This is a genomic window from Acuticoccus sediminis (genome assembly GCF_003258595.1).
In the GTDB taxonomy this organism is placed as follows: Bacteria; Pseudomonadota; Alphaproteobacteria; order Rhizobiales; family Amorphaceae; genus Acuticoccus; species Acuticoccus sediminis.
This window is the reverse complement of sequence record NZ_QHHQ01000002.1, coordinates 55,237-977,982: the sequence shown is the minus strand read 5'-3', so window position 1 is coordinate 977,982 and position 922,746 is coordinate 55,237. Positions and strand designations below refer to the sequence as shown.

Here is a 922,746-nt window from a genome sequence, read left to right as displayed (position 1 = left end):
TTATCCGCTAGTATAATTCAGCTCTACATTGTGGACGGGTGATGTCCGAAAACGCGGTGCAAATGACCGTCGGCACGCGCGCGATACCGGCGTGGCCCCGTTTCGGCCCCGGGCCGCATGGACGGACGCCCATGCGGCCCGAAGGCGTCCCGTCCCGGCCGTGATGGCGTGCCGTGCCGAGCCCGGAACGCCCCACCCCGCACTCGTCTCGGGTCGCTCTGGCTTGTCAGACCGATGTTTCAGGACACGCCGAGACCGCCATCGACGGTGACGATCTGGCCCGTCACCCAGTCGGCGGCCGGATCGGCGAGGTGGACGATCCAGCGCGCGACGTCCTCCGGGCGCCCGCGGCGCTTCAGCGGGACGGCCTCGCGTTCCTCCGCCTCGATCGCGGCGGCGTCGGCGGGCGACAGCCCCATCATCCCGGTCAGGGCGCCGGAGTCGGTCGGCCCGGCTGCGACGGCGTTGACGCGCACCCGCTGCGGCGCGAGCTCCAGCGCCCAGCAGCGCGTCAGGTGCTCCAGTGCCGCCTTGCTGGCTGCATAGTGCGAGAGCGCGCCGGCAGCCTTGTGGCCGAAGGTGCTGGAGATGTTCACGATCGCTCCCTGGGTCGCCGCGAGATGAGGCAGCGCGGCTCTCGCCATGAGGGACGGCCCCACCACATTGACGGCCAGGATCGCGTTGATCCGGTCGGCGGTGGCCTCCGCCAGCGGCAGGATCGCGCCCGCTCCGGCGTTGTTCACGAGGACGTCCACCCGCCCCCATTCGGCGACCGCCATTCGGACGGTGCGGTCGACGTCGTCGGCCTCGGCGACGTCGGCAACGCATGCGGCAATGTCGGGATGCTCCGCGGTCACGTGGCGGAGCGGCTCCGGGCGCCGTCCGGTCACGAGGACCCGGGCGCCGAGGCGGGCAAATCCGAGGGCGGCGGCACGACCGATCCCGGAGCTGCCGCCCGTCACGATCACGACCTTGTCGTTGAAGTCCATTGTGGGTCTTTCCATCAGCATCGAGTTTGAGAAAGGCGCGGCAGCCGGAGGCGGCAGCGCCGCTCCGGGCAGGCCCGGTCGACCGTCGTGGCCGCAGGGCGAAAGCCGGTCGCGGGAGGGTCGCCGGCGTTGACGTTGCGATCCCGGCGGAGAAGATCGCCCGCCGGGGGGCTGGAGCGTCCGCAGGCGGGGTCGGCAGGGGTGAGACGTGGTCACCGGAACGGCCGGCCACGGCCGGAATCTCGTCATTCGATGCTGCCGGACAACCTGTCCCGAGGTCGTGGATACGCTCGCCCTCGGGCGGCTCTGACGCGCGCCCGGCACCCGGGGCCCGGCGTTCCGACCGGCGTCAGCCGACCATCGCGGCGGCAGGCTGGCCGAGTGCATGGATTTCCATGAGGTGCGGGTCCGTCCGCTCGCGACTAAACTCGGCACGGGCCGGCTTCGGAGCCGCGCCATGGGATGCGGTGCCCGTTTCCGCGGCGTCTTCCGGCAGGAGCAGCTGAACATGCGAGCCGTCATTCACTACCAGCGCGAAACGCTCGTGCTCGTCGCGGTCCTCGTCGGCCTTGCCGCCTCCCAGGTCACCGGAACCCCGGTCGGCCTCCTCGCCCCGCTGTCCGCCGCATTCCTCTACATGAGCGGCGCGGCCGCAGGCGTCGTGAACGGCGTCCTCGCGGCTGCAGCCGGCCTCCTCGCCGTGACGGCCGGCCTCGCACCCGATGGCACCGGCGATATCGCGCTGCACTGGGCCGCGTACTGCGCGTTGGCCTTCTCGGTCGGCGCGACGGCCGCGGCCGGCGGGGCCGGACGTCCGGACGCGCGGTCCGGGCACGCGACCCGGATCATCGAGGCGATGCCCGCCCACGCATGGTCGGCCGATCCGGACGGCCGCTTCACCTACGTCAGCCCAAACACGCTGGAGTACCTCGGTTCACCCGCCGAGGACCTCGAGCCACTGCCGGATTCGGACGAGTTCGGCTGGCGCCGCGTCGTCCACGCCGACGACTATGCCCGCGTGATCGCGGCCTGGCGGCGTTCCCTCGCGACGGGCGAGCCGTACGACACCGAACATCGCATCCTGCGCCGCGACGGTGTCTACAGGTGGTTCCGCAATGCGGGGCGGGCCGAGCGCGATCGTGACGGTCGCATCGTCGGCTGGCACGGCACGACGATGGACATCGACGAGCAGAAGCAGGCCGAAGCGGCGCTCGTCCAACGCGAGCGGGAGCTCTCGCAACTCGTCGACCTTGTCCCGAGCCACCTGTGGCGCCTCGCGCCCGACGGTCGGCCGATCTTCTTCAACCGCCGCATGGTCGACTTCCTCGGTTTCGACGTCGGACGCCTGACCTCCTCCGGACTGGGACGGCTCGACGACCTGGCGGACGGGGTCCATCCGGACGACCGGACCGCGTTCCGCCACACCCTCGGCTGGTCCCTCCTCGCCGGCGAGAGCTTCGCGCTGCGTTATCGCCTCCGCCGGGCGGACGGGGCCTACCGCTGGATGTCGAGCCGCGCGGAGCCCCTGAGGGACGAAGGCGGCCGCATCGTCCAGTGGTATGGGCTGTGCGTCGACATCGACGATCAGGTGCGCGCCCAGGACGAGGCCCGGGACCGGGAACGGGAACTGTCGACATTGGTGGACATGGTCCCCGGGCTCCTCTGGCGCCTCAATCCCGACGGAAAACCGGTCTTCTTCAGCCGGCGCATGGTCGAATACTTCGGAACACAGGTCGACGAGTTCGACCTTCCGGGACGGGCCGGGCTCACCGCGTCGGTCGCCGCGCACGTGCATCCGGACGACCTGGCGCGCGTCAAGGCGACGCTCGATCACTCCCTTGCGACCGGCGAGGGCTTTTCGCTCACCCATCGCCTGCGGCGCATCGATGGCGTCTACCGCTGGATGTCGGTGCGGGCCGAACCCTTGCGGGACGAGCACGGCGCGATCATGCACTGGTACGGCCTCTGCCACGATATCGACGATCAGCTGCGGATCGAGGAAACGCTGCGCGAGCGTGAGCGCTTCCTCTGGCAGCTGGTCGAGACGCTGCCGGCGATGATCGTGTGCGCCGACCCGGCCGGGGAGCCGGTCTACCGCAGCGAGCGGCTCCGCAGCTACCTCGGCTTCGGCCTCGAGGCGCTCGACGAGGCCGGCAGGTCCCGGCTCGACCAGACACTCGACGCCGCGATCCATCCCGACGACCGCGCAGCGGTGAAAGAGGACTACGCCCGCTCGCTCGAGACCGGTGCCCCCTACATGCGCAAGCATCGCCTGCGTCGCTACGACGGCGAATATCGCTGGGTCGAAACGCGCGCCGCGCCGATGCGCGACGGGGACGGCGCCATCGTGCAATGGAACGTCATCTGCCTCGACATCGACGGGGAGGTGCGGGCGGGTGAAGAGCTTCGCCTCGCGCACGAGCGGCTCGCCCGGGCCAGCCAGGCGGCGAGCCTTGCCGAGCTCTCCGCATCGATCGCCCATGAGGTGAACCAGCCGCTGGCGGCCGTCGTCGCCAATTCCCACGCCTGCCACCGCTGGCTGTCCGCCGAGCCGCCGAACCTCGAGCGCGCGAAGACGACGGCCGACCGCATCGTCCGCGACGCCAATTCCGCGGCCGACGTGGTGGGCCGTATCCGCGCCCTCTTCAGGCCGTCGTCCGACACAAGGGACAGCGTGGCGCTCACCGCCATCATCGATGAGGCGCGGGGGCTGATGGCGGAGGAGGCGACGCGGCGCTGCACCCGGCTCATCGTCGACATCGCCTCGGATATTCCCGCCGCGAACGTCGACCGCATCCAGATCCAGCAAGTGCTGGTCAACCTCATCCGCAACGGGATGGACGCCATGGATGCCGTCCAGGGCGAGCGTTCCATCCGCATCGCCGCGCGGCAGACGAACGACGCCATCCGCATCGAGGTGTCCGACCGCGGCGGCGGCATCACCTCGCCGGAGAAGATCTTCGAGCCGTTCTATTCGACGAAGGACAAGGGCATGGGTATGGGGCTGGCGATCTGCCGCTCGATCGTCGAGGCCCACGGCGGCAGGCTTTGGGCGGAAGCGAACGCCCCCCAGGGCGCCACCGTCATCTTCACCCTGCCCGTCGCTGCGAAAGTGACAGCATGAGTGGAGAGGACTTCGTCGTCTACGTCGTCGACGACGACGCGCGGATCCGGGAGGCGCTCGACGAACTGCTCGCCTCGCACGGGATGCGCGCGATCCTGTTCGCCTCCGCCGGCGACTTCGTCGGCGCCGAGAAGCCGGATGTTCCGGCGTGCCTGATCCTCGACGTCGAGCTGCCGGACATCAACGGCCTTGAGCTTCAGCGCCAGATCGCAGCGGGGGAGCATCCGCCGATCGTCTTCGTCACCGGGCACGGCGACATCCCCTCGTCGGTGCGGGCGATCAAGGAGGGTGCCGTCGACTTCCTGACCAAGCCGTTCAGCGACGCGGACCTGATCGCCGCGGTCGAAGCGGCGGTCTCCCTGGACCGGGCGCGGCGGGCCGCACGCGCCGAACTCGCCGAGCTGCGGCAACGCTACGGCGAGCTGACGCCGCGGGAACGCGAGGTGCTCCCGCTCGTCGTCAGCGGTCTCCTCAACAAGCAGGCTGCGGCGGAGCTCGGCATCAGCGAGGTCACGCTGCAGATCCACAGAAGGAACGTCATGAGCAAGATGGCGGCCGCGTCTCTGGCCGATCTCGTGCGGATTGCCGAGCGGCTGGAAGTCCCCATCACCCATTCGCGGCGCCGTCCGGGAGGCTCGTCGTGAGCGCGAGACGGTCCGTCGTCGCGATCGTCGACGACGACCCCCGCCTGCGGGAATCGGTCGAGGAGCTTCTGGAATCCGCCGGCTACGTGGCCCGGAGCTACGCGTCGGCGCGGTCGCTGCTGGTCAGCGGCTTCGCGGGTCTCGACCTTCTCATCACCGACATCGGCATGCCGGACATGGACGGTTTCGACCTTCGCGACTGCGCGAAGGAGGTGCGCCCCGACCTCCCGGTCTTCCTCATCACCGGCCGTCACGAGATCGCCGACCAGAGCCGCGCCCGGGGCACCGCCGGCTTCTTCCGCAAGCCCTTCGACGGCAACGCGCTGCTCGCCGCCGTCGAGGCCGCCTTGCGCACAGCCAACAGGGAGGACGACGATGGGACGTGAACGACCGACCGGGCCACGGCAGGCACCATCCGCGGCCGGCGCGAACACCGCGGAGGAGCCCCGCGTCTTCATCGTCGACGACGATTCGGCCGTGCGCGAGGCCATCTCGGAGCTGGTCCTCACCGCCGGCCTTCAGGCGGTCGCGTTCGCCTCGACCCGAGAGCTTCTGGGTGCCGACGTGCTGGACTGTCCGGGCTGCCTGATCCTCGACGTGCGCATGCCCGGCGCGAGCGGGCTCGACCTGCAGAACCAGCTCGCCGAGAGAGGCGACCGCAAGCCCGTGATCTTCCTGACCGGACACGGAGACATTCCGATGACCGTGCAGGCCATGAAGGGCGGGGCCGTCGATTTCCTCACCAAGCCCGTGCGTGACCAGACCCTGCTCGACGCGGTGCTGACCGCCATCGCCCTCGATGCGAGGCGCCGGGCGGAGGCGGCCGTCGTCCGCCGCAATGTCGAGCGGCTCGACACGCTGACGCCGCGCGAGCTCGAGGTGCTGCGCGAGGTAGCGCTCGGGCGGCTGAACAAGCAGATCGCCTACGACCTCGGAATCAGCGAGGTGACGGTCAAGCTCCACCGCGGCAACGCGATGCGCAAGATGGAGACCGCGTCGCTCGCCGCGCTGATCCGGCTATGGGAGACGTTGCCTCCCGATCGGCGCGACACCGCCCCCGCCGTCCGGCGCGCCCACTGACGGCCCGCCGGACGGGATCGCACCGCTGGGCCGCCCGCCTGACCTGACGAAACCCGCCCTGTCCCCGGCCTCCGCCGGCGGCCTGAGTTCTCGCCGCGCCCGGCCGGGCGGCGGATCGGCGTCCCCTCCCGGAGCCTGAACGACGTCACCGGCGCCCCGCGGACGTTCGTGCCCTGCCGCATCGTCGGCCCGGGCGATGCCGGACTGACTCAACGGCCTGGACGACCTGTACCTTCGGCGAGGCCGGCCAGACCGTGCGTTCAATGGTTCGGCCCGAGGCGCCACGGCACTCTCTGTCGCAACCGGCCGGTCCGGCCGCGGGGAGGCATACGACAGACCAGCCCGGCATTCGCCCTCTTCGACGCGGCCCTCACGGCACATGGCGCCACGGCGACCACGCGCTTCGACAGCATCGTGCGCTCCCCCGGCAGCCGCCTCCGGTTGCCGGGGCGGCCGCTGCCGGATGCGGCCGGCGACAGATCACACAACCAACCAAGGAGCAATCCCATGAAGATCGTCGTCATCGGCGGCACGGGCCTGATCGGCTCTAAGACGGTGGAGCGCCTGCGCCGCAGGGGGCACGAGGTGCTCGCCGCCTCGCCGGCCTCGGGCGTCGACACGGTCACCGGCGAGGGCCTCGCCGACGCGCTCGAGGGCGCGACCGTGGTGATCGACCTCGCCAACTCGCCGTCGTTCGAGGACCGGGCCGTGATGGACTTCTTCCGGACGGCCGGCCGCAACCTGCTCGCGGCGGAAGCCGCAGCCGGCGTCACGCATCACATCGCGCTGTCCGTCGTGGGCACCGAGCGGCTGCAGGGCAGCGGCTATTTCCGCGGCAAGCTCGCGCAGGAGGAGCTGATCCGGGCCTCCGCCATCCCCTACACGATCGTCCATTCGACACAGTTCTTCGAGTTCATCGGCGCGATCGCGAAATCCGGCAGCATCGACGGAACGTTCCGCATTTCGCCGGCGGCGGTCCAGCCCATCGCGGCCGACGACGTCGCCGACGTGATGACGGACGTCGCGCTCGCCGCGCCGACGGGCGGCATCGTCGAAATCGCGGGGCCGGATCGCCTCCCCCTCAGCGCGGCGGTCGAACGCTACCTCGCTGCGATCGACGATCCCCGGCCGGTCGTTGCGGACGCAGCCGCCCCCTACTTCGGCGTGACGCTCGACGACCGCTCGCTCGTCCCCGGCGACGGCGCGCGCATCGGCACCATCCGCCTCGCCGACTGGCTCGCCCGAACCGGAAAGCCGGCCGCACAGCGAGGCTCCCGCCCGCCCGCCGCACGCCAGCCCGCCTGACCTTCAAAGACCCACCTGACCTTCAAAGTGGAGACAGACCCATGATCAGAACCATTCTTGTCGGCGCCGGCATCCTGCTGCTGCCGGCGGCCGCTTCGGCGGACAGCCCGGAAAACGCCGCCGTGAAGGTCGTCTACGACCAGCCGCTTCCGAACGTGCCGGGCAAGAGCATGAGGGGCATCGTCGTCGAGTATGCGCCCGGCGGCTCGTCGCCGGCGCACACCCATCCGGACTCCGCGTTCATCTACGCCACCGTGCTCGAAGGCGCGATCCGCAGCGCGGTGAACGGCGGTCCCGTCACCGTCTACCGCGCCGGCGACAGCTGGTCGGAGTTCCCCGGCGACCACCACTCCGTCAGCGAGAACGCCAGCGCGACCGAGCCGGCCCGCCTCCTCGCGGTTTTCGTCCTCGACACGGACGAGACCGAGCTCGCCACCTACGAAGACTGACCCGCCCGAAGGACAGACCGATGAACGTACACCCGACAACCGCAGTGCCCGGGACCGGGCCGACCTCCCCCGCGCAGCGCCTCGACTACGCGGCACAATCGCCGCAGCTCCTGAAGAAGCTGACGGAACTCAACGTCGCGGCCACCTCCGGTGCGATCGAAGAGACGATCCGTGACCTCGTCGAGCTCCGAGCGTCGCAGATGAACGGCTGCACCTTCTGCGTCGACATGCACGTGAAGATGGCGAGGATCCATGGCGAGCGCGAGTTGCGCCTCCACCACGTCGCCGCATGGCGCGAGTCGAACCTCTTCACGCCGCGTGAGCGCGCCGCGCTCGCTTGGGCCGAGGTTCTGACCAGGATGCCCGACGGCGGCGTGCCGGACGACACCTACGGGCGTGTCCGCACCCAGCTTTCGGAGAAGGAGATCGTCGATCTGACGTTCGTCGTCGTCGCGATCAACGCCTGGAACCGGCTGAATGTCGCCTTCCGCCCGGTCCCCGGTGCGTACGACGAGACCTACGGGCTGGCGAAGGCCGGTCTCGACTGACACGCACGAAGCGGAGCGGCGTCACCCGATGGCGCCGCTCGAGACCCGCTTGGCCGGCGCCTGCCGACGCGTTCCTCGCCACCATGTCCCACGCGCCATTGCGTCAGCCGGACCCGGAACCCGGCGGGAAACCTGCAAAAAGGAGCGCGGCCTCGTGAACCACGAGGCCGCGCCCTTTCGATTCCGGTCCGTCAGTCGGTCAGTAGTCCCAGAAGGCCGGGACCCAGCGAAAATGATCACCCTCCACGGCGACCCGGCCGACCGAGGGGAACGGCAGGTGCGTCGCCACGAGCTGTTCGCCGGTCGCCGCGAGCTCGGTCAAGAGGCGGATCCGAACGCGGGCCGCCTCTTCCGGGTCGTGCTCGAACCCGTTGTGCCAGTCCGGATGCTCGAACCCGACCGCGAACACGGCGTCGCCGGCGAACGTCAGCCGGTCGCCACCCGATGCCAGGCGGACCACGCTGTGCCCGGGGGTGTGACCACCGGTGCGGCGAACGACGACGCCCGGCGCGATCTCGCGCTCGTCGTCGAACGGGCGCAACCGGCTTCGGTACTCGTTCACGAACCGCCGGGCGGTCGCCCTCAGCGCGTCCGGGAACCCCGGCGGCATGACGGCGTGGGTGAAATCGGGTGCCTCCCAGAACTCGACCTCTGCCGCGGCCACGTGGATCCGCAGGTCCGGCCGCAACCGTTCCTTCACCCCGTCGACGAGCAGCCCGCCGACGTGGTCCATGTGCAGGTGGGTCAGCACCACGTCGGTGACGGAGGCGAGATCGATCCCGGCCGACGCCAGTCGCCGGATGAGCTGCCCGGCGCGCGGCAGGTTCAGGTCCGGGTCCAGACCCAGTCCGGCGTCGATGAGGATGGTCCGCCCGCCGCTTCGCACCATGACCACGTTCAGCGACCAGTCGAAGGCTTCCGGCGGCAGGAACATGTCGTCCAGCCAAGCCGCGCGGACGGCAGGGTCCGCGTTGTGCGCCAGCATCGCGGTCGGAAGCGGCAGCACGCCGTCGCTGACCACCAGCACGTCGATCTCGCCGATCCGCAGTGCGTAGCGCGATGGCACCAGTTCGTCCGGCCCTGTCCTGGCGGGATGTGAAATGTCGTCGAGGCTCATGTCCGTCTCCCAGATGATCGCCGCCCGAATTGCGGCTCCGGCGACGCTACGGGGACGGAGATTCCCGATCGATTGGGTCGAGGAACAGGATGAGCAGTGCGAAGGTCTAGGTCGGTCCAACCAGCGCGCGGGTGCCGGGTCGGAGAAGCGGCGGCGCCGGACATCCCCTTCGGTCGCGGCCGACCGGCGGACCGCGGCGACAGGGGTGACGCGCTTGCCGCCTTGCGGCGCCCATCAGCCGACCCTTGGAGGCGACCGCCTCAGTATGAGAATTCATTGTATCATGACTTTCTATATCCAGTCCGCCACCTCGACTTCAGAATACCCCGTCAAAAGCAACAGGCACGCAACTTACCGACAACTTAACCTATGATAATTCCCGTTCGGGATGTGTAAAACGGCCGCAACCCGCTTTGGAACAACGTTCCCTCCCCTGCATTTTACTGGTTATACGATAAGGGAGAACGAATAATGTTCCGTACACTCACGATGAGCAGCGCCATCGTCGTTCTGGCTCTGACCGGCGCGTCGGCGCAGACGAACACGACGGTCAAGGATGCCTCCGAGGCGACCAACGAGATGACCGGTCACAACACCGACCGCGTGTCTCCGAACCGCGCTGTCGACGGGACCCGTGGAGCGGCCCAGACGCAGGCGCTCGACGCGCAGGGCGCGCCCACCGTTCCCGACCCCAACCGCACGACCACAAGCGAAGGGGAGAACACGCGGGTCGATCCGAACGTGGCGGCCGACCCCAACCAGCCGGTCAGGCCCGGCATGAACGAGCCGTCCGGCAACCTCGATGCGATGGGTTCGCCGACAACCGAGGACGAGACGGCCAGCACCACCGGCGAAGGCGACCTGAACCGCGTCAAGCCGAACTGACAGCCGGAGATGTAACCGCTTCGAGGGGTCCGCCCCTCGAAGCGAACGTTCCGGACGGCTCCTCGGCGCCGCCGACGGCCCGCGAGCCGGCGGCGCGCTTCACGCGGGGGCGCGCCGGCCCGCACGAGACGGTCCGCGCATTGTGGCGCGACACGTTGCGAACACCCACGAAACGAGTCCCGGCAAAGCGCTCGCGCGGCGCACGATGCGTGCCGCGCCGGGGCTCAGGCTGCGTCGCCGCCGTCGCCGCGCCCGACGCACCAGCCGCTCGCCGTCCGGGACGGCACGAACCGCGCGACGTCGGCTCGCGGCGGACGCCCGAACGCGCGCGCATACTCCCGGCTGAACTGTGAGGGCGAGTTGAAGCCCACCGCGAAACCCGCCTCGCGGGCCAGCACTCCCTCGACAAGCATCAGCCGGCGAGCCTCCTGCAGCCGGAGGCGCGTGCGGTACTGCAGCGGCGTCATGGCGGTGACGGCACGGAAGTGGGCGAAGAAGGACGAGCGGCTCATCCCCGTCAGCCGCGCCAGCGCGTCGACGTCGAGATCATCGCGAAAATTCTGCGTCAGATGATCGACCGCGCGGCCGATCCGCCCGACGCGGCTTCCGGGCGCTGCGATCGCCTGGAGGAGCGCTCCCTGCGGGCCGTTCAGAAGCCGCCAGTAGAATTCCCTTAGCACCAGCGGCGCCAGCGCCTCGGCCTCGCGTGGATCGTCGAGCAGCCGCAGGAGCCGCACGGCGGTGTCGAGCAGGCCCGGCGTCACTTCCGCGACCGCGGTCGCGTGCGCGATCGGCCGCGCCGGTCCGTCGTCGGCCACGAGATCACCGATGAGCCCGCGGTCGAGCTCGATCTTCAGGCACAGGTACGGGGTCTCGGGGCTTGCCTCGATCACCGCGCCGAGCGCCGGCAGTTCCACGCCCACCACCAGATAGTGGCCGGTGTCGTACACGAGGTCCCTGCCCGCCATGCGCACGTGCTTGCGGCCCTGTCCGATCAGGCAGCAGGACGGCGGATAGGTCGTGTCGGCGAGCTCGGTCCGCTCGGACGCGCGAATGAGCCCGACGCCCGGCAGCTCCGTCTCCCGCACCCCGTCCTGCGGCTGGTGACGGTCGATGAGCGCGGCGAGAGCATCGGTAGGCTGCATGGGCGTGCAGATAGCCGCTTTGGACGATCGTGCAAGACTGCAGGAACCTCGTTCTATCGTGTCCGCGACGACGGGCCCACCTCCCCTCTCGACCGCCGACCAGGCGGCACGAGAGGAGTGAAATGGAACCGATCGACAAAGTTGTCCTCGTCACCGGTGCAAGCAGCGGGATCGGTGCGGCCATCGCGCAGGAGCTCGGCGTCGCCGGCGCAAGGGTCCTGCTCGGGGCGCGGCGCACCGACCGCCTCGATGCCCTCGCCGACCGGATCAACGGCGACGGCGGTGCGGCACGCGCCGTCCCGCTCGACGTCACGGACCGCGACGCCATGCGGGCCTTCGCCGACCGCGCCCTCGACGAGTGGGGCAGAATCGACGTCCTCGTGAACAACGCCGGCGTCATGCCCCTGTCGCCGCTCGCCTCCCTCAAGCTCGACGAATGGGAGCGGATGATCGACGTCAACGTGAAGGGCGTTCTGTGGGGGATCGCGGCGGTGCTGCCCGCCATGGACCGCCAGCGGACCGGCCAGATCATCAACATCGGCTCGATCGGCGGGCTCGCCGTGTCGCCGACGGCGGCGGTCTATTGCGCGACGAAGTTCGCCGTGCGGGCGATCTCCGACGGCCTGCGACAGGAGAGCGACCACATCCGCGTCACCTGCGTGAACCCCGGCGTCGTGGAATCGGAGCTTGCCGAGACCATCACCGACCCGGTGGCTGCCGAGGCGATGCGCACATGGCGTGCGATCGCGCTCCAGCCGGAGGCCATCGCCAGGGCCGTGCGGCACGTCATCGAGGCGCCCGCCGACGTGGACACCAGCGAGATCACCATCCGCCCGACGGCAGGGCCCCACTGATGAGCACCGGGAGGGCACGAACGACCATCCTCGCGGCGCTCGCCGCCGCCGTCGCGGCTGCGCAGCCGGCGAAATCCACGGAGACGGGCATGACAGACCATCCCTATGTCGGCATGTGGGTGACCGAAGACCGCCACGTGCGGCAGGAGCTCCTCGCCAACGGCCGTTACGACGAGGCCCGCGGCACTCGCCGGAGCGCCTATCAGGGCCGCTACGAGATCGATGGGAACCGGATCGAGTACTGGGACGACACCGGCTTCACCGCGGACGGCGTCTTCATCGACGGCGTCCTGCACCACGGTGGAATGATCATGTACCGCGAGGAGGCCGACCGATGACCCGCGTATCGGTCGGCGCGCTGCGTCAGGTCGCCCTCGCGGTCGGCTTCGCCGCGCTTGTCATGGCGGCGCCCGCGTCGGCCCGCACCGCAGCGGACGGCGCGCGGGAGGACGCCAACCGCGAGATCGTGCGCGCCGCCTTCGAGGCGTGGGCGAACGGAGAAAGCGTGTTCGAGGCGCTCCTCGCCGACGACGTGGTCTGGACCATCCATGGTTCCGATCCGGTCTCCCGAACCTACACGGGCCGCGACTCGTTCGTGGAGGATGCGTCCATGCCGCTCGTCTCCCGGCTGACCGGGCCCGTCGTCCCGGAGGTGCGGCAGATCTGGGCGGACGGCGACACCGTGATCGTGCGGTTCGACGGAACCGCGACCACGACGTCAGGCGCGCCGTACGAGAACCGGTTCGTTTGGATCTTCCAGATGGCGGACGAAAGGGTCGTCCGCGCCGAAGCATTCCTCGACATGACCGCCTACCGCGCGGTGGTCGACAACAACCGACCGAGGGACTGACGCCGTCCGCGGCGCCCGCCCGACACAACAGAGAGCAAGGAGTGCGTTATGGCTTCCAAGGTGCAACGCGTGTCGTTCGAGGCGGGCGGCGCGGAAATCGCCGGAAACCTGTATCTGCCCGGCGGCTTCGACGAGAGCCGACCGGGGCCCGTGGTGGTCATCGCCACGCCGGGGAGCAGCGTGAAGGAGCAGATCGGCGCCTTCTACGCCGACCGGCTCGCAGCCGGAGGGATCGTGGCGCTCGCCTTCGACCCCTCCCACCAGGGCGAGAGCGGCGGCATGCCCCGCGACCTCGAGGACCCGGCGGCACGCGTCGAGGACATCCGCTCCGCCGTCGATTTCCTCGCGACGCAGCCCTTCGTGGGCGACAGCCGGGTGGGAATGCTCGGAATCTGCGCCGGCGGCGGCTACGCGGTGAAGGCGGCGTTGATGGACAAGCGGCTCGGCGCGGTGGGGCTCGTCGTGCCGGTGAATATCGGGCGGGCGTTCCGTGCGATGATGCCCGGCGCGGAGACCGTCCGCACGCTCGACGCGGCCGGCGCCCAGCGCACCGCCGAGGCGCGAGGCGGCCCCGCGCGCCGGGAGCCTTGGATCCCGGACACGCTGGCGGACGCAAAGGCTGCCGGGATCACCGATCCCGACACGCTCCAGGCGGTCGAATATTATCGCGAATCCGCCTTCCGCCACCCCAACTCGACCAACCGGCTGCACTTCGACAGCATGGCGCGGCTGCTCACGTTCGACGCCTTCCACCTCGTTCCCGAGCTGTTGACCCAGCCACTCTCGATCGTCGCCGCCGGCCGTGCCGGAAACACCGGATCCCTCGAGGACGGCAAGACCCTACACGCCCTCGCGACCACGCCGAAGGACCTCCTCGTCATCGAGGGCGCCGGTCATTACGACTTGTACGACAAGCCGCAGTTCGTCGATCAGGCCGTCGACCGCCTCGTTCCGTTCTTCCGGCGCCATCTCGAGCGGTCCTGAGACATCCGTCGCCGGGGGCCGAAGCCGTCGGGCAGACGGGCCCATGGTGGCGCGGACGACCCTGGCGCGGCGGTGTGCGGCCGCTACGCGTCCTCGCGGAACGAGTCGGCGATCAATCGTCGGAGCCATGCGTGGCCGGGGTCGTCGTGGACGCGCTCGTGCCAGACGATCCTGTAGCCGAAGTCGCCAAGCTCCACAGGCGGCGCGAGCAGGGTGAGGCCCACCGCGTCCGCGTAGGCCTGCGCCGCGCGAGCGGGCATCGTCAGGATCAGGTCCGACGTCGATGCCGTCAGCGCCGCCGTCGCGAAGTAGGGCAGGACGAGCGCGATCCTCCGCTGTCGGCCGAGGGTTTCGAGCACGCGATCGACCGGACCGGTGCGCCCGCCGCTCACGGTGACGAGGATGTGCGGATGGGCGAGGTACGCCTCCAGGGACAGGCGCCGCCCGCGCGGCTCCGCCGGATGCCCCCGCCGCATCAGGCACGCGAACCGTTCCCGGTAGATCTCCCGCGCCCGCAGCGCGCCGGGCACGGGATTGTCGCTGTAAAGGACGAGGTCGAGATCGTTGCTGCCGAGCTCGTCGAACGAGTTCGGTGCCAGCGGTCTGAAATCGACCTCCATGTTCGGCGCCGCCGCGAACAGGCGGGGGGCGAGCTGCGGCAGGACGACGGTCGCGCCGTAGTCCGTCGAGGCGATGCGGAAGCGCCGCTGCGAGGTCGAAGGGTCGAACACCGCGGGCGGATCGAGCACGCGAAGGACGCTCGACAGGAGACTCTCCAGCGGTTCGCCCAGCTCGATGGCGCGCGGCGTCGGCTTCATCTTCGAGCCGCTCTTCACGAACAGCCTGTCGTCGAAGAGTTCGCGCAGGGAGGCGAGCGCCCGGCTCGTCGCCGGCTGGCTCATCCCCAGCAGCTTCGCCGTCTGCCCGACGCTCGAGGTCGCGAGGAGACTTCGAAGCACGACGAGAAGATTGAGGTCCACCTTGCGCAGTTTCTGCTCGATCATGCCGTTCTCCCTGCCCTCGCCATGTCGCCCTCGGACGCGGCGTTATTCCGATTCCGGATAACGAACTTCCTCGAACCGAGGTGGCGGAATAACCCACGCCAACGCAAGTACCTCCCGCCGGAAGACAATCCGGACACGCAGCAGTGTGCAGGCCGATCGCCGCGCCGGCGTCCTGCGCTGACGTTCCCCTGACGTTTGAAGGAGTCCACGCATGCGATCACGTCGCGAGCTTCTGCAGATCTTCGCCGCCGGAACGGGTCTCGCCGCGATCCCGGGAGCGGCGCGGGCGCAATCCGAGCCGCTGGAGCCGACGCCCTCGTGCGGCGCGACCGGCGCCACGACGCCCACCGCGACGGCGGGCCCCTATTTCCGCCCCGGGAGCCCGGAGCGCACGGACGTGACCGAAGGGCGCGCCAGCGGCACACCGATCCTGATCGGCGGCCGCGTCCTCGACCGCGACTGCCGGCCGCTGCGCCGCGCTCTCGTCGACCTGTGGCAGGCGGACGAGGACGGCCGCTACGACACGACCGGCACCTACCTGAGGGGCCATCAGTACACCGACGGCGACGGCCGCTGGGCCTTCGCGACGATCGTCCCCGCGCCGTACACGTTCCGGAGCATGCACATCCATTTCCGCGTGCAGCGTCCGGGCGGAGACGTGCTCACGACGCAGGTCTTCTTCCCCGGCGACCCCAGCCACGACCGGGACCGCCAGTTCGACCCGCGCCTGCTCCTCGCCCTCTCCCGGGCGGACGCGACCCGCGTCGGCCGCTTCGACTTCGTGCTCGCCTGAACGACCCGCCTCACCTTACGGAGAGAGACATGACCGCCGAGACGTCCCGCCCTTCCGCCACGCGTTTCCCGCTGGCGGTGGTGGACACGCCGCTTAGGCTGTTCATCCCCGCGCTTCGCCCGTTCTACGATCGTATGGAGCCGGTGGCCTATGCCCTTCTCCGGGTTGCGTTCGGCCTCACGATCGTCACCCACGGCGTCCCGAAGATGCTCGGCACCGCGCACGGATCGATGGCCGACCCGATGGCCGGTTCCACCAATCTGATCGGCAACGTCCTCGGCCTGCCGTTCGCCCCCCAGCTTGCGCTGGCCGTGGCGCTGCTCGAAACGTTCGGCGGCTTCGCCGTGGCCCTCGGTCTCGCCATCCGTCTTTTCGCACCGATGCTGGCGGTCCAGATGGCGGCGATCTGCGTTGCGATCGGGCCGACCTATCCGTGGATCGACCGGGGCATCGAATACCCGCTCATGCTGGGCTTCGTGGCGCTGGCCATCGCCATGCGCGGCGGCGGCAAGTACTCCGCCGACCGCCGTCTCGGCGTCGAACTGTGAGGTTCCGCCGGGTCATGTGAGCCGGTCGAGGCGTGCCGTGCGGGTGCTCCCCGTGCACGCCGGGCCAAAGAAGCGTCAAAAGGACCGACCGCGGCTGCTCGAATAACCGATTCCTTTGGTATACGCACGGCCGACTGATCCGTCGGGGCACCAACCGTCCGCACCGCAGGAACATGTGCAGCCCCCGGCGGTTCCTCAGACTCCAGCAGGAGGGCTCATCGTGACAGCGAAACGCCACATCAGACAGGATACGGCCGGCGAGGCCGGCATCCTCTACGCGGATGTGCGGGCGACCACGGACGAACTGACCGCGCCGCTCGCACCCGAGGACATGATGCTCCAGTCGATGTCCGACGCCAGCCCGGCCAAGTGGCACCTGGCGCACACGACCTGGTTCTTCGAAGAGTTCATCCTGAAACCCCGCTCGGCGTCCTACCGGTCGCCCGACGATCGCTTCGCCTTCCTGTTCAACTCCTATTACGTGCAGGCCGGTCCCCGGCACGCTCGCGACAAGCGGGGTCTGGTCTCGCGGCCGGACGGCCAGGCCGTGCTCGACTACCGCCGCTTCGTCGACGACTCGATCCAGCGCCTCCTGCAAGAGGACCGGGCCGACCACGTGGAGATCGCCGAGCTGGTCGAGCTGGGCTGTCATCACGAGATGCAGCACCAGGAGCTCCTCGTCACGGACCTTCTGCACGGCCTCTCCTACAACCCGCTGATGCCGACCTACCGCGACCCGGCGCCCTGCCCCGTCACCGACGAGGTCCCGCTCACCTTCACTCGGCACGACGGCGGACTGACCGAGATCGGGCATGACGGCTCCGGCTTCGCGTATGACTGCGAGGGACCGCGGCACAAGGTCTGGCTCGACCCTTACGAGATCGCCGACCGGCCGGTGACCAATCGCGAGTGGATCGCATTCATGGAAGACGGCGGCTACGCGACGACGCCGCTGTGGCTGATGGACGGCTGGGCCGCGTGCGAGAAGAACGCCTGGGACGCCCCGCTCTACTGGTGGGAGCAGGACGGCGCGTGGTGGAGCTTCACGCTGAGGGGTCCGCAGCCGGTCAACCTCGACGCCCCGGTCTGCCATGTCAGCTACTACGAGGCCGACGCCTTCGCCCGCTGGGCCGGCGCGCGGCTGCCGACCGAGGCGGAGTGGGAGACGGCCTTCCGCAATCGCCCCATCACGGGCAATTTCCTGGAGTCGGGCACCCTTCGGCCGCTGCCTGGAGGCTCGCCCTGGGGCGATGTCTGGGAGTGGACGCAGAGCCCCTTCAGCCCCTATCCCGGCTTTCGCCCGCCCGAGGGGGCGATTGGCGAATACAACGGCAAGTTCATGGTCAATCAGTTCGTCCTGCGCGGCGGGTCGTGCGCCACGCCGGTCCGCCAGATGAGACCGACCTACCGGACCTTCTTCTACCCGCATCAGCGCTGGCAGATGCTGGGCCTGCGGCTGGCGCGGGACGTTTGAGATGGACAAGCCTGTCGTGACCAATGCCGCGCTGCTGGAGGCGGCACGGGACGGATTGACCCGCGGCCGCAAGACCATGGAGCCGAAATGGCTCTATGACGCTGCCGGCAGCGAGCTCTTCGTGCAGATCACCGAGTTGCCGGAGTACTACCCGACGCGGACCGAGGAGCGGATCCTGCGCGAGCACCTGGAGCGGCTGGCGGCGCAGGTGCCGAGCCGAGCGGAGCTCGTGGAACTCGGGAGCGGCGCGAGCTCGAAGACGCGGCTCCTTCTCGACCGCCTCGACGCGCTGGCGAGCTACGTGCCGATCGACGTCTCGTCGGATTTCCTCGACGCCACGGCGACTGAACTCGCCGCGGACTATCCGGAACTGGAGATCACGCCCGTCGTCGGCGATTTCACCGAGCCGCTCGCCCTGCCGCCGGAAGCGGGGCCGCGCGTCGCGTTCTTCCCGGGCTCCACCATCGGCAACCTCGACCCCGCGGCTGCGGTCGCGCTGCTCGAGGAGGTGCGGTCCTGGCCGGGGATCCGGGCCTTCATTCTCGGGGTGGATCTCGTCAAGGACCCCGGCACCCTGGTGCGCGCCTACGACGATGCCGCCGGCGTCACCGCCGCGTTCAATCTGAACCTCCTCCATCGCATGAACCGGGAGATCGGGACCGACTTCGACACCGAACGGTTCGCACACCGGGCGGTGTGGAATGCCGAGGAGGCACGGATCGAGATGCACCTCGTCAGTCAGGCGGACCAGAGAGTCCATGTCGGCGACCGCACCGCTGAGTTCGCCGCCGGCGAGACGATCCACACCGAAAGCAGCCGGAAGTTCACGCGCCGGAGTCTCGAGGCGCTATGCGGATCGGCCGGCTGGCGGATCGCCGACTTCCTGTCCGACGATGCGGAAATGTTCGGCGTCGCCGTCCTCGTCCCGATGTAAGCCCCCGGTCGGCTCCCGCTCGTCGGACGAGTGTGACCGATCGCCCACGCCAGCACGTTTGCGAACACCTGCGCCGGCGGCTCCGGAAGCCGTCGGCGCAGCCACGATCGGGCTGCGGAGAGAGGGTGCCGGCGCGGTTCCGACCCGCCGGGAACGACCCGAGTTCCGTGGGTGACCGGCCCCATGGCGAATCACCGCTTAAGGCGTCGTTAAGCAGCGTCTGTATCTCCTAGAGGCTGTTGCGTGCAGGTCTCATCGTGGAGATGAGAGGGTTGGGGCGCCATGGGTGGGGATTCCGACGAACGGCTCAGAAGACGACTTGCGGCCGCCGAGGACCGCCTGGAAACGCTCCAGATGTTCGCGGATTCAGGGCAATATCAGGCGAGTCTGAACCAGGCGCGTCAGGAGGTCGTCTACCTGCGCCGCCTGCTGGCCGCCGCCGGCGGTGACCCGGACCGTGGTCTGCGCCGCGTGAGCGCGCCGGTGCACGCCCTCAGATAAGGCTCACGCCCCGCCATCCTGGCGGGCCTGCCTCGCCCGGGCGCGACAAACCACACCGCTCCCGGCCGCCGCGGCGCAAACCCGCGAAGGTCCCCGCTCGCGGCGTGCCGCCCCGGCGGCGCGGTCTCGACGCCCCCTCCCCCGATGCCGCACGTCGGCCGCAGCCAGGGAGGAACGCGCCAGCGCGGGCCCGCTCTCCCGTCCGTCACACATGCGTCACAAGCCACTCGCTATAGCGCCCGGGGACCTGCGGACTTCCGCGCCGCCGACCAGACAGGGATGGACAATGACAGGACAGAAGCACACCGAGGACCTGGACTGGCTGGAAGCCGAGCTCGCCGACACGCTCGACGAGGACTATGAGCTGGAGATGTCCGAGCCGGCCCTGTCCCTCGAGATCCGCAAGATCTACGACAAGGCCCATCCGCCCAGCCTCGACCGCAAGGATTACCTTCGCAAGCTCCTGCATCTGCAGTCCGAGCTGATCAAGATGCACGATTGGGTGAGATATACCGGCGAGAAGGTTGTCGTGATCTTCGAAGGCCGCGACTCGGCCGGCAAGGGCGGCGTCATCAAGCGGATCACCCAGCGCCTGAACCCGCGGGTCTGCCGCACCGTGGCGTTGCCGGCGCCCTCCGAGCGGGAACGGAGCCAGTGGTATTTTCAGCGCTACGTCCCGCACCTGCCGGCCGGCGGCGAGATCGTCCTGTTCGACCGCAGCTGGTACAATCGCGCCGGAGTCGAGCGCGTGATGGGCTTCGCCCGCGAGGATCAGGTCGAGCAGTTCTTCGAGGATGTTCCGGACTTCGAACGCATGCTGGTGCGATCGGGGATCCGAGTCATCAAGTACTGGTTCTCGATCACCGACGAGGAGCAGCAGCTGCGCTTCCTGATGCGGATCCACGATCCCCTCAAGCAGTGGAAGCTGAGCCCGATGGACCTGCAGTCCCGCGTGCGCTGGGAGGCCTATACCAAGGCGAAGGAGGAGATGCTGGCACGCACCAACATCCCGGAGGCGCCCTGGTACATCGTCCCCGGCAATGACAAGAAGCGTGCCCGCCTCAACTGTATCGACCACCTTCTGTCGATGATCCCCTACGAGCCGGTCCCGCAGGAGGAGGTCACCCTGCCGGACCGCTACTACAACCCGCAGTACGAGCGGTCGGTGCTGCCGGAGGAGCTCTACGTGCCGTCGAAGTACTGACGAGCGCGGCAGCGCGCATCCGGGGGAGACCGGCGGCGGCCACGCGCCGGGCATCGCCGCCGGGGCCGGACACGCAGCGAGGATCAGATCGCGCGCACGTCACGGACGGGCCGCACGTACTCGTTGGCCTGAGATCGCTGGAGGGAGCACTCGTGGGCGAGGAAATCGACCAGCGCCCGCACTGACGGAAGCAGCCCGCGGCGCGAGGGAAAGACGGCGTGGACGATGCCGGCCCGAGGTCTCCAGTCGGGCAGGACATGCGCGAGGCGGCCGGCCCGGACGTCCTCCCAGACGAAGATGGTCGGCAGCTGCACGGCGCCCGCCCCGGCGAGCGCCGCCTGGCGCAGCACCGCCATGTCGTCCGTGACCAGCCGCGGCGTGTGCGGAACGGTCGCCACCTGGCCGTCGGCATGGAGCAGCTCCCAGGCGTGGTCGCGGTGGCGCGGCCCGAGATCGAGGCTCGGCAGCTTGCAGAGGTCGACGGGCGAGGTCGCGGCGCCGTCGAGCAGCGCGGGCGCGGCGACGAGGCACTGGGTGCTCTCGTCGAGCCGCCGCATGACGAGGTCGCTCGGCTCGATCGGTGGAAGCCGCACGCGGATCGCGAGGTCGAACCCTTCAGCGATCACGTCGACGCGGCGGTTCGTGCTCTCCAGGTGCACCTCGACGAGCGGGTTCTCCATCATGAACCGCGCGATCAGCGCGCCGAACTGGAAGGATAGAAGCGCCGTCGGGCAGCTCAGGCGCACCAGACCGCGCGGTTCCGCCCGCACCTCGGCGACGATCTGCTCCGCCGCCTCCGCTTCGATCAGCATCGCGACGCAGCGCTCGTGGAATTCGCGGCCGACCTCGGTCACGGAGAAGCGGCGCGAGGAGCGGTTGAGCAGGCGCACCCCCAGCCGCTCCTCGAGAGCGAGGACGCGGCGGCTCAGCCGTGACTTCTGAACCCCGAGCGCACGGGCGGCGGGGGAGAAGCCGCCGTGATCGACGACCGCCGCGAAAAAGTAGAGATCGTTGAGGTCCTTCATCGTCCTACTCATAGGACGCTGCGTCATACGGGGCAATCTTCGCGCGCCATCGTTGCAATGATAGCCCTCGGTTCCACAAGCATCGCCATCCGGCGCACGGGATCCGGGGACAAGAATGGCCAAGAAAATTCTGGGTCGCTACAGCAACGAGCGGCAGCATTGGGTGGGTGACGGCTTCCCGGTCCGCTCGCTCTTCTCGTACAACACGCTCGGCGCCCACATCAGCCCGTTCCTGCTGCTCGACTATGCAGGGCCCCACACCTTCGAGCCGACGGACAAGCGGCGCGGCGTCGGCCGACATCCGCACCGCGGCTTCGAGACCGTCACCATCGTCTACGAGGGCGAGGTCGAGCATCGCGACTCCGCCGGCAACGGCGGCGTGATCGGCCCCGGCGACGTCCAGTGGATGACCGCCGCGGGCGGGATCATCCATGAGGAATACCACTCGCCCGGGTTCGCCCGGACCGGCGGGCCGTTCCGTATGGTGCAGCTCTGGGTGAACCTGCCGGCGAAGCACAAGACGGCGCCCGGCGGCTACCAGGGCATCCCCAAGGCGGACATCCCGGTCGTCCCGCTCCCCAAGGGTGCGGGCAAGGCGCGCATCATCGCCGGCGAGTATCGCGGTGCGAAAGGCCCGGCGAAGACCTTCACGCCGATCAACGTGTGGGACCTCGCCCTGAAGGCCGACGCCGACGTAACGCTCGACCTGCCGGTCGGCCATACCGCCATGCTCGTGGTGTTGGCCGGGCACGTGACGATCGGAGACGGCCACGCGGCCGGCGCGGCCGACGTGGTGCTGCTCGAGCGCGACGGGCGCGACGTCGACGTCCACGCCGATGGAGAGGCCACGCTCCTGATCCTGACGGGCGAGCCGATCGACGAGCCGATCGTCGGCTACGGGCCGTTCGTGATGAACACCGAGGCCGAGGTCCGCCAGGCGGCCGAGGACTTCAACACCGGCCGTTTCGTCACACCGACAGCCTGACGACGACGTCCGGCTGCCTCAATCCCCACCACATCCCATCGAGGAACAGACCTGTCCCATGGCCAGCGAAGATATCCGCAATCCTGCGACCGATCAGCTTCTGACGCCCGAGAATTCGGCCTTCATCATCATCGACTATCAACCGATCCAGGTCTCGTCGATCCGCTCGATGCCGCGTGACGAACTGGTCTTCAACATCGTGAGCACGGCCAAGGCCGCGGTGAACTACAACCTCCCGATCATCCACTCGACCGTGAACGTCGAGACGGGGCGCAACAAGCCGCCGATCCAGGAGCTTCAGGACGTTCTCGGCCACCTGCCGACCTACGACCGCACCTCCATCAACAGCTGGGAGGACACCGCGTTCAAGCAGGCGGTGAAGGGGCTCGGCCGCCGCAAGCTCATCATGACCGCGCTCTGGACCGAGGCCTGCCTCGCCTTCCCCGCGCTCGACGCGTTGCGCGAGGGCTACGAGGTCTATGTCCCGGTCGATGCGGTCGGCGGTACCTCGCTCGCCGCGCACGAGGCGGCGCTGCGCCGGGTCGAGCAGGCGGGCGCGAAGCTCATCAGCCGTGTCCAGATGTACTGCGAGCTCCAGCGCGACTGGGCGCGCGAGGCGACCGTCCCCGGCTTCATGGACGTGTTCGAGAGCTTCGACGGCTTCAACCCCGAGAAGGCCGCTGCGGCCTGACCGCTCCACGAAAGGAATTCTCATGACCAAGTCAGGCCTGGAGGCGTTGTTGCGCCCGGAGGACAGCATCGTCGTCCTCATCGACCACCAGCCATTCCAGTTCGCGAACCTCAACAGCCACGAGCCGGCGATGATCGTGAACAACGTCATCGGACTGGCGAAGGCGTCGAAGGCATTCGATGTCCCCGTCGTCCTCACGACCGTGATAGAGGGCCGCGGCGGCTTTCTCATCAAGGGCTTGCAGGACGTCTTCCCCGACCAGACGCCGATCGACCGCACCTTCATCAACACGTGGCAGGATGATCGCGTCGTCGACGTGGTGAAGGCGAGCGGGCGCAAGCAGCTCGTGATCGCCGGGCTCTGGACGGAAGTGTGCGTGGCGATGCCCGCGATCCAGGCTGTCGCAGACGGCTACGAGGTCTTCGTCGTGACCGACGCGTGCGGCGGCGTCTCGGCCGAGGCGCACGACATGGCCATCCGGCGCATGACGGCGGCCGGCATAACGCCGATCACGTGGATGGCCGTCGCCTCCGAATGGCAGCGCGACTGGGCGCGGGAAGCGACCGTTCCGGCACTCGCCGAGGTTCTCGGCGCGCACGGCGGCGGCAGCGGCGTCGCGTTCGCCTGGGAAATGCAGCTGCTGAACGCGCCTCGCGCCTGACGCATCGCCGGAGCCGCGCCGCGCCACCCGCGCGGCGCGGCCCGGCCGAAATCCGGCCTCGCCCATGCAGCTTGCGGGCGAGGCCCTCCCGAACAGCCAGAGGATGACGCGCATGAGCTGGAACCCAGCAATCGAACCGGGCTGCCCCGACGCGGTGGGGATCGACGCCATCGAAACCCTCATCGTGCCCCGCACCCGGGACCTCGGCGGCTTCGAGGTCCGGCGTGCCCTGCCGGCGCCCAAGCGCCAGATGGTCGGCCCGTTCATCTTCTTCGACCAGGCGGGCCCGGCGGAGCTCCTGACCGGCCAGGGCGTCGACGTGCGACCGCACCCGCATATCGGCCTCGGCACCGTCACCTACCTCTTTCGCGGCGACTTTCACCACCGCGACTCGACCGGCGCCGATCAGGTCATCCGTCCCGGCGCACTGAACTGGATGGTCGCAGGGCGCGGCGTGACGCACTCGGAGCGCACGACCGCCGCGGCCCGAACCGGCCCGAACAGCCTGTTCGGCATCCAGACCTGGCTGGCACTCCCCGACGCGCAGGAGGACATCGCGCCCTCGTTCGAGCATCACGGCAAGGAGACGCTCCCGGTGATCGAGGACGGCGGCGTCTCGCTGCGGCTGATCCTCGGGACCGCCTACAGCCTGTCCGCGCCGGCGACGATGCACTCGGAGACCTTCTACGCCGACGTGAAGCTCGAGCCGGGCGCGCGGCTGCCGATGCCGGACGATCACGAGGACCGCGGCATCTACATCGTCGACGGCTCGATCACGGTCGCGGGCCAGGACTTCGAGGCGGGGCGGATGATGGTCTTCCGCCCCGGCGACAGGATCACGGTCGCCGCTCGTGGCAGGGGGGCGCGGCTGATGATCCTGGGCGGCGCCACGCTCGGTGGACCGCGCTATATCTGGTGGAACTTCGTCGCCTCCTCCCAGGAGCGCATCGAAGCGGCGAAGGCCGAATGGCGGGCGCAGCACTGGGGCGAGGGACGGTTCGATCTGCCGATCGACGACCGGGACGAGCATATCCCCCTTCCGGACTGAGCGGCGCCGACGAGACGGCCGCTCGCGGCCCGGACCCACAACCGACGTCGCGCCCCGGCAACGACGTCATGGAGGACGTATAATGGGCAACGCGTGGCCCCACCTCGACTACCTCGGCTGGCGCGAGACGTGCTCGGCCCTGCACCTCTACCTGCAGGTGGCGGGCAAGTACCGGCTTGCCCATTCTCCGTGGCTCAACCATTCCTGGCACGCGACGTTCTACGTCACGCCGCGCGGGCTGACGTCGTCGCTGATCCCCGACGGACCGGGCATCGAGATCCGGTTCGACCTGCACGATCATGTGGTCTCCGGCACGAGCGGCGACGGCCGCGAGGCGTCGTTCCCTCTCGGGCCGACCACCGTAGCGGCGTTCCACGCCGAGTTCGTGCGACTGGTGTCCGACCTCGGCGGCACGCCCACCTTCGACGGCCAGCCGAACGAGGTGCCGAACCCCGTGCCGTTCCGCGAGGATCACCGTGACCGCCCCTACGACGGCGACGCCGTGAAGCGCTTCCACCAGGCATTGCTGGCGATCGACGGCGTCTTCCAGACCTTCCGGACGTCGTTCCTCGGCAAATCGAGCCCCGTGCACCTCTTCTGGGGCAGCTTCGACCTGGCGGTCACCCGCTTTTCGGGGCGGCGCGCGCCGCTCCACCCCGCCGGCATTCCGGCTCTCCCGGACGACGTGGCGCAGGAGGCCTACGACCGCGAGGTCTCCTCGGCGGGCTTCTGGCCGGGTGGCGGCGGCATCGACTATCCCGCCTTCTATGCCTACGCCTATCCGACGCCGAACGGCTTCCGCAACGCGGCGGTGGGACCCGACGCCGCGTTCTGGAACGACGGTATGGGTGAGTTCATCCTGCCCTACGAAGCCGTGCAGTCGGCCGCCGATCCCGACCGGGCGCTCCTGGCGTTTCTCGTCTCGACCTACGAGGCCGCCGCCGATCTCGCCGGCTGGGACCGCGAGTTGCTGGAGTGCACGCCGGGACAGCCGCGCCATGTTCGCCCGCCGGACGCCGCTGCGACGAAGCCGGCCCCGTCCACTGCCACGACCGATGAACCGGTCGAGCGGCAGGACGGGCCGTCGAAGGGGCGCTACCGGGTGGTCGTCGACGGCGTCGAGGCCGAGATGACCTACAGCCGGGCCGGCGACGGGCTCATCATCATCGACCACACCGATGTGCCCGCGGCCCTGCGCGGCCGCAAGGTCGGCGAGCGGCTGGTGCGCCAGGCGGTCGAGGACGCCCGCCGCGACGGGATCGCCATCATCCCGCTCTGCCCGTTCGCGAAGGCGCAGATCGACCGGCATCCGGAGTGGCAGGACGTGCTGCGCCGATCCTAGGCCCGGCACCTGCGGGGCCGCCCGGCTCGTTCGCGACCGCGCGTCGGAGGCTCCGCGTGCGCACGGAGCATCCGGCGCGCCCGTTCACGGTCCCGGACGTGGCGCCCGTCAGGCCGAGAACCTCGCATTCGCCGGAGCGGTGACCTGGATCAGCCGGCGGCGCGCCGCGATGAGATCGGGCGACCTCGCCCCGGCGGGGTACGAGTCCACGACCTCCTGCAGGCGGCTGCGCGCGCCGTCAGCATCCGCGGGGGTCGCGGCCAGCGTGAGGAGATCGGTCGCCGCGTGCAGCGCCCATGCCGCCGCCCCCTGAGGCACCGCATGCTCCAGCGCCTCGACCAGGCAGCGCTCGGCCTCCTCGCGGCACGCCGATGGCCCCGCCGCAAGGGCGCCGGCCTTCGCTCGCAGCGCCGCCGCGAGGTAGAGACGATCTCCGGCTCGCGTGACGCTGGAAATCGTCTCGTCCGCCAGCGCGATCGCGTCCGGCAGGCGGCCCGCAGCCGTGAGCGCGCGCACGAGCGCGATGCTCATCGGGGTGGTCTGCAGCGCGTAGCCGCGACCGCGCAGCGCCTCGATCGCCGCCGCCAGACGGGCGATCGCCGCATCTGTATCGCCGCGCATCAGATCGATCTCGCCTCGGAGGCCCCGTGCGACCGCCTGATGCGTGACAAGGCCGTGTGTGGCGGCAACCGCCTCCAGCCGGTCGACCACACGCTCCGAGGCGGCGATGTCGCCGTGCCAGATCATGACGGTCGCCACCCACATCAGCGTGACGGAGCGCGAGAGAGGGTGAACCGTCCGTTCGGCATCGAGGATGGCCGCCTCGGCTTGCCGCAGCGCCTCCTCGGCATCGCCGCGCAGCCAAAGGGTCCGCGCCAGGAACGCCGCCGGGACGCCGCTGTCGAGGCCCAGATAGCTCACCGGCCAGGCGTAGCGTGAACTGCGGCCCTGCAGCGCGGCAAATGCGGCTTGGGCACGCTTCAGATCGCCCGCGTAGTGCGCCGCGACACCGAGAAGCGCGTGCGCGAAGATCTCCGCGTCGGGATCGTCCATCGCCTGCGCGATCGCGGTGCACGCCTCGGCGTCCCGCAGGCCGGCATCGAACTCGCCCATGCGCATGTGCTGCATCAGGAGCGGGCCGAGCAGCCACACCCGCTCGCCCGGCGTACCGTCCGCGCAGGCGATGGCGTAGCTGCCGTCGAGCGCGTCGCAGGCGGCATCGCCCCGGCCACCTGCGAATGTGAGGCTGACCCCCAGCGCGTGGCGCAGCAGCATCTCCGTGCGCCCGCCCCGCATGTCCTCGTCCAGGGCGGCGAGCGCGGCCGTCGCCCAACGGTGCGCGTCGCCGAACATCGAGAGTACCAGGAAGCCCGATGCCGCGACGCCGGCCAGCTCCGCCCCGAGGCGGCGATCGCCCCCGTCGCCGAAGCACCACGCCAGCGCGGCCTTCACGTTGCTGACGATGGCGAGGTAGCAGGCTCGCTCGTCGACGCTGGCGGCCGGATGCCAGACGGCGTCGGAACCGAGCGCACGGCGGTAATAGCCGGCGTGGCGGGCAGCGAGCGCACACGCTTCCGCCTCGTCGAGCGCGTTCGCCTGAACGTATGCGCGCGTGGTGTCGAGGAGACGGTACCGCACCGCCGCGCCGTTCAGCCGCGTCGCGACCATCGACTTGGCGACCAGACTGTCGATCACACCGAAGAGGCCCGCATGGTCCGCGTGCTCCGTCGCGGCGACGGCGAGGGCCCCGTCGAGGGAGAAGTCGCCGACGAACACCGCGAGGCGGCGCAGCACGGTCCGTTCGCACGCGGTGAGCAGGGTGTAGCTCCAGTCGAGGGTCGCCTGCAAAGTCCTCTGCCGGGGCGAGGCCGTTCGCTGCCCCTCGATGACGAGGGCGAAGTGCCGGTCGATGAGGTCTGCCGTCTCGGCGAGGCCGTACGCGGCGACGCGCCCGGCGGCCATCTCGAGCGCGAGCGGGACGCCGTCGAGCTTGTGGCAGATGCGTACGACGTGGGCCGCGTCTGCATCGGAAAGATCGATGCGCATGCCGCCGGCCGCCGCCCGGTCGAGAAAGAGCTCGACCGCGGGACAGGACCTGACGGCGGCAAAGCTTACGTCCGGGGCGACGGGAGGACAGCCGAGCGGATCGAGGCGGTAGACGTGCTCGCCCGCGACGCGCAGCGCTTCGCGGCTGGTGGCCAGCACGTGAACGTCCGGCGCCGCCGCGACCAGGCGTGCCGCCAGCCGCGCGACGTCCGCAACGAGGTGCTCGCAGGTGTCGAGCACCACGAGAAGGCGCTTCTCCGCGAGACAGGCGACCAGGGTCGTGGCGGGGTCCTGCGGCTGGGCGGGAAGGCCGAACGCCGAGGCGACGATGGCGGCCACCGTGCCCTCGACCGCGTCGCCCTCCTCCGCCGCGCCCGTGCGGGCCACCAGAGCGAGATCGACGAACAGGACCCCGTCGTCGAAACGCCCGCAGAGCGCCTGGCCCACTCCGACCGCAACTGTCGTCTTGCCGACCCCGCCGGGGCCGACGATGCTGACGAGACGGGACGCGAGAAGCGCGTCCGACACGGCGAGAATGTCCGCCTCACGGCCGACCACGCGCGTCAGCCGGCTTGGCAGGTTGCTCGCGGGTGCCGCGCTGCGCGGGCCGGTGGCGGGCCGCGCCTCCGACCGCCCGACGGGCGCGACGAAGCAGTAGCCACGGCCCGCGAGCGTCGCGATGTAGCGCGCGCCGGCACGGCCATCGCCAAGCGCCTTGCGCAAGACGGCCATGTGAAAGCGCAGGCTCGTCTCCTCGACCGTCACGTCAGGCCAGACCGACGCGAGCAGCTCCCGCTTGCCGATGACGACGTTCGGCTGGGCGACCAGCGCGATCAGCAGGTCGAGGGTGCGCCCGCCGAGCTCCACCGGCGCCCCGTCGCGCGTGAGCAGCCGCTCCGCGGCCGACAGCCGGAACGGACCGAAGGCGATGTGGCCGGAACCCGCGGCAACCGGACTGATCATGGTTTCGCCCCCAGAAACTCGGCCGGCACCCCGTTCGGCCTCGAGACATGACACCTTCTAGCGGCATCGGCGTGGCGGGATACTCATCTCTTGGTGTACCGCCCTGTCGCTTGGGGGTCCGCCCGTCGCGGGCCGCCACCCTCCCGACGCGCCTCGCGCCGCTGCCGGGTTGCGGCACCTACATTGCGACGACCCACTCGATCCGGATCGCGTCGAGGAAGGCGGGGTCGTGACTGGTGACGATCAGCGCCCCGTCGTAGGCAAGCAGCCCGGTCTCGATAGCGGCGATCGAATCGAAATCGAGGTGGTTGGTCGGCTCGTCGAGAATGAGGAGCGGCGGGACGCCCGGCCCTCCCAGTACGGCCGCGAGCCCGGCGCGCATCAGCTGCCCCCCGCTCAAGCCGCCGACCCGTTCGAGCGCGACCTCGGCACGGAAGCCGAACCGCGCGAGCGCGGCGCGGCAGGCGTTCTCGCCGGCGTCCGGATGGAGGCGCGCGAAGTTGTCCCGGACCGACATCGCCGGATCGAGGATGCCGACCCGCTGGTCCAGCATGGCCGCGCCGGCGATGACCTCGACCCGGCCCGACCATGGAGCGATGTGCCCCGCGATCAGGCCGAGCAACGTGGTCTTGCCACACCCGTTCGCACCCGTGATCGCGACCCGCTCGGGGCCGACGACCGCCAGATCGAGGTCCGTCACCACCGGTCGTCCCCGCACATGGCCGGCCGTGACGGAGCGGAGCGTGACCACGGGCTTCGACGCCGGCAGCGCGGTCGAAGCGATCGCGACCCGCAGCGGCTCGACGACCTCCACGCGGGAACGCATCTCTTCGGCCACCTGCTCGGCCATCGCGATGCGCTGCCCGGCGACACGGGCGGCCGTCCCCCCGGACGCCTCGCTGCCCGACTTGCGCCGGCCGGCCGAGATGCGAGGGATGTCACCCCTGGTCCCCTTCGCCGCGCCGTTCTTGCGCGCCTTGCGCTCGGCCGCGACCTGCGCGGCGCGGCGGACGTCCGCGACGGCCTTCTGCGCGTCGGCTATATCGTGGCGGGCGGCGTCCAGCTCCAGCGCCTTGCGCTCCCGGTACGCGGTGTAGTTGCCGCCGTATCGGCGGGCTCCTGACGGCGTCAGCTCGACGATCGCTTCCATCGCCTCGAGCAGCTCGCGGTCGTGGCTGACGACGACCGCACCGCCGCTCCACTCCTTCAGGAACCGAGCGAGGAAGAGGCGTCCTTCCCGGTCGAGGTCGTTGGTCGGCTCGTCAAGCAGAAGGACGTCGGGCTCCGCGAACAGGAGGGCCGCGAGGCGGACGCGGGTGCGCTGGCCACCGGACAGGCTCGTCGAAGGCGTGTCCAGCGTCGCGGCGACGCCGACACGCGCGAGCGCCGCGACGGCGTCCGCCTCCAGCGTCCAGTTCGCTTCGGCGAGGTCCTCGGCGGTCGCAACGCCCTGTTCGGCGCGTCGCAGCCGCTCGAGCGCGTGACGGACGCCGAAGAGGTCGCAGACCGCCTCGCCCGCGCCGACCTGAACGCTCTGCCGCAGGTAGCCGACGCGGCCGCTGGTGCGAACGCTACCGGACCTCGGCTGCACTGTCCCGGCGAGGACGCGCAGCAGCGTGGTCTTGCCGACGCCGTTGCGGCCGACAAGCCCTGTCAGCTCGCGCCCGAACGTGAGGTCCAGGTCCCGGAGGAGCGGCCGGCCGTCAGGCGTCGAAACGGTGAGGTGGGAAAGCGTGGCGATGGAGCTGGTCATGGAGAATCCCGGTGGCAAGGCAGATCGGCGTTGCGGTCGGGTTCAGATCCATGAGGGACGGCTCCTGCTTCGGGGCACCGGACATAGGCGAGACGTCCCGCACAATCAATGCATGTCGGCTCACCGGGACAGTCGGCTCGCGTCAGGTCGTCCGTCCATGCCGTCCGCGTGCGCCTCCACGCCCGGTCGCCCCCGTCCGAGCGGCATCACAAGCTCTCACAAGAGCTAACGGGCGGACGGCCGGCGCCGGCTTACGTCTGTCCCGACACACGGCCGGCAGGAGCGAGCGACCCTGCCCGCCCCCTCTCACGACTGTTCGGACCAGCACGGCCGGCACGACGTGCCGCTGCCCGACGGCCTCACCCGAAATTCCAGGAAGGAGATCGCGATGAAGGCGATCGTGATGACTGAACCCGGGGCACCCGACGTCCTGCGCCTCGTCGACCTGCCGGAGCCGACACCGGGTCCGGGGGAGGCACTGGTCGCGGTTTCGGCCGCCGGCGTGAACTTCATGGACGTCGGCGCGCGGCGCGGCCGCTTCTGGACCGAGATGCCGGACCCGAAGACGCTCGGCGTCGAAGGGGCCGGCGAGGTGCTCGCCGTCGGCGACGGAGTCGAACACGTCCGCCCGGGCGAACGTGTCGCATGGGTCTACGCACCGGGGAGCTATGCCGAACGGGTGGTGATCCCAGCAGCCGCGCTGGTCCCGCTTCCGGACGAGATCGACGACCGCACCGCCGCCGCCGTCATGATGCAGGGCCTCACAGCGAGCCACTTCGCGACGGATTTCTACAGGGTGCAGCCGGGCGATTTCGCGCTGGTCCACGCGGCGGCCGGCGGCCTCGGCATCCTGCTGACCCAGATCATCCGGCTGCAGGGCGGCCGCGTCATCGGCCGCGTGTCCTCGCCGGGCAAGGTCGACATCGCGAAGGCCGCCGGTGCCGAACACGTCATCGTCGACAGCGAGGGCTCCTTCGCCGACGAGGCCATACGGCATGCGGACGGCGAGGGCGTCCACGTCGTCTACGACGGCTCCGGTCCGGCGACGTTCGCCGGATCGATCGAGGCGCTCCGCCGCTCGGGCACACTGTGCTGGTTCGGACCGGTCCTCGGCGCGCCCGACCCCATCGCCATCATGAGCCTGCCGAAGAGCATCAAGATCGGCTACGCGACCTTCGCCGACCACATCCATACACCGGCCCTCCTGCAGGCCCGCACGCGGCGGCTCTTCGACTGGATCACGAGCGGCGACCTGAAGGTCCTGATCGGCCACGACTATCCGCTCGCCGACGCCGCACGGGCCCACGCGGACATGGAAAGCCGGACCATGATGGGAAAGCTGCTGCTGAACATGCCCGCCCGCGCCGGGGGCTAGGGAGGGTCTTGCGGACCGGACGGACACCGGACCGCTGGACGCCCGGTCAGTCGTGAGGCTCATCGAGCTCCGAATCCCGCTTCTGGCGGGCGGGGATGTCGCCCTGACGGAGCCGCCGCATGAGGCTCGCGCGGAGGGCGAAGGCGTGCCCCATGCGCGACTTGGTCGCCAGCACGGGGGTCGTGCGCGAAACGTCGTGCGTCGCCTCGCGCTTCAGGATGTAGACGCCCGAGGCGACGATGACCGCGACGCCGAGATAGGTCTGCCAGGCCGGCCACTCGCCGAACAGAACCACGCCGAAGAGCGTGCCCCAGATCATCTGCGAGTACTGCATCGGCGCCACCACGAGCGCCGAGCCTCGCGAGTAGGCCGAGACGATCAGGGTCATCCCGCACAGGACGAGCATCGAGGTTAGGCCGAAGAGCGCGAGGTGCAGCAATTCGACGTCGATGTAGACGAAGGGAAGCGCGAAGGCCGTGACGATGAGGTTCGTCAGCATCGGGTAGAGGACCATGACCACGACGGGTTCGTCATTGCTGATCTTGCGCACGATGACGGCGTTGAGCGCGGCGGAGAACGCAGCGCCCAGCGCGGCCAGATGCCCGCCGCTGATGGGGCTCGCGCCGGGACGCAGGACGATCAGCACCCCGACCAGGCCGACGAGGACGGCGATCCCGCGCCGCAGCCGGATCCGCTCGCCGAGAAGCGGCACGGCGAGGAGCGTGATGAGGAGAGGCGTCGCGAAGATGAACGAGTAGGCCTCCGGCAGCGGCAGCACGGCGAACGCGTAGAAGGCGCAAACCGCCGAGATCGTACCGCTGACGCTGCGCAGGGCGATCCACCAGGGATGGGCCGGCCGCAGGCGCTTCGGCGCCGGGTCTCCGATCAGGTAGACCGTGATGATGGGAAAGCCGAGCAGCGCGCTGAAGAACACGATCTGGATCGGCGAGAAGGTGGCGCCCAGGTCCTTCACGATCACGTCGTGGGTGGAGTAGATGGCGTAGGCCGCTAGGCCGAGAAGCGCCGCAAGACTGTCTCTCATCAATTTCCGCTTCAGCGCAGCGACCGTCGGCCTCGGCCTGCTGCGCACTTGTAGTGTCCCGCCATGGCTCCCCAAGGCGACGCGAACGCCGGCGGATCATACCCCTCAAGAATTGACGAGGGCCAGACATCGCTGTCTTGCCGCACCGCTCGTTGACGTCAGGTTGCCGCCATCGGCCACTCGGGTCAGCGTGCCGGGGATCGTGGCTCGGCCTCCGCCGTCCGGCCCCGGTCCCGGGGGAGAACCACGCGGAACTCGGTTGAGACGCCCTCCTCCGAAAGCACCTCGATAGTCCCGCCGTGCTGCTTGACGACGATGTCGTGGCTGATCGAGAGGCCGAGCCCGGTGCCCTCCCCGGCGGGCTTGGTGGTGAAGAACGGCGCGAAGAGCTGATCGCGGATCGCCGCGGGAATGCCGGTGCCGTTGTCGCGGATGCTAATCTCGACGAACGCGCCGAGGTCGCGCGTCGCCGCTCGCAGGGTCGGCGCGTAGCCGGACCCCTCGAGGTCGGCGCGCTTGCCGGCGGCGTAGAAGCCGTTGGTGATCAGGTTCAGGAGCACCCGCGTGATTTCCTGCGGGTAGAGGACCGCCTCGCCCGCCGCCGGGTCGAAGTCACGCTCGAGGGTGATGTCGAAGCCGGGCCTCTCCGCCCGGGCGCCGTGGTACGCGAGGGCCAGCGCGCCTTCGACGAGCGCGTTGATGTCCGTCGGCTGCTCGTCGCCCGACCCGTGCCGGGCATGGAGCAGCATGTTCTTCACGATGGAGTCCGCCCGCCGCCCGTGCTGCACGATCTTTTCCAGATTGCCGCGCAGCAGCCCCGCTAGCTCGTCCACCTCCTCTGCCGTACGGCCGGAAAGGCCCAGGGTCGCGATCGCCTCCGTCAGCTCGTCGAGGAGATCGGTCGAGACGGAGGAGAAGTTGTTGACGAAGTTGAGCGGGTTCTTGATCTCGTGCGCGATGCCCGACGTGAGCTGGCCGAGCGAGGCGAGCTTCTCCGTCTGCACCAGCCGGTCCTGTGCCGTGCGCAGCTCCTCGAGCGATCGGGCGAGTTCGCGCGAGCGCGCCTCGGCGCTCTCGAAGAGGCGCACGTTCTCGATCGCGATGGCCGCCTGGTCGGCGAAGGTCGAGGCGAGTTCGATCTCCTTCTCCGAGAAGGCCTCGGGCCGGCTCCGGGTCAGCACGAGCACGCCGATCGCGCGGTCCGCCTTCAGCATCGGCACGGCGAGGATCGCGCGGTAGCCGCCGAGCTTCATCCCCTCCGAGAAGGTGTACTCCGGATCGGCCTCGACGTCCTCGATGTGCACGATGCGGCTCTCGCGGACGGCGCGGCCGGCGGCCGAACCCTGATCCTGGCTCATCGGCATGATGTCGATGAGCGAATCGAACTCGGCCGAGAAGCCATGGCTCGCCACGCGGCGGAACTGGCCCTGACGCTCGCGCGCGATGGTCCCCTTGTCCGACTGGCAGAGCCGCGTCGCCGCCTCGACGAGCGTTCCGAGCACGCTCTGCAGGTCGAACGCCGAGCGCGAGATCACTTTCAGCACTTCGGACGTCGCGATCTGCTGCTGCAGCGCCGCGTCGAGCTCGCGCGTCCGGGCCTCGGCCCGCTCGAAGAGCGTGACGTTCTCGATCGCGATCACCGCCTGATTCGCGAAGGTGGTGGCGAGCTCGATCTGCTTCGCGCCGAACGGGCGGACGGCGTTCCGGGTCATCGCGAGGATGCCGACCGGCTCGCCGTTGCGCATCAGTGGAACGCCGAGTGCGGTCCGGTACCCGGCGATGCGCTGGAGAGCGCTCCAGCCGTAGGTCGGCTCCGCGAGCACGTCGGCGACCTGCACCGGTTCCCGCGCGAGCGCGGTTCGCCCGATGACGGTCTCCACGCCCGGGACGACGTCGCGGGTCTCCAGGAAGGCCCGGACCCGTTCGTGCGGCTCCTTCGCGAACCCGAAGCTCGCCGCGTAGCGATACACCGCGCCTTGCCGCCGGAAGATCCAGGCGTTCTCGCCGTCGCAGAGCCGCGCCGCCGACTCGGCGAGGGTGTCGAGCATGGTCTGCAGGTCGAAGGCCGAACGGGAGATGACCTTGAGGACGTCCGCCGTCGCCGTTTGCTGCCGGAGCGACTCGCGCAGCTCGTTCAGGAGCCGCGCGTTCTCGATGGCGATCACCGCCTGATCGGCGAAGCTCCTGAGCAGTTCCTCCTGCTCGGCCGATATCGGCCCCGCCTCGCGCCAGCCCACCACGATCACGCCGATGGGCGTCCCCTGCCGCAGCATCGGCACGCCAAGCGCCCGGTGCCAGCCAATGCTGCGGGCGAACCGGTGGTCGTATTCGGGATCCTCCCAGGCGTCCTCGAGCGTGACGACCTCGCCCGTCAGCATGACGCGCCCCGAGACCTGCGTCCGGTCCGGTTTGAGCGGATAGTGCGAGGTGAGGATCTCGCGGTGCTGCTCCTCGACGTTGTGGCTGGTGGCATAGTGGATCAGCCCGTCGCGATAGAGGAAGACGTTGGCGAAGAGCGCGCCGCAGAGGCGCAGCGCGTTCCGGGCGATCGCCTCGAAGACCGGCTGCGCGTCGGTGGGCGTGGAGCTGATGACGCCGAGGATCTCGGAGGTCGCTTTCTGGCGTTCCAGGGCGCTGCTGAGTTCGCGGTTCCGGCTCTGCGCTTCGTCGAACAGCCTGACGTTCTCGATGGCGATCCCGGCCTGGTCGGCGAACGTCCTCAGGAGCCGGATCTGGCTGTCGGAGTAGAATTCCGCCTCGGCCTTTCCGACCGCGATGGCGCCCAGCGGCCGCCCGTCGCGAAGGATCGGCAACGCCGCCGCCGCACGCCAGCCGCCCCGCTGCGCGTACTCCCGGGAATAGTCCGGATCCGCCAGGACGTCCCGGACGTGGACGACGTCGCCATCCAGAATCGCGCGCCCGATGAGGCTCGACCGCGCCGGGCGCCCGTCGAGATAGGCCGCGCTCCTGCGCGCCCCTGACGATATGTTCCGCGTGGCCGCCGGATGGACCACCTCGCCGTCATAGAGCTGGATGTTGGCGTACAGCGACCCGGTGAGGCGCGCGGCACTGTCGACGATCGCCTCGAACACCGGCTGCGCGTCGGCCGGGGAGCGGGACATGACCGCAAGCACTTCGCTCGTCGCGGCCTGATACTCGTGCGCCTCGCGGAGAGCGTCGAGGAGCGCCTCCCGCGTGCACTCTTCCGCGCGCGCGGCCGCCGCGGCGTCCTCACCGTCGCCGCGCGCGGGTGCCACGTCCGGTGTCACCCTGGGTGCGAGTTCGTCCTTGTCGTGGCGCTGGCCCATCCGACTGTCCCACGGAGGCCGCCGGTCTCCGGCTGGGAGAAGTCTAGCACGCAATCCCTCGACGCCTGAGTGCGATGCGTCCCGGCGCCGGGTCGTCGGCCCGAACGGGGACGGCCCGCCCGAGCGGGAGCGCTCGAGCGGGCCGGACGTGTCCGTCGCGGAGGACGGGAGCGTTGCGCCGGGAAGGGCGCCGGGTCCGCTAGAAGCGGTACGAGAGGCGGGCGGTCCCGGAGTTCGAGATGTAGTCGTCGCCGAACGCACCGTCGTACTGGACGCTGATGTCGAGGCCACTCTTCGTCAGGACGCCGAGGCCGACGGCCACGTTGCCGACGACGCTCGGCATCGGGACCTCGGTGTCGAAGCCGCCGGCGGGGCTGCCCGCGAACTTCGCGTTGGTCGTGAACGAGTCGCTGCTCGACAGGCTCAGGCCGCCGCGGGCGAAGCCCCGGATCTGCGCCGCGCCGTTCGCCACCGCCTTCGCCGCGCCGATCTCGAGCTGCGGCGTCGCACGGACGACGAGCTCGTCGGTGCTGTCGACGTCGAGCGCGAGGAGGCCGACACCGCGCTCCGTGTAGCCGTCGACCCGCGAGTAGACGAGGTCGAGATCGACGAAGGGCTTGGCGTAGACGACGTCCGAGACGTTTGCGGTGTAGCCCGCACGGATCCGCCCGCCCACCGACGCGGCGTTGAAGTCCGCCTCGGCCCGGCCGCCATAGTTGGCAAGGTTCGGCGCCACCGTCCGCTTGTTGTCGACCCACGAGTACGAACCGGCGACGGCAACGCCGAGTTCGAAGCCGCCGAACGTCCGGGTGAGGCCGATGCCGGCGACCGCGGTGTCGAAGTCGCTGTCGACGAAGTCGTTGTTGCCGTCGATGGAGCCGTTCTCGTAGCCGAGGGTCGCGCTGGCGAGCCAGCCCGGCTGCACCTCGATCTGAGCGCCGATGTTGGTCGCGAAGATCGTGCTGTCGTAGCCGTTGCTGCCGTTCTGATCCGGTGCGATGCCGGTGATCTGCGCCCAGACGCACGAGCTCTCGAGCGGATCCTGGTCGCGCCAGGTGGCCGCGTTGATCGTCGGGCAGGACAGCGCGTTGTCGAGGCGGCGGTCCGACTGCGTGACGTTGATCGCCCCGATCGCCTGCGACGCGCCGGGCGACATGCCTTCCAGGGCATGGCGGAGATTGCCGCCACCGGCCACGGCGAAGCCGTTGACCTCGGCGAGGAGCTCGCTGTAGCGCCCGTCACCGCTCTGGAAAAGCTCGTCGAAGTGACCGCCGACGGCGCCGGCGGCCGAGCCCTTGCCGCCTGCCATCTCGGCGAAGCGGGTGCGCGCCGCGAGCACCTCGACCGCGCCGTTGCGGACGTTGAGCTCGTAGTCGACGGCACCGAAGTCGACGACGTCGAAGGCGCGGGAGATCCGCCCGCCGACGTCGAGGATCCTCACCGCGGCGTTCGGCGCCAGCGACGAGGCGTTGAGGTTGAGCTTGCCGCGCAGATCGGCGTTGCCCGTCACCTCGATCCGGTCGGCGACGCCGGCGGCGAAGTCGACGTCGGCGACCACGAAGCCGTCGGCGCTCTGCGTGAAGTTGCCTTCGATCCGGGTCACTTCGCCCCGGCCCTCCAGACCGCCCACGACGAGGCGACCGTTGTTCACGAGATCGCCCTGGTGGAGGTTCATCCCGATCAGCGAGCTCGTCGAGTTGTTGTAGGTGGTGCCGGCATACCCGCCGTTGTTGTTACGCAGGATGTTGCCGACCACCGTGGCGCCCGGGTCGATCGTCACGTCGAGGGTCGAGGACGAGCCGCCGTTGCCGACGAATTCGATGGCCGTGCGTTCCCCGTCCGGAACCTCCGTGCGGCCGTCACCGTGGCGCCGTTGCGCACGACGAGCGTGTTGTTGCTGCCGCCCGAGACGACGATGCCGCGCGCGTCGGCACCGAGGCCGCCGGTGACGTCGGCGCCGATGTCGAGGCTGATGGTGCCGTTGTTGGAGTCCCGGTTGGCGCCGCCCTGGCTCTGGGCGAAGATGCCGATACCGCCGACCCCGCTCGCCGTGATCGGCGCATTCGCGGAGGTGGTGATCGAAACGTCGCCCGACTCCACGCTGCTGCCCGTCTGGCTGGACGTTGCGCCGGCGAAGCTGCCGTCCGCGTCCGCGCCGAGACCGCCGCCACCGCCGATCGACTGCGCCACGACACCCCATGCGTGGTCGCCGGTGACCGTGACGCTCTGCGACAGGTCCAGGGTCACGTCGCCGCCGTCGCCCTGCGAGCCGGTTTCGCGCTGCAACCCGAACGGAGCGAAGTCGAAGGCGGAGAGCGAGAATTCGCCGCCGAGGCCGCCGCCGCCACCGATCGACTGGGCGATCAGGCCGTGCGCACTCTCGCCGGTCGTCGAGATCTGGGTCGTGGAGCTGATGTTGATGACGCCGCCGTCGCCGCCTTCACCGCCCTGACCGCCGACGCTGACGCTGGCAAGGACGTCGCCGGCCCCCGTCGCCGCGAGACCGCCGCCGCCGCCGATCGACTGCGCCAGAACGCCGTATGACGACCGGCCCGACGTCTGCACGAAGCCGCCGCCCGCCTCGATCGTGACCGAATCGCCGTCACCACCTCCGCCACCGCTTCCGCCGACGAGAGCCTGGACCTGACGGAGCTCGCCCGGCGTCGTGTCGGCCCCGGTTCCGGTGGCAATGGCGCCGAGACCGCCGCCACCGCCGATCGACTGCGCCAGGATGCCGATCGAGTTGTCGCCTTCCGTGATCGTGTAGGTGGTGGGATCGGCCGTGACGAGCACGTCGTTGCCGTCGCCGCCCTTGCCCCCGCCGCCGCCGAAGTCGCCGCCGACGGTGAAGACCCCTCTCGGCTGGTCCATCGCAATGCCGCCGATGCCGCCGCCGCCGCCGACGGACTGCGCCACGACGGCGTTCGCCATCGCGCCCTCCGTGACGATGACGCCGCCCAGCCCGACCGCCACCTGGCCCGCGTTGTTGCCGGAGCCGCCGGTACCACCGATCGAGAGCGTGGCGTTGCCGCCGCCAGCCTGCGAGGCGGCGAGCGTGGTGCCGCCGGTGCCGCCGCCACCACCGACGGACTGGGCGATGATGCCCTCGGCCCAATCCGCCGATGTGACGATCTGGCCCGTGTGCGTGACCTCCACGTTGCCGCCGTGACCGCCGGTGCCACCCTTGCCACCAATCGACAGGGTCGCGGAGAACGACAGCGACGGCGGCCGCGGGAGCCGGGTCGCACCCGCCTGCCCGGCGATGCCGCCGCTCCCGCCGATCGACTGGGCGAGGATGCCGTCGGAGTCGAATCCGGACGTGTAGATGTCGCCGTCGTCGGCCACGGTCACCATACCGGCGGCCCCGCCGTCGCCGGGCGCGTTGCCGAGATCGAAGTTCAGAATGCCCGTCACGGCGGTCCCCTCGACCTCGCCCTCGACGACCGCTTCGCCCCCCGTCACCGCGAGACGGTAGGAGTCGCCGGTCGACATGCCGCCGCCACCGCCGACGGACTGGGCGATGATGCCGCGCGAGGCGTCGCCGGTCGTCGTGATGCGCGAGGCGTTGTCCAGCGAGACCGTCACGTCGCCGCCGGTGCCGCCTGCTCCCCCGTCGCCGCCGATCGAGGCGCGCGCGGTGATGTCCACGATGCTCATGAAGGACCAGTCGGTGGCCGTGCCGGCACCCGCGTTGCCGCCACCGCCGCCGATCGACTGGGCGAGGATGCCGTCGGCGAAGTCGCCGCTGGTCGTCAGCGTTGTATCGACGAGTGTGACGTCCACCGTGTCGCCGTCGCCGGTGCTGCCGGCGCGGCCGCCCAGTGCGAGGCTTTCGCTCACATTGACGCCGGTGCCGTAGGAGAACAGGAACGGCACGCTTTTGGCGTCCGCGCCCGAGCCGCCGCCCCCGCCGACCGACTGGGCCATGATGGCGATGGACCCGTCGTTGCGGGTGGTGACCGCGCTCGAGTCGAGGGAGACGCTCACCTCGCCGCCGTCGCCGCCGCCGCCGCCTGATCCGCCCACCGTGTTGGAGAGGCTGAGCGCCGCCTCGAAGGGCAGGACGATGATCGGGACCGCGATCGTCTGAGTATAGGCCGTGCCGGAGTTGCCGAGACCGCCGCCGCCGCCGATGGACTGGGCGAGGATGCCGAAGGCATAGTCGCCAGTCTGGTCGGTCCTGTCCGGCTCGCCCGCGGGCGTGGTGCCGGTGTCGATGGTCGTGTTGGTGAGGCCCACGTCCACCTTGCCGCCGTCGCCGCCATCGCCGCCGCTGCCGCCGACCGTGGTCACCATGGTGAAGCCGATGTTGAGCGACTGCACGGCGAACGCCGAGCCGCCCTTGCCGCCACCGCCGCCGACCGACTGGGCGAGGATGCCGTTCGAGTAGGTCTGCGCGGTCGTCACGTGCGAGTTGGAGAGGTTGACCGTGACGCTGTCGGCCGAGCCGCCGCCGCCGCCGAAGCCGCCGACCTGTGCGGTGATGGGCGAGCCGACGCCGGCCGTGGCCGCCCAGCCGCCGATGCCGCCGCCACCGCCGATGGACTGCGCGAAGATCGCGCTCGAATCGACGCCGCCGGTGATGACGTAGGCGTTGTCGAGGTCGACGAGAATGTCACCGCCGTCGCCGCCGTGGCCGCCATTTCCGCCGACGCCCACCGTGCCCCAGCTCAGCAGCTCGTCAGCCACCGCCGCGCCGCCGAAGCCGCCGCCGCCGCCGATCGACTGCGCGAGGATGGCGTTCGCGGCATCGCCGGAGGTGGAGACGATGGTGGGGGCGGTCGTTCCGACATTCGTGCGCGGGGTGTAGTTCTCGAGCAGCGAGCCGCAGCCGTTGACGTCGCTCGTGATGCAAATGTCGTCGCCGTCACCACCGTCGTCGGCGCTGCCGCCCACCACGAAGTCCGGGACCACGGCGGTGAAGGCGATCGCATCGCCGCCGGTTCCGCCGCCGCCGCCGACGGACTGGGCCTGAACGCCGTGAGAGTAGTCGCCGTCCGTGTAAATGGTCGCGGCACCCGGAAGGGCGACGGCGATCTCGCCACCGTCGCCGCCGGCGCCACCCGATCCGCCGATGGCCGAGACGCCCACGCTGACCTTGTCGTCCGGTTCGGTATCGCCGGCCAGGACCGAGGCCGACCCTTCGCCGGACGCGAGGCCGCCGCCACCGCCGATGGACTGCGCCACCACACCGGGCGCCTGATCGCCGGTCGTCACCACATCGTTGGTGAGCGTCAGGTAGACGCCGGCGCCATTCCGGTCGGAGCTGTCGCCGCCGCCGCCCCCGGTGCCGCCGATGGCGAGCCCGCCGCCGGCCGCGCCGGCCGCGCCGCCGCCGCCGGAGATCGACTGCCCGAGCAGGCCGACGGAGCCGAGGCCGTGGGTGGTGATGTCGGCGGAAACGAGGATATCGACCGAATTGGCGACGCCGCCGTTTCCGCCGTCGCCACCGAGGGCCACGAAGACACCGAGATCCGCGCCCCCGGCACCTCCGGCGCCTGCGATGGACTGGCCGACCACGCCGTAGGAATGGTCACCGTTGGTCTCGATTTCGCCTGCGACGGTGCCATAGACGGCGCCGCTGACACCGCCTTCTCCGCCGTTGCCGCCGCTGCTGAGGATCCCGGTGAAGTCGTCGCCGACGCCGCCGCCGCCGCCGACCGACTGCAGCACGATGGCGCTCGCGAACTCGCCATCCGTCTCCACCGAGGTGCTACCGGCGGATGAGAAGGTGACCTGGCGCGCGTCGCCGCCGTCGCCCGCATCGTCGTCGGCATTGCCGCCGATACCGCCGATGGACTGGGCCACGACGCCGTAGCCGTAGCGGCCGGAGGTCGAAATGGAGGACTGGTCGTTGAGGTGCACGGTCACCAGACCGCCGACGCCGCCCTGGCCGCCGTTGGCGTCGCCTTCGAAGACGTTGTCGCTGCTGCCGGCGCCGCCGTTGCCGCCGGTCGAACGGGCGTAGATGCCCACGAGGTTGTCGCCGCGGGTGGTCAGCGTCGCGGTGCCGTCCACATTGACGACGATACCGGTGCCGGTCGCGCCGCTGCCGCCGTCCCCCGCGTCGCCGCCTTCCTCCGACGCGCCGCCGTTGCCGCCTTCGCTGATCGCGACGATCGCGCCGGAGCGGCTCATCTGCACGGGCGCGTTCCCGGCGGTGGTGTCGACCGTCACGTTGCCGCTGGTCGAGATCGTGATCGGACCGCCCTCGGCGCCGGTGGCGGGATCGTCCTCTCTCTCGCGCACGCCGTCGCCGCCGAAGCTGCCGCCATAGACGCCGCGCACGCCGTTGCTCGTCTCCTCGTCGCCCTGGGCGTCCCAGTAGATCGAGACGGCGGCCGTGTTGTTGATGTCGACCTTCCGGCCCTCGCCGCCCTTGCCGGAATCGAAGCCGCCGGTCTCGCCCTTGGACTCGCCGGCAACGCCCCACGCACGGTCGATGCCGCGAATCGCGGAACCGTCGGGCGAGCCGAGCGTGATCGTGCCGGACGTCTCCACGGTGACGTCGCCGCCGTGTCCGCCGTCGCCACCGTCCTGGTCGCCGATGCTGTCGTTCTCGTTCTTGTCGCCGGCCTTGCCGCCCTCGCTCAGGGCATAGACGCCGTAGATCGCCGCACCCGGGCCGATGATCGCGTCGGCTGCCGAGGGCAGGATGGTGACGTTGGCGTTGCTGCCGAGATAGACGTCGCTGCCGTCGCCACCGTCGCCGCCGTCGTCACCGCGGTCGTCCGGGGCGACACCCTCGCCGCCGCTGCTTCGCGCGCGCACACCATAGAGCTTGGTCTGGTTGCTGACGTTCTCCCTGCTGCCGCTGAGGGTGAGCGAGTTGCCTGAGTTCGTCACCACGCTGGCCTCGCCGCCGTCAGCGCCGGAGTTGTCGCCCTTCTCCGCCTGCAGGCTCAGCTTCACGATGCTGTCGACGTAGGAGCCGTCGGAGGTCGCCGCCGTGTCGGCGTCGATGCTCGTGGCGATCGTCAGGTCGTACTTCGTCCCGTCCTTCGAGATGTTGTCGGTGTCGATCTTGATGCCGCGCGGGTCCGCGCTCGTGACCGTGCAGGACTGGCTGCCGCCATTGTCCACCGGCGGACAGAGGGCGAGGGCGGCCGAGGTGAACATCGTCACCCCGACGAGGGACGTCGTTGCCATCAGGCCCCTGGCGAGGGGTCCGAAGCGGCGTGCGCGGCGGGGTGAAGCGACGGGTGGCATAAGTGGACCTCGGCCTTCGGCAGGAGATTATGAGCGCGACGCAACACTCGCCCTTTGACGGCCTCCCAAAGACCACAGTTCCACAAAGCTGACCTCTATAAGGCGCGCTTCAGGTGTCCTGCGAACTCGCTAGTTTTCCGATCGTTGCAAATGAGCATCAGCTTATGACCGAGCCGTGACAACTCGAAGCCACGACGTTGCTCCCCGGTCTTCAGATGAATCGGAATTGTAAATGAAGCGCGATTTGTTGTGCCCGCCGGCCCGCTCGACGAATCAACCGGTGCGGGCACCGCCCGTTGCTTCATTCAGGCAACCATTCTCAGATGAATTGTTCCCGAAAAACGGCCGAAATCTGGCGCCACAAAAACACCACAACACCGCATTCCCGGGGGATCGGGGTGTTCCCGGTCGAGGTTGGCACGTTGCTGCCCGCTCGCCTCTCTCCGGACCCGGCGTTTTAGGCAAACGCGGCCGCTCGGAGGAACCCGAGCGGCCGCACACGTGTCAGACGAAGGGCATGAAGGTGGCGATGTCGTCTGTGGTGAGCTGCGTGGCGTCCATTCCGTCGGTAAAGCGGGCGACGAGGTCGCCGTCTCCATCACGGATCGTATCGCCGGAGAAGGTCAGCTCGCCCGGCGACAGGTCCATGTCCTGAACGGCGATCACGTCCTCGTCGATGTCGAAGTCGGAGATCAGCAGGGCGCCGGCACCGCTCGTGATGACGAACATGTCCTCTCCCGCGCCACCGACAGCCGTGTCGAAGCCGAGGTCTCCGACGATCGTGTCGTTGCCGGAACCGCCGATCAGCATGTCGCTCCCCGATCCGCCGAACAGCAGGTCGTCACCTTCGCCGCCGTTCATCTCGTCGGCCTGCGAGCCGCCGTGGAGGGTGTCGGCCCCATCGCCGCCGAGAACCGTATCGCGGCCATAGCCACCGTCGAGAACGTCCGCGCCCTCCTGGCCGGCGACGACGTCGTTCCCCTTGTTGCCCTCGATATGGTCGTCGCCCTCGTTGCCGACGAGCGTGTCGCTCCCGGTGCGGCCGGCGATCATGTCGTCGCCCTCGCCGCCGCGCGCCACGTCCATGCCGGAGCCGGCGTTGAGGATGTCGTCGCCGCCCCGGCCCAGCATCTCGTCATCGCCGCCCCGGCCGATGATGATGTCGTCGCCGATGGTGCCCTGCTGATCGTCCGCGCCGTTGGTGCCGACGATCCTCTGCCCGGCGTCGGCCTGCTGGTCCTCCAGGATGTCGAGGGCCTGCGCTAGGTCGACCTCCTCGAACTCGCCCGCCGCGGCCGGAAGGATCGGCAGAAACCCGTTGGCGCCGCCGCCGACCTCGTTGCCCGTCCCCTCGCCTTCGCCGTCCGGCACGACGAGACCGTGCAGGACGAGTTCGCGCAGTTCCGCCGGCAGGATGTCGTCACCCTGGTACTGGGTGCCGGTCACCGGGCTGACGAACTGGCTGTCGTCATCCAGCGAGTAGCTGCGGATGAACGAGAGCGACCCGTCGGCCGCCGTCATCGGGAACATGCCGTCCGGGTTGTCGAGCGGCAGGAGGACGTCGCCGTAGGACGGCACTCCTTCCAGCACCTCGACGAACCCGTCCCGGTCGGCGTCGTCCGCGAGCGTGGGCGTGGTCGAGTCGACCGGGTTGCCGTCCGCGTCCATCAGCCCGTGGATGTGCTGGGCGTGGGCGACGTTCGGCGTCAGGTTTTCCGCCGAGATCGAGATGTCGACCGTCCGTTCGTCGAGGTCCACGCCGAGGATCGCGGTTCCAACCACACCCGAGCTGTTCAACGCGGCGAGATCAACAGAATAGTACTGGTCAGCGAATGATTTCAGATAGGTCTCGAAAAATTCGTAGCTCGGGTTGAGATGCGCCATAGCATTGCTTCCTCGTTTGCGCGCTCCGATAGCGGCCACGTGGCTCGTGGCTCCAGAAACGCAGCCATCATTGCCCCCGACAACGCCTGAATAGCGCCGGGGTGAGGGAGCAGACTGTCCTCGCTAAGCTAGGTTAGTCTCAGAAGAACGTGGTCGTCCCTACTGCCACTAGCGAGGGAACTCGCGATCCGGATGTATATCCGTCGTCCGCAGGCGATCACGAAAATGTCATCAGACCGCCCAGCCCGGCGGATTCTGGAGAAATCACTTGGAATATCATGTGTTTGCGCGGACACCGGGCCGGAACGGCGCGGATGGGGGCGGACGCGACCGAGGCGCAGCTCCGCCCGGTGCGCCGCGCCGTCCCCGTCAGGGAAGGCGCGGTGCGGATGGTCCAGAGCGGCTGCGGCCGGTGCGTTCGCACCCTGCGCCGACAGCCGCGGGGGTCATGGAGGGCGACACCCGCTCCAGGGTCAGACCTCGATCTCGCAGCCCCGGTCGGCGAGGATGGTGTCGACCCAGCGCCGGTCGGCCTGGCCGGCCTTGATGCGGGCCATCTCCTTCTGCTCGTCGGCATGCTTGGCCTCGGCGGCGGCGAGAACCGGCTCGACCGAGTCGAACGGGACACACAGCACGCCGTCGCAGTCACCCAGCACGAGGTCGCCCGGCTCGATGACCATCCCGTCGACCGCGACGGGGACGTTGATCTCGCCGGGGCCGTCCTTGTAGGGGCCCCGGTGAGAGACGCCGGCGGCGTACATCGCCATGCCGCTTTCATAGATGTCGTTGGCGTCGCGGATCGCCCCGTCGATGACGAAACCGGCGACGCCCCTCGTGCGGGCCAGCGTCGTCATCAGGTCGCCGATGATCGAGTTGGTGAGGTCGCCGCCGGCGTCGACGACGATGACGTCGCCCGGCCTCGCCATCTCGATCGCCTTGTGGACCAGCAGGTTGTCGCCGGGGCGCGTCCTGACGGTGAGCGCGGGACCGGCCATCTTCACGTCGGGCTTGTGGCGCGCCGTCAGGCGCGCGCCGGCCGCCGACATGCGCCACATCGAATCGCTGACGTTGGCGACGGGAAGGGCGGCGTATCGTGCGACGATCTCGGCGGAGACGGCGCGCCGGCGCTGGAGCACCCGGAATCCGATGGCCATTGTGGTCCTCTTGGGTTGGGCCTGGACCCGGCCGCGTGCCGCATCGTCAGGCGCTGAAGGGCACGGGGCGTGCCGAAAGGCGGGCGGCGCGCCGGACGGACGCGCCGTGAACGGCGGGGCCGCTACATCGTCGACTTCAAAGGCTGGAAATGGCCGATGAACTGGTAGCGGTCGCCGGGGTGGGTGATCTCGACGTACGTCACGGTGCGCTGGTTCTGCCAGGTCTGGCGGCTGAGCATGAGGCACGGGGCGCCCTTCGGCATGTCGAGCGCGCGCGCGGTGGCGGCGTCGGCCGCGACGGCGCGGATCACGTGTCGCGCCTCGGACCAGGGCACATGCTCGAGAAGCCAGCTTCCCGGAGGTTTCGTCTCGAACGTCTCGAACCGGGCGCGCGGCACCGCGTCCAGCATGATGAGCCGCTCCTCCAGCGCGTGGGGCCGCTCGTCGACGATGTGGAGGCAGGTCAGGCGCAGCACCTCCTGGCGCGGCTTGGCGTCGATGCGGGTCGCCTCGGCCGGGTCCAGCCGCTCGACCTTCATGGAATGGATCTCGAAGGCATAGTCGTGCCCGGCGGCCTTGGCCGCGGTGCCGATGTCCTGGATCTCCATGACGGTGCGTTCGATCTGCGGCTGGGCGACGAACGACCCGGCGCGGCGCTTGCGGATGATCATGCCGCGGTTGGCGAGCAGGCTGAGCGCCTTGTTCACCGTCATGCGCGAGCAGCCGTACTCGGCCTCCAGCTCGTATTCGAAGGGGATTCGCTGGCCGGGCTGCCAGCTCCCGTCCATGATCCGTGCCTCGACGTCCTCGCAGATACGCTGATGGATCGGCTTGGGGCGGCCGGTCTCCGTCATGGTGTCAGCTCGAGTGTCGGCACCTCGCCTCCCATTTCGGCCTTCGGCCGCGCCGGCCGCGCCCTTCGTCTCATTATGTACACACATGAGCAGCGTTCTGTCGGTGGCGCAACGGCAATCATTTGTATGCCATCGAGCCTGCGGGACGGTCCGCGACACCCTCGATTGACCCCCGGCGCAATTGCGGAATAGATATATACATATCTTGCCGGAAATCGCCATGCCGACTTCGCCCGCGACGCTGCGCTCCAATCCCCACTTCGCGACCCTCCCCGCCTACAATGCCGGTCTGTCGGACGCCGAGGCGAGCCGTCTGAGCGGCGGCAAGCGGCTCGTCCGCCTCGCCAGCAACGAGAACCCCTACGGCCCGTCGCCGGCGGCGATCACCGAGCTGCAACGGATCGCCGCCGAGGCGTGGCGCTATCCGGAAGGGCGGTCGGACACGCTGCGCCGCGCCATCGCGGACCATCACGGTGTCGACGAGGACCGCATCGTCGTCGGCAACGGCTCCGAAACGCTGATCGCCGCCCTGTCGCGCGCATTCCTGCAGCCGGGGGCCGGCGTGCTGACGGTCACGCCGGGCTTCGGCCTGCATGAGATCGAGCCGCTGGCCGAAGGCGCCGACGTCACCAAGGTGCCGATGACCGGCGCCCTGGAGTTCGACATCGGGCGGCTGACCGAAGCCATGGACGAGGCGCCACGGCTCGTCTTCCTGAGCTCGCCGTCGAACCCTGTCGGGACGACGCTGTCGCGCGATGCCTTGCACCGCCTCCTCGCGGCAGTGCGGCCGGGCACGCTCTTCGTGTTCGACGAGGCCTATGCCGAGTTCCGCCGCGACGAGGACGCGTTCGACAGCCTGGCCCTCGCCACCGAGGCGGGGGTGGACTTCGTCACCCTGCGGACCTTTTCCAAGGCCCACGGCCTCGCGGGCCTGCGCATCGGCTACGGGGTCGCGTCGAGCGCCGCCATCGCGCAGTTCATGCGGCTGGCGCTCACTCCGTTCAACGTGAACGTGGCGGCACAGAACGCCGCCGTCGCCGCCCTCCACGACGAGGCGTGGATGCGCGCGTCGGTGGGCAGGATCAGGGCCGAGCGGGACCGGATGGCGGCGGCGCTGCGCGAGCGGGGGCTGTGGGTGGCACGCTCGGAAGCGAATTTCGTCTTCTTCGACACGGGCCGGGACTCCGCCCCGCTGGCGGCCGCGCTGCTGCGGGAGGGGGTGATCGTGAAGCCCTGGGGCGAAGCCGGCTACACCACCTTCATGCGTGTCACCGCAGGGCGCCCGGAGGACACGGACGCCTTTCTGGCCGCGTTCGACAGCGCCCGCGTCGCCGCCGGCTGACACCCGGCGACGGGCCGAGCCGCGCCGCGGAGACGGGGCCGAGCGGCCCCTCACCCCGACGCACTCGTCACGGTCGAGGCCGTGGGCCGGCGATGGCCGGCCCGGAACACCTTGCCCGGCAGCGGGCGGCCGACGAGCGTCTCGGCATGGCGTGCCGCTGCGGCGAGCGCGTCGGGATCGAGCCCAGTCTCGATGCCCATCTCGGAGCAGACGAAGGCGAAGTCCTCGGTGGCGATGTTACCCGCCGCCCCCTTGAGGCCCGCGAAGGGACAGCCGCCGAGACCGCCGATCGACGCGTCGAACCGATCGACCCCCAGTGCCAGACCGGCGATCGCGTTGGCGATGCCGCAGCCGCGCGTGTCGTGCAGGTGGAGCTTGATGGGGAGTTCCGGCCATCGCTCCCGGATCGCCCCGACCACGCGGCTGACTTGGAGCGGGTTGCCCCAGCCGGTGGTGTCGGCAAGGTCGACCTCGGCGAGGCGGAACCCTTGCGCGTCCAGTCGCTCGGCCACCCGCGCGATCATCGCCACGGTCCGTCCTTCGGGAACATGCCCCTCGTAGGTGCAGCCGAACGCCGTCATGACTCCGAGGGAAACGTCGCGCAGACCGTGCGCCGCGTAGACCTCCAGCCAGTCCGGCATGGCCGCGAGGCTCTCCTCGAACGAGCGGCCGACGTTCCTGCGGCTGAACGTTTCGCTGGTCGCGATGGAGAGCTTTGCGGTGATGTCCGCACCGGCCGCGACGGCGCGTTCCAGTCCGCGCAGGTTCAGCCACAGCGCGCGGTAGTCGACGCCCTCCCGGCGGCTCAGCGCCGCGAACACCGCATCGGTGTCCGCCATCTGCGGCACGCGTGCCGGATGGACGAACGAGCCGACCTCGATCTCGGTCAGCCCTGCGTCCGCCAGCATGTCGATGAGGGCAACCTTCTCGGCGACGGAGAGGCAGCGGGCCTCCATCTGGAGTCCGTCCCGCGGCCCGACCTCCATGATATGTATATGCTTGGGATAGTCCGCCATGGCACCGATCCTGCATCCGCAACCGACTGAAATCCGGATCGGATGTATAGACAGCCCCCTCATTATTGTATATACATAATTGTAGAAATGCTCACCGATCGCCCCATGTTCGCCTCCAGACCCTTCACTCCGGACGAGACCGGTCCCCTGACCGGCCTCAAGGTCCTGGACCTCTCCCGCCTCGTCGCCGGCAACATGCTGAGCCTCCAGCTCGCGGACTTCGGGGCGGACGTCCTGAAGATCGAGGGCGTCGCCAATGCCGATCCGCTGCGCGACTGGACGGTCGAGGGACAGCCGCTGTTCTGGAAGGTCTACTGCCGCAACAAGCGCAGCCTCGCCGTGGACCTGAGGCAGCCGGACGGCATGGGGATCCTGAAGCGGCTGATCGCCGAAGCCGACGTCTTCATCGAGAATTTCCGCCCCGGGACGCTGGAGAAGATGGGGCTGGCGCCTGACGCCCTCCTCGCCCTCAACCCGCGGCTCGTCGTCGTGCGGATCTCCGGCTACGGGCAGACCGGGCCTTACAGGTCGATGCCCGGCTACGGTACGCTGGTGGAGGGCCTCTCCGGCCTCGCGACCCGCCTCGGCTTCGAGGACCGGCCGCCGATCCTCCCGCCACTCGCCCTCTCCGACCTCGTGTGCGGCATCTACGGCGCCTACGCCACCATGGTGGCGCTGCAGGCCCGAACCGCCGAGGGCGGCGGGCAGGTCGTCGACCTCAGCCTCCTCGAGACGACGATGACGCTGCTCGGCCCGCAGGCGGAAACCTACCGCCAGACCGGGCGCCTCCCCCGACGAGACGGCAGCCGCTCGGAGATCGCCTCTCCCCGCAACGTCTTCCGCACGCTCGACGGGCGCTGGGTGTCCCTGTCTGCGCCGATGCAGTCGATGGTGGAGCGCCTCTTCCGCACCATCGGCCGGGCCGACATGATCGAGGATCCCCGCTTCGCCACTGGCGCAGCGCGCCTCCGGAACGCGGAGGCGTGCGAGGCCCCGGTCGCCGAGTTCATCGCCGCGCGCGACCTCGGGACCGTGCTCGCCCTCTTCAAGGCGGCCGACGTCACGGTTGCGCCGGTCTACGACGTCGACCAGGTGGTCACCGACCCGCACGTCCTGGAACGCGAGGCGGTGGTCGACCTGCCGGATGCCGACCTCGGCCGGATCGCGATGCACAACGTTGTGCCGCGCCTGTCGGGGACGGCGGGCAGCCTCCGGACCCCTGCCCCCGGCCACGGCGAGCACAGCCGCGAGGTGCTGGCGGACCTCGGCTTCGCCGACGCGGAGATCGACCGCCTCGCCGGCGACGGCGTGATCCTCGCCCCCCGCGGCGCCGCGTCCGACGGGGCCGCCGCGCAGTGACAAACGCCGTCCCGCCCCTCTGGCGCTCGCTGCTCTACGTCCCCGTCACGTCGGAGCGGTTCGTCGCCAGCGCGGCGCGGCGTGGCGCGGACGCCGTCATCCTCGACCTCGAGGATTCCATCCCGCCTGACCGCAAGGCCGACGCCCGCGCCGCCCTTCCCGGCGCGGTCGAGGCGGTGGGGGCCAGCGGGAGCGACGTCGTCGTACGCGTCAACGCGGATCTCAGGACGCTCGCCGCCGACCTCGAAGCCGCCGTCCGTCCGGGGGTCGACGCGGTCTGCCTGCCCAAGATCCGCTCCGCCGACCATGTCCTGCTCATCGCCGAAGCGGTGGACGCGCTGGAGCGCGAGCGGTCGATCCCCCACGGGCACCTGCGGTTCATCGTCCTCGTCGAGACCGTCGCCGCGCTCGCCCTCGCCACCTCCATCGCCGAAGCGCACCCGAGGGTGGCCGCCCTCAGCCTCGGCGACGAGGACTTCGCGACCGACGCCGGCATCGACGCGTCGGAAGCGACGCTCGCGGGGCCCAAGCAGCAGGTGATCTTCGCCGCGCACCGGCACCGCCGGCTCGCCCTCGGCACCCTCGACACCATCGCCGACTACGGAGACACGCACGGCTTCGCCGCGCTCGCGTCCCGCTCCCGCCGCTTCGGTTTCGACGGCGCGCCCTGCATCCACCCAAGCCAGGTGGCCCCCCTCAACGCCGCGTTCACGCCGAGCGACGACGAGGCCGCGCGCGCCGAGGCCATCCTCGCCGCCCACGAGGCCGCCGAGCGCGAGGGACGTGGCGCCTTCGCCCTCGACGGCCGCATGATCGACGCGCCCGCCATCGTCCGCGCCCGCGCGGTCCAGGATCGCCTGAGGCAGATCGGCCTGAAGTCCGGCGCCTCACGATGACACGCACCCATCGTCCATACCGGATCAGGAGATCACATTGAGGATCGAGACGTTGATGCAGCTGCCGGCCGTGGCGGCCCTCGCCCTGGGCCTCGCCTTCGCAGCACCCGCCCACGCCGACACGCTCGCGGACATCCAGGCCGCCGGCAAGCTGGTCGTCGCCACCGAGATGCAGTTCCCGCCCTTCGACTTCAAGGAGAACGGCGAGTACACCGGCGTCGACAAGGACCTCCTCGACGAGGTCGGCAAGGAACTCGGCGTCGAGGTCGAGTATGTGGACCTGCCGTGGACCAGCGTCCTGCCCGGCCTCGAGGCGGGCAAGTACGACTTCGTCGGCGCACCGCTCAACGCCTCGCAGGCGCGCATGGAGCGCTACGCCTTCTCGAGCCCCATCGCCTATTCCGGCAACGCGTTCGTGAAGCGCAAGGGCAACGATGAGGTCCAGAAGCCGGAGGACCTCGCGGGCAAGACCGTCGGCGTCCTCAAGGCGAGCTCCTCGCAGAAGCAGGTCGCAGCCTACTCCGAGACGCTGCCCGAGCCGATCAACATCCGCGAATACTCCGACATGCTGTCGGTCTACGCCGACGTCGCCAACGGCCGTCTCGACGCCGGCGCGTCGTCGCTGCCGAACGTCTCCTACGCCTCGGTGCAGCGCCCGGACCAGCTCGAGGTCGTCGAGCCGCCGTTCGGCAAGCCGAACTACTACGGCTGGGTCACCCGCAAGGATCCCGAGGACCAGAGCCTGATCGAGGCCGTGTCCGCCGCGCTGGAGGCCATGAAGGCCGACGGCCGGATGGCCGAGATCCAGATGAAGTGGTTCGGCAAGACCGAGGATCTGCCGGACGCGATGCCCGTCCCGGACCTCTGATCCCCGACCGACCTCCCGCGACCGACAGGTGCCGCGCCGATGAGCGTACAAGATTGGCTGACCGCGATCCCGTTCCTGCTTCGCGGTCTGGGCGTCACGCTTTACGTCTCACTGGCGGGCACGCTGGTCGGTTGCGCGATCGGCCTCTTGATCGCCGTCACGCGCTGGACCGGGCTGCCCCTCCTCGTGGTGCTGGCCAAGGTCTACGTGAGCTTCTTCCGCGGCGTTCCGCTGCTCGTGCAGATGCTCCTTTTCTACAATTTTCTGCCGTTCGTCGGGATCGACCTGTCGGCCCCGGCGTCGGCGATCGGCGCGCTCGGCCTGGTCGGCGGCGCCTACATCGCCGAGATCCTGCGCGGCTCGCTCGCCGCGATTCCGAGCGGACAGATCGAGGCGGCGAGAGCCTTCGGCTATGACCCGGTGACGATCTGGCAGACCATCCTGCTGCCGCAGATGGTGCGCATCGCGATGCCCTCCATCACCAGCGAGTTCATCCTGCTCGTGAAGGCGTCGTCCCTGATCTCGGTGGTCGGGCTGACGGAGCTGACGCGCGTCGCGCAGGGCTTCGCCGCATCCACGTTCCGGCCGATGGAGTTCTACCTCGCCGCCGCCGCGCTCTATCTCGTGACGAACCTCGCCGTCGCCGCCGGCGGGCGGGCCATCGAGCGCAAGTTCTCCCGCGGGGTGGCCTGAGATGACCCTCGATCCCAGCGTCGTCGTCGACTACCTGCCGGCGATCGGCCACGGCCTTCTGATGACGCTCTTCGCCTGGGTCGTCTCGTCGGTCCTCGGCATCCTCCTCGGCCTCGTCCTGGCGCTGCTGGGCGCCTCGCGCCTGCGCCCGGTCCGCATGGGCGTGCGCGCCTACATCGAGCTCATGCGCTGCACGCCGATCATCGTGCAGCTCTTCATTGTCTACGCCGGCGGCCCCTCGATCGGGCTCTTCCTCGACCCGATGGAGGCCGGCATCCTCGTCCTGACGGCCCACGGCGCGGCGTACTTCGCCGAGATCTTCCGGAGCGGGTTCTCCGCCGTGCCGCCCGGGCAGACCGAGGCCGCCCACAGTCTCGGGATGCACCCCTTCGCCATCCTGCGACGCATCACCCTGCCGCTCGCCCTCACCGCGGCGCTCCCGGCAATGATCAGCATGATCATCAACGTCTGCAAGGAGACCGCGGTCCTGTCGATCATCACGGTGCCGGAGCTGACGTTCGAGGTGCAGAAGATGTCCATCGAGACCTTCGCGGCGTTCGAGTCCATCTTCATGCTGGCGATCTGTTACTGGGGGTTGATCGAGCTGTTCTCGGTCGTCGGCCGCGCCATCGAAGCCCGTCTCAACCGCCACCTGACCCTGAAGGAAGCGTGATGAGCGCGTCTGTCGTCGAAATCTCCGGTCTCGCCAAGAGCTTCGGCGAGGTGGAAGTCCTCAGGGACATCGACCTCACCGTCAACCGCTCCGAGGTCGTCTGCCTCATCGGGCCGAGCGGATCCGGCAAGTCCACGCTGCTGCGCTGCATCAACTTCCTGGAGCCGTACAACCGCGGCACGGTGAAGATCAACGGCCGCACGATCGGCTACATCGACCGGGACGGCGCGCGGCGGCCGATGCCGGCACGCCAGCTCCGGCAGGAGCGGCGAAACATCGGCATGGTCTTCCAGCAGTTCAATCTCTGGCCGCACATGACGGCGACGGAGAATGTCGCCGAGCCGCTGATCCGCGTGAAGGGCGCGGGGAAGGCCGCGGCGATGGCCCGGGCCGGGGAGCTCCTCGACCGCGTCGGCCTCTCCGCACGGGCGAAGGCGTTCCCCAGCGCTCTCTCCGGCGGCCAGCAGCAGCGCGTCGCGATCGCCCGCGCGCTCTCCATGGACCCCGACCTGATGCTGTTCGACGAGCCCACCTCCGCGCTCGACCCGGAGCTCGTCGGCGAGGTGCTGGAGGTGATGCGCGACCTCGCGCGCGACGGGATGACGATGGTCGTCGTCACCCACGAGATGGGTTTCGCCGCCAACGCCGCCGACCGCGTCGCCTTCCTGGACGGCGGGCGCATCGTCCAGTTCGGCACCCCGCAGGAGGTGCTGAAGGAGAGCACCGAGCCGCGCGTCCAGCAGTTTCTCAAGACCTACCACGCCCGCAACGACTTCTAGGATCCCAAGGGATGACCCCCATCGTCCTCGCGCCCGACGCCAACGTCCCCGCCCTCGACATCGAAGAGGCCATCGTCGGCCGCGCGCTCACCTTCCGCCGCTTCGACGAGAGCGATCCCGGCCGGATCCCTGACGAGGCGTGGCGGACGTGCGACGCGGTGCTGAAGTGGAAGAACATGCGCCTCACGGCGGACGTCATCGACCGTCTTGACCGCTGCCGGTTCATCGTGCGCGTGGGAGTCGGCACCGACAACATCGACGTGGACGCCGCCCGCGAGCGGGGCATACCCGTCGCCAACGTGCCGAACTACGGCACCACCGAGGTCGCCGACCACGGCATCGCCCTGCTGCTGTCGCTGGCGCGCGGCATCGAGCCTTACCAGGCGCGCCTCCGGGCCGATCTCGTCGGCGGGTTCCATGCCGCGGGCGTGCCGACGGTGCGGCGCCTGCGCGGCTCGGTCTTCGGAGCGATCGGGCTGGGACGGATCGGCACCGCCATGGCGCGCCGCGCCAAGGGCTTCGACATGGACGTCGTCTACTACGACCCGTTCCTTCCCTCCGGGCACGAGCTCGGCTTCGGGCTGCGGCGGGTGAAGAGCCTGGAAGCGCTGCTGGGCGAGGCGGACGTCGTCAGCCTGCACACCCCGCTGACGGACGCGACGCGCGGCATCATGGACGCCGACGCGTTCTCGGCGATGAAGCCCGGCTCGATCCTCGTCAACATCGCGCGCGGACCGCTGGTCGACTTCGACGCGCTCGAGGCGGCGCTGCGGTCCGGACACCTCGCCGCCGCCGGTCTCGACGTCCTGCCCGAGGAGCCGCCGCGTCACCCGCATCCGCTGATCACCGCCTGGCAGCAGCGCGAAGCGTGGATCGACGGACGGCTCATCCTGACCCCGCACGCGGCATACTTCTCAGCCGCGAGCTATCACGACATGCGCGCCTTCTCGGCGCAGACGCTGCTCGACCATTTCGCAGCCGGCGTCACCCGGGACGTCGTGAACCCCGGGTGGGAGCGGAACCGCCCGGCCTGACCGGACGGTCCCGACCGCCCGTCAGTTGCCGAGGATGCCCGGCAGGCGCAGGCCCTTCTCCCGGGCGCAGTCGATGGCCTCCTCGTAGCCGGCGTCCGCGTGGCGCATGACGCCGGTCGCCGGGTCGTTCCAAAGCACGCGGGCGAGGCGCCGGTCGGCATCCTCGCTGCCGTCGCAGCAGATCACCATCCCGGAGTGCTGCGAGAAGCCCATGCCGACGCCGCCGCCGTGGTGCAGCGACACCCAGGTTGCGCCCGATGCGGTGTTGAGCAGCGCATTGAGGAGCGGCCAGTCCGAAACGGCGTCCGAGCCGTCCTTCATCGCCTCCGTCTCGCGGTTCGGGGAGGCGACGGAGCCCGAGTCGAGATGATCGCGGCCGATCACGATCGGCGCCTTCAGCTCCCCATTGCGCACCATCTCGTTGAAGGCGAGGCCGAGGCGGTGACGCTCGCCGAGCCCGACCCAGCAGATGCGCGCCGGCAGCCCCTGGAAGGCGATCCGCTCGCGCGCCATGTCGAGCCAGTTGTGGAGGTGCGCGTCGTCCGGCAGCAACTCCTTCACCTTCGCGTCCGTCCTGTAGATGTCCTCCGGGTCTCCGGACAGCGCGGCCCAGCGGAACGGCCCGACGCCACGGCAGAACAGCGGACGGATGTAGGCCGGCACGAATCCGGGGAAGGCGAACGCGTTCTCGAGCCCCTCCTCCTTTGCGACCTGGCGGATGTTGTTGCCGTAGTCGAGCGTCGGCACGCCGGCGTTCCAGAAGTCGACCATCGCCTTGACGTGAACTTTCATCGAGGCGCGCGCCGCGGCTTCGACCGCCTTCGGATCGCTCTCCTGTCTGGCGCGCCACTCGGCCACCGACCATCCGAGGGGGAGGTAGCCGTGGATCGGGTCGTGCGCGGACGTCTGGTCGGTGACCATGTCCGGCCGGACGCCGCGGGCGACGAGCTCGGGAAAGATCTCGGCCGCGTTGCCGATCAGTCCGACCGACCTCGCCTCGCCCGCGCTGGTCCAGGCCTCGATCAGGCCGAGCGCCTCGTCGAGGGTGTGGGCCTTGGCGTCGAGGTAGCGGGTCCGCAGGCGGAAATCGACGCGGGTCTCGTCGCACTCCACGGCGAGGCAGCAGGCGCCGGCCATCACCGCGGCGAGCGGCTGCGCGCCGCCCATGCCGCCGAGCCCGCCGGTGAGGATCCAGCGGCCCTTCAGATCGCCCCCGTAGTGCTGGCGCCCGGCCTCGGCGAACGTCTCGTAGGTCCCCTGCACGATCCCCTGGGTGCCGATGTAGATCCACGAGCCGGCGGTCATCTGGCCGTACATCGCGAGGCCGCGCCTATCGAGCTCGTTGAAGTGGTCCCACGTGGCCCAGTGCGGCACGAGGTTCGAGTTGGCGATCAGCACCCGCGGCGCGTCGGCGTGCGTCTTGAAGACGCCGACCGGCTTGCCCGACTGGACGAGCAGCGTCTCGTCGCCCTCGAGAGTCCGGAGCGTCGCGACGATGCGGTCGAAGTCGTCCCATGTGCGCGCCGCCCGGCCGATGCCGCCATAGACGACGAGCTCGTGGGGCCGCTCGGCCACCTCGGCGTCGAGGTTGTTCATGAGCATCCTGAGCGGCGCCTCGGTGAGCCAGCTCTTGGCGGTGAGATCGGTGCCGCGCGGCGCCCTCACCTCGCGGACGTTGTGACGGGGATCAGCCATCGGCGTTCTCTCTCGATTGCAGGCGGAAGGCGACCTGTTCCAGCCGCTCCAGAATGGACTTGAGGGTCATTCGCAGACGCTCCGCCTTGGCGGCGTCGTACTCGAACGGCGGCGCTTCGGTGGCGAGGTGGCTGATCTGGCTCAGCTCCATCTGCACCGCGTGGACGTTCTCGTCCGGCCGGCCGTAGTGGCGCGTCGTCCAGCCGCCGACGAAGCGGCCGTTGAGGACGTGCGTGAAGTCCGTCGCCGCCTCGGCCACCGCCACGACGGCGGCCTCCACCTGCGGGTCGCACGTCGTTCCGTGCGCCGTGCCGATGTTGAGGTCCGGCAACGTCCCCTCGAAAAGGTACGGAACGAGGGAGCGGATCGAGTGGCAATCGTAGAGCACCACGACACCGTGACGAGCCTTCACCCGCTCGATCTGTGCCGCGAGCGCGGCGTGGTAGGGCTCGTGATACGCCGCGCGGCGCAGCGCGATGTCGCTGTCCCCCGGCTCCTCGCCGGCCTTCCAGATCGGTGCCCCGTCGAAGTCCGTCACCGGGATGAGGCCGGTCGTGTTCTGGCCGGGATAGAGGCTCGCCCCGCTCGGATCGCGGTTGGCGTCGATCACGTAGCGGTGGAACGTGGCGCGCACCGTCGTGGCGTCCGCAAGGAGCCCGGCATAGAGGCGGTCGACGTGCCAGTCGGTGTCGGCGAGAAGGCGGCCGTTGTCGTTCAGCCGCGCGGCGATCTCGTCCGGGACGTCGGTGCCGGTGTGGGGGAAGGCGAGGATGACCGGCGAGGTCCCCTCGGCAACGTCGAACACGCTCATCTGCTCTCCAGTCCTACGCGGCATTCCGCCGGTACGCTGCCTGCCAGGCGGCCGTCGGCGACCATCGCGGCGGCGGCGGCAAGGTCGGGCGCCATGTAGCGGTCGTCGTCCAGCGTCGGGACCACGCCGCGCAGCGCCGCGATGGCGCCCTGCAGCGCCGGGCTGGTCTCGAGCGGTGCGCGGAACTCGACCCCGCGCGCCGCCGTCAGCGCCTCGATGCCGATGATCGCGAAGAGGTTCTCCGTCATCGCGAGGAGGCGACGGGCGCCATGGCAGGCCATCGATACGTGGTCCTCCTGGTTGGCGGAGGTCGGTGTGGAATCGACCGAGGCGGGGTGCGCCATCTGCTTGTTCTCGCTCATCAACGCCGCGGACGTGACCTCGGCGATCATGAGCCCGGAGTTGAGCCCCGCGTTCCGCGCGAGGAACGCGGGCAGGCCGTACGAGAGCGCCGGGTCGACGAGAAGGGCGATGCGCCGCTGCGAGATGGCGCCGATCTCGCAGACCGCGAGGGCGATCTGGTCGGCCGCGAAGGCGACCGGCTCGGCATGGAAGTTCCCGCCCGAGACCACGCTGTCGTCGGAGAGGACGAGCGGGTTGTCGGTGACGGCGTTCGCCTCGATCTCGAGCGTGCGGGCGGTGCTGCGCAGGATGTCGAGGCACGCCCCGTCCACCTGCGGCTGGCAGCGGATGCAGTAGGGATCCTGGACCCGCTCGTCCCCCTCGATATGGCTCTGGCGGATCTCGGACCCCGCGAGCAGCCCGCGCAGCGCCGCGGCAGCGTCGATCTGCCCCTGATGGCCGCGCAGGAGGTGGATGTCGGCCACGAACGGGGCGGACGAGCCCATCGCGGCGTCGGTCGACATCGCGCCGGTGACGAGCGCCGACTGCGCCGCCCGGTGCGCACGGAACAGGCCCGCGAGCGCGAGCGCCGTGGACGTCTGTGTCCCGTTGATGAGGGCCAGCCCCTCCTTGGCGGCGAGGACGACCGGCGCGAGGCCCGCGCGCTCCAGCGCGGTGCGGCCGGGGAGACGCTCCCCCTCGAGGAAGGCCTCGCCCTCGCCCATCATCACCGCTGCGAGGTGGGCGAGCGGGGCGAGGTCGCCCGACGCGCCGACCGAGCCCTTCTCGGGGATCATCGGCGTGACGCCGCGCTCCAGCATGTCCTCGATCAGCCGCACGAGCGCCAGCCGCACACCCGACGCGCCGCGGCCCAGCGAGATGAGCTTCAGCGCCATGACGAGGCGCACGATCTCCTCGCCGAGCGGCGCGCCGACGCCGCAGCAGTGGGAGAGGATGAGGTTGCGCTGCAGGGTCGCGGTGTCGGCGGCGTCGATGGTGATCGAGGCGAGCTTGCCGAAGCCGGTGTTCACCCCGTAGACGGGCGCGTTGCCGGCGGCGATGGCGGCGATCCGCGCGGCCGCTCTCTCGATCCCCTCGTCGAACTGGCGGTCGAGGCGCGCGGGCACCTTGTCCCAGTAGATGGTGGCGAGCTCGGCGAGGGTGACCCGTCCGGGCCGGAGGATGAGTGTCATGGGCGCCCTTTCCCTGCGGCATCGGCATGCCCCCGGTAGACGCGGGCGTGCAGCGGGTTGAAGCCGATGCGGTAGACGAGCTCGGCGGGCTCGGCGATGTCCCAAAGGCAGAAGTCCGCGGCCTTGCCGGGCTCCAGCGTGCCGATCCGGTCGAGCCGGCCGAGCGCACGCGCCGCCTCGCGGGTGATGCCGGCGATGCACTCCTCGACCGTGAGGCCGAACAGCGTCGCAGCCATGTTCATGGTGAGGAGAGGCGACGTCAGCGGCGAGGTGCCGGGATTGTTGTCCGTCGCGATGGCGATCCGCGTGCCGTGTTCGCGCAGGGCCGCAACGGGCGGCTTGCGCGTCTCGCGCAGGAAGTAATAGGCGCCCGGCAGCAGCACGGCGACGGTGCCGGCCCTTGCCATGGCGGCGGCCCCGTCGTCGCTGAGATATTCGAGGTGGTCGGCCGACAGCGCGCCGTACCGCGCCGCGAGCGCCCCTCCGGCGAGGTCGGACAGCTGGTCCGCATGCAGCCTGACGGGAAGGCCGAGGCGGGCGGCGGCGTCGAACACCCGCGCGATCTCTTCGGGCGAGAACGCGATCCCCTCGCAGAACCCGTCCACCGCGTCGACGATGCCATCCGCGTGCGCGGCCTCGAGGCCCAGGATCACCACCTCGTCGATGAACGCGTCGTTGCGGCCGCGATAGTCGGCCGGGACGGCGTGGGCGCCGAGATAGGACGTCATCACCGTGACGCCACGTTCGCCGAGGCGGCGCGCCGCCCGCAGCATCTTCACCTCGTCCTCGACGGTGAGGCCGTAGCCGGACTTCACCTCCACCGTCGTCACGCCCTCGCCCATCAGCGCCTCGAGGCGCGGCAGGCTCTCGCGCACGAGGTCGTCCTCGCTGGCGGCCCGGACGCTCGCCACCGTCGAGACGATGCCCCCGCCCGCGCGTGCAATCTCCTCGTACGACGCACCGGCGAGGCGCATCTGGAACTCCTTCGCCCGGTTGCCGGCGTGGACGAGGTGGGTGTGGCAGTCGACGAGGCCGGGCGTGATCCAGCGGCCCCCGCAGTCGACGACGTCGGCGCCGCCGGCAAGCTCGCCCGGAAGGTCGGCCCGGGGTCCTGCGAACAGGATCGTCCCGTCCCGCACGGCGAGAGCGCCGTCCCCGATCTCCCCCAGACCGTCCCGCCCGGGGTCCAGTGTCGCAAGGCGTGCGTTGCGCCAGATCCGATCGCCGTTCGCCATTCAGGTTGCCTCTCGCTGCGTCATTATGTATATACTTATTGGGCGGGAGAGCAACCGGTCTCCTCACCGATTTCGTCCACATCGCCCCGGAAGGCTCACGATGACCGTCATCCACGCCGCTCACGCCCTGCTGCCCTCCGGACTGGAGCGCGACGTGCGGATCACCGTATCCGGAGAGACCGTCGAGGACATCCGGACCGGCGCCGCCGCGGAAGCGGGCGACGAGCGCCATGGGATGGTGATCCCCGCGATGGGCAACGTCCACAGCCACGCGTTCCAGCGGGCGATGGCGGGCCTGACCGAGCTGCGCGGCCCCACGGCCGACAATTTCTGGAGCTGGCGCCGGGAAATGTACCGGATCGGGCTCAACATGGATCCCGGCCACGTCGAGGCCGTCGCCGCCCAGCTCTACATGGAGATGCTGGAGGCCGGGTTCGCCCGGGTCGGGGAATTCCACTACCTCCACCACGACCGGGACGGTTCGCCCTACGCCGATCCGGCCGAGATGGCCGAGCGGATCGCCGCCGCCAGCGACACGGCCGGCATCGGTCTCACGCTCCTGCCGGTGTTCTACGCCCACGCCGATTTCGGCGGCCTCCCGCCCCTTCCCGGCCAGCGGCGGTTCATCCACGGGCTGGACGACTTCGCCCGCCTCGTCGAGCGCTGCGGCGACATCGCGGCCGCCTTGCCGGGCGGGATCGTCGGCGTCGCGCCGCACAGCCTGCGCGCCGTGACCGCGGACGAGCTCGCCGCCGTCGCCGCGCTGACGGACGGGCCGATCCACATCCACGCCGCCGAACAGGTGGGCGAGGTCGAGGGGTGCGTGGCGGCGACGGGCGCGCGGCCGGTGGAATGGCTCCTCGCCAACACCTCCGCGGACGAGCGCTGGTGCTTCATCCACGCCACGCACATGACCGGGGACGAGGTCGGCGCCATGGCGGAGCGCGGGGTCGTCGCCGGCCTGTGCCCGATCACCGAATCGAACCTCGGCGACGGGATCTTCCCGGCGGTTCCGTTCCTCGAGGGGGGTGGTCGCTTCGGCGTCGGGTCCGACTCCAACGTCGACATCTCGCTGAAGCGGGAGCTGCGCACGCTCGAATATTCCCAGCGCCTGGCGCATCGCGCCCGCAACGTGCTCGCGCCGGCGGGCGGATCGACCGGCCAACACCTCTTCGAAGAGGCGCTGCGCGGGGGCGCCGCCGCGATCGGAAGCTCAGCCGGGCTCGCGCCGGGCGAGCGGGCCGACATCGTCGCGCTCGACCTCGACGCGGTCCCCTGGCTCCCGGCGGACAAGGCGCTCGATCATTTCGTGTTCACCGATGGAATCACGGTCGACGCGGTCTGGAGCGGAGGCCGAAAGGTCGTCGCCGAAGGGCGGCACATCCACCGCGCGGCCATCACCGCGCGCTTCCACGCCGCGATGCACGAGCTGATGGCGGCCGAACCGTCATGACGGCCGCCCCGGCACATGCCCGTTCGGGTGCGCCGCGCTAGAACTCGCCGCCCGGGTGGATGGGTCCGCGCTTCAGCAGCCGCTCGTAGCGGAACGGTGCGGGATCGACGAGCGGCGTATCGTCCATGACGACGTCCGCGGTCAGCCGGCCGGCGGCGGGCCCGATGCCGAACCCGTGGCCGCTGTAGCCTGTCGACAGGAAAAATCCCGGCCAGGCCGGAATTTCCGAGATGACCGGGAGCAGGTCCGGCGTCGATTCGATCGCGCCGCCCCATGACCGCGCGATCTTCGCACCGGCCAGCTCCGGCACGTTGTCGACGAGGCCGGCGAGCGCCCGTGCCAGCAGCTCCTCGTCCGGCTCTGGGTCCAGGACCCGGGTCGCCTCGAACGGCGTCGGCCCCTCCGGCCCCCACTGCGCGGCGGAGAGGTCCGCGAAGAAGGAACGGCCGAGGCGCAGCTTCAGCCCCTTCCGCCGCTGCAGGAAGAGCGGAATGAAGGTCACCGCGTTGCGCAGCATCGTCGGCGTGACGTGGACCGTTCCCCGCCCCGCCATCGCCACCGTGTACCCGCCATAATCGTTGCGGCGCGCCGAAAACCCGGGACCGGAGACGGCCGTCGAGAACACCTCCGGCACCGGTGTCGTTTCGAGGACGGAGCCGTGCACCACCGCCTGCGGCAGGCGGATCCCGTGGTGACGGCAGAAGAGTCCCGCCCACGCGCCGCCGGCGCACACGACCCTCGGCGCGCGGATCGTCCCCTTCTCCGTCACCACGCCGGAGACACGGCCCCCGGTCGTCTCGAGCTCGCGCGCCGCGCAGCCCTCGACGACGACGGCACCGTGCCGCCGCGCCGCGGCCGCGACGGCCGGTGCCGCTTTCGCGGGGTCGGCGCGGCCGTCGCTCGGCGTCTCGATGCCGCCGACGAGGCGCGCTCCGGTTCCCGGCATCCGCTCGACCGCCTCGCCCGCCGTCAGGACGCGGGTGTGGACCTGATGCTCGCGCGCGGCGTCCGCCCACGTCTTCCAGCCTTCGAGCTCCGACGCACTGTCGGTGACGAACGCGACGCCGGTCCGCCGGAAGCCGACGTCGCCACCTACCGCCTCGGCCATCCCGTCCCACAGACGGATCGACTCGCGCATGAGCGGCAGTTCGGCGACGTCGCGGCCCTGCTGGCGACACCAGCCCCAGTTGCGGCTCGACTGCTCGGCGCCGACGAACCCCTTCTCCACCAGCGTGACGGCAACGCCCCGGCGCGCCAGATGATAGGCCGTCGAGGCACCGGCGATGCCTCCGCCGATGACCACGACGTCGGTCTCGGCGGGCGGTGTGGGATCGGTCTCGATCCGGTCAAGGCGATGGCGCATCGGACGTTACTTTGCGGCGGCGTGGACGGGGTGAAGGGCGGCCGGAACCGGCGGGAGATCGGCGAAGCGGGTGGCAAGCGCCTCGTAGGCGGCGACCACGTCGTGCGCGCCGCCGTCGGGCCCGGCCTCGTCGCTCCCGAGTGCCTTGAAGATGCGGTGCTTGACGAAATAGCGCCACGTGATCGGCACGGCGGCTAGGAGCGTGGTCAGGGCCGCGTAGCGCGCCTCGGTCCATACCCTCTCGAACGCCAGCCGGCCCTCTCCGTGGCCGAAGTGCCCGGTCGATGCCGTCTGCGCGAGACCGGCGCGCAGACGCGCCGTCTCCGCGGTGTCGTGCCCGTCGGGCCGCGCCGGATCGACGGCGACGCCGTAGTCCGCACGCGCGCTGCCGGGGCTGATGAAACCGCGGCGGACATCCGCGAGGACACTCTCGACCGGCCGCTCGTGCGGCGGGCCGTAGCCGCCGGCGCCGGGGCCTTCGAGCAGCAGGATATCGCCGGGTTCGAGGTGCACGATATCGGTGTTGCCGAGCTCCTCGGCATCCGGCTGTCCGGGATTGCGCACGAACCGGGACGGGGCACCGGCACGGCCGCCGGCCGTGCCCCACGCGCTCATCAGGCTGCGGTCCCGGTTTCGGGCGGTGACCATCGCGCCGGGGCTGAAGGTCTGGAACTCCATCATCAGCGCCGAGCCGCCGCGCCAGCGACCGGCGCCGCCACTGTCGGGCACCAGTCCGTACTTGCGGATGCGCACCGGCACCTCGGCCTCGTTGATCTCGACCGGCGTGTTCTTCAGGAAGCTCATGTTGGCGCCGCTGCCCTCCGCGCCGTCGGCGTAGGGACCGCCGCCCGCGCCGCCGCCGACGGGTCCGATCGAGGCCATCACCGTGCGACCCTCCCGTGTCGCCGTACGGACATTGAGGAGGCTGAGGCCGCTGCCGGGCGAGGCCGGCAGCCGGTCCGGCAGGGCCCGGCCGAAGGCACCGATGATCACCGTCTGCGTCACGTTGGAGAGCAGCGAACGCATTCCCACCGCCGCAGGGAAGGTGCAGTTCACGACCGTTCCCTCCGGCAGCACGCTGGTCAGGTTCCGCACGGAACCGGAATTGAGCGTGATCGTCGGATCGAGCGCCTTCAGGACGTAGATCAGCCCGACCGTGATGAGCGAATGCCGCTGGCGCCCGCCCGTCGGCATGTTCAGCGACGACGCGAGCTGCGGGTCGGTGCCGGTGAAGTCGAGCGTGACCTCGTCGCCGCGGATCCGCGCCGTGACGCAGATGCGTGCCGGATAGCCGCCCGCAGCGTCCTCGTCGGCATAGTCCGCGAAGGTGTAGTCGCCATCGGGGATCGAGGCGATGACAGCCCGCGCCTGCGCCTCGGCATAGTCGAGGAGGTCGTGCAGCCCGTCGCGGAAGGTCTCGAGGCCGAACCGCTCGATGATGGCCCGCACTTTGCGCTCGCCGGTGATCACGCACGAGAGCTGGGCGTTGAAGTCGCCGATGTTCTGCTCGGGCACGCGAACGTTGAGGTTCATGACGTCGAGGACGTCGGTGTTGAGCACGCCGTCCCGCATCAGGCGCATCGGCGGGATGCGGATCCCTTCCTGATGGACCTCCGTCAGTGTGCGCGACAGCGACGCCGGGACCGCGCCACCGATGTCGGTGTTGTGGATGTGGTTGCCGACGAAGCAGACCAGCTCGCCGCCATGGAACACCGGCATCCACATGTGTAGGTCCGGCGGATGGGTGGCGACGAAGCCGGAATAGGGATCGTTGGTGCAGTAGACGTCACCGGGACGGTAGTCGTCGAACCGCTCGATGACGGGGCCGTAGTCGAGGCCCGTATACCAGGTCGCCCCCATCGACATGGGAGAGGCGACCGTCTCTCCGGCGAGCGTCATGACCTGGCAGGAGAAGTCCTCCGTCTCCTTGACGAAGGTCGAGTAGGCGGTGCGCATGAGCGTGTAGCCCATCGCCTCCGCGGCGGCGGCGCAATGGTTGGCCAGCACCTGCAGCGTTGCGGTGTCGATCCTCATGCGGCCGCTCCACGGGTGATGCGCAGGTTGTGGTAGGCGTCGACCGCCACCGTGAAGCCGGCGGGTACGACCGTCGTGCAGTCGTCCTGCAGCACGACGGCGGGACCGTCGAAGCTCGCCCCGGGCGACAGGGCGGCCCGCCGGTGGATCGCGGCGTCGACCGTGGCGCCGTCGAGCCAGACCGGGACCATCGTCTCCGGTTCGGCGCGGACCGGCCGAAGCTCGGCCGCCGGGAAGTCCGGCTTGTCGGTCTCCCCCCGGACGACGACGCGGGCGGTGATGAGCTGCACCGGCGCGGCGCGGTTGGCGTGACCGTAGAGCGCCTCGTGGGCCGTGTGGAACGCCTCGGCGAGCACGTCGGTATCGCCGGTCTCGAGGACGGCGGGGTCGAACGGCGAGTCGAGCTCGAACGATTGCCCCTGGTAGCGCATCTCCGCCGAATAGATCAGCGTGCGGGACCCGGTGAAACCCTGCTCGCGGGTCAGCCAGTCCTCGGCGCTCGCGGCGAGCCGCACGAACCCGGCGCGGATCGCCTCGGCATTCTGCGGCTTCACGTCGAGATAGAGCGTCTCGATGAAGTCGTTCTTGAGGTCGGCGATGAGGCCGCCGAGGGCGCTGAGAACACCCGGCGTCTGCGGCACGACCACCTCCGGCATGCCGAGCTCGCGGGCGAGGAAGACCGCCAGCATCGGCCCTGCCCCGCCGAATGCGATGATCGAGTGGTCGCGCGGATCGGCGCCAGCGCGCGACATCAGCCCGCTCACCTCGGTGAACATCCCGGAGACGGCGATGTCGATGATCGCCTCGGCGGTCTGCTCGACGTTCTTGCCGATTTTTCCGGCGAGGTCGGCGACGGCGTCGCGCGCCTTGCCGCGGTCGGCCCTCACCGCGTCGTAGCCGAGGCCCGAGTGTCCGACGAGGCCGTTGGCGACGAACGCGTCGGTGATGGTGGCCCGCGTCCCGCCGCGGCCGAACGCGGCCGGTCCGGGCGTCGAGCCGGCGCTCTCCGGCCCCACCTTGAGAACGCCGAGCGGGTCCACCCACGCCAGCGATCCGCCGCCGTCGCCGATGGAGGTGACGGACACGGTCGGGATGAAGATCTGATAGTCGCCGATCCGCTCGCCGACGCCGTAGAAAGGCTCGGCATTCTCCAGCAGCGCGACGTCCGCGGTCGTGCCGCCGATGTCGAGCGTCATCGCCCGCTTCACGTTGGCGAGGCGGGCGATGTGGCAGGCGCCCGTGACGCCCGAGGCGGTGCCCGACAGGATCATCTGGACGCAGTCGGTCTTGCCCTTCTCCGCCGTCATCACCCCGCCGTTGGACTTGGTGATGAGGGCCTCGGCAGGAACGCCCTGGTCCTTCAGCGCCTCCTGGAGCGAGCCGAGGTAATGGGCGACGCGCGGTTGCACGTAGCCGCCGATGACCGCAGTCACCGTCCGCTCGTATTCCCGGATGATCGGCCACGTGGACGAGGAGGTGAACACCGGAAGGTCCGGAGCCAAGCGCGAGACGATGGCGCGGGCCGCCTCCTCCTGTTCGCCGTTGCGGTAGGCGTGCAGGAACGCGATGACGATGCCCTCCGCGCCGGCGGACCGGGCGGCGGCGACCGCGGCTTCCACTCCGGCCTCGTCCAGCGGTTCGTCGACGGTTCCGTCGGCCAGCAGCCGCGCGGCGATGCCGAAGACCATGTCCCGCGGGATGAGCGGTTCGGGCCGCTTGGCCAGGAGGGAGTACATGTCGGCCGTCTTGAGGCGGCCGATCTCCAGCACGTCACGGAAGTGTTCGGTCACGAACAGCGCGAGCTTCAGCCCCTTGCGCTGCACCACCGTGTTGACGCCGACGGTGGTGCCGTGGGTGAACGTGACGATCTCGGCGGGGTCGATCCCCTGCCGCTCGGCCAGCAGCCGGATGCCCTCCATCACCTCCGCCCCCGGCTGGTCCGGCCGGGAGAAGACCTTGAGGGAATGAAGCGAGCGCGTGGTGTCGTCGAACACCGCGAAGTCGGTGAAGGAGCCGCCGATGTCGACCCCCACGTGATACGCCATGAGGCACTCCAAGGGCGCGGGCAGGCGCCCGTCAGTAGAACGCTTGAGGGAGCATGAGAGCGAGTTGCGGCACCGCGGCGAGCACCGCGACGCCCAGGAGCAGGAGCACCCAGAACGGTGCCGCGGCCGCCGCCGCCTCGATCAGCGAGACGCGGTTTCCGGAGACGCCGGTGAGGATGTAGAGGTTCATGCCGACCGGCGGCGTCAGCATCCCGACCTCGATGAGCACCGTGATGACGACACCGAGCCACACCGGGTCGTAGCCCACCGACGTCATCACCGGGAAGACGATCGGCAGCGTCATCAGCATCAGCGAGATGCCGTCGAAGAAGCAGCCGAGCACCAGGTAGAAGATCGCGACGACGGCGAGCAGCATCGTCGGCGACAGGCCGAGCGTCTTGATCCACGTCATCAGTTCGAACGGCAGCCCGACGATGGAGATCGCCTGCGCCAGGACGACGGCGCCGAGGATCACCATGGAGATCGACACGAACACCTCGACGCTGTCGCGCAGCGCCTTGAGGAGGCCGCGGACGGTGAGATCGCCCCAGAGGAAGCCGAGGCCGATCGAGGCGACGACACCGAGACCCGCCGCCTCGGTCGGCGTCGCGATGCCGAGGTAGATCGTCCCGAGCACGGAGAAGACGAGGATGCCGATCGGCCAGATCCTGAGGAGGCCCAGCAGGGCCCCGCCGAGGCCCGGCCCCGCGTCCGGCGCATCGGGCGTCAGCCCGCGCTTCGTCAGCGTCAGGAGCACGATCAGCGCCATCATCCCCAGCGCGAAGAGGATGCCCGGAATGATGCCGGCGAGGAACAGCTGGCCGATCGAGACCTGCATCGTCGCGCCGTAGATGAGGAGCGACAGGCTCGGCGGAATGAGGAGCCCGAGGGTCCCCCCCGCCGCCAGGGTGCCGACCACGATCTTGGGATCGTAGCCGCGCTTCAGGAGCTCCGGGAAAGCGACCGACCCGACCGCCGCCGCGGTCGAGGTCGAGGCCCCGGAGACGGCGCCGAAGAGGGCGCACACCGCGATGTTGGTGTGGAGGAGCTTGCCCGGGATCCGCCCGAAGAACGGCGACATCGCGTTGTACAGGCGGGACGACACGCCGCTCGCCAGCAGGATCTCGCCCATGATGATGAAGAGCGGGACCGCCGAGAGCGTGAAGTTGTTGAAGACGTCCCACATCGCGTTGACCGCGAGGTCGGTGGCGCCGCCGACGGCGAACTGGAGGATGGCGAGGCCCGTGAGGGCGAGGCCGATGCCGATCGGCAGTCCGATGACGGCGGTGATGACGAAACCGCCCGCAAGAATGGCGTAGATCATCAGACGAGGCCCTCGACCGGTTCGTGATGCGGTTTGATCGGGGCGACCGTCCGCAGCGCGGCGGCGATGGCGGCGAGGGCGCACGACACCGGCATGACGAGCGTCCAGGGCCACAGGATGAGGCGGGAGCCGGCGGAGCGCGCGTCGAGCGACATCGTGACGTCGAAGTAGTTCCACGTCAGCCAGCCGAACCAGAGCGCGAACAGCAGGGTGACGAAGTGGGCGAGGCGCTCGAGCACCTCGGCCACCGGCCTCGGCATGTTGTCGGCGACGATGGTCACGCGGACGTGGGCGTTGCGCATGGTGACGGCGGGCAGGCCCGCGAACACCATCGCGGTGAACAGGAGCCCGACCAGCTCCTCGGTGAACGAGATGGGCGCGGCGATGAGGTATCTCATCATGGTCGCGACGAAGATCAGGACGATGATCGCGGTGGCGAGTGCAGCCGAAACCGCCGAGAGGACCGTCGCGATCCGGTCCGCGCCGAGGAGGAGGCGTCGCATGGGTGCTCCGTGGCCGAGGCTCGGGGGCCCCGAGCGGGGCCCCCGGCGACGTTACTTTACGATCTTGGAAAGGTTCTCGTAGTTCGACTGCGCCGTCTCGCTGCCGGCCTCGGACGCGGCCTTCCAGACCTCGCGCGCCGCAGCGGTGAAGGCCTCACGATCCTCGGCGGAGAAGGGCTCGAGCACGGTGCCGCCCGCCGCCTTGTACTTCTCCTCGGCCACGTCGTCGGCCTTGCCCGAGAGGTAGGCGTCGAACGTCTCTTCCTGGACCGTCGCGGCCGCCTCCTCGAGGGCCGTCCGGGCCTCCTCCGGTAGGGCCTCGAACGCGCTCGTCGAGACGATCATGTTCAGCGGATGAAGCACGTAGGGGAAGAGATAGGACGCGTACGGCGCCACCTCGTTGAGCGAGATGCTGAGCGCGGAGCCGACGGTGTAGACCGCACAGTCGACGACACCCGTCTGCATCGCGACGTAAAGCTCGTTCTGGCCGATGATCTGGGCGGAGATGCCGAGCTTGGCGAAGGTGTCGACCTGGAACTGCTCCCAGACGCGAACCTTCTTGCTCTTGAGATCCTCCAGCGTGCGCACCGGCTCCTTGCACATGATGTACGTCTTCTGGACCGGATGCCCGACGAAGCCGAGGAGCGTGATGCCGACCTCCTCGTAGGTCGCGCCGTAGATCTTCGTGAGCTCGGGCAGCGCCGCCTTCAGCGACTCCGGCTCGGACGCGACGCCGGGGGGCATGGTGAAGGAATATTCCGGCTTGTCGCGCGTCAGGTAGCCCGGATAGAGGCCGGCGGCCTGGATGACGGTGCCCCGCGGCAGGATGCGCAGCATATCTGCGTCCTTGATCCCCAGCGCCCCGCCCGGGAACACCTGGATCGCCAGCGTGCCGCCGGAATTCTCCGACGCGAGTTCGGCGATGCGGGTGAAGGCCTGGGCCTCCTCGCGGGCCGGAACCCAGACCACGTGCATCTTCCAGTTGTTCTCCGCCGCCGTCGCCGCACCGGCCGAAACCGTGAGAGCAACAGCGCCGATCGCTGCACGCAGGTGTGATAACAACGTCATCGATATCCCTTCCGAGTTGGAGGTCAGTCGTCCGTCAGGCCGTAGAGCGTCGCCGCCGCGGCGGCGCTCACTTTGCCGTCCGCGACGTCCTCTCGGACGCGGTCGCGGTCACGGCTCTTGGGGTCGCCCCAGCCGCCGCCGCCGGCGGTCACGACGAGCAGGCGGTCGCCGCGATAGAGGGTGGTGACGAGCTTGGACGGGATCTCCTCGGTCTCGCCGGAGGCCCGGGTGATGATCGCCTTGGCGCAGCCGCCCGGGCCGCCGCCCGCCGCACCCGCCGGGGCGAAGAAGTGCCGCTCGCCCCGGTAGGTGACGCGCACCTCCTCGGCGAGGACCTCGTACTCGCGCCAGATGCCGAGCCCGCCGCGGAAGGTGCCCGCGCCCCCGGAGTCGGCCGCGAGGCGCGTCGAGATCATCCGCAGCGGCGCGTCACGCTCCACCGCCTCGACCGGCATGTTCATGCAGTTGGTCGCGTCGGTCTCGATCACGTCGACGCCGTCAGAGGCCGGACCGGCGCCCGACGCGCTGGCGATGATCTCGCCCATGACGTAGGCGTTGCCCTTGAGGTCCCGTCCGCCGAAGGAGACGGCGAGCATCTCGCCGGCCGCGTCCGCACCGATGCGCTCGGGCAGGATCTCGCGCAGCGCGCCGAGGATCGCCCCGGTCGCCCGCTTGATGGTTGCGGTGCGCGAGTTCACCGGCGCAGGTTCGCGCGGATTGAGGACCGAGCCCTCCTCCAGCTTCACCGAGACCGGACGGAAGCAGCCCCCGTTGGTCGGAATGTCGGGCCCGGTGATCGTCTTGAGCGCCCAGTAGGCGGCCGCCTTGCTGCCGGAGGGAACGACGTTGAACGGTCCGCGAAGCTGCGGGCTGGAGCCGGCGAAGTCGCACTCGAAGGTCCCGTCGCCGATGGTCACCGCGACTTCGATGCGAACCGGCTTGTCGAGCTCGATCCCGTCATTGTCGTTGTAGTGAGCGTAGCGGTAGGTGCCGGCAGGAAGCTCCGCCAGCGCAGCCCGCGTCATCGCCTCGGACCGGTCGAGGAGGTCGTCGAAGATCGCCGTCGCCAGCGTGGCGCCGTGCGTCGCGCCGATCTCGGCCACGCGCCGCGCTCCGGTCGTGCAGGCGGAGACCTGGGCATCGAGGTCGCCGATGAAGACGTCCGGGATGCGGCTGTTGAGCCGCATGATCTTCAACAGCGTGTCGTTCCACTCGTCGTAGCCGCGGCGCAGGCGCAGCGGCGGCAGGCGAAGCCCCTCCTGGTAGATCTCGGTGGCGTTCGTCGGGATCGAGCCCGGCGCCATGCCGCCGACGTCCTGATGGTGCGTCATCGCGCAGGCGAAGGCGATGGGCCGCCCCTCGGCGAAGATCGGGATGACCACCCCGATGTCGGGCAGATGGGTGCCGCCGAGATAGGGATCGTTCATCAGGTAGATGTCGCCCTCGATCATCCCGGCGACGTCGAATTCGGAAAGGATGCGGGCGATGAGCGGGATCATCGTGGCGAGGTGGATGGGGATCGCCACCGCCTGCGCCAGGGTCTCGCCGCGCAGGGTGAAGAGGCTCGCCGAGGCGTCGAGCCCCTCGCGCACGATGGGCGAGAACGACGAGCGCAGGAGGATCGACTGCATCTCGTTGGCGATGCCGACGAGCTTGTTGCGCACCACCTCGACCGTGATCGGGTCGAGGGCGCTGGTCTCGGCGGGGAGGCCCGGCCGCTCCATCGTGTTCATGCGCGCTCTCCTGCGCCGATCTTCTTCACGTCGAGGATGCCGGACGCGATCGCGGTGACACACCAGCCCGGCGGCACGAGCGTCGTGGTGTCGGCCTGCTCGATCACTAGCGGGCCTTCTAGGGTGTCGCCGGCCGCGATGCTCTGCCTGTCGACGACCCGGGCCTCGACCCCGGCCTCGTAGCCCGGCAGCACGATGCGACGGGTCGTGGTCGCGCGCGGCGCGTGCTGCGCCTCCGGCACCTCGCCGGCGCCGCCGTGGCCGGCGCGGTGGATCGCTCTGAGGTTCACGATCTCGAGCGCGCCGCTCGCCGCGTGGCCGAAGACGCGCTGGTAGTCGGCGCGGAAATCGGCGTCGAGCCGCTCGGCGAACCCACCCGTCGGACTGAACGGAATTTCGAGATAATGAGATTGGCCGACGAAGCAGATGTCGGCCGAATAGCTGATCTTCGTCTCGCCCGGCAGGCTCCCCTCCCGCGCCATGAGCGCGGCGCACTCGCCGTCGAGCCGGTCGAGGAAGGCGGCGACCGCCGCCGGATCGCTCTGGGCGAGCCGGCACGGGAAGGCACGGGCGATCTCGTGCTCGATCTCCGCCGAAAGGAGACCCGTTGCGGACAGGACGCCGGGGTGCAGCGCCACTAGGAAGCGTGTCACGGCCAGCTCGTCGGACAGAGCGGCGGCGTGGATCCCGCCGGCTCCGCCGAGCGGCAGCAGGGCGAACTCACGCGGGTCGTAGCCCTGGCGGATTGAGACGAGGCGGATCCCCTCCGTCATGCCGGCATTGACGACGCGGTGGATTCCGAGCGCGGCCCGCTCCACGGAGAGGCCCAGCGGCGCGGCGATCTCCTTCTCGATCGCGGCGCGCGCCCGCTCCGGATCCAGCGTCATGGTCCCGCCGGCGAAATAGTTCGGGTCGATGTAGCCGAGGACGATGGACGCGTCGGTCACCGTCGGCTGCGTGCCGCCGCGGCCGTACGCGACCGGTCCGGGCTCAGAACCCGCCGAGTGGGGGCCGACGCGCAGGCCGCCGGACGCGTCGATCCAGGCAAGGCTCCCGCCGCCGGCGCCGATGGCGTTGACGTCGACCATCGGCACGCGGATGTCGTACCCGCCGACGTGCCCCTCGGGGCGGATCATCGGCTTGCCGGCGCGGATCAGCGCGATGTCGGACGACGTCCCGCCGATGTCGACGCTGATGAGATCGCCCACACCGGCAGCGGCGCCGACCGCCTGGGCACCGGCGACACCGGCAGCGGGTCCCGAGAGGAAGAGCCGCACCGGACGCTGGCGCGCCGTCTCGGCCGCCGTTATGCCGCCGCGCGACTGCATGATCTGCAGCGGTGCGGGCACCTTCTCGGCTTCGAGCCCCGCCTCGAGGTTGGCGAGATAGCGGTCGATGACCGGCTTGATGTACGCGTCGAAGGCGGTCACGACCGTCCGCTCGTACTCGCGGAAGGCCGGATCGACGTCGCAGGAGAGCGACAGCGCGAGATCGGGCCACCGCTCGGCGATGAGCTCGGCCGCACGCCGCTCGTGCGCGGGCTCCAGGAAGGAGAACAGGAAGACGATGGCGATGCCCTCGACGCCGTCGGCCACGAGCGCCTCGGCCGCCTTCAGCACCGCTTCCTCGTCGAGCGGCGTGAGGACCGTTCCGTCGGCCGCGACTCGCTCCGGGATCTCGTGACGGAAGCGGCCGTGGGCGAGGTAGACGGGCGTCTCCGCCTCGAGTACCGCGCGGTAGACGTCGTGGCGGAGCTGGCGGCCGATCTCGAGGATGTCCTTGAAGCCCTCGGTGGTGAGAAGCCCGATCTTCGGACCCTTGCGCTCGAGGACGGCGTTCGTCGCGACCGTGGTGCCGTGGACGAACCGGACGATGTCGCCGGGCTCGATCCCGGCCTCGTCTTTCAGGCGCGCCACGGCGGCGAGGACGGCGCGGCTCGGATCTCCCCGCGTGGTCGGAACCTTCACCACCCGGTCCGGAGCGCCGGCGGAGCGGCAAATCACGTCGGTGAACGTTCCGCCGATATCGACGCCGATCTCGACCATCAAGAACTCCGTTGGTTGCCGTCGCCGGCACACATTCTTCCGCGCTTCGGGACACCCCGGCGGACCCCGGACGGGTCTTCGGGGGCTTGCGCGTCGACCGGAGGATTTCAACATTTCGAAATCAACGCAAGGCGTCGGAGCCACTTTTTCGGGCATTCGTTGATTTGCTGAATTGGCGCGCATATGAGTCAATTTCTGCTGAAACCGGCCTCATTGCGTCAAATTTCGGCGAACTGGCGCCGACCTGAATTCAACGGCAGTTGCCAAGTCTTTGCGGATAGTCAGATAATATGTTGAAGCATGGAGCCTGCCACTTGGCACGAAACAGTGAAGCGACTCCCGCGCTCTCGGGGAGCGGCACGGACCCGGCGACGGTGGACGAATTCGGCGTCCCGCTCGTGGGGAGCAACATCAAGCGCCTGCGCAAGGAGCGCGGCCTGGCCCTCACCGCGCTGTCCAAGCTCGCCCAGGTCTCCGTCGGCATGCTCAGCCAGATCGAGCGTGACGCGGCCAATCCGTCCCTCAAGGTGCTGACCAAGATCCGCTTCGCACTCGACGTCCCGCTCGCCGCCCTTTTCGGCGAACCGACCGAGACCACCGACACACCGACATTCGTCCGCCGCGGCGACAGTCGCCCGTTTCTGGACTTCGGACCCGACCGCATGGTCAAGGAGCTCCTCTCGCCCGGCGTGGCCCGAAACCTCGAGATGATGATCCTGCACATCCCGCCGGGCGGCAATTCGGGCGATCAGCCCCTGAAGTTCGTCGCCGAGAAAGGCGGGGTCGTCCTCGATGGTACCCTCTGGCTCACGGTCGACGGGCGGACGGTCCGCTGCAACGCCGGCGACAGCTTCCAGTTCGACTCCGACCTGGAGCACTCGTTCGGGAACGACACCGAAAGCCCGTGCCGCGTGCTGTGGATCATCGCCCAGCCGGTGACCGAGCGGCACCTCTGATCCGTTTCAGCATACTGAACACTTCCCCGCCGCCTCCAACCGGACGACCCCCGTGACCCGACCCGCACCCGGCCCGATCAAGGACACACCCTACTGGTGGGAGGCGGCCGCCCCCATCGGTCGCGACGTCGAGCCCGCCGACCCGCCCGCAAGGGTCGACGTCCTCGTGATCGGCGCCGGCTACACCGGACTGTCGGCCGCCCGCGTCCTCGCGGGGGCTGGCCGCTCCGTCGCCGTCGTGGACGCCGGGCCGATCGGCATCGGCGCCAGCACGCGCAACGGCGGCTCTGCCGTCGCCGGGATCAAGAAGCACTTCCTCAAGAACGCCGATTCACGCTCCTGGGGCGACGACCTGCTCGCCGAACTGCGACGCGCCTTCGACCACTTCGAGGCGATGGTGACCGAGAACGGGGTCGGCAGCTACAGCCGCTGCGGCCGCTTCGTCGGCGCTCACTCCCCGCGCGCCTTCCGCGCGCTCGCCGAGGAGGCGGAGGAGCTCGGGCAGCATTTCGACGGCGGCGTCGAGGTGATCCCGATCGAGCGGCAGCGCGAGGAGCTCGCGACCTCCTACTATTTCGGCGGCGTTCTCACCAAACAGGCCGGCGGCGCCCATCCCGCCCTCTTCCATCGCGGCCTGGTCGACGCCTGCCGCGGCCGCAGGGTCACGCTTCACCCCGAGACGCGGGTCACCGGCTGGTCTGGCCGGCGCGGAGCCTTCCGCGTCGCCACGACCCGCGGCGAGGTCGCCGCCGCCGAGATCGTCCTCGGCACCAACGGCTACACCGACGCCGCCGCGCCCTGGTACCGCCGCCGCATCGTCCCGATCGAGAGCCACATGATCGCGACCGAGCCGATGGGACGCGACGTCGTCGCCAGGCTGCTGCCGCCGATGCGCGTCTACGGCGACACCAAGCGCGTGCCGTACTATTTCCGCCCCTCGCCGGACGGTACACGCCTCCTCTTCGGCGGCCGCGCGACCTTCGGTTCGCCGGACACCGCCACCATCGCCCGCACGCTGCTGTCGTTCGCGCGCGGCGTCCTGCCGGACCTGCCGGACGTTGCGGTGACGCACGCCTGGCGCGGCCGGGTGGGCTTCACGTTCGACTTCGTCCCCCACATCGGCGTCCACGACGGGGTCCACTACGCGATGGGCTGCAACGGCGGCGGCCTCGTCCAGCTGACCTGGCTCGGCGATCGCATCGGCCAGAAGGTCCTGACGCCGGACGCCGAGGTCTCCATCTTCGAGCGCGCGCCGTTCCCGACGCGCCCTGGCTACACCGGAACCCCATGGTTCCTGCCGGCGATGGGCAGGATGTACCGCATGCGCGACCGGATCGACCGCCTCGCCCGCTAGGCCCGGAGGCCCTCCCGCGACGCCCCCCTCCGGACCGGCATCGCGCGGCGGGCCCGCGGAACGGTCAGACCGAGGCGTCGAGTATGCCGACGCAGTGGCGCAGATCCTCGATCAGCCACCGCGTGAGGCGCGAGGGGACATGGTTCGGCGACTCGATCAGCGTCACCGATAGGTTGACCGTGGGATGGAACGGTCGCCACACGAGACCCGTCGGCGCGAACATCGTCGCGAACCGGTCGACGAGCGCGACGCCGCCGCCGGCGGCGACGTGCGCCACGGCGACCGACGACATCGTCGCCTCCACGGCGACCTGCCGCGTCACGCCGGACGACACGAACGCCTCGTCCAGCAGGCGGCCGAAATGGGTGTCCGACGAGAAGGAGATGAGACTCTCGTCGACGAGGTCCCTCGGGGTGATCCGCGAATGATGCTCGAGGTGATGTCCGACCGGCATCACCGCGACCATGTTGCACTGGCCGATCGTCGCGACATGCAGCGTCTGGTCCGAGAGCGGCGACAGGGTGAGCCCGAGGTCGACGGCGCGCGCGCGCACCATCTCCGCGGTCTCCGCCGCCGGGAGGAGATGGCTCGAGATCTTCGTGCGCGGGTGCTCGCGGCGGAAGCGCGTCAGCGCCCGCGGCACCACCGTCTCCGCCAGCGAGGACGAGGCGGCGATGCGGATCGAGCCGCCGTCGCCCGCGCGCAGGTCGTTGACCAGCTGGCGCAGCGCCGCGAGGTCGCGAAAGACGCGATCGGCGTCCGGGAAGAGGAGCTGCGCCTCCGGCGTCGGCGTCAGCCGGCCGCGCGCCCGGCTGAAGAGCTTCAGCCCGAGCTGGCTCTCCATGTGGAGGAGCACCTTGCTCACGGTCGGCTGCGAGACGTTGAGAACGCGCGCCGCGTCCGTCACGCTGCCGGTCCGCATGATCGCGCGAAAGATCTCGAGCTGGCGAGCGTTCACGGTCGGCCCTTGATAGCCTCAAGCTATGGGTGATCGACGTATTGGAATTTGAGATGGAAGTCGACGGCTGCTTCACTGCCGGACGTATCAATTGCGAACCGGGCGCCATCCCATGAGCAGCGGGCTCCTCTTCCGGATCGGTGAACGCGAGCGGGCGCGCGTCACCTTCATCCTCGATGGCGAGGCGTGCACCGCGCTCGACGGCGACACCGTGCTGACGGCGGTCCTCACCCACCGGACGCGGCTGCGCGAGACGGAGCTCCGGGGCGAGCCGAGGGCGGGATTCTGCCTCATGGGTGCCTGCCAGGACTGCTGGATCTGGACCGACGGGGGCCGCCGCGTGCGCGCCTGTTCCACGCCGGTTACCGAAGGAATGGTCATCAACACGAACTCACCCTTCGGCGCATGGCTCGACCGCGCATCGTAATCGTCGGCGCCGGCCCCGCCGGAGTGCGCGCCGCCGAGGTGCTCGCCGAGGCGGCCCTCGAGCCGCTCGTGATCGACGAGGCGCCGGCGGCGGGCGGACAGATCTACCGGCAGCCGCCGGCGAGCCATCGCCGGCCACCGGAGCGCCTGTACGGCCTCGAGGCGGGGCGCGCGGTGCGCGTGCACCGGGCGTTCGAGGCCGTCAGCGGGCAGGTCGAGCACTGGCCGAACTCCAGCGTCTGGGGCGTCGACGGTCGGAACCTCATGGTGACCCGCAGCAACGGGCGCATCGTCGCGGTCCCCTATGCCAAGGTGATCCTCGCCACCGGCGCTACGGACCGCACCATCCCGGTGGAGGGGTGGACCATGCCCGGCGTGTTCACTCTGGGCGGCGCGCAGATAGCCCTGAAGTACCAGGCCTGCCTGATCGGCGAGCATGCGGTCTTCGTCGGCACCGGCCCCCTCCTCTACCTCGTCGCGTTCCAGACCTTGAAGGCCGGCGGCCGCGTCGCCGGCGTGTTCGACACGACGCCCTTCGGCCACAAGGCGCGAAACATGTGGCGGATGGCGGCGCTCCCGGCCGCGCTGCTGAAGGGCCTGTCCTATTACGCGCGGCTGATCGCGCACGGTGTTCCGGTTCACTCCGGCGTGACGCCGGTGCGGATCGAAGGCGCCGGCCGTGTCGAGGCCCTCGTCGTGAAGGACCGCGCCGGGCGCGAGATCCGAACCGCCTGCGACGGCGTCGGGCTCGGCTACCACGTCCAGTCCGAAACGCAGCTTGCCGACCTCTTCCGGATCCCCTTCGCCTTCGACCCGCCGTCGCGCCAGTGGCTGCCGGAGGTGGACGCGGCCGGCCGTGCCGCAGCGGACGTCTACCTCGCCGGCGACGGCGCCCGCGTCCGCGGCGCGGACGTCGCCGAGGCCACCGGGGCGCGGGCCGCGCTCGCGTGCCTCGAGGACCTCGGCCACCAGGTCGACCCGGCGGCGGTCGCCCGCATCGACAGGGTGATCGCCCGCGGCAGCCGCTTCGCCGCAGGCGTGCGCGCGACCTTCCCGGTCCCCGACCACCTCCTCGCGGGCGTCCCCGACGACACCGTCCTGTGCCGCTGCGAGGAGGTGACGTTCGGGACTTACCGTGCCGCCCTCGCCGGACGCGGCGCGAGCGAGGTGAACCGGGCCAAGGCCTTCTGCCGCGTCGGCATGGGGCGCTGCCAGGGCAGGATGTGCGGCCTCTCGGCGGCAGGTGTCGCGGCCGCGGCCCTCGCGGTGCCGCTTCCGGACGTCGGGCGGCTGCGCGGGCAGGCACCCGTCAAGCCGCTCGTCGTGACGGAGGCCGCCGAATGAACCGACGGTTCGACGTGGCGGTCGTCGGCGGCGGCCTCGTCGGCGCCTCCGCGGCCTACTTCCTCGCCTCGCGGCACCGGCTCGACGTCGTCCTCCTCGAGCGCGGCCGGGTCGGGGCGCAGGCGAGCGGGGTCAACTTCGGCAACGTGCGCCGGCAGGGCCGGACCATCAACCAGCTTCCCCTCGCCCACCACGCGCGCGCCATCTGGGGCGAACTCGACAAGCACCTCGACGACCCGTGCGAGTTCCTCGTCACCGGGCACCTCAAGCTTGCCTTCGACGACGAACAGATGGCCGCGCTCGAAGACTACGCCCCCAGGGCCGGAGCGGCGGGGCTCGACCTCGAGCTGATGGGCGCCAACGCCGTCCACACGCGCTTTCCCTTCCTCGGCAAGGGAGTGGTCGGCGGCTCGTTCTCGCCGCAGGACGGCAACGCCAACCCGCGCCTCGTCGCGCCGGCGTTCGGGCGCGCCGCACGCCGCGCCGGTGCGGACGTGCGCGAGAACACCGAAGTGCTGGACATCACCCGCACCGCCGACGGTTTCGCGCTCGAGACGCGCGACGGGTCGCTGCGTGCCGGCACCGTCGTCAACGCCGCCGGCGCATGGGCCGGACGCCTCGCCCAATCCTTCGGCGACACGGTGCCGATGACGCCGCGGGGGCCGATGATGGCCGTCACCGAGCCGCTCCGGTACGCGATCCGCCCCGTCCTCGGCACGGGCGACTCGTCCTTCTACATGCGTCAGGTCGAGCGCGGCAGCGTCGTCTTTGGCGGCGGTGCCCGCGTCGACGTCGACCTCGACAACCCGTTCCCGAGACCGCGTCCGGAGCACCTCCTCGTGCAGCTGGGACACATGCGGCGGCTGGTGCCCTCGCTCGCCGGCGTCCAGGTGATCCGCACGTGGAGCGGTGTCGAGGGCTACATGGACGACAAGCAGCCGGCGATCGGCTTCTCCCCGAACGTGCCCGGCCTGATCCATGCCTTCGGCTTCACCGGGCACGGTTTCCAGCTCGCACCCGGCGTCGGCTCCGTCGTCGCCGAGCTGGCGGCGTCCGGCACCTCGCCGGTGCCGCTGGAGTCCTACGCCGTCGACCGCTTCGCCGCCTCGGGCGACGCCCGCTGACCCCTCATCCAGGCCACACCATGACGACCACACGCCGTATCGCCGAATGGGCCGCGACCGCTCCGCGGACCTGGTCCGCCGACGCCCTGCGGACCGCTCACCGGGCCTTCGTCGACACGCTCGGCGTGACGCTCGCCGGTCAGGCCGAGGAGGTCTCGACGCGCCTCCTCGCGGCCACCGCGGCGTGGGGAGACGGCGCGATCGCCATCCTGGGGCGCTCCGCGACGCGGCCGGCGCCCTGGGCCGCACTCGTCAACGGAGCGGCGGCCCATGCCCTCGACTTCGACGACGTGCTCGATCCGGCGATGGCGCATCCCTCCGCCCCGCTCGTGCCGGCGCTGCTCGCGCTCGGCGAGGAGACCGGCGCGACGTGGGGCGACGTCCTCGACGCCTACATCGTCGGGTTCGAGGTCATGGCCCGCCTGGGCGAGGCGATGAACCTTTCCCACTACCACCGCGGCTGGCACACGACGCTATCGCTCGGCAGCCCCGCCTGCGCCGTGGCCGCCGCCCGGCTCCTGGGCCTCGACGTGGAGCGAACGCACGCCGCCTTCAGCGCGGCGACCAGCATGGCCGGCGGCTCCAAGCAGCAGTTCGGAGCGATGATGAAGCCCGTCCATTCGGGCCTCGCTGCCAAGAACGGCCTCGTCGCCGCGCGCTTCGCCGAGGCCGGGATCACCGCCGCCGGGGAGATCGTCGACGGGCCGTGGGGCATGGTCGCCATGATGGCCGAAGGCGCCGCGGGAAGCGCCGCGATGGGCCCGCTCGGCGCCCCGCCGGCCATCGAGGAGCACGGGGTGTGGGCCAAGCGCTACCCCTCCTGCGCCTCCACCCACCGGCCGGCCGACGCGCTGCTGGCCCTGAAGGCGGAGGGCCTGACGGCGGGCAACGTCGAGAGCATCGTCGCCCTCGTCTCGCCGGCGGCGCAGGCGAACCTGCGCTACCGCATTCCCGAAGATCCGTCCCAGGCCCGCTTCTCCCTCGGTTACTGCGCGGCGGCGGCCCTCATCGACGGCGATCTGACCCTGGCGAGCTTCGCGCCCGCCGCGATCGCCCGCGCCGACGTGCGCGCGCTCGCCGAGCGCGTCGGCATGGACATCCACCCGGACCTCGCCGGGTCCCGCCCCGTCGCGGACGTCACCGAGCGCACCACGGTGATCGTGACCACGCGCGGAGGCGCCACGCTGAGAAAAGACGTCGGCGACCCGCGCGGCCACCCGCGACGCCCGCTCACCGACGCCGAGCTGACCGAGAAGTTCCTGACGTGCGCGGCGGCCGGTGGCATCGCCCATCCGCAGGCGGCGCTCGAGGCGATCGAAAGTGCGGGTCCGGCCACGCCCGTGCGCGACATCCTCGGCGCCCTCACGCCCCGATCGCCTGCCGTCGCAGCGCAACGGGCGGGATGATCGCCCCGCAGGCCGTTCCAACAAGGAGTAACCCATGAGCTACCGTGTCGGCGTCGACATTGGAGGCACGTTCATCGACTTCTGCTTCTTCGACGAAGCGACGGACGACCTCTTCACGCTGAAGGTCCTGACGACGCCGAACAACCCCGGAGCCGAGGTGATGGAGGGCCTGCGCCTCGCCGAGGAGCGGCACGGTGTCGAACCATCGGCGATCTCCCGCTTCGTCCACGGCACCACGGTGGGCGTCAACACCGTGATCCAGGGCGTCGGCGCACGCCTTGCGCTCTTCGCGACGGAGAACTTCGAGGATGTCCTGGAGCTCGCCCGCCTCAGGATGCCCGAGACCTACAACCTGCAGTCCTACCGCGCCGCGCCCCTGGTGCCGAAGGACTACGTCTTCTCCATTCGCGAGCGGCTGCGCTCGGACGGCACGGTGTCGCGGCCGCTCGAGCGTGACAGCGTCGTCGCGGCGGTCGAGGCGGCGAAGGCGAAGGGCGCCGAGGGGATCGTGATCGCCTTCATCAACGCGTACCGGAACAGCGCGCACGAACGCGAGGCGGCCGCCATCGTGCGGGAGGTCGCGCCCGACCTCTTCGTCTTCACCTCGACCGAGATCTGGCCCGTCATCCGCGAGTACGAGCGCACGACGACCGCCGTCATCAACGGCTACGTTCATCCACGCGTCTCGCACTACATCACCCGGCTGCAGGCGGCGCTGCGCGCGCACGCGGTGACGGCCGAGCCGCTGCTGACGAAGTCGAATGGCGGCATCATGAACGCCGAGCTCGGCAAGCAGGACTGCGTGTCGATGCTCCTGTCCGGCACCGCCTCGGGCGTGATGGGCGGCGCCTTCGTCGCGGGCAAGGCTGGGATCGACAACGCGCTCACCCTCGACATCGGCGGCACCTCGGCCGACGTCGCCGTCGTCATCGGCGGCAAGCCGCAGTTCGCCGTCGGCGAGCATGTCGGCTCGCACGCGCTTCACGTCCCGGCGGTGGCGGTCTCCTCCATCGGTGAGGGCGGTGGCTCGATCGCCTGGGTCGACGGCTTCGGCGTCCTCAAGGTCGGTCCGGAAAGCGCCGGCTCGGACCCGGGACCGGCCTGCTACGGCCGCGGCGGCACGTGCGCGACCATCACCGACGCGTTCGCCGTCGCCGGTCTCATCGGCCACGAGAACCTCGCCTACGGCGCGATCTCGCTCGACAAGGACCGCGCCCGCGCCGTCGTCGGCGCCATCGCCGATCAGCTCGGCTGGACGGCGGAGGCGACCGCGCTGGCGATCATCAAGGTCGCGATCTCGGGCATGTATCTGGAGGTCAACAAGCTGATCGCCCGCCACGGGATCGACGTGCGCGACTTCACCCTCGTCGCCTTCGGCGGCGCCGGGCCGATGCTCGCACCGATGCTCGCGGTCGAGCTCGGCATTCCGCGCATCCTCATCCCGACGCGCCCCGGCGTCGTCTCCGCGCTCGGCGGCCTGGTGTCCGACATCCGGAACGACTTCATCGCAAGCCACTACCTCGCCGTCGAGGACGGCAACACCGGGGCGATCCGCGATGGCTTCGCCGTCCTGCGCGAGCGGGCGGAGACCTGGCTGCGCGAGGAGCAGAAGTTCGAGGGCGAGGCGCGCTACCTCCTCTCGGCGGACATGAACTATGTCGGCCAGTCGTTCGAGATCGAGGTGGACCTCGACGCGGTGTGGATCGAGACGGGCGACGTGGACGCGATCTGCCGCGCCTTCCACGACCGGCACACCCAGCTCTACGACTTCCACGACGACGGCGCGGAGGTGCACATCGTCAACCTGCGCCTCGTCGTCGCCGCGGCGGGCCCGAAACCGACGCTGAAGAGCACGGCGGAAACGCCGGCCGAGGCCGTCCCCCGCCGCACCGTCCCGGCCCACTTCACCGAGGACGCTGTCGCCACCGGCCTCTACGTGCGCGACGAACTGGCGCCAGGCCACACCTTCGCCGGACCGGCGATCCTCACCCAGTCCGACACCACGACCTGCGTGCCGCCGGGCTTCACCGGCCGGGTCGACCGGTTCGGCAACATCCTTCTCACCGCCTCCAGCGCGCCCAACTGACCGGACGTATCGAGATGACCGACAAGGCCACGCTGCAGATCCTCGCCAACCACTTCCGCGCCGCCTCGGAGGCGATGGCGTACACCCTCTACCGAACCGCCCAGTCCACCTTCGTGAAGGAAACGGAGGACTTCACGGTGATGCTGGTGACCCCGGACGGGGCAACCTTCTCCGTCCCGCTCGACTACGGCGCCACCTGGTACCCCGGGCTCGACTACGGCCCCGGCATCCGCGCGATCGGGTCGTACGAGGACGGCGACATCTGCTTCACCAACGACCCCTATGCCGGCTTCGTGGCGACGCACACGCCGGACATGCACATGTGGAAGCCGATCATCGTCGACGGCGAACTGATCTGCTTCGCGGCCGGCCACATCCACAACACGGACATGGGCGGCGCCGTGCCGGCGAGCCTCTCGCGCACGCTGACCGAGGTTCACCAGGAGGGGATCCGCTTTCCGCCGAGCAAGCTCTACGAGGCCGGCGTCCTGAACACCGAGATACTCGGCATCATGCGCACGAACGTGCGCCAGCCCGACCAGAACTGGGGCGACCTGAAGGCATTCGTCGGCGCGCTGAACACCGGCGAGCGCAAGGTGCGCGAGATCATCGCGAAGTTCGGCGTCGAGGCGGTGAAGACCGGCATGCAGGACATGCTGGACTACGGCGAGAGCCAGGCCCGCGAACTGCTGCGCACGGTGCCGGACGGGGTCTACCGATTCCAGGACTACTGCGACGAGGATTCGCTCGACGGCCATCCCTGCCGCCTCGCCCTCAAGCTCACCATCGACCGGGACGAAGCCGAGCTCGACTTCACCGGGTCCGACCCGCAGCTGACCTCCTCGCTCAACGTCCCGACGGGCGGCAACCCGCGCCACACGCTGATGCTCGTGGGGGTCTACTACATCCTCTACTCGCTCAATCAGAACCTGATGCTGAACATGGGGCTGACCCGGCCCTTCCGCTGCATCCTCCCGGAGGGCAGCGTCGTCAATCCGACCTTCCCTGCCGCCGTCGGCATGCGCAGCCTCACATGCGGCCGGCTCAGGAGCCTGATCTTCGGCGCGTTCGCGCAGGCGATCCCGGAGCGCATGCCCGCGGCACCGGCCGGCTCGTCGTCCATCGTCAACGTCATGACGACGGACAACAGGACGGGCCGGCGCATCATCGCCGCGATCGACCCGATCGTCGGTGGCTCCGGCGGGATGCCGTGGCGGGACGGGACCGACGGTTCGGGCGCCGACGGCGCGTACCTCAAGAACACGCCGGTGGAGATCAACGAGGCGGAAGTGCCGATCGAGATCCTGCGCTATCGCCTGGCTCCCGGGACGGGTGGCGCCGGTCGCTGGCGCGGCGGCCTCGGGACGGAGCTGGAGTTCAGGGTCTTCAGCCCGAACACCCGCATCACCATCCGCAACCGCGATCGCAGCCGCTTCCGCCCCTGGGGCATCCTGGGCGGGAAGGCCGGCGTCCCGTCCGGGTCGGTGCTCAATCCGGGAACCGGGCGCGCACGAGACCTCGGCAATGCGGACTTCGTCATCGCCGACCCCGGCGACGTCTTCCGGATCGTGTCCCCCGGCGGCGGCGGCCGCGGCTCGCCGCTGGACCGGGAGCCCGAGCGCGTCCTCGTCGACGTGCAGCGAGGTTTCCTCACGCACGAACAGGCCGCCGATGACTACGGCGTCATCCTCGCAGGCGACACCATCGACGCCGACGCGACCGCGGTGCGACGTGCCGAAATGCGCGACGCGAGCGCCAACGGCGCCTTCTTCGATTTCGGCCCCGAGCGGACCGCATACGAAGCGACGTGGACGCCGAAGGCCTACGATACCCTGAGCGGGATCCTGTTCGCGCTCCCGGTCGAATGGCGCTTCTGGGTCAAGCACCGCATCTTCGAGGCCCTGGAAGAGGACGGTGACGCCGGCGACGGCACGGCCCGCATCCTCGAGGCCTACGAAGCGCTCGTCGCCGCCCACCCGCAAATGCGCCGGGCCCTTTCGGCGTGAGCGCGAGCCCGCGTCCCGCCTGACACCGCCGGGACCGCCGGCAGCGTGGCCGCCCGGCTCGACCCCGGGCGCTGCCCCGCCCGCGCTTGTCGCGCCCTGCCGCGGCCGCCATGATGGCCGCAAACGACGCCGTTACGCAGGGTCCGGAACCGACGTCCGGATCCGCCGGGCCGCAGGGGCCCGGCCGCGAGAGGCGCACCAGGGGGCACCGAGGATCATGGGACCTGTTTCAATCGCGGCACGAGCGGCGGCCGCATGAAGATCACCGCCGTCGAAACGCTTCGTCTGAAGCGCCACGCGACCCTCATCTGGGTGCGTCTCCACACCGACGAGGGATTGACCGGACTGGGCGAGAGCTGGTTCGGCACCGCGGCGATCGAGGCCGACGTCCACGACCGGATCGCCCCTGCGATCCTCGGCCAGGACCCCTCGCGCATCGAGCACCTCCACGCGGCGATGCGCCCGTACGTCGGCTTCTACGGGACCAGCACCGAGATCCGGGCGCTCTCCGCCGCCGACGTCGCGCTGTGGGACATCGCCGGCAAGGTCTCGGGGCGGCCGCTCTGCGATCTCCTCGGCGGGCGCACCCGCGACCGCGTCAGGCTCTACAACACCTGCGCCGGGCCGGACTACGTCTCGCAAAGCTCCGACGTGCGGCCCGGCAATTTCGGCCTCGGCGCCTCCGGGGACACGGCGGGGACGCGATACGAGGATCTCACCGGCTTCATGGAGCGCCCGGCCGAAGTCGCCGCGGAGCTCCTCGACATGGGCATCGGGGCGATGAAGATCTGGCCGTTCGACTTCGCCGAGGGCGCGGCCGACGGCGTCGGCATTTCCGTCGCGGACCTGAAGCGGGGCCTCAAGCCGTTCGAGGAGATCCGCGCCGCGCACGGCGACAGGATGCGCCTCAAGGCCGAGCTTCACGGCATCTGGGGCCTTGGCGCGGCGAAGACGATCTGCCGTGCCCTCGAGCCGATCGGGATGGACTGGGTCGAGGACCCGATCTGGATGGACCGGACCCAGGACCTCCGCGAGCTCATGGAGGCGACCGCGGCGCCGCTCGCCGGGGGTGAGACGCTGGGCGGTCTCGGCCAGATCCGCGAGCTCATCGAGCTCGGCGGCATCGCGACGCCGATCATCGACGTCACGTGGGGCGGCGGGATCACCTTCGCCCGCAAGGCCGCCGGCCTCGCCGAGGCCGCTGCCCGGCCCATCGCCTTCCACGACTGCTCCGGGCCGGTGACGCTCGCCGTCTCGACCCACCTTGCCCTCGCGGCACCGAACATCGTGGAGCAGGAGTTCACCCGTGCCTTCTACTACGGCTGGTACCACCGCCTCGTGACCCAGCTTCCACCGATCGAGAATGGAATGATCACGGTGCCCGACGGGCCGGGCCTCGGCCTCGAGCTCGCGGAGGGACTGGAGCGCGCCGAGGACGCGATCTCGATCGTCACCCGGCTGTAGCCGCCCGGCGCCGCGTCCGGCGCCGTCGCGGGGTCAGGCGTAGACCTGGCCCTCCATGAGCCGGCGCGCGGTACGGAACACGCCGGCGCTACGCGCCGTCAAGGCCCCGTCCGTGGTGACGACGTCGGACACCGCCGGAAGGATGCCGGACGAATGGCCGATGCGGACCGGCGTGTCGGCCGCCGCCGGTACCCGTGCCGCCGACGCGACGACGGTCCCGGGGATCCGCGCCGCGACGGCGGTGCAGAGGGCGCCGGTGAGGGTGATCGCCCGGTGCGCCTGCCCCATCGAAATGATCCGCACCCCGACGTCGAACCCGTCGGCGCCGACGCTCTCGCCCGACGTCAGAGCGTAGGGACGCGGGGCCGAGACGAGGGCCACCTTCGGGTTGCCCTCGATCCGGCCGGCCGCCGCCTCGTCCGCCGAAAGGCCGGCGCGGACGCTGGCGAGGCGGCGCAGCAGCTCCAGGCGATGCATCAGCGTGGCGTCCGCCTCGATGGCGTCCGGCGTCTCGATCCCGCTCGCGCCGAGGAACGCGGCGGGCACGAAGGCCACCATGTTGGTCGCATCGACGAGCGACGCCTCGACCGGACCGGGGAGGTCGGGATGCTCGAAGGTGTCGACCGGGCTCCCGGTCGGAAGGAGGCGGCCGGTCGTGGCGCCACCCGGGTCCAGGAAATCCAGACGGATCGGTGCGCCGCTCCCGGCGACGCCCGGATTGACGAAGTCCCCCTCCACCACCGGCAGCCCGTCCCGGACCGGGAAGCGGCTCACGATGATCTTGCTGGTGTTGGCGTTGAAGATGCGCACCGTCGCCTCGTCGCCATTGGCGGCGACCAGCCCCTCCTCCACCGCGAACGGGCCGATGGCCGACGACATGTTCCCGCAGTTCGCGCTGTAGTCGACGGTGGTGCCGGTCACCGGGATCTGCGCGAAGGTGTAGTCGACGTCGGCGTCCTCACGCGCGGAGGGGCCGACGATGCAGACCTTCGACAGCGAGGAGACGCCCCCGCCGAGACCGTCGAGCTGTCGCCGGGCGGGGTCCGGACTCCCCATCAGGCGCAGGAACATCGCGTGACGCTCGTCCGGATCGGCCGGGATGTCCGGATCGCGGAAGATCACCGCCTTGCTGGTCCCGCCCCGCATGAAGACGGCACGGTATCCGGACTGGCGCGTCGCCATCAGGCATTCCCCATCGTGTTGCGCAGCACGTAGTGCAGGATGCCGCCGTGGCGGTAGTAGTCCACCTCGATGGCGGTATCGAGCCGGCAGATCATCGTGATCTCCTCCTGCCGCCCGTCCGGGCGCAGGATCCGCACCGGCACCGGCATGCGCGGCGTGATCTCGCCGGCGAGGCCGAGGACGTCGAACTGCTCGGTGCCGTCGAGGCCGAGCGTGCCGCGCGTCGTGCCGTCCTCGAACTGGAGCGGCAGCACCCCCATGCCGATGAGGTTGGAGCGGTGGATGCGCTCGAACCCTTCCGCCAGGATGGCCCGCACGCCGAGGAGCCGCGTGCCCTTCGCCGCCCAGTCGCGCGAGGAGCCGACGCCGTAGTCGCGGCCCGCGACCACCACCAGCGGCGTTCCCTCCCCGGCATAGAGCCGGGCCGCCTCGTGCACCGGCATCACCTCGCCGGACGGCTGGTGGCGCGTCCAGCCGCCCTTCTTCTCCGGCACCATCTCGTTGGCGATGCGGATGTTGGCGAACGCGCCGCGGATCATGACGTCGTGGTTGATCCGCCGCGCCGCGAAGGAGTTGAAGTCCGCCGGCGCCACCCCTTGCGCGATGAGGTACTCGCCCGCCGCCGAGCTCGCGGTGATCGTCCCGACCGGCGAGATGTGGTCGGTGGTGATCGAATCGCCGTACATGCCGAGCGCCCGTGCGCCGAGGATGTCACGCACCGGCGGGACGTCCGGCGTCACGCCGTCGAAGAACGGCGGCTCCTTGATGTAGAGGCTCTCGCCCGGCCAGGTGAACGTCGCCCCCCGCGGCGCCTCGATCGCCTTCCACCGCGCGTCGCCCTCGAAGAGGTTGGAGTAGCGCGACCGGAAGCGGTCGGCGGTAAGCGCGGAGCGCGCCAGATCCGCCACCTCCTCCGCCGAGGGCCAGATGTCGCGGAAGTAGACCGGCTGCCCGTCGTTTCCCGTGCCGAGCGGGTCGTTCAGGAGGTCCACGCCCATGTTCCCGGCGATGGCGTAGGCGACGATGAGTGGCGGCGAGGCGATGTAGTTCGCTTTCGTCAGCGGGTGCACGCGCCCCTCGAAGTTGCGGTTGCCGGAGAGGACGGCGACGGCGCACACGTCGTTGTCCTGGATGGCGGCGGAGATGTCGTCCGGCAGCGGGCCGGAGTTGCCCATGCACGTCGCGCAGCCGTAGCCGACGCACTGGAAGCCGAGCGCGTCGAGCGCCTTCTGCAGGCCCGTCGCCTCCAGGTAGTCGGTGACGACGCGCGATCCGGGCGCCATCGACGTCTTCGTCCACGCGCTGGACGTCAGCCCTCTCGCCACCGCCTTCTGCGCCAGCAGACCGGCCGCCAGCATCACCGACGGGTTCGAGGTGTTCGTGCAGCTGGTGATGGAGGCGATGACGATGTCGCCGTGGCGCAGGACGTGCCCGCTGTCGAGCGTCGCCGCGCCATCGGCGAGCGGCGGCTGCTCGGGCAGCACCTCGCTGCGGAAGCGCGCCCCGGCCTCGGCCAGCAGGACACGGTCCTGCGGCCGCTTCGGCCCGGCGATGGCGGGGACGACCTCTGAGAGGTCGACGACGACCTCGCGCGCGAAGATCGGCGCCGGATCGGCCGGGTCGTGCCAGAGGCCCTGGAGGCGGCAATAGCGCTCCACCAGCTCGAGGTGCTCGCCGCCGCGATTGGTCTCGCCGAGATAGCGCAGCGTCTCGCCGTCGATCGGGAAGAAGCCCATGGTCGCGCCGTACTCCGGCGCCATGTTGGCGAGCGTCGCCCGGTCGGAGAGCGGCAGGCTGGCGAGCCCCCCGCCGTGGAACTCCACGAAGGTGCCGACGACGCCGACCTCGCGCAGCCGCTCGGTGATGGCGAGCACCAGGTCGGTCGCGTTGGCGCCGGGCGGCAATTCACCGTCGAGCCGGCAGCCGACGACGGGCGGGACGATCATCGTGACCGGCTGGCCGAGCATAGCCGCCCCCGCCTCGATGCCGCCGACGCCCCAGCCGAGCACGCCGATGCCGTTGATCATCGGCGTGTGGCTGTCGGTCCCCAGCAGCGTCTCGGGGAAGACGAGCGTGCGGTTGCCATCCTCCTCGGTCCAGACGCAGCGGGCGAGCGCCTCGAGGTTCACCTGATGGCAGATGCCGGTGCCGGGCGGGACGGCGCGGAAGTTGGAGAAGGTGTCCCGCGCCCAGCGCAGGAACGTGTAGCGCTCCTCGTTGCGGTCGTATTCCAGCGCGAGGTTGGCATCGAAGGCGTCCGCGCTCGCCGACCGGTCGACCATCACCGAGTGGTCGACGACGAGGTCGGACTGGATCTGCGGGTTGATCGCGTCCGGGTCCTTGCCCGCCCGCGCCATCGCCCCGCGCAGCGCCGCCATGTCGGCCATCAGCGGGATCCCGGCGCTGTCGTTCATGAGGATCCGCGTCGGGCTGAACCAGATCTCCTCGCGCGGGGCCTCCGGGTCGAGACTGGCCGCGAAGCGCATCAGGTGATCGCGCGTGACGGTGACGCCGTCCTCATGGCGCAGCAGGTTCTCGTAGAGGACCTTCAGCGAGCGCGGCAGGCGCGAGATCGGCCCTGCCCCCGCCGCCTCCGCGGCCTCCAGGCTGTAGTAGTGGAGCTCACGGTCATTGATCTCGACGACCCTCGCGGTGTCGAGGCTGTCCACGCTCATGGTCACGGGGCGTTTCCTCTCGTGTCATTATTGGGGCGGCCGGGCGCGGCGGACCGTAGATCGGTCATGCGCGGCGGCTGCTCAGGTGTCGCCGGGGCGGTGTCCGGCGGTGTTGGCGTAGCGCGCGGCGACGTCCGCCGCGGGCAGGTAGCGGTCCTCGAGGGCGCGCACCTCCGAAATGCCGGTGAACTCGTACCAGTTCTCGACGGGGTGGCCGTCCAGCACGTCGAGGTGCTCGATCTCGTGCTGGGTGCCTCGGGCGCGCAGGCCGTGCAGGAAGTCGAGCTCCGCCGCGACGGCGGCACGGATCGAGGCGAGCGGGAAGAGGACGATGGCGTAGCCCATCGCCGCGACCGTCTCGAGCGGTATCTTCGGCGTCGTGCGCTTGCGCGCGTAGCCACCCATGTTGAGAAGCTTCGGCCCCGGCACCTCGGCGGCGAAGCGGGCATATTCCGCCTCCGACAGCAGCGCGTCGGGGAAGATGACGTCCGCCCCGGCGGCGGCGTAGCGTCGGCCGCGCCCGATCGCCTCGTCGAGACCGTGGGCGGCCCGGGCGTCCGTCCGGGCGATGATGACGAGGTTCGGGTCCGAGCGTGCGTCGCAGGCGGCGCGGATCTTCCCCTCCATCTCGTCCGCCGGCACCACCACCTTGCCGGCGATGGAGCCGCAACGCTTCGGCACCACCTGGTCCTCGATGTGGAGCGCGGTGACGCCGGCGGCCTCGTACTCCTCGACCGTGCGCACCACGTTGATGGCGTTGCCGTAGCCGTTGTCGGCGTCGGCGATGACCGGCAGCGGGGTGGCGTGCGTCATGAAGCGCACCATCATCGCCATCTCGGTCAGCGACAGGAGGCCGACGTCCGCCTTGCCGGTCAGCGCGTTGGCGACGCCCGAGCCCGTCATGTAGACGGCCTCGAAGCCGGCCCGCTCGACGAGGCTGGCGCCCAGTCCGTTGCACGCGCCGGGCGCGACGATCAGCTCCCCGCTCGCCAGACGGTCGCGCAAGCGTGCGCGGCGCGTGGCCGGATCAGGCCGCATACTGCTTGTCGAGCGCCATGTAGTCGTCGGTGCCGATGATGACCTCCCGGTCGCGGAAGCTCGCCATCTCGTTCTGCAGGGCGCCGGAGTCGCCGTCGCGCTTGATCGCGTCCAGTGTACGCATCATCGCGCCGATTGCGGCACGCTGCGTGTCGCTGGGGATGATGACAATCGCGTAGCCCAGCTCGCCGAGACGCTCGGCCGGCATCAGCGGAGTCTTTCCGCTAGCGAACATGTTGATCAGCTTCGGGTACGGCAGGTCCTTGGCGATGGACTCGATCTGCTCGACGCTCGTCGGCGCCTCGACGAAGATCACGTCGGCCCCCGCCTCCATGTAGGCGTGGCTGCGCTCGATGGTGCGCTCGTAGCCTTCGACGGCGAGCGCGTCGGTCCGCGCGATCAGGACGAAGTCGTCGCCGCTCGCGTCCTTCACCGCCTTCAGCTTCTGCGCCATCTCGCGGGTCGAGACGATGGACTTGTCGTCGTAGTGGCCGCAGCGCTTGGGGAAGGTCTGGTCCTCGAGGTGGATGCCGGCGACACCCGCGCGCTGGAACGCCCGCACGGCGTGCTGCACGTTGAGAGCGTTGCCGTAGCCGGTGTCGGCGTCGGCGATGAGCGGCACGGAGATGGCGTCCACCATCTGCTGCAGGCGGGCGACGATCTCGTTCATGGAGATGAGGCCGAGGTCGGGCAGGCCGGTGGAGCGGGAGATCGCCCCGCCGCTGGCGTAGACCGCCGGGAACCCGGCGCGCTCGACGAGGCGGGCTGACAACCCGTCATAGGCTCCCGGCGCGACGACGGGCGCGGATTCGGTCATCAGCTGGCGCAGCTTGGTCGATGGCGTCACGTAAGTCTCCCTGACGTTTCTGTCCCGGGCGCAGCGGTCGCCCGGCCTTCGTTGATCAGTTTCTCGAGGTTGAGACGCGCCGCGCGGATGTGGCGGCGCATCAGGATTTCGGACAGGTCGCCATCGCGGTCGGCGATGGCGCCGGCGATGCGCTGGTGCTCCAGCAGCGCCCGCTGGGCGCGGCCGGGCTGCGCGGAGTGCTTGAAGCGGTAGATGCGCAGGAGCTGGTAGAGGTCGCGGCAGAGGAGGCCCTCGATCAGGTCGTTCCGCGCCCCCTTGGCGATCAGATAGTGGAAGTCGCGGTCGCTGCTCGGCTGCTCGTAGATGTCGCTGCGTTCGACCACTTCGGCATGATGCTCCAGCAGCGCACCCAGCTCGGCGATCTCCCGGTCGCTCATCCGCTCGCTCGCGAGGCGCGCGGCCATCCCCTCCATCGCCTCGCGCACGTAGAAAAGCTCGAGAAGTGCCTGGCTGGTCAGCTCGTTGACGCGGGCGCCGACATGGGCCGTGCGCACGACGATGCGGCGCTCCTCCAACCGCCGGATCGCCTCGCGCAATGGCCCGCGGCTGACACCGAACCGCTGCGCGAGCTCGATCTCGCGGATCTTCGCGCCGAGGGGGATCTCCCCGGTCATGATCGCGTCGAGGAGCTGGCCGTAGACGCGGTCACCGAGGGTGCGGGCCCCGTCGTCCTCAGCAGGCTCGATGTCGGCCGCGACCTCCCCGATTGGTGACAACGCGCCCGAGATTGTCATCAATCAGCTTGTCAACGATCCGCTGAAGCAGTCGGCGGCAAATGAAAAACGACGGCGCCCCTGTCGGCGCCACGAGGAAACACACCGGGAGAGGAGCGATCCCATGACGCATTTCATGCGCTGGTTCGCGGCGGGACTCGTCGCGTGCGCGGCGACCGTCGGCGCGCAGACCGTATCCGCACAGGAGAGCTGGCCGGACCGGCCGGTGACGTTCGTCGTCGGCTTCGGCGTCGGCGGCAGCGCCGACCGCACGGCGCGCGCGCTGGCGCAGTTCCTGCCCGAGGAGCTCGGCCAGCCCGTCACCGTCGTGAACCGGGACGGCGCCGGCGGCCAGCTCGCCGCGAGCTACGTCCTCGCCCGGCCGGCGGACGGCTACACCCTGCTCGCCACGGCGCGATCCGCCGTCCCCGCCCCGCGGCGGGGACCTCGCCCGTCCGCGTGGCGCCAGCCAGCGCCACGCCGCCATCCTCGTCGGCGGGACGTCCGCCGCATGACCGGCAGGCCATCCGATGCAGCAACAACGAACCGAACGCCCCGACTGGGGACACGCGCTCCTCGTCCTGTTCTTCGCCGGACTGACCGCGTTCTACCTCCACGACGCCTGGCAGGCGTCCGGCCGGGTGCGCAACCTCATCCTGATCCTTCCGGCCTCGATCCTCTCGTTCATCCTCTGCGCGGTGGTGATGGTCGGCATCATCCGTCACCGCGGGAGCGAGCCGGACGCGGCCGGGCCGGAACCCGGCGCCCCCTTCCTGGAGCGCTACAAGCCGGCCGTGACCATGGCGGTGTTCGGGCTCTACGTCTTCTCGCTGCCGACCTTGGGCTTCGACGGCGGGACGGCCGTCTTCATGGCGGCGATGCTCGCGCTCGACGGCGTCCGCAATCCGCTGATGCTGATCGGCCTGCCCGTCGCCTTCGCCGGTGCCGTGACACTCATGTTCGAATGGCTCCTGCCCTACCCGATGCCCCTCCTCATCCTGTGAAGGCCACGCGATGATCGACCTCGGCAGCCTCTCCGACGCGTTCGCCCTCCTCGGATCCTCGTTCACGCCGTGGATGTTCGTCGTCCCGGGCCTCGTCATCGGGCTGGTGTTCGGCTGCGTGCCGGGCCTGCAGACCTCCATGGCGATGGCCGTCTTCCTGCCCGCCACGCTGACGATGGACTTCCTGTCGGCGATGCTGTTCCTCACCGCGATCTTCACCGGCGGCCAGTTCGGCGGCGGCGTGTCGGCGATCCTCATGAACATCCCCGGCACGTCGTCGGCGGTCGCGACCACCTTCGACGGGTACCCGATGGCGCGGCAGGGCCGTCACAACGAGGCGCTCGGCGTCGCGCTGATCGCCTCCACCGTCGGGACCTTCTTCGGCTACACCGCGCTCCTCGTCCTCATCGGCCCGCTCTCCAAGGTGGTCCTGAAGCTCGGGCCGACGGAGATGTTCGTCGTCATCCTGTGGGGCCTCACCCTCATCGCGACGTTGCGCGGGCGCTACCTCGGCCGCAGCCTGCTCGCCGGCACCATCGGCCTCCTCATCGGCACCATCGGGATGAGCCCGAACGGCGTGCTCCGCGGCACGCTCGGCAATGACCACCTGATCGACGGCGTGCCGGTGATTCCCGCGATGATCGGCATGTTCGCCGCCTCCGAGCTCTTCACCGTCGGGCGCGGCGCCTATCTCGTGGAGGGCGACGTGAACGCCCGCAAGGTCAGCCTTCGCCGCATCTTCGCCGGCGTGAAACTCGGCCTCAGCACGCCGATGATCCTGCTGCGCGGCGGGCTCATCGGCACCCTCGTCGGCGCCGTTCCGGGTGTCGGCTCGTCCGTCGCCAACCTCGTCTCCTACAGCGAGACGCGCCGCCGGGCGAAAAATCCGGAGACCTTCGGCAAGGGCGATCCGCGCGGCGTGGCCGCGTCCGAGTCGGCGAATTCGAGCTCCGAGGGCGGCTCCATGGTGAGCCTCTTCGCGCTCGGCCTCCCCGGCGGGGCCGGGACAGCGATCCTCCTCGCCGCCTTCAACATGCACAACATCACCGGCGGTCCACGCTTCCTGCGCGAGCATTCGGACGTGGTCTACGCGGTGATCCTCGCCAACCTCGCCCAGGCGGTGCTTCTGCTGATCGTCGGACTGATCCTGATCCGGGTGCTGAGCGCCATCGTGAAGGTGCCGTTGCGGTATCTGGTGCCGATCGTCCTCTCGATGTCGGCCTTCGGCGCCTACGGCCTCACCGGCACGATGGCCGGACCGGTGACGCTCCTCGTCTTCGCGATGCTCGGCTGGGCGCTGCGGCGCTACGAATACTCCATCCCCGGCGCGGTCATCGGCCTGCTGCTGGGCCGCATGGCGGAGGGGGAGCTGCTCCGGTCCTACCAGATCAGCGGCGGCCACCTCGACTACCTGCTGACGCGGCCGGTGACCTTCCTGCTTCTCGTCATCCTGCTGGCCTCGCTGTTCCTCCCGATGATCCTGGAGCAGCGCAAGCGTTCCAGGGGCGGGGACGGCGGGCCGCCGCGCAACGCCTCCCCGGTGACGTCCGACAAGAGCGCCTGACGCGTCCGGGTCGAGGGCGTCCCGTCGGCGGCCGAGGCGCCGGGCGCATCGCCCGTTACTGGAACTGCGCCCCCAGCACCTTGCTGGTGGCCTTCCAGCCGTTCCAGTGATGCGCCCGCAGCACCTCGCGCAGGATCGCGCCTTCGCGCTGCTTCAGGGCGTCGAGGATCTGCTCGTGCTCCTGCACGGCGCGCGGCCAGCGCGACGCCTCCCGGTTGCTGACGAAGCGGAACCGGCGGATCCGGGCGCTCTCCGCGCGGTAGACCCGCAGCAGCGCCGGATTGTGCGCGCACACGAAGATCTGCTCGTGGATCGCCTGGTTGATGTTGAAGTAGGCCAGCAACTCCCCCTGCCGGAAGGCCTCGTTCATCTGCCCGTGCAGCTCCTCCGCGCGGGCGATCTGTTCGTCGGTCGCCCGCTTGCAGGCGAGCTCGGCGGCCTGCAGCTCCATGCCGATCAGCATCTCGATCACCGCCTCCACGTCGCTCAGCGAGAGCTTGACGACCATGGCACCGCGATTGGGCGAGATCTGGACCAGCCCCTCCACCTCCAGGATCTTCAACGCTTCGCGCAGGGGGGTCCGGGAGATGCCGAGCCGCTCGGTGATCACCCGCTCCGGGATCCGCTCACCCGCCGGCAGATCGCCCGCGACGATCATGTCCCGGATGCACTGAACCGCGTAGACCGACCGTTGCCCGCGCTGCGACGCGTCGCGAAGGGGTTCGTCCGGGGTCGGTTCACTCTCGACACTCTGCATGCAAAATCCTTTAGATTTGGCCGGAAATGTCGGCTACGGATTGACTGCGGCCGCATTTTGCATGCAACACGCCGTGGATCGGCACGATGAACGCAGAACGAAGCAACTCAAAATGAACTTCCACGCGTACTACCGGGATGTGAAGCCCGTCACCACGTGCCTGATCGGAACCGGCGATTTCGGCAACAGCTTCATCACGCAAAGCGAGCGGATGGCGCTGATGTCGACGCGCGTCGCCGTGGACCTCGACGCCGGGCGGGCGGGCAAGGCGTTCCTCGCCGCGGGTGTCGACCGTGCCCGCATCGCCGTCTGCACCACGGCCGGCGAAGCCAAGGCGGCGTGGGAGAGCGGCAAGGCCATCGCCACCAGCGACGTCGCCGTCGCGCTCGACCTGCCGGTGGACGTCGTCGTCGAGGCGACCGGCGATCCGGAGGGCGGGGCGCGCCACGCGCGCATGTCGATCGAGGCGGACAAGCACCTCGTCATGGTCAGCAAGGAGGCCGACAGTGTCGTCGGGCCCGGCATCGCCGCGATGGCGAACGCGCGCGGACGCGTCGTCACTCCGGTCGACGGGGATCAGCCGAGCCTTCTCATCGGTCTGGTGACGTGGGCCGAGACGCTGGGGTTCGAAATCGTCGCCGCCGGCAAATCCAGCGAATACGACTTCGTCTTCGACGCGGCGCGCGAGACCATCGACAGCAATGGCCGGGTGATCGACGTCCCCGGCTTCGGCGCGCTCGACCGGCTCGGCGACCGCGACTGCGCCGGGCTCGTCGCCGAGCGGACGCGCCTCGCCGCGAGGCTGCCGCAGAAGCTGGTTCCGGACCTCTGCGAGATGACCCTCGTCTCCAACCACACGGGGCTGATGGCGGACCGGGCGGATCTCCATGTGCCGATCGCCCGCATCGAGGAGCTGCCGACCCTGTTCCGCCTGCAGTCCGAGGGCGGGCTCCTCTCCGAAGGGCGGCGGATCGACGTCTTCCAGTGCATGCGCGCGCCGCACGAGCTCAGTTTCGCGGGCGGCGTCTTCGTGGTCGTGCGCTGCACCGACAGGGCCACCTGGCGCCTGCTGGCGCACAAGGGCCACGTCCTCAGCCGCGACGGGAGCACCGCGCTCCTGTGGCTGCCCCGCCACCTCCTCGGCCTCGAGGCTGCGACGAGCGTTCTGGATGCCGCGGGCCATGGCGTGTCCTCCGGGGCGGTGGCGCTGACGCCGCACACCGACCTCGCGATGATCGCCGACCGCGACTTCGCCGCCGGCGAGGTCCTGCACATGGGCGGCCACCACCACGAGGTCGCCGACGCGTCGGCGCGGATGATTCCGGCCGCGCCCCTGTCGGCCGAGGCTCCGGCCCCGTTCTACCTCGTGTCGAACCGGACGCTGGTGCGGCCGGTGGCGAAGGGTGAGATGTTCCGCCTCGCCGACGTCGAGATCGAGCCGGGCTCGGAGCTTCTCGCCCTGCGTAAGTCGCAGGACAGCCACTTCTTCGCGGCCGCCTGACGCCCCCTGCCCGGCGTCACGGCGCCGGACCTTCCGACGACGGGTGAGCCGCCGCAGCGGCTCGCCGGCGCGCACTCACATCACCGGCCGGCCACCGTCGACCATGAGGTTCGTCGCAGTGATGTAGGAGGCCTCGTCCGACGCCAGCCACAGGATCGGGATCGCGATCTCGCGCGGATCGCACCAGCGCTTCATGATGCAGTCGTGGACGGGCGCGGCGCGAAGGTCGGCCTCGCTGGTCCCGGCAGCGGCCGCGCGGCGGATGTGAAACGGCGTCAGCGTGTAGCCCGGGCACAGCGAATTCGCCCGCACGCCGTGCTCGGCCTCCTCGAAGGCAAGCGTGCGCGTCATGGCGATGATCCCGGCCTTGGTGGCGTCGTACTGCCCCATCCCGGCCCGCCCCGTCACGCCGTAGGTCGACGAGATGTTGACGATGGCGCCGTTCCCCGCCTGCCGCAGGTCGGGCATCGCCGCCTTTGCCATGTAGGCGTAGCTGAGGAGATTGACGGCAAGCACCCTGTCCCAGGTCTCCGCCTTCGCCTCGGCGAGCGGCTCGTAGGAGCGGATGCCGGCGTTGTTGACCAGAATGTCGACGTTGCCGAACAGCGCCCTTGCCCGTGCCACCGCATCGACGCAGGCGTCCTCGCCGGAGACGTCGAGCGCCGCACCCTCCACTTTCGCGTCTGGCACGTCCCTCCGGATCCCGGCGACCACGTCGGTCAACGCGTCCTGGTCCGGATCCACCAGGAGGACGCTGGCCCCCTCCTCGCAGAAGACGCGGCCCGTGGCACCGCCGATCCCGCCGGCGCCGCCCGTGACGATCGCCACGCGTTGAGCCAACCGTTCTGCCATGATCTTGTCCTTCGCTTGTCGAGCTGCGCCGCGACGCAGGATCCAAATCGTTGAGCGCCGGCCGGACGGCCCCGTGACGCGCCGCCCGTCGCCGGGGCGCCCGCCTTCGCCCGGTCAGCCGAGCAGGCCGCCCGAGGGCTCCGTCTCGTCGAAGCGGCCGCGGAAGGTGAGGACGAGGCCGGCGATGCTGTAGACGCTCATCAGCCCGCCGCAGACCGGCACGGACGCGTACCACCACGCCTTGTCGAAGCGCAGGAACGGCGTCGTCTCGCCGGAACCGGCCATGAACTCGTAGCCCTTGAGGAGGAACACGAGGGCGACCATCAGCATCAGGAACTTGATGAACACCTCGATCGCGTGACGTACCTTCGGCGGCACCGAGACGAGCACCAGCGTCACGTTGTAGAGCGCGCCCTCGCGCCACAGCGCGACGGCACCGAGGAAGGTGAGCCAGGCGAACAGCAACTCCACGATCTCATCCGACCCGGTGATCGACACCACCGGCACCGAGCGCGTGACGACGCCGGCGAGGAGCAGGAGGAAGAGGCCCACCAGCGCGCCGGTGACGCCCCAGCGGCAGACGAACGCGACCGCCCGGTCAGCGGCCTTCAGCACCGCGATCATGAGCCGTACCCCAGCGCATGCGGTAGCCACAGCACCGTCTCCGGCACGAAGGTCACGAGGAGGAGGACGGCGAGGAGGGCCAGCATGTAGGGCCACATCTCGCGCACCATGTCGCTGATCGGCACGTTGCTGACGGAGGACACCGCGAAGAGGCACATCCCCACCGGCGGCGTCACGAGGCCGATCATGAGGTTCAGCACCATGATGATGCCGAAGTGGACCGGGTCGACGCCGATCTGCAGCATCACCGGCAGCAGGATGGGGAACGCGATGATGATGATCGCGACCCCCTCGATGAACATCCCGAGGATCAGGAGGATGGCGTTGACGAGCAGCAGGATCGCCCACGGCTCGCTGGTGAGGCTGAACATCGCCTCGATGACGGCGTTCGGGATCTGCTGCTGGATGAGCACCCAGCCGAACGGCGCCGCGGCGGCGATGATGAACATCACCTGCACCGTCTGCCGGCCCGACAGCCACAGGATGTCCGGGATGTCCCGCCACCTCAGCTCGCGGTAGACGCAGGTGCCGAGGAAGAGCGCGTAGGCGGTGGCGAGAACCGCCGCCTCGGTCGGCGTCGCGAGGCCGCCGAGGATGCCGCCGATGATGAGGACCGGCGTCAGCATCGCGGGCAGCGCGCCGAAGAAGACCCGCCGCGCCTCAGAGCCCGCCGGACGCCCCTCCATGACCGGCAGCTTGCGAACCCGCGCGACGACCGAGATGACGATCATCAGCGCCAGCGCCATCAGCGCCCCCGGCATCACGCCCGCCAGGAAGAGCGCGCCGATGGAGACGTTGGCGAGGCTACCGTAGATCACCAGCGGGATGCTGGGGGGCATGATCGGCCCGATGGTCGACGAGACGGCGGTGATGGTGGCGGCGAACCGGCCGGAATATCCGGCCTCGCGCATCGCCTTCACCTCGATGATGCCGAGGCCCGCCGCGTCGGCCACCGCCGACCCGGACATGCCCGAGAAGATGACGCTCGCCAGCACGTTGACGTGCGCGAGGCCGCCGCGGATCCGCCCGACGAAGAGCTGCGCCGCGGCGAAGATCCGCTCGGTGATGCCGCCGGTGTTCATCAGGTTGCCGGCGACGATGAAGAACGGGATCGCCAGCAGCGGAAAGGACGTGGTCCCGACGTAGAGCCGCTGAATGAAGATGAACAGCAGGTCCGGGCCCGTCGCCCACCACATCGTTCCGATGGCCGTCGCCGCGAGCGCAACGGCGATCGGTGTGCCGATGAGGATCAGCGCACACAGGACCAGCAACAGGACGACCATCAGCATGAGGCGCACCGACCCGGGATGGAGGCGGAAGGGGACGTGGCGGACACCGGGCGCGCCGGCAGCGGCCGCGCGCCCGGGTCCCGCTCAGTTCTGGTTCTCGGTCAGCTCTGGGTCTTGGCCGCCTCGACGAAGCCCTTCCAAGTCTCCCACGCCTCGTCGCCGATGTTGCTGCGCAGCTGCGCGTAGGCCGGCTCCATCTGCGCCTGGAAGGGAGCGATCTCGGGACGGGTGACCGCGACGCCGGACTCCTCCATCTTGGCGAGGTAGTCCTCTTCCTGCCGGACGACCTGGGCGCGGGCGTCGTTGCCGGCGGCGGTCGCCTCCTCCTGGATGATGGCGCGCTGCTCGTCCGTCAGCTTGCTCCAGCTCTTCGGATTGGAGGCCAGCATGACGGTCGCGTAGATGTGCTTGGTGAGCGCGATGTGCTTCTGCACCTCGTAGAACTTCGCCGCGAAGGTGGTGCCGACGGGGTTGTCCTGTCCGTCGACGGTCTTGTTGGCGAGGGCGAGGTAGACCTCCTGGAAGGCGATCGTCTGCGTCTGCGCTCCCAGTGCCTCGAAGGCGAGCTTGATCGCGAGCTCGGGCGGCACGCGCAGCTTCATGCCCTCGATATCCTCCGGCGTGTTCACCGGACGCACGCTGTTGGAAAGGCTCCGGAAGCCCCATTCGTAGTTGGCGATCCAGGTGAAGCCCGCCTTGGCGAGCTGCTCGGCCATCCAGTCGCGGCCGGTCACGTCCAGCGTGCGGTGCGCGTGCTCGTAGCTCTCGAACTGGTAGGGGATGTTGACGACGCCCACCGTGCGCGAGAGCGCCTCGATGTTGGCCGGGTTGAGGATGATCATGTCGACCGCGCCGGCCCGCACCTGCTGCGCGGTTTCCGTCGGCGAGCCGAGGGCGTTGTTCGGGAACAGGGTGATCTGCACCTCGCCGCCCGTCCGCTCGGCGACGTTCTTCACCATCGTCTCGGTCGTGGTGTGGACGGGATGGCTGGTGTCGGCGGGGTGCGTGAGCTTGAGGCTCGTCGCCGCGCGGCTGAGGCCCGGGCGCATGAGTACCGCCGCGGACGTGGCGCCGGCGAGGGCGACGAAGCGACGGCGCGAGAACGTGTCGAAGGGAGATCCCATGGCTGTTTCCTTCCGCCTATTTCTTTGACCGACGCGCTCTTCGGCGCGTTTTCGTCAGACACAAACAGGCATGGGGGCGATCCCGATTCCTCGTGTCATGACCCCATTTTTGCATTCAACTTTCGCCGATCGTCAAGCGCTCCATTCACTTTGGCGCCTGAAATCATCGCGATTGCATGCAAGTTGTCGGATCGGTCGAAGCGACCTGCACCTGGCGGACGGCGGATGCAGCACGGGCGCCCGCCGCGTCCCGGCCACCTCGCGTCATGAGGACGCGGGTCGCCGGGCGGCGGGGCGAGCGCGCCCGGCGTCAGGACAGGTCGATCGCCACCACCCGCGCCGGTGCCCCGTCGGAGCCGGAATAGCGGATCGGCAGCGCGCTCAGCATCGTGGTCTTCGTGGTCACCTGGCGCGTGTTCACGAGATATTCGATCAGCGTCACGTTGTTGCGCAGGAGGACGTCGTGCGTGACGTGCTCCACGATCGGCCGCATCTCCCCGTGCAGCATCAGGCGGATCGTGTAGTCCTGCGGGAAGTCGAAGGCGACGGCTGTCGGCCCGCGCTCCAGCAGCCACTCGGACGCCTCGCGCGACATGTAGGGCGCGTCCAGCCAGAAGGTCGCGTCGCGCCAGTCGCGCTGCTCGTCCCAGCAGGAGCGGAACATCGCGATCTGCCCCTTCTCCAGATGGCCGGCCCGCTCGGCGAGGCGGGCGGCGGTCACCTCCTCGTTCGGCCTGATGTCGGTGAGGTCGATCACCGCCGCCGTCCCGCACACGCGCGACAGGTCGAGCGCATCGAGGGTGTCGCCGCCCGGCACCATGTGGCGCGGCGCGTCGACGTGGGTGAAGCCGTGGCAGGTGGTCTTCAGCCCGCTCGCCTCGAACAGGTCGCCATCGGCGAAGCTGCCCTTCTTGAACCGCTCGATGGGCCAGCGCAGGTGCCCCTCTTCGATCGGCATGGAGAGGTCGTGGATTTTCATGACGGTCAGCCTCCGCTGTAGAGGTTCGGCAACGTGAGCACCACGGCCGGAAAGACGAGACAGATGAGAAGCGCGACGATGAGCGCGGCGAGGAAGGGAAGGCTCTCGCGGATCACCACCTCCGGGCGCTCGCGGGCGATGTACGCGGACAGGTAGATGAGGTAGCCGACCGGCGGCGTCGTCAGGCCGATCATCAGGTTGAGGACGATGAGCACCCCGAAGTGGATGGGGTCGATGCCGAGGCTCACCATCGTCGGCAGGAACACCGGCACCACGATGACGAGCGCCGCCAGCGGGTCGAGGAAGAGCCCGATCACCAGCACGAACAGCATGACGAGGACGAGCACCCAGAACGGGTCCCTGGTGATGGAGAAGATCGCCTCCGCCGCCATGGTGGAGACCTTGAGGTCGGCGACGATCCAGGCGAACAGCGCCGACGCGCCGACGATGACGAGCACCGTGGCGGTCCCCTTCGCGGCCTCCACCAGCGCGGTGAAGCAGCCGCCCCACGTCAGCTCGCGGAACCAGAACTTGCCGACCACGAAAGCGTAGGCGACCGCGACCGCCCCCGCCTCCGTCGCGGTCATGATCCCGCCGAGGATGCCGCCGACGATGATGACCGGCGTCAGCAGGGCGACGAGCGCCCCCGCCCCCGCCCGGGCGATCGCGCCGAATCCGGCCCACGGGTCGGACGGATAGTTGCGGATGACGGAGATGACGTAGACCACCGCCATAAGGCAAAGTGCGACGACGAGCCCCGGTACGATCCCGGCGAGGAACATCTTGCCGACCGAGACCTGCGCCAGCACCGCGTAGACGATCATCGGGATCGACGGGGGGATGATCGGGCCGATGACGCTCGACGTCTGGGTGATCGCGGCCGCGAAGCCGCGTGAGAAACCGGACTTCTCCATCGCCGGGATCATCACCGAGCCGACCGCGGCCGTGTCCGCGACCGCCGAGCCGGAGATGCCGGAGAAGAACACCGAGGACAGCACGTTGACGTGCCCGAGCCCGCCGCGGATGTGCCCCACGCAGGTCTGCGCGAAGGCGACGATGCGCCGTGTGACGCCGCCGCGGTTCATCAGCTCGCCGGCCAGGAAGAAGAAGGCGACGGCCAGCAGGAGGAAGTTGTCGATCCCCGACAGGAACTGCTGCGCCACCACGGCGAACGGGATGTTCGGCCGGTAGACCAGCAGCGCGACCACCGAGGCGATGATGATCGCGAACACGAGGCGCACGCCGAGAAGGGCGAGGAGGACCATCGTCCCCACGAGAATGAGGGCGGTCATTGGGGCGCGCCGCCTCCGGGATGGAAGACCTCGCGCCACACGCCGGCGACCGCCCAGACCGCGCCCCCCACCGTCAGCGCGGCGAAGTACCACCATTTCGAGAGGTCGAGGGTCACGTAGCGGTCGAAGGAGAACATGGCCGACAGCTTCCACGCCCCCCAGGCGAGGAGCGTGATGGCGCCGAGCGCGCCGAGCGCCGCGACGACGCGCAGCGGACGGCTGAGGCCGGGCAGATCGGCGATGAGGCCGATCCGCATGTGGTCCGCGCCCGCCGCGCCGAGCACGATGAGCCAGATGAAGAGGAGCCGGTTCAGCTCCTCCGCCCAGACGATGGAGTTGTTGAGGCCGTAGCGCGCGACCACCTGGGCGATGGTGATCGCCGTGATGGACAGCAGCAGGCCAGCGACAGCGACGCGCCAGATCCACGTCGCCGCCGTCTCGATGCGTTGGATCACGTCGGACTTACTGGGCAGACGGGGCCAGAGCGTCGATCTTGGTCAGCAGGTCGTCGCCGAACTTCTCCGAGTACATCGCCCGGGTCTTCTCGGCGACCAGGTCGCGGAACGCCTCGACGTCGGGCTCCATGTCGATCTCGACGCCGGCGGCCGTCATCGCCTCGAGGCTCGAGGTCTCGAGTACACGGTTCAGCTCGCGCTCGTAGGCGGCGGAGATCTTCGCGGCGACGCGCAGCGCCTCCTGCTGGTCTTCCGGCAGCGAGGCGAACTTGCTCGCGTTCATGACCAGCGGCGCGGCGGTATAGGCGTGCTCGGTGATGGAGAGGTACTTCTGCACCTCGTGGAAGTTGGAGTGGTAGATGTGGGTCGTCGGGTTCTCCTGCCCGTCGACGGTACCGGTCTGCAGCGCGCTGTAGAGCTCGGCGAACGGCATCGGCGCCGGGTTCGCGCCCAGGATCGTGAAGGCCTCGATGTGCGCCGGGTTCGGCGTCGTCCGCAGTTTCAGGCCCTTGAGGTCCTCCGGCGTGTGGATCGGGCGCTTGTTGTTGGTCAGGTTGCGGAAGCCGATCTCCCAGAACGCCAGGCCCTGCAGCCCGACGGCGTTGATGGAGTTCATCAGTTCGTCGCCGACCGCACCGTCGAGGACGCGGTACGCGTGCTCGGGCGACTCGAACAGGAACGGCAGGTCGAGGACGTTCACCTGCGGCGCGAAGGAGGTGAAATAGGGATTGCCGGTGACGGTGATGTCGATCGTGCCGAGGCGGACGCCCTGAAGCGAGTTGGCCGAATTGCCGAGCTCGCCGGCGGGATAGACCTCGACCTCGAGGGCCTTGTCGGTCATGTCCTCGACGATCCACTTGAACATGAGGGCCGCCTTGTGGGGCGTGTCGCTCGTGTTCGCGTAGTGACCGAAGCGCAGCGTCTCCGCCTGGGCGCCCGTGACGATGGACGCCGCGCACAGCGAAGCGGCCAGCAGGATTCTGGATCTCAGCATGGTTCCTCCCGAAGTATTTTTATTGACGGTTCCACCGATATTGCCCGGCGTACCGCTGCTTTAGTCTCGTCGACGGTGCACACGGCTGCAAGTCTCCGATCCCCGCAAGCGTCGGACTGCAATTTTCAGATTGTGGGGAATGCGGCGACACGCAAAGCTTATGAAGCGGCCCGTCAAACGCCATCCTCATGATGGATGACGTGGGCTAAGTCTCTGCAATGGCGGGTTGGTCTTGCGATAGCCCGATCGTCCCCGGCCGGCCTCCAGTATCCCCCGGTGCCAGCCATGGGGCGGCTGCACCGGGGAGCGGCCTCTTGCGGCCGACCGGGCGAGCGAGGCGGGAGCAGGCCTTGCGACGGACCGGACCGAGGCTCGCGTTGACAGGCTTTTCCTCGCGCGCCTATCAAATCCCATGCGGTACGCTGCGTTCGTCCTGAAAGTCGTGGTTGTGCTCGGGCTGGCGTTCTCGTCGCCCGCCGTGACGCGCGCCGACGGTTCGCTGATGTCGCGGAGCGCCGCATGGACGACGTCGGATGCTCCGGCCCTTGCGTCCTCCCCGGTGGCACGGCACGGCGGCACGGTCGCGACGCGCGAGCGGGCCGGAGGGCACCATCCCTGCGGAGTGAATGTGTGCGCCAACGGCCTCGAGGACAGCGACTGCTGCCTCGTGGGCGCCTGCGTCTGCGGCACGGTCGTGCCGCCGGCGAGCATGGCCGCCCCCCTCATCATGGCCGGCGGCGGCCCTGCGGTGTCGACGGCCACCCCCGGCGGCCTCGCCCCCGACCTCACGCCCGGTGACCCGCCTCCCCCACGAACGGCCGCACTCGCCGCGTGATCGCCGACGTTCCCGGTCGCTCCGGAGCGACCCGGCGGCGCGCACGGCATCGGCGTGGCTCCGGCCCGCCGATGCGCCGCCTTTCCAGACGCCGGAACGTTCCCGGCTTGGTCCCTTCGCGGGGCCGCTCCTTCCCCGGACCGCGACATGCGGCCGGACAATGGACCCAGTCATGAAACACCCTGGTTATGCCGTCAGCCGGCGGACCATCCTCAGCGGCTCGGGCGCGCTCCTCGCCGGCGCTGCCCTATGGCCGAGGCCGCTTCAGGCGGCGTCCGCGCCCTACGAGCTCGTCGCCGGCACCGGGCGCCAGCGCCTCGCCTTCGACGGCGCGGAGCGTCTCGCCCGCACGTGGTGCTACAACGGCACCGTGCCGGGCCCGCTGCTGCGCTACCGCGTCGGAGACCGTCTCGACGTCGCCTTCACCAACCGCCTGCCGGAGCCGACCTCCGTCCACTGGCACGGACTGCGGCCCCCCAACGCGATGGACGGTGCCGCGCCGCTGACGCAGCCCCCCGTCGCCCCCGGCGAGACGATGGCCTACACCTTCGACCTCAACGACGCCGGAACCTTCTGGTACCACACGCACTTCCGCAGCTTTAACCAGCAGGACCGCGGCCTCTACGGCGTCCTCGTGGTCGACGAGGCGGAGCCGCCGGCCGTCGACCGCGACCTCGTCCTGGTGCTCGACGACTGGGTCGTCGACGCCGCGGGCCGCGTCTCGCAGACGTTCGGCGCCATTCACGAGTGGGCCCATGCGGGGCGCCTCGGCAACGTCGTGACGATGAACAACGCGGACGACATCCGCCTGCCGGTGCGGGCGGGCGAGCGGCTCCGGCTGCGTCTCGTCAACGTCGCCAACGCGCAGGTCTTCGCCCTCGCCTTCTCCGGGCACGAGACGGTGGTGATCGCCGAGGACGGCGAACCGGTTCCCCCGCGCCGGCAAAGCGACGTCGAGCCGCTCGTGCTCGCCCCCGGCCAGCGCGTCGACGTGATCCTCGACGCGACGGCGGCCCCCGGCTCGGAGCACGCGATCAACGGGTTGACCCTGACCGGAGAGATCTCGTTCGGGCGCGTCGTCTACGCCGGCGAGGCCGCGCCGGAGGGACGCTCCGGGGGCCCCGTCGTCCCCCTCGCCCCGAATGCAAGGCCGACGCTCGACCTCGAGGGCGCCCGGCGCATTCCGCTCGCGATGGAGGGCGGCGCGATGGGCCGGATGCGCGGTGCCGTCCTGGGCGGGACGATGATGAACATGCGCGAGCTCGTGTCGAACGGCCGGGTCTGGGCGCTGAACGGCGTCGCCGGCGACATGGCGGAACCGCTCGTGACGCTCAAAGGCGGAGAGACCGTCATCGTGGAGATGACGAACGACACCGCCTTCCCGCACGCAATGCACCTGCACGGCATGCATTTCCGCGAGGTGGAGCGGGAGGGCCGGACCGTCACCGACGCACCCTGGCGCGACACGGTGCTGATGGGCGCGGGCGAGCGCGTCGTCATCGCCTTCGCCGGCGAGGGGCCCGGCCGCTGGATGTTCCACTGTCACATGATCGAGCACATGGCCGGCGGCATGATGACGTTCGTCGAAGTCGAGGAGGCCTGAGGACGATGCACCGGACACCGACACTCGCCGCATCCTCCCGACGCCCGCCGCCGCCTGCGGGGGCCGGCGACGCGCGCAAGACGGCAGGGCACTGACATGGCGTTTCCCCGCAAGCCGGTCCTCGCCGGGCTGGGCTTCTTCGGCACGCTCCTCGTTGCCTTCGGCGCGATGACGGCGATCTCCTGGTGGCGCGGCGACGGCGCCGGCAACGGCGCGGCGGTCGCCCTCGCGCCGGACGACGTCGCCGTCGTCGCGGAGGGGGCGAAGATCTACGCCGCCAACTGCGCGAGCTGCCACGGGGCCGACCTCGAAGGTCAGCCGAACTGGCGCGAGCGCAAGGCCGACGGCAAGCTCCCCGCCCCACCGCACGACCGGGACGGACACACCTGGCACCACCCGGACGTCCAGCTCTTCCACCTCGTGAAGAACGGTCTGCCGAAGACGGTCGGCGATCAGCCCTACCTGACCGACATGCCCGCCTACGCCGGCATCCTCACCGACGCCGAGATCGTCGCCGTCCTCAGCTACATCAAGAGCCGCTGGCCCGCCGACATCCGCCGCAGTCACGACGAACTCAACGACCGCCTCGCCGGCTACAACCCGAACTGACGTTCACTGCGGTGCGGGCCGGACCGGCGACGCCCGGCCCCCTCCTCGCGGCCCGGCGATCCCGGCACGGCCGGTGGCCGCCGGGCCCTAGAGGCCGCGCGCCGCCTTCGCCCGCACGCGCTCGCGCCAGAAGGCGAAGAGGCCGGCGCTGACCACGATGGCGCCGCCGAGGATCGTCCAGGGGCTCACCACCTCGCCGAAGATCGCGACGCCGATCGCGGAGGCGAAGACGGTCTGGAGGTAGGTGAAGGGCTGGATCGCCGAGGCCTCCGCCGCCTCGAACGCCTTGATGAGGAGATAGTGGCCGCCCATGCCGGTCATGCAGAGGATGATGAGCATCACCACCTCCCACGGCGTCATCCAGGACCAGAACCACGGCCCGATCAGGGTCATCGTCAGCGCGCCGAAGAGGCCCGTGTAGCAAAAGCTGGTCATCGCCGCGTCGGTCCGCGCGACACGGCGGGTCATGAGCTGGTAGGCGGCGAACATGACCATGCCGACGATCGCGATGCCGAGCTCCGGCGTCACAGCCCGCGAGCCGGGCCGGATGATCAGCATCATCCCGATCATGCCGATTCCGACCGCCGTCCACCGCCGCCAGCCCACCTGCTCCCCGAGCACGGGTCCGGAAAGGGCCACCACGAGAAGTGGCATGAAGGCGAAGATGGCGTGCGTGGGCGCAAGGCCGAGCAGCGCGAAGGCGGTGATGGCGACGCATATCTCGAGCGCCAGCAGGACGCCGCGAACGATCTGCAGGCGCGGCTGCCCCGAGGCGAGCCCGGTCCGGAAACCCTTCCGCCAGAGCATCACCAGACACACCGCGCCGAACGCCCAGTAGCGCCACATGGTCACGAAGAGGGCCGAGTGCTGCTCCGCCAGAGCCTTGGAAAGCCCGTCCTGCGCGGCAAAAATGATCGCAGCGGCCACCATGAAAGCGACCCCGCGCAATGTATTCGTTTCACCCGAAGGGGTCGCGGCGACGGCGGTCTCAGTCATGACGCGGCTATCGCCCGGCGGTGAACCGGATGCAAGGGCGCAGTGGCAATCATCACCGCAACGACACCACCCCATGCCTTCGGCCCGCGGGGAAAGCCGTTCCCGCAAAGATTGTGAAGGGCTGGCACGCGATGAACCGGTCCCGCTCGGCATTCGGCCGGTTCACCGCGTACGCTCCCGCCCCGGTCCGGGCGCCGCAATCGGCTCACGCGGCGTTGAAGCGCGTTGCCGTTCGGCTGACACTCCGCCCCGGACGAGGGTGGAGTGTCGATGCGCCGTGCCGCCGTGCGGCACTCGTCGGAGGATGGTCAATGGAGCGACGGGCTGTGGCGGCGGTCAGGCCGGGAGCGTCGGGCTGGCGTCCTTGACCGTGACGCGCCAGAGCGTACGCGGATCCTCGCTCCTCATCAGCGGTGCGCAGTGGAGCAGCGAGGCGTTGTCCCAGACGATGACGTCGCCGACGCGGTACTGCGGCTGGAACGTGAACGCGGGGCCGGTGGAGTGGCTGGCGAGGCGGCGCAACAGGTCGAGCCCTTCGGCCTCGTCCATGCCCTCGATCCCGAAGGACGAGCCGGAGACCGCGTAGAGCGCCGGCTTGCCGGTGTGCGGATGGCGCCGCACCAGCGGGTGGCGCTCCCAGGCCATCCTGGCCTCCTGGTCGTCGGACAGGACGGAGGCGACGGTGCGCGAGGCTCTGTCGAGGTCGTCGCGATTGCCGTAGTGGTGGCGCGCGATGAGCGGGGCGAGGCGTTCGCGCTCCTCCTCCGGCAGCGCCTCGTAGGCGGCGCGCTGGTCGGCGAAGGTGGTGCCCGCCTCGGCGTCCGGGATCTCGATGGCGTAGAGGATGGTGCAGCGCGCCGGGGTCGCCAGGTACGAATAGTCGGTGTGGAAGTAGGTGCCGCCGTCGGCGAGGCCGATGTGCTCCCCCTGCTCGTTCGTGCGGTTCGACAGGATCAGGATATTGGGGTCGGCCGCGTGGTGATACTGGTCGATGACGTGGGGTTCCGGCCGGCCGAAGCGGCGGGCGAAGGCCACCAGATCGGCAGGCTCGAGGGTCTGGTCGCGGACCACGATGACGAGGTGGTCATGGAGCGCAGCCTCGACCGCCTCGAAGGTCGCGGCGTCGAGCGCCCTGAGGTCCACGCCCTCGATCTCGGCGCCGAGCGGACCGCCCGACGGACGCACGTTGATCGTCATGCCTCTCCCTCCCTGCAGCTTTATTGTGCTGACTTGTTGGGCAGAGGGTCGGACGGACGCGCCGATCCGTCAACGCCTTTGGTGTAGGTACCGCCCAATTTCCGGGCAGAGCGGACCGAAAAGGCGCCGTCGCACCGGCCGATCGATGGCGGGAACCGCTAGACGAGAATGTCGATCGGCGAAAGGTCCCGAACGTCAACGCCATGGAGGGTCAGAACGTCGCCGCCGACCTGCAGGACGGCGTCATCGCCGTGCGCGGCGAAGGCGGCGACGGCCTGCCGCGCGCTGGCGAAGTCCAGGTCGCGGAGGTCGAGACGGTCGAGGCCGGGCCTGTAGTCGCTCACCACGTCGTGGCCGAAGTGCGGATCGAACGCGAAGACGTCCGCGCCGCGCCCGCCATGCATCTCGTCGTTACCCGCTCCGCCGACGAGGACGTCCGGCCCCTTGCCGCCGAACAGGACGTCGTTTCCATTGCGGCCTTCCAGCAGGTCCCGCCCCGGCCCGCCGGTGAGGACGTTGCCGATGCGGTCCCCCGCGAGACGGTCGTCGTAACGGGATCCCTGGATGTCTTCGATGCCGCCATACGTGTCGCCGGCCGCGTCCCCGGTGTTCGTGCCCGGCGACCTGAGATCCGCGACGACCGCCGCCGGCGCCGTCCAGTACGACGCGCAGTCACGGCCGGCCGCGCCGATCAGCACGTCCGCGTCCGCGCCGCCGCGCAGCAGGTCGTCCCCGGTGCCAGCGTTCAGCGTGTCGACCCCGTTGCCGCCGACGATCAGGTCGTCTCCCGGGCCCGCCACGATGTAGTCCGCTCCGCCGGCGCCTTTCAGGGTGTCGTCGCCCCCCCTGTCCGCGCCGCCCGCCCCGGCGCTGAAGATCTGGTTGTCCAGTCCATTGCCGATGATCGTCGTCGCGTTGGCGTCCGGGTCGGACGAGGGCTTGAACCAGAAGTCCTCCATCCAGTCCGGCATCCGGACCAGCGCGTTGTTGCTGTGGCCCCGGTCGTAGCCGCCGGGGTCCGAAATCGCGAGGATGTTGCTCGCGTTCGCGCTGAAGAAGTACTGCTGCCCCCAGTCGGTGTCGAACCGGACGACCTTCTGGTGGTCGAAGAACGTGACCCCCTGCTGTTCCGCCTCGGCCTGCAGCCAGTGCTGCAGCTTCTCCAGCACGGCGCCGTATCGCGGCACGTCGACGAGGTTGTGCTGGTTCTCCGGGTCGCGGCGACAGTCGAACAGCTCGTAGGTGTTGTCCTCGTAGCGCGTGATGCGATACGCGGGGGTCCTCATCGAGATCGTGCCCATGATGGCCGTCAGGGCAACGCCCTCGGTCGGCACGCCGGGATCGTGCACGACGCCGGCCAGCGAATTTCCCTCCACGGTGTCGGGGACCGGCACGCCGACGAGATCCAGCACGGTCGGCATCAGGTCGAGCAGCGACACGACCCCGTCATTCCTGACGCCTCGCGGTCCCGCATCGGGATCGACGAAGATCAGCGGGGTGCTCGTCGCCTGTTCGTAGGGCGCGAACTTCCCGTCCAGATCATGGTTTCCCAGCATGAAACCATGATCGCACCAGAAGGCGATCACCGGGTCGCGATCCGACGCGTCGATCGCGTCGAGGATGGTTCCGAGCCGGGCGTCCATCTCGGACACGTTGGCCAGGTATCCTTGGATATAGCGCTCCGCCCAACCGTCGTTGCGGATGGTTGGCCACAATTCGGTCCTGGAATACTCCTGCATCCACGGTGGAACCTCATCGCCCGTCCATTCCGGCGCGACGATCTGGTCCAGCGGGTAGAAGTCCCTGTAGGACTGCGGCGATATCATCGGCCCGTGCGGGTCGGAGAGTCCGATCATCAGGCTCAGCGGCGCCGCCTCGTCATAGCTGGTCAGCACGTCGGCCGCCGCCCGCGTCGTGATCACGTCGCCGAGCCGGGCCTCCGGCCCCTCGAAGACTCCGACACCGTACTGGCCATCCGCCGGGGGCCGGTATGCGTACTCGGGCGGCGAATAATAGTGGTCGAACGAGAGGGTTCTGACCGCTTGACTGGGCTGGAACTCGTGGAAGACCTTGCCGAAGCCGTAGGACTCGTACCCCGCCGCGTTGAGGACCGCCGGGAGCGTCTTCGTCAGATCGATCTCCTCCGACCACCTCGGCGAGCCGGCACCGATGGACTGCCCGGTGGCGAACGCGGACTGTCCCGTCAGCGCCGCGGCGCGGGACGGGCTGCAGAGCGGGGTCGTCACTTGCGCGTTCGTGAACGAGGTCCCCATCGCGCCGAGACGATCCAGATTGGGCGTGTGCAGCGGGACCCCGAACTGTTCCTTGTAATTCCAGACGTTGAACAGCTCATCAGCAGCGATAACGACCAAGTCTTTCATGGACCTGCCCATACCTACTATTTTTATTGGAGCCCGATCCGATCGCGGACGATCGATCTGCGGCTCTGCCCGTCAGTGTACGGCCCGTCCCGATCGCCGGAATTGACGTCTGTCAATGGACATCACGCCCGGTCGACGGTCACCATGCGCGGCGCAATCTGGCGGCACCGCCGGCACGACACTCTAGGGATGGAATGGTCTTTCACGCGCGGGAAAGCGGCCACCCCGAGAGATGACGCGGGATATCGACGGACGCGGACCTTCAGCGTGTCGAAGACCGAGGCCCCGTCACTCCAGAGATGGATCGTTACCGTCAAATTCGACCTTGATATACAGTTTGACGCCAATGTCTATAAATGGCTGAAGAGTTTGAGGAGCGATATCGATATACGCGCAGTCATTCTCCGTTTGAAATAGGATAAACAATTTTGAGCTGCATCCTTCTAGCGAGATGAATCTCTTTATTCTTTCAAAGAGGGGTTCACATTCCGACAGCATCCACTCAACATGCGCCTGCGGTGGACTTTTAAGATCTACATTCTTCTCACTTCGGAGGAACGTGACCGATTTCGTCATCCTGTCCCGCCGAAACTCAGGAATATTCGCAGGGCGTCCAAAGATATACTCAAATTCCAGTGCGCACATTTCGAATGGTCCGGCGAATGACAACCAACAGACGCACGAATCTTCTTGATTTAGATCAGACAAACACAACGTCTCGCGTCGCAAAAGGCGGATACTCGATCGGCACACGTCCACAGTGGGCTATGAGCAGCCGACATGACTTGACGGCGGAATCGTGCCATAGGCTGCGTCGCGTAGTGTTCGATGAGCTTCAACGACCCAGATACAGGATTTTGGATCCTCTAATGGCCGATCATTCGGGATGGATCAAGGCGCTGCAATAGCCCTTCTGGGGCGTTGCAACGACTCTTCTCATGGGCTGGCTCGGACGCGCAAGACTGAAGCGCCGCCATGACTCTGAAATGAACCGCCTTGTCCATCCGTTGCCTACACTGTTACTGGGCATTTCAAGCTGCACTGTTTCTGTCGTCGTTACGATCCCGGCCATCGCGCTTTCCAATCAACACCTGTCATGGTGGGTATACGTATTCTTGAAAGGGCTTTTTTATTTATCCTTCTACTTCTTATCGGCATATTTTATCGATAAACATACTGTTTCAAGCGAGGGTCTGCAGTACTCGACGATAATTGGAAGACAAAAAGAGATCTTGTGGATCGATGTTCAATTCATTCAATATAATTTTCTAATGAAATGGTTTCAGATCAGGAGTCGTAGCAGGCAGGTCGCACGCCTTTCAGCCATTCTCATGGGATTGCCGCAGTTTGCCCAAGTTGCCCTGGAGCACGTGCCAAACGACGCTCTGGACCGAGTGACCGAGGATATACTTGAAGAAACCGCAAGGGGGAATCCGCCGTCGGTCTGGGACTAGCCTCACCGCGGCGTCGGTGGCCGCAGCGAAGTCGCCGTTACGTGCGGTGCGGTCCGGGCGCGAAGGTTCCCGAAATGGCGAGCGTGCCGTCCTCCCGCTCCACCGCGACCGGCAGGGGACCGGCGGCGTCCGCCGGCGCCTCGATCACGGCACGTACCCGCATGCCGACGAAGACCGGAGCGCGGAAACGGATGTCGAGCTCGCCCCCCTCAGTCCGCGCGGCGCCGAGGCGGTCGCGGAGGTGCCGCATCAGGTGCGCCAGCGACACCGTGCCGTGTGCGATCGTGCGCCCGAGCGGGGTCGCGGCGGCGAAGCTCTCGTCGAGGTGGATCGGGTTGAAGTCATCGGTCAACTCGGCGTAGGCGCGGGTTCGGCCGTCGTCGATGCGGGTCCAGTCGGACGTCCAGCGTTGTGTCACTGCGCCCATACGAACCTCATCTTCGCGTCGACCAGCGGGCCGGCGGCGGTCTCGAGGACGAGGCCGAACCTCACCCAGTTGCGCCCCGCCTTGGTTTCCTTGTCGATGCAATCGGCTCGCGCCTGGAACCGCTCTCCCGGCGTCAGCACCCGGTGGATCCGCATCTCCTGCCCGGCGTGGATGTTGCCCGGCGGGCGGGGGGCGACGAGCCGCGTATAGGCCCGCATCAGCATGGCGATGGTGAGCTCCACCGAGGCGTCCTCGGCCGCGAGGTCCGGGAAGGCGCGGTGGAGCTGCTCGGCCGCCTCCGCCGGCACCTCCATGTCGGCGCGGGCGATCTCGGTGCCGGGCCGGAAGTCGTCGAAACGCAGCAACCGCCGGGGCTCCGAGCGCTGAACGCCGTGCGCGTCAGCCGCCCTCACGACCGCCTCCGCGCCGTCGGCGTCCACGGAGATGCAGCCCGCGCGATCCGTGCCGGGTCGACCGAGGCGCCCGCGGTGGCCGCCGCCCTCGGACCGGGCCGGCGGTGTCGCCCGGTCAGTCTCACGCGCCCGTCACTCCCATCGATCACGTCATGTCCCTTCGCGTCTCCCGCTGCCATCGCCGGCGGGCAGACGGTAGCGTTCACATTTCATATTTGGAAGCATATTTTCGCCAAGGAAATTTCTTGACCTTTCTCCAGTGGCGCCTAGCCTGATGGACGCGGTCGCGCGACCGGCCGTGCGGACGCGCGTGCGACGACAACAAGAGAAGGGGCGCCCCGATCGTGGACACGCTTTGCCGACTGTATTTCCTGACCGATACGGTCCTCGGGTTCGGCGCCCTGCGGGAGCTGTCGCCTGCGATGCGGGCCGCCGGGATCTCCCGCCCCTTCCTGGTCGCCGACCGCGGTATCGCCGCCGCGGGACTCACGGATCGCATCGTCGAGGCGATGGACACCCCGCCCGTCGCGACGTTCCTCGACACCCCGGCCAACCCCACGAAGGCGGCCTGCGAGGCCGCCGCACGGGCGTACGTCGAGAACGAGGCGGACGGCGTCGTGGCGGTCGGCGGCGGTTCGCCGATCGACCTTGCCAAGGCGGTCCTCGTGCTCGCCACGCACGACGGAGCGTTCGAGAGCTACGACGCGGTCGCCGGCGGCACGGCGCTCATCGACGGGACGCGCCTGCCGCCGCTGATCGCGGTGCCGACGACGGCCGGGACCGGCAGCGAGGTCGGGCAGAGCGCGGTGATTTCGGTTCCGGGGGAGCGCAAGTACATCCTGCGCCATCCCGGTCTCAAGCCGCGCACGGCGATCTCGGACCCGGACCTGACGCTGTCGCTGCCGCGCGCGATGACGGTCGGCTCCGGCATGGACGCGATGACCCACTGCATCGAAGGCTTCCTCAGCCCGCGCCCGAACCCGCCTGCCGAGGCGGTGGCGCTCGACGGGCTCAGGCGCATCTGGAACCATCTGGAGCGCGCCGCCGCCGACGGCGACGACCGCGAGGCGCGCTGGCACCTCCTGATGGGCAGCGCCGAGGGCGGGATGGCGATGACCAACGGGCTCGGCGCCGTGCACGCGATGTCGCACGCGGCGGGGGGGGCTGCACGACCTCAATCTTCACCACGGCACCCTCAACGCGGTCTTCCTGCCCAGCGTCCTGCGGTTCAACATCGCCGCGAACAGTGTCGACCTGACCCCGCTCGCCGAGGCGACCGGGTGCCCCGACGCCGAAGCCTTCATCGCCGCCATCGAGGCGCGCAACCAGCGGCTCGGCATCCCTGCCGGCATCGCCGAGATGGGCGTCACTCGGGACCGCGTGCCGTCGCTGGCACGGGCGGCAAAGGCGGACTTCACGGACGCCACCAACGCCCGCCCGACCAGCGAAGGTGACTATCTGCGCCTGTTCGAGACCCAGTTCGCATGAGCGCCGCCGAGCGCGCGCACCCGGACCTCCCGCTCCCGCCTGTCCCGGGAGGCGCGGCCGGATGAACGATGGCACCCCCCGGCAAGACGAAGAGGCCGCCGCACGGAAGGAGGATGCCGACTTCCACCCCGTCCCGGCGGTGGGCAACAGCGTGCGGCTGATGCGTGCGCTGGCGGCCGGACGCGAACCGATGACCCTGACCGAGGTCGCCCGCAGCGCCGACGTGCCGATGGCCACGGCGCTGAAGATCCTGCGCACCCTCGCCATGGAGGGGCTGGTGCTGCACCGGGCGGCGGAGAAGACCTACCAGCTCGGCGCCGGAATCGTGCAGCTGGCGCGCGCCGTCCCCGCGCTCGACGCCGACGCGGTGCTGCGCGAGCGGATGACGGGCATCGCGACGCGGTTCGACTGCCTGACCGCGCTGTGGCAGATCACCCGCACCCGCGTGATCCTGCGCGAGCGCGCGCTGGCGGACCGCCCGCTGCGGCTCGACATGCAGGTCACCCAGCGCATGCCGGTCTATCTCGGCGCGGTGGGGCGCGCGGTCGCGGCGGCGCGCGCGGTCCCGCGGGCGAGCCTCGAGGCGAAGTTCGACGAGCTGCGCTGGGAGGTTCCGATCCCCTTCGAGCGCTACTGGGCCGAGGTGGCCGAGGCCGGACGGCGCGGCTACGCGGTCGATGCCGGGCACCTCTACAAGGGCGTCCACGCGGTGGCGAGCGTCGCGGCGGAGGCGCCCGGCGAGCCCGTGGCGGCAATTTCCGCCATCGCCCTCTCGGGCACGATGGATGCGGACAGGCTGGCCGAACTCGGCACCGCGCTGCGCGAGGCCTGCCGTGCCGCCGAACAGGGTGCGAACGGCACCGGCCACTGAACGAACCGTGCGCCTGACGCGGCGGCGCCCTAGCCGCCCGAGATCGACGCCGCGATCGCGGCCAGCTTCTCGCCGATCTGGTTGAGGCGCCTGTGCTGCGGCGTGCCGACGAGCGAGATCGCCGAGATGCCGTAGAGCGGCCAGCCCTCCGCGTCGGTGATGACCGACGCGACGACGGCGATGCCGGCATAGAGCGTCTCGTCGTCGATGCCGTAGCCCTTCTGCCGCGCCTCCTCGACCTGGGCGAGATACTCCTCGAAGGTCGGCGCCTTGTTCCAGCGCATCGCCATGAACCAGCGCCGCAACTCCTCCGGACCGACGTCGGATTTCGCCGCGATCACCCGGCCGATGGCGCCGAGATATTTCGGCATGCGCTGGGTGACCTGCATGTCCAGCCGCACCGGAGTGTTGGCAAGAGCGCGGTCGATCAGCACGACGCGGTCGTCGACGATCTGCCACAGCGCCATCAGGCACTGCTCGCGCGTCGCGATCTGCATCAGCTCGCGGCGCAGGAGCTCGCTCTCCTGACGCCCCACCAGCGAACGCACCAGCGCCAGAAGGCCGAGCGCGGGCGCATAGGTCTTCGTCGAGGGGTCGAAGTTGACCATGCCCTCGGCATCGAGCGTGCGCAGGATATTGAATGTGGTCGACGTGTTGAGGCCGGCCTTCCTGGCGAGCGCGGTGGCGCCCATGCTGCCGCCCGCCTGGTCGAGCTCGCGCAGAACCTTCAGCGCCTGGACCACGGCGCGGACCGTCTTCGGCGGCTCCTTGTGGTCCCGAGGCGATCGCGCTGGGGCCAGGGTCTGCTTATCCACTGCACCTCACTCCTGTTAGGCCTTCTTATCATGCACACGGGCGGGGCGCGTCGAATTGGTCGAAGCGGGCGCGACACATGTCGCCGCGCCCGTCCAGTGTGCCAAACCGCGGGCGGCTCGGCACGCTCGGAGGGAGATCACTCCCCGTTCAGTTCCTTGATCCGGGCGAGGATCGCGTCGGGATCGCCGCCGGCCGCGCGCGCCTCCTCCTTCCAGCTCTCGACGACCGGCGCGACGGCGGTCTCGAGGTCGGACATCAGCGCCTCGGACGGCTCGTTCGTGGTGTACTGGTCGTTGCCGGCATACTTCTCGCGGGCGTGGGCGTCGGCGGTGTCGTAGGACCGGCCCAGCTGCTCGGAGAGCACCAGACCCGAGTTCTCGTCGATGAGCGCCTTCAGGTCGTCGGGCAGGCTCTCATACTTGTCCTTGTTCATGATCACGATGTGGGTGATCGAGCCGACCGGGATCTCGTTGAAGTCGGTGATCTGGTCGGCGATGCCGAACGGCTCGACGGCCTCGTGCGAGAAGGCCGTGCCGTTGAGGACGCCGAGCCGGATGGCCTCGGCCATCTCGCTGGCCGGCATGCCGACGCCGGTTGCGCCGATCGCCTCCAGCACCGAGCCGACCATCCGCCCTGACGCGCGCAGCTTCAGGCCATCGAGGTCGGACAGCTCCTTCACAGGATGGTTCTTCGTCATGATGATGTAGGGAACGTTCATCCACAGCGCGAGCGGCTTCACGTCGGCGTACTCGTCACCGAGGAGGCCGTCCTCGTAGAGCGTCCAGAAGGTGGTGGACGCATGCGCCGCGGTGTCGAACAGGAACGGCAGCTCGACGGCGGTCGTCAGCGGGTACTGGCCGGGCGCATAGCCGGGGACGAACCAGGCGGCGTCGATCACCCCTGATTCGACGAGCTCCAGGTACTTGTCGGGCGTTCCGAACACGCCGACCGGCTGGATGTCGATGGCGAGGCGCCCGCCGCTCTCGGCCTCCAGCTTCTTCGCCCACGGGAAGAGATCGTTCTGCAGGATCCAGTGTCGTTCCGGCACGGGCGCCGCGAACCGGAGCCTGACGTCCTGCGCCTGGGCGGAGGTGCCGAACAGGAGTGCTCCGGCCGCCAGGCCGAGGCAGGCGGTGGCGATGGACTGTAGCTTCATTGAGGTTCCTCCCTATCCATTTCTGAGAATGATATTCTCCAATCAGAATTTTTGAGTCAATCTGGCGCGTCGGTATGCCATGATCAGCGGTGCCAGTCGGCACAGCCCAGGCATCAGAATTCTCACTGGTAGTTGCCATTCTCGATGCAGAACAATAGTCTCGCTCAAAAATGAATGGGGAGGATGCACCATGCATGTGCAGCTGGCGCAGCGCGCCGTGAACGCTCTCGCGGTCCTTGCGGCACTTCTGCTGGTCGCCATCGCGACCTACACGAGCATCGACGCGATCGTGCGCAAGCTCGCGAGCACCGCCCTGCCCGGCGCCGTCGACGTCGTCGGCTACGGCCTCGGCATCGTCATCGCCCTCGGCCTCCCGTACTGCACGATGCAGCTCGGCCACGTCGCCGTGCCGGTGTTCGTCACGATGATCCCGGGCCGGCTGGGCGCGGTCGTGCGGCGGCTCGCACCGCTGCTGTCGACCATCTTCTTCGTCCTGATGGCCTGGCAGATCGGCCGCGTCGCGCTGAAGCGCATGGCCTCGGGCGACCAGATGTGGATGATCGCCGTCGAGACCTGGCCGATCTGGATCGGCATCACCGCCCTCCTGTGCGTCACCGCGCTGACGCAGGCCGCCGTGCTGGTTCTCCCGGAGGACGCCAACGCCGCGGACACGTCCGCCATGCTGAAGGGAGAGGCCGCATGACGCCCGACTCCTGGACTGGCGTCGCCGGCTTCGCTTTCATGCTCGTCCTCATCGCCTTCAACGTGCCGATCGGCGTCGCGATGGGGATCGCCGGGGTCGTCGGGCTGACCGCGCTCAGCGGCGTCGACAGCGCGCTGAACACGCTCGGCATCGTCGCCTCGGGCGAGTTCGTGAACTACAACCTCTCCGTGGTGCCGCTCTTCGTGCTGATGGGCGTCGCGGCGTCCGCCTCGGGCATGAGCCGCGGGCTCTACCGCCTCGCCAACGCCGCCGTCGGCCACCGCACCGGCGGGCTCGCGATGGCGACGATCGGCTCGTCGGCAATGTTCTCCGCCGTCTGCGGGTCCTCGCTCGCCACCGCCGCGACGATGGCCAAGGTGGCGATGCCGGAGATGCGCCGGCACGGCTACGACGACCGGCTCGGCTCCGGCGCCGTCGCCGCCGGCGGCGCGCTCGGCATCCTCATCCCGCCGAGCGTCATTCTCATCGTCTACTCGCTGATCACCGAGACGCCGCTCTTCGACCTCTTCGCGGCGGCGCTCATTCCGGGCCTGATCACGGTCGCGGGCTACCTTCTGGTGATCGCGCTGATCGTCTGGTTCCGGCCCGCGCAGGGGCCCGCTTCGCCCTGGCAGGGCTGGACCGCCCTCCTCGCGGCGACACGCTACGCGTTGCCGGTGATCGCGCTCTTCATGCTGGTGCTGGGCGGGATCTACGGCGGCGTCTTCACGCCGACCGAAGCGGCCGCCATCGGCGCCATCGGCGCGCTCATCTACCTCCTCGTGCAGGTCGGCTTCGACCGACCGGTGCTGACGGCGGTCGCGCTGGAGACGATCGCCACCACCGCGATGATCTTCATCATCATCATCGGCGCGGGGGTGCTGACGTTCTTCCTGTCGTTCTCGGGGCTGCCGCGGGTCTTTGCCGGCGCCGTCGCCGGCCTCGACGTGTCGCCCTACGTCATCCTGATCGCCATCATGGTCTGCTACCTGATCCTCGGCTGCTTCATGGAAAGCCTCGGGATCATCACGCTCACGGTGCCGGTCCTCTTCCCGCTCGTCCAGGCGCTGGCGCCGGAGCTCGGGATGACGGCCGCCGAGTCGGCCGTGTGGTTCGGCATCTTCGTGGTGATCGCGGTGGAGATCGGCATGCTGACCCCGCCGCTGGGCCTCAACGTCTTCGTCATCAAGGGCGCCATCAAGGACATCGAGCTCGCGACGATCTTCCGCGGCGTCGTGCCGTTCTGGATCTTCGACGTCGTGCGCCTCACCGTCCTCGCGATGGTGCCGTCGATCACCCTCTTCCTGCCGCGCCTCCTGTGAGCGGGCCGATGACGGACGACGCGCCGATCACGGTCGCGCGGGAGGCGGGCGTCGCGGTGGTGACGCTGAACCGGCCGCAGACGCGCAACGCCTTCACGCCGGAACTGACAGAAGCGTTCGCCGAGGTCTTCCCGGCGCTGCGCGACGACGCCTCGCTTTCGGCCGTGGTGCTGACGGCCGCCCCGGGCACCTTCAGCGCCGGCGGCGACATGCGCCTTCTCGCCGAGCCGTCGACCGACGTGCGCCGGCACGCCGCCGCCGGGGAGACGATGCACGCCTGGTTCCGCGCCTATCTCGACATCCCGGTGCCGGTGATCGCCGCGGTCGACGGGCCTGCGTTCGGCGGCGGCTTCGGCCTCGCCCTCGGCGCCGACTTCCTGCTCGCCTCGGAGCGGGCGCGTTTCTGCACCGTCTTCCCGCGCATCGGGCTCGTCGCGGGGCTCGGCACCGCCTGGCTGCTGCCGCGCATCGTCGGCCTCGCCGCGGCGCGCGACCTCCTGCTGACCGGGCGCATCATCGGCGCCGAGGAGGCGCTTGCGATGGGTCTGGTGCGCGAGGTCGTCGCGGGCGACGCACTCGGCGAGCGCGCCCTGCGCATGGCCGGCCACTTCCGCCATGCCTCGCGCGGGGCGCTCGCGGGCACGAAGGAGCTGCTGCGGCAAGCCGCCGGCGCCCCGTTCGACGCCGCGGCCGCACGCGAGATCGACCTGCAGGCGCGCGCGCTTGCGAGCCCCGACCACCACGCCGCCGCGCGCGAGCTGCTCCAGACGAGGCGCGTCGCGTTCGACTGGGGGCGGCTCGAGGAGGAGACAGGAAAGGAATGACCATGTCCGGAGACACGTTCGAGGGCGCGCTCGACGGACTGCGCGTCGTCGACTTCAGCCAGGGGGTCGCCGGTCCCAACGCGGCCATGATGATGGCCCGCTGCGGCGCGGACGTCGTCAAGGTGGAACCGCCGCAGGGCGACTGGTCGCGCGTGCTGGGCGAGAGCTACGGCGGCGACAACCCCTATGCCGTCACCGGCAACTTCGGCAAACGCTCCGTCGTGCTCGACATGAAGACCGACGAGGGGCTCAACGCAGCCCGGCGGCTCGCGGAGGGCGCGGACATCGTCGTAGAGGCGTTCCGGCCGGGCGTGATGGCGAAGTTCGGCCTCGACTACGCCACCCTCGCGACGGCCAATCCCGGCCTCATCATGCTGTCGATCACCGGATTCGGGCAGACCGGCCCCTACAGGGACCTCCCCGCGACCGACACGGTGCTGCAGGCCGCCTCCGGCTTCATGCACCTCAACGCCGACGGCACCGGGCGCCCCCGCAAGCTCGACCTCGTGATCGTCGACTACCTCGCCGGGCTGCACGGCTTCCAGATGGTCCTGCACAGCCTTCTGGTGCGCGCCCGCACCGGCCGCGGGCGCCATCTCGACTGCCCGCTCCTGCAAAGCGCCGCTTCGATCCAGGCGGTCAAGGCGCTGGAGGAGCACCTGCGCGGCGGACCGCCGCGCATGCTCTACGCCCCGGTCGGCGCCTTCGCCACGTCGGACGGTTTCGTCGCCGTGACGGTACGGCTCGACTCGCACTTCGCCGCCCTTTGCCGGACGCTCGGCTGCCCGGACCTCGTGGCCGACGAGCGCTTCGCGACGCTCGAGCTGCGCGTCCAGAACGTGGCAGCCCTCGACGAGGCGCTCGCGCCGCATTTCGCAAGGTGGTCCCGCGCGGAACTCGCCGCCGCGCTCGCTGACGCGGGCGTCCTGAACGCCGCGGTCAACGACTACGCCGCCTATGTCAGCGACCCGCACGTCACCGCCGTCGGGATGCTGCAGTGGATCGACCACCCGCGCCTCGGCCCCATTCCGGTGACGCCCACGCCGGGTCTCCCGGCGTTCGCCCCGGGCGCCGCCCACTCCGCGTCGCCGACCCTCGGCGAACACACGCGGGAGGTCCTCGAAGAGCTGGGCCTGTCGCAAGGTGCCACGGCAGGCAACGACGGCTGACAACGCGTCAGCCGCCGCTCCGGTCGAGTGCGGGGCGGCTAGATCCCGTGCCGCTCCAGAAAGCGGCGGATGAAGACGGCAATCTCGGGCGCGTGCGTCTCCAGCGCGAAGTGGCCGGTGTCGAGGAGGTGGACTTCCGCATCGGGGTTGTCGCGCTTGAACGCCTCCGCCCCCGGCGGCAGGAAGAACGGATCGTGCCGGCCCCAGACGGCGAGGAACGGCGGGGTGTGGGCCGCGAAGTAAGCGTGAAAGTCCGGGTACATCGCGACGTTCGTCGAGTAGTCGCCGAAGAGGTCGATCTGGATCTCCTCGTTCCCCGGGCGGTTCATCAGCGCGTAGTCCAGCCAGTAGGCCTCGGGCGCCACGGCCGTCTCGTCGGGCACGCCGTGCACGTACTGCCACCTCGTCGCCTCGAACGTGAGAACCGAGCGGATGCCCTCGCGGTTCTCCGGCGTCGGATCGGCCCAGTAGGCGCGGATCGGCGCCCAGGCGTCGCCGAGGCCGTCCTCGTAGGCGTTGCCGTTCTGGGAGATGATGGCGCTCACCCGCTCGGGGCGCGACATGGCGAGGCGGAAGCCGACCGGCGCGCCGTAGTCGAACACGTAGAGGGCGTAGCGCTCGAGGCCGACGGCGTCGGTGAAGTCCTCGACGACCTTCGCGAGATTGTCGAACGTGTAGGTGAAATCACCGCGCGGCGGCGCTTCGGTGAAACCGAATCCCGGCAGGTCCGGCGCCACGATGTGGTAGCGGTCGGCGAGCAGCGGAATGAGATCCCGGAACATGTGCGACGACGACGGGAACCCGTGCAGCAGCAGAATCGTCGGATTCCGGGGGTCGCCCGCCTCGCGGTAGAAGACCGTGACGGGACCGACGACGGCGGTGCGAAGGGCGATGGAGGGCTGGGAGCTCATGGTTCTCTCCGTATGTTGGCCGGGAGCGTTCCCGTTGCCCGCCATGTCGGGCGTTCCATCGTTCGGCGGAATGGTCGAAAATGGGGATGCACTCTTACGCAACGCGGAAGACTGAATGGACCGCATCGACTGCATGAAGGTGTTCGTGACCGCGCTGGACGAGGGGAGCCTCGCCGGGGCGGGGCGGCGTCTCGGCCGGTCGCCCGCCGCGGTCAGCCGCGCCGTCGACTTCCTCGAACGGCATGTCGGCGTGCAGCTCCTGCACCGCACGACGCGCGCCATCCGCCTCAGCGAGGCGGGGGAGCGCTACGCCAACGCCTGCCGCCGCGTGCTCGCCGACCTCGAGGAGGCGGACATGGTGGCCGCGAGCGAGCGGTCCGCGCCGCGCGGCACCCTGACGATCACCGCCCCCGTGGTCAGTGGCAGCGAGGTGCTGCGCCCGATCCTCGACGACTTCCTCGACGCGTACCCGGCGGTCTCGGCGAGGCTCCACCTCCTCGACCGCCCGGTGAACCTGATCGACGAGGGAATCGACGTCGCGCTTCGCATCGCCCACCTGCCCGATTCGTCGATGATCGCCATCCGGATCGGCGAGGTCCGCCGGGTGGTCGCCGCCTCGCCGCGCTACCTCGCCGCCCATCCGCCGATCACGGCGCCGGCCGACCTCGCCCGGCACCACATCGTCGCGATGACGCAGACCGGCATCGACACCTGGAGCTTCCCGCCGCCGGGCGACGGGGCCATCGCCCGGTCCGTCTCTCTGACGCCGCGGCTGATCGTCAACAGCGTGGCCGCCGCCGTCGCCTCCGCCGCGGAGGGACACGGCGTGACGCGGCTCTTCTCCTACCACGTGGCCGAGCGGGTCGGCCGCGGCGAGCTTCAGATCATACTGGAGGGCGACGAGCCGCCGCCCTACCCGGTCCACCTCATCATGCCTGAGCGGCGGCTGTCGGTGCCGAAGGTGCGGGGCTTCGTGGACTTCGCGGTGCCTCGCCTGCGCGCCGCCTTCGCCGACCTCTGGTCGCGGACGACCCCCTGAACCTTCCCCCTTCCGGAAGAGTGTCCACCGCGGAACGCCCATTCCATCATCCGGCGACATGAGGGAGATAGGGGCCAGAGCTCCCACGATCGCGCGCCCGCCGCGCGGCGACGACGAAAGGCCCCGCGTCATGACCACCTTCACCGACCGGCGCATACTCGACCTCTTCGGGATCGACCTCCCCGTCATCCAGGCGCCGATGGCCGGCTCGACGACGCCTGCGATGGTGGTGGCCGTCAGCGAGGCGGGCGGTCTCGGCTCCCTGCCGAGTGGCCAGTACACCGCGCCGCAGCTGCGCGAAGCGCTGGAGGCGGTGCGCAGGGGCACGGACCGTCCGATCAACGTCAACTTCTTCTGCCACACGCCCCCGGCCGACGACCCGGCGCGACAGGCCGGCTGGCTGGAGCGCCTCGCGCCGTACTACCGCGAGGCCGGTCTCGAAGGCGTGTCGCCGCCGGCCGCGGCGACCCGCTCGCCGTTCCACGCGGCCTTCGCCGCCGTCGTCGAGGAGTTCCGCCCCCCTGTCGTGAGTTTCCATTTCGGCCTCCCGGCGCCGGACCTCCTCGATCGCGTCCGCCGGACCGGGGCCAAGGTCATCGCCTCGGCGACCACGGTGCGCGAGGCGGTGTGGCTCGCAGGCCGCGGCGTCGACGCGGTGATCGCGATGGGCGCGGAGGCGGGCGGGCACCGCGGCAACTTCCTGACCCACGACATGTCCACGCAGGTCGGGACGATCGCGCTGGTGCCGCAGGTCGTCGATGCCGTGGACGTGCCGGTGATCGCCGCGGGCGGCATCGCCGAAGCGCGCGGTGTCGCCGCGGCGATGGCGCTCGGCGCCTCGGCCGTGCAGGTCGGCACCGCCTACCTCTTCACCGAGGAGGCGAACGTCGCGCCGCTCTACCGTGCCGCGCTGGAGCAGGCGGCGGGCGACGACACGGCGCTCACCAACCTCTTCACCGGCCGTCCGGCGCGCGGCATCCTCAACCGCGTGATGCGCGAGGTCGGCCCCCTCTCCGAGCTTCCTCCGGAGTTCCCGACCGCGGGCGCCGCCCTCGCTCCCTTGCGCCAGCGGGCCGAGGCGCGTGGCTCGGCGGACTTCACGAACCTCTGGGCCGGTCAGGCCGTCGCCATGAGCCGGGTCACGTCCGCCGCCGAGCTGACGCGCCGTCTCGCCGGGGCAACGACCGCCTGACGGCCATCGCGGCAGCGGCGCGGCGATCCGGTCCTGGCCCGCTCGCCAGCGGCGCCCTACCCTCGGCACGGAGCCCAATTCGCCCGATGCGGCGCGTCGGGCCCACAGGACGAACCGGAGGCCAAGCGCGGTGACCAGCGACGAAATCTCCCGGCTGCAGGCCCGCATCGACACGTGTCAGCCCGGCGAATTCCACTTCCCCGAGATCTACGGACCGGACTGGGACGGCCTTTATATCGGCGACAAGGTCCGCGCCGGGCGCGACTTCATGGAGGCGGTCCGCCGGGGCCGCTTTCCGGGCGTCGAGGACACGGGCCGCAAGCGAGGCGGCGGCCGCGTCTACCTCTGGCACGGCCGCTGAGCGCGCTTCCGTACCTCGCCGAAGCGATCGCAAGCGCGCCTCCGGATTCTCCGTGCCGCGAGCCGCAATGGCGGATTTCGACGCGCGACGAGCCGCCGCAGACGAAGGCCGCCCGCTTCGTGCACAGGCGAGGTTTCGACCGGGGCACTAGAATTACCCAAGTATGACAGCAGGATAACCATGGTCTCCTCACGGCGGGCAGGGATCACGACACGATCCCGGGTCGCCCCGTGCCCAATTTTGCAGCGCAAATTGCGACATCGCGCTGGCGCATCGCGCCGAAGCCTGCTGCAATCCAATTGGTATGCTGTTTGCTGGCATGCCAAATCGCCGGCCCCACCGCCGGCACGGGCTCAAGGACGATCGTATGCTCCCGCGCGCTGATGTGGTTCTGAAGAACGGCCGGATTTGGTGCGGCCTTGCCGAGGGGGCGTGCAGCGCGATCGCCCTGTGGGGCGGGCGCGTCCTCGCCACCGGCGACGGCGACGAGCTCGACGCCCTGATCGGACCCGAGACCCGCGTCGTCGATCTCGATGGCCGCCTCGCGACGCCGGGGCTCAACGACGCGCACCTCCACCTTCTCCCCTACGGCCGCGCGATGGCCGAGGTGGACCTGCGCCCGAAGGCCGCCCCGACCCTCGACGCCCTCATCGATGCGCTGAAGGCGCGCGCGGCCGTCACTCCTCCCGGCGAATGGATCCGCGGCCGCGGCTACGACCACTTCGAGTTCGCCGAGAAGCGCCACCCCTTCCGCGAGGAGCTGGACGCGGCGGTGCCCGACCATCCGGTCTACATCGTGCGCACCTGCGGCCACCTCGCGGTCGCCAACTCCATGGCGCTGGAGCGGGCCGGCATCGGGGAGGGCACGCCCTCCCCCGCAGGCGGGCTCATCGAGCGGCAGAACGGGCGCCTCACCGGGCTCCTGGCGGAGACCGCGCGCGAGCTCGTCATGCACGCCCTGCCGACGCCGACCGAGGCCGACCTCGTGGCCGCGATCGAACGTGGCGGCAACGACCTCCTCACCTACGGCATCACCTCCTGCATGGAGGCGGCCGTCGGCATCGAGAGCGGCTGGCTCGAGATGCTCGCCTATCAGACCGCCCGCCGCTCCGGCCGTCTTCCGGTGCGCACCTACGCCGTGCTGATGGGCGACAGGAACCGCACCATCCTCGACCGCGCGTACGAGGCCGGGTACGTCACCGGCTCCGGCGACGACATGCTTCGGATCGGCGGCGTGAAGATCTTCACCGACGGCTCGGCCGGCGGGCGCACCGCGGCGATGAGCCGGCCCTATCTCGGCGGCGGCGACAACGACCTCGGCATCCTGTGCCTGCCCGACGCGGAACTCGACGCCATGGTCCTCGCCGCCCACCGCCGCGGCTACCGCATGACCATCCACGCCATCGGCGACGCGGCCATCGGCCAGACCCTGACTGCGCTGGAGAAGGCGCTCGACGACACGCCCGATCCGGACCGGCGCCACCGCATCGAGCACTGCGGCTGGCTCACGGACGAGCAGATGGAGCGTCTCGCGGCGCGGCACATCCTCCCCGCCCCGCAGCCGGCCTTCATCTACTACTTCGGCGACCTCTATCTCGACGTTCTCGGAATGGAGCGTTCGGCCGCCTCGCACCCGATGCGCACGTGGATCGAGAAGGGCCTCGAGCCCTCCGCCTCCACCGACTGCCCGGTGACGGCCGTGAACCCGTTCCCGAACCTCTACACGATGGTCACCCGCAGGACGAACCGCGGCACGCAGATCGGCCCCGAGCACAAGCTCTCGCTCGCCGAGGCGCTGCACGCCTACACCTACGCGTCGGCCTATGCCGCCAAGGAGGAGGCGATCAAGGGCCGCCTCGTGCCCGGGCAGCTCGCCGACGTCGCCGTCTTCTCGCGCGACATGTTCGAGGGAGAGCCCGAGGCGATCCTGGACACGGTCTGCGACATGACCATCCGCGGCGGCGAGGTGGTCTACGAGCGGGGCGCGGCGGCGGCATGATCGAGGCGATCGTCAACCGCCTCATCACCTCGATCCCGGTCCTGATCGGGGTGCTCATCCTCGGCTTCGCGCTCCTGCAGCTCGTCCCCGGCGACCCGGCCGTGGTGATCGCGGGGCCGACGGCGACGCCGGACGTCGTCGAGGCGATCCGTCAGGAGCTGGGACTGGACCAGCCGCTGACGGTTCAGTTCTGGTCGTACCTGTCGCGGGTCCTGCAGGGCGACCTCGGCCGCTCGATGATCTCCAACAAGACGGTGCTGTCCGAACTCCTCGCCGCCATCGGCCCGACGCTGGAGCTGATGTTCGCCTGCCTCGTCTGGTCGATCCCGCTCGGCATGGCGCTCGGCACGCTCGCCGCCTTCTTCCGCGGCACGATCGTCGACCGCATCGTGGTGGCGCTGTCGGTCGCGGGCGTGTCGCTGCCGATCTTCTTCATCTGCCTCCTGATGATCCAGTACCTCGGCGTCGCCTGGCGCCTCTTCCCCTTCCTCGGCCGCGGCGGCCCGCTGTGGACCCTCGAGGGGCTCAACCACATCGTCCTGCCAGCCCTCTCCCTCGGGTTTATCTTCATCGGCCCAGTGGCCCGGATGACGCGCTCCTCCGTTCTGGAGGTGCTGCGGCTCGACCATGTGCGCACCGCGCGCGCCAAGGGGCTGCCCGAGACCGCGGTCGTATTGCGGCATGGCCTTCGCAACGCGCTGGTGCCGGTGGTCACGCTGATCGGCCTCCAGGCGGGCTACCTCATCGGCGGCGCGGTGGTGACGGAGTCGATCTTCTCCTGGCCCGGTATCGGCCGCCTCGCCGTCGGCGCGATCCTCTCGTCCGACTTCCCGCTTGCCCAGGGCGCGATCATGGTGTTCGCCCTCGGCTTCATCCTCACCAACATGCTGGTCGACATCGCCTACACGATGCTCGACCCCCGGGTCGGAAAACGATGAGGGTGGGCCGGAGATGACATCGACCGACGCGCCCTCGACGACGAAGGCCCGCCGCCGCGACGGCCGCAGGGCCTGGTGGATCCGCCTGCTGCGCGATCCCGCCGCGGCGCTGGCGATCCTCGTGCTCCTGGTGATCGTCCTCGGCGCGGTCTTCGCGCCGGCGATCGCGCCACACGACCCCTACGCCTCCAGCCGCTCGGTGATGACGCCGCCGATGTGGGCCGCGCGCGGCAGCCCGGACCACATCCTCGGCACCGACGGGCAGGGCCGGGACATCTTCTCGCGCATCCTCTACGGCACGCGGCTCACTCTCCTCATCGGCCTCTGCGCCATCTTCTTCGGCGGCATCACGGGATCGTTGCTCGGCCTGCTGGCGGCCTTCTACCGTCGCATCGACGGTGTCGTGATGCGCTTCGTCGACATGATGCTGTCCTTTCCGGCGATCCTCCTCGGCCTCGCTCTGGTGGCCGTGTTCGGCCCCGGCATCGTGCCGATCATCATCGCCCTCTCCATCGCGACGGTGCCGGACTGCGCTCGGATCGCCCGGTCGGTCGCCGTCGGCATCATGAGCCAGGAATACATCGAGGCGGGCCGCGCCGTCGGCCTCTCCGACCGCGCGCTCTTCACCCGCTACCTGCTGCGCAACGCGATCTCGTCGATCATGATCTTCGTGAGCCTGCGGTTCGGGCAGATCATCCTGATCGGCGCGGCGCTCTCCTTCCTCGGTCTCGGCGCGCGTCCGCCCGCGGCCGAGCTCGGCATGATGGCGGCGCAGGGGCGCGACTTCCTCCTCTTCGCGCCGCACATCGCGGTCATTCCGAGCGCCTTCATCTTCCTGATCGTGCTCGCGGCCAACGTCACCGGCGACGCGCTGCGCGACGTCCTCGACCCGCGGATGTCCTCGTGACGCCGCGTCCTCTCCACCACAACCGGCCGCGGACGCTGACGACCGGCCGCCGACGAAAAGGGAACGACAGAATGCCCAAGCGACTGATCGCAGCGGCCTGCCTCGCCGTGCTCGCGCCCGGTCTGGCCGCCGCCAGCGAGATCACCATCGTGCGCGAGGTCGACACCAACAACTACGACCCGCACAAGTCGACCGCCCGCGCCGCGTCCGAGGCGCTGTTCATGCTCGGCGACACCCTCGTCGCCCTGGCGCCCGACATGTCGACCATCGAGCCGCTGCTCGCCAAGAGCTGGGAGGTCTCGGACGACGGCCTGACCTACACCTTCCACCTGCGCGACGACGTCACCTTCTGCGACGGCAAGAAGATGACCGCCGACGATGTCGTCTACTCGCTGAAGCGCTGGAAGAATCCCGAGACCAAGTCGCCCGTCGCCTGGCGCGCCGGTGACCAGACCGACGTCATCGCCGTCGACGACACGACGGTCGAGTACAAGCTCTCCGCCCCGTTCTCCGAGTTCCTGTACCAGCTCGCCCAGTCCTTCGGCACGATCATCGACAAGGACAACGTCGAGGCGCTCGGCAAGGACTTCGGCGTCACCGGCTTCAACGGGACCGGCCCGTACTGCTGGGGCGAATGGCAGCCGCGCAACACGCTGACCATGACCAAGCACGAGGGCTACACCTGGGGTCCGTCGTTCTACAAGAACCAGGGCCCGGCGCAGATCGACAAGATCACCTGGCAGATCGTCCCCGAGGAGAACACGCGCACCGTCGCCGTCCTCACCGGGCAGAGCGAGATCACCCAGTACATCCCCTATATCGCCGTCGAGCAGCTCCGCGCCGCGCCGAACGTCGAGATCCTGAAGTCGGACGCCGCCTTCTGGACCTACTTCATGGGCTTCAAGATCGACCACCCGGCGGTGGCGGACCCGGCCGTGCGCAAGGCGATGAACCTCGCCGTCGACCAGGAGGCGATGGCCGAGGATCTCTACTTCGGCGAGGTCGAGCCGGCCTATTCCTACATCAGCCAGGAGGCGCTCGACTGGAACCACGACCTCGACGGTGCGCTGCTGAAGTACGACGTCGACGAGGCCAACAAGATCCTCGACGATGCCGGCTGGGCGCGCGGCGCCGACGGTGTGCGGGAGAAGGACGGCGTGCGCCTCGCCCCGCTCGCCTACGTCTTCTCCGGCTCGGGCTGGGCCAAGATCTCCGAGGCCGTCCAGGCGTACCTGCGCGAGATCGGCGTCGACATGCAGATCCAGCCCTTCGACTCCACCGTATACTGGGGCAAGGTCGCGACGCAGGAGTTCGACATGTTCGCCATGTCCTACCCGTACGTCTCCGCCGGTGACGCGCTGAACCTCTACTTCCGCTCCGAGAACGTGCCGACGCCGAACCGCATGAACTGGATCGACGAGGACACCGACAAGCTCCTCGACGAGGGCAAGACCGCGACCGACGACGCGACCCGCGCCACCGCCTACGGCGAGGTGCTGAAGAAGGTCCACGACGCCGCCGTCTGGATCCCGCTCTACCACGAGCCGATGGTGATCGCGCAGTCGACCGATCTGGAAGAGATCGTGCCGCACAACATCTATGGCGCCGGCCTCTACAAGGGCCTGGACATCAAGTTCAAAGAGTAGATTTCATGCCGGGGACGACGGTTATCCGCAACGCCGACTGGGTCGTTGCTTTCGAGGACGGACGCCACGTCTACAAGAAGAACGCCGATGTGGCGTTCGCGGACGGCGTCGTCACCCACATCGGCCGCGTCGACCACGCGGCCGACACCGAGATCGACGGCTCCGGCCGGCTGATCATGCCGGGGCTCGTCAACATCCACTCGCACCCCACCAGCGAGGCGATGAACAAGGGCTTCCTCGACGAGCTCGGCAGCCCCAAGCTCTACATGAGCTCGCTCTACGAGTTCATGCCCCTCTTCCGGCCCGACGAGGAGGGCCGCAGGGCCTGCGTCGAGGTCACCTACTCGGAGCTGCTGCAGTCCGGCGTCACCACTCTCGTCGACCTCTCGATCCCGTTCGAGGGCTGGCTCGACCTGATGGCGCAGTCGGGCCTGCGGGTCGTCGCGGCGCCGATGTACCGCTCTGCCCGGTGGTACACCCGGAACGGACACGTCGTGGACTACGAGTGGGTCGACGACGGCGGCCGCGCCGTCATGGACGAGGCGCTCGCCTACGTCGACGCCGCGGTCGCGCACCCCTGCGGCCGTCTCTCCGGCATGGTCGCCCCGGCGCAGATCGACACCTGCACCGGCGACCTCATCGCCGACTCGTTCGCCGCGGCGCAGGAGCGCGGCCTGACGATGCAGATCCACGCCGCCCAGTCGATCGTGGAGTTCCACGAGATCACCCGCCGCCACGGCAAGACGCCGGTCGAGTGGCTGGACGACCTCGGCGTGCTCAGGGCCGGCGCCGTCATCGGACACGGCATCTTCCTCAACGATCACCCCTGGGTGCACTGGCCTCAGGCCGACGACTTCGCGACGCTGAAGGCGAGCGGCACCGCGGTCGCCCACTGCCCGACCGTCTTCCAGCGCCGCGGCATCACCATGAACACCGTCGGCCGCTACATCCGCAACGGCATCCCGGTCGGCGTCGGCACCGACACCTATCCGCACAACATGCTGGAGGAGCTGCGCAACGCGCTCACCAACTCCCGCGTCATCTCCGGCGACCCGTTCGACCTCCGCACCAGCGATATCTTCAACGCCGCGACCATCGGCGGCGCCGCAATCCTCGGCCGGGAGGACATCGGCCGTCTGGCGCCCGGCGCGAAGGCGGACATCGTCTCGGTCGACATCACCGACCGCGCGATGATGCCGGTGCGCGACCCGCTGCGCTCGCTCATCTACGTGGCCGCCGAGCGCGCGGTGCGCGACGTCTATATCGGCGGCGAGCAGGTGGTGAAGGACGGCGTTGCGCTCGCCTTCGACATTCCTGACGCCCTCTCCCGGCTCCAGGCCGCGCAGCGGCGCGCCGAGGAACAGTTCGCCAGGCTCGACTTCGCGGGCCGCACCCACGACGAGGCCTCGCCCTACACCTTCGGGGTCCGGTGAGCCTCGCGCCGGACACCGCTCCCGTCCCCGCAGCGCCCCTGCTGGCGGTCGAGGACCTCGCCGTCCACTTCAAGGTGGAGGGGGCGACCTATCACGCGGTCGACGGCGTCTCGTTCAGCGTCGACCGGGGCGAGACGCTGGGGATCGTCGGCGAGTCGGGCTGCGGCAAGTCCGTCACCTCGCTCGCCATCATGCGCCTCGTGCCGCAGCCGCCGGGGCGGTACGCGCGCGGGCGGATCCTCTTCGACGGCACCGACCTCCTCGCCCTGCCGCGCCGCCGGATGCGCGCGCTGCGCGGCGGCCGCATCGGCATGATCTTTCAGGAGCCGATGACCTCTCTGAACCCGGTCTACACGCTGGGCGACCAGATCGCCGAGAGCCTCAAGGTCCATGCCGGGCTCACCGGCCGGGCGGCGCGCGAGCGGGCGATCGAGCTCCTCGAGTTCGTCCGCCTCCCTTCGCCGGAGAAGCGCGTCGACGACTACCCGCACCAGCTCTCCGGCGGCCAGCGGCAGCGCGTGATGATCGCGCTCGCCCTCGCCAACGAGCCGGACCTCCTGCTGGCGGACGAGCCGACCACGGCCCTCGACGTGACGATCCAGGCGCAGATCCTGGAGCTATTCGAGGACCTCAAGGCGCGCACCAACGCCGCAACCATCCTCATCACCCACGACCTCGGCGTCGTCGCGCAGTCGTGCGACCGCGTTGTCGTGATGTACGCCGGCCGCGCGGTGGAGCGGGCGACCACCGCCGCCCTCTTCGCCGATCCGCAGCACCCCTATACCATCGGCCTGATGGCGGCCGTCCCGCGGATCGACGCCGCGACGGGCCGGCTCTCCACCATCGAAGGCAGCGTCCCCCGACTCGACGGGACCCTGAAGGGATGCCGGTTCGCCTCCCGCTGCCCGCTCGCCGACGGCCAGTGCCGCGCCGAGGACCCCCCGCTCGTCGCGATCGCACCCGGCCATGACGTCGCCTGCTGGCACGCTCCCATCGAGGCCCGCGCATGACCGCCCTCCTCGACGTCAACGGCCTCACCAAGCACTTCCCCGTAAGGCGCGGCGTCCTGCGCCGGACCGTCGGCACGGTCCGCGCGGTGGAGGACGTCTCGCTCGCCATCGCGCCCGGCACCACCCTCGCCCTCGTCGGCGAATCGGGTTGCGGCAAGTCCACGCTCGGGCGGATGATCCTGCGCCTTCTCGAGCCGACCTCCGGCACCGTCTCGCTCGACGGACGCGACGTCACGGCGCTCTCGGGCGCGGCCCTGCGCGCGGTCCGCCGGGACATGCAGATCATCTTCCAGGACCCGTTCGGCTCCCTCAATCCGCGCATGACGGTCCGTGAGACGGTCCGCGAGCCCCTCGTCCTCCACGGCGTCGCCGAGGGCGCCGCCGCGGACGCCGCGGTCGACGAAATCATGGCGCTGGTCGGCCTGCAGCCCTTCCACGCCGGGCGCTACCCGCACGAGTTCTCCGGCGGCCAGCGCCAGCGCATCGGCATCGCCCGCGCGCTTGCGACGCGCCCTCGCCTCGTGGTGTGCGACGAGGCGGTGTCGGCGCTCGACGTCTCGGTACAGGCGCAGATCATCAACCTCCTGAAGGACCTGCAGGAGCGGTTCGGCATCGCCTACGTCTTCATCAGCCACGACCTCGCCGTGGTGCGCCAGATCGCCGAGCGCGTGGCGGTGATGTACCTCGGTCGCATCGTCGAGGAGGGCCCGGTGGACGCGCTCTTCGCCGCGCCCCGCCATCCCTACACGCGCTCCCTCATCGAGGCCGCTCCGCGTCCGGACCCGGCGGTGGCCGCGCATGCGCCCCTCAAGGGCGACATGCCGAGCGCGATGGCCCCGCCCGGCGGCTGCGCCTTCCACACGCGCTGCCCCATCGCCCACCTGCGCTGCCGCGACGAGCGCCCCGTCATGCGATCGCTCGGCGGCACGATGGTCGCCTGCCACTACGCCGAGGAGACGCCCGCGGCGCCGCCGACACCGCCGACGCCGCGCTCTCCGGCGCTGACCGAACGTCTCGCCGTCCTCGCCCGCGCGTCCGGCGCTCGGCCCCGGACCTGAGCGCCGTCACGCCGGGCGGGGATCCACCGGCGCGACCGGACCGCTGGCGCGCTCCAGCACGGCACCGGCCGCGAGGAGGTCCGCCTCGCCGAAGCGCGTCGCCAGCAGCTGGACGCCGACCGGTGCGGTGCCGGCGAACCCCATCGGCACCGAGAGACCGGGAAGGCCGATGATCGGCGTGCCGCCGACGGGAGCGAGCTGGCGGAAGAAGGTGTCGTAGTCGAGACCGTCCGCGAGGTCGGTGCCGGCGGCGAACGGGAGCTGCCAGCTCACCGCAGTCAGCACGATCGGCCAGTCGGCGAAGAATGTCTGCCACTGGCGCAGAATGGCGCTGCGGCGGGCGAAGGCCTTGAGGAAACCGTCGCGGCCTGAGAGATCGGGCACCCCGTCGAGGAGGCGGTCCATGCAGAGCCGCGTACGCCAGTCCGCGTTCTCGATCATCACCGGCCCGAGCCCGGCGCGGATCTCGTTGGCGAGGATCAGCCGCCAGAGCTCGGCCACCTCCTGCAGGGACGGTGGCACGACCTCCTCCACCGTGTAGCCGGCGTCGGCGAGGATCGCGCCCGCGCGCCGGATCGCGTCCGTCACCTCCGGCGCGACGGGGCAGGTGTCCGTCTCGGCGAGCATCGCGACACGGGCGGGCCGGCGGGCGATGGTCGCGAACCCAGGCGCGGGCGGCGTCTGCCAGATGTCGCGCGGGTCGGGCGCGGCGAGCGCCTCGAGGGTGATGGCGATGTCCTCCATCGAACGGGCGAGCGGCCCCTGAACCGAGGACATCTGCGACACGATCAGCCGTTCGGACGAAAGGCTCGGATTGTACGCCGGCACGATGCCGGACGTCGGCCGCAGCCCGTAGAGGCCGCAGCAGTAGGCCGGCCAGCGCACGGACCCGCCGAGGTCGTTGCCGTGCGCCACTGCGCCGATGCCGGCCGCGAGCGCCGCGCCTGCCCCGCCCGACGAGCCGCCGGGCGTGATCGCCGGGTCGTGCGGGTTCAGCGTCGTACCGTGCAGGTCGTTCTCGGTGAACCAGCGCATCGAGAAGGACGGCGTGTTGGTGCGGCCGACGATGACCGCGCCGCCGGCCCGCAGGTTGCGCACCACCGAGCCGTCGTCCGGCGCGACGAGGTCCTTGAAGGCGACGACGCCGTTGGTTGTCGCCCGGCCCTTGTAGTCGACGTTGATCTTCACCGTCAGCGGGACGCCGTGCAGCGGGCCGACGGGAGCGCCTGAGGCGAGCGCGGCGTCGGCCGCGCGGGCGGCCTCCATCGCCTCCTCCGGAAGCGGGTCGACGACGGCGTTGATGGCGCCGTTGACCGCGTCCATCCGCGCCAGGGCGGCCTCCGTCGCCTCGACGCTGGAGATGCGCCCGCAGCGGATCGCCGCCGCGGTCTCGCTCGCGGTCCAGGTGTAGAGTTCGCTCATCGCTCGCCAGCCTCATCGCCGAGCGCGCCGATTGCGCTCCGGAGGGCCAGTCTCGCGGCCCGGACGCCACCCCGCAAGCGCGGACCGCCCGGAACCGCAGGGGGCCGGCCCAGCCGCCGGCAGAGGCGAAAAGACCACTCACCCGACGCGGTCCGGACCTATAAGTCCACGCGGAGGGGGGAAGGAATGAATAAACTCTACATTATCGGGACCTTCGACACGAAGGGACCGGAGCTCGACTACGCGGCGGCGGTCGCCAGAGCGGCGGGCGCCGCCGTGACAACCGTCGACGTCAGCACCACCGCGACCCATGCCGCCGCCGACTTCGGCCCCGCCGCCGTCGCCGCCTGCCACCCGGACAGCGCTTCGGCCGTGCTGGGCCTCACCGACCGCGGCGCAGCGGTCAACGCGATGGCCGAGGCGCTGACCCGCTTCCTCGCCTCGCGGGAGGACATCGCCGGCGTGATGGGCCTTGGCGGCAGCGGCAACACCGCGCTCGTCACCCACGCCATGCGGGCCCTTCCGATCGGCGTCCCGAAGCTGATGCTCTCCACCGTCGCCTCCGGCAACACCGCGCCCTACGTCGGCCCCAACGACATCGCCATGATGTACTCCGTTGTCGACATCGCCGGCCTCAACAGGGTGTCCCGCCGGGTGATCGGCAATGCCGTCCACGCCGCGGTCGGCATGGCGACGCTCGCGGCGCCCGAATCGGCGGCGGACAAGCCCGCGGTCGGCATGACGATGTTCGGCGTCACCACCCCGTGCGTCACCCGGATCCGCGAGCGGCTCGAGGCCGAGTACGACGTCGCCGTGTTCCACGCCACCGGCACCGGCGGCCAGTCGATGGAAAAGCTCGCCGAATCGGGTTTCCTGACCGGCATGATCGATGTCACCACCACCGAGGTCCCCGACCACCTCTTCGGCGGCGTCTTCCCGTGTACAGACGACCGCTTCGGCGCGGCGATCCGGACCCGCCTTCCCTATGTCGGGTCCGTCGGCGCGGTGGACATGGTCAACTTCGGCGCGATGGACACGGTCCCGGAGCGCTACCGGGGCCGGACCCTCTACGTCCACAACGAGCAGGTGACGCTGATGCGCACCACGCCCGGGGAGAGCCGCGACATCGGCCGCTTCATCGTCGAGCGGCTCAACCGGATGGACGGTCCGACCGCCTTCCTGCTGCCGCTGAAGGGTGTCTCGGCGATCGACGCCGCCGGCCAGCCCTTCCACGACCCGGCGGCGGACGAGGCGCTCTTCGAGACGATCCGCGCCGGCTTCGTGGCGGGGCCGCGGCGCCGCCTCGTCGAACTCGACCTGCATATCAACGACCCGGCCTTCGCCGAGGCCGTCGTCGACATCTATCACTCGCTTCTCGCTTAAGGATCGACCCGTGGCACCACAATCCAGAGCCGCCATCCTCGCCAACCTCAACGCCAAGAAGGCGGCGGGCGTGCCGATCATCGGCGGCGGCGCCGGCACGGGCCTCTCGGCCCGGTGCGAGGAGGCCGGCGGCATCGACCTCATCGTGATCTACAATTCGGGCCGCTACCGGATGGCCGGGCGCGGCTCGCTGGCCGGGCTCCTCGCCTACGGCAACGCCAACGAGATCGTGAAGGAGATGGCGCGCGAGGTGCTGCCGGTGGTCCGCTCCACCCCGGTGCTCGCCGGCGTCAACGGGACCGACCCGTTCATGATCGCCGACCATTTCCTCGACGAGCTGAGGGCGCTGGGGTTCGCCGGCATCCAGAACTTCCCCACCGTCGGCCTCATCGACGGCGTCTTCCGCGCCAACCTCGAAGAGACCGGCATGGGCTTCGCGCATGAGGTCGAGCTCGTCGCCCGGGCCAACGCCAAGGACATGCTGACCACCCCGTACGTGTTCTGCGAGGATGACGCGGACGCGATGACCCGGGCCGGCGCGGACATCATCGTCTGCCACCTCGGCCTCACCACGGGCGGGGCGATCGGCGCCGAGACCGCCTTGACGCTGGACGACTGCGTGGCGCGGATCGGGGCGTGGGCCGAGGCCGCACGCGCGGTCCGCCCGGACGTCCTGGTGCTGTGCCACGGCGGGCCGATCGCGATGCCGGAAGACGCCCGCTACGTGCTGGAGCGCGTCCCCGCCTGCGACGGCTTCTACGGCGCGAGCTCGATGGAGCGCCTGCCGACGGAGATCGCCATCAAGGCGCAGATCGAGGCGTTCGGCGCGATCCGCCGCTGATGCCGGGCCGGTCCGGCGAACGCACCGGGGGCGGCAGCAAGGGCCGCCTTTACCAGTCCGGCGACACCGTTCGCGCCGTCCTTCGCCGCGGCGCGGGGATCATGTATGATCAGGCGTGTAGACGATGTTGGAGGCGCCGATGTTCAAGCGATCTCACATCGCCCGTTGGGTGGCGTTCGCGCCGTTCACCTTGGCGAACCGCGCGCGATCCCCAGGGACCGCGCGGGCTGCGACCCCGTCCGCCGGGCCGGGCTTCTGGGGTTCGACGGACCCCGCCGGGTTCACCGAGCTCTATTGCGGCGCCTTCGCCCCGGGCGACCGGCACCGCGACACCGCCCGCCACGATGCCCCCTCGTGGGACATCGCCGGCTCCGCGTGGAGCCCCGTCCCCCTGCCGCTGCGGTCGATGCGCTCCGAGGTCATGCCCCAGCGTCTGTGCTGGTCCTAGACCGCCGCTCCGTCCCCTCCATCGCCAGCTCCCCTTCCCCGCCGTCCCGGCCACGCAGGCTGATTGGGGCCGAAGGCCGGCGGGACGGTGATCGGCGCTTGTCCCAGGCAGCCCCGCACACCCGGCGGCGCAGGCCGACCGCCGGGCTATGCGGGCGGCTCCCGTCCGAAGCGCCCGCCCCGGAACGCGGGTCAGGCCGCGAGGTCGGCCGGGCGGGGCTGGATCGGCGGCTCGACGTCGGTCGGGATCGGGCACTCGTACGGCGTCCTGGCGACGCGCGCGGCGTGGTCCTTCTTCGCGGCCTCGAGGGCGGAGGGCTCCGTCATCAGGTCGACCGCCGTGCCGGCCATCACCTTCGCCGCCCAGACCAGGCCCTTGTGCGCCGGACCGGCCTTGCCCTGCGCCGTGATCTGCCAGGAGTGGCCGGGCGTGCCGATCGCGTGGGTCGCGACGCGCGCCTGCACCGTCGGCACCGACCAGGAGACGTCGCCGACATCCGTCGAGCCGATCATCGGCTCGCCGACCTGGTCCAGCGGCACGATGAAGTCGCACAGCGGCTTCGTCTCGGACGGCCGCACGCCGCAACGGCGATAGTCTGAGGTGATGTCCTCGTCGCTGAGCGTTGCCTGGATCGCCTCGGCGTACTCGCGGTCCACCCCGTCGAACTCCACCGGGCCGAGGCGCAGCATGTTGTTATACATGGTCTTCTCCATCGGCGTGTTGCCGAGGAGGTTGGAGACGGCCGAGAGCACCTTCACGTCCACCGTCGTCTCGGTCATCAGCGCCGCACCCTGGGCGATCTTGATGACGCGCTCGTTGAGCGCCTTCATGCCCGGAAGGTCGAGCGAGCGCACCGCATAGCGCACCTTCGCCTTGCCCTGCACCACGTTCGGGGCGACGCCACCGGCGTCGATGTAGGCGTAGTGGATGCGTGCCGACGAGGGCATGTGCTCGCGCATGTAGTTGACGCCGACATTCATCAGCTCGACCGCATCGAGCGCGGAGCGGCCGAGATGGGGTGCGGCCGCCGCGTGGCTGGCACGGCCGGTGAACGTGAAGTCGAGGCGCGTATTGGCAAGGCTCAGCGCCTCGTCCACCCGGGTGAGCGAGGCCGGGTGCCACGTGATCGCGGCGTCGACGTCGTCGAAGAGGCCTGCGCGGACCATGAAGGCCTTCGCGGCGCCCCCTTCCTCGGCCGGGCAGCCATAATAGCGCACGCGGCCGGGCGTCCCGGTCTCCTCCAGCCAGTTCTTCAGCGCGGTGGCGGCGAGGAGCGCGGCCGAGCCCAGCATGTTGTGGCCGCAGCCGTGGCCGTTGCCGCTCCCCGGCAGCGGCCTGGGCTCGGCGATGCCGGCCTCCTGGCTGAGCCCCGGCAATGCGTCGTACTCGCCGAGAATTGCGATGATCGGACCGCCCTCGCCCGCCTCGCCGTAGACGGCGGTCGGGATACCGGCGGCGTTCTCGGTCACCTTGAAGCCTTCCGCCTTCAGCATCGCCGTATGCTCGGCGGAGGAGCGGTACTCGGTGTAGGCGATCTCCGGCATTCCCCAGATGCGGTCGGAGAGGTCGAGGTAGTCCTGACGCTTCGCCTCGACGTGGTCCCAGATCTTTTCGGAATTCATTGGTGGCTCCTGTTCAGGCGGCGCGGCGGGCGTCGTCGTTCAAGTGGCAGGCCGAGAGGCGGCCGCCGACATCCTTGAGGGCCGGCCGCTCGACACGGCAGCGGTCGAAGGCGTGAGGGCAGCGCGGATGGAAGTGGCAGCCCGGCGGCGGATGGAGCGGCGACGGGATCTCCCCCTTGATCGCCGCGAACGTGCGCTTCTCCGTGCCGAGCGTCGGGATCTCGGCGACCAGCGCCTGGGTGTAGGGGTGGTTCGGGCGGCGGATGACGTCCTCCGCCTCGCCGAGCTCGACGATGCGGCCAAGATACATCACCGCGATCCGGTCCGAGATGTGTTCGACCACGCCGAGGTCGTGGCTGATGAAAAGGTAGGTGAGGCCGAGATCGGCCCGCAGGCGCATGAAGAGGTTGAGGATCTGCGCCTGGATCGACACGTCGAGCGCCGCGACCGACTCGTCGCAGACGATCACCTCCGGGTTCACCCCCAGCGCCCGCGCGATGCCGATGCGGGCGCGCTGACCGCCCGAGAACTGGTGCGGGTAGCGCCTGGCCGTCGTCGGGTCGAGGCCGACGCGCTCCAGGAGGTCGGCGACGTAGTCCTTCACCTCCCGGCGGGGGACGATGCCGTGGACGCGTGGCGCCTCACCGATCAGCTCGGCGACGCGAAGGCGCGGGTTGAGCGAGCTCATCGGGTCCTGGAAGACCATCTGCACCTTGAGGCGCGCCTTGCGCTGCGCCTCGCCCTTCAGCTCCCCGTAGGTCTTGCCGCGGTAGCGCACCGCGCCGTCGGACGGGTTCAGCAGGCCGACGACCATGCGCCCCAGCGTGGACTTGCCGCAGCCCGACTCGCCGACGAGCCCGACCACCTCGCCGGGGGCGATGGCGAGCGAGACGTCGTCGACCGCGTGCACGGTCTGCGCCTCCACCCGGGCGCCGAGGAGCTTCGCGGTGCTCTCGGCGAGGTCGAGCTCCGTCACGAAGCGCTTCGACACGCCATCGATCTCGACGATGGGCGTCATGCGGCGGCCTTTTCGGAGAGGTGGGGGTGCACGCAGCGCACCGTGCGGGCGGGGCTGAGCTCGGCGAGCGGCGGCTCGACGGTGCAGGCGGCGTCCGCGCGCGGACAGCGCGGGCGGAACTTGCAGCCCTCGGGCAGTCGGGTCAGCGCCGGCGTCATCCCGTCGATCTGGCTGAGCGGCTCGCCGTGCCTCTTGCCGTGCGGGACCGAGGCGATGAGGCCGCGCGTATAGGGGTGGTGGGGCGCGCCGATGACGCCCGCCGTCGGCCCCGTCTCGACGATACGCCCGGCGTACATGACCGCGATGCGGTCGGCGAGCGCGGAGACGACGGCGAGGTCGTGCGTGATCCAGATCAGCGACATGCCCCGGTCCGCCGCGAGGCGCTGCACCTCGGAGAGGATCTGCGCCTGGATCGTCACGTCGAGCGCGGTCGTCGGCTCGTCGGCGATGATGAGGTCCGGCTCGTGCAGCAGCGCGATGGCGATGGCGACGCGCTGGCGCATGCCGCCGGAGAACTGGTGCGGGTAGGACTTCAGCCGTTCGTCGGGCGAGGAGATGCCGACCGCCGTCAGCGTCTCGCGCGCGCGGGCGAGAGCGGCCTTGCGCGACACCTTCTCGTGCGCGAGCACGGTCTCGACCATCTGCGTGTCGATCCGGAGCACCGGATTGAGCGTCATCATCGGGTCCTGGAAGATCATCGCGATGCGCTTGCCGCGCAGCCCCTCGATGGCGCTGGGCTCGGCGACGAGGTCGGTCCCGTCGAAGACGATCCTGCCGCCGACGACCCGGCCCGGCTCGTCGACGAGGCCGAGGATCGAGAAGCCGGTGACGGACTTGCCCGACCCCGACTCGCCGACGAGGCCCAGGATCTCGCCGCGCTCCAGCGTAAAGGAGACGCCGTCCACCGCCTTCGCCACCCCGTCACGGGTGAAGAAGTGGGTCTGAAGGTTCTCGACCGTGAGGAGCGTCATCGCTGGAGCCTCGGATTCAGGAGGTCGCGAAGGCGGTCGCCGACGAGGTTGATGGCGATGATCGTCGAGACCAGCGCCACGCCCGGGAAGACGCTGATCCAGTACCGTCCCGACAGCAGGTAGTCGTACCCGTTGGCGATCAGCAGCCCGAGCGAAGGCTCGGTGATCGGCACGCCGACGCCGAGGAAGGAGAGCGTCGCCTCCAGCGCGATGGCCTGCGCGATCTGCACCGTCGCCACCACGATCAGCGGCGGCAGGCAGTTGGGGAGGAGGTGGCGGAACATGATCCGCCGGTGCGACAGGCCCAGCACCCGCGCGGCGTCGATGTAGTCCTTGCGCCGCTCCACCATCGCCGAGGAGCGCACCGTGCGCGCGTAGTAGGCCCACTGCACGATCACCAGGGCGATGATCACCTTGTCGATCCCGCGTCCGAAGAGCGCCAGCAGGATCAGCGCGATGAGGATCGCCGGAAACGAGAGCTGCAGGTCGACCACCCGCATGATGACCGACTCGACCCGCCCGCCGAAGTAGGCCGCCGCGACGCCGAGGACGACGCCGATGGTGATCGCGCAGCCGAGCGAGACGAACGCCACCAGGAGCGAGATGCGCAGCCCGTAGGCGATGGCGGAGAGCATGTCCCGGCCCTGCAGGTCGGTGCCGAGCCAGTAGGTGCCGCCGGTCATGAAGCTTTCCGACCCGGGCGGCTGGCCGCCGTCCATGATGTCGAGCTGGGCGAGGTCGTAGGGGTTCTGCGGCACGATCCAGGGCGCCGCGATCGCCACCGCCGCAATCGCGACGAACAGCACCAGGCCGATGATGGCGAGCCTGTCCTCGAAGAAGTCGCGCACGCCCCGGGCGAACGGGCTCTGCACGCTCAGCGGCTTGGCGACCTCCGGCTCGAGGCCGGCGACGAACGGGTCCGCGGCGTCGCTCATCCCTTCGCCTCCGACAGGCGCACCCGCGGGTCGAGCAGCGAGTAGCAGACGTCGACGACGAGGTTGATCGTCACGATGATCCCGACCGTCATCATGAGGTAGGCGACGATCAGCGGACGGTCGAGGAGGTTGATGGAGTCGATGAGGAGCTTGCCCATGCCAGGCCAGGCGAACACCGTCTCGGTGACGACGGCGAAGGCCACCATGGAGCCGAGCTCCAGGCCGATGATGGTGACGACCGGGATCATGATGTTCTTCAGGATGTGCACCATGACGACGCGCCGGTGGCTGAGCCCCTTGGCGCGGGCGAACTTCACGTAGTCGAGCAGCATCACCTCGCGCGTGTTCGCTCTCGCGAGGCGGATGATGAGGCTCATCTTGAAGAGCGCGAGGTTGATCGCCGGCAGGATGAGGTGGCGCAGCCCGTCCCAGGTGAGGAACGAGACGCGGATGCCGAGGACGTCCACCGTCTCCCCGCGCCCGCCCGCCGGCAGCCAGCCGAGGAGCACGGCGAAGACGAGGATGAGGATCATGCCCTGCCAGAAGTTCGGCAGCGAGAAGCCGAGGATGGAGCCGGCCATGATCGACTTTCCCGCGATGCCGTCCGGCTTCAGCCCGGCGATGACGCCGAGCGGGACGCCGATGCCGACCGACAGGATCAGCGCGAAGAAGGCGAGCTCCATGGTCGCGGGCAGGCGGTCGAGGATGATCTCCACCGCCGGCCGGCCGTACACGAAGGAGTCGCCGAGATCGCCCTGCAGCGCGTTCCCGGCAAAGACGAGGAACTGCTCCCAGAGCGGCTTGTCGAGGCCGAGACGTGCGGTGGTCGCCGCGATCTCGGCCTGGGAGGCCTCGGGGTTGATGAGGATGTCGACGGGGTTGCCGATGGCATAGACCCCGACGAACACCAGGATCGCCATCGCCACGATCGCGAACAGGCTCTGCCCGACCCGCCGGACGAGGTAGACGATCATCTAGAGCCTCACTCGGCCTTCTTGACCTCGTAGGCCAGCGTATACTGATCGACGCGCGGCTCATAGGTGAGGCCGGGCGCCAGAGCCCAGACGGTCTGTTCGTAGTGGAGCGGGATGATGCCGTAGTCGTCGAGCACCATCGTCTCGGCTTCGGCGAGCAGCTCGGCCCGCTTCTCGTCGTCGATGGTGGCCATCGCCTCCTTCAGCGTCTCGTCCATGTCCGGGTTCGAGTAGCGCCCGGCGTTGGTGACGCCCATGCCCGCGTCCTTGTCGTAGGTCGCGACCAGCGACTTGAGCGGCGAGGACATTTCGCCCGACGAGGCCCCCCAGCCCGCGAGGTAGATCGGGAACTCGAGGTTGTTGCGGCGGGAGAAGAACTGGCTCGCCGTCACCGCGTCGACCGAGGTCTTGATGCCGATCCGCGTCAGCATCTGCGCGACGGCCTGGGCGACCTGCTCGTCGTTGATGTAGCGGTCGTTCGGCGTGCCGAGGGTGATGGAGAAGCCGTCCGGGTAGCCGGCGTCGGCGAGCAGCTCCTTCGCCTTGTTCGGGTCGTAGCCATCGACCGCGCGGCCGGACGTGCCGAACATCGGCGGCGGCAGGAGCTCTCCGGCCGGCTTGGCGTACCCGCCCATGATCCGCTCGGCGATGGCGTCGCGGTTGACCGCGAGCGAGATCGCCTCACGCACCTTGGCGTCGCGCAGCGGGTTGCCCTCCGCGCCCTCGATCGACGGCGCGTCGTCCGTGTCCTGGCGCATCGCGAGGTAGATGATGCGGTTGGAGAGTGCGTCGACGATGGTGAAGCCGGCCCCCTCGATCCGCTCCACGTCCTGGATCGGCGGTGACTCGATGACCATCACGTCGCCGGCGAGGAGGGCTGCGACTCGCGGGCCGTTGGACGTGATCGGCCGCAGGACGACGCTCTCCCAGTCCGGCTTGTCGCCCCAGTAGTCCTCGTTGCGGGCGAGGGTGAGCTGGGTGCCGCGGGTGAATTCCTCGAGCTTGTAGGGGCCGGTGCCGGCGGCGATCTTCGGGTCGTTGAAGTCGCCGGACTGCGGCACGGTCCCCATGCCGGTGCATTCGCCGCCCGGAGCGTAGGTGACGGTCTCCTCGGCGCCGAGCGCGTCGGCGGAAACGATCGGCAGGTTGGACAGCTCCACCGGCAGCAGCGGGTTCTTCGCCGCGGTCTTGATGATGACGGTATGGTCGTCCTCGGCCGTCACGTCGGCGAAGCCGCCGGTGAAGATCGTGTAGGAGGACGGCGAGTTCTGAACCAGCGGGACGCGGCAGTAGGTGTAGATCACGTCGCGCGCGGTGAAGTCCGACCCGTTGTGGAACTTCACGCCGTCGCGCAGCGTGAAGCGCCAGGTCGTGTCGTCCACGGCCTCCCACTCGGTGGCGAGGCTCGGCTCGATCTTCTGCACCGCGTCCTGGCGCGTCAGCCCCTGGAAGATGTTCAGCAGGACCTGCGTGTTGGTGGCGAGGTTGTGGAATTGCGGATCCATCGCCGTCGGCTCCGACTTCAGGCCGACCGTCAGCGTATCTGCAAATGCCGGGTTGAGCGCCGTTGCCGCAAGGAGGCCGGCGAGCGCCAGTCTTTTCATCTGCCCTCTCCCGAACGAGGCGATGCGCCCCGCGCAATTGATCTTCGAGTTGTGAGGGAGGCTATTATGCGCTATTGGAATGTCAACAACGAATTCTTATGCGGCTTGCGCATAGACCATGCAAGACTTGGCGCGGGATGAGGCATCGGGCGCACGCAGCAGCGTGACGCTGCGCGAACTCGAAGTGTTGCGCGCCCTGGTCGAGGCGGGCAAGACGACGGTGGCCGCGCAACGCCTCGGCCTGTCGCAGCCGGCGGTCTCGCGCGCGCTCGCCAGCCTCGAAAACCAGCTCGGCCGGCGGCTCTTCGCGCGCACCGGCGGCCGCCTCACGCCCACGCAGGACGCCCTCGCGATCGCCGACGAGCTCGGCCCGGTCTTCGCCGCGCTGGCACGCATCGAGAACCGCGCCGCCGACGTCCCGTCGCACGAGGGCACGCTCAGAATCGCGGCGCCGCCGACCATCGCGCACCGTTTCCTGCCGAGCCGCATCGCCCTCTTCGTACGCGACAATCCGGGCCTCGATGTGACGTTCGACGTGATCGCCTCGGACGCGCTCGTCTCCTCCATCGCCGAGGGGCGGCACGACCTCGGGCTGACGGACACGGTCCCCACCCACGAGGGCGTGCGCGCGGACCTGCTGATCGCGACGGAGGCCATCTGCGTCCTGCCCGCGGGACATCCGCTCGCCGCGCGCCAGGTGATCCGCCCGGAGGACCTCGAGGGTCAGCCCTTCGTGGCGCTCACCCGCCGCCATTCCGGCCGCGCCGCGATGGACCGCGTGTTCGAGCGCGCGGGCGTACGCCGCCGATTCGTGATCGAGACGGCGACGACGGTATCGGCGGTGGAGTTCGTGCGCGAGGGGCTCGGCGTCGCGCTGGTGAACCCGTTCCCGATCGTCCACCAGCTCGGGCGCGGGATCGAGGCCCGGCGGTTCGCGCCGTCGATCCCCTACCGCGCGTCGTTCCTGACGCCCCGCAGCGGACCGCCCACGCCCGCCGCCCGCGGCTTCATCGACATGATCCACGCGACGCTCGCCCGCACCACCGACCCGCTCCTCGCCCCGCCCTCCGCAGAGAGCTGACGGCGCCCCCGTCGTCAGCCGCCCACGCCGCGAGGGGGACGGGCGGGCGGGATGGCGTGCAGCGGACAGGGCCGGCGCTACGGCCGCCCGCCAGCGCGGTCGTGCCCACGACGCATGGGGCACGCCCGCCGATCCGTTCGACGGGCCAGACTTACCGCGCCCGCGCGCCGCTACTCCCGCGCTGCCGGTTCGGCATCCGGGCCCGTCGCCGAGCCGATCGGACGAATGAGCACCGGCGATCCTGATCTCCGATGCGCGGCATCCGTCGCGGCCGCAGCGAAGCCCCTCTCTCCACGCCGGTGAGTTCGTCAGCCGCGGAGCGGCGGGACGCCCGGCGCGCCGCGCCGAAACTCCTCACGACCCGACTGTGGCGATGGGCGGCCCCTGCCTCTCGCGCCGCTCGGCGGGGGCGCACAGGATTGGTGCAGGGGTGCCTCAAAGACTGGCTTGTGCCATCTTAATTTCCGTCTGTAAGATCTCAACGTGCTTGATCATAACCCGCCCTTCGCCCCCGCGGCGCTGCCTCCGGGACCCGTCTCCAAACGGGAGTTCGCAGAGGAGCGGCTGCGCAAAGCCCTCGTCACGTGCGAGGTCCTGCCCGGCGAGATCGTCGCCGAACAGTCGCTGATGACGCGCTTCGGACTGGACCGGGCCGGCGTCCGCGCGGGCCTCTTCAAGCTGGAAGCGGCAGGCTTCGTGGAGGCGCTGCCGCGCCATGGATGGCGCGCGCGACCCATCACCGGGGCCACCGCCGGCGAGGTGATCGCCGCGCGCCGCACGCTGGAGCCGGACCTTGCCGGCGTCGCCGGCGCCGACGTCGCGAGGGTCGCCGACCTCGCCGAGCTCGGCGCCGCCCTCGGCAGACGCGCCGAGCCGAACGCCCGCGAGGCCGCGGCCACGGCGGACCGTCAGCTCCTCGACGCACTGGCGAGCCGGCTCGGCCCGTTGCGACGGCGCTGGCTGGGCGAGGCCTGGGACCACACCGAACGCCTCGCCCGCACCCTCGCCAGATCGGGCGCCGTGATCGAGATCGCCGACCGCCGCCCTCTCGCCGCCGCCATCGCGGCGCACGATGCGGCGGCCGCCCGGCGGCAAATCCTCAAGGCCGTTGCCGGGTTCGAGCGGAGCGTCCTCGCGGCGCTCGCCGCGCACGACGGCGCGATCAGCCCGCCGCCGTCGCCCTCCGGCCGCCGCAAGGGCGCGGCGTCCGCACAAACCGCCACCACCACAAAGGGAGCAAGCGCTTGGTCTCCATCACGCGACGTCTAAGTCTTGCCGCGCTCGTCGCGGTCAGCCTCGCCCTGCCCGGCGCCGCCGTGGCGCAGGAGAAGGACACCATCACGATCGACCTCGTGAACGAGCCGTCCTCTCTCGACCCGCACGGGCAGTGGAATCCGGACAGCTACTACGTCTACCGGAACGTCTTCGACAACATGGTCACCCGCGACGACGCGGGTGAGATCGTCCCGCAGGTCGCGACCGACTGGGAGCGGATCTCCGACACGCAAGTCCGCTTCCACCTGCGTGACGACATCGTCTTCCACGACGGCGAGCCGCTGACGGCGGAGGACGTCGTCTACTCCATCGAGCGCATCACCGATCCGGAGTTCGCGAGCCCGCAGCTCGGCCAGTTCAACAAGATCACCGGCGCCGAGGCGGAGGACGAGCACACCGTCGTGCTCACCACCGACGGCCCCTACCCGGTCCTGCTGCCGCAGCTCGTGAAGCTCTCCATCGTGCCGAAGCACGTGGTGGAGGAGGTCGGCAACGACGCCTTCAACCAGAACCCGGTCGGCTCCGGCCCCTACAAGTTCACCGAATGGCGGCGCGGCGTCAGCGTCACGCTCACGAAGAACGGGGACTACTGGGGCGAGCCCGGCGTCTTCGAGACGGCGATCTTCCGTGCCGTGCCGGACGGTGCAACGCGCCTTGCCAACCTCCAGGCCGGCAGCGCCGACCTCGTGGTGACGCTCGACAGCGACCAGGCCGCCCAGATCGAGGGCTCCGGCAGCGCCAAGCCGCTGATCGTACAGACCGAACGTGTCGGCTACTTCGCGCTGAACTCCACCAAGCCGCCGCTCGATGACGAGCGCATGCGCCGCGCCATCGCGCTCGCCATCGACAAGGAAGGCATCGTGGACGGCATCCTCGCGGGCGGCGAGGTCGTGGTCGGCGAGCTGGTGTCCCCGGCGGCGTTCGGCTGGATCGACGGCATCGAGCCCTTCCCGTACGACCCGGAGGAGGCCGAGCGCCTCATCGCCGAGGTCGGCGAGGCGGCCGGAACGCCGATGAAGCTCGCCACCTCTCCGGTGTTCGACCAGCGCATCGTGCAGGCGATCCAGCAGATGCTGACCGACGTCGGCCTCAACGTCGAGATCGAGATGACCGACATGGCGACGTGGCTGAAGAACCAGCAGGTCAGCAACGAGGACGCCCCGATGCTGACCTTCAGCCGCTGGTCGTGCGCCTGCCAGGACGCCGACGGGATCATGTTCCCGCTGCTCCACTCCGGCCAGTCCTGGTCGCGCTGGTCCTCCCCGGACGTCGACGAGCTGCTGGAGACCGGCCGCTCCTCCCTCGACGAGGAGACCCGCCTCGACGCCTACAAGGCGCTCCACGAGAAGGTGAAGGAAGACGTGCCGATCATCCCGCTCTACCAGGCGGCGATCATCTACGGCGGCGCCGCCAATCTGAAGTGGCAGCCGACCGCGAACGAGAGCATGTTCCTGAACCGCATGGGTTGGGGCGAATAGGCCCGTCAACTGGAAGGGATCGACGCATGAACCGCTTCGTCACGGGCCTCGCCGCGCTGGCCCTCACCGCCATCACGGCCACGGGCGCCCTCGCCCAGGCCAAGGACACGATCACGATCGACCTCGTGAACGAGCCGTCCTCGCTCGATCCCCACGGCCAGTGGAATCCGGACAGCTACTACGTCTACCGGAACATCTTCGACAACATGGTCACCCGCGACGACGCGGGTGAGATCATCCCGCAGGTGGCGACGGAGTGGGAGCAGGTGTCCGACACCGAGGTCCGCTTCACCCTGCGCGACGACATCGTCTTCCATGACGGCACCCCGCTGACCGCCGACGACGTCGTGTTCTCGGTAGCGCGGATCACCGATCCCGGGTTCGGCAGCCCGCAGCTCGGCCAGTTCAACAAGATCATCGGCGCGAAGGCGGAGGACGGGCACACCGTCGTCCTGACGACGGACGGTCCCTATCCCGTCCTCCTCGCCCAGCTCGTGAAGCTCTCCATCGTGCCCAAGCACGTGGTGGAGGAGGTCGGCAACGACGCGTTCAACCTCGCGCCGGTCGGCTCCGGCCCGTACGCGTTCGGCGAGTGGCAGCGCGGCGTCAGCGTCACCCTCGCCAAGAACGACGACTACTGGGGCGAGCCCGGCGTCTTCCAGACGGCGCTGTTCCGCGCCGTGCCGGACGGGGCGACCCGCGTCGCGGACCTCAAGGCCGGGACCGCCGACCTCGTCGTCAGTCTCGACTCCGACCAGGCGCGAGAGCTTGAGACGGACCCGCGCGTGAAGCCGCTCACCGTGCTGACCGAACGCGTCGCCTTCCTCGGCCTCAACACGATGAAGCCGCCGTTCGACAACCCGGACCTGCGCAAGGCGATGGCCTACGCGCTCGACAAGGAAGGCATCACCGAAGGCCTGCTGCAGGGCGGCGAGACTCCCGTCGGCGAGCTCGCCTCGCCGGCGCACTTCGGCTGGGTCGACGGCATCGAGCCCTATCCGTACGACCCGGAGAAGGCCGAGGCGCTGATCGCCGAGGCGGGCGCGGCCGGGACGGCCGTCACCTTCGACACCGCGCCGGTCTACGACCAGCGCATCGTCCAGGCGGTGCAGCAGATGCTGTCGGACGTCGGCATCGACGTCGAGATCAGCCTCACCGACATGTCGACCTATCTCGGCAAGGCCCGCAGCCCGGAGGTGGCGAACCGCCCGCAGATCTCCTTCGGCCGCTGGTCCTGCGCCTGCCAGGACGCGGACGGCATCATGTACCCGCTGCTGCACTCCTCGTCGTCCTGGTCTCGCTACCAGAACCCGGAGGTGGACGCCCTGCTGGACGAGGCCCGCTCCTCGCTCGACGACGAGGTCCGCCTCGCCGCCTACGGGAAGGTGCATCAGATCGTGAAGGACGAGGTGGCGATCCTGCCGCTCTACCAGGCGGCCGCCCTCTACGGCGCGAACGCCGCGCTGGAGTGGACGCCGACGGCCAACGAGAGCCTCTTCCTCAACCGCATGAGCTGGCAGGACTGACGGCGGGGCGAGCCGGCATCCATGGCACTCTTCATTCTCCGCCGGCTCGGCCAGGCTGCCGTCGCCATCTTCGGGGTCATGACGCTGGTGTTCTTCATCCAGCGTCTGACCGGCGATCCCACCTACCTCCTCGTGCCCGAGACCGCGACGCAGACCGACATCGAGGCGATGCGCGCCTCCCTCGGCCTCGATACGCCCCTCGTCGTGCAGTACTGGACCTTCCTGACCGACGTCGCCCACTTCGACTTCGGCCGGTCCTACGTGCAGCGCATCCCGGTGACGGACATCATCGCGGCGCGTGTGCCCTACACGCTCCAGCTCGCGGCAGGCGCGCTTCTCGTCTCGTTCGGGCTCGGCGTGCCGCTCGGCGTGACGATGGCGCTGTGGCGCGACAGGCGGTGGACGCAGATCCTCACCGGCTTCGTCTTCGCCTCGCAGTCGATGCCGACGTTCTGGTCCGGCATCCTCTTCATCATGGTCTTCGCGGTCTGGCTCGGCTGGCTGCCGCCGTCCGGCGCGGGGGGCCTTGCCAACCTCGTGCTGCCCTCGCTCGCGCTGGGGCTCCTGTCGATGGCGACCTTCGCCCGCGTCACCCGCACCGCGGTCCTCGACGAGCTGTCGAAGGACTACGTACGCTCGGCCCGTGCCCGCGGTGTCGCGACGGGGCGGCTCTTCCGCCGCCACCTGATGCGCAACGCCGCGATCCCCGTGATCTCGGTCGCGGCGCTCGAGATCTCGCAGCTCCTGGCGGGCGCGGTCATCGTCGAGACGGTGTTCGCCTGGCCGGGGCTCGGGCTCCTCACGGTGCAGTCGATCGTCGCACGGGACTTCCTGGTGGTGCAGGGGATCGTCCTCATCGGCGCGTTCGTCACGATCGCGCTCAACTTCCTCGCGGACGTCCTCTACACCGTGGTCGACCCGCGCATCCGCCTGGGGGCGTCGTGACCGCCGCCGCCCCCGCCGCCCGGCCGGGACGCCGGAGGATCCGCGCCGGCGTGCTGCCGTTCGTCGCGATCTTCCTCGCCTTCGTGGTCGTGGCGATCTTCGCGCCGTACCTCGCGCCGTACGACCCCAACGCGCAGAACCTCCTCGGCCGGCTCAAGCCGCCGGGGACGGAGGCGCGACGGTTCTACTACCTCCTCGGCTCCGACGAGCTGGGACGCGACCTCCTCAGCCGCATCATCTACGGCGCGCGGATCTCGCTCTCCGTCGCGCTTCTCTCGGTGGCCCTGTCGTCCGTCGTCGGTACCGTGCTCGGCATGGCGGCGGGGTACTACCGCGGGTGGATCGAGACGATCATCATGCGCATCGTCGACATCTTCCTGTCGGTCCCGGCAATCCTCCTCGCGATCATCACCGTCGCCGTGCTGGGGCCCGGCTTCGTCAACGTCGTCCTTGTGCTCGCCCTCACCCGCTGGCCGCGCTACGCCCGCGTCGCCTACGGGCAGACCCTGTCGGTCGCCGGACAGCCCTACGTGCGCATCGCCCGCTTCATGGGCGCGGGGCCGGTGCGGGTCCTCTTTCTGCACATCCTGCCCAACATCATCGGCCCCCTCGTCGTGGTGGCGACGCTGGAGTTCGGGCTGATGGTGCTGTTCGAGGCGGGCCTCTCCTTCCTCGGCCTCGGCGTCCAGCCACCGACGGCGAGCTGGGGCGCGATGCTCTCGGTCGGACGCAACTACGTCGGCTCGGCCTTCTGGATCGCGACGTTCCCGGGACTCTGCCTCTTCCTCCTCATCCTGTCGGTCAACCTCATCGGCGACGCGCTCCGCGACAGGTTCGATCCCAAATCAAGGTAAACTGCGTTGAACTTCGAAGGCGAATTCAAGGGCAAGGCGGTGGTGGTCACCGGCGCGGCGGGCCTTTACGGCAAGCGCCTCGCGGCGACCTTCGCGCGCGAAGGCGCACGCCTCTGCCTCACCGACACCGACCCGGCCGCGCTCGACGCCACGCTCGCCGAGATCGCCCCGCCCGAGGGCAGCTTCGCCCACGCGGCCGACCTCACGGACGACGCATCGATGGCCGCGCTCGTCACCGCCGTCGGCACGCGGTTCGGCGCGGCGGACGTCCTCCTCAACAACGCCGGCGTCTACCCCTCCGGCTTCCTGCTCGACATCGACGTCGCCGAGTGGGACCGCATCATGGGGATCAACCTCAGGGCCCCGTTCGTGCTGTCCACCGGTCTCGCGAAGCAGATGATCGCGCAGGGCACCAAAGGCGCGATCATCAACATCTCGTCCGGCGCGGCGCGCAAGATGCGCCGCACCGTGGTGCCCTACTGCACGTCGAAGACGGCGCTCGAGCGCCTCACCAAGGGTCTCGCGCTGGAGCTCGCCGAGTTCGGGATCCGCGTCAACGCGCTGGAGCCGGGCTTCTCCGCCGGCTCGTCGGTGAGTCAGCTCGCGGACGAGCACGTCAGGCGCGTGACCGCCGCCGTGCCGCTGGGCCGCGCCTCGACGGCCGAGGACATCGGCCCCGCCGCGCTCTACCTTGCCTCCAGCGCGGCCGCCTACATCACCGGCGCGACGCTCACGGTCGACGGCGGCAACTCGATCGGCTCGCTCGACGTCTACCAGGACAAGAAGCACCCGCTCTAAAGGACCGACGATGCCTCAAGACACCTACGCCTGGCCGGACGGCTACAGGAGCGCGGCCTGCTTCACGCTCGACCTCGACGCGCACTCGCCGCACTTCTGGAACCACCGCAAGGGCATGCCGCCGCTCCTGTCGCACCTCGAGCAGCGCCGCTTCGGCCCTCGCGTCGGCCTCTGGCGCGTCCTCGACACCATCGAGCGCTACGGCATCAAGGGCACCTTCTTCGTTCCCGCCAAGACCGCGGAGGACTACCCCGAGATCCTTCCCGCCCTCGTCGGGCGGGGCCACGAGATCGGCCTCCACGGCTATTTCCACGAACTCGCGAACGACCTCTCCGACGCCGGCTTCACCCACGCGCTGGAAGCCTCCCTGGCGCTCTTCGAGAAGCAGACCGGGCAGCGCCCGAAGGGCTTCCGCTCCCCGGCGTGGGAGATGACGCCGCACATGCTCGCCGAGGTGAAGCGCTTCGGCTTCTACGATTCCTCCCTGATGGGCTACGAGCATCCCTACACGGTGAACGGCGTCACCGAAGTGCCGGTGCAGTGGCTCCTCGATGACGCGGTGTTCTTTCGCTATCTCGGCGGTGGCGGCGACCTCGCGCCCCCGTCCGCGCCCGGCCCCATCCTCGACGGCTGGCTCGACGAGTGGTCGGTGCTGCACCGCTACGGCAGCCTCTTCATGCTGACGGTGCACGACTGGATCTCCGGCCGCGCCCAGCGCATCGCCCTGCTGGAGAAGCTGTTCGAGCGGATCACCGCCGAGAAGGACGTCTGGTGGGCGACCGTCGGCGAGATCGCCGCGCATCACGACGCGACGCAGAAGGACGCCTACGTGGTGGACGCCTCGATCCCGGCCGGGGTCGAGGGCCACCCGGCGTGGATCGGCTGATGCAGACCTGGACGGTCCGGCGCCGGGAGGTCCGCTCCGCCGGCGGCCTCGTCGCGGCCCAGAACCGCGAGGCGGCGGAGGCCGGTGCCGCGGTGCTCGCCGCGGGCGGCAACGCCATGGACGCGGCGGTCGTCACCGTGCTGTGCCTGTCGGTGCTGGAGCCATGGCTCTCCGGCGTCGGCGGCGGCGGCTTCATGCTCCACGCCGACGGCGGCTCCGGCGAGGTGGCGACGCTCGACTTCAACGTCGTCGCCCCGAAGGCGCTGAACCCGGCCGACTATCCGCTCGAGGACGGCGCCGGCGGCTGGTTCCAGTGGCCGAAGGTCAAGGACGACCGCAACGTCATCGGCTACCCGTCGATCGCCATTCCCGGCACCATCGCGGGGCTTTCGGCGGCGCTCGAACGGTTCGGCACCCTCTCGTTCGGCGATGCGCTGGAACCGGCGATCCGCTTCGCCGAGCGGGGCATGGCGATCGACTGGTTCTCCTCGCTCTGCATCTCGATCGACGCGCGTAACCTGCGGACCGACCCCGGCGCGACCGCGCTCTTCCTGCCGGACGGCGGCCCGCCCTTCGTGCCGGGACCGGAGGACGGCGCATTGCCGATGCCCGGCCAGGCCGCGCTCCTGAAGCGCCTCCAGAAGAACGGCGCGCGCGACTTCTACGAGGGTGAGACTGCGGCGATCCTCGCCGGGGAGCTCGCCGCCGGCGGCTCACGCGCCTCGGCCGCCGACTTCGCGGCATACCAGGCCACGTGGCGCGAGCCGCTGCGCGGGTCCTACCGTGGCCACGACCTCGCCGTGATCCCGGGCCTGTCCGGCGGGCCGAGCCTCCTCGCCGCGCTGGGCCGGCTCGAGGCCTGGGCGCCGGGCGCCGCGCCTAACGCCGACAGCGCGCTCGCCTACGCCCGCTCGATCCGCGAGACCTATGCGGACCGTCTCAACACCATGGGCCACGCGGCGGCGGGGGGCGACTGCACGAGCCACGTCAGCGTGGTCGACCGGAACGGCAGCATGGTCTCGCTGACCAACACCATCCTGTCGCGCTTCGGGTCCAAGGTGGTGCCTCCGCGCTCCGGCATCCTGATGAACAACGGGATGATGTGGTTCGACCCGCGCCCCGGCACCGCCAACGCCATCGCCCCCGGCGCCAAGCCTCTCGCCAACATGTGCCCCGTCCTGATGCTGAAGGACGGGCTGCCGGTGCTGGCGCTCGGCGCGGCCGGCGGGCGGATGATCTTCCCGACCGTGGCGCAGATCCTCTCCTACGTGGTCGACTTCGGCATGAGCCTGGAGGACGCCTTCCAGACCCCCAGGCTCGACTGCTCGACCCCGACGATCAAGGTCAACCGCACCGCCGGGGAGGACATCGCCGCCAGGGTCGCCACCGCCTACCCGGTGGAGATCGTCGCCGATACGCTCTACCCGACCAACTTCGCGATCCCCTCCGCCGCCGCGCGTGACGTCGGCGCGGGCGTCAACGTCGCGATGGCACACCATTCGAGCCCCTGGGCGAGCGTCGCGGCGGAGGCCGGGGATGGCTGATCCCGTCCTCGTCGTCGAGAATCTCGTCACCGAGATCGGCGGCCGCCCCGTCGTCGACCGCGTCTCGTTGTCGGTCATGCCGGGCGAGGTGGTGGCGATTGTCGGGGAGTCGGGCTCGGGCAAGAGCCTTACCGCACTCTCCGTCATGGGCCTCCTGCCGGCGGCGGCGAAGGCGACGTCGGGCCACGTGCGCCTCGACGGCGACGACCTCCTCACGAGGTCCGAGGCGCAGATGCGGGCGCTTCGCGGGGTCGCCCTGTCGATGATCTTCCAGGAGCCCATCGCCTCACTCAACCCGCTCCTGCCGGTCGGCGAGCAGGTGGCCGAAAGCCTCGTCGTCCACGGCGCCGCCTCCGGCCGGGAGGCCGCGCGCCAGGCGGTCGAGATGCTGCGCCGCGTCGGCATCCCGCAGCCGGAGCGGCGCGCGCGGCAGCTTCCGGCGGAGCTTTCCGGCGGCATGTGCCAGCGCGTCATGATCGCCTCGGCGCTCATCTCCAACCCGCGCCTTCTCATCGCCGACGAGCCGACGACCGCGCTCGACGTGACCATCCAGGCCCAGATCCTGCGCCTCATGAAGACCCTGCGCGAGGAGCGGGGGACGGCGATCCTCCTCATCACGCACGACATGGGCGTCGTGGCGGACATCGCGGACCGCGTCTGCGTCATGTACGGCGGACGCATCGTCGAGACCGCGCCGGTCGAGGAGCTGTTCGCCCGGCCGAGCCACCCCTACACGCGGCTGCTGCTCTCGACGATCCCGCGTCTCACAGGCGCCCGGAAGGAGCCGCTCCGGACCATCGAGGGCACCGTGCCGGACGTCAGCCAGTGGCCGACCGGGTGTCGCTTCCGCACCCGCTGCCCGCTCGCCGACGACGCCTGCGCCGAGGAGCCGCCGCTCGAAACCGTCGCCGCCGCGCACGCCTCCGCCTGCTGGCACATCGACCGCATGGAGCGCTCCCTATGACCGCGCCGCTTCTTCAGGTGGAGGACCTCAAGGTCCACTTCCCCGTACGCGGCGGCTGGCTTGGCGGCAGGACGGGCACGGTGAAGGCCGTCGACGGCTTCTCCATCGAGATCGGCCGCGGCGAGACCGTCGCGCTGGTCGGAGAATCGGGTTGCGGCAAGTCGACGGCCGGCAACGCCATCCTCGGCCTGGTTCAGCCGACGGGCGGGCGCATCGCCTTCGACGGCGAAGATCTCCTCGGCGCGTCGCCGGCCCGCCGCGCCGCGTTGCGCCGCGAGATGCAGGTGGTCTTCCAGGACCCGGTGTCCGCCCTCAATCCGAAGCTCAGCGTGAACTACTCGATCGCCGAGCCGCTCATCATCGCCGGCATGCCCGCAAAGGAGCGCAAGGCACGGGTCGCGCACCTCCTCGAGGTGGTGGGCCTCAACCCCGGCCAGGGCAAGCGTCATCCGAACGAGCTCTCCGGCGGGCAGCGACAGCGCGTCGTCATCGCCCGTGCGCTCGCGACGCAGCCCAAGCTCATCGTCTGCGACGAGCCGGTCTCCGCGCTCGACGTGTCGATCCGCTCGCAGATCCTCAACCTGCTGCTGCGGCTGCAGGAGGAGTTCGGCTTCTCCTACCTCTTCATCAGCCACGACCTTTCGGTGGTGCGCCACATCGCCGACCGCGTCGTGGTGATGTACCTCGGCACCGTCGCGGAGGACGGGACCGCCGAGGCCGTGTTCGACACGCCGACCCACCCCTACACCGAGGCACTGCTCTCCGCGATCCCGCTGCCGGACCCGGTGGCGCAGCGCGCGCGGGCGGCGACGATCCTCTCGGGCGAGTTGCCGAGCCCGATCGATCCGCCCGCGGGCTGCCCGTTCGTCACCCGCTGCCCCATCCGCGAGACGCGCTGCGAGACGGTCCGCCCGCGCCTCGCGCCATCACCGACCGGCGCGCGCGTCGCCTGCTATGTGCGCAATCCGGGCGCCTGGCCGAAAGAGACAGCATGATCGAGAAGAAGAACCCGCCGAACCTCGCCCCGCCGGTCGGGCGATACCACCACCTCGCGGTGGTGCCGCCCGGTGCGCGCGTCCTCGCCATCGCCGGCCAGCTCGGCCTCGACGCGGCGGGCGCGCTGCCGGAGACGGTGGAGGAGCAGTTCGCCAACGCGCTCATGAACATCGAGCGCGTGCTGACCAGCGAGGGGCTGACGGCCGCGAACGTCTTCAAGGTCAACATCTTCATGGCCAGGGAGATCGACATGGAGCGCTATGGGGCCGCCTGGCGCGCGTTCCACAACGACAATCCGCCCGCGACCACCTTCGTCTACGTCGCCCGCCTGATCCGCCCGGAATACCTCTGCGAGGTGGAGGCCTGGGCGGCCGACCCGGCGGGCTGACCGCCCGTCCGGTTCGCCCCCCGCACACACCGGGACCCGGCGTCACCCCGTCGGAACGGTACCGCCATCGATGACGTATTCCGCGCCCGTGATGCTGGCCGCCCTGTCCGAAACGAGGAAGGCGACGAGGCTCGCGACCTCCTCCGGCCTCGCGGGACGGCCGAGGGGAATGCCGCCGAGCGCGTCCATGATGATCTGGCTTCCGCCCTCGTAGTCCGTCCCCGCCTCGGCGGCGAGGCGCTCGGCGAGATGGACGGACGCCTCCGTCTCGATCCACCCCGGCGACACGCGCACGACCCGCACGCCCTTCGGCGAAACCTCCTTCGAGAGGCTCTTGCTGTAGGTCGACAGGGCGGCCTTCGCGGCGGCGTAGGCCGTCGTCGCCTCCGGCAGCGGCAGGAGGCGCTGGATCGAGGTCACGTGGATGACGACACCGCCACCACCGGCCAACATCTGCGGGACCAGCGCCCGGTCGAGGCGTACGGCGGGGAAGAGGTTGAGGTCGAGCTCCCTCCTCCACTCCGCCTCGCTCAGCACCGCGAAGCCACCGGCCGGCGCGGACGAGCCGCCCAGCATGTGGACAACGATGTCCACACCGCCGAGACGTTCGCATACCGCCGCGGCGACGGTCCGGCACCCTGCTTCGGTCGTCAGGTCCGCCGCCACGAAGCGGTCCTCGGAGACCGGTTCGGGACGGGACCGGGCGGCCGTCAGGACGTCCGCGCCGAGCTCACGCAGCAGCGCCACGGTGGCGGCGCCCGCGCCCTTCGTGCCCGCGGTCACGAGCGCCCGCTTGCCTGCGAGTGTCAGGAACGGCTTCATCAACGGACCTCCAGCTCGGCGATCCTTCCGCCGCTGAGCCGGAAGGCGAAGTCGAGCACGACGGGACTGCCTTCGAACGCGCCGGAGACTCTCGCCCGCACGACGACGCGTCCATCGGCATGCGAAAGCTCGAGCGGTTCGGCGACATGGTCGTATTGCCGCTTCGCGGCCAGCCACCACGCCCGGATGGCGCCGGGTCCGCGATGCAGGAGTCCCTCGTCCCTGACGACGCCGCCCGGGGCGAAGGTCGCGGCCATGCGGTCCGCGTCTGCGGTCGTCTGCGCCTCGAAATAGGTATCCAGCGGCGGCGGAAGTCTCATGGCTCTCTCCTGTCCCCTCAGCGGGACGCTCGGGTTGGAGCCATGATTTGGCGCGGCGCCATCGTTCCGATAAGCAGGACGATCAGGGACACCGAATTCCGGAAATGCGGATAATGTCGCGCACCACGATCAACGATCTCGGCGCCGTGGTCGCCGTCGCCCGGCGGGGATCCTTCCGCGCCGCCGCGGTGGACCTCGGGATGTCGACGACCGCCCTCAGTCAGGCGGTCGCGAAGCTGGAGACGAGCCTCGGCGTGCGGCTCTTCAACCGCACCACCCGGAGCGTCGCGCTCACCGACGCCGGCCGGCAGTTCGTCGAGGCGATGGGGCCGGCGCTGGAGGACATCCGCGGCGCGATGGAGGCGGTGCGGTCGCACCGCGAGACGCCGACCGGGCTGCTGCGGATCAATGCGGCGCCGGTGGCGGCGAGCGAGATCCTGTCCCCGCTCGTCCTCGAATTCCTGCGACGCTATCCGGACATGACGGTCGATCTCGTCTCAGAGGGGCGGCTCGTCGACATCGTGGCCGACGGCTTCGACCTCGGCGTGCGGTTCGCCGATCTCGTCCCGAGCGACATGATCGCGGTCTCGCTCGGCCGGCCGCAGCGCTTCGCGGTGGTGGGCACGCCGCAATATTTCGCCGAGCACCCGAGGCCGCTGGTGCCGACGGACGTGCTCGCCCACCGCTGCGTCCGCGTGCGCCTGCCGGACGGGGCGATCTACCGCTGGCACTTCGAGAAGGGCGCCGAGGTCGTGCGCATCGACGCACGCGGCCCCATCATCCTCGGCGAGGCGAGCCTGGCGCGGACCGCCGTCCTCGACGGCATCGGCCTCGGCTTCTTCATGGAGCAGAACGTCCGGGCGGAGATCGAGGCCGGCCGCCTCGTACGGGTGCTGGACGACTGGACGCCACCCTTCCCGGGGCTCTCCCTCTACTACCCGGGCCGGCGCAACACGTCCGCCGGCCTGAGGGCCTTCCTGGCGCTCGCCCGCGAGCTGGCGCGCGGCGACGAACGCTAGGCGAGCAGCCCGCGCGCGGCCACGGGAACGACCGTCACCTCGTCGCCCGAGACGAGGTGGACGACGTCGAAGAGGTTGGAGACGACGCACACGTGGTTCGGGATGACGCGCACCTTCTCGCCGATCGCCGGGATCCTGTCGCAGGCCGACACGTCGACCACGGCGTGCTCCTCGCTGAGCCCGGTGATGACCGCGCCGGGGTACTCGACGATATCGCCGTGTCCGGGGGCCGGCGAGGTGTCCGCGGCCAGCGCCTTGGAGCCGGCGTCGAGGACGATGCGGCCCGGTGTCGGGTGGCTGACGACCGTCGTCAGCACCGTCAGCGCGCAGTCGTCGAGCGTGCCGAGGCCGAAAGCGGCCTGCATGCGGTCGGAGTAGATGTAGGTGCCGGGGCGATGCTCGGTCGCGTTGGTCACCTCGGCGGCATGGTAGAGGTCGGGCGACCCGCCGTTGGAGATCCGGCGCGGCGGAAGGCCCGCCGCCACGAGCGCGGCCTTTGCCTCGCCCAGCATCGCGTTGACCTCCGCCATCCTGCCGCGCGGCGGATAGGTCATGATCCCCTCGAAGGTGAGGCCGGGCGCGGCCTCGATGGCATGGGCGAGCGCCACCAGCTCGTCCGTCGTGGCGACGCCGCAGCGCGCCGCGCCGGTGTCGCACTCCACCACCACCGGCAGGGGGTGCGCCGGGTCGGTGAAGCGGGCGGCGTAGCCGGCCACCGTGACGTCGCTGTCGGCGGCGACGGCGACGGTGATCCGGTCGTGGAGCGCGGCGAGCCGCTCGAGCTTGGCGGCGCCGAGGATGTTGTAAGGGATGAAGATGTCGGTGATGCCGGAGTCCGCCATCACCTCCGCCTCGCCGAGCTTCTGGCAGGTGATACCCACCGCGCCGAGCTCGAGCTGGCGCTTGGCCCACATCGGCAGCTTGTGCGTCTTGATGTGCGGCCGCAGGGTCAGGCCGTGCGCGTCGGCGTAGGCCTGCGCACGGGCTAGGTTGGCCTCGACCCTGGCGGTGTCGATGACGACCGCGGGCGTGTCGATCTCGTCGCGCGTCACAGGTCCGGCTCCTCCTTGAGGCGCGCGATGGCGGCCTCGAACGCCTTCATGGTGACGGCCATGTCGTCCTCGGTGTGCGCGGCGCTGGCGAGGCCCCCGGGCCAGCCGGAGAGGTCGACGCCGTTGATCATCATCGCGATCCGGATCCGGTCCACGAGGTTCGCGGGCGACGCCTTCAGCTCCTTCCAGGGCACGCTGAACGGGTCGAAGGTCACCGGGTCGATCGACCGCTTCTCGACGTTGAGGAAGAGGTGGAAGCCGGAGAAGGTGCCGTACGCCGCGAAGGGCATGCCGGTCGCCTTGAGCAGGCGGTTGAGCCGCTCGCGCAGCTCCGCCGCATACGCGTTGGCACGGTCGCAGGCGTCGCTGGTGGCGATGATGTCGAGCGCGGCGATGCCGGCCGCGGCTGACACCGGGTTGGCGTTGAAGGTGCCGGGGTGGGCGATCTTCTCGAAGCCCTTGTCGGCGGCGGCCTCGAAGTCGATCCGCTCCAGGATGTCCGCCCGGCCGCCGACCGCGCCGCCCGGCAGGCCGCCGGCGACGATCTTCGCCATGGTGGTGAGGTCCGGCGTCACGCCGTACGCCTGCTGCGCGCCGCCGGGGGAGCAGCGGAAACCGGAAATGACTTCGTCGAAGATGAGGATCGTGCCGGTCGCGGCCGTCGCCTCGCGCAGCGCCTGGAGGACGCCGTCGGCGATCGGAACGCGCCCGAACGAGGCGCCCGTCGGCTCGATGATGACGGCGGCGATGTCACCGCCGGCGAGCGCGGCCTTCGCGCCCTCGATGTCATTCGGCGCGACGAGGACGACGTCGGCGGCGATGGAGGGCAGGACGCCGGCCGTCGGCGTGCCGTCGAAATGGCTCGAGTAGCCATTCGTCATGTGGTCGTGCCAGCCGTGGAAGTAGGACGTGAAGCGCAGGAGCTTCGAGCGGCCGGTGTACGCGCGGGCGAGGCGCAGCGCGAGGAGCGTCGCCTCCGTCCCGGAGGCGGTGAAGCGCACCCGCTCCACGGAGGGCACCATCCCGATGACGGCCTTGCCCCAGCGGTACTCGCGCGTCGTCGAGGCGGCGAACTGCGTCCCGTCGTCGAGCGCTTCCTTGACCGCCGCCGTCACCCGCGGGTGGCAGTGGCCGAGGAGCAGCGCCCCGTGGCCGCCGAAGTAGTCGACGTACTCGTTGCCGTCGATGTCCCACTTGCGGCTGCCTTTCCCCTGATCGACCGTGATCGGGTACGGCGAGAGGTGGCGCGCGTCGTGGGTGATGCCGGACGGGAAGACGCTGCGCGCCGCCTCCGCCTGCTCGGCGGAGCGGCGGGTGCGGTCGCGGTATTCGGCGATGATCGTGGAATTCGTGGGGGCGTCGAGCGCCATGGCGGGGTCTCCAGGGGGTCGTCCGGCGACGGTCAGTCGAAGAGGCTCGGAATGAAGAGGACGAACGCGGGCCAGAGCGAGACGACCGCGATCACCGCAAGGTGGCTGAGGTAGAACGGCAACGCCGTGACGATAGCACGTTCGTAAGGCACGCCGGCAATCTGCGAGGCGGTCATGAGGGTCATGCCCACCGGCGGCGTGATGTTGGCGACGTTGAGCGTGATGATCATGACGATGGCGAAGTGCAGCGGGTCGAAGCCGAGCTGCACCATCGCCGGCACCAGTACGGGCGCCACCACCACCAGCGCGGGCAGGACGTCGAGCACCGTGCCCAGCAGGATGAGGAGGAGGTTCACCAGGCCGATCTGGACGATCCAGTTGTCCGAGATCGCGGTGATCATGCCCGCCGCGTCGCGCGCGAGCCCGGAGCGGGTGACGAACCAGCCGAGCACCGTCGACGACGCGAGCAGGAAGAAGACGACGCCCGAGAAGCGCACCGTCGCCACGAGCGATTCCCACACCTTGCGCAGCGTCAGCGTGCGGTAGACGAAGAAGCCGAGGATGAGGGTGTACATCGCCGCGAAGGCCGACGCCTCGGTGATGGTCGTGAGGCCGCCGAGGATGCCGCCGAGGATGATGACCGGCACCAGGAGCGCCGGGACCGTCGGCAGGAAGGCGCGCGCCGCGTCCCTCAGGTTCGTGTCGCCGTGGCGGGGGAACTTGTAGATCCAGGCCATCACGAACGAGGCGACAAGAAGCGCGACCGTCATGAGAAGGCCCGGCAGGATGCCGGCGGCGAAGAGGTCGAGCACCGTCACGTTCTGCAGGATCGCCGCGTAGACGACCATGACGACGGACGGCGGGATGATCGGCCCGATGATCGAGGAGCAGGCCGTCACAGCCGCGGCGTAGGCCGGCGTGTAGCCCTCCCGCTTCATCGCCGGGATGAGGATCTTGCCGACGGCGACGGTGTCGGTGATCGCCGCCCCCGTGAGGCCGGAGAAGAACAGGCTGACGACGATGTTGACGTGGCTGAGCGCGCCGCGGATGCGCCCCAGCAGCGCGTTGTTGAAGGCGACGAGACGCTCGGTCAGCCCCGCCTGGTTCATCAGCTCGGAGGTGAAGATGAAGTACGGCACGGCCATCAGGAGGTAGCCGGACACACCCGAGAACATCCGCTCGGCGATGATCTGGATGAAGCGGAGGCCGCCCAGCTCCCAGCTCCCGGCGAGACCGGAAAGCGCCATCAGCAGCGCGATCGGCGTGCCGATGAAGAGGAGGACGATGAAGACGGAGATCGCGGAGGTCATGGACGGTTGTCCTTCTCGCCGGCGGCGAGCTCACGGGCCTCTTCCATCGGGCTCTCCTCGTCGAGCAGGTTGGCCCCGCACAGGACGTGGATCAGCAGCACCAGGCCGGTCGCCGGCACGCAGGCCGTGACCCACTTGGCGTGGATCTGGATGGTGTCGGAGACCATGTAGATGTCGGTGGATTTGGCGAAGAATTTCCAGCCGTACCAGATGAGCAGGCCGGCGAAGAGCGCCACGAGCGCCGTGTTCACGTAGTGGAGCACCGTCACGGCGGTCCGCGGCAGGATGGCGATGATCGCCGTCATCGCGATGTGCTCGCCGTGCCAGAAGGCGACGGTGAGCGACAGGAGCCCCAGCCAGGGGATGAAGAGCCGCGCCAGCGAGTAGGTCCAGGAGAGCGCGTCCCCGGTGAGGATCATGTAGAAGAAACCGGAGAACGAGATCGCCAGCATCGCCAGGATGAAGAGGACGCAGACGGTGCTGACCGTCCGGTTCAATCCGGCCGACAGCCGGCTGCGCGAGAACGTCATAGGGGCCTTTCTGGGACGGGCCTTGCGGCCGCATCGGTCAGGACGGGAGGCGCGGACGAGGACACGGAGCGAAGGGAGGCCGCCCGCGGCGAGGCGGGCGGCGCGCGGGCGTCAGGGACGTCCGGTGCGGCTTACTTGCCGTAACGTTCCATGTCGGTCGCGGTCACGTCGCCCTTGATCTCCTCGACGGTGGCGAAGAGCTCGTCGACGAGCGCGGCGTCGAGGCCGAAGTCGTTGACGATCCACTCCTGCCAGGCCGGACGGGCGATCTCGGCCATCTTGGTGCGCTCCTCGGCGGGGAGGACGTAGCACTCCTTGAACTCCTCGCAGGAGACCTGCCAGCCCTTGATCGCGGCGAGGGCGGAGATGCCGTGCGCGAGCTCGATCGCCTCACGGGCGGAGGTGACGACCGCCTCCTTGTACTCGTCGGGGAGCGACTGGAACCACTCCTCGGACACGAGCCAGGACTGCGAGTTGTACACGTGGCCGGAGAGCGTGGTGTAGTCGTTCACTTCCCACAGGCTGTAGTTCTTGGAGACGCCGGGGGCGTTGAACTGGCCGTCGGCGAGACCGGTGGAGAGCGCGGTGATCACCTCGCCCCACGGCAGCGGGGTCGCCGAGGCGCCGAGCGCCTTCATGGTGGCGACGTGGGCCGGGTTCTCCTCGACGCGGATCTTCATGCCGGCGAGGTCGTCGACGGTCTTGATCGGCTTGCCGTTGTTGGTGAACGCGACGAAGCCGCCGCCGTCGTCGAAGGTGCCGAGGTAGCGCAGGCCCGACTCCTCGATCGTGCCCTTCATGAAGTTCGCGAACCATGCGCCGTCGAAGAAGGCGTGGGCGACCTCGTAGTTCGGGAACAGGAACGGGGCGGTGATGACCTGGTACTTCGGGAAGAACGAGCTCATCGCGCCGGAGGAGATGATCGTGGACTGCAAGAGGGCGCCGTCCTGCGCCTGCTTGCCGGTCTCGACCTCGGAGCCGAGCTGGCCGGCGCCGAAGATCTCCACCTCGACCTCGCCCTTCGTCTTCGATTCGACGAGGCTCTTGAAGTGGACGAGCGCGGGCTGGATCTCGTTGTCCATGTCCTCGGGTGCGAGGTGCGCGATCGCCATCGTGAATTCCTGCGCGGAGGCCGCGCCGGGCACCGCGAGTGCCGCAGCCAGGGTCGCGACGGCGGCCGCGCTGCGAATTCGACCCGTGTAATCAGCCCACTGCATCATGATCTCTCCCTCTTGATGCTCTCGCGCTCGCCGAAACGGCTAAGCTCAGCGATAGTTTTACGCGATATTTCTTCCAAGAAAGCAAATTTTGGCATTCCGATCAAGGTCAGGATTGCCGTTCACATGCGCGAATGACGACCAATTTTAGACGAAAGGGGCACAATTTTACTCACCCCTTTCCGTGCTAATCGTCGGACTTGCTGGCGAGATCGTCCGCCATCACCACGAGCTGTGCGACGACCGCGTCAGCGATCGCCACCCCCTTCCCGGCCGAGGCGAGCGACGGCTCGCCCTTGACGCCGGTGCCGCCGGTCTGCGCCGACATCGTGCGCACGAGGGTCGCCGGGGAGCCGACCAGCATGTCGCCGTCGGCCCAGGCGAAGTTCGCCGCGCCGCCGCGGGGCGGGATCTTCCCGCCGCGCACTTCGCCGGGCGCGGCCGACATCATGAGCGACGTCTCGAACTCGCAGGCGTGGCCGACGGCGCCCTTGCCGCCCTCGACGATCCCCTTCAGCGCCTCGGCGGCGACGCGCCACCAGGTGGTGAAGACGATGCGGCAGTCCGGATTCTCGATGGCCAGCATCTCGGCGATGACGCCACCGACCGCGACGTTGCCACCATGGCTGTTGAGGATCACGAGGTTGGTGAAGCCGTGGCGGAGCGCGGCGCTCGCGAGCTCCGTCACGTAGGCGATGAAGGTGGGATGCGAGACGGTGAGCGTCCCGCCGAGGCTCATGTGATGTTCCGAGCAGCCGACCTTCACCTGCGGCAGGATGACGACGCCATCCGGCCGCTCCGCCTCGAGCCGCTCGAGGAGATGGGCGCCGATGATGGAATCGGTGCCCGTCGCGAGGTGCGGTCCGTGCTGCTCGACCGCGGCGATGGACAGGAAGAGCGGTGTCGCCTTGTCCAGCGCGTTGAGCTCGTGGCTCGTGAGACGCTCCCAGTACACGTCAGTCGCCGTGCCACCAGCGGCCGGCGAGGACGACGCCCGCCGCGCTGAGCTTGGCCGACCCGGTCTCGACCAGGCCGCGCACGTCCGTGAGCGGGAACTCGCCCTCCTCCAGCGACAGGATCGACGCGTCGCCGACGTTGCCGGGACCGAAGGTGCCGAGCTCGGGCCGCTGCAGCGCCTTCGCCGGGATCACGGTGGAGCGCTCGACCACCTCCGTCAGCGGCATGCCGAGCGCGAGGAACTTCGACATGGTGACGAGCTGGTCGTAGGCCGGGCCGTTGATGCAGAAGGCGTGGACGTCGGAGGAGATGGTGTCGGGCGGGAAGCCCGCCTTCATCATCGCCTTGGCGGTCTTCCACGAGAAGGATCCCATGCCGTGGCCGATGTCGAAGTAGACGCCGCGGTCGCGCGCCTTGAGGATCTCCGGCTTCACGTTGCCCTCGCCGTCCACCGGGGAGTTGGGGAACGGGCGGTAGCAGTGGGTGAGGACGTCGCCCTCACGCAGCATGGAGACGACCGCCTCGTAGGACGGCGGCGGCTCGTCGATATGGCACATGACCGGCACGCCCATCTCGCCCGCGACGTCGAGCGCGACGACCAGCGGGTCGATGCCGGACGGACCGGAGGCGTGGCGGCCGATGCGCACCTTGACGCCGACGATGAGGTCGCGGTTCGCCTCGATGACCTTGGCGCACTCCTTCGCGGCCATCAGGCGGAAGTCGTGGCTCTCGCCGACCATGATGCCGGTGTCGAAGCCGTAGATGCCGGCGAACGAGACATGGAGGTAGGCGAGGATGCGCGGCTCGGACGGCTCGATGACGTGCTTGCGGAAGCCGGCGAAGTTGCCGGGCCCGGCGGAGCCGGTGTCGATCATCGTCGTCACGGCGCTGTCCTGCGCGAACATCGTCGGGTCGACGCCGAGCGAGGTGCCGCCCCAATAGACGTGGGTGTGCAGGTCGATGATGCCGGGCGTGACGATCTTGCCGGAGACGTCGCGCACTTCGGCGTTGCGCGGATCGAGGCTGTCGCCGATTTCGGTGACGGCACCCTCGGAGAAGGCGACGTCCGCGATCTTGTCGATGCCTTGCGACGGGTCGATCACCCGTCCGCCCTTCAGAATGAGGTCGGGGCTCATGGGAAATGTCCTGTTGCACCCGTTCAAGGGCGCGGTCTTCGGCAGTTTCGCCGGGAATCGGCGAGCCCGTCGTGTGCAAGGGGAAGGCGGGGCACTCCGTGGCGCCCCGCGCCGTCAGCGCACGCGCCGGCGGACCGGCGCTCCGCTCACGCTCAGCGCGGCTTGTAGGCGATCGCCTCGATCTCGACCTTGATGTCGGCCATCAGGCGCGATTCCGCGGTCGTGCGGGCGGGCGGTTCGGACGGGAAGAACTCGCCATAAGCCTTGTTGAAGGCGGCGAAGTCGCGCGCGTCGTCGAGCCAGACCGTCGTCTTGACGACGTCGGAGAGCTCGGCGCCGGCGAGCTTCAGCGCGGCTTCGACGTTCTTCAGCACCTGGCGGGTCTGGTTGCCGACGTTGCCGCCGACGAGCTCGCCGTCCGGCCCGACCGGGACCTGGCCGGACACGAAGATGAAGTCACCGGCGCGCACGGCCGGCGAGAGGGGCACGGGGGCGCTGCCGAAGCATTCTTTCGCCACGAAGGGCTCCTTAGAGTTGGTGTTCGCCGTGCGGACCGGGCGCGCGACGTCGCGCCGGCGCCGGACCGGCCGGTCGGTGTTACTGACAGCGTAGAAGTCGCACCGGCCATTCCGCAAGCGATTCCATGTAACTTTCCTTCATCTGGCGATCTTTTGACCAGAATGTCCATGGAATACGCACGGATCGCCGAAGAATTCATGTTGCAAACTGACATGGCCGCGGTCACCCTGCGCCCCTTCCGAACGCGTGCCTCACCATCGCGCGGCCGGATCCAGCCGGGGCATCGCAGCCGGTTCGAACGGGTCGTTCCCGTCGAATCGAGGCCCGCGTCCCCGGCGACCGCAGTCTACCGGCAACTCTGGAGGGCGCTGACACCGTGGACGGAACGAGGACGATCGACATGGTCGCCAATCTGCGCCGTCTCGCGGTGGAGGGCAGCCCCGCCGAGAAGCGGCTCGCGTCGCTCGTGTTCGAGGACGCCGAGGCCGTCTCCCTTGCCCCGATCCAGGAGCTCGCCGCCCGGGCCGGCGTCTCCGAGCCGACCGTCACCCGCTTCTGCCGCGCCATCGAGTGCGACGGCGTCCGCGACTTCAAGCTGCGCCTCGCACAGATCATCGCCATCGGCGGCTTCACGATGTTCCCGACGCCGACGCGGCGCAGCCCCGACGACGAGCAGATCATCACCAGCGTGCGCGACGCCGCCACCGCCGCAATCGAGCGGACCGCCGCCGCGCTCGACATGTGCCGCGTCGCCGAGGCCGCACAGGCGATCGCGAGCGCGCGGCAGGTGGTGACCTTCGGCTCCGGCGGCGTCTCCTCGCTGGGCGCGGTGGAGCTGCAGAACCGCCTCTTCCGCTTCGCCATTCCCGTCACCGCCCACACCGACGGACAGATGCAGCGCATGGTCGCCGCCGTCGCCGGCGAGACCACCGTCGCGGTCTCCCTGTCGGCGTCGGGATCGGCCAACTCGGTGGTCGAGGCGACGCGGATCGCCCGGCTCTACGGCGCCACCACCATCGCCATCACCGACCCCGCGTCCGCCCTCGCCCGCGAGGCGGAGATCGTCCTCGGCTTCTCCGTTCCCGGCGACGGGCAGGTGATCAAGCCGAGCCCGGCCCGCTACGCCCTCCTCACCGTGGTCGACGTCCTCGCGACCTCCGTCGCCGAGGCGATGGGGCCGCAGGTGCTGGAGGGTCTGCGGCGCATCAGGAAGAGCCTCTCCGCGCTCGGCATGTCCAACTCGGATCGCCCGATCGGCGACTGATCCAACCCCGGAGCCCCTCCCCGAATGAGAGAATTCGCTGGCACCGCAAGCCTCGTGCTGAACCGCGTGGTCGAAGCGGTGGTCGTCGTCCTGATGGCGCTTCTGGTGCTCGACGTGTGGATCGGCGTGGCCGACCGCTACGTCTTCCGCTGGCAGCTCAACTGGCCGGAGATCCTCGCGCGCTACCTGATGATCTGGATGGCGCTGCTGGCGATCTCCTGCGCCATCGCGCGGCGCGAGCACATCGGCCTGTCGATCCTCGTCGACCGCCTTCCCGTCCCGCTGCGCCGGGCCGCGCTGATGCTGTGCGACGTCCTCGCCATCGGGCTCTTCCTCTACGTCGTCTGGTACGGGGTGGGCTTCGCGCTCGGCGGGCTCAACCGGCGGGCGATGATCTTCGGCATGTCGATGGCGCCCGCCTTCGCGGCCGTCCCCGCCGCGGCCGCGATGTCGGCCATCCAGCTCGCGCTCTGCCTGGTGCGCGACGGCGGCCGCCAGGCGCTCGTCGCCCAGGGCTCGGAGGTCTGACCATGTTCGTCGGCGTGATCTTCCTCGTCCTCCTCCTCCTCGGCATGCCGATCGGCTTCACGATCGGCCTCGCCGGGCTCGCCGGGCTCGTCTCCATGGGGGGCGAGCGCTTCCTCGCCCTCGGCGTCTCCAAGCTCTTCGCCGGGCTCGACAGCTTCCCCTTCCTCGCCATGCCGTTCTTCATCCTGGCCGGCGAGATCATGAACCACATCGGCATCACGCAGCAGCTGATGCGCTTCGCCCACGTCCTCGTCGGCCACTTCCGGGGCGGCCTCGCCCACGCCAACATGATCGCCTCGGTGTTCTTCGCCGGCCTCACCGGCGCGGCGACGGCGGACGCGGCCGCGTTCGGCAAGACGCTCGTGCCGGCGATGGTCGAGCAGGGCTACCGGCGCGACTACGCCTGCGCCGTCACCGCGGCCGGCTCGATCATCGGCCCGACGATCCCGCCGTCCGGCCTCATGGTGGTGTACGGCTCCCTCCTCGGCGTTTCCATCGGCGGCCTCTTCGCGGCCGGCATCCTGCCGGGCCTCGCGATCTGCGCGGTCTGCATGGCGATCATCGCCCTGGGCGCCCGGCGCAACCGCCTGCCCGATCCCGAGCCGCGCGCCTCCTTCGGCACCGTCGTCAGGACGTTCAGCCGCTCGCTCGCGGCGCTGATCATGCCGGTGATCATCCTCGGCGGCATCCTGGGCGGCATCGTCACCCCCACCGAGGCCGCCTCCGTCGCGGTGGCCTACGCCTTCTTCCTCGGCGTCGCCGTCTACCGCAATCTCAGCGCCCGCGACCTCTACAACATGCTCCTGTCGACGGCGCGCATCACCGGCGTGATCTTCGTCATCATCGCCTTCGCCTCGATGCTCGGCTGGTGGATGAGCTTCGAGCGCGTGCCGCAGGCGATCGCCGCCGCCGTGCTCGCGGTCTCGGAGAACCGCTACGTCATCATCCTCTTGATCGTCGGCATCCTGCTCCTCGTCGGGATGGTGATGGACATCACCGCGATCCTCATCATCCTCGCGCCCGTGCTGGTGCCGCTGGCGACGCAGATCGGGCTGGAGCCGATCCACTCCGGCATCATCTTCGTCCTCGCCCTCAACATCTCGCTCATGACGCCACCGGTGGGCGCCTGCCTCTTCGTCCTGTCGTCGGTGACCGGCGAGAAGCTCGAGGCGATCGCACTGCGTCTCTGGCCGTTCCTCCTGGCCGAAATCGGCGTCCTTCTCGTCTTCGCCTACTGGGAGGATCTCGCCCTCCTGGTCCCCCGCTTCCTCGGCTTTGCCTGAGCCACTTCCCGCAGCAAAAGGATATCGTACATGACCTCAACGCTCCCCCGCATCGTCGCGGGCACCACCGCGCTGGCCCTCGTCATGGCGGTCACGCCGGCGGCGTTCGCCCAGAGCGCGCAGATCCGGATCTCGCACGACAACAACCCGGATCCCTACGATAACCCCGCCCACGCCTGCGCTGCGGTCCTCCAGAACATCATCGAGGCGGACACCAACGGCGAGATCGACGTCGAGATCTACCCGAACGCCTCCATCGGCACGGCCACCGAGCAGGTGCAGATGGTGCGCGACGGCATCACCGAGATCAGCCTCTCCTCGACCGGCGCGATGGCGCCCTACTACGAGAACATCGACGTCCTGAACCTGCCGTTCGCGTTCGCCGACAACGCCGCCACGTACGAGGTGTTCGACGGTCCGTTCGGCCAGGCGCTGGCGGCCGACATCGAGGAGAAGCTCGGCGACGTGAAGGTGCTCGGCTTCCCCGACACGGGCGGCTTCTTCGCGGTGACGAACTCCAAGCACGAGATCGCCGACCTCGACGACTTCAAGGACATCCGCCTGCGCACCATGACCGTGCCGTCGCACCAGGCGATCATGAACGCGCTCGGCGCCGAGGCCTATCCGCTGGCCTGGGGCGAGGTTTATTCCGCGCTGCAGACGGGCGTGATCGACGGTCAGATGAACCCGATCCCGATCATCTCCTTCTCCAACTTCGGCGAGGTTCAGGGCTACCTGACGCTCACCAACCACCTCTTCTCGCCCTACACGCTGCTGATGAACAAGGCCGCCTACGAGGCGCTGACGGACGACCAGAAGAACGTCCTGCAGTATGCCGCGCAGGCGTGCGTGTCGGCCTCGCGCGGCCTGTCGCGCATCATCGAGGCGTCGGACCGCGGCTTGTCGGGCCTGTCCAAGTCGATGAAGATCACCGCGCTGACGCCCGAGCAGCGGACCGCGATGCGCGAGGCCGCGCTGCCGGCGTTCGAGGAGCACATCCAGTCCGCGCTCGGCGAGGACGGTCAGGCGCTCGTCGCGCTCTTCAAGGATGAGGTCGCGAAGGCGAACGCCTCGCAGTACATGGAAGGCGCCGAGTAAGGCGGCCGTCCGGGCCCTCCGGCCCCCTCTCGGCGCGGCGTCGACGCCGCGCCCGTTCCCCCGCGCCCTTCGCCTCGCCCTCCGGGCGGGGCGCTCGTCTGCCCGGCCGGCGCGCCCCGGCGGGCGAAGCCAACCACCGCAGTCCCCCTCGCCCATCGGGGCGCGGGCCGCTCGAGGACCTGACCGATGCCTAGACCCCTCACCGTCGCCGCCGCGCAGCTCGGCCCCATCGCCGACGACGAGCCCCGCGCCTCCGCCGTCGCGCGGATGATCGCCCTGATGGAGAAGGCGCACCGGCGCGGCGTCGAACTGGTCGTCTTCCCGGAAGCGGCGCTCACCGCCTTCTTCCCGCACTGGTACATGGAAGACCAAGCCGCGATCGACCGCTACTTCGAGACAGAGATGCCCTCGGCCGAGACGCAGCCCCTGTTCGACAAGGCGCGCGAGCTCGGCATCGCCTTCCACCTCGGCTATGCCGAGATCGACGGCGAGCACCGCTACAACACGGCGATCCTCGTCGGTCCGGACGGCACGATCGTGTCGAAGTACCGCAAGGTGCATCTGCCGGGCTATCGCGAGAACGAGCCCTGGCGGCCGTTCCAGAACCTCGAGAAGCGCTACTTCGAACGCGGCAACCTCGGCTTCCCGGTCGTCGATGCCCTCGGCGGTCGCGTCGGGCTGTGCATCTGCAACGACCGGCGCTGGCCCGAGGTCTGGCGCATCCTCGGCCTGCAGAACGCCGAGCTGGTCCTCCTCGGGTACAACACCCCGCAGCACGACCCGGCCTCGCCCGCGATCGACCACCTGCAGGACTTCCACAACCACCTCTCCCTGCAGGCCGGCGCCTACCAGAACGGCACCTACGTCGTCGCCACGGCCAAGGCCGGGCTCGAGGAGGGCTGCGAGATGATCGGCGGCTCGTGCATCGTCGCGCCGACCGGCGAGATCATCGCGGTCGCCTCCACGCGCGGCGACGAGCTCGTGGTGGCGGACATCGACCTCGACCGCTGCAAGGAGATCCGCAGCAACATCTTCAACTTCACCGCCCACCGGCAGCCGGACCTCTATACCGCCATCGCCGAGCCGATGACGGCCGCCCGGCCAGCCCCCGTCCCCGCGAAGTGACCGTGCCGCCGGAGCCGCCCTGCGGCCTCCGGCTCCCTCGGTACGTTCTGCCGGCACGCTGGGCACGGGGGCACCGGCGGAATTAAATTTCGCCGGTTTGGCATGCCACTTGTAACGCACCCGGGGGTAGACCGGCGAACGGCTCGCGATGTCTTCCCCGGTCACCGCAGCTTGCGAAGGCTACAAGGAGATACCGTGAGAAACTTCATGCCACGACGCGCCGTCGCAGCGGCGGCGCTCGCCGCGTTCATGGGTGCGGTCGCTGCCCCTTCGATCGCAACGGCGCAGGACGACAGCGTCACCTTCCTCGGCATCTGGCCCTTCAGCGGCCCATATGCCGACCTCGGCCCGATCCTCAACTCGGGCGCCGAAGTCGCCTTCGAGAACGTGGGTGGCGAGATCGCCGGCAAGACGATCAACTACATCACCCGCGACAGCGAGACGGAGGCGGGCGCCGCCACCCGCCGCGCGCAGGCCGCCATCGAGACCGACGGCGTCCAGTACATGATCGGCCCGTGGTCCTCGGGCGTGGCGCTCGCGCTCACCGAGGTGTCGAAGAACAACAAGGTGCCGTACTTCTTCTCCGGCGGCTCGGAGGACATCTCCGGCAAGAAGTGCCACCGCTACGCCTTCCAGTGGGCCGCCAACGCGTGGACCGCGATGGACGCCAACCTCAAGGCGTTCAAGGAGCTGCACCCGGACGCGAAGTCGATCTACCTCTTCGTCGTCGACTACGCGTTCGGCTGGTCGCTGCAGAAGTACGTCGAGGAGCTGGCGCCCAAATACGGCCTCGAGGTCGTCGGCGCGGACCGTCACCCGCTCGGCAACCGCGAGTTCTCGACCTTCATCACCAAGGCGATGGCGGCCAACCCGGACGCGGTCTTCATGATCAACTTCGGCCTCGACGCGATCTCCGCGGTGCGTCAGCTCAACAACTTCGGCTTCGCGCCGGCCAAGCCGGTCATCATGTCCTGGTCGTCGGGCGTGGAGGAGCTGGTGCAGCTCGACCCGGCGATGCGTGAGAACTTGATCGTCGGCACCAACTACTACTGGACGATCGACAACCCCGAGAACAAGGACTTCGTCGAGAAGTACAAGGCCAAGAACGACGGCGTGCCCCCGGGCTACGGTCCCGCCGCCGGCTACGGCCTCGCCTCGATGTTCCTCGCCGGGATGGAGAAGGCCGGCAGCACCGAGCCGCAGGCCGTCGTCGAGGCCCTCGAGGGGATGGAAGGCGACAACTTCGTCGGCCACTTCAAGATCGACGCCAAGACGCACCAGACCGTCCGCCCCTACTTCGTCCTGAAGACGAAGCCGGAGAGCGAGATGGAGAACGAGTACGACTTCGGCGAGATCGTCCTCACCTCCGACACGCCGCAGCCGGCCGAGATGAACGGCTGCGCCGACATCGGCGGCTTCTGAGCCGCACCGCCGCCGGGCCGCACCGGTCCGGCCGGCGGCCCGAGCGGCGGCGCCCGGCGCGCCGCCGACCCCGACGCGCCGCGCGTGGCGGCGCCCGCACCGCGCCGGCCGCCGCCGGCCACCTCACGCCAGGACTGCCAGCCCTCAGATGACGTTTCTCATCCTCAGTCAGCTGCTCAACGGGTTCGCGCTCGGAATGATCTACGCCCTCGTGGGCGTCGGGCTGACCCTTATCCTGGGGATCCTCAACATCCCCAACTTCGCCCACGGCGCGCTCTACGCGATCGGCGCGTACCTCACCTACACGGTCGCCAGGCTCACGGGCTCGTTCTACATCGCCATTCTGATCGCCCCGCTCGGAACGGTCCTCATCGGCCTCGTCCTGGAGCATCAGGGGATCCGCCGCCTCTACAGCGCGCATCACGACTACCAGCTGCTCTTCCTGTTCGCGATGGCGCTCATCCTGCAGGAGCTGATCGTCATCATCTGGGGGCCCGTCGGTTTCTCGGTGATGCCGCCGAAGGCGCTGATGGGCGCGACGAACCTCGGCTTCGTCATCTACCCGACCTACCGCCTGGCGCTCATCGTCTTCACGCTGATCATCATCGTCACGCTCACGGTGTTCCTCACCTTCACCAATCTCGGCGCGATCCTGCGCGCGGGGATCGAGGACCGCGAGATGGCGTCGGTGCTCGGCATCAACATCGACAAGATGTTCCTGCTCACCTTCGGGCTCGGCGCCTGGCTGGCGGGTCTGGCGGGCGCGCTCGCCACCCCCATCCTGGGCCTGACGCCGACGATGGGGCTCGACATCCTGCCGATCTCGTTCGTCATCGTCGTGGTGGCGGGGCTCGGCAGCGTGCCGGGCGCGATCGTCGCCGGCATCCTCATCGGCATCGCCCAAGGGCTCACCACGATCTGGTGGCCGCAGGCGGCGAACGTCGTGATCTACATCCTGATGGGCCTCACGATCATCGCCCGTCCGCAGGGCCTCTTCGGGACGCGCTGATGACCACAGACCGTATCCTTCTCGTCCTCCTCCTCGTCTTCGTCGTCGCGGCGCCGTTCCTCTTCCCGATGGTCACCGCGGCGGAGATGCTGGTGTTCGCCCTCGTCGCCGTCGCCACCAACATCATGGTCGGCTACACGGGGATGCTCTCGTTCGGCCAGGCGATGTTCTTCGGCTCCGGCGCCTACGCGTCCGGCCTGATGCTGAAGGCGGGCCTGCCGCTCATCGTGGCGCTGCCGGGCGCCGCCCTCGTCGTCATGGTGCTGTCCATGGCGGTGGGCTTTTTCTGCGTGCGTCGCACCGGGCTCTACTTCATCTGCCTGACGTTCGCCTTCAACCAGATGTTCTACTTCATCGCCTACATCTGGACCGGCGTGACCGGCGGCGAGGACGGCCTGCCCGGCATTCCGCGGCCCGAGTTCATCGCGACACCGATGGCGTTCTACGTCTTCACCGCGGTGGTCCTCCTCGCCTCGCTGCTGGTGATCTGGCGGATCCTTCACGCGCCGCTCGGCCTCGTTTTCCGCCTGATCCGGGAAAACCCGTCGCGCACGGCCGCGGTCGGCTACGACGTGCGCCGCTTCCGCTGGTACGCCTTCGTGATCTCCTCCACGTTCACCGGACTCGCGGGCGGCGTCTACGCGATGCTCTACGGGATCGTGCCGATCGACCAGATCCACTGGCTGCGCTCCGGCGACTTCATCTTCATGCTGCTCTTCGGCGGCTCGGGGAACTTCTTCGGCCCGGTGATCGGCGCCGTCGCCTACATCTTCCTCTCCGACACGCTGGCGGTGATCTGGGCGCGCTGGCTCCTGGTGCTCGGCATCATCTTCGCGATCACCGTGCTCTTCTTTCGGGGCGGCATCGTCGGCCTCGTCGAGACCGTCGCGGCGAAGCTCACCGGCCGGCGCGCGGGAGAGGCGGAGGCCACACGATGAGCGTGATCCTCCAGTGCACCGGGCTCGCCAGGCACTTCGGCGGCGTCTTCGCCGTCAACGGAGTGGACCTTGCCGTCAGGGAAGGCACCATCCACTCCGTGATCGGGCCGAACGGGGCGGGCAAGTCCACCTTCTTCAACCTGATCTCCGGGGAGATCCTCCCCTCCTCCGGCACCGTCACCTTCGACGGGACGGACATCACCGGGACACCGCCGCACCGGATGCCGCACCTCGGCATATCGCGGTGCTTCCAGCGCACCAACGTCTTCCCGGACCTCACCATCCACGACAACGTCTGGGCGGCGCTGTTCGCGCGGATGAACAAGGGGCCGGCGGACTACCTGAAGCGCCGCAACGCCTTCCCCGACATCGAGGAAAAGACCGCCCAGATCATCCGAGAGGTGGGTCTCGCCCACAAGACGACGGCCCTTGCGCGCACCCTCTCGCACGGCCAGAGCCGCATGCTGGAGGTGGCGGTCAGCCTCGCGGGACTGCCCCGCCTGCTGCTGCTGGACGAGCCGACGCAGGGGCTCGCGCCCGAGGCGACGGTGGAGATGACCCACCTCATCAGGAGCCTGGCGGGGCGCTACACGATCCTTCTCATCGAGCACAAGATGAACATCGTCATGGAGATCTCCGACACGGTCTCGGTCCTGAGCCTCGGCCGGATGATCGAGGAGGGGCCGCCCGCGCAGATCCGCACGAGCCAGCGCGTCCAGGACGCCTACCTCGGGAGGGACACCGCGTGACCGCCGCGCTGAAGCTGGAAGACGTCCACACCTACTACGGCCTCGTCCACATGCTGCAGGGCGTGTCGTTCGAGGTGGCCAAGGGCGAGCTCCTCGCGATCCTCGGCCGCAACGGCGCGGGCAAGACGACGACGATCAAGTCCGTCATGGGCCTCGCCCCGCCGCGCCAGGGCCGCGTCCTCCTCGACGGCGAGGAGGTGACCGGCCTCAAGCCCTACCAGGTGGCGCAGAAGGGCGCGGCGTACGTGCCTGCGAGCCGCGGCATCTTCGCGACTCTCTCCGCGCTCGAGAACCTCAAGGTGTTCGAGAAGAAGGGCGGGCGCTACACCACGGAGGGCATCTTCTCGATGTTCCCGCGCCTCGCCGAGATGAAGTCGCGCGGCGGGCGCACGCTGTCGGGCGGCGAGCAGCAGATGCTCGCGATCGGCCGCACCCTCGTCACCGACCCGTCGGTGATCCTCCTCGACGAGCCGTCCCAGGGGCTCGCGCCGAAGATCGTCGACCTCGTGGTCGACATGATGACGCGGCTCAAGGCGGAGGGGATGGCGATCGTGCTGGTGGAACAGAACCTCGAACTTGCGCTACGCGTCGCCGACCGCGTCATCATCCTGGAGCAGGGCGCGGTCGTCTTCGAAGGGCCGGGGGCAACGGTCCGCGACGATCCGGAGCTTCAGGCGCGCTATCTCGGAGTAAGCGTATGAGCGAGACATCCTGCGCCCGCGCGCCGGGACGCCTCGGCGATCTGATGAAGGGTATCGTGGCGGGCGACATATCGCCGAGCGAGCTCGTCGATATGTATCTGGCCCGCATCGACGAGGTGCAGCCGCTGGCCGAGCCGTGGCGCGTGGTCGACGCCGAGGGCGCGCGGCGCGTCGCCGAGCAGCGCACCGCGGAGGCGCGCTCCGGCGCTCTGCGCGGCCCGCTCCACGGGATCCCCGTGGCGGTCAAGGACATCATCGACGTCGCCGGCTTCCCGACCCGGTGCAACGCCAGGATGCTGGAGGACGCGCCGCCCGCCACCGCCGACGCGGAAGTCGTGGCGGCGCTGAGGTGCGCCGGCGCCATCATCATGGGCAAGGCGCACACGACGGAGTTCGCCTTCACGTACCCGTCGCCCGCCCGCAATCCGCACAATCTGGCGCACACGCCGGGCGGCTCGTCGAGCGGATCGGCGGCGGCAGTGGCGAGCGGCTGCGTCCCGCTGGCGCTCGGCACGCAGACGATGGCGTCCGTGAACCGTCCCGCCGCGTACTGCGGCATCGGCGCGTTCAAGCCGTCGAGCCGGCTCCTGTCGACCTACGGCGTCTCGCTGCTGGCGCCGATGTACGACACGGTCGGCTTCTACGGCCAGACGACGGCGGACGCGATTGCGATGTTCGAGGCTCTCGCTCCGCCGCACGTCGTACCGGCCGCGGCTCCGCTCGGCGGCGTCCTCGTCCTCGACGACCCCCTCATCTTCGACATGGTTCCGGCGATGGCCGCCGCACTGGAGCGGATGGTCGAGGCGTGCCGCGAGGCGGGCATTGCCGTCGAGCGGGCCCGCTCGCCGGTGCCGTTCGAGGAGATCCGCCAGCTACACTGGCGCACGATGCACTACGAGGTGGGGCGCCTCCACACCCGCCGCCTCGGCGCCGGCGACGGCATCTCGGACCGCTTCCGCGCCGTGATCGAGGAGGGACTCGGCATCGACGACGAGACCTACCTCGCCGACCGGACGACGCTCCAGGCGGTGCGGGCGAGGATCGGCGAGACCATGAAGGGACGCGCCGTCCTGTGGCCCGCCGCCCCCGGCCCCGCGCCCGAGGGCCTCGATTGGACCGGCGATCCCCGCTACATCGCGCCGTGGACGGCGCTGGGCGGGCCGATGGTCACGATCCCGGCGGGCGTGGACGGGAGCGGCCTGCCGCTCGCCGGCATCCTCATCGGCCGCCCGGGCGACGACGCCAACATGTGCGCCCTCGCCCGAACCGTTGCGGCAGCGGCTGAAGTCCTGCCCTGATCGCCGGGGCGAACGCCGGTCCGCCCCTCACCGGGCGCGGACCGGCGCGCCGCCGGATCAGGCCGACCGGGCGAGCGGCACCTGGCCGACGCGGTCGAGGTAGTCGATGCAGACGTCGAGCGGCTCGACGTCGCCGAACTTGGCGTCGATGTCGAAGAGGTTCCACAGCACCGCGCCCGGGATGCGGTCGCCGACGCACTCCTTCACGACGATGGTCCGGAACCCTTCCGCCAGCCCGTCGCACACCGTCTCGCGCACGCAGGCCGAGGCGGTGACGCCGGTGACGAGGATCGTGTCCACGCCCGCCGCACGCAGGAAGCCGGCGAGGTAGGTGCCGTGAAAGGCGCTCGCCCGCTTCTTCACAAGCACCTGCTCACCCTTCACCGGCTCGATGCGCGAGTCGATCGCCCACAGGTCCGGACGGTCCTCGGAGACGACCTCGATGGGGATCTTGTGGTGCCACAGGCCCATGTCGGTGTTGGGGTTGGTGGTGTCGGTGACCTGGTAATAGGTCGTCGTGTGGACCACCGGGTGACCGTTGCGGCGGCACGCTGCGAGGAGCTTCTGCACCCCCGGGATGACGCCGTCGTCCATGTTCTCGCAGGAGAAGGGGTTGCCCGGCCGCGTCCACGCATTGGCGAGGTCGACATTGACGAGGCACGGCTTGGAGCCGAAACCCAGCCGGCGCTGGAAACCCCGGCTCGCGTAGCGGCGCCTCGCCTCCTCGAAGGCGCGCTCCAGCGCGGCGGTCAGGTCGTCGCTCATATCGTCTCTCCCATGGCATCGGGGTTGGCGACAAGGAGGATGCCCGCTGGATGGGTGCGCGAGAATGATTGGTTTGCTATAAATTCATTCGTCTCGCGGAATAATCGGCCATGTACGAGCTGCGCCATCTGCGCGCCTTCCTCGCTGTCGCGGAGGCCCTCCACTTCGGCCGCGCGGCCGAGCGGATCGGCCTGTCGCAACCCGCGCTCAGCCGCACCATCGCCGAACTGGAGGAGGCGCTCTCCGTCACGCTCTTCCGGCGCACCACCCGTCAGGTCAGCCTGACGGCGGCGGGCGAGGCCTTCATGGAGGCGACGCGGGAGACCTTCGCGCAGCTCCGGCGCGCCGAGACGGCGGCGCAGGACGCCGCGGCTGGCACGACCGGGCTGCTGCGCATCGCCTACAACGACTTCGCCATCAACGGGCGCCTGCCCGAGCTCATCCGCGTCTTCGTCGAGCGCCATCCCGACATCCGCCTGGAGCTCACTTATCTGGCAACGACCCTGCAGCGGAAGGCGCTGCTCACGGAGAGCATCGACGTCGGCTTCCTGATCGGCGGCCTGGAGAGCGAGGGGTTTGCGAACTACCCCTTCCACGAGGATCGCTACGTCGCCCTCCTCCCCGCGACGCATGCGATGGCGAGCCGGCGCGAGCTCTACCTCACCGACCTCGCCGACGAGCCGTTCGTGATGGGGACGGTGGACCAGTGGGGCGCGCACCGCGAGCGCACGTTCGCCCTCTGCCAGTCCGCAGGGTTCTTCCCGAAGGTCGTTCAGGAGGCAGGATCGAGCGAGGGGATCTTCGGTCTCGTCGCGGCGGGCACGGGCGTGACGATCTATGCCGAATGCGTACGCAACCTGCAGCGGCGCGGTCTCGTCATCAAGCCGCTGTCGGATGTCACCGCCGTCACGCCCACGATAGCGGTCTGGCGCCGTGGAAATCGTGCCGCAACCCTCGCCCGCTTCGTCGAATGCCTGCAGAATGTGTGGGGCCGCTCCTCGCCATAGCGCATTCGCATTCAGGACCGATGCGGAACCGCCGCGGGCGGACGTTCAGGCGCGAAGGAAATGGCATGCAAATTGCTTTACGAAAAGCAACCTGGTGCCGCGGCACCTCCCGACCCCTCGACCATCGCGAGAGTTAACTCCTCATGTTCCCCCTTCTCAGCACAAAACGCCTCGCATTGGCCGGCTGCGCCCTCCTCGCCCTCGGCCACGTCAGCGCCCAGGCCGCGGACGTCGACCTGCGCGTTCTCGGCTGGTACGGCAACCAGCCCCAGCAGCAGGAGATCGAGACCCCGTTCTGGAAGGGCCTCGAAGAGCGCACCGACGGTGCCTTCTCTGCCCAGTTCCGCACCATCGACGAGCTCGGCCTGACCGGCTTCGAGGCACTGCGCACGCTCCAGTCGGGCGCGTTCGACATCGTCTCGATCCAGGTGAGCCACGTCTCCGGCGACGATCCGCTGTTCATGGGCGCCGACCTGCCGGGCCTGTCCTACACCTTCGACGACCTCGCCAAGCTGCTCGAGGCGTACTCGCCGGTGATGGACAAGCGTCTGCAGGAGCGCTACGGCGCCAAGCTCGTCGCCACCTGGGCCTACCCGCCGCAGATCCTCTACTGCAAGGGCGACATCAAGGGCTTCGCCGACCTCGAGGGCAAGAAGGTCCGCGTCTCCAGCGCATTCAGCGCGAAGGCGGTCGAGGAGTTCGGCGGGACGTCCGTCACGCTCGCCGGCCCCGAGGTCTACCAGGCGCTGCAGCAGGGCGTCGTCGACTGCGCCGCGACGGGCAGCGTCTACGGCAACGTCAACGGCTGGCACGAGGTGACGGACACCCTCTTCCCGGTTCCGCTCGGCGGGTCGGGCGTCTCGATCCACGTCATCCGCCTCGACACCTGGAACAAGCTCACCCCCGAGCAGCAGGAGATGCTGACGGCCGAGCTCGACGAGCTGGGTGACGCGCTCTGGACCATGGGCGTGGAAGACAACCAGGACGGCATCAACTGCAACGTCGGCGCCGAGCCCTGCGAGAACGGCCAGGTCGGCAACATGAGCCTCCTCGAGGTGACGCCCGAGGCGCGCGCCGAGATGAAGGCCGCACTGGAGAGCGCCATCCTGCCGATGTGGATCGCCGAGTGCGAGCGCGTCGTCGACGACTGCCGCGCCGAATGGAACGGCTCCGTCGGCAAGGTCCTCGACATCGAGCTCTGACATCGCGAGCGGGGGCGGCTTCCACCGGGAGCCCGTCCCCGTCCGCCCATTCGTGTACCGTTCCTGCGCGCATCGGCCGGGCGTTCTCCGGCGGTGCGCCCCGAGGGCGCCGGCGGCGCCCTTTGTCGTTCGAAGGGTTCAACCCATGACCGCGTTCGATCACTGGATCGAAAAGCTGACGCGCTCCCTCGCCATCATCGGCGGATGGGTGCTCATCGCGCTCTCGCTCGCGACGGTGGTGAGCGCCATCCTGCGCAAGTTCTTCAACACCAGCATTCAGGGCGTCGACGAGTACGGCGGCTACATCCTCGCCATCGTCGGGGCCATCGGCTTCTCCCACGCTCTCGTCAAGCGGGCGCACGTGCGCATCGAGATCCTGCGCCAGCCGCTGCGGCCGGCCGGACAGGCCGCCGTCGACATGGTCGCGCTCGTCGCCCTGCTCATCACGGCCTGCATCCTCGTCTGGGTCGCCTCGACCGTCGTGTCGTCGACGGTGTCGATGAACGCCCTCTCCAACACACCGCTGCGCACCCCGCTCGTGATCCCGCAGTCGATCTGGGCCGGCGCGCTCGGCCTGTTCGCGCTCATCTGCCTCGTCCTCACCGTGCGCTGCGTCGCGGCGCTGGTGCGCGGCGACGTGGACTTCGTGCGCCGCCGGCTGGGGTCGGAGACGATCGACGAGGAGGTGACCCGCGTCCTCGACGACCTCGAGAAGCGCGGCGGCGCCGAGAGCGCCGGGGAGGCCCGCCCGTGAGCGCCTCCCTCCTCTACTTCGGCGCCATCCTCGTCGTCCTCGGCACCAGCATCTACGTCGGCGCCGCGCTCGTGCTCCTCGCCTTCGGGGCGGACCTCACCTCCCTCGGGATCCTGCCCAACATGGCCGGGAACATCCTGTGGAGCACGATGAACTCGTACATCCTGGTGGCGATCCCGCTGTTCGTGCTGCTGGGCGAGATCCTCTCCCTCAGCGGCGTCGCGGACCGGATGTACCGCGCGCTCGCCCACTGGGTCGGCTGGCTGCCGGGCGGCCTCGTGCATGCCAACATCGCCACCTGCGCGCTGTTCGCGGCCGCGTCAGGGTCCAGCGTCGCGACGGCGGCCACCATCGGCACCGTCGCGCAGCCGACGCTGCTGCGCCTCGGCTACGACCAGCGACTGGTGCTCGGCTCCATCGCGGCGGGCGGCACGCTCGGGATCCTCATCCCGCCGTCGATCAACATCATCGTCTACGGCGCGCTCACCAACACCTCGATCGGGCGCCTCTTCGCCGCCGGCATCCTGCCGGGGATCGTGCTGGCGATGACGATGTCGCTGATCGTCATCGCCATCTCGCTCATCAAGGGCTCGAAGGCCGAGACGCTCGACGCGCAGATGACGATGGCGCAGCGCATCCGCTCGCTGATCCATGTCCTGCCGGTGCTGTTCGTGTTCACCGTGGTGATGGGCTCGATCTACCTCGGCATCGCGACGCCCACCGAGGCGGCGGCCATGGGCATCATGGCGGCGCTCATCCTGGCGGCGATCAACGGAACGCTCACCATCACGATGCTGCACACCGCGTTCGAGTCGGCGGTGAAGACGACCGCGATGATCCTGCTCGTCATCGTCGGCGCCTTCATCCTGAACTTCCAGCTCAGCGTCACCGGGATCCCGCAGGCCTTCGCCAACTGGATCGTGTCGCTGGACCTCGGCAAGTACGGCACGATCTGGATGCTCGTGGTCTTCTACGCGATCCTCGGCTGCTTCCTGGAAGCGGTGGCGATGCTGGTGACGACGATCGCCGTGGTCTACCCGCTCGTCATCAAGCTCGGCTTCGACCCGGTCTGGTTCGGCATCTTCATCATCGTCCTGATGGAGATGGCGCTGATCACCCCGCCGGTCGGTCTCAACCTCTTCGTGGTGCAGAACATCCGCATCAGGCAGGGGTCGATCCTCGACGTCTACCGCGGGGTGGCGCCGTTCGTGCTGGCGATGGTCATCTTCCTGGCGATCCTCATCTACGTGCCGGAGATCGCCCTGTGGCTTCCGTCGTTGCTGTTCTGACGCCATGACCGGACAGGATCTCGTCGCCGTATGGGCGACGCCGGACAGCTTCGCCCCCTACGGCGCCCTCGTCCCCGTCCCGCAGGACGGGGCGCGGGTGCCGCTGCCGGAGACGTTTCCGGGCGAGCGGACCGCGGGCGAGCCGCGCCTTGCCATGAACGCCATCGCCCCGGCCGCGGGCGCCGTCCCGCTGATGCTGGAACGGCACCCCTACAGCGTGCAGATGTTCGTCCCCCTCGGCGAGGAACCGCTGCTCGCGGTGGTCGCCTCGCCGGACCTCGACCGGCCGGGCCGGGGCGACCTGAGGGCGTTCAAGATTCCGGCGCGTCACGCCGTCGTCTACCGCGCCGGGACGTGGCATCTCGGCATGGCGGCCCTCACCGGGCCGACCGCCTTCGCCGTCTTCATCCGCCGGATGGCGGACGGGCGGGACACCGAATTCTTCGATCTGCAAGGAGTTGCCGAAATTGTCGTCTGACAGCGTGCCCGGCGATCCGCGCCCGCGCGACTTCGTGGGCTACGGCGCCCATCCCCCGCATCCCCGCTGGCCGGGCGACGCGCGGATCGCGGTCAACATCGTCATCAACGTCGAGGAAGGCTCGGAGCCGTCGGTGCCGGACGGCGACGCGGAAACCGAACAGGGCCTGACCGAGGGGGGCGGCGGCGGCTTCAAGGGCCGCGACCTCGCCGCCGAGTCGATGTTCGAGTACGGCAGCCGCGTCGGCTTCTGGCGCCTCCTGCGCATCCTGCGCCAGCATGGCGCGCCGGCCACCTTCTTCGCCTGCTCGCGCGTTCTGGAACGGAACGCCGAGATCGCCGGCGCCATCGCCGAGGCGGTCGGCAGCGGCACCTACGATGTATGCGGCCACGGCCTGCGCTGGGAGCGCCACCAGACCCTGACGCGCGCCCAGGAAGAGGCCGCGATCCATGAGGCCCACGCGACCCTGACGCGCCTCACCGGCGAGGCGCCCGCCGGCTGGTACTGCCGCTACGCGCCGACCATCCACACCCGTGACATCGTCGCCGCCCACGGCGGATTCCTCTACGATGCCGACGCCTACAACGACGAGCTGCCCTACTGGACGACCGCGCTCGGCCGCCCGCATCTCGTCGTGCCCTACAGCCTCGCCGTCAACGACGCGAAGTTTTCGCGCGCGGCCTTCGCCACGGCGGGGCAGTTCTTCGAGTTCATGAAGGATACGTTCGACGTGCTCTACACCGAGGGCGAGACCGCCCCGAAGATGATGACGGTCGGCCTCCACTGCCGCCTGATGGGCCAGCCGGGCCGCGCACTCGCCCTCACCCGCTTCCTCGAGCACGTCGCCGGGCACGACCGCGTCTGGCTCACCCGCCGCGGCGACATCGCCCGCCACTGGATGGCGACCTTCCCCGCTCCGGGAGGCGCCGCATGAGCCGCCTCGCAGGCAAGAAGGCCGTGGTCATCGGCAGCGGCACCGGGATCGGCCGCGCCGTCGTGCGCCTCTTCGCCGAGGAGGGCGCGGACGTCATGGCCGCGGACTTCGACAAGGCCGCCGAGCTTGCCTCCCTGAAGGCCGCCGTCGAGGAGACGGGCCGCACCTGCCTCACCGCGGAAGTGGACGTGCGCCAGCCGGCCACCATCGCCGCGGCCATCGCAGCAGCGCACGAGGCGTTCGGGCGCATCGACGTCCTCGTCAACAACGCCGGCATCTCCCCGCCGAAGTCCGAGTTCCACGAGCAGGACCCGGAGGTCTGGACGCGCACGCTCGACATCAACCTCCTCGGCGTCGCGCATGCGATGCAGCGGGTGATGCCGATCATGCTGTCGCAGGGCTCGGGGTCGATCATCAACACGGCCTCGCAGCTTGCCCACAAGCCGGCGCCGCGCGGCGGCATCTACAGCGCCTCCAAGGCGGCGGTGGTGGCGCTGTCGGTCTCGGTGGCGCAGGAGGTCGCGGCGAGCGGGGTGCGCGTGAACGTCGTCTGCCCGGGCCCGATCGACACGCCGATGTGGCGCGCCGGCAATCCGGAGTGGGCGGCATGGAAGATCGGCACGCTGCCGATCAAGCGGATCGGCACGCCCGAGGAGGCCGCCTACGCCTACGTCTACCTCGCGTCGGACGAGAGCACGTTCATGATCGGCCAGAGCGTCTCGCCCAACGGCGGCGACGTGATGTGGTGACGGCCGGCGGCGGGGCCCCGCCGCGCGACTGCGTCGCGCTCAGTTCGCGAAGCGGCCCGTCTCGACGAAGGCGTTGAGGCGGGTGGCGAAGGGGGCGAGGTCGAGCGCCTGATCGCGCACCCAGGTGTCGTTGAAATAGGAGCTGGCGTACCGCTCGCCCCCGTCGCAGCACAGGAAGACGACCGCGCCGGACCGTCCGGTGCGGGCCATCTCCGCGACCACGGTGGCGACGCCCCAGAACGCCGTGCCCGTCGACCCGCCGCACTCCCGCCCCAGCAGCCGCGACAGGCCGCGTGCAGCGGCGATCGAGGCCGCATCCGGCACGGCGAGCCAGCGGTCGACGAGGGCGGGCAGGAAGCTCGCCTCGACACGCTGCCGCCCGATCCCCTCCACCAGCGACGCCGGGCCCGGGCAGGCCGACTGCGCACGGTCGTTGCAGTGCCGGTGCAGCACGGAGCGGTCCGGATCGACGAGGCAGATCTTTGCGTCGAGGCCCCTGTAGCGCAGGTGGCGGCCGATGGTGGTGATGGTGCCGCCGGTGCCGGCGCCCGCGACGACCCAGGCGAGCTCCGGGGCACCCGCCGCGACGAGCTGGTCGAGGATGGCGGCGCCGATGTTGCTGCGGCCCTGCCAGTCGCTCGCGCGCTCGGCATAGGTGAACTGGTCGATGAAGACGCCGCCGCGTTCGACGGCGAGGCGCTGGCTCTCCTCGCGCACGTCGACGCCCGGCTCGACGAGATGGCACTCCCCGCCGTGCGCCTCGATCAGCGCCAGCTTGGCGGGCGAGGTCGTGCGGGGAACGACCGCCACGAACGGGAGGCCGAGCAGGCGGGCGAAGTAGGCTTCGGAGACGGCGGTCGACCCGGAGGAGGCCTCGATAATCGTGCTGTCCGGGCCGATCCGGCCCGACACCAGACCGTGCATGAAGAGCGAGCGGGCGAGGCGGTGCTTGAGGCTCCCCGTCGGCTGACGGGTCTCGTCCTTGAGGTAGACCGGGATGTTCGGCACGGCGGGAAGATCGAGCCGCAGGAGCGGTGTTTCCGTCGCCCGCGCCTCCTCCTCGTGCAGCCGTGCGACCATGTTCGCAACGGCATCCCGGTCGGTCATCGTCGTCGGCTTGAGGAGCGCTACCGCCACGTCATCCATCCCTGTCAACGCAACGAGCACAGATTACCAGCGCGAGGCTGGAATAGGCTTGCAACTTTCGCGGCATCGACCTCAAAGTTGGAATCTGCTTCCTTAAATCGGAATATTATGAGATGAATTTTCTTCCATCTTCGCGGAGGCCGCGGTACCTGTACTCCTTGTGAAAACAACAGCTTCGGAGAGACCGGTGCTCGATTCGATCGACGTGAAGATCCTGGCCCTCCTGCAATCTGACTGCACGCTCCCCGTGGCGGAGATCGCAAACCGGGTCGGCCTGTCCTCGACGCCCTGCTGGCGGCGCATCCAGAAGCTGGAGGAGGAGGGCTACATCAAGGCCCGCGTCGCGCTCCTCAACGCGGAGAAGCTCAATGCGGAGGTCGCGGTGTTCATCGCCGTGCGCACCAGCCAGCACAACGCCGACTGGCTCGGCCGCTTCCAGGACGCCGTCGCCTCGATGCCGGAGGTGGTCGACTTCTTCCGCCTGTCGGGGGACATCGACTACCTGATCCGTGTCGCGCTGCCGAACATCAAGGCCTACGACGAGTTCTACAAGCGGCTGATCAAGCTGATCGACCTCAGTGACGTCTCGTCGATGTTCGCGATGGAGGAGATCAAGTCGACGACGGAGCTGCCCCTCGGTTTCGTCACCATGAAGGGACGATAGCGGCTCAGGCGATCAGCGCCTTGCCGTTGTTGGCCTTGTCCGGGATCGGCTCGCAGCCCCGCTCGCGGAAGAATTCCAGCAGCCGCTGGGCCCCGCGGTGGACGTGCTCCTGCGACAGCGCTTCAGCGCGCGCGCCCTGGCCGCGCTTGATCGCGCGGAGCAGGTAATGGTGGTCCTCCTGCGCGCGGGCGATGAAGTGGAAGTCGAACACCTCGTTCTTCACCTTGTCGACGCCCGGCAGGTTGCGCGTGCGCCGGAGCGTTTCGGACAGGTGCTCGTTGCCGGACGCCTCGATGATGAGACGGTGGAAGTCGTTGTTGAGGCTGCGAAGCTCGTCGGCGAGCTCCTCCCGGCCGGTGGCGATCACCGCGTCGGTCTCCGCGACGTTGCGGTCGAGCGCCTCGCGCTCGGCATCGCTGAGGCCGATCTCGGCCGCGAGACGCGAAGCGAGCCCCTCCAGCGAGGAGCGAACCTCGTAGACGCCGGCGATGTAGGCCGGCGTGATCGCGCGGACGATGAAGCCGGCGTTCGGGCGGTAGACGACTAAACCTTCACTCGCGAGGTAGTTTAGCGCAGCGCGAACAGGGGTGCGCGATGTCCCGAGCTCGGCCGCGAGATCCACTTCGTTGAGATGGGCGTGCGGCTCGTAATAGCCCTCGATCAGCCGCTCACGCAGCTTTGTCGTGATCGCCTGACTGCGCGTGGTGACCAAACGCGTCCTCGCTTTTCTTTGACCGAACCGCAGACGGTGGGCCGGATGTAGAGGGGCCGCCCCATGAAGACAATGGGCGGCCCCGAGGGGTTCAGAGCTTCAGGTCCGGGTCGAGCACGGGGGCGATGGCCTCGGCAATTCCCAGAAGAGTCGCATCGCCGTAGCGCGGGCCGATGAGCTGGACCCCGACCGGGAGGCCGTTCGGACCCTTGTGTCCCGGAACGGCGAGGCACGGCGCGTGGAGCACGGTCCACATGGAGTTCATCACCCAGTCGCCGGTCGTATCGAGTCCGACCGGCGCCTCGCCGGGCGCGGACGGGGTGATGACCACGTCGAGGTCGGCGCCGAAGAGGGCGTCGAACGCCTCGCGGCAGCGGGCAGCGAGGTTGAGATGCTCGGCGAGCAGGCTCGGCGTGATCTGGTTGACGTTCTCCACCCGGTCGATGAAGTCCTGGTGCATGTCGCCCCGGCGCAGGAGGAATTCGGCGAGGAACTGCACGCGGCCCTCGCCGTACATCAGCACCCGCTGCGTGTCGTTGAGCCGGGCGAACGGCTCGGCGAGGTCGAGGTCGAACACCGCGGCGCCGGCCTCGGCGAGGAGGCGGGCGGCCCGTTCCAGCGCTTCCTTCCCCTCGGGCGCGGCGGCGTCCCAGTTGTGGGTGCGCGTGATGCCGACCTTGAGGCCCTTGACCGGCGGGGCGGTCACCATGTCCGCCCCCGGCAGGCGGAACGCCTCGGCGACGAGCGTGAGGTCCTGCGGCGAGCGGCCGTACCAGCCGATGGTGTCGAGGCTGGGCGAATAGTGCCGCGCCCCGTCCCACGAGACGAGGTTGTGCGTCGGCTTCAGCGCGTAGATGCCGTTGAAGGCGGCGGGCCGGATCAGCGAGCCGCCGGTCTGCGTCCCGAAGGCGAGCGGGACCTGGAAGTCGCCCACCGCCGCGCCGGAGCCGGACGAGGAGCCGCCCGGCGTGCGGCCGGGGGCCATGGGGTGGTGCGTCGCCGCCTTGCGGCCGGCGGCGGCGAACTCCACCGTGTCGGTCTTGCCGAGGACGAAGGCGCCCATCGCCTTCATCACCGTGACGCTGTGGGCGTCGTGGCTCGGGCGATTGCCGAAGTGGCCGGGGGAGTTGTCCGTCGTCGGGTACTCGGCGGTGTCGATCATGTCCTTGACGCCGAGGGGCATGCCGAGCAGCGGCCCGGGCACGTCGCCGGAGGCGCGGCGCTTGTCGGCCTCGCGGGCGCTGCGGATGGCGCGGGCCGGGTCGTAGCTGACCCAGGCCTTCACCGCCGGCTCGCGCGCCTCGATCCGGGCGAGGCACGCGCGGGCGAGTTCCTCCGCCCCGAGTTCGCCCTTCGCCATCAGCGCCGCGGCCTGGCTGGCGGTCAGTTCATTGGCTTCCATGATGGTATCCTAGGCGCGGTCGAGGATGGGGGAGATGGCGCGGGCGGCCGCGATGAGGCGCGGCTCGCCGAAGCGCGGCGCGACGATCTGCACGCCGATCGGCAGTCCCGCCGGACCCGTCGCGACCGGGATCGCGAGGAGCGGGACGTGGATGAGCGTCCAGAAGGCGTTCATCACGAAGTCGCCGGTCGAGGTGAGCCCCTTCGGCGCCTCGCCCGGCGAGGCCGGCGCCATGATGATGTCCGGGCCGCCGTCGAACATCGCCTCGAAGCGGCGGCGGGCGTCGGCCGCGGCGTCGTAGGCCTCGCGCAGCGCCTCGGCGGAGATGACGTCCGGGCCGGTGACGCGGCTCGTGAAGTCCGCCGCCAGCTCGTCGCCGCGCTCAAGGACCTCGGCGAGGAAGTGGGACATCCCCTCCCCCAGCATCACCCGCCGGTGCATCTCGGAGAGCTCGGCGAAGCCGTCCGGCAGCGCGACCTCGGTGACGGTGACCCCGGCCGCGGCGAGCCGGTCGCCTGCGATCTTCAGCGTGTCCAGCGCCGACGGCTCGCAGCGGTCGGCGTAGGGCGTCGTGCAGAGGCCGACGGTGAGCGTCGCGGGGTCGGCGACGCTGTCGTCGACCCCGCGCAGGCGGTAGGCGGCGGCCATCATCGCGACGTCCTCCGCGGACCGGCCGTACCAGCCAATGGTGTCGAGGCTCGGCGCGTACTGCCCCGCGCCCGGCCAGGCGACCGAGGCATGGGTCGGCTTCAGCGCGTAGAGGCCGTTGTAGGACGCGGGGCGGATGAGCGAGCCCGCCGTCTGCGTGCCGAAGGCGATGGGCACGTGCCAGTCGCCGACGGCGGCGGCCGACCCGGAGGAGGAACCGCCGGGCGAGTAATCCGGGTTCATCGGATGGCGGGTCAGCGCCTTGCGCCCGCCGGCGGCGAACTCGACCGTGTCGGTCTTGCCGAGGATCACCGCACCGCACGCGCGCACGACGCGCACGCACTCGGCGTCCCGGGCGGGCGCATAGTCCTGATAGAAGGCGCTGTTGAAGGTGGTGGGCATGCCTTCGACGTCGATGACGTCCTTGACGCCGATGGGGATGCCGTGGAGCGGGGTCTTCGGCCCGCCCGTCGCGGCGATTTCCTTGTCGCACTCGCGCGCGGCGGCGATCGCCTCGCGCCGGTCGACGTAGATCCAGGCCTTCACCGCCTCCTCGCGGGCGGCGATGCGCTCCAGACAGGAGCGCGTCAGCGCCTCGGCGGTGAGGCTGCCGTCGGCGATCGCCCGGGAGGCCCCGGCGGCAGATAGCTCAAAAGGCTCCATTGCCGGCAGCCTCAACCCAGCGGCACGCGGAAGACGGGCGCCGGCTCGTCGTCCTTGCGCGGCATGCGCGGGATGGCGGCGCTCGCCTCGGCGACCTTGTCGGCGATCTCGCGCATCCGGTCCAGCATCTCGGGCGTCAGATCCGTGAGGCCGTAGCGGGCCGCGAAGGCGGCGATTTCCTCGGGAGTCCAGGGAGTTGTCATGGATCGAGCTCGGATGTCAGAGGGAAGGACGGACGGCGCGGGTGTTGGCCGCGATCTCGTAGGCGTGGGCGAGGCGGTAGAGCGTGGCCTCGTCGAAATAGCGGCCGACGAACTGGGCGCTGGTCGGCAGGCCCTTGGCGTCGAAGCCGTTGGCGACGGAGATCGCCGGGTGGCCCGAGACGTTGAAGATCGAGGTCGCCGCACCGAAGGTGAAGCGCGTCAGGATCTCCTGGTCGTCGAACGTGGGCGCCGCCAGCAGCGTGCACGGGGCGAGCACGGCGTCGACGGAGCGGATCGCCGCGTCGGTGGCGACCGCCAGCTCGCGGCGGCGGCGCTGGGCGGCGATATAGTCCACCGCGCGCATGTGGAAGCCGGCGATCATCTTGGCCTTCAGCGCCGCGCCCATGAGGTGGTGGCGCTCCATGAAGTCCTTCTCGTGGATCGAGAACGACTCGCCCCAGTTGATGGCCCCGGTGATGAGCCGGTACTCGGAGAGCGTCGCCGGCAGGGTGAGGTCGACGATCGTCGCGCCGAGTTCCCTCAGGACGGGCTCCATGGCGGCGAGATTGGCGGCCGTCTCGGCCTGCATCGGCGGAGCGTCCTCGCCGAGGTCGCGCACGACGCCGATGGTCATGCCCTTGATCCCGGTGCCGATGCCGCGCGCGAAGGGCGGCACGGGACGGTCGAGGGACTGCGGGTCGCGCGGGTCGTAGCCCGCCATGGTCTCGAGGACGATGGCGTTGTCCTCGCTCGTCCAGGTCAGCGGGCCGGCGACGTCGAGCGTCCAGCAGTTGGGCAGGATGCCGGCGCGGCTGACGACGCCGTAGGTCGCCTTCATGCCCTGGACGCCGGCCGCCGCGGCCGGAAGGCGCACCGATCCGCCGGTGTCGGACCCGAGCGCGAACATGGCGCTGCCCGCGGCGACGGAGACGCCCGCGCCGGTGGAGGAGCCGCCGGTGAAGTGGTCCGTGTTCCAGGGGTTGCGGGCGAGCGGGAACGGCAGGTCCGGATGCACCTCGCCGTTGCCGGTGCCGTACTCCCAGGTGTTCAGCTTGCCTAGGAGGATCGCGCCGGCGGCGACGAGATTCTCGATCGTCGTCGCCGTCTCGTCGGCAACGTAGTCGAGCATCAGACGCGAGCCGCCGGTCGTGCGGACCCCCTTCACATGGTAGTTGTCCTTTACCGCGAACGGGATGCCGTGGAGCGGCCCCTTGTAGCGGCCTGCGGCGATCTCCGCCTCGGCGACCTTCGCCGCCGCCATCGCCTCGTCGGCGAGGACGGTGATGTAGGCGTGCAGCCGCTCCTCCGTCGCCTCGATGCGGGCGAGGAAGGCGGAGACCAGCTCCACCGGGGACAGCTTGCGCGCCGCAATGAGACGGGACGCGTCCGCGATCGACAGATGGACGATCTCGGTGGCGTCGACCTTCGAGGACAGATCGTTCACAGGTTCGGCCTCCTCTGCCGGTAGGGGGTGGCCGCCTCGAAGGCGGCGGCGATGGACAGGATGGTCGCTTCGCCGAAGTACGGCCCGGCGATCTGCCAGTGCAGCGGCAGCCCCGCGGCCGTGAAGCCGGTGCACTGCACCAGTGTCGGGTGGGACGAGAGGCTGAAGGGGGTGAGCGCGGTCTCGGCCGTGAAGGCGATCATCTCGGCCTGATCGTCGATGCGCGGGGCGACGTGGCAGGCGCCGTAGGTCACGATCGCATCGAAGGAGGACATCATCGCCTCGATCCCGTCCGCGATGGCACGGCGCTGGCGCTGGGCGGCGATGTAGTCCGCCGCGCGGATCATGGCGCCCTTCAGCAGCTTGTCGCGCAGGCCGTAGCCCATCATCGCGCTCTTGTGGGTCAGCTCGTCCTCGTGGATCGCCGCCGACTCGGCCGGGCCGATGATCGAGGCGACCGCGAACTGGTCCGGGACGGGCACCGGGAAGGCCGTCTCGCGCAGGTCGGCGCCGAGGTCCTTCAGCACGCCGAGACCGGCCTCGAAGGCGGCCGTCATCTCGGGATCCGGCACAAAGCCCGGGCCGACGTCGCGGATGACCCCGATGCGCAGCCCGGCGACGGAGCCCCCCATCGCCGGCGGGCGCACGAACGGCGGCACGGCCGCGCTCGACACGTCCCGCGGATCGTGGCCCGTGACCGCCTCGAGGACGAGGGCGGCGTCGGCGACGGTCCAGGTGAACGGCCCCGGCACGTCCATCGAGTAGCAGTTGGCGATGAGGCCGGCCCGCGGCACCAGCCCGTGCGTCGCACGCACGCCGACGACGCCGCATGCGCTCGCCGGCAGGCGCACCGAGCCGGTGGTGTCGGAGCCGAGCGCGAGCACGGTGGTGCCCGCCGCGACGGCCGACCCCGCCCCGGTGGACGAGCCGCCGGCGAAGCGCGCGGTGTCCCACGGATTGCGCGTCGTCTCGATCGGGAGGTCGAAGTACTCGCCGCCGTTGCCGGTGCCGTACTCCCAGGTGCCGAGCTTGCCCATCAGCACCGCGCCGGCCGCCTTCATCCGCGCGACCGGGGTGGAGTCCACCTCCGGAACGTTGCCTTCCAGCATCCGCGAACCACCGGTCGTCGGCAGACCGGCCGCGTCGTAGTTGTCCTTCACGGCGAACGGAATGCCGTGGAGCGGCCCGCGGTGGCGCCCGGCGGCGATCTCAGCCTCGGCCTCCGCGGCGGCGGCGAGCGCGCCCTCGGCGTCGAGGGTGATGTAGGTGTGGAGGCGCCCGTCCACCTCGTCGATGCGCTTCAGGCACATCGCGACCAGCTCGGTCGGGGACAGGCGGCCGGCCGCGATGTCCCTCGCCGCCTCCGTCGCGGTGGGCGGGAAGACACCTTGCGCCGGCAGGGCGGTCGGGTCGGCGATGCTCATTCTGCGGCCTTCGTGTTTCGGAGGAGCTCGGGATCGGCGGGGGCAATCACGCCGGCCGCGCGCAGCACGTTGAAGGCCGGCGTGACGAGGATGATCACCAGGAGGATGCGGATGACGTGGAAGGCGGTCACGACCGGCACGTTGAAGCCGAGCGCCTGCGCGGTGATCGACATCTCCGTCACGCTGCCGGGCGCGGTGGCGAGGATCATCGTCGGCACCGACTCCTCGTCGAAGAAGTGGATGAGGGTGCCGAGCAGCGCGCAGCCGCCGGTGACGAGGAAGACGTTGCCGATGGCGACGGGCAGGAAGCGGCGCATCCGGCGCATGACGCTGGGTGTGAACTGGGCGCCGAGGAAGACGCCCATGAAAACCTGCGATCCCATCATCATCCAGCGCGGCACGGTCGACAGCCCCGCCTCGGTGAAGCCGAGCAGGATGCCGACGCCGAGCGGGCCGATCAGGAAGGCCGAGTTCACCTTCAGCTTGACGAGCGCGAGGGACGCGGCGAGCGAGACCCCGAGCGTGACGACGAGACCCAGCGGGTGGAAGCCGAGGTCGGGGAAGCTCGTCGTGAAGTCGCCGCGCATGCCGAGGACGGTGAGCGTCGGCGGAATGACGAGGACGATGCAGACGATGCGCAGGAGCTGGCTGATCGCGATCGGCGCCAGCTCCGCGCCCTGGCGCGCTCCGAGGACGCTCATCTCCGCCGGACCGCCCGGGACGGAGCAGAAGAAAGCCGTCGCCCGATCGATCCGCCCCAGACGGGCGAGGAGCAGCGAGGCGAGCGCGCCGATGAGAAGCGTCGCCACGGCGGCGATCAGGATCAGGGGCAGCAGCCGGATCGTCGTCTCGCCCGCCGAAGGCGTGAAGGTGAGGCCGATGCCGGTCAGCAGCACGAGGACACCGCCGTTGCGGCAGACGCGCCGCGTGGTGGTGGGAAAGCCAGAAAGGGTGATGATCGCGGTCACGACGAGCGAGCCGATCATCCAGGCCAGCGGCACGCCGAGTGCGTAGGCCCCGGCCCCTCCCAACGCCCCCAGGATGTGGGTGGCGAGGAAGAGGCCGAACGTCGAGAGGGTCATGCCAAGCTCATTCTCCGAGCGGCGGCGAGGCGCGCCATGCCGCTTCTGCACCATGGATATGGCAGCGTACGGTACGGCCGGCAGGAAGGCTCGTGACATCGGGTTGGTCTTTGGTGCAGAGAGCCCGTGCCTCCTGGCAGCGGGGCGCGAAGGCGCAGCCGGGAGGCAGCGCGGCGAGGTCCGGCGGCGCGCCGGGAATCGAGTCCAGGACCTGCCCGCGCATGCCGGCGTGGACGGTCGAGCGCATCAGGGCGCTGGTGTAGGGGTGCAGCGGTTCCTTGATGATCCGCCCCACGTCCGCCCCCTCGACGAGGCGGCCGGCGTACATTACGCCGACCCGGTCGGCGATCTCGCAGGCGACGCCGATGTCGTGGGTGACGAACACCGTCGCCATGCCGAGTTCCTGCTGCAGCTCGCGCAGCAGGAGGAGGACCTGAATCTGCACGGTGGCGTCGAGCGCGGTCGTCGGCTCGTCGGCGAGCAGCAGCTTGGGGTCGCACGAGAGCGCGAGCGCGATCATCGCGCGCTGCCGCAGACCGCCTGACAGCTCGTGCGGGTAGGCCTTGAGGCGGGCCGGCGCGTTGGGGATCTGCACCAGCTCCAGAAGTTCCAGCGCGCGCTTGCGGGCGGCACCGTCCGAGAGGCCCTTGTGGGCGCGCAGCGTCTCGACGATCTGCTGGCCGATGGTGAAGACCGGGTCGAGAGCGGTCATCGGCTCCTGGAAGATCATCGCCACGGTCGAGCCGCGCAGGCGGCGAAGGTGACGCTCCTTCATGCCGGCGATGTCGTTGCCGTCGACCATCACCTTGCCGGAGATGCGCGCGTTGCCGGGGAGCAGGCGCATCAGCGCCCGCAGGGTGACGCTCTTGCCGGACCCGGACTCGCCGAGCAGGCACAGCACCTCCCCCTTGTCGAGCGTGAAGCTGACGCCGTTGAGGATCGACACGTCGTCGTCGCGGGACACGAAGCGGACGTTGAGGTCCTCGACGGTGACGAGGCGATCCTTCGGCACGGCCGGCGCGTCGGGCGGGGTCTCGGCGCGCTGGCTTGCACCCGGGCTCATCATGGCGGCCATCCTTGCGGTCACGCGGCGGGGGACAGGCTGTGCCCGCCGCCCGGGATGCGGGCGTGGCAGGCGACGGGGTGGGAGGCGCTGCCCGGCAGCGGGGTCAGCTTCGGGGCCACCCTGGCGCACACGTCCTCGGCAAGCGCGCAGCGGGTGCGGAAACGGCAGCCGGACGGCAGGTTCACCGGGTTCGGCGGGTCGCCCGACAGCGGCGGCTCGGTGCGGCGGCGGGCCGGGTCCATCGACGGACGGGAGGACAGGAGCGCCTGCGTGTAGGGATGGCACGGCCGCTCGTAGAGCTCGTCCACGTCGCCGATCTCGACGACCTGGCCGAGGTACATCACCAGCACGCGGTCGGAGATGTACTGCACGACGTTGAGGTCGTGGGAGATGAAGATGTACGTGAGCTCGAACTGCTCCTTGAGGCGGGCCAGCAGGTTCAGGACCTGTGCCTCGACGGACTTGTCGAGCGCCGAGACCGCCTCGTCGAGCACCACCAGTCTCGGCTCCATGGCGAGCGCCCTGGCGATGTTGACGCGCTGGCGCTGGCCGCCGGAGAGCTGATGCGGATAGCGTCGCGCGAACTGCCGCGGATTGAGGCCGACGAGGCCGAGGATCTCCTCCGCCCGGGCCCGCGCGACGGACTTCTTCACCCCGCTCGCCTTCGGGCCGAAGGCGATGGAGTCGACGATCGGCAGGCGCGGGTTGAGCGACGAATAGGAGTCCTGGAAGACCATCTGCATCTGCCGGCGCAGGTCCCGCACGGAGATGCCGCCCGACGAGCCGACCTTGTCGCCGTCGAAGATGATCGACCCTTCGTCGGGGATGATGAGGTGGCTCAGGAGCCGCGCCATCGTGGACTTGCCGCAGCCGGATTCGCCGACGACGCCGAGCGTCTCGCGCTTGGCGACGGTGAAGTTGACGCCGTCGACCGCCTTCACCGTCGAGCGCACGCCGCCGAACGCGCCGCCGCTCTTGATGGGAAAGTGCTTCTTCAGGTCCTCCACGATCAGCATCGGCTGACGCGGGCCGCCGCGATCGGCGACCGGATGCGTGCGCGGCGAGGCCTTCGGGGCGAGGGACAGGGTATCGGTCATCGCCGGGCTCCTATTCCTTGACGTCCATGGCGCCCCGCAACCCGTCGCTCATCAGGTTGAAGCACATGGAGGTGATGAAGATCATGACGCCCGGGATCACCGCCTGCCCCGGCGCGATGTAGATCGACTGGCGCAGCGTGTTGAGCATCAGGCCCCAGTCCGCCTGCGGCGGGCTGACGCCGAGGCCGAGGAAAGAGAGGCCGGAGGCGATGACGATCGAGACCGAGTTGAGGCTCGACGCGTAGATGAACACCGGCCCCATCACGTTGGGCAGCACGTGCACGGCGATGATGCGCCAGGTGGCGGCACCGGTCGCGCGGGCGGCCTCGACATAGTCCTCGGACCGGGCCTGCGTCGTCACGCTCTCGGCGATGCGGCAGATCGGCGGGATGAACACCACCGTCAGCGCGATGAGGACGTTGAGCAGCCCGGCGCCCAGCGCGCCCGAGATCGCCACAGCGAGGAGCACCGACGGGAACGCGTAGAAGACGTCCATCGTGCGCATGATCACCGTGTTGACGAGGCCGCCGAAGAAGCCCGCGGCGAGGCCCAGGACACCGCCGAGCAGGGTGGCGAGCACCACCGGCGTGACCCCGGTGAAGAGCGAGATGCGCCCGCCGTAGATGAGCCGGGCGAGCATGTCGCGGCCGAGCTCGTCCGTCCCGAGCAGGTGGCCGGGCGTCCCGACGGGCTTCAGCCGCGCCATCATGCTGGTCTTGTAGGGGTCGGCCGGGGAGACGAATGGCGCGAAGATCGCCGCCAGCACGATCGCGAGGATCACGCCGAGGCAGATGAGGGTGAGCGGGTCGCGCCGCAGCCTCCGCGCGACCCCGCCCCAGTAGCCGAGCGTCGCGGGGACCGGGGCGGCGGCGCGGGCCGGCGCGATGGTGGTGACGGTGGCGTCGGTCATGATGGCCTTCCGGTCAGCCGCGGCGGATGCGCGGGTCGAAGACGGTCTGCAGGACGTCGACGAGGAGGTTGATGACGACGAAGAACAGCGACAGGACGAGGATCGTCCCCTGCAGCACCGGCAGGTCGCGGGTGAAGATCGCGCTGTTCATCAGGAATCCGGTGCCGGGCCAGGAGAACACCGTCTCGACGAGGATCGAGCCGCCGAGGAGCTGGGCGAACTGCAGGCCGCAGACCGCGAGAACCACGGGCGCGGCGTTCTTGGCGACGTGCAGGAAGACCCGGGAGGGCGAGAGGCCCTTGGCGCGCAGCGTGGAGACGAAGTCCTTCTTGCGCACGTCCGCCACCGTGGCGCGCACGGACCGGGCGATGATGCCGGCCGGGATCACCGAGAGCGTGATGGCGGGAAGCAGGAGATGCTTGAGGTGCGCCCAGTTGAGCGCGAAGTCCGACTGGCCGCCGGGGCCCATGCCCATCGCCGGCAGTACGCCCATGTTCACCGCGAAGATGACGACGAGGACGATGCCGAGCCAGTAGTGCGGCACCGAGACTCCGGTGATGGAGATGGCCGTCACCACCTTGTCCGTCGCGCTCCCCTGCCGGTAGCCGGCGATGGCGCCGAGGATGGTGCCGAACGGAAAGCCGATCAGGACCGCCGCGAAGGCGAGGATCATCGTGTTCTTCACCGCCGGGATGATGTCGCCGAGGACGGGGCGGCGGGACTGGATGGAGAGGCCGAAGTCGCCGGAGGCGACGTTGCCGAGCCAGACGAGGTACTGGATGGGAAGCGGCTTGTCGAAGCCGTACGCGGCGCGGATCTCGGCGACGACTTCGGGCGTCGCGTTGTCGGGGAGCACCGTGGAGAGCGGATCGCCGGGCGCCAGGTGGATCAGCGAGAAGCAGACGATCGTCACGCCGATCGCGATGGGGATCGCCAGGAGCAGGCGGCGGATCACGTAGAGAAGCATCAAGCGCTCCGTCCTATTGGGGTTCGCGCGGGTCGCCCCCTGGCGGCCGGTGCCGCGCCTCGGAGCGGCGCGCGCACCGGAAGGGGCACGGCGGCGGCCGGGAGGGGCCGCCGCCGCCGGGCTCAGTTGTCGACGTAGACGGGCGTCAGGTCCTGGTACCAGTTCTGCGCCTGGACGAAGCCCTTCACGTTCGGGCCGAGGGCGCGCGGGTTGAGGTCGTGCACGACCCAGATCCACATGGCGTCGTCGACCATCTTGGTGTGGATCTCGCCCAGCAGCTTGTCCTGTTCGGCCGGATCGAAGGCAACCTTCGCCTTCTTGGCGAGCTCGTCGATCTCGGGGTTGGAGTAGCCGCCCCAGTTGAAGCCGCGCGGCGGCGTCATGTCGGACGCGGCGGCCTGCAGGATGCCGATGTTCGGGTCCCAGAAGGCCCAGGAGTTGTTGAGGCCGTCGGCGCCCTCGTTCTCCGGCGCCATGGCGCCGGCGCGGCGGCGGGCACGCAGCGCCTCCCACTCGAACACCTCGAACTCGACGTCGAAGCCGACGGCGGTGAGGTTCTCGGCGATGAACTCGTTCATCGGCAGCGGCTGCATCTGGCCCGATCCGGACGTCGAGATCAGCAGCTTGATGTGCAGCGGCTTGTCCGGCCCGTAGCCGGCTTCCTGCATCAGCGAGAGCGCCTGCTCGGGGTCGTAGGTGATGTCGAAGGTCGGGTTCCCGAACCAGGGGTGGCCCTCGGTCACCTGGCCCTTCGCCGGCACGGCGAGGCCGCCGAGGAACTGCGACAGGCTCTCACGGTCGATGGCAAGGTTCGCCGCCTTGCGCACCTTGAGGTCGAGGAACGGCGAGTCCGGCTGGTAGGAGAGCTGGTAGGGCCAGATGTGGGGGTAGACGTTGGTGACGATCTGCATCCCCGAGGACTTCAGCCGCGGCACGGCGTCCGGCGACGGCGCCTCGATGAAGTCGACCTGGCCCGAGAGCAGCGCGGCGACACGGGTCGAGGCGTCGGGCATGCACATCAGGATGACACGGTCGGAGGCCGGAACGCGGTCCGGATCCCAGTAGTTCGGGTTCTTCACGAGCTCGGCACGCTCGCGCGGGACCAGGCGGTCGAGCATGAACGGGCCGGTGCCGGAGGGCTCCTGCGCGAACTTGCCCCAGTCGCCGCCGAGCTTGTCCCACTGTGCGGGGCTCGAATACATGATGCCGGCGATCTGGTAGGGGAACGTGGCGTCCGGCTCCTTGGTGGTGATCGCGACGGTCATGTCGTCGATCTTCTCGTAGGAGGCGATCGCGCCGAACCACTGCGAGGCCTGGGCGGCCTGCGAGGCGTCGTACTGCGGCGACTCCTTGTTCAGCAGCTTCTCGAGGTTCCAGACGACCGCGTCGGCAGTGAAGTCGGAGCCGTCGTGAAACTTGACGCCCTCGCGCAGCTTGAAGGTCCAGACCGTCTGCGTGTCGTCGTCGACGGACCACTCGGTGGCAAGGCCCGGGCGCAGCACCGACGGGACCTCGGACTTGGACAGGTCCCAGTTGATGAGCGCATCGTAGAGGGTGAGGCCGATGAAGCGCGTGCCCTCGCCGCCCTGGTTGGCCTGACCGGTGGTCTGCGGCACGTCGGCGACGGTCATGCCGACGCGCAGCACCTTCTCGTCGTCGGCGAAGGCGGCCGAGAACGGCAGGCTCGCGGCCATGGCGAGGCCCGCGACGCCCGCCATCAGGGTGCGGCGGGTGATGGCGACGACGCGCCCGATCCCTTCGCTGGCCGAGCGGTCAAACACGGTTTTGGTCAAGGTGGTCCTCCTGGTCTCTGCGGCGTTGGGATCACCGGGCTCGGCCCGCACCCCGTCTCGGGCCGCGAGCTTAGAAGTGCCCCCGATTGAATCCAATCCACCGCTCTGCACAAAAATCGACCTCGTCTAGTTTTAAGGCATACAGGGGAGAGAGGGCCGAGTCGTCGCGCGCGCGACGGGCGGGCGCATGGGGTGCCGCACCATGCGTCATTGCCGCATCCTATACTGCAAACAATTGCAGCACTGCTGGCCGCGAATGGGATTGGCTGAAACAGTGACAGAATTCAGGCCACAATCGGGCACCGATTTTCGGCCGCAACGTTCGGCTGCAACGGGCTCGATGCACGCGTCCGACGACTTCGCTTAACGGACCTTTGACAAGAGGCGGTTCGAGGTATTGTACTCATTTCCCGGTTCCGCTCCGCCGGAGCCGTGCGCCGGGCAGCCGCCTTGCGCAGCCCCGCCGCATCAGCCCCGGAGCCCACCCATGAGCGAATCCGCCGAACCCCTCGTCACGCGCGAGGAGTTGACCGTCCTCCTCGCCCACGCCGGCCTCAACCCCGCGCCCGCGCAGTTCGAGGAGATGTTCGCCGCCGTCCAGTACGTGAGGGCGATGAGCGACCGGCTGAAACGCGACTTCACCTTCGCCGACGAACCCGCGCACGCCTTCTCGGCCGCGCGCTTCTAGCCACGCCCCCGCACGGAGCCCAGCATGGACACCTTCCTGAGCGCGGCCGAGGTCGCCGCCCGCTACCGCGACAACAGCCTCTCGCCGGTCGAGTTCACCAAGGCATGCCTCGCCCGGATCGAGGCGCTCGACCCGGTGATCACCAGCTTCATCACGTTGACCCCCGAGCGCGCCCTCGCCGACGCGGCAGCCGCCGAGGCCGACTTCGCGCGCGGCGTCGACCGCGGCCCGATGCAGGGCATCCCCTACGGCCAGAAGGACATCGTCGAGACCGCCGGCATCCGCACCACCGGCCAGTCGAAGAGCCTCGCCGACTACGTCCCGACGACGGACGCCGTGGTCGAGACCAAGCTGCGCCGGGCCGGCGGCGTCCTGCTCGGCAAGACGACCACGTGGGAGTTCGCGCACGGCGGGCCGTCGTGGGACGTCGTCGCGCCGCCGGCCGCCAACCCGTGGAACCCGGCGCACCACCCGGCCGGCTCCTCCTCCGGCACCGGCGCGGCGATCGCGGCCGGCTTCATGCCCGTCGGCATCGGCACCGACACCGGCGGCTCGATCCGCATGCCTGCGGCCGCCTGCGGCACCGCCGGCATCAAGGCGACCTACGGGCGCGTCAGCCGACGCGGCGTCTTCCCCAACAGCTTCAGCCACGACCACGTCGGCCCGCTCGCGTGGACCTCGATGGATGCGGCGATGATGCTGTCCGTCATCGCCGGCTTCGACCCGCTCGACCCCGGCTGCGCGGACGAGCCGGTCCTGCCCTACCACGAGATGCTGGGCGGCGACCTCACCGGCGTGCGGATCGGCGTGCCGTGGCACTGGCTGGACGAGGCGGGCACCCCCGACGCGAGCCGCGCCGCCTTCGAGGAGGCGCTCGCGGTGCTCGCCGAGGCCGGCGCCACGATCGTGCCGATCACGCTGCCGACGCTGCAGGACTTCTCCGACGCCAAGAAGGTGGTCGCGATGTCCGAGCTCTACTCGATCCACCGCAAGACGCTGATCGAGACGCCGGAGCTGCTGGGCGAGAGCCTGCGCTACCGCATCCAGTGCGGCGCCCTGATCCGCGCCGAGGACTACGTGCAGGCAACGCGCTGGCGCACGCTGCTGACGCGGGCGACGCAGTCGGTCTTCGCGACGGTCGACTTCATCCTGACCCCGACGGCAGAGCCGGCCGGCAAGCTGGAGCCGACGCCGCACGAATGGCTCTTCACCCACAAGTCCTTCACGACGCCGTTCAACACCACGGGCAATCCCGCGCTCTCGGTCTGCAACGGCTTCAACGAGGCGGGCCTGCCATACTCGCTGCAGATCGTCGGGCGCAATTTCGACGAGGCGGGCACACTCAAGGTCGGCCACGTCTATGAAACCCTGACCGCCTGGCGCAAAGAACGGCCGAAGCTGGAGAGCTTCGTCACCGCCGAGGCGGCCTGACCCAACCCAACGGCCGGTCGGGATTGTCCCGTCCGGCCCCCTCCAACGGACGAGACCTTTGTTTTCAGACTGGATGTGGGTGATCTTCACCCTGATCGCCGCGGCCTCTCAGACCGCACGCAATTCGATGCAGAAGGAGCTGACCACGACCCTCGGGACGGTCGGCGCCACCCACGTCCGGTTCCTTTACGGGCTTCCCTTCGCCCTCCTCTTCCTTTTCGTAATCTCGCTCGTCGAAGGCACGCCACCGTCGATCCTCGACGCGAACTACCTCCTGTGGACGGCCACCGGCGGCATGACGCAGGTCCTCGCCACCGGCCTGATGCTGGCCGCGATGCGCATGCGCTCCTTCGTGGTGACGATCACGTACACCAAGATCGAGCCGGTCTTCGTGCTGCTGTTCGCGGCGATCTTCCTGCGCGATCTGCCGACGCACCTCGCCGCGGCCGGCGTCTTCGTCGCGACTGCGGGCGTCGTCATCATGTCGTGGCCGGCGAAGGGCGCCGCGTTCGGCGCGATGACGAGCACGGCGATGGGCCTCGGCTCCGGCGCGCTCTTCGCGCTGTCGGCGGTGTTCTACCGCGGCGGCATCCTCGACCTGCCGGAGGGGAGCTTCGTCCTCAACGCCTCGACGACGCTCTCCGTCGCGCTGGCGGTGCAGTCGATCGCGATCACGATCTACCTGCTGGTGTTCGACCGGAAGGTGCTGGTGGCGCTCATCGCCTCCTGGCGGGCCTCGGCGCCGGCGGGTTTCTTCGGCGCCTTCGCCTCACAGTTCTGGTTTCTCGCGTTCGCCGTGCAGAGCGCATCGCTGGTGCGGGCGCTGGCGCTGGTGGAGATCGTCTTCGCGCAGGTCGTCTCGCGGCGCATCTTCCGGCAGTCGACGACCGCGAAGGAGTTCGCCGGGATGGGCCTCATCATCGTCGGCGTCCTGGTGATCCTCTTCGGCTCCACCCGGTAGGACCCAGTGCCGGACCGGGCGCGGCAAGGCGCCGCCTCTTGAATCGACCTGCCATCTGCCACAATATTAGCGGCGAATGGCAGGTGATGACCATGGCGAACAAACCGACCCCGACACGGTCGCCGGCGAAGGCATCGTCCTCGAGCCGGCGCTCCGGCAAGCCCCCCGCCGGCCTCGGCGACAACGCGGCCGCCGTCGCCGGCCTGACGCGGCCGACGACGGCCGCGAAGGGTGCCGGCCCCAAGGCGGCCAAGGTGAAGGCGCCGGTTCAGTCGCGGGCGGCGCCCGCGCCGGCCAAGGCGTCGCGCACGATGCAACCCTTCTCCTATGCCGAAATCAAGAACGGCGTCAGCGGCGACCGCCTCGCCGAGGCGTTCAGGGCCGGGCGGCTGCGCCGGTCGGACGTCGAGATGGTGATCCCGGCGCGAACGCTCGCCCGGCGCCTCAACGAGGGGCAGGACCTGCGCCTCGCCGAGGCGGACGCGGTGGTGCGCCTCGCCCGTGTACGCGCCCACGCGGAGGAGGCGTTCGGCGATGCGGACCTCGCCGACACGTGGCTCACCGCCGGCAACCCCGAACTGGGCGGCGAGCGCCCGATCGACATGGCCCGCACCGACATCGGCGCGCGCGAGGTCGAGGCGGTTCTGACGCGCTTCGAGCATGGCGTCTTCGGTTGAGGGGAGCGTCTGGCGGCTGACCCGCCCGGCGTACGCTCCCGGGCTCGACGGCAAGGGGGCGAAGCTGGTGGGCGGCCGCTGGAACAGCCCGGGTTCGGCCGTGGTCTACTGCGGCTCGAGCCTCGCCCTCTGCGTTCTCGAGACCTTCGTCCACCTCCCGCCGATGATGCGGACGGTCGCGGCCCTCCCCCCGATGGCCGCGATCGAGATCGCGCTCCCGGCCGCCGCGGCGACCATCGCGGCCGAGTCGCTCGGGGCCTTCGACCCGAACGACGAGGCGGCGTGCCGCGCGCTCGGCGACGCATGGATCGCAGACGGCGCCTCGCTTGCGCTGTCGGTCCCGTCCGCCGTGGTGCCGCAGGAGCGCAACCTGATCCTCAACGTCGCTCACGCCGACATGGCCGCCGTCACCGTCCTCACGGACGCGCCGTACTCCTTCGACACCCGCCTCGCGACTCCGCTGGCCTGACCACGGGCCGCTCGGCGGAGCCGAAGCCGACCGCTCGAGCCCGCAGGCGGGTCCTAGACCTGCCGCGTCAGCGTGATCTCGTAGCTGAAGGCGGAGGACGGCAGCATGCTGATGGCGACGAGCGAGCAGCGGTCCTGCATGTCGATGTAGCGGCGGGTGAGCTTCAGGGCGCTCTCGCCAGGCGCAGCGTCGAGGATCCCGGCGAGCTCGTCCGTGAGGTTCGTCGCGACGATGGTCTGGCGGATCTCCTTGGTGATCACGCCGTGGCGCTTCTCCAGCAGCGTGTAGACGAGGCCGCCGTAGGTCGGCACCTCCTCGGCGATGTCGCCGTATTCCTTGGCGATGTAGACGTCGGTCCAGGAGACCGGCCGGGGCCGGCCCTCGACGTGCCGCGTCTGGCCGACGCGGATCCAACGCCGGCCGGGGCGGTTGTCGAGCTCGCAGGCGAAGTCCTCGTCCGCGATCATCGGCTCGATCAGGTGGACCTCGCGCACGGTCGGGCCTGCGAAGTTCATCAGGTCGCCGGCGGCGCGCATCGAATGCACGTAGACCGGGGCGACTTCGGTCGCCGTCACCCGCGTCGCCGCGCCCTGGTGGCGGTGCACGAGCCCCAGCGCCTGGAGCTGGGAGAGCGCTGTGCGCACGGTCGCCCGGCTGACATTGAACTGCCGGCACAACTCCGCCTCGGGCGGAAGCGCGTCACCGATGGCGTAGGCGCCGCGCTGGAATGCCTCGATCATGTCCTGTGCGACCTGGTCCGACCGTCTCATCGCGCGCTCCGCCCTCCCCGTCCGCCGTTCCGTTCTTCTGTCTTGACATAGCATCTTCTCCGCCTCTAGCGTCCAGACAAGATAACTTGTTCGGATAAGTTGGCAAACACGCCAGCGACAGGGCCCTGGGAGGGGACATGGAGAGCACGCGCCACGCCTCTGATGGACGTGTCCCGGATGGACGCGGCCCGGGGGCGAATCCCGGGTTCGAGGAAGCGTCGGCCTCGGCCGTCGAGCGGGCGAGCCACTTCGATTCGGAGGGCGACGACCGCCAGCTCGGGCGGACGGCGACGCGGATCATCGTGGTCGCCTCCTGCCTCTACGCCCTCTTCCACCTGGCGGTGCTGAACTTCTGGGCCATCGACGAGTGGATGTACCGCGTCCTGCACGTCAATCTCGGCGCGATCATCGCGTTCGTCACGCTGCGCGGCTTCCCGTTCGAGAAGATCAACCGGGTCTATCCCTGGGACATCCTGCTGGCGCTGGCGGCGCTGGGGTGCACGATCTACGTCGGCATGAACCTCAACATGCTGCTGATGCGGGCCGGGGTGATCACGACGCCCGGCGACTTCGCGTGCGGGGTGATCGGCACGATCGTCGTCCTGGAGTTCACGCGGCGCACCTCGGGCCTCGTGCTGCCGCTCATCGCGCTGGCCTTCATCTCCTACATCTTCCTCGGACCGGTGCTGCCGGGGATCCTGCGCCACTCCGGCTTCCAGACGGCGAACGCCTTCTCGTTCCTCTACAGCCAGGACGCGATCTTCGGCCTGACGGTGGCGGCGTCCTCGCGCTACATCATCATCTTCGTGGCGTTCGCGGTCTTCCTGCAGGCATCCGGCGTCGGCGACTACTTCATGCGCGTCGCGATGGCCTGCTTCGGGTGGATGCGCGGCGGACCGGGCAAGGTGTCGGTCTTCTCCGGGCTCTTCTTCGGGACGATCTCGGGCTCGGCGGTCGCCAACGTGGTCGCGTCGGGCACGTTCACGATCCCGCTGATGCGCCGCCTCGGCTACCCGAAGGAGGATGCGGGAGCGATCGAGGCGACGTCGTCTTCCGGCGGGCAGCTCGTGCCGCCGGTGATGGGCGCGGGCGCGTTCATCATGGCCGAGATCACCGGCATTCCCTACGCCGAGATCATCCTCGCGGCCGCCCTTCCCTGCCTCCTATTCTACGCCGCGGTGTTCGTGAACGTGGACAAGCACGCGCAGCGGCTCGGCCTCCACGGCGTGAAGCGGGCGGACCTGCCGCGCTTCTCCTCGCTGAAAGGCGACGTCTTCCTGCTGCTGCCGCTCTACGTGCTCCTCTACCTGCTCCTCACCGGCTACTCGATCATCGCCGCCGGAACCTGGGGCCTCGTATCGACCGTGCTGGTGATGCTGGCGCGGGAGCTGAAGCTGCACTCGACGGTGCTCGTCCTGCCGCTGATCCTCTATACGCTGGCGCCGTTCGCCGGGTACGCCATCAACGTGGCGAGCCTCGGGGCCAGCCTCGTCAGCGCGGCGGTGATCGTCGCGGTGGCGCTGGCCACGGGCCGCGGTTCGTGGAGCGTCGCGCCGGTCCTGGCGCGGACCTGCCTCGACGGGCTGTCGGACACGACGCGCAAGTCGCTTCAGCTCATCTCGGTGATGGCGTGCGCGGGCATCGTCGTCGGCGTCCTGGGCCTCACCGGGCTCAGCGGCCGCTTCTCCTCGGTGCTGCTCGACATCGCCGGCGACAGCACGCTCGTCGCCTTCATCCTGGCGATGGTCGTCTCGATCATCCTCGGCATGGGGATGCCGACGACCGCCGCGTACGCCATCGCCGCCTCGGTGGTGGCGCCGGCGCTGCAGCAGATGGGCGTCGCCCCACTCGCCGCGCACATGTTCGTCTTCTACTGCGCGGTGATCTCGGCGATCACGCCGCCGGTGGCGATCGCGGCCTTCGCGGCGTCGGCACTGTCGGGCGGCAAGCCCTGGGCCACGTCCGTCCGGGCGATGCGGTTCGGCATGGCCGCGTTCCTGCTGCCCTTCATGTTCTACACGAGCCCCGAGATCCTGCTCCTCGGCAGCGTCGGCAGCACGGTGTTCGTGTTCGCGACCGCGCTCGTCGCCGTCTACCTCTTCGCGACGGCGAGCGAGGCCTATCTCTTCGGCCCGATCGGACCGCTGGAGCGCCTCGTCGCGCTGACCGCCGGCATCCTGCTCCTGTGGGCCAACCTCGCCTCGGACGTGGCCGGCCTCGCACTCGCGGCCGCGCTCTTCGCCTGGTGCCGCTATCGCGGCGGCGCCACGCGCCTCGCCTGACAACACCCCATAACCAAAACGGGAGGATCCAAATGACCACCTTGAAACGCCACCTGACGGCCGGCGCAGCGGCCGCCGCGCTCCTCGCGCTGATCGCCCCGGCGAGCGCGCAGGACATGCCGAGCTCGATGACCATCGCGACCGCCGCGCCCGGCGGCGTCTACGCGGTCTACGGCGAGGGGCTCGCCAAGATCATCACCGAGGAGGTCGGCATCCCGACCTCGACCCGCCAGACGCAGGGGCCGCCGCAGAACCTCATCCTCCTCAACGGCGGCCAGACCGAGATCGCGATGACGACCTCGGGTCCGGCCTACGAGTCCATGACCGGCGAGTCCGAGCTTGCGCCAGGTATGAAGTACGAGGGCATGCGCGCCCTCTTCGCGATGTACCCGACGCCGTTCCAGATGATCGCGCTGAAGTCGAGCGGGATCACCTCGCTCGAGGGCCTCGACGGCAAGCGCGTCGGCTCCGGACCGCGCGCCGGGACGGGCGGCACCTACTGGGTGCGATGGCTCGATTCCATGGGAATCGACGCGAACCTGCAGTACGGCAGCGCCAGCGACCAGTCGAGCCAGCTCGCCGACGGTCGCCTCGACGCGTTCATCCTCGCCGGCGGCATCCCGCACCCCTCCTTCTCCGAGCTGGAGACGACGCAGGACGTGACCATCTTCGGGATGGATACCGCGACGCGCGACAAGATCCTCGAGGCCAACCCCTCGGCGGTCGCCTTCACGATCCCGGCGAGCACGTACAAGTCCGTCGACACGCCGCTCGAGACGGCGGCGATGTGGAACTTCGTCGTGGTCGACGAGACCATGCCGGAGGAACTCGCCTACAAGATCACCAAGGCGGTGCTGGAGAACAATCCGAAGCTGAAGGCGACCCACGCGGCGGCGAAGGACACCGTCGCCGAGAACATCTCCAACGACACCTTCATCCCGCTGCATCCCGGCGCGGCGCGGTACTACGAGGAGATCGGCATCGCCATCCCCGACGCCATCAAGCCGGCGGACTAAGGCCGGGGCATGCAACTCGCAACGATCGCCGAGGGCCTGATTTCGGCCACGCCCGGATATCGCGAGACGACGGCGCGGTTCGACGACCCCTCGACGGTCGAGGCGTACCTGACCTTCGAGCGCGCCCTGGCACGGGTGCAGGGCGCGCTCGGCATCATCCCGGCCGACGCGGCGGCCACCGTCGTCGAGGTCTGCCGGCTGGAGAACGTCGACCTCGACGGGCTGCGGGCCGGCACGGCGCGGGTCGGCTACGTCATCGTTCCGCTGGTCGCGATGCTCGCGGAGAAGGCCGGCCCGCACGGCGAATGGCTGCACTACGGCACCACCACGCAGGACGTGATGGACACCGGCCTCGCCCTCCAGCTCCGCGACGCGGCGCCCGGTCTCCTGGGCACCCTCGGCGAGGTCTGCCAGCTGCTGGCGAGCCTTGCCGAGGCGCATCGGCGGACGCCGATGGCGGGCCGGTCCAAGCTCCAGCACGCGGCGCCGATCAGCTTCGGCTACCGCTGCGCGGTGTGGCTCGACCAGATCCACCGCCGCGCCGAGCGGCTGGCGGACGCGCTGGAGGGCGCGGCGACGCTGCAGTACGGCGGCGCCGTCGGCACCCTCGCCGCGCTCGGTGCGGACGGCATCGCGGTGCGCGAGGGCCTCGCGCGCGAGCTCGGCCTCGCCGAGCCGGAGATCACCTGGCACGTCAGCCGCGACCGGTTCGCCGACGCCACACATGCCTTCGCCGCGGCGACAGCCGCGCTCGCCAAGATGGCGGGGGACATCACCTTCCTGATGGCCACCGAAGTGGCGGAGCTGCGCGAGCCCTACTCCAACGGCCGCGGCAGTTCCTCGACCATGCCGCAGAAGCGCAACCCGGTCATTTCCGAGGCCATCATCGAAGCCGCGCGGCGCACGCGCCTGCTCCCCGCCGCGCTCCTCGAGGCGATGACGCAGGACCAGGACCGCGGCATCGCCACGGCGTACCTCGAACGCGGCGCGATCGTGGACGCGGCGCGGCTGACGGCGGGCGCCGCGTCGCTCGCGGTCGAGCTGGTCGGCGGACTGGAGGTGGACGTCGCGCGGATGCGGGCCAACCTCGGCGCCACCGGCGGTCTCATCCACGCGGAGGCGGCGATGATGGCGCTGTCGGCTGAGCACGGCCGCGTCGCCGCCCACACGCTCCTCCATGCCCTGTGCCACGAGGCGAGCGTCCAGCATCGCGATCTCGCCGAGGTCGCCGCCGCGAAGGGCTATGCGCTGGCGCCGGAGATCTTCGACCCCGGCGCCGGCCTCGGCAGCCAGGACGCGATGATCGACGCCGTCCTGGCGCGGACCCGTCCGCCGGCCAACGGCAGCGCCGCGACCGGCGCCGTCACTCGGCCTTGAGGGGCCGGGCGAGGAGCGCCGCCGCGGCCTCCGGCACCGAGACCTCGCCGCGCGTCACGGCGGCCACCATCGCGGTGAGTGGCATCGGCACGTTCCGCTTCGCCGCGAGCCGCTCCACCGCCTGCGCGGTCGCCACGCCCTCGATGGTCATCCCCTCCGGCAGCGGCTCGCCCCGGCCGAGCGCGAGGCCCGCCCGGTAGTTTCGCGACTTCTCGGACGTCGCCGTGAGCGTCAGGTCGCCGAGACCGGAGAGGCCGCGCAGCGTGTCCGGGTCGGCGGCGGTCGTCTCGGCGAAGCGCAGCATCTCGGCGAAGCCGCGCGTGATGATCGCCGCCCGCGCGCTCTCGCCGAAGCCGGCACCCATGGTGATGCCGGCGGCGAGCGCCACCACGTTCTTCAGCGCCCCGCCGAGCTCCGCCCCGGCCATGTCGCGGCTCAGGTAGAGCCGAAGCACCGGCGTCGAGAGCTGGTGCTGCAGCGCGGGACCCGCCTCGGCATCGGCGCAGGCGAGCGTGAGGGCGGTCGGCAGGAGGTGCCCGATGTCGCTGGCAAAGCTCGGCCCGGTGAGGACCGCCGGGATCGCGCCGGGGCAGGCCGCGGCGATGACGCCCGTGGGGCCGAGGCCGCTCGCGAGGTCGACGCCCTTGCAGCAGGCGACCAGCGCGCTCCCCTCCGCCGGATGCGCCTGCGCCAGAAGACCCGCCAGGGACTGCATCGGCACCGTGAGGAGGACCGTGCGGGCCGAGGCGAGCGCGGCGGGCAGGTCCGCGGTGACGACGAGGTTGGCCGGGAAGGCCGCGCCCGGGAGGCGGCGGGCGTTGCACCGCTCGGCGTTCATGATGCGCACGGCCTCCGGGTCGCGCGCCCAGAGGGTCACGCGGTTGCCGTGGTGCGAGAGCGCGATGGCGAGCGCGGTGCCGAAGGCGCCCGCCCCGAGGATGGCGATATCACTCATGCCGCCTTTCTAATGCCGTTTGCGCCGGCGCCCAGCCCCCAAAGCGCCGCTCCCTCCCACGACCTCGTGACCACGCGGCGCGTCGCGGGGTGGCCGCGGATGCTCCGCGGCGTCGTGCCGCCGGCGGTGGGCCCGCTGCGGCGCTGGTGCTGGCGTCCGCCGAGGCGGCGCCGGGCTCCGGCCGGATTGGCGCGTCAGGGGCGGATCGTGCCGGAGGAGGCCGCGCGATTCTTCAATGGCATACCACCACAACCGGGGAGAATAGGCCGGTTCTACTGCAATCTTTGCGACAAGACCGATCTATATCAAGGCATTCGGTCTGGAATTATTATGCAACTACTGGCAGTCTGGCGGGGTCGCAGGCGCTTCACAGAAGGCGTCTACGGTCGCGCCGCTCGCACCACCGGGGTCAGGAGTGGGGAGTTTTCATGCCGTCCGCCGAACCACGCACCACCGCGACGCCGCCGCGCAAGCCCGTCAGCCTGGCCCTTCAGGGCGGCGGCGCGCACGGGGCGCTGACCTGGGGCGTGCTCGACCGGCTTCTCGAGGACGGGCGGCTCGACATCGCCTCGATCAGCGGCACCAGCGCCGGGGCGATGAACGCCGTGGTGCTGGCCGACGGCTACCGGCGCGGCGGTCCTGACGGCGCCCGCGCGCACCTCACGGCGTTCTGGAAGGCGGTGAGCGAGGCGGCCTCGCTGTCGCCCATCCGGCGCAGCGTCCTCGACTGGGTCTGGGGCCGCTTCAGCCTCGACTATTCGCCGAGCTACCTCTTCTTCGAGAACCTCAGCCGGGTCTTCTCGCCCTACGAGCTCAACCCGTTCGGCATCAACCCGCTGCGCGACATCCTCGCCAACCTCGTCGACTTCGACAACGTGAACCGGTGCCCGGACCTTCGCGTCTACGTGACGGCGACGAACGTGCGGACCGGGCAACCGAAGATCTTTCGCCAGGGCGCCGTGACGGCCGACGCGGTGATGGCCTCGGCCTGCCTGCCGCAGATGTTCCCGGCCGTCGAGATCGACGGCGAGGCCTACTGGGACGGCGGCTTCGTCGGCAACCCGGCGCTCTACCCCCTCGTCGGCGACCCCAATGTGCCGGACATCATCGTCGTGCAGATCAACCCGATCGTCCGCCAGAAGGTGCCGAAGCGGGCGCGCGACATCATCAACCGCGTCAACGAGATCAGCTTCAACTCGAGCCTCATCAAGGAGTTGCGCATGCTGGCGCTGTTCCAGCAGGTGATGGCCGAGAACGAGATCCGACGCTACCACCAGACGCACCTGCATCTCATCCACGCCGACGCGGAGATCCAGGACCTCGCCGCCTCGAGCAAGCTCAACGCGGAATGGGCCTACCTGACCATGCTGTTCGAGCGCGGCCGCCAGTGGGCCGACGCGTGGCTGGCGGCGAACTACGACAAGATCGGCGTCGCCTCCACGCTGGACCTCGCCGCCACGCTGGGGGCGGCGGACCTCTTCGACATCCGCGCGGCCCTGCGCGAGCGCATCGACGGGCCGGCGCCTGCGGCGGGCGCCGCGCGCGGCGACGGCTCCCCTGACGACGCGGCATCACCGCAGCCGGCGGCCCGCGAGGACGAACCGGCCGCACCGTGACCCCCTGACGGCGGACGCCCGCCGCCGCTCCCATCGGCGCCCCGGCGCCCACACCATCCACAACAAGGACGACAAGAGTGACGAACGTAACACCCTCAGTGAGCAAGACGCTCGGCGGCACCGGCATCAGCTGGGGCTGGCTGCTGGCACTGGGCATCCTGATGACCGTGCTCGGCATCATCGGCCTCGGCATGGCCTACGGACTGACCCTGGCCGCCGTCTTCTGGTTCGGCATCCTGACCATCATCGGCGGTGTCGGCCAGCTGTTCGACGCCGTCCACCACAAGGGATGGCGCGGCATCCTCTGGCACGTCATCATCGGCATCGTGTACATCATCGCCGGCATCATGCTCGTCACCATGCCGGTCGCATCGGCCTTCTGGCTGACGCTGTTCCTCGCCATCATGCTGATCGTGGTCGGTGTCTCGCGCATCATCATGTCGTTCCAGATGCGCAGCCTCGGCGGCATCTGGCTCGGCGTGCTGATCTCCGGCATCATCTCCATCGTCCTCGGCATCCTGATCTACGGCACGGTCACGCCGCCGACGCCGGAGGCGCTCGCGACGCCCGAGGGCCAGCTCGAGTGGATGCGGTCCTGGGGCTGGGTGATCGGCCTGTTCGTCGCGATCGAGCTGATCATGGAGGGCCTCGCCCTCGTCACGGTCGCCTTCGCGGTGAAGGGCGCCAACGAGTCCAACACGCCGGCCGGCGGCACCCCCGCCGCCGCCTGAGCGGTCCGGCTCGACGACATCACTCCGGGGCGCCTTCGCCCCCCGGAGCCTTCCGCCGCGCCCCGCCCCCGGGGCGCGCGCGACGGCCCGGCATCGGGCGCGTCCCGGCCGCGGGCGCGAAATTGAGACGATCAATCTAGTTTGGGATGCTGAGGCAAGGACAGCCTCGGCGGCGGCGGTGTAGCGTCAGCGCAAAATTGCCGCCCCCGCCGGATGCCCACGGGCCGGCCGTCCATGACTCCAAGTATCGTCAAAGCACTCATGGGCGAAAATCGAGGAAATTGCCCATGAGCAACGCCGACGCAGCGCCGAGAAGCACGATGCAACGCCTGCTCGACGGGGTCGAGCGGGTCGGGAATATGGTCCCGCACCCGGTGGTGATCTTTCTCATATTGATCGCCGTCGTCATGGTGCTGTCGACGCTCCTGAGCCTGTTCGGCGTCGCCGTCACGCACGAGCGGATCAATCCGCAGACCGACACGGTCGAGACAACGACCACGGCCCTGCGCGGCCTTCTCAACATCGAAGGCATCCGATTCATCTATTCCTCACTCGTGCCGAACTTCATGAGCTTCACGGCGGTCGGCCTGATGATCTGCGCCATGATCGGCGCCGGCGTCGCCGAGGAATCGGGGCTCGTCACCGCGCTGATCCACAAGCTCGTCATCGTCTCGCCGCGGTGGGCGCTGACCTACATCCTCGCCTTCGTCGGCATCGTCGCCAGCGTCGCGGCGGATGCGGGCTACCTCGTCCTCATCCCGCTCGCCGGCGTCGCGTACCTCGCCGTCGACCGGCACCCGCTGGCGGGCCTCGCGCTCGGCTTCGCCGCTGTGGCCGGCGCGTTTACGGTCAACATGCTGATCAAGCCGCTCGACGCGGTGCTGGTCGAGTTCACCAACGACGCGGCCGCCCTCGTCAATCCGGACGCCACCATCGGCCTCGCCTCGAACATCTGGTTCTCGATCGTCTCGGTGCTCGTCCTCACCTGCATCATCGCGGTGATCACCGACCGGGTCGTCGGGCCGCGCCTAGGCACCTACGATCCGTCCGAGGCCTCGGAGGGCGCCACCACTGAACCCAAGACCATGCTGAGCGATGAGGAGACGCGCGGCCTCAAGTTCGCCGGCTACGGCCTTCTCGGCCTCGTCGCAGTGTTCCTGCTGCTGACCGTCCCGCCGGGGGCGCCGCTGCGCGACCCGACCACCGGCGACCTCATCGGCAATTCGCCGTTCATGAACGGGCTGATCGCCCTCATCATGCTGATCTTCCTCACCGCCGGCTGGTGCTACGGCATCGGTGCCGGCACGCTGCGGACACTGCCGGAGGTGATCGCCGCGATCGAGAAGTCGGTGAAGGGGCTCGGCGGAACGATCTTCCTGTTCTTCGTGCTGAGCCAGTTCGTCGCCTACTTCACCTACACCAACATGGGCACCGTCCTCGCGCTCGGCCTCTCCGGCGTCCTGCAGTCGGCCAACATCGGCGCGCTGCCGCTCCTCGTCGGCTTCATCGTCGTGGTGGCGATCATCGACCTGCTGCTGACCGGAGCCATCGCCAAGTGGGCGATCTTCGCGCCGGTGTTCGTGCCGCTGCTGATGAACCTCGGCGTCGAGCCGGAGGCTGTGCTCGCGGCCTACCGCGTCGGCGACTCGCCGATGAACGCCATCACCCCGCTCAACGCCTACTTCGCGCTGATGGTCGGGTTCGCGCAGAAGTACAACCGCAACGCCGGCGTCGGCACGGTCGTCTCGATGATGCTGCCGTACGTGGTGTGGATGTTCGTCCTCTGGACCGCCCTCTTCGCCGTCTGGAAGGCGCTGGGACTGCCGTGGGGCATCTGACGCCCCCCACAAGAACGGGCGCGAAGCGCCGAGACCACTTTCGGAGGAACACGACCCATGCGTGCTGAAGCATTCCCCGTCGACACGGCGTCGGCCGAAGACCGCCTGCTGCGCTATGTCGGTATCGAGGGCGTCACGGGCGAGGAAGCGGCGATCGCGGAGGCCATCGTGGCGGACCTCGAGGCCATCGGCGTCCCCGCCGACGCCATCCGCTACGACGACGCGAACAGCCGCATCCCGCTGCCGACCCAGACCGGCAACCTGATCGTCGACCTCCCCGGCACCAAGCCCGGCCCGCGCCTCCTGTTCTCGACCCACCTCGACACGGTGCCGCTGTGCGCCGGCGTGAAACCCTCACGTCAGGGCGACCGGATCGTCAGCGACGGCACCACGGCCCTCGGCGGCGACAACCGCACCGGCTGCGCGGTGCTGGTGACGCTGGTGGAGTCGCTGTTGAAGAACGACCTGCCGCACCCCCCGCTCACCCTCCTCTTCACCGTGCGGGAGGAGAGCGGGCTGCACGGGGCGCGCGAACTGAACGCCGCCGACCTCGGCGGCGCTGTGATGGGCTTCAACGTCGACGGCAAGCTCGCCTCCGAGCTGATCGTCGGCGCCGTCGGACAGGAGAACTGGGAGGCCGAGATCGTCGGCAAGGCCGCGCATGCCGGCGTCGCGCCGCACAAGGGGATTTCCGCGACCCTCGTCGGCGCGATCGCGCTCGCCGAGGCGGCGGAGGCCGGCTGGTTCGGCAAGGTGGTCAAGGACAACGGCCACGGCACCAGCAACATCGGCATCTTCGGTGGCAAGAACGGCAAGCCGGCCGGCGACGCCACCAACGTCGTCACCGACTACGCCTACCTGCGCGGGGAGGCGCGCGCGCCGGAAGCAGCCTTCGCGGCCGAGATCGCCGAGGGCTACGCGTCCGCCTTCGCGCGCGCCAGGGCGAAGGTGACGGACGACGCCGGCGAAACCGCCAGGGTCGACTTCTCCCACGTGACGGCCTACCCGCCGTTCAACCTCGGCGAGGACGGACCGGTCGTCGCCCACGCCAGGGCGGCGGTCGAGGCGCTCGGCATGACGCCGACCTGCCTGTTCTCGAACGGCGGCCTCGACGCGAACTGGCTCGTCAAGCACGGCGTCCCCGCCGTCACCATCGGCGCCGGCCAGTACGAGATCCACACGATCCACGAATACGTCGACCTGCCCGAATACGTGAAGGGCTGCCGCCTCGCCGTCGCCCTCGCGACGCTGGCCTGACCGGACCGGACCGGTCCGCAGCGGACGATGCCCGCGTAGGAGAGACACTTGAGCGATATCACCATGATCGCGGTCATCATCGCCGCGGCCGTCGTCCTGTTCGTGTGGAACCGCCTGCCCGTGGTCGTCGTCGCGATGGGCGTGGCCCTCGCGCTCTACGCCAGCGGGATCCTCTCACTGGATGCAGCGCTGTCCGGACTCGGCGACCCGGCGGTCATCTTCATCGCCTCGCTGTTCGTGGTGAGCGCGGGGCTGGAGGCGACGGGCGTCACCGCGTGGGCCGGCCAGCTCCTCATCGCCGGCGCGGGCGAGGAGAGCCGCACCCGCCTGCTGGTGCTCATCGCGCTACTCGTCGCCCTCCTCACCGCGCTCATCAGCGTCAACGGCGCCGTGGCGGCGCTGCTGCCGGTGGTGGTCGTCATGGCGGTGAAGCTGAAGCGCTCGCCGTCGCAGCTCCTGATGCCGCTGGTCTTCTCGGCGCACGCCGGCTCGATGCTCGCCCTCACCGGCACGCCGGTAAACGTGCTGGTCTCGAACGCCTCGATGGACGCCGGCACCGGTCCGTTCGGCTTCTTCGAGTTCGCGGTCGCCGGCATCCCTCTCCTCGCCGGGACGATCGCGATCATCGTCGTCTTCGGCCGGCAGCTCCTGCCGGAGCGCGGCGGCCCCTCGATCTCCGCCGACTTCAGCGCCCACGCCAAGACGCTGGTGGAACAGTACGGGCTCAGCAACGGCACCTTCCATATGCGCGTGCGGCCGAGCTCCCCGCTCGTCGGGCAGGCGCCGGGCAGCGTGACCGTCGACGATGCGACCGGGCTGAAGCTCGTCTCCCTCCAGCAAGGCGACCGCGGCGGCCCGTTCCAGCGCGGCGCCATCGCGGCGGGCGACTACCTCATCCTGCGTGGATCGTCCGAGGCGGCGGCCGCCTTCGCCGGCGACAACCAGCTCGCCTTCCGCGAGGAGAAGGCCGCCGAGGACCTGCGCGAGGCGCTGTTCAACCGCACCTCCGGTCTCGCCGAGGTCGTCATCCCGCCGCGCTCCGGCCTGATCGGCAGCACCGTCTTCCCCGGCATGGTCACCGAGAGCGGCGACCTCATCATCCTCGCGGTCCAGCGGCAGGGCGCCGACCTCGAGCCGGACGAAGTGGTGCTGGAGGCCGGCGACACGCTCCTGCTGCAGGGCACCTGGAAGGCGCTCGACGTCCACCTCAGCGACCCGGACGTCCTCGTCGTCAACTCGCCCGACCTTGTGCGCCGACAGGCGGTGCCGATGGGCGCGGGCGCGAAGATGTCGATCGCCATCCTGCTGGGCATGGTCCTGCTGCTGGCGACGGGGCTCGTGCCCGCCGCCGTGGCCGGGTTGCTGGCGGCCGGGGCCATGGTGCTCACCGGCATCCTGACGGTCGAGCAGTCCTACCGTGCGGTGAGCTGGACCACGGTGATCCTCGTCGGCGCGATGATGCCGCTGTCGACGGCGATGTACCAGACCGGCGCCGCCAACCTCCTCGCCGAATCACTGGTGGCCCTCATCGGCGACGCGGGACCCTACGCGCTGCTCGCCGGCCTCTTCATCATCACCTCGGTGATGGGCCAGCTCATCTCCAATACCGCGACGGCGCTGATCGTGATCCCGATCGGCGTCGCCGCGGCGCAGGGGATGGGCCTCTCCCCGCGCCCGGTGCTGATGAGCATCACGGTCGCCGCGGCGGGCGCCTTCCTGACGCCGATCGCGACACCCACCAACCTGATGGTCATGGCCCCGGGCGGGTACAAGTTTACCGATTATTGGAAACTTGGCTTGCCGCTGTTGACCTGGTTCTTCATCGTTTCGGTGTTCTTCGTGCCCATGATCTGGCGGTTCTGATCCCGCCTGAGTGGCTGGGAGTGATCTTTGCGGCTGTATGGTTCGGGTCGGCGTCTCCTTGGGGCACCAGTTGCCGGCGTCTGTGAGGCGCGGTCTCTCCTGCGCGGCGCCGTCGGCGCGCTGCTCGTCACCCTCGCGGGGTGTGCCGGGCTGCCGGAGGGCATGCTGATCGCGGTGCCGCCGTCACCCCCGGCCCAGGAGCTCGACCTTCTCGCCGCCACCATCCGCACCCCGTCCGAAACGCCGGGCGTCCTCTTTTCCGGCACCCGCGGGGACACGGTCGCCTACACCAACATCGTCGTCTCGATGCCGAAGGGGCGGCCCGTCGGCACCATCCCCTGGCCGCACCACGCGCCGGGCAATCCCGAGACCGACATCGTCGCGACCGAGGTCGAGCCGCTCGACGAGGCGTCCATGCGGACCTGGTTCCGCAGCCACGAGAACACCCGGCGCGTCTTCGTCTTCATCCACGGCTTCAACACGCGCTTCGACGTCGCCGTCTTCCGGATGGCCCAGCTCGTCGTGGACGCCAGGATCGACGCCGCGCCGGTGCTGTTCTCCTGGCCCTCGCGCGGCCGGCTGCTCGACTTCAAGCTCGACCACCAGAACGCCACCTACGCGCGGTCCGACCTCGCCAAGCTCCTGCGAACCGCCATCGACAGCCCCAACGTCGACGAGATCACGATCCTCGCCCACTCCATGGGAAGCTGGCTCGCGATGGAGGCGCTGCGCCAGCTCGCCCTGCAGGACGGCGCGGTCTCGCCGAAGATCGACAATCTCCTCCTCGCCTCGCCGGAGCTCGACATCGGCCTCTTCCGCCGGCAGCTCGAGGAGATGGGCCCGAACCGGCCGCACGTGACCCTCTTCGTGTCGCGCAATGACCAGGCGCTGCGCCTGTCGCGGGTCATCTCGGGCGGGATGACCCGGCTCGGCGCCATCGACCTCACCAACGAGGCCTACCGTTCCGAGATCGCCGGCATCGACGGCCTCACCATCGTCGACCTCACCGAGACGCGCGGCGCGGACTGGATCAACCACAACATCTATGCCGAGAGTCCCGACGTGGTGCGCCTGATCGGCCAGCGGCTGACGCAGGGTCAGGTCCTGACCGACGCGCAGGCATCCGCGTCGCTGCCGGAGGCCGCCGGGGACTTCCTCGGTGCCGTCATGGCGACGCCCATCGTCATCCTGGACAGCGCGACCCCGCCACGCTAGCCGCGCCGGGGGTCACGAATGATCCATTTGTGATCACACATTAGATTAATATTTTGATAAATGCTTGTTTTTTTTCGCCTATTGGGATACTGGAAGAAGATGAGTTCTCGTGAGTTCTGTGTCGAACGGAATTCGCCGGCAACCAAAGGGCTTAGCTCCCTGTAGAGGACGACGCCCTTACGTTGGGGTTGTTTGGCATTCCATGTCGCAATGCCATTTGTTCTTTCGCGTCTGAATTATTCGGAGCGAAGTCGTCGAGGTAAGCCGATGATGAGGCGTTCGTTGACTGACGCTGGCCCGAGCCAGCGCGCAGCACGCAGTCACTTCACGACTCGGCCCCTGCCTGCCGCCGACCAGTTCGATGCCTGGCGCGAATTCAACGCCGACATCATCGACCTCCTGCCGGCCGACGGACCCATCGCCTCGTTCGGGGTCGACCACCGGTCCTGGAACATGGGCGGCATCGTCTTGGAGCGGACCCAGCTACCCGGCACCGTCGAGCGTCTCTGGCGGCACCGTACCAGGTCCTACATCGACCACTGGTGCGTGGTGATGGCCCGGGGGACGGGCGAGGCGCTCATCTCCGCTCCGTCCAACCTCAGCATCCGCTCGCTGACCCAGCCGTTCGAGGGGCGGGGGCAGGACGAGGAGATCATCGTCCTCTACGTGCCGCGCGACCGGTTCGCCAAGAACCCGCCGTCGGCCGACCAGGACCCCACGATCCGCCTGTCGCCCGGCTGCCAGAGCATCCTCGCCGCCCACCTCGACAGCCTCGTCCACCAGATCGACAGCACCCCCAAGGAGGCCTGGCCGCCACTCGCCGAGGCCACGTGCGCGCTCGTCGCCGCCTGCCTGCTGCAGACGCCGGACCAGATGGCGGAGGCGGAACGACCGATCTTCTCGGCCCTCCGGGAGCGCGCACGGCGGATCGTCAACGCCAACATGGCCTCGCCCGACTTCGGCCCGGACACGCTCGCCCGCCTCCTCTTCGTGTCCCGCTCCAAGCTCTACCGCCTGTTCGAGCCGCACGGCGGCGTCGCGCGCTTCATCCAGCACGAGCGTCTGGCCGAAGCTCACCGCCGGCTGACCGACGAGACGGCGCCGAACTCCATCAACGACCTCTCCGCCGACGTCGGCTTCCGAGACCACTCCGCCTTCAGCCGCGCCTTCCGGACCGAATTCGGCTGCAGCCCGCGCGAGGCGCGCGACCAGGCCCGCGCGGTCCGCCTCGTCAGCACGGAGGTGCAGCCCTGCGACGGCGCATGGACCGCCCGCCATGACGAGGCGCCCCGGACGCGGTGCACCATTCGCGGCGCGAACTGGAGAGACCGGAGCTGAGCCAGTCCGCGACCGTTCCGGCACACTCCGCGGAGGTGCCGGCCTGGCGCCTCTCGTTCCTCTACGCGGCGCTGTTCTTCGAGCTCGGCATCAACCTGCCCTTCTTCCCGGTCTGGCTTCGGTCTCACGCGCTGAGCGACGCGGCGATCGGCATCATCGTCGCCGCTCCGTTCTACCTCCGGCTCGTCGCCAACCCGCTGGTCGCGGCGCTGGCGGACCGGCGCGGCCGGCTGGGCGAGGCGGTCGCCGTCTGCGCCGTGGTCGTGGCCCTCGCCTCGACCCTGCTGCCGGTGGCGGACGGGTTCACCTCGATCCTCGTCGTCGTCGTCGCCATCGCCTTCGCTCAGGGACCGCTGATCGCGCTCACCGACGCACTGACGCTCGCCAATCTCGCGAGTGTCTCGGGCCGGCTCCACCGCTACGGCGGGATCCGGCTGTGGGGCTCGATCGCCTTCGCCCTCGCCAACATCGGCGCGGGGGTGCTCCTGGTGTGGCTGCCCGACAGCGCCATCGCCCTGTTCCTGATCGGCGCGGCGGTCGTCGTCGCAGCGGCGGCGATCGCAGTGGCGCACGTCTCCCGGCAGGCAGCGCCGACCGTCCGCGCTACCGCCCCGGCCCCGATCGAGAGGGCGGCGCTGGTGCGGATCCTCTTGATTGTGGCGGGCGCGGCCCTGATCCAGGCGAGCCACGGCCTCGTCTATACGTTCAGCACCCTGCACTGGCAGGAGAAGGGCCTTTCGAGCGCCGCGATCGGCACACTCTGGGCGCTCGGCGTCGTCGCGGAGGTGGGGTTCTTCGCCCTCCTCCACCGCCTCCTCTCGGCAGGGATCGGGGCCGGCACGCTGCTCGCCGTCGGCGGCGCTTCGGCCGCGCTCCGCTGGCTCGGCATGGCGGCGGACCCCGCGAACGTCGTCCTCGTACCGCTGCAGGCCCTGCATGCGCTGTCGTTCGGAGCCACCCACGCCGGGAGCGTCCTGCTGCTCGCCCAGCTCGCGCCGTCGGACAAGCGGGCCCAGGTCCAAGGCTGGCTTGCCGCCGCATGGGCAGGCCTCATGGCCGCGTTCATCTCGTTGTCCGGCACGGTTATGCCCCTCTGGGGGCAGGGCACCTACATCGTCATGGCCGCCGCGGCCGGCGTCGGCCTCGCGCTCGTCATCGCGGTTCTCGCCGCCACGCCCCGGCGGCGATGAGACCTCGATTTGCTGCATTGCGGGATGAAATTGGGACACTGTGTATAGACCTGAGATCCAGTGCTCATCACCCTCCCCCAAGCGGCTGATACCTTGAGATGAATTGAGGTCGTGAGGGTTGGCTCCGCGCCGGTCCCGCATGCCCTTGGTCGGCCGTCGTCCCGCCCTCGGTCCAGCCGGTCGCGTGGCGATGCAGCAATCATCGAGTTGGCCCTCCCGACGAGGGCCGTGCGCGGCCGCTGGCTGCACTGGGGCGTGCAATGGCGAAAGCGAAACCGAAAGGCCCGGCGGCCACCATGGCCCCGCCGAAGGCGCAGGACCGGCGCAGCGCCGCGATCCTCGGTCTGGTTCTTATTCTGGTCGGCGGTCTCGCCCTGCTGCTGCCCGTCCAGGCGAGCATCGCCGCCAGCACCGGGCTCGGCGCCCTCTTCGTCGTCGCCGGCGTCGCGACGATGATCCACGCGGCGCGCGAAAAAGGAATGACCAGCTTCAACCTGCACATGCTGGCGGGCGCCGCGGAAGTCGTCGGCGGCATCCTCATCTGGCTGAGCCCGCTGAAGGGCGCGGCCGCCATCGCCCTCCTGATCGTCATCGTCCTCGCCGTGCAGGGCGGCTCGCACATCCTGATGTCGGTGAAGCTGAGCGAGACCAGCGGACGCGCCGGTCTCTTCCTCTCCGGCCTCGCCTCGCTGCTGATCGCCGTCTTCCTCGTGTCGCGCTTCCCCTACAGCAGCGTGACCGAGCCGGGGGCCATGGCCGGCGTGGCACTGGTCGCGGCGGGAATAGGCCACGTTATTCTCGCGGCGGGCAGACGGCGCGCCGCACCGAGGCCGGCCCGATGATCCATCCGCTTCGGCGCTCCGGCGCCGTTTTTGCCTGTATCGCCGTCCTCGCCCTCGCCGCCTGCAACACCGAGGAGGAGGAGACGGCGGCGCCGGTCGTCCGTCCCGTGCGCACCATCACCGTGACGGGCCTCGCCGAAGCGGACGGCCCGACCTTCTCGGGACGGGTCGAGGCGGCCGATCAGGTCAGCGTCGCCTTCCGCATCGCCGGCCGCCTGGCCGAGCGCTTCGTCGACGTCGGGACCGAGCTTCAGGCCGGCGACCCGATCGCCCGGCTGGAGCCGCAGAACGAGCGCAACGCGGTGCGCTCCGCCGAGGCCGCGCTGGTCGGCGCCGAGGCGGCGTTCGTGCGTGCCGACAACGCGGCGACGCGCCACCGCGAGCTCCTCGCCCGCGGGGTCACCGCTCAGGCCTACTTCGAGAGCGTCGACCAGTCCCGCACCGCCGCCCAGGCGCAGGTGGAGGCGGCCCGCGCGCAACTCGCCATCGCCAAGGACCTGCTCGGCTTCACCGAGCTCGACGCGGACGCGAAAGGCGTCGTCACCGCCGTCGGCGCCGAGCCGGGCGAGGTGGTCGCCGCCGGGCAGATGATCGCGCGGCTGGCGCGCGAGGGCGGGCGCGACGGCGTCTTCGACGTCCCCGCGCAGAGCGTCTCCGCCCTCGGTCCGGACGTCGCGGTGCGCGTCAGCCTCACCGGCAACCCTTCCGTGTTCGCGGTGGGCCGAGTGCGCGAGGTCTCGCCCCAGGCCGACCCGGTGACGCGCACGTTCCGCGTGCGCGTCGGCCTCACCGACCCACCGGCCGGGCTTCGCCTCGGCACGGGCGTCACCGGATCGGTGATCCTGGAGGCTGCGGCCGGCTTTGCCATCCCGGTCACCGCGCTCAAGGGCGAGGGCGAGGCGGCCGCCGTCTGGATCGTCGACACCAGGGCCGGCACCGTGTCGCTGCGGCCGGTCGAGGTGGCGACGCGCGGGGCCGGCACCGCCCGCATCGCCAGCGGCCTCGAGGAGGGCGACGTCGTCGTGACCGCCGGCGTCAACGTCCTCACCGAGGGCCAGCACGTCCGCCTCCCCGGAGCCGAATCCTGATGCGCTTCAACCTGTCATCCTGGGCGCTCGCCAACCGTTCGGTGGTCGTCTTCCTGATGCTCCTGGTGGTGGTCGCGGGCATCGGCTCCTACATGCGCCTCGGCCGCGCCGAGGATCCGGCCTTCGTCATCAAGACCATGGTCGTCTCCGCCGCATGGCCCGGCGCCACCATGGACGAGACGCTGAAGCAGGTGACCGAGCGCCTCGAGCGCCAGCTCGAGGAGACGCCTCACCTAGACTTCCTCCGTTCGTTCACCCGCCCGGGGCAGACGACCGTCTTCGTGAACCTCACCGGCGACACCACCGCCGCCCAGACGCACGACACCTGGTACCAGGTCCGCAACCTCATCGAGGACATCCGCCTGACGCTCCCGCAGGGCGTCATCGGGCCGGTCTTCAACGACCGCTTCGGCGACACCTTCGGCATCATCTACGGCTTCACCTCGGACGGCTTCACGCACCGCGAGCTGCGCGACACCGTCGAGACCGTCCGCTCCCGCCTCCTCCAGGTGCCGGACGTCGCCAAGATCGAGATCATCGGCGCGCAGGACGAGCGCATCTTCATCGAGTTCTCGGTCGAGGAGCTCGCCAACCTCGGCATCGACCGCACCCGCCTCCTCCAGGCGCTGCAGGCCCAGAACGCGGTCAGCCCGTCCGGTGTCATGCGCACGGACGACGAGGTGATCAGCCTGCGCGCGTCCGGCGCGTTCGCCTCCGAGCAGGACCTCCTCGACGTCAACTTCGCCGTCGGCGACCGGATGCTGCGGCTGGGGGACATCGCGACGGTCACGCGCGGCTACGCCGACCCGCCGCAGCCGCTCTTCCGCGTCAACGGCAGGCCGGCGATCGGCCTCGGCATCGCCATGCGCGAGGGCGGCGACATCCTCGCCCTCGGCGAAACCATCGACGCGACGATGGCCGAGCTGACGGCCGACATCCCCTACGGCATCGAGACCGTCCTCGTCGCCGACCAGGCCGTCACCGTGAAGGACGCCATCGCCGAGTTCATGAGCTCGCTGTGGCAGGCGGTGGCGATCATCCTCGTCATCTCCTTCATCAGCCTCGGCGTGCGACCCGGGCTCGTGGTGGCGCTGTCGATCCCGCTCACCATGGCGGTGGTCTTCGCGATCATGGAGATCGTCGGCATCGACATGCAGCGCATCTCGCTCGGGGCCCTCATCATCGCGCTCGCGCTCCTCGTGGACGACGCGATGACGACGACGGACGCGACGATGACGCGCCTTGCCGCCGGCGATCCGCCGGAGAAGGCCGCGACCTACGCGTTCAGCCAGTTCGCCGTGGCGATGCTCGCGGGAACGCTCGTCACCATCGCCGGGTTCGTTCCAGTCGGCTTCGCGGCGAGTTCGGCGGGCGAGTACACCTTCTCCCTCTTCGCCGTCGTCAGCATCGCCCTTCTGGTATCGTGGTTCGTGGCGCTCGTCTTCGCGCCCGTCGTCGGTGTCTGGGTGCTGCGGCCGCCGAAGTCGGGCACGGCTGCCGGACCCGGCCGGATCGCGCGGATGCACCGGGGGCTCCTGAAGGTCGCCTTCAAGATGAAGTGGCTCACGATCGCGCTGACGATCGGCCTGTTTGTCCTGTCGATCCTCGCCCTCCCGCTGGTGCCGCGGCAGTTCTTCCCGGCGTCGGACCGGCCGGAGCTGCTCGTCGACATGGAGCTGCCGCAGAACGCCTCGATCTACGCCAGCGAGTCGGTCGTGCGCCGTTTCGACGAGGCGCTGAAGGACGACCCGGACGTCGAGCGCTGGAGCACCTACGTCGGGCGCGGCGCGATCCGCTTCTATCTGCCGCTCGACGCGCGCCTGCCGAACGACTTCTTCAACCAGGCCGTCATCGTCGCGAAGAACGTCGACGCCCGCGAGCGGCTGCAGTCGCGGCTCGAAACGATGTTCGCCGAGGAGTTCCCCGAGCTCGTCACCCGCGTCTACCCGCTGGAGCTGGGGCCGCCCGTCGGCTGGCCGATCCAGTACCGCGTCTCCGGTCCCGACCTCGACACCGTCCGCGACATCGCCTTCGAGGTGGCCCAGGCGATGGCCGCCGACCCGCGCACCCGGATGGTCAACTTCGACTGGATCGAGCCGGCCCGGGAGCTCGGGATCGAGATCAACCAGGACGAGGTCCGCCGTGTCGGCCTGTCGTCCCAGGCGATCGCCGCCGCGTTGCGCGCGGTCGTGTCGGGCACCGTCGTCACCCAGGTGCGCGACGACATCTACCTCGTCGACGTGGTCGCCCGCGCCCAGGACGCGCAGCGCGTCTCGCTGACGACGCTCGAGGCGATGCAGATCGCCCTGCCCAACGGGCGCACCGCCCCGCTGAAGCAGTTCGTCACCTTCAGCTACAACCAGGACTATCCGCTGGTGTGGCGCCGCGACCGCGTACCAACGCTGACGGTGCAGGCCGAGATCGACCCGGACTACCTGCCCGAGACGCTCGTCGCCGCCCTCGAGCCCCGCATCGACGCCGTGCGCGCCACGCTTCCGAAGGGCTACACGCTGGCGACCGGCGGCACCGTCGAGGAGAGCGCCAAGTCGCAGGCCTCGGTGATCGCCGTGATCCCGGTGATGATCCTCATCACGCTCGCGGTGCTGATGTTCCAGCTCAAGAGCTTCCAGCGGCTCATCCTTGTCCTGTCGATCGCCCCGCTCGGGCTCATCGGCGTGGTCGGCGCGCTGCTCCTGTCGGGCATGCCGCTGGGTTTCGTGGCGCTGCTCGGCGTCCTCGCCCTCTTCGGCATCATCACCAAGAACGCCGTCATCCTGATCGGCCAGATCGAGTCCGAGCGGGAGAGCGGCAAGAGCGTGGTCGACGCCGTGATCGACGCCTCCAGCATGCGGTTCCGGCCGATCATGCTGACGGCCGTGTCGACCGTGCTCGGCATGCTCCCGATCGCGCCGACGGTGTTCTGGGGACCGATGGCGCTCGCCATCATGGGCGGCCTGCTGGTCGCGACCGTGCTGACGCTCATCTTCCTGCCGACGCTCTACGTGACGTGGTTCGGCGGCGTCGTCCGCCGGGAGCGCGAGAACCCGCCCATCCCCCGCGGCACCTCGGAGGTCGCGCCATGACCGGGCTCCTTCTGCGCCTCGCGGTGATCGGCATTGCCGCCCTCGGCCTCGCCGCCTGCATGGACGAGACGGAGCGCGAGGCGGGGCCCGGCCGCATCGTGCGCGTCGAGACCGTGACCGCGAGCGATCTCGGCGACGTCGCCACCATCACCGGCGACATCCAGGCCGAGCAGGAGGTGGCGCGCGCCTTCCGCATCGCCGGACGGCTCACGGACCGGCCCGTCAATGTCGGCGATGCCGTGGAGGCGGGCGATCTCATCGCGCGCCTCGACCCGCAGCAGGAGGAGGCCGGGCTCAGCGCGGCCATCGCCGCCGTCGTCGCCGCGCAGGGCGAGGTCGCTACGGCCCAGAACGTCTACGACCGCCATGCCGAGCTGTTGCGGCGCGGCTTCACAACGCGGGCGCGCTACGACGAGACGCTCAAGGTCCTGCGCCTCGCCGAGGCGGGCCTGCGCGACGCCGAGGCGCAGCGCGAGGTCGCCGAGGACCGGCTCGCCTTCACCGAGATCGTCGCCGACACGGACGGCGTCGTCACCGCGCGCGGGGCCGAGCCGGGCGAGGTCGTCGCGGCCGGCCAGATGGTCGTGCGCATCGCCCGTGACGATGGCCGCGACGCGGTGTTCGACGTCCCGGCCCGCCTGGTTCACGCCCTCGCCCAGGCCGACACCCTCAACGTGCGCCTCGCGGACGACCGGAACGTGACCGCGACCGGGCGCGTGCGCGTCATCGCGCCGGAGGCGGACCCGACGACCGGCACCTTCGAGGTGCGCGTCGGCCTCGACCATCCGCCGGCGTCAATGCTCCTCGGCGGGTCGGTGGTCGGCGAGATCGAGCTGCAATCGGCCGTCGTCGTGTCGATCCCGGCGAGCGCGCTCACCCGTGGGCACGGGCTGCCGGCGGTGTGGACGGTCGAGCCGGAGACGTCCACCGCGGCCCTGCGGCCGATCGAGATCCTGAGCTTCGCCCCCAGCAGCGTCATCGTCGCGAGCGGCCTCAATCCCAGCGACGTGATCGTGACGGCAGGCACGCAGGCGCTGCATCCGGGCCAGCGGCTCGTCCCGCTGCCGCCGAACACGAACTGAGGCGGAGCACCGGGCGACGATGAGAGGCGGGGGCATAGAGATCGGGAGGCCGCTCCCCCGGCCGCCGGACGAGGCGGAGCGATGAACATCGACCTCGTCACCTGCTCGCAGTCGCTCGGCCAGACCTCACTGCTCGTGCTCGGCGCGTACACCGACGGCACGCTGACCCCCTCCGCTTCGATCCTGCCGGAGGAGACGCTCGTGCGCCTCTCCGCGCTGGTGATCGCCGGCGAGCTGCGCCGCCACGTCGGCGCGCAGCTCCAGCTCTTCGGCCTGTCGGCCGCCGTCCACCGCAAGATCCTTCTGGTCTGCCTCGGCAGCCATGGCCCGCTGTCGGAGAGCGCCTACCGGACGGTGCTGGCAGCCACCGCCCGCACGCTCGCCGAGAGCCTGTCGCGCGATGCGGTCGTCTCCCTGACGGAAGTCGACGTGGCCGGCCGCGGTGTGGAATGGCGCATCGGTGAGGCCGCGCGACTGCTGGCGGACGGCGCGTACCGCTTCGTCCTCCCGGGCCGCGGCGCGACGATGCCGGCGGACGGGACGGAGCGCACCGGCGTCGAGTGCGTGGCGCTCGTCGTGCCCCGGGCGGTCGAGGCGGCGCACGAGGCGGCGGCGCGGCAGGGGCTCGCGGTGGCCGAAGGTCTCGCGCTCGCCAGGGACCTCGGCAACATGCCGAGCACCGTCTGCACCCCCACCTACCTCGCCGAGACATCCCGCTCGATCGGCTCGAAGTTCGGCCTCGAGGTGGAGGTGTTCGAGTGGGGCGACCTCGAGAAGCTCGGCATGGGCGCGCTCCTCGCCGTCGGTCATGCGAGCGCGAGGCTCATCGTCGTCGGCTATCGCAGCGGGCCGCCCGCCTCCAGGCCGATCGTCCTCGTCGGCGAGGGCCTCACCTTCAATTCCGCGGCCGCCCGCCCCCGCGACACCCGGTTCGAGATGAGCGGCGCCGGCGCCGTTCTCGGTACGTTGTGGGCGGCGGCCCGGCTGAAGCTCCCGCTGAACCTCGTCGGGCTGGTTCCGGCGGCCGAATGCGCCGCCGCCCCGCGCCCCGGCTGCGTCGTGCGCGCGATGTCGGGTGAAACGGTCGAGGTCCGGGGGACGGACGCGGCGGGCTGGCTGATCCTGTGCGACGCCCTCTCCTACGCCGAGCATTTCGAGCCCGCCTGCGTCATCGACGTCGCCACCCTGACGGACCCGTCGACGGTCGCCTTCGGCAGTCAGGCAAGCTGCCTCTTCGCCAACGACGGCCCGCTGGCGCATGAGCTCCTCACCTGCGGTTTCGAGACCGGCGACCGTGCCTGGCAGCTCCCGCTCTGGGACGACGGCGAGCCCCCGGCGGGCGCGACGTCCGACTCCGTCGCCGCCGCCGGCGCCCTGATGCGCTTCGCCGGCCAGACCCGCTGGGCCCACCTCGACATCGGCGGCACCGCCACCGTCCACCGCCACGCCGCGATGCAAGGCAATGCCCTCGCCGCGACCGGACGGCCGGTACCGCTGCTGACAACCTTCCTCATCCACCGCGCGGCGAGGACGCGCAACGGCGAGGCCGCACGCGTCGCCTCGACGTTCTCCGGGAGTGCGCCGCCGCTCCCGACCCGGAGCCCGTGATGCAGGCGGGGGACACGGTATCCACCTTCACGCTGCTCGGGCTCGAGCAGCTCTCCGTCACCATCAATCTCGTCGTGGCGGTCTTTCTCGGGGCCGTCATCGGCCTGGAGCGGCAGTTCGTGCAGCGCTACACGGGCGTGACGACGCACGCGCTGGTGGCGCTGGGCGCGGCGGCTTTCGTGTCGATCGCCTCGCTCGCCTCGCCCGTCGGGGACGTGTCGCGCATCGCCGGGCAGGTGGTGACCGGGATCGGCTTCCTCGGCGCCGGCCTCATCTTCCGCGACGGCATGAGCGTGCGCGGCCTCAGCGCGGCCGCGAGCATCTGGGCGACGGGTGCCGTCGGGGCGCTCAGCGGCTTCGGCTTCCTGCTGGAGGCGACCGAGGTCGCGCTGCTGATGTTCATCGTGAACCTCACCCTGCCGCGCATCGGCAGGCTGGTCGACCGTCTCGCCGGTGACGATCAGCGCCACCGCCCGCGCCGCCCCCGGCGGTCCGAGCACGAGGACGAATAGGCCCTCGACCGGGGACGCCGGCCTCAGCGCACCTCGTTGAGGTAGGCGTGATGCTCGGTCAGCGCCGAGTGGCGCATGATGAGGAGCGGCACGTTCTGCGGGTCGAACGCCACCTCGTCGATCTGCAGCAGCGCATGCGGGACCGCCGGGTCGAGTTCCAGCAGCTTGCAGTCCTCCGGCTCGGCAAGCCGCGCCGAGACGCTCTCGCGGACCGCACCGAGCCGCGTTCCCTCGTTCTCCAGCAGGAAGCGGTAGATGAGTGAAGGCGTCTCCTCCATCGTGGTCGGAAACGCCCGGTAGCGGCTGAGCGGAACCACGATCCGGTCGATCATCACCGGGCGCCCGTCGATCACGCGCAACCGCAGGATGAAGGACACGTCCTCGCCGGGCTCGATCCCGAGCGTACGGGCCTCCTCGTCCGACGCCTCGCGCTTCGCCACCTCGATGTACTTCGCCTCGGTCCGGACCAGATCGCCGTTGCGGTTGTGGAGGCGGAAATACCGGTAGAAGCGCTCCAGCGTGTGGTGCGGCGTGCGCCCGGTCACGACGGTGCCGGTACGCCTCCGGCGCATCACGACGCCCTGGTGCGTCAGGTCCGCCATCGCCCTGCGGACGGTGCCGTAGGAGACGCCGAACGCCTCCGCGAGCTTCTCCTCCGAGGGCAGCACATGCCCCTCCGGCCACTCCCCGAGGATGATGCGGCGCAGGATATCTTCCGCAACTTGTTCATGAAGTGGTCGATTCCGGGGCATCTCGCCCAAAGATTGGGCATTTTCCTTGTTCATTGTGTCTTTCGCTTGCCGTCCGGGGTCGAATTCATTTCTATATAGATATGCCGTTCAACGCGACCCCATCGCCAGATCCCGACGCCATGCAGGAGGCGCTCGCCGCCCTCGTCGCGTGCGATACGACGATTCCGCCCGGGAGCGGATACCCGGCCGTCTGCGACCTGATCGAGAGGCTGTTCGCGCCCCTCGGCGGACGCGCCGAGCGCATCCGCGTGCCCGAGGAGCTGTGGACGGTGCCGGGGCTGCACGGGCCGAGGGTGAACCTCGTCCTCCGCCCGGACATGGGCGGGAGGGGCGGGAGCCCCGACGGCCGGCACGCTGAGATTGCATCGGCGATGATTTACTTTCATATCGATACGGCACCGGTCGGCGAGGGCTGGACGAAGCCGGCGCTGGCGCTGACCCGCGAGGGGAACCGGCTCTATGGCCGGGGGACGGCCGATATGAAGGGCACGATCGTAGCTGTACGTGATTGCCTCCTGCGGCTGAAGGAGAGCGGGCTTCCGCTCGCCTACTCCCCCGTCCTCGCGTTCTGCACCGACGAGGAGGGCGGACGCTATCCCGGCATCCGCTATCTGGCCGAAACGACCGACCTCCCCGACGTTCTCCTCAACCTCAACGGCTCGGCCGAGCCGCGCATCTGGGCCGGCTGCGTCGGCTCCATCGACATGATGCTGACCGTCACCGGCCGCACCGCCCATTCCGGCGAGCCGGACCGCGGCCGCAACGCCATCGACATGGCGCTCCCCGCCCTCAACGCCCTCAACGCGCTGAAGCCCACCGTCGAGGCGCGCACCACGCCGATGCCGGCCCCGCCCTGGGCCGCGGGACCGCTGCACGCGCGCCTCTCGCTGACGGCGATCCACGCCGGCGACAAGGGCTCGGCGATCCCGGGCCTCTGCCGGATCACGCTCAACCGCCGCTACCTGCCCGAGGAGCGAGAGGCCGACGTGCGTGCCGAGATCGAGGCGACGGTGGCCGCCGCCCTTTCCCATCTCGCCCCGGAGGACTGGTCGCTTGAGGAGACCGGCCACCTGCCGCCGGTCGTCGACCCGGACGGTCCGGCGACGCGGCGCTGGACGCTGGCGCGAGCGGCGGCGTGGGGCCTGCCGGAGTCGGCGTTCCGGCGCTACGGCTCCGGCACCTCCTCCGACTTCGGCTGGGTGCAGCGGGCGGGCCAGACGCACATGCTGCTGGGCGGCCTCGCGCGGCCCGACCGCAACGTCCACGCCGCGGACGAATTCACGACCACCGACGATCTCGCGGACCTCTCGCGCGCGATCGAGAACTTCCTGCGCGCCGACTTCGATCCTGAGCCCGGCGGCGACCAGCCGTCCGCCGCTCAGCCGGGATCGGCTCAACCCTGATCGACACAGGAGATCCTTTCATGAGCTGGACACCGTCCCGACGTCTCGTCCTCCAGTCCGGCGCCGCTCTCGGCGTTCTGGCGGCGATGCCCTCGCTCGCCGCCGGCTCGCCCGCGCCGGGCGGCACGCTGCGCGTCGCCCTCAACATCACGCCGTCGGTCCTCAACCCGATGCTGGCGCGCCTCAACTCCGAGTACCTGCTCGGCGAGCTGCTCTACTCCGGCCTCACGACGCTGACGCCCGAGATGACCGCCGCGCCGGACCTCGCCACCGAGTGGAGCGCCAACGAGGATGCCACAGAGTGGCACTTCACCCTGCGTGACAACGCGGTGTTCTCCAACGGCTCGCCCCTGACGTCCGCGGACGTCGTCGCCAGCTTCAAGAAGCTGCTCGACCCCGCCACCGCCGCCCCCGGCAGCCGCAACCTCGGCCCGATCTCCGACGTCGTCGCCGACGGCGACCTCGGCGTCATCATCCGCACGTCCAGCCCCTACGGCGACCTCCCGGTCGCGCTCTCCTACCCGACGGCGAAGATCGTCCCGGCCGCGCTCGCCGAAGGCGACTTCGAGAGCCTCGCCACGACGCCGGTCGGCACCGGGCCGTTCAAGCTGGTCGAGTTCAGCCCTGACCAGCGCGCCGTCGTCGAGAAGCGCGACGACTACTTCGTGCCCGAGCTTCCCTACCTCGACCGCATCGAGATCCTCACCTTCCCGGACGCCGCCGGTGCCGTCGCCGCGACGATGGCCGGCGAGGTCGACCTCCTCACCGAGGTGCAGCCGCCCGACTACAGCCGCGTCTCCTCCGCGAGCGGCCTCGTCGGCCTGCGCACGCCCTCCGGCCGCTTCCTCGACGTGGTGATGGACTGCACCGTCGAGCCGTTCAACGACCCGAAGGTGCGCGAGGCGCTCTCCTACGCGGTCGACCGCGAGGCGATGGTCGAGCTCGTCGCCGAGGGCTACGGCACGCCCGGCAACGACACGCCGATCAACTCCGCCTACCACTACTACAGCGAGGCCCCGCTGAAGGCCTACGACCCGGAGAAGGCCAAGGCGCTGCTCGCCGAAGCCGGCTACCCGGACGGCATCAAGCTGGAGCTCGTCGCCTCCACCAAGCCCGGCTACCGCTCGGCGATGGCGGTGGTGATGCGCGAGATGGCCCGCCCGGCCGGCTTCGACATCGCCGTCCAGACCATGGACCATTCCTCCTACCTCGATCAGGTCTGGAAGAAGGGCAAGTTCTACGTCGGCTACTACAACATGCAGCCGACCGAGGGGACGATCCTCAACCTCCTCTTCACCTCCGAGGCGTCCTGGAACGAGACCCGCTGGAACAACACCGAGTTCGACAAGCTCGTCGCCGAGGCGGAGGCGACGACCGACAGCGCCGCCCGCGAAAAGCTCTACGCCGACGCGCAGGCGCTGATGCGCAAGGACGTTCCGGCGCTGGTGCCCTGCTTCTTCGACCTCCTGGGGGCGCGCGCCCAGTACGTCGAGGGCTACGTGCAGCACCCGCGCGGCGCCAACTTCGCCCTCCACAAGGTGTGGGTGACCGAGGACGCGCCGACCCGCTGACGCTGGCGGACGGCCGGCCCCGCGCCGGCCCTCCCGCGTCGTGTTTCGAGTTCCGTGCGCCGGCGGGCGGCCGATCGCGGCCCGTCTGCGCACCCCAGCGAACGAGGACTGAATGTCCGTCGTCTTCATTGCAAAACGACTGTTCTACCTCGCGCTCACGGCTCTCCTCGTGTCCGCGATCGTGTTCGCGGTCACGCAGATCCTGCCCGCGAACGCAGCCCAGCTCATCCTGGGCGAATACGCCACCGACGAGGCGCTCGCCGCCCTCAACGCCAAGCTCGGCCTCGACCAGCCGGCCTGGGTGCAATACTGGGACTGGCTGTCGGGCGTCCTCGGCGGCGACTTCGGCACCTCGCTGCGCACCGGGCAGCCGGTGGGACCGGTCATCATGGCCGCGTTCGGGCGCTCGGCGATCCTCGCCGCCTTCTCGCTCGTCCTCGTCACCATCATCGCGATCCCGCTCGGAGTGCTGGCGGCGACACGCCGCGGCAGGCCGACCGACGTCGCGGTCTCGTTCGTCTCCTACCTCGGCGTGTCGCTGCCGGAGTTCGTGCTGGCGACGCTCCTGCTCGCCTGGCTGGCGGGGCCGTCGGTCGGCCTCTTTCCGGCGTCGGGCTACACCTCGTTCATGGACGACCCGCTCGACGCGCTGCACCACATCGCGCTCCCGGTCATCACGCTCACCATCATCCTCACCGCACACGTCAGCCGGATGGTGCGCTCGGAGATGGCCGACACGCTGGACAGCGACTTCGTGCGCGCCGCCCGCCTGCGCGGGCTCGGCCGCAGGCGCGTCGTGTTCCACCATGCGCTGCCAAACTCGCTGCTGCCGGCGATCACCGTCATCGCGCTCGACATCGGCTACCTGATCGGCGGCGTCATCGTGGTGGAGGAGGTGTTCGCCTTCCCCGGCCTCGGGCGGCAGCTCATCCTCGCGATCCAGAACCGGGACCTGCCGATGCTCCAGGCCGGCGCCCTCGTCATGGCGCTCACCTATGCCGTCGCCAACCTCCTCGCCGATTTCGCCTACGCGGCGCTCGACAAGCGGATCCAATTCGAATGACCGGCTTTTTCCGCACACTGCGCGGGCTCCTGCGCACCCCACAGGGGGCGGTGGGGCTGATCCTGTTCCTCGTCCTCATGGTCGTCGCCGTCGCCGGGCCGTCGCTCGCCCCCCGCGACCCGGAGACCTTCAACTTCGGCGCCCGCTTCGCGGCCCCCTCGGCCGAGTTCCCGCTCGGCACCGACTGGTACGGCCGGGACCTCCTGAGCCGCGTGCTCACGGGCGCCCGCTCGACGGTCCTCATGGCGCTCCTCGCCACCGCCATCGGCACGTTCCTCGGCGCGATCGTCGGCATCCTGTCCGGCTACGTCGGCGGACGCACCGACGAGTTCATCATGCGCATCAACGATGCGGTGATGGCGATCCCCAGCCTGCTCTTCGCGCTGATGATCATCGCCGTCCTCGGCTCGTCGTCGATCAACGCCGTCGTCGCGATCGGTATCGCCTTCGCGCCCGGAATGGCCCGGATCTCCCGCTCCGTGACGCTGAAGGTGCGTGCGCTCGACTACGTCGCCGCCGCCCGCTCGCGCGGTGAGGGGGCGCTCTGGATCGTCTGCGCCGAGATCCTGCCCAATACCGTCGCGCCGGTCATCGTCGAGGCTACGATCCGCGTCGCCTTCGCCATCATGACCTTCGCCACGCTCTCCTTCCTCGGCCTCGGCGCGCAGCCGCCCTCGCCGGAATGGGGCCTCATGATCTCCGAGGCGCGGGCACACCTCTTCCGCAGCCCGTGGCCCGTGGTGGTGCCGGGGGCGGCCATCGCCCTCGTCGCGATCACCTTCAACATGCTGGGCGACGGCCTCCGCGACGTCCTGAACCCCAGGATCGCCGAATGACAGACACGCCACCCGTCCTTTCGATCCGCGACTACGCGCTGAGCTACAAGACGGCGAGCGGTCCCGTGCGGATCCTCGACGACGTCACGCTGACCATCGGCCGCGGCGAGGTTCTCGGCCTCGTGGGCGAGAGCGGATCGGCGAAATCCTCGCTCGCCAACGCCATCATCCGCGACCTTCCCGGCCGCGTCGCCCACGAGGGCGGCGAAATCCTGCTGTCCGGCGAGAACCTCACCACGATGGGCGAGACCGCACTGGAGGCGGTCCGCGGCAAGCGCATCGCGATGGTGTTCCAGAACGCCGGTGCCGCGCTCGACCCGACGCAGACGCTCGGCAGCCACCTCGAGGAGCTCCTCGCCCGCCACGCCGGCCTCGAGGGCGCCGCCGGCCGGGCCCGCGCCAAGGAGCTCATCGCGATGGTGGGCCTGCCGGACCCCGACGCCATGCTGACGCGCTACGCGCACGAGGTGTCGGGCGGCGAGAAGCAGCGCATCGTCCTCGCCCTCGCCTTCGCATGCAACCCGGAGCTGATCCTCTTCGACGAGCCGACGTCTGCGCTCGACGCCACCACGGCGGCGACCCTTCTCGACCTCTTCCGCGAGTTGCAAGCGAAGACCGGGGTGTCGGGCCTCTTCATCTCCCACGACCTCGGCACCGTTGCGGAGATCGCCGACCGCATCGCCGTGATCTACGGCGGGCGCATCGTCGAGGTGGCCGAGCCGGGGCCGCTCTTCGCCGCCCCGCGCCACCCGTACACCCGCGCGCTCCTCGCCAGCCTGCCGCGCCCGTCGGACACGCGGACGGGGCGCTCGCTCGACATCTCCGGCGCAAGGCCCGCGCCGCGGCGGGGCACGCCGCCGCCCTGCATCTACTCCGGCTCCTGCGCCTACCACCGGCCCGAGATCTGCGACGCCGCTCCGGTGCGGCTCCATGACATGGGCGAGCGGCGCGTCGCCTGTGCCCGCGCCGAGGAGATCGCCGGCCAGCCGGACGCGGGAAGCGCCCACGGCACGGAACCCGGCGACATCCGCCCGGTGCGGGTCTTCGAGGGCAGCGGCCTTCGCGTCACGTACGGGCGCGACCGGATCCTCGACCGCCTGACGGGCCGCTCGCGAAAGGTCCGCGCCGTCAACGACGTCGGCCTGACCCTGAACCGCGGCGAGACGCTGGGGCTCGTCGGGGAATCGGGCTGCGGCAAGTCCACCCTGGCGCGGGCGCTCGTCGGCCTCATCCCGTTCGAGGGCGAGGTGAAGCTCGACGGGATCACCGTGGCGTCGATCGACCGCGCCTACCGCGGCCGGGTGCAGATGGTCTTCCAGAACCCGGACAACTCGCTCAACCCGCGCCACTCCATCGCGACGCTGCTGTCCCGCCCGCTCAAGCTCTACCGGGGGCTTTCGCCCGGCGAGCGGCGCGCCGAGATCGGCCGCATCCTGGAGCGGGTGCGCCTGCCCGCCGACTACGCCGAGCGCTACCCGCACCAGCTCTCCGGCGGCGAGAAGCAGCGCGTCGCCATCGCGCGGGCGATCGCCGCGCAGCCGGAGGTGATCATCTGCGACGAGGTGACGTCCGGCCTCGACGCGGCGGTGCAGGCGGCCATCGTGGCCCTCCTCGCCGAGATCCAGCGCGACACCGGCTGCGCGATGGTGTTCATCACCCACGACCTCGCCATCCTGCGCCACGTCGCCCACCGCGTCGCCGTGATGTATTTGGGCGAGATCGTCGAGACGCGCAGCGTCGCCTCGCTCGACGAGACGCCCTACCACCCCTACACCGAGGCGCTGATGTCGTCCTCGCCGTCGATCGACCCGATGAGCGAGACGCGCCGCATCCGCCTGACCGGCACGCTGCCGCGCCGCACCGAGCGGCTGGCCGGATGCCCGTTCGAGAGCCGCTGCCCCCGCCGGGTCGGCGACATCTGCGCGACCACCCCTCCCCCGTGGCGCGAGGCCCGGCCGGACCACGGCCTCCTCTGCCACATCCCCATCGACGAGCTGAAGAACGCGCCTCCGGTATGGCGCTTCAAGACCCAAGTGGAGGCCTGAACCAGTGACGCCCGACGAGATCCTGGCCCACATCGACGAGGACGCGTGCATCGCGCGGCTCGCCGACATGGTGCGTCACAAGAGCTATTCCGAGACCGAGGGCGAGATCGCCCTCGCCCGCCACATGGCCGAGATCCTCGACGGTCTCGGCCTCGAGGCGGAGCTGCAGCCGGTCGTCGGCGACCGCGTCAACGCGATCGGCCGTCTGAAGGGGACGGGCGGCGGCGCCTCGCTCCTCTTCAACGGCCACCTCGACACCAACCCCGCGACGTCCGGCTGGACCGTCGACCCGTGGGGCGGCGTGGTGGACGACGATTTCATCTACGGGATCGGCGTCTCGAACATGAAGGCGGGCGACGCGGCATATCTGTGCGCCGTCGAGACGCTGCTGAAGGCGGGCGTCAAACTGAAGGGCGACGTCATCCTGACGTTCGTCATCGGCGAGCTGCAGGGCGGCGTCGGCACGGTCAGGATGATCGAGCACGGCACCCGCGCCGACTACTTCATCAACTCCGAGCCGACCGACCTGCAGGCGCTGACGCTCCACGCGGGCGCCTTCACGTTCACGATCGACCTCGTCGGCGACACGCGCCACCTCTCCAAGCGCGAGGAGGCGTGCGACGCGCTGGCGGCCGCCGCGAAGCTGGTCGACCGGATCGACGGGATCACGTTCTCCGGCGCCGCGAGCGCGGCGCACCGTTCGGTGAACCGTGGCCACGTCGGCGTGATGCGCGCCGGCCTCGGCGAGGAGTTCTACGAGTGGCGCCCGCCGCAGGTGGCCGACCACGCGCAGATCAAGGGCACCTGCCGCTACGCGCCGAGCCAGTCGATCCCGGGCGTCATCGCCGACCTCGAGCGGCTGCTGGAGGCGCTCGCGCTGGAATATCCGGGGCTCAAGTGGACCATCGACGCCAACGACGGCGGCCGCCCGCGCATGCCGCCGTTCGAGGTGGACCCGCAGTCCCGGATCGTGAAGGTCGTCAACGCCGCCTACGAGGCGGTGCGCGGCAGCCCGCAGCCGACCGGGGCGATCCGTCCGCCCGCCTTCTACGGCACCGACGCCGCGCACCTCGCGGCCGCGGGCATGGAGGGGATCGTCTGCGGCCCCGGCGGGGAGTTCAACACGATGCCGGACGAGCGCGTGCGCAGGACCCAGTTCATCGACTGCGTGAAGATGTACACGCTGGCGATCCTCGACGTGTGCGAGGTCGCCGAGGCATGAGCGCGCCCGCACCCTACGACGCGCGTCTCACCAGGTTGCGGGATGCGATGGCGGCCGCCGGCGCGGACGTCTACATCTGCGACCACGCCGAAATGATGGTCTGGCTGACCGGCTACACCGTGTCGGAGACCTTCTACCGGGCGGCCATCGTCCCGGCGGAGGGCGATCCGGTCATCGTCCTGCGCCGGATCGACGAGGTACCCTGCCGCGCCGCGACCTGGGTCCCGAACGTCGTCGCCTACGCCGACCACGAGGACGCGCACGCCCGCGTCGCCGCCGAGATCCGTCGGTTCGCGCCCGGGACGGTCGGCGCGGACTACACCTCGTTCGGCTTCACGGCCCATACGCGCGACCGTCTGGCGGAGCTTCTGCCGGGGACGACCTTCGTCGACATCCCGCAGTCCTCGGGCCACCTGCGCGCCGTCAAGGACGCGGCCGAGGTGGCCACCATCGAGGCGGCCGGCCGCATCGGCAGCGGTGCGATGGCGGCGATCGCCCGTGCGCTGAAGCCGGGGATGCGCCCGCGCGACGCGTCCGCGATCGCCGCCTTCCACTACCTGACGGAAGGGGCGGACGACTACTGGGTCGGCCCGATCTCGATCTCGCGCCGCGCCGAGGCGGACGGGCACGGCATGGGCTTCCTGCATGCGACGCTGCACGACGACGCCCTCTCAGAAGGCGACATCCTCCACGTCGAGCTGGTGCCCCGGGTGAGCTACTACTCGTGCCGCTTCATGCGCTCCATCAAGCTGGGCGAGCCGACCGCCGGGGAGCGCACGGTGATGGACCGCCTCGTCGCCCTCCAGGACGAGCAGTTCGCGGCGATGCGGCCGGGCGCGAAGGCAGCGGACGTCGACGCGATCATGCGCCGGGGCCTGATCGCGGCGGGCCTGCGCGACGACTACCCGAACATCACCGGCTACCAGGTCGGCCTCTACGCCAAGACGCCACGCTCGTCGGACACCTCGCTCAGCCTGCACCCGGGCGCCGATTGGCCGTTCGAGGCGGGGCAGACCTTCCACGTCTACGCCACCGCCCAGGGCCTCGCCCTCTCCGAGACGGTGGTGGTGGAGGACGGCGGCGCACGCCTCCTGACGCACACGCCGCGCCGCATCCTCGTCGCCGGCGAGAGCGTCTGACCGAGACCCGTCCGGCGCCGCCCGGGGTGGGTCCTGCGTCCCCGGCCGGCGCCGCGGCGGCGGGGCGTCAGGCGCCGAGCGCGCGCACGGCGGAGACCGCCGCGGCGGTCCTGTTCTCGACGCCGAGCTTGGCGAGGATCTTCTCGAGGTGCTTGTTCACCGTGCCGGGATTGATCGCCAGGATCTCGGCGATGTCGCGGTTGGACTTGCCTTTGACGATCCAGTTCAGGACCTCGGCCTCTCTGTCGGTGAGGCCGAAATGGTCGCCGAGGCGCCGCTCGTCCTCGACCGGATCGGCGGCAAGGCGCACCAGGACGTCGCCCGACGTCGTGCGGCCGATGTAGGTGATCGTCAGCGGTCCCTCGGGGGCCTGCCACGGCGTCGCGGCCGAGACCGCCGTCGCGACGCTGCGCTTCAGCCAGGCGAGAAGACTCGGCGCCACGACCTCCGCCCGCTCGCCGTCGAGCACCGACGCCGCCATCGACAGCGCGTTCGCCGAGGTCCACGCGACGCGTCCGGCCGTCGAGACGGCCATCAGCGGCTGGCCGACCGCGTCGAGCGCGCTACGCGCCTCGCGCATCATCCTCGCGTTGGAAACGTGGACCGCGACGCGCGCGATCAGTTCGTCCGCGTTCACCGGCTTCGTCACATAGTCGACGCCGCCCGCCGAGAGGCCGGCGACGATGTGCTCCGGCCCCGTCAGCCCCGTCATGAAGATGATCGGCGCGGGGGTCGCGCCGGCACCGGACTTCAGACGGCGGCACGTCTCGAAGCCGTCGAGCCCCGGCATCACCGCGTCGAGCAGGATGGCGTCGGGCTCGATGCGGCCGACCAGCGAGAGCGCCGTCTCCCCGTCGCGCGCGACGAGCACGGTGAGGCCGTTCGCCTCGAGCGTGTCGATCAGCATCGCCAGCGTGTCGGGTGCGTCGTCCACCACCAGCACGAGGTTGCCGCGTTCCTCCAGCACGGTCCGGCGATGCGGGCTAGCGTTCATCGGCGGCCTCCATCTCTGTGAGCACCGTATCGAGGCGCGACATGTCGAACGTGGCGACGATCCCCTTGAGGTGCGCCACGGTTCCGGAAAGGTCGGGGTCTTCCTCCTCGATCGCCGCCAGCGTCTCGGTGAGGCCGCGCGGCCAGCCGATCTGTGCGAAGCGGCGCAGCTCGGCGATCCGCTCGCGCGAGAGGCGCGGGCGTGGCGCGGCGACGCCCGGCGCCAGTCCGGCCCCGGCGACCGTGTAGGTCAGGCCGAGCTGGCGCTCCAGCCGCACCAACAGGTCTTCCACGTTGATGGGCTTGGCGATGAACTCGTCGGTCAGCCCCGCCCGCTCCTCCTCGGCGAGGCGGTCGGAGGCGTGGGCGGACACCATCACGATCGGCGCGTCGCTTCCCACCGCGCGGATCCGCTCGGCGAGGTCCCAGCCGCTCAGCCCGGGGAGCTTCACGTCGATGAGGAAGAGGTCCGGCCGCACCTGCCCCAGTAGGTCGAGCGCCTCCTCCGCGGCGGCGGCGAGGAAGAGATTGAAGCCGATCGGGCGCAGTACGTCTTCCAGCAGGCGGCGGTGGTCCGGCTCGTCCTCCACCACCATGATGGTGCGGCCGGGACCGAGATAGCCGGTCACGACGCGGATGTGCTTGACCGGCACCGACGTCGTCTGGTGCACCCGCGGCAGCATGAGCCGCACCGAGAAGCGGCTGCCGACGCCGGGGATCGAGGCGACCTTCAGCTCCCCGCCCTGGATCTCGGTGAGGAGCTTGGTGATGGTGAGGCCGAGCCCGGTCCCGGGCACCACCGGCCCGCCCGGCCGCGACAGCCGCGCGAACGGCATGAAGATCTTCTGGATCTCGCTCGGGTCGATGCCGATCCCGGTGTCCGACACGGTGAAGCGCGCGACCTCGGACCGGTAACCGACCTTGAACTCCACCTCGCCGCGCTCGGTGTAGCGGATGGCGTTGGTAAGGAGGTTCATCAGGATCTGCTTCAGGCGGTGCTCGTCGCAGCGCACCCAGTCGGGGATCTTGTCCTCGATGACGAACTTGAAGGCGAGCCCGCGGTCGGCCGCCTGCATGCGGAAGATGGCCACCAGCTGGTCGAGGAACTCCGGCAGGTTCACTGTGCCGGGGTGGAGTTCCAGCCGCCCGGCCTCGATCTTCGAGATGTCGAGGAGCCCCTCGATGAGGCCCGACAGGTGCTCGCCGCTGCGCCGCATCACGGAGACCGCCTCGCGCCGCCGCGGCGGCAGGTCGGGATCCGCCTCGAGGAGCTGCGCGTAGCCGAGGATCGCGTTGAGCGGCGTGCGCAGCTCGTGGGTGATGCCGACGACGTAGCGGCTCTTTGCGCCGTTGGCCGCCTCCGCCTCCTGCCGGGCGCGGCGGAGCTGGGCGTCGGTGCGCTTGTGGGCGCGGATCTCGCGCATCAGGAGCTGCGCGTGCTCGTCGCTCTCGCGCATGGCCGTGCGCGATGCCTCCTGCGCGAGGACGAAGAGCCAGATGGCGATGCCGGCGACGAAGGCGAGGATCGCGAAGGAGAGCCACACGGCCTGCGTCGGCGTCGTCAGCGCGGCGGGATCGTTGGCGACGACCGCGACGTAGCGGAGCGGGATGCCCATGACGAGCGCGGCGAGCGTCATCAGCGCGGCGAACGCCGCGTAGCGCGTCTTGAGGAGCCGCCCGATCCTCGGCGGAAAGACGACGTCGACGAAGTGGCCGGCCTGCTCGCGGAGCTGGGCGTGGGGCCGGCAGACGTCGCCGCACCGGGCGTCGAGCGAGCAGCACAGCGAGCAGATCGGGCCGGTGTAGAACGGGCAGTAGAGCGTGTCGTCGGACTCGAAGGCGTTGCCGCAGACGGTGCACTCCGCCTCGCCCCCGTGCGCCGCGTCGTGGACGTGGGCCGGCTCGTGCGGGCGGGCGATATAGTAGCGCCCGTCCGTCGCCCACGCGATCAGCGGCGCGAGCGCGAAGGCGGCGACGAGGGCGATCGGCGTGCCGAGCGCGGCCGCGGTGACGCCGAGGAGGCCGCCGTGCGCGCAAAAGCCGAGCGCGACGCCCCCCGCCATCGCGCCGACACCGACGGGGTTGATGTCGTAGAGGTAGCCGCGGCGGAACTCGATCCCCTCCGGACTGAGGCCGAGCGGCTTGTTGACGGTGAGGTCGGCGACGATCGCCCCGACCCATGCGACCGCGACGGTGGCGTAGATGGTGAGCGTCGCCTCCAGCGCGGCGAAGACGCCGAGCTCCATCAGCATCAGCGCGATGGTGACGTTGAAGACGAGCCAGACGACGCGCCCCGGATGGGCGTGCGTCAGCCGCGCGAAGAAGTTCGACCAGGCGATCGACCCCGCGTAGGCGTTCGTGACGTTGATCTTGAGCTGGGCGATAACGACGAAGGTGCCGGCGAGGATCAGCGCGATCCGCGGGTCGGCGATCGCCGTGGAGAAGGCGGCGAGGTACATGTGCGTCGGGTCGGCCGCCGCCGCGTACGAGGCGCCGCCGGAGAGGGCGAGGACCGCGAGGTAGGACCCCGCCAGCATCTTCAGGACGCCGAGCGCCGACCAGCCCGGCCCGGCCGCGATCAGCGCCAGCCACCACCGCCGGCGCTCTGCGCGCGTCGTCGGCTCCGGCAGGAAGCGCAGGAAATCCACCTGCTCGCCGATCTGCGCGATGAGCGACAGGACGACGCCGCATGCCGCGCCCAGCATCAGGAGGTCGAGCCCCTCGGGCCTGCCCTCCGGCGTGAAACCGATCCACTCGTCGAAGCTGACGTTGCCCGCATAGAGGACGCACAGGAACGGCAGGATGTTGAGCGCGATCCAGGGCGCCTGCGTCCATTTCTGGAAGATCGAGATCTTGGTGAAGCCGTGCGTCACCAGCGGGATGACGACGAGCGCGTTGAGCGGATAGCCGATCCAGAGCGGGACGCCGAAACAGAGGTCCAGCGCCATGGCGAGGATCGCGGCCTCGAGGGCGAAGAAGATGAACGTGAACGAGGCGTAGATCAGCGAGGTGATGGTCGAGCCGATGTAGCCGAAGCCCGCGCCCCGGGTCAGGAGGTCGATGTCCACGCCCGCCTTCGCCGCGTGGTAGGCGATGGGAAGGCCCGTCAGGAAGAGGATCGCGCCGACGATCATGATGGCGACGACCGCGTTGTCGAAGCCGGTGGACAGCGTGATCGCGGCGCCGATCGCTTCCAGCGCGAGGAATGAGATGGAGCCGAGGGCGGTGTTGGCCACGCGCAGCGGGGTCCAGCGGCGCGCCCGCCGGGCGGTGAACCGCAGCGCGAAGTCTTCCAGTGTTTCGTTGGCCACCCACTGGTTGTACGTCCGACGCTGGCGCGTAATGGTCCGCACCTTGGTCATCTCCCCCCTTTCAATGCTCCTCCGGGCACACAGAACTGCAAGTGCTGCCGCCGAAACGGCTGCAATCGCAGGCAGCAGACCTTTGTCATGATTCGTCCCGAGCGACGGATCCTTTGCAATCTTCGCACCATCCGGATCGACGATGCCGGGGAAGACTGCCCGGCGCCATGGGTAAGACCACCCATTGTCCGTTTGGGGTATCGCCAACCAAGCTGACCCCCATCGTCCCCTGCGCCCCGCGGCGCTGCGAACCCCGGCGCCGGACGGCGCTCCCCTCTCACCGCTGGCGCCACGCGGCGCCCTCTTCCGGATGCGCCGTCGCGCGTCTTCGACCCGTTGCGCCTCGGGGCGGCCCGCCGCCGGCGGCCCGAGGTGCTCCCCGCCTTTCCCGATGCGAGGATGACCATGAGCGACAACGACAAGACCCGCGGGATCTTCCCGCCCCTCAGCCGGCGCGGCATGCTCCTGGGCTCCGCGGCCCTATCCGCCAGCCTCTTCATGCCCAAGGGCCTGCGCGCGCAGGACTATCCGACCGCGCAGGTCAACACGAGCGGCCTTGCCGTGACCGACGACACCGTGACGGTGGGCATCCTGCACTCCGTCACCGGCACGATGGCGATCTCCGAGACCGGTTCGGTGCAGGCCGAGAAGCTCGCCATCGACCAGATCAACGCCCAGGGCGGCGTGCTCGGCCGCAAGATCCAGTTCATCCAGGAGGATGGCGCGTCCGACTGGCCGACCTTCGCCGAGAAGGCGAGGAAGCTCCTCGTCAACGACAAGGTCGCCTCGGTGATGGGCTGCTGGACCTCCGCCTCCCGCAAGGCGGTGCTGCCGGTGTTCGAGCAGTACAACGGCATGCTCTACTACCCGACCTTCTACGAAGGCCTCGAGCAGTCGCCCAACGTCATCTACACCGGGCAGGAGGCCACCCAGCAGATCATCGCCGGCATCGACTGGGTGACGAACGAGAAGGGCGCGAAGACCTTCTACCTCCTCGGTTCGGACTACATCTGGCCGCGCACGTCCAACAAGATCGCGCGCAAGCACATCGAGGACAAGCTCGGCCTCAAGGTGGTCGGTGAGGAGTATTACCCGCTCGGTCACACGCAGTTCAACTCCGTGATCAACAAGATCCGCCTGCGCAAGCCGGACGTGATCTACGCCATCGTCGTCGGCGGCTCGAACGTCGCCTTCTACAAGCAGCTGAAGGCCGCCGGCATCGACATGACGGAGGAGAAGCCGGTGCTCCTCACCATCTCGGTGACCGAGGACGAGATCCGCGGCATCGGTGGCGAGAACATCGAAGGCGCCTACGCCTGCATGAAGTATTTCCAGAGCCTTCAGAACGAGAACAACGACACCTTCGTCGCCGCCTTCAAGGACATGTGGGGCAGCGACATGGTGATCGGCGACGTGACGCAGGCCGCCTACCTCGGCCCGTGGCTGTGGAAGCTCGCGGTGGAGAAGGCCGGCTCGTTCGACGTCGACAAGGTGCGCGAGGCCTCGCCGGACATCGAGTTCCCGCAGGCGCCGGAAGGCTACGTGCGCATCCACGAGAACCATCACCTGTGGTCGCGCACCCGCGTCGGCCGCGCCAAGGCGGACGGCCAGTACGAGGTGGTGTTCGAGACCGAGGACCTCGTCGAGCCGGATCCGTTCCCCGAAGGCTACCAATAAGCCCCGGCGCCGGGCGGCGACGCGTCGTCCGGCCGATCGCCGCGCCTCCCGCCCCCGCGTGAGCGGCGGCGCCGGGTCCCCGGATCCGGCCGCCCCGCCGCGCGCCCGCCTCTCCCATCAAGGTGCCGCCGATGTTCGAAGGCTATTCGTCCAGCGACCTCATCGCGATCTTTGCCATGCAAGGCTTCGCGGGGTTGATCCTCTTCTCCGTCCTCGTCCTCATGGCGCTCGGCCTCGCCATCATCTTCGGCCAGATGGGCGTCATCAACATGGCGCACGGCGAGTTCATGATTTTGGGCGCGTACGTGACGTACCTGTGCTCGCACTTCTTCGCCAACCACATCCCGGCGCTGTTCAGCATCTACTTCTTCGTCGCCATGATTCTCGCCTTCATCGCGGCGGGGGCGCTGGGGATGATGGTCGAGTGGCTCCTCATCCGGCACCTCTACCGAAGACCGCTCGACACGCTGCTCGCCACCTGGGGCCTGAGCCTCATCCTCCAGCAGACCTACCGGTCGGTGTTCGGCGCGCGTGAGGTGGGCGTCACCATCCCGGACTGGATGATGGGCTCCCTGCCCCTGACCGACCTCATCGAGGTGCCCATCAACGGCCTCTTCGTGATGGTCCTCACGTTCGCCATCGCGGTCGCCGTCGCGATCCTCCTGATGAAGAGCCAGTGGGGCAAGAAGGTCCGCGCGGTCACCTTCAACCGGCCGATGGCCGGCGCGGTCGGCATCAACACCGAACGCGTCGACCGGATGACCTTCGGCATCGGCTGCGGGATCGCCGGCGTCGCGGGCGCCGCCTTCACGATGATCGGCTCCACCGGCCCCTCGTCCGGCCAGCTCTACATCGTCGACACCTTCCTGGTGGTCGTCTTCGGCGGCGCGGCGAGCCTCGCGGGCACGATCGCCTCGGCGTTCTCGATCAGCCAGGCGCAGTCGCTCATGGAGTTTTTCATCTCCGGCTCCATGGCGAAGGTGCTCACCCTGCTCACGGTCGTCGGCATCCTGATGCTGCGTCCCCAGGGTCTCTTCACCCTCAAGATCCGCAACTGAGGCCGCCATGAACCGCGTCGTCTCCCAACGCATGTTCACGTGGACGGAGCTCATGGGCTTCGTCGTCCTCGCCGCGCTGATCTTCGTCGTCCTGCCGATGACGATGGACGTCTTCCGCCTCAACCTCTTCGGCAAGTACCTCACCTACGCGTTCGTCGCGCTCGGGCTGGTGCTGTGCTGGGGCGCGGGCGGCATCCTCTCGCTGGGTCAGGGCGTCTTCTTCGGCCTTGGCGGCTACTGCATGGCGATGTTCCTGAAGCTCGAGGCCTCCTCGCCCGAGAACACCGCCATCCAGTCCACCCCCGGCATCCCGGACTTCATGGACTGGAACCAGGTCACGTACCTGCCCTGGTGGTGGGAACCGTTCCACTACCTCCCCTTCGCGCTCGTCGCGGTGGTGCTGGTGCCGGTCGCGCTCTCCTTCGTCATCGGCGTCGCGATGTTCCGCCGCCGTGTCGGCGGCGTCTACTTCGCCATCATCACCCAGGCGATCGCCGCGATCCTGACGATCCTCATCATCGGCCAGCAGGGCTACACCGGCGGCGTCAACGGCATCACCGACCTCCGGACGATGCTCGGCTGGGACATCCGCACCGACGACGCGAAGGTGATCCTCTACTTCGTCAACGCCGTCCTCCTCTTCGCGTGCCTGTTCATGGCCCACTTCGTGCGCCGCTCGAAGCTCGGCCGGCTGCTCATCGCGATCCGCGACCGGGAGGACCGGGTGCGCTTCTCCGGCTACGACGTCGCCAACTTCAAGATCTTCGTCTTCTGCCTCGGCTGCGCGTTCGCCGGCATCGGCGGGGCGATGTTCACCCTGCAGGTCGGTTTCATGTCGCCGTCCTTCGTCGGCATCGTGCCGTCGATCGAGATGGTGATCTTCTGCGCGGTCGGCGGGCGCTACTCCATCTTCGGCGCCGTGTACGGGACCCTTCTCGTCAACTGGGCGAAGACGGCGCTGTCGGAGAGCTTCCCGGAACTCTGGCTCTTCGCCATGGGCGCGCTCTTCATCGGCGTGGTGCTCGCCTTCCCGTCCGGTGTCGCCGGTCTCTACAACGACTGGATCGAGACGCCGATCCGCAAGGCCCTCCGCCGCAGCCGCGGCCCGGTGATCGCCGAACCGGCGGTCCAGCAGCCCAACCCTGCGGAGTAACGGCGATGAACGCGCAGAGCACTCAGGAATACACCAACAACGACTACCTGCTCTCCGTGGAGCATCTCACGGTCTCCTTCGACGGGTTCAAGGCGGTCAACGACCTCACCTTCTACGTCGACACCGGCGAGATCCGCGTCATCATCGGCCCCAACGGGGCGGGCAAGACGACGGTGCTCGACCTTCTCTGCGGCAAGACCCGCGCGACGGAAGGCTCGGTCAAGTTCAAGGGCCGCGAGCTGACCCACATGCGCGAGGACCAGATCGTCCACGCCGGCGTCGGCCGCAAGTTCCAGAACCCCTCGATCTACGAGGACCTCACCGTCTTCGAGAACCTCGAGATCTCCTACCCGCGCGGGCACGGCGTCTTCGGCTCGCTCTTCTTCCAGCGCGGCGCCGAGGTGATCGACCGGGTGCGGGAGGTGGCGGAGATGATCTTCCTCGCCGACCACCTCGACCAGAAGGCCGCAACCCTCAGCCACGGCCAGAAGCAGTGGCTCGAGATCGGCATGCTCCTCATCCAGGAACCGGAGCTCCTGATGCTCGACGAGCCCGTCGCCGGCATGTCCGTCGCCGAGCGGCGCAAGACCGCCGAGCTCCTCCACACCATCACCGAAGGCCGCTCCGTGATCGTCATCGAGCACGACATGGGGTTCGTCGAGGACATCGCCCACAAGGTCACCGTGCTGCACCAGGGCAAGATCCTCGCCGAAGGCTCGATGGAGAAGGTGAAGTCCGACCCGGCCGTCATCGACGTCTACCTGGGGCATTGACCATGCTGCAAAGTCTCCGCACCGCCCTCGCTCCGTCCCACATCGGCGCGCCAGACGCCGGGAGGGGCCTCACCGTCACCGACCTCCATGTCTCCTACGGCGAGAGCGAGGTCATCCACGGCATCGACCTCGCCGTCGCGCCCGGCGAGATCGTCGCCGTCATGGGCCGCAACGGCATGGGCAAGACCACCCTGATGAAGTCGCTCATGGGCCTCGTGCCGGTGAAGTCCGGCACGATCGCCGTCGGCGGCGTCGACGTGACCGCCATGAAGAGCCACCTGCGCGTCGCGAGCGGCCTCGCCTACGTGCCGCAGGGCCGGCAGATCTTCTCCACCATGACGGTGCAGGAGAACATCGAGACCGGCCTCACCGTCACCGGACGGACCGACGTGCCGCAGGAGATCTACGACCTCTTCCCCGTACTCCTCGAGATGCGGCGGCGGCGCGGCGGCAACCTCTCGGGCGGGCAGCAGCAGCAGCTCGCCATCGCGCGGGCGCTTGCGGCCAACCCGTCCGTGCTGCTGCTCGACGAGCCGACCGAGGGCATCCAGCCGTCCATCATCCGCGACATGGCGCGAACGCTCCGCCAGATCCGCGACGAGCGGGGCCTCTCGGTGGTCGTCTCCGAGCAGGTCCTCTCGTTCGCGCTCGACGTCGCCGACCGGATCCTCGTGATCGAGAACGGCACCATCGCGCACGAGAGCCCGCGCGACGGCGTCGACGAGGCGGCGGTCGCCCGCTTCCTCTCCGTGTGACCGCGGGCTGTCCGCGGCCCGCGCCCTACCCCGAGAAGACGAGCTGCTCTCTCCGGTTCCGTCCCGGGGCAGCCCCAGCCATCAGCAAAGGTTAAAGAGAATGGCGAGCACCCTCATCAAGGTCGATCTCTCCGAGAGCCCCTACACCAACGAGAAGATCCACAATCGTTGGCACCCCGATATCCCGATGTGCGACTGGGTGGAGCCGGGCGACGACTTCCTCGTCGAGACCTATGACTGGACCGGCGGGCAGATCAAGAACGACGACTCGGCCGCGGACGTGCGCGACGTGGACCTGCGCCAGGTCCACTTCCTCTCCGGACCGATCGGCGTGAAGGGCGCCGAGCCCGGCGACCTCCTGGTGGTCGACATCCTCGACATCGGCGCCGTCGAGGCGATGAACTGGGGCTTCAACGGCTTCTTCTCCAAGAACAACGGCGGCGGCTTCCTGACCGACCACTTCCCCGCCGCGCAGAAGTCCATCTGGGACTTCGAGGGCATGTTCACCAAGTCGCGCCACGTGCCGGGCGTGCGCTACGCCGGCCTCATCCATCCCGGCCTCATCGGCTGCCTGCCCGATCACAAGATGCTGGAGACGTGGAACACGCGCGAGAAGGCGCTGTTCGACACCGACCCGGGCCGCGTCCCCGGCCTCGCCAACCTCCCGGACGGCGGTGAGACCGCCCACATGGGCAAGCTCGCCGGCGACGCGCGCGACAAGGCCGCGGCGACCGGAGCCCGCACCGTCCCGCCCCGCGAGCATGGCGGCAACTGCGATATCAAGGACCTGTCGCGCGGCTCGAAGGTTTACTTCCCCGTCTATGTCGACGGGGCGGGCCTCTCGATGGGCGACCTGCACTTCAGCCAGGGCGACGGCGAGATCACCTTCTGCGGCGCCATCGAGATGGCCGGCTGGCTGCACATCAAGGTCGACCTCATCAAGGGCGGCATGGCCAAGTACGGGATCAAGAACCCGATCTTCCGCCCCTCGCCGATCACCCCGAAGTACGACGACTTCCTGATCTTCGAGGGCATCTCCGTCGACGAGGCCGGCACGCAGCACTACCTCGACGTCCACATCGCCTACCGCCAAGCCTGCCTCAATGCGATCGAATACCTGAAGAAGTTCGGCTACTCCGGCGCGCAGGGGTACGCGATTCTCGGCACCGCGCCGGTGCAGGGGCATATCTCCGGCGTCGTCGACGTGCCGAACGCGTGCGCCACGCTCTGGCTCCCGACCGACATCTTCGACGCCGACCTGATGCCCAACAAGGACGGGCCGACGCCGTTCATCGACGGCTCGGTGGACGTGCCGATCGCGCCGGACCTCTGAACCGATGCCGACCTACGAGTACCTCTGCACCCGCCACGGCGCGTTCCAGGCGGTCCGGCCGATGGCCGAGTCAGCCGATCCGTCGCCCTGCCCCGCCTGCGGCACGGCGGCACCGCGGGCGATCATGACGGCGCCCCGGCTCGCCGGCATGGACGGAGCGAAGCGCCATGCCCACGCCACCAACGAGCGCTCGGCTGACAGCCCGAGGCGCTCCGGCGACGGGCACGGCCCCGGCTGCGGCTGCTGCTCCGGCAAGTCGAAGAGCCGGGGAACGCTCCACCGGCCGGACGGGTCCAAGTCCTTCCCCTCCGCCCGGCCCTGGATGATCTCCCACTGAACCGGCGGCGCCCCGCGGGGCGCCGTCCCCTCACTGCCCCGGCTTCGCCCCGCCATCGGGGCCGTGGACCTCGGCGATGTATCCGCCGGGGAACTCCACCATGGCGGTCCGCCGCCCGTCGGCCGATACGGGACCGGCGAGCACCGTCGCGCCGGTCGCCGCCGCCTTCGCGAGCGTGTCGTCGAGGGCGGCGACCTCGTACCCCGTGACCTCGCGGCCGAACGGGTAAGGCAGGTGCCCGTCCGTCACCAGGACGACCATTCGCCCGAACCGGCTCTCGAGGCGGACGCGCCGGTACGTGCCATCGCGGCCGATCTCGGCACCCGAGGCGTCGGGGTCGTCCTCCACCAGCCGGCCGCCCGAGAAGGCGAGGAAGTGCGCCACGAACTCGTCGGCCGCGTCGGGCGAGATGTAGACGCGGTTCTCCGGCACGGTCGCCAACGCCGGATAGTCCGGCGGCGTGGTGTGCCAGTAGAACTGCATGTCGATGCCGCCCGGCCAGGTGACCACGGCGTCGCGGCCGATGGGATCGTCGAACGGCGCCACCAGCACCCAGGCGCCCGCCTCCCGCGCTGCGGCGACCGCCTCGTCGAGGTCGGTGACGAGATAGCCGGTGCGCTCCTCACCGAAGGGGTACGGAACGGGCGTCTCGTAGCCGAACACCGACAGCGTGCCGACCGGCGTCATGACGAGCTGCGAGGTGGTCCGGCTCGGCGTCGGTGTCACGGTCACCACGATCTGCGGGGTCGAGGCACCGCCGAAGGTCGCGGTGAAGCTCGTCACGAACCGGTCGACGTCGGCCGGATCGAGGTAGACGTGCGTGGTGTCGTACTGCGGGCCGACCGCGAGCGGCCCGGCGGCGACGGGGGCGGTCGCGGCGAGGATCGCCAGCGCGGCGGCGAGCGCGCCCCGGCGGATGGTTCGAATGTCCCGGCTCGGCATGGGAAAGACCTCCAGTCTGCTACGGACCCGATGGCACGGCACGCCGCGGCGGGCTTGTCGGTTCACCGCCGCGTTTGCACGAACGCCGCGCGGCATCATTCCGGGGCGCGCGGCAGTATCGCGAGCCCGATCGTCGCGAGCAGCACGATGCCGCCGGCCAGGGCCAGCGGAACGCTGAGCCCCACCGTCGTGACGAGCGCTGCGCCGATGGCCGCGCCGAGGAAGATCGCGACCACGCTCGCGATGCGCCGGAACCAGTTGGGGTTCGACCCGCCGCCGAGCGTCGATTCCGCCGCGAGGCCGGTGAGCGTCAGGGTCAGGACGGTAGTCGTCATGTCGGGCACCTTGAGCTGGCGGATGGTCGCGTTGCGCAGCCCCATCGCAAGTCCGGTCAGCGCGATGATCGCATAGAGGCTCCCGGCAGGCTGGAGCGTCGCGATATCGTAGTCGAGGGCGATGACGGCGGAGATCAGCAACAGTCCGCCCTCGATCGTCGCCGCCGCGAGGAGCCAGTGCGAGCGCGGCCGCGACGAGGTGAGGTTGACCGTGCGCCCCGCCACCGCCGCGCCCGTCAGGAACGAGGCCAGGGCGACGATGTAGGGCGCCACGCCGAACCCCGGCACGCCCATCGTGGCGAAGCCGAGAAAGACGACGTTGCCCGTCATGTTGGCCGTGAAGACCTTGCCGAGGCCGAGCACGCTGATCGCGTCGACGAGGCCCGTCGTCAGCGACAGGAGAAGGAGCAGGCACGGCAGAGCCTTGTCCTGTGTGGTGATCTTGAACGCCATCGCCATCCTCTGCAGCGCGTTGACTAAAAGCGGTACCCGGCCTCGAAGCCGAGCATCCCGATGGTCGCCGAGGGCCCCGACTGGCGGATGTATTCCCCGGCGGTGAACAGCGAGGCCGAAGCTGAGAACCCGAGCGCGCGGCTCGCCTGCCACTCCACCGTCACCTCCGCCTGGGTGCCGATGAAGCGCGCGTCCGTCCCCTCGCCGGAGCGGATGAGATGGCCGGGGATGTCGTAGATCCCGTCCCCGGTGCTGGCGCGCCAGTAGAGCCCGCCGGACAGGCCCGCCGCCCAGCCGTGGCCGAGGTCGAGGTCGACGCGCGGGTTCACGTTGATGATGTTGTAGGGTCCGATGGGCGACAGCTCGCCGAAGTATTTTCCCTTCGGGAACAGCGCATTGAACGTCCCGAGATGGTCGTCGTCCGGGTCCCCGTCACCGCTGGCGACGTTCACCCGCATGGTGAAGTCCGGCGAGAACGGCAGTGCCTCGAACCGGCGCCCCACCTCCGTCGCGAGCGACCACGCGCCGATCGACCCGCCGGCGAAGCGGCCGAACTGGACCATGCCCTCGATGTTGAAGTGCAGCGGGTCCGCGCTGTCGAAGAGGCGCACCCCGAGGGTGTGCCGCAGCTCCCGCCCGCTCCCCTGCTGGAAGGACGCGTCGTCGTTGCGGTAGCCGAGATAGTAGACGTCCGCGCCGACATTCGAGCTCCAGAGACCCGAATAGGTCGCGTAGATGCCCCAGAGGGTGCGGCTCGTCGAGGTCTTGTCGTCGAAGCTGTCGGGACCGGCCTCCACCGGGCGGACCGCCAGAAGGTTCGTCACCCACGGCCCGTGCTCGACGATCACCCGCCCGCCGTCGAACGCGAGCGGCACGTTGGGGCCGTAGCGGGTGCCGACGAGCCGCTCCGATCCGAGGCCGATCATCTCGCGCCCGCCGCGCACCGTCAGCGTGCCGTTCCCGGCGAGCGGCACCGCGTAGTCGGCGAAGGCCTGCAGGATGTCGATGCGCGTCTGGTCGACGGGGCTCGGCTTCGGCTCCACCCCCACCGCGTACGCGATGATGGGCTGGACGAAGGCGCGCGTCGGGCCGGCGTGGAGGTCGGCATAGGGAAGCGCGCGCAGCCACAGGTACCCGTTGTCGGGGTCGGGGACCGAGTCCCAGACGTTGTTGCGGTAGTCCTCGTTGCGGGCACGCAGCTCCATCCCGAGGGTCAGGTAGACGGAGCCGTCGTCCGTGAGCGGGATGTACTTGAGCCGGCCGCTCCAGACCCGTCCCGTGCCGGTGTCGGCGTAGACCGGGTCGGCGAGGACGGACCATGCCTCGTCGTACCGTGTCGTGGTGAGCGGCGGCAGCTCGGGCGCGGTCGCCGGGTCGGGAGCCTGCGCCGCCGCCGGCCCGCACATGGCGGCCGCGAGGGCCCCCAGCGCGAGGCGGCGGCGCGCCGTCACGGCCGCCTCGCGCCGTTGGCGAGGATCGCCGCGGCGGCGAGCCCGGCGACGATCGCGACGTGCTCCAGGAAGGTCGCGAGCTGATGCGCCCGCTCGGCCCCGTCAGCGGCCCAGAAGGCGTGCGCGATCACGGTCGCGGCGGCGGTGAAGACGGCAAGGATTCCCGCTCCGAGCCAGCACCAGCGCACCGACAGCAGCAGCGCCGAGCCGACGAGCTGCGTCGCGATGGTGGCCGCCGCGACGAGAGCGGGCGCCGCGAAGCCGAGCGCCGCCGCCTCGGCGACCGCGCCCGGCCAGTCGAGGAGCTTCACGACGCCGCTGACGGCGAACGGCAGCGCCAGTCCGACCCGAACCAGGAGCGCCGTGCCCGGCCAGTCGAGTATCGCGGAGATGGGTGCCGGGGCCTGCCGCATCACACCGCCCAGCAGCCGCAGCCGAGGGCGCCCCAGAACGTCTGCACGTCGTTCGCCGGGACGGAGGAGCCGAGCGCCGCCGCGTGGTCGTGCCCGTGGACCTGGCACGCGTGGCTGCAGCCGCACGCCGAGGCGAGCGCCGTCACCGCGGGCTCGCTGCGATAGTAGCCGCCGTAGGCCGCGACGGGAGACCAGTCGGGCATCGCCGGCGGCAGGCTCGGCGCCAGCGGGCCGAACTCGCCCTCCCCGTGAACGACATTGCCGCCGAGGATCGTCAGCACGGCGCCGAGGTGCCTGATGTCGCTCTCCGGCACCTTGAAGTAGTCCGCCGAGAGGACCGCGAGGTCGGCGAGCTGACCGGCCCTGATCTGCCCCTTCTTGCCCACCTCGTTGGAGAACCAGGTGTTGGCGCCGGTCCAGAGCCACAGCGCCGTCTCCCGGTCCATCCGGTTGGCGGCGGGATAGATCGTGAGATCGCCCACCGTCCGGCCGGTGACGAGCCAGGAGAGCGAGACCCAGGGATTGTAGGAGGCGACGCGCGTCGCGTCCGTCCCCGCACCGACCTTGAGCCCGGCGTCCAGCATCTTGCGGATGGGCGGCGTCGTCTCGGCCTGCCGCGCGCCGTAGCGCTCGACGAAATACTCGCCCTGGTAGGCCATCCTGTGCTGCACGGCGATGCCGCCGCCGAGCGCCGCGATCCGGTCGATGTTTCGCTCGCCGATCGTCTCGGCATGGTCGAAGAACCAGTTGATCCCGTCGAGCGGGATGTCCCGGTTGACCTTCTCGAAGACGTCCAGCGCCCGGCCGATGGTCTCGTCGTAGGTGGCGTGCAGGCGCCAGGGCCAGCGGTTCTCGGCGAGGAGGCGGATCACCGGCTCGAGGTCGTCCTCCATCTCCGGCGGCATGTCCGGCCGGGCGGCGCGGAAGTCCTCGAAGTCGGCGGCGGAGTAGACCAGCATCTCGCCCGCGCCGTTGTGGCGGTAGGTGTCGTCACCTGTGCCGGGGGACACCTGACCCACCCAGGAGGCGAAGTCGGCGAGCTCCTCCTTGGGCTTCTGGGTGAAGAGGTTGTAGCTGATCCGCAGCGACAGCTCGCCGGCCGCATGCAGCTCCTCGATGATGGCGTAGTCGTCGGGGTAGTTCTGGAACCCGCCGCCGGCGTCGATCACGCCCGTCACGCCGAGGCTGTTCAGCTCCCGCATGAAGTGTCGTGTGGAGTTCTTCTGGTAGTCGGGCGGCAGCTTCGGGCCCTTGGCGAGCGTCGCGTAGAGGATCGTGGCGTTCGGCTGCGCCAGCAGCAGTCCGGTCGGGTTGCCGGCCGCGTCGCGCACGATCTCGCCGCCCGGCGGATTCGGCGTATCCCTGGTGTAGCCGACGGCCCGCAGCGCCGCGCCGTTGAGGAGCGCCCGGTCGTAGAGGTGGAGGATGAATACAGGCGTCTCTGGCGCGGCCGCGTTCAGCTCCTCGATGGTCGGCAGGCGCTTTTCGGCGAACTGATGCTCGGTGAAGCCGCCGACGACGCGCACCCACTGCGGCGGCGGCGTGTTCTCGGCCTGCCGGCGCAGCATCGTCATCGCGTCGTCGAGGCTCGGCACGCCGTCCCAGCGCAGCTCCATGTTGTAGTTCAGCCCGCCGCGGATCACGTGCATGTGGCTGTCGATGAGGCCCGGGATGATCCGCCGTCCGCCGGCGTCGATGACCACGGCATCGGGCGCGGCCGCGCCGCGCACCTCCACCTCGTCGCCGACGGCGAGGAAGCGCCCGTCCCGGATCGCGAGTGCCGCCGCCTCGGGGTTGGCGCGGTCCATCGTCGTGATCCGCGCGTTGACGATCAGGAGATCGGACATGGTGGAACTCCGGAGGTGGGACGGCTCAGCCGTCCGTTCGGGTCAGGTCGGTGGATGGGGCGTCGCCGGGGAGAACCGAAACGGCCTCCCCCTTGGCGAGGCCGCTGACGAGCGGCACGGCCTGCTCGCCGATGAGGATCCCGAGGAGGCCCAGCAGCGCGATCAGCGGCGGCGCCGGCGAACGCACCGTGAGAAGCCCGTAGATCACGCCGGCGAGGACCCCCGCGGCGAGCGAGAGGGCATAGGCCGACATGGCGATCAGGCCGCCTCGTGCGCCGCGCCCTCGGAGGCGTTGAACATCGTCTTCGCGTAGGTGATCCCGAGGCCGTAGGCGCCGGCGTACGACTTGGCGATGCCGGTGGTGACGTCGTAGGTCTCGCCCCGCGCCCAGTCGCGCTGCAGCTCGAGGAGGTACTGGACCGAGGTCATCGGCACGCAGCCGAGCTGGACCATCCGGTCGACGGCGCGCTCGTGCGCCTCCTCGGAGACGTCGCCGCAGGCGTCCGCCACGACGTAGACCTCGAAGCCCTGGTCGATGGCCGAGGCGGCCGGACCGACGATGCACACGCTCGTCCACAGACCCGCCAGCACGATGCGCTTCTTGCCGATGCGGTTCACCTCGTCGATCACTGCGGCGTCCTCCCAGGTGTTCATGGAGGTGCGGTCGAGCATCTCCTGGCCCGGGAAGGCTTCGGCGATCTCGGAGAACATCGGGCCCGAGAAGGAATCCTTCGCCACCGTCGTCAGGATGGTCGAGACCCCGAAGGCCTTGGCGGCGTTGGCGACCAGCGCGGCGTTGTTGCGCAGCAGCGTCGCGTCGATCGACTTCGTGGCGAACGCCATCTGCGACTGGAAGTCGATCAGGATCAGCGTGTGATCGTTCGGCGACAGCAGCGTCTTGCCGGGGGTCGGGGTGGCGGCGGGCATCGGCGTCTCCATACCTGGACGTCGTGGCGCCGGCATTCGGCCGAGGCGACGTCCCGTTGCATCCGGTCGGAGAGCTAGCCCGGCAGGGGGAGACGAGGATTGGTCATTTCATGCCCCGCTTGGACGAGACGCACTCGGCGCACCGCCAGCGGCATCCTGTCAGGCCGCCGACGTCGGGCAGTCGCGCGGTCAGCTCGGCTCGCGGGCGAGGGACTCGGACATGCGCACGAGGTCGGCGACGGTGCGCGTTCCCATCTTCTTCAGCATGTTGGCGCGGTGGAGCTTCACGGTGATCTCGCTGAGGCCCAGCTCGGCGGCGATCTGCTTGTTGAGGAGGCCCTGCACCACCATCGTCATCACCTCGCGTTCGCGCGCGGTGAGCGAGGCGAAGCGTGCCCTGAGGGCGGCGGACTTCTCCTCCGCGAGACGGTGGTTGCGGTGCCGGGACAGCGCGGTCTCGACCGCGTCGAGGAGGTCCTGTTCGCGCAGCGGCTTGGTCAGGAAGTCCACCGCGCCGGCCTTCATCGCCTTCACGCTCATCGGGATGTCGCCGTAGCCGGTCACGAAGACGATCGGCACGGTGCTGCCCTGCTCGGCCAGCTTGGCCTGCAGCTCCAGACCGCTGAGCTGCGGCATCAGCACGTCGACGACGAAGCAGCAGTCCCCGTCGGGGAGCGGCGTGTCCATGAACTCGCGGGCGGAGCCGAAGAGGAGCGTGTCGAGGCCGACCGAGCGGAAGAGGCTGTCCATGGAGGCCCGGACGTCGGCGTCGTCGTCCACGACGACGACCACCGGCTCGGCCCCGCGGTGCTCTCCCGTCCCAGGGTGTTGCCCCATCAGCGGCGTCCTCTCCGTTCGGCCCATGCGACGGACCGAAGCGGGCCGATCGTCGGCGTCATCCGAAGATCGGCGCGCGGCCCGTGCCGGAGAGTCCTAGCCTTGCTTTCTTAAGGTGTGAAGTGTCCCGCCGCCCCCGGCATGGCTGACGTGCACAGCCGGGCGCGGCTCGACCGGCTTCAGCCGCGGATGAAGGCGAGAAGGTCGGCGTTGATCTCGTCCTGATGGGTCTGCGGAATCCCGTGCGGGGCGCCCTTGTATTCCTTCAGCGTCGCGTTCGGCAGGATCCTGGCGGACGCGCGCCCCGCCGCGTCGATCGGCACGATCTGGTCGTCGTCGCCGTGGAGGATCAGGACCGGAATCGTCATCGCCTCGAGGTCTGGCGTGTAGTCGACGGCGGAGAACTCGCGGATGCAGTCGTACTGCCCCTTGAGGCCGCCCATCATGCCCTGCAGCCAGAAGCTGTCCATGATGCCCTGCGAGGCAACCGCGCCGTCCCGGTTGTAGCCGAAGAAGGGCAGCGTGATGTCCTGGAAGAACTGCGAGCGGTTGTCGAAGGTCGACTTGCGGATGCCGTCGAACACCTCGAGCGGCAGCCCGATCGGGTTGTTCTCCGTCTTCAGCATCAGCGGCGGCACCGCGCTGATGAGCACCGCCTTGGCGACGCGGTCGAGGCCGTGCCGGCCGCAGTAGTGCGCCACCTCGCCGCCACCGGTGGAGTGGCCGACGAGCACGGCGTCCTTGAGGTCGAGCGCGTTCATCAGGTCGGCGAGGTCGTCGGCGTAGTGGTCCATGTCGTTGCCCGACCAGGTCTGGTCGGAACGGCCGTGACTGCGACGGTCATGGGCGATGACGCGGTAGCCGGCCTCGCCCAGGAACTGCATCTGTCCGTCCCACGCGTCGGCGCTGAGCGGCCATCCGTGCGAGAACACCACCGGCTGCCCGCTGCCCCAATCCTTGTAGAAGATGTTCGTGCCGTCGCGCGTGGTCACGAATGCCATGACAGGATGCCTCCGCTGATGTCAGACGCGCGACCGTGCGCATCGGCGGCCGGTCCGTCTTGCAGGTCCGGCGCGGGATTTGCAGATCCCTGCCGCCGACATGCGAATCGCGGCAGGCACGGGACGGGCGGAGACGACACCTGAACCTTGGCATAGGTCCGTGCGATGATGGGCTTATACGTTCCGCCCAAGCGTTCGATTTCGGCCGTCGCCCCTGGATCTATACTGCATACAGTTGAACGATCCGGAGGTACTCGGTGCTGCAAGAGCCCCTCGTCATCACCGACGGCAAGGCCGTCGCGACCCGTCTGGTGGCCCACGCCGAAGCCTCGCTCGAGCGTGACCTCGGCCAGGTCCGCGCCTGCCTGCGCCAGCTCGCCTCGCTGCTGGCGGAGGATGTCGGCACGGTCTCGCCATCGGGAGACGCTGTCGAATCCGGCGGGACGACGCGCGGCGGGCTCGCTCCGTGGCAGATCCGGCGCGTCGCCGCCTACGTCGAGGCGAACCTCGGCCAGTCCGTCTCGATCGCCGACCTCGCCGGGACGGTGCGGCTCAGCAACGGCCACTTCTGCCGCGCGTTCAAGGCGAGCGTCGGGATGACGCCGCACACCTTCATCGTGCGCCGCCGCGTCGAGCACGCGCAGGTCCTGATGCTGACGACGGCCGACACGCTGAGCCACATCGCCGCCGCCTGCGGCCTGACCGACCAGGCCCACCTCACGCGTCTCTTCCGCCGCTACGTCGGCGTGACGCCGCTCACCTGGCGCCGCACCTGGCGCCGGACGACGGGTGACCGCGACGCGTGCGACCAGACCCTGCGCCTGCCGGCATGACCGGGACGACCGCCTACGTCGCCTCCCTCGCCGCCGGCATACTCGTCGGCGTGGTCTACGGCCTCATCGGGGTGCACTCCCCCGCCCCGCCTCTGATCGCCCTGTGCGGCCTCTTCGGCATCCTCATCGGCGAGCAGGTGGTGCCCATCGTCAGGCGCCTCCTCCGGGGCGAGGACGTCGCGAGCTTCTTGCGCGTCGGCTGCGCGCGTCACATCCTCGGCCATCTGCCGAAGAACGAGCCCGACCGCGACGCCTGACCGCCGCGCCTTCGCACCTCGATCCGCCCCGGAGATCGCACATGAGCGAGACCTGCACGCACCTTTCCACGATCCGCGACGTGACGCCGAGCGCGGACGGATGCGAGGAATGCCTCAAGTCGGGAAGCTGGTGGGTGCACCTTCGCCTCTGCCGTACCTGCGGACACGTCGGCTGCTGCGACGACTCGCCGAACCGCCACGCCGCGAAGCATTTCCACGCCACGGACCACCCCATCATCGAGGGTTACGACCCGCCGGAGGGGTGGGGCTGGTGCTACGTCGACAAGGCCCTCCTCGACCTTTCCGACCGCAAGACGCCGCACCCGCGCCCCATCCCCCGCTTCTTCTGACGCTCGGAGCCGGTCCTATTCCTGCGGCCGGAGCGGTCCGCGAGGCGGGGCCGCCGGCAGCGCGAAGTGCAGCACGGCGCCGTGCGGAATGTTGTCGGCCGCCCAGATCCGTCCGCCGTTCGCCTCGATGATGGAGCGGCAGAACATGAGCCCGATGCCGCTGCCCTCGGCCTTGGTGGTGAAGTAGGCATTGAAAATGCGCTCGCGGTGCTCGGCCGGGAGGCCGGTGCCGTTGTCGGCGACCGACACGAGCACCTCGTCGGGCGCCCAGCGTGTCGTGATCCGCAGGACGCGCATGCGCCCACCCGCCTCGCGCATCGAATCGAGCGCGTTGCTGATGAGGTTCGACAGGACGAGCTGGAGCTGCAGCGGATCGATCGCCACCGCGGGCAGCGTCTGGCCGAGCTCGATGCGCAGCGCGATGCGGTCGAGCTCCGTCTCCTCCCGGCACCGCGCGATCACCTCCTCGATGACGCGGTTCACGTCGACCTCGACGTGCTGCGCGGCCCCGGTCTTGAAGTTCATCCGGATGCTCTCGAGGAGCTGCCCCGCCCGCTCGCCGACCGCCTGGATGCGCTGCAGCGAGGCCTCCACCTCGGCAAGGTCCGGCGTGTCGCGGCGCAGCCAGCGCAGGCCCGCCGCCGCGCTCAGGACGACGCTGGAGAGCGGCTGGCGGATCTCGTGGGCGATCGAGGCCGAAAGCGCCTCCATGGTGGTGAGGCGGCTCTCGCGCGCGCGGCGCTCCGCGAGGACCGAACGGGCAAGACGCGCATAAAGGGTCGTGGTGCCGGAGAGGAGCACGACGAGCACGATGCTCGCCGCGACCAGCCCGCACACGCGCCCCGCCCACCAGCCGAGGCTGAGCCGCACGCCGTCGCTGAGGTAGCCGAGCAGCAGCACCTCGCAGATGATCGACGCCAGCACCACCAAAAGCCAGAGATCAAGCACCGAACGCAGCCGCGCCCGCAGCACCACGAGGCCGGCGGCGCAGATGACGATGGCCGCAGGCGGCACCACCCGCCAGAGCGTCGCCACGCTGTGCGCGTCGCGCATGAAGGGCGGGAGCGGCGTGTCGGTGAGGGCGACGAGCACGGTCAGCGCGGCGACGGTCCCCGCGACGACCGCGGCCATCGCGGTCAGCGGCCACGCCGACGACCCGCGCGGCGCCTGTCCCGTCGAACGTTCCGGCAGCAGGGCGTAGACGAGCACGAAGAGCGGGAATCCGAGGCGATTGACCGCCGCGATCGTCGCCGTCGCCTGCAGCCTGGCGTCGAGGCCGAAGGCGGGGAAGGCCCCCGGAAAGGTCAGCGCCCACGGTATGATCATGAGCCCGGCGAACAGGTAGCCCGCCGAGAGCACCAGCACGCGGCGCGAGCGCTGCACGGCATAGTGCGACATCAGCAGAACGGCGGTGATGAGCTGGTTGAGAAGCACCGCGACGAGGTAGGCCGGGATCAGCGACTGGGTGCCGTCGAGCCGGACCTGCGCGAAGGGCTCGACCGCGACCAGAGCGGCGACGAGACCGCCGACGACGCCCATGGCGAGCCACCGGTCGCTGCGGGACGGCGGCGCGGTGGAGATCAGGAGGAGGCGCCCGTCGCGCTCGCCGCCGGGCCCAGCGCCGGCCGGCCCCTCCCGCCGGCTCGCACCGGGCGCAGTCTCCTCCGACACCGATCGCCCACCATCCACCGCGCCCATCCCTTCCGTAGCGGAACCGTCCCGCCGCAAGTCATCCCCGGCCCGCAGCGTCCGATCAAGGGGCGAAGGTCGTGGCGACGCGCTAGCGCTGCGACTTCAGGGTCTGCGCCATGGTGACGAGGTGGGCGAGCGAGCCGGCGCCCATCTTCTGCATGACGTGCGCGCGGTGGACCTTCACCGTCGCCTCGCTGAGACCGAGCGTGTCGGCGATGGCGCGGTTCGAGTGCCCGCTGGCGACGAGATCCATCACCTCGCGCTCACGCTGCGTCAGCGTCGCCCTGGCGCGGGCGATGGCGTCGCGCTCCGCCCGCTCGCCGCGCCGCTCGACATCGCGCGCCAGTCCCTGATTGACCGCGTCGATCAGATCCTGTGGCCGCAGCGGCTTGGTGAGGAACTCGATCGCCCCCGCCTTCATGCCGCGCACCGCCATCGGCACGTCCGCGTGGCCGCTCATGAAGATGATCGGCACGTCGATGCCGCGTGAGGCGAGCTCCGCCTGGAAGCTCAACCCGCTCTGCCCGGACAGTCTCACGTCGAGGAGTAGGCAGCCGGGCTCGCCCAGCCTCCCGCTCGCGGTGAAGTCCTCGACCGACGCGAAGGACTCGACCCTCAGCCCGACCGACCGCAGGAGCGCGTCGAGCGCCTCGCGGATGTCCCTGTCGTCGTCGATCAGAAAGACGGCGGGAGCGCCGTCGTCAGTCGGCATCGTTGCGCACGGGAATGGTAAACACGAAGACAGTCCCCCTCTGCGCAGCATCGCGTCGTGTGGCGCCGATGCGGCCCCCATGCGCCTCGACGATCGACCGACAGATCGACAGCCCGAGGCCCATGCCGTCGCGTTTTGTGGTGTACAGCGGCTCGAAAATCTTGTCGGCGAGTGATGCGTCGAGACCGGGGCCGGAATCTTCGACCGTCACGGTGACGTGGCAGGTCCCCTCCATCGCCGTCTGCACGCGCACGATCCGCTCGCCCTCCGGCACCTCCACAAGAGCCTCCAGCGCGTTGGTGACGAGGTTGAGGAGGACCTGCTGGAGCTGCACGCCGTCGCCGGTGACCCGGGCGAGGCCGCTCTCGAGTTCCAGCCGCAGCGTCGTGCCGGAGCGGCGCACGTCGCCGCGCAGGAGGTCGACCACGTCGCGCACCAGCTCGTTGATGTCGACCGGGGAGAGCGCCGGCGTCGAGCGGGAGGCGAGGCTGCGGATGCTCTTGACGACCTCGCCGGCGCGGGCCGAGTTGCCCACCATTCGCTCCGCCGCCGCCCGGGCCTCGTCGAGATAGCGAAGGCACGTCTCCGCGTTGGACATGATGGCGGTGAGCGGCTGGTTGACCTCGTGCGCGATGGAGGCGGCGAGCTCGCCGAGACGCGTGAGGCGGGCGACGAGGGCGAGCTGGTTCTGTGCCTCGCGCAGCGCCTCGTCCATCTGTCGCCGCTCGGTGATGTCGCGGAAGACGAGGACGGCGCCGGAGATCTCGCCCGCGTCGTCGATGATCGGCGAGCCGCAGTCGTCGATGGGGACCTCCCGCCCGTCCCTGGCGATCAGCAGGGTATGGTTGGCGAGGCCCACCACCGTTCCGAGCCGCAGCACCTTTGCGACGGGATCCTCGACCGTCTCGCGCGAGTCCTCGTTGATGATGCGGAAGACCTCGGTGACGGCAGCGCCGGCGGCCTCGGCGACGGTCCACCCCGTCAGCGCCTCGGCGACCGGGTTCATGAAGGTGATGCGCGCGTCGGGATCGGTCGCGATCACCGCGTCGCCGATGGAGGCGAGCGTGGTGGCGTAGCGCCGCTCGCTCTCCTCGAGGCGGCGCTCGGCACGATGCTTGTAGAGCGCCATCTCGATGGCGGTCCGGAGCTGCTGGTCCTCGAACGGCTTGAGGAGATAGCCGAAGGGCTCCGCCTCGGTGGCGCGGCGCACGGTGTCGTCGTCGGCGTAGGCGGTGAGGAAGATCACCGGCACGCGGTAGTCGCGGCGCACCCGCTGGGCCGCCTCGATGCCGTCCTCGGCGCCCTCGAGGCGAATGTCCATCAGGACGAGGTCGGGCCGCTCACGGGCGACCATCTCCCGCGCGCCCTCCCCGCTCGCCGCCGTCCCCACCACCTCGTAGCCGCTCCGGCGCAGTTGCTCGCGGATGTCGCGGGCAACGATGCGGTCGTCCTCGACGATCGCGATGCGGGCCGGACTCATCGCGGCTCGCCCCCCGGGGCGGCGAGGTCGAAGTGGATCATGAAGCGGGTTCCCTGATGCAACGTCACGTCGATGCGCCCGCCGAGCTGGTCGGCGAGATCGCGCACGAGTTGAAGACCAAGACTCTCGCTGGAGCGCCAGTCCTCGGGCAAGCCGATCCCGTCGTCCTCCACCGTCAGGACGCAGCGGTCGAACGGCTCCATGCGCAGCGACACGCCGACACGGCCCGCTCGCGCGCCGGGAAAGGCGTGCTTCAGTGCGTTGGAGACCAATTCGTTGACGATCAGCCCGCACGACACCGCGCGGTCGAGGTCGAGAGTCACCTCCTCGGCCTCTACCGCCAGCGACACCCGCCGCTGCGGCACCGCGTAGGAGCGGACCAGGTGGGCGCAGAGCGAACGCAGGTGGTCGGCCATGGAGATCCGCGCGAAGCTGCCCGCGCGGTAGAGGTTCTCGTGAACCAGCGCCATCGCGCGCACGCGGTTGCGGCTCTCGGCGAAGTGCTCGGCGACCGTGGCGTCCGCGCTGCGGGCGGCCTGCAGGTTGAGGAGGCTGGAGATGAGCTGAAGGTTGTTCTTCACCCGGTGGTGCACCTCCTTGAGGAGCGACTCCTTCTCCTCGAGGACGGCATTTTCCAGCGAGATGGCCGCCTGCGCCGCGATGAGGCGGAGAACCGCGAGGCGGGCCGGCGTGAAGGTGTTCGCCGTCGCTTCGTTCTCCAGGTAGATAAGGCTGCGAAGCTTGCCCTGCCGCACCAGCGGCAGCGCCAGGATCGAGCGCGGCGCACGCGTCGCGAGGTAGGGATCCTCCCGGAAGGGGTGGTCCGTGGCCGCGTCGCCGACGAGGACCGAGGAGCGGGAACGGATCGCCGCGTCGATCAGGGTGAGGGGCACGTCGGCGGCGCTCGCCGGCCGTCGCCGCAGCGTCACGCGGAAGCCGTCCGCCTCGGTGCTCGCCTCCGCCTCGGACCAGAGCCGCTCGCCCTCGATGAGGATGAGGACGCCGCGCTGCGCCCCAGCATTCTCCAGAACGAGGGTCATCAGGGTGCGGATGAGGTCGGCCAGCACCGCCGCTCCGGAGAGGGCCTCGGACGACCGGACGATGGTGGCAAGGTCGACATCGGCTGTGTCTCCCGGCCGCTCCCTCGCCGGCGCCGCCTCGGTCGGCGCAGCGCCCGCCTCGCCGGCGGACCGGAGCTTGGAGTCAGCGCCCCAGCGGCGGTAGGCCGCCTGCGCGCGGGCAAGGTGCAGCTCGGCCACCGTCTCGAGCCCGGACGCGGCGCAATGGGCGGCGGCGCGCTCGTGCGCCAGCGCCTCGATGTGGGTGAAGCCGTTCGCGCGGGCGGAGCGGACGGCATCGTCGTAAAGCCGAAGCGCGTCCAGCGCGGCGCCGGAGAGGCGGGCGAGCTCGGCCTCGATGAGCCTGAGGTGATGGAGGAAGTTCGCCGGGCAGTTCTCGGCCCAGGTGCGGAACCGGTCCCGGTGCGCTTCGATGGCAGCGCGGTCGCCCGTCCCGGCGCCGTCGGCCCGGGCGATGGCGTCGTAGAAGTGGAACTCCACGAGTTCGAGATGACCGCCTGTCGTCCACAGCAGCGGCTCCGCCCGGCGCGCGGCCTCCCTCGCCGCGCGGTTGTCGCCCGCAAACACCGCCGCCTGGAGCTTGCGGATATGGTGCCAGCAGGCGGCGATGGTCAGTGTCGGATCCCCGGCGAGGCGCCGCTCGAACGCCTCCTCGTCGAAGACGCCGTCGGTGAAGGTCGCCGGGCCGTACGTCAGCCCGCGCAGCGCCCGCGTCAGCATGAGCTGCGTGGTGACGATGTCGTCGATCAGCCCGAACCGCACGCTCCTGACGTAGGCGAGGCCCCGCTCGGCCTGCCGCTCGATCCGGCCCAGCGGCTCGCCCGCCGCGAGGAGATTGCTGATCAGCGTGCAGGTCGAGTAGCCGGAATAGGTGAGGTCCCCGGTCTCGCGGGCCAGCTCGAACGCGCGGCGGAGCGGGTCGCGGCCGGTCGCGAGCGGACGCGAATAGGGCAGCACGTGATAGGCGAAGGTCATCAGCGTTCGCGCCCGGAAGCGCTCGAAGCCGGGCCGCTCCGAGATGTCGATGCCGAGCCTGCCGAAGCGGTACCCGGCCGCGTAGTCCCCGAACACGGGGCCGAGGACCATTCCGAGGTAGGCGTAGCCCAGCGCCGAGGCCGCGCTGTTGCCGTGCCGCGCGCTGATGTTGGCCATGCGGCACAGCACCAGACACACCAACGTCTGGTCGGTGAAGAATGCGGGCGGCAGCACCGCGGTCAGCACTTCGACGGTGGCGAGCGCCTCCGGGTCGGTGATCCCGGGCAGTGCCAGGCGCTCCTCGATCCGGCCACCGTCGATCTCGGCGCGGATGGGCGCGAACTCGGCCGTCAGAGCCTCCATCGACGGGTGGGCGGACCAGTCGATCCCCGACCCGCGGAGATATTCGAGGCAGAGCGCCACCGCCCGTTCGAGGCGGCCGCTGGCGGTCTGGATCGTGATGCGCTGCCAGGCGATCCGGGCCGCGTCCGTCACCGGCCGGCCGACGGCGGCCAGCGCGGCGAGGCGGCGTTCGGCCGACGCATGGTCGCCGCTCAGAAGCTCGCACTCGGCACAGGCGATCTCCACCTCGAACCGCAGGCGATCGGCCTCGCCCGAGAGGCCGCCCAGCACCTCGCGGGCGGCTGCGAGATAGCCGAGCGCCGCCCCATGGCCGCCCGAGGCGCTGGCCTTCGCCGCCGCCGCGACGTCGAGGCGGGCGACATCGAGCCGTTCGGGCTCGCCTGTGATCAGCGCGAGACCGCGATTGAGCTGGTTCGCGGTCTCGAAGGTCGCGTCCTCGAGACGTCCGCCCCGGAGCGCGGCGCCGAGCGTTCGTCCGATGGCGAGGTGCAGAGCGGCGCGCTCCCCCTCCGGTACGAGACGATAGGCCGCCTCCTGGACCTGGTCATGCAGGAAACTGTAGGCGCCGGTGCGGCGCAGGACGAGCCCGGCCTCCACCGCCTCCGCGAGGCGCGGCTCGAGCCCCGCCTCCGCCACATCGAGCACGCTCGCGAGGACATCGGTGCGCGCCGTCATGCCGAGCGCCGCGAAGCGGCGCAGGTCGCGGCACGCCGCGTCGGACAGGCGGTGGAGGCTCGCCACCATCAGGCTCGCGATGTCGAGCCCCTCCGCCGCGCGCACTTCGTCGGCGTCGTAGCGCCATTGGGCGGCGGGCGCGTCGAAACGCACGATGGACCGCTCCACCAGCGTCTCCAGAAGCTGCACCACGTAGAAGGGATTGCCGGTGGTGCGGGCGACGATGATCTCGGCGAGATCAGCGACACGGGACGGCTCGGTGCCGAGCGCGTCCGCCACCAGCCCCGTCACGTGTGCGACCGACAGCGGACCCAGCATCACCTCGGTCGGCGCATGGCGCGAAGCGCGGATCCGTGCCAGCACCTCGGCGAAGGGATGGCCCTGCCCCACCTCGTTGACGCGATAGGCGCCGACGAGGAAGAGGTGCGGTACAGGCGCATCCACCACCAGCCGCTCGATGAGGCTCGCCGTCGCCGGGTCGACCCACTGCAGGTCGTCGAGGAAGACGACGAGCGGCTCGCCAGGCGTCGCAAAGGCGGCGAGGAAGCGCTCGAACACGAAGCGGAAGCGGTGCTGCGCCTCCTGCGCGGAGAGCGGCGGCACCGGCGGCGACGGCCCGATCAGGAGCGCAAGCTCGGGAATGAGCGACGTCACCAGCCCGGCATTGGCCCCGAGCGCGTCCACGAGCCGCGATCGCCAGCGCGTGCGCTCCGCCTCGTCAGCGGCAAGGATCGTGCGGATCGCGCGCTCGAAGCCCTCGGTCAGGGTCGCGAAGGGCACGCCGCGGTTCACCTGGTCGAACTTGCCGGCGACGATCCTGACGCCGGCCGGCGCGAGCAGTGCGAAGAACTCGGCGACCAGCGCCGACTTGCCGACGCCCGAATATCCCGAGACGAGCACCAGCTCGGGACTGCCTGACAGCGTCATGCGGTCGTAGGCCGCGACGAGTTCGCCGATTTCCGTCTCGCGCCCGTAGAGGCGGTCCGGCACGACCATCCGGTCGCGCACATCGCGGCGACGCAGCGGGAACGGGGCGATCCGGCCGTCGCTCGACAGTCTTGCAAGGCACTCCGCAAGGTCGGCGGCGAGGCCCCGCGCGGTCTGGTAGCGCTCCTCGGGCGCCTTCGCGAGGAGCGTCATGACGATGTCGGCGACGACGGCGGGAAGGTGCGGGACATAACGTCCCGGGCTCGTCGGCTGCCGGGCGACGTGGGCATGCACCCACTCCATGACGCCCTCCGCCGCGAAGGGAAGCGTGCCCGTCAGCATCTCGTAGAGGATGACGCCGAGGGCATAGAGGTCGCTGCGGGCGTCGACCGTGCGATGCATCCGCCCGGACTGTTCCGGCGACATGTAGGGCGCCGCGGGCGTAGAGGGTTCGGGCGACAGGTCATGGTGATGCGGCCGCGCAACCCTGCGGGCATGACCGAAGCCGGTCAGGCGGACCCCGTCGCCCTCGTCCACCAGGATCACCGCCGGGCGCAGCGCGGTGTGAATGATGCCCGTCCCGTGCACGGCGCCGAGCGCCTCCGCGAGACGGAAGGCGAGCGAGAGAACGGACGCGAGCGGCAGCGGTCGACCGAGCCGGCCGGAGAGCGGCTCGCCGCCGGGGTCGGCGAGCACGAGCGTCGGCGTCCCGCCGGCGTCGTTCAGCTCCAGCGCGGGGGCGGCGAACGCGGTGTCCAGCGTGCGCGACAGCGCGAAAGCGTTCTCGAGCAGCGCGACCGCCTCCAGGTCGTCGGGCGCGAGCGGACGCACGAAGAGGAGCGGTTCGGCGTCCGGCCCGTCCCGGGTACCGCGGTAAAGCGCCAGCCGCCCCTCGAGGGCGAGCAGGCGAAGGCGATATCGGGTGGGATCTCTCACGGACGGCAGGGCCTTGGCGACGGCGGACGGCGCACGACGCTATCACGTTCGGCCACAGCGGACGGACATCAAACGCGGAAGGCAGTCCCCCGCCTGGCGGTCACCGCAGGACGTTGGTGGTGGCGAGCTCGACGATTTCGTCACCGCGGCCCGACATGATCGCGCGCATGGCGTAGAGGCTGAAGCCGCGCACCTGCTCGGCCTTGATCTTCGGCGGCATCGCGAGCTCGCTGCGGGCCGACACGACGTCGACGAGGGCCGGGCCGTCGTGCGCGAACGCCTGCGACAGCGCCCCCGGGAGCGCCGCCGAGTCCGTCACGCGGATGCCGAAGACGTCGACCGCTCTGGCGAGCGCGGAGAAGTCCGGATTCTTGAGGTCGACGCTGTCGGGCAGGTAGCCCGAGGCCTTCATCTCCATCTCCACGAAGCCCAGCGTGCCGTTGTTGAGGACGACGATCTTGATCGGCAATTCGAGCTGCACGGCGGTGAGGAGCTCCCCCATCAGCATCGCGAAGCCGCCGTCGCCGGACATCGAGACGACCTGCCGGCCGGGGAACGCGGCCTGCGCTCCCAGCGCCTGCGGCATCGCGTTGGCCATCGAGCCGTGGTTGAACGAGCCCAGGAGCCGGCGCTTCCCGTTGGTCCTGAGGTAGCGCGCCGCCCAGACCACCGGGGTGCCGACGTCGGCGGTGAAGATCGCATCGTCCGCGGCGACCTCGTTGACGACCTTCGAGACATACTGCGGGTGCAGCGGCTCCCCGGCGCCGCGCGGCCTGGCGAGGTCGTCGAGGCCCTTGCGGGCGCTCGCGTAGTGCTTGCGCGCGGCCTGCAGGAACGTGCGGTCGCGGCCCGGCGCGATCCGCGCGGCGAGGACGGGCGCGAACTCGGCCACGTCCGCCTGGATCGGCAGATGCACCGGCACCCGGTTGCCCAGCGAGGAGGGGTCGGTATCCACCTGGATGATGGTCGCGTTCTCGGGATAGAAGTTGCGGTAGGGGAAGTTGCTGCCGAGGATCAGCAGCGTGTCGCACTCCTTCATGGCGTGGTAGCCGGACGCGAAGCCGATGAGCCCGGTCATCCCGACGTCGAACGGGTTCTCCCACTCCATCACCTCCTTGCCGCGGAAGGCGTGGACGACGGGCGCGGCGAGCGCATCGGCGAGCGCGACGACGGCGTCGTGCGCCCCGTGGCACCCTGCACCGGCGAGGATCGCGACCCGGCCCGCCTTGTTGAGGAGGTCGGCCGCCTGGTCGATGGCGTGCGGCGTCGGCACCATGCGCGGCACGTCCGGCAGGACGAGCGGCGGCAGGCCGGCCCCGACCTCCAGCACCGAGACGTCGCCCGGCAGGACGATGACGGCCACGCCCCGCCTGCCGACGGCGGTGCGGATCGCCCGGTGCAGCACCTCCGGCATCTGCTTCGGGTTGGTGACCATCTCGCAGAAGTCGCTGCACTCGCGGAAGAGGTCCTGCGGGTGCGTCTCCTGGAAGTAGGAGAGGCCGATCTCGGACGAGGGGATGTGCGAGGCGATCGCGAGGACCGGCGTGCGGTTGCGATGGCAGTCGAACAGGCCGTTGATGAGATGCAGGTTGCCGGGCCCGCAGCTCCCGGCGCAGACGGCGAGGTTGCCCGTCGCCGCCGCCTCGGCCCCGGCCGCGAACGCCGCCGCCTCCTCGTGCCGGACGTGCATGAAGCGGATCCTGCCGCTCCGGCGAAGGCTGTCGTTGACGGCGTTGAGGCTGTCGCCCGTGACGCCCCAGATCCGTTCCACCCCGATCGAGGCCAGCGTGTCGACGATGAGGTCCGCGATTGTCGTTGCCATCGAGAGGTCCTTTGTTGGCGCTCTTGCCGGATGTGAGGCAGCACCCATGCCCGGAACAGCCCTACCGACGTATGACGGCCGGGAACCAGCACCGATCCCCGGAATGAACTCGACGGTTCAATACTCTGGAATGACGCGCTTTTCGTGGCTGCGGGACCGGCGGACAGGCGAGCACCCGCGCCAAAACGACCGCATCCCCGGCGGCGGGCCGGGGATGCTGCAACGTTCCGTCGCCGTTTGACCCGCCGCGGCGTCAGGCGGTGGCGACGAGCTTGGGGCGCTGGTCCTCCACGAAGCCCGACTCGGAGAACAGGCGGAACGCGGTGGGGCGGAACCCGATCGGATCGCCGACCGCGATTTCCTCGCTCGCCGGCACGTCGATCTCGACACGCCGCCCGATGCCGGCGACGGCGACCTCGAGCCGCCGCACACCGGCGATCCGCCGGCTCGAATCGACGACGCCGGAAATCGCGCCGCCGGGCTCGGTGAGCGCGACCGAGTGTGGCCGGAAATAGAGTTGCGCCGGTCCGCGTCCGGTCGCGCGCAGTCCCGTCGGGCGGCCGGCCACGAGGACGTTGCCGGACGACAGCGTCACCGGAAGCTCCGACGCCTCGCCGATGAAGCCGTGGACGAACGGCGTCGCCGGCGCGTCGTACACCTCGTCCGGCGTGCCGACCTGCTCGATCCGCCCCGCACGCATCACGACGACGCGGTCGGCGAGTTCCAGCGCCTCCTCCTGGTCGTGGGTGACGAAGACGGTGGTGTGGCCGGTACGGTCGTGGATCTCCCGCAGCCAGCGGCGCAGCTCCTTGCGGACCATCGCGTCGAGCGCGCCGAACGGCTCGTCGAGCAGCAGCACCTTCGGCTCGATCGCCATGGCGCGGGCGAGCGCCACGCGCTGGCGCTGCCCGCCGGAAAGCTGCGACGGGTAGCGGTCGCCAAGCCCGGAGAGCTGCACGAGGTCGAGCAGCTCCAGCGCGCGGCGGCGCTGCTCGGCGTCGCCGGGCCGTTCGCCGCGCGGGCGCACCTTCAGGCCGAAGCGGATGTTGTCGAGGACGCTCATGTGCCTGAAGAGCGCGTAATGCTGGAAAACGAAGCCGACCTTGCGATGTTGGACGGGCGTATAGGCCGCGTCCTCGCCGCCGAGCATGATCTGGCCCGACGTCGGGAACTCCAGCCCGGCGATGAGGCGCAGGAGCGTCGTCTTGCCGGAGCCCGAGGGGCCGAGCAGGGCCACGAGCTCACCCGTCTCGATGTCGAGCGAAGTGTCGTGGAGCGCGGGGAAGCGGTCGAATTCCTTCGACACGGAGCGGACGGAAACGCTCATCTTGCGGGTCTCCCTGGCCGGGCGGCGGTGCGGTGCACCGCGGGGGCGTGAGTGGGTCGGGACGGGCCGGACGACGGGGGCCGGCGCGGGCTCTTCGACGAGCAGGCGATGCCAGGCGCTATCGTCCATCTGGCAGGAGAGGCGGTGCAGGAGGGACATGCGCGCATCGATCATCGCTCCCCCCTGCGGCCAATGCCGCTGCGGGCCTCGAGCGCGGTCTTGAGGATGAGGGTGACGAGCGCGAGGAGCGCCAGCAGCGAGGCTACCGCGAAGGCGGCCACGAAGTTGTATTCGTTGTAGAGGATCTCGACGTGCAGCGGCATCGTGTTGGTGAGGCCGCGGATGTGCCCCGACACGACCGACACCGCGCCGAATTCCCCCATCGCGCGGGCGTTGCACAGCAGCACGCCGTAGAGGAGGCCCCACTTGATGTTGGGGAGCGTGACGTAGCGGAACGTCTGCCAGCCGGACGCGCCGAGGGAGAGCGCGGCCTCCTCGTCGCCGGTCCCCTGGTCCTGCATCAGCGGGATGAGCTCGCGCGCGACGAACGGGAAGGTGACGAAGAGCGTCGCCAGCACGATGCCCGGCACCGCGAACAGGATCTCGATCCCCGCGCTCTTCAGGAGCGGCGCCAGGACGCTGCCCGATCCGAAGAGAAGCACGAAGACGAGACCCGAGATCACCGGCGAGACCGAGAACGGCAGGTCGATGAGGGTGATGAGGAACGTCTTGCCGCGGAACTCGAACTTGGCGATCGCCCACGCCGCCGCGACGCCGAAGACGCAGTTGAGCGGCACGGCGATGGCGGCGACCGTGAGCGTCAGCCGGATCGCCGCGAGCGCGTCCGGTTCGGTGAGCGCGGCGAGGTAGGCGCCGACGCCCTGCCGGAACGCCTCGCCGAAGACCGCGGCGAGCGGCAGCGCCAGGAACAGCGCGAGGAAGCCGATCGCGAGACCGAGGAGGACGGCGCGCGTTCCGGCCCCTTCGGTGACGGCCGCGTTGGGTGCCAGCCGCCGGCGGCCGATGGCGAGCGACGGGCCGGGGACAGCGAGGGTGTCAGTGGCCATAGCGCTTCCGGCTCCAGATCTGGATGGCGTTGATGACGAAGAGCATGGCGAACGCGATGGCCAGCATGATCGCCGCGATCGCGGTCGCCGCCGGAACGTTGAACTCCTCCAGGCGGATGACGATGAGGAGCGGCGCGATCTCCGACACGTACGGCAGGTTGCCGGCGATGAAGATCACCGAGCCGTACTCGCCGACGCCGCGGGCCAGCGCCAGGGCGAACCCGGTCAGGATCGCCGGCGTCAGCGCGGGAAGGATCACCCGGCGGATGGTGGCGGTGCGGCCGGCGCCGAGGGTGGCGGCCGCCTCCTCCACCTCGCGGTCGATCTCCTCCATCATCGGCTGCACCGTGCGCACGACGAACGGGAGCCCGACGAAGACCAGGGCGAGGACGATGCCGATGGGCGTATAGGCAATCTTGATCCCCAGCGGAGCGAACAGCGCGCCCACCCAGCCCGTCGGCGCATAGATTGCGGTCAACGCAATGCCCGCGACCGCGGTCGGCAGCGCGAACGGCAGGTCGACGATGGCGTCGATGACCCTCCTGCCGGGGAAGCGGTAGCGCACCAGCACCCACGCGACGATCACGCCGAAGACGACGTTGACGAGCGCCGCGACGAAGGCCGTGCCGAAGGAGAGTTTCAGCGCGTTGAGCGTCCGCGGATCAGACGCGATGGTCCAGAACTCGGTCCAGCCGAGCCCCGCGGAGTGTATCGCGAGGCCCGACAGCGGGATGAGCACCACGAGGCCGAGATAGGCCAGGGTGAAGCCGAAGGTGATCCCGAAACCCGGGATCACGCTCGGCCGACGGAACCGCCACCCGATCGGCGCGGCGGCGGATGCGGGAACGGCGAGGCTCATGGGTCAGCTGCCCGGCCGGTAGATCTGGTCGAAGACGCCGCCGTTGGCGAAGTGCGTCTCCTGCGCGTTCTTCCAGGAGCCGAAGACATCCTCGACACGGACGCGCCGGACGTCGGGGAAGCGCGCCAGCTCCGCCGCGTCGACGAGATCCGGGCGGGCGGGGCGGTAGAAGTTCTGCGCGGCGAGCGTCTGGCCCACGGGCGAGTAGAGGTAGTCGAGATAGGCCTCTGCGACCTCGAGCTTGCCGTTCGGCTCGGCGTTGCCGTCGACCACCGTCACCGGCGGCTCGGCGAGGATCGAGACGGACGGGACGACGATGTCGAACTTGTCCGCGCCGAGCTCCTCCAGCGACAGGTACGCCTCGTTCTCCCAGGCGAGCAGGACGTCGCCGATGCCGCGCTGGCTGAACGTGGTGGTGGCGCCGCGCGCGCCGGTGTCGAGGACGGGCACGTTCTTGTAGAGGGCGGTGACGTAGTCCTTCACCCTGGCCTCGTCGCCGTCGAACTCCTCCAGCGCCCAGATCCAGGCCGCGAGGTAGTTCCAGCGCGCGCCGCCCGACGTCTTCGGGTTCGGCGTGATCACCTCGATCCCCTTCTGGACGAGGTCGGGCCAGTCCTTGATGTCCTTCGGGTTCCCCTCGCGCACCAGGAAGACGATGGTGGAGGTGTAGGGCGTGCTGGCGTTCGGCAGCCGGCCTTGCCAGTCGGCGGGGATCTTGCCGGTCGCCTTGACGATCTCGTCGATGTCGACGGAGAGGGCGAGGGTGACGACGTCGGCCTCGAGACCGTCGATCACGGCGCGGGCCTGCTTGCCCGATCCGCCGTGCGACATGCGCACGGTCACGCGCTCGCCCGTCTCTTCCTTCCAGTGCTCGGCGAAGGCGGTGTTGAACGCTTTGTAGAGCTCGCGTGTCGGGTCGTAGGAGACGTTGAGAAGGGTCGTGTCGGCGAGGGCCGCAGTCGTGGCGACGCTGAGCGCGGTCGCGACGAGAAGGGCAGTTCGCAAGCGGGGCATACGGGGCCTCCCAATGGAATGCCCTTAAAACCTACCTGTTAGGTGGGAATTGTCAACATGCGCCGTCGATCCCGCGAATTCACCGGTTCGAACAATGACTTATGCGGCGGCGGAGACCATGAACTGGGCGAGATCGTCGTCGTCGGTGGTGATCGCGTCCTCGATCGTGGCGCGGTCGAGCACGGCGCGGGTGGCGCTGGTGACGAGCTTGAAGACGCGCCGCACCTCGCAGCTCTCCTCGTCCGTGCATCCCTCGCAGCGGCGGTAGGCGACCTTGGACAGGCACGGCAGCGGCGCGAGCGGCCCGTCGACGATCCGCAGCACCTCGCCGAACGTGATCTTGTCGGCCGAGCGCAGCAGCATGTAGCCGCCGTCCCGCCCGCGCTTGCTGGCGACGAGCCCGTGGCGCTTCAGCTCGAGGAGGATCTGCTCCAGAAACTTGCGCGGAATGTCCCGCTTCTCGGCGATCTGCACCGTCGTGATCGCCTCGCCCGGCTCGAGCCTGGCGAGAACGACAAGCGCCTTGAGCGCGTACTGGGCCTTCTGGGAGATCATGGTACCGGTCGTGATTGGGGCGGACGTCGGAGATGCTGCACATATCTCCCTTAACCCAATCTGGTTACCGGATCTTGGCAATTCCAGTGTTGCGCACCGGGCATGGATGGCACTTTTGGTCACGATAAGCGTGATCGAACCGTCATCGCATTGTGGTCGCCCGGCCGCTAAGGTGCGACGATCCACCTCCCCAAGCGGCCCGACCGCCGTGCCTGCCGGACTTCCAGTGCGCCACTTGCAAGCTGCCCGATACAACCGCCGATGCCACGGTATCGTGGAATGACGACGACCGCACCCGCGCCGGACGCCCTGTGGCGAAGCCGTCATCGCGTCATCTGCGCACTCGGCGTGACGCAGATCCTCTCCTGGGGCACGACCTATTACCTGCTGGCGGTGCTCGCCAAGCCGATCGCTGCCGCCACGGGGTGGGGCTACGGCTGGGTCATCGGCGGGCTGTCGCTGGGCCTCCTCGCCTCCGGTCTGGTGTCGATCCGCGTCGGCCGGCTCATCGACGACCGCGGCGGGCGCCCGGTGCTCGCGGCAAGCTCGGTGCTGATCGCGGTCGGCCTCGCCGCGCTCGCCATGGCGCCGAGCCTGCCGGTGTACATGCTCGCGTGGCTCGTGCTCGGCACCGGCATGGGCGCAGGGCTCTACGACGCGGCCTTCTCGACGCTCGGCCGGCTCTACGGCGCGCGCGGCCGCAGCGCGATCACGTCGCTGACGCTCTGGGGCGGGTTCGCGAGCTCGGTCTGCTGGCCGCTCTCGGCGTTCCTGGTGGATTCTGTCGGCTGGCGTGGCGCCTGCCTCATCTACGCGGCGGTGCAGATCGCTGTCTGCCTCCCGCTCCACCTCTTCGCGATCCCCGCGGAAGCGCCGCGTGAGCGCTTCGTCCCCGCCGATGAGCCCGCCAGTCCCAGGCCCCGGGCGGCGCCGGCGCGCACGCGGCTCGTGGTGCTTCTGTCGGCGATCATCACGACGATGGGCATCGTCGCGGTCACCTGGTCGGTCCACCTGATCGCCTTCCTGGAGGCGCAGGGGATCACGGTGGCGGCCGCGGTGACGCTCGGCGCGCTGGTCGGCCCGGCCCAGGTCGGCGCGCGGGTGATCGAGATGCTGGGCCGGGGGCGGCACCATCCGATCTGGACGGCCACCGCCGCCGTGCTCCTCGTCGCGACGGGGATCACGCTCCTCTGGGTCGTCTTCCCGATCCCGGCGCTGGCGCTGGTCGCCTACGGCGCGGGGAGCGGCATCTTCTCGATCGCGCGCGGGACACTGCCGCTCGCCCTCTTCGGTCCCGACGGTTATGCGCGGCTGATGGGCCGGCTCGCGACCCCGACGCTGATCGCGCAGGCCATCGCTCCCTCGGCGACGGCGCTGCTGCTGGAGACGGCCGGCGCCTCGGTCACCCTCGGTGCCCTCGTCACGCTCGCGACGCTGAACATCCTCGCCGTCATGCTGCTCTGGGTGCTGGCCCGCCCGCGCAGCGCCGGCGCCACCACCTGAGCAGGTGTTCGGCGCGCCGGGGGCGCGCCGACGTTGCCGTCAGCGGCGGGCAATCGCCACATGCTGGTCGCTCAGCAGGTCGTCGATGCGGTCGCGCTCGGCACCGAAGGCGACGAGCTGCTCGCCCGACAGCTCCTTGCCGCGGCGCAGACGGATCTTCAGCGGGTTCACCGCGCGGCCATTGATCCGGATCTCGTAGTGAAGGTGCGGGCCCGTCGAATAGCCGGTGGAACCGACGTAGCCGATCACCTGCCCCTGCTTCACCGTCACCCCGGGCTTGATGCCGTCGGCGATGCGCGACTGGTGCCCGTAGACGGTCTGATATCCGTAGCGATGGTCGACGGTGACGTGACGGCCGTAGCCGCCGCTGGTCCACCCGGCCTGTGACACGACTCCGTCCGCCGCAGCATAGATCTGCGTGCCGCGCGGCGCCCCGTAGTCGACGCCGTTATGCATCCGCACCCGGTGGTAGATGGGGTGGCGGCGCGGCCCGAACGTCGAGGTCAGGACACCCCGCGCGACGGGCTTGCGCAACAGGAAGCGGTCGCCGGTCCGCCCGTCGGGGTCGTAGTAGTCGACCGTGCCGTCGTCGGACTTGAAGCGATAGAACCGCTGCTCCGTCCCCGACACGGTGAGCGCCGCGAAGAGGAGCTCCGCCGGCCCGTCCGCCTCGCTGGCGACCTCGGAGTGCATGACGGTCAGCTTCTCGCCCGGCCGCACCGGCGCGTTGAAGTCCACCTCGTTGGCGAAGGTCGCGACGAGGATGTCGCGCACCCGGTCCGGCAGGTTCTGGTTCACCGCCGTCTGGTAGAGGCTCTCGTAGAGCGTCGGCGTCCGGTCCTTCGGCGCCGCCACCTGGAGGTCGGCGACGTTCGGGGCGGGCCCGGACGGCGCCTCGCCCAGCACGAAAGTGCCGCTGTCCGTCGTCGCCACCGTCGCGACGTGCGTCTCGCCGCTGTAGATCGAGAGGCGCATCGGCCGGCGGTGATCATCGTCAACGATCTCGAAGATGACGTGGAGCGTCTGGCCCGTCGTCAGGGTACCGACCCCGGCGTCCGACAGGACCTTGTCGATCGCCTCGACGTCCGAGGACGACACGCCGCTGCCGATGAGGATCTTCGACAGCGTGTCGCCGGGCTGCACCAGTTCCAGGAGGTCGTTGCCGTCCTCGTCGTCGCCCTCCTCCGCGCTCGACTTGGCGAGGGCGGAGACGTTCTCCGGGATGAGGACGATGTTCGGCGCCGAGGGGATCGAGCGGGGGACGAAGAAGTCGTCGCCGTCGACCGCGTAGGGCGTATCGGCCTCCGGAGCCGACGCGACCTCGGCGTACTCGTCCGGCAATTCGTCGCTCACCTCGTCCTGCACCTGGCGGGTGACGTCCGCGTCGTCGAGGTCGAGGTCGTTCTCGAACGCGACGCCGGACTCGAGCGGGAAGTCGGTCACCGAGACCTTGATCTCGCCGTCGACCTGCTGGTTGGTGATCGCGTCCGGGGCGTCGTCGCTGGCCTTGGTCTCGGTCTCGATCAGGTCCTTCAGGTTGAACTTCGGGACCTCGCCGATCTCCTTGCGGTCGAGCACTAGGCTGGCGTTCACCAGCACGTAAGGCTTTTTCGCGATGATCCGCTCGTCGCCCTGCCGCACCACCGTCGACACGTCGATGACCCGCCGCGACGACACGGGCTCGTCGGTGGGACGGATCCGGTCGCCCTTGCGGGCGAGCACGCGCGGCTCGACGTCGGCGGGGCTGACGAGCGGCGCTGCGGCGGCGGAGATGACGTAACGGCCGTCGAGCGCGGCAAAGAGTGCGCCGCCCATCAGGGCGGTGGACGTGACTGCGGTGACCACGGCACCGAACAGCCATCTGAGGCTGATGCCGCGTCGGGAATAGCGGGACGGGTCGTCGTCCCCCAGGACGAGCGGCGGCTCGTCCCCTAGTTCGAAGCTCTTCAGACTGCGGTGGTCCTTCGGCACGACCGCTCCTTACTCATGGGCACACTGCTGCCTCTATTACAGCCGGCATTCCCGGCCCGGCAATGGAGGGCAACCGGGTACCGGACAACCGGAGATGCATAGCCCGGCTTCCGGGCCGAGCCCCCGCCCCCGTCCGCTTCAGCTTCCCGGCGTCGCGCCCGACCCGCCATGCCGGTTGCGGTGCGTGGCCGCCGGCGCGGGCGGCGCGGTCCCGCCGGTCGAGCCGCGCCACCAGTCGATGCGGTCCATCAGCTTGCGCCAGAGCGTGCGGTCGTCGACCACCGACGGCTCGATGATGACCGTCGTGGTCGCGCCGTTGACGAGCGGGATCCCGACCGGGCGCGCGTCGAGCGTGATCTCCACCGGGACGCGCTGGGCGAGCCGCACCCACTGGAACGAGGGCTCCGGCGCCTGGAGCAGCGTGGTGGAGGTGTCCTCGCTGTAGGCGATGCCGGCCGCGATCCCGCTCACGTGCCCCTGGACCACCTCGCCGTTGGCCATGAAGCGCACCCGCGCCCGGTCGCCGGTCCGGATGCGCGCAAGCTGCGTCTCGAGGAAGAAGGCGTCGATACGGAAGGAGTTCGTGTCGACCATCGCGACGATCGCAACACCCGCCGTCGCGTAGTCGCCGGTGTCGGCCGCGAGGTTGGTGACGATGCCATCGACCGGAGATCGCATCTCGGTCCGGTCGAGGTTGACCTGCGCCACCTTGAGCGCCGCGTCCGCCGCCTTCACCGCCGCCTCGGCCGACTTCGTGGCGAGGTCCGCGTTGATGATGTCCACCGCCGCGACCGAGATCGACCCCTTCTGCTTCAGCTGGTCGTAGCGGGAGGATTGCTGCCGCGCGATCTCGAGGCTCGCCTCCGCCTCGTCGCGCGCGGCCTTCGCCTGCTCGAGGGCGAGCTGGTAGTCGGTCTGGTCCACGGTCAGGATGAGGTCCCCCTTCCTGACCGCCATGTTGTTGCGCACGGCGATGTCGACGATCTCGCCGGAGACCCGCGGCGCGGCTTCCACGATGTCGGCACGCACGTGGGCATCGCGGGTCCACGGATCGTGGAAGATCCCGTTCCAGACGAAGAGACCGGCGTAGATGGCGCTGATCGTCAGCACCGTGGTGAAGAGGAGGCGAACGATGATCATCGGCTTCTCAAAAATCCGGTGCGAGCCAGGAGACGACGCCGAGCATCACGACGTAGAGCGACAATCGGGCGAGCGCGGGGTGGAAGAAATAGGACCAGTAGCCGAGGCGCAGCATCAGCGCATCGACAAGGTACCAGAGGATCGCCGCCACGACCGCGCAGGCGAGCAGGCTCGGATAGAGCATGCCGATGAACGACATCTCATGATGCATCGCCGGCCTCCCGCATACGGGACAGTTGCCCGGTCGACAGGATCGCCGCCAGCAGTTCGCCTACCGCCGTGTACCGCAACGCGTCCACCCGCGCCTCCTCGTCGAGATCACTGTCGGCGAACACCGTGCGCAGGGTGCCGCGCATCTCGCCGAACACAACGCACTCGGCGGGGCCGCTGCGCCGCTGCGCGGCCTCCAGCACCGTCGACCGCAGCCGCGGCCCATAGGCGGCGAGCCGTGCCGGGAGGTGCCCACCGCCCTCCAGCCGCTCCTGATGGTAGAACTCCCCGCTCGCGATCAGCGCGGCGCGCGCCCGGATGCGAAGGTGCACCCCGTCCGGGTCGTTCGGCGACACGCTGAGGCCGAGGTCGGCCAGGACGTCGATGAACTGCTCCAGCAGCTTGTTGTCGCCGAGCTCCCGTCGCGCGGCCTTGCCCAGAAGGTCGTCGGTCGCGCGGCGCAGGTGGCGGCGCACCCACCCCGCGTCCTCCGGGAAGATCAGCGTCAGCGCCGAGACCACCGTCACCGGCATGAGCGTGAGGGTGACGAGCGTGTTGACGAGGCCGATCGGGCTGAAGCTCGGCGTGTTCTGCGGCTGGAAGCCGACCGCGATCGCGAGGACCGAGCCGATGGCGAGCGGCAGGTGCTGCGGCTCCCTGGTGACGTAGAAGATCGCGAACACCGCCCCGCCGAGGATCAGCGCCAGGGCCCCGAACCCCTCGACGTTGGGGAGCAGCATCATCAGGACGAGCGCGAACACGCCGCCGCAGGCAAGTCCCTTCGCCATCGTGATCGCTCCGCCAATGCGCAGCGCGCGCGGCACGATGGAAGGGAAGATGAGCGTGATCGCCGAGCCGATGAGCGCCAGGATCTGGCCGCCGGGCCAGGCCGTCGCGATCCAGACCGTCGTCAGCACGAGGAATACGAGCGTCGGCCGGGCGGCGAACTCGAGCGCGCCGATGGGGTCGAAGTAGCGCCGCGCCATCGGCGCCATCTTCTCGTAGGGCAGCGAGGGATCCACAAGCGCCGCCTCGGCCCGCATCAGGTCCTCGACGGCGAGTGCGAGCTGGCGCATGCGGTAGAACGCGGCGCCGAGGCGCAGCGCACGGTCGGAGAGGTCCCCGCCCGCCGGCGGCAGCACCTGACGCGGGTGGACGGTCTCGGCCACGCGCGCCATCTCGTCGGCCGCGGCGAGGAACTCGGCGGCGCCGACATCGTCGCCCGGCAGGCGGTCGATCGCGTCGGCGAGGCGCAGGCGCGCGTCGCGGATCTCCGCATCGTCCGCCTCGTCCGGGACGTGGTTTAGGGCGAAACGTCCGGTCTCGGCGCGGATCGCCACCCGGTTGATCGCGTTCATCACCGCCGTCATGCGGGGCCGCAGGTGGTTGCGGCGGGTGCGCTCGTAGGCGAGCGCCCGGAGCGCCGTGTTGGCGGCGGAGATCGCCGGCAGCACCTCCGGCTCGTAGCCGAGGCTGGGGCCGAGCTCGCCGCGCAGGATCCGCCCGGTCAGGCTCAGCGTCGCCTTGCGCGCCGTGCGCAGCGCATCGGCCGCCTGCCCCGAGATCGAGCGGGGGAACACCACCAGCATCACGATGAAGACGACGATGACGGGGATCGCCGTCTCGGTGGTGCGCGCGAGCGCCAGCGAGAAGGCGGCGTCGACGTTGGGCCCGGTGTCGATCACGATGATCAGCGCGACGAGGCCGGCGCTGCCGTAGGCGTAGACGTCGAGCCCGGCCTGCATCTGCCCGAAGAAGGCGACCATGAAGATGAAGATCGCCACCGCGATGATCACGGTCTCCGGCATCTGCCCGAAGAGGACGGCGAGCAGGAAGCCCGACGCGCAGCCCAGCAAGGTCCCGCCGAGCCGCCCGGTGGAGCGCCACACCGTGGACCCGCCGTCCGGCCGGACGATCAGCGGGATGGTGATCAGCGCCCAGTAGGTGTGGTCGAGGTCGAGGAGGAAGGCCGCGTAGAGCGACAGCACGGTCACGAGCGCGACCTTGAAGGCGTACGTCGCGTGGGCATCGGCGATGCGCGCCTGCATCCGGTTCAGGCGGGCCGACAATCCGGACGGCGGGGCGCTCGTCAAAGAGGTCGACATGGCGCACGGCCCCTTTCCTGGTTCGAGAGTGTCATGGCGCGAACGTCATGGCGCGAACGTCATGGAGAACTTGCCGATGGCCCACCGGTATCATGCCCCACGAAACCGGTGCTTGCACCGTCGCGACACAATCGCCCCCAACTCCCGGCCCGCCGACCCCGCGTCCCGGCGCCCGGGTCCAGGCGGCATTCTCGCCAATATGACCCGCCGATCCGCAGGGTTGGAGCTATGCCTTCGGATGGGATCCATGCACGACCGGCATCCCCGACGACCGGCCCCGACCCGCGCCCGACGTGCGTCCGGCTCCGCCGAAGACGTTCCCCGACCCGGTCATTCGAGAGTATCCGTGCAAACTCAGGGGCCTCCCGCGACGGTCCTCGTCGCCCGACGCATTCGTCACGGGCTCGGAGCACCTCCCTCGATGTGCTGCGTTTCACGCGCGTCGGAGGCATGCCGGCCGCCGGCGGGAGACACTCGGCGTCTTCCGTATGGGGACGACACCGCCCCGCACCGGCTCGGTGCCGATCACGGCACCCTGTTCCCGCCAGTTGCCCGTGGGGACCCGCGCGCGTCCCCGGCGGCGGTCAGGATTCGCTTTCGAAGCGTTTCACCAGCTCGGGCTTCAGCACCTTGCCGAGTGAGCTGCGCGGCAGGGCGTCGATGAACCGGATGTGCCGGGGCACCTTGAACGAGGCCAGGCTCTCGCGGCACGCCGCGCGGATCGTGTCGGCATCGACGTCCGCGGCGATGACGTAGGCGGCGATCTCCTCGCCCATCTCCGGCGACGGGACGCCGATCACCGAGGCGTCGGCCACACCGGGCACCTTGAGGATCACCTCCTCGATGTCACCCGGATAGATGTTCACCCCGCCGCGGATGATCATGTCCTTCGAGCGTCCGCGCAGGAAGAGGTAGCCCGACGCGTTCCGCATCGCGAGGTCGCCGGGGTAGAACCACCCGTCACGGAAGGCCTCGGAGCTGTCGCCGCGGAAATAGCTCGCCGGCGACGAGGGGCTGCGGTAGCGCAGCTTGCCCGTCTCGCCGGCCGCGAGCGGCGTGTGGTCGTTGTCGACCACCTCGATCTCGACGCGGAAGCAGCCCCGACCGACGGACTGCGGCTCGGCCTCGAACTCCTCCGGCCCCATCACCGTGACGCTTCCGCCCTCGGTGGAGGCGTACATCTCGTAGAGGTTCGGCGTGATCCGCTCGCGGATCGCCCGGCGTTCCTCCATGTAGAGCGCCGAGCCGCTGGAAATGAGGCAGCGCAGGGTCGGCATCGCCGGTCCCTCGCCCGCGACGCCCAGCACGCGGCGCAGCAGCGTCGGCACGAGGAAGAGCGAGGTCCCGCCGATCGCGTTGACGAAGGCGACGAGATCCTGCGGCTCATAGGGCGGCGAATAGAGGTGGACCGTCCCACCGGCGTAGAGCGTGCTCATCGCGAACCCGCGCCCGCCGCCGAAGTAGAGCGGCGTCGCGGACACGAAGCGGTCGTGCGCGTTGAAGCCGAGGTTGATGAAGTGGGACATGTACCGCACCTCGAACTGCCCCTGCGTCAGCCGCGGCCCCTTCGGCAGCCCGGTCGTGCCGGACGAGAGCGAGAGGATGAACGGCGTCTCGTGCCCCACCCGCGGCTCGCGGTAGGGCGCCGCCCCGCCGCCGAACCAGGCCGGGTCGAACTCGCTCCAGCCCTCGGCCAACTCGCTGCCGGGTTCGACGAGGACGTGGTCCGCCGCGAAGTGCTCCGTCACCGCCCGCTTCTCGGTCAGCGACCAGCGGCAGTCGACCGGCAGCGCCGTGGCGCCGATCCGCGCCAGCGCCAGCAGCATCAGGAGATGTTCCGCGTGATCCTTCAACGCCACGGCCGTGAGGTCGCCGTAGCCGATCCCACGCGCTGCGAGCGCGTGGCAGGCGCCGTCCACCGCGGCGTCGAGCTCGGCGAAGGTGAAGGTTCGATCCCCGTCCACCAGCGCCGGCTTCGTCGGCCGTGACGCGGCGTGGATACGGAACACCTCGGACAATGACATGGACTCTAGCCTCTCTGGGGTGCCGACGGAACGCGGACGGCAGGCCCGCCGCGCCTCGACGAAGTTGTCGCGCAGGGATGGGGACGCGCGCGCCAGGGGATCCGGCCGGCCCTTGGAAAGCCGGCCTGCCGCGCGGCGGCGGGGTCGTCAGGCAGGACGCGGCGCGCCGGGGACCGCTCACCCGTGGTCCGAACCTCGACGCCCTCTGCCTTCATGCGATCCCAGCCGGTGCCGACCGACTGCGACGTCACAGCCTGTCCCAAAATTCATACTTGGCTTGTTTTATGCATAATACATCTCGCAGGGAAGAGGCCACGCCGCTTTTTGGTGTCGCGAGGCCACCGCCCCGGGGACCGGACCGCCCGGCCGCCGGCCCATGGGGCGACGCGGTCCGCCACCGGCCGCGACCGGTGCCGGGTGTCCGGCGAAGGGCCGAAAACAGCCTGTAGGAGCCGGCGTTGGAGTGCGGATGATGGCGCAGTCGGTCAGGCTTCGGCGGGTCGAGGCACGGCCCGGGTCGCCACCGGGCAGAGTGCACGAAGCGGCGGCAGTCGCCAGACCCGAGCCCCCGTTCGCTGGCGGAGGCGGTCAGTTCGCAAGCGGGGACTCGCGCAGCGCGGTCGCCACAGTGTCGCGCACGAAGGCGGCCGCCTTCTCGCCGATGACGGACCGGCGCCACAGGTCATGGGCGAGGTCCATGTGAAGCTCCACCGCCTCGCGGGCGGAGGTGATCATCGAGACCCCGTTGCGAAGGCTCGGCCGCGCGCCGAGGCGGAAGGGGCTGATCGTCAGCGTGGTCGATCCCTCCCGCCGGGCCAGGCTGAAGCTCGTGGAGGGCAGGCTGTCGAACAGGACACCGATCTGGTTGTTGAGCGGCGGGCGCTCCAGCATCTGCGCAAGCTGTTCCAGTTCCTCAAGCGCGATGCGGCGGTGCGTCTGCCGGTCGTCCAGCGCGAAGTTCGCCCCCTCGCCGAAGCCGTGGACCGCGAGGTGCTCCACGTCGGCCGCCTCGACGATGTTGGTGAATGCCGGCGGGCGGGCGCGGAACGCCCGCTTGCGCCGCGCCAGCACTTTCATGAGGTTGGCGAGCGCCTTCTCGTTGGCGGCGCGGTCGCCGTGGATCAGGGGGTGGAAGTCGGCGAAATAGCGCATGAGCGCACGGTCCCATGCGTCCCCGGTCAACAGGTAGGCCGGGCCGAACGCCACGAAGAGCCAGTCCGCGGACGCCTCAAGCTGGCGCAGCCGCTCGAAGAACTCGACCGGATTGGTCGCATACTCCACGCTGACGCCGAGGAGGGCGCCGACGGAGATGTTCATCATCCGAGCCACCCGCTCCAGAGTCTCGATCCGCTGGATCCCCTCCTTCTCGAAACGGTAGACAGCCGCGCGCGACAGGCTGAGACGGTCGGCCACCTCGTCCACCGTCAGTCCCGATCCGACCCGAAATGCCCTGAGGCGCTCGCCGATCCGGACCGCTTCCCTGCTGACAGAGTGCTCCATCCTCATCCCCCGCTCCGGAGTCTACGAAATCGAGACTCTTCGCGAGGACAGCAATTTCGGGACCACCCTGGCCTTTGTAGCCTCGCACATCTGGTCAGGACGTTGCGGGAGGTCGGCGTGGGTGCGGTGGACAGGGCTTCGGCCGATCCGGCGATGCTGGACCCGCGACTGCGCCTCGAGCGACGGCTGGAGCGGATCGCGGCGCGCGAGCGGCACGTCAGGGCCTTCGTCTGCCACGACGCCGACGCCGCCAGGCGGATGGCCGAGGCGTCGGGCACCCGGCTCGCCGCCGGCCGGGCGCTTTCCGCGCTGGACGGTGCCGTGCTGGGCGTCAAGGACGTGTTCGAGACCGCCGATTCGCCGACCACCTGCGGCAGCCCGATCCTTGCCGGTTTCGAGGCGCGGCGCGATGCGGCCGCTGTCGCGGCGCTGCGGCGCGCCGGTGCCGTCGTCCTCGGCAAGACCGTGACGACCGAGTTCGCCGTCGGCGCGGCCGGGCCGACCCGCAATCCCGTCGCGCTCGAGCGCTCGCCGGGCGGCTCGTCCAGCGGATCGGCCGCGGCGGTCGCGGACGGGATGGTCGACATGGCCCTCGGCACGCAGACCCAGTCCTCGACCCTGCGGCCTGCCTCATATTGCGGCATCGTGGGGTTCAAGCCGTCGTTCGGTGCGGCGCCGATGGGCGGCGCTCACCCCCTCGCCCCGTCGATGGACACGATGGGCCTCCTCGCGCCAGACGTGACGACGGCATGGACCCTCCTGCGCGTGCTGTGCGGCGAGGCGTGGCCGGAGCCGCTGGAGGCGGTGCGGCCGGTCCGCGTCGCGCTCCTCAAGACCGCCGGGTGGGCGCACGCGGACCCCGGCGTGCTCGACGCCTTCGCACGCGCGGTTCGCGCCATCGAGGCGGCGGGCGTCGCGGTGGTCGACGGCATGGTGGGCGGCAGGGAGGCGCACGACGCCGCCGCTCTCGCCGCGCTCGAGACGGAGCTTGCCGACGCGGACACCGTCTCCGAGGACATCCTCGCCTACGAGATGGAGTGGCCCTTCCGCGCCTACGACGAGGCTCACCCCGGCATGCTCGGCCATCGCGTGAAGGCGCTGGTCGACCTCGGGCGCGCCATCGACCCCGACCACCATCGCGCCAACCTCGTCCGCCGCGAGCGGATGCGGGCGCGGCTGACGGCCCTCGGCGGCAACGTCGACGCCGTCCTGACCCTCGCCTCGCCGACCCCGGCGCCGCTGGGCTCGGAGGCCGAGGGGCCGCCGCCCGGCGCCCGCAGTTTCTGCGTGCCGGCCACGCTGATGGGGGCTCCGGCCCTGTCGCTGCCGGTCCTGTCGCTCCCGGTTCCGTCGGTGGGCGAGGCTCCCCCGGCCGCTCTTCCCGTCGGACTTCAGGTCATCGCCCCGCCCGGCCGCGACCGGCACCTCGCCGCGGTGGGACGATGGCTCGAACGCCACCTCTCCCCCGCATCCTGACGACCAACCGAGAAGGACACCTTCATGCGCATTCTGCCCGCTGTCGTCGTCGCGTCGATGATCTCGACCGGCGCATACGCGCAAACCTACGACCTGCGCGCCCTCGGCAACTTCACCGGTCAGCTGCAGAGCAGCCAGGTCGAAGTCCCGTTCTTCGAGCACTTCGGCGAAGAAAGCGGCGGCACGTTCAACGTCACCTTCCGCACCATGGACGAGGTCGGCCTCAAGGGCTTCGACGCCCTGCGCCTCACCAAGCTCGGCATCTTCGACGTGATGGCGATGCAGCTCGGCTACGTGAGCGGTGACGAACCGTTCCTCCTCGGTCTCGACCTGCCGGGCATCGCGCCGGACGTCCAGACCGCGCGCAAGGTGGTCGAGGCCTACCGCGAGCCCTTCTCCAAGCGGCTCGAGGAGCGCTACGACGTCGTCACGCTCGCCCTGTGGCCCTATCCGGGCCAGGTCTTCTACTGCAAGGACGAGCTCTCCGGCCTCGAGGACCTGAAGGGGCGAAAGGTCCGCACCTTCACCCCGGCGATGGCGGACCTCGTGACGGAGTTCGGCGGCATCCCCGTCTCGCTCGCCTTCTCCGAGGTCTACCAGGGCCTGCAGCGCGGCGTGGTGGACTGCGCCATCACCGGCTCGCTCTCCGGCAACACCGCCAACTGGCACGAGGTGACGGACTACCTCTACCCGCTCTCCATCGGCTGGGGCATCCAGGCCCACGTCGCCTCCAAGGCCTACATGGACAAGCTCTCGCCCGAGGCGAAGCAGATCCTCATGGACGGCCTCAAGAAGATGGAGGAGGACATGTGGGTGCTCGCCGACGTCACCTTCGAGGACGGCATCACCTGCAACACCGGCGGTGCGTGCGAACACGGCGTCCCGGCCAAGATGACGCTGGTCGAGGTCCCCGAGGGCGATCCGGAGAAGCTCCAGGCGGCGATCGAGAACGTCGTGCTGCCGAACTGGGGCAAAACCTGCAACGCGAGCTTCCCCGAGTGCACCGCGATCTGGAACGATTCGATCGGCCAGGCGATCGGCGTGACGATCAATTGAGCGGCCATCGGCCAGACGCGCGGGGGTCCGGCACGTCCGGCCCCCCTGCCTCCCGGCGGCCGCTGGTGGAGGTCGCGGTCGAGGTCGCCGCGCTGGTGGCCGGCTGGTCGCTGGTCGGCCTCTCCCTCCTCATCGCGGTGGAAGTGGTCGGCCGCAAGTTCTTCGCCTTCTCGCTGCAGGGGGCGGACGAGATCGGCGGCTACGTCCTCGCCCTCTCCTCCGCGATCGGCTTCTCCTACGCCTTCGTGACGAAGGCCCACATCCGCATCGACATCGTCCACAAGCGCCTGCCGATGACGGTCCGCGCGATCCTCAACGTCCTCGCGCTCGCGCTGCTGACGGCGTTCGCGGCGATCCTCGCCTGGCGCGCCACGGCCGTCGCGATGGAATCGGCCGCTCTCGACGCGCACGCACCGACGCCGCTCGCCACCCCGCTGGTGTGGCCGCAGTCGATCTGGGCTGGCGCGCTCGTCGTCTTCGCGCTGCTCGCCGGCGGGGCGACCCTGCGCGCCGCCGCCCTCCTCCTCACCGGCCGCGCGCTCGAGGTGACGCGCCGCTACGACATCGCGTCGACCACCGCCGAGGTGGAGGACGAGATCGACGCCGCGCGCCAGCGTCTGGCCGCCACCGACCCGCGAGGGACGCCATGATCGACCCGCAGACCTTCGCCATCCTCTTCCTGGTCGCCCTCCTCGGACTCGGGGCGCTCGGCGTGCACATCGCCGTCATCATGATGGTGATCGCGCTGGTGACGGCCTGGGCGACGCTCGGCACGGGGGTGGTCCTCAACCTCGGCAACCTCGGCTGGAGCGTGCAGACGGACTTCATCCTCGTCGCCGCGCCGCTCTTCATCCTGATGGGCGAGATCCTGCTGCGCAGCGGCATCAGCGACCGGATGTACAACGCGCTGGCCGCCTGGACCTCGCGCATCCCCGGCGGCCTCCTGCACACCAACATCGCAGCGAGCGCGATGTTCTCGGCCACGTCCGGCTCGTCGGTGGCGACCGCGGCGACGATCGGGACGGTCGCCCTCCCCGCCTTCCAGGACCGCGGCTACAGCGAACGGATGGCGCTCGGCTCCCTGGTCGCCGGCGGCACGCTCGGCATCCTGATCCCGCCCTCGGTCAACCTCGTCGTCTACGGCGCGATGACGGACACCTCCATCGGCCGCCTGTTCGCGGCCGGGCTCGTCCCCGGCATCCTGATGGCGCTGCTCTTCAGCCTCACCATCGTCGTCTTCGCGCTGGTGCGGCCGCAGATCGCCGGCGCGGGCGAGGCGCGCATCGCGTTGCGCGACCGGGTGTGGCTGCTGAAGGACCTGATCCCGCCGCTCGCCATCTTCGCGCTGGTGATGGGCTCCATCTATTTCGGTTTCGCGACGCCGACGGAGGCGGCCGGGCTCGGCGTCGTCGGGGCGCTGGTGCTCGCCGCGCTGCACCGCCGGCTGAGCGTCGCGATGCTGCACGCCTCGTTCCTCTCGGCGCTGAAGACGACCGCGATGGTGCTCCTCATCGTCCTCGCCGCCTTCTTCCTCAACTTCGTCATCAGCCTCCTGGGCGTACCGCAGGCGATCGCCCGCTGGATCGCCGAGCTCGGCCTCACGCCGATGCAGACGATCCTCCTCCTGGTGGTCATCTACATCGCGCTCGGCTGCGTCCTCGAAACGCTGTCGATGATCGTCACCACCATCCCGATCGTCACGCCGCTGGCGGTGTCCCTCGGGTTCGACCCGGTCTGGTTCGGCATCTTCCTCGTCATCATGGCGGAGCTGGCGCTGGCGACGCCGCCGGTGGGAATGAACCTCTTCGTGGTGCAGGGCGTCAGGCCGGGCGGCGGCAGCATCAACGACACGATCATCGGCACGCTGCCCTTCCTGGCAGCGATGCTCCTGACCGCCGGGATCCTCATCGCGTTCCCGGAGATCGCCCTCTGGCTTCCCAATCGCCTCTTCGACTGACGGACCCCACATGCCCACGACACACGTCAACGGACGCCTGATCCACTACCGTGAATGGGGAGAGGGCGAGACGAACGTCATCTTCGTCCACGGCGGCTTCGGCAGCTCCGCCAACCTCTGGGCCCGGACGGCGGCGGCACTGCCGCCCGGCGTGCGGGCGCTCGCGGCGGACATGTTCCTTCACTCCGACCCGCCGCCCAAGGGCCACTCGGTGGAGGGGATCGCCGACCACCTCGCCGACTTCGCCCTCGCCATGGGCGCCGCGCCGGCAACGTTCGTCGGCCACTCGATGGGGGGTGTCGTGTGCCAGCTCATCGGCGCGCGGCGGCCCGAGGTGGTGCGCCAGCTCGTGCTGGTGACAACCGGACCCAACGTGCGCAACCACGGCGTCGCGCTGATGCTGATGGACCAGCTTCGCGAGCGCGGCCGCACGCGCGAGAACATGGACGAGATCGCCCGGCACTGGTTCAAGACGATTCCCGACCGGGAGGCGTTCGAGCGCTATGTCGACGACAGCATGGAGGCACCGCTGGAGGCGATGCTCTCGGTCCAGCAGAGCCTCATCGACATGGACACGACGCCCGAGCTCGCCAGGATCACGGCGCCCGTCCTGGTAACGCACGGCGTCCACGACCACGGCCGCACGATGGACCATGCCGAGCGGCTGATGGCCGGCATCCCCGACGCCCGCCTCGCCCTCTTCGAGGAGAGCGGCCACGCGCCGATGTGGGAGGAGGCGCCGAAGTTCAACGAGACCCTCCACGCCTTCCTCCGTCAGCCGGCAGCCTGACACCATCACACCGGAGCCCCCCGGCCACCGCCAGAGGCCGGGGCACGGCCCCGCTCGCCCTCAAGGACGCCGAGGCGCCCCGTCTGCGGCACCGACCGAAGCTCCGGCGGCGCCGTCCGGGCGCCGCCCTCTCTCGCCCCGGCGAATCGCTACTCCGCGATCCCCCGGTGCGCCGAACGCCCGACCGGTAGCCAGCGGGCGAGGCGCCCCTGAGGGCCGGATTTTTCCCGGCCCTCACGCGGCGCCGGCCGCTCGCTCCCGGCCCGCATCCGCGCGCTACACCAAGCCAACCGCGACAATGCATTTTCGCGTAACGTTTCTGCGGTCTGCTTCGCTGGACGCGGTCCGCATCGCGCATGGCAAGGTGAGTGAATGAAACACGGCGCTATCGACTACTCCACTCCCGTCGGCGACGAGGTCGCGTACACCACCTGCTACATGTGCGCGTGCCGATGCGGGATCAAAGTCACCTTGCGGGACGGGGAGCTGCGTTACATCGAGGGCAACCGCGACCATCCGGTGAACCGCGGTGTCCTGTGCGGCAAGGGGTCGGCGGGGATCATGAACGTCCTGTCGCCGGCCCGGCTGCGCAAGCCGCTGAGGCGCACCGGCCCGCGCGGTTCCGGCGAGTTCGAGGAGATCGAGTGGGACGAGGCGCTGGCGATCGCCACCCGGCGCCTCGACCACATCCGCCGGACCGACCCCGACCGGCTCGCCATCTACACCGGACGGGACCAGAGCCAGGCGCTCACCGGCTACTTCGCGCAGATGTTCGGCACGATGAACTTCGCCGCGCACGGCGGCTTCTGCACCGTCAACATGGCGGCCGCGGGCCTCTACACGGTCGGCGGCGCCTTCTGGGAGTTCGGCGAGCCGGACTGGGAGCACGCCCGGCTCTTCCTCATGATCGGCGTCGCCGAGGACCACGATTCCAACCCCATCAAGCTCGGCCTCGGCCAGTTGAAGGCACGCGGGGCGAAGGTCGTCGCCATCAATCCCGTGCGCACCGGCTACGCCGCCATCGCCGACGAGTTCGTGGGCATCACGCCTGGCACCGACGGGCTCCTCGTGATGGCGATCGCCCACGCCCTGCTGGAAGCGGGGAAGATCGACACCGAGTTCCTCGTCCGGCACACCAATGCACATTACCTCGTCGTCGACGCGCCGGGGACGGGCGAGAACGGCCTGTTCGCGCGGGACGGCGAAGGTCGGCCGCTGGCGTGGGACCGCGGGGCCGGCGCGCCGGCCGATGCCGAATCCGTCGGCATCGACCCCGCCCTGCTCGGATCGTACGAGCTGCCGGACGGACGGCGCGCACGACCGGCGTTCGCGCTCCTCGCGGAGCGCATCCTCTCGACCGGGCACGCGCCCGAGGCCGTTGCCGAGCGGTGTGGCGTACCGGCGGAGACGATCCGGCGCCTCGCCGCGGAGATCGCCCACGTCGCGTTCGATACGCCCGTCGTCCTCCAGCAGCCGTGGACGGATACCGCGGGCCGTCGCCACGAGACGATGGTGGGCCGGCCGGTCGCCATCCATGCCATGCGCGGCGTCTCGGCCCACTCCAACGGGTTCCAGACGTGCCGGGCGATCCATCTCCTGCAGATGCTGCTCGGCGCCATCGATACGCCGGGGTCGTGGCGCTACAAGTCGCCCTACCCCAAGCCGATCGCCCCGGGCCCCGCGCCCGGCGGGCGCGAGCGGCGGGCGGACGGCGCGCTGACCCTGCCGCCGCTCGGCTTTCCGCACGGGCCGGAGGACCTCCTCGTCGACGCGGAGGGCGAGGCGCTGCGGCTCGACCGCGCGTTCTCGTGGGACGCGCCGATCGCGCTGCACGGCCTCATGCACATGGCGATCGCGGAGGCGCACGCGCAGGACCGCCGTCCCATCGACACGCTGTTCCTCTACATGGCCAACTCGGCGTGGAACTCGGCGATGAACCCGGGCGAGACCACGCGGATGCTGACCGACGTGGACGAGGCGGGAGACTACCGCATCCCCTTCGTCATCTACTCCGACGCCTACTTCTCCGAGACCGTCAACTTCGCCGACCTGGTGCTCCCGGACACCACCTACCTCGAGCGCTACGACTGCATCTCGCTGCTCGACCGGCCGATCGGCTCGGCGCACGGTCCGGCCGATGCGATCCGCATCCCCGTCGTCAAGCCCGACCGCGACGTCCGCGCGTTCCAGGACGTGCTGATCGACCTCGCCGGCCGGCTCGGCCTGCCGAACTTCGTGGACGGCGAAGGCGCGCCGCTCTACGCGTCCTACGCGGACTACATGGTACGCCATCAGCGCCGGCCGGGGGTCGGCCCCCTCGCCGGCTTCCGCGGCGAGGACGGGACCGCTGCCGGCCGCGGCGCGCCGAACCCCGACCAGCTCGAGCGCTACATCGCCAACGGCAGCTTCTGGCGCCACCCTCTGCCGCCGGAGCAGCTCTACTTCAAGCACTCCAACCGCGCCTACCTCGAGGGCGCGGTGGCGATGGGACTGATCGAGCGGGCGGACAAGATCACCCTCGAGCTCTACAGCGAGACCTTGCAGAAATTCCGTCTCGCCGCGGAGGGTCACGGCGCCGCTCAGCCGCCGGAGCGCCTGCGCGCCCACGTCGCCCGCCACATGGACCCGCTGCCGTTCTGGTACCCGCCGATCGAGGAGACGCGCGTCGACGCCGGGCGCTACCCGCTCCACGCGATCACCCAGCGCCCGATGGCGATGTACCATTCGTGGGGCTCGCAGAACGCATGGCTGCGGCAGATCCACTCCGAGAACCGCCTCTACATCGCCCGCGCCACCGCGACCGGGCTCGGCATCGCGGACGAGGACTGGGTCCGTGTCGAGAGCCGCAACGGCACGCTGACCTGCCGGGCTCGCCTGATGGATGGCCTCAACCCCGGCACGGTGTGGACCTGGAACGCCATCGGCAAGCGCTCCGGCGCCTGGACGCTCGACAGGAACGCCCCCGAAGCGGACACCGGCTTCCTCCTCAACCACCTCATCTCGGAGTACCTGCCGGCGGACGGCGACGGGCGCCGCGCCTCCAACAGCGATCCCGTCACCGGGCAGGCGGCCTGGTACGACCTCACCGTGCGGGTCGAGCGCTGCGCGCCGGGAACCGTCGGCGAGACGTCGCCCCATCCCGATCCGCTGTCGCCGCCGTTCGAACCGGCACATCCCCCGATCCTGCGCTTCGGCGCCAAGCGAAAGGCGCGCGCGTCGTGACCAGCCTCCCCGAACGGCAACCGGGCGCGAAGACGCTCGGGCTGGTGATCGACCTCGACACCTGCGTCGGCTGCCATGCCTGCGCGGTAAACTGCAAGGAGTGGAACACCGGCGGGCACTCCGCGCCGCTGCCGGACTACGACCCCTACGGCAAGGCGCCCGACGGCGTCTGGTTCAACCGCATCCACGCCTACGAGGTCGAAACCGGGGCCGCCGACGCGTGCGGCAGCAAGACGGTGAATTTTCCCCGCTCGTGCCTTCACTGCGAGGAGCCGCAGTGCGTCACGGTCTGCCCGACGGGCGCGTCCTACAAGCGCGCCGAGGACGGGATCGTGCTCGTCGACCTCGACATCTGCATCGGCTGCAAGCTGTGCTCCTGGGCCTGTCCCTACGGCGCGCGCGAGTTCGACGAGGACGCGGGCGTGATGAAGAAGTGCACGCTCTGCATCGACCGCATCTACAACGAGACCCTGCCGGAAGCGGAACGCGAGCCGGCGTGCGTCGCCACCTGCCCGTCGCGGGCACGCCACTTCGGCGATCTGGGCGACCCGGAGAGCGCGGTCTCGCGCCTCGTCGCCGAGCGCGGCGGCGTCGACCTGATGCCGGAGCTCGGCTACCGGCCGACCAACAAGTATCTCCCGCCGCGCAAGGCGAGCATCACCGCCCCGCCGCTGGAGCGGGCGGATGGGGGAACCGCCAACGCGCTGCTGCGGCTGATCGACAAGGTACTCTCGCGATGATCCCGGCGGGCTCCATCCTCCTGCTGACCACGCTCACCGGGTTCGGCTTCGGCCTGCTGGCCTGGCTCGGGATCCTCGCCGCGCTCGGGCTCGTCCCGTCCTCGCCGTCGTTCGTGCCAGTGGCGGTGGTCCTGGGCCTCGTCTGCTCGGGCGCCGGCCTCATGGCCTCGGTGCTGCACCTCGGGCGGCCCGAGCGCGCGTGGCGTGCCTTCTCCCAGTGGCGCTCGTCGTGGCTGTCGCGCGAGGGCGTCGCATCGGTCGTCGCCTGTCCCGTGTCGGTGCTGTTCGCCGTCGCCTGGTGGTCCTTCGGGCCGGACGCGGCGTCGACCCGGGTCCTCGGCGTGGCGACGGCGGGGCTGGCGATCGTGACGGTCGGCTGCACCGCGATGATCTACGCGAGCCTGAAGCCGATCCGGCAGTGGCACAACCGTCATACCGCCCCGGACTATCTGATCTACGCCGTGTTCTCCGGCGCCGTCCTGCTCCTCGCCGTGTGGGCGCTGTGGTTCGGGCCGTCGCGGGCGCTCGCCCTCGCGGCACTGTGCGCGGCCGTCGTCGCGGGCGTGGCCAAGCTCGCCTACTGGCGCTTCATCGACCGGCAGTCTCCGCTCGCCACCCTCGCGTCCGCCACCGGCCTCACGTCGCTCGGCACCGTGCGGCCGCTGGAGCAGCCCCACTTCACCGAGAACTACATCCTGCGCGAGATGGGCTTCCGGATCGCGCGGAAGCATGCCGCGAAGCTGCGGCGCATCGCGCTGGCGCTCGCCTTCGTCGGCCCTGCCCTCCTCGTCCTCCTCGCCGCAGTCGGCATCGTGCCCACAGTCGCCAGTGCGCTCGCCGTGCCGCTGGCGCTCGCGGGCCTGCTGGTGGAGCGCTGGCTCTTCTTCGCAGAAGCCACCCACGTGTCCACGATCTACTACGGCCGCTGAGCACACCGAGGCGCCCGGCCGCGAGCGCCGGGTGCACCGACGGGCGCTCCAGCCGCCTCCTCATCCCGATGCGGCACAGGATGCCTGGGGTTCTGCGCCGTTCAACGCCGTGGCGGCGGGCCTGAAGGCGCGTCGGCCGGCGGCGAAAGGGGGGCGCAAAGTGTGATGTCCGTCACACCGGCGAACATGGTGAACATCCAATTAACGTGACAACCGAAACCGAAAGTCCCGCACGAAGCCATCGCGCCAATCGGGAGAACGACCATGAGCGCCAGCGAAAAGTATCGGACCTCTGCGTTTTCCTTCGTGATCAGCGCACTCGTCCTCATGAGCCTGGCGCTTCCCGTCGTGCTCGTCGGCTATGCCGCGCCGCGTGCCGTCGTGGTCTTTGCGGCCGGCGACATCACCCCGACGGTGTCCCACATCGCCCCGATTCCGACGCCCAAGCCCACGGACTATCGCCGCGCCGTCGCCCGCGCCTCGATCTCGTAGGCGTGTCGGGCGGCGGGGCGCCCTGACAGGCGTGCGCCCGTTCAGGCCGCGACGGACGCTTCGACCCGCTTGCGGATGGCGTCGATCACGGTGGAATTGCTGGTCAGGACCGGGACGCCGAAATGGGCGGCGAGGGCCTCTCGGGCTTCGAGCGCGCGGAAGTTGGTGCAGGACACGAACAGGGTGTCGAAGCTGACGCCGTCCAGCCGCTCGGCGGCGAAGCGCACGATGTCCTCGGGTGTGGGATCGGAGAGCTCGACGTTGACGCTGATGCCCATCCCGTGCGCAGCGACCACCTCCCGGCCCTTCTCCGACAGCGCCGTTGCGACCGACCGGGTGAGGTCGTCGATATACGGCGTGATCACCGCGAGCCGGCGCGCGCCAGCGCCGTCCAGCGCCTCCGACGCGGCGTTGATAACGCCCATCGCCGGGCAGCCGGCCAGTTCGCCGAGTTCGGCGCAGACGCGGGCGTCGTAGTCGAGCCCGAACAGCGACCCCGCCGAGGTGCAGCCGAAGACGAGGAGATCCGGGTTCAGCGTCCCGAGATCCGAGGCTGCCGGCTTGGCGAACTCCTCGATCATCCGGACCTCCGCCTCGCGCGTCGTCTCGATGAGGTACATCCGGTCGGTGTGCACGGTATAACGGTCTGCCGGGAGCCCGCGGTGGAGGTCATTCTCCATGACCGTGTTCGACGACGGCACGATGAGCGCGATCCGCGCGCGACGGCGAGATGTATCGGTCACTTCAAAGTCCTTTCATCCGCGCCAGCCGCGCCACGGGCGGCGGTGCATTGGGGTTCGAACACGCGAAGACGGTATCGCGATAGGGGAAGGTTCATGCCTCGCCCCAGCCGCCGCCACCGGCGGTCACCATCTCCAGCCGGTCTCCTTCGGCGAGCCTGTGCGGCCCGCTCTTCGCGCCCAGCTCGCGGCGCGTGCCGTCCGAACCGACGATCGCGAAGCTGGCGCAGGCGCCGGGCTCGCCACCGGCCGCGCCGTGGGCGGGAGACCGCGTACGCTCGCCAAGGATCGACGCCTCGATCCCGCCGGTGAGCGCGACGAGGGTCTTGCGCACGCCGAGACCCCCACAGCGCTGCCCGTCGCCGCCGCTTCCGCGCACCAGCGCGTAGTCGACAAACCGCACCGGAACCAGCGCCTCGGTCGCCTCGACGGGCAGGTTCATCGTGTTGCCCATGTGGACGCGCAGCCCGCTCGCCCCGTCCATGTCCCGCGTGGCCCCCATGCCGCCGCCGATCGTCTCGTAGTGGACGAAGGGGCTGTCCCGGCGCGGATCCCGCCCGCCGAGGGTGTAGACGCACGCCGACCCGTAGCCGCCGCCGGAGACCCTGTCGGGATAGCTCTTGCCGAGCGCCGCGATGAGAATGTCCGCGAGCCGGTTCGCCGTCTCGGTGTTCGCCGCGACGACGGGGGCCGGATAGGCCGCGTTCACGACGCTGCCCTCGGGCGCGACGATCTCGACGTTGTCGTAGACCCCCGAGTTGGGGGCGATATCGCCGCCCGCGAACGCCAGGACGGTGTAGAAGACCGCCGACGATGTCACCGCGATCGGCGCGTTCACCGGACCGGCGACACAGGCGTCCGAACCGGTGAAGTCGAAACGCAGAGACGTGCCGCGCTTTTCGATCGCAACGCGGATCACTGGCGCGGCGTCGGGGTCGACGCCGTCACCGTCCAGCGGCTCCGCGTGGTGGACGACGGTGTCCGGCAGCTCGCGCAGCCGCGCGTCGACGAGGCTGCGGCTGTAGGCCTGCGTGTCGCCCATGATCGCGACGATCGCCGGCGCGGAGTACTTCTCCGCCAGGCCCTGAAGCCGCGCCTCGGCCCGCAGGTGCCCGGCGATGGCGGCGCGGAAATCCCCTTCGCGGTCGGACGGGGCGCGCACGTTGGCGAGGATCAGGCCGAGCGCGTCCTCACGCACGCGCCCCTCCTCGACGATCTTCAGGGGCGGGATGCGCAGGCCTTCCTTAATGATCTCGTCGCTGACGCTCGACGAGCCGCGCGCAATCCCGCCAACGTCCGGCCAGTGGATCCGGCTGAGCGCAAATCCCAGCAGGGTGTCGCCGCCGAAGACCGGCGTCAGCATCGAAACGTCCGGAAGATGGGTGCCGCCGGAATACGGGTCGTTCGTGATGACGGCGTCACGGGGTTTCCACTGCGCCACCGGGAAGGCACGGAAGATGGCGTCGGCGGTGAATCGTGCTGCGCCGAGGTGCACGGGAATGTCGTTGCCCTGGGCGACGACGCGTCCCTCGCGGTCGAGCAGCGCGCAGGAAAGGTCCGCCGACAGGCTGAGCAGCGGCGAGAACGAAGTGCGCATGATCACGCTCTTCATCTCGGCGCAGATGGCGTAGAGCGCGCTGCGGACGACCTCGAAGGTCACCGGATCGCGCTCCAGGATCGAAGTTCCGTCGTGGGTCACGAGCCGACCTCCACCTTCACCGAACCGTCCCGGCAGAATTCCGCGACATGCCCGCGCTCGATCCAGATCGTCGATCCGGCGTGCTCGATCAACGCCGGACCGTCGACCCGCCCGGCCACCGGCCCGGTCCTGTAGACGTCGATGTCGAACACCGTGCCGTCGCGGCCGAGGAACGGCTGGCGCCGGGTCGGCACGGGCGCGCGGAGGTGAGCCGCCTGTTCGCGGAAGACCCGCACGCTGGAGCTGTCAGGCTGCATCCGCGCAGTGACGTGCAGCTTGACCGACTGGACCGCGACGTTCGGCAGGTCGAAACCGAACTCTTCACGGTATGCGTCGCGGAAGCGCCGCTCCACTTCGGACAGCGGCGGCAGCGGCTGCTCGGCACTGCCGACCGGGATCCGTAGCTCGAAGAGCTGTCCGGCAAAGCGCAGGTCGAGGTAGCGCTCGAAGGTACGGGTCGTCCCCGACAGCACCTCGCGCGCCAGCAGCGTCTCGGCCTCCCCGCGAAGCGCCTCGAACCCTTCCGCGACGGAACCGTGGTCCGCCTGCGCGATCAGCGCCAGAGAGGCCTTCGACAGGTCGTGGCGAATCTCGCCCATGGTCGCGCCCAGCGCCGAGAACATGCCCGGCAGTGGCGGTACGACCACGGCACGCACGCCGGTCTCTGCGGCAACGTTGGCGGCGTGGAGAGGGCCGGCTCCACCGGAGGCGAGCAGCGTGAAATCGCGCGGGTCGAGGCCGCGCCGGACCGTCGCCATGCGCACCATCTCGGCCATGCGGGCGGTCGCGAGGTCGAGGATCGCGTAGGCGGCGCGCGAGAGGTCCCAGCCCATCGGACCGGCGATCCGATCGGCGATCACGCGCACGGCGCGGTCGCGGTCGAAGGTCACGCCGGTCCCCTCGAAGGTCTCGGCGGCGAGGGTGCCGATGACGGCGTGGGCGTCCGTAACGGTCGGGCGGTCGCCGCCGCGGCTGTAGCACGCCGGCCCCGGGTCTGCGCCGGCGCTCTGCGGCCCGACCTTCAGCACACCGCCTGCGTCGATCGCGGCGATCGAGCCACCGCCCGCGCCGATCTCGACCACGTCGAGCACCGTGCTGCGGATGAGATGGCCACCCTCGTCCCGCCCATCCACGAGACGGTCGGCGAGGAATTCCTTGCCGACGCTCGGCCGCGTGTCCCTGACGACGCTCGCCTTGGCGGTCGTGCCACCCATGTCGAACGCGATCAGGTCGCGGTGCTGCGAGGCTCCGGCGTAGGCCGCGGCGGCGATGATCCCCGCGGCAGGGCCGCTCTCGATGAGGTGTGCGGGAAAGCGCGAGGCGTTCTCGGGCGAAGTGAGGCCGCCGTTTGACTTGACGATGGAGAGGGACCGGACCCCCATGGCCGCCGCCTCCCGCTCCAGCCGGCGCAGATAGCGGGACACGGCCGGGCCGATGTAGGCGTTGACGACGGTGGTGGAGGTCCGCTCGTACTCGCCGAGCTCGGGGCAGACCTCGTGGGAGGCACTCACGAAGGCGTCCGGCAGCGCCTCGGTGATCGCCGCCTTCAGCGCGATCTCGTGCGCCGGGTTGGCGTAGGCGTGGAGACACGAAATCGCCACCGCATCCGGCGCGGCGGCAAGAAGGTCGCGGACGAGGGCGTCGAGGTTGCCGAGCGGCCGGACCACCGCGCCCGTATGGTCGAGACGCTCCGCCGCCTCGAACCGGAGTTCGTGCGGGACGAGCGGCGCCGTGACCCGCACGTCCCAGCGATAGAGCTCCGGGCGGTCCTGGCGGCGCAGTTCGATCACGTCGGCGAACCCCGCCGTCGTGACGAGCGCGGTGCGCGCCCCCTTCCGCTCGATCAGGGCGTTCGTGCCGACGGTCGTGCCGTGGCTGACCTGCGCCGCGGAAAGGTCGTGCTCGGCGCCGATCCGGCGCAGCGCCTCGAGGACGGCATCGCCCGGATCGCGCCGCGTGGACGGCAGCTTGAACGCGGCGATGACCGCCCCGTCCTCGCCGTCCAGAACCGTGGCGTCGGTGAAGGTCCCGCCGACGTCGATCCCGATCTCGATCTTCATCGCGACGCCGGCCAATCAGGCGACCTTGCTCATTTCGATGTCGCGCAGCGCGCCGAGGAACCGCTCCATGTGCTTCTGCAGGTTGAGGTCGACCCGCAGATACCGCGGCCCCAGCCCCTCGATGTCGGTCCCGTCCTTCACGATCACGCCCCGCTCGAGCAGGCCGTTGAACACGGCGGTGGAATCGAGGTCGGGATCGAGGATCTCGGTGAGGAAGAAGTTCGACCGGCAGCCGGGCACCATGCGGAAGGCGTTCATCTTCGCCATCGCCGCTTCGACCATCGCCTTGGAGGCGACGACGGTTGCGACGGCGCGGTTGACGTGTTCGTCGTCGAACACGGCCGCGGCTCCGCCGGCCATCTGCAGGTGGCCCATGTTCCAGGTCGGCTTGATGTTGCGCAGCGGGCGGATCAGGTCGGGGTTGGCCGCGATGCCGAACCCGACGCGCAGCCCGGCGAGACCATAGGCCTTGGAGAAGGTGCGCAGCACGATCAGGTTGTCGTACTCGCGCAGCAGATGCATCATCCCGTCGGTCTCGGAATAATGAATGTAGGCTTCGTCCAGCACGACGAGGGTCTCGCGGTCCGCGGCGTCGCAGATCCGGCGCACCTCGGTCTCGTCGAGGAGCCTGCCCGTCGGGTTGTGCGGGCTGGTGATGAAGGCGATGCGCGGCTTCTCCGCCAGCCGCGCGACGTAGGCATCGACCACCGGGTCGAAGTCCTCGCCCATGCGCACGAGCATCGGCACGCGGCCCTCGACGGTGGAGAAGATCCGGTAGATCGGGAAGCAGGGGTCGTGCATCAGGATGGACTCGCCGACGCCGCAGAAGGCGCGGATGACGAGTGAGATGACCTCGGTCTCCCCTGAGCCGCAGACCACGCAGTCGGGGTCGAAGCCGTAGCGTTTGGCGATGGCCTCACGCAGCGGCCTGGCGGTCCAGTCCGGATAGATGTCGAGCTTGGGGTCCATCTTGGCGAGCGCCTCGACGGCCTTGGGCGAAGGGCCGTGCGGGTTCTCAGCGGAGCCGAGCTTCGCGATGTCGTCCAGCGGGATGCCGTACTTCGCGGCGACGTATTCCCGTGGAAGGCCGGGAACATAAACCGGACCTTCAACCAAAGCTCTCGAACTGACCTGCGGCACGGTCATCTCTCCTGGCGTCTGCTGCCCTCTGATTAGACCGGTACAATCTTCCGTGTCAATTGGAATGTACTGGTATAAAGCGCATCGCACATCGGCAGTGACCTCATTGCCGGCACGCGTCGTGCGAAAGGTCCGGCCGTCAGATGACCGGGGCCGCCAGCGGCCTGGAGTTCGCCAGCAGGCCGGTCAGCCGGCGCAGGCCGTCCTCGAGGACGGCGAGGTCCGGCTCCGCCCCAAGGCAGAGGCGCAGTGCATTGGGCGGCGCATAGTTGGGGCAGGTGAAGGACGAGGCGGAGGACAGGTGGATATTGCTGCCGGCCGCCTCCATCACCACCGAGTCCGCCGAGTTGGGCTCGGTGAGGCCGTGCCAGTAGTGATAGGCGATCGCCGTTGGCGGCGGACCGCCGAGATACCGGCGCGCAAGCTCCTGCCGGGCAGATGCGTCGGCGCGGTAGAGGGCGACGATCTCGTCCATCCGGCCCGAGCGGGCGAGCAGGTCGGCAAGCTCGGCGAAGTACGCCGGGCCCATCCAGTTCGTCGTGGTAAGCGCGACCTCGATGGCCGCCGCCAGCCGGTCCGGGACGCGCATCACACCGAATCGCACCCCCGGCGCCACCGACTTGGAGGCACCCGTCAGGTAGATGCAATGGTCCGGGGCGAACCGGGTGATCGACGAGGGTTCGACCCCGGACACCGGGGCGGTCACCGCGTCCTCGATCACCATCGCGTCGTAGCGGCGGGCGAGCGCGGCGACTGCGGCGCGGCGGGCATCGGACATCGTCGCGCCGGTCGGGTTCTGCGCAGTCGGCGTCAACACAATCAGCTTCGCGCCACTCTCCTTCAGCGCCCTCTCCAGCGCGTCCGGCAGCGCTCCCTCGCGGTCCATGTCGACGCCGTGCGCGACGAGGCCGAGCTGGCCGATGATCCGCAGGATCCCGGTGTAGGTCACACCCTCGCAGATCACCGCATCCCCGGGCTTGGAGAGGGTACGCATCGCCGCGAGCAGTCCCTGCTGTGTGCCGTTGCAGGTGAGGCGCGTACCGGCGTCCAGCGGATAGCCCTGAGCGGCGAGCCAGGCCGTGAACTGATGACCGGACGAGCCCGGTGTCAGCCGATATCCCCGATAGCCGAGGGTGTCCGCGACGTTGCCCGTGCCGGTCAGCTCCCTCAGCGCCGATCGGAGGTGGTCCTCGCAAAGCGCCTGGGGGACGAGGTTGATCCCCATCTCGATGAAATGGCCCGCGTCGGGCACCTCGGGAAGGCCGGGGGCTATGAACGTGCCGCTACCGGGCGTGGTGTGGACCAGCCCGCGGCGTGCCGCCTCGGTGATCGCCTTGGTGATCGTCGAGATGGTGACGCCGAAGTGGTCCGCGATATGCCGCTGCGGCGGCAGACGGTCGCCCGGCACCAGCGTTCCGTTGCGAATGTCGCGCTCGAGAGTGTCCAGGACCGCGGTATACTTCGGCCCGTCGTGCATCCCGACTTTCGGATTCCACGCGTTGGATGCAGACCCCATCGTCTCCCTGCCAGCTTGGTGCGCCCGATCGTGGGAACTGTACCGGTTCGCTTACGGTCGTAGCTGGATAATGTACAGTACGCTAGCCGATTGTATCCGATTCTCCCTCCTGCCTGGTGCAACTCATGCGACATGGCCACGGCGAGGGCCGGCGCAGCGGTCCGGACGCCCGGGCCGGACCTGACCTCCGGCGCTCGTCACCGGTTCAGTTCGCGGGCGCCCAGGGATCGTTGATGATGATGGTGGAGGCGCGGTCCGGCCCGGTCGATACGAGGTCGAGCGGGATCTGTGTGAACTCGGCGATGAAGTCCATGTACGTGCGGGCCTGCTGCGGGAACCGTTCCATGCTCTGGATATCGGCAGTCGATCCACGCCATCCCTCGAACGTCCGGTACACGGGCTTCATCCGCGTCTGGGCGCAGATGCCGGTCGGCAGGTAGTCGATGGTGCCGCCGTCAAGCTCGTATCCGACGCAGACCTCGAGGCAGTCGAGCCCATCCAGCACGTCGATCTTGGTGAGCGCCATTCCGGTCATGCCGTTGAGCCGCGCGGCGTACCGCAGCGCGACGGCGTCGAGCCAGCCGCAGCGGCGCTTGCGCCCGGTATTGACGCCGAACTCCTGGCCGCGTTCGCCGAGGTGCGTACCCACCGCGTCGTGCAGCTCCGTCGGCAGCGGTCCCTCGCCGACCCGCGTGGCGTAAGCCTTCACGACGCCCAGCACGCGGTGGACCCCGCCACGACCGTGATCGGCGCCCACGGATGCGAATCCGGCGAGCGTGGTCGACGAGGTGACGTATGGGTAGGTGCCGAAGTCCGGATCCAGCAGGGAGCCCTGCGCGCCTTCGTAGAGGACCCGTGCGGGCGCGTCCTGCGCCAGAGCGTGCGTCGCGTTGACCGCGAATGGAAGGAGCACCTCGGCCGCCTCCCGCAGTTCCGCCATCAGGGCGTCCGGGTCGATCGGCGCCAGACCGCACGCCGCACGGAGCGGGTCGTGGTGCGCACACAAGCCGGAAATCCGCTCGCCGAGCCGATTCAAATCGCGCAGGTCCGCGATCCGGATCGCGCGCCGGCCGACCTTGTCCTCGTAGGCGGGGCCGATGCCGCGCTGCGTCGTGCCGATGCGCGCGCCGCCGGTGGACACCGTCTCGCGGGCACGGTCGAGCTCGCGATGGGGCGAAAGGATGAGCGCCGCGTTGTCGGCCACCTTGAGGAGGTCCGGACCGACCGCGACGCCGAGGTCCGCGAGGCCTGCGAGCTCCCGCCGGAAGTGCTGCGGGTCCACGACCGCGCCGCCGCCGATGAGCGACCTGCAGCCCCGCACGACGCCGCTCGGAATGAGAGCGAGCTTGTACGTCGCCCCGCCGATCACCAGCGTGTGGCCGGCGTTGTGCCCGCCGTTGAAGCGCACGACCATGTCCGCCTCACCGGCAAGAAGGTCGACGATCTTCCCCTTACCCTCGTCGCCCCACTGCGCGCCGACGACAACGACACTATCCAAGTCCGGTCTCCCCACCTTCACTGCCCCGCCCGGCGGGATCCCGACCGCCGGCGGCGGCGAACGAGGCCTTGGCGGCCTCCCGTGCGTGACGCACGTGGTCGATCGCGGCTTCGCGCGCGGCCGCTCCATCCCGCCGGGCGATGGCCTCGCAGATCGCCTTCATCTCGACGTAGCTGTGCCGGGCGCGACCGGGCCGCTCCATGGAGCGCGCGCGGAGCATGCTGACGCGCGCGATGAGCCCCTGCAGCAGCTCCTCGAGCACGGAATTGCCGGCGGTGCGGACGATGATTTCGTAGAACTCTTCGGTGGCCTCGATGCGCCCGGACGGCGCGTCCGCCTCGACGGCCGCACCGAAGCGGGCGAGCGCGCCCTCCAGCTCGGCGACGTCGTTGTCGGTGACAGCGGCGGCGCAGAGGGCGCAGGCCTCGCCCTCCAGCAGCTCGCGCACGTGGTAGATCTCGCGCGCGTCATCCCATCCGAGCACGGGGATGTGGGCCCCCCGGTGAGGGGTTATCACGCACAGACGCTGGGCCTGCAGCGTCCTGATCGCCTCGCGCAGCAGCGGGCGGCTCACCCCGAACCGCGCCGACAGGTCGGTCTCGACGATGCGGTCACCCGGCCGGAGCGCGCCCGTCGCGATGAGGTCCCTGATCCGGTTGACGACCTCGTCGACGAGAAGCCGCGGCGCGATGCGCAGATCGCCCATTGACGACGTATCCGGCTTCCTCTTCGCCTCCATCCGGCTGCCACCTCCCCTATCCGCTGCGCGGCCACCCCCGGGAGGAGGTGATCCGCTCCGCAAATTTCCCGTTACAATTTTGTTTGCATGCCAGATTGACAGATTGCAAGACAATCCGTCCTATTACGCTTGGAATGGAGCGATTCACATGGACCTGGTTGTTCGACGGGACATCATTCAGCGGGACGATCTGCACGTCATTGCAGGACGCGCGGGTGACCCGCCGCTGACGCGGATCTCGGTCGTGTCGGTGGTCGAAAACCCCTTCGCCGGCCAGCAGGTGGACGACCTCTCGCCGCTGGTCGACGGGAGTGTCGGCCTCGCCCATCACATGGTCGAGATCGCCACCGGTCTCTGCCGCGGGCTGGACATCCAGAGCTACGGCAAGGCCGGACTCGTCGGCCTCGCGGGCGAGCAGGAGCATGCCAACGCACTGCTGACGACGGCCTTCGCCAACCCCCTTCGCGACATGATCGGCGACCCCGTCGCCTGGATCTCGTCCGTCACCAAGGTCGCGCCGGCCGGGACGCTGATCGACGTGCCCGTGAACAACATCCACGACATCTACGTCCGGTCGCACTACGACGCGGTGTCCCTCTGTTTTCCGGGCACGCCCATGCCCGACGAAATTGCCGTGATCTTCTGCATGCTGACGCGCGGCCGGATCGGCGCCCGGGTCGGCGGCCTCACCCACGAAGAGGCCCGCTCGCGCCGCAAGGCAGCCTCGGCGTGAAAGTCGCGATCGTCAATATCGGTACGATCTTCACCGGCGCGGTCGACGACCCGGTACGATCAGCCGATACGGTGATCTGCGAAGACGGACTGATCCGGACGGTTGGGTCCGCAAGCCCAGCCGACGTGGAATCCTGCAACGTCGTCATCGACGCGGGAGGCGCCACGCTGGCGCCGGGCCTCATCGACTCTCATGTCCACATCACGTTCGGCGACTACACGCCGCGCCAGAAGACGGTCGGTTTCCTCGAGAGCTACCTGCAGGGCGGCGTCACCACGTCGATCACCGCATCCGAGGTGCATACGCCGGGGCGTCCGAAGGACCGCGAGGGGCTGAAGGCGCTGGCGCTCGCCGCGCGCGGCTGCTTCGAAGGGTTCCGCCCGGGCGGGATGCGGGTCCATGCCGGCGCGGTGATCCTCGAGCCGACGCTCGAGCCCGGCGACATGGCGGAGCTGGCGGCGAAGGGCGTCTGGCTGGCGAAGGCCGGGTTCGGCGCGTTCGAGACACCCTACGACTATGCCGAGCTCGTCGCCGCCGCCCGCGCGGCGGGGATGATCACGCTCATGCACACCGGTGGCGCCTCGATCCCCGGTTCGTCCGGCATCTGGGCGGATCACGTGATCAGGGTGAACCCCCACGTCTCGTTCCACGTCAACGGCGGACCCGTTGCGATGCCCGAGGCAGACTTCCCGCGCATCGTCAACGAGAGCGAGGTGGCGCTGCAGATCTGCACCGCCGGAAACCTGCGCACGGCGCTCCTCACCGCCGCGCTGGCCGATGCCGCCGGCGCGTTCGAGCGTGTCCTCATCGCCACCGACACGCCCACCGGCAGCGGGATCATGCCGCTCGGCATGCTCTATACGATCTCCCACCTCAGCGCGCTCGGCGGGATCGACCCGGCGCGCGCCTATGGCGCCGCGACCGGGAGCAACGCCCGCGTCTACGGACTGAACTGCGGTCTCCTCGCGGAAGGTCGCGATGCCGACCTCGTGATCCTGGACGCCTGCGAGGGCGGCGCGATGGCCGACGCCCAGTCTGCCCTCGCCAACGGCGACATCTGCGCCGTCGGCGCGGTCATCTCGAACGGTGTGCCGCGCTTCGTCGGCCGCAGCCGGAACACTCCGCCGACCAGGACGCCCGTGCGCGTCGTCCGCTCGGACATCATCAACGATTTCTCCGCCTGACCGGCGCCTTTACGGCACGGCAACGGGCGAACCTCTACCAGAGGAGACTGGATTGAATTCGGTGAGAGCTTACCGAGACATCCGGGACAGTGTCGGCCGGCGCGACCGGTCGATGCATGACAAGACGATGTCGCTGGCCGAGGCCGCCGCGCTCGTGCCCGACGGTGCCTCGCTCGGTATCGGCGGCTCGATCATGTCCCGCACGCCCATGGCGATGATCTGGCAGCTGATCAAGTCCGGCCGGCGGAACCTCAACGTCTCCCGCAGCATGATGTCCACCGACGGGGACTGGGTGGTCGGCAGCGGCATCGCGGACCGGATCGAGACATCCTGGTGCGCGCAGGGCATCTCCTGGGGCCTGTCGAAGGTGGCGCGGGACCGGTTCGAGACCGGCGCGGTCGTCTACGAGGAGTGGAGCCACCTCGCCATGGGGCAGCGCTACCACGCCGGCGCGATGGGCGTTCCGTTCATGCCGATGCGCACGGTCATCGGCTCCGACTTGGAGCGCCTCGCCGCAGGCAAGGTCGGCCGCTCGACGTGCCCGTTCACCGGTGAGGAAGTGCTCCTCGTCCCCGCTCTCAATCCCGAGGTCGCGATCATCCACGTCCAGCGCTGCGACCGGTTCGGAAACGCGCAGATCGACGGATTGCCGTTCATGGACATCGACCTCGCCTGCGCGGCCGACCGGGTGATCCTGACCACCGAGGAGATCGTATCCACCGAGCAGATCCGGCGGGCGCCGGAGCGGACCAGGATCCCGTTCTTCTGCGTCGAGGCGGTGGTCGACGTCCCGTTCGGGAGCGCGCCGCACGAGTGCTTCGGCCTCTACGAGCCTATGATGCGCCATCTCGACCGCTACGTCGCCCGCGCCAACTCGGACCCGCGGAGCGGCTTCGAGGCACTGATGACCGAGCTGGTGCATGAACCGGCGGACTGGACGCAGTTCCTGGAGCGGATCGGCGTCGCCGAGCTTGTCGAGGCGATGGGCCGGGGAAGGAGCATCTACCGTGACTGACCGACCCGAGGCGACCGCCGCCGAGGTGCTCGCCGTCTACTCCGCCCGTGCCCTGCAGAACGGGCAGGTCGTCTTTGCCGGGGTCGGGACGCCGCTTCTCGCGGCGAGCCTCGCGCAACGCCTCGATTGCCCGGAGCTGACCATCCTCTTCGAGGGCGGGATCATCGGCGCCTGGGTGGAAGACGGCAGGTTGCCGCCGTCGACCAACGACCAGCGCTGCACCCGGCTCTCCCGCATGGTCCTCGGCAGTTCGGAGGTCATGCTGATGATGCAGCGAGGCTACGTCGATATCGGCTTCCTCGGCGGGGCCCAGATCGACGCATACGGCAACCTCAACTCCTCCTTCATCGGCGAAACGGCGAGCCCCAGGGTGCGCCTGCCGGGCTCCGGCGGTGCGAACGACATCGGCAGCCTGACCGACTACATCGTCTCGATGCGCCACGAACGGCGGCGGTTCGTGCCGAAGGTGGACTTTATCACAACACCCGGGTTCCTCGCGGGCGGCACCAGCCGCGGCGACAACGGCCTGCCGTACGGGGGATGCCGCCTGGTCGTCACTGACCTTGGGCTGTTCGACTTCGCCCCTGAGACACGACGGATGCGGGCCAGGGCCCTCCACGCCGGGGTGACACGCGACGAGGTCGCCGACAACACCGGCTTCGACGTCCACTGGCCGGACGAGGTGCCTGTGACGTCGCCGGTGACGCTGCGGGAACTCGAGATCCTGCGCCGTCTCGACCCCGAACGCATCTTCATCGCGTGAGCGGAGGCCGCGCCGACATGCAGCCGACCGACATGCAGCCGGCCGACATGGAGCGGACCGACCCGGAGACGTCGATCGCCCGTCGCTTTGCCTCCGTCGAGACGGTCGGCCGGATCACCGTGGTCACGCTGAACCGGCCCGAGGTGATGAACGCGCTGCACCGCGCCGCGCACGAGGAGCTCGGCGAGATCTTCGACGCGTTCGCCGCCGATCCCGACCAGTGGGTCGCGATTCTCACCGGTGCCGGCCCCCGTGCCTTCTGCACCGGATACGACCTGAAGGCGCTTGCCGCCGGCGAAACCGAAGGGTGGGGACCGGGCGGCTTCGGCGGGCTCGCGCGCCGGTTCGACTGCGACAAGCCGATCATCGCCGCCGTCAACGGGCTGGCGCTGGGCGGTGGGTTCGAGCTCGCCCTCGCCTGCGACCTGGTGGTGGCCGCACGCGGCGCGCGCTTCGGGCTGCCGGAGTGCCGGGCCGGCCTGATCCCGGCGTCGGGCGGCCTTCAGCGTCTCACCACGCAGGTCGGCCTCAAGCGCGCGATGGCGATGATCATGACGGGCGACGCTATCACCGCCGAGGAGGCGGAGAGGTTCGGTCTCGTCAACGAGGTGGTGGAGGACGGTGCCGTCCTCGAAGCCGCGATGGACTGGGCGCGGCGGGTCTGCCGGAGCTCACCGCTCGCCGTGCGCGCCGCAAAGGACACGGTTGCGGCCCTCATGGACCCGGTGGAGCAGTCCCTCTCCCGTCAGGACGAGCGGACTGCGGTGCGCCGGCTGCGGGCGTCGGAAGACGTGCGCGAAGGACCGCGGGCGTTCGCCGAGAAGCGACCGCCGGTCTGGAAGGGATACTGACTGTGGCCCAAACCGACCGGGCGGTGTTCTTCGAGGACTACGAGCGGCTCGGTGTCGGGCACTGCTGGGTCACCGGGGCGAGACGCGTTGGTGCCGACGACATCCGCGCGTTCGCGGCGGCGACCCGCGACTTCAACCCGATCCACCTCGACCCGGCGCATGCCCGGCGGTCCGGCTTCGGGGACGTCATCGCGCACGGCTACATGACCGTCGCCTGGGCCGCCGGCCTCGTCCACGACATGGGGCTCGATCAGGTCGCCTCGAACGCCATCCTCCAGTCGAACTGGCGCTTCACCGGAGTGGTGGAAGCGGGCGCGTCAATCCACGTCGAACTCGTCGTGGAGGCCATGCGGCCGTCGAAGTCCAACGCCGACTTCGGCGTCGTCACCCGCCGGTTCGACATCCTGACCGACGACGGCCGCCGCGTCGCGGACGGCACCGTGACGATCCAGGTCTTCCGCCGCGCCGCCGCGCAATCGAGGGGGCTGCTCACGGCATCTGCCTAAAAATAGTACAGTCTGCCAAATCATAGTGTTACAATTGGCAAAAATTTTGCTTGTAACCCCATATTGTAATAGTACTGTCGTGAGCGCTGTGAGAGCGGAATTTGGCGGCGAGGCCGCCGGTACGGACCTCCCAACACAGAGGAGAAGCGAATGTCCCACGACAAATTCAAGGTCGCGCTCGCCGCGGCGGCCGTGACGGCCGCGGTCTGGGTCCTGCCCGCAAGCGCCCAGGAGGTGGTCCTCAAGCTGGCGCACGAAGCGCCCGAGACCACGATCAAGGGTCAGACCGCGACGCGCCTGGCCGAGCTCGTCAGCGAATACACCAACGGCGAAGTCGAGGTTCAGGTCTTCCCGGGGGCGCAGCTCGTCCCCACGGTCGAGGAGCTCCGTGCCGTGTCGCGCGGGCAGGTCGACCTCGTCGCGCCATACACGAGCTACTTCTCGGCGATCGACGAGGCGTGGAACGTCTTCTACATGCCGACGCTGTTCGCCAGCCCTGAGCAGGCGGTGGAAGTGTTTGCTGGGCCGGTCGGTCGGAGCATTCTGGAGAGGGTGGAAAATTCCGGTCTCGTCGGCCTGTCGATCTGGCATGACGGACCGGTCTACCTCTTTTCCAAGGACCGCGAGGTCAAGACGCCGGCGGACATGGCCGGGCTGAAGACCCGCGTCGCTCCCTCCGCTCCGCTGGAGGCGCTGATCGAGGGCGCTTCGGCGACGCCCGTCGCCCTCCCCGCGCCGGAAGTCTACCTCGCCCTGCAGCAGGGCGTCGCCGACTCCGTCGCCACCACCCCGACCTACGCGGGCCCCTCCCGCTGGAACGAGGTCCTCACCAACGGCACGAAGGTGATCTGGGGCTGGGGTGGCTACGGCCTCGTGATGAACCAGCGCAGCCTCGCCAAGCTGTCCGACAGCCAGCGCGAGGGCTTCATGCGCGCGGTCGAGGAGGCGGCGGCCTGGAACCAGGAGAAGGCGCTCGAGAACGTCAAGCACTGGGAAGACGAGCTCGGTGCGAACGGCATCACCTGGTACACGCCGACCGACGAGGAGTTCACCGCCTGGCAGAGCGCCGGTGCCGCCATCTGGGATGAGCAGCCCCAGATGATCAAGGACTACATCACCCAGATCCAGGAATAACCCCGTCACACCGGCGATCAGGAGACGACCATGCTGAGAGGACTGTCCTCCGTACTGACCTTCATCGAAGACCGGGCCGGCGGGATGCTTCTCCTGATATCGTCCCTCCTGATCGTCGGTCAGACGCTGATGCGGGCCGTCTTCGGCTACGGGATCAGCGGCATCTACGAAGTCGCGACGTTCTGCATGATCTGGAGCGTCATCCTGACCGCCGGCGCCGGGATCCGCCGCAACGTCCACGTCCGCGTCGACATCCTCATCCGCCTCGTCCCGGCGCCGGTCGCCTTCTGGATGGAGGTCGTCATCTGCCTCGTGATGGCCGCTATCGGCGCCGCGCTCGTCTACAGCGGCGTGCTGCTGGTCCAGGAGAGCCTCGTCTTCGGCGACTCCACGCTGGGCACCATCCGCATCCCGATGTGGATCCCGCAGTCCATCATGCCTCTCGGCGGTGCCCTCGTCATGATCCGGTCGATCGCTCGGATTGTCGCCCTCGCGCAGGGCAAGGTCGCGGTGCTGGAAGAGCACGACGTGGTCCCGACCGCCTGAACGACACGCCCAACCGGAGTATCCGACGATGTTAGCCACGGTTGGTGTGCTTGGCACCGCGCTCGTTCTCGGCGTCCCCGTCGCCTTCGCGTTGGCGGCGGCGGGCCTGTCCTACATCCTCCTCGCCGGGGAGTATCCGAGCACCTTCGCCGCGAACCTCTTCGGCGCGCTGAACTCCACCACGCTCCTGTCGATCCCCTTCTTCATCCTGGCGGTGGAGATCCTCAACCGGTCGGGCGGAACGAGCCGGCTGGTGCGCATGGTCGACGCCTGGCTCGGCCACAACAAGGGCGGCCTCCCGGTCGTCGCCGTGGTCGCAACGGCTTTCTTCTCCGCCATCTCCGGATCGTCCGTCGCCACGGCCGCGGCGATCGGTTCAGTGATGATCCCCGAGATGGTGGCGCGGGGCTACGACAAGCGCTTCGCCGTCGGCCTCGTCGCCACCGCCGGCGGCCTCGGCATCCTGATCCCGCCGTCCATACCGGTGATCGTCTACGGGATGGTCACCGAGCAATCGATCGGCAGCCTGTTCTCGGCGACGCTGCTGCCGGGCCTTCTGCTCGCCGCGACGCTGGCGGCGGTCGCGTACGTGATCGGCCGCCGCTCGGGGATCGAGCCGGCACCGAAGCAGTCCATGCGCGAGCGACTGCGGCGGACCTGGAGCGCCGGCGGCGTCCTCTTCCTCCCGGTGCTCATCCTCGGCGGCATCTTCTCCGGCCAGTTCACGCCGACCGAGGCGTCGGCGGTCGCCAGCATCTACGCGCTCGGCCTGGCGGTGCTGCAGTACCGCGTGCCGCTGCGGGACATTCCGCAGATCCTGTCGAACTCGGCGGCGATCGCCGGGATGATCCTGCTCATCCTCGCCGGGGCCACCCTCTTCGGCTACGCACTCACCGTCGAGCGGGTGCCCTACCGGGTGTTCAACTTCATCGTCGCCCTCCAGCTGGAGCCGTGGCAGCTCCTCGGGCTGATCATGATCTTCTTCATCGCGTGCGGGATGTTCCTGGAGGTCATCTCCGTCATCCTCATCGCGATGCCGATCCTCGCGCCCATCCTCGTCGAGATGGACATCAACCTTGTCCATTTCTGCGTCCTGCTGATCATCAACATGGAACTTGCGGTCATCAGCCCGCCGATCGGCCTCAACCTCTTCGTCGTCAGCGCGACGAGCCGGGTGCCGGTGGTCGAGGTCTTCAAGGGTACGCTGCCGTTCGCGCTCTCGATTGTACTGGTGCTCCTGGTGCTTATGTACGTTCCGGTCGCGCAGATCCTGACCAGCGGTCTGCCCTAGTCACGGCAGGGGACACACATTTTCCCGCCGCTGCCGCCGAACCACCGCGGCAGGGGGCTGCGCTGCGCCGCAGCGTCGGCTGGGCAGGCCTCGCCTCGAGCCTGCGCCGAGCGAGAGCCGTGGACCTGACGATCGCGATCTTCAGCCTCGTGTACATCGCCGGCTTCAACGTGGATGGCCCGGCGCTGCCGTGGTCGGCGCCATGGCCCTCATCGCGCCGGGGGTGATCACGCCGGCGCGGCCTGGAGCGCCATCGACTGCCGCACCATCGGGCTCATGATCGCGTCGTCAGCGTTCGCCGTGTCGGGCTATGCCGTCCTCCGTGTCGGACGGAATTTCGCAATCGCGGGAAGATGGTGGTCCATTTTCTGACGTTGTCGGCGCCATGGCCGGAGCCACACAGTCTCGGCCCAGCCGCCCGAAGCGGGATACCGCCCCTCTCATCGCCACGGACTCATGACGACGACGATTGCGACCACGATGCCTGCGTACCTCACGCTCCATCGCGACATCATCCTCCATGCCGATCTCTGGGGCGAGGACCTCCAGATCCTCGCAGCGGGCTTCGGCTTCGAGGGGATCACCGGCATTGCCACGCTCCAGACCGGCAACCTCGACGCGGCCATCGACGCCGGCGCCGGCATGAGCCTCAACTGGGCCGACCTCGATCCGGCCGCGCCCATGCGCAACGTGACCTCGGCCACCTCGGTGATCGGCGTCGTCGGCTCCGGGTTCGGCGCCGCCGTCGTCAACGCCGACGCGATGCCGATCGAGTTCAGCTTTCCGGTCCTGCCGAGCACGCTCGACCCGACGGACATCGCCATCACGCTGAACACCGGCGAGGTCGTCACCCCGGACGCGGCGGCGATCAACCCGAACTACGACCTCAATGAGCGCTCGACGGTGGTCGTGTTCGGCTCCTTCGGCAACCGCCTCACGCCGGGCACCGAGGGCGCGATCTATCCCGTCGGCATCGAGATCGTCGCCGACGACACGCCGCTGATGGCGTTGGGACCCGACGGTCTCGTCTCCGCCGTCGGGCTGACGCACGACAGCACGAACCCTTACGTCGAGGACGGCGGCCCGCAGCTCGTCGGGGCCAAGCTGACGGTGCTCTCGCCGGTCGGCGACTTCGCCCCCGTCGGCATCGGCACCGCCTCCCCGAACGACGGCCAGGCGCTCTACGGCGACGAGGCGGAGTACCGGCTGCGCCTCTTCACCTCGGGCGGGTTCTCTCCCGACGGCGTCAGCGGGTTCCTGCCGGACGAGTTCGCGCGCTTTTTCCGCCTCGAGGCGATCGACGCGGACGGCAGGACCGTCGTCATCGATCAGGCCGGCGTCGACTACGATCTCGGCGACGGCACGCTCCGCGTCGTCGGCCTCGCGGAGCTCGGCAACACCGCGGAGGCGGGCGACCCGGCCTACTACCAGGAAGACCACGACAACCAGTTCGACATCGTCCTCGCCGGTGACGAGGCCGCGATGCGCCGCCTTACCGTGGTCGAGATCCCGACCGCCGCCGAAGAGGGGTACAGCGACATCTACAATCCCGGCGGTCCCGGCCAGACCCCGACCGAGGGTGTCACCTACACCCAGCCCGCCGCGGCGCAGCGGTTCGACATCGAGATCGCGCTCGACGATGCGCGCGCCGTGAGCTACGCCGCGCAAAGCGTCGCGGACTACGATCTGGCGGATAATCTGTCGGTCGTGTTCGCGCTGGTCGATCCGGACGACGGCACGCACGTCTACACCGCGAGCACCAACGAGGCATCGTCCTTCCTCGCCGACGGCTGGAAGGAACTCGGCGTGCCCTTCTCCAGCGAGCAGGGCGGCTCCGGCCCGCTTCAGATCCATCGGCTCTACGATGCCGACGCGACCGACTATGTCCTCACCGCCGACCAGGACGAGATCGACGCGCTGACGGACGACGGTTACGTCGACGAGGGCGTGGTCTTCTACGGCCTCGCCGACCCCGCCGAGGGGGCCGCGCCGATCTACCGCTTCTACTCCAGGGCGTCGAGCGACCACCTCTACACCGCGGACCGGTCCGCGGGGCTCGAGGCGGGCTACAGGCTCGAGGGGGTCGCGTGGTACGCGGTCGACCTCAGCGGCTCTGAGACGCCGAACCTCAGGACCTTCGCGGGCCGTGGCAACGACCAGCTTCTGGGCGGACCCGGCGACGACTGGTTCAATGGCGGCGGTGGCGACGATTCGCTCTACGGCGGGGCCGGAGAGGACCGCCTCGCCGGCGGACGCGGGGACGACAGCGTCTCCGGCGGACCCGGCGAGGACACCATGCGCGGCGGGCACGGAGACGACTGGCTCTCCGGCGGCGACGACGCGGACCGGATGCTGGGCGGCGCCGGCGACGACACGATGCTCGGGGGCGCCGGCAACGACAGCCTGCGCGGCGGCCACGGGGCGGACCGCCTCGCCGGCGGCTCCGACGCGGACGTGATCCACGGCGGCGCGGGCGACGACGTCCTGCGCGGCGGGTCCGGCGACGATACGCTGATCGGCGGACGCGGCGACGACACCATGTCGGGCGGCGACGGTGCCGACCGGTTTTCCTTCGCGTACCGGTTCGGCGACGACACCATCCGCGACTTCGACGTCGACGCGGACGAGTTGCACTTCTCCGGCCATGGCCACGAGGATCTGACGCAGACCGGGACCCACCGGGGCCTCCTCATCGAGAGCGCCGACGGGGCGAGCTCCGTTCTCCTCGTGGGCCTCGATGTGAGCGATGCGATGGACATCGCCATCGTCTGACCCCGGCACGAGCGGGACCGTCAGCGTGGGCGCCCGCCCGTGCCCGCGCATGCGGCTCAGGCGGAGGCGGACAGGTCCTTCGTCTTGCCGCTGAGGCTCGCTGCGAAGGCGAGGAGGGACGGCGCCCGGCCGACGGCGGCGGCAAGCGGTGCGCTGAGGCCGGGACGGGAGGCGAGCGCGGCGAACGCCCGAGCCGCCTGCATGCGCAGCGCGAACTGCCGGCGGAAGGCCCGGTCGTAGGCGGTCCCGGCCGCCTCCCGGTCGGCGCGAGAGGCAAAGTCCCGTCCCTGAAGGGCGGCGGCGAGCAGCCAGCCGGACTGAATCGCCATCGCGATCCCCTCGGCGATGATCGGGTGCGACTCGCCTGCAAGGTTGCCGACCCGGAAGATGTCGCCGGCGTAGCCCGGCCGCAGTCCCGGCCGGATCGGCCCCGCGGCGAGCCATGGGCCGTCCAGCGCAGCCGCGCCGAACGTCTCCCGCGCGCCCCTAACCGAACCTGTAAGGTGCCGGAACACGGCCGCCGACGCCGCCTCGCCGGCCCGACCGCGGATCGCGGCGAGCCGGTCCCGGCGGATGCACAGCGACACCGACAGGCGCCCCCGGTCCGCCGACACGGTGCCGCCGTAGCCGCCGGGAAACGAGAACGCGGCCATCAGGTCGGGGGGCAGTGCTCCACCGGTGAAATGCGCCTTGAAAGCGAGGAGGTCCGCCGCCGTGTGAGGCCCGGCGGCCTGCGTCGGCAGCGGCCCGCGTTCCCATGAGCCGTGCGCTGCGACGATCACCGGGGCGGCGAGCGTTCGGCCGCCGTCCGCCTCGGCGAGCACGACACGATGACCCGCCGCGTCCGGCACCAGGGCCACGGCCCGCGCCGGCTGCAGGATGTCCGCCCCGGCGGCGCGCGCGGCGTCGACGAGCAGCAGGTCGAGAACGTCGCGGCCGAGGGCCCGGCCGTAGCCGCTCGGCCCGGCCGGCATCGGCGCGACGACGATCCGTTCAGCAGCGAAGAGCGCGACGCGGCGGACTTCGGGGCCCGTCCGCTCCCGCCATGCGTCGGCCACCCCGATCCGCTCCAGCACCGGCAACGTCGTCGCCGAGAGGAACTCGCCGCACACCTTGCGGCGCGGAAACGCGGCCCGCTCGACCAACGCGACCCGGCGTCCGGCCCGGGCGAGCGCGACCGCCGCCGTCGCGCCCGCGGGCCCGCCGCCGATGACGATCGCATCGTGGGTCATGCCGCGTCCTCCGGCGGTCGCCCGGCCGGTCCCGCGGCCGTCCCGCGGGCGGCAAAGACATGCGTGAACGGGCCGACCGTCCGCTCTTCCAGCACCTGCCGCGACCGCGGCCACAGCGCGGTGAGCTCGCCCGCGCGAAAGCCGGCACGGACGCTCGCGGGGGCATCGTGCCGCGTCACGCGGTTGGCGCCGATCGCGCCGAGAGCCTGCGCCGCGACGAGGGTCAGCGGGCGCCGGCGCGGCTCGGCGGCGACGAACAGTCCCGCCGACGCGGCGACGTTCGCGAGCAGTGGGGCAAGTGCCGCGTCGCCGAAATGGTGGAGAAAGAGGTTGGCGACGACGATGTCGAACGGCCCGGACGTGAAGGCCTCCGGCCGGAGGACGTCCTCCCCTCGCGTCGCGGCGGACCAGCCGAGCGCGGTGAAGCCGGCGAGCGTGCGGGGCACGACGATGTCCTGCCGGTCGAGTAGGGTGACCGCGACGCCCGGCCAGGTGGAGGCCAGACGACGCGCGAGCGCGAGCATGATGCGCCCGTCGCCGCAGCCGATGTCGAGGATCCGGCGCGGCGGTGCCACCGCGTGCCGCCGCATCCGCCCGGCGAGGATGTGCGCGGCGAAGCTGATCGCGTTGATCCGCCGGATGTCGCCGCGCGATCTGATCGCGCCGGGATCGTCGGCGGGAAGCGTGTCGAGCAGCTCGGGCACCAGGCTGCGGGCGGCGAGCGAACGCATCAGGCCATCGCGAAGGTGAAGGTCTCGGCGGTGAGGCCCGGTCCGAAGGCCATCCCGCAGCCGAACTCCCCCGGCCGCGCGGAGGCCAGCATCGCCGCGAGGACGAACATCACCGTCGCGGAGGACATGTTGCCGTTGTCGCGCAGCACCGTGCGGGATGGGGCGAGCGCATCCGGCGGCAGCGCGAGCGTGTGCTCGACGGCGTCCAGCACCGAGCGGCCGCCGGGGTGGACCGCCCAGAGATCGACGTCCGGCACCTCGCGCCCTCCGAGCATCCGGTCCGCGTGGCGGGCGAGGATCGCCTGGATCGTCGCCGGGACGCGTCCGGAGAGGACCATGTCGAACCCGTCGTCGCGCACCTTCCAGCTCATGAGCTCGCGCGCGTCCGATGCGAGCAGCGCGGTGAAGCTCTCGAGCCGCAGGCCCGCAGCCTCGCCGGTGACGAGGGCGGCCGAGCAGCCGTCGCCCCAGAGGGCGAAGGTCAGCAGCCGTTCGAGATCGACCGTCTCCTTGAAGTGCAGCGTGCAGAGCTCGAGATTGACGATCAGGACCTTCGCCGATGGCGTCGAGCGGACGATGTGATGGGCGACCTTCAGCGCGCTGATCGCGGCGTAGCAGCCCATGAAGCCGATGAGCGTGCGTTCCACGTCGTCAGGCAGACCGGCGCGCGCGACGATCTCGAGGTCGAGCCCCGGCGCCGACATGCCGGTGCAGGTGGCGACGACGAGATGGGTGATCGAGGCGCGTTCCGCTGCGCTGAGATCGAGCCGGTCGATCGCCGTCATCGCGAGGTCGGGCGCGTGCGCGTCGAAGAGGTCCATCCGCACCGCGGTGCCGGGGAAGTTGCCGCGCACGAAGAGGCCGCCGGCGTCGAGCCGGTCGCCTTCGGGGTCGTTGGAGGGCATCAGAGCGCAGTAGCGCCGCTCGATCCCGGCCTTGTCCGCCATCTTGCGGAAGAGCGCGCGGTGGCGCGGCATCTCCGTGAGCTGCGACGCGGCGAAGCGGAGGAAGAAGTCGTGCACCTCGTAGCGCGGGACGGCGGTCGCGATGCGGTTGATATGAGCCGGCATGGCGATCACCCGATCCTGATCTCTACCGCAGGATGCATCACCGGGTAATTTCAGGCGAATCAATTGATCGGGAGGGTCCCGGGCGGCCGCTCGGCCACGGCACGGAACGCTGCGCCGACGGCCCCCGCGACCGGTCGCGAGGCGGGTCATGACGCCCGGCCCGGTCCCCGGCCGACGGACGATGAAAGGGCTTTGCGGCGGCGCGCAGTTGTCCGATAGTCGGGAAGCTACGATCCGCGATCGTCGGGAGCGACCGGGAGAATCGCAGCGCCCCGAAGGGCGCCAGAACCGCCGGCTCGTCCGCTCCGACCCTCGCCGCCCACGACCTTTTGCCGTTGTCGCAGGCGAGCCTGCCCCCATTGTCGGCAATTGCATACTGTCTGCCGGGGTCCTACTATCTGCTGACATTCCGGGCGTTCCGTCGTCCGGTTCAGTCTGTGAGCGATGTACTTCGAGGGTCCCTTCCGGTGAAATCAGCCCCCGCGCCCGACGAAACCGTCTATGCCTCGCGCGCCGAGTACGTGCACGAGACACTTCGGGCGGAGATGCGCTCGGGCCAGCTGAAGCCGGGCTCGCGTGTGCGCGAGGCGGAGCTGGCGGAGCGCCTCAAGGTGAGCCGCACGCCGATCCGCGAGGCGATCCGCAGGCTCGTCGAGAACGGCCTCCTCGAGTACAACAACCTCGGCGGCCTGTCGGTGGCGCGGCTCGACCGCGCGCAGGTGTCGGAGCTCTACGCGCTGCGCGCCATCCTGGAGGGCGCGGCCGCCTCGCTCGCCGCCCGCCACGCGACCCGCGAGGACGTGGAGCGGATCGCCGACCTCGCCGAGGCGTGCGCCCGGGCCGACACCCCGGCCGCCGCAGCGCACTACAACAACCTCTTCCACGAAGGCATCCACTCGTGCTGCCGCAACCGGTACCTGGAAACGCTGCAGATGCGGTTCTCGGACTGGCTGTCGCTGCTGCCCGGGACGACCTTCTCCACGCCCGGCCGCATCGAGCAGGCCCACAAGGAACACTCGGAGATCGTGGAGGCGATCCGCTCCGGCGATGCGGAGGCGGCTCATCGCGCCGCGCATGACCACATCATCGAATCCTACCGGATCCGCCTCAAGATGATGTTCCCCGACCTGCCGCCGAAGTCCGCCTGAACGACCTTTCGCGGACGCGCGAAGGAACGCGAGTCCGGGCGCCGGCGTGCCTTGAGGACACTTGCATACATTGGCGCACCGCGCTTTGAGTAGACCGCGCGCCGGATCGGGCGCGTGACACTCGAAGGAGGGCGGACGATGGCCGAAGGCGACAGGTTGATCGGAGTGGATGCGCTGACCCGCGTGGTGGCGGACATCCTCGCCGCGTACGCCATGCCGGCCGATGACGCGCGCTTCTGCGCCGAATGCCTGATCGAGGCGGACCTGCGGGGCGTCTCTTCCCACGGCATCGCGCGGCTCCCGACCTATGCGCGGCGCCTGCGCGAAGGCGTCCTGAACCCGGCGCCTCGGCTCGCCGTCACCGAGCGCATGCCGGTCGCCGCGCACGTCGATGGCGACAACGGGATCGGCTACGTCGTGGGTCGGCGCGCGATGGACCTCGCCATCGAGAAGGCGCAGATGTTCGGCGTGGGGCTGGCGGCGGCGTCGCGGTCGAACCACTACGGCATGTCCTCCCTCTACGTGCACCGGGCGCTTCAGGCCGGCCTCGCCTCGTTCGTCTTCACCAACGCCGCGCCGACGATGCCGGTCTGGGGCGGCCGCGACCCCGTCCTCGGCACCAACCCGCTGGCGATGGGCGCGCCCGGACCGACGCCGTTCGTCCTCGACATGGCGACCTCTGTGGCCGCGAAGGGCAAGGTGCGCCGCGCGCTCGCAAGGGGCGAGACGATCCCGGAGGGCTGGGCGCTCGACGGCGAGGGGCGGCCGACGACGGACCCCGCCGAAGCGCTGAAGGGTGTCGTCCTTCCGATGGCCGGTCCGAAAGGCTCCGGCATCGCGGTGATGATCGACGTGTTCGCCGGGGTGATGTCCGGCGCGGCGTTCGGCGACCTCGTCGTCAACCAGAACGACGACTTCACCCGCGGGCAGGACGTCGGCCACTTCTTCATGGCCATGCGCCCCGACCTCTTCGTCGCGCGCGACGCGTACGATGCGCGGGCCGGTCAGTACCGCGACCGCATCAAGGGCGGCCGGAAGGCCGCCGGGTTCGAGGAGATCCTGCTGCCGGGCGAGCCGGAGTCCCGGCGCGCCGAACGCTGCCGCCGCGAGGGTCTCCCCCTCTCGGCCAACGAGATCGCGTCCATCGAGGCGGAAGCCGGCAAGGCGGGCGTCGCCGGGATCGGGTGAACGGTATCGCCGGCCGCGACGGCCGGCGCCGGTCCGTCTAGGCCGCCGGGTCGACGATGACGCCGTCCCGGCGCAGCGCGGCGATGGCGGGGGCGTCGTAGCCGAGATCGGCGAGGATGGCGTCCGTGTCGGCGCCGAGAGCCGGCGGGTCGGAACGGATCGTCAGGTCGGCGCCCTCGATGCGCACCGGCAGGCGCGGCAGCTTCGTCTTCGTCCCGTTGGGCATCGTCGTCGGCAGGAGGCCGCCGGTCGCTTCCAGGTGCGGATCGTCGAAGAGGTCGGCCGGCTCGGCGATGGGCGCGAACGGGATGCGCGCCGTCTCGCACAGCGCGATGGCCTCGGCGGTGTCGAGCCCGGCGAAGATCTCCGCCACCAGCGGCATCAGGCGCGGCCGCGCCGCGACGCGCTGGTTGTTCGTCGCGAGCTCCGCGTCGGCGGCGAGGTCCGCCCGCCCCACGGTCTCGCAGAAGCGGCGCCAGTGCGCGTCGGTGGTGATGCCGACGAACAGCTGCTCCCCGTCGCCGAGGATGAACAGGTCGTAGACCGCCCACGAGGAGCGGCGGGCCGGCATAGGCGGCACCGGCTCGTCGATCTGCGAAGCGTAGGCGAGGTGCTGTCCGACGAGGAAGACACACGACTCGAAGAGAGCCGAGGAGACGCCGCTCGCCTCCCCCGTCTCCTCGCGGCGCCGCAGCGCCGCGAGGATGCCGATCACGGCGAACATGCCCCCCGTGACGTCGACCACCGAGGCGCCCGCGCGGAGCGGCTGCCCCGGCGGGCCGGTCATGTAGGCGAGCCCGGCCATCATCTGCACCACCTCGTCGAGCGCGAGGCGCTTGTCGTAGGGCCCGGCCAGGAAGCCCTTGAGGCTGGCGTAGATGAGGCGGGGGTTGATCGCGGCGACCGTCTCCTGCGAGAGGCCGAGCCGGTCCATCGTGCCGGGAGCGAAGTTCTCCACCAGCACGTCGGCGCTCTTGACCAGCGCGTGGGCGATCGCCTGCCCCTCGACCGACTTGAGGTCGACCGCGATCGACCGCTTGTTGCGGTTGAAGAAGCCGAAATAGCCCGTTCCGAACCCCTTGAGGGTCCGGGTCGGGTCACCCTTCGGCGCCGGCTCGATCTTGATGACGTCCGCGCCGAGGTCGGCGAGGATGAGACCGGCCGTCGGCCCCATCACCGTGTGTCCGAAGTCGAGGACGCGAATCCCGCTCAGCGGCAGTCCCGCGCCGTTTTCGTGTGCCAAAACTCAGTCCCGGAAAGAGGGGTCGATCCGGTCGAGTTTGCGCAGAAGGGCCGGCCATTCAAGTACGCCGAAGGGACGGCGCACCTCGGGACGGTAGAGGTGGTTGGTCTTCTCGATGATGTCGGCCGGGGGCGTGCCGATCTCGGTGTTCGCCGCCATCGCCATCACCTGGACCTTGCAGGCGAGCTCGGCACGGTAGATGTTCGAGAAGGCCTGCGCGATCGACGGTCCGACGACGAGCAGCCCGTGGTTGCGCAGCACCAGAAGGTCCGCGTCGCCGAGGTCGGCGACGATGGACTCCTGCTCGGCGAGGTCCACCGCGACCGACTGGTAGTCGTGGTAGCCGATCTTGGCGAAGCGGAGCGCCGTCTGCGTCAGCGGCAGCAGCCCGCACTTCATCGTGGAGACGGCCATGCCGGCGGGCGTGTGCGTGTGGATGACGCAGTGCGCGTCGTCCCGGGCGCGGTGGATCGCGCTGTGGATCACGAATCCGGCGCGGTTCGGCTCGTAGTCGAAATCCGGCTTCTGCACCACGTTGCCTTCGAGGTCGATCTTGATGAGGCTCGACGCCGTGATCTCCTCGTACAGGTAGCCGTAGGGATTGATGAGGAAGGTCCCGTCCTCGCCCGGCACGCGCACCGAAATGTGGTTCGCGATCATCTCGTCCATGCCCCAGAGCGCGACGAGGCGGTAGGCCGCCGCGAGGTTCACGCGCGCCTCCCACTCCGCCTCGCTGACGCGGTCCTTCATGGAGGGAATGTCGGTGGTGTAGTTCTTCGTCTTGAGGACCGCCATCGGGTCGTCGGCGACGATGCTGCGCTCGTGCTTGGTCATCAGGGTCGTCCTCCGCTTCCGGACGCGTTCGGCCGCGCCCCTTCGTTCTCCGGCCGGCGCTCCGCGGGAGCGCCCCGGCCCATGGGCGGAATGTGAAACATTGCCCGGGAACTTTCCATGCACTAATTCGGTCGAAACGGTAACTGGTGGTTTCCGATGGACCTTCGCGACCTGGCGTTCTTCGAAGCCGTGGCCGACAGCGCGTCCTATGAGGAGGCCGCGCTGCACGTCGGGCGCACCAAGCCCGCACTGACCAAGGCGGTGCGGCGGCTGGAGGACGAGATCGGCGCCCGCCTGTTCGACCGCGAGGGTCGGGGCAAGCGGCTGAGCCCGGTCGGGCTGGTGCTGCTCGACAAGGCGCGGCACCTGCGGCGGGAGGCGGAGGCCGCCACGCGGGAGGTCGGCGAGGTCGCGCGCGGGGAGCACGGCACCCTGCGCGTCGGCTCGGGCACCACCGTGGTGGAGCATGTGCTGCCGCACGCGTGCCGGGTCCTCGCCGAGCAGGCGCCGCAGGTGAATATCGCCCTCACCGTGGGGATGAGCGACATCCTGCAGGACCATCTGCGCAAGGGCGAGTGCGACCTCGTCATCGCGCCGGCCGACGCCGCCGCGCAGACCGAGTTCGCCGCCCGCACCGTCTATCGCGACGAGATGGTGGTCGCCGCCGGCCCGTCCCATCCGCTGGCCGGGCGGACGGTAGCGCTCGCCGACCTCGCCGGTCAGGAGTGGGTCCTGCCGTCCCGCTCGATGGGAACGCGCGCCTGGCTCGACCGGGTGTTCACCTCGAGCGGTCTGCCGGCGCCCCATGCGAAGGTCGAGACCAGCTCCATCTCCGCCCTCCCCGCCCTCGTCGTCGAGATGGGGCTGCTCACGTTCGCGGGCCGCGGCTCGCTCGGCATCCTGACCGAGATCGCGTTGCCCGAGACGACGCTCTCGCGCAGCTTCATGCTGCTGACGCGGCGCGGGACCGCCCTTCCCCCGTCGGCCGCCCGGTTCGCCGAGATCCTGACCGAGCTTACCGCCGACGCGCCTGCGGGGCACGCCTGACCGTCGGTCGTCGGGCGGACGGACGGCGCCCTACGGCGCCCCGGCGGGCGTGATGCGCAGGCGCATCGAATACTCGAAGCGGCCGGCCGGGTAGGTGTTGACGGACACCTCCAGCGTCTCCCCGTCGGTGGTGATGTAGTGCCGCACGATGCGCAGCACCGGCGACCCCTCCGCGACATTCAGCAGGGCCGCGTCGTCCGGGGACGCCGCCTCGGCGCGCATGGTCTGGCGGATCTCGCCGATCGCGATGCCGTAGGTCTGGCACACCGCCTGGTAGATGGGCGTCGTGAGGGGAGGCCCGCCGAGGCCGATGGACGACCGCACCGCGCCGTAGCGGCCGGCAACGTAGGCGCGGGTGTGGCAGAAGGTGCCCTGCTCGTCCCGGGGCACCGCGCGCGTCCCGGAGAACAGCAGCCACCGCTGTCCGACGACGCCGCCGATGGTGGCCACGAGTTCCTTGTCCGCCACCACGTCCTCGATGACCTGCAGCGTCAGCTCGGTCTCGGCGGCGTACTGCATCACCCGGTCCACCGACTGGGCTGACATGATGTAGGTCGACTTGGCGTGGCGCTGGACGACGCGCGTCCCGATCCCCTGCGTGCGGGAGACGAGGCCGAGCACGGTCAGCCGGCGCAACGCCTCGCGCACGGTCGACCGGCTGACGCCGAACAGCGCGCACAGCTCGGCCTCGGTCGGCAGCATCCCTCCGACTTCGTAGCGGCCGTCGGCGATGTCCGCGGCCAGCGCCTGCGCGATCCGCAGATAGCGCGGCGACTGGCCCGATCCGCCGAGCGGGTCCGTCAACAGTTCCATTCTCGCCCCTTCGGCCGGCCCGCCATCGTCCAACGCTTTGGCGATGACAGCCGCGATGTCAAATGGCGGCGCCCGCCGGCCGGGGCGCGCGTCAGCCGACGCGGCAGACGAAGGGTTCGCCTCGCCGGAGGCGGCCGATGTTGTCCAGCGCCCGCTCGCACTGCCGCCGCAGGCCGATCGGCGAGCGCCCGGCCATATGCGGCGTGACGACGAGGTTCGGCGCATCCAGCAGCGCCGCCGGGATGTCCGGTTCCTCCTCCAGCACGTCGACGCCGGCGGCGTGGATGCGCCCTTCCTTCAGCGCCGTCGCCAGAGCCTGCGAGTCGACGACGGAGCCGCGGCCGACGTTCACCAGCACACCGTTCGGCCCCAGCGCGTCGAGGACCGTCGCGTCGATCAGGTGACGCGTCGCCGGCCCCCCGGGGATCGCCGCCACCAGGAAGTCGCTTTCCGCCGCAAGGGCCATGAGGTCGGGGACGTGGCGGTAGGGCACGCCCGGCTTCTCGGTGCGCGTGGTGTAGCTGACGGTGGCATTGAAGGCGGACGCCCGCGTCGCGATCGCCGCGCCGATGGCGCCGAGCCCCAGCATGCCGACGCGCGAGCCGTTGAGGGTCGGCCGGTACCGCTTGCGGGCCTCGTTCCAGTGCCCGGCGCGGGCCGCCGCCATCACCTCCGGCAGGCCGCGCGCGGCAGCCATCATCAGCATGATGGTGTGGTCGGCGACGGTTTCCCCGTTGGTCGCCGGCGCATTGGTGACGGCGATGCCGCGGGCGGCGGCGGCCTCGAGGTCGATATTCTCGAAGCCGACGCTGAAGCTGGCGATGAGCTTCAGGTTCGGCAGCAGGTCCATCTGCGCGGCGGTGAAGCCGACGATGCCGCTCGACACCACCACTTCGACCGCCTCGCGCTCCGCCGCGGGCATGAACGCGGCATCGAACTCGCCGAGGCGGTTGCGCAGGTCCGTGGCCTCACAGCCCTCGGCCAGGAATGCGAAGGCGGCGTCCACCAGAGGGGGGAACACCAGGGCGCGCACGGGGACCTTCGCCTCGGGGCTGCCGAGCATGGACATTCCGTCTCCAGTTCTGTTGAGGGTCGTCGTCCGGAGGGACTTCGGTTCTTGCGGGGTCTGTCTGGCGGGGCGGGCAGCTGGGCCTGGCGCGCGGCCTGTCACGGCGCGTGGCTGGACATTGCCGCCCCAATTTGTATGATTGATAGTAACAACCGGACAAATGGGCAAGCCACCGCCCGACGCTTCGGAAGGATCCCGCCTTGGACTGCTTCATCCCGCCGCGGGCGCTCCGCCCCGGACGCCGCCACCCCTCGCCGCCCGCGACGTCCAGCGCGGCGTGCGCGCCGTCGGGCGCCGCGTGAGGACTCCCGGTCCCAATGTCGTCGGCGCGCTGTGGATGCTGGGCAGCGCCCTCGTCCTCACCGTCCAGGGTTCGATCGTGAAGCACCTCGGGCACGATCTGCCCGTCGTGATGATCCTCTTCCTGCGCATGGCGATGATCATGTCCATCGCCCTGCCGCTGGCGACGTGGCGTGTCGGTTTCTCCGGGCTCCGCACCCGGCGGCTGGGCGCGCACGTCGGCCGCGCCGTGTTCGGCCTCGGGATGATGGCCTCCGCATTCTACGCCGTGACCGTGCTGCCCCTCGCGGACGCGACCGCCCTCTCCTTCACCCGGCCGATCTGGTCGATGGTGACCTCGTACGTCGCGTTCGGAGAGGTCATCGGCTGGCTCGGCGGGATCGCCACGATGACCGGCTTCGGCGGCGTTCTCATCATCGTGCAGCCGCAGACGGGCATCCACCACGGAATGATCATCGCGCTCGCGGGCGCGGCGTCGTCGAGCCTCGCGCTGGTCTATATCAAGAGCCTGACGCGGACCGAGCCGGTGGCGCGCATCCTCCTCTATTTCTCCGCCTTCTGCACCGCGATCCTGTTCGTGCCGGCGGTCCTGTGGTGGCAGACGCCGACCATGGAGCAACTCTCCTGGCTCGCGGCGATGGCCGTGTTCGGCTCGCTGGGGCAGATGATGTCCTCCCTCGCGGTGAAGTACGGGGAGATGACGGTGGTGACGCCGATCGACTTCATCCGCGTGCCCGCCGCCGCGTTCGTCGGCTACATGGTCTTCGGCGAGCAGCCGACATGGTGGACCTTCCTCGGCACGGCGATCATCCTTGCGGCGACGGTGACGATCCTGCAGCTTCGCCGCCACCGCACCATCGCCGCGCCGCCGGTGGACGCTGCGAGCGCGACGAGCGTCGCCAAGACCTCCGAGCCGGTGCCGGGAGCTTACCGATGAAGATCGCCGTCCTCGACGACTGGCTCGGCACCGCGAAGGATCTCGCGCCATGGGGGACGCTTGAGGCCGAGGTGTCATTCGTGCGCGAGCATGTGGCCGAGGAACGCCTCGCCGGGCTGCTCGCCCCCTTCGACGCGGTGTGCCTGACCCGCGAGCGCACCCCCCTGACCCGGCGCACCATCGAGGCGCTGCCCAACCTCTCGCTCATCGTCACCGCGGGACGGCGCAACGCGAAGATCGACATCGCCGCCGCAACCGAACGCGGGATCACCGTGTGCGGCACCGACAGCCACGGCGGCGGCACCGTCGAGCTGACGTGGGCGCTCATCCTGGGACTGACGCAGCGCGTGCCGCAGAACGACGCGGCGATGAAGGCCGGCCGCTGGCAGACCGGGATGGGGACGCTGCTGGAGGGCAAGCGGCTCGGCATCGTCGGGCTCGGCCGGCTCGGGCGCCGCGTGGCCGCGATCGCGCCGGCGTTCGGAATGGACGTCGTCGCGTGGAGCCAGAACCTGACCGAAGAGTCGGCCGCCGAACACGGCACGCGGCGCGTCTCCAAGGAGGAGCTGTTCGCCACCGCCGACGTTGTGAGCCTTCATCTCAACCTGTCGGAGCGCACGCGCGGCATCGTCGACCGCGCCGCCATCGCGGCGATGAAGCCGACCGCCTACTTCGTCAACGCCGCGCGTGCCGGCCTCGTCGACACCGCCGCCCTCGCGGAGGCACTCGGCGCGGGGCGCATCGCAGGCGCGGCGATCGACGTCTACGACGTGGAGCCGCTGCCGGCGGACGACCCGCTGCGCCGAGTGCCCAACCTCGTCCTGACGCCGCACGTGGGCTACGTCTCGGCCGAGAACATGGGGCTGTTCTTCCGCCAGATGGTCGAGGATATCGCCGCGTTCCAATCCGGATACCCGATCCGCGTCATGACCGAGGACGCGCCGGCGCTCGGCTAGGCCGCGCTCGAGGCCCGGCGCGGCACGCGGCCCGAGCGGCGCGCGCAGGCGCCGCGGGTGGTGGCCGCCGCGCGTCAGGCGTAGACGGCCGCGCCGCATGCGCCGAGCGCTTCGATCTCGGCCTCGCCGAAACCCGCCTCCGCCAGCGCCGCGCGGCCCCCCTCGCCGACCCGGGGCGGATGCGCCAGCGCGGCGCTGCGGGCGGACGCGGCGGGCAACCCGGGCAGCCGCGTCGCCGGAAGCCGGCCCAGCCCTTCGATCTCCGCCCAGCCGATCGCCTCCATCTCGACCACCTGCGGGTCGTCCATCAGCTCGCGATAGTCGTGCACCTTGGCGTGGAGGATGTCCGCCTCGGAGAGCTTCTCCTTCCACCAGTCGGTGGGGTGCGCCGCCACGAACGGCGCGACGAGCGCGTTGAGGTCCGCGGCATGGGCGACGCGCTGCTGCTCGCTGGCGAAACGCGGGTCGGCGCGCCACTCCGGATGCCCGACGATGTCGCAGAGCCTGACGAAATGCGCGTCGCGCCTGGCGTTGAGGCTGAGGTAGCCGTCCGCCGTCGGGAACGTACCGACGGGTGCGCCGACAGGCTTCACCGCCGCGCCGTCGAAGACCTCGGCCACGATGCGCGCCTCCTGGAAGGCCATCGCGCATTCGAGGAGGCTGGTGCGGATGTGGACGCCCTCCCCCCGCACCGCCTTGCGGTAGAGCGCGGCGGAGACGGCCTGCGACAGGTAGAGCCCGGTGGACACGTCGATCGCCAGCATGTTGAGCCGCCGCGGCACACCCTCGGTGTCCCGGTTGATCGACATGAAGCCGGTATAGCCCTGCATCACCGTGTCCGTCGCCGGGAGGTCCCGGTTGGGGCCCGTCTCGCCGAAGCCGGTGACGGTGGCGTAGACCACGGACGGGTTCGCGGTGGCGACCGTCTCGTAGTCAAGCCCCAGGCGGCGGGTGACGCCGGGGCGATAGTTCTCGATGACGACGTCCGCGTCGGCGACGAGGCGGAAGGCCGCGTCGCGGCCCTCGGGCGCCTTGAGGTTCAGCGCCAGGCTGCGCTTGCCCCGATTGAGGACGATCGCCTCGGCCGAATAGTCGCCCACGCGCCGGCCGAGCCCGCGGCTCCAGTCGCCGTAGCCGACCGGCTCGATCTTGGTGACGGAGGCGCCGTTCTGGGCGAGCATCATCCCGCAGTAGGGCGCGGCGACACCCTGCGCGAGCTCGACGACCTTGACACCCTCGAACGCCGGTGGCGCCAGCGCAGCCGGGCTCACTTGCGGCTCCCCCGCTCGAGGAAGGCGCGGACGGCGTCGCGGTGCTCGTCGGTGGCGTAGCAGATCGACTGCGCCTCCGAGCCGAGGGCGAAGATCTGCTCGGCCGGCAGGTCGAGGGCGCGGTTGAGGATCGACTTGGCGAGCGACATGGCGATCATCGAGCCTTCGGTGAGCTCGCTCGCCCAGGAACGCGCCGCCGCCAGCAGGTCGCCCTCGGCCGCCCGGTCGGCGAGTCCGATGGCGAGCGCCTCCTCCGCGTCGACGGTGCGGGCCGAGTAGATCAGCTCCTTGGCGCGCGGCAGCCCGACACGGCGGGGGAGGAAGTAGAGCCCGCCGCCGTCCGGGATCAGGCCGCGCTTGCGATAGGCCATGGCGAAACTCGCACCCGGCCCGACCATCACGAAGTCGCAGGCGAGCGCGAGGTCGCAGCCGAGCCCGGACGCCGGTCCGTTGACCGCCGCGATGGTCGGCTTGTCGATCGTGTTCATGGTTTGGATGGCGCGGTGGGTCGACTTCTGCCGCTTCCAGCCGTTGATCCCGACGCGGCCCACCGGCGCCTCGAGCCGCGCCTTCATGCCGGCGATGTCGCCGCCCGCGCAGAACGCGCTGCCGGCCCCCGTCAGCACCACCGCGCGCACCTCGTCGTCCGCGTTCACCTGCTCCAGCGTGTCGATGAGGATGATGCGCGTCGCGTCGTCGATGGCGTTGCGCTTCTCCGGCCGGTTGAGGGTGATGGTGGCAATTCCGTCGGACACCGACAGGAGGATGGCACCCCTGGCGTCATGCATGGTTCAGTCCTGATCCGTTGACGAAAGCCGCCCCCCGGGGACCGGGAGGCGAGGCGTCGATGCCGACGCGGGCGGTTACTGCGCCCAGGGGGTCTTGTCCCAGATCTTCTGCATCTCGTCCTGGGTCTCCTGCATCAGCGCCGCGTAGTCGTCGGGCTCCAGGAAGTTCAGCGGGAGGTCCTGCTTCTGCGCCGCGTCGATGAACTCGGCGTCGTCCATCATCTGCGCGACGGCGGCGACGAGCGCGGCCTTCGCGTCCTCCGGAATGCCTTTCGGCGCGGCGAGGCCGCGGTCGGAGCCGGCGACGACCTTGTAACCGAGCTCGGTGAAGGTCGGCACGTCGGGAAGCTGGTCCCAGCGGTCCTTGCGCATGGTGGCGAGCGCGCGCAGGTCGCCTTCCTTCACGTACGGCGCGGCCTCACCGATGCCCATCACCGAGGCGGCCACGTGCCCGCCGAGGAGCGCGGTGCGGCTCGGCGCGGCGCCCGGGAACGGAACGTGCGTCACCTGAAGGTCCGCCGCGTTGAGGAAGCGCAGGAAGGAGGTGTGCGTCGCCCCGCCGAGGGAGGAGTTGCCGACCGGCATCGCGCCCGGGTTCGCCTTCACGTAATCGACGAAGTCCTGCAGCGTCTTGAACTGGCTGTCCTTGCGCACGACGAGCGTGGTCGCGTCGGAGACGATGTTGGCGACGGGCTCGAACGAGTCGATGGTGTAGTCGGGGTCGCGCTGGATGATCGGGTTGATGAACGACGGGATGTTCAGCATCCCGATCGTGTACCCGTCCGGCTTGGCGTTCGCGATCGCGGTGAAGCCGAGCTCGCCACCGGCCCCGGGCTTGTTCTCCACCGTCACCGAGACGTCGTTGCCGAGGTACTTCTCGAGGAAGGGGGCGACGGTGCGGGCCATGACGTCGGTGCCGCCGCCGGCCGAGTAGCCGACGATCACCGTGATGTCCCGGTTGGGATAGTCCTGCGCGTGCGCGGCTCCCGCGATGAGGAGGGAGGCTGCGATCGCAGCGGTCGTCTTCAATGCAAATGCCATTGGCGTTTTCTCCGATCTGAGCCTCTGCGACTCGGCGCCGGGTTGCCCGGTTCTCGCGAGCCGCAGGTGAATGAACACGGTCTGGTCCGTGACCCGCGACGTGAAACTAGACGCGGCGCACTCCCGAATACAATAGCATACATCAAGATACATATGCCCGGCCCGAGAGACGCCTTTGACTTCAGAGACTTGAATGGACGCGACCGCATGCATCCGCACACACAGCCGGGGCGCACACAGACGCCGGCGCACGGTCGTGTTTCAAGGCACGGGTCTCCACTTGTAGACTACGGTATACAACGGTACAGTAGTTGACGCGACCGTGAAGCGAGATCGGCGAACAAGCCGGCGAGTCGGGAGGGACCGCGCAAGTGCCAGCCAGTGTGCTGCGAAACGATCGTGGGCGCCGCACCCCGGGTGCCGCCCGGGGAACGCCGGCGGCCCGGAGCCGGACGCGGCGTGCCGCGCACGGCATCGGGCGTGCCATGCGAGGCATGGGGCGAGTGCCCCGTCCCGTGATGCGCGCCCGGTGGACGGGCGCGCGGGCGCGCGGTGCGCCGTTACTGGCCCCAGGGCGTGCGTTCCCAGACCACTTCCATCTTCTCGAGCGTGTCGGCGATGTGCGCGGCCTGCGCATCCGGGTCCATGTAGTGGAGCGGCAGGAGCTGCTTGCGCGCCTCCTCCTGGAATTCCGGGTCGGCGACAGCCTTCTTCACCGCCTCGGCGAGCTGGGCGGCAACGTCGTCCGGGATGCCGGCCGGCGCGGCCATGCCCCGGTCCGAGCCGGCGACGATGTCGTAGCCCAGCTCCTTGAAGGTCGGCACGTCCGGCACCTCGTCCCAGCGCTCGGCCGCCATGGTGCCGAGGATGCGCAACGTGCCTTCCTTGTGGTACTCGCCCGCCTCGCCGAGCCCCATGATGGAGGCCGCGACGTGACCGCCGAGGAGCGCGGTGCGGCTCGGCGCCGAACCCGGGAACGGCACGTGGGTGACCTCGAGGTCCTCCATGCCGAGGAAGCGCAGCAGCGCCGTGTGCGTCGCCCCGCCGACAGCCGAGTTGCCGACCGGCAGCTTGCCGGGGTTCTCGCGGACGTAGGTCACGAAGTCCTCGAGCGTCTCGAATTCGGAATCGGCGCGCACGACGATCGAGCCGGGATCGGACACCACATTGCCGAGCATCGTGAAGCTCGACAGGTCGTAGTTGGGGTCCCGCTGGATCAGCGGCGTGACGACCGCCGGCACGTTCAGCATGCCGATGCTGTAGCCGTCGTTGCCGGCCACCGCGATCGCGGTGAAGCCGATCTCTCCCCCGGCGCCCGGCTTGTTCTCGACGGCGATGGACCCATCCCCGGGAAGGTACTTCTCCAGGTAGGGGATCATCGTGCGGGCCATGACGTCCGTGCCGCCGCCCGGCGAGTAGGCGATGTACATCGTCACGTTGCGCTCGGGGTATTCGTCCGCCTGCGCACCGGCGGCCAGGCTCGTCAGCGCGGCGACAGCGCCCGCCCACGCCAAGGATTTGCGAAACTGCATCCCGGGCTCCTCCATGTTTTCTTGAATGTCCGCGACCGGCGCCGCAAGACGCGATCGCATGCGCATCGTGCACTATCGTATTTATCAAGTAAATACTTCGGATATAGAAATGCAATATTTGACAATCGATACGACATCTGCAGAACAGCGCCGCATACATCACGGCCCCATCGATCGGTAAAGCTAGCATGACCTACATCAAAGACAGGATCGCTGCGGGTATCCTGCTGATCGTTGCCGTGAGCGTTTTCGTGATCTCGGGACAACTGCCGTTCAAGTCGATGATCTTCCCGCGGATGATCGTCGTGGTGATGGGGCTGTGCGCGGTGCTGATGTTCCTGCGCACGGTCTCGTTCTCGGCGGGCAAGGCCCCCGCGGCGGCGTCCGATCCCAAGCTGAAGGAGCCGTTCTTCCGCAACGGTTTGAACTTCCTCATCACCTTCGCCGCGCTCATCGTCTACACGGTCGCCATCGGCTATCTCGGCTACTTCGTGTCGACGGTGATCCTCATCATCGCGCTCTCCCTCGCGCTCGGCTTCCGCGACATCAAGATGCTCGGCGCCTCGACGGTCGCCTTCGTCGCGCTGGTCTACGTCGTTTTCATCCTCACCTTCGAGCGTCCCCTGCCGCACGGCATGTTCTACTGACGCCTGGGCGAGAAATCCGGAGTTCCCCCTTGTTCGACCAGCTCCTCCACGCCCTGCCCGTCGTGTTCCATCCCGCGAACTTCGCAGCGATGGTCGGCGGCACGGCGCTCGGCATCGCCATCGGCGCACTACCGGGCCTCTCGGCGACGATGGGCATCGCCGTGCTCATCCCCCTCACCTTCGGGCTCGACCCGCTCGTGGGCCTCGGCATGATGGCGGGCATCTACAACGGCGCCATGTACGGCGGGGCGATCCCCGCGGTGCTGCTGCGCATCCCCGGCACACCGGCCTCGATCGTCACCACCTTCGACGGCTACCCGATGGCACAGCGAGGTGAGGCGGGACGGGCGCTGCAGATCGCCGTCGTCTCGTCCGCGATCGGCGGCATGGTGAGCGCGATCGTCCTCATGACCCTGGCGCCGCCCCTCGCGCGCGTCACCCTCGCGTTCGGACCGGCGGAATATTTCTGGGTCGGTGTCTTCGGCCTCTCGGCGATCGCCGTCTTCGTCGGCAAGAACCCCATCAAGGGGATCATTTCCGGCTGTATCGGCCTCCTCATCGGCTGCGTCGGGATCGACACCATCACCGGGGCGCAGCGCTTCACCTTCGGCAACGTGAACCTCTTCGACGGGTTCAACATCGTCGTGCTGCTGACGGGCCTCTACGCGGTGCCGCCGGCGCTCGCGATGGCCGAAGAGGCGGTGAAGACCGGCATCAGCCGCGCCAAGCTGAAGGTGAAGTCCGAGCACGGCATGTTCGACGACTGGCGGCGGCTGTGGAAGGTCTGGGCGCGCTCATCCTTCATCGGCGTGCTGGTGGGCCTGCTGCCGGGCGCCGGCGGCAACATCGCCGCGTTCCTATCCTACAACGAGACCAAGCGCGCCTCGCCCGATCCCGACGCCTTCGGCCATGGCGCGCCGGAGGGGGTCGCCGCCGGCGAGTGCGGCAACAACGCCGACAACTCCGCCGCGCTGGTCCCGGCGCTGACGCTCGGCGTGCCGGGCAGCGCGGTGGCGGCCGTCATCCTGGGCGGACTCCTGATCCACGGCCTGCGGCCCGGCCCCGCCCTCTTCCGCGACCATCCGGACATCGTCTACGGGTTCATGATCCAGATGTTCTTCACCTCGCTCCTCCTGATCCTGATCGGCGGGGTGATCGGCACGCGCGTCTTCATCCACGTGCTGCGCCTGCCGCGGGTGCTGCTGGTGCCGCTGATCGCGGGGCTCACGGCGGTCGGCGTCTACTCGATCAACAACTCGATGTTCGACCTCTACATGATGCTCGGCTTCGGGCTGCTCGGGTACGCGATGGAACGGCTCGACTTCCCGCTCGCGCCGGCGGTGCTGGGCCTGATCCTGGGGCCGATGGCGGAGGAGAACATGCGCCTCGCTCTCCTCATCTCGCAGAACGACTGGCTCGTCTTCGTGACCCGGCCGATCTCGCTGGGGATCGCCGCCCTCACCGTGCTGGTCCTGGCGTTCCCGATCGTGCGCGACAGCATCGCCAAGCGCAGGACCGCCCACGCCGCCGCCTCGTAGGCGGCTGGGGGGATGGGGCCGGGCCTGCCCGCCCGGCCCCTGCCGCCGCGTTACGCGCTGGCGCGGCGCGCGGCGGGCGCGGTGGTGCCGGGAAGGTCGAGCGACTTGCGCTTCTCGAGCCCCCACAGCGCGGCGAGGAGCGACTTGGCATCGGCCGCGTCCAGCACCGATCCGGCGAGCTCGGTGAACTTGTCGGAGAGCTCCTCGTCCGAGAGCGGCATGTCCGGGTCGCCCTTGCGCGTCGGCTGCAGGAACTCGAACCGATCGCCGGCCCTGGTGGTGATGGCGACGCGGGCGGCGCGCTGGCCGGGGAAGCGCGAGTCGATCTCCTCGTCGAGGCGCAGGTCCACCAGCGGCAGCAGCGCGCGAACGGCCGGATCGGACATCCGCTCGGCCTCGAACGCGGCGAGGCGCACCGAGCCGTGCACCAGCGCGTGCGACACAACGTACTGGAGGCTGAACTTGCAGTCGACCGGCGTACGCGGATCGGGCCGGTCGCAGATGTCGACCGTCGGGCGATATCCGCCGACCTCGATGCGCGCGATCTGGTCCGGCGTCAGGCCATGCCGCTCCTTCAGCACCAGCGCCCCGTCGATCGCCGCGAACGTGTGGCCGCAGCAGCCGTGATTCTTGAAGGTCATGATCTCGATGTTGTAGTCGCGCCCGAGGCCGGCGGTGGCCTTCGACCAGTCCGCCTTGCCGCTCATCGCCGCGCCCATGCCGACCGGCCCGTCCAGGACGTCGAGCGCGCCGGTGACGCCCTTCGCCGCCGCCATCGCGCTGGTGACGCCCGCTTCCGCCGCGTGGCCGGCGTGGATCGGCTTGCTCATCGCGTCGGACCGGAAGGCCTGCTGCAGCCCGGCCGCCATCGTCGCGGCGGTGGCAAGGGCGTGGGCGGTCTGGTCCCCGTTGAGGCCGAGGATCAGGGACGACGCGGCCGAGGCGCCGAAGGTCGAGATGGTCGCCGTCGCGTGCCAGAACTTGTAGTGCTCGCGCGTCATCGCGAGGCCGATGCGCGTCGACACCTCGAACCCGGCGATCACGCCGCGCAGGAAGGTCTCGCCGTCGCAGCCCGTCGCCTGCGCGCACGCGAGCGCGGCGGCGATCGTCGCGCAGCCCGGATGGACGGCGGAGTCGCGGTGGATGTCGTCGAACTCGGCGGTGTGCGCCGCGCTGCCGTTCAGGAAGGCGGCGGTGCGCGTCAGCGCCAGCTCGCCCGCAGGGAACACCACCGAGCGGCCGTGCCCGAGCTCTTCGGCGAGCGCCTCGCGCAGCATCGGACCTGGATTGATCACGGTGCCCGGGTACATCGCCGCGAACCAATCGATCACCGCCCGTTTGGCGTGGTGCATCGTCTTGTCGGACAGCGTCGCGGTACGCTCCCCGGCGACGTAATGTCCGATCTCGGTCAAGAGCATGGCCGTTTCCCTTTGTCTGGATGCCTTGCGGCGTGTGCGGTCTGCCGATTGGCGTACGCGGGCGTGTTGCTCCGCCCTGGGGCGAGTCTTGCCGAACACTCGCAGTGTATGCAATTGAACGCCAGATCAAATGTCCGGTCAATCGTACAAATAAAGGCGCAACCAATGCGCTTCGGGAGGATCCCCATGAGCCTCACCCTCGCCGTCCTCAAAGGTGACGGCATCGGTCCCGAAATCAGCGAGGCGACACTTTCGGTGCTGGCCGCGGCCAGCGACCGCTTCGGTCTCGGCCTGAGCTTCGAGGACGTGCCGGTCGGCCTCGCCGCGCTCGCGGCCGCCGGCTCCACCTACCCGGCCGAGACCGCGGCGCGGGTGGAGGCGGCGGAAGGGATCATCCTCGCCCCGCTCGACACCTACCAATACCCCGAGGGCCAGCCGAACCCGTCCGCGCAGGTGCGGCGCACGCTGGACCTCTACGCCAACATCCGCCCCAGCGTGTCGCGCCTGCCGGGCGTCGGCCGGCGCCTCGACCTCGTGATCTACCGCGAGAACACCGAGGGCTTTTACTCCGACCGCTCGATGTTCGCCGGCAGCGGCGAGTTCATGCCGACCGCCGATCTCGCCCTCTCGGTGCGCAAGATCACGCGGCAGGCGTCCGAGCGGATCGCGCGTGCCGCGTTCGAGGCCGCCGCCCGGCGCCGCGGCCTCGTCACCGCCGTCCACAAGGCGAACGTCCTGCGCCAGAGCGACGGGCTCTTCCTGGATGCGGTCCGGACCGTCGCCGGAGAGTTTCCCGACGTGCGGCTCGAGGAGGTGATCGTCGACGCGATGGCCGCGCTGCTGGTGCGCGACGCCGCCCGTTTCGACGTCGTCGTCACCACCAACATGTACGGCGACATCCTGTCCGACGAGGCGGGCGAGCTCGCCGGCGGGCTCGGCCTCGCCCCGGCACTCAACGCCGGCGACGACCATGCCGTCGCGCAGGCGGTGCACGGATCCGCGCCGGACATCGCGGGGCGCGGCATTGCCAACCCGGTCGCGCTCATCCTCTCGGCCGCGCTCCTCCTGCAGCGGCTCGGCGCCCGCCGGGGCGAGCCGCGCCTCGCTGAGGCCGCCGACGCGATCGACCGCGCCGTGACCGCCGCCCTCGCCGACCCTGCCAACCACACCCCCGACCTTGGCGGCAGGAGCACGACGTCGGCGTTCGCGGCCGCCGTCGCGGCGGAACTCGCAGGCTGAGGAGAGACGCCATGGACCTGCTCTACACCGACGAACAGCTCATGTTCCGCGACACGCTCACCCGGTTCGCCGAGACCGAGCTGGCGCCCGACCGCGTCGCCCGCGCCAACGCCGACGGGTTCGACGCGGCGACCAAGGCGAAGCTGGTCGAGATGGGCCTGATGGGCATCATGATGCCGGAGGAGGACGGCGGTCAGGGCGGCTCGCTCATGGACGCCGTCATCGCCATCCGCGCCGTCGCGCTCTCCTGCCCGCGCAGCGCCGACGTGGTGCAGGCCGGCAACTTCGGCGCAATCCGCACCTTCTCCGAGTTCGCCACGCCTGCACAGAAGGAACGCTGGCTGCCCGGGCTCCTGTCCGGCGAGACGCTGATGTCGGTCGGCATGTCCGAGCCCGAGGCGGGTTCGGCCGTCACCGAGCTGACCACGACCGCGACGCCGGACGGCGACGGCTACCGCCTGAACGGCACGAAGGTGTTCGGCACCCACTCCGGCACGGCGGATCTCATCCTGTGCTACTGCCGGTTCGGTCCCGGCGTCTCCGGCATCGGCTCGGTCATGCTGGAGCGCGGCACGGACGGGTTCACCGCCGGTCCGCCGATCCGCTACATGAACGGCGAGAGCTGGAGCCAGCTCTACTTCGACAACGTCTACGTCCCGCCGGAGAACGTCCTCCTCGGCCCCGGCGGCTTCAAGAAGCAGATCTCCGGCTTCAACGTGGAGCGGCTCGGCAACTCCTCCCGCGCCGTGTCGGTCGGACGCCTCGCCTTCAACGTCGCGCGCGAGCATGCTCTGGAGCGGCGCCAGTTCGGCCGCCCGCTGGCAGAGTTCCAGGGCATCCAGTGGAAGTTCGCCGAAATGGCGGTGAAGCTCGACGCGGCGGAGCTGCTGCTCGAGCGCGCCGTCGTCAACGCCGGCGACGGCCTGCCGTCGGGCTACGATACGGCAATGGCCAAGCTCGCCTGCAACGAGGCGGGCCACTTCGCGGCCGACCAGGCGCTGCAGGTGATGGGCGCTCTCGGCTTTGGCGAGGACCACATCGTCCAGTACTGCCTGCGCCGCACGCGGGGCTGGATGATCGCCGGAGGCACCACCGAGATCCTGAAGAACCGCGTCGCCGAGGAGGTCTTCGGACGCCGCTTCTCGCAGCGGCCGCCGAAGGCCAGGGCCGGCGCATGAGCCGCCCGGTCCTCGACGCGGCAGCGGTGAAGGCGCTGATCGCGCCGGACAGCGTTGCCATCATCGGCGCGTCCGACAATGTCGGGCGGCTGACGGCGCGGCCGCAGGCCTTCCTCGCGCGCCACGGTTATCGCGGCCGCGTCTACCCGGTGAACCCCCGCCGCGAGACGGTGCAGGGGGCGAAGGCCTGGCCCTCCGTGGGCGCGCTGCCCGAGCCGCCGGAGCACGCCTACATCCTCCTGGAGACGGACCTCGCGATCGAGGCGGTGGCCGAGTGCGCGGCCGCCGGGGTGAAGGTCGCGACCGTGCTGGCGGACGGCTTCGCCGAGTCCGGCGGCGAGGGTGTCGCGCGTCAGGCGCGGCTGGTCGCGGCCGCGTGCGACGGCGGGATCGCCCTGGTCGGGCCCAACTCCACCGGCGTCGTCGGCACCCGCACCGGCTTCTCCGCCACCACCAACGCCGCCTTCGCGCTCGACACGCTGCCGACCGGGCGGACGGCGGTGCTGTCCCAGTCGGGATCGGTGATCGGCGCGATCCTGTCGCGCGGGGCCGCGGCGGGGCGCGGCTTCGGCGCCTTCGTCTCGGTCGGCAACGAGGCGGCGCTGGGTGTCGGCGAACTGGGCGAGGCGCTGGTGGACCTCGACGAGTTCGACTCCTTCGCGCTCTTTCTGGAGACCCTGCGCCGGCCGGACCGCGTCGCCGCCTTCGCCCGCCGCGCGCGCGCCCTCGGCAAGCCCGTGACGGCGTTCCTCGTCGGCCGCTCGGAGGCGGGACGCGCGCTCGCCCAGTCCCACACCGGGGCGATGATCGGCGGCGCGCGGGCGCTCTCGAGCTTCCTGGAGCACCATGGCGTCACCATCGCCGATACGTTCGAGGGCATGGTCGAGATGGCGGGCGCGCTGTCCCTGCGCCGCCGCGTCGCCGGCCGCCCGAAGCGCGCCACGGTGCTCACCACCACCGGCGGCGGCGGTGGCATGGTCTACGACGGCATCGCGCTCAAGGGGAGCGCGTTGACCGGACTGCCGAAGGCGGCCGACGCCGCGCTGAAGGCGCAGGGGCTTTCGATCAAGCCCGGTCCCATCGTCGACGTCACCTTCGCCGGTGCGCGGTACGACACGATGCGCGCCGTCGTCACCGCCCTCGCCGAGGACCCCGAGACCGGCCTCGTGGTCGCCGCCATCGGCTCCTCGGCACAGTTCAACCCCGAGCTGACGGTGCGGCCCATCGTCGATGCGGTCGCCGAGCTCGGTGACGGGGCCGCCCCGGTGATCGCCATGCCGGTGCCGCACGCGCCGGAAAGCCTCGCCCTCTTCAACGCCGGCGGCATCCCCGCCTTCCGGACGGTGGAGAGCTGCGCGCAGGCCGTGTCGGCACTGCTGGCCGAGCCGGAGCCGCTGCCCCCCGCCGCCGCCCCCCTGCCCGCAGCGGTCACGGCACGCCTCGACACGCTCGCGGAGGGGCTCGCCGACGAGGTCTCCTCTTCGGCGGTCCTCGGCGCGCTGGGGATCGCGGTTCCGGCCTCCGTCGTGATCGGCCCCGACGGCGACGTGCCGGCCCTCGGTTTCGCCGGGCCGTACGTCCTCAAGGCGGTCTCGGCCGTCCTGCCGCACAAGTCGGAGGCCGGGGCCGTCCGGCTCGGCCTGAAGGACCGCGCGGCCGTGGCCTCGGCGGTCGCCGAGATGCGCGCCGCCCTCACCTCGAACGTCCCCGGCGCCGTCGTCTCCGGCTTCGTCGTCGCCGCCATGGAGACGGGGCTCGGCGAGGCGATCGTCGGGCTGACGCGCGACCCGGTGACCGGTCCGATGATCTCCGTCGGCCTCGGCGGCGTGATGACGGAGATCTTTGCCGACCTCGCCATCAGCCCGGCCCCGGTCTCGCCGGAGGGAGCGCGGGCGATGATCGCCTCGGTGAAGAGCTTCGCGCTGCTGCGCGGCTACCGCGGCGCGCCCGAGGGCGACCTCGACGCGCTCGCGGACGTGGTCGTGCGGCTCTCGACCCTCGCGTCGGACGCACGGGTCGCCGAAGCGGAGATCAACCCCGTCCTCGTCAGGCCGCGCGGCGACGGCGTGGTCGCGCTCGACGCCGTCATCCGCCTCGAGTCCCCGCCGGTCTGACACCCCGCGAAGCCGGAAGGCTGCGCCAACGGACGCGAAAAGCGGTCGGCGGGACGGCTGCGACGTTGACCACGATTGTATGCAAGGGTATTTATTGGTGCCCAAGGACACGACGCAATGGATTTCATGCCCTCTCCCGACATCGCCATCGGCAACGAAATCACCACCGATGTGCTGATCGCCGGTGGTGGCAACGCCGCCCTTTGCGCGGCCATCACGGCGGCGCGCAACGGCGCGAGCGTCCTCGTCGTCGAGAAGGCTCCGAAAGCCTGGCGCGGCGGCAACACGCGCCACACCCGCAACATGCGCGTCGCCCACGACGAAGCCAACGGCACCCTCACCGGCCCGTACCCGGTCGAGGAATTCTGGAACGACCTCGAACGCGTCACCAAGGGCAACACCGACGTCGACCTCGCGATGATGACGCTCGAGAAGTCCAAGGAGCTTTGGGATTTCCTCTGGGCGCAGGGGGTGCGGTTCCAGCCCTCGCTCGGCGGCACGCTGTCGCTCGGGCGGACCAACGCCTTCTTCCTCGGCGGCGGCCGCTCGATGCTCAACGCCCTCTACCAGACGGCCGAGGACCTCGGCGTCACGGTGCTCTACGATACCGAGCTGACCGACGTCGCGATGGAGGAAGGCTACTTCACCGGCGCCACCGTCCGGACGGCTGACGGCGAGCGGACGGTGAAGGCCCGCGGCTTCGTCGCCGCCGCCGGGGGGTTCGAGGCGAACATCGACTGGCTGGAGGAAGCCTGGGGCCCGGCGGCGCGGAACTTCCTCATCCGCGGCACGCCCTACAACACGGGCTCGGTCCTGCGCCTCCTGATGGACAAGGGGTTCGCCCCGGTCGGCGACCCGAAGCAGTGCCACGCGGTCGCCATCGACGGGCGGGCGCCGAAGTTCGACGGCGGCATCGTCACCCGGCTCGACTGCGTCCCCTTCGGCATCGTCGTCAACGCCGACGGCGAGCGCTTCTACGACGAGGGCGAGGATTTCTGGCCGAAGCGCTATGCGATCTGGGGCCGTCTCGTCGCGGCGCAGCCGGACCAGGTCGGCTACGTCCTCATCGATTCCAAATCGATCAACTCGTTCATGCCCTCGGTCTACCCGCCGGAGAAGGCGGACACGCTGGAGGCGCTGTCGCGCACCATCGGCGTCGACCCGGCGAAGGTCGCCGAGACCGTCGCCGCCTTCAACGCGGCCTGCACCGGCGGCACGTTCGACCACACCGTCCACGACGACTGCCGCACCGAAGGGCTGACACCGCCCAAGAGCCACTGGGCCCGCCCGATCGACACGCCGCCCTACTACGCCTACTCGCTGCGTCCGGGCATCACCTTCACTTACCTCGGTATCCGCATCGACGCCCACGGGCGCATGCTGATGAACGACGGCAAACCCGCCCCCAACATGTTCGCCGCCGGCGAGATCATGGCCGGCAACATCCTCGGCGAGGGCTACCTCGCCGGAATCGGCATGACCATCGGCAGCGTGTTCGGCCGGATCGCGGGGCACGGAGTCTCAAGCTATGTCCGCAACTGATCCGCTCTCGGCCTACGCCGCGGAGGTCGAGCGCGATCTCGTCGTCTGCAACGCCTGCCGCTACTGCGAGGGCCTGTGCGCCGTCTTCCCGGCGATGGAGCTGCGGCGCACGTTCACGTCCGGAGAGCTCGATTACCTCTCCAACCTCTGCCACAACTGCGGCGCCTGCTACTACGACTGCCAGTACGCCCCCCCGCACGAGCTGGCGATCAACCTGCCGCAGGCGATGGCGGGCCTGCGCGAGGAGACCTACGCACGCTACGCGTGGCCGGGCGCGCTCGGCCCGATCTTCGAGCGCAACGGGGTGTGGCTGGCGACGCTGGCGGCGCTCTTCGTCGCGGTCTTCATCGGCGGGTTCATGGCCTGGAAGGACCCGGCGGTGCTGTTCGCCACCCATGTCGGCGAGGGCGCGTTCTACCGGATCATGCCGCACAACGCGATGGCGCTGATCTTCGGCGGCGCGTTCCTCTTCGCGATCCTCGCGACAGCGCTCAGCGTGCGTAAGTTCTGGCGCGCGGGTGGACCGGTCTCCGGCCTGTCGCTCGCCGCGCTCGGCCGCGCCTTCCACGACGCGGCGACGCTGCGGTACCTCGACGGCGGCGGCATGGGCTGCATGAACGAGGACGACCGCCCGGAAGAGAAGCGCCGCCTCTACCACCACTTCACCTTCTACGGCTTCATGCTGTGCTTCGCGTCGACGTCCCTCGCGACGCTGTTCCACTATGCCGGCGTCGAGGCGCCCTACCCGCTGTGGCACCCGGTGGTCCTGCTCGGCACGGCGGGGGGTATCGGCCTGGTCGTCGGCCCGCTCGGGCTGCTGGCAACGCGCGCCCGCCGCGACCCGGCGATCGCCAGCCCCAGCAGCGGGCGCGGCTCGCGCGACATGGGGACGGCCTTCATCCTGATGCTGGTGGCGACCAGCGCCACGGGGCTCCTCCTTCTCGCCCTGCGCTCGACGCCGGCGATGGGCGTGATGCTCGCCCTTCATCTCGGCGTCGTCTTCGCCTTCTTCCTGACGCTCCCCTACTCGAAGTTCGTCCACGGCCTCTACCGGACGGCAGCCCTCGTGCGCCACGCTCACGAGCAGCGCATGGCCCATGGCGCTCCCGCCAGGCCGGAACCCGCCCCACCGGTCCGCCGCGCCGCCTGACACACCAAAAAGCCCGCCTTCGAAGGCGGGCTTTTTTCATGCCTGGAGCGACCTCGGTACGTCGCTTCGATGGCGGACCGCACGCCCGAACGGCGGCGGGACGGGCGGCTAGAGCAGCGCCTCGATCTCGGCGAGGACCTTCGCGGGGATGGCGAGACCGTCGCGCATGCTCGCCTCGGCGCGGCGGTCCTCGATCTCGCCGGGCATCAGCACCTCGCCCGGTTCGCCCGATCCGCGCACCATGGCGACGATCTCTGCGAGCCGTGCCTCGGGCTGACGGACATGGTCGGTCCGGGCGGCGATGAAGGTGAAGCACGTGCCGGCCTCGCCGGAGAAGTCGCTCGATTCGCCGAGCTCGGTGGAGGCCGCGCCCCCGGCGAGGAAGCCCGTCATCAGCTCGATCATCAGGGCCAGACCGTAGCCCTTCGGACCGCCGATCGGCGCCAACGTCCCGTCGAGCGCGGCTCCGGCGTCCGTCGTCGGGTGCCCGTCGGCGTCGAGCGCGAGGCTCTCGGCGATGGGAGCGCCCTCGGCCGCCGCGCGGCGGATCTTGCCGCGGGCGACGACGGTGGTCGCCATGTCGAGCGTCACCGGCGGCTCGGCGCCGGGGACCGCCATGGAGATCGGGTTGGTGCCCAGCACCGGACGCTTGCCGCCGAACGCCGCCATCGCCGGTGGCGCGTTCGACAGGACGATCGCCGCGCACCCCGCCCGCGCCAGCCAGCGGGAGTAGGCGGCCGCGAGCCCGAAATGATTGGAGCGGCGGACCGAGACCCAGGCGACGCCGTGCGCCGCGGCACGCTCGGCGGCGATCTCCACCGCCCGCGCGGCCGCCGTCGGCCCATAGCCGTTGCGCCCGTCCAGCACGACGAGGCCACCCGCGTCGGTCACGATCTCGGCGGTGGCCGCGGCGTCCACGAGGCCCGCCCGCGCCCGCGCGATATAGTTCGGCAGCCGGGCCACCCCGTGGGAGGCGACGCCGCGGACGTCCGCCTCCACCAGCACCGAGGCGACCGTCGCCGCGATGTCCGCCGGCGCGCCGTTCGCCCGGAGCGCCCGCACGGCGAGCGCATCCAGCGCCTCCGGTGTCATCGTGCTCATGCCGGCTGCCGCCTGTCCGGCCGCAGAAGGTAGAGCGGCGCGAGGATCACCGGGATGGCGACGAGGTCCGTCCAGATGCCGGGCATCATCATCAGCACCGAGCCGGCGCAGACCACCACACGGCGCCATGCCGGAAGCGGGCCCTGCCACCACCCCGTCGTCGCGATCGACAGCGCATAGACGCCGACGAAGCTGGAGACGATCGCGATGGCGATCTCGAAGGGCGTACCTATCAGCAGGATCTGCGGGCCGTAGACGAAGATGAACGGCACGATCACCTTGGCGAGCCCCATCAGGAACGCCTCGACGGACGTCTCCAGCGGCTTCGACTTCGCAATCGCCGCCGCCGCATAGGCCGCCAGCGCCACCGGCGGCGTGATCGCCGAGACGAGGCCGTAGTAGAAGATGAAGAGGTGCGCGGCGATCAGCGGCACGCCCATCTCGGTCAGCGCCGGCGCGACGAGGACGGCGAGGAGAAGGTAGACGCCGACCGTCGGCAGGCCCATGCCGAGGACGATCGAGGTGATCGCCGTCAGGCACAGCGCCACGAACAGCGACCCGCCGCTGGCGTCGACGATGAGACCGGACAGCTTCAGCCCCAGCCCGGTCAGGGTCAGGATGCCGATGACGATGCCGGCGCAGGCGCAGGCCGTCGCCACCGGCAGGATGCCGTTCACCGCGGCGCGGCACGTGTCGAACAGGCGCTGCGGCGTCGGCCAGGACCGGCGCGCGAAGAGCGACAGCACGAGCGCGGCAACGATCGCATAGAAGCCGGCGCGGTAGGGCGTGTAACCGTCGAGCAGGAAGTAGAGCAGGATCGGGATCGGCAGCAGCATGTAGCCGCTGGTGACCAGGAGGTGGCGGAAGTTCGGGACGTCCTCGGCCGCCACCGCGCGCACGCCGTTCTTGGCCGCATGGAGCTGCACCGCCGCGAAGACCGCGCCGAAATAAAGGAGCGCCGGCACCAGCGCGTGGCCGATGATCTCGACATACGGGATGCCTGTGAACGAGACCATGAGGAACGCCGCCGCGCCCATGATCGGCGGCATGATCTGCCCGCCGGAGGACGCGGCCGCCTCGATCGCGGCGGCGGTCTGCGGCTTGTAGCCCGTGCGGATCATCAGCGGGATCGTGAAGGTCCCGGTGCTGGCGACGTTGGCGACAGCGCTTCCGTTGATCGAGCCGAAGAGGGCCGACGAGATCACCGCCACATAGGCCGGTCCGCCGGCCTTCCGGCCCGTCAGCGAGTAGCCGAAGTTGATGAAGACGTCGCCCATCCCCGTCGTCTGCAACAGGGCGCCGAAGAGGACGAAGATGGCGATATAGGTCGCCGACGCGCCCACCGGGGTGCCCAGCACGCCCTCCGTCGTCAGGAAGAGGTGCGAGACGATGCGCTCGACCGAGTAGCCCGAATGGCCGATCGGCGGGGGCAGATAGTTGCCGAACGCGGCGTAGGCGAGCGCCACGAGCGCGATGATGACCAGCGGCCAGCCGATGACGAGGCGCGTCGCCACCAGAACCGCGACGATCAGGATGGCGCCGAGCCACATCTGCCGCTCGGTGACGATGCCGGCCGTCTCGATGATCTCCTGATAGTTGAGGCAGATGTAGAGCGCGGGCAGCGACACCAGCACCGCGAGCGCGATCAGACCCATCCGCCGCCACAGCCCCGTCCCCTTGGCGACGGCGAGGAAGAGGATCGCGCACAGCCCCGAGACGTGGACGACCCGCTGCTGCAGCGCCGTGTAGGGGCCGACATAGGCCGTGTAGAGCTGGAACAGGGCGAAGGCGACGACGCCGATACCGACGACGAGCCGCAGGGCGAGCGGACCGTGTCCGCCCAGGTCCCTGCCGGCCGCCGCCTCCGGATCCTCCGCCAGAAGACGTTCGCTTTCGGCCCGCGTGCTGGCGGGCGAGATGCTTTGGGTCATCGCTTCATGAGACTTTGATACAATGCGGGGAGTCCGACGAGCCGCGGCTCGCGGCGAGGCGCTTCGCCGGCGCGCAGGCTGCGCGCCGGGCGCTCACGTCAGTCGAGGGCGCCGGCCTCGCGGTAGTAGCGCTCCGCGCCGGGCGAGAGGGCGATCGGTGTCTCGATGGCCGTCTCGGGCTGGATCTGCTTGGCCGCCGGGTGGATCGCCTGCAGCTCGGCGATGTTCTCGAACAGCGCCTTCGTCATCTGGTAGACGAGGTCGTCGTCGGTCGCCTCGTTGACGAACAGGATGTTCCAGATGTTCAGCGTCGCGACGTCGCCGTCCTGGCCGTCGTAGGTCCCCGCCGGGATGGTCCCTGCGATGTAGTAGGGGTACTTTTCGTGCGTCTTGGTGAGCACGTCCTCGTCCAGCGGCAGGACCTTGATGTCGGCGGTGGTGGCGAGGTCGATCACCGTCGGCGTCGGAAAGGCGGCGAGCACGACGGACGCGTCGAGGTTCCGGTCCTTCAGCGCCTCGGTCGCCTCGGTGAAGTCGAGGTACTCGCGCTGCACGTCGATCCCGGCGCCCTCGAACACGGCGTCCGCCATGACGCGGGTGGAGCCGCCCGGAGGACCGACCGCCACGCGCTTGCCCTCGAGGTCGGCGACGGTCTCGATCCCGGAATCGGAGCGCACGATGATCTGGATGGTGCTCGGATAGAGCGCGGCGACGGCCTCGAGCGGCCACGCCTGGCGGAACGGCTTCTCCCCGTTCTTGGCGAAATAGACCGTGTTGGCATTGCCGATGCCGAGCGTCATCTCGCCCGAACCGACGCGGCGCGAGTTCTCGATCGAGGCGCCGGTGACCTCCGCTGACGCGGACACGCCGTCGATGGTCTTGGAGAAGATCTCGGCCATGCCGCCGCCGAGCGGATAGTAGACGCCGCCCGTCGAACCCGTCCCGATGGTGATGCGTTCCTGGGCCGAGGCCGTCAGCGGCACGAGCGCCACGACTGCTATCCCGAACGCTCCGGTCAGCCGTTTCAGGGCTTTGGTTGTGGTCGCCATGGTTTCCTCCCTTGGCATTTACGACGATCTGGCGGTGCTGGCGACGCTTGCGCGCAACAGGATGCTACTGTATACATTCGTTCAAGATTACTTCAATGAAAAATGAGGGTCGCCCTCCAATGGACCCCGCCAGCGCCTCCCCCGCGCCCCGACTCGTCCACGGCAAGCCGCTCTGCGCCCCGCCTCTCGCCAGCTCGAAGCGCCCGCACGCTTCGATCCCGGCGGGTGGATGGGACGCCCACTGCCACCTCTTCGGCGCCCTCGACCGCTACCTGCCGGCCGACAGCGCGACCCATGTCGCCCCGGAGGCGACGCTCGCCGACTACCGGGCCCTGCTCGACCGGCTGGGGCTCGCAAAGGGCGTCTTCGTCACCTCGACCGTCTACGGCACCGACAACCGCCTGCTGATCGAGGCCCTGAAGGAAGCGAACGGGGCGGACACCGCAGCGGGCTGGCTGCGCGGCATCGCGGTGATCGACAGCACCGTCTCCGACGCCGCGCTGCGCGACATGCACGAGGCCGGCGTCCGGGGCTTCCGCATCAACCTTATGCGCGAGACCGGCGGCGCGCACTTCTCCGGCGGCGTCGGGCGCGAGCACCTCGCCCCGCTGGCCGCGCGCGTGAAGGACATGGGCTGGCACGCGCAGCTCTGGGTGGATTCGGCGCTCCTGGCGGATCTGCGGGGGGACCTCGCCCGGCTGCCGATCCCCTTCGTCATCGACCACTTCGGCCGCACCCAGGCGGCGCGCGGCGCGGACGACCCGGGTTTCTCGCTGCTGTGCGAGATGCTCGCCGCGGGCGAGGCCTACGCCAAGATCTCCGGCGCCTACCGCATCTCCAACAACGCGCCCCACTACCCGGACGTCGCGCCGATGGCGGCGAAGATCGTCGCCGCCGGCCCGACCCGGCTCGTCTGGGGCACCGACTGGCCCCACCCGAACCACGCCGGGATCATGCCGGACGACGCCGACCTCCTCGATGTCCTCGCCTCATGGTGTGAGGGCGACGCGGCGGCGCTCAAGGCGATCCTCGTCGACACCCCCACAACCCTCTACGCCTGAGGCGCGATGACCGACACGACCACCGCCGACGCCACGATGCGCTTCGATCTCGCCGACCTCACCCCGCGGGAGCGCTACAAGCTCCTGTCGAGCGCGGTCGTCCCGCGACCCATCGCGCTCGTGGTGACGCTCTCTGCCGCCGGCCACCACAACGCCGCGCCCTACTCCTTCTTCAACGTCCTGTCGGAGGATCCGGCGATCGTCGCGCTCGGCCTGCAGGTGAACGCGGCGGGTGAGCACAAGGACACCGCGACCAACATCGCCCGCGACGGCGAGTTCGTGGTCAACCTCGTCGACGACGCGCTCGCCGAACAGATGAACATCTGCGCCGTCGACCTGCCGCCGGAGGAGAGCGAGATCGAGGCGGCGAACCTGTCGATCGCCCCGTCCAGCATGGTCCGGCCCGGGCGCATCGCGGAGAGCCCGATCGCGCTCGAGTGCCGCGAGGTGCAGACGCTCAAGTTCTCGCCGCGACGCAACATCGTGATGGGCGAGGTCGTCTGCGTCCACGTTCGCGAGGGGATGGTCGACCCGGAGACGTTCAACATCGACATCGAGCGCTACAAACCGCTGGGCCGGCTGTTCGCGAGCCTCTACTCCACACAGAGCCAGCGCTTCTCGATGCCGCGGATGTCGCTCGAGGAGTGGCGCGAGCGCGCCGGCAAGGTCGACTGACCCCGCCGGTCCCGATCAGGCGGCGCTGCGGTAGCCGGAGAGCCGCCCGGCCTTCATGACGCTCCCCGGCAGCGCGTGTCCCACGACGCGCTCGGCGAGCCGGGCCGCTTCGGACAGCGCGTCGAGGTCGATGCCGGTCTCGATGCCCATCTCCTCGCACAGGAAGGCAAGGTCCTCGCTGCACACGTTGCCCGCGGCGGCGCGGTGACCGGCGAACGGGCAGCCCCCCAGGCCCGCGACGGACGCGTCGAACGTGTCGACGCCCATCTGCAGACCGGCGAAGGCGTTGGCGATTCCCATCCCGCGCGTGTCGTGGAGGTGAAGCGCGACATTGAGGTCCGGCCAGCGCTCACGCACCGCACCCACCACGCGCTGCACGCTGGCCGGTGTCGCCCACGCCATCGTGTCGGCGAGCGAGTAGGTCCTGATGGCGACGCCGCACGCCTCGGCGATCTCCAGCGTCTCGGCGATCACGTCGAGGACGCGCGCGACCGGGACCTCACCCTCGAAGTTGCAGCCGAACGCCGCCATCATCGAGGCGCGCTCCACGGTCAGCCCCGCGTCCAGATAGCGCCGCACCATGTGCATCTGCACACGGTGGTTCTCCGCGAAGTCGCGGTTCTGGTTGCGCTTCATGAAGGTCTCGGACGCCACCATCGAGATCGAGCCCTTGAGGTCGAGGCGGCCCGCGGCGAGCGCCCGGTCGAACCCCTTCTCGTTCAGCCAGAGCGCGGTGTACGCGGTGCCGGGCTTGCGGGTGATCCCGGCGACCACCTCGTCCGCGTCGGCCATACCCGGCACCCGCGCAGGATTGACGAAGGAGCAGACCTGGATCTGCGGCAGCCGGGCCTCCGACAGCGCGTCGATGAGCGCGATCTTGTCGGCAGTGGCGATCGGACCCTTCTCGAACTGGAAGCCCTCGCGCGGACCCTCCTCGTTGATCCGCACGCGCTTGGGATAATCGGCCATCGTCCTCGCCTTTCGTCTCTCGTGCGCCCTCCGCGCCGAAGCGCCGGCACGGGGCGCGCCGCCCTCACTGTATACCTTTGCGTTCCGAAGTGCAGGCGGGATCGCGGCGGTACGTGGTGCAGGCGGCGCGGCGCGGGCCGGTTGGCGGCGATGCGGCCCGCCGGAGAAGGCGCGGGGCCGATTTTGCGTGATGCCGCAGTGGCCTGACGGGCGATGCGGCTAAAACGTGTGATTGTGGTATTCTCCGGCGACCGGCGCGGCCAACGGCGCCGGTCATTCAAGGAGAACCATTATGAAGACGATTGTTGCGGCGGTCGCGCTGGCAGCTCTCGCAAGCAATACCGCCATGGCGCAGGACGCGCCGAAAATGTTTGTAGAAACCTATCCCAGTTATGCTCTCGGGTCCGCGATGGGCCTCGTCGGCGCGCTCGAAGGCGATCAGGCCGCCATCGACCGCAAGACGATGCAACTCGTGCAACTTGGCGTGGCAGCACAGATCCCATGCCACTACTGCATCTATTTCCACACCCGCGCGGCGCAGGCCGCCGGAGCGTCCAAGGACGAGATCAAGGCCGCGATCGCCGCTGCGGCGGACACGCGGATGTGGAGTACCGTCCTCAACGGCAACGCCTATGACATGGACGCCTTCAAGGCCGAGGTCGACCAGCTGATCCCGATCAACTGACACCAGCCACTGCTGTCCCGGGCCCGGCCCGGGCCAGCATCAGGCATCCGGGCGGCGACCGCCCACCCGCCACGGTCCGTCCGCCGTTGCCCCCGGTTCCGCCGCGTCCGGGACATCGCGCAGTAGCCCGCGAGGACGGTCGTCGCGAGCGCGGCAGGACCATCGCCCCCTCCCCGTGGCCTTTGCAAAGGGGTGCAAATCGGCGCATTCAGCCGCTCATGAACACGATCGCCATTCTGCACACCCTGGGCGGCCTGCAAGCGCGGTGCCGTGCCTTCCTGCCCGCCATGCCGGGCGCGGCGCGGCGGGAGCTCGGGCGCGCGTCCTTCGGCGCGTTCCTGGGGATCCTCCTCTGCGCCACTGCGGTCTCGCTCATGCAGCGGATGACCGGGAGCGGCTGGTTCCTCGTGGCGCCGCTCGGAGCGACCGCCGTCCTGGTGTTCGCCGTCCCGAACAGTCCCCTGGCGCAGCCCTGGTCGGCGGTGGTCGGCAACTTCGTCTCCGCCGTCGTGGCGCTGGCCGTCGTCTCCGTCCTCCCCGCGCCGTGGGCACCGGCGGTCGCGGTCGGCGGCGCGATCTTCGCCATGATGCTCGTGCGCGCGCTCCATCCGCCGGGCGGCGCGGTGGCCCTGCTGACGGCGATCGAGGCGGCCTCGCTGCACGACCTCGGCATGGCCTTCCCCTTCGTCCCCGTGGCGGCGACGACCGCGATCCTCGTCATGGCGGCGATAGGCTTCAACCGCTGGACCGGGCGCGTGTACCCGTTCCGGCAGGCCGGGCAGCAGCCGCCGGCGCAGCAGCGCATCGCTCTCTCGACGCACGAGCTGCAGGACCTGCTCTTGCGCTTCAACCAGACGACCAACCTCGGCGTCGCCGATCTGGGCCGGCTCATCGCGGCGGCCGAGCAGGAGGCCGCCGCGCACCGTTTCGACGGGACGCGCTGCGCCGACATCATGACCGAGACCCTCATCACCGTCTCTCCCGAGACACCGCTGACGCGGATCGCCTGGTTGTTCCAGCATCACCCGATCAAGAGCCTCCCGGTGGTCGACGACGATGGCACGCTGCTCGGCCTCGTCCTCCAGAGCGACCTCGTCGCCGCCCTGACACTCGGCCAGCCGCTGAAGCGCTCGCGCAGCGGCCGCCGCGTCAAGCTGCATTTCCGCGACCTCCGCGCAGAGGACGTGATGCAGGAGGACGTGCCGGCGGTCTCCGCGGACACACCGGCCGGGCTGCTCCTCGACAGGCTGGCAACCCAGAAGGTCCAGGTCGTGCCAGTCCTGAAGGACGGGCACCTCGCCGGCATCATCACCCGCTCGGACCTGATCCGGCTGCAATTGCTGGAAATGAAGCCGGCCGCCGGCATCAACGCGTCGTAGCGCAGGCCGCCCCCGGCAATATAGTTCCACACCAAGCCCGACCAATTGCTCATCTGGCGGCTTTATCAAAGACTTGACTTACTAAAACCGTAAAATGTGACAGCGACGGACAGCAACGGATCACTTGCCATTAAGTCGTATGGACCCACCGAAACTTGTGCCTTTTCCGGGATATAGCAGGCACAATAAACGAATGTACATTTTAAGTACAAATCTTGAGCATCCAGAGCCAAACCGGACTCGTTGATGTCAGTAAACGACCATGACAATCAATGGAGGAAACGGTGGCGAATTTCTCAGGGAGCAATGGGCCGGACAATATCAGCGGTACGCCGGGCGCCGACTTCATCATCGGGCTGGACGGCAACGATACGCTCTTCGGACTTGGCGGACATGACCGCATCGTCGGAAGCGGCGGCCTCGACTTCCTCGTCGGCGGAGACGGGCTCGACACCATCTTCGGCGAAGACGGGGACGACACCATCCAGGGCTCTGCCGGCGCCGACCGCCTGTCCGGCGGAACGGGTGCCGACCGGATCTTCGGTGGCGACGACGGAGACCTCGTGTTCGGCGACGAGGGGAACGACACCATCGGCGGCGACGACGGCAACGACACCCTCAACGCCGGTGACGGCGACGACCGCGTCCTGGGCGGCGACGGCGACGACGAGATGTTCGGCGGCGGCAACGCCGACCTGCTGCGCGGCGGCCTCGGCAACGACCTCGCCTTCGGCGAAACCGGGAACGACACGGTCTTCGGTGACGCCGGCAACGATCGCCTGAAGGGCAACGAGGGCGACGACTCCGTCAACGGCGGAACCGGCAACGATTCCATCTTCGGCGACGAAGGCCACGACACGCTGAGGGGCGACGACGGAAACGACAAGATCTGGGGCGGCGACAACAACGACGTGCTCTACGGCGAAGGTGGACAGGACATCCTCTGGGGCAATGACGGGACGGACTCCCTGTCCGGCGGCGACGGCAACGATCAGGCCTACGGCGGCGGCGGCAGCGACAGCCTCTACGGCGACGCCGGCGACGACAGCCTCTATGGCGACGCCGGCAACGACCAGCTCTTCGCCGGCGACGGCAACGACCTGGCCTTCGGCGGGGCGGGCGACGACTTCTTCCAGGGCCACGACGGCAACGACACCCTGAAGGGCCAGGACGGCAACGACACGATGTTCGGCGGGACCGGTCTCGACCTCCTGCTCGGCGGCGCGGGGAACGACACCCTGGCCGGCAACGAGGATGCCGACCTGCTGCGCGGCGAGGCGGGCGACGATGACCTCAACGGCGGCTCGGGGGACGACTACCTCAATGGCGGCACCGGGGAGGACCAGGTCACCGGCGGGGCCGGCAACGACTCCATCTACGGCGAGGAGGATGCCGACCGCCTCGTCGGCGGCGACGGCGACGATTTCGTCCGCGGCGGCGCGGGAGACGACGTCGTGCTCGGCAACGAGGGCAACGACACGCTCCGCGGGGACGACGGAAACGACGCCCTCATCGGCGGCGCGGACGACGACATGCTCTCGGGAGGCAACGGCAACGACGAGCTTCAGGGCGGGGACGGCGACGACACGCTCCTCGGCGGCGACGGCAACGACACGCTGAGCGGCGGCGAGGGGAACAACGAGCTGACCGGCGGCGAAGGGGCCGACCAGTTCAACTTCGACGGCGGCATCACGACGATCGTCGATCTCGATCTCGACCTCGACGTCCTCGACACGTCGAGCGTCCTTGGACTGGACACGGCACTTTCGATCCTGGGTTCGACGACGGTCGTCGGTGCGGACCTCGATATCCTCGGCGGGGACGGCAGCCTGCTGACGCTGAAGGACGTCACGATCCTCGACTTCGCCGATTTCCTCGGCATCGACATCGACCTGCTGAACTCGGACCTCGGCATCATCTCCGGGTAGGCCGGCCGATCGGGGAGGTTTGGCGCCAAACCTCCCCGCCGGTAGCATCGTCCCGCTCGGTCCGGTGCGGACCGGGCGGATGACGGCTCAGCCGTGCGCGGCCCGCTGCCGCTCGAAGATCTGCTCGGCCTCCTTGCCGTAGAGCTCCTCGAAGTGGTCGAAGGCGGCCTCGAAGTTGCCGACGCCCTGCGTCGCCGAGCGCAGCACCTGCGGCAGCTCGTCGAGCGCGGCACCCGGCAGGCGGGCGCGGAACACGTCCCAGCCGCACGCGTCCGGGTCGTTGCCGACGCCGAGGACCTGGCCCTTTTCCGACGAGACGAGGCCCACCAGGGTGCCGCTGCACGTCGACGGGGCGTGGATCGTCACGTCGTAGATCTCCTGCAGGAGCAGCGGCCCCGCCTCTGAGAGGGCCTGCAGGACGCCCATCCGGGCGGCGGTGCGGAAGGCGTGGTCGGAGCTGTCGACCGAGTGGTGCTGGCCGTCCGTCAGGGTGACCGAGACGTCGATCACCGGAAAGCCGAGCGGCCCGCGCTGCATCGCCTCGCGCGCTCCCGCCTCCACGGCCGGGATGTAGTTGCGCGGCACCGTCCCGCCCTTCACCGTCTCGTTGAACGTGAAGCCCGATCCGCGCGGCGCGGGCTGCACCGTCAGCTTCACATCGGCGAACTGGCCCGCGCCGCCGGTCTGCTTCCTGTGCCGGTAGTGGACGTTCGCCGGACGCGAGATGGTCTCGCGATAGACGCCGACGAGCGGCTCCTCGCTCACCTCCAGGCCGAACTCCTCGCGCAGCGTCTCGGCGAGACGGCGCAGGTGCATCGGCCCCTGGATGCGCACGAGCTGCCGGCCGGTGCTCTCCTCCTGCGTGACGACGAGGCCCGGGTCGTCGACCCCGAGGCGGGCGAGCGCGGCCGAGAGCTTCACGTCGTCCCGGTCGTTGCGCGGCAGGAGGAGGCGGGCCACCATCGGCGGCGCGGTCCGCGCCCAGCGCGGCGGCGGCAGCGCCTGGTCGCGCGTCATGAGCGCTCCCGCCGAGATCTGGTCGGCCTTCACGACCATCGCGACCTCGCCGGGCGCGAGCGGAGCGCCGAGCCGCTTGTCAGAGCCGATCTCGCTGAGGAGGCCGACGGAGGCGCCCGCGAGCGTCTCGCCCGGTCCGACGCCTTCGCCCAGCGCCCGCACGAACGCGGTCCGCCCGACGTGCCGTTTGTGCTGCGCGTGAAAGCAGACCGCAGCGAGCGGCTGCGCGACGGCGGCCGGTGACAGGCGCGCGCGCAGCGCCGCGACCGACGGCGCCTCGTGCCGCAGCGCCTTCATGAGCCGGGCGAGGCCGTTGCGATGGCCGCCCGCGCCGATCAGCGCCGGCAGCACCCTGGTCTCGCCGAACACCCGCGCGCAGATCGCGTAGAGCGCGTCGCTCGGAGGCTCGCGGTCCTCGACGACCTCCTCCAGCAGCCAGTCGTCGAACTCGCTGATGTGTTCGAGGAGCTCGGCGCGCGCCTCGTGCTCGCGCGAGGTGAGGTCGGACGGCAGCTCGACCAGCGCCGACGGCTGCCCCTCCCGGTAACGCCAAGCCCGCTCGGACACGAGGTCGACGGCGCCGACGATCTGCGAGCCCTCCCGGATCGGGATCTGGCGCAGCACCACGAGATGGCTCGCATAGCCCTGCAGCGCGGCGACGATGTCCCGCACGCGCCCACGCGCCTCGTCGATACGGTTGATGAAGACGACGGTCGGCGTGCCCGATTCCTCGACGGCACGCATGAACGGAGCGGCGAGGACCGCCTCCTCCGGGTCCGGCGACACGCACAGCACCGCCGCATCGCTGGCGAGGAGCGCGTAGCGCGCGTCCGGCAGCGACTCGATGGATCCCGGGCAGTCGATCGCGCACCAGGGTTCGCCACCGAACCCGAACGTGGTCACCGACAGCCCGCTTCTCGTTTCAGCCTTCTGGGACGAGCCCTCCAATGCGGCAAGCGCGTCCACCAGGACGGACTTGCCGCTCCCAGAAGGGCCTAGCACGGTGAAACACCGCATGACTTCCCTCCCGATCTGCCGGCTCTTGTTCGCGGCCGGCTCACCACGATGCCTCGTGGCCCGAGCCATCTCCGGAAGGATGACCTATCGGCGAAGGTCCGTCGACCAGATCTTCGCCCGGCAGGGGCCGGCGGCTCCGACGCGGCCCGGCGTGCGACCGCGCCGACATTCGCTCCAGTGGCGCCATCGCCGCCAAACATTCGCGCCGATCTGGGCGCATCCATTCGCGAGTTCCATGCGTGCGACCCGCTGCGCTTCAGCGGCATGGGAGATCAGAATGCACAACGATTTGACACGGCGCGTCGTGGCCGAGTTTTTCGGCACCTTCTGGCTCGTATTCGGCGGTTGCGGCGCCGCCATCTTCGCCGCCGCGTACCCGGATCTCGGGATCGGCTTCATGGGCGTCGCGCTCGCCTTCGGCCTGACGGTGCTCAGCATGGCGTACGCCGTCGGCCACGTCTCCGGCGGGCACTTCAATCCGGCGGTGACGCTCGGCCTGTGGGCCGCGAACCGCTGCGCCAACAAGCACGTCCTGCCCTACATCTCGGCGCAGGTGCTCGGCGCCATCATCGCCGCCGCCGTGCTGTGGTCGATCGCGTCGGGCAAGCCGGACTTCGTCCCCGGCGGGTTCGCGGCGAACGGCTATGGCGAGCTCAGCCCCGGCAAGTACACGCTCGCCGCCTGCTTCTCCGCCGAGGTCGTCGCCACCTTCTTCTTTCTGCTCATCATCGTGGGCACGACGTCGAAGGGCGCCGCGACGGGATTTGCCGGCATCCCGATCGGCCTCGCGCTGACGCTGATCCACCTCGTGACCATCCCGATTACGAACACCTCGGTGAACCCCGCCCGGAGCACCAGCCAGGCGCTCTTCGCCGGCAGCGAATACGTCGGACAGCTATGGCTCTTCTGGCTGGCGCCGATCCTCGGCGCGATCGTCGCGGGCATCGCCACCCGCCTGATCTACGAGCCGGAAACCCTCGTCGCGACGACCATCGTGGAGGAACGAAGCGTCTCCGCCTGAAGACCCGGACCACGTGAGACCGGCAGCCCGCCGGACATGATGTCGTCCGCGGCCGGGCCGCGGACGAGGACGCCCCGCCCCGTCCGCGATCCTTGCAGCTCACGGGTGGGGCCCGCGCTCGCCGGAGGGCGGAGCGACCGGCATCGTGGCGACGTCCGCAGCGCCGAGACCCTCCCCGGCGCGACGGCGCTAGTTGCTCTCGAGCGCGAGGGCGATGCCCTGGCCGCCGCCGATGCAAAGGGTGACGATCCCCCGCTTCAGGCCGTCGCGCTTCATCGAGTGCAGGAGGCGCGTCGTCAGGACGGCGCCGGTCGCTCCGATCGGGTGGCCGTGGGCGATGGCCCCGCCCTCGACGTTGACGATCCCTTCGGACAGTCCCAGCGCCTTCGCGACCGCGAGCGGCACCGCGGCGAAGGCCTCGTTGATCTCGACACGTTCGACGTCGCCGAGCGACCAGCCCGCCCGCTCGAGCACCGCCTTCACCGCCGGCACCGGGCCGAGACCGAACATCCCCGGCTCAACAGCGGCCACCGCGTAGGCGGCAAGCCGGCCCATCGGGACGAGCCCCTTCGCCTCGGCGGCGGCCCGGTCGGCCACGATCATGGCCGCAGCGCCGCTGTTGAGGCCCGGCGCGTTTCCGGCTGTGATCGTGCCGTCCTTGCGGAAGGCCGGCTTCAGGCGGGCAAGCACGTCGGCCGTCGTCTCCGGGCGCGGCGCCTCGTCGACGTCGAACGTCGTGACGGACTTCCCCGCCCTGACCTCGATGCCGACGATCTCGCCGGCGAAGACGCCGGCGTCGCGGGCCGCCGCGAAACGCTGCTGCGAGCGGGCGGCGAACGCGTCCTGCTCCTCCCGGCTCAGCTGCGCCTCGGTGACGAGGTCTTCGGTGTGCCAGCCGGAGTGCTCGCCCGAGAAGGCGTCGTTCAGGCCGTCCGTCAGCATGCTGTCGTGGATCTCCGCCGGGCCCATCCGGTAGCCCCAGCGGCCGCCGTCCATCAGGTACGGCGCGCGATCCATGTTCTCCATCCCGCCGGCGACGCCGATCTCGATGTCGCCCGAGACGATCTGCTGCGCGACGGTGACGATCGCCTGCGCGCCGGACCCGCAGACGCGGTTGACGGTCATCGCCGGGACGGACACCGGCACGCCGCCGCCGATGGAGGCCTGCCGGGCCGGGTTCATCCGGTTGCCGGCCTGGATGACGTTGCCCATCACGACGGACCCGACGGCGGCCGGGTCGAGGTCCGCGCGATGCAGCGTCTCGCGGACCACGGCGGCGCCGAGGTCGGTGGCAGGCGTATTCTTCAGGGAGCCGTTGTAGGCGCCGATCGCGGTTCTGACCGGATGGCAGAGGACGATGTCGTTGGTCATGGATGTGCTCTTCCGGGTTGTCGGCAGCGCGTCCCGGCCCGTATCCGGCCGGCGCGCTCCTCGGGCGCCACCGCCGCGTCCATCCGCCGGGCATCTGCCCCGGGACGGGTCGGCAGCGCGATTGACGTCAGCGGCGGCACGATTGCCGCCGCGGTGGTGAGTGGAATGCCGGGCCGCCCGCCCGGCCTTGGACCGCCGGCCCGACATGCGCCGAGCGGGGACCGGACGCGGCGGTCGTGATCACCGGTCCGGCCCGTCCCCGTCGCGCGGGGACCGCGCGCCGGTCTTCGCGCAGGCGAGGATCTCGGCCCGGAGTTCCCCGTCCGGCACCGCGCGGGACAGGATCAGCGCGCCGACGAGCATCGACAGCGTCCGGAGGATGTCGCAGCGGTCGGGCGGGTCGTCAGGCGACGCAGCGGCAACGGCCGATACCCAGTCCTCGACCGCGTCGCCGAACACCTTCCCCAGTTCGGGACCATGCCGCGGCGCCTCCGCAGCCAGGGACGCGAAGGCGCAGCCCCTGTCGCGGGTGCGCACGTGTGCCGGCGTCAGGTAGCGGGCCGCGACCGCCTCCAGCGCGTCCCCCTCGACGCCGTCGAGGATCTTCGCCCACGCCTCCCGGTTCTCCTGCAACGCCGCCGCCGTCGCCTCCGCGGCGAGGGCCTCCTTGCTGTCGAACTGCTTGTAGAAGCCGCCGTGCGTCAGCCCGGCCGCCTTCATGAGCGCGGCGACGCCGACACCGTCATACCCGTGCTCGCGAAAGGACCGGCCCGCGGTCTCGACGACCGTTCGCCGGTTCCGGGCGGCAACGTCACGGCTCACACGCATAGAAGGGTCCCCCTGGGTGGCTCACGTTCATTTGGATGACGTCTTGAATCTAAAAATTCGCCGAATAGATTTCAACCATCATCTAACGGGGCCCATCAGCGGGCCTCTCGGGCGAAGGACAAGCGACATGGATCTCAAGACGACGACCGCGCTCGTGACGGGCGCTAACCGCGGGCTGGGGCTGGCGATCGCCGACGCGCTGGAACTCGGCGGCGCCAAGGTCTACGTGGCGAGCCGTTCCGGCCGGACCGACGCGCGCGAGCGTTTCATCCCGGTCACGCTCGACGTGACCGATCCGGCATCCATCGCGGCCGCCGCGGACCGGCTCGGGGACGTCACGCTCCTCGTCAACAACGCCGGCATCCTCGCGGGCGGCGGGCCGATCTCGGCGCCAGGCCTCGACGGCGCGCGCGCCGAGATGGAGACGAACTATTTCGGCAGCCTCGCGATGGCCCGCGCCTTCGCGCCGCTCATCGCCGCCAACGGCGGCGGCGCCATCGTCAACGTCGCGTCGATCCTTTCCCACGCCCCGATCCCGCAGGCGGGGACCTACTCGGCCAGCAAGGCAGCGGTGCTGTCGATGACGCAGGCCATGCGCGCCGAGCTCGCCCCCCGCGGCGTGCGCGTCCTCGCCGTCCTCCCGGCCTACATCGAGACGGACATGACCGCGGGCCTGACGGCGAACAAGATCTCGCCCGCCGCCGTCGCGGACGCGCTGGTCGCCGGACTCCGGGGTGACGCCGAGGACATCTACCCCGGCGAGGCGGCAGAGTTCGTCCGCAACTTCTACGCCGACCCGAAGGGCTACGAGCGGACCCTCGCCAACGGGGCCGGCGCCGAGCCGGCCCGGACGGCAGCCCAGTGAGCGCCGGGCCAGTGAGCGACGGGCCGGCGACCGGCGCGGGGGACGTCGCAACGCGCGCCATGCCCGCGCTGCGGTTCGGACTGGCGCGGCCCGAGGACGTTGCCGCCCTGACCGGCCTCGAACAGCTCGAGGCGATCCTGCGCGGCGATCTTCCGGCACCGCCGATGGCCGCGACGCTCAGCTTCTGGATCGAGTCCGTCGGCGAGGGGAGCGTCGAGTTTCGCGGCGAGCCGGAGGCCGGCTTCCTCAATCCCATGGGCACGGTCCACGGCGGATGGGCCATGACGCTCCTCGATTCGGCCCTCGGCTGCGCCGTCCATTCCACGCTCAGGCCGGGCGAGACCTATGCGTCGCTGGGCACGGAGGTGAAGTTCCTGCGCCCTCTCCTTCCCTCGACCGGCCAGATCCGCTGCACCGGCACGATCGTCTCCCGCGGCCGGCGCACCGCGACCGCCGAAGGCCGGCTGACGGACCTTGCCGGCCGCATCTACGCCTCCGGGACGACCACCTGCTTCATCCAGGCGGCGGAGGGCCGAGGCACCGGGACCCCGCCCGGCTGACGCGGCGAGTGGTCCCCGCGCGAGGTCCGTCCCCGGTGCTGTCGCTGTACGGTGGCTTGTCGTCGTCCTCCCTGTGCAGCCGCAAGTCATGAGAGCCGGCGTCGCCGTCGACCGAAGCGCTGGCATCGCGGGGCTCGCGGTGCTCACGCCTTAGGCAGCCCCATCCCAAATTATAACTACGGTGCAGAATATATAGCTTTGCACCAATCACGACATTTGACTTTCAAAACTATCATAGCAATTCTCCTGCTATGAAAGCAGGGACGAAAAAGCTCCTTCTCGATGAGATCGTCGCGGCGTGGGGCCGGGCGCCGGCGACGCGGCAGAAGCCGAAGTACGTGCAGCTCGCCGACGTGATCCAGGAGGTCATCGACGAGGGCGAGTACGAGGTGGGCGACCACCTCCCGAGCGAGATCGACATTTCCAACGCGATGCCGGTCGGCCTCAGCACCGTCCAGAGCGCGATGAGCCAGCTCGTCGAGAAGGGCATCGTCACCCGGCGGCGCCGTCTCGGCACCCTCATTGCCGATCCGAAGCGGCAGGCGCCCGAAGTCCACCTCTATCGGTTCCGCGACCCGGTCACGAACGAGGTGGCCCTGCCGTTCACGCGCGCGCTCGGGGTCGAGCGCATCCAGACCGCTGAATTCGGCGCCCTGCTCGCCAGTTTCGACAACGAACAGGCCATCCGCCTCGACCGCCTCGTGTGGGTGGCCGGCTCGTCGCCCGGCTTCAGCTCCGTCTTCATGCGGCTCGAGCATGCGCAAGGGCTGCTCGACGCTCCCCTCGAGACGCTGCACGGCCTCTCCTGCCACCGCCTGCTGCAGGAGGAGTCCCGGACCCGGATCGCCGCCACCCGGCATGGCGCGCGCGCCGACCTGCTGAGCGCGCGGGCCTGTGCGGTTCTCGATCTCGCCGCTCCGCACGTCGGCCTGGTGTGGGAGGCACACGACCTCGATGCGGCGAACAACGTCGTTCTCGCCCAGCGTCTGGAGCTGCCGCAAGGGCACCGCCCCATGGAGCTGACCGAACTCAAGTAACGCCGGCCATCAATCCTCTCGCACCCGTGGAGCCCCTATGAGACTGATTGCGCTTGCTGCGGCCACATTCGCCCTCTCGACCTCGATGGCCCTCGCCGACTGGCAGCCCGACGGTCCGATCCGCCTCTGGATCGGCTTCGGTGCCGGCGGCGGCACCGACACCCAGGGTCGCGCGCTCGCCAAGGAGCTCGGCGAACGGCAGGGCTGGACCGTCATCCCGGAGAACAAGGGCGGCAACGACGGCGCCGTGATGTCGTCCCAGCTCAAGTCGGTCGAGCCGGACGGCCAGACGCTCGGCTTCTCGATCGAGACGACCTACACCTTCACCACCATCGGCAACGACAACCTGTCGCCGGAGGACTTCACCTACATCACGACGACCGCCGGTTCGCAGCTTGCGATCATCGTACGGGCGTCCGAGGGCTGGACGTCGCTGGAGGATATCCAGGCGGCGGCCGAGGGCGGCACCGACATCGTCTGGGCCAACTGGGGACCGCAGGTGCAGGCCGTCTCGGAGCTGGTCGCGCGCAAGCTCGGGATCTCGGTCAACCATCTCAGCACGAAGGGCGGCCGCGGCGCGATGGACGCGCTCATGGCGATGGATGCGAACGTCGCCTGGGGCGGCGGTGCGCAGCGCGCGCTCGTGGACGCCGGCGAGCTCCTGATCGTCGCGTCGGGAGAGGACCGGCCGCTCGACCAGGCGCCGGACGCGCCGACCCTGCACGACATCGGGATCGATCTGACGCTCGGCTACCGCTTCGTGATCGTCGGCCCGGCCGGGATGGACGACGAGGTGCGCACCACCATCGCCGACGCGGTGGCCGAGATCCTCAACGACCCCGAGAGCGAGACCCGCAAGTTCATCGAGAAGCAGTACCCGCCCGAGCCGGTCGTCCAGTCCGGCGACGCGCTCACCGAGCACATCCTCGCCACCTACGAGGCGAACGTCGAGCTGATGAAGACCTTCGCGGAATGAGCCCCAGGGAGGCGGCCCGGCAGGACGAGGCGGCGGACCTGCCCGACGTGCGCCGGGCCCGGGCCTGGAACACGTGGATCGGCATCGCCCTCCTGGTTCTGGCGGCCGTCTGCCTCCTGGTCTGGTTTCCGCGCGACATCGGCAGCGGCTTCGTCGCTCGCAGCATCAGCGGACGCATCATGCCCGCCGACGCCTTTTTCCCGACGATCCTCGTCTCGCTGATGGTGCCGCTCGCCCTCCTCCTGATCCTCACCGCGCAGCGCCGCGGGCCGCGCGCGGCGGGCGGTGAGCCGGTGGGGCGGATCACGGCCGCAAACGCCGTGTTCCTGCTGCAGTGCGCGGTCCTGATCGGCGCCTCCCTCGCCGTCATGACGGTCGTCGGCCCGCTCCTCGTGCGCCTCCACAACGCGCTCGCCGGCACGCCGATCTCAGGCTACCGCGCGGTCTCGGCGACCTTCCCCTACGACGTTTCCGGCTTCTTCCTCGGGGGGACGCTGATGGCGGTGTGCTTCATCGCGCTCGCGCGGCGCACCCTCAGATGGCGCGACGTGGCGGTAGCGGCCGCGAGCGTTGCCGGGATGATCCTGATCTTCGACCTGCTCCTCGGCAACATTCTGCTGCCGCCGAACGGCGACCTCTGAAAGACGCAGCATGGAGACCGTCCTTCAGTACATCGCGCTCGGGGTGCAATCCGTGTTCGTCGGGCCGGAGGGGGCCCTCTGGTTCACGCCGAGCCTGATGGTGATCGCCGGCGTGGTCATCGGCATCCTCGTCGGCGCGACGCCGGGCCTGTCCGGCCCGTTCGCGCTCGCCCTTGCGACACCGCTCCTCATCTCCGCGTTCGGCTACGGCAACGAGGCCCTCTATCCGATCCTCGGCTGCCTTCTCGGCATCATGAAGGGGGCGACCGTCGGCGGCGCGGTGCCGGCCATCCTGTTCAACACGCCGGGGACGCCCGACGCCTACCTGACGACGCTCGACGGGCACCCGATGGCGATGGCCGGCAAGGGCCGCAAGGCGATCCAGACGGCCCACTTCGCCTCGGTCATGGGCGACAACCTCTCCGACCTCGTCCTCTTCATCGCAGCGCCCGGCTTCGCCATCGCCGTCGAACGGGTGCTCGGCCTTCCGGAGAAGTCGGCGCTGATCATCCTGTCGCTCTGCTTCATGGCGGCGGTCGTCGGCAACGCGCCGATCAAGGGCCTGCTCGGCGGCCTCCTCGGCATGCTCTTCTCGCTCGTGGGATCCACTCTGTCCGGCGCGGGACCGCGCATGACCCTCGGGGTCCACGAACTCGGCGGCGGGATCCCGCTGACCTCGGCGATCCTCGGAGTTCTCGTGCTCTCAGAGGTCCTCGTCAGCATCGAGGCGATGCGGCAGGACCGCCGGGCCCAGATGGTCCCCGAGGGGCCGCGCGAGATGGGGCCGCCGCTGACCTGGCGCGAGCGCTGGCGGATGATACCCGGCATCCTGCAGGGCGGCGCCATCGGCACGGTGATCGGCGCCCTCCCCGGGATCGGCACCACGACCGCCGCGACCCTCGCCTATGACGTCGCCAAACGGCGCTCGCGCACGCCGGAGGCGTTCGGCGCCGGGACACCGGCCGGGATCGTCGCGACGGAATCGGCCAATTCCGCGGTGTCGGGCGCCAACCTCATCCCGGTGATGAGCCTCGGCATTCCCGGCAACTTCGCCGCGGTCTTCATCATTCTGGCGGTCGAGAGCGTCGGCGACTTCACCTTCGGACCCGCCGTCTTCAACTTCACCCCGATCCGCGTGGTCGAGGGATACGGCACGATCCTCAACGAGAGCCTCGTCGTCGCCTTCGGCTTCTTCACCATGATGATGATCGCCAACGTGGTGAACTGGACCATCGGCGGGGGCCTGATGTCGCTCCTCAGCCAGCTCGTCCGGATCCCGAAGGACGTGATGATCCCGGTCATCCTCGTCGTCGCGCTGACGGCGGCGTACGTGCAGGACGGGGGCTATCTCGGCCTCTTCACGGCGCTCGGCTTCGCGCTCGTCGGCTACGTCCTGCGGCGGCTCGAGGTGTCGATCCTGCCGTTCGTCATCGGCTTCCTTCTGGCGCCGACGCTCGAGGGGCTCTTGCGCGGCAGCTACTCGGCGTCCGGCGCGGACCCCTATTTCCTGCTTCGCTCGCCGATCTCCATCGCGATGCTGGGCCTCGCCGTCCTCCTGATGGTGCGCATGGTCCGGGGAGCACGCGCGGCCTCCCGCGCAACATCAGACATCGCCGCGGTCGATCCATGACCCGCCGGCGCGACGTTCGAACCGATCCCTTAGAAATGAGACGACCATGAAGCTAACCTTGCTCGGCACGGGGACACCCGCCCCATCCCCGAGGCGGCGCAGCTCCGGCTACGCGATCGAGATCGGTGACGACCTGCTGGTCTTCGACCACGGCCCCGGCGCCCACGAGCGCCTGCTTCAGGCCGGCTACAGCGCCCAGGACGTCACGCACGTCTTCCTCACCCACTACCACTACGACCACCTGATGGACTATCCGCGCCTGCTGCTGACGCGGTGGGACCACGGCCCGGCGGGCCAGCCCGAGCTGAAGGTCCACGGACCGCCACCGCTCCAGGCGATCAACGACCGGGTCATGGGTCCGCAGGGGCTTTTCGCCCTCGACATCGCCGCGCGGGTCGACCTGCCGGCATCGCAGGCGGTATTCCGTGCCCGTGGCGGTTCGGGGGCACGACCGGCGCCGAACCCGGACCTCATGGAAGTCGCGCCGGGCGACGTCGTCACGGGGAACGGCTGGACGGTGCGCGTCGGGCCGGCGCGGCACGCGCAGCCGTTCCTGGAGTGCGTCTCCTACCGTATCGAGACCGAGGCGGGGAGCGTCGTCTATTCCGGCGACAACGGCGGCGTCTACGACCCGTTCGTCGACTTCGCGCGCGACGCGGACGTCCTCATCCACATGAACCATTTCCTCTCCGGCACGGAGAACGACCCGGAGTACAGGCGCACCACCGGGAACCACATCGACAACGCCGAGACGGCCCGTCGGGCCGGCGTCAGGACACTCGTCCTGACCCACTTCCTGCCGTCGCTCGATCGCCCGGGCGTCAAGGAGCAGATGGTCTCCGAGATGCGCCCGATCTTCCCCGGCACCATCGTGGTGGGCGAAGATCTGATGGTCGTCCCCCTCGCCTCACCGAAGGCGCACGCGGCGGACTGACGGGCCCTCGCGGTCCAGTCCCGGGTGGCCCGAAGCCCGATCCGAGGCATGGCGCGGCGGACGTGCGGGCGGCCGCACCCGAGCGCCTGTCGAACCGGCGGCGCCGCTGGGTCGCCCAATGCGGACCGCCGACGGGTGCAGCAGGCTCGGCCAGCCTCGCGAGCGGAGGCGCGGCCATGACCGGACCGGGACGTCGCGCCGACCGCCCGGAGCAGACGCCGCGCGATCACTCCGGCTCGCCGAACTCGCGCGCCAGCTGGAACTGGCTCAGGTTGAATGCGATTCCGTTGCGCATGGCGTAGCCCAGTGCCATCGGGTCACTGCGCCGGATGGCTCGCGTGATCTCGTCGAGCTCGTCGCAGACCTTGGCGATCGTGTCGGCCCAGTCGAGTTCGGGCAGTTTCATCAGCCACATGCGCGACGTGCCGTAGAAGAGGTTCCGATGGACCTCGCGCATGCACGTGTTCGCAATCAGGCCCGTCAGGTCCCGGTAGAACTGCAGATTGACGTCGGCGAAGCCGTTCGCGTCCCCCGGCGTGAGGGCGCGGAACCTGTCGCGGTACGTGTCGACCATGTCGGCATGAGCGGCAGTCAGCGGGGTGACGAAATAGGGACCCGTCGCCGCCGCGATCGACATACGGGCGCGGTAGATGTCGACGAGGGCATCCGCGTCGATCTGGGTCACGTGGGTGCCGACGCCGTGGCGCACCTCGACGAGCCCCTCATGCTCCAGCTTGGCGAGCACCTTGCGGATCGGCGAGCGGCTGACGTTGAACTCGGCCGCCAGCACCTCCTCCCGCAGCAGCGTGTCCGGCGGGATCCGGTTGGTGCAGATGCGGTTTCGAAGCGTCTGGTAGATGTTCTCGGCGCGGATCTGCGGTGCCGTGGGGTCTCGGGGGCGCCGTGTCATCGAGGCGTCGCCTCCATCTTGTGTCTTCAACGTCAACGCTCCTCCGCTGTCGCGCGCGCCGTACCGTAACCGCATCGACGCGTCACCGTCTGCCGGTGGGCCTGAACCAGGGTCCCCGGCGTTGCGCGCGACCGGCCGCATCAGCGCGCGATGCGGCGATGCAGCGCGAAGCGGGCGTTCAGGGCGCGCATCATCGCCGCGGCGAGGAGGCTGAGGAGCAGGAAGAAGAGCCCCGCCAGCGTCATCGGCTCGGTGTAGCGGAAGGTGTCGTTGCCGATGATCCGGGCGGTAGCGACGAGCTCGATGATGGTGATCGCCAGCAGCACCGGCGTTTCCTTGAACATGGTCACGAAGTAGTTGCCCAGCGGGAGGATCACCGGCGGGATCGCCTGCGGAATGACGATCCGGCGCAGCGTGTGGCCGATGCCGAGGTTGAGGGCGCGCGCCGCCTCCCACTGTCCCCGCGGCACGTTCGCGAAGCCGGCCCGGTAGACCTCCGCGCAGTACGCCGAGTAGTGGATCCCGAGGACGAGGACGCCCGTCAGGAACGCCGGCAACATGATGCCGAAGCTCGGCAGGAAGTAGTAGACCGCGAAGAGCTGGATGAGGAGCGGCGTGCTGCGGACGAACTCGATGGCGAGCCGCACGGCGAAGGTGAGGCCGGGGACCTCGAGGAGGCCGATGACGGCCCACACCAGTCCCAGCGCCGCGGCGGCGGCGAAGCCGAGGACCGTCACCTCCAGCGTGACCAGCGAGGCCAGCGCCATCGTCGGCAGGATCTCGAACGTGTAGGCCCAGTCCCAGGTCATGCCAGCCTCGCCTTGGTGGTGCCGCGGGAGAAGCGCCGTTCCAGGAGGCGCATCAGGATCGTGATCGACAGGCCGATCGCGAAGTACATCAGGAGGACGATGGTGAAGACCTCGACCGTCCGGTAGGTGGTCTGGTTGAGCTGGTAGGCCGTGTACGTCAGGTCCGAGATCCCGATGAAGGAGACGATCGCCGTCAGCTTGAAGAGCTGGATGGCGAGGTTGCCGAAGGGCGGGATCATGATCCGCAGCGCCTGCGGCAGGATCACCCGCTGCATCCGGCGGAAGGCGCTCATGTTGAGGGCGATCGACGCCTCGACCTGGCTCCGCGGCACCGCCCGCACCGACGCCTCCACGACGATCGCCGCATAGGAGCCGAGGTTCAGCGACACCGCGAGCACGCCGGTGGTGAACGGGTCGATCCGCGGCCCGAACAGCGGCAGCACGTAGAACAGCCAGAAGAGCTGCACGAGCGCGGAGGTGCCGCGGAAGATCTCGATGTAGGCGGTCGACAGCCACCTCACCGGCCCGACCGGCGACAGCCGCCCGAGCCCCGCGGCGAACGCGATGAGGGTGGACAGGACCGCCGACGCGACGAGGATCTTCAGCGTGGTCGCGGCAGCGTCCAGGAAGACGGCGGCGCTGCCGGCGAAGGGCGACTGGACGAAGTAGACCAGTCCCGCGACCACGGTCACGACGAGCGTGATGACGAGCGCGCGGATGGACATGAGCGTGGCCTCTCTGGGTCTGGTGGAACGCGCGCCGCGCCGGGCCGATCTCGGGCGGCGGCGCTAGAGGCCAGCGCCGCAGAGCGTCGCCATGTCGAACGCCGGGCCGTCGTCCGGGCCGAAGCCCCAGGCCGAGGCCATCTCGCCGTAGGCGCCGCTCCCGATGTACGTGGCCTGGATCGCGTCGAAGGCGTCGCGGAAGGCGGCGTTGGCCGCGAGCACCTCGCCGTCGCCCTTCGGGAAGGAGATGGCACCGTGGCCCTTGTAGGTTTCGCCGGCGATCTCGGTGATCGAGCCGGAGCTCTCGACGCCGATGAGCTCGCCTGCGGTGCGCACGATGTCGGCGATGGCGAAGGCCGAGAGGGCGAAGCCGTCCGCACGGCCGGACATGACGGCGGAAATGCCCGCGGCCTTGTCGGAGACCTTCAGCAGCTTGTCGTCGGGCACGCCGTCACGCTTGGCGAGGTCCTCCTCCGTGCCGCCGGCGAGCACGGCCAGGATCGCGCCGTCAGTGGCGGCGATGTCCTTGAAGGTATGGAGCCCTTTCGGGTTTCCGGCCTTCACCACGTAGGCGGCGCCCTGACCGAACGTCGGCTCGGCGAACAGCACCTGCTCGCAGCGCTCCGGGCGGATGTACATGCCGGCGGCTGAGAGATCGATGCGCCCGGCGACGAGGGACGGGATCAGCGCGCCGAAGTCCATCGCGATGTACTCGATGTCGGTGATGCCCATCTCCGTCAGGACGTGCTGGACGACTTCCACCTGCTCGCCGGTAAAGGATCCGTCAGCCTGCTTGTAGCCGTAGGGGGCATAGCCGGCGATGCCGACGCGGACCCCCTCCGCCTTGAACCTGTCGAGCAACGGGTTGTCGCTCGCCGCCGCGAGGGACGAGGCGGTGACAGCGGCGGCGAAAGAGCACGCGCCGATGAAGCGAGCAAAGCCAAGCATTGTGAAGTCCTCTCTGCGTTTCCGATTGAAGCCACGGGGCGCGCGGAGGATGCGGTGATTGCGCGCTCGTTTCTAGAGAAAAATACATGTCTGGCGAAAATTGCGTCACGCTGGCAATCAAATAGCCTTTTCGGTTGCGGATAATATTGAGATGTATACGACTGTTGGCGGAAGCCGGACGGAGGGTCCTCCCGTGGACGCAGCGGTCGTGAACGTGTTCGCAAGTAACGTTCGTCACGCGGACTTTCCGTCGGGCACCGCGCCCACGGGTTATGCTCGGGAGGCCGTAAAAGGACCCGCCCGCGTGGGACCTCACGGGATCATCGGTGACGAGATCGCCGATCCGCGATCCCTCGGACGCGACAATCACGCGATCTACCTGTTCAACCTGGACCACTATGCGCACTTCGAGGCGTTGCTGACCCGGCCCCTGCGGCCCGGAACCTTCGCCGAGAACGTGCTTTACGAGGGGCCGGATGAATTCGCGTTGAGGATCGGCGATGAAATCGGGATCGGCTCGGTCAGGCTCGTTCTGACGACACCGCGAATTCCCTGCCACAAGCTCTGGCACTTCGTTCAGGCCGAGCAGGGGTTTTCCGCGCAGTTCTCAAGAAGCAACCGCACCGGCGTCTATGCGCGCGTGCTGGAAGGCGGCGACATTCGTGCCGGCGACAGCATCGCCGTCGTCCGGAGCGACCCGCGCAACGCGACCATCGCCGAGCTGAACGCCGCGATGACCCGGTTCGACTGCGACGCCGGGCTGCTGACGAGCGTCCTGTCCTCGCCCGACCTCCTGCCGGGCGCCGCCGACGCGATCCGCCGGCGTGTGGCCGGGAACCAGCCCGAGCTCCTCGCCGAACCCGTGCGCGCCCGTGTCGTCGGGTGGCGGCGCCTGTCCCACGATGTGACGGAGCTGCGCATCACCGCGCCCCCGACGACGGACTTCGGCTGGAAACCCGGCCAGTTCCTCACCCTCGCGCTCCCGGTCGGGACCGGCGCGACGCTCTTCCGCTGCTATTCGCTGACCGCGGGACCGCCGGATGCGCCGTTCACGGTGGCCGTCCGCCGCAACGGGGCGGCTGGCCACGCCGCCTCGGTCTCGCAGCACCTCTTCGACGCCGACATGACCGGGACCGCGGTCACCCTCTATCCGCCGTCGGGAGGCTTCTGCCTGCCGGACATTCCCGGGGATGCCGTCACGTATATTGCCGGCGGCATCGGCATCACACCGATTCTCGCCCACCTGCGGCACCTCGCGGCCGGTGCGGCGCGGCCTTCGGTGCGGCTCGTCTACATCGCCAGGGACAGGGCCGCGGCCGTCTTCCACGACGAGCTCCGCGCCTTGGCCGAGGGGTGGGACACCCTCGACTACCAGCTTCACCTGACCCGTCCCGGCGTCGCCACCGCCGGGCGTCCCGATGTCGACACCATCGTGGCCGAGGCGCCGGAGGAGGCGCCGCTCTACGTGTGCGGCCCTCCCGGCCTCGTCCATGCGGTCCGCGCCGCGCACGAGAGGCGCGGCCGCAGCAACGCCGCACTGTTCTATGAGCTCTTCGAGGCCCCCGGCGCGGGCGGCGAGATCGCGGAGACCGTCCCTTGTGCGACCGTGCGCCTCCCGGACGCCGACATCTCCGGCACCTGGCGTCCCCGGGACGGGACGCTGCTCGACTGGATCGTCGCCCGCACGCCCTTCCGGCCTCCGGCGGCCTGCCGCGCGGGCCTCTGCCGGACGTGCATGGCCGTTTTGTCCCATGGCGCCGTCGCCTATCCGGACGGCATCGCGGCGCCCGGGCATGGGCGGGTGCTGCTGTGCTGCGCGCGGCCGGCGAGCGCGGATCTCGCCATAACGCTGCCCGCCACGACCCAACGCCTTCAAACCAGCGAGACACGCGACGTGGAGGAAATCCAGTGACGATCGACAGTGCCACCGCCGTGCCCGCCGAGGCGAAGCCCGCGCCGGTCCCGCCCGCGCAGACGCCGATGGTCCGGTTCGACGGCGTGACGAAGCGCTATGGCGACCTCACCGTCCTCGACGGCCTGTCGCTCGACATCATGCCGGGCGAGATGGTGTCGATCATCGGGCCGTCGGGGTCCGGAAAGACCACGGTGCTGCGCGTCCTCATGACGCTCGAGCCGATCAACGAGGGCGTGATCTACATCGACGGACGCCCGCTGACCCATATGCCGGGCAAGGGCGGCCTCGTTCCCGCCAGCGAGCGGCACCTGCGCCGGATGCGCAGCGAGATCGGCATGTGCTTCCAGCACTTCAACCTGTTCCCGCACATGACCGCGCTGGAGAACTGCGTAGAGGGGCCGATCTACTCGCTCGGACTGCCGAAGGCCGAGGCGCGCGCCCGCGCCGTCGATCTGCTCGAGCTCGTCGGGCTCGCCGACAAGATGAACCACTACCCGATGCAGCTTTCCGGCGGGCAGCAGCAGCGCGTCGCCATCGCCCGCGCCCTCGCGATGCGCCCGCGCGTGCTCCTCTTCGACGAGGTCACCTCGGCGCTCGATCCGGAGGTGATCGGCGAGGTGACGCAGGTGATCCGCACGCTCGTGTCCGAACACAACCTCACCATGCTCATGGTCACCCACCAGATGGGGTTCGCCCGCGATATCTCCGACCGTGTCTGCTTCTTCTCGGCCGGCAGGATCGAGGAACAGGGGCCGCCGCGCGAGTTCTTCACCAACCCGCAGCGGGACCGCACGAGGCAGTTCCTGCGCGCCGTCAAGGAAGCCCTCTGACGACGCCCGCAAAGACAAGGGCGGCGCTCCGGCCGGCAAGATTCGAAACCCGGGTCCGGCTGAAATCGCTGCCCGACGCCGTCATGCGGGCGGACCTCGGGCGGATCAGGGCGTACCCGAAATCGCCGCCATGAACCTGCCCACGGCGGCTTCCGTAGCGCCGGCTTCCTCCATCAGGTGCGCCTCGATCACGCTTGCCAGCTGCGAGGAGCGGCGCCGCGTCGGCCGCATGATCGCGAGCGCGAACTCCGCCTCGACCTGCAGCGGCGATGCGACGAGACCGTCGGCGGCGAAGTGCATCGCCGTCAGCGCATCCACGATGGCGAGCCCGACGCCGGCACGCGCGAACTCGCACGCGAATTCGACGGTGAACGCCTCCAGCCGGCGTCGCCCGAGGTTGCCGCTCAGGTCCCGGGCGAGGGCGAGCGGCGCCCCCTCGAAATTGCTCAGCGTGACCACGTCGTAGGGCCTCAGCGCGGACGGATGGACCGGGCCCGATCCGGCCAGCGGATGGTCCGGCACCGACACGGCGACCAGCGGCAGGCGCATCAGGACCCGCTGGTCCACGCCCCGCTGGGCGGCCGAATGGAGCCCCACGCCCATGTCCGCCCGCCCCGCCGAGACCGCCCGCGCGATCCAGCTCGTGCTGCGCACCGGCACCGACAGCGAAATGTCCCGATGGTGCGCCGCGAACGCCCCGAGCACCGACGGCATCCAGCGATGCGAGAGCAGGGGGAGCGTCGCGACCGTGACGTCGCCATGGTTGTTGTGCCGCAGGGCCTGGGCGAAGCGGTCGAGCTCCTCGATGCCGCCATAGAGCGCCTCGACCTGCTCGAACAGCGCGTCGGCCTCCAGCGTCGGCACGAGCCGGTTGCGCGCCCGCTCGAACAGCACGAACCCCAGCTCCCGCTCCAGCAGCGACAGGTGCTTGCTGACCGCCGGCTGGCTGAGATTGAGATGCCCCGCCGCCCCGGTCACGGACCCGGACCGCATGATGGCGCGGAACACCTCGACCTGGCGTGGAGTCATTACCTCAGTTTCGTGTAGCCGGCGAAAAAGCGATTTGAAGCTATAGGGGTTTGCGCGTACGGCACAACCACGCTCTTAAGCAAGGAAAACGCCCGACGGTGTCCACCGACACAACGCTGGCGGCCGACCGCCGGATCTGGCGCGACGAGCTGCCCTTCGACGAGGCGCTGCTGTGCCACCGAATCGCGACTCTTCAGGCCGATATCGCCGCCCGGGGTCTCACCGGCCTGCTCCTGTTCGATCCCGAGAACATGTTCTGGCTGACCGGTTACCAGACCATCGGCTACTTCACCTTCCAGGCGATGCTGCTGCCGCGCGAGGGGCTGCCCGTGCTCGTCACGCGCGTCGTCAATCGCGACCTCGCGCTGGCCCTGCCCACCATCGGCACCGCCGTGGCGATCTTCGACACGGACGATCCGATCACCGTCCTCGCGGACGCCTTGCCGACGGGCGGGCGCATCGGGCTGGAGACGACCTCGCGGTACCTGAGCGTGCACGATCACCGCCAGCTCGTCGCCTCCGCCGCGGTGGCGTTCGAGGACTGCAACGGCCTCATCGAGATGCGCCGCCGCACCAAGGGGCCCGAGGCGATCGAGCGGATGCGCCGCGCCGCCACCGCCGTGGAGGCGGGGATGGCCGCCGCGCTCGCCGCCGTGAAGCCGGGCGCCAGGGACAACGACGTCGCCGCCGCGCTCTACCACGGCTCCATCGCGGCGGGCAGCGAGTATATCGGCCACCCGCCGATGGTGGTCTCCGGTCCCCGCTCGGCGCTCTGCTTCGCGCTCTGGCGCCGGCGCACCATCGCGCGCGGCGACGTGGTGCTGATCGAGGGGGCGGGGTGCGTCGACCGCTACCATGCGATGATGGCGCGCACCGCCGTCGTCGGCCCGCCGACGGACGAGCAGAAGGCGAGCGCGGAGGCCCTGACCGCGCTCCTCGAGACCGCGGTCGCCACCATCCGCCCGGGCGAGACGGCCGGCGAGATCGACCGGCGCTGCCGCGAGGGCCTCGAGAAGCTCGGCCTCGCGAAATACTTCAAGAGCCGGACCGCCTACGGCATCGGCATCGGCTTCCCGCCGAACTGGGCGGAGGGGCACATCTATGCCATCCGTCCGGACGACGAGACGGTGCTGGAAGAGAACATGACGTTCCACGTCATCCCGACGATGTTCCGCGAGGATTTCGGCATGGCCATCAGCGACAGCGTCCGCGTGAGCGCGACGGGTTGCGAGGTGCTGACCCGGTATCCGCGCGACCTCGTCGTGGTCGACTGAGGGACGTTGCATGACGACCGACCATGCCTTCGATGGCGCCATGCGGGCCGCACCGGCCACCGCACCGCGGCAGCCCAGCGACGAAAGGGACCACCATGCCTGAGCCGACCTTCGCCGTTTCCCGCCTCGGGGCGGCCGTCCTCGCCAGCGTCCTGGCGGCCACCGTGCCGGCTGCCGCCGAGCAGTGGGACATGCCCACCGCCTACGGCGCGGGCAACTTCATCACGCAGGCCTACGTCGCCTTCGCCGACGACGTGCGCGAGCGCACCGGCGGGGAGATCGACATCACCGTGCACCCGGGCGGCTCGCTCTACGGCGGCTCGGAGATCCTGCGTGCCGTGCGCGAGGGGCAGGTGCCGATCGGCGCCCGGTTCCTCGGCGCACACTCCGCCGAAGCGCCGATCTTCGGCCTCGACACGGTGCCCTTCCTCGCCACCAACGCGGCCGAGGCGCGAGCGCTCTACGAGGCCTCCCGCCCGGCGCTCGACGCGGCGCTGGAGGAGCGCGGCCTCAAGCTCCTCTTCGCGCCGATCTGGCCGCCGCAGGGGCTCTTCGTGAACACCGAGGTCACCAGGATCGAGGACATGCAGGGCAAGCGCTTCCGCGCGTACGACCCGTCCACCACGCGCCTTGCCGAGCTGATGGGCGCGGTGCCGACGCGCACCGAGGCGAGCGAGATCGCCCAGGCCTTCTCCACCGGGATGGCCGAGAGCATGATGGCCTCCGGCGCCATCGGCGTGTTCCAGAAGATCTGGGACTATGTGGACTACTTCTATCTGGTGAACGCCTGGCTGCCGAAGTCGGTCGTGCTGGTGAACCTCGACACGTGGAACGGCCTCGACGAGGCGACGCAGACCGCGCTGATGGAGGCCGGCGCCAAGGCCGAAGCCGCCGTCTGGGAGGAGATGGAGACCGTGAACCAGGGCTACATCGATACGATGCGCGAGGCCGGAATGACGGTCGAGGAGCCGTCCGACGCCCTGGCCGCCTCGCTCAAGTCCATTGGCGACACCATGGTCGACGAGTGGATCGCGACGGCCGGCGATGACGGTGCCGCCGTCATCGAAGCCTACCGCGCCGCGCAGTAAGGGCGCGGAGGCAGCATGAGGGCGATCGCGCGCGCCGCGGACACGGTCCTGGCCGGGCTCTACGGCCTGTGCGCGATCCTCGCCGCGCTCTGCGTGGTCGCCATCCTCGCCCTCGTCCTGACCAGCATCGCGAGCCGGCTCCTCGGCGCCTATGTGCCGGGCCTGACCGAGGGGGCCGGCTACATGCTGGGCGCCGCCGGCAGCCTCGGGCTCGCGCACACCTTCCGCGCCGGCGGCCACATCCGCGTCGACCTGGCGCTGTCGGCCCTCGGCGGCGCGGCGCGGCGCGGGGTGGACCTCCTGGCGCTCGCCGTCACGGCGGCGGCGATCACCTACCTCGCCTGGTATCTGCTGCGGCTGGTGCGCCTCTCGCTGCGCTATGGCGACATCAGCGACCGGTCCGACGCGCTGCCGCTGTGGCTCCCCCAGCTTCCCATCGCGGCCGGGATCGTCGTGTTCGCCGTGGCGCTGATCCACGGCCTCGTGAGCTACGCCGCCACCGGACGCTCTCCCGTACGGCGGCAGGACGGGAACCTCCTCGTCGACCGGGACGCCTGAGCCGATGGACCCCATCACTCTCGGAATCGGCCTGCTGGTCGTCCTCGTACTGGTCCTCGGGCTCGGCGTGTGGATCGGCGCGGCGCTGCTCGTCGTCGGCATGGTCGCCATGGAGCTGGCGACGAGCCGGCCGATGGGACCGGCCATGGCCACCGCCGTCTGGTCGAGCATCTCGAGCTGGGGCCTCGCGTCATTGCCGCTCTTCGTGTGGATGGGCGAGATCCTCTACCGCGCGCGGCTGGCGGAGGGGCTGTTCAACGGCCTCTCGCCGATGCTGCGGCGCCTGCCGGGCGGGCTGCTTCACGTCAACGTGGCCGGCTGTACCGCGTTCGCGGCCATCTCCGGCTCATCCGCCGCCACCCTGATGACGGTCGGAAAGATGACGATGCCGGAGCTGAAGAAGCGCGGCTATCCGGATCGCCTCGTCGCCGGATCGCTGGCCGGGGCCGGCACGCTCGGGCTCCTGATCCCGCCGTCCATCACGATGATCCTCTATGGCGTCCTCGTGCAGGAATCGATCGCGCGGCTGTTCCTCGCCGGCGTCCTTCCCGGGCTGATGCTGGCGGGCCTCTTCGTGACCTACCTTGTCGTCTGGGGCCTCGTCACGCCGCAGGGGCGCGCGCTGCGGGAGGAGCGGGCGACGCCGCGGCAGATCCTGCGCGGGTTCGTCGAGCTTCTGCCGGTGGTCGGCCTCATCGTGCTTGTGATCGGCTCGATCTACGCCGGGATCGCGGCGCCGACGGAGGCGGCCGCGCTCGGCGTGGTGGGCGCGCTGATCCTCGCCGCCAGCCGCCGCGAGCTCACGTTCGCGGCGCTGTCCCAGTCGCTGATGGCGACCGTGCGCACGACGTCGATGATCGTCCTGCTGGTGGCGGGCTCCGCCTTCGTCACCATGGCGATGGGCTTTACCGGCCTGCCGCGCGACCTCGCCGCATGGATCAACGCGATGTCGCTCTCGCCGACGACGCTGATCCTGGTGCTGCTGCTCTTCTACATGCTGCTCGGCTGCGTGCTTGACGGGATCTCGATGATCGTCCTCACCATCGCCATCGTCGAGGGGATGGTCCGCGCCGCCGGGATCGACATGGTGTGGTTCGGCGTCTTCGTCGTGCTGGTGGGCGAGATGGCGCTCATCACACCGCCGATCGGCTTCAACCTCTTTCTGGTGCAGGGGCTGACGGGGCGCTCGATCCTGTTCGTCGCCCTCGCCGCGGCGCCCTTCTTCCTGCTGATGGCGACCGCCGTGGCGCTGCTGATCGCCTTCCCGCAGATCGCCCTGTGGCTCCCGAGCCTGATGACCGCACGCGGCTGACCGGAGCCACGGCAATGCGGGCGGCCGGTCCATGCCGCCGCCGAAGCGGGTCGCCCTCGGATCGAACCCCGGAACGGACGGGGCCTCCCGTTTCGCGCCAGACGCCAGCGCCGCGCCAAGAGCGGCTTCGCCCGGCCCCTCACCGGGATCCTCGTGCGGGGGCTGCCGTGGTCGCGCCGATCGCCACTAGAGCAGGAGATCACCCGCCTGCAGGTCGCCGACGTCGACACCGGAAAGGACCAGGACGTCGCCCCTGACGTGAAGGGCCGCGTCCCCATCGTTTGCGGTGAAGGCGTCGAGGGCGTCCGGCACGCTCTCAAAGGCGAGGTCCCTGAGGTCGAGGCGGTCGGTTCCGGGGCGAAAATCCGCGATGACGTCGTGACCGAAGTGCGGACCGAGCACGAAGAGGTCCTTGCCGGGTCCGCCGATCAGCTCGTCGTCCTCGGTGCCGCCCGTCAGCGTATCGCTGCCGGTGCCACCGGCGAGGGTATCGTTCCCGTGGCGGCCCTCCAGGAGGTCATCGCCCGGTCCCCCGGACAGCTCGTTGCGGCCGCGATCACCGCCAAGGTGATCGTCATTCTTCGACCCCTGGAGGTTCTGGATGTTGACGTAGGTGTCTCCGGCGGCCTCCCCCGTATTCTGCAGGCGAGACCGCAGATCGGCGACGACAGACGATCCGGACGTCCAGTAGGAGGCGAGGTCCCGCCCTCGGCCGCCGTCGAGAACGTCGGCGCCGGGACCGCCGCGCAGGGAGTCGTTCCCGTCGCCGCCGATCAGCACATCCTCGCCGGGACCACCCATCAGGGTGTCGTCGCCGGGGCCGCCGGAGATCCGGTCCGATCCACCCGCCCCGGCGAGGAGATCGTCGCCTCCCGGCGGATAGCCGCCCGGCCCGCTCCCGAAGATCTGGTTGTCCAGGCGGTTGCCGTACACCTGACCCGCGTTGTTCGCGTCGGCGGCCGTGAACCAGAAGTCCTCCATCCAGCCCGGCATCCGCACCACCGGGTTGTTGCTGTGGCCGCGGTCGTACCCGCCCTCGTCGTCGATCGAGAGGATATCGCTCGTATCCGCGCTGAAGAAATACTGCTGACCCCACGTGGCATCGAAACGAACCACCTTCGCGCGGTCGAAGAACGTCACGCCGCGGTCTTCCGCCTCCGCCTGCAACCAGTTCTGCAGCTTCGTCAGCACGTTGTCGTAGCGCGGGACGTCGACCAGATTGTGGGCCTCCGCCGGATCACGCCGGCAGTCGAAGAGTTCGTACGTGTTGTCTTCGTAGCGGGTGATGCGGAACCTCGGCGTCCGCATCGAGATCGAGCCCATGATGGCCGTGAGCGCGAACCCGTCGGTCGGCTCGCGCGGGTCGGACACGACGGACGCCAGTGAATGCCCCTCCACCGTCTCCGGGATCGGGACGCCGACGAGGTCCAGAATGGTCGGCATCATGTCGAGCAGCGACACGACGCCGTCGTGCCGCACGCCCCTCGCCCCGGATTCGGGGTCCACGAAGATCAGCGGCGCTCCCGTCGCCTCCTCGTACGGCGTGAACTTGCCGACCAGATCGTGGTCGCCCACCATGTAGCCATGGTCGCTCCAGAACGCGATGACGGGATCGCGGCCCGAGGCCTCGATGGCGTCGAGGATCTCGCCCAGTCTGGCGTCCATCTCCGAGATATTGGCGAAATATCCCTGAATATAGAGCCGGCCCCATCCGCTCTCGACAATGGTGTCCCAGAGCCCGTTGCGGGTGAATTCGCGCATCCAGGCCGGCGGCTCATCCCCGAGCCACTCCGGAACGACGATCCGTTCCAGAGGGTAGAGGTCCTTGTAGTCCTGCGTCGATACGAGCGGGACATGGGGATCCTTCAGGCCGACCATCAGGCTCAGGGGCGCATCGCTCTCGTAATCCCGCAGCAAGTCGGCGGCGGCCTTCGTCGTGATGAAGTCGCCGAGGTCCTTCTCCGCGCCCCCGTACGTGCCGACGCTGAAGCGGCCGTTCACTGCCGGCCTGTAGGTCCCGAGCGGGGCGGAGAAGTAGCTGTCGAAGAGTTGGCTGGCGACCCCCTCCGGCAGCGGATTCTCGTGGAAGAGCTTGCCGAACCCGTGCGTCTCGTAGCCGGCCGCCTGCAGGACCGCGGGGAGTGTGGCGGCGAGGTCGACGTCGGTATGCCACCGCGGTGCGTCCTTGTTCGTGACGACGCCGGTGGTGAAGGCGGACTGTCCCGTCAGCGCCGCCGCCCTCGAGGGGCTGCAGAGCGGTGTCGTCGCCTGGGCGTTCGTGAACGACACCCCCATGGCGGCGAGACGGTCCAGGTTCGGCGTCTGGAGCGCAACGCCGAATTGTCGTTGGTAATTCCAGACATTGAATAGATCATCGACGGCAATGACGACAAGATCCCTCATGGGGAGCCTCAAAATCAATACATAAACTGCGCATCAGGAAATATACGGCACGCCGGGTGGCACTGTTCATGCCCCAACATGCGCCGGATGACGGATACTACGCTTGACGAATGTCAATGTGCCGAGGGTTGCGGATAGTCAGGACGCTGTCCTGACCGCGTCTTTCGACACGGACCGGTCCACGTTGCCGTGGCCCGGGCGCCCGTGGCCGCGGGAGGGTCTTGCCGGCCGCGAATTGTGATTGACCCGGCACCGAAGTCCCGGCCGGACGGGTGCCGGATCGAACGGGAATGACCGCGCGCAACGCCGCCCCCGCGGCGCACACGCCTCCCAACTCAAGGCGCGGGCCGGCGGATGCAGCGGAAGCCGACGTGGCTCGTCGAGGTGTCGACCGGCTCCGGGTGCCGGGCCGCGGGGCGGTAGCGCCGGCAGTAGTTCGGCGCGCACAGGTGCGAGCCTCCCTTCAACACCTTGCGGGGGATCCTGATTTCAGGCTGGCTCGGGTCGTAGCTGCCGCCTTCCGGTCCGCCGCGCGGGTTCTGCGGGACGCAGCACGCCTTCGCCGGGACGGCGTGCCGGGACGACCAGAAATCCTCCGTCCATTCCCAGACGTTGCCGATCATGTCGTGGAGACCGTAGTCGTTCGGCGGAAAGGCCCGCACCGGCGAGGTCCGCTCGAATCCGTCGAGCGCGAGGTTCTCGGTCGGGAACTCGCCCTGCCAGGTGTTCGCCACGGCCCGTCCGCCCGGCATGAGCTCGTCACCCCACGCGAACTCGGTTCCGTCGAGCCCGCCACGTGCGGCGAACTCCCATTCGGCCTCCGTCGGCAGCGATTTTCCGGCCCAGGCCGCGTAGGCGACGGCGTCGTCATAGGCGACGTGCACGACCGGGTGGTCGTCGAGACCATGGATGGTCGACCCCGGCCCGTAGGGCTGGCGCCAGCTGGCGCCGAAGGTGAACCGCCACCATTGCCCACAGTCCCGCAGGTCCGCGACGGCAGCCGGCGGAGTGAAGACCAGCGACCCTGCGGCCAGCATGTGCGCCAGCGCGCCGGGATAGTCCTCCAGTCGCGGCACCGTCTCGGCGACGGTGACGTGCCCCGTCGCCTCCACGAAGGTCCGGAAGGCGGCGTTGGTGACCGGCGACCGATCCATGACGAAGCCGTCCACCGTCACCCGGTGCGCCGGCGCCTCCTCCGGGTAGTGGTGGTCCGACCCCATGGTGAAGCTGCCGCCGGGGACGAAGACCATGTCGTCGACCGGCGCACACGCAGCCTCTGCCTGTCCTCCCATCGCGGCGCCCATGGGGCCCCCCAACGCAGCGAAAATTTCGGATGGCCAGCATCTTTGCCGCCAACTGTGGCAACATTCGAACCCGTGTCCGGCACAAGCGCGAAACCAGGCCGTTGGCGACGTGCCCGCGCGCCCTGCGCCGCACCCCTCCCCGCTTTTTGGGCGACCCATGGCGCCGGAACCACCCGGCCGGACACATGCCGGTCCGGCCCGGCGCGCGGGATGACAGCAGTGGGGGCCCCGCGCATCGCCTGGACGGCACAGATGCCGCGTCGCCATCGAATCGCCGGACGCCTATATTGCAGCGTGGGAGGGGTGATCGCGGAGGCCTCCTCCACCGACGGTCTCCTCGCGACCGCCGCTCCCACGCCGTGGTACGCTCTCCGTGCCGCACGGCGCCCTCGGACGCCTCCGCCATGGAGAGCCGCCCGGCAGCGATCGGGGCGGCTTCAAGTCCGCCGCGCACATCGGACGGCCGGTGGCGAGCGCGCGCCGAGGCCACGCCGCAGGCGGCGCGACCAGTGAGGCTACCGGCCACACTGAGGAAAACAACGCGATGAAACGAGCGACAACCATCACCGCCGCCATGGTCGCGGCCGCCCTCCTGGCCATCCCGCCCGCCATGGCGCAGGGCAACGCCCCCGGCAATCAGACGGCCCCGTCCGCGAGCGCACCCGGCGCCCCCGCAGGCCAGCAGGGCGCCGAGGGGATGATGCCGGGAATGATGTCCGGGATGATGCCCGGCGCGGGGCGCGAGGGCATGCCCGGCATGAAGAAGATGCGTGCAGGCCGCCATGGCGGCGGGATGATGGGGCACCCGATGTTCATGCGGATGCTGTTCATCGCGGTCGACACGGACGGCAGCGGAACGCTGTCCCTCTCGGAGGTGCTGAGCTTCCACGAGCGCATGTTCAAGGCCGCCGACGCGGACCATGACGGCGAGCTGTCACCGATGGAGATGCGCCAGTTCATGATGGGCGGCATGGGCGACACGGGCGGCTGATACGCCGTGCCCCGAGCTCGCATCGGGCGCTCCGGGCGCCCGCGCCATTCACGCCAAGGAGGCCGGCATGGGTGATCACATGGACGGGTGGGGCTACGGCTTCATGGGCGGCGGCATGGTCATCTGGATCGCGCTCCTCGTCCTCCTCGGCGTGCTGATCGGCGTCCTCATCATGCGCCGCTGAGCCGGAGGCCACTCAACCGCCCTCCGGCCCGTCCTTTTGGAGACGCGCACGTCCGGGAACCGCGCGACGTGGCGCCTGCACGGGACGCCACCACCCCGGGGTGCGGGCTGCGCTACGCCGTCGCGAAAGGCGACCGTTCAGCGGCCGTCGGGCCCGGGGCGCGCCCCGGGAGCCGCCGCGCTGCCTGCCGGCAACCGCGCCTCGAAGGCGTCGATCCGGTCGGTCATCGCGGCGAGCTGGCGGAGGGGGTCGAGGCCGTCCATCAGCATGGTGCGGCGGCGGCCCGAGAGCGCGATTCCGATCGTCGGGAGGCCCGGCACCTCGATCGTGCGGGCCTCGAGGTCGATGGCGATCTCGAGGCCCGGCTCGTCCTCGAGGCGGGCGAGGATCGCCGCCCCCGCCTCTGCCCCCACACTGACTGCGATCAGCCCGTTTTCCAGCGCGCTGGACGCGAAGATGTCGCCCATATCCGCCGCCAGCACGGCGCGTATGCCGTAGTCGAGGAGCGCGTGAACCGCCTGCTCCCGCGCCGAACCGCACGCGAAGTTCGCGCCGCCGACGAGGACCGTCGCGCGCCGGTAGGGGTCGCGATTGAGGACGAAATCCGGGTTCTCCCGTCCGGCGGGATCGAAGCGGTGGTCGTGCAGCAGCACGTCGCCATAGCCGGCCGGCTTGCGCGGCCGGCTCATGTAGCGAGCGGGGAAGATCTGGTCGGTGTCGACGTTGTCGCCCCGTAGCGGCGCGGCGATCCCGGTCAGGCGGCGGATCGGTGTCATCGCTCTCCCTCCGTCAGCAGGCGGCGCACGTCGGTGATCGTTCCGGTGACCGCGGCGGCCGCGGCGAGGGCCGGGCTCGCGAGGTGGGTCCGCACGCCGGAGCCCTGCCTGCCGATGAAGTTGCGGTTGGTGGTCGACACGCAGCGCTCGCCCGATGCCGCCCGGTCCCCGTTCTGGGCGACGCACATGGAGCAGCTCGACCGCCGCCACTGCATCCCGGCATCGGTGAACACGCGGTCGAGGCCCTCCGCCTCGGCCTGTTCGCCCACCGCGGTCGATCCGGGCACCACCCACGCCTCCACGCGTGCCTTGCGCCCCTTCACCACGGCCGCCGCCTCGCGCAGGTCCTCGATCCGGGCGTTGGTGCATGAGCCGATGAAGACGCGGTCGATCTTCAGGCCCTCGAGCGGAGTCCCCGGGGCGAGGTCCATGTAGGCCAGCGCCCTGGACCACGCCTCGGCCTCCGCCGCATCGCGCGCCTCGGCCGGGTCCGGAACGCGTCCTGCGACCGGGAGGGCGTGCTGCGGACTGATCCCCCAGGTCACCATCGGGCCGATGTCGCCCGCGTTCAGCGCGACCTCCCGGTCGAACACGGCCCCGTCGTCGCTGGGGAGGGTGCGCCACCGGGCGACGGCGCGGTCGAACGCCGCCCCGGCGGGGGCGTAGGGACGGCCTTCAAGGTAGGTGTAGATGGCGTCGTCCGGCGCGACCATGCCGGTGCGCGCGCCGCACTCCACCGCCATGTTGCACAGGGTCAGCCGCCCCGAGACGCCGAGGCCCGCGACCGCGCTGCCGGCGAACTCCACCGCATGCCCGACCGCGCCCCCGGCTCCGACCCGCGCGAGGATCGCGAGCGACATGTCCTTGGCGGTGACGCCGGCGGAGAGCGCCCCGTCGACGGTGATGCGCATCGTCTTCGGACGCGCGACCCACAGGCACTGGGTGGCGAGCACGCCCGCGCACTCGCTCGCCCCCGCGCCGATGGCGAAGGCGCCGAGACCGCCGTGGGTGGTGGTGTGGGAATCGCTCGACACGACGGTGGTGCCCGGCAGGGTGATCCCGAGTTCCGGCCCGACCACGTGGATGATCCCCTGCCGCCGGTCGCCGAGGGGGAAGATCTCGATGCCGTACCGCCGGGCGGCCGCGGTGAGCCCCTCCAGCATGGCGCGCGCGTTCGGATCGGCGACGTCGGCGAGCCGGCCCCCGAGGGTCGGCGCGTAGTGGTCATGCACGGCGAACGTCAGATCGGGACGCCGCACGGTGAGCCCGCGGTCCTCGATCATCGTGAACTTCGACAGCGAGCCGTCCTGGAGATAGTGGCGGTCGATGTAGATGAGCGCCGACCCGTCGTCGTCGACCGCCACGGTGTGTGCGTCCCAGATTTTCCGGAACATTGTCGCGGGCTGCGGAGGCGCCGCCACGGCGGGGGGCTGCATGCTCATCGCACTCCCACCCGCATGCCGAGCTGGCGTGGCAGCGCGGCGAGGACGCGCGCCGCGGCCGGCGGCGTCCGGTTCGCGCGCTCGGCGGCCTCGCAGGTCATGATGCCCCACCGCACCGCGCGACCGCCCACGGTGCGGAACGGCTCCGGGGGAAGCGTCGGCAGGCGGCGCGTGACGAAGGGAGAGCGTGTCCATTCGTCGTTCGCGCCGAGGATGGTCGAGGCAAGCGTCTCCCCGGCCATCGCCGTCGGATTGACGCCGTGGCCGGAGAAGCCGGCGGCGATGTGGATCTGCTGGCCCGGCACCGTGCGCACGAAGGGAAGCTGGTCGGACGCCACGTCGATGCCGCCGCCCCAGGACGCGACGATGGGGACGGCGAAGTCGGGCAAGAGGCTCGCGAGACCGGCCGCGGCGCGTTCGGCGCTGGCGCGGTCGCTCGTATTGGAGCTGGCCGCCGGGTTGGCGCCCGCCGCCACGGGGCCGGAGCCGCTCCCCATCAGGACGCGCCCGTCCGGCGTCTTGCGGAAATAATGCAGGAACATCGCAGCGTCGCCCGCGCTGGCCTCGCTCGGCCAGATCCGCGCCAGCGTGTCCGGCGCGGGAGCGGTCATCACAGCGTAGCTGGAAAAGACCGACAGATGCGCCGCCGCCAGCGGGTGGCGGGCGAGTTCGGTGTTGGTGGCGAGGATGACGTGCCCGGCCTTCAGCGTCCCCGTCGGCGTGGCGACGGTGTTGGGCGCGCCTGCCGAGAGGCCCGTCATGGGCGTCCCCTCGAAGAGCCGCACGCCGGCGTCGAGGGCCGCCCGACGCAGTGCGCGGGCGAGCCGGGCCGGATTCACCGTGGCGCCTTCGGAATAATGTATGCCGGCACGGGCGTTTGGAATACGGCACAGCGCCAGCGCGCCGTCCCGCGTCATGCTGCGTCCGGCCTCCGGAACGCCGAGGCGCTTCATCGTGTCGAGCGCGGTGGCAAGGCTCGCCTCCTGCCGCGCCGTGGTGGCGACGACGAGGGCGCCGCCCTCGCGCCACCAGAGCGCCTCGCGCGCGGCCGCGAAGGTTCGGAGGCGGTCCTGCGCCCGGGTGCCGAGGCGGGCGAGCGCAAGGGCCGCCTCGTCGCCCAGCGCGGCCGACACGCGCGTCAGAGCGCGCCAGTATCCACCCACGTTTCCACCATTCTTGCCGCTGGCGCCGGCGCCGCAGATGTCCCGCTCGATCACCGCGACCGTCAGGTTCGGCTGCCGTTCCTTGAGGATGAGCGCCGTCCAGAGGCCGGTGAAGCCGCCTCCGACGATGGCGACGTCGACCGTCGCCGTCCCGTCGAGCGGGGGCGCGGCCACGGCGGCTCCGCCCTCACGGGCGAGTGCATCTTCTAGCCACCAGGACCGGGTCGCGGGCGCTGGAATGACCGACATCGGGGTCTCCTGCGTAAGTTTTGAGCAAGGCCAAAATTGCGTCTTGACCTCGAACTGTTTGTTTTATCGTATGCTTCCGTACGGTTTGCAATACACCGACAACGAATTGGTTTCGACCTTAAGCGCCTGAATTCGCGAGGATTTCGGCGGAAACTAAGGCCGTTCCGTCTCCCAAGCGCCCTGATAGGGTCAGCTAATATCCAACGGAGTGTCTTATGGCCGATCGGTTTGACGAACGCCTGTCGCCTGCCGCCCGGATCCGCCGGCGCGATGTCCTCAAGGGCGCCGCGGCGCTCGCGGCGACAGCGGTGGTCCTGCCCGCCCGCTACAGCTTCGCCCAGGCCGGCGGCACCCGCCTCCTCGTCGGCGTCCATCAGGACCTGCCGATTCCCGACGCGCAGATGTCCCGCGCCATGGTCACCCACATGGTCATGAAGCACGTGGTCGAGAACCTCGTCACCTTCGACGAGGACTACGAGGTCATCCCGCAGCTCGCGAAGTCGTGGGACGTCGAGGACGGCGGCAAGCGCTACGTCTTCCACCTGCGCGAGAACGTCCTCTTCCATAACGGCAAGACCCTCGACGCCGGGGACGTGAAGTGGTCCGTCGAGGGCCTGCGCGAGGTCTCCCCCAGCAAGGGCAGCTACTCCGGCATCGAGGTCGTCAACGTCATCGACCCGCTGACCGCCGAGATCGTCCTCAAGGAGGCCTCGCCGAGCCTCCCGGCGGCGCTCGCCGGCCCCTTCGGCGGCTACATCATGCCGAAGGACCTCGACGCCAACGGCACCATCATGAAGCCGATCGGCACCGGTCCGTTCGAGTGGGTCGACTACCAGCCCGGCCGGCTCCTCGCGCTGAAGAAGTTCGCCGACTATTCGGTCGACGACAGCTTCGACGGCCCGACCGGCCTCGGCGGCAAGCGCCAGGCGATGGTCGACGAGATCGAGTTCCGCGTCGTGCCGGATTCCTCGGCCCGCGCCACCGCGCTCGAGACCGGCGAGCTCGACTTCGCCCTCCTCCTCGCCCTCAACGACTTCGAGCGCCTCGCCGGCTCGTCCAGGGCCAAGCCGATCGAGGAGCCGGGCTTCGAATCGCTCGTCCTCTGGCTCGGCGTCACGACCGCCCCGTCGGACGACCTCAACTTCCGCCGCGCCATCGCCGCCGCGCTCGACTACGAGACGCTGATGCAGGCGTCCGTCGCCGGCCACGGCTCGGTCAACAACGCCTTCCTCCACCCGGAGCTGCGCGCCTGGTACTCCGCGCCGATGGACGCGCGGCACGCCTATGATCCCGAGCTGGCGAAGTCGCTGCTCGCCAAGACCGCCTACGACGGCGAGACGCTGACGATCCACGTCTCCAACTCGACCGAGTATTCGCTGAACGCCGCGCTCGTCATCCAGCAGATGCTGGGCGAGGTCGGCATCGACCTCGAAGTGCACCCGGTGGATTCGGCCGGCGTCATGTCGATCGTCTACGCCAGCGAGCCGACCTACAACTTCGGCATGACGTCGATCTCCGGCCGCATGGACCCCGACCAGGTGTTCTTCCGCCGCCTGCACTCGTCGGTCGCCGTCAACGCCTACGACAACCCGGACTACGACGCGATCGTCGAGAAGGCGCGCGCGTCCATGGATCACGCGGAGCGCGTCAAGCTGTATGCGCAGGCGCAGGGCATCGTCATGGACGACGTGCCGGCGATCGTCCTCTTCAACGTCTCCTTCCTCAACGGCATCTCCAACGCGGTGAAGGGCTACAAGCCGAACGCGCTCGGGCTGCCGCGCTTCTGGAACGTGACGGTGGAGAAATGAGCGACCCGACGCCCGGAGCGAGGCTCCGGGCCCTCCTCGCGCGGCCCGAGGCGCTTCCCGCACCCGGGGTCGCCGACGCGCTGGCCGCCCGCCTCGTCGCCGAGGCGGGCTTCGAGACGGTCTACATGAGCGGCGATTCCTCGAGCGCCGTCCGCCTCGGCATGGCCGACGTCGGCCTGCTCACCATGAGCGAGATGGCCGACAACGCGGCGCGCATCGTCGACGCGTCCGGCGGGCTGCCGGTGATCGCCGACGCCGACACCGGTTATGGCGGGCCGGTCAACGTGCGCCGCACGGTGCACGACTACGAGCGCGCCGGCGTCGCCGCGCTGCAGATGGAGGATCAGGGGTGGCCCAAGCGCTGCGGCCACCTCGCCGGCAAGACGGTGATCCCGGTCGAGGAGATGGTCGCCAAGGTCAAGGCGGCGGTCGATTCGCGGCGGGATCCGGACCTCGTCGTCATCGCCCGGACGGACGCCATCGCGATCGAAGGCTTCGAGGCGGCCCTCGACCGCGCCGAGGCGTACCGGGAGGCGGGCGCCGACGTCATCTTCGTGGAGGCGCCGCGCAGCCTCGAGGAGCTCGCCGCCATCGGCCGGCGCTTCGACTGTCCGCTCCAGTACAACGCCTCGGCCAGCGGCAAGACGCCGACGGTCCCGCGCGCGCTCCTCGCCGAGATGGGCTACCGCCTCGCGGTCTACCCCGGGCAGACGGTGTTCGCCGCGATACCGGCGATCCGCGCCATCCTGGCGCATCTGCGCGACGCCGGCACCCACGCCGACCCGCCGCTGACGATGGCGACCTTCCGCGAATACAACGAAATCATCGGGCTGCCGGAGATCGCCGAGTTCGAGGCGGCCCACGGCACGCCCGAAACGAAGCGGGTGGCATTTTGAGCCATTTGATTCCAGACTCGTGCGCGCCGCTGCGCACCGTGAGACGACGCAACGGCGTAACGACGCCATCGCCGAAGCGAGGAGAGACACTCCGCGATGACGACCCAGGACGAGGCGGTCGACGCCGCGGAGGACAGCGACGGGATTGGTGCACGCATTCGCCTCCTTCGGCAGGAGCGCGGAATGTCGCTGAACGAGCTCGCGCGCGCGGCGGACATCTCGCCCGGCACCCTCAGCCAGATCGAACGCGAGCGGGCCAGCCCGTCGATGCGCACGCTGACCAAGGTGCGGCAGGCGCTCGGGATCGGGATCGCCGCGTTCTTCGGCGCCGAGGAGGAGGAGACGGCGCCGCAGCCGCACTTCATCCGCCGCGGTTCGGACCGGACGGTGCGCGACCTCGGCCCCAGGCGGATGGTCAAGGAGCTCGTCACGCCGACGGGGTCGGCCAAGCTGTCCATCTTCGTCCTCGCCATCCCGCCCGGCGGCGGGACCGGGGAGGAGACCTACCGCTATCCGGGCGAGAAGGCTGGCGTGGTGCTGGACGGGGAGGTCGTGCTGGAGGTCGATGGCACCAGCGCGCGGCTGAAGAGCGGCGACGGCTTCTGCTTCGACGCCAACGACGAGCATCGCCTGCGCAACGTGTCGAGCGAGCCGGCCCGCGTGCTGTGGGTGACTGCGCCGGAGGCCTCGCGCGACGCGATCTGATCGCCGCGGCGCCTTGCCGGCGCGGCCCCGACCGCCGCCATCCCTCGCCACGAACAGCAAGCCCTCTTCCGGCGACCGGCCGGTGCGGGCGTGCCGTCCGTCCCGTGCCCGACCGGCGCGGCCGCCCCGCCTCTCGCCGGCGCTAGGAGGCGGTCCATGTTGCGTTATACGATCCGCCGCCTCATCGGCGCGCTGCCGACCCTGCTGCTCGCCAGCATGCTGGTCTTCCTGATGTCGCACCTCGCCCCCGGCGACCCGGCGAGCCAGATCCTCGGCAGCTACGCGACGCCGGCCGAGCTCGAGCAGGCCCGCCAGGAGATGGGCCTCAACGACCCGCTTCCGGTGCAGTACGTCCGCTGGCTCGCCAAGGCCGCCACCGGCGATCTCGGCACCTCCATCAACTGGAACATGCCGGTCTCGGACATGATCCTGGAACGGCTGCCCCGCACGGCGGGCCTCGCGGTGCTGGCCCTCGCCTTCTCCATCCTGATGGGCGTCCCCCTCGGCATCCTCGCCGGCGTGAAGCAGAACCGGCCCGCCGACCGGGCGGCGATGGTGGCGAGCCTCCTCGGCCTTTCGGTGCCGGACTTCGTCGTCGGCCTGCTGCTGGTGATCGTCTTCACCGTCAATCTCGGCCTCCTGCCCTCGGTCGGCTACGTCGACTTCGGGACAGATCCCGCGCAGTGGGCGATGCACCTCATCATGCCGGCGTTCGCGCTCGGGTACCTGATGACGGCCGTCACCGCGCGCATGACCCGCGCGTCGATGATCGAGAATCTCGGCCAGGAGTTCGTGCTGTCGGCACGGGCCAAGGGGCTGACGGAGACCCGCGTCGTCGGCCTTCACGTCCTCAAGGCGGCGCTGATCCCGGTCGTGACGGTGGTCGGCATCAACCTCGGCTCGGTCTTCCGGGGGGCGGTGGTCATCGAGTCCATCTTCGCCATCCCCGGCATCGGCGGACTGATGATCGGCGCCATCGACGCGCGCGACTATCCCGTCATCCAGGGCTGCCTGCTGGCGTCGGTGACGATCTACATCGGCATCAACCTGGTGGTCGACCTGACCTACGCCTTGCTCGATCCGCGGATCCGCTACAAATGAGTGTTCTAAGAGTGCCTGCCGTCTTCCCCGCCAGGGTGAACGGCCTGATCCTGTTCGGCGGCGCGATGCTCGGCATCGTCGTGCTGATCGCCCTGCTCGCTCCGGTGCTGCCGTTCGGCGACCCGCTGCGCATCAACCCGCTCCTGCGCAACGCGCCGGTCTCCTGGCAGCACCCGTTCGGGGCGGACAAGCTCGGGCGGGACCTCTTCGCCCGCTTCGCCTACGGCGCGCGCCTGTCGCTGTCGATCTGCGCGATCGTGTCGGTGGTCTGCCTCGTGGTCGGCACCGCGCTCGGGCTCCTTGCCGGCTACTATCGCGGGATCGTCGACACCGTCATCAGCCGCATCGCCGACACGCTGATGGCGTTCCCGTCGATCCTCCTCGCGCTCGGCATCGTGGCGACCTTCGGCGCCTCGATGACCAACGTCATCATCACACTTTCGGTGGTCTACATGCCGCGGGTGCTGCGCGTGGCGCGGGCGCCGGCGCTCGCCGAATCGCGGCGCGAGTACGTGGAGGCGGCACGTTCCTGCGGGGTGTCGGACCTGCGCATCCTGACGCGCCACGTGCTGCCCAACATCCTCGCCCCGGTCATGGTGCAGGCGACGGTGGTGTTCGCCTACGCGATGGTCGCGGAAGCCGCGCTCGGCTTCCTCGGCGTCGGTGTCCCGCCGCCCGCGCCGTCCTGGGGCAACCTCCTCGCCGAGGGACGCGCCACGCTGATGATCGCCCCGACGCAGACCATCTTCCCCGCCGTCGGCCTCGCCTTCGCGGTTCTCGGCGTGAACCTCCTCGGCGACGGGCTGCGCGACGTCCTCGACCCCCGCATGCGCCGGGCCGGAGATCCGACATGAGCGAGCCTTTGCTTTCGGTCGAGAACCTCACCGTCCACTTCGGCGAGGGCGAGCGCACCGTGCGTGCCGTCGAGGACGTCTCGCTCACCCTCAGACGAGGCGAGGTTCTCGCGGTCGTCGGCGAATCGGGATCGGGCAAGAGCGTCCTGTCCCGCTCGATCCTGCGTCTGGTGCGCGAGCCGCCGGGACGCACCGTCGGGGGGCGGATCGTCTTCGAAGGGCGCGACGTCACGGCCATGAGCCCGGCGGAGCTGCGGGCCCTGCGCGGCGATCAGATCTCGATGATCTTCCAGGAGCCGATGGCCAGCCTCAATCCGGTCTTCACCATCGGCTTCCAGATCGCCGAGGCGCTGCGGTTCCACCGCGGCCTCTCGCGGCGGGCGGCGAAGGCGGCCGCCATCGAGCTTCTGCGCGAGGTCGGCATGCCCGACGCCGAGCGCCGCTTCGACGCCTACCCGAACCAGATCTCCGGCGGAATGTGCCAGCGCGCGATGATCGCCCAGGCGATCGCCTGCCGGCCGAAGCTCCTCATCGCCGATGAACCCACGACGGCGCTCGACGTGACGATCCAGGCGCAGGTCCTCACCCTGCTGCGCCGTCTGCGCGACGAGACCGGGATGGCGGTGATCCTCGTCACCCACAATCTCGGCGTGGTGGCGGAGATGGCCGACCGCGTGGCCGTCATGTACGCCGGCCGGATCGCCGAGGTCGCGGATGCGGATACCTTCTTCCGCCGGCCGCTCCACCCCTACTCGCAGGGACTGATGGCCTCCGTCCCCCGCATCGCCGCCCGGGCGGACACCCTGAGCGCCGTTCCGGGGTCGATCCCGCGGGGCGGCGCGGCCGTCAGGGGCTGCACCTTCGCGCCCCGCTGCGCCCATGCCATGCCGCGATGCGCCGAGACTCCGCCCCTGATGGAGGCGGGCGGCACCCGCGTCGCCTGCTGGCTCCATGCCGACGCGCCGCCGGCGGGCGGTGGCCCGGCGACATCCCCTCTGGAGGCGACGCCATGACCGCCATCGACATCGCCCGCGGCACCGGAGCACCCGCCGGCACGCCGGACACGGCGCCCGCCCCGCTCCTCAGCGTGCGCGGCATCTCCAAGCGCTTCGACCTCGACGACGCATTGCTGCCGTGGGTGAAGGGCCGCGCGGTCCAGGCGGTCGACAACGTCTCGTTCGACCTGGCGCCGGGAGAGACGCTCGGCCTCGTCGGCGAGTCGGGGTGTGGAAAGTCGACGCTCGGCCGCCTGATCCTGCGCCTCATCGAGCCGGACGAGGGTGAGGTGACGCTCGCGGGCGAGGCGGTCACCGGCGCGAGCCGCGCGCGGCTCAAGGCGCTGCGGCGCTCCATGCAGATCGTCTTCCAGAACCCGTTCGGTTCCCTGAACGCCCGCATGAGCGTCGGGGAGGCGATCACCGAGCCGCTGCGCGCGTTCGGGGTCGCCGGTCCGCGCAAGCGCAAGGAGGAGGCGCGGCGTCTGCTGTCGCTGGTCGGCCTCGATCCGGACCACGCCGACCGCTTCCCGCACGAGTTCTCCGGCGGACAGCGCCAGCGCATCGCCATCGCCCGCGCGATCGCGCTCGAACCTCCGCTCGTCGTCTGCGACGAGGCGGTCTCGGCGCTCGACGTCTCCGTCCAGGCGCAGGTCCTCAACCTCCTGAAGGACCTCAAGACCCGCCTCGGGATGGCCTACCTCTTCATCTCGCACGACCTCGCAGTGGTGCGGCACGTCTCGGACCGGGTGGCGGTGATGTACCTCGGCAGCATCGTCGAGATCGCCGATGCGGACGCCCTCTTCGCCTCCCCGAAGCATCCCTACACCGTGGCGCTCCTGGCCTCGGTACCGGCCGAGACGCCTCAGGAGCGCAAGGAGAGGGCGCCGCTCGAGGGGCAGGTGCCGAGCCCGATCGACCTTCCCGCCGGGTGCCGGTTCGCCGGCCGCTGCCCGAAGGTGATGCCCCGCTGCCACACCGAGCGCCCGCCGCTCGCCGAGGTCGCGCCGGGCCAGAGGGTCGCCTGCCACCTCTACGAGGGGGCGGGCGGCACCGCCCCCTGAGACTCCGAGGCCAGCCGCTGAGGCGCGCGTCGCGCCTCAGCGGCCCATCAGCGCCAGCGGCGCGGACGTGATCCACGGCACGTAGGTGACGAGCATCAGGCACGCGAGGATGACCGCCACCAGCGGCAGGAGGTGGCGGATCATGCGTTCCAGCCCGATGTTCGCGACCGCGCAGGCCGCGAACAGGTTCACCCCGAACGGCGGCGTGATCATCCCCAGCGCGAGGTTGGTGATCATGATGAGGCCGAAGTGCACCGGGTCGATGCCGAAGCCGATTGCCACCGGCGCCAGGATCGGCGCGATCACCACGATCGAGGCCGCCGTCTCCACGAACATGCCGACCAGGAACAGGAAGGCGTTGACCGCGAGGAGGAAGGTGATCGGCCCGTCGAACGTCTCGGCGATGAAGGTGCCGATCATCGCCGGGATGCCCGCGCGGGTGATGACGAACGAGAACAGTCCCGCCATCGAGATGATGAACATCACGATCGCCGAGGACAGCGTCGACGCGCGGATCACCCGCAGGAGCCCCATCACCGTCAGCTCGCGGTAGACGAGGAGCGAGACGACGAGCGCGTAGATCACCGCGACGACGGAGGCCTCGGTCGGCGTGAAGATGCCGCCGTAGATCCCGCCGAGGATGACGACAGGCATCAGCAGCGCCAGCAGCGCCCGGTAGAGGCTCCGCCCGAACGGCTTGACCGGCAGGTCGTCGGCCACGCCATGTCCGGTGACGCGGGTCCACACGAGGACGTAGGCCGTCAGCGCCAGCGCGATGAGGACGCCCGGGCCGAGGCCCGCCACGAAGAGGTCGCCCACGGGCGCCGCCGCCGAGACGCCGTAGAGGATCATCGGGATCGACGGCGGAATGAGGACGCCGAGCTCGGCCGATGTCGCCTGCAGCGAGGCGGCGAAGCCGATCGGGTAGTTCTGCCGCGTCATCGCCGGGATGAGGATCGCGCCGATCGCGAACGTGGTGGCGACCGAGGAGCCGGAGACCGCGGCGAAGATCATGCACACCATGATGCACGAGATCGGCAGCCCGCCGCGCACGTTCCGCAACAGGCTGTCGACGAGGTCGACCAGGCGCGAGGAGATCCCGCCCGCCGCCATGATGTTGCCGGCGAGGATGAAGAAGGGGATCGCCGCGAGCGGGAACTTGTCGAGCGCGATGAACGCCTGCTGCGGCACCACGATGAGCGGAAGGTTGGTGAAGAAGGTCGTGCCGATGACGCCGGCGAGGCCGATGGCGACCGCCACCGGCACCGCGATCAGCATCAGCCCGACCATGGCGATGATCATTGTCGCGAGCATGGAGGGCCTTTCAGCTCGATGCGTCCGGCGCGGCCTGGTCCGGCGGCGGGTCGATGACGTGGCCGACGAGCGCCAGGATGGAGAGCGCCGCCCCGGTCGGCAGCGCGGCGTAGACGTAGGAGGCCGGGACGCCGAGGCCGGCGATGGTCTGGAAGCGCACGCGCCAGACGATGGCGATGCCCTGCCACAGGATCACCCACAGGAGGATCAGGATGGCCCCTGCCCCCGCGAGGCGCAGCGCGGTGCGGGCCGCTCCCTGCGTCGCCTTCTTCAAGACGTCGACCGAGATGAGAGTCCCCGTCCGCATCGCCCCGCACAGGGTGAGGTAGGTCATCCAGATCAGCGCGCTCTGCACGAACGGCTCCGACCAGGAGGCCGGGCGGAACAGGACGAACCGCGCCAGCACCTGGTAGAAGCCGACGCCCACCGCGGCGACGAGGCACACGCAGCCGAGCGCCACCGCGGTCCACGTCACGACGCGCTCGATGCCGAGCGCGCCGCGACGGATATGCGCCAGGGCGCCGCTCATTCGACGCCGCGGATCTCGGCGATGCGGTCCGCGCCGAACTCTTCGGCGAAGCTGTCGAACACGGGGCCGAGGCTCTCCTGGAAGGAGGCCTTGTCGACGTCGTCGACGACGGTCATGCCCTGCGAGCGCAGCGTGTCCAGCCCGCTCGCGATCGCCTTCTCGACCTCGGCGCGGTTGCGCTCCATGGCGTGGACGGCGGCCTCCTTGAAGATCGCCTTGTCCTCGTCGGAGAGCTGGTCCCAGACCATCGGCGAGATCAGGACGACGAGCGGCGTGAAGGCGTGGTCGGTGAGGCTGACGTACTTCTGCACCTCGCCGAAGCGGTTGTTGACGATGGCGCCGATCGGGTTCTCCTGACCGTCGACCACGCCCTGCTGCAGTGCGGTGTAGACCTCGGGGATCGCCATCGGCGTCGGCAGCACGCCGAGCGCGTCCCACACCTTGATGTGCATCTCGTTCTGCTGGGTGCGGATCTTGAGGCCCTTCACGTCCTCCACGGTCTTCACTGGCTTCACGCTGTTGGTGAGCTCGCGGAAGCCCATGCCGCCGAACGCGAGACCGACGAGACCCTTGTCCGGCATGTCCTCGAGGATGGCCCCGCCGGTCGGCCCGTCGAGCACCGCCTCGGCGTGGTCGAAGTCGCGGAACAGGAAGGGGATGTCGAAGATCTTCAGCTCCGGCACGAAGTTGGCGACGATGGACGTCGACGACACCGTCATGTCGACGGTGCCGAGCTGGAGCCCCTCGATGACCTCGCGGTCGCCGCCGAGCGCGCCGCCGCCCTGCAGGCGGATCGCGATCCGGCCGCCGGTCTTGTCCTCGATCTCCTCGGCGAGCTGGCCCATGGCGATGGCCTCGGGGGCCTGCGGGCCGCCGACGAAGCCGAGGTTGAGCGTCATGTCCTGCGCGAGCGCCGCGGTGGCGGGCCCGGCGAGAACGAGCGCCGCGGCTAAGAGTGAACGTGCGATCATGGTGTCTCTCCTCCCTGTCTGGATTATTCTTCGACCGTCCAGTGGTCTCTGACGTACGGCGCGAGGCGGTCGGGCTCGATCGCGAGGCCGAGTCCGGGCCCGTCCGGCACCGGGATGGTCCCGTCCGCATCCGGCTTCGGGTCGATGACCGCCGCGCGGAGCGGGTTGTGGCTGGTGTCGTACTCGAACAGCGGCAGCGGCCTGGCGCCGGGCGGAGTGGCGACGACCGCCGCCACCTGGAGCCCGGCCAGAAAGTTCACCCCGGCGCCCCACACGTGCGGGATGACCGGCACGCCGAACGCGTCGCCGAGCCCGGCGACGCGCATCACCTCGGTGATGCCGCCGGTGAGCGCGATGTCGGGCTGCAGGATCGACAGCGCCCGGGTGGCCGCGGCCTCCCGGAAGGCACCGGCGCCGCAGAAGGATTCGCCGCCCGCGAGCGGCACGGGAAGCCGCGCGGCGATGTCCCGGTAGGCCGGCAGGTCGTCGTGCGGGATCGGCTCCTCGATCCACCGCAGGCCGACGTCCGCCACCTGCGCGGCGAGGGCCAGCGCGTCGTGCACGGTCGACCCCTCGTTCAGGTCGATCATGAGGTCGGCGTCCGGCCCCAGGATGCGCCGGGCGGTGCGGATTGCCCTCTCGTCGGCCGCCAGACCCGCGCCGACGCGCAGCTTGACGGCGCGGAAGCCGTCCGCGGCAAACCCTTCCACCGCGCCCTCTAGCCCGGCGAACCGGTCGGCGCCGGCCGGCATCAGCGGGCCGCTCGCGTAGGCGAGCAGACGGTCGCGCAGCGCTCCGCCGAGGAGGGCGGAAACCGGCATCCCGGCGGCCCGTCCGAACGCGTCCCAGAGGGCGATGTCGATGGCACTGAGGGCCATGTGGGCCTGGCCGCGCCGGTCCGGCACGACGCGGCGCAGCATGTCGGCCTGGACCTTGCGCGGGCGCGTCGCGTCGGCGCCGAGGACCACCGGGGCGAGGACGGAGCGGATGAACGCCGCCGCCGCGGCCGGAAAGGCCCAGGTCTCGCCCCAACCGACGAGTCCGCCCGCCGTGGTGATGCGGATCAGAAGGCTCTGCCGCTCCCGGAACGTCCGCAAGGCGTTGCCCGCCTCCTGCGGCATGTCGCAGGCCAGTGCGAATCCCTCGATCCGCACGATCCGTTCGGCCTCTCCCACGTCGCCTCCTCGATTGAAGTTCGAGGCAGGTTTATTTCATTGGCTTTTTTGTCTCCAATGAGAATATCTGCGCCTTACTCATCAGGATTTTCTATGAATCGAATCACGATCGCGCAGCTCGAGGCGTTCCACTGGACGGCCACGCTGGGCTCCATCGAGCGGGCGGCGAAGAAGCTGAATCTGGCGCAGCCGACCATCTCCTTGCGGCTGAAGGGACTCGAGGAGGCGATCGGCAAACCGTTGTTCGACCGCTCCGGACGCAGCGTGCGCCCGACCCCCGTCGGGCGGGAGCTGATGCCGGAGGCACAGGGCGTCCTCCTAGGCATCGAGCGCATCGCCAAGCACGGCGGCGTCGGCGACGTCGCCGGCCCGATCCGCATCGGCGTCGCGGAGGGGTTCGCGATGGTCTGCCTGTCGCAGATCCTGGAGCGGCTGCAGGTGAACTATCCCCGGCTGCAGCCCGAGCTGGTGGTGGCCACCTCGATGGCGCTCGAGACGGAGCTGCACAAGACCAACCTCGATTTCGCGATCCTCGTCAGCCCCGCGGCGACGCCGGGCTTCACCCTCGTGCCCTTCGGGGCGCAGGCGACGAGCTGGATCGTCTCGACCGACTGGGACCTGCCCCCGCTCGTCCGACCGGCCGACCTTGCCGACCGCCCGGTGATCGCCAACCCGCCGAACACCGCGAGCTACCGGCAGACCATCGCCTGGTTCGCCGCCGCGGGCGCGACGCCATCGCGCCTCGTCATCTGCTCGAGCGTTGCGATGCAGGCGCACATCATCGACACCGGCGCGGCGGCGGGGATCTATCCGGTGAAGATGGCCGAGAGCGCGGCCGCGGCGGGACGGGTGCGGGTCCTGACGACCGACCCGCCGATCCAGGACATCGCGGTCAGCGCCAAGTATGCCGAGGGCACACCCAACCCGGCGGTCGGCGCCGTCCTGGAGTGCGTGCGCGACGTTCTCTCCTCGATGGACTACATGCGCCCGCTGCCCAGCGACTGAAGGCCCGGCCCGGGGCGGCTCGGCGGAGAGGCCGGGTCCGCGGCGTCCGCGGCCTCCGGCGCGTTGGCGCCTTGCCAGATGCCCTCCCGGATCATGTCCTGCACGATCTCGATGATGAGGCGCCCGACCTCCTCGCAGGCGCGGGTGCGCCCGCGCAGCGCCGAGGTCGCCATCGAGATGGAGCGCGTCACGTCCGGTTCGAGCAGGCGGCGGATCGACAGGCGCCCCTCCTGGACCTCCTCGTAGACCGGCCCCGTGGGAAGGATCGAGTAGAGTCCCTCCTTCTCGGTGATCGCCTTCATCACCCCCAGCGAGTCGACCTCGACGACGACGTTGGGGGTGATCCCGACATCGAGCGCCACCCTGTCGATGAGGCGGCGCAGGGCGTGCGTCGGGCCGGGCATGGCGAGGGGCAGGCGCTCCAGCTCCTTGAAGGGCACACCCTCGGGCCGGTCGCCGGCGACATGCGCGGGACCGACCAGGAACAGCGCCTCCGACATGATGGTGTCGAGTTCCACCGCCGGGTTGGGGCGCGGGTCGTAGAGCAGGCTGATGTCGAGCCGGCCCGCCTCGATCCACTCCTGGAGATAGCCCGAGAGGCTCTCGATCACATGGAGCCTCACCCCGGGCAGACGCGCCATCACCGTACGGATCAGAGGTCGCGCCAGGACCGCGTTGGTGGACGTCGGCAACCCGACCACGACGCGTCCGGTGACGAGGCCCTGCGGCCCGCCGACGATCTCGGGCACCATGTCGAACTGCCGCAGGATCGAGCTCGCCTGATGGAACAGCCGCTCGCCATGCTCGGTCGGGCGCACGCCATGCGCGTCGCGGCGCACGAGCAGCACGCCAAGCCCCTCCTCGAGCGCCCGCACATGGCGGCTGAGCGCAGGCTGTGCCACCGACAGGTGGCGCGCGGCCGCCGAGAAGCTCCCGCGTTCGACGACCGCTACGAAGTAGCGCAACTGGCGGATGTCCATCGCTCTCCCGCGCGGCCCGGCGACCCGCGCGGACCGCGCGAGGCGGCCCGCTCCATACCAACCCGGCATCGAGCATAGATCAAATCAGTATTTTCGTTCTAGCGCGAACTTTCGCAGTATTCGCACCGTCGGACCGAAACCGCGCCAAGACGGTGGCTCGACCAATGACAGAACGGCAGGCGATCACCGTCGCCGCAAAGGGAGAAACGCCAATGACTTTTCGCTCGCGCTCATGGACGCGCGTGGCCGCTGGCGCGTGCCTCGTGCTTGGCGCGGCGGTCTCTGCCCACGCGCAGGACGTGCCGTCCTACTATCCCGACGACTATCAGACGATCGTCGACGCCTCCCGCAACGAGGGCCAGCTTCTCATCTATTCGAACATGGCCCAGTACAACTGGGCTCCGGTCATCGAGGGCTTCAACAAGCTCTATCCGTGGATCGAGGTCTCGACCCTGGATCTCGACAGCGACGAGGTCTTCACGCGCTATTATGCGGAGAACAACTCCGGCGCGAAGACCGCGGGTCTGATGGTCAGCGCGACCGTCGACGGGTGGCAGACCTTCATGAAGGGCGACAACGCCCTCGACTACACCTCCGCCGAGGCCGAGCACGTGCCCGACTGGAGCATGCCGGTCGCCAATCTCTACACGGTGTCCACCGACCCGATGGTCATCGTCTACAACAAGCTGACGGTCCCGGAGGCGCAGCGCCCCAAGGGAATCAGCGATCTGGCGCGGATCGTCGAGGAGACCGGCGACGCCATGCGCGGCAAGCTCACCACGTACAACGCCGCGCAGACCTCCTTCGGCTCCGCGATCGACCTCGTCTACCTGCGCGAGCACGGCGAGGAGGGCTGGGCCACCTTCGAGACGATCGGCCCGCTGACGCGCGCCGAGTCGTCCTCCGGGCCGATGCTCGCCAAGCTCGGCGCGGGCGAATACTCGGTCGGCTACTTCATCTCCGGCATCGTCTTCTTCCCCAAGCTGGAGAACGCGACGACCGCGCGCCTGCTCGGATGGAACTTCATCGCCGACGGGACGCCCCTCTTCATGCGCCAGATGGCGATCCCGAAGGGCAGCAGCGCCCCTGCCTCGGCCAAGCTCATGCTGGACTTCATCCTCTCGCAGGACGGCCAGACCGCGTTCGGCATCGGCGGCCTCACGCCGTATCGTGAGGGTGTGAAGAAGGAGGACGTCGCCTTCTACACCTACGACGCGATCCGCGAGGAGATCGGCGAGGAGAACATCCTCCTGATCGACTACGACGAGGGCCTCGTCGCCGACGACGCCTTCCTCGACCAGTGGCGGTCCACCTTCAAGCCGAAGTGAGGTCCGGGCCGGGCCTGCCCCGCCGGCCCGGCCATTCCCGCTGCCTTCCGGGGGCCGTCCCCCGCCCGATTCCAGAGGTTGAACCATGGCCACCGACGCCCTTCCCGCGTCCGCTGCGGCGCGCACGGTAAGGGTCGACCGCGGCACGGCGATTCAGGTCTTCGTCGCGGTGACGACCCTGGCGCTGGTGCTCTTTCCGATCCTTCCCGTCCTCTACCAGGCGGTGCTCGACAAGCCGCTCTACGACGCCGGCGCGAGCCTCTCGCTCACCAACTTCACCCGGCTGTTCGACACCCCGCAGTTCGGCGACATCGTCATCAACACCGCCTATTTCGCGGTCCTGACCACGGTCATCGCGCAGGGGATCGGCGTGGTGACGGCTGTGCTCGTCGGCCGCACCGACCTGCCGGGCCGGGCCTTCTTCGGCGAGATGCTGCTGTGGCCGCTCTTCCTGTCGCACCTCGTCATCGCGTTCGGCTGGTTCACGATGTACGGCCCGTCCGGCTACGTGACGCTGTTCGTGAGCGGGCTGACCGGGAGCGAGCCGTGGAGCCTCTACACCGTCACCGGCATGGGGATCGCCGCCGGGGCGGCGCAGGCGCCGCTCGCCTACCTCTACTGCATCGTGGCGACGCGCAACGCCGACCCGAACCTCGAGGACGCGGCGCGCACCGTCGGGGCCAGTCCCCTGCGCATCCTCACCACGATCACGCTGCCGCTGATGCGGCCGGCGATCATCTTCGGGGCGATCATGAACTTCGTGATCGCGATCGAGATGCTGTCGATCCCGCTGGTGTTCGGCGGACCGCTGCAGATCGAGCTCTTCACGACCTACCTCTACCATGAGGTGTTCGGGCAGGCGACGCCGGACTACGGCCTCGTCGCCGCCGCCGCGGTCGGCATGCTGGTGCTCGTCATCGGGCTGATGGTCCTGCAGGGCCGGCTGATGCGCAACAACCAGCGCTTCGTCACCGTCGGCGGCAAGGCGGCGCGGCCGCGCCGGTTCGCGCTGGGGCGCTGGCGCTGGGTCGCGTTCGGCGTCCTCCTCGCCTACGTCGTGCTGGCCATCGTCCTCGTCCTCGGCGGGCTCATCCTGCGGTCCTTCACGGTGATCCTGTCGCCGCTGATGCCGCTCTGGGACGTCCTGACCTTCGACAACTACAAGATGCTGGGCGCCTACCCGGTGTACATGCGCTCGATCTGGAACACGATCGCGATCGCGACCATCGGCGCGGCCATCGGCACCGGGCTGATCGCGCTGATCGCCATCGTCGCCAACCGCTCCGAATTCCGCTGGCGGCGCCAGCTGGAGCACCTCGCGGTGCTGCCGCGCGCCATCCCGGGCTTCATCGCCGGCATCGGCATCTTCTACGCGATGGGCCTGTTCCCGCCGCTCGGGTGGCTGCGCAACACGATCTGGCTGCTGGTCGTCGCCTACATCATGCGCTACCTGCCGACCGGCTACGGCGCCGTCTCACCCGCGCTGGCCCAGCTCGGATCCGACCTCGACCGCAGCGCCCGGACCGTCGGCGCGGACTGGTGGCGGACCTCGCGGTCGATCGTCCTGCCGCTCATCATGCCGGCGCTCTTCTCCTGCTACGCGCTGCTCTTCATCCACTTCCTCAAGGAATACGTCACCGCCGTGTTCCTGTACGCGCCCGGCAGCGAGGTGATCGGCACCACCATGCTGCAGTTCTGGAAGAACGGCGACAACGGCGCCGTCTCCGCGCTCGCCTCGGTGCAGATCCTCATCACGGTCGTGTTCGTCGGCCTGGCGCGCAAAATCCTCGGAGTGAAAATCTATGGCTGAGCTCGTGGTCAGCGGCCTGGTGCGCGCGTTCGACGACGTGCGGGCCGTCGACGGCATCGACTTCACCGTTCGCGACGGCGAGTTCCTGACGCTGCTCGGCCCGTCGGGCTGCGGCAAGTCGACGACGCTCGCCGCCGTCGCCGGGCTGGACCGGCCCGACGAGGGCCGCATCAGCCTCGGCGGAACGGTGTTCTTCGACGCCGCGTCGGGCGTCTTCGTCCCGCCGGAGCGGCGCGAGATCGGCCTGGTCTTCCAGTCCTACGCGCTGTGGCCGCACCTCACCGTGCGGCAGAACCTCGAATTTCCGCTCAAGCTCCGGCGCATCGGCCGGGCCGAGCGGGCGCGGCGGATCGAGGACGCGCTCGGCCTCGTCGAGATGACGCGCTACGCGGACCGCTACCCGCACGCCCTCTCCGGCGGGCAGCAGCAGCGTGTCGCCCTCGCCCGAACGCTGGTGTACCGGCCGGGCCTCCTGCTGCTCGACGAGCCGCTCTCCAACCTCGACGCCAAGCTGCGCGAGCGGGCGCGGACGTGGCTGCGCCACCTGCAGAGCCAGGTCGGCGTCACGACCGTCTACGTCACCCACGACCAGGCCGAGGCGCTCGCCCTGTCGGACCGGATCGCGGTGATGAACGGGGGCAAGATCGTCCAGCTCGCGGACCCGCGCACGATCTACGACCACCCGTCCGACGCCTTCATCGCCGACTTCATCGGCTCCAGCAATTTCCTCTGCGGCACGGTGCTCGGCAGCGACGGCGGCACGGTCCGTGTCGACCTCGGCGAGCGGCTGGAGCTGAACGCGCCCTCGCCGCGGCCCCTCACCCCCGGCACCCGCGTGCGCGTCTCCGTCCGGCCGGAGCAGATCGGTCTCGTCACGCCCTCCGACGCGAACGGCGCCAACGTGTTCGCGGTCGAGATCCTGGAGCGCACCTTCCTCGGCGCCCACAACACGCTCGAGGTGCAGGCCGGCGAGAGCCGCTTCCGCGTCGAGTGCCGAGCCGTCCCCGAGGGCAACCACATCCACGTCCACATTCCCGAAAATGCCGGCATCGTCTTCCCCCAGGCAGCCGACAACTGAGCGTCCCGAGGTAGCTTCATGGGCATCCATTCCCTCCCCTTCGAACCCGACGCACCCTGTCCGCTCGACGGTGTGAAGGTGCTCGACTTCTCCCGGCTCGTCGCCGGCAACATGCTGTCCCTGCAGCTCGCCGACTTCGGGGCCGAGGTGGTGAAGGTCGAGGTGCCGGGATCCGGCGACACGCTGCGCCACTGGCGCAACAACGGCGTCGACCTTCACTGGAAGGTCTATGGCCGCAACAAGAAGAGCATCACGCTGAACCTCAAGGCGGAGGGCGCGCGGGAGATGATCCTGAAGCTCCTGCCGCACTTCGACGTCATGATGGAGAGCTTCCGCTACGGCTACCTGGAGCGGATCGGCCTCGGCCCGGACGTCCTGATGGAGGCGAACCCGAACCTCGTCCTCGTGCGCGTCTCGGGATTCGGCCAGACCGGGCCGTACCGCACGCGTCCGGGCTTCGGCACCCTCGTCGAGGCCATGTCCGGCTTTGCCGCCAACAACGGCTTCGAGGACCGCGAGCCCGTCCTGCCGCCCCTCGCGATGGCCGACATGATCGCCGGTCTCTACGGCGCGATGGCGACCGTCATCGCCGTGCGCAACGTGGAGATGAACGGCGGCCGCGGGCAGGTGATCGACCTCAGCCTGCTGGAATCGATCTTCTCCACCCTCGGACCGGAAGCGGCGGTCCACACCGTCACCGGCAGGGTGCGCAGGCGCGTCGGCAGCGGCTCGGAATCGTCCTCCCCCCGCAATGTCTACGCGACCAGCGACGGCGGGTGGGTCGCCATCTCGGCCTCGACGCAGCGGATGACGGAGCGCCTGTTCGAGGCCATCGGCAGTCCCGAGCTGGTCCACGAGGCGCGCTTCGCCACCAACGCGGACCGGGTGGAGCATCGCGCCGAGGTCGACGCGATCGTCGGCGCGTTCATCGCCCGCCACACGCTCGCCGACGCGATCGCCTATTTCGAGGAGAAGGGGGTCACGGCCGCGCCGGTCTACAACATCGGCCAGTTCCTCGAGGACCCCCACGTCCAGGAGCGCGGCATCGTCGTCAACCTGCCGGACGCGGAGCTCGGCGAGGTGGCGACGCACAACATCACGCCGCGCCTCAGCGGAACGCCCGGCCGCTTCCGCCGCCCCGCCCCGCGGATCGGCGAGCACAACGAGGAGATCTGGTCCCGCGCCGGGTTCTCCGCCGAGGAGATCCGCGAATTCTCCGCCCGGGGCACGATATGAGCCCCGCCGCGCTGCCGGCGTGGCGCTCGCTGCTCTACGTGCCGGTCAACGTCGAGGCCTACGTCGCCAAGGCGCACCGGCGCGGGGCGGACGCCATCATCCTCGACCTCGAGGACTCGATCGCCGTCGGGGACAAGTGCGCGGCACGGCACCTGGTGCCGGACGCCGCCCGCCGGGCCGGGGCCGGCGGCGCCGACATCCTCGTGCGCATCAACCGTCCGCTGGAGCTCGCGGTCGCGGACATCGCGGCGGCGCTGGGCCCGGACGTCTACGGCTTCCTGCTGCCCAAGATCGACAGCGCCTCGCACCTCCGCCTCCTCGCCGAGGTGATCGACACGCGCGAGGCCGAGCTCGGCCTGCCGAGCGGGCATACCCGCCTCGTCCCCATGGTGGAGACCGCGGCCGCGTTCCCGCGTATGCACGAGATCGCGGCGGCGCACCCGCGCAACGTCGCGATGTCGCTCGGCGGCGAGGACTTCGCGCTGGCGACCGAATCCGAACCGGCGCCGGACGTCCTCCTCTACCCGAAGCAGCAGGTCGTGATCGCGGCGCGGGCGGCCGGCATCCTGCCGATCGGCCTCATCGGCACGGTCGCGGAGTACCAGGACACGGACGCGGTCCGCGAGATCGCGCGCCGGTCCCGCCGGTTCGGCTTCGCTGCCGGCTCGGGGATCCATCCCATGGTCGTCCCGGCGCTCAACGAAGGGTTCGGGCCCAGCGCGGACGAATGCGCGAGCGCCCGGCGCATCGTCGAGGCCTTTGCGGCGGCGGAGAAGGCCGGCCGCGGCTCCGTCGAGGTGGACGGCCGCATGGTCGACATTCCCGTCGTGGAGCGGGCCCGCGCCCTCCTCACGCGCGCCGAGCGGCTCGCGGAGCGGCACGCCGTCCCCTCCTGAAACGCCGTCCGCACGCGCCCGACACGGCCGGGCGCGATGCGCCGTGCCCCACCATCGAGCCCGGCCGCCGGGCTCCAATCCCGATCCAAGGACGAGCCATGACGCCGAACCGGACCTACCTCTTCGTTCCCGGCACCGAGGAGCGCAAGACAGACAAGGCGCTGGCCAGCGCCGCCGACGCCCTCATCCTCGACCTCGAGGACGCCGTCGCGATCTCCGAGAAGGCCCGCGCGCGCGACATGGTGCGCTCCCGCCTCGCTGACGTCGCGCCCGAGCGGCAAGTCTACGTGCGCGTCAACGACATCGAGACCGGGCTCACCGCCGAGGACATCCGCGCCGTGTGCACCGGCGGCCTCGCCGGCATCATCCTGCCGAAGGTCGAGGCGGCGGAAACGGTGCGCACCGTCTCCACGCTGATCGACCGGGCGGAGCGCAGCGAGGGGCTCGCTCCGGGTCAGATCCGCCTCAACGCGATCATCGAGACGGGGCGCGGAATCGCCCGCGCGGTCGACATCGCGACGGCCGGAGGGCGGCTCGAGGCGCTGATGTTCGGCGCGGCCGACTACACCGCCGACCTCGGCATCCCGACCTCCAACGTCGGCCCGCACATCACCCACGGGAAGATCGCGACGGTCGTCGCGAGCCGCGCCGGCGGCCTCGCCGCCCCCGTCGACACCGTCTTCTTCGACGTGACCGACGCCGAAGGCCTCGCCGCCGACTGCCGCGAGGCTAAGGCGCTCGGCTTCGCCGGCAAGGCGGTGATCCACCCCAACCAGATCGACGCCACGAACGCCGCCTTCACGCCGAGCCCGTCCGAGGTCGAGGCCGCGCGGCATCTGGTGAGCGCGTTCCGCGAGGCGGAGGCGCGCGGCCTCGGCGCTGTCACGGTCAACGGCAAGCTCGTCGACTACGCGATGCTGAAGGTCGCCGAAAAGACACTCGCGCTGGCGCGCTGAGCGCGGCGGTGCGAACCCTCGCGCGACGGGTGCGCCGCCGGCCCTCCTGCACGCCGGGCGGCGTCGCGGGTCACGGCGCCGGCACGATCCCCGGCATCGCCCCGATCCGCGCGGCGAGGAACTCGACCAGCAGCCGGACACGGGAAATCCCCGCCCGCTCCGGCACGATCAGCGTGTTCAGCGGCACGGAGGGCAGCGAGTAGGCGGGGAGGACCGCCTCGAGCCGGCCGTCGCGCAGGAGATCGTCCACCAGCCAGCGGTGGGCCGGCGCGATGCCGCGGCCGGCCGCCAGCGCCTCCCGCGCGCCGAGTCCATGGTCGACGCGGAAGCGCCCGCCGAAGGGCACCGCGTGGCTCTCTCCGTCCGGCCCCCGCAGGACCAGCCTTTCGCTCCCCTCGACGTTCGTCATCCGTATCCCCTCGTGGCCGGCGAGGTCCTCGGGGGCGAGCGGCCTGCCGTGCGCCGCGAGATAGTCCGGCGCGGCGACCAGCAGGCGTTGCGAGCGGCCGAGCGGACGCAGCTTCAGCGAACTGTCGGTCAGCGGCCCCAGCCGGAGGGCGATATCCGCCCCCTCCCTGACGAGGTCGATGCGCTCGTCCGTGAGGCTGAAGTCGACGCCGATGCCGGGGTAGCGGTCCTGAAACGCGAAGATCAGCCCCGCCACGTGGAGGATGCCGAGCGCTGCCGTGCAGGAGACCCGGACGGTGCCCGACGGCGCGCCGCCGGCCCCGCGCGCCTCGCTGCCGGCCTGCTCCACGAGCTGCAGGATCTGCAGGCAGTTGGCATAGTAGCGGCTGCCTTCGTCGGTCAGCGCCACGCGCCGCGTGGTCCGCGACAGGAGGGGGACGCCGACGGCCTCCTCCAGCTCCCGCAGCTGCCGCGACACCGTCGACTGGCCGACGCCGAGCTCGCGCCCCACCGCGGACAGGCTGCCCCGGTCGGCGATGCGGACGAAGGTCCGCATACGCTCAAGCGTGACGTTCGATATATCCATTTTCCAGCACGATCATATTCATTCCATCGAACTACCGCATGAAAAGTGGGCTGACTAGCTTCGAGGTCCGTTCCAACCGAGGGCCGCTGATCCATGAAAGTCCTGCTTGTCTACGCCCATCCCGAACCCCGCTCGCTGAACGGCTCGCTCCGCACCGTCGCCGTCCGGGAACTGGAAGCATCGGGCCACGAGGTCCAGGTGTCCGACCTCTACGCCGACGGCTGGAAGTCGCAGGTCGACCGGGCCGACTTTCCCTCCCTGTCACCGGACGAGCGCCTCGTGCCGGCCGCCGCCTCCGGGACGGATTTCGTCGCCGGGACGCTCACGGCGGACGTCATGAGCGAAATCGCCAAGCTGCACTGGGCCGACGCCCTGATCCTGCAGTTCCCGATGTGGTGGTTCGCGATGCCGGCCATCCTCAAGGGCTGGGTCGACCGCGTCTTCGCATACGGCTTCGCCTACGGCGTCGGCGAGCACAGCGACCGGCGATGGGGCGACCGGTACGGCGAGGGCACGCTCGCGGGCAAGCGCGCGATGCTGATCGTGACCGCCGGCGGCTGGGAGGAGCACTACGCCGAGCGCGGGATCAACGGGCCGATCGACGATCTCCTGTTCCCGATCAACCACGGCATCCTCTACTACCCGGGCTACGAGGTCCTTCCGCCGTACGTCGTCTACCGGGTGGACCGCTTCGACGAGAGCGGCTTCGAGCCCGTCGCCGAGGGGCTGCGTGAGCGGATGCGGACGCTGTTCACCTGCGCGCCCATCCCCTACCGCCGGCAGAATGGCGGCGACTACCTCATCCCGAGCATGCAGCTCCGCCCCGGGCTGGGGCGCCCGGATGCGACCGGCTACGCCCTCCACCTCGACGGGGACGGCGCCGCCCGCGAGGGGTGAGGCATCGCCGGAGGGGTGGGCGCGCGTCCGGCGCCACCCCTCCGGCAAAATTCGCGCGAAAGGGGGAGCGCCGCGGTCCCGGACCGTCATGACGGCGTATGCACGTCGGTCACATCAGCGCTGCGACCCCGTGTCGTTGACGCGTCCGCCGCTTCGGCCGATCCTTGCCGGCGTCTCGATGTACCGCCTCGAGTTCCCGACACACGCGCCGTTCGCTCCGAGGCGGCCACGCAAGAAGCGACTCCCCCCTGACCCAGCCATCCGCCGCCTCAATTCCCGCGAGCCCGCCCGGTCCGAGCGGGTGGATCGCTGTCGTCCTCGGCACGCTGCTCGTCACGCTCACGGTCTTCGTCGTCGGCGCCGAGTGGGGCGGCCCCGTTCTGCTGCGATGGGCCATCCCGCCGCTCATGATCGCCGTCATCGCGCTGCTGGCGGTGGTGGTGCCGGCCTCGCGGCGGATCTTCGTCTGGGTCGCGCTCGCGCTCACGGCGGTGCAGATCGCCGTCCATGACGACTGGATGGCGCAGACGGTGCACGGCCTCTCCGTGGCCGCGTTCGTCGCGGCGTTCTTCTCCGCGCTGACCACCCTGCGCCACGCCGCCCAGACCTCGCCGGCGATTGCGGCATGCGGGCGCTTCCTCGCCAACCAGCCGCCGGGGCGGCGCTACGCGGCGCTGTCGGTCGGCGGCCAGCTCTTCTCGCTGCTCCTCAACTACGGCGCCATCGCCCTCCTCGGGAGCCTCGCGGCGAGCAGCGCGCGCGAGGAGAAGGATCCGGAAATCCGTGCGGTGCGGATGCGGCGCATGCTCCTCGCCATCCAGCGTGCGCTGGTCGCGACCCTGCCGTGGTCGCCCCTCTCGTTCGCGGTGGCGATCTCGACCTCGCTGCTGCCCGGCACGTCGTGGTCGACGCTGGTGCTGCCGAGCTTCGTGTCCGGTCTTCTTCTCGTCGGCATCGGTTACGCGCTCGACACCATCTTCAAGCCGCGCGTCACTCGCGCGGCACCGCGACCGCCGAGCGAGGAAGGCTGGGGTGCGCTGCGCCCCCTCGTCCTGCTTCTCGTCACTCTCTTCTCGCTGGTGGCCACCCTTCAGATCCTGACGGGCGTGCGCACGGTGGGAGTCGTGGCCTCGGTGGTGCCGTTCGTCTCGGCGGGGTGGGTCGCCGCGCAGGCGAAGCGCGGCAACCGGATCCGCTACCTGAGGGAGCGGGCGCTGAACTACATGCGGCGCGACCTGCTCGCCTATCGCGGCGAGATCACGCTCCTCTCCATGGCGGCCTACATCGGCACCGTCGGATCGACCTTGGTCGCGGAGTGGCTGGCGTCGATCGGGACGGACCTGTCGCAGGTTCCGGCCGGTGTGATCCTGGTGGCTCTGGTGTGGGTGTTCACCTTCGCCGGCCAGGTGGCGATGAACCCCATCCTGACCGCGTCGATGATCCTGCCGCTGCTGCCCACCGCAGCCGCGATGGGGGTCTCGCCGACCAGCATACAGGTCGCGGTCACGGCGGGCTGGGCGCTGTCGGGCGCGAACTCGCCGTTCACGGCGACGACGCTGATCACCGGCTCCTTCGCAGGGACCAGTCCGTGGACCGTCGGCCTTCGCTGGAACGGCCTCTACAGCATCCTGTGCGGCACGGCCCTCTCCGTCTGGGTCCTCGTCTACGCCTTCGCCCTGTCCTGAGACACGCGTCCGGCCACGCCGGGCCCGCCCGCGTCTCGCGCCGCCGACGGGATTTTGCCTTGCAATGACGGCCGTGCACGATAAGGCGACACCGGATGTCACAATGGGCCGCCGGCGCATCGCGACGGCAACGCCGTTCGGTGCCGCCGGGGGTCGACGCGCGGCATTCAAGGACGATCTGTCGACCTGAGCATTCCGGGAACCGCCATCCGCCATGAAGACTCCGGACGGGCACCACCTGGCCCAATTCAACTGGGCCAAGCTGCGCTATGACTGGGACGACCCGAGGGTCGCGGAGTTCATCGACAACGTCGCCCGCATGAACACGATGGCCGAGCGGATGCCCGGCTTCGTCTGGCGCCATCTCAATGACCGCAGCGCGCTGAGGAAGCTGCGCCATGACGGTATCTTCGCCACCAGCAAGCGGTTCACGACGACGCTGTCGGTCTGGACGGACCTCGAGTCGCTGAAGCGCTACGCGTTCAAGACGGTGCACAGCCGCTTCTACAAGAGGCGGGGCGAGTGGTTCGAGCCGCACGACGGTCCGTACATCGCGTTCTGGTTCGTGCCCGAGGGTCATCGGCCCAGCATGGCCGAGGCGGTCGAGCGGGCCGAGCACATGCTCGCCCACGGCGACAGCGAGACGGCCTTCGGCTGGGCAGGCGTGGAAGCCCTCGCCGGAACCGAGCCGGCCGGTTGCCCGGCGAAGCAGGGTTTGCCGCAGGGATTGCAGGTGGTGCCGGATGCGGCCGGGCATGACCTCCGCACTCCGGGCGCAGCCAATACACCGGTACGCGCCCGAGGGACGCGCTAGCCGTCCGGCGCCCCCGAGCGCGTCGGCGGATAGCCTCGGATACCCGGCGGAAATCCGGTGTCGAAGCCCGGAAGCCGCACCCTGGTCGGGTCCCAGCCGGCCGCTTCGAGCGCGCCCGCGACCCAGAATCCGGTCGCGTTGGACAGGAGCTGATCGGATGTGCCGAAGGTATATTTGAGGCGCCTGACGAACGCCTCGATGTCGTCCGCATCCGTCGCCCCCCAGTCGCCCGGGATCGCGGGCGGCGCGGACGGCTCGATGGCCCGAATGTCGGCGAACGCCGCGTTGGAGGCGTCGAGCCGGTCGCGGATGCCCTGCCAGGCCTGATCGTAGTAGGTGAACGCCGCCTCGGGGAGCGGATCGGCCCCCACGTCGTCGCGCCGGTCGATGTAGGGCGCGACGAAGATGCGGCCCGGGTCGAGGTCCGCGCCACCGAGGCGCATGAGGAGGTCGATCCCCCAGTTCGTGCGCGCCGTGAGACCGGCCCCGTAGTTGTTGCCGACGAGCTGGAACACGACGATCCGCGTGTCGGACCAGTCGAACCGCCCGTCCGCCGCCGCCGCGCGCAGCCCGGACGCGATCGCATGGGCGTCCTGCAGGACCGCGAGGGCGAAGGTCGCGACCATCACGTTGTCGAACCCGATCGGGTAACCGTCCATCCCGGCGGTGAAGTAGCGCGCCCGCGCGTCGTCGGGGGTGAAGTCCGAGCCGTCGCCGGCGAGCCTGGCGGCGAGATAGGCGGTGGACAGGCGGCACGCGTAGTCGATCATGTCGCGCACCGCGCCGGTTCGGCCGGCCAGCGCCGGGGCGTCGGCGTCCCCGAGCCAGTCCGAGGCCGCGTTGACGCCGCGGAAATCGTCGATCCGCGTCATCAGTGCCTCGGCGAGGCGGCGCCACTCGTCCCCGCCGGCGGCGCGCATCGTCGCGAGGTAGGCGATCGCCGGACCGATGTGCGACACCGCCGTCAGCTCGTAGTTGCCGTTCCCGCGCATGGTTCGCGTGCCGATCCCGGCGATGAGGGCCCGGCTGGACCGGTCGTAAACGTAGAGACCGGACCCGGTGTAGAGGACGAGGGAGCCGCCGCCGGCCCGCGCGCCGGCCTGAAGCGTCTCGGTCAGCACGCGGGCGATCGAGGCCGGCCGCGAGCCCGGATAGATGTCGAACAGCCTCTGCGCGGCCTCGCCGGGCGTGTGCCCGCCGGGTGCGCGGGCGAGACCGGGGCGCCGCTCGTCGCGGTTGTCTGGGGGCATGTCGTCCGTCCCTCCGGAGGGCAAGACTAGCCTCGCCGGTTCGATGCGGGCAATCGCCATAGCATCGGCCGCGCCCGGCGGCGCTGGATGGACGGTGCTGGATGGACGGCGCCGGTGAGAGACGCGACCACCCCGCCGGACGCGGGTCCGGCGGGGTGGACACGTGTCAGGCCGCCATCCCCGCGGGGGACGGTGGCGCGGGGATCAGGACGCCTCGCTCGGCTGGGCCTGAAGGGCCGGCCGGCGAACGTGCTCCGGCAGCAGCAGGCCACACAGGATCGCGGTGAGACCGCCCGTGGTGATGCCCGAGCTGAAGATCTGCTTCCACAGCGGCGGCAGGAAGTTCAGCACGTCCGGGAGCAGCTGCACGCCGAGCCCCATGCCGACCGAGAGCGCGACCGTGATGGTGTCCTTCTTCGTCATGTGCTGGCTGCCGATGATGCGGATGCCGGAGACCACGATCAGGCTGAACATGACGAAGGTCGACCCGCCAAGCACCGGCCGCGGGATCTGCTGGAGCACCGCGCCGAGGATCGGGAACAGCCCGAGGATCACCAGGATCACGGCGATGTAGCGCCCGACGTGACGGCTCGCGACACCCGTCAGCTGCACCACGCCGGTGTTCTGGCTGAAGGTCGTGTTGGGGAAGGTCGCGAACAGCGCGGCCAGCAGGGAGTTCACGCCGTCGGCGAGAACGCCGCCCTTCACCCGCTCCTCGAACACCTTGCCCTCGGTCGGCTCTCCCGAGACCCGCGAGGTGCCGGTGATGTCGCCCATCGTCTCCAGCGAGGTGATGACGAACATGAACGCGATCGGGATGAAGGAGACCCAGTCGAACGCGAGACCGAACCGGAAGGGGATCGGCACCGAGACGATCGGCACGCCGCTGAAGTTGGGGGACGCGACGTTGCCGGTGAACAGCGCCAGCAGCGTGCCGGTGACGAGGCCGATGACGATCGAGCTGACGCGGATCATCGGGTTGGTCGAGAACTGGCAGCCGAGGATCACCGCGACGACGAACGCGGCGAGCATGACGTTCGTGCCGTTGCCGAAGTCGGCCGCGCCCACGCCACCGCCGATGTCGCGGATCGAGACGAGGATCAGGCTCATGCCGATCAGCACCACCACGCTGCCGGAGACCACCGGCGTGATGACCCGGCGCAGCCACGGCAGGGCATAGGCGATCCCGATCTCGATGAAGCTCGCGACGGCGCAGACGCCGAAGATCGTCGCCAGCACTTCCTCCGGCGTGGCGCCGCCCTCCTGGGCGATCTTGCCCGACGTGATCAGCGCGGCGACGAAGGCGAAGCTCGTGCCCTGGAGGCTGAGGAGGCCCGACCCGACCGGCCCGACCTTCTGCGACTGGATCCACGTCGCGCCGCCGGAGACGAAGAGCGACGTGGCGATGAGGTAGGGAACGTAGGGACCCAGGCCCAGCGCCGCGCCGATGACGATGGCCGGCGCGATGATGTTCACGAATGCCGCCAGCAGGTGCTGGGTGGCCGCCAGCAGGGCTGGCGTGAAGGCCGGCTTGTCCTCCAGCCGGTAGATGACGTCTTCGTGGTGCCGGTGCCGATGCGCCGCGTTGTCCTGCATATGCTTCTCCAATTCACCTTGGGTTTGCATCCGCAGGCAGAGTGTCAGAGGGGGCCCGTTCGAAGAATTGCTATGATTTTCGAGAGGCGGTGCAATTTGGGCAACGCCCCGCCTGACGCACTCACGCGACCCCCGAGCGGGCCTCGAGCGCGGCGGTGAGCTGGAGGGCGAAGCGGGCCGCCGCGACCGGGAGGGTCCGGCCGCGCATATGCCCCAGGATGAGGCTCGCGGGCGGCATGTCCCGCTCGGAGATGGCGCGGAAGACGAGGGACCCGTCGGCGGGGCTGCGCAGGCCGATCGGCACCTGAAAGCCGATCACCTTCTCATGCTGGACGTAGTGGCGGATCAGCTCGAAGCTCTCGGTCTCGACCACCGGATCGAGCCGCCGACCGACCTTGCGTGCTGCGAAATCGAGGAGGTGGCGCACGCCGTAGGAAGCTTCGGGGGCGATGTGCGGGTGGTTGAGGCAGTCGCGAAGACGAAGCTCCTCCTTCCCGGCGAGGGGATGGTCGGCCGGCAGGATCGCCATTACCGGCTGCGGCACGCAGGACAGGACCTCGAACTCGACCAGGTAGATCGGCTCTACCACGAGCGCGATGTCGCTCTGGAAACGGGCGAGCTCGACCTCGGCGCGCGCCCGGTCGCGCACGTTGACCGTGAACGTGACGCCGGGATGGTCGGCACGGTAGCGGGCGATCTGCTCGGGCAGGAAATAGGGGAGCATGGCCTGCGAGCAGGCGATCGCCACATGCCCGCGCCGTTCGCCGGAGAGGTCGGAGACCTGCCCCTGGACCCGCTTCAGCTCCGAGCGCGTCGCACGGAAGTAGTGCATCAGGAGCTCGCCCGCCGGGTTGAGCCGGACGCCGTTGGGAATGCGGTCGAACAGCGGCGCGCCGAACTCCTCCTCGAAGCCGCGGATGCGGCGGTTGAGGGCGGAGGCGGTGATGTTCATGTCCTCCGCCGCCTTGCGCATGGACCCTGCGCGGGCGACGGCCTCGATCAGTGCGAAGGTATAAAGGTGCCTCATCCGCTCCCCGCTGCCTGCGAAGCCTTGCCCGTTGCATTTTCTGCACCGCTTCGGCGCGATCTCAACCGTCTGGCGGTGCAGGGGTGCGCCGCGTCCGCGGTTCGACCGGAGGCACGATGTCCACGGCGGCGGCGAAGGAGGCGCACGCCGGTTCTCGCGCACCGGCCGCGTGGACCCGCGGGGCGGGCACCGCGGCGGCCCGGCCGATGTCAGCTTGCGGAGGTGAGCTGGCGAAAGTCGCTCGGGGTCAGACCGGAGAATTTCCGGAAGGCGCGGGAGAAGTGCTGCGGGTTCTCGTAACCCGCCATCAGCGCCACGTCGCTCACCTTGAGCGAGGCGTCGCTCAGCCATCCGCGTGCGAGGTCGAACCGGGCCTGCTGGACGGTCTCGGCGAAGCTCGTGCCGGAGTGCCGGAGGCGCCGTTGCAGCGTGCGCGGACTCATGCGGGCCATCTCCGCCGCCTGGGCGAGGCCGACCGGCCCCTCGGCCAGGTAGGGCTGGATCGCGGACCTGAGGGCCGCCGGAAACGTCCAGACCTCCGCTGTCTCGCCGCCGGGCAACTTCCCCCTCGCGCCGTCGGCGACAGAGTGCGGGTCGTCGCGCGCCGCCAGCGCCAGCGCCGCCGGCTCGACGAGGATGGACGTCAACCTCTGGCCGACCAGCACGCGCGTCCGGTCGAAGGCGCCGAGCGCCGCGTCCGGCACGCCGGCACGGGAGACGAACGTCATCTCCACGGGGGCCCAGCCCTGGCCGGCGACGCTCTGCACCACTGCGATCATCGCCTGCAGGTTCACCCATTCCACGATGCAGGCGTGGGGGTGCCCGGCGAGGCGCGGCATGCTGGTGTAGAGACGAAGGCGGCCACGGTCCCAGCGGACGCCCGCGGCGAGCGCGCTGTCCTCGATGGCGGCGAGGCGGAGCGCGCGGACGATCCGCTCGTACCCGCTCACTGCGGCCCCCAGCGATCCCTGCAGCCGCACGTCGAGCGACCCGAGCGACACGGCCCTCGACGCGAGGAAGCCCAGTTCCATCGGCGTCAGGTCGCGGCCCGTCTGCGCCATCCACGGCAGCGCGAGCGGCAGGCTGACGTAGGCGTCCGGCATCTCCTCGATCGCCCCGGGGAGCGCTGAGCGCGCGAGCGCGGATTCGACCGGGACACCGATCTCGCGGAAGAGGTCGAGGAAGAGGTGGAGGTGCGCCGCGCGAAAGATGAGGGGCACCGTCATCCGCGCCCTCCCCCGCCCGCCAGAGTCTCGCCGCCGAGACCGGCGTGCACCGTTCTCTCGCTCATCCGCCGCTGCTGCAAGATCGCTGCCCCCGATGCTTGAGCAATCCGGCCGACGCACGCGTCGACCGCACCATAACACGCCGGAAATGACACGAGTACCAACGCCCGATGGGGCGAGAGCCCCTCGTCATGCCCCGCCGGCGGCGCCGCGAACCGGGGGCCCCGCGCCGGGATCCGGACGTTGCAATGCCGCCCCGGTCGACACGGATTGACATTGCGCAAGGCACGGGCGGCAGGCCCGCCGCAGGATTGCGCATCCGTGTCCTGACCGGCCCGATGCGCCTGCGGGGGAACACCGATCGCCGCCGCTACCGCGAGGTCGGCGCGTCGTCCCGCACTGTCACACGCCGCACCGGCCGATCGGCACAGGGCCGGCCGCCGCGTCCGCAGGCGGTGAAGATTGGCGCGAAATGGTCAGGACTCGCGGTTGTGACGAAAGTAGCGTCGAGCCCGGAACGTTCTCGATCAGAAGGAACCCCGCCCATGCTCTCCCGACCATTCAGGCTCGGCACCGCCCTCGCGCTGCTCGTCGTGCCCGCCGCCTCCGCCCAGGTCTCCGACCAGGCCCTCGGGTCGATCTCCACGCCCGACAGCGTCACGACGCGGATCGGAACGCTGGCGTTCCGCGACGGCACGCCGAGCGCGGACACGGTCGCCGCCGTCTACGACAACCTCGACTTCACGTACGCCTTCCGCGCCTTCACCGACACCTTCAAGGGCGTCAGCGTGCAGGCCATCCGCGAGGGATTCCTCGCCGCGGGCGTGAAGGACAACGAGCTGCTCGTCTTCTCCGAGCTGATGGACTCCGAATCGCTCTTCCTCACGGCGAACGCGGACACGGTCTACTACGTCGGCTTCCTCGACCTCTCCGATGGCCCGATGGTGCTGGAGACCCCGCCGGACGCGCTCGGCACGATCGACGACATGTGGTTCCGCTGGGTGACCGACTTCGGCCGCCCGGGACCGGACCGGGGCGAAGGTGGCAAGTACCTCATCGTCGGGCCGGGCTATGACGGCTACCTGCCGCAGGACGGGTTCTACATCGCGCACTCCGGGACCAACCGTGTCGCGATCCTCGGCCGCTCCTTCCTGACCGACGACGACCCGGCACCGACGGTCGAGGTCATCAAGGCCCACACCAGGATCTACCCCTACGCGCCGGGCGGCGTCGGCATGTCGATTGCCCGCTACCTCGAAGGCGGGGTCCAGCTGGGCCGGAACGCGGAGCCCAGAACGCCGGTCTTCCACGAGGGCAGCGGCCTCGCGATCAACACGATCCCGCCCAGCGACTTCACCTACTTCGAGATGCTGAACACGCTGGTGCAGGACGAGCCCGCCACTGCGCTCGACCCGGAGCTGATGGGCCCCATCGCCGCCATCGGCATCCGGAAGGGCGAGGACTTCGCGCCGGACGAGCGGATGAAGGCCATTTTGACGGACGCCGTCGCGGTCGCCAACGCGACCGGGCGCACGCTCGGCTTTTCGCCGAGGGACCCCGACTGGTTCTTCTACGAGAATTCCCAGTGGTGGAACCCGCTGTTCGCGGGCGGCTACCTCTTCGAGACCCCGCTGCCCGAGATCACGCGGGACGGCGCCAAACCCTATCCCCCGACCGGCTACAAGCAGAACGACGCCCGCACCTCGTTTTTCTACATGGCGACCGGGATCACGCCCGCGATGGCGATGCGGCTGACGGGTGTCGGCTCGCAGTACCTCTTCGCCGCGAAGGACGCGGACGGCACGTTCTTCGACGGCGCGAAGACCTACAAGGTCACGCTGCCGAAGGACATTCCGGCCGAAGCCTTCTGGTCGTTCACGCTCTACGACAACCAGACGCGCTCGATGCTGAAGACGCCGCAGAAGTATCCGCGGGCCGGGAGCCAGAACTATCCGTCCCCCGCGGCCGAGGCGGCCGGGGACGGCTCGACGACGGTCTGGTTCTCGCCGGAGCAGCCCGAGGGCGTCGCGCGCGGCAACTGGGTCCAGACCGACCCGGACAAGGGCTGGGTCGTCATCCTGCGGCTCTACAGTCCCCTCGCCTCGTTCTTCGACAAGACGTGGCGCCCGACCGAGATCGAGGCGGTCGAGTAACGGCGGGCACGGCTCGGTTCGCCAGCGCGCCCGTCAGGCGGCGGGCGCGCCGGCGGTCTCGGGGCGCGGCGAACCGAAAGGGCTCTGCCTCCGCACGCATGGAGACGACATCGCCGCCGGTGCTGTCGGGAACGCCGGGCACCAGCATCTTCGGCGTGGCGCCCCGTATTCGTTGAGGGGCATCACCCAATATCCACGGTCAAACCGTGAAGGTGAACGTCAAGCCGTTCGGATCTTCTGACGGTTTACGTTCGGCTCGAAGGCCACCCCACATCACACGACACACGCCGATCCGTCCCTTCGGGCCACGGCGTCCGACCCTCCGATCGCCGCGATGGGGCGCTTTTTTTGGTCGCGCCGCTCGCCCCGGCCGCAGCGCTCGTCCTCCCGCCCGTCCACGGTCCCTCAACCGGCCGCACGCCGCGACGTTTCCGGGAATCCAGAGCGGATTTCGACGATTTCTCGGTCATCCAAATAGATTTCGCGGCGATTCCAATAGTCTCACCAGAGATCTGGTCGGAATCATCAGCAACATTGATCCCTGCGACCTTCGTACGCCCCGTGCCGAAAAACGCGCAAAACGACCGGTTTTTCGATTCCTCATCCTCAGAGAAAGTCCGCAGATCGCAGGGAGAAATGCGCAACATTGATATAAATTAACCGGTGGTCATTGAAATGTTGCCAGAGCCTGCTATCCCTCAAGCCCAACTGGAGAGTGACGGCACCGCGGGGGCTGGCGGAAGCCCGGCCGAGGAGCCTGAACGTTGTCGCCCGCGCGGCCCCCCGCGCCAAGGGCCGATGCGCCTCGCGCATGTCACGCTTCGAGACCCAACCGGTGCCGCCGCGGCGCGCGCAGCCTCGATGCTGCGCACGCCCTGGCGCCGGCAATAAGCGATGGAAGGAACATGCGAATGAACGAGGCCCTAACGGCTCCCCGCAACGCCGATCTCGAGCTCGACGAACAGCGTTACGGAGACGACCCCCTCGGCGACCGCGACACCGACCACTACCGCAACGAATACGTGATGGCGTTCGTCAACAAATGGGACGAACTCATCGACTGGGACGGCCGCGCCACCAGCGAGGGCCAGTTCTTCATCGACATCCTGCGCGCCCGTGGCAAGGAAAGCGTCCTCGACGTCGCGACCGGCACCGGGTTCCACTCCGTGCGTCTCGGCGAGGCGGGCTTCCAGGTCACCTCCGCGGACGGATCGGCCGCGATGCTCGCCAAGGCGTTCGAGAACGCCTCCGCGCGGGGCCGCATCCTCAAGACCGTCCAGGCGGACTGGCGCTGGCTCAACCGTGACATCAACGGCAAGTTCGACGCCATCATCTGCCTCGGCAACTCCTTCACCCACCTCTACGAGGAGTCCGACCGGCGCCGCGCCCTCGCCGAGTTCTATGCCGCCCTCAAGCATGACGGCGTCCTGATCCTCGACCAGCGCAACTACGACGCCATGCTGGACCACGGCTTCACGTCCAAGCACAAGTTCTACTATTGCGGCGACAAGGTCACCGCCGAGCCCGAGTATATCGACGACGGTCTCTGCCGCATGAAGTACGCCTTCGACGACGGGCTCAGCTACACGCTGAACCTGTGCCCGATCCGCAAGAACTACGTGCGACGACTGCTGCACGAAGCGGGCTTCCAGCGCGTGCGGACCTATGGCGACTTCCAGGAGACCTACAAGGAGAACGAGCCGGACTTCTTCATCCACGTCGCCGAGAAGTCGGCGGTGCGCATCGGGAAGTGGGGCGGCACGCTCGCGGAGGGCGAGGTCGACATCCGCGAGGCGACCGAGGACTACTACGACTCGGACGACGCCGACACGTTCTACTCCACCATCTGGGGCGGCGAGGACCTGCACGTCGGCCTCTACGGCGCCACGCGGGACATCCGCTCGGCGAGCGACGCCACGGTCGACCGGATGATCGACAAGCTGACCCTCGGCGAGGGCCAGCGGGTCGTCGACTTCGGCGCGGGCTACGGCGGGGCCATGCGCCGTCTCGTCCAGCGCACCGGGGCTGAGGCGGTCTGCCTCAACATCTCCGCCACGCAGAACGACCGCAACCGCAACCTCGTGCGCCAGGCGGGCCTCTCGGACAGGATCACCGTCAAGCACGGCGTCTTCGAGGAGGTGCCAGAGGAGGACGCCAGCGCGGACGTCGTCTGGAGCCAGGACGCGATCCTGCACTCATCCGACCGCGCCAGGGTGATGGCCGAGGCGCACCGCGTCCTGAAGCCGGGCGGCCTGCTGATTTTCACCGACCCCTGCCAGGCGGACGACGTCGCGCCGGGCGTGCTTCAGCCGGTCTACAACCGCCTGAACCTCCCCGACCTCGGCTCCTTCCGCTTCTACCGCCAGGCGGCCGAGGCGGCGGGCCTCGTGCTCGTGGAGCAGGAGGACCTCACCGGGGACCTGCGCGCCCACTATGCCCGCGTGCGCGAGGAGTTGCTGGAGAACGCTGACCGTCTGCGCGACCTCGGTGTGTCGGCGCAGTACATCGATTCCATGAGTGTGGGCCTCGCCCACTGGGTCGACGCGGCGGACGCCGGCAATCTCGCCTGGGGCATCCAGATCTTCCGCAAGCCCTGAGACGCAAGGACGGTCGGCCCCCGAGGCCGGCCGTCACGAGGTACCATCGCCGCCGGCCGCATCCGGAGGCGAAAGCGGCCGGCCGGACCCGGTCTCCCTCCGGGCACTCCGGCCGCCCCCGAGGTGGCGCCGGCGATGCCGATCCGGCCCTCCCGCCGACCCGGCGGATGCGCTCGGACGTCCGCGCCGCCATCGGTTGTTCGGCGCAGGTGCTCAAATCGGTTCAAGGCATCGTGAACTGCTCTGACGGCCCGCGACCGAGCCGGCGCCCGCCCCGCGGACGCCGGCAATTTGCACTGGGGTCGCCCGGAAACGGCGGCGTTTCCTCTGCCCGGCGGCAAGCATTCGGAATTCTCTATTCCATTCCGAGGACTGTCAGCACTCGAAGGCTCTCATTCCTGGAATAGACGCGGCGCATCATCGAAGATGTCCGCTCAAACCCGCCGCGTCGTCCCGGTCCACCCGACGAATTGCAGCCTTGATGCAGTGTTTTGGCCGATGGGCCATGCGTTACGGCCGGATCCACGAAGGAGTGGCGAGGTGCCGTTCGGCATTGTGGAGAATAGCGCGGCCGTGATCCGGCCGGATGGCTATCACTTCCACGTCACTTGCTCCATTCTGCATCATATGCGTACATTCACCGCACATAGACGCGACACATCGCTCGAATCCCAAGGAGTCGATGCGAGCGTATAAGTTTTGCATTTTGGAGACACAATCGGTCCCGATTTCAACCTGCGATGCGACTACAGGCTCAGCGCTGTAGCACTTAAAGTTTATTCTCTGGCACGGCCAGTTACCCTCTCCCTCGGACGGTAATTCGTGAGATTTGTTTCGATACTGACGCTCATCTGGTTGAGCTCGATAACCGATGGGCGGGCGACTCCCGATTGCACCATGAATCTGACTGAAGCGACCATCATCAGCGTGGCCGGGTCTGTCCATCAGCCCGGCCAGCGCAGCGGCGACCTGACCGAGCTGCTGCGCGGCAACGCCGGCGCCCCGTTCACGACGTTCGCCCTCGCCGTCGACGCCGCCCTGCGCGGGATCGCGGCGGACAAGCTCTGCGCCGACGGCGCGGCCTCGCCTCCCACCCTCGACGTCACCTTCGTCGAGTTGGCGCTGATGACCGACGAAGCCGGCCGCGCCGCCACGCGCGAGGCCCTCTCCCGTGTCGCCGGCGCCTACGCCGACGCCTCGATCGACCCCGGCGAACGACGCCTCAGCGCGACGGTGGTATGGAGCCCCCGGCAGATGCTGCAGGACCAGATGGCCCTCGCCGGCATGCCCGTTCCAGCCGATCCGCTGCCGCTGCTGCGGGCGGACTTCGACGCCATGGTGAAGGCCTACGCCGAGACGGCCCTCACCCTTCCGCCCGACGAGAAGGCCGCCGCGGCCGAGCGGCTCAGCCCCGCCCCGCCGGCCGACCTCGCCGCGCTCATGATCGCCAGCCCGCAGACGCGGCGCCTGCCGTTCGACAGCTCCGTGCTGGCGACGACGGAGCGCCTCATCGCGGCGAGCCAGCCCGGCTACGCGGCGGTCACCATTCTGGCCGTCGAGCGCGCGCTCGGCGGCGACGCAACGCCAGTCGGCGGCATCCTCGACATCGACGACGACGCCGTCCGCAGCCTCTACCGAGGCGACTGGACCTTCAACAAACCGACGACCACGAAGTAGGGACGAACCATCATGACCCTCGCCAACGCCCTGAGCCGGACAGCGTTCAACGGCTACAGCGCCGCAGACGAAGCGACCGTCCGCGCCGCCTTCACACAGGTCTACGGGACCGCCGCTGGCAAGGCGATGATCGACGGCTTCCTCACGGCGCCGGCCAACTCGATCACCTTCAACTTCGCCGCCAACGACGCGGCCGCCAATCTGAACACCGGCGATGTCTTCTACGACCCCGCGTTCAGCACCGGCTTCATGTACCTCAACAAGTCGGGCGTCGCGATCCAGGAGATCGCGGCCGGGACGATCGCCCACGAGCTCGTCCATGCCCTGACCGGCCGCGACGACGAGCCGAGCTGGTTCGGCCAGAACGACTTCGCCGGCGATACCGTCACGTTCGCGAACACCATCTTCACGCAGCTCGGCATCGACCCGCAGCTCTCCTATCCGGGGTCGAACTTCGCCTCCGTGCTGGAGCTCGGACGCGACTACGCGATGGGTGCGGGCATCGATCGCGCGTGGTCGAAGGACGGGGACTTCCCCGAGCCGACCATCACCGCCCCGGACGCGCGCGACCTCATCATCGGCGGTGCCAGCGCGAACACCCTCAACGGCGGCGGCGGCAACGACATCCTCGTCGGTAACAACGGCAACGACATCCTGATCGGCGGCGGCGGCATCGACGTCGCGGTCTACGACGGCAACCAGCTCGACTACGACGTCCGCCAGAACGCGGACAGCAGCTGGACGGTGCGCCACGTCCGAGGTGCGGCCGACGAAGGAACCGACACGCTGATCGACGTGGAGCGCATCCGCTTCGACAGCGGCGCGACGTTCGAGCTGAAGAAGGGCGCGCTGACCTTCCAGACCGACTTCGGGCTCGTGATCGACACGACCGGCAGCATGGGCAGCTCGATCGGCGCGGTGAAGAACCAGGCGACCGCGCTCATCAACGCCGCCTTCAAGGGCGGGATGCAGGACGCGCGCATCGGCGTCGTCGGCTTCAAGGACAACACCATCGGCGAGCCGACGAGCATCATCCAGAGCTTCACCGACCAGGACGTCTTCGCCGACCGTCAGGCGGCGGCGCTCGCGGCCATCAACGGGATCTCCGTCGGCGGCGGCGGCGACCTTCCCGAGACGGCGTTCGACGGCCTTCTCAATGCCCTCAACGGCGCGATGGGCGACTGGCGCACCGGGGCGAGCGTGAAGCGCGTCGCGCTGTTCACCGACGCGGCCGCGAAGGACGGCGCGCTGGCCGGCGCCGTCGCCGCGCTGGCGAGCAACATCGGCGCGACCATCAGCGGGCGCACCGAGGCGGTCGGCGCCAAGGGCGCGCTCAGCGAGTACGTCTTCGAGTTCGCCTCCGACAGGTTCGACCCCACGTCCCCCGACGGCGGCGGCGCGATCCCCGACGCGACGCCCGACACGACCAAGACCACCGTGCAGATCTTCACGATCTTCACCGGAACGCCCGACTTCACGGACACCACGGACCTCGAGAAGGTCGCCTCGGAGAACGGCGGCGAGTTCTTCACCGCCGACTCCGACAGCGACCTCGTCGACATCCTGTTCGAGGTGATCGAGCTGCCGCCGAACGCCATCCCCCTCGTCAGCGGCCCGGTCGAGCTCGACAGCATCGAGGAGAACTCCGGCCCGATCTCGCTGACGGCGGCGGACTTCCTGGCCGGCGCCACCGACGCCGACGGCGACGTCCTCACTGTGGACGGTCTGACCGTCTCCGAGGGCACGCTGGTCGAGCTTTCGCCCACCACCTGGACGTATGAGCCGGACCCCGACGCGACCGGCGTCGTCACCTTCACCTACAACATCACCGACGGCGAGGCCTCCGTCTCGCAGTCGGCGACGCTGGAGGTCACGCCGACGAACGAGCTGCCGGTGGCCGAGGACGACACCGGACCGACGCTCGCCGCCGGCGAGGTCGTCACGATCCTCGCCGCCGACCTTCTCGCCAACGACACGGACGGGGATGGCGACACGCTGACCATCCTCAGCGTCGGCGGCGCGGTGGGCGGCACCGTCGCGCTCAACGCCGCGGGCAACGTCGTCTTCACCGCCGACGACGACTTCGTCGGCGACGCGTCCTTCACCTACCGGGCGGACGACGGCTCCGGCGACACCGGACCGACGACCATCGCCACCGTCGCCCTCGTGGTGGAGGCCGCCTCCGGCGCGACCGAAGGACCGGACCTCATCATGGGCACGCCGGCGAGCGACGATCTCGCGGGCCTCGGCGGCGACGACACGATCTCCGGCCTCGGCCGCGGCGACCTGATCGACGGCGGGCCGGGCGACGACCTGATCCGCGGCGGCGACGGGAACGACACCGTCACCGGCAACACCGGCAACGATACCGTCGTCGGCAACAACGGCGCCGACGTCCTCAACGGCGGGCGCGGCAACGACGTGGTCGGCGGGCAGGCCGGCAACGACGAGCTCGACGGCGGCGGCGGCAGCGACACCGTCCTCGGCGGCGCCGGCGACGACACGATGACCGGCGGCGACAAGGCCGACGAGGTGCGCGGCGACAGCGGCGACGACCTCGCCCGAGGCGGGGCCGGGCACGACACCGTCTTCGGCAACGGCGGCAACGACACGGTGATCGGCAACGACGGCAACGACCTGCTCGACGGCGGCCGGGACGACGACCTCGTCGCCGGTCAGGACGGCAACGACACCATGTTCGGCGGGACGGGTCGCGACTCCCTCCTCGGCGGTGACGGCAACGACAGGCTCGACGGCGAGGAGCACGCCGACGAGCTCTTCGGCCAGGACGGCAACGACGTGCTGTTCGGCGGCGACGGCAAGGACATGCTGAACGGCGGTGACGGCGACGACACCATCTTCGGCGGCAACGGCAAGGACGTCGCCATCGGTGGCGACGGCGCCGACACCTTCGCCCTGGAGGTCGGCCCGGGCGCGCTGCTGATCGAGGACTTCACGCAGGGCGAGGACCTTCTCGGCCTGACCGATGGCCTCGCGTTCGAGGACCTCGCGTTCACCGGCAACACCATCCGTGTCGGCGACAACGACGTCCTCGCGCGCTTCACCGACGGCTTCGTCACGTCCTCGCTGGACCACAGCGACTTCGTGGCCCTCGTCTAGTCAGGCCGTGCCGGGTTCCGACGGAGCCCGGCACGACCGCCACACCGAAGGATCAGCGGCGGCGCCCGGCCGGGCGCCGCCGAACTCGTTCCGGCGGCCGGCCTATCCGGGCCGCTCCTCGGCGCTCATGGTGCGCATCACCAGCCGTGCCAGTGTCGCCGCCATCGCCGTCTCGACGGGCGTCAGGCCCGCCTCCTCCCCGTCCGCCGTCGCGCCCACCAGCCTGATCGCCGGCCCGCGGATCCGTGCGTTGACGAACTCCACCTCGTCCTGATGCCGCGACAGGCTCTGCGCCACCCGCGGCGAGATGCCGAGCGGCGTGTCGCCCCCATCGACGGAGGTGATGGCGTCGCTCACGAACGCCGCCGCGCGCGGCGTGCTGCGGCACAGCGAGTTGACGACCCGCATCATCGCGAGCTCCTTCGCGCCCAGCGAGCGGTTGATCACCATCGGCTTGGCGGGAAGCGTCAGCGGCAGGCCGAAGATGTCCCGGACGAAGAGATCGGCGAGGCGGTCCCGGTGCGCATCGTAGTTGTGGACCTGGACATTCCCCGCACCGAACATCGCCTCCGCTTCGGTGATCACCGCCGCGTAGGGCGGCGACCAGCCGGCGGCGAACTCGGCGAAGGTCCGCGTCTCCCGGTGCCGCTTGACGAGCTGCGAGTAGACCGACAGCGCGAAACCGGCCAGCTCACGGACCAGGTAGATGTAGACGGGGACATAGCCGCGCCCGGTCGCCACGTCGACGATGTGCCGCGAGCGCTCGTTGTCCGGGAACCGCAGCGCCTCGTTCGAGTAGACGAGGTCGCGCCCGTCGGCCTCGTCCAGATGGCGCGCGAACGTCGCCGCAAAGGCGCTCTTGTCGGCGATCCGGTGCGGCAGGTTCGGGTTGATGTAGTTCGCCATCTCGACGCCGTTGCCCGACGTCACCGACCCGCGCCGCGCGGCCTCGAACAGATGCCCGGCCGGATAGAGGAGACCCGCCTCCGCGAGACGCTCGGCCTGTTGCGCCAGAACGACCTGGATGTACGAGGTGCCGGTCTTCGGCGCCCCGCCGTGCAGGAAAAGAGTGGGCAAGGCGCTCTCCGCATGCCGATTCGAATCCCGGGAGACTGGCAGAAGCGCAGCCCACGGCAACTGCCTCACCGCATGCGGCACGGACCGGCGCGGTTGCCGTTGCCGTTCGAGGACCGGGACATGCCGGTCCGCCGCGCCGGCGGCGCCGAATGCGGCCTCGCCTTCGGGCTGTGGATCAGCCGCATCATGACCGTCGGCTCTCGGCGCGCCGGGCCGGACACGGGCCGCTGTGAGCGGATACCCCGGCCGCTGGCGAGGAGCGTTTCCGACGAGCAGAAGACCACACGTCCCCCGGTCTCGAAGTACAGTCCCTCACGCGAATACGGAAATCTTGGAAAGAGCATTGAGACATGACTGAACCCGTCGCGGTCTATGGCCTTGGCAACATGGGCTTCGTCCAGGCCGAGCGCATCGCCAGGGCGTTCCCCACGCTGGTGTTCGACCTGTCCCCGGAGCGCCTCGCCGCGGCCGCCACGGCGTTCGGCGCGAAGGCGATCAAGAGCGCGGCGGACGTGGCGCAGTGCCGCTTCGTCGTCCTGTGCCTGCCGCACCCGGACGCGTCCCGGGCGGTCCTGCGCGAGCTGCGCCCGCATCTGCGGAGCGACGCCATCGTCATCGAGACGAGCACGGTCAATCCGGACGACGTGCGCGAGTTCGCCGGCGTGCTGGAGGGTGTCGGCGCCGAGCTCATCGACGCGTCGATCCTCGCCGGCGTCAGCCAGATGGAAGCCGGCACGGCGACGCTGCTGCTCGGCGGCGACGAGGCGCTGATCGCGGCCGCCAGGCCGGTGCTCGACGCGATCGCGATCAGGCAGAAGCATTTCGGCGCGCTCGGCGCGGGGGCGGCGGCGAAGGTCATCAACAACGCCGTCGCGCACGCGGTGATGGTCGTCGTGGCCGAGGCCGGATCGATGGCGATGGCCAACGACGTCGAGATCGACAAGCTGATCGGCCTCCTGTCCGACCCGGAAATGGGCCTCCACCGGCCGCTGACCTTCCGGTACGCCAAGCGCGTCCTCGGCGACGACTACGAGGGCGGGATGCCCCTCCTCGCAGCGCGCAAGGATTCCGAGCTGGCGCAGACGCTCGCGTACAGGAGCGGCGTGCCGCTGTTCGCGATCCAGGCCTGCCACAGCGTCTACGAACTCGGCGTCGCCGCCGGATATGCCGACGAGGACTACGCCGCGATCGCCAAGCTGTGGCGCGACTGGGGCAAGCCCGCCGCCCCCTCCCCGAAACCCTCGTAGGAGCCGGGCGGCGCGGCGGCGCGGCCCGGTCCGGCACCCCGTCCCGCGGTCGGCGGCGTTTGTGTGTCCCGATGTATTCAAGATCGGGCAAGTTATGCGCTAGACTTTCCGCCGGTCGACTGTCGGATCCCTCTGGAGCCTTGCCGCGATGCGGCCGGGTCCCGTGTCCTGCGTGCCCGCAGGCGACCGGAACACGAGCAACAAAAAATCGTTCCGGGAGGGAACACAGAATGCTCAGGATCTCAGCGGCGCTCGGCGCCGCGGCCCTTTCGCTCGCCGTCGGCAGCCTCGGCGCCTCCGCCGCGGACTACCCCGCGCCGCAGGAAGGCGACTACGTCATCGAGAACTTCACCTTCCACGACGGCGAGACGCTGCCGGAGATGAAGGTCCATTACCGCACCATCGGCGACCCGTCCGGCGAGCCGGTGCTGCTCGTCCACGGCACCAACGGCAGCGGGGCGAGCTTCCTCACCGACGGGTTTGCGGGCGCGATGTTCGGCCCCGGCCAGCCGCTCGACGCCACGCACTACTTCATCATCCTGCCCGACGCGATCGGCGCGGGCGGCAGCTCGAAGCCGTCCGACGGCATGCGCGCAGCCTTTCCGCGCTACAATTACAAGGACATGGTCGAGGCGCAGTACCAGCTGGTGAAGGACCACCTCGGGCTCGACCACCTGCGCCTCGTCATGGGCAACTCGATGGGCGGCATGATCACCTGGGAATGGGGCATCGCGCACCCGGACTTCATGGATGCCCTGGTGCCGATGGCCTCGCTCCCGGCGGCGATGTCGGGCCGCAACTGGATGATGCGGCGCATGCTGGTCGATTCGGTGCGCACCGACCCGGCCTGGAACGACGGGAACTACACCGAGCAGCCGCCCAACCTCGCGATCGCGCAGGTCTGGTTCGGCCTCGCCACCAACGGCGGCAACATGCGCCTGCAGGAGATCGGCGCGACGCGCGAGAAGGCCGACGAGTACGTCGACGGCCTCCTCGCCAAGGCCAAGGCCAAGGACGCCAACGACACGATGTACCAGTGGGACGCCTCGCGCGACTTCGACCCCTCGGGCGAACTCGACCAGATCAAGGCGCCGGTGCTCGCCATCAACTCGGCGGACGACGAGCGCAATCCGACCGAGCTCGGCATCCTGGACGCGGCGGTGAAGCGCCTGCCCAACGTCAACGCCTACATCATCCCCGAGAGCAGCGAGACCAAGGGGCACGGCACGACCGGCTCGCAGGCCGCCCTCTACGCCGAGCCGCTGAAGTCCTTCCTCGACAGCCTCCCCGAATGATCCGCCCCGTTGCGGCGGACGACGTGTCCGCCTGACCGCCGGCCGCCGCGCGGCTCCGCCGTGCGCCGGCCCCTTCCCGCCCGTGCACATCCCGCGGGCGCGCGAGCCGCAAGCCGATTGCCGCCCCGCCGCATCACGCCGCCGGGGCGGTTTCGGCCTTCCGCGTGCCGGCCGTTCCGCGGCCGGGCGCCGCCGGCGGAACGGGTTCATCGCCACGATCCCCTGCCCTCGGTCCGCCCCGGGCGGGGGGACCGCCCCTGTCGCACCGTCCGCCTAAGGCGCTCCGCTGGCCGGGGGCGGGCTCGCCGTATGTGATGGCCGCCGGCGGCGGCCGTGCTGGCGGGGCGATGCGCCCATCACCCGCTTGAACGCGGCGCCGAAGGCGCTCTCGGAATCGTAGCCGAGCGAAGCCGCGATCGCCGGGATCGCATCGCCCGACGTCTCCAGCCTGTCCGCCGCGAGGGCCATCCGCCAGCGCGTCAGGTAGTCCATCGGCGCGCGCCCGACCATGGCCTTGAAGCGGACGGCGAAGGCCGTTCGCGACATGCCGGCCCGCTCGGCCAGCTGCTGCACCGTCCAGCGACGGGCCGGCTCGGCGTGGATCGCGCCGATCGCCGAGCCGATCCTCCTGTCGGCGAGGGCATAGAGCCACCCGACACCGACGCCCGCCCGCTCCTCCAGGTAGAGCCGAAGGGCTTGGACGAGCATGAGGTGGGCGAGGTGCTGCGCGACGAGGTCCCCGCCGGGCAGCCGCTCGCGCACCTCGCGGCGCATGCGCGTCAGGATCCAGCGCAGTTCCTCGCGGTCCCGGACATCCTCGACGAGGACGACGGAGGGAAGCACGTCGAGGAGGATGTCCGCGTGCGCGGCGTCGAGGGAGAAGCGGCTCCCGGCGAGCACGAAGTCCGCCCCGCCGTTGAGGGCCGCGACGCCGCCCGGCGAGGCGCGGCCGAACACCGTGCCGGCATCGACCGGTGGCGCGCCGAGATCGCTGCCGAGCCGGAACGGACGCCCCTTCGGCAGGATGAAGCAGTCCCCCTCGCGCAGGCGCACCGGATCGCTTCCATCGCCCATCGCCAGCCAGCACGACCCGGACAGGACGGCATTCACCTTGATGCCCTCGTAGGGTGGAAACGCCAGGAGCCAGGCGCCGCCCGCCTCGAAGCCTGCGGAGACGTAGCTCCGGGGCTTCAGGAGCATCAGGACATCGGAGAGAGGATCCATTCGGGCACCCTGAACGATCGCGACAACAGTGCGAACAACTGAGCATAGATCGTTCGCAGCGCGCGGCCTACCTCAGCATCGCCCGACACCGGCCCCGACGGCTGGCGGCGGGCAAATCCAGCGAAGCGAGGGAAGCCATGATTCTCATTACGGCGCCTGCGGGCAACATCGGCAGTCAGGTTCTCGCGGCGCTTGCCGCCAGCAACGAGGCCATCCGGGTCGTCGCCCGCCACCCCTCCCGCCTTCCGGCCGAGGTCCGTTCGCGGGTCGAGGTCGTCGAGGGATCGCACGGCGATCCGGAAACAGTGACGAGGGCGCTCGACGGCGTCCGCCGTGTCTTCTGGCTCGTTCCCGGCGACATGACGGCGGCGGACGCGATGGCGGCCTACGTCGACTTCACCCGCCCCGCCGCGGAGGCGTTGAAGACCGGAACCGTCACGCACGTCGTCGCCGTCTCCGCGCTCGGCCGCGGCTGGCCGAGGGACGCGGGCCACGTCACGGCGACCCTCGAGGCGGACGACCTGATCGCGGAGACGGGCGTCGCCTTCAGGGCGCTCGCCTGCGCGTCGCTGATGGAGAACCAGCTCCGCCAGCTCGCTCAGATCCGGGATCACGGCGTGCTGTCCTGGCCCGCCGACGGCGACCGGCCCTTCCCGCACGTTGCCACGCGGGACGTCGCGGCGCTCGCCGCGCGCCTCCTTCTCGATCCCGCCTGGGACGGCGCCGAGGAGATCCCGATGACCGGGCCGCAGGACGTCTCGTTCAACGCCATCGCCGCCATCATGACGGAGGTCCTTGGCCGTCCGGTCCGCTTCGAGGAGATGCGGACGGAGGACCTCAGGGCGATGCTGGCCGCGCGCGGCGCGTCGGCGGGGATGGCGCAGGCGATGGTCGACATGCTGACGGCGAAGAACGAGGGCCTCGACCACATGGGGCCCCGCTCCACGCCGGCCGACACGCCGACCGACATCCACCAGTGGTGCACCGATGTCCTGAAACCGGCCATCGCGGGGTAGACGCCGGCACCCGGCGAGCGTCCCGCGCAGGCGCCGGGGTCCGCCGAGGCGCTGGTCCGGCTCAGGTTCGCGCGACGTGTTCGATCAGTCCCTGCCCGCCCATCTCGATGTCGATGCGGATGCCGGTCCACGCGGCCTCGCTGTCGCCACGGCGGAGCGCGTCGATGATGCGCACGTGCGGGTGCGGGTCCCAGTTCTCCGGCACGCCCGCGTCGTAGAGATGGGACAGGATCGGCCCGCACCGCACCCAGAGGTTCTCGACGAGGTCGTAGGTGATGGGGAGGCGTCCGAGCCGGCAGAGGGCGAGGTGGAACTCGGTGTTGAGGTGCACCGCCTCGTCGAAGGCCTGGCGCGCATGGCAGCCGGAGATCCCCGCCTGGATGGCCTCGAGGCCGGCGATATCCTCGGGCGTGGCGCATTCGGCGGCCTTCGCCGCCGCCTTGCCCTCGAGGTCCATGCGGATCATCCGGATCTCGAGGAGCTGTTCCAGGGTGAGTTGCGGCACCGTGACCGTGCCGCGCTCGTCCACGGTCATCGCGCGCTCGAACACCAGCCGCAGCAGCGCCTCGCGGATCGGCGTCATCGAGATGCCGAAGCGCTCGGACATGGGCCGAAGACGCATCCGCTCGCCCGGCCTCAGCTCGCCCCGCATCAACGCGTTGCGGATCGCGCTGTAGGCCTGGTCGCTGAGGCTCGCGCGCTCGATCGGCCGGGCCCAATCGCGCACCTCGGCCCCCGCCGAAGCATCCATCGTCTTCAGTCTTGACACCCGTCCGATCTCCTCTGCATGATCTGTTATAACAAATAACAAATAACGGCAACGTGTGGCTGCACGTTGCCGACACCGATATCGGTGGGAGGATACGGGACACCATGCTTGCCTTGCGCAAGGTTAAGCCCGAGGCCGGTGCCGCGCTCGTCGAGACCGAGCTCGCGGCGCCCGGGCCCGGGCCGGGGGAGGTCGACGTCGTGGTCCGCGCAGCGGGCCTCTGCGGCAGCGACCTGCACGCTTTCGCCTGGGATCCGGGCTACGCCTTCATGACGGACTATCTGCCGGTGACGATCGGTCACGAATTCGCCGGCGTCGTCGCTGCCGCCGGCGCCGATGTCGACGCCTTCGCGCCCGGCGACCGTGTGGTCTGCTGGCCCACGGTGGTCTGCGGGCGCTGCGCGGGCTGCCGGGACGGCCGCCCTTCCGCATGCGAGGCGCGGCGGATCGTCGGCCTCCACCGCGACGGCGGCTTCGCCGAGCGGGTGCGCGTGCCGGCCGGAACCCTGCGCCACGTGCCGCCGACCCTCTCCTTCGAGCGGGCGGCCCTGTGCGAGCCGCTTTCGATCGCCGTCAATGCCGTCGACCTGGCCCGCCTCGCCCCCGGCGACCGCGTCGCGGTGCTGGGGCCCGGCCCGATCGGCGCCGCCGCCGCGTTCGTCGCCCGGCAGCGGGGCGCGAGGGTACTGCTCATCGGCCTCGACGACGCGGCCCGCCTCGCCCTCGCCCGCACGGTGGCCGACGTCGCCACCGCCGACCTCCGCGAGACCACGCTCGGCGCGGCGGTGGACGCTGCCTTCGGCGGACGCTGCGACCGCGTGATCGAGGCGACGGGCGCGCCCGTCTCGGTCGAGGAGGGCCTCGCCGCGCTGCGGCCCGAAGGGATCCTCGTCGCCGCCGGCATCCACGCCGCCGCCTGCCGCATCGACCTCGCGCGCTTCGTCCGCGAGAAGAAGCAGCTCGTCGGCGCCCACGACACCACCGAAGACGCCTTCGCCGAGGCGCTGACGATGCTCACCGCGCACGGGGACCGGCTCGAGCGCCTCATCACCCACCGCCTGCCCCTCTCCCGCGCGCTGGAAGGGTTCGCGCTGGCCCGGAGCCGGGGCGCGATGAAGGTGATGCTCCACCCCGAAGAGACCGAAGGAACCATCCAATGACGAAGACAACGCGCGCCGTGATCGCCGCAGGGGCGGGAGGGCCGGAGGTCCTCAGCGTCGTCGATCGGCCGCGGCCCGTGCCGGGACCGGGGCAGGTGCTCGTCGAGGTCCACGCCGCCGGCGTGAACCGGCCGGACGTGATGCAGCGCCAGGGCAACTACCCACCGCCGCCGGGCGCATCCGACGTCCTCGGCCTGGAGCTTGCCGGCGTCGTCGCCGAGCTCGGGGCAGGCGTCGGTGATCTCGCGGTGGGCGACCGGGTGATGGGCCTCGTCCATTCCGGCGCCTACGCGGACTGGGCCGTCGTCGACGCGCCGATCGCTGTCCGCGTGCCGGACGGGCTGTCGCTGATCGAGGCCGGCGGCGTGCCCGAGACCTTCTACACCGTGTGGAGCAACGTCTTCGAGCGCGCGGCCCTGCAGCCCGGCGAGACGCTGCTCATCCACGGCGGCACGTCGGGCATCGGCACCACGGCGATCCAGCTTGCCAAGGCCCGCGGCTCGCGCGTCATCGTCACCGCCGGCAGCGAAGCCAAGTGCCAGGCCTCGCTCGACATCGGCGCCGACGTCGCCATCAACTACCGCGCCGAGGACTTCGTCGAGGCTGCGCGCAAGGCGACCGACGGCCGTGGGCCGGACGTCATCCTCGACATGGTCGGCGGCCCCTACATCCAGCGCAACATCGACCTCGTCGCGGCGGACGGGCGCATCTCGCAGATCGCCTTCCAGCAGGGCAGCAAGGTCGAGATCGACATGCTGCCGCTGCTCCTGAAGCGCGTCACCTTCACCGCGTCGACCCTGCGCGCCCGCCCGGTGGAGATGAAGGCGAGGCTCGCTCGGGCCCTCGAAGAGCACGTCATGCCGCTCCTGGCCGACGGCACCGTCAAGCCGCCGGTCGACTCCACCTACCCCCTCGCCGACGTCGCAAAGGCGCACGCGCGGATGGATGGCGGCGAGCACGTCGGCAAGATCATCCTCCTGATGGCCCCGGAAGCCTGAGATGAATATCGCCCTTCCCCCCACCGACAACCGCACCGGCGCGCACGTCATGGCCGCCGCCCTCGCGCGTCACGGCGTCACCGACATCTTCGGCCAGTCGCTGCCGTCGGCGCTGATCCTCGCGGCGCCACATTACGGCATCCGCCAGGTCGGCTACCGGACCGAGAACGGCGGCGCGGCGATGGCCGACGCCTACGCCCGGGTCTCCGGCCGCGTCCCCGTCGTGACCGCGCAGAACGGGCCGGCGGCGACGCTCCTGGTTCCCGGCCTCGCGGAGGCCTTCAAGGCCTCGGTGCCGGTCGTCGCCATCGTCCAGGACGTGCACCGGCGCTTCACCGACAGGAACGCCTTCCAGGAGCTCGACCACTTCGCCCTCTTCGCGGGCGTCACCAAGTGGATCCGCCGCGTCGCCGACGTCGCCCGCATCGACGACTACGTGGACATGGCCTTCACCGCCGCCGCGTCCGGCCGCCCCGGCCCGGCGGTCCTCATGGTGCCGGTGGACCTCCTCGACGAGCGGCCCGAGCTGGCGCCCGACGCGCCGCGGCGGCAGGCCGACCTCGGCACCTGGCCGCTCGACCGCATGGGCGCCGACCCCGCCCGCGTCGCCGAGGCGGCGGCGATCCTCGCGCGGGCGGAGCGGCCGGTGGTGATCGCCGGCGGCGGAGTGCACGGCTCCGGCGCCGCGGCCGAGCTGACGCGGCTTCAGGACCTCGGCCTCCCCGTCGCCACCACCGTCATGGGCAAGGGCGCGGTCGCCGAGACGCATCCGCTGTCGCTCGGCGTGGTCGGCTACTTCATGGCGCCGGGCGGGCGCGGCTCCCACCAGCGCGACCTCGTCACCGGGGCCGACGTCGTGCTCCTCGTCGGCAATCGCACGAACCAGAACGGCACCGACAGCTGGCAGCTCTACCCGCCGAAGGCCCGCTACATCCACATCGACATCGACGGCGCGGAGATCGGCCGCAACTACGAGGCGCTGCGCCTCAAGGGCGACGCGAAGCTGACGCTGACCGCGCTTGCCGACGCCATGGAGGGGGCGGACCTCTCCCGCCTCGAGGCGCGCCGGCCCGGCCTCGAGAGCCGCGTCGCCGAAGGCAAGGCCGGGTTCGAGCGGGACCTCGACACCCTCGTCGACATGGACGCCGCGCCCATCCGCCCCGAACGGCTGATGCGCGACCTCGACAGCGTCCTGCCAGAGGATGCGATCGCCGTCGCCGACGCGAGCTACGCCTCGATCTGGATCGCCAACGGGCTCACCGCGCGGCGCGCCGGACAGCGCTTCATCACCCCGCGCGGCCTCGCCGGGCTCGGCTGGGGCCTGCCCTTCGCCATCGGCGCGAAGGCGGCACGGCCGGACGTCCCGGTGGTCTGCCTCAGCGGCGACGGCGGCTTCGGCCACGTCTGGAGCGAGCTCGAGACCGCACGGCGCATGCGCCTGCCGGTGACGCTCATCGTCCTCAACAACCAGATCCTCGGCTACCAGAAGCACGCCGAGCTCAGCCTCTTCGGCGACCACACCGACGTCGTGCACTTCACCGCCGTCGACCACGCGGCCATCGCCCGCGCGGTGGGCTGCGAGGGCGTGCGCGTCGAGCGGCCCGAGGCGTTCCTGCCGGCGCTCGAGGCGGCGCTGAAGAGCGACACCACCACCGTCATCGACGTGGTGACGGACGAGCGCGCGCACCCGCCCATCACGAGCTTCATGGGGAAGGACGCGCTCGACTACTGAGGCCACGACACCGGACCGCCGCGTCCGCAACAGGGAGGAAAAATATGAAAATCAAAACACTCATCACCGCAGCCGCCGCATTCGGCATGATGGCGGGCGCCGCCCACGCCGACGTGAAGTTCGGCGCGCTGTTCCCGTTCTCGGGCGGCCTCGCGCTGCTCGGCGAGGAAAGCTTCCGCGGGGTGGAGCTCGCCGTCGAGGAGATCAACGCCAAGGGTGGCGTCCAGGGCGAGAAGGTCGTCCTCGTGCGCGGCGACGCCGTCGACAACAACCAGGCGATCGGCGAAGCCCGCCGCCTGATCTCGCGCGAAGGGGTCGTCGGGATCATCGGCACCTACTCCTCGTCCCGCTCCATCGCGGCGAGCCAGGTGGCCGAGCTCTCCGGCATTCCCTACTTCGAGCTCGGCGCGGTGGCCGACGAGGTGACGGGCCGCGGCCTCGAATACCTCTTCCGCACCAACCCGACCGCCGACACCATGGGCGAGATGATCGTCCAGATGATCGTCGACGAGGTGGCGCCGGGCCTCGGCAAGGAGCCGGGAGACCTCAAGATCGGCATCATCCACGAGGACAGCGCCTACGGCACCTCCGTCGCCGGTCACCAGAAGAACTACGGCGAGGCGGCGGGCCTCGACATCGTCACCATCCAGGCCTACCCGACGTCCACGGTCGACATGTCCTCGCTGGTCCTCAGCCTCAAGGACCAGGGCGTCGACGTGGTTCTGCAGACGGCCTACCAGAACGACGCGATCCTGTTCCTCAACCAGGCCGTCGAGGCCGACTACCACCCGGCCGCCATCATCGGCGGCGGTGGCGGCTACTCGCTGACGGCGACGGCCGAGGCGGTCGGCGAGAACATGAACAACGTGCTCGACGTCGACTTCACCCAGTACGCCGTCAACCACGAGTTCACCCCCGGCATCGAGGACTTCCTGACCGCCTACCGCGAGAAGTACGGCGAGGAGCCGCGCTCCGGCCACTCGCTGAACAACTACGTCGGCGCGATGGCCGTGCTGCAGGGGATCGACAAGGGCTCCAGCTTCAAGCCGGACGACATCGTCGCGGCGGTGAAGGCCATCGACATCCCCGAGGGCGAGACCGCGGCGGGCTACGGCGTGAAGTTTGGTGAGAACAACCAGAACGAGCGCGCCAAGATGATGGGCCTGCAGTGGCAGGACGGCAAGCTCGTCACGGTCTACCCGCGCGAGGCCGCCGTCGCCGAGTTCAACATCGGCGACTGATCCCAAACGGGGCTGCGGCGCGCCCGCGGCCCCCTCCTCCCCTCGCGAGGACCCCCATGGACACCTTTCTTCAAGTCGTCGCCAACGGCCTCATGCTGGGCGGGCTCTTCGCCATCGTCGCGGTGGGGCTGACGCTCATCTTCGGGATCGTGAAGGTCATCAACTTCGCCCACGGCGAGTTCCTGATGGTCGGCATGTACCTGACCTTCCTCCTGTCGACGCGGCTGTCGATCCACCCCTACCTGACCGCGGCGGCCGTGGTGCCGGCACTCTTCATCCTCGGCGCGCTGACGCAGCGCCTCCTGATCCAGCCGCTGCTGAGCGCCCGTGACGAGCACGTGCAGATCTTCGCGACCGTCGGCCTGTCGACGGCGCTGATCAACCTCGCGCTGCTGATCTTCGGCGCGGACATCGCCAACACGCCCAACTACGGCCTGCGCAGCCAGTTCGAGCTCGGCCACGTGCGCATCCTTGAAGGGCAGCTCTACGTCTTCCTCGCAGCGATCGCGCTGGTGATCGCGCTGCAGATCTTCATGAAGCGCACCACCATCGGCCGGGCGATCCGGGCCACCGCGCAGAACCGCGCCGCGGCGCAGCTCATGGGGATCAACGACCGCTTCATCTACATCCTGAGCTTCGGCATCGGCGCGGCGTGCGTCGGCGTCGGCTCGGCGCTGATCGCGCCGCTCTACCCGACGTCGCCGACGGTCGGGACCTATTTCGTGCTGATCGCCTTCGTGTGCGTCGTGCTGGGCGGTCTCGGGTCGATCCCGGGCGCCTTCGTCGGGGCGCTGATCATCGGCGTCGTCGACTCGCTCTCGGGCTTCTACATCGGCTCGGACCTGCGCGAGGCGGTGGTGTTCGCGATCTTCCTGCTGATCCTCCTCCTCAAGCCCTCGGGGCTCTTCGGCACCCGCATGAACCTGAGCCACGTTTCGCCATGACCGAGCAAACCCTGACCGAGGCGCCGGCCGCCGGCGCCAACGGCCTCTCGGCGCGAAAGCTCGCCGGGCCCGTCGCGCTGGTGCTGCTCCTGGGAGCGATCCTCGCCATTCCGATCGGAATGGGGGACCAGTTCGTCTACCACATCTTCATCACCATCTGCATCTTCGCCGCGCTGTCGACGGCGTGGAACATCGTCGGCGGCTTCGCCGGCCAGCTCTCGCTGGGACACGCGATCTTCTACGGCATCGGCGGCTATACCGGCGTCATCCTCGTCAACCTCGGCGTCACGCCGTGGATCGGCATGTTCGCGGGCGCTGGCATCGCGGCCATCGTCGCGGTGATCATCTCGTGGCCGTGCTTCCGCCTCCACGGGCCGTTCTTCGCGCTGGCGAGCATCGCCTTCCTGGAGGTGTTCCGCGTCCTCGCGCTGCACTTCCGCGACCTCACCGGCGGCGCGACGGGCCTCATGATCCCGCTCAAGATCGGCTGGGAGTGGATGGTCTTCCGCGAGCGACTGCCCGCCCTCCTCATCGCCTTCGGGATGCTGCTGGTGTGCCTCGGCGTCGCGTGGGTGATCCGCACGCACCGTCTCGGCTACTACCTGGTCGCGACGCGCGAGCGCGAGTCGGCGGCGAAGGCCGCCGGCGTCAGGACGGTGCGCGTGCGCCTCGCCGCGGTCGCCGTCTCGGCGGCGCTGGCGGCGATGGTCGGCACCTTCCACGCGATGTACCTCACCTTCATCGAGCCGGAGGCGATGTTCTCGCTGTCCTTCTCGATCCAGATCGCGATGTTCGCCCTCATCGGCGGCATCGGCACCATCTTCGGCCCGCTCCTCGGCGCCGTCCTCCTGGTGCCGATCACCGAGTTCGCCCGCGGCGCGCTCGGGGCGGAGGCGATCGGGCTGCACGGCTTCGTCTACGGCGTCGTGCTGATGCTGGTGGTCCTCTTCCTGCCGAACGGCGTCCTCGGCCTCGTCCACCGCGTCGCGGGCGTCGGGACGCGCGGCCGGGTGGAGCCGGTCGCGCCGCCGGCCATCGCCCTCGCCGAGACGCGCCCGCCCGTCGGCGACACCGTGATGCGCATCGAAGGGCTGCAGAAGCACTTCGGCGGCCTCCACGTGACCAACGACGTGAGCTTCACGTTGCGGGAGGGCGAGATCCTCGGCGTCATCGGCCCCAACGGCGCCGGCAAGACCACCGTCTTCAACATGATCTCCGGCTTCCTGCGGCCGGATGCGGGGACGGTCTCGGTGCTCTCGCCGGATGGCGCGTGGGTGCAGCCGACGACACCGGGCGACTACGCCGCGCTCGGCGTCGGGCGCACCTTCCAGATCGTCCAGCCGTTCGCGGCGATGACGGTGGAGGAGAACATCATGGTCGGCGCATTCCACCGCCACCCGCACGTGGCGGACGCGCGCGAGGCGGCACGGCAGACCGCGCACCGGATGGGCCTCGGCCACTACCTCGATGCGGAGGCGCGCAGCCTTACCATCGGCGGGCTGAAGCGGCTGGAAGTCGCGCGCGTCATGGCGATGGAGCCGCGCATCCTCCTCCTCGACGAGGTGATGGCCGGCATCAACCAGACCGACGTGCGACGCGCCGTCGACCTCATGCTGTCGATCCGCGACGGGGGCGTCAGCATCATCGCCATCGAGCACGTGATGCAGGCGGTGATGAGCCTCTCGGACCGGGTCGTCGTGTTCAACTCCGGCCAGATCATCGCAGAGGGCGACCCGCACGAGGTGGTGCGCGACCCGCACGTCATCGAGGCCTATCTGGGAAAGGACTTCGTCCATGCTTGAGGTCGAGGCCATCGACGCGGGCTACGGCTCGACGGTGATCCTGGACGGCGTGTCGCTGCGCGTCGACCAGGGCGAGGTGGTGACCATCGTCGGTGCCAACGGCGCCGGCAAGACCACCACCCTGAGGGCGATCTCCGGCCTCATTCCCGTGCGCACCGGACGCATCGTCTTCGAGGGAGAGGACATCACCACCCTCTCCGCCCACCAGACGGTCGAGCGCGGCATCACGCTGATCCCGGAAGGGCGGCAGCTCTTCCCCGACATGACGGTGCGCGAGAACCTCCTGATGGGCGCGTTCCGCCGTGCCGCCCGCGCCCGCCAGCACGAGACCCTCGACGAGGTGCTGGAGCTGTTCCCGCGCCTCGGAGAGCGCCTGTCCCAGCACGCCTCCTCGCTGTCCGGCGGCGAGCAGCAGATGGTGGCGATCGCGCGGGGGATGATGGCGCGGCCCAGGCTCCTCATGTTCGACGAGCCCTCGCTCGGCCTCGCGCCGATCATCGTGGCGCAGGTGTTCGACGCGATCGCCAAGGTCGCCGCCGCCGGCACCACCGTGCTGATCGTCGAGCAGAACGTCTTCCACACCCTCCAGGCGGCCGACCGGGGCTATGTGCTCGAGAACGGCCGCATGGTGCTGAACGACGCCGCGGACGCGCTTCTCAGGAACGACCACGTCCGGCAGGCCTATCTCGGGATCTGACATGACGACACGTGAAGTGAACCCCGCCGCGATGGCCTCGCGCGACAGCCACGCCGGGCGGCGGGTTCTGGTGACGGGCGCGGCCAAGGGCATCGGCGCCGCGCTGGCCGAGGCGTTCGCGCGGCGCGGCGCCACGGTGGGCGTCCTCGACATCTCGGAGGTCGAGGTCGCCACCGCGGTCGACGGGCTCGGCGGGCGGGGCGTCGGCATGGTGGCCGACGTCGGCGACTGGGACACCCTCTCCGCGGTGATCGCGGACGCCGAGGCGGCGATGGGCGGCGCCTTCGACACGGTGATCAACAACGCCGGCATCTCCCCCAAGCATGACGGCGCGGCGCACAAGGTGTGGGAGATGGACCCGGCCGAGTGGCGCCGCGTGGTCGAGGTCAACCTCACCGGCACGTTCAACACCATCCGCGCCCTGACGCCCGCGATGCGTGCCGCGCAGCGCGGCTGGATCGTCAACACGTCCTCGGTCGCCGGCAAGACCTACTCGCCCATCGTCGCGTGCCACTATGCGGCGACGAAGTCGGCCATCATCGGCTTCACCAAGCACCTCGCCGCCGAACTCGGCCCCTACGGCATCCGCGTCAACGCGCTGGCGCCCGGCCGGATCGCGACGCCGATGGTCGCCGGCGTCGCGCCCGAGATCAACGCCGAGCAGGTCAAGCTGACGCCGATGGCCCGGCTCGGCGAACCGGCGGAGGTGGCCGACGTGGCCCTGTGGCTCACCTCGCCCGAGGCGAGCTTCGTCACCGGGCAAACCATTGACGTCGCCGGCGGATTGTACATGACCTGAGCGCGGTGCCGGCCGCGCCGGCCCGCCCTGCGCCACCTTCCGAGGCGAACAGTTTGAAGAACAGGACCGATGCCTGAGGTTACCGGACGCACCCGTCTGTACGGAATTCTCGCCGACCCGATCCATCACGTGAAGACGCCGGAGGTGATGCATTCGGTGTTCGCCCGCCACGGCATCGACGGCGTGCTGGTCCCCATGCACGTCGCGCCCGACGGGCTCGCGCGGGCGCTCGACGGACTGCGCGTGATGCAGAACTTCGGCGGCTTCATCGCGACCGTCCCCCACAAGCCGGCGATGCTTGGCCTCTGCGACGCGGTGGACGGCGACGCGGCGCTGATCGGCGCGGTCAACTGCGTGCGGCGCGAGGCGGACGGGCGGATGATCGGCGCAATGCTGGACGGCATCGGCTTCGTCGCGGGGCTGCGGGAGGCCGGCATCGAGCCCGCCGGCAAGCGCATCCTCCTCGCCGGTGCAGGAGGCGCGGCCTCGGCCATCGCCTTCGCCGTCGCGGAAGCGGGTGCCGCTGCGCTCACCATCGCCAATCGGACCGTGGCGAAGGCCGCCGCCCTCGCCGGGCGCGTCGGCACCACCTACCCCGCGTGCACCACCGCCGCCGTCGCCGAGCCGGAGGCGGTCGGCGACTACGACCTTGTCGTCAACGCGACCTCGCTCGGACTGCGCCCGGACGACCCGATGCCGCTCGACCCCGCCGGCCTCCACGCCGGACAGGTCGTCGCCGAGGCGATCATGGACCCGGCCGAGACGCCGCTCCTCGCCGCGGCCCGCGCACGCGGCGCGGCGGTCCATCCCGGCCTGCCGATGCTGCGCTGCCAGATCGAGCTGATGGCGCGCCACATGGGAGCCCTGGCATGACGGCCCCCGCCCCCCGTGCCGACCGCCCCGCCGGCGCTCCGGCGCTCCATCGCGGTAGCCGGGGGTGAGCGTGGGCACCGGAACCGACGCGTTCGACTACATCATCGTCGGCGGCGGGACGGCGGGCTGCGTCCTGGCGAACCGCCTCAGCGCCGACCCGAACGTCACCGTCCTCCTGCTGGAGGCCGGGCCGCGCCCGCGCAGCCCGTGGATCGACATCCCGGCCGGCTTCTACAAGCTCCTCACGAACCCCCGCTACAACTGGCGCCTCACCTCCACGCCGGAGGAGGCGACCGGTAACCGCACCATCGCGATCCCGCGCGGCAAGGGCCTCGGCGGCTCGACGCTGATCAACGGCATGATCTACGTGCGCGGCCAACCCGACGACTACAACGGCTGGGCGCAGATGGGCGCGACGGGCTGGAGCTTCGACGAGGTCGAGCCCGTCTTCCGCCGCCTTGAGAACTACGCCGGCCCCGATCCCGACGGGGTCCGGGGTCACGACGGCCCGCTCGACCTGTGCGAAGTGGTCGAGCGCCCGGCCATCGGCGAGGCGTTCCTGCAGGCGGCCGAGGCCGCGGGCCATGCCCGGACCGTGGACTACAACGGGCCCGCCCAGGACGGCTTCGGCTGGTATCAGGTCAACCAGCGGAACGGCCGGCGGGCGAGCGCCTACGCCGCCTATCTCGCGCCGGTCGAGGGGCGGCCCAATCTCGCGATCCGCACCGGCGTGCGCGTCGCGGCGGTCACGTTCGCGGACCGCCGGGCCACCGGCGTCCGCCTCGCGGCACCGGACGGCGGCACCATCGCCGCGCGGCGCGAGGTGGTGCTCGCCGCCGGCGCAGTCCAGACGCCGCAGCTTCTGGAGCTCTCCGGCATCGGCGATCCGGAGCGCCTGCGCTCGCTCGGCATCCCCGTCGAGGCAACCTCGCCGGGCGTGGGCGAAAACTATTCGGACCACTTCTGCACCCGCCTCAACTGGCGCGTGAAGCGGCCCGAGACGCTGAACGAGCTGAGCCGCGGCCGGCACCTTGCCGTGGAGCTCGGCAAGTATCTCTTCCGGCGGCGCGGGATCCTGACCTTCGGCACCGGGCTCGCGCACGGGTTCATCCGCACCCGCGAGGGCCTCTCCGGCCCGGACGTGCAGTTCTTCTTTATGCACGCGAGCTACGCCAACGCCGCCGAGCGCAAGCTCGAGCACGAGCCGGGCATGACCCTCGGCGTCACCCACCTTCGCCCGGAGAGCCGGGGGAGTATCCACGCGATCTCCCCGCGCATTGAGGACCAGCCGGCGATCCGGCCCAACTTCCTCGCCACCGACGAGGACCGCCGCGCCATCGTCGCCGGGATGATCGCGGGGCGGCGGATCGTCGAGACCGCCCCGATGGACGCGTGGCGCGCCTACGAGATGTCGCCCGGCCCCGACTGCCGCAGCGACGACGACTGGCTCGCCTTCGCCCGCGGCAACGGGCAGACGATCTACCACGTCGCCGGCACCTGCCGGATGGGGGGCGAAGGGGATCCGGCGGCGGTGGTCGACCCGGCGCTGCGCGTGCGCGGCGTCGACGGGCTGCGCGTGGTCGACGCCTCGGTCATGCCGACGCAGGTCTCCGGCAACTCGCAGGCCGCCGTCTTCATGATCGCCGAGAAGGGCGCCGACCTCATCCGCGCCGCCGGTAGCGCCGGACGATCATAGCCGGCTCGGAACTGCGTCCGGAGAGAACATGGCGCCCGCGCACCGGGCCCCTCTACCGGGGCGGCCCGTGGCGCCGGCGTCCGTGGCTGTGCGGAGTGTCCGTTCGAGACAGGGCGCGGCGGGATGCGGCCGCAAGGGCTTCATCCCGCCGCGCCACGCTCGTGTCGGGGAGGTGCGCTATGATTGATACTCAGTATAGATACGCACGTCGAACTCGAGATTGTTGGGATAGTGTACGACCCATGTCACCCGCAATCGGACCAGATTCCCGGAAACATCGGGCATCTCAACGATCTCTCCGGCGCGCGGTACGACTTCGAAATTCGCAACCCAATATTTCTCGGTGTCGTTCCCAGGATGAACGACCTCGATACTGACAGCCATTCTAGCCTCGTTTATATATCGTTTTTATTCTAGATAGCCGAATATCTGAAACGCGCTCGTGCGCCCTCCTCCGGTCGGCGTGCCGACGACAAGGGGCCGCTCAGCGCGGTTGCACCGGCTGAGCAGCAGGGCCATCACCGCCGGCACGCGGATCGGTGATGGAGTGGCGGCCGGTCAACCCCCGAAGCCCGACCGCCATATTCATCAATTTGATAAAATATACGCTTCGTCTCGGTACACTTCGTCCTGGTGTCCGCCGCCGCGACCATCGTGACGCTGGCTCACGTCACATTCCTGGTCAGGACGAGACGGACCCCCGTCTATTTGTTGTCCAGCTCGTGGCGGCGACAAGGTATCGACATCGATACCTTGTCGTCAGAACGAGATCTCTCCGCTCCTGACGGCGAGCGCCAGGGCCTGATCGCGCGTCCTCGCGCCCAGCTTCCGCCGCGCGCTCGCGACATGCTTGTTCACCGTCACGTCGGCGATCCCCATCTTGTCCGCGACCCGTGCAGTCTGGAGCCCCCTCGCGAACCAGGACAAGGCCTCCTTCTCGCGATCACTGAGCGCCGCATTCGTCCGAAGGGTGGAGACCTCCGGACAAAAGGACGTGGCGGGGTGGAAGCGCGAGGCGAATACCGACGCGGTGACGCCCGCGATCTGCATCATCGCGGGATCGCGCAGCGTGGCCTCCCCGGAGGCGGAGACGGCGTACAACGCGATACCGCCGACGCTCGGCCCCGAGTAGGCCGGGAACAGCACCGCGTAGCGGATACCGTGCCGGCCGAAGTGCCACGCCAGCGGTGTCATCACGCTGTCCGCCCGCTTCGCCGCGGGAACGTCGAGCGTGGTCGGATCCGCCGTCTGCTGGCACAGCTCCATCCATGGATCGTATCGATAGATCCGATTGCGGAAGTATTCCCGCTGCATCTCGTCCATCGGCGCGTCGGAGCAGATGACCACCGACCCCGTCTCCTCCCGCGGGGCCGCGCCGACGCTGAAGGCTGCTGCGCCGCACTCGCGGAACGCCGCGACCGTGACCCGCCAGACCTCACTCGTGTCCCGAGCCGCCCGGATCGCCTGAACCACATCCAACATGCGGAGAGACACGACCCGTACCTCTCTTCAAAAGATATATAATTTTCAGTAATGATCTCTAACAATCCGGCCATTTTATGGAATAATTGTATACTATAGTGCAGAATGCTCGTACTTGCGGTCCCGCCGTATTTCGCCGCCCACCCGGCAGTTCCCGCCCGCCCAATATTTTACGCGACTGTTATACATCGCAGGATCCGGGGACTTTTCGCCCGCCATAGATGCCGGCGCGGAGGCGAACCAGTAGTATCGCGCGTCCTCCGTCACAACTCCCGGATCCCGCGGACAGAATCGCACAAGTCATTGAATTATCGCCCGGACCGCCCTCCCGGTCGACTGACCTTTCATCGCCCGTTGCATCGGAGGGCCGCGCAGCGAATTCGTTCAAACCCCGGAAGTTTCCGGGGGCATGGCGACGAAGGGGGCTACCCGGCGCGGGTTATTTTCGAATAAATAGGACTTAGATTAGGCGTCGGTTGAGCACATGGATGATGTATATCGAACATTGCGCCAGCTCTACGAGAGCACTCCCGTGCTCGTCGCCGCCTACGACGGGTTCGATCGGCTCCGCTACGCCAACTCGGCGTTCCGTTCGGCGTTCTTCATCAAGGATGGGGAAACCCCGTTCTGGCCGGACCTCATGCGGCGCAACTTCATGGCCGGCCGCGGCACCGTCATCCGCAACGACGACTTCGAGGCTTGGCTGACCGGAACGCTGGCGCGGCGCGGCAAGACCTCCTTCCGGGCGTTCGAGACGGACCTCGTCGGCGGCCGCTGGCTCTGGATGACGGAGACCGTCCAGAAGGACGGATGGATGCTCTGCATCGCGAGCGACATCACTTCGCTGCGCGCGGACGAGCGCGAGATCCGGCAGGAGCGCGACTTCGCCCTGAAGGCCGCCTCGACCGACGATCTGACCGGCGCCGTCAATCGGCGCTTCGCCATGGGCCGCCTCGCCGACATGCTGCGGCAGGAGGAGGAGGACGAGAGGTTCGGGTGCCTCGCCGTCCTCGACCTCGACCACTTCAAGCTCATCAACGACAGGTACGGCCACAATATCGGCGACCTCGTCCTGCGCGACTTCACCTCCCGCATCCAGAGCCAGCTTCGGCGCACCGACTGCTTCGGCCGCCTCGGCGGCGAGGAGTTCGGCCTCGTCCTGCCCCACACCACCATCCGGCAGGCACAGCTCCTCGTCGAGCGGATGCTCGTCATCGTGCGCCGCTCGCGGCCGCTGATCGAGCGGCCGGACATGGCCTACACTTTCTCGGCCGGGATCGCCGCCGGCCGCTTCGGCGACTCCGTCGCCGACCTCTACGCCCGGGCGGACGCCGCCCTCTACGCCGCCAAGCGGTCGGGCCGGAACTGCACTTTTCTGGAAGACACCGAGCCCGGCCAGTCCACGGTCAGCGGCTGACCCCCGTCGCCCCCTGACGAACGGCCGGAGGCACCCGCGGGACCGCCGCAAGCCGCGCCCGGCCTCCCGAGGCGGCGTCGTCATCCTCTTGCGTCCCGTCAGCGCCGGTACGCCTCGTAGAGGTGCCGCTGGACTTCCGAGGCCGCACTCTCGGCCCTGGGGCCGGAGAAATTCGTCATGACCACGACCGAGAGGTCCGCGGTGGTGTCGACCAGCGCCTTGGCGAGGTTCATCCCGTTCGAGCCGTTGTGCGCGAGCAGCTTGTCGGTCGCCCAGTCGAAGGCGATCACGCCCCAGCCCAGCGCATACTCGCCCTCGGACGGCGTCCCGGGAGCCGGGTTCCTGATCGGCGGGGTCTTCACGTGCGGCCGGTGGATCTCCGCCAGAGTCTCCGGCGTGACGATCTTCGGCCCGCGCGTCCCGCCGCCGGCGTTCCAGTCGGTCCAGCGGGCGAAATCCAGCACCGACATGTGCGCGTTGCCGGCAGGGCCCATCACCGGCGGCACGTCCGCCGCCGCGCCCCAGGTCATCGGCGTGACGGTCCCGGCATCGTCGATGGCGTGGCCGACGGGCGCGTCGTACATGCCGAAGCTCGCCTGCGGGCCGAACCCCGCCGTCTCCAGGCCGAGCGGCCCGTAGATGCGCTCGGCCACCAGCCGCTCCCACGGCTCGCCCGCCGCCGCCTCCAGCATCGCCCCGGCGGTGAGGTAGCCGAAGTTCGCGTACTGGAACGGCGACCCCTCCGGAACCTTCGGCGCGTTGTGCTTCCAGCGGTCGATGGCGTCGACCCGCAGGTCCGTCGTGTTCTTCTCGAACGCGACGGGGTTCATGTAGATGTCGATCATCTCCGGCGTATCCGTCGGAATGCCGCTCGAATGGGAGAGAAGCTGTTCCAGCGTGACGGCGGCGAGCGCGGGGTTCATGTCCGCGATCGTCCCGCCAAGCACGTCGCCCACCGTGCTCGTCCATTCGATGCGCCCCTCGTCGACCAGCGCACCTGCGACCGTCGCCGTCATCGCCTTGGTGTCGGAGCCGAGGTGGAACCGGTCGTCGAGGGTGACCGGGATCTCCATCCCCGCCACCCGCGTGCCGACGGCTCCGGCGGCGACGATCTCGCCCCCGCGGGTGACGGCCGCGGCGAGGGCCGGCAGGCCGTACGTCTCCCGCACGCCCTCGAGGTAGCCGTCGAGGCTCTCCTGGGCGCGGCCGGCGGTCGAGACCGCGAGCCCCGCGGCGAGGCACAGCGCGAAGCCTGCCCGCTGCACTGACTTCATGGACGTCCTCCTGTTTGCGGCCGGCGCGGTGGGCGGGCTCAGCGGCCCAGCATCTCGGCGAGCTGGTGGAAGATCGGCGTCGACGGGTTCTCGCCCGGGGGGCTGTCGCGGCCGAGCGTGGTCATCACGACGATGGTGAGGTCCTCGTCGCGCATGTAGCCGGCCGTGCCGCCGTAGCCGCCGAAGAAGAACGTCTTCTGGATCCAGGGCGGCAGAAGCTCCAGACCGAGGCTGAAGGCGTGCTCGGGCGTGTTGATGTTCATGCCGAGCGTCGCGGGCGTCAGCATCGTCTCGAGGCTCGCCTCCGAGATCGTCTCGCCGGTGCCGATCGCGCGCATCAGCCGGACGGTGTCGGTGATATCGGCGTTCAGCGGCCCCGTGAAGGAGGTCCACGACGGGCTCCAGTAGGTCGCGTCCTCGAAGATCCCGCGCTCCTTGGTGAAGCCGTGCAGCGGCGGGTCGGGGAGCGCCGCCGTCGTCCAGATCTCGGTCTCCTTCAGGCCGAGCCGGTCGATGATGCGCTGCTTCAGCAAGGTCGGATACGGGGTGCCGGTCGCCCCGGCCAGCGCCTCGGCGAGGACGATGAAGTTGGTATGGGCGTACTGGAAGTCCGTTCCCGGCTCGAACAGCATCCCCCGCGCGAAGGCGACCTTCAGCAGTTCTTCGCGCGGCCAGTCATAGAAGACGTCGTTCTCGAACGCCTCGACGAAGCCGGGATCGGATTCGTAGTCCGCGTAGCCGGAGGTGCTGTCGGCGAGCATGCGCAGCGTGATGCGGTCCGCAGCGGGATAGGTGGGGAGCCATTCGTCGATGGTGTCGTCCAGCGCCACCACCCCCTCGTCCACGAGCTGCATGAGGATCGTCGTCTGCGAGGCGATCGCCATGGCGCCGATGCGGAAGTGCATGTCCGTGCGAGCCGGGACGCCGGTGATCGACTGCCCGGCGGCCGCAACGAGCGGCGGCGCGTCGCCGATCCCGATGCCGACGATGAGGGCCGTCACGCCGTGGGCGGCGCGCAGGTCCTCCAGCGTGCCGGCGACGGTCTGCCAGCCGGCCGGAGCCGATGCCGGAGCTTGCGGGGCAGTCGCCGCCGACTGGGCCTCAGCGGGTGAGTGGGCGCCCGTGAAAAAGAGCGCGATCGCGCATGCCGCGAGGAAGGCGCAACGTCCGTTCATGGATTGAAATCTTTCGAGGAGTGGCGAGCGAAATCCGGTTGCCGGCGCCCCTTGCAACGCCCCGCGATCCCCGAAAACGGTGAGGTTCGCTGCCGATGCTGCTCCCGAAGACTGCGAGCATGTGACGGTGACGCCTGCTTCAACCTAGAATTTTCATTCTAGATAAGATTCGGCATGCCAGACAACCCGTCCGTGCGCACCACCGCGTGATCCCGGCCCCACGGACACCCCGAGCCGCACCGCAGCGGCCCCGCCCGGCGCGAGGCGGCACCGGCACGGTCACCGCCCGGGTCCCGTCCAGGTGCCGGGGTGGCGGGCGTCAGAGGCTGGTGATGAGCTCGCCGCGCCGCTCGGCGCTGCGGCGGACGGCGTCGCGCACCGCCGGGCTCCGGTCGAGGAGCCTGCGGAAGCGGGCCTCGTCGAGGATCAGCAGCGTCGACAGCGTGATCGAGCGCGCCTCGGCCCGCAGCGGCCGCTGCTCCAGGATCGAAAGCTGGCCGAACATCTCGCCGCGCCCGAGCCGCCACGTCTGGCCCGCCCGCTCCATCTCCACCGCCCCCGAGGCGATGAAGTAGACGCTCTTCGCCACCGTGTCCTTGGCGATGATCACCTCGCCGGTGTTGGCATAGTGCGTCACGAGGTTCTGGCCGAGGCGGCGGCGTGTCGGCTCGTCGAGGTCGGCGAACAGCGGGAACTGCTGCACAAGCTCGGCGCGCTGCTGCAGCAGGTTGAGCTTGGGGCGCCGCTCCGCCGCCGCGCGCCGGTTGGCGATCCCCTGCATCAGCGAGGTATGAAGCTCGGCGCCGATGAGGCCGTCGTCGCGCATCGCCGTATACTCGCGCTCCTCCAGGCGCAGCGCCGTGCGGCGGATGAAGCGCCGCTCCATCTCCTCGGCGTAGCCCGGATACTGGAGCCGCAGCCCGTCGAGCGCGGTCTCCACGTTCTCCACCCGCCGCGCGACGAGCTCGTGCAGCAGGTCGGCCACCCGGCGGCCGTGGATGCGGCGGATGCGCCCGTCGATGAACCCGTCGAGGTCGCGCAGGATCAGGCGGCGCGACAGCAGTGCCTCGAACCGGTCCGCGGTCATGCGGCCCAGCGGCGCGGCGATGCCCAGCCGGTTCTGCAGGTTCGCCGCCATCTGGAAGGAGCGGCCGTAGGCGAGGCTCTCGCGCGCGGTGCGCTCGTAGAGGCCGCGTCCGCCCGACCGCGCCGCTTCGATCAGCCGGTCCGCCTCCCACAGCAGCGTTTCCGCCAGCCGGGCGGAGATCATCCGCTCGCGCATGCGGGCGATGATCGTGTCGCGCTCGGCACCGGCGACGGCGATGAGCCCCAGCGTGATCCGGTCGCGGTCGAGCAGGTCGTCGTTGTCCTCCGCCGCCTTCACCGCCGTGTCGAGCCGTTCGGCGAAGCGCTTGGCCTCCGAGCGGACGATGGTCTGCGTCAGCTCGTAGTTCTCGGTGGACCGCGCGACGTCCTCACGCACCGTCTGCAGCGCGACGGCGACGACCTGCTTGGAGAGCGCCTCGTCGATGGGAGACAGGCGGTCGAGCCCGAGGCGGCCGATGACCCACCGCAGCGTCGTCCCCTGCACGATGAGCGTGAAGAGGACGAACCCGGTCGCGAGGATGCCGACGACCCGCTTGGTCTCCACCGGCACGCGGAAGCTCTCGGTGACGGCGAGCGCCAGGGCCAGGGTGACGGCACCGCGAAGTCCGCCCCACAGGATGGCCGCCCGGTACGGCCGCTCCACCGGGGGCGAGACCTTCAGCCGCGTCAGCAGCGGCAGGAGGCCGAAGAGGATCACCACGCGCGCCACGACGGCGGCGGCGACCACAACGCCCACGTAGAGCACGTCCTCCACCCGCACCCCCTCGAGGAGGCGGGGGATGAGGAGCGCGGCCAGGATGAAGATGAGCGCCCCGGCCCAGTGCGCCAGAAGGCTCCAGACCTCGCGCATGCTGGCCCAGGCCTGCGGCGGCAGACGACCGGGCGCGGTGAGGTTCAGCGTCAGCCCGGCGACGACCACCGCGATGACGCCCGACGCCCCGACGCTCTGCTCGGCGACGATGTAGGCGAGGTACGGCAGGGCGGCCGAGATCGAGATCTGCGCCAGCTCGTAGCGCGCGAAGGCCGACATGACAGCGACGGCGAGACGCGCCAGGACGAGGCCCGTGATCGCGCCGCCGACGATCAGCACCGGGAACCGCCCGAGTGCGCTGAGCAGCGACGGATTGGGGATCCCCAGCATCACGAAGCTCATGAAGAGACCGAAGAGGGCGATCGCGGCGGCGTCGTTGAGGAGACTCTCGCCCTCGATGATCCGCGCCAGACGCTGCGGCGCGGAGATCGACCGGAAGATCGAGACGACCGCCGACGGGTCGGTCGTGGACACGATGGACCCGACGAGGAGGCATGCCGCCAGCGGCAGCGCGCCGGTGAAGAAGAGCCCGTAGCCGACCGAGAGCGTCGCCACCACCACCGCGACCACGGCGAGCACGAGGATCGGCACCCAGTCGTCGAGCATGCGGCGCACGTTGACGTCCAGCATGGCCTGGAACAGCAGCGTCGGCAGGAAGACGTAGAGGAAGATGTTCGAGCGGATGGGCAGGCCCAGGATCGCCTCGGCGACCGGGTTCAACGCGTCCGTCAGGTCCGTCTTCAGGAAGAACGTCGCCCCCAGCGCGATCAGGATGCCGAGGCCGGCGAGGATCACCGTGTACGGAAGCCGCAGCCGCGCCGCGAGGGGCTCGGCCGCGCCGATGACGAGGAATAACGACGCGATGACCGCGGTGATGAGGATGATGTCCATGAATCAGAATTGTAGCGCGTCACAGGGGGGTGCAACGAACATCGCATTATTCGCCCCGTTCCGCAGCAGCGATCGCGCGTTTCGGGGGTGCGGCGTAAGGCCGGGCGTCCCGATGGACTGATCCGCGATCCCGCCGGCACAAGGCGCGGCGTTCATGTCCCTGCCGGTCGGCGCGTCCAACGCGCCGGTCACCGTTTCCCGGACCTGAAGCCGGCCCAGGTGAGGCGGAGGACGAGGGCCGTCGCGGTGGCGGCGATGAGGAGCGTCGCGACCGCCGCGACGGCGGGGTCGACGTTCTCGTTGATCCCGTCCCACATCGCCCTCGGCAGGAGGTGTACCCTGCGACTGGTGATGAACAGCAGCACGACGATCTCGTCCCACGAGACGACGAAGGCGACGACGAAGCTGGAGAGGATCGCCGGGCGCAGCAGCGGGACCAGCACCCATGTCACCGCCTTGCCCATGCTCGCCCCCAGCGACCGGGCCGCCTGCTCGAGGCGCACGTCGACGTTGGCGAGCGCGGCGGACACGATGATCACCACGTACGGAAGGCCGAGGATCGTGTGGCTCAGGATGACGCCTGCGTACGTGTCGATCAGGCCGAGGTGCGCGAACGTGCGGTAGAAGGCCATCCCCTGCACCACCGACGGGACGATGATCGGCGTCAGCATGACGAGCCGGACGATCTCCGCCGTGCGCGTCCCGAGCCGCCAGCAGCCGATCGCGCACAGGGTCCCGAGCCCGGTGGCGAGGAGCGCCGAGACCGCGCCGACGCAGAGCGACTGGAGGATCGAGCCGCGCCAGACCGGGTCGCCGAACACCCTGGCCCAGTGCCGCAGCGACAGGGCCTCGCCGGGCATCGAGAGGTACCGCTGGTCGGTGAACGACACCGGCACGACGACGAGGAGCGGCAGCACCAGAAAGGCGACGACGACCCACGCGAGGCCGAGGGCGAGCGGGTGGCGGAAGGATCGGCTCCTCGTCATTTCGCCCCGGCCATCGTCCTGACGTCGACGACGCGCCCCATCAGGAGCGCGAGCGCCAGCGTCGCGATGAGCATCGTCGAGGCGAGCATGGCCGCAAGGCCCCACCGCAGGGTCTGCTCCAGCGAGATCCTGACGTACTCCGCGACCATCACCACCTTCCCCCCGCCGAGCAGCGCCGGGGTGACGTAGAAGCCGAGCGAGAAGACGAAGATCAGGATGAGCGCGGCGATGACCCCGGGCATCGAGAGCGGCATCCAGACGCGCCGGAACGCGCCCCACCGCGTGGCACCGAGGCCGCGGGCGGCGAGCACAAGGCCCCGGTCGATCCCGCGCATGTTCGCGAACAGCGGGAGGACGGCGTACGGCAGCATCGCATGGACCATGCCGATGACGACGCCGGCCTCCGTGCGGATCAGGCGCACCGGGGCGTCCACCGCGCCGAGGGCGACGAACGGCCGGACAAGCGCGTTGACGACCGTCTCGGCAGGTCCGCCGGTGCCCAGCAGGATCGTCCATGCGAACGCGCGGATCAGCACCGACAGCCAGAAGGTCAAGAGCACCGCCGAGAGGAGCACGGCCCGCTGGCGGGTCCCGACGGTCACCATCGCGTAGGCAAGGACGTAGCCGAAGCCCACGGTGAGGACGGTGGTGATGGCGCAGACCCGAACCGTGCGCCAGAGCATCCGCTGGATGCCGGCGTCGCTGAACAGCAGCGCGTAGTTGCCGAGGACGGACGCCTCGCCCTCCCCGTCGAACTCGCGCACGCTGAGCTGCAGGATGCCGAGGAGCGGCAGGAGGTAGAACGCGGCGATCAGGACCAGCGCCGGCGCGACGAGGAGCCAGTAGGCATCGGGCCGTCGGATCCGGCGCGGCGACACGGCGAACCGGCTAACCGTCATCGCGCGCGGCCCCGGGCGCTACATCGAGATCGTATCGATGTAGTCCTTGTTGATGCGCGCGTAATTCTCTCCGTACCATGCGCTGTCGATCGGGAGTTGCCGGGCGTAGTTCTCGGGGTCCGTCGCATTGAAGCGCTTCAGGGCCGGCGGCACCAGCGCCGCCGCCTGCGGGTTCGCCGGAGCGTTGCCGAACAGCGTGAAGAGCCGGACCTGCCGCTCGGGCGACTGCATCGAGGCGATGAACGGCCACACGGCGTCTCCCGCCGGGTTGCCCTTCGGGACGACCCAGGCCCCGGGCACGACGACGCCCTGGTTCCAGGTCCAGTCCCACAACCCGCCCGTCTCCTCGTGGATCGCCTTGACGCGCGTGTTCCAGAAGCAGCCCATGACGATGTCGCGATTGCGCATGAGCTGCTGGATCTCGGCGCCGGTGCCGGCGAAGACCGTGTCGGGCAGGATCGCCCTGATCGTCTCCCAGGCGAGCTTTTCCTTTGCCGGCGTGATCGGATAGACCTCGTCCCTTGGGATACCGGCGCCCATCAGCGCCACCTCGAGGTTCGCCAGGACGTCCTTCAGCAGGGCGCGCGTGCCGGGAAAGTCGCGGACGTTGAAGAAGTCCGCCCACCCTCGGGGCGCGCCGTCGCCACCGAATGCGCGCGTGTCGTAGGCGAGAACGAACGAGTACATGTAGTTCGCGACGCCCCAGCGGAAGTCCATGCCGGGCAGCAGCCTGTCGCGGTCGACGACGGAATAGTCCACCTCACGCAGGTATCCGCCGGAGCCGAGCTGGATGGAGCTGCCGCCGCCGGAATCGCAGACGTCCCAGGTGACGGCGCCCGACTCCACCATGTTGCGGATCTTGCCCTGGCTGGGGCCGGAGCCGTCGATGACGACGTCGACGCCGTGCTCCGCCTCGTAGGGCTCCGCGAAGGCCTCGCCGAAGTAGCCGATCGCGTCGCCGCCCCAGTTGACGAGGACGATCTCCCGCGCCTCGGCCATCGCGCGGCCGGCCGGCAGGGCGGCCAGCGACGCCATCCCGGCGAGGACGCTGCGGCGGTCAACCATGACGCGCTTTGCGCCGCCGCGCTCGAAGGATGCGCGCGGCGGGAGGTGGTTCGCGGGTTTCGACATCGGCACCGTCTGCTCGTTGCCAGAGTCATCGTGCCGCACGATAGCAGCCGCGCTCCCCGGTGTCCCCGCGCGTTCGACGATTCTTCGAGCCGTCCGGCGACCGACGCGTCCGGCGGCGCGCGCGGCCCTGGGGTCCGGGAGGCCGGGCGGTCGCTGTCCCCAGACAACGACCGTTTTACCACCGCCTACTTCCATTAACCGCACCCGGCGGCCTTCACGGCGTATCGTCCCATGGCGCGACCGGGACCTCCGCGCCGGGACCGCGATCAGGCACGGAGACGATTGTGAGCAGCCATGATGGAAACGCCCCGACCGATCCCGACCGCCGCCATGCCCTCCGCCTCGCGGGCGCTTCCGCCGTCGCGGTCGCCGCGTCGGTGCTCCCGTTGACCGCCGGCAAGGCCGATACGCGCGCGCCGGCCCGGACGCGCGACACGGCCCCGCTGGGGGCGCGCCTCCAGGGCGTGCAGCACTTCGGCGTGACGGTCCAGAACATGGACCGCGCGTTCGAATTCTACACCGAGGTGCTGGGCGGCACCGAGATCATGCGCGACGGCGACTTCCAGGGCGTCCCGGTCCACTACACGCTGCTCACCGGGGAGGAGATCATCGCCGAGGAGAGCGGGGTCAACCCGCGCACCATCGGCGTCCCGGACCTCGCCGGCGGCGCGCAGCGCCTCGACGTCAGGTTCATCCAGTTCGACAACGTGGTGATCGAGCTGCTGCAATATCGCGATGCTGACGAGCCGATGGGCAGCGGCCACAGCTTCGCGGAGCCCCGCGAACATATGAGCCCGGCCTTTCCGCGCTCGATGCACATCTGCTTTCACATCCGCGACGACGTCGACTTCAACCAGTTCATCCACGACCTCGAGGCCGAGTGCGCGCGGCGGGGGATGACCCAGGTGAAGGCGAACCGTTCCGTCCGCATCGCGACCGAGGCTGAGCGCATGGCGGCGCCGATGGAGACCAACACCCTCAAGATCGAGGCGGGACCGTCGGACGGCTGGTCGCTGATCTACTGCAAGGGGCCGGAGGGCGAGCAGCTCGAGTTCGTCCAGGCCCTCGGGCATGTCAGGAAGGTGTTCGCCGACGCCAAGTCCGAGCGCGACCGCATGGTCGGCGACGGCTGACCGCCGGCGGCGGCCGCCCGTGCCCCTCGTCTCAGCCGCAGCCCGTGCGGGCATTGCGTGGAGACAACTGCCGTTGCGCATGGCGGGAGGCACGGCCCGTGCCGCCCCCGATGAGACCGGTCGCGACGACGAAGTCGCGCCCGTCGAACCCCTCGGTGCACAGGCCGACGATCGGCGAGAGCATCGGGCGGACGTCCACGCCCCTCCGGCGGTCGACCCACAGCATGGCGAGGTCGTTGGCGGCTCTCAGCTGCCAGGACAGCGCACCGATCTCGTCGGCGAGCCCCAGCGCCGAGAGGAGCGTGGCCTCCGCGTCGTCGGCCCGGTCGTGCGCCAGCTCGATCGTTCCCTGGATGCGCAAGAGCTCCGGGACGCACCAGCGCTCGTTCTGGATGCGTGCGCGGTCGAGGGCGAGCGCGATCGTGTCGGCCGCCTCGTCGAGCGTGCCGCGCGCCGCGAGAGCCTCGGCCAGCGTGCCGAGGTAATGGGGCGTGCGCAGCAGGAGGTTCGCCCCCTCGAGGTCCGCGATGGCCCGCCGGATCATGCCGATGCCCTCCACCGAAGGCCCGCTGCGGACGCAGGCGAGGACGCCGCGCGCGTACAGCGCGAAAGGCCGCCGCCAGAAGTCGATGTCGTGCGGGCAGAGCGGCTCGTCGAGCATGTCGCGGTATCGCTCCGCCTCGGCATACCGCCCGGCCCAGAGGGCGACCTGGCAGGCGAGCGCCAGCGTGTTGCTGAGCGACAGCTCGTGGCCGGACAGGAGGCTCAGTTCCACCATCCGCGCGGCGGTGCGCATCGCGGTGTCGGGCAAGCCGGTGAGCCACTGGACGGTTGCGAGCGCGCACCCGACGACGCCGGTGCGCTCGATCTCGAAGCGGGTGGACCGGACGCCGCCGGGGCCGCGCGCCTGCTGCATGAGGTGCTCGAGCCGCCGCCGCGAGCTCTCGAAGCGGCCGAGGTAGTATTCGGCGATGGCGAGCAGGCGTTCGCCGTCCGGAAGCGCGAACGGGTCCTCGGCCTCGGCGACCTGCGCGAAATGCTCCAGCCGGCTCACCACCGAGGCGGGCTTGCCGCTGAGATTCTCGTAGGTCGCGAGCGTCTTGAGGCTGCGCAGGTAGAACTCGGTGTTGCCGAGCTGCCCGGCGAGTTCGAGGGCGCGGCGCGAGGCGTCCATCGCCTCCGGGACGAGCCCACGGGTGTACATGGTGGCGCTCGCCAGCGCGGCCTGAAGCTGCATCTCCGCCGTCGAGCCGGCGAGGCCCGCGGCGTCGAGGTCGGCGACGGCGCGCGCCACGTGGACGCGGCACTCGGCAAGCTGCGACAGGTGGGTCCACAGGAGGCTGCCGGCGATGGTCAGCCGGATGCCGAGCAGCCGGTCGGCGGGTCGGCGCCGGCACCAGGCGAGGGCGGCGCGCAGGTCGTCGAGGACCCGGTCATGCACGGCGCCCCACTCGCGCGCCGGCCGCTCCATCCAGTCGAGCGAGGCTCGCTCCAGGAGGGCGCAGACGTGTTCGGCGTGGCGACGGAACAGGGCCTCGCCCTCCCCGCTGCGCTCGACCCGCTCCAGGCAGTACGCGCGCGTCGTCTCCAGGAGGTGGTAGAAGGGAACGCCGTTGCGCACCTCGGCGACGAGGAGACACTTGGCGCTCAGCCGCGCGAGCGCGTCGACCACCGCGACCGGGTCGGCATCCGCCTGCGCGACCGCGAGCGCCCCCTCGACGTCGAACGGGCCCATGAACACCGCGAGCGCGCGCAGGAGGTCGGCCTCGTCGTCGGGCAGGAGATTGTAGCTCCAGTCGAGCGTCGCGAGCAGGGTCTGTTGGCGCGGCGGCGCCTGGCGCGGACCGTAGCTCAGGAGGCGGAACCGGTCCTCCAGCATGGTGAGGAGTTCCACGGCGCCGCGCGCCGCCGTCTGCGTCGCGGCAAGCTCGATCGCGAGGGGCATGCCGTCGAGCCGCCGGCAGAGTTCGGCGACGACGGGAGCGTCGGCGTCGGTGAAGACGTAGCCCGCGCGCTCCGCCGCCCGGGTCACGAAGAGCTCGACCGCCGGATAGGACAGCGCGAGCGACGCCGTCGGCGTCCCGCCCGGTGCGTTGGCGAGCGTATCGAGGCGGTAGACGCGTTCTTCCCGAAGCCTCAGGGGCTCGCGGCTCGTCGCCAGCACGGCGAGGTTGGGGAGACCGCGCATCAGCTGCTCGATCGCCACCGCCGCGGCGGAGAGGACATGCTCGCAGTTGTCGACGATCAGCAGTCGGGGGCGCGTGCCGAGGACCCGCGCGACGCCCGCCAGAGGCTCCTCCCCCGTGGTCGCCACACCGAGCGTCGACGCGAAGATCGCCGGGACGAGCGCCCCGTCGCTGATCTTCGTGAGATCGATGAAGGCGGCCGCGTCGGCGAACGCGTCCACCAGGCGGTGGGCGGCGGCCACGGCGACGACCGTCTTGCCGATCCCGCCCGCGCCGAGAACCGTCACCAGGCGGCCGGGACCGAGCCGCTCGGCCACCGTCGCGACGTCCGCCGCGCGGCCGACGAGTGGCGGCGGCGCAGGCAGGACATCGAACCCGCCCCGCTCGCCGGCCGGAGCCGCCCGCTCGACCGCGGCGATGAAGCGATAGCCGCGGCCCGGGACCGTGGCGATGACGCTGGTCCGCCCGCCCCGGTCCAGAACGCGGCGGAGACCGGCGATGTTGACCTTGAGATTGTCCTCGTGGACGAAGACATCGGGCCAGGCACGGTCCATCAGGTCCTGCTTGCTCACCGTCTCCCCGGCCCGCTCGATCAGCACGGTCAGGAGGTCGATGGCACGGCTGCCGACACGGATGGGCTCGCCGTCCCGCAACAGCAGGCGGCGGCGCGTGTCGAGCTCGAAGCGCCCGAACGCATACTTCGTCTCCGACGCTGCGTCGCTCGACGTCCCGGGCATCGCCAGGTCTCCCCACAGCCGTATGCGGACGGCCGAAATCTGGCCCGGATCGCGGCGCCCGGCAACATATGACCGGCCCTGACATCCGATCTGTCATCTAGCGCCGCCGGGGCGAGGGTTTCTCCGGGTTCCACACCACTGAACTTACGAGTTTTTACGCGACAGCGCCGGCCCAGCCGATAGCCTTCGCCGCAGTAGGCGGATCGACGCAGGCCGGGGCGGCTCGGGCGAGACCTCTGCGGCGTCGCACCCCACCCCGACAGACCGACGAGGGCGATGCCGCGATGTGTGCCGACCAAGCTCCGCGTCCGCGCGCTGCGGCGGATCCGTTCCCGACGGCCGACGAGGTCGCCCACATCGCGCTGCGGCTCGGCCGGCTGATGGTGGTGAACGGGGCCGACTCGGCGCATGTCGAGGACGCGGTGACGTCGTTCGCGGCGGCGCACCGCTACCGCGCCCGCCCGCTCATCCTGCCGGAGGGACTGCTCCTCACCCTCGAGGGGCGTGAGGCGTTCTGCACCCGTCTGGGGCGCACCATCGCCAGTCCGTCGGTCGACATGCGCGCGCTCGAGACGCTCGACGCCATCCACGGCGACAGCCTCGCCCCCACGGCGGACCTTGCCGGGATCGAGCGGCGCCTCGACGGGGTGGAGAGCGGAGCGCCGCGCTACCCCGGCCTCATCGTCGCGCTGGCGATGGGCGTGACGGCGGCCGCCCTCGCCCGCCTGTTCGGCGCGAGCGCAGTCGTCGCCCTCGTCTCGGCGGCGGTCGGCGCGACGATCTGGCTGCTGCGGCTTCGCCTGCGCGCGGCGGGGATGAACCCGATCGCGGCCGCCGCCCTCGCCGCGTTCGGCGGCGGGCTCCTCGGCTCCGTCGCCATCGGCGCGGTCCCGGACGCCTCGCCCGCGCTCTGCCTCGTGGCGGGCGGGCTCATCCTGGTGCCCAGCGTGCCGCTGCTCAACGGCGTGCGCGACGCGCTGGGGCGGCACGTGGTCGTCGGGCTGTCGCGGATCATCGTCGCGAGCGCCACCATCCTCGCGATCGCGTTCGCCCTGTTCCTCGCGGCGGCGATCGCCGGCGACGGCTTCTCGATCGAGCGCGACGCGAGCCCGCCGGGCCTTCCGGAGGAGCTCGTCATGGCGGCGCTCGTGGGCGCCGGGCTCGCGCTGGCCTTCAACGTCCCGGCCCGGGCGGCCTGGGGCTGCATGCTGTGCGCCATCGCCGGGCGCGGGATGCGCACCGCGTGCGAGGGCCTCGGCTTCGACCTCGTGGGCGCCTCGCTGGTGGCCGCGTTCGCGACGGCGGTCGTCGCGCGCCTGATCGCGCGGCGATTCCGCGTGCCGACCGTCACGTTCGCCTTTCCGGGCGTCGTCGGCATGATGCCGGCCTACTACGCCTTCCGCGCCGGCAACGGCGGCCTCGCCATCGTCCACGCCGGCGGCACGGTCTCCCCGGCGCTCGTCGGCGAGACGCTGGCCCTCGCCGGCACCGCGATCCTCGTGACTTCGGCGATCGCCGTCGGCCTGTCGATGGCGTTCGCGACGCCCCTTCCCGGCGACCGGCCGCACTTCGGGCGATGAACGCCGCGCGTCCACCGGCGCCCCGGAACCTGTCGGTCAACTTAATTTACCGACGCTTACCGCCCTTAACGTGTGTGCCCGGCCCGACCCGATAACCTCGCCGCCAGTGACCGAAGCGGCCCTGACGGACTGGCCTTCAGCACGTCACGAGGCCCGCCGCTCATTGCTCCAGACTGTAGAGGAGGCAGGCGAACGATGATGCTGCCAGAATGGCTGAGCCTAAACCGCCGCACGTTCGTGGCCGGCGCCACCGCAACGACCGCACTGACGACAGCCCCCTTCGGCGGCGCGCTGCCGTCGCTGGCGAGGACCACGGACCTCCCCGCCGGCGGGACCTCCGACGTCACGTTCGAGGTCAACGGCGAGGCGCGCTCGGTGACGGTCGACACGCGCACCACCCTCCTCGACACGCTGCGCGAGCACCTGAACCTCACCGGCACGAAGAAAGGCTGCGACCATGGCCACTGCGGCGCCTGCACGGTGCTGGTGAACGGCACGCGCATCAACGCCTGCCTCAGCCTCGCCGTGATGCACGAGGGCGACAGCGTCACCACCATCGAGGGCCTCGGCACCCCGGACGACATGCACCCGATGCAGGCCGCCTTCGTGAAGCACGACGGCTTCCAGTGCGGCTACTGCACGCCGGGCCAGATCTGTTCGGCGGTCGCCATCCTCGACGAGGTCGGAAGGGGCGTTCCGAGCCACGTCACCGACGATCTCACCGCGCCGGTGGCGCTCACCAACATCGAGCTGCGGGAGCGGATGAGCGGCAACATCTGCCGCTGCGGCGCCTACTCCAACATCGCCGAGGCGATCACCGAGGTTGCGGGAGGACAGGGATGACGCCGTTCACCTACGAGCGGGCGGCAAGCCCGGCCGCGGCCGTCCGGGCGGTCGCCTCCACCCCCGGTGCGAAGTTCATCGCAGGCGGCACGAACCTCCTCGATCTCATGAAGTTCCAGATCGAGACGCCGACCCACCTCGTCGACGTGCGTCACCTCCCGCTCGACACGATCGAGGACACGCCGGAGGGGGGACTGCGCATCGGCGCCCTCGTCACCAACACGGTGGTCGCCTCCCACCCCCGGGTCAAGCGCGACTACGGCGTGCTCTCCCGCGCGATCGTCGCGGGGGCGACGGGGCAACTCCGCAACAAGGCGTCGACCGGCGGGAACCTGCTGCAGCGCAACCGCTGCCCGTATTTCTACAACACGGACCTCCCCTGCAATAAGCGCGTTCCCGGCTCCGGATGCTCGGCGCTCGGCGGCATCACGCGCTCGCTGGCGGTGATCGGCGGGAGCGAGAGCTGCATCGCCCAGAACCCCGGAGACATGGCCGTCGCGCTCAGGGTGCTGGACGCCACGGTCGAGACGATGGACGCCGACGGCGCGACGCGCAGCATCCCCCTCGCCGACTTCCACCTCCTCCCCGGCGATACGCCGGAAGTCGAGTTCGCGTTGCGGCCGGGCGAGCTCATCACCGCCGTGACGCTGCCGCCGCCGCTCGGCGGCACGCACCACTACCACAAGGTCCGCGACCGGGCGTCGTACGCGTTCGCCATCGTCTCGGTGGCGGCGGTCCTGCAGCCCGACGGGACCGGGCGCGTCGCGTTCGGCAGCGTGGCGCCGCGGCCCTGGCGGGTCGCCGCCGCGGAAGCGGAACTGGCGAAGGGGCCGGCGGCCGTCGTCGCCGCCGCCTTCGAGGGCGCGGCGCCGCAGGAGGACAACGCGTTCAAGATCCCCCTCGCCGAGCGCACCCTCGCGCTGGTGATCGCCGAAGGGAGGGCCTGAGGCCATGGAGTTCACCACCCCGGCGGGCCGGAACCCGATCGACAGACTGACGGTCGTCGGCCGCCCCACGCCCCGCATCGACGGCCCGCTGAAGGTCACCGGCACCGCGCCCTACGCGGCCGAGCGGCACGACGCGGTGACGAGTCCGGCCTACGGCTGGATCATCGGCGCGACCGTCGCGAAGGGCCGCGTCCGGCTCGCGGACGTCAGCGCGGCGAAGGCGGCCCCCGGCGTCATCGCCGTCCTCACCACGCTCGACCACGCGCCGGTGCCGGCGGTCTTCCGGCAGACGGCCAGCCTTTTCGGCGGCGACGAGATCGCGCACTACCATCAGGCGGTCGCGCTGGTGGTGGCGGAGACGTTCGAGGCGGCCCGCGCGGCGGCCCGGCTGGTCAGGATCGAGTACGAGGCGGCGCCGGGCGCGTACGACCTCGCCGCGGTCGCCGCCGACGCGCCGCCCTCGCCCGACCCCAACGAGGGGCCGGACGCCGAGATCTACGACCGCGTCGGCGACTTCGACGCCGCGTTCGCCGCCGCGCCCGTCACACTGGACGAGATCTACACCACACCGGACGAGACCCACGCGATGATGGAGCCGCACGCCTCCATCGCCGCATGGGACGGCGACAGGCTGACGGTCTGGACCTCCAACCAGATGATCGGCTGGGCGAGGGACGCGCTCGCCGGGGCGCTCGGCATCGCGGCCGAGAACGTGCGCGTCGACTCGCCGTTCATCGGCGGGGGCTTCGGCGGCAAGCTCTACATCCGCGCCGACGCGCTCCTCGCCGCGCTCGGCGCGAAGGCGGCGGGACGGCCGGTGAAGGTGGTGCTGCAACGCCCCATCATCATCAACAACGGCACGCGCCGCGCCGCCACGATCCAGCGGATACGGCTGGGCGCCCGGCCGGACGGGACGCTGACGGCGATCAGCCACGTCAGCACCAGCGGCAACCTTCCCGGCGGCTTCCCGGAGGCAGGAATCGCGCCCACGAAGCTCTTCTATGCGGCGCCGAACCGGGACAACTACCTGAAGCTCGCCCGCCTCGACTTCGGCGAGGGCAGCGACATGCGCGCCCCCGGCGAGGCTCCGGGCCTGATGGCGTTCGAGATGGCGCTGGACGAGTTCGCCGAGCGGCTCGACATCGACCCGGTCGAGCTGCGCGTCATGAACGACACGCAGGCGGACCCGCGAGACCCCGGGCGCCGCTTCTCGGAGCGCCACCTCGTCGAGTGCCTGAGGACCGGCGCGGAGCGTTTCGGCTGGTCCGAGCGCGACAAGATCCCCGGCTCCGTGCGCGACGGCAAGTGGCTGGTCGGGATGGGGATGGCCGCCGGCTTCCGCCTCAACCTCCCCTTCCCGTCCGAGGCGCGGATCCGCCTCGAGCGGGACGGCCGGCTGACCGTCGAGACCGACATGACGGACATCGGCACCGGCACCTACACCATCCTCGCCCAGACGGCGGCGGAGATGCTGGGCCTCACGGTCGACGCGGTCACGGTTAAGCTCGGTGATTCGGTCAACCCGCGAGCCGCCGGGTCCGGCGGCCAGTGGGGCGCCAACAACTCGACCTCGGGCCTCTACGCCGCGTGCGTGAAGCTGCGGGAGGCGGTGGCCGCACGGCTCGGCTTCAACGCCGACGACGCGGACTTCGCCGACGGCCACGTGACGGCCGGAAACCGCCGTGTCCCGCTTGCCGATGCGGCCGCCGGCGGGCCACTCGTCGGTGAGGACGGGATCGCCTACGGCGACCTCGACAAGACCTTCGTGCAGGCGACGTTCGCCTCGCACTTCGTCGAGGTCGGGGTCGACCAGTTCACCGGGGAGATGCGCGTGCGGCGGATGCTGGCGGTGGTCGACTCCGGCCGGATCCTCAATCCGATCACGGCGCGGAGCCAGGTCATCGGCGCGATGACGATGGGTGTCGGGGCGGCGCTCATGGAGGCGCTCGCGGTGGACCCGCGGCACGGCTTCTTCGTCAACAACGACCTCGGCTTCTACGAGGTGCCGGTGCACGGCGACATCCCGCATCAGGACGTGATCTTCCTCGACTACCCGGACGCCAAGTCGTCGCCGATGAAGGCGAAGGGGATCGGCGAGATCGGGCTGTGCGGTGTCGCGGCGGCCGTGGCGAACGCGGTCTACAACGCGACGGGCGTGCGCGTGCGCGACTATCCGGTCACGCTCGACAAGCACCTCGCCGGCCTCCCCCCGGCCGCCTGACCGCGCCACCGTCCGGCGAGCGCGTCAGGCCGGCTCGCCGGCACCGTCGCCGCTCCCCGCGATATATGAAGGTGAAGGAGGCGGTGGCCCGGCAGGCCGCCGCCTCCTTCGTCCGATCGCCCTCCACGGCCGCACCCGCCCTTCGCGACGAGCTTCAGCGTGACGTCGACGGAGGTCCGACAGCGCCGCGAGGTTCGGCACGCGGTGCGCGGACGCGACAGGCCGTCTCCCGCCAGGGTGGAACGTATATTGGGCGGCGACAGCGCCTCGGGATGGCGTCGGGAGCTACATTTTCCGCCTTTCACCTTTCCCAACGGAAACGTGAAGTGGAAGGATCATGCCGCCGCCCGCCCTAACCGCATGACAATTCTCGGCATTCCTCCAACCATTAGCGCACGGATCGAGGCAGCGCCGTTTGTGTGACGCCACTCACACTTGGACGGATCGCACCGCCCGAAATGACACACCCAGAGGTCGAAACGGCCCTGAACCTTCCATGACTGCGGCCGCGCTCCCCCCAGCGCCCCAGCGAAGAGAAAACGGTGTGACATGGCTATCGGGATGATGCGCGACAGGAGTGCGGACGACGGAAACCTCCGGAGATCCGAGGGCGGCCACGGCGGCGGGATCGACCTCAGCGGCGGACCGGCGCCGGCGGAGGCGCCCGCCCAGAATATCGGCGAGAACAATCTCCCGGACCTTCTCGACTACCTCAACGAGAGTGGCGACAAGTGGACGAACGACGGCACCGGCGTCACGCTGACCGTCGACTTTCCTGGCCTCGCCTCGGACCTTCCCGACGGCCTCCAGCCGTACGCGGCGCCGCTGAACCAGTTCCAGGTCGCCTTCGCCCCCTTCGATCAGCCGCGCATCGACGCGGCCATGCTGGCGCTCCAGCAGTGGGGCGAGGTCGCCAACATCGACTTCGAGTTCGCCGATCCGGGCGAAGACGCGAACATCTACTTCTTCGGCCGAAGCTTCACGGACGGCGGCGCGTTCTCCTCCGGTATCGACGAGACGAACGGCAGCGCCATCCGCATGAACGTCGACGATCCGGGCAACGGGTGGAACACCATGGCGCCGGGCGGCGCCGGGTATCACTACCTGCTGCACGAGATCGGCCACTCCCTCGGCCTCTCGCACCCCGGCGACTATGACGTCGGCGTCGAGGTGACCTACGACGACGACGCGCTCTACGCGCAAGACACGACCATGCACACGATCATGTCGTACTTCGGCGGCGAGAACACCGGGTTCGACGCCAACGGCCACGCCACCAACCTGATCACGCTGCGCGCCCACGACATGTACGTCATCCAGCAGATGTACGGCGCAAACTGGGAGACCCGGAACACCGACACCGTCTACGGCTACAACGCCTCCGGCCTCGGCAACGCGTCCTACTACGACTTCACGAACCTTGCGGACCACTTCGGCCCGCAGCTGACGATCTGGGACGGCGGCGGCGACAACGACTGGCTGGACCTGTCGGGCGACTACCACGACTCCTGGATCGACCTCGCGCCGGGCGCGTTCTCGTCCACGCACGGCATGGACAACAACCTGTCGCTCGCGTTCGATCCGGGCGGCGGCCCGGGCACGATGTACATCGAGAACGCCCGCGGCGGGTCGGGCGATGACACGATCTACGGCAACGAGCTCGACAACATCCTCGAAGGTCTCGGCGGCCGCGACTTGATCAACGGCCTCGCCGGCGACGATTCCCTCTACGGCGGCAACGGCAACGATACGCTGGTCGGCGAGGGCGGCACCGATTTCTTCGACGGCGGCAACGGCGTCGACACCGTGTCGTACGCGTACTCGGCCGGCAGCTGGGATATCGTCCTCGCGACCGGTTTCGTCGCCGGCACTGCGACGGCCGGCGGCGGCGTGGAGTCGCTCCTTCGCATCGAGAACGTGATCGGCGCGCACGGCGATGACAGCATCACCGGCTCCAGCGTCGCCAACACGCTCGACGGAAACGACGGCAACGACACGCTGGCCGGCGTGGACGGCGACGACCTCCTCATCGGCGGCCGCGACGACGATTCGCTGCTGGGCGGCGCGGGCGACGACTCGCTGATCGGCGGGCGGAAGTCCAACTCCGCGCAGAGCGGCGACGACTCGCTGAGGGGCGGCGCGGGCGACGACACGGCCCGCGGTGGCGACGGCGACGACAGCCTGTGGGGCGGCGCCGACGACGACGTCCTCGAAGGCGACGACGGTCACGACACGGTCTACGGCAACGCCGGCGACGACACGCTGCGCGGAGGCAAGGGCGACGACTACGTCAGCGCGGGCGACGGCGACGACTACATCGCCAGCGTGTCGTTCTCGGGCGGCGGGATGGAGGACGGCGACGACACCCTCCTCGGCGGGCGCGGCGACGACACCGTCGTGGGCGGCTACGGCGACGACGTGCTCAACGGCAACCAGGGCAACGACGAGCTGAAGGGCGGCTACGGTAACGACACCGTCGTCGCCAGCGCCGGCAACGACACCGTCATGGGCGGCAACGGCTCCGACACCTACGATTTCGCCTGGTCCGACAGCGACTGGCACGTCGACCTCCTCGCCGGAGGCGCCGGCAGCGGCTCGAGCTTCGCCACGCTCGCCAACGTCGAGGTGATCCGGGCCGGCAGCGGCGGCGACGACATCAACGGCGACCACGAGGTCAACACGCTCATCGCCGGCTCCGGCAACGACAGCGTCGACGGCGCGGGCGGCGACGACGTGCTCCTCGGCGAGGCCGGCAGCGACACGCTGAAGGGCGGCGCCGGCGACGACATCGTCAGCGGCGGAACGGGCATCGACACGGCGAGCTACGTCGGCGCGTCCGGCGGCGTCTCGGTCGACCTGATGCTGGACAACGTCGCCCAGAACACGTTCGGCGCGGGCGTCGACACGCTCATCGACATCGAGCGCCTTCAGGGCTCGAATTTCGCCGACATCCTGTCGGGCAACGACGAGGGGAACTGGCTCTCCGGCTACGGCGGCGACGACTGGCTGTTCGGCCGGGGCGGCGACGACTGGCTGCGCGGCGGCCACGGCGACGACCTCCTCGAGGGCGGCACCGGCACCAACATCCTCCAGGGCGACGAGGGCGTCGACACGGCGAGCTATTTCTTCGCCACCGGCGGCGTCATCGTCGACCTCACGGCGGAGGGCGCGCAGGACACGCAGGGCGCCGGCACCGACCTCCTCCTCGGCATCGAGAACCTGATCGGCTCGTTCCATGCCGACTTCCTGACGGGCGACGAGGGCAACAACAGGCTGACCGGCGGCGAGGGCAACGACATCCTGTCCGGCGGCGAGGGCAACGACAGCCTCATCGGCGGCGAGGACAACGACGTCCTCATCGGCGGTCTCGGCAACGACTACATCGACGGGGGCGCGGGGATCGACTGGGCCTACTTCACCGGTGCCCCGGGGGGCGTCGAGGTGGACCTGCGGGCGGGCGCCCAGTCGACCGGCCTCGGCACCGACCAGATCGTCAACGTGGAGAACCTCTACGGCTCGCTCGGCGACGACGACCTTCGCGGCGACGACAACGCCAACGAGATCTGGGGCAGCAACGGCGACGACACGATCTATGGCGCCGGCGGCGACGACACGATCCGCGGCGACGGCGGCGACGACCAGATCTACATCGGCGCCGACGAGCCGTTCAGCGCGCCGGACGACCTGCTCCCGGTTCAACCGGTCACGGACGACGACTTCGATCTGATGCGGGCCCGTGTCGGCGGCGACGGCGACGGCACGCAGCTCCTGACGTCGGACATGGTGTACAGGAGCCCGGACGGCTCCCTCGCCATCCTCGCCGACGGTGACGGCCAGCACGCGCTGCCGACGGTGGGCGACGAGCTCGAGGCCCCGGCCGGGTCGGGCGCCGACACGGTCCAGTTCACCAACAACTGGGGCGACGACGAGGTCCATGGCTTCAGCGCCGGCGTCGACAAGCTCGACTTCACGCTGATCGGCGCCATCGACGACGTGATCGATCTCACGATCACGAACACCGTGGAGGGCGCGCTGATCAGCTACGGATCGAACAGCGTCCTGCTCCACGGCGTTTTCCAGTCCGACCTCAGCGACAGCGACTTCCTTGTCTGACCCGCGGGAGGTCCGGGCGAGGCGCCCGACCGGTGCCTCGCGCTGCCGTCAGGGACCCGACGTCAGCGGAAGGAACGCAATCGCGGCGTCGGCTCCGGCCGGCGCTTCGGCGTTGACGGGACCGGTTACGGCGACGCGGTGGCCGGAAGCTGGTCGATCCAGACCCTGAAGTCCGACAGCGTGTGGCGGCCGAAGCTGTGCGTCAGCGGCACGTCGGCCGCGTCGCGTCCCCGGGCGATGAGGACGCGGCCGAACCGGACGTCGTTGTTGCGGGGGTCGAACGTCCACCAGCGGCCGCCGAGGTAGACCTCGATCCAGGCCGCGAAGTCCATCGGCGGGTACGGCGGCGCCTGTCCGATGTCGCTGACGTAGCCCGTGCAGTAGCGCGTCGGGATGTTGAGGGACCGGCAGAAGGCGATGGCGAGGTGGGCAAAGTCCCGGCAGACCCCGCGCCGCTCGCTGTGGGTCTCGCTCGCGGTGCGCGTCGGCCGCGAATGCTGGTAACCGAACTCGACGTGCGAATGGACGTAGTCGCAGATCGCCTGGACCCGCGACCAGCCCGGAACCGTATTGCCGAACAGCGCCCAGGCGGTGTCGGACAGGACGTCGCTTTCGCAGTAGCGGCTCGGGAGCAGGTAGGCGAGCGTCTCGGCGGGAAGCACCTCGATCGGATGCTGCATGGCGTCGTGCCCGACGGGGTCCGAGCGGCCGGCGTCGCGGATGATCCCGTCCGTCCGGACCGTGAAGTGCCCCGCGGGCGCGACAAGGCGCGTGCACCAGTTCCCGAACCCGTCACGGTAGTTCTCGATCGGCACCGAAGGGTCCGTCTTCAGAAGGTCCGGCCGCTCGAGGTCGCCGGCCCGCGAGTAGTGTACGTTGAGCAGCAGGATCATCGGCGTCGGCTGCGTCAGCTCGTAGGCAAGGCTGCAGCCCAGGTGCAAACGGAACACGGACATCCGAAGGCCCTCCCCTCACCGCGGCATGACCGCCTGCCGCCTCGCCCGCCATGATCTAGCATCGAGGCGGCCGCCGTCGAGCCGGGACAGGCGGCCGCCGGGACCGGCCCTGCGCCCGCACGCCTAAGGTCCCTGCAAGATCCGTACGAGTGCGCACGCCATGCGGCGACATTTGCGTTTATGCCTCGGCGGCGGGAGGCTGTTCGACGTCATGTCTCGCGCTGGCCAGCCGCCATGCTGTTTCGGCCAGCGCCGTCGAGGCGGACCGCAGTATTTCGGCATCGTAGCCGGAGAAACCCAGCACGAAGCCCTCGGACGTGCCCGGTTCCCTGCGCGTCTCGGAGAAGAGCGTCGTCTCAACCCCGGCCTCCCGCCGGATCGCGCTGGCAAGCCGCGTCGGGAGGTCCTCCCGCAGCCAGGCGATCATGTGCAGGCCATGCTCCGGAATGTCCGGCCGCAGCACGCCACGCGACCCGGTCCCGACGATCCCGGCCACCAGATCGCGGTGCGCGCGGTACCGACGCAGCGTCCGGCGCAGATGCGCGGCAATCGTTCCGTCCGCCATCAGGTCGGCGACGGCCTCCTGCAGGAAGACGGGGGTGAAGCGATCGATCGCGGCGCGCGCCTTGAGCACGGGCTCCAGCGCGTCCGGAGGGACGACGACGTAGCCGAGGCGCAACCCCGGGAACAGGGTCTTCGCGAACGTGCCGAGGTAGATCACGCGATCGGGAGAAAGCCCCGCCAATGCCGTCAGCGGCGGGCCGGAATAGCGGAACTCGCTGTCGTAGTCGTCCTCGAAGACCCACGCCCCTGCCGACTTGGCCCAGTCGATCAGGGCCACCCGGCGATCCATGCCCATGCGCACGCCGGTCGGAAACTGGTGGGACGGGGTGACATAGGCCGCCCTCGCCCGAGGTTCCCGGGCGATGCCCGCCGTCACGTCCAGCCCGTCGGCGTCGACGGGGACCGCCACCGGCCGCGAACCCGCCGCCGCCAGCGTCGCATGCGACATGGGATAGCCGGGATCCTCGAACCAGACCGGATCGCCGCGGGAGAGAAGCGCGTCGGCGCATAGCCGCAGACCATGCTGCGTACCGCTGACCACGACGACGCAATCCGGGTCGCAGCGGATGCCGCGATTGACCGCAAGGAATTCGGCGATCTGCCGCCTCAGGCGCGGGCTGCCCCGGGGATCGCCATAGGCGAGGTCCGCGAGGCTCGCGCCGGCAATATGCTGCCGGGTCGCCGCGGCCAGCCGGGACAGGAAGGCGGGCTCCACATGCGTCTGGCCGAGTGCGAATGGACGGCGCCGGCCGAAGTTCAGCGGAATCTCCGGTGCCGTGGCCACGGATTGCGGCGGCGGAAGGCTGGCCGAGACGTAGGTGCCCGAGCCGTGCCGGGCTTCGATCAGGCCGTCGCTCATCAGCTGCTCATAGGCGGCGACGACCATGTTGCGTCCGATGCCGAGCTGAACAGCCAGCTCGCGGCTGGACGGGAGCCGGAGCCCGGGTGCCAGCAGTCCGTCGACGATGGCCGCCCGCAAGCCGCTGCGAACGCGCAGGGACTGGTTGCGGATCGACGGATCGAGCCGGATCGGCGGGAGCGCCGACTCGGAGCTTCTCTTCATAGTGGTTCCAATAATTGCGGCGCAATTGTACCTTTTACGAACCACTTTGCCGGCGCAAATCGGATGGCGCAACCACCGCAGGAGCCCGCCATGAGCGAACAGGACGCGCCGCAATACCCCGTGGACCCGGTCAATCGCGTCAAACGCCGCCATGACAGGGGCTTCTACGACCACGCGACGGTTCACCGGCTGCTCGACGCGGCCGCGCTCGCTCACGTCGCTTACGTCATCGACGGGCGTCCCTTCTGCACGCCGACCCTGTTCTGGCGCGAGGGGACGCGGCTCTACTGGCACGGCAGCAGCGCCAGCCGGATGCTGCGCAACCTGTCAACCGGGGAGCCGGCCTGCCTGACCGTCACCCATCTCGACAGCCTCGTCCTCGCCCGGTCAGGCATGAACCATTCCGCCGACTACCGCTCGGTCATGGCTTTCGGCACTGCCGTGCTGGTCGACGACCGGGACGAAAAGGTCCGCGCCCTGACGATGATGGTGGATCGCTTCTTTCCCGACCGCACCGCGACCCTGCGTCCGATCACGGCGCAGGAGATCAAGGCCACGGCGGTCGTCGTGATGGAGATCGAGCGCGCCTCGGCCAAGATCAGGGCCAAGGGCGTTGCCGACGACGAGGAAGACTACGCCCTGCCGATCCACGCCGAGCGGCTGCCGGTCCAGACCGTCCTCGGCGCCCCCGAGCCCTGCCCGCGCCTGCTTGCCGACGTGGCGCGCCCCGGGACGCTCGCCCCCTACCGCGCCGGCCGACCGCTCGAGGAAGCCGTGAGCGAGGCCTATGCCGTTGCCTATGCGGGTACGGAGTTCGCCTGATCGGTCCTGCGGCCCGACCGTCGATCGGCGACGGCCGGAACCGGGCCTGTCCGGCCGCCGCCAAACCAGCGGCACGCGACGCGCCGCCGCCTTCGCCGGCGTCCGCCGCGGGGTCAGGCGGGCGCCGCCGCCTTGCGGTCCGCCTCCGCGCGCTGCCGGTCGACCCGGCGGACGGACAGGATCGAGAGCTCGTAGAGGATGAGCCCCGGCACCGCGAGGCCGATCTGGCTGACCGGGTCCGGCGGCGTCAGGACCGCGGCGAGGATGAAGATGATGACGATGGCGTACTTGCGTTTGCGCTTCAGGTCGTCGGCGGTGATGAAGCCCGCCCGTCCCAGGAGCGTCAGGATCACCGGCGTCTGGAACATGATGCCGAAGGCGAAGATCAGCGTCATGATGAGGTTGAGGTACTCGCTGGTGCGGGCCAGCAGCTGGATCGAGGCCTGCCCCGCGTCGCCCTGCTGCTCCATCGACAGGAAGAACGACATCGCGAGCGGCATGACCATTAAGTAGACGAGCGCCGCCCCGAGCGCGAACAGGACCGGCGTCGCGATCAGGAAGGGGCGGAACGCCGAGCGCTCGTTGCGGTAGAGGCCGGGCGCGATGAACATGTAGATCTGCGTCGCGATCACCGGAAAGGCGATGAACAGCGCGCCGAACAGCGCCAGCTTCATCTGCGTGAAGAAATACTCCTGCGGCGCGGTGTAGATGAGCTGGATGCGGGCCGCCGTCCCGGCGGCGCGCTCGTAGGGGATCGTGAGCAGGTTGAAGATGTCGCCGGCGAAATAGAAGCAGACGGCGAAGGCGACCGCGATCGCCAGAAGCGACCGGATCAGCCGGGAGCGCAATTCGATCAGGTGATCGATCAGAGGCATCCGCGAGGCTTCGATGTCGTCGTGCATCATGGCCGGCCCTCGGCCACGATGCGCCGCGCCCCGCGCGGGTCGAATGTCGCCGCGGCGACCGGGAGCCACGTCAGCGAGCGGTGGACCATGGCGATACCCTAGGCTCCGGTACGCTCTGGCGTCCCCGTCTCCGGGGTGTCGCGCGGCGGGGCGGGGAGAGAGGCGAGGGGCCGGGGCGGCCCGGGCCGGGCGTCGTCCTCCTCGGCCATTCCTTTCTTGAAGGACTTCAGGCCCTTGGCTACGTCTCCCATGAGCTCGGAGACCTTGCCGCGCCCGAACAGGATCATGACGACGGCGAGCACGACGACCCAGTGCCCGATCGAGAAGCTTCCCATTGTGAACTCCGGTGGCGGCGCGCCGGTCGGTGCCTGGCGCGCGAAGGGATCGCCGGCGGGGTTATTCCCGCCGGGCCGTGTCAGCGTGATCTGCCGGGAGGCGGGCCGAGCGCGGCCTCGAGCCGCGCCTCGAGCGACGGGTCGCCGGCCTCGCATGTGGTGAGGACGAGCACCGTCCAGCCGCCGGCCTCGAGGTCGGCCTTTCCGTCCGGCCCGGGCGCGCCCTGCCACCGCTCCGGTCCGCTCCCGCGCACGCCGGACCGGCCGCAGACGGAACAGCCGGGGGCGCCGTCCGGCTCCGCCGCGCAGTCCCGTACGAGGACGACGCAGCGGCGGCCGGAGACGACGATGTCCGGCGTTCCCGGCAGGTCGGCGGCGCGGGTGCGGAAGCGGTAGCCGGCCGCGTGCAGCAGCCGGCGGATGCGCCTGACGGCATCCCGGTGTCCGGAAGTGGTGTTCACGGCGCGCCCTCCCGTCAGGTGGCTACGGGCGCGTCGGCGGCGGCCGGCGCGCGCTCCTCCGTGCGCCGGCGCCGCCAGTCGCCGAGGAAGAGCAGGATCGGCGCGGCGATGAACACCGAGGACGACGCCGCGATGATGATCCCGAACGCCATCGGCACGGCGAAGCTCTCCACGGCGCTGCCGCCCCAGATCGCCATCGGCAGGATCGCGAGGAAGGCGGTGACGGAGGTGTAGAGGCTTCGCGACAGCGTCTCGTTGATGGAGAGGTCGATCAGGTCGCGCAGCGGCATCGCCTTGTAGCGCCGCATGTTCTCACGCATGCGGTCGTAGACGACCACCTTGTCGTTCACCGAGTAGCCGATGAGCGTCAGGAGCGCGGCGATGGCGGTCAGGTTGAAGTCGAGGCCGGTGAGGGCGAAGAACCCGACCGTCTTCGTCACGTCGAGCACGAGCGTCGCGATGGCGCCGACGGCGAACGGCCACTCGAAGCGGACCCAGATGTAGACGAGCATCGCCAGGCTCGCGAGGACGACGGCGAGGATTCCGGCCGTCGCGAGCTCCCCCGAGACCTTGGGGCCGACCACCTCGGTGCGCGCCACGGTCGCGGAGGGGTCGACCTCGGCGACGGCGGTCTTGATGCGGGTGGTGGCGGCGGTCTGCGCCTCCTCCCCGCCCGGCTGGCGCTCGACGCGCACGAGCATGTGGCTCTGGTCGCCGAACTCCTGGAGGGCCACGTCGCCGAGGCCGAGCCCGTCGAGCTTGCCGCGAAAGGTGGCGAGGTCGGCGGGACCGTCGGTCACCACCTCCATCTGGATGCCGCCGCGGAAGTCGACGCCGTAGTTGAGGCCCGGCGAGATGAAGAGGCCGATGGAGGCCAGCGACAGCACCGCCGACATGCCGATCCCGAAGAAGCGGGCCCGCATGAAGCGGATGTGCGTCCCGTCCGGCACGAGGCGGACCGGCAGGAGCGGCCGGATGTCGAGCCGCTTGAGCTTCAGCCGCCGCACGATCGCGACCATCGAGACGCGCACGATGGAGACCGCGGTGAACATCGAGATCGCGATGCCGAGGCCCATCGTGACGGCAAAGCCGCGCACCGGCCCGCTGCCGAACCAGAAGAGGAGCACGGTCGCGATGAGGCTGGTGACGTTGCTGTCGACGATGGTCGCGTAGGCGCGGCCGAAGCCCGCGTCGAGCGCGGCGAGGGCGCCCCGCCCCTTGCGCGTCTCCTCCCTGATCCGCTCGTTGATGAGGACGTTGGCGTCGACCGCGAGACCGATCCCGAGCACGATGCCGGCGATGCCGGGGAGAGTGAGCGTGGCGCCGAGGAGGGTGAGGCCGGCGAACGTCAGCGCGACGTTGAGCCCGAGCGCGAGGTTCGCCAGCAGACCCCACGGCCCGTAGAGCAGCACCATGAAGCCGACGACGAGCGCGAACCCGACGAGGCCGGTCAGGACGCCCATGCGGATGGCGTCGGAGCCGAGGTCGGCGCCGACCGTGCGCTCCTCGATCACGGTAAGCCTGGCCGGGAGGGCGCCGGCGCGCAGCAGTGCCGCGAGGTCCGTCGCCTCCTGCACCGTGAAGCGTCCCGAGATCTGGCCGGAGCCGCCGGTGATCGGCTCGCGGATCACCGGCGCGGACAGCACCTTGCCGTCGAGGACGATTGCGAAGGGATGGCCGACGTTCTTGCTGGTGATGTCGGCGAAGCGGCTCGCGCCGGCGGTATCGAAGCGGAAGTTCACGACCGGCTCGTGGGTGCGCTGGTCGAAGCCGGCGCGGGCGTCGCGCAGCCTGTCGCCGGAGAGCTCCACGTGATCCTCGACCGGGTAGGCCTGGCCGGCGTCGTCGTGGAGGAGGCTCACCCCGGCGGGAAGGGTGTTGCCGGGCCGGGTAGCGTCGAGGAGGTGGAAGGACAGCTTCGCGGTGGAGCCGAGGAGCTCGCGGATGCGGGCCGGGTCCTGCACGCCGGGAAGCTGGACCAGGATGCGGTCCGGCCCGGCGCGCTGGATCGTCGGCTCGGCGACGCCGACCTGGTCGATGCGCTGGCGGATGATCTCCACGCTCTGCTCGGCCGCCGCGCTCATGCGCTCGGCGATTCCGGCATCGGTGGGCGTAAGGATGATGGCGGTGCCGTCGCCGCCGAAGGAAAGGTCCGACGCGCCGGAGATGCCGACCGTGCCGACGAGCCCGTCGAGGGCCGACAGCGCCGCCTCGCGCTGGTCCGCGCCGGCGAGGCGGACGGTGACGTCGTCGTCGGTGCGGTGGACCGTTGCACCGCGCAGGCCGGCGGTGCGCAGCGCGATGCGCGCGTCGCCGGCGAGGGTCTCGAGACGCTCCTTGACGAGTGCGGCGCGGTCGACCTCGAGGACCAGATGTGACCCGCCGCGCAGGTCGAGCCCGAGCGCGACACGCTCGTGGGGCAGCCAAGACGGCAGTCGGTCGAGGGTAGATTGGGGGATGACGTTCGGCAGTGCGATGAGCACGCCGAGGGCAACGATGACCACGTAGGTGGCCACGAGCCAGGGTGAAGTTCGCATGAGTGTGTCCGTGCAAGCGCCATCGCCGACCGCCCGGAACCGAGCGGCCGCATGAGCGCGCCATGATCAAAAGTCGTCGAAGATCAGGCGGTGACGGACGGGGGAGCGCGCGACTGGTGCGCGTGGCGGCGCTCGGCCGCGCAGGCCGGCGGCGCGCGGGGCGCGTTCGCCCGGATCGCGTGCGCGGCGGAGGGGGGAAGGTCGGCGATGGCCGGTGTGATCACCGGGGCGCCGGAAAGGAGCGGAAGGCGCGAGTCGCTCCGCTCGAACGCGACGGTCAGGCGGGCGTCGCCACGGCTCGCGAAGAGATAGCGGGTCTCGGTCTCGGCCTGGAGCGACTGCTCGCCATGGACGGACCGCAGGTTCGGCGTGGGCGCGCCGAGGGCGACGCCGACGTAGAGGAACGCCAGCCCGAGCACCACGGCGGCCGCGCGGACGTACGAACGGCCGGAGCCATTCGCGCGATCAACGGTGCCCTGGCGTTCGGCGATGTCCTTCATACCCTCATCATATCAGATCGAAGAGCCCAATGCCGTCTCCTTAGTTCCGGACGGCCCGGAGCGGTCACGTGATCCGATCCTGCAGCAATCGAGTGGACGCCGGTCAAGTGCGTTCGAGCCGACCGCGGACGGACGCACGGCCCGGTGGCCGACCCGCACCGTCAAGCGCTCGACGCCCCCCCTGGCCACAGAGGATGCACCCCTGAGCCGAGCGTTCCGCGCCACCATATAGTCGTTGACCTGCATGATGTCGCCGATTCCCCGGTCTTCGGATCACATTTGTCGCGCACGCCCGGCGCTCCGGACCGCCGGGACCCGAGGGGACCGGCGCCGGCAGGCCGCTACACCGCCCTGCCCTACACAATTCGACGTCGCCATCAGGCCTCCCTTTTGACTCTGCCGGTAAGCGCGGACCACGGGTTCGCGACCGGGACATCCGATCGTCGCGGGGGCCGTCCCCGTCCGCCGCGAGCGCTTTGTGGTAGGCTCCCCTCCGGATGGCGGGCGACCGCCGGGGGAGAGACATGGCCGAAGGCGACCCGGCAAAGATGCGCAAGGACCTGACCGTGGCGGAAATCGGCGCGGTCGCGCACCTCTACCGCGGGGAGGTCTACCGCTCGACGATCTGGCGCACGCGGCTCGACACCACAACGAACTGGGCCGTGGTCACGCTCGGGGTGGCGCTCTCGATCACGTTCGCCTCGCCGGAGGCGTCGGCGCTGCCGCTGATCCTCGTCGGCATCCTCATCCACTTCTTCCTGATGCTCGAGGCGCGGCGCTACCGTTATTTCAACGTCTGGCGCGCGCGGTGCCGCTGGATGGAGAAGCACTTCTTCGCGCCGATGCTGACCGACGGCGACCTGCATCTGGAGGACGGGTGGCAGCAGACGCTCGCCAACGACTACTGGCACCCGCGCTACCACGTCTCGATGATCGTCGCGATCGGCCGCAGGATCCGACGCAACTACTTCTGGATCCTGCTCATCCAGACGCTCGCCTACGCCGGCAAGCTGTCGGTTCATCCCGAACCGGTGCACACCTTCGGCCAGTTCGTCGAACGCGCCCGGATCGGCCCGCTCCCCGGCTGGCTCGTGATCGCCGCGGGCCTCGCCTACTGCACGGTATGGGGCGGCATCGCCCTCTGGAGCCTCAACGACGACCGCCGCCGCGCGGCCGCCCGCAGGGACGCCTCCGGCATGGGATGACGCACCGCGCCGCCGACGACCGGCCCGACCTGCCGCAGCCTGTCCGCTGACGGCCGGGGCGATCCGGGGCGGGGCGCTAGAACCGCTTCAGCGGCGCCAGCGAGTCCCCGCCGGTGATCCTGCGCAGCACGTCGTTGAGGACGCTGCCGTCGATGAGGAGCTCGGCGAGCCGCCCCGCGCCCTGATCGGCGCCACGCGGGCGGTGGCTGGTAGCCGGCAGCAGGGCGGAGACGAGGTCGCCCCAGTCCCCCCGGTACCCCGGCATCGCCGCGCCGGACGGGCGGTCCGGTCCCAGCGTGTAGACGGCCGGCTCGCGCTTGGGCCAGATCCACCAGGGGTCGCCGTCGCCGTGAGCGGACAGCGGTGCGACGGGCGCGAGCAGGCTGACCGACCCCAGCTTGTACGCCTTGCGCCGCGGCGCCCCGGGATCGGACGGGGCCGCGCCCAGAGGCAACGCGTGGGCGTGGTCGTGGCAGAACCCCGCATCGGCGAGGCTGGCGATCGCGACCTGCGCGGCGAACGATCCGAGTCCGAACGCCACCACATGGACCGCGCGCCTGTCCTCCCCTCCTTTCGGCTTCGGGCGTCGGAAGGCCTCGAAGCCGATCGAGGCGAGGACGCGCCACAGCGCGCCGCCCGGCGCGGCGGCCTCCGTCAGCCCGGTGGCATAGCCTTCCAGCATCGGCTTCGCCACCACCTGCGCCCGCCGGTCGAGGTAGGCGGTGAGGTCCGCGGCTCCGCCGGAGATCTTGCGGCAGAAGTCGGCCTCGTCGCGCATCCTGGCGGTCAGCGACCTGAGCTCGTCCGCGCCGTAGAGGACGTTGATGGGATAGGTGCCGGCCGCCTTGAAGCGCTCGACCGTGTGCATCGTCAGGCGCGCCGCCGCCTCGGCTCCCAGGAACGGATCATGGAAGACGAAGACGAGCCGCGGATAGCGCTCCCAGCTCTCGTCGTCGGCGAGCCACATGGCGGTCTCGCGGAGCGTCGCCTGGCCCGCGCCGAGCCGATCGAGATCGACGAGGCCCGAGCGCTCGGCATGCACGATATGCCCGATGATCGCGCTGCGGCGCGGCTCGGGGAGCGCGGCGAGCGGGTCGGGCGGGGACGCGTCGGTCGCCGGGTCGTCGGGCCCATAGGCGCGGAGCTGGATGTTGTGCGCCTGCGGCGCGGACGGGGCGAGCTGCAGGACCCAGGCGTCGATCACGTTCTGGGCGAAGTCCCCGTAGCTCCAGTGGGCGACGCCCTTCAGTCCGTCGAAGCCCCCCCAGTCCGGCCCCCAGGAGTTCTGGACGAGGAACCCCTCGGAGTCGTAGCCGACGAGCACGAAGGCGTGGCCGGCGCGCCGCTCGCCCGTGTTCACGATGCGCCCGTCCACCGGCTCCGCCCAGCCGGAATGGAGCCGGGCCGAGACGACGACGGCACCGACCTCCTGGATCGCCATCTGGAAGTCGGAAAGGCTGGCGGACAGGCGGTAGTAGGCGCCGAGGGCGACGCTGCGCGCCGCCTTGGCCATCTCCACCGTCAGGTGGAAGGCTGGCGTCTTCGGCACCAGCTCCGCGGGGCAGACGCCGTTGTGGAAGAACCCCTTCATGCCGCCGCGCAGCGACGTCCCGGCGGGCAGGTCGTCGACGAACTCGTCGTGCGCGCGGGCCATCTCGTAGATCATCCGCGCGCTGACCCCGCCGGGGGGAAGGCGGTTCTGCTGGGTGAGGTGCCGGTTGATGGCAGCGGCCATCGCGTAGCCGACACAGTCGCCGTCCGACTGCTGCTCCAGGAGGTGCAGCGTGCCGGCTTCCGGGCACACCCTCGCCTCCGCCCTGATGAGCGAGGGGCGGTAGTGGCGGTCGCGAATGTCCCGCCGGTCGGCCAGCACGGCAGGCGACGCGCTGAAGGCGGGCGGCGCGCCGGACGGGACCGCGCCTTCGTCCGTCCCCCCGTCGTCGGGCGCCGCGTCGGGCTGGCGGGAGGTCCAGGTCGCCGCCTTCCCGCCGAACGGCGCGGACGGCGGGCCGTTCGCCGCGAGATCCATCCGCTCGGCGAGCTCCGGCGTCTCCGCCAGCAGTGCGAGATGCCGCAGCGCGTTGAGATCGCCGCTCGACTGGCGGCCGCGGAAGTGAAGTCCGACCACGCCGCCATCGTCGAGCGCGATGCAGGGCGATCCCGAGCTGCCGGGCAGCGTGGTGGCGTCGTGCGAGGTGCTGAAGCGGGTGCCGTGACGCTTCATGAGCCCCGGCGAGGCGCACTTGCGCGGCTCCATCGCGGCCTCCGCCGGCGTCTGCGGCGCGGCCCCGAAGACTTTGTCGTAGAGGGCCTTGTCGGCCGTTCGCGGCGTGATCGGATAGCCGACGACGCACATCGGCCTGTCCTCCCCCGCTTGACCGGGGTCGGCGAGGCGGAGCGAGGGGCGCCGCGAATCCGCCGCCAGCCGGCAGATCATGATGTCGTAGTCCGCCGAGAGCAGCTCGACCGCCTCGACGTCGACGGTCTCGGCCGCGAACGCCCGGCCGTCGGCCTCCGCCGCTTCGAAGAAGACGTGAGCCGGGAGGAAGGCGGACGGAACGTCCCGGCGCTTCGGCACTGGGTCGATCCCGGCCGCGATCGACGTCTGGTGTGGCAGCATCGTGCCGACGACGTGCGCCGCCGTCGCGACGCGGCGGTCGTCATTGCCGACCCGGAAGGCCGTGCCGACCGCGAACGTCCGCCCGCCGACCTCGACCCGGATCTGGCCGACGGAGGCCGACGCGAGGGCGATGAAACCCGCCCACTCGCCAAGCTTAGGCAGCTCGGTCATCTCGTCGGGGACAGAATCGGGGATCCCCGTGGCGCCGAGTCTGGCCACGGGACGCTCACTGGAAATAATCGATCGAATTCGTGCAATACCGGGCGCATCCTGCCCCAGCAATGCCGGGAAATCTTCAAATCCTTCAACGAGTTTTCTGATGTCATGAAATGCTGGCATCGGGCTCTCTCAATGCTCGGCTCGCAGCCGTTTGGCAATATCCAGTATTAATGATAGCATTAAGTATAATTTTGCCGACCACCGCATTTCGCATCAAGACTTAACTGGCTGATTGATCTGATGATGACCATTGCCCGATTCAGTCCGCGCGCGCATGTCCAGGCAGCGACCCTCTCCCTCCTGACCATGATTGGGGCAATTTCGGCGCCGGCCGCCGGCCCGGCGACGGCCGAGACGGCGGCGGAGGAAGCGTTCGAGGCGGCCTGCATGGGTGTGACCGCGGACGGGACGGGGCGTGTGGTCTGCGCCGACCTCGCGGCGCTCGATCAGACGCTCGTCTACAACCGGTTCGGCTCGTACAACCCGTTCGGCATGATCTTCGCGCTGCGCCGCGACCTCGCGCCGGCGGCCCCGGACGGCAGTGACGCCGGCCATGTCGATGCCACGCTGTGCCGCGACGGGAAGGACGGGACGGAGACCGTGGCCGGGGACCTGTCGCCCGGCGACGTGCGGCTGAAGGACTGCGAGCGGCCTCGCCCGATGGTGCTCAGGGTCAACGTCGGCGACAAGCTGCTCGTGAAGGTGGAAAACCTGCTCGCGTTGCCGGACGCGCCGGACTTCTCCTCCGACTTCTGCAAGGCCGCGGAGCCGCACGACGCGGGACGCCGCAAGGTCCGGGTCCACGTTCGGGAGGCGCCGAGGCGCGACGGCGAGCCCGCGGCGAACGAGAAGCGGTGGATCGAGCATACGGAGGCGGACTGCCTCGGCGCCGAGGCGGCGCAGAACGGCGTTGGCGACAATCTCCCCGCGGCGGAACCGGACTGGCCGCAGACCCGGCTCGTGAACCTCGTGGCGCAGGGCCTTCATCCGGAGCCGCTCCCCGGCGAGGCCGACGTCCACCCCGCCTGCCGCGGGACCGGCGCCGTGCCGCCGGGCGAGAGCTTCCACTGCCTCTACGGCATCGACCAGGAGGGGACCTACTTCTTCGCCTCGCTGGCGGCGCCGGCGGGCGGCGAGGGTGACGGCGGGTCCATCGTCCACGGGGCGTTCGGGGCCGTCCTCGCCGAGCGGGCCGGTTCACGCTGGTACCGCAGCCAGGTCAGCGCCCACGCGCTCGACACGGCCTGGCCCGTGGACCCGAACGGCCCGCGCCACGCGCGGCGGGGCGCCATCGACTACGAGGCGATCGGCGCGGGCGGGGTTCCGATCCTCAACATGGCGCACGCGCTCGACGCCGGGCAGGAGGCCTTCGCCAGCGCCAGGCACGTGCAGCTCGTGCACACCGACGTCAGCGCGATCATCTGGTGCGACGAACGCCTGCCGGGCGCCAACTGCCGGGACGACACCGACGGGATGGCGCCGACGGTCGAGCCGGCCTACCGCGCGTTCCGCGAGTTCTCCGTCTTCTTCCACGACGAGCTGAAGACGTTCTACACCAAGAACTTCCGCGAGCTCGCGCAGTTCGGCCAGCTCGCCGGCGTGCGCGACGGCTTCGGGATCAATTACGGGGCGTCCGGCATGGGGCCGATGGTGCTCGCCAACCGCAAGGGCATCGGCCCCGCCGCGGAGTGCATGGAGTGCCTCTACGAGGAGTTCTTCCTCACCTCATGGGCGAACGGCGACCCGGCGCTGCTGGAGTGGTACGCGGACGACCCGTCCAACGTGCATCACAGCTACCTCAACGATCCCGTCGTGTTCCGGAACTTTCATGCCGGGCCGAAGGAGACGCACGTCTTCCACCTGCACGCCCATCAGTGGTTCGCCGGCAACGATCCCAACCGCGGCAGCTATCTCGACAGCCAGACCGTCGGCCCGCAGCAGGGCTTCACCTACAACATCTACCACGGCGGGCTTCGCGGGGTGAACGGCGGCGACAAGGGCTGGTGGGACACCGCCGGCTCCGGCAACCGCAACCGCACGATCGGCGACTCGATCTTTCACTGCCACCTCTACCCGCACTTCGCGCAGGGCATGTGGGAGCTGTGGCGCGTGCACGACGTCTTCGAGGACGGAACGCGGCGGCTGCCCGACGGGCAGGCCGACGAGGGCCTTTCGGTCGACTTCCGGCCGGACAACGCGCACCGGCGAACCGGCAGCGTGGACCGCATCTCGGGCCGGTGGCTCGCGCCCGATCCCGCGACCGGCGACGGGCTCGGCACGCCGATCCCCGCCCTGGTGCCGCTCCCCGGCGAGCCGCTGCCGCTGATCCCGACCTATGCCGACGACGGCGACGTCGACGCCGACGGCCAGCTCAGCGCCGAGGCGGCGACGCCGATGCCCGGCTACCCGTTCTACATCGCCGGCCAGCCGGGGCACCGACCGCCGCAGGCGCCGCTCGACATCGCCCGCAACTTCGGCCCCTCGCCCGGTCTGGACGGCACCATCGACGGCCGGAGCGCGGTCGACACGGCGGGCGAGCCGCAGTGGCTCGACGGCGGCCTCGGCCGCCACGTCGTCGCCGACCGGTCCGAGCGCAAGATGGGGATCGAGGTGCCCGAGACCGTCGCGGACGGAACGCCGGTGAAGGCCCTCGAGGGCGAGCGGCGCGAGGCGTTCGCCGCGCAGCTCGTCGCCAAGGCGTTCGCGCTCGGCGACCTCTCGGCCAAGCTCACGCGCGCCAACATCGAAACTCTGAGCCACTGGGGCACGCGGCTGGAGCGCGCAGCGATGGGCTTCCACTGGAACGGGCACCTCTACGAGGAGGACGGCAAGAGCGGCACCGCGCTGAAGCTTGCTTCGGTGGTCGCGGCCCCGTCGCCGACCGGCGGCGCCGCCTCCCACGGGGTCGCGTTCACCGAGGGCGGCTACCCGACGACGCGCGCCCCCTTGCCCGGCGATACCGCCGCGCCGGCGCCGACCGCGCTCTTCGGAGTCAACGCCAGCCCGCCCAAGCCGGGGGCGCCGTTCGCCGACCCGTGCGGGGTCGGCATCGCCGCCCGCGCGCCGTTCCGGAGCGACGGCATCCTGACGGCGACCACCAGGGGGCCGGATCCGTTCGTGAAGGGCCTCATCGACGGGGAGGACTTCATCCCCGACCCGATGCTGAACGGGTTCCGGCGCTACGAGGTCTCCGCCGTGCAGCTCGACATGATCGTCAACCGCGCCGGCTGGCATGATCCGCAGGCGCGCATCGACGTGCTGACGGCGGAGGCGGGACGGTACAAGGACGGACCGCCCTGGCGCGTCTCCCCGAAGATCTCCGACAGCGAGGAGCCGTTCTTCTTCCGCGCCCTCTCCGGCGAGTGCATCGAGTTCCGCCACACCAACGAGCTGCCGAAGGAGCTGGAACTCGACGACTTCCAGGTGAAGACGCCGACCGACACCATCGGCCAGCACATCCACCTGGTGAAGTTCGACGTCACCTCGTCCGACGGGTCCGGCAACGGCTTCAACTACGAGGACGGCACCTTCGCGCCGGACGAGCTCCTCGTGCGGCGCTGCGCGGCGCGTGCGGCGGTGGGCGGCACCGTGACGGGCGAGGGCTCGCTCACACCGGCGGGCGAGGCAGAATGCAAGGCCGCGGAAGAGCCGGGCCAGGAGCACTGGCGCAAGGTGCGCGCGGCCAGCCCCGAGCTGTTCCAGACGACGACGCAGCGCTGGTTCGCCGACCCGATCCTGTCGATCGCCGACAACGGCGACACGGTGGACCGGACCATGCGCACGGTCTTCACGCACGACCACTTCGGCCCCTCCTCGATCCAGCAGCACGGCTTCTACGCGGCCCTCGTTGTCGAGCCGGGCACGCACCACTCCGGCGAGTGGTCCGAGGGCTCGCAGGTGCCGTCCCACTATCTTCCCAGCGTCTGCCCGAGCGAGAAGCAGGCTTCCGACGCGGACGAGGGCTGCGTCGGGCCGCTGCCGGACACGGACCGGCTGACGAGCGTCGCGTGGGGCAGCAAGCCCTGGGAGGGGACGCGCAAGCGCATCGTGACCACACGCAACGCGGCCGACGCGGAGCGCTTCAGCGGCGCGTTCGAGCACCCGAACTACCGCGAGTTCGCCCTCTCCATCGCCGACTTCGCGCTGCTCTACGATCCGCGCCAGCGCACGCCGCACTCGCTGATCGCCAACGTCGCCAAAGAGGGCAAGGACCCGGGCACGCTGGAGGGCATGGCCAAGCTCTGGTGCGAGGCGCTGTGGCGCCTGCAGCCCTGGGCGATGGAGAACGTGTGCCTCACCCCGCCCGTGCGCGACGAGACGACGAGCCGGTCCTATCCCGGCGAGGTCCCGCCGGCATGGGTGGCGGGCGGCGTGAACCGCGACGACCATCATAAATGGTGGTATGTCGGCGACCTCTTCCGCGGCTCAAGCGAGATCGACGCGCTGCGCAAGCACCTCGTCGCCTACCGCCAGATGGCCGCCGGCGGCAACGGGGAGAAGCCGGGCGCGCATGCGGCGATGGCCCAGCCGATCGCGGCGCCGGAGCGCCCGGAGTCGATCTCGGTCGACCACCACGACCCCTACCTCGTCAACTATCGCGGCGCGCCCATCCCGCTGCGCGTCGGGACGAAGGAGAAGGATGGCAGCGCGTCGCCCGACTGCGCGCTGAAGCCGATGACGATCGCCGGCCGCGAACCGGAGGGTAAGAGCCCCGTCGTCGAGGCGCTCGAGAACCGGAGCTTCGAGGAATGCTCGGTCGCCTACCAGCGCACCGACGCGGAAGGCGGCGACCTCGGGCTGGCGCTGAGCTCGCGCCTCCACGGCGATCCCGAGACGCCGGTGCTGCAGGCCTATCACGACGACCGGATCGTGCTGCGCATGATCCAGGGCGCGCAGGAGGTGCAGCACACGTTCAACGTCGTCGGCCAACCCTTCAAGCGCAACATCGACCAGCACTGGATGCGGGGGATGCAGCCGCTCGGCGTCTCCGGCCGCTTCAAGGACAGTCCGAACCTCCAGGCACGGTGCTTCGAGCGGGACGAACTGATCAACACCCGTCCGTCGCAGTACCGCCTCTGGCTGGACGGCGTCCCCGAACGCCTCAAGAGCGACGGCCTCATGACCGACGACGAGATCGGGTGGTGGGCGCTCTACGAGGAGGCGCTCGCGGAGTGCGACAATGCGGAAGGGTTCTCCTTCGCGCAGGAGATCGGCATCTCGGAACACTTCGAGATGCAGGGCTCGCTGCGCTTCGACGTCGGCCTGAGCGCCGAGGCCACCGAGTTCGCGGCGATCCCGGCGGGTGACGACCTGTCGGCGGACGGCGTGCCGATGCGCTCGTCCGACTATTTCTACAGCTTCGGCACCGTCGACGCCCTGTGGAACGGGGCCTGGGGCCTCATCCGCATCTTCGAGGACGAGGACGCGAAAGACCCGAACACTCTCGCCGTCGCACCGTCCCCGGGGACCGATCCGGCCGCGATCGGCGAGAGACTCCTCACCTTGCCCCGGGTCAAGCCGGAGAACGTGGCCGTCGCCGACGACGCCAGGTCCGAGAACGGGCTCGCCTGCCCCATTCCGGATCCGCAGAAGGGCGAGACGCAGCGCATCGTCGAGACGGCCATCGTCGCCGTGGAGACACGCCGCGTCTTCCCGGACCAAGACGGGACACGGTACGGCGAGAAGCTGACCGACCCGGACGGACTGTTCCTGGCGCTCCTGTCGCCGGCCGACCTCGGGGTGCTGTCGCTCGGCGACGGCGGCGGGTTCGGTGCGCTCACCGCCGACGGGGTGATCGAGGCGATCCGCGCCGCGTACGACGAGCAGCCGGAACCCTTCGTGCTGCGGGTGACGGCGGGGGACTGCCTGCGGCTGCGCCTCCTCAACCTCATGGGCGAAGCGAAGGAGCCGGCCATGCGCGACCTGCTGGGCGACGCCCTGCTGCCGCGCATCGTGACCCTCAACAACGACCCGACGCCCGAGGTCGACGACGACTTCGACGGGACCGGACGGTCGGTCGGGCTCCTCGAGCCGCTCCCCGACACCGGCCACGGCCTCCCCTCCAACGCGAATCTGCGGCCGAGCGCGCGTCTCGCACTGTCGCTGGGCCTGCCCGGGCTCGACCTGATCCGCGACGTTCCGGCGGGCTATGGCTACAACAAGCCGGCGCTCGAGGGCGGCCGCGGCGGCGTCAGGGTCTCGAACGTGATCGTCGCATATGCGGGGCGTGTGCGCTCGGCGCTGCCATCGGACCCGGGCGCGGCGCGGGACGCGCTCGCGTTCGGCGCGGAGGATCGCCTCGCCGCGCGGATCACCCCCGACACCCTTGGTCTCAGCGGCGATGCGCCCCTCGGCATCACCGTCGCCAGCGCGCAGGGGTCGGAACAGGGCCTCGCTACGGTTCTCGGGCGCGGCTACGTCGTGACGCTCGCCCGCGGCGGCGAGACCGTGACGCTCACCGGGCCGGCCGCCGCGCCGGACCGCGACGCGACGCTCTTCACGGCGGCGGACGGAACGGGGACCGGCAACCGGGCCGATATCACCGAGGTGCTCGCAACTCAGCTCAAGGCGGCCCTCCTCGAGGCGCTGGACGAGTACACGCATTTCATCCCCTACGCGTTCGGCGCGGTCCCGGTGCATCCGGCGGCCGACGTCATCACCCAGGGCCCGCACGGCCTCTTCGGCGCCATCGACGTCACCCCGGTGACGTGGACGGCGGTGGGCGACACCGGCGTCCACTGCGACGCCGACGCCGGCGACGGCTGGGTGCGCTGCGCGGCCGGCTACGCGCGGCCGGAAGGACAGGGCAACGCGATGACCTATTCGGCCGAGGCCGAGGACGGAGAGACGGTGCGCCTGCGCGAGTTCGTCCTCTTCTGGCAGGACGGGCTGAACCTCTGGGACAGCGACAAGCCCCTCCCCTGGCGCTGGAAGGACGCCCCCTCGTCGGGCGGCCCGGTCAGGGACGCGGACGGGCGGACCGCCATGATGGTGCCGGACTGCGGCATCTGCGACGACAGCTACGATCTCGGCGAGGCGGGGGTCAGCTACATGTCGCCGGGCTTCCACCGCGTGCTGCGCGAGCTGCTGCCGGGTACCGACCTCGGGGCGGAGGGGACGATCCGCCGGCACCAGGACCTCAACGCGTACCGCTTCCCGGCCGACTACCTCGTGGCCGCGCCGGAAACGATGAACCTCAGGGCCGAGACGGGGGAGCAGCTGGTGATCCGCGTGGTCCATCCCGGCGGCAGGGCGCGCCAGCGGGCCTTCGCGATGAACGGTTACTCCTACCTCGACCTCTTCCCCGGCTTCGGTTTCCCGCGCTCGGCCCTTCTGGCACCGGGCAAGGCGATCTCGGCGTGGCTGTGGCCGGCGGCGACGAAGGGCGTCGCCGTGTGGCACGACGGCCCGCTCTTCCTGCGCTCGGCGGGCACGTGGGGGCTTCTCACCGTGTCCGACGCCGCGTCCGCCGGCACCGCTACGCGGTAGGGCGCGGCGATGCGCTGCCGTGCCCGTCTCGCCGCCCCGCTCGCGGGTCTGCTGGCGGCCGTGCCTAGTGTCCCAACCGCGATGGCGCAGCCGGGCGACGAGCTGAAGCCCGCGCTCACCGCCGAGGTGACGCTGACGGCGCTGGACGGCACGCCGGCCGCGCCCATCGCCCCGCACGAGCCGTTCGCCGTAACCGTGACGATCACCGGCCACGGCGGCGGCGAGGCACCGAAGGGGCTGACCCTCTTCGGCTGGCTGCGGCGGCAGAAGGAGACCGACCTGCCGTGCGCGGAAACGGCCGAGGCGTTCCTGCGCACCGGCCGCCTGTCCACCGGCACCGTCTTCCTCAACGACCCCGTCATCGGCGTCCTCACCGAGGACGACGCCGTCACGCTCGTGGATCCGGAGTTCTCGCTCGCGACCGCCAACCTGCTGGCGGCGAGCCGCCTCGGCAGCCGTCCGGCGACGCTCGTCACGGACGAGCATGCGCGCCGGTTCCTGTTGCCGCTCAGCGACGAGGGGCGGCTCGTCGCCGTCGATGCCGCCGGTTCGGTGACGGAGGTCGCGCGGGACCTCGGCCGCCCGGTGACGGTGGTGCCGGTGCCCGGCGGCGGCGCCCTGGTGCAGGACGCCGCCGCCCGGCGGCTCGTGCGCGTCCCCAAGGGGCCCTCGGTGCCGCCGCTCGTCGCGGACGGGCTGGCGGGCGGGGCTCATGACGCCGCCGCGGTCTGGGGCACGGAGGGCGCCGCCGCCTTCTCGCTGCGCGACGGGGCCGTGATGGCGCGAACGCGCGAGGCCGCGACAGCGGCGGCCGTGCTCGCCCGTGACGGCAAGCCGTTCGCGCTCCTGACCGCCGCCTCCGGGGGCCGCCTCGCCGTGCACTACCTGGACGACCCCCGCCATCCGGTGGCGATCGACGTTCCTGTAAATCCGCGTCGGCTCGCCGTCGCCGGGGACGGGCGCTTCGTGGTCGCCTACGACCCGGCCGGCGGCCCGGTGGCGATCGTCGACATCGCCCGCAGCGCGTTGGTGCAGGTCTCCCACGCGCGCGACCGCGACGGCACCGAGGTGCCCGTCTCGGAGGTCATGATCAGCGACCGGACGGCGTACCTGATGCTGGCCGACCAGAGCCGGGTGGGCGTCCTCGACCTCGTCGCCCTCGGCCGCGGCGAGGCGGCCGAGTTCCGCGAGGTCCCGATCGGCGAGAAGCGCGCGACGCCCCGCGTCGACGACGGCCTCCTCGCCTCCCTCTACCCCGACCACGGCGTGCTCGCGCTCAACGTGAAGAGCCGTCAGGCGTACCGGATCGCCGAGGCGTCCGCGATGGGCAACGCCCCGGCCATGACGGCGACAAAGCTGATGGGCGGCGTGCCGCGGCGGATCGCGACCCTCGACCGGAGCTTCCGGGAAGCGCCGGCGGGGACCTTCCGCACCGTCGCGAGCCTCCCCGGGCCGGGGCGCTGGGAACTCGTCGCGACCACCGGCCTCGGCAGCCTCTCCTTCTGCTCCGCGCTGCCGGTGGCGACGCCCGACGATCCCGACGCGCCGCTTGAGGGCCGCATCGCCGCCGTCGCCGCGGAGGACGGCACCGGGCTGCGCTTCAGGCTGTCGGACGGGTCCGGCGCGCCGCTCGCCGTGCGCGGCGTCCTCACGTTCTCCGAGTTCACCGGCGCGTGGCGGGAGCGCGTGCCGATCAGGACGGGGACCGACGGCACGTCGAGCGCCGTCTACACCCTGCCCCCGGGGAGCCTCGTCGCGGTGACCGTCGCGGCGCCGGGCGGGCACATCTTCGAACCGATCGTTCTCGAGGAGGGACCGCGATGAACCGGATGCAGTCGCTTGCGGTCGCCGCGCTCGTGTCGATGTGGGCGCCCCTCGGGCCGGCCTCGGCGCAGCACGAGCACATGCACCACGCCACGCCGATGACCGAAGTCGTCTCGGGCGAGGAGATGCTGCGCCTGCCGGACCTTCCGGTCCGCGACAAGGACGGCGTGGAGGGCGGCTTTCGTTCGCGCCTTCCCGGCGACCGACCGCTGATCCTCGCCTTCACCTACATGTCCTGCACCACGATCTGTCCCGGTGTGCATGCGGTGCTGATGGTCGTGGACGACGAGCTCGGCGCCGGCGAGGCGCGCGAGGCGACGCTGGTGACGGTGGCGATCGACCCCGTCGGCGACACGCCCGAGCGGCTCGCCGAGACCGCGAGAACCTTCGGGGCGGGGCCCGACTGGCTGTGGCTGACGGGCGGGCCGCGCGGAACCCGGCCCCTGCTGCAGGCGCTCAACTTCCATCCGGGCCCGCTCGAAGACCATGTGGAGACCTACCTCGTCGGCCAGCCCTGCACGGGGCGCTACACACGCCTGAGAGGGGCGGTCACACCCGACGACCTCGTGGCGCTCGTGCGTGCCCAGCCGCGATGCGACTGACGCGCGCCGCCCTGATCGCGCTGGGTGCCGGGACACTGGGTCTCGGCGCGCTGGCGGCAGGCGGCGCGGCGGACGCCGAGGAGGCGCCCGGCCCCGGCGCGGCGCTCTACGAGGAAGGCGCCGGCGCGACGGCGGTTCTGGCCGATGGCCGTGTGCGCGTCCCGGCAGCGAGCTTCGCGTGCGCCGGGTGCCATGGTGCCGACGGTGAGGGCGGCCGCGAAGGCGGGGTGGAGTTTCCGCCCGTCGTCTGGGAGGCGCTGACCGATCCGCTGCGGCCCGACGGGGGCTATGACGTCAAGGCTCTGGCGCGTGCGGTCACCCTCGGCGCGGCGCCGGACGGGCGCGCGCTCTCCACCAAGATGCCGCGCTTCGAGGCCGACGATGCCGTGTTGACGGACCTTGCCGCCTACCTCGGCGACCTCAGCCGGCGTGCGCGCCGGGGGGTGACGGCGCGGGAGGTGCGCCTCGCGGCGCCGTCGGAGCACGGCGAGCGGCTCGCCTTCGAGGCCGCGCTCGGCGAGGCGAACGAAGCCGGCGGCGCCTGGGGCCGACGTTTCGTGATCGCAGACGAAGGGCCCGCCATCCTCACCGCCGACGAGGCCCGCACGCCGGTCGGCGCGGCGCTGGACCGGGCGGTGCGCGGCACCGTCGTCGCCTTCCTGTCACGCCAGCGCATCGGCGCCGTGAGCCTGACGTCCGCGGACGCGTCGTGGACCGATGCGCTGCGCGACGCGGGCATCGTGCTGCGCGAGGATGCGGCCACGCTTCTCGTCATCGGTCCGGGGGAGACGCCGGCGGCGGGCCGGTTCGACCGGGTGATCGCGATGCCGGACGCTCTCGACACAACGGAAGCGACGGATCGGGTCACGCTCCTGTCGGGAACCGCCCGCCCTGTCGCCGAGACATATCTGGCCGGTCAGGTCGCAGCCGACGCGGCGCTGGCGTGCGGGCGCGACCTCACCAGGGCGTGCCTCCTGCGCGCCATCGACCGTCCGGACCTCTCCCGGTGGGTGTCCATCGAGCCTGCAGGGGCGGCGGACCGGCGCTGACGGCGGCCCGCGGGCGGGGTCCGGGCCGCCTCGCGACCGGGGCGACATCGCCGACGGCCGGCCGCCTCATCCGCCCGACTGCCCCGTGCTCTCACCGGGCGTCGCGGGCAGGCGGTGGTAGCCGCGGCCGAAGTAGACGAGGCTCTCGACCTCGCCGGGGCCGTGGACGATCGCCTCGACGCGGCCGAAGATCACGTCGTGCGTCCCGATCCGCACGATGCGCTCGATGCGGCAGTCGAGCGAGACGAGGGCGTCGGCGAGGACCGGCGCGCCGGTCGCGGCCACCGAGTGGGGGTGGGCGTCGAAGCGGGCCGCGCCGGTGACGCCGGTCTGGCCGGCGAAGCGCGCCGACAGAGCCGCCTGATGACCGCACAGCGTGTTCACGCACATCACCCCGTTGGTCACCAGCGCGGCGTTCTGCGCGCTCGCGGCGTTCATGCACACGAGGATCGTCGGCGGCGCGTCCGTCACGCTGCACACGGCCGACGCGGTGAAGCCGACGCGGCCCGCCGGACCATCCGACGTGACCACGCTGACCGCCGCGGCGAGGCGGGACATCGCCCCTCGGAACGCCGCGCGGTCGACGGACGGCGCGGCGTTCTCCCCGCTCGTCGGCGGTGCGGGAAACGCTGCTGGCTCGGGTTCAGTCATCAAGTGACCTCAAATTAGGCTTGCGCATCACATGGGCATGTGTACTGTATACATTCATAGTCAATCAAGCGAGTAGCGGCGCGAAGCCGTTCAGAGGAAGACCGATCCCATGGGGCTGATGACGCGCCAGAATTATCTCGACAGCCTCGACGACGGCCGGAAGGTCCTCGTCGACGGCAAGACGGTTGGCGACGTTCGCAGCCACCCCGCGCTCGCGCCGATGGTCGAGACGGTCGCGCGCATCTACGACCTGCACAACGACCCCGCCCACGCCGACCTGATGACGTTCGAGCGCAGCGACGGCATCGTCGGCTCGCGCTTCTACAAGGCCCCCGCGAACCGCGAGGACCTCGCGCTGCGCCGGCAGATGACGACCCGCGTCCTGCGCGAGATCTGCCCCACCATGGACCGCTTCGGGGATGAGACGGTCACCGCCCTTTTCACCCTCGTGGACCGGCAGGACCTGCTCGACCGGTTCGATACCCGCTACGCCCGGAACGCGGCGCGCTGGCTCGACCTCCTGCAGCGCGAAAACCTCTTCATGACGAGCGGCAACACCGATCCGAAGGGCGACCGCTCCCGCCAGCCGTTCGAGCAGGACGACCTCGACCTCAACACCCGCGTGGTGGAGGAGCGGCCGGACGGCGTCGTCCTGCGCGGCGCGAAGTTCGAGACCGGCGCGCCGTACGCGCACGTCGCCTTCATCAAGCCGACGGTCGGCAACTGGTCGCCGCAGAACGCGGACTTCGCGATCGCCTGCGTGGTGCGCCTCAACGCCCCGGGCGTGCGGATGATCTGCCGCCTGCCGCAGTACCACGGGGGCGCGGCCAACGCGAACCGGTTCGAGTACCCGCTTACCGGCGGGTTCGACGAGGTGGACACGCTGATCGTGTTCGACGACGTCTTCATCCCGTGGGAGGACGTCATGTTCGCCCGCCAGCCCGAGCTCGCGGCGCTGATGCGCGGCGAACTGGGGCGCTGGGCGGCGCAGGGCTACCTCACCCGCTGCCTCGCCAAGGCCGACCTCCTCGTCGGCACCGCGCTCCTCGTCTCGGAGCACTCCGGCACCATCAAGATTCCGCCGGTCCGCTCCAAGATCAGCCAGCTCATGATGCACCGTCAGGCGGTGGAGGCGTTCCTGCTGGCGGCCGAGGCCGCATGCGAGGAGACGCCGTCGGGCCTCGCGATGCCCAACCAGTCGATCCAGAACGCCGGACGCATCTACTGCTCGCAGACCTACGCGACGATGGTACAGCTCCTGCGCGAGATCATCGGCGGCCAGCCGGTCATGCTGCCGGGCGAGGCGATGCTGAACTCGCCCGAGACCCGCGACGACGTGATGAAGTATTTCGCCGGCGCCGGGTACGACGCGCCGACGCGGCTGCGCGCCATGCACCTCGCCCGCGAGCTCACCGCGTCGGCGTACGCCGGCCGGACGCAGTCCTACCAGCTCTTCGCCGAAACGCCGATCTTCGCGCAGGAGAACGCCCTCTTCGCCACCTATGATCGCGAGGAATCGATGGCGCTGGCCCGCCGCATGGCCGGCATCGAGCCGGCGGCGACCGCCGCCCCCGAGGCTGCGCCGCGCCTGAAGGTCGGTCATGGTTAAGCGCAGCCTCGGCGCCGCGCCCGGCGGCCCCGTCACCGCGGCGGAGTTCGCCTACCAGCGCCTGCGCGAGGCGATCCTCTCCGGCGAGCTCACCACCGGCGAGCGCCTCACCGAGGTCGCCGTCGCCGACATGCTGAACGTCAGCCGCACGCCGGTGCGCGACGCGTTCGGCAAGCTGCAGCAGGCCGGCCTGATCGAGGCCTCGGCCTCCAACGGGTGGACCGTCGTCGACGTCAAGCGCGACGTCACCGACGTGCACCTCCTGCGCGAGGCGATCGAGGGGATGGCCGCCCGGCTGGCCGCCGTCCGCGGCAGCGACGCGGAGCACGCCGAGATCATGCGCCTCGCCCGGCAGAGCCAGGCGACGGACCTCTCCGACGTCACCGCCCGCGCCGCGCTGAACCGCGCATTTCACGCCGCGATCATCGCCGCGGCGCACTCGCCGCGCATCTCGCGGCTGGCGGCGGACTACGAGAGCATCCTCGTCAGCCCGCACATCCTGAAGCGCTACCGGACCGAGGAATCGACGCACGCGCTCGACGACCACGTGAAGATCGCCGAGCTGATCGCCAACCGCGAGCCGGACGCGGCGGACGATGCGATGCGGGCGCACCTGCGCTTCGCCTTCGACCGCCTGATGGCGCTCGCGGGGACGCCCGCTGCGAAGGGCAGGGACGGCGACGGGACCGGCGCGGCATGAGCCGCCGCCGCGCCCCTTCCGCCTCGGCCTATACCGAGCCGGGGTCCACCGCCCAGTGGTGCACCGTCGGCGCCACGCTGTCCCACTCGGCGAGCAGCGCCTCGAGCTTGCCGATCGGGTCCTCCGCCGCGTCGACGCGCAGGTCGCACCAGGGGAACGGCTCGGCGCCCGCGACGCGCAGCGCGGCGGACCGCAGCGGCTTCAGCTCGCCGCCAGCGGCGTCGCCGGCCTTCAGCGCCGCGACGAGGCGGTGTTCCAGCGGGCCGTCCGCGCTCTCGAAGGCGGCGACCATCGCCGAGGGGACGCCGGTGTTGGCGAGGATGTTGCCGACGGCCGCGCAGTCGACCCCGCGCGCCTCGGCATGGATGCCGCTGCAGCGGGCGCCGTGGAACGTGACGATCTCGCCGCCCGCCGTGACGGCCGCCACCTGGCGCCATTCCGGCGAGACGGTCCCGGCGATCACCGCGTCGAGGGCGGCCCCTGCGGCCGTGCCGGCGGCGAGCGCCGCGATGAGGCGCGGCCCGATCGACGGGTCCGTCCGGTTCTGCGTCGCGACCACCGCGACCTTGCCGTCGATCGCCGCGCTGCGACCGCCGACGGCCACGCTCGACGTGGCGACCGCCACTCCGAGGTGACCGGTTCGCGTGCACCGCGCGACAAGTGAAAACGTCATCTTGGACTCCAATCTCGAATACCGTCCAGCATAGGGCACGAACGATGTTAGTAAAAGACGCATCGCCAGACGATTTAAACATCAAGAACGAGAAAGACGCCCGGATACATTTGACAGCCGTGTATCGTCTTCTGGCGCACTATGGTCTGGATGACACGATCTTTACGCACGCGTCCTGTCGCATTCCCGGTGAAAACGCGTTCCTCCTGAACCCGTTCGGCTATCTCTTCGACGAAATCACGCCCGACAGCCTGGTCAAAATCGAGTACGACAAGCACGTCAACGCCGACGGGACGACCAAGACCAACGCCGCCGGCTACGTCATCCACGCCTCGATCCTGCGGGGGCGGCCGGACCTCGAGTGCGTGATCCACACGCACACGACAGCGGGCGTCGCGGTCTCGAGCCTCGAGGACGGCGTGCTGCCGATCAACCAGTTCGCCATCGAGTTCCATAACCGGATCGGTATTCACGATTACGAGGGCATCGCCTTCAACACCGACGAGGGGCCGCGGCTGCAGCGCGACCTCGAGGGCAAGGTCGGGCTCATCCTGCGCAACCACGGGCTTCTGACCGTCGGCGCATCGATCCCCGCCGCCTTCTACCTCACCTACTACCTGGAGCAGGCCTGCCGGGTGCAGATGACCGCGCTCGCCAGCGGCCGGCAGATCTGCTGGCCGGATCGTCAGGTGATCGACATGGCCTCGGGCCAGTTCACGTCCAGCATCGACCCCCCGAAGGCGGGCATGCGGATGTGGCCGGCGATGCTGCGCCGTCTCGACCGGATCGACCCCGACTGGCGCCGCGGCTGACGGCACGACCATGACCGCCGCCCCCCTTCCCTACGCCGCCGCCCTCGACGCCCTCTGGCCGCACGCGCGCAACGTGCTGAAGGAGCTGGTGGACAGCCCCTCCGGCTCGTACGAGGCCGCCTCGGTCGACGCGGTCGGCGACATCCTCGCCCGCGAATGGCAGCGCCTCGGCTTCGAGGCGCGGCGCGACCCCGTCGCGGGCTTCGGCGACATCCGCCTGATGACCCGCCGCATGGGAGGCAAGGGCCGGGTGATGATCCTCGGCCACCTCGACACGGTGTGGCCGGGCGCCGCCTCCGCCGGCTGGACCTACGCCGAGACGGACGGCGGCGGGAGCGGGGACGGCGGGACACTCGCCACCGGCCCCGGCGTGGGCGACATGAAGGGCGGCCTGGTGATGGCGCTCCTCGCCGTGGAGGCGCTGCTCGCCGAGGGGTTCGACGCGGTCGGCGAGATCGCTGTCCTGCTGGTCCCGGACGAGGAGCTCGGCTCACCTGGCTCGCGCGCCCGCATCGAGGCCGAGGCGAAGGCGTCCGACTGGGTGCTCGTGCTGGAGCCCGCCCGGCCGGACGGCGGCATCGTCGGCGCGCGCGGCGCGGTGGGTGCGATGATCCTCCGCGCCACGGGACGCACCGCCCACATCGCGGTGAACCCGGAAGAAGGCCGCAGCGCCCTCGGCCCGCTCGCCGGGATCGTCGGCACCATCGAGGCGATGACCGACCTCTCCCTCGGCCGCCTCGCCACCGTCGGGATCCTGAAGGCCGGATCCGCACGGCAGGTAGTGCCGGACGCGGCGGAGATGCACGTCGACCTGCGCGCCCCCGACCAGCCGAGCGCCGAGATGATGGCCGCGACGGTGCGCAGGGCCGCGGCCGACGCGGCCGCCGCGAGCCCTGGGGTCGAAATCACGGTGTCGGGCGGCGTCACCCGGCCGGCCTTCCCCGCCGAGGTCAGCGCGCCGCTCGTCGCCCTCTACCAGGGGATCGCCGCGGCGGCCGGCGTCGAGGTCGCCTGCCACGCCACCCGCGGCGGCTCGGACGGCTCCTTCGGCGCGGCGCTCGGCGTGCCGACGCTCGATGGGCTCGGACCGGTCTGCTTCGACACCTGCTCGCGCCGCGAGCGCATCATCCTCTCCTCGGTCAAAGAGCGCGCCGCGTTCTTCGCCGCCTTGATCGCAGAGCTCCCGGGCACCCTCGCCCACGCCTCTTCCTCCCCCGCCATCTAGAGACGAAAGCAGCCTGAATGACGAACCGTTTCCTGTCCGGCGCCACCCGGCGCGCGGTGCTCGGCGCGCTCGCCGCCATCCCCCTCGTCGCGTCCGCCCTGCCGGCGGCCGCCGATACCGACGAGATCTACGTCCAGATCTGGGGCACCACCTGGCAGTCCGCCTTCCAGGACATCGCCGACCGGTTCGAGGACGAGACCGGCATCGCCGTGATCCCTGTCACCCAGGCCTCCTCGTCCGAGGGCCTCGTGCGCCTGCAGAGCGCCGGTGAGGATCCCGAGATCGACGTGTGGTTCACCACCTCGAGCCTCGCCGCCCGCGCGACGCAGAACGACGACCTCTTCCTCGACCTGCCCGCCGGCGTCACCGAGATGTCGGGCGACCTCGTCGACGGCGCCGTCGCCCCGCGCTACGCGGCCGCCTACTACTACCCGATGTCGGTCATCTACCGCACCGACATGGTGGACGAGCCGGTCAAGACCTGGTCGGACCTGTGGGACAAGCGCTTCGAGAAGTCGATCGCGATCCCCGACATCACCACCTATGCCGGCCGCTCGCTCCTCATCTCCGCGCTCGCCAACGGTGGCTCCATCGACGACATCGACCCCGGCTTCGAGGGCCTGAAGTCGCTCTCGCCGAACGTCGTCATGTTCTATTCGTCCGACGCGACCGCGCGTCAGGCGCTGGCGCAGGGCGAGGTCTCCACCCTGGTCGCCACCCCCGCCCAGGCCAAGCGCATGCGCGACCAGGGCGTCGAGGTCGAAGTCGCGACGCCCGCACCGACGCCGATGCTGTTCGACGTCATGACCCTCGTCGACACGCCCCGCGCCGACGCCGCCGCGAAGTTCATCGCCTACGTCCTGTCGCCGGAATCGCAGGCCCTCATCTCCGAGCGGCTCAACCAGTTCCCGGTCAGCAAGACGGCGCCGGTCGCCGAAGCGCTGCAGGCGATCAAGCCGGACCCGGAGAACACCGTCTCCTTCGACGAGGCGAAGGTGAACGCCAGCATCGGCGAGTGGAACGAGCGCTTCCAGCGCGAGATCGCCCAGTAGGGCGCGCCGCGGCGACCGCAGACGGCCGCCGCCGGGTCCGGTCCCGGCGGCGCCACCCTGGCGCAGCGCGTGCTGGCCAACTTGACGAGGGTATCGATGAGTGACGGCGTCCACCTGAAGGACATCGGCAAGGACTACGACGCGGTAACGGCCGTGGACAAGGTGGCGCTCGACCTGCCGAAAGGCACGCTGCTGACCCTCCTCGGCCCGTCCGGTTGCGGCAAGACGACGGTGCTGCGGATGATCGCCGGCTTCGTCGATCCGTCCCGCGGCGAGATCCTCCTCGACGGTGTCGACGTGACCCGCGTGCCGCCGGAGAAGCGCGGCACCGCGATGGTCTTCCAGAACTACGCGCTCTTCCCGCACATGACGGTCTTCGACAACGTCGCCTTCGGCCTGCGGCTCCGGCGCGAGAAGCGCGCCGCGCTGACCCGGAAGGTGAACGAGGCGCTGGACCTCGTGCGGCTCGGCGACTTCGCCAGGCGGTATCCGGGCGAGCTGTCCGGCGGCCAGCAGCAGCGCGCGGCGCTCGCCCGCTGCCTCGTCATCGAACCCAAGGTGCTGCTGCTCGACGAGCCCTTCGGCGCGCTCGACCGGCATCTGCGCGAGGGGATGCAGACGGAGCTGCGCAAGCTGCAGCAGCAGCTCGGCATCACCACCGTCCTCGTCACCCACGACCAGCAGGAGGCGCTCGCCCTCTCCGACTACATCGCCGTGATGAACCACGGCCGGGTGGAGCAGTTCGGCGCCCCGCGCGAGGTCTATGACCGTCCGCGCTCGCGCTTCGTGGCGGACTTCATGGGCGTCTCCAACATGATCCCGGGCCGGGTCCGCGCGAGCGGCGGCGGCCGCGTCTTCGAGGCCGAGCGCTACGGCACCTTCGCCCTGCCCGCGACCGGCGGCGAGGCCAACGGCGACGCGCTGCTCGCTCTGCGTCCCGACGCGCTGCGCCTCGATCCGGCCGGCCTTCCGGGCGAGGTCTCCTTCGCGACGCTCACCGGGTCGCACTACGTGTGCGAGGTGCGCCTCGACGCTGGCGGCGAGCTCACCGTCAACCTCCCCCGCACCGACCCCCGCGCGGCGGCCGGCACCCGCATCAGCGTGTCCGCCGATCCCGCCGAGACCGTGATCCTCCCCGCGTGACGCCCGGCCGCATCCTCCTCGGCCTCCCGGCCGCGCTCGTCCTCTCGGTGCTGTTCGGGGCCTACGCCGTGTTCTTCGCGGTCGGCCTCCTCACGGCCGTGCCCAACACCGCCGACGTCGCGGGGCCCGTGACGCTCGACAACTACGCCCGGTTCCTGCTCGAGCCGAGCTATCTCGCGATCCTGTGGCGCACCCTCTGGCTCTCGGCGTTGCTCGCGGTCCTCGCCGCGCTCCTCGGCTACCCCGTCGCCTACTTCATCGCCCGCACGCCATCCTCGTTCCTGCGCCGCTTCATGCTGGGAGCGCTGGTGGTGACGATGCTCGCCGGTTCGGTGAGCCGCGCCTACAGCTGGCTCGTCATCCTGGGCAATCGCGGCCTCATCAACTCCTTCCTGCTCTGGACCGGCCTGACGGACGAGACGGTGCCGCTCGTCTACAACGAGCTCGGCGTCTCGATCGCGCTCGTCCACTTCCTGCTGCCGTTCTTCGTGCTGACCGTGTTCGGGTCGATCAAGAACCTCCCGGTCAGCCTCGAGGAGTCGGCCCGCAACCTCGGGGCCGGGCGGCTGACGGTGATGGCGAAGGTCGTCATCCCGCTGACCTTCCCGGCGATCGCGGGCGGGCTCGCCATCGTCTTCTCGCTGGCGATGTCGGCCTTCGTCTTCCCGCTGGTGCTGGGCGGCGGCCGGGTGCGGCTCCTCTCCAACTTCATCTACGATCAGGTCTTCGTCGCCTTCGACCGTCCGTTCGCGGCGGCGGTATCGCTGATCTTCCTCGTGGTGGCGCTGACCGCGCTGACGCTGCTGACCCTGGTGCAGAACCACGCCCGGCGCGTCGCCGTCGGCGGCTTCGGAGGCAAGGGCGCATGATCTCCCGCATCCTCTGGCGGCTCTATCTCACCGCCTTCTTCGTCTTCCTGCTCGGACCGGTGGTCTTCATCGCCATCTATTCGCTGAACGACGCCGTCTACTTCCAGCTGCCGATGACGACGTTCTCCTTCCGCTGGTATGAGGAGTTCTTCGACAGCCGCATCTTCATGCGCGCGCTGCAGAACACGGTGATGCTCGCGGCCGTGGTCACGGTGCTCTGCCTGCTCTTCGCGGTCCCGACCGCGCACCTCATCGTGCGCGGCAACTTCCGCGGGCGCGAGCTCCTCAACAACCTCATCCTGTCGCCGCTGATCATGCCGGGCGTCGTGACCGGCATCGCCTTCCTGTCCGCCTTCGGCGTCCTCGACATCCGCGACGGCTTCTTCCGCCTCACGGTGGCGATGACGATCTTCTGCCTCCCCTTCGCGGTGCGGGCGATCAGCGCCAGCTACCACGGGCTCAACCGGCAGGCGGAGGAGGCGGCGCGCAACCTCGGCGCCTCGCGGGTGCAGACGTGGTTCAAGGTGCTCCTGCCGCAGCTCCGGCCCGGGCTGATGGCGGGTGGCGTCTTCATCTTCGTGGAGACGGTGGACAACTTCTCGATCAACGTCTTCCTCGCCGACCGCGGCTCCAAGACGCTGCCGATCGCCGCCTACGAGCACATCCGCGACTTCGACGACCCCACCGTCGCGGCGATGGCGACGCTGATGTCGCTGGTGACGATCGCCCTCGTCGCCCTGATGGACCGCCTCATCGGCCTCGACCGGTTCATCGGCCAGAAGTAGCCGCCCGGCGGCACCGGCAGGGCCATCGCGCGGCGGCTAGATCCGCGCGATCAGGAGGCCTTCCGTCGGCGAGATGTCGTTCTGGATGGACACCTTGATGTCGTCGGCGACGGCCGGATCGTCGAGCGCGAACGTGCCCAGCCGGCGCATCGCGTCGCGCCGGTCGATGCGCCGCCCCAGGAAGTCGAGGACGACCCGGCCGGAGACGATCTGCCGGGCCGAGTTCGGGCCGATCCCCATCATGATGCCCTCCAGCCGCTGCAGCTTCTGCACGGTCGGATAGAGCATGGACATGCCGAGGTCGCGGCCGCCGATGCGGTCGGCGCCGATCGAGAACAGCCGGTCGCCGACGCTGCCGACGACCCCGCGGTACGTGACGAACTGGAGGCGCTGGGCCGCGCCCGGCCCGCTCATGTAGCGCTGCTTGGTGGTCGAGACGAGGACACCGTCGTCGAGGCGCCAGTGGACCAGCTCCCGCTTGATCCGGCCATCGCCATGGAAGTTGAAGAAGTGCCGGAAATAGAAGCCCTGGTAGTCCTCCAGCAGGCGGGCGCGGGGACCGGCCATGCTCTTCATGAAGTACGAGAAGCTCTCGAGGTCTGGCGGCATGAAGGACTCGACCTTGCGCCGGCCGAACGTTGCGATGAACTGCCGGTGCGGCAGGAGCAATTCGTCGAACTCGAGCCCGAAGAAGTCGCTGATCTTCTTGTGATTGTGGCGCGACGGCAGGGACTCGCCGGAAAGATAGCGGTTGAACTGCTGCCGGTTGATGCCGACCCTGCGGCAGAGGTCGGAGATGGACCGGTAGTGGTCGCAGCAGAACAGCAGGTTGTCCCTGTAGTTCGCACGCTGGTCGGCGGCGGTCAGTCTCGAGCGGGACATCGTCGCTCCTGAGTTGATGGAGCCTCGTCGGGCGGCGGCCGGGGCGCGGACATGCCGTTCCGCATGGGCGCCAAGGCGACCCGCCGGGCGGCCGCCCGCTCGGCGCCGGGGGTCATCATCAACGTTCATGAAAGCGCGTCAAGTCGCGTCAACCTGCGAATAAAATTTGTAGTGAAACCGGCGAAAAGTGGTGCAATGCTCAGATCGTTGGCATTGCCAGAAACTGAGCAGACCGCAGATGAGACCGAGAGAGCGCGTCGCCGATGCCGCCGCGCATGCGCGACCATAGACTGAACACGAGAGACCGACACGCGTCGTCCGGCGCTCGCCAAGCGGCCTGAACGCGCGACACGACGACCCTCCCCGAAGCCCCACCGTACCCGACCCTCTCGAGGGGACGACGGCGCTCGCCTTGCGCTCCGCTTCCGGGCCCCGCCCGACCGGCGCCAGCGGCGGGCAGCGCGATCACAACGAACCAGGAGCGTGACGATGATGCGATGGACGACAACTGTTGCCGCAGCGGCCCTCACGGCACTCGGCGCCGCCCAGGCCCAGGCGGAGGATGTGGTGTTCGCGTGCTGGGGCGGCGCCTCGCAGCAGAACTTCCAGACCAACATCCTGCCGGAGTTCGAGGAGAAGTACGGCGTGACCGTGCGCTACGTGCCCGGCGGTTCGACGTACTTCGTCTCCCAGCTCCAGGCCCAGAAGGGCTCGCCCGAGATCGACGTCGCCTGCATGGACGACGGCCCGCAGTCGGTCGCGCGTGACCTCGGCCTGCTCGAGCCGCTGACGGCGGAGAGCGTCCCGGCGCTCGCCGACGTCGTCCCGGCCGCGATCGGCAAGGACTCCAGCGGCGTCGGCTACGGCCTCCTCGCCATGGGCCTCGTCTACAACCCCGAAGCTCTGGAAAAGGCGGGCATCGAGCCACCGACATCCTGGAACGACCTCGCCGACCCGCGCTTCAAGGGCCACGTCGTCATGGGCACGATCGACAACACGCCCGGCCTCTTCGCGCTGATGATGCTGGCGAAGGCGAACGGCGGCGGTGTCGACGACATCGACCCCGGCTTCGCGAAGATGAAGGAGGTCGCGCAGAACATCGGCGCCTTCGTGAAGGGCACCGACATGACGCCCTACTTCCAGCAGGGCGAGGCCTGGATCACCGTCTGGACCAACTCCGAGATGAATCGCTTCGTGAAGAACTCCGGTTTCCCGCTCAAGTTCGTCTATCCCGAGGAAGGCGCGCCGGTGGTGATGCCGATGCTGAACCTCGTGAAGGACTCGCCGAACACCGAGATGGGCGCGAACCTCATCAACTACCTCGTCGGCGAGAAGATCCAGAAGATGTTCGCGGTGAACTCGAAGCTCGGCCCGGTCAACAAGAACGTCGAGCTGAGCGAGGCGGAGGCCGAGGGCGTGATCTACGGCGACGCGGTGGACAGCCTGCTGCCGGTCGACTGGTCGACGATCAACGCCAACCGCCCCGAGTGGACCAAGCGCTGGAACCAGGAAATCGAGCGCTGAACCGACCCGACCCCTGTCCGCCGGACGGTGCGTGAGGCACCGTCCGACACTGCCTCTCCAATGGATCGCGCGATGAGTTATCTGCAGGTCGACGGCCTGATCCACAAGTACGGTGACTTCACCGCCATCGACGACGTGTCCTTCTCGATCGAGGCCGGCGAGCGGCTCTGCCTGCTGGGGCCGTCCGGCTGCGGCAAGACCACGACGCTGCAGGCGATCGCCGGGTTCATCCAGCCGGCATCCGGACGGATCAGCGTCGCCGGCGAGGAGATCACCGGGTTGCCCTCGGAGAAGCGCAACATCGGGATCATGTTCCAGAACTACGCGCTGTTCCCGCACATGACGGTCTTCGAGAACGTCGCCTTCGGGCTCCGGATGCGGCAGGTCCCGCGCCGGGAGATCAAGGCGCGCGTCGGCGAGGCCCTCAAGGTCGTGCGGCTGGAGCACAAGGCGCGCAACATGCCCTCGCAGCTCTCCGGCGGGGAGCAGCAGCGCATCGCCTTCGCCCGCGCCATCGTCATCCGCCCCCGCCTCCTCCTCCTCGACGAGCCGTTCTCCAACCTCGACGCCCGGTTGAGGCTGACGATGCGGGCCGAGCTGCTGGAGCTCCTCGAGGGCCTCGACATCGCGACGCTGATGGTCACCCACGACCAGGACGAGGCGATGGCGATCGGCCACCGCATCGCGGTGATGCGGGCGGGCCGCATCCGCCAGATCGGCGCGCCGCGCGACCTCTACCGCCACCCCAACAGCCGCTTCGTCGGCGAGTTCCTCGGCGAATCGAACCTCTTTCCCATCCAGGGGCTCCGCGCCGCCGGCTCCCATGTCGCGGTCGACGTGCCGGGTGTCGGCGAGATCCTTGCCGAGACACCGCCGGACGACCTCGCGCACCGCGTCCGCTACGCGCTGGTCCGCCCGGAGAAGATCCGCATCCTGCCCCGAGCCGAAGGCGGCGCCGCGGCGGGATTCAACCGCCTGAACGGCACGCTGGAACATGCGACCTTCCTCGGCCCGCGGGTCGAGGCGCGCATCCGCGTCGGCGAGATGCAGGTGCAGATCGCGGCCGAGACCGACGCGGTCGACCCCGCCCCCGGCCAGCCGGTGACCCTGAGCTGGCCGGTGGACGCCACCGTCCTCATCGGCGGCGACGATGACTGAGGCGCGCCGTTCCACCCCCTACGCGGCGCTCCTCGCGGCGCTGCTGATGCTCGTCTTCTTCGCGCTCCCCGTCGCCTACCTGGTGGCGATGAGCTTCGCCCAGCACAGCCAGACCGAAGGCGTGGACTGGACACTGTCGCTGGCGAACTACCGGGAGCTCGCCACGGATTCGTTCTTCTGGGAGGTCGCCTGGCGTACGCTGCGGCTGAGCCTGCTGACGACGCTCCTGTGCCTGCTGCTCGCCTTCCCGGTCAGCTACTACCTCGTCTCGGCGCGCGGCTGGCGGCAGCTTCTGGTCTTCATCATCCTGCTGACGCCGCTGGTGACGTCGGTGACGGTGATGTCCTACGGCTGGCTCATCCTGCTCGGCCGTCAGGGGCTGGTGAACTCGGTGCTCGTCGGCATCGGCATCCTGTCGGACCCCGCCCCGCTGATGCACAACGAGCCGGCGATCGTCGTCGGCCTTGTGCACATCTTCGTCGTCTTCATGGTGATTGCCATCGCAGGGTCGCTGCACGGCATCAACCCGGCCCTGTCGCTGGCAGCACGCAGCCTCGGCGCGGGTCCGGTGTCGGTGTTCCTGCGCGTCACGCTGCCGCTGTGCCTGCCCGGCATCCGTGCCGGCGCGCTCCTCGTCTTCGCGCTCAGCATGAGCGCCTACGCCATCCCCGGCGTCCTCGGCGGCCCGCGCTACAAGTTCATCTCGACGCTCGTCTACCAGCAGTCCGTCAGCCTCTTCAACTGGCCGGCCGGGGCGGCGCTCGCGGTGCTCCTGCTGGTGATGACCGCGCTGGTGCTCACCTTCGCCTACATCCTCGGGACATTCGGCCGGCTTCGCCGCGGAGTGGTGCAATGACCGGATCGCGCATCCTCCTCGGCCTCTACGTCACGCTGATCTGCGTCTTCATCCTGGCGCCCATCGTCTCGATCACCGCCGGCGCGCTCACCGAGACGGCCTACGTGGTCTTCCCGCCGCAGGGCCTGACGCTGAAGTGGTACGAGGCCGCGCTCGGCCAGCGGCAGGCGATCGACGCGCTGAAGTTCAGCCTCATCCTCGCGGCCACGGCCGCGACGATCTCGACCGCGGTGGCCTTCCTCATCGCCAACGCGAGCCGCCGGAGCAACGCGCCCATCTACCGCGTCCTGCGCGCGCTCGCGATCACGCCGGCGATGCTGCCGGCGGTCTTCCTCGGCCTCGCCCTCCTCGTCACCTACTCCCAGCTTCACCTGCGCGGCATGCCGGCGCTGCTGGCGGGGCACGTCGTGCTGGCGATGCCGTTCGCGATCTCGATGGTGGCGGTCGGCCTCAACGGGCTGAACCCGTCGCTGGAGGCGGCCGCGCGCAGCCTCGGGGCACCGCCCCGGCAGGTGCTGCTGCGCATCACGCTGCCGCTCATCGGCTGGAGCCTCCTCAGCGGCTGGGGGTTCGCCTTCATGGTCTCGTTCGGCGCGCTCGAGGTCTCGCTCTTCCTCTCCTCCAGCACCACCGTCACGCTGCCGGTCTACATCTACTCGGCGCTCGAATGGATGCCTATGGACCCGACGCTGACCGCGATCTCCTCGGGCGTGATCCTCCTGACCCTGGTGGTGCTCGTCGTGTCCGCACGCGTCGCCCGCCTCGACCGGTTCCTGAAGCGATGAGCTGACGACCGCTCCGGGCGGCCCGCTCGGACCGCCCGCCAGACCACACGGGCGCCGGCCCCGCCGGCGCGATCCCTCCCCGCTCGGGCGACGGCCCGCGAGCGCAAGGCGCGCTCGTCCCGAAAGCCGCGGCGACCGGACCCGTCCGGACGCCGCACGCACCCAACGATTCGATCGGAACGGAAATGCTAGACGCTAGTGAAAGCGATGTCGTCGTCGTCGGCTCGGGAGCTGCCGCCCTCGTGGCGGCGCTCCGGGCCGCGGCGCTCGGCGCTTCGGTCACCGTGCTGGAGAAGACGGCCAAGCTCGGCGGCACGAGCGCGATGTCGGGCGGCATGACCTGGGTCCCGGCCAACCGGCTGATGCGCGAGGCCGGCCTCGAGGACAGCGAGGACGAGGCCCTCACCTACATCCGCGCCACGGCCCCCGAGGGCTGGGCGGCGCGCGAGGACACGCTCTGGCAGGCGCAGGTCACGCACGGGCCGGCGATGCTGGACTTCGTGCTCGACAACTCCCCCGTCCGCTACGTCATCGCCCCGGTCCCCGACCCGCACATGGAAAAGCCCGGCGCCAAGGAGCGGGGGCGGCTGCTCGCGCCCGGCGCGGTCAGCGGCCGCGAGCTCGGCGCGCTGTTCGGCAAGGTCCGTCGCTCGACCATCCCGCAGGACCTGACCTACAACGAGTCGGTCGAGTCCGACATGATGCGCCATCCGGTCCGGGCGCACCTGCGCTACGCCGGCACCATCGCCGCGCGTCGCCTGACCCGCTCCCGCGGCAAGGGCAGCGGCCTCGTCATCGGACTCCTGCGCGGCTGCCTCGCGGCTGGCGTGCGGCTCGAGACCGAGGCGCGCGTGGTCGACCTCCTCGTCGACGACGAGCTGGGCGGCGTCACCGGCGTCACGGTCGAGCAGGGGGGCGCGCGGCGGACCCTACGCGCGCGGCGCGGCGTCGTGCTGGCGACGGGCGGCTTCGAGTGGGACGCGGAGCTCCTCAAGGCCCACTTCCCCGGCGACGCGGAGTTCCTGAGCAGCCCCAGCACGAACACCGGCGACGGGCTGAAGATGGCGACGCGGATCGGCGCCGCGACCGCGAACATGGATCAGGCCAACATCATGATCCAGCCGCCGGTCTACTACGAGGACGTGCTGCACGGCCTGCCGCTTCGCATCCACGCCGAGCCGGACGCGATCCTGGTCGACGCCGGGGGCCGGCGCTTCACCAGCGAGTACGAGTTCAACATCGCCGACTGGACGGTGACCTCGACCGCGCGCGGGGCGGACCTGAAGCGCCCGGCCTGGCTCATCAGCCACTGGCCGATGGTCAGGCGCGCCTGGCTCATCAACTGGTACAAGCACAACAAGCCGGGCTGGCTCATCAAGGCCCGAACCCTCGACGAGCTGGCGCAGCGGACGGGCCTTCCGGCCGACGCGCTGAAGGAGACGGTCGCGCGCTTCAACCGCTTCGCCGCGAACGGCGTCGACGAGGACTTCCACCGCGGCACCGTCTCCGACTACGAGGCGCGCCTCGCGGCGGACAAGGGGCTGATGGCGCCGATCGAGCGGCCGCCCTTCGTCGCCTTCCAGTTCCGCCCCTCGATCCTCGGCACCAAGGGCGGCATCCGCACCAACGCCGGCGGACAGGCCCTGCGGCCGGACGGGTCGGCGATCCCGGGCCTCTACTGCGCCGGCAACGTCATGGCGAACCCGACCGGGATGCGCACGCCGAGCCAGGTGGGAACGACGCTCGGCGCCTACATGACCTGGGGCTTCATCTGCGCCAACTCGATCATGTCCGCCAACCGCTGAACCGCCGGCGCCGCGCGTTCGCCCCGGCGCGTGCGTCCGGCCGCGGCATTTCCCGAAACGACACAAAGGCTGAACTGATGAAACTGGACCACCTCGTCTGGGCCTCGCGCTCGCTCGACGACGCCGTCGCCGCCTTCGCCGGGATGAGCGGGGTCGAGCCGATGACCGGAGGGCGCCACGTCGGCCTCGGCAGCCGCAACGCGCTGGTGGACCTCGGCGACGAGATCTACCTCGCGATCGACGGCCCCGATCCGGAGCAGACGCTGGAGGGGAACTACGGCGCGACGCTCGCCGCCCTCGCGGCCCCGGTGCTGAGCCGGTTCGCGGTGCAGACGGGCCACCTCTCCGCCGCGCAGGCGGTGCTGGACCGCCACGGCTTCGCGACCGAGATCAAGCCGGGCGGCCGGACCGGCGCCAACGGCGAACGCTACGAGTGGCAGACGCTCGCCGTCCCGGACCGTTCGCTCGGCGCCGGCATGCCGATCATCAAGACGTGGCTCACCCCGTCGCACCCGTCGAGCGAGGCACCGAGCGGCTGCCGGCTGGTCAGCCTGAACGTCGAGCACCCGCGCGCGGAGTTCCTGCGTGGCTTCTACGACGAGCTCGGCCTCGCGGTCCCCGTCACGGAGGCCGAGGCGCCGAGGCTGGTCGCCGACATCGAGGGCCGGAAGGGCCGCTTCGTCCTGTCCGCCGGCTGACGGCCGCCGGCGATCTCCGGGACCGGCGCCGCCATCCCGCCGGCGCCCGCTGTCGGTCCGCGGCCGCCGGTCAGCGCCGGCCGGCGCCGCGAAGCGGGGCGGAGGTGGCCACGTCGAGGTGGGCGGCGGTGATCTGGAAATGGCGCCGGGTGAGCTCGCACGCGGCGTCGGCGTCGCGCGCGAGGACGGCCTCGGCGATGGCCGCATGCTCGGCACCGAGGTCCCGCTCGCGCCGCTTGTCACGCAGCGACGCGCGGCGGTAGCGCTCGCACAGGTCCTGCAGCATCGAGCGGGTGCGCAACAGCCAGTGCGAGCCGCAGGCATCGACCATCGCGCGGTGGAAGGCCGCGTTCGCCCGCTCCCAGCCGTCCGACACGCTGCCCTCCTCCGGCAGGTCGGCGTCGGCCTTCTTCATCGTGTAGGCGGCGGCGACGACGCGCGCCTCCCAGGCCCCGTCGCCCAGTTCGATCGCGCGGCGGAGCGCGGCCATCTCCACCTCGGTGCGCGCGATGTTGAGGTCATGGAACTCGGCAGGGTCCAGCGGCGCGACGGTGAAGCCGCGATTGCCCTCCCCGAAGACGAGCTGCTCCACGCTCAGCTTCTGCAGCGCCTCGCGGATGGGCGTCGGCCCGATCTCGTAGATCTTCTTCAGCTTCTCGATCTGCAGCCGTTCGCCGGGCGGGCGGACGCCGCTGATGATGTCGCTGCGGATCGCACGGTAGGCGAAGTCGGCCAGCGTCTCGCCGTCGAGCCGCGCGGGGTCCTGCGCGCTGAGTTCCTCGGAAAGCCTCCACGACCCGCCCATACGCCCTTCACCCTCGAATCGTGCCGCGTCACCGACCTGACCTTATCCCGGCACGCGGCGTTTGACAGGTCGGTTTCAATATGAATTTATGGATTATCGAGAATCAGAGGATTTGTCGATATCATGAAACTGGTCACCTGCCGCGCCAACGGCACCCATCTCGCCGGCGTTCTCGAGGGTGAAGAGATCGCCGTGTGCCGCGAGGGCGCCGAGGCGCGCACCGCGCTGCGCGACCTGGTGGCGAACGGGGGCGACGTCGCCGCCTTCGCCGCCTCGGCCACCCGGCGCGTGCCGCTGGCCGAGGTGGAGCTGACCGCGCCGTTCCCGGCGCCGGTCCGCGACATCTTCTGCGTCGGGAAGAACTACTACGAGCACGCCCGCGAGTTTCACGACAGCGGCTTCGACTCGAGCGGCAAGGAGGCGACGCCCACCGCGCCGATCATCTTCACCAAGGCGACGACCAGCGTCGTCGGCCCGGGCGACACGGTAAAAGCCTCGCTCGACCCGACGTCGACGGTCGACTACGAGGGCGAGCTCGGCCTCGTCATCGGCAAGCGCGCGTTCCAGGTCCCGGCGGCGGACGCCTACGACGTCGTCTTCGGCTACGTCATCATCAACGACGTCACCTCGCGCGAGCTTCAGCGCAAGCACAATCAGTGGGTCATCGGCAAAGGCATCGACACCTTCTGCCCGATGGGGCCCTGGCTGGTGACGGCGGACGAGGTGGGCGACGTCACCGCGCTGGAGCTGACGACGACCGTCAACGGGGAGACGCGCCAGTCCGCCTGCGTGCGAGACCTCATCTTCGACATCCCGACCCTCATCGAGACGCTCTCGGCCACAATGACGCTGCTCCCGGGGGACATCATCGCCACCGGGACGCCGGTGGGCGTCGGCATCGGCTTCAGCCCGCCGAAGTATCTGGCGCCGGGCGACGTCGTGAAGGTCGCGATCTCGAAGCTCGGGGAGCTGACGAACCCCATCGGCTGACCGCCCGCCGCGCGCCGCCCCGGCGGCGCGACCCCGCGAGACCGCGGACACGACGCGACACGTGCCAGGGGCGGCTCCCGCCCCGCACCACAGACAGGGCCGGGACGCGAACCCGGCCGCCAACACTGGGAGGAAGGCAATGAAGAATCTCTGGATCGCGGGGGCCGTCGCGGCGCTCGCTGTCTCGTCGACGGCACTCGCCCAGGACAAGACGGACGTCGCCTGGGGCGGCTCGAACCCCGGCGGCGTGATGTACTACATGGTCGGCGTCGCGGGCACCGAGCTCGGCAAGGCGCTGCCGGACATCAACATCACGCAGGTGACCACCGGCGGCTCCACCGAGAACGCCAAGCGCCTCATCAAGGGCGAGCTCGACATGGGCATCGTCTACGGCAGCCACGTCTACATGGCGCAGAAGCCCGAGGGCCCGTTCGAGAACGGCGAGAAGGGCACCATGCTGCGCGGCGTCGCCATGGCCTACGAGGGGCCGACCTACTTCGTCACCCTCAAGGGCAACGACGAGCTGACCTCGATCGCGGACCTCGCCGGCAAGACGGTGGCGCTCGGTCCGCCGGGTTCGGGCACGGTCTTCAACTGCTCGAACATCCTCACCGCGCTCGGCATCCTCGGCGATATCACCCCGCGCCTGATGACCTTCGCGGACGCCGGCCGCGCGCTCGCCAACGGCCAGGTGGACGCGTTCTGCCAGTCCTCAGCGCCGGCCGCGGCGGTCTCCGAGCTCGCCGAGACGCAGGGCGTGAAGATCCTCACCTACAGCGACGACGAGCTCGGCAAGATCGGCGAGGCGTTCCCCTTCTACCACACCGGCACCATGCCCGAGACGATGTACACGGGCGTACCGGCCACCGACATGCCGTACACGACCGTCTACTGGGTCGCGCACGAGCGGGTGCCGGAGGACGTGGTGAAGAGGATCGTCGCCGCCGCCTACGACGCGCAGGACACCCTCGCGCAGGGCCACAAGGCCTGGGCCCAGATGAAGCCGGACGTCGAGAACTTCGAGAAGCTCGGCCGTCCGATGCACCCGGGCGCGGAGGCCTACTACAAGGAAAACGGCCTCTGGCCGGAGTCCTGATCCGACGTCAGGCGGATGACGCGGCGCGGTCTTCGGCCGCGCCGTTCCTTTTTGGGTGAGGGACGATGCAGCGCAGCAACTGGCTCTTCAACGTATATGGCAGCAAGCGCACGCTGACGGGCGTGCCGGCGCTGGCCTTCAATCTCGTGGCGATCGGCTTCTGCGCCTTCTACCTCTACACGTCCGGGTTCGGGATCTTCTCGACCGAGAGCAACCGCGGCATCTACCTGATGCTGACGTCGGTGCTCGTCTTCCTGATCTTCCCCGCCGGCCGCTGGTCGCCGAAGACCCGGCCGGAGATCCTGGACCTCGTCTTCATCGTCGCGGCCGTGGTCAGCCTCGGCTACTGGATCGACCAGTACGTCAGCTACGCGATCTTCCGCGTCTCATCCCCCAACGCCTACGATCTCTGGATGGGCGGGGTCGCGATCGTGGTGATGCTGGAGACGAGCCGGCGCGCGCTCGGCCCCGTCATCCCGGTCATCGCGATCCTCTTCCTGCTGCAGCTCTACTTCGGGCCTTGGCTGCCGGGCCGGCTGTCGCATCCGGGGATGAGCGTCGAGCGCATCCTGGAGTTCACGTTCTCCACCCAGGAGGCGATGTTCGGCGTCGTCGCGGCGACCTTCGCGACGTTCGTGTTCCCGTTCATCATCTTCGGCGCGTTCCTGGAGCGCTCCGGCGCGGGCGCCTTCTTCATGGAGCTCGGGACGGCGGTCGCCGGGCGCTGGCGCGGCGGACCGGCGAAGATCTCGGTGCTGACCTCGGCGCTGTTCGGGTCGATCTCCGGCTCCTCGGTGGCGAACGTCGTCACCACCGGCGCCTTTACCATCCCGCTGATGAAGCGCACCGGCTTCAAGCCGCACCACGCCGGCGCGATCGAGGCGATCGCCTCCACGGGCGGGCAGTTCATGCCGCCGGTGATGGGCGCGGGCGTCTTCATCCTCGCGACGCTGACGGAGACGAGCTACCTCACCATCGCGCTGATGAACATCATCCCCGCGACGATGTTCTTCGTCTTCGTCCTGATGATGGTGGACCTCGAGGCGGTGCGCACGGGCCTGAAGGGCCTGCCCCCGTCCGAGACGCCGAGCGTACGCTCCGTACTCGCCGGCGGCTGGTACTTCTTCCTGCCGCTCGTCGTCGTGATCGGTCTCCTCTTCAACGGCTACACGCCAGAGTTCTGCGCCTTCTGGGGGACGCTCGCGACCATCGCGCTGTCGTGGATCCGCAAGGACACGCGGATGGGGCCGTCGCGCATCGGCCAGAGCCTCGTCGGCGGGGCGCAGAGCAACGCGGCGGCGGGCGCGGCCATCGGCTCGCTCGGCATCATCATCGGCGGCATCGTCCTCGCCGGGCTGGGGCTGAAGTTCTCCGCCGTGCTGGTGGACTTCTCCGGCGGCTACCTGTTCCTCGCGCTGATCCTCGTGACGCTGATCTCGATCATCATCGGCATGGGGTCGAGCACGACGGGGTCCTACATCATCCTGTCCGTTGTGGCGGCACCCGCCCTCATCCAGCTCGGGGTGCCGACGGTGGCGGCGCACCTCGCCGTCTTCTACGCGGCGTGCCTGTCGAACATCACGCCGCCGGTGTGCGTCGCCGCCTTCGCCGGCGCGGCGATCGCGGGCGCGGACCCGATGAAGACCGGGCTCGCCGCGCTGAAGTACGGCATGACGCTGATCCTGATGCCGTTCACCTTCGCCTACGTCCCGGGGATCCTGCTGATGGGGGATACGTTCGACATCGTGCATTCCACGATCGCCTACCTCCTCGGCGTGCTGGCGCTGGCGGTGGCGCTCCAGGGGGCGGACCCGATCGGCGGGCGCATCGGCCCGGTCCGGCGCGGCCTCTTCGGCATGGCGGGGCTGATCCTGCTGTTCCCCGCGAGCCTGATGCTGGACGCCCTCGGCCTCGCGTTCCTGGCCGCCGGGCTCCTCCCCAGTGTCAACGCCGCCTTCGGCGTCCGCCGCACCAACGCCTGAACGGCGCCCCGCCGGCGGGGATGCACCGCCGGGTGGGGAGGAGCGAAGGCGCGCGGGCTTGACAACACCCGCCCGCGCCGGTGCGCTGAGGGACGAACGCACGACAGGAACAGTCCCGTGGCCCCTTCGACCGTCGTCAAAGACCTCGCGATCACGGGCTATCTGGACGAGATCTCCGTCCGCCCCGGCGGGCGGCTCGCCCTGAAGTCGAGCGCCACCGGCGAGGGTGAGGTCGCGGCCGAACTCGTCGCGATCGGCAGCGCCGACGCCAACCCTGACGGCCCCGGCGTCGCCATCGTCCCGGTCGAGGGCGGCGACCTCGGCACCTTCCCGGCGCGGCGGCAGGAGATCGCGCTCGGCTCCTACGGCGTGGTGCCGACCGGGGACGTCCTGCAGGGCGCGACCGTCGCCATCTCCTTCAACATGCAGCCCTGGCTGCTGCGCGATACGCCGAGCGCGCTGATCGCGGTCGGCGGCGGCTTCACCATCGCGGCGACCCGGTCGGAGGTGCGCTGCGACGCCGGGGGGACGGAGCCGTCCGGCTGCGCCCTCCCCTTCGAGATGAAGCGCCGCGTCTGGTACCGGGTGACGCTGACGCTGGGAACGAGCGTCGGCCGGGCGATGCTCTCCGTCGTACCGCTGGGGCGAGGCGAGGCCGCGACGGCGGAGACCGCGTGGACGGCCCCGCCGCCGCCCGTCGACGCGCCGCTCTGCATCGCGGCGGCGGAACGCGATGGCCGCATGCGCGATCACTTCAACGGCCGCATCGAGGATGTCCGGGTCCGGCGCCTCACCTCCCTCGAGGACGCGCACGGCTCCTGCCTCGCGTTCTGGGACTTCTCCCGCGGCATCGAGACCCAGGCGATCGTCGACGCCGGTCCGCAGGCGCTGAACGGGCGCTTCGTCAATTTCCCGATGCGGGCGGTGCGCGGCTCGCGCTGGGACGGCACCGAGCACCGCTGGATCCACAAGCCGGACCACTACGCCGCGGTCCACTTCCACGAGGACGACATCGGCAACGCCGGCTGGGGGACCGACCTCGAGGTGCCCATCCCGGACGGCTGCCCGAGCGGGATCTACGGCGTCCGCCTCAGCCACGCCGGCACGTCGGACGTCATTCCCTTCTACGTCCTGCCGCCGCGGGGGAAGCGGACGGCGGACGTCGTCTTCCTCGCCTCGACCTTCACCTACCAGGCGTACGCCAACCATGCCCGCGGCAACCTTGACGCGGCGATGCGCGAGCGGATCGAGGCGTGGGGGACACCGGAAGGGCCGGACAGCCACCCGCAGTACGGCTTCTCCACCTACAACTTCCATCCGGACGGCTCGGGCACGGCCTACTCGTCCCGGCTGCGGCCGGTCCTGACCATGCGGCCGGGGTTCCTGACGTTCGCCGGCGAAGGCTACGTGTCCGGCCTGCGGCATTTCCCGGCGGACTCCCACCTCACGGAGTTCTTCCGCCGCAAGGGGATCGCCTTCGACGTCGTCACGGACGAGGACCTGCACCGTGAGGGGGCCGACCTGATCGCCGGCTATCCGGCGGTGGTCACGAGCTCGCACCCCGAGTACCACACCCGCCAGACCCTCGACGCCCTCAAGGCGTACACCGAGACCGGTGGGCACCTCGCCTATCTCGGCGGCAACGGGTTCTACTGGCGCATCGCCACCTCACCGCTGGCGCCGGGCATTCTGGAGGTGCGCCGCGCCGAGGGCGGCATCCGCGCCTGGGCCACCGAGGCGGGCGAGAACTACCACGCGCTCGACGGCGAGTACGGCGGCCTGTGGCGGCGCAACGGCCGCCCGCCGCAGGAGCTCGTCGGCGTCGGCTTCTCCAGCCAGGGCCTGTTCGAGGGGTCCTACTACCGGCGCACCGAGGCCTCCTATCACCCCGCGGTCGCCTGGGTGTTCGACGGTGTCGACGAGGAGAAGATCGGCGACTACGGCTTTTCCGGCGGCGGCGCCGCCGGCTTCGAACTCGACCGCGCCGACCACGAGCTCGGCACGCCGGACAACGCGGTGATCCTCGCCCGCAGCGAGGCGCACAGCGACAGCTTCGTGGTCGTGCCGGAAGAGCTGCTCAGCCACCTGCGCACCGTCACCGGCGAGCCTCCCCGCGATCTCGTGCGCGCCGAGATGGTGCTGATGCCGACGCCGGGCGGCGGTCAGGTGTTCTCGACCGGGTCCATCACCTTCTGCGGCAGCCTTCCGTGGAACGACTTCGACAACGGCGTCGCGCGGATACTGCAGAACGTCTTGGCACGGTTCACGGCCGGCGCGTAGTTGCAGGCCTGCCGTCGGCGATTGCGCGCAATTGTGCCGGATTGCCAAAAATTTGGCATTTTGTTCGGCTCCGCACCGGGCGTAGCATTCCATCGAGGCTCCGCTCCCCCGCCCGCGAAGGAGAACGCGACATGGACGCCACCGTGGACGTCGCCCCGCCCGCCGAAGCCACCGAATGGGATCTGCGCTGCGACCTCGCCGCCGTGTTCCGGGTCTGCGCGCGCGAAGGCATGAACGAGCAGATCGGGGGGCACAACTCCATGATGCTGCCCGACGACGGCAGCGGCGAACAGCGCTTCCTGATCAACCCGCGCGGCCTCCACTGGAAGGAGATCCGGGCGAGCGATCTCCTCACCTGCAACCTCAGGGGCGAGGTGCTCCAGGGAGATGGCGAGCTGCGCCGCGTCGCCTTCTACATCCACGCCCGCATCCACCTGATGCACCCGGCCGCGCGGTGCGTGCTGCACACCCATCCGCGCTTCCTGACCGCGCTCTCCCTGATCGACAAGGGCCGCATGGCCTTCGCGCACCAGAACGAGATGATCCTCGCTGAGCGTATCGCCTACGACGACGACTTCGGCGGCATCGTCCTCGACGAGGAGGAGGGCGACCGGCTCGCCGGCGTGCTTGGCGACCTCACCATCCTGGTCATGGCGAGCCACGGTGTCTCGGTGGTCGGACCGACGATCCACGACGCGTTCGACGAGCTCTACATGGCCGAGCGCACCTGCATGTACCAGATGACGGCGATGTCGACCGGACTGCCGCTGCGCCAGATGAAGCCCGAGTTCCGCAAGACCCACCGCGGCCCCTGGAGCGACGTCTTCGACGCGCGCCTGCACCTCGACGCGTGGCGCCGCATCCTGGACCGCGAGGAGCCCGACTACGCGTCCTGAACGCCCGGCGCACCACGCCTGCCGGGCCGGGCGGCCCGAACGTTGCACCGGAACCCGGCGGACCCGCACCGTCTGCCGGTCCGCAATCGAAAAGTCCTGAAATCTGCCTCGGAGACCGCGGGCGATGCGCACCGACGAAATCTACTACGAACGCCTGACCTGGCCGAAGATCCGCGAAGCGGCCGCGGCCGACAAGGTCGTCATCATCCCGTTCGCGTCGATCGAGCAGCACGGACCGCACCTTCCCGTCGACGTCGACCTGCGCCTCGCGTCGGAGGTCTGCGTGCGCGCCGCGAAGCGCAACCCCAACAGCCTGGTCATGACGCCGATGGCGTTCGGCTTCGAGGCCCATCACATGGCCTGGCCGGGCACGATCGACGTCGACTGGGACCTGCTCGTCAAGTACGGCGTGTGCGTCGTCTCCTCGCTCATCCGCGGCGGCTTCAAGCGCATCCTCATCATCAACGGGCACGGCTCGAACCGGCCGCTGCTCGACCTGATCGTGCGCCTGTCGCAGATCAAGCATCCCGAGGCGCTCGTCGCCGGGCAGTCGTGGTTCGCGCTGGGCGCCGTGGCGAAGGCCTTCCAGCCGCTGCAGGAGAGCGAGCATACGAGCCACGCGTGCGAGCTGGAGACCGCCGCCTACCTCGCGATCGATCCCGACCGGGTCGACATGGAGCAGGCCGTCGCCGACTACTCGTTCCGCCGCGGCCCCCACTTCTGGTCCGACCTGACGGGCCGCCGGCCCGATCCCGACTCGACGGTCCCGCTGGTCGTCATGGAGTACTTCGCCACGGGGTCGGCGACCGGCGTCCGGGGCGACCCCACCAAGGCGACGGCGGAGAAGGGCGAGGCCGCGCTCGAGGCGGCCGCGAACGAGGTCTCGGAGATCATCGACGAGATCCGCCAGCGCGAGATCCTGCCGCCGCCGGACTACCGCGACGCCGACGTCGAGGAGCTGAAGCGCCGCGCGAGGCCGACCGGGCGGCGCTGACCGCCGCCCCTCACCGCTTCGGGCGCAGCACGCCCGACGCAACGGTCGGCCGGCGGCCCACGCCGCCGGGCACCGCCGTCAGCCGGTCCAGTCGGTGCCGAGGTGGGCGAGGCAGTCGCCCCGCTCCACGGCCACGATCGGCCGCTTGCAGAACGCGACGCCGCTGCGCTCGAAGTACACTTCGCGGGCGGGAAGGTCCGGCTCGTCGATCTGGTGGATCCAGCCGGCGAGATCGCCGGCATTCACCTCGTCGCCGAGGTCGAAGGCCGGCTCGAACGCGCCGCGGGTCGGCGCATGGACGTAGTAGTCCGGCCCGCCGACCGTCAGGAGCCGCGGCTCGTGGCCCATCTGGGCGTAAGGATGCCCGCTCTCCAGAACGCCGAGGTGGGTGAGGAAGTTGTAGACGCCGCGTCGCGCGACCCCGAGAGTGGTGCGCGTGACGGTGCCCGCCCCGCCGAGCTCGGTGCCGAGGCTGATCGCCCCGAAGGCGTCGGAATGGGCGTTGAGCGTCGGGGGCCGCTGGCCGCCGCCGGCCGAGGGGCTCCCCCCTTCCACGATGTAGCCGATCGGCGCGCCGAACGCCCGCAGCGCCGCGAGCTTCTTCTGGAAATGCCCGTCGTCCCCGTCACGGCGGATCAGGGCGCTCGGGATGTAGTCGAGGGTCTTGCCGCCGGAGTGCATGTCGAGCGAGGCGTCGCACAGCGGCAGGATCGCGTTGGCGATGTAGTGCGCGATCGCGCCGGTCGGGCGGTGGTCCGGCGCCCAGGGCTCGCCGGGGAAGCTGCGGTTGAGGTTGCCGTGGTCGATGGGCGAGGTCCGGCTGTGGTTCATCGCGGCCGGCGTGTTGGTCGCCGGCAGAATGATGAGCCGCCCCTGGATCTGCGCCGGGTCGAGCTCGCGGATGAGGCGCACCAGGGTGATCTGCCCCTCGTACTCGTCGCCGTGGTTGCCGGCGCCCAGATAGACGGTCGGCCCGGTCCCGTTCCTGATGACGGCGATGGGGATGCCGATCCACCCGTACGCCGACACGTTCGACGAGTACGGGAGCCGGAGATAGCCGGTCTGCTTGCCGTTCTTCTCGAAGTCCACGGGACTGGAGATGCGGCTCTCAAGTTCGCTCATGTGCGCCTTCTGGGGTTGCGGTCAGGTCGTCGCGTTCTCCGCTCTCGCGGTCGAAGGCGGGTGAACGAGATGACAGGCCACGCGATGGTCCGGCGCGCCCTTGAGAAGCTGCGGCTCGAGTTCGCGGCAGACGTCCATCACGTGCGGGCAGCGCGTGTGGAAGCGGCAGCCGCTGGGCGGATTGGCGGGGCTCGGAATGTCGCCGCGGATGACCTTTCGGCTGGTCCGCCGCTTCGGGTCGGGGATCGGGATCGCCGAGAGCAGCGCCTGCGTGTAGGGGTGCTGCGGGTTGGCGTAGAGCTCGCGCTTGGGCGCCACCTCGACCGCCTTGCCGAGGTACATCACCATCACGCGGTCGGAGATGTGGCGCACAACACCGAGGTCGTGACTGATGAAGAGGTAGGTGAGGCCGAACTCGGCCTGCAGGTCCTTCAGGAGGTTCACCACCTGCGCCTGGATCGAGACGTCGAGCGCGGAGACCGGCTCGTCGCACACCACGAGCTTGGGCCGCACCGCGAGCGCGCGTGCGATGCCGATGCGCTGGCGCTGGCCGCCGGAGAACTCGTGCGGGAAGCGCTCGGCGTGGTAGGGCGCGAGACCGACCACCCTGAGGAGCTCGGCCACCTGCTCCCGCCGGGAGCTGGCGTTGCCGATGTTCAGGATCTCGAGCGGCTCGGCGATGATGTCCTGCACGCTCATGCGCGGGTTGAGCGAGCCGTACGGGTCCTGGAAGATGATCTGCATGTCGCGGCGCACGGCGCGCATCGCGGCAGCGTCGAGGTCCTCGATGCTCTGGCCGTCGAAGGTGATCCGGCCATCGGTCGGGTCGATCAGCCTGACCAGCATCCGCCCGGTCGTCGTCTTGCCGCAGCCGGACTCGCCGACGAGGCCGAGCGTCTCGCCCGGCCCGATGGTCACGTCCACCCCGTCCACCGCGCGCACCACGTTGGCCTGCCGGCCGAGCGGTCCGCCCCTGATCGGGAAATGCTTCGTGAGGCCGACGGCCTCGACGAGCGGCCTCGTCGGCGTCATGCGGCGTCGCTCCGGATCGGGTCATAACCGTTGAGGCGGATGCAGGCCGCCTCGTGCTCGGGGGCCGCGCTGATCAGCGGCGGATCGGCGATGTCGCACGCCTCCCTGGCGAAGCCGCAGCGCGGGGCGAAGCGGCAGCCCGGGATCACGTCGAACGGGCTCGGCACGGTCCCGGGGATGGCGGCGAGCCGGTCGGTGTCGTGGTCCAGCGAGGCGATGCTGCCGAGGAGGCCCTCGGTGTAGGGGTGCTTCGGCGTCTCGAACAGCTCGCCGACGGGCGCCTGCTCGATGACGCGGCCGGAGTACATGACGATGACGCGGTCGACGTACTGCGCCACGACGCCGAGGTCGTGCGTGATGAGGACGATCGCCATCCCGAACTCCTCGCGCAGATCGCTGAGCAGTTCGAGGATCTGCGCCTGGATGGTCACGTCGAGCGCCGTGGTGGGCTCGTCCGCCAGCAGGAGCCGCGGGTTGCAGGAGAGCGCGATGGCGATCATCGCCCGCTGCCGCATGCCGCCGGAGAGCTCGTGCGGGTACTCGCCGAGCCGCTGCGCCGGTGCCGCGATGCCGACCCGGTCGAGAAGCTCGATGGCCCGGTCCCGGGCGGCGCGCCTGGAAATCCGCTCATGATAGCGGATCGTCTCGATGATCTGGTCGCCGATCGAGAAGACCGGGTTCAGCGAGGTCATCGGCTCCTGGAAGATCATCGCGATCTCGGCGCCGCGCACCTGGCGCATCCGCCGCCGCGAGGCCTTTACGAGGTCCTCGCCGCGGAACAGGATCTCGCCGCCGGTGACCTCCCCGGGCGGATTGGGGATGAGCTGGAGGATCGACAGCGCGGTCACGCTCTTGCCGCTCCCCGACTCGCCGACGATCCCGAGCACCTCGCCCTCGGCGAGGTCGAAGCTGACGTCCTTGACGGCGTTGAACGCACCGCCACCGGCCTGGAACGTCGTCACGAGGTTGCGCACGCTGAGGAGGGGCGGGGCGCTCATTGCTGCACCTTGAGACGGGGGTCGAGAACGTCGCGCAGGCCGTCGCCGAGGAGGTTGAGGCCGAGCACGGTGGCGGCGAGCACGAGGCCAGGGATCAGCGTGATCCACGCCGCCTCGCGGATGTAGGTGCGCCCCTCGGCGATGATGTTGCCCCAGGTCGGGACCGGCGGCTGCGCACCGAGCCCGAGGAAGGAGAGCACCGCCTCCGACAGCACAGAGTATGCGAAGATGAAGGTGAGCTGCACGATGAGAGGCGCCATGCAGTTCGGCAGGACATGCCGGCGCAGGATGCGCCAGTCCCCTGCCCCGCACGCGCGCGCCGCCTGCACGTACTCCATCTCGCGCGCCACCAGCACCGAGGCGCGCACGACGCGCGCGGTGCGGGGCGTGTAGACCGCGGCGAGGGCGATGACCGCGTTCATCGAGCTCGGCCCCAGCGCTGCTGTGATGCCGATGGCGAGCAGGATGACCGGGAAGGCCATGAACGCGTCCGCGATCCGCATCAGCACGTTGTCGAGGCGCTTGAAGTAGCCCGCGAGCGCGCCGACCAGCGTGCCGAACACCGCGTTGAGGAGAACGACGCCGAGGCCGATCATGAGCGACAGCCGCGCGCCGTAGAGGACGCGCGCCCACTGGCTGCGGCCGAAGTTGTCGGTGCCGAAGATGTACTCGAAGCTCGGCGGCTCGAAGCGCGTGCGCACGGACATCTTGACCGGGTTCGCCGTCGTCAGGACGTCCGCGAACACCGCGCCGAAGGTCACGAGCGCCATCAGCACGAAGCCGGTCACGAACAGGCGGTGGCTGAGGAGGCGGATCCAGAGACCGCTCCTGCGCCGACGCGGCGCCGCCGGCTCCGACGGGACCGCCCCGCGCGCCGCATCAGTCGCGGTCATAGCGCACCCTCGAATCGAAGTAGGCGTAGAGGACGTCGATGACGAGATTGAGGAGCAGCAGCATCGTCGCGACCAGCAGCAGCCCGCCCTGGATGACGGGATAGTCCCGCCGCAGGATCGCCGAGCCGAGCAGCGAGCCGACGCCGGGAATCGAGAAGATGGTCTCGATCACCACCGACCCCGAGAGGAGGACGCTGAAGATGATGCCGATCACCGTGATCACCGGGATCATCACGTTCTTCAGCGCATGCTTGCCGACGACGACATGCTCCGGCAGCCCCTTGGCGCGGGCGGTGCGGATGTAGTCCTGCCTGAGGACCTCCAGCATCGTCGACCGGGTGATGCGCGCCAGCAGCCCCATCTGCAGCATCGCGAGGGAGACGGCCGGCAGCGTGGTCGAGCGCAGCCAGCCGACGATATCCTCCGTGAAGGGGACGTATCCCGCCGTCGGCAGCCAGCCGAGCTCGACGGCGAAGATGACGATGAGGATGAGGCCGAGCCAGAAGTTCGGCAGGCTGACGCCGATCAGCGCCACCGTCATGACCGCCTGATCGACCCAGGAGTTCTGCCGCAATGCCGCGATGATGCCGAGCATGATGCCGAAGATCAGCGTCAGCACCAGCGCGTAGATCGCGATCGACAACGAGACCGGAAGCCGCTCGAGCGTCACCTCGACGACATCGCGGCCCAGCAGGAACGAGGTCCCGAGGTCGCCGCGGAAGAGGTTCGCGTACCAGGTGAGGAGCTGGACGTGGAAGGGCTGGTTGAGACCGAGCTGCTCGCGGACCCGTTCGATCTCCTCGTTGGAGGCGCTGGTGCCGGCGACCACGATGGCCGGGTCTCCGGGCACGAGCTGCATCAGCGAGAACGATATCAGCGAGATGATGAGAAGGACTGGGATGACGTAGAGAAGCCGCCGGATGATGTATGCGATCATCGGTCGGCGAGAGGGGCTCGGGTTCCGGGCACAGCCGTGGCCTCGCGGTCTGACGTAGGGGCGCCGAAGGTCCGATCGGCCGGGGACCGGCCGATCGGGAGTGGTCCGGTCAGGAGGTCGAGCCCATCCAGACGTTGTACATCCGCGGGATCCGGAACGGGACGAAGTTGTGCACGTTGGAGCGGGCCGCCTGGTTCTTGGTGAGCCAGCCGAACGGCAGTGCGAGGCCGTCCTCCATGACGACCCGCTGCGCCTCGGCGAAGGCCTCCTTGCGCACCTCGAAGTTCGCGCCGTTCATCATCTCCGTGTAGGCGGTGTTGAACGCCTCATCCATGTTCTTTTCCGGATCGGACATGGCGTAGATCGGCTGCGGCGGCGCGAGGAACTTGAAGACCGCGAGATAGCCGAGCGAGGTGTTCGTGCCCCAGCCGGTGAAGTGGTAGTTCCACGCGTCCGGGTTCTTGTTGCGCGTGGCGATGGTGGCCGGCCAGTCCTGGACCTCGACGCGCACGTTCATGCCGATGTCCTGAAGCTGCTCGGACATGACGAGCGCGGCGTTGTACATCGTCGAGTAGTCGCGGTTGGTCAGGAGGACGAGCTCCTCGCCGTCGTAGCCGGCCTCCTCGAGCAGCGCCTTCGCCTTCTCCGGGTCGGCGAGGTTGAAGTACTCCTTGCCGGCGTCCGAATAGACCGCGCGATCCTGCGTCTGGAAGCCGAAGTTGACGTTGTAGGCGCCGTCCGTGGCGACCAGCATGATCTCTTCCATGTCGAGTGCGGCCGCGATCGCCTGGCGGACCAGCTTCTTGTCGGTCGGCGGCTTCTCGAAGTTCGGCGTGGCGAGATGGATCCAGAAGTTCTCGTACGGGATCATCGCGATGTCGGGGTTGGACGACAGCCGCTCCACGCTCGCCTGCGGCACGTCCTCCACGGCGTCGAGCTCGCCGGTCTCGAGACCCGCAACGCGCGAGCCCGGCTCGGTGACGATGCGGAAGGTCACGGTGTCGACGCAGGCGACCTTGTAGCCGCCGAAGCCGGTGCGCTCGTCGTAGGCCTCGTTGGGCTTGTAGCCGTCGAAGCGCTTCAGCTTCACGTGGCTGTCGGCGACGAACTCCACCAGCTCGAACGGCCCCGTCCCGACCGGCTCGAGCTTCAAGGGATCGGCGCCGGCGTTCTCCGACGGGATGATCACGATCGGCACGCTGAAGGAGCTGAGGTCCTCCAGGAACGTGGGCTGCGCCTGGGACATGTGGACGACGAACGTGAGGTCGTCCGGCGTCTCCCAGCTCTCGACGTTGGAGAGGATGCCGCGCTCGACGCCGATCTTGCTGTACCGGTCGAACGACGCCGCGACATCGGCGGACGTCATGTCGCTGCCGTCGTGGAAGGTGATCCCGTCGCGCAGGGTGAAGGTGTAGGTGAGGCCGTCCTCGGACGTGTCCACGGCCTCCGCGAGCTCGAGGATCGGGTTGTTGGTCTCGTCGCGCGTCATCAGCGATTCGAAGATGTGCATCGCGACGTTGCGGGTGGAGATCGTCGAGCTCGCGTGCATATCGAGGCTGTTGACCTTGGCCTCCTGCCCGAACGTGAGGTCGCCGCCCGTCTCGGGGCACTCCCACGCGGCCATCGCGGGGGCGGCAGCGGCAAACAAGGCCGCGACGCTAATCCCGGCCAACCAGGCCGGTGTCCTGTTCCGAGAAGTCATTCGTCGCTCCGTCAGCTGGTCGACATGCCGCCATGCGATCAGAGGTCTCGGCCGCCAGCGGTCCTGCGACAAACAGCAAGTGGCATGCCAGCGGTCGACTGATACGCCGGACCGGAGCCTAACATTTAGGCGCTATGCAGTATATTGATGATTTCATCCATCTCATCGGCCGTATTCGAGAAGGCCGTCACCATCCGTATCTCGCCCTCTCCCCGGTCGAAGAATCCGACGTTTGCGGCGTCAAGCCTGCTGCTCAATACCTCGTCAACTCTGCAGAAAATTTCATTGATATCGACAGGATAGAGGAGCGCGATACCATCGATACTGCGCATCCCGCCGGCCAGTCGCGCCGCCATCTTGTTGGCATGTCCTGCCAGATTCAGCCAAAGTCCGTCTGCGACGTAGGCATCGAGCTGTGCCGAGACGAAGCGCATCTTGGACAGAACCTGTCCGGCCTTCCGCGCGCGATAGCGCAGCGCCTCGGCGAGCGCGGGGTCGAACGCCACCACCGCCTCGGCCGCCAGCGCCCCGTTCTTCGTCGCCCCGAACGAGAGGACGTCGACCCCGGACCGCCAGGTCAATTCCGCCGGGGTGCAGCCGAGCGCGGCCACGGCGTTGGCGAACCGCGCCCCGTCCATGTGGACACGCAGGCCGAAGCCGCGGGCGACCGCCGCAAGCTCCGCCACCTCATCCACGTTGTAGAGCGTGCCGCATTCCGTCGCCTCGGTGAGCGACAGGACCTTCGGCGGCGCGACCGCCGTCCCTGCCCCGGCCGCCTTCGCCAGATAGCGCTCCAATACCGCCGGCCGCAGGCGCCCCTCCTCGTGGCCGAGCGGAATCAGCTTGGCGCCGCCGGTGAACATCTCCCCGGCGCCGCATTCGCTGTCGTGGATGTGGGCGACGCCGCTGCAGCAGACCGCGCCCCAGGCCGGCACAAGCAGCGAGAGCGCCAGTGCGTTGGTCGCGGTCCCGGTCAGGGTCGGCTGGACGACGCAATCGTGCTCGAACAGCTCGCTAAAGGCCGTCTGCAGCCGCGCGGTCCACTCGTCGGCGCCGTAGCTGCGGGCGGTGCCGGTCGACGCGCGCACGACCGCCTCGACGATCTGCGGCGCCGCCCCGGCGACATTGTCGCTGCGCAGGTCGACCATCAGACGGCGACCCGGTAGCGCTCGACCGCCTCCTCGTCGAGCTCGACGCCGAGGCCGGGCGCCTCGGGCATCGCGACGATGCCGTCGACCGGCCGGAACGGGTTCGCGGCGAGTTCGCACCGCAGCGGGTTGTCGGTGGCGTTGAACTCAAGGTATGGCGCGTCGCGGGCGACGGCGAGGACATGCAGCGTCGCGGCGATCAGGATATCGGCCGACCAGCAATGCGGGATGACCCTCACGCCCCTCGCCTCCGCGGCATGCAGGATGCGCATCGTCTCGGAGATCCCGCCGACGCGCGCCACGTCCGGCTGGATGATCCGCAGCCCGCCCCGGTCCATCAGGTCGAGGTAGGGGCGCAGCATCGATTCCTTCTCGCCGGTGGCGATCGGCGTCGGCGAGACGGCGGTCAGCCGCGCGAAGCCCTCCAGGTCGTCCGGATCGAGCGGCTCCTCCAGGAAGAAGACACCGTGGTCGGCGAGGCCCCGGCCGAGGTAGATCGCGTCCTCCAGCGGCGCGGCGAAGCCGAGGTCGATCATGATGTCGGGCTCGTCGCCGATCGCCTTGCGGATCTCGGCGACGGTCCGGACCGTCCCCTTCACGTCCGTTCCGAGGCCACCCCAGCCGAATTTCATGGCGCGGAAACCGTTCGCCACGTGCTTCTGCGCGAGGTCGATCAGCGCGGCCGGGTCGCCGGGATCGAGGTCGCTGGCGTAGGCCGGCACACCCGTGCGGCGCGCACCGCCCAGAAGGCGCCAGACCGGAACGCCGAGCGACTTGCCGAGGATGTCCCACAGCGCGATGTCGATGCCCGACAGGACGTGGATGGCAAGGCCCCGGCGGCCGTAGCTCGACGTCCGCTTGTAGAGCATGTCCCACAGGCGGTTGATGTCGCGCGGGTCCTCGCCGATCAGGAGCCGCCCCATTCCCGACGCCGAGACCGACATCAGCGGCGCCTCGATCACCGCTTTGGCCGCGAGCGCATTGGTATGCACCTCGCCCAGGCCGGTGATGCCGGCGTCGGTGTGGATCCTGATGATCAGGAGGTCCTGGCACCCGTCGCCGATATCCCGGATCTCCGGAAGGCTGACGAGGATGGTTTCGACTTCAGTGATACGCATGTGCGGTCTTTGCGGTCGGAACGGTGTCTTGGGCGAATCGCCATTCGTCTAAAGCAAACGAGAGGCCGAGGAGAGGATTATGGCTGAAATTCTTGTCACGGGGCGAACGGCGGCCGAACACTGGATGGAGACCGTCGCCGCGCACCACACGCTCCATCGGATCGGCGCCGGGACGGACCGCGAGCCGGTTCTCGCGGCGGCCGCTCCCGTGGTGCGCGCGCTGGTGAGCGGCGGTGGCTTCACCGTCGACGCGGCGCTGATGGACCGTCTGCCCCACCTCGGCCTCATCGTCGTCACCGGGGCGGGCTTCGACCGGATCGACGTGGCGGCCGCTAAGGCCCGCGGCATCGGCGTCTGCAACGCGCCGAGCGCGACGGCGACGTGCGTCGCCGACATGGCGATGGGGCTCTACCTCGCGGTCGGTCGGGAGATCGTCACGAACGACCGCTTCGTCCGCGAAGGCCGGTGGCTCGCCGGGCGCCCCGCGACGACGCGCCGGGTCAGCCACCGGCGCGCCGGCATCTGGGGCCTCGGCAGCATCGGCGAGGAGATCGCGAAACGGGCGACCGGCTTCGCGATGGATGTGCACTACTGCACGCGCCGCCCGCGTGAGGGCGTCCCGTACCGGCACCACGCGCGGCTCCTCGACCTCGCCGAGGCGGTCGACGTGCTCTTCTGCGCCGTCCCTGCCACGCCGGAGACGAGCGGGGCGGTCGACCGTTCGGTCCTGAAGGCGCTGGGGCCGCGCGGCATCCTCGTCAACATCGCGCGGGGGAGCGTCGTCGACCAGCCGGCCCTGATCGAGGCGCTCCGGACCGGGACCATCGCCGGAGCCGGTCTCGACGTGTTCACCGACGAGCCGCAGGTTCCCGCCGAGCTCATCGCCATGGACAACGTCGTCCTCGGCCCGCACGCGGCAGGGTCGACGGACGAGACCTGGCAGGACGTGATCACCGCCGTCCTCGACAACGTCGACGTCTACCTGCGCGAGGGCCGCTACCTGACGCCGGTGTCGTGACCTGCGCTAGTCCTCCCAAACGGGCGTGAGCCACGCGGCGTACTCCGGGATCTCGCCGCGAACGATGGCGAAGTATCGCTCCTGCAGCGCCAGGGTGACGGGGCCGGGCTCCCCGGATCCGACCGGCAGGCGGTCCACCGAGAGGATCGGCGTGACCTCCTGGCCGGAGCCGCACAGGAACGCCTCCTCGGCCGCGAAGAGCTCCGTGCGGTCGACACGGCGCTCGGCGACGGGCCGGTCGGTGATATCCGCGCCGAGCCGCAGGATCGTGTCGCGCGTGATCCCCTCGAGGATGTCGCTCCCCACGTCCGGCGTGACGAGCCGGCCGTCGCGCACGAGCACGAGGCAGGCCCCCGACCCCTCGGCGAGCTTGCCGTCCGCGGTCATCATCAGCACCGCATCGTAGCCGTCCTGGACCGCCTCGATCTCGGCGGTCCGGTTGTTGACGTAGTTCCCCGTGCACTTCACCCGGGGCGGCAACGCACTGTCGGCAATGCGCCGCCAGCTCGACACGGTGGCATGAAGGCCGCCGCCGACGCCGCGGGACGGCCGCGGCAGCGCCCCGGCGATCAGCCCCACCGGCCCTGTCTGGTGCAGCGGGTCGTCGCCGCCGAGGTAGGCGATGACGCGCACGTGCGTGTCCTCGCGCAGGTCGTTGGCGCGCAGCATCGAGACGACCGCCTCCTCGATCTCGTCGTGGGGAAGAATCCGCTCGTAGCGCATCGCCTTCATGCCGAAGCGCAGCCGGTCGATGTGCTCGGCGAGGCGAAACAGGAGGAGGTTGCCGGACGCGCTGCGGTAGGCCCTCAGCCCCTCGAACACGCCGCAGCCGTATTTGACCACGCCGGAGAAGGCGTGGACCTTCGCGTCCGCGTAGGGAACGATCGAACCGTCCAGATACATGTAGGGGGCAGTGGGCATCGGGTCCTCGTTCCGGCGGTATGCCGCGGCATCTGGTGTCGGGTCGCGTGCAAGCGCCGGGCCCGTCCGTCGACGGCGTCCGGCATCCTGCTTGCAGCGCATCCCGGCGATCCCTACGGTCGTCCGATCCATCGCCAGAAGGTGCCGCCGATGTCCGCCGCCGCCGAACCCGCATTCGCCAACCAGCGCGTCGCCTACTTCAACGGCAAGATCGTGCCGGAATCGGAAGTCATGGTCTCCTTCCGGGATCGCAGCTTCAAGTTCGGCGACGGGGCGTTCGACATGACGCGCACCTTCGGCCACCGCCCCTTCAAGCTGAAGGAGCATATCGACCGCTTCTACCAGTCGCTGCGCTACCTTCGCATCGACCCGGGCCTGTCGCCGAAGGAGATGATCGACGCCAGCGAGGCGGTGCTCGAGCGCAACCTCCATCTTCTCGACGGCGGCGACGACTACTGGCTCGGTCAGCGCGTGTCGCGCGGGATCGACGCCGTCGGCGACGAAGGGTTCGAGCACACCGGCCCGTCGGTGATCGTGGAGTGCACGCCGCTGCCGCTGCGCCAGCGCGCCCGGCAGTTCCGCGACGGGGTGGATATCGTCGTCCCGGCGGTGCGCCGCACGGCCCCGGACGCCCTCAGCCCGCGCGCCAAGACGCACAACTACCTCAACCTCATCACCGCGGACATGGACGCCAAGGCGTTCAACCCCGAGGCGCTGTCGATCCTGCTCGACGTCAACGGCAACCTCGCCGAGGGCACGGGGAGCAACATCTTCCTGGTGACGAACGGGGAGATCCGCACGCCGCGCTCCCAGTTCGTGCTCGCCGGAATCAGCCGCCAGACCGTGATCGACCTCGCGCGGAAGTCCGGAATTCCGATGCACGAGGCGGACGTCGACATCTTCGACGCGCTCAACGCGGACGAGATCTTCATCACCTCGACGTCCTGGTGCATCGTCCCCGCCAGGACGTTCAACGGCAACCCCGTCGGCGGCGGCGCCCCGGTTCCCGGGCCGGTCACGAAGCAGCTGACGGACGCCTACGTCGACTTCGTGAACTTCGACTTCCCCGCGCAGTACCTGAAGTACACCTGAGTCGCTCGGCACGGCGTCAGGCGGGGCGGGTCCGTGGGATCGGCCCGGCGGCCACGTCCTGCGGCCGCCGTCCGTTGGTCAGAGAGTGAACGTCCACGCCTCCGGCACCAGGCGATAGCCGTCGCCGGTGCGGATCATGCGGCCGAAGCCGGGGAAGTGGATGTGCATGCCCGCGACCAGCGTGTTCTCGCTTGCCACCATGTCGAACACGCGCCGGCGGCTCTCGACCGCCCGGTCCGGCTCCCAGTCGAACACCATCGACGCTTCGGGGCGCGGCACCTGGACGCCCGGCACGTGCACCGTGTCGCCCCACACGAGCATGCTGTCGTTGCCGGAGTGGATGAGATAGCCGCAGTGCCCGGGCGTGTGTCCCGGCAGCGGCACCGTGGTCACCCCCGGCATCACGTCCCCCTCGGCCCAGACGAGCCGGTCGCGGTAGGGCGCGATCTGCTTGCGGCTCCACTCGAAGTAGCGCATGCGGCGGCGCTCGTCGGTGGAGGCCATCGCGGCGTCGTCGTGCCACAGGGCATAGTCCGCCTCGCCCACCACCACCTCGGCGTTGGGGAACTGCACCTTCCCCTCCGGCGTCAGCAGGCCGGCGGAGTGGTCAGGGTGCATGTGGGTGAGGAGGATCGTGTCGATCTCCTCCGGCGTGACGCCGGCCGCCGCCAGCGACTGCGGCAGGAGGCCGAGCGTGTCGCCCATGCAGTCGGACGAGCCGGTGTCGACGAGCGCCGTCCGCCCGTTGCCCCGCACCAGGAACATGTTGACCGAGATCCGCGGCGGGCTCGGCTCACGCCCCTCGTCGAGGATCGACGCCGCCTCGTCGGCGGAAACGCTGTGGAAGATGCCGTACCCGGCGTCGAGATAGCCGTCGGTGAGGGCGGTGACGAGGATGTCGCCCACCTTGCGGTGGTAGACTCCGGGGATCTGTTCCGTCGGCAGCATCAGCGGCCCCTGAAGTTCGGTTTGCGCTTCTCGTTGAAGGCGTTGACGCCCTCGTGGCGGTCTTCGGTAGGCACCATGCGATTGTAGGCCTCGATCTCGTAGGCGAGACCGTCGGCGAGGCTCATGTCGATGCCGCGGCCGATGGACTGCTTGATCTGCCGCACCGAGATCGGCGCGTTCTCGGCGATGCGCGTCGCCGTGGCGATCGCCTCGTCGAGGAGGCTCTGCGGCGTGCAGACCTGGTTGACGAAGCCCCACCGCTCGCCGTCCGCCGCGCTGAAGGGGCGCCCGGTGAGGGTGATCTCCTTGGCGCGGCGCGAGCCGACGGCGCGGGCGAGGTTCTGCGTGCCGCCGGCGCCGGGCATGATGCCGAGCGTGACCTCCGTCAGCGCGAACTTCGCCGTGTCCGAGGCGTAGACGAAGTCGCACGCGGCCGAGATCTCGCAGCCGCCGCCGTACGCCGCGCCGTTGACCGCGGCGATCACCGGAATCGGGCAGTTCACGATCGCCCGCACCATCCGCTCGAAGATCGCGTGCTGCGTCGCCCATGTCTCGTCGCTCATGCCGCGACGCTCCTTGAGGTCGCCGCCGGCGCAGAACGCCTTGTCGCCCCGCCCGGTCAGCACCACGACGCGCGCGCCGTCGGTGGTGACCTGGAAGCGCTCGAAGAGGGCCATCAGGTCGAGGCCCATCTGCGTGTTCATCGCATTGCGCGCGTCGGGCCGGTCGAGGACCACGAGGAGGACGTGCTCGGCCGGGCGCTCCAGCGTGATGGTCGTGAAGTCCGGCAGCGCCGGGGGCATCGGGAGGGCGCTCATGCCTTGATCCTGTTGTCGTGTTCGCCGAGGGCCGGGGCCGGCGTCGTGGCGCGCGGCCGCTCGCCGCCCATGGTCAGCGGCACGCCCATGAGGCGCAACCCGCCGGCCTCGACGCTCATCCCGAGCGCCTCCGTCTGCGGATGGCGTGAGACGGCGTCGACCGTGAGGAGCGGCGAGTTCGGCAGCCCCACGGCATCCAGCGCGGCGGCGAGCGCGTCGAACCGCCATTCGGCGACCTTCGCGGCGATCATCGGCAGCAGCCGGTCCCGGTTGGTGACGCGCCCGGCGTTGGTGGCGAAGTCCGGATCGTCGGCGAGCGGCAGGTCGAGGACACGGCAGAGCTTGGCGAAGAGGTTGTCGTTGCCGGCGGCGATCATCATCCAGCCGTCGCGCGTCTCGAACGCCTGGTAGGGGCAGATCTCGGCGACGCCCGAGCCGTAGGGCTTGCGCACCTCGCCGTTGGCCTCGTAGCCGGCCAGCGGCACGGTCATCCACGCCAGCCCCGTCTCGAACAGCGAGGTGGAGATGCGCGTCCCCTCCCCCGAGCGCTCGCGGGCGAAGAGCGCGGCGAGCATGCCGATGACGCTCCACATGCCCGAGCCCATGTCCACCAGCGACACGCCCACGCGGACCGGCGGGCGGTCGCCCTCTCCGGTGACGCTCATGATGCCGGAGGTCGCCTGGGCGAGCGGGTCGTAGCCGGGCTTGGAGGCCAGCGGGCCGACGGCGCCGAACGCGCCGAGGTCGCACCAGATCAGCGACGGCCGCTCGGCACGGATCTCGTCGGCGTTGAAGCCGAACTTCTCCAGGATGCCGGGTCGCAGGTTCTGGATGACGGCGTCCGCCTCCTCGGTCATGAGGCGGCGCAGGTGCGCGGCGTCGTCGCGGTCGGACAGGTTGATGGTGATGCCCTCCTTGCCGCGGTTGAGGCAGGCGAAGGCGGAGGCGGTGTCGCCCCAGAACGGGGGACCCCACCCGCGGGCATAGTCCCCCTTGCCGGGGTTCTCGACCTTGATGACGCGGGCGCCGAGATCGGCGAGAATCATTCCCGCATACGGCGCCGCGACGCTGTGGCCGAGTTCGATGACGGTCACACCGTCGAGCGGCTTGTTGGCGTCCATCCCAAACCTCGTTTCTCGTTGAGCGCACACTAGGGTGGCCTCAAGGGCCGGGTCAATATAACGTTTCACGATAAATCGACCCGTCGGCGCCCGCCCCGGCGCCGGCATGAACACGGGCGGACACACCGCTCCGAAGTGGAGGACGCGCCGATGAACGGCCGCATGAACTCGATCGCCTGGCGGCACGAATGGGCGCCCGCCGCCGCCCGCTTCGCCGACCACACCGCCGTGGTCGACACCGACGGCGCCATCACCTACGCGGCGCTGTTCGACCACGCCGCCGGCGTCGCCGCCGCGCTCGCGGACATGCCCGCGGACGCCGTCGTCGCGACCGTCATGCCGAACGGGCGACACGCCGTCGCGGCGAGCTACGGCGTCGCGATGGCGGGCCTCACCGAGGCGCCGATCAACCCCGCCCTGTCGCCGGACGAGATCGCCCACTGCACCCGCCTCGCCGGCGCGACGCGCCTGCTGACGGTGCCGGAGGTGGCGGACAGGCTCGACGACCTCGCGCCGATCCTGGACCCGCGCACGGTCCCTCCGGTGCCGATCGCGGACCTCGCCGCGGTCCATGTCGACGCCGACGCGCCGGGGCGCATCATGTTCACCTCGGGGACGACGGGAAAACCGAAGGGCATCGTCCACACCCACGGCGGGCGGTGGATCGCCAACATCCTGCAGCGCGCCTCGCTGCAGATCGCGCCGGTCGAGGGCTGCAACGTCCTCCTGATGACGCCCTACTCGCACGGCGCAAGCCTCGTCACGCAGGCGTTCCTGGACGGCGGCGCGGCGGTGACGCTTCTCCCCGGGATCGACCTTCCGCGCGTAACGAACGCGCTTGAGGACAAGACTGTCGACCAGATCTTCGCCTCTCCCTCGGTCCTCGTGCGCTTTGCCGAAGCGTTCGCGGGGCGGGATTACCGGCACATTCGCGCGATCTACACGGGGACAGCGCCGCTCACCCCCGACGTCTACCACGCAGCGAAGGCGATCTTCGGCCCGGTGGTGCGGATCACCTACGGAAAGACCGAGACGTTCAACCCCATCACCGTCCTGACGCCCGCAGAGACCGACCGCTGGTACGCGTCCCCGGCGGCCGCCGCGTCCAACTGCGTCGGCTGGCCGGCGAGCGGGGTCGAGATCGCGCTCGGCGACGACGACGATCCGGACGGCGCCGCGCCAGCGGGCGACGACCGGGCCGCGCCGCGGCCGATTCTCCTGCGCGCGCAGCACATGATGGCCGCCGAGATCGGCCCGAACGGGATCACGCGGAGGCCGCCCGACGGATTCCACCGCACCGGCGACCTCGGCTTCATCGACGCCGAAGGGCGCCTCCACCTCGCCGGGCGCGAGGCCGACGTGATCAAGACCGGCGGCTACCGCGTCACGCCGGACGAAATCGAGGCGCAGCTCCGCCCGGCGATGCCGGGGGGAGAGCTCGTCGTCCTGTCGCTGCCCTCGGCCTACTGGGGCGAGATCATCACCGCCGTCGCCGCCGGTGCTCCGGAGGGCTGGGAGGCGGCGCTCGCGCCGGCACTGGAGGCGATGACGAAGCACAAACGCCCGCGCCTCTTCGTCGACGTCGAGGCCATCGCGCGCAACGGGCTGGGCAAGGTCGTGCGCAACCGGACGCGCGAGGCGGTGCTCGCCCGCTACCGCGTCGTCGACGGCCGCTACCCCGCCCTCGAGCCACTCGCCGACACGGCACACGTTGACAGCATGGCGGAGCCTGTGCACTCTCCGAAATGAAACGTTATACGAGACCGGGCCACTGATCCCCGACCAACGGGGACGCCAAATGGCCCGGCACAGGGAGGGCGCATGCGGCGCGTTGGCATCGATGTCGGCGGCACGTTCACGGACGTCGTCATGTTCGACGAGGGCGGTGGATCCGTCCTCACGACCAAGGTCCCCACGACACCCGCCGACCCCACGGTGGGCGCGCTCGACGGCCTGAGGGCGATCCTCGCCCTCTCCGGCGCCGCGGCCGAGGACATCGGCTTCATCGGCCACGGCACGACCATCGCCACCAACATGGTGATCGAGGGAAAGGGCGCGAAGACCGGGCTGATCACGACCCGGGGCTTCCGCGACATCCTCGAGCTGCGCCGCGCCTGGCGCCATGACCGCGCGGACCTCTACGACCTCTTCTTCGAAGCCCCGCGCGAGCTCGTCCCGCGGCGGCTGCGCGCCGAGGTCACCGAACGCACGCTCAACGACGGCACCATCGAGACCGCTCTCGACGAGGACGGCCTGATGGAGACCGTCAACGCGATGATCGAGGACGGGGTCGAGGCGATCGCCCTCGTCTTCCTCAACTCGCCCGCCAACGCGGCCAACGAGCGCCGCGCCCTCGAACTCGCCCGCGAACGGGTGAACCGCGCCTTCATCACCGGCTCGATCGAGGTGAACCCGGAGATCATGGAGTACGAGCGCACCTCCACGACCGCGGTCAACGCCATTCTGGGCCCGCGCTGCGCCACCTACGCGACGCAGTTCACCGACAAGGTGCGCGACCTCGGCATCCGCGCCGACATCTACTTCATGCAGTCGAACGGCGGCCTCACCTCCCCCGAGGCCGTCGCCGGAAAGCCCGTCACACTGCTGGAATCGGGACCCGCGGGCGGCGTCACGGCCGTGGCGCGCCTCTGCGAGCGGATGGGCGTCGCGGGCGCCATCTGCGGCGACATGGGCGGCACCTCGTTCGACATCTCGTTGGTGCGCGGCGGCCGGCCGGAGATGCGCAACGAGAGCGAGCTGCACTCCTACACGGTGCGCTGCCCGAACATCGACATCATCTCCATCGGCGCCGGCGGCGGCTCGATCGCCCACATCGACGAGGCGGGCGGCGTTCGCATCGGCCCGGAGAGCGCCGGCGCCGACCCCGGACCCGCCTGCTACGGCCGCGGCGGCACGCGCCCGACGGTGACGGACTGCAACCTCGTCCTCGGCCACGTCGACCCGACGAGCTTCATCGGCGGCGACTTCGCGCTCGACCGCGCGGCGGCCGAGACCGCCATCCGCACCCACCTCGCCGAGCCGCTCGGCGTCACGGTCGAGGAGGCCGCGCTCACCGTCCGCCAGGTCGCCAACGCGCTGATGGCGCAGGCGATGCGCCTCATCACCGTGGAGCGCGGCTACGACCCGCGCGACTTCGTCTACGTGCCCTACGGCGGCGCGGGTCCCGTCCACGCCGTCGACCTCGCCCGCGAGCTCGACGTGCCGACGGTGGTCCTGCCGCCTATGCCGGGCGTCTTCTCCGCGTTCGGCATGCTCGTGTCTGACATGAAGAACGACACGCAGGCCTCGATCGTGGAGAACGTCTCCGACCTCGACGCCGACCGGCTGAACGCCGTCTTCGCCGACCTCGAGAAGGCGGCCGCCGCCCCGATGCGCGCTGCGGGCCTCGCCGACACCGACATCGTCATCGAGCGCCGCGCGGACTGCCAGTACCTCGGCCAGGGGCAGACGATGCCCGTCTCCGTCGCGCCAGGCACGCTCGACGCCGCCGGCGTCGGCGCCATCGGCCGCGACTTCCAGGAGGAGCACCGCCGGCACTGGAACTTCGACATCGAGGGACGACCGGTCCGCATCGTCAACGCGCGCGTCACCGCCATCGGCAAGGTCGGCGCGTTCCTGAGCCCGCCCGCGCGCAAGCGCAACGGCGAGGCGCTCGCCCCTGCAGGCACCGCCCGCGTCCACTTCGACGACGGCATCGCCGAGGTCCCGCGCTACCGCCGCGACGACCTTTGCATCGGCGACAGCGTCGAGGGCCCGCTCGTGGTCGAGGAGCTGTCCTCGCGCATCGCCATTGCCAGCGGCGACGCGCTCGAGGTCATGGACGACGCCACCATCGTGATCACCGTGGGGAAACGCTGATGGACAAGGCCACATCCGCCATCATCCGCTCCGGCCTCTACGCCATCGCGCGTGAGATGAAGTCGGCGATGATGAAGACCGCCGGCAGCCCGATCATCCACTCCGGCGGCGACGCCTCCGCGGCGATCTTCGACGCCAGCATGCAGCTCGTCGCCCAGGGCAACGACATCCCGACGATGATGGGCTCGGCCGTCATCTCGACGAAGGCCTCGGTGGAGGCGATCGGCGCCGAGAACCTGCGCCCGGGCGACGTCATCATCTCCAACGACGTCTACCTCGGCGGCGGCAACCACCAGCCGGACGTGCAGCTCACCCGGCCGGTCTTCGTGGACGGCAGGATCGTCGCCTACACCATGACGCGCGGCCACTGGGTGGACATCGGCGGCACCGCCCCCGGCTCGTTCACGCCCGTCACCTGGGACCTTCACGCGGAGGGACTGCGCCTGCCGCCCGTCCTCCTCTACCGCGACGACAAGCCGGTGAAGGACCTCTTCCGCCTCATCGTCACGAACACGCGCGACGAGGGCAACCGCGTCCTCGACATCAACGCCCAGTACGCCGGCACCTACGTCGGCGACCAGCGCATCGCCGAGATGGCGAAGAAGTTCGGCGCCGACACCCTCGCGGAGGCGATGCGCGAGGCGCTCGACTACTCCGAGACACTGATGCGCGCGCAGATCGAGCGCATCCCCGACGGCGTCTACGAGGGCGAGGACTTCGTCGAGCCCGTGCAGGCGCCCGGCTGGCCGACCGACCTCATCCCGATCCGCGTGGAGATCACCGTCTCCGGCGACCGGATGACGTTCGACTATACCGGCACCGGCGCGCAGGTCCGCGGCGGCATCAACTGCCCGTTCTCGGTCACGTGCAACTCCACCTGGTTCACGGTGAAGGCGATCACCGACCCGTCGGTGCCGATCAACCAGGGCTGCTACCGGCCGATCGAGATCATCTGCCCCGAAGGAACGCTCCTCAACTGCACCTACCCCGCGTCGGTGGTCTCCGGCGTCACCGAGACGTCGCCGCGCGTGATCGACATGCTGCTGACGACGCTCGCCCAGGCCGTGCCGGACCGCGTGGTGGCTCAGTCCAACGACTCGGCCTTCTCGGTCATCATGTCCGGCGCCGATCCGGACATGGCGCGCGCCAGGGCGCTGGGGCGCAAGCACATCCAGCACATCGACCCGCACGGCGGCGGCTATGGTGGCCGGCCGATGCGCGACGGGGTGAGCGCGATCCGCGTCCTCGTCGGCAACGCGGGCACGACCTCGGTCGAGCAGATCGAGCATCTGACGCCGCTCAAGGTCGACAGCTGGAGCCTCGTGCCGGATTCGGGCGGCGCGGGCCGGTGGCGCGGCGGGCTGACGTGCGAGCGCGTCTACACCGTCGGGTTCGACGAGGCGACGTTGACGGTCATGGCGGAGCGCGGCCTCGTCGCCCCCAAAGGCCTCTTCGGCGGCGAGGCGGGGCACTGCTTCACCGCGCGCGTCGAGACCACCGGCGGCGACACGGTCCAAGTCCCGTCCAAGGGCGCCTACGTCGTCGTCAACAAGGGCGACCGCGTGACGGTGCGGCCGGCCGGCTCCGGCGGCTACGGCAACCCGCTGGCGCGCGAGCCCGAGCGCGTGCTCTCCGACGTCCTGGACGGCTACATCACCGCCGAGGCCGCCCTCGCCTCCTACGGCGTCGTCTTCGACGCCACCGGCAAGTCCGTCGACGAGGCCGCGACGCGCGCACGCCGCGACGAGATGGCAAAGGCGGCGGCATGAACGCCCCGAGCCGCTTCTCCGCGACGTCGCCCCCCGAGCCGGAGGACACGCCGTCCGCCGGCGGTGCGCCCGCCCTCGCGCCAGCGGACTCGCGGTCCTGCGCGGCGCCGAAGGATGCGGCGGCGCCCCCCTCCCCGGAGGGCGTGACAGCTGGCACCGTGACAGCTGGCACCGACCCGGCGAACGCGGCAACGCCGGGCTCCGTCGTGCCCCGCCCCCCGCTCGGCATGGCGCTCGACCGCGCCCTTGCCGACCTCGCGGGCGCGATGCTCCTCGCCATGATGGTGATGACCGTCGGCTCTAGCCTCGGCCGCTTCCTGTTCTCGGCGCCGATCCCGGACATGGAGGCGATCGCCGAGATGCTCCTCGTCGCGGTCGTCTTCCTGCCGCTCGCCTACACCCAGGCGCGGCGCGAGCACGTCGAGGTCACCCTTTTCACGGACCCCTTCCCGCTGCGCCTGCGCCGCGTCGTGATCGTCGCGGGCTGGCTCGTCGGGCTCTTCGGCTTCGCCGTCCTCGCCTACGCGATGGCCAAGGGCGCCTTGCGGGCCCACGCCACCGGCGACGCCTACCTCGGCGTCAACAAGATCCTGACCTGGCCGGCGCGCGCCGTCGCCGTCGTCGGTCTCGTCGCCCTCCTCCTTCGCCTCGGCGTCGACCTCGCGACACGCCGGCGCGAAGCCGCAGAAACCGCCGCGCAGACGGCGGACGACATCGAATACGCTCAATAGGGAGAAACCCCATGACGACCCGCTTCAGGGTATTGGCCGCCGGCCTCTTCGCCGCCACCGCGCTCGCCGCCGCGCTTCCGGCGGACGCGGCCGACATCACCATCCGCTACGCCTCCCCGTCGGCCGTCACGGACCCGACGCAGGAAGCCATCGTCTGGTTCACCGAGGAGGTGGAGAAGCGCACCGACGGGCGCGTCGCCTTCGAGATGTACCTCGGCAACTCGCTGGTTAAGGACCAGGACATCGTCGCCGCCATCGGCGACGGCCTCATCGAGATGGGCAAGATCTACACTGTCTCCTATCCGGGCCAGATGCAGCTCATCAACATGGTGAACCTGCCGTTCACGAGCCCCTCCCCGTACGTCGCCATCAACGTCATCCACGGCATGATGGAGAAGTACCCCGAGTTCGACGCCGAGCTCGAGAAGCTCAACGTCATGGCCCTCGGCATCATCCCGACCGGCGGCACCGGCATTGTCTCCAAGGAGAAGATCGAGACCGTCGAGGACCTGAAGGGATTCAAGGTCCGGGCACGCGGCGTGCAGGCGCAGGCGTTCTCCGCCGTCGGCGCGACCCCCGTGTCGATCCCCTGGAACGACGTCTACGAGGCGCTCTCCAAGGGCGTCGTGTCGGGCTCGACCAACTACATCGTCACCACCCGCCCCATCCGCCACAACGAGGTGACGGACTATTACGTCGCCGCCGGTCTCGGCCAGGCGATCCAGTTCGAGCTGGTCAACCGCGACTTCTGGAACGCCCTCCCGGAGGACATCCGGACGATCCTGACCGACACCATGCGCGAGGCCGAGGAGCGCTACGCCAAGCGCGCGTCGGAGCTCGCCCTCGAGGAGCGCGAGACCCTCGCCAACGAGAGCGGCCCGGCGAAGATGGAATACATCGCCCTCGACCCGGCCGAACGCGAGAAGTGGATCGCCGCCTCGCCCGACTTCTTCGGCGACTGGGCGAAGGCCAACGCCGCCGCCGGCGACACCGCCGCGATGGTCGAGACCTACAAGTCCCTGCAGGACGAGTTCACCGCGAAGGGCGAGGAACTCGGCGTCGTGGACATGTGGTGACGGGCGCGTCACCCCAACGCCTCCCCCAGCGCGGCTGAGCCGCGTGGCCCCTGGCGTGGGTCCTCTCTGCGGAGGGACCCACGCCCTCTTCCCCTCGAACCTCTCGGAGTGCTGACGTGGACGGCACGCTCCTCGCCCCTGTCGCCGGGCTGACCATGATCGCGCTCCTCGTGATGCGCGTCCCCATCGCGTTCGGCCTCCTGTTCACCGCCGTCGTCGGCCTCTTCGTGCTGAACGCGACGCGGATGGGCGCCTTCAATTTCGACTTCGGCTGGAAGAGCACGGTCTCGATGCTCGGCCGCGACCCGTACTCTTTCGTCGCGAGCTTCACGCTGATGGCGATCCCGATGTTCCTCCTCATGGGGAACTTCGCCTTCGCGTCGGGCGCGACGCGCGACGCATACGCCACGGCGCGGGTCTGGCTGGCGCGACTGCCGGGCGGGCTCGCCTGTGCCTCCGTCGTCGCCTGCGGTCTGTTCGCGGCGATCTCGGGCTCCTCCCTCGCCACCGCCGCCGCCATGGGCCGCATCGCCGTCCCGGAGATGCTGCGCCAGGGCTACGACCCGCGCCTCGCCTCGGGCTCCGTGGCAGCGGGCGGCACGCTCGGCGCGCTGATCCCGCCGTCGATCCTCATGGTGATCTTCGGCATCTTCGCCGAGCAGTCGATCGGCCAACTCCTCATCGGCGGCATCGTGCCGGGGATCCTCACCGCGCTCACCTACGTCGCGATCATCGTCGTCAGGGCCAAGCTGAACCCGCGCCTCGCGCCGCCGGTGACGGAGCGGTTCACGAACCGCGACCGGCTCCTCTCCCTCGCCGGCACGTGGCAGATCCTGCTGATCTTCGCCGTCATCATCACCGTGATCTACACCGGGATCGGCACGCCGACCGAGGCGGCGGCGTTCGGCGCGGCCGCGGTCCTCGTGCTCGGCGTCCTGCGCGGGCGCATCCGCCGGGGAAACGCCTGGTCGGCGGTGCGCGAGACCGTCGTGCAGACGGCGATGATCTTCGCCATCGCCATCGCCTCCAAGGTGCTCGTCTCGTTCGTCGCCTTCACCGGCGTCTCGGCCGACCTCGCGACCTGGGCGGGCAGCATCGAGGGCGGACGCATCTGGGTCCTCCTCGCGCTCACCCTCGCCTACGTGGTGCTGGGCATGTTCATGGACCCGATCGGCATCCTCCTGCTGACGCTGCCGGTGGTGGTGCCGGTGGTCGACGCGCTCGGCTACAACCTCATCTGGTTCGGCGTCTTCCTGGTGAAGCTCCTCGAAGTCGGCATGATCACCCCGCCGGTCGGCCTCAACGTGTTCGTCCTCAAGAGCGCCATCGGCAACGCCGTGTCGCTGGAGAACGTCTTCCGCGGCATCGGCCCCTTCCTCTTGATGGACATCGTGACCCTCGCGATCCTCATCGCCCTGCCGGACCTTGTGCTCTGGCTGCCGAACCTGATGTACGGCTAGAGGCGATGCAAACTATCGGACGTCATGCTGCGGACCGGGCGCAAGTCGCATGAAACATGCAAAGCGCCCCCTCCGGGCCGCCGCGTCGGCCGGCCCGGAGCGACGCGGCAAGGACGTTCGAGATCGGAGTGCGGGACAGCATGAACAGAAAGCGTGGCGGACCGACCATCAAGGACGTCGCGCAGGCGGCGGGCGTCTCCATCGGCACCGCATCCCGCGTGATCAACAAGAAGGCGACCGTGCGGCCGGAGATCCGCAACGCGGTCCTGTCGGCGATCGACCGGCTCAACTACCGCCCCAACGCGGTGGCGCAGTCGATGCGCCGCCAGTCCACCCAGCTCGTCGGCTGCATCATCCGCGAGATCAACATCCCCGCGCTCGCGGCCTTCGTGCGCGCGACCCACGACGTGCTCGACCAGGCGGGCTACTCCCTCGTCATCTCCAACTCCGAGGGGATCCGCGAACGGGAGATCGAGCTGATCGACCGGCTCGGCCGGCTCCAGACCGACGGCGTGATCCTCGGCCCCTACAGCCCGATCGACGCGCAGTTCGAGAAGGTGCTGCACGACTTCGGCGGCCCGATCGTCCTCGTCGATCGCGACAAGCCGGACTGGGCGGACGCGGTGATGGCCGACCATGCCGGCTCCATCGAGGCGGCGACCACCCGGCTCATCAACCTCGGCCATCGCCGGATCTGCCTCATCACCGGCCGGCCGGACCTCTTCCCCGCCGGGGAGCGGGTGCGCGGCTATCGCAACGCCTTCGCGCGCGCCGGCCTGCCGGTCGACGAGGCCTACGTGCGCACAACCGGGTTCCTCGCCAACGAGGGCTTCCGCCATTCCTCCTCGATCCTCGGCGGCAAGGACGCGCCGACCGCGATCATCGCCGGCGGCATCGACATGCTGGCCGGCGTCCTGCGGGCGGTGCGGGTGCGGGGGCTGTCGATCCCGCAGGACATCTCGGTGATCGGCTCGGGCGAATCCGAGCTCGCGGAGCTGCACAGCCCGCCGATCAGCATCCAGCGCTGGGACCAGGCCGAGGTCGGCCGCACCGCCGCCCATCTCCTGCTTCGCCGGATCTCCGGCGACCGGACGAGCCCGCCGGAGCACGTGCTGCTGCCGGCCGAATTCGTCGAGCGCGGCTCCATCGGACCGCCGCGCCAATCCTGATCAGAGGACACGCCCCATGACCACCATCGACACGCCCGCAAGCGAGAGCGCGGCCTTCGCCGACCTCGGCACCTACGAGACGCTTCAGGTGGAGATGGCCGCGCCGCACGTCCTCGTCGTGCGGTTCGACCGGCCGGAGGTGCGCAACGCGATCTCCACCCAGATGGGGCGCGACATCCACACCCTCTTCACCCGCCTCAACGCCGGGCCCGGGGAGATCCGCGCCGTCGTGCTGACCGGGACCGGTGACCGGGCGTTCTGTGCCGGCGTCGACCTGAAGGAGCGGCGCGGCATGTCCGACGCCGACTGGCACCGCCAGCACGCGCTGTTCGAGCGGATGATGCTCGCCATGCTCGACTGCCCGCTGCCGATGATCGCGGCGGTCAACGGTGCCGCCTTCGCCGGCGGCTGCGAGTTCGCCCTCCTCGCGGACTTCATCTACGCGTCCACCAATGCCCGCTTCGCGCTGACGGAGGTGACGATCGGCATCATGCCGGGCGGCGGCGGGACGCAGACGCTGCAGCGCCGCATCGGCTACGCGCGCGCGGCCGAGACGATCTTCACCGGCCGGCCGATCTCGGCGGCCGACGCGGCGGACTGGGGCCTCGTGAACCGCCTGACCGAGCCGGAGACGCTGCTGGCGACAGCGGTGGACACCGCGTCGGCCATCGCCCGCAACGCGCCGCTCTCCATCCGCCAGGCCAAGCGCGCGATGACGCTCGGCGGGCGCATGGACCTGCGCACCGGCATGTTCTTCGAGATCGACGCCTACAACGCCCTCGTCGGCACCGCCGACCGGCGGGAGGGCATCACCGCCTTCAACGAGAAGCGCGCCCCGGTCTTCACCGGCCACTGACCACCGCCGCAACGCCACGCGAGGCGCGGCGACCGGACAGTCGCCGCCGCGGATCCTGAAACGAAAAAGGGGCGCCGGAGATCCGGCGCCCCTTCCGTCGTGCCGGCGAGGGAGAATTCAACCGAGCACGAGCGTCGGCAGCCACAGCGAGAGCTGCGGCACGACCATCACGGCCAGCAACAGCAACGCGATCAGCACCACGAACGGCACGATCCCGCGAATGACCTCCGCCATCGGCGCCTTGGTGATCGACGACAGCACGAAGAGGTTCAGGCCGACGGGCGGCGTCAGCAGCGCGAGCTCCATGTTGATCGTCACGATCACGCCGAACTGGATCGGGTCGATCCCGAACTCCGGCAGCAGCGGCAACAGCACCGGCAGTGCGATCAGGAGGACCGAGAAGACCTCCAGGAACATGCCGAGGACGAAGAACAGCACCGTCACGAACGCCAGGAAGGCCGCCGGACTGAGCTGCTGCTGGCGCGCGAAGTCGACGATCGCCGCCGTCGCCCCGCTCTCCGTCACCCAGTGACCGAAGATCAGCGCGGTCACGATGATGATCATGATCGTCGCCGCGTTGCGCGTGGCGAGCGCGATCAGCGGGATCACCCCCTTGATCGTGATCGAGCGGTAGAAGACGAGGCTCACCAGGATCGCCGCCACCGCCGACAGGGCCGCCGCCTCGGTCACCGTCGCGACGCCGCCGTAGATGCCGCCCAGCACGATGATCGGGATCGACAGCGCCGGCAGCGCGCGCAGGTTGGTAGCGAGGAAGTCGCCCCGCGCCATCGGCGTTTCCGACCGGCGATAGCCCTTGCGGCGCGCGTAGAAGACGATCCACCCGGAGATCAGCGCGGCCTGGATCAGGCCCGGGATCACCCCCGCCAGGAAGAGGCGCGGCACCGACTCGTCGGAGAGGACGCCGTAGACGACCATCGCGAGGCTCGGCGGGATGAGGATGCCGAGCGTGCCGGACGAGCCGACGATGCCGGCCGCGAACGGGCGCGCGTACCCCTCCCGCAGCATCGCCGGCACGAGGATGGTGCCCATCGCGAGCGCCGTCGCGACGCTCGAGCCGCACATCGCCGCGAAAATCGTGCAGGCGATCACGCAGACGATGCCGAGACCGCCGCGCACCCGGCCGACCCAGGTGAGCGCGGCGTCGATCAGCGCCTTCGCGACGCCGCCGCGCTCCATGAACGTCGCGGCGACCACGAAGAAGGGCACCGCGATGAGGGTCTGCGAGTTGAGCTCGTCGACGATCTTCTGCGTCACAGAGATCATCGGCGCGCCGGTGGAAGCGAGGAGCAGCGCCGCGGTCACCCCGAGAACGAGGTAGATCGGCAGGCCGAGGACGAGGAGACCTCCGCCGCCGGCAACCAGTGCGCCCGTCATGCCGGGTCCTCCAGGGTATCGTCAGGGGCGTCCCAGCCGGCGAGGATCGCGATCGCCGCGGTCACATGGCCGATCGCGATGAGGGCCGCCGAGACGGGAAGCGACGCGTAGTAGATCCAGAGCGGGAAGCGCAGGGTGGTCGCCGAGAGGTCGCCGAAGTCCCATGCCTCGTAGGCGACGGCATAGCCGTAGCGGAACAGGAACACCGCGAACGCGGCGCCGACGAGGTTGGCGAGGACATCCAGCCCGCGCTGCACCGTCGTCGGCATCAGGCCGACGACGAGGTCGGCGCGGATGTGCCGCCGCTCGCGCGTCACCCGGCCCACCGCCAGGAGCACCGCCCACATGACGATGTAGACGGTGACCTCCTCCGTCACGTGCGGCGCGTAGGCCGGCGCCAGCCAGCGCAGCACGACGGTGTAGAGGACGAGCGCGAGCGCACCGCCCACCATCGTCCCCGTCACCCAGACTTCGAGGCCGGTCCAGAAGGTGGCAAAGGCCCGCGCGACGCGCGCGAGCGGCGAAGCGCCGCCGCCACCGGACGCGGTGGCAGCGGCGCCGTGGCGCTCGGCGGCGTCAGTCGAGGAGGCCACGCTCGCGCAGCTCCTCGATGGCGAGGCTCACCAGCTCGTCGTCGATCTGCATTTCCTCGACGAGCCCTTCCTGGCGCGGCATCAGCATGCGCCGCCCCTCGGCGAGCTGCTCCTCGGTCGGCGTCGTCATATCCATCCCTTCGGACATCAGTTTCTCGCGCGCGGCGTCCTGCGCCTCGGCGGCCATGCGGCGCTCCTCCGGCACGGTCTCGGCCCACGCCTCGGTGATCGCGTCCTGCAGCTCCGGATCCAGCTTGTCCCAGAACGCGGACGAGACCATCGGCACGTACTGGCCGAACCACTGGCGATCCTCGAAGGCGTGCTTGAGGCCCGAGTCCCACAGCTTCGCGCTGGCGATGCTCTCGTGGGTGGAGGAGACGGCGTCCACCACGTGCGAGGACAGCGCCATGGGCACGTCCGGCCAGGCGATCATGTTGGCGACACCGCCGAAGCCCTCGACGCGCGCCGCGTTCGCGGTCCCGCCGGAGATGCGGATCTTGAGGTTCTTCATGTCGGCGTGCGTCTTGATCGGCGCGCCGGTGGCATAATAGTTCGAGAAGCCGAGGTTGAGCCACGGCCCGAGGACGTGGACGCGCAGCCGGTCCTCCGCCCGCTCGTTGATCTTCTGGCCGATCTCGCCGTCCATCAGCTCGAGCGTCACCTCGGCGGGGAGGCCGTAGAACATCGGCAGCGACGTGAGGCCGAAGCTCGGCACCGCGCCGTCGAGCACCCAGGTGCCGGGGACGGCCATCTCCACCGCGCCCTGGCGCAGCGCGCGCGCCACGTCACGGTCACGGTAGAGCTGCGCGGAGGGGTAGACCTCCACCTTCAGCTTGTCGCCGGCCTTCTCCTCGAGCTTCTCGACGAAGAGCTCGATGGCGTGGTTGCGCACGTGGCTCGGGTTCGTGTCGAGCGAGATGCGCATCGTCTCCTGCGCCGCGGCGCTCGTGACGAAGGCGGCGCTCAGGACGAGGCCTGCCGCCAGCCGAGCGAGTGTTCGGGTCATCGTGGATTCCTCCCAGTATGGCGGGCCCCGCCTCTCCGGACGGTGGCCCTGGTCAGTGTCAGTGCGGTACGGCCAGCGGCAGGTCCCGCAGGGACGGCAGGTCGGCCAGGTTGAGGAGCGCCGTGCAAAGCTCGTCGGCGGCGGCCGGCGAGAGGCGGCGCGTGGCGCAGTCGCGGAACTTCTCGCGCAGCTCCTCCTCGGAGAGGCGGCGCTCCCAGCTCCCCTTGGCGTAGGCGACGGGTGCCGCCTCGAGGCGCTGGCCACGCGCGACGACATAGACGTCGTCCGTCGGCGCGAACGGCGTGCCCGGCATCTCCTCCCTGGTGGTGGTGCAGGACACCTTCTCCATCGCCGCCATCACCTCGGGCCGGCGCACGAAATCGTCCGTCAGCTCCGACAGGCCGACGCGGCGCGCGACCAGCGCCGAGGCCATCGCGAACTCCATCGAGAACTTCGCCTCGAGCCCCGTCTTCGGCCGATGGTTGCGCAGCATGAGGAGTTGGGTCTCGCCGGTCTTGACGTGAACCTCCTCCACGTCCTCCGGCTTCAGGTCGTGCTCGGCGACGATGTCGAGCATCGCGTCGATGGCGCGGTGGGTGGAGTAGCAGAGCGGATAGCGCTTCACGTTGACGCCGAGGTCCGGCAGCCGCCACGTCCGGCCCAGCGCGTGGTCCTGGTCGGAGAGATCGGGATTGCCGGAGGGCGAGTGCGCCCGCATGAAGCCTGTGCGGTGCTCCAGCGCGTCCGGCGATCCGGTGAACCCGTCCTTGGCGAGGCGCGCGGCGATGACACCCGCCTGCGCCGCGCGGCCGGCGTGAAGCGGCTTCGTCATGGTGCCGAAGTTGGCGACGAGGCCCGCGGCGAGCGAGGCGCCGATGGCGATGGCGTTGGCCGTCTGCTCGGCATCCAGCTTGTTGAGGTGCGCGCAGGCCGCGGCGGACGACACCGCGCCCCAGGCCGCCGTCGGGTGGAAGCCGCGGTCGTGGAGCTGGCCGGGCTCGAGGTCCTTGAGCAGCGCCCAGATCTCGTAGCCGATGACGTAGGCGTTGAGCGCGTCGCGGCCGGACGACCCGAGGGTCCAGCCCTCCGCGAGGATCGCCGGAGCGAGCACGGTGGACGGGTGGCCGTCCATCGCGACGTCGTCGTAGTCGAGCGCGTGGCCGGCGACGCCGTTGACGAAGGCGGCGTCCGAGGCCGTCAGGTTGCGGCCCGAGGGGATCTGCGGCGCGCCGGTGTTCGACGTCGAGGTCTCGACGAGGCGCGCGGCCATCATGGCGGCGGGCTCGTCGGCGCCGGCGATCATCACGCCGACGCAGTCGGCGATGCCGACGATGGCCGCCTCGAGGGCCGCGTCGGGCACCTCTGCGAGCGGATAATGGGCCGCGAAGGCGGCGGTCTGGCGGGTCAGTCCATCCATGGCGGGGCCTCTAGTAGGAGCGCGGCAGGCCGAGCACCTTGGTGCTCAGGAAGGCGAGGATCATGTTGGAGGAGATCGGCGCGGTCTGATAAAGCCGCGCCTCGCGCCACTTGCGCTCGACGTCGTACTCCTTGGCGAAGCCGAAGCCGCCGTGGACCATCAGCGCGGCCTCGGCCGCCTGCCAGGTCGCCTCGGACGCGAGAAGCTTCGCCATGTTGGCGTCCGCCCCGCAGGGCTGGTTCGCCTGGAAGAGCGCGGCGGCGCGGCGGGCCATCATCTCCGCCGCCTCCAGGGAGGCGTAGGCCCGGGCGAGCGGGAACTGCACGCCCTGGTTCTGGCCGATGGCGCGGCCGAAGACGGTGCGGTCGTTGGCGTAGTCGACGCCCTTCCTCAGGAGCCAGCGTCCGTCGCCGATGCACTCCTGCGCCACGAGGATGCGCTCCGCGTTCATCCCGTCGAGGATGTAGCGGAAGCCCTGCCCCTCCTCGCCGATGAGGTTCTCGGCGGGCACCTCCATGTTGTCGAAGAACACTTCGGTGGTGTTGTGGTTGATGAGGGCGTCGATCGGCTTGATCTCGCAGCCGTTCCCCTTCGCCTCGCGCAGGTCCACCAGGAACACCGACAGCCCGTCGGTGCGCTTCTTGCACTCGGAGGCCGGCGTGGTGCGCGCCAGGAGCAGCATCAGGTCCGAATAGAGCGCGCGGGACGTCCAGACCTTCTGGCCGTTGACGACGTACTTGTCGTTGCCCTTCTTCTCGGCGCGGGTCTTCAGCTGCGTGGTGTCGGAGCCGGTGGTCGGCTCGGTCACGCCAAACGCCTGCAGGCGCAGTTCGCCCGACGCAATCTTCGGCAGGTAGCGCCGCTTCTGCTCCTCGCTGCCGTGCCGCAGCAGGGTGCCCATGATGTACATCTGCGCATGCGCCGGGCTCGCGGTGCAGCCGGAGGCGTTGATCTCCTCCAGGATGACGGCGGCCGCGCGCAGGGGCAGGCCGGATCCGCCGTACTCCTCGGGAATGAGGGCGCCGAGGAAGCCGCCTTCGGTGAGGGCGTCGACGAACTCGGACGGGTAGCTCGAGGTCTCCTCGAGCTTGCGCCAGTAGGCGGTGGGGTAGTCCTCGCAGATGCGGCGGACGGCGTCGCGCAGGTCGCCGTAGTCCTCGCCGAGCGCGACGGTCACCTCGGCGGAGTCGGAGGGCATCATGTCCATGGGGTCTTCCTCAGGCGGCCTGGCGGTGGATCGGCGCGAAGGTCTTGGGCAGGCCCGACTGGGCGACCTGGCCGGCGAAGCGCTCGCCCGGGAGCCATGTCTCGACCGTCTGGCGCAGGGCGACGAGGGCCTCTATGTCGATGCCGGTGGCAAAGCCCGTCGCCTCGGCGAGGAACGCCGCGTCCTCGAGGTTGATGTTGCCCGACGCGCCGGGCGCGAACGGGCAGCCGCCGAGGCCGCCGATGGAGGCGTCGAACGCCCGCACGCCGACCTCGAGAGCCGCCGCCATGTTGGCGAGGCCGAGGCCGCGCGTATCGTGCAGGTGCAGAAGGAGCGGCCGGTCGCCGATCTCCTTCATCACGCCGGTCAGGATGCGCTTCACCTGCGCCGGGTTCGCGTAGCCCACCGTGTCGGCGACGATGATCTCGTCCGCCCCGAGGCCGCAGAGCTCGGCCGCGATCTCGTAGACCCGGGCCTCCGGCACCTCGCCCTGGATGGTGCAGCCGAAGGCGGTGGCGATACCGGCAGCGAGGCAGGTCTTCGGCGCGGTCTCGTTGCGCAGCTCGACGATGCGGCCGAAGTCGTCGATCGAGGCCTGCGTCGAGCGGCGGATGTTGGCGAGGTTGTGCTCCTCGCTGGCCGACAGGACGTAGTTGAGCTTCGGGATACCGAGCGCGAAGCCGCGTTCGGCGCCGCGCGCATTGGGGATCAGCGCGGACGGCAGGTAACCGGGGATCGAGAGGGTCGCGGCGACCACCTCCTCGGCGTCGGCGAACTGGGGTGCGATCTTCGCGGGGACCAGCGAGGTGATCTCCACCTCCGGCACGCCGGCGGCGACGACGCGCCGGCACCACTCGATCTTGTGTTCGGTCGGCACGATGGCCTTGACGAGCTGGAGCCCGTCCCTGAGGCCGACATCGCGCAAAATAACGTTTTCCATGCCCTCTCCTATCGCCGCGTTGCGCAGTTGGCGGTGACGGGGGTGGGCCGGCACGCCGGGTGCCGCCGATGTCGCGCCCTGGCGCGCATCTTCCCTCACATCACCCGGCATTTCCTCGCCGACCGATCGGCCTTCCCTTGTGCGCCGGCGCTCGCACGCAAACCGCAGCGTCGCTTCTTTTGTGCCCCGACGGTAGGTTTGCCTCGTCGGCCTGTCAATATAACGTTTCATATTTCAATCGCCCGGAGCGCCCCGGCAAGGGCGGAAGTCATGTCCTCCCGCGGGTCCGACGGTCGCCGCACAGGCCTGACGCCGCCGGATCCGTGCAGCGAACGGCCCCGGCGCGGCGCGCCATCGCTGCCGGTGTGCAAAACGGTCGCGCTCCTGGATGCGAAGGGCCGGGAAGGCCGGTCCCCGACCGCGCCCGGCGATGTCCATCGCAGAGGCCGGGCCGGTCCCGGCCACCGAACGGCAGGACCGCGGATACGCCTCAGATGCAGGGCCACACGCGTTGGTAGAATGCTGCCGCAAAGGTATTGTCTTGCCTGCCCGCAGTGGACAGGCGCCGGACCGGCGTCATGGGACGGCTCCGGCGCTGGGTCAGGAGCCTCGGCGACAGGGAGGCACGACGTGAGCGAACCCACCATCCGTGACGTCACGTACCAGCTCCTGAGAGAGCTCGGCCTGACGACGGTCTTCGGCAACCCGGGATCCACCGAGGAGACCTTCCTCAAGGACTTCCCCGGGGACTTCCGCTACATCCAGACCCTGCAGGAGGCGTCGGCCGTGGGCGCGGCGGACGGCTACGCGCAGGGCATGCGCCGGCCCGCGCTCGTCAACGTGCACACCTCGGCCGGCCTCTGCAACGGGATGAGCAACGTCCTGACGGCGGCGATGAACCACACGCCCCTCATCATCACCGCCGGCAACCAGACGCGCGAGATGCTGCTGATGGAGCCGTGGCTCACCAACATCGAGCCCGGCATGCTGCCGCGCCCCTGGGTAAAATGGAGCTACGAGCCGGTCCGCGCCGAGGACGTGCCGGCCGCGTTCATGCGCGCCTACGCCGTGGCGATGCAGCCGCCGCAGGGCCCGGTCTTCCTCTCCATCCCGCTCGACGACTGGGACAAGCCCGCGCGGGGCGCGGCCACCGTGCGCAGCGTCGCCTCGCGCGTCGCCCCGGATCCGGATGGGATCGCGCGCTTTGCCGAGGCGCTCGGCGCAGCCCGCCACCCCGCGCTGATCTACGGCGCCGCGATCGCCCGCGGCCAGGGCTGGCCCCAGGCCATCGCCCTCGCCGAGAAGCTCCAGGCCCCGGTCTACTCGGCCCCCGCCTCGGAGCGCCCGCCGTTTCCCGAGACGCACGCGCTCTACTGCGGTGGCCTCCCCTTCGCCATAGGCCCCCTCGCGAAGCGGCTGGAGGGGCACGACCTCGCGGTCGTCATCGGCGCGCCCGTCTTCCGCTACTACCCCTACGTGCCCGGCCCGTGGCTGCCCGACGGCCTGCGCCTGCTCCACGTGTCCGACGATCCGGTGGAGACCGGGCGCGCCCCGGTCGGCGAGAGCCTGATCGGCGACGCGGTGCTGGCGCTCGAAGCGCTGGAGCGGCTGGTGCCGCCCCGCGCCGAGCCGGTACGCCCGATCGAGCGGCAACCCCACGGCATGGCCCCTCACCCCGCCGCGACGGGTGGCGCCGCGGACGGAGAGATCGGCGCCCTCGACCTCTTCCGCGCGCTGCGGGAGGCCGCCCCGGCCGACACGGTGCTGGTGGAGGAGTCCCCCTCCAACCTCGGCGAGCTGCACACCGCATGGCCGGTCGACAAGCCCGACTCGTTCTACACCTTCGCCAGCGGCAGCCTCGGCTGGAACCTGCCGGCAGCCGTCGGCATCGCCCTCGCCGAGCGTGACAGCGGGCGCAACCGCCCGGTGCTGGCCGTCATCGGCGACGGCTCGTTCCAGTACTCCGTACAGGCCCTGTGGACCGCCGCGCAGCACGACCTGCCCGTCCTGTTCGTCGCCCCGCGCAACGGCCAGTACGCCATCCTGAAGGCGTTCGCCGAGCTCGAGGAGACGCCGGGCGTTCCCGGCCTCGACATCCCCGGCCTCGACCTCGTCGCGCTGGCGAAGGGCTACGGCTGCACCGGGGAGCGTGCCGAGACGCTCGACGAGGTGCGCCGGATCTGCGCCGAAGCGTTTTCCCGCAAGGGACCGACGGTTCTAGAGGTCCCGATCGCGAAGACCGTCCCGTCCCTCCTCTGACCCGCCGCGAGCGCCACGGGTCGCGCGCCCGCATACGAAAACGTCCGCCCCGGATGCCGGGGCGGGCGCGAATCGCGGTTCCAACGAAGCCGAGCGGGCCTACCGGGAGGCCGTCGACAGCGCCGCCTCGCCGCGGACCGGAAGCGTCCAGTTCGGGCGGATGAAGTGGCAGGTGTATCCGTTGGGGTAGCGCTCCAGGTAGTCCTGGTGCTCCGGCTCCGCCTCCCAGAACGGGCCCGCCGGCTCGACCTCGGTCACCACCTTGCCGGGCCACAGGCCCGACGCCTCGACGTCGGCGATGGTGTCTTCCGCAACCTGCTTCTGCTCCGCGCTCGTATAGTAGATCGCGGAGCGGTAGCTGAGGCCGACGTCGTTGCCCTGGCGGTTCAGCGTCGTCGGATCGTGGATCTGAAAGAAGAATTCCAGCAACCTGCGGAAGGTGATCCGCGCGGGATCATAGACGATCTCGATCGCCTCGGCGTGGGTGCCGTGGTTGCGGTAGGTGGCGTTGGGCACGTCGCCGCCGGTGTAGCCGACGCGGGTCCGGATCACGCCGTCGTAGCGGCGGATCAGGTCCTGCATGCCCCAGAAGCATCCCCCTGCGAGGACCGCACGCTCTTCAGTCATCGGACGTCCTCCACCTGGTCGAGATAGGCGCCGTAGCCTTCCGCCTCCATCCGCTCGCGCGGCACGAAGCGGAGCGAGGCGGAGTTGATGCAGTAGCGCAGGCCGCCCCGGTCCAGCGGACCATCCTCGAAGACGTGGCCGAGATGGCTGTCGCCGAAGGCGGAGCGCACCTCCGTGCGCACCATGCCGTGCGTCGTGTCGGTCAGCTCCTTCACGTTGCCGTGATCGATCGGCTTCGTGAAGCTCGGCCAGCCGCAGCCTGACTCGTACTTGTCGGCGGACGCGAACAGCGGCTCGCCCGATACGACGTCGACGTAGATGCCGGCCGCCTTGTTGTTGAGGAGCGCACCCGTCCCGGGGCGCTCCGTGCCACTCTGCTGGGTGACGTAGAATTGCTCCGGCGTCAGCGCGGCAAGGGCTTCGGCCGTCTTTCGATATTGCGGCATCGACCGCTCCTCTCGAACGTTCGTCTGAGGAAGAGACGCGTGTCCCGTCCGTGTAACAGACGGGGGAGATGTAGGCGACGGCCGGTGCTCGTGCCAGCCGCCGCCCGCGCCACCTGTACAAAAGCCACGATCTGCGTGTGAGTGCATGTTCGACATCGATCCGGCCGCCATGACGGGAACGGGCCCGCGCGGCGGCCGGATCGACCCTTGCCGTGCCCCCTTCCGCCGCGCCCGTTTCGGCCGGCAGCACTCCTTATGACGGCAATTCAGATGCGGGATGCAGATCTGCGCTCGCGTTGCCGATTCGTAAAAAGCGACGGAACATCCGAGAGTTAGCGTCACTCTACACGCGTGCCCCCGGCCCTGCCTTAAGCCTATGTGGCATAGCACCCATTGTATGAGATTACCGATTATCCATATCGGGCCGGGCCAGTTGTCGGCTCGCCAGTTCGGGAGCACTCAGTGTTACGCATCGTTCATCGACTCCCTGTGCTTCTGATCCTCGGTCTCGCCGCCTGCCAGCCCGAGGCGCAGGAATCCGCCCCAGCGGCCCCGCCGGAGGTGACCGTCGCCAAGCCGGTCGACCGCAAGATCGTGGAGGACGACGAGTTCGTCGGCCGCTTCGAGGCGGTCGACGAGGTCGGCGTGCGCGCACGCGTCGGCGGATACCTCGCACAGGTCCATTTCACTGACGGTCAGATCGTCAAGGAGGGCGACCTCCTCTTCACCATCGATCAGCGTCCCTTCGTCGCCGAGAAGGACCGCGCCGACGCGCAGGAGCGCGTCACCGCCGCGATGCTCGACTACGCCAAGCAACAGTTCGATCGCGGCGCCGACCTCCTCAAGCGCGGCACCATCCCGCAGTCGCAGTACGACGAACGCAACCAGGCCTATCTCGCCGCGGTGGCGGGCGCCGAGGCGGCCAAGGCGACGGCGCGGGTCGCAAGCCTCAACCTCGACTTCACCGAGATCCGCGCGCCCATTGCCGGGCGGATCGACCGGCGCTTTGTCTCCGTCGGCAACCTCATCCAGCCGGACGAGACGCTGCTCACGCGGATCGTGTCGCTCGACCCCATCGACATCTACTTCGACATCGACGAGCGCGCGCTGCTCAACTACGCCCGCGACGCCCGCAGCCGCGGCGCCGACCTGCAGCAGGGCGCCGGCCTCGACGTGAAGGTCCGCCTCGCCGACGAGCGCGACGGGCCGTTCACCGGCCGGCTCGACTTCGCGGAGAACCGGATCGACGACGCCTCCGGCACGATCCGCCTGCGCGCGCGCCTCGACAATCCGCAGTTCATCATGAAGCCCGGCATGTTCGGGCGGGTCAACGTGCCAGCCTCGCTGCCGCACGACGGCATCATGCTGCCCGACGAGGCGATCTCGTCCGACCAGGACCAGCGCATCGTCTACGTCGTCGCCGACGACGGCACGGTCTCCACCAAGCCCGTCCGTCCCGGCCCGACCATCGACGGGTACCGCGTCATCCGTTCCGGCCTCGACGGGTCCGAGACGATCATCATCGACGGCCTGATGCGCGTGCGTCCGGGCATCAAGGTGACGCCGCACATGATCGAGCTGCCCCCGACCAACGAAAAGACGGAGGGCTGACCCCCGTGTCCCTCTCGCATTTCTTCATCGACCGCCCGATCTTCGCGACGGTGGTCTCGGTGCTGATCGTCATCCTCGGCGGGCTCGCCTACACGCAGCTCCCGGTGGCGCAGTACCCCGAGATCGCCCCGCCGACGATCGTTGTGCGCGCCTCCTATCCCGGCGCGGACGCCGACACCGTCGCCCGCACCGTCGCCACGCCCATCGAGGAGGAGGTGAACGGCGTCGAGGGCATGCTCTACATGTCCTCCTACTCGACCGCCGACGGATCGATGGCGCTGACGGTCACCTTCCGCCTCGGCACCGACCTCGACCAGGCGCAGGTCCTCGTCCAGAACCGCGTCGCCATCGCCGAGCCGCGCCTGCCGGAGGAGGTCCGCCGCCTCGGCATCACGACGCTCAAGTCCTCGCCGGACCTGATGATGGTCGTGCACATGCTCTCGCCAGACGAGACGTACGACCAGCTCTACATCTCCAACTACGCCCGCAGCCGCGTGCGCGACGTGCTGACCCGGCTCGACGGCGTCGGCGACCTCATCATCTTCGGCGAGCGCCGCTACGCGATGCGCATCTGGCTCAATCCCGACCGCCTGTCCGCCTACGGGATGACCGCGTCCGACGTCGTGGAGGCGCTGCGCGAGCAGAACGTGCAGGTGTCGGGCGGTGCCATCGGCGCCCCACCGGAACCGGACGGAAACGCCTTCCAGCTCGCCGTGACCACGCAGGGCCGCTTCGACGACGCGCGCGACTTCCGCTACGTCATCGTCAAGGCGACCGAGGACGGACGACTGATCCAGCTCCAGGACATCGCCCGGATCGAGCTCGGCGCGCAGGACTACGTCACCAACTCCTACCTCAACAACCAGCCCGCGGTGGCGCTCGCCATCTTCCAGCGGCCCGGCACCAACGCGCTCGACGCGGCCGAGGAGATCCAGACGACGATGAAGGAGCTCTCCGCGGACTTCCCGCCGGGGCTCGAGTACCGCATCGTCTACAACCCGACGGACTACATCGCCGAGTCGGTCAACGAGGTCTACAAGACGATCTTCGAGGCGATGCTCCTCGTGATCCTCGTCGTCATCGTCTTCCTTCAGTCCTGGCGGACGGCGATCATCCCGATCATCGCGATTCCCGTGTCGCTGATCGGCACGTTCGCGATCATGCTGGCGTTCGGCTACTCGCTGAACCTTCTGACCCTGTTCGGGCTCGTCCTTGCCATCGGCATCGTCGTCGACGACGCGATCGTCGTGGTGGAGAACGTCGAGCGCAACATCGAGGAGGGGCTCGACCCGCGCGAGGCGTCGCACCGCACCATGAACGAGGTCGGCTCGGCGGTCATCGCGATCACGGTCGTCCTCATCGCCGTGTTCGTGCCGACCGCCTTCATTCCCGGCATCTCGGGCCAGTTCTACCAGCAGTTCGCGGTCACCATCGCGGCGGCGACCGCCCTCTCCGGCCTCAACTCGCTGACGCTCTCGCCCGCGCTCGCGGCGCTGTTCCTGAAGTCGCGCCGGGAACACCGGGAGCCGAAGGGGATCGGCCGGGTCCTCGCCCTGCTGGCGAACGGCTTCAACAAAGCGTTCGACGCGCTGTCGCGCGGCTACGCGGCGGTGGTGCGCTTCCTCGTCTCGCGGGTCGTCACGCTCGGCGTGATGATCCTCAGCTTCGCGGGGCTGCTCGTCGCCACCTGGTGGATGCTCTCCACCACGCCGCAGGGCTTCATCCCGCAGCAGGACCAGGGCTACGCGATCGTCGTGGTCAAGCTGCCCGATGGCGCCTCCCTGTCGCGCACCGACGCCGTCACCAAGCGCGCGTCCGAGATCATGATGGAGACGCCCGGCGTCGCGAGCGCCGTCGCCTTCGCCGGATTCTCCGGCGCGACCTTCACCAACCAGTCCGACTCGGCGGCGATCTTCGCCAGCTTCAAGCCCTTCGAGGAGCGGCTCGAGGCGGGTGAGACCGCAGACTCGATCATCCACGAGCTCTACGGGCGGCTGCAGTCGATCCAGGAGGCGTTCATCATCGCCGTGCCGCCGCCCTCGGTGCGCGGCATCGGCCAGCAGGGCGGCTTCAAGATCCAGCTCCAGGACCGCGACCGCGCCGAGGTCGACCGCGTGCTGGCCACCGCGCGCGAGGCCATGGGCGCCGCGGCGCAGACACCGGGCCTGGCGGGCGTGTTCACCACCTTCTCGGCGTCCAGCCCGCAGATCTACCTCGACATCGAGCGGGACAAGGCGCGGATGCTGAACGTGCCGATCCCCAACATCTTCGACGCCCTCAGCACCAACTTCGGCACGGCCTACGTCAACGACTTCAACGCGTTCGGACGCATCTTCCAGGTCCGGGCGCAGGCGGACGCCCCGTTCCGGTCGAGCGTCAAGGACCTCTTGCGCCTGAAGGTGCGGTCCGCGACCGGGGCGCTGGTGCCGCTCGGCACGGTGATGTCGGTGCGCGAGGCGTCGGGACCGGCGCTTGTCCAGCGCTACAACATGTACGTCTCGGTGCCGCTGCAGGGGAACGCGGCGCCGGGCACCTCCACCGGCACGGCGCTCGACACGATGGAGCGGGTCATCCAGGAGGTCGCGCCTCCGGGCGTCTCCTACGAGTGGACGGACCTTGCCTACCAGCAGCGGGCGACGGGCGACACGGCGGTCTACATCTTCGGCCTCGCCGTGCTGTTCGCCTTCCTCGCGATGGCGGCACTCTACGAGAGCTGGGTGCTGCCTATCGCGATCATCCTGATCGTGCCGCTGTCGATCCTCGCCGCGCTCATCGGCGTCAACATCAGGGGGCTCGACAACAACATCCTGACCCAGGTCGGACTCGTCGTCCTGGTCGGCCTCGCGGCGAAGAACGCGATCCTGATCGTGGAGTTCGCGCGGCAGGGCGAGGCGGAGGGCAAGTCGCTGGTCGACGCGACCGTGGAGGCCTGCCGGCTGCGCCTGCGCCCGATCCTGATGACCGCCTTCGCGTTCATCCTCGGCGTCGTGCCGCTGATGCTCGCCGAAGGACCCGGTGCGGAGATGCGCATCTCCCTCGGCACCGCGGTGTTCTCCGGCATGCTGGGCGTGACGATCTTCGGCCTGTTCTTCACGCCGGCATTCTACGTCGCGCTCCGCCGCCTGACCGGCCGCCGCGACCCGGCCGCCGCGCCGGAAGGGCCCCCCGCCCTCTCGCCGCAGCCCGGCGCCGCCGAGTAGCCCGAGGCCGCCCCGGCCCACGCCGGACCGGGGCGGACACGCAAACGACGCCGCACGGCCACGCCCCTCCGGGTGACGGTCGTGCGGCGTTGGTGTTTCGGGAAACGCCGGGCCGCGTCAGCGCAGCCCCGCGCGCATGAAGCTGTCGATCACGTGGCGATGCAGGAGCATGTAGACCGCGAGGATCGGGAGCGACGAGAGCGTGGCGGCGGCCATCATCGCCCCCCACTGGTTGCCCTCCTGCGTCATGAACATCTGCAGCCCGATCTGGACCACCGCGTTGTCCATCCGCCGGATCAGGAGCAGCGGCCAGAAGTACTCGTTCCACGCCGAGATGAAGGCGAGGACCGCGAGCGCGGCGAGCGGCGCCTTCAGGTTCGGAACCACGATCTGCCACAGGATGCGCCAGTGGCCGGCCCCGTCCATCCGCGCCGCTTCGACGACCTCCTTCGGAAATCCCCGCATCCCGTTGTAGAGGACGAGCACGGCGAACGCGGCCGCCGCGTTCGGGACGACGAGGCCCGCGAGGCTGTCAAGCAGGCCGAGCCGCGTCGCCAGCACGTAGTTCGGGATCATCGTCACCTGAAACGGCACCAGCCACGACAGCGCGACGAGGCCGTGCACGAGGCTCGATCCGCGAAAGCGCCAGCGCGTCAGGGCGTATGCGGCGAGAAGCCCGGTCAGCACCTGCGCAAGCATGGTCGCCGACGCCATCAGCGTGGTGTTCCAGAGGATGCCCAGCATCGGGATCGCGTCGAGCACGTATGCGTAATGCTCGAACGTCACGTGCTCGGGCCACAGCCGGCTCGAGTAGATGTCGCCGTCCCCCTTCAGCGACGACACGACCATCCAGTAGACCGGGAAGATCGCCACGAACGCGAGGACGATCATCGTCCCGTGGACCGCGAGACGCGCCAGCGGCCACCGGTCACTCGTCATAGACGGCCATCCGTTTCATGAGGGTCAGGCAGACGAGCGCGATGAGGCCGAAGGCGGCGAAGGTGAGGACCCCTGCCGTCGCGCTCCACCCCGCCGACAGCGACTGAAAGCCGTACTCCCACATCAGGTAGAAGACGTTGGTCGTGGACTTCAGCGGGCCGCCGCCGGTGAGCGCGTTGATGTAGACGAAGCTCCACTGCGCGCCGAACAGGATCGTCATCATCGTCAGCAGCAGGATCGTCGGCGACAGGAGCGGCAGGCGGATGTCGCGCACGATCTGCCAGCGCGTCGCCCCGTCCATCCGCGCCGCCTCCACGTAGGCCGGACTGATCGAGGCGTTCGCCGCCGAGAGGAGGAGCGTCGAGAACCCGATGAGCTTCCAGCCGGTGATCCAGACCAGCGTCCAGAGCGCGACGTCCGGGTCGCGCAGGAACGCGACGTCGGAGAAGCCGAGCGCCGCGAGCGCCTGGTTGACGAGCCCGTTCCTTTCCGCGAGCAGCCAGCGCCACAGGACCGCCGCGACGATGGGCGCCACGATCATCGGCACGAAGATCAGCGACCGGTAGAGGTTGCGCAGCGGGCCGGCGAGGTCCTGCGTGACGATCGCGACCGCCAGCGGGAGCACCACCGACAGAGGCAGCAGGCCGGCGATGTAGAGCACGGTGTTGCGCACCGCGATGCGCATCTCCGGCAGGGTCAGGAGGTTCTCGTAGTTGGCGAGGCCGACCGGGCGCGGGGTCGAGGTCGGCAGCATGTTCCACTGGTAGAAGGAGAGGATGAACGCTTCCACCAGCGGCCAGTAGATCCAGACGCCGATGACGGCGAGCGCCGGGGCGAGGTAGAGCCACGGCGCGATCGGGAGGCGCAGGCCGAGGCGGCGCCGCGGAGCGAGGACGACGGGGGCGTCGAGTACGTGGGTCATCGTGGCGCTGCCTCGTGGCTGGCCCGCGAACGGGCCGGCGCGCGGCTCGTCAATCGGCGGCCGGCATCAGCGGCTGGGCACGCTCCTGGGCCGCCTTCAGCACTGCGTAGGGGTCCTCGGAGCCGAGCACCGCCTCCGCCGCCGCATCCTTCATCATGTTCTCGACCTGGCGGTAGTTCGGGCCGGGGAAGGCGACGTTCGCCGTCAGGTTCTTCAGCTGCTCGAGGTTGGGCAGGATCATCGGGTGCGCGTCGACCCAAGGCTTCAGGTACGCCGGGTCGTCGACGATATCGAGGCGCAGCGGAAGGTAGCCGATCTTCGAGGTGATCTCGGTGTAGGCGTGCCTGGAGGTGAGGAACTTCATCAGCTCCCACGCGGCACGCTGCTTCACCGGATCCCGGCTCAGGATGAACAGCGCGGAGCCGGAGTTCGTCGGGGCGGTCGGCTTGGCCCCGAAGGACGGCATCCTGGCGACGCTCATCTCGAAGTTCCCGGCGGCTGCCTTCTCGAAGCGGGAGGCGACGGCGGAGGTGAAGAGGAACATGCCGAGGTCGCCGGCCGCGAACGTGTCCATGTGGGAGGCGACGTCGATGTCGGCGTAGGCGCCGGAGTCCCTCAGGTCGCGCAGCATGGCGACCGCGTCGGCCGCATCGCCGTCGGCGAAGGTCAGCGTGTTGCCCTGGCGCACCCGCCCGCCGTTGGACATGACGAGCGACTGGTAGACGAACGTGCCGTCGATCGGCCCGAAGGCGCCGGGGAAGAAGCCGTACTTGCCGGTCTTCTCCTGGATGGTCCTGCCGGCGTCCTTCACCTCCGCCCACGTCTTCGGCGGGGTCTTCGGGTCGAGGCCCGCCGCGCGGAAGATGTCGTCGTTGATGAAGAGCACGGGCGTCGAGAACGTGTAGGCGAGGCCGTACGTCTTGCCGTCCACCCTGCCGAGCTCGAGGCCGTTGTCGACCATCCCCTCGGAGTGCCGGGTCAGCTCGTCGCCGGTGAGGTCTTCGAGCGGCTGCGCGCCGAGGTCGTGAGCGGCGTAGATGAGATCGCGGAAGACGAGCTGGGCCACGTCAGGCTGCTGCCCGGCGACGATGTCGGCCTGCACGCGGCTGAGGATCTCGTTGGACGGCGCGGCGACGGGCTCGACCGTGACGAGCGGGTTCTCGGCCATGAAGTCGTTGACGAGACCGAGCGTGGTCTCCTTCCCCAGCCCCGCTGAGGCGAGGTTGTAGGAGTAGAAGGTGATCGTCACGGGCTCGGTGATCTCGGCGGCCATGTCGGCCGCGGCGGGCAGCGGCGCGAGGAGCGTGCCGGCGAGCGCGAGCGTCAGAAGCGTTCTGCGGAGCATCTGGGGGACCTCTGTCGGGTGTGGGTCGCGGTTCGTGGCGCCGTGGGCGGGGCGTCTATTCGGCGGCGCCGGCGCTGACGAGCGCCGCGTCGTTGGCCATTGCCCGCTCGCGCAGCATCGCGAACGGATAGACGTTGAGGAGCGCGCGGTCGGACGGCATCGGCACCAGCGCCATGGTGAGGCCGGACGGGCGGATCGTGCCGATCCCGAAGGAGGCGCCGCGAACCATCCGCAGCTCGTCGGTGGCGAGGATGTCGGTCGCCGCATGCTGGCCGAGGCCGACGACGATGGGGATCCCGTGCCAGACCGAGAAGCGGTCGTGGTGGATGTGGCCGGAGATAATGCCCTTGATATCGTGGCCCTTCAGCATCCCGGCGAGGCGCTGGCTGTCCTCGAAGCGGATGGCGCGCCATGGCGTGTCGTCCGGCGCGTCGCCGAGCATCGGCGCATGGTGCACGACGATGAGCTTCGGCAGCACCGGATGATCGGCGAGACGCCCCTCCAGCCAGGCGAACTGCGCCGGCTCCAGCGCGCCGCCGATGGCGCCCGGCACGGTCGAATCCAGCGTGATGACATGGACGCCGGCGAGCACCTGGTCATGATCGTAGCTCGCGGCGAGATCCTCGGTGCGGCCGAGCATCCCCTCGTAGAAGCCCTCGCGGGTGTCGTGGTTGCCGATGGCGTAGACGATGGGAAGGCCGAGCGGCTCCAGCATCGCCTTCAGCGCCCGGTAGCTCTCCGCGTCGCCGGCGTTGGTGAGATCGCCGCTCGCGACGATGAAGTCCGGCGCCGGAGTGATCCGCTTCAGCTCGGCCAGCACGGCCTGCAGCGTCGCGGTGGTGTCGGAGTGAAGGTGCGGATCGTCGCTCCGGCCGATGTGCAGGTCGGTCAGATGTACGAAAGTCGTTTCTTGGGCCATGGGGCCGATCCATCCTTGATGTCGTGACGGGCGGGGCGCGGACGCGGCGCGGCACGCGCCCCGGTCCGCATGTCGAAGGCGTGCGCGGCCTCCGGCGCGAAGGTGACGGCGAAGCGCCGGTCCGGCAGCGCCGCCATCGTGGGGACCGACAGCGTGACGTCCGCTCCCGCCGCGCGCGCGTGGACATGGAGCTCGGTGCCGACGTCCTCGACGACGTCCGCCTCGAACACCGGCGCGCCGGGACGGGGCGGAACGGCGGTCAGATCGGCCGGGCGCACGCCGAGCGTGATCTCGCTCCCGTCCGGCAGGTCCCAGGCGGCGTCGGGCGCCGGGCACCAGCCCTCGCCGACGATCGCCCGGCCGTCCGCGCCGATCACGGCGGGGAGCATGTTCATCGCCGGCGTGCCGATGAAGCCCGCCACGAAGTGCGTTGCCGGGCGGCGGTAGATGTCCTGCGGCGTGCCGATCTGCTCGATCCGCCCGCCGTTCATGACGACCAGCCGATCGGCCATCGTCATCGCCTCGAGCTGGTCGTGGGTGACGAAGATGGAGGTGGTCTTCAACTCGCGGTGGAGGCGCTTGATCTCGAGCCGCATCGCCACGCGCAGCTTGGCGTCGAGGTTCGACAGCGGCTCGTCGAACAGGAAGACCTTCGGCGAGCGGATCATCGCCCGCCCCATGGCGACGCGCTGGCGCTGGCCGCCGGAAAGCTGCCCGGGCCGCCGCTCCAGCAGCGCCTCGAGCTCCAGCATGCGGGCAATCGCAACGACGCGCTCCCGCCGTTCGCGCCGCGGCACTCCGGCCACCTTGAGGGCGTAGCCGAGGTTCGCCGCGACGCTCATGTGCGGATAGAGCGCGTAGTTCTGGAACACCATCGCGCAGCCGCGCCGGCCAGGGTCCGTGTCGTTCACCACCGTCCCGTCGATGGCGACGGTGCCGGCGGTGATGTCCTCGAGACCGGCGATCATCCTGAGGAGCGTCGACTTTCCGCAACCCGACGGGCCGAGGATGACGAGGAACTCGCCGGTCCCGATGACGAGATCGACGCCCCGCACCGCATGGGCCTTGCCGTAGGATTTATGCACGCCGGCGAGGGCGATCTCTGCCATGGCCCAACCTTGATCCGCTATCGCAGGGCAAGGCCTATGGCCGCCGTGTTACGCCTGCGTGACGGTTCCCGAACGCTGTTTCAATTCGCGCCCGGCATGGCCCGGGAGCCGCCCGGCCCGGTCAGCGCGGCGGCCCGAACATCGGCGCGATCACCGAGACGAGGTGCCTCACCACGGTGTCCGCGTCGTCGAGATCGATGGCGCCGCCGGTCAGCGCGGCGGTGCGCCTGCGGCTGCGGATCACCTGGGTCCTGACGCCGAGCGCCGCGTTGAGCCGCCAGCCGATCTCCACCTCGTCGAACCAGGGCGCGGCCTCGCGCAGGTAGCGGATGAAGATGCGGTGGTGCTCCACGTTCTCGATCATCTCGCGGTAGGAGTCGGGCGTGTCGGCCATCAGCGCGAGGCGGTTCATGTAGGTCAGGACCGGATAGGCGCTGGCGGGATCGAGGCTCCACCTGATCGACGGGCCGACCAGCGCCGCGACGAGGCCGTCGATGCCCGGCGGCTGGGGCCGTGCCCGGTCTACGGCCCGCTGCAGCTCGTCCACCCGCTCGGCGTTGAGCCGCCGGTAGATCCGCGCGCCGACCGCCGCCGTCAGCTTCTCCAGTGAGCCGAAGTGGTAGGCGATGGCGGACGGGTTCACCTCCGCCTCCGCCGCGATCCGCCGGACGGTGACGTCCCCGAACACCCGCGCCCGGCAGATGACCCGTTCGGCGGCCGCGATGAGTCGGTTTGCGGTCACGTGGTCGTGGGCCATCGTGCTCGTCTGCCAGAGCGCCGCGCCGGCGGACGGGCCCGAAGGGGTCCCGCCCGCGAGGCGCGGTCGAACGAATGTGGATCCATCCCGCTTGATGCCATCTCGTCCGGCGAAGCGCCAGCGGCACGGCCGTCCGCGACCGCCCCGACGGATCGCGGCGGCCACGCGCCGGCCGTGTCCCTAGTCCTCGCGGATCGCGACGAGGCGCAGGAACGGCGGCGCGGCGATCGGCTCGCCGGCGATCCGCACCCGATCGCCGGGCTTCGTATCGTTCGGCGCGCGGGCCATCAGCGAGATGCCGGCGTCGAGACGCACGACCGCGAGGGTATAGGGAACCTCCCCCTCCCACTGCGGCTCGGGCGCGCGGGAGAGCGTCGTCGCCGAGATCACGACGCCGTCCGGCGACGTCGCCTCGAAGGCGATCTCGCGGCTGCCGCAGTGCGGGCAGAGGGGCCGCGGGTAGAAGTGCGGCCGCTCGCAGGCGCGGCAGACGGGCACCAGGAAGCGCCCCTCCTCCAGCCCGGCCCAGAATGGGCGGCTCAGGGGATCGCGGGCGCGAAGCCGCTCCTCGGCGGCGGGCCAGTCGGCGCTCATGCCGCGCCCTCCAGGATCAGAGTGCAATGGACACCGAGGATGCCGCCGTTGCCGTGGACGAGCGCGGTCCTCGCCCCGTCCACCTGACGCACGCCCGCCTCGCCGCGGAGCTGCGTGACACCTTCCACGAGATGCAGCAGGCCGCCGCCGACACCGCAGTGGCAGGCCGACAGAAGGCCGCCGTGCGTCGTCACCGGGAGCGCGCCGCCGGGGCCGATCCGCCCGCCTTCCACGAACGCACCGCCCTCCCCCTTCTCGCAGAAGCCGAGATCCTCCAGTTCGAGGATCACCGTGATGGTGAAGCAGTCGTAGAGCTCGGCGACGTCGATGTCCTTCGGACCGATGCCCGCGGCGGCGAACGCCCGGCGACCGGACTCGACGGCGCCCGTCGCCGTCAAGGTCTCCGCCTCGCCGACATGGCCGTGGCGCTGGCCGTAGCCGGATCCGGCGACCCGCACCACACGCGCGATCTCGGCCGCCCGCGCGCGTGTCGTGACGATCACCGCCGCCGCGCCGTCGGAGATGAGCGAGCAGTCGAGGCGCTTCAGCGGGGTCGACACCGGCGCCGACGACAGGACGTCCTCGACCGTGATCGCGCGCTGCTTGTGGGCCGCGGGGTTGCCCGCCGCGTGGGCGCGGATCGCGACGGCGACCTCCGCCATCTGCGCCTCGGTGGTGCCGTAGCGGGCGATGTGCTCGCTCGCGGCGAGGGCGTAGAGCGAGGGGATCAGCGGCCCGAGCGGCGCCTCGAACTCCGGGTGCGCGACGCCGGAGCGCGCGATCGTGCCGATCGTCGAGCCGCTCGACTGGAACGACAGGAGGTTCTGCCCGGTGACGCACAGCACCGTGTTGCAGCGCCCGCTCTCCACCGCCTGCACGGCCTGGTCGATCATCGCCGTGCCGGAGGCGCCGGCGAGGTCCAGCGTCGCGAGCCAGGCCGGGGCGATGCCGAGCGCGCTGGCGATCAGCGTCGCCGGCGGATTGAGCGCCTCGGTCCGCAGCGGCGTCGTGACGAGCCCGTCGACGTCGCTCATCGCGAGGCCCGCATCGGCGAGCGCGGCGAGCGCGGCTTCGGCCATCAGGGCGGTGGCACCGGTGTCGGGAACGCGGCCGAGCCGGCTGGTCCCGACGCCGACGATGACGGCCTCGTCCCTCATGCGCCCTTCACCATCAACGCGTCGACCGCGATGGCACCCTCGCCCTCGGCGCCGACGATCACCGGGTTGACGTCCATCTCCCGCACCGTGCCGGCGAGGTCGTGGGCGAGGTGGGAAAAGCGCACGACGAGGTCGACCAGCGCCCCGACGTCACGGGCCGCCTCGCCGCGGACGCCGGACAGCACCCTGCGCCCCGGCATCGCCTCGACCATCTCGCGCGCGGCGGCCTCCGAGAGCGGCGGCAGGCGCAACACCGGCCGGCCGAGATATTCGGCGAGGATACCGCCCGCCCCCAGCGCCACGACGGGGCCGTAGATCGGATCCTCCGAGAAGCCGAGCAGCGCCTCGAACCCCCTGGGCGCCATCGGCTCGATGGTGACGCCGCGGATCGCCGACGGCTCGACATGCGCCGCGACGCGCTCCAGCATCGTCCGGTAGGCGTCCCGTACGGCTTCGCCGCTGGCGAGCCCCAGCGCCACGCCGCCGATGTCGGACTTGTGCGCCACCCCCTCGGCGTCGATCTTCATCACGACCGGGCGGCCGACCGCCTCGAACGCCGCGACCGCCTCCGCCTCGCTCGTCGCGAGACGCTCCGCCGTGGTGGCGATGCCGTAGGCCTTCAGCACCTCCTTCGCCTCGCGCGCGGAGAGCTCGCCTCCGGCCCCGGCGATCCGCAGCGCCCTGTCACGATCGATCCCGGCGGGCGCCTCGGGTGCGCCCTCCGTCCGGCCGAGCGCGGACATCGATGCCAGCAGGTGGCCGAGCGCCTTCATCGCCGGCTCGATGTCGCGGAAGACCGGAACGCCGTGGAAGAGCCCGCTCATCGCCGGTGCCTCGCTGCCGTCCGTCGTTCCACCCACCCAGACGACCATCGTGAGCTGCGCCGACTGCTGCGCCACCTCGCAGATGGTCTCCACGATCGGCCCCTGGCTGAGCGTCAGGATCGGCATGAGGGTGCCGACGCCCGGATCCGCCGCCAGCGTCTGAAGGGTGCTGCGGAAGATCTCGCGGTTGCCGATCGCCTGCGGCGAGAGGTCGGTGGGGTTGCTGACGTTGATGAAGCCCGGGATCAGCCCGCGCAGGGCCTCGAGGGTCGTCTCCTGGTAGGCGGGGAAGGCGAGCCCGTTCGGCTCGGCGTGGTCGGCCGCCGCGACGAGGCTGCCGCCCGAGAGCGACACCGCGGCGACGCCGTTGTCCCGCGGCCGCTTGCCGCCGGTGTAGAGCATCGCCACGTCGCAGAGCTCCTGCGCGGTGTCGACGCGAACGATCCCCGCCTGCGCGAGCGCCGCGTCGTGCACCTCGTCGGCGCCGACGAGGGCCGCCGTGTGCGAGCTCGCCGCCTTGGCGCCGAGGCTCGACCGGCCGAGCTTGACGGCGACGACCGGCTTGCCTGCGGCCCGCGCCTTCTCGCCGAGCGACAGGAGGCCCGCGCCGTCACGGATGCTCTCCAACGCCAGCAGGACGATGCCGATGTCCGGGTCGTCGAGCATCAGGCCGGCGATCTCGCTGGCCGTCAGCCCCGCTTCGTTGCCGCAGCTGACCTGCAGGCCGACGCCGAGACCCATCTCCATCGCGCGCCACATCACGCCGATCTGGCCGAATCCGCCGCTCTGCGAAACGATGCCGATCGGCCCGGGCTTCAGCGCCGGATTGTGTACAGCCGCCGTCGCCGACAGGACGAACCCGTCGCGGATGTTGAGGATCCCGTTGCAGTTCGGCCCGACGACCGCGAGCCCGGTCTCGCGACAGAACGCGGAGAGCCGCTCCTGGAGTGCGCGCCCCTCCTCCGTGCCGGACTCGGCGAAGCCCGCGGAGAACACGGTGGCCGCCTTCGCGCCCGCCGCGATCGCCTCTTCCAGGGTGGGGATCACGCGGTGCGGCGCGACGGCCACCCCGACGTGGTCCACCGGGCCGGGGAGATCCGCAAGGCTCGGATAGCAGGCGAGATCGTCGAGCCGCTCGTACTTCGGATTGACCGGCCAGAGCGCACCGCCGTACCCGCGCGCACGGAAGTAGTGAAACAGTTTTCCGCTGAATTTGCCGACGTCCGTCGAGGCTCCGACAAGAGCCGTCGCCGCCGGCGAGAAGAGTGCGGAATGGATCAACGTAGAGCACCTGTCGAATGCGCCCCGCGGGGCGTGCCTCGAGCGGGGCTTGGGCGCGCGATGCGCCTTTGGCGGGAAGAGACTGCGTTATCGCCTTTGTTGCACCTGTATACAATTGGCATCTGAACGGGTTGCCACACTGTGTCGCGGGATCTCCCCGGACGTCTCCGCCACCGCGCGCCAGACGCCGGCAAACCGCCTACGGCGGAGGCGCTGCAATCCGTCTGTCACGAAGGTGGTTCACAGTCCCGAGCCAATGGCGCGCGGCGCGCCGTGTGAGAAAAACTCAAAGTACGGTTCCAAAAATTCTGGGATTCTGTCACCCGACTGTCACCTCGGAGGGCTAGCGGCGGAGGCCATCTGCATACTCGCGGAAAGGAATCCCGTGCCCTTCGTCCTCACCATGCCGCGCGTCATCGCCGCGGGGCTCGCCGCGCTCGCGCTGACCGGCACCGCAGCCGCGCAGGATCGCCCCGACATCGTCGTCGGCGTCGCGGATCTGCCGCCGACGCTGGAGCCCGCGAAGGAGCTCTCCAACGTCGGGACCCGCATCACCTATTCGGTGTTCGACACCCTCATTCGCCGTGACTTCCTCTCCGCCGAAGGCGGCAGCGGCTCCAGGCTGATGCCGGGCCTCGCCGAGAGCTGGACGCGCGTCGACGACCTCACCCTCGAGGTGAAGCTGCGCGAGGGCGTGACCTTCCACAACGGCGAGCCGCTGACGGCCGAGGACGTCGCCTTCACCTTCTCGCCCGAGCGTCTCGTCGGCGAGGACACGCAGCTTCCGCGGGGCCGCGCCTATTTCGCCGTCCTCGACCACGTCGAGGTGGTGGACCCGCTGACGGTGCGTTTCGTCACCAAGGCGCCGGACCCGCTGCTCGAGCAGCGCCTCGCCTCCTGGGCGTCCTGGATCGTCAACAAGAAGGACTGGCAGGAGAAGGCCGAGGCGAACGGCGGCCTGCCGCGCTACCCGGTCGGCACCGGCCCGTTCAAGTTCGACGAGGCGAAGACCGACCAGTACATCCGCCTCACCGCCTTCGACGACTACTACGGCGGCCAGCCGACCGCCGAGACGGTCACCTTCCGCGAGGTGCCGGAGCAGGCCGCCCGCATCGCCGGTCTCGTCTCCGGCGAGTTCGACATCGTCACCAACGTCGCCCCGGACCAGATCGCCCAGATCGACGGGTACGACGACGTCGAGACCCGCAGCGTCGTCCTCGCGAACAGCCACGTGCTCGTCTACAACGTCGACCAGCCGGTGCTGTCCGACAAGCGCGTGCGTCAGGCGCTGAACCTCGCCATCGACCGGCAGCTCCTCGTCGACGCCCTGTGGGACGGCAAGGCCGTCGTGCCGCTCAGCCACCAGTATCCGTCCTACGGCGACATGTACGACGCGACCCGCGAGGGCCTCGTCTACGATCCCGAGCACGCCCGCGCGCTGCTCGACGAGGCCGGCTACAACGGCGAGGAGATCGTCTACTCCACGCACCCGACCTACTACCTCAACGCCGTCCCGGCCGCGCAGGTGCTGGTCGAGATGTGGAAGGCCGTCGGCCTCAACGTGACGCTCAACGTCACCGAGGGCCTCGACGACATCCCCAACGACGACCTGCAGATCCGCAACTGGTCGAACTCCACCCGCTACCCGGACCCGCTCGGCGCGCTGTGGATCGCGTGGGGTCCCTACGGCGGTGCGCAGGGCAACTGGCACGCCTGGGATTCGGTCGCCGGCGAGTTCAACGAGGTCGGCCGCAAGCTGGAGACGACGGTCGACCTGCCCGAGCGCCAGAAGCTCGGCAAGCAGCTCCTCGACATCTGGGAGGACGAGGCCCCGGGCACGATCCTCTACCAGCCGCTGGAGACCTACGGCGTGCGCACCTCGCTGAAGTGGCAGCCGTACACGTTCTACTACATGGACCTGCGTCCCGATAACCTGAAGGACGAGGCGGCTCGGTGAGCCTCGCCGCCACCACCGCGGAGGGCGCCCCCGGCGCCCTCCGTTTCGGCCGCGCGCCCGCTGCCCCCGCGGCGGGCGAAGCGGTCCTGCGCATCGACCGGCTCGCGGTTCGGCGGGGACCGCTGACGCTCGTCGACGACGTGACGCTCGACGTCGCAGCGGGCGAGACGGTCTGCCTCGTCGGCGAGTCCGGCTGCGGCAAGAGCCTCACCCTGATGGCCGCCCTCGGCCTCCTGACGCCGCCGCTCCATGCCGAAGGGTCCGTGCGGATCGCCGGCCACCAGATGGTCGGAACGCCGGAGAGCGCGCTCGGCCCCGTGCGCGGGCGCGACGCGGCCATGATCTTCCAGAACCCGATGTCCGCGCTGAATCCGATTCGCACCGTCGGCCGGCAGATCGAGGAAGCGCTCCGCCTCCACACCGCCCTCTCCCCCGGCGAGCGGCGGCACGAGGTCACGACGCTGCTGGAGCACGTCGGCATCACCGACCCCGCCCGCTGCGCGCGGTCCTACCCGAACCAGCTCTCCGGCGGCATGTGCCAGCGTGTGATGATCGCGATGGCGATCGCCTCACGCCCCAGGGTGCTGCTCGCCGACGAACCGACCACCGCGCTGGACGTCACCATCCAGGCGCAGATCCTCGACCTCCTGAAGGCGCTTCAGGGCGAGACCGGAATGGCGCTGGTCTTCGTCACCCACGACCTCGGCGTCGTCGCCGAGATCGCCGACCGCGTCGCCGTGATGTACGCCGGCCGCATCGTCGAGACGGCACCGGCCGACGAGCTCTTCACCCGCCCGCACCATCCCTACACCCGCGCCCTGATGGAATGCCGCATCGGCCCCGAGACGCCGCGCGGCACCGCGCTGGAGGCGATCGGGGGCAGTGTCCCGCCGCCGGCGGCCCGCCCCCCCGGATGCTACTTCTCCACCCGCTGCCCGAAGGCGGCCCCTGTCTGCGCCACGCGCCCGGCGATGGTGGAGACCGCCCCCGGCTCCGCCGCGGCCTGCCACTTCGCGAGACGCCCGCAATGACAGACGCCATCCTCCGCATCCGCGACGTCTCGCGGCACTACCGCACCGGGCAGCGCCTCCTCGGCGGGGTCACGGTGCCGGCGGTGGACGGGGTGAGCCTCGCGATGGCGCCCGGCGAGACGCTCGGCATCGTCGGCGAGAGCGGCAGCGGCAAGTCGACCCTCGGCCGCATCGCCGCCGGGATCGAGACCCCCTCCGCCGGTTCCGTCCTCTTCGACGGACGCCCCTATGCGAGGCCGGGCTCGGCCGCCTGGCGGCGCGAACGACGCCACGTGCAGCTCGTCTTCCAGAACCCGGCCGACGCTCTCGATCCGCGCGTACGCGTCCGCGACCAGGTCGCCGGTGCCCTGTCGGCGCACGAGCGCCTTCCCCGACCCGAGCTGCACGCCCGCGTCGACGACATCCTGGAGCGGGTCGGGCTCGCCGGGATCGCCGGGCGCGTCCCGCAGCAGCTCTCCGGCGGGCAGCTCCAGCGCGCCGTCATCGCCCGCGCGCTCGTCCTGCAGCCGCGGCTTCTCGTGTGCGACGAGGCGGTCAGCGCGCTCGACGTCTCGGTGCAGGCGCAGATCATCAACCTGTTGATGGCGCTGCGCGAGGCGTTCGGCCTCTCCCTCGTCTTCATCACCCACGACCTCTCCGTGGCGCGGCACATCTCCGACCGGATCGCCGTCATGCGCGCCGGCCGCATCGTCGAGACCGGCGACCCGGACACGCTGTTCGATGCCCCGAGCGAGGACTACACGCGCCGCCTCGTCGCCGCGATCCCGAGCATGGACCGCGCCCCGACCCTCAGGGGCGAACGCGCAGCAAGGATTGCCGTATGATCCAGATCGTCGCCCACCGGGGCGCCAGCGCCACGCACCGCGAGAACTCGCCCGCATCCTGGCGCGCCGCGGTCGCCGCCGGCGCGGACGCCGTGGAGTCGGACGTGCGTGTCACCGCCGACGGCCACGTCGTCTGCATCCACGACGCCGACCTCGCACGCCTCGCCGGCCGCCCCGACCGCGTCGCGGACCTGACCGCCGCGGCCCTCGCCGGTGTGACGGCCGGAGGCGTTCCCGCCGCGCCCGTCTTCGCCGACGCGCTAGGCGCCGTTTCGCCGTCCGTCCCGCTGATGCTCGACGTGAAGGACGAGACTCCCGCGGGCCTCGACGCGCTCGCCGCGGCCCTCCCCGAGCCCGACGCGCGGCCCATCGTCCTCGCCCTGCACGCGATAGAGAGCGTCCGCCGCTTCGCCGACTCCGGCCACACGGTCCTCGCGATGATCCCGCAGCCCGGCCTCTGGACTGCGTTCCTCGACGCCGGCGCCGACGCGGTGCGCCTCTGGGAGCGGGACGCGGAGCCCACAATCCTCGCCGCCATCGCGGCGCGCACGGTCCCCATCTGGGTGACGGCCGGCGGCGGCGGCACCGGCCGCGCGGTCGGCGACATCGACCGCACCGCCGTCTCCCGGCTCGCGACGCTCGGCGTCGACGCCATCCTCGTCAACGACCCGGCCGGCGCACGCCAGCTCCTGGAAGGACTTGCCGCATGAAGCCCGGCAGCACACTCATCGTCAGTTTCGACGGCCTGCGGCCGGACCGCGTCACGGCGGACCTCATGCCCAACCTCGCCGCGTTCATGGCCGAGGGGGTGCGGTTCGCCAACGCCCGCAGCGTGTTCCCGAGCGAGACGCGCGTCGCCGTCACCAGCACCTTCACCGGCAATCCGCCGCGCTGGCACGGGATGATCGCCAACCGCTTCCGCCATGCGGCTGTCCCCGAGGAGCCGGTGCGCACCGGCCTCGTCGAGGATCTCCTCCGCGTTGCCGGTCGCGGCCCGCTCATCCACCGCCCGGCGCTCGGCGACCGGCTCGCGGCAGCGGGCAGGTCGATGGTGGTCGTCAGCACCGCCTCGACCGGCGCCACCCACATGATGAACCCGAACGCGGTGACGAACGGTCACGAGACCTTCTGCTGCCACCCGACGCCGGACATGTCCCCCACGCTGAAGGCCGAGGCGGAGGCCCTCCTCGGCCCCGTCCCCGAGACCGCACGCCCCAACAACGCCCGGATCGACTACGCGCGCCGCGTCCTCACCGACATCGTCTGGCCGACCCGCGACCCCGACGTCGCGGTCATCTGGATGAACGACCCGGACCTCACCTCCCACGCGTTCGGCGTGCGCGCCCCCGAGACCGAGGCGTCGCAGCGCCTCACCGATGCAGCGTTCGGCGAGATCCTCGCCGGGTGGCGCGCCGGTCGCGGACCGGAGCACCTGATCGTCATGTCCGATCACGGGCAGATCACCGGCTCTGCCACCGCCTCCCCCGACATGGACCTGCCGGCCGAGTACCGCGACCGCCTCGTCAGCGGCGTCTTCAACGGTCTCTGGCTCGACGACCCGGCCCCGGCCGACCTCGCCCGCGCCGTCGACGTTCTGAGCGAGATGCCGTGGTGCGGCCTCGTCTTCACCGGCCGCGCCGGCGCGCCTGCGGTACCGGGCACCCTCCCCTTCCCGCTCGTCGGCCAGGGCCACGCCCTCGCCCCGCCGATCGCCTTCACCCTGCGCTCCACCGGACCGGACGAGGCGAGCGACGCGGGCGCCGAGCGGCGCTACTTCACCGAGGGGATCGACATCGGCGGCGGCATGCACGGCGGCCTCAACCGCGGCGAGCTCGCGACCGTACTGGCGGGCGCAGGCCCGCAGTTCCGCGCCGGTTTCGTCAGCGACACCCCCTGCTGGCTGCCCGACATCACCCCCACCGTCCTTGCCCTCCTCGGCCTGTCGACCGAGGACACCAGCGGCCGCGTCCTCGCCGAGGCGTTCGCCGACGGTCCCGAGCCGCCGCGCGCGGCGCAGACGGTCAATTCGGTGGAGCACCGCGGCTTCCAGCAGCACCTCGCGGTGTGGGACGTCGAGGGCAAGAGCGTCATCGACTGCGGCTGGACCGCCGGCACGGGGGCGTGGCGGTGACGGCCGCCTTCCTCGTCACCAAGGTCCTGCGCTGCATCGCGACGCTCTTCCTCGCGCTGACGTTCGTGTTCGTCGTGCTGCGCCTCTCCGGCGATCCGGTGGAACGCATGCTCCCCGACGACACGCCGCCGGAAGTGCAGCAGCGCTACCGCGAGATGTGGGGCCTCGACCGCACCCTGCCCGAGCAGTTCGCCGGTTACGTCCGCTCCGTCTTCACCGGCGACCTCGGCTTCTCCTTCCGCGACGGGCGGGAGGCGACCGAGGTGGTGCTGGAGCGCGTCCCCGCGACGCTCGTCCTCGCCGGCCTCGCGCTCACGGTGATGCTCCTCATCGGCATCCCCTCCGGCATCATGGCCGCGCTCAACAAGGACTCCTGGCTCGACCGCGTCACCATGGGCGCGACCGTGCTCGGCTATTCGGTGCCGAACTTCTTCCTCGGCATCCTCCTCATCATGCTCTTCTCGATGACGCTGCGCTGGCTGCCTAGCTCCGGCAGCGGCAGCTGGAAGCACCTCGTCATGCCCGCCGTCACCTACGGCACCGCCTACGCCGGGATGGTCGCGCGCTACACCCGCTCCTCCATGCTGGAGGTGCTGGACCAGCCCTTCATGCGCACCGCCTGGGCGAAGGGCGTCGGCTGGCGGGCGCGCGTCATCGGCCACGCGCTGCCGAACGCTTCGATCCCGCTCATCACCGTCCTGGGGCTGAGGATCGGCATGATGATCGGCGGGGCGACGGTGATCGAAACGGTGTTCGGCTATCCGGGCGTCGGCTCGCTGCTCGTCAACGCCGTGGCGCAGCGCGACCTCGCGGTGGTGCAGGTGATCGTGCTGCTGATCGCCGTGACCATGGTCGTCGTCAATCTGGCGGTCGACCTCCTCTACACCCTCCTCGACCCACGCGTTTCCACCACCGAAGCCCGGGGAGCGGCGCGATGACGATGGCTGCAACTGCCGAACCGCGGGGCGCGGGCGTCCGCGCGAGGATCCTCGGCGCGTGGTCGCGCACGCCGCTCGCCGTCGCGGTCTGCGTTGTCTGGCTCGCGCTCATCGTCCTCGTCGCGATCTTCGCGGACGTGATCGCCCCCTACGGGTTCGCCGAGCAGAGCCTCCTCAACCGCCTGAAACCGCCGGTGTTCGCGGGCGGGAGCTGGGACTACGTCCTCGGCACCGACGGTCTCGGGCGCGACGTCCTCTCCCGCCTCTTCTACGCGGTGCGCACCAGCCTCGTCATCGCGCTCGTCGGCACGCTGATCGGCGCCGTCGCCGGCACCATCCTCGGCTTCGTCGCGGCGCACTTCCGCGGCTTCGTCGACGACGTCATCATGATCTTCGTCGACTTCCAGGCGGCGGTGCCGTTCTTCATCGTGGCGCTGGCGATCCTCGCCTTCTTCGGCAACACGTTCGAGTTGTTCCTCGCCATCGTCGGCCTTTACGGCTGGGAGACCTACGCGCGGCTGACGCGCGGCCTGGTGCTGTCGGCCAACAGCAAGGGCTACGCCGGTGCCATCCGCACCCTCGGCGTCCACCCGGCGCGGATCTACGTCCGGCACGTCCTGCCGAACATCCTCAGCATCCTCGTCGTCCAGATCACGCTGAACTTCCCCGAGATCATCCTTCTGGAGACCTCGCTCTCCTTCCTCGGCCTCGGCGTGCAGCCGCCGGCGACGAGCCTCGGCCTCACGCTCGGCGAAGGCCGCAACTACCTGGCGACAGCGTGGTGGATCGGCATCCCCGCCGGCTGCGCGATCTTCTTCACCACGTTGTCGATCAGCATCCTGGGCGACTGGGTGCGCGACCTCCTCGACCCGTCCAACGCACGCGAGGACGTCGCCGGCGTGAACTGACGCGCGAGACCCTGCCGCTGGCCGTGGGGCGGCGAGGCGTCTACATGGTGGCTGCGATGCCGCCAACCAAACCGACGCCTCGGACCCCGCGTGCTCTCGACCCCTGAACTCATTGCCGCGGGCGCCGCTCTCGCTGCTGCGGTCGCCCTCCTCGTCGTGCTCCTGGCACGGCGGCCCCGCTACGTGCGCCGCCCGCTCCTCAGCCCGGCGGAGAAGCGGTTCTACCGCGTGCTGCTGGCGGTGGCGGGCAAACGGGCGATCGTCGTCACGAAGGTGCGGCTCGCCGACCTGATCACGGTGAAGGCGCGCAAGCGGCTCTTCTGGCGCGCCTTCCACCAGATCGCCCAGAAGCACATCGACTTCGTGCTCCTCGACCCGCAGACACTGGAGCCGATCTGCGCCGTCGAGCTCGACGACCGCAGCCACGAGCTGCGCGAGCGGCGCCAGCGTGACAGGTTCGTCGACCGCGCGATGCGGCGGGCGGGACTGCCGCTCCACCACGTTCCCGTGCGCCGCACCTACGACAAGGCGGAAATCGGCCGGCTCATCGGCCTTCTGGCCCCGTAGTCGGACCAAAAGCCCAAGGGAACTGCGGGCAGGCGCCTAGTCCTGGCGGCTCTGCCACTCCGTCCAGAGGTCGTCGAGCCGGTCCCACAGGAAGTCGCCGAACCCCGCCGCGTGGCGCTTGTCGATGACGATCTTGTCCGAGGACGCCGTGACGTCGCGGCGGACCACGGCCTCCTGCGCGCCTTTCGGCCGGAATACCTCGCCCTTGTCGACATTCGGCTTGCCGGCCGCGACCAGCCGGCGCATCGCACGCGCGCCACGGATCTCCTGCCGCTCCACCCGGTCGAGCTCGGCGGTGATGCGCTCGCGCGTCGCCTCGTCGCGCCACATCGTCTCCAGCGACATCCACGTCGGCCGTCCGATCGCGGGGTCGCCGCCGATCTGCATCACGAGCCGGTCCGGCAGGGTCATCACCATGCGGTAGCGGCTGACTTCGCTGCGCTGCACGCCGAGCACGTCGGCGGTGAATTGGACGGTCCAGCCGGTGTCCTTGAGGAGCCGGTCAGCCTGACGCGCCCGCTCGATGAAGGATGGCGGCGCGTGCTGGCTGTTCTCCCGCGACAGGAACGTGACGGCGGACTCGTCGTCCATCTCCCGCACGATCGCGCGCAGCGGGCGACCGAGCTTGACGCAGGCCCGGTGCCGCCGGTGCCCGTAGACGAGTTCGTACTTGCCCGGCTCCTTCGGATGCGGCCGCAACAGCGCCGGCGCGATCTGCCCCTCGCGCAGGATGCTCTCGACCAGCGCCTCGAACTCAGCGTTGTCGTCGAAGTCGGAGAAGCGGTCGTGCCAGCGGAACGGCGTGATGAGCTCCGTCGGGACCTCCTGGACCACCTGTCCCTGTTCCAGCGCCCGGCGCCACTGCTCGGCCTCGCGGCTCTGCTCCCCCCAGTTGTGGAGGAGGTGCCCGAGACCCGGCGCGCGGGATGCGGACGGGCCCGCTCCATCGCCCCGCCCACCCGCGGACTTGACCTCCGGGGCCCGCTGCGGCGCCGGCTCGGGCGCAGGCTGCGCCTCAGCTTCCGGGGCAGGCTCGGCCGAAGTATCTGCCACCGGCTCCGGCTCCGCGGCAGCTTTGGTCTCGGGAGCCGCATGGGTCCCGGCGGCCGTCTGGGGCTCGACGGCCTCCTCGGCGGGCGGCGGTCCGGGCTCGCTCAGGGCGCCGGCGGCGAGGCTCGCGAGCGCGTGTTCCGCAGCCTTGGGCTTGGCCGCCGGGGCATCGGCCGGAAGCTCGGAATCGTCCTCGTTGGCGATGTCGGCGAGGAAGCTGGCAACGCGCTTGCGGGTGGATTTCGCCATATCAATCCTCGGCGCGGTGGTTCGTGCGGTGCCAGACGCGGAGCACCTCGGCCTCGAGCTCGGCGTTGACACCGTCCATGGACTGCAGCGCCCGGTCGTAGGTGCGCTTGTTCGAGCTGTCACGCACCGCCTCGTAGAGGGTCTGGCGGGCGAGGCCGCAGTCGGCGACGGCGGTGCTGTTCACCATCGTCGCGGTGAGGACGTCGGTCCGGAACAGCGAGCGCAGGAACGTGACCACGGCCATCTGCGGCTGATCGGACGGCGTGTGCCGCGTGACGAGGATCTTCTCGAAATCGAGGGGAACGGTGCGTCCCCCCTGCCCCTCCAGAACCTCCATCAGCGATCCGGCGAGCGTCATGAACTGCGCCATCGACGCGACGTCGATCATCTGCGGATGAACCGTCACGACGAGGCCGGTGGAGGCGTAGAGCCCCGCCATGGTGATGAAGCCGAGCTGCGGCGGCGAGTCGAGCACCACGATGTCGTAGTCGTCCGCGACCTGGTCGATGGCCGAGGAGATGCGGGTGAAGAACGGCGAGGGATGGCGCAGCATCAGCGCCCGCGGGCTCTCGGTCTCGAACTCCGCAAGCTCCAGGCTGGCGGGGACGAGGTCGAGGCCGGTGAAGTAGGTCTGGCGGATCACCTCGCGCATCGGGCGCGGGCCCCTCCCCTCGCCGAGCTTGGTCGGGTCGCCGTCGTCCTGGAAAGAGATCGCGCCGAAGAGGCTTTCCTGCGGGCCGACGTGCAGCTCCGGCGTGACGCCGAGCATGGTGGTGAGGCTCGCCTGCGGGTCGAGGTCGATGGCGAGGACGCGGTAGCCGCGCAGCGCGAAGTACTGCGCGGCGTGCACCGCCTGCGTCGACTTGCCGGAGCCGCCCTTGAAGGTCGCGAAGTTCAGCACCTGGATGTGCTCGCCCTCGCGGCGGTGCGGCAGGTAGCGACCCGGGGACTTGGCGTCTAGGTGAATGCGGAGGCGCGAGATCTCGTCGAGCGTCCAGACGCGGCGGCCGACGGGCTTGGCGTCAGCCTTCGGGATCTCGAGCTCGTTCGCCATCTGGCGCACGTAGCGCTCGGTCACGCCCAGCAGGGCGGCGACTTCCTGCGTCTGGAAGGGGCGGAGCTGCTTGGTCTGCTCCGGCGCCCACACCTCCTCTGCGAGGCGGCTCAGCTTGCGCGACAGCAGCTCGCCCTTGCGGGTGAAGCTTCTGGCGATGCCGTTGTTGGGGGATGCGGAGTTCTTGCCACCCTGAAGCGGCAGCGTCGGTGCAACGAGCGGCGTGGCGATGCCCTCCACGTCCTGACGATCGCTGTCGGCGTCGGCCCTCGGGCGATCCTGGACGGTGTTCTGATCCATCGAGTGTCCTCCTCCCGGACCTGGTTCGCCGGGCGTCCGGTGCCGCAGCTCCGTCTTGATCGACTTTCGCGGCGGTTTTGCGGAACTGCCGCGAACAACCGGTAAAGGCAACCCCGCTCGGAGACCTTACCAATTCGTTAACGCGCTGATGGGCCGGACGCAAAGGCGATTTCCCGATTTTCCGCCCGATCCAAAGCCACCCTGCCCGCCCGAGGTTAAAATTGCGTTCCCCCCTTGACTCTATGCGGCCGAAGGGCGCGCCGGACGTTCTCGTATCGAGCGGATGGATCGAGCAACCACAACCCGCACCTGCGTACAATGTTGCCTTCCCTTTGAGATCCATCCGAGCGGGACCTATCCGAGTATGACCCGTTCGATCCCGGAGCTGGAGTTAGGTGCGCGGGGCGATGGCTCGCCAGAGACGAGGTGCTCGTAAGGCTGCACGCCGCGCCGTGCGCTTGAAAACCGGACCCGGGGACCTGGCCCACAGGAACCGTTGTGCAACCGCTGCTCGACCACCCCGGCGCTCTGCTATGGACCCAACGCTGCGGCCGTGATGGGCTTGACTACCCGGGGCGCCAACGGAGCGCCTTCGCCCTATCCGCACAGATCGTCCATCCGTGCGCAGCGCCTTTCCGATGCCGCCCGACATCCGGTGCTTCGCGCCGCCATCGAAGGGCGCTCAGTTGTGCCGCGTCGCCCATGTGCATAGGTGAGCTTGCAGGCGGCATGCTCGAAGACATTGGCCTCGAGGACTGCCTCGCCGCCGACCGGCACTGGCCCCGGAGATGTCGGCACTCGTACGTTGGCCGTCAAAGACGAAGTAGTGGCCATCCCTATCCGCTATATATAGAGAGTGTCCGACACCCGATCGTCAGCGGTCGCAACGACGGAATCGCCTTCGCCGGCCAAGCGTCGAGTCGTCCGCTGCCGCATGGCGTGACAGCTGTCACGGCCCACTGGCAGCGCATCGTCCGGACGCCCCGTGACAGCTGTCACGATGCCGGACCGCGTCGCCTCGTTCGCCAACGTCACACGCCACCCCAGACCAATCACACCGGCGCGTGCGCCCCCGATGCGAGTGCGCCAATTCGCGATCCGAGTTCCACCTGCTTCGATGACGGTCGCGCTGTGTTGAAGGAAAGCACCTACTCCATACCGAACCGGAGGAGCACCAACACCACGTGCCCGAAACGGGCTTCGGCCAGCGGCCGGGTCTGTGGACCGCAGTCCAGCGGCGGACCAAGCGCGGTGCCGCGCGCTCCGCAAGGCGGTCAGAAGCGATCCCATCTCCGGCGGTATCGTTCGCCTCGGGGTGCCGAATGGGGAGGAGGGACTCTGGACCACGGCAGCGACTGGGCGGAGTGAGTCAAAAAGGCCACACGCCGGATCGGGGAGCCGGGAAATCGGCGAGCGGGGAGTCCGGGATCGAGAATTTGGGTTGATCCGGCGGACTCGCTCGTATTAGAGTCGGTTCACGGTCAAGGCGGATGAAACTGTCCGAATCGGGTGGCCCACAGGCCCCGCACTTGATCCAACGAATTTCCAGAATTTTTTCGTTTGAAATGTTGCCCAGCGTCGGCCGAATCATTCTGCGCCCGGCGACACAACCCCTGCGTGCATTACATTTGACGCAATTAACTCCGCTCGCCGTAGCCCCGGCCTGCCGTTTCTCCGACGCCAGATCGCTTCAGCGGGGGAGCGGACCGTCGCAGCCGAAAACGTGACACTCCCAGGCGTCTCCGCCGACGAGCACCGACACCATCCGGTAGCAAATTTTTCTCTGGCTCCGCCGCTGGTTCGTCCAATACCATGAAACAATCCGACTCGTCAGCGCACGAGAATCAGCCCAAGGTGCTGAAAAGCCCCGGATTGCCTGCCATTCCAGCCCGCGCGTAGACACCTGTGGATTCGGTTCCCTTTGGAGCCGGCAGTGCCGTTTTTGACACGGAATTCCTCCGCAAAGCGGTTCTGGACGAACGAAAATGCCGAGTCCGACTCCACACCGGCATCAGAATCGTGCATTTCTCGTTTTCGTCCGAAACACCGCCTCAGAGCGGAACTGAAGGTGACGGCATGATCGGAGCCCCGATCGCCATGTACGGTGTCCAGATACCACCCTGCGGGAACAGGGTGGTGATGGCGCGTGCGCGGCATCGCGCGACCGCGATCACGCGCCAGACCGCGCGGCCAATCACTGACAGTCCGCGAGCAGGACCGGCGTGGAGGGCGTGGAAACCGGACTTCATCCGAAGGGACACGAAGACCATGACGTAGCCCGGCAAAACGAAAGGCCTCGAAGCGGGAACTTCGAGGCCTTCGGGTCTCACCACGTGAGTGGCTAGGTTCGTCTGGACAACGACCTTATGCCACCACGACAAGCCGTGTGTCAAGAACACCGAAGCCGGTGAACCCTTCCGTTTTGCCTGAATTGTGGAGGGAGCGATGCAACTTGCATCCTCCGGAGGCCGGCGGCTGAGACATGCCGCCCTGGCCGCCGGTCGGCTTGCGCTCGGTTCAGGCCCGAGCGTGACGCGTAAGGACCTGTCGGAAGCCTGCCGCATGGCCGAAGAGGCCCTCGGACTGCGCCCCAGCGTTCGCCTGGTGCTGTCCGAACTCGTCGCCAACTGGGGCGAACAGACGTGGGAGCGGCTGCTCGTGTGGCCGTCGAACGAGCATCTCGTGCGCCGCACGGGCCTCTCGGAACGCGCCGTACGCGATGCGTTCCGCGCCCTCGTCGACCTCGGCGTGATCGTGCCGAAGGAGTCGCCCAACGGGAAACGCTATGCGCTCCGCGATGCGGAGGGAAAGGTCATGGACGCGTACGGCTTCGACCTCACGCCGCTCTACGCCAGACGCGAAACGTGGGCCGGAATGGTCGCCGTCCGCAAGGCCGAGCGCACACGGATCCGCCGCGCCTTCGACGAGATCACCATCGCCCGCCGCGCCACGCAGGAGGCGCTCGCCGCGCTGCGCGACACGTTCCCGGACGTTTCGCTCACCGAACTCGAGACCGCGCACGCGGCGCTGACCGCCCGCACCCCGCGCCGGAGTGCCACGATGCCGCCGGAGACGCTCATCGACGAGTGGCGCGAACTCCGCGCAAACGCTGAGGATCTCTTCTTCCTTGCTGGCAAAGACGGCGAAATCTGCCGGCACAATGAGTCTAACACCGAGTCTTCAGGCGAAGCCTGTAACAACGGCGCGGAGCCGGCCGAGTGCGATCCAAGTTACCACCAGCCGACGACGGGCGCCGACCCGACCGACGAGACAACGGTTCTGCACGACGTACTGACGACATCCACGCAGCATCGACGCCGCGTCATCCATCGTCGCTCACAATCGGCAGCTCCGCCGACGGGGGAGGGGAGAACACCCCTCTCGCCGGAGATGCTCATCGCAGCCGTCCCCGAGGCCTGCCCGGCCGTGCTTCAATTCGGTCGACCTCTCAGGGCGACGAAGGATCTCGTCGACCTCGGTCGTCACGTTCGCTCGCTCCTCGGCGCCAGCGAGACGGTCTGGATCGAGGCCGAGGCCTCCATCGGCGCGACACAGGCCGCCACGTCGGTCCTATATGTGCTCCAGCTCTATGAAGACGACCTGATCGAACATGGCGGGGAGAGCCGTATCCGCAATCCCGGCGGATACCTGCGCGCGTTCGTCCGCCTCGTCGCTTCCGGCAAGATCGACCTCAACTCCGAGCTTCTCGGCATGCGGCGCCGCCGAATGAAGCAATGAGAGTGCCGCCGATCAACAGCTCCGCCGAACCGTCACGCCACCGTCTCGGTCATGAAGAGGCACTCGCCGGGGAAGCGCTCGCCCTCGTCCGGGATCGCGGGCGCGACGTAGACGCCGGCGGCGCTCAACGACAGGAGGGGCGGGGAGGGGATGCCATCGACGCCACCACCGAAGTTGCAATCCCCGAACCCGTCCTTCTCGGCGAGAAGCCGGTGAACCTCGTCGGGGGATTTCACGAAGGCCACGAAGTTGAGCCCGACGACCGGCCGGCCGTCGGTGCCGACCTCCAGGAACTCGTAGCCCTGGCGGTAGATCCGGGCGCGCGACCAGTGCGGGGAGGCGCGGCCGACATGGCTCGCGGCGAGCCTGGGGTCATGCGCGAAGTCGGGCTCCCTGCAGGCTTCGGGGTCCCGCCGGCCGTCCGGACCGGTAGTGCGGAAAGGGCAGGCGAGGTCCGGTGTCGTCTCGATACGGCCATCCCGCGTACGGTCGATCCCGGCCAACGGAACGCCGTGCAGCTTCGTCCGGCCGACCACGGCCTCCTGCGCCGGGACATCGAGGTCACGCCAGCGCCCGATGTCGACGACGACGCGCAGGAAGACCATGTAGGTCCCGCCCTCGGTCCAGCCGCTCGCCGCATTGCGCTCGATGATGATCGCCTCGCGCCGGTCCGCCGCCGAGAGAGTGTTGATGGCGTCGTGGAAGCCGATCCAGCTCCGCCGGTCGTCCCGCCCGAAGCCGTCGAACATCGCGCGGAGACGCAGCGGCAGAGAGGCGGTGCGGATCAGTTCGGCGATGTCCAGCACGGCGCGGGCGAGGGCGAGCTCCGTGTCGGCGGTCAGCTGGACCGCGATGTCGCGCTGGGCTCGCCCCGCTGCGGCGTCGTCGCGCCAGTGGAGCGCCGGGAAGGGGGCCATATTGCCCGCGGGATAATGCGCCGGGAGTGCACCCGGACGGGCGGCGGCGTCGATCAGCGGCGCGCCGCCCGCGCGTGGGCCGAAGAGGCGGGCGCCATATCCGAGGACGAACGCGAGCGAACCGTCCGGCACGAAGGCGCCGGCGCTTCCGTCGCCGTAGGGACCCAGCTCGCGCACCCGCCCCTGACTGAGTTCGGTCAGGAGTTGCCATATCTCGCCCAACGCGTCGGCCACGTCGCTCGCGGCTGCACCGGGGACGACGTCGAGCACGATGAGACGCCACAGATCCGGCGGTGTTTCGCCGGGACGGAAGTGAACGCCGGTCTGCACCCTGTCCGATTTCGGGTGCCGCGGCGGAACATACGGCATTTGACTCTCACACCTTTTTGAGCACCGCCCGCAAACCGCGTCCCTGCCATCAATTCATCGAGGACTTATCTGAGGGCCGATGACCAGGTCGTGAGGTCTCGACACCGTCGCCTCTTCAGCGTTTCGACTGGCAATCCCTGGCGGTCGGGCCAGAAGGGCAAGGTGATCGAGAAGGGGCACAAGGAGCGTGAGCTCACGCATTGAAAAAGCGTGAAAAGCGTCCCGCGGCGCAACTTGCGATTTGGCATTTGGGTTTGCAGGCCCGTCACCCCGCGAGTATATTCCTGACGTTTGATGTTATATTTTAACTAATCGGTAATTGGTGCATGCCGGTGGATCTGCGCATCAACCTCCTGGGCGGTTGCGAGGTTCGAACTCGCAACGGAGAGGACTTGACGCCGCGGAGCCGGAAGGCCCGGGCCGCTCTGGTCATGATGGCGCTGTCGCCGGAGGGCGCGGTCAGCCGCGAGAAGGTCGCCGGCACCCTCTGGAGCAACAAGTCCGACGAGCAGGCGCGCGCCAACCTCAGGCAGTGTCTGCGAGAGCTCCGTGGCGTGCTCAACAACGGCGTCGACGGCATCGCCATCGACGGACGGCGCATCGCCCTCAATCTGGAGCACGTTTCGGTCGACGTCCGCGAGATCGTGGCGTTCGGTGAACGTGCCGAGGACGCACCGGACGACGTCCCGGACCTCTACAAGGGCCGCCTGCTCGACTGCGACCTCCCCGACGACACCGCGTTCGACGAGTGGCTCTACGCCGAGCGGATGAACTGGGACAACCGGATCCGCATCGCCTTCGCCGCGATCCTGCAGGCGCAGATCGCCAACGGGCAGTGGCCACGGGCCCAGCGGACGGCGGTGGCGCTGCTGCGCGTCGACCCGGCCCACGAGGAGGCGCATTGCGCGCTGATGCAGTCCTTCGTGTCGGGTGGGGACTTCGGCTCGGCCGTCCGGCAGTACCGGACCCTCAAGGAGGTGCTGCAACGCGAATACGGCACCGTCCCCTCGAGCACGGCCGAGGAGATCTACGCCAAGGCGCGCACCGCGCAGGCGGACCACGCGACCGCACCGCTCGATGCCCCGGCGGCGACGGCCATCACGGCGGTGCCGGCCATCCAGGGGATCGACACGGCCGTGCGGCAGCAGCCGACGGGGTTGCAGGGCGGGCGCGCGATCCCGATCACGGTGTTGCCGTTCCAGGAGGAGGATCACGGGAACGGCCGGCCCGGGGCTTCGCTCGGCAGCGGGATCAGCGAGGCGATCGTCATCGCCCTCTCGCGCTTCCGCTCGCTGGTGGTGGTGTCGAGCGGCACCGCGTCGGGCGTCCATGGCGACCTTGCGACGCTGCCGCCGCAGGAGATCGCCCGTCTCTTCAAGGTGCACTACTACGTGCGTGGCCGGGTGCGATCCTCCGGCGAGCGGATCCGCATCACGGTGGAGCTGGTGAACTGCGAGGGCGGGCAGATCGTCTGGGCGGACCGGTTCGACGGCACGATGGGCAACGTCTTCGACTTCGAGGACGAGGTGGCGTCGCAGATCGTCGGGCGCATCGACCCCTGCGTGGTCTGGTCCGAGAGCGAGAAGGTGACGCGCTACCGGCCCCAGAACCTCGCCGCCTACGAGCACGTCCTCCTCGCAATCCCGTCGATCTACCGGTCCGATCCGGTGAAGTTCCATGAGGCGGGCACGTCGCTCCTGAAGGCGATCGAGCTCGACCCGAACTACTCGGACGCCTACGCCTGGCGCGCCTTCTGGTGCATGCACTGCATCGGCCAGGGCTGGAACAGGGAACCCCGGGTCACGCTGACCGACGCGGCCGACAACGCCCACTTCGCCATCGCGCTGGACCCCGGCAACGCGCTGGCGCTCGCCCTCGCCGGTCACGTGGAATCGTTTCTCTACCGCCGTCTCGACAACGGCGGGCGCCTCCTCGCCCGCGCGCTGGCGATCAACCCTAACTCCAGCTTCGCATGGGCGATGAGCGCCGTGCTGGAGTGCTATCTCGGCCATCCCGAGCAGGCGCTCGACAACATGGCGCGGTACCAGCGCCTGTGCCCGTTCGACCCGGCAGGGTGCTATTTCCGCGCGATCTACGTGATCGCCTACACGATGATGCACGAGTTCGAGAGGGCCATCGAAATCGGCACCGAGGTGGTTCGCGAGAATCCGAATTTCATCAATTCCTACAAGCCGCTGATCACCAGCTTGTGGCACCTCGGGGCGGAGTCGGAGGCGCGCTCGTTCGCCGCGACGCTGCTCGCGCTCGAGCCGGATTTCAGCATCGAAAAGTTCCGCCGCGTGTACCCGTTCCGCCGCCCGGCGGATGTGGCGCTGTATGTAACCGCGTATCGTGCCGTCGGAATCCCCGAGACCGCCGAGGGCAACTCCTAGATCTTTTCATCAAAAGGACGTTCGACGACTATGCCTATTGATCCGACGGGCCACGTGTTTCCGCGCACATATTGGACCAAGCGTTTCCGCTCCTTCGTCAATCTTTCCAACCTCGACCCCGCCTGGAAGAACATCGACCTCACCCCGCCGCCGACCAACCCCGCCGAACTCCACAAGGAAACGGACGAGCTTCTCGAGAAGAAATGGAACGGGCGGGCGGACCGCATGGCCGAGATCGAGTTCGAGGCCGACAACCTCACCCCGAAGTTCGCGCGTCTTCTGGTGATGAACGACACCTCGCATCCGGCGACCGCCGAGGTGATCGACGCGATCCTGATCGCCGGGCGCCTCGCGCACTTCTACTTCAAGGACAAGTTCAACCGCTGCAGGCCCTGCCAGCTTGAGCCGGACATCGACCCGGTCGTGGACATTCCCGGCCACCCGTCCTACCCGAGCGGGCACTCCAACCAGCACCACATGATCGCCTTCGCGCTCACCGAGTTCGCGCCGCTCTACAAGCAGCGGCTGGAGGAGATCGCCCACCGGGTCGCGGAGAATCGCGAATATGCCGGCGTCCACTACGCGAGCGACACGCGGGCCGGCAAGGAACTCGCCCAGAAGTTCTACCCCTTCGTGCGCAAGGCCTACGCGCCGGAGTTCGAGCGTGCGCGCAAGGAATGGCCCAATCCCGCCCCGCTGGCCGATGTGGAATCGAGCCTCAGCCTGAGCCTCAGCCTCTGACAAGCGAACGCCGGCGTCGTCCGCGCGCGGTGCCGCTTCAGGCGGCGGGGCGGTCCTGTGCCGCCTCGCTCCGCCGGAGGGCGGGGTCCGCCACCGGGCCGTGCAGGAGATCGTCGGCCACCTGACGGAAGAGCTCGGCCATCGCGCGGTACAGCCCGGTGCGCGCCGAGCTCTTGCGCCAGACGAGGGCGATCCGGCGGCTGGGAGCAGGGTCGACGAAGGGGACGAGGCGGAGCATGTCGGAGGCCGACTTGCCGCCCGCCGTGGCGAGCTGCGGCAGGAGGGTGACGCCGAGCCCGGCGCCTACCATGTGCCGCAGCGTCTCCAGGCTTGCCGCCCGGAAGGCCGGCTGCTCCACCGCGCCCGACAGGCTGCACACGTCGAGCGCCTGGTCGCGCAGGCAGTGTCCGTCCTCCAGCAGCAGCAGCTCCTGCTCGCAGATGTCCTCCATCGTGATCCGCGTCCGGTTCGCCAGCGGATGTCCGGACGGCACGGCGAACAGGAACGGCTCCTCGAAGAGGAACTCGCAGGTGAGCTGGTCGTCGTCCATGGGGAGGGCGAGGAGGGCGACGTCGATGTCGCCGTCGTGGAGCCGCGTTACGAGGTTCGGGCTCTTCTCCTCGATGAGGAAGAGCTGGAGGCTCGGGAAACGCTCGGCGTAGCGCAGCATGATGCTCGGCAGCAGGTAGGGGCCGAGCGTCGGGAAGATGCCGAGCCGGACCGTCCCGCTTTCCGGGTCGCGTCCGATCTGCGCGGCGTCCTTGATGTGCTGAACCTCGACGAGGATGCGGCGGGCGCGCTCGGCCGTCGCCTGTCCGAACGGGGTCAGGAGCACGCCCGTGGAGCTGCGCTCCACGAGCTGCATGCCGAGCTCGGTCTCCAGCTTCTTGAGCTGGGTGGACAGCGTCGGCTGGCTGACGCAGCAGGCCTCCGCTGCCCGCCCGAAGTGGCGGTAGCGTGCGAGAGCGACCAGATACTCGAGCTCCCGTAGGGTCATCGCTGCGCCGGGTTCTTCAAGCGGCCTTGCTTTCCTGCGCCTCGGGCACCGAGGTGCGGATGAGGTGGTCGAACGCCGCCAGCGACGCGCGCGCCCCTTCGCCGACCGCGATCACGATCTGCTTGTAGGGCACCGTGGTGCAGTCGCCCGCGGCGAAGACGCCGGGTAGGGAGGTCGCGCCGTGGTTGTCGATCTCGATTTCGCCGCGCGGCGTGAGCGCGACGGTGCCGCGCAGCCACTCCGTGTTCGGCAGCAGTCCGATCTGCACGAAGATGCCGTCGAGCTCGACCTCATGCGTGTCGCCGGAGATGCGGTTCTCGTAGGTGAGGCCGGTGACCTTGTTGCCGTCGCCCTTCACCTCGGTCGTCTTGGCCGAGGTGAGGATGGTGACGTTCGGCAGGCTGCGGAGCTTGCGCTGCAGCACGTCGTCGGCGCGCAGCTCGGCGTCGAACTCCAGGAGGGTGACGTGACTGGTGATGCCGGCGAGGTCGATCGCCGCCTCGACGCCGGAGTTTCCGCCGCCGATCACCGCCACGGGCTTGCCCTTGAAGAGCGGACCGTCGCAGTGCGGGCAGTAGGCTACGCCCTTGTTGCGGTACTCATCCTCGCCCGGCACGCCCATCTGCCGCCAGCGGGCGCCGGTGGAAAGGATGACGGTCCTGGCCTTCAGCGCGGCCCCGTTCTCCAGCTCGACCTCGAAGATGCCGCCGTGGTCGAGGAGGCGGGTGGCGGTCTGCAGGTTCATGATCTCCACGTCGTAGTCCTTGACGTGGGTCTCGAGTGCCTTGGCGAACTGCGGGCCCTCGGTGTGGGAGACGGAGACGAAGTTCTCGATCGCCATCGTGTCGAGGACCTGTCCGCCGAAGCGCTCGGCGACGACACCGGTCCGGATGCCCTTGCGGGCGGCGTAGATCGCAGCCGCCGCGCCGGCGGGACCGCCGCCGACGACGAGGACGTCGAACGGCGCCTGGTCCTTCAGCTTCTCGGCCGCGCGGGCCGAGGCGCCGGTGTCCAGCCTGGCGATGATCTCCTCGACTTCCATGCGGCCCTGCGCGAAGGGCTCGCCGTTCAGGTAGACCGTCGGCACGGACATGATCTGCCGCGCCTCGACCTCCTGCTTGAAGAGGGCGCCGTCGATGGCGGTGTGATGGATGTTCGGGTTGAGAACCGCCATCAGGTTCAGCGCCTGCACCACGTCAGGGCAGTTCTGGCAGCTCAGCGAGTAGTAGGTCTCGAAGCGGAAGTCGCCCTCGATCGCCTTGATGTCGTCGATGACGGAGGCGTCGACCTTCGGCGGGTACCCGCCCGTCTGCAGCAGCGCCAAGATGAGCGAGGTGAACTCGTGGCCCATCGGGATGCCGGCGAAGGTGAGGTGGATCGACTCGCCCGGGCTCGTCAGCGCGAAAGCCGGCGCGCGGGCGGCGCCGCCCCTCTTCTCGGTGACGGTGATGTGGTCCGACAGGGTCGCGAGGTCGGCGAGGAGCCCGGCCAGCTCGCGCGACTTGGCGCTGTCGTCGAGCGTGGCGACGATCACGACAGGGCGGACCATCCTGGTGAAGTGGCCCTTGAGCTGGGACTTCATCGCGTCATCGAGCATTGCGGCCTCCTTGCGCGAGCGCTCTCGCACGTCTGTCTCTGACGAATGGGGGCCGGGCGGCCCCCATGGAATCTCGGAGCGGCGGGAACGGAGCGCCGCCGGCACCCTGGTGCAAGCAGCGCGCCGCTTCGCCGGAGACGGCCGCCGTCAGCGGGCGGCCGGACCGGTGCGGGACCGGGGTGTCAGATCTTGCCGACGAGCTCGAGCGAGGGGGCGAGCGTCGCCTCACCCTCTTCCCACTTCGCCGGGCAGACCTCGTTCGGATGGGCGCGGACGTACTGCGCGGCCTTCACCTTGCGCACGAGGTCCTTGGCGTTGCGGCCGATGCCCTCGGCGGTGATCTCGATCGCCTGGATCACGCCGTCCGGGTCGACGACGAAGGTGCCGCGGTCGGCGAGGCCCTGGCCTTCGCGCATGACCTCGAAGTTGCGGGTGACGGTGCCGGTCGGGTCACCGATCATCGCGTACTCGATCTTGCCGATCGTGTCGGAGGTCTCGTGCCAGGCCTTGTGGGTGAAGTGCGTGTCGGTCGACACGGAGAACACTTCGACGCCCATCTTCTGCAGCTCGGCATAGTGGTCGGCGAGGTCGCCGAGCTCGGTGGGGCAGACGAAGGTGAAGTCGGCCGGGTAGAAGAAGAAGATGGCCCACTTGCCCTTGATGTCGGCGTCAGAGACGTCGATGAACTTGCCGCCCTGGTAGGCTTTGGCAGAGAACGGCTTAACGGGGGTGTTGATGACAGACATTCCGGTCCTTCACTCTTTCGGGGCGTGCGTCTTCGCAGCGCAACCTATGTGCTGCAGTGCGATATATGAAATAGATAAGTCGCCGAATACCGATAGATCGGTTCTATCGCTGCGGCGCGCGGGCGCATCCACACGATCCTCCCGAACCGCCGCTGGCGCGTCGCGTTTCACATAAAATACGAATTAATTCAGTGTATTAAGAGATTTGGTTTGGCTGCCCTCCGCCACTCGGGGCGGTGCCTCGCGCCTGTCTTGGTCGCGAAGCCGCCGCTTGCAACCCTGCCATTCGCGCAGTGAGCAACTGCGAAAGGCTGCTTCAATGCAATCGGCGATTGAGGGTGTCGATACGACGACAATCTTTGGCGGGAAGCCGACACGCGTCGTCGGCATTGCGACATGCGCGAAGAGGCCTATGCCGGGGTTTCCGGCGCCCGGCAAATGTCGCGACGGGTGCCGGAGGCTCGGCCGCCGCCGCGTGCCAGCCCCTGGCCGGATGCCGGCGGCGCCGCCGGGGCCGCCTGGCGCTGTGGACAACCGGTCCCGGCCAGGGCGGGACGGGGAGCCGGCCGGTCCGGTGTCAGGCCGTCTCGGCGGCGAAGCAGGCGACGCGGCCGTCGTGGTTGCGGGCGTCGCGTTCGGGGCGCTCGGCGCGGCAGCGGTCGAAGGCGAGGGGGCAGCGGGGGTGGAAGCTGCAGCCCGGTGGCGGTGCGATCGGGCTCGGCACCTCGCCGGACATCGGCGTGCGGTCCCGCCGCGGCGCCTCGAGGTCGGGGATCGTGTCGAGCAGCATCCGCGTGTAGGGGTGCAGCGGATTCGCGAAGAGGTCAGCCTTCGGCGCCATCTCGACGATCCGCCCGAGGTACATCACGGCGATGACGTCGGCCATGTGCCGCACCACCGACAGGTCGTGGCTGATGAAGAGGTAGGTGAGGCCGAGTTCCTTCTGCAGGCGCTTCATCAGGTTGAGGATCTGCGCCTGGACCGAGACGTCGAGCGCCGACGTCGGCTCGTCGCAGACGAGGAAGTGCGGCTCTCCCGCCAGCGCCCGCGCGATGGAGATGCGCTGGCGCTGCCCGCCGGAGAACTCGTGCGGGTACTTGCGCCCGTCCGCCGCCGAGAGGCCGACGGTCTCCAGCAGTTCGTCGACACGGGCGGCCACCTCGCGCGCCGGGCGGGCGGGGTCGAGCGTCACCACCGGTTCGGCGACGATGCGCGACACCCGCCAGCGCGGGTTGAGGCTGGCGTAGGGGTCCTGAAATATCATCTGCACGCGGCGCGGGTCACCGCGGAAGGCGATGCGTCCGCCGCTCGGCGCCACCAGCCCGGTGACGAGCTTGGCGACCGTGGACTTGCCGCAGCCCGACTCGCCGACGAGGGCGAGCGTCTCGCCGGCCGGGATCTCGAACGACACGCCGTCCACCGCCTTCAGCACCCGGCGCGGCTTCCGCTCCAGCACGCGGTTGAGCCACGGCGCGGACACGTCGAAGCTCCGCTCCAGCGCCGCGACCTCGAGGATCGGCTCCGGCTTTGGCGCGGCACCGGGCCCGCCGGCCCCATCGGGGGCCATCGGCGGAACGGCCCGCGGACCGGCACCCGCGCCTGCCGCGAGGCCGGGGCGGGGGGAGGACGGGCCGCCGGTGGCGACGGAGCGGAAGGGCGCGGCGGCGAGGGCGGCCGCCGGGGCGGTCACGGCACGGACGATGGTCATGCGACGGCTCCTTCGGTGGCAAGCCAGCAGGCGACGGCGCCGGATCCGGCACCGCGGAAGGGCGCCGCGATTGGCGCCGTGCCGTCGAACGACGGCACGTCGAGCGGCGGCAGGTCGGCACACGGCGCGCCGAGGAACGGGCGCTCGTCACGGCAGCGCGGCCCGGCATAGGCGCAGCGCGGGTTGAAGGCGCAGCCGGCCGGGATGCTGCCGAGCCGCGGCATTGCGCCGGGGATTTGCATCAGCTCGTCCGCATCGTTGCGCAGCGACGGGATCGAGCCCATCAGGCCGCGCGTGTAGGGGTGGTGCGGGCGGCGCACCACCGTCTCAACCGGCCCGACCTCCGCGAGGCGGCCGGCGTACAGCACGGCGACCCGGTCCGCGGTCTCGGCGATCACGCCCATGTCGTGGGTCACGAGCATCACCGCCATGCCCCGCTCGCGGCAGAGCCGCTTCAGCAGCGCGGTGATCTGCGCCTGGATGGAGACGTCGAGCGCGGTCGTCGGCTCGTCGGCGATGATGAGCTCCGGCTCGCCCGCGAGCGCCAGCGAGATGACGATGCGCTGGCGCATGCCGCCGGAGAACTGGTGCGGATAGTGGTCTATGCGCTCCTCCGCGGCGGGGATGCCGACCTCCTTCATCAGCGCCAGTGCCCGCGCCCGCGCCTCGCGCCTGGTGACCGCGGTGTGGAAGCGGATCGTCTCGACGAGCTGCGCGCCGACGGTGAAGAGCGGGTTGAGGCTCGTCAGCGGGTCCTGGAAGATCGCCCCGATCCGCTTGCCGCGCACGTCCTGCAGCGCGCGGTCCGAAAGGCCGTCGATGCGCGTGCCGGAGAGGTGGATCTCGCCGCCGGCGATGTACCCCGGCGGCTCGATGAGGCCGAGGATCGCCATGCCGGTCATGGACTTCCCGGCTCCGCTCTCGCCGACGACGCCGAGGATCTCCCCCTTGTCGATGGTCATCGACAGGTTGTCGACGGCCTTCAGGGCGCGGCCGTTCCGGGAGGGGAACTCGACGGTGAGGTTTTTCACCTCAAGCACATGTTCGCTCATGAGACGCGCACCCTTTCGTAGCTCGAGGAGAAGATCCGCTCGACCGGGGGATGGCCGAGTGTGCGGTCCGGGTAGCGGGCGATGAGACCGGCGAACTGTTCGCGCGCGCGGGCGAAGTCGGCTGCGTCGTCGATGCCCCGGACGATGCGGTCCGTCATCACCGGGCGACCGTCGATGTAGACGTCGGTGACGTCGCGGCCGGACGCGCTCGTCATCAGCGACTGGACCGGGTCGGTCCCGGCGAGCGTCCGGTCGAGGGCGACGACGGCGACGTCGGCCTTCGCGCCGACGGCGAGGCGGCCGAGGTCCGGGCGCCCGAGCGCGTCGGCCCCGCCGACGGTGGCGGCGTCGAAGTAGTCCTCCGAGCGCACCGCGGTCGGGCTCCCCTCGAGGATGCGTGCGGTCATCATGCCGACCTGCATGTTGAGGATCATGTCGGCCGGCCAGGTGTCGGTCCCCATCGCGATGTTGAGGCCCTCCGCCCTGAGGCGCGGGAATGTCTTCAGCGCCCCGCCGTGCCGGGCGGAGACGAGGGGGCAGTGCACCAGGCTCGCACCGGCTGCGCGCATCGCCGCGAAGTCGTCCGCGCCGGCGTGGGTGCCGTGCGGCAGCAGCCAGCGCTCCGAGAGGACACCGAGGCTGTCGAGCCAGACGGCGGGCGTCGTGCCGTGCTGGTCGGCGACGAGGGCCAGCTCCGTCGGCGACTGGCAGCAGTGGAGCCGCACCGGCGCGCCCATCCCTGCGGCGATGTCGGCGGTCCGCTTCAGGAGCGTCGCGGTGGACGTCTCGATGCGGTCGGGGGCGAACATCGCCCGGATGCGGCCGCCGGCACGCCCCTCGATCCGCCGCGCGAAGTCGGCCGCGGCGTCGAGCTCGGCGAGCCCTCGCGCCTCGTCGTAGACGGGGCGGATGGTGCCGGCGGCGTCCACCACCTGGTTGCCCGTGCGGTAGGCCGGGCCGAGGTACACGCGCAGGCCGAGCGCCTCCGCCGCGTCCGCCGCCGCCTCGAACTCGGCCACGGTCTCCCCCCACGCGCGGTAGAAGAGGGAGGCGATGGGGAGGGCCGTGGTGATGCCGTTCCGGATCAGTTCGGCGAAGGCGAAGCGCTTCTGGAACGCCAGCTCCTCGGCCGTGTACATCTCGTACGGCCCGCGCGCGAGGTAGGTTTCGGGCCAGACCCGGCCGGTCTTCCAGGCCGGGAAGGTGTCGTAGCCGAGGATCGTCGTGTCGAGGTCCGACAGGGCGTCGAGGTCGACGAAGCCGGGCATGATCACCGCCTCGCCGAAGTCGCGCCGCTCACCCACCTCGCCGGGGAAGTCGTGCCCGGCGAAGACGACACGCCCGTCCTCGAGGACGAGCTCGCCGTCCTCGAGGATGACGTGGCGCCCGTTCTCGTGGCCGATCAGCCAGCGCGCGGCGAGGAGGGTCCGGCCGGGCATGCTCAGGGCGCCTCGACCACGCACACGCCGTTCTCGGCGACGACCCGACCACCCTTCAGCACCAGCCGGCGCGGCGCGCGGTTGGCCACCGCCTCGGCAATCGTCTCACCCTCGATGAGCACCGCGTCGGCCTTGTCGCCGGTTCCGAGGCCGTAGCCTTCCAGCTCCATCACGGCCGCGCCTCCGGTGGTGCAGACGGAAAGCGCCATCTCCACCTCGTCGTCGCGGCGGAAGTTGTTCTTCAGCGCGATGAACATGGCCCGTTCGAGCATGTCCGCGTTGCCGAACGGGCCCCATGTGTCGCGGATCCCGTCCGACCCGGCGCCGACCGCGACGCCGGCGGAGATCAGCTCGCGTACCGCCGGCACGGGCACGGCGGCCGGCGCGGTGGTGACGATGTGGACGCCGGCGCGCGCCAGCGCCTCGGTCAGCCCGGCGGCCACCGTCCGGTCCGTCTGGCCGAGGCAGAAGGCGTGGCTCACAGTGACGTGGCCCTGCATCCCGAGCGCCTCGGTCCGCTCGATGATCAGCTCCATCGAGAAGGCGCCGAGCGCGTCCCGCTCGTGGAGGTGAATGTCGACCGGACGCCCGTAGCGCTCCGCGAGGCCGAAGATCGTGTCGAGGTGGCCTTTCGGGTCCCGGTCGATGCCGCACGGGTCGAGGCCGCCGACCACCTCGCAGCCGAGCGCCATCGCCTGGTCCATCAGCTCGGCCGTGCCCGGGCGGATCATCATGCCCGACTGCGGGAAGGCGACCAGCTCGATCGTCACGAGGTCCTTCAGCCTGTCGCGCGTCGCCATCACGCCCTCGATGCCCTTCAGGCCGTGGTGCGTGTCGACGTCGACGTGGCTGCGGATGTGCGTCGACCCCTTCGCGACCGACTGGATCGCCTGCCGCTCGGACTGGCGCGCCGGCTCGATGCCGAGACGTTCCTTGTTCTCCCGCTCGTTGGTGATCTTGTCGATCAGCCGCGCGCCGACCTCGTTGCGGTACCAGGGGAGGCCCAGCAGCGACTTGTCGAGATGGGTGTGCGCCTCGACGAGGCCGGGGATCAGGATCGCGCCGCCGCCGTCGATCTCGGCCGCGCCCTCGGGCGCGGGGCCGTCGGCGAACAGGCCGTCGACGATCGTCACGTCGCGGATCTCGCCGGCCATGGGGCGGACGTTCTTGAGAAGAAGGGTCGTCATCGAAGTCACCGGAGCTTGGGATTGAGCGCGTCGCGCAGCCAGTCGCCGATGAGGTTCACCGACAGGACGATCAGGCAGAGCATCACGGAAGGTAACACCACGATCCACCACAGTCCCGAGAACAGGAACTGGTTGCCGACGCGGATGAGGGTGCCGAGGGACGGCTGGTCGGGCGGCATGCCGACGCCGAGGAAGGACAGCGTCGCCTCCGACAGGATGGCGAGGCCGAAGTTGAGCGTCGCCGCCACCAGGATCGGCGTCAGCGTGTTCGGCAGGATGTGGTGCAGCATGATGCGCCACGACTTCACGCGGATGAGCCGCGCCGCCTGCACGTATTCCTTGCGCTTCTCCACCATCGCCGAGGCGCGCACCGTGCGGGCGTACTGGACCCAGGACGGCACCGCGATGGCGAGCACCAGGATCGGCGCCGCCAGGGTGTCGCGCATGCCGACCGGGAGCGACTGCTGCGCCACCGCGCTGATGAGGATGGCGATCAGGATGAACGGCATCGACAGCAGCACGTCGCCGAGGCGCATCAGCAGGTTGTCGACGATCCCGCCGAAGTAGCCCGCCAGCAGGCCCAGCGACAGGCCGACGGCGAGCGCCGCCAGCACCGAGGCGAAGCCGATCACCAGCGAGATCCGGCTGCCGTAGAGGATCGCCGACAGGAGGTCGCGGCCCTGCGTGTCCGTCCCGAGGATGTACGGCCACTGTCCGTCCTCCGACCAGATCGGCGGGATCTCCGAGTTCATGAGGTCGAGCGCGGCGAGGTCGTAGGGGTTCTGCGGCGTGATCCAGGGCGCGGCGAGGCTGGTCGCGACGATGGCGAGGAGCATCGCGGCGGCGATCACCGCCGACGGGTGCGCCCAGAAGCTGACCCATAGCTCGTGGTCGCGGATCGGGCGGCGGCGGGCGGCCGGCAAGGTCGCCGGCTCGGGAACGGCAGCGTCAGCCACGGGCACCTCCTGCGGCGAGGGCGTCGTCCTTGAGGCGCGGGTCGACGAACGCGTAGGTCACGTCCACCAGCGTGTTGAGCGTGACGAAGATGAAGGACACCAGCATCAGGTAGGCCGCCATCACCGGGATATCGACGAAGGTCACCGCCTGGATGAAGAGGAGCCCCATCCCCGGCCACTGGAACACCGTCTCCGTCACCAGCGCGAAGGCGATGAGGTTGCCGATCTGCATGCCCGTCAGGGTGATCACCGGCATCAGGCAGTTCCGCAGCGCGTGCCGCCAGTGGATCGTGCGCGCCGGCAGGCCCCGGGCGCGGGCGAACTTCACGAAGTCGGTGCGCATCGTCTCCAGCATCTCCGCCCGGACGAGGCGCATGACGAGGGTGATCTGGAAGAGCGACAGGGAGAGGGCCGGGAGGACCAGCGCCATCCGCCCGCTCGGCGTCAGGAAGCCGGTCGACCACCAGCCGATGTCGACCGTCTCGCCCCGTCCGAACGCCGGCAGCCACCCCAGCGTCACCGAGAAGACGAGGATGAGGAGGATGCCGACCACGAACGACGGCAGCGAGACGCCGACGATGGAGCCGATCTGCAGGGCGTCCGCGGCCCGCTTCTCCCTGTGGATCGCGGTGACGACGCCGAGGGGGATGCCGACGAGGAGCGAGAGCACCGTCGCGACGATGACGAGCTCGAACGTCGCCGGGAAGCGCTCGCCGATCAGCACCATCACGTCCTGCTGGTTGCGGTAGGAGATGCCGAACTCGCCCTGCGCCGCGTTGGTCACGAAGCGCGCGTACTGGACGAGGAAGCCGTCGTTGAGGCCGAGCCGCTCGCGAAGCTCGGCCCGCTCGGCCTGCGTCGCCTGCTCGTTGACCATCATCTCCACCGGGTCGCCGAAGAAGCGGAAGATCATGAAGGCGAGGAAGGCGACCGCCAGCATCACCAGGATGCCGTTGGCGGTCCGTTTGATCAGAAAGGCGAGCATCGCCGCGCTCCTGCCGGTTGGGGGTGCCGCTACATGGGACGTCGGAACCGGCAGGGGCCGGGTCCGCAGGGCGGTGCCGGACGGGAGCGCCGAGGGTGCTCGGGCTTCGCCGGGAAACGGGCTGCCGTGCCTCGGAGGGAACGGGCCGCCGTGCCGTGGCGCGGGGAAGGGGGGCGTTCCCCGCGCCGGCGGCGCGTTACATCTTGGCGTACCAGAGGCGCGGCTTGTTGTCGGGGAAGAGCGGCATCTCCTTCACGTCGGTGGTGACCGCCCAGGCCATCGGCTGCTGGTGCAGCGGCAGCATGATGAACTCGTCCTTCACCACCTTCAGCGCATCCGTCTCGAGGCCTAGCCGCTTCTGCGTGTCGAGCTCGCTGCCGGCCTCCTGGACCAGCGCGTCGAGCTCGGGGAAGGACCAGCCGCCCCAGTTGAAGACGCCGGAGTTGCCCTCCTTCGTGTGGAAGATCTGCAGGAGCGGCGAGTAGGCGTCGAGCATCGGCAGCGTCGCCCAGCCGAGCGTGTAGGTATCCGTCTGGCCGTTGGTGCGCTTGGGCGTCTGCACCGCGCGCGGCGCCACGTCGAGCTTCGGCGCGAGGCCCACCCGGCTCCACATCGAGGCGACCGCCTGGCAGATCTGCTCCTCGTTCACGAGGCCGTCCTGCAGGCAGTTGAAGTTGAACTCCAGGCCCTCCGGCACCCCGGCCTCGGCCAGCATCGCTTTCGCCGCGTCCGGATCGTAGCCGGGAAGCACGTCGAGCGCCTCGTCGTAGCCTGGGATCGGCGGGGCGACCGCCGCCGCCGCGACGCGGGACTTGCCGCGCATGACCTTCTTGTGCAGCGCCTCGAGGTCGATCGCCTTGTACATCGCCTCGCGCACCTTCACGTCCTTGAAGGGGTTCGCCTCGCCGTTGGCCAGCGCGTCGCGGAAGGAGAAGCCGATCATCACCGTGCGGAGGTCGACGCCCTCGAGGACGTCGACGTTCGGCGCCGCCTCGAGGCGCGGCAGGTCCTGCACCGGGGCGTCGTTGGTGAAGTTGATCTCGCCCGAGAGGAGCGCCGCCACGCGCGTCGCCGCCGACGTCACCGGCGTGAGCTCGATCCGGTCGATGTTGTGCTGCGGCGTGTCCCACCAGTCGGGGTTCTTCACGAAGACGGTCTTCGCGTCCGGCTGGCGGCTCTCGACGATGAAGGGGCCGGTGCCGTTGGCGTGGTAGGTCGCGAAGCCCTCGACGCCGGCGCCGATGTCGGTCGGCTTCTCGGCGTTGTTCTCCACCAGCCAGGTCTTGTCGAAGATGTGGATGTTGGTGAGGTCGTTGAGGAGCAGCGGGTAGGTGCCGTTCAGCGTGACGTCGACCGTGTGGTCGTCCACCACCTTGGAGGAGACGTAGGCCGGCAGGTTGCCCTTCAGCGGGCTCGTCTCGTCGCTGACGCGCTCCAGCGAGGCGACCACGTCCTCGGCGGTGAAGTCGTTGCCGTTATGGAACTTGACGCCCTCGCGCAGCGTGAAGCGCCAGGTGACGCCGTCTTCCATGATCTCCCAGGAGGTCGCGAGCGCCGGCTCGATCTTCAGGTCCCTGTCGTAGCGGACGAGGCCCTCGTAGACGTGGTTCAGCACGTTGATCGTGAACGAGTCGCCGTAGCTGTAGGGGTCGAGCGAGCCGATATCGCGGTTGGCGCCCCATTTCAGCGTGTTGGCCTCCGCAGCCGAAACCAGCGCCGTCGCGGCGACCGTGGCGAGCAGGAGTGAGCGGCGAAATCCCATAACCATCCCTTTCGTTTCCCTGGCCCCGGACGTCGCCCGAGCCGGCGCCCCGCAGCGGGCGACTGGCGATTGGATACCATATGAGATTTAGATTGTATACGATCTTCAGGAAATATTGTATGCGATTGACGGTGGGAAGGCGGGAGCACTAATGAAGGTCATGGCAGCGCATCGATCAGAACCCCCGAGTCTCACCGTCTATCGTCTGCTTCGCCGCGCCGTGATCGAGCAGGCGTTGAAGCCGGGAACGCGTCTGCCGGAGGACACCATCGGCGAGCAGTTCGGCGTCAGCCGCACCGTCGTGCGTCAGGCGCTGGGCAAGCTCGAGTCGGAGGGGCTCGTCGAGACGAAGCGCAACCGCGGCGCGTTCGTCGCCGAGCCGTCGCTGGAGGAGGCGCAGCAGATCTTCGAGATCCGCCATGTGCTGGAGAAGGAGGTGATCAAGCGCCTCGCCCAGCGCATCTCGGTCAACGGGCTCGACGCGCTCGCCGCCCACGTCACCCAGGAGGACCGTGTCCTCGGCAAGAACGGGCCGGTGTCGATCCGCCTCGCGGGGGAATTCCACATCCTCCTCGCGGAGATGACCGGCAACCAGGTGCTCGCCCGCTACGTGTCGGAGCTCGTCACGCGCTGCTCGCTGATCCTCGCGGTGTACGGGCGGACCCACTCGTCCGACTGCGCCGTCGACGAGCACCGGCAGATCATCGCCGCCCTCGCCGACCACGACGCGGAGCGGGCGATGGAGATCATGGACCACCACCTCGGCGCCGTCGCTGGCCGCGCCGAACTGAGGGACGAGGGGGACGACGTCGAATCGGTGCTCGCCCGCTACGGTAAGGAGTTGGCCTCGTGAGCCATCTGAAGTTCGATTTCGCCGCGCTCTCCGCGCGCGAGGCCTACAAGATCCTCATCGGCACCGTCGTGCCTCGGCCGATCGCCTGGGTGACGACCATGAGCCCCGAGGGCGTACCCAACGCGGCGCCCTATTCGTTCTTCAACTGCCTGTCGGCGGACCCGCCGATCCTGGCGCTGGGGGTCGAGAACCGCGGCGGCGGCGCCTACAAGGACACCACCTGGAATATCCGCCTCACCGAGGAATTCACCGTCAACATCGTCGACGGCGCCAACATGGAGGCGATGAACATCACCGCGACGCCGTTCGCCGCCGACGTCGACGAGATCGCGCTCGCCGGGCTGACGGCGGTGCCGGGGGAGATGGTGGCCTGCCCGCGCATCGCCGAGGCGCCGGTGGCGTTCGAGTGCGTGCGCCACGTCGGCATCTCGATCGGCAGGGAGCGGGAGATCGTGCTCGGCCGGGTGCTGGCGGCGCATATCCGCGAGGACGTCATCGACCCGGTGAAGCTCTATACCGACCACGTCGCGCTCGACGCCATCGGCCGCATGGGTGGTCACGGGTACGCGCGCACCCAGGACTATTTCGACCTGCCGACCATGTCCGTCGAGACGTACGAGGAGCGGTACGGCGAGCGGGCCAAAAGGTCCGCCGGCTGATCGTTCGCCGCAGCGGGGCCGGGCAGCGGTGCTGCCCGGCGTCGCCGCCTATTCGAACTCGGAGGCGGGGATGAAGCGCTCCTCGACCCACTTGCCGTCGCGCGCGGCCTTGATCGAGTAGGAGCCGGCCACCGTGCCGCTCTCGTCGAAGCTCATCGGACCCGCCGCGCCCTCGTAGTCCACGTCGCCGCCGTCGGCGAGGATCGCCTTCGCCTCCGCGAACGTCGAGGCCGGCGTGCCGCCCTCGGCGATGTCGCGGATGACGCCGTTGATCGCCGCGCCCGAGCAGCCCTCGGACGCCTCCAGCGCGATCGCGACGAGGTTCACCATGTCGAAGGAGTTGGCCGCGAACGGTCCCGGCTCGCCGCCCTGCTCTTTCTCCACGAGCGCGGCGAACGACGCGTAGGCGGGGAGCGACTTGTCCGGGTCGGCGACCTCCACGAAGGCGCGGTCGTTGAGGATCCGCGCGCCGACCGCGTCGAAGATCTCCGGCACAGCGAGGTCGGCGGTGAAGAGCCACTCGCCGGTGAAGCCGCCCGCCGTCGCCTCCTTGATGACCGTCACGCCCGATTCCTGGCCGCCGGCGAGGTAGATGGCGTCCGGGTTGCGCGCCAGCACGGAGACGAGCTCGGCCTGGTAGGAGGGCTGGCCGGGGTTGTAGACGATGTAGTCCGTCAGCTCGATGCCGGCCGCCTCGACCTTCTCCCGCGCGACCTGAGCCGGGGAGATCGTCGATTCTTCATTCTGCACCAGGAAGGCGACGCTGCCGTAGCCCTTCTCCGTCAGCCAGAGGCCCGACGCGGCGCCGTCCCCGAGGTCGGAGGAGACGGTGCGGTAGACGAAATCGCCGCCCAACTTGTTCAGCGTGATGGTGCCGGCGTAGGGCGACATCACCACCACCTCGCGGCGCTTGGCGAGATCCACGAGCGCCACCATCACGCCGGACGTCGGGCCGAGGATCGCCACGGCGCCCTCGCTCTCGATCATGCGTGTCGCCTCGCGCACGCCGACGTTCGGGTCGCCGCCGGTGTCGGCGATCACGGTGCGCAGCGGGCCGCACTTGGTGCCGCCGGCGGCGTTGATCTCCTTCACGCCCAGCTCCACGGCGCTCGCGACGATCTCGCCGAATTCGCCCAGCTCGCCGGTGAGGGGTACGAGGACGCCGACGGTGACGTCGGCCCGGGCGAGGCTCGTCGTGGCCAGAAGGGTGCCCGCCACGGCGAGCGCCGTCATGCTGCGGAAGCGGTTGGACTTCGTGTTACGCATGGTGACCGGTCTCCTGGGTTCGGCGGCACGCGGCGGCCGGTGGTGGTGTCAGGTGTCGTCCGTCTCGAAGATGATCGACTCGAGCCGCCCGGGTTCGAGCAGCTCGGCGCTCGGCAGGGTCTCGCGGGTCTGGCCGGCCGCGATGACGGTGGTGGTGTCCGAGATGGCCAGCACGGCCTCTGGGTCCTGCTCGATGACCCAGATGACGGCCATGCCGTCCCCGGTCAGCGTCCGCACCCAGTCGATGATCGCCTGCACGAAGATCGGGGCGAGGCCCGCGGTGGGCTCGTCGAGCAGCAGGAGGCGCGGCGCGCCGACGAGCGCGGTGGCGATGGCGAGCGTCTGCCGCTCCCCGCCCGAGAGCGTGGACGCCGCCTGCCGACGGCGTTCGGCGAGGATCGGGAAACGCTCCAGGACGCCAGCGACGCGGGCCTCCGCGCCCTCGTAGGCGAGGGCCGCGACGCGCAGGTTGTCCGCCACGGAGAGGCCGGCGAACACGTTGCGCTCCTGCGGCACGTAGCCGATGCCGGCACGGGCGGAGGCGAGGGCGCCGAGCCGGGTGATGTCCTCTCCCTCGAAGCATACCGTGCCGCCCGTGATGGGGAGATGCCCGGCGACCGCCTTCATCAGCGTCGACTTGCCGGCGCCGTTGGGACCGAGGACGGTCGTGATCTTCCCCGCCTCGGCGGCGATCTCCATGCCCTGCAGGATGGTGAGCTTGCCGTAGCCGGCGCGAACGCCCGTCGCCTCAAGCAGCATGGTTGGCTCCGAGGTAGGCGGCGATGACCCGCTCGTCGCGGCGGATCGCGTCCGGCGGCCCCTCGGCGAGCAGCTCGCCCCGCACGAGCACGGCCACATGGTCGGCGATCCCCAGCAGGAAGTGCAGGTTATGCTCGACGATGATGATCGTCGTGCCGCCCTGCTTGAGTTCGCCGAGGAGGGCGCCGAGGCGCTTCTGCAGCTTCGGGTCGACGCCGGCGGTCGGCTCGTCCAGCAGCAGAAGGCGCGGGTGGCGCATCAGCTGACGGGCGACCTCCAGCATGCGCAGCTCGCCGCCCGAGAGGGTGGAGACGGGCGCGTCGACCCGGTCGGCGAGCCCGACGACCGAGAGGAGTGCGGCCGCCTCGTCGGCAAGGCCTCTGTCGGTCTCGCGCCAGCGGCCGGTGAGGGCGGCCCAGATGTGTTCGCCGGGATTGTCGGGCGCGATCATGACGTTTTCGCGCACCGACAGCGACGGGAACGCGCGCGGCTGCTGGAAGGCGCGCGCGATTCCCATCGCGGCGATCCTGTCGGGTTTCGTCGCCGGCAGCGGCGCGCCGGCGAGCCGGATCGTCCCGCTGTCCGGCTTCAGGACGCCGGAGATGAGGTTGAACGTGGTCGACTTTCCCGCCCCGTTCGGGCCGATCAGCCCGAGGAGGTGGCCCTCCGTCACGGACAGGGAGAGGCCGTCGTCGCCGCCGACGGCCTTGAGGCCGCCGAAGCGCTTGGTGACGCGGTCGAGGTTCAGGAAGGGCTGGCTCATGGCGTGCCGCTCTTCTGCCGCGCCGCCCTGTCGAACGGCTGCCACCTGAGGATGAGGATGAAGATCAGCCCGGTCACCACCTCCTCGACCGAGGCGGCGACCTGCGCGCCGCGCACCGTCTCGAACGGGTAGGCTCGCACCAGCTCCTCGAACGTCACCAGCGCGAGCGTGCCGAGGACGGCGCCCCAGATCGTCCGCTCTCCGCCTAGGATGAGGGCGATCCAGACGAGGAAGGTCACCTCCGCCGTGAAGAGGTTGGGCGCGACCAGCGTCGTGATCATCGCGAAAAGCGCCCCGGCGAGGCCGATGGGGATGGCGGTGAGCACGAAGATCTCGAAGCGGATCCGGGCGATGTCCTTGCCGACGGTCTGCGCGGCGAGCTCGTCGTCGCGGATCGCGTCCATCGCCCGGCCGTAAGGCGAGGCGAGGAGGCGGCGGTAGAACAGGAGCGTCGCCAGCATCATCACCACCGCCGCGGCCGCGTAGAGGTGCGCGGTGTCGATCCCGGGGGGATCGGGCTGGGTGATGTTGGCGAGGCCGACGCTGCCGTTGCCGATGCGCCGCTCGTTGAGGAGGAAGGAGTGAAGCACCTCGGCGAAGGCGAAGGTGGTGAGGGCGAGGTATTCCCCGCGCAGCCGCAGCGTCGGCCACCCCGTCAGCGCCGCGAAGGCGGCCGCCGCGACCGGCGCGGCGAGGACGCCGGCCCACCATGGCGCGTCGAAGCCGAAGAGGTACTGGTCGAGCCCCGATGGCGGCTCCTGCGTGACGATCGCGTAGGCGTAGGCCCCGGCCGCGAAGTACGCGACGATGCCGAAGTTGATCATGCCGCCGCGCGCGTACTGCACCTGCAGCGACATCGTCAGGATCGCGTACATGGAGCCGTAGGTGAGGACGGAGATGACGAGCGGCTCGAGGTTCACGACGCTCTCGCTCCGGCAAGTCCCTGCGGCCGCACGAGCAGGACGAGGATCACCACCGCGAAGGCGATCAGCGGCCGGTAGCCCGCCGGGATCCAGTACACCGAGACGTCCATGCAGATGCCGACGATGAGTCCGGACCAGATCACCGCGTAGAGCGACCCGAGACCGGCGAGGATCGCGACCGCGAGGATCTGCAGGATCTGGTGGAAGGCGATGTCGGTGGAGAGCGTCGCCGTCACCGCGAGCATCACGCCGGCAAGCCCGGCGAGTCCCGAGGCGAGGAGCCAGGTGATGCGAGAGGTCGTCGCGACGTCGATGCCGCGCGAGGCGGCGAGGCCGGGATTGTCGGCCATCGCCCGCACCGCGAGACCCACCTTCGTGGTGTTGAGGAAGACGGCGAGCGCGATGGCCGACAGCGCCGCCAACGCCACCATCACGAGCTGGTAGTCGGTGATCCTGAGGCCGTGGATGCGGTAGGTGGTGGCGAGGGGGATATCGAGCGTCCTGATCCCGGTGCCGATCACCCCGTCGAGGGTGCCGCCGATGACGTAGGCGACGCCCACCGAGGTGATGAGCAGCACCGCCGGGCCGAAGCGGCGGATCGGGTCGTAGACGAGACGGCCCACGAAAAGCCCGAGGAACGCCGTCACGACGATGGCGACCACCGCGGCGACGACGACGTGGACCCCGAGGAGGGCGTTGAGGCCCCAGCAGGTGAACGCGCCGACGCCGATCAGCTCGGCGTGGGCGATATTGAGGAACCCCTCAACCCGGCGCGTCAGCGAGAAGCCGATCGTTGCGAGGATCAGGAAGCATCCGGTGACGAAGCCGCTGACGAGAAACTGCAGGAACAGCATCATCGCCCCGCGAAGCGGACGGACCGCGCGTGCCGCAAGGCGCTCAGACCTTCCGGCAGATCATGTAGCAATGGACGTAGTCCATCGCATGGCCGTGCGGCGCCCGTGCGACCTCCGCCTCGTAGCGGCCGAAGTAGGCGTCGACGATCTCGGCCCGCTCCTCGACCGTGCGCTCTGGCGAGAGGCCCGCAAGGAACACAGGCTCCGACCATGAGCGGAGCGTCGGGATGTACGCCCTGGCGAACTTCGCCGCGTCGCCGTGGCGTTCGAAGTCGACCGCGAAGGGGCAGCGCACGACGCGCGTCTCGACGTGCTCGGCGCGCAGTCCGGCCTGGTAGACGGGGCTGCCGGGATCGTCGAGCGGGGCGCGGAACTCCTCGACAGTGCGGTAGACCTGGGGGAAGTTGGTGGCGAGCACCTCCGCCTCGGTGATGGTCCCCTCGGCGGCCATCTCGCGCCAGATGCGGTCGAACGTGTCGAACATCGACACGCCCCCGGTGCTGCCGAGGTAGCGGCCCTCCTCGTCGATGCCGAAGTTGAAGAGGGCGAGGAACCCGCCGGGCTTCAGCTCCCTCGTGCGGTTGAGCAGGAAGTTCTCCCAGTCGACCGCGCCCTTCGCGCGCCAGGCGTCGCGGGTCGCCCCGGTCGCACCGACCATGTGGACGTGGTTCTCGATCGGCATCGGCACTTCGGTGATGTAGTGCGAGGCCGTCGCCGAGTGGCCGAGGTCGAGCGAGCCTGCCGGAACGATCTGGCGGTGGAACGAGGTCGCGGAGGCGAAGACGTAGAGGTCGGAGATCGACTTCGCGTAGGTCTCGAGCCCCGTGAGGCCATGGACGTTCTTGAACACCTGGCTGAAGTCGTTGCGCGGCAGGTCGGTGTAGACCATGCGGATCGGCCGCGACGGGCACTTCGCCCGGACCGCCGAGAGGACGCGGCCGACCATGTCGATGGAGGTGCCGCCGTCGGCGCAGCCCATGTCGGTCATGGTGAAGTCGGTGCCGTCGTCCGCGAGGGGGCGGCGCTCCAGCGCGTCGAGGATGAGGCCGGCGGCGTTGTCCATGACGTGCTTGGCGCCGATGGTCGCCTGCGAGTAATACCCGGCGCCCTTCATGGCCATGAAGTCGTCGGTCTTGAGTGCCGTCAAGATTCGCCCTCCGCCGTACCCGGTCCGGTGACCCGAGACTGACTGGCGCGGGTCGCCTCTTTCTTATGTCGTCCGGTCGCCATAGGTCTCGATCATTGCGACCGACGCAGCCTTGCAACAGGATCGTTGCCAAGCCGAGCCGATCTGTTTTCGCTTCATGCGACAGGCACGAGGTTTGCACATTGCATGCCAAAGCTCGGCCTATGGAGCGGAGCATGAACGAGGTACGTGGCACAATGGTGATCGATGGACTGCAGTACGCCAACTGGTCGGAGAAGATCTTCCGGCAATTCCGGGAAGGCGGCGTCGACGCAGTCCACGTGACCATCGCCTACCATGAGAACTTCCGCGAGACGGTGCTGAACTTCGAGCAGTGGAACCGCTGGTTCGAGCGGCACCCCGACCTGATCGTCCAGGCGCGCACGGCCGACGATGTGCGCGCGGCGAAGGCCGCCGGGTGCACAGCGATCATCTTCGGCTTCCAGAACCCGTCCGCCATCGAGGACGACATCGGCCTCGTCGAGATCACCCATACGCTGGGCGCGAGGTTCATGCAGCTCAGCTACAACAACCAGTCGCTGCTCGCGACCGGCTGCTACGAGGCGGAGGACCCCGGAATCACCCGCATGGGCCGCCAGGTCATCAAGGAGATGAACCGCGTCGGCATGGTGGTGGACATGAGCCACTCCGCCGAGCGCTCCACGCTCGAGGCGATCGAGATCTCCGCGCGCCCCATCGCGATCACCCACGCCAACCCCGCCGTCTGGCACCCGGCGCTGCGCAACAAGTCGGACACGGTGCTGAAGGCACTGGCAGAGTCGGGCGGAATGCTGGGCTGCTCGCTCTACCCGCATCACCTGAAGGACAAGTCGGACTGCACCCTCGAGAGCTTCTGCACGATGATCGCGCGGACCGCCGAGACGATGGGCGTGGAGCGGATCGGCATCGGCTCGGACCTCTGCCAGGACCATCCGGACAGCATCGTCACCTGGATGCGCGTCGGCCGTTGGACCAGGGAGATGGACTACGGCGAGGGCTCGGCCGCCGCGCCCGGCTTCCCGCCGATGCCGGACTTCTTCGCCGACAACCGCGACTTCCCCAACATCGCCACGGGCCTCGCGGCGGCGGGCTTCTCGGCGGACGAGGTGGCGCTCGTCATGGGCGGCAACTGGCTCCGCTTCTTCGAGGAGAGCTTCGGCCCCGCGCCCGCCGCTCCGGCCGAGGTCCGTCCGATGAGCGTCGCGTGACCACGATCGCGGCACATCGGCCGGCCGGACCGGCGCCGAAGCGTGCGCCGTCGCGCTCGTGCGATCGGTTCCGCCGTCCGCCGTCCGAGGTGATGCACCTCGCGCGGCTCGGCTCGTTCCACCGCTCGCGCCTCTCCTTCCTGGACACCATGCTGCGGGAGGCGGCCCGCGACGGCTGGCGCTTCGCCCGCACGCTGTGGGAGTTCGACGCGCGGGGCGTCGGCCGCGCGGTCTATACGGTCGACACCGGGCCGCATTGCTATTCGCTGGTCGCGTTCGGTCATGACCTGCCGGACGAGGAGCGCTCCGACCGCGTGATCGCCACCCGCTGGGACGCGACCTTCGCGCTGTTCGACGGGGTGCCGGAGCCGGCGGATCTGGACCGGCTGGAGGCGAACGTGCCGCTGCAGGAGGCGGGACGCGTCAGCCCGCGCGAGCTGACGCTCGCCCGCGCCAACCGCTCGGTGCGCCTGTTCGAGCACGTCGTCGCCGCGCTCGCCGCCGGGGAGCAGCCCGATGCCGAGCAGGTTACGGCAACGGGATACCTCATGCGGACCACAGCCGTCTACGGCTCCGGCAAGTTCGGCGCGGCTGACCGCGCGACGATCGCCGGCCGGCCGGAACTCACGGGACCGTTCCGCGCCGAGATGCTGACGGTCTGGCTCATCCGCCTCTTCACGGTGGACATCGTGGAGTGGCTGGCAAAGGTGCGCGGCGGGGCGGACGCCGCACGGCTCGACCGCGATCTCGCCCGGAGCGTCGGCGTCGGCAATTCGACGGGGCTCGGCATGGCGCCGTTCCTGGTGCGCCACCCGGTCCTTCTCAACAACTGGATCGCGGCGCGGGAGGAGGCGCTCGCCCGCGTCCGCGCCCGCCCCGCCGCGACGCAGGAGAGCCACGCCGATGTCGCGGCCGCCCTGGCGCGCGCCCGCGAGAACGCCGCGGAGTGGCGGTCCGGGCACCCGCTTCAGCTTGAGAAGCTGGCCGCGCTGCGCGCCGACCTCGAGATGCTGGCGACGTGGCTCGACGACCTTCCGGAGACCTATCCGTACGACGCTCTCTTCCGGCGCGCCGCGCGCCTGTCGCTGGAGGGGCAGGAGGCGCTGGCCTCAGCGCTGATCGACGCGCATGGCGAGCTCGTCGACGATCTCGCCGCCACGATGGGCGCCGACGAGGATGCCGCCTTCGCGATCGATGGCGCGATGCCGCTGGCACGGCTTGGCGACATCCTCGCCGAACACTACGCCGAGGCGCTCGCCGTCGACTACGGCCGGCCCGAGAGCGTCGCGCGGTTCTGGTACACCTCCGAGGAGAAGCTGGAGCCGCGGCTCGGCGAGCGGGCGCTGGAGCCGGGTGGCGAGCTGGAGGAGCCGTTGGCCGTCGGCCGTGACGCTGCGGACCTCGCGGCCGATCTGGCACGCGCGCCGGAGGGCACTGTCGCGGGCTTCCTCGCGCGGCACCCGGAGCACCGGCACGCCGTCCGCCGCGCGCAGACCGTCGCCCGCTACCCCTACGCCGAGATCCGGGACAACCTGATCGACGCCGGGATGCTGCCCATCGACCTGCTGCGCTGCAAGCTCTCCTTCTTCGGCGCGGACCGGTTCGATCCGCGCTCCGACCGCTGGGTCCGCGTCAGCCTCTTCCAGGGCAAGCCGCACCCGCAGGACATCCTCACCGCCTGACATGACCGCATCCAACGATACCCGCGGTCCGGCCGATGCCGGTCCCGTCGTCCCCTCCCGGGGCGAGATCGAGGCTCTCGTGCGCAAGGCCGCACGCGGGGCCGGGATGAGCTGGGGCATGGCCGACGAGACCGCCTTCGCCGTCCGCCGCCTGGAGACGTGGGGCGTCCCGGGCGCCGACCTCGCCGTCGCGCTGTTCGACCGGCTCGACGGGGCGGTCGGCCGGCTGCAGCCGGCAAGGCCGCTCGCCGACCTCACGGCGGACGGCGGACCGCTATGCCCGATCGGCATCGGCGTCCGCTTCGCCGATGCGCGTCACCTCCTGCATGACGAGCCGCTGGCGCTGCCGTCCGTCTACTGCGCCGCGCTGCTGCTCCCATTCCTCGCGCTTGCGGCCGGCGGCGGCGGGTCCGTCGCCCTCGACATCGGCGGGCGCGAGGTGCGTTGCGGAGTCGGGGGCCTTGCCGGTCCGGTGCCGGCGGGAGACCGGCCGAGCGGGCCGCTCACCGTGCGCCGCGCGGGTCCGCTGGCTGCGCCGCGCCCGGCGACCGGGCCCCGTCCGGTCGATGCCGGCGTCTGGTCCGCGCTCGCCGCCTACGCCGCGCGCACCTATGTGCCCGCGTCCGAGACGTCGCGTCTCACCGGCGCGGGCGCCGGCACATCCGATAACGACTGAAGGAGCGAACATGGCCGACACGACGCGGATGTCCGTCGCCGAGATCGAGGAGTTCGCGGCCGGCATGCTGCAGGCGGCCGGAACGAGCCCGGACAACGCCGCCCCGCTCGCCAAGGCCATCGCGGCGGCCGAGCGGGAGGGAATTGCCAGCCACGGCCTCATGTACCTGCCCATCTACATGGAGCACGTGAAGTGCGGGAAGGTGTCGGGGACGGCCGTGCCAGGTGTCACGCACCCGAAGCCGGGCACGATCCTGGTGGATGCGGGGACGGGCTTCGCCCACCCGGCCATCGCCATCGGCTTCGCCGCGCTGGTCCCCGCCGCCCAAGCCTGCGGCATCGCGGTGCTCGCGGTCTCGAACTCCTACAATTGTGGGGTATTGGGATACCATACGGAGGCGCTGGCCGCCGAGGGTCTCCTCGGGATCGGCTTCACCAACAGCCCCGCGTCGATCGCCCCGGCGGGCGGCGCGAAGCCGGTCATCGGCACCAACCCGATGTCGGTCGCCGCGCCGGACGGGGCGGGCGGGGCGGCGCTCCTCATCGACCAGAGCGCCAGCGTGGTCGCAAAGTCGGAGGTGATGAAGCGGGCGCGCGAGGGCGAGCCGATCCCGCTCGGCTGGGCGCTCGACGCGGACGGCAACCCGACGGAGGACGCGGACGCGGCGCTCAAGGGATCGATGGCGCCCGCCGCCGGCTACAAGGGCGTCGGCTGGGGCCTCCTCACGGAGCTGCTCGCGGCGGTGGCGACAGGCGCGACGCTCGGCATCGACGCCTCGCCGTTCTCCGGCACGAAGGGCGGGCCGCCGCGCACGGGGCAGATGTTCATCGCCATCGACGTCGCCACCACGTCGGGCGGCGCCTTCGCCGAGCGTCTTTCGGCACTGACGGCGGCGATCGGCGCGCAGGAGGGGGTGCGGCTCCCCGGCGCGAAGCGGGCCGCCGCGCGGGCGAGGGCGGATGCGGAGGGCGTCGCCGTCCCCACCGCGATCCTCGACAAGGCGCGCGCGCTGCTCGCCTGAACCGGTGGCCTACTGCGCGGCCGCGCTGGCGGCCGCGAACCGTCCGGGGCGGAACGTCTCCAGCATCGGGTGCCGTTCGCCGGACACGATCTCGCCGGCCAGCATCTCGCCGGCGACGAGGCCGAGGGTCGCGCCGCTGTGGCTGAACGCGACGGTGACGCCGGGCAGGTCCGCGAGCTCGCCGAGGACAGGCTCGCCATCGCCCGGGATCGGCTTCGGCCCCGCGCCGGTGGAGCGCAGCGTCAGGGACGGGTTGCCGGCGAGCACGCGCGTCGCCGCCTCCAGAAGTCCCGCGACCGTGGACAGAGGGATCGCCACGGTCCCGTCGGCGCGCAGCGAGACCTCCTTCTCGGACCAGCCCGCGTCGAGCGAGAAGCCGCCGTCGGGGGCGGGCCGGATCGATACGCGCGGCGTGTTCAGCACCGCGCGCAACGGATGGGCGAGCGGCGCGACGCGCAGAAGCAGCGAGATCGGCGTCCGGTCCGGTATCATGACGCCGTACTCGGACAGCATCGCCGGGACGGCCGGGCCCGTCGCGACGACGACGCGGTCGGCCTCCAGGGCGAGATCGCCGGCCGTGACGCCGCTGATGCGGCCGCCCGTCAGGGCGAGGCGGGCCGGTCCGGCGTTCTCGACGATCGTCCCGCCCAGCGCGCGAAGGTTCGCGGCGAGGTGGTCGATCAGGGCGTTGAGGTCCACCCAGCCCTCGCCGGGATTGAAGATCGCCGGCCCCGCGATTGCCGATGGGTCCACGCCGGGGACCGTCGCCGCCACCTCTTCGACGGTGAGGAGGCGCGAGTCGTAACCGAGCGAGCGCTCGTGCGCGTGCGCCCGGACGATCGCGTCGTCCGGGCCGCCCGCCGCCCACGTGAGGCCGCCGTCGAAGCGAAGCCAGCTCGCGCTCGGCGGATTGCGGGCGGCGAGGGTGCGGTAGCGGTCGATCCCCGCCATCCTGAGGCGGTGGTAGGCCGCCGAGCGCGATCCGCCCGAGTTGAGCCACGACAGCGACCGCCCGGAGGCGCCCGACCCGAGCGCACCCTCGGTGACGAGGGTGACGGCGGCGCCCTCACGGGCGAGGTGCGCGGCGGTGGAGACGCCGAGGACGCCGCCGCCGATGACGGCGACACGGAGGGGTGCTGCGCTCACGGGCGTTCCCACGTGGAGGTCTCGGCCGACCGGAACAGGGCGTCCAGCACCGCCATGTTGGCGAGCGCGTCGTCGAGGCCCCACTCGAGCGGCGCCTCGCCCCGGACGGCGGCGGCGAACGCGTCGGCCTGAAGGGTGAACTGGTCCGCCGGGGCGACGGAGATCGTCTCGGCGCCGGCGCCGAAGAGGTCCGTGCCGTCGTCCACGACGATGTCCACCGCGCGGTCGTGCGGCGCGTTGAACGGGACCAGCATCGTGATACGCGCCCTGGTCCCGAGGATCTCCACCCGCTGGCCCTTGGCGATCTGCGTCGCGACGGTGAAACCGAGCTGCTGCGCGCCGGGGAAGACGACGAGCCCCGACGTCATCCGGTCGACGCCGAGCGCCGGGTCGCGGTCGATGGCGGCGATGGCACGCTCCGGTTCCGCGCCGAACAGGAAGCGGGCGGTGGCGACGGCGTAGCAGCCGATGTCGAGGAGGCCGCCGCCGCCGATGTCGGCCTGGTTGCGGATGTTGGCCGGGTCGGGGTTGTGGTAGGCGAAGAGGGTCTGGATCGCGCGCACCTCGCCGAGCCGTCCGGACGCCGCGATCTCACGCACCAGGCGCCACTGCGGGTGGTGCCGCACCATGAACGCCTCGGCAACGAGCCGCCCGGACCTGTCCGCCGCCGCCTTCAGCGTCGCCGCCTCGGCCTTTGTGATCGCGATCGGCTTTTCGCACAGGACGTGCTTGCCGGCCTCCAGCGCCTTGATCGTCCATGGAACGTGGAGGTGGTTCGGGAGGGGATTGTAGACCGCCTCGACGGCGGGGTCGGCGAGCAGCGCCTCGTAGCTGCCGTAGGCGCGGGGGATGGAAAGGTCCGCGGCGGCCTTCACCGCGCGCTCCTCGCCGCGCGAGGCGATGGCGGCCACTTCGCCGGACGCGCTCCGCTGGATACCCGGGATCGCCTTGTTGAGGCCGATCTGCGCCGTGGAGAGGATGCCCCACTGTAGTTTGCTCATCGTCGGCTGCTCCCGCCTGTTCTAGGGTCCGCTTCGGCTCATACCATCAGGGCGCACCGGGCTTAACCCGGTCCCCCGGCCCGGCGCCACGGCCGGCCGAGCGATGCATCGGCGTCGCCCGCGTCATCGCGACGGGGCAGCGCGCAGCGCGTCGGTGCCGTCGCTCGGGAACTCCGGCAACCCGGCGAGGGGAACGAGGCGCGGCTCGGCGAGCGTCGCGAGTGCGGCGAGGTCGATCCTCGTGTAGTTGAGCTGCCCGTAGTCGCGCACGAAGAAGAGCCTGCGGGTCAGGTCGGCGAGGCTCGTCCAGGTGGTGAACTCGGTGGCGTATGCGGTCGTGCAGTCCGCTTCGAGGCCCTGCACCTCGAGGTGGCCGCCGCCGGGCGCCGGGTAGTCGATCGTCACGCCGCGCGGCCGGTCGAAGTTGTTCATGATGTGCGCGAGCGCCAGCACCGCCGCGTCCGGCGTCGCCGCCTTCTCGGTGAACTGCGCATAGTAGGCCGCCCGGACGAAGCGGCCGACCGACGTGTTGGAGGACGGCAGCCCTGCGGTCGCGATGCCGGAATCGGGCTGCACCGCCTTGTAGGTGCCGAACGTCGCGCTCGGCGTGTCGACGTTGCTGAGGAAGGTGTAGTTGCCGAGGTTGGTGAGGTGCCAGGTGAATTCCGGCCCGTTCGTCATGACCCCGACCGGGTTGTCGTAGACGGCCCGCTCGCCGCGCGTGAACTCGATCACCAGCGAGGTGCCCGCCGCGTCATGCACGACGTAGTGGAACGGTGTCGGCGCGCCGCCGAGGACCGCGAGCGGTTCCAGCATCACCGGCTGCGTCTCGAGCGCCGCCTTCAGCTCGGCGACTGTCGCGAACTGGCCGAGCGCCCAGCCGCCGAGGTCGGCCGCGGCCAGCACCTCGCGAGTCCTGTCCACCGCCTGATGGCCGCCCCCCGCCGCGGGATAGGAGAGGACGCTGAACGTCAGGCCGGCCGCGTTGAGCCCCTCGACGACCTTGAGGTCGGCGAGGCCCAGCGGCGCGTCGGCGGTGGGCATGCGGCCCGGCATGGTGAGGGCGACGAACGGGTACTTCGCCGTGAAATCGACAGGGGCGTAGTCACCGACTTGCGACTGGAAGGCGAAGCCGGCGGGGAGGTAGGCGATCTGGTACGGCAGGTTGATCGTCAGCTCGAGCGTCCGGCCGAAGTACGGCTGTCCGGACGCATCGGTGTAGACCAGGGAGGTGCACATCGTTTCAGCCTTTCGGGCGCCGGGCGGCCGGATTGATCTATTCAGGATGAGGTTAGGCGGAGTTTGGCCACGGCCCTGCGGCGGGCCCGGGCCGGCGACTACTGCGCGCCGGCCTCGCCCCGGGCGGACATCGTATCCTTCACGACACGCCCGCCCTTCATGATGAGGCGCAGGCTGGCGTCCGGGTCGGCGAGGAAGGTGAGGTCCCGGTCGGGCTCGCCGTCGACGATGAGGAGGTCGGCGAGGGCTCCGGGGGCGATGACGCCGAGCGGCGCGCCGCCGTAGGGCGCCCGTTCGCCCGAAAGGGCGAGGAGCTCGCCCGCGCGGCCGGTCGCATGACGCAGCGTCTCCAGCGGGCTCATGAAGCGCGTCAGCTTGGCGAGCTGGCGCCCCTGGGTCTTCGCGAGCCCCGGCGACATCAGGATGTCGGTGCCGAACGCGCTCTTGACGCGGTGGTGCAGCATCATCTCGTAGGCGCGCACAGTGCCCTCGGCGACGTACTCCTGCTGCGTACGCTGCTCGGGCAGCGCCTTCACGTTGGCGTCCTCGTCGGCGAGGAAGGGCTGGATCGACCACCAGATCCCCTCGTCGGCCATCAGCTTCACCGTCGCCTCGTCGGCGAGCTGGCCGTGCTCGATGCACTTCACGCCCGCCTCGATCGAGCGCCGGATCCCGGCGGCGGTGTAGACGTGGGTGCACACGTACGTGCCCCAGTCGGAGGCCGCCTCGACGCCGGCGCGCAGCTCGTCGAGCGTGAACTGCATCGTGTCGAGCGGATCGTAGAGCGAGGAGACGCCGCCGCCGGCCATCAGCTTGATCTGCGAGGCGCCCTTCATCAGCTGCTCGCGCGTGCGCAGCAGCACCGCTGCGCGACCGTCCGCGAGCGCCGAGACGCCGACTTCCTCGGCGTAGCTTAGCGGATCGCGGAAGGCCCACGGCAGGTGATTCACCGGGCGGTAGTCGCCGTGGCCGGCGGTCTGCGAGATCATCGCGCCGGACGGGAAGATGCGCGGCCCCTCGCAGATCCCCTCGTCGATGGCCCGCTTCAGCGCGAACGCGGGGCCGCCGGTGTCGCGCACGGTGGTGAAGCCGCGCATCACCGTCTCGCCGGCCTCGCGCGCGGCGATGAACTGCACGTAGGCGATGTCCGCCGACATGGCGGTCATCTGCGAGACGCTGGTGAGGGTGGCGTGCCAGTGGCAATCGATCAGGCCGGGGATGAGGGCCCGGCCGCCGCCGTCGAAGCGGGCGGCGTCGGCGGGTCCCTCGCCGCGCGGGGGCAGCGCCGCGATCCTGCCGCCCTCGACGAGGACGTCGACGTCGTCACGCATGCGGAGCGTCAGACCGTCGAACACGCGCACGTTGGTGATGAGGAGCGGCTGCCCGGCGGTCTGGCCCCAGGCGGTGTGCGGCGTGAGGCCGAACCCGGCGAAGAGTCCCATGACCGCCGCCGCGCCGCCGAGGAGCTCGCGCCGCGACAGGTGCGCCTCGATCCGCCGGAAGGCCGCGAGCGTTTCAGGCGCCCCGCAGCGGCACCCTGCGCCGTGATGGGCGTGGTCTTCGGCGGTCTGCAGGTAGGCGCACGCGCACATGGGTCCGTTTCCTGTAAGCTCGGCTCGACAGGCTCACTCTTTCACAGAGTCTCCCGATCACTTCAACACAGTGTAATCAAAGCCAAACCTGACATGCTCGTCGAACAAGTTTCCGACGGGCGCTGCGCAAATCTCTGACTTCCATGCGATTTGCGGCACCCGGTCGCCGGCCGACCCGCCGCACCCGGTCGAGGGCAGGGACATTCCATCGCACCTCGGCCGCTTCGTCCGCAGTCGCACCCCGAAGTGGCATGCCGCGCGCCAAGCCTTCGCCGCTTCTCCCACCTTCGTCGCATGCGACCGGCGGTCCGCGTCGGCGACGGCGGCTAACGGCCTGACGGAGCACCACAATGCCCTCCGGCCGTGACGGTCTGTGAGCGGATAATGATTGAAGCCAATCATTTGTTGTTGCGCCGGTGAGCGAATGCGCTAATTTCATGCGCAAGTCGTAACAAAACGGCGGCCCGGGATGAGCGACCTTGAGCGGCAACAGTCCATCGTCGAGCTACTGTCGTCACAGACATTCGTGTCCGTGCGCGAGCTGCAGCAGGCGCTCGGCGTCTCCGCCGCGACCGTCCGGCGCGATATCGACAAGCTGAACGAGGCCGGCGTCGCGCGGAAAGTCTACGGCGGCGTCGCGGCCCTCGAGGACAACCTCCGCCGCCGCCCGCCCTCCGCGCTTCCGTTCGTGGAAAACCGCGACCTTGCGGTGGAGCAGAAGCGCGCCATCGCCATGGCCGCCGAGGGGCTGGTGCGCGACGGGTCGTCCATCATCGTCCACGCCGGCTCGACCTGCTTCACGTTCGGGTGCCGTCTGGCGCTGCGCAACGTGCGCGTCTTCACCAACTCCATGCCGCTCGCGGCCTACCTCGCCGAGAACGGTACCTGCCACCTCACCGTCGGCGGCGGCGACATCCACCGCGAGCCCGGCATCCTCTACGACCCGGTGCCCGGACCGACGCACTATGCCGCCCAGTTCTACGTCGGCGCGCTGGGGGTCTCCGGACAGGGCATCCTCGAGCAGCATCCGCTGCTGGTGCACTTCGTGAAGGAGATGAGCGCGCGGGCGAACGAAATCATCGTCCTCGTCGATTCCTCCAAGTTCGCGCTGCGCCCGCCGATGGTGGCGCTGCCGATGTCGCGCATCACCACCCTGGTGACGGACGAGGGAATTTCGGCGGCGGACGAGCGGATGGTGCGCGAGGAGGGGGTCAACCTCATCGTCGCCGAGATCAGCGGGAGGACCCAATGACCCTTCTCGAAATGCGTGGCATCTCCAAGACGTTCGGGCCCGTCATGGCGCTCTCGAACGTCTCCCTCACCGTCGATCCCGGCGAGGTTCACGCGCTGATGGGCGAAAACGGGGCGGGCAAGTCCACCCTGATGAAGATCCTCTCGGGCGCCTACGTCGCCGACCGCGGCGGCGAGATCCTCATCGCCGGGGAGAAGGTGCCGACGGGCGACCCCAAGCTCGCCAAGGCGAACGGCATCGCCGTCATCTATCAGGAGCTGGCGCTGTCGCCGAACCTGACGGTGGCGGAGAACATCTTTCTCGGCGCCGAGCCGCGCCGCGGCCTCTTCGTCGACCGCGGCGAGATGAACCGCCGCGCCGGCGACATCCTCAACCGCCGCCTCGGCCTCACCTTCCGGCCCGACACGACGCTGGGCCGCCTGTCGCTCGGCGAGCGGCAGATGGTGGAGATCGCCCGCGCGCTCTCCACCAACGCCCGCCTCATCGTGATGGACGAGCCGACCACCGCGCTTACCACCCGCGAGACGGAGAAGCTGTTCGACGTCATCGCCGCGCTGAAGGCCGACGGGATCGCCATCATCTACATCTCCCACCGGATGGACGAGGTGTACGCCCTCGCCGACCGCTGCACGATCCTGCGCGACGGCCAGTACGTGGGCACGCTCGCGAAGGACGAGATCAGCGCCGAGCGGGTCGTCTCGATGATGGTCGGGCGCGACCTCTCCACGTTCTACAAGAAGGACCACGCGGCGGCGGCCGAGCCGGGGGACGTGGTGCTGCGCGTGGAGGGCCTCGGCGACGGGCACTTCGTCCACGACTGCTCCTTCGAGGTGCGCCACGGCGAGGTGATCGGCGTCGCCGGCCTCGTCGGCTCCGGCCGCACGGAGCTGGCGCGGCTCATCTACGGGGCGGAGAAACCGGCCGAGGGCCGCGTCATCCTCGACGGCGAGACGCTCGCGATCGCGACGCCCCGCGACGCGCTGGACCACGGCATTGCCTACCTCACCGAGGACCGCAAGGGTCTCGGCCTCTTCCTCGACATGACGATTTCCGAGAACGTCAACATCGGCGTCATGCAGCGCGACGCGCGCTCGGCCGGGCTCATCGACTTCAAAGCCGGCCAGCGCCGCGCCGACAAGGCGATGAAGTCGCTGGCGATCCGCGCGCCCAACACCCGGATCAACACCAGCGCCCTGTCCGGCGGCAACCAGCAGAAGGTCCTGCTGGCGCGCCTTCTGGAGCTCGGCCCGCGCGTCGTCATCCTCGACGAGCCGACCCGCGGCGTCGACGTCGGCGCGAAATCCGAGATCTACCGCCTCATCGACGGCCTCGCGCGCGACGGGATCGCCGTCGTGGTGATCTCCTCCGAGCTGCCGGAGATCATCGGCGTCGCGGACCGCGTGCTCGTCATGCGCGAGGGGACGATCGCCGGCGAAGTGGCACCACCGCGCGGCGAGCCGATCCGGCAGGAGGAGATCATGGCCTATTCCACTGGCGCCATCGGTGCGGCGCGGGCGAGCGAAGGAGCGAGAGCGTGACCACTGCGACGAAGGACGAAGCCCCGAGCGCGGTCGACCGCAAGCAGCAGCTCCGCGTCCTCTTCACGGCGCTCGGGATGCTCCCGGTGCTCATCCTCCTGGGGATCGGGTTCGAGCTGCTCTCCGGCAAGTTCCTGACGGTCAACAACCTGTCGATCGTCATGCAGCAGGCCTCGATCAACATCGTGCTCGCGGCCGGCATGACCTTCGTCATCCTGACCGGCGGCATCGACCTCTCGGTCGGCTCGGTGTTGGCGGCCTCGGCGATGGTGGCGGTGATCGCCTCGCTGTGGCCCGACATCGGCCTAGTGGGGATTCCGCTCGGCCTCGCGATGGGCCTCGCCTGCGGCCTCGTCAACGGCGGCCTCATCGCCTACCTCAAGCTGCCACCCTTCATCGTCACGCTCGGTACGCTGACCGCGGTGCGCGGCCTCGCGCGCCTGCTGGGTGCGGACACGACCGTCTTCAACTCGGACCTGCCGTTCGACTTCATCGGCAACGGGTCGATCTTCGGCGTGCCGTGGCTCGCGATCATTGCCATCGCCGTCATCCTGCTCTCGTGGGTGATCCTGCGCCGTACGGTGCTGGGCCTGTGGATCTACTCCATCGGCGGCAACCAGGAGGCGGCGCGCCTCACCGGCATCAAGGTGAGCCTCGTGCTGCTCTTCGTCTACGCCATGTCGGGGCTGATGGCCGGCCTCGGCGGCGTCATGTCGGCGGCGCGCCTTTATGCGGCCAACGGCCTGCAGCTCGGCCAGGCCTACGAACTCGATGCCATCGCCGCGGTCATCCTCGGCGGGACGTCGTTCGTGGGCGGCGTCGGGTCCATCTGGGGCACGCTCATCGGCGCGCTCATCATCGCCGTCCTATCGAACGGTCTCATCCTGACCGGCGTGTCGGACATCTGGCAGTTCATCATCAAGGGCCTCGTCATCATAGTCGCCGTCGCCCTCGATCGCTACCGCCTCAGGGGTGTCGGAGCCTGAGGCCAACAGGGAGGAAGCACACATGCGTACTTTGACCAAGCTGCTCGCCACCACCGCGCTCGCCGCGATGGTCGCCACCGGCGCCGCCGCACAGGACAAGGAGCTGAAGTCGATCGGCATCTCCGTCGGCCTGCTCGGCAACCCGTTCTTCGTCGCCACCATCAAGGGCATCGAGGACCGCGCCAAGGAGATCAATCCGGACGTGCAGGTGACGTCGGTCTCCGCCGACTACGACCTCAACAAGCAGGTCAGCCAGATCGACAACTTCATCGCCGCGGGCGTCGACATCATCATGCTGAACGCGGTCGATGCGAAGGCGATCGGTCCGGCCGTGAAGCGCGCGCAGAACGCCGGCATCACCGTCGCCGCGTTCGACGTGTCGGCCCCGGGCGCGGACGTCACCGTGATGACCGACAACGTCGCCGCCGGGCGCAAGGCGTGCCAGTACATCATCGACGAGATCGGCGAGGAGGGGAACGTCATCATCATCAACGGTCCGGCCTCGTCCTCGATCCTCGACCGCGTCCAGGGCTGCAAGGAGGTGTTCGACGAGCACGGCGGCATCAACGTCCTCTCCGACGACCAGAACGGCCAGGGCTCGCGCGAGGGCGGCCTCGCGGTGATGCAGGGCCTCCTGACCCGCTACGACGACATCGACGCGGTGTTCGCGATCAACGATCCGACCGCGATCGGCGCCCAGCTCGCCGCCAAGCAGCTCGGCCGCTCGGAGTTCATCATCACGGCGGTGGACGGCGCGCCGGACATCGAGAAGGAACTGCAGAGCGACTCCTCGCTCATCAAGGCCTCGGCCTCGCAGGATCCCTACGTGATGGCGGGCGAGGCGCTGAAGATGGGCTACGACGCGTTCCAGGGGAAGGCGCCGGCGGAGGACACGGTGCTCCTCGACCCCGAACTCATCACCGCCGGCAACCTCGAGGGCTACAAGGGCTGGACCGCCCCCCGCTGAGGTCGGCCTCGCCACGGCGCGGGCAGCGCCACCGGCCGCGCCACGCCGGCGCGGCCATCCCGCGACCACGGTCCGCGCCGCCCTCCGGGCGCAAGGCGCGGGCCGTCCAACCACCGGACGGATCATGACCCTTGATGCGCTGAAAGAGCAGGTGCGCGCGGCCAACGTGGAAACGGTCGCCCGCGGCCTCGTCATCTCCACCTTCGGAAACGCGAGCGGGATCGACCGCGAGGCCGGGCGTATCGCCATCAAGCCGAGCGGTGTCCCCTATGCCGAGCTGACGGCCGACCAGATCGTCATCACGACGCTGGACGGGGTGCCGCAGGACAACCGCTTCAAGCCGTCCTCCGACCTTGCCACCCACGTCGTCCTCTACCGGGCGTTCGGCGGGATCGGCGGCGTCGTCCACACCCATTCCACCTACGCCACCATCTTCGCCCAGGCCGGACGGGAGATCCCCTGCCTCGGCACCACCCACGCGGACTACTTCCGCGGGCCCGTCCCCGTGACCCGGGCACTGCGGCCGGACGAGACCGGCGCCTCCTACGTGGAGGCGACGGGCGAGGTCATCGTCGAGGCCTTCCGGGACCGCGACCCGGCCGAGGTGCCGGCGGCGCTCGTCCAGGGGCACGGGCCGTTCGTATGGGGGCCGACACCGCAGGCGGCGGTACAGAACGCCTATCTCCTCGAGGAGATCGCCCGCATGGCCTACCTGACGCTGACGCTGGCCCCGGGCACCGGGGCCATCACCGACCACCTGCGCGACCGGCACTACCTGCGCAAGCACGGTGCCGCAGCGACCTACGGGCAATAATCCATGGCCATCGTCGCCGGCGTCGACTTCGGCACCCTGAGCGTCCGCGTCACCCTGATGGAGACGTCGGGCGAGCATCTCGGCACCGCCGTCGCGCCCTATCCGCTCCATACCAGCCCCGCCGATCCCTATCGCGCCACCCAGTCCCACGCGGACCACATGGAGGCGCTCGCGACGGCGACGCGCGCGGCGGTGGCCGACGCGGGCATCGACGGGCGCGACGTCGCAGCGATCGCCTGCGACACGACCGGGTCGAGCGTCATCCCGGTGGACGAGAATCTCGAGCCGGTGGGCGAGTACTATCTGTGGTGCGACCACCGCGCCCACCGCGAGGCGGCCGAGATCACCGAGGTGTTCCGCGCCTCCGGGCACGAGGCGATCGACTGGTGCGGCGGCGTCTACTCGCACGAATGGGGCTACGCCAAGCTCCTCCACTTCCTGCGCCACGACCCCGAGGCAGGCCGCATGGCCTCCGCCTTCGAGCACTGCGACATGGTCGCCGCGACGCTCGCCGGCGTGACGCGCCCGGCCGACGCCGTCCGCTCGGTCTGCGCGCTCGGCCACAAGTGGATGTGGAACCCCAAGTGGGGCGGGCTCCCGCCGGAGGAACTCCTCGCCAAGGTCGACCCGCGCCTTGCCGGCATCAACGACCGCCTTGCGGGCGAGGTCGCGACGTCGGACCGGATCGCCGGGCACCTGTCGGCCGAGTGGGCCGAGCGGCTGGGGCTCGCGGCGGGGATTCCGATCCCGGTCGGCGCGTTCGACGCACATTGGGACGCCGTCGGCTCCGGCTGCCGGATGGGCGACATCGTCAACGTCGTGGGCACGTCCACCTGCATCATCGCGCTGGGACCGAGGGACAGCGGGACCATCCCGGGCCTGTGCGGTCTCGTCCCCGGCAGCGTTCACCCGGCGCACATGGGCGTGGAGGCCGGGCAGTCGGCCACCGGCGACGTGTTCGACGCCATCGCGCGGCGCGCGGGCCGCTCGCTTGCCGACCTCGGCGAGGAGGTCGTGTCCTATCGTGCGGCGCAGACGGGCCTCCTGCGCGTGCCGTGGGACAACGGCGACCGGACCGTGCTGGTGCGTCCGGACCTCGGCGGCGTGACGATGGGCTGGACGCTGAGCTCGACCGCGGCGGACGAGCTCTTCGCGGCGATCGAGGGGATGGCGCTCCACGTGCGCGTCATCGTCGACCGCATGGGCGAGGGGGGCGTGCCGTCGGAGCGGATCATCAACGCCGGGGGCGTGCCGCAGCGCAGCGAGACGCTGAACCAGGTCTACGCCAACGCCCTCGGCCGGGACATCCTCGTGCCGACGCGCTCGCCGGTCGGGGTGGGGTCCTGCGTCTTTGCGGGTCTCGCCGCCGGGGCGTTCGACAGCATCGAGGCCGGTCAGGACGCGCTCTGCCCGCCGATGCGCCGTTTCGCGCCCGATCCTGCCGCCGTCGCGGTCTACGACGAGCTCTTCGCGATCTTCCGCGACGTCTACTTCGCCCTCGGCGAGGGCCGTTCCGCCGACCTCGGGCGCGTACTGCCGACCCTGCACCGGCTGCGCGCGCCGCACTGAACCCGCCCGGCGCAGCCTCGCGCGAGCCGCGGCGGTTAGCCTCCGGTCGATCGCTGCCTTGCGCAGATCGGCAACGGAGGCGCCCCCTTGTCCGCTGGCATGTCGCTCGACCGCACGCTGTCCAAGGCGCGCCGGCTGGCGAAAACCGGAGACTACCTCGCCGCGCACGCGCTCTACCGCGACGTGCTGGCGCGCCACTCCACCAACGCGCGCGCCCGTGAGGGGCTGCGGGCCCTCGCCGAGCCGGCGCCCCTCGACGCGGAGGGCGAGCGCAAGGCGGTGGCGGCGGCGCTGTCGCGCATCGCCGGGCTTACCGCGAGCGGGCACCTCGCGGAGGCGCTGCGTCTGGCCGAGCCGCTGGCGCGCCGCCATCCGGGCGAGGTGAGAGTGCAGTATGCGCTCGGCGCCATCCTCTCGGCGCTCGGCCGGTGGGAGCCCGCGGCGGCCGCCTTCGCCGCCGCCGTCGGCCGGCAACCGACCTTCATCCCCGCCCTCGCCAAGCTCGCTGCCGCCCTGACGCGCCTGCGGCGTCACGAGGAGGCGGTGATATGCTACCGCCAGGTGGTCGGCTTCGACCCGCAGGATGCGGACGCGCAGCGCAATCTCGGCAACGCCCTCTCCGCGGCGAGGCGCCACGAGGAGGCGCTGGCCGCCTTCGACGCCGTGGTCGCGCTGCGGCCCGGAGACGCCGAGGCGCTGCGGCAGCGGGGGGTGGCGCGCGGTCAGGTCGGACGTTACGCGGACGCGATTGCCGACTTCGATGCGGCCGTCGCCATCGCGCCGGGGGACACCGCCCTGCAGGTCGAGCGCGGCAACATCCTGCGGGACGTGCGGCGGCACGACGAGGCGCTCGATGCCTACGCCGCGGCCGTCGCGCACGGTTCCCGCGCCCATCTGGCGTACAACGCGATGGGCGTCGCCCTCGGCGACCTCGGCCGTACAGAAGACGCGGTGGCCGCCTTCCACTCCGCCATCGCCCTGAAGCCGCGCTACGTCCAGGCCCACGCGAACCTCGCGACGTGGACGCGCTACGACCGGGACCATCCGCATATCGACGAGATGACGGCGCTGCTCGCGCTGGAGGACGACCCCGTCGGCCGCATGTACCTCGACTTCGCGCTCGGCAAGGCGTTCGACGACACCGGTGACACCGACCGCGCCTTCGCGCATTTCACGGCCGGGAACCGGGCGCGGCGGGCGCGCGCGCCATACGACCGGGCGAGTATGGCGGCGACCTTCGCGACCATCCGCGCGGTCTTCGATCGCGGGCCGCTGCCAGCATGGAGCGGGCCGACGGACGACGGCCCGCTGCCGGTCTTCGTCGTCGGCATGCCGCGCTCGGGGTCGAGCCTGACCGAGCAGATCCTCTGTGCCCACTCCGGCGTCGACGGCGTCGGCGAGGCGGACGCCTTTCCGCGCGCCGTACGGCCTCTGCTGGACGCCGTCAAGGCCGGGACGGTGGGGCAGGGGGTGCTCGGCGAGGTGCGCGCGCGCTACCGACGGGCGATCGGCGAGTATCGGACCGGCGCGCCGGTGATCGTCGACAAGTATCTCGCGAACACACGGTGGCTTGGCTTCATCGCCGCCGTCTTCCCGGAGGCGCCGGTGATCGCCATGTCGCGCGACCCGGCGGCGACGTGCTGGTCGATCTACAGGAAGCTGTTCGCCTCCTCCGGCAACAACTACGCCTACGACCTTGCCGACCTCGCCCACTATCACCGGCTCGACACGGCGATGCTTGAGCGATGGCGCGCACTCCTCCCGGGCCTGGTCCTCGACGTCGGCTACGAGCGGCTGACCCGAGAGCCGGAGGCGTCGACACGCGAGCTCCTCGGCCATTGCGGCCTCGCCTACGAGCCGCGGTGCCTGGAGTTCCATACCCTGGAGCGCGCGGTCTCGACGGCCAGCGCCGGGCAGGTGCGCCGCAGGATCTACACCGGCAGCTCCGACGACTGGCGCCGCTACGAGGCGCACCTCGGCCCGCTGATCGACGCGCTGAGGGCCTAGCGCCGGCCCGCCGGCCCCGTCGCCGCCGCTATTGTCTCAGCGCCGGTCGCCGGCGTCCATGCGGCGCTCGAGGAACGCGCCGTAGCGCGACAGGCTGAAGACGAACGCGAAGTAGATCGCGGCGATGAAGACGTAGACCTCGACGTAGGCGAAGGTCCAGTCACCCGTGCCGTAGGCCGCGTTGCCGGACGCGAGCACCTCGAAGAAGCCGATGATGATGAAGAGCGAGGTTTCCTTGAAGGTGATGACGAACTGGTTGATCGTCGCCGGCAGCGCGTTCTTGAAGGCCTGCGGCAGGAGGATCTTGCCAATCCGCAGCCAGTAGCCGAGGCCGAGCGCCTTGGCCGCCTCCTCCTGCCCCTTCGGCACGCCCTGGAACCCGCCGCGGATGATCTCCGCCTGGTAGGCCGAGAAGAAGAGCGCGGAGCCGATGATCGCCCGGTAGAGCTTGTCCCCCGTCAGCCAGTCCGGCAGCACGAACGGCAGGACGATGGCGAAGGTGAAGAGGATCGACACCAGCGGCAGCGAGCGCACCGAGTCGATGATCACCGCGGTGACACGGGAGACGACCTTCAGCTCCGAGCGGCGCAGCAGCGCCCAGGCGAGGGAGAGCGGCATGCCTATGATCACCGTCGTCACGAAGATGAAGACGGTGAGGGCGAGGCCGCCCCAGTTCTGCTCGTCGACCCGGACGAGACCGAGCACGCCGCCCTTCATCAACACGTAGAAGACCGCGAAGCCGCCGATCCAGATGACGGAGATGGCCTTCATGCTCCAGAAGCGCGGCATGCAGCTCAGCACCGTCATGACGACGACGACGAGGCAGGCGAGCCCGGACCGCCAGTGCTCCTCGTAGGGGTAGAGGCCGAAGAAGATGAGCCGCCAGCGCGCGCCGATCACGGACCAGCAGGCACCGTCCGCGCCGCGGCACGCCTCCGGTCCGCCGCTGGTCGAGAAGACGGCGGTGAAGACCGCCCAGTCGAGCACCTTCCAGAGGATCGTGCCGAGGAGGGCGAGCGAGACCACCGTCAGGAGCGTGTTGCCGACGGAGGAGAAATAGCGCCGGCGCACCACCTCCAGAATGGAGGGGGCGGGCGGGGCTGCGACGTCGCTCATGGCCACCCCCTCACGTGCGAAGCTGGTCGCCCTTGAGGGCGATGGCGCGGTTGATGGTGTTGAGGATCGCCGCGAGGCCGAAGTTGATGATCAGGAAACCCGCCATCAGGATGCCGATCAGCTCCAGCGTCTGGCCGGACTGGTTGATCGAGATCGACACGACCATGAAGAAGTCGGTGAAGCCGATGGCGATGCCCATCGTCGTCGCCTTGATGAGCCAGACGTACTGGTTGGTGAGGATCGGCAGCATCGCGCGGAGGGCGAGAGGAAAGCGCACCTTGGTGAAGACCTGAAGGGGCGTGAGGCCGAGCGCCTCTGCTGCCTCCACCTGTCCGTGGCCGACCGCCTTGAAGCCCCCGCGCACGATCTCGCCGATATAGGCGCCGCCGTAGATGGCGATGGCGAAGGCGAGGGCGGCGAGCTCCGGCGTGATGCGGATCCCGCCTTTGAATGCGAGGCCCTTCAGCTCCGGAACGCCGACGAAGGGAAGCTCCGGCAGCCGCCCGGCGACGAAGATCACCGCCATCACCGCGAGGCCGACCGCCAGCACCGCGAGCTGAAGCCGGCCCTTCTCGCGCGGCTCGTACCGCCGGAAGCGCGGCGCGGCGGCGATGAAGACGATGAGGCCGAGCGCCGCGAGGAGTGCGAGGATGCCGAGGAAGGCCGAGAGGCCGGTGATGTTGAGGCCCGGCACGTAGAGCCCGCGGCTCGTCAGGTAGACGAGCCCCTCGACCGACAGGGCCTGGCGCGGCGCGGGGAAGCGCGTCGCGACCGCGTACCAGAAGAACACCTGCACGATCAGCGGGATGTTGCGGAAGATCTCGACGTAGATCGTGCCCAGCAGGCGGGCGATGTCGTTCTGCGACGTGCGTGCCATGCCGACGACGACGCCGACGACGGTGGCGAGAACGAGCCCGATCGCCCCCAGGAACAGCGTGTTCATCACGCCGATCAGGAGCACCTTCCAGTAGGGGTCGGAGGGCTTGTACTCGATGAGGGAGAAGGTGACGTCCCAGCCGGTGGACTTCCAGAGGAAGTCGAACCCGGTGGTGAGATGCTGGGCGTTGAGGTTGGCGCGCGCCTCGAGGACGCACACCAGGACGAGGCCGGCCCAGAACAGCAGGTAGGCGGCCTGGGCGACGACCGCCCGGACCTGCCGGTTGTAGACGGCGGAGATCATCGCGTGCTCCTCGCGATCGGGGAACCGGCCGGAGCCGGTGGGGCGCCCTTCCTGGTGGGGGAAGGGCGCTGCGGGATCAGTCGAAGACCATCGGGAACATCACGCCGCCGTCGATCCACAGGCGGTTGAGGCCGCGCGGCATCTTGTAGACGGAGCCGTCGCCGATGTTGCGGTCGAAGATCTCGGCGTAGTTCCCGACCGTCTTGATCATCGTGTAGGCCCAGTCGTCCGAGAGCTGGAGCGGCGAGCCGATGCCGGGCGTCGCGCCGAGGAGCTTGCCCACCTCGGAGGTCGGCGGGTTGGCCTTCATCTCGTCGACGTTGGCGCTGGTGATGCCCTCCTGCTCGGCGAACATCAGCGCCGACAGGATCCAGTTGATGACGTCGAGCCACTGCTCGTCACCCTGGCGCACGATGATCACCTCCGGTTCGAGCGCGAGGACGTCGTCGAGGATGATGTGCGCGCTCGGGTCCTCGGCGACCGTGCGGGCGATGGCGAGCGTCGGGCCCCACTGGGCGTAGAGGTCGCAGCGATGGGAGAAGTAGGCCTCGCGCAGCTCCTCGGTCTTCTCGAAGAGGACGGGCTCGAGGGTGATGCCGATGCGGTCCGCGTAGGAGGCCACCTGCCGTTCGATCGTGGTGCCGGCGGGGATGCAGACCGAGCCGCCGTCCGCGTCCTTCAGCGAGGCGATGCCGAGGTCCTTGTGCGCCATCACCTTGGTGGTGCCGAGGTAGTAGGGGCGCGAGAACTGGAGGCCGAGGTCGGTGTCGCGGCTGAAGGTGGCGCCGGAGGCCTTGATGATGAGGTCGACGTCGCCCGACTGGAGCGAGGGCCAGCGCTGCGCCCAGGAGATCGGCACGATGTTCAGCTTGTCGGGCGCGCCGAGAACGGCGGCGGCAACGGCCCGGCAGAGGTCGATGTCGAGGCCCTTCCAGGCGCCCTGGTCGTCCACTTCGGCGAAGCCGAGGAAGGAGCCGTTGTGGCCGGTGCACTCGAGGGTGCCGCGGTCCTTGACGGTCTTCAGCGTCGCGCCGAACTCGGCGTGCGCCGCGCTCGCGCCGAACGCGAGGCCGGCGGCCAGAATGGCCGTGACGATGGAGTGCTTCATGCCGTTCTCTCTTTGCTCTTCATGGTCGTGACGTTGCGGGGTGCGTGATGAGGGCAGTCGCCTCTGGTCGGCGGCCGGCCTTGCTCGGGGCGGCGCTGGTGGTGGTGGGCCGCCGCCCTATGGCGCCCGGAGCGGTGGCGCGGGTCCGGTGCGTGGGGCGGGCGTCACCGGCATCACGCCGCTGGATGGCCCGTCCGTCCGTCCCGTCCCGTTCGCCGACCTCATCCGTCCGCCGTCCCCCAATCGGGCGGGTTCGCAGGATTGCGGCCGCCGATGGTGCCTTGCAAATCAAGATCCGTGCCGGAACGGCGCGCCGGCGCGGCGACCCGTTCCGAGGGCACGGCGAGAGCCGCGGGGCGGGGCCGTCCGGTCCCGCCCGCTTCGTCGCCGGGCGTGGTGTCCGGCGCGGTCAGATCACCGCCTTTTCGAGGAACGGGCGGTTCTCGATGACCCGCTCGTAGCCGACCTCGGAGAGGTCGATGGCGCGGAACTCGCCGTAGGTGATGAGTTCGGACACCGCCCGCCCCGCCGCCGGGCTCTGCTGCAGGCCGTGCCCGGAGAACCCGTTGGCGTAGATGAAGTTCTGCACCTCCGGGTGGCGCCCGACGATCAGGTTGTGGTCGAGGACGTTGAAATCGTAGTGCCCGGCCCACTGGTTGATGACCTTGATCGCCTCGAAGGCGGTCGAGCGGGTCGCGAGCGCAGGCCAGATGATGTCCTCGAACTCCTCGTAGCGGGGCTCGAAGTCGTCGAACGGGACGGCGGGGTCGTCCACCGGCGCGGCACCGCAGAGGAAATAGCGGCCCTCCGGACGGCAGAAGACGCCGGTGGGGTCGATCATCAGCGGCAGCCGGCCGCCGTTCACGGTCGCGGTGCCCTCGGGCGAGTTCGCGGCGTCGAACACGAACATGGTGCGCTTGCGCGGCTCGATGGGAACGTCGAGGCCGGCCATCTTCGCCGTCAGCGCCGCGCGCGGGCCGGACGCGTTGACGATGGTGCCCGCCTCGACGACGGCGCCGGACTTCAGCGTCACGGTCGTGACCTTGCCGCCCTCGCGGCCGATGGCGACCACCTCGTCGGCGACGAAGTCCGCGCCGAGCGAGCGGGCCTTGGCGCGGAAGCCGTCCATGAGGCCGGTGTTTGAGAACCAGCCCTCGTTGGAGCGTCCGTAGGAGCCGAGGGTGAGGTCGTCGACATTGAGGTGCGGGAAGGCAGCCTTCAGCTCGTCCGGCCCCATCAGCGCGACGTCGGCGCCGCAGGCGACCTGCACCTCGTGGTTCTCGCGCAGCGTCTTGACGCCTTCCGGCGTGTTGGCGAGGAAGAGGTAGCCACCCTCGTGGAAGCCGAGATCGGGCTTGTCGCCGTCGACCTCCATGGTCTCCGCGAACGCCTTGATGAAGGAGACGCCGAAGAGGCCGATCCTCACGTTCACCGGATTGGAGAACTGCGTGCGGATCGCCGATCCGGACAGCGAGGTCGACGCGGTGCGGAAGGTCGGGTCGCGCTCGACGATGAGGACGGACCCGTCGAAGTCCGGGTTCGCGGCGAGGAAGTAGGCGACGGCGGAGCCGATCACGGCCCCGCCGACGATCACGACGTCATAGTGCTTGTTCATTGGGCCGTCTCGTCATCGGGGTGGGGGAAGTCGACGAAGCCGCCGCCGTAGCACCGGGTTGCGAGCGCCATCGGGTCGGCGACCGGCACGGTCGCCTCGAGCGCCGCACGGAACGGCTCGGTGGAGTCCTGGGGGATGTAGCCGAGGTGGCCGGCCTTCGAGTTGTCGACCGGCTTCACCTTGTTGTCCGACATGCCGAACGTGATCGTGTGGCCGACGTGGGGCGCGGTCAGGCAGGCCGTGAAGAGGCGCACGCAGTCGTCGAAGGAGAGCCACGACCACAGGTGCCGCCGGTCGGCCGGCTCGGGGAAGGAGGAGAAGATCCGCACGCACGCGGTCTCGATCCCGAACTTGTCCCAGTAGAGGCTGGATAGGGCCTCCACGAAGCACTTCGACACGCCGTAGAGGCTGTCCGGCCGGACGCGGCTGTCGGCGTCGATGTGGTCGGTCAGGCGGTGGTAGCCGATCGCGTGCACCGACGAGGCGTAGGCGATGCGCTTCACGCCGTGTTTCCGCGCGCCCTCGTAGAGGTGGTAGGTGCCGCGGATGGTGGAGTCGAGGATCTCCTGCCAGGGCAGCTCCACCGGCGCGCCGCCCATGTGGACGATGGCGTCGACGCCCTTGGTGGCCTCCATCGTGGCCGCCTCGTCGGCGAGGTCGAAGATGACGGCTTCTTCGTTGGGTTTTAGGTCCGTGATCATCTCACGGTCGGCGAGGCGGATGGTCCTGGCGAGCGGGGCCAGGCCGTGGCGCAGCTCGCGGCCGAGACGGCCGGCGGCGCCGGTGATGAGGATGGTGTCGTAGGGCGTAGTCATTCGCTGGGGTTCGCTCCGTGATGGGGTCGCCACGCCGAGGGCGGCGGGACGGTGGCCGCGCGGCACGCGGCCGGGAAGCCGGCGCGGGGCGCTGCCGGGGCCGGCGCGTCCCGTCGGCCGGATCGCGCCGGGCACGGACGGGACGCCGCCGGTGCGCGGCGAGCCGAGGGCGAGGCTAGCGCATCATCGGTCCGGATTGAATCGATCTGAGCAAGGAGAATGTCCGGCCGTTACCGCGAACGGGCGCGCCTTGGTACGCGCGGTCCGGACCACACCCAGCCGCCCCACCGCCGTGGGCCGGAACGACGCGCCGCCGCTCGGACACGCCGCCGGGCGTGGTCGCGGCGACGCCGGAGATCGCGGTCTCGGTCTCGTCTGTCCGGGGTCGGGTGTCGGCTCGCATGTCGGTGGTCTCCCGCGAAGGGGAGACATCGTCCGCCCCGACGCTCATCCGCTGGCTAACCCACTGAGTGGCAAGGGCCGTGCCAACGGCCGCGACGGGTCGTGCCGTGGAGCGGTCGGATCGGACTCGCGCGGCGTCAGTCGGCGCTGGCGCCCTGGGGAGTGCGCTCCAGCAGCACGGGGAGCATGTCGTCGAGGTCGGCGCAGGGGATCGCGCCGGTCGCCCGGATCTCCTCGGTGAGGTCGAGGGGGAGGCCGGAGTTCGACTCGTCCGGGATCCCGTTGAGCTTGCCGCCGATCACCACCGGAGACGTCATTCCGCTCGCGGCGACGAGGCCGATGACCTCGCGCGCGTAGGCGAGGCCGATCCCGTTGTAGGTGCTGATCGCGATCACGTCGGCGCCGCTCTCGCGCGCCCGCGCGACCAGCACGTCGGCGTCGACCGCGACGCCGCCGTCCACCACCTCGACCCCGGCGCCCTCCAGCGCGCGCCGCACCAGGTAGGCGCCATGCTCGTGAACGTCCGTCGTCCCGACGATGACCTTCGGCGCGCGGCCCCCGCCGGCGGCGAGCTGCGCGCGGTGGGCGCCGGCCCAGTCGTCGGCCATGTGGTTCAGCTCCTCGGCCCAGTCGGCCGGGACGAGCGGGCTGCCGCGCGCGGCAGCCTGCGCGCCGGCGCCGAACAGCGCCTCCATCCGCTTCGGCCCCATGCGGCGGATCGCCAGCATCAGCGCGGCCGGGTCGGCGATGTCGACGCCCCGCTCGGCAAGCCCCTGCAGCGCCCGCATGGCGAACGCCTGCCCGCCGGCGACAAGCGTGTTGGCGAGCGCCTCGATGGCCTCGACGTCCGTCGTCGCGGCGTGCACGGAGGCATGCTCGCATAGCCGCGCGGCGAAGAGCTGGGCGTCGCGGATCTCGTCGACGTCCGGAATGCGCTCGTTCTCGGTGACCGGGACCGGGTTGATCGCGTGGCCGCTCGGGTGGCGCATCAGGGCGAGGATGTCGGCCAGCAGGTAGCTTGCGAGGCTCGCATAGTTGGCCGCAGCGTCGGACCGGTAGGCGACGGTGTTGCCGAAGATCATCGTGCCGGGCGTGTCGGTGAGCCGCGCGACGGCGGTCTGGAACGCGGCCCGGCTCAGCGGGTGCGAGAAGTGGTGGCCGAAGCAGAACGAGGCATTGGCGCCGATCAGGTCCTCGACGATGTGCTTCTCGATGATGACCATGCCCACCGCGGAGGCCATGTCCACGAAGAGCCCGGCGAAACCGTCGTCGAGGTTGGAGTGGACGAGGATGTCCGCCTCCTGCGCGGCGATCAGGCCGATCGCGGTGACCGTCGCCTCGGTCGTCGCCACGTCGTCGTCCCAGTGCGGCAGGCGGAAGGTGAAGTACTGGCCGAGATTGCCGATCGCCGTCGCCCCGGCGGCGATGGCCGCCCGCGTGTTCTCCAGCGCACCCGGGAGGCCGAGCATGAAGTCGCCGAAGTGGCAGGCCGACGGGCTGGCGTTGGTGATGCGCGCGAAGTCGTCCGGCTCCGTCAGCACGATGCCGGTTCCGCGCACCGCCCCCGCACGGCGGTCGACGGGATAGCCCATCGTCCAGTCGAGCGTGACGCCGAAACGGTCGATCCGCTCGCCGCGCCGCGCCATCGCGTCGGTCAGCTCGGCCATCGCGTCGACCGTCCGGCCGACGCTGCGGAAGCCTATGTGCGCATGGCGCATGATCCGCCCCTCGGCGGCGGAGCGGCGCTTGTAGGCCGCCTCCGACGGGACGCCCTGCGCCGTCAGGAAGAGGCAGCGGCCCAGCCGCCAGTCCCCCGCCATCGCCCGCCCGTCGGCGACGAGCTCGCGGCCGGGGCGCAGCCGCGGATCGACGAGCGGTGCGGGGGGCGGGGCCATGGCGGTGCCTCTCTCAGAGCGCGTTCGGGTCGCGCTGGTCCTGTGGCTGCGCACCAAACACCGTCGCGCGCTCGATTTCGAGCACGTTCTCGGGACGGGGGAAATTGGTCGGCACCTTGTCGCCGGGCGACCGCTGCTTGCCGATGAGGCGGAAGAAGTCCTCCAGCCCGTTCGGCACGATCAGCCAGACCCAGCGAAGGTCCGTCGGCCCCTCGTTGATGAACATGTGCCGGACGCGCTTCGGCAGGAACACCGTCGTCCCGGGCTCCATCGGGTACGAGGTGCCGTCGATCACCGCGCGTCCGGTGCCCTCCAGCACGAAGATCGCCTCCTCGTTCTCCTCGTGGGTGTGCTCGCGCACGTAGCCGCCGGGGGCCACGTTCTGCGTGCCCATCCCGAACGGGTTCTCCATGCCGACGATGTGCGGGGCGAGAACGACGTCGATAAACCCGTTGGCGGGAACCGGCTGCCAGTAGCTCTCCCGCTCCTTCGGGCCGGAAACGTATACGCCGATCTCGGCCGGGGCGCGCTGGGTGTCCATCGAAAACTCCGCGGAGGATGGTCAATAAAAGTGCATACAGAATGGTGGACAGAATTTGTGCGTTGGTCAACAGTCTGCCGCAGCAATCGGAGAGGCGCGCGGCATGACGGCATCGGGAGACAGCTTCGACGTGGTGGTGATCGGCTCGGGCTCGGCGGCCTGCTCCGCCGCGCTCCGGGCCGCGAAAGGCGGGCTCCGCGTCGTCATCCTGGAGAAGTCGGAAAAGGTCGGCGGGACCTCGGCGATGTCCGGCTCCGGCATCTGGATCCCCGCCAACCACGTCGCCCGGCGCGACGGCATCGCCGACAGCCGCGAGGAGGCGCTCGAGTACATCCGCGGCGCCTCGCCCCTCGGCTGGGCCGAGACCGAGGACGGGCTCTGGCAGGCCTTCGTCGAGAACGGCCCGAAGATGCTCGCCTTCCTCGAGGAGAACACCCCCCTCGACCTCAGGATCATCGACGAGCCCGACCCGATGGTTGAGGTCCCCGGCGGCAAGACCGTCGGCCGCATGGTCTCGCCGATGCCGCTGTCGCGCAACCTCCTCGGTCCGCTCGGCCGGCACCTGCGCCGCTCCACCCTGCCGCACCAGTTCACCTACCAGGAGATCGTCGGCCACGACGTCTACCACCACCCGATCAGGGCCGGCCTCGCCCTGTGGCCGAAGCTTCTCCGCCGCGTCCTCGGCAACAGCGGCGGGCAGGGGACGGCCTTGATGACCGGCCTCATCCGCGGTTGCCTCGACGCCGGCGTCACCATCCGCCGCGCCACCCCCGTGACGGCGCTCGTGACCGGCGACACCGGCGAGGTGACCGGTGTCGAGGTCGAGGTGGACGGCGTGCGCTCCACCATCGCGGCCGGGCGCGGCGTGGTGATCGCGTCGGGCGGGTTCGAGTGGAACGAGGGCCTCTACGGCGAGCACTTCCCAGGCCCTAAGGACCGGATCGGCACCCCCCGCACCAACACCGGCGACGGCCAGCGGATGGCCGCGGCGATCGGCGCGAAGCTCGACCGCATGGACCAGGCCAACATCTACCCCTGCCTGCCGACCCGCTACGAGGGACGCCCGCACGGGATGCCGATGACCTTCCAGGCCGAGCCGCACTCGATCATCGTCAACCGCCATGGCGCCCGCTTCGTCTCCGAGAGCGACTACAATATCGGCGAGCACCTCAACGCCCACGACCCCGACACCGGGATGCCGATGCACCTCCCGGCCTGGCTGATCGCCGACCATCGCTTCCTCGGCACTTCGCTCCCCTTCCGCTGGTACCAGAGCTACGAGAAGGGATGGGTGAAGAAGGCCCCGACACTGGACGCGCTGGCCGCGCAGATCGGTCTCCCCGCCGACGCCCTCGAGGCGACCGTCGCGCGGTTCAACGCCATGCTGCGCGAGGCGGGCCGGGATACCGAGTTCGGCCGCGGCGAGTCCGCCTGGGAAGCCTACAAGAACCACGCGGCCGGGGGGACCCTCACGGGCCTCGAGGCGGCCGCGGCGAAGGGGCTCGGCACGATCGAGAAGGGGCCGTTCCTGGCGATGAGCATGAACCTCTCGACCATCGGCACGAAGGGCGGCGCCCGCACCAACGCCAGGGCGCAGGTCCTGCGCGAGGACGGCAGCATCATCGCCGGCCTCTACGCGGCGGGCCTCGCCATGGCCAACCCCTTCGGCACCCGCGCCGTCGGCGCCGGAACCACCATCGGCCCGAACATGACCTGGGGCTACATCGCGGCCGAGACGATGCTCACCGACAACCGCGGCTGAATGGGAGCCGCGGGGCCTGTTGGCGGCGCCGCGGGGCTCGGGCTTCACCAGGGAACAGGCTCGGGGGCCGCCTTTCCGTGGGGACGGGGACGCCGCGCCATGAAGCGGTGGTGCGGCGCCAGCGGGTGTTTGGCAGTGGGGCGCTGCGCCATCCGCCTACTTGTCCGTGCGGTCCCTCAGGCGGTGCCAGGGGTGGATGTGGTTGGCGATCGTCGTCGCCATCCAGTGCGAGGGGACCGTGCGGATCGCCGTCACCGGAAGCGGCATGTCCGCGTCGCCCTTCTGGCCGGCCGCCAGCCGGCCCATCTCCCGGCCCAGCGACATCGAAGCCGCGACGCCCCGGCCGGAGTAGATGCCGCCGAAGATGAGGCCGTCCCCCAGACGGAAGAGCCGCGGCTTGCGATCCGGCACCACCGCGAAGGTGCCCTCCCAGTAGTTCTCGATCTCAGGGTCCGCGCCAAGCTGCGGAAAGGAGTCGGCCACCGCCCGGGCGATCTTCGCGAGCCCCCGCCGCTCGGCGTTGTGCCAGAAGCTGTGCGTGCCGCCGGTGACGATGCGGAAGTCGCGGTCGTAGTGGTAGGCGCGGATGTCGCGCCGCGTGTCCGAGACGGCCGGGTTGCCGACGAGGATCGACTGGCGGAGCGCCTCCGGCACCGGTCGCGTCGAGGCCTGGAACACCTTGAACGGGATCATCGCCCGGCCGAGCTCCGGCCAGATGTCCCCCGTCAGCGCGTTCGTCGCGAGGATCACCTGCCGCGCATTGACCGAGCCGCCGGCGGTGAAGATCCGCCAGCCGGCTCCCTCGCGCACGATGCGCGTCGCGCGGCTGTTCTCGGCGATCGTGACGCCGAGCCCTTCGAGCGCCGCGGCGAGGCCCACCGTCAGCGCGAACGGGTTGATGTGGCCGCTCCCCTCGACGCGCCAGCCGGCCGTGTACCTGGCGCCGACGATCCCGGTGACGGTCTCGCGGTCCAGCCACTCGACGGCGTGGCCGAGCGCCTTCCACTCCTCGTAGACCTTGCGGCCGCGCGCGGCCGCGGTCGCCGAGTGGCACGGCTGGATCCAGCCGTTCTCCACCTGGTGCGCGTCGATGCCGAAGCGGCGCATCGTGTCGAAGACGTGCCCCGCCGAGGCCGCGATCATCGCGTTGTAGCGCTGGCCGATCACGGGCCCGAACGTGGCCTCGATCTCCGACGGCGACGCCTTGGAGTGGTGCGAGATGACGAGGCCGTTGTTGCGGCCGGACGCCGCCGAGCCGATCTCGTTGCCCTCCAGCAGCATCGCCTCGAGACCCGCGTCAGCCGCCGCCAGCGCCGCGCCCATCCCGGTGAGGCCGCCGCCGACGACGAGGACGTCGACCTCCGCCTCGCCCGTCAGCGGCGCGGCCGCGGTGCGCGCCGGCCCTGTCTTGCGCCACAGGTGAGGCGTCTTCCAATCGACGTCAAACGTGGAGAACATCGTCCGTCGCCCCTCCGAGATAGGCGTCGCCGAGCGCGCTGTGCTCGGCCATATGCTGGGCGTCGCCGTGCAGGCGGACGCGGCCGGTGTTGAGAAGATAGGCGTAGTCCCCGCACTCGAGCGCGAGCTGCACGTTCTGCTCCACGAGGAGGATCGACATCCCTTCCCTGGACAGGTCGAGGATGATGCGGAAGATCTGGTGCGCGATCAGCGGGGCGAGGCCGAGCGACGGCTCGTCCAGCATCAGGAGCTTCGGCTCGGCCATCAGCGCGCGGCCGACCGCCAGCATCTGCTGCTGCCCGCCGGAGATGCGGCTCGCCATGCCGTTGCGCTTCTCCTTCAGCACCGGGAAGTGGTCGAACACCTCCGCTCGCAGGTCCTCGAAGGAGCGGTTCGAGCGGCCGATGTGCGCGGCGACGAGGTTCTCCTCGATCGTCAGGCGCTGGAAGATCTGCCGGCCTTCCGGGCAGTGGGCGAGGCCGGCGCGCACCACCGTCTCCGGCCGCGCGTTGGTGATGTCCCTGCCCTCGAAGGTGATGGTGCCCATCGTCGCCCGCGCGACGCCCGAGATCGAGTTGAGCAGCGTCGTCTTGCCCGCCCCGTTGGGGCCGAGCACGACGACGATCTCCTGTCGGTCGGCCTCGAGGTTGATGTCAGTGAGTACGCCGACGCGTCCGTATCCCGAGCTGAGCCCTTCGATCTTGAGCAGCGGCCCGGATGTCTTCGATGTCATTGGGAGTCCCCAGATACGCGAGTTGGACGTCGCTCGATGCCTGCACCTCGGCCGGCGTGCCCTCGAACAGGAGCTTGCCGTGATGCAGCACCTTGATGCGGTCGCACAGGCTCATCACGAGGTCCATGTCGTGCTCGACCACGATGATGATGCGGTCCGGCCGGCGCAGCGTCGCCAGACGCTCCGTCAGCTCGGCCGTCTCGTGGTGGTTGAGGCCGGCGGCGGGCTCGTCGAGGAGCAGCACCTTCGGATCCTGCGCCAGCGCGCGGGCGATTTCCAGCATCCTCTGGCGGCCGTAGGGCAGGCTTCCCGCCTCGCGGTCGGCGAAGCCCTCCAGGCCGAAGACCTTCAGGATCGCGATGGCGCTCGCCCGCCGCTCGGCCTCCCGGCGCCGGGCGTAGGGCGGCCAAAGCACCTCGCGCCAGATGCCGCCCTTGTCGCGGTCGTAGAAGCAGACCTCGAGGTTCTCGGCGCACGTCATCTGGTCGAACAGGCGGATGTTCTGGTAGGTGCGCCCGAGCCCGCCGTTGGCGATCTCGTACTTCTTCAGGCCGTCGAGCCGCGTGGCGTCGAGGCGGATCTCGCCCTCCGAGACGGTGTAGGAGCCGGCCGTCATGTTGATGAGGGTCGACTTGCCGGCGCCGTTGGGGCCGATGATGCCGTGGATCAGGCCAGGCTCGAAGATGGCCGAGACGCCGTCGATGGCGACGTTGCTGCCGTAGCGCTTGGTGAGGTTCTCGAAGACGAGGGTCATTTGCCGAACAGCACCTTGACGAGCCGCACCGGGCCGAGGGTGCGGGGCACGATCCCCGCGGGCCGGATGATGATGAGCGTCACCATGAGGAGGCCCAGGAAGAGGATGCGCCACTCGGCGAACTCGCGCAGCACCTCCGGCAGAAGGATGAGGATCGAGGCGCCCACGAACACGCCAAGGATGTTGCCCATCCCGCCGATGACGATCATGAGGACGATCAGGACCGACTCCTGAAGCGTGAAGCTCTCCGGCGAGACGAAGCGCTGGGAGGCGGCGAAGATCACGCCGGCGATGGAGCCGATGGTCGCCGAGATGGCGAAGGCGGCGAGCTTTACGTTCGTGGTGTTGATGCCGACGCCCTTGGCCGCGTCCTGGTCCTCGCGGATCGCCGCCCACGCCTTGCCGAGGATGGACCGCTCGAGGCGCCAGACCAGCGTGCCGACGATGAAGACCGTGACGACCAGCAGCCAGAAGATCTCGCCCGGCCGCGCGATCGACACGCCGAGGATCGACGCCTTGTCGATGCCGAAGATCCCGCGCGGACCGCCGGTGAGGTCGTCGAGGTTGTTGAGGAGGATGCGGATGATCTCGCCGAAGCCGAGCGTGACGATGGCGAGGTAGTCGCCCCTCAGCCGCAGCACCGGCATGCCGAGGAGGATGCCGGTGATCGCGCCGATGGCGGCGGCGATCGGCAGGATCACCAGGATCGGCAGGTGCAGGCCGAGCTGCGGGCTGGCGAGAAGGCCGTAGGTGTAGGCGCCAACGGCGTAGAAGGCGACGAAGCCGAGGTCGAGGAGGCCGGCGTAGCCGATCACGATGTTGAGGCCGATGCCGAGCAGCACGTAGATCAGCAGGCTGTTGACGACGCGGATGTAGTAGTTCGGCAGGAACGGCGTGACGGCGATCAGCGCCACGATCGCCGCGAGGAGGAGGAAGGCGGCGAGGCGCCGGCCGAGGCGCGAGCCGGTCGCCTCCGCCTCCCGGGAATCTGCGAGGGTCTGGGCCGACATCAGAATTCCCTCTTGTAGACCATGCTCTCTTCCGACACGGGCTCGCCGAGGATGCCGGCGGGGCGGAACAGAAGCACGAGGATGAGGATCGCGAAGGCGAGCACGTCGCGGTACTCGGTGCCGAGGGTGCCGAACGACACGATCGGCAGCAGCGCCGTCCCGGCGACCTCGACCGCGGCGAGGATGAAGGCGCCGAGCATCGCGCCGGGGATCGAGCCGATGCCGCCGAGGATCGCCGCGGTGAAGGCCTTGAGGCCGACGACCGCACCCATCGTGGGGGTCATCACGCCGTAGTAGCTGGCGTAGAGGATGCCGCCCGCGGCGCCCAGCAGGGGCCCGACGAAGAACACCATCGAGATCGACCGGTTCACGTTGATGCCGAGGAGCTGCGCGGTGGCGCGGCTCTCGGAGACCGCCCGCACGACGATGCCGATGCGCGTCTTGGTGACGAGGATCTGCAGCCCGCCCATCAGGATGAAGGACGCGATCAGGATGCCGATCTGGATGGTCGTCAGCGAGCCGCCGAAGAACTCGAAGCGCTCGTTGGGAAAGAAGCTCGGGAACGCCCGCGGCTGCGGGCCGGCGAGGATCTGGATCGCCGCGACCAGCGCCAGCGAGACGCCCAGCGAGGACAGCATCGGCGCGATGCGGGTTGAGCTGCGCAGCGGCTTGTAGGCGAGCCGCTCGATGCCGACGCCGACGAAGCCGGTGGCGAGCACCGCGGCGAAGAAGGCGACCGTCAGGGCCAGCGCGCCGGCGCTGCCGACGTCGCCCACCATCAGGCTGAGCGCGAGGAAGGCGGCGTAGGCGCCGAGCATGAACATCTCGCCGTGGGCGAAGTTGATCATCTTCAGGACGCCGTAGACCATCGTGTATCCGAGCGCGATGAGCGCGTAGATCGAGCCGATGGTCAGCGCGTTCACGGTCTGCTGTACGAAGTGACCCACCATGGGGGGCTGTCATCCTTGCGATGCGGGGCGTGGCGCACGCCGGTCGACGGGCGTGCGCTGCCGGCCACGCGGCGGGCCGTCCGCCGACAGGACAGGGCGGCCGCCGCTCCCGAGGGCGCGCGCGGCCGCGGACTCGGACCTTACATCTGGTCGATCAGGACGAAGGCGCCGTCTTCGACCTTGTAGAGGAAGGACGGCGCCACCTTGAGGTCGCCGTTCTCGTCGAACTCGAGGTGGCCCATGACGGTGTCGACGGACACGTTGTGAAGCGCCTCGTTCATCGCCTCGCGGGAGAGGTCGGCGGTGGTCTTCAGCACCTCCTCGAGGATCTGGCCCTGGACGTAGCCGTAGATCGAGTACGGTCCGGGCTCCTCGCCGTAGGCCTCCTGGTACTTCGCGGCGAAGTCCTTGATCGCGTCGGAGGCGTCCATCGGCGGGACCTGGATGGCGACCGTCGCGCCCTCGACGTTCTCGGCGCCGGCCTGCTCGATGAACTCGGGCGTGTAGCCGCCGTCCGGGACCATCAGCGTGGCTTTGACGCCCTGGTCGTGCATCTGGCGGGCGAACAGCGCGAGCTGCGGCATCACCGCGCCGAGGTAGATGACGTCAGGGTTCATCTGCTTGATCTGACCGAGCACGGCGCTGAAGTCGACGTCGGTCGGGGCCACCGCGAGCGTGTCGAGCACCTCGCCGCCGCCGTCCTTGAAGTTCTTGCCGAAGATCTCGGAGATGCCCTGGCCGAAGACCTGCTTGTCGTTGACGATGACGGCGGTCTTGGCGCCGAGCGTCTCGAGGGCGTACTGCGCCGGGAGGAGGGCGCCGGCGAGGTCGTTGGCGACCGGGCGGACCATGTACTCGTAGCCCTGCTGGGTCAGCGACGGGTTGGAGCCGAAGGTCATGTTCGGCAGGCCGCAGTCGTCGTAGATCGGCAGCGTGGACTGCGCGACGCCGGAGTTGAAGTTGACGAGGCCGATGACGACGTCGTCGTCGTCGCAGAACAGCTGGGCGACGAGCGTGCCTTCGCGGGGATCGGCCTTGTCGTCCTGCTGGTTGTAGTTGATCGTCACGCCATTGACGCCGCCGGCCTTGTTGAGCGCGTCGGCGTACAGCTTGAAGCCGTTGTGCCAGGTGTTGCCGAAGTAGGCCTGGGCGCCGGAGAGCGGCGCGGAGAGACCGATGGTCATCTCCTCGGCCAGAACCGGGGTCGCGAGAAGCGACGCCGAGATCATCAATGCGGCTCTGAGTTTCATGTCCTAACTCCCGAAGTGATGTTCTGAGGACAAGCCCTCGACGTCGGGCTTCGCCGCAGTCGGAACCGCGGGGGCCGATCGCTTGCGAACAGTTGCGGGACGTATGGGATCAGACCGGCCGACCGACGTCAATAAAGTGTCGACAACTTTGTCGTCTATTTTGAATGCTGCTCAGCATTCAGACGCTTTGCTCGCTTCTTGCGCTGCTGGAAAGGGCTGGTGCCGCTTTCATAGATTTTGAGAAGCGCGTCCTTCATGGCCTGCTGCGTGGCCGAGACGGTGATCTCGATGTGGCTCCGAAGCGCAGCGGTTCCGGCCTCCACGTCGCGTTTCATCGCCGCGTCGACGATCGCGTCGTGCTGCAGGACCTGGCCGGTGTCGTGGGTGACGTGCTCGATCTGTATGCGCCGGATGAAGCGGATTCGGGCATTGATGGCGGAGAGTTGCTTGGGGATCTCCTGATTGCCGGAGAGCTCCGCGAGCATCATGTGGAACGTCTCGTCGAGCTCGAGGATCTCGTCCGGATCGCGGTCGCGATAGTCGTCCCGCACGGAGGCCCAGAAGTCACCGAAATCGGCGAGGTCCTCGGGGTCGGCGCGCTTGCACATCAGCTGGAACGCGGCGCATTCGACGATGGAGCGCAGCTCGTAGAGGTCGAGGAGGCCCTCGGTGCTGAGCGGGCGGACGTGGAAGCCGCGGTTCGGCGAGAGCTCGACGAAGCCCTCGCTCGCCAGCCGGTTCAGCGCCTCGCGGATCGGAGTGCGCGAGAGGCCGAGCGTGCGGGAAAGCTGCACCTCGTTGATCCGCTCCTCCGGGCGCAGGCGAAATTCCACGAGAAGCTTGCGGATCGTCTCGTAAGCCCGTTCGCTGCTGTCGGCGGAGCGCTTCTGCAAGGGGGCGCCGGCATCGGCAACGGGATCGTCCATTGGGTCTCCTTCGCGGTCGGGACCGCGGGCGGGTGGGCCGTCGGGCAGGGCGTTGCGAGACGCTCCCTCAGGTGCATACAAGCTATAACGCACTTTTCGGGCCGCCGGAACGGCAGCCGCCTGCAATGGATCGGGATATGACACTCGGGATCATCGGCGTCGGCCATCTCGCTGTGGCCGTGATCGAGGGGCTGATCGCCTCCGGCATGGCGCCGGGGGACATCCTCCTCGCGCCGCGGGGCAAGGGACCGGCGATGGCGGACCGGTTCGGCGTGCGACTCGCCGCCGACAACGCCGCTGTGGTGGCGGAGAGCGGGATCGTTCTCCTCGCGGTGCGGCCGGGCGCGGCGGCGGACGCGGTGGCCGACCTCGGCTGGCGCCCGGGCCAGCGGCTCGTCTCCGCCTGCGCCGGCGTTCCGATCGAGGCGTTGCAGCGGGCCGCGCCGGAGGCCGAGGTGGTGCGTGTCATGCCGCTGACCGCGGCGTCCATCGGTGCCAGCCCGACGCTGGTGTTCCCCGCCGACCCCGACGTCGTGGCGCTGCTGGAGCGGGTCGGCAGCCCCGTTCCGCTCCGGCGCGAGGACGATTTCGAGGTCGCGACGGTCCATGCGGCGGTCTACGGCTGGGCGCAGGCGCTGATCGCGACCGGCGCGAAGTGGTCGGCGGCGCAGGGGCTCGACGAGGCCACCGCCCGCCGCCTCGCCGCCCGAACCTTCGTCGCCGCGGGCAGGATGATCGCGGAGCAGCCGGCGCCGATGGACGACCTGATCGCGGCGCTCGCCACCCCCGGCGGCATCACCGAGGCCGGGCTGAGGAGCCTCGAACGGTCCGGCGTGCCGGCAGGGTGGGAGGAGGCCTGCGATGTCGTCCTCGGAAGGCTCAAGGGATCATAGGTCTGCCGGACGGCGGTAGACGTGGCCGCCCGGCGCCTGGTCGGTCGGTGACAGGACCAGCTCGGTGACGTCCGCATGCGGCGGCAGGGCGAGCGCGCCCCACAGCGCCTCGGCGACGTCCGCCGGGCGGAGCGGGCGCTCCTTCGTGTACATCCGCGCCGTCAGTGCGTCCCGGTCGCCGCCGAAGCTCTCGAGGTAGAAGTCGGTCTCGACGCGCCCCGGAGCGATCTCGGTGATGCGGACACCGGTGCCGGCGAGGTCGTAGCGCAGGACATGGCCGGCCTGGGAGAGGCCCGCCTTCGCGGCGGCGTAGGCGGTGGTGCCGGTGAAGACGCCGCGCGCGGCCGAGCTCGTGAGGTTGAAGATGTGGCCGCGGCTGCGGGCGATCATGCCCGGCAGGAGCGCACGGATGAGCTGCAGCGGGGCGGTGAGGTTGAGAGCCAGCGTCTCCGCCGTCTCCTCGGCGGTCTGCTCGGCGAGGGGACGGACCGTCGCGAGGCCGCCCGCGTTGTTGACGAGGACGTCGATCTCCGCCCCCGCGAGCGCGGCGATCACCGCGTCCGTGTCGGTGACGTCGGCGGCGAGGGGGACGAGCCGTTCGCCGAGCTCATCGCGCAGCACGCCCAGCGCCTCGGCGCTGCGGGCGAGCGCGTGGACGGTGAGCCCGCCCTCGACGAGGCGCCGCGCGATCCCGGCGCCGATCCCCTTGGAGGCGCCGGTGACCAGCGCCGACCTGTAACCGTTGACGCTCATAGTGCTCCCTTTGCCGCGACGGCCTTCAGAATGTCGACGATGCCGGCGTCGCGCTCGTCCCGCAGCGTGTCGAGGCCGCGCGCCTCCAGCATCGGCGTGACGCTCCTGACGACGCCGGCGCGGGTCGCCTCGTCGAGCGTCGCGTCGCCGAGGTCGGCCCAGATCGCCTCGTAGGTCGCGCCGTACTTCCTCAGGAAATCGTCGATCCCGGCGGCGTTGAGGCTGTTGGAGATGAACGAGCCCTGGAGGCCCCACTTCGGGCCGGGGCCGTAGACGAAGGCACGGTCGACGTCCTCGGCGCTGGCGACGCCGTCGCGCACCAGCGCGATCGCCTCCCGCCACATCGCCCCCATGAGGCGCAGGGCCAGGTGCCCCGTGACCTCGCGGTTGAGGATCACCGGCTTCTTGCCGACCGCCTCGTAGAAGTTGCGCATGCGCTCCGGCAGGGCCGGATCCGTGCGTTCCCCGCCGACGATCTCGACCAGCGGCATGATGTGCGCCGGGTTGAACGGGTGGGCGAGGACGATCCGCTCCGGCCGCGCGCAGTCGGCCTGCATCTGGGTCACGTGCAGCGCCGAGGACGACGATGCGATGACGACCTCGGTGCCGACGTGCCGCTCGATCTCGGCGAGCAGCGCCCGCTTGGTCTCGATGTTCTCCGGACCGCTCTCCTGAACATGGTCGACGCCGGCGAGCGCCGTGGCGATGTCGGTGAAGAACGTGATGCTGCCGCCTGGTCGGGCGGCGCCGAAGAGGGCGACGAGGTCGGCATCGAGCGCCGCGCGGATCATTCCGAACCGGTTCCAGGCGTCACCGTCGGGATCGTGGCAGCGCACGGGGTGGCCGAAGTGGGCGAAGGCCGCGGCCCAGCGCTGGCCGATGACCCCGAAGCCGACGACGCCGATCGTCTCGGTGCTCATGATGCCGCTCCCATCGCCGGCGCCTCCGACAGCGCCTCGCGAAAGCCTTCGTTGATGTCGTTCCATGGGATCAGGAGGTCCAGCCACGCGGCGATGCGGCCGGCGATCAGGATCGCCTCGTCCACCAGCGGGCCGAGCTGCTGGCCCGGCGCGTCGAGCGCGGCGGCGGCGGCGAACAGCGTGTCGGCGGTCGTCGTCATGTGGCAGAAGTCGCGCAGCCGCACCGCCGCCTTGTCGAGGGCGATGGCGGTCGCGGTGCGCAGGCCGGCCTCGTCGCCCGCGTCGAGGCGGCTGCGGATCCACCACAGCGTCTCGTGCAGCACCCGTGCCTCCGACTCGGCCAGCATGACCGGGCCGACCGGGTGCATGATCGCGCGCGATCCGGTGAGTGCCGCGACGTCGGCCGGGCACTCGGCCCAGAGGGCGAGGCGGGCGACATGCAGTGCGGTCGGGACGGCCGGCGTCGGTGCGGCGGCGGCTGGCGCGTCCCCGCTCGCGGCGAGCGTGCCGGTGAGACGACGCCGGCCGGCCTCGGCGCGGAGCCGCTCGCCGAGCGCGACGACGCCCTCGACCGGCGCGTCGATGTGGCCGAGCACCGTCACCGACGCCGTCTCCGCCTGCAGCGGGGCGAAGGTGATCTCGAGGAACTGGCGCACCGGCCAGTAGATGAAGGCCCCCGGCCTGGCGCTGAGGACGTCGACGCCGCCCTCCACGTCCTCCACGAAGGGGGCGTGCCAGTAGATGTGGCTGCCGGCGATCTTCGGGGTGTGGAGCTGGAGCGGCATCGGCAGCGCGGCGAGGAGCGCTGCCATCGTCCGCGGCGCGCCTTCCGCCGGGACGATCGGGCACGTGAAGCCGTCGGCGGTGAACGTCAGTCTCATTGCGCGGCGCCTGTCGGGACGGGGGACGCCTGCAGCGCCGTCGGGCGCAGGGTGCGGACCGTGAAATCAAGCGTCATGTCGTCGGTCTTTCGCGTTCGGGGACGGGCCGCGGCGGTCGGGAGATCGGGGATCGTGTCAGCCGGCACTGCGGACCGTCTCGGTGAGGAGGCGCGCTGTCAGGGCCGGCGCTTCGAGCTGCGGAACGTGGCCGACGCCGTCGAGGACGTGGCAGGCCGCATGCGGCGGCAGTGCGGCAATGTCGGGGACGCCGACGATGCGGTCCTCGCGGCCGAAAACCGCGCGGAGCGGCATTTCGAGCCGGGCGAGGGCGTCCGTCACGTCGAAGGCGGCGCGGCCACCGGGGAAGAGGTTGCGCGCCATCATGCGCATCGGCTCGCGGCTTCCGTCGCGGGCGATGGCGGAGAGGGCGGCGGCGGCGAACCCGTCCGGCAGGCGCTCCGGCGCGGCGACCATCTCGGCGAGCCACACGCCGAGTGCCTCCGGTGTCTCGGCGTCGACGAGGCCGGAGATGAAACCCGCGTGGATCGCGGCGCCGAGGCCGGCGGGCGCCAGCAGCGCGAGAGAACGCACCACGAGCCGGCCGCGCGCGGCGAGGGCGATCGCAGCGGCTCCGCCGAGGGAATGGCCGGCGAGGTGGATCTCGTCGAGCCCCTCGCCCTCCAGCCGGTCGGCGAGGTTGTCGGCGATGGCATCCAGCGAGACGGCGCGCATGCCGGCGCGCTTGCCGTGTCCCGGGAGGTCCGGCGCGATCGTCGGGACGGCGGATGGCAGGAGGCCGCGCACCGCGTGCCAGCTCGTCCGGTCCGCCCCGAACCCGTGCAGCAGGACGAGCGGCGCCGCACGGCCCGTCGCGAGGACCGGCGCTGAGAGGGGCGCGGGCGCTTCGCCGCCGAACCTCTCGGCTGGCGGCTGCGCGGCGGGGGCGGAGGCTGCGCCCTGGCGCGTGGCGGCGGCCTCGACGTCGCGGGCCTTGATCCGGCCGCGCGGCCCCGTCCCGGTGAGATCGGCGAGGGCGACGCCCTTCGCCCTCGCGAGGCGGCGGGCGAGGGGGCTCGCCACGACCCTGGGGTCCGCGACGGCGGACGGGGAGGCGGCGGACGGGACGGCGGCAGGAGATTGCGCCTCCGTCGTCCCGGCGGACGCCTCGGACCGCGGTGCGGCCGGCGCCGCCTCGGCGGCGCTGTCGGCGATCAGGCCGAGGACGTCCCCGACGGGGGCCTCCGCGCCCTCGGCGACGTGGATCGCGGCGAGCCAGCCGTCCGTCTCCGCCTCGACCTCGGTGGCGGCCTTGGCGGTCTCGACGACGACGACGAGTTCCCCGCGCGCGACGCGGTCGCCCGGCGTCTTGAGCCATTCCTTGACGACGACGGCGTCCATGTACTCCCCGCCCGCCGCGTCCACTTTGATCGGGTGCAGCGCCATCTTCAGCGCACCGTGTCCAGCGCCGCCCGGCGGATCGTCTCGGCCGACGGGAGCATCGCGCTCTCCAGGGTCTCGGCGTAGGGGATCGGCATGTCCGGCAGGGTGACGCGGGCGACCGGCGCGTCGAGCTCGTCGAAGGCGTGGTCCATGATCGTCGCCGACAGCTCCGCAGCGTAGCCGCAGAAGCGCCAGCCCTCGTTGACGACGACGGCGTGGTGGGTCTTCGCGACGGAGGCAACGACCGCCTCGAGGTCCAGCGGGCGCAGGCTGCGAAGGTCCACGACCTCGGCCGAGACGCCGTCCCCGGCGAGGCGCTCGGCCGCGGCCAGCGCCTCGTGCACCATCTTCGACGTGGCGAAGAGCGACACGTCGGTGCCCTCGCGCCGCACGACGGCCTTGCCGATCGGCACGACGACGTCGTCCGGCACCTCGTCGCGCATGTTGTAGAGCAGCTTGTGCTCCAGCACGATGACGGGGCCCGGATCGCGGATCGCCGCCTTGAGGAGCCCCTTGGCGTCGGCCGGGGTCGCGGGGGCGACCACCTTGAGGCCCGGAATGTGCGCCAGCATCGCGTCGAGCGACTTGGAGTGCTGCGCGCCCGCGCCGGAACCGCCGCCGCCCTGCGTGCGCATCACGAACGGCATCGTCACCTGCCCGTTCCAGATGTACTCGTAGATCGACGCCTGGTTGACGAGCGCGTCGAGGGTCAGCGGCACGAAGTCGGCGTACATGATCTCAAGCACCGGGCGCGTCCCGGTCATCGCCGCCGTCACGGCCATCGCGGTGAGGGCCTGCTCGGAGATCGGCGTGTCACGCACGCGAAGGTCGCCGAACTCCTCGCGCAGGCCCTTCGTGACCTTGAAGACGCCGCCGTAGCGGCCGATGTCCTCGCCGAACAGGAAGACGGTCGGGTCGGCCTGCATCTCTTCCCGGAGGGCGGCGTTGAGCGCCTCCGCATATCGCATCATCGCCATGGTCAGTTCTGTGCTGCGGTGTACGGGGCCGACGCGGCGTCGACGGCGAAGGTTGGGAACGGGGCCTCGAAGGCGGCCTCGAACGCCTCGGCAATCTCACGGGCGGCGGCCTCGCGCATCTCGGTGAGGCGCTCGGCGCCGAAGGTCGGCTCCAGCGCGTCGAAGGCGATGCGGATCGGGTCGTGCTCGCGCCACTTCGCGATCACCTCCGGGTCCTGGTAGCCGCCCATGTCCGACGTGGAGAAACCCTCGACGCGATAGGTGTTGGCGACGATCAGGCCGGGGCCCTCGCCGCGGCGGGCGCGGTCGGCCATGTCGGCGGTCGCGCGATAGACGGCGACGGCGTCGTTGCCGTCGACGGTCTCGACCGGCATGCCGTAGCCGGGTGCGCGCAGGGCGAAGTCGTCCACCGCCGACTGCACCTCGGTCGGGACCGTGAGGCCGTAGTGGTTGTGCTCGAGGACGAAGACGACGGGCAGCTTCCAGAGGCCGGCCATGTTCATCGCCTCGTGGCAGATGCCGGTCTGCGAGGCTCCGTCGCCGAAGACGGTGACCGCCACCTCGTTGGTGCCGCGCACCTGGGCCGAAAGGGCCATGCCGGTCGCGGCGGGAATGCCGGCGCCCACGATGGCGTTGCCACCGATCATGCCGAGGGACGCGTCGGCGATCAGCATGTGCCCCGCGCGCCCGCCGCACGCGCCGGTGGCGCGGCCGAGGATCTCCGCCACCACGGGGCCGGGCTCCATGCCCTTGCCGATATAGACGGCGTGGCCGCGGTGGGTCGTCGTCACCTTGTCGGCGAGGCCGAGGGCGGCGGTGACGCCGACACCGACCGCTTCCTGCCCGTCGCAGCGGTGGATGGGGCCGCGCGTCCTGCCCTTCTTGTGGAGCCGGCCGAGCTCTTCCTCCAGTTCCCGGACGAGGCACATGCGGCGGTACATCTCGAGGTGATCCTCGGGGGATGGGGCATTGCGCACGGGGAAGACTCCTGGCTGGCGCGAGGCGGACGGTTATCGCACGGGCGGGACGGCGGATTTTGCACGACGACGAGGGTGTCGGCAAAAGTGTATGCACTCATGATGTCGCGGACGACCCGTCCTTGCAAGGCGTCCCGGCACAAGAATCTCGGCCCCTGGTGTCCATGCCGCGGGCGGCGCGCAACGCGCCGCTGCGGGCGGACATCAATGCCCGCCCTTGGTCGGCGGCTTGGCGGGGCCTACTGCAGCGGCGAGAAGTCGGTCGGGAGCAGCACGCGCGAGTTCTGCTGGGCGAGGAGACCGTCGACGCGGCGCATGTAGTCCTGCCACTCGGGGTCCGCGAGCATGGCGCGCCGGCGGGCCAGGCGGTCGTCGAGCCCCTCGTAACCCCAGAGCGCGACGACGTGGTTGAGCTCGCCGATCTCGGACGTGAAGTAGCCGATGAACGTGCCGAGATACTTCTTCTGAATCTCGACGCCGTAGGTCTTGTAGAGGTTGACGAACTCGGCGAGTTTGCCGGGCTTCACGTGGTAGTCGCGTTCTTCGTAGATCATCGGTCAATCCAAGGTCGGGCCGGCCTGCGGCGTCCGCGGGTGAGCCCACCCCGGCAAGCGCCGCCGCGGCGACCGCGGCGCATGCGCGGATCGGCCGGGTGCCAACTTGCCGACCGAGTGTGCTCAATTCTGTCGACACATTCGATGATGATCCAGCCGATCCCTCCGACGCAAGCCCGCCCGCGCGATAATCCCACTGGAAACGGACCTGGCGGCGATGCGGGGCAACGGCTGGCCCGCAGTGACCGTACGGCGGCGGTCATGATTCTTCGGCGGGCGGGTCCTCGGGACGGACGGCCTTGATGTCCTCGCCGGCGGCCCAGGCGAGGACGTCCTCGCGCCGCAACGCCGCCGCCATCAACGACGGGAACTGGTCCGGCGTGCAGGCGAAGACGGGGATGCCGTAGCCGGCGACGATCCCGGCGAGGCGCGCATCGTACGCGGGGCGGCCCTGGTCGGAGAGTGCGAGCAGCACGATCACGTTGACGCCGATCGACTTGAGGCGGCGGATCCGGGCGACGAGCGACAGGCTGTCGCCGCCTTCGTGGAGGTCGGTGATCATGACGAGGTGCGCCTTCGCCGGACGCTCGATCCGCTCCTCGCAATAGGCGACCGCCTGGTTGATGTCCGTCCCGCCGCCGAGCTGAACGCCGAACAGGACCTCCACCGGGTCCGCGAGGTCATCGGTCAGGTCGAGGACGGAGGTGTCGAAGCAGACGAGCCGCGTGGAGACCACAGGCAGCGAGGCCATCACCGCGGCGAAGATCGACGCGTAGACCACGGAGGCCGCCATCGACCCCGACTGGTCGACGCACAGGATCACCTCGTCGAGGTCGACGATGCGCCGCTGGCGTCGCATGAAGCCGACGAGCCGCTCCGGTACGACCGTGCCGTAGGCCGGCTGGTACTGGGCGAGGTTCGCGCGGATCGTGCGCGGCCAGTCGATGTCGGCGAAGCGCGGGCGCGTGGTGCGCCGCGAGCGGTCGACGGCACCGCGCAGGGCCTCGGCTGTGCGCCGCTCCAGCCGCTCCATCAGCTCCGCGACGACCTTGGCGATGACCTGTCGCGCGGTGTCCCGGGTCTTCTCCGGCATCACGCCGCGCAGCGACATGAGGTCGGCGACGAGGTTCACGTCCGCCTCCACCGCCTGCAGGAATTCGGGCTGCAGGAGCATCTCCTTCAGCCCCATCCGCTCGAACGCGTCCTTCTGGACGACCTGGACGACGCTTGCCGGGAAGAACTCGCGGATGTCGCCCAGCCACCGCGCGACCGAGGGGGCGGAGCGTTTGAGGCCGCCGCGGCGCGCGCCCTCGTCGTCCGGATTGTAGAGGGCGGTTAGGGCTCTGGAGAGGCGGACGTCGGGGGCATCGAGCCCCTCGTCGTCGCCGCCGAGGGCGAGCTTCCAGCGCCGCTCGCGTTCATCGGCCATCGGGAGCGCCTTTCTTCAGGAGCGCGGTCAGCATCGCGTGGTGTGCCGGCCAGCGCGTCTCCGCGTCCGTCGCGGGGCGAAGGCCGCGGAGGCCCGATCCGCCGGCGCCGAAGAGAACGTCCATCAGGCGCCGCCGCTCGGTCCGGTCGAGGCGGCCGAAGACGCGGCGGAAGAGGGGGAGGTGCGCGGTGAACGCCTCGGCCTCGAGCGCCGTCAGCCAGCCGTCGACGCACGCCCTGAGGTCGGCATCGAAAAGGAGGCGCTGGCCGGCGCCCTCGAAGAAGCCGGCGAAGTAGGCGGCGGCGTCGGCGATGGGCGTGCCCGGCGAGAGCATGCGCGCGACGTGCGCGACCGCGTCCTCCGACGACATCGCCTCCGACTCATAGAGGAGCCGCGTCGCGAGGCCGGCGACGAGGCGGCTCGCGGCGGCCGAGGCGCTGACGGTGGCGAGGGCCGCGTTCCAGTCGGCGAGGGCGTCGGAGCCGAGGAGACGGACGGCGCCGTCCGCCGCCTCGACGGCGGCGCGCATGGCGGCGGCCGCCTCCGCATCGAGATTGCGCACGGCGTAGCCGAGCGCGAGCGCCGCCTGCACGGCGATCTTGTCGAACAGCGCGGCGAGTTGGTCCGTCGCGGTGGCGCGGGCCTTGCCGTAGCGCACGACGTCGGCGAGCGGCGGCAGGGCGGCGAGCATCTCGAGGCCGTCGCCGGTCACGCCGGCCCGCTCGCCGATGAGCGCGATGCCGCGGGCGCTGGCGTCCGGGAGCTGGGCGGTCATCGCCTGGAGGACCAGTTCCGCGAGGCGTCCGAGGTCGTGGGCCTCGCCCATCTGCGCGGCGAGCCGTCCGGCGGCCGCCTTCTCGATCGTCGGACCGTAGACGAGGTTCTCCACCAGGGCGACGGCGTGTTCCGGCTCCCAGCGCAGCACCCAGCGCTCGCGGAACGTGCCGCGGCTGCGGCCGGGGTCCTGCAGCTCGCCCCACCCGACGCCGAGCGCGTCCAGCCGGTGCAGGAGGGTCGAACGGAAGAGGCCGGACTCCGAACGCAGGTCCAGCGACAGCTCGCGGTCCAGCGCCTCGGGCTTCAGCCGTGCCGTCTTCTGCTGCCGGGCGAGATCGTCGAGCAGCGGCGCGAGCGGCACGTCGTCGGGGATCGAACCGACCTCCGTGCCGACGAGGAGCGGGTCGGCGATGGTGGACCAGAGCGCCGTCTGGCCGCCCATGAGGCAGGCGACGGTGGCCTCGCGCAGCTCCTCGAACCCCGGCTGCGGCTTGCCGCGCAGGGCCGACAGCGCCACCGCCAGCCGCTCCGCCTCGATCAGCGAGGCGGTGGAGACGAGGTGCCCGGCCGACCGCAGCGCCCAGGCGGTCCGGGCGAGCCAGCGCGTCGCGATCTCGCCGCGCGGCGACTCCCAGAGGTGGCGGCACCAGCCCGGCGCGACGACGCCCGCGCCGTAGCCGCTCGCGACGGCAAGCCGGGGCGACGTCCAGGGGGCCCATGTGGCGGCGATCCTGCGCCTGGGAGCGCCCTTCAGCAGCGCGCGGTCGTCCTTGGCAGCGTGCCAGGTCCTCAGTGCCGGGACGTGCCACGCGCCGCAGACCACCGCGACGGGCCCGTCCGACGCCTTCACCGCGCTGGCGATCTCGAGGCGCATGTGGGCCTCGCGTCGGGCCTCGAAGCGGTCGGGCGGCGGGCCGTCCCCGCGCAGCGCGGTCATGGCGTCCGCGACCGCCTCGAAGATCTCGCCGGGCTCCGGGTTCTCCTCGATGACGTCGCGCCAGAAGCTCTCGCCGTCCTCGTAGCCGGCGGCCCGGGCGAGGAGGCCGATGGGGTCGCGCTCGGCCTCGTCGACCGCGGCGTCCGGGGCCGCCTCGTCCCCGGCGCTCGCCTCGTCCGGTTCGGCTCCGGCGTCAGCCTTGCCCGGCTCGGCCGGGGCGTGCCGCCACGCGACGGGGAGGTCGATGAACCGCACCGGGACGCCGGCCGCGACCGCCCACCGCGCCGCCTGGTATTCCGGCGAGAAGACCGCGAACGGCCAGAACGACGCGGCGCCCGGATCGTCGGCCGGGTAGGCGAGGAGGGCCACCGGCGGGACCATCGCCTCGCTGGCCAGCATCGGCAGGAGCGGCGTCAGGTCGCTGGGCCCCTCGATGAGGACGACCGTCGGACGCAGCGCGTCCAACGCCTCGACGAGGCGCCGGGCCGAGCCCGGCCCGTGGTGACGGATGCCGAAGTAGGCGGCGCCGCGATCGGACCAGAGGTCGGTCTGCACCCTAGAGCAGCTCGGTCAGCGTCGCGTAGTAGTCGGCGTAGTCGCGGCGCTGGCGGAGCACCGTCTCGAGGTATTCGGCGAGCACCGCGCGGTCCTGCACTGGATCCTTGACGACGGCGCCGAGGACGTTCGGGGCGAGCCCCTCGGCGGACAGGATGCCGTCGTTGAAGAACGCCGCGTGGGAGAGGCCCCCGATCATCACCGCGATCGCCTCGGCGGTGGAGAGCGTGCTGCTCGGGGTCTTCAGCGTCGTCTTGCCGTCGAGGGTCTCGCCGCCGCGCAGCTCGCGGAAGATGGAGAGCACCCGCGCAACCTCCTCGGCGACGTTCTTCGGCGCGGGCAGCTCCAGAGCGGTGGCGCTCTCGGCGACGCGCCTGGCCACGATGGCGATCTCCTGCTCCATGTCGTTCGGGAGCGGCAGGACCACCACGTTGAAGCGCCGCTTCAGCGCCGCCGAGAGGTCGTTGACGCCCTTGTCCCGGTCGTTCGCCGTCGCGATCACGTTGAAGCCGCGCGTCGCGTAGACGGAGGTGTTGAGCTCGGGGATCGGCAGCATCTTCTCCGACAGGACGGTGATCAGCGTGTCCTGCACGTCGCTGCCCATGCGTGTCAGCTCCTCGAGGCGGCAGAGCTTGCCGTTCTCCATGGCGCGCAGGAGCGGCGTCGGAACGAGCGCCTCGCGGCTCGGGCCGTGGGCGAGGAGCCGGGCGTAGTTCCAGCCGTAGCGCACCTGGTTCTCGTCGGTGCCGGCGGTGCACTGGATGAGCAGCGTGGAATCGCCGCTGATCGCCGCCGCCAGGTGCTCGGAGACCCAGGACTTCGCGGTGCCCGGCACACCGAGGAGCAGGAGCGCGCGGTCGGTCGCGAGCGTCGCGACGGCCGTCTCGATGATGCGCCGGTCGCCGACATACTTCGCGCCGATCTCGGTCCCGTCCGCCGTCCGCCCGCCCATGAGGTAGGTGACGACGGCCTGGGGCGAGAGCATCCACCCGGTGGGCCTCGGCCTGTCGTCGGATGCCTTCAGGGCCGCGAGCTCGTCGGCGGTGGTGACCTCGGCGGGTCGCCTCAGGATATCGCTCAAGGGTCTCTCCGGGGCAGTCGGGCGTTGAACGCCAAGAGGGCGAGGCTGGGGTCGGACGGCGACAGGCTGGCGTCGGTGAAGGCGAGGACGAGGCGCCGCGCCGCGTCCTGGTCGGCGAGAAGGCCGAGAGGAAGTAGCCCGGTCGCGAGGCGGATGGACGCGGCCTGTGCGGCCTTGGGGTCCATGAGATCCTTGGCCGACTGGATGAGCTGCGCGATCTCCGGCGCCCGCCGCAGCGTTCCGGCCGGTACGGAGCCGAAATCCGCGCGGCAGACCTCTGCCGCGACGTCGAGGCCACCCGCCGCGAGCAGCGCCGGGAGGAGGGCGCTGCGCGCATCGTCGCCGAGACGGTCGAACAGCGGCGCGAGCAGGCGCGGCGCGGTCGCTGCGAGCGCCCGTTCGGCGAGCGCGGCGACGCTCGCGTGATCGCCGGTGCGCGCGACAGTGGCGATGAAGTCGACCGCCGTGTCGTCGATCACGAAGGCGTCGACGAGCTCGGCCACACCGAGGCCGAGCGCCTTCGCGAAGCCGGTGAGCGTTACGCGCTCCGCGAGGCCCCAGCGGCGCTGGCGCTGGGCGGACGTCTTCAGTGTCCGGGACCGCACGAGGACGCGCCGGTCGCGCGTCTCCACCGCGTAGAACGCGGCGAGCTCGCCGGCCGCCTCGCCATCGGATACGGCGCCGAGCCGGGCGAGCAGCGTCTCGGCCACCGTCCGCACCTTGCCCGACCGGTCGGAAAGGAAGGCCTCGAGGGCCGGCTTGTCCTCGGCGCGGAGGCCCGTCTCGAGGATCGAGACGAGGGCGAGACGCCCGTCCGCGGCCTCCTTGCCGGCGTGCGCGGTGACGAGCCGCCGCGCTTCGGCCGGGTCGGAGCGGCGCAGCGCCGCCAGCGCGGCACGCCGTTCGGCGGGGGGCACGTCGTCCCACGTCGCATCGGTCAGCGCATCGGCCGGTGCGGTGGTGCCAGCGCTCCAGGCGCGCCAGGGAGCGTAGACCGCGGGGACGCCAGGGTCGCCCTCGGCGGGCATCAGGTCAGCCGGATGGACGCTGTAGCCCCGGTTCGCCAGCAAAGTGAGGATCGCGCCGCGCTCCGGCGACCTGATCCCCTTCGCCGAGACCAGCCGGCGGAACGCGCCGCGCAGGCCGTCCGGCAGCGTCGGCAGGGTCAGGCGCGGCAGCGGCGGCGACGCGGCGAGCCCGGTCGGCGCGGCGGGACGGAAGGCCACGGCCTCGGCCTGGCAGGCAATGGCGAGGAGGGTCGCGTCCCCGTCGCCGCCGTCCCAGCCGGCGGGCGCGGCGGCGGCGGCCGAGCCGCCCACCATCCAGCGTGCCTTCATGGCGTCGAGTGCGGCGGCGAGATCATCCATCGAGCGCGATCCGGCCCCAGTCCGTCTGCGCGGCGAGGAGCGTGAGGCGGCCCGCGTCCCATACCCCGGCCGCGGCGGCGAGCGCCATGCCGCGGACGGCCGGCGGCGGCGGATCGGCGAGCGGCAGGGCGGCGCCTCCGTCGGCGCTCTGCCACCAGAACGCTTTGCCGCCGGCGAGGAGACGGCCGGGCGGCAGCAGCAGCGGGACGCGCGTCAGCCACGGCGCGGCATCGTTCGCAGCCGCGACGGCCGCGAGCGGATCCGGGGCGGCGGGCGTGGCCGGCCAGTCGGCATCGCCCGCGAGGGGCGTGCGGTCGGCGATAAGCGCCCTGAGCGGCACACGGGCCGGGTAGAACGCGAGCTCACCCTCGAACCGGTCCCCGTTCGAGAACGCCGAGCCGCGGCGGCCAGCCGACGCCGGGAAGAAGTCGAGGAGCACGGAGAAGCGTGGCCCTTCGCCGAGGTTGAGGAGCCAGCTCTCCTGCATCACCATCCCGTCGCGGCGGGTGGAGATGCGCTCGCCCAGCACCTCCCACGCGGCCCGCACGCGCAAGGTCCCGGCCGCCTCCAGCACCGACTCGCGCGTCTCGGCCGTGGAGACGAGCCGGCGCAGCTCCGGGTCCTCGGGTGCGGCGCGGAAGGCGTGGGCGAGGATGACGACCTTGCCGAGCTCGGCGACCGCCGCGTCGAGCCGCTCCTCGACCGGTCGGAGGAGGAGGCGGGCGGGAATCTCGTCGATGCGGCCGGCGAGCGCGGCGGCCTTGCCGTCGACCATCCGCGCGGCGATGGCGCGGCAGCGGTCCGGCGCGTCCTCGATGAAGGCGCCGAGGCCGGTGCGGAGCTGATCGGCGATCCAGCCCTCGACGTCATCGATCGCTTGGAAGAGGGCGGCGCGGGTCTCGCCGGCGCGCTTCTCCGCCGCCGCGATGCGGCGCGCCTCGGCCTTCGGGTCGGCGGCCGCCGCGTCCGGCTCCAGAGAGGCGGCAGCGAGGCTCTTGCCGCCGCCGGATGTGACGGCAGCCGGTCCGGCCCTGCGGCGGCGGCCGAGCCATTCGGCCACCCACTCCGGCGTGACGGCCGGCTGGAAGAGCGCCGGATCGTCGACGAACATCCACATCAGCGCCAGAACGTGCTTGCAGGGGAACTTGCGCGAGGGGCAGGTGCACTTGTAGCCGAGCGTCGCCGCATCGACGACCGTACGGTACGGGTTGGCGCCGGAACCCTGGCACTCGCCCCACACCAGCGCGCGGTCATCGGCCCTCTCGCGGACGGGCCATTTGGCGGGCTTCATTTGCCCGCGCGCCGCCGTCAGCGCCTTCTGGTCGGGGGCGAGGGAGGCGATTGCGTCGTGCGTCAGCAGCATGGCGCGACGGACCCTCTCCACACGCCGCCCGGGCGCCCGGTGCACGCGTCCCCGGAAGACCCGGCGGTCCGGCATGTCCGGTCCCGGCTGGCGCGGCCACGCAAGCGCGCGACCGCCCCGGGCGGACCGCCGTCGGAGGCGCGGCGCCGTTGGCGCGGTGGGGACGGACCTTCGCACTCGGAACACACCGCACCGTCTTCGGCGCCTTCCTCTGACCGGTCAAGGGGACCGCCGAGGCATCCCCGGGCTTCGCCGCGAGGGGACACGGCCGGCCGTCGCCGGTCGCCGCGCCCGGTCAGGCGGGGCGCACGAACGCCGCTCTCGCCGCCTCGACCGCGGCGCGCGCCGAGCAGTCGGCGGTGTGGTCGTCGACGAGGCCCATCGCCTGCATGAAGGCGTAGACGGTGGTCGGGCCGACGAATGCCCAGCCACGCCTCTTGAGGTCCTTGGCCATGGCGATGGATGCGGCGGACACCGAGGCGGTCTGCGGTTCTGCGAGGTCCTCCGCGCGCGGCTCGAACCGCCAGACGTAGGCGGCGAAGCTCCCCTCGGCGGCGACCAGCTCGCGGCAGCGGCGCGCGTTGTTGATCACCGCCGCGATCTTGCCGCGATGGCGCACGATGCCCTCGTCGGCGAGAAGCCGCGCGATGTCTTCCTCGCCGTATCCGGCGATCCGCTCGGCATCGAAGCCGTCGAACGCGGCGCGGAAGTTCTCGCGCTTGGCGAGGATGGTCCGCCAGCTCAGGCCCGACTGGAAGCTCTCCAGGCACAGCTTCTCGAAGAGGCGCCGGTCCTCGCCGACGGGGAAGCCCCACTCGGTGTCGTGGTAGGCGAGGAACTCCGGCGCGGCGCCGCTCCAGCGGCAGCGCGGGGCCCCGTCCGGTCCGATGAACGGGTCGGCCACCGGTCAGGCCTTCAGGAAAGCGAGGCGGTCGTCCGTGCGTCCCGGGGCGACGCCGATGATCTCGGCGCTCACGATCCCCTCGGCCACGAACGGATCCTCCCCGACCCGCGCCTCGAGCGCGGCGCGGTCGACATTGTGGGCGAGGACCACACCGCCGGCCTGCGGCTCGATCGTGCCGGTCATGAGGAAGATTCCGTCCTCGAACCCGCGGGCGATCCAGGCCTTGTGGGCGTCCAGGTGGTCGGGAGCGCTCGCCTTGTTCGCGGCGAACTTCAGGGTGATCAGGTACATCGAAGTAACCTTCAGTTCCTCGGTGTGTCGGGGCATCGGGTGTCGAGCCAGCGCTCCATGCCGGCGACCTCGCGGTCGACGAAGGCCTCGTCGCGGAAGGCCGTGGCGAGGGCCGCGACGCCCTGGCTGCGCATCAGGACGTGGAGGGCGAGGCCGTCCGCGTCCGGCTCGCCGAGCTCGGCGAACTGGCGGCGCAGGAAGTCGCGGAAGAGGGTGAAGACCGCCGCCGCCTTGTCGCGCGACGCGTGGTCGAGCTTGGCGAGTTCGCTGCTCAGCGTCCCGACCGGACAGCCATGGCTCATGATCTTCGCGCGGTTGGCAATGAGGATGCGGACGAAGCTCATGATGCGGGCCTTCGGCGTCTCCGCGCCAGCCTGCCAGGCGTTGAGCATGGCACGGGTGACCGCGAGGCGCCGGTCGATCACGGCGTCGAGGATCTCGTCCTTCGTCTTGAAATGATAGTAGAAATTGCCGCGCGACAGGCCGACGACGGACGCGATGTCGGCGAACGAGGTGGTGTCGAACCCCTGCTCGTAGAACAGCCGGTCGGCGGCTTCGACGATCTGCTCGCGTGTGTCCTGCGCCGGCATATGCGCTCCCCTCCGGTTCGCCGAAACCGTCTAGGTCAGTTGTCCAAATTATTAGGTCAAGTGACCTACGAGGTCAAGCGTCCTACGCGATCGGAAGGCGGAGTTCCGAGTGCGTCGATGACCTCTTCCCCAGGTCCGCCGTTCAATGTCGGCAACCGTGTCGCGAGCGCCGACGGGGTTGGCGTCGGGACGACCGCCGGTTCGGGCCGGGCATCTCGGCGTCCCGTTCGGCAGGCCGCACCGGCGGGGTCCCGCGGCGCGCCTCCCGCCGGAGATCAGGGCTTGATGTCGAGCCTGTCGATGTAGGTGCGGATCTGGGTGGCCTCGGCGGCGCTCGTGGCGAGGCCGAGGCTCCGCCGATAGGCATCGCGTGCGTCCGCGTCCCGGCCGAGGCGTTCGAGCAGGTGGCCGCGCACGGCGTGGTAATAGAAGTAGTTCGCCAGCGCCTCCGCCAGCGGCTCGATCCGGGCGAGTGCCTCCTGCGGCCCGCGCACCCGCGAGACGGCGACCGCGTGGTTCAGCGCCACCACAGGTGTCGGCTGCATCTCGGCGAGGAAGGCGTAGAGCTGCTCGATCTGGCCCCAGTCGGTCTGCGCGAACGTCGTCGCGCGTCCGTGGAGCGCCGCGATGGCCGCCTGCAGCTGATAGGGGCCCGGCCGTCGCATGCGGAAGGCGCGGTCGGTGAGCGCGGTGCCCTCGGCGATGGCCGCGGCATCCCACAGCCTGCGGTCCTGGTCCTCGAGCAGGACGACACCGCCGTTGCCGTCGAACCGTGCGGCCGTGCGGGAATGCTGGAGCAGCATCAGGGCGACGAGACCGGTCACTTCCGCCTCGTCCGGGAACAGCGCCAGCAGCAGCCGGCCGAGCCGGATCGCCTCGGCGCACAGGCAGTGCTTGCGCTTCGCCTCACGCGCCGAGGCGGCGTAACCCTCGTTGAAGATGAGGTAGATCATCGCCGAGACAGCCGTCAGCCGTTCGGCGCGAACGAGGGGCGAGGGGGTCTCGAAGCGCACGTCCGCCTGGCCGATCGTGCGCTTCGCCCGGGTGATCCGCTGCTCCATCGCCGATTCGCTGACGAGGAAGGCCCGCGCGATCTCGTTGACGGTGAGCCCGGACACGACGCGCAGCGCCAGCGCGACCTGCTGCGTGCGCGGCAGGTCGCGGTGGCAGCATATGAAGAGGAGACGCAGGATGTCGTCGCCGTAGACGGCGTCGTCCATGGCATCGACCCGCGCCTGCTCCTCGTCCTCCTCCGTCGGGGCGATCTCCTCCGGCAGGCTGGTCTCGCGGGCGGCCCGCCGCACGCCGTCGATGCAGGCGTTGCGGCCGACGGCGAGAAGCCACGCCGTCGGGTCGCGCGGCGGCCCCTGCTCCGGCCAGCGCGCGAGCGCCTTCAGGCAGGCGTCCTGGAAGGCCTCCTCCGCCAGCTCGACGCTGCCGAAGCGCCGCAGCAGCGCGGCGACCACGCGAGGACGCGCCACCGCGACGGCGGCCTCGATCCAGTTCAGGTCCTGGGTCATGACCTCGCCGCCACCGCCGCCGGGCGCCTACATGAACTTGCCGTGCTTCGCTTCCGCCGCCGCGCCGACCCGCCTGGCCTGCTCGTCGATCTCGGGCGTCGACAGCTCGGCGAAGTCCGCCATCGTGTAGAACGGGCGGATCTCGAGGTCGGAATCCGTGAGTTGCGGGTTGGGACAGCGCTTCGCCCACGCGACGGCCTCTTCCATCGACTCCACCTCCCAGATCCAGAAGCCGGCGACCAACTCCTTGGTCTCGGCGAACGGCCCGTCGACGACGGTCCTGTCGTCACCGGCGAAGTGGATGCGCACGCCCTGGGACGTCGGCTTCAGCCCCTCGCCCGCGACGAGGATGCCCGCCTTCGTCAGCTCCTCGTTGTAGTTCATCATCGCTTCGAGCAGCCCCGGCGGCGGCATCACGCCCGCTTCGCTGTTCTCGTCCGCCTTTACCAGCACCATCACTCGCATGGCTCGTCTCCTTTTGTAGCCGTACCGTCCCAGGACGAACGGCGGTGCCGCAATCCGACATCGCCGCCGAAATTTTTTCCGGTCCGTTGCCGCGACCGCGATGGGCGGGTTCGCGACCGGTGGCCGGCCCGTCGCACCGGTGTCGGACATTGCCCTTCGCGGGCGGCCGGGAACAGGGTCGAGGCGCCGCGACGCATGCGGGCGCCAATCGCTGAACGCTTGCCTTTCTTGAGGATCCGATCAACCTTAGGGAGCACAACAGCGCAGGGCCACCATGCGGCGCATCGGCGTCCTCCTCGCCCTCGGCCTTCTGGCCATGCCGCCGGCATTCGCCGGAGAGCCGGCCGCGAGCCTTCCTGTTGCCGGCTTTCTCCGCTCGACGCCGTCCGCCCCCTTCGCGAACATCGTGGCCGCCTTCGTCGAGGGCCTCGCCAGCCGGGGCTATGTCGACGGCAAATCCGTCCGGATTGAGTACCGCTGGGCCGATGGCGATGTCGGGCGGCTCCCGGCGCTCGCCGCCGAGCTGGCCGCGTCCGGGGCCGGCGTGATCGTCGGCAACAGTCTCGCGATCGAGGCCGCCCGCGCGGCGACGGGGACGGTGCCTCTGGTCTTCGTCGCGGCCGACGATCCGGTCCGAACCGGCCTCGCGCCGGACTTCGCGCGGCCGGGCGGGATGACGACCGGTGTGACGTTCTTCGGCGGCAGCCAGCTCGGCGGCAAGCGCCTCGACCTTTTGCACGGGATCGCTCCCGGCGCCCGGCGGGTCGCGGTGATGATCGACGAGCGTTACCCACCGGCCGAGGCCGAGCTTCCCGCACTGGAGCCGGTGGCGGCCTCCCTCGGGATCGAGCTCGTGGTGGTGCGTCCTGACGGCGACGACTTCGACGCCGCGTTCGAGGCCGTCGCGCAATCCGGGGCGGCGGCGCTCCTCGTCTCCGGCAGCCCGTTCTTCACCAGCCAGTCCAGACGCCTCGTCACTCTCGCCGCCGCGGCGCGCCTGCCGGCGATCTACGATCAGCGCAGCTTCGTGGAGGCGGGCGGCCTCGCGAGCTACGGAGCAAGCTTTACCGAGGCGTACCGGCAGGCCGGTATCTACGCCGGGCGGATCCTCGGCGGGGAGAGGCCCGGCGACCTGCCGGTCGTACGCCCGACCGCGGTGGAGCTCGTCGTGAGCCTCCCGGTCGCGAAATCGCTCGGCCTCGAGCTCTCGCCGGTGGTGGTCGGACAGGCGGACGAGGTGATCGAATGACCGCCGCCGGACACTGCCATCCCGGCGGCGCTGCCGCGCGGGGCCGGCCGAGCCGGCGTGACGTCCTCGCTCTCCTCGCGCTGCTCGCCGCGGCGCCCCGTGCGGCCGCGAAGGACAGGCCGGTCGTCGCCATGCTGGGCCTCGCGAGCGAGGAAGCGGACAGCGCCTTTCTGGAGCGATTCCGCTCGGGCCTCGCCGCCAACGGCGTCGTCGAGGGCGAGACGATCGTGCTGGAGCACCGCCATGCGTCCGGCGACATGACCCTCGCCGGACGTCAGATCGCCGAGCTGGTCGCCCTCGGAGCCGACGTGTTCGTCGTGCCCGGGCCCGCGGCCGCGCGTCTCGTCAAGTCGATGACGGGCGTCCCGGTGGTGTCCGGCGGGCTGCCGCTCGCCGATCCCTTCCTGTTCGAGAGCCTCGGCCGGCCCGGCGGGACGGTGTCGGGCCTGTCGAGCTTCGGCGAGGACCTCGCCGCCAAGCGGATCGAGGTGATCCGCGAGGCTCTGCCCGACCTCCGGCTGCTCGGCGTCATGCACAACGTGACCGACCCGGTCTACAGCGACTGGGGGGAAAAGAGCGAGGAGGCCGCCCGCGCGGCGGGCCTCGCGACGATGCGGCTTCCCCTCGAGAGCGGCTCGCCGGCGGAGGTCGACGGGCTGCTCGGCGGCTTCAAGGCTAGCGGCGGCGACGTGGTGCTCGTCATCCGCGACTTCCTCACTCACACCAATCGGCTCCACATCTGCGAGGCGGCGGCGCGGCTCGGCCTCCCGCTGGTGTCGGAGCACCCGATCTTCGTCGAGGCCGGCGCGCTGATGGCCTATAGCGAGGACGTCGACGCGGCGATGACGCACATCGCGTCGTTCGTGGTGCGCATCCTCGACGGCACGCCGGCCGGCGAGATCCCGATCGAGCTGCCGACGCGGTTCAGGCTCTACCTCAATCTCGCCACGGCGGACCGGCTCGGGATCGTCTTCCCACCCTCGCTGATCGCGCGCGCCGACAGTGTGCTGGAATGACCGTGCCCCCGCCGCCCGTCGCGACGCTGCGCCAGCGACCTCCACCGTCCGCCCGGGCCGATGCGTGAGGCCCGGGAGGTGACCGTCGCGACCATCGAGCGGGCCGGGGCCGGCGCAGCCGAGCCGGCGAGGGCGAAGCGGCGCCACATCCCGCTCGCGGCCAAGCTCGCGGCGGCCACCGTCGGGCTGGTGGCGACGCTCCTCGTCGTCAACGCGGCGGTCGCCACCTGGCTCGCCTATTCCGAAGCCCGCCGCAACACGCTGGAGCTGCAGGAGGAGAAGGCGGAGGCGGCGACCGCGCGCATCAACGGCTTCATCTCGGAGATCGTCAACCAGATCGGCTGGACCACGCGCGCCGAGTGGCGCAGCATCCCGTCCGAGCAGCAGCGCTACGACTTCATCCGCCTGCTGCGCCAGGTTCCCGCCATCACCGAGCTGCACTACGTCGACGGCGCCGGGATCCAGCAGCTCAAGGTCTCCCGTCTCGAGCCGGACGAGGTCGGCCCCGGCCCGGACCTCTCCGCCGACCCTCGGGTGATGGGGGCGGAGGCGAGCGGCGAGTGGTTCGGCCCGGTGACCTTCCGGCACGGGTCCGAGCCCTACATGGCGATCGCGGTGCGCCATGCGGGGCGGAACCCCGGCGTCACCATCGCCGAGGTCAATCTCAAGCTGATCGCGGACGTGGTCACCGAGATCGACGTCGGCGGCGGGGGCTACGCCTACGTCGTGGGGCCAGCCGGGCGCCTCGTCAGCCACCCGGACATGAGCCTCGTCCTGCGCGACACGGACATGAGCACGCTGCCGCAGGTCAGGGCCGTGTTCGCGGACGGCGCGACGTCGATGCTCGGGCGGGACCTCGCGGGCCGCGAGGTGCTGACAGCCGCGGCGCTGATCCCGCGCCTCGGCTGGGCGGTGTTCGTGGAATCGCCCGCCGCGACGGCGCTGAGGTCGGTCTACGTGATGCTGACCCGTGCCGGGTTGCTCCTCCTCGTGGGCCTCCTCGCGGCGGTGGTGCTGGGGACGGTTCTCGCCCGGCGCCTGACGGTGCCGCTGCGCCGGCTGGAGGCGGGCGCCGAACGGCTCGGCGCCGGCGACCTCTCCGAGCGCATCGACGTCGGGACGAGCGACGAGTTCGCGACGCTCGCCGAACGGTTCAACACCATGGCGAGCAGCATTCAGGAGGCGCAGGAGACGCTGGAGGGCAAGGTCCGCGCCCGCACCCACGACCTCGACGAGGCGCTACGCTTCCAGAAGGCGTCCGCCGACGTGCTCGACGTGATCGGCCGCTCGCCGGATGAGGTGCAGCCCGCCCTCGATGCGATCGTCGAGACGGCCTGCACGCTCTGCCGCGCCGACGTCGCCGCGATCCGCGTGGTCGACGGGGACGGGCTGCGCCTCGTGGCCGCCAGCCTGGAGCGCACCGGCGTCGCGGAACACGACCTGATCCCGATCGGCGACGCCTCCCTCGCGGGTCGCGCGATCCTGCGGGGGGCGACCGTCCACGTCGCCGACCTCGCGGCGGACCCGTCCTACCCCTTCGTCCGGACGATCGGCCCGAACGCGATGCGCACCGGCTTCGCGGTCCCGCTCGTCGACGGCAAGCGCGTCGTCGGGGTCATCGTGCTGCTGCGCTTCGCCCCCGAGCCGTTCACCGCCCGCGAGGTGGCGATCGTCGAGAGCTTTGCCGACCACGCGGTGATCGCCATGGCGAACGGGCGCCTGTTCGCCGCCCTCAGCGAGCGGACCGAGGCATTGTCGCGCTCCCTCGACGAGCTGCGGGCGGCGCAGGACCGCCTCGTGCAGACCGAAAAGCTCGCCTCGCTCGGTCAGCTCACCGCCGGCATCGCCCACGAGATCAAGAACCCGCTCAACTTCATCAATAACTTCTCGGTGCTCTCCGCCGACCTCTTCGCCGAGCTGATGGAGCGTCTCGCGGAGGCCGGCCTCGACGACGGCGCCCTCGCCGACGTCGCCGAGCTGACCGACCTCATCCGGGCCAACCTCGACAAGATCGCCGCCCATGGCACGCGGGCCGACTCGATCGTGCGCAACATGCTGCTGCACTCGCGCACCGGGACGGGCGAGCGCGGCCCGGTCGCCGTCAACGCCCTGGTGGACGAGACGCTGAACCTGGCCTGGCACGGCGCCCGCGCCAGCGACCCCGGCTTCCAGGTGGAGATCGTCCGCGACCTCGACCCCGGGGCCGGGACCGTCGAGGGGTTCGCGCAGGAGCTCTCGCGCGTCCTCCTCAATCTCGTCTCGAATGCCTTCGACGCGGTGCGCGACCGGGCCGCTGCCGCGGAGCCGGACTACCGGCCGACCCTGACGGTCACCACGCGCGGCACCGGCCCGGCGGTCGAGATCGTCGTGCGCGACAACGGCGGCGGGATCGCGCCGGACGTGCGCGAGCGGATGTTCGAGCCCTTCTTCACGACGAAACCCGCCGGGAAGGGAACCGGCCTCGGCCTGTCGCTCAGCCACGACATCGTCGTGAAGCAGCACGGCGGGACCATCGAGGTGACCGGCGACGACGGGGCGGAATTCCGCATCCGTCTGCCACGAAGCGCGAAGGAGGGCGTTGTATGACCCTGATGGTCCTGGTCGTCGACGACGAGGTGGACGTCGAGCCGCTGTTCCGGCAGCGTTTCCGCCGGGACGTGCGGGCCGGCCGCTTCGACCTCGCCTTCGCCCGCTCCGGCGAGGAGGCCCTTGCGGTGATCGAGGACGCCACCGAGGTCACCCTCGTCCTCATCTTCACCGACGTGAACATGCCGGGGATGAGCGGGCTGGAGCTGTTGCCGCGGGCCCGCGCCGCGCGGCCGGACGTCCCGGTCATCATCGTCACGGCCTACGGCGACGCCGCGACCGAGCACGACGCGTTCGACAAGGGTGCCGCCGGCTTCCTTGTCAAACCCATCGACTTCGCCCTCGTCGCGCAGGAGATCGACAAGAGCCTCGAGGTCCTGAGGTGACGACGACCATCCTCGTCGTGGACGACGAGCCCGACTTCGAGGCGCTGATCCTCCAGCGTTTCCGCCGGTCCGTGCGGGACGAGACGTTCGCCTTCCTGTTCGCGCGGGACGGCGTGGAGGCGCTGGAGGTGCTCGCGGCCAACCCGCACGTCGACCTCGTCCTGTCGGACATCAACATGCCGCGGATGGACGGGCTGACCTTGCTGGAGCGCCTCGCCGCGCTGGACCAGCGGGTGTTCACGGTCATCGTCTCGGCCTACGGCGACATGGCCAACATCAGGACCGCGATGAACCGCGGCGCGTTCGACTTCCTGACGAAGCCGCTGGACTTCAGCGATCTCGAGCGGACCATCGAGAAGACGATGCGGCACACGCGCCTGTTCCGCGAGGCCGAGGAGCGGCAGCGGAGCGCCGAGCAGGCGAGCGCGGCGCTGTCACGCTACTTCTCGCCCAACATCGCCGAGCGGCTTGCCGCAGCGGCCGACACGCTCGACGCCGGCGAGCGGCGGGAGATCACCGCCGTCTTCACCGACATCACCGGGTTCACGCCGCTGGTGGAGGTGGTCGAGCCGGCGGTGCTCGCGCAGCTCCTCAATGCCTACGTCTCGGGCATGACGGCGTGCGTCTTCGACCATCAGGGCACGGTGGCGAAGATCGTCGGCGACGCGCTGCACATCCTGTTCGGCGCGCCCGCCGACCAGGGCGACCACGCCGCCCGTGCCATCGCCTGCGCCCGCGACCTCGATACGCTGGCGCAGGAGTTCTGCACGGTCTGGCAGGAGCGGGGCGTCGCGCTGGGGCCAACCCGGATCGGCGTCCACTCGGGCCCGGCGCTCGTCGGCTCATTCGGCGGCGGCCGGTTCTTCGACTACACGGCGTACGGCGAGACGATCAACATCGCCGCCCGGCTCGAGGCCGCCAACAAGGCGTTCGGCACCCGCGTGCTCGTCACCGCCGCGACGGCGAGCGCCGCGCCGGACTTTCACGGCCGCCCGGTGGGGGACCTGCAGTTGAGGGGATGCCGCGGGCCGATGCGCGTCTTCGAACTGTCGAGCCGGGACGACGGCGACGACTACCGCGCCGCCTTCGACAGGCTGGAACGCGGCGACCCCGACGCGGTGGCGGCGTTCGCGGTCGTCTTCGGCAGCCATCCCGACGACCCGCTCGCCAGCTTCCACCTGAAGCGCCTGCTGAACGGGGGCGGCGGGACGACCATCGTCGTGGGGTGACGGCGCCGCGCCGCTGCTGTCGCACGTCGGAGCGGGCATAGGTTTCCCGCCAGTGTGACGTCCTGCGCGGGATTCGCTCTAGGCGCGGGAAGGCTCCGCAGGCATCGTGATGCCGGCGGTTCGATAATGGGGAGGGCGACATGACGGCGATGCTGCTGGTCGGGCTCAAGCTGTCCGTCGCGGCGCTCATCCTGGCGATCGGGCTGAGCTCGACCTGGGCCGACCTCACCTACCTCTGGCGCAGGCCATGGCAGCTCCTGCGGGCGCTGTTCGCGATGTACGTCGCGATCCCGGTGACGGCCTTCTTCGTGCTGAAGGCGCTGCCGCTGCCGCGGGCCGTGGAGGTCGCGATCCTGGTGCTGGCGGTCTCCGCCGGCGCGCCGCTGCTGCCGCGCAAGCTCATGAAGGTGGGGCACGACTCCTACATGCTGAGCCTTGTCGCGACGTCGTCGATCGTCGCGGTCGTCGCCGTGCCCCTGTGGCTCGACGTGCTGAAGCCGGTCTACGGGCTCAGCGTCGAGCTGACGGCGCTGAACGTGGCGGGGGTCATCGCCGGCTCGTTCGTCGGACCGCTGATCGTCGGCATGCTGGTGCGGTGGCGCTTTCCGGAGACGGGTGCCCGTCTCGGCGACCGCTTCCTGACGATCGCGTCGATCGCGCTCGCGCTCTTCGCGCTCCTGCTTCTCGTGTTGCACGGGCGGACGCTGCTGGAGCTCGGATGGCCGTCGCTCGTCGCACTGGTCGCCCTGACGTTCGCCGCGCTCGGGATCGGCCACCTGCTCGGCGGACCGGCGGAGAACGACCGAACGGCGCTGGCCATCGCCTGCGCCACCCGGCACGTCGGGATCGCGATGGTCGTCGCCTCGACGGTGCCGGGACCGCGCACGGCGGTCCTCGTCACGGCGTACGTCCTCGCCGCCGCCCTGGTCTCGTTCCCCTACCTGAAGGCCCGGACCCGGACGCCGGCCTGAAGCCGGAGGCGGAGGACCGGACAGGAGGACCGTCAGGCGGCGCCAAGGGCGTCGGCGACGCGGCCCAGCCTGGCGCCGGCGTCCCTGGCCAGCTCGGCGATCTCCGGCGTCGTGGCGAGGTCGCCCATTGCCATCATCTGTCCCGCGTCGACGATCCGGACCAGCGCGCCCGCGCCCTGCTCCTCGACGACGACGTTGCAGGGCAGCAGCAGGCCGACCTCCGGCCGCGCCGTCACGGCCGTGCGCGCCAGCCTCGGATTGCAGGCGCCGAGGATCGTGTAGCGCCGGAACGCCTCGCCCAGCTTCTCGGCGAAGGCCTTGTCGAGGTCGATGCGCGAGATGACGCCGAACCCCTCCCGGGCGAGCGCCGCGACGACCGTCTCGACCGCCTCGTCGAAGGGGCGGTCGAGGGTCACTGTGATGCCGATGTCAGCCATCGTTCAACTCACAGGCGAATACCAGATCGGGGAGGTGTAGGCGCGTTCGGTCACGGTCATCGGCACCTCCGGCGCGAACGATGCGTCCTTGAAATAGGCCGCGTCGTATGCGGTCCAGCGCGGCGTCGGGATCTCGATCACGCGGGCGTAGTAGAACGCCTTGAGGGCGGGGTCGAAGTCCGGGTCGGTCCAGACCGTGATGAGTTCCGGCGCGCCGATCGTGTTGGTCCAGGTGGCGCGCCCGACGTCGACTGTGTCGCCCACCAGCGGAACCTTGCCGTCGGCGCCCGGAGTGCGGTCGCCGGACCACACGACGTCGTAGACCTTCTCCTGCATTCCGCCCTCGGCATCGACCCAGCCCTTGATGACCTGGATGCGGTCGAGATTGCCCGACAGCGGGTCCTTCAGCGCGGCCACGAGGAAGGTCGGCGCCTTCGCGGCGTCCGGTGCCGGGGGCAGGTCCGCCCCCATAGGCACGCCCTTGCCGTAGCCGACCGGTCCGGGATTGCGCCCCAGCGCGTCGTCCGGCACGAAGTTCCACCCGCCGAAGAAGCGCACGAAGATGCGCGGACCGGTCGTCCCGTAGACCTCCTTGCGCTTCATCGCGTCCCAGATCGAGGCGCGCGTGTTCTCCGCGGCCCAGACCGCGGTGAGGCCCGAGGCGCCGAGCTGCCAGTCCTTGATGGTGCGGCCCTCGAAGTCGAACGCGTTGGCGGTGGAGCGCTCGGGCCCCGGCTCGCTCGCCGGGAACTTGCCGAAGAAGTTGTTCTCCTCGGCCGAGGAGATGCCGGTGTGGTCGTCGGTCGAGCCGAGGAGGCCGAACTTGAAGGGGTTGGTGCCGAGCTCGCCCTCCAGCTTGAGGCCGCGTTTCAGCGCCTCGCGTGCGTACTCGTACTGGATCATGCCGGGCGTCTTGGGCACCACGTTGAGGTTGCCCTTGTCCCAGATCTCGAAGTTCGCGAACTCGTCCGACGGTGCCAGCGAGGGGTGCTGCTCCGAGGTCCCCTTGCTCTGCGTCACCTCGTAGAGCGGCTCGAAGCGGGCTCGCATCGCTGCCCACTCGGCGTCGATCGGCTTGCCGTCCGGGGTCTCGGTCGCGAACATCAGGCCGTTGGAGAGATTGCCGTTGTGCGGCACGGCGAGGACGCGCCCGCCGGTGGTCTCCTCGAAGTTGGCCATCCAGTCCCAAAGCTTGTTCGGGATCTCGGTGTCGAAGGTCGTGAGGGGGCGCACCCGGTCGGCGATGGCCTTGCCGTCCCGGTAGATGACGTTGCGGTGCAGGTTGTTGCCGCCGCCGTAGTTGGACGTCCACTCGTAGCCGATGATGGCGGAGAAGCGCCCGGGTTCGTCATGGCCCTCGACGATCTCGGTCATCTTGCGCCACATGTCGAACTGCGTGTCCTTGTCGGTCACGGCCTTGGGCAACTTGCCCTGTCCCTGCAGGGTGATCATCTCGATCACCACGGCGCTGGCCGCCGCGCCGCCTTCCTTCATGCCGTCGTGCCAGCGCTTCAGGACCGGATCGGCGAGGAGCGCCGGTTCGCCGTCGTAGACGTTCGTGATCACGCCGAGCGAGTCGGAGTGATCGGCGACGACCATCCAGTCGTAGGGGCGCGAGAGTCTGACCGGCTGCCCGGTCGAGGAGACGATCTGCTCGCCCTTGGCGTAACGAAGCGCCTCGTCCGGACCCACCCGCGTGCCGGCGGCGAACGCGTCCGGCGACCAGGAGGTGTGGAGGTGCTGTTCGCCCCAGAGCGGCCGCGACGGAAAGCTGCGTCCGGCGTAGGGGGAATATCCCGGCTGGTTGAAAAATCGCTCGATCTGGGCCGGGTTGATCGTCCCGGCGTCGGTGGTGACCTGCGCGGCCAGGGGGCCGGACAGGACCGTTCCGGTCAGAGCGAGGGCAAGACGTGTGAGGCGTTGCGACATCTCGATGCCTTCCAAAATCAGACCGGTCCTTCAAATGGATGAGGTCTCGCAGCCTCGGTCCGGCCCTGAATTGAAATTCGGTCTCTCGAACATTAGCACACGCGGGACACTATTGTGCGCCTTGTTGCGTCCACGTGGGCCGAAACGCAGGCCCGCACGGCTCTTCTACCAGCATCATACTGTCGAGCCTGCGACCCGGTGCTTTGATCTATCGCAATCTCGCAGCGACTAAGGTCCGGGACATCGGCCGAGCCCGCCGGCGCGGTCGTGGCCGCGGATGGGAGGCGGCGACCTGTCCCATCAGTTTGGCATTAGACTTTTTCCAGACTGGGCGTACTGATGGGGCCGGGCGGCGATAGGCCGGCCCCCGGGCCGCGACTCCGGAGGACAGGTCGCCGACGGAGCCGCGGCGCACGCCGGGGCCAGGGGAAGCTGAGCGGCGTGGACTACGAGCAGAGCGACCGCGTGAAGACCGCCCTCCTCGGGATGGCGCTGGCGGGGCTGTCGATCGGACTGGTGCTGCGCCTCGCCGGGTGGGCGGACGCGGCCGGCGTCGTCTGGTTCATCGGCGTCGCGCCGGTCCTCCTGGCGCTCCTGGTGGAGATCCTGCGCAGCCTCCGCCGGGGGGAGGTCGGCCTCGACATCGTCGCCGCGCTGTCGATGTCGGCCGCTCTGACCTTCGGGGAGACGCTGGCCGCCGCCGTCGTCGCGCTGATGTACTCCGGCGGCACCTTCCTCGAGAGCTTCGCGGAGGGCCGCGCGCGGCGGGAGATGCGGGACCTCCTGTCCCGCGTGCCGCACACGGCGACGCGGCACCTCGACGGCACGCTCGAGGAGGTTCCGCTCGACGCGATCGTTCCGGGCGACCGGCTTCTCATCCGGCAGGGGGACATCGTGCCCGTCGACGGCACGATCGCCTCCCCGACCGCCTTTCTCGACACCTCGGCGCTGACCGGCGAGTCGCTGCCCGTGCGCCTCGGCGAAGGGGCCGAGGCGATGAGCGGCTCGACCAACGCGGGCGAGGCGTTCGACCTGACCGCGACCCGCCGCGCGGCGGAAAGTACCTACGCCGGGATCGTCCGCCTCGTGGAGGAGGCGCAGCGGTCCAAGGCGCCGATGTCGCGCCTCGCGGACCGCTGGTCGCTCGGCTTTCTCGCCGTCACCGTGACGCTCGCGCTCGCCGCTGCGTGGTTCACCGGGGACCCCATCCGCGCGGTCGCCGTCCTCGTGGTGGCGACCCCGTGCCCGCTGATCCTCGCCGTGCCTGTCGCCCTCGTCGCCGGGCTCTCGCGGGCGGCCCAGTTCGGCGTGCTCATCAAGGGGGCGCGACCGCTCGAGGGCATGGCGCGGATCCGCACGCTGATCCTCGACAAGACGGGCACTCTGACCGACGGCCGCCCGCAGATCGTCGAGATCGAGAGCCGTGACGGCATGGAGGAGGCGGACATCCTCCACCTGGCGGCATCGCTCGACCAGGCGTCGAAGCACCCGGTGGCGCAGGCGATCGTCGCGGCCGCGAAGGCCCGCGGGCTGCCGCTGCCGGTCCCCTCGGACATCGTCGAGGTGCCGGGCGAAGGCGTGATCGGCCGCATCGAGGGCCGCAACGTGATCGTCGGCGGCGACGATTTCGTCGCGGGCCGCGTCGGGTGCGGGTCGGAGGCGGACGCGCTCGCCGCCGGGTCCGTCCTTGTCGCCGTGGCGGTCGACGGCCGGTTCGCGGGTCACCTCGTGATGGCCGATCCCCTGCGAGGAGAGGCGAAGGCGATGCTCCAGGCGCTCCGGCGCGAGGGTGTCGAACGCATCCTGATGGCGACCGGCGACCGCGCCGACGTCGCCGAGCGCGTCACCGAGGGGCTCGGCCTCGACGGGTTGCGCGCCGGCCTGTCGCCGGACCAGAAGGTCCTGCTTGTCCTCACCGAGCACAAGAACGGCCCGGTCATGATGGTGGGCGACGGCGTCAACGACGCACCGGCGCTGGCTGCCGCCGACGTCGGCGTCGCGATGGGCGCACGCGGCGCCGCCGCCTCGGCGGAAGCGGCGGACGTGGTGCTCTTGGTGGACCGGATCGACCGCCTCGGCGCCGGGATCTGCATCGCCCGCCGCTCGCGGCGGATCGCCATGGAGAGCGTCGTCGCCGGGATCGGCCTCTCGGTACTCGGGATGATCGCCGCCGCGTTCGGATACCTCACGCCCGTGGAGGGCGCGCTGCTGCAGGAGGCGATCGACGTCGCCGTCATCCTCAACGCCCTGCGCGCCCTGCGCATCACTCCGCCGGAGATCGCCGGACCGGCCACCGGGACGGCGGGGGCCGCACCCTCCAACGTTTCAGGATCGAAGACATGAGGCGGCTGTCGCACACCGAAGGGCACATGATCCACCGCATCGGCTGGCTGCGGGCGGCCGTGCTCGGCGCCAACGACGGCATCGTGTCGACGTCGAGCCTCGTCGTCGGCGTCGCTGCCGCGGGGACCGGGCGGACGGAGGTCCTGGTCGCGGGGCTCGCCGGTCTGGTGGCCGGCGCGATGTCGATGGCGGCGGGCGAATACGTCTCCGTCAGCTCGCAGGCGGACGCCGAGCGGGCGGACCTCGCCCGGGAGCGGCAGGAACTCGCCGAGCTACCCGAGGCGGAGCTCGAGGAGCTCACCCAGATCTACGTGGCGCGCGGCCTAGACCGGGGCCTTGCCGAAAAGGTCGCCGCCCAGCTCACCGAGCGGGACGCGCTCGCCACCCACGCGCGCGACGAGCTGGGAATTTCCGAGACGGTCGCGACGCACCCCGTGCAGGCCGCGTTCGTGTCGGCGCTGACGTTTGCAGTCGGCGCCGTCGTCCCGCTCATCGTGGCGTTGCTGGCGCCGGCGGCGCGGACCGGGGCGGTCGTCGCGGCGGCGACGCTGGTCGCGCTCGCGGTGCTGGGCGCGCTCGGCGCGTCGGCCGGAGGGGCCGGCCTCGTGCGCGGAGCGGTCCGCGTGACCTTCTGGGGCGCCCTTGCCATGGCGGCGACGGCGGCCGTCGGCACGATCTTCGGTGTCACGGCCGGGTAGGGCGGCCGTGAAGCCGGGTGGGACCGGTGTCCGCCGGTCTCCCGTCCGGACTTCATGTCTGGGGTCCGGCGGTGTAGAAGGCGGGCTTCGCGGAACCGCCTCCGGTTGCAGCCCGCCTGGTCGGCCGCCGTCCGGACGCAGGCTCACCCGAGGCCTTCGAAGAGGCACTTCGTCTTGGCCAAGAGCGACATCTATTCCGGTCTCACCCAGCTGGGTCAGGCGACCGCCATTCCGGCGAGTCCCGAGGAGGCCGTGCTCGAGCGCGTCCCCAACCCGCAGGAGGGGACGCGCTACACCGTACGCTTCACCGCGCCGGAGTTCACCTCGGTGTGCCCGATGACGGGCCAGCCCGACTTCGCCCATCTCGTCATCGACTACGTGCCGGAAAAGTGGCTCGTGGAGAGCAAGTCCCTGAAGCTCTACCTGACGTCGTTCCGCAACCACGGCGCCTTCCACGAGGACTGCACGGTGTCGATCGGCCGGCGCCTCGTCGACCTGCTCGAGCCGGACTGGCTGCGCATCGGCGGCTACTGGTACCCGCGCGGTGGCATCCCGATCGACGTCTTCTACCAGACCGGCCCCGCCCCGGCGGACGTCTGGATCCCCGAGCAGGGCGTGCCGACCTATCGCGGCCGGGGCTGACCCCGGCCGCGTCCTACATCCAAACGCCGCCGAGCGACTTGCCGCCGTCGACGATGAGCACCTGACCGGTGATGAACTGCGTCGCCGGGGCGGCGAGGTAGGCGGCCGCGGCGGCGATGTCCTGCGGCTGGCCGAGACGCCCGGTCGGCTGCAGGCGCGCCAGGTCCGCCCGCCGTTCGGGCGTGAGCTGGTCCAGGATCGACGTCTCGACTAGGCCCGGTGCGATGGCGTTGACGGCGATGTCGCGGTCGGCGAACTCGATGGCCATCGTCCGCGTCAGCGCCACGACCGCGGCCTTCGACGCGCCGTAGTGGCCCATGTTGCGCGCGCCGAGGTAGGAGCGTGAGGAGACGGTGACGATGCGCCCGCCGTCCGGCATCGACCGCAGCACCTCCTGCGAGACGATGAAGACCCCCATCAGGTTGACCGCCAGCATCGCCTCGAAGTCCGCCTCCGTCAGCTCCATGAACGGACGGTCGGAATAGACCCCGGCGTTGTTGACAAGGACGTCGACGGGCCGGTCGAGACCGGTGAGCGCGGCCTTGACCGCTAGCCGGTCCGTCACGTCGAGCCGGATCGGGGTGATGCCGTCGGCGGCATCGGGGAGGTCGCGGTCGGCGGCGACGACGGTGAAGCCGTCCGCCGCCAGCCGCTCGGCGATGGCCCGCCCGATCCCTCGGGCGGCGCCGGTGACAAGGGCGAGACGGTTCATGCCCGCGCGCGGCCTCCGGTCAGCTCTTGTTGGCGACGAGGGGACATTTGCTCTCCGAGAGCGGGAGAGCCGCGTTCTCCGGCGCAATGGTCGACAGGACGTTCACGAGGTCCCAGTCGCCGGTCGACTGCTCCGGCGTCTTCACGCTCATCAGGTAGAATTCGCGCAGGACGCGGCCGTCCGGGCGGATCGAGCCGTCGTGGGTGAAGAAGTCGTTGATCGGCATCGACTTCATGGCCTCGACGACCTTGAGGCCGTCGGTCGTTCCGGCCTTCTCCACCGCTTCGAGGTAGTGCTTCACGACGCCGTAGACGCCGGCATGGATGTGGTTGGGCATCTTGCCCTCGACCTCGGCGAAGCGTTCGGAGAACGCGCGCGTCTCGTCCGTCATGTCCCAGTAGAAGGGCGCGGCGAACTGGACGCCCTGAGCCGTCTTCGGGCCGAGGGAGTGGATGTCGTTGATCGTCACGCTTGTGCCGACCATGCGGATGCCTTCCTGCGTGAGCTGGAACTCGGCCGCCTGCTTCAGCGCGTTGGTGAAGTCGCTGCCGGCATTGGCGAGGGCGACCACATCCGGGCCCGCGGCCTGCGCCTGGAGGAGGTAGGCGGAGAAGTCGGTCGTCTGCAGCGGATGGCGCACGCTGCCGACCACATCGCCCCCGGCCTCCTTCACGAAACGGCTGATGTCGGCTTCGAGGGCGTGGCCGAACTGGTTGTCCTGGGTGATGAAGAACCACTTCTTGCCGCCGTCCTGGACGACGCCGCGCGCCGCGCCGGCAGCGAGGGCGTAGGTGTCGTAGGTCCAGTGGACGGTGGTCGGCGAGCACGCCTCGCCCGTCAGGCCCGACGAGGCGGCGCCTGAGATGAGGAACGGCACCCCCGCGTCGCGCGTCACCTCCTGCACGGCGAAAGCGACCGAGGAGGCCGGGACGTCGACGATCGCCGTGACGCCCTCCTGGTCGATCCACCGGCGGGCGATGGTGGAACCGACGTCCGGCTTGTTCTGGTGGTCGGCGGTCACGATCTCGATCGGCTTGCCGAGGACCTCGCCGCCGAAGTCCTCGACCGCGAAGCGTGCCGCGGTGACGGAGCCGGAGCCGGTCAGGTCGGAGTAGAGCGAGGACTGGTCGTTCAGCACGCCGAGCTTCACCTGCTCCTGCGCGGCGAGCGGCGCCACGCCGAACGCCAGTGCCATGACGGCCAGGCCGAGGGGTCGCATGATCATTGGTTTCCTCCCGTTTTATTATCGTTCAGACCGTCACGATCGCGCTGCCGGACGGATGGATGGACGCGCTCTGCCCCGCCTCGATGACCGTGGTCGTGTCGAGCTGGCGCAGGATGGCGGGACCCTCGACGCGGGTGCCGGCGGCGAGACGCGCGCGGTCGTAGACGGGGCAATCGACGAACCGGCCGCCGCTCCACAGCGGCTGCCGGGCGACGATGGGGTCGCCCTCGCGCACGCCCGCCGGAGTCGCCACCTCGGGGCGGTCGAGCCGGCCGTGCGCGGTCACCGAGAGGGTGACGATCTCCACCGGCGTGTCGCGCTGGGCGAAGGTGTAGAGCCGCTCGTGGGTCTGGTGGAACGCTTCGAAGAGCTTCGCGAGCGTGGCGGCGCCGACCTCGTGGCCGGGCCAGGGGATCGCGAGCTCGAAACCCTGGTGGCGATAGCGCAGGCTCGCCTCCCACTCGGTGCGGCTCGCGCCCTCGGCGATGCCCTCGCTGGCGAGCCAGGACCGCGCCTTGTCCTCGAGGCCGGCGAAGGTGGCCGCGAGGCGGGCGAGGTCGTGGTCCGGCCCGCGCTCCACGCAGGTGAGCGAGAAGTCGTTGCGCAGGTCCGCGACCGTCAGGCCGACCGCCGACAGCACGCCCGGGTTCGGCGGGACGATGACGGACGACATGCCGAGGAGCCGCGCCAGCGCCGGTCCGTGCAGCGGTCCCGCGCCGCCGAAGGCGAGGAGGGCGAAGTCGCGCGGGTCGAGCCCGCGCTCGACGGAGACGAGGCGGATCGCGCCGACCATGGCGTTGTTGATGACCTCGAGGATCCCCTCCGCCGCGCGCTCCACGGTGAGGCCGAGCGGGGCGGCGACATGGTCGTGGACGGCGCGCCGGGCCGCCTCGACGTCGAGGGCCATCGCATCGTCGAGGAGGTGCGGGCAGAGGCGGCCGAGGACGAGGTGCGCGTCGCTCACCGTCGGCAGCGTGCCGCCGCGGCCGTAGCAGGCCGGGCCCGGCACCGCGCCCGCGCTCTCTGGCCCGACCGTGAGGCTGCCGCCGTCCGTGACGCGGGCGATCGAGCCGCCGCCGGCGCCGATGGTGACCATGTCCACCATCGGCGTGTGCACCGGCCACTCGCCGATCGTGCCGCGCTTGGTGATCGTTGGGCGCCCGTCCTTGATGAGGGTGACGTCCGCCGAGGTGCCGCCGATGTCGATGGAGATGACGTCGGGCCGGCCCGCCGCGAGTCCGGTCGCGGCGGCGCCGAGCGCCCCGGCGGCGGGGCCCGAGAGCGCGGTCTGCACCGGCTCGCTGCCGGCGGTCGCCGCGCTCATGACGCCGCCGCCCGAATTCATGAGGAGGAGGGAGCGCGTCGCCCCCGTCTCGGCGATCCGCGCGCCGAGGCGGCCGACATAGCGCGACACCGGCGGCATGACGTAGGCGTTGAGGATCGTCACCATCGACCGCTCGTACTCGCGGAAGACCGGGAGCACGTCGCTGGACAGCGAGATCAGCGCGTCCGGGATCACCTCGCGCACGATCTCGGCGACGCGGCGCTCGTGCGCGGGGTTGGCGTAGGCGTGGATGAGGCAGACGGCGATGGTGTCGAGCCCCTCCGCGGCGAAGGCCTCCGCCGCGGCGCGCACGGCCGCCTCGTCGAGGGGGACGTGCTCCGCGCCGTCGACGTCGATCCGCCCGGCGACCTCGACGATGCGCTTCGCGGGCACCGGCCGCGCCGGCTTCACCCAGGAGAACATGTTCGCCTTGCGCGGGATGTCGTGCCGGCCGATCTCCAGGACGTGGCGGAAACCCTCGCTGGTGATTAGCGCCGCCGTGCCGCCCTTGCCCTCCAGGATCGCATTGGTCGCGACGGTGGTCCCGTGCAGGATCTGCGCGATGGGCCGCCGCTCGCCGATGGTGTCGAGGATCTTGTCGACCCCGGCGATGAAACCCTCCGACTGGTCGTGCGGCGTCGTCGGCGTCTTGGTGGACCAGCGCTGGCCGGTGGCGGTGTCGAGGGCGACGATGTCGGTGAAGGTGCCGCCGATGTCGATGCCGAGGAGGAGATCGCCGGAGCGCATCATCGTGTTCACGCCAGGACCTCGGCATAGTGGTTGCGGTGGAAGAGGCCGGGCGCGGGGCGCTCGGCGCGGCGGGCCGCCGTAGCGGCGGCGTCGATCTCGGCGCCGGGGCCGGTCAGCACGACGCCGTAGTCGCGCTCGGCGCTCTCCCGGCTCACCATGCCGCCGAGGACGTCCTCGCGGACCCGCTCCGGCTCGCGGTCGAAGGGGTGGCCCCAGCCACCACCGCCGCCGGTGCGCATCTGCAGGACGTCGCCCTTCTTCAGGATCGTGCCGTCGGCCATCGGCGGGAGTTCCCGCTCGTCCGCCCGGCCGGGGTTGACGATCCATCGCGTGTTGCCGCCGTTCATGCCGCCCGCGACGCCCCAGGGCGGGAAGCCTCCGCCGCCGGCGCGGTTGGAGAGCATCGCTGCCGGCGCCAGGAGCTCCACCTCGCGGACGACGCCGCAGCCGCCGCGCCAGCGCCCCGGCCCGCCGGAGTCCGGATTGAGGCTGTAGCGCAGGAGCCGGACCGGGAAGGTGAGGTCCATGAACTCAGCCGGATAGTTCTCCTGCGCCACCAGGTATACCGCGTCGGTTCCGTCGGCGTAGGGGCGCGCACCACAGCCGACCCCGACCCCGTCGGTGATGAGGAAGGGCGCGCCCGCCCCGTCGTCCGTTCCGCGCAGGTAGTAGAGCGCGTAGACGTTGGAGGCTGCGACCGAGCGGCCCTTGGTGGCCGTGCCGACGAGAGCGCAGCAGGCCGCGATCATGCGCACCAGCGTCAGCCCCCGCTGGCCGAGCGGCGCGGGGGAGAGCGGCAGCAGGATGCTGCCCGGCCGCAGCCGCACCTCGTCGAGGATCCGGCAGGCGCCCTCGTTGAGGAGCACGTCGGTATGCTCGGCGAGGAAATAGAGCCCGAAGATCATGTTGAGGACGTTCGGGTGCGTCAGGTAGTTGATCGGCCCCGGCGCCTGGTCGTCGCTGCGCGTGGTGTCGAGGATGAAGCGGTCGCCCTCGCGCACCAGCGCGAAGCGGATCGCGAACGGGCCGTTGCCGTGGCCGTCGTCGTCCACCCACTCGGTGACCTCGACGGTGCCTTCCGGGAACGCCTCGGCGAGGCGCGCACGCACCGTGCGGCGCGTCTCCTCGATGAGGGAGGCGAAGGTCGCCTGCACCTGTCCGGCGCCGAACTTCTCCATGATGTCGCCGAGGCGCCGCACGCCGAGATGGACGGCGGCGACGCCGGCGCGCGTGTCGCCCTGGATCATCTCGGGGAACCGCGAGTTGCGCTTGAAGATGCGGAAGGCGTCCTCGTTCATGACCCCCTCGCGGTAGAGCCGGACCGGAGGCACGACGATGCCCTCCTGGAAGATGTCCGTCGCGTCCGGCGAGAGCGAGCCGGGGCGCATTCCGCCGACGTCCTGGAAGTGCGCCCAGGACTGGACGAAGGCGGCGACCTGCCCGTCGACGAAGACCGGCGCCACGTAGACCTGGTCGGGCGTATGGGAGACGGCACCCTTCGTGCCGTAGCAGTCCGAATACCAGTAGACGTCGCCGGGGCGCATCGTCGCGAGCGGGTAGTGCTCGAAGATCGGCCGGACGAGATCGCCGAAGACGGGGATGTTGGTGCCCATCACGAGCCCGCCGTCCGCGTCGAAGATGCCGATGAAGTAGTCCTTCTTCTCCCGGATGAACGGCGACATGGCGGTGCGCTCCAGCAGCACCTCCATCTCCGACTGCATCGAGCCGAGGGCGCCCTTGATGATCTGCCGCGCGATCGGGTCCACGGTACGCTCCTCGATCGGCGGGGCGGCTTCGGGCATCGTCAGCATAACGTCTCCATTCGTCGCAATATGTATGCATGAGGTGATGGTATGACGTCAATCGTGGTTGATTGCCGGAACAAATCGACTAGTAAGTATACATAAAGCGAGTGGAGGTGAGGGGATGCGGACACGATCGACGTCGGTGGCGGACCGGCTTCGCGCGATGATCCTGGAGGGCGACTACATGCCGGGCGAGCACCTTCAGGAGGTGCCGGTCGCGGAGGCGATGGGCGTGTCACGCACACCCGTGCGGGCGGCGTTCGCGGCGCTCGAGCGGGAGGGGCTGCTCGACTACGTGCCCAAGCGCGGCTTCGCGGTGCGCGTCTTCAGCCACGGGGAAATCGCCGACAAGTATTTCGTCCGCTCCGTCCTCGAGGGGGCGGCGGCGGGCCTTTGCGCGCGCAACGGCGTGCCCGATCAGGTGCTGGCGACGCTCGACGAGGCGCTGGCGGACGGGGACCGCATCCTCGCCGGCGGGCGCCTCGACCCCGAGGACCTGCCGGCCTACCGGCTCATGAACAACCACTTCCACGGCGCGATCACGGCCGCCAGCGGGAGCGCCAGTACGGCGGAGATGGTGCAGCAGATCGGTCAGATTCCGTTCCTGTCCGACCGCATCATCCTGTGGCACGACTATCGCCTGATCGACCGTTCGCACGACGACCACCATCGCATCCGCGACGCCATCGCGACGCGTGACCCTTCCCGCGCCGAGGCGCTGATGCGCGAGCACGTCGGTTTCATGGGTCACGTCGTGCAGCAGTACCTGAATTCGACCGCCGCTCCGGAGCACCTTCGCGTCGTCGACGACGGGACCGCATCGTGACGGGTCCGGCTGCGACGAGGGCGATCGTCACGGGGGCCGGCTCGGGGATCGGCGCGGCGATCGCGGCGCGCCTCGCGGACGGCGGGGTCTGCGTGCTCGCGGTCGACCTGAAGCCGGACGGGCTCGACGCCTACGAGGGGCAGGACCGCATCGCGACCCTCCTGGCGGACGTGACGGCACGCGACGCGCCCGAGCGTATTTTCGCCGCCTGCGACGCGGCGTTCGGCGGGGTGGACGTGCTCGTCAACAACGCCGGCCTCGGCAATGCCAGACCGCTCCACGACACCGACGACGAGACGCTCGACCGCTATCTGGACGTGAACCTGCGCTCCGTCATGCGGCTGTCCCGCGCGTTCGTGTCGGCGCCGGGGGCCGGGGAGCGCGCCATCGTCAACGTGACGTCGGTGTTCGGGGAGGTGGGCTTTCCGGGGGTGGCCGCCTATGCGGCGGCGAAGGCGGGAATCATCGGCCTGACGCGCCAGATGGTGGCGGACTACGGGCCGCTCGGCGTGCGCGTCAACGCCGTCGCGCCGGGCCTCATCGCCACCCCGGCGACGGCGGAGCGGATGGCGAAGAACGCGCGCTTCCAGCGCCTGACGGTGGGTCAGATCCCGGCCGGCCGCGCCGGGCGGCCGGAGGAGGTGGCCGAGGTCGTCGCCTTCCTCGCCTCGCCGGCGGCCTCCTACGTCTCGGGTCAGGTGATCACCGTCGACGGCGGCTGGACGGCCTGCCGCTACACCGCGCCGGACTGAGGTCGGGCACCCGGCCGATCGGCGGAGCATCCGGCGCGAGCGTCGCAGCAGCCGGGCGGTTCGCCCGGCATTTCGCGGACGTCGCCGGCGGCGGGGCGCGCCGCCGGCTCGTCATACGTGGGCGCCGCGCGGGAGGCCGGACGCGGCCCGATCACCAGCGGCAGACACGGCCGTAGTAGTACGGGCTCCAGTGGCAGCGCGGGCCCCACGGGCCGGGGGCGACCACCACCGGGGCGCGCCACGGACGGTACGGGCCGACGTGGATCCACGGGTCGATGAAGACCGTCACGTTGTCGCCGCTCGCCGGCAGATCCCCCTCCAGGACCGCGACCTTGTAGACGACGGCGTCGCCGTTCATCTTCGGCGCCGAGAGCTCCACGATCGCCGGTTCCGTGTCGGCGCCGCCCACGACGACCATCGCATTGGGCGGATCCTTCGAGTCCTCCCCGGCGATGGTCGCGAACGCCTCGACGAAGGCCTCCGTCGTCATGATGCCGGTCGACCCGTCCGCGCCCTTGGCCGAGACGATGGTCGAGTAGGCAGGGTTGGTCAGCGTCAGGGTCGAGCCGTCGAAGGTCATCGACCCGGCCTGCTGGATGAACTCCAGGTGCATCGGGCCGCCTTCCGGGGCGGTCTCGGCGGGCTGCGCATGGACTGCGCCGACCGTCGCGGCTGCGAGCGCAGCGGCAAGCAGGAATTGCTTCATCTCGATCTCCGTGAGGCCGCTGCGGCCGGCCCGGCCGGGAGTGCGGCGCAGGTCCCCGCCTGCCGTCCGCTCCGCCTCCGATCATACTCCACCCGCCCCGCGCCCCCAACGGATTCGCGCGTGCCGCACACCGGAAGCGCCGTCCGCCGAGCGCTTCGGAGCCACCCCGATCTCGGCCCCGCGCTCCTCCCGCAACGCTGGCAGGCATCCGGCGTCGGCTTCGAGCGCGGCCCGGAGGCGGTCGATGATGGCGGGGACGAGGTCACCGGTTGATCAACCGACATTTTGTAGGGTATTTCTGGTTATAGCCTACAAAAACAGAAGCGCTGCGAGCCGCTGAACCGGGCCGACGAGACGAAAAACCGGGCGGCGGCGCAGGGAGGAACACATGACGCTCATCACTCGACGGACCGCGCTCGCGGCCAGTCTCGCCGGAGCCTGCATTCTCGGAATGACCGGCGCCGCCAGCGCGCAGGACCGGCCCACGCTGCGCCTCTCATCGGTGGTCTCGGAGAACGACATCCGCTCCGAGGCCTTCGCCGAGATCGCGGAGGCCGTGAAGGACCAGTTCGACCTTCAGGTCTTCAACGGCGCCACCCTCGTCGCGCAGGGGGCCGAGCTCACGTCGATCCAGCGCGGCAACCTGGAGATGGGCCTCGTCGCGCCGCAGACGATCGCCGAGCAGGTGCCGGAATGGTCCATCGTCACCTCCGCCTACCTGTTCGACGATGCGGCTCACCTGAAGGCGGTGTTCGACAGCGACGTCGGCGCGGAGCTCGCCGGCATGGCCGAGGACATCGGCATCCACATCCTCGCGCCGGTCTACTTCGGGACGCGGCAGGTCAACCTCGCCCCTGACAAGGAGGTGATGACCCCGCAGGACCTGTCCGGCATCACGCTGCGCATGCCGGGCGGCGACGCATGGCAGTTCCTGGGCGAGGCGATCGGCGCCAATCCGACCCCGCTCGCCTACGCCGAGGTCTACACCGCGCTCCAGACCGGTGCGATCGACGGGCAGGACAACCCGCTCCCCAACGACTACAACATGAAGTTCTACGAGGTGACGAGCCAGATCGTCCTCACCGGCCACCTCGTCGGCTTCGACGTCCTCGCCATCGGCAAGAAGCTTTGGGACGGGTTCACGCCGGAGCAGCAGGAGGCGCTGCAGTCGGCGGTGGACGCCGCGATCGCCGGGAGCACCGAGCGCCACCTGAAGCGCGAGGAGGAACTCGTCTCCTTCTTCAAGGACGAGGGTCTCAAGGTGTACGAGCCCGACCGCGCCGCGTTCCGCACCTACGCCCAGCAGAAGTACCTCGAGTCCGAGTTCGCCGAGAGCTGGCCGGAGGGGATGCTCGAGAAGATCAACGCCCTCGCGAACTGATCTGACTCTCCCGTGCGGGCCGCGACGCCGGCCCGCCGTATCCCTCAAGGGCTCCCCATGACGATGCCGCGCCACCGCTGGACGACCCTGGCCCGCCATCTGGCCGAGGCCGTCCCGGCCGTCCTCCTCGCTGCGATGTTCCTGTCGTTCATCGTGCAGGTCTTCATGCGCTACGTGATGAACGACCCGGTCGGCTGGACGGTCGAGGTCTGCGTCATCTCCTGGCTGTGGATCCTGCTCTGGGGCCAGTCGGTCGCGGCGCGCGAGGAGGACGAGATCCGGTTCGACATCGTTTACGGCAGCGTCTCGCCGAGGACGCGGCGCGTGTTCCGGGCGCTCTTCGCGATCTTCCTCGTCGTCGTCTACGCGGTGTCGCTGCCGGCGCTGTGGGACTTCGTGACGTTCATGCGGGTCCAGAAGACGAGCTACCTCGATATCCGCTTCAACTGGGTCTACTCGATCGCGCTGGTGTTCTCCGCGGTCACGATCCTGCGCTACGTCCGGATCCTCTGGACGGCGCTGACCGGGCGGGAGGAGGCGGCGGCCGGCCCTGAGGTTGCGGCGCGCAAGGACTTCAGCGAATGAGCTGGGAATTCGGCGTCGCCGTTGCCGCAATCGTCGCGACGGCGGTTCTCGGCCTGCCGATCGGCCACGCGATGCTCGCCTCCTCGGTGCTCTACCTGTTCCTCGAGGGGCGGGACATGTCGATCGCCTTCGAGCAGATGCTCAACGGGCTCTACGGCTCCTACGTCCTGCTCGCGATCCCGCTCTTCATCTTCGCCGCCGACCTCATGAACGTCGGCTCGCTGTCGGACCGGCTGCTGGATTTCTGCCGGGCGCTGGTGGGGCGGTTCAGGGGCGGGCTCGGCCACGTCAACGTCGTGTCCTCGCTGATCTTTTCCGGCATGTCCGGCTCGGCGATCGCGGACGCGGTCGGCATGGGCCGGATCATCATCAACCTGATGACGAAGGACGGGAAATATCCCGCATCCTACGCCGGCGCCATCACCGCCGCATCGGCGATCATCGGCCCGATCATCCCGCCGTCGATCCCGATGGTGCTGTTCGCGCTGGTGTCGGACACGTCGATCGGGTTCCTGTTCCTCGGCGGCGTCATGCCCGGCCTCATCCTCGGCGTCCTGCTGATGGCGATGAACGCCTGGCAGGCGCGGGTGCACGACTACCCCGTCGAGGCGCCGGTGCCGCTGCGCGAGATGCCGATGATCACCCTGCGCGCGGTGCCGGCACTCCTGATGCCGGTGATCCTCCTCGTCGGCATCTACGGCGGCGTGACGACGCCGACGGAGGCGGCCGCGCTCGCGGCGCTCTACGCCTTCCTCGTCTCCACCGTCTTCTACCGGTCGGTGAGCCTGCGCACGGCGTACGCCACGGTGCGCAACAGCGCCCGCTCGACCGCGAGCGTGGGCTTTCTGATCGCCGGCGCGCTGGCGTTCAACTACGTCGTCACGGTCGAGCAGATCCCGAACGTCATCCGCGACGCACTCGCCGGCACGGAGCTCGACCGGATCGGCTTCCTGCTCCTCGTGAACGGGCTGCTGCTGCTGCTCGGCTGCCTCCTCGAGGCGAACGCCATCCTCCTGGTCATCGTGCCGATCTTCCTGCCGACGGCGATCGCCCTCGGGGTCGATCCTGTCCACTTCGGCGTCATCGTCGTGGTCAACACGATGATCGGACTCGCGACGCCGCCCTACGGGCTCCTCCTCTTCGTGGTCTCCTCGATCACGAAGTCGCCGATCCGCCAGACGATCCGGCACCTCCTGCCTTTTCTCGCCATCATGATCGCGGGCCTCGCGATCATCACCTTCATCCCCGAGGTCGTGCTGTGGCTGCCACGGCTCTACGGCTATCGGGGCTGACGCCTCGGAGACCCGAATGAGTGACACGATCCGTCCGATCCTGGTGATCAACGGTCCCAATCTCGACATGCTGGGCACCCGCCAGCCGGAGATCTACGGCAGCGACACGCTTGCCGACGTGGAGGCCCTCTGCCGCAGGACCGCCGCCGACCACGGCGTCACTGTCGACTTCCGCCAGTCCGACAGCGAGGCGGAGATCATGGGCTGGATCAAGAGGGCACGGGGGACGGCCTCGGGCATCCTGATCAACCCGGCCGGGTTCACCTCGACCTCGATCGCGATCCTCGACTCGCTGCTCATCTTCGACGGGCCGATCATCGAGGTGCACATCTCGCCGCTGTTCCGCCGCGACGCGTTCCGGCACCTCTCCTACGTGTCGAAGGCCGCGACCGCGAAGATCGAGGGGTTCGGCATCGCCGGATACGCCTTCGCCATCATGCGACTGGCCGAGCTGGCGAAGCTGGCGGCTTGAGCGCGCCGGCCTCGGTCCGCGGAATCCGTCCGGTCCCGAGGATGTAGTCGACCCCGCTCTGGACGTGCCGCGTCAGCAGCGCGACGGCACCGTCCACGTCCCGCGCGAGGACGAGGTCGCGAAGCCGCTGGTGGTCGTCCGCGACCGGGCGGCCGCGAAAGTCCAGCACCAGCATGTGGTAGCGCATGTAGCGGTCGAAGATCGACGAGTGGGTCCGCATCATCGCGCGGGTGTTGCAGGCCGAGATCATCGCATGGTGGAAGCCCCAGTCGTGGCGGACCCAGCGCTCGACCGCGCTCGGCTGCCCCTCGAGCAGGGCGGCCTCGATCACCGACAGCTTGTAATGCGCGGAGACGACGTCGGCCTCCCAATCGAGGTCGCCGTGCCGGATCGACTTTTCGAGGGCGTGGCACTCCAGCAGGACGCGCAGGTCCGCCAGCTCCTGAAGCTCGGCCGCGCTGATCGGCGCGACGCGGAAGCCACGCTGGCCCTCCGCCGTCACCAGTTCCTCCACCGCGAGGCGGTTCAGGATTTCCCTGAGCGTCGTCACGCTGACGTTGTAGGTGGTTTTCAGCGTGTCGAGCTTGAGCTTTTCGACCGGCGGCAGGCGCCCGTTCACGATGTCGGACCGGATGCGGCGATAGGCGACGTCGCCGACGGTCTCGCCATCGTAGGCGGCGGTCTCGAAGCGGGAGAATTCCATGCGAGACTGTTTACTGCCTCGCCCCAGGGTTGGGCAAAGGCAAAATGGGTCCCGCCCGCCCGATCCCGCGCCGCGAGCGAAGGGGCGTCGTGCGCGGCAGCTCCTGCCGTACGCGCCGGGTCCCGCCAAGACAGGACCCGGTTAAGGCGAGGCGCCCGAGCATGGGTTTCAGGCGCCGCGGTCTCCCGTCAGTGGATGTGGGCGTGCCGCTCCGCGTGGTAGGGCTGGGCGGAGAGGCCGGGACAGTAGGAGCCGACCACCGGCGCGAGCTGGGTGAAGAGCGCCCGGTTGTCGGCGTTGGCCGCCGTGAGTCGCTCGCGGGCCCGCTCGGCGTCGAGTGCGAGGCGCGCCATGTCGGCGCCGACCAGACGGCCGTCGCGCACCACGACGCGGCCGTCCACCATCACCGAGTGGACCGAGCGCCCGTCCTCGGCCTGCACGATCTGGTTCACCGGATCGTTCAGCGGGATGAGGTTGATGGAGGTCAGGTCGAGGAAGACGATGTCGGCCTTGTAGCCCGGCGCGATCCGGCCGACGTCCTTCAACCCCAGCGCGCGGGCGCTCCCCTCGGTCGCGGCGGTGAAGATCTCCGCCGTCGACAGCCACTCGGCGAAGGCCTCCGGGCCACGGGCGTGGCTGACGTAGATCGCCGTGCGCATCGCCTCGTACATGTTCTGGTTGTCCGAGCAGCTCGACCCGTCGGTGCCGACGGCGAGGTTGACGCCCAGCTCCAGCATCCGCCGCGCGTGGGCGATCCCGTTGCCGAGCAGGGCGTTGCTGCCCGGGTTGTGGGACACCGAACCGCCATGGCCGGCGAGGATGCGCATGTCCTCGTCGTCGAGCCAGACCCCGTGGCCGACGACGAAGTCGGGGCCGACGAGGCCGAGGCCGTCCATGTGCTGAAGCTGCGTGCGGCCGTAGAGGCGCTTTCCGACCACCACCTGCATGCGGGACTCGGCGACGTGGCTGTGCAGGCCGAGCCCATGGTCCCGCGCGATGTCGCGGCAGCCGATCATGAAGGCGTCGGTGCAGTGGTGCGGGATCGTCGGCGCCACCGCCGGGCGGATCGAGGCCGGTCCGGTCCAGTCGTGGATCGCGGCGCGGATGGCCGCGAGCGTCGTCTCGGCGGGAGCGAGCCGCATCGCCTCGACGCGCTTCTGGAGCGCCGGCGGCAGGGCATCGAGAAGGCCCGGGATCGCCTCGTAGAACGAGATGTCGGCGACCATCGGCGCGACGACGGCCCGCATTCCGGCGTCGGCGTACGCCTTCACGCAGGCGGCGAGGCCTTCCGAGGTCGGGGTCGGGAACTCGTACGTCAGGTCGTAGCAGGCCGTGCAGCCCTTCAGCAGCATCTCCGCGGCGCCGAGGTAGGTGGAGAGGTACTTGTCCTCGACCTGGCGCGAGCCGGAGATCCAGGGGCCGGCGGTCAGCAGCAGCTCCAGCGTCCAGCGGTCCGCCATCCCCTTGGAGAGGCCGCCGTGGCCGTGGGTGTGTCCGTTGATCAGGCCGGGGTGCATCAGCATTCCGGCCGCGTCGAACACCTCGGCGTCCTCGGGCGCGGCGAGCCCGGCCGGCCCCATCTCGCGGATGACGCCGTCCACCACCAGGATGTCGGTGTAGGGCGCGGCGCGGGCGGGGATGTCGACGAGGCGCCCGCCTCGGATGACGGTGGCGCTCATCTGGACACCGGGTCGGTGTTGGCCGGGGACCACGGGAACAGCACCCGCTCGGCGACGACGACGATCTGGAACAAGACGATTCCCATGAGTGACAGGATGATGAGGGCGGCGTACGCGAGTCCGGTCTCGAAGAACGCCGTGGACGAGATGATGAAGTAGCCGAGCCCGGCATCGGCATTGACGAACTCCGCCACCACCGCGCCGACGACGGACAGGGTAACCGCGACCTTGAGGCCGGAGAAGATCATCGGCACCGCGTAGGGCAGGCGGATCCGGGTGAGCATCTGCCAGCGCGAGCCGCGGTAGGAGCGGCCGAGCTCGACGAGGTCGTCGGGCACGGAGGAGAGGCCTGTCGCCACCGCGATGACGAGCGGGAAGAACGCGACGAGGAAGGTGACGACGATGCGCGGCAGCTCGTTGGTGCCGAGGAGGATCACCAGGATCGGCGCCAGTGCCACCTTGGGGATCGACTGGGTGAGGACGAGTATCGGGTAGATCGTGTTCGCCATCCGTTTGGACGAGGTGATGAGCACCGCGAGGGGCAGGCTGATCACGACCGATGCGAGGAAGCCGAGGAACACCGTCTTCAGCGTCGCCAGCGTGTGCCAGCCGAGCGTGTCCGCCTCGGCGACGCTGTCCCTCAGGATCCGTGCCGGGGAGGGCAGCAGAAAGGCCGGGATCTCGAAGACCATCACGCAGAGCTGCCAGATCGCGACCAGCCCGCCGATCGCGAGCACCGGGATGCCGGCCTCCTCCAGCAGCGGCGCCAGACGCCGCCGGCGCCTCACCTCACGCGGCGGCGTGGCGGCGGCCGAAGATGAGGTCGCGAATGTGCTGGGCGCAGGATTGGAACTCATGGCTTGCCTCTGATCCGATGCGGTTCTCCCGCGGCAGGGGGACCGTGACGATCTCCTGGATGCGGCCGGGACGCGGCGACATCACCACCACACGGTCCGAGAGGAGCACCGATTCGGTGATCGAGTGGGTGACGAAGAGGACGGTTTTCGGACGCCTGACGCAAAGGTCCAGCAGCTCGCGGCTCATCTCCTCGCGGGTGAGCGCATCGAGCGCGCCGAACGGCTCGTCCATGAGCAGGACGTCCGGGTCGTGCATCAGCGCGCGGCAGATGCCGGCCCGCTGCTGCATCCCGCCCGACAGCTCCTTCGGGTAGCGCGAGGCGAACCCGGCGAGGCCCACCAGCTCGAGCAGGGCGAGCGCGCGCTCCCGCGCCTCCGCGTCGATCGGCCGGTGCAGCATGCGCAGCGGGAACAGGAGGTTGTCGAGGATCGACGCCCAGGGCAGGAGCGTCGGGCTCTGGAAGACGAGACCGGTGTCCGTGCGCGGCTCGGTCACCGTCTCGCCGTGGATCGCGACACGGCCGACCGTCGGCGCGAGTAGGCCAGCGACGAGACGCAGGAGCGTGGACTTCCCGCACCCCGACTGACCGACCAGGGAGACGAACTCATGCTCCGAGACGGTGAGGTTGACGCCCTTCAGCGCCTGGATCTGCTCCCCGTCCCGGCTCTCGAAGACGCGCTCCACGCCATCGAGGACGATGGCGTGGCCGTTCGGCGTCTCAGTTCCCGACGGCACTGGGGACCAGCGAGGTGTCGAGCGCTTCGGTCGGGTCGAAGTCGGTCTCGATCTCCTGGGCCTCCTTCACGACCTCCCAGGTGAAGGCGAGGCGCTCGGGGTCGTACTGGCCGAGCCCCGTCTTCTCGGAGTGCTCGTTGATGACGAAGCCGAGGGTGGCCTCGAGGCTGCCGAGGCAGTCGTCCATCGCGACCTCGGGGACCCGCTCGGTGTGGAGGCGGCAGGCCTCCTCGGGGTTCTCCTTCGCCCACTCGAACGACTCGTAGACCGCAGCGAGGAAGCGCTTCACGAGGTCCGGGTTCTCCTCGATCATCTCGTCCGTGGTGACGAGCGAGGCGGCGTAGATCGCGAAGCCGACCTTCTCGAAGGGGAGCACGCGGATGCTCTCGCCGACGGCCTGCGCGGCCTTGTTCTGGTAGTAGTAGTGGATCGAGTAGAACGGCGCCGCGTCGAGCTTCTTCTGGATGAGGAGGGGGGCCATCGTCGCGCCGTCGGTGTTGACCCAGCGGATCTGGCTGGCGTCGGTGCCCGCCCGCTCGGCCACCTTCGGGAAGTAGAGGCGGTGGCTGTTGCCCGGCGTGATGCCGATCCGCTTGCCTTCCAGCCCCTTGAAGTCCGTGATCCCCGACGATTCCAGCACGAAGAGCGAGTGCGGCGAGTGGGTGTAGAGGATGCCGATCGTCTTCACCGGAATCTCGGACTTGGCCCGGGCGGCGAGCACCGCGCCGAAGTCGGCGACGCCGAAGTCGAAGGCCCCGCCGGCGAGCTTCGTCACCGTGTCGCCCGAGCCGTAGCCGCGCGTGATGGTGATGTTGATGCCGTGGTCCTCGAAGATGCCCTTGGACCAGCCGCCGTAGTACATCGCGTGCTCGCCCGAGGGGATCCAGTCGGTCTGCAGATGCACGTCGTCGAGCGCCTGGGCCGGGCCCTGAAGGGCCAGGGCGAGGACGGCGACGGCGGCCGCCATCCTCGGAACACGATGCCAACGGCTTTGAGCGCCCATGTGATGCCTCTTTGTCGCGTGGGGTGAGCCACCGCTTTGCAAGTCACATGCCGCCATCCACCGGCGTATTGATCGAACAACCTGAAAAGGCAGTCGGTATTCGTCCCGGTCTCGCTCCGTCTCTAGAAGTGGATGTTGAGGCGAAGCGCGCCCTGGTACTCCTGCTGATCGCTGCCGACGAGGGCGTCGAGGCCAGCCTCCACGGTGACGTTGTCGTGGACCTGGGCCTTCAGCGCGGCGCCGAGGTCGGCGAAGAGGTCGTCGACGTCGTTGCGCACGGTGAACGTCGGGCCGGCGCCGCCCGCGCCGACGAGGCGGGCGTCCGTCTCGAACCCGTCGTTGCCGATGAACGCGAGGACGCCTGCGCGCAGCGAGGCCTGCGCCTCGATGCCGGCGAGACGGAAGTTCGCGCTGAGCTCGGCGGCGGGGTTCAGCGTCACGAACGTCTCCGCGAACTCGTCGGCGCTAAGGCCGTAGGCGCCCGCTCCAGTCTCGCGCAGGGCGTCCTGGCTGACGTGCGTCACGCCGACGTCGACGTACGGCTTCACCGCAACGACGTCGCTGACCGCGAAGGTGTGGGCGGCGCGGGCGTGGCCGGCCATCCACCACAGCGTCGGGTCGCCCGAGACATGGGTGGCACCGCCCGGCGTGTACACGCTGCGCGACAGGTCGTAGTCGCCGAAGCCGCCGGAGAAGGACGCGGACAGCGTCGTCGCGCCGATCTCGCGCTTCAGCACGGCGCCGGCGTGGAAGCGGTTGCCGGACGCGTCGGCGCGGCCGTTGTCGAGCTCGTACGCCTCGTAGCGGAGGGCGCCGCCGACGAACCAGTTCTCGGCCACCTCGCCCGTGCCGCCCGCGCTGACGGCGAACACGTCCTCGTCGTAGCCGATGGAGAGCCCTTCGCGCTCGCCCCGGCGGGCGACACCCGCGATCTGGAGGAAGACGCAGCTCCCTTCCTCGTTGAAGACCGCCGCGCTGTTGGCGTCCACCGCCGGGCAGCTGTTGAGGACGTCGGCGAACCGCAGCGAGGCGAAGGTCGCCGCATCCGCTCCGGCGAGCAGCTCCCCCGGTGCGAAGCGGTCGTAGATGTCGACGAGCTGGCCGACATCGTCGGTGTCGAGCAGGTAGCCGACGAGGTCGTCCACGAAGGCGAAGTCGTCGCCGCCGGCTGCGATCTCCTGGCGGCGCAAGGTGACGAGGTCGTCGACGTGGTGGCCGAAGCGCGTGTGGTTGCTGTTGAGCTTGGAGGGGGCCGCCACGCTCGCCGGCGCGGCGGCGCCGGGGAGGGCGGTCCAGGGCGTGTAGTCCACCTCGTAGTTGAGCGCGATCGCATTGGTCGTCGCCGCACCGGGGACGCCGCCGGCGCTGCCCGATATCGCGACGGAGGAGGTGAGCGAATAGTCGACCGTCGCAGTGTCCGAGACGGTGAGCGTGTTTCCGCCGATCCCCACCGTCGAGGTGACGATGTCGAAGCTGCCGCTGTCGCCGGACAACGGAAGCGTGCCCACCACGTTCGGCTTCACCGTGCCGGCGAGCGTCGGTGCGCTGCCACCCTTGAAGGCGACGAGGTCGTTGCCGCCGGCGATGTCGAAGTCGACATGGAGGATGCCGGTCGCGGACTGCTCCAGGCGGCCCATGTCGAACGTCGCGGTGCCGATGGTGCCGACGCCACCGGCGGACATCACGCCGTCGTTGGTGAACGACCCGGAGGCGCCCAGCGACATCGTCTCGCCGAGACCGAACGCGGCGCCCGCGTTGTTGGCGATGGTGATCGGCGCGGCGGTTCCGCCCGACCTCAGCTCGGTCAGGACCGACCCGACGATGGCGCGGTTGTTCTCGACCGAGAGTGAGGCGACGCCGTTGGTGCGGATGACGAAGCCCGACCCGCCGTGGCGGATGATGCCGGAGTTCTCCAGCGTGTTGGCGTCGCCGTCGAAGTAGCCGATCGTCTCGCTGCCGGACGCGCCGACCGTCACGGCGGCGCCCTCCTCGACGACGATCGCGACGGTGCCGTTGTTGGCGTTGTTGTGGCTCGAGCTCTGGGCGAGCAGCGCGCGGCCCTTCTGGCCCGAGGCGGTCACGTCCGCCGACACGGTGATCGTGACGTCACCGCTCTTGTCGCCGTCCTTCGAGCCGGACCCGGACTGGGCGAACACGCCGTGCGACCACTGGCCGGACACGCGGATCGGGGCCTCGACGTCGACTGTCACCGTCCCGCCGTCGCCCTTGTCGCCGGCGCTGCCGGAGAAGCTGTCGATGCCGCCCTCGAAGATCCCGCTGATGCCGGCCGACCCGCCGCTGCCGCCGATCGAGATGGCGAGGATGCCATGGCTCGTGTCGCCGGTGGTGGTGATCGCGCCCGACGAGGTCACGCTGACGTTGCCGCCGTCGCCGCCCGCGCCGGCATTGAGCTGCACGCCGACACCGGCGCCGATGTTGAGGTTGCCGAACCCCTTGGCGAGGAAGAACTCGACGTCTCCCGCCGAGCCTCCGCCCCCGCCCACGGACTGGGCGAAGATCGCCGAACCGCCGCTCCCGCTCAGGGTGATGGCGCCGCTGCTCTCGACGCCGATCTTGCCGCCGTCGCCACCGCCGCTGCCGAGGCCGCCGAGGTTGAAGATTGTGAAGAAGCCGCCCGACCCCGTGCCGCCGTGCCCGCCGCCGCCGCCCACCGACTGCGCGCGGATGCCGAAGCTGGAGTCGCCCGAAAGGGTCAGCGGCGCGGTGTTGTCGACCGAGATCGCGCCGCCGTCGCCCGATGCGCCACCGGAGCCGCCGACCAGCACGCTGAGCTCGGTCCAGACCGGGATGGTGACGCCGGTGAAGTCGCTCACGTACTGGTTCTTGGTCCAGGGCCGCGTGCCGAGGCCGGCGTTGCCGCCCGTTCCGCCGCCGCCACCGTGGCTCTCGGCGACGATGGCGTGCGCTGCCTTGCCCGACGTCGTGATCGCGCCGTTGTTGGTGACGACGACGTCGCCGCCGTTGCCGGCCGCGCCGCCGCTGCCGCCCACGGCGACGGCGAGCGAGGCTGAGACATCCACCGTATCGTCGTCGTTGGTGGGGGAGGTGCAGGTGAATGTCGGCCCCTCGAGGCGGCAGTCGTACGGCGCTTCGAGGGACAGGGAGTAGGCCGCCGCCGCCCCGCCGTCGCCGCCGCCGCCGCCGACCGAGTGCGCGACGATGCCGCGCGCGTCGTCGCCGCTCGTCGTCAGCGCGCCGGAGTTGGTCACCGTGACAGTGTTGCCGTGCGCGGCCTTGCCGCCCTTCCCGCCGACGTCGACGCCGACCGAGAAGTTGAAGCTCTTGCTTTCGCTGCTGGTCGCCGTCTTGGCGACCGAGATCGCCGCGGCCGAGCCGGCACGCCCGCCGTTGCCACCCACGCTCTTGGCGTGGATGGCGTCCGCACTTCCGCCGACGGTGGTGATGTCGCCCGAATTGTCGACGGTCACCGCCCCGGCGACGGCGCCGTCCCCGCCCGCGCCGCCGACGTTCACCTGGACGCTTCCCGATGAGCTCTGGCTGAAGGTTCCGAGGATCGAGTAGACGCTCCCGCCCGAACCGCCGTTGCCGCCCACCGAAAGGGCGAGGATGCCCTCGCCGAAGTCACCGCCGGTCGTCACCGGGCCGGCGTTGGTGACCGAGACGTCGCCGGACCGGCCGCTGTCGCCCCCCGCGCCGCCGATGCCGACGTCGACGCTCACCGACGCCGTCTCGGAGACGTCGACCGCGCCCGCCCAGACCGTGCCGCCCGCGCCGCCGTTGCCGCCGATGGACTGCGCAAGGATACCCTTCGCGCCGAGGTCCCCGGTGGTGATCGAGCTTCCGGATTTCGTCGTCACGGTCACGGCGCCGGCCTTTCCGCCCTTCCCGCCGGACCCGCCGATCGTCACCGACACGTTGCCCGAGACGGGGATGTCGCCGACGCCGATGTCGAACGTGCCGTTGACGACGGTGTTGGACGTGCCGCCGGCGCCGCCGTGGCTCTGCGCGTGGATGCCGTGCGCCTGTGCCCCCGCCGTCGACAGCACCCCGTCCGACGTTACCGTGACCGCTCCGCCGGTGCCGCCGGCGCCGCCGGACCCGCCGATCGCCACGGCGATCGAGGCGACCGCCGCGGCGCCGGAGACCACCGTGCTGCTGTGCCCGCCGCCGCCGCCGACGCTCTTGGCGAGGATCGCGGTGGAATGGTCGCCGATCGTGTTGATGTCGGCGCCGTTGTTCACGGTGACCACGCCGCCCGAGCCGCCGGCGCCGCCGCTGCCGCCGATGTTGACGCCGATGGTCGCGAGTCCGCCCGAGCCGTTGACCACGAGACCCGCGTCACCGCCGCCCCGCGCCACGCTCACCGCATAGATTCCGAGGCTGTCGTCCCCGACGGTCGAGAGCGAGCCGGCGGTGTTCACGTTGACCGTGCCGCCGGAACCGCTCGCGCTGCCGCTGCCGCCGATGGTGACGTTGACGCCGGTGAGGCTGGCGCCGACGAGGCTGCCCGCGCTGCCGCCGCCGCCGCCGACGCTGCGGGCGACGAGCGCCGACGCGTTGTGCCCCTGGGTCGAGACGTTGCCGCCGCTCACCAGCGTCACGGCCGCGCCGTCGCCGCCCGAGCCGCCCTTGCCGCCGATCGCGACGTCGGCGGAGAAGAAGACGCCGGCCGCCGCCGACACCTGATTGCCGGCGCTGCCGCCGCCGCCGCCGACCGAAGCCGCCGAGACGCCGACCGCGTTGTCGCCGGTCGTGCTGACGTCCGCGCCGGTCGTCAGCGAGACGACGCCGCCGTTGCCGCCGTCCCCGGCCTTGCCGCCGACCGATACGCTGACGCCGCCGACGATGGCGCTGCTGACGGTGACCGTGCTGCTGCTGTGCCCGCCGCCGCCACCGTTGGAGTGTGCCAGGATCCCGAGGGCGCCGTCGCCCTCGGTGGTGATCTGCAGCGGCGTGAGGACGGTCTCCGAATAGCTGACGTTGCCGCCGTCGCCGCCGTTGCCGCCCGACCCGCCATGGCTGATGGCGACGGGCCCGCCGACCGCGATCACGCCGCCGGCGTCGCCGCCACCCCCGCCGACGCTGTGCAGGAAGATCGCGTCGGCGCTGTCGCCCTGCGTGGCCACGTTGCCCTCGTTGATGACGGTGACGAGGCCGGCATCGCCGCCCTTGCCGCCCGCGCCGCCGAGGGCGAAGCTCGCCACGATCTGTGCCGTCGAGCCGCCGCCGCCGCCGTGGCTCGCGGCGTGGATGCCGTCGGCGGAAGCTCCGTCGGTGGCGATGTCGGCGCTGTTGGTGACCATCACGTCGCCGCCGTCGCCGCCGGTTCCGGCCGATCCGCCGATGCTTTCGATGCCGGCGCCGCCGCCGGCGTCACCGCCGCCGCCGCCGACGCTGCGGGCGGTCAGCGCCTTCGCCGCGTCGCCGTCGGTGGTGATGCTGGCGCCGCCGCTGGTGACCGTGACGTTGCCGCCGTCTCCGCCCGCAGAGCCGGAACCGCCGAGCTGCTTGACGCCGAGGCCGGAGTTGCCCTTGCCGCCGCCTCCGCCGACGCTCTGCGCGTCGAGGGCATAGGAGAATTCGCCGCTCGTCTTGAGCGTGGAGCCGGCCGCGATGGTCACGGCGACCTCGCCGCCCGCGCCGGCGCTCTCGCTGCCGGCGCCGAAGGCGGTGGTGCCGGTGCTGTTTCCGCCCGAGCCGCTGAACCCGCCGACACTCTGCGCGAACACCGCATCCGACTCGCCGCCCGTGGTGGAGACGCTGCCGCCGTAGGAGATGCTGACGTTGCCGGCCGGACCGCTTCCCGCCGCGGCGCCGCCCTTGCCGTCGCCGATGGTGGTGTCGGCCTTGCCGCCGTTGCCGCCCGAGCCTCCGTAGCTGCGGCCCCAGACGCCGCGGCTGCTCTCGGCGCTGGTCGTGATCGAACCGTCCGCCACGGTGAGCGAGACGAACCCGCCGGCGCCGCCCGATCCGCCGTCGCCGCCGTGGCTGGACCCGCCGCCCGCGGACGCGGCTCCGCCCTTGCCGCCGGACGCGCCGATGCTGGCGGCATGGATGCCGTGCTGTCCCGGAGCGGTTCCCTCGGCGTAGATCGTGAGCGAGCCTTTCGAGGTCAGCGTGATCTGGCCGGCGTTGCCCCCGGACCCGCCCGATCCTCCGTAGACGAAGCCCTCGGCGCTCGATGCGGAACCGCCGTCGCCGCCGTCGCCGCCGGTGCTGACGAGGAGGATGGCGGGGCCGGTGTCGCCGACCAACGTGATGCTGGCATCGGTGATGCCGAGGCTCACCGACCCTGACGCGCCGCCGTCCGAGGCATCGCCGGCGTAGACATCGTCCGTCGACGAAACCGCGATGCCTCCGTCGCCACCGGCGCCGCCCTTGCTGGCGACCTCGATGCCGATCGTGCCGTTGCCGCTCGCCGAATAGTCGCCGCCGTTGATCGTAAGGGTGGCGGTTCCGGCGGAGCCGCCCCCGCCGCCATTGCTGCCGCCGCCGGTCGCCCCTGGCGGCGTACCGACACCGCCGCCGCCGTCGCCGCCATCGCCGGCGACGCTCCTGACCAGGAGCAGATTGGCATTCGCCCCGGTGACGGAGAATATGCCGTTGCCGATCGTGGCGGTCGCGGCGCTGGCATTTCCGCCGTGCCCGCCGCTTCCGCCGACCGCCGCGGCGCCCTTGCTGGAGCCTGTCGCCAATCCGCCTTCGCCACCGTTCCCGGCGATGCTTCGGACGTCGAGCGTGCGCGCGTCCGAGCCGCTGGCGGTGAATATGCCGGAGGCGATGTTGGCGCTCGCCGTCCCGCTCGCCCCGCCGTGCCCGCCGGATCCGCCGGTCGCCTCGGCGTAAGCCTCCGCCGAGCCACCCGCGCCGCCGTTCCCTGCGGTGCTCTTCGACAGCACCGTGATCGCGCCGTTGGCGTCCACCCCCACCGTCGCGGTCGTCACCGTCACGCTGGCGTCGCCGGCGCTGCCGCCGGCTCCGGCGCTGCGGCTCGTCGCGTTGCCGAAGTCGCCGCCGGTCTGGCCGGACGAACCGCCATTGCCGCCGTCACTGACCGCGCCGATGGCCGATTGATCCGATCCGCTCGTGCTGATGGTTCCCGACGAGACGGTGATCGCCGCGGTGTGCCCGGCGCCTCCGTCCCCGCCGGATTTGCCCTTGCCGCCGAAGGCGTAGGTGATCTTCTTGCCCGACCCGCCCTTGCCGCCGGTCGACTGGGCGAGCGCGCCGGAGCCCGCCGTGCTCATCGAGTATGGCGCGCCGTCGTAGGATACGGCTGCCGACTTTCCGTTGCCGCCCGTCTTGCCGTTGTGCTTCTTGGAGCGGCCACCCTTGGACCCGGCATTGCGCAGCCGCGCGCCGGGATTGGATTTCGACGGAGTGATGTCGGCCGTCAGCTCCCCGACGGTCAGGGCCGAGCCACCCGACACGCTGACGCCGCCCGAGACGTCGCCGGTGCAGGTGGTGACGCCGCTCTTGGTCGAGCAGCCGGCGGCCGCAGGTACCGGGATCGAAAGCGCAAGAGCAACCGCGCTGGTTACGAGAAGTTCGGTCCGCACCGTCGTGATCCCCCGCAAAGCCCGCCGAAGGCTTGGAAGAATGCTGCAAATGATCGGTTCATGTGATCAAAACGGGCGCAATTGACGCGGGTTGAAGCAAGTTCAATCTTTGGTGTCACTCTAAAATCACAGGATGCGAACGCTGCGAATCCACTCAAAATCGAGTCGGCGTGCCTGCATCCTCCTGAAAAATCGGCAGGATCGCGCATGCGGGTCGCCGCCTCCGCGACGCTGGTTCCCCGTTTCGTTCGAGCGGGCCGGGATCGATTTTCCGGGCGAGGCGTTGCGCACAAAAGCCCCCATGGTTCGCGGTCCACCTGTCCGCGGTGCTCAAACCTGTCGACGGCGGCCCTCCGGTGTCGGGCGCGGCAGCGTGAGCTGACGCCGCCGGGCCGGCCGGCCCGACGGGCGTCGCGGCCGAGCCGAGGGCTGCCGACCGACGAGGAAGGAGCACGACATGCAGCAGCGTGTGCAAACGAGGACCGCCGCTCTCTACCGGATGGTGATGCCCGACCACATCTGCCCGTTCGGCCTGAAGTCCAAGGACCTCCTGGAGCGGCAGGGCTTCAAGGTCGACGACCATCATCTGACGACCCGGCAGGAGACGGACGCCTTCATGGCGAAGCACGGCGTCTCGACGACGCCGCAGACGTTCATCGACGGCCAGCGCGTCGGCGGGTACGACGACCTTCGCGTCCACTTCGGCATCGACCCCCCGAAGGAGGAGCAGAGCGACACCACGTATCAGCCGGTCGTGGCGATCTTTTCCGTCGCGTTCCTCCTGGCGCTGGGGCTCTCGTGGCACCAGTACGGCACCCCGCTGACGCTGCGCGCGGCGGAGTGGTTCGTGTCGCTGTCGATGACGATCCTCGCCATCCAGAAGCTGCAGGACGTCGAGAGCTTCTCGACGATGTTCCTGAACTACGACCTGCTGGCGCGCCGCTGGGTCAGGTACGGCAAGATCTACCCCTTCGGCGAAGCGCTGGCCGGCATCCTGATGACGGCGGGCGCGCTGGTGTGGATCTCGGCTCCGGTCGCCCTGTTCATCGGGACCGTCGGCGCGGTCAGCATCTTCAAGGCCGTCTACATCGACAAGCGCGAGCTGAAGTGCGCGTGCGTCGGCGGCAGCTCGTCCGTTCCGCTTGGCTTCGTGTCGCTGACGGAGAGCCTGATGATGATGCTGATGGGCATCTGGATGCCGCTGAAGGCCTTGATGTTCTAGCGCGCCGCGTCGGCGCGGTCGGTCAGCCTGCCGCCGCCGGCCGGGCCGGGCCGCTCAGGCCGGACTTGGACGGCTCACCGGCGGAGGCGTCGGCCACCGTGAGGCGGCCGGGTTTGCCGTAGTAGTAGCCCTGGACCAGCGAGCAACCCTCCGCGCGCAGGTAGTCGAGCTGCTCCACGATCTCCACGCCCTCGGCGAGAATGGGGACGTCGAGGGCATCGCCGAGGGACATGACGGCCCTGACGATGCTCTTGGCCTTCGGGTTCGCGTGGACCTGGTCGATCAGGGACTTGTCCAGCTTGATCTTGTCGAACGGGAACGAGTTGAGCATCGCGAGGGACGAGTAGCCCGTGCCGAAGTCGTCCATCGAGATGGCGATGCCGAGCGACTTGAGCTCCTGAAGCGCCGGGTTGGCCCACGGATTGTCGCCGATGAAGCAGCTCTCGGTGACCTCGAGCTCCAGGCGCGAGGGGTCCATTCCCGTCGTCCGAAGCGTCTCCTTCACCTTCGACACGAAGTGCGGGTCGGCGAGTTGCACCGGGGAGATGTTGACCGCGACAGGCAGGGCGTTGGCCCACCGGCTGGCTTCCGTGCAGGCGGTCCGCAGGATCCATTCGCCGAGCCTGACGATGAGCCCCGTCTGCTCCGCCGCCGGGATGAAATCGTTCGGCGCGACGAGGCCGCGCGTCGGGTGGCGCCAGCGGACCAGCGCCTCGTAGCCGTCGATCTCCTCGTCCGGCAGGCGCACCTGTGCCTGATAGTGCAGCTCGAACTCGTCGTTGGCGATGGCGTGGCGCATCTCGTCGATCATCCGGCGCTGCGCGCGGATGGCATCGTCCAGCGTCTCGTCATAGTAGCAGATGCGCTCGGTGCCCGAGGCCTTGGCGCGATACATCGCGAGGTCGGCATTGTTGAGGAGCGTGTTGATCTCCTCGCCGTCCTGCGGGTAGAGCGCGACGCCGACGCTGGCATAGCATTGCAGCGTCGCCCCGTCGTAGTCGATCGCGGCGGAGAACGCTTTCTCGATGCGCTCGGCGAGGGTGACGGCCTGATCCTTCGACGACACCTGCGAGAAGACGACGAACTCGTCGCCGCCGAACCGCGCGCCGATCTGGCCGGGCTCCAGGATCTCCCGCAGGCGGCCGCCGGCGGTGCGCAGCACCATGTCGCCGGCCGAATGGCCGTGGATGTCGTTGACCTCCTTGAACCGGTCGAGGTCCACCGCGAGCATCACGTAGCGGGTCGAGTCGGCGCTCCAGTGCAGCAGCGAAGCGCTCTTGTCCAGGAACGAGGCGCGGTTGCGCAGGCCGGTCAGGCTGTCGAACTCGGCAAGGAAGAGGATGCGGCGCTCCTGGGCGAGCCGCTGGCTGATGTCGCGCACCGAGTAGATCGTCAGCGGCGTCGCGTCGATGGTGGAGACTTCCGTGCGCAGCGCGAATTCGACCGGCAGCGCGGCCGCGCAGGCCGGGGTCAAGGTCGCGGTGAGGACCTGGCCTTCCGGCATGGCGTCGTTCACGTTGAGGAAGTCCGACATCGAACGGCCGAGGAGCTCCGCGCGGGTGAGATGCGTCATCCGCTCAAGCTCGGCGTTGGCGTCGACGATGCGCCCCCCGGAGACGACCGCGACCCCGTCGACCACGCTCTGGGTGAGGTGGTGGAGACGCGAGGCGTACTGCGCCCGGGTCTGCTCGTCGAGGAAGTAGCTGATGGCGCCGACGGCGAGGATGCTGAGCCCGACACCGGTGACGGCGAAGGCGATCAGGCCGCGCGCCACGTCGTTGATCAGGATGTCGCCTTCCAGGGCCGGATTGGGGTAGATCGAGAGGGCCGCCATGCCGGTGAAGTGCAGCGCGACGATCGCCACCGAGACGAGGACCGCGCCGGCGACGATCGCCCCCGAGGCGCGGCGCCGCTTCACCTGCAAGAACGCGACGGCGCCGAAGACGACTGCGAACGCGATGGAAAGCGCGACGAGCGGGGCGTTCCACTCGATGACGCCGTTCACCGCGATCGCCATCATCCCACTATAGTGCATGACGGAGATGGCGATACCGAAGGCGGCACCACCCACCGGCGCGGCGTACCGGACCCTCTCGCTCGCCAGTCCGAACGCGGCCCCGCAGCCGACGACCGCGACCACCAGCGAGACGATGGTGATCAGGGGCTCGTACGTGACCGCGACGCCGGGCTCGTACCCCAGCATGGCGACGAAGTGCGTGCACCAGATGGTCGAGCCGGCGGCGATCGCGCCGATGGAGATCCAGGCGATGCGCGCGCGGCCGACGCTTTCCATCGTCCGCCGCAGCAACCGCGCGGTGATGACGCTGCCGATGGCGCAGATCACCACCGCAAGGCCGACGAGCACGAGGTCGTGTCCGAAGGCGATGCAGGAGGGGAGGTTCAACATCGGATCGTTCCACCAGGACCACGGGAGAAGGAGACGGGTTCGCCGGTACGATCCCCTCATCCGACTGATATACTTAACGTTGCGATCGGCCAACAACCGAACCGTTGCGAGGCCTTCGATTCAATTTCGTTTAATGTCCAGTGAAAACGACGGCATGGCGGCTGCCCGCAGATAAAATCATGTTGCTGACCTGACGCGGGGATGGCGGGCGCTCATGGTTCCGGTGGTCGCCGTTGCCTGTTCTGGACGCCCGCGTGCCATCGCGGCGTCGCAAGACCGCCCGTCATCGGGACGATGTTGCTGGCGGCGGAAGGCTCGTGGCCGCGCGTCGGCACGCGGTCGGGCCGACACCCGAAAGGGGGGCATCGTTGCGGTGCGGCTGCCCCGGTCGGATGGGCGAGCCGCCAGTCATCGCGGCGACGCAGCGCCGCGATGACCCCGATTGTGCCTGCCAAACCTCGGCGCGCCGCGACCGGCCCCGCGGGGGCCGCGGGATCGGCCGTCAGATGTTCAGGCCGCCGTCCACCGTGATGCTGGTGCCGGTGATCTGCTTCGCGGCGGGGCTCGCGAGGAAGGCGACGGCGGTGGCGACATCTTCCGGCGTGCCGTAGCGGCCGAGCGCCGACATGGCGCGCAGCGTGTCGGCGTGATCGGCGTCGGCGGGGTTCATGTCGGTGTCGGTCGCCCCCGGATGCACCAGGTTGACCGTAATGTCCCGGGGGCCGAGCTCGCGCGCGAGGCCACGTGCCAGGGCGACCTGCGCGGACTTCGTCATCGAGTAGACCGTGACGCCGCCGAAGACCACGCGGTCGGCCAGCGACGAGCCGATCAGGACGATGCGCCCGCCCTGTCCGAGGTGCGGGATGACCGCCTGCGAGACCAGCACTGCGGCCCGCACGTTGACGTCGAGGAGGGCGTCGATGTCGGCGAGGCCGATCTCCGCCAGGGGGCCCTGACGGGCGATGCCGGCGTTGTTCACGACGATGTCGAGCCCGCCCAGACCGTCGACCGCCTCTCTGACGAGGCGTTTCACGGCCTCGGGGTCGGCGCTGTCGGCCTGGATGGCGATGCCGCGCCGGCCCTTCGCCTCGATCGCACGGACCACGTCCGCGGCGCGTTCGGCCGAGCGTTCGTACGACAGGGCGACGTCGGCGCCCTTCTCCGCGAGCGTCAACGCGATGGCCGCGCCGATCCCGCGCGAGCCGCCCGTCACGAGGGCGCGCTTACCAGTCAACTCACTCATGGCTCACCTATTGTGTATCGGTTGGCACAAAAATTAGGTGCGGCATATGAGGGCGTCAACGAAATATGTATCGATCGATTTATAAATTCGGCGTGGCGGGACCGTGTGCTCGTGAAGGCGCGCTCAGGCCGCCCCTGATCAGCGCGGCGAAGGCCGCCGCGGCGTCTGGCTCACTGCAGGTGCCGCGCAGCATCGCCGCCGCGAGTGCCTCGCCGGCACCGATCATGCCGATGCAGCGTCGCACCAGCTCCTCCGGCGGCAGCGCGCTGTGTCGCGCCAGCACCGTGGCGAAGAGCCGGACGTAGCCGTCGAGCAGCTCCCGGTGGACGGCGTCCATCTCCTCGCTGCCGGCGAGCGCCGCGCCGACCGCGTGCCACACCCCGCTCGTGTCGGCCGAGCAGTGGATGTAGGTGGTCGCGAGCACGTCGACCGTTTCGTCGAAGGACCGTTCTGCGGACGTCAGCGCCTCCCGCAGGGTGTTCGACTGTTCGACGTCGATGGACTTGTAGAGGTCGATCAGCAGTCCCGCCCGCGTGCCGAAGTGATCGTACGCGACCGGCTTGGACACTCCGGCGCGTGCCGCGAGATGCCCGAGCGTGAGACGATCCGCCCCTTCCTCCCGCACGATCAGCAGCGCGGTCTCGAGGAGCTGCCGACGCCGCTGCGCCTTCGAGAGGCGCCGCCGGCCGGGCTCTTCAGCGCCGTCGGATGGAGGCCGGTCGGGACTCGTTGCGGAACCTACCATTGGTAACTACGTTGCTTCCTACGAATAGTAGGTTTCTAACCCCAAGCAAGGAGGCACGGCAATGTCGTCGCATCCCATCCTGCTCATCGGCGGCTCCGGCGTCGTCGGCCGTCAGACCGCGCGCCACCTGCGGGCCGCCCATCCAGACATCCGTCTGCTGATCGGTGGCCGCGATCCGGCCAGGGCGGAGGAGGCCGCCAGGGAAGTCGGGAACGCGGAGGGCGTGGTGGTGGATCTGGCCGCCGCCGACCTCGGTCTCGGTGACAGGCCGGTCGGCGCCGTCGCGGTCTTCTTCAACGATGATCGGACCGCAGGGCTTCGATTCGCCCAGGACCGCGGTGTCGCCTACGTGAACATCGCGCCGCTGATCAACGAGATCGGTCCCGAGGTCGCCGCCTTCATGGACCGGCCGGAGGCCGCGCCGGTGGTTCTGGGCACCGAATGGCTCGTCGGTGCCACCACGCTGCCGGCGCTGGAGTTCGCCAGGGCGTTCGCGCGGCTGGACGAGATCGCGATCGGCGCGGTGCTCGACGACGAGGACACCGGCGGACCGGCGCAGCTTGTCGATCTGGAGCGGCTGACGCGGACGGCACCCGCGGCACTCGCCCGCCGCGACGGCGTCTGGGAATGGCGTGTGGGGACCGAGGCCGCGGGCAAGGTCCGGTCCGTCGACGGGACCGCGATGGAGGCGACGGCGCTTTCCCCCCACGACGTGGTCGGCCTTGCGAACGCGACCGGAGCGCCCAGCATCTCCTTCCATCTGGCGACGGGCGAGACGTCCAGCCGCCGTCGCGGCGAGGCGAAGTCGACCGAGATCGTCATCGAGCTTGCGGGGGAGGACCATGCGGGCCGGCCGCACCGCAGCCGTCACGCGGTCGTCCATCCGGAAGGACAGTTTCCGCTGACGGGCTTCGGCGTCGCCCAGGTGCTCGAACGGCTCCTCGGGCTCGATGGCGATCCGCCCACCCCCGCCGGGCTCTACTTTCCCTACCAGCTCCTCGATCCCACCACCTACCTTGCGCGCCTCGAGGCGATGGGCGGGCAGGTTTTGACGCTTGACGCCGGGTGAGACCTGCAGCGCCGCGGAGGGGTGGCCGCCCCGCCGCGGCGCCGGGTCGTGGGCCATGCCGCCGTGGCGCATGGCCCGGAAGGCTCAGCGGGCCTCGATGACGTCGACGACGGCCGCGCCGATCCGCGACAGGGCGCCATTGCGTGTCGTGAAGTCGGTCGGGGAGTCCGAGACGAAGATTGCCACGAAATAGGGAGGGCGGTCCTCCGGCGTGACCATCGCGACCAGATTGCGCGTGTAGCCTTCGCCACTCCCGGACTTGTCGGCCACGGTCCAGCCGTCGGGCGTTTCGGCGCGGATCAGTTTGCCGGTCACGCCGCCGTGGCTCATCCACTCCTCAAGCTGGTCTCGCGAGGTGGCGGACAGCGCGTCGCCGCGCAGCATCGCCTCCCAGGTCGAGAGCATCGCCGTCGGGCTCGTCGTGTCGCGCGGGTCGTCGGGGTCGAAGACGTTGAGTTCCGGCTCGAACCGGTCGAGGCGCGTGACCTCGTCGCCGGTGCTCCGCGCGAACGCCGTGACCGCCTGCGGTCCTCCCAGCCGCTCGATCAGGAGGTTCGCGGCCGGGTTGTCGCTGAGGTCCAGCGTCGCGAAGCACAGATCGCCGACGGTCATGGAGCCGCCGATGTGCTTCTCGGTCGTCGGCGCGTACTCGACCATGTCCTCCTCGCCGATCTCGATGGGCTCGTCGAGCGAGAGCGCGCCGCTGTCGACCTGCGCGAGGACGGCGCCGCAGAGCAGCGACTTGAACGTGCTCGCCATGAGGAACCGCTCGTCCTGGCGGTGGCCCCACTCCCAGCCCGAGGCGCTATCGCGCACAAGGACGCCGATCCGCGCGTCGATGTCCGTCTCGAGCGTGCGGATCGTGTCCGCGAGGCGGTCCTCCGCGTCGGCGGAGAGCGCCGGGGTGGAGATGAGGACGCACAGGGCCAGCCCCGCCGCGCGAGGCAGCGTGAACACATTACCGATCATGTTGGAAGGTCCTTGTCTCGGGCCGGCGCAGCCCTCGCGTGTCCCGGTCATAACGGGACATGGGTGCGAGTTCGGGCCGGTCTCGGAGGCGTTGAGCTATTAGTTGACTTCAGGTGTTTTTGATACCAGAGCCGCTTTCAGGCCGGCAAACGAGAAATCATCACGCAGGCCATTAGCTGAGGTCATGCCCCGATGGATCGACCCGACATCCCGCTCAACGCGCTCCGCGTCTTCGAGGTCGCGGTCCGGCAGGGGAGCTTCACCCGCGCTGCGGTCGAGCTTCGGGTGACGCAGGCCGCGGTGAGCCATCAGATCGCGCGGCTGGAGGACCTCCTCGGCAAGACGCTCTTCCTGCGCACCTCGGCCGGGCTGGTGCCCACCGACGAGGGGCGGGCGCTCTTCCCCGTGCTGGAGCACGGGTTCGACGCGATGGCGCGGACGCTGGACCGGATCAGCGGCGGACACCACGTCGAGGTGCTCAAGGTCGGGGTCGTCACGACCTTCGCGCTGGGCTGGCTGATGCCGCGCCTGCCGGCGTTCCAGCGCGCCCACCCGGAGATCGACTTGCGCCTCTCGACGCATAACAACCGGGTCGAAATCGGCCGGGAGGGGCTCGACATGGCGATCCGCTTCGGTGTCGGGAGCTGGCCGGGTGTCGAGGCGCTGCCGCTGCTGGAGACGCCGATGTCGCCGCTCTGCGCGCCGTCCGTCGCCGCCGCTCTCCATCACCCAGAGGACCTCGCCCAGCAGACGCTGCTGCGCAGCTACCGCAGCGACGAGTGGCCGCGCTGGTTCGCCGAGATCGGTGCCATCTGCCCCCCGCTCACGGGCCCGGTCTTCGACTCGTCGCTGGCTCTCGCCGAGGTCGCTGCCGGCGGCGCCGGCGTCGCGCTGCTCCCCGTCGCGATGCTGTCGCGCCATCTGGAGGAGGGGCGGCTCGTGCAGCCCTTCGGCCACACGGTCTCGACCGGACGCTACTACCTCACCCACCCCGCCGACCGCGCCGTGACACCCGCAATGAGCGGCTTTTCGGACTGGCTGCGCTCCGAACTCGGTTCGGGCGCCGAAGGCTAGCCGGCCGCCCGGTCCGCTCCGAACTGGATCGTCGCCTTCGCATGGCGTCGGCATCCGCACGGCCGTTGGATGCGTTGTCACGCTGACGGCAATTGCGGCACCCTGCGAGCGCTGGCGGGCCATGCCAGGCTCGGCCCGCACCACAGATGGACGTTGCGATGCTCTCGATCCTCCGGCACACCACCTACCGGCATCTCTTCGCGGCACAGGTGCTGTCGCTGATCGGAACCGGGCTGACGACCGTCGCGCTCGGCCTCCTCGCCTACGACCTCGCCGGGGCGGATGCGGGCCGCGTCCTCGGCACCGCGCTGGCGCTGAAGATGGTCGCCTACGTCGGCATCGCACCCGTCGCCGGCGCACTCGTCGGGCTGCTGCCGCGGCGGCGGTTCCTCGTCCTTCTCGACCTCATGCGCGCCGGAATGGTGCTGCTGCTGCCGTTCGTCACCGAGGTCTGGCAGATCTACGCGCTGGTGTTCGCCTTCCAGTCGTTCTCCGCCGCCTTCACGCCGACCTTCCAGGCGACGATTCCCGACATCCTCCCCGACGAGGAGGAGTACACCGAGGCGCTGTCGCTCTCCCGCCTCGCCTACGACCTGGAGTCGCTCGTGTCGCCGATGCTCGCGGGGGCGCTCCTCACGGTCATGAGCTTCCACTGGCTCTTCACGCTGAACGCGGCGGGTTTCCTCGCCTCCGCCGCCCTGGTGGGGACCGTGGTGCTGCCGGCGGTCGCGGCGAAGACGGAGCGGCCTTTCGTGAAGCGCGTGACGCGCGGGAGCTGGATCTACCTCGCGACGCCGCGCCTGAGGGGATTGCTGGCGCTCTCTTTCGCTGTCTCCTCGGCGGGGTCGATGGTGATCGTGAACACCGTCGTGATCGTGAAGGGGACGTTCGGCGGCACCGACGGCAACGTCGCGCTTGCCTTCGCCGCCTACGGGCTCGGGTCGATGGCGGTGGCGCTGTCCCTGCCGCGGCTGCTGGCGGCGCGCACCGGCGGCGCCGCTCGCATTGAACCGCGCCAGGCGATGCTCGCCGGCGGCGCGCTCCTGCCGCTGGGCCTCGTCCTCACCGCCGCGTCGAGCAGCTACGTCGCGCTGGTCGCGATCTGGGCGCTGATCGGCGTCGGGTCGTCGCTGGTGCAGACGCCGGGCGGGCTGCTCCTGCGCCGCTCGTCGCATCCGGAGGACCGGCCGGCCCTGTTCGCGGCGCAGTTCGCGCTGTCGCACGCCTGCTGGCTGCTGGCGTACCCTGCCGCGGGCTGGCTCGGTGCGACGGTCGGCATCACGACGACCGCGCTCGTCCTCGCCGTCGCGGCGACGTGCGGCGTCGGCGCCGCCGCCATCCTGTGGCCGCGGAGCGATCCGATGACGATCGAGCACGAGCACATCCCCGTCGCCCACCGCCATGGCGACGGCGACCCGGTGCATCATTCCACCGCCGGGGCAGATCCGAATGGCGACGGCTGGCACCGGCATCGACCGATCCGCCACGCGCACGCCTTCGTCATCGACGACCACCACCCGATCTGGCCCCGCCACTGACCCCGTGGCGCGCCTACGACGCTGCGGCGCCGAGCATGGCGTGGCTCGGAGGGGTCGCGACGGAGGTGAGCACCGCCGTCGCCAGCAGGATCGCCGCCACCGCCAGAGCCTCCAGCCTGATCGACCGGGCGAGCCGGCCGCGCATCGCCTCGTCTCCGGCGGCGAGGCCCGGGACCAGCCGCAGCTTGTTCTGTGCCGCGAGACCGAGGAGCACCGCCACGACCGCGAGCTTCACGAGGAAGATCCGCCCGTAGGCGCTGCCGAAGAGCCCGGCGGGCGTGGCGATCAGGACCGCGGCGAAGACCGCCCCGGCCGCGACGAGGGTCGCGACGACGTAGACGGCGTGGCGTCCGAAGGCCTCGAGGAGACACGCGGCGTCCTTCGCCGCGAGGCGGCGACTGGCGATCGCCAGCGGCGCGAAGGCGCCGACCCAGAAGCTGACCGCGACGAGGTGGATCGTCAGCATCGCCGGCAGGAGCCAGCGCGGCGCCTCCGTCGCATGGCCGACGAACGTGTAGGAAAAGGCGAACACCCCCGCGGCGAGGAACAGGATGAACCGGCCGAACGCGGTAGCGTAGGCGGCGAGGCCGACGGCGAGCAGGAGGAACCCGGCGAGGCGCACGGTGACGGCCCGGCCCACCGGTCCCTCCCAGACGATCTGGAGCATCATCGGCTCGGTCATCCCGCCGACGCCCATGCCGGAGAGGCGCCCCGCGCGGACGCACACGCCGGCCACCGCCAGAAGCACCGCCAGGACCAGCGCCGCCGCGCCGAGCAAGGCGGTCCGCCGCGCGAGGGACGCCGCTGCGTCGGGTGAGCTGGCCGGGAAGGCGCGGGCGCCATAGGCGGCCAGGTACAGGCCGCTGCCGACGGCGAGCAGTCCGGCGCCGTAACCCGCGGCGCGGATCAGGATCGCGAGAAGGGTGAAGCTGTCGACCTCGCTCACGGGGCGATCGTGAAGCCGACCGTTCCCGTCATGACGTGTCCGTCGGCGCCCATGCCGCGCCATTCGATCTGATACGCGCCCTCGGCCATCGCGCTGCCCGGCGTGGCTTCGAGCGTGGTGACGGGCTTCATCCCGTCGGTCCGTTCGAGCGGCACCTCGCCGCCGGGGCCGGTGAGCTTCAGGACGGTGATGCGCATCGGGCCGGTGAATTCCAGGCGCACGACCTTCGGCGGCGCGGAGAGGGTCTCGCCGTCCTTCGGGACGGCCGGTTTCGCGGCGGAGTGCGCAAACGCTCCGGGCGGGGCGGCGAGGAGCATCGTCGCCGCGAGGACGAGGCTGACGAAGCGGGCGACACGGATCATGGTTTCCTCCAGTCGTCTCATGGTTCGGCCGCGGTGGGGACGCGCCCGCCGCAGCGCTGTTCGTTTGGTGGTGGCCGGGGCGTGGTCGCCCCGGCCGTGGGTGCCGGCCTACTCGGCCGGCTCGATTGCGGTGATGCCGTACATGCCATCATCGCCCTTCTCCAGCATGATCGTCACCGAGTCACCCGGGGCGACGCCGCTGGTGTCCACATCGCCGAGGAGCGGCATGTCCATCGTCATCGCCGGCCAGCCGATCGCCGGGATCGGATCGTGGCTGACGTTGACGCTGCCGTCGCCGACGGAGTTCAGCTTCGCCGTCGCGTGCACGCCGTCGGCCATGCCGGCGTGGCTGCCGTGGTTCATCTGCGCGAGCGCCGGCGAGAGCGGCATGGCGACGAGGGCGAGGGCCAGAACGAGATTGCGCATGTGATCCTCCATGAGATGCGCGGGAAGGGAACGGCGCGGGCGGGTCATTCCGCCGGCGCCGGTGACGGAATCGCCGCGGGGGACGGGGCGGAGGCGTTGAGGCGCTTCAGCGCAATCAGCTTCCAGATCACGAACACCGCGGGGATGACGAAGAGGGTGAGGAGGGTCGCGGTCGCCATGCCGCCGATCATCGGCGCGGCGATGCGCTGCATGATCTCCGAGCCGGTGGCGTTGCCGAACATGATCGGGATCAGGCCGGCGAAGATGGTCGCGACCGTCATCACCTTGGGGCGCAGGCGCAGGAGCGCGCCCTCGAAGACGACGTCCTCGATGTCCTGGCGGACCAGGGCGCGGCACTCGACCTTCGCGCGGTCCAGCCGCTTGGCCCAGGCGAGGTTGAGGTAGAGCAGCATGACGATCGCCGTCTCCACCGCGACGCCGGCGAGGGCGATGAAGCCGACCAGCACCGCGACCGACATGTCGAACTGCAGCCACCAGAGGAGCCACACGCCGCCCGCCAGCGCGACGGGAAGGGCGGTGAGGATGATCACGACCTCGATGATGCGGTTGAACGCCAGGAATAGCATCAGCGCGATGATCATCAGCGTGGCGGGCGCCACCAGCGTCAGCCGCTCCTTGACGCGCTCCAGGTACTCGTACTGGCCGGACCAGGCGATCGAGTAGCCCGGCGGCAGGCTCACCTCCCGGGCGACCGTCGCCTGTGCCTCTGCCACGTAGGAGCCGAGATCGCGACCCGCGATGTCGATGAAGACGAAGCCCGTGCGCCGCGCGTTCTCGGAGCGGATCATGCCCGGCCCGTCGACGATGGCGACGTCCGCCACCGCGCCGAGCGGGATGTTGGCGCCGGAGGCGGTGACGACGGGAAGGTCCTCCAGCCGCTCCGGGCTGTTGCGCCAGTCCTGCGGGTAGCGAAGGTTGACGGGGAAGCGCTCCAGCCCCTCGACGCTCTCGGTGACCTGCATTCCGCCGATGGCGGTCTGCACCACGTCCTGCACCTCGCGGATGGAAAGGCCGTAGCGGGCCGCCGCGTCCCGGTCGATGTCGATCTCGATGAACCGGCCGCCGACGGGACGTTCCGCGTAGGCCGACGCGGTCCCGTCGATCCCGCCGACCGCGCGCTCGATGGCGACGCCGATGCGTTCGATCTCGGCAAGATCCGGCCCCGCGACCTTGACGCCGACCGGCGTCTTGATGCCCGTCGCCAGCATGTCGATCCGGTTCTTGATCGGCTGGATCCACACGTTGGTGACGCCCGGGACCTCAACCGCCTTGTCGAGCGCGTCGCGGATCCCGTCCATGGTCATTCCGGGTCGCCATTCCTCCCGCGGCTTCAGGCGGATGGTGGTCTCGATCATCGTCAGCGGCGCCGGGTCCGTCGCGGTATCGGCCCGGCCGAGCTTGCCGTGGACGGTCGCGACCTCCGGCACGGTGGCGATGAGCCGGTCGGTCTGCTGCAGCACCTCGCGGGCCTTGCCGATGGAGACGCCCGGATAGAGCGAGGGCATGTAGAGAAAGTCGCCCTCGTTCAGCGCGGGCATGAACTCCGAGCCGATCCGCTGCAGCGGCCACCACATCGAGGCGATCAGCGCCAGCGCGAGCACCACCGTCGCCCACGGCCAGGCCACCGCCGCGTCGAGGAACGGGCGGTAGATCATGATGCAGAGGCGGTTCAGCGGGTTCTTGCGCTCGGGGATGATCCTGCCGCGGATGAAGTAGCCCATCAGCACCGGCACGACGGTGATCGAGAGGATGGAGGCCGCGGCCATCGCGTAGGTCTTGGTGAAGGCGAGCGGCTTGAAGAGGCGCCCCTCCTGCGACTCCAGGACGAACACGGGCATGAAGCTGACCGTGATGATGGCGAGCGAGTAGAAGAGGGCTGGCCCGACCTCCGCCGTCACCTCGGCGACGATGCGCCAGCGGTTCTCGGCGGTGATCGTTTCCTTCTCCATGCGCCGGTGCAGCGCCTCGATCATGACGATGGCGGCGTCCACCATCGCGCCGATGGCGATCGCGATGCCGCCCAGCGACATGATGTTCGCGTTGACGCCCTGCAGCTTCATCACCAGCACCGCGGCGAGGATGCCCAGCGGCAGCGAGAACAGGATGACGAGCGACGAGCGCAGGTGAAGGAGGAACGCCGCGCACACCAGCACCACGACGATGAACTCCTCCCCCAGCTTGTGGCCGAGGTTGTCGATCGCCCGCTCGATCACGCCGGAGCGGTCGTACGTGGTGACGATCTCGACGCCCTCGGGGAGGCTCTCCTTCAGGGTCTCGAGCCGCTCCTCCACGGCGCGGATCGTGGCCAGCGCGTTGCCGCCCCAGCGCATGATGACGACGCCGCCGACGGCGTCGCCCTCCCCGTCGAACTCGCCGACGCCGCGGCGCATCTCCGGGCCGAGGCGGATCTCGGCGACGTCCGCCAGCGTCAGCGCCGCGCCGCGATCGTTGACCACGAGGGGGATCCTGGCGAGGTCGTCGAGCTCGTCGATGTAGCCGGTGGCGCGGACCATGTACTCCGCCTCCGCCATCTCGACGACGCTGCCGCCGGTCTCCTGGTTGGCGGCCCGGATGGCGTCGCGGACCTTCTGCAGCGGGATGCCGAAGGCGCGCAGCTTGTTGGGGTCGACGACCACCTGGTACTGCTTGACCATTCCGCCGATGGTGGCGACCTCCGAGACGCCCTCCACCGTCTGCAGCTCGTACTTGAGCCACCAGTCCTGCAGGGTGCGGAGCTGCGAGATGTCGTGCCGGCCCGTCCGGTCGATCAGCGCGTACTGGTAGATCCAGCCGACGCCGGTCGCGTCGGGCCCCAGTTCGGGCGCGGCGTTCTCCGGCAGGCGCGACTGCACCTGCGCCAGGTATTCGAGGACCCGCGAGCGGGCCCAGTAGAGGTCGGTCCCGTCCTCGAAGACGATGTAGACGTAGGAATCGCCGAAGAACGAGAAGCCGCGCACGGTGACCGCGCCCGGCACGGCGAGCATCGCGGTGGCGATCGGGTAGGTGACCTGGTCCTCGACCACCTGCGGCGCCTGGCCGGCGTAGGGCGTCTTCACGATGACCTGGACGTCGGAAAGGTCCGGGATCGCGTCGACGGGGGTGGAGCGGACGGCCCAGATCCCGCCGGCGGTCAGCATCAGCGCCAGCACGATGACGAGGAAGCGGTTCTGGATGGAGCCGCGGATGATGGCCGGGATCATCGCAGGGCCACCTCGTCGTCCTTGTCGGCGAGGCCGAGGAGGGTCAGCGTGAAGTCCGCCTCGCGCCGCATCAGCAGCGGCACCTCCCGGCCGATGGGCAGCTTCGCCGGGTCGAGGCCGTCCGCGAGGGCGAAATCCATCGTCATGCCGGGCATGCCGATGTCGGCCATCGGACCGTGTGTGACGTTCGCCGTGCGCGCCGCCGCGTCGACCCGGTTGATGGTGCCCTGCACCCGGATCGGCGGCGCAGCCGCCGTGACGCCGGTCAGGACCATGCGGCCGCTGCCGTCGACGGTGATCTCGAACGCGGCCGGCCCCGGGACGACGGCCGCCGGGTCGAGCCCGGCAGCGAGTGGGAAGTCCATCGTCATGCCCGGCATGCCGATCTCGGCGAGCGGGCCGTGGGTGATGTTGGCGGTGCGGGCCGCCGCGTCGACGCTGTTGACGGATCCCTCGGCCGCCATCGTGCGCATCCCGGGGGCCTCGGCCGCGGCGGACGGCGCGGCCGCGGCTCCCTCCGGCCGGACGGCGACGATGGCGTAGAGGCCGCCGCCCGCTCTGGCGAGGTCGAACTCGACGCGGGTGCCGACCGGCACGCTCGCCGTGTCGATGTCGCGGGTCGGCAGCGCCATGGTCATCGCGGGCCAAGCGAGCGCCGGGACAGGATCGTGCGCCAGGAGCAGCTTGCCGTCCGGCTCCACCCTCTCGACGACGCCGGTGCCGGTGGCCTCGACGCCGTCGGAGGCGGCGAGTTCGGTGAGGGCGAGCGTCCCGTCGGCGCCGCGCGCGGCGGCGAAGCGCACCTCCTCGCCGGTCGTCAGGTCCGCGAGGGGGACGTCGGCGCGCACCGTGAAGCGGGTCGTCATGGCCGGCCAGTCGAGCGACGGGATCGCCTCGTGGCGCACCTCGGCGCTGCGGCTGTCCGCGTCGAGTGCCACGAGGACGCCGGCGCCGGCCGCCGGCTCGGCCTCGGTCGGGGCCATGCGCATCAGCGCGCCGTTCATGGCGCTCTCGCTGTCGATGAGGAACTGGGCGGAGGCGACGACCTCCTCGCCCGGCTTCAGGCCCTGGACGATCTCGGTCCGCCCGCCCTCGCCGTAACCGTCCGTGAGCCCGGTGGTGACGAGGCGCGGCCGGAAGCGACCGTCGCCGACCTTCAGGATGACGCGTTCGGCGCGGCCGGTGCGGATCACCGCCTCGGACGGCACCGTCACCGCCTCGCGCCCCGAATCCGGCGCGAGCGAGACGGTCGCGTACATGTTGGGCCGCAGGAGCCCGTCGGCGTTGTCGAAGCGGAGGCGGACGGGGAGCGTGCGGGTCGAGCGGTCGAGCTCGGGGTAGATATAGTCGATCGTCCCCTCGAAGACGCGGCCCGGCAAGTGCTCGAACCGTGCCTCGGCGGTGGCATGCGGCGCCAGACGGCCGATGTCGCGCTCGAAGACGTCCGCCATCAGCCAGACCGAGCCGAGGTCGGCGATGCTCATGGCCCGCGTCGCGGGCTGCAGGAACATGCCGTCCGCCGCCTCCAGCGCGGTGACGACGCCGCCCTGCGGGGCGTAGACGGCGAGGCTGCGCGCGGTCTCGCGGGTGCGGGCCATCTCGTCGATCTGCCGGTCCGAGACGCCGAGGCTCTCCAGCTTGCGGCGGGCGTTGGCGATCTCGACCCTGTTGCCGCGCTCCACGGCGCGGACAAGCTCGGCGCTGCCGACGGTGACGTCCGGGGAGAAGATGCGGAAGAGGAGGTCGCCCTCGGCCACGCGGTCGCCGACGGCGCGGACCTTCAGGTCCTCGATCCAGCCCTCCGCGCGCACGTGGATGTGACTGGTGCGGTGCTCGTCGTAGCCGACGAAACCGACCGTCTCGATCCGGCGCGCCACGTCCTCCACCCGGGCGAGCGCGGTGCGCACGCCGATGGCGTTGATCTCGCGCGCGCTGACCTCGACCTCCGCCGGGTCACCGGACGGCTCGTCGCCCTCGTAGACGGGGATGAGGTCCATCCCCATCGGCGACTTGCCCGGACCGTCGCGCCGGAAGTTCGGGTCCATCGGCGCGACCCAGTAGGCGATCTTCGGTCCCTGGTCCGCGGCGCCCGTCGGCGCGCTGATGTAGTGACGCTCCCATGCGATCCCGCCTCCGAAGCTTGCGCCGAAGAGGAGGATCGACAGCGCGACGTGTCGACCTTGCATGACATGTTCCTGAGACTGCGGACGCGAGCCGCACCCGGCCGGAACGCCGGCGCCGCGATGGGCGCAGGCGCGGTCAGGGGCGCTGCGTCGAACACCGTTCGGAGCCGCCGGGGCGGCCCCGCGCTACGCGGTGGGTCTCAGTGGGATCTGGGAGGTCGCTCGAACGCCGGCGGGCTGGCGTCGTTGCCGGTCTTCTCCGGCAGCACGGGGGAGAAGCCGCGGACCCGCTCGCGTTCCGCGAGACGCAGGACCACGAGGTCCGCCGCCGGGCAGCACGCGCCGGGGTCGCAACATGAGCCGTCGTGATCGGCGGTTTCGGTGGCGCACGGTGGGGAGATCATGCCGTGCGCGGCGTGCTGCATGGCACCGCCGTGCATCGCCGCGTGGTCCATGTCGTGGCCGGTCCCGTCATCGGTCCCGTGGGCCATCGCATGTCCGACCATTCGGTGGCCGCCATCGCGCGGATGGTGCGCCTTTTCGGCGTTGCAGCCGCCCGTCGCCGCAGCCGCCTCGGTCCGATGCCCGGCCGAAGACATCGCCATCGCCCCCTGGGTGGGGGAGAGCGATCCCAGGATCGCCAGCGCGATGATGAGTCTGCGAAGGACGGACACGGGCCCCGAGTGGTCTCCGGAATCGGACAAACCTGCATAGACGGCGGCGGCAGGACTGTCTACGCCGCCGCCGCCGGATGCGTCCCGATGATGCAAGCCGCCCGCACGTCCTCGCCGCGGCGCCGCGAGGCTCGCGCGAACGAGGCGGTGCGGCGCGGTGGCGGCCGCGGATCAGGTCCCGGAACGGCGCGGATCGGGCACGAACTGCGGCGGGCGATCCACCGTGATCGGCGGCGGCGGTGCCCGGTAGGGCTCCACCTCGACGAGGGTGTTGCCGGGGGCGGGACCCCGGGACAGCGTCGAGGTTCCGTGGTCGTGGGTGAGGACGTTCGGATTGCCGTGAACGTCGAGGCCGCCCGGCGCCTCGGGCTGCAAGGGATCGTACCAGGCACCCGTCGCCATCTGGACGACGCCCTGCCGCAATGCGTCCGAGACGACGACACCGGCGAGACACGCGCCGCGGTCGTTGAAGACGCGCACGATGTCGCCGTCCCGGACGCCGCGCGCCCGCGCGTCCTCCGGGTGGAGGCGGATCGGTTCGCGTCCGGCGATCTTGGTGGCCTTGCTGACCCCGACGGGATCGAGCTGGCCGTGCAGGCGGTGCGCCGGCTGGTTCGAGATCAGGGCGAGGGGGAAGCGCTCGGCGAGCGGCCCGCCGAGCCACTCCCGAGGCGTGCGCCACATCGGATGGCCGCCGCAGTCGGGGTACCCGAAGCCCGCGATGGTCTCGCTGAAGAGCTCGATCCGGCCGGACGGCGTGTCGAGCGGCTGGCCCTGCGGATCGGCGCGGAAGGCGGCGAGCGCGTCGACGGGCTCCGGCGGCTGCGCGATCTCGGCGAACTCCTGTGCGCGGAAGGTCTCGTAGTCGGGGAGCTCCACGCCCAGAAGGGCCGAGCCGTGCCGCGTCTCCTCGTACATGTGGCGGAGCCATTCGGCGTCGCTCCGTCCCTCGGTGAAGCGCTCCTCGATGCCGAGGCGGGCGGCGAGAGCGGTGAAGATCGCGTAGTCGTCCCGCGCCTCGGCGTAAGGGTCGACCGCGCGCCTCATCGAGACGAGGTAGCGGTCCGTCGAGGAGGCGCCGATGTCGTCGCGCTCGATGGTGGTCGTCGCCGGCAGGACGATGTCCGCGCGGCGCGCCGTCGCGGTCCAGTGCGTCTCGTGGACGATGACGGTCTCGGGCTGCCGGAACGCGTCCACCAGCCGGTTGAGGTCCTGATGGTGGTGGAACGGGTTGCCGCCTGCCCAGTAGACGAGGCGGATCTTCGGCAGCGTCATCGCGGAACCGTCGTAGTCGAGGCGCGCGCCGGGACCGAGGAGCAGGTCCGCGATCCGCGCGACGGGGATCGACATCCCGACCGGGTTCGCGCCGGCGTCGAGGCGGGGCGTGCAGAACGGCGCCACCTCGTTGCCGATGCCGTGCAGCGAGCCGTAGCCGAAGCCGACGCCCCCGCCGGGGAGGCCGATCTGGCCGAGCATCGCGGCCAGCGCGACGGCCGCCCAGAAGACGTCCTCGCCATGGTCGGCGCGCTGCAGCGACCAGGAGAGGGCGATGAACGAGCGCGACCGCGCGAGGTCGCGGGCCAGCGTGCGGATCCGGTCGGCGTCGAAGCCGGTGATCGTCGCGGCCCAGTCGGCGTCGAACGAGGCGCCGGACCGGCCTTCGCGGAGATACTGCGCGAAGGCGTCGTAGCCGTGGCAGTGCGAGGCGAGAAAGCCCTCGTCCGCCAGCCCCTCGGCGAGGAGGGTATGGCAGAGCCCGAGGATGAGCGCGGTGTCGGTCCCCGGGATCGCCGGCCACCACTCCGAACCGATGCCCTCCACGTCGTCGGCGAGCGGGCTGACGTTGACGATGCGGCAGCGCTTGCCGAGCTCCCTCAGCCAGCTTTCCTGGCGGTGCTCGCCCGGGCCGCCGGACTCGATCTGCGTGTTGCGCGACGGCATGCCGCCGAAGGCGAGGAACAGCTCGGTGTTGGCCGCGATCGAGCGGCGGCCGGTCGTGACGCCGAACAGCATCGCCGAGGAGCCGAGGACATGCGGCAGCAGCACCATGCCGGCGCCGAAGGAGTAGTTGTTGACCTGGCCGACCGCGCCGCCGAACGTGTTCAGGAAGCGCTTCACCTGCGTCTTCGCGTGGTGGAAGCGCCCGGCGCTCGACCAGCCGTAGGAGCCGCCGAAGATGGCCGAGTTGCCGTGGTCCTTTTTCACGCGGGCAAGCTCTGCGGCGACGAGGTCGAGCGCCTCGTCCCAAGGCACCTCCACGAACGGATCGGCGCCTCGCTCGCGCCGGCTGTCGGCAGGGCCGCGCTCGAGCCAGCCCTTTCGCACCGCGGGCCGGGCGATGCGGGTCGGATGATCGTACGCCTCGACCATGCCCTCGAGGAGGGGGGACGGCTTCGGATCGCGCTCGAAGGGGACGATGGCTATCGGCCGGCCCGCCGCGCTCGCCACGCGGAACACGCCCCAGTGCGCGCTGTTCAGCACCATGGGATCGATAGCAGGCGATGCCTCGGTGGTCTCGCCGGGGTGCACGTCGTTGTCGATCGAATGGGGGCGGCGCGTCGTCATGGGTCTTGAAGGTATCCGGTGCAGGGGGCTGTAAAGGGGCGGCCGCGCATGTCATCGATGCACGACCGGACGCGATCGGGGAACGGGTCCCGATCCGCGCTGCCCGGCGGGGCGGGGAGCTTGCCGGAGAGTTCGAAGCCGGACCGCGCCCGTCGGGACGGCGGCCATCAATCGGCGCCGGGGGCGCGTTCGTCAAGTTTCGGTCAACGCCGGCGGTCCTGACGGGTCCGCGCGCGAGGATGGCGCCGCGCCCGCCGGGGCGCTCGCGCTACGGGGCCCGTCGGGGAGCCGGGCGAACGGGACCATCCGCGCGCGCCCGATCGAGCCGCCTGATTCGATGCTGCCGTTTTGCGTCCGGTGTCTGCGGGTGACCACGCGTGAAGCGGATTGTGCGCCTGAGCGTCCCGGTGTGCGCCCGGGTGCGCCTCGTGGCGTGATCCGCCGGCGCGGGCCGGACCATAGGTATTCGCGATGCCTTTCCGGGCCGCGAGACGATGAGCGCAGGGCACATGGCGCTGCGCTCGCCCGCCCGGCGATCTGTTGCCTGTGGTCCGGCGGGGGCGGGACGTCCCGTTCCCCGCGTCTCGGCTTGCCCCTCCTGGGGCAAGCATGTCCGCCGGAAGCCGAGGCGCCCGTTTGGATCGGCTGGCGGGGCCGGCGGCCTCCGCCCGCCCTCGTGCGAGGCCGCCGGTGGGCGGCCGGGAGGCGGACCGCCGTCAGGCGCCGAAGCGCGGCTCCGGCAGGCCGGTGATCCCGAGGTCATGGATGGCGAAGACCGCGCCACGCTGGATGCCGTCGCCGGGGAAGCGTGGCAGCGGGGGCCGAGCCATCGACGTCACGTAGAGGATGTCGAGGTTGGGGCCGCCGAAGGCCATGCTGGTGACCTTCTTGACCGGCATGTCGATCACTCGCTCCACTGCGCCGGCCGGCGTATAGCGAACGAGCTTCCCGGCATAGACCAGCGCATTCCAGAGACAGCCCTCGCTGTCGACTGTCGACCCGTCCGATCCGCCGCCCTCGCTGCCGTCGACCGCTCCGAAATGTCGCCGGTTGGACGGCGTCCCGGTCTCGATGTCGTAGTCGTAGGCCCAGATCTCCCCCGACCAGGTGTCGGAGAAGTAGAAGGTCTTGTCGTCGGGGCTGAAGCAGGGGCCGTTCGAGCAGATGAGCCCTTCGTCGATCCTGGTGACGGAGAAGTCCGGATCAAGCCGGTAGAGGGCGCCGTAGCGACCCTCCTCGAGGGTGTCCATCGAGCCGGCGAAGAAGCGGCCCCGGCGGTCGACCTTGCCGTCGTTGATGCGGTTGTTCGGCCGGTCCGGCTCGGGGTTGTGGATGAGCTCGCAGTCACCGGTGGTGAAGTCCAGCGCGTAAAACCCTGTCTCCAGCGAGCAGATTGCCCCCTTGCCGTCCTTGCGCAGGGCCATCGAGCCGATCTTCTCCGGCACGTCCCAGGCGCGGATCTCGCCGCCGGCCGCTGTGGTGCGGAAGATGCGGCCGTCGAAGCTGTCGATGAAGTAGAGCCTCTCCTGCTCGGCGTCCCAGATCGGGCCTTCGCCGAGCGTGGTCTTCACGTCGCACACGATCTCGATGCGCATGGTGGTCCTCCCTTATAGTTGCGTGCGCGTCAGAACGCGACGTTGTCGCCGCCCTTGAGCGACAGGATCTCGCGGGCTTCGGTGGGGGTCGCGACCGTCATGCCGAGGCCTTCGATGATCTGGCGCGCCATGCGCACCTGATCGGCGCTGCAGGTGGCGAGCTTGCCCTTGCCGGCCCACAGCGAGTCCTCGAGGCCGACGCGCACGTTGCCGCCGAGGGCCGCCGCCTGCGCGGCGATGCGGAGCTGGCTCGCCCCGGCACCCAGCACCGACCAGCGATAGTCGGTCCCGAGCAGGCGGTCGGCCGTGCGCTTCATGTGCATGACGTCCTCGGGGTGGGTCCCGATCCCGCCGAGGAGGCCGAACACGGACTGCACGAAGAAGGGAGGCTTCACCAGCCCGCGGTCGGCGAAGTGGGCGAGGTTGTAGAGGTGGGCGATGTCGTAGCACTCGAACTCGAAGCGCGTGCCGTTCCCGTAGCAGGTCTCGAGGATGTACTCGATGTCCTTGAAGGAGTTGCGGAAGACGAGATCGCGCGTCGCCTCGAGATGGGGCTTCTCCCAGTCGTGCTTGAACGTGTCGTACTTCGGCGCGAGGTGGAACAGGCCGAAGTTGATCGAGCCCATGTTGAGGGATGCGACCTCCGGCTTGTAGGTCGCGGCCGGCAGGACGCGCTCCTCGACCTTCATGTAGGGGCTGCCGCCGGTGGTGATGTTGATCGCCGCGTCGGTCGCCTGCTTGATGCGCGGCAGGAACGGGGCGAAGGCCTCGGGTGTCTGATCCGGCTTGCCGGTTTCAGGATCGCGGGCGTGGAGATGCAGGATCGCCGCGCCGGCCTCGGCGGCGCCGATGGCGTCGGCGGCGATCTGGTCGGGCGTGATCGGCAGGTACGGCGACATCGTCGGCGTATGGATCGCGCCGGTCACGGCGCAGGTGATGATGACTTTGCCCTGGGGCTGGAGGGTGGCCATAACGTCTCCGATCAGCGGCCGAACGTGTCGTCGGCGAGTTTCTTGTGGGCGCGCAGGGCCATCAGGCGGCGGTCACGCCAGATCTGGCGCTCCGCGAGACCGTCCTGCGGGGTCACCGTCCGCCGCTGGGCGGTGACGGTGTCGAGGACCGCGCCGGTCCAGTCGGCGCGCCTCTGCGATTGCGCGAAGATCCCGGCGTAGAGGTCGTTGTAGCGGGCGACGTAGTCGGCGACGCCGCCCGGCGCGTTGAGGTCGATGGTCTCGAACGGGCCGATGAAGGACCAGCGGAGGGCAAGCCCGTCGGCGATCCCGCGGTCGATGTCCTCGGGACCGGCGTAGCCTTCGGCGACGAGGCGGAACGCCTCCTCGAGGAGCGCGCCCTGCAGGCGGTTCATGATGAAACCGTCGATCTCCCGGGTCATCACGAGCGGCACCTGGCCGACTTCGCGCAGGAACGCCTCGGCACGGCGCATCACGTCCGGATCCGTCCACGGCGCCGGGACGAGCTCGACGGCCGGGACGAGGTAGGGCGGGTTGATCGGGTGCGCGACGATGCAGCGTGCGCGTCCGGGGAGCCCCTCGGAAAAGGCCGACGGCAGGAGTCCCGAGGTGGAGCTCGCGAGGATCGTGTCCGGCGCGGCGATGCGGTCGAGCGCCGCGAAGGTCTCGCGCTTCGGCTCGATCCGCTCGGGGCCGCACTCCTGCACCCACTCGGCGCCGTCGAGCGCCGCCTCGATGGTCGTGACCGGATGGATCGCGGCGAGGACCTCGGCGACGGTCCGGCCACCCAGCAGATCGTTCGCGGCGAGGTCGTCGGCGACGGTGGCGATGAAGCCGGCGGCGCCCGGGGCCGCGGCGGGGTCCGGGTCCCACAGCCGGACCGTGCGGCCCGCGCGGGCGAACGTGATGGCGAAGGCGCGCCCGATCAGGCCGGCGCCGACGATCGCGACCGCGCTCATAGCGATTCCAGGTTCCCGTCGACCGGCAACGAGAGGCCCGACAGATTGGCGCCCGCGTCCGACAGCAGGAAGGCGACGGACCTCGCGATGTCGTCGGCGCTCACCATCCGCCGCAGCGAGATGCGGTCGAGGTACTGCGCTTCCATGGTCTCGTAGGGGACGCCGACCTGATCGGCGCGGGCGCGGATCACGCCCTCCATGCGCGGCCCGGCGACGATCCCCGGGAGGACCGCGTTGACGCGGATGTTGGCCGGGCCGAGCTCCTTGGCGAGCGACTGGGTGAAGCCGATGACGCCCCATTTCGTCGCCGCGTAAGGCGTCCGGAAGGCATAGCCGAAGCGGCCCGCCGATGAGGACATCGAGACGATCGAGCCGCCGCCCGCCGCCTTCAGGTGCGGCACCGCGAGGCGCGCGCACAGGAACTGCCCGGTCAGCCCGATATCGAGCGTACGGCGCCAGTCGTCGATGGAGAGGTCCTCGACACCGCCGGTGGGTCCGGCGATCCCGGCGTTGTTGATGAGCGCGTCGAGGCCGCCGAGGGTGTCGAGTGCCGCGGCAAAGAAGGACTCGACGTCGCCCTCGTCGGAGACGTCGGCGCGGGCGGTGAGGGTCCCCGGCAGTGCCGCGGCGGCAGCATCGAGGGCGGCGTCGTCGACGTCGCAGATGGCGAGGCGGCAGCCGGCCGCGTGCAGGACACGGGCGATGGCGAGGCCGATGCCCCCGGCGCCCGCGGTGATGATCACGCGCTGGCCGGCGAGCCCGGTTACGATGTCGGACACGTTCAGCTCCTTTTGTCGCGCAGGGCGAGGACGGCGGCGAGGACGACGCAGCCGAAGACGATGGCGCGGAAGGCGTAGGGAAGGTTGGTGCCGGCGAGCAGCGTCTGCAGTGCGGTGAGGAGCAGGGCGCCACCCACCATGCCGAGGAAGTGCCCGCGCCCGCCGGTGATGAGTGCGCCGCCGACGACGACGACCGCGATCGACGGCAGGAGGTAGTCGTCGCCCATGCCGAGGCTCGCTTGGCCCGCGAACCCCGTCAGCAGGATCCCGACGAGCGCGGCGCAGACCGCCGAAAGGACGTAGACCCCCACGGTGACCCGGCCGACGCGAACGCCGGAGAGCCGGGCCGCCGCAGGGCTGTTGCCGATCGCCGTGACGCGGCGGCCGAACGGCGTGCGCGACAGCAGCAGGGTGCCGGCGACGACGATGATCGCGAGCAGGACCACGACCGGCGTTACGCCGAAGACCCGGCCCGTCATCAGCGTGCGCAGGAGGGGCGAGGCGAAGCCGGAGGGGGTTCCGTCGGAGTAGAGGAGGGCGGCGCCCTGCAGGATGCCGTTGGCGGCGAGCGTGACGACGATCGGCGAAAGGCCGAGCGCGACGACGCCCAGTCCGTTGGCGAGGCCGACGATGGCCGCGACCGCGATGACGATCGGCACCGCGTAGATCAGCGCGACGTCCGACCCCTGGACCAGTCCCGCGCACATGATGCCGGCGAGGCCGATCATCCACGGCACCGAGAGGTCGAGCCCGCCCGTGAGGATCACCGCGCCCTGCCCGAGGGCCAGGATGACGAGGAAGGTCGACAGCACCAGGAGCGAGTTCCAGAAGTGCCAGTTGCCGAGCGTATTGCCGAGAAGGGCCTGCGTCGCGACGAGGACGAGCACGAGGCAGATCCAGGCCGGCAGGCTGTAGCGCAGCGTTCCGGCGTTGCGGGCGAAGAAGCCGGCGGCGACGGGCTGCGCGGTGCCCCGTCCGGCGACGAAGTCGAGCCGCCGGTCGGCGCCGCCGCGCTGGGCGACGCTGGAACCGGCCCGGCGGGCGCGGACGGCACCCGCGAGGCGCCGCAGCGCTTCCATCAGCACCGAGTCGCGACTGAAGGCGCCGACGAGGACCGCGGCCAGCAGCACGCCGGCCTCGGCGATCGTCGAGTAGTAGGCCGAGACGCCGAGGGCGAGGAGCACGTTGACGACGATCATCAGGACGAAGGCGCCGACGATCGTGCCGACGAGCCCGCCGCGTCCGCCGCCGAGCCGCGTGCCCCCGATCACCACCGCGGCGAACATCGGCAGGAGCAGAGAGTTACCGACGAGCGGATCGCCGGAGCCGGTCTGCGCCGAGATGAAGACACCGGAAAGGCCGTAGAAGCCGCCGGCGAGGACGTATGTGGCGAAGCGCACCCAGGCGACGCGCACACCGGTGGCCGCGGTCGACTGGGGTTCGCTCCCGACCGCGTAGAGGGCGATGCCGTAGGGCGACGACTTCAGCCACATCCAGGCGAGCGCGGCGACGAGAAGCAGCACCGCCGGGCTCGGGATCAGCCCGGTGACCGCATCGCCCATGTAGAAGGTGCCGAGAGTCGGGGAGATCATGCCGCCCGGCTGCTCGAGGACCAGCAGGGTCGCACCCTGGACGATGAACATCGTCGACAGGGTCACGACGATCGGCTGCAGCCGCAGGAAGGCGACGAAGAAGCCGTTGACCGCACCGACGGCCATGCCGGTGCCGACGCCGACAAGGGTCCACAGCAGCACGGAGGCTTCGAAATCCATCGGGTCCATGTTCGCCGCCAGCGTCGCGTTGACGAGCGACACGACGGCGCCGGCGGAAAGATCGAACCCGCCGGAGAGGATCACCAGCGTCTGCCCCATGGCGGCGAGCGCGAGCGGCGCGGCGCCGGAGATCTGGTAGGAGATGTCGAAGTAGGTCAGCGGCCCCGGGCTGATCACGTCGATGAACGCGAAGAGGGCGAGGAAGACCGCGAGCGCCGCGATCGGGCCGCGGGAGCGCACCAGGAAGCGGGAGAGGGAGCGGGCGGCGTGCGGGCGGGCGGCGGGCATCGGAATCACGCTCACGCCGCGGCCTTCGCGTTGCCGAGGGCGGCATCCATAATGGTCACCTCGTCGAGGTCGTCCGCGTCGAGCCGTGCCGCCACGTGTCCCTCGTAAAGGACGATCACGCGGTCCGAGAGGTGGACGAGCTCGGGGATTTCGGTGGAGTGGAAGAGGATCGCGCCGCCCGCGTTCGCGAACGCCCGCATCAGCTCGTAGATCTCATGCTTGGTGCCGACGTCGATGCCGCGCGTGGGGTCGAAGAGGAGGAGGATCCGGCTCTCGGCCACGAGCCACTTGGCGAGCGCGATCTTCTGCTGGTTGCCTCCCGAGAACGCGCTCGCGGGACGGTAGGTGGCGCCCCGGGTCACGCTGAGAAGGTCGAAGACCTTGCTGGCGGCACTCTCCTCGCGGGCCCGGTCGGCGAGGCCGAAACGCGTGAAGCGGTCCGCGACGGGGAGGGTCGCGTTGGTGGTGCCGTCGAGCTGAAGAAAGAGGCCCTCGGTCTTGCGATCCTCGGGCAGGAGGCCGATGCGCAGCGACGGGGCGAGCGCATCGGCGGGGGAGGAGAGGTGGACAGGCGCGCCGTCGACCAGCATGGCGCCCTCGTCGATCGGCCTTGCGCCGAACAGTGCCTCGAAGAGGTCGCGCTGGCCCATGCCCTGGAGGGCGGCGACGCCGAGGATCTCCCCGGGCCTGAGGTCGAAGTCGACGTCCCGCAGCTTTGGACCGCTCGACAGCCGGCGCGCCTGAAGGACTGGCGCAGGGGCGGTGTCATTTCTGGGCGGGCGCGCAGGAAAGGTCTGGTCGAGCGAGCGGCCGATGATGAGCTCCACCACCTCGGCATCGGAGAACTCCTCGACGCGGCCGGTACGGATGTGGCGTCCGTTCCTGAGGATGGTCATCGTCTCGCAGAAGTCCCGCACCTCGGGCAGGCGGTGGGAGATGAAGATGACGGTGACGCCGCGCGCCCTGGCGCCGGCGATGATGCGGCCGAGCCATCCGACGTCGCTGCCGGCGAGGGCGGACGTCGGTTCGTCGAGGAGGAGGATCTTGGGCTCGCGGAAGAGCGCCCGCGCGATCTCGATCTTCTGCCGCAGGGCAAGGTCGAGCGTCCCGGCCTCGGCGTGAAGGTCGACGTCGATGCCGAGCGCGTCGAAGTGCGCGGCGACGGCGTCGGCCACCTGCGAGCGCCGCAGCATTCCGAGCGGGCCGACGGGCGCGCGGGGGATCAGCATGTTGTCGAGCACGGAGAGGTCGCGGACCAGGGTAAGCTCCTGGAATGCGGTCTGGATGCCGAGCCGATGGGCGGTGCGCGGGGAGGCGATGCGGGTCGCCGCTCCGTCGACCGCGATCGTGCCGCGGCTCGGCTCGATCAGCCCCGACAGGAGCTTCATCGTGGTGGACTTGCCGGCTCCGTTCTCGCCCAGCAGGGCGTGGACGGTGCCGGGGGCGACTTCGAACGAGACGTCCTCGAGCGCCGTCACCGGGCCGAACGATTTCGATACGCCGCTGAGGGCGACGGCAGGCGGAAGTGTCATGTCGTGTGTCCCGAGAGCGGCGCGGCGGGGTCGCGGGTGACGCCGCTTTGGCGCGGCGGCAGGGTCGGGGGCGCGGCCTGGGCCGCGCCTGGAATCCTAGTTTTCAGGCTCGCCGACGAGCGCGGCCTGCAGACCGACCTCGGGGGTCTCCTCCGAGAAGATCGAGGCGAACCAGCCCGGGTTCTGCACCAGCGAGGGTTTGAAGGCGTTGCAGCCGGCCTTCATCTCCTCCCACGTGCCTTCCTCGCAGAGCTTCACCGTCTCGTTGGTGACGATCGGCAGCGGCAGCGTGGTGTGTTTCTCGACCTCGGCACCTTCCAGGATGTCGACGGCGAGCTTCAGGGCGTAGGCGCCGGAATAGGGCGGGGAGGCATAGGAGATGCGCCGTGCGCCCTGCGGCGCATAGGCACCGGACGACCCCTCGGCCTCGGTGCCGGTCGGCAGCATCTGGATCCGGCCGCCGTTCGAGCCTTCGCCGGCGCACGGCAGGAGGTACTCGGCCGTCCGGCCCGCTTCGAGCTGCATCGCGTTGGCGGTATAGCAGCCGACCTGCATCCACAGCCCGTCGATCTCGTCCCAGTTGCGCGTCGCGAGAAGCTTCGACAGCTCGTTCCGGGCGACGGCCTGGCTCCACATCCCGACAGCGGTGCCGACGACGTTGATGCCGGCCTCGTCGAACACCTTCCTGGCTGCATTGGTGCGCGCGGTGTCGACCGAGGTGCCGGGGACGCCGGTGACCATCACGATGTCACCCTTGCCGCCGAGCTCCTCGACCAGCCATTCGGCGGTGACGCGCCCTGCTTCGCTCTGGTCGATCGTCACGTTGTAGGCGCAGGGTTCGGTGATCTCGGCGTCGTAGGCGATGACGGTGACGCCCTTAGCGCAGGCGTTCTTGACGACCTGGTTCAGTGCGGTCGGCGAGATCGGATAGACGACGATGGCGTCCGCGCCGGCCTGCACCATGGCATTGATCTGCTGGATCTGGCGCTGGGCCGAGGGGCCCGCGACCTGGACCTTGAGGTCCACCTTGTCCCGCAGCGTCTGCGAGCCGGCCATGGCCTTGATCATGTTGGCCGCTTCGGCCTGCCAGTCGTTGCCGATGTAGCTCATCGACAGGAAGACGTTGTGCTTGTCCTGCGCCTGCGCGGCCGGGCCTCCGAGGGCCGACGCCGCCGACAGGGCGGCGGCCAGAGCTAGGGCGTGAACACGTTTCATCGAAATCCTCCCGGGTTCGGGTCCGGTCTCGCTCATGCCGGACGTTTTCGTTCTTGATTAGATATTAGATCAAAAATCTAATGGTGTTCAAGGGGGCCCGAAGCTTGCTATCAAGAGGACCCAACCCGAGAAGGACGCCGATGCCCGCGCTGAACGAGATCGTGACTCCGCTCCGCAAGGAGACGTTGCAGGACGGGGTGCACCGGAAGCTCTGCGAACTGATCCTTCACGGCGGGCTTGCGCCGGGTCAGTCGATCACGGTGGCGAGCCTGGCGTCCGCCTTCGGCGTCAGTCCGATGCCGGTGCGCGAGGCGCTCACGCGGTTGACGGCGGCGGGTGCGCTGACGGTGGTGTCCGGCCGGACCATCGGCATCCCGAGGCTGACGCGCGAACGGCTGGACGATCTGACCCGGGTACGTCTGGAGGTGGAGCAGGCCGCCGCGCGGTGGGCGGCGGAGCGTTCGGACGCGGCGATGATCGAGACGCTCCGGGCCGCACTCGGTCGGTTGCAGGATGCGGAGCAGGGTGGCGAGGTCGCGCTCTATCTACGCGCGAACTACGACTTCCACTTCACGGTCTATCGCCACGCCGGATCCGAGCTGATGCTCGGGATCATCGAGAACCTGTGGCTGCAGATCAGCCCGTACTTTCACATGCTGCAGTCGTCGGGGAACTATCGGATCTCGAACCACCAGCACGAGGCGATGCTCGACGCGCTCGAGGCGCACGATCCGGTGGGCGCGGCAGGCGCACTCGCGGCGGACATCCATGCCGCCTACGGAACGCTCGTCGAGACGCTCGGCCTTCTCGACTGACCGGACCCGCCGGCGGGCATCCCTTTCGGCAATCCCGAAAGCAGCCGCGCAGGAGTGGCTATCTGAACAACAAACCGGGGCATTGACCACGCGCGCCATGCGGCGCCGGGACCACGGAGCCACCCCCTGCGGCGTGCGCCAGCAACGGTCCGGATCGTTCGCGCCGAAACCCGGCAGTGGTGACTGCCGGACGCTATCGGATCCGGCGGCGCCGGACGGCGTAACCGCTCAAATCAGGTTCTGAGCGGCAAGGGCCGACCGTGCCGGCCGGGCCGTGTGGATGGCACGCGCCAGATCGCCGGGGGCCGGGGCCGTCGCGAGCCGCCGGCGAATCTCGGCCTGCTGCTGCGGGGTGAACACGGTGGCGAAGCGGGAGCCCGCCATCTGGATCGGCCCGGACACGTTCGATTTCCACGTCTCGTAGGAGAGGACCGCGGACGTGGTGTCGGGGGTCAGCATGGCGTCCGTGAAGTCGAGCCCGACGTGCGCGGCGATCGCCCGCGCGGCCGCGTGCGGCTCGCGCACCACATCGTCGTAGTAGAGGACGAGGTGGCCCGGCCTGCCGACCTTGCCGAGGCTGCACTGCACGCCCCTTCGCCACAGCGCCACCATGCGCGGAACCGTATCGGCGCCCCGCAGATACCGATGGCTCCAGCCCTCATGCCGGTCCGCCGCGTGCTTGATCGACGCGATGGTGTCCTCGGCGTTGCGGACGATATGGATGAAGATCGCGTCGTCGACCAAGGCGCTGATGAGGTCGGTGCGGAAGATGTGGTTGGGCGTCTTCTCCACCCAGGCGCCGCCTCGTGCCGCCTCGTCGAGCGTCGAAACGAAGGCCCGGGTCATCCCCCTGATGCTGCCGGCATTCTCGGCGAAGCGGTGACGGTGGTGCTCCAGCCCCGCGCGACCGAGGAATTTCTCGATATTCGCCTCCGCGCGCCGCGACGGGATGTCCATGGTCCGGCGTGCCCGGGCGACGCCCGCCCGCGCCATCGCCGCGCCGCCTCGGGTCCGGCCGCCATTGGCGAGGCCGAACTTCTTCCAGTCGAGGTCGTCGACGATCGTGCTGAAGAAATGGCTCTCCGGAAAGGTCGTCACGTCGGGATGCGCCGCCAGCATGCTCTGGATGAGGGTCGTCCCGGAACGGGGGACGCCGCCGATGAAAATGCGCCGCAAGTTCGCGTTGCTATCAGCCAAACCGCTTCTCCACCGGCGCGGCGGCCCTCCGGACCGCCACGACCACCAAGCCGCACGTGAATCCAGGATGAGAATAGGCGGCCCGGGGGGCATAGACTTCAACATTTGGCAGGCCGCCGGGCGAACCTCATCCGGCGCAGTCCGTTCGACCGCCTCTTGCGCACCCCCGGAAACTCCGGCCCTTCTTCGTAAGCCGATCAGTGGCGTCGATTCCAGCGGAGCAGGATCACCGCGTCGTCGTCCGACCGAGCCGGTCGGACGACCGCCCCCACGGCGAGGACGACAAGCAGCCCCCGCGCCCCGGTGCCGGCGCTCCGGGGCGGGGAGGCGGCATGACCCGCCTCGCCAACCCGAGACGGCGGTCCGGCGTCGGCCAGCCGACCGTCAAGCTGCCCGGTGTCCGGGGGCTCAACCGAGAGAAGGACGATCCCGAGAATGACTGCCGTCTATCAGACGATCGCTGCCGCGAAGGCCGCAACGATTATCGAACCTCGCTGCTACCTCATGGACCGCAAGGCCTACATGGTGAAGGCGGCCACCAATCCGTCTCACGCGCTCAAGTTCCAGAGCGTCGGGGGCCAGTGGTGGGAGCCCGAATGGCATGGCGAGGCGCTGGTCGAGTGGGGTGGAGCCGTCGTCGGCGACGACGAGGCCAACGCCGTCGACAACCGGACAGCCATCCAGAACGTGATCAACTACGTCGAGTTCAAGGGCGGTGGAACCGTCACGTTCGGCCCCGGGATCTACTGCTCGAACGGTCTCGTGGTCGATGAGCCGGGCGTCGTGCTTCGGGGTTGCCGGCCGACGGATACCTGGCGGCCGAGCGAGGGCGGCGACATGCACGGCACCATCCTTCGCGTCATCTCGACGGGAGGGGACGGCATTCGCCTCAAGGCGAGCGAGTGCGACGTGGTCAACATCGCGATCTATAGCGGCGAAGAGCGTGCGGCGATGCCGTACGGCGGAACGCGAAACGGCATCCGCCTGGAGGCCGACGACTCTCCCGGCATGCGCGTCACCAGCGCCACGCTGCACAACGTTCTCGTCCGCGATCAGCCCGGAAACGGCATCATGTTCGCCGGTCTCGGCGTCTCGAACACGATGAGCCACGTCACCGCGATCGCCAACAAGGGCCACGGCATCCTGTTCGACGGCGGCGACCACACCGCGCGCGTGAACAAGGATCGTCCCGGCATCATCGAGATCGTCCAGGCCCGGACGACCGACAACGACGGTCACGGGATCTGTGTCGGCCACCCCAGCACGGGCACGAACGGCACGGTTCCGTACCGGGTGAACCTCGTCAACTGCGAGGCCTACCGGAATGCCAAGTCCGCCTCGGTGCGCCATCAGGCGTCGAACCACTACCTCGTCGGCGAGAACATCACGATGGACCACTGCGCCGCCTCCGGCTACACGACCGACGAGCTGAAGCCGAACCCGGACCTTTCCGCCGTCTGGCTCGCCGGCGTGGATATCCGCGTCGAAGGCAACCGCCTCCTCTCGTCGAAGAACCCGATCGTCAGGATCGGCTCCGTATCGGGCCTGACGAACCGGGACATCCGCATCGCCGGGAACCGCAGCATCAACAACGGCGATCCGGCGGACTACTTCGTGCAGGTGAGTACCGGCGGCCCGACCACCTACGGCCTGATGGTCCTCGACAATGGCGGCGTCGTCGCCGCCGGCAACGGCCCCTCCGCGTCCTGGCGCTACTCCGACGGGTCCATCGCGTACAACCCGTCGTAGCCGAGGCGGGCGGCAACGGCCTGCGTCGGAGCGGTCTTCCGGAGTCCCCACTGACCGGCTGGCCGCGCGGGTCCCGGGCGGTGGAGCGGGCCGCCGCGCTGTGATTCGGGGCGCAGGTGTGGGCGATGCATCGTCCGGCCGGCCGGTGCGCCGACAGGGCCGAACGAGTGTGTCCGGATGACACTTTCGGATGCCCCGGACGCGAAATGCCGACCCTGACGGCGAGAATCGGCCGATCGGGTGACATGCGTGACCCCTGCGGCACGCCTACGATCCTGGTCCGGAAGAGGTCGCGGGCCGAGGTAGCGGGCATGATCCGAGCGGATTCTACGATTCGATCCCGCCGCCGGGTCATGTTCCCGAGGGGCGCCGTTGCGGCCTTGCTGGACTTTGTCGCCGTCGGCGTCGCCGCGCTCTGTCTCCTCGCCCCGGCGGCCTGGAACGGTGCGCCGTTCCCGAACAGCGACACGTTGAGCTACCTGAGGGTCGGCGATGCCGCCGCGCATGCGATGCTGGACAAGCTCGGTTTTGCGGACGCAGGCGCCTGGCTACCCCGTGCCCCGGACGTCGAACCGGACGGGAGTGCCGATGCGTCCGCGACGAGTGCGTCCGACGAAGCCATTCGGATGGGCACCACATATCTCGGTGCGCGATCGATCTACTACGGTCTCCCGGCCTATCTCCTGATGGTCCTCGGAGGGTTCTGGGCGGTCGCCGTCGCGCAGGCCGTCCTCGCCGCCGTCACGCTCCGTGTCGTTCTGTCGGCCATGGTGCCGTACATCGCGCCGGGCGCGACCGTGGCGCTCGCAGCACTCCTCACGCTGACGACACCCCTCGGATTCCTCGTATCCAACATCATGCCGGACGTGTTCCTCGGCCTCGCGGCGGTGTCGGCGGCGGTGCTCATGGCCTGGTTCGACCGGCTGGGCCGAAGCGGCGTCGTCTTCCTCTGCCTGATGCTGGCGGCAGGCGTGCTCGTCCATTCGACGCATGCCCCGATCCTCGCCGCGGGGGTTCTCGCCGGGGCGGTGGTCGGCAGCCTGCGCGGACTGGCCTTCTGGCGCCGGGGAACCGTCATGTCGCTCGTCGTGATCGTCGCCGGGCTGGCGGCTGTCCTCGGTGCGAAGAAGGCGGAGGAGATCGCTCTCGGCCAGCCGCTGCGCAATCCGCCGTTCCTGATGGCGCGTGTGGTCGCCGACGGCCCCGGCCGCGCCTGGCTCGACGCGGCCTGCCAGGAGCGTGACCTTGCGCTGTGCGCCTTCCGCGACAGGCCGCTGGATGACAGCCAGGCCATCCTCTGGGGGACCGACCCCGCGTCGGCGGTCTTCTGGCCGGCCGACTATGCGACGCGCGTCCGTGTGATCGACGAGGAGCGCGAGGTCGTCCTCGGCACGCTTCTGTCCGACCCGCTCGGCGTCGCCTCGGCCACGGCGACGAACGTCCTGCGCCTCACCGGACGCACCGCCCTCGCGGCCGAGCTCGACTGGAACATGCCGCCGGAGATCTGGCGCGACTTCGACGATTACGCCCCGGGAACCGCCGACGCCTACGCTGCGAGCGCCGCCTATCGTGACGCGATACCCTTCGCCCTCGTCGACGGATGGTTTGCGGCTGTCGGCATCGCCGCCCTCGGAGCCGCGCTGGCGCTTCTCGTGTACTCCGCACGCTCGGCGAGCGGGATCGGCGCCGCCGCGATGATCGCGGGCAGCGTCATCATCGCGGTCGTCGCCGCCAACATCGTCCTGTGTGGCGCCGCGTCGGGGCCGTTCGACCGGTACGGCGCGCGCGGCCTCTGGCTCGTGCCGCTCGTTGCGCTCGCCTTCCTGTACGGCCTGCGGCGCACCGTCGGCACGGCGACGCGCGGCGCCACTCCCGCCCCGACCGAGCGCGCGGTCCCGCCGGGGGCCGGTTCGCCGCAATTTGGTTCAAAGCTCGAGGAACTTACATGATGCAGGCTATGCCCGTCAGGGTCGTCGAGGCGTTCCAGCCGGAGAAGGTGCCGTCGGTCGCCGTGCTGCTGCCCTGCTACAACGAGGCCGGGGCGGTCGGCGCCGTGATCGACGCGTTCCGCAGGGCCCTGCCCGATGCGACCATCTTCGTGTACGACAACAACTCGACCGACGGGACAGCCGAGATCGCAGCCGCCCACGGCGCGGTGCTGAGGCGCGAGCCGCGGCAGGGCAAGGGGTACGTGGTAAGGCGCATGTTCGCCGACATCGACGCCGACATCTACGTCCTCGCCGATGGTGACGACACCTACGACGCCGAGAGCGCGCCGCGCCTCATCACGATGCTCCTCGCCGGACCGAACGATGTCGTGAACGGCGGGCGGGTGGCGCTCTCCAACGGCGCGTACCGACCGGGCCACCGGCTCGGCAACAAACTCCTCAGCGGGATGGTTCGCCTCGCCTTCGGCGCCAACTGGACCGACATGCTGTCGGGCTACAAGGTCATGTCGCGCCGCTTCGTGAAGAGTTTCCCGATCACCTCGCGCGGTTTCGAGATCGAGACCGAGCTTCTCATCCACACCATGGAGTCGCGCGCGCCCTCGGCTGAAGTGATGACCCCGTACCGCGAACGGAACGCCGAGACGGTCAGCAAGCTGAGAACCTTCCGTGACGGCTTCCGGATCCTGCGGCTCATCCTGCTGCTGATCAAGGACGAGCGGCCGCTCCTGTTCTTTTCGGCGGTCGCCGCTCTCCTCAGCCTGATCGCGCTGATTCTCGCGACGCCGATCCTGATCGAATACGCCGAGACCGGCCTCGTCCCGCGCCTGCCGACCGCCGTCCTTGCCACCGGCCTGGTGCTGATGAGCGCGCTGTCGCTCGTCACGGGATTCGTGCTCGACGGCATCGCGACCGCCCGCCGGGAGTTCAAGCAGCTCTTCTACCTCTCGGGCCTGCCGGCGAAGGACTGACGGGCGTCATGGTGCTCCGCTTCCTGAAGTTCGCCGTCGTGGGCGGTGCGGCCTTCGTCGTCGATGCGGCGCTGTTCGCGGGCGGGGTCGAAATCGCCGGGCTCGCGCCGGTGCCGGCGCGGCTTCTCGCGTTCTCGGTCGCGCTCTCCTTCAGCTTCGCTCTCAACCGCGCGGTGACGTTTGCCGACCGGCCGCGGCGCGGGGCGCGGCAGTTCGCGCTCTACGCGGCAGCCAGCGTTCTGGCCGGGGCGGCGAACCTGTCGACCTTCGCCGCTGTCCTCTGGGTCCTCCCGCCGGCCGCCCTTGCGCCCTACATCGCCATGCCGATCGGTGTCGCCGTTGGCCTCGCGATCAATTTCGCGCTCTACAATCTCGCGGTCTTCGCGCCGGCCCAGCGGACGGGGGAGGCCTGAGCGCGGGGGCACCGTCCCGCTTCCCCCGAAAGGATGATACCCCGCATCCATTTGGTGGAGGGGGGCACGAACGGCGGCCCGGCCGAATCATCGCCGGCGCTCGTCCATTCTCCCGGCGGTCGATGCCGGGATGACCGAGGCTGAACCTCGAGCCAATGCACTCCGAAACCCTGTTCTTATGTCGATGCGGGTTCGATCCGCGCCGATTGGAATGCGTTTTGCCGATGTGAAAAATTGTATTTTGGCAATGAATCATGTCGTTATTGTGCGCGTTGCGCGGGGCCGTCTGATCCCCGGGGTAACGCTCAAATTCAAAATCGCGATGTCCGTAACAGATTTTGTCCGATAGGGAAGTCGTCGCATGCGCTATGCGCTCGGATTATTGGTTGCGCTGTCCTTCGCATTTGTTGTTCAGCTTTCGACAATCGTGTCGATACCGGTGCCAGACAATTCGAATTTTCACCCCGGTCAGGACGCAACCCCGCCTCAGTGGCCCCCTAGGCACGCCGCCGCCCTGCAATGGGGCCGGCCCGTCAAGTCCGCCAATCAGTCTAGAGGCATCATCCTTATGGCCACCTATTACGTCGCAACGACTGGCAACGATGCGGGGAACGGCAGCGCCGACTCCCCGTGGCGTACGATCTCTCATGCGATGTCCACCGAGCTTCAGCCCGGCGACGAAGTCGTCGTCCGGCCGGGGACGTACAATGAGCAGGTCGATATCAACCGTGGCGGCTCGGCAAGCGGCGATGTCACCCTGCGATCAGAAGTCCCGGGCGAGGCGCTGATCCGGCCGCCGTCCAGTGGCTGGACCGCGATCAACGTCAACGACGACTACGTGACCATCGACGGCTTCGACATCGCCGGTGCCAACGGCTCCGGGATAGGCTCGGCCGATGTGCACCACATCACCGTCAGCAACAACATCATCCACGACAACGGCGAGTCGGGCGTTCAGCTCAACTACGGCGAGTTCTTCATTGTCGAGGGTAACGAGATCTACGGCAATGCCGCGAGCGGCTGGTATTCGGGTATCTCGATCTACCAGGCCCGGAACATTACCGGCGATACCGAGACCGAAGGCCCCCGAATCATCATCCGGGACAACGTCGCCTACGACAACGTAACCGAGGTTGCCCCGCACACGGACGGTAACGGAATCATCCTCGACGACTTCCAGAATAACCAGAACGGCAGCACCTGGGGGACGTACCAGTACGAGAGCCTGGTCGAGAACAACCTGCTCTACGAGAACGGCGGCAAGGGGATCGCGATCCACTGGAGTGACAACGTCACCATCAGCAACAACACCGCCTACCATAACAACCACAGTCCGTATCTGGACGGGACCTGGCAAGGCGAGCTCAGCAACCAGGACGCGAATAACAACGTCTGGGTCAACAACATCGCGATCGCGGATCCCGAGTTCAACAACCAGAACAACACGGCGATCGGGTTCTACGGAAACAACAGCAACGTCGAGTGGGCGAACAACATCACCTACAACGGCCGCGATGGCGATGGGTCGATGCGGCTCGATGGTGGCAACCCCGCCCTGTCGGCGGCGGACGGCAACCTCCTCGGCGTCGATCCGCAGCTCGTCGATCCCGCGAACGGTGACTTCAGGCTGAGCGCCGACTCGCCCGCGATCGACGCGGGCAGCCAGGACTACGGCGTGGCCAGCGACGACCTTGCGGGCAATGACCGCACCGTCGGAGAGGTCGACATGGGCGCCTACGAGTATGGGAGCACGTCGACAGGCGGTTCCACCGGCGGCTCGACCGGCGGTTCGACGGGCGGTTCCACTGGCGGTTCGACCGACGGCTCCACGGACGGCTCGACCGACGGTTCCACCGGCGGCTCCGATGGCGGCGAAGCTCCGACGCCGGTCGCGGCCAACGACGATTCCGGGTTCGTCGTGACCGCGGGAGAAGCGACGACGATCGATTCGAGCGCGCTCCTGGCGAACGACGTGGGCAGCGGCACGCTCGACGTCACCGACGTCATGAACGCCGTCGGCGGCTCGGTCAGGCTGAACGCTTCGGGCGACGTCGTCTTCACAGCCGCCGCGGACGCGGCAACGGCCGGCTTCGACTACGAGGTGACCGACGCGAATGGCACCGTCGACACGGCGACCGCGTCGATCTCCGTCCAGCCCGCGACCGACCTTCCCGGCGGCGAGCAGGTGAGCTTCTGGGGCGACGCCATGCCCGACGTTCAGTCGGCCAGCGACACCGCCAGCGTCGAGCTCGGTCTGCGCTTCTCCGTCGACGAGGCCGGGACCATCGACGCGCTGCGCTTCTTCGACGGCGACGGGAGCGACGGCGTGCAGACCGGCCGGCTCTGGTCCTCCAGCGGTCAGGAAATCGCCTCGGTCGAGTTTGAAGCGAGCGGCACCGGCTGGAAGACGGCCGCGCTCGACCAGCCGATCACGGTGAGGGCGGGCGAGAGGTACGTCGTGTCCTACCATGTGGACGACGGCGGCTACGCGGTGTCCCAGAACGCGCTCACCGGATCCGCCGACGCCGGGCCGATCAGCCATTCGTCGAATGCCGGTGTCTTCGCCTACGGCGACGGCGCCACGTTCCCGAACGGGACGTACCAGTCCAGCAACTACTTCGCCGACGTCGTGTTCAGCTCCGCCGGGTCGACTGCGGTGCCCGAGGCATCCGGATCGACGACGATCTGGAGCGACGGGGCAAGGCCCGACATCGCGTCCGACCCGGACACGGATGGCGTCGAGCTCGGCCTGAAGTTCCAGGTCAACGAGGACGGCGAGATCGATGCGCTGCGCGTCTACGACGGAGCGGACGGCGGCCCGAACTACACCGGGCGTCTGTGGACTGCGTCCGGCCAGGAGCTCGCCTCCGTCACGTTCGAGGACACCGATCAAGGCTGGCATACGGCGCTGCTCGAGACCCCCATCGAGGTCACGGCCGGCGAGAGCTATGTCGTGTCCTACCATGCTCCCGAAGGGGGCTACGCGGTGAGCCAGGACTACTTCACGACCGAGCTGGAGGCCGGCCCCATCTCGCTGGCGCCGGACGCCGGTGTGTACACCTACGGTGACGAGGGGGCGTTCCCGAGCTCGACCTACGGCGCAAGCAACTACTTCGTCGACGTCGTCTTCGACGAGACACGTGACGGCACCTCCGCCGTGACGGAAACCACCGGGTTCCTCTTCTGACCGATCCACGGCGGCTCCAGGACGACCGCTTCCCCCCATCCGCCTCGGCATGAGCAGGCCATCGGTCGGCGCGCACGCGTGAGCGTGCCGGCTGCGGCACGCCGGCCCTGTCCGGTCCGGTCGAGGACGCGGCCGGGCCGGTGTGCCCGGTCCAAAATCGCCCCACCGCGCTCGTCGCGGTGGGGCTCTCCTCGACATCCCGGTCCTTCCTGAAGGGCGTCGACCGGTATCACGCCCGCCGAAGTGCCGCCGCGTGCGTCGAAAACATCAGGAGACAGGTGGTGTAGACGACGAAGAAGAAGTCGTTCGAGGACAGAAACGTACTCTCCGTCAGGTTCAGCAGGACGAAGGTGGAGACGAAGACGTTGGCCCAGAGCCAGTCCGATCCGCCCGGACGGGACAGGAGCGCCGTCCCGTGGCGCAGGCCACGCAGGATCACGCACACGAGGAGCACGAACCCCACCAGCCCGAGGCCGAGGAGGGTGTCGCGAAATCCGTTGTGCGCGTGCGGGGCATTCCAGCCGACGCTGGCCCAGATCGACCAGGCGGCCGGGTTGGCCTCGGACCAGAAGGCCTCGTAGCCCCAGCCGAGCACGGGCCGCTGGGCGATCATGGCGTCGACCTCTTCCCAGAGCGGGATACGGCCGGTCAGGGTGGCGTCCTTCCCCACCGATTCCAGCACGAACACCGACGCCGGGACCGCGAACACCAGGAAGATCGCGAAGAGTTCGGCGACCGCGACCACCAACAGCAGGCGCTTCAGGCCGGCGACCTGCGCGAACGCCAGAAAGGCGGCGCAGGCGGGACCGGCCATGAGCAGGATGAACAGGGACGTCCCGGACTGCGACATGAGCAGGCAGGCGAGGCTGGCCACGAGGAGGGCGAGGCCAAGCCTCCTGCGCCCCAGGCTCCGGTCGGCCAGCAACGCGACGTTCATGATGGTGGCCGCGGCGGCGTACCACCCGAGGACGTTCTTGTGCGTGAAGATCCCGCGAAGCTCGGGCACGTCCGGCATCAGCGCGAGGCGGGGCGACAGAACCAGCATCGCCAGACTCCCGACCATACAGAACCCGAGGACGCTGACGAGCAGGAGCAGGAGCAGGCGTGGGGTGAAGCGCGCCGCGAGAAGGTAGGCCAGCAGCACCGACATCAGAAGTCCGACCGCCCGCCGAAGCGTCACCGATCCGCTCACCGACCAGACGGACGAGACGAGCGGCATCAGCAGGAGGGCCGAGAGAACGAGGTTCCGCCGCAAGACCTTGAGAACCGCGTCGAGATGCGGCGCCATGAGAGCCAGGGTGATCGCATAGGCGGGGACCTGAAGCGCCCGCAAGACCGAACGGACCGAGTCGACGCTGCCGTCCGGGGACGCGAGGAGCAGGGGGAAGAGCGCGCCGGAGTAGAGGAACAGCGCGACGGCACAGCCGGCGAACTCCAGCGCCCGCCATTCGACGCCTAGCCCGACCGCGCTGTTACGGAGCACAATGCTCAAGTCCCGCACCCTCCGGAGCTCGCTCCTGCACGCGGCTTGGCAACGGCGCAGACAAGCGGGAGCAACCGGACCGTCGCCGGGCGTGGCCGGCGAGGCAAGCCGGCCGAGCGGCAACCCCCTACACCTATTGGGGGATCGGGGTGCCTGATTGCTCGTCTGCTGGCGCCCGAAAGGCGCAAGTGTGCCCGCACCGTCCGTCGAACGCAGCGCTCGCGGTCGGCGCGGAAGGAGGCTTCGATGGTGAGGCCATGGCCCGCGCAACCCGTCCGCTCGCGATCCGCGAACGACCGTGACGTTGGCACCGCCGACGTTCGCGGGGCATCCGTCCGTCCGGCCCACAATCGGAGCGCTTCTTTGGTATGAACAGCCATCAGAAGATCGGCAGCCCGAGCCTCAGGCTCGAGGCCGCGTTCGCGCCGGAAGTTCCCGACGATGTGGTCGATGTCTTCGCCATCCTGCGGCTCGTGCGGCGGCGCATCGGTCTGATCGTCGTGATCGCCGGTCTGCTCACAGTGGCCGCCGTGCCGGCAATCCTCGCGATCAAGACCGAGTACCACGCCCGGGCGCGGGTCCTGCTGCAGACCCCCCTTCGGGATATCGACCCCGACAAGCCGGATGGAATCGACATCGGGACGGAGGTCGAGCGGCTCTGGTCACGGCCCGTCGCGCGCCGGGTGATCGACGAGCTGAAACTGGCCGATGTCCCCGAGTTCAACCCGGCGCTGCGCGGGCCCTCGACCATCGACGCCCTCCGCCAGTTCATCGCGTCCGCCTTTGCGAGCAGCCACGGGGACGGGGGTGAGGTCGCCGAGGTCGATCCGTCCGAGCGCATCATGCAGGCGTACTACGCGCACCTCGACATCCGCAGGGCGGACACGTCCGAGGTCGTCGAGATCGGCTTTGGATCGACCGATCCCGCGCTCGCGGCGATGGCCCCCAACGCGCTCATCGATGCCTATCGTGACGATGCCCGCGAGCGCCGGCTTGAGCGGGTGGCGGCGGGAGAAACCGTCCTGGCCGGGCGGATGGACGAGCAAAAGCAGCGGATCGAGGCGGCGCGCGCCTCCGTTCGGGCGTTCGAGACCACCAACGCAGCCGACCTGAGACAGGCGACGGATGCGGAGCAGACCGTCGCCAGCCTCTCGGCGGAGCGCGGCGCGCTGCTGCGCGAAAAGGCGGAGGTCCAGTCACGGTTGCAGGCTGCCGAGCTGGGCGCAAAGGGCGGGGGCCTCGACGACGGCGGCATAGACGACCCGAACCTCTTCGCCCTCCAGCGCGAGCTGGACGCCAAACGCTTTCAGTACGCGGAATTCAGCGCCAAGTACGGCGCCGCCCACAAGTCGACGATCGAGGCGGAGACCGCCATGCGGGAGACCGAGGTGGCGATCGAGGCGGAGCTGCAGCGCCAGATCGGCGTGCTGCGGAGCCGGCTGACGGCCATCGCCGACGCCGACGAGGCGCTGTCGCGCGCGCTCGGGACGGCGCGGGTCGCACTCGTGGACGTTCGCCGCAGGGAGGCCGAGCATCTCGAGCTCAAGCAGGGCGTCGAGCGAGAGATCGAGACGCTGACGTCGCTCGAGGCCAGCCGCCGCACGCTCCAGTCACGGATCGACGTGCCGACCGTGGAACTCGAGGTCCTCTCGCCGGCAACGATACCGCTCGATCCGCAGGGGTACGGCCGGGCGACCTACGCGGTCGCATGGTCGCTCGTCGCCGCGGCGATCGCCTTTACGGTGGCTCTGGCGATCGAGGTCGCCGACCGCTCGGTGCGCAGCACCCGTCAGCTTTCCGGAGCCGCCAGGCGCGCAGCGGCGGTCCTTGTCCCCGGCATCCGCCGCCGCGACGCGGAGCGCTTGATGTCCGGCCGGGAGCGGCGGACCGATCCCGCCCTGTCCGAGGCGATGCGGATGATCATGCTGCGCCTCGAGCACTCGGCGCCGGAACTGCAGAGCGTCGTCGTCACGTCGACCAGGACGGGCGTCGGGGCGTCGTTCATCGCGACGGCTCTGGCGCAGGAGTATGCCCGCAACGGACAGGCCGTGCTCCTCGCCCAGATCGGCTGGCGGTCGCATCGAGACAGGGGTACTCCGGGATGGTTCGGCTTCGTCAAGGTCGCCGAACGACCGGTGTCCGTGGGCCATGTCATCTGCGAAAGCGCCGGCGAGGGCATCGCCGTGCTGAAGTGGGGGGAGCGGATGACCTCGCTCCTGAAGGACCGCGACGCCATCGACTGGATCCTGCGTCAGGCGGCTGCGGAAGATCGCCTCGTGATCTTCGACTGCCCTCCGGTGCTCGAGGCCGTGGACGCTCTCGTCGTCGCCGGTCGGGCCGATCGCGCGCTGCTCGTCGTCAAATGGGGAGCCACGGCAAGGAGCGATGCGGAGGCCGCGTACGAGCGCCTGTCGGAGGTCTGCCTGAACCGGATCCTCATGTCGGTCAACATGGTCGAGAGGGGACGGCATGCGCTCTACGGCTTCCCCGACGCCGGGCTGATGGCCCGCGCCTGAGCCCCCGTCTGCGCCCGCGCGGCGCCCGCCCGGCGATTGATGCGCTCTGACGAGGCGCGGGGCCACACGGATGCCGGAACGGTCCATACTGGGGTCCGGAACACCGTGGGAGAGAGACGTGCCGGAATTCCCAGAGATAGCGGAAGCGGCGGCCAGTGGCGCGGTCGCGGCGACCTACGCGGACATCAAGGCGACCTCCGGACTGGCGATGGTCAACCTGATCTACCGCCACATGGCGACGATACCGGGTGCGCTCGAATGGGGCTGGGCGACGATCCGCGACTCCATCCGCTACCCACGGATCGAGGGCGCGCGTGCCGGGCTGTCCGTGCCGGCATTCGGGGCGCCGCTGCCGGCGGAGGCCTACGTCTCGGTCGGTCTCCGGGAAGAGGCCGTGCGCTCGGCGCTCGCGGTGGTCGGCAGCTACAATACCGCCAACGCGCTGAATCTCGTGACGCTGACGGCGCTCCTGCGGCTGATCGACGTGGCGGCGGGGGAGGCGGCGGCTGAGCGTGGCCCTGCGGCGACGCGGCCGGGCGCCTCGGACCCGATACCGCCGATCGTGGCGATGGACGCGATGGACGAGCCAACCCGGCACATGGTCCTCGCGCTGACCCGAATGGGCGACGTCGGGCCGGCGGACAGCGGAATCGTGCCCTCGCTCTACCGGCACCTCGCGCACTGGCCGCCCTACCTCGGTTTGGTGCTCGCCGTCCTTGTTCCGCTGGATTCGTCCGGCCTGCTGAAGAGGGCGCGGGAAGAGCTTGTGGAGGAGGCGCGAAGGATGGCGGAGCCGCTGGTCGACGAAGCCCTTGCGCGTGGCGTGGCCTCGTTGCCGGTCGCGGCGAGGGCGCCGCTCCGTTCCGCCCTCGAGACCTTCACCGGCTACACCATCGCCAATATGCTGCCCATCGGCAATACGCTGATGGCGCTCGGCCCGCCGGACTGGCGCCCCGCCGCGCACCAGGGCTGAAGCCGGTTGCAGTGCGCGGCAAGGGAGGACTTGGCGCGCGGGGTGCCGGCTGCGGTTGAGCCGCGCCGCCGCTGGCCACGGCACGCCAGCGACGGGGGCGCTTCGCCACTGACCGTCACGACGACTTCGTCGAGGTGCCAGCGCCACCGCGGCCCGGCCGCCATCGCTTCGCGGCGCGCTAGGGGGTCGGGACGGCGGCCGGCTCGGAGGCGAGCTCGCCGAGGTTCAGCAGCGCCCGGTACTCTCCGCCCTGCGCGAGAAGCGCGTCGTGGCTTCCCTGTTCCACGATGCGGCCGTGATGCACGACGAGGATCCGGTTGGCGCGCCTCACCGTCGTCAGCCGGTGCGCAATGATGAGTGTCGTGCGGCCCATCGCGAGTTCGAACAGGGCGCTTTGAACCTGCGCCTCAGTGCGGGTGTCGAGCGCCGACGTCGCCTCGTCGAGGATCAGGATGGCGGGGTCCTTCAGGAACATGCGCGCGATGGAAAGGCGTTGCTTTTGCCCACCCGACAGCTTGACGCCGCGTTCGCCGATCACCGTGTCGAGGCCGTCCGGCAACGCGGCCACCGTTTCGGCGAGGCTCGCCTTCTCCATCGCCGCGACGATCTCCGCCTCCGTCGCGCCGAGTCGGCCGTAGGCGATGTTTTCACGCACCGTTCCGCCGAACAGGAACACGTCCTGCTGCACGACACCGACCTGGCTCCGCAGCGAGGCGAGCGTCATGTCCCGCACGTCGATCCCGTCGATCGTGACGGCGCCGGCGGCGACGTCGTAGAACCGCGGCACCAAAGAGCAAAGGGTCGTCTTGCCGGCACCCGACGGGCCGACGAAGGCGACCGTCTCGCCCGCCGAAACCTCGAGGTTCAGACCGCGCAGGACCGGCGGGCCGCCGGCGTACCCGAAGCGCACATCGTCGAAACGGATCGCGCCGGCGAGCATGACCTGACGGGCGCGGGGCCGGTCGGTCACGTCCGGCTCGGTGTCGAGAAACTCACAATAGCGGCGGAAGCCCGCGATCCCCTTGGGATAGGTCTCCAGCACGGCCGCCATCTTCTCGATCGGCCGGAAGAAGACGCCGACGAGAAGCAGGAAGCCGACAAAGCCGCCGATCGTGAGGTCGCCCTCCACGACGTAGTACGTGCCGGCGACCATCACGATGACCTGCGTGGCGCGCATCGTCATGTAGTTGAGCGCCTGCGAGGCGGCGGTGATCCAGTAGGCGCTGAGCTTGCGCCGCCGGTACTCGGCGTTGTTCGCGGCGAACAGGGTGCGTTCGTGCTCCTCGTTGGTGAAGGCCTGCACGACACGGATGCCGCCGACATTCTCCTCGATCCGCGCGTTGAAATCACCGACCGAGGAGAAGATCTGCCGCCACATGTCGGTCATCTTCGCGCCGTAGCGCGTGGTCACCCAGGCCCCCAGCGGCACGACGACACCCGAAATCAGCGCCAGTTCCACATGCACGAACAGCATGAGGACGAACGCACCGACGAACGTCATCACGGCGATGAAGATGTCCTCCGGACCGTGATGGGCGATCTCGCCGATCTCCTCGAGGTCCTTGGTGAGGCGCGCGACGAGGTGGCCTGTCTTGACGCGGTCGAAGTAGGCGAACGAGAGCCGCTGCAGATGCTCGAAGGCCCGGCGGCGCATCTCGGTCTCGATGTTGATGCCCAGCATGTGGCCCCAGTAGGTGACCACGGCCATCAGGACGGTGTTGAGGACGTAGACGGCCATCAGCGCCGCCGTCGCCAGTAGGATCAGCGACCAGTCGCCGGAGGGCATCAGCCGATCGACGAAGAGCTTGATCGCGACCGGAAAGGTGAGTTCGAGCAGTCCGGCGAGAACGGCGGAGCCGAAGTCGAGGGCGAAGAGACCGCGCCAGGGTGCGTAGTAGGCGAAAAAGCGTCGGAGCATCGAACTCGCTTGGGGATGGTGGTGAGCGGGTGGGGCGATCGGCATGGCGCGTCGCCCCTCGTTCGGTGCCGGCGCCGACCGGGCGAGGGGGGCCGTCAACGGATCCCGTCGCCGAGCGGGCCGACGCTGCGCTGCCAGGCCGCGAACGCCTCCGCGAGGCCGTCCTTGATCGCGCGCTCCTGCCGGTCGAGCCTCTCGATCGCATCGTTGACGGCGCCGACGCTGGCCGGATCGGCGGACCGCGACAGCTTCAGGAGCTCGAAGTTGAGCGACCGCGCGCCCCTGACCAGCGCCTCGATCTCGTCGCACCAGGCCATGAAGCTCGCCGTGTCGCGCTGCAGCGCCCGCCAGAAGAAGGCGAAGCCGTGCTCGTAGGCGTACTTGCGCACCAGGAGCAGCGGGAAGTCGGCGACCGCGTCCTCCAGCGCTGCAAGGTCGCCGCCCGGCCTCACGTGGGCGGCAACAACGGTCCTCAGCGCGTCGAACAGCGGGTTGGAACGAGGGTGGAAGCTCGCCTCGAAGTAGGCCGCGATGTCGTCCGGCGAGGGCGCCCGCGTCGCGGACCGGTCGACGATGTATCCGCCCTCCACCGACGGCTGGCGGATCGCATCCTCGACCCGTTCGCGCGCCATCGGCCCCTCCCAGCGGTAGTCCACGTCCCGCATCAGGAGGGTCTCGGGATCGTCGGTGCGCTCCAGCAGGACGAAGTGCGGAAACGGGTCCTTGTTGAGGAGGTTTTCGCGTTCGGGAAGGCGGACCATGTCGAGCATGACCATCACGTCCTCCGCTTCGGTGCGGCGGGCGATGAGATCACGCATCGTGGCGAGATTGTCGTCGATGGAGCGGTGCGCATCGTACCAGGACACGATCCTCAGCCCGTAGAGCCGCTCGGCCCATTCGCGGAAGAAGTCCTGCTCCATTCCCGGCTCGTGATAGCGGATCACCGATCCGTCGCCGGTGACGAACGGCGCATCCCACACGCCGAAGAAAAGCGGCCGCTCGTCGAGCCCGGGGGCGCGCATCACCGCATCGGCGATGCAGCTGATGAAGCAGTGGACCTTGACCTTGTAGTAGTCCTCGCCGTGGACGCCCTCGCGCCGGTCCGCCTCGTGCGGCGCGCTCAGGGCCGAGATGGTGACGGGTGCCGCTTTCTCGTCCTCGTCCTCCTCGAGGAACAGCGCCGCGAATTCGCCCACGGTCTCGGCCGCGCGGGTGGTGATCGCCTTCTCGGGCGCCACGAGGCCGTGGTCCTTCTCGAGATGGAGGAGGAGATTCATCGTCATGAGCGAATCGAGCGCAAGGTCGGTGCCGAGCGAGGCGTCCGGACCGAAGCGGGCCATGTGGCGGCACGCAAGACGGTTCGCGAGGACATCCCTGACGGCGTCGACGACGTCGTCGCTGGTCCGGGGGCGGGTCGGTGTCATCGTCATGTCGGTGTCACGCGGTCTCCTGGCCGCCGGCGGCGGCGAGGTTCGCCGGTTCGCGGCGGTTGATGGTTTCGTTCGCGGCGCCGGATGATCCGGCCGGACGCGCGCGTCGCCGCATCGTCCGGGATGCCGCCCGGAGGTACGTGGAGAGAGCGCCGAGCGGGCGGGTTGCCTTGAGGTGGGGCCGTGTTTCGACCGAGTGCTGGCGGCAGCTGAAGCGGTGACGTCCGCCGCGCGACATGGAAACAACCTCCGCGCGCGGGGCCGCGCGTTCCATGCGTCGGGCCTGCCTTCCTGCGCTCGCCGCCGGTCCCGGGCCGGATCCCGCACAGGTAGCAGGGCGCGATTGTCCCGATGATGGCACGTTCGGCGGTGCCGCAGGCAGGCGCGGATCTGGTCGTCATTTCCGAGCCCAATCTCCTGGCATCCTGCTGACCGGCGACGGCTCCGGCCGGACGTTGACGGACCGTGCGCTGCCACTGCGCGGTTGCAATGGCACAACCGGGAAAACCTGTCTATAATAGTCTACATATTTGGAATCGATCCAGGGCCGGCAGTGAGGGGGCCGACTTAGACCAACTCGAGGTTGGAAACGCGACGCATGACGCGGTTGCCGCTCTCGGCACCGGCCGTGCGTCCGGCGTGCGTCGCTCCTCTCGGGGCGTCCAGCGCCGCCTTTTTCGTGCAGCAGGGCGCCGTCCTCGCCGCGTGGCTCGTCCTGCCGCCGCATCCGAGCGCGCTCGGATGCGCCGATCAGCCACCGTGTTCCGGGTTGTAAAATGGAGCTTAGGTGCGTCTCAGTCGGAAGCCAGTACTATAACTTTATTATGATTTAAAAGTATATCTCGAGAGATGGTCAGGATATATGGTATTCTGGTGGTCCGATTGCGACACTATGACTTGACCGAAGCACACTGATAACGCAAACACCCCGCCCAGAACCCGATCAGGAGCGTTGGTATATGAAGGTTTGCGTTGTGGGCGCGGGTCCCTCAGGCCTGACGACGATCAAGCAGCTGCTCGACGAGGGACATGAGGTCGTCTGCCACGACAAGAACTCCGACGTCGGCGGCATCTGGCTGCGTGACGGCGATGACGGCACGAAGACCAAGGCCTTCGACAACCTCATGCTGACCATCTCCATGAGGCTCATGGCCTATTCGGACTACCCGTTTCCGGGCGGCCGGAAATTCTACACCCGTCAGCAGTACTTCGAGTACCTCGCCGAGTATGCCGACAGGTTCGGGCTGCTCGGCTCGATCCGGTTCGATTCGGAGGTGACCGACGTCAAGACGACCGCGCAGGGCTACCTCGTCACCTCACGACGCAAGGGGGTCGAATCCAGCGAGGGCTTCGACGCCGTCGCGCTCTGCTCCGGCCCGTTCAAGACACCGCACCGCGAGCTTCGGGAACTGGCGGGATTCAGCGGCGAGGTCGTGCATTCCGCGGAATACCGCAACGCGGAGCGGTTCCGCGGCAAGCGCGTTCTCATCGTCGGTCTGGCCGAGTCCGGCGCCGACATCGTGCGGGAGATCGGCGACGTCGCCTCGGCGACGACGCTCGCCATCCGCTCCTACAGCTTCCTGCTGCCCCGCATCATCGACGACCACAGGAGCACGGACAGCGAAACGGTGCGCGCGCACCACCACGAGATGTACGATCGCGCCACCGACCGGCCCGTGCCCTACCAGACCTTCTGGGGCCGAAGCCGGCTGGCCAAGGCCGTGTTCGGCGGCGTGTCGGTGATCCTGGGACTGGTCTCGTCCCTCGGCGGGGACCTGCAGCGGCTGCGCGAGCGGCTGACGCCGGCGCGCCCCCTCGGCCCGGTCAACCTGCTCGGCGAGCCGATGGTGCCCTACAAGATGGACCTCGGCACCGAGGAGAACGCCGCGAACTGGGCCCTGATCTCCGACTGGAACAGGAAGTCCCACCCGGAGGGAAGCTGGAGCAAACGCCGCATCTTCTGCAAGAACGTCAGCTTCATCCCGAGCATCGTCAGCGGCAAGGTGGTGGTGAACGACGCCGGCCTCGCGCGCGCCGAAGGCACGACCGTCCATTTCCAGGACGGCACCTCGGCAGAGTACGACGCCGTCGTGCTCTGCACCGGCTACGCGCGCGATTTCACGGTGGGCGACCTGAGCGTCGCGGACGGCAACATCCGCAATCTCTACCGGCACTTCCTGCATCCCGATCATGACGGGAAGGTCGCCTTCATCGGTTTCGTGCGCCCCTTCTCCGGCGGCATCCCGATCTGCGCCGAAATGCAGGCCCGCTACTTCGCGCGGGTGCTCAGCGGCAAGCTGCGTCCGCCCGAAAATCTCGGTGAGATCATCGCGGAGGAGCGCGCATGGGAGGAGTACTGGACCGCGTTGAGCCCCCGGCACACGGAATCGCATCCCTCGCAGGTCCTGTACCTCGATGCGCTGGCGCGCGAGATCGGGTGCCTGCTGCCGATGCGCAAGCTGCTCCTCAATCCGAAGCTGTTCACGCAGGTCTGGTTCGGGAGCTTCAACCCGTCGTCCTACCGCATCGTCGGACCGCACAGCCTCGGCAAGGCGGCGCTGGCGGATCTCTACGCCGAACCCGTGGAGGGCCGCACCGTCATGTGCCGCCAGATGTCGCTGCTGCGGCTGCTCCCGGCCGCCATGCACCCGAAGCACTCGGAGTGACCGCCAGCGGCGCCCTCGGGGCGTCCGCTAGCGAAACCTCGGAACCGGGGCCCGCGCCGCCGTGGGTCAGGATGGTCTCGTGAACGGAGAACCGGGCGCGGGTCACCAGGGCTCCCCGGACCGTCCCTCCCGACCTGCGTCTGGCTTGCGCCGCCCAGGTGGATGTTGCGCGGCTTGCGGGCGACCATGTCGAGATTGGCAACATGCTGCTGCGCAAATGCGCCGGTGCCGTCGAAGACTGTGGGCGTGTCTAGATCTCGTGGCCGGCGTCGAACTCGCTCACATCCGCCCCCTTCTCCACCACGACGCCAGAAACCTCGTGACCGATGTTGGCGAGTAACGGCACCTGGTCGACGCAGTCTCCACGTCGGATCTCGCGGATCGATGCGGTAGCCTGAACGCGGACCCGAACCTGCCGGGGCCCGACGACGCCCACTGGAACACCGCGCATTTCGTAGGCGCCGACCGTTTCAGGCACGATCGCCTTTGGTGTCGGTCACGATCTCACCAATTCGCGAAGCCGATTGATGACCGAACCAGTCGAGGGGGCCCATCATCCGTGCGATGGGGGCCCGCTCGAGGATCGGGCCATGGCCGCTGCTGGCGTACCGTCGGCGGATCCGGCGGAAGCGGCCTTCCGTCGCTTCCGCCGGGCCGAGCGCCCGTGGCGGACGTCCGTCCGCCAGCGTGCGCGTTACGCCGCGGTGCGGGGGACCGGCGTGTTGAGGAGCTGCTGCTCCCAGAAGAACGCGATGCCGCTGCCGGCGGCGTGCTCCATGAAGAGCTCCGACAGCTCCGCCACGTGCTCGGTCCGGGCCCAGTCGCGCTGCCATTCGGCCAACACCGCGAACCAGGTCATCATGTTGGCGCCGGCCCGGATCATCCGCTGGATGGCAACCTCGTGGGACTCCACGGACATGCCGCCCGATGCGTCCGTCACCGCGGTCACGTCCCAGCCTTCGCCCGCCGCCTGGATCACCGGCATCGCCACGCAGACCTCGGTCCAGAGGCCCGCGATGATCAGCTGCTTGCGGCCCGTCGCCCTGACCGCGTCGACCACATTCGGGTCTTCCCACGTGTTGACGGTCGTGCGGTCGATCACTTCCTGCCCGGGAAACACGCTGGTGATCTGCGGGAAGATCAGGCCGCCCCGGTCGGCGATCACGCTCGTCAGGATCGTCGGGACGCCGAAGATCTTCGCCGCCTTGGCGAGTCCCGTTGCATTGTTCACCACCATGTGCGGGTCGTGGCTGTTCAGGTTCGCAAGCTGTGCGGGCTGGTGGTCGATCAGGACCAGCACCGAATCCTGCGGGCGGAGAAGTGAATCGAGTCCGTTGCGAAACGTCATCTGGCACCTTTGTTGTCGTCTTCGCCGTTGGCCTCCGGGCGCTGATGGACATGCCCCCGCGGCGTCTGCGCCCTGTTTGCCGTTCCGCCTTGAGGTGCGATAGTGCCGCAACCGCGGCAGCTGTGTCGCGAAAGGAGGAACGCGGGTGGACATCGAGGATCTCGAGACCTTCGTCGCCGTCGCGGATGCGGGAGGCGTCTCGGCCGCGGCGCGCCGCCTCGGGGTCGCGAAGTCGATCGTCAGCCGGCGGCTGTTCCGGCTCGAAGCGGAACTCGGCGTCCAGCTTCTCGCCCGCACCACCCGCGGGGCGGCGCTGACGGAGGCCGGAACGACGTTCCGGGACCATGCGGCAAGGGTGCAAGCCGAGATCGACACGGCGAGGGAGACGATGCGTCCGGACGGCGACCTGCGCGGGCGCCTGCGGGTGGCGATGCCAGCCACGTTGGGGCCGACCCACTTTGCCCCGGTGCTGGCCGACATGGCGCGCCAGCACCCGCAGCTTCATATCCAGACCTCCTACAGCGACCGTTTCGTCGATCTCGTCGCAGAGGGGTTCGACTGCGCCATCCGCAGCGCCTACCTCGAAAGCTCGAACCTGGTCGCGCGCAGGGTCGGCCCGATCTATGGATCGCTTCTGGCGAGCCCGGACTACATCGCCGCGAACGGCTCGCCCGAAACACCGGACGAGATCGCCGACCACCAGGCGCTGATGCAGGGGACCGAGAGCTGGCGCTTCATGGACGGCGACCGGGTCGTGACCGTCCAGCCGCAGGGACGGTTCAAGGCCGACAGCGCGACCGCGCTCGCGTCCGCCGCCCTGGCCGGTCTCGGCATCGCATGGCTCCCCGACTGCATCACGCACGAGTACGTTGCCGCCGGCGCTCTCATCCCGATCATGACACGCCATCCGGTCCCGGCGGGCGGCGTCTACGTCGTCCGCCCGCCGGGCCAGCATCCCACGCGCAAAGTGCGGGTGCTCACCGAGTTGCTCATCGCCTCGTTCGAGCAGAAGCCGGAGATCTGGGGCCTCGCACGCTGAGCGCCGCTCGCGTCATGCCCGACCCGAGGCGCGCGGCAGGACGCGACACCATACGCTCGCCTACCGCGGTACGCCGGTGAGCGGCTCCGGGACCGGACGGGTGTGGAGCCTCTCGCTGCCCGACATCGCGTCGCCCTGCATCTGCTCGGACAGGCGGGCGGCATCGCGCTGGCGGATGTCCTCGACTGCCTCCGCGATTTCGGCCTCGGCAAAGCCGAGCGCGCGCAGGCCCTGCGCGCCCATCAGGTAGGCGGACTCGACCGTCTCGCGAACCTGAAAGTCGACACCGGCGCGGAGAAGATCCACGGCATGGTGACGGTCGTAGCTGCGGACAAGGAGCCTGGCCTGCGGGAACTCGTGCTGCGCGAGCGCCACGATCTGCGTCGCCTGGGCCGGAGCGTCGATCGCGATCAGGATCGCTTCGGCCTCCGCCGCGCCGGCGTGGCGAAGGACGTCCAGCCGCGCGCCGTCGCCGAAGTAGACCTTGAAGCCGTACCGGGCGGCGTCGCGGATGCGGTCGGGGTCATTGTCGATGACCGACAGCGAAATCCCGCGGGACAGGAGCGCCTGCGAGGCGATCTGCCCGAACCGTCCGAACCCGATGAGCAGGATCCGCCCCTTCAGGTCGCGGACCGCGTCGACGCCGTCCATCGACGCATCGGTCCGAACGAACCGGTCGGCGGCGATCATGATGAGAGGCGTCAGCGCCATCGACAGGATCACGATGGTGGAGAAGACCGCGTTGTCCCGCGCGTCGATCACCCCGCCCGAGGCGGCTGCGGCGTAGAGCACGAAGGCGAACTCGCCGCCCTGCAGGAACATCGACGTCCGGTGCAGCGCCGCGCGGGACTCGCTGCCGAACAGGCGCGCCACCGCGAACACCGCCACCCCCTTCACCACCGTGAAGGCCAACAGGAGGGTGAGGACGAGCCCCCATTCCGCCGCGACGACCGACAGGTCGAGCGACATGCCCACGGCCAGGAAGAACAATCCCATCAGGAGCCCGCGGAACGGTTCGATGTCGCTCTCGATCTGGTGCCGATAGCTCGAGCCGGACAGCATCACGCCCGCGATGAACGCCCCCATCGCCATCGACAGGCCCGCGGCGTCCATAAGGAGCGCCGCGCCGAGCACGACCATGAGCGCACCGGCCGTCAGCACCTCGCGGGTCCGCGCCCGCGCCAGGAGCGCGAAGAACGGGTTGAGCGCGAACCGCGCAACGGCGATGAGCGCCAGAAGCGCCGCGACCGCCACCGCGAGATCGGCCCATCCCGATCCGCCGTGCGCCAACGGCGACAGGAAGGCGACGACGCCGAGCAGCGGCACGATCATCAGATCCTCGAACAGGAGGATCGCCACGGACTTCCGGCCCTCGCTCGTCGCGATCTCGCCCCGATCCTGCAGCACCGACATGATGACGGCGGTCGAGGACAGCACGAAACCCGCCCCCGCCACGAAGGCGACCGGCGCGGCGAGACCGAACGCGAGCGCCCCCGTCACCGAGAGCGCGGCCATCGCCGCCGCGACCTGAACGAGACCGAGGCCGAAGATCTCACCCTTCATCGCCCACAGCTTGTTCGGCCGCAGTTCCAGCCCGATCACGAACAGGAACATGACCACGCCGAGTTCGGAGAAGTGGAGAATGGACCCCGCATCGGTGATCAGCCCGAGGACCGACGGGCCGACCAAGAGCCCGGCGGTGAAGTAGCCGAGGACCGAGCCGAGGCCGAGCCGCCGGAAAAGCGGAACGGCGACGACAGCCGCCCCCATCAGGACCACCGCCGGTCCGATCGTCTGGCCGAGGCTCGCAGCCGCCATGATTACATCCCTTGCTGTTCTGGATTGCCCGGACCCTCGTCCGGATGATCGTCGACGCAGTGGCCGACCGAGCTCCTCGGGCGCACGCGCCGGCAAATTCTCGCCAACTCCTGTAGCACGCTCGACCGCGCCGAGGGTCGGTGACGGTGCTGGCCGACGCCTCCCGGCGGACTTGCGCCATTCGGCGACGCGGGCGCTCATCCGGCCGCGGTCGCGCCGGCGGCAGGCCGAGCGTAGTCGGCAACGGCAGCCCAGATCATCAGGGCTCCGAACGCCATGAAGAGAAGCCCGGTCAGGATCCGCCCGCGCCGCGCATTCCCCGGCCTGCCGAGGAGGCGGCCGACGCTCCGGGCACCAAGGGCGTAGCCGCCGAGCACCAGAAGCTTCACCGCCACGAACGTCAGCACCAGCAGGGCGAGGACGGACGGTCCGCTTCCCCCCGGGATGAACTGCGGGAACAGCGCCGCGAAGAACAGGACCGCCTTCGGGTTGCTGATCCCGACGCCGAAGGAGTGGAGCCAGAGCGACGTGTTCCGCCCGCCGTCCGCGCCGCCCCGCGTCCGCTCCTGCGGTGCCGCCGGGCGTAGCTGGTCCCAGCCGAGCCAGAGGATGTAGGCGGCGCCGGCGAGGCGGAGCACGAGAAAGGTCGTCGGCCAGGCGACGATCAGAGCCCCCAGTCCTGTGGCGGACAGCGTGGCGAGCAGCGCGATCGCGACGAGATCGCCGCTCAGCGCCACGAGTGCGCGACGCCGCCCATAGGCCGTGGCGTTGCGCACGACGAACAGGGTGGACGGACCGGGCGTCGCGACCTGGAGCGCGGCGACGGCGACGAAGACGAGATAGGCCGAGATTTCCATCACACCTCGGACGGCGGGACCTGCGATGGCGGATCGGTGGATTTCCGCCGGTGGGATCGGCAACGGGCGCCGGACCGGCCCCGAAGCGGGCGCCTGCTGCCGCAACATGCCGATTTCGGCGCGGCCCGGTAGCCCCGGATCCCGGCACGCTGTGTCGCGCAGCGCGGAACACCGTCGCCGGCATTCAACGCCTGTCGACCACGAGGTTGCCGGTTCCGCCACCCGCGCACGCTCGGCATTACCGGCTCGGCGGTCAGCCATTGTCGGCCATCGGTGGGGCCGGATCGAGGCGGCGCTCGCGTGCTTCGCGCGCGAGCGCTTTGCACTTGCCGCGGCGCATCCCGACCGCGCCGTTCCACTTCGCGCGACACTGCTGATCGCGCAGCAGGGCTAGTGCAAGCCGCGGCCGGTCGCGAGGTAGGGCCCTCGACCACCCCGAGGAGGCGACGCGCATGAGCTGGAACCCCGCACTCGAACCCGGCTGCCCCGACGAGGTGGGCGTCGATGCGATCGAGACCCTCATCGTGCCGCGATCCCGGGACCTCGGCGGCTTCGAGGTTCGGCGCGCCCTGCCGGCGCCCAAGCGCCAGATGGTCGGCCCGTTCATCTTCTTCGACCAGGCGGGTCCCGCGGAGCTCCTGACCGGGCAGGGCGTCGACGTGCGGCCGCACCCGCATATCGGGCTCGGTACCGTCACGTACCTGTTTCGCGGCGACTTCCACCATCGCGACTCGACGGGCGCCGACCAGATCATCAGCCCCGGCGCGTTGAACTGGATGGTCGCGGGACGGGGCGTCACCCACTCGGAGCGGACCCCCGAAGCGGCGAGGCGCGGTCCCAACGGCCTGTTCGGCATCCAGACCTGGCTGGCGCTGCCCGAGGCGCAGGAGGACATCGCGCCCTCGTTCGCGCATCACGGCAGGGAGACGCTTCCCGTGATCCAGGACGACGGGGTCTCGGTCCGGCTGATCCTCGGCACCGCCTACGGCGCGTCCGCCCCGGCGACAATGTACTCCGACACGTTCTACGCCGACGTGGCGCTCGAACCCCGCCGCCGGTTGCCGATGCCGGACGATCACGAGGACCGCGGCATCTACATCGTCGACGGCTCGATCTCGGTCGCCGGCGAGGTCTTCGAGGCGGGGCGGATGATGGTGTTCCGCCCCGGCGACCGGATTACGGTCGCGGCCGGCGAGCAGGGCGCGCGGCTGATGCTCCTCGGTGGCGCGACGCTCGAAGGGCCGCGATACATCTGGTGGAACTTCGTCGCGTCCTCGAAGGAGCGCATCGAGGCGGCGAAGGCCGAGTGGCGCACGCAGGCCTGGGGCACGGGGCGCTTCGACCTCCCCGCTGGCGACCGCAACGAACACATCCCCCTCCCGGACTGAGCAGCGGGGGAGGGCGGGGGATCGCAGAGTGGCGCCGCCCGAAGTTCGAGAAACGGGAATGAGCGATCGCCGGCCCACGTTCGACGACCCGGGCCGGCGGGAGGCGTGCTCGGCCCTCCGCCTTCGTCGGCAGATCGTCGGCGCGCAACGGCCGGCGCGCACACGGTGGCTCATCCGCTTCCGGCACGCAGCCTTCGATGTCGCGCCGCGCGGCCAGGCGTCGTCCGCCTGAGTGCCGACCTCGGCGCTCCGCCCACCTTCGACGGTGCTGATTGTCCGCTCGCAAGCGCCGCGTTCGCAGGCGGCGCCGGAGCCAACGCCTGCAGCAATGATCGACACACCCCGTCCCGGATCGTCGACGCCACCCGCCAGCCCTCAGGGCGCAACGGACCGTGCGAACGCCCCGGCAGGAGCGATCGGCCGACCGACCGCCGTCCACGAGTCCGATCCGGAGGATCCGCAATGAAGTTTCTGGAGACCCTGCCGATCGCGCTTGCGCTCCTCGTCATGCCGACGGTCACGTTTGCCGAATCGACGCTGCGTTTCCGGGGGCGCGTCGAGCCATCGCGAACCGTCATCGTCGCCAATCACGTGAAGGGCGTCGTCCAGGAGCTTCGGTTCTCGGGGGGTGAGCACGTCACCGCGGGCGACCTCCTCGCCCTCATCGATCCGCGCGACTTCGAGATCGCGGTGCGCGCCGCCCGGGCCGCGCTCGCCGAAGCGGAGGCGGCGCTGCGGCTCGCCGACGACGATGCCCGGCGCCAGGCGGAGCTTCTTGCGCGCGCCACAGGTTCGCGTGTCGCGGCGCTGCGGGCCGAGGTCGCGCGCGACGCTGCCGTGGCGGAGCGCGACAGACGCTTGGCCGAGCTGGACGCGGCGAACCTCGCGCTGCGGCGGGCGAGAGTCCACGCGCCGATCAGCGGCACCATCTCGCTCCCCCTCGTCACGGAAGGCGCATTCGTGGAGGCCAAGGCCGGGACCGCCCTGGCCGAGATCGTGACGCTGGACCCCGTTCGCGTCGCCTACGAGGTGTCCTACGCCGAGCGCAGCCAGGCGCTGGCCATGGCCGAGGTGGGCACCCCGACGGAGCTTTTCGAGCGCATCGAACTCACCCTCACGCTCCCGTCCGGCCGGGACTATCCCCACGTCGGTCGCCCGCTGGCCGAGAGCGCCGCCATCGACCCCGAAACCGGCACGATCACGGTCTGGGGACTTTTCCCCAATCCCGGCAGAACGCTCGTCCCCTTCCTGGAGGTCAGCGTGACGGCGTCGCTGCGCGTGGAAAGCGATCGATGAGCCCCCCTTCGATGCCGCCACGCCGGCCGCATCGACAACACGTCCTTGAAGGATCTCTCATGGAAATCGGTATCGACAGTTTCGCGGCGATCCTGCCTGATCCCACGACCGGCAAGCGCCCCTCCGCGACCGATCGCATGGCCGACCTCATCGGGGAGGTCGAGGTCGCCGACAGGGCCGGGCTCGACGTGTTCGGGATCGGCGAACATCACCGCGCAGAATTCCTCGATTCCGCGCCCGCCATCATTCTGGCCGCCGCCGCTGCCCGCACGAGCCGGATCCGATTGACGAGCGCGGTGACGGTCCTCAGCGCCGCCGACCCCGTGCGGGTGTTTCAGGAGTTCGCGACCCTCGACCTGATCTCCGGGGGGCGTGCCGAAATCGTTGCCGGGCGCGGTTCGTTCGGCGAGGCGTTCCCGCTGTTCGGTCTGGACCCGCGGAACTACGACGACCTCTTCGCGGAGAAGCTCGACCTGTTCCTGAAGCTCGGCGAAGCGACCGAGATCACCTGGGACGGTCGCTTTCGCCCGGCGCTGGCCGGGCAGGGCGTCTTCCCGCGGCCCCATCAGCCTCGCCTGCCGATCTGGCTCGGCGTCGGTGGCACCCCCGAATCCTTCGCGCGCGCCGGCATGCTGGGGCTTCCGCTGATGGTCGCGATCATCGGCGGAACCTTCGAGCGCTTCCGTCCGCTCGTGGACCTTTATCGCGAGACCGGTCTGAGCGCCGGGCACAGTCCCGATGCGCTGGCGGTGGGCGTTCACGCGATGGGATTCGTCGGCGAAACCGATACGGCGGCGAGGGACGCCTTCTTCCCCGGGTGGGCTCACCTGACGGCCACCATCGGCCGGGAACGCGGCTGGGCTCGGCCGACGCGCAGGCAATTCGACGCCTTGGCGGACCCGGAGGGCGCGTTCCTGATCGGCGACCCGGCAACGGTCGCCGCCAAGATGCTCCACGCCAGCGATGCGCTGGGCGGCGTCTCGCGCATCACCTTCCAGATGAGCACGGCCGCGCTCGAAACCGCGGCGATGAAGCGTTCGATCGAGCTTCTGGGCGCCGAGGTCGCGCCGATTGTCCGCGCAGCTCGCCAATGACGTGCTGATGCCACCTCTCGCGAGCCGGGCCCCGTGGCCACCGTCACGCGGCATTGACCGCAGGGCGGCCCTCGGGACCCGGCCAGCCGGACGACCCGGGCCGGTTCGCGGCCGCCGCCGAGGGTCGGCGCTACGCGTGGCGCCTCGCAGACCCCGGCGAAACCCGCGGATCTCGCAGAACAGCGGCGAGATCGGGCCCCGGTGACCGTCCGGCTCCGACCGGCCGTGGAGGCTCACCGGCGTTCCCGCCACCGCGGCGATCTATCGGAAAGCGGGATGAGCGCGTTGGCTCGCTGTTGATGATTTATATTGCCCCAGCCGCATGCAATTCATACGGGATGTGGAGGCGGATGCGGAATGCAAGTTCCAAATTTTATTTATGAACCTTCGATTTCATGAAGAAAACTTGGTAGGCTCCGGCTTGGATATGATTATATATAAGATAATTAATTGAAATATGCACATCAGAAACAATAAGCAATATTGGAATATTGTCAAAATAAACGAAAGACAAGTTGTACTTGTTGCTTGACCGCGGCATCGCATAAGTCCCGGGCGGGCGCCGGGCGCGTGGGAGTGCCTATGACTGGCAATCGGGCGGCGTACCGCTGACGGTGCATTGTGTCCGTTCTGCCGTCAGGAAGCAAAGATGAAGCCGAGCAGCATCCGCATTCCAGTGCAACGGCTCCGCGCGGTCACTTCTGTCGTCCGTGCCGACGCTGCTGGCCGCGTCCGATGTGGCGTCCCAGACCCTCTGCGGCAACAACACGACGGCATGCACCCTTCCGAGCAGCGGCCCGTCCGACGCGCCTCTCTATCTGGACTCGGTCAGCCCCGTGGACGGGAACGGGTCCTGACCCGCCGGGAACGCACCCTCCGTTACGATCAACCTCGACGTCCACGTCGCCTACCCCAACCCGTACCTTTATCCTCAGTACCTGCCTGGCAGCGTCCTCGCCCTCTCGGCAGGTGGCGAGGGCTCCGACAATGGGCGTTCGGCGAGCGGCCCCGGCGGCGACCTGATCGTCAACCCGTCGGACAGCATCGCCGCGACCCTGGACCACTCCCTGGAAACGGAGATGGGCGCCGTCCCCATCAAGTCGAGCGGCGGCAACGGGTCCGACAACAACACCAACAATGCCAGCAACGGCGGGGACGGCGGAAACGGCGCCGAGGTGATGGGGGCGTTCGGCGCCATCACGGTAGGCACGGCGAGCGCGCCGGCGACGGCCGGTTCCGTCATCGGCCTCGCGGCTCAGTCGGTCGGCGGCCGCGGCCCCAATGGCTTCAACTCCTCCAACAACGAGACGCAAGGGGGCGGCGGCTCCAGTCTCGGCGGCTCCGGCTCCATCGTGCAGCTCGACCTCGTGGGGACCGTGAGCGTCGTCGGAGATGCAACCGGCGGCGCCCTCCGCGGCGTCAGCGCCGAGAGCATGGGCGGCGACGGTGGCTGGTCATACAACGCCGGGATAATCGACTACTTCTATGCGGGCGGCGACGGCGACAACACCACCGTGAACGTCGATGCCGCCATCGCGGCGGTGGCGAGCAGCACAGGCGCATCCGCCGATCAGAGCGCCACCATCTACGTGACCTCGGCGGGCGGCCAAGGCGGCATCGGCCAGCACGACGAGCCCGGCGGTAGCGGCGGCCTCGGCGGGAACGTCAATGTGACGGCGGCGGCACCTCGCAGGGCGGAGATCTCTCCGGCGGCTTCAGGGTCAAGGCGACCGAGGAGAGCGGCGGCTTCTCCGGCTCCCTGGGCGTCGACATCGGCGGGCAGGGGGGCGCCGGCGGAACGGGCGGCGTGGCGCGCGCCGTCACCTACGACGGCTCGACCATCCACACGAGTGGCGTCGACGCGGACGGTATCCTCGTCCAGTCGATCGGCGGCGGGATCGCCGTCAACGACGTCGTGACCGGGGGTGGCGAAGGCGGCGCCGGCGTCGTCATCGCCGGCGGCTACAGCAATATCATCGAAGTCGCCTCCGATGGCTCCGTCGTGGCCTCCTCCGGGGGCGACGCGATCCGGTACATGACCAAAGCGACAGTCGGAGACGACGCTGTCCTTACGGTCGAGAACCAGGGCCGCATCTCGGGCGACATCACCACGACAAGCCCGGACGGGTCGAGCGCGATCATCGTGCGATGACCTGCCGCATCTTCGCCAACGCCGGCATCAGCCTGTCGACGGAGGACGACTGGACGACGAGCGCGCGGCTCATCGAAGCGCCGTCCGGTGCGGGCGCGTTCGACACGACGATCCCGGTCGCGGACGTCGTCGGCCGTGTGGGCGCCGGCCCGACGGTGAGCGGCCCCGGCAAGTTCGACCTGCGGGCCGAGGACGACGGGGCCTTCGGTGACGAGTACTGGAGCCGTTCGGGCATGCTCCGCCTCACAAAGCGCTTCTGACGCTCGCCGCCGCATCCACCGCACGGCCCCGGGGGCGCGGCCAGATGCCCGGCAAGACCGCGGCGCCCGCAGATCCTTGAGCCGGAGACCTGGCTCGGGGAGACAGGCACCGCGGCCTCCAGCTCGTCCCTTCCGACCGGCCCGTGATTCCCACGCCGGTCATGCAGGTTCGGGTTAGGTCGGGTTCGGCTCGCCGAGCGCCTTGCGGGCGATGCTAGCGGCGAAGAGCGGCGTTTCGCGTCTGTTGTGGTCGCCGCCGGCAGACTGCCGTGCGGCCGCCGCGTCCTCGTACGTGATCCCGTGCTCCGCGATGAAGGCCATGAAGGCGTCCGTCGGATGCGCCGTCACGCTGTTGGTGTAGCGCGTGCGGCCGCCTTCGATCTTTTCCGCGTTCAGTTCCCAGACGACGTTGACCTGCGTGCGCCCCGCCGCGGTGAACACGTCCGAGATCGAGTTCATGCGGCAGTAGGTAGGCCCGGCTTCTTCGGCGACGTAGTGTTGGATCACGAGGGCGGTGCCGATCATCTCCACGTTGATCGACATGCGCTTGCCATCGTCGGTCGCGGTTGTCCCGGCGCCGATATGATCCGGAGCGCAGCAGCGCTTATATTCGGCCTCGGGCAGATTGAAAAGCCAATCGGCAATGTCGATCTTCTCGATCGGAACGTCGATATCGGTGCTGAAAGCAGATTTCGACAGCACCGTATCAGTCAGAACCTTCATGGGTTCGCTCCATTTCTACGTGGTGAGATCGCGGTCCGGACGGACGGGTTTGGCCCTCGGGCGGCTGAGGTCGGGATGCCAGGAGTTCGGCCGCCGGGCAGGGTTCCGGGAATTGCGGCCGCGCAGGCTGACGGGGAGATGGCCGCTGGAAAGCCGGCAGAGGACGCCGTGTGAGTGATCAGGGCGCTGAACCCGGCCCTGGTCACGTCGTGTCGACATCCCGCGGGTGAGGATCCTCGACCACCGCTTGCAGTTCGGGGGTGAAGGGCGCGCAGTGTCAGGACGGCCGAACTTGTGCTGACGCCCTCGAGGGCTTTGCGGGGCTCAGCGGCGGGTCATCGGGGGCTCCATGCCGGGTCGATCTGTTGGAGTGCGGGCGGCAGCGGCGAGCCGACGGTCAGTTCTGCCGACAGCCGCCCGTCCGGTTCACCTGATCTGGCAAGTTCGAGCCGATTTCGCGATCATTTGAACGTATAGATCGCCGTATACTTGGAAGGCGGGAGTCGGAGCGTTCGGTCGACTGAGCCAGACGACCGTCCGTTTCTGCTGTCTTTAGAAGGGAGATGGCAGGCAGCTGAGGAACCTGGCGGTCTGGGACAAGGGCGCTGGCGCCGTGGGCTCGCTTCTGCGCAGCCCGCACGAACTGGTGTTCCTGTTCCAGGATTAGAATGGCCCTGCCGTCAACAACGTCCAGGTCGGCAAGTTCGGACGCAACCGGACGAATGTCTGGCGCTATCCCCCGGGGGCCTTCGCAAGGAACTGGAGCTTCATCCGACGCCGAATCCGGTCGCCCCGTCGCGGACGCGATCCGCGACGTCAGCGACCGCAACGATATCGTTCTCGACTGCTTCTGCGGGTCGGGGACGACGATCATCGCTGCCGCACGGTGCGGTCGCCGCGCCCGGGCGATCGAACTCGATCCGCATTATATCGACGTCGCGGTCCGCCGCTGGGAGGCCTGGGCGGGCACGAGCGCGTATCACGTCAGCGGTCCGACCTTTGCCGAGCCCGCAGGCACGTTCGCGCGGCGGCCGCATAGGAGGCTGCCATGTCGAGGAACAGGACATCGAAGGCGCCCGACCCTCAGGTCGGGCGCGGCAAGCCGCCGAAACATTCGCAGTGCAAGCCGGGCCAGAGCGGCAACCCGGGTGGCCGGACGAAGGGCAGCAAGAACGACAAAACCACGACCGCGATGAGGAGGTCCGATACGAGGAGCGCCGTCGCGTGCGCCGCCTCGGTCTGCCGCGCCGGGTCGACGGGGCTGTCGCCCTCGTGCGGCGGGTCGGTCTCGTAGAGGGAGGTGCGTCGCGCACCACGTTCATGATCTGCATACCGCGGCACACGCCCAGCACCTTCGCTCGTCAGACCATCGTTCCGGCTTTCGCCGTCACGCTCGGCCCGGCGGATCCAGCCGTCGATCGTATGGGCGCATGGCTCAAACTCGCGTTGCAGCTCCTCGACGTTGCGGCCCGCGCGCGCCAATGGTGCGACCAACCGGTGACCGATCGTGCCGCCCGACAAGCGGGCAAGGCGCGCCTGGCCGGTGACACGGCCCGGCAGACGACAAGCCCCAAGGAATTGGGGGCGGTGGGGCCGCCGGCCTCCGGTCCAGCGCCCGGCATCACGCGCTGAGGCGCCGCTTTGCCGGGTCGTCGCCCGTCTTTGCCGACACACCAGATCCGCCTCGATGGCTGCCCTCGGGGTGTTGTCACGTGAGGTTGCGCGTCCGCTTCCAGAGAGTGGCGGACCTGTCGTGGATCGGATTGACAGGACAAAAATTGTCGACAAATATTTGCTCTATGAACGATTATGACGACAATTATGCTGCTCCAGTGGCGAAAACTGCATCAGTTGTGCCCACAACTGCGGCACTTGTCGCCGATCGTGTCGAGGCTGGGATCCTGCGCGGCGACTTCAGCCCAGGCGCACCGCTGCGCGAGCTGACCCTCGCTAAGAGGTTCGAGGCATCGCGCTCCACCGTGCGCGAGGCTCTGCGCCTTCTTACCGATACCGGGCTCGTGATGGTCAGCCCGCGCCATGGGGCCGAAGTCGTCGCCGTGTCGGCGACCGTGGTGCACGAGGTCTACACCCTGCGCGCCACGCTGGAGGCCTTCGCGGTGCGCCTCGCCATCAACGCCGGAAGGATGCATGGCGAGCATTTGGAGGCGATCGAAGCCGCCTATGCGGCGCTGTGCGAGGCGGCCGAGCGAACCGACCCCGTGGCGCAGATCGAGGCGGACATGGACTTCCACCTCGCCCTCTGCCAGCCCTGCGGCCACGGTCTGCTGCTGCATCACTTGAAGCAGCTTCAAGCCCGCACGCGGTTGTGCATCCTCTACACCAAAATCTATCGCTCGGACGCCGAGAGCGAGGCGCTGTCCCACCGTCCGATCCTCGCCGCCGTGCGCGCGGCCGAGATCGATTCCGCCGAGAACGCCCTGCGCGAACACATCCTGGGCGCCGGTCAGCGGCTGCTCGTGCGCATCGGTGAGGCAACGGCGCAGCCCGCACCCGGCCGCCGCAGAAGGACCCAAGATGCCGGATAAGTTAGAACCCATCCTGAAGCTGGACGGGATCGTGAAGGCGTTCGGGGGCGTACGCGCCATCGACGGGCTTTCACTCTCCCTGCGGGAAGGGGAGACCATCTCGCTGCTCGGCCCGTCAGGCTGCGGCAAGACGACGACGCTCAGGGTGATTGCCGGCTTCGCCGCGCCGGACGCCGGCCGCGTCGTGCTGCGCGGCGAGACGGTCAACAAGCGCCGGCCCTATGAGCGCAATATCGGCGTGCTCTTCCAGGACTACGCCCTGTTTCCGCATCTCACCGTATTCGACAATGTCGCCTTCGGGCCGCGCCACCGGGGGCTGGATGCCGCCACCGTATACCAGCGGGTGGAGCGCTATCTCGGCCTTGTCCACATGGGCGAGCATGCGCAGCGTTTTCCCGGCAACCTGTCGGGCGGGCAGCAACAGCGCGTGGCGCTTGCCCGTGCGCTGGCCACCGAGCCGGAAATCCTCCTCCTCGACGAGCCCTTGTCCGCGCTCGACGCCAAGCTGCGCAAGAGCGTGCGGGCGGAGCTGAAGGCGATCATCGCCGAAACCGGAGTAACGACGATCATCGTCACCCACGATCAGGAAGAGGCGCTCAGCCTGTCGGATCGCGTGCTGGTGATGAACCGCGGGCGGATCGACCAGGACGCGCCGCCGCACGAGTTGTACCGCCGCCCCGCCAACCAGTTCGTCGCCGAGTTCGTCGGCCGCTCCAACTGGCTGCGCGGCCGGGTCGAGATGGCGGACGGCGCGCGCACCTTCGCGGCCGTCGGCGGTCCGCGCTTCGCCGCCCCGGCGCACCTGCCGGACGGGCGCGAGATCATGTGCTTCGTGCGCCCGGAGGACATTCGCCTCGCCGCACCTGGCGAAACGGTGCCGGACGGCTGGATCGCCTGGAATGGCACTGTCAGCGATGTGACCTTCCTCGGCCAGGACATCGAATTAACCGCGCGCGTTGAAGAGGTGGATATCGCCACCCTGGTGCGGACGAGGGAGACACCGAAAACGGGGGCGGAGGTTCTGCTTCTCGTTCCACCCGACAGCCTGGGCTTCGTCGAGGTCGACTGACGTTCGCCCACTCCACCGCATGGATATTCAACGATGATCAACAGACGCACCGTTCTGCGGAACGGCCTCCTCTCCACCGCCGCGCTCGGCCTCGGCACGCTCCCCTTTGCCCGCGGCGTATTTGCGGCGGAACAGGAGATCGTCGCCGTGGAGTGGGGCGGCAACTACCTCGCCGCCGTCGAGGCGATCAACGGCACGCAGGACGCCGTCGACGTGACCTTCGACCTTCATTCCGGCGGTGCGGCCACGGTGCTCGCCAAGATCGACGCTGCCTGGCCCGAACGCAGCTTCGACGCGGTGGCCGCCTTCAGCCCGGTCTTCACCTCGATGATCCGCGAAGGCTGGTGCGAGACGATCGACCCCGATGAGATGCCCAACCTGAAGGACGTCCCGCGCGCGCTGTTCATGACCGACGCCGACGGCGCGCTGAAGGTGGTGCCGCGCTCGATCACCGGCCAGTATTGGGGCTACCGCGAGGATATGGCGCCGTTCGCGCTCGAGAATGTCGAGCAGCTTCTGGATGACCGTCTGCGCGGGCAGATCCTGTTCCCGTCGCCGATCATGAACTCCAACATGCAGATGGTTACCATCGCCCGCGCGCTGGGCGGAAGCGTGAGCGACATCGAGCCCGCCTGGGATTTCGTCAAAGAGCTGGCGCGCAAGGGCAATATCGGTCGCGTCTCCACCTCCGACAGCGAGACGCTGAATTCTCTGGCGTCGGGCGAGACCTCGATCGCCTTCAGCGCGACGACGAGCTTTGCCGAAGTCGCCAAGGTCGCGCCGGTCAAGCATCTGACGAAGATGCCGGAAGACAGCGGCTTCGTCACCGCGTTGGTGATGGAAGGGTGGGCGATCCCCTCCAACGGGCGCGTCGACGCGGCGAAGGAGTGGGTCAACCTCATGATGTCGCCGGACAACAACGGCACCATGAATGAGATGATCGGCACCGTGCCGACGAACTCGAAGGCGGCGGCGAGTGAGGCGCTGGCACACATCACCTTTACCGAGGACGAGCTGGCGGTTCACACCCTGCAGCCGGACTGGGCCTACCAGGCCGAGAACATGAACGAGTGGGCGACGCGCTGGGAGCGCGAGGTTGCGCCGCTGCTCTAATGCGACGCACCGCCCCGCGGCCCTTGCCGGGTCGCGGGGTATCCCGTCTTCCGCACAACGATCAAGGACGCCGACATGCTCAGTCTGAGATGGGGTCTCTACCTCATCGCCGCGCCGCTCGGCTTCTTCCTGGCCTTTTTCCTGACGCCGCTCGGCTTCAGCGCGGCCGAGAGCCTGCGCCCCTACGTCCCCGGCATGGTCGGCTCGTCGGACGAAGGCGGGCTGACGCTGGAAAATTACCGGGTGCTGATCGAACCGGTCTATCTCGGCTACCTCGCCGAGACCTTTCGCATCTCCTTCATCGCGACGATGCTGACGCTGCTGGCGGCCTATCCGCTGGCGACCCACATCGCGCGTCGCCCATCCGACCTCATCCGGAAGGTGCTCATCGCCGGGCTGGTGATGCTGATGTTCATGAGCACGCTGGTGAAGGTGTATGCCATCACCATCGCGCTGGGGCCGCTCGGCTTCGGCCGTCCCATCGCAGCGCTGTTCGGCACCTACCTCAACAGCAGCGCGATGAGTGAGATCGCCGTCCTCTTCGGTCTCTTCAGCTTCCTCTTGCCGATCGGTACGCTGATGCTGGTGGCGACCATCCAGAACATCAACCCGCGCTATCTCGAGGCATCGCTGGCGCTGGGGGCCAACCATCTCTCCTCGCACCTCAAGGTGATGCTGCCGCTGGCGCTGCCGGGGCTGACCTCGGCTTTCCTCGTCACCTTCACCTTGGGCATCAGCGCCTTCGTGATCCCGATGATCCTGGGGCGCGGCCGTGTGACCTTCGTGACCAATCTCATCTATACCCGCTTTAGCGAGATCTCGAACTATCCGAGCGGGGCGGCGCTTTCGATGCTGATGCTGCTGCTCTCGCTCCTGATGGTCTACGTCATCGCCGGAGCGCTGAACCGGCTCATCGGTCGCCAAGCCGGGAGCGCACCTGCCCGATGAAACGCACCATCGACACCCTCACTTTCGGCCTTGTCGCGCTCTTGATGGTGACGACGGCGGCGGTGATCCTCATCCCGCTCGGCTATGCCATCGTCATGTCGTTCGAGCCGCGGCAGTATATGGGCGGGTTTCCGCCGCCGGGCCTATCGCTGCGCTGGTACCAGAGCTTCTTCCAGAGCCCATATTATATGAACGGGCTGAGGACGAGCCTCATCCTGGCGCTGTCGGCCTCGATCATCTCGGCAACGCTCGGCCTGCTGGCGGCGCTGGCGATCGCGATGAGCAACCTGCCGGGCCGCTCGGCGCTGGCGGCGCTGCTGTTGTCGCCGCTCATCGTGCCGGGCGTGGTGGTCGGCTTCTCGCTGTTGATGTTCTTCGCCGCGCTGGGGCTGAACGGCAGCCCGGTGACGCTCCTCATCGCCCACGTTCTGCTGACGCTGCCCTATACGATCCGCACCAGCCTCGCCGCGGTGAACGGCATCAGCCCGCGCCTTTATGATGCAGCGCTGAGCCTGGGCGCCACGGAGGGGCAGGCGCTGCGCAAGGTGATCGTGCCACTGGCGCGCACCGGCATCGCCACAGGCTTCGTCTTCGCCTTCTGCTTCTCGCTCGACGATATCGCGGTGACGATCTTCCTGACGAGCCCCAGCACGACGACTCTGCCGGTGGCGCTGGTGGCCAACATGAAGGCCAACTTCGACGTCACCATCGCCGCCGCGTCGACCATGCTGATGCTGTTCGCGCTGGTGGTGATGATCGTGCTCGACCGCCTCGTCGGCCTCGACGCGGTGATGGGCAAGGGCCTCTACCGCAACTGACCCTGTGCCGCGCGGACCCGGCGCCCCGCGGCCTCCTCCTCTTCTGCCGGAAGACTTTTGGACACGGAAACGGACATGACCGACGCCACCGTCACGCCTTCGCCCTCTCGCGTGGATCCGGGCTTCATCGAAGAAATTCTGCAGCCACTGGTGCAGTTCGACACGGAGAACCCGCCAGGGAATGAGCTGGAGGCGGCGAAGTTCACTGCCGCGTGGCTGGAGAAGGCCGGATTCACATGCTCGCTTTCGCAGTCGGCGCCTGGGCGCGGCAACGTGATTGCCGTTCTGGAGGGGGAGCGGCCGGGGCCGACGCTGCTCCTGAACGGTCACCTCGACACCCAGCCGATCGCGCGGGACAGCGGCTGGACCGTGGACCCGATCGGCGGCGAGATCCGCGGCGAGCGCATCTATGGCCGCGGCACGGGCGACATGAAGTCGGGTGTGGCGGCGATGATGGCGGCGGGCGCGGCCTTCGCAAAGGGCGGGACGGATTTCGCGGGGCGCCTGGTGCTGCTCGCCTCGGCAGATGAGACCTCGGGTGGCTATCTCGGCGTCGGCGCGGTGCTGGATGAGTTGCGCGTGCTGAAGCCGGACTTCGCCGTGGTGTGCGAGCCGACGCCCCTCGGCATCGGCCTCGGCGCGCGCGGATGCTGCTGGGTGAAGCTCGCCATCACTGGGCGGCCCGGCCAGGCGGGTAAGGCGCACACCGGCATCAACGCCATCGCCGTCGCCGGCGACATGATCGTCGAGCTGGGACGCGACCTTCCCGCGTCCTTCCCGAACGGGCGGTCGAAATATCTGCCCGAACCCTCGTTCAATTTCGGCGGCATCGCGGGCGGCATCAAACCGAACGTGATCGCGCAGCATGTGGAGCTGATCATCGATCGCCGCGTGACGGTGCGCGAGACGGCGGACGAGGTGCTGGCGGCGGTGAAAGCGGTGGTCGAGCCGGTGGCGGCGCGCTGGAACGCCAAGGTCGAGGCCACGGTGGACCTCTTCGTTCCGGCCTGCGAGCTGGAAGAAACCTCGCCGCTGGTGGCGCACTGCCGCGATGCCTTCACCGCGGTGACGGGCGATGCGATCGGCCTCACCGGCGCGGGCGGCTTCACCGACGCGCACTTCTTCATGCATGACCTCGGCGTTCCGGCGCTGAATTTCGGGCCGTGGCTGCGCACGGTGCATCCGTCCGGCAGCAACTCCGACATTCCGGATGAATTCGGCCTCATTCCCGAGATCGTCGACGGCGCGCGGGTCTATGAGCGCCTTATCGGCGAAATCCTGGCGCGATGAGCGGGGGAGTGGGGCGGCCGCTCATCGGCATAACCGCCAGTTTCCGCACCGCGACGGGCGAGTTCTACGCCCAGGGCGGCTTCGTGGAGGGCGTGCGCGAGGCGGGGGGACTCCCCGTCATCGTGCCGCATGGCGCGGCGGATGACGTGGCGGCCTACCTGCCGCTGCTCGACGCGCTGATCCTGACTGGCGGGAGCGACTTTGCCCCGTCGCGCTATGGCGGGTCTATGCATCCGGCGATTACCGAGATCATCGAGCCGCGCGATGCGTTCGAGTTTCCGCTGGCGGAGGCGGCGATGGGGCGGGGCATGCCGGTGCTGGGCGTGTGCCGCGGCATGCAGATCATGAACGTGGTGCGCGGCGGGTCGATCTTCGATCACACGCTGGACGGGCGCACCGTGCCGACCGATGATCACCGTGACGGGTCGCCGATCAAAGAGATCGTTCACGACGTTGAGCTGGCGGCGGATGCGGCGTTGACGCGGATTTTGGACGCGGTGCGGTTCGGCGTGAACTCGATGCATCATCAGGCGATCGACCGCGTGGGCGAAGGCTTCGTCGTGACCGGCCATGCGCCGGACGGGGTGATCGAGGCGATCGAGGATCCCGCGACGCCGTTTCTGATCGGCGTTCAATGGCATCCCGAAGAGCTGGGGGATGAGCATGGACGCCGCCTTTTCGCCGCCCTCGTCACCGCTGCGCGTGCCTTCCGCGCTTCCTCAGGCGGCTGAGGCGGCCCGGCGTGCGCCCTGCGTGCCGCACGTCACCTGGGCGTCCTGCGGACGGGGCTCGAACAACGTCCGCGCCTAAAGGGGTCTGCTTTCCGTGCCCGGTCCGCTGCCGTGCTCGCGTCCGACGCGCCTCGGCGGATGCGCGCGCGTGCGCGTGCCCTCTGCTGAGCTGTGGGCGAAACTGGGTGATGGTGGTTGACGTGACCCCCGAAAGCTCATCCATTCAGGAGTAGAGTCCGACCATCCTGCCCAACGCGCGGCACCGGCAAATGCCGGCGGGCGCGCCGGCGTTCGATGTGCGGGCGGCCCTTCATGGTGTCCTGGGCGTCGACCTCGCCCGGATCGCGGCTCGGCCGAACCAGGTGTGGCTCGCAGATCTCACCTATATCCCGACCGGGGAAGGCTGGCTCTTCCTGGCAGCCATCATCGACACGGCGACCCGCAGCCGACGCTTACCGTCAGGTCCTTGCCGCAGCAGGCATAACCCCGTCCACTCGAACGGGGCAGGATCAGTCTGACACCTCCGCGGGCAACGGCTCACGCGCTGCGGCGCGCGGCTCTTGGCGTTTTTGACGCTCTCTGGAACCGGACAGAACCGCTCGAACTCATGTGATGGCGGAGGGAGAGGGGCCGGGGGCGAACATTCTCCGCATGGCGAACCCCGGCCTCGCGGCCGCTCAAGCGCATCCGCAAGCGCCTCGTGGGCGACCCCGTCCCTCCGCCGGCGGGCTTTACGCTGCCCGGTCCCGGCCACGACGGGGGACAGGCCTGCCGGTCGATCAGGCCTCGCGAAGTCGCACGCGCAGGGTGTAGGCGGCCACGAAAACAACGAGCGTCACGATCGCCGGCGCGGCACTGCCGATCGGGTCGCCGGCAAGCACGTGCGAGCCCACCGCGGCCACCAGCGTGGCCGCCATGGCGCCAAAGGCCCAGTCCCGCAAGAAGGCAACGCGTGTCTGGTAGATGCAGATCACGCCGACGATATAAGCCACGCCGACAATGGTCGTGAAATAACCCGGATAGCCAAGGCGAACCATTTCCTCGGTCATCACCCCGGCCAGGTTGAGGACGCCGGACACAAGAAAGACGAACGCAACAAGGCCCTGCAGGACCATCTGGGCGATTTTGATCATGCGATGGGAAAGCACAGTGGTCATCACGCCGAGCCCTTTCTGTTCATGGCGATGCCGGCCGCGCCCCCCGCGACGAGCGTGAGGCCGTCAACGAGGGCCGCCTCGGCCAACGGCGCGGCGGGGCGAGGATCGCCGCACGCGGGGTTGGGGCACGAGAGCCTTCCCGGCACGGTGGTCGAAACGGGGGCGGGGTCGAAAACGGCTGCTGTCTCGAGGGCACCGGCGTACCGGCGATGAGCGGGAATGGCGTGGGTGGCGCCCTCAAACGGCGCCGGCTCCCTCAACGCCTGCGCAGTGTGGGCATTGCTGCCATGGCTGGCGTGCATCAGGCTACTCCCACGATGGCGCGACGGGCCGCACGAGGCGCCCCGGAGGTGAGGCGGTCCGATGCGCCGGAGCGCATGGGGGTCCGGTTTTCGCGGCAGGTCGATCTCACGATGTAACTCCTTCGCGGTCGCAACAGGGTTGATCTGACGGGAATTCGGCCTGACGACGGGCTGGGTTACGCAGGCGCGCCGTCACGCCGTCGTGAGGCCCGGCCTCCTGCGCCTGGCGCCGGCACCGTCGCCCGTGACGCCTCGCCACCGCGTTGACCAGCGCAGACGGCGTGGGACAACGAGAGCGCCGGCGATCGACGCAAGCGCAATACCGATCGACTGCCAGGTCAGGGCGATCCGCGCCGACGCTTCCGCCAAGTGGCTCGGGACCGCCCCCATCGCCCACTCGCCGACAGCCTGACGCCGGTCAGGGATGACGCGACCCGTTCCGTTCGTCCTTCGCCGTTACCGGACTTGCGAAGCGGGGATGCCATCGCGTAGCGGTGCCCAGATGTACCGTTCGAGAAGGTCGGCGTTCCACTCGACATATTCCACGAGGACGCCGTTGGGATTTCGGGCATACATCATTCGCCCCGTCGGCACGTCCTCGATGTCGCGCACGATCTCCGCGCCACTGTCGGCGAGCGTGGCACGGACCTCGGTGAGGTCCTCGACGATCCACGGACCAAGGCTGCCGCTGATCGGCGCCAACGATTCTTCAGTGCCGGCGACGATCAGCACATCGCCGATCCCGACCAGTGTCCAGTCCGCGAATTTCGCATGGAGGTGCGGCTCGATGCCATGCAGTGCCCGGACGAGCGGCAGCGTCGCGTCGAGATCGGTGGTCAGGATGCGCGTGTAGGTTTTGAGGATCATGGGCGAACCAATCGTTGTGCGGTTGGGTGTGGACGCGGCGCGCGGTCCCGGTTGTCCGACCGCATGAAAGCGCGCGTGGCCAGCGCCCGGACAGGGGCCGCCGGACGCAGCCCGGTCGGTACGGGCCGGAGCCATGGGAAAGCGGCCCTTTGTTCCTGCGGGCAAAGGGCCGGCGGTCCAGCCTCAGCTTCAGGGCAATCCGCCGTCGACCGGCAGAACCATCCCCGTGCAGTATGTCGCGTCGGTCAGCAGATGGACGATGCTGCGTGCGATCTCTTCGGGGTCCGCGATGCGTTGCAGTGCGCAGGCGGCCGCCAGCGCATCCTTCACCTCGGTGGGGAGTTGGTCGATCATGTCGGTCGCCGTCGTTCCCGGGGCGACCGCGTTGATCCGCACGCCGCGGCCGGCCGCCTCCAGCGCCACGCAGCGCGTCATGCCGACCACCGCATGCTTGGCCGCGGAATAGGCGGAAAACTGCGGCAGCCCGCGAATCCCGGCGGTGCTGGAAACGTTCACGATCGCACCGCCCCCGCTCGCCTCGATCGCCCGCAGCTCGGCTCGCATCGAAAAGAAGGTGGCGTAGGCGTTGACGCGCATGACGGCGTCGAAGGTCGCAGCGTCGGTCTCGCCGATGTCGCCGAGGAAGCCGCCGCCGGCACTGTTCACCGCGAGATGGAGGCCACCGGCGCGATCCACGACGGCGGCGACGAGATCCTCGACGGCCGCTTCGTCGGTCACGTCGGCACGATGGGCCCAAGCCGCGGCGCCGGCTGCTTCGATCCGGTCGACGGTTGCTTGCAGCGGTGCCTCGCGCCGCCCCGCCACGACGACGGTTGCGCCAAGCTGCGCGAGCTGCAGGGCGGTGCTGGCACCGATTCCGGTACCGCCTCCCGTGACCAGCGCGACCTTGCCGGCCAGCGCGAAGCGGGGATCACGCTCGTTCGCCATCATCGCTTTCCGTCGCTCTCCCTCGCTCTCATCGCGGGGCGGTTCGAGCGGCGCTTCGGTCGAGGTGCGGGTGCGCATGTCTTTCACCAGTTCATGTCGTCGCCTCTGCGCGTGACGCGGACGAAACGCCACGACGGACCGTCACGGACGCGCGCTGACCGGGGTGGAGGCGGGATACCCGTGTCATGTCGGACAGTTCGGGCACGCGCCGCCGGCGGTTACATCGCGCCGCCCGAAGACGGATGCGGGCCGCCGGCAGATCCGTTTCCCCGCATCACGCGAAGCCTCGGGGCGCGGCGACCGGAAGCGGACAGGTAGACCCTCGTGAGCGGACCGGCGATCGATAAGTCGGGGGGCGACACCGGCGGCCGATGCGACCCGGTCGCGGATGGGCTGCGGCCCCTGCGGTGCGGCATCGACGGCATCGACGGGATGACGGAGCGCCCGCCCGCACCGCCGATCGCCCGATGAATTGCATCTCGACTGTAACCGGCTGCGCCGTGGCGGCGAATAACGGGTGTTCTTTCGGCTGACGAGACACCTGAAGATGAGAGTGCTTCTTGCTTACCGCCTGCGAATAAAGGCTTCGGTGACCCCTCCGATGACGGCGTCACGCGCCGGCGTCGAACATGGCGCGCGCAGGTCGCCAATGGATGAGGTCCGCGCGCCCCGCGTCGCGATCGACGTCCACAGCCTGATCTGCGCGGATGCCGCGGCGCAGGACGCTCGCCCCCGCCAGGTCCGGCGCGGTGCCCATGCGCGTCGTCCCATCGCGATGCACGGCCTTTCAGTCTTGCTCGAACGGCACGGCAGTGGATCTGCCGCGCGCTCCGGCCGCGACGGACTTGCTGCCGCGAGCCGGGAGGTGGCGGCATGACGTCCGCGACGATCTTTGCCGCCCTGCGTGCAGACATGCGAACGATCACCGGACCGCTTGTCGATCTTTCCCATACCGCCGGCGCGGACGGCTACGTCGTCATCCGCAGCATCGCCCCGGTCGGCGTGGTCGTGCCGCTCCACAGCCACGGCGAGCGCGAAACGATGGTCATCGTCGAAGGCGTTCTCACCGCCTGGCTCGATGGCGCGTGGCGACGCTTCGGCCCCGGCGAGATCATCGAAGTCGCCCCGGACGTGCCGCATGCGCTGCGCAATGACGGGCCCTGCGAGGTCGCGCTCGTGCTCGTGACGACCCCGCGCATGGCCCGCTTCTTCGCGCAGGTCGCGACAGGGCAGGCCGATGCGGCGATGACGCCGGAGCGCCTCGCCCATCTCGCCGCGACCGCTGCCGCTTTCGGTTTCCGGAACGCGCCTCCGGCCGAGCAGGCCGCAATCGGCATCGCGCCACCGGCCGACGGTGCCGGCTGATGGCCGGGACCCCGGACCGATGTGGCCGACGGGGCCGATGCCGCCGGCGGATGCCGGTTGCAGATGCACATCCGGCCATCTGGCCAGTCATCGGATCAGATCGGAATTCCCATGTCGGATGAGGCGAAGGTCGCCGTCGTGAGCGGCGGGTCACAAGGGATAGGGGCAGGTCTCGTCAGGGCCTTTCTGGCCTCTGGCTACAGGGTCGCCGCAGGGTCGCGGTCGATTGCCCCTTCGGACGACCCCAATCTGCTCACTGTCTCCGGCGATATCGGCATCCCGGAAACGGGGCCGGAGCTCGTTGCGCGCACACTGGAGCGCTTCGGCCGGGTCGATACCCTGGTCAACAACGCCGGAGTATTCGCTGCAAACGCCTTCACGAAATACTCAGCCGATGACTATTCACGTGTGATCGCGGCGAATCTGGGTGGCTTCTTCTTTACGACGCAGGCCGCGATCGCGGCGATGGTCGGCCGTGGCGAGGGACATGTTGTGAGCATCACGACCGCGCTTGTCTCTCAGCCCCTGTCGGCCGTGCCGTCGGTGCTGGCCTCACTGTCGAAGGGGGGCGTCGATGCCGCAACCCGCAGTCTCGCGATCGAGTATGCGTCGCGGGGTATCCGCGTCAACGCGGTTGCCCCGGGCATCATCAAGACGCCGATGCATGCCCCGGAGGCGCACGAGGCACTGGGCGCGCTCCATCCCGTCGGTCGAATGGGCGAGATCGACGAGGTCGTGGATGCGGTGATGTTCCTCGAGCGCGCGAGGTTCGTCACGGGAGAAACGCTTCACGTCGACGGCGGGCAGGCGGCCGGGCGCTGAGCACGCCTGCAATTCCGAAGCGGGCGTGCCGTGAACATCAATGATTTCGCCGGGTCGTTGCACCCGGCCTTGAAGGAGACGGACATGGGCAAGACCTCCTCCACGGCGCCCGTGACGGGCCCCCGCATGGCCGACCTCGTGCCGCCACTGACGGCCGCGACATGCGTCACCGCGCTCCTGGCTGGCCTCGCCGCCGACCTGAGCTGGGAAATCTGGGCCCGCCTCATCACGCCGCAGCTTCCGGGTGTTGGCGGCCCGCTCGAGCCGGAGGCCCTCATCCGCAGCGTGTTCGGCTTTTCGAGCAAGCCGCTCGCCGAGGCGATCCATGCGGTGGTCGGCGTGGTGTTCTATCCGCTCGGCTATCTGTTCATCGCCCGCCCGCTTCAACGCATCGTGCTGCAGTCCTTGCCGTGGTGGCTGACTGGCGCGGGCTTCGGCGTCGGACTGTGGATCTTCGCCCTGTTCGTCATGGCGCACCTTGTGGCGGGGTTGCCGGCCTTTCTGGGCTTCATTCCGCTCACGTGGGCCTCGCTCGGCGGGCACATCCTGTTCGGCTTCGTCACCGCTTTCGTCGTGCGCTGGCGAGAGAAGCGGACCGGTTGAGCGACTGCGGGCGGACCTCATCCGTGCAGGAAACAGGCGCACGATGCCCCCCAATCGTGATCGGCTGAAAGGCTGTACCGCCCGGTCCGCAAACACCGACCGGGCGACCTGGGGGCAGACCGCAAGCTCGGGCGCCTCCCGCCCGCACAAGCTGACCGCTGTGGCGACGCCGGTGCGCGGCACCAGCCACACAAGGCTGAACCCTCCGTCAGGAGGTGCTCCCGGAACTCGGCCGCGGTGGCGGTGGCGCATCCCGGAGCGCCTGCCCTGGCAGGGCAGGCGCTCCGGGATCGCTTCACCCGTGGATGAGCAGACCGGGGCGCCGATCGAGGCAGGCAGCGAGATCCGCGACGAACCGGTCGTCACACTTCAGCCGGCGACGCGCGGCGAGCACGCGGTCGAGCGCCGCCCGGTCGCCGCGGTCGGCCGCAGCCCTCGCCAGGGTGCGCACGAAGACGTCCCGCTGCGCATGACTCCCGCCGAGGTTCTGGAGGCGTGGGGCGAGAGCGACAAGCGCCGCCGCCTCACGCGGCACAGATCCGAACGACACTATCACGCCGGCAAGGTCGAGCCCGACCGCCCTGATGGTGTCGCCCTGGTCGGTCTCCTCCCGGGCCTTTTCGGCCATCGCGGCAGCGAGCTCGCGCGCACTGGCGTTGTCTCCCGCCGCGACGAGGGCGATGAGGTTGTGCAGTGCTGCGAAGGCGAGGGTCGTGTCGCGGCGACGCCTGCGCGCGACCTCGGCCAGTGCCTCCCAGCGATCACCGACAGCGACGCCCTCCAGCTCGAGGCGCCACAGCAGCGAAACCGCGTTGGCCATGTCGCGGAAGTCGTCCGTCGGGCGCGGTCGCACCTCGGTATCGTAGAGATGGAGCACCCGCGCGTCGTCACCGGCCTCCAGGTGGAACAGGGCGAGATGCCAGGCCATGTGGAAGGCGAAGTTGTTGCACCCGGTCCAGACCGGGCGAGCCGCCTCGATCCAGCCAATCCCGTCGGCCGTGCGGCCCCGCATCTCGTACACGTGAGCGACCGAGTGAAGGCCCCATGCGTCGTCCGGCGCGAGGGCGACGGCACGACGCCCGGCCGTTTCGGCGGCCGCGAATTCTCCCGTTTCCTCGAGTGCGAAGGCGTGACAGCCGAGGAGGTAGCCGAAGCCGGGGCGCGTTTCATCCCACGCCGGCAGGATGGCGCGGGTGTCGGCCAGCATACCGGCGACGTCGCCGACCATGAAGCGTAGCGACTGGGCAAGCTTCAGATGGAGCAGCGCGTGGGGATCGGTCGCGACGAAGGCATGGAGCCTGTCCGCCGCGGCCCCGAACCGACCGTCGATGCCGAGCGCGAGTGCGTCGACGAGGGCCGCCTCGGCCGCGGTGACGTCCCCCTTGTCACGTTGCGCCTCGCGCGCAGCCTGCGCGGCCGACCGCGCGGCGGGGAAGAGCTCCTCGCGGGCGAGGGTCAGACAGGCGAACCCCTTGAGCGCATGAGCCGAGACGAGGGCGGGGTCGAACGCGATGGCCGCCTCGAGGGCTGCGCCCGCGTTAGGCCGGTGAGCAAGGACGGCATGGGTGGCGTCCTCGAATGGCGCCAGCGCCCTCTGGTCGGCGTTGGTGTGCGCGGTGCCGTAGCGGTCGACGTCCATCACTCCACTCCCACGATGGTGTCTCGATCCATGCGCGCGCGAGTCTGCGCGCAGGAGAGGGGCCGGTCCGGCCGGCTGCGACACGAGGGGGCATCAGGCGTCGGCAACGGGCCGACGGCGTAGCCGCGTTCTTCGCGGGAGGTCGGTCTCACGGTGCAACTCCTTCATCGTCCGCAACAGGGATGGTCCGACAGGAGTTCGACAGGCCGGCAGGCCGGGTTACGCGGGGGCGTTATCACGTCGCCGTGAGGTCCGCGCGGTGTGGCGGTGCGGGGCCCGATGCTGGTGGCACCGGCCCCTCGCGGCATCGTCGGCTGACATGGAGATGCCGCCTGGCTCGGGTTTCGATGCCGCGGGGGATCGATGCCCCACCCGGCAGCGCCCCCACCCGGCGGCGCCATGTTCCACCGGGCGCGGCGGCGGGTGGGCAACGCGCGCAGGCGCGGCTGCCGAAGTGCGAGAGCGCCGATCCGTGGCCCTCTCGGAGACGTTCACCAGCGCAAGAGGCGTGGGCCGACGAGCGTGCCGGCGAGGGTCGCGAGCGCGATGCCGAGCGAATACCAGGTCAGTACGAAGAGCGCCGACGCCTCCGGGCAGTGCAGACAATAGACGGCCGCCGCAACCGCACCTGCCGTCAGCCCTGCCGCCGCGCCGGCCGCCCGCAGCCGCGTCGGCGCAAGCTGGCGAAATGCCCACAGGAGGCCGACGAAGACGGGCACGGCGAGCGACAGGACGAGCCACGGACAGCTCTGCCAGCTTTCCCCGAGCCATAGCGCCATCCGCTCGTTCGGCGGCGTGCGCATCAGCTCGACGAAGCCGAGGGCCGCGAGCAGGACCACCGGCACCGCTGCCGCCCAGGCGAAACGCAGGGATTCGCGGCCGGGTCGGGCGAGCTGCGTGGTCATCGCAAAGGCGGCCAGCGCCAGCGCCAGCGTGTAGGCCACCTTGATCCACAAGGCGCCGCCTTGAGCGGCGGTGCCAAGGTCTTCACGCAGCCCGAGTACCGAGATCGCGAGCACAGCGGATACCACGGCGCCCCCTCCGACGCCGATCAGCACCCGCCACTCGACCGCGCGGCGGCCAACGGGCCGCACGTCCCGCGCAAGTCCCTGAACCAGTTCCTCGGTTGTCGTCATGCCTCGCCCCGGACACGCCCCATCAGCGCCTTCAACCCGCGATGGACCGAAACCTTCACATCGGATTCGCCGATACCGCCGGCATCCGCCGCCTCGGCAACGCTCAGTCCCTCGATCTTGGTCGCCCGGATCATGCGTGCCTGCTTGGGCGGAAGTTCGGCCAGGAGCCGATCGACATCAAGCTGCGCCATCACGCTCGCCTCCTCGTCGGCGGCCGGCAGCGTCTCCTCCAGCTCGTCGATCGGCTGGAGGCGGTGGGCGCGGCGGAAATGGTCAATCAGCTTGTAGCGCGCAATCGCGAACATCCACGCGGTGAACGGACGCTCCCGGTCGTAGGTGGCGCGGCGCGTATGAACGGCGATCAGTGTTTCCTGCACGAGATCCTCGATATCGCTCTCGTCATCGCGCATACGACGCCGAAAGAAGCCGCGCAAAATCGGCACCAGAAGGCTCAACAGAGCCGAATGAGCCGACGCGTCCCCGTTCAGTCCGTCGATCATCAGCCCACGCAAGGCACTCTCGGTCGACCGCATCCGTGCTCCTTGATGGGTTCTTCGGCTACGGCGCCGGGATGGTTACAGAGCGCGCGTCGGTTCGGCGAACCGCCGGCGTCGGCGTCCCAAAGCGCCTCCGGGCTCCAGTTCGGCGCATCGCCGCGGTCGGGAGCCGAACTTCACCGCGGCGGGCAGCGCCGCGTGCCCGAACGACGCGTGCAGAAGGGCGCGCATCCATTCGCGTTCTCATGGCCCCTTCGGTCCGACCCGTGAAGCCACCTAGGTCGACAGGCCGGAATGTCATCGGTCCTTCGGGGCCGAATTCGGTCCTCCTGTCCAACAAGGCCGAACATAGACGGCGGAGCAGCCTGTTTGTAGCCCACGGGGCCATCATCGCGCGGCCGGACGCGGTAACGTGACCACGAAGTGATCTTTCGTTTCGGCCCCGCCGGCGCATGTCTCATTTGATCGAAGCGAGGAAAGAAACGGTCGACGGGAGCGCCAAACGACCCCAGCCACACAGGCGGTTTCTCCATCCCGTTCTGGCGAGAGCCCAAGCGTTCTGCGCAGCGTACGGGCTCCGGCTCCCGGTCGTGATGGCGCCGATGGCGGGCGCGTGTCTCCCCGCGCTCGCCGCCACCGTCGCGAATGCGGGGGGACTGGGCGCCGGCGCGATGACGGAGCAAACACCCGAAGGCTTCGCCTGTCGGACGGAGGCCGTGCGGGCCGCCGGCAACGGCGCCTTCATGCGCGATCTCTGGCCCCCCGATCCGCCACCGCTGCGATGGAGGTCCACCATGGCTGAGCCGCTCTTGCCGCAGGCGTCCGGCCCCAGCGGGCAGCCGTTCCCCGCCACGCGGCGCGCGAGAAGGTCGCCTGCCGCGCGCGCTTCGCGGCCGACGTGCGGCCGGCCGGGACCGCCTACGCATTCCTCCTCACGAGCCGGATGGGGCGCGGGACGATCGCATCCCTCGATCGCGCCGATGCCGCCGCGCGTCCGGGCGTGATCGACATCCTGACCTTCTAGGCGCCTGGCAACGAGGTCCGTCCCGAGCCTTCGTTTTCGAAGGCGGCTACGTTGCGGAAACGCTGCGGCCGATGGCGCCGGCCGACGTCGCCCGCTGGGGCCAGCGGAGCGCGCTCGTCCTCGCCGAGCACGAGGAGATCGCGCGCGAGGCGGCCAGTCGGAGGCAGGAAGCTGCGCGCGAAGGTGACGTCGAGACTGAGCAAGCGTCGCCGGACCCGCATCTGATCAAGCTGGTCCGGGACGCGAACCGCTGGTTAGAGGATCAGAGGACAGGCAGTGCCGAAAGCCTGGCGGATATCGCACGTCGAAGTGGGGTCGATGCTGCCGTCGTCAGCCGCACGATCGGCCTGGCTATCCTCGCGCCGGACATCGTCCGGACAATCATGGACGGGCGGCAGCCGCCGGCGCTGACGGCGGAGCGGTTGCGGCAGGCTGTTCCGCTCCCTCTCGGCTGGAGCGAGCAGGCCGAGCGTCTCGGACAATCTCGTCGATAGCGGACCTGGGGCGCTTCGATTCCTCCAGACAAAATGAAGCGGACATTCTCGCGCGGCCGTGTGTGTCTCCGCGTCGGGCTGAACGCCTGCGATCCATGACGGCGAAAGCGGCCTCCGGAGAAAACGCAGCGCAAGACCGCGGAGAACCCGTTCCACAGACGGGAGAGACGGGACAGTCGCCCGGCCGACAGCGCGTAAGCCTTTGATATATCGCCTAGTCACTCCGAATGCGCCAATTCATGCGCGGATCGGTGGACTGCGTGGTAGGGGCGGAGGGATTTGAACCCCCATCTGGCCGGTTATGAGCCGGTGGCTTTAACCGTTAAGCTACACCCCCGAGCGCGGCAGCGCCGATCGGTTCCTATAGCAAATCGTGCCGCGAGATGTAGGCCAATGGCCGATCTCGGTCATAATTCTTGACGGCTTTCTCCCCGCACCTCGAACATCCCTCCCGAGACCCGAGACCCGAGACCCGAGACCCGAGACCCGAGACCCGAGACCCGAGACCCGAGACCCGAGACCCGAGACCCGAGACCCGAGACCCGAGACCCGAGACCCGAGACCCGAGACCCGAGCCCCGCCCGGCAGCTTCGGGACAGGGATGCGCACTAGCCTCGCCCGATGTGATCCGTGGATGTGGGGACCCATGCTTCCATTCTCGATCGGCCGAACGGCGCTCCTGTCGGTGGCTTTCGTCCTTCCGGCCGCGGTGGCGGCGGCGAGCGCAGGACCCGGTACGGTCGTGCTGGCGGTCGTCTACGGCCTCGCCGGCCTCGCGATGACCGCGCAGCTCACGGTCCGCAGTCAGCGGAAGCGCGCGCACGCGGTCGTACTTGCCCGGCGCGCCGAGCATCGGGCGGGGGCACGACGGAGCACGTGCCGGGACCGCTAGGCGGCCTCGATCGACGGCCGGGCCGGACGCCGCCGGCGGGCGCGCCGCCGGGGGGACCGAAAGCGGACGACGATGACGCACCAGAGCATCCGCCGGAAGCTGACGGCGACATTCCTGATCCTGGCGGCCGGCGCCGTCGCGGGCGGCGGCGTCGGCATCTACTGCGTCAGCCGGATCGCCGCCACCGTGGGCGTCTATGCCAACGTCACCTCGCCGCTGATGGCCGAGACGATGGCGCTCATCGACACGGCCCACGGGCTGAAGTCGACGGCGTTCCGCGCCGGGCGCCCCGGCAGTACCTACGCGGACGCGATCGACGAAATCAGCGCGCTGCATGCCGAGGCCGACACCCGGATCCGGGCGATCGAAGGCTACTTTGCGAAAGCGGGAGCCGAGCTTCGCCTCGGCAACAGGATCGAGGAGCGCTTCACCGCAGCGCTCGACCGCATGGTCAAGGCCAGCGAGCGCGAGGCGCAGGCGGCCGCACAGGCCGAGCAGCTGCGGACGCGGATCGTGCGCATCTCCGGCCGCGCGGCGCATGTGATTGAGGGGATCGCCGCCGCGACGGGCCAGGATATCGCGATCATCGAGGAGCAGGCGAACTTCGACATCCTCAACGGGGTCGCCACCGTCGAGGGCATGTCCTCGCTGATCACGCACCTGTTGTCCGAGCCGCTTCAGGTGGCGGGACGGGCGCAGCGGCTGCGGGGCGAACTTCACGCCATCGAACGCGCGGTCCGTTCCGAGTGGATGGCCGGGGGCGACTTCGACAGTTCGGCTCGCGGCATTCGGGCCTCGCTCCATACCGTCCGCAGGCTCTCGAAGGAGATGTCCGGGCTGATGCGCCATGACAGCGACCGCATCCAGCTCGCCATGCTCGACCGGGACATCGCGGCGCTCGGAACCCTGACCCTCGGCGAGTACGGGCTGTTCGCCGAGGCGCGCCGGCTCGCCGCGGCCCGCGCCAGCCTCGCCGCGGGGCGCCTGGAGGTGGAGCGGCTCGACGAGGACTACCTCACGATCCTCAACGAAGCGCAGGACTTCGTCAGCCGGCTCAACAGCGACGCCCACGCGAGCGCCACCGTCGTCATCGAGCAGGCACTCGCCTTCGTCACGATCTCGGTCGTCGTCTACCTCATCGTCGCGACCCTGCTCGGCATGCGGGTGGCGCGGAAGGTGACGCACCCGATCGACCGGCTGACCCAGCACGCGGCCCGCATCAGCCGCAGCGGCGACATGCAGCGGCTGGAGGACACCGCCATCGTCACCCGGCTCGACGAGATCGGCGAGCTGGCACGCGCGTTCAACGCGATGATCGCCGACCTGCAATATGCACGCCGCCGCCTGGTGGAGCAGTCCGAGGCCAAGGTGCAGGTCCAGTACCAGCGGCTGGTGTCGGCGATCGGGAGCCTCCGGCACGGGCTGATCATGTACGACCGCGAGCACAACGTGGTCATCTGGAACGACCGGCTCGCGGAGATCTACGACTTCGACATGGACTTTGCCGCCCCCGGCGTGCCGCTGCGGGACGTCATCGGCGAGCTGGTCCGCCAGGACGTCATCGACGCCGGGCACGAGCTGGTCTCGATCGCGCGCGACGCCGTCGGCACGCGTCAGCCGGTCGCCTATACCATCGCGCTCAACGACGGCCGCTCCATCGCCATTTCTAGCAGCCCGACGCCCGACGGGGGCGCCGTCTCGGTCCACGAGGACATCACAGAACGGCTCCAGTCGCAGGAGCGGATCGCCTTCATGGCGCTGCACGACATGCTGACGGAGCTGCCCAACCGGGTCGCCTTCCGCGACCGTCTCGTGGCGGCGCTGTCACGGGTGCCGCGCGGGCATCCGCTCGCGGTGCTGGCGTTCGATCTCGATCACTTCAAGCACGTCAACGACACCCTCGGGCATCCGGTCGGCGACACGCTCCTGAAGTCGGTCGCGGAGCGGGTGCGCGCGTGCCTCAGGCCGTCCGACACCTTCGCGCGCCTCGGCGGCGACGAATTCGCCATCGTGCAGCTCGACATCGAGGCGCCGCGGATGGCCTCGGCGCTTGCCGCGCGAATGATCGCCGAGGTCAGCCGCCCTTACGAGATCGACGGGCACAAGGTCGTCATCGGTGCCAGCGTGGGCATCGCGCTCTCATCCGACGACGGCCTCGACCCGGACGATCTCCTGCGCAACGCCGACATGGCGCTCTACCGCTCCAAGGAGCTCGGCCGCGGCACGTTCAGCTTCTTCGAGCCGGGCATGAACCAGCGCATGCAGAGCCGCCGCACGATGGAGATGGAGCTGCGCAACGCCCTCGCGGCAGGTCAGTTCGAGGTCTACTACCAGCCGCTGGTCAGGGCCGACTCGGGCGCGGTCAGCTGTTTCGAGGCGCTGCTGCGCTGGCATCATCCCGAGAGGGGGACCGTGAGCGCCTGCGACTTCATCTCGCTCATCGAGGAGATCGGGATCATCGGCAGGGTCGGGCGCTGGGTGATGGAGGAGGCCTGCCGCACGGCGACCACCTGGCCGGGGACCATCGGGATCGTCGTCAACCTGTCGCCGGTGCAGTTCGCGAGCGACGAGCTCGTCGACAACGTGCGTCGGATCCTCGCCGATACGGGGCTGGAGCCTGCGCGGCTGGAGCTCGACATCTCCGAGGCGATCCTGCTGAAGGACGCGGGAGCGACGGTCAGCACGCTGCAGCGTCTGCGCGAGCTCGGCGTGCAGCTTTCGATGGACGACTTCGGCACGGGGTATTCGAGCCTCGGCTACCTGCGCAAGTTCCCGTTCGACAAGATCAAGATCGACCGCTCGTTCATGCGCGACCTCGATTCGGCGGGGTCGGCGGCGATCGTGCGGGCCATCGCGGGGCTGGCGAACATGCTCGGGATCTCGGCCGTCGCGGAGGGGGTCGAGACCGAGGACCAGTTCGCGCGCGCCCAGCTCGAGGGCTACCAGGAGGTGCAGGGCTTCCTCTTCGGCCAGCCGGTACAGGGGGCCGACGTCCCCGCGCTCCTCTCGCGCACCACGCCGCCGCGTGCCGGGGCTGCCGTGGCGTAGGCCGCCACGGCCCCGCAGCACGACCCGTCGCCACGGCCCGGCACCACGGCAGGGCCATAGCGTCCCGGCGACGTTCTCGGTGGTGTCGGCGGCGGCTCAGCTCGCGAGGCGGGCGGCCGTGAAGGCGCGCCAGCTTCCGTAGGCGGTGACGTCCTGCGCGTCCGCGGTCGCGATCGCCTCGCAGACGAACCCCTTCGGCGTCGTGCCGTCCGCGAGCCGCGTCGTGCCGAGGCCGAGCGGCGCCGGGATCCCGGCCAGGAAGCCGCCCACTTCGGCGAGGGGCAGCGCCCAGACCTCCACCGATACAGCGCCCCCCCGATCGCCGATACGCACCAGGCCCGGGCGGAACGGCGGTCCCCCCGGCAGCGCGTAGAGGCCGTATTCGGATGTCGTGTCGACGGTGCGCAGGTAGCGCCCGCCCCGCGACGTCAGCTCCCCGTTGAGCGCCATGCCGGACATGTGCGCCCCGCACACCGCAAGCTCGATCTCCCCGTCGACCGCCTGCTCGGCGAGCGGCACAGGCGGCGGCACGGGCGCGCCGGTCGCGCCGAGGGTGCGGCTGCCGAACTGCTCGATGGTCCGGGCGACACCGGCGAGGAGGCCGTCGCGGCCGTGCGGCGCCAGGAGTGTGACGCTCCCCGGCCGCCCGTCGCCGCGCGGCAGGGTCGGGACGGCGAGGCCGCACATGTCGAGGAGGTTGACGAAATTGGTGTAGGTGCCGAGGCGCGAGTTGGGCCCGATCGGATCGGCCTCGAGGTCCGCGACCGAGTAGAAGGTCGGGATCGTCGGCACCAGGATGAGGTCGACGTTCGCCACCACCGGCTCGACCACGCGGCGCAGTTCGGCGAGGCGGTAGATGTCGCGGAAGGCGTCCGTCGCGGTGAAGCCGAGTGCCTTTTCGACGACCTCGCGGGTGACCGGGTGGACGGCGTCCGGCCGGGAGGCGAGCAGCGGCTCGATGACCGTGTGCCGCTCGGCGACGAACGCGCCGTAGTAGAGCATCTCCGCGACCTGGAAGAACGGCGTGAGATCGATCTCGGTGATCACGGCGCCGCTCTGCTCGAGCGCTGCGACCGTGGTGGCGAAGTTCTCGGCCTGGACCGTGTCGCCGAAGAACTCGATGCTGGCCGCATCGGGGATCGCGACGCGCGGCTTCGGCGGCGCGCTCGGCGGCGGCGCGGCGACCGGGCGGGACCATGCGTCGGCCGGGTCGTAGGCGGCCGCGAGGCGGAACACCTCGTGCGCGTCCGCCACCGTGAGGGCGAAGATCGAGATCGTGTCGACGGTCCGGCAGGCCGGCATCATGCCCGTCGCCGACAGCGCGCCGAGGGACGGCTTCAGCCCCACGATGTTGTTGAGCGCCGCCGGGACGCGGCCGGAGCCCGCGGTATCGGTGCCGAGCGAGAAGGGGACAATGCCGTGCCCGACCGCGACCGCCGATCCGGAGGAGGAGCCGCCCGGCACGATCGCCGGGTCGACGGCGTTCTTCGGCACCGGGTAGGGCGAGCGCACGCCAACGAGGCCGGTGGCGAACTGGTCGAGGTTCGTCTTGCCGACGACGATCGCCCCCGCCGCCTTCAGCCGCGCCACCACGAAGGCGTCCGCGTCCGCGACCCGCTCGACCGCAGGGCAGGCGGACGTCGTCGGCATGTCGGCGACGTCGATGTTGTCCTTCACCACGAAGGGGATGCCCCATAGCGGGCGGCCGTCTCGGGGGCCGAGCGCCTCGGCGGCGGCGATGACCTCCGCTTCGGCAGGGAGGTGGATGAAGATCCCGGGGTCGTTCACCGCTTCGATGCGGCGGTAGACCTCCCGGACGACGTCGGCGGCGGTCGCGCCGGCGTCGTAGGCGGCACGCAGGTCCGCCAGCGTGAATGGCGTTCCGGACAGCATCGCGTCAGGCCGCCAGCTTGCGCACCGGCGGATGCGGCGCGGCGTCGATGAGGGAGGCGGTGTAGGGATCGCTCGGCGCGTCCATCACCTTCGCGACGGGACCGGCTTCCACGACGGCGCCGTTCTGCATCACCACGACGTGGTCGCACAGGAGGCGCACGACATTGAGGTCGTGGCTGACGAAGAGATAGCTCATGTTCAGTTTGGCTCGAAGATCGACGAGGAGATTGAGCACGACCGCCTGAATGGAGACGTCCAGCGCGGCGGTCGGCTCGTCGAGGATGAGGAATCGCGGGTCGACCGCGATGGCCCGGGCGATGCCCACGCGTGCCTTCTGCCCGCCGGAGAGCTGGTGCGGAAAGCGGTCGAGGAGGTGCTGCGGCAGCCCCACCAGGTGGGCGAGGTCGCGGACCCGCTCGGCGCGGGCGCGGCGCCCGAGGTCCGCCATGCGGCGCAGCGGCTCCTCAATGGCGCGGCCGGCCGCGTGGCGCGGATTGAGACTGTCGGTGGCGTCCTGGAACACCATCTGGATCGCCGAGCGCCGGGGATCGCGGGCGAAAGACTGTGCCGGGGTCGCGGCGAGGTCCTGCCCGGCGAAGAGGATCTGGCCCGACGTCGGGTCGAGGAGGCGGACGACCATCGACGACGTGGTGGACTTGCCGCACCCCGATTCGCCGACGAGGCCGACCGTCTCGCCCTCGTGGACGGTGAAGTTGACGCCCTTCACCGCGTGCACGGGGCCGGACTTGCCCTCGAACGTCTTCACGAGGTCCTTCACCTCGAGGAGGGGCGTGATGCCCGGAGCGTGCGGCGGCTCGGGCGTGCGGGCCTCGGCCGGGAGGAGACGGCGGATCGTCGCCCCCTCACGCGGCGTCGCGTCCACGAGGCGCTGCGTGTAGGGGTGCTTCGGCGCGCTGAACACGTCGATGGACGTTCCCGTCTCCACCACCGCGCCGTCCTTCATGACGGCGATCCGGTCGCAGTACTGCGCGGCGAGGCCGAGGTCGTGGGTGATGACGATGGCGCTCATCCCGCGCTCGCGGATCAGCTCGGCGACGAGGTCCATCACCGCCTTCTGCGTGGTGATGTCGAGGCCGGTGGTGGGTTCGTCGGCGATGAGGAGCCGCGGGTCGCAGGCGAGCGCGATGGCGATGACGACGCGCTGGCACATGCCGCCCGACAGCTCGAACGGGTACGCCTCGTAGCGCTTCTCGGCGTCGCGGATCTTGACCGCCTCCATCGCCTCGATGGCCTTCGCCCTGGCGTCCGAACGGGTGGCGCGATTGTGCCGCCGCAGGACGTCCTCGATCTGATGGCCGACCTTGCGGATCGGGTTCAGCGCCGCGCGCGGGTTCTGGAAGATCATCGAGATCTCGCGGCCGCGGATGTCGCCCATCTGGCGCTCGCTCGCCTTGATGAGGTCGACGCCGCCGTAGGTGACGCCGGCGGCGGTGATGGTGCCCCCCGCGTCCAGGATCCGCATCAGCGCATAGGAGGTGACGGACTTGCCGGAGCCCGACTCGCCCACGATGCCGAGGGTCTCGCCGGATCCGAGCTCGAGGTCGATGCCGCGGACGGCGTCGACGATGCCGCGGCGGGTCTTGAAGGCAACGTGCAGGTCCTTGATCGACAGCATGGTCGGCTTCCTTCTCAGGCGCGGCGGAGGGGTGGGCGGGGCGGCGCGCACCGGTGCGCCGCCGCGGCTCGGGAGGACGCCCCGGAGGGCGTCCCGTTGGCGTCCGCTTGCGCCTTTGTGGGCGCCGGGCTCGGGCGCCATCGGCGCCCTCATGTGCGCCTCCGGGGGTCGACCATGTCGCGCAGGCCGTCGCCGAGGAGATTGAAGGTGAAGACCGCGACGACGAGCGCCATGCCGGGGAAGAAGGCGAGCCACCATTCGCCGGAGACGATGAAGTTGGCGCCTTCGGCGACCATGATGCCCCACTCCGGCGTCGGCGGACGCACGCCGAGGCCGATGAAGGAGAGGCCGGCCGCGTTGAGGATCGCCCATCCGAGGTTGAGCGAGATCTGCACCATCATCGGCGGCAGCGCGTTGGGGAAGATGTGCAGTGCCAGCACCCGGACGTCCGAGTTGCCGGAGAGCTTGGCCGCCTGCGCGAATCCGGCGTTGCGGCGGATGTTCACCTCCGCCCGCACCAGCCGCGCATAGAACGGCAGGTTGATGACGGCGGTGGCGTAGATGATGTTCTCCACCGTGTTGCCCATCGCCGCGACGATGCCCATGGCGAGCACGAACAGCGGGAAGGCCATGATGGTGTCGAGGACGCGCGACAGGCAGGCATCGAGCCAGCCGCCCCAGTAGCCCGCGGCCGCTCCCAGCACCGAGCCGCCGATGAAGGAGAGGGCGACGGCGGCGACCGAGATGGTGAGGTCGAGCCGGGTGGCGACGAGGACGCGGCTGAAGACGTCGCGGCCGAGGTTGTCGGTCCCGAACCAGTGGTCCCAGGACGGGGCCTCCAGCGCGCGGGCGGCGTTGGAGGCGAGCGGGTCGTAGGGGGCGATCGCCGCCCCGAAGAAGGCGACGAAGAGGATCAGGGCGAAGATCGCGAACGCGACCATCGTGACCGGATTGTCCTTGAGGACGTAGGCGATGTGGGACAGCGTCGACTGACGCTGCGGGCGAGCGACGTCGGCGACGGTCATTGGTTTTCGAACCCGATGCGGGGATCGATCGCGGCGTAGGCGATGTCGATCACGAGGTTGAGGGCGACGAAGAGCAGCGCCATGGCGAGGACGAAGCCCTGCACCGCGGCATAGTCGGAGGCCACCAGCGCCTCGACCGCGTAGGAGCCGATGCCCGGCCAGGCGAACACCTTCTCCACCAGCACGTTGGCGCCGAGGGTGAAGGAGAAGACCATGCCGAGCGTGGTCACCACCGGCAGCAGCGCGTTTCGCAGCGCATAGGTGTAGAGCACCTTCGAGCGCGTGAGCCCCGCGGCCCGGGCCGTGCGGATGAAGTCGGACGAGAGGGCGGCCAGCATCGCCGCACGCGTCATCCGCGCGATGGGGGCCATGGTGAAGAGCGCCAGCGTCAGCGCCGGGAGGGCGAGCTGCTTGAGGGCCGCGAGCCAGGTCTCCCAGTCACCCGCCAGCGCGGCGTCGATGAGGTAGAAGCCGGTCACGCGGTCGGGCTCGATGTACATGAAGTCGAGCCGTCCGAGCGGCGAGGGCGCCCACCCGACGAGGTAGTAGAAGACGTAGATGAGGAGGATGCCGGTGAAGAAGGTCGGCATCGACACGCCCGTCGTCACCAGCACCCGGCAGACGTGGTCGACCCACGAGCCGGGGCGCGTCGCCGCGAGCACCCCGAGGGGGACCGCGACGCAGCAGGAGATGAGGAGCGCGACGATGGTCAGCTCCAGCGACGCCGGCAGGCGCCGCGAGAGGTCGGAGAGGACGGGCTGGCCGGTCGAGAGGGACTGGCCGAGGTCGCCCGTCGCCAGCTCCTTGACGTAGTAGAGGAACTGGATCGGAAGCGGCTGATCGAGACCGAGCTCGGCTCGGATCTCGGCGATCGAGGCTTCGTCGGCCGCGGCGCCGGCGAAGTAGACTGCGGGGTCGCCGGGCAGCGCGCGGGTCAGCACGAAGCTGATGATCACCACGCCGACGACGACCGGGATCGCTTGCGCGACCCGCACCAGTATCGATCTCAGCCGCTCCATCTCACGAGTCCGCCGGCGAGAGGGTGCGGGCGTCGAGCTGGCGGTGGAACCAGTAAGCGTAGCCGTCGGCGCCGTTGGAAGCGACGTTGAGGGCCGGCTGCCACAGCGGGATGCGCGGGATGTCCTCGAAGGCGATCTCGATCATCCTGAGGATCTTCGGCGCCCACTCCGGATCGTCGGTCGGCAGGTAGAGCGTCTCGTCGACGAGCTGCTCGATCTCGTCGTTTTGGTAGTTCGACGAGTTGAAGAGGTGGCCGTCCTGGTAGGCCCAGAAGAAGTAGTAGTCCGGGTAGTTCAACCAGCCGCCGAAGTTCTCGAGGTGCAGCGGCAGGCGCTTCTCCACCAGCGAGGCGGTGCGCCAGTTGGCGCCGGGGATCTTCTCGAGGCTCGCGGTGATGCCGAGCTTGGCGAGGTTCTCGATGATGAGGAGGGCCGTCGGCTCCATCCAGTCGACCTGGTCGAGGTCGATGGAGAAGGGCACCTCGAAGCCGTCCGCGAACTTCGACTTGGCGAGGAACTCCCGCGCCTTGTCGAGGTCGGTGTAGTAGGGCGAGGGCTGCGGCCAGACGGGCTCGGTCGCCTTCTCCGGGCCGCCCCACATCTTGTTGCCGCGCCCGTAGGCCGCGGTCTGGAAGATCTCCTCGTAGGGGATCGCGTAGGCGATGGCCTTGCGCACGTCCGGGTCGGTGAACGGCTCGAAGTTGGTGTTGAGGCCGACCACCTGGATCGCGTTCTCGATCGGGGTCGAGTAGACGGTCAGGCCGCCGTCGGCGAGCTCCTTGGCGTCCTTGTTGGGGATGTTGAAGGAGAGCTGCACGTCGCCGCGCTCGATCAGCGCGCGCCGCGTCGCCTGGCTCGGCACTTCGCGCAGGATGAGCCGCTTCACCCCCGGCAGCTCGCCGTGCCAGTTGTCATTGCGCTCGTAGACGAGCTGCTGGCCCGGATCCCAGCGCACAACCTTGAAGGCGCCGGAGCCGATCGTGTTCTTGTGGACGTATTCGAGGGCCCACGGATCGTCCGCGGTGGCATGCGCCTTGGCGACTTCGGAGTTCAGGATGAACGGCACCGGCACCGCGAGGTCCGGCAGGGTCAGCTTCGACGCGCGGTCGAGCTTGATGACGAAGGTCTTGTCGTCGACCGCCTCGAACTGGTCCGGACGCTCCAGGCCGCCGGCCTTCATCTGCACCGTCGGAAAGCCGCCGACCGTGACGGCGCGGTCGAACGACCACTTCACGTCTGCCGCGGTGACGGGCTTGCCGTCCTGGAACTTCACGTCGTCGCGCAGGGTGAAGGTGTAGAGCGTGCCGTCCTCGGAGATCTCCCAGGACTCGGCGATGTCCGGATTGATGGTGGCGTAGTCGTACGAGAGGCTGCCGTCCTCCAACGTCTTGAGGCCGAATGTGACGAGGCGGTCGTAGCAGTTGACCGCGACCTGGTAGCTCGGCCGGTTGGTGCCGGTGCGGTGCAGATCCAGGCTGTTGATGGTCTCGCCGTGGACGCCGACGAGAACCCCGTTCGGAGCCGCCGCGGCGGGGAGGATGGACGCAAACGGCAACGAGGAGGCGGCGATCCCCGCTCCGGCGCCCTTCAGGATGGTTCGTCTCGAAATGGTCGTCATCGGCGGCTCCTCAGATGGTGGATGTCGTCCTGGAGGGAGCCTGCACCGAAACACCGCTGCGTTCTATTGCTAGTTTTACAGTGATCCGCTTCATTAAATGCAGCAGTCTGGGGAGAGGCCAGCCATGGCGCGGCATCTGGAGACATTTCGGCTGATCGACGACGTCGCGCGGGCGGGTTCGATCCGCAAGGCGGCGGACGATCTCAACATCACCTCGTCCGCGCTCAACCGGCGCATCCAGCGGTTCGAGGAGGAGTTCGGGGCGCAGGTGTTCGAGCGGCTGCCCCGCGGGGTCCGGCTCAACGCCGCCGGGGAGCTTCTGGTGCAGCACTACCGGGAGCAGCGGTCGGACTTCGACCGGGTGCAGCGCCAGGTCTCGGACCTCTCCGGCGTGCGGCGCGGGCATGTCTCGATCGCCTGCAGCCAGGCGCTGCAGCCCTACTTCCTGCCGCGGCAGATCGCGCGCTACCGGGCCGAGCACCCGGGCGTGACGTTCTCGGTCTACGTGCGTGACCGCACGGCGGCGGAGCGGGAGCTTGTGAGCTTCACCAGCGACCTCGCCCTGGTGTTCGAGCCGGTCTACCTCGTCGACTTCGAGGTGCTGGCGAGCGTGCCGCAGCCGGTCTACGCGATGATGGCGAAGGACCACCCGCTCACCGCCAAGAAGGTGGTGCGGCTGCGCGACTGCCTCGCCTACCCGCATGTGGTGCCGACGGCGCCGATCGGCGTGCGCCATCTCCTCGACCTCGCGACGCAGCGGATGTCGGAGGGGCTGAAGCCGGTGGTGGAGTGCGACAGCTTCGAGCTCGCCCGCCACTACGTGCAGGAGGAGGGGGCGATCGGCTTTCAGATCCCCATCGGCCTGAAGCCGGAGGATGCGGGGGAGCTCGCGATCCGCCAGGTGAGCGAGCGGGACGTCGCCGCCGGGCATCTCTTGCTGGGGCAGATGCGCCGGAGGGCGCTCCCGGTCGCCTCCGCCCGCTTCGCCATCCAGCTCACCACGGCGCTCGCCGAACTCGAGGCGACGATGCTGTCCGAAACCGGCGCCGCCGGCTAGCGACGGCGCCGGGCCGGTCCGGGCGACGGCCCGACCGGTCCGCAAGCGTGCTCCCTCAGGCCACCCTGCGCAGCGCCTCGGCGATGGCGACCGGTGCGTGGGCGGTGAAGCCCGCGGCCTCGAGCTGGCCGGCGGCGCGCAGGGCGGTCGCCTCGCGCCACGGCCGGGCGACGAGCTGCATGCCGAGCGGCAACTCGCCGGGCTCGAACACCGGTACCGTCACCACCGGAAGCCCGATGCAGGAGAAAGGTTGCGCCAGGAGGCCGAGGTTCGGCCGCAGCGGCACCTCCCTGCCGGCGATGGTCAGCGTCTTCTGCCCGATCGCCGGGGCGGTGAACGGCGTCGCCGGGACGAGCAGGACATCGACGTTGGTGGCCGCGAACGCCTCCATCACCTTGTCGAGCCACCACCGCCGCACCCGCTGCGCCCGCGCCACCCAGGCGGCCGGCAGCAGGGCGCCGGCGAGGAAGCGGTCCCGCGTGTCCGGGTCGAACGCCGCCGCGTCGCTGCGAAGGCGCGGCAGGTGGAACTCCGAGCTTTCCGCGTTGGTGACGAGGTAGGCCGCCGCGCGTCCCTCGGCGGCGCCCTCGATCGTCATGTCGGTCGTGTCCTCGAAGGCGGCGAGTGCCCGGTCGCGCCGGTCCAGCGCTTCGGACGAGGCGTTGTCCTCGAACCAGCCGCGCAGCACGCCGACGCGCGCCGGCGGGCCGGCCAGCGGCAGCGCCGGCTCCACCGCGTGGTGCGCCCAGGCGTGGTCGCGGCTCGAGGCGGTGGCGGCGAGCGCCTCGTAGGCCAGCGCCAGATCCTCGCTCGTGCGGGCGAGCGGGCCGAGGTGGTCCAGGCTGTCCACGAACGGGTAGGTGCCCCCCCGCGACAGGCGCCCGTAGGTCGGCTTCAGGCTGAAGACCCCGCACAGCGACGCCGGGACGCGCAGCGAGCCGTTGGTGTCGGACCCGACCGAGATCGGGGCGATCCCGGCCGCCGTCGCCGCCCCCGATCCGGACGACGAGCCGCCGGTCATGCGGTTCGGGTCGTGCGGGTTGCGGCAGGCCCCGTAGTGCGCGTTCTCGCCGGTGAAGTCGTACGCGAACTCGCCCATGTGGAGCGCGCCGAGGCAGACGGCACCCGCCGCCTCGAGCGCCGTCACCAGGTCGGCGTCGGCGGCGGCGGGCGGGTCGTCCCGGGTGATCGCCGCGCCGGCGATCGTCGTGAGGCCGGTGAGGTCGCAGAGGTTCTTCACCGCGAAGGGAACGCCGGCGAGCGGGCCGCCGCGCCCGGCGGCGCACGCGGCGTCGACGGCGTCCGCCTGCACGAGGGCGCGTTCGGCGGTCACCTCCGAGTAGGCGTTCACCGCCCGGTCGACCGTTTCGATGCGGTCGAGCACGTCCTCGACCACGGCGCGCGCGGTGACGGTGCCGGCCTTCACCGCGGCCGCGATCTCGGCGGCGGTGGCGAATGGGGGGAGCGTCATCTCAGGTCTCCGGCGGCGTGTAGACCGGGGCGGGGGCGAGCTCGCGCTCGTCGAGCGGGGCGGCGTCCACGATCGCGGCGAACTCCGCCGCGATGGCGAGGAAGCGCACCACCCCGGGGCGGTGCGCATCGTCGATGGCGAGGCCGACCGCCGCGCTCATCGCGTCGACGGTGGCCTCGGGGTCGAACGTGCCGCTCATTCGGCGGCCACCGGCTCGACCGCGCCGAGGCTCTCGCGCCCCGCCTCGAGCTTGGCGAGCGCCATGAGGAAGACGGCGAGCACCGCGTAGGCGAACGAGATCATCGGCGAGACCGCGACGCCGACCGCGTCGCCGTGCATGAAGCCGAAGAAGGCGAGCAGCGCGCCGGCGCCGGCAAAGGCGGCGGCGATATCAAGTTTCTTTTCGATGATGAAGACTCCGATGGCGGCAAGGACGAGGCCCGTCAGGATAGCGCCGTTGCCGAGAATGCCGAGTCCCTCGTAGAGGACGCCGCCCTGGGCCATGCCACCGATCAGCTCCGGCGTGACCTGGACGCCCGCCGCGCCGAGCGCTCCGTCGATCAGGGTCTTGGCCCATGCCGCGAGGTGCGGCACGAGGCCCAGCACGATGGCGGGGGCGTGCGTCAGCGGCGTCGTCTGGAACGCCTGCGCGCCGATCAGCATGCCGATGTAGAGGAGGATCGGCGCGATCGCGACCACCGGCACGAGGTTGAGGAACACCGCGAGGATGCCGAACCAGGTGATCGCCAGCACGAAGAGCCCGGTGGCGGCGGAATAGCCGATGCGCCCGCCCATCGACTTCCACCCCGGGTGGCCGATGTAGACCGCGTTGGCGAAGGGCGAGCCGAACAGGGTGCCGATCAGCGAGATGGTGCCCTCGGCGGCCAGCGCCTCGGTGGTGGAGTACTCGTCGCCCGCCGCCTCGGCGCTCTCCACGTTGTCCATCGCCTCGACGAGGTCGTAGACGCCGAACGGGATCGCGGTGACGAGGATGAAGCCGAGGAACTCGAACCCCGAGAACACGTGGTCCACGGCCGGCAGCGGCACGGAGAAGCCGAAGTTGGAGAAGGCGCCGGCGAGGGCCGAGCCGCTCATGCCGCCGATCTCCGGAAAGCCGAGCGCCGTCGCGCCCCAGGCGATCGCCATGCCGACGACGATGGCGACCAGACCCGCCGGCAGCCCCTTCGGGTAGCGCACCCCGCCGAACCACGAGACGAGGATGATGCCGAAGCAGGTGAGGCCGATGATCGAGGTCATGAAGATCTCGGTCGCCGGCTTCATGGAGATGAAGGCGATCGAGACGCCCGCGAGCGTCCCGAGGAGCGCGGCTCGCGGCGTGATCCTGCGGATGAGCGGCGCCACGAAGCCGCCGCCGATGAGGATGAAGCCCTGGATGAACACCCACGCGAGCCCCGCCTCCCAGGCCTTCACCGGGTCCTGCGTCTGGCCGAGGATCGGCAGCATGATGACGAAGACGACGATGAACATGTGCGGCACGGACGGCCCGGAGGGCAGCGCGCAGACCGTGTCGCGCCCCTCCTTGCGGGCGAGCTTCAGCGCCATCCACGCATAGTACATGTTGCCGGCGAAGAGCATCAGGCCGACGGCGGGGAGGATCCGCCCGAACGTCAGCTCGTCCGGCAGGCCGACGACGAACTTCAGGAGGCCCGTCATCACCAGGAGGTTGACGAGCACGTTGGTGCCGAGCCCGAAGAGGGCGTTCCAGTCGCCGGGCGTCCAGAGGCGCGGCGCGGCGGAGGGGGTCGTTCGTGACATGGCCGTGTCTCCTTCGTCAGGCGGCGTTGGATTTCAGGGTGGAGAGCGCGTCGGCGAAGGCGGCGGCGTTCGAGACCCATCCGAAGATGCCGCCCTGCGCCTTGATCATCTCGAGGCCGACGCGGTGGAACTCGGGGAAGTAGCTCGCGCAGGCGTCGCCGAGGGCGACGCAGCGGAAGCCGCGGTCGTTGCCCTCGCGGATGGTGGTGTGGACGCAGACCTCGGTGGTCACGCCGGCGACGAACAGCGTGTCGACGCCCCGGTTGACGAGGATCTGCATCAGGTCGGTCTGGTGGAAGGCGCCCTTGCCGGGCTTGTCGAGCACCACCTCGCCCGGCGCGGGGGCGAGGGCGTCGACGATGTCGTGCCCCGGCTCGCCGCGGACGAGGATGCGCCCCATCGGGCCCGGATCGCCGATGCGCCTCGAGGGCGCGCCGCGCTCCACCTTGGCGGGCGGCGCGTCGGCGAGGTCGGGGCGATGTCCCTCGCGGGTGTGGATGACGAGCATCCCCGCTGCGCGCGCGGCCTTCAACGCCGTCTGGCAGGGGCCGACGGCGGCGGCGAGCAGCGAGACGTCGTTGCCGAGCGTCTCGCCGAAGCCGCCGGGTTCGAGGAAGTCGCGCTGCATGTCGATGACGACGAGGGCGGCGCGGGCGGGGTCGAAGGCGAGGGGGGACGGTTCGGCGGTGATCGTGGTCATCGCGTGTCCTCGTGGGAAGCGTTGCGGTTCAGGCGGATACGGGTAGTGTGCGCGCCGTCTGGATGGAGGGCGCGATGGACGAGGCGAAGCGGCAGGCGGTGGAGGCCGAGGTCCGGGAGGCATTCGACGCGTACGAGCGGGCGCTCAACACGAACGACGTGGCGGCGCTGATCGACGCGTTCGCGGAAGGGCCGCGGACGGTGCGGATGATGAACGACAGCGGCCTCTTCGGCATCGACGAGATCGCGGCCTTCCGGAAGGGCCGGGACGTCGCGGACATCGAGCGGACGCTGACGCGGGTGGAAATCGTCGGCCTGAGCCCGGAGATCGCGGTGGCGAGCGCGACCTATACCCGCAAGGTCTCCGGCAAGAAGGGGGCACAGACCCAGGTCTGGCAGCGGGGCGACGAGGGCTGGCGCATCGTCTCCGCGCACGTGAGCCTCGGCGGCTGATCGGGCGCGTATCGCTCTGCCGGGCCGTGGCCGGGTCAAGGGCAACGCGCAGCGGCGGGCGCAGCCCTTGCTCTTGACGCGGCCGCGGTCCGGCCCAGCCTCGTCCACGGGGTTGGTGACAGCCGGACGCGCAGCGGCCGTCTGGCCCCAACCCCTGCCCGTCGGCGAGACGGAGGGAGCTCGAGGGGGGAACCCCCCTCGACCGGGCCCGGCACGGCGCTCGCGCGACTTCGCGGCGGTCCGCCGGTCGGGACGCCCGCACGAGTGCCCGCACAAGTGCCCGTGCCACGGGCCGCTCGACTTGGGCATGAGATGGAGCAACGCATCCCCGGGCGGCATGATCCGGTCTCCGTGAGGGGCCGGGGGGAGGATGCCGCCACTCGGTGATTCACGCTGTTGCTATCTTTGCGGCGGGGTGCTGCCGAACCGGCAGCAGGTTTGCATCCCGTGCTGCATCGGGTGCACCGGGAGGGCCGCATGCGGCACATGCTGACGTTGGACCTCATCGAGGCCGTCGCCAGGGCGGGGTCGATCCGCAAGGCGGCGGAGGTCATGCACCTCACGTCCTCGGCACTGAACCGCCGCCTCCAGGCCTTCGAGGAGGAGTTCGGCACGCCCCTCTTCGAACGCCTCCCGCAGGGGGTGCGGCCGAACGCGGCGGGGGAGCTGATCCTCAAGCACATCCGCGCCCAGCGGGCGGACCTCGCGACGGTGAAGGCCCAGGTCGACGACCTCGTCGGAATGCGGCGGGGTCACGTCGCGATCGCCTGCAGCCAGGCGCTCACCCCGTTCTACCTTCCGGACCGGATCGCCGCGTTCCGGGCGCGGCATCCGGGCGTGACGTTCACGGTGAACGTCCGCGACCGCCTCGCCGCGGAGCACGAGCTGTCGCAGTACACGGCCGACCTCGCCATCGTCTTCGAGCCGGTCAACATGGCCGACTTCGACATCCTGTGTGCCGTGGCGCAGCCGGTCTGCGCCGTGATGGCGCAGGACCATCCGCTGGCGACCCGCCCGAAGCTGAGGCTCCGGGACTGTCTCGACGAGCCGCACGTGGTCCCCTCGGCACGGTTCGGCGTCCGGCACCTCCTCGACGTCGCGCTCAGGCGCTCGTCGCGCAAGCTGCGTCCCGTGGTCGAGGCGGACAGCTTCGAGTTCATGCGGCGGTACGTGACGCACGAGCGCGCCGTCGGCTTCGAGATCCCCATCGGCCTCACCGGCGCGGTGGCGCAGGGGCTGACGGTGCGGCCGCTCGACGCGGCGGACGTCGCGCCGGGTCATCTTCTGCTGGGCCAGCTCACGGGCAGGACGCTGCCGGTCGCGGCCTCGCGCTTCGCGGAGGAACTCGCCGAGGCCCTTCGGTCGCTGAAGATCCCCGGCCGGACCGCCGAGGACGCGTGACAGGCGCGCGTCCTTCGGCAACAAGACGCTGTCGCGGCCCGCGCCCCGCCGGGTGGCGGGACGCGACATCGGATTGAGAACGGGCACGGCGTATTGGCTCGATCGCTTCGGGCGACGCGTGCCTCAGCGGCAAGACGGGGGGGAGACGGCAGTGGAGATGATCGCGCGCCGGGAGGTCGAGTTCCTGCTCTACGACTGGCTGAAGGCCGAGCGGCTCACCGCGCTGCCGCGCTTCGAGGGCCAGACCCGGGAGGACTGGGACGCCGTGCTGGACCTCGCCGAGCGCCTCGCCGGCAACGACTTCCTGCCGTGCAACAAGATCGCCGACCGGGACGAGCCGAGCCTGACCCAGGACGGCGAGGTCCGTGTGCAGCCGGACCTCCGGGAGGCGATGCGCACGTGGCTGGCGTCCGGCCTGCAGCTCGCCGCAGTAGATGCCGGGCACGGCGGCATGCAGCTTCCGACGGTTGTCGCCAGCGTGGCGCTCGCCAAGGTGATGGCCGCGAACGTCTCCGGCTCCGCCTTCATGATGCTGACCATCGCCAACGCGCGCGTCATCAGCGACTTCGGGACGCCGGCGCAGGTGGAACTCTTCGCGGCGCCGCAGCACGAGGGGACCTCGCTCGGCACCATGTGCCTGTCCGAGCCCGACGTCGGCTCGTCGCTGGGCGACATCACCACCCGCGCCAGCCTCGACGGCGAGGATGAGATCGGCCGGAGATACCGGATCTCGGGCCGCAAGATGTGGATCTCCGGCGGCGGGCACGACGTGACCGAGCAGAACATCCACCTCGTCCTCGCCAAGATCGCCGACGAGGACGGGAGGTTGCCGTCCGGCACCAGGGGCATCTCCCTCTTCGTCGTGCCGCGCGTGCTGCCCGACGGGGGCCGCAACGACGTCACCGTCGCCGGGCTCAACCACAAGATGGGCTACCGCGGCATCCCGAACTGCCTCCTCAACTTCGGCGAGGGGATGCACCATCGGCCGGGCGGCGAGGCTGGGGCCGTCGGCTGGCTCCTCGGCGAGCCGGGGCAGGGCCTCGCGATCATGTTCCAGATGATGAACGAGGCGCGCATCAACGTCGGGCTCGGCGCGGCTGCGCTCGCCTGGCGCGGCTACGTGCTGTCATGCGAGTACGCGGCCGAGCGGGTGCAGGGGCGGCCTCTGGAGGACCGCCGGGCGGAAAGGCCGGTTCCGCTGGTGCGCCATCCGGACGTGCGGCGGATGCTGCTGGCACAGCGGGCGATCGGCGAGGGCGCGCTGGCGCTCTGCTTCTACGCCGCCCGCCTCGCCGACGTCTCCCGCTCCGCCGGGGACGCGGTCGAGCGGCAACGGGCGCACACGCTCCTCGACCTCCTGACGCCGATCGTGAAGTCCTGGCCGTCGGAGCAGGGTCTCCTCGCCAACCACCATGCGATCCAGATCCACGGCGGCTACGGCTACACGCGCGACTTCGACGTCGAGCAGCTCTACCGCGACAACCGCCTGAACCCGATCCACGAGGGGACGACGGGGATCCAGGGCATCGACCTCCTGGGCCGCAAGATCCTCGGCGACCGCGGCGCCGGCTTCGCGGCCCTTCAGGAGGAGATGCAGGCGACGGTCGGCCGGGCAGGGGCCGACGTCGAACTCGCAGCGATCGGCGCGGCGCTGGACGCGGCGCGCCGCGAGGTCGCCGCTGTGGTGGACGGGGCCGTCGCCCGGGACGACCGGCCCGCGGTGCTCGCCGAGGCGAACGCCTTCCTCGAGGGGATGGGGCACCTCGTCGTCGGATGGCTGTGGCTCGACATGGCGCTCGCCGCGCGGCAGAGCGCGGACCCGGCCGTCGCCGAGGCGGCACTGTGGACCTGCCGCCACTTCTTCGCCGCCGAGATGCCGCGCATCGCCGGGATGCTGGCGCCGCTGACGGCGGACGCCGCGGTCACGCGCCGCGTTCCGGAGCGGATCTTCGCGGCGGTCTGAGGGGGGTCGCCGGGCCGGGCGCGCCGGACCGCGGCCTAGACGCGGCGGACGCGCAGCCGGTCGTGCTCTTCCTGCCAGGCCACGTCCCCGCGGGCGACCATGTAGTTGATGTGCGCCAGGATCTCGCTGAAGGCGAAGCTCATCTCGTGCGGGCTGAGCTGGCGGTCGAACAGGACCGGGATCAGGTCGGCCGCGCTCATCGGCTTCGCCGCGGAGGCGACGTTGATGCGCTCGCACCGCTCCTCGTGATGGGCGATGAGCGCGGCGCACCGCGCGGCCGCGCCGTAGAACGGCAGGCGGTGGCCCGAGAGGACGAGCGCATCGTCCGGAATGGTCGCCGCGATCTCGGCCTGGGATCTCAGGAAGTCGCCGAGCGGGTTGCCGTGCGGCTCCAGCGCCATGACGGACACGTTAGGCGAGATCTTCTCGATCACCTGGTCGGCGGCGAGGAAGAGCTTGTCGTCCGGCGCGTAGAACATGAGCTGCTCCGGGCAGTGACCGTCGCCGGACATGACCTCGAAGCTGCGCCCGTCCGGCGTCATCGTGTCGCCGGCGCGCAGGCGCGTGTAGGTGAACGGCGGCTTGGAGAGCATGCGCATGTACTCGTGCCCCATGGTGGAGACGAGCGCGGCGAGATCCTCCGGCATGCCGTGGCGGACGTAGAAGCGGCTGTACGCGCTGGCGGCGAGCAGCTCCGGCGAGTTGAAGAAGGTGAGGCACGACAGATAGCTCGTGCGGCTCATGTAGAGCGGGATCTCGAGCCGCTCGCAGAGCCATCCCGCGAGGCCGATGTGGTCGGGATGATGGTGGGTGACGATCAGCCCCTCGAACCGGGCGCCGCGCAGCGGACCGGCGAGCAGCTCCTCCCACGCTGCGACGGTCGGCTTGTTGGAGATGCCGGTGTCCACGATCGTGAAGCCGTTCCGCCCTTCGAGGAAGTAGATGTTGACGTGGTCGAGGCGGAACGGGAGCGCGAGGCGCGCCCACAGGAGGCCGGGCGCGACGGTGGTCACGGTGCCGGGGGCGGGCGGCTCGGCGAAGGGAAACGTCAGGTCCATGGGGGTCTTTCAAGCACGGCGCGGACCGGTGGCGTAGCACGCTCCGGGTCCGAAGCCGAATGATGCGGCGCATGGCCGCCCCGCCGGCGGGGCGGGCGTGGGAGCCGCTTTCAGGTCGTCTCGGCGGTGATCGCCGCGGCGATGTTGCGCATGTGGGCGCGGGCGGCGTCCTCCGCCGCGGCGGCGTCGCCGGCGAGGATCGCGTCGGTCATCGCCTTGTAGGAGCCGAAGCGGGCGGGCCCCGCCACCTTGTAGGAGCGGCGGATCATGTGGACCTGGAGGCTCGGCACGATCCGCATCAGCTCGCGGTTCTGCGACAGGCGGGTCATCGCCTGGTAGAACCGGTTGCGCGCGCGCACGAACTCGAAGCTCTCCGGGGCGGACTGGAAGCTCTGCAGGTGCGCCCACGCCTCCTCGAACGCCGCCCGGTCGGGGCTGCCCGCGATGCGTTCCGCCGCCTGCCGCGCGGCGAGGCCGACGCAGAGCTCCACCACGGCGAGCGCGTCGCGCGCCTCCCGGGCCGAGAGGCGGCGGATCTGCGCGCCGCGATAGGGGAGCACCTCGACGACGCCGTCGGCCTCGAGGCGCTTGATGCTCTCGCGCACCGTGCTGCGGCTCACCCCGAACTGCGCCATCAGGTCAGGCTCGACGAGGCGCTGCCCGGGAACGTAGGTTCCTTCGTAAAGCCCCCGCAGGACGGCGCGCACGACCCTCGCCGAGGCGCTGTCGCCACGGGGCGCGGTCCCGGCGGTACCGGCCGCGTCCGCGCCGGAGGCGGTCGCCGCCGCGTCTGGGGCGGACGCGTCTGGGGTGGAGGCGTCGGCCCGGGGCCGGGCCGCGTCTGCGGATTTGCGCAAAGGTGCGGCTCCTGTCGCACGGGAGAAGTCGGCAGCGTGAGTGTCGCCAGTCAAGCACCGATGTCAACCGAAATCGTCTGACGATATTGCCAGCCGAATTGGTTTGGGCGTATGAACCTCTCCGACGAGAGCCCTGCAAGAGAGCGATGGAGGAGGCCCGACATGATCCCCGACAAGACGGAACGCGTGCTCGAACTCGAGGCCAGGCTGCTGGAGTTCATGGAAGAGCACATCTACCCGAACGAGGCGCGCTACTACCGCGAGACCGAGGAGCTCGGCCCCTTCGCCGTCCAGCCCATCGTCGAGGAGTTGAAGCCGATTGCCAAGGCGGCCGGCCTCTGGAACCTCTTCCTCCCCGATTCCGAGCTCGGCGCCGGCCTCAAGAACGTCGAGTACGCGCCCCTGTGCGAGATCATGGGCCGCTCGCACCTCGCCCCCGAAGTCTTCAACTGCTCGGCGCCCGACACCGGCAACATGGAGACGCTGGTCCGTTATGCGACGCCGGAGCAGCAGGAGCGATGGCTGAAGCCGCTCCTCGCCGGCGAGATCCGCTCCTCGTTCGCGATGACCGAACCGGACGTCGCCTCGTCGGACGCCCGCAACATCCAGAGCGAGATCCGGCGCGAGGGCGACGAGTACGTCATCAACGGGCACAAGTGGTACACCACCGGGGCCACCGATCCGCGCTGCAAGCTGCTGATCTTCATGGGCAAGACCGACCCGTCGGCCGAGACCTATCGGCAGCAGTCGATGATCCTGCTGCCGAAGGACACGCCGGGCGTCACGGTGAAGCGCTCGCTGCCGGTGTTCGGCTTCTACGCGGTGCCGGACCGGGCGTCCGAGATCACCTTCGAGAACGTGCGCGTTCCGGTATCGAGCATGCTTCTGGGCGAGGGGCGCGGCTTCGAGATCGCGCAGGGCCGGCTCGGGCCGGGGCGCATCCACCACTGCATGCGCTCCATCGGCCTCGCCGAGCGCACCCTCGCCAAGGTCTGCAAGCGGACCTCCGAGCGCGTCGCCTTCGGCAAGCCGATCTCTGACCAGTCGGTCACTCGCGAGCGCATCGCCGAGATGCGCATCATGATCGAGCAGTGCCGCCTTCTGACGCTCTACGCGGCGCACAAGATGGACACCGTCGGCAACAAGGAGGCGAAGGCCGAGATCGCGATGATCAAGGTCGCCGTGCCGAAGATGGTCTGTCAGGTGGTCGACTGGGCCATCCAGGCGTTCGGCGGCGGCGGCACCGGCAACGACTTCGGCCTCGCGTCGGCCTACGCGACGGCGCGCATCATGCGCCTCGTCGACGGTCCGGACGAGGTGCACCGCGACCAGCTCGCCCGCCTGGAGCTGAAGAAGCAGGCGGCGACCAACCAGACCGGCGGCGTCGGCAACTGGGGGCCGGCCGTGTCGAGCAGGGCCCTGCCGCCGGCGGAGTGAGCGGACGCGGCTCCGGCCGCCGCCGAACCGGGCGGGGGCGCGGTGCCACGAAGGCGAGGGGCGTTCCTCCCCTCGCGCTCCCCTCCATCTCGCCGATGGGCAGGGGTTCGGGTCAGACGGCCGCTGAAGCGGCGGCCGACTGACCCGATCCCCTCGTCCAGCCTCGGTCGGGCTGCGACCGCGTCAAGGGTGAAGGCTTCGCCCGCGCTGCGCGCGCCCTTGACCCGGCCGCATCCCTCCGGCCGTGCCCGCGCCGGTCAGGCGCGGCGCGAGCCGACCAGGTGCACGACCGCCGGCACCGCGGTCGCCGCCAGCGCGAGCTTCAGCGCGTCGCCCGGCAGGAAGTTCACCATGCCGTACTGCAGCACCCACGCCATGCCCTTGTCGCCGGCGAAGAGCACCGACATCCAGCCGAGGCCGAGCGCGTAGACCGTCGCCGTGCCGAGCGCGACGGCCACCGCCATGCGCCACACCGAACGGTCCCAGCCGCGGCGCGCCAGAGCACCGACGACCGCCGTCGCGACGACGAAGCCGGCGAGGTAGCCGCCCGTCGGGCCGGCCATGTAGGACAGGCCGCCCACCGTGGCGCTCGACCCGGTGAACACGTCCGCCCCCAGCGCGCCGAGCGCGAGATAGGCGAGCACCGTCCCGACGCCGAGCCGCGCCCCGTACGCCGCGCCGATCACGAACACCGTGAACGTCTGCATCGTGATCGGCACCGGCCACATCGGCACACGCATCTTCGCCGTGATGGCGAGCGCCGCCACGCCGGCGACGATCAACAGCAGCTCCTTGGCGCGAAGCGCGGCACCGCTGTTCGGGCCGATGGCCTCCGTCAGCACGCTGTTGGGGGTGGGGGTGGTCATGTCAGTCTCCTTGGGATGGTCTCGCGGCACGCATCGGCCCGCCCCGACGGCGAAGCGCCGAACGGGTCCGGCCGGCGCGCGGGGCGCGGGCCGGCCATTCCGGTCCGCGCCGTCAGCACGCCGTTCGGCAGGCGCCGCAATGTGTTGTCGCGAAACCTAAAGGAACTGGCCGTGTAAGGGGAGTGGCTTCGATACGCATTCACGCGGGTCCTCGCCCTCGGCCGACGGGGCCGCGCGCATGGCGGTCTGAGGGTTGGAGGGGCAGGCGGTCGGCGTTCGGGCGGAGCGGGGTTGCCGGGCGCCGCAATGCGGCAGGGGCCGGGATGCGGGTGCCATGGCGACCGAGCCGGCCCCTGCATCCCGGCGGCGTGGCTTGCGCGGCGGGATATCCACAGGTTGGGGGCAGCGGCGGACCGGGGGCGCGGGGTGGGCGCCGTGTCCCGGGGCGGGGTGGTTCTCGTCAGACGGCGGCCGGGTCGCGGGGGCGGTCCGGCCGTGGGGTGCGGTCAGACTTCGGCGAGGATCTGGTCCATCGAGCGGGACGGGTCAGGGCAGGTGCCCGTGCCCACCACGCGGGCCGGGACGCCGGCGACGGTGGTGTTCGGCGGCACCGCCGAAAGGACCACGGAGCCCGCGGCGATGCGGGAGCAATGGCCGATCTCGAAGTTGCCGAGCACCTTCGCGCCCGCGCCGACGAGAACGCCCGAGCCGATCTTCGGGTGGCGGTCGCCGCCCGTCTTGCCCGTACCGCCGAGGGTCACGCCCTGCAGCAGCGACACGTCGTCGCCGAGGGTGGCCGTCTGGCCGATGACGACGCCCGTCGCGTGGTCGATGAAGATGCCCCGGCCGATCGGCACCTGGGGATGGATGTCCACCTGCAGCGCCGCCGACACCGCCGACTGCATCATCAGCGCGAAGTCGCGCCGGCCGCGGGTCCACATCGAGTGGGCGATGCGGTGGGCGGCGAGGGCGTGGAAGCCCTTGAAGTAGAGGAGCGGCTCTATGAGGCGCTCGCACGCCGCGTCGCGGTCGAGCACCGCAACGAGGTCGACTCGGAAGACCTCGGCGAGCGTCGGATCGTCGTCCAGCGCGTCGCGGAAGGCGTGGCGGATGTGGGTCGCCCCGAGGTTGGGGTCGGCGATCCGGGTCGACACCCGCTCGGCGATCGAATCCTCCAGCGAGGCCTGGTCCAGCACCACCGCGCTGACGAACCCGGCAATCGCCGGTTCGCGGTCGACGATGGACTGCGCCTCGTTACGGATTCGCCGCCACACGGGATCGTGCTCGACAAGCTTGGCCGGTGCTGCCTCACTCATAGCCATCTCCTGGCGCAGGTTTCGCCTGACGGACATAGACACGCACACGCAAGTGGCAAATTCAATTGCGTGATCGTACGGAAAAACGGTTGCTGATGGTCCCTTGGTCGCAGGTCCGCCCCGCGACGGGGGCTCGCGCGGAGGTTCTCCCCGCCACGTCAGTGGGATAGGCGGTCGCGACCGCCGCGCCGCGCTGGTCAGGCGCTGTGGCGGTCGAGGAAGTCTATAACCGCCGACTTATGGCCGCGGTCGCCGACGGCGGTCATGTGGTCCTTGCCCGGCAAGGTCACGGCTTCGGCACCGGGGATCATCGCCGCGAGCGCGTCCGCCGATCCGGACACCGCGTCGTCCGCGCCCGCCACCACGAGGGTGGGGACGGCGATCCTGCCGACCTCGTCGGCCGTCAGCTTCTGCCGCGAGGCCTGGATGCAGGCGGCGAGCGCGCCGAGGTCGCTCTTCGTCTGCTCGGCGAAGACGCGGTAGCCGAGGGCCTGCGGGTCGGTGATGTCGTCGCGGGAGGCGGCCCCGAGGGCGCCGGCGATCTTATCGCTGCCGCTGTGCCCGTCGACCAGCGCGCTCGCCATCCCCGACAGGATCAGCGTCGAGACGCGCTCCGGTGCGCCGAGCGTCGCGAACGCGGCGATGCGCGCGCCCATCGAGTAGCCGAACAGCGTCGCCTTCTCGATCCCGAGGTGGTCCAGCAGGCGGATCGCGTCGGCGCCCATGAAGTCGGTCCGGTAGAAGGCCGGGTCGTAGAGCTTCTCGGATGCGCCGTGGCCGCGGTTGTCGATCCGGATCGCGCGGCGTCCGCTCGAGACGATCGTGCGTACCCAGGACGTGTTGGCCCAGTTCACCGCCATGTTCGAGGCGAAGCCGTGGATCATCACGACCGGGGCACCCTCGCCCTCGTCGGCGTAGGAGAGGGTGACGCCGTCGCTCTCGAAAGTGGCCATCAGGCCTGCTCTTCGGGGATGCGCACGACCAGCCCGTCGAGGGCGTCCGTCACCTTGATCTGGCAGGAGAGGCGCGAGCCGGGTTTGACGTCGATGGCGAAGTCGAGCATGTCCTCCTCCATCGGGGAGGGCTTGCCGACGGTCTCCTGCCAGGCGTCGTCGACGTAGACATGGCAGGTGGCGCAGGCGCAGGCGCCGCCGCATTCCGCCTCGATCCCCGGGACCATGTTGCGCACCGCCGCCGACATCACCGTCGCGCCGCTCTCGGCCTCGACTTCGAAGGTTTGTTCGTCGTGGGTGATGTAGGTGATCTTGGCCATGAACCCTCTCAAGCGCCGGCGAAAATACGGGCGACGATGGGGCGGACATAACGGTTCAGGATAGGGCGTCAAGCAATCTGCGCGACACGGCAGGGTTGTCGACCCGTCATAGGCAATTGTTGCGCCGTCCAAGATGTTTTCGTTAAAATTTTCATCGAATACCAGAATTAACCACAGTGATGCGGGAAAGTCACACTTCCTTGTACCCGGTTGGCAGGTGTGGCATTAGCAAACCATTAACGTTTTGACACGGGAGCGGCTGGCCCCTTCCAGTCAAAGCGTGGCATTTGAGCCACTCCGAGGTTGCGGCGATCCTGCCGCCCTCAGCGTAGCGTACGATCGAGGCGACGATCATGGCGATAGACCCGCACCGCAAGGCTTCTTCGGAGTCGGACCCCGCCGATGCGGCGCTGTCCGCAGTCGAGGAAGCGCTGAAGTTCGATCTCAGCCCCAGCGACGAGGCGTACGACGAACCCGCCGATCTCGCGGCCGGCATCGAGTCCTCCCTGTCGGGCCGCGCGCCCGATGAGGAGCTGTCGCTCGAGCCCGAGTTCGAGGCCGGGTCCGAGGTGGAAGCGTTCGCGCCCGCGAACGACGCACCCGAGGAGCAGCCGTCGCGTCCGCGCCGGCGCCGCCACCGCGCGCTCGCCAAGCAGCAGGCCGCCGCCAACGACGACCGCCGCCGGTTCGAGGAGGCCGAGCGCCAGGGCCGCCGCCGCGGCACGACGGCGATGACGGTCGCCGTCATCGCCTCCATCGCATGGGCGGCTGTCGGGGGGCTTGTCGCGGTCAACCAGGTCGCGACCGGCGGGTTCATGGAATTCCTCACCTCGCCGTCCGCGTTCGCCGTCCTCGGCGCGACCCTCGGTCCGATCATTCTGTTCCTCATGGTGGCCGCCCTCGCCGGGCGCTCGGAGGAGCTGCGGTCCGCGTCCCTCGCCATGACCGGCATCGCGCAGCGCCTCACCGAGCCGGAGGTCAGCGCCTCCGAGGGCGTCGCCAACATCGGCCAGGCGATCCGCCGCGAGGTCGCGGGCATGTCAGCCGGCATCGAGCAGGCGCTGGAGCGTGCCTCCGAGCTCGAGGTGCTGGTGCACCGCGAGGTTTCCGCGCTCGAGCGCTCCTACGGCGACCACGAGGCCAAGATCCGCGCCCTTTTCGAGGAGCTGGTGGCCGAGCGTGAGACGCTGATGGCCAACTCCGACCGCATGCGCGACGAGCTGGAGACCGCCAAGTCCGGTCTCGCCGTTCTCGTGCACGAGCTGCAGGACGTCGTCTCCACGCGCCTGACCGACACAACCAACATGATCGGCGAGTCGATCCGCGGCGAGAGCAACCGTCTCGTCGAGGACCTGAAGTCGTCCGGCGACGAGCTCCTGACCGCGCTCACGACCACGGGCGACGCCTACGTCACGCGCCTCAGCGACCGAACCGACGAGCTGCAGCGCACGCTGGTCGAGCGTGGCGAGCAGGTCGGCCAGCAGCTCGCCGACGCGTCGGAGAGCCAGGCCGCCGCGGTCGAGGGCTACGTCACCGCGCTGATCGACGCGCTCAACACCCAGTCCTCCGCGACGATCGACGCCGTGCGCTCCGCGTCCGAGGGCCTCGTCGGCTCGCTCCACTCCGAGACGGGCCAGACGGTCGAGACCATCCGCACCACGGCCGAGTACCTCGTCGGCTCGCTGCAGGCCGAGGCCGGCTCCGCGACCGAGACGATCCGCTCGACCGCCGACATCCTCATCGATTCGATCTCCGGCCAGGCGCGGGAGATCACCGACGAGTTCGGCCGCGTCGGCCAGGAGCTGGTGGACAGCCTCGCCGACCGCACCGTCGCGATGACCGACAGCTTCGCCAGCACCGGCTCGACGATGGCCGACACGGTCCTGGAGCGCGCCGAAGAGGTCTCGAAGATCCTCATGAACGCGGGCGAGCAGGTCTCGAACGCCATCGGCGAGGTCAACACGTCCCTCTCGGTGACGCTCGACTCCAAGCTGTCGGAGATCAACGCGACGCTCGCCGAAGCGTCCAGCAACTTCGACATGACGATCGCCGACAAGATGGGCGCGCTCGACACGACCGTGATGGTCTCGGCCGAACGTCTCGCCAACACGGTCGAGGATCGCATCAACGCCATCGACACCACGGTGTCCTACTCCACCGAGCGCTTCTCCGGCATGGTCGAGGAGCGCCTCGAGGCGCTGGACAACATCGTCACCGGCGCGTCTGAGACCTTCAGCAGCCTGGTCGAATCCTCGATGGAGGGCATCGACGGGACGCTGGAGCGTGCCTCCCGCTCGCTGATCGAGACGGTCGAGGGCCGTCTCGGCGACACCAGCGAGGTGATGTACCGCACCGCCACCGAGCTGACGCAGAACCTCGGCGAGCGCGCCGGCGCCGTCACCGCCGAGATGACGCGCATCAACACCGAGCTGAACGCCACCTTCTCGACCCAGCTCTCCGCCATCGACGAGACGCTGTCGAAGGCGTCCGACGAGGTCGTCACGGTCGTCGACCAGCGCCTCGCCACCATCGAGTCGACTCTCGTCACGGCCTCGCACACGCTGGAGTCGCAGATCGGCGAGCGCCTCGACGTCGTCATCGAGCGGATGGGTGAGAGCGGCGAACGCCTGTCCGGCATCGTCGGCGGCTCGCTCAGCCACCTGGACTCGACCCTGACCGAGGCGGCGCAGCGCATCTCCGGCATGATCGAGGGCCGCCTCGTCGAGATCGACGAGCGGGTCGACGGCGCCTCCAGCCACATCACCGACACGATGGCCGAGCGCCTCGACGTGATGGAGCGGGAGATCAACTCGACCGCCATGCGCGCCGTCGAGAGCGTCGCCACCAGCGCCCGCACGGTGGACGAGCGCCTCGGCGACACGGCCGCACGCCTCGTCGAGACCCTGGAGCTGAAGATCGGCGAGCTGGACGCGACCATCGCCCAGACCTCGACCGTGACCAGCGGCTCGATCTCCGCCGCCTCCGAGGAGCTGACGCACCAGCTTGCCACGCAGGTGGACCAGGTGACCTCGACCCTGGGCGCCCTCGGCGAGCGCCTGACGGACGCCATCGGCGGTTCCTCGGCGCACATCAGCGACACGATGATCACCCATGCCGACCAGCTCGAGGCGACGCTCGGCACCCTCGGTGACCGCGTGACCGACGTGGTGGTGACCGCCTCCAACGGCTTCACCAGCACGATCTCGAGCCAGGTCGACGACATGGAGAACCGCCTGCGCTCGCTGTCCGACGCGCTGACCGGCTCCGTGCAGTCGACCACGACGGCCATGCTCGACACCTTCAGCGGCCGCATCGAGGAGGTGGAGGGCCGCCTCGGCGAGCTCGGCGACCGCATGACCGAGACGATCAGCGGCGCCTCGACGCAGATGCACGACGCCGTCTTCGCCCAGATCGACCAGATCGAGTCGTCCGTCGGCGCCCTCGGCGACCGCCTGACGGACTCGGTGAGCTCCACCTCGGCCTCCCTGTCCGAGACCCTGCTCGCCCAGGCCGACCGGTCCGAGCAGCTCCTGCGCGAGCGTCAGTCCGACCTCGAGCAGAGCTTCCTGCGCCACGCCGAGACCTTCGAGGCCTCGCTCGCCCAGTTCGGCGAAGCCCTCGAGGCGACGTTCACCCAGGGCACCGAGACCGCCGGCAACACCCTGTCCGAGCGCACCGACCTCATCGTCGAGCGCATCACCTCCGAGGTGGACCGCGTCGCCGATATCATCGCCGGCTCCGGCACTTCGATCGTCGAGGACTTCGGCCTCAGGGCCGAGGCCTTCGCCTCCCGCATCGAGGAGGTGCACGGGCACCTCTCCGGCACCCTCAACGAGAGCGGCGGCGACCTCGCCACCCGCATCGAGAGCGTGGCCGGCCGCATCGAGAAGGCGATCCTGGAGGAGGGCGCCGCGCTCGACAGCACGCTGCGCGAGTCGACCGACGCCTTCCAGACGAGCCTGCGCCTGCACACCGACGCGGTGAAGGGCGACCTCACCACCGCCGTGGAGACCGTCTCCACCGACATGCGCGAGCAGACCGGCTCCCTCGCCACCTCGCTCGCCGAGGCCGGCCGCGAGATCGCGGCAGCCGTGGCCCTGCGCGGCGAGGAAGCGGCCGAGCAGATCAACGAATCGGCCAGCCGCGTCGCCGACCTCATCGCCGACCGCTCCGACGCGATCCGCATCTCGTTCGACGGCGAGATGGAGCGCTTCAACATGATGGTCGCCGACAGCGCCGGCCGGTTCGAGTCGACGCTCAGCGAGAGCGCCGGGCGGCTCGTCTCCACCCTCGGCCAGTCGACACACGAGATGGCCGACATGATCGGCAGCAGCACCGGCCGTCTGGGCGACATGTTCTCCGAGAACTCGCACCGCCTCGACCAGATGCTGACCGTGACGTCGGAGGAATCGACCAACGTCTTCAACGACCGGATCGAGACCATCCGCATCGCTCTCGACAACGGGGTCGACAACTACGCCTCGATCATCCGCGAGCAGTCCGAGCGCCTCGAGTCGCTGATGGCCACCACGGCCGAGTCGATCCAGACGACGGTCGGCGAGCCGATGAACGAGATCCGCGTCTTCATGACCGACGGCATCGAGAACTTCGCCGGCGTCATCGGCTCTCACACCGACCGCCTCGAGCTGCTGCTCAACGAGGCGTCCGAAGGCACCCGCGACCGCCTCGGCACGCAGATCGAGGAGATCCGCGCCACCATCGAGGACGGCGTCGACCGCTACACCGGCGTTCTCACCGAGCAGTCGGGCCGTCTGGAGCAGGTGGTCCTCGCCACCGCCGACAACACCGAGCGCACGATCGGCGACCGCATCGACGCCCTCGTCTCGGCCTTCGACAATGAGACGCAGGCCTTTGCCGCCCGGATGGACGCCGTCCGCGACACCATCAGCGGCGACATCGTCCGCCTCTCGGGCCTCCTCGACGATCGCGCCGCGCCCATCGCCGAGGAGCTGACCGCCGCCATCGGCCGCTACGAGGAGCTGATGAGCGAGCGCTCGGTCGAGATCGTCGCCGCGCTGACGAACCACGCGACCGAGGTCGGCCAGGTGCTCGCCGAGCGCATGGAGGCGATGGAGGACGCCCTCGACGGTCGCGTCGAGAAGATCTCCGACGCCCTCGTCCAGCGCGCCCGCTCCATCTCCGAGGCGCTCTCGGACGGCCAGGCCGCCATCAACGACGCCTTCGCCCAGCGCCTCGAGGAGATCGCGATCATGTCGCGCGACGCCACCCAGACGGTGGCCGACGGGCTCGCCGAGGGCGGCGCCCTCGCGCAGGACGCGCTCAAGGCGGTCGTCGAGTCGGCCCGCCGGGACATCCTGGAGCCGATGCAGGACATCTCCACCCAGCTCTCCGAGGAGACCGGCGCGGTCAACCGGATGCTGGCGGACACCATGGCCAACATGTCCGGCGAGGTCGCGTCCGGCGGCAGCCAGATGCGACAGGCCATGATCGAGACCATGGACCAGCTCCTCAACATGATCACCGAGCACTCCGAGGAGACGCGCCGGAAGATCACCGAGACGATGTCCGTCGCCCACGACGCCCTGTCGGAGGAAGGCAGCCGCACCTCCGCCGCGATGCGCCAGGTCGCGACCGACGCCTCCGAGTCGCTGGCCCAGCTCCGCGCGGTCATCGACGAGCACGGCGACGAGTTCCTCGCCCAGCTCGCCGAGCGCGGCGCCGGGGCGATCTCCGAGCTGCGCGACACGCACCGCTCGCTGATCGAGGAGCTCGGCGGAACGCTCGACCGCGTCCACACGACCAACACGGCCCTCCACGAGATGCTGGGGTCGGTCTCGATGACCCTGGCCGACATGGAGAACAACCTCTCCACCCGCGGCGAGGCCCTGCGCGACGTGGTGCAGAAGGCACTCGTCGACACCCAGCGGACGGGCGAGGAGATGACCCGTCAGGCCGACGCCCTGCGCGACCAGGCCGCCGCGGCGCTCAACGACCTCTCGTCGATCGCCGAGCGGATCGAGCGCGACAGCCAGTTCCTGGCCTCCACGGTCGAGCGCTTCGGTGACAACGCCGGCGACTTCGACGAGCGCATCGAGTCCCGCCGCCGCGGCCTCGAGGAACTCGCCGGGAAGCTGACCGAGAAGACCGAGCAGGTGGATGCGCTGACCCGCACCTTCACCGCCCGCGTCGACGAGCAGCTCGACCAGACCGAGCAGCGCGTCAGCGCCGCCCGCACGCTCCTGGAGCGGACCCTCGAGGAGGCCTCCCGCGCCGTCGCGCCGCAGCTCGAGGCGCTGCACGAAAGCGCCTCGGCCGACGCCGAGCGCGTCCGCGAGAACCTGCGCCAGGCGCACGAGGCGATGGCGTCCGACATGGTCGACGCCCTCCAGGCCGTCGCCGAGCGCTTCCAGGCCGCCACCACCGAGATGCGCGAGTCGGCCCGTGTCGTGCAGAGCGAGTTCGAGAGCACCCGCACCGCGCTCGCCCGCAGCGTCTTCGAGCTGCCGGAGGAGACGATGCAGAACGCCGACGCCCTCCGCCGCGCCGTCACCGAGCAGCTCGACGCCGTGCGCGAGCTGGGGGACATCGTCGCCCGCCACGCGGCGGCCGGCGAGGTGCAGCCGCGCCAGCCGGCCGGCGCCCTTGCCGAGAGCGGAACCCGTGAGGGCTACCGCCGCGGCGCGCGCCTCTCCGAACGGGCCGAGCCCCGTCCCTCCCGCTTCGGCGCGGCGCCCGAGCGTGAGGCCGGCACCTGGATGAACGGCCTGATGCGCCGGCCCGAGCCCGCCGCCGAGGAGCCTGAGGCGCCCGCCCATACGCTCGACCCCGCTGTCGCGCGCTTCGCCAAGCCCGCGGCCCGCGCCATCGAGGACGGCCTCTACCGGGAGCTCTGGAGCCGCTTCAACCGCGGTGACCGCCAGGTCTTCTCGCGCCAGGCCTACACCGACGAGGGCCAGCAGACCTTCGAGGACGCCCGCCGCCGCTACCAGCGTGACCGGGACTTCCGCACCGCCGTCGACCAGTACGTCGACGACTTCGAGGAGATGCTGGGCGAGACCGCGCAGCTCGACCCGTCGGGCCGCCGCACCCGCGACGCCCTCCTCGGCGATGACGGCAAGCTCTACACGCTCCTCGCCCACGCCTCCGGGCGTCTGAGCTGAGCCTCCGGGCGTCTGAGATGACCACGACGGCGGGGCTTCGCGTTCCGCACCCGATCGACGACAATGACCCCGCGCCGTCCGGCGCGGGGTTTTTGTTTGCCGGTTTCATCGGCAGGCGTGCGGGATGGCGAGAGGCCGCGGGGCTCAAGCCTCACCAAGGAACAGACGCCAGGCGAGGCCGTGCTTTCCTCCCGGGACCGGAGCGCCGTGCCGAGGGGAGTGGGTGCAGGCTCCTCCCGTCTCACCGGATACGGTGGCCGGCGCCTGCGACCGCGCAGGCGCCGGCGTGCCGGGCCGCTACCTGTCGGGGACGAAGGGGCGGCCGAGGGCGGCGGGGGTGTTGACCATCGTGAACCGCCGGTTCGAGGCGAAGGCCACCAGCACCAGGATCGTCGCGAGGTAGGGAAGGGCCGAGAGGACCTGCGACGGGACCTCCACGCCGAAGGCCTGCGCGTGGAACTGCGCGATGGTCACCGCGCCGAAGAGGTAGGCGCCCGCCAGCACCCGCAGCGGGCGCCAGCTCGCGAAGACCACGAGCGCCAGCGCGATCCAGCCGCGGCCGGCCGACAGGCCGTCGATCCACTGCGGCGTGTAGACGAGGGTGAGCTGCGCCCCGGCGATACCCGCGCAAAGACCGCCGAAGAGGACCGCGAGCGTCCGCGTGCGGTTCACCTTCAGCCCCAGCGCGTGCGCGGCCACCGGCTGGTCCCCAACGGCCCGGAGCTGAAGCCCCGCGCGCGTGCGGAACAGGAACCACGTGACCCCGACGGTGAGGAGGATCGAGAGGTAGAAGATCGGGCTCTGCGCGAAGAGGACCGGGCCGACGAAGGGAAGGTCGGCGAGGCCGGGAATGGAGACGTCTGGCAGCTTCACCCCAGGGCGGCCGACGAACGGTTCGCCGGCGAGGCTCGCGACGCCGAGGCCGAAGAGGGTCAGCGCCAGCCCCGTCGCCACCTGGTTCGTGGCGAGCCACACCGCGAGGACGGCGAAGAGGCCCGCCAGCGCCACGCCCGCGAGGCCGGCCGCGACCAGCGCGAGGTAGGGCGAGCCGGTCGTCTGCGCGGTCGCGAACGCGGTCACGGCACCGACGATCATCATGCCCTCGACGCCGAGGTTGAGGACGCCGGACCGCTCCGCCACCACCTCGCCCAGCGCGGCGATCAGGATCGGCGTGGACGCGATGATCACCGAGATGAGGATCGCCTCGATCATGCCGGCTTCCCCTGGCCGCGGGTGACGATGCGCACCCGGTAGCGCACCAGCGTGTCGCTCGCGAGGACGGCGAAGAGCAGGAGGCCCTGGAACACGGACGCGATCTTCTCCGAGACGCCGAGCGAGATCTGCGCCGCCTCGCCGCCGAGGTAGGTGAGCGCCAGCAGGAGGCCCGCGACGACGATGCCGATCGGGTTGAGGCGGCCGAGGAACGCGACGATGATCGCCGTGAAGCCGTAGCCCGGGCTGATCACGGGCGTGAGCTGGCCGATGGCGCCGCTCACCTCGATGATGCCGGCGAGGCCCGCCAGCGCGCCGGAGAACAGGAAGGCGAACATCGTCGTCGCATTCTGGTCGAACCCGGCGAAGCGGGCGGCGCGGGGGCTCTGGCCGGTGATCTTGATCTCGAAGCCCTTCCGGGTGCGTGTCAGCATGATCGCGGTGGCGACGGCCAGCACCACGGCGATGACGATGCCCCAGTTCGCCCGCCCGCCCCAGTCGCCCTGCGAGATCAGCTCGGGCAACCGCGCGTCGTCGCCGAAGAAGCGCGTCTCGGGGAAGTTGTAGCCTTCCGGGTTCCGCCAGGGGCCGCGCACGAGCCAGTCGAGCAGCAGCTTGGCGACGTAGACGAGCATCAGCGAGACGAGGATCTCGTTGGCGCCGAAGCGCGTCTTGAGGAGACCGGGGATCGCCGCCCACGCCGCCCCGCCGAGGATGCCGAGGAGGAGGATCGCCGGCAGGAGCCACGCCCCGCTCGCGCCGGGGAAGAGGACGGGGATCGCCGACCCGGTGATGGCCCCGGCGACGAACTGGCCCTCCGCGCCGATGTTCCAGTTGTTGGAGCGGTAGGCGACCGAGAGCCCGATGGCGATGATGATCAGCGGTGCCGCCTTGATCGCCAGCTCGTGCAGCGACCAGATCTCCGACAGCGGCTCGACGAAGTAGGCGTGGAGCGCGGCGACGGGCGGCTTGCCGGACGCGGCGAACATGATCGCGCCGATCACCAGCGTCACGGCGAAGGCGATCAGCGGCGCCAGCAGCTCGCCCCACCAGGGAACCGAGGTGCGCTTGCGAAGGTCAATGCGCATGCGCGCTCTCCGGGGCGGCCGCGCCTGGCACGGCACCGGCCATGAGGAGGCCGATCGCCTCGCGGGTCAGTCCGGCCGCCGGCTCGGCCGGGGAGAGGCGGCCGCCGCAGATCACCGCGATCCGGTCGGCGATCTCGAACAGCTCGTCGAGGTCCTGGCTGACGACGAGGACCGCCGCCCCCGTCCCGGCGAGGTCGATGAGCGCCTGGCGGATGTTGGCGGCGGCGCCGGCGTCGACGCCCCAGGTGGGCTGGTCGACGACGAGGAGCTTCGGCTTAGCGTCGAGCTCCCGCCCGACGACGAACTTCTGCAGGTTGCCGCCCGAGAGGGAGCCGGCGGTGGCGTGGGTGCCGGGGGTGCGCACGTCCATCGCCTCGATCACGCGGGCGGCCATCTTGCGCGCCCTGCCGTGGCGCAGGAAGCCGAACGGGCCGGCGGTGCCGTCGGCGTGGCGGTGGCGCGACACGAGGGCGTTGTCGGCGAGGTCGAAGGCGGGCACGGCGCCGTGGCCGAGCCGCTCCTCCGGCACGAAGGCGGCGCCGCGGCGGCGGCGGGCGTCGATCCCGAGCCGGCCCACCGGCTGGCCACCCAGCACGATGGCCTCGGCGCGGTCCGCCAGCGTCTCGCCCGAGAGGAGGGCGAAGAGCTCGCCCTGTCCGTTGCCGGCGATCCCGGCGATGCCGACCACCTCGCCGGCCCGCACCTCGAGATCGATGTCGCCGAGCGTGGTGCCGAAGGTCGTGGCGCTCGCGTAGGTCAGTCCCTTCACGGACAGGACCGGCGCGCCGGGAGTGCCGGGGCTGCGGGCGACGTCGGCGATGGCGCCGCCGACCATGGCGCTCGCGAGTTCCGCGGCGGAGCGCTCGCGCGGGACGCACGTCTCGACCACGCGGCCATGGCGCAGGATGACGGCCCGCTCGCAGAGCTCGCGCACCTCCTCCAGCTTGTGGGAGATGTAGACGACGGTGCGCCCCTCCGCCTTCAGCTGGCGCAGCGTGGCGAACAGCCGCTCGACCTCCTGCGGGGTGAGCACCGAGGTCGGCTCGTCCATGATGACGAGGGTCGGGTTCTGCAGCAGGCAGCGCACGATCTCGACGCGCTGCCGCTCGCCGACCGAGAGGTCGGCGACGAGCGCGCCGGGGTCGAGGGGGAGGCCGTAGGTGGCCGACAGCTCGCGCGCCTTGTCGGCGAGGCCGGCGCGCGGGACGTCCGGCAGGCCGAGGGCGATGTTCTCCTCGACGGTGAAGGCATCGAACAGCGAGAAGTGCTGGTGGACCATCGAGATGCCGAGCGCGCGGGCTGCGGCCGGGTCCGGGATCGCCGTCTCCTTGTCGCGCCAGAGGATCGTGCCGGAGTCGGGCTGCAGCGCGCCGAACAGCATCTTGACCAAGGTCGACTTGCCGGCGCCGTTCTCACCGAGGAGCGCGACGATCTCCCCCTCGCCGAGCCGAAGCGAGATGTCGTCGTTGGCCCTGAGCGCACCGAACGACTTCGTGAGGTTCAGGATCTCGAGGAGAGTTGCGGTCATCTGGGCCTTTGCTCTTCGCCCGTTGAACCTGCAAGTTCCGGACCGCCGTGTCGAGCGTGCAGTGCCCCGATCCGCCGGTTTTGGACCGCGCCGTAGGGGCGGCGAGGGGGCAGGGCCGATGCCGCTGCCGGCGGCCTTTCAGCCTGCGGGACGGACCGGATCGGGACGCCATAGGCAACGGGGATCTCGCCCGGTGCGTCGCGGCGACGTAGGTTGCGCCGAACGTCAAACGACAAGGACGAACGGATGGAACGCCTACAGCCCCCCGATCTCGACAATCTGACGCCGGAGCAGGAGGCGGTCGCGCAGGCGATCATCGCCGGCCCGCGCAAGGCGGTGATCGGTCCGATGCGCATCTGGCTGCACCGGCCCGACCTCGGCCAGCACGCGCAGCGCCTCGGCCAGTACTGCCGCTTCGATTCCTCGCTGCCGCCGGAGCTGTCCGAGCTCGCCATCCTGGTGACGGCGCGCGTCTGGTCGTCGGAGTTCGAGTGGTCGGCGCACAAGAAGATCGCGCTCGACGCCGGTGTGTCTCCGGCCATCATCGAGGCGATCCGCACCCACGCCGAGCCGCCGTTCGAGAACGATACCCAGCGCGCGATCTACGACTTCGCCAGGATGCTCCACACCGATCGCAAGGTCAGCGACGCGGTTTACGCGGCGGCGGTGAAGGAGCTGGGGAGCGAGGGTGTCGTCGATCTTACCGGGATCCTCGGCTACTACACCCTCGTCTCGATGACGCTCAACGTGTTCGAGGTGCCGGGCGAGGGACCGCCCGAGATGACCTGACGCGGGTCCGGCCCGCGATGGCCCGAACGACGGGCCGAAACGAAAAGCGCCGCCCGGAGGGGGCGGCGCGATCCTGACACTCGGAAAGCCGGGGCCGGATTACATCCAGCCGCGCTCCTTGTAGTACTTCTCCGCGCCCGGGTGCAGCGGGGCCGACAGCGAGTCGGAGATCATCTCCTCCTCCTTCAGGTTCTCGAAGGCGGGGTGGAGCTGCTTGAACTGGGCGAAGTTGTCGAACACCGCCTTCACGACGTTGTAGACCACGTCGTCCGGCACGTCCGTCGAGGTGACGAGAGTGGCGCCGACGCCGAAGGTGGTGATCTCGTCCGGGTTGCCCTTGTACATGCCGCCCGGGATCGTCGCGACACGGTAGTAGGGGTTGTCGGCGACGAGCTTGTCGATCGGCTCGCCGGTGACGCTGACGAGCTTCACGTCGCAGGAGTTCGCCGCTTCCTGGATCGCCGCGGCCGGGTGGCCGACGACGTACATCATGACGTCGATGTTGCCGTCGCACAGGGCCTGGGCCATCTCGGCGCCCTTCAGCTCGGTCGCGAGGGCGAGGTCATCCATGGTGATGCCGTACGCGGCCATCACGATTTCCATGGTGTCGCGCTGGCCCGAGCCGGGGTTGCCGACGTTGACGCGCTTGCCCTTGATGTCCTCGAACGTGTTGATGTCGCTGTCGGCGCGCACGACGATCGTGAACGGCTCGGGGTGGATGGCGAAGACCGAGCGCAGACCCTCGAACGGGCCGGCGTCCGCGAACTGCGCGTCGCCGTGGTAGGCGTGATACTGCACGTCCGACTGGGCGACGCCGAAGTCGAGCTCGCCGGCGCGCAGCGTGTTGACGTTGTAGACCGAACCGCCCGTCGATTCGGCCGAGCAGCGGATGCCGTGATCGCGGCGGCCGCGGTTGACGAGACGGCAGATCGCGCCGCCGGTCGGGTAGTAGACGCCGGTGACGCCGCCGGTGCCGATGGTGACGAACTTGTCCTGCGCGCTCGCCGGCAACGCTGACACGGTCAGCGCGGCGGCGGCCGCCAGGGCCATAATGCGGATGCTCATGGTTAGTCTCCCTCTCGCAGAGTGCGGACTCCGTCCTCGCTTGCCCCGTCCGAGTCATCGAGCGGACCAAACGAGGACGATGAGCCAATGCCGGCCCAGCCGCGTCGAGGAAGGCAAACCGAGTGCATCCGCTTTTGTCAATCTACGGGTGATGCGAACTAGGTTAATCTCGGAACACATGCCGCAAGGGCCCCGTTGTCTCCTGAGAGGACGCAAGTCCGAACGAGGATTCTAACGATTGGAGTGAGGTTGTGACACGCACCTGGTTGACTGGCACTGCACTCGCGGCCCTGTTGGCTGCGACCCCAGCGCTCGCGCAGACGACGTCGCCGTGCTCGCTGGAGGGCGGCGCCCCGGCCCTCGCCGCCATCGACAAGGACGGCAACGGCGAGATTACGCGCGACGAATATACCGCGTGCCTCGACGACAACGTCGCTGACGACCAGCGGCAGGCCGCCCTCGACGCCTTCGACGAGATGGACGACGACGATGACGACATGATCGTGATCGCCGACCTCGACGCCTCCGGCGGCGCGCAGACGACCGCCGCATCCGGTCAGGCGCAACCCGAGGTCGCCGTGACGCAGAACGCGCCGAAGGTGAACGTCGAGCAGGCGCAGCCCGAGGTCGCGGTGACCCAGCCTGCGCCCGAGATCGAGGTTCAGCAGCCCGAGGCTCAGGTGGCGATCCAGCAGGCCGAGCCGCGCGTGGTGGTCGATGCACCGCCGCCGCAGGTCGAGGTCCAGCAGGCGAAGCCGAAAGTCACCGTGAAGCAGAACGAGCCGAAGGTGACGGTCACCCAGCCCGAGCCGAAGGTGACGGTCGAGACCGCGAAGCCGAACGTCGAGGTCAAGACGGCCGAGCCGAAGGTGGTCGTCAATCAGGCCAAGCCCGAGGTGGTGATCGAGAAGGTCAAGTCCGACGACAACGTCAAGGTCGAGAGCGCCAGCAATGACGCCGCCGACACCGACGCCGCGGACGATGCCGACGCCACCGCCGCCATGAACACCGAGGCGGGCAAGGCCGGCGACGAGGCCACCGCGGAGGTGGCGCAGAACGACGCCATGCCGCGCAAGACCGACGCCACCGAGCCGGCCGCCGCCCCGACGGGCGCGGACGTCGCCGCCGCCAAGGAGAGCGCGGCGCTCGACATCAGCGCCGAGGAGATCGAGGGCGTGACCGCCACCAACAACACCGGCGACGACATCGGTACCATCGACGAGCTCGTGATCGAGAAGGCGACGGGTGACCGGTACGTCGTCGTCTCGGTCGGCGGCTTCCTCGGGATCGGCGACAAGGACATCGCCTTCCCGCTGTCCGACGTCTCGATGGAGGGTGACCGCGCCGTCATCGACACCGACCTCTCGGAGGATACGCTGGACGATCAGGCGGAATACGACGAGAGCAGCTTCACCGAGGTGAAAGACTAAGGCGGAACACCGGTTCGCCATTCGCGCCGGGGCAGTTTGCCCCGGCGTTTTCATGTGCGTTTATGGCCGTCGCGCGGTATTGCCAGGGGCGGCTCACTGACACGCCTTCGCAAAACAAAAGAGGAGCTCCCATGAAGCTTTGGACCTGCACGGCGATCGTTGCCATGCTTGCCGCCACACCGTCGCTCGCGCAGGACACGGCGCCTGCGCCCGCGCCCGAAGGCGAGACCCCGGCAGCGTCCGCCGACGACTCCGCTGCCGGCCGCACGGTGATCGTGGTGCGCCAGCCGGCGGCGACGGTGCGCGTCTTCGAGCCCGCGCCGACGGTGACGGTGACGCAGCCCGCGCCCCGGATCATCGTGCGCCAGTACGACCCGATCGTCACGGTGACGCAGAAGAAGCCCAAGGTCACGGTGACCCCGGTCGAGCCGGACGTTAAGGTCGAGCTGCGCGACCCCGAGGTGATCGTCGAGCAGGCCAAGCCGACCGTGTCGATCGACCAGCCGCGCGCCGAGGTCGAGGTCGACCAGCCCGACCCCGAGGTCGAGGTGACGCCCGCCGACCCGGACGTCGCGGTGAGCGCCGTGGCGCCCGAGGTGCGCGTCGAGACCCCGGAGCCGAAGGTCGAGGTCTCCCAGCCGAGCTACAACGTCGAGATCCAGCAGGAAGAGCCGCAGGTTTCGGTCGAGCAGGCCGAGCCGAACGTGAACGTCGCGCGCGGCGGCACCGCCCAGCCCGACGCGGGCACCGACAAGCCGGGCGCGGCGCAGGAGGAGGCGATCGCCGCGCTGTCCGCCCCGTCCGACCAGCCGGCCGAGGATGCCGCCAAGGCCGAGGAGGCCCCGGAGGCCGCCGAGACCACCGAGACGGCCGCGACCGAGGCGCCGGCCGCCGAGCCCGCTGCGCAGGAGCCGGCGACCGAGCCCGAGACGGCCGAGGCGAGCGAGCCCGCCGCTGAGGAGCCCGCAGCCGGGACCGAGGCTGCAGCGCCCGCCGCCGAGGAGCCCGCGGCGGAGACCGAAGCCGCAGAGGCCGAGGCCCCGGCTGAAGCCCCGGCCGAGACCGCGGAGGCCCCCGCCGAGACCACCGGAGAGCCCGAGGCAGCGCCCGCCGAGACGGCCGAACCCGAGGCCGCCGAATCCGAGGCTCCGGTGACGGATACCGCCGAGGCGCCGGCCCAGACCACCGAGGCGCCCGCCGACACCGCTGAGGCCCCGGCCGAAGGCTCGGAGACCGCCGAGGCCCCGGCCGACACCGCCGAGGCGCCCGCTGAGGACGCCGAGACGCCGGCAGAAGCGGCGGAGGCCCCGGCCGACACCGCCGGGACGACCGAGACCGCGGCCGAAGCGCCCACGGAGGCGGCGGAAGCCCCCGCGGAAGGCGAGGCGCCGGCCACGGAAGGGACGGCCGTCGCGGTCACCATCCCGAAGGACGACCTCGTCGACCAGAAGCTGGTGAACGTCGAAGGCGACACGATCGGCACCATCAAGGACGTCGTCATCGACAGCGCGACGCAGGAGCCGATGGTGGTCGTCTCCGTCGGCGGCCTGCTGGGTCTTGGCGCGACGCAGCTCGTCTTCCCGTACAGCGATCTCGACTACGACGGCGAGACCGCGACGCTCTCGACCTCGACCAACGAGGACGTCCTCGAGGCGATGCCGGAGTACGACGAGGAGAAGTACGCGCCGCTGCCCGACACCATGGTCGAGTAACCGGCGACCTCACCTGGACGCGCTGGATCGCCGCGGCTACGCGGTCGCGGCGATCCGACCATATTTCGGTCTAACCGATAGACGATGTGTCGTTCGACACAGCCGTCCGACCGCACTTGCGAGACATCAGTCGGACGAGCGTATTGGCTCGACGAGGCCGCGCAGGCCCCGCGCCGAGAGCCGAACCCCATCGTGACGACGGAGTCTTTGATGACCAACAAGTGGATGCTGGGCACGGCGCTGGCCGCCGTTCTGGCCGCGAGTTCCGCCTCGGCCCAGTCCGATTTCGGCGACTGCGACATCGCCGGGATGAGCAACGAGGAATTTCTGGCACTCGACGAGAACGGCGACACCGGCCTGTCGATGGACGAGTACATCGACTGCCTCGATGACCGCGGCATCACGCTCTCCGACGAGGCGATGGACGACTACAACACGCTGTTCGCCGAGGCGGACCGCAATACCGACGGCACGCTGATGTACCCCGAGCTCGAGGTGTACGTCGCCCGGGCCAAGCCTCCCCGGGCGGAGACGGCGGACGAGACGCCGGCGCAGACCGCGGAGGCGCCGGCTGGCGGAGACGCCCCCGAGGGCGAGGCCGCGGACCAGCCGGCCGCGCCGGCCTCCGCCGCCGAGGCCGCCACGGACCAGGGCGCCGCCGGGAACGAGCAGGCTGCCGCGGTCGATCGGCCGGACCCCGGCGTGGAAGAGCCTGCGGCCGCGCCGTCGGACACGGCCGGGCAAGAGCCGGCGGCGGCGCCTTCCACGGACGCCGATGCCGCGGATGCCGCACCGCCCGCCGGGGACACGGCGCAGGCGACCGCCACGCCGCCGCGCGAGGCCGGCACCGCAGCGGATCGGCAGACCGCCGCGACGGAGGCCGCAGCGGCGGCGGCCGCCCCCGCCGGGACGGGCCCCGCGTCCGAAGAGGCGCCGCAATCGGCGGAGGCGGACACGCCGGCGGAGGAGGCCACCGAAGCCGGCGCGACGGACGCTTCCGGCGAGGAGCAGGCCCGGACCGGCGAGCCGGACCGTCCGGCGGAGGCGCCCGCTCCGACCGACGAGGCGAACGCGGCGTCCAGCGAGTCCCCGCAGCCCTCCGACGCTGACGCCGGGGCCGGCGAGGGCGCAGCCGCGGCGGCCGGAGCGGACACGGCCTCCGTGGAGGACGAGGTCGCGACAATCTCGACGGTGCCGTACCAGATCAACGTCTCCGCCCTCGAGGGGGCCGACGTGATGAACTCGGCGGGCGAGGAGGTCGGCGAGGTGCATGCGGTCCTGCTCGACCCGGCGACCGACGCGCCGGTGGTCATCATCGCCGTCGGCGGCGTGCTGGGCATCGGCGAGAAGGAACTCGCCTTCCCCTACGGCGACCTTACCATCACCAGCAGCGCCGTCGTCCTCAACACGGACATGTCCCAGAGCGACATCGAGGCGATGGACGAGTACGACGCGGACGCCTACCAGGAGCTGCCCGAAACGATGATCGTCAAATAACGACCGCCTATTGTTCGAACAAAAAAGGCCGGGGAATTCCCCGGCCTTTTTTCGTCCTGCCCTGCAGTCAGGTGCTCGGCGTCGGGCCGCGGGTGGAGATCTCCGGGCCCATCAGCTCGGTCGGCAGCCAGGTGGAGAGCGCCGGCACGTAGGTCACCAGGATGAGGAACAGGAAGAGGATCGCGACGAACGGCGCCGCCGCCTTCACCACCTGGACGAGGCTCATCCCCGTGATGCCCGAGGTGACGAACAGGTTGAGGCCGATCGGCGGCGTGATCATGCCGATCTCCATGTTCACCACCATGATGATGCCGAGATGGATCGGGTCGACGCCCAGCTCCAGCGCGATGGGGAAGACGACCGGCGCGACGATCAGGAGGAGGCCCGAGGGCTCCATGAACTGGCCGCCGATGAGGAGCAGGACGTTCACCGCGATGAGGAAGGTGAACCAGTCGAAGCCGGCGTCCAGCATCAGCGAGGTGATCGCCTGCGGGATGCGCTCGGAGGTGAGGACGTGCGCGAACAGCAGCGCGTTGACGATGATGAACATCAGCATGATCGTCGTGCGCGCCGCGTCGATCATGACCTTGCGCGTCTCGGGATGGACGATCGTCAGCGGCGCGAAGGCGAGCGATTCGGCGACGTTCCTGAGCAGGATCGCGAGGCCCTTCACCAGCGCCATCGGGATCGACGCGGCTCCGGTCTTCAGCGTGATGTAGGCGAGACCGGACACCACGCCGAGGACGAGGCCGACGAGCGCCCGCTCCGCGATCGCCCCCTCGCCGCCGATGAAGTAGCCGATGATCAGCACGATCACCCACAGCGCGAGGCCGTAGACCCACGCGAAGAAGCCGACGCGGGCCGTGTCGCTGGTGTTCTCCGCGAGGAAGCGGCGGCCCTTCATCGGCCCCATGTCGCGGTAGACGAAGAGGGCGATGACGAAGGCGTAGACCGCGGCGACGGCGGCGGCCTCCGTCGGCGTGAAGACGCCGCCGTAGATGCCGCCGAGGATGATGATGATGAGGAAGAGGCCCCAGGCCGCGTCCTTGCCGGCGCGCAGGAACTCGCCCCAGCCTTCCCACTCGCCCTTCGGCAGGCCCCGCACGCGCGCCATGATGTAGATGGCGACCATCAGCATCAGCCCGGCGACGATGCCCGGAACGACGCCGCCGAGGAACATGCGACCGACCGAGACGTCCGTCGCGGCCGCGTAGACGACCATGACGATGGACGGCGGGATCAGGATGCCGAGCGTGCCGGCGTTGGCGATGATGCCGGCGGCGAATTCCTTGGAGTAGCCGACCTGGCGCATGCCGGCGATGGCGATGGTGCCAATCGCGACCACCGTGGCGGGCGAGGAGCCCGACAGCGCCGCGAACAGCATGCAGGCGAGCACCGAGGCCATCGCGAGGCCGCCGCGGAGGGAGCCGATGGTGGCGATCGCGAAGCGGATGATGCGCTGCGCGACGCCGCCCGTCGACATGAACGCGGAGGCGAGGATGAAGTAGGGGATCGCGAGCAGCGTGTAGTTCTGCGACGCGGTGTAGAGCTGCTGGGCGACCGAGGAGATCGAGTCGTTGGAGAAGAAGGCGATCAGGAGCAGCGACGACAGGCCCAGCGAGATCGCGACGGGGACGCCGAGCAGCAGAAGCGCGAAGACGAGCGCAAAGAGGATCCCGGCTTCCATCAGTCCCTCAAGACGTCTTTGTTTTCATTGACGAGATCTTCGGCCTCGTGGCTCGCGATGATGAGCTCGCGCCGGCCGAGGGCGATTTCGACCAGCGCCTGGGCCGAGCGCATCGCGAAGAGGCCGAGGCCGATCGGCAGGATCATGTAGGCGACCCACCGGTGCACCCGGTCCTGCCCGGCGAACTCGCGCAGGAACGAGGGGTAGACGAGGTCGTCGAGCCCGAGGGGCAGCTTGAAGAAGCGCACCCAGTAGTCGACGGCGCCGCCGCCGCGCGAGGTGGCGCCGAAGATCGACAGCCACGTGCCATGGATGAGGATGATCGCCCACAGGAAAGCCGCCGCCGCGCCGAACACGGCAAATGCGCGGAAGAGCGGGCGGGGGAAGGAGCGGATCAGCGAGTCGATTCCGAGGTGCGCGCCGATCTTCACCCCGTAGCTCATGCCGAAGAGGATGAGCCAGGCGAAGAGGATGCGGTTCAGCTCCAGCGCGCCGGTGATGCCGGAGTTGAAGCCGTAGCGCAGCACGACCTGGACGAAGGCGACGATGACCATCAGGGCGAGGATGATCGCGATCAGCGATTCCTCGAAGACGTTCATGGCCGCCGGGGCGATCCGGTCGAGGAGGAAGTAGATCGCCACGAACGCGGCCAGCGCGCCGAGCGGGTAGTTCACGATGAAGTCGTACATGCGCCGTCCCGTCGCCGAGGGGGGCCGCGCGGCTGCCGGCCCCGGTGCTCTTCAGCCTGGAGCCGGCGCAGCGCCCGGCCCCGTTGGGTCGTGGGAGCCGGTTCGGCTCCGCTGAGACAGGCCTTACGAGTTGGACTGGCCCGCAGCCACCGCCGCGTCGATCAGGTCCTGGCCGATCTTGTCGGAGAACTGGTCCCAGACGGGCTTCATCGCGTCGACCCACTGCTGGCGCTGCTCGTCGGTCAGCGTGCGGACCACGCCGCCGGCGTCGATGATCTTCTGCTTGGCCTGCTCGTTGAGCTCGGTCGAGCGCTGGTTGTACTCGTCCGTGGTCTCGTTGAGGATCGTGATGAACTGCTCGCGGGTCTCGTCATCCAGCGAATCGAGGAAGTCCTGGGTGGTGACGATGAAGTAGGTCAGGAGCTGGTGGTTGGTCTCCGTGATGCCGTCCTGCACCTCGAAGAACTTCTGCGTGTAGATGTTGGTGTAGGAGTTCTCCTGGCCGTCCACCACGCCGGTCTGCAGCGCGCCATAGACCTCGTTGAAGGCGAGCTTCTGGGCGTTGGCGCCGAGGGCGCGGATCATCGCGTCGGCGACGTCGGACGTCTGGATGCGGAACTTCAGACCGGCGGCGTCGGACGGGACGAGCAGCGGCTTGTCCGCCGAGAACTGCTTCAGGCCGTTGTTGATGTAGCCGAGCCCGATGTAGCCGTAGTCGGACATGGACGTCAGCAGGCTCTCGGCCTCCGGGGTCTTCAGGAACTTGTCGACGGCGTTCATGTCGGTGAACAGGAACGGCAGGTCGAAGAGGTTCAGCTTCGCCGTATAGGCGCCGAACTTGGAGAGCGACGGGGCGGCGAGCTGCACGTCGCCGAGGAGGAGAGCCTCCATGACCTTGTCGTCGTCGTAGAGCTGGGAGTTCGGGAACACCTGCATGCAGGCCTTGCCGTTCATCTCCTCGTTGACGCGCTTGGCGAGCGCCTCTGCCATCTCGCCCTTGGGGTGACCCTGAGCGGCGACGACGTGGCTGAACTTGATGACCGTCTCGCCGCTGTCACACCCGTCGCCCTGCGCGAGGGCGGGGGTGGCGGCGAGTCCCAGAGCGACGGCGGCGCAGAAGAAGGACTTCATGACTCTCCCCATACTTGATTTGTTGTATCGGGGTGTGTGGCACATTTACCGCCCGTCTCCTAGAGCGATATGCGCAGCCTATGGGCCCATGCGCCGGAATTCACACCGGAACTGGGCCGTGCGGGGGTCGCCGCCACTGGTATGACAAGCCGAAATGATGCGGCGCCGTCCGTATCGGCCAAGCGTCCGATATGTCAGGCCGTTTGCGCAATGCAGCGTGATGGCCCTGGCGTCGCCGCGATGGCCGGATTCGCCCGCAATCCGTCGCCTCCGGTATGCCTTCGGCGGGTCGTGGCCCGGGACGCAAGGTCCCCGGGCGGTGTCCCGATGGTGCGCCGCGGCATCCATCCTCTACGGCCACCCGGAGCTGCCCCGGGACGCGTCGGCACGGCTCCCAGGCGCCGCGAGGAACCGGGCCTGACGTGGCCCCGGACGGCCGGGCTGCGACGAAATGTGCCCATTCCAAGGCGCGCAGGACTGCATGGCGGAGAAGTCGGAAAATCGGTTGCGGGCGCGTCCGTTCCCGACTAAAGAGGGGCCGACCGGCAGGCCGCAGTAGCTCAGTTGGTAGAGCACGTCATTCGTAATGATGGGGTCGGGGGTTCGAGTCCCTTCTGCGGCACCACTAATTTCAACGGACCAGCCGCAGGAATGGCTTTTACGGGACCGATTGCCGGTCCGTCTGGCCAACAACCCTCTGTGAACGGTTCCCTGATGATGCAGGTGATGGTGAGCGCAGACCTCCTCCATCGTCCTGCCGGTCAGTGCGCAAAGCCCCCGAAAATCTCCGCTTGCCAGCACCACGTCACAGTAGGGTGGCGAGAGACATGCGTTGTCACTTCGCGCCCTGATACCGGCATTTTTCCACGCAGCCGCATCGCTGACGCCTTGGTCAGCGTGAGCGGCTCATCCGGGTCCAGCCGCTCCGACTGATCGCTCCGGGTCGCCGTCCGCCGACCAGGGCGCGACGGGCGGATCGTGCCATTGGCGACCGATCCGGATGCGGCCGGGCGTCTATGGCAGGAGAACGAGCCCGCCTTGCGTCTGTCCGCCCTCCAGAGCCCGGTGCGCGTCGGCCGCGTCGCCGAGCGGATAACGTCCGCCGACGTCGCCGACGATACCTGATCGGAACGCCTCGATGACGGTCTCGGCCGCGGCGACGTAGCGAGCCGGATCGGCAGAGTAGGCCATGACGCTCGGCTTCGAGAGCGATGCGAGGCCCAGCTCCTCGATCGCGATGGGAGGGACCCCGCCGGCGACCCAGCCGATGCTGGCGACGGCGCCGAAGGGGCGAGCGCATCGCAACGACGTTCTGAGCATCGCCCCGCCGATACCGTCGATCACGAGGTCGACGCCCGCCCCGCCGGTGAGGCGCATCACCTCGGCAGCAATGTCGGCATCACGGCCGACGATGACATGATCGGCCCCGTTCGCCAGCGCGGCGGCGGCCTTCTGCGGCGTGCTCGCCGTGCCGATCACCCGGGCGCCGAGCCGTGCGGCCCAGCGCGTCAGGATGATGCCGAGCCCGCCCGCCACGGCGTGCACGAGGAGAACCGATCCGGCACCGACCGGACAGGTGGCATGAAACAGCATGTGGGTCGTGAGGCCGCGCAGCATGGACGTCGCGGCGATCTCCATCGGAACGTCGTCGGGTAGCCGAACCGCGCGCCAGGCCGGCAGGCACCGCGTCGTCGCGTACCCTCCCACGGCGCCCGCATAGACGACGCGCTCGCCCACCCGAAGGTCCTCCACGCCGGGGCCGACCGCTTCGACGATCCCGGCCCCCTCCACGCCCGGAATGCCCGGCGCCGCCAGGGGGTAGAGCCCGGCGCGATGGTAGATGTCGATGAAGCTGACGCCGATGGCCTGCTGGCGAAGGCGGATTTCACCGGCGGCGGGCTCCCGCGCCTCGCTCGCCGTCACCTCGAGCGCCGCCGGGCCGCCGGGTGTCGTGATGCGTATGTCGATGTCCATGTCGCGCCGTCTCCTCTTGCAGGCGGCGACGATGACCGGTTCTCGTCTGTGAGAAAATCCCGCTTCTCCTCCCAATGATTGGGTATAAATTGACGGATGGACTGGGAGAACCTCCGTCATTTCCGCGGCTTCGTCGCGACGGGCAGCCTGTCGGGCGCAGCGCGGGCGCTCGGGGTCGAGCACGCGACCGTCGCGCGCCGGATTGCGGCGCTCGAGGCGCAGCTTGCGCTCAAGCTGGTCGACCGGCGCGGGCGGCGTTTGACGCTGACGCCGGACGGGGCCCGGATCGCAGCGCTCGCCAAGACGATGGAGGCCGATGCCGCCGCGATCAGCCGGGCGGCAGCCGGTTCGCGGTCCGAACTTTCCGGCGAGGTGACGATCAGCGCCCCGCCCGCGCTGGCGGCGGCCCGCCTCGTCGCCCCCCTCGCGGCGTTGCGGCGGCAGCATCCCGCGCTCGCGATCCGGCTGATCGGCGAGCCGCGGAGCGCCGCGCTCGCGTTGCGCGAAGCCGACATCGCGATCCGCCTCAGCCGCCCGGAGGCCGGCGAGCTGACGATCCGGAAGGTCGGCGTGATGGCGTTCGCCCTCTACGCCACTCGCGCCTACCTCGACGACACGCCGGAGGCCGCGTGGACGTTCATCGGTTATGACGCTCCCCTTGAAGCGGCCCCGCAACAGGTCAGGCTGCGCGAGATCGCGGGCGGCCGGCCGATCGCCTTCGCCGCGAGCACGGCGGAGATCCAGCTCGCCGCCGCCCGAGCCGGGGCGGGCGTTGCCATGCTGCCGGACTTCCTGGCCGGGGACGATCCCGCGCTCGTGCGTGTCGGCACCGAAGCGGACGTCTTCCGCCGCGACATCTGGCTGGCGGTCCACTCTGACATGACGTCGGCCGCCACCGTCCGGGTGGCGATCGACGCGCTCGGACCCGCCCTCTCCGAGTGATGTCCATTGCGGACGGTCGGCGGGATGCCTGCCCGCGAGAGCGGAACAAGAGATTGGTCCGACGTCGACGAGCTTTTCCGCCGATCTCGGGCCCACGGCCGAATGCTGGGCCGGTTGTGATGTCGATATCGTCGAATATTGGAGCTGGGGCACATGGTTGTGCATGGTCTCCGCTCAGAGTGGCGCAAACTTTTTTGCCGTCGCGCCGCCGACGAATACGTACCGGAACCCGCGTGTATCTGCCTAGACGTTCCGTTGAACGGCGGATCTGGCGGGGATTCCCGGCCTGAGGCGCTCGTTCGGGCCATAGTCGGATGCGGGGTGGAAGAACAGGGGTTCGGTGCTGTCGAGCGTGCGGAGGCGGTCGGCCCAGGTGGAGAGCTGCGTGGTGCGAACCTCGGGGCTCTCGCGACCCGGCATGTACGCGACGCAGGGAGGCAGGACGTCGAACCCGGTGTAGCGGAGCAGGCCGTTGTGAACCGGCCAGAGCACGGCGAGGATATCGCCGTCGATGCCGTCGGGCGCATAGGTGTCGGCTGACGTGCCGGTGGTCGCCGCGACGATCGCGCGTTTGCCTCGGAACATGCCGGTGTCGTATTTGCGGCCCGTCGTGTAGGCGAAACCCCGGGCGAAGACACGGTCCGCCCAGCCCTTCATGATCGCCGGCATTCCGAACCACCAGATGGGGAACTGCAGGATCAGGAGGTCGGCCGCGCCGAGCTTCGCCTGCTCGGCGGCGATGTCCGGCGCGATTGTCCCTGTCTCCATCGCGGCGGTCTGCTCGCGCGCCAATGAAAAGCGGTCCCCGTCGGACGGTGGGCCGGTCATGTCCGCCGGCCCTGCCACCGCGTTCCAGCCCGTCGCGTAAAGGTCGGACACGGTGACCTCATGGCCGAGACCCGAGAGCGTCTCCACCGCGACGTTCTTCATGGCCGCGTTGAACGACGTCGGCTCGGGATGGGCGTAGACGATCAGGACGTTCATGGGAGGCCTTTCGACGATGGCGGCCGCCGGACCGGCCGTGGTCGTCCGCAGGTAGTGGGTGCGAGCTATGCCGACAATTACAGAACAGGTCGATCAGCCTTCGCGTATTTCTATGGCTCGGGCGTGAGGACCCGGCCGTGCCAGATGCCGTCCCGGGCAAGGGCGCGCGTGGTCTCCTGGATCGTGCGCACGGCGTAGCGGGCGAGGCGCGAGGTGGTCCGGTCCGCCGGCGTCACGAGGAGGAGCCGCCGGCGCGGGGCCGGTTCCGCGAACGGTGCGTGCCAGAGCCTGCCGGCCGCGATGTCGCCGAAGAGCGGCGCGATCGGCAGGATCGTGTAGCCGCGCCCGCTCTCCACGAGGCTCTTCAGCGTCGCGTAACTGTCCGCCTCGACCCGTACGTCGAGCGACGCGCCCGTTGCCTCGGCCCACTGCTCGACGACGGTGCGAAGGCCGTTGCCGACGCTCGGCAGGAAGAGCCGCATCGTGGAAATCTCGTCGACGTCGACGGGTGCGTCGCGCGGCGGCGCATCCGGCGGGCCGATCAGCGAGAGCGTCTCCTCGATCAGCGGGGTCGCGACCAGCGAGGGCCCGGGCCGGGTGCCATAGACGATGGCGACGTTGATCTCGCCCCGCTGGAGCCAGTCGATGAGGCTAGCGGAATAGGCGCTGACGATGCGAAGGGTCGCCTCCGGGTGCCGCTCCTGGAATGCCGCCACGAGCCGGACCGAGAGGAGGTCCGATACCGTCGGCGGCATCCCGACCGCGACGTGTCCGCGAAGCGGCACATCCTCGCCGGAAACGCACGCGCGGATCTCGTCGAGTTCGGCCATGATGCGGCGGGCGTGGCGCAGCACGTCGCGTCCGGACTCGGTCGCCACCATCCCGCGGCCGTGCCGGTCGAACAGGCGCACGCCGAGTTCGGCCTCCAGCAGCCGGACCTGCCTCGAGAGGGCCGGCTGGGCGATCTTCAGCCGTTCGGACGCCTTCGAGAGGCTGCCGAGCTCGGCGACATGCAGAATGGTGCGCAGCTGCGGAATGTCCACAGCGATAGAATATCGCTATGTCTGATCGACCAAAAGGGTCGATGTCATTCAATTTCGGAAAGACTAGGGCAGAATGATCCAGATGCCGGAGCCACATCCGTGACAGCCGACCTTACCACCGACTGGCCACGCGCCACCTACGACGCGCTGCGCGCCGCGGATGTGCGCCACATGGCGTACGTACCGGACGCCGGCCATTCCACCCTGATCCGCCTCCTCGAGGCGGACGGCGCCGTCGTCTCCAACGTCTTGACCAGCGAGGAGGAGGGGATCGCCATCGCCTGCGGCTCCTGGCTCGGCGGCACGCGGTCGGTGGTTCTCATGCAGTCGTCCGGTGTCGGCAACTGCATCAACATGCTGTCACTGCCCGTGCAGGCGCGCATCCCGCTCCTGATCCTGGTGACGATGCGGGGCGAATGGGACGAGTTCAACCCCTGGCAGGTGCCGATGGGGCGCGCGACCGAGGCCGCGTTGACCGCCATCGGCGTCACCGTACATCGCGCGGAGACGGGCGAGGACGTCGTCGCCACGGTCGAGCAGGCGGCCAGGATGGCATTCGAGAGTGACCAGCAGGTGGCCGTGCTGATCGGCCAGCGCCTCCTCGGCAAGAAGAAGTGGTGAGCAGCGTGGACCAGGCCCCCGGCACCTCGACCATGGACCGCCGCGCGGCGGTCGCCCGACTTCTGGACGCGCGCGGCGGCGCCCTCGTCGTGACCGGCCTCGGCTCGCCGAGCTACGACGTGCATGCCGCCGGCGACCGCGACGACAACTACTACCTCTGGGGCGCGATGGGCGCCGCCGCGCTCGTCGGTCTCGGCCTCGCGCAGGCGCAGCCGGAACGTCGGGTGATGGTGATCACCGGCGACGGTGAGCAGCTGATGGCCTTCGGCGCGCTGGCGACGATCGCCGTGGCCCGCCCGCGCAACCTCGACGTCATCGTCCTCGACAACGAGCACTTCGGCGAGACCGGGATGCAGGGGAGCCATACCGGCCGCGGCATCGACCTCGCCGCCGTCGCGGCCGCGGCGGGCTTTGCGGAAGCCGGTCTTCTTCGCTCACTTTCCGAGGTCGATGACTTGTGCGCGCGGCTTGCCACCACCGGTGAAGGCCCGCGACTGCATGTCCTGAAGGTCCATGCGGAAAACCTCCCGCGCTCGCTGCCGCCGCGGGACGCCGTGTTCGTGAAGAACCGCTTCCGCGCCCAACTGGGCCTCGAGCCCTCCTGAAGGGGGCGGGCGACGACGCGGTCGAGCGAGCTCACGGGCAGCACGTCGCGACGCCAAGGTCCGGCTTGTACATCGCACTCAGATAAAATGAAGGTCAGGCCGTCCATGGATTTCGTATGGACGGCCTGACGCGTCACGCGCGATGCTGCTCCGGTATTGCTGTCCATGGCATGCACACCCGCAAGGGGGGATGCCGCCGTGCGCGACGGGACGCCGGGGCGTTTACGGGTCTCGAGCCCGCACTTTCACTACCCGATGAGAATGTAGAAGAGATCTGAGATCTTCAGGTTTTCCATGACGATGACGTTGTCGCCGTCATTGTTGAAGTCGTAGATCAGGTTGTCGCCGTCCTCAAAGCAGGCATTGCGGAACTCGCGGCGGGTGGTCGCCTCGTCCTCCTGGTAGGACAGGAGAATGCGGTCCGCGCCGGCCTCGAAATCGAGGATGGTGTCCGTCCCCCAGTCCCCGCGGAACACGAAGATGTCCTGGTCGCCCTGGCCGAGGAGGACGTCGTCCCCGGCCCCTCCTTCCAGGCGGTCCTGGTCGAACCCGCCACGCAGCTCGTCGTCGCCGGCGCCGCCCAGAAGCGTGTCCCGTCCGACGCCGCCACGCAGGGTGTCGATCCCCGCCGCGCCGTTGAGGACGTCGTCGCCATCCTGGCCCTTCAGGAGATCGTCGCCGGCACCGCCCTGCAATGTGTCCTGATCGAGGCCGCCATCCAGGATATCGTTGCCGTCTTCGCCGAAGAGGCGGTCGCTGCCGGCGTTGCCGAAGAAGCGATCGTCGCCGAGGCCGCCGGACAGGCGGTCCCCGTCGTCACCACCGCGCAGGACGTCGTTGCCATCGCCGCCGATCAGCTGGTCGCGGCCTGCGTCGCCGAACAGGAAGTCGTCGCCGGTGCCGCCTTCGATCGTGTCGTCTCCGGAGCCGCCACGGCCGAGGTCGTCGCCGCCCGCCCCAATGAGGACGTCGTCGTCGTCGCCACCGACTAGGCGGTCGTTGCCCTCCTCGCCGAGGAGTGTGTCGAGACCGTCCGAGCCGAAGAGCCAGTCGTCGCCGTCGCCGCCCTCAAGGCGGTCGGCGTCGGCGCCGCCGTCAAGGGTGTCGCTGCCGAGGTCACCCATCAGGAGGTCGGCGTGCCCGCCGCCGTTCAGGTTGTCGTCGCCCGCGCCGCCGTCCAGCGTGTCCAAGCCGTCTTCGCCGTACAGGGCGTCGTTGCCGGCCTCTCCCAGCAGCAGATCGTTGCCGCCGCCGGCGTTGAGGATGTCGTCACCGTCGCCGCCGGTCAGCGTGTCGAGACCGGCGTCGGCGTTCAGCGTGTCGTCGCCGTCGCCGCCGTCGAGGGCGTCGTCGCCACGCCCCGAGGACAGGTAGTCGTGGCCGATCCCTCCGCGCAGGACGTCGTTGCCGGACCCGGTGAAGAGACGATCCCGCCCGTGACCTCCCTTGAGAACGTTGTCGCCTTCCCCGCCGTCGAGAAGGTCATCGCCCGCGTCACCGATCAGCGTATCGGCGAAGACCGGGTCATCGTCCCGGGCGTCCGAATCGCCGCCGATGAGGGTATCGTTGCTGGCTCCGCCGATCAGCGAGTCCGCACCGGCGCCGCCATCGATGCTGTCGTCGCCGGCATCGCCCCGCAGGACGTCTCTGCCCGCACCGCCATCGATCGTATCGTCGCCCGTCCCGCCGCTGACGAAGTCCGCGCCGGCCCCGGCCTCGACGATATCGCTTCCACCGCCGGCGGCAATCTGGTCGTCGCCGGCATCGCCGCGAATGGTATCGGCACCGAGGCCGGCCACCACGGTGTCGTCGCCGCCGAGCCCCAGGATGAAGTCGAGACCTGCCGACCCGGTGAGGTCGTCCGCGCCCGGCGTGCCCTGGACGAAGTTGGAGGCGAGCACGTCCGCCTCCGAGATCGCCGAGCCGAGGACGTTCTGCCAGCCGGGTGCCGCAACCGGGCCGTAGGGCGCGGCGCCCAGGAAGTCCCAGCCGAAATAGTAGACGTGGCCGAGGCCATACGTCATCTCGGCGACAGCGACCGCGTCGGGCTGCTGCCCCTCGCCGTCGATCGAGTAAAGCGCGTCGGCGCTTTCGCCGAGGCTGGCCGCGCTCAGAAGGTCCGTGAAATCGGGACGGCCGAGAACATCGGGCCCGCCTTCGAATGCGCTCCCCTGCGCGGCTGCGGTCAGGTCGAAGGTGGCGGACGGGCTATCTGCGCCGCGAAGCTCGAAGCCGAAGGCCGAATTGAGGAAACTGGTGCTGCGTCCGCCGGACCCGAACACGAAGACATCGCCGCCGCTCTCGACGAAGTTGCGCAGCACCTGGCTCGTCGCCTCGTTCGGCACGAATCCGCTGCGGCCGAATTCCGGGAAGGCGACGATGTCCTGCCCCGCGATCGCGTCAGCGAAGGGCTGGCCACTCGTGGCCGTAAATGTTGTAATGGTGTGGCCCTGCGCCGCCAGAGATGCCTGCAAGGCATCCGACGTGGCTGATGGCTTATTGTTCGTCTCTACGAAGTTTTGATTGTCGAAAACGGCAATATTCGACACAGGAATCCTCCCAATCGGCGACGTGTAGTCTCCGGGTTTGTGTTCCCGGAGTCGAGTGATCTAATTAAACGCTGACGTTGGACATTTTCCTACCCAATAGTATGATTTTCTGCAATCCCCTCGGGCGGCCGAATGCTGGCAGCGATCGGAAGAAAGTCTTGGTCCGAATAGCTTCCCAATGTCTTAAATGTCCGGGTCGCAATGCGGTGACCGTGACGCACTGCGAGGGTGCGCCGTTCGGGCGAAATCACCATCGGCAATAGGTCCGAAGTGATGACGGGCGTCTGGGGCCCGTCATGATGGCTGGGGTATAGTCGCGATCTATGCCCCCGGCGATCTTGTTGAGGCCCGGGACCCGGGACGTGCGTGTCCCGTCCGAGGCGCCGCCGGTCTCCCGCACGCCGGGATTATTCCGAGTGACCCGGCGGAACGGCGCACCGGCATCGACGCGGTCGGAGCGGCGGCGGCGAGACCGGCGCGGGCGGAGCGTTGTGCCGCACCGCGCGGGTCCCAAGGAGGCTGGCCGGTGGCGTGGCGAAAAGGATAACATTTGCGGGGCATTGCAGGCATGCCCATCTCTTATGCTCTAGGCTTGCGGCCGACCGTCTGTCACGGTCGGAGCCGGCCATCTCCGTTCGCGGCGGAACAGCGGAAGTAAGCGGTTGCAGGACGAAGCTATTCGATGGGGGCCCGCCACCCTGGCCGACGTGGCCAGGCGAGCGGACGTTTCGAAATCGACCGTCTCCCGCGCCCTCAGCAACGATCCGACCCTCAACATCCGTGACGAGACGCGGCTGCGCATCAAGGCCGCGGCCCACGAGCTCGGCTACATGCCGAACTCCAACGCCCGCAGCCTGCGGCTCGCCCGCTCGTGGTGCGTCGCCTTCGTCGTTCCGGAGCTGCAGAATCCGGTGTTCGGACAGACCATCGACGGGGCCCACCGCGCGGCGGCCGACCGGGGCTACTCGATGCTGATCGCCCCCGTCGAGGCGAGCCCGGCCCACGACGAGCTCGCCCGCAACATCGTCCTCGGGAGCCGGGTCGACGGCATCCTCCTCAACACGCTCGAGTATCCCAAGTTCCTGGCCGACACGTCGGCGCTGCAGGCGCGGATGGTGCTCGTCAACCGCCAGACCGGTGCCGACGGGGAACACTGCGTCCTCCTCGACAACGAGGCGGGTGCGCGGCTCGCGGTGCAGGAACTGGCGAAGCTCGGCCACCGCCGGATCGCCTACATGCCCACCTCGTCTGTGAGCTGGGTGAGCCAGCGGCGGCGCGAGGGCTACCACCTCGGCATGAAGGCCGTCGGCCTGGAGGGCGAGGAGAGGATCATGCCCGAGTGCGAGGCCGATCTCGCCGCCGCCGAGGCGTGTGCCGCCGAGATCCTCGCCTCGCCGAACAGGCCGACTGCGATCGTCGCGTGGAACATCCTGCTGGCGGTCGGCGTGACGCGGGCGGCGCGGCGGCTCGGGATCGCGGTGCCGGAGGACCTGTCGGTGATCTCGCTCAACGATTCCTCGGCGGCGCAGATGATGACGCCGCAGGTCAGCGCGGTGCGGCTGCCGCTGTTCCAGCTCGGCTGGCAGGCGGCGTGCCTCCTGATCGACCTCATCGAGGGCAAGCCCGTCGCCCCCGAACCGGTGGTGCTGACGCCCGAGTGCGTCATCCTGCGGGAAACGACCGGGCCGGCTCCGTCCTGAGCGGGCGGGCGGCGCTCAGACGAGCGGTGCCGCCAGCTCCTCCATCGACAGGTGGCAGGCGAGGCGGGTGCCGTCGGCGGTCTCGCGCCAGGGCGGCGTCGCCGTATCGCACACCGGGCCGATCTTGCGCGGGCAGCGGTCGGCGAACCGGCAGCCCTTGATGTCGCCGCCCGGCGCGCTCACCGTACCCGCGAGGCGCACGCGCTCGCTGGCCCGCCCGTCCAGCGTCGGCACCGCCGAGAGGAGGGCCTCGGTGTACGGGTGGTGGCCCGGCGAGCCGAGCGAGGCGGCCGGGCCGACCTCGACGACGCCGCCGCGGTACATGACCGCCACGCGGTCCGCGATGTGCCGCACCACGGAGAGATCGTGCGAGATGAAGAGGTAGGCGAGGCCCAGTTCGTCCCTGAGGTCCGCCAGAAGGTTCAGGATCGAGGCCTGCACCGACACGTCGAGCGCGGACACCGCCTCGTCGCAGATGACGAACTTCGGCTCCGCGGCGAGGACGCGCGCGATGCCGATGCGCTGCTTCTCGCCGCCGCTCATCTCGTGCGGATAGCGGTCCATGTAGGCGCGTGACAGGCGCACCATGTCGAGCAGGCGCTCGACGCGCTGGTCGATCGTGCCCTCCCGCTCCTCGCCGAGGAGCTGCAGCGGCCGGGCCAGGATCTGGCGCACGGTCTTGCGCGGGTTCAGCGAAGAATCCGGGTTCTGGAACACGAACTGCGCCGTCTTCGCGATCTCCCTGCGGCGCGAGGTCTGCGGCAGGAGGATGTTGCGCCCGTCGAGCTCGATCGCGCCGCCGTCAGGCTCGATCAGCCGGATGAGGCAGCGCGCCAGGGTGGACTTGCCGCAGCCGCTCTCGCCGACGAGGCCGACCGTCTCGCCCGCCTTCACCGTCAGCGACACGTTGTCGACCGCCTTGAAAGCGGGGCGGACGTAGCGTGGCACGGGGATGCCGCCCGAGCGATCGATCCGCAGCGACCCGGCGCCGGACCGCCGGAAGCTGCGCGTCACCTCTTCGGCGCGGAGCGCGGGGGGCGTCGAGGGATCGTCCGCGGCGCGGCGCGCGGGCGCCTCGGCGGTGTGGTCCTGAAGGCTGTGCCACGGCGTAGCGGCGAGGTCCGGCGCCTTCCAGCAACGGCTCTCGCGGTCTTCGCCGAGGGCGACCATCGCCTGCGGCTCGCCGCAGCGCGCCTCGGCGAACGGGCAGCGCGACTGGAAGAGGCAGCCGTGCGGCGGTGCGGTGAGGTCGGGGAGGCGGCCGGGGATCGTCTCCAGCCGGGCGCGCGGCGTGTCGAGCCGTGGCATCGAGGCGAGGAGGCCCTTGGTGTAGGGGTGCCGGGGATCATCGAAGATGCTGGCCTTGGGCCCGGTCTCGACGACCTGCCCGGCATAGAGGACGCACACGTCGTCCACCACGCGGGCGATGACGCCCAGATTGTGGCTGATGAAGATCATCGAGAGCTGCCGCTCGGCGCGCAGCGTCTCGAGGAGATCCAGGATCTGCGCCTCGATGGTGACGTCGAGCGCGGTCGTCGGCTCGTCGAGGATGAGGAGGTCCGGTTCGCCCGCCAGCGCCGCGGCGATCAGCGCGCGCTGCTTCATGCCGCCGGAGAGGGCGTGCGGGTAGGCGGCCAGCATCGCCTCCGGGTCGGGGATGCCGACCTCGTCGAGCAGGCGGCGCGCCTCCGCCCGCGCGCCGGCCTCGTCGAGCCCGCGGTGCAGGATCAGCGGCTCCGTGAGCTGCCGGGCGATCGTCTTGGCCGGGTTGAGCGAGGTGAACGGGTCCTGGAAGACGAGGCCGATGCGGCGGCCGCGCATCTGCGCCCAGCCGGTCGGCGGAAGGGCGTAGAGGTCCTCTCCCTCGAAGACGGCGTGGCCGCCGTCGACCCGCGCGGACCCGGCGAGGAGGCCCATCAGCGTCATCGCGAGGGTGCTCTTGCCGGAGCCGCTCTCGCCGACGACGCCGAGCGCCCCGCCACGCGGCAGCGTCAGGCTGACCCGGTCGAGGGCGCGCAGGGACGTCTCGCCGGAGCCGTAGCGCACCGACAGGCCGTCGAGCGTCAGGATGGCGTCCTCGTCCTGCGCCAGCGGCGGGTGGTTGGCCGTGAGGTCTCTCATCAGCATCGGGGTCACGACCCTTTCTGGCGCAGGCGCGGGTCGAGCCGCTCGCGCAGGCCGTCGCCGAAGAGGTTGATCAGGATGACGGTGACGACGAGGGCGATGCCCGGCGCGATCGCGATCCAAGGCGCCTGCGACAGGAACGGCCGCCCCTCGGCGATCATCAGCCCCCAGTCGGAGGCGGGCGGCTGCACGCCGAGGCCGAGGAAGGAGAGGGCCGCGCCCAGCAGGATGGCGAAGGTCACCCGCAGTGCCGACTCCACGATGATGGGCGGCCAGGCGTTCGGCAGGATCTCCACGAACAGGATGTACCAGTCGCGTTCGCCGCGGGCGCGGGCCGCCTCGATGAACTCCTGCGCCCCGAGCTCCAGCGTCACGCTGCGGGTGAGGCGCACGATGATCGGCACGTAGATGAGCCCCACGGCGCCGGCCGACTTCCAGATGTCGGGCGTCGTCACGGCGAGGATCAGGAGGCCCAGCATGATCGGCGGGATGGAGATCATCACGTCGACCGCGCGCATGATGACCTCCTCGCGCAGGCCGCGGAAATACCCGGCGATGAGACCGAGCGGCACCCCGATGGCGAGGCTGATGAAGGTGGCGAACGCCCCCATGAAGAGTGACAGGTGCGCGCCCCGCATGACCCGGCTGAGGACGTCGCGGCCGAACTCGTCGGTGCCGAACCAGTGCGCCGCGCTCGGCGGGGCGAAACGCAGGCGGATGTTCATGCCGTCGTAGGGGTAGGGCGTCCAGAAGGCGCCGGCGACGGCGATCGCGACGATGATGGCGATGCCGACGGTGCCCCACACCAGTGTCGGCGGCCAGGGGCGGCGCCGGCGCACGGGCGGCGTTACGGGCGCCGTGACGGCGGCGGCGGTGTCAGCCATGGGCCACCTTTCCATAGCGGATGCGGGGGTTGAGGAAGGCGTAGAGGACGTCGGCCAGGAGGTTGGCGAGCGCGTAGATCACCGCGACGACCATCATCGCGGCCTGGATCAGCGGCAGGTCGAGCTGCTGGATGCTGAAGATCAGCAGGCGCCCGAGGCCCGGGTAGGAGAAGATCGTCTCTACCACGATCATTCCGCCCATCAGGACGCCGACGTCGATGGCGAGCACGGTGATGGTCGGCAGCAGCGCGTTCGGAAGGGCATGCTCGCGGATGACGCGCGCCTCGGGGATGCCGCGAGCGCGGGCCGCGACGACGTACTGGCTGTGCATCACCTCCAGCATCGAGGAGCGGGTGAGGCGCGAGACGTGCGCGACCAGCCCCATCACCAGCGCGACGACCGGAAGGATCAGGTGCGAGGCCCAGGCGAAGAAGCCGTCCTGGAAGGCGGTGTAGCCGGTCGCCGGGAGCCAGTTCAGCGTGCCGGCGAAGACGACGATGAGGACGATGCACCAGAAGAATTCAGGCACGGCGAGGACGATGTAGGTGCCGATGGAGACGGCGTGGTCGCTCGCCCGGCCATGGCGCACGGCGCTGTAGACGCCGAGCCAGATGCCGATGATCGCGACCAGGATGATGGAGATGACGGCGAGGATGGCGGAGTTGGCGACGGCCTGCCACAGGATCGGCCCGATGGGGCGCTCCATGATGAGCGAGTCGCCGAAGTCGAACCGCACGACGTGGCTCAGCCAGCGCCAGTACTGGACGTACCAGGGGTCGTTGAAGCCGAGCTTCTCCTCCAGCGCGTGGATCTGATCGAGCGGTGCGAAGTCGCCCAGGATCACGTAGGCGACGTTGCCCGGCATGATCTGCGTGATGAAGAAGATCAGAAGCGACACCACGAATACGATGCCGACGACATAGACCAGTCTCTTGCAAAAATAGATCAGCACCGCGCGGACTCCTTCGCACAGGGGACCCGGCCGCGCGGTCGCCCGCACGGCCGGCCGTCAATCATTCCTCGATCGAGGCGTTCCGCAGGTCCATCCAGAGGTACGGATGGGTCTCGTAGCCCTTGAGCTTGTCCGAGTAGGCGGTGGCGAAGTTCATCGAGTACATGATGATGCCCGGGACCTCGGTCACGAGGAGCTCCTGGAACTTCATGTAGAGCTCCCGGAGCCGCGCCTCGTCGGTGGTCTTGCGCGCCTCGTCGAGGATGGCGTCCATCTCGTCGCTCTTGTAGTGCCACATGCGCGTGTTCCAGGAGCCGGTGCTGTGGAACCAGGAGAACGTGGACGTGTCGAGCGTCGGGCGGGCGAAGTAGCCGTCCATGTAGAAGGGCGCCTGGCCGCTGACCGTCGCGCCGTACCGGTTGTAGGGCACGCGCTCGACCTTGGCGTTGACGCCGATGGGCTTCAGCATCTGCTGCAGGGCGACGGCGGCACGCTCACGCGTCGGGCGGCCGACGGGGGCGTGGATGGTGATGTCGAAGCCCTTCGGGTAGCCGGCCTCGGCGAGCAGCGCCTTGGCGCCCTCGATATCGACGTCGAAGCCGATGTCCTTGTTGAAGAACTTGTGCGTCGGCGGGATCGGCGAGTGGGTCGGGGCGCCGTTGCCGAACACCGCGAAGTCGACCAGGGCGGGCTTGTCGATCGCCATCAGCATCGCGCGGCGGACGCGCACGTCGTTGAACGGCTTGGTCTCGTTGTTGAAGACGATGCCGTCCCACGTCGCGGTGGCCTTCGCGTCGACGGTGATGCCGTCGACGCCTTCGAGCTCCTCGATCGCCTCCAGCGGCAGGTTGCCGATGAGGTCGACGTCACCGGACTTCAGCGCGGCGATCTTGGCCGCGTCCTCCGGCATGATGCGCAGCTCGAGGGTGTCGACCTTCGGCAGACCCTCCTCGTAGTAGTCCGGGAACTTCTTCAGGACGATCTTGTCGCCCGGCTGGTAGCTCTCGAACATGAAGGGGCCGGTGCCGACGGGCTCGTTGGCGAGCTGCTCGGGCGTGCGGTCGGACGGGACGATCTTGAGCTGACGCTCGATCATCAGCTCGGCCCAGCCGGCGTAGGGCTGCTTCAGCGTGAACTCGACGGTGTAGTCGTCCACCGCCTTCATCGACTCGATGAGGTCGGTGTGGCTCGACGCGCGGGAGGCGGTGTCCGGGTCGGCGATCAACTCGAAGGAGCGGATGACGTCCTCGGCCTTCAGCTCCTTGCCGTGATGGAACTTCACGCCCTTGCGCAGGTGGAAGGTCCAGACGGTGGCGTCCTCGTTGGCCTCCCAGCTCTCGGCGAGGTCCGGTTCGAACTCGAGGTCCGGGGTGATGCGGACGAGGCCGTTGTACATGAGAACGGCAAGGTTGTACTCCTCGCCGATCGTGGCCTTGGCGGGCCAGAGGTGGTTCGGATTCGCGTTGAGCGTCGCGACCAGCTCCGTCTGGGCCAGCGCCGGGCCGCCCGCTGCGAGGCTTGTCGCCAGCAGAAGGGCACCGATCAGTCGTTTCATGGTTCAGTCCTCCGGAATTGTCAGGCGCCTCGCGTAGAGGTGGAGCGCGTTAGGTGGCCGGGGTCGGCGCGGGGGTTGGCTTCGGGGCGGAGCCGGGCGGCGGCGTGAAGCCGGCGGGTGGGGTGTCGGGCGCGAGGGCGCGCGCGACGTACATCTCGACCATCGGCCGGTACGTGTCCCAGAGGAACCGCAGCTGGTCGATGGCGCGGGGATCGTAGTCGACGCGGAGGTCGACGAGCGGGAAGGTCTCGGCCTCGACCACGAGGAGCGCGGCGGATTTCTCCTGCTTCCACTCGCCGCCGGCCGCCTTGCCCGCCTCCAGCGCGGCGACGAGGCGCTCGGCGAGCGGCTCCTCGGGCCGTTCGTCGAAGGCCGCGATCATCGCCGCCGGCACGTCCGCGTTGCGCACGATGTTGGCGATCGCGATGGCGCCGTCGGTGCGCGCTTCGCCGTGGACCGACCAGATCTTGTCGCCGTGGAACACGCCGGTCTGCCCGTTGCGGTCCACCACGGCGAGCTGGCGGCGCTGAATGTGCGGATCGCCCGAGGTCGTCAGCCGCTCGATGACCTCCGCCGCAGGGAGGCCCTCCTCGAGGAGGGCGAGACCCATGGGGCCGAGGCGCGGATCGGTCTGATGCTGGGTCAGCACCGCGCCGATCCCGGGCCGGGCGAAGGCGCAGCGCGGGCCGACGGCGATGGACGACGTCGTCACCGCGAGGCCGAACTGGCCGGTGCGGGGGCAGCGCGCGGCGATGGAATAGGTCAAGTCCGGCCTCCCGACAGATAGTCGAACGCGGTCAGCGCGTGGGTCTTGACGACGTGCATGAAGTCGTCGATCGCCACCGCCTCGTCGGCGCGGCCCATGTTCCCGGCCGGGACGCCGTAGATGTAGGACGGCACGCCGAAGTGGCGGAAATGCTTGCAGTCGGACGCGCCCATGCTGGGGATCGGCACGACCCCCGGCCGGCCGAGCTCGGCGGCGTTCTTCTGCACCAGCGCCGCGATCGGGTGGTCCGGCTCGCTGTAGCTGGAGGCGTTGCTGGCCGCCTCCTGCACCTCGAGGGTGGTCTGCGGGAAGTCCGCCAGGATCGTCTCGATCTCGGCGAGGACGGCGGCGCGGTCGATACCGATGGGCAGGCGGATGTCCACCTCCATGCGGCAGACGCTGGGGATGATGTTCACCTTCACGCCGCCGTTCACCACGCCGTAGTTCACGGTCACCTTGTCGGCGATGTCGGCGGTCCCGGCGCCCATCGCGGCGTCGATGGCCGCGCGGACCTTCGGGTCGGCGAGGAGCGCTGCGAGTGCCTCGGGGGTGTCGGGCGCGAGCTCGGTCAGCCGGTCGAGCCGCTCCATCAGCTTGCCGGCGATGCGATTGGGGTTCTCGCTCTTGTTCGGGTAGGCGCCGTGCGCGCCGTTCGCGCGGATGGTGAAGGTGAGGCGCAGCGTACCCTTCTCGCAGAAGCGCACGGAGGAGGTGTTGCTGGGCTCGCCGTTGAGGACGGCGTCGCCGCGCACCTCGTCTCCCAGCTCGCGCAGGAGGTAGAGCGCGCCCCACTTGCCGCCGGTCTCCTCGTCGGAGACGGCCGTCAGGGTGAGGCGCCCGCCGAGCGCCTCGCGCAGCCTGTGGAGGTAGACGTAGGTGATGACCGAGGCGATGGTCCCCGCCTTCATGTCGGTCGTGCCGCGGCCCCAGACCTGCCCGTCCGCGACGGCGCCGCTGAACGGGGGATGGGTCCACGCCTCGTCGGGGGAGACGGGGAAGACGTCGATGTGGCCGTTGAGGACGAGGTGCGGGCCGCCCGACGCGCCGTCGAACCCGCCGACGATGTTGGGGTGCCCCTCCGCCGTCACTGTGCGGAAGGGGACGCCGGCCTTGCCGAGATAGTCGGTGAGGACGGCGGTCGCCTCGGCGGTGTCGCCCGGCGGGTTGGGGGACGGGGCGGCCACGAAGCGCGACAGGAGCGCCACGATCTCATCGCGGTCGCGCTCGATCTCGGCGAGGAGGGTTTCGCGCGCGCCCATCAGGAGAGGCCCGCTTCCGCCGGGGCCTTGCCGCCCGTGGCGGTCCGGTCGCGGGCGTAGGCGCAGATCGCCTTTTCGAGCGCCGCGAGGTGGCCGCGCACGGTGTCGAATGCCTCGCCGCGCAGGAACTCGTCCTCCTCCATGTAGAGGCTGCGGTTCATCTCGATCTGCAGGCTGTGGATGCCGGCTTCGGGCCTGGCGTGCCGGCGGATCGATTCGGCGCCGGCGTAGTGCTTGTTGACGGTGACCTCGTAGCCGAAGTTCTCCAGCGTCTCCTTCACCACGGCGACGAAGCCGGGCTCGCAGGTGGTGCCGTGGCGGTCGCCGATGTCGAACTGGCTGCGCGGCTGGCCGGCGTCGACGGTCGACTTGCCGCCGATGGACGCCATGCTGTGGCAGCTCACGTGGAAGGCGACGCCCGACCGCTGGCGGTGCATCTCGAGCTGGGCCGCGAGCTCGTCGTGGTAGGGGAGGAAGTAGTTCTCGATGCGGTCGCGCACGTCGGCGACGCTGAGCTTGCCGTCCTGCAGCGGGATATCGCCGATCCCGCACATCGAGTGGATGAGCCCGATGCCGAGCTCGCTCTTGATCGTCGGCTCGAGCGTTCCGGGCCAGGTGCCGTCGATCATCGCCGGGTCGATGTCAGTCTCGTGGCGATTGGCGTCGACGAAGGCGTTGGGGAAGAGGGCGAAGAGGTAGGTCGCGCCGGCGTCCGGCGCGTCGGCGTAGAGTTCCTCGAGGTACATCGAGATGGAGCGCTGGACCGCGTCGAAAGGGGCGGAGGAGCGGAACCGTCGCGGGTATTCGCCGCCGCTGCGGGGGATGTCGAACACCACCGGCGCAGCGGGGCCGCCGGGATCGCGGCGCAGGAAAACCCCGGGAATGTACTTCGCCACTGCGACACCGTCCGCCAACTCGATCTCCTCTCCCGCGTCCTGCCGGAGCAAGGGTGCTACCGGAAACGACGCAGGTAAATCGTTATACCTGCCGCATGACTGTGGATTTGGAATGCCGCCCTGTCAACTTGGTGAGCATGTTTAAGTTTTGGGCATGGGCGGGCGCGGGACTCCGGGCCCCCGCTGCCGGTGGCGGCATCACCCGCCGCGAATTCGCGCGGCGGGCCCGGTCGGTGGCGGCGTTGTCGGCGGACGGCCGGGTCAGCCGTCGGCCGCCGTCAGGTAGTCGTAGGCCGACAGGGTGTGGGTGCGGACGATGTGGAGGAACTCCTCGATCTCCACGTGCTCGTCGCGCCGCCCCATCGATTGCGGGTTGGGACCGTAGAGGTAGGCGTTGACGCCCTCCCAGCGCCAGAAGCGCGTGTCGGCCCCGCCGAGCGAGATGATCGGCGGCGGCCGGTGACCCATCAGCGTCTCGACGTTGTCCTGCAGGATCTTCACCATGTCGGACTTCGGATCGCACACGCTGTAGGGGTAGGAGTGGTAGATATGCTCCTCCAGCGTGACCTGTGGATAACGCGTGAGGATCTCCTCGATCCGGCCGCGGACCATCTCCCGGTCGACGCCGATGGGGATCCGCACGTCGATCTGCATCTGGCACTCGTCCGGCAGGACGTTCACCTTGATGCCCCCGTGCAGCATGCCGATGTTGACCGTCACGCGCGGGACGACCTCCGACGCGCCCGTGCCGAGGCTCGATTCGACCGCCGCGACCGCCGCGGGCTCGGCGAGCGCTGCGCGGATCTCCTCGGGCATGTTGGGCTCGATGTCCTCGAGCGCCTCGAGTTCCGTCGCGACGCGCACGATGATCTTCGTCGCGCTCTCGCTGAGGTGCGGGTAGGCGCCATGGGCGCCGCGCGTCCGGGCAGTGAGGGTGAAGCGCAGCGTCCCCTTGTCACCGAACCGCACCGTGTGGATGCCGCTCGGCTCGCCGTTGAGGCAGCAGTCGCCGAGAACCTCGTCGCGGAAGTTCTCCATCAGGTATCGCGCGCCCCACCGGCCGCCGGTCTCCTCGTCCGACACGGCCGTCAGCGTGAGGCGGCCCGAGAGCCGTTCGCGCAAACGGTAGAGGTACCGGTAGGCGATGACGGAGGAGGCCGTGCCGCACTTCATGTCCGCGACGCCGCGGCCGTAGAGCTTGCCGTCCTCGACCGCGCCGCTCCACGGGTCGCGGTCGCCGGGCGCGCTCTCCTGCGCCGGGAAGACGTCGATGTGCCCGTTAAGGACGAGGTGCCGGCCGGGGCGGCCGCCGTCGAACGAGCCGACGATGTTCGGCATCGTCTCCTGCGGCGCGACGATGCGGAAGGGCAGGCCGTCCGCGCCGAGCGCCTCGGTCAGAACGGCGGTCGCCTCGCGCGTGTCGCCCGGCGGGTTGGGGGACGCCGCCCTGACGAAGCGGCTGAGGAAGTCGATCAGCGCCTCCCGGTCCGCCTCGATCCACTCGAGGAGCGTCCGGCGGTCCGCGCTGCGGGTATCTTCGGTCATTGTTCGATCACTGCCTCGACGTCGATTTCAACCAGCATGTCCGGGGTGGCGAGGCCGTCGACCACGAGGCCGGTGCCGACCGGGTGGATGCCTCTCAGGTGCTCCCCCATCGCCCGGTAGACCGGGGTCCGGAAGGCGCGGTCGGTGAGGTAGGTCGTGACCTTGCAGATGTCGGTCATCCTGCCGCCGGCCTCCTCCAGGAGGACCTTGACGTTCTCCATCGCCTGATGGGCCTGCGCCGCCGGGTCGCCGCTCCCGACGAGCGTGCCGTCGAGGGTGTGGCCGGTCTGCCCGCGCAGGAAGATCCGGTCGCCGGCTCGCACGGCCATGCAGAACCGCGCGTCGAGCTTCTGCGAGCTGGCGTACCAGTCCTTCGTCTCGAACTTGCGGAACCGGGTATGGGGCGTCCCCTTGGACAGGACGACCGCCATGTCGATCTCGACGAGGATCTCCGGCCGGGCGAAGGCGCGGATGATGAGGCCCGTCGAGGCCGGGTGCACGTCGCCGAAATGACGGCCGAGCTGCCGGTAGACGACCTCGCGGTAGGCGCGGTCGGCGATGTAGACGCGCAGCTTGCAGACGTCGTTGAGGCTGCTGCCGGCCTCCTCCAGCAGGAAGCGCGCATTCTGGAGCGCGAGGTCGGCCTGCGCCTCGGCGTCGGCGACGCCGTAGCCCCTGGAGGCCATGCCGCTGCCGTCGAGCCTGCTGCCGGTCTGGCCGCGCAGGTAAATCTCGTCCTCGGTCTTCACGACCTGCGCGCCGACCCAGTCGAAGCCCTGCGAGAACCAGTTGCGCGTCGTGTGCGTGCGCGTCCGCTCGTGGGGGCGGCCGGGCGGGGCGATCACCGCCTCGATGTCGATCTCCACGTTCATCTGCGCCAGCGCGAGCCCGTTCACCACGAGGCCGGTTCCGGCCCGGGGAATGCCGGCGAGGTGCTGCTCGACGGTGGAGTAGACCTCCGGGCGGTAGGCGCGGTCGGTGAGGTAGGTCGTGACCTTGGTGATGTCCTGGAGGCTGCCGCCCATCTCCTCCAGCAGGACCTTGGCGTTCTTCATCGCCTGGTCCGCCTGAGCAGCGGGGTCGCCGTGGCCGACGAACGTCTGGTCGAGGTCGAAGCCGGTCTGACCGCGCAGGAAGAGGCGCGAGCCGGCGCGCACGCCCCAGCACATGTCGTTGTCGAGCTCGCCGCCTGGGTAGACGTCGCGCGTGTTGAATTTTCGGAAGCGCTGATGGGGCATGGGTCGCCTTTTCTTCGGACTTGCGCCAAATGCGCAGCCAGTTAATCATAGGAAATCGATTTTCCAAACGACTTAGCGTCTTAGCGTGCATTGTTCGCGCCGCGACGGCTCAGCGGGCGCGGCGGTCCCAACCGAAGGCGGCGGACATGGTTCTACTTCTCGACAACGCGCTCGTCCTCGCCTGCGACGATGCCCGGTCGGTGCTGCCGAACACCTCGGTGGCGATCGACGGGGGGCGGATCACCGCGATCGGGGACCCGGCGGCGCTGCGGGCGGCGCACCCCGAAGCCGAGCGCGTCGACCTCACCGGCAAGGGGATCCTGCCGGGGTTCGTCAACTCGCACACGCACACGGTGCTCACCGTGCTGCGGGGCACGGTGGAGGACATGAGCGGGGATGCCATCTACGGCTACATGTCGCCGATCAGCTTCGCGATGACGCCCGAGGAGCGGGCGGCGATGGCGACGCTCGGCTGCCTGGAGGCGATCCGGTCCGGCACCACGACCCTCGTCGACCCCTTCCGCCACGTCACGGGCTATGCCGACGCGATGATCGAATCCGGCCTCCGGCTGTACCTGTCGGAGAGTGCGGCGGATGCGTTGACGCTCGAGATCCGCCGTGGCCGCTACGTCTACGACCGCGCCTGGGGCGAGGCGTTTCTGGAGCGCACCCACGACCTCATCGCGCGGTACCACGGCGCGGCGGACGGGCGCGTCACCGTGCAGATCGCGGCGCACGGACCGGACAATTGCTCGCCGTGGATGCTGGGCGAGCTGAACGCGCTCGCCGCCCGGCATGGCCTGCGCCGCACGGTGCACCTCTCCCAGAGCCCCGGCGAGGTCGAGCAGGTGCGCGCCGCCCACGGCGCGACGTCGGCGCAGTACCTCGACCGGCACGGCTGGCTGGGGCCGGACGTCGTCGCCGCGCACTGGACCTACTGCACCGCGGAGGACATCGCGCTCCTCGCCGAGAGGGGCGTGCACTTCGCGCATTGCCCGGCGAGCTCCTCCCGCCGCGGGCCGCACCGCGCGCGGGCCGACCTTGCCATCGACGCTGGCGTCAATATCGCGCTCGGCACCGACAACATGAGCGAGGACATGTTCGCCACCATGGCGATCGGCGCCATCGTGCATCGCGGTACCCGCGGGCGGAGCGTCAATCCGCAGCCGCAGGCGCTGCTCGACGGCGTGACGCGAAACGGCGCCGTCGCGCTCGGCGAGCTCGACCAGATGGGGAGCGTCGAGGTGGGCAAGCGCGCCGACCTCGCGATCATCGACCTCGCGCACCCGGTGCTGTGCCCGACGATCAACCTCGTCTCCAACATCGTCCACTACGGGACGCCGGAGATCGTCGAGTCCGTCGTCGTCGGCGGCGAGTTCGTGATGCGCGACCGCAAGGTGCTGACGCTCGACCAGGGCGAGGTGGTGCGCAACGCACAGGCCGCGACGGAGGCCGCGTGGGCGCGGCTCCTCGCGGCTGGGGACCTCGCCACGCCGCGCTCCACGGTGCCGGACTTCGGCTCACGCCCCGGGCGCTGACCGGTCTCCGGTAGCCGGGGTCAGGCGTTGGCGGAATAGCCGCCGTCGACGGGGATCGCGGCTCCGGTCACGAAGGCCGACGCGGGGGAGGCGAGGAACACCGCGATGCCCTCGAAGTCGTCCGGCCGGCCCCAGCGGGCGGCGGGCGTGCGTGCAAGGACCGCATCGTTGATGTGCGGCACGTCCTTGCGAAGCTGTTCTGTAAGGGTGGTGTCGATCCAGCCGGGCAGTACCGCGTTGACGCAGATGCCGTGCTTAGCCCACGCCGCCGCGAGTGCCTTGGTGAGCTGCAGGATCCCGCCCTTGGTGGCGCTGTAGGGCGCCGCGAAGGGGGCACCGAAGAGGGACGTCATCGAGCCGATATTGATGATCCGCCCACCGCCGCCCTCCTTCATGTACGGAAACACCGCCTGCGACAGGACGAACGCGCTCGTCAGGTTGGTGTCGATGAGGCTTTTCCACTCGTCGAGGGTGTAGTCCTCGGGCGGCTTGCGCACGTTGGTGCCGGCATTGTTGACGAGGATGTCCACCCCGCCGAGCGCCTCCGCCGCCTCGGCGACGATGCGGGCGCAGTCGGCCTCGCTGGCGACGTCCGCGCTGAGGGCGATCGCCTGGCCGCCGCTGTCCCGGAGCGTCCTGGCGGCGGCCTCGGCCTTCGCGCCGTCACGTCCGACGATGGCGACCGCGGCACCCTTGCCGGCGAGGCCGCGCGCCATGCCGAGACCGATGCCGGCGGATCCGCCCGTGACGATGGCGCGGCGGCCGGTGAGATCGAAGAGGTCGGTCATGAAAGGCTGGCCCTGTGCGAGTGCGGATGGCGAAGGCGCCGGGGGGAGACCCGGTGGTACCATCGCCCGGCCCGCCCTGAACAGCATGGGTGCCCCGCGGATCGGCGCACCTATCGGGCCCCGCTATGGCCGGAGCCGGGGTGCGCCGGACCGCATGGAGCCGGGCGCGCCGCCGTCGTCGCGGCGCGTCCGGGAGCTGGTCAGCCCGCGAAGGTGAGGTGAACCTTGATCGCCTCGGCCCGGTTGCCGGCCATGGCGAAGGCGTCAGCCGCCGCGTCGAGCGGCACGCTCGCCGAGATCATCGGCTTCAGGTCGATCCGGCGCTCGGAGATCATCGCGACCGCGTCCGCGAACTCGGCATGGAAGCGCTGGGTGCCCTGGTAGCGGATTTCCTTGCTGACAAGGAGGTTGATCGGCACCGGCAGGTCACCCGTCACGCCGACCTGGACGATGGTCCCGCGCGGGCGCACCGAGGTGATCGCCGTGCGCACCGCGGGCGCCGCGGCGGAGCATTCGAACGCGGTGTGGAAGTAGCCCTTATCCGCGGCGTAGGCCTCCATCTCGGCATCCTCGCGCGCGACGTTGATCGTGCGCGTCGCGCCCATCGCCGCGGCGGCCTTCAGGGGAATGTCCTGAAGGTCGGTGACGACGACCTCGGCGGCGCCCGCCTCGGCCGCGACGGCGGCACACAGGACGCCGATCGGCCCCGCGCCGGTGACCAGCACGCGCTTGCCGGAGAGGTCGCCGGCCCGCGAGCGGGCGTGCAGGCAGACGGCGAGCGGCTCGGAGCAGGCGGCCTCCGCCATCGTCACGTCGCCGCCGACCGGCACGCACTGCGCCGCGTCGACGACGATGCGGTCGCGGAACAGCCCCTGCTCGTGCGGCAGACGCATCGCCGAGCCGTTGAAGCGCATCCTGAGGCAGTGGATCGGCAGGCCTTCCTCGCAGTAGGCGCAGCTGCCGCAGGGGCGGCTCGGGTTGATCGCCACCCGGTCGCCGGCGGCAAGACCGGTCACGCCCGGTCCGACGTCGACGATCACCCCCGAAGCCTCGTGGCCGAGGATGATCGGCTCCCGCACGCGGATCGGGCCGAAGCCGCCGTCCTGGAAGTAGTGGAGGTCGGAGCCGCAGATGCCACCGGCGGAGATGGCGACCAGCGCCTCGCCGGGGCCGGGGGCCGCGACGCTATCGGTTTCGATCCGGATGTCGTTCTGGCCGTACAGCCGGCACACGCGCGTTTCCATGACAGCCGCTCCTACGGCGTGAGTATGGACGGCAGCCAGGTGGCGAGCGGCGGGAAGTAGGACACCGCGAACAGCACCAGGATGTTCGTCACGAGGAAAGGTACGATTGCGACCACTACCGGCGCCAGAGGCAGCCGCGCAATGCCTGCGCACACGAAGAGGCAGACGCCGACCGGCGGCGTCGTGAGGCCGATCATGAGGTTGAGGACCGCGAAGGTCGCGAAGTGCAGCGGGTCGATGCCGACGGCGGTCGCGAGCGACAGGAGCGGCACGAACAGGATGATGAGCGCCGCGATGGTCTCCATGAACATGCCCACGAACAGGAGGAGCAGGTTGATGAGGAGGATCACGACGTACTTGTTGCCGGTCAGCGAGAGGACCCCGTCGGCGATCATCTGCGGGATGCGCTCGGAGACAAGGATCCAGCCGAAGACGTTCGCGAAGCCGACCAGGGCGAGGATGCCGGCGGCCGACACGGCGCTGTCGATCAGGATCTTCGGCACCTCGCGCAGCGGCAGCTCGCGGTAGATGAACGCGCCGACGACGAAGGCGTAGACCGAGGCGATGATGGCGGTCTCGGTGGGGGTCGAGAGGCCGGACAACAGGCCGTAGATGATGAGGAAGGTCATCGCCAACGCCCAGATGGCGCCGCCGAACGAACGGACCACCTCGCCCCCGCCCTGCCAGGGCTGGTGCGGGAAGTTCTTGCGCACGGAGATGATGTAGCACGTCACCATCATCGCGAGCCCCATGAGGATGCCGGGGACCGCGCCCGCGATGAACATCTTGCCCACCGAGATGCCGGAGAGCGCGCCGACGATGATCATCGGCACCGACGGCGGGATGATCGGCCCGACGGTCGAGGACGCGGCGGTGACGGCGGCGGAGAAGTCGGACGGATAGCCCGCCTTCTTCATGCCGGGGATCATCACGCCGCCGATCGACGCCGCGTCCGCGACGGCGGTGCCGGTGATGCCGCCGAACAGCATCGAGGCGGCGATGTTGGTGAGGCCGAGGCCGCCGCGGATCCAGCCGACCAGCGCGTTGGCGAAGCGGATGATGCGGTGGGTGATGCCGCCGCGGTTCATCAGGTTGCCGGCGAGGATGAAGCCGGGGATCGACAGGAGCACGAAGACGTCCATGCCCGCATACATCTTCTGCGGCATGACGACCGGCGGAATGCCGGCGACGAGGAGATAGGCGAGCGAGGAGAGGCCCAGGGTGATCGCGACGGGGATGCCGATGACAAGCCCGCCGACGAACACCAGGAAGAGAATAGCGACGTCCATCAGGAGAGGTCCTCGGGAGAATTGCGCGGCGCTCCGTCTTCCGTGCCGGCGAGCATCCCGATGATGCGCAGCACCGCGAAGAGCGCCAGCAGCGCGAGCATCAGCCACACCGTGAAGTGGACGTAGTGCATGTGGATGCCGAGGGCGGGCGAGGTCTGCATCTTGCCGATCGACGTGAAGCGCCAGGCGCCGGCGAGCAGGTAGAGCGCGAGCCCGGCCGTCGAGATCGCCGCGACGAGACGCAGGATCCAGGGCACCTTGCCCGGCAGCGATTCGCAGATGACGTCGACGTTGACGAGGTCGCCCGTGCGGAAGGCGAGGCCCGCGCCGAAGGCGACGAGGTAGAGAAGAGCGTAGCGCGTCAGCTCCTCGGTCCACACCGGACCCGAGCCGACGAGGCGGCCGACCACCTGCACCAGGACCGTGGCGATCAGGACGGCAAAGGCGATCCCGACGCCGATCCGCGCCAGGAGGACGAACGCGCTGATGATATGGCCGATGACCTTCATAACACCTCCGGAGGCGGGCCGGCCGCGCGGGCCGGCCCGAACCGACTGACTGCGGAGCGGAGCCTTACTGGCCGAACAGCTCTTCGACGATCGGCTTGATGTCGTCGTTGACGTTGGCGAGCACGGCGTCCTTGGCGGCGGCCTGGAAGGCCGGGCCGTCGACCTCGACGAAGGTCATGCCGTTGTCTTCCAGGTACTTGCGGTCGGCGGCGAGGGACTCCTCGAACAGGCCGCGCTCATACTCCTGCGCCCGCTTGGCCGCTTCCATCACCGCTGCCTGGTCCTCCTCGGACAGCTGGCTCCAGGTCAGCTCGGAGATGGTGAGGTAGATCCAGGAGCGGACGTGATCGGTCATGTTCACGTACTTCTGGACTTCGTTGAAGCTCGCCGAGCGGATGAGGGCGAGGGGGTTCTCCTGCGCCTCGATGGTGCCGTTCTGGAGCGAGGTGAAGACCTCCGAGAACGCCATCGGGCCGGGCTGCGCGCCGAGCGCGGACCACACGTCGACGAAGAGCGGCACGTTGGGAACGCGCATCTTCAGGCCGTTGAGGTCGGCGGGCGTCTTGATCGGGCGGTTCGAGGTCAGCTCGCGCGGGCCGCGGGCGAAGTAGGCGATCGGGCGGATCTGCGCCTTCTCGACGATCTGCGCCTTGATCTTCTCGCCAATCTCGCCGCCGGCCACTTCGTCCATGTTCTCGATGGAGGTGTAGGCGTAGGGGACGGCGAGGAGGGCGGCCATCGGCGCCCAGTTCTGCAGGCTCTCACCGGTGATCGTCATGTCGACGGTGCCGAGCTGCATGCCGTTGATGAGGTCGATCTCCTTGCCGAGCGACTCGTTCGGGAAGACCTCGACGGTGATGCGCCCGTCGGTCAGGCTGGAGAGCTCCTCGGCGAACTTGAGCGAGGCCTTGTGCCAGGGGTTGTCCTCATTGGCGAGGTGGCCGAGCTTCAGCGTCTTCTCCTGCGCCATGGCGGGCGCGGCGATGATGCTGGCCGCCACGAGGGCCGCGGCGAGGCCTTTCAGTCTCATGCTGAGGGTCATGTGTTTCCTCCTCCGGTAAATGGTGCGTTGAGCGGTTCGGGGAGCTCCCCGTCCGGGACGCCGTCGAACAGCTCCGGGTGGCTGCCGACGATCACGGGCAGGTCCCGGAGCACTTCGCGCAGATGGACGCGGATCGCGCCTTCCGCGCCGGGCACGTCGCCGGCCTCGATCCGGTCGACGACGGCGATGTGCTGTGTGAGCAGGCGGTTCAGCGGAAACTGGCCGAGCGCTAGGTAGCGCACCCGGTCCATCTGCGCCTTGAGGCCCTGGATGACGCGCCAGGCGCCGCCCTTGCCCGCGCCTTCCGCGAGCGTCCTGTGGAACGCTTCGTCCAGATGGATGAAGTTCGCCGGCCGCGTGGAGGCGACGTCGCGCTGCAGCTCGATCTGCCGCCGCAGCTCGCGCACCAGCGCCGGGTCAGCGCGTGCGGCGAGAAGGCGCACGATGTCGGATTCCACCGCCTCGCGCAGGAAGCGGGCGTCGTGGACGGCGGTGAAGGCGATCTTGGTGACGATCGAGCCGCGCTGCGGGCGGATCGCCATGAGGCCCTCCTCGGCGAGCTTGATGAAGGCTTCGCGCACAGGCTGGCGGCTGATGTTGTAGCTGAGGGCGATTTCGGTCTCGGAGATCTTATGGCCGGGCGTGAGGTCTCCCAGGATCACCCGCTCGCGCAGGATCCTGTGGATCTGCGGGGCGATCGGCTGGGCCGGGTCCAGCGACCACTGCGGTTGAACGTCAGCGAACATCGCCTCTCCTCAAGACGGAGCCGCGTTACCATACTTCCATACTAGTCGGCAACGCGGCAAAATGCTGATAAGAGACCTCGGGTGCCGAAAGGGGAACTTCACGATGAAGCAGACATGGCGTTGGTTCGGACCGCGCGACCGCGTGTCGATCGACGACGTACTTCAGGCCGGCGTGGAAGGTGTCGTCTCGGCGCTGCACCACGTTCCGACCGGAGCGGTCTGGACCCCCGAGGAGATCGCCCGACGCCAGCGCGAGCTCGCCACGATGGCCGACGGTGCGCCGTCAGGGCTCGGCTGGGACGTGGTGGAGAGCCTGCCCGTCTCCGAGGACATCAAGAAGCAGCAGGGCGACTGGCGGGCGCACTTCGACGCCTACCGCGAGTCGCTGCGCAACCTCGCCGCGGCGGGGATCGAGGTCATCTGCTACAACTTCATGCCGGTCCTCGACTGGACGCGCACCGACCTCGCGTGGCGTCTGCCGACCGGCGCCACCTGCATGCGCTTCGATCTGGTCGACTTCGCCGCCTTCGACCTTCACATCCTGAAGCGCCCCGGCGCGGCGGACGACTATGACGACGCGCTGAAGGCCGACGCCGCCGGACGCTTCGCCGCGATGAGCGACGAGGCGCGGGAGGAGTTGACCGGCAACGTCGTCTTCGGCCTGCCGGGCGCTGCCGAGAAGATGTCGCTGGAGGATGTGCGCGGCCACCTCGCCGAGTACGCCACCATGAGCGAGGAGACGCTGCGCGCCCACCTCGTCGACTTCCTGTCCGAGGTGGTGCCGACGGCGGAGGAGCTCGGCCTGCGCCTCTGCTGCCATCCCGACGATCCGCCGTTCCCGCTCCTCGGCCTGCCGCGGATCATGTCCACGGAAGCGCACTACAAGGCGGTGATGGACACGGTGCCGAGCCCGGCCAGCGGGATCACGCTGTGCTCCGGCTCCCTTGGCGCACGGCCGGACAACGACCTGCCGGGAATGATGGAGCGCCTCGGCGACAGGGTGCATTTCCTGCATCTTCGCAACGTCAAGCGCGAGACGTCCGCGCTGCGCGGTTCCTTCTACGAGGCCGAGCACCTCGGCGGCGACACCGACATGGTCGCCCTCGTCGAGGCGGTGCTGAAGGAGGAGGCGCGGCGCAGGCGGGCAGGGCGCGCGGACTGGTCGATCCCCTTCCGCCCCGACCACGGCCAGGACATCCTCGACGACCTCGGCCGCCGCGCGCAGCCGGGCTACCCGTCGATCGGCCGCCTCAAGGGCCTTGCCGAGCTGCGCGGCGTCATGCGGGCGCTGGAGCCCCGGATCCCGGCATGAGCCCCCGCCTCGCCACGACGGACGGCCTTCCGGAGACGGTCGCCCGGCCCCGCTACGACCGCGACACGCATGGTGTCGGTATCGTCCATCTCGGCCTCGGCGCGTTCCACAAGGCGCATCAGGCCGTCGCGACGGACGATGCGCTGGCTGCGGCCGGCGGTGACTGGCGCATCGCCGGCGTCAGCCTGCGCAGCGCCGCGCCGTCCGAGGAGCTGACGCCGCAGAACGGCCTCTACACCCTGATCGAGCGGGGGCGGGACGGCACACGCGCCCGGGTCGTCGGCGCCATCGCCCGCGCGTTGGCGCTCCGGACCGACCGGCAGGCGGTGCTCGACGCCCTCTGCGCGCCGGAGACCCGCATCGTCAGCCTCACCGTGACGGAAAAGGGCTACGGCGTAGACCGCGCGAGCGGTGGGGTGGACCTCGCCCATCCGGCGATCCAGTCGGACCTCGCGGCGCCGGATGCGCCGCAGGGTGTCGCGGGGCTCCTGGTATGGGCGCTCGGCCGGCGCCGCGCCGCCGGTGTGGCGCCGTTCACGGTGCTGTGCTGCGACAACCTTCCCGAGAACGGCCACGTCCTGCGCGGGCTCCTCCTCGACTTCGCCGCCCGCGCCGCGCCCGACCTGAAGGACTTCATCGCCAGCGAGGTGGCGTTCCCGTCCACCATGGTCGACCGCATCACCCCGGCAAGGGGGGCCGAGACGCTGGCCCTCGCCGAGGATCTTACCGGCCGCCGCGACGAGGCCGCCGTCGAGACCGAGACGTTCACCCAATGGGTGATCGAGGACCGCTTCCCCACCGGCCGGCCGGCGTGGGAGGCGAGCGGGGCGATCTTCGTCACCGACGTGCGCCCGTACGAGGACATGAAGCTCAGGATGCTGAACGGCGCGCATTCGATGCTCGCCTACTCGGGCTTCCTCGCCGGTCACGCCCATGTGCGCGACGTGATGCGGGACGAGGCGCTCGTTGCCCTCATCCGCCGCCATCTCTCGGCCGCTGCGGCGACGCTGGCACCGGTGCCGGGCGTCGGCCTCGCCGGCTATGCCGAGGACCTCATCGAGCGTTTCGCCAACCCGCACCTCGCGCATCAGACCTACCAGATCGCGATGGACGGCTCGCAGAAGATGCCGCAACGCATCTTCGCGCCGGCCGTCGAGGCGATGCGGCGGGGCCAGTCGCTTGAGCCCTTCGCCTTCGCCGCGGCCGCGTGGCTCCGCTACACGCTCGGCCGCGCCGAGGACGGCGCCGCCTACGACCTGCGCGACCCACGCGCCGCGGCCCTCGCGACCGACCGCGCCGACGCCGAGGGGATCGTGCGCCACGTCGAGGCTATCCCGGGCCTCATCCCGCCCGAGCTGACCGCCGACGCGGCGTGGCACGGGATGGTCGTCGCCAAGCTCTCGCGGATCCTGCAGGACGGGATCCGCGCGGTGCTTGTGGACGAGGCGGGCTCGGCGCGGAGCTGAACCCGATGCGTGCCGACCGGTCGCGTCGATCGCGGCGGGTCGGTCAGCTCGCCGGGGTGGCGGCGCGGATGACCTCCAGGAAGGCCGGGCCGTAGTCGCGCAGCTTGCGCTCGCCGACGCCGTGGATGCCGCGGAGCTGGTCCGAGGTCTGCGGGAACTTCGCCGCCATCTCCATCAGCGTGCGGTCCGAGAAGATCACGTAGGCCGGCACGTCCCGCTCGGACGCGAGCTGGCGGCGCAGGCCCTTCAGCTCGCCCAGCAGCGCCTCGTCGTAGTCGGTCGGCAGGTCGCGCGACGCCGCGGCGGAGCTGTCCTTGCGCTTGTCCTTCAGGGACATCGTGTCCTTGCGCAGGGAGACGCTCTCCTCGCCCTTCAGGACGCGCCAGCCGGCGCCGGAGATCTTCCAGGCCTGGTAGTCGTTCGGATCCGGCGCGGCGAGGCCGATCCCCTCGAGCTGGCGGAAGACGGACCGCCAGGTCTTGCGCGACTGGTCGGCGCCGACGCCGAAGGTCTTGAGGCTGTCGTGGCCGTGCCGCTCGACCTTCTCCGACCGCTCGCCCCGCAGGACCGAGATGAGGTGGTCCATGCCGAACCGTTCCTGCGTGCGCACCACGGCCGACAGCGCCTTCTGCGCCAGGATCGTCGCGTCGAAGGTCTCGACCGTCCCGTGGCACATGTCGCAGTTGCCGCACGGGGCGGACTCTTCGCCGAAGTAGGCGAGGAGCTGCTGGCGGCGGCAGGCCGGGGCCTCGAAGAGGCGCACCAGGGCGTTGAGCTTCTGCCGCTCGACCTCGAGGACTTCCTCGGGCGCCTCCGACTCCTCGATCCACTGGCGGAACTGGCGGACCTCGCCGAAGCCGTAGAGGGCGTGGGCGGCGGCCGGCAGCCCGTCGCGCCCGGCGCGGCCGATCTCCTGATAGTAGGACTCGATGTTCTTCGGCAGCTGCATGTGGAAGACGAACCGCACGTCCGGCTTGTCGACACCCATGCCGAACGCCACCGTCGCCACCACGATCACCCCGTCCTCGCGCACGAAGACGTCCTGGTTGTGGTCACGCTCCTCCCGCGTCAGGCCGGCGTGGTAGGGGACCGCGTTGTACCCCTTCGCGGCGAGGAAGGCGGCCGTCTCGTCCACCTTCTTGCGCGACTGGCAGTAGACGACGCCGGCCTCGCCGGGATGCGCCTTGAGGAACGAGATCAGCTGCGCCCGCCCGTCGTCGCGCTGGCTCATGGCGAGCGAGATGTTGGGCCGGTCGAACGAGCGGATGAAGGTCCGGCAGCCGCCTTCGAAGAGCCGCTCGGCGATGTCCTCGCGCGTCAGCCTGTCGGCGGTGGCGGTGAAGGCGACGGTCTGCCTGATGCCGAGGTCGCGGCGGATGGCGCCGATCTGCCGGTATTCCGGGCGGAAGTCGTGCCCCCACTGGGAGACGCAGTGCGCCTCGTCGACCGCGATCATGGCGATCGGCGCCTCGCGCAGCCGCTCCAGCGTCTCGGCGTGGGCGAGCCGCTCGGGCGAGATGTAGAGCAGCTTGAGGTCGCCGCGGATCGCCCGCTGGATTGTCGCGCGGTTGCGCTCCCAGTCGTTCGACGAGTTCAGCGCCTCGGCGGCGATGCCCTGCGACTGCATCGCCAGCACCTGGTCGCGCATCAGCGCGATCAGCGGCGAGACGACGATGGTGACGCCGGGCTTCATCAGCGCCGGGAGCTGGTAGCAGAGGCTCTTGCCGCCACCGGTGGGCATCACCGCGAGGACGTCCTCGCCCGCCAGAACCGCGTCGACGATCTCCCGCTGGCTGGGGCGGAAGTCGGAGAAACCGAACACGTCGTGCAGGATCTCGTCGGCCGAGCGCGCCTCGTGTCGGGTCGCGGTCCCGGGTTCGTCGAAGAGGGACGCTTCGCTCATCTGGTCCTCGTCCGCGCGCGAGCTGCCGTGACCACAACTCTAGATTACAAAGGTTCGCCGCGCCAGCGCGCGGCCACGCGACCATAACCGCCGGCCGCCGGCGGGGCCATCCCGCCGGCCGGGGCGCCGCGCACGGACGGCAGAGTCCACAGAAAATCGCGCGGCTGGCGATAGATCGCGGGTGCGTGACGTCACAGTATGGACCGGCGGTGCGGTCGCCGCCTCACCGGTGAGCACCTGTCGCGACCGGACGCTAGCTGCGGAAATGCTTCGAGAGCTTCAGCGTCTGGCCCTGGTAGTTGGACTTCAGGTCGTCGCCGTAGAGACGATCGGGCATCTCGGCCATGCGCTCGTAGGCGAGGCGGGCGACCACCTGGCCGTGCTCCAGGATGAACGGCACCTCGCGCGAGCGGACCTCGAGCACGGCGCGCGCGGCCTGCCCCGGTCCATGACCGAAGCCGGGGTCGAAGAAGCCGGCGTAGTGGACGCGGAACTCGCCGACCAGCGGGTCGAACGGGACCATCTCGGCCGCGTAGCCGGGCGGGATCGAAATCGCCTCCCGGCTCATGAGGATGTAGAACTCGTTCGGGTCCAGGATCAGCCGGCCGTCGGTCGCCTCGATCGGGTCCCAGAAGTCGTGCATCGCCTGGGCGTCGCGCTTGTCGACGTCGATCACCGAGGTGTGCCGCTTGGCGCGGTAGCCGACGGGCCCGTCGCGCGGCGTCAGGTCGATGGTGACGTTGAGCCCGTCCTTGATGATCGCATCCGGCGCGGCGATGGGCGTCTCGCGGTGGAGCGCGGCGAGCTCGGTGTCGGTGAGACGCGCGTCGCCTTCACGGAATCGGATCTGGCTGAGGCGCGAGCCCGCGCGGACCAGCACCGGGAAGGTGCGCGGGCTGATCTCCAGCGCCAGCGCACCGGTGTAGCCGGCGGGGGCGAAGTCGAAGCCGCCGGCGCCGTCGGCGATGACGCGGGTGAAGACGTCGAGCCGCCCGGTGGAGCTCTTCGGGTTGGTCGAGGCGGAGAGGTGAGGGGGGAGCGTCAGCCGCTCCATCAGCGGCACGAGGTAGACGCACCCCGTCTCCAGCACCGCGCCCTGCGTCAGGTCGATGGTGTGGAGGACGACGCGGGCGACCTTGTCCGCCATCGCCTCTCCGGCCGCGGGGAGGAAGCTCGCGCGGATCCGATGCGCCTTGGTGCCGAGCCTGAGGTCGAGGCTCGCCGGCTGGAGCTGGTCGGCCATGATCGGCTCGCTCGCGGCGAGCGCCCCCTCGTCGATCAGCTGCGCGATCGCCTGTCGCGGCAAGATGCCTTCGGCCATAGACCCTCCGTCCTGACCTGCCATAGCAGCGCCCCGGACCGCATGCACGCGGGCAGGCGGCGTTTTCGCCCGCGGAATGCTAATGCGTGGCCGCAGTCAACAGCATTGTGGGCCGGGCGGCCGCCGATCGTCGCATCGAGGGTCGCCCGCCGGCCCGCTCCCTATATGCTGGGCGAGCACGATTGGGGGACTTCGATGGCGGGCGATCGCGAGCGCAACACATTTGCCGGCCGCGCGGGGCGGTACGCGCGGGTCGGCGGCAACATGTCCGGCGTCGCGGCGAAGATGGTGGCCTCGCGCCTCTTCGGCACCGAGATGGAGCACGACAAGACCGCCCAGGAGCTCGCCCGCGCCCTCGGCAACCTCAAGGGGCCGCTGATGAAGGTGGCCCAGCTCCTGTCGACCATCCCCGACGCGCTGCCGCCGGAGTACGCCGCCGAGCTGCAGACCCTGCAATCGGACGCCCCGCCGATGGGCTACCCGTTCGTGAAGCGCCGCATGGCCGCCGAGCTCGGCGCCAACTGGCTCTCCCGGTTCGACCGGTTCGACAAGGCGCCGGCCGCGGCCGCCTCGCTCGGCCAGGTCCACCGCGCCCGCACCCTCTCGGGCGAGGAGGTCGCCTGCAAGCTGCAGTACCCGAACATGGATTCGGCCATCGAGGCGGACCTCAAGCAGCTCGGCTTCATCTTCGGCCTGCACCGGCGCATGCGCCCCGGCATCGACACCACCGAGATCGCCAAGGAGATCGCCGACCGGCTGCGCGAAGAGCTGAACTACACGCTCGAAGCCGGCCACGCGAAGCTCTACGGGCGCATCTTCGAGGGCGACGGCACGATCCGCGTGCCCACCGTCCACGAGGACCTCTCGACGCGGCGGCTGCTGACGATGGGCTGGCTCGACGGCGCCCGCCTCCTCAACTACCGCGAGGCCCCGCTCGAGGAGCGCAACACCATCGCCGCCGCGCTGTTCCGCGCCTATTGGGCGCCGTTCGCCTCCGTCGGCGTCATCCACGGCGACCCGCACCTCGGCAACTACACCGTCTTCGAGGAGGACGGCGCGCCGCGCGGCATCAACCTCCTCGACTACGGCTGCATCCGGATCTTCCCCGTCAGCTTCGTCGGCGGCGTCATCGACCTCTACGAGGGACTGCGCACCGGAGACGACGACCGCGTCGTCCACGCCTACGAGACGTGGGGCTTCAAGGGCCTGCACCGCGAGCTGATCGACGTCCTGAACATCTGGGCCCGCTTCATCTACGGTCCGATCCTCGACGACCGCACCCGTTCGCTGGCCGATGGGACGAAGCCCGGCGAGTACGGCCGGCGCGAGGCCTTCCGCGTGCACCAGGCGCTGAAGGAAAAAGGGCCGGTGACGGTGCCGCGCGAGTTCGTGTTCATGGACCGGGCGGCGGTCGGGCTGGGCGCCGTGCTCCTCCACCTCCAGGCCGAGCTGAACTTCTTCCAGATCTTCCGGACCCAGCTCGAGGGGTTTTCCACAGAGCGCGTCGCGGCGCGTCAGGCCGAAGCCCTGCAGTTTGCCGGGCTTTCCGCGCCGGATGGGCATGCGCCGATGCCTACCGTTTCGGCATAGGAGGTATGTGCCGCCCATTTTTTGTGACGCTACGGTGTCACCCCCCTTTATCTTCGGCGAAGAGGTTGCTAGATGAGGGTCGTCGCCGCGACGGAGCCGCTCACCGGTTCCCTCAGTCGCCGACACTGGCGCGGGGTGGAGCAGCCCGGTAGCTCGTCAGGCTCATAACCTGAAGGTCGCAGGTTCAAATCCTGCCCCCGCAACCAAAGATTACGCCGTCAAGTCAGTGACTTGGCGGCGTTTTTCGTGCCCTGCTCAGGTCTCCAAGAACGCGCGCCGGAATCACATCGGAATCATCCGGCCGGAAACTCTAGCGAAGTACTGGCGGCGGAAAAGGCAACGTAAAGCGCTCATGCGGGCGCGCGGCCGGGCCTCAGCGCTCGATCGGCGCCGGCGAGCCGTAGCGCCCCGATGACGTAATTCCGCGATCTCTCCGTCGGATGTTCGACGCTATGGCGTCGCGAGAATCTCGGTGGCGTGAAAGAATGGTCGCCCGCTGTCCCAGGGACAGGTTGTCGGCGGTCTGGTGGCGAGCGTCGAGATAAGCGACCACTCGGGCCTCCGGCACTGTAAGAGGGCGTACCGCTCGGGCGTCTGTCTCATTCAGCACCAGTCGTTCATCGCGGGACGTAGCTCGTGGTGGAAGGCGCCCGAAGCGCCAGAATGCCGTGTCCGTCTGTCCGTCCTGCACTGATTGCGATTTCCGATGCTGCTTGCCGCCCTGACACCGTTGCTTGCCGTCTTCGGGCTCCTGGTGATCCTGCGGCTGCCGGCGGCCACGGCCATGCCAATGAGCCTGGTGCTCACGGCCGGCGTGAGCATCACCGTCTGGAAGGTTCCGGTCCGGCAGGTGCTTGCGGCATCGATCGAGGGCGTCGCCATCGCGGCGTCGATCCTGTGGATCGTGTTCGGCGCCATCCTCCTCTTGAAGGTTCTGACCGAAAGCGGCGCGATGGCGGCGATCCGCAGCGGGTTCACGCGCATCACGCCGGATCCGCGGGCGCAGGTCATTCTGATCGCCTGGCTGTTCGGCGCCTTCCTCGAAGGCGCGGCCGGCTTCGGGACACCGGCGGCGATCACCGCGCCCCTCTTGGTGGCGCTGGGCTTCACGCCGATGGCGGCCGTCGTCCTCGCCCTGATCGCGGACAGCAGCCCCGTCTCCTTCGGCGCCATCGGCACGCCGGTCGTGGTCGGTCTCGCCCAGGGCCTGCAGGAGGGCAGCGACCTCGCGCCGGCCGTGGTCGCTGCACTCGGCGACGTGCCCGCGGCCGACTTCCTTCAGGGCGCCGCCGTGCAAGCGGTCATGATCGACCTGTTCGTCGGAACGACGATACCGCTGATCATGGTCGTCGTGCTCACCCGCTTCTTCGACCCCGGGCGGAACTGGCGGGACGGTTTGCGCGCCTGGCGCTTCGCTCTGTTCGCCGGCCTCGCCTTCACCGTGCCGGCCCTGGGTGTCGCGGTTCTGCTCGGGCCCGAATTCCCCTCGCTGATCGGCGCCCTCGTCGGTTTGGCGCTGGTGACCCCGGTGGCGCGCAAGGGATGGCTGCTGCCCCGGGACGGCCTGTCACAGGGCAAGGGCGAACAGGTGAGCGGCCCGCCGGTCCCTGCGGCAATGCCGCTTGCCCGCGCCTGGACGCCATATCTGCTGCTGGCGGCGCTGCTGGTGGCGACGCGCCTGGACGTCCTGCCGCTGAAGGGATGGCTGCAGGCGGTCACGATATCCGCCACGGGCATCCTGGGAACCGACATCGGCGTCTCCGTCGCGCCGCTCTATCTTCCCGGAGCCGGCTTCGTCGCCGTCGCCTTGGCCGCGATCGTGTTCTTCCGGATGGGTGCCGGCCAAGCGGGCAGCGCCCTGCGCGACGCCGGCCGCGTCCTCATCGGCAGCGCCTTGGCGCTGGGCGCGGCCGTGCCCATGGTGCGCGTCTTCATCCAGTCGGGGGTGAGCGACGCGGGCCTTGCCAGCATGCCGATGGAGCTCGCGATCGTCGCCGCCGATTCCGTCGGCGGCGCCTGGCCGCTGGTGGCCCCCCTGGTCGGCGCCATGGGCGCCTTTCTGTCGGGCAGCGCCACCTTCAGCAACATGATGTTCGCGTTGCTCCAGTTCAGCGCCGCCGACAGGGCTGGACTCTCGGAGACGACGGTGCTGGCCGCACAGATGCTCGGGGCGAACGCGGGCAACATGGTGTCGGTGGTCAATGTCGTCGCCGCGGCCGCCGTCGTCGGCTTGCTCCGCCAGGAGGGCGCCATCATCCGTTTCACGCTCCTGCCGATGCTTTATTACACCACCGCGGCCGGGCTGCTGGCGCTTGCATTCGTGGCGGCCTCGTAAGCCATGGAGCATGCTCTTCATCTCTTGCTTCTGCTGGTCGTCACGCGGCTGTTCGGCGAACTGTCCGAACGGCTGGGCCAGCCTGCCTCGATGGGCGAGATCGTCGCCGGCGTGGCGATCGCGCTCGTCGCCGCCGCATCGCTGCCGATCCCCCTTCTCGCGAGCCTGGCAGAAAGCCCGTTCCTCGAGGTCGCCGCCGAGTTCGGCATCTTCTTCCTGCTGCTGCTTGCCGGCATCGAGATGCGCCCGCGGGAGATCGCCGAGCATTCGGGCGGTTCCCTCGCGGTCGCTCTCGGCGGCGTGCTCGTTCCGCTCGGCGCCGGGTTCGCACTGGCCTGGTCTGTTCTACCGGAGACGCCGCTGAAGTTCGCGCAGGCGCTTCTGGTCGGTGTGGCGCTGTCGATCTCGGCGGTCCCCGTGGCAGTGAGCATCTTCAGGGAGCTTGGATACCTCCACACCCGCGTCGGTCGGACAGTGGTGGCGGCGGCGATCTTCGACGACGTGATCGGTTTGATTCTGCTCGCCGTGGTGCTGGGGGTGATCGAGACGGGCGCCAGTCCGGATCTGGCCGCAATGCTGGCGCTGCTCGGGAGGGCCGGCTTGTTTTTCGTGATTGCCGTGGCCGTGGGCCTGTTCCTCTATCCACGCCTTTCGCGGGCGGTCTCCCGCATGCGCATCCCGGCGCCGCACTTCAGCACGCTCATGGCTCTGGCGCTCGGTTTTGCCGTATTGGCGGAGGCTCTGGGCATGGACTTCATCCTGGGCCCGTTCATGGCCGGTCTGTTCTTCGATCCGGAGACCGTCGGGGCCAAAATCTACGACGGCATCAAGCGGAGCGTCGGAGATCTCACGGATGGATTGCTGGCGCCGCTCTTCTTCGCCTCGATCGGCGTTCGGGTCGAACTCGGCGCCGTAACCGCGGTTCCGGGTTTCCTGCTCGCGCTCGTAGGCGTGGCATTTCTGGGCAAGTTGCTTGGCGCAGGACTGCCGGCACGGCTCGCTGGACTGTCGTCGCGAGAGTCGCTCGCGGTCGGCATCGGCATGAGCGGGCGCGGCGCGGTCGAGCTGATCATTGCCAGCATCGCACTCGAAGCCGGCTTGTTCGATCAGCCCGATCCCATCGTCGCCAACCTCTTCTCCGCTCTCGTGATCATGGCCGTGGTGACGACGCTGATGATGCCGTTCGGGTTGCGACGCGTTCTGCGGTGATCGACCCGGCGGTTGCAAGGGCGCCGCGTCGGTGCTCGATCTCCAGTACATATGAAGGCCCCGGCGTTTTCGCCGTGTAATGTACAGGCGGCGGAGCCGTCTGTGAGCGTGTGGCCGCTCGCTCGAAACGCCGGACTGCAGGAAGGCGAAAGGGACGTGATCCAGATCGGCGGCGGCAGCGCGAGGCAGGCCGAACACGCAACGGACGAAGGAAGACCGATGAGCCATGCCGATCGCCAGGAGCGCACCATCGACGCCGTTATCTTCGACCTGGACGGCGTGGTGACGCGGACCGCGCGTCTGCACGCTGCGGCCTGGAAGCGGCTGTTCGACGATTATCTCGCGCAGCGCGCGGCGCAGCGGGGCGACGAGCCGTTCCAGCCCTTCGACGCGGATGAGGACTATCGGCGCTTCGTCGACGGCAAGCCGCGCTACGAGGGGGTGCGGAGCTTTCTCGAATCCCGCGGCATCGCGCTGCCCTGGGGCGACCCCGCCGATCCGCCCGAGGCAAAGACGGTCTGCGGCCTCGGCAATGCCAAGAACGCGCTGTTCCAGCAGCTGCTGGCAAGCGGCGGCGTCGAGGTGTTCGAGAGCTCGGTGGCCTTCATCCGCGCCCTGAAGGAGAACGGCATAAAGGTGGCGCTCGTCTCCTCCAGCAAGAATACCGCGGCGGTGCTCGCCTCTGCGGGACTTGGGAACCTGCTCGAGGTCCGGGTGGACGGGGTGGAGGCGGCGCGCCTCGGCCTTGAAGGCAAGCCGCACCCCGACACCTTCCTCGAGGCGGCGCGGCGCCTGGGCGTCGAGCCGGCGCGGGCAGCGGTTGTGGAGGACGCGATCGCCGGCGTCGCGGCCGGCCGGGCCGGCAATTTCGGCCTGGTGATCGGCGTCGTCCGGTCGGGCGACGGCACCGAGTTTCGAGCCGGCGGCGCCGATATCGTCGTCAGCGATCTGAAGGAACTCAACGACGGGGCGGCGCTGTGGGCGAGGCCCCGCATGGACGCCGCCGCCCTCCCGAACGCGCTGGACCGCGCCGCCGAGTTCCGGGCGCGTCTTGCCAGAAAACGACCAGCCGTCTTCCTCGACTATGACGGCACGCTGACGCCGATCGTCGATCGGCCCGAGCTGGCGGTGCTCTCCGAAGACATGCGTGCGGTGGTCCGGGGTCTCGCCGAGCGCTGCCCGGTCGCCATCGTCAGCGGCCGCGACCGTGCCGATGTCGAACGGCTGGTCGCGCTCGACGGTCTCGTCTATGCCGGCAGCCACGGCTTCGACATCGCGGGCCCCGGCGGCCTGCGCAAGGAGCACGAGCGCGCCGCCGCGTTTCTGCCGGCGCTCGACCGGGCCGAAGAGCGGCTGCGGCGGGAGGTCGCCGGTATCGACGGCGCGCTGGTCGAGCGCAAGAAGTTCGCCATCGCCGTCCATTACAGGCTGGTGGCCGACGATCAGGTCGCACGCGTCGAGAGTGCCGTGGAGGCGGTCGCCGCCGAGATCACCGACCTCCGCCGCACCGCCGCCAAGAAGGTGTTCGCCCTGCGACCGCGCGTCGACTGGGACAAGGGTCGGGCCGTGCTCTGGCTGCTGACGGCGCTGGGGCTCGACCGGGAAAATGTCCTGCCCCTTTATCTCGGCGATGACGACACCGACGAGGACGCGTTCGCGGCGCTGAACGGCCGCGGCCTCGGCATCTTGGTGACCGAGGCGGAGCATCCCACTGCGGCCGACTACGTGCTGGCGAATACGGAGGAGGTCGGCCGGTTCCTGGGCGAACTCGTCGCCATTCTGGGAGACCCCACGCGATGACGGACTGGACGCTTTCCTATGAGGGGTTCGAGCCGGCCCAAGAGGGGCTGCGCGAGGCGCTGTGCACGCTCGGCAACGGCTATTTCGCCGCCCGCGGCGCCGCCGAGGAAGCCGAGGCCGACGATACGCATTATCCCGGGACCTACCTCGCCGGCGGCTATAATCGCCTCGCCACCGAGGTCGCCGGGAGGGTTATCGAGAACGAGGACCTGGTCAACCTGCCGAACTGGCTGCCGCTCACCTTCCGGCCGGAGGGCGGCGACTGGCTCAACCTGTTGGCGGTCGAGGTCCTGTCCTACCGCCAGGAGCTGGACCTGAAGCAGGGGGTACTGAAGCGCGCGATGCGCCTGCGCGACCGGACGGGGCGGGAGACGACGCTGGAGAGCCGGCGCCTCGTGCATATGGGCGCGCCGCATCTGGCGGCCATCGAATGGACGTTCACGCCCGAGAACTGGTCGGGGCGGGTCGAGGTCCTCTCCGCCCTGGACGGACGGGTGATCAACGCCGGGGTGCCGCGCTACCGCCAGCTCAACGGCAAGCACCTCGTCCCCCTGGCTTCGCGAGAGATCGGCGAGGACGGCGTCCTCCTTCTCGCCGAGACCAGCCAGTCGCATATCCGTATCGCCGAGGCCGCCCGCACCCAGGTGTTCCAGGACGGCGAGGGGCTGGCTGTAGAACGCCGTTTCGTCACGGAGGAGGGCTATGTCGCCCATGCCCTCTCTTTCCCGGTTGCCGAAGGCACTCCGGTCACGATCGAGAAGGTCGTCGCGCTGCACACCTCCCGCGACCGGGCGATCTCCAGCCCGGCGTTGGCGGCAGAGGAGACGCTGCGCGAGGCGGGACGCTTCGGGACGCTCCTGGAGGATCACGCGCGCGCCTGGTCGCATCTGTGGCGGCGCTGCGACCTCACCCTGGAGGGCCGGCATCGGACGCAGATGATCCTGCGACTGCACGTCTTCCACCTGCTCCAGACCGTCTCGCCGCACAGCGTCGACCTCGATGTCGGCGTGCCGGCGCGCGGCCTGCACGGCGAGGCCTATCGCGGGCACATCTTCTGGGACGAGCTGTTCATTTTCCCGTTCCTCAACCTGCGCATCCCCGAGATCACCCGCGCGCTTCTGCGCTACCGCCACCGGAGGCTGCCGGCGGCGCGGCGGCTGGCGCGCGAGGCCGGCTATCGCGGCGCGATGTATCCCTGGCAGAGCGGCAGCGACGGGCGCGAGGAGACGCAAGTGCTCCACCTCAACCCGAAATCCGGTCGCTGGCTGCCCGACAACACCCACCTGCAGCGGCACGTCAATGCCGCCATCGCCTACAATGTCTGGCGCCATTACGAGGCGACGGGCGATGCCGAGTACCTGTCGGTCTACGGCGCCGAGATGCTGGTCGAGATCGCCCGCTTCTGGGCCAGTATCGCCAGCTTCAACGCCGAGCGCGGCCGCTACGAGATCCGCGGCGTGATGGGACCGGACGAGTTCCATGACCGCTACCCCTGGGCAGAGAAGCCCGGCCTCGACAACAACGCCTACACCAACGTGATGGCGGTCTGGGTGCTGCTCCGCGCGCTCGATGCGCGCATGCTTCTCGACTCGGAGCGGCGGATCGAACTCGACGAGAGGCTCGGACTTGGCGCCGATGAGGTCGCCGGCTGGGACGAGATCAGCCGCAAGATGTTCGTGCCGTTCCATGACGGCGTCATCAGTCAGTTCGAGGGCTATGAGCGGCTCGAGGAGTTCGACTGGGAGGACTATCGCGCAAAGTACGGCGACATCCATCGGCTCGACCGGCTGCTCGAGGCCGAGGGCGACACGGTCAACCGCTACAAGGCCTCCAAACAGGCCGACGCCCTGATGCTGTTCTACCTGTTTTCGGCCGAAGAACTGGGCGACCTGTTCGCCCGGCTCGGATACCCGTTCGAGGGAGAGCTGATCCCGCGCACGGTCGACTACTACCTGCGACGCACGTCGAACGGCTCGACGCTGAGCGGCATCGTCCATTCCTGGGTGCTGGCGCGCTCCGACCGAGCCGGGTCCTGGACGCAGCTCGGGGCCGCGCTGGAGAGCGACATCGCCGACGTGCAGGGTGGGACGACGCCAGAAGGCATCCATCTCGGCGCCATGGCCGGCACCGTCGACCTCGTCCAGCGCGGCCAGACCGGACTCGAGATCCGCGACGATATGCTCCGCCTCAATCCCTGCCTGCCGGAGGAGCTGCGCGGCTTGCGCTTTCGTATCCGCCATCGCGGCCACTGGCTCGACATCGACATCGGCTGCGAGCGTCTGACCATCTCAGCCCCGGACGGTTGGGACGGGCCGGAGCGCATCGTCATCCGCGACGAGACCTATGCCTTCCACGCAGGCGAGCGCCTGGAAGTCCCCTGCCACCTCGAAGACGGCGGTTGGCGACCGGCCCCGCGCGCCGGCGACATGAACGGAGGGGCCGAAGGCGGTTGATGTTTCAGTCCGTCCAGTGCGGCGCCGATCACGTTATCGCAAATCACGCATCATCACAAACCAAGAGGTGTTTAAATGTCAAACTACATTCGTCTTTCCTTGATGATCGGCACATCCGTCATTCTGATGTTTGGAATAACATATTTGGAGAGTTTCCAGATCATTGATCATGCGTATTTTAGTGAAACACGCGTGTTCGTGGCATTGCTGATGGGCACCACGATGGTCGTGGTCATGATGACCTACATGCTCGGGATGTATCCCAGCAAGACTGCTAACATCTCAATATTTTTTGGCGCAGTTCTTGTCTTCGCAGGATTGCTTTATCTGCTTCGCAGCCAGATCACGGTCGATGATGTCGACTATATGGAGGCGATGATCCCGCATCATTCGATCGCCATCTTGACAAGCGAACGGGCCCAGATCACCGATCCGCGGGTTCGCAAGCTGGCTGACGAGATCATCAAGGCGCAACGGCTCGAAATCGCCGAGATGAAGGCGTTGATCGCCGATCTCGAGGGCGGTCCCCCGGCCACACCGGAAATCGACGGCAACTAAACCGGAATTGAGCGGTAGCCGGCTGGGGCTGAACGGCAATTGTGGCGCCAACCGCACGACACGAACGGGCCGCTTGGCTGGGAATCGAGATGCCCGACCGCAAGCGGCGTGCTCCTCACATGCGATGCGGCCGGTATGCGATCCCATTGGCCAGTTGCAGCTCGCGTACATAGCGAACGATCGAAGCTATGTCCTCACCGCTTACCTGCGGCTGCGCCGGCATGTTGCCAAAGGGCCAGTGGTGCTGCGGCACGCCTCGTCTTGCGGCGGCGAGAAATGCGGCATCCCCGTGGTGGCCGGGGTTGTAGATGTCATGGACCAGGGGCGGCCCTTTGTCGGTTCCGGCGGCGTTGCGGCCGTGACACAGCGCACAGTTGGCGTCGAACGCCGTCTTGCCTGCGATGGCGATGGGCGAAAGCTTCGGCACGGTAACCTCGATTGTCGTGTCGGGTGACGGAGGCGCGAGGACTTTCCAACCGACGAAGGCCACCCCGGCGGCGAGAGCGCCCACAACCAGGACTGCCGACAGACTGGGGCGACGCCTGCTTCCGGGACCGGTGCGCTTATGTTTTCCTGTCACGGCTCACTTCTTCCGGCAACAGATGGTCTGGCACAACCCCGCATCCGCACCGCCTCTTTGAGAGGAACAGCGCGGGATCATCCGCCTGCGCCCTGGACCATTTGATGGCCCTTGCCGCCGATCGGGATCTCTCCGAGAATTTCGAGATTCCGCTGGTCCATCACCCAGATCTTGGGCTGATCAGCGCTGGAGACGTAGAGCTTGCCCGTCCCGGACACTACGGCCAAGTGATAGGGGGCCGGAGCCAGGGAAGCGCTGCGATCGCCACCGGTACCGAGATCGACGGCGACCACCTTGTCGTCGCCGAGGGCGGCGACAAAGAGCGTTCGGCCGTCGTCGGACAGATCGATCCCGTGGAGCGTCGAGCCAATCGGAATCGTCTTCACGACCTTCCGGTCGCCGACGTCAAGGACGGAGATCGTGCCGTCCTCCACGTTGTTGACGTAGAGAGTGGCGCCGTCGTCGGCCAATACGACATGCTCGGGGCTGCTGCCGACCACGGCGTTCGACCGGACGATCCACCGCGTCGTGTCGACCTCGCTGACCGTGTCGTTGCCGGCATTGCTGACGAAGAGCCTGTCACCGTTGGGGCCAAAGGTCGCGTAATTGGGCAGCGGTCCGGTCGCGACGGTAGCGACCAGCTCATAAGATTCCAGGTCGATGGCGCTGATTGCACCGTCATTGGGGTGGGTGACGACGGCGAACCGGCCGTCGGGGCTGACCGCAACGTGATGGACGGCACCGGGCACGTCGATGCGCCGGACCACGGACCCGTCAGCGGTCTGGATCACCGAGACAGTGCTGACGCCCGCGTCGGCTTTCGCATTGGCAGGCGCGGCGCCGTGGTGCGCAGCGTGCTCGTCTTCGGAGACGCCCGCCGGCTTCGCCACCGCTTCGCCGTCCCGCGCGCGCGTCTCGAAGCTGCCGGCGATCAGGAACCGACCGTCAGGCGTTCCGGCGAGACCGTGAACGGCGGCGAGACCGCTTATCGTGTCGACGATCTCGTTCTTCGCGGCATCGATGGCGACGATTTTGTTCTCGCCACCGAGAGGTACATAGACGAGGGGCTCGGCCATGGCGGCTTGCGCTCCCAGCACCAGCGGCATCAGCAGCCCCGTCCACGCGGTCGTCCGAAGGATTGATATGGCTTTCATGGCTTTAGGTTCTCCATTTCGAGAGAGAATCGGTGACCTTCCCTAGATCTTGACCGAACGCAGGCGCAGCGCGTTGCCGACAACGGACACGGACGACAGGCTCATCGCCGCGGCCGCAAAGATCGGCGAGATCAGGATGCCGAAGAACGGGAACAGCACGCCCGCCGCCACCGGCACGCCAGCGGCGTTGTAGACCAGGGCAAAGAACAGGTTCTGCTTGATGTTGCGCATGGTCGCGCGCGCAAGCCGCCGCGCCCGGACGATGCCGTTTAGGTCGCCCTTCACCAAAGTGAATCCGGCGCTCTCGATCGCCACGTCGGCGCCGGTGCCCATGGCGATCCCGACATCGGCCTGCGCGAGCGCGGGCGCGTCGTTTACGCCGTCGCCCGCCATGGCGACCTTGCGGCCCTCGGCCTGCATCTCCTCGATTATGCGTGCCTTGTCTTCGGGCAGCACGTCGGCGCGGATCTCGTCGATGCCGAGGCGCACCGCCACCGCCTTGGCTGTGCGCGCGTTGTCGCCGGTCGCCATGACGATGCGGAAGCCTTGTTCATGCAGCGCCTTCAGCGCAGCCGGGGTCGTCTCCTTGACCGGATCGGCGACCGACACGAGGCCGGCGATTTCCGAGCCGACGATGACGAACATCACCGTCTCGCCCTCGTCGCGCCGGGCATTCGCGGACTCCGAGAGCTCGCCGCCGTCGACGCCGAGGTCGGCGAGCAGCTTCGCGTTGCCGAGCGCCACCGGCTTGCCGTTGACGACGCCCTTCACCCCCTTGCCAGTGACCGCCTCGAATTCCTCGGCCTTGGCCAGGGAGATCCCGCGCTCCTCGGCTCCCGTGACGATCGCCTCGGCGAGCGGGTGCTCCGAGCCCCGTTCCAGGCTTGCCGCCAGGCGCAGCACCTCATCCTCGTCATACCCGCTTTCCGGAAGGACGGCGACGAGCTTCGGCTTGCCAACCGTCAGGGTGCCGGTCTTGTCGACGATCAGCGTATCGACCTTGGCGAAGCGCTCCAGCGCCTCGGCGTTCTTGATCAGCACGCCGGCCTGCGCGCCCCGGCCGGTCGCCGTCATGATCGACATCGGCGTGGCCAGGCCCAGCGCGCAGGGGCAGGCGATGATCAGGACTGCCACCGCCGATACCAGCGCGTAGGCGAGCGCCGGCGCCGGCCCCCAGGTCGCCCAGACGACGAAGGCGACGATCGCGATCGCGATCACGGCCGGCACGAACATGCCGGCCACTGAGTCGGCGAGCTTCTGGATCGGCGCGCGCGAGCGTTGCGCATTCGCCACCATCTCGACGATCTGGCTGAGCATGGTGTCGGCGCCGACGCGTTCGGCCTCGATGACCAGGCTACCGGTGCCGTTGATCGTGGCGCCGGTCACCTTCTCGCCCTCGACCTTCTCGACCGGCACCGGCTCGCCGGAGATCATCGATTCGTCAACCGAGGAGCGACCCTCTATGACGACGCCGTCGACCGGGACCTTGTCGCCCGGGCGCACGCGCAGCCGGTCGCCGACCTCGACCTCCTCGAGCGGGATCTCTTCCTCCCGCCCGTCCTCCCGGATCACGCGGGCGGTCTTCGCGGCGAGGTCCAGCAGTGCCCGGATCGCCGAGCCGGTGCGCTCGCGCGCGCGCAGCTCCATCACCTGGCCGAGCAGGACCAGGACAACGATCACCGCGCCGGCCTCGAAATAGACGCCGACATGGCCTTCGGCGTCGCGAAAGCCGGCGGGAAAGATGCCTGGCGCGAGCACGGCGACCACACTGAAGAGATAGGCCGCGCCGACGCCCATGCCGATCAGCGTGAACATGTTGAGGCTGCGGTTGATCACGGACTTGACGCCGCGCACGAAGAACGGCCAGCCGGCCCACAGGATGACCGGTGTGCCCAGGATGAGCTCGATCCAGAGCGTCGTGCGCTCGCCGAGGACGTCGCGGACGACGCCGAGCCCAACGAAGGGACCCATCGTCAGCACCAGAAGAGGCAAGGTGAGCACGGCGCCGACCCAGAACCGCCGCGTGAAATCGACGAGCTCGGGGTTTGGTCCCTCGTCGGCGGCGGGGATCCCCATCGGCTCCAGCGCCATCCCGCAGATCGGGCAGTCGCCCGGCCCGTCGCGCACGATCTCAGGATGCATCGGGCAGGTGTACTTCGTGCCCGGCGGGACGCTTTCGACCGGCGCGCTCGCCGGCTCCAGGTATCTCGCCGGATCGGCCGCGAACTTGTCGTGGCACCTCTGCGAGCAGAAATGGTAGGTCTCGCCCTCATACTGCCGGGTCGGCTTGCCTGCGTTCAACTTAACCGTCATTCCGCAAACCGGATCTTTTGCGGTTCCACTTGCGACAAGGTCGGGCACATCGCGGTGATGGTGGCTGTGATCATGATACTGGGGCTTATTCATCGCCTCGTCCCGGTTTATCGGCTGTGTTGACTTTGAAGTGCAGCGGCTGCGGGGAGCTGAAATAGCGCTTGGTCGGCTTTCGTTTCACGGCGAAGCGGCACTCTCAATCAGACAACAGGCGCCTGCGCTTCTCGAACTCCTCCTGATCGATCTCGCCGCGGGCGAAACGCTCTTGAAGGATATCGAGCGGCCGCCTGACTGAAGGCGATCCGGCGCCGTGGGACGTCCCGCCACCCAGCCACCGGACCGCGAGCAGGATCACCAGAATCAACCCGCCCCAGAAAAGGATCATCATGAGGGAGCCGAAAAACATGTGTCCCCATCCCCAGTCCCAGCCGGAATGCCAATAGGTCGGCCGATCGGCCGCGGCCTGTGCCAGCGCCGGCAGCGGCGCCCAGGCTGCCGCCGCTGCCGGCCCAACCGCTTTGAGTCGTTTCATCCTCAAACCCTCCATCGCGCGACCGTGACGGGCACGTTCCGATCTTGGAAACGAGTTCATCTGCTCAGACGCGCCGGACTTGGACGCATTACAGTGCTGCGCTCTCTCGAGTCTGAAGCGTCAGCCTCATGCAGCCGCGGCGGCGGCCGCGGGGCCGTTTCGCCGATCATGATGAGGCTGACGGTGACCGTCGAAGCCGGCTGAGCCCGCTGTTCACGCAGCCATGGAGAGAGGCGCTTTCGCTGGCGAGGTCATGCCCGCTCTCTTCGGCCGCTGCGCGCGGCGAAGAAGTTGTAGAGTGGGCCGAAGACCAGGGCCACGTACCAGCCGTAGGCGAAACTCTCGGCCAGCCCGAGAAGGAAGCTCGGCCAGCTGAGCCAGGTGAAGCCCGGCAGCAGCCGCAGCCAACTCTCATACATCGCCTTCCCGGGGAACAGGAGGTCGAACCCGACGCAGAGGACGAAAGTGACCGCGAGGAACAGACCCAGGCTCATGCCGAGCGCGATCACCGGGATCCGGGGCGTGGCCTGGACTGGCAGGGGCGTACCCGAGCGCAGCGCGATGCTCGGAGAAGTTTTTGCATCAGCCATGGCTATTCTCCAGCCGCAGTTGCGGCCCTTGAGCCGCCGGCCCGACGTACTGCTCGGGTGCGGCTTCGAATATCTCCCGGCAGTCGCGTGAGCAGAAGTAGTAGACGCTGCCCGCATGGACGCTCGGCTTCGCCGCAGCGGTGCTGACGGTCTTGCCGCAGACGGGATCCACGTCCTCGGCTGGAGGAATCCACCGCAAGGTCCCGGCTTCCCGGCGCTGCGGGTCTCCACCGTCCCGCTCGGCCTTGCCGTGGCCGTGTCCCATGACATGGGCACCGCAACCGAAGCGCAGCATCACGAAGATGACCGCCGCCCAGATCAGAAAATAGAGAAGCTCGCTCATGAAACTACATCCGACATTCTCGGCTTCCTCGGAGGATCGAGAACGGGTGGCGACGCCGTACTCACTTTTGACCCTGCAGCCCGTATAGACGGTGCGATACGGCGATCGTTACAGTCGGCCGCGTGTGTCCGTTCGAATTGGGCGGGCTTCCAGTCCGCCGCGCTAACCGATCCGGACGGCGGTATCGGTGACGAACTCATAGGGCGGGACTTCCAGATTGAGCGGGGCCGGGCCGCGACGGACGCGCCCCGCGGTATCGTAATGGGAGCCGTGACAGGGGCAGAACCAGCCATCCCAGTTTCCGACCGGGTCGCCGTGCCGCTGGCCGAGCGGAACGCATCCGAGATGCGTGCAGATCCCGACGACGATCAGCCACTCCTCCCGCACCACGCGGTCGCCGTCGGTCTGGGGGTCGATCAACTCATTCAGATCGACTGCGCGGGCCTCGGCGATTCGCTCCGGTGGTCGGTGATCGATGAACACCGGCTTGCCGCGCCATTTTACGGTCACGCGCTGGCCGGGTTCGATCGGTGCCAGGTCGACCTCGACGGAGGACACGGCGAGGACGTCGGCAGCGGGATTCATGCTGTCGATGAACGGCCACAGGGCAGCGGCGCTTCCGACCGCGGCCACGGCGCCCGTGGCCAGGTACAGGAAATCGCGGCGGGTGCCGGCGCCGTCCGCCGACCCGTCGTAATAGCGGCTGGAAGCGACAGTCTCGGCCATTGCCCTTCCTCCTGTCGGTGCCATGGTGGCGGCCGACCTCACGGATAAAGACGCGGCTCGAAGCACCTTCTTACGGCGGGTCCTCCCACCGCCCCGGAGCCGCGCGTCGACCCGCCGGAACCAAGGAACCGCGTCGGCAATGCGTGCGTGGGTGGGAAGGACGCAAGCCCCAGCTGTAATGCGTCGACCTCGGCGACGTCAGTTAGAGACGGTGAAGGCAATCTGGCCTGTCCGGAGAAACCGGCATGCGCTGAAGTGCATGCGGCAACGGGCTCGGCAGGCTTTCCGTGCCGGAAACCGTCGGAGGCCGTCGCCCGGCATCACTCCGGCTCTTCGGGTGGATATCCGAGGGGAAACGTCCCGGCGGATCCACGACGAAGTCATCAGAGGAGCATCGGCGATCCTCGCCTCGCCGATTTGAATGGAGGAAAGACACCATGCATACGTCTCGACTTGTCGCTTTAGCCTTCGTCGCCGCCGCCGGCGCTCCGCTGGCGGTCCGTGCGGCCGATGTGGAGAGCCTGCCGGATGGAGCCTCTCAACAGGGGCAGGTGGCGCAGCAATGTCTGGCAGACCTGCGGGCGTTCGAGGATGAGCTTGCAGGTGTCGGGTTCGGCGTCTTGGCGCCAACCGGATACGGCACAGGGTACGGCAGCTACGGTATGGGCTATGGCATGTCCGGAACGCCGCGGCAGAAGATGCAGTCGCTCCGCGACGCCGCCTATGTCTATGCCTTCGACGGCGACGAGCAATCCTGCCAGACAGTGCTCGCGTCAATGCGCCAGGTCTATCAGGAGCACCAGAAGCTGGTCGGCCCCGAGAGCGACGACCCGGATGCGCGGAGGACTTGGCGTCGCGCGCACCTGGCGCAGGCGACCCCCGTCACGGAGATGGACAGCCTGATGCGCGCGGATATCGTCATCGGCGCCGACATCCGCACGCCCCAGGACCAGGAGCTGGGGGAGATCGAAGACGTCGTCTTGGATCCGGCTCGGCAGACGATCGCCTACGTCCTGGCCTCGCGTGGCGGCTTCCTCGGTTTGGGTGGAGAGCTTGTCGCCGTTCGCTGGTCCGATCTTCGCGCCACGACAGACCATGAGATCTATGTGCTCGATGCGTCCCCTGAAGCGTTCGCAGCAGCGCCGAAGGTCGAACGGGGGAGCTTCGATCAGACGTCGGGCGACAACTGGCGCAGCAATCTGGATCAGTACTGGGCTGGTGTCGTTGGGAAGCGGTGAGGCGACGCCGCTCTGGGGCAGGCGGCGACCACCACCTATCAGGCAGGAGCGATCTCGCGCTCCAGTTCGGGATCGCCTCCAGGATGTCGCGATTCGAATAGCGCAGGATCGCCGTCGCGCTTCCTGCCCCTTCACTACGGTGGGAGGGGCCGCCCTTCTCGGCCGTCCCGGTCGCGCGGGCCGTTCCTTAGGCTGAACGGCTGCATTCTGCCGATGACGTCCGCCGTCGGGTAAGTTTCCTTCCCGTCGAGGCGGCAGCGAATCTGATCGATGCCGGCCCGGTCCGGTGTTCCCACGCCACAAATTAGCCGAACGTGCGGAGTTTCACGCTTCAGTGATCGGCGTGCGGCTTCCCGGCAGTCCAGCGTGATAGGAAGATTCGCTCATACGCGAAGACCGCGGTGATGGCCACGACAGCGATGACCACGATGAGCGGGTCGGATTGCAGTTTCGTGGCGCCGAAGACGCCGAGCACCAGCGTGTCGAGGGCGATGGCCGTGACCAGCACCCAGCCACTCGCGCCGATCTCCTGGCGCAGCCGGCGGAACACGCCCCAGTGGATCAGGATGTCCATCACCAGATAGAAGAAGGCGCCGAGCGAGGCGATGCGGCTGAGGTCGAAGAACACCGTCAGCAGCCCCGCGATCACCACCGTGTAGACCAACGTGTGCTCGCGGATCGGACCGGACATGCCGAAATGGCTGTGCGGAATCATCTCCATCTCGGTCAGCATCGCCAGCATGCGCGAGACCGCGAAGACGCTGGCGAGCAGACCCGAGGCGGTGGCGACGACCGCGAGCGCGATGGTGAAGTAGAACCCGTAAGGACCGAGCGCCGGCTCCGCCGCCTCTGCCAGCGAATAGTCCTTGGCGGCGACGATCTCGTCCAGCGAGAGGCTCGAGCCGACCGCGAACGCGACGAGCAGGTAGACGACCACGCAGATCGCGATGGAGAAGACGATCGTGCGGCCGACATTGCGGTGCGGATCGACGATCTCGGCGCCGCTGTTGGTGATCGTGGTGAAGCCTTTGAACGCGAGGATCGAAAGCGCGATCGACGCCATAAAGCCCGCGATCGGGATGGTTTCCGGCGAACCGGATGCCGGCGCGAACGCAAACCCGCTGGCCGCGAGCGCCGCGATGCCGAAGACCGCGATGCCGCCGATCTTCAGGAACGCCATGACCACCGAGAACAGGCCGACGGAGCGGTTGCCCGATCTGTTGACCAGGTAGGCGAAGACGATCAGCCCGACGCCGAGCACTGGTACAAGGATACTACCGGCATCCAGATTGAATGGCCTGAGGACATAGGTGCCGAAGGTGCGGGCGACGAGGCTCTCGTTGATCACCATGGAGAGCGCCATCAGCAGCGATGCCGCCGCCGCGACCGCGCCGGGCCCATAGGCCTTCTGCAGGATCATCGCGATCCCGCCGGCTGACGGGAAAGCATTCGACATCTTGACATAGGTATAGGCGCTGAACCCGGTGACGATCCCGCCGGCGACGAAGGAGAGCGGGAACCAGGGTCCCGCCAGTTCCGCGATCTGCCCGGTGAGCGCGAAGATGCCGGCGCCGATCATGACGCCGGTTCCCATCGAGACGGCGCCGGTGAGGGTGATGCTGTTCGCCTGGTAATCGGATTTCATCGTGTGCCCGTCTGTCTCGGTTCCGGCGTGGCCCGGAAAGGTGTCATGGATGTCATGGCGCATTTCCGCCGGGCTTCCTATCCGCAGCGAGGCCGCCCGGCTCGGTGCAAGGCTGCCAGGGCCAGAGATGCCCCATGGCGATATAGATGAAAGAGCCCGACCAGGCGATCAACAGGAGACCGTTCAAGGCCTCGACACCGGTGATGAATCGAAGGTGGCCGCTGGGAAAGACGTCGCCGAGTCCCAGCGAGGTATAGCTCACGATCGAAAAATAGAAATAGTCGAGCGGATCGGCGATGGTCCGACCGCCGAAGTCGCCGAGGGCGAGCGCACCACTGGCGAGCGCATAGGCACCCGCGTACACAGCCACCTCGACGAAGTGGGTCATCAGCGCCACCAGGACGATGACCAGAATACGCACGCCGGCGGTCATCGCGATGCGCGCCATCCCTCCGGAAAGCCAGCGCAGCACGGCGTAGTGAAAAAGGAATGTCGCGACGACGAGCGACACCGCCATGATTACTGCAACGATCATCTCGGACTCCGGTTGATCTGAATAGGTCGGATTCTTCGCGCCGTCTTCAGCGGCTTAGCGTATGGAAGCAAGGGCAATGCAGAGCTGACGTTTTTGATCGCGCCGTCTCCCTGTATCCGATGCAGCAGGCGCCCTCCGGTCGGACCTTTCAGAGCAGCCGATGAATTTCTGTGACCGGCGGGCGCCCTCGCGGCTCCCGGAGCGTCGCGGCGCCGCTGTAAGGCACGACGCCCAGTCGCGTCATTGAAAGAGAAGCCGACCTGCCACCGATCAGGACCGAAAGCGCCCAGTTCGCTCAAGGCCGAAGTGGGGCGGCACGGAGGCGGCGCAGGATCTCGGCCCGATCACGAGGAGCACAGCGATGACCGAACAACGCACAGCCTGGTTCGACACCCTGACCGTACGCGATGTCCCGCGCGTCGGCGGCAAGAACGCGTCGCTTGGCGAAATGGTCCGTACGCTGAAGGACAAGGGCGTGCGGGTTCCCGACGGCTTCGCCACCACGGCCGCCGCCTTCCGTGAATACGTCGCGGCCAACGGCCTCGAGGCGGAGCTGCGCGCGCGCATCGAGGCGCTGAAGAGCGGCAAGGCTTCGCTGCACGAGACCGGCGAGGCGATCCGCAGGCTGTTCCTCGACGCCGAATTCCCGGAGCCGATCGCCGAGGCAATCAAGGAGGCCTATCGAGAGCTGTCGCGACGCGGCGAGCAGAGCGAGGTCAGCGTCGCCGTGCGCTCCAGCGCCACCGCCGAGGATCTGCCGCAGGCGAGCTTCGCCGGTCAGCAGGAGACCTTCCTCAACGTGCGCGGCGAGCGCGCCCTGCTCGACGCCTGCCGGCGCTGCTACGCCTCGCTGTTCACCGACCGCGCCATCAGCTACCGCGAGACCCAGGGCTTCGACCATCTGGAAGTGGCGCTGTCGATCGGCGTCCAGCGGATGGTCCGCTCCGACCTTGCCGGATCGGGCGTCATGTTCTCGATCGACACCGAGACCGGTTTTCCCGGCGTCGCGGTGATCAGCGCCGCCTGGGGTCTCGGCGAGACCGTGGTCCAGGGCGCCGTCGACCCGGACAAGTACCTGGTGTTCAAGCCCCTGCTCGGCGACGGCCGCCATACGCCGATCATTGAGAAGACGCTGGGCGCCAAGGAGACCAAGATGATCTACGCGACCGGCGGCAGCACCCGCACCGCGACGGTCGCGACCACTCAGAAGGAGCGGCAGACCTTCGTCCTCGCCGAGGCGGAGATCCTCGAGCTCGGCCGATGGGCGGCGATCATCGAGGACCACTACGGCCGCCCGATGGACATGGAATGGGCCAAGGACGGCGAGACGGGCGAGCTCTACATGGTCCAGGCGCGGCCGGAGACGGTGCAGTCCTCCCGGCAGACCGGCCAGTTCAGGACCTATCGGCTGAAAGAGAAGGGCATGCCGATCCTTACCGGCTCGGCGATCGGCGAGGCGATCGCCGCCGGTCCCGTCTGCGCCATCCGCAGCGCCGCCGACATCGACCGCTTCCGCGACGGCGCCATCCTTGTCACCGGGATGACCGATCCGGACTGGGTTCCGATCATGAAGAGGGCGGCCGGGATCATCACCGACCATGGCGGCACGACCAGCCACGCCGCCATCGTCAGCCGCGAGCTCGGCGTCCCCGCCATCGTCGGCACCGGCCACGGCACCGAGCTGCTGCGCGACGGCCAGGAAATCACGCTGTCCTGCGCCGAGGGAGACCGGGGCGTGGTCTATGACGGCATCCTGCCGTTCGAAGCGACCGAGGTAGACCTCTCCGACCTGCCAGCGACCCGCACGGCGATGCTGGTGAACATTGCCAGCCCCGCCGCGGCCTTCCGCTGGTGGCGCCTGCCGGCCAGGGGCGTCGGGCTGGCGCGGATGGAGTTCATCATCAACAACCTGATCAAGATCCATCCGATGGCGCTGGTCCATCCGGAGCGGGTGGAGGATCCGGCGGCGCGGCGCGAGATCCGCGACCTCACGCGCGGCTACGACGATCCGAAGGACTATTTCGTCGAGACGCTGGCGCTCGGCATCGCCAAGCTGGCGGCGCCCTATCATCCGCATCCGGTGATCGTGCGGCTCAGCGACTTCAAGACCAACGAGTATGCCCATCTCCTCGGCGGCGCCGCCTTCGAACCCGAGGAGGAGAACCCGATGCTCGGCTGGCGCGGCGCCTCGCGCTATTACGACGAGCGCTACCGCGATGGCTTCGCCCTCGAATGCCGCGCACTCAAAAAGGTGCGGGAGACGATCGGGCTGACCAATGTCATCGTCATGGTGCCGTTCTGCCGGACGCCCGAGGAGGCGGACCGCGTGCTGGCAGTCATGGCCGAGAACGGGCTGTCGCGCGGCGAGAACGGCCTCGAAATCTACATGATGTGCGAGATTCCGTCGAACGTGTTCCTGGCGGAGGAGTTCGCGGAACGCTTCGACGGCTTCTCGATTGGCTCGAACGACCTGAGCCAGCTCGTGCTCGGGGTGGACCGTGACTCGGGCGAGCTCGCGCCGCTGTTCGACGAGCGCAACGAGGCGGTCAAGCGCGCGGTGCGGGAGGCGATCGCCAAGGCGCACGCAGCCGGCATCAAGATCGGCATCTGCGGCCAGGCGCCGAGCAACTATCCCGACTTCGCCGCCTTCCTGGTCGAGGAGGGGATCGATTCAATCTCGCTTAATCCCGACAGCTTCGTCGCCACCGTGCGCCGCGTGGCAGAAGAGGAGGAGCGGCTCGGCGCGGCGACGGCACCCCGCGCGGGCGAGGCTGTACGATGAAGGTTGTCGTCTTCGAGACCGAGGAATGGGAGCACCAGGCCTGCCTGCGGCTGAAGCCGGCGCACGAGCTGAGCTGCACGCGCGAGCCCCTCGATGCTCGCACGGCCGCAGCTCACGCGGACGCCGAGATCGTCAGCACCTTCGTGAACTCGAAGCTCGGCGCCGACGTGCTGGCGCAGTTCCCTTCGCTCAAGCTGATCGCGACCCGCTCGACCGGTTACGACCATATCGACCTCGGCTGGTGTGCCGCGCACGGTGTGGCGGTGGCGAATGTGCCCGACTACGGCGATTCAACCGTGGCGGAGCATGCCTTTGCGCTGCTCCTCGCCGTGGCGCGGAGCCTGGTCGAGGCGGTCGAGCGGACCCGCCGCGGCAACTTCTCGCAGGCCGGGCTGCGCGGCTTCGAGTTGCGCGGGAAGACGCTCGGCGTGATCGGCACGGGGCGGATCGGGCGGCGCGCGATCGAGATCGCCCGCGGCTTCGGCATGACGGTCATCGCTCACGATCTCTACCCAGACGCTGACGCGGCGAGCCGTCTCGGCTTCTGCTATGCCGACCTCGACGAGGTGCTGGCTGCGGCGGACGCGCTGACGCTCCACGTGCCGGCGACGCCGGGCTCCGCGAGCCTGATCTCCGACCGCGAGTTCGGCCTGATGAAGCCGGGCGCGATCCTGATCAACACGGCGCGCGGCAATGTCGTCGACGTGCCGGCGTTGGTCCGGGCGCTTTCCGAGGGGAGGCTGCGGGCCGCCGGGCTCGACGTCCTGCCGCAGGAGCCGCTGATCCGCGAGGAGGCGCAGATCTTCCGTGAGGCGTGGACCGAAGGCCACGACCTGAAGGCGCTCGTCGCCAACCACGTGCTGCTGCGCTTCCCGAACGTGATCGTCACGCCGCACAACGCCTACAACACGGAAAGCGCGGTGCGACGCATCATCGAGACCACGCTGGAGAACATCGAGGCCTTCGTCCGTGGCGAGCCGCGCAATTTGGTCACCCATGGCTGACGACAAGGCCGCCGGAGCGCCCGTCGGTGTCCATGGGAGGCGTCAGGCGCCGCCTCCATCACACGAACCGGCACAGGCAGCTTCCACACCGGCGGAGCCGGACAGCGGCCCCGTCCGGATCGACCGCGGTGAGCCGCTGCCGCTCGGGCTGCACGATTGCCGCGACGGCTTGAACATCGCGGTGTTCAGCCGGCACGCCACGGCCATGACCCTGCTTCTATACGAGACGGCCGCCGGGACCCAGCCGAGCGCCCGGTTCCCTCTCGATGCCCGGTGTCACCGGACCGGCGACATCTGGCATGCCAGCTTGACGGGAGATCTTCGCGGGAAGCTCTATGCTCTGCAGGCCGACGGGCCTCGTTCGCGGGCTGGCGGAGACGACATCGATCCGCATCAAACGCTGCTCGATCCCTACGCCGCCGCCGTTACAGACCTGTCCGGCGGTTCGCGTGGCCGCTGCGTCATCGCCGACCAGCGCTTCGACTGGGCCGACGACGCACCGCTCCGCCATCCCTGGAGCGAGACCATCCTCTACGAGACCCATGTGCGCGGGCTCACGATCGACCCGTCCTCCGGGGTCCGCCGACCGGGGGAATATCTCGGCGTCGTCGAGAAGATCCCCTATTTCCGGGAACTCGGCATCACCGCCCTCGAACTGATGCCGGTCCAGGCCTTCGACCCGGAGGCGGCCGAAGGGCTCAACCCGCTGAGCGGCGAGCGGCTGCGCGACTACTGGGGCTACAATCCAGTCGCCCTGTTCGCGCCGATGCCGGGCTATGCCGGCGATGTCGCGCCGGGTGGCGATCTCATCGCCTTCAAGACCATGGTCCGCGAGCTTCACCGGGCAGGCATCGAGATCATCCTCGACGTCGTCTTCAACCACACGGCGGAAGGGGGAAGGAACGGTCCGACCTACAGCTTCCGGGGGCTCGACGACGCGATCTACTACATCCTGACGCCCAATGGGGAATACGTGGACTATACCGGCTGCGGCAACACGCTGAACTGCAACCATCCGGTGGTGCGCAGCATGGTCGTCGACTGCCTGCGGCACTGGGTGATCCACTGCCACGTCGACGGCTTCCGCTTCGACCTCGCCTCGGTGCTCGGGCGGGATGAGCAAGGCAACCTGCTGGCGAACCCGCCTCTGCTCGAACAGATCGCCGAGGACCCGATCCTGCGCGACGTCAAGCTGATCGCCGAAGCCTGGGACGCCGGAGGCGCCTTCCAGGTCGGCCGCTTCCCCGGCCGACGCTGGGCCGAGTGGAACTGTCACTTTCGCGACGATGTCCGCCGCTTCTGGCGCGGCGACCCGGGCATGACCGGGGCGTTGGCGACCCGTCTCGCTGGCAGCAGCGATCTCTATCAGCCGGGCGGCGAAAGCCCGCTCAACAGCATCAACTTCATCACCAGCCACGACGGCTTCACGCTCAACGACCTCGTCAGCTACGCGCGCAAGCACAACGAGGCGAACGGTGAGGACAACCGTGACGGCCTCGACGAGAACTACAGCGACAACAACGGCGCCGAAGGACCGACCGACGATCCGCACATCGAAGCGATGCGGCTGCACCGGATCAGGAACCTGCTCGCCACGCTCCTGCTCTCGCGCGGCGTGCCGATGCTGCTCGGCGGCGACGAGTTCCGCCGCACGCAGGCGGGCAACAACAACGCCTATTGCCAGGACAATGCGATCTCCTGGTACGACTGGTCGCTGGCGGAGCGGAATGGCGAACTCGTGCAGTTCGTCCGGCGGCTGATCGCGCTGCGCAAGGCGCATCCGGTCCTGCGCTCCGAAACTTTCTACACGGACGGGGAGATCAACTGGTTCGGACCAGCAGGGCAAGAGCCCGACTGGAACGGGGCCGACAACCGGCTCGGCTGTCTCGTGCGGGGCAGCGACGTGGCACTCTGCCTGCTCTTCAACGGCTCTCCTGCCCGATGCCGGTTCGTCGTGCCGGCGCCGCCAGGGGGAGGATGGGAGGTGGTGATCGACACGTCGAAGGAGCAAACCACCGCCGACGCTTCGTTCGGCGCCGGACACCGGATGAATGCTGCGGGCGAGATCTGGCTCGAGGCGCGCACGACAGTCGTCGCTGTCAGCCGCTCCAAGGAAGCGTAGCTCAGAAACCTGAGGCGGGTTCTCGGCCCGCCGGAATCGACCAGAGAGGAGTCTAAAAGATGAGCAGAGTGCGAGACAAGGTGGCGATCGTGACAGGAGCCGCGCTGGGGCTGGGCGAGGCCTCGGCGCGGATGCTGGCGCGGGAGGGCGCAAAGGTGGTCGTCACCGACATCAAGGAGGAGGAAGGCGAGCGGGTGGCGCAGGACGTCGCCGCGGCCGGTGGCGAGGCAATCTATCTCCATCACGACGTCGCCGACGAGAGCGCGTGGCAGCGAATGATCCAGGCCACCCTCGACCACTTCGGACGGCTCGACGTGCTGGTCAACAATGCCGGCGTCGGCTGGGGTGGGCCGCCCGAGGAGGAGACGCTGGAGCGCTGGCGCCGGCTGATGAGCGTCAATCTCGACGGCGTGTTCCTCGGCACCAAGCATGCGATCCTGGCGATGAAGCGGAACAACCCGCCGGGCGGCTCGATCATCAACCTGTCCTCGATCGAGGGTCTGGTCGGCGACCCCAATCTCGGCGCCTACAATGCGTCTAAGGGCGGCGTGCGAATGTACACCAAGTCGGTGGCGCTCTATTGCGCCAAGGCGGGGTTGAACATCCGGGTGAACTCGATCCATCCTGGCTACATCTGGACGCCGATGGTCGAGAACTACCTTGCCGAGAACGGCGACGTCGAGGAGGGCCGGCAGGCCCTTAACGCCCTGCACCCGATCGGTCATGTCGGCGAACCGGACGACATCGCCTTCGGCGTGCTCTATCTCGCCTCCGATGAGTCGAAGTTTGTGACCGGCACCGAGTTGGTCATCGACGGCGGTTACACCGCCCAATAGGCGGCCTTCGCCCGCGCAGCCCGTTCACTCGCCCGCTTCAGGGCCCCGCGCCGCCTTCGGCGCCGAGGGATGCGATGACCGACCTTATCCAGCAGCAACCGGCCGTCACAAATTCCGCTAGGCCCTGGCACGCCGTCCCCGTCGAGGAGGCTCTGCAGGCGCTCGCGACCGGTGACGACGGCCTGGACGGGCAGGAAGCTTCCCGGCGGCTGGCCGGGCATGGCCGCAACCGCCTTCCGGTGGCCAAGCCGCGCGGCGCGTTCCGCCGCTTCCTTGCGCAGTTCGACAACCTGCTGATCTACGTGCTGCTCGCCTCCGCCGCGATCACGCTGGCGCTCGGCCACGGCACCGACGCGGCGGTGATCGCGGCCGTCGTGCTCCTCAACGCCGCGATCGGCTTCGTGCAGGAGGGCCGCGCCGAGCGGGCGCTCAGTGCCATCCGCGGCATGCTGGCGCCGCACGCCTCGGTCATGCGCGGCGGGCATCGCCTCACCGTCGAGGCGGAGACGCTGGTCCCGGGCGACCTCGTGCTGCTCGATCCCGGCGACCGGGTCCCGGCCGACCTCCGTTTCCTTCGAACCCGCAACCTGCGGATCGAGGAGGCGGCGCTGACCGGTGAATCGATCCCGGTCGACAAGTCACCGGCGCCGGTCGGGCCCGAAGCGCCGCTCGGCGACCGCAGCTCCGTCGCCTTCTCGGGCACGCTCGTCGCCGCCGGCCGGGGCGCCGGCGTGGTCGTCGCCACCGGTGCCGACACCGAGATCGGGCGCATCAGCGCGCTGGTCGGTGCGGTCGAGACGCTGAGAACGCCGCTGCTGCGCCAGATGGACGGCTTCGCAAGGCGCCTCACTTTCGTCGTCCTCGGCCTCTCGGCGGCGATCTTCGCCTTCGCCGTCCTCGCCCGCGGCTACGCCGCAGAGGACGCCTTCCTCGTCGTCGTCGGTATTGCGGTGGCCGCCATTCCCGAGGGCCTGCCGGCGGTGATGACGATCGCGCTCGCCATCGGCGTGCGGCGCATGGCGGCGCGGAACGCCATTGTCCGGCGCCTGCCTGCGGTCGAGACGCTGGGCTCGGTCGCGATCATCTGTACCGACAAGACGGGCACGCTGACGCGCAACGAGATGACGGTCGCGGCGGCAGTGACGTCCGCCGCCACCTTCGCCGTCAGCGGCGAAGGCTACGACCCGAGCGGCGCTGTGCAACATGGCGAGGAGGAGATTGATCCGGCCAAGCACCCGGTGCTGGGCGAGCTGGCGCGCGCGGCGCTGCTCTGCAACGACGCCGCGCTGCGCCGAAGCGACGCCGGCTGGGTGGTGGACGGCGACCCGATGGAGGGCGCCCTGGTCGCCTTCGCAAACAAGGTGGGGTTCGACACGCAGACCCTGCGCCCACAGTTGCCGCGAAGCGACGAGATCCCCTTCGACGCCCAGCACCGCTTCATGGCGACGCTGCACCACGATCACGCTGTCGGGGCCTTCCTCTGCCTCAAGGGCGCGCCGGAGCAGGTGCTGGCGATGTCCGGCCGTCAGCGTGGTCCCGCGGGCGACGAGCCCCTCGACCCAGTCGCGTGGCGGGAGCGGGTGGAGGCGCTGGCGGCGCTCGGGCAACGGGTGCTCGCGGTCGCCACCAAGCCGATGCCGCCGGAAACGCGCGAGCTCGCCTTCGCGGACGCCGAAAGCGGTCTGACGCTGTTGGGCCTCCTCGGTCTGATCGACCCGCCGCGCGAAGAGGCGGTGGCGGCGGTGCGCGACTGTCAGGCTGCCGGGATCCGGGTCAAGATGATCACCGGAGACCATGCCGCGACCGCCGTCGCCATCGCCCGGCAGCTGGGGATCGAGAACCCCCACGCCGTCGCCACAGGGGCGGAGCTCGATGGGCTCGACGACGCGGCGCTGCGCCGCGCGGCGCGCGACACCGACGTCTTCGCCCGCACCGCTCCGGAGCACAAGCTGCGCCTGGTCGAGGCGCTACAGGCCGACGGCGCAGTGCTGGCGATGACCGGCGACGGGGTGAACGACGCGCCGGCGCTGAAGCGCGCCGATATCGGCGTCGCCATGGGTCGCAAGGGCACCGAAGCCGCGAAGGAGGCGGCCGAGATGGTGCTGGCCGACGACAATTTCGCCTCCATCGTCGCGGCCGTGCGTGAGGGCCGGACGGTCTACGACAACTTGAAAAAGGTCATCGCCTGGACCCTGCCGACCAATGGCGGTGAGGCGCTGACCATCATCGGCGCCATCCTCATCGGGCTGACGCTGCCGATAACGGCGGTGCAGATCCTGTGGATCAACATGGTGACCGCCGTGGCGCTCGGCCTCACCCTGGCGTTCGAGCCGAGCGAGCCGGGCGCCATGCACCGACCGCCCCGCGCGACCGACGAGCCGCTGCTGTCGGGATTCGTGATCTGGCGGATCATCTTCGTGTCGATTCTGTTCGTGATCGGCACGTTCGGGATGTTCTTCTGGGCCGAAAGCCGCGGTCTGTCGTTGGAGGAAGCACGCACGCTGGTGGTCAACACCATCGTGGTGATGGAAATCTTCTATCTGTTCAGCGTGCGCTTTCAGCACGGCCCCTCGCTCACCTGGAGCGGCGTGTTGGGCACGCCGGCGGTGTTGATCGGCGTGGGCCTGGTCATCTTGCTCCAGCTCGCTTTCACCTATGCGCCGCCCCTGCAGGCCCTGTTCGACACGCGGCCGGTGGGCCTCTCGGATGGGGTGGCGGTGGTCGGCGCAGGCGTCATCCTGCTAGCGGTTCTCGAGTTCGAGAAGCTGATACGGCGACGCCTCGGACGTTGGCGCTTTCGTCATGAGGCCGCATGAGAAGATGCACCGAACCCGGACGTCTACTGCCGGTTCGATCGCACGCCGAATGAGCGTAGCGGGTCGGCTGTCGGCCGGCTCGGCCACCGTAGCCTGCTTCTTCTACTCCTGTCGTCTTCGCTGCTCGCATCATCGGAGATAGGCCTCGCTCGCATAGCGGCGCATCATGCGCTGGCTGTTGAAGCGAGAGCCGATCTTGCTGATCGAGTCCTTCATCATCCGGATCCAGCGACCGCGGTCGGCGTGATAGAGCGGCAGGACCGTTCGTTCGAGCTTGTCGTAGAGGTCCTGGGCATCGTCCTCGTGGCGCTGGTCGTCGTGGCCGATCGCCCAGCCGGTCACCCCCTCGACCCAGGCCTCGATCCACCAGCCGTCGAGGACGCTCAGGTTCAGGACACCGTTCAGCGCCGCCTTCATCCCGCTGGTGCCCGAGGCCTCGTAGGGTGGTAGCGGCGTGTTGAGCCACACGTCGGCGCCGGCGACGAGCGTCTTCGCGAGCGCCATGTCGTAGTTCGGCAGAAACGCCATGGGGATGTCGCCCGCCAGGCTGCGCATGTGGGCGTAGATTGCGGCGATCAGCGCCTTGCCGCCCTCGTCGCGCGGATGCGCCTTGCCGGCCGTCACGAGCTGGAACGGCTGGCCGCGGTTGATCGCCCGCAGCCGCTCCAGGTCCGTGAACAGCAGGTCGGGGCGCTTGTAGCCGGTCATTCGGCGGGCGAAGGCGATCACCGGCACGTCCGGCCGCATCGCCACGCCGGTCAGACGCTGGACCTCGGCGAGCAGGTCGCCTTTGGCTTCCTGATGCGCCGTCCAGACGGCGTTGTCCGAAAGCTGGTCCGCCCCGGACAGTTCCTCCGGATCGTGCCCCCAGTCAGGGGCGATCTCCTGAAACAGCCGGGCAAAGGCCGGGTGCGTCCAGGTCGGGGCATGAACACCGTTGGTCACGGCCCGGATCCCGTAGCCAGGAAACATGCGCCGGGCCGTCTCGGCGTGGCGGAGCGCCACCCCGTTCACATAGCCGCTGAGGTTGAGCGCCAGGCGGGTCATGTTCAGGCGGTCGGGTCCGGCCAGCAGCTTCATCTGGTCCAGCGGTAGAAAGTCGCCGAGCAGCCGCCCCGCGTCTTCGTAGTCGAAGCGGTCGTGGCCGGCCTCGACGGGCGTGTGGGTGGTGAAGACGCAGCGGTCGCGCACCCTGTCCGCATCGTAGCGCAGCGCGCCGTCGCTCGGCCGGTCGGTCGGATGCGGATGCTCGCGCAATAGCCCGGCCGCGAGCAGCGCGGCGTGGCCCTCGTTGAGGTGATAGGTCTCGATGTCGAAGCCGAGCGCGTGCAGGAGTCGCATGCCGCCGACGCCGAGCACGATCTCCTGCTTGAGACGGTAGGCTTCGTCGCCGCCGTAGAGGCGATCGGTGATCGCGCGGTCGGCGGGATCGTTGTGATCGAGCCTTGTGTCGAGCAGGAGGACCGGGATCGCATGTCCGATCGGGCAGGTCAGCACGTACAGCCACGGCCGTACCCAAACGGCACGCCCTTCGATCCGAACGGCCACCATGGCGTCGAGCGGTATCGCCCAATCCGCCAGATCCCACGGATCGGCGTGATCGACCTGCCGGCCGTCGCCATCGATCTCCTGGCGCAGATAACCCTCCCGGCTGGCGAGGGTCAGGAACACCATCGGCAGTTCGAGGTCGGCGCAGGAGCGGGCGGTGTCGCCGGCGAGCATGCCGAGCCCGCCGGAATAGGTGTGCATCTCCGGCCGGAGCGCGATCTCCATCGAGAAATAGGCGATCCGCCTGCGCGGGAGAAAGGGGTCGATCGGCGACATCTTGTGGCTCCTATGGCCGGAGACGGGTTCCTGACTAGGTCCACATGCCGTAGGCGGGAATGCTGCTAACGTTGAGCTCCACGCCCTTCACGCCGGGCACGTTCCCGGCAGCGACCCGCAGCGCCTCGCCCTGTTCATGCGAATCGACGACTCCCCAGAACTGGACGATGCCGTCCACGACCACGACGCTTACGCCGTAGGTCGGTGCCCAGTCGGCCGTCCGTATCTCCTCGAGGATCTGCTTTCGGATCGTCTCGTCCTCGATGGACGCGGTGTCGGCCGGAGCATGGCGTTGCGCCGCAAGGCCGCGCAGCAGGTCGGCGCGGCTGACGATGCCGACGACCTTTCCGTTGCGCAGGACCGGCACCCGCTTGATCCGCTTGGTCTCCAGGAGATGGGCGACGTCGCCGGCCGGCATGTCTTCCGTGACGGTGACCACGTCGCGGGTCATGACGTCGGCGGCGGAGCGGCCATGCGTCTTCACGTAGTCCGCCGCGTTCTCGCCGGATCCCGCGAAAAGCCGCAGCCACCAGGAGCCGTGCCGATGGCTGCCGTCTTCCGCGCGACGCAGGAAGTCGCCTTCGCTCACCATCCCGACCAGCCTGCCGGCGCTATCGATCACCGGTACGGCGCTGACGTGCCGTTCGAGGAGAAGCCGCGCCACGTCCGACACGCCGGTCTCCGGCGCGACCGAGACGACGGGCGTCGTCATGATGTCCTTCGTCTGCATCATCATCGTCCTCCCAGCGCATCGACGACCGCGCCGATCCCCAGGGCGGCGTTCGTCTTGGCAATAGATTCGTGAGGGTCGCGCACCTGCCCGACCAGAGCCCGGATCGCATCCACCGTCTCGGGAATGACGATCGCCTGGTTGTCGACCATGTAGCCGTAGAAGAGCTCGTCACCCTCGACCTTCAGCATGTCGGCCCACAGCGCCACCTCGTAGAGGTTGTCGTGCGGGCGGCCGAGATCGGCCATCAGCTCCTTGACCGCGTTGATCGCCGTCAGCCCGTCCGCCATGCGGATGAGCGCGATGCGCGGCGACGCGCGGAAGGCGTCCAGCACCTCCTCCTTGTCGGCCGGCCGCGTCAGCTGCACCGCCCAGTAGTGCAGGTGCGCCAAGGTCTCCGGCACCTTCACGGCCATGGTGATTACGTCGAGGTCGGGATCGACGCTCCGGGCGTCGGGTCCCTGGTGGCTCGGGATCCCGGGCTCGGGCACCAGCGTGTTCATGATGCCGCCCAGATGGCTCTCCCACGGGTCAGTGGCGCGGCGCAGCAGCGTCCCGCGTGCGCGGCGCAGCAGCCCGGCATGCTTCAGCGCCGTGAGGGTGCGCACGATCGAGGTGGTGTTGCAGGAGACGACGCGCGTGCTGTCCCCGCCGAGCGCGCTCTCATAGCTGGCCTCGGCGACGAAGGAGTGGCCGGTCACTTCGTGCTTTTCGCCGCCCTGGACGATGAACTTGATGCCCCTCTGGCGGTAGATCTCCACGTTCTTCGCCGCCACGCGCTTCGGCGTGCAGTCGACGACGACATCCGACGCGCCGAGAAGGTCGTCGAGCGTGCCGGCGACGTCGAGCCCGGCATCGCGCATCGCCTGTGCATGCTCGCTCGCGGCGCCGAAGAGGCGGTAGCCCTTCTGGGTCACCATCCGCGCCCGCCAGTCGGCGCTGATGTCCGACACGCCCGCAAGCTCCATGTCGTCCTGTCGCGCCACCGCGTCGGCCACGCGCTTGCCGATCACGCCATAGCCGTTGACGGCGATCCTGGTCCTGCTGCTTGCATTCATCTCTTTCTCCTCGGGTAAGCGTCGATACTGTTCGTTGGCTCCGGGGCGGTTGGGCGGCTCCTGTGCATCGCTACAGTCGTCCCGAACGGGCGACCGCCCGCACCAGCCGGAACGACAGCCAAAGCGCGAGCGCGTAGCCGAACAACGCGAGCAGCGGCAAATCGCCGAACACGCGTGGCCCGGCGCTGTGCAGCATGAGCAGCGAGGCCGCGACATAGAGGCCGAGCGCGATCATGGCCAAGGCGAGGCGGTTGCCGGTGCGGTCGAGATGCGCCTCCAGGCTCTCCAAGCCCTCGCGCCGCATGAGCAGGAGGGGCCCGCCGCCCTCGCGCTGCGCTCGGTGCAACCAGGTCGCGATCATCCCCGGCAGATCCTGCGCGGTCAGAGCGGCTTCGGTCTTCAGCCGGGTGAAGGCCGAGGCGGCCGCATCGCCGCGCAGGACGCCCTCCATCATTTCGCCGCCCCGCGCCAACAATGTGTCCAGGACCTTGAATTCGGGGTCGAGCGTTCGCAGCGCGCTCTCGACCAGGTACAGTGCCCGCATGAGCACCACGAGGTTGTGCGGAACGACGAAATTCTCGCCCGAGCCCAGCCGGGCGACGCGCAGCACGGCCTCGGCGAGCGACCAGTCCTTGAGCGGCAGCGCGGCATAGTCGGATAGGATCTCCTCGATACCGCGGATGAAGGCGGGACGGTCGATCGGCTCGCCGAGCAGGCCCAGATCGACGGCCGCGTCGAGCATCCATGCCGCGTCCTTGTTCACGAACGCCTGAAGGTAGAGCGCGAGGGAGCGGCGGGTGCGGCCGTCGAGATACCCGACCAGCCCGAAATCATGGAAGCAGAGGCGTCCGTCCGGCATGACGAAGAGGTTGCCTGGATGGGGATCGCCGTGGAAGAAGCCGACCACGAAGAACTGATGGAGATAGGCGTCGATCAGAACCTGCGCGAGCCGCGGGCCGTCAATAGAGGGGTGGCCGATGCCCAGCCCGCCGCTCATCTCCTGCACCAGCACGGCCTCGGCATAGAGATCGTCGATCACGTCCGGAATGTTGAGCCCCGGCCATCCGCGGAAGGCTTCGCCGAATCGGCGGATGCTGCGTGCCTCCTGCCGAAAGTCCGCTTCCTTGCGGAGATTAGCCCAGATCTCGTCGACGATGCGGAGCGGCTGGTAGCGCTGGAGGCGTGGTGCCAGCACCAGGATGAGGCGGCCTATGCCGACGAGCGCGTGCATGTCGCGATCGATCTGGACCCGGATGCCGGGGCGACGGATCTTGACGATGACGGCGCGCCCGTCCGGCAGGCGAGCCCGGTGCACCTGGGCGATCGAGGCCGCTGCCATCGGTTCCGTCTCGAACGCCCCGAAGACCTGCTCGACCGGTCGGCCGAGCGCGACCTCGACCGCATGCCGCGCTTCCGCGCCAGGGAAGGGCGCGACGTGGTCCTGCAGCCGGCGGAGTTCGGCGAGCCAAGTATCGGGCAGCAGGTCGCGGCGCAAGCTGAGCGTCTGCCCGAACTTCACGAAGGTCGGGCCAAGCCGCTCGAGCGTGATGCGAAGCCGGCGCGGCAATTGAGACCCCTCGGCCGGCGTGCCGCGCAGGCGCTCGACCGTCGCCGCGCCGAGCAGGCTGGCGGCGCCCGCGCCGATTCGGAGGAGCCGGCCGCCGATCATGAGGCGAACGCTCGCTGGGCGGTCCTCATGGCGCGACGTCCTCCGCCCTGACGTCCCGGCGCTCCCAGTCGGTGATGTAGTCGCGTGTCAGCGGCACTGCGTCGCGCCGGCGCGCGAGCTGGAGCTGGAACACCATCATCGGGCCGTTGCGGAACGCGGCCTCGCAGGCGGCAAGGTAGAACTCCCACATGCGACAGAAGCGCTCGTCGTAGATGGCTTTCGCGCGGTCGCGGTTGGCCTGGAAGCGCTCGAACCAGTGCCGCAGCGTCTCGGCATAGTGTAGCCGCAGGATCTCGATGTCGGTGACCCAGAGTCCCGAGCGCTCGACGGCCGCCAGCACCTCCGACAGCGCCGGGCAGTAGCCGCCCGGAAAGATGTACTTGCGCAGCCAGGGATCGGTGGATCCAGGCGGATCGGCCCGTCCGATCGCATGCACGAGGGCGATGCCTTCCGGGTTCAGGCGTTGGCGCAGCGTGTCGAAATAGGTGCGGTAGTGCGCCACCCCGACATGCTCGAACATGCCGACGGAGACGATCCGGTCATAGGTTCCCTGATCCTCCCGATAGTCGCGCATGACGAAACGCACACGGGAGGAGAGGCCGGCGGTGACGGCACGTTCAGTTGCAACGGCGAGCTGCTCCTGCGAGAGCGTGAGGCCGGTGACATCCGCCCCTGCCGTCTGCGCCATCTCCAGCGCGAGCCCGCCCCAGCCCGAGCCGACGTCCAGCACGCGCATGCCGGGCTCGAGCAGGAGCTTCGCCATGATGTGGTGTTTCTTTTTCTCCTGCGCGTCTTCGAGCGACTCGGCGCCGGTCTGGAAATAGGCGCAGGAATATTGCCGGTCACGGTCGAGGAACAGATCGTAGAGCGCACCAGACAGATCGTAGTGATGCGCGATGTTGGCGCGCGCCCGCGCGAGGCGATTGTCCTGCTGAAGCCTGCGTAGCAGGCGGTCGAGTTCGCCTCGCAGCGCGCCGATCGGATGCTGGTCGAGGGCTTCGAGATTGCTGGTGCAAAGGTGTAGGAGGTCGCGCAGCGTCCCTTTCTCGATCGAGATCGTACCGTCCATGTAGGCTTCGCCCAAGGCGAGCGACGGGCGAAGAAGGATACGCAGCGGCAGCAGCGGATCGCAAAGTCTGACCGTGACGTCTGGACCGCTGTCGCCGGGGCCGAAGGGGTGGACCCGGCCGGTCGCATCGATAACTGTCAACCGACCGGTCCGGATCACCTCGGTGAGAAGTCGAGAGAAGAACGGCAAAGGAGAGCGGGCGGCTCCCTCGGGGTACGCGGCCGGAACATCTGTCTGGGGCTGAGTGGACATTTCTTCGCTTCCGCGGACATCATTGTGTCTTCCCGCGCGATCACTGCGCAGGTCGAGGTGACTTCCCGGCTTCGCCATGGGGCGGAGCTCGCTCATGACGCGACGCGGCATAGTGGTCTGGCGCGGCCAGGAATGCGGCGCGGCAAGCGGCGGAGCAGAAGAAATATGCCCAGCCGCGATGCTCGATCGGCTCGGCCTCTCCGAGATCGACTGTCTTCCCACAGACCGGATCGGTTACCTCCATTCCGTGACCTCCTCTCTGAAGAACCATGCCTTTGCCAACGACGCGCTCGTTCGCCTGGGAGCGAACGCGCACCGGAGCATCAACACCACCAAGACGTTTCTCGCACCTACCCGTCGTGAACAGGCGTCGTTCTCCCGGAAAGACGCGGAAGCTCTGAAGTCCTTACAGTGGAACCTCGCGCAGACGCGGCTGCCGTCCTTCTGGTCACTCGGAAAGCGCTTCCGAGGCCCCGGAGTGCCCCTTCATGCTCCAGGCAAGCGGGAGCCTACCCGTGCTCTCCAGGCTTCGGTCGGGGCTCGCCCTGGGCCAGGTTTCCATCATCCGTGCTGGACAGCAGTGGCTGCGGCCATGCGGACGCCGGACGGGGTGTCGGTCCCGCCACCCACATCGCGTTCGACGGATCGGCCGATCGTCTCCAGGTCTCCGGACGAAAGCGTTTCCTGATTCAACAGGCTCTCCGCCGCACGGCCAAGCAGGTCGCGGTTCGTCGAAAGTATCGACACCGCGCGCTGGAACGCCGCGTCGACCAGCTCGCGGACGGCGGTATCGATCGCCGAGGCCGTTTCCTCGCCGTAACGCCGCGGCTGCCAGCTCGCGCCGCCGGCTCCGCCCAGGAAGGGCGCGGCGTCCGTCTCGTAGGCGACCTGCCCCAGCTTGGGGTCCATCCCGAACCGCGCCACCATCCCCCGCGCGATCTCGGTGGCTTTGACGAGGTCGTCGGCCGCGCCAGTCGACACCTCGTCAAAGACGAGACTCTCGGCGGCCCGCCCGCCGAGGAGGACGGCCATGCGGTTCATCAGCTCCTTCCGGTCCATCAGAAAGCGATCCTCGAGCGGGCGCTGGATGGTGTAACCGAGGGCCGCGACACCGCGCGGAATGATCGACACCTTCTGCACCGGATCGACGCCCGGCAGCGCCATCGCGACCAGGGCGTGCCCCATCTCGTGATGGGCGACCACGTCGCGCTCGTGCGGGTTCAGGAGGCGGTTCTTCTTCTCGAGACCGGCGACGATGCGCTCGATCGCCTGCGTGAAGTCGTCCAAGGTGATGCTCTCGGCGTCGCGGCGGGTCGCCAGCAGCGCCGCCTCGTTGACCAGGTTCGCCAGGTCGGCCCCGGTGAAGCCGGGCGTGAGCGCCGCCAGATCTTGGACCGGCAGGTCAGGGGCCAGCTTCACCTTCTGCAGGTGGACTTTCAGGATTTCGCTGCGGCCTTGCTTGTCGGGCCGGTCGACCAGCACCTGGCGGTCGAAGCGGCCGGCGCGCAGCAGGGCCGGATCGAGCACTTCCGGGCGGTTCGTCGCCGCCAGCAGGACGGTGCCGGCGCTCGGGTCGAAGCCGTCCATTTCGGAGAGTAGCTGGTTAAGCGTCTGCTCCTTCTCGTCGTGGCCGCCGCCCGGCATCATCGCGCCGCGGGCCCGCCCGAGCGCATCGAGCTCGTCGACGAAGATGATGGCGGGCGCCTGCTTGCGCGCCTGCTCGAACAGGTCGCGGACGCGGGCGGCGCCGACGCCGACGAACATTTCGACGAACTCGGAGCCGGAGATCGAGAAGAAGCGCACGCCAGCTTCGCCCGCCACCGCCCGCGCGAGCAGGGTCTTGCCGGTCCCCGGCGGTCCCACCAGCAGCACCCCCTTCGGCATGCGCGCGCCGAGCCGGCCGTAGCCCTGGGGGTCCTTGAGGAAGGCGACGATCTCCCGCAGCTCGTCCTTCGCTTCGTCAACACCGGCCACGTCGGCGAAAGTCACCTTGGTGTCCTTCTCGACATACACCTTGGCCTTGGACTTGCCGATGGCCATCAGGCCGCCCCCTTGCCCCATCGCCATCGGCCTGATCAGGAACATCCAGAGCAGGACGAAGAGGAGCATCGGCATGAGCCAGCTCAGGACGCTTTGCAGAAGACCGGGGCCCGGCTCGCCGGAGAAGGTGATCCCCTTGCTGGCCAGGGACTCGGCCAGATCCTGCGGGACGCGCTCCACCGTGAAGTGCTGCGGCTGGCCCTCCTGCATCGCGCTCTGACCATCCGTAGTCTTGTAGGCGCCGGTGATCCGGTCGGGGCCGACCACCAGGTCGGTGACATTGCCCTGGTCGACGAGCTGCTGGAACTCGCTATAGGGGATCGTCTCGATGTGGGTCGGCTGGAACAGCAGTTGCTGGATCCAGATCACCGCGAGAGTTGCGGCGATGACGTACCAGAAATTGATCTGATGCTCGCGTTTCATGGTTCGGCTTCATGGTGCTGTGTATTGCGGTGCGGCGCGCAGCCGGCGAGAGCGGATAGTTCCGAAATGGACCCCGGAACCTCAGCCGTATATCGGCGGTGGACATTTCCGAACTCGTCCAGCGCCGCGCGCGCCGCCGCAAGGGCGCCGAAATTTCCGAAAGGTCTCCGCATCATCTCCTCCAGGTTTCCCGGCCCCGGCGGGGTCGATCCTTGGCTTCGGCCGCCGTCAGCCGCATGCCGTGGCGCCCGCGATCCCGAGAGCCCTTTTCGGCCTCATGCGATTCGTTCCGCGAAGCGGTTCCAGCGCGCGAGGCTGCGCTTCGAACGCCGCATGTAAAGGGCGCCGAAAAGGCCGCCGAGAAGGCCGCCCAGCCCGTCCACGATCAGATCCCACATGGTATCATCGAGCGGCGCCATCACAGGCGATCCCTGCGCACCGGCGCCCAGGGTGGCGTCCGCCCCGAATTCGGCGATCTCCCAGAGCGCCCCCGCGCCGAGGGTCAGCAGGAAGATCGCAGTGAGGTTCAGGACGAAGCCAGTCCGTATTCGACAGGTCATTCTCAGCGCATAGATTGCCAGGAACGAGATGATCGCCAGCAGGCCGGAATTGCCGCAGTGGATCAGCTTGTCATAGAACGGCAGCGTTCCGTAGAGGTCGAGAAGTCGGCCGAGTGTCATGTCGGTGACCAGCCACCAGAGGACGAACAGTTCGATCTCGACGGGAATGGTCAGCCTGCTCGAGCGCGCGAGCAGGGAAGGCGCAAGGATGAGCGTCAGCGCGCCGAAACAGAGAAGTCCGTAGAGAACCGCGCCCTCCAGAAGGTGGAAGGCGGCCGTCGCCAGAATGAGGGCGCGCAGCAGCCAGGCGAGCCGGATCTCCCACGGCGTGGCCACGCCCGGCTCGTCGCGTTCGGCCTCCGCCGGGCCGGAACCGTGCCGCGGCGCCGCCTCCGTCTCCCGACGAGGCCCCGATGCGTGCGCAAGGCCGCGGAGGCTCACGACGGCCTCCGCGCCGACAGTCGGCCCAGCCTCGGGATGAACCTGGGCACGTCGGCCATGTAGCGGCGGTAGTCCTCACCGAACTCGGCCAGCGCCGCCCGCTCCTCGCCCTTCGCCAGGCGCACATACATGAAGACGAGCACCGGGAACATCGCGAGCGTCAGCAGCGTCGGCCATTGCAGCAGGAAGCCGAACATAACGAGGATGAAGCCGACATATTGCGGGTGGCGCACATAGGCATAGGCGCCGGTTGTCGCGAGCGTGCGGCGGCGCTGCGCATCATAGAGCACCTTCCAGCCGGCCGAGATCAGCACGAAGCCGCCGCCGATGAAAGCAAAGCTCAGCAGGTGGAACGGACCGAAATGAGGGTTGGCCTCCCAGCCGAAGAGCATCTCGAGGAGATGCCCGGCATCGTGCGATAGCCAGTCCACGCCAGGATAGTTGCTCTGCAACCAGCCCGAGAGCAGGTAGATGGTCAGCGGGAAGCCGTACATCTCCGTGAACAGCGCCACCAGGAAAGCGCTGAATGCGCCGAAGGAGCGCCAGTCGCGGCCCGTCCTCGGCTTGAAGAAGCTGAAGGCGAAGAGGATGAAGATCGCCGAGTTCAATACGACCAGGAACCAGAGGCCGTAGGCGGGGGCGCTTTCGGTCATCGCAATACGTCCGTTCCGTAGGTTCAGTGGCGATGGTCGCCGGGTTCCCGGCCGCCTCCCGGCGGAGGGCCGTTTTCGTCGCTGCCAGACCCGTGACCCCCATGACCCCCATGCATGAAGAAATGCATGCCAATGCAGAGACCGAGGAGGAGCAGCAGCGGCCCGACACCGCTAAGGTGCGCCCAGTGTTCGGAGACGAGGTAGAAGCCGCCCACGGCGAGGAAGACCAGCAGGACCATGTTTGCGCGCGAGGCGAAGAATCCGCGCCGGTTCTCTCCATGATCCATGCTATCCTCCCACGCTGCACGCAGCGTCGCTGCGCAATCTGAAGATCGTCGCCGCGTCCCGGCAGCTCATCCGACCGCCTCCGCAGGGCGGGCACTTACCGCCGCGTCGGGCCCGCCGCGATCAATGCCCTCCAATCGCGTGCGCTTGAGTAGCAGGGCGTTGACCGCGACCAGCGCCGAGCTGCCCGACATGGCGAGCGCCGCGACCTCGGGGCTGACGACGAGGGGATAGAACACACCGGCGGCCATCGGAAAGGCGACGACGTTGTAGGCGACCGCCCAAAACAGGTTCTGATGCATCTTGCGCAAGGTCGCGCGCGACAGCTCGATCGCGCCGACGATGTCGTAGGGGTCGCTCCTCATCAGCACGACGTCGGCGCTCTCCATCGCGACGTCGGTGCCGGCGCCGATGGCGAAGCCGACGTCCGCCTGGGTCAGCGCCGGCGCGTCGTTCACGCCGTCGCCGACCATGCCGACCCGCTTGCCCTGGGCCTGCAGCTCCTTGACCTTGTCGGCCTTCTGGCCCGGCAGTACGTCGGCGAGCACGATCTCGATGCCGAGCTCTGACGCGATACGCTTGGCGGTGCCCTCATTGTCGCCGGTCAGCATCGCCACTTCGACGCCGCGCTCACGCAGCTTGGTGACCGCCGCCTTGGCGCTCGGGCGTGGCGCGTCGGCGATGGCGACGAGGCCGAGGATGCGGCCGCCGCGGGCGACATGCACCACCGTGCGACCGGCGCCCTTGAGCCGCTCCGCTTCCTCCGCGAGCGCGCCGAGCTCGATCTTCTCTTCATCCATGAGCCGGCGGTTGCCGAGGAACACCGTCTCGCCTTCAATCTCGGCTCGCGCGCCCTTGCCCTCCAGATTGAGGAAGGCGCGCGTCTCCGGCACGTCGAACCCCTCGGCCCGCTCTACGATCGCCAAAGCGAGCGGGTGGTCGGAGCCGCGCTCGACCGCTGCCGCCGTCCACAGAACCTCGTCCTCCGTCCGGCCTGCGGCCGCGACGACCTCGACGACGCGCGGTTGGCCCATGGTCAGCGTGCCGGTCTTGTCGAAGACGATGACATCGAGCTTGGTCGCGTCCTCGAGAGCGCCTGCGTTCTTGAACAGGATGCCGTGCGTGGCGCCGAGCCCGGTGCCGACCATGACGGCCATCGGTGTCGCCAGCCCGAGCGCGTCCGGGCAGGCGATGACGAAGACGGTGATCGTCAGGGTGAGGGCGAACAGCAGCGGCGAGCCGATCCACCAGAACCAGGTCGCGAAGGTCGCGAGTCCGATCAGGATGGCGATCAGCACCAGCCATTGCGAGGCGCGGTCGGCGAGGAGCTGGGCTGGCGCCTTGGAGTTCTGCGCCTCCTGCACCAGCTTGACGATCTGCGCCAGCGCCGTGTCGGCGCCGACCTTTGTCGCCCGGTACTTGAAGCTGCCGCTCTTGTTGATGGTGGCGCCGATGACCTGATCGCCCGGCCCCTTGTTCACCGGCATCGATTCGCCGGTGAGCATGGATTCATCGACCAGCGATTCCCCTTCGACCACCTCGCCGTCCACCGGGATCTTGTTGCCCGGCCGGATGATCACGGTCTCGCCGGCCTGGACCTCCGAGGTCGGGACTTCGACCTCGCGTCCGTCGCGCACGACCGTTGCCATCGGCGGGGCGAGATCGAGCAGCGCCCGGATCGCCGCCGAGGCGCCGGCGCGCGCCCGCATCTCCAGCCAGTGGCCGAGCAGGATGAAGACGAGCAGCACCGCCACGGCCTCGTAGAACTGCACGCCCGGGAAGAAGAAGGTCGAGCCGACGCTGAAGACGTAGCCGGTGCCGACGGAGAGCACGACGAGCACCGCCATGTTGAGCACCCCGTTCCTGAGCGCCCGCCAGGCGGCAGTGAAGAACGGCCAACTCGGATAGACGATCGCGATGCTACCGAGGAAGAAGAGCCACAGATCGAGGTCCAGGCCGAAGGGTGGCGCAGGCGGTGTGAATATGCCGCCCATCGGCGAATAGATGAAGATGGGTATGGTGAAGACGAGCGCGATCCAGAACCGGTTGCGCATGTCGCGCACCATGGCGGCCATGTCCATGCCGGACCCATGGCCCATCTCGTGCGCCATCTCGTCCTGCGCCGGCGTTCCTCCGCCGTGGCCCCGGTGGCTCGTCGGCGCGGGCCTCACCTCCGCTGGCGCCGCCGGCTCGCACACATGCCGCGGCGTCACGCTCCCGCGGCAGCGAAAGCCGCAAGAGTTCACCTTGCGCCGCAGCCTCTCGACGCTCGTGATTGTCTCGTCGTAATCGACGGTGACGCTGCCGGAGGCAGGGTTCGCCGAGGCCCGACGAACACCCTTCTCGGCGCTCAACTGCTTTTCGAGGCCGAGATGATCGAGCTCTTCGAAGAGGCCGCCCACCTCAAGTGTTACCGTGCTCAACACCAACCTCCCAGGACCCGCGGCTCATGATGCATCGTAGATCGACAGGCGCCGCGACGAGCGGCACCTGTCTTCTGCCTGATCCCTGGATCTCAGCTGCCGCAGCAGCAGCCCTTCGACTTGCCTTGCGCCGCCTCTCGCGTCTTCGCCCGCTGGTCCGCCGAAGACTGTTCGGGTGCGGCCGAGGGCATTGCAGTCGCGGGCTTCGCCGAGTGGGCTGGCGAGGGCTCTCCATGACCGCAGCAGGAACCCTCGGCCCGAGTCGCCGAATCGACGTTCGAAACCTTTGTATCTTTGTGCATCGCCATCATCCTTTCACATGCGTCCGCGCCTTGATCGCGGCCGGACCGCCCTTCAGTCCTAAAGACGCGACGACGTACCCGGCATTACAGTTCATTGTTGTCCGTCAGCCTCTCGCGGCGCCGTCGTGCACGTTCGGCCTCTTCGCAGCGGCAGTCGAGGAAGCCGTGGATCGGGCAGGTCAGGCACATCTCCTCCAGCCGCTTCTTCAGCGCCTGGCGGCCGCGGTGGAGCCTCACCGTGACGTTGTTCAAGGTGACTCCGAGGCTGGCCGCCACCCGTTCCCGCGGCTCTCCCAGCAGGTCCACGCGCCAGATCACCTCGGCGTAGTCCGGCTTGAGCGTGGGCAGGAGCTTGTAGAGACAGTTGCACACCGCCTCGTCGAGCTCCTCGTCAGCCTCGATCTTCAAGGCTTCAATGTCGTTCGGATTCATCACCGCCTCCCGCTGCCGCCGCCTGGTGGACCGACGCTGATGGTCGACGATGGTCGTGGCGAGGATCCGGCTCAGCCAGCCACGGACCGACCGCACGTCGCGCAACTGGGTCGACCGCTCGATTGCCCGCAGCATGAATGCCTGCAAGACGTCCTCGGCGGCTTCGGAGTTGCCCAGTCGCCGTTGCAGAAAGCTCAGGATCTGCCGACGACTCTCCACGAGCGCCCGACGCACGGCAGCATCAGCCGCCTTAGTTGCCGCGTCGCGCTCATCGTCGGCGCTTAAGCGGTCGTCCGGATCGTCGCCAGTCATCGTCCACCTCCTATCCTTCAGACGCCCAGCCTACCGACGCCTTACACCGGTGGCGTCTAACGAAGGGACGAGCTTTGACGCCGGGCCTCGGTGGACGCAGCAATATTGGAGCAGGGGGCGCAAGGCACGCCCTAACGGAGCATGCGGAACGGCGGGGACCAAGATCAGGAGATGCCAACGCTCCGGACAGGCGCGCAGGATGTGGACGGCACTGCGAACGGATCGCCAGAACGATATACGCCGAGCCGAGTGAAACGAGAATCGCGTTGTCACAGATCGTTCAGCCAAGGCTGCTTGTCGAGACGGTCTGCGCCGTCAGCATGGATAGGTGGTGCAGCCCTGGAACGCCCGTCCCTCGGCCGCGGCGGTGGCTTCGCCACGGCGGTGGGCCCAGGCCACCAGGGCGATCGCCGCGAGCACCAGGGCGAATCCGACGAGGTGGACCCAGTGGAAGGCCTCGCCGAGCCAGACGTACGACACCAGCAGACCGCTGGCCGGCATAGCGCCCATGAAGCCCGACGCCGTGCTCGCCTGGACCGACTTGAGGCCGTAGAACCACAGCATCGTGCCGATCCCGAAGGGGCCGACTCCCCACCAGGCGAGAGCGATCCACTGCTCGGTGCTGGGGGTTGCGAAGTCAAACTGCGCGGCCTGAAAGAGGCCGGGCCCCGCGAACAGGGCCGCGGCGGTCCAAGCGGCCAGCGGAATCAGCAGGACCGGCCGCACCTCCTTGGTGACGCGCTTGGCGAGGAGGGAGTAGGCCGTCGCGCTGGCTACTGCCCCTAGCACGAGCAGACTGCCGATGACCGACCCCCAGACGCCCTGGCTGCCCAGCTCGGCGCCCCAGGTGTTGATGATAACGACTCCGGCGATCGACAGGCCGACCGCCCCGATCTTGGCCGGACCAAGTTCTTCTCCCAGGAACCAGGCCGCGCCCAGGGCGACGGCGGCGGGGCTGGTGCTCATCACCACGGCGCCGATGACCCCGCTGACGAGAGTCATGCCGCTGAGCAAAAACAGGCTAAAGGCGACGAGACCGATGGCGCCGATTCCCCCTATCAGCAGCCAGTCGCGCCGGCTGATGCTGCGCAGCTCGCGTCGGTAGACAATCAGTAGCGGTGTGGTGAGCAGGGCCGCCAGCGATAGCCGCAGGAACGGCGCCAGGAAAATTGGGAACCCGTCAGTCACGACCTTGGCCGTCGGCGTTCCGCTCCCGAAGACGGCCATTCCGAAGAACAGCGCCGCAAAGACCCCGACCTCTCGCATTCACTGATCTCCCTTGCTCTCCGAGCATCTTGGTAGCCAATTCAGCGGCGGAAGATTTTTGCATTGCGACATGAATATTATAAGACCACGAACAACGGGATCAGAATCCAAAGTAGACCCATGGTGCCCATGCCTTACATTCCCTCATATACTTCCATCATCGTGTCTCTCCTTTCCGCGAGCTTTCCTGTGACCGAGCACGGCTGGCGGTCTCCCGCGCCGTAACGTCTGACGGCTGTCCGGCGCTCAACAAGCGCTTCAAGGCCGATCGGTAGCGCGCCGGGATAACTTTCCACCCGACGGGCAGCAGCGTGATGAACCCGAGCACCAAGACGGTGACGCCGGCGCGCCACAAGTCGCCGGAAGCGAGCTCGTCGCCGAAATGCGCGAGCAGAAAGCTCGCTGGAATAATGCCGAGGAAGGTTGCGACGGCGAAGCGCCAGGTTCTGAGCGGCGTCAGACCGGCGGCGTAGCTGATGATGTCGAAGGACAGGAACGGCATCAGCCGCGTCGCGAATACGACGGCCATCAAGGCAGTTTGCGACCCTACGAAGCGGTGCAGCGCGCCTGTGGGCAGGCGTGCGCCGAGCCATGCCCTGAGCGCGTCATACCCGATGAGGCGGGAAATGCCGAAGGCGACCAGGGCGCCCGTTTCGGAACCTATGGCGACATAGAGCGCGCCCCAGAAATGCCCGTAGGCCGCGCCGGAAGCAAGTGCGATCGGGGCGCTCGGGATCGGGCTCATGACGATGGCCACGGTCATCAGGCCGATGATCAGAAGCGGGCCCAGGGGGCCGAGCCGCATCACCGCCTGCTCGAGCGCCTCGCCATCGAGCAGGCGGTCCAGCATGCCGGTTCGCCACAATAAGAGAGACGTGACTAGAAAGATGGCGAACACCGCCAGCCCGGCGATGATGCGTGTCCAGGACAGACTGGATCTAGCGGCCTGCGTCTCGCTCACACGGGACCTTGGTGACTTCGGTCAGGGAGCCGTTTCCATCGAACGGACTCGACCCTGACGTCTTCGACTCCGAACTCCCTGGGCCGGGTGATGCGGCCGGCGGTGTCCATCCGTGGCGGATGTCGCAACCGAAAAGATGGAGATGCCGCTCCCTCCCGTCTGGTCTGGTCCCGGTCCATCTCCTCCCGAATACACCGCCCACCGTACAGGCTGGGCACCGCTGGACTTTCGAGCCCCGGGCCATCGTCTGGCTGAAGCGCCCGTCATCGCCAGCGTCGAACTGGACCACGCTCATGGAATCACCTTGGCTTCTTGGCGGCCACTCGCGACGTCAGAGTCTCTCGATGACCAGCTTGAGCTTGTCGCGGACGGCTTCGGCGATGCGGGCCAACTCAGGATTGTCGACGGCCTGCATAGACGCCGCCGGGTCGACCGCGGCTACCTCGACACCACCGTCCTCGGTCGCCTGGACGATGACGTTGCAGGGCAGCATGGTGCCGATCTTGTCCTCCGCCTGGAGTGCCTGATGCGCCAGTGATGGATTGCAGGCCCCCAGAATGCGGTAGTCGCGGAAGTCCTTGCCGAGCTTCTTCTTTATCGTAGTCCGAACGTCGATCTCCGTCAGGATACCAAAGCCCTCGTCCTTCAGAGCGTCGGTTACCTGGGCGACCACCTGATCGAAGCCCTTCCCTGACAGGGTCTTTGCGAAATAATATGTCATCGGTCGTCCGCCCTTCTATGTGCAAGATGCTCCATATTCTACTTGGGAGCGGCAACCACATGTCTGATGCGACCGCCGCTTTCCAAGCGTTATTGTTGCTCGTTCATCTCCATCATCATCTTCTGCTGTTCGAGCATCTGCTCCATCATCTGCTGCATCATGCCCAAATGCTCGCGCATACGGGTCATCATCTCAGGCGCCGCCGCACCCATCATCTCCTGCATCTGCTCGCCCATCATCTCGATGTGCTCACGCATGAGCTGGCGGCGCTCGGCGGGGTCCTTCGTCTCACGGGCCTGCTGCATCAATTCCTGCATGCGCTCGAAGGCAGGCCCGGGCATCTGCTGTGTCTGGCCCTGCTGCGGCTTTGTCTCGTGCTGGGCTGCCCATGCGCCGGTTGCGGCGAGGGCGGTGACACCAACGGCCACGGCCAGGGCTTTCAGGCCCGGCAAACGCAAGCCATTCGAATGGGTCGAAGTGGAGTGTAGGGTCATGATCGCTCTCCTTTTGGTCTGGTCGGAAGACGCTGCGCCGGGGGATGCCTCTACGCGCCCGGCTCGGCATCGAATCCTTCAGACGCCCGTCCCGCCGCCTCGTTACACCGGTGGCGCTGAGTACCAACGGCGAGCTTCGAGACTGGGCCTCTGTGGCCGCAACAATGTCGGAGTAGGAGGTGTAAGGCGCGCCCAGTTCGAACGTCTCTAGTTGGTGACACGCTGTCCGCTCAGGTCGCTCGACCGATAGGCAGCACCAATGGTTCAAACGGTAGGCCTCGGGTGCCCCTGCGGGCCGCCGCCGGAGTGTCTCCAGAAGGGCCGATGGGGTTTCTCATGCGTATCTTGTTCGTCACCTCCGAATGTCATCCCCTGATAAAGACGGGCGGGCTGGCCGACGTTTCGGCCGCCCTCCCGGCCGCCTTGGCCGAGCGCGGAATCGACATTCGCGTGATGATGCCCGGCTACCCTGACGCGTTGGACCGGGTCGACCATGTCGGGCCGGCGATACCGCTCGGCGACCTGCCGGGCGAGGATCGCGCCCGTCTTTTGCCTGCGCGATCTCCGGATTCCGGCATGCCGCTTTGGCTGCTCGACTGTCCCAGGCTCTATCGTAGGAATGCCGGCCCCTATCAGGATTTGGATGGCCGCGACTGGCCGGACAACGGTCTCCGATTCGCCGCGCTGTGCCATGCGGCTGTGCGCGTCGCGTGCAACGCAGCGGGACTCGGTTGGCGGCCGGAACTGATCCACACGAATGACTGGCATACCGGACTGGTGCCGCTGCTCTTGGCTGACTCCGCAAGATCGCGTCCGCCCGTCGTCTTCACGATCCACAACCTGGCCTTCCAGGGCCTCTTCGCTGCCGATGCATTGCCGCTTCTGGGCCTCCCCGGCGACACCTTCTCGCCTGAAGGAGTCGAGTTCTATGGTCGGATCTCCTTCTTGAAGGCGGGGCTTCGCTATGCCGATCGCCTGACCACGGTCAGTCGGACGTACGCACGTGAAATACAAACGCCGGAGTTCGGCTGCGGTCTGGACGGACTGCTCCGCCAGCGCTCGCGGCATCTCCTGGGAATACCCAACGGCGCCGACTACGGTCTCTGGGATCCAGCGGAGGACTCAAGCCTGCCGCGTCGGTACAGTCTGGCCGAAATCGGTCGCAAGCGAGATTGCAAGGCCGTCTTGCAATGCGAACTCGGTCTGGACGTGGAGCCGGAAACGCCTCTCTTCGCCTTCCTCAGCCGCCTGACCGAGCAGAAGATGGCCGACACTGTCGCAGAGGCTGTGCCCTGGCTCATCGCGGCGGGTGCCCAGTTTGCCCTGCATGGACAAGGCGACCGCGCCCTGGAAGAGCGATTCAAGGCATTGGCAGAGCAGTATCCGGGGCGCGTTTCCGTGCAGGTAGGCTACGAAGAGCGATCCGCGCGCCGTCTTCTGGCGGGCGCTGATGTTCTGCTCCATCCGTCGCGTTTCGAGCCCTTCGGCCTGGTGCCAATCTATGCTCTGCGCTACGGCACCCTGCCCCTCGTGCGGAAGGTCGGCGGGCTGGCCGATAGCGTTGTCGACGGTTCCACGTCGAATGTCGATGGGGAAGCGACGGGGTTCGCGTTTTCGGGTGACACCCTTGAAGACCTGCTCGGCTGCCTGAGACGCGCCCTCGACACGTTCGGGCAGCCGGTGGCGTGGCGCCGGATGCAGCGTCACGCGATGCGGCAGGATTTCGGCTGGCGAGGACCGGCCGAAGAATATCTTG

General features: G+C 69.8%; 754 protein-coding genes, 3 tRNA genes and 5 pseudogenes (1 of these 762 only partly in view). 380 read left to right on the top strand and 382 right to left on the bottom strand.

Annotated features, from left to right (window positions below):
- Nucleotides 1-239 precede the first annotated feature (239 nt).
- The gene (locus DLJ53_RS12360; RefSeq protein ID WP_111345522.1) at nt 240-989 is read right to left on the bottom strand and encodes an SDR family NAD(P)-dependent oxidoreductase; all 750 of its coding nucleotides are present in this window, start codon (nt 987-989) and stop codon (nt 240-242) included.
- Nucleotides 990-1,374: 385 nt separating this feature from the next.
- On the opposite strand from DLJ53_RS12360, the gene DLJ53_RS12355 reads away from it, so the two are divergent.
- The 7 genes from DLJ53_RS12355 to DLJ53_RS12325 all read left to right on the top strand — a co-directional run bounded on the left by DLJ53_RS12355 (nt 1,375) and on the right by DLJ53_RS12325 (nt 8,139).
- Nucleotides 1,375-4,113 carry a PAS domain-containing sensor histidine kinase gene (locus tag DLJ53_RS12355; RefSeq protein WP_425320959.1) on the top strand — a complete coding sequence of 913 codons (2,739 nt, stop codon included), beginning with the start codon at nt 1,375-1,377 and terminating at the stop codon, nt 4,111-4,113.
- Complete coding sequence (locus DLJ53_RS12350) at nt 4,110-4,757, top strand: response regulator transcription factor (RefSeq protein ID WP_111345518.1); 648 nt, start codon at nt 4,110-4,112, stop codon at nt 4,755-4,757. Before DLJ53_RS12355 ends, DLJ53_RS12350 begins: the two co-directional genes overlap by 4 nt.
- Nucleotides 4,754-5,143 (top strand): response regulator, encoded by a 390-nt coding sequence (locus DLJ53_RS12345; protein ID WP_111345516.1) that lies wholly within the window; start codon nt 4,754-4,756, stop codon nt 5,141-5,143. The genes DLJ53_RS12350 and DLJ53_RS12345 overlap by 4 nt, the downstream gene beginning before the upstream one ends.
- Nucleotides 5,133-5,837, top strand: a complete 705-nt coding sequence (locus DLJ53_RS12340) for a response regulator transcription factor (RefSeq protein WP_111345515.1) — start codon at nt 5,133-5,135, stop codon at nt 5,835-5,837. The genes DLJ53_RS12345 and DLJ53_RS12340 overlap by 11 nt, the downstream gene beginning before the upstream one ends.
- Before the next feature lie 507 nt (nt 5,838-6,344).
- Nucleotides 6,345-7,142, top strand: coding sequence for an SDR family oxidoreductase (locus DLJ53_RS12335; RefSeq protein ID WP_111345513.1), 798 nt, complete (start codon nt 6,345-6,347; stop codon nt 7,140-7,142).
- 41 nt (nt 7,143-7,183) lie between these two features.
- A complete protein-coding gene (locus DLJ53_RS12330) occupies nt 7,184-7,591 on the top strand; it encodes a cupin domain-containing protein (protein WP_111345512.1) in 408 nt (135 codons plus the stop codon).
- Between the two features lie 20 nt (nt 7,592-7,611).
- Nucleotides 7,612-8,139, top strand: a complete 528-nt coding sequence (locus DLJ53_RS12325) for a carboxymuconolactone decarboxylase family protein (RefSeq protein WP_111345510.1) — start codon at nt 7,612-7,614, stop codon at nt 8,137-8,139.
- Between the two features lie 199 nt (nt 8,140-8,338).
- Here DLJ53_RS12325 and DLJ53_RS12320 read toward each other — a convergent pair whose 3' ends face one another.
- On the bottom strand, nt 8,339-9,256 hold the full coding sequence (locus tag DLJ53_RS12320) for an MBL fold metallo-hydrolase (protein ID WP_111345508.1): 918 nt from the start codon (nt 9,254-9,256) through the stop codon (nt 8,339-8,341).
- A 471-nt stretch (nt 9,257-9,727) separates the two neighbouring features.
- Here DLJ53_RS12320 and DLJ53_RS12315 point away from each other — a divergent pair, with 471 nt between their 5' ends.
- Nucleotides 9,728-10,141 carry a hypothetical protein gene (locus DLJ53_RS12315; protein WP_111345506.1) on the top strand — a complete coding sequence of 138 codons (414 nt, stop codon included), beginning with the start codon at nt 9,728-9,730 and terminating at the stop codon, nt 10,139-10,141.
- A gap of 224 nt (nt 10,142-10,365) precedes the next feature.
- On the opposite strand, the gene DLJ53_RS12310 is transcribed toward DLJ53_RS12315, so the two are convergent.
- On the bottom strand, nt 10,366-11,286 hold the full coding sequence (locus DLJ53_RS12310) for an AraC family transcriptional regulator (protein ID WP_111345504.1): 921 nt from the start codon (nt 11,284-11,286) through the stop codon (nt 10,366-10,368).
- A gap of 131 nt (nt 11,287-11,417) precedes the next feature.
- Between DLJ53_RS12310 and DLJ53_RS12305 the strand changes: the two genes are divergently transcribed.
- The 4 genes from DLJ53_RS12305 to DLJ53_RS12290 are packed head-to-tail and all read left to right on the top strand — an operon-like array spanning nt 11,418 to nt 13,974.
- Entirely contained in the window at nt 11,418-12,140 is a 723-nt protein-coding gene (locus DLJ53_RS12305) for an SDR family oxidoreductase (protein ID WP_111346289.1), read from the top strand.
- Nucleotides 12,140-12,478 carry an Atu4866 domain-containing protein gene (locus DLJ53_RS12300; protein WP_111345502.1) on the top strand — a complete coding sequence of 113 codons (339 nt, stop codon included), beginning with the start codon at nt 12,140-12,142 and terminating at the stop codon, nt 12,476-12,478. The genes DLJ53_RS12305 and DLJ53_RS12300 overlap by 1 nt, the downstream gene beginning before the upstream one ends.
- On the top strand, nt 12,475-12,990 hold the full coding sequence (locus tag DLJ53_RS12295; protein WP_111345501.1) for a nuclear transport factor 2 family protein: 516 nt from the start codon (nt 12,475-12,477) through the stop codon (nt 12,988-12,990). Before DLJ53_RS12300 ends, DLJ53_RS12295 begins: the two co-directional genes overlap by 4 nt.
- Nucleotides 12,991-13,038: 48 nt before the next feature.
- Nucleotides 13,039-13,974 carry an alpha/beta hydrolase gene (locus DLJ53_RS12290; RefSeq protein WP_111345499.1) on the top strand — a complete coding sequence of 312 codons (936 nt, stop codon included), beginning with the start codon at nt 13,039-13,041 and terminating at the stop codon, nt 13,972-13,974.
- Between the two features lie 83 nt (nt 13,975-14,057).
- On the opposite strand, the gene DLJ53_RS12285 is transcribed toward DLJ53_RS12290, so the two are convergent.
- Entirely contained in the window at nt 14,058-14,978 is a 921-nt protein-coding gene (locus DLJ53_RS12285; protein WP_111345497.1) for a LysR family transcriptional regulator, read from the bottom strand.
- Between the two features lie 211 nt (nt 14,979-15,189).
- Between DLJ53_RS12285 and DLJ53_RS12280 the strand changes: the two genes are divergently transcribed.
- From DLJ53_RS12280 to ppk2, 6 genes are all read left to right on the top strand, one after another.
- The gene (locus DLJ53_RS12280) at nt 15,190-15,771 is read left to right on the top strand and encodes a dioxygenase family protein (RefSeq protein ID WP_111345496.1); all 582 of its coding nucleotides are present in this window, start codon (nt 15,190-15,192) and stop codon (nt 15,769-15,771) included.
- A 29-nt stretch (nt 15,772-15,800) separates the two neighbouring features.
- Nucleotides 15,801-16,319 carry a DoxX family protein gene (locus tag DLJ53_RS12275; protein ID WP_111345494.1) on the top strand — a complete coding sequence of 173 codons (519 nt, stop codon included), beginning with the start codon at nt 15,801-15,803 and terminating at the stop codon, nt 16,317-16,319.
- Between the two features lie 220 nt (nt 16,320-16,539).
- Complete coding sequence (gene egtB / locus DLJ53_RS12270) at nt 16,540-17,793, top strand: ergothioneine biosynthesis protein EgtB (RefSeq protein WP_111345492.1); 1,254 nt, start codon at nt 16,540-16,542, stop codon at nt 17,791-17,793.
- Between the two features lies 1 nt (nt 17,794).
- Nucleotides 17,795-18,727 (top strand): L-histidine N(alpha)-methyltransferase, encoded by a 933-nt coding sequence (egtD, locus tag DLJ53_RS12265; protein ID WP_111345491.1) that lies wholly within the window; start codon nt 17,795-17,797, stop codon nt 18,725-18,727.
- Nucleotides 18,728-19,009: 282 nt separating this feature from the next.
- Nucleotides 19,010-19,228 carry a hypothetical protein gene (locus DLJ53_RS12260; protein ID WP_111345489.1) on the top strand — a complete coding sequence of 73 codons (219 nt, stop codon included), beginning with the start codon at nt 19,010-19,012 and terminating at the stop codon, nt 19,226-19,228.
- Nucleotides 19,229-19,514: 286 nt separating this feature from the next.
- On the top strand, nt 19,515-20,432 hold the full coding sequence (gene ppk2, locus DLJ53_RS12255; protein WP_111345487.1) for a polyphosphate kinase 2: 918 nt from the start codon (nt 19,515-19,517) through the stop codon (nt 20,430-20,432).
- A gap of 83 nt (nt 20,433-20,515) precedes the next feature.
- On the opposite strand, the gene DLJ53_RS12250 is transcribed toward ppk2, so the two are convergent.
- Nucleotides 20,516-21,457 (bottom strand): LysR substrate-binding domain-containing protein, encoded by a 942-nt coding sequence (locus DLJ53_RS12250; RefSeq protein ID WP_111345486.1) that lies wholly within the window; start codon nt 21,455-21,457, stop codon nt 20,516-20,518.
- A gap of 115 nt (nt 21,458-21,572) precedes the next feature.
- Between DLJ53_RS12250 and DLJ53_RS12245 the strand changes: the two genes are divergently transcribed.
- The 5 genes from DLJ53_RS12245 (at nt 21,573) to DLJ53_RS12225 (ending at nt 26,184) form a co-directional block, all read left to right on the top strand.
- Nucleotides 21,573-22,442 carry a pirin family protein gene (locus DLJ53_RS12245; protein WP_111345484.1) on the top strand — a complete coding sequence of 290 codons (870 nt, stop codon included), beginning with the start codon at nt 21,573-21,575 and terminating at the stop codon, nt 22,440-22,442.
- A gap of 58 nt (nt 22,443-22,500) precedes the next feature.
- Nucleotides 22,501-23,133: a hydrolase gene (locus DLJ53_RS12240; protein WP_111345483.1), complete on the top strand. Its 633-nt coding sequence runs from the start codon at nt 22,501-22,503 to the stop codon at nt 23,131-23,133.
- 22 nt (nt 23,134-23,155) lie between these two features.
- Complete coding sequence (locus tag DLJ53_RS12235) at nt 23,156-23,794, top strand: hydrolase (RefSeq protein WP_111345481.1); 639 nt, start codon at nt 23,156-23,158, stop codon at nt 23,792-23,794.
- A 112-nt stretch (nt 23,795-23,906) separates the two neighbouring features.
- On the top strand, nt 23,907-24,842 hold the full coding sequence (locus DLJ53_RS12230) for a pirin family protein (protein ID WP_111346287.1): 936 nt from the start codon (nt 23,907-23,909) through the stop codon (nt 24,840-24,842).
- A gap of 82 nt (nt 24,843-24,924) precedes the next feature.
- Nucleotides 24,925-26,184: a DUF5996 family protein gene (locus DLJ53_RS12225; protein WP_111345480.1), complete on the top strand. Its 1,260-nt coding sequence runs from the start codon at nt 24,925-24,927 to the stop codon at nt 26,182-26,184.
- A 108-nt stretch (nt 26,185-26,292) separates the two neighbouring features.
- Here the strand turns inward: DLJ53_RS12225 and DLJ53_RS12220 are convergent, their stop codons facing one another.
- The 3 genes and pseudogenes from DLJ53_RS12220 to DLJ53_RS36770 all read right to left on the bottom strand — a co-directional run.
- On the bottom strand, nt 26,293-29,193 hold the full coding sequence (locus tag DLJ53_RS12220) for an ATP-binding protein (protein WP_111345478.1): 2,901 nt from the start codon (nt 29,191-29,193) through the stop codon (nt 26,293-26,295).
- 178 nt (nt 29,194-29,371) lie between these two features.
- A complete protein-coding gene (locus DLJ53_RS36775; RefSeq protein ID WP_483396335.1) occupies nt 29,372-30,019 on the bottom strand; it encodes an ATP-binding cassette domain-containing protein in 648 nt (215 codons plus the stop codon).
- A gap of 435 nt (nt 30,020-30,454) precedes the next feature.
- Nucleotides 30,455-30,946 (bottom strand): annotated as a pseudogene (locus tag DLJ53_RS36770) (ATP-binding cassette domain-containing protein); the annotation flags it as partial.
- Between the two features lie 388 nt (nt 30,947-31,334).
- Here DLJ53_RS36770 and DLJ53_RS12210 point away from each other — a divergent pair.
- Complete coding sequence (locus DLJ53_RS12210) at nt 31,335-32,321, top strand: quinone oxidoreductase family protein (RefSeq protein WP_111345475.1); 987 nt, start codon at nt 31,335-31,337, stop codon at nt 32,319-32,321.
- 46 nt (nt 32,322-32,367) lie between these two features.
- Here DLJ53_RS12210 and DLJ53_RS12205 read toward each other — a convergent pair whose 3' ends face one another.
- The 7 genes from DLJ53_RS12205 to hutC all read right to left on the bottom strand — a co-directional run bounded on the left by DLJ53_RS12205 (nt 32,368) and on the right by hutC (nt 47,772).
- The gene (locus DLJ53_RS12205; RefSeq protein WP_211100580.1) at nt 32,368-33,363 is read right to left on the bottom strand and encodes a DMT family transporter; all 996 of its coding nucleotides are present in this window, start codon (nt 33,361-33,363) and stop codon (nt 32,368-32,370) included.
- A 185-nt stretch (nt 33,364-33,548) separates the two neighbouring features.
- Nucleotides 33,549-36,671, bottom strand: a complete 3,123-nt coding sequence (locus DLJ53_RS12200; RefSeq protein ID WP_202913115.1) for a GAF domain-containing protein — start codon at nt 36,669-36,671, stop codon at nt 33,549-33,551.
- Nucleotides 36,672-36,870: 199 nt separating this feature from the next.
- Complete coding sequence (locus tag DLJ53_RS35175; RefSeq protein ID WP_162409158.1) at nt 36,871-38,451, bottom strand: autotransporter outer membrane beta-barrel domain-containing protein; 1,581 nt, start codon at nt 38,449-38,451, stop codon at nt 36,871-36,873.
- The gene (locus tag DLJ53_RS36375) at nt 38,448-43,820 is read right to left on the bottom strand and encodes a beta strand repeat-containing protein (protein WP_111345471.1); all 5,373 of its coding nucleotides are present in this window, start codon (nt 43,818-43,820) and stop codon (nt 38,448-38,450) included. The genes DLJ53_RS35175 and DLJ53_RS36375 overlap by 4 nt, the downstream gene beginning before the upstream one ends.
- Before the next feature lie 564 nt (nt 43,821-44,384).
- Entirely contained in the window at nt 44,385-45,764 is a 1,380-nt protein-coding gene (locus DLJ53_RS12190; protein WP_111345470.1) for a calcium-binding protein, read from the bottom strand.
- A gap of 473 nt (nt 45,765-46,237) precedes the next feature.
- Nucleotides 46,238-46,918, bottom strand: coding sequence for an RraA family protein (locus tag DLJ53_RS12185; RefSeq protein WP_111345468.1), 681 nt, complete (start codon nt 46,916-46,918; stop codon nt 46,238-46,240).
- A gap of 122 nt (nt 46,919-47,040) precedes the next feature.
- Nucleotides 47,041-47,772 carry a histidine utilization transcriptional repressor HutC gene (gene hutC / locus DLJ53_RS12180; RefSeq protein WP_111345466.1) on the bottom strand — a complete coding sequence of 244 codons (732 nt, stop codon included), beginning with the start codon at nt 47,770-47,772 and terminating at the stop codon, nt 47,041-47,043.
- 220 nt (nt 47,773-47,992) lie between these two features.
- On the opposite strand from hutC, the gene hisC reads away from it, so the two are divergent.
- Nucleotides 47,993-49,114 (top strand): histidinol-phosphate transaminase, encoded by a 1,122-nt coding sequence (hisC, locus tag DLJ53_RS12175; RefSeq protein WP_111345465.1) that lies wholly within the window; start codon nt 47,993-47,995, stop codon nt 49,112-49,114.
- A 50-nt stretch (nt 49,115-49,164) separates the two neighbouring features.
- On the opposite strand, the gene DLJ53_RS12170 is transcribed toward hisC, so the two are convergent.
- Nucleotides 49,165-50,130 (bottom strand): hydroxymethylglutaryl-CoA lyase, encoded by a 966-nt coding sequence (locus DLJ53_RS12170; protein WP_111345463.1) that lies wholly within the window; start codon nt 50,128-50,130, stop codon nt 49,165-49,167.
- 105 nt (nt 50,131-50,235) lie between these two features.
- On the opposite strand from DLJ53_RS12170, the gene DLJ53_RS12165 reads away from it, so the two are divergent.
- Genes DLJ53_RS12165 through DLJ53_RS12135 form a run of 7 tightly spaced genes read left to right on the top strand, consistent with a single transcriptional unit; the run spans nt 50,236 to nt 56,432 of the window.
- A complete protein-coding gene (locus tag DLJ53_RS12165; RefSeq protein ID WP_111345461.1) occupies nt 50,236-51,489 on the top strand; it encodes a CaiB/BaiF CoA transferase family protein in 1,254 nt (417 codons plus the stop codon).
- Entirely contained in the window at nt 51,486-52,385 is a 900-nt protein-coding gene (locus tag DLJ53_RS12160) for an HpcH/HpaI aldolase/citrate lyase family protein (RefSeq protein WP_111345460.1), read from the top strand. The genes DLJ53_RS12165 and DLJ53_RS12160 overlap by 4 nt, the downstream gene beginning before the upstream one ends.
- 37 nt (nt 52,386-52,422) lie before the next feature.
- Entirely contained in the window at nt 52,423-53,253 is an 831-nt protein-coding gene (locus DLJ53_RS12155; RefSeq protein WP_244935058.1) for a transporter substrate-binding domain-containing protein, read from the top strand.
- A gap of 39 nt (nt 53,254-53,292) precedes the next feature.
- A complete protein-coding gene (locus DLJ53_RS12150) occupies nt 53,293-53,946 on the top strand; it encodes an amino acid ABC transporter permease (protein ID WP_111345456.1) in 654 nt (217 codons plus the stop codon).
- Between the two features lies 1 nt (nt 53,947).
- Nucleotides 53,948-54,619: an amino acid ABC transporter permease gene (locus DLJ53_RS12145; RefSeq protein WP_111345455.1), complete on the top strand. Its 672-nt coding sequence runs from the start codon at nt 53,948-53,950 to the stop codon at nt 54,617-54,619.
- Nucleotides 54,619-55,398, top strand: coding sequence for an amino acid ABC transporter ATP-binding protein (locus tag DLJ53_RS12140; protein WP_111345453.1), 780 nt, complete (start codon nt 54,619-54,621; stop codon nt 55,396-55,398). The genes DLJ53_RS12145 and DLJ53_RS12140 overlap by 1 nt, the downstream gene beginning before the upstream one ends.
- A gap of 11 nt (nt 55,399-55,409) precedes the next feature.
- A complete protein-coding gene (locus tag DLJ53_RS12135) occupies nt 55,410-56,432 on the top strand; it encodes a C-terminal binding protein (protein WP_111345452.1) in 1,023 nt (340 codons plus the stop codon).
- A 21-nt stretch (nt 56,433-56,453) separates the two neighbouring features.
- Here DLJ53_RS12135 and hutU read toward each other — a convergent pair whose 3' ends face one another.
- From hutU to hutI, 4 genes are read right to left on the bottom strand one after another with little or no spacing between them, the layout of a single operon-like run.
- Nucleotides 56,454-58,127, bottom strand: a complete 1,674-nt coding sequence (gene hutU / locus DLJ53_RS12130; RefSeq protein WP_111345450.1) for a urocanate hydratase — start codon at nt 58,125-58,127, stop codon at nt 56,454-56,456.
- A complete protein-coding gene (gene hutG / locus DLJ53_RS12125; RefSeq protein ID WP_111345449.1) occupies nt 58,120-58,938 on the bottom strand; it encodes an N-formylglutamate deformylase in 819 nt (272 codons plus the stop codon). Before hutG ends, hutU begins: the two co-directional genes overlap by 8 nt.
- Complete coding sequence (gene hutH, locus DLJ53_RS12120; RefSeq protein WP_111345447.1) at nt 58,935-60,473, bottom strand: histidine ammonia-lyase; 1,539 nt, start codon at nt 60,471-60,473, stop codon at nt 58,935-58,937. The genes hutG and hutH overlap by 4 nt, the downstream gene beginning before the upstream one ends.
- Nucleotides 60,470-61,708 carry an imidazolonepropionase gene (hutI, locus tag DLJ53_RS12115; RefSeq protein WP_111345446.1) on the bottom strand — a complete coding sequence of 413 codons (1,239 nt, stop codon included), beginning with the start codon at nt 61,706-61,708 and terminating at the stop codon, nt 60,470-60,472. Before hutI ends, hutH begins: the two co-directional genes overlap by 4 nt.
- A gap of 100 nt (nt 61,709-61,808) precedes the next feature.
- On the opposite strand from hutI, the gene DLJ53_RS12110 reads away from it, so the two are divergent.
- The gene (locus DLJ53_RS12110; protein ID WP_111345444.1) at nt 61,809-63,161 is read left to right on the top strand and encodes a formimidoylglutamate deiminase; all 1,353 of its coding nucleotides are present in this window, start codon (nt 61,809-61,811) and stop codon (nt 63,159-63,161) included.
- A gap of 37 nt (nt 63,162-63,198) precedes the next feature.
- Here the strand turns inward: DLJ53_RS12110 and DLJ53_RS12105 are convergent, their stop codons facing one another.
- From DLJ53_RS12105 to DLJ53_RS12070, 8 genes are read right to left on the bottom strand one after another with little or no spacing between them, the layout of a single operon-like run.
- Entirely contained in the window at nt 63,199-64,524 is a 1,326-nt protein-coding gene (locus DLJ53_RS12105; protein WP_111345442.1) for an NAD(P)/FAD-dependent oxidoreductase, read from the bottom strand.
- Nucleotides 64,525-64,530: 6 nt separating this feature from the next.
- A complete protein-coding gene (locus DLJ53_RS12100; protein ID WP_111345440.1) occupies nt 64,531-66,558 on the bottom strand; it encodes a hydantoinase B/oxoprolinase family protein in 2,028 nt (675 codons plus the stop codon).
- Nucleotides 66,555-68,603 carry a hydantoinase/oxoprolinase family protein gene (locus DLJ53_RS12095; RefSeq protein WP_111345439.1) on the bottom strand — a complete coding sequence of 683 codons (2,049 nt, stop codon included), beginning with the start codon at nt 68,601-68,603 and terminating at the stop codon, nt 66,555-66,557. The genes DLJ53_RS12100 and DLJ53_RS12095 overlap by 4 nt, the downstream gene beginning before the upstream one ends.
- 31 nt (nt 68,604-68,634) lie before the next feature.
- Nucleotides 68,635-69,927: a TRAP transporter large permease gene (locus DLJ53_RS12090; protein ID WP_111345437.1), complete on the bottom strand. Its 1,293-nt coding sequence runs from the start codon at nt 69,925-69,927 to the stop codon at nt 68,635-68,637.
- Nucleotides 69,927-70,430, bottom strand: coding sequence for a TRAP transporter small permease (locus DLJ53_RS12085; RefSeq protein WP_111345436.1), 504 nt, complete (start codon nt 70,428-70,430; stop codon nt 69,927-69,929). The genes DLJ53_RS12090 and DLJ53_RS12085 overlap by 1 nt, the downstream gene beginning before the upstream one ends.
- Nucleotides 70,431-70,481: 51 nt before the next feature.
- Nucleotides 70,482-71,498 carry a TRAP transporter substrate-binding protein gene (locus tag DLJ53_RS12080; protein WP_111345434.1) on the bottom strand — a complete coding sequence of 339 codons (1,017 nt, stop codon included), beginning with the start codon at nt 71,496-71,498 and terminating at the stop codon, nt 70,482-70,484.
- Nucleotides 71,499-71,521: 23 nt separating this feature from the next.
- A complete protein-coding gene (locus DLJ53_RS12075) occupies nt 71,522-73,231 on the bottom strand; it encodes a hydantoinase B/oxoprolinase family protein (RefSeq protein WP_111345432.1) in 1,710 nt (569 codons plus the stop codon).
- The gene (locus tag DLJ53_RS12070) at nt 73,228-75,276 is read right to left on the bottom strand and encodes a hydantoinase/oxoprolinase family protein (protein ID WP_162409156.1); all 2,049 of its coding nucleotides are present in this window, start codon (nt 75,274-75,276) and stop codon (nt 73,228-73,230) included. The genes DLJ53_RS12075 and DLJ53_RS12070 overlap by 4 nt, the downstream gene beginning before the upstream one ends.
- Nucleotides 75,277-75,590: 314 nt before the next feature.
- On the opposite strand from DLJ53_RS12070, the gene DLJ53_RS12065 reads away from it, so the two are divergent.
- Together DLJ53_RS12065 and DLJ53_RS12060 are read left to right on the top strand one after the other, a co-directional pair.
- Nucleotides 75,591-76,232, top strand: coding sequence for a cupin domain-containing protein (locus DLJ53_RS12065; protein ID WP_211100579.1), 642 nt, complete (start codon nt 75,591-75,593; stop codon nt 76,230-76,232).
- A gap of 52 nt (nt 76,233-76,284) precedes the next feature.
- Nucleotides 76,285-77,586 carry an NAD(P)/FAD-dependent oxidoreductase gene (locus DLJ53_RS12060; RefSeq protein ID WP_111345427.1) on the top strand — a complete coding sequence of 434 codons (1,302 nt, stop codon included), beginning with the start codon at nt 76,285-76,287 and terminating at the stop codon, nt 77,584-77,586.
- 64 nt (nt 77,587-77,650) lie between these two features.
- Here DLJ53_RS12060 and DLJ53_RS12055 read toward each other — a convergent pair whose 3' ends face one another.
- On the bottom strand, nt 77,651-78,544 hold the full coding sequence (locus DLJ53_RS12055; protein WP_111345425.1) for a LysR family transcriptional regulator: 894 nt from the start codon (nt 78,542-78,544) through the stop codon (nt 77,651-77,653).
- A 112-nt stretch (nt 78,545-78,656) separates the two neighbouring features.
- Between DLJ53_RS12055 and DLJ53_RS12050 the strand changes: the two genes are divergently transcribed.
- The 7 genes from DLJ53_RS12050 to DLJ53_RS12020 all read left to right on the top strand — a co-directional run bounded on the left by DLJ53_RS12050 (nt 78,657) and on the right by DLJ53_RS12020 (nt 88,400).
- Complete coding sequence (locus DLJ53_RS12050) at nt 78,657-78,971, top strand: (2Fe-2S)-binding protein (protein WP_111345423.1); 315 nt, start codon at nt 78,657-78,659, stop codon at nt 78,969-78,971.
- Nucleotides 78,950-80,314: an FAD/NAD(P)-dependent oxidoreductase gene (locus DLJ53_RS12045; protein WP_111345421.1), complete on the top strand. Its 1,365-nt coding sequence runs from the start codon at nt 78,950-78,952 to the stop codon at nt 80,312-80,314. Before DLJ53_RS12050 ends, DLJ53_RS12045 begins: the two co-directional genes overlap by 22 nt.
- Complete coding sequence (locus DLJ53_RS12040) at nt 80,311-81,438, top strand: NAD(P)/FAD-dependent oxidoreductase (protein WP_111345420.1); 1,128 nt, start codon at nt 80,311-80,313, stop codon at nt 81,436-81,438. Before DLJ53_RS12045 ends, DLJ53_RS12040 begins: the two co-directional genes overlap by 4 nt.
- 20 nt (nt 81,439-81,458) lie before the next feature.
- Nucleotides 81,459-82,844 (top strand): MmgE/PrpD family protein, encoded by a 1,386-nt coding sequence (locus DLJ53_RS12035; RefSeq protein ID WP_111345418.1) that lies wholly within the window; start codon nt 81,459-81,461, stop codon nt 82,842-82,844.
- A gap of 34 nt (nt 82,845-82,878) precedes the next feature.
- Nucleotides 82,879-84,930, top strand: a complete 2,052-nt coding sequence (locus DLJ53_RS12030; RefSeq protein WP_111345417.1) for a hydantoinase/oxoprolinase family protein — start codon at nt 82,879-82,881, stop codon at nt 84,928-84,930.
- Nucleotides 84,931-84,944: 14 nt separating this feature from the next.
- Nucleotides 84,945-86,936 carry a hydantoinase B/oxoprolinase family protein gene (locus tag DLJ53_RS12025; protein ID WP_111345415.1) on the top strand — a complete coding sequence of 664 codons (1,992 nt, stop codon included), beginning with the start codon at nt 84,945-84,947 and terminating at the stop codon, nt 86,934-86,936.
- Between the two features lie 255 nt (nt 86,937-87,191).
- Nucleotides 87,192-88,400, top strand: coding sequence for a mandelate racemase/muconate lactonizing enzyme family protein (locus DLJ53_RS12020; RefSeq protein WP_111345414.1), 1,209 nt, complete (start codon nt 87,192-87,194; stop codon nt 88,398-88,400).
- Nucleotides 88,401-88,433: 33 nt separating this feature from the next.
- On the opposite strand, the gene DLJ53_RS12015 is transcribed toward DLJ53_RS12020, so the two are convergent.
- The 5 genes from DLJ53_RS12015 to DLJ53_RS11995 form a co-directional block, all read right to left on the bottom strand.
- On the bottom strand, nt 88,434-89,582 hold the full coding sequence (locus tag DLJ53_RS12015; RefSeq protein ID WP_111345412.1) for a 2-methylaconitate cis-trans isomerase PrpF family protein: 1,149 nt from the start codon (nt 89,580-89,582) through the stop codon (nt 88,434-88,436).
- Nucleotides 89,582-92,257 carry an aconitate hydratase AcnA gene (gene acnA, locus DLJ53_RS12010; protein WP_111346283.1) on the bottom strand — a complete coding sequence of 892 codons (2,676 nt, stop codon included), beginning with the start codon at nt 92,255-92,257 and terminating at the stop codon, nt 89,582-89,584. Before acnA ends, DLJ53_RS12015 begins: the two co-directional genes overlap by 1 nt.
- Nucleotides 92,258-92,338: 81 nt before the next feature.
- Nucleotides 92,339-93,295, bottom strand: coding sequence for an isocitrate lyase/PEP mutase family protein (locus tag DLJ53_RS12005; RefSeq protein ID WP_111345411.1), 957 nt, complete (start codon nt 93,293-93,295; stop codon nt 92,339-92,341).
- Nucleotides 93,285-94,142 carry an isocitrate lyase/PEP mutase family protein gene (locus tag DLJ53_RS12000; RefSeq protein WP_111345409.1) on the bottom strand — a complete coding sequence of 286 codons (858 nt, stop codon included), beginning with the start codon at nt 94,140-94,142 and terminating at the stop codon, nt 93,285-93,287. Before DLJ53_RS12000 ends, DLJ53_RS12005 begins: the two co-directional genes overlap by 11 nt.
- Nucleotides 94,139-94,897 carry a GntR family transcriptional regulator gene (locus tag DLJ53_RS11995; protein WP_111345407.1) on the bottom strand — a complete coding sequence of 253 codons (759 nt, stop codon included), beginning with the start codon at nt 94,895-94,897 and terminating at the stop codon, nt 94,139-94,141. The genes DLJ53_RS12000 and DLJ53_RS11995 overlap by 4 nt, the downstream gene beginning before the upstream one ends.
- On the opposite strand from DLJ53_RS11995, the pseudogene DLJ53_RS36670 reads away from it, so the two are divergent.
- The 3 genes and pseudogenes from DLJ53_RS36670 to DLJ53_RS11980 form a co-directional block, all read left to right on the top strand.
- A pseudogene (locus DLJ53_RS36670) lies at nt 94,848-95,300 on the top strand (Bug family tripartite tricarboxylate transporter substrate binding protein); the annotation flags it as partial. The gene DLJ53_RS11995 and the pseudogene DLJ53_RS36670 overlap by 50 nt on opposite strands.
- 106 nt (nt 95,301-95,406) lie before the next feature.
- Nucleotides 95,407-95,880 carry a tripartite tricarboxylate transporter TctB family protein gene (locus DLJ53_RS11985; RefSeq protein WP_111345405.1) on the top strand — a complete coding sequence of 158 codons (474 nt, stop codon included), beginning with the start codon at nt 95,407-95,409 and terminating at the stop codon, nt 95,878-95,880.
- A 10-nt stretch (nt 95,881-95,890) separates the two neighbouring features.
- Nucleotides 95,891-97,444 (top strand): tripartite tricarboxylate transporter permease, encoded by a 1,554-nt coding sequence (locus DLJ53_RS11980; RefSeq protein ID WP_111345403.1) that lies wholly within the window; start codon nt 95,891-95,893, stop codon nt 97,442-97,444.
- A 55-nt stretch (nt 97,445-97,499) separates the two neighbouring features.
- Here DLJ53_RS11980 and DLJ53_RS11975 read toward each other — a convergent pair whose 3' ends face one another.
- Nucleotides 97,500-98,201, bottom strand: coding sequence for a GntR family transcriptional regulator (locus DLJ53_RS11975; RefSeq protein WP_111345401.1), 702 nt, complete (start codon nt 98,199-98,201; stop codon nt 97,500-97,502).
- A gap of 112 nt (nt 98,202-98,313) precedes the next feature.
- Between DLJ53_RS11975 and DLJ53_RS11970 the strand changes: the two genes are divergently transcribed.
- Nucleotides 98,314-99,702 carry an NAD(P)H-dependent oxidoreductase gene (locus DLJ53_RS11970; RefSeq protein WP_111345399.1) on the top strand — a complete coding sequence of 463 codons (1,389 nt, stop codon included), beginning with the start codon at nt 98,314-98,316 and terminating at the stop codon, nt 99,700-99,702.
- A 75-nt stretch (nt 99,703-99,777) separates the two neighbouring features.
- On the opposite strand, the gene DLJ53_RS11965 is transcribed toward DLJ53_RS11970, so the two are convergent.
- The 8 genes from DLJ53_RS11965 to DLJ53_RS11930 form a co-directional block, all read right to left on the bottom strand.
- Nucleotides 99,778-100,554 (bottom strand): SDR family NAD(P)-dependent oxidoreductase, encoded by a 777-nt coding sequence (locus tag DLJ53_RS11965; RefSeq protein ID WP_111345397.1) that lies wholly within the window; start codon nt 100,552-100,554, stop codon nt 99,778-99,780.
- 114 nt (nt 100,555-100,668) lie between these two features.
- Nucleotides 100,669-101,208: a TRAP transporter small permease gene (locus DLJ53_RS11960; RefSeq protein ID WP_211100578.1), complete on the bottom strand. Its 540-nt coding sequence runs from the start codon at nt 101,206-101,208 to the stop codon at nt 100,669-100,671.
- Nucleotides 101,175-102,467, bottom strand: a complete 1,293-nt coding sequence (locus DLJ53_RS11955; RefSeq protein ID WP_111345393.1) for a TRAP transporter large permease — start codon at nt 102,465-102,467, stop codon at nt 101,175-101,177. The genes DLJ53_RS11960 and DLJ53_RS11955 overlap by 34 nt, the downstream gene beginning before the upstream one ends.
- A 101-nt stretch (nt 102,468-102,568) precedes the next feature.
- A complete protein-coding gene (locus DLJ53_RS11950) occupies nt 102,569-103,591 on the bottom strand; it encodes a TRAP transporter substrate-binding protein (protein ID WP_111345391.1) in 1,023 nt (340 codons plus the stop codon).
- Nucleotides 103,592-103,901: 310 nt separating this feature from the next.
- Complete coding sequence (locus DLJ53_RS11945; RefSeq protein WP_111345389.1) at nt 103,902-104,570, bottom strand: cyclase family protein; 669 nt, start codon at nt 104,568-104,570, stop codon at nt 103,902-103,904.
- A 5-nt stretch (nt 104,571-104,575) separates the two neighbouring features.
- Entirely contained in the window at nt 104,576-105,862 is a 1,287-nt protein-coding gene (locus DLJ53_RS11940) for a TRAP transporter large permease (protein WP_111345387.1), read from the bottom strand.
- Nucleotides 105,859-106,317, bottom strand: a complete 459-nt coding sequence (locus DLJ53_RS11935; protein WP_162409154.1) for a TRAP transporter small permease — start codon at nt 106,315-106,317, stop codon at nt 105,859-105,861. The genes DLJ53_RS11940 and DLJ53_RS11935 overlap by 4 nt, the downstream gene beginning before the upstream one ends.
- Before the next feature lie 7 nt (nt 106,318-106,324).
- Nucleotides 106,325-107,311, bottom strand: a complete 987-nt coding sequence (locus tag DLJ53_RS11930) for a TRAP transporter substrate-binding protein (protein ID WP_111345383.1) — start codon at nt 107,309-107,311, stop codon at nt 106,325-106,327.
- Between the two features lie 412 nt (nt 107,312-107,723).
- On the opposite strand from DLJ53_RS11930, the gene DLJ53_RS35170 reads away from it, so the two are divergent.
- The 3 genes from DLJ53_RS35170 (at nt 107,724) to DLJ53_RS11920 (ending at nt 110,358) form a co-directional block, all read left to right on the top strand.
- Complete coding sequence (locus DLJ53_RS35170) at nt 107,724-108,146, top strand: hypothetical protein (RefSeq protein ID WP_162409152.1); 423 nt, start codon at nt 107,724-107,726, stop codon at nt 108,144-108,146.
- 172 nt (nt 108,147-108,318) lie between these two features.
- Nucleotides 108,319-109,749: a multicopper oxidase family protein gene (locus DLJ53_RS11925; RefSeq protein ID WP_162409150.1), complete on the top strand. Its 1,431-nt coding sequence runs from the start codon at nt 108,319-108,321 to the stop codon at nt 109,747-109,749.
- 96 nt (nt 109,750-109,845) lie between these two features.
- Nucleotides 109,846-110,358 (top strand): c-type cytochrome, encoded by a 513-nt coding sequence (locus tag DLJ53_RS11920; protein ID WP_244935057.1) that lies wholly within the window; start codon nt 109,846-109,848, stop codon nt 110,356-110,358.
- Nucleotides 110,359-110,445: 87 nt separating this feature from the next.
- On the opposite strand, the gene DLJ53_RS11915 is transcribed toward DLJ53_RS11920, so the two are convergent.
- The 3 genes from DLJ53_RS11915 to DLJ53_RS11905 all read right to left on the bottom strand — a co-directional run bounded on the left by DLJ53_RS11915 (nt 110,446) and on the right by DLJ53_RS11905 (nt 114,932).
- A complete protein-coding gene (locus tag DLJ53_RS11915; RefSeq protein ID WP_111345379.1) occupies nt 110,446-111,354 on the bottom strand; it encodes a DMT family transporter in 909 nt (302 codons plus the stop codon).
- Between the two features lie 336 nt (nt 111,355-111,690).
- The gene (locus tag DLJ53_RS11910) at nt 111,691-112,551 is read right to left on the bottom strand and encodes a TauD/TfdA dioxygenase family protein (protein WP_111345377.1); all 861 of its coding nucleotides are present in this window, start codon (nt 112,549-112,551) and stop codon (nt 111,691-111,693) included.
- 158 nt (nt 112,552-112,709) lie between these two features.
- Nucleotides 112,710-114,932, bottom strand: coding sequence for a sulfatase-like hydrolase/transferase (locus DLJ53_RS11905; RefSeq protein WP_162409148.1), 2,223 nt, complete (start codon nt 114,930-114,932; stop codon nt 112,710-112,712).
- Between the two features lie 938 nt (nt 114,933-115,870).
- Between DLJ53_RS11905 and DLJ53_RS34705 the strand changes: the two genes are divergently transcribed.
- Nucleotides 115,871-116,386, top strand: coding sequence for a hypothetical protein (locus DLJ53_RS34705; protein WP_146619937.1), 516 nt, complete (start codon nt 115,871-115,873; stop codon nt 116,384-116,386).
- 37 nt (nt 116,387-116,423) lie between these two features.
- On the opposite strand, the gene DLJ53_RS35530 is transcribed toward DLJ53_RS34705, so the two are convergent.
- The gene (locus DLJ53_RS35530; RefSeq protein WP_202913114.1) at nt 116,424-116,813 is read right to left on the bottom strand and encodes a MaoC family dehydratase; all 390 of its coding nucleotides are present in this window, start codon (nt 116,811-116,813) and stop codon (nt 116,424-116,426) included.
- Nucleotides 116,801-117,178: a hotdog family protein gene (locus DLJ53_RS11895; protein WP_146619936.1), complete on the bottom strand. Its 378-nt coding sequence runs from the start codon at nt 117,176-117,178 to the stop codon at nt 116,801-116,803. The genes DLJ53_RS35530 and DLJ53_RS11895 overlap by 13 nt, the downstream gene beginning before the upstream one ends.
- A gap of 470 nt (nt 117,179-117,648) precedes the next feature.
- Between DLJ53_RS11895 and DLJ53_RS36765 the strand changes: the two are divergent.
- From DLJ53_RS36765 to DLJ53_RS11885, 3 genes and pseudogenes are all read left to right on the top strand, one after another.
- Nucleotides 117,649-118,332, top strand: a pseudogene (locus tag DLJ53_RS36765) (iron-containing alcohol dehydrogenase); the annotation flags it as partial.
- 58 nt (nt 118,333-118,390) lie between these two features.
- On the top strand, nt 118,391-118,714 hold the full coding sequence (locus tag DLJ53_RS36760) for a dehydroquinate synthase/iron-containing alcohol dehydrogenase family protein (protein WP_342353593.1): 324 nt from the start codon (nt 118,391-118,393) through the stop codon (nt 118,712-118,714).
- 61 nt (nt 118,715-118,775) lie between these two features.
- A complete protein-coding gene (locus DLJ53_RS11885) occupies nt 118,776-119,585 on the top strand; it encodes an IclR family transcriptional regulator (protein WP_111345372.1) in 810 nt (269 codons plus the stop codon).
- Nucleotides 119,586-119,614: 29 nt separating this feature from the next.
- Here the strand turns inward: DLJ53_RS11885 and DLJ53_RS11880 are convergent, their stop codons facing one another.
- The gene (locus DLJ53_RS11880) at nt 119,615-120,400 is read right to left on the bottom strand and encodes an IclR family transcriptional regulator (RefSeq protein WP_111345370.1); all 786 of its coding nucleotides are present in this window, start codon (nt 120,398-120,400) and stop codon (nt 119,615-119,617) included.
- 137 nt (nt 120,401-120,537) lie between these two features.
- Nucleotides 120,538-121,557 carry a TRAP transporter substrate-binding protein gene (locus DLJ53_RS11875; protein ID WP_111345368.1) on the bottom strand — a complete coding sequence of 340 codons (1,020 nt, stop codon included), beginning with the start codon at nt 121,555-121,557 and terminating at the stop codon, nt 120,538-120,540.
- 190 nt (nt 121,558-121,747) lie between these two features.
- Here DLJ53_RS11875 and DLJ53_RS11870 point away from each other — a divergent pair, with 190 nt between their 5' ends.
- From DLJ53_RS11870 to DLJ53_RS11855, 4 genes are read left to right on the top strand one after another with little or no spacing between them, the layout of a single operon-like run.
- Nucleotides 121,748-122,260, top strand: a complete 513-nt coding sequence (locus DLJ53_RS11870; protein WP_162409146.1) for a TRAP transporter small permease — start codon at nt 121,748-121,750, stop codon at nt 122,258-122,260.
- Entirely contained in the window at nt 122,257-123,582 is a 1,326-nt protein-coding gene (locus DLJ53_RS11865) for a TRAP transporter large permease (protein WP_111345365.1), read from the top strand. The genes DLJ53_RS11870 and DLJ53_RS11865 overlap by 4 nt, the downstream gene beginning before the upstream one ends.
- A gap of 8 nt (nt 123,583-123,590) precedes the next feature.
- Nucleotides 123,591-124,406 (top strand): enoyl-CoA hydratase/isomerase family protein, encoded by an 816-nt coding sequence (locus DLJ53_RS11860; RefSeq protein WP_111345363.1) that lies wholly within the window; start codon nt 123,591-123,593, stop codon nt 124,404-124,406.
- Complete coding sequence (locus DLJ53_RS11855) at nt 124,403-125,575, top strand: CaiB/BaiF CoA transferase family protein (RefSeq protein ID WP_111345361.1); 1,173 nt, start codon at nt 124,403-124,405, stop codon at nt 125,573-125,575. Before DLJ53_RS11860 ends, DLJ53_RS11855 begins: the two co-directional genes overlap by 4 nt.
- Before the next feature lie 38 nt (nt 125,576-125,613).
- Here DLJ53_RS11855 and DLJ53_RS11850 read toward each other — a convergent pair whose 3' ends face one another.
- Complete coding sequence (locus DLJ53_RS11850; RefSeq protein ID WP_111345359.1) at nt 125,614-126,486, bottom strand: alpha/beta fold hydrolase; 873 nt, start codon at nt 126,484-126,486, stop codon at nt 125,614-125,616.
- A gap of 115 nt (nt 126,487-126,601) precedes the next feature.
- Here DLJ53_RS11850 and DLJ53_RS11845 point away from each other — a divergent pair, with 115 nt between their 5' ends.
- The 10 genes from DLJ53_RS11845 to DLJ53_RS11800 all read left to right on the top strand — a co-directional run bounded on the left by DLJ53_RS11845 (nt 126,602) and on the right by DLJ53_RS11800 (nt 138,069).
- Nucleotides 126,602-127,525, top strand: coding sequence for a LysR family transcriptional regulator (locus DLJ53_RS11845; RefSeq protein ID WP_111345357.1), 924 nt, complete (start codon nt 126,602-126,604; stop codon nt 127,523-127,525).
- Nucleotides 127,526-127,655: 130 nt separating this feature from the next.
- Complete coding sequence (locus DLJ53_RS11840) at nt 127,656-128,717, top strand: NAD(P)H-dependent flavin oxidoreductase (RefSeq protein ID WP_111345355.1); 1,062 nt, start codon at nt 127,656-127,658, stop codon at nt 128,715-128,717.
- A gap of 130 nt (nt 128,718-128,847) precedes the next feature.
- Nucleotides 128,848-129,078, top strand: a complete 231-nt coding sequence (locus DLJ53_RS11835; RefSeq protein WP_111345354.1) for a DUF1413 domain-containing protein — start codon at nt 128,848-128,850, stop codon at nt 129,076-129,078.
- Nucleotides 129,079-129,445: 367 nt separating this feature from the next.
- Complete coding sequence (locus tag DLJ53_RS11830; RefSeq protein ID WP_111345352.1) at nt 129,446-131,077, top strand: amidohydrolase; 1,632 nt, start codon at nt 129,446-129,448, stop codon at nt 131,075-131,077.
- Entirely contained in the window at nt 131,074-132,015 is a 942-nt protein-coding gene (locus DLJ53_RS11825) for an ABC transporter permease (RefSeq protein WP_111345351.1), read from the top strand. Before DLJ53_RS11830 ends, DLJ53_RS11825 begins: the two co-directional genes overlap by 4 nt.
- Nucleotides 132,016-132,028: 13 nt before the next feature.
- Nucleotides 132,029-132,922 carry an ABC transporter permease gene (locus DLJ53_RS11820; protein ID WP_111345349.1) on the top strand — a complete coding sequence of 298 codons (894 nt, stop codon included), beginning with the start codon at nt 132,029-132,031 and terminating at the stop codon, nt 132,920-132,922.
- Between the two features lie 71 nt (nt 132,923-132,993).
- Nucleotides 132,994-134,568: an ABC transporter substrate-binding protein gene (locus DLJ53_RS11815; protein WP_202913112.1), complete on the top strand. Its 1,575-nt coding sequence runs from the start codon at nt 132,994-132,996 to the stop codon at nt 134,566-134,568.
- A 5-nt stretch (nt 134,569-134,573) separates the two neighbouring features.
- Complete coding sequence (locus DLJ53_RS11810; RefSeq protein ID WP_111345347.1) at nt 134,574-136,001, top strand: amidohydrolase family protein; 1,428 nt, start codon at nt 134,574-134,576, stop codon at nt 135,999-136,001.
- Complete coding sequence (locus DLJ53_RS11805) at nt 135,998-137,011, top strand: ABC transporter ATP-binding protein (protein ID WP_111345345.1); 1,014 nt, start codon at nt 135,998-136,000, stop codon at nt 137,009-137,011. The genes DLJ53_RS11810 and DLJ53_RS11805 overlap by 4 nt, the downstream gene beginning before the upstream one ends.
- Nucleotides 137,008-138,069 carry an ABC transporter ATP-binding protein gene (locus DLJ53_RS11800; RefSeq protein ID WP_111345344.1) on the top strand — a complete coding sequence of 354 codons (1,062 nt, stop codon included), beginning with the start codon at nt 137,008-137,010 and terminating at the stop codon, nt 138,067-138,069. Before DLJ53_RS11805 ends, DLJ53_RS11800 begins: the two co-directional genes overlap by 4 nt.
- A gap of 6 nt (nt 138,070-138,075) precedes the next feature.
- On the opposite strand, the gene DLJ53_RS11795 is transcribed toward DLJ53_RS11800, so the two are convergent.
- On the bottom strand, nt 138,076-139,491 hold the full coding sequence (locus DLJ53_RS11795) for an amidase (RefSeq protein WP_111345342.1): 1,416 nt from the start codon (nt 139,489-139,491) through the stop codon (nt 138,076-138,078).
- Between the two features lie 186 nt (nt 139,492-139,677).
- Here DLJ53_RS11795 and DLJ53_RS11790 point away from each other — a divergent pair, with 186 nt between their 5' ends.
- The 3 genes from DLJ53_RS11790 (at nt 139,678) to DLJ53_RS11780 (ending at nt 142,163) form a co-directional block, all read left to right on the top strand.
- Nucleotides 139,678-140,874 carry a Tm-1-like ATP-binding domain-containing protein gene (locus DLJ53_RS11790; protein WP_111345341.1) on the top strand — a complete coding sequence of 399 codons (1,197 nt, stop codon included), beginning with the start codon at nt 139,678-139,680 and terminating at the stop codon, nt 140,872-140,874.
- A gap of 10 nt (nt 140,875-140,884) precedes the next feature.
- The gene (locus DLJ53_RS11785) at nt 140,885-141,715 is read left to right on the top strand and encodes a phosphoenolpyruvate hydrolase family protein (protein ID WP_111345339.1); all 831 of its coding nucleotides are present in this window, start codon (nt 140,885-140,887) and stop codon (nt 141,713-141,715) included.
- Nucleotides 141,716-141,854: 139 nt separating this feature from the next.
- Nucleotides 141,855-142,163, top strand: coding sequence for a hypothetical protein (locus tag DLJ53_RS11780; protein ID WP_146619935.1), 309 nt, complete (start codon nt 141,855-141,857; stop codon nt 142,161-142,163).
- Nucleotides 142,164-142,354: 191 nt separating this feature from the next.
- Here the strand turns inward: DLJ53_RS11780 and DLJ53_RS11775 are convergent, their stop codons facing one another.
- The 6 genes from DLJ53_RS11775 to DLJ53_RS11750 are packed head-to-tail and all read right to left on the bottom strand — an operon-like array spanning nt 142,355 to nt 149,287.
- Entirely contained in the window at nt 142,355-143,785 is a 1,431-nt protein-coding gene (locus DLJ53_RS11775) for a M20 family metallopeptidase (RefSeq protein WP_111345336.1), read from the bottom strand.
- A 13-nt stretch (nt 143,786-143,798) separates the two neighbouring features.
- Nucleotides 143,799-144,803 carry an ABC transporter ATP-binding protein gene (locus tag DLJ53_RS11770; RefSeq protein WP_111345334.1) on the bottom strand — a complete coding sequence of 335 codons (1,005 nt, stop codon included), beginning with the start codon at nt 144,801-144,803 and terminating at the stop codon, nt 143,799-143,801.
- A complete protein-coding gene (locus DLJ53_RS11765; RefSeq protein ID WP_111345333.1) occupies nt 144,800-145,774 on the bottom strand; it encodes an ABC transporter ATP-binding protein in 975 nt (324 codons plus the stop codon). Before DLJ53_RS11765 ends, DLJ53_RS11770 begins: the two co-directional genes overlap by 4 nt.
- Nucleotides 145,771-146,709: an ABC transporter permease gene (locus DLJ53_RS11760; RefSeq protein ID WP_111345331.1), complete on the bottom strand. Its 939-nt coding sequence runs from the start codon at nt 146,707-146,709 to the stop codon at nt 145,771-145,773. Before DLJ53_RS11760 ends, DLJ53_RS11765 begins: the two co-directional genes overlap by 4 nt.
- Complete coding sequence (locus tag DLJ53_RS11755) at nt 146,706-147,683, bottom strand: ABC transporter permease (protein ID WP_111345330.1); 978 nt, start codon at nt 147,681-147,683, stop codon at nt 146,706-146,708. Before DLJ53_RS11755 ends, DLJ53_RS11760 begins: the two co-directional genes overlap by 4 nt.
- A gap of 8 nt (nt 147,684-147,691) precedes the next feature.
- A complete protein-coding gene (locus tag DLJ53_RS11750) occupies nt 147,692-149,287 on the bottom strand; it encodes an ABC transporter substrate-binding protein (RefSeq protein WP_111345328.1) in 1,596 nt (531 codons plus the stop codon).
- 118 nt (nt 149,288-149,405) lie between these two features.
- Between DLJ53_RS11750 and DLJ53_RS11745 the strand changes: the two genes are divergently transcribed.
- From DLJ53_RS11745 to DLJ53_RS11690, 12 genes are all read left to right on the top strand, one after another.
- Entirely contained in the window at nt 149,406-150,368 is a 963-nt protein-coding gene (locus DLJ53_RS11745) for a LysR substrate-binding domain-containing protein (protein ID WP_111345327.1), read from the top strand.
- Nucleotides 150,369-150,851: 483 nt separating this feature from the next.
- The gene (locus tag DLJ53_RS36030) at nt 150,852-151,637 is read left to right on the top strand and encodes a GntR family transcriptional regulator (RefSeq protein WP_111346277.1); all 786 of its coding nucleotides are present in this window, start codon (nt 150,852-150,854) and stop codon (nt 151,635-151,637) included.
- Nucleotides 151,613-153,121 (top strand): ABC transporter substrate-binding protein, encoded by a 1,509-nt coding sequence (locus DLJ53_RS11735; protein WP_202913111.1) that lies wholly within the window; start codon nt 151,613-151,615, stop codon nt 153,119-153,121. The genes DLJ53_RS36030 and DLJ53_RS11735 overlap by 25 nt, the downstream gene beginning before the upstream one ends.
- A gap of 26 nt (nt 153,122-153,147) precedes the next feature.
- Nucleotides 153,148-154,647 carry an ABC transporter substrate-binding protein gene (locus DLJ53_RS11730; protein WP_111345323.1) on the top strand — a complete coding sequence of 500 codons (1,500 nt, stop codon included), beginning with the start codon at nt 153,148-153,150 and terminating at the stop codon, nt 154,645-154,647.
- 21 nt (nt 154,648-154,668) lie between these two features.
- Nucleotides 154,669-155,592 (top strand): ABC transporter permease, encoded by a 924-nt coding sequence (locus DLJ53_RS11725; protein ID WP_111345322.1) that lies wholly within the window; start codon nt 154,669-154,671, stop codon nt 155,590-155,592.
- A complete protein-coding gene (locus tag DLJ53_RS11720) occupies nt 155,589-156,446 on the top strand; it encodes an ABC transporter permease (RefSeq protein WP_111345320.1) in 858 nt (285 codons plus the stop codon). Before DLJ53_RS11725 ends, DLJ53_RS11720 begins: the two co-directional genes overlap by 4 nt.
- 6 nt (nt 156,447-156,452) lie before the next feature.
- Complete coding sequence (locus DLJ53_RS11715; protein WP_111345319.1) at nt 156,453-157,244, top strand: SDR family NAD(P)-dependent oxidoreductase; 792 nt, start codon at nt 156,453-156,455, stop codon at nt 157,242-157,244.
- Between the two features lie 10 nt (nt 157,245-157,254).
- The gene (locus DLJ53_RS11710; RefSeq protein ID WP_111345317.1) at nt 157,255-158,130 is read left to right on the top strand and encodes a polysaccharide deacetylase family protein; all 876 of its coding nucleotides are present in this window, start codon (nt 157,255-157,257) and stop codon (nt 158,128-158,130) included.
- The gene (locus DLJ53_RS11705; protein WP_202913110.1) at nt 158,130-159,674 is read left to right on the top strand and encodes a gamma-glutamyltransferase; all 1,545 of its coding nucleotides are present in this window, start codon (nt 158,130-158,132) and stop codon (nt 159,672-159,674) included. The genes DLJ53_RS11710 and DLJ53_RS11705 overlap by 1 nt, the downstream gene beginning before the upstream one ends.
- Nucleotides 159,667-160,638: an ABC transporter ATP-binding protein gene (locus tag DLJ53_RS11700; protein ID WP_111345316.1), complete on the top strand. Its 972-nt coding sequence runs from the start codon at nt 159,667-159,669 to the stop codon at nt 160,636-160,638. The genes DLJ53_RS11705 and DLJ53_RS11700 overlap by 8 nt, the downstream gene beginning before the upstream one ends.
- Entirely contained in the window at nt 160,635-161,633 is a 999-nt protein-coding gene (locus DLJ53_RS11695) for an ABC transporter ATP-binding protein (protein WP_111345314.1), read from the top strand. The genes DLJ53_RS11700 and DLJ53_RS11695 overlap by 4 nt, the downstream gene beginning before the upstream one ends.
- Nucleotides 161,630-162,022, top strand: coding sequence for a RidA family protein (locus tag DLJ53_RS11690; protein WP_111345313.1), 393 nt, complete (start codon nt 161,630-161,632; stop codon nt 162,020-162,022). Before DLJ53_RS11695 ends, DLJ53_RS11690 begins: the two co-directional genes overlap by 4 nt.
- Nucleotides 162,023-162,064: 42 nt before the next feature.
- On the opposite strand, the gene DLJ53_RS11685 is transcribed toward DLJ53_RS11690, so the two are convergent.
- Nucleotides 162,065-162,844, bottom strand: a complete 780-nt coding sequence (locus tag DLJ53_RS11685) for an SDR family oxidoreductase (RefSeq protein WP_111345311.1) — start codon at nt 162,842-162,844, stop codon at nt 162,065-162,067.
- Nucleotides 162,844-163,164: a nuclear transport factor 2 family protein gene (locus tag DLJ53_RS11680; protein ID WP_111345310.1), complete on the bottom strand. Its 321-nt coding sequence runs from the start codon at nt 163,162-163,164 to the stop codon at nt 162,844-162,846. The genes DLJ53_RS11685 and DLJ53_RS11680 overlap by 1 nt, the downstream gene beginning before the upstream one ends.
- 113 nt (nt 163,165-163,277) lie before the next feature.
- On the opposite strand from DLJ53_RS11680, the gene DLJ53_RS11675 reads away from it, so the two are divergent.
- The gene (locus tag DLJ53_RS11675; protein ID WP_111345308.1) at nt 163,278-164,183 is read left to right on the top strand and encodes a LysR family transcriptional regulator; all 906 of its coding nucleotides are present in this window, start codon (nt 163,278-163,280) and stop codon (nt 164,181-164,183) included.
- Here the strand turns inward: DLJ53_RS11675 and DLJ53_RS11670 are convergent.
- From DLJ53_RS11670 to DLJ53_RS11635, 8 genes are all read right to left on the bottom strand, one after another.
- Nucleotides 164,180-165,235: a D-TA family PLP-dependent enzyme gene (locus DLJ53_RS11670; protein WP_111345307.1), complete on the bottom strand. Its 1,056-nt coding sequence runs from the start codon at nt 165,233-165,235 to the stop codon at nt 164,180-164,182. The two genes, DLJ53_RS11675 and DLJ53_RS11670, sit on opposite strands and share 4 nt — an antisense overlap.
- Nucleotides 165,232-166,605, bottom strand: coding sequence for an aspartate aminotransferase family protein (locus DLJ53_RS11665; protein ID WP_111345305.1), 1,374 nt, complete (start codon nt 166,603-166,605; stop codon nt 165,232-165,234). The genes DLJ53_RS11670 and DLJ53_RS11665 overlap by 4 nt, the downstream gene beginning before the upstream one ends.
- A 32-nt stretch (nt 166,606-166,637) precedes the next feature.
- Complete coding sequence (locus DLJ53_RS11660) at nt 166,638-167,915, bottom strand: TRAP transporter large permease (protein WP_111345304.1); 1,278 nt, start codon at nt 167,913-167,915, stop codon at nt 166,638-166,640.
- Nucleotides 167,912-168,445 (bottom strand): TRAP transporter small permease, encoded by a 534-nt coding sequence (locus DLJ53_RS11655; RefSeq protein ID WP_111345302.1) that lies wholly within the window; start codon nt 168,443-168,445, stop codon nt 167,912-167,914. The genes DLJ53_RS11660 and DLJ53_RS11655 overlap by 4 nt, the downstream gene beginning before the upstream one ends.
- Nucleotides 168,446-168,576: 131 nt before the next feature.
- Nucleotides 168,577-169,662, bottom strand: a complete 1,086-nt coding sequence (gene dctP / locus DLJ53_RS11650; RefSeq protein WP_111346273.1) for a TRAP transporter substrate-binding protein DctP — start codon at nt 169,660-169,662, stop codon at nt 168,577-168,579.
- A gap of 187 nt (nt 169,663-169,849) precedes the next feature.
- Nucleotides 169,850-170,617 carry a creatininase family protein gene (locus DLJ53_RS11645; RefSeq protein WP_111345300.1) on the bottom strand — a complete coding sequence of 256 codons (768 nt, stop codon included), beginning with the start codon at nt 170,615-170,617 and terminating at the stop codon, nt 169,850-169,852.
- A 1-nt stretch (nt 170,618) separates the two neighbouring features.
- Nucleotides 170,619-171,755 carry an amidohydrolase/deacetylase family metallohydrolase gene (locus tag DLJ53_RS11640; protein WP_111345299.1) on the bottom strand — a complete coding sequence of 379 codons (1,137 nt, stop codon included), beginning with the start codon at nt 171,753-171,755 and terminating at the stop codon, nt 170,619-170,621.
- Between the two features lie 152 nt (nt 171,756-171,907).
- On the bottom strand, nt 171,908-172,273 hold the full coding sequence (locus DLJ53_RS11635; RefSeq protein ID WP_111346271.1) for a RidA family protein: 366 nt from the start codon (nt 172,271-172,273) through the stop codon (nt 171,908-171,910).
- Nucleotides 172,274-172,650: 377 nt separating this feature from the next.
- On the opposite strand from DLJ53_RS11635, the gene DLJ53_RS11630 reads away from it, so the two are divergent.
- From DLJ53_RS11630 to DLJ53_RS11580, 11 genes are all read left to right on the top strand, one after another.
- Nucleotides 172,651-173,538: a MurR/RpiR family transcriptional regulator gene (locus tag DLJ53_RS11630; RefSeq protein ID WP_202913109.1), complete on the top strand. Its 888-nt coding sequence runs from the start codon at nt 172,651-172,653 to the stop codon at nt 173,536-173,538.
- Nucleotides 173,539-173,562: 24 nt separating this feature from the next.
- Nucleotides 173,563-174,066, top strand: coding sequence for a TRAP transporter small permease (locus DLJ53_RS11625; RefSeq protein WP_111345297.1), 504 nt, complete (start codon nt 173,563-173,565; stop codon nt 174,064-174,066).
- Nucleotides 174,067-174,068: 2 nt separating this feature from the next.
- On the top strand, nt 174,069-175,349 hold the full coding sequence (locus DLJ53_RS11620; RefSeq protein WP_111345295.1) for a TRAP transporter large permease: 1,281 nt from the start codon (nt 174,069-174,071) through the stop codon (nt 175,347-175,349).
- Between the two features lie 30 nt (nt 175,350-175,379).
- Complete coding sequence (locus DLJ53_RS11615; RefSeq protein WP_244935056.1) at nt 175,380-176,447, top strand: TRAP transporter substrate-binding protein; 1,068 nt, start codon at nt 175,380-175,382, stop codon at nt 176,445-176,447.
- Nucleotides 176,448-176,633: 186 nt separating this feature from the next.
- Nucleotides 176,634-177,572 (top strand): N-carbamoyl-D-amino-acid hydrolase, encoded by a 939-nt coding sequence (locus tag DLJ53_RS11610; RefSeq protein WP_111345294.1) that lies wholly within the window; start codon nt 176,634-176,636, stop codon nt 177,570-177,572.
- 207 nt (nt 177,573-177,779) lie between these two features.
- Nucleotides 177,780-178,994 (top strand): ABC transporter substrate-binding protein, encoded by a 1,215-nt coding sequence (locus DLJ53_RS11605; RefSeq protein ID WP_162409144.1) that lies wholly within the window; start codon nt 177,780-177,782, stop codon nt 178,992-178,994.
- Nucleotides 178,995-179,142: 148 nt separating this feature from the next.
- Nucleotides 179,143-180,003 carry a branched-chain amino acid ABC transporter permease gene (locus DLJ53_RS11600; RefSeq protein WP_111345290.1) on the top strand — a complete coding sequence of 287 codons (861 nt, stop codon included), beginning with the start codon at nt 179,143-179,145 and terminating at the stop codon, nt 180,001-180,003.
- Complete coding sequence (locus tag DLJ53_RS11595; RefSeq protein ID WP_111345289.1) at nt 180,003-180,941, top strand: branched-chain amino acid ABC transporter permease; 939 nt, start codon at nt 180,003-180,005, stop codon at nt 180,939-180,941. The genes DLJ53_RS11600 and DLJ53_RS11595 overlap by 1 nt, the downstream gene beginning before the upstream one ends.
- Nucleotides 180,938-181,690 carry an ABC transporter ATP-binding protein gene (locus DLJ53_RS11590; RefSeq protein ID WP_111346265.1) on the top strand — a complete coding sequence of 251 codons (753 nt, stop codon included), beginning with the start codon at nt 180,938-180,940 and terminating at the stop codon, nt 181,688-181,690. The genes DLJ53_RS11595 and DLJ53_RS11590 overlap by 4 nt, the downstream gene beginning before the upstream one ends.
- Complete coding sequence (locus DLJ53_RS11585) at nt 181,687-182,391, top strand: ABC transporter ATP-binding protein (RefSeq protein WP_202913108.1); 705 nt, start codon at nt 181,687-181,689, stop codon at nt 182,389-182,391. Before DLJ53_RS11590 ends, DLJ53_RS11585 begins: the two co-directional genes overlap by 4 nt.
- The gene (locus DLJ53_RS11580) at nt 182,388-183,689 is read left to right on the top strand and encodes an amidase (protein WP_111345287.1); all 1,302 of its coding nucleotides are present in this window, start codon (nt 182,388-182,390) and stop codon (nt 183,687-183,689) included. The genes DLJ53_RS11585 and DLJ53_RS11580 overlap by 4 nt, the downstream gene beginning before the upstream one ends.
- 57 nt (nt 183,690-183,746) lie before the next feature.
- On the opposite strand, the gene DLJ53_RS11575 is transcribed toward DLJ53_RS11580, so the two are convergent.
- Nucleotides 183,747-184,454, bottom strand: coding sequence for an isochorismatase family protein (locus DLJ53_RS11575; protein ID WP_111345286.1), 708 nt, complete (start codon nt 184,452-184,454; stop codon nt 183,747-183,749).
- Between the two features lie 110 nt (nt 184,455-184,564).
- Here DLJ53_RS11575 and DLJ53_RS11570 point away from each other — a divergent pair, with 110 nt between their 5' ends.
- The 7 genes from DLJ53_RS11570 (at nt 184,565) to DLJ53_RS11540 (ending at nt 190,867) form a co-directional block, all read left to right on the top strand.
- Nucleotides 184,565-185,461, top strand: coding sequence for a LysR family transcriptional regulator (locus tag DLJ53_RS11570; protein ID WP_111345285.1), 897 nt, complete (start codon nt 184,565-184,567; stop codon nt 185,459-185,461).
- 143 nt (nt 185,462-185,604) lie between these two features.
- Nucleotides 185,605-186,663 carry a TRAP transporter substrate-binding protein gene (locus tag DLJ53_RS11565; RefSeq protein WP_111345283.1) on the top strand — a complete coding sequence of 353 codons (1,059 nt, stop codon included), beginning with the start codon at nt 185,605-185,607 and terminating at the stop codon, nt 186,661-186,663.
- 145 nt (nt 186,664-186,808) lie between these two features.
- Entirely contained in the window at nt 186,809-187,417 is a 609-nt protein-coding gene (locus DLJ53_RS11560; protein WP_111345282.1) for a TRAP transporter small permease subunit, read from the top strand.
- Nucleotides 187,414-188,706 carry a TRAP transporter large permease gene (locus DLJ53_RS11555; protein ID WP_111345280.1) on the top strand — a complete coding sequence of 431 codons (1,293 nt, stop codon included), beginning with the start codon at nt 187,414-187,416 and terminating at the stop codon, nt 188,704-188,706. Before DLJ53_RS11560 ends, DLJ53_RS11555 begins: the two co-directional genes overlap by 4 nt.
- Nucleotides 188,707-188,710: 4 nt before the next feature.
- The gene (locus DLJ53_RS11550) at nt 188,711-189,184 is read left to right on the top strand and encodes an ureidoglycolate lyase (RefSeq protein WP_111345279.1); all 474 of its coding nucleotides are present in this window, start codon (nt 188,711-188,713) and stop codon (nt 189,182-189,184) included.
- Entirely contained in the window at nt 189,174-190,118 is a 945-nt protein-coding gene (locus DLJ53_RS11545) for a polysaccharide deacetylase family protein (protein WP_226575846.1), read from the top strand. The genes DLJ53_RS11550 and DLJ53_RS11545 overlap by 11 nt, the downstream gene beginning before the upstream one ends.
- Entirely contained in the window at nt 190,115-190,867 is a 753-nt protein-coding gene (locus tag DLJ53_RS11540; RefSeq protein WP_111345276.1) for an SDR family NAD(P)-dependent oxidoreductase, read from the top strand. Before DLJ53_RS11545 ends, DLJ53_RS11540 begins: the two co-directional genes overlap by 4 nt.
- Before the next feature lie 39 nt (nt 190,868-190,906).
- Here the strand turns inward: DLJ53_RS11540 and DLJ53_RS11535 are convergent, their stop codons facing one another.
- Nucleotides 190,907-192,004 carry a PLP-dependent cysteine synthase family protein gene (locus DLJ53_RS11535; protein ID WP_202913107.1) on the bottom strand — a complete coding sequence of 366 codons (1,098 nt, stop codon included), beginning with the start codon at nt 192,002-192,004 and terminating at the stop codon, nt 190,907-190,909.
- A 196-nt stretch (nt 192,005-192,200) separates the two neighbouring features.
- On the opposite strand from DLJ53_RS11535, the gene DLJ53_RS11530 reads away from it, so the two are divergent.
- Nucleotides 192,201-192,677 (top strand): Lrp/AsnC family transcriptional regulator, encoded by a 477-nt coding sequence (locus DLJ53_RS11530; protein ID WP_111345273.1) that lies wholly within the window; start codon nt 192,201-192,203, stop codon nt 192,675-192,677.
- A gap of 4 nt (nt 192,678-192,681) precedes the next feature.
- On the opposite strand, the gene DLJ53_RS11525 is transcribed toward DLJ53_RS11530, so the two are convergent.
- From DLJ53_RS11525 to DLJ53_RS11470, 12 genes are all read right to left on the bottom strand, one after another.
- Nucleotides 192,682-193,389: a GntR family transcriptional regulator gene (locus tag DLJ53_RS11525; protein ID WP_111345271.1), complete on the bottom strand. Its 708-nt coding sequence runs from the start codon at nt 193,387-193,389 to the stop codon at nt 192,682-192,684.
- Between the two features lie 91 nt (nt 193,390-193,480).
- Entirely contained in the window at nt 193,481-194,791 is a 1,311-nt protein-coding gene (locus DLJ53_RS11520) for an amidase (protein WP_111345269.1), read from the bottom strand.
- Between the two features lie 9 nt (nt 194,792-194,800).
- Entirely contained in the window at nt 194,801-196,102 is a 1,302-nt protein-coding gene (locus DLJ53_RS11515) for an amidase (RefSeq protein ID WP_111345268.1), read from the bottom strand.
- 11 nt (nt 196,103-196,113) lie between these two features.
- Nucleotides 196,114-196,305: a hypothetical protein gene (locus tag DLJ53_RS11510; protein WP_111345266.1), complete on the bottom strand. Its 192-nt coding sequence runs from the start codon at nt 196,303-196,305 to the stop codon at nt 196,114-196,116.
- Between the two features lie 16 nt (nt 196,306-196,321).
- On the bottom strand, nt 196,322-197,749 hold the full coding sequence (locus tag DLJ53_RS11505) for an amidase (RefSeq protein ID WP_162409142.1): 1,428 nt from the start codon (nt 197,747-197,749) through the stop codon (nt 196,322-196,324).
- Nucleotides 197,746-199,173, bottom strand: a complete 1,428-nt coding sequence (locus DLJ53_RS11500) for an amidase (RefSeq protein WP_111345263.1) — start codon at nt 199,171-199,173, stop codon at nt 197,746-197,748. The genes DLJ53_RS11505 and DLJ53_RS11500 overlap by 4 nt, the downstream gene beginning before the upstream one ends.
- Nucleotides 199,170-200,255, bottom strand: a complete 1,086-nt coding sequence (locus DLJ53_RS11495) for an AbrB family transcriptional regulator (protein ID WP_162409140.1) — start codon at nt 200,253-200,255, stop codon at nt 199,170-199,172. The genes DLJ53_RS11500 and DLJ53_RS11495 overlap by 4 nt, the downstream gene beginning before the upstream one ends.
- A gap of 7 nt (nt 200,256-200,262) precedes the next feature.
- Nucleotides 200,263-201,321, bottom strand: coding sequence for an ABC transporter ATP-binding protein (locus DLJ53_RS11490; protein WP_226575856.1), 1,059 nt, complete (start codon nt 201,319-201,321; stop codon nt 200,263-200,265).
- Nucleotides 201,322-201,338: 17 nt separating this feature from the next.
- Nucleotides 201,339-202,418, bottom strand: coding sequence for an ABC transporter ATP-binding protein (locus DLJ53_RS11485; RefSeq protein WP_111345260.1), 1,080 nt, complete (start codon nt 202,416-202,418; stop codon nt 201,339-201,341).
- Between the two features lie 10 nt (nt 202,419-202,428).
- Nucleotides 202,429-203,328 (bottom strand): ABC transporter permease, encoded by a 900-nt coding sequence (locus tag DLJ53_RS11480; RefSeq protein WP_111345259.1) that lies wholly within the window; start codon nt 203,326-203,328, stop codon nt 202,429-202,431.
- Between the two features lie 13 nt (nt 203,329-203,341).
- Nucleotides 203,342-204,295 (bottom strand): ABC transporter permease, encoded by a 954-nt coding sequence (locus DLJ53_RS11475; RefSeq protein WP_111346259.1) that lies wholly within the window; start codon nt 204,293-204,295, stop codon nt 203,342-203,344.
- A 122-nt stretch (nt 204,296-204,417) separates the two neighbouring features.
- On the bottom strand, nt 204,418-206,013 hold the full coding sequence (locus DLJ53_RS11470; protein WP_111346257.1) for an ABC transporter substrate-binding protein: 1,596 nt from the start codon (nt 206,011-206,013) through the stop codon (nt 204,418-204,420).
- Nucleotides 206,014-206,575: 562 nt separating this feature from the next.
- Between DLJ53_RS11470 and DLJ53_RS11465 the strand changes: the two genes are divergently transcribed.
- The 5 genes from DLJ53_RS11465 to DLJ53_RS11445 all read left to right on the top strand — a co-directional run bounded on the left by DLJ53_RS11465 (nt 206,576) and on the right by DLJ53_RS11445 (nt 210,314).
- Nucleotides 206,576-206,776, top strand: a complete 201-nt coding sequence (locus tag DLJ53_RS11465; RefSeq protein ID WP_111345257.1) for a hypothetical protein — start codon at nt 206,576-206,578, stop codon at nt 206,774-206,776.
- 24 nt (nt 206,777-206,800) lie between these two features.
- Complete coding sequence (locus tag DLJ53_RS11460) at nt 206,801-208,207, top strand: amidase (RefSeq protein WP_111345256.1); 1,407 nt, start codon at nt 206,801-206,803, stop codon at nt 208,205-208,207.
- A gap of 58 nt (nt 208,208-208,265) precedes the next feature.
- On the top strand, nt 208,266-209,168 hold the full coding sequence (locus DLJ53_RS11455; RefSeq protein WP_111345254.1) for a DMT family transporter: 903 nt from the start codon (nt 208,266-208,268) through the stop codon (nt 209,166-209,168).
- Between the two features lie 92 nt (nt 209,169-209,260).
- Nucleotides 209,261-209,845, top strand: a complete 585-nt coding sequence (locus DLJ53_RS11450; protein WP_162409138.1) for an antitoxin Xre/MbcA/ParS toxin-binding domain-containing protein — start codon at nt 209,261-209,263, stop codon at nt 209,843-209,845.
- Nucleotides 209,829-210,314 (top strand): RES family NAD+ phosphorylase, encoded by a 486-nt coding sequence (locus DLJ53_RS11445; RefSeq protein ID WP_111345251.1) that lies wholly within the window; start codon nt 209,829-209,831, stop codon nt 210,312-210,314. Before DLJ53_RS11450 ends, DLJ53_RS11445 begins: the two co-directional genes overlap by 17 nt.
- 53 nt (nt 210,315-210,367) lie before the next feature.
- On the opposite strand, the gene DLJ53_RS11440 is transcribed toward DLJ53_RS11445, so the two are convergent.
- Entirely contained in the window at nt 210,368-211,084 is a 717-nt protein-coding gene (locus DLJ53_RS11440; protein ID WP_162409136.1) for a GntR family transcriptional regulator, read from the bottom strand.
- 137 nt (nt 211,085-211,221) lie between these two features.
- On the opposite strand from DLJ53_RS11440, the gene DLJ53_RS11435 reads away from it, so the two are divergent.
- The 3 genes from DLJ53_RS11435 to DLJ53_RS11425 are packed head-to-tail and all read left to right on the top strand — an operon-like array spanning nt 211,222 to nt 215,759.
- Nucleotides 211,222-213,366, top strand: a complete 2,145-nt coding sequence (locus DLJ53_RS11435) for a TRAP transporter permease (protein ID WP_111345247.1) — start codon at nt 211,222-211,224, stop codon at nt 213,364-213,366.
- Nucleotides 213,367-213,398: 32 nt separating this feature from the next.
- Nucleotides 213,399-214,382 (top strand): TAXI family TRAP transporter solute-binding subunit, encoded by a 984-nt coding sequence (locus tag DLJ53_RS11430; RefSeq protein ID WP_111345245.1) that lies wholly within the window; start codon nt 213,399-213,401, stop codon nt 214,380-214,382.
- Between the two features lie 9 nt (nt 214,383-214,391).
- Complete coding sequence (locus DLJ53_RS11425) at nt 214,392-215,759, top strand: class-II fumarase/aspartase family protein (protein WP_111345244.1); 1,368 nt, start codon at nt 214,392-214,394, stop codon at nt 215,757-215,759.
- Here the strand turns inward: DLJ53_RS11425 and DLJ53_RS11420 are convergent.
- A complete protein-coding gene (locus DLJ53_RS11420) occupies nt 215,746-216,714 on the bottom strand; it encodes an NAD(P)H-dependent glycerol-3-phosphate dehydrogenase (RefSeq protein ID WP_111345242.1) in 969 nt (322 codons plus the stop codon). The two genes, DLJ53_RS11425 and DLJ53_RS11420, sit on opposite strands and share 14 nt — an antisense overlap.
- A 428-nt stretch (nt 216,715-217,142) precedes the next feature.
- On the opposite strand from DLJ53_RS11420, the gene DLJ53_RS11415 reads away from it, so the two are divergent.
- The 14 genes from DLJ53_RS11415 to DLJ53_RS11350 all read left to right on the top strand — a co-directional run bounded on the left by DLJ53_RS11415 (nt 217,143) and on the right by DLJ53_RS11350 (nt 235,977).
- Nucleotides 217,143-218,330, top strand: coding sequence for a patatin-like phospholipase family protein (locus tag DLJ53_RS11415; protein WP_111345241.1), 1,188 nt, complete (start codon nt 217,143-217,145; stop codon nt 218,328-218,330).
- A gap of 77 nt (nt 218,331-218,407) precedes the next feature.
- Nucleotides 218,408-219,061 (top strand): HdeD family acid-resistance protein, encoded by a 654-nt coding sequence (locus tag DLJ53_RS11410; protein ID WP_202913106.1) that lies wholly within the window; start codon nt 218,408-218,410, stop codon nt 219,059-219,061.
- Nucleotides 219,062-219,348: 287 nt separating this feature from the next.
- The gene (locus DLJ53_RS11405) at nt 219,349-220,899 is read left to right on the top strand and encodes an AbgT family transporter (protein ID WP_111345239.1); all 1,551 of its coding nucleotides are present in this window, start codon (nt 219,349-219,351) and stop codon (nt 220,897-220,899) included.
- A 57-nt stretch (nt 220,900-220,956) separates the two neighbouring features.
- Complete coding sequence (locus DLJ53_RS11400) at nt 220,957-222,156, top strand: M20/M25/M40 family metallo-hydrolase (RefSeq protein WP_111345238.1); 1,200 nt, start codon at nt 220,957-220,959, stop codon at nt 222,154-222,156.
- Between the two features lie 48 nt (nt 222,157-222,204).
- Nucleotides 222,205-224,019: an SLC13 family permease gene (locus tag DLJ53_RS11395; RefSeq protein ID WP_202913105.1), complete on the top strand. Its 1,815-nt coding sequence runs from the start codon at nt 222,205-222,207 to the stop codon at nt 224,017-224,019.
- Between the two features lie 162 nt (nt 224,020-224,181).
- Nucleotides 224,182-225,234 carry an alpha/beta hydrolase gene (locus DLJ53_RS11390; protein ID WP_111345236.1) on the top strand — a complete coding sequence of 351 codons (1,053 nt, stop codon included), beginning with the start codon at nt 224,182-224,184 and terminating at the stop codon, nt 225,232-225,234.
- 282 nt (nt 225,235-225,516) lie between these two features.
- The gene (locus DLJ53_RS11385) at nt 225,517-226,572 is read left to right on the top strand and encodes a helix-turn-helix domain-containing protein (RefSeq protein ID WP_111345234.1); all 1,056 of its coding nucleotides are present in this window, start codon (nt 225,517-225,519) and stop codon (nt 226,570-226,572) included.
- Nucleotides 226,533-227,762 carry an MFS transporter gene (locus tag DLJ53_RS11380; protein WP_111345233.1) on the top strand — a complete coding sequence of 410 codons (1,230 nt, stop codon included), beginning with the start codon at nt 226,533-226,535 and terminating at the stop codon, nt 227,760-227,762. Before DLJ53_RS11385 ends, DLJ53_RS11380 begins: the two co-directional genes overlap by 40 nt.
- Before the next feature lie 260 nt (nt 227,763-228,022).
- Entirely contained in the window at nt 228,023-228,604 is a 582-nt protein-coding gene (locus DLJ53_RS11375; protein ID WP_111345231.1) for an HdeD family acid-resistance protein, read from the top strand.
- Entirely contained in the window at nt 228,601-229,692 is a 1,092-nt protein-coding gene (locus DLJ53_RS11370) for an efflux RND transporter periplasmic adaptor subunit (RefSeq protein ID WP_111345229.1), read from the top strand. Before DLJ53_RS11375 ends, DLJ53_RS11370 begins: the two co-directional genes overlap by 4 nt.
- The gene (locus DLJ53_RS11365; protein WP_111345228.1) at nt 229,692-232,775 is read left to right on the top strand and encodes an efflux RND transporter permease subunit; all 3,084 of its coding nucleotides are present in this window, start codon (nt 229,692-229,694) and stop codon (nt 232,773-232,775) included. The genes DLJ53_RS11370 and DLJ53_RS11365 overlap by 1 nt, the downstream gene beginning before the upstream one ends.
- Nucleotides 232,772-233,857 carry an efflux RND transporter periplasmic adaptor subunit gene (locus DLJ53_RS11360; protein WP_111345226.1) on the top strand — a complete coding sequence of 362 codons (1,086 nt, stop codon included), beginning with the start codon at nt 232,772-232,774 and terminating at the stop codon, nt 233,855-233,857. Before DLJ53_RS11365 ends, DLJ53_RS11360 begins: the two co-directional genes overlap by 4 nt.
- An 81-nt stretch (nt 233,858-233,938) precedes the next feature.
- Entirely contained in the window at nt 233,939-235,465 is a 1,527-nt protein-coding gene (locus DLJ53_RS11355) for a M17 family peptidase N-terminal domain-containing protein (protein WP_111345224.1), read from the top strand.
- Nucleotides 235,465-235,977 (top strand): MgtC/SapB family protein, encoded by a 513-nt coding sequence (locus DLJ53_RS11350; protein WP_111345223.1) that lies wholly within the window; start codon nt 235,465-235,467, stop codon nt 235,975-235,977. Before DLJ53_RS11355 ends, DLJ53_RS11350 begins: the two co-directional genes overlap by 1 nt.
- Nucleotides 235,978-236,000: 23 nt before the next feature.
- Here the strand turns inward: DLJ53_RS11350 and DLJ53_RS11345 are convergent, their stop codons facing one another.
- Entirely contained in the window at nt 236,001-236,729 is a 729-nt protein-coding gene (locus DLJ53_RS11345) for a GntR family transcriptional regulator (RefSeq protein ID WP_244935072.1), read from the bottom strand.
- Nucleotides 236,730-236,848: 119 nt separating this feature from the next.
- Here DLJ53_RS11345 and DLJ53_RS11340 point away from each other — a divergent pair, with 119 nt between their 5' ends.
- The 7 genes from DLJ53_RS11340 to DLJ53_RS11310 all read left to right on the top strand — a co-directional run bounded on the left by DLJ53_RS11340 (nt 236,849) and on the right by DLJ53_RS11310 (nt 246,008).
- A complete protein-coding gene (locus DLJ53_RS11340; RefSeq protein WP_111346251.1) occupies nt 236,849-238,132 on the top strand; it encodes a M20 family metallopeptidase in 1,284 nt (427 codons plus the stop codon).
- A gap of 20 nt (nt 238,133-238,152) precedes the next feature.
- The gene (locus tag DLJ53_RS11335; RefSeq protein ID WP_111345219.1) at nt 238,153-239,703 is read left to right on the top strand and encodes an ABC transporter substrate-binding protein; all 1,551 of its coding nucleotides are present in this window, start codon (nt 238,153-238,155) and stop codon (nt 239,701-239,703) included.
- A gap of 112 nt (nt 239,704-239,815) precedes the next feature.
- On the top strand, nt 239,816-240,766 hold the full coding sequence (locus DLJ53_RS11330) for an ABC transporter permease (RefSeq protein ID WP_111345218.1): 951 nt from the start codon (nt 239,816-239,818) through the stop codon (nt 240,764-240,766).
- Nucleotides 240,763-241,602: an ABC transporter permease gene (locus tag DLJ53_RS11325; protein WP_111345216.1), complete on the top strand. Its 840-nt coding sequence runs from the start codon at nt 240,763-240,765 to the stop codon at nt 241,600-241,602. Before DLJ53_RS11330 ends, DLJ53_RS11325 begins: the two co-directional genes overlap by 4 nt.
- Nucleotides 241,599-243,647 carry a dipeptide ABC transporter ATP-binding protein gene (locus DLJ53_RS11320; RefSeq protein ID WP_111345215.1) on the top strand — a complete coding sequence of 683 codons (2,049 nt, stop codon included), beginning with the start codon at nt 241,599-241,601 and terminating at the stop codon, nt 243,645-243,647. Before DLJ53_RS11325 ends, DLJ53_RS11320 begins: the two co-directional genes overlap by 4 nt.
- 4 nt (nt 243,648-243,651) lie before the next feature.
- Complete coding sequence (locus DLJ53_RS11315) at nt 243,652-244,869, top strand: M20 family metallopeptidase (protein WP_111345213.1); 1,218 nt, start codon at nt 243,652-243,654, stop codon at nt 244,867-244,869.
- Complete coding sequence (locus tag DLJ53_RS11310) at nt 244,866-246,008, top strand: M24 family metallopeptidase (protein ID WP_111345212.1); 1,143 nt, start codon at nt 244,866-244,868, stop codon at nt 246,006-246,008. Before DLJ53_RS11315 ends, DLJ53_RS11310 begins: the two co-directional genes overlap by 4 nt.
- A gap of 67 nt (nt 246,009-246,075) precedes the next feature.
- On the opposite strand, the gene DLJ53_RS11305 is transcribed toward DLJ53_RS11310, so the two are convergent.
- Together DLJ53_RS11305 and DLJ53_RS11300 are read right to left on the bottom strand one after the other, a co-directional pair.
- Nucleotides 246,076-247,002, bottom strand: coding sequence for a response regulator transcription factor (locus tag DLJ53_RS11305; protein ID WP_111345211.1), 927 nt, complete (start codon nt 247,000-247,002; stop codon nt 246,076-246,078).
- Complete coding sequence (locus tag DLJ53_RS11300) at nt 246,992-250,363, bottom strand: hybrid sensor histidine kinase/response regulator (RefSeq protein WP_111345209.1); 3,372 nt, start codon at nt 250,361-250,363, stop codon at nt 246,992-246,994. The genes DLJ53_RS11305 and DLJ53_RS11300 overlap by 11 nt, the downstream gene beginning before the upstream one ends.
- 405 nt (nt 250,364-250,768) lie before the next feature.
- Between DLJ53_RS11300 and urtA the strand changes: the two genes are divergently transcribed.
- The 7 genes from urtA (at nt 250,769) to DLJ53_RS11265 (ending at nt 257,449) form a co-directional block, all read left to right on the top strand.
- Nucleotides 250,769-252,040: an urea ABC transporter substrate-binding protein gene (gene urtA / locus DLJ53_RS11295; RefSeq protein WP_111346249.1), complete on the top strand. Its 1,272-nt coding sequence runs from the start codon at nt 250,769-250,771 to the stop codon at nt 252,038-252,040.
- 131 nt (nt 252,041-252,171) lie between these two features.
- Complete coding sequence (urtB, locus tag DLJ53_RS11290; protein WP_111345208.1) at nt 252,172-253,098, top strand: urea ABC transporter permease subunit UrtB; 927 nt, start codon at nt 252,172-252,174, stop codon at nt 253,096-253,098.
- Nucleotides 253,099-253,105: 7 nt separating this feature from the next.
- A complete protein-coding gene (gene urtC / locus DLJ53_RS11285) occupies nt 253,106-254,251 on the top strand; it encodes an urea ABC transporter permease subunit UrtC (protein WP_111345206.1) in 1,146 nt (381 codons plus the stop codon).
- 5 nt (nt 254,252-254,256) lie between these two features.
- Nucleotides 254,257-255,024, top strand: coding sequence for an urea ABC transporter ATP-binding protein UrtD (urtD, locus tag DLJ53_RS11280; RefSeq protein ID WP_111345204.1), 768 nt, complete (start codon nt 254,257-254,259; stop codon nt 255,022-255,024).
- A 2-nt stretch (nt 255,025-255,026) separates the two neighbouring features.
- Nucleotides 255,027-255,779 (top strand): urea ABC transporter ATP-binding subunit UrtE, encoded by a 753-nt coding sequence (urtE, locus tag DLJ53_RS11275; RefSeq protein WP_111345203.1) that lies wholly within the window; start codon nt 255,027-255,029, stop codon nt 255,777-255,779.
- A gap of 100 nt (nt 255,780-255,879) precedes the next feature.
- Nucleotides 255,880-257,112: a formamidase gene (fmdA, locus tag DLJ53_RS11270; protein ID WP_111345201.1), complete on the top strand. Its 1,233-nt coding sequence runs from the start codon at nt 255,880-255,882 to the stop codon at nt 257,110-257,112.
- Nucleotides 257,113-257,116: 4 nt separating this feature from the next.
- Nucleotides 257,117-257,449 carry an FmdB family zinc ribbon protein gene (locus tag DLJ53_RS11265; protein WP_111345199.1) on the top strand — a complete coding sequence of 111 codons (333 nt, stop codon included), beginning with the start codon at nt 257,117-257,119 and terminating at the stop codon, nt 257,447-257,449.
- A 30-nt stretch (nt 257,450-257,479) separates the two neighbouring features.
- Here DLJ53_RS11265 and DLJ53_RS11260 read toward each other — a convergent pair whose 3' ends face one another.
- The 9 genes from DLJ53_RS11260 to DLJ53_RS11220 form a co-directional block, all read right to left on the bottom strand.
- Nucleotides 257,480-258,391, bottom strand: coding sequence for a glyoxalase (locus DLJ53_RS11260; RefSeq protein ID WP_111345198.1), 912 nt, complete (start codon nt 258,389-258,391; stop codon nt 257,480-257,482).
- A 95-nt stretch (nt 258,392-258,486) separates the two neighbouring features.
- Nucleotides 258,487-259,179, bottom strand: coding sequence for a YoaK family protein (locus DLJ53_RS11255; protein WP_111346247.1), 693 nt, complete (start codon nt 259,177-259,179; stop codon nt 258,487-258,489).
- A gap of 23 nt (nt 259,180-259,202) precedes the next feature.
- Complete coding sequence (locus tag DLJ53_RS11250; protein ID WP_202913103.1) at nt 259,203-260,630, bottom strand: alginate export family protein; 1,428 nt, start codon at nt 260,628-260,630, stop codon at nt 259,203-259,205.
- Nucleotides 260,627-261,043 carry a DoxX family protein gene (locus DLJ53_RS11245; RefSeq protein ID WP_111345196.1) on the bottom strand — a complete coding sequence of 139 codons (417 nt, stop codon included), beginning with the start codon at nt 261,041-261,043 and terminating at the stop codon, nt 260,627-260,629. The genes DLJ53_RS11250 and DLJ53_RS11245 overlap by 4 nt, the downstream gene beginning before the upstream one ends.
- Nucleotides 261,043-262,890: an amidohydrolase gene (locus tag DLJ53_RS11240; RefSeq protein WP_111345195.1), complete on the bottom strand. Its 1,848-nt coding sequence runs from the start codon at nt 262,888-262,890 to the stop codon at nt 261,043-261,045. The genes DLJ53_RS11245 and DLJ53_RS11240 overlap by 1 nt, the downstream gene beginning before the upstream one ends.
- A 25-nt stretch (nt 262,891-262,915) precedes the next feature.
- Nucleotides 262,916-263,143: a DUF1427 family protein gene (locus tag DLJ53_RS11235; RefSeq protein ID WP_111345193.1), complete on the bottom strand. Its 228-nt coding sequence runs from the start codon at nt 263,141-263,143 to the stop codon at nt 262,916-262,918.
- Between the two features lie 5 nt (nt 263,144-263,148).
- Nucleotides 263,149-263,817, bottom strand: a complete 669-nt coding sequence (locus DLJ53_RS11230) for a hydrolase (RefSeq protein WP_111346244.1) — start codon at nt 263,815-263,817, stop codon at nt 263,149-263,151.
- 189 nt (nt 263,818-264,006) lie between these two features.
- Nucleotides 264,007-264,654, bottom strand: a complete 648-nt coding sequence (locus tag DLJ53_RS11225; RefSeq protein ID WP_111345192.1) for a response regulator transcription factor — start codon at nt 264,652-264,654, stop codon at nt 264,007-264,009.
- Between the two features lie 179 nt (nt 264,655-264,833).
- On the bottom strand, nt 264,834-265,655 hold the full coding sequence (locus DLJ53_RS11220; RefSeq protein WP_111345190.1) for an alpha/beta fold hydrolase: 822 nt from the start codon (nt 265,653-265,655) through the stop codon (nt 264,834-264,836).
- A 257-nt stretch (nt 265,656-265,912) separates the two neighbouring features.
- Between DLJ53_RS11220 and DLJ53_RS11215 the strand changes: the two genes are divergently transcribed.
- The 3 genes from DLJ53_RS11215 to DLJ53_RS11205 are packed head-to-tail and all read left to right on the top strand — an operon-like array spanning nt 265,913 to nt 267,095.
- Entirely contained in the window at nt 265,913-266,488 is a 576-nt protein-coding gene (locus DLJ53_RS11215; RefSeq protein WP_202913102.1) for a helix-turn-helix domain-containing protein, read from the top strand.
- Complete coding sequence (locus DLJ53_RS11210; protein WP_111345187.1) at nt 266,485-266,745, top strand: XapX domain-containing protein; 261 nt, start codon at nt 266,485-266,487, stop codon at nt 266,743-266,745. The genes DLJ53_RS11215 and DLJ53_RS11210 overlap by 4 nt, the downstream gene beginning before the upstream one ends.
- A gap of 41 nt (nt 266,746-266,786) precedes the next feature.
- Nucleotides 266,787-267,095: a UBP-type zinc finger domain-containing protein gene (locus DLJ53_RS11205; RefSeq protein WP_111345186.1), complete on the top strand. Its 309-nt coding sequence runs from the start codon at nt 266,787-266,789 to the stop codon at nt 267,093-267,095.
- A 15-nt stretch (nt 267,096-267,110) separates the two neighbouring features.
- Here DLJ53_RS11205 and DLJ53_RS11200 read toward each other — a convergent pair whose 3' ends face one another.
- The 10 genes from DLJ53_RS11200 to DLJ53_RS11155 form a co-directional block, all read right to left on the bottom strand.
- On the bottom strand, nt 267,111-268,766 hold the full coding sequence (locus tag DLJ53_RS11200) for an ATP-binding protein (RefSeq protein ID WP_146619934.1): 1,656 nt from the start codon (nt 268,764-268,766) through the stop codon (nt 267,111-267,113).
- A 109-nt stretch (nt 268,767-268,875) separates the two neighbouring features.
- Nucleotides 268,876-269,499: a response regulator transcription factor gene (locus tag DLJ53_RS11195; protein WP_111345183.1), complete on the bottom strand. Its 624-nt coding sequence runs from the start codon at nt 269,497-269,499 to the stop codon at nt 268,876-268,878.
- Nucleotides 269,489-270,979 carry an ATP-binding response regulator gene (locus DLJ53_RS11190; RefSeq protein ID WP_111345181.1) on the bottom strand — a complete coding sequence of 497 codons (1,491 nt, stop codon included), beginning with the start codon at nt 270,977-270,979 and terminating at the stop codon, nt 269,489-269,491. Before DLJ53_RS11190 ends, DLJ53_RS11195 begins: the two co-directional genes overlap by 11 nt.
- Entirely contained in the window at nt 270,976-275,934 is a 4,959-nt protein-coding gene (locus DLJ53_RS11185; RefSeq protein WP_111345180.1) for an AAA family ATPase, read from the bottom strand. The genes DLJ53_RS11190 and DLJ53_RS11185 overlap by 4 nt, the downstream gene beginning before the upstream one ends.
- Nucleotides 275,935-276,034: 100 nt before the next feature.
- Nucleotides 276,035-277,756, bottom strand: coding sequence for a ubiquinone-dependent pyruvate dehydrogenase (gene poxB, locus DLJ53_RS11180; protein WP_111345178.1), 1,722 nt, complete (start codon nt 277,754-277,756; stop codon nt 276,035-276,037).
- Between the two features lie 253 nt (nt 277,757-278,009).
- A complete protein-coding gene (locus tag DLJ53_RS11175) occupies nt 278,010-279,083 on the bottom strand; it encodes a sulfate/molybdate ABC transporter ATP-binding protein (RefSeq protein WP_111346242.1) in 1,074 nt (357 codons plus the stop codon).
- Between the two features lie 170 nt (nt 279,084-279,253).
- Nucleotides 279,254-280,150, bottom strand: a complete 897-nt coding sequence (cysW, locus tag DLJ53_RS11170; RefSeq protein WP_111345177.1) for a sulfate ABC transporter permease subunit CysW — start codon at nt 280,148-280,150, stop codon at nt 279,254-279,256.
- A complete protein-coding gene (cysT, locus tag DLJ53_RS11165; RefSeq protein WP_111345175.1) occupies nt 280,140-281,009 on the bottom strand; it encodes a sulfate ABC transporter permease subunit CysT in 870 nt (289 codons plus the stop codon). Before cysT ends, cysW begins: the two co-directional genes overlap by 11 nt.
- Nucleotides 281,010-281,012: 3 nt before the next feature.
- Nucleotides 281,013-282,023, bottom strand: coding sequence for a sulfate ABC transporter substrate-binding protein (locus tag DLJ53_RS11160; RefSeq protein ID WP_111345173.1), 1,011 nt, complete (start codon nt 282,021-282,023; stop codon nt 281,013-281,015).
- Between the two features lie 99 nt (nt 282,024-282,122).
- Nucleotides 282,123-282,578 (bottom strand): RrF2 family transcriptional regulator, encoded by a 456-nt coding sequence (locus tag DLJ53_RS11155; protein WP_111345172.1) that lies wholly within the window; start codon nt 282,576-282,578, stop codon nt 282,123-282,125.
- Nucleotides 282,579-282,857: 279 nt separating this feature from the next.
- On the opposite strand from DLJ53_RS11155, the gene DLJ53_RS11150 reads away from it, so the two are divergent.
- Nucleotides 282,858-284,081 (top strand): MFS transporter, encoded by a 1,224-nt coding sequence (locus DLJ53_RS11150; protein WP_111345170.1) that lies wholly within the window; start codon nt 282,858-282,860, stop codon nt 284,079-284,081.
- Nucleotides 284,082-284,120: 39 nt separating this feature from the next.
- On the opposite strand, the gene DLJ53_RS11145 is transcribed toward DLJ53_RS11150, so the two are convergent.
- The 6 genes from DLJ53_RS11145 to DLJ53_RS11120 all read right to left on the bottom strand — a co-directional run bounded on the left by DLJ53_RS11145 (nt 284,121) and on the right by DLJ53_RS11120 (nt 293,031).
- Nucleotides 284,121-286,052 carry a M23 family metallopeptidase gene (locus DLJ53_RS11145; RefSeq protein WP_111345168.1) on the bottom strand — a complete coding sequence of 644 codons (1,932 nt, stop codon included), beginning with the start codon at nt 286,050-286,052 and terminating at the stop codon, nt 284,121-284,123.
- Between the two features lie 138 nt (nt 286,053-286,190).
- A complete protein-coding gene (locus tag DLJ53_RS11140; RefSeq protein WP_111345167.1) occupies nt 286,191-287,192 on the bottom strand; it encodes an HlyD family secretion protein in 1,002 nt (333 codons plus the stop codon).
- Between the two features lie 7 nt (nt 287,193-287,199).
- Nucleotides 287,200-287,403, bottom strand: coding sequence for a DUF1656 domain-containing protein (locus DLJ53_RS11135; RefSeq protein WP_111345165.1), 204 nt, complete (start codon nt 287,401-287,403; stop codon nt 287,200-287,202).
- Complete coding sequence (locus DLJ53_RS11130; RefSeq protein WP_111345163.1) at nt 287,393-289,507, bottom strand: FUSC family protein; 2,115 nt, start codon at nt 289,505-289,507, stop codon at nt 287,393-287,395. Before DLJ53_RS11130 ends, DLJ53_RS11135 begins: the two co-directional genes overlap by 11 nt.
- Nucleotides 289,508-290,091: 584 nt before the next feature.
- Nucleotides 290,092-291,531 carry a class I adenylate-forming enzyme family protein gene (locus DLJ53_RS11125; RefSeq protein WP_111345162.1) on the bottom strand — a complete coding sequence of 480 codons (1,440 nt, stop codon included), beginning with the start codon at nt 291,529-291,531 and terminating at the stop codon, nt 290,092-290,094.
- Between the two features lie 588 nt (nt 291,532-292,119).
- On the bottom strand, nt 292,120-293,031 hold the full coding sequence (locus DLJ53_RS11120) for a helix-turn-helix domain-containing protein (RefSeq protein ID WP_162409134.1): 912 nt from the start codon (nt 293,029-293,031) through the stop codon (nt 292,120-292,122).
- Between the two features lie 117 nt (nt 293,032-293,148).
- Here DLJ53_RS11120 and DLJ53_RS11115 point away from each other — a divergent pair, with 117 nt between their 5' ends.
- The 9 genes from DLJ53_RS11115 to DLJ53_RS11075 all read left to right on the top strand — a co-directional run bounded on the left by DLJ53_RS11115 (nt 293,149) and on the right by DLJ53_RS11075 (nt 303,693).
- On the top strand, nt 293,149-294,507 hold the full coding sequence (locus DLJ53_RS11115; protein WP_146619933.1) for an amidase: 1,359 nt from the start codon (nt 293,149-293,151) through the stop codon (nt 294,505-294,507).
- A 24-nt stretch (nt 294,508-294,531) separates the two neighbouring features.
- Complete coding sequence (locus tag DLJ53_RS11110) at nt 294,532-295,563, top strand: TRAP transporter substrate-binding protein (RefSeq protein ID WP_111345156.1); 1,032 nt, start codon at nt 294,532-294,534, stop codon at nt 295,561-295,563.
- Between the two features lie 65 nt (nt 295,564-295,628).
- Nucleotides 295,629-296,213, top strand: coding sequence for a TRAP transporter small permease subunit (locus tag DLJ53_RS35165; RefSeq protein ID WP_162409132.1), 585 nt, complete (start codon nt 295,629-295,631; stop codon nt 296,211-296,213).
- Nucleotides 296,210-297,520, top strand: coding sequence for a TRAP transporter large permease (locus tag DLJ53_RS11100; protein ID WP_111345153.1), 1,311 nt, complete (start codon nt 296,210-296,212; stop codon nt 297,518-297,520). The genes DLJ53_RS35165 and DLJ53_RS11100 overlap by 4 nt, the downstream gene beginning before the upstream one ends.
- Before the next feature lie 10 nt (nt 297,521-297,530).
- Nucleotides 297,531-298,310 (top strand): alpha/beta fold hydrolase, encoded by a 780-nt coding sequence (locus DLJ53_RS11095; protein ID WP_111345151.1) that lies wholly within the window; start codon nt 297,531-297,533, stop codon nt 298,308-298,310.
- A 372-nt stretch (nt 298,311-298,682) separates the two neighbouring features.
- Nucleotides 298,683-301,532: a molybdopterin oxidoreductase family protein gene (locus DLJ53_RS11090; RefSeq protein WP_111345149.1), complete on the top strand. Its 2,850-nt coding sequence runs from the start codon at nt 298,683-298,685 to the stop codon at nt 301,530-301,532.
- Nucleotides 301,529-302,272: a 4Fe-4S dicluster domain-containing protein gene (locus tag DLJ53_RS11085; RefSeq protein ID WP_111345148.1), complete on the top strand. Its 744-nt coding sequence runs from the start codon at nt 301,529-301,531 to the stop codon at nt 302,270-302,272. Before DLJ53_RS11090 ends, DLJ53_RS11085 begins: the two co-directional genes overlap by 4 nt.
- Nucleotides 302,269-303,201 (top strand): dimethyl sulfoxide reductase anchor subunit family protein, encoded by a 933-nt coding sequence (locus DLJ53_RS11080; protein ID WP_111345146.1) that lies wholly within the window; start codon nt 302,269-302,271, stop codon nt 303,199-303,201. Before DLJ53_RS11085 ends, DLJ53_RS11080 begins: the two co-directional genes overlap by 4 nt.
- Before the next feature lie 264 nt (nt 303,202-303,465).
- A complete protein-coding gene (locus DLJ53_RS11075) occupies nt 303,466-303,693 on the top strand; it encodes a hypothetical protein (protein WP_111345145.1) in 228 nt (75 codons plus the stop codon).
- 41 nt (nt 303,694-303,734) lie between these two features.
- Here the strand turns inward: DLJ53_RS11075 and DLJ53_RS11070 are convergent, their stop codons facing one another.
- From DLJ53_RS11070 to DLJ53_RS11040, 7 genes are all read right to left on the bottom strand, one after another.
- Nucleotides 303,735-304,436 carry a maleate cis-trans isomerase family protein gene (locus DLJ53_RS11070; protein WP_111345143.1) on the bottom strand — a complete coding sequence of 234 codons (702 nt, stop codon included), beginning with the start codon at nt 304,434-304,436 and terminating at the stop codon, nt 303,735-303,737.
- Nucleotides 304,437-304,527: 91 nt separating this feature from the next.
- A complete protein-coding gene (locus DLJ53_RS11065) occupies nt 304,528-306,132 on the bottom strand; it encodes a hydantoinase B/oxoprolinase family protein (RefSeq protein ID WP_162409130.1) in 1,605 nt (534 codons plus the stop codon).
- Nucleotides 306,129-308,192, bottom strand: a complete 2,064-nt coding sequence (locus tag DLJ53_RS11060) for a hydantoinase/oxoprolinase family protein (protein ID WP_146619932.1) — start codon at nt 308,190-308,192, stop codon at nt 306,129-306,131. Before DLJ53_RS11060 ends, DLJ53_RS11065 begins: the two co-directional genes overlap by 4 nt.
- Nucleotides 308,193-308,207: 15 nt before the next feature.
- On the bottom strand, nt 308,208-309,332 hold the full coding sequence (locus DLJ53_RS11055) for a pyridoxal phosphate-dependent aminotransferase (RefSeq protein WP_162409128.1): 1,125 nt from the start codon (nt 309,330-309,332) through the stop codon (nt 308,208-308,210).
- A 139-nt stretch (nt 309,333-309,471) separates the two neighbouring features.
- Entirely contained in the window at nt 309,472-310,809 is a 1,338-nt protein-coding gene (locus tag DLJ53_RS11050) for an aminotransferase-like domain-containing protein (RefSeq protein WP_162409126.1), read from the bottom strand.
- A 244-nt stretch (nt 310,810-311,053) separates the two neighbouring features.
- Complete coding sequence (locus tag DLJ53_RS11045) at nt 311,054-312,346, bottom strand: adenylosuccinate synthase (protein WP_111345135.1); 1,293 nt, start codon at nt 312,344-312,346, stop codon at nt 311,054-311,056.
- Nucleotides 312,339-313,052, bottom strand: a complete 714-nt coding sequence (locus tag DLJ53_RS11040; RefSeq protein ID WP_162409124.1) for a GntR family transcriptional regulator — start codon at nt 313,050-313,052, stop codon at nt 312,339-312,341. Before DLJ53_RS11040 ends, DLJ53_RS11045 begins: the two co-directional genes overlap by 8 nt.
- A 181-nt stretch (nt 313,053-313,233) precedes the next feature.
- Between DLJ53_RS11040 and DLJ53_RS11035 the strand changes: the two genes are divergently transcribed.
- The 10 genes from DLJ53_RS11035 (at nt 313,234) to DLJ53_RS35525 (ending at nt 323,880) form a co-directional block, all read left to right on the top strand.
- The gene (locus tag DLJ53_RS11035; protein ID WP_162409122.1) at nt 313,234-313,818 is read left to right on the top strand and encodes an amino acid synthesis family protein; all 585 of its coding nucleotides are present in this window, start codon (nt 313,234-313,236) and stop codon (nt 313,816-313,818) included.
- Nucleotides 313,815-315,002 carry an amidohydrolase family protein gene (locus tag DLJ53_RS11030; protein WP_111345132.1) on the top strand — a complete coding sequence of 396 codons (1,188 nt, stop codon included), beginning with the start codon at nt 313,815-313,817 and terminating at the stop codon, nt 315,000-315,002. The genes DLJ53_RS11035 and DLJ53_RS11030 overlap by 4 nt, the downstream gene beginning before the upstream one ends.
- 52 nt (nt 315,003-315,054) lie before the next feature.
- On the top strand, nt 315,055-316,017 hold the full coding sequence (locus DLJ53_RS11025) for a CoA transferase subunit A (RefSeq protein ID WP_425320958.1): 963 nt from the start codon (nt 315,055-315,057) through the stop codon (nt 316,015-316,017).
- Complete coding sequence (locus DLJ53_RS11020; RefSeq protein WP_211100577.1) at nt 316,010-316,780, top strand: CoA-transferase subunit beta; 771 nt, start codon at nt 316,010-316,012, stop codon at nt 316,778-316,780. Before DLJ53_RS11025 ends, DLJ53_RS11020 begins: the two co-directional genes overlap by 8 nt.
- A gap of 17 nt (nt 316,781-316,797) precedes the next feature.
- Complete coding sequence (locus tag DLJ53_RS11015) at nt 316,798-317,631, top strand: enoyl-CoA hydratase-related protein (RefSeq protein WP_202913101.1); 834 nt, start codon at nt 316,798-316,800, stop codon at nt 317,629-317,631.
- 2 nt (nt 317,632-317,633) lie between these two features.
- A complete protein-coding gene (locus tag DLJ53_RS11010) occupies nt 317,634-318,137 on the top strand; it encodes a MaoC family dehydratase (protein WP_162409120.1) in 504 nt (167 codons plus the stop codon).
- Between the two features lie 150 nt (nt 318,138-318,287).
- On the top strand, nt 318,288-319,271 hold the full coding sequence (locus DLJ53_RS11005) for a TRAP transporter substrate-binding protein (RefSeq protein ID WP_111345127.1): 984 nt from the start codon (nt 318,288-318,290) through the stop codon (nt 319,269-319,271).
- 30 nt (nt 319,272-319,301) lie between these two features.
- Entirely contained in the window at nt 319,302-319,817 is a 516-nt protein-coding gene (locus DLJ53_RS11000; RefSeq protein WP_111345125.1) for a TRAP transporter small permease, read from the top strand.
- Nucleotides 319,818-319,845: 28 nt separating this feature from the next.
- A complete protein-coding gene (locus DLJ53_RS10995; RefSeq protein ID WP_111345124.1) occupies nt 319,846-321,108 on the top strand; it encodes a TRAP transporter large permease in 1,263 nt (420 codons plus the stop codon).
- A gap of 456 nt (nt 321,109-321,564) precedes the next feature.
- Nucleotides 321,565-323,880, top strand: a complete 2,316-nt coding sequence (locus DLJ53_RS35525; RefSeq protein WP_202913100.1) for a calcium-binding protein — start codon at nt 321,565-321,567, stop codon at nt 323,878-323,880.
- A 56-nt stretch (nt 323,881-323,936) separates the two neighbouring features.
- Here the strand turns inward: DLJ53_RS35525 and DLJ53_RS10985 are convergent, their stop codons facing one another.
- The 3 genes from DLJ53_RS10985 to DLJ53_RS10975 are packed head-to-tail and all read right to left on the bottom strand — an operon-like array spanning nt 323,937 to nt 326,913.
- Nucleotides 323,937-325,112 carry an NAD(P)/FAD-dependent oxidoreductase gene (locus tag DLJ53_RS10985; RefSeq protein ID WP_111345122.1) on the bottom strand — a complete coding sequence of 392 codons (1,176 nt, stop codon included), beginning with the start codon at nt 325,110-325,112 and terminating at the stop codon, nt 323,937-323,939.
- A complete protein-coding gene (locus DLJ53_RS10980; RefSeq protein WP_111345121.1) occupies nt 325,109-325,843 on the bottom strand; it encodes a methyltransferase domain-containing protein in 735 nt (244 codons plus the stop codon). Before DLJ53_RS10980 ends, DLJ53_RS10985 begins: the two co-directional genes overlap by 4 nt.
- Nucleotides 325,843-326,913 (bottom strand): type III polyketide synthase, encoded by a 1,071-nt coding sequence (locus tag DLJ53_RS10975; protein WP_111346233.1) that lies wholly within the window; start codon nt 326,911-326,913, stop codon nt 325,843-325,845. The genes DLJ53_RS10980 and DLJ53_RS10975 overlap by 1 nt, the downstream gene beginning before the upstream one ends.
- Nucleotides 326,914-327,380: 467 nt before the next feature.
- Here DLJ53_RS10975 and DLJ53_RS10970 point away from each other — a divergent pair, with 467 nt between their 5' ends.
- The gene (locus tag DLJ53_RS10970) at nt 327,381-328,061 is read left to right on the top strand and encodes a GntR family transcriptional regulator (protein WP_111345119.1); all 681 of its coding nucleotides are present in this window, start codon (nt 327,381-327,383) and stop codon (nt 328,059-328,061) included.
- Between the two features lie 114 nt (nt 328,062-328,175).
- Entirely contained in the window at nt 328,176-329,249 is a 1,074-nt protein-coding gene (locus DLJ53_RS10965) for an Ldh family oxidoreductase (protein WP_244935055.1), read from the top strand.
- A 37-nt stretch (nt 329,250-329,286) separates the two neighbouring features.
- On the opposite strand, the gene DLJ53_RS10960 is transcribed toward DLJ53_RS10965, so the two are convergent.
- Nucleotides 329,287-330,492: a CaiB/BaiF CoA transferase family protein gene (locus DLJ53_RS10960; protein WP_202913099.1), complete on the bottom strand. Its 1,206-nt coding sequence runs from the start codon at nt 330,490-330,492 to the stop codon at nt 329,287-329,289.
- 3 nt (nt 330,493-330,495) lie between these two features.
- Complete coding sequence (locus tag DLJ53_RS10955) at nt 330,496-331,326, bottom strand: class II aldolase/adducin family protein (protein ID WP_319005060.1); 831 nt, start codon at nt 331,324-331,326, stop codon at nt 330,496-330,498.
- Nucleotides 331,327-331,482: 156 nt separating this feature from the next.
- Between DLJ53_RS10955 and DLJ53_RS10950 the strand changes: the two genes are divergently transcribed.
- The gene (locus DLJ53_RS10950; RefSeq protein ID WP_111345116.1) at nt 331,483-332,373 is read left to right on the top strand and encodes a LysR family transcriptional regulator; all 891 of its coding nucleotides are present in this window, start codon (nt 331,483-331,485) and stop codon (nt 332,371-332,373) included.
- Nucleotides 332,374-332,403: 30 nt separating this feature from the next.
- Here DLJ53_RS10950 and DLJ53_RS10945 read toward each other — a convergent pair whose 3' ends face one another.
- Together DLJ53_RS10945 and DLJ53_RS10940 are read right to left on the bottom strand one after the other, a co-directional pair.
- Nucleotides 332,404-333,186, bottom strand: coding sequence for a GntR family transcriptional regulator (locus DLJ53_RS10945; protein ID WP_162409118.1), 783 nt, complete (start codon nt 333,184-333,186; stop codon nt 332,404-332,406).
- A gap of 91 nt (nt 333,187-333,277) precedes the next feature.
- Complete coding sequence (locus DLJ53_RS10940; RefSeq protein WP_111345112.1) at nt 333,278-334,255, bottom strand: 2-hydroxyacid dehydrogenase; 978 nt, start codon at nt 334,253-334,255, stop codon at nt 333,278-333,280.
- Nucleotides 334,256-334,553: 298 nt separating this feature from the next.
- Here DLJ53_RS10940 and DLJ53_RS10935 point away from each other — a divergent pair, with 298 nt between their 5' ends.
- Nucleotides 334,554-335,492, top strand: a complete 939-nt coding sequence (locus DLJ53_RS10935; RefSeq protein ID WP_162409116.1) for a DMT family transporter — start codon at nt 334,554-334,556, stop codon at nt 335,490-335,492.
- On the top strand, nt 335,489-336,448 hold the full coding sequence (locus DLJ53_RS10930; RefSeq protein WP_111345109.1) for a D-2-hydroxyacid dehydrogenase family protein: 960 nt from the start codon (nt 335,489-335,491) through the stop codon (nt 336,446-336,448). Before DLJ53_RS10935 ends, DLJ53_RS10930 begins: the two co-directional genes overlap by 4 nt.
- A gap of 74 nt (nt 336,449-336,522) precedes the next feature.
- On the opposite strand, the gene DLJ53_RS10925 is transcribed toward DLJ53_RS10930, so the two are convergent.
- From DLJ53_RS10925 to DLJ53_RS10910, 4 genes are all read right to left on the bottom strand, one after another.
- Complete coding sequence (locus DLJ53_RS10925; protein ID WP_162409114.1) at nt 336,523-337,719, bottom strand: CaiB/BaiF CoA transferase family protein; 1,197 nt, start codon at nt 337,717-337,719, stop codon at nt 336,523-336,525.
- The gene (locus tag DLJ53_RS10920; protein WP_111345105.1) at nt 337,716-338,507 is read right to left on the bottom strand and encodes an enoyl-CoA hydratase/isomerase family protein; all 792 of its coding nucleotides are present in this window, start codon (nt 338,505-338,507) and stop codon (nt 337,716-337,718) included. Before DLJ53_RS10920 ends, DLJ53_RS10925 begins: the two co-directional genes overlap by 4 nt.
- Before the next feature lie 75 nt (nt 338,508-338,582).
- Nucleotides 338,583-339,548 (bottom strand): Bug family tripartite tricarboxylate transporter substrate binding protein, encoded by a 966-nt coding sequence (locus DLJ53_RS10915; protein ID WP_162409112.1) that lies wholly within the window; start codon nt 339,546-339,548, stop codon nt 338,583-338,585.
- A 560-nt stretch (nt 339,549-340,108) separates the two neighbouring features.
- Nucleotides 340,109-341,080, bottom strand: a complete 972-nt coding sequence (locus DLJ53_RS10910; RefSeq protein ID WP_162409110.1) for a Bug family tripartite tricarboxylate transporter substrate binding protein — start codon at nt 341,078-341,080, stop codon at nt 340,109-340,111.
- 188 nt (nt 341,081-341,268) lie between these two features.
- On the opposite strand from DLJ53_RS10910, the gene DLJ53_RS10905 reads away from it, so the two are divergent.
- The gene (locus DLJ53_RS10905) at nt 341,269-341,727 is read left to right on the top strand and encodes a tripartite tricarboxylate transporter TctB family protein (protein ID WP_111345100.1); all 459 of its coding nucleotides are present in this window, start codon (nt 341,269-341,271) and stop codon (nt 341,725-341,727) included.
- A 29-nt stretch (nt 341,728-341,756) separates the two neighbouring features.
- Complete coding sequence (locus DLJ53_RS10900) at nt 341,757-343,265, top strand: tripartite tricarboxylate transporter permease (protein ID WP_111345099.1); 1,509 nt, start codon at nt 341,757-341,759, stop codon at nt 343,263-343,265.
- A 50-nt stretch (nt 343,266-343,315) separates the two neighbouring features.
- Here DLJ53_RS10900 and DLJ53_RS10895 read toward each other — a convergent pair whose 3' ends face one another.
- On the bottom strand, nt 343,316-344,683 hold the full coding sequence (locus tag DLJ53_RS10895) for an MmgE/PrpD family protein (RefSeq protein ID WP_111345097.1): 1,368 nt from the start codon (nt 344,681-344,683) through the stop codon (nt 343,316-343,318).
- A 186-nt stretch (nt 344,684-344,869) separates the two neighbouring features.
- Here DLJ53_RS10895 and DLJ53_RS10890 point away from each other — a divergent pair, with 186 nt between their 5' ends.
- The 5 genes from DLJ53_RS10890 to tcuB all read left to right on the top strand — a co-directional run bounded on the left by DLJ53_RS10890 (nt 344,870) and on the right by tcuB (nt 351,906).
- Nucleotides 344,870-345,922: an isocitrate/isopropylmalate dehydrogenase family protein gene (locus DLJ53_RS10890; protein WP_111345095.1), complete on the top strand. Its 1,053-nt coding sequence runs from the start codon at nt 344,870-344,872 to the stop codon at nt 345,920-345,922.
- A gap of 11 nt (nt 345,923-345,933) precedes the next feature.
- Complete coding sequence (locus DLJ53_RS10885) at nt 345,934-347,100, top strand: acyl-CoA dehydrogenase family protein (RefSeq protein WP_111345094.1); 1,167 nt, start codon at nt 345,934-345,936, stop codon at nt 347,098-347,100.
- Nucleotides 347,097-349,214 carry an acetate--CoA ligase family protein gene (locus tag DLJ53_RS10880; protein WP_111345092.1) on the top strand — a complete coding sequence of 706 codons (2,118 nt, stop codon included), beginning with the start codon at nt 347,097-347,099 and terminating at the stop codon, nt 349,212-349,214. Before DLJ53_RS10885 ends, DLJ53_RS10880 begins: the two co-directional genes overlap by 4 nt.
- Before the next feature lie 117 nt (nt 349,215-349,331).
- On the top strand, nt 349,332-350,756 hold the full coding sequence (gene tcuA, locus DLJ53_RS10875) for an FAD-dependent tricarballylate dehydrogenase TcuA (RefSeq protein WP_280525505.1): 1,425 nt from the start codon (nt 349,332-349,334) through the stop codon (nt 350,754-350,756).
- On the top strand, nt 350,743-351,906 hold the full coding sequence (gene tcuB, locus DLJ53_RS10870) for a tricarballylate utilization 4Fe-4S protein TcuB (RefSeq protein ID WP_111345090.1): 1,164 nt from the start codon (nt 350,743-350,745) through the stop codon (nt 351,904-351,906). Before tcuA ends, tcuB begins: the two co-directional genes overlap by 14 nt.
- Before the next feature lie 108 nt (nt 351,907-352,014).
- Here the strand turns inward: tcuB and DLJ53_RS10865 are convergent, their stop codons facing one another.
- The 3 genes from DLJ53_RS10865 to DLJ53_RS10855 all read right to left on the bottom strand — a co-directional run bounded on the left by DLJ53_RS10865 (nt 352,015) and on the right by DLJ53_RS10855 (nt 355,987).
- Nucleotides 352,015-353,007 carry an Ldh family oxidoreductase gene (locus DLJ53_RS10865; RefSeq protein ID WP_162409108.1) on the bottom strand — a complete coding sequence of 331 codons (993 nt, stop codon included), beginning with the start codon at nt 353,005-353,007 and terminating at the stop codon, nt 352,015-352,017.
- On the bottom strand, nt 353,004-354,938 hold the full coding sequence (locus DLJ53_RS10860) for a TRAP transporter permease (RefSeq protein ID WP_111345088.1): 1,935 nt from the start codon (nt 354,936-354,938) through the stop codon (nt 353,004-353,006). Before DLJ53_RS10860 ends, DLJ53_RS10865 begins: the two co-directional genes overlap by 4 nt.
- 98 nt (nt 354,939-355,036) lie before the next feature.
- Nucleotides 355,037-355,987: a TAXI family TRAP transporter solute-binding subunit gene (locus DLJ53_RS10855; RefSeq protein ID WP_162409106.1), complete on the bottom strand. Its 951-nt coding sequence runs from the start codon at nt 355,985-355,987 to the stop codon at nt 355,037-355,039.
- A gap of 119 nt (nt 355,988-356,106) precedes the next feature.
- Between DLJ53_RS10855 and DLJ53_RS10850 the strand changes: the two genes are divergently transcribed.
- The gene (locus tag DLJ53_RS10850) at nt 356,107-357,048 is read left to right on the top strand and encodes an amidohydrolase family protein (RefSeq protein ID WP_162409093.1); all 942 of its coding nucleotides are present in this window, start codon (nt 356,107-356,109) and stop codon (nt 357,046-357,048) included.
- Between the two features lie 6 nt (nt 357,049-357,054).
- On the top strand, nt 357,055-357,723 hold the full coding sequence (locus DLJ53_RS10845; RefSeq protein WP_202913097.1) for a flavin reductase family protein: 669 nt from the start codon (nt 357,055-357,057) through the stop codon (nt 357,721-357,723).
- A 15-nt stretch (nt 357,724-357,738) separates the two neighbouring features.
- Here DLJ53_RS10845 and DLJ53_RS10840 read toward each other — a convergent pair whose 3' ends face one another.
- Nucleotides 357,739-358,692, bottom strand: a complete 954-nt coding sequence (locus tag DLJ53_RS10840) for a hydroxymethylglutaryl-CoA lyase (RefSeq protein WP_111345084.1) — start codon at nt 358,690-358,692, stop codon at nt 357,739-357,741.
- Nucleotides 358,693-358,984: 292 nt separating this feature from the next.
- Between DLJ53_RS10840 and DLJ53_RS10835 the strand changes: the two genes are divergently transcribed.
- From DLJ53_RS10835 to DLJ53_RS10825, 3 genes are all read left to right on the top strand, one after another.
- The gene (locus DLJ53_RS10835; protein ID WP_111345082.1) at nt 358,985-359,377 is read left to right on the top strand and encodes a carboxymuconolactone decarboxylase family protein; all 393 of its coding nucleotides are present in this window, start codon (nt 358,985-358,987) and stop codon (nt 359,375-359,377) included.
- A gap of 218 nt (nt 359,378-359,595) precedes the next feature.
- On the top strand, nt 359,596-360,756 hold the full coding sequence (locus DLJ53_RS10830) for an HPP family protein (RefSeq protein WP_211100576.1): 1,161 nt from the start codon (nt 359,596-359,598) through the stop codon (nt 360,754-360,756).
- Nucleotides 360,757-361,040: 284 nt separating this feature from the next.
- The gene (locus tag DLJ53_RS10825) at nt 361,041-362,684 is read left to right on the top strand and encodes a calcium-binding protein (RefSeq protein ID WP_162409091.1); all 1,644 of its coding nucleotides are present in this window, start codon (nt 361,041-361,043) and stop codon (nt 362,682-362,684) included.
- An 87-nt stretch (nt 362,685-362,771) separates the two neighbouring features.
- Here the strand turns inward: DLJ53_RS10825 and DLJ53_RS10820 are convergent, their stop codons facing one another.
- The gene (locus tag DLJ53_RS10820; protein WP_111345078.1) at nt 362,772-364,718 is read right to left on the bottom strand and encodes an elongation factor G; all 1,947 of its coding nucleotides are present in this window, start codon (nt 364,716-364,718) and stop codon (nt 362,772-362,774) included.
- 277 nt (nt 364,719-364,995) lie between these two features.
- On the opposite strand from DLJ53_RS10820, the gene aqpZ reads away from it, so the two are divergent.
- Nucleotides 364,996-365,739 (top strand): aquaporin Z, encoded by a 744-nt coding sequence (gene aqpZ / locus DLJ53_RS10815; RefSeq protein WP_111345076.1) that lies wholly within the window; start codon nt 364,996-364,998, stop codon nt 365,737-365,739.
- 189 nt (nt 365,740-365,928) lie between these two features.
- On the opposite strand, the gene DLJ53_RS10810 is transcribed toward aqpZ, so the two are convergent.
- Both DLJ53_RS10810 and DLJ53_RS10805 read right to left on the bottom strand, forming a co-directional pair.
- The gene (locus tag DLJ53_RS10810) at nt 365,929-367,110 is read right to left on the bottom strand and encodes a thiolase family protein (RefSeq protein ID WP_111345074.1); all 1,182 of its coding nucleotides are present in this window, start codon (nt 367,108-367,110) and stop codon (nt 365,929-365,931) included.
- A 240-nt stretch (nt 367,111-367,350) separates the two neighbouring features.
- Nucleotides 367,351-367,938, bottom strand: a complete 588-nt coding sequence (locus tag DLJ53_RS10805; protein ID WP_111345072.1) for a TetR/AcrR family transcriptional regulator — start codon at nt 367,936-367,938, stop codon at nt 367,351-367,353.
- A gap of 127 nt (nt 367,939-368,065) precedes the next feature.
- Between DLJ53_RS10805 and DLJ53_RS10800 the strand changes: the two genes are divergently transcribed.
- The 7 genes and pseudogenes from DLJ53_RS10800 to DLJ53_RS10770 all read left to right on the top strand — a co-directional run.
- Nucleotides 368,066-368,803, top strand: a complete 738-nt coding sequence (locus tag DLJ53_RS10800; RefSeq protein WP_111345070.1) for an SDR family NAD(P)-dependent oxidoreductase — start codon at nt 368,066-368,068, stop codon at nt 368,801-368,803.
- Nucleotides 368,800-369,363, top strand: coding sequence for a PaaI family thioesterase (locus tag DLJ53_RS10795; protein WP_244935054.1), 564 nt, complete (start codon nt 368,800-368,802; stop codon nt 369,361-369,363). Before DLJ53_RS10800 ends, DLJ53_RS10795 begins: the two co-directional genes overlap by 4 nt.
- A gap of 251 nt (nt 369,364-369,614) precedes the next feature.
- Nucleotides 369,615-370,400, top strand: a complete 786-nt coding sequence (locus DLJ53_RS10790; protein WP_111345068.1) for a GntR family transcriptional regulator — start codon at nt 369,615-369,617, stop codon at nt 370,398-370,400.
- 37 nt (nt 370,401-370,437) lie between these two features.
- The gene (locus tag DLJ53_RS10785; RefSeq protein ID WP_211100575.1) at nt 370,438-371,376 is read left to right on the top strand and encodes a tripartite tricarboxylate transporter substrate binding protein; all 939 of its coding nucleotides are present in this window, start codon (nt 370,438-370,440) and stop codon (nt 371,374-371,376) included.
- The gene (locus DLJ53_RS10780) at nt 371,373-372,017 is read left to right on the top strand and encodes a hypothetical protein (protein ID WP_211100574.1); all 645 of its coding nucleotides are present in this window, start codon (nt 371,373-371,375) and stop codon (nt 372,015-372,017) included. The genes DLJ53_RS10785 and DLJ53_RS10780 overlap by 4 nt, the downstream gene beginning before the upstream one ends.
- Before the next feature lie 10 nt (nt 372,018-372,027).
- Complete coding sequence (locus DLJ53_RS10775) at nt 372,028-373,647, top strand: tripartite tricarboxylate transporter permease (RefSeq protein WP_111345066.1); 1,620 nt, start codon at nt 372,028-372,030, stop codon at nt 373,645-373,647.
- Between the two features lie 46 nt (nt 373,648-373,693).
- A pseudogene (locus tag DLJ53_RS10770) lies at nt 373,694-374,383 on the top strand (MBL fold metallo-hydrolase); the annotation flags it as partial.
- Between the two features lie 424 nt (nt 374,384-374,807).
- On the opposite strand, the gene DLJ53_RS10765 reads toward DLJ53_RS10770, so the two are convergent.
- From DLJ53_RS10765 to ehuB, 4 genes are all read right to left on the bottom strand, one after another.
- A complete protein-coding gene (locus tag DLJ53_RS10765) occupies nt 374,808-375,491 on the bottom strand; it encodes a GntR family transcriptional regulator (protein WP_162409089.1) in 684 nt (227 codons plus the stop codon).
- 140 nt (nt 375,492-375,631) lie between these two features.
- A complete protein-coding gene (gene ehuD / locus DLJ53_RS10760; protein ID WP_111345061.1) occupies nt 375,632-376,300 on the bottom strand; it encodes an ectoine/hydroxyectoine ABC transporter permease subunit EhuD in 669 nt (222 codons plus the stop codon).
- Entirely contained in the window at nt 376,297-377,025 is a 729-nt protein-coding gene (gene ehuC / locus DLJ53_RS10755) for an ectoine/hydroxyectoine ABC transporter permease subunit EhuC (protein WP_111345059.1), read from the bottom strand. The genes ehuD and ehuC overlap by 4 nt, the downstream gene beginning before the upstream one ends.
- 63 nt (nt 377,026-377,088) lie before the next feature.
- Complete coding sequence (ehuB, locus tag DLJ53_RS10750) at nt 377,089-377,973, bottom strand: ectoine/hydroxyectoine ABC transporter substrate-binding protein EhuB (RefSeq protein WP_111345058.1); 885 nt, start codon at nt 377,971-377,973, stop codon at nt 377,089-377,091.
- A gap of 304 nt (nt 377,974-378,277) precedes the next feature.
- Between ehuB and DLJ53_RS10745 the strand changes: the two genes are divergently transcribed.
- Together DLJ53_RS10745 and ehuA are read left to right on the top strand one after the other, a co-directional pair.
- Nucleotides 378,278-379,885 carry an MOSC domain-containing protein gene (locus DLJ53_RS10745; RefSeq protein WP_162409087.1) on the top strand — a complete coding sequence of 536 codons (1,608 nt, stop codon included), beginning with the start codon at nt 378,278-378,280 and terminating at the stop codon, nt 379,883-379,885.
- Between the two features lie 68 nt (nt 379,886-379,953).
- Complete coding sequence (ehuA, locus tag DLJ53_RS10740; protein ID WP_111346215.1) at nt 379,954-380,718, top strand: ectoine/hydroxyectoine ABC transporter ATP-binding protein EhuA; 765 nt, start codon at nt 379,954-379,956, stop codon at nt 380,716-380,718.
- Between the two features lie 105 nt (nt 380,719-380,823).
- On the opposite strand, the gene DLJ53_RS10735 is transcribed toward ehuA, so the two are convergent.
- A complete protein-coding gene (locus DLJ53_RS10735; protein ID WP_111345055.1) occupies nt 380,824-381,747 on the bottom strand; it encodes a LysR substrate-binding domain-containing protein in 924 nt (307 codons plus the stop codon).
- A gap of 98 nt (nt 381,748-381,845) precedes the next feature.
- Here DLJ53_RS10735 and DLJ53_RS10730 point away from each other — a divergent pair, with 98 nt between their 5' ends.
- The 4 genes from DLJ53_RS10730 to DLJ53_RS10715 all read left to right on the top strand — a co-directional run bounded on the left by DLJ53_RS10730 (nt 381,846) and on the right by DLJ53_RS10715 (nt 385,979).
- Nucleotides 381,846-383,021, top strand: a complete 1,176-nt coding sequence (locus DLJ53_RS10730) for a M24 family metallopeptidase (RefSeq protein WP_162409085.1) — start codon at nt 381,846-381,848, stop codon at nt 383,019-383,021.
- Nucleotides 383,022-383,116: 95 nt separating this feature from the next.
- Nucleotides 383,117-384,109: a TRAP transporter substrate-binding protein gene (locus DLJ53_RS10725; protein WP_111345052.1), complete on the top strand. Its 993-nt coding sequence runs from the start codon at nt 383,117-383,119 to the stop codon at nt 384,107-384,109.
- Nucleotides 384,110-384,124: 15 nt separating this feature from the next.
- A complete protein-coding gene (locus DLJ53_RS10720; RefSeq protein ID WP_111345051.1) occupies nt 384,125-384,667 on the top strand; it encodes a TRAP transporter small permease in 543 nt (180 codons plus the stop codon).
- A 4-nt stretch (nt 384,668-384,671) separates the two neighbouring features.
- Complete coding sequence (locus DLJ53_RS10715) at nt 384,672-385,979, top strand: TRAP transporter large permease (RefSeq protein WP_111345049.1); 1,308 nt, start codon at nt 384,672-384,674, stop codon at nt 385,977-385,979.
- Nucleotides 385,980-386,165: 186 nt separating this feature from the next.
- Here the strand turns inward: DLJ53_RS10715 and DLJ53_RS10710 are convergent, their stop codons facing one another.
- Complete coding sequence (locus DLJ53_RS10710; protein ID WP_111345048.1) at nt 386,166-388,382, bottom strand: sulfatase-like hydrolase/transferase; 2,217 nt, start codon at nt 388,380-388,382, stop codon at nt 386,166-386,168.
- 335 nt (nt 388,383-388,717) lie between these two features.
- A complete protein-coding gene (locus DLJ53_RS10705; protein ID WP_111345046.1) occupies nt 388,718-389,686 on the bottom strand; it encodes a formylglycine-generating enzyme family protein in 969 nt (322 codons plus the stop codon).
- Nucleotides 389,687-390,230: 544 nt separating this feature from the next.
- On the opposite strand from DLJ53_RS10705, the gene DLJ53_RS10700 reads away from it, so the two are divergent.
- On the top strand, nt 390,231-390,677 hold the full coding sequence (locus DLJ53_RS10700; RefSeq protein ID WP_111346213.1) for an EF-hand domain-containing protein: 447 nt from the start codon (nt 390,231-390,233) through the stop codon (nt 390,675-390,677).
- 321 nt (nt 390,678-390,998) lie between these two features.
- Here the strand turns inward: DLJ53_RS10700 and leuD are convergent, their stop codons facing one another.
- From leuD to DLJ53_RS10685, 3 genes are read right to left on the bottom strand one after another with little or no spacing between them, the layout of a single operon-like run.
- The gene (gene leuD / locus DLJ53_RS10695) at nt 390,999-391,637 is read right to left on the bottom strand and encodes a 3-isopropylmalate dehydratase small subunit (RefSeq protein ID WP_111345044.1); all 639 of its coding nucleotides are present in this window, start codon (nt 391,635-391,637) and stop codon (nt 390,999-391,001) included.
- A complete protein-coding gene (gene leuC, locus DLJ53_RS10690) occupies nt 391,634-393,073 on the bottom strand; it encodes a 3-isopropylmalate dehydratase large subunit (RefSeq protein WP_111345043.1) in 1,440 nt (479 codons plus the stop codon). The genes leuD and leuC overlap by 4 nt, the downstream gene beginning before the upstream one ends.
- Nucleotides 393,074-393,075: 2 nt before the next feature.
- Entirely contained in the window at nt 393,076-394,491 is a 1,416-nt protein-coding gene (locus tag DLJ53_RS10685) for an FAD-dependent oxidoreductase (RefSeq protein WP_111345041.1), read from the bottom strand.
- A gap of 215 nt (nt 394,492-394,706) precedes the next feature.
- On the opposite strand from DLJ53_RS10685, the gene DLJ53_RS10680 reads away from it, so the two are divergent.
- From DLJ53_RS10680 to DLJ53_RS10650, 7 genes are all read left to right on the top strand, one after another.
- A complete protein-coding gene (locus DLJ53_RS10680; RefSeq protein WP_111345040.1) occupies nt 394,707-396,299 on the top strand; it encodes an ABC transporter substrate-binding protein in 1,593 nt (530 codons plus the stop codon).
- Nucleotides 396,296-397,195 (top strand): isocitrate lyase/PEP mutase family protein, encoded by a 900-nt coding sequence (locus DLJ53_RS10675; RefSeq protein ID WP_111345038.1) that lies wholly within the window; start codon nt 396,296-396,298, stop codon nt 397,193-397,195. The genes DLJ53_RS10680 and DLJ53_RS10675 overlap by 4 nt, the downstream gene beginning before the upstream one ends.
- Nucleotides 397,196-397,291: 96 nt before the next feature.
- Nucleotides 397,292-397,900: a cupin domain-containing protein gene (locus DLJ53_RS10670; RefSeq protein ID WP_111345036.1), complete on the top strand. Its 609-nt coding sequence runs from the start codon at nt 397,292-397,294 to the stop codon at nt 397,898-397,900.
- Between the two features lie 156 nt (nt 397,901-398,056).
- The gene (locus tag DLJ53_RS10665; protein WP_111345035.1) at nt 398,057-399,001 is read left to right on the top strand and encodes an ABC transporter permease; all 945 of its coding nucleotides are present in this window, start codon (nt 398,057-398,059) and stop codon (nt 398,999-399,001) included.
- Nucleotides 398,998-399,855, top strand: coding sequence for an ABC transporter permease (locus DLJ53_RS10660; protein ID WP_111345033.1), 858 nt, complete (start codon nt 398,998-399,000; stop codon nt 399,853-399,855). Before DLJ53_RS10665 ends, DLJ53_RS10660 begins: the two co-directional genes overlap by 4 nt.
- Nucleotides 399,852-400,868 carry an ABC transporter ATP-binding protein gene (locus DLJ53_RS10655; RefSeq protein ID WP_111345031.1) on the top strand — a complete coding sequence of 339 codons (1,017 nt, stop codon included), beginning with the start codon at nt 399,852-399,854 and terminating at the stop codon, nt 400,866-400,868. The genes DLJ53_RS10660 and DLJ53_RS10655 overlap by 4 nt, the downstream gene beginning before the upstream one ends.
- A complete protein-coding gene (locus tag DLJ53_RS10650; RefSeq protein ID WP_111345029.1) occupies nt 400,865-401,914 on the top strand; it encodes an ABC transporter ATP-binding protein in 1,050 nt (349 codons plus the stop codon). Before DLJ53_RS10655 ends, DLJ53_RS10650 begins: the two co-directional genes overlap by 4 nt.
- Nucleotides 401,915-401,950: 36 nt before the next feature.
- On the opposite strand, the gene DLJ53_RS10645 is transcribed toward DLJ53_RS10650, so the two are convergent.
- Genes DLJ53_RS10645 through DLJ53_RS10630 form a run of 4 tightly spaced genes read right to left on the bottom strand, consistent with a single transcriptional unit; the run spans nt 401,951 to nt 405,903 of the window.
- The gene (locus tag DLJ53_RS10645; protein WP_111345028.1) at nt 401,951-403,228 is read right to left on the bottom strand and encodes a TRAP transporter large permease; all 1,278 of its coding nucleotides are present in this window, start codon (nt 403,226-403,228) and stop codon (nt 401,951-401,953) included.
- Nucleotides 403,229-403,238: 10 nt separating this feature from the next.
- On the bottom strand, nt 403,239-403,757 hold the full coding sequence (locus tag DLJ53_RS10640) for a TRAP transporter small permease (RefSeq protein ID WP_111345026.1): 519 nt from the start codon (nt 403,755-403,757) through the stop codon (nt 403,239-403,241).
- Complete coding sequence (locus DLJ53_RS10635) at nt 403,754-404,728, bottom strand: DctP family TRAP transporter solute-binding subunit (RefSeq protein WP_111345024.1); 975 nt, start codon at nt 404,726-404,728, stop codon at nt 403,754-403,756. The genes DLJ53_RS10640 and DLJ53_RS10635 overlap by 4 nt, the downstream gene beginning before the upstream one ends.
- 23 nt (nt 404,729-404,751) lie before the next feature.
- Nucleotides 404,752-405,903, bottom strand: coding sequence for a mandelate racemase/muconate lactonizing enzyme family protein (locus DLJ53_RS10630; RefSeq protein ID WP_111345023.1), 1,152 nt, complete (start codon nt 405,901-405,903; stop codon nt 404,752-404,754).
- A gap of 93 nt (nt 405,904-405,996) precedes the next feature.
- Here DLJ53_RS10630 and DLJ53_RS10625 point away from each other — a divergent pair, with 93 nt between their 5' ends.
- Complete coding sequence (locus DLJ53_RS10625) at nt 405,997-406,908, top strand: LysR family transcriptional regulator (RefSeq protein ID WP_162409083.1); 912 nt, start codon at nt 405,997-405,999, stop codon at nt 406,906-406,908.
- Here the strand turns inward: DLJ53_RS10625 and DLJ53_RS10620 are convergent.
- Nucleotides 406,881-407,888, bottom strand: a complete 1,008-nt coding sequence (locus DLJ53_RS10620; RefSeq protein WP_162409081.1) for a LysR family transcriptional regulator — start codon at nt 407,886-407,888, stop codon at nt 406,881-406,883. The genes DLJ53_RS10625 and DLJ53_RS10620 overlap by 28 nt on opposite strands.
- A 212-nt stretch (nt 407,889-408,100) precedes the next feature.
- Between DLJ53_RS10620 and DLJ53_RS10615 the strand changes: the two genes are divergently transcribed.
- The 6 genes from DLJ53_RS10615 to DLJ53_RS10590 all read left to right on the top strand — a co-directional run bounded on the left by DLJ53_RS10615 (nt 408,101) and on the right by DLJ53_RS10590 (nt 415,192).
- Nucleotides 408,101-409,216, top strand: a complete 1,116-nt coding sequence (locus DLJ53_RS10615; protein WP_162409079.1) for an ABC transporter substrate-binding protein — start codon at nt 408,101-408,103, stop codon at nt 409,214-409,216.
- 85 nt (nt 409,217-409,301) lie between these two features.
- A complete protein-coding gene (locus DLJ53_RS10610; RefSeq protein WP_111345016.1) occupies nt 409,302-411,026 on the top strand; it encodes an ABC transporter permease in 1,725 nt (574 codons plus the stop codon).
- Nucleotides 411,019-412,104 carry an ABC transporter ATP-binding protein gene (locus tag DLJ53_RS10605; protein ID WP_111345014.1) on the top strand — a complete coding sequence of 362 codons (1,086 nt, stop codon included), beginning with the start codon at nt 411,019-411,021 and terminating at the stop codon, nt 412,102-412,104. Before DLJ53_RS10610 ends, DLJ53_RS10605 begins: the two co-directional genes overlap by 8 nt.
- Nucleotides 412,105-412,122: 18 nt before the next feature.
- A complete protein-coding gene (locus tag DLJ53_RS10600; protein WP_111345013.1) occupies nt 412,123-413,340 on the top strand; it encodes a CaiB/BaiF CoA transferase family protein in 1,218 nt (405 codons plus the stop codon).
- The gene (locus tag DLJ53_RS10595; protein WP_111345011.1) at nt 413,337-414,236 is read left to right on the top strand and encodes an HpcH/HpaI aldolase/citrate lyase family protein; all 900 of its coding nucleotides are present in this window, start codon (nt 413,337-413,339) and stop codon (nt 414,234-414,236) included. Before DLJ53_RS10600 ends, DLJ53_RS10595 begins: the two co-directional genes overlap by 4 nt.
- 98 nt (nt 414,237-414,334) lie before the next feature.
- Nucleotides 414,335-415,192 (top strand): HpcH/HpaI aldolase/citrate lyase family protein, encoded by an 858-nt coding sequence (locus tag DLJ53_RS10590; RefSeq protein ID WP_111345010.1) that lies wholly within the window; start codon nt 414,335-414,337, stop codon nt 415,190-415,192.
- A 70-nt stretch (nt 415,193-415,262) separates the two neighbouring features.
- Here DLJ53_RS10590 and DLJ53_RS10585 read toward each other — a convergent pair whose 3' ends face one another.
- Nucleotides 415,263-416,186: a LysR family transcriptional regulator gene (locus DLJ53_RS10585; protein ID WP_111345008.1), complete on the bottom strand. Its 924-nt coding sequence runs from the start codon at nt 416,184-416,186 to the stop codon at nt 415,263-415,265.
- 93 nt (nt 416,187-416,279) lie between these two features.
- Between DLJ53_RS10585 and DLJ53_RS10580 the strand changes: the two genes are divergently transcribed.
- From DLJ53_RS10580 to DLJ53_RS10570, 3 genes are all read left to right on the top strand, one after another.
- Nucleotides 416,280-417,083 carry an NAD(P)H-dependent oxidoreductase gene (locus tag DLJ53_RS10580; protein WP_111345007.1) on the top strand — a complete coding sequence of 268 codons (804 nt, stop codon included), beginning with the start codon at nt 416,280-416,282 and terminating at the stop codon, nt 417,081-417,083.
- Between the two features lie 407 nt (nt 417,084-417,490).
- Nucleotides 417,491-418,768 (top strand): hypothetical protein, encoded by a 1,278-nt coding sequence (locus DLJ53_RS10575; RefSeq protein ID WP_211100573.1) that lies wholly within the window; start codon nt 417,491-417,493, stop codon nt 418,766-418,768.
- Between the two features lie 214 nt (nt 418,769-418,982).
- Nucleotides 418,983-419,582, top strand: coding sequence for a DUF3291 domain-containing protein (locus DLJ53_RS10570; RefSeq protein ID WP_111345005.1), 600 nt, complete (start codon nt 418,983-418,985; stop codon nt 419,580-419,582).
- Here the strand turns inward: DLJ53_RS10570 and DLJ53_RS10565 are convergent.
- From DLJ53_RS10565 to DLJ53_RS10550, 4 genes are all read right to left on the bottom strand, one after another.
- Nucleotides 419,579-420,832, bottom strand: a complete 1,254-nt coding sequence (locus tag DLJ53_RS10565; RefSeq protein ID WP_111345004.1) for a DUF5624 domain-containing protein — start codon at nt 420,830-420,832, stop codon at nt 419,579-419,581. The genes DLJ53_RS10570 and DLJ53_RS10565 overlap by 4 nt on opposite strands.
- 204 nt (nt 420,833-421,036) lie before the next feature.
- Complete coding sequence (locus tag DLJ53_RS10560) at nt 421,037-422,428, bottom strand: uracil-xanthine permease family protein (protein WP_111345002.1); 1,392 nt, start codon at nt 422,426-422,428, stop codon at nt 421,037-421,039.
- 121 nt (nt 422,429-422,549) lie between these two features.
- On the bottom strand, nt 422,550-423,455 hold the full coding sequence (locus tag DLJ53_RS10555; protein WP_111345000.1) for a LysR family transcriptional regulator: 906 nt from the start codon (nt 423,453-423,455) through the stop codon (nt 422,550-422,552).
- Nucleotides 423,456-423,664: 209 nt separating this feature from the next.
- Entirely contained in the window at nt 423,665-424,681 is a 1,017-nt protein-coding gene (locus tag DLJ53_RS10550; protein WP_111344998.1) for a helix-turn-helix transcriptional regulator, read from the bottom strand.
- Nucleotides 424,682-425,226: 545 nt separating this feature from the next.
- Between DLJ53_RS10550 and DLJ53_RS10545 the strand changes: the two genes are divergently transcribed.
- The 4 genes from DLJ53_RS10545 to DLJ53_RS10525 all read left to right on the top strand — a co-directional run bounded on the left by DLJ53_RS10545 (nt 425,227) and on the right by DLJ53_RS10525 (nt 434,228).
- Nucleotides 425,227-426,834: a DUF1254 domain-containing protein gene (locus tag DLJ53_RS10545; RefSeq protein ID WP_111344997.1), complete on the top strand. Its 1,608-nt coding sequence runs from the start codon at nt 425,227-425,229 to the stop codon at nt 426,832-426,834.
- A 911-nt stretch (nt 426,835-427,745) separates the two neighbouring features.
- Entirely contained in the window at nt 427,746-429,431 is a 1,686-nt protein-coding gene (locus tag DLJ53_RS10535) for a glycine/sarcosine N-methyltransferase (protein WP_111344994.1), read from the top strand.
- Nucleotides 429,432-430,328: 897 nt separating this feature from the next.
- Nucleotides 430,329-431,108 (top strand): hypothetical protein, encoded by a 780-nt coding sequence (locus tag DLJ53_RS10530; RefSeq protein ID WP_111344992.1) that lies wholly within the window; start codon nt 430,329-430,331, stop codon nt 431,106-431,108.
- A 12-nt stretch (nt 431,109-431,120) separates the two neighbouring features.
- Nucleotides 431,121-434,228, top strand: a complete 3,108-nt coding sequence (locus DLJ53_RS10525; RefSeq protein ID WP_111344990.1) for a cadherin-like domain-containing protein — start codon at nt 431,121-431,123, stop codon at nt 434,226-434,228.
- 102 nt (nt 434,229-434,330) lie between these two features.
- On the opposite strand, the gene DLJ53_RS10520 is transcribed toward DLJ53_RS10525, so the two are convergent.
- On the bottom strand, nt 434,331-435,305 hold the full coding sequence (locus DLJ53_RS10520) for a hypothetical protein (protein WP_111344989.1): 975 nt from the start codon (nt 435,303-435,305) through the stop codon (nt 434,331-434,333).
- A gap of 350 nt (nt 435,306-435,655) precedes the next feature.
- Here DLJ53_RS10520 and DLJ53_RS10510 point away from each other — a divergent pair, with 350 nt between their 5' ends.
- The gene (locus tag DLJ53_RS10510; protein WP_111344986.1) at nt 435,656-436,552 is read left to right on the top strand and encodes an NAD(P)-dependent oxidoreductase; all 897 of its coding nucleotides are present in this window, start codon (nt 435,656-435,658) and stop codon (nt 436,550-436,552) included.
- Between the two features lie 230 nt (nt 436,553-436,782).
- Nucleotides 436,783-437,847, top strand: coding sequence for an alpha/beta fold hydrolase (locus DLJ53_RS10505; RefSeq protein ID WP_111344984.1), 1,065 nt, complete (start codon nt 436,783-436,785; stop codon nt 437,845-437,847).
- 273 nt (nt 437,848-438,120) lie between these two features.
- Here the strand turns inward: DLJ53_RS10505 and DLJ53_RS10500 are convergent, their stop codons facing one another.
- Nucleotides 438,121-439,071, bottom strand: a complete 951-nt coding sequence (locus tag DLJ53_RS10500; protein ID WP_111344982.1) for an AraC family transcriptional regulator — start codon at nt 439,069-439,071, stop codon at nt 438,121-438,123.
- Between the two features lie 137 nt (nt 439,072-439,208).
- On the opposite strand from DLJ53_RS10500, the gene DLJ53_RS10495 reads away from it, so the two are divergent.
- Nucleotides 439,209-440,087 (top strand): NAD(P)H-binding protein, encoded by an 879-nt coding sequence (locus DLJ53_RS10495; RefSeq protein WP_111344980.1) that lies wholly within the window; start codon nt 439,209-439,211, stop codon nt 440,085-440,087.
- Nucleotides 440,088-440,148: 61 nt separating this feature from the next.
- On the opposite strand, the gene DLJ53_RS10490 is transcribed toward DLJ53_RS10495, so the two are convergent.
- Nucleotides 440,149-440,838 (bottom strand): GntR family transcriptional regulator, encoded by a 690-nt coding sequence (locus DLJ53_RS10490; RefSeq protein ID WP_111344978.1) that lies wholly within the window; start codon nt 440,836-440,838, stop codon nt 440,149-440,151.
- Between the two features lie 122 nt (nt 440,839-440,960).
- On the opposite strand from DLJ53_RS10490, the gene DLJ53_RS10485 reads away from it, so the two are divergent.
- The 10 genes from DLJ53_RS10485 to DLJ53_RS10440 all read left to right on the top strand — a co-directional run bounded on the left by DLJ53_RS10485 (nt 440,961) and on the right by DLJ53_RS10440 (nt 452,798).
- Nucleotides 440,961-442,016, top strand: coding sequence for a zinc-dependent alcohol dehydrogenase (locus tag DLJ53_RS10485; protein WP_111344976.1), 1,056 nt, complete (start codon nt 440,961-440,963; stop codon nt 442,014-442,016).
- The gene (locus tag DLJ53_RS10480; protein ID WP_111344974.1) at nt 442,013-443,014 is read left to right on the top strand and encodes an NAD(P)H-quinone oxidoreductase; all 1,002 of its coding nucleotides are present in this window, start codon (nt 442,013-442,015) and stop codon (nt 443,012-443,014) included. Before DLJ53_RS10485 ends, DLJ53_RS10480 begins: the two co-directional genes overlap by 4 nt.
- 1 nt (nt 443,015) lies before the next feature.
- Nucleotides 443,016-444,746: an acetolactate synthase catalytic subunit gene (locus DLJ53_RS10475; protein ID WP_111344972.1), complete on the top strand. Its 1,731-nt coding sequence runs from the start codon at nt 443,016-443,018 to the stop codon at nt 444,744-444,746.
- Nucleotides 444,747-444,790: 44 nt separating this feature from the next.
- The gene (locus tag DLJ53_RS10470; protein ID WP_111344970.1) at nt 444,791-445,987 is read left to right on the top strand and encodes an ABC transporter substrate-binding protein; all 1,197 of its coding nucleotides are present in this window, start codon (nt 444,791-444,793) and stop codon (nt 445,985-445,987) included.
- Nucleotides 445,988-446,043: 56 nt separating this feature from the next.
- A complete protein-coding gene (locus DLJ53_RS10465; protein ID WP_111344968.1) occupies nt 446,044-446,931 on the top strand; it encodes a branched-chain amino acid ABC transporter permease in 888 nt (295 codons plus the stop codon).
- Nucleotides 446,928-448,733, top strand: coding sequence for a branched-chain amino acid ABC transporter ATP-binding protein/permease (locus DLJ53_RS10460; RefSeq protein ID WP_111344966.1), 1,806 nt, complete (start codon nt 446,928-446,930; stop codon nt 448,731-448,733). Before DLJ53_RS10465 ends, DLJ53_RS10460 begins: the two co-directional genes overlap by 4 nt.
- Nucleotides 448,726-449,430 carry an ABC transporter ATP-binding protein gene (locus tag DLJ53_RS10455; RefSeq protein WP_111344964.1) on the top strand — a complete coding sequence of 235 codons (705 nt, stop codon included), beginning with the start codon at nt 448,726-448,728 and terminating at the stop codon, nt 449,428-449,430. Before DLJ53_RS10460 ends, DLJ53_RS10455 begins: the two co-directional genes overlap by 8 nt.
- A 1-nt stretch (nt 449,431) precedes the next feature.
- Nucleotides 449,432-450,229, top strand: coding sequence for a 3-oxoacyl-ACP reductase FabG (fabG, locus tag DLJ53_RS10450; RefSeq protein WP_111344962.1), 798 nt, complete (start codon nt 449,432-449,434; stop codon nt 450,227-450,229).
- A gap of 69 nt (nt 450,230-450,298) precedes the next feature.
- Nucleotides 450,299-451,102, top strand: coding sequence for a shikimate dehydrogenase family protein (locus tag DLJ53_RS10445; RefSeq protein WP_111344960.1), 804 nt, complete (start codon nt 450,299-450,301; stop codon nt 451,100-451,102).
- A 70-nt stretch (nt 451,103-451,172) separates the two neighbouring features.
- A complete protein-coding gene (locus tag DLJ53_RS10440; protein ID WP_111344958.1) occupies nt 451,173-452,798 on the top strand; it encodes a GMC family oxidoreductase in 1,626 nt (541 codons plus the stop codon).
- A gap of 177 nt (nt 452,799-452,975) precedes the next feature.
- Here the strand turns inward: DLJ53_RS10440 and DLJ53_RS34700 are convergent, their stop codons facing one another.
- Nucleotides 452,976-453,182, bottom strand: coding sequence for a hypothetical protein (locus DLJ53_RS34700; RefSeq protein WP_146619930.1), 207 nt, complete (start codon nt 453,180-453,182; stop codon nt 452,976-452,978).
- A gap of 375 nt (nt 453,183-453,557) precedes the next feature.
- Nucleotides 453,558-454,280 (bottom strand): helix-turn-helix transcriptional regulator, encoded by a 723-nt coding sequence (locus DLJ53_RS10435; RefSeq protein ID WP_111344956.1) that lies wholly within the window; start codon nt 454,278-454,280, stop codon nt 453,558-453,560.
- Between the two features lie 484 nt (nt 454,281-454,764).
- On the opposite strand from DLJ53_RS10435, the gene DLJ53_RS10430 reads away from it, so the two are divergent.
- Nucleotides 454,765-455,697: a GGDEF domain-containing protein gene (locus DLJ53_RS10430; protein WP_111344954.1), complete on the top strand. Its 933-nt coding sequence runs from the start codon at nt 454,765-454,767 to the stop codon at nt 455,695-455,697.
- 98 nt (nt 455,698-455,795) lie between these two features.
- Here the strand turns inward: DLJ53_RS10430 and DLJ53_RS10425 are convergent, their stop codons facing one another.
- The 6 genes from DLJ53_RS10425 to DLJ53_RS10400 all read right to left on the bottom strand — a co-directional run bounded on the left by DLJ53_RS10425 (nt 455,796) and on the right by DLJ53_RS10400 (nt 463,971).
- A complete protein-coding gene (locus DLJ53_RS10425; RefSeq protein WP_111344952.1) occupies nt 455,796-456,971 on the bottom strand; it encodes a serine hydrolase domain-containing protein in 1,176 nt (391 codons plus the stop codon).
- 38 nt (nt 456,972-457,009) lie between these two features.
- Nucleotides 457,010-458,146 (bottom strand): serine hydrolase domain-containing protein, encoded by a 1,137-nt coding sequence (locus DLJ53_RS10420; protein ID WP_111344950.1) that lies wholly within the window; start codon nt 458,144-458,146, stop codon nt 457,010-457,012.
- A gap of 319 nt (nt 458,147-458,465) precedes the next feature.
- Nucleotides 458,466-460,955: a cation:proton antiporter gene (locus tag DLJ53_RS10415; RefSeq protein ID WP_111344949.1), complete on the bottom strand. Its 2,490-nt coding sequence runs from the start codon at nt 460,953-460,955 to the stop codon at nt 458,466-458,468.
- Between the two features lie 188 nt (nt 460,956-461,143).
- Nucleotides 461,144-461,941, bottom strand: a complete 798-nt coding sequence (locus DLJ53_RS10410; RefSeq protein WP_111344947.1) for an ABC transporter permease — start codon at nt 461,939-461,941, stop codon at nt 461,144-461,146.
- Nucleotides 461,938-462,840 carry an ABC transporter permease gene (locus DLJ53_RS10405; RefSeq protein ID WP_111344946.1) on the bottom strand — a complete coding sequence of 301 codons (903 nt, stop codon included), beginning with the start codon at nt 462,838-462,840 and terminating at the stop codon, nt 461,938-461,940. Before DLJ53_RS10405 ends, DLJ53_RS10410 begins: the two co-directional genes overlap by 4 nt.
- Nucleotides 462,841-462,858: 18 nt before the next feature.
- The gene (locus tag DLJ53_RS10400) at nt 462,859-463,971 is read right to left on the bottom strand and encodes an extracellular solute-binding protein (RefSeq protein WP_162409077.1); all 1,113 of its coding nucleotides are present in this window, start codon (nt 463,969-463,971) and stop codon (nt 462,859-462,861) included.
- 284 nt (nt 463,972-464,255) lie between these two features.
- Between DLJ53_RS10400 and DLJ53_RS10395 the strand changes: the two genes are divergently transcribed.
- The gene (locus DLJ53_RS10395) at nt 464,256-465,104 is read left to right on the top strand and encodes a VOC family protein (RefSeq protein ID WP_202913096.1); all 849 of its coding nucleotides are present in this window, start codon (nt 464,256-464,258) and stop codon (nt 465,102-465,104) included.
- A 31-nt stretch (nt 465,105-465,135) separates the two neighbouring features.
- Here DLJ53_RS10395 and DLJ53_RS10390 read toward each other — a convergent pair whose 3' ends face one another.
- Nucleotides 465,136-468,027, bottom strand: a complete 2,892-nt coding sequence (locus DLJ53_RS10390; protein ID WP_111344943.1) for an ATP-binding protein — start codon at nt 468,025-468,027, stop codon at nt 465,136-465,138.
- A 284-nt stretch (nt 468,028-468,311) separates the two neighbouring features.
- On the opposite strand from DLJ53_RS10390, the gene DLJ53_RS10385 reads away from it, so the two are divergent.
- From DLJ53_RS10385 to DLJ53_RS10365, 5 genes are all read left to right on the top strand, one after another.
- Nucleotides 468,312-469,607, top strand: coding sequence for a threonine/serine exporter family protein (locus DLJ53_RS10385; RefSeq protein ID WP_111344941.1), 1,296 nt, complete (start codon nt 468,312-468,314; stop codon nt 469,605-469,607).
- Between the two features lie 195 nt (nt 469,608-469,802).
- Nucleotides 469,803-470,450, top strand: coding sequence for an aldehyde dehydrogenase iron-sulfur subunit PaoA (paoA, locus tag DLJ53_RS10380; protein ID WP_111344940.1), 648 nt, complete (start codon nt 469,803-469,805; stop codon nt 470,448-470,450).
- Complete coding sequence (locus DLJ53_RS10375; RefSeq protein ID WP_111344938.1) at nt 470,447-471,397, top strand: FAD binding domain-containing protein; 951 nt, start codon at nt 470,447-470,449, stop codon at nt 471,395-471,397. The genes paoA and DLJ53_RS10375 overlap by 4 nt, the downstream gene beginning before the upstream one ends.
- Before the next feature lie 4 nt (nt 471,398-471,401).
- Nucleotides 471,402-473,618 carry an aldehyde oxidoreductase molybdenum-binding subunit PaoC gene (gene paoC, locus DLJ53_RS10370; protein ID WP_111344937.1) on the top strand — a complete coding sequence of 739 codons (2,217 nt, stop codon included), beginning with the start codon at nt 471,402-471,404 and terminating at the stop codon, nt 473,616-473,618.
- A 549-nt stretch (nt 473,619-474,167) separates the two neighbouring features.
- The gene (locus DLJ53_RS10365; protein ID WP_111344935.1) at nt 474,168-477,731 is read left to right on the top strand and encodes a M10 family metallopeptidase C-terminal domain-containing protein; all 3,564 of its coding nucleotides are present in this window, start codon (nt 474,168-474,170) and stop codon (nt 477,729-477,731) included.
- A 125-nt stretch (nt 477,732-477,856) separates the two neighbouring features.
- Here the strand turns inward: DLJ53_RS10365 and DLJ53_RS10360 are convergent, their stop codons facing one another.
- Together DLJ53_RS10360 and pdxR are read right to left on the bottom strand one after the other, a co-directional pair.
- The gene (locus DLJ53_RS10360) at nt 477,857-478,687 is read right to left on the bottom strand and encodes a transglutaminase-like domain-containing protein (RefSeq protein WP_111344933.1); all 831 of its coding nucleotides are present in this window, start codon (nt 478,685-478,687) and stop codon (nt 477,857-477,859) included.
- A gap of 178 nt (nt 478,688-478,865) precedes the next feature.
- Entirely contained in the window at nt 478,866-480,314 is a 1,449-nt protein-coding gene (gene pdxR, locus DLJ53_RS10355; protein ID WP_111344932.1) for a MocR-like pyridoxine biosynthesis transcription factor PdxR, read from the bottom strand.
- Between the two features lie 90 nt (nt 480,315-480,404).
- Here pdxR and DLJ53_RS10350 point away from each other — a divergent pair, with 90 nt between their 5' ends.
- Nucleotides 480,405-481,136 (top strand): pyridoxamine 5'-phosphate oxidase family protein, encoded by a 732-nt coding sequence (locus DLJ53_RS10350; protein ID WP_111344930.1) that lies wholly within the window; start codon nt 480,405-480,407, stop codon nt 481,134-481,136.
- Nucleotides 481,137-481,249: 113 nt separating this feature from the next.
- On the opposite strand, the gene tatC is transcribed toward DLJ53_RS10350, so the two are convergent.
- The 5 genes from tatC to DLJ53_RS10325 all read right to left on the bottom strand — a co-directional run bounded on the left by tatC (nt 481,250) and on the right by DLJ53_RS10325 (nt 485,874).
- Nucleotides 481,250-482,041, bottom strand: a complete 792-nt coding sequence (gene tatC / locus DLJ53_RS10345; protein WP_111344928.1) for a twin-arginine translocase subunit TatC — start codon at nt 482,039-482,041, stop codon at nt 481,250-481,252.
- 98 nt (nt 482,042-482,139) lie between these two features.
- On the bottom strand, nt 482,140-482,376 hold the full coding sequence (locus tag DLJ53_RS36660; protein WP_111344927.1) for a twin-arginine translocase TatA/TatE family subunit: 237 nt from the start codon (nt 482,374-482,376) through the stop codon (nt 482,140-482,142).
- Nucleotides 482,377-482,456: 80 nt separating this feature from the next.
- The gene (locus tag DLJ53_RS10335) at nt 482,457-482,837 is read right to left on the bottom strand and encodes a very short patch repair endonuclease (RefSeq protein WP_111344925.1); all 381 of its coding nucleotides are present in this window, start codon (nt 482,835-482,837) and stop codon (nt 482,457-482,459) included.
- A 14-nt stretch (nt 482,838-482,851) separates the two neighbouring features.
- Nucleotides 482,852-485,374, bottom strand: coding sequence for a protein translocase subunit SecD (secD, locus tag DLJ53_RS10330; RefSeq protein WP_111344924.1), 2,523 nt, complete (start codon nt 485,372-485,374; stop codon nt 482,852-482,854).
- Nucleotides 485,375-485,457: 83 nt separating this feature from the next.
- Nucleotides 485,458-485,874 (bottom strand): hypothetical protein, encoded by a 417-nt coding sequence (locus DLJ53_RS10325; RefSeq protein WP_111344922.1) that lies wholly within the window; start codon nt 485,872-485,874, stop codon nt 485,458-485,460.
- Nucleotides 485,875-486,398: 524 nt separating this feature from the next.
- Between DLJ53_RS10325 and DLJ53_RS10320 the strand changes: the two genes are divergently transcribed.
- Nucleotides 486,399-487,079 (top strand): DUF2270 domain-containing protein, encoded by a 681-nt coding sequence (locus DLJ53_RS10320; RefSeq protein ID WP_111344920.1) that lies wholly within the window; start codon nt 486,399-486,401, stop codon nt 487,077-487,079.
- A gap of 76 nt (nt 487,080-487,155) precedes the next feature.
- Here the strand turns inward: DLJ53_RS10320 and DLJ53_RS10315 are convergent, their stop codons facing one another.
- Complete coding sequence (locus DLJ53_RS10315; RefSeq protein ID WP_162409075.1) at nt 487,156-489,918, bottom strand: trypsin-like peptidase domain-containing protein; 2,763 nt, start codon at nt 489,916-489,918, stop codon at nt 487,156-487,158.
- Nucleotides 489,919-490,161: 243 nt separating this feature from the next.
- Between DLJ53_RS10315 and DLJ53_RS10310 the strand changes: the two genes are divergently transcribed.
- From DLJ53_RS10310 to DLJ53_RS10295, 4 genes are read left to right on the top strand one after another with little or no spacing between them, the layout of a single operon-like run.
- Entirely contained in the window at nt 490,162-497,406 is a 7,245-nt protein-coding gene (locus tag DLJ53_RS10310) for a cupredoxin domain-containing protein (RefSeq protein WP_146619928.1), read from the top strand.
- A gap of 9 nt (nt 497,407-497,415) precedes the next feature.
- Entirely contained in the window at nt 497,416-499,230 is a 1,815-nt protein-coding gene (locus DLJ53_RS10305) for a hypothetical protein (protein WP_146619927.1), read from the top strand.
- A complete protein-coding gene (locus tag DLJ53_RS10300; protein WP_111344914.1) occupies nt 499,227-499,832 on the top strand; it encodes an SCO family protein in 606 nt (201 codons plus the stop codon). Before DLJ53_RS10305 ends, DLJ53_RS10300 begins: the two co-directional genes overlap by 4 nt.
- Nucleotides 499,823-500,881: a c-type cytochrome gene (locus DLJ53_RS10295; protein WP_111344912.1), complete on the top strand. Its 1,059-nt coding sequence runs from the start codon at nt 499,823-499,825 to the stop codon at nt 500,879-500,881. Before DLJ53_RS10300 ends, DLJ53_RS10295 begins: the two co-directional genes overlap by 10 nt.
- A 66-nt stretch (nt 500,882-500,947) precedes the next feature.
- On the opposite strand, the gene DLJ53_RS10290 is transcribed toward DLJ53_RS10295, so the two are convergent.
- Complete coding sequence (locus tag DLJ53_RS10290) at nt 500,948-501,532, bottom strand: flavin reductase (RefSeq protein WP_111344910.1); 585 nt, start codon at nt 501,530-501,532, stop codon at nt 500,948-500,950.
- 109 nt (nt 501,533-501,641) lie between these two features.
- Between DLJ53_RS10290 and DLJ53_RS10285 the strand changes: the two genes are divergently transcribed.
- Entirely contained in the window at nt 501,642-503,141 is a 1,500-nt protein-coding gene (locus DLJ53_RS10285) for a 4-hydroxyphenylacetate 3-hydroxylase family protein (RefSeq protein ID WP_111344909.1), read from the top strand.
- Nucleotides 503,134-503,841 (top strand): GntR family transcriptional regulator, encoded by a 708-nt coding sequence (locus DLJ53_RS10280; RefSeq protein ID WP_111344907.1) that lies wholly within the window; start codon nt 503,134-503,136, stop codon nt 503,839-503,841. Before DLJ53_RS10285 ends, DLJ53_RS10280 begins: the two co-directional genes overlap by 8 nt.
- Before the next feature lie 28 nt (nt 503,842-503,869).
- Here DLJ53_RS10280 and DLJ53_RS10275 read toward each other — a convergent pair whose 3' ends face one another.
- Nucleotides 503,870-504,514, bottom strand: coding sequence for a DUF1028 domain-containing protein (locus DLJ53_RS10275; RefSeq protein ID WP_162409073.1), 645 nt, complete (start codon nt 504,512-504,514; stop codon nt 503,870-503,872).
- 44 nt (nt 504,515-504,558) lie between these two features.
- Here DLJ53_RS10275 and DLJ53_RS10270 point away from each other — a divergent pair, with 44 nt between their 5' ends.
- The 6 genes from DLJ53_RS10270 (at nt 504,559) to DLJ53_RS10245 (ending at nt 510,400) form a co-directional block, all read left to right on the top strand.
- On the top strand, nt 504,559-505,326 hold the full coding sequence (locus tag DLJ53_RS10270) for a class II aldolase/adducin family protein (RefSeq protein ID WP_111344905.1): 768 nt from the start codon (nt 504,559-504,561) through the stop codon (nt 505,324-505,326).
- Nucleotides 505,327-505,336: 10 nt separating this feature from the next.
- Entirely contained in the window at nt 505,337-506,551 is a 1,215-nt protein-coding gene (locus DLJ53_RS10265; protein ID WP_111344904.1) for a M20/M25/M40 family metallo-hydrolase, read from the top strand.
- Nucleotides 506,552-506,568: 17 nt separating this feature from the next.
- Nucleotides 506,569-507,603 (top strand): ABC transporter substrate-binding protein, encoded by a 1,035-nt coding sequence (locus DLJ53_RS10260; RefSeq protein WP_111344903.1) that lies wholly within the window; start codon nt 506,569-506,571, stop codon nt 507,601-507,603.
- Nucleotides 507,604-507,699: 96 nt separating this feature from the next.
- Nucleotides 507,700-508,746: an ABC transporter ATP-binding protein gene (locus tag DLJ53_RS10255; protein WP_111344901.1), complete on the top strand. Its 1,047-nt coding sequence runs from the start codon at nt 507,700-507,702 to the stop codon at nt 508,744-508,746.
- On the top strand, nt 508,743-509,615 hold the full coding sequence (locus DLJ53_RS10250; protein ID WP_111344899.1) for an ABC transporter permease: 873 nt from the start codon (nt 508,743-508,745) through the stop codon (nt 509,613-509,615). The genes DLJ53_RS10255 and DLJ53_RS10250 overlap by 4 nt, the downstream gene beginning before the upstream one ends.
- Nucleotides 509,612-510,400, top strand: a complete 789-nt coding sequence (locus DLJ53_RS10245) for an ABC transporter permease (protein ID WP_111344897.1) — start codon at nt 509,612-509,614, stop codon at nt 510,398-510,400. The genes DLJ53_RS10250 and DLJ53_RS10245 overlap by 4 nt, the downstream gene beginning before the upstream one ends.
- A 36-nt stretch (nt 510,401-510,436) precedes the next feature.
- Here the strand turns inward: DLJ53_RS10245 and DLJ53_RS10240 are convergent, their stop codons facing one another.
- The gene (locus tag DLJ53_RS10240) at nt 510,437-511,282 is read right to left on the bottom strand and encodes a helix-turn-helix domain-containing protein (protein ID WP_162409069.1); all 846 of its coding nucleotides are present in this window, start codon (nt 511,280-511,282) and stop codon (nt 510,437-510,439) included.
- Nucleotides 511,283-511,771: 489 nt separating this feature from the next.
- On the opposite strand from DLJ53_RS10240, the gene DLJ53_RS10235 reads away from it, so the two are divergent.
- The 6 genes from DLJ53_RS10235 to DLJ53_RS10210 all read left to right on the top strand — a co-directional run bounded on the left by DLJ53_RS10235 (nt 511,772) and on the right by DLJ53_RS10210 (nt 518,108).
- Nucleotides 511,772-512,806 carry an ABC transporter substrate-binding protein gene (locus DLJ53_RS10235; RefSeq protein ID WP_146619926.1) on the top strand — a complete coding sequence of 345 codons (1,035 nt, stop codon included), beginning with the start codon at nt 511,772-511,774 and terminating at the stop codon, nt 512,804-512,806.
- Nucleotides 512,807-512,878: 72 nt separating this feature from the next.
- On the top strand, nt 512,879-513,964 hold the full coding sequence (locus DLJ53_RS10230; RefSeq protein ID WP_162409067.1) for an ABC transporter ATP-binding protein: 1,086 nt from the start codon (nt 512,879-512,881) through the stop codon (nt 513,962-513,964).
- Nucleotides 513,957-514,820: an ABC transporter permease gene (locus tag DLJ53_RS10225; RefSeq protein WP_111344889.1), complete on the top strand. Its 864-nt coding sequence runs from the start codon at nt 513,957-513,959 to the stop codon at nt 514,818-514,820. Before DLJ53_RS10230 ends, DLJ53_RS10225 begins: the two co-directional genes overlap by 8 nt.
- On the top strand, nt 514,817-515,605 hold the full coding sequence (locus DLJ53_RS10220) for an ABC transporter permease (protein ID WP_111344887.1): 789 nt from the start codon (nt 514,817-514,819) through the stop codon (nt 515,603-515,605). Before DLJ53_RS10225 ends, DLJ53_RS10220 begins: the two co-directional genes overlap by 4 nt.
- A gap of 185 nt (nt 515,606-515,790) precedes the next feature.
- Complete coding sequence (locus tag DLJ53_RS10215; RefSeq protein ID WP_111344885.1) at nt 515,791-517,410, top strand: FAD-dependent oxidoreductase; 1,620 nt, start codon at nt 515,791-515,793, stop codon at nt 517,408-517,410.
- A 77-nt stretch (nt 517,411-517,487) separates the two neighbouring features.
- The gene (locus DLJ53_RS10210) at nt 517,488-518,108 is read left to right on the top strand and encodes a VOC family protein (protein ID WP_111344883.1); all 621 of its coding nucleotides are present in this window, start codon (nt 517,488-517,490) and stop codon (nt 518,106-518,108) included.
- 70 nt (nt 518,109-518,178) lie between these two features.
- On the opposite strand, the gene DLJ53_RS10205 is transcribed toward DLJ53_RS10210, so the two are convergent.
- On the bottom strand, nt 518,179-518,913 hold the full coding sequence (locus DLJ53_RS10205; RefSeq protein WP_111344881.1) for a GntR family transcriptional regulator: 735 nt from the start codon (nt 518,911-518,913) through the stop codon (nt 518,179-518,181).
- Nucleotides 518,914-519,036: 123 nt separating this feature from the next.
- Here DLJ53_RS10205 and DLJ53_RS10200 point away from each other — a divergent pair, with 123 nt between their 5' ends.
- The 6 genes from DLJ53_RS10200 to DLJ53_RS10175 all read left to right on the top strand — a co-directional run bounded on the left by DLJ53_RS10200 (nt 519,037) and on the right by DLJ53_RS10175 (nt 527,151).
- On the top strand, nt 519,037-519,903 hold the full coding sequence (locus tag DLJ53_RS10200) for a fumarylacetoacetate hydrolase family protein (protein ID WP_111344879.1): 867 nt from the start codon (nt 519,037-519,039) through the stop codon (nt 519,901-519,903).
- 139 nt (nt 519,904-520,042) lie between these two features.
- Complete coding sequence (locus DLJ53_RS10195) at nt 520,043-520,999, top strand: TAXI family TRAP transporter solute-binding subunit (protein WP_111344877.1); 957 nt, start codon at nt 520,043-520,045, stop codon at nt 520,997-520,999.
- Between the two features lie 65 nt (nt 521,000-521,064).
- Nucleotides 521,065-522,981, top strand: coding sequence for a TRAP transporter permease (locus DLJ53_RS10190; protein WP_111344875.1), 1,917 nt, complete (start codon nt 521,065-521,067; stop codon nt 522,979-522,981).
- A 117-nt stretch (nt 522,982-523,098) separates the two neighbouring features.
- Entirely contained in the window at nt 523,099-525,261 is a 2,163-nt protein-coding gene (locus DLJ53_RS10185; protein ID WP_202913095.1) for a N,N-dimethylformamidase beta subunit family domain-containing protein, read from the top strand.
- Between the two features lie 131 nt (nt 525,262-525,392).
- Nucleotides 525,393-526,157, top strand: coding sequence for a class II aldolase/adducin family protein (locus DLJ53_RS10180; protein WP_111344873.1), 765 nt, complete (start codon nt 525,393-525,395; stop codon nt 526,155-526,157).
- Nucleotides 526,158-526,281: 124 nt separating this feature from the next.
- Nucleotides 526,282-527,151, top strand: a complete 870-nt coding sequence (locus DLJ53_RS10175) for a creatininase family protein (RefSeq protein WP_111344871.1) — start codon at nt 526,282-526,284, stop codon at nt 527,149-527,151.
- 78 nt (nt 527,152-527,229) lie between these two features.
- On the opposite strand, the gene DLJ53_RS10170 is transcribed toward DLJ53_RS10175, so the two are convergent.
- From DLJ53_RS10170 to DLJ53_RS10135, 8 genes are all read right to left on the bottom strand, one after another.
- Nucleotides 527,230-528,273, bottom strand: coding sequence for a succinylglutamate desuccinylase/aspartoacylase family protein (locus tag DLJ53_RS10170; protein ID WP_111344869.1), 1,044 nt, complete (start codon nt 528,271-528,273; stop codon nt 527,230-527,232).
- Nucleotides 528,274-528,294: 21 nt separating this feature from the next.
- The gene (locus DLJ53_RS10165; protein WP_111344867.1) at nt 528,295-529,305 is read right to left on the bottom strand and encodes an ABC transporter ATP-binding protein; all 1,011 of its coding nucleotides are present in this window, start codon (nt 529,303-529,305) and stop codon (nt 528,295-528,297) included.
- Entirely contained in the window at nt 529,302-530,303 is a 1,002-nt protein-coding gene (locus DLJ53_RS10160) for an ABC transporter ATP-binding protein (protein WP_111344865.1), read from the bottom strand. Before DLJ53_RS10160 ends, DLJ53_RS10165 begins: the two co-directional genes overlap by 4 nt.
- On the bottom strand, nt 530,300-531,196 hold the full coding sequence (locus DLJ53_RS10155; RefSeq protein WP_111344863.1) for an ABC transporter permease: 897 nt from the start codon (nt 531,194-531,196) through the stop codon (nt 530,300-530,302). Before DLJ53_RS10155 ends, DLJ53_RS10160 begins: the two co-directional genes overlap by 4 nt.
- Entirely contained in the window at nt 531,183-532,133 is a 951-nt protein-coding gene (locus tag DLJ53_RS10150; protein ID WP_111344861.1) for an ABC transporter permease, read from the bottom strand. Before DLJ53_RS10150 ends, DLJ53_RS10155 begins: the two co-directional genes overlap by 14 nt.
- A 109-nt stretch (nt 532,134-532,242) precedes the next feature.
- Nucleotides 532,243-533,805 carry an ABC transporter substrate-binding protein gene (locus DLJ53_RS10145; RefSeq protein WP_162409065.1) on the bottom strand — a complete coding sequence of 521 codons (1,563 nt, stop codon included), beginning with the start codon at nt 533,803-533,805 and terminating at the stop codon, nt 532,243-532,245.
- Nucleotides 533,806-533,960: 155 nt separating this feature from the next.
- Nucleotides 533,961-534,983: a threonine aldolase family protein gene (locus DLJ53_RS10140; RefSeq protein ID WP_111344857.1), complete on the bottom strand. Its 1,023-nt coding sequence runs from the start codon at nt 534,981-534,983 to the stop codon at nt 533,961-533,963.
- On the bottom strand, nt 534,983-536,101 hold the full coding sequence (locus tag DLJ53_RS10135; protein WP_111344856.1) for a mandelate racemase/muconate lactonizing enzyme family protein: 1,119 nt from the start codon (nt 536,099-536,101) through the stop codon (nt 534,983-534,985). The genes DLJ53_RS10140 and DLJ53_RS10135 overlap by 1 nt, the downstream gene beginning before the upstream one ends.
- 79 nt (nt 536,102-536,180) lie before the next feature.
- Here DLJ53_RS10135 and DLJ53_RS10130 point away from each other — a divergent pair, with 79 nt between their 5' ends.
- Nucleotides 536,181-537,119, top strand: coding sequence for a 2-hydroxyacid dehydrogenase (locus tag DLJ53_RS10130; RefSeq protein ID WP_111344854.1), 939 nt, complete (start codon nt 536,181-536,183; stop codon nt 537,117-537,119).
- 6 nt (nt 537,120-537,125) lie between these two features.
- On the opposite strand, the gene ilvE is transcribed toward DLJ53_RS10130, so the two are convergent.
- Nucleotides 537,126-538,040 (bottom strand): branched-chain-amino-acid transaminase, encoded by a 915-nt coding sequence (gene ilvE / locus DLJ53_RS10125; RefSeq protein ID WP_162409063.1) that lies wholly within the window; start codon nt 538,038-538,040, stop codon nt 537,126-537,128.
- A 150-nt stretch (nt 538,041-538,190) separates the two neighbouring features.
- Between ilvE and DLJ53_RS10120 the strand changes: the two genes are divergently transcribed.
- Nucleotides 538,191-539,132 carry an aminotransferase class IV gene (locus DLJ53_RS10120; protein WP_111344850.1) on the top strand — a complete coding sequence of 314 codons (942 nt, stop codon included), beginning with the start codon at nt 538,191-538,193 and terminating at the stop codon, nt 539,130-539,132.
- Between the two features lie 78 nt (nt 539,133-539,210).
- On the opposite strand, the gene DLJ53_RS10115 is transcribed toward DLJ53_RS10120, so the two are convergent.
- From DLJ53_RS10115 to DLJ53_RS10105, 3 genes are read right to left on the bottom strand one after another with little or no spacing between them, the layout of a single operon-like run.
- Nucleotides 539,211-540,080: an MBL fold metallo-hydrolase gene (locus tag DLJ53_RS10115; RefSeq protein WP_111344848.1), complete on the bottom strand. Its 870-nt coding sequence runs from the start codon at nt 540,078-540,080 to the stop codon at nt 539,211-539,213.
- Entirely contained in the window at nt 540,080-540,898 is an 819-nt protein-coding gene (locus DLJ53_RS10110) for an enoyl-CoA hydratase/isomerase family protein (protein WP_244935053.1), read from the bottom strand. The genes DLJ53_RS10115 and DLJ53_RS10110 overlap by 1 nt, the downstream gene beginning before the upstream one ends.
- Nucleotides 540,895-542,019, bottom strand: a complete 1,125-nt coding sequence (locus DLJ53_RS10105) for a CaiB/BaiF CoA transferase family protein (RefSeq protein ID WP_111344846.1) — start codon at nt 542,017-542,019, stop codon at nt 540,895-540,897. The genes DLJ53_RS10110 and DLJ53_RS10105 overlap by 4 nt, the downstream gene beginning before the upstream one ends.
- A 150-nt stretch (nt 542,020-542,169) precedes the next feature.
- On the opposite strand from DLJ53_RS10105, the gene DLJ53_RS10100 reads away from it, so the two are divergent.
- From DLJ53_RS10100 to DLJ53_RS10065, 8 genes are all read left to right on the top strand, one after another.
- Nucleotides 542,170-543,768, top strand: a complete 1,599-nt coding sequence (locus tag DLJ53_RS10100) for a class I adenylate-forming enzyme family protein (RefSeq protein WP_146619925.1) — start codon at nt 542,170-542,172, stop codon at nt 543,766-543,768.
- Nucleotides 543,769-543,840: 72 nt separating this feature from the next.
- On the top strand, nt 543,841-545,898 hold the full coding sequence (locus tag DLJ53_RS10095; RefSeq protein ID WP_111344842.1) for a hydantoinase/oxoprolinase family protein: 2,058 nt from the start codon (nt 543,841-543,843) through the stop codon (nt 545,896-545,898).
- A complete protein-coding gene (locus DLJ53_RS10090; protein WP_111344840.1) occupies nt 545,898-547,667 on the top strand; it encodes a hydantoinase B/oxoprolinase family protein in 1,770 nt (589 codons plus the stop codon). The genes DLJ53_RS10095 and DLJ53_RS10090 overlap by 1 nt, the downstream gene beginning before the upstream one ends.
- Nucleotides 547,664-548,398, top strand: a complete 735-nt coding sequence (locus tag DLJ53_RS10085) for a TRAP transporter small permease (protein WP_111344838.1) — start codon at nt 547,664-547,666, stop codon at nt 548,396-548,398. Before DLJ53_RS10090 ends, DLJ53_RS10085 begins: the two co-directional genes overlap by 4 nt.
- A gap of 11 nt (nt 548,399-548,409) precedes the next feature.
- Nucleotides 548,410-549,474, top strand: a complete 1,065-nt coding sequence (gene dctP / locus DLJ53_RS10080) for a TRAP transporter substrate-binding protein DctP (RefSeq protein WP_111344836.1) — start codon at nt 548,410-548,412, stop codon at nt 549,472-549,474.
- 116 nt (nt 549,475-549,590) lie between these two features.
- On the top strand, nt 549,591-550,934 hold the full coding sequence (locus tag DLJ53_RS10075) for a TRAP transporter large permease (protein WP_202913094.1): 1,344 nt from the start codon (nt 549,591-549,593) through the stop codon (nt 550,932-550,934).
- A gap of 140 nt (nt 550,935-551,074) precedes the next feature.
- Nucleotides 551,075-552,103 (top strand): LacI family DNA-binding transcriptional regulator, encoded by a 1,029-nt coding sequence (locus DLJ53_RS10070; RefSeq protein WP_111344834.1) that lies wholly within the window; start codon nt 551,075-551,077, stop codon nt 552,101-552,103.
- A 16-nt stretch (nt 552,104-552,119) separates the two neighbouring features.
- Nucleotides 552,120-552,959, top strand: coding sequence for an enoyl-CoA hydratase/isomerase family protein (locus DLJ53_RS10065; protein WP_111344832.1), 840 nt, complete (start codon nt 552,120-552,122; stop codon nt 552,957-552,959).
- A 117-nt stretch (nt 552,960-553,076) separates the two neighbouring features.
- On the opposite strand, the gene DLJ53_RS10060 is transcribed toward DLJ53_RS10065, so the two are convergent.
- From DLJ53_RS10060 to DLJ53_RS10035, 6 genes are read right to left on the bottom strand one after another with little or no spacing between them, the layout of a single operon-like run.
- The gene (locus DLJ53_RS10060; RefSeq protein ID WP_111344830.1) at nt 553,077-554,354 is read right to left on the bottom strand and encodes a TRAP transporter large permease; all 1,278 of its coding nucleotides are present in this window, start codon (nt 554,352-554,354) and stop codon (nt 553,077-553,079) included.
- A complete protein-coding gene (locus tag DLJ53_RS10055) occupies nt 554,351-554,947 on the bottom strand; it encodes a TRAP transporter small permease (RefSeq protein WP_111344828.1) in 597 nt (198 codons plus the stop codon). The genes DLJ53_RS10060 and DLJ53_RS10055 overlap by 4 nt, the downstream gene beginning before the upstream one ends.
- Nucleotides 554,931-555,953, bottom strand: a complete 1,023-nt coding sequence (gene dctP / locus DLJ53_RS10050; protein ID WP_111344826.1) for a TRAP transporter substrate-binding protein DctP — start codon at nt 555,951-555,953, stop codon at nt 554,931-554,933. Before dctP (DLJ53_RS10050) ends, DLJ53_RS10055 begins: the two co-directional genes overlap by 17 nt.
- Before the next feature lie 58 nt (nt 555,954-556,011).
- The gene (locus tag DLJ53_RS10045; protein ID WP_111344824.1) at nt 556,012-557,370 is read right to left on the bottom strand and encodes an MmgE/PrpD family protein; all 1,359 of its coding nucleotides are present in this window, start codon (nt 557,368-557,370) and stop codon (nt 556,012-556,014) included.
- Between the two features lie 10 nt (nt 557,371-557,380).
- Nucleotides 557,381-558,577 carry an acyl-CoA dehydrogenase family protein gene (locus DLJ53_RS10040; RefSeq protein WP_111344822.1) on the bottom strand — a complete coding sequence of 399 codons (1,197 nt, stop codon included), beginning with the start codon at nt 558,575-558,577 and terminating at the stop codon, nt 557,381-557,383.
- A gap of 10 nt (nt 558,578-558,587) precedes the next feature.
- Nucleotides 558,588-559,517, bottom strand: a complete 930-nt coding sequence (locus tag DLJ53_RS10035; RefSeq protein ID WP_111344820.1) for a hydroxymethylglutaryl-CoA lyase — start codon at nt 559,515-559,517, stop codon at nt 558,588-558,590.
- Between the two features lie 630 nt (nt 559,518-560,147).
- On the opposite strand from DLJ53_RS10035, the gene mdlC reads away from it, so the two are divergent.
- Nucleotides 560,148-561,776 (top strand): benzoylformate decarboxylase, encoded by a 1,629-nt coding sequence (gene mdlC, locus DLJ53_RS10030; protein WP_111344818.1) that lies wholly within the window; start codon nt 560,148-560,150, stop codon nt 561,774-561,776.
- 99 nt (nt 561,777-561,875) lie between these two features.
- Here the strand turns inward: mdlC and msrA are convergent, their stop codons facing one another.
- Both msrA and msrB read right to left on the bottom strand, forming a co-directional pair.
- Nucleotides 561,876-562,403, bottom strand: coding sequence for a peptide-methionine (S)-S-oxide reductase MsrA (gene msrA, locus DLJ53_RS10025; RefSeq protein ID WP_111344816.1), 528 nt, complete (start codon nt 562,401-562,403; stop codon nt 561,876-561,878).
- Nucleotides 562,400-562,849 carry a peptide-methionine (R)-S-oxide reductase MsrB gene (gene msrB, locus DLJ53_RS10020; protein ID WP_111344814.1) on the bottom strand — a complete coding sequence of 150 codons (450 nt, stop codon included), beginning with the start codon at nt 562,847-562,849 and terminating at the stop codon, nt 562,400-562,402. The genes msrA and msrB overlap by 4 nt, the downstream gene beginning before the upstream one ends.
- A 471-nt stretch (nt 562,850-563,320) precedes the next feature.
- Between msrB and DLJ53_RS10015 the strand changes: the two genes are divergently transcribed.
- Both DLJ53_RS10015 and DLJ53_RS10010 read left to right on the top strand, forming a co-directional pair.
- Complete coding sequence (locus tag DLJ53_RS10015; RefSeq protein ID WP_425320962.1) at nt 563,321-564,460, top strand: efflux RND transporter periplasmic adaptor subunit; 1,140 nt, start codon at nt 563,321-563,323, stop codon at nt 564,458-564,460.
- Between the two features lie 5 nt (nt 564,461-564,465).
- Nucleotides 564,466-567,660, top strand: coding sequence for an efflux RND transporter permease subunit (locus tag DLJ53_RS10010; RefSeq protein WP_111344810.1), 3,195 nt, complete (start codon nt 564,466-564,468; stop codon nt 567,658-567,660).
- Between the two features lie 117 nt (nt 567,661-567,777).
- On the opposite strand, the gene DLJ53_RS10005 is transcribed toward DLJ53_RS10010, so the two are convergent.
- The 9 genes from DLJ53_RS10005 to DLJ53_RS09965 all read right to left on the bottom strand — a co-directional run bounded on the left by DLJ53_RS10005 (nt 567,778) and on the right by DLJ53_RS09965 (nt 577,507).
- The gene (locus DLJ53_RS10005) at nt 567,778-568,599 is read right to left on the bottom strand and encodes a carbohydrate ABC transporter permease (RefSeq protein WP_111344808.1); all 822 of its coding nucleotides are present in this window, start codon (nt 568,597-568,599) and stop codon (nt 567,778-567,780) included.
- Nucleotides 568,589-569,521 carry a carbohydrate ABC transporter permease gene (locus DLJ53_RS10000; RefSeq protein WP_111344806.1) on the bottom strand — a complete coding sequence of 311 codons (933 nt, stop codon included), beginning with the start codon at nt 569,519-569,521 and terminating at the stop codon, nt 568,589-568,591. Before DLJ53_RS10000 ends, DLJ53_RS10005 begins: the two co-directional genes overlap by 11 nt.
- 49 nt (nt 569,522-569,570) lie before the next feature.
- Nucleotides 569,571-570,866, bottom strand: a complete 1,296-nt coding sequence (locus tag DLJ53_RS09995) for an ABC transporter substrate-binding protein (protein WP_111344804.1) — start codon at nt 570,864-570,866, stop codon at nt 569,571-569,573.
- Nucleotides 570,867-570,921: 55 nt separating this feature from the next.
- Nucleotides 570,922-571,785 (bottom strand): metallophosphoesterase, encoded by an 864-nt coding sequence (locus DLJ53_RS09990; protein WP_111344802.1) that lies wholly within the window; start codon nt 571,783-571,785, stop codon nt 570,922-570,924.
- A complete protein-coding gene (locus tag DLJ53_RS09985; RefSeq protein ID WP_111344800.1) occupies nt 571,755-572,894 on the bottom strand; it encodes an ABC transporter ATP-binding protein in 1,140 nt (379 codons plus the stop codon). The genes DLJ53_RS09990 and DLJ53_RS09985 overlap by 31 nt, the downstream gene beginning before the upstream one ends.
- A 121-nt stretch (nt 572,895-573,015) precedes the next feature.
- Nucleotides 573,016-573,651: a TetR family transcriptional regulator gene (locus DLJ53_RS09980; RefSeq protein ID WP_111344798.1), complete on the bottom strand. Its 636-nt coding sequence runs from the start codon at nt 573,649-573,651 to the stop codon at nt 573,016-573,018.
- Between the two features lie 180 nt (nt 573,652-573,831).
- Nucleotides 573,832-574,245 (bottom strand): Zn-ribbon domain-containing OB-fold protein, encoded by a 414-nt coding sequence (locus tag DLJ53_RS09975; RefSeq protein WP_111344796.1) that lies wholly within the window; start codon nt 574,243-574,245, stop codon nt 573,832-573,834.
- The gene (locus tag DLJ53_RS09970) at nt 574,242-575,402 is read right to left on the bottom strand and encodes a thiolase C-terminal domain-containing protein (RefSeq protein WP_111344795.1); all 1,161 of its coding nucleotides are present in this window, start codon (nt 575,400-575,402) and stop codon (nt 574,242-574,244) included. Before DLJ53_RS09970 ends, DLJ53_RS09975 begins: the two co-directional genes overlap by 4 nt.
- Nucleotides 575,399-577,507 carry an acetate--CoA ligase family protein gene (locus DLJ53_RS09965; protein WP_111344793.1) on the bottom strand — a complete coding sequence of 703 codons (2,109 nt, stop codon included), beginning with the start codon at nt 577,505-577,507 and terminating at the stop codon, nt 575,399-575,401. The genes DLJ53_RS09970 and DLJ53_RS09965 overlap by 4 nt, the downstream gene beginning before the upstream one ends.
- Before the next feature lie 385 nt (nt 577,508-577,892).
- Between DLJ53_RS09965 and DLJ53_RS09960 the strand changes: the two genes are divergently transcribed.
- The 8 genes from DLJ53_RS09960 to DLJ53_RS09925 all read left to right on the top strand — a co-directional run bounded on the left by DLJ53_RS09960 (nt 577,893) and on the right by DLJ53_RS09925 (nt 585,863).
- The gene (locus DLJ53_RS09960) at nt 577,893-579,464 is read left to right on the top strand and encodes an ABC transporter substrate-binding protein (protein ID WP_244935052.1); all 1,572 of its coding nucleotides are present in this window, start codon (nt 577,893-577,895) and stop codon (nt 579,462-579,464) included.
- Nucleotides 579,461-580,495 (top strand): ABC transporter ATP-binding protein, encoded by a 1,035-nt coding sequence (locus tag DLJ53_RS09955; RefSeq protein ID WP_202913093.1) that lies wholly within the window; start codon nt 579,461-579,463, stop codon nt 580,493-580,495. Before DLJ53_RS09960 ends, DLJ53_RS09955 begins: the two co-directional genes overlap by 4 nt.
- Nucleotides 580,492-581,319: an ATP-binding cassette domain-containing protein gene (locus DLJ53_RS09950; RefSeq protein WP_162409061.1), complete on the top strand. Its 828-nt coding sequence runs from the start codon at nt 580,492-580,494 to the stop codon at nt 581,317-581,319. Before DLJ53_RS09955 ends, DLJ53_RS09950 begins: the two co-directional genes overlap by 4 nt.
- On the top strand, nt 581,316-582,029 hold the full coding sequence (locus tag DLJ53_RS09945; RefSeq protein ID WP_111344790.1) for a glycerophosphodiester phosphodiesterase: 714 nt from the start codon (nt 581,316-581,318) through the stop codon (nt 582,027-582,029). The genes DLJ53_RS09950 and DLJ53_RS09945 overlap by 4 nt, the downstream gene beginning before the upstream one ends.
- The gene (locus tag DLJ53_RS09940) at nt 582,026-583,450 is read left to right on the top strand and encodes an alkaline phosphatase family protein (RefSeq protein WP_111344788.1); all 1,425 of its coding nucleotides are present in this window, start codon (nt 582,026-582,028) and stop codon (nt 583,448-583,450) included. The genes DLJ53_RS09945 and DLJ53_RS09940 overlap by 4 nt, the downstream gene beginning before the upstream one ends.
- A complete protein-coding gene (locus DLJ53_RS09935; RefSeq protein WP_111346200.1) occupies nt 583,447-584,388 on the top strand; it encodes an ABC transporter permease in 942 nt (313 codons plus the stop codon). The genes DLJ53_RS09940 and DLJ53_RS09935 overlap by 4 nt, the downstream gene beginning before the upstream one ends.
- A gap of 2 nt (nt 584,389-584,390) precedes the next feature.
- Nucleotides 584,391-585,296, top strand: a complete 906-nt coding sequence (locus DLJ53_RS09930; protein ID WP_111346198.1) for an ABC transporter permease — start codon at nt 584,391-584,393, stop codon at nt 585,294-585,296.
- Between the two features lie 90 nt (nt 585,297-585,386).
- Nucleotides 585,387-585,863, top strand: coding sequence for a DUF2726 domain-containing protein (locus tag DLJ53_RS09925; RefSeq protein ID WP_162409059.1), 477 nt, complete (start codon nt 585,387-585,389; stop codon nt 585,861-585,863).
- Nucleotides 585,864-585,899: 36 nt separating this feature from the next.
- On the opposite strand, the gene repB is transcribed toward DLJ53_RS09925, so the two are convergent.
- On the bottom strand, nt 585,900-587,162 hold the full coding sequence (gene repB / locus DLJ53_RS09920) for a plasmid partitioning protein RepB (RefSeq protein WP_111344784.1): 1,263 nt from the start codon (nt 587,160-587,162) through the stop codon (nt 585,900-585,902).
- A gap of 1 nt (nt 587,163) precedes the next feature.
- Complete coding sequence (repA, locus tag DLJ53_RS09915) at nt 587,164-588,516, bottom strand: plasmid partitioning protein RepA (protein ID WP_111344782.1); 1,353 nt, start codon at nt 588,514-588,516, stop codon at nt 587,164-587,166.
- Between the two features lie 2,433 nt (nt 588,517-590,949).
- Between repA and repC the strand changes: the two genes are divergently transcribed.
- Nucleotides 590,950-592,254, top strand: coding sequence for a plasmid replication protein RepC (repC, locus tag DLJ53_RS09910; protein ID WP_146619924.1), 1,305 nt, complete (start codon nt 590,950-590,952; stop codon nt 592,252-592,254).
- 32 nt (nt 592,255-592,286) lie between these two features.
- On the opposite strand, the gene DLJ53_RS09905 is transcribed toward repC, so the two are convergent.
- Nucleotides 592,287-593,540: a Dyp-type peroxidase gene (locus tag DLJ53_RS09905; protein WP_111344778.1), complete on the bottom strand. Its 1,254-nt coding sequence runs from the start codon at nt 593,538-593,540 to the stop codon at nt 592,287-592,289.
- 392 nt (nt 593,541-593,932) lie between these two features.
- Between DLJ53_RS09905 and DLJ53_RS09900 the strand changes: the two genes are divergently transcribed.
- Entirely contained in the window at nt 593,933-595,933 is a 2,001-nt protein-coding gene (locus tag DLJ53_RS09900; protein WP_162409057.1) for a BTAD domain-containing putative transcriptional regulator, read from the top strand.
- Nucleotides 595,934-595,963: 30 nt separating this feature from the next.
- Entirely contained in the window at nt 595,964-596,674 is a 711-nt protein-coding gene (locus tag DLJ53_RS09895) for a phosphatase PAP2 family protein (protein ID WP_111344774.1), read from the top strand.
- A gap of 37 nt (nt 596,675-596,711) precedes the next feature.
- Here the strand turns inward: DLJ53_RS09895 and DLJ53_RS09890 are convergent, their stop codons facing one another.
- The 10 genes from DLJ53_RS09890 to DLJ53_RS09845 form a co-directional block, all read right to left on the bottom strand.
- Entirely contained in the window at nt 596,712-597,671 is a 960-nt protein-coding gene (locus DLJ53_RS09890; RefSeq protein ID WP_111344772.1) for a LysR substrate-binding domain-containing protein, read from the bottom strand.
- 16 nt (nt 597,672-597,687) lie between these two features.
- Entirely contained in the window at nt 597,688-599,268 is a 1,581-nt protein-coding gene (gene ahpF, locus DLJ53_RS09885; RefSeq protein WP_111344770.1) for an alkyl hydroperoxide reductase subunit F, read from the bottom strand.
- A gap of 182 nt (nt 599,269-599,450) precedes the next feature.
- Nucleotides 599,451-600,014, bottom strand: a complete 564-nt coding sequence (gene ahpC / locus DLJ53_RS09880) for an alkyl hydroperoxide reductase subunit C (protein ID WP_111344768.1) — start codon at nt 600,012-600,014, stop codon at nt 599,451-599,453.
- Nucleotides 600,015-600,591: 577 nt separating this feature from the next.
- On the bottom strand, nt 600,592-601,581 hold the full coding sequence (locus DLJ53_RS09875; protein WP_162409199.1) for an ABC transporter ATP-binding protein: 990 nt from the start codon (nt 601,579-601,581) through the stop codon (nt 600,592-600,594).
- Nucleotides 601,582-601,718: 137 nt separating this feature from the next.
- Complete coding sequence (locus tag DLJ53_RS09870; protein ID WP_111344765.1) at nt 601,719-602,774, bottom strand: ABC transporter ATP-binding protein; 1,056 nt, start codon at nt 602,772-602,774, stop codon at nt 601,719-601,721.
- Nucleotides 602,771-604,213 (bottom strand): chlorohydrolase family protein, encoded by a 1,443-nt coding sequence (locus DLJ53_RS09865; RefSeq protein WP_111344763.1) that lies wholly within the window; start codon nt 604,211-604,213, stop codon nt 602,771-602,773. The genes DLJ53_RS09870 and DLJ53_RS09865 overlap by 4 nt, the downstream gene beginning before the upstream one ends.
- Nucleotides 604,214-604,215: 2 nt before the next feature.
- The gene (locus DLJ53_RS09860; RefSeq protein WP_111344761.1) at nt 604,216-605,400 is read right to left on the bottom strand and encodes an amidohydrolase family protein; all 1,185 of its coding nucleotides are present in this window, start codon (nt 605,398-605,400) and stop codon (nt 604,216-604,218) included.
- A 5-nt stretch (nt 605,401-605,405) separates the two neighbouring features.
- Nucleotides 605,406-606,356, bottom strand: a complete 951-nt coding sequence (locus DLJ53_RS09855) for an ABC transporter permease (RefSeq protein ID WP_111344759.1) — start codon at nt 606,354-606,356, stop codon at nt 605,406-605,408.
- Nucleotides 606,349-607,341, bottom strand: coding sequence for an ABC transporter permease (locus DLJ53_RS09850; RefSeq protein WP_111344757.1), 993 nt, complete (start codon nt 607,339-607,341; stop codon nt 606,349-606,351). The genes DLJ53_RS09855 and DLJ53_RS09850 overlap by 8 nt, the downstream gene beginning before the upstream one ends.
- Nucleotides 607,342-607,537: 196 nt before the next feature.
- On the bottom strand, nt 607,538-609,103 hold the full coding sequence (locus DLJ53_RS09845) for an ABC transporter substrate-binding protein (RefSeq protein ID WP_211100597.1): 1,566 nt from the start codon (nt 609,101-609,103) through the stop codon (nt 607,538-607,540).
- A 151-nt stretch (nt 609,104-609,254) separates the two neighbouring features.
- Here DLJ53_RS09845 and DLJ53_RS09840 point away from each other — a divergent pair, with 151 nt between their 5' ends.
- Nucleotides 609,255-609,956, top strand: a complete 702-nt coding sequence (locus DLJ53_RS09840) for a GntR family transcriptional regulator (RefSeq protein ID WP_111344753.1) — start codon at nt 609,255-609,257, stop codon at nt 609,954-609,956.
- Entirely contained in the window at nt 609,953-610,615 is a 663-nt protein-coding gene (locus DLJ53_RS09835; RefSeq protein ID WP_211100571.1) for a flavin reductase family protein, read from the top strand. Before DLJ53_RS09840 ends, DLJ53_RS09835 begins: the two co-directional genes overlap by 4 nt.
- Nucleotides 610,616-610,663: 48 nt before the next feature.
- Here the strand turns inward: DLJ53_RS09835 and DLJ53_RS09830 are convergent, their stop codons facing one another.
- From DLJ53_RS09830 to DLJ53_RS09805, 6 genes are read right to left on the bottom strand one after another with little or no spacing between them, the layout of a single operon-like run.
- Nucleotides 610,664-611,881, bottom strand: coding sequence for an ABC transporter substrate-binding protein (locus tag DLJ53_RS09830; protein ID WP_111344751.1), 1,218 nt, complete (start codon nt 611,879-611,881; stop codon nt 610,664-610,666).
- A 48-nt stretch (nt 611,882-611,929) separates the two neighbouring features.
- Nucleotides 611,930-612,640 (bottom strand): ABC transporter ATP-binding protein, encoded by a 711-nt coding sequence (locus tag DLJ53_RS09825; protein WP_162409053.1) that lies wholly within the window; start codon nt 612,638-612,640, stop codon nt 611,930-611,932.
- Entirely contained in the window at nt 612,630-613,403 is a 774-nt protein-coding gene (locus tag DLJ53_RS09820) for an ABC transporter ATP-binding protein (protein WP_111344747.1), read from the bottom strand. The genes DLJ53_RS09825 and DLJ53_RS09820 overlap by 11 nt, the downstream gene beginning before the upstream one ends.
- Nucleotides 613,400-614,323 carry a branched-chain amino acid ABC transporter permease gene (locus DLJ53_RS09815; RefSeq protein ID WP_111344745.1) on the bottom strand — a complete coding sequence of 308 codons (924 nt, stop codon included), beginning with the start codon at nt 614,321-614,323 and terminating at the stop codon, nt 613,400-613,402. Before DLJ53_RS09815 ends, DLJ53_RS09820 begins: the two co-directional genes overlap by 4 nt.
- Complete coding sequence (locus DLJ53_RS09810) at nt 614,320-615,183, bottom strand: branched-chain amino acid ABC transporter permease (RefSeq protein ID WP_111344743.1); 864 nt, start codon at nt 615,181-615,183, stop codon at nt 614,320-614,322. The genes DLJ53_RS09815 and DLJ53_RS09810 overlap by 4 nt, the downstream gene beginning before the upstream one ends.
- Nucleotides 615,184-615,223: 40 nt before the next feature.
- On the bottom strand, nt 615,224-616,327 hold the full coding sequence (locus tag DLJ53_RS09805) for a class I SAM-dependent methyltransferase (protein ID WP_111344741.1): 1,104 nt from the start codon (nt 616,325-616,327) through the stop codon (nt 615,224-615,226).
- A 215-nt stretch (nt 616,328-616,542) separates the two neighbouring features.
- On the opposite strand from DLJ53_RS09805, the gene DLJ53_RS09800 reads away from it, so the two are divergent.
- From DLJ53_RS09800 to DLJ53_RS09785, 4 genes are read left to right on the top strand one after another with little or no spacing between them, the layout of a single operon-like run.
- A complete protein-coding gene (locus DLJ53_RS09800) occupies nt 616,543-617,574 on the top strand; it encodes a membrane dipeptidase (RefSeq protein ID WP_244935050.1) in 1,032 nt (343 codons plus the stop codon).
- On the top strand, nt 617,571-619,256 hold the full coding sequence (locus DLJ53_RS09795) for a hypothetical protein (RefSeq protein WP_244935049.1): 1,686 nt from the start codon (nt 617,571-617,573) through the stop codon (nt 619,254-619,256). Before DLJ53_RS09800 ends, DLJ53_RS09795 begins: the two co-directional genes overlap by 4 nt.
- Nucleotide 619,257: 1 nt before the next feature.
- A complete protein-coding gene (locus DLJ53_RS09790) occupies nt 619,258-619,932 on the top strand; it encodes a DUF3726 domain-containing protein (protein WP_111344737.1) in 675 nt (224 codons plus the stop codon).
- Between the two features lie 10 nt (nt 619,933-619,942).
- Nucleotides 619,943-620,953: an Ldh family oxidoreductase gene (locus DLJ53_RS09785; RefSeq protein ID WP_111344735.1), complete on the top strand. Its 1,011-nt coding sequence runs from the start codon at nt 619,943-619,945 to the stop codon at nt 620,951-620,953.
- A gap of 9 nt (nt 620,954-620,962) precedes the next feature.
- Here the strand turns inward: DLJ53_RS09785 and DLJ53_RS09780 are convergent, their stop codons facing one another.
- The 4 genes from DLJ53_RS09780 to DLJ53_RS09765 form a co-directional block, all read right to left on the bottom strand.
- Nucleotides 620,963-622,099 carry an NAD(P)/FAD-dependent oxidoreductase gene (locus tag DLJ53_RS09780; RefSeq protein ID WP_111346194.1) on the bottom strand — a complete coding sequence of 379 codons (1,137 nt, stop codon included), beginning with the start codon at nt 622,097-622,099 and terminating at the stop codon, nt 620,963-620,965.
- Nucleotides 622,096-623,100 (bottom strand): Gfo/Idh/MocA family protein, encoded by a 1,005-nt coding sequence (locus tag DLJ53_RS09775; RefSeq protein WP_111344733.1) that lies wholly within the window; start codon nt 623,098-623,100, stop codon nt 622,096-622,098. The genes DLJ53_RS09780 and DLJ53_RS09775 overlap by 4 nt, the downstream gene beginning before the upstream one ends.
- 123 nt (nt 623,101-623,223) lie before the next feature.
- Nucleotides 623,224-624,339: a linear amide C-N hydrolase gene (locus DLJ53_RS09770; protein WP_111344731.1), complete on the bottom strand. Its 1,116-nt coding sequence runs from the start codon at nt 624,337-624,339 to the stop codon at nt 623,224-623,226.
- A 98-nt stretch (nt 624,340-624,437) separates the two neighbouring features.
- Nucleotides 624,438-625,931, bottom strand: a complete 1,494-nt coding sequence (locus DLJ53_RS09765; RefSeq protein ID WP_111344729.1) for a metal-dependent hydrolase family protein — start codon at nt 625,929-625,931, stop codon at nt 624,438-624,440.
- 469 nt (nt 625,932-626,400) lie between these two features.
- Here DLJ53_RS09765 and DLJ53_RS09760 point away from each other — a divergent pair, with 469 nt between their 5' ends.
- From DLJ53_RS09760 to DLJ53_RS09730, 7 genes are all read left to right on the top strand, one after another.
- On the top strand, nt 626,401-627,183 hold the full coding sequence (locus DLJ53_RS09760; RefSeq protein WP_111344727.1) for a DeoR/GlpR family DNA-binding transcription regulator: 783 nt from the start codon (nt 626,401-626,403) through the stop codon (nt 627,181-627,183).
- Nucleotides 627,180-628,721 (top strand): sugar ABC transporter ATP-binding protein, encoded by a 1,542-nt coding sequence (locus DLJ53_RS09755; protein WP_111344725.1) that lies wholly within the window; start codon nt 627,180-627,182, stop codon nt 628,719-628,721. The genes DLJ53_RS09760 and DLJ53_RS09755 overlap by 4 nt, the downstream gene beginning before the upstream one ends.
- A complete protein-coding gene (locus tag DLJ53_RS09750) occupies nt 628,718-629,707 on the top strand; it encodes an ABC transporter permease subunit (protein ID WP_202913092.1) in 990 nt (329 codons plus the stop codon). The genes DLJ53_RS09755 and DLJ53_RS09750 overlap by 4 nt, the downstream gene beginning before the upstream one ends.
- Before the next feature lie 22 nt (nt 629,708-629,729).
- Nucleotides 629,730-630,674, top strand: a complete 945-nt coding sequence (locus DLJ53_RS09745; RefSeq protein ID WP_111344723.1) for an ABC transporter substrate-binding protein — start codon at nt 629,730-629,732, stop codon at nt 630,672-630,674.
- A 124-nt stretch (nt 630,675-630,798) separates the two neighbouring features.
- Entirely contained in the window at nt 630,799-631,488 is a 690-nt protein-coding gene (gene araD / locus DLJ53_RS09740) for an L-ribulose-5-phosphate 4-epimerase AraD (RefSeq protein ID WP_111344721.1), read from the top strand.
- Nucleotides 631,489-631,491: 3 nt separating this feature from the next.
- Entirely contained in the window at nt 631,492-633,057 is a 1,566-nt protein-coding gene (locus DLJ53_RS09735) for a ribulokinase (RefSeq protein WP_111344719.1), read from the top strand.
- Between the two features lie 87 nt (nt 633,058-633,144).
- Nucleotides 633,145-635,064 carry a tetratricopeptide repeat-containing sulfotransferase family protein gene (locus tag DLJ53_RS09730; protein ID WP_146619923.1) on the top strand — a complete coding sequence of 640 codons (1,920 nt, stop codon included), beginning with the start codon at nt 633,145-633,147 and terminating at the stop codon, nt 635,062-635,064.
- 36 nt (nt 635,065-635,100) lie between these two features.
- Here the strand turns inward: DLJ53_RS09730 and DLJ53_RS09725 are convergent, their stop codons facing one another.
- From DLJ53_RS09725 to DLJ53_RS09695, 7 genes are all read right to left on the bottom strand, one after another.
- On the bottom strand, nt 635,101-636,180 hold the full coding sequence (locus tag DLJ53_RS09725) for an amino acid ABC transporter permease (protein ID WP_111344715.1): 1,080 nt from the start codon (nt 636,178-636,180) through the stop codon (nt 635,101-635,103).
- Nucleotides 636,181-636,190: 10 nt separating this feature from the next.
- Nucleotides 636,191-637,360, bottom strand: coding sequence for an ABC transporter permease subunit (locus tag DLJ53_RS09720; RefSeq protein ID WP_111344713.1), 1,170 nt, complete (start codon nt 637,358-637,360; stop codon nt 636,191-636,193).
- A gap of 76 nt (nt 637,361-637,436) precedes the next feature.
- Nucleotides 637,437-638,468: an amino acid ABC transporter substrate-binding protein gene (locus DLJ53_RS09715; protein ID WP_111344711.1), complete on the bottom strand. Its 1,032-nt coding sequence runs from the start codon at nt 638,466-638,468 to the stop codon at nt 637,437-637,439.
- Between the two features lie 409 nt (nt 638,469-638,877).
- Nucleotides 638,878-640,083 (bottom strand): NAD(P)/FAD-dependent oxidoreductase, encoded by a 1,206-nt coding sequence (locus DLJ53_RS09710; RefSeq protein WP_111344709.1) that lies wholly within the window; start codon nt 640,081-640,083, stop codon nt 638,878-638,880.
- Nucleotides 640,080-640,898, bottom strand: a complete 819-nt coding sequence (locus tag DLJ53_RS09705; RefSeq protein ID WP_111344707.1) for an NAD-dependent epimerase/dehydratase family protein — start codon at nt 640,896-640,898, stop codon at nt 640,080-640,082. The genes DLJ53_RS09710 and DLJ53_RS09705 overlap by 4 nt, the downstream gene beginning before the upstream one ends.
- 539 nt (nt 640,899-641,437) lie before the next feature.
- On the bottom strand, nt 641,438-643,195 hold the full coding sequence (locus DLJ53_RS09700; RefSeq protein WP_111344705.1) for a cobalamin-dependent protein: 1,758 nt from the start codon (nt 643,193-643,195) through the stop codon (nt 641,438-641,440).
- Between the two features lie 13 nt (nt 643,196-643,208).
- Nucleotides 643,209-643,736, bottom strand: a complete 528-nt coding sequence (locus DLJ53_RS09695) for a cupin domain-containing protein (RefSeq protein ID WP_111344703.1) — start codon at nt 643,734-643,736, stop codon at nt 643,209-643,211.
- Between the two features lie 103 nt (nt 643,737-643,839).
- Between DLJ53_RS09695 and DLJ53_RS09690 the strand changes: the two genes are divergently transcribed.
- Entirely contained in the window at nt 643,840-645,498 is a 1,659-nt protein-coding gene (locus DLJ53_RS09690) for an FAD-dependent oxidoreductase (RefSeq protein WP_111344701.1), read from the top strand.
- 156 nt (nt 645,499-645,654) lie between these two features.
- On the opposite strand, the gene DLJ53_RS09685 is transcribed toward DLJ53_RS09690, so the two are convergent.
- The 7 genes from DLJ53_RS09685 to DLJ53_RS09655 form a co-directional block, all read right to left on the bottom strand.
- Complete coding sequence (locus DLJ53_RS09685; protein ID WP_111344699.1) at nt 645,655-646,956, bottom strand: NAD(P)/FAD-dependent oxidoreductase; 1,302 nt, start codon at nt 646,954-646,956, stop codon at nt 645,655-645,657.
- Nucleotides 646,940-647,689 (bottom strand): ABC transporter ATP-binding protein, encoded by a 750-nt coding sequence (locus tag DLJ53_RS09680; RefSeq protein ID WP_111344697.1) that lies wholly within the window; start codon nt 647,687-647,689, stop codon nt 646,940-646,942. Before DLJ53_RS09680 ends, DLJ53_RS09685 begins: the two co-directional genes overlap by 17 nt.
- Complete coding sequence (locus DLJ53_RS09675) at nt 647,610-648,443, bottom strand: ABC transporter ATP-binding protein (protein WP_111344695.1); 834 nt, start codon at nt 648,441-648,443, stop codon at nt 647,610-647,612. Before DLJ53_RS09675 ends, DLJ53_RS09680 begins: the two co-directional genes overlap by 80 nt.
- Nucleotides 648,440-649,453 (bottom strand): ABC transporter permease subunit, encoded by a 1,014-nt coding sequence (locus tag DLJ53_RS09670; RefSeq protein WP_111344693.1) that lies wholly within the window; start codon nt 649,451-649,453, stop codon nt 648,440-648,442. The genes DLJ53_RS09675 and DLJ53_RS09670 overlap by 4 nt, the downstream gene beginning before the upstream one ends.
- Nucleotides 649,453-650,403: a branched-chain amino acid ABC transporter permease gene (locus DLJ53_RS09665; RefSeq protein ID WP_111344692.1), complete on the bottom strand. Its 951-nt coding sequence runs from the start codon at nt 650,401-650,403 to the stop codon at nt 649,453-649,455. Before DLJ53_RS09665 ends, DLJ53_RS09670 begins: the two co-directional genes overlap by 1 nt.
- A 140-nt stretch (nt 650,404-650,543) precedes the next feature.
- Entirely contained in the window at nt 650,544-651,653 is a 1,110-nt protein-coding gene (locus tag DLJ53_RS09660; RefSeq protein ID WP_111344690.1) for a branched-chain amino acid ABC transporter substrate-binding protein, read from the bottom strand.
- Between the two features lie 155 nt (nt 651,654-651,808).
- Nucleotides 651,809-652,579 carry a GntR family transcriptional regulator gene (locus DLJ53_RS09655; protein ID WP_111344688.1) on the bottom strand — a complete coding sequence of 257 codons (771 nt, stop codon included), beginning with the start codon at nt 652,577-652,579 and terminating at the stop codon, nt 651,809-651,811.
- 137 nt (nt 652,580-652,716) lie between these two features.
- On the opposite strand from DLJ53_RS09655, the gene DLJ53_RS09650 reads away from it, so the two are divergent.
- On the top strand, nt 652,717-653,472 hold the full coding sequence (locus DLJ53_RS09650) for a pyrroline-5-carboxylate reductase family protein (RefSeq protein ID WP_162409051.1): 756 nt from the start codon (nt 652,717-652,719) through the stop codon (nt 653,470-653,472).
- Here the strand turns inward: DLJ53_RS09650 and DLJ53_RS09645 are convergent.
- From DLJ53_RS09645 to DLJ53_RS09565, 17 genes are all read right to left on the bottom strand, one after another.
- Entirely contained in the window at nt 653,467-654,225 is a 759-nt protein-coding gene (locus DLJ53_RS09645) for an SDR family oxidoreductase (protein WP_111344684.1), read from the bottom strand. The two genes, DLJ53_RS09650 and DLJ53_RS09645, sit on opposite strands and share 6 nt — an antisense overlap.
- A complete protein-coding gene (locus DLJ53_RS09640) occupies nt 654,222-655,145 on the bottom strand; it encodes a 3-hydroxyacyl-CoA dehydrogenase NAD-binding domain-containing protein (protein ID WP_162409049.1) in 924 nt (307 codons plus the stop codon). Before DLJ53_RS09640 ends, DLJ53_RS09645 begins: the two co-directional genes overlap by 4 nt.
- On the bottom strand, nt 655,142-656,026 hold the full coding sequence (locus tag DLJ53_RS09635; protein WP_111344680.1) for a hypothetical protein: 885 nt from the start codon (nt 656,024-656,026) through the stop codon (nt 655,142-655,144). Before DLJ53_RS09635 ends, DLJ53_RS09640 begins: the two co-directional genes overlap by 4 nt.
- Nucleotides 656,027-656,161: 135 nt before the next feature.
- Nucleotides 656,162-657,469, bottom strand: coding sequence for an alpha/beta fold hydrolase (locus DLJ53_RS09630; protein WP_111344678.1), 1,308 nt, complete (start codon nt 657,467-657,469; stop codon nt 656,162-656,164).
- Between the two features lie 2 nt (nt 657,470-657,471).
- Complete coding sequence (locus tag DLJ53_RS09625; protein WP_111344676.1) at nt 657,472-658,443, bottom strand: alpha-ketoacid dehydrogenase subunit beta; 972 nt, start codon at nt 658,441-658,443, stop codon at nt 657,472-657,474.
- A 2-nt stretch (nt 658,444-658,445) separates the two neighbouring features.
- Entirely contained in the window at nt 658,446-659,420 is a 975-nt protein-coding gene (locus tag DLJ53_RS09620) for a thiamine pyrophosphate-dependent dehydrogenase E1 component subunit alpha (protein WP_146619922.1), read from the bottom strand.
- 239 nt (nt 659,421-659,659) lie between these two features.
- Nucleotides 659,660-659,974 (bottom strand): NIPSNAP family protein, encoded by a 315-nt coding sequence (locus DLJ53_RS09615; protein WP_111344672.1) that lies wholly within the window; start codon nt 659,972-659,974, stop codon nt 659,660-659,662.
- A 259-nt stretch (nt 659,975-660,233) separates the two neighbouring features.
- The gene (locus tag DLJ53_RS09610) at nt 660,234-661,403 is read right to left on the bottom strand and encodes a VWA domain-containing protein (protein ID WP_111344670.1); all 1,170 of its coding nucleotides are present in this window, start codon (nt 661,401-661,403) and stop codon (nt 660,234-660,236) included.
- Entirely contained in the window at nt 661,393-663,672 is a 2,280-nt protein-coding gene (locus tag DLJ53_RS09605) for a DUF5682 family protein (protein WP_111344668.1), read from the bottom strand. Before DLJ53_RS09605 ends, DLJ53_RS09610 begins: the two co-directional genes overlap by 11 nt.
- A 1-nt stretch (nt 663,673) precedes the next feature.
- Nucleotides 663,674-664,753: an ATP-binding protein gene (locus DLJ53_RS09600; RefSeq protein ID WP_202913091.1), complete on the bottom strand. Its 1,080-nt coding sequence runs from the start codon at nt 664,751-664,753 to the stop codon at nt 663,674-663,676.
- Entirely contained in the window at nt 664,750-666,120 is a 1,371-nt protein-coding gene (locus DLJ53_RS09595; protein ID WP_111344666.1) for a DUF5691 domain-containing protein, read from the bottom strand. The genes DLJ53_RS09600 and DLJ53_RS09595 overlap by 4 nt, the downstream gene beginning before the upstream one ends.
- Entirely contained in the window at nt 666,113-667,483 is a 1,371-nt protein-coding gene (locus DLJ53_RS09590; protein WP_111344664.1) for an SWIM zinc finger family protein, read from the bottom strand. The genes DLJ53_RS09595 and DLJ53_RS09590 overlap by 8 nt, the downstream gene beginning before the upstream one ends.
- Before the next feature lie 295 nt (nt 667,484-667,778).
- On the bottom strand, nt 667,779-668,387 hold the full coding sequence (locus DLJ53_RS09585) for a DNA-3-methyladenine glycosylase I (RefSeq protein WP_111344662.1): 609 nt from the start codon (nt 668,385-668,387) through the stop codon (nt 667,779-667,781).
- A 3-nt stretch (nt 668,388-668,390) separates the two neighbouring features.
- Nucleotides 668,391-668,678, bottom strand: a complete 288-nt coding sequence (locus tag DLJ53_RS09580) for a YciI family protein (RefSeq protein ID WP_111344660.1) — start codon at nt 668,676-668,678, stop codon at nt 668,391-668,393.
- An 11-nt stretch (nt 668,679-668,689) separates the two neighbouring features.
- Nucleotides 668,690-669,268, bottom strand: a complete 579-nt coding sequence (locus tag DLJ53_RS09575) for a TetR/AcrR family transcriptional regulator (protein ID WP_111344658.1) — start codon at nt 669,266-669,268, stop codon at nt 668,690-668,692.
- A gap of 275 nt (nt 669,269-669,543) precedes the next feature.
- Nucleotides 669,544-670,788: an RNA polymerase sigma factor gene (locus DLJ53_RS09570; RefSeq protein ID WP_111344656.1), complete on the bottom strand. Its 1,245-nt coding sequence runs from the start codon at nt 670,786-670,788 to the stop codon at nt 669,544-669,546.
- 27 nt (nt 670,789-670,815) lie between these two features.
- Nucleotides 670,816-671,253, bottom strand: coding sequence for a YciI family protein (locus DLJ53_RS09565; protein WP_111344654.1), 438 nt, complete (start codon nt 671,251-671,253; stop codon nt 670,816-670,818).
- Nucleotides 671,254-671,527: 274 nt separating this feature from the next.
- Between DLJ53_RS09565 and DLJ53_RS09560 the strand changes: the two genes are divergently transcribed.
- The 6 genes from DLJ53_RS09560 to DLJ53_RS09535 all read left to right on the top strand — a co-directional run bounded on the left by DLJ53_RS09560 (nt 671,528) and on the right by DLJ53_RS09535 (nt 678,690).
- Nucleotides 671,528-672,502 (top strand): ABC transporter substrate-binding protein, encoded by a 975-nt coding sequence (locus DLJ53_RS09560; protein ID WP_111344652.1) that lies wholly within the window; start codon nt 671,528-671,530, stop codon nt 672,500-672,502.
- Entirely contained in the window at nt 672,499-673,518 is a 1,020-nt protein-coding gene (locus DLJ53_RS09555; RefSeq protein ID WP_111344650.1) for an ABC transporter substrate-binding protein, read from the top strand. The genes DLJ53_RS09560 and DLJ53_RS09555 overlap by 4 nt, the downstream gene beginning before the upstream one ends.
- Before the next feature lie 78 nt (nt 673,519-673,596).
- Nucleotides 673,597-676,104 carry an ATP-binding protein gene (locus DLJ53_RS09550; protein ID WP_162409047.1) on the top strand — a complete coding sequence of 836 codons (2,508 nt, stop codon included), beginning with the start codon at nt 673,597-673,599 and terminating at the stop codon, nt 676,102-676,104.
- Nucleotides 676,101-676,490: a response regulator gene (locus tag DLJ53_RS09545; RefSeq protein ID WP_111344647.1), complete on the top strand. Its 390-nt coding sequence runs from the start codon at nt 676,101-676,103 to the stop codon at nt 676,488-676,490. Before DLJ53_RS09550 ends, DLJ53_RS09545 begins: the two co-directional genes overlap by 4 nt.
- Nucleotides 676,487-677,719: an adenylate/guanylate cyclase domain-containing protein gene (locus tag DLJ53_RS09540; protein WP_111344645.1), complete on the top strand. Its 1,233-nt coding sequence runs from the start codon at nt 676,487-676,489 to the stop codon at nt 677,717-677,719. The genes DLJ53_RS09545 and DLJ53_RS09540 overlap by 4 nt, the downstream gene beginning before the upstream one ends.
- A gap of 140 nt (nt 677,720-677,859) precedes the next feature.
- The gene (locus tag DLJ53_RS09535; RefSeq protein WP_111344643.1) at nt 677,860-678,690 is read left to right on the top strand and encodes a bile acid:sodium symporter family protein; all 831 of its coding nucleotides are present in this window, start codon (nt 677,860-677,862) and stop codon (nt 678,688-678,690) included.
- Nucleotides 678,691-678,722: 32 nt separating this feature from the next.
- Here DLJ53_RS09535 and DLJ53_RS09530 read toward each other — a convergent pair whose 3' ends face one another.
- Entirely contained in the window at nt 678,723-679,127 is a 405-nt protein-coding gene (locus DLJ53_RS09530) for a DUF302 domain-containing protein (protein ID WP_111344641.1), read from the bottom strand.
- A 3-nt stretch (nt 679,128-679,130) separates the two neighbouring features.
- A complete protein-coding gene (locus DLJ53_RS09525; RefSeq protein ID WP_111346189.1) occupies nt 679,131-681,056 on the bottom strand; it encodes a DUF3604 domain-containing protein in 1,926 nt (641 codons plus the stop codon).
- A gap of 486 nt (nt 681,057-681,542) precedes the next feature.
- Here DLJ53_RS09525 and DLJ53_RS09520 point away from each other — a divergent pair, with 486 nt between their 5' ends.
- From DLJ53_RS09520 to queF, 3 genes are all read left to right on the top strand, one after another.
- Nucleotides 681,543-683,399: a heavy metal translocating P-type ATPase gene (locus tag DLJ53_RS09520; RefSeq protein WP_211100595.1), complete on the top strand. Its 1,857-nt coding sequence runs from the start codon at nt 681,543-681,545 to the stop codon at nt 683,397-683,399.
- Nucleotides 683,396-684,097, top strand: a complete 702-nt coding sequence (locus DLJ53_RS09515; protein WP_111344637.1) for a VIT1/CCC1 transporter family protein — start codon at nt 683,396-683,398, stop codon at nt 684,095-684,097. The genes DLJ53_RS09520 and DLJ53_RS09515 overlap by 4 nt, the downstream gene beginning before the upstream one ends.
- Nucleotides 684,098-684,271: 174 nt before the next feature.
- A complete protein-coding gene (gene queF, locus DLJ53_RS09510; protein ID WP_111344635.1) occupies nt 684,272-684,739 on the top strand; it encodes a preQ(1) synthase in 468 nt (155 codons plus the stop codon).
- Between the two features lie 13 nt (nt 684,740-684,752).
- On the opposite strand, the gene DLJ53_RS09505 is transcribed toward queF, so the two are convergent.
- The 4 genes from DLJ53_RS09505 to DLJ53_RS09490 are packed head-to-tail and all read right to left on the bottom strand — an operon-like array spanning nt 684,753 to nt 690,561.
- Nucleotides 684,753-685,451, bottom strand: a complete 699-nt coding sequence (locus tag DLJ53_RS09505) for an SDR family NAD(P)-dependent oxidoreductase (protein ID WP_111344633.1) — start codon at nt 685,449-685,451, stop codon at nt 684,753-684,755.
- A 19-nt stretch (nt 685,452-685,470) separates the two neighbouring features.
- A complete protein-coding gene (locus DLJ53_RS09500) occupies nt 685,471-686,676 on the bottom strand; it encodes an ABC transporter substrate-binding protein (protein WP_111344631.1) in 1,206 nt (401 codons plus the stop codon).
- A gap of 25 nt (nt 686,677-686,701) precedes the next feature.
- A complete protein-coding gene (locus DLJ53_RS09495) occupies nt 686,702-688,750 on the bottom strand; it encodes a hydantoinase/oxoprolinase family protein (RefSeq protein ID WP_111346188.1) in 2,049 nt (682 codons plus the stop codon).
- 5 nt (nt 688,751-688,755) lie between these two features.
- Entirely contained in the window at nt 688,756-690,561 is a 1,806-nt protein-coding gene (locus DLJ53_RS09490) for a hydantoinase B/oxoprolinase family protein (RefSeq protein ID WP_111344629.1), read from the bottom strand.
- Nucleotides 690,562-690,676: 115 nt separating this feature from the next.
- Here DLJ53_RS09490 and DLJ53_RS09485 point away from each other — a divergent pair, with 115 nt between their 5' ends.
- Nucleotides 690,677-691,381 carry a GntR family transcriptional regulator gene (locus DLJ53_RS09485; RefSeq protein WP_111344627.1) on the top strand — a complete coding sequence of 235 codons (705 nt, stop codon included), beginning with the start codon at nt 690,677-690,679 and terminating at the stop codon, nt 691,379-691,381.
- On the top strand, nt 691,378-692,133 hold the full coding sequence (locus DLJ53_RS09480) for an SDR family NAD(P)-dependent oxidoreductase (protein WP_111344625.1): 756 nt from the start codon (nt 691,378-691,380) through the stop codon (nt 692,131-692,133). Before DLJ53_RS09485 ends, DLJ53_RS09480 begins: the two co-directional genes overlap by 4 nt.
- Before the next feature lie 151 nt (nt 692,134-692,284).
- Here the strand turns inward: DLJ53_RS09480 and DLJ53_RS09475 are convergent, their stop codons facing one another.
- Entirely contained in the window at nt 692,285-692,839 is a 555-nt protein-coding gene (locus DLJ53_RS09475; RefSeq protein ID WP_111344623.1) for a hypothetical protein, read from the bottom strand.
- A 388-nt stretch (nt 692,840-693,227) separates the two neighbouring features.
- Between DLJ53_RS09475 and dctP (DLJ53_RS09470) the strand changes: the two genes are divergently transcribed.
- The 4 genes from dctP (DLJ53_RS09470) to DLJ53_RS09455 are packed head-to-tail and all read left to right on the top strand — an operon-like array spanning nt 693,228 to nt 696,569.
- Complete coding sequence (gene dctP, locus DLJ53_RS09470; RefSeq protein WP_111344621.1) at nt 693,228-694,220, top strand: TRAP transporter substrate-binding protein DctP; 993 nt, start codon at nt 693,228-693,230, stop codon at nt 694,218-694,220.
- A 57-nt stretch (nt 694,221-694,277) separates the two neighbouring features.
- Nucleotides 694,278-694,805, top strand: coding sequence for a TRAP transporter small permease (locus DLJ53_RS09465; RefSeq protein WP_202913089.1), 528 nt, complete (start codon nt 694,278-694,280; stop codon nt 694,803-694,805).
- The gene (locus DLJ53_RS09460; RefSeq protein ID WP_111344620.1) at nt 694,802-696,097 is read left to right on the top strand and encodes a TRAP transporter large permease; all 1,296 of its coding nucleotides are present in this window, start codon (nt 694,802-694,804) and stop codon (nt 696,095-696,097) included. Before DLJ53_RS09465 ends, DLJ53_RS09460 begins: the two co-directional genes overlap by 4 nt.
- A 16-nt stretch (nt 696,098-696,113) precedes the next feature.
- Complete coding sequence (locus DLJ53_RS09455) at nt 696,114-696,569, top strand: type II 3-dehydroquinate dehydratase (protein WP_111344618.1); 456 nt, start codon at nt 696,114-696,116, stop codon at nt 696,567-696,569.
- Here DLJ53_RS09455 and DLJ53_RS09450 read toward each other — a convergent pair.
- From DLJ53_RS09450 to DLJ53_RS35160, 6 genes are all read right to left on the bottom strand, one after another.
- Nucleotides 696,532-697,272, bottom strand: a complete 741-nt coding sequence (locus DLJ53_RS09450; RefSeq protein ID WP_111344616.1) for a GntR family transcriptional regulator — start codon at nt 697,270-697,272, stop codon at nt 696,532-696,534. The two genes, DLJ53_RS09455 and DLJ53_RS09450, sit on opposite strands and share 38 nt — an antisense overlap.
- Before the next feature lie 188 nt (nt 697,273-697,460).
- Nucleotides 697,461-698,951 carry an amidohydrolase family protein gene (locus DLJ53_RS09445; RefSeq protein ID WP_111344615.1) on the bottom strand — a complete coding sequence of 497 codons (1,491 nt, stop codon included), beginning with the start codon at nt 698,949-698,951 and terminating at the stop codon, nt 697,461-697,463.
- Nucleotides 698,948-699,808 (bottom strand): ABC transporter permease, encoded by an 861-nt coding sequence (locus DLJ53_RS09440; RefSeq protein WP_202913088.1) that lies wholly within the window; start codon nt 699,806-699,808, stop codon nt 698,948-698,950. The genes DLJ53_RS09445 and DLJ53_RS09440 overlap by 4 nt, the downstream gene beginning before the upstream one ends.
- Nucleotides 699,741-700,544, bottom strand: coding sequence for an ABC transporter ATP-binding protein (locus DLJ53_RS09435; protein WP_111344613.1), 804 nt, complete (start codon nt 700,542-700,544; stop codon nt 699,741-699,743). Before DLJ53_RS09435 ends, DLJ53_RS09440 begins: the two co-directional genes overlap by 68 nt.
- The gene (locus DLJ53_RS09430) at nt 700,528-701,511 is read right to left on the bottom strand and encodes an ABC transporter substrate-binding protein (protein WP_111344611.1); all 984 of its coding nucleotides are present in this window, start codon (nt 701,509-701,511) and stop codon (nt 700,528-700,530) included. Before DLJ53_RS09430 ends, DLJ53_RS09435 begins: the two co-directional genes overlap by 17 nt.
- Nucleotides 701,512-701,669: 158 nt before the next feature.
- A complete protein-coding gene (locus DLJ53_RS35160; protein ID WP_162409045.1) occupies nt 701,670-709,088 on the bottom strand; it encodes an autotransporter outer membrane beta-barrel domain-containing protein in 7,419 nt (2,472 codons plus the stop codon).
- Nucleotides 709,089-709,545: 457 nt separating this feature from the next.
- On the opposite strand from DLJ53_RS35160, the gene DLJ53_RS09415 reads away from it, so the two are divergent.
- Nucleotides 709,546-710,310, top strand: a complete 765-nt coding sequence (locus tag DLJ53_RS09415) for a glutaredoxin family protein (protein WP_211100569.1) — start codon at nt 709,546-709,548, stop codon at nt 710,308-710,310.
- A gap of 22 nt (nt 710,311-710,332) precedes the next feature.
- On the opposite strand, the gene DLJ53_RS09410 is transcribed toward DLJ53_RS09415, so the two are convergent.
- From DLJ53_RS09410 to DLJ53_RS09400, 3 genes are all read right to left on the bottom strand, one after another.
- Nucleotides 710,333-712,717 (bottom strand): bifunctional diguanylate cyclase/phosphodiesterase, encoded by a 2,385-nt coding sequence (locus DLJ53_RS09410; RefSeq protein WP_162409043.1) that lies wholly within the window; start codon nt 712,715-712,717, stop codon nt 710,333-710,335.
- 502 nt (nt 712,718-713,219) lie between these two features.
- Nucleotides 713,220-713,960, bottom strand: a complete 741-nt coding sequence (locus tag DLJ53_RS09405) for an SDR family NAD(P)-dependent oxidoreductase (protein ID WP_111344605.1) — start codon at nt 713,958-713,960, stop codon at nt 713,220-713,222.
- Nucleotides 713,961-714,039: 79 nt separating this feature from the next.
- A complete protein-coding gene (locus DLJ53_RS09400) occupies nt 714,040-714,705 on the bottom strand; it encodes a TetR/AcrR family transcriptional regulator (protein WP_111344603.1) in 666 nt (221 codons plus the stop codon).
- A 61-nt stretch (nt 714,706-714,766) separates the two neighbouring features.
- Here DLJ53_RS09400 and DLJ53_RS09395 point away from each other — a divergent pair, with 61 nt between their 5' ends.
- Entirely contained in the window at nt 714,767-715,774 is a 1,008-nt protein-coding gene (locus tag DLJ53_RS09395) for a Rossmann-fold NAD(P)-binding domain-containing protein (protein ID WP_111344601.1), read from the top strand.
- A gap of 84 nt (nt 715,775-715,858) precedes the next feature.
- On the opposite strand, the gene bla is transcribed toward DLJ53_RS09395, so the two are convergent.
- On the bottom strand, nt 715,859-716,743 hold the full coding sequence (gene bla, locus DLJ53_RS09390) for a class A beta-lactamase (protein ID WP_111344599.1): 885 nt from the start codon (nt 716,741-716,743) through the stop codon (nt 715,859-715,861).
- Nucleotides 716,744-716,935: 192 nt separating this feature from the next.
- On the opposite strand from bla, the gene DLJ53_RS09385 reads away from it, so the two are divergent.
- Together DLJ53_RS09385 and DLJ53_RS09380 are read left to right on the top strand one after the other, a co-directional pair.
- Nucleotides 716,936-717,817 carry a LysR family transcriptional regulator gene (locus DLJ53_RS09385; protein ID WP_111344598.1) on the top strand — a complete coding sequence of 294 codons (882 nt, stop codon included), beginning with the start codon at nt 716,936-716,938 and terminating at the stop codon, nt 717,815-717,817.
- Nucleotides 717,818-717,975: 158 nt separating this feature from the next.
- The gene (locus tag DLJ53_RS09380) at nt 717,976-719,355 is read left to right on the top strand and encodes an MFS transporter (protein ID WP_111344596.1); all 1,380 of its coding nucleotides are present in this window, start codon (nt 717,976-717,978) and stop codon (nt 719,353-719,355) included.
- A gap of 13 nt (nt 719,356-719,368) precedes the next feature.
- Here DLJ53_RS09380 and DLJ53_RS09375 read toward each other — a convergent pair whose 3' ends face one another.
- From DLJ53_RS09375 to DLJ53_RS09310, 14 genes are all read right to left on the bottom strand, one after another.
- Entirely contained in the window at nt 719,369-720,301 is a 933-nt protein-coding gene (locus DLJ53_RS09375) for a copper resistance D family protein (RefSeq protein ID WP_162409041.1), read from the bottom strand.
- Nucleotides 720,298-720,663, bottom strand: a complete 366-nt coding sequence (locus DLJ53_RS09370) for a copper resistance CopC family protein (protein ID WP_162409039.1) — start codon at nt 720,661-720,663, stop codon at nt 720,298-720,300. Before DLJ53_RS09370 ends, DLJ53_RS09375 begins: the two co-directional genes overlap by 4 nt.
- Nucleotides 720,664-720,771: 108 nt before the next feature.
- A complete protein-coding gene (locus tag DLJ53_RS09365) occupies nt 720,772-721,089 on the bottom strand; it encodes a copper-binding protein (protein WP_111344590.1) in 318 nt (105 codons plus the stop codon).
- Nucleotides 721,090-721,133: 44 nt separating this feature from the next.
- Complete coding sequence (locus tag DLJ53_RS09360; RefSeq protein ID WP_111344588.1) at nt 721,134-724,310, bottom strand: efflux RND transporter permease subunit; 3,177 nt, start codon at nt 724,308-724,310, stop codon at nt 721,134-721,136.
- Entirely contained in the window at nt 724,307-726,496 is a 2,190-nt protein-coding gene (locus DLJ53_RS09355) for an efflux RND transporter periplasmic adaptor subunit (RefSeq protein WP_111344586.1), read from the bottom strand. The genes DLJ53_RS09360 and DLJ53_RS09355 overlap by 4 nt, the downstream gene beginning before the upstream one ends.
- Nucleotides 726,497-726,633: 137 nt before the next feature.
- Nucleotides 726,634-727,107, bottom strand: a complete 474-nt coding sequence (locus DLJ53_RS09350) for a hypothetical protein (protein WP_111344584.1) — start codon at nt 727,105-727,107, stop codon at nt 726,634-726,636.
- 171 nt (nt 727,108-727,278) lie between these two features.
- The gene (locus tag DLJ53_RS09345) at nt 727,279-729,672 is read right to left on the bottom strand and encodes a molybdopterin-dependent oxidoreductase (protein WP_244935048.1); all 2,394 of its coding nucleotides are present in this window, start codon (nt 729,670-729,672) and stop codon (nt 727,279-727,281) included.
- A 716-nt stretch (nt 729,673-730,388) separates the two neighbouring features.
- On the bottom strand, nt 730,389-731,267 hold the full coding sequence (locus tag DLJ53_RS09340) for an SMP-30/gluconolactonase/LRE family protein (RefSeq protein ID WP_111344582.1): 879 nt from the start codon (nt 731,265-731,267) through the stop codon (nt 730,389-730,391).
- 29 nt (nt 731,268-731,296) lie between these two features.
- Entirely contained in the window at nt 731,297-732,238 is a 942-nt protein-coding gene (gene kce / locus DLJ53_RS09335) for a 3,5-dioxohexanoate:acetyl-CoA acetone transferase (protein WP_111344580.1), read from the bottom strand.
- Nucleotides 732,239-732,249: 11 nt separating this feature from the next.
- On the bottom strand, nt 732,250-733,197 hold the full coding sequence (locus tag DLJ53_RS09330; protein ID WP_111344578.1) for a 3-hydroxyacyl-CoA dehydrogenase: 948 nt from the start codon (nt 733,195-733,197) through the stop codon (nt 732,250-732,252).
- Nucleotides 733,194-733,982, bottom strand: coding sequence for an SDR family oxidoreductase (locus DLJ53_RS09325; protein ID WP_111346181.1), 789 nt, complete (start codon nt 733,980-733,982; stop codon nt 733,194-733,196). The genes DLJ53_RS09330 and DLJ53_RS09325 overlap by 4 nt, the downstream gene beginning before the upstream one ends.
- Nucleotides 733,979-736,036: an ABC transporter permease gene (locus DLJ53_RS09320; protein WP_111346182.1), complete on the bottom strand. Its 2,058-nt coding sequence runs from the start codon at nt 736,034-736,036 to the stop codon at nt 733,979-733,981. Before DLJ53_RS09320 ends, DLJ53_RS09325 begins: the two co-directional genes overlap by 4 nt.
- Nucleotides 736,037-736,047: 11 nt before the next feature.
- Nucleotides 736,048-737,568 (bottom strand): sugar ABC transporter ATP-binding protein, encoded by a 1,521-nt coding sequence (locus tag DLJ53_RS09315; RefSeq protein ID WP_111344577.1) that lies wholly within the window; start codon nt 737,566-737,568, stop codon nt 736,048-736,050.
- Nucleotides 737,569-737,664: 96 nt separating this feature from the next.
- Complete coding sequence (locus DLJ53_RS09310; protein WP_111346179.1) at nt 737,665-738,783, bottom strand: sugar ABC transporter substrate-binding protein; 1,119 nt, start codon at nt 738,781-738,783, stop codon at nt 737,665-737,667.
- Between the two features lie 140 nt (nt 738,784-738,923).
- On the opposite strand from DLJ53_RS09310, the gene DLJ53_RS09305 reads away from it, so the two are divergent.
- A complete protein-coding gene (locus DLJ53_RS09305; RefSeq protein WP_111344575.1) occupies nt 738,924-739,598 on the top strand; it encodes a GntR family transcriptional regulator in 675 nt (224 codons plus the stop codon).
- A gap of 228 nt (nt 739,599-739,826) precedes the next feature.
- Here DLJ53_RS09305 and DLJ53_RS09300 read toward each other — a convergent pair whose 3' ends face one another.
- Nucleotides 739,827-740,795, bottom strand: coding sequence for a sulfotransferase family protein (locus DLJ53_RS09300; RefSeq protein WP_162409037.1), 969 nt, complete (start codon nt 740,793-740,795; stop codon nt 739,827-739,829).
- Nucleotides 740,796-741,230: 435 nt separating this feature from the next.
- On the opposite strand from DLJ53_RS09300, the gene DLJ53_RS09295 reads away from it, so the two are divergent.
- The 5 genes from DLJ53_RS09295 (at nt 741,231) to DLJ53_RS09275 (ending at nt 749,061) form a co-directional block, all read left to right on the top strand.
- The gene (locus DLJ53_RS09295) at nt 741,231-742,544 is read left to right on the top strand and encodes a hypothetical protein (protein WP_111344571.1); all 1,314 of its coding nucleotides are present in this window, start codon (nt 741,231-741,233) and stop codon (nt 742,542-742,544) included.
- A gap of 380 nt (nt 742,545-742,924) precedes the next feature.
- The gene (locus DLJ53_RS09290; protein WP_146619921.1) at nt 742,925-744,493 is read left to right on the top strand and encodes a hypothetical protein; all 1,569 of its coding nucleotides are present in this window, start codon (nt 742,925-742,927) and stop codon (nt 744,491-744,493) included.
- Nucleotides 744,490-745,461: a glycosyltransferase family 2 protein gene (locus DLJ53_RS09285; RefSeq protein ID WP_202913086.1), complete on the top strand. Its 972-nt coding sequence runs from the start codon at nt 744,490-744,492 to the stop codon at nt 745,459-745,461. Before DLJ53_RS09290 ends, DLJ53_RS09285 begins: the two co-directional genes overlap by 4 nt.
- Before the next feature lie 8 nt (nt 745,462-745,469).
- Nucleotides 745,470-745,874: a GtrA family protein gene (locus DLJ53_RS09280; protein WP_111344566.1), complete on the top strand. Its 405-nt coding sequence runs from the start codon at nt 745,470-745,472 to the stop codon at nt 745,872-745,874.
- A gap of 361 nt (nt 745,875-746,235) precedes the next feature.
- Complete coding sequence (locus DLJ53_RS09275) at nt 746,236-749,061, top strand: DUF4082 domain-containing protein (RefSeq protein ID WP_146619920.1); 2,826 nt, start codon at nt 746,236-746,238, stop codon at nt 749,059-749,061.
- A 229-nt stretch (nt 749,062-749,290) separates the two neighbouring features.
- On the opposite strand, the gene DLJ53_RS09270 is transcribed toward DLJ53_RS09275, so the two are convergent.
- The gene (locus DLJ53_RS09270; RefSeq protein WP_244935071.1) at nt 749,291-750,544 is read right to left on the bottom strand and encodes an O-antigen ligase family protein; all 1,254 of its coding nucleotides are present in this window, start codon (nt 750,542-750,544) and stop codon (nt 749,291-749,293) included.
- A gap of 368 nt (nt 750,545-750,912) precedes the next feature.
- Between DLJ53_RS09270 and DLJ53_RS09265 the strand changes: the two genes are divergently transcribed.
- Together DLJ53_RS09265 and DLJ53_RS09260 are read left to right on the top strand one after the other, a co-directional pair.
- On the top strand, nt 750,913-753,060 hold the full coding sequence (locus tag DLJ53_RS09265; protein ID WP_111344560.1) for a GumC family protein: 2,148 nt from the start codon (nt 750,913-750,915) through the stop codon (nt 753,058-753,060).
- 118 nt (nt 753,061-753,178) lie between these two features.
- Entirely contained in the window at nt 753,179-754,033 is an 855-nt protein-coding gene (locus DLJ53_RS09260) for a hypothetical protein (RefSeq protein ID WP_111344558.1), read from the top strand.
- A 178-nt stretch (nt 754,034-754,211) separates the two neighbouring features.
- Here the strand turns inward: DLJ53_RS09260 and DLJ53_RS09255 are convergent, their stop codons facing one another.
- Both DLJ53_RS09255 and DLJ53_RS09250 read right to left on the bottom strand, forming a co-directional pair.
- On the bottom strand, nt 754,212-755,951 hold the full coding sequence (locus DLJ53_RS09255; RefSeq protein WP_111344557.1) for an ABC transporter ATP-binding protein: 1,740 nt from the start codon (nt 755,949-755,951) through the stop codon (nt 754,212-754,214).
- Nucleotides 755,952-756,046: 95 nt separating this feature from the next.
- Nucleotides 756,047-757,381, bottom strand: a complete 1,335-nt coding sequence (locus DLJ53_RS09250; protein WP_111344555.1) for a DUF6005 family protein — start codon at nt 757,379-757,381, stop codon at nt 756,047-756,049.
- A 959-nt stretch (nt 757,382-758,340) separates the two neighbouring features.
- Here DLJ53_RS09250 and DLJ53_RS09235 point away from each other — a divergent pair.
- Nucleotides 758,341-760,047, top strand: a complete 1,707-nt coding sequence (locus DLJ53_RS09235) for a flavin-containing monooxygenase (protein ID WP_111344549.1) — start codon at nt 758,341-758,343, stop codon at nt 760,045-760,047.
- Nucleotides 760,048-760,297: 250 nt separating this feature from the next.
- Here the strand turns inward: DLJ53_RS09235 and DLJ53_RS09230 are convergent, their stop codons facing one another.
- On the bottom strand, nt 760,298-760,525 hold the full coding sequence (locus DLJ53_RS09230) for an alcohol dehydrogenase catalytic domain-containing protein (RefSeq protein WP_146619919.1): 228 nt from the start codon (nt 760,523-760,525) through the stop codon (nt 760,298-760,300).
- Between the two features lie 216 nt (nt 760,526-760,741).
- Nucleotides 760,742-761,395, bottom strand: a complete 654-nt coding sequence (locus tag DLJ53_RS09225; RefSeq protein ID WP_111344546.1) for a hydrolase — start codon at nt 761,393-761,395, stop codon at nt 760,742-760,744.
- A 145-nt stretch (nt 761,396-761,540) separates the two neighbouring features.
- On the opposite strand from DLJ53_RS09225, the gene DLJ53_RS09220 reads away from it, so the two are divergent.
- Nucleotides 761,541-762,434: a LysR family transcriptional regulator gene (locus DLJ53_RS09220; RefSeq protein WP_111344544.1), complete on the top strand. Its 894-nt coding sequence runs from the start codon at nt 761,541-761,543 to the stop codon at nt 762,432-762,434.
- A 60-nt stretch (nt 762,435-762,494) separates the two neighbouring features.
- Here DLJ53_RS09220 and DLJ53_RS09215 read toward each other — a convergent pair whose 3' ends face one another.
- Together DLJ53_RS09215 and DLJ53_RS09210 are read right to left on the bottom strand one after the other, a co-directional pair.
- On the bottom strand, nt 762,495-764,252 hold the full coding sequence (locus DLJ53_RS09215; protein WP_111344542.1) for a monovalent cation:proton antiporter-2 (CPA2) family protein: 1,758 nt from the start codon (nt 764,250-764,252) through the stop codon (nt 762,495-762,497).
- Nucleotides 764,253-764,449: 197 nt separating this feature from the next.
- A complete protein-coding gene (locus DLJ53_RS09210) occupies nt 764,450-765,109 on the bottom strand; it encodes a LysE family translocator (protein WP_111344541.1) in 660 nt (219 codons plus the stop codon).
- 452 nt (nt 765,110-765,561) lie between these two features.
- Here DLJ53_RS09210 and DLJ53_RS09205 point away from each other — a divergent pair, with 452 nt between their 5' ends.
- The 5 genes from DLJ53_RS09205 to DLJ53_RS09180 all read left to right on the top strand — a co-directional run bounded on the left by DLJ53_RS09205 (nt 765,562) and on the right by DLJ53_RS09180 (nt 771,299).
- Entirely contained in the window at nt 765,562-766,497 is a 936-nt protein-coding gene (locus tag DLJ53_RS09205) for a pirin family protein (RefSeq protein WP_111344539.1), read from the top strand.
- 462 nt (nt 766,498-766,959) lie between these two features.
- Complete coding sequence (locus DLJ53_RS09200) at nt 766,960-767,793, top strand: efflux RND transporter periplasmic adaptor subunit (protein ID WP_111344537.1); 834 nt, start codon at nt 766,960-766,962, stop codon at nt 767,791-767,793.
- Between the two features lie 59 nt (nt 767,794-767,852).
- Complete coding sequence (locus DLJ53_RS09195) at nt 767,853-768,887, top strand: Atu2307/SP_0267 family LLM class monooxygenase (protein ID WP_111344535.1); 1,035 nt, start codon at nt 767,853-767,855, stop codon at nt 768,885-768,887.
- 1,807 nt (nt 768,888-770,694) lie between these two features.
- Entirely contained in the window at nt 770,695-771,039 is a 345-nt protein-coding gene (locus DLJ53_RS09185) for a hypothetical protein (RefSeq protein WP_111344531.1), read from the top strand.
- On the top strand, nt 771,036-771,299 hold the full coding sequence (locus DLJ53_RS09180; protein ID WP_111344529.1) for a hypothetical protein: 264 nt from the start codon (nt 771,036-771,038) through the stop codon (nt 771,297-771,299). The genes DLJ53_RS09185 and DLJ53_RS09180 overlap by 4 nt, the downstream gene beginning before the upstream one ends.
- Before the next feature lie 174 nt (nt 771,300-771,473).
- Here DLJ53_RS09180 and DLJ53_RS09175 read toward each other — a convergent pair whose 3' ends face one another.
- Nucleotides 771,474-772,022: a hypothetical protein gene (locus DLJ53_RS09175; RefSeq protein ID WP_111344527.1), complete on the bottom strand. Its 549-nt coding sequence runs from the start codon at nt 772,020-772,022 to the stop codon at nt 771,474-771,476.
- A 668-nt stretch (nt 772,023-772,690) separates the two neighbouring features.
- On the opposite strand from DLJ53_RS09175, the pseudogene DLJ53_RS36655 reads away from it, so the two are divergent.
- From DLJ53_RS36655 to DLJ53_RS09130, 9 genes and pseudogenes are all read left to right on the top strand, one after another.
- Nucleotides 772,691-772,954 (top strand): annotated as a pseudogene (locus tag DLJ53_RS36655) (DNA methyltransferase); the annotation flags it as partial.
- Between the two features lie 116 nt (nt 772,955-773,070).
- Nucleotides 773,071-773,316, top strand: coding sequence for a DUF5681 domain-containing protein (locus DLJ53_RS36545; protein WP_342353589.1), 246 nt, complete (start codon nt 773,071-773,073; stop codon nt 773,314-773,316).
- Between the two features lie 505 nt (nt 773,317-773,821).
- A complete protein-coding gene (locus tag DLJ53_RS09160; protein WP_111344523.1) occupies nt 773,822-774,568 on the top strand; it encodes a GntR family transcriptional regulator in 747 nt (248 codons plus the stop codon).
- The gene (locus tag DLJ53_RS09155) at nt 774,558-775,637 is read left to right on the top strand and encodes an ABC transporter ATP-binding protein (RefSeq protein ID WP_111344521.1); all 1,080 of its coding nucleotides are present in this window, start codon (nt 774,558-774,560) and stop codon (nt 775,635-775,637) included. Before DLJ53_RS09160 ends, DLJ53_RS09155 begins: the two co-directional genes overlap by 11 nt.
- A 33-nt stretch (nt 775,638-775,670) precedes the next feature.
- Complete coding sequence (locus DLJ53_RS09150; RefSeq protein WP_111344519.1) at nt 775,671-776,750, top strand: ABC transporter substrate-binding protein; 1,080 nt, start codon at nt 775,671-775,673, stop codon at nt 776,748-776,750.
- A gap of 75 nt (nt 776,751-776,825) precedes the next feature.
- Nucleotides 776,826-777,698, top strand: a complete 873-nt coding sequence (locus DLJ53_RS09145; RefSeq protein ID WP_111344518.1) for an ABC transporter permease — start codon at nt 776,826-776,828, stop codon at nt 777,696-777,698.
- Nucleotides 777,695-778,516, top strand: a complete 822-nt coding sequence (locus DLJ53_RS09140; protein ID WP_111344516.1) for an ABC transporter permease — start codon at nt 777,695-777,697, stop codon at nt 778,514-778,516. Before DLJ53_RS09145 ends, DLJ53_RS09140 begins: the two co-directional genes overlap by 4 nt.
- Nucleotides 778,517-778,591: 75 nt before the next feature.
- Nucleotides 778,592-779,806: a M20 family metallopeptidase gene (locus tag DLJ53_RS09135; protein ID WP_146619917.1), complete on the top strand. Its 1,215-nt coding sequence runs from the start codon at nt 778,592-778,594 to the stop codon at nt 779,804-779,806.
- 8 nt (nt 779,807-779,814) lie between these two features.
- A complete protein-coding gene (locus tag DLJ53_RS09130; RefSeq protein WP_162409033.1) occupies nt 779,815-780,537 on the top strand; it encodes a gamma-glutamyl-gamma-aminobutyrate hydrolase family protein in 723 nt (240 codons plus the stop codon).
- 779 nt (nt 780,538-781,316) lie between these two features.
- Here DLJ53_RS09130 and DLJ53_RS09120 read toward each other — a convergent pair.
- The 5 genes from DLJ53_RS09120 to DLJ53_RS35150 form a co-directional block, all read right to left on the bottom strand.
- Nucleotides 781,317-781,694 carry a DoxX family protein gene (locus tag DLJ53_RS09120; protein ID WP_111344509.1) on the bottom strand — a complete coding sequence of 126 codons (378 nt, stop codon included), beginning with the start codon at nt 781,692-781,694 and terminating at the stop codon, nt 781,317-781,319.
- Complete coding sequence (locus tag DLJ53_RS09115) at nt 781,694-781,996, bottom strand: hypothetical protein (RefSeq protein ID WP_111344508.1); 303 nt, start codon at nt 781,994-781,996, stop codon at nt 781,694-781,696. The genes DLJ53_RS09120 and DLJ53_RS09115 overlap by 1 nt, the downstream gene beginning before the upstream one ends.
- Nucleotides 781,997-782,452: 456 nt before the next feature.
- Nucleotides 782,453-782,863: a VOC family protein gene (locus DLJ53_RS09110; protein WP_111344506.1), complete on the bottom strand. Its 411-nt coding sequence runs from the start codon at nt 782,861-782,863 to the stop codon at nt 782,453-782,455.
- A 189-nt stretch (nt 782,864-783,052) separates the two neighbouring features.
- A complete protein-coding gene (locus tag DLJ53_RS09105) occupies nt 783,053-783,889 on the bottom strand; it encodes an SDR family NAD(P)-dependent oxidoreductase (protein ID WP_111344504.1) in 837 nt (278 codons plus the stop codon).
- A gap of 532 nt (nt 783,890-784,421) precedes the next feature.
- Nucleotides 784,422-784,568 carry a hypothetical protein gene (locus tag DLJ53_RS35150; RefSeq protein ID WP_162409031.1) on the bottom strand — a complete coding sequence of 49 codons (147 nt, stop codon included), beginning with the start codon at nt 784,566-784,568 and terminating at the stop codon, nt 784,422-784,424.
- A gap of 116 nt (nt 784,569-784,684) precedes the next feature.
- On the opposite strand from DLJ53_RS35150, the gene DLJ53_RS09100 reads away from it, so the two are divergent.
- The 3 genes from DLJ53_RS09100 (at nt 784,685) to DLJ53_RS09090 (ending at nt 786,601) form a co-directional block, all read left to right on the top strand.
- Nucleotides 784,685-785,176: a cupin domain-containing protein gene (locus DLJ53_RS09100; RefSeq protein ID WP_111344502.1), complete on the top strand. Its 492-nt coding sequence runs from the start codon at nt 784,685-784,687 to the stop codon at nt 785,174-785,176.
- Between the two features lie 111 nt (nt 785,177-785,287).
- Nucleotides 785,288-785,998: an SDR family NAD(P)-dependent oxidoreductase gene (locus DLJ53_RS09095; protein WP_111344500.1), complete on the top strand. Its 711-nt coding sequence runs from the start codon at nt 785,288-785,290 to the stop codon at nt 785,996-785,998.
- A gap of 126 nt (nt 785,999-786,124) precedes the next feature.
- Nucleotides 786,125-786,601 carry a hypothetical protein gene (locus tag DLJ53_RS09090; RefSeq protein ID WP_111346177.1) on the top strand — a complete coding sequence of 159 codons (477 nt, stop codon included), beginning with the start codon at nt 786,125-786,127 and terminating at the stop codon, nt 786,599-786,601.
- Nucleotides 786,602-786,896: 295 nt separating this feature from the next.
- On the opposite strand, the gene DLJ53_RS09085 is transcribed toward DLJ53_RS09090, so the two are convergent.
- From DLJ53_RS09085 to DLJ53_RS09075, 3 genes are all read right to left on the bottom strand, one after another.
- The gene (locus tag DLJ53_RS09085) at nt 786,897-788,240 is read right to left on the bottom strand and encodes a tetratricopeptide repeat protein (protein ID WP_111344498.1); all 1,344 of its coding nucleotides are present in this window, start codon (nt 788,238-788,240) and stop codon (nt 786,897-786,899) included.
- A 491-nt stretch (nt 788,241-788,731) separates the two neighbouring features.
- Nucleotides 788,732-789,376, bottom strand: a complete 645-nt coding sequence (locus DLJ53_RS09080; protein WP_111344496.1) for a DUF1109 domain-containing protein — start codon at nt 789,374-789,376, stop codon at nt 788,732-788,734.
- Nucleotides 789,373-789,909, bottom strand: coding sequence for a sigma-70 family RNA polymerase sigma factor (locus DLJ53_RS09075; RefSeq protein WP_111344494.1), 537 nt, complete (start codon nt 789,907-789,909; stop codon nt 789,373-789,375). Before DLJ53_RS09075 ends, DLJ53_RS09080 begins: the two co-directional genes overlap by 4 nt.
- 1,059 nt (nt 789,910-790,968) lie before the next feature.
- On the opposite strand from DLJ53_RS09075, the gene DLJ53_RS09060 reads away from it, so the two are divergent.
- Nucleotides 790,969-791,391 carry a hypothetical protein gene (locus tag DLJ53_RS09060; RefSeq protein ID WP_111344490.1) on the top strand — a complete coding sequence of 141 codons (423 nt, stop codon included), beginning with the start codon at nt 790,969-790,971 and terminating at the stop codon, nt 791,389-791,391.
- A gap of 261 nt (nt 791,392-791,652) precedes the next feature.
- Here DLJ53_RS09060 and DLJ53_RS09055 read toward each other — a convergent pair.
- A tRNA-Ile gene (locus DLJ53_RS09055) sits at nt 791,653-791,728 on the bottom strand.
- Nucleotides 791,729-792,037: 309 nt separating this feature from the next.
- Between DLJ53_RS09055 and DLJ53_RS35145 the strand changes: the two genes are divergently transcribed.
- Nucleotides 792,038-792,283 carry a hypothetical protein gene (locus DLJ53_RS35145; protein WP_162409029.1) on the top strand — a complete coding sequence of 82 codons (246 nt, stop codon included), beginning with the start codon at nt 792,038-792,040 and terminating at the stop codon, nt 792,281-792,283.
- Nucleotides 792,284-792,355: 72 nt separating this feature from the next.
- Complete coding sequence (locus DLJ53_RS09045; RefSeq protein WP_111344489.1) at nt 792,356-795,331, top strand: EAL domain-containing protein; 2,976 nt, start codon at nt 792,356-792,358, stop codon at nt 795,329-795,331.
- A 96-nt stretch (nt 795,332-795,427) separates the two neighbouring features.
- Here DLJ53_RS09045 and atzF read toward each other — a convergent pair whose 3' ends face one another.
- The 5 genes from atzF to DLJ53_RS09020 form a co-directional block, all read right to left on the bottom strand.
- The gene (gene atzF / locus DLJ53_RS09040; RefSeq protein WP_111344487.1) at nt 795,428-797,224 is read right to left on the bottom strand and encodes an allophanate hydrolase; all 1,797 of its coding nucleotides are present in this window, start codon (nt 797,222-797,224) and stop codon (nt 795,428-795,430) included.
- Between the two features lie 4 nt (nt 797,225-797,228).
- Nucleotides 797,229-798,860 (bottom strand): dipeptide ABC transporter ATP-binding protein, encoded by a 1,632-nt coding sequence (locus DLJ53_RS09035; protein WP_111344485.1) that lies wholly within the window; start codon nt 798,858-798,860, stop codon nt 797,229-797,231.
- Between the two features lie 149 nt (nt 798,861-799,009).
- The gene (locus DLJ53_RS09030; protein ID WP_111344483.1) at nt 799,010-799,885 is read right to left on the bottom strand and encodes an ABC transporter permease; all 876 of its coding nucleotides are present in this window, start codon (nt 799,883-799,885) and stop codon (nt 799,010-799,012) included.
- On the bottom strand, nt 799,882-800,904 hold the full coding sequence (locus tag DLJ53_RS09025; RefSeq protein ID WP_111344481.1) for an ABC transporter permease: 1,023 nt from the start codon (nt 800,902-800,904) through the stop codon (nt 799,882-799,884). Before DLJ53_RS09025 ends, DLJ53_RS09030 begins: the two co-directional genes overlap by 4 nt.
- Nucleotide 800,905: 1 nt before the next feature.
- On the bottom strand, nt 800,906-802,522 hold the full coding sequence (locus tag DLJ53_RS09020) for an ABC transporter substrate-binding protein (protein WP_111344479.1): 1,617 nt from the start codon (nt 802,520-802,522) through the stop codon (nt 800,906-800,908).
- A 124-nt stretch (nt 802,523-802,646) separates the two neighbouring features.
- Here DLJ53_RS09020 and DLJ53_RS09015 point away from each other — a divergent pair, with 124 nt between their 5' ends.
- A complete protein-coding gene (locus DLJ53_RS09015) occupies nt 802,647-803,579 on the top strand; it encodes a LysR family transcriptional regulator (RefSeq protein WP_111344477.1) in 933 nt (310 codons plus the stop codon).
- 55 nt (nt 803,580-803,634) lie between these two features.
- On the opposite strand, the gene DLJ53_RS09010 is transcribed toward DLJ53_RS09015, so the two are convergent.
- Genes DLJ53_RS09010 through DLJ53_RS08995 form a run of 4 tightly spaced genes read right to left on the bottom strand, consistent with a single transcriptional unit; the run spans nt 803,635 to nt 807,526 of the window.
- Nucleotides 803,635-805,050 carry an AtzE family amidohydrolase gene (locus DLJ53_RS09010; RefSeq protein ID WP_111344475.1) on the bottom strand — a complete coding sequence of 472 codons (1,416 nt, stop codon included), beginning with the start codon at nt 805,048-805,050 and terminating at the stop codon, nt 803,635-803,637.
- A gap of 1 nt (nt 805,051) precedes the next feature.
- Nucleotides 805,052-805,249 carry a DUF4089 domain-containing protein gene (locus tag DLJ53_RS09005; protein WP_111344473.1) on the bottom strand — a complete coding sequence of 66 codons (198 nt, stop codon included), beginning with the start codon at nt 805,247-805,249 and terminating at the stop codon, nt 805,052-805,054.
- Complete coding sequence (locus DLJ53_RS09000; RefSeq protein ID WP_111344471.1) at nt 805,246-806,826, bottom strand: regulator; 1,581 nt, start codon at nt 806,824-806,826, stop codon at nt 805,246-805,248. Before DLJ53_RS09000 ends, DLJ53_RS09005 begins: the two co-directional genes overlap by 4 nt.
- 16 nt (nt 806,827-806,842) lie before the next feature.
- On the bottom strand, nt 806,843-807,526 hold the full coding sequence (locus DLJ53_RS08995) for a cysteine hydrolase family protein (RefSeq protein WP_111344469.1): 684 nt from the start codon (nt 807,524-807,526) through the stop codon (nt 806,843-806,845).
- 47 nt (nt 807,527-807,573) lie between these two features.
- Here DLJ53_RS08995 and DLJ53_RS08990 point away from each other — a divergent pair, with 47 nt between their 5' ends.
- From DLJ53_RS08990 to DLJ53_RS08980, 3 genes are all read left to right on the top strand, one after another.
- On the top strand, nt 807,574-807,978 hold the full coding sequence (locus tag DLJ53_RS08990; protein WP_202913083.1) for an AtzH-like domain-containing protein: 405 nt from the start codon (nt 807,574-807,576) through the stop codon (nt 807,976-807,978).
- 477 nt (nt 807,979-808,455) lie between these two features.
- Nucleotides 808,456-809,379 (top strand): LysR family transcriptional regulator, encoded by a 924-nt coding sequence (locus tag DLJ53_RS08985; RefSeq protein ID WP_111344467.1) that lies wholly within the window; start codon nt 808,456-808,458, stop codon nt 809,377-809,379.
- A gap of 157 nt (nt 809,380-809,536) precedes the next feature.
- Nucleotides 809,537-811,342, top strand: a complete 1,806-nt coding sequence (locus tag DLJ53_RS08980; protein WP_111346173.1) for an acyl-CoA dehydrogenase — start codon at nt 809,537-809,539, stop codon at nt 811,340-811,342.
- 35 nt (nt 811,343-811,377) lie between these two features.
- On the opposite strand, the gene DLJ53_RS08975 is transcribed toward DLJ53_RS08980, so the two are convergent.
- Entirely contained in the window at nt 811,378-812,400 is a 1,023-nt protein-coding gene (locus DLJ53_RS08975) for an MBL fold metallo-hydrolase (protein WP_111344465.1), read from the bottom strand.
- Between the two features lie 110 nt (nt 812,401-812,510).
- On the bottom strand, nt 812,511-813,257 hold the full coding sequence (locus DLJ53_RS08970) for a GntR family transcriptional regulator (protein WP_162409027.1): 747 nt from the start codon (nt 813,255-813,257) through the stop codon (nt 812,511-812,513).
- A 162-nt stretch (nt 813,258-813,419) separates the two neighbouring features.
- Between DLJ53_RS08970 and DLJ53_RS08965 the strand changes: the two genes are divergently transcribed.
- Nucleotides 813,420-814,694 carry an acyl-CoA dehydrogenase family protein gene (locus DLJ53_RS08965; RefSeq protein WP_111344461.1) on the top strand — a complete coding sequence of 425 codons (1,275 nt, stop codon included), beginning with the start codon at nt 813,420-813,422 and terminating at the stop codon, nt 814,692-814,694.
- A 257-nt stretch (nt 814,695-814,951) separates the two neighbouring features.
- Here the strand turns inward: DLJ53_RS08965 and DLJ53_RS08960 are convergent, their stop codons facing one another.
- The 4 genes from DLJ53_RS08960 to DLJ53_RS08945 form a co-directional block, all read right to left on the bottom strand.
- Nucleotides 814,952-815,560 carry a biotin transporter BioY gene (locus tag DLJ53_RS08960; RefSeq protein ID WP_111344459.1) on the bottom strand — a complete coding sequence of 203 codons (609 nt, stop codon included), beginning with the start codon at nt 815,558-815,560 and terminating at the stop codon, nt 814,952-814,954.
- Nucleotides 815,561-816,066: 506 nt separating this feature from the next.
- The gene (cysE, locus tag DLJ53_RS08955; protein WP_202913081.1) at nt 816,067-816,876 is read right to left on the bottom strand and encodes a serine O-acetyltransferase; all 810 of its coding nucleotides are present in this window, start codon (nt 816,874-816,876) and stop codon (nt 816,067-816,069) included.
- A 197-nt stretch (nt 816,877-817,073) separates the two neighbouring features.
- On the bottom strand, nt 817,074-817,829 hold the full coding sequence (locus DLJ53_RS08950; RefSeq protein WP_111344455.1) for an alpha/beta fold hydrolase: 756 nt from the start codon (nt 817,827-817,829) through the stop codon (nt 817,074-817,076).
- Entirely contained in the window at nt 817,829-818,149 is a 321-nt protein-coding gene (locus DLJ53_RS08945) for a 2Fe-2S iron-sulfur cluster-binding protein (protein WP_111344452.1), read from the bottom strand. Before DLJ53_RS08945 ends, DLJ53_RS08950 begins: the two co-directional genes overlap by 1 nt.
- A 353-nt stretch (nt 818,150-818,502) precedes the next feature.
- Between DLJ53_RS08945 and DLJ53_RS08940 the strand changes: the two genes are divergently transcribed.
- Nucleotides 818,503-825,291 (top strand): apolipoprotein A-IV repeat region-like domain-containing protein, encoded by a 6,789-nt coding sequence (locus DLJ53_RS08940; RefSeq protein WP_111344450.1) that lies wholly within the window; start codon nt 818,503-818,505, stop codon nt 825,289-825,291.
- 297 nt (nt 825,292-825,588) lie between these two features.
- Here DLJ53_RS08940 and DLJ53_RS08935 read toward each other — a convergent pair whose 3' ends face one another.
- From DLJ53_RS08935 to DLJ53_RS08925, 3 genes are read right to left on the bottom strand one after another with little or no spacing between them, the layout of a single operon-like run.
- The gene (locus DLJ53_RS08935; protein WP_111344448.1) at nt 825,589-826,503 is read right to left on the bottom strand and encodes an ABC transporter permease; all 915 of its coding nucleotides are present in this window, start codon (nt 826,501-826,503) and stop codon (nt 825,589-825,591) included.
- Nucleotides 826,500-827,591, bottom strand: coding sequence for an ABC transporter permease (locus DLJ53_RS08930; RefSeq protein WP_111344446.1), 1,092 nt, complete (start codon nt 827,589-827,591; stop codon nt 826,500-826,502). The genes DLJ53_RS08935 and DLJ53_RS08930 overlap by 4 nt, the downstream gene beginning before the upstream one ends.
- Complete coding sequence (locus DLJ53_RS08925; protein WP_111344444.1) at nt 827,581-829,119, bottom strand: ABC transporter ATP-binding protein; 1,539 nt, start codon at nt 829,117-829,119, stop codon at nt 827,581-827,583. Before DLJ53_RS08925 ends, DLJ53_RS08930 begins: the two co-directional genes overlap by 11 nt.
- 246 nt (nt 829,120-829,365) lie before the next feature.
- Here DLJ53_RS08925 and DLJ53_RS08920 point away from each other — a divergent pair, with 246 nt between their 5' ends.
- On the top strand, nt 829,366-829,908 hold the full coding sequence (locus DLJ53_RS08920) for a carboxymuconolactone decarboxylase family protein (RefSeq protein WP_111344442.1): 543 nt from the start codon (nt 829,366-829,368) through the stop codon (nt 829,906-829,908).
- Nucleotides 829,909-830,007: 99 nt separating this feature from the next.
- Here the strand turns inward: DLJ53_RS08920 and DLJ53_RS08915 are convergent, their stop codons facing one another.
- Nucleotides 830,008-830,973: a TAXI family TRAP transporter solute-binding subunit gene (locus DLJ53_RS08915; protein ID WP_111344440.1), complete on the bottom strand. Its 966-nt coding sequence runs from the start codon at nt 830,971-830,973 to the stop codon at nt 830,008-830,010.
- A gap of 293 nt (nt 830,974-831,266) precedes the next feature.
- On the opposite strand from DLJ53_RS08915, the gene DLJ53_RS08910 reads away from it, so the two are divergent.
- The 3 genes from DLJ53_RS08910 to DLJ53_RS08900 all read left to right on the top strand — a co-directional run bounded on the left by DLJ53_RS08910 (nt 831,267) and on the right by DLJ53_RS08900 (nt 835,612).
- Entirely contained in the window at nt 831,267-832,403 is a 1,137-nt protein-coding gene (locus DLJ53_RS08910; RefSeq protein ID WP_111344438.1) for a PRC-barrel domain-containing protein, read from the top strand.
- A gap of 131 nt (nt 832,404-832,534) precedes the next feature.
- Complete coding sequence (locus DLJ53_RS08905) at nt 832,535-834,115, top strand: PRC-barrel domain-containing protein (RefSeq protein WP_111344436.1); 1,581 nt, start codon at nt 832,535-832,537, stop codon at nt 834,113-834,115.
- 210 nt (nt 834,116-834,325) lie between these two features.
- On the top strand, nt 834,326-835,612 hold the full coding sequence (locus DLJ53_RS08900) for a PRC-barrel domain-containing protein (protein ID WP_111344434.1): 1,287 nt from the start codon (nt 834,326-834,328) through the stop codon (nt 835,610-835,612).
- A gap of 67 nt (nt 835,613-835,679) precedes the next feature.
- Here DLJ53_RS08900 and DLJ53_RS08895 read toward each other — a convergent pair whose 3' ends face one another.
- From DLJ53_RS08895 to DLJ53_RS08885, 3 genes are all read right to left on the bottom strand, one after another.
- A complete protein-coding gene (locus tag DLJ53_RS08895; RefSeq protein ID WP_111344432.1) occupies nt 835,680-837,299 on the bottom strand; it encodes a TRAP transporter large permease in 1,620 nt (539 codons plus the stop codon).
- A complete protein-coding gene (locus tag DLJ53_RS08890) occupies nt 837,299-837,988 on the bottom strand; it encodes a TRAP transporter small permease (RefSeq protein ID WP_211100567.1) in 690 nt (229 codons plus the stop codon). The genes DLJ53_RS08895 and DLJ53_RS08890 overlap by 1 nt, the downstream gene beginning before the upstream one ends.
- A gap of 123 nt (nt 837,989-838,111) precedes the next feature.
- Nucleotides 838,112-839,119 carry a DctP family TRAP transporter solute-binding subunit gene (locus tag DLJ53_RS08885; RefSeq protein ID WP_111344430.1) on the bottom strand — a complete coding sequence of 336 codons (1,008 nt, stop codon included), beginning with the start codon at nt 839,117-839,119 and terminating at the stop codon, nt 838,112-838,114.
- A gap of 549 nt (nt 839,120-839,668) precedes the next feature.
- Here DLJ53_RS08885 and DLJ53_RS08880 point away from each other — a divergent pair.
- Nucleotides 839,669-839,744, top strand: a tRNA-Thr gene (locus tag DLJ53_RS08880).
- A gap of 389 nt (nt 839,745-840,133) precedes the next feature.
- Here the strand turns inward: DLJ53_RS08880 and DLJ53_RS08875 are convergent.
- The gene (locus DLJ53_RS08875; RefSeq protein WP_111344428.1) at nt 840,134-841,093 is read right to left on the bottom strand and encodes a quinone oxidoreductase family protein; all 960 of its coding nucleotides are present in this window, start codon (nt 841,091-841,093) and stop codon (nt 840,134-840,136) included.
- Between the two features lie 96 nt (nt 841,094-841,189).
- Between DLJ53_RS08875 and DLJ53_RS08870 the strand changes: the two genes are divergently transcribed.
- Nucleotides 841,190-842,035, top strand: a complete 846-nt coding sequence (locus DLJ53_RS08870; protein WP_111344426.1) for a LysR family transcriptional regulator — start codon at nt 841,190-841,192, stop codon at nt 842,033-842,035.
- Nucleotides 842,036-842,278: 243 nt separating this feature from the next.
- Here DLJ53_RS08870 and DLJ53_RS08865 read toward each other — a convergent pair whose 3' ends face one another.
- Both DLJ53_RS08865 and DLJ53_RS08860 read right to left on the bottom strand, forming a co-directional pair.
- On the bottom strand, nt 842,279-843,019 hold the full coding sequence (locus DLJ53_RS08865) for an NAD(P)H-dependent oxidoreductase (RefSeq protein WP_111344424.1): 741 nt from the start codon (nt 843,017-843,019) through the stop codon (nt 842,279-842,281).
- A gap of 110 nt (nt 843,020-843,129) precedes the next feature.
- Nucleotides 843,130-844,062 carry a LysR family transcriptional regulator gene (locus DLJ53_RS08860; protein WP_111344422.1) on the bottom strand — a complete coding sequence of 311 codons (933 nt, stop codon included), beginning with the start codon at nt 844,060-844,062 and terminating at the stop codon, nt 843,130-843,132.
- Nucleotides 844,063-844,161: 99 nt separating this feature from the next.
- Between DLJ53_RS08860 and DLJ53_RS08855 the strand changes: the two genes are divergently transcribed.
- Nucleotides 844,162-844,683: a thiamine pyrophosphate-binding protein gene (locus DLJ53_RS08855; RefSeq protein WP_202913080.1), complete on the top strand. Its 522-nt coding sequence runs from the start codon at nt 844,162-844,164 to the stop codon at nt 844,681-844,683.
- Between the two features lie 32 nt (nt 844,684-844,715).
- Complete coding sequence (locus DLJ53_RS08850; RefSeq protein ID WP_111346169.1) at nt 844,716-845,288, top strand: thiamine pyrophosphate-dependent enzyme; 573 nt, start codon at nt 844,716-844,718, stop codon at nt 845,286-845,288.
- Nucleotides 845,289-845,536: 248 nt separating this feature from the next.
- On the opposite strand, the gene DLJ53_RS08845 is transcribed toward DLJ53_RS08850, so the two are convergent.
- On the bottom strand, nt 845,537-847,762 hold the full coding sequence (locus DLJ53_RS08845) for a calcium-binding protein (protein WP_111344418.1): 2,226 nt from the start codon (nt 847,760-847,762) through the stop codon (nt 845,537-845,539).
- A gap of 737 nt (nt 847,763-848,499) precedes the next feature.
- Here DLJ53_RS08845 and DLJ53_RS08840 point away from each other — a divergent pair.
- On the top strand, nt 848,500-849,537 hold the full coding sequence (locus DLJ53_RS08840; RefSeq protein WP_111344416.1) for a LacI family DNA-binding transcriptional regulator: 1,038 nt from the start codon (nt 848,500-848,502) through the stop codon (nt 849,535-849,537).
- Between the two features lie 15 nt (nt 849,538-849,552).
- On the opposite strand, the gene DLJ53_RS08835 is transcribed toward DLJ53_RS08840, so the two are convergent.
- From DLJ53_RS08835 to DLJ53_RS36540, 9 genes are all read right to left on the bottom strand, one after another.
- Complete coding sequence (locus tag DLJ53_RS08835; protein WP_162409025.1) at nt 849,553-851,658, bottom strand: dipeptide ABC transporter ATP-binding protein; 2,106 nt, start codon at nt 851,656-851,658, stop codon at nt 849,553-849,555.
- Nucleotides 851,659-851,669: 11 nt separating this feature from the next.
- Nucleotides 851,670-852,545 (bottom strand): ABC transporter permease, encoded by an 876-nt coding sequence (locus DLJ53_RS08830; RefSeq protein WP_111344412.1) that lies wholly within the window; start codon nt 852,543-852,545, stop codon nt 851,670-851,672.
- On the bottom strand, nt 852,538-853,497 hold the full coding sequence (locus tag DLJ53_RS08825) for an ABC transporter permease (RefSeq protein ID WP_202913078.1): 960 nt from the start codon (nt 853,495-853,497) through the stop codon (nt 852,538-852,540). The genes DLJ53_RS08830 and DLJ53_RS08825 overlap by 8 nt, the downstream gene beginning before the upstream one ends.
- A gap of 61 nt (nt 853,498-853,558) precedes the next feature.
- Nucleotides 853,559-855,052 (bottom strand): ABC transporter substrate-binding protein, encoded by a 1,494-nt coding sequence (locus DLJ53_RS08820; protein ID WP_111344410.1) that lies wholly within the window; start codon nt 855,050-855,052, stop codon nt 853,559-853,561.
- Between the two features lie 49 nt (nt 855,053-855,101).
- Nucleotides 855,102-855,818, bottom strand: coding sequence for a DUF1028 domain-containing protein (locus DLJ53_RS08815; protein WP_111344408.1), 717 nt, complete (start codon nt 855,816-855,818; stop codon nt 855,102-855,104).
- Complete coding sequence (locus DLJ53_RS08810) at nt 855,815-857,077, bottom strand: M20/M25/M40 family metallo-hydrolase (protein WP_111344406.1); 1,263 nt, start codon at nt 857,075-857,077, stop codon at nt 855,815-855,817. Before DLJ53_RS08810 ends, DLJ53_RS08815 begins: the two co-directional genes overlap by 4 nt.
- A complete protein-coding gene (locus tag DLJ53_RS08805) occupies nt 857,077-857,991 on the bottom strand; it encodes an N-formylglutamate amidohydrolase (RefSeq protein ID WP_162409023.1) in 915 nt (304 codons plus the stop codon). Before DLJ53_RS08805 ends, DLJ53_RS08810 begins: the two co-directional genes overlap by 1 nt.
- Before the next feature lie 243 nt (nt 857,992-858,234).
- Nucleotides 858,235-859,518, bottom strand: coding sequence for a M20/M25/M40 family metallo-hydrolase (locus tag DLJ53_RS08800; RefSeq protein WP_111344402.1), 1,284 nt, complete (start codon nt 859,516-859,518; stop codon nt 858,235-858,237).
- Complete coding sequence (locus tag DLJ53_RS36540; protein ID WP_202913077.1) at nt 859,515-860,756, bottom strand: Rid family hydrolase; 1,242 nt, start codon at nt 860,754-860,756, stop codon at nt 859,515-859,517. Before DLJ53_RS36540 ends, DLJ53_RS08800 begins: the two co-directional genes overlap by 4 nt.
- 146 nt (nt 860,757-860,902) lie before the next feature.
- Between DLJ53_RS36540 and DLJ53_RS08790 the strand changes: the two genes are divergently transcribed.
- A complete protein-coding gene (locus DLJ53_RS08790; RefSeq protein WP_162409021.1) occupies nt 860,903-862,294 on the top strand; it encodes an amidohydrolase family protein in 1,392 nt (463 codons plus the stop codon).
- A gap of 20 nt (nt 862,295-862,314) precedes the next feature.
- Here the strand turns inward: DLJ53_RS08790 and DLJ53_RS08785 are convergent, their stop codons facing one another.
- The 6 genes from DLJ53_RS08785 to DLJ53_RS08760 form a co-directional block, all read right to left on the bottom strand.
- Nucleotides 862,315-863,082, bottom strand: a complete 768-nt coding sequence (locus DLJ53_RS08785; protein ID WP_111344398.1) for an SDR family NAD(P)-dependent oxidoreductase — start codon at nt 863,080-863,082, stop codon at nt 862,315-862,317.
- A gap of 200 nt (nt 863,083-863,282) precedes the next feature.
- Complete coding sequence (locus DLJ53_RS08780) at nt 863,283-864,326, bottom strand: L-idonate 5-dehydrogenase (RefSeq protein WP_111344396.1); 1,044 nt, start codon at nt 864,324-864,326, stop codon at nt 863,283-863,285.
- 11 nt (nt 864,327-864,337) lie between these two features.
- On the bottom strand, nt 864,338-865,615 hold the full coding sequence (locus DLJ53_RS08775) for a TRAP transporter large permease (protein WP_111344394.1): 1,278 nt from the start codon (nt 865,613-865,615) through the stop codon (nt 864,338-864,340).
- Nucleotides 865,615-866,124 carry a TRAP transporter small permease gene (locus DLJ53_RS08770; RefSeq protein WP_111344392.1) on the bottom strand — a complete coding sequence of 170 codons (510 nt, stop codon included), beginning with the start codon at nt 866,122-866,124 and terminating at the stop codon, nt 865,615-865,617. Before DLJ53_RS08770 ends, DLJ53_RS08775 begins: the two co-directional genes overlap by 1 nt.
- A gap of 64 nt (nt 866,125-866,188) precedes the next feature.
- Nucleotides 866,189-867,166, bottom strand: a complete 978-nt coding sequence (locus tag DLJ53_RS08765) for a TRAP transporter substrate-binding protein (RefSeq protein ID WP_111344390.1) — start codon at nt 867,164-867,166, stop codon at nt 866,189-866,191.
- A complete protein-coding gene (locus DLJ53_RS08760; protein ID WP_111344388.1) occupies nt 867,163-867,912 on the bottom strand; it encodes a GntR family transcriptional regulator in 750 nt (249 codons plus the stop codon). The genes DLJ53_RS08765 and DLJ53_RS08760 overlap by 4 nt, the downstream gene beginning before the upstream one ends.
- A gap of 103 nt (nt 867,913-868,015) precedes the next feature.
- On the opposite strand from DLJ53_RS08760, the gene uxuA reads away from it, so the two are divergent.
- Both uxuA and DLJ53_RS08750 read left to right on the top strand, forming a co-directional pair.
- A complete protein-coding gene (uxuA, locus tag DLJ53_RS08755) occupies nt 868,016-869,224 on the top strand; it encodes a mannonate dehydratase (protein WP_111344386.1) in 1,209 nt (402 codons plus the stop codon).
- Nucleotides 869,221-870,690, top strand: coding sequence for a mannitol dehydrogenase family protein (locus tag DLJ53_RS08750; protein WP_111344384.1), 1,470 nt, complete (start codon nt 869,221-869,223; stop codon nt 870,688-870,690). Before uxuA ends, DLJ53_RS08750 begins: the two co-directional genes overlap by 4 nt.
- A 43-nt stretch (nt 870,691-870,733) precedes the next feature.
- Here the strand turns inward: DLJ53_RS08750 and recQ are convergent, their stop codons facing one another.
- Nucleotides 870,734-872,593 carry a DNA helicase RecQ gene (gene recQ / locus DLJ53_RS08745; protein ID WP_111344382.1) on the bottom strand — a complete coding sequence of 620 codons (1,860 nt, stop codon included), beginning with the start codon at nt 872,591-872,593 and terminating at the stop codon, nt 870,734-870,736.
- Between the two features lie 253 nt (nt 872,594-872,846).
- The gene (locus DLJ53_RS08740; protein ID WP_111344380.1) at nt 872,847-873,914 is read right to left on the bottom strand and encodes a 2'-deoxycytidine 5'-triphosphate deaminase; all 1,068 of its coding nucleotides are present in this window, start codon (nt 873,912-873,914) and stop codon (nt 872,847-872,849) included.
- Between the two features lie 195 nt (nt 873,915-874,109).
- On the opposite strand from DLJ53_RS08740, the gene DLJ53_RS08735 reads away from it, so the two are divergent.
- The 7 genes from DLJ53_RS08735 to DLJ53_RS08705 all read left to right on the top strand — a co-directional run bounded on the left by DLJ53_RS08735 (nt 874,110) and on the right by DLJ53_RS08705 (nt 883,859).
- Entirely contained in the window at nt 874,110-875,504 is a 1,395-nt protein-coding gene (locus tag DLJ53_RS08735) for an ABC1 kinase family protein (RefSeq protein WP_111344378.1), read from the top strand.
- A gap of 129 nt (nt 875,505-875,633) precedes the next feature.
- A tRNA-Met gene (locus tag DLJ53_RS08730) sits at nt 875,634-875,710 on the top strand.
- Between the two features lie 500 nt (nt 875,711-876,210).
- The gene (locus DLJ53_RS08725; RefSeq protein WP_111344376.1) at nt 876,211-877,839 is read left to right on the top strand and encodes an L-lactate permease; all 1,629 of its coding nucleotides are present in this window, start codon (nt 876,211-876,213) and stop codon (nt 877,837-877,839) included.
- 24 nt (nt 877,840-877,863) lie between these two features.
- Nucleotides 877,864-879,048, top strand: coding sequence for a cation:proton antiporter (locus DLJ53_RS08720; RefSeq protein WP_202913076.1), 1,185 nt, complete (start codon nt 877,864-877,866; stop codon nt 879,046-879,048).
- A gap of 102 nt (nt 879,049-879,150) precedes the next feature.
- Nucleotides 879,151-880,848, top strand: a complete 1,698-nt coding sequence (gene otsB / locus DLJ53_RS08715; RefSeq protein ID WP_244935047.1) for a trehalose-phosphatase — start codon at nt 879,151-879,153, stop codon at nt 880,846-880,848.
- On the top strand, nt 880,845-883,301 hold the full coding sequence (locus DLJ53_RS08710; protein WP_111344372.1) for a glycoside hydrolase family 65 protein: 2,457 nt from the start codon (nt 880,845-880,847) through the stop codon (nt 883,299-883,301). The genes otsB and DLJ53_RS08710 overlap by 4 nt, the downstream gene beginning before the upstream one ends.
- A 75-nt stretch (nt 883,302-883,376) precedes the next feature.
- Nucleotides 883,377-883,859 (top strand): DUF305 domain-containing protein, encoded by a 483-nt coding sequence (locus DLJ53_RS08705; protein WP_111344370.1) that lies wholly within the window; start codon nt 883,377-883,379, stop codon nt 883,857-883,859.
- A 115-nt stretch (nt 883,860-883,974) separates the two neighbouring features.
- On the opposite strand, the gene DLJ53_RS08700 is transcribed toward DLJ53_RS08705, so the two are convergent.
- The 7 genes from DLJ53_RS08700 to petA all read right to left on the bottom strand — a co-directional run bounded on the left by DLJ53_RS08700 (nt 883,975) and on the right by petA (nt 890,097).
- A complete protein-coding gene (locus DLJ53_RS08700) occupies nt 883,975-884,286 on the bottom strand; it encodes a c-type cytochrome (RefSeq protein ID WP_342353588.1) in 312 nt (103 codons plus the stop codon).
- A 230-nt stretch (nt 884,287-884,516) separates the two neighbouring features.
- Nucleotides 884,517-885,593 carry a beta-propeller fold lactonase family protein gene (locus tag DLJ53_RS08695; RefSeq protein WP_111344368.1) on the bottom strand — a complete coding sequence of 359 codons (1,077 nt, stop codon included), beginning with the start codon at nt 885,591-885,593 and terminating at the stop codon, nt 884,517-884,519.
- 42 nt (nt 885,594-885,635) lie between these two features.
- Nucleotides 885,636-887,999, bottom strand: a complete 2,364-nt coding sequence (locus DLJ53_RS08690) for a heavy metal translocating P-type ATPase (RefSeq protein ID WP_111344366.1) — start codon at nt 887,997-887,999, stop codon at nt 885,636-885,638.
- 103 nt (nt 888,000-888,102) lie between these two features.
- The gene (locus DLJ53_RS08685; protein WP_162409019.1) at nt 888,103-888,438 is read right to left on the bottom strand and encodes an SHOCT domain-containing protein; all 336 of its coding nucleotides are present in this window, start codon (nt 888,436-888,438) and stop codon (nt 888,103-888,105) included.
- A 251-nt stretch (nt 888,439-888,689) separates the two neighbouring features.
- Nucleotides 888,690-889,028 carry a DUF5676 family membrane protein gene (locus tag DLJ53_RS08680; protein ID WP_202913075.1) on the bottom strand — a complete coding sequence of 113 codons (339 nt, stop codon included), beginning with the start codon at nt 889,026-889,028 and terminating at the stop codon, nt 888,690-888,692.
- Complete coding sequence (locus DLJ53_RS08675) at nt 889,021-889,371, bottom strand: YHS domain-containing protein (RefSeq protein ID WP_111344362.1); 351 nt, start codon at nt 889,369-889,371, stop codon at nt 889,021-889,023. Before DLJ53_RS08675 ends, DLJ53_RS08680 begins: the two co-directional genes overlap by 8 nt.
- Before the next feature lie 162 nt (nt 889,372-889,533).
- Nucleotides 889,534-890,097: a ubiquinol-cytochrome c reductase iron-sulfur subunit gene (petA, locus tag DLJ53_RS08670; protein WP_111344360.1), complete on the bottom strand. Its 564-nt coding sequence runs from the start codon at nt 890,095-890,097 to the stop codon at nt 889,534-889,536.
- Between the two features lie 437 nt (nt 890,098-890,534).
- On the opposite strand from petA, the gene DLJ53_RS08665 reads away from it, so the two are divergent.
- A complete protein-coding gene (locus DLJ53_RS08665; protein WP_111344358.1) occupies nt 890,535-891,335 on the top strand; it encodes a PRC-barrel domain-containing protein in 801 nt (266 codons plus the stop codon).
- Nucleotides 891,336-891,666: 331 nt separating this feature from the next.
- Here the strand turns inward: DLJ53_RS08665 and DLJ53_RS08660 are convergent, their stop codons facing one another.
- Nucleotides 891,667-892,980 carry an APC family permease gene (locus tag DLJ53_RS08660; RefSeq protein ID WP_111346157.1) on the bottom strand — a complete coding sequence of 438 codons (1,314 nt, stop codon included), beginning with the start codon at nt 892,978-892,980 and terminating at the stop codon, nt 891,667-891,669.
- 52 nt (nt 892,981-893,032) lie between these two features.
- A complete protein-coding gene (locus DLJ53_RS08655) occupies nt 893,033-893,515 on the bottom strand; it encodes an ion channel (RefSeq protein WP_111344356.1) in 483 nt (160 codons plus the stop codon).
- A 361-nt stretch (nt 893,516-893,876) separates the two neighbouring features.
- Between DLJ53_RS08655 and ppsA the strand changes: the two genes are divergently transcribed.
- The 5 genes from ppsA to DLJ53_RS08630 all read left to right on the top strand — a co-directional run bounded on the left by ppsA (nt 893,877) and on the right by DLJ53_RS08630 (nt 903,075).
- Nucleotides 893,877-896,297, top strand: coding sequence for a phosphoenolpyruvate synthase (gene ppsA / locus DLJ53_RS08650; protein ID WP_111344354.1), 2,421 nt, complete (start codon nt 893,877-893,879; stop codon nt 896,295-896,297).
- The gene (locus DLJ53_RS08645; protein WP_111344352.1) at nt 896,294-897,301 is read left to right on the top strand and encodes a hydroxyacid dehydrogenase; all 1,008 of its coding nucleotides are present in this window, start codon (nt 896,294-896,296) and stop codon (nt 897,299-897,301) included. The genes ppsA and DLJ53_RS08645 overlap by 4 nt, the downstream gene beginning before the upstream one ends.
- The gene (glgX, locus tag DLJ53_RS08640; RefSeq protein WP_211100566.1) at nt 897,267-899,423 is read left to right on the top strand and encodes a glycogen debranching protein GlgX; all 2,157 of its coding nucleotides are present in this window, start codon (nt 897,267-897,269) and stop codon (nt 899,421-899,423) included. The genes DLJ53_RS08645 and glgX overlap by 35 nt, the downstream gene beginning before the upstream one ends.
- A 59-nt stretch (nt 899,424-899,482) precedes the next feature.
- Entirely contained in the window at nt 899,483-900,259 is a 777-nt protein-coding gene (locus tag DLJ53_RS08635) for a glucose 1-dehydrogenase (RefSeq protein ID WP_111344348.1), read from the top strand.
- Nucleotides 900,260-900,333: 74 nt separating this feature from the next.
- The gene (locus tag DLJ53_RS08630) at nt 900,334-903,075 is read left to right on the top strand and encodes a cation-transporting P-type ATPase (protein WP_111344346.1); all 2,742 of its coding nucleotides are present in this window, start codon (nt 900,334-900,336) and stop codon (nt 903,073-903,075) included.
- 129 nt (nt 903,076-903,204) lie between these two features.
- On the opposite strand, the gene glgP is transcribed toward DLJ53_RS08630, so the two are convergent.
- The 16 genes from glgP to DLJ53_RS08550 all read right to left on the bottom strand — a co-directional run bounded on the left by glgP (nt 903,205) and on the right by DLJ53_RS08550 (nt 920,990).
- Nucleotides 903,205-904,899, bottom strand: coding sequence for an alpha-glucan family phosphorylase (glgP, locus tag DLJ53_RS08625; RefSeq protein ID WP_111344345.1), 1,695 nt, complete (start codon nt 904,897-904,899; stop codon nt 903,205-903,207).
- 34 nt (nt 904,900-904,933) lie between these two features.
- Nucleotides 904,934-905,632 (bottom strand): CBS domain-containing protein, encoded by a 699-nt coding sequence (locus DLJ53_RS08620; protein ID WP_202913074.1) that lies wholly within the window; start codon nt 905,630-905,632, stop codon nt 904,934-904,936.
- Nucleotides 905,632-906,687 carry a type II glyceraldehyde-3-phosphate dehydrogenase gene (locus DLJ53_RS08615; RefSeq protein WP_111344343.1) on the bottom strand — a complete coding sequence of 352 codons (1,056 nt, stop codon included), beginning with the start codon at nt 906,685-906,687 and terminating at the stop codon, nt 905,632-905,634. The genes DLJ53_RS08620 and DLJ53_RS08615 overlap by 1 nt, the downstream gene beginning before the upstream one ends.
- Before the next feature lie 70 nt (nt 906,688-906,757).
- Nucleotides 906,758-908,356, bottom strand: a complete 1,599-nt coding sequence (locus DLJ53_RS08610; protein ID WP_111344341.1) for an ABC1 kinase family protein — start codon at nt 908,354-908,356, stop codon at nt 906,758-906,760.
- Nucleotides 908,357-908,381: 25 nt separating this feature from the next.
- Nucleotides 908,382-909,755, bottom strand: a complete 1,374-nt coding sequence (locus tag DLJ53_RS08605; protein WP_244935045.1) for an SAM-dependent methyltransferase — start codon at nt 909,753-909,755, stop codon at nt 908,382-908,384.
- Entirely contained in the window at nt 909,718-909,921 is a 204-nt protein-coding gene (locus tag DLJ53_RS36650) for a YHS domain-containing protein (protein WP_111344337.1), read from the bottom strand. Before DLJ53_RS36650 ends, DLJ53_RS08605 begins: the two co-directional genes overlap by 38 nt.
- Nucleotides 909,922-910,238: 317 nt before the next feature.
- Nucleotides 910,239-912,140 (bottom strand): ATP-dependent zinc metalloprotease FtsH, encoded by a 1,902-nt coding sequence (ftsH, locus tag DLJ53_RS08595; RefSeq protein ID WP_111344335.1) that lies wholly within the window; start codon nt 912,138-912,140, stop codon nt 910,239-910,241.
- A 275-nt stretch (nt 912,141-912,415) separates the two neighbouring features.
- The gene (locus DLJ53_RS08590) at nt 912,416-913,141 is read right to left on the bottom strand and encodes a DUF2238 domain-containing protein (RefSeq protein WP_111344333.1); all 726 of its coding nucleotides are present in this window, start codon (nt 913,139-913,141) and stop codon (nt 912,416-912,418) included.
- A complete protein-coding gene (locus tag DLJ53_RS08585) occupies nt 913,138-913,794 on the bottom strand; it encodes a methyltransferase family protein (RefSeq protein WP_111344331.1) in 657 nt (218 codons plus the stop codon). The genes DLJ53_RS08590 and DLJ53_RS08585 overlap by 4 nt, the downstream gene beginning before the upstream one ends.
- 23 nt (nt 913,795-913,817) lie before the next feature.
- A complete protein-coding gene (locus DLJ53_RS08580; protein WP_111344329.1) occupies nt 913,818-914,081 on the bottom strand; it encodes a DUF2933 domain-containing protein in 264 nt (87 codons plus the stop codon).
- Between the two features lie 66 nt (nt 914,082-914,147).
- Nucleotides 914,148-916,505 (bottom strand): heavy metal translocating P-type ATPase, encoded by a 2,358-nt coding sequence (locus DLJ53_RS08575; protein WP_367197751.1) that lies wholly within the window; start codon nt 916,503-916,505, stop codon nt 914,148-914,150.
- Between the two features lie 383 nt (nt 916,506-916,888).
- On the bottom strand, nt 916,889-917,548 hold the full coding sequence (locus tag DLJ53_RS08570) for an RNA polymerase sigma factor (protein ID WP_111344325.1): 660 nt from the start codon (nt 917,546-917,548) through the stop codon (nt 916,889-916,891).
- Between the two features lie 315 nt (nt 917,549-917,863).
- Nucleotides 917,864-918,814, bottom strand: a complete 951-nt coding sequence (locus tag DLJ53_RS08565; protein WP_111344323.1) for a DMT family transporter — start codon at nt 918,812-918,814, stop codon at nt 917,864-917,866.
- A 157-nt stretch (nt 918,815-918,971) separates the two neighbouring features.
- The gene (locus DLJ53_RS08560; protein WP_244935044.1) at nt 918,972-919,775 is read right to left on the bottom strand and encodes a TVP38/TMEM64 family protein; all 804 of its coding nucleotides are present in this window, start codon (nt 919,773-919,775) and stop codon (nt 918,972-918,974) included.
- 331 nt (nt 919,776-920,106) lie between these two features.
- Nucleotides 920,107-920,496 (bottom strand): DUF302 domain-containing protein, encoded by a 390-nt coding sequence (locus DLJ53_RS08555; RefSeq protein WP_111344321.1) that lies wholly within the window; start codon nt 920,494-920,496, stop codon nt 920,107-920,109.
- 89 nt (nt 920,497-920,585) lie between these two features.
- Nucleotides 920,586-920,990 (bottom strand): hypothetical protein, encoded by a 405-nt coding sequence (locus tag DLJ53_RS08550; protein ID WP_111344319.1) that lies wholly within the window; start codon nt 920,988-920,990, stop codon nt 920,586-920,588.
- Between the two features lie 336 nt (nt 920,991-921,326).
- On the opposite strand from DLJ53_RS08550, the gene glgA reads away from it, so the two are divergent.
- Nucleotides 921,327-922,746 carry the 5' portion of a glycogen synthase GlgA gene (gene glgA / locus DLJ53_RS08545; protein WP_111346152.1) on the top strand. It continues 134 nt past the right edge of the window, so the window shows 1,420 of its 1,554 coding nt (coding positions 1-1,420); it begins with the start codon at nt 921,327-921,329; its stop codon lies off the right edge, out of view.

Coding starts and splice junctions, on each gene's coding strand:
- DLJ53_RS12360 (WP_111345522.1), bottom strand. CDS start 989: ATGGACTTCAACGACAAGGTCGTGATCGTGACGGGCGGCAGCTCCGGG.
- DLJ53_RS12355 (WP_425320959.1), top strand. CDS start 1,375: ATGGATTTCCATGAGGTGCGGGTCCGTCCGCTCGCGACTAAACTCGGC.
- DLJ53_RS12350 (WP_111345518.1), top strand. CDS start 4,110: ATGAGTGGAGAGGACTTCGTCGTCTACGTCGTCGACGACGACGCGCGG.
- DLJ53_RS12340 (WP_111345515.1), top strand. CDS start 5,133: ATGGGACGTGAACGACCGACCGGGCCACGGCAGGCACCATCCGCGGCC.
- DLJ53_RS12335 (WP_111345513.1), top strand. CDS start 6,345: ATGAAGATCGTCGTCATCGGCGGCACGGGCCTGATCGGCTCTAAGACG.
- DLJ53_RS12330 (WP_111345512.1), top strand. CDS start 7,184: ATGATCAGAACCATTCTTGTCGGCGCCGGCATCCTGCTGCTGCCGGCG.
- DLJ53_RS12325 (WP_111345510.1), top strand. CDS start 7,612: ATGAACGTACACCCGACAACCGCAGTGCCCGGGACCGGGCCGACCTCC.
- DLJ53_RS12320 (WP_111345508.1), bottom strand. CDS start 9,256: ATGAGCCTCGACGACATTTCACATCCCGCCAGGACAGGGCCGGACGAA.
- DLJ53_RS12315 (WP_111345506.1), top strand. CDS start 9,728: ATGTTCCGTACACTCACGATGAGCAGCGCCATCGTCGTTCTGGCTCTG.
- DLJ53_RS12310 (WP_111345504.1), bottom strand. CDS start 11,286: ATGCAGCCTACCGATGCTCTCGCCGCGCTCATCGACCGTCACCAGCCG.
- DLJ53_RS12300 (WP_111345502.1), top strand. CDS start 12,140: ATGAGCACCGGGAGGGCACGAACGACCATCCTCGCGGCGCTCGCCGCC.
- DLJ53_RS12295 (WP_111345501.1), top strand. CDS start 12,475: ATGACCCGCGTATCGGTCGGCGCGCTGCGTCAGGTCGCCCTCGCGGTC.
- DLJ53_RS12290 (WP_111345499.1), top strand. CDS start 13,039: ATGGCTTCCAAGGTGCAACGCGTGTCGTTCGAGGCGGGCGGCGCGGAA.
- DLJ53_RS12285 (WP_111345497.1), bottom strand. CDS start 14,978: ATGATCGAGCAGAAACTGCGCAAGGTGGACCTCAATCTTCTCGTCGTG.
- DLJ53_RS12280 (WP_111345496.1), top strand. CDS start 15,190: ATGCGATCACGTCGCGAGCTTCTGCAGATCTTCGCCGCCGGAACGGGT.
- DLJ53_RS12275 (WP_111345494.1), top strand. CDS start 15,801: ATGACCGCCGAGACGTCCCGCCCTTCCGCCACGCGTTTCCCGCTGGCG.
- egtD (WP_111345491.1), top strand. CDS start 17,795: ATGGACAAGCCTGTCGTGACCAATGCCGCGCTGCTGGAGGCGGCACGG.
- DLJ53_RS12260 (WP_111345489.1), top strand. CDS start 19,010: ATGGGTGGGGATTCCGACGAACGGCTCAGAAGACGACTTGCGGCCGCC.
- ppk2 (WP_111345487.1), top strand. CDS start 19,515: ATGACAGGACAGAAGCACACCGAGGACCTGGACTGGCTGGAAGCCGAG.
- DLJ53_RS12250 (WP_111345486.1), bottom strand. CDS start 21,457: ATGAAGGACCTCAACGATCTCTACTTTTTCGCGGCGGTCGTCGATCAC.
- DLJ53_RS12245 (WP_111345484.1), top strand. CDS start 21,573: ATGGCCAAGAAAATTCTGGGTCGCTACAGCAACGAGCGGCAGCATTGG.
- DLJ53_RS12240 (WP_111345483.1), top strand. CDS start 22,501: ATGGCCAGCGAAGATATCCGCAATCCTGCGACCGATCAGCTTCTGACG.
- DLJ53_RS12235 (WP_111345481.1), top strand. CDS start 23,156: ATGACCAAGTCAGGCCTGGAGGCGTTGTTGCGCCCGGAGGACAGCATC.
- DLJ53_RS12230 (WP_111346287.1), top strand. CDS start 23,907: ATGAGCTGGAACCCAGCAATCGAACCGGGCTGCCCCGACGCGGTGGGG.
- DLJ53_RS12225 (WP_111345480.1), top strand. CDS start 24,925: ATGGGCAACGCGTGGCCCCACCTCGACTACCTCGGCTGGCGCGAGACG.
- DLJ53_RS12220 (WP_111345478.1), bottom strand. CDS start 29,193: ATGATCAGTCCGGTTGCCGCGGGTTCCGGCCACATCGCCTTCGGTCCG.
- DLJ53_RS36775 (WP_483396335.1), bottom strand. CDS start 30,019: ATGCGTTCCCGCGTGGAGGTCGTCGAGCCGCTGCGGGTCGCGATCGCT.
- DLJ53_RS12210 (WP_111345475.1), top strand. CDS start 31,335: ATGAAGGCGATCGTGATGACTGAACCCGGGGCACCCGACGTCCTGCGC.
- DLJ53_RS12205 (WP_211100580.1), bottom strand. CDS start 33,363: ATGAGAGACAGTCTTGCGGCGCTTCTCGGCCTAGCGGCCTACGCCATC.
- DLJ53_RS12200 (WP_202913115.1), bottom strand. CDS start 36,671: ATGGGCCAGCGCCACGACAAGGACGAACTCGCACCCAGGGTGACACCG.
- DLJ53_RS36375 (WP_111345471.1), bottom strand. CDS start 43,820: ATGGCAACGACGTCCCTCGTCGGGGTGACGATGTTCACCTCGGCCGCC.
- DLJ53_RS12190 (WP_111345470.1), bottom strand. CDS start 45,764: ATGGCGCATCTCAACCCGAGCTACGAATTTTTCGAGACCTATCTGAAA.
- DLJ53_RS12185 (WP_111345468.1), bottom strand. CDS start 46,918: ATGGCCATCGGATTCCGGGTGCTCCAGCGCCGGCGCGCCGTCTCCGCC.
- hutC (WP_111345466.1), bottom strand. CDS start 47,772: ATGACGGAGACCGGCCGCCCCAAGCCGATCCATCAGCGTATCTGCGAG.
- hisC (WP_111345465.1), top strand. CDS start 47,993: ATGCCGACTTCGCCCGCGACGCTGCGCTCCAATCCCCACTTCGCGACC.
- DLJ53_RS12170 (WP_111345463.1), bottom strand. CDS start 50,130: ATGGCGGACTATCCCAAGCATATACATATCATGGAGGTCGGGCCGCGG.
- DLJ53_RS12165 (WP_111345461.1), top strand. CDS start 50,236: ATGTTCGCCTCCAGACCCTTCACTCCGGACGAGACCGGTCCCCTGACC.
- DLJ53_RS12150 (WP_111345456.1), top strand. CDS start 53,293: ATGAGCGTACAAGATTGGCTGACCGCGATCCCGTTCCTGCTTCGCGGT.
- DLJ53_RS12145 (WP_111345455.1), top strand. CDS start 53,948: ATGACCCTCGATCCCAGCGTCGTCGTCGACTACCTGCCGGCGATCGGC.
- DLJ53_RS12140 (WP_111345453.1), top strand. CDS start 54,619: ATGAGCGCGTCTGTCGTCGAAATCTCCGGTCTCGCCAAGAGCTTCGGC.
- DLJ53_RS12135 (WP_111345452.1), top strand. CDS start 55,410: ATGACCCCCATCGTCCTCGCGCCCGACGCCAACGTCCCCGCCCTCGAC.
- hutU (WP_111345450.1), bottom strand. CDS start 58,127: ATGGCTGATCCCCGTCACAACGTCCGCGAGGTGAGGGCGCCGCGCGGC.
- hutG (WP_111345449.1), bottom strand. CDS start 58,938: ATGAGCGTGTTCGACGTTGCCGAGGGGACCTCGCCGGTCATCCTCGCC.
- hutH (WP_111345447.1), bottom strand. CDS start 60,473: ATGACACTCATCCTCCGGCCCGGACGGGTCACCCTCGCCGAGCTCGCC.
- hutI (WP_111345446.1), bottom strand. CDS start 61,708: ATGGCGAACGGCGATCGGATCTGGCGCAACGCACGCCTTGCGACACTG.
- DLJ53_RS12110 (WP_111345444.1), top strand. CDS start 61,809: ATGACCGTCATCCACGCCGCTCACGCCCTGCTGCCCTCCGGACTGGAG.
- DLJ53_RS12105 (WP_111345442.1), bottom strand. CDS start 64,524: ATGCGCCATCGCCTTGACCGGATCGAGACCGATCCCACACCGCCCGCC.
- DLJ53_RS12100 (WP_111345440.1), bottom strand. CDS start 66,558: ATGAGGATCGACACCGCAACGCTGCAGGTGCTGGCCAACCATTGCGCC.
- DLJ53_RS12095 (WP_111345439.1), bottom strand. CDS start 68,603: ATGGCGTATCACGTGGGGGTCGACATCGGCGGCTCCTTCACCGACTTC.
- DLJ53_RS12090 (WP_111345437.1), bottom strand. CDS start 69,927: ATGATCTACGCCATTCTTGCGGGCGGTTTCGTCATCACCGCCGTCATC.
- DLJ53_RS12085 (WP_111345436.1), bottom strand. CDS start 70,430: ATGCGACGCCTCCTCCTCGGCGCGGACCGGATCGCGACGGTCCTCTCG.
- DLJ53_RS12080 (WP_111345434.1), bottom strand. CDS start 71,498: ATGACGTTGTTATCACACCTGCGTGCAGCGATCGGCGCTGTTGCTCTC.
- DLJ53_RS12075 (WP_111345432.1), bottom strand. CDS start 73,231: ATGAACACGATGGAGCGGCCGGGCCTCCCCGCCGAGACCAGCGCCCTC.
- DLJ53_RS12070 (WP_162409156.1), bottom strand. CDS start 75,276: ATGGTCGAGATCGGCGTCGATATCGGCGGAACGTTCACCGACGTGATT.
- DLJ53_RS12050 (WP_111345423.1), top strand. CDS start 78,657: ATGAGCAGCGGGCTCCTCTTCCGGATCGGTGAACGCGAGCGGGCGCGC.
- DLJ53_RS12045 (WP_111345421.1), top strand. CDS start 78,950: ATGGCTCGACCGCGCATCGTAATCGTCGGCGCCGGCCCCGCCGGAGTG.
- DLJ53_RS12040 (WP_111345420.1), top strand. CDS start 80,311: ATGAACCGACGGTTCGACGTGGCGGTCGTCGGCGGCGGCCTCGTCGGC.
- DLJ53_RS12035 (WP_111345418.1), top strand. CDS start 81,459: ATGACGACCACACGCCGTATCGCCGAATGGGCCGCGACCGCTCCGCGG.
- DLJ53_RS12030 (WP_111345417.1), top strand. CDS start 82,879: ATGAGCTACCGTGTCGGCGTCGACATTGGAGGCACGTTCATCGACTTC.
- DLJ53_RS12025 (WP_111345415.1), top strand. CDS start 84,945: ATGACCGACAAGGCCACGCTGCAGATCCTCGCCAACCACTTCCGCGCC.
- DLJ53_RS12020 (WP_111345414.1), top strand. CDS start 87,192: ATGAAGATCACCGCCGTCGAAACGCTTCGTCTGAAGCGCCACGCGACC.
- DLJ53_RS12015 (WP_111345412.1), bottom strand. CDS start 89,582: ATGGCGACGCGCCAGTCCGGATACCGTGCCGTCTTCATGCGGGGCGGG.
- acnA (WP_111346283.1), bottom strand. CDS start 92,257: ATGAGCGTGGACAGCCTCGACACCGCGAGGGTCGTCGAGATCAATGAC.
- DLJ53_RS12005 (WP_111345411.1), bottom strand. CDS start 93,295: ATGCGGCCTGATCCGGCCACGCGCCGCGCACGCTTGCGCGACCGTCTG.
- DLJ53_RS11995 (WP_111345407.1), bottom strand. CDS start 94,897: ATGACAATCTCGGGCGCGTTGTCACCAATCGGGGAGGTCGCGGCCGAC.
- DLJ53_RS11985 (WP_111345405.1), top strand. CDS start 95,407: ATGCAGCAACAACGAACCGAACGCCCCGACTGGGGACACGCGCTCCTC.
- DLJ53_RS11980 (WP_111345403.1), top strand. CDS start 95,891: ATGATCGACCTCGGCAGCCTCTCCGACGCGTTCGCCCTCCTCGGATCC.
- DLJ53_RS11975 (WP_111345401.1), bottom strand. CDS start 98,201: ATGCAGAGTGTCGAGAGTGAACCGACCCCGGACGAACCCCTTCGCGAC.
- DLJ53_RS11970 (WP_111345399.1), top strand. CDS start 98,314: ATGAACTTCCACGCGTACTACCGGGATGTGAAGCCCGTCACCACGTGC.
- DLJ53_RS11965 (WP_111345397.1), bottom strand. CDS start 100,554: ATGGCAGAACGGTTGGCTCAACGCGTGGCGATCGTCACGGGCGGCGCC.
- DLJ53_RS11955 (WP_111345393.1), bottom strand. CDS start 102,467: ATGCTGATGGTCGTCCTGTTGCTGGTCCTGTGTGCGCTGATCCTCATC.
- DLJ53_RS11950 (WP_111345391.1), bottom strand. CDS start 103,591: ATGGGATCTCCCTTCGACACGTTCTCGCGCCGTCGCTTCGTCGCCCTC.
- DLJ53_RS11945 (WP_111345389.1), bottom strand. CDS start 104,570: ATGAAAATCCACGACCTCTCCATGCCGATCGAAGAGGGGCACCTGCGC.
- DLJ53_RS11940 (WP_111345387.1), bottom strand. CDS start 105,862: ATGACCGCCCTCATTCTCGTGGGGACGATGGTCCTCCTCGCCCTTCTC.
- DLJ53_RS11930 (WP_111345383.1), bottom strand. CDS start 107,311: ATGCTGAGATCCAGAATCCTGCTGGCCGCTTCGCTGTGCGCGGCGTCC.
- DLJ53_RS35170 (WP_162409152.1), top strand. CDS start 107,724: ATGCGGTACGCTGCGTTCGTCCTGAAAGTCGTGGTTGTGCTCGGGCTG.
- DLJ53_RS11925 (WP_162409150.1), top strand. CDS start 108,319: ATGAAACACCCTGGTTATGCCGTCAGCCGGCGGACCATCCTCAGCGGC.
- DLJ53_RS11920 (WP_244935057.1), top strand. CDS start 109,846: ATGGCGTTTCCCCGCAAGCCGGTCCTCGCCGGGCTGGGCTTCTTCGGC.
- DLJ53_RS11915 (WP_111345379.1), bottom strand. CDS start 111,354: ATGACTGAGACCGCCGTCGCCGCGACCCCTTCGGGTGAAACGAATACA.
- DLJ53_RS11910 (WP_111345377.1), bottom strand. CDS start 112,551: ATGACGATCAACGTGCGTCCGTCGGGCGGTCCGCTCGGCGCCGAGATC.
- DLJ53_RS11905 (WP_162409148.1), bottom strand. CDS start 114,932: ATGAAAGACTTGGTCGTTATCGCTGCTGATGAGCTGTTCAACGTCTGG.
- DLJ53_RS34705 (WP_146619937.1), top strand. CDS start 115,871: ATGGGCTGGCTCGGACGCGCAAGACTGAAGCGCCGCCATGACTCTGAA.
- DLJ53_RS35530 (WP_202913114.1), bottom strand. CDS start 116,813: ATGGGCGCAGTGACACAACGCTGGACGTCCGACTGGACCCGCATCGAC.
- DLJ53_RS11885 (WP_111345372.1), top strand. CDS start 118,776: ATGAACGATGGCACCCCCCGGCAAGACGAAGAGGCCGCCGCACGGAAG.
- DLJ53_RS11875 (WP_111345368.1), bottom strand. CDS start 121,557: ATGAAGCTACAGTCCATCGCCACCGCCTGCCTCGGCCTGGCGGCCGGA.
- DLJ53_RS11870 (WP_162409146.1), top strand. CDS start 121,748: ATGCATGTGCAGCTGGCGCAGCGCGCCGTGAACGCTCTCGCGGTCCTT.
- DLJ53_RS11865 (WP_111345365.1), top strand. CDS start 122,257: ATGACGCCCGACTCCTGGACTGGCGTCGCCGGCTTCGCTTTCATGCTC.
- DLJ53_RS11860 (WP_111345363.1), top strand. CDS start 123,591: ATGACGGACGACGCGCCGATCACGGTCGCGCGGGAGGCGGGCGTCGCG.
- DLJ53_RS11855 (WP_111345361.1), top strand. CDS start 124,403: ATGACCATGTCCGGAGACACGTTCGAGGGCGCGCTCGACGGACTGCGC.
- DLJ53_RS11850 (WP_111345359.1), bottom strand. CDS start 126,486: ATGAGCTCCCAGCCCTCCATCGCCCTTCGCACCGCCGTCGTCGGTCCC.
- DLJ53_RS11845 (WP_111345357.1), top strand. CDS start 126,602: ATGGACCGCATCGACTGCATGAAGGTGTTCGTGACCGCGCTGGACGAG.
- DLJ53_RS11840 (WP_111345355.1), top strand. CDS start 127,656: ATGACCACCTTCACCGACCGGCGCATACTCGACCTCTTCGGGATCGAC.
- DLJ53_RS11830 (WP_111345352.1), top strand. CDS start 129,446: ATGCTCCCGCGCGCTGATGTGGTTCTGAAGAACGGCCGGATTTGGTGC.
- DLJ53_RS11825 (WP_111345351.1), top strand. CDS start 131,074: ATGATCGAGGCGATCGTCAACCGCCTCATCACCTCGATCCCGGTCCTG.
- DLJ53_RS11820 (WP_111345349.1), top strand. CDS start 132,029: ATGACATCGACCGACGCGCCCTCGACGACGAAGGCCCGCCGCCGCGAC.
- DLJ53_RS11815 (WP_202913112.1), top strand. CDS start 132,994: ATGCCCAAGCGACTGATCGCAGCGGCCTGCCTCGCCGTGCTCGCGCCC.
- DLJ53_RS11810 (WP_111345347.1), top strand. CDS start 134,574: ATGCCGGGGACGACGGTTATCCGCAACGCCGACTGGGTCGTTGCTTTC.
- DLJ53_RS11800 (WP_111345344.1), top strand. CDS start 137,008: ATGACCGCCCTCCTCGACGTCAACGGCCTCACCAAGCACTTCCCCGTA.
- DLJ53_RS11795 (WP_111345342.1), bottom strand. CDS start 139,491: ATGAGCGAACTCTACACCTGGACCGCGAGCGAGACCGCGGCGGCGATC.
- DLJ53_RS11790 (WP_111345341.1), top strand. CDS start 139,678: ATGAATAAACTCTACATTATCGGGACCTTCGACACGAAGGGACCGGAG.
- DLJ53_RS11780 (WP_146619935.1), top strand. CDS start 141,855: ATGTTCAAGCGATCTCACATCGCCCGTTGGGTGGCGTTCGCGCCGTTC.
- DLJ53_RS11775 (WP_111345336.1), bottom strand. CDS start 143,785: ATGAATTCCGAAAAGATCTGGGACCACGTCGAGGCGAAGCGTCAGGAC.
- DLJ53_RS11770 (WP_111345334.1), bottom strand. CDS start 144,803: ATGACGCCCATCGTCGAGATCGATGGCGTGTCGAAGCGCTTCGTGACG.
- DLJ53_RS11765 (WP_111345333.1), bottom strand. CDS start 145,774: ATGACGCTCCTCACGGTCGAGAACCTTCAGACCCACTTCTTCACCCGT.
- DLJ53_RS11760 (WP_111345331.1), bottom strand. CDS start 146,709: ATGAGCGACGCCGCGGACCCGTTCGTCGCCGGCCTCGAGCCGGAGGTC.
- DLJ53_RS11755 (WP_111345330.1), bottom strand. CDS start 147,683: ATGATCGTCTACCTCGTCCGGCGGGTCGGGCAGAGCCTGTTCGCGATC.
- DLJ53_RS11750 (WP_111345328.1), bottom strand. CDS start 149,287: ATGAAAAGACTGGCGCTCGCCGGCCTCCTTGCGGCAACGGCGCTCAAC.
- DLJ53_RS11745 (WP_111345327.1), top strand. CDS start 149,406: ATGCAAGACTTGGCGCGGGATGAGGCATCGGGCGCACGCAGCAGCGTG.
- DLJ53_RS11730 (WP_111345323.1), top strand. CDS start 153,148: ATGAACCGCTTCGTCACGGGCCTCGCCGCGCTGGCCCTCACCGCCATC.
- DLJ53_RS11725 (WP_111345322.1), top strand. CDS start 154,669: ATGGCACTCTTCATTCTCCGCCGGCTCGGCCAGGCTGCCGTCGCCATC.
- DLJ53_RS11710 (WP_111345317.1), top strand. CDS start 157,255: ATGCCTCAAGACACCTACGCCTGGCCGGACGGCTACAGGAGCGCGGCC.
- DLJ53_RS11705 (WP_202913110.1), top strand. CDS start 158,130: ATGCAGACCTGGACGGTCCGGCGCCGGGAGGTCCGCTCCGCCGGCGGC.
- DLJ53_RS11700 (WP_111345316.1), top strand. CDS start 159,667: ATGGCTGATCCCGTCCTCGTCGTCGAGAATCTCGTCACCGAGATCGGC.
- DLJ53_RS11695 (WP_111345314.1), top strand. CDS start 160,635: ATGACCGCGCCGCTTCTTCAGGTGGAGGACCTCAAGGTCCACTTCCCC.
- DLJ53_RS11690 (WP_111345313.1), top strand. CDS start 161,630: ATGATCGAGAAGAAGAACCCGCCGAACCTCGCCCCGCCGGTCGGGCGA.
- DLJ53_RS11685 (WP_111345311.1), bottom strand. CDS start 162,844: ATGAAGCCGTTCCTGACACTCGCAGGCAAGCGGGCGCTCGTGACCGCG.
- DLJ53_RS11680 (WP_111345310.1), bottom strand. CDS start 163,164: ATGAGACTTCCGCCGCCGCTGGATACCTATTTCGAGGCGCAGACGACC.
- DLJ53_RS11675 (WP_111345308.1), top strand. CDS start 163,278: ATGTCGCGCACCACGATCAACGATCTCGGCGCCGTGGTCGCCGTCGCC.
- DLJ53_RS11665 (WP_111345305.1), bottom strand. CDS start 166,605: ATGGCGCTCGACGCCCCCACGAATTCCACGATCATCGCCGAATACCGC.
- DLJ53_RS11660 (WP_111345304.1), bottom strand. CDS start 167,915: ATGACCTCCGCGATCTCCGTCTTCATCGTCCTCCTCTTCATCGGCACG.
- DLJ53_RS11655 (WP_111345302.1), bottom strand. CDS start 168,445: ATGACGTTCTCGCGCAGCCGGCTGTCGGCCGGATTGAACCGGACGGTC.
- dctP (WP_111346273.1), bottom strand. CDS start 169,662: ATGCAGTGGGCTGATTACACGGGTCGAATTCGCAGCGCGGCCGCCGTC.
- DLJ53_RS11640 (WP_111345299.1), bottom strand. CDS start 171,755: ATGAGCCCCGACCTCATTCTGAAGGGCGGACGGGTGATCGACCCGTCG.
- DLJ53_RS11625 (WP_111345297.1), top strand. CDS start 173,563: ATGAGAGAATTCGCTGGCACCGCAAGCCTCGTGCTGAACCGCGTGGTC.
- DLJ53_RS11620 (WP_111345295.1), top strand. CDS start 174,069: ATGTTCGTCGGCGTGATCTTCCTCGTCCTCCTCCTCCTCGGCATGCCG.
- DLJ53_RS11615 (WP_244935056.1), top strand. CDS start 175,380: ATGACCTCAACGCTCCCCCGCATCGTCGCGGGCACCACCGCGCTGGCC.
- DLJ53_RS11610 (WP_111345294.1), top strand. CDS start 176,634: ATGCCTAGACCCCTCACCGTCGCCGCCGCGCAGCTCGGCCCCATCGCC.
- DLJ53_RS11605 (WP_162409144.1), top strand. CDS start 177,780: ATGCCACGACGCGCCGTCGCAGCGGCGGCGCTCGCCGCGTTCATGGGT.
- DLJ53_RS11600 (WP_111345290.1), top strand. CDS start 179,143: ATGACGTTTCTCATCCTCAGTCAGCTGCTCAACGGGTTCGCGCTCGGA.
- DLJ53_RS11595 (WP_111345289.1), top strand. CDS start 180,003: ATGACCACAGACCGTATCCTTCTCGTCCTCCTCCTCGTCTTCGTCGTC.
- DLJ53_RS11590 (WP_111346265.1), top strand. CDS start 180,938: ATGAGCGTGATCCTCCAGTGCACCGGGCTCGCCAGGCACTTCGGCGGC.
- DLJ53_RS11580 (WP_111345287.1), top strand. CDS start 182,388: ATGAGCGAGACATCCTGCGCCCGCGCGCCGGGACGCCTCGGCGATCTG.
- DLJ53_RS11575 (WP_111345286.1), bottom strand. CDS start 184,454: ATGAGCGACGACCTGACCGCCGCGCTGGAGCGCGCCTTCGAGGAGGCG.
- DLJ53_RS11570 (WP_111345285.1), top strand. CDS start 184,565: ATGTACGAGCTGCGCCATCTGCGCGCCTTCCTCGCTGTCGCGGAGGCC.
- DLJ53_RS11565 (WP_111345283.1), top strand. CDS start 185,605: ATGTTCCCCCTTCTCAGCACAAAACGCCTCGCATTGGCCGGCTGCGCC.
- DLJ53_RS11560 (WP_111345282.1), top strand. CDS start 186,809: ATGACCGCGTTCGATCACTGGATCGAAAAGCTGACGCGCTCCCTCGCC.
- DLJ53_RS11550 (WP_111345279.1), top strand. CDS start 188,711: ATGACCGGACAGGATCTCGTCGCCGTATGGGCGACGCCGGACAGCTTC.
- DLJ53_RS11540 (WP_111345276.1), top strand. CDS start 190,115: ATGAGCCGCCTCGCAGGCAAGAAGGCCGTGGTCATCGGCAGCGGCACC.
- DLJ53_RS11520 (WP_111345269.1), bottom strand. CDS start 194,791: ATGGAAGCCAATGAACTGACCGCCAGCCAGGCCGCGGCGCTGATGGCG.
- DLJ53_RS11515 (WP_111345268.1), bottom strand. CDS start 196,102: ATGGAGCCTTTTGAGCTATCTGCCGCCGGGGCCTCCCGGGCGATCGCC.
- DLJ53_RS11510 (WP_111345266.1), bottom strand. CDS start 196,305: ATGACAACTCCCTGGACTCCCGAGGAAATCGCCGCCTTCGCGGCCCGC.
- DLJ53_RS11500 (WP_111345263.1), bottom strand. CDS start 199,173: ATGAGCATCGCCGACCCGACCGCCCTGCCGGCGCAAGGTGTCTTCCCG.
- DLJ53_RS11495 (WP_162409140.1), bottom strand. CDS start 200,255: ATGACCCTCTCGACGTTCGGCCTCTTCCTCGCCACCCACATCCTGGGG.
- DLJ53_RS11490 (WP_226575856.1), bottom strand. CDS start 201,321: ATGATGAGCCCGGGTGCAAGCCAGCGCGCCGAGACCCCGCCCGACGCG.
- DLJ53_RS11485 (WP_111345260.1), bottom strand. CDS start 202,418: ATGACCGATACCCTGTCCCTCGCCCCGAAGGCCTCGCCGCGCACGCAT.
- DLJ53_RS11480 (WP_111345259.1), bottom strand. CDS start 203,328: ATGACCGACGCCACCGTCACCACCATCGCGCCGGCCCGCGCCGCCGCC.
- DLJ53_RS11475 (WP_111346259.1), bottom strand. CDS start 204,295: ATGCTTCTCTACGTGATCCGCCGCCTGCTCCTGGCGATCCCCATCGCG.
- DLJ53_RS11470 (WP_111346257.1), bottom strand. CDS start 206,013: ATGGCGGGCGTCGCGGGCCTCGCCATGGCCGCGAGCCTGCCGTTCTCG.
- DLJ53_RS11465 (WP_111345257.1), top strand. CDS start 206,576: ATGAGCGAATCCGCCGAACCCCTCGTCACGCGCGAGGAGTTGACCGTC.
- DLJ53_RS11460 (WP_111345256.1), top strand. CDS start 206,801: ATGGACACCTTCCTGAGCGCGGCCGAGGTCGCCGCCCGCTACCGCGAC.
- DLJ53_RS11450 (WP_162409138.1), top strand. CDS start 209,261: ATGGCGAACAAACCGACCCCGACACGGTCGCCGGCGAAGGCATCGTCC.
- DLJ53_RS11445 (WP_111345251.1), top strand. CDS start 209,829: ATGGCGTCTTCGGTTGAGGGGAGCGTCTGGCGGCTGACCCGCCCGGCG.
- DLJ53_RS11440 (WP_162409136.1), bottom strand. CDS start 211,084: ATGAGACGGTCGGACCAGGTCGCACAGGACATGATCGAGGCATTCCAG.
- DLJ53_RS11435 (WP_111345247.1), top strand. CDS start 211,222: ATGGAGAGCACGCGCCACGCCTCTGATGGACGTGTCCCGGATGGACGC.
- DLJ53_RS11430 (WP_111345245.1), top strand. CDS start 213,399: ATGACCACCTTGAAACGCCACCTGACGGCCGGCGCAGCGGCCGCCGCG.
- DLJ53_RS11425 (WP_111345244.1), top strand. CDS start 214,392: ATGCAACTCGCAACGATCGCCGAGGGCCTGATTTCGGCCACGCCCGGA.
- DLJ53_RS11420 (WP_111345242.1), bottom strand. CDS start 216,714: ATGAGTGATATCGCCATCCTCGGGGCGGGCGCCTTCGGCACCGCGCTC.
- DLJ53_RS11415 (WP_111345241.1), top strand. CDS start 217,143: ATGCCGTCCGCCGAACCACGCACCACCGCGACGCCGCCGCGCAAGCCC.
- DLJ53_RS11405 (WP_111345239.1), top strand. CDS start 219,349: ATGAGCAACGCCGACGCAGCGCCGAGAAGCACGATGCAACGCCTGCTC.
- DLJ53_RS11400 (WP_111345238.1), top strand. CDS start 220,957: ATGCGTGCTGAAGCATTCCCCGTCGACACGGCGTCGGCCGAAGACCGC.
- DLJ53_RS11390 (WP_111345236.1), top strand. CDS start 224,182: ATGCTGATCGCGGTGCCGCCGTCACCCCCGGCCCAGGAGCTCGACCTT.
- DLJ53_RS11375 (WP_111345231.1), top strand. CDS start 228,023: ATGGCGAAAGCGAAACCGAAAGGCCCGGCGGCCACCATGGCCCCGCCG.
- DLJ53_RS11370 (WP_111345229.1), top strand. CDS start 228,601: ATGATCCATCCGCTTCGGCGCTCCGGCGCCGTTTTTGCCTGTATCGCC.
- DLJ53_RS11365 (WP_111345228.1), top strand. CDS start 229,692: ATGCGCTTCAACCTGTCATCCTGGGCGCTCGCCAACCGTTCGGTGGTC.
- DLJ53_RS11360 (WP_111345226.1), top strand. CDS start 232,772: ATGACCGGGCTCCTTCTGCGCCTCGCGGTGATCGGCATTGCCGCCCTC.
- DLJ53_RS11355 (WP_111345224.1), top strand. CDS start 233,939: ATGAACATCGACCTCGTCACCTGCTCGCAGTCGCTCGGCCAGACCTCA.
- DLJ53_RS11350 (WP_111345223.1), top strand. CDS start 235,465: ATGCAGGCGGGGGACACGGTATCCACCTTCACGCTGCTCGGGCTCGAG.
- DLJ53_RS11345 (WP_244935072.1), bottom strand. CDS start 236,729: ATGCCCCGGAATCGACCACTTCATGAACAAGTTGCGGAAGATATCCTG.
- DLJ53_RS11340 (WP_111346251.1), top strand. CDS start 236,849: ATGCAGGAGGCGCTCGCCGCCCTCGTCGCGTGCGATACGACGATTCCG.
- DLJ53_RS11335 (WP_111345219.1), top strand. CDS start 238,153: ATGAGCTGGACACCGTCCCGACGTCTCGTCCTCCAGTCCGGCGCCGCT.
- DLJ53_RS11330 (WP_111345218.1), top strand. CDS start 239,816: ATGTCCGTCGTCTTCATTGCAAAACGACTGTTCTACCTCGCGCTCACG.
- DLJ53_RS11325 (WP_111345216.1), top strand. CDS start 240,763: ATGACCGGCTTTTTCCGCACACTGCGCGGGCTCCTGCGCACCCCACAG.
- DLJ53_RS11320 (WP_111345215.1), top strand. CDS start 241,599: ATGACAGACACGCCACCCGTCCTTTCGATCCGCGACTACGCGCTGAGC.
- DLJ53_RS11310 (WP_111345212.1), top strand. CDS start 244,866: ATGAGCGCGCCCGCACCCTACGACGCGCGTCTCACCAGGTTGCGGGAT.
- DLJ53_RS11305 (WP_111345211.1), bottom strand. CDS start 247,002: ATGAACGCTAGCCCGCATCGCCGGACCGTGCTGGAGGAACGCGGCAAC.
- DLJ53_RS11300 (WP_111345209.1), bottom strand. CDS start 250,363: ATGACCAAGGTGCGGACCATTACGCGCCAGCGTCGGACGTACAACCAG.
- urtA (WP_111346249.1), top strand. CDS start 250,769: ATGAGCGACAACGACAAGACCCGCGGGATCTTCCCGCCCCTCAGCCGG.
- urtB (WP_111345208.1), top strand. CDS start 252,172: ATGTTCGAAGGCTATTCGTCCAGCGACCTCATCGCGATCTTTGCCATG.
- urtC (WP_111345206.1), top strand. CDS start 253,106: ATGAACCGCGTCGTCTCCCAACGCATGTTCACGTGGACGGAGCTCATG.
- urtD (WP_111345204.1), top strand. CDS start 254,257: ATGAACGCGCAGAGCACTCAGGAATACACCAACAACGACTACCTGCTC.
- urtE (WP_111345203.1), top strand. CDS start 255,027: ATGCTGCAAAGTCTCCGCACCGCCCTCGCTCCGTCCCACATCGGCGCG.
- fmdA (WP_111345201.1), top strand. CDS start 255,880: ATGGCGAGCACCCTCATCAAGGTCGATCTCTCCGAGAGCCCCTACACC.
- DLJ53_RS11265 (WP_111345199.1), top strand. CDS start 257,117: ATGCCGACCTACGAGTACCTCTGCACCCGCCACGGCGCGTTCCAGGCG.
- DLJ53_RS11260 (WP_111345198.1), bottom strand. CDS start 258,391: ATGCCGAGCCGGGACATTCGAACCATCCGCCGGGGCGCGCTCGCCGCC.
- DLJ53_RS11255 (WP_111346247.1), bottom strand. CDS start 259,179: ATGGCGTTCAAGATCACCACACAGGACAAGGCTCTGCCGTGCCTGCTC.
- DLJ53_RS11245 (WP_111345196.1), bottom strand. CDS start 261,043: ATGCGGCAGGCCCCGGCACCCATCTCCGCGATACTCGACTGGCCGGGC.
- DLJ53_RS11240 (WP_111345195.1), bottom strand. CDS start 262,890: ATGTCCGATCTCCTGATCGTCAACGCGCGGATCACGACGATGGACCGC.
- DLJ53_RS11235 (WP_111345193.1), bottom strand. CDS start 263,143: ATGTCGGCCTATGCCCTCTCGCTCGCCGCGGGGGTCCTCGCCGGCGTG.
- DLJ53_RS11230 (WP_111346244.1), bottom strand. CDS start 263,817: ATGCCCGCCGCCACCCCGACCCCCGGCAAGACGCTGCTGTCGCCGAAC.
- DLJ53_RS11225 (WP_111345192.1), bottom strand. CDS start 264,654: ATGGGGCAACACCCTGGGACGGGAGAGCACCGCGGGGCCGAGCCGGTG.
- DLJ53_RS11220 (WP_111345190.1), bottom strand. CDS start 265,655: ATGGCATTCGTGACCACGCGCGACGGCACGAACATCTTCTACAAGGAT.
- DLJ53_RS11210 (WP_111345187.1), top strand. CDS start 266,485: ATGACCGGGACGACCGCCTACGTCGCCTCCCTCGCCGCCGGCATACTC.
- DLJ53_RS11205 (WP_111345186.1), top strand. CDS start 266,787: ATGAGCGAGACCTGCACGCACCTTTCCACGATCCGCGACGTGACGCCG.
- DLJ53_RS11195 (WP_111345183.1), bottom strand. CDS start 269,499: ATGCCGACTGACGACGGCGCTCCCGCCGTCTTTCTGATCGACGACGAC.
- DLJ53_RS11190 (WP_111345181.1), bottom strand. CDS start 270,979: ATGAGTCCGGCCCGCATCGCGATCGTCGAGGACGACCGCATCGTTGCC.
- poxB (WP_111345178.1), bottom strand. CDS start 277,756: ATGGCAACGACAATCGCGGACCTCATCGTCGACACGCTGGCCTCGATC.
- DLJ53_RS11175 (WP_111346242.1), bottom strand. CDS start 279,083: ATGAGCGTTTCCGTCCGCTCCGTGTCGAAGGAATTCGACCGCTTCCCC.
- cysW (WP_111345177.1), bottom strand. CDS start 280,150: ATGGCCACTGACACCCTCGCTGTCCCCGGCCCGTCGCTCGCCATCGGC.
- cysT (WP_111345175.1), bottom strand. CDS start 281,009: ATGAGCCTCGCCGTTCCCGCATCCGCCGCCGCGCCGATCGGGTGGCGG.
- DLJ53_RS11160 (WP_111345173.1), bottom strand. CDS start 282,023: ATGCCCCGCTTGCGAACTGCCCTTCTCGTCGCGACCGCGCTCAGCGTC.
- DLJ53_RS11155 (WP_111345172.1), bottom strand. CDS start 282,578: ATGATCTCCCAGAAGGCCCAGTACGCGCTCAAGGCGCTTGTCGTTCTC.
- DLJ53_RS11150 (WP_111345170.1), top strand. CDS start 282,858: ATGACGACGACCGCACCCGCGCCGGACGCCCTGTGGCGAAGCCGTCAT.
- DLJ53_RS11140 (WP_111345167.1), bottom strand. CDS start 287,192: ATGATCATCGTTCGCCTCCTCTTCACCACGGTGCTGACGATCAGCGCC.
- DLJ53_RS11135 (WP_111345165.1), bottom strand. CDS start 287,403: ATGCATCATGAGATGTCGTTCATCGGCATGCTCTATCCGAGCCTGCTC.
- DLJ53_RS11130 (WP_111345163.1), bottom strand. CDS start 289,507: ATGTCGACCTCTTTGACGAGCGCCCCGCCGTCCGGATTGTCGGCCCGC.
- DLJ53_RS11125 (WP_111345162.1), bottom strand. CDS start 291,531: ATGTCATTGTCCGAGGTGTTCCGTATCCACGCCGCGTCACGGCCGACG.
- DLJ53_RS11120 (WP_162409134.1), bottom strand. CDS start 293,031: ATGGAGCACTCTGTCAGCAGGGAAGCGGTCCGGATCGGCGAGCGCCTC.
- DLJ53_RS11110 (WP_111345156.1), top strand. CDS start 294,532: ATGCGCATTCTGCCCGCTGTCGTCGTCGCGTCGATGATCTCGACCGGC.
- DLJ53_RS11100 (WP_111345153.1), top strand. CDS start 296,210: ATGATCGACCCGCAGACCTTCGCCATCCTCTTCCTGGTCGCCCTCCTC.
- DLJ53_RS11095 (WP_111345151.1), top strand. CDS start 297,531: ATGCCCACGACACACGTCAACGGACGCCTGATCCACTACCGTGAATGG.
- DLJ53_RS11090 (WP_111345149.1), top strand. CDS start 298,683: ATGAAACACGGCGCTATCGACTACTCCACTCCCGTCGGCGACGAGGTC.
- DLJ53_RS11080 (WP_111345146.1), top strand. CDS start 302,269: ATGATCCCGGCGGGCTCCATCCTCCTGCTGACCACGCTCACCGGGTTC.
- DLJ53_RS11075 (WP_111345145.1), top strand. CDS start 303,466: ATGAGCGCCAGCGAAAAGTATCGGACCTCTGCGTTTTCCTTCGTGATC.
- DLJ53_RS11060 (WP_146619932.1), bottom strand. CDS start 308,192: ATGAAGATCGAGATCGGGATCGACGTCGGCGGGACCTTCACCGACGCC.
- DLJ53_RS11050 (WP_162409126.1), bottom strand. CDS start 310,809: ATGCACGACGGGCCGAAGTATACCGCGGTCCTGGACACTCTCGAGCGC.
- DLJ53_RS11040 (WP_162409124.1), bottom strand. CDS start 313,052: ATGGGCGATCTGCGCATCGCGCCGCGGCTTCTCGTCGACGAGGTCGTC.
- DLJ53_RS11035 (WP_162409122.1), top strand. CDS start 313,234: ATGGACCTGGTTGTTCGACGGGACATCATTCAGCGGGACGATCTGCAC.
- DLJ53_RS11015 (WP_202913101.1), top strand. CDS start 316,798: ATGCAGCCGACCGACATGCAGCCGGCCGACATGGAGCGGACCGACCCG.
- DLJ53_RS11005 (WP_111345127.1), top strand. CDS start 318,288: ATGTCCCACGACAAATTCAAGGTCGCGCTCGCCGCGGCGGCCGTGACG.
- DLJ53_RS11000 (WP_111345125.1), top strand. CDS start 319,302: ATGCTGAGAGGACTGTCCTCCGTACTGACCTTCATCGAAGACCGGGCC.
- DLJ53_RS10995 (WP_111345124.1), top strand. CDS start 319,846: ATGTTAGCCACGGTTGGTGTGCTTGGCACCGCGCTCGTTCTCGGCGTC.
- DLJ53_RS35525 (WP_202913100.1), top strand. CDS start 321,565: ATGACGACGACGATTGCGACCACGATGCCTGCGTACCTCACGCTCCAT.
- DLJ53_RS10985 (WP_111345122.1), bottom strand. CDS start 325,112: ATGACCCACGATGCGATCGTCATCGGCGGCGGGCCCGCGGGCGCGACG.
- DLJ53_RS10980 (WP_111345121.1), bottom strand. CDS start 325,843: ATGCGTTCGCTCGCCGCCCGCAGCCTGGTGCCCGAGCTGCTCGACACG.
- DLJ53_RS10975 (WP_111346233.1), bottom strand. CDS start 326,913: ATGCCGGCTCATATCAACCGCATCGCGACCGCCGTCCCGCGCTACGAG.
- DLJ53_RS10955 (WP_319005060.1), bottom strand. CDS start 331,326: ATGACCAAGCACGAGCGCAGCATCGTCGCCGACGACCCGATGGCGGTC.
- DLJ53_RS10950 (WP_111345116.1), top strand. CDS start 331,483: ATGGACCTTCGCGACCTGGCGTTCTTCGAAGCCGTGGCCGACAGCGCG.
- DLJ53_RS10945 (WP_162409118.1), bottom strand. CDS start 333,186: ATGGAACTGTTGACGGACCCGCTCGGCGGATCGGGCCAGTCGCCGCGC.
- DLJ53_RS10940 (WP_111345112.1), bottom strand. CDS start 334,255: ATGTCCATGCTCGGCAGCCCCGAGGCGAAGGTCCCCGTGCGCGCCCTG.
- DLJ53_RS10930 (WP_111345109.1), top strand. CDS start 335,489: ATGAAGATCGCCGTCCTCGACGACTGGCTCGGCACCGCGAAGGATCTC.
- DLJ53_RS10920 (WP_111345105.1), bottom strand. CDS start 338,507: ATGCATGACGCCAGGGGTGCCATCCTCCTGTCGGTGTCCGACGGAATT.
- DLJ53_RS10915 (WP_162409112.1), bottom strand. CDS start 339,548: ATGGCATTTGCATTGAAGACGACCGCTGCGATCGCAGCCTCCCTCCTC.
- DLJ53_RS10910 (WP_162409110.1), bottom strand. CDS start 341,080: ATGCAGTTTCGCAAATCCTTGGCGTGGGCGGGCGCTGTCGCCGCGCTG.
- DLJ53_RS10905 (WP_111345100.1), top strand. CDS start 341,269: ATGACCTACATCAAAGACAGGATCGCTGCGGGTATCCTGCTGATCGTT.
- DLJ53_RS10895 (WP_111345097.1), bottom strand. CDS start 344,683: ATGCTCTTGACCGAGATCGGACATTACGTCGCCGGGGAGCGTACCGCG.
- DLJ53_RS10890 (WP_111345095.1), top strand. CDS start 344,870: ATGAGCCTCACCCTCGCCGTCCTCAAAGGTGACGGCATCGGTCCCGAA.
- DLJ53_RS10885 (WP_111345094.1), top strand. CDS start 345,934: ATGGACCTGCTCTACACCGACGAACAGCTCATGTTCCGCGACACGCTC.
- DLJ53_RS10880 (WP_111345092.1), top strand. CDS start 347,097: ATGAGCCGCCCGGTCCTCGACGCGGCAGCGGTGAAGGCGCTGATCGCG.
- tcuA (WP_280525505.1), top strand. CDS start 349,332: ATGGATTTCATGCCCTCTCCCGACATCGCCATCGGCAACGAAATCACC.
- tcuB (WP_111345090.1), top strand. CDS start 350,743: ATGTCCGCAACTGATCCGCTCTCGGCCTACGCCGCGGAGGTCGAGCGC.
- DLJ53_RS10865 (WP_162409108.1), bottom strand. CDS start 353,007: ATGAGCACGATGACACCGGAGGCGCTGGATGCGCTCGCCGTGCGGGCG.
- DLJ53_RS10860 (WP_111345088.1), bottom strand. CDS start 354,938: ATGACCCAAAGCATCTCGCCCGCCAGCACGCGGGCCGAAAGCGAACGT.
- DLJ53_RS10855 (WP_162409106.1), bottom strand. CDS start 355,987: ATGGCGACCACAACCAAAGCCCTGAAACGGCTGACCGGAGCGTTCGGG.
- DLJ53_RS10850 (WP_162409093.1), top strand. CDS start 356,107: ATGGACCCCGCCAGCGCCTCCCCCGCGCCCCGACTCGTCCACGGCAAG.
- DLJ53_RS10845 (WP_202913097.1), top strand. CDS start 357,055: ATGACCGACACGACCACCGCCGACGCCACGATGCGCTTCGATCTCGCC.
- DLJ53_RS10840 (WP_111345084.1), bottom strand. CDS start 358,692: ATGGCCGATTATCCCAAGCGCGTGCGGATCAACGAGGAGGGTCCGCGC.
- DLJ53_RS10835 (WP_111345082.1), top strand. CDS start 358,985: ATGAAGACGATTGTTGCGGCGGTCGCGCTGGCAGCTCTCGCAAGCAAT.
- DLJ53_RS10830 (WP_211100576.1), top strand. CDS start 359,596: ATGAACACGATCGCCATTCTGCACACCCTGGGCGGCCTGCAAGCGCGG.
- DLJ53_RS10820 (WP_111345078.1), bottom strand. CDS start 364,718: ATGCGGTGTTTCACCGTGCTAGGCCCTTCTGGGAGCGGCAAGTCCGTC.
- aqpZ (WP_111345076.1), top strand. CDS start 364,996: ATGCACAACGATTTGACACGGCGCGTCGTGGCCGAGTTTTTCGGCACC.
- DLJ53_RS10810 (WP_111345074.1), bottom strand. CDS start 367,110: ATGACCAACGACATCGTCCTCTGCCATCCGGTCAGAACCGCGATCGGC.
- DLJ53_RS10805 (WP_111345072.1), bottom strand. CDS start 367,938: ATGCGTGTGAGCCGTGACGTTGCCGCCCGGAACCGGCGAACGGTCGTC.
- DLJ53_RS10800 (WP_111345070.1), top strand. CDS start 368,066: ATGGATCTCAAGACGACGACCGCGCTCGTGACGGGCGCTAACCGCGGG.
- DLJ53_RS10790 (WP_111345068.1), top strand. CDS start 369,615: ATGAAAGCAGGGACGAAAAAGCTCCTTCTCGATGAGATCGTCGCGGCG.
- DLJ53_RS10785 (WP_211100575.1), top strand. CDS start 370,438: ATGAGACTGATTGCGCTTGCTGCGGCCACATTCGCCCTCTCGACCTCG.
- DLJ53_RS10780 (WP_211100574.1), top strand. CDS start 371,373: ATGAGCCCCAGGGAGGCGGCCCGGCAGGACGAGGCGGCGGACCTGCCC.
- DLJ53_RS10775 (WP_111345066.1), top strand. CDS start 372,028: ATGGAGACCGTCCTTCAGTACATCGCGCTCGGGGTGCAATCCGTGTTC.
- DLJ53_RS10765 (WP_162409089.1), bottom strand. CDS start 375,491: ATGACACGGCGCCCCCGAGACCCCACGGCACCGCAGATCCGCGCCGAG.
- ehuD (WP_111345061.1), bottom strand. CDS start 376,300: ATGACCTGGGACTGGGCCTACACGTTCGAGATCCTGCCGACGATGGCG.
- ehuC (WP_111345059.1), bottom strand. CDS start 377,025: ATGTCCATCCGCGCGCTCGTCATCACGCTCGTCGTGACCGTGGTCGCG.
- ehuB (WP_111345058.1), bottom strand. CDS start 377,973: ATGCTTGGCTTTGCTCGCTTCATCGGCGCGTGCTCTTTCGCCGCCGCT.
- ehuA (WP_111346215.1), top strand. CDS start 379,954: ATGGTCCGGTTCGACGGCGTGACGAAGCGCTATGGCGACCTCACCGTC.
- DLJ53_RS10735 (WP_111345055.1), bottom strand. CDS start 381,747: ATGACTCCACGCCAGGTCGAGGTGTTCCGCGCCATCATGCGGTCCGGG.
- DLJ53_RS10725 (WP_111345052.1), top strand. CDS start 383,117: ATGCCTGAGCCGACCTTCGCCGTTTCCCGCCTCGGGGCGGCCGTCCTC.
- DLJ53_RS10720 (WP_111345051.1), top strand. CDS start 384,125: ATGAGGGCGATCGCGCGCGCCGCGGACACGGTCCTGGCCGGGCTCTAC.
- DLJ53_RS10715 (WP_111345049.1), top strand. CDS start 384,672: ATGGACCCCATCACTCTCGGAATCGGCCTGCTGGTCGTCCTCGTACTG.
- DLJ53_RS10710 (WP_111345048.1), bottom strand. CDS start 388,382: ATGAGGGATCTTGTCGTCATTGCCGTCGATGATCTATTCAATGTCTGG.
- DLJ53_RS10705 (WP_111345046.1), bottom strand. CDS start 389,686: ATGGGCGCCGCGATGGGAGGACAGGCAGAGGCTGCGTGTGCGCCGGTC.
- DLJ53_RS10700 (WP_111346213.1), top strand. CDS start 390,231: ATGAAACGAGCGACAACCATCACCGCCGCCATGGTCGCGGCCGCCCTC.
- leuD (WP_111345044.1), bottom strand. CDS start 391,637: ATGACACCGATCCGCCGCCTGACCGGGATCGCCGCGCCGCTACGGGGC.
- leuC (WP_111345043.1), bottom strand. CDS start 393,073: ATGCAGCCCCCCGCCGTGGCGGCGCCTCCGCAGCCCGCGACAATGTTC.
- DLJ53_RS10685 (WP_111345041.1), bottom strand. CDS start 394,491: ATGTCGGTCATTCCAGCGCCCGCGACCCGGTCCTGGTGGCTAGAAGAT.
- DLJ53_RS10680 (WP_111345040.1), top strand. CDS start 394,707: ATGGCCGATCGGTTTGACGAACGCCTGTCGCCTGCCGCCCGGATCCGC.
- DLJ53_RS10675 (WP_111345038.1), top strand. CDS start 396,296: ATGAGCGACCCGACGCCCGGAGCGAGGCTCCGGGCCCTCCTCGCGCGG.
- DLJ53_RS10670 (WP_111345036.1), top strand. CDS start 397,292: ATGACGACCCAGGACGAGGCGGTCGACGCCGCGGAGGACAGCGACGGG.
- DLJ53_RS10665 (WP_111345035.1), top strand. CDS start 398,057: ATGTTGCGTTATACGATCCGCCGCCTCATCGGCGCGCTGCCGACCCTG.
- DLJ53_RS10660 (WP_111345033.1), top strand. CDS start 398,998: ATGAGTGTTCTAAGAGTGCCTGCCGTCTTCCCCGCCAGGGTGAACGGC.
- DLJ53_RS10655 (WP_111345031.1), top strand. CDS start 399,852: ATGAGCGAGCCTTTGCTTTCGGTCGAGAACCTCACCGTCCACTTCGGC.
- DLJ53_RS10650 (WP_111345029.1), top strand. CDS start 400,865: ATGACCGCCATCGACATCGCCCGCGGCACCGGAGCACCCGCCGGCACG.
- DLJ53_RS10645 (WP_111345028.1), bottom strand. CDS start 403,228: ATGCTCGCGACAATGATCATCGCCATGGTCGGGCTGATGCTGATCGCG.
- DLJ53_RS10640 (WP_111345026.1), bottom strand. CDS start 403,757: ATGAGCGGCGCCCTGGCGCATATCCGTCGCGGCGCGCTCGGCATCGAG.
- DLJ53_RS10635 (WP_111345024.1), bottom strand. CDS start 404,728: ATGATCGCACGTTCACTCTTAGCCGCGGCGCTCGTTCTCGCCGGGCCC.
- DLJ53_RS10625 (WP_162409083.1), top strand. CDS start 405,997: ATGAATCGAATCACGATCGCGCAGCTCGAGGCGTTCCACTGGACGGCC.
- DLJ53_RS10620 (WP_162409081.1), bottom strand. CDS start 407,888: ATGGACATCCGCCAGTTGCGCTACTTCGTAGCGGTCGTCGAACGCGGG.
- DLJ53_RS10615 (WP_162409079.1), top strand. CDS start 408,101: ATGACTTTTCGCTCGCGCTCATGGACGCGCGTGGCCGCTGGCGCGTGC.
- DLJ53_RS10610 (WP_111345016.1), top strand. CDS start 409,302: ATGGCCACCGACGCCCTTCCCGCGTCCGCTGCGGCGCGCACGGTAAGG.
- DLJ53_RS10605 (WP_111345014.1), top strand. CDS start 411,019: ATGGCTGAGCTCGTGGTCAGCGGCCTGGTGCGCGCGTTCGACGACGTG.
- DLJ53_RS10600 (WP_111345013.1), top strand. CDS start 412,123: ATGGGCATCCATTCCCTCCCCTTCGAACCCGACGCACCCTGTCCGCTC.
- DLJ53_RS10595 (WP_111345011.1), top strand. CDS start 413,337: ATGAGCCCCGCCGCGCTGCCGGCGTGGCGCTCGCTGCTCTACGTGCCG.
- DLJ53_RS10590 (WP_111345010.1), top strand. CDS start 414,335: ATGACGCCGAACCGGACCTACCTCTTCGTTCCCGGCACCGAGGAGCGC.
- DLJ53_RS10585 (WP_111345008.1), bottom strand. CDS start 416,186: ATGGATATATCGAACGTCACGCTTGAGCGTATGCGGACCTTCGTCCGC.
- DLJ53_RS10580 (WP_111345007.1), top strand. CDS start 416,280: ATGAAAGTCCTGCTTGTCTACGCCCATCCCGAACCCCGCTCGCTGAAC.
- DLJ53_RS10575 (WP_211100573.1), top strand. CDS start 417,491: ATGATCGCCGTCATCGCGCTGCTGGCGGTGGTGGTGCCGGCCTCGCGG.
- DLJ53_RS10570 (WP_111345005.1), top strand. CDS start 418,983: ATGAAGACTCCGGACGGGCACCACCTGGCCCAATTCAACTGGGCCAAG.
- DLJ53_RS10565 (WP_111345004.1), bottom strand. CDS start 420,832: ATGCCCCCAGACAACCGCGACGAGCGGCGCCCCGGTCTCGCCCGCGCA.
- DLJ53_RS10560 (WP_111345002.1), bottom strand. CDS start 422,428: ATGCAGGACAACGCGGCGCATCGGCACCGGCACCACGAAGACGTCATC.
- DLJ53_RS10555 (WP_111345000.1), bottom strand. CDS start 423,455: ATGAGGCACCTTTATACCTTCGCACTGATCGAGGCCGTCGCCCGCGCA.
- DLJ53_RS10550 (WP_111344998.1), bottom strand. CDS start 424,681: ATGACGGTGCCCCTCATCTTTCGCGCGGCGCACCTCCACCTCTTCCTC.
- DLJ53_RS10545 (WP_111344997.1), top strand. CDS start 425,227: ATGCTCTCCCGACCATTCAGGCTCGGCACCGCCCTCGCGCTGCTCGTC.
- DLJ53_RS10535 (WP_111344994.1), top strand. CDS start 427,746: ATGAACGAGGCCCTAACGGCTCCCCGCAACGCCGATCTCGAGCTCGAC.
- DLJ53_RS10530 (WP_111344992.1), top strand. CDS start 430,329: ATGAATCTGACTGAAGCGACCATCATCAGCGTGGCCGGGTCTGTCCAT.
- DLJ53_RS10525 (WP_111344990.1), top strand. CDS start 431,121: ATGACCCTCGCCAACGCCCTGAGCCGGACAGCGTTCAACGGCTACAGC.
- DLJ53_RS10510 (WP_111344986.1), top strand. CDS start 435,656: ATGACTGAACCCGTCGCGGTCTATGGCCTTGGCAACATGGGCTTCGTC.
- DLJ53_RS10505 (WP_111344984.1), top strand. CDS start 436,783: ATGCTCAGGATCTCAGCGGCGCTCGGCGCCGCGGCCCTTTCGCTCGCC.
- DLJ53_RS10500 (WP_111344982.1), bottom strand. CDS start 439,071: ATGGATCCTCTCTCCGATGTCCTGATGCTCCTGAAGCCCCGGAGCTAC.
- DLJ53_RS10495 (WP_111344980.1), top strand. CDS start 439,209: ATGATTCTCATTACGGCGCCTGCGGGCAACATCGGCAGTCAGGTTCTC.
- DLJ53_RS10490 (WP_111344978.1), bottom strand. CDS start 440,838: ATGGATGCTTCGGCGGGGGCCGAGGTGCGCGATTGGGCCCGGCCGATC.
- DLJ53_RS10485 (WP_111344976.1), top strand. CDS start 440,961: ATGCTTGCCTTGCGCAAGGTTAAGCCCGAGGCCGGTGCCGCGCTCGTC.
- DLJ53_RS10480 (WP_111344974.1), top strand. CDS start 442,013: ATGACGAAGACAACGCGCGCCGTGATCGCCGCAGGGGCGGGAGGGCCG.
- DLJ53_RS10475 (WP_111344972.1), top strand. CDS start 443,016: ATGAATATCGCCCTTCCCCCCACCGACAACCGCACCGGCGCGCACGTC.
- DLJ53_RS10470 (WP_111344970.1), top strand. CDS start 444,791: ATGAAAATCAAAACACTCATCACCGCAGCCGCCGCATTCGGCATGATG.
- DLJ53_RS10465 (WP_111344968.1), top strand. CDS start 446,044: ATGGACACCTTTCTTCAAGTCGTCGCCAACGGCCTCATGCTGGGCGGG.
- DLJ53_RS10460 (WP_111344966.1), top strand. CDS start 446,928: ATGACCGAGCAAACCCTGACCGAGGCGCCGGCCGCCGGCGCCAACGGC.
- DLJ53_RS10455 (WP_111344964.1), top strand. CDS start 448,726: ATGCTTGAGGTCGAGGCCATCGACGCGGGCTACGGCTCGACGGTGATC.
- fabG (WP_111344962.1), top strand. CDS start 449,432: ATGACGACACGTGAAGTGAACCCCGCCGCGATGGCCTCGCGCGACAGC.
- DLJ53_RS10445 (WP_111344960.1), top strand. CDS start 450,299: ATGCCTGAGGTTACCGGACGCACCCGTCTGTACGGAATTCTCGCCGAC.
- DLJ53_RS34700 (WP_146619930.1), bottom strand. CDS start 453,182: ATGGCTGTCAGTATCGAGGTCGTTCATCCTGGGAACGACACCGAGAAA.
- DLJ53_RS10435 (WP_111344956.1), bottom strand. CDS start 454,280: ATGTTGGATGTGGTTCAGGCGATCCGGGCGGCTCGGGACACGAGTGAG.
- DLJ53_RS10430 (WP_111344954.1), top strand. CDS start 454,765: ATGGATGATGTATATCGAACATTGCGCCAGCTCTACGAGAGCACTCCC.
- DLJ53_RS10425 (WP_111344952.1), bottom strand. CDS start 456,971: ATGAAGTCAGTGCAGCGGGCAGGCTTCGCGCTGTGCCTCGCCGCGGGG.
- DLJ53_RS10420 (WP_111344950.1), bottom strand. CDS start 458,146: ATGAACGGACGTTGCGCCTTCCTCGCGGCATGCGCGATCGCGCTCTTT.
- DLJ53_RS10415 (WP_111344949.1), bottom strand. CDS start 460,955: ATGGACATCATCCTCATCACCGCGGTCATCGCGTCGTTATTCCTCGTC.
- DLJ53_RS10410 (WP_111344947.1), bottom strand. CDS start 461,941: ATGACGAGGAGCCGATCCTTCCGCCACCCGCTCGCCCTCGGCCTCGCG.
- DLJ53_RS10405 (WP_111344946.1), bottom strand. CDS start 462,840: ATGACGGTTAGCCGGTTCGCCGTGTCGCCGCGCCGGATCCGACGGCCC.
- DLJ53_RS10400 (WP_162409077.1), bottom strand. CDS start 463,971: ATGTCGAAACCCGCGAACCACCTCCCGCCGCGCGCATCCTTCGAGCGC.
- DLJ53_RS10390 (WP_111344943.1), bottom strand. CDS start 468,027: ATGCCCGGGACGTCGAGCGACGCAGCGTCGGAGACGAAGTATGCGTTC.
- DLJ53_RS10385 (WP_111344941.1), top strand. CDS start 468,312: ATGTGTGCCGACCAAGCTCCGCGTCCGCGCGCTGCGGCGGATCCGTTC.
- paoA (WP_111344940.1), top strand. CDS start 469,803: ATGATGCTGCCAGAATGGCTGAGCCTAAACCGCCGCACGTTCGTGGCC.
- DLJ53_RS10375 (WP_111344938.1), top strand. CDS start 470,447: ATGACGCCGTTCACCTACGAGCGGGCGGCAAGCCCGGCCGCGGCCGTC.
- paoC (WP_111344937.1), top strand. CDS start 471,402: ATGGAGTTCACCACCCCGGCGGGCCGGAACCCGATCGACAGACTGACG.
- DLJ53_RS10365 (WP_111344935.1), top strand. CDS start 474,168: ATGGCTATCGGGATGATGCGCGACAGGAGTGCGGACGACGGAAACCTC.
- DLJ53_RS10360 (WP_111344933.1), bottom strand. CDS start 478,687: ATGTCCGTGTTCCGTTTGCACCTGGGCTGCAGCCTTGCCTACGAGCTG.
- pdxR (WP_111344932.1), bottom strand. CDS start 480,314: ATGAAGAGAAGCTCCGAGTCGGCGCTCCCGCCGATCCGGCTCGATCCG.
- DLJ53_RS10350 (WP_111344930.1), top strand. CDS start 480,405: ATGAGCGAACAGGACGCGCCGCAATACCCCGTGGACCCGGTCAATCGC.
- tatC (WP_111344928.1), bottom strand. CDS start 482,041: ATGATGCACGACGACATCGAAGCCTCGCGGATGCCTCTGATCGATCAC.
- DLJ53_RS36660 (WP_111344927.1), bottom strand. CDS start 482,376: ATGGGAAGCTTCTCGATCGGGCACTGGGTCGTCGTGCTCGCCGTCGTC.
- secD (WP_111344924.1), bottom strand. CDS start 485,374: ATGCGAACTTCACCCTGGCTCGTGGCCACCTACGTGGTCATCGTTGCC.
- DLJ53_RS10325 (WP_111344922.1), bottom strand. CDS start 485,874: ATGAAGGACATCGCCGAACGCCAGGGCACCGTTGATCGCGCGAATGGC.
- DLJ53_RS10320 (WP_111344920.1), top strand. CDS start 486,399: ATGGCCGAAGGCGACCCGGCAAAGATGCGCAAGGACCTGACCGTGGCG.
- DLJ53_RS10310 (WP_146619928.1), top strand. CDS start 490,162: ATGACCATTGCCCGATTCAGTCCGCGCGCGCATGTCCAGGCAGCGACC.
- DLJ53_RS10305 (WP_146619927.1), top strand. CDS start 497,416: ATGCGCTGCCGTGCCCGTCTCGCCGCCCCGCTCGCGGGTCTGCTGGCG.
- DLJ53_RS10300 (WP_111344914.1), top strand. CDS start 499,227: ATGAACCGGATGCAGTCGCTTGCGGTCGCCGCGCTCGTGTCGATGTGG.
- DLJ53_RS10295 (WP_111344912.1), top strand. CDS start 499,823: ATGCGACTGACGCGCGCCGCCCTGATCGCGCTGGGTGCCGGGACACTG.
- DLJ53_RS10290 (WP_111344910.1), bottom strand. CDS start 501,532: ATGACTGAACCCGAGCCAGCAGCGTTTCCCGCACCGCCGACGAGCGGG.
- DLJ53_RS10285 (WP_111344909.1), top strand. CDS start 501,642: ATGGGGCTGATGACGCGCCAGAATTATCTCGACAGCCTCGACGACGGC.
- DLJ53_RS10280 (WP_111344907.1), top strand. CDS start 503,134: ATGGTTAAGCGCAGCCTCGGCGCCGCGCCCGGCGGCCCCGTCACCGCG.
- DLJ53_RS10275 (WP_162409073.1), bottom strand. CDS start 504,514: ATGACGTTTTCACTTGTCGCGCGGTGCACGCGAACCGGTCACCTCGGA.
- DLJ53_RS10270 (WP_111344905.1), top strand. CDS start 504,559: ATGTTAGTAAAAGACGCATCGCCAGACGATTTAAACATCAAGAACGAG.
- DLJ53_RS10265 (WP_111344904.1), top strand. CDS start 505,337: ATGACCGCCGCCCCCCTTCCCTACGCCGCCGCCCTCGACGCCCTCTGG.
- DLJ53_RS10260 (WP_111344903.1), top strand. CDS start 506,569: ATGACGAACCGTTTCCTGTCCGGCGCCACCCGGCGCGCGGTGCTCGGC.
- DLJ53_RS10255 (WP_111344901.1), top strand. CDS start 507,700: ATGAGTGACGGCGTCCACCTGAAGGACATCGGCAAGGACTACGACGCG.
- DLJ53_RS10245 (WP_111344897.1), top strand. CDS start 509,612: ATGATCTCCCGCATCCTCTGGCGGCTCTATCTCACCGCCTTCTTCGTC.
- DLJ53_RS10240 (WP_162409069.1), bottom strand. CDS start 511,282: ATGTCCCGCTCGAGACTGACCGCCGCCGACCAGCGTGCGAACTACAGG.
- DLJ53_RS10235 (WP_146619926.1), top strand. CDS start 511,772: ATGATGCGATGGACGACAACTGTTGCCGCAGCGGCCCTCACGGCACTC.
- DLJ53_RS10230 (WP_162409067.1), top strand. CDS start 512,879: ATGAGTTATCTGCAGGTCGACGGCCTGATCCACAAGTACGGTGACTTC.
- DLJ53_RS10225 (WP_111344889.1), top strand. CDS start 513,957: ATGACTGAGGCGCGCCGTTCCACCCCCTACGCGGCGCTCCTCGCGGCG.
- DLJ53_RS10220 (WP_111344887.1), top strand. CDS start 514,817: ATGACCGGATCGCGCATCCTCCTCGGCCTCTACGTCACGCTGATCTGC.
- DLJ53_RS10215 (WP_111344885.1), top strand. CDS start 515,791: ATGCTAGACGCTAGTGAAAGCGATGTCGTCGTCGTCGGCTCGGGAGCT.
- DLJ53_RS10210 (WP_111344883.1), top strand. CDS start 517,488: ATGAAACTGGACCACCTCGTCTGGGCCTCGCGCTCGCTCGACGACGCC.
- DLJ53_RS10205 (WP_111344881.1), bottom strand. CDS start 518,913: ATGGGCGGGTCGTGGAGGCTTTCCGAGGAACTCAGCGCGCAGGACCCC.
- DLJ53_RS10200 (WP_111344879.1), top strand. CDS start 519,037: ATGAAACTGGTCACCTGCCGCGCCAACGGCACCCATCTCGCCGGCGTT.
- DLJ53_RS10195 (WP_111344877.1), top strand. CDS start 520,043: ATGAAGAATCTCTGGATCGCGGGGGCCGTCGCGGCGCTCGCTGTCTCG.
- DLJ53_RS10190 (WP_111344875.1), top strand. CDS start 521,065: ATGCAGCGCAGCAACTGGCTCTTCAACGTATATGGCAGCAAGCGCACG.
- DLJ53_RS10180 (WP_111344873.1), top strand. CDS start 525,393: ATGGACGCCACCGTGGACGTCGCCCCGCCCGCCGAAGCCACCGAATGG.
- DLJ53_RS10175 (WP_111344871.1), top strand. CDS start 526,282: ATGCGCACCGACGAAATCTACTACGAACGCCTGACCTGGCCGAAGATC.
- DLJ53_RS10170 (WP_111344869.1), bottom strand. CDS start 528,273: ATGAGCGAACTTGAGAGCCGCATCTCCAGTCCCGTGGACTTCGAGAAG.
- DLJ53_RS10165 (WP_111344867.1), bottom strand. CDS start 529,305: ATGACGCCGACGAGGCCGCTCGTCGAGGCCGTCGGCCTCACGAAGCAT.
- DLJ53_RS10160 (WP_111344865.1), bottom strand. CDS start 530,303: ATGAGCGCCCCGCCCCTCCTCAGCGTGCGCAACCTCGTGACGACGTTC.
- DLJ53_RS10155 (WP_111344863.1), bottom strand. CDS start 531,196: ATGACCGCGACTGATGCGGCGCGCGGGGCGGTCCCGTCGGAGCCGGCG.
- DLJ53_RS10150 (WP_111344861.1), bottom strand. CDS start 532,133: ATGATCGCATACATCATCCGGCGGCTTCTCTACGTCATCCCAGTCCTT.
- DLJ53_RS10140 (WP_111344857.1), bottom strand. CDS start 534,983: ATGGTCGACCTGCGCAGCGACAATGTCGCCGGGGCGGCGCCGCAGATC.
- DLJ53_RS10135 (WP_111344856.1), bottom strand. CDS start 536,101: ATGCGTATCACTGAAGTCGAAACCATCCTCGTCAGCCTTCCGGAGATC.
- DLJ53_RS10130 (WP_111344854.1), top strand. CDS start 536,181: ATGGCTGAAATTCTTGTCACGGGGCGAACGGCGGCCGAACACTGGATG.
- ilvE (WP_162409063.1), bottom strand. CDS start 538,040: ATGCCCACTGCCCCCTACATGTATCTGGACGGTTCGATCGTTCCCTAC.
- DLJ53_RS10120 (WP_111344850.1), top strand. CDS start 538,191: ATGTCCGCCGCCGCCGAACCCGCATTCGCCAACCAGCGCGTCGCCTAC.
- DLJ53_RS10115 (WP_111344848.1), bottom strand. CDS start 540,080: ATGCTGCCGACGGAACAGATCCCCGGAGTCTACCACCGCAAGGTGGGC.
- DLJ53_RS10110 (WP_244935053.1), bottom strand. CDS start 540,898: ATGAGCGCCCTCCCGATGCCCCCGGCGCTGCCGGACTTCACGACCATC.
- DLJ53_RS10105 (WP_111344846.1), bottom strand. CDS start 542,019: ATGGACGCCAACAAGCCGCTCGACGGTGTGACCGTCATCGAACTCGGC.
- DLJ53_RS10100 (WP_146619925.1), top strand. CDS start 542,170: ATGAACGGCCGCATGAACTCGATCGCCTGGCGGCACGAATGGGCGCCC.
- DLJ53_RS10095 (WP_111344842.1), top strand. CDS start 543,841: ATGCGGCGCGTTGGCATCGATGTCGGCGGCACGTTCACGGACGTCGTC.
- DLJ53_RS10090 (WP_111344840.1), top strand. CDS start 545,898: ATGGACAAGGCCACATCCGCCATCATCCGCTCCGGCCTCTACGCCATC.
- DLJ53_RS10085 (WP_111344838.1), top strand. CDS start 547,664: ATGAACGCCCCGAGCCGCTTCTCCGCGACGTCGCCCCCCGAGCCGGAG.
- dctP (WP_111344836.1), top strand. CDS start 548,410: ATGACGACCCGCTTCAGGGTATTGGCCGCCGGCCTCTTCGCCGCCACC.
- DLJ53_RS10070 (WP_111344834.1), top strand. CDS start 551,075: ATGAACAGAAAGCGTGGCGGACCGACCATCAAGGACGTCGCGCAGGCG.
- DLJ53_RS10065 (WP_111344832.1), top strand. CDS start 552,120: ATGACCACCATCGACACGCCCGCAAGCGAGAGCGCGGCCTTCGCCGAC.
- DLJ53_RS10060 (WP_111344830.1), bottom strand. CDS start 554,354: ATGACGGGCGCACTGGTTGCCGGCGGCGGAGGTCTCCTCGTCCTCGGC.
- dctP (WP_111344826.1), bottom strand. CDS start 555,953: ATGACCCGAACACTCGCTCGGCTGGCGGCAGGCCTCGTCCTGAGCGCC.
- DLJ53_RS10045 (WP_111344824.1), bottom strand. CDS start 557,370: ATGGATGGACTGACCCGCCAGACCGCCGCCTTCGCGGCCCATTATCCG.
- DLJ53_RS10040 (WP_111344822.1), bottom strand. CDS start 558,577: ATGGACATGATGCCCTCCGACTCCGCCGAGGTGACCGTCGCGCTCGGC.
- DLJ53_RS10035 (WP_111344820.1), bottom strand. CDS start 559,517: ATGGAAAACGTTATTTTGCGCGATGTCGGCCTCAGGGACGGGCTCCAG.
- msrA (WP_111344816.1), bottom strand. CDS start 562,403: ATGACTGAAGAGCGTGCGGTCCTCGCAGGGGGATGCTTCTGGGGCATG.
- msrB (WP_111344814.1), bottom strand. CDS start 562,849: ATGCCGCAATATCGAAAGACGGCCGAAGCCCTTGCCGCGCTGACGCCG.
- DLJ53_RS10005 (WP_111344808.1), bottom strand. CDS start 568,599: ATGACGAGTGACCGGTGGCCGCTGGCGCGTCTCGCGGTCCACGGGACG.
- DLJ53_RS10000 (WP_111344806.1), bottom strand. CDS start 569,521: ATGACCCACGTACTCGACGCCCCCGTCGTCCTCGCTCCGCGGCGCCGC.
- DLJ53_RS09995 (WP_111344804.1), bottom strand. CDS start 570,866: ATGCTCCGCAGAACGCTTCTGACGCTCGCGCTCGCCGGCACGCTCCTC.
- DLJ53_RS09990 (WP_111344802.1), bottom strand. CDS start 571,785: ATGGCCCAAGAAACGACTTTCGTACATCTGACCGACCTGCACATCGGC.
- DLJ53_RS09985 (WP_111344800.1), bottom strand. CDS start 572,894: ATGGCAGAGATCGCCCTCGCCGGCGTGCATAAATCCTACGGCAAGGCC.
- DLJ53_RS09980 (WP_111344798.1), bottom strand. CDS start 573,651: ATGGCCCACGACCACGTGACCGCAAACCGACTCATCGCGGCCGCCGAA.
- DLJ53_RS09975 (WP_111344796.1), bottom strand. CDS start 574,245: ATGAGCGCCGACTGGCCCGCCGCCGAGGAGCGGCTTCGCGCCCGCGAT.
- DLJ53_RS09970 (WP_111344795.1), bottom strand. CDS start 575,402: ATGAGGGACGAGGCCGTCATCGTCGGCGTCGGGACCAGCCGGCTCGGC.
- DLJ53_RS09950 (WP_162409061.1), top strand. CDS start 580,492: ATGACAGACGCCATCCTCCGCATCCGCGACGTCTCGCGGCACTACCGC.
- DLJ53_RS09945 (WP_111344790.1), top strand. CDS start 581,316: ATGATCCAGATCGTCGCCCACCGGGGCGCCAGCGCCACGCACCGCGAG.
- DLJ53_RS09940 (WP_111344788.1), top strand. CDS start 582,026: ATGAAGCCCGGCAGCACACTCATCGTCAGTTTCGACGGCCTGCGGCCG.
- DLJ53_RS09930 (WP_111346198.1), top strand. CDS start 584,391: ATGGCTGCAACTGCCGAACCGCGGGGCGCGGGCGTCCGCGCGAGGATC.
- repB (WP_111344784.1), bottom strand. CDS start 587,162: ATGGCGAAATCCACCCGCAAGCGCGTTGCCAGCTTCCTCGCCGACATC.
- repA (WP_111344782.1), bottom strand. CDS start 588,516: ATGGATCAGAACACCGTCCAGGATCGCCCGAGGGCCGACGCCGACAGC.
- DLJ53_RS09905 (WP_111344778.1), bottom strand. CDS start 593,540: ATGCCGTATGTTCCGCCGCGGCACCCGAAATCGGACAGGGTGCAGACC.
- DLJ53_RS09895 (WP_111344774.1), top strand. CDS start 595,964: ATGCCTATTGATCCGACGGGCCACGTGTTTCCGCGCACATATTGGACC.
- DLJ53_RS09890 (WP_111344772.1), bottom strand. CDS start 597,671: ATGACCCTACGGGAGCTCGAGTATCTGGTCGCTCTCGCACGCTACCGC.
- ahpF (WP_111344770.1), bottom strand. CDS start 599,268: ATGCTCGATGACGCGATGAAGTCCCAGCTCAAGGGCCACTTCACCAGG.
- ahpC (WP_111344768.1), bottom strand. CDS start 600,014: ATGTCTGTCATCAACACCCCCGTTAAGCCGTTCTCTGCCAAAGCCTAC.
- DLJ53_RS09875 (WP_162409199.1), bottom strand. CDS start 601,581: ATGGCCCCCGATGGGGCCGGCGGGCCCGGTGCCGCGCCAAAGCCGGAG.
- DLJ53_RS09870 (WP_111344765.1), bottom strand. CDS start 602,774: ATGAGCGAACATGTGCTTGAGGTGAAAAACCTCACCGTCGAGTTCCCC.
- DLJ53_RS09865 (WP_111344763.1), bottom strand. CDS start 604,213: ATGCCCGGCCGGACCCTCCTCGCCGCGCGCTGGCTGATCGGCCACGAG.
- DLJ53_RS09860 (WP_111344761.1), bottom strand. CDS start 605,400: ATGACGACCCTTCTTCTCAAGAACGTCCGCCCCATGGCCGGCGAGATC.
- DLJ53_RS09850 (WP_111344757.1), bottom strand. CDS start 607,341: ATGCTCGCCTTTCTGATCAAACGGACCGCCAACGGCATCCTGGTGATG.
- DLJ53_RS09845 (WP_211100597.1), bottom strand. CDS start 609,103: ATGGGATTTCGCCGCTCACTCCTGCTCGCCACGGTCGCCGCGACGGCG.
- DLJ53_RS09840 (WP_111344753.1), top strand. CDS start 609,255: ATGAAGGTCATGGCAGCGCATCGATCAGAACCCCCGAGTCTCACCGTC.
- DLJ53_RS09830 (WP_111344751.1), bottom strand. CDS start 611,881: ATGCGTAACACGAAGTCCAACCGCTTCCGCAGCATGACGGCGCTCGCC.
- DLJ53_RS09825 (WP_162409053.1), bottom strand. CDS start 612,640: ATGCTGCTTGAGGCGACGGGCGTTCGCGCCGGCTACGGCAAGCTCACC.
- DLJ53_RS09820 (WP_111344747.1), bottom strand. CDS start 613,403: ATGAGCCAGCCCTTCCTGAACCTCGACCGCGTCACCAAGCGCTTCGGC.
- DLJ53_RS09810 (WP_111344743.1), bottom strand. CDS start 615,183: ATGATGCTGTTCCTGCAGTTTCTCGTCAGCGGCTTCGTCACCGGATGC.
- DLJ53_RS09800 (WP_244935050.1), top strand. CDS start 616,543: ATGAACGAGGTACGTGGCACAATGGTGATCGATGGACTGCAGTACGCC.
- DLJ53_RS09790 (WP_111344737.1), top strand. CDS start 619,258: ATGACCGCATCCAACGATACCCGCGGTCCGGCCGATGCCGGTCCCGTC.
- DLJ53_RS09785 (WP_111344735.1), top strand. CDS start 619,943: ATGGCCGACACGACGCGGATGTCCGTCGCCGAGATCGAGGAGTTCGCG.
- DLJ53_RS09775 (WP_111344733.1), bottom strand. CDS start 623,100: ATGAGCAAACTACAGTGGGGCATCCTCTCCACGGCGCAGATCGGCCTC.
- DLJ53_RS09770 (WP_111344731.1), bottom strand. CDS start 624,339: ATGTGCACCTCCCTGGTCTACACCGATGCGTCCGGACAGCCGTACTTC.
- DLJ53_RS09765 (WP_111344729.1), bottom strand. CDS start 625,931: ATGTGCGCGTGCGCCTACCTGCAGACCGCCGAAGACCACGCCCATCAC.
- DLJ53_RS09760 (WP_111344727.1), top strand. CDS start 626,401: ATGAGCGACCTTGAGCGGCAACAGTCCATCGTCGAGCTACTGTCGTCA.
- DLJ53_RS09755 (WP_111344725.1), top strand. CDS start 627,180: ATGACCCTTCTCGAAATGCGTGGCATCTCCAAGACGTTCGGGCCCGTC.
- DLJ53_RS09745 (WP_111344723.1), top strand. CDS start 629,730: ATGCGTACTTTGACCAAGCTGCTCGCCACCACCGCGCTCGCCGCGATG.
- araD (WP_111344721.1), top strand. CDS start 630,799: ATGACCCTTGATGCGCTGAAAGAGCAGGTGCGCGCGGCCAACGTGGAA.
- DLJ53_RS09735 (WP_111344719.1), top strand. CDS start 631,492: ATGGCCATCGTCGCCGGCGTCGACTTCGGCACCCTGAGCGTCCGCGTC.
- DLJ53_RS09725 (WP_111344715.1), bottom strand. CDS start 636,180: ATGAGCGACGTCGCAGCCCCGCCCGCCCCCTCCATTCTGGAGGTGGTG.
- DLJ53_RS09720 (WP_111344713.1), bottom strand. CDS start 637,360: ATGATCTCCGCCGTCTACAACCGGCAGGTCCGGGCGGTCGTCGCCCAG.
- DLJ53_RS09715 (WP_111344711.1), bottom strand. CDS start 638,468: ATGAAGCACTCCATCGTCACGGCCATTCTGGCCGCCGGCCTCGCGTTC.
- DLJ53_RS09710 (WP_111344709.1), bottom strand. CDS start 640,083: ATGAACAAGCACTATGACGTCGTGATCGTCGGCGGGGCCGTGATCGGC.
- DLJ53_RS09705 (WP_111344707.1), bottom strand. CDS start 640,898: ATGACTACGCCCTACGACACCATCCTCATCACCGGCGCCGCCGGCCGT.
- DLJ53_RS09700 (WP_111344705.1), bottom strand. CDS start 643,195: ATGGCCCCGCCCCCCGCACCGCTCGTCGATCCGCGGCTGCGCCCCGGC.
- DLJ53_RS09695 (WP_111344703.1), bottom strand. CDS start 643,736: ATGGACACCCAGCGCGCCCCGGCCGAGATCGGCGTATACGTTTCCGGC.
- DLJ53_RS09690 (WP_111344701.1), top strand. CDS start 643,840: ATGACGGCATCGGGAGACAGCTTCGACGTGGTGGTGATCGGCTCGGGC.
- DLJ53_RS09685 (WP_111344699.1), bottom strand. CDS start 646,956: ATGTTCTCCACGTTTGACGTCGATTGGAAGACGCCTCACCTGTGGCGC.
- DLJ53_RS09680 (WP_111344697.1), bottom strand. CDS start 647,689: ATGACATCGAAGACATCCGGGCCGCTGCTCAAGATCGAAGGGCTCAGC.
- DLJ53_RS09675 (WP_111344695.1), bottom strand. CDS start 648,443: ATGACCCTCGTCTTCGAGAACCTCACCAAGCGCTACGGCAGCAACGTC.
- DLJ53_RS09670 (WP_111344693.1), bottom strand. CDS start 649,453: ATGTCGGCCCAGACCCTCGCAGATTCCCGGGAGGCGGAGGCGACCGGC.
- DLJ53_RS09665 (WP_111344692.1), bottom strand. CDS start 650,403: ATGGTGGGTCACTTCGTACAGCAGACCGTGAACGCGCTGACCATCGGC.
- DLJ53_RS09660 (WP_111344690.1), bottom strand. CDS start 651,653: ATGAAACTCAGAGCCGCATTGATGATCTCGGCGTCGCTTCTCGCGACC.
- DLJ53_RS09655 (WP_111344688.1), bottom strand. CDS start 652,579: ATGGACGATCCCGTTGCCGATGCCGGCGCCCCCTTGCAGAAGCGCTCC.
- DLJ53_RS09650 (WP_162409051.1), top strand. CDS start 652,717: ATGACACTCGGGATCATCGGCGTCGGCCATCTCGCTGTGGCCGTGATC.
- DLJ53_RS09645 (WP_111344684.1), bottom strand. CDS start 654,225: ATGAGCGTCAACGGTTACAGGTCGGCGCTGGTCACCGGCGCCTCCAAG.
- DLJ53_RS09640 (WP_162409049.1), bottom strand. CDS start 655,145: ATGAGCACCGAGACGATCGGCGTCGTCGGCTTCGGGGTCATCGGCCAG.
- DLJ53_RS09635 (WP_111344680.1), bottom strand. CDS start 656,026: ATGAGACTGACGTTCACCGCCGACGGCTTCACGTGCCCGATCGTCCCG.
- DLJ53_RS09630 (WP_111344678.1), bottom strand. CDS start 657,469: ATGGCGCTGCACCCGATCAAAGTGGACGCGGCGGGCGGGGAGTACATG.
- DLJ53_RS09625 (WP_111344676.1), bottom strand. CDS start 658,443: ATGGCGATGATGCGATATGCGGAGGCGCTCAACGCCGCCCTCCGGGAA.
- DLJ53_RS09615 (WP_111344672.1), bottom strand. CDS start 659,974: ATGATCTACGAAGAACGCGACTACCACGTGAAGCCCGGCAAACTCGCC.
- DLJ53_RS09610 (WP_111344670.1), bottom strand. CDS start 661,403: ATGGCCGATGAACGCGAGCGGCGCTGGAAGCTCGCCCTCGGCGGCGAC.
- DLJ53_RS09595 (WP_111344666.1), bottom strand. CDS start 666,120: ATGGATGATCTCGCCGCCGCACTCGACGCCATGAAGGCACGCTGGATG.
- DLJ53_RS09590 (WP_111344664.1), bottom strand. CDS start 667,483: ATGCTGCTGACGCACGACGCAATCGCCTCCCTCGCCCCCGACCAGAAG.
- DLJ53_RS09580 (WP_111344660.1), bottom strand. CDS start 668,678: ATGTACCTGATCACCCTGAAGTTCGCCGCGAACAAGGCGAGCGCTCCC.
- DLJ53_RS09575 (WP_111344658.1), bottom strand. CDS start 669,268: ATGCCGGCGCAGGACACACGCGAGCAGATCGTCGAAGCCGCCGACCGG.
- DLJ53_RS09570 (WP_111344656.1), bottom strand. CDS start 670,788: ATGACCCAGGACCTGAACTGGATCGAGGCCGCCGTCGCGGTGGCGCGT.
- DLJ53_RS09565 (WP_111344654.1), bottom strand. CDS start 671,253: ATGCGAGTGATGGTGCTGGTAAAGGCGGACGAGAACAGCGAAGCGGGC.
- DLJ53_RS09560 (WP_111344652.1), top strand. CDS start 671,528: ATGCGGCGCATCGGCGTCCTCCTCGCCCTCGGCCTTCTGGCCATGCCG.
- DLJ53_RS09555 (WP_111344650.1), top strand. CDS start 672,499: ATGACCGCCGCCGGACACTGCCATCCCGGCGGCGCTGCCGCGCGGGGC.
- DLJ53_RS09545 (WP_111344647.1), top strand. CDS start 676,101: ATGACCCTGATGGTCCTGGTCGTCGACGACGAGGTGGACGTCGAGCCG.
- DLJ53_RS09535 (WP_111344643.1), top strand. CDS start 677,860: ATGACGGCGATGCTGCTGGTCGGGCTCAAGCTGTCCGTCGCGGCGCTC.
- DLJ53_RS09530 (WP_111344641.1), bottom strand. CDS start 679,127: ATGGCTGACATCGGCATCACAGTGACCCTCGACCGCCCCTTCGACGAG.
- DLJ53_RS09525 (WP_111346189.1), bottom strand. CDS start 681,056: ATGTCGCAACGCCTCACACGTCTTGCCCTCGCTCTGACCGGAACGGTC.
- DLJ53_RS09520 (WP_211100595.1), top strand. CDS start 681,543: ATGGCGCTGGCGGGGCTGTCGATCGGACTGGTGCTGCGCCTCGCCGGG.
- DLJ53_RS09515 (WP_111344637.1), top strand. CDS start 683,396: ATGAGGCGGCTGTCGCACACCGAAGGGCACATGATCCACCGCATCGGC.
- DLJ53_RS09505 (WP_111344633.1), bottom strand. CDS start 685,451: ATGAACCGTCTCGCCCTTGTCACCGGCGCCGCCCGAGGGATCGGGCGG.
- DLJ53_RS09500 (WP_111344631.1), bottom strand. CDS start 686,676: ATGATCATGCGACCCCTCGGCCTGGCCGTCATGGCACTGGCGTTCGGC.
- DLJ53_RS09495 (WP_111346188.1), bottom strand. CDS start 688,750: ATGATGCGCTCCGGCGATCTCCTCCTCGGCATCGACATCGGCGGCACC.
- DLJ53_RS09490 (WP_111344629.1), bottom strand. CDS start 690,561: ATGCTGACGATGCCCGAAGCCGCCCCGCCGATCGAGGAGCGTACCGTG.
- DLJ53_RS09485 (WP_111344627.1), top strand. CDS start 690,677: ATGCGGACACGATCGACGTCGGTGGCGGACCGGCTTCGCGCGATGATC.
- DLJ53_RS09475 (WP_111344623.1), bottom strand. CDS start 692,839: ATGAAGCAATTCCTGCTTGCCGCTGCGCTCGCAGCCGCGACGGTCGGC.
- dctP (WP_111344621.1), top strand. CDS start 693,228: ATGACGCTCATCACTCGACGGACCGCGCTCGCGGCCAGTCTCGCCGGA.
- DLJ53_RS09465 (WP_202913089.1), top strand. CDS start 694,278: ATGACGATGCCGCGCCACCGCTGGACGACCCTGGCCCGCCATCTGGCC.
- DLJ53_RS09460 (WP_111344620.1), top strand. CDS start 694,802: ATGAGCTGGGAATTCGGCGTCGCCGTTGCCGCAATCGTCGCGACGGCG.
- DLJ53_RS09455 (WP_111344618.1), top strand. CDS start 696,114: ATGAGTGACACGATCCGTCCGATCCTGGTGATCAACGGTCCCAATCTC.
- DLJ53_RS09450 (WP_111344616.1), bottom strand. CDS start 697,272: ATGGAATTCTCCCGCTTCGAGACCGCCGCCTACGATGGCGAGACCGTC.
- DLJ53_RS09445 (WP_111344615.1), bottom strand. CDS start 698,951: ATGAGCGCCACCGTCATCCGAGGCGGGCGCCTCGTCGACATCCCCGCC.
- DLJ53_RS09440 (WP_202913088.1), bottom strand. CDS start 699,808: ATGAGTTCCAATCCTGCGCCCAGCACATTCGCGACCTCATCTTCGGCC.
- DLJ53_RS09430 (WP_111344611.1), bottom strand. CDS start 701,511: ATGGCGGCCGCCGTCGCCGTCCTCGCCCTGGCCCTTCAGGGCCCGGCC.
- DLJ53_RS09415 (WP_211100569.1), top strand. CDS start 709,546: ATGCAGCAGCGTGTGCAAACGAGGACCGCCGCTCTCTACCGGATGGTG.
- DLJ53_RS09410 (WP_162409043.1), bottom strand. CDS start 712,717: ATGTTGAACCTCCCCTCCTGCATCGCCTTCGGACACGACCTCGTGCTC.
- DLJ53_RS09405 (WP_111344605.1), bottom strand. CDS start 713,960: ATGAGTGAGTTGACTGGTAAGCGCGCCCTCGTGACGGGCGGCTCGCGC.
- DLJ53_RS09400 (WP_111344603.1), bottom strand. CDS start 714,705: ATGGTAGGTTCCGCAACGAGTCCCGACCGGCCTCCATCCGACGGCGCT.
- DLJ53_RS09395 (WP_111344601.1), top strand. CDS start 714,767: ATGTCGTCGCATCCCATCCTGCTCATCGGCGGCTCCGGCGTCGTCGGC.
- bla (WP_111344599.1), bottom strand. CDS start 716,743: ATGATCGGTAATGTGTTCACGCTGCCTCGCGCGGCGGGGCTGGCCCTG.
- DLJ53_RS09385 (WP_111344598.1), top strand. CDS start 716,936: ATGGATCGACCCGACATCCCGCTCAACGCGCTCCGCGTCTTCGAGGTC.
- DLJ53_RS09380 (WP_111344596.1), top strand. CDS start 717,976: ATGCTCTCGATCCTCCGGCACACCACCTACCGGCATCTCTTCGCGGCA.
- DLJ53_RS09370 (WP_162409039.1), bottom strand. CDS start 720,663: ATGATCCGTGTCGCCCGCTTCGTCAGCCTCGTCCTCGCGGCGACGATG.
- DLJ53_RS09365 (WP_111344590.1), bottom strand. CDS start 721,089: ATGCGCAATCTCGTTCTGGCCCTCGCCCTCGTCGCCATGCCGCTCTCG.
- DLJ53_RS09360 (WP_111344588.1), bottom strand. CDS start 724,310: ATGATCCCGGCCATCATCCGCGGCTCCATCCAGAACCGCTTCCTCGTC.
- DLJ53_RS09355 (WP_111344586.1), bottom strand. CDS start 726,496: ATGCAAGGTCGACACGTCGCGCTGTCGATCCTCCTCTTCGGCGCAAGC.
- DLJ53_RS09345 (WP_244935048.1), bottom strand. CDS start 729,672: ATGACGACGCGCCGCCCCCATTCGATCGACAACGACGTGCACCCCGGC.
- DLJ53_RS09340 (WP_111344582.1), bottom strand. CDS start 731,267: ATGCGCATCGAGATCGTGTGCGACGTGAAGACCACGCTCGGCGAAGGC.
- kce (WP_111344580.1), bottom strand. CDS start 732,238: ATGGCCACCCTCCAGCCCCAGGGCAAAGTCATCATCACCTGCGCCGTG.
- DLJ53_RS09330 (WP_111344578.1), bottom strand. CDS start 733,197: ATGAGCGCGGTCGCGATCGTCGGCGCCGGCCTGATCGGGCGCGCCTTC.
- DLJ53_RS09320 (WP_111346182.1), bottom strand. CDS start 736,036: ATGCCCGCCGCCCGCCCGCACGCCGCCCGCTCCCTCTCCCGCTTCCTG.
- DLJ53_RS09315 (WP_111344577.1), bottom strand. CDS start 737,568: ATGACACTTCCGCCTGCCGTCGCCCTCAGCGGCGTATCGAAATCGTTC.
- DLJ53_RS09310 (WP_111346179.1), bottom strand. CDS start 738,783: ATGAAACGTGTTCACGCCCTAGCTCTGGCCGCCGCCCTGTCGGCGGCG.
- DLJ53_RS09305 (WP_111344575.1), top strand. CDS start 738,924: ATGCCCGCGCTGAACGAGATCGTGACTCCGCTCCGCAAGGAGACGTTG.
- DLJ53_RS09295 (WP_111344571.1), top strand. CDS start 741,231: ATGACTGCCGTCTATCAGACGATCGCTGCCGCGAAGGCCGCAACGATT.
- DLJ53_RS09285 (WP_202913086.1), top strand. CDS start 744,490: ATGATGCAGGCTATGCCCGTCAGGGTCGTCGAGGCGTTCCAGCCGGAG.
- DLJ53_RS09280 (WP_111344566.1), top strand. CDS start 745,470: ATGGTGCTCCGCTTCCTGAAGTTCGCCGTCGTGGGCGGTGCGGCCTTC.
- DLJ53_RS09275 (WP_146619920.1), top strand. CDS start 746,236: ATGCGCTATGCGCTCGGATTATTGGTTGCGCTGTCCTTCGCATTTGTT.
- DLJ53_RS09265 (WP_111344560.1), top strand. CDS start 750,913: ATGAACAGCCATCAGAAGATCGGCAGCCCGAGCCTCAGGCTCGAGGCC.
- DLJ53_RS09255 (WP_111344557.1), bottom strand. CDS start 755,951: ATGCTCCGACGCTTTTTCGCCTACTACGCACCCTGGCGCGGTCTCTTC.
- DLJ53_RS09250 (WP_111344555.1), bottom strand. CDS start 757,381: ATGACGATGACACCGACCCGCCCCCGGACCAGCGACGACGTCGTCGAC.
- DLJ53_RS09235 (WP_111344549.1), top strand. CDS start 758,341: ATGAAGGTTTGCGTTGTGGGCGCGGGTCCCTCAGGCCTGACGACGATC.
- DLJ53_RS09225 (WP_111344546.1), bottom strand. CDS start 761,395: ATGACGTTTCGCAACGGACTCGATTCACTTCTCCGCCCGCAGGATTCG.
- DLJ53_RS09215 (WP_111344542.1), bottom strand. CDS start 764,252: ATGGCGGCTGCGAGCCTCGGCCAGACGATCGGACCGGCGGTGGTCCTG.
- DLJ53_RS09210 (WP_111344541.1), bottom strand. CDS start 765,109: ATGGAAATCTCGGCCTATCTCGTCTTCGTCGCCGTCGCCGCGCTCCAG.
- DLJ53_RS09205 (WP_111344539.1), top strand. CDS start 765,562: ATGAGCTGGAACCCCGCACTCGAACCCGGCTGCCCCGACGAGGTGGGC.
- DLJ53_RS09200 (WP_111344537.1), top strand. CDS start 766,960: ATGAAGTTTCTGGAGACCCTGCCGATCGCGCTTGCGCTCCTCGTCATG.
- DLJ53_RS09195 (WP_111344535.1), top strand. CDS start 767,853: ATGGAAATCGGTATCGACAGTTTCGCGGCGATCCTGCCTGATCCCACG.
- DLJ53_RS09180 (WP_111344529.1), top strand. CDS start 771,036: ATGACCTGCCGCATCTTCGCCAACGCCGGCATCAGCCTGTCGACGGAG.
- DLJ53_RS09175 (WP_111344527.1), bottom strand. CDS start 772,022: ATGAAGGTTCTGACTGATACGGTGCTGTCGAAATCTGCTTTCAGCACC.
- DLJ53_RS36545 (WP_342353589.1), top strand. CDS start 773,071: ATGTCGAGGAACAGGACATCGAAGGCGCCCGACCCTCAGGTCGGGCGC.
- DLJ53_RS09160 (WP_111344523.1), top strand. CDS start 773,822: ATGAACGATTATGACGACAATTATGCTGCTCCAGTGGCGAAAACTGCA.
- DLJ53_RS09155 (WP_111344521.1), top strand. CDS start 774,558: ATGCCGGATAAGTTAGAACCCATCCTGAAGCTGGACGGGATCGTGAAG.
- DLJ53_RS09150 (WP_111344519.1), top strand. CDS start 775,671: ATGATCAACAGACGCACCGTTCTGCGGAACGGCCTCCTCTCCACCGCC.
- DLJ53_RS09145 (WP_111344518.1), top strand. CDS start 776,826: ATGCTCAGTCTGAGATGGGGTCTCTACCTCATCGCCGCGCCGCTCGGC.
- DLJ53_RS09140 (WP_111344516.1), top strand. CDS start 777,695: ATGAAACGCACCATCGACACCCTCACTTTCGGCCTTGTCGCGCTCTTG.
- DLJ53_RS09135 (WP_146619917.1), top strand. CDS start 778,592: ATGACCGACGCCACCGTCACGCCTTCGCCCTCTCGCGTGGATCCGGGC.
- DLJ53_RS09120 (WP_111344509.1), bottom strand. CDS start 781,694: ATGACCACTGTGCTTTCCCATCGCATGATCAAAATCGCCCAGATGGTC.
- DLJ53_RS09115 (WP_111344508.1), bottom strand. CDS start 781,996: ATGCACGCCAGCCATGGCAGCAATGCCCACACTGCGCAGGCGTTGAGG.
- DLJ53_RS09110 (WP_111344506.1), bottom strand. CDS start 782,863: ATGATCCTCAAAACCTACACGCGCATCCTGACCACCGATCTCGACGCG.
- DLJ53_RS09105 (WP_111344504.1), bottom strand. CDS start 783,889: ATGCGCACCCGCACCTCGACCGAAGCGCCGCTCGAACCGCCCCGCGAT.
- DLJ53_RS35150 (WP_162409031.1), bottom strand. CDS start 784,568: ATGGGCACCGCGCCGGACCTGGCGGGGGCGAGCGTCCTGCGCCGCGGC.
- DLJ53_RS09100 (WP_111344502.1), top strand. CDS start 784,685: ATGACGTCCGCGACGATCTTTGCCGCCCTGCGTGCAGACATGCGAACG.
- DLJ53_RS09095 (WP_111344500.1), top strand. CDS start 785,288: ATGTCGGATGAGGCGAAGGTCGCCGTCGTGAGCGGCGGGTCACAAGGG.
- DLJ53_RS09090 (WP_111346177.1), top strand. CDS start 786,125: ATGGCCGACCTCGTGCCGCCACTGACGGCCGCGACATGCGTCACCGCG.
- DLJ53_RS09085 (WP_111344498.1), bottom strand. CDS start 788,240: ATGGACGTCGACCGCTACGGCACCGCGCACACCAACGCCGACCAGAGG.
- DLJ53_RS09080 (WP_111344496.1), bottom strand. CDS start 789,376: ATGACGACAACCGAGGAACTGGTTCAGGGACTTGCGCGGGACGTGCGG.
- DLJ53_RS09075 (WP_111344494.1), bottom strand. CDS start 789,909: ATGCGGTCGACCGAGAGTGCCTTGCGTGGGCTGATGATCGACGGACTG.
- DLJ53_RS09060 (WP_111344490.1), top strand. CDS start 790,969: ATGGCGCCGGCCGACGTCGCCCGCTGGGGCCAGCGGAGCGCGCTCGTC.
- DLJ53_RS35145 (WP_162409029.1), top strand. CDS start 792,038: ATGCTTCCATTCTCGATCGGCCGAACGGCGCTCCTGTCGGTGGCTTTC.
- DLJ53_RS09045 (WP_111344489.1), top strand. CDS start 792,356: ATGACGCACCAGAGCATCCGCCGGAAGCTGACGGCGACATTCCTGATC.
- atzF (WP_111344487.1), bottom strand. CDS start 797,224: ATGCTGTCCGGAACGCCATTCACGCTGGCGGACCTGCGTGCCGCCTAC.
- DLJ53_RS09035 (WP_111344485.1), bottom strand. CDS start 798,860: ATGCTGTCGATCAAGGACCTGCACGTTGCCTTCAAGACCCGCCGCGGC.
- DLJ53_RS09030 (WP_111344483.1), bottom strand. CDS start 799,885: ATGACCGTCGCCGACGTCGCTCGCCCGCAGCGTCAGTCGACGCTGTCC.
- DLJ53_RS09025 (WP_111344481.1), bottom strand. CDS start 800,904: ATGGAGCGGCTGAGATCGATACTGGTGCGGGTCGCGCAAGCGATCCCG.
- DLJ53_RS09020 (WP_111344479.1), bottom strand. CDS start 802,522: ATGACGACCATTTCGAGACGAACCATCCTGAAGGGCGCCGGAGCGGGG.
- DLJ53_RS09015 (WP_111344477.1), top strand. CDS start 802,647: ATGGCGCGGCATCTGGAGACATTTCGGCTGATCGACGACGTCGCGCGG.
- DLJ53_RS09010 (WP_111344475.1), bottom strand. CDS start 805,050: ATGACGCTCCCCCCATTCGCCACCGCCGCCGAGATCGCGGCCGCGGTG.
- DLJ53_RS09005 (WP_111344473.1), bottom strand. CDS start 805,249: ATGAGCGGCACGTTCGACCCCGAGGCCACCGTCGACGCGATGAGCGCG.
- DLJ53_RS09000 (WP_111344471.1), bottom strand. CDS start 806,826: ATGTCACGAACGACCCCCTCCGCCGCGCCGCGCCTCTGGACGCCCGGC.
- DLJ53_RS08995 (WP_111344469.1), bottom strand. CDS start 807,526: ATGACCACGATCACCGCCGAACCGTCCCCCCTCGCCTTCGACCCCGCC.
- DLJ53_RS08985 (WP_111344467.1), top strand. CDS start 808,456: ATGCGGCACATGCTGACGTTGGACCTCATCGAGGCCGTCGCCAGGGCG.
- DLJ53_RS08980 (WP_111346173.1), top strand. CDS start 809,537: ATGATCGCGCGCCGGGAGGTCGAGTTCCTGCTCTACGACTGGCTGAAG.
- DLJ53_RS08975 (WP_111344465.1), bottom strand. CDS start 812,400: ATGGACCTGACGTTTCCCTTCGCCGAGCCGCCCGCCCCCGGCACCGTG.
- DLJ53_RS08965 (WP_111344461.1), top strand. CDS start 813,420: ATGATCCCCGACAAGACGGAACGCGTGCTCGAACTCGAGGCCAGGCTG.
- DLJ53_RS08960 (WP_111344459.1), bottom strand. CDS start 815,560: ATGACCACCCCCACCCCCAACAGCGTGCTGACGGAGGCCATCGGCCCG.
- cysE (WP_202913081.1), bottom strand. CDS start 816,876: ATGAGTGAGGCAGCACCGGCCAAGCTTGTCGAGCACGATCCCGTGTGG.
- DLJ53_RS08950 (WP_111344455.1), bottom strand. CDS start 817,829: ATGGCCACTTTCGAGAGCGACGGCGTCACCCTCTCCTACGCCGACGAG.
- DLJ53_RS08945 (WP_111344452.1), bottom strand. CDS start 818,149: ATGGCCAAGATCACCTACATCACCCACGACGAACAAACCTTCGAAGTC.
- DLJ53_RS08940 (WP_111344450.1), top strand. CDS start 818,503: ATGGCGATAGACCCGCACCGCAAGGCTTCTTCGGAGTCGGACCCCGCC.
- DLJ53_RS08935 (WP_111344448.1), bottom strand. CDS start 826,503: ATGATCGAGGCGATCCTCATCTCGGTGATCATCGCGTCCACGCCGATC.
- DLJ53_RS08930 (WP_111344446.1), bottom strand. CDS start 827,591: ATGCGCATTGACCTTCGCAAGCGCACCTCGGTTCCCTGGTGGGGCGAG.
- DLJ53_RS08925 (WP_111344444.1), bottom strand. CDS start 829,119: ATGACCGCAACTCTCCTCGAGATCCTGAACCTCACGAAGTCGTTCGGT.
- DLJ53_RS08920 (WP_111344442.1), top strand. CDS start 829,366: ATGGAACGCCTACAGCCCCCCGATCTCGACAATCTGACGCCGGAGCAG.
- DLJ53_RS08915 (WP_111344440.1), bottom strand. CDS start 830,973: ATGAGCATCCGCATTATGGCCCTGGCGGCCGCCGCCGCGCTGACCGTG.
- DLJ53_RS08905 (WP_111344436.1), top strand. CDS start 832,535: ATGAAGCTTTGGACCTGCACGGCGATCGTTGCCATGCTTGCCGCCACA.
- DLJ53_RS08900 (WP_111344434.1), top strand. CDS start 834,326: ATGACCAACAAGTGGATGCTGGGCACGGCGCTGGCCGCCGTTCTGGCC.
- DLJ53_RS08895 (WP_111344432.1), bottom strand. CDS start 837,299: ATGGAAGCCGGGATCCTCTTTGCGCTCGTCTTCGCGCTTCTGCTGCTC.
- DLJ53_RS08890 (WP_211100567.1), bottom strand. CDS start 837,988: ATGTACGACTTCATCGTGAACTACCCGCTCGGCGCGCTGGCCGCGTTC.
- DLJ53_RS08885 (WP_111344430.1), bottom strand. CDS start 839,119: ATGAAGTCCTTCTTCTGCGCCGCCGTCGCTCTGGGACTCGCCGCCACC.
- DLJ53_RS08875 (WP_111344428.1), bottom strand. CDS start 841,093: ATGGACATCGACATACGCATCACGACACCCGGCGGCCCGGCGGCGCTC.
- DLJ53_RS08870 (WP_111344426.1), top strand. CDS start 841,190: ATGGACTGGGAGAACCTCCGTCATTTCCGCGGCTTCGTCGCGACGGGC.
- DLJ53_RS08865 (WP_111344424.1), bottom strand. CDS start 843,019: ATGAACGTCCTGATCGTCTACGCCCATCCCGAGCCGACGTCGTTCAAC.
- DLJ53_RS08850 (WP_111346169.1), top strand. CDS start 844,716: ATGGACCGCCGCGCGGCGGTCGCCCGACTTCTGGACGCGCGCGGCGGC.
- DLJ53_RS08835 (WP_162409025.1), bottom strand. CDS start 851,658: ATGAGAGACCTCACGGCCAACCACCCGCCGCTGGCGCAGGACGAGGAC.
- DLJ53_RS08830 (WP_111344412.1), bottom strand. CDS start 852,545: ATGGCTGACACCGCCGCCGCCGTCACGGCGCCCGTAACGCCGCCCGTG.
- DLJ53_RS08820 (WP_111344410.1), bottom strand. CDS start 855,052: ATGAAACGACTGATCGGTGCCCTTCTGCTGGCGACAAGCCTCGCAGCG.
- DLJ53_RS08810 (WP_111344406.1), bottom strand. CDS start 857,077: ATGGGCGCGCGCGAAACCCTCCTCGCCGAGATCGAGCGCGACCGCGAT.
- DLJ53_RS08800 (WP_111344402.1), bottom strand. CDS start 859,518: ATGACCGAAGATACCCGCAGCGCGGACCGCCGGACGCTCCTCGAGTGG.
- DLJ53_RS36540 (WP_202913077.1), bottom strand. CDS start 860,756: ATGCCCCATCAGCGCTTCCGAAAATTCAACACGCGCGACGTCTACCCA.
- DLJ53_RS08790 (WP_162409021.1), top strand. CDS start 860,903: ATGGTTCTACTTCTCGACAACGCGCTCGTCCTCGCCTGCGACGATGCC.
- DLJ53_RS08785 (WP_111344398.1), bottom strand. CDS start 863,082: ATGACCGACCTCTTCGATCTCACCGGCCGCCGCGCCATCGTCACGGGC.
- DLJ53_RS08780 (WP_111344396.1), bottom strand. CDS start 864,326: ATGGAAACGCGCGTGTGCCGGCTGTACGGCCAGAACGACATCCGGATC.
- DLJ53_RS08775 (WP_111344394.1), bottom strand. CDS start 865,615: ATGGACGTCGCTATTCTCTTCCTGGTGTTCGTCGGCGGGCTTGTCATC.
- DLJ53_RS08770 (WP_111344392.1), bottom strand. CDS start 866,124: ATGAAGGTCATCGGCCATATCATCAGCGCGTTCGTCCTCCTGGCGCGG.
- DLJ53_RS08765 (WP_111344390.1), bottom strand. CDS start 867,166: ATGACCCTCAGCATGAGACTGAAAGGCCTCGCCGCGGCCCTCGTGGCG.
- DLJ53_RS08760 (WP_111344388.1), bottom strand. CDS start 867,912: ATGTTCGCTGACGTTCAACCGCAGTGGTCGCTGGACCCGGCCCAGCCG.
- uxuA (WP_111344386.1), top strand. CDS start 868,016: ATGAAGCAGACATGGCGTTGGTTCGGACCGCGCGACCGCGTGTCGATC.
- DLJ53_RS08750 (WP_111344384.1), top strand. CDS start 869,221: ATGAGCCCCCGCCTCGCCACGACGGACGGCCTTCCGGAGACGGTCGCC.
- recQ (WP_111344382.1), bottom strand. CDS start 872,593: ATGAGCGAAGCGTCCCTCTTCGACGAACCCGGGACCGCGACCCGACAC.
- DLJ53_RS08740 (WP_111344380.1), bottom strand. CDS start 873,914: ATGGCCGAAGGCATCTTGCCGCGACAGGCGATCGCGCAGCTGATCGAC.
- DLJ53_RS08735 (WP_111344378.1), top strand. CDS start 874,110: ATGGCGGGCGATCGCGAGCGCAACACATTTGCCGGCCGCGCGGGGCGG.
- DLJ53_RS08725 (WP_111344376.1), top strand. CDS start 876,211: ATGCTGCTTGCCGCCCTGACACCGTTGCTTGCCGTCTTCGGGCTCCTG.
- DLJ53_RS08710 (WP_111344372.1), top strand. CDS start 880,845: ATGACGGACTGGACGCTTTCCTATGAGGGGTTCGAGCCGGCCCAAGAG.
- DLJ53_RS08705 (WP_111344370.1), top strand. CDS start 883,377: ATGTCAAACTACATTCGTCTTTCCTTGATGATCGGCACATCCGTCATT.
- DLJ53_RS08695 (WP_111344368.1), bottom strand. CDS start 885,593: ATGAAAGCCATATCAATCCTTCGGACGACCGCGTGGACGGGGCTGCTG.
- DLJ53_RS08690 (WP_111344366.1), bottom strand. CDS start 887,999: ATGAATAAGCCCCAGTATCATGATCACAGCCACCATCACCGCGATGTG.
- DLJ53_RS08685 (WP_162409019.1), bottom strand. CDS start 888,438: ATGAAACGACTCAAAGCGGTTGGGCCGGCAGCGGCGGCAGCCTGGGCG.
- DLJ53_RS08680 (WP_202913075.1), bottom strand. CDS start 889,028: ATGGCTGATGCAAAAACTTCTCCGAGCATCGCGCTGCGCTCGGGTACG.
- DLJ53_RS08675 (WP_111344362.1), bottom strand. CDS start 889,371: ATGAGCGAGCTTCTCTATTTTCTGATCTGGGCGGCGGTCATCTTCGTG.
- petA (WP_111344360.1), bottom strand. CDS start 890,097: ATGGCCGAGACTGTCGCTTCCAGCCGCTATTACGACGGGTCGGCGGAC.
- DLJ53_RS08665 (WP_111344358.1), top strand. CDS start 890,535: ATGCATACGTCTCGACTTGTCGCTTTAGCCTTCGTCGCCGCCGCCGGC.
- DLJ53_RS08660 (WP_111346157.1), bottom strand. CDS start 892,980: ATGAAATCCGATTACCAGGCGAACAGCATCACCCTCACCGGCGCCGTC.
- DLJ53_RS08655 (WP_111344356.1), bottom strand. CDS start 893,515: ATGATCGTTGCAGTAATCATGGCGGTGTCGCTCGTCGTCGCGACATTC.
- ppsA (WP_111344354.1), top strand. CDS start 893,877: ATGACCGAACAACGCACAGCCTGGTTCGACACCCTGACCGTACGCGAT.
- DLJ53_RS08645 (WP_111344352.1), top strand. CDS start 896,294: ATGAAGGTTGTCGTCTTCGAGACCGAGGAATGGGAGCACCAGGCCTGC.
- DLJ53_RS08635 (WP_111344348.1), top strand. CDS start 899,483: ATGAGCAGAGTGCGAGACAAGGTGGCGATCGTGACAGGAGCCGCGCTG.
- DLJ53_RS08630 (WP_111344346.1), top strand. CDS start 900,334: ATGACCGACCTTATCCAGCAGCAACCGGCCGTCACAAATTCCGCTAGG.
- glgP (WP_111344345.1), bottom strand. CDS start 904,899: ATGTCGCCGATCGACCCCTTTCTCCCGCGCAGGCGGATCGCCTATTTC.
- DLJ53_RS08620 (WP_202913074.1), bottom strand. CDS start 905,632: ATGATGCAGACGAAGGACATCATGACGACGCCCGTCGTCTCGGTCGCG.
- DLJ53_RS08615 (WP_111344343.1), bottom strand. CDS start 906,687: ATGAATGCAAGCAGCAGGACCAGGATCGCCGTCAACGGCTATGGCGTG.
- DLJ53_RS08610 (WP_111344341.1), bottom strand. CDS start 908,356: ATGATCGGCGGCCGGCTCCTCCGAATCGGCGCGGGCGCCGCCAGCCTG.
- DLJ53_RS08605 (WP_244935045.1), bottom strand. CDS start 909,755: ATGGCGAAGCCGGGAAGTCACCTCGACCTGCGCAGTGATCGCGCGGGA.
- DLJ53_RS36650 (WP_111344337.1), bottom strand. CDS start 909,921: ATGGAGGTAACCGATCCGGTCTGTGGGAAGACAGTCGATCTCGGAGAG.
- ftsH (WP_111344335.1), bottom strand. CDS start 912,140: ATGAAACGCGAGCATCAGATCAATTTCTGGTACGTCATCGCCGCAACT.
- DLJ53_RS08585 (WP_111344331.1), bottom strand. CDS start 913,794: ATGACCGAAAGCGCCCCCGCCTACGGCCTCTGGTTCCTGGTCGTATTG.
- DLJ53_RS08580 (WP_111344329.1), bottom strand. CDS start 914,081: ATGGATCATGGAGAGAACCGGCGCGGATTCTTCGCCTCGCGCGCAAAC.
- DLJ53_RS08570 (WP_111344325.1), bottom strand. CDS start 917,548: ATGACTGGCGACGATCCGGACGACCGCTTAAGCGCCGACGATGAGCGC.
- DLJ53_RS08565 (WP_111344323.1), bottom strand. CDS start 918,814: ATGCGAGAGGTCGGGGTCTTTGCGGCGCTGTTCTTCGGAATGGCCGTC.
- DLJ53_RS08555 (WP_111344321.1), bottom strand. CDS start 920,496: ATGACATATTATTTCGCAAAGACCCTGTCAGGGAAGGGCTTCGATCAG.
- DLJ53_RS08550 (WP_111344319.1), bottom strand. CDS start 920,990: ATGACCCTACACTCCACTTCGACCCATTCGAATGGCTTGCGTTTGCCG.